The organism is Paenibacillus sp. FSL L8-0436, assembly GCF_038593025.1.
Lineage (GTDB): Bacteria > Bacillota > Bacilli > Paenibacillales > Paenibacillaceae > Paenibacillus_AQ.
In genome coordinates, this window is record NZ_CP151955.1 from 4,492,205 (window position 1) to 5,414,950 (window position 922,746).

Below are 922,746 nucleotides of genomic sequence, written 5' to 3' on the forward strand. Positions count from 1 at the left end.
AGCGGTCCGGAAATCTTAGAGCGGTATTGTGCAATCCTCGCAGGACTGCAGGTGCATCTCTGCTGCAACCCTCCGCTTCCCAAATACCCGCAATGGCATCCGTGAAGATAACACCTCTGGAATTTCTATATTGCAACGGAAACCTATGCTATTGACTCAAATAGATAACGTGATACCAACTAAAGCCGGCAGTAGAATACGACAAGGTAGAATTAACAAAGATTTACTAATTGCCGAAGTGGCCAAGGAGATTGGAATATCCCCCACAGCACACTCTTATATAGAAAGAAATATTCACGCCCCTTCTCTCCCTACCTTAAAAAAGCTATCAGCACTTTTGGATCTCCCTATCTCATACTTGGGTTGCTTTGAAAACTTACCTGAGCGAACTTTGGGTGAACGGATCAGAAAGGCTCGTGTTTATAACGGCATGACAATTAGGGGGCTTGCGGTCTGTTTTTGCGTAGATGCGAAAACTATAACAAACTGGGAAAATGATCGACATAAACCGTCTTGCATTAAGATGAAGGAAATAAATCAATACCTTTCGATATTACAAAGTTAATGGCTTGAAATAACAGTCTGTGGACAAAAAGAAAAAGACCATAGCAATATAGAAAGCGAAACCCCGCGAGAATAACTGCCAGCAACGTTTCGCTTTTTTTGTAGTAAATATTCCCTTATTCTGATAGACTACTCCCAGAACTACTCTGGGGGGATTTTATGAAGAAAAGAATTGCTTTATCAATGATTTTGTCGGTTTTACTGATTTTGCTTCCTGTTATCGCCAATGCGCATCCCGGAAGAACTGATTCAGACGGCGGACATTATTGTAGAACGAATTGTGCCAAGTGGGGACTACAGGACGGAGAATATCATTATCACAATGGTGGAAAGTCCAAGTCAACTCCGGCCGCCACTGCAAAACCTACAGCGAAGCCAAAACCAACAGCAAAACCAACTGTCCAACCGGCGCCAGCGCTTGCATTACCTAAAAAACAAAATGCCGGCACGCTGCAGGTTTATTTTTTTGATGTGGGACAAGGTGACTCTACTCTAATCCGTACTACAAAAAATCAATACATACTTATTGATGGGGGCAACAATAACCAGGGTAAAAATGTAGTGAAGTACCTCAACGCGCTTGGGGTAAAAACACTTGATGCCATGGTCGCTACACATCCCGATGCGGATCATATTGGTGGGCTGGACGACGTGCTAAAGGCTGTGGATGTGAAGTCTGTATATGCGCCTAAGGTTTCACACACTACTGAGACATATAAGGATTTTCTGACAGCAGTTAAAAATGAAGGTCGTACTATCAAAGCAGTGACTAAAGGAGTTTCTATTCCCTTAACTGGTGTTGAGGCGAAGTTCCTGGCACCTATTAATTCTTACGGGGATAATCTTAACGATTGGAGCGCCGTCTTAAAGGTTACTTATAAAAATAAGTCCTTCCTATTCACCGGTGACGCTGAGAAGGCTTCTGAAAATGATATGCTTGCGGATGGTTTGAATTTAAAAGCTGATGTATTAAAAGTCGGCCATCACGGTTCGAATAGTTCAACCAGCAAAGCGTTCCTTGACGCCGTCAAACCACAGTACGCAGTAATTAGTGTAGGTAAAAACAATTACGGCCATCCGGATTCCGGCATTCTGGCCAGATTAAAAAATGCGAATGCTTCTGTGCTGCGGACGGATCAGAAAGGAACCATTACTGCAATTAGTGATGGAAGCAAAATCACCTTTACGACAACCAAGGGGGCATCCAAATGAGAAAGGGCATAGTCGATCGCTTCGAGGGTGAATGTGCTGTTATTGAGTTTGACGGAAAGACTGAAGACATACTAAAGTCTGAGTTGCCAGAAGAGGTTAAAGCTGGGGACACCTTAATTTTTGAAGATGGTGCGGTCACAATCGATAAAGAGGAAACGACTGCACGGAAGAATGAAATAGATAATTTAATGGACGAATTATTTGAAGAATAATATTAATGCCCCGGGAACTCACGCCGGGGCATTTTTTTTATGTAATCACCTGTATTACACCATCTATCTTGATCCAACTATAATCATACTCCATTTGCAACTTGATCTGTCTCAACTGCCGATCTACAGCCAGCACTACTCCTCTGACTTTAATGTCCTGCACCGGATCAAACATCGTTACAGTGATTTGCTCCCCATATCGTTTTGAGTAAGCGAGAACCTGATCAATCAACTCCAACTCCTGGGCATCCAGCACAGGCTTTTTCCGATCTCTCCATTGTTGCTCCCGCTCATCGCTAATGATCCGTAGCTTGTGCTCTGGTGTCATCATACGGCTGCAGTCAAATATACTCTCAAGTTTCTTCATGATGTCTGCCCACCTCCTAATAATACTGCCAATAATCCGTATTGCCCTGCTCATTTCCTCGCCCTGACCGCTGTACGCCTACTTGTGGCGCGTCATGTGATGGGTTGTCCCGCTCCCACCCTTCTATGATCACTGCCCTTTCTGGCGGCATGTCCGGCTGCCACTGGATATAGTTTTCCTTAGCCAAAACCGCAAGTCCTTCTTTGATTGGCACAGGGGTTCTCCCGCTCAACCTTTCCAACTCCGGCAATCCCGGCAACGTCCCAAAGTGACGCTGATAGTGCGTTAAGATCAATAACAGTTTGCGCGGTGTATCATCAAGCATCGTCCACACCTCCAAAATAAGAACATTTGTTTGTATTATATCTTCGTTAAGAAGGATAGGCAATAAATTAATCATTTCTACTATTTTCCAATCAATAATGGGTGTTATTTCCTATTTTTTCATATTTAATAATACTTATGTATCATTTTTATTTTTCTTCCTTTTTCTACAATTTTCCCCTTACTTTTCACTATCCTTTGTGTAAAATTGTCATATCGATTAAGTTTGTACATTTAACTTTATCGAAAAACTTTAGTAGGAGTGATTATTTTGAAAAGAAATGTCAAGAAAATTACATCTTTGTTGTTTGGTTTTACTTTATTATTCAGCTCATTTAGCACCTTTGCCTCTGCTGCTCCTAGTAATTCCAGTATTATATTGGATAATAGTTCACGAATTATTAGTCCTGCAGGAATTTCTAATATATCACCGTATGATTTAGCCCAACTAGCTTTAGCAAATACAGGTAATTTTGGATACCTGAATGATACCGTTCCTTCGTCTACCGTCCATGAAGCAGCACAGATTTTTGTTGGGCCTGGCTCAACAGTGAAGTTGGAATCGGGAGGTTTTTGGTACTACAGTAAAGATGGTTTAAGAAGAGTAAGAACTGGTGCAAAATACTTAATCGCATACCAAGCGAATTTTGAAAAGTTTTCTCAGACAGGGTACAATGGTTTTCATCAAACATCGAATTATCATGTTAATGTATCTAATATGGATTAAAATCACTCCTAAACAAGATATGAATGGAGATTGTTATGATTCGTCCGATTCTCAAAGAAGCTCACTTTTATGAAACGCCTGAAGAAAACAAAGATTTTTGCGTATCAGTTGTTCTAGATGTTGGATCAGAAGAAGTGCATGGTACTGATCAATTCTATGCTACGGTAGCAAATGCTAATGGACTCAGAGATTTTTTTATTGGCGAAATTGTAGTTCCTATTCGTGGTTTACTTCTTATCAAATCTTTTGACATCTCATTAATAAAATCTGAAATCCAAAAAATTTTGGACAAATGTTCTAAAGACACTTGGGAGGAAACGGCTAAATCAATCAACAGATATTTCCCTTGGGAATTTGACGAGATAAAATGGAAGTGAGTAGTGAGCAGATGTAAACAAAGAATAACCCGTCAGGCTTAGCCCGGCGGGTTATTTTATGTATGCTCTAAATTCAAATCGTTCACGCATGAACCAACTGCCGGCTACCCTGATCGACTCCGGTGTGTGTCCCTCCTCGATCCCCCCGTAATCTATCAGGTGACCGATTGGGTCTGGATCTTCCCGGTACCAGACAGATACCTTAGATTGCGCAAGGGCAGCAGTCAGGAAGTCTATATCGTTCTTCAGAACTTTGTATGTTGTGCTCATTTCGCCCTCCAAACATATTACCTTGAATATGTCTTGGTTCTAATCTAATCGGACCTTATCCGAAATCACAAGGAAAAATGTAGCCAGTGGACCACAAAGCAAAGAAAGTAAAAACCAATTTAGTCCACTCCTGTTTTTCCCTTGCGCCAGTCCTGCATTAATTAGAGCCAGCGTCCCCCAACCCACAAAATAACCGTTATCCATCCCACACACAACCTTTCGATTTCAAACTAAATAATTTCAATATATTTCATTTGGAACATTATGTATATGAACTCTATACCCTTGGCAAGGAAAACTTTCCTGAACAGCAAAAGAGCCGTCCAGGTTATCCCTGCGGCGGCTCTGCTTGTTTACTCCAATACCCATCAAAAATCCGATCATACGCCCTTACTACTGGTTCCAAGTCTTCCAACGTAAGGTTACGGCGGACAAGCATAAAGTGCGCCGTGAAATTTGCTACGTAATTGTTCGCCGCACTAACCAAATCTTTAGGATCGTCTGATGCTGCCATTTTTAAAATCGCTTGATAATGGTGTTCTTCCCAATTTTCAATCATTATTGTTCCTCCTTTGGCGGCTCTGCTACATGTTCCAATATATCCCCTACACTTACTCCAAGAAACGTACACAGCTTGTCCAGCGTGTCCAAATCAACACGCTTGGATGTGTCATGATATAGCCCGGACACGGTGTTGATCGCCAACCCCGTTCCACGGACAACATCCCTTACTTTTAGACGATGTCGTCCCATTATTTCACTCAAATTATTTTTGATCATGTACAAGCCTCCTTGCAATCAATATACACTAGTTAATTCAAAGTATCAACATGCTAATATTTTATATTGACTTTTGTATTATGAAGTGGTATATTTATATCAGGAAGTTGATACAAATCACTTCCAGAAAGGAGAGAAGATATGAAAGATTGGGTACAACTCCTGACAGCAGCCATCCAGTGTTACACCGCTTACCTGCTGCTAAAGGACAAAAAGAAAGGAACCAAAAAACGCCGCGTCCCACGCAAACGTAAATAGGTTCCCGGAGGGTAGGGGTCACACCCCCTGCTCTCCACCCAATCATAACAAAATGGCAATTGGAATGCCAACACTATAAATGTGCCGGCGGGCATACGCGGGAGGGATAAGGGATGGAAAAAACGCGATATGTAGTAAGTCCTTATAGTTACATGGGGGACAGCAGCCGCCCACGCACTTACTCAGTGTGGGATACGGTAACCAAAGAATGGTCCGGCGATTATGTTGGCAATAAAGCTGAAGCGCAAGAGGAAGCTGACAAATTAAACTACAAATACTTCGAATGCCCGCAATGTAATTTCATTCAAGTTGAAGAGGCGACAGTAGATTACGTAAAGTGCGACCGTTGTAATCACATCTATTAACACGGGGCTACGGCCCCTCTATAGGAACGGAGAATGAATATGAGATTCACACCTAAAGAAAAGCTTGCAATACAACTGGCGCTGGAGCAAAGAGTTTTTAACTTGGAACGGAATGTAGCTGACTGGGAAGGCGAAGACGTTGCAGAGGACTGCAAAGATTTATTGGTAGAAGCTAAGTCAGCATTGAAGAAGATCAAGGAGGGATAAAATATGTTGAGTGTAATCACTTGGGTTGTCATTGCTGCTGCACTGGTTATCTCAATCGCAGCATTGATTAAATCCCGCCGGCGTTGAAGTACAGGAACAAAAAAACACCCCGCCAGCCAGTGAAGGTTGACGGGGTGTTTTGCCGATGCTATCGGACTGCATGCTCGGTGCTTCCGATTCGTGTAAGAACACATTACCACGGATTGAGACATTCTGTAAACGACAAAAAGCCCATTATCCGAAGCCAGTGGGCTTTACTAATTGCAAAGATTTATATTATGCTGAGCATATCAATAAGGGCGTATTTAGGCGGTGCTGACCGTCTCCAAAGCTGAAGATGACCTGCCGCATAGATTACAGCCGGAGGGCTTTAACCTTGGAGGAGTTATGAGAGAATTACCGATTACGGGAGATTTAAACGAACTTAAGCCCGGAATGTACCGCTGTACACTGAACGTAACCAACCTGCCTGCATATATTACCGCCGTACCCGGTTACATGGATCAGCAATGGACGACGGACCATCACGGAAGGGTATGGCAGCGACAGACAGCCTATGACGATAAGGGTAAACTAGAATGGACCAGGCTGCGGGAATTAGTAAATGGAACCTGGATAGATTACCCTGATATTTTTTAAATGCAAACAAAAAAGCCCTACAGACCATTACGGCCTGCAGGGCTTATCATAATCCCAAACGCTTGTGATTTTACTTTTTATCCGTGTAACCCTTGCCTGCTTCCGGATTGCTCACGATCCCCAGCACTACCAGCACACCCAGCACGGCATTCACCGCCGCAGTAACCTCGTCATACTTCTCCGGGGCAAACTCCACGCCGAAGATTACACCAACGGTCTGCACGCCCAGTAGCACGGCTGCCGTCAAAGATACCCACAATCCATAGTTACGCCATTTGCTTTTCATTATTTATCCCCCTTACTGGTGATTGTCATTGTTTTGGTTTTAGCGTCATAGTCCACCTTAGCCCCTAAAGCCTCTGCTACGGCCCGTGCTGGTGTATAAGTAACACCTTCATCAGCTACGCCGTCTGCCACCTTCTTGCCGTTCACAAGTACACTCACGACTACATCTTTCTTCACTTCGTCCGCCTCCTTGGTTATTAATGCATTATATAACCGGCTCCATGGGAATTTAGGTCCGGGGCAATATGGTTTACGCTTTGGATCAACCTGAAAATGTCCGATCACATGCCGTTCGTCCAGCGCTATAGGCTTGCCGTAGATCCGTTTCACTTCGTCGCTGATATATTTGTGCAGCCAAACCGTAGCCACAAACTGTGCCTCTGTCAGCGCACCGTCTGTGCCCTCGTGTTCTATGCTGACCGTGTAGTTATTCGGATTGGTCTTAGGGTGCTCCTTAATGATGGCTGCCGTTGCCTTTGAGATATTTGCAATGGATAATCCATTTGCCCAGGCTTTGCGCTCAATGGACACGTATTGATGGATCTCTCCGGACTTTGACACCCCAAAATGTGCGCTGCTCTGGACATTGCCGGTGGACGTAAACCAGGCATCCATACTGCTCATTGTGCCGCCGCTGATATGGTCCACAATCGCAATTGGCACATGACCATCTCGGCTGCTGCTGTTGGTTGCCTTGTTGCCCTTTTGAATGATTTTCATTGTCCATTCTCCTCCTTGTTCTTGATGGCCGGGAACACAACAAAGAGATCTTGCCTTTTGGTGTACATGAGAACAGTCAGAATCAGCAGCCCCAAAGTTGTGCCTACTTGCGCTGTCGCCCATGCCTGAGACTTGAGAGCAGCGTATACGGCATCCCCTGCTGTTACCTTGCTGAAGCGAATCCAAAAAGCTACGGCCATTTTAACCGTATAAGCTCCCAGGAAGAAGAATGCCGCAAGCATAAACAGGCTGACCACCCGGGCACGAAATCTCTTCCGGAAGTATAAAAAAAGCGCGGCTATAAGCAGCAGCGCACAAATAAATGAAATCCCATATGCAATTAACAACAAGATATCAATGCCCCCCATGATTAACACCCCGATCATAAATTAAAAATTCAGCAAATCCGTTATTCGCAATTTCATCCTGAATCTCTTTGGATGCGTCCTTGTATCGGCGTATAGAGACCGAAACCCGGCCCGATGCTCGATGTAGCTCTCTCTCTTTGTCGCGGTACCGGGGGAATATTCGTTTGATCCAATTACTCAACACGTTATCCTCCCCTATCCTCATCATTGCCGCTGACTGCAGCATGATCAATTTTCAGCCTCTGCAGCACTTCCAGCGTTGGAGCCATAAAGTCGGCTCGCTCTTTGTCCAGAATCGCCTGCAGCCGGTCCCGGTCCTCTTCGGCGCGGTCCAGCAGCTCGCGTGGCACTAGATTACCTTTTACGATGGACCGAACCAATGTAATCACGATAATCAGTAAAATTAGCGCTACGATATAGGCCAGGCCGTACTTGTCCGCCAGCGGCAGCAGCCTTTCAATGTTTGTTATGTCAGTGCTTCCCATTCCCCCGCTCCCCTCTGTCTCTAATGTAAACAGCCCCCGGATCAACTCCGAGGGCAAAATAAAAACGCCTACTATGCGGCGCTCGTTTTAATCTCTTTAGCTTGATCTTCTGTAATCTTTTTAGCAGCCACAAATACTTGGACCTGCTCAACGGTATAACGGCCAGCTTCAAAATGCCGCTTAATCAGTGCGTACCAATCCATATTAGATAACACCTCCTTCCACGAGGCTCAGGAGTAGGGAGGCTGAATCTTTTTCAGCCTGATCCAATCGTGCCTGAGTCTGAGCAAGTTCTAAGGCCATTCCCGCAGTCTCCGTTTCTGCGAGGGCTATCCGCTCCGTGAGTGGCTTTTGGTAGACTGGTTCCGTAGGTTCCTCCGGGTCAATAGGACCATAGTTAAACTCCAGCTTCTCCGTTTCTGGATTCACGCGAATTCTTCCTCTTGATTCTAAAAACTCGGTAGCATATTGACCATACTCTAATTCTATCAATCCAACTGTTTCCTCTACGCGCTCACTCAGGACCTTATAAGATGCAAAATCTTGCTCGCGGGTTGTCTCAACAACAGCACCTGCTCTTTCACCAGTGTTAAGAATTACATTTCCTGTTGCTTTTTCGTAATAAATTTTAGTTCCAATTTTCATATTTATATCCCCTTATTTTTATTCTGTTGCCCGCCATGTGACTGTAAATCCGGCAGAAAACGGTACCTCACAGGTAAAGCCCCCAGCAAAAACTGAACTTTGACTAAAAGTTGAAGACATCGGCACGGTTTGATTTGCGTTTGTTATACAAGCATACCACTGTCCATATGAGTAGCCTACACGGGTATGATCATTACCATTACTAAAAGCTAACTGTATCGAAGAAGGAGTAAAACCAAGTCCTGTTACAGTATGTGTTGGTTGATTATCTTGTACATATGTTCCGGTGGCTGTACGTGGACCCTCTACCAAAGTACCTGTCAATCCGAACAAATTTACCCCGCTGCGGATATTGGAGGCAATCATCTGGGTAGCGGCATACGTTACCCATGTACTCCCATCGTAGTAACCTAGAGGCGGCTGTAAAAACACCCTGTCGCCAGCCCACACGGTTACATTGCTCGCGGGCATGTGAATGTTCTCGGCGCTTTTGTTTGGCATTGTCCCAGTGGTTCCGGCGATGGTCGTACCCACTAGCACCTTGTTAGCCGGAACGGTAACGCCAGCAATGGTAATGTCAGAGGACCAGTAGCCCGCTGACTTTGTTTGTGCCGTTGGTCCAGGCGTTACAGTACCTCCAGCTCCACGAACTGGCATCGTCCCCTGTAGGCCGAACATATTTACGTCCGACCTCCAGTATGCGGGATTGAAATTTGGTTCATTTGCCTGTATCCATAGGTCCCCCTCAAATGCTACAGGTGGGTCTGTTGGAATTACTGGCCTTAACCACAGTGTTCCTGGAGTTGATGCTACGTTTTTAGCTAGGTGATGATTGGTGCTTGTCCCGTCTCCATTCGCGACTGTCTTGAGTGGCATTGTACCTAGCACATTCCAGTTGATTCCTGAATTGTACCTGCTTCCAGCTACAACTCTATCCGGGGGGGTGTTCCCCGGCGTTATTAATCGCATACTCTTATTCCTCCTCTATAGCTGCGGATACGTAAACGGCATTTGATGCACTGGCGCCAACGACAACCTTTATAGGAATCCCCGGTGCTGCGACAAAGAATGAAATAGGGAAACGATACGTGTCCGCAGGTATATATTGATAAGGCAGCAACATGTCCACGCCTTCCGCACTTTCGATTTGCACTATTACACTGCATGCCTGTTGTACTTTCATGTAGACTTTCACACTGTAGTTAGCTTTCACCGTAGGAGTCCATTCCGCAATGGTCCTTGTGGCATCTCCAGAAGGTCCAACCTGCACGTCAGTGATATTCCAGCGCTTATTTCCTATGTTCCCATATTTCCCGCTAGATGCATCAGCAACGGGAACCATCATCCAAGCATTCCACCATCCAGTTTCTGCGCGAGTTCTGTATCTCTGACCAACCATACCTACTCCAGTAACCTCTTGTACAACATACCCTACTGGGTTTCGATATACCTTCATCAAACCGTAGTCTAATCCTGAGCCATTTATATATATGTTATTCGCACCCAAAAAGTAGGTCCCCGGGATCACAGCATCATCTAAGTTTGTACTAGGTAAATCTCTGGTTACCATAAGATTCGAGTCGTTTCCTTGGTGGTACAACCCATAATTGTTACCGTCAAGGCGGGCATACATCGCATTAGAAGAATCGTCGTATACAATACCGTCATTGTCTCCAAAGTAAATGGCATTTCCTACTGCAAAATTACCGTCCGCATTTCGCACAACGAGTGTATTGGCGTTTGAATCAGCGGTGTATTTAGGCATGTTGGAGCTATTCCAACTTCTTCTCCAACCAGGTTCATACTGTGGGCCGTTATTAACATAAATGAACTCACTGTTTCTCGTAGTAGGATCTATACCACTCGTCGTAGGTGTTGTTATGCGGATTGTAAAAGCGTCACCATTAAGGGAGCCTATAACTTCCACTACCGCCCCAGCAAGGTGTATGTTACCAAAGCCGGAATCTGTAATATGAACATTAGTACCATAAGACCAATCGCCTCGACCTACCCAATACCCTCCCTCAGGAGAATGTGCACCCATATTCGTAAGCATAGTTATAAACTCAGCAGTCGTTACGCCCGTCATTGCTCCGCCAAAAGTAACGTATTTTCCTGTCTTGGCAAAATACGTGGTATCTGAATCGGTTATGACTTTATTCCACGGACCCCATTCCGTTTCCGTTCTGGCTCTGTAGAACTTGAGAGGCGATGTTGTTTGTGTAGCTTCCTGCACAATGTAACCGTTACTTCCCATATAGACGTTAAGGATACCCCACGGTGCTGTTAGTGGCGGAGCGTTAGCTGGTATGTTTCCGTAAATCTGGTAAGTACCCGGATGGATATATTCGTTATAGTCAGTGCCTACAATCCCCTTGGTTTTGAATACGCCCACGCCACCCTCAAGATTCCACGCACTCCAGACCCCCTGATTTATTTTTATGCGCGAATATACTGCCCCGCCAGTCATACGCACTATTTGAAAAATCCAATTGGTGGAGCCATCGTGAACGTCTCCCTCACTGACGATATTCTCCAAAAGTCCGTAACCGCTCGGCTCCGGGCTACCCGTTGCGTCGGGTGATATTATCCAAATTCCAGCGACAAAAGCCGTATTTAGGTTTGTCGCGCCTCCCTTGCCGCCTAATGAACTATAGGTTCTTTCTCTGGGAACTTTTCCAGATGCATCAAGATCCGCCACACCACCAGCAGCGCCCTTTTCTCCTTTAGAGATTGAAGCAGCCTTTGCCGCATCCCTTGCAGCATTAGCTTTAGCTGTAGCATCGGCTGCTGCCGCAGTAATAGCAGCGTCTTTAGCTGCATCAGCCTTTGCCTGAGCGCCTGCCGTGGTCTCCTTGGCATTCCAGGTGTTACGCTCGGTCGTTATGATGTGGCGGGTGGCATCATCTGCGTGAGCTTTAGCTGCCTCTAATGTTGTAGCCGGTGCAGTCCTCCAGGATGATTTACCCGTGATTGCCTTGATCATATTAGCCAGCCAACTCAGCAAAGTGGTCAGTGTGCCAGTTTCGCCGATTGGTGCGGTGCTGTCATTTATCGTCCGGTTGCCGATGACTGTGTCCGTTGCTGATCCTGCGCCACCAGCTCCCACTGTAATCCCGGCAAGCTTCGCCTTTTCAGCTGTGGTATAATCTTCGGTCGTAAGTTGCTTTCCGGATATCTTATCCACTTTACTGGAAAGCTGCGTAGTCATGGTGGCTGCAAAATTCGGATCGTTATTTAACGCATCTCCAATTTCCTTCAGCGTATCCAGCGCATCCGGTGCAGCACCGACTAAATCCTGAATACGTTGATTCGTCTCCTCCTTACTGTAAGTGGTACTCTTATCTGCCTTTGTGAGCAGTTGGGTATCGGCGTAGGACTTGGCTGCAGCGAGAGAGGTATCCGCCTTTTGCTGTGCTGCTGCCGGTGTTTCCTTATCATTCCAAGCAGCCCTCTCCGCTGCGGTAAGATGCCTCACAACATCACTCGTATGTGTTTCAAGATCTTCAGACAGCTCCGCCATCTGAGTATGAGCACCTTCGACTCCATCCTCAATATGGTTTAGACGTGCCGAAGTGATCCTCGTTCCTTCCTGAACCAATTCATAAAGCGGGCGGCCAGTCTGCAGGTCTGTCTTCTGCTTCCCGGAAGCATCCTTGATTGGTTTTGTCAGGTCTGGGATCTCGTCCTTCCATTGCTGTTTACTATACGTCACCGGCACTCGCCTCCAATCTCAATACAAATTCAAAAGCAATTAAAAACCCCTTATCGTTTTTGGTAACGGTAAGGGGTTGATCTGCCAGTATGTTGCCGTCCACATCCAGTAGAGCTGCTCCTAAAAGCTGCTTCCCCACTGCTTGTGTCTCTGTTATATAAATGTATTTGCGTACTGACAGTCCGGAAACAATTGTGTTGTATATCGGATAGACGACTTGTTGCCCATCAATATTTACGAGTGCTCCTGCAATATGGCCACTTAAATCACTGACCAGTTTATCCAGCAGCAGCGGCTTGATAACCTCTGCCAAAAACCTCACCCTCCCCCAAGCGGCATCTCAAACCCGCAAATCGGAAAGTCTACTCCGTGCGAGTAGCCAATACCATTTATTTTAATGACTTGCGATGGAACTAGTGAACTGAAAACCGCACGTCGAATATGAATCGGCCGGATATATTCAAAGTCCACCTGTAATCCAGCCATATTGACAGGCTGAGAAAGCGAAAATTCAAATTGTATCTCCTGGGCCAAAAAATCCTCAGAAACGCTTAATAGCTTCCCATGCTGGTTGCCTATATCCCGTAATACTGGCAGCCGAAACGCTCGATGCCCCCAGCGCTTTCGCCGGATCGCCTCCCGGCGCTCATCGTCGCTCCCTGATTGGGTCTTCCGGAAGTATACCCAATCCCAGATCCACAACGCCCAGGTCGATCTACGGAGAATAAACTGATTGCCCAGGTCGTCGATCGTCTTCAGTCGATCATCCATTTCCTTCTCAAAAACTGAGAAATGCCGGTCTGCCATATCGATTTCGTACCAATATGGCGGCAGCATTTCTCGATATCTCAGAGGTATCATGACAGAACCACCTCCACGCGCAATACCGATGAAGGTGGAAGGTCAACGTCCTCAGTACCCCCATTAAGCTGCAAACTATCGTAATCCTCAACGCCAGGGATCAGCAGCAGCGCAGCTACATAATTGTAAATGAGTCTCGCACGGCCATTGGCATAATCCAGCACACGTTGTTGAATGGTTGCGGCCAGCGCAGCCAGATCAGCACCACCAGAGAGAAGCATATGTGCTTCCAGTCGAACGGTAAAGACTGGTGCCGGATGCACCCCCAAGTCATGGCCAGCGATCCGCCGTTCTTCCCACATCCACGACTTGACGGTGTCTGCAAATGCTTCGGTGATTGGCTGCCCCTCCAGGTCCGTAAGATAGAGATCAATGGAGTTCTCATGCCGCTCCTTCTCCCGGGCAATGGCTCCACCGACCCCGGCCATTTCCAATGCCCAAGTTTCATAATCTTTCCGACGTCCGCTGCCGATTTCAGTGGCCGCCCGCTCCAGCATTCGTATCCGGAAAGTGTCGTCACTCTCACCGTCTTTTCGAGTAAGCCCAGCAGCCCAGCCATGACCATCCAAATACTCGGAATCCGCCCAGATTGGGAAGCCTTGCAGGAAACCATATGTCCATAGCACCTGCTGTTCCGCAATCTCGATAGCCAGTGGGTGCCACAGGTCATAAAAAAATTCACCTTCATCCGTGGGCGGCGGTGGTAAGCCGCGCTCCTGAGCCAAGGCTATCGCTCGATTAACCCAGCGCCGATATATGTCCTCTGGGGTTTCCTCCAGGATCGCCATGCTTGGGAGCGCCGGCAAGTCTGTTAATTTAATAGTCATACGCCAATAACCTCCTCCAGTTCAGCGTTGCCAGCAACGCCTATTAAAGAAATGCTTAGGTGCATCTCATGACCAGCTCGTTCCATTGACCTCACTTCCGCCCGCTGGATCTCAGCATGAGCCATTAACGCTTCTTCAATATCACGCTTGATCTCTACGTCCTCCCAACCGGACCACTCGGACCTTTCAACACCGACCTCATCCCCATACAATACATAGCGGAAACGCTCGGTGTTCAAAATCTTCAAGGCTGTCTGTACCAGATACTCTTCATAGGTACTGGTCTTTTTAGGATATCCAGCATCATCAAGCACTGCGCGCCGATTACGGTAATCAATCATGTAAGTCCATTTGTTGGCCGAGACGACCGATTCCGTGAGTTCGACCTCGCCAAGGTCCGCAAGGTCCAAATCAGGAAACAAACTATCATCCACCATTGCCGCCCACATCCTTTCCGTGTACGTAATAACGCTGTCCAGTTAATCGGGAGACAATGAGTCGGTCACCCGCTTGCAGGGGGCTGGGGAGAACCAGGACACCTGTAAGCATCGAAGCAGACGGCTGTTTGACCTCAAACACTGCATCGATGCGCCGCTCCTGCAGATACTCTGCAAAGACCAACTTGTCCGCGGGGTAAGGCTCCTGATCACCGTCAACTTGAATCGCCGGGCTCCCCGGCCAGCTCAAAAGCGTTGCCCTCTCGGTGTCCCGGGCATCAATATGACCGATCATCTTCTCCCGCATCAGCTTAAGCGCGTCATTAAGCAATGTTATTCTCTCCTTTCCAGTTCAAGCTTTACGGTATACATACCGTTTTTAAAGCTGGATTCCGCACTCTCCACTATCCATTTCGAGGTGTGGTCCGTCTTGATCAGCACCATCCACCCAGCGCGCAGGCGAGACAACGAGTGATCTTCATGTTTAACGGTGATCTTCTTAATCTGCTTGGCCTGCGACAGAGCCTTCAGGCGTTGTGTGGCAATTGTGGCCGGATCCTCATCCTCTTCCGCCTCAAAGATCTCTTCCATTCGGCCTATGGCCTTCACCGCACCGGCTGCCGTCTTAGTGACGGAGGATGAGAGTTTGTCATCCTTGTACTTTTGCACGGTCACAACCGTGTAAGTCTCCTCAATGCTATAGCCGGCGGTGCTTGCCTCCATTTGCTCCGGGATAAAGACGGGAACAAGAGTGTTCTTCCCCTCTCGAACCACCTGCAGGTAGAAACTTTGATCCGTCCGAAAGACGTCTACATGGTATCGGTAGCCGCTCCGCTCATATGCTTTTTGCAACACGTCCAGAATAATTTCAGAATGAGCCATCGTTCCGTACCGTTCGTCCAGATTAAATCCCAACTTCGGACACCGGAAGTCAACACCAGTTGACTTAATATAACGCTGAAGTTCCGAGCCGGCTTCCCCCTTTAGATAAGGACGAGCGCCTTTATTCTTCGCGAGATACCAACCAATTTCTCGGGCGTCGATTTCCCATTCATCTGTAAATTCATTTTGCTCAAATTTGAGAATCGGACCATGAAAAAACTGATTTTTACCGTGTAGCAATGCAGCTCCCTTTATTTGCTGAGAAAAGCACATCAAAGTCCCTGCGGCTTTCAAGTCAGATGCATTTCGCAAGCGGACAGTCATGCTGCGTGCGATCTCATCCCGCGAAGAAGACCAAGACAACTCTGTGATTGCATCAGTCAGCAAAAATCGACTGTTCTCCTTGCCATATAAAACGGCGATATTGTCCAAGTTATTTCCCTCCCTTTACGCTGGAGGTCTTATCCAAGATCCGTTCCTTTTGAGCCAAATAATCGAAATTGCCTTTAGCATTGTCAGCTGCCGCTTTCTTCTCAGCCTTCTTCTGCTTATCGCTTTTCTTTTTTTTATTCTTCGCAGTCTTCTTCCCAGTGGTGTTTGAGCGGCTCTTAGATGATTTGGTGATGATCACGCCAGGCTTCAGGAGCTGCTTTGTGTTTGAATAAGTTACGATTTTAACTGGGTTGTACTCTACAAGATTGAAGTTGATATGCAAATTAGCCTGGCCATCTTTATAAGTAGCCTCGAAACTCTCAAACCACATGGTCTGGCTGAACAGTGATTCGAAGTTAATAATCACCGGCTTCGCTTTCCATTGCTCCATAAGCTTCCATGCCTGCTCTGGTGACTGATATTTCACCGTCTCTTTTCCAGTTTCCCAAATCTCTTTCCAAGCACGCGGGAAGATAACGGAAAAAGAGACCCGCTTCAGTTTCGAAGTGAGTCTCTTCCCTGTCTTTTCTTGCCCAGTGATTACAACAAACGTTTCAACTTCATTACTAGATGTAATCTGTATCTCTGCTGGTGTAATCGGGAAGGTGAACCGATTCTTATCACGAATCATCGTCAGCATCGATCATCCCCCGCTTTCCAAAGCTTTATAAAGTTCCTCACCAAAGATTTTACGGAATAATGCCCGCCCCTGCGGGCTGTTAAGCATTTTCGCAAAATCAGCAAAGTTCGTTATTCCTTTGGCCAGTTCGCCAAAGTCGATGTTGATATTCTCAATTACGACGTCGCGCATCGATGCAGGGGCTTGTGCAAGCGTCTTGGCCACTGGAATACTGGAAGAGGACCTCATTCCTACTGCACCACCGTTTGCATAAGGACGGGCACCCAGCAGTTCACCTGCTTGTTTCCACAGATCAAGCCCGCGGCCTCGCTTCCCTGCAGACAGTGGAATAATCATTTCTGGACCTGCTTCGCCGACCAGACCGAGATGAGGGTCACTGATTAAGCCCCCAAACGCATATTTCTTCTTTTTCCGCTTCTTTCTGCGGCCGAAGAAACCGGAAATTCCATCAAACAGTTTGGTTGCCAGCTTCTCACCACCGATCGTCCCCAACAGACCGCCGATCGCGCCACCAACAGCCGTGCCGACACCAGGCATCAAGAAAGTGCCTAACAGTGCTCCCGTTGCAGCTCCGCCGGCGATCCCTCCTCCAATTCCACCGGCGACTTTGGCAGCCTGCCGTCCTCGTTTACCTTTGCCAGCAAAGAGGATATCCCAACCGTCCATAGCATAACCAACTGGTCGCACCACTTTACCCAGAAGTTTCGTCCCCTTGGCAAAAGTCTTCATCTTGGCGGCTTGCCTACGCAATTGATGACCAGTTGCCCGGATTTTATACGCATCTGTGAGGCTGCTGGCTTTGCTCATAGCCTTTGTGTAACGCTTCAGGCCTTGCTTTTTCACCATTTGAAGGGATCCATGGATCCCTTCAGCATAGCCGGCTCCGTAACCTATTCTGTCGTTGTTATCATCGATGTAGGCTTTAGCCTGTAACCCTGTAGTCCGGAGCTGTTGCGCTCCGACAATGCCACCATTGGCATAAGCGCGGACACCGAGCATTTGCCCTGCCCGTTCCCACAATTCCACACCACGCTTGCGGCGACCGCCAGAGAGCGGAATGATAGCTTCCGGTCCCGCCTCACCGACTAACCCGATATGAGGCCGAGTAATAATATCTCCGTTCGCATAAGTGGCACCGCCGCTGGACCTTGATGATGAAGGGGCGGCAAAAGATGTTGCTGCTCCCGCTCCAGTTAGAGTAGACAAGATGCCCATCGCGCCGATCGCTGTCGACTTCAGTTCCGGAAACTTACTCTGCATGCCCTGAGATATGCCTGTAATAATCCCACTGCCCCAGCTTTGACTCTGGCTCGTAACCGTTTGAATCGATTGCAGATGCTGCTTTGTCTCGTCTGCTGCCGTCTTCACTGACGCTCCAATTCCGAGCAGGCCAATGCCTGCAGCGCTGGCTCCTTGGACAATACCGTCTGTGCTGGTCTTTGTGCTTACACCCAGCTGCTGAGTCTGTCCAGATGTTTTCTGTGCAGCTGCTCCAACGGCTTGCACATTTTGCTGAGCTTTGCCTGATTCCGTGCTTTTCCACGCGCCAACAAATGTATTCTTAATCTTATCGACAGTACCTTTCACACCGCTCTCGTTAACGGCGCTGGTCAATGCAGTCTTTAATCCATCCTTGGCCACATTCGCGCGGAAGACATTGAATGTCTCCTGCAGCTGCTTTTCACGCTCGGGCGTTAAGTTCCCAAAGGTGACCTTGGATTCAGGCGGAGGTTTAACCTCTGGCTTTTTCTCTTCCTTCTGCTTGGTGATGCCGAGCCATCCACCTATAGACAATGCCGCATCCTTAATGCCGCCAGCAGCCGAAACCACTCCATCAACAACGGACTTTGTAACCCCGCTTGAATCGGCTAGGGAGCCCAATTTATCGCCAACCCATCCGCCCGCTGTTGCTCCAAATGCGGTTCCAAGCGGACCCGCGATAGAGCCAACTATTCCCCCGACTATCCCTCCAGCCGTACCACCTACCATGGAACCGCCAGTCGAGGATATGCCTGCCCTTAAACCGTCTTCCTTTGAAGCTTGGTAGAGATCATATCCAGTAAGACCAACCCCAGCCACAGTTCCTAAAATACCGGCAGCTTTAAGAGCCTTCTTTCCACCTTTAAATAATCCTCTGATTCCTCTTCCGCCCGGTGCATCCGGTATCACATCGGGTATCGGTGAACGTGTCGGAAGCCTATTGGTGTTTCGGTAGGTTACACGGCCTGTGCGCCGTTGCCCCACATCTGGAGTATCGATGTCAGGAATGTCCGGTGTGCTCGTCCTACGACGTGCAGAGAGAGACCCATTCGAGTTACGGCCACGCTGTGTGTTTCGGGCATTTGCTCCACCGCTTCCAGATCGACCGCGTCGCCCCCGTCTCTGACCACCTCTGTTATTTCTCCCACCGCGATTTTGCCCACCAAGCCCTCCAGCCTCGTTGAGATAGACCACACTTGCATTTACAGTCATGGATGATAAGGAGCTCAGCCCGCCAATTCCTCCGTTGCTGCCACTACCTCTACGCCCTCGATTAAGCGTGAAGCGGCGACTTGTAGGGCCGCCTACTTCTTCGGATGGAGCAGAAGTAGGCGGAACACCTGCATTTCCCCAACTTAACCAACTCCGGACTTTACTAGCTCCAGCAACCGTTTTTTCTTTTAACCCTTTTCCGAGTTTTGCTACTTTAAAAGCAGCGATGCTACCTCCAATAAGTAACAACCCATTGTTAATTGTGTTGAAATTGTCATTGTAAAAGCTTGTCATTTTGCTGACCATGCCAACAATTTTTGAACCAAGTTCTTGAATATTATCTTTATTTTCTGTGAGAAGGGTATTAAATTCTTGAAGCACCGGAAGTACAGCCGTTGATAAATTCGCACCCAGTTCCTGCATTTGCTGATCGATCTGCGCACGAGTTTGAATAATATCCTGCATCGGATTAGCGGCCTGTTGAGCTTGAACCATCCTTTCCGTTGTTCCTGCAATCCCAGACGGTGCCGGCTGAAACGGTACTTGGAAGGTTTTGAGAACAGCAAGCCCATTATCCTCTGCAGTAGCCGAGCCAAGCGAAACCAGTGAAGCTTTCAATTGACTCTGTGTTTGACTGGCCAGGTCAGCAACCAGGGCCATCAAAGCGCCCTTTGCACGCTGCTCATCGCCGGAATTGATATCACCAGTGAATGCCGCCGCTTGCTTCGCTGCGTCGTTCTTACCAGCTCCGCGCAGAGTGAAATACTTCTCCATATCGCCCGAATCGAGCGCTTTGACACCAAAGGTCTCCTTAATGAAGTCCGCTGGCTTGTCAAAATTGAAGGCTCCTTCCTTCACACTCTGGGTCAAGAAGTTGGCCATCTGCCCCGAGTTTGCGCCAGTGTTCTTAAAATATCCTGAATACTCCCAGAATGTATCGAAGAGATCCTGCTGCCGATCTCCTACTTCTTTATAGGCATACATCATGCTGTCGGCTACGGAGGCATAAGTTTCGCTGAACGTATCAGCCGACTGTGATAGGGCACGGTTAATTTCCTCCGAGCCAGCATCTGGCCGGATATATTGTATCTTTGACGAAGCGCTCAGAAAGTCGCTGGCTTGCGATTTATCCCGGACCAGTGGAGCCAGATCAGCTAATTGTCTGGCCCCTTCCGTTTGCGAAGGAATAATACCCTGAGCATTTAGATCTTTCACAGTCTGAAGACCTTTATCACGCGCAGTCGTAGGTAATAAGGCCGCGCTGCGGGAAGCTTCGGAGTAGTAATCCATGACATTATCGAATAATGCATCTTTGATCCCGCCGCCAATGAGAATCGCTCCAGCTGTTGCTGCTAAAGTTGTTAATTTTGAGGAAATCCCGTCTATAACCGGACTGACTCCATCTTGCGCTTGTATATGCACCCGAGAATCACTCAATCCGCGAATTTCTGAGTCTGCGCGAGATGCAGAGCGGCGCAATTCATCCGCGCCAGAACGAGCACGCCGGAAGATATCATCAACACTGGATCGTCCTAGTCGACGCGTCTCGTCTGCTGCACCACCAATGCGACTACTTAAATCATCCGCTGCGCTCCGGGATCTCCGAAGATCAGATACCAGGTTTTCTCCCATCTGCCCAGCGGCTCTCCGGAAATCAAGTAAATCATCGGTTGCTCCACGAAGTGCATTCCGCATATTCCGGACAGCACCGGAAATAAGGTCCTTCGCCTCGAACGGGACCGTAACCTTTGTTGTAGCAGCTATAATCTTTCACCTCCATCCCGCCTAGTTCTTGTTGGCCAGGCGCTTGGCTTCTTCTTCGGCGACCATGCCAGCAGCAAGACAGAAAAAATACTGCCGCTGCTTATCCACCTCATAAGGCAAGATCTCAGTCGGCAGCCGCTTCTGGTTTATCCAAAAGGACGCTACCCAGCTTGCTTCTCCGTCTTGCTTGATGAGTTTTTTGCTTCTTTCAGCAGAGCTTCCTTCGTTTCTTGGAAATTGCGTACAGCCTTGCTGAGTTCTGAATAATCGGCAGGATTGTCCAGAATGCGTGGCGGCAGCTCATACTTGCTGATGCAGTTATAGGCCAACAGCAAATCTTTGTTGTTCCAGTCAAATTCGTGCTCGGTAGCCTTAACGATCATAACGTCGATCTCGTTATAGGACTCTTTCGGATCACCGTTGTCTTCAAAAGACAGCTCGTAAGACCGACGCACCTCGATTGTGGTCAGCCGGCGGATAGACCATTCCTCTCCGTCTGCTGGTACTGTGATGGTGTCGTCTTTAAGGCCCTCTTTACCTTTGGCCAAGTATTTCTGCAATTTGTCACTCATTGTTTAAACCTCCGCATATTTTAAATTTTGTTTATAGATGAAGAAAAGGACGGTTGCCCGTCCTTTAAACCATGTAATCCGGGAACTGCTCGATAAAGTCAAAATCATTCGCTGTGCCAGACAGTGTAATATCAATACCGTTATTCTCGTCGATCTTGGCCACCAGAATGTCCATCTCATCGTGGATGTGGATACCGGAGATCATCACGCGTTCTGTATTACCTGTCTGACGATCTTCCAACGATCCGGTAATCCGGTCAAGATACATTGTCTTGCCCGCTTTGAAGTCCTCCAGCAGTCGGTACCGCAGCCTGGATTCCAGCTTGGACATGACCAGCTTCACGGTGATTTCAAACCCGACAATCTGCTTTGTTTTGCTCATCTTCCGCGCCCGAATAATATCCAGAGTCTCCGGCTTCAGGATGACCTCAATTTCCTTGATCGTCTGAATCGGATCTCCGTTATCATCCTGGACGGAGAGGTTACGACCAATTAGTTCGCGTTCCATGGATTACGCCACCTCCCAATCAATATTAAAGATTTCAATCGCATCCAGGGGTTTGGCCGACAGGGAAAAGTAAGCATAATCCATGTCGCTTTTCTTTGTCGGATGCTCTGTAAATGTAAATTCTGAGCCAATCGCCTTTTGTTCAGCACGGATTTTAAGGTATCCCACCACGGCCGCGATAAACAAGCCGCGGCCTTCTGGATCATTATCCAGCTTAGCCTTGTTCTTCTTGCCAGCAGCGTAAATGTCGTTGAGGACCTGATCAATCGTCATAGACACTCGGATTTTTCCGAAGTCCTCTCGTTCGCCGGCTCCCAGCGTGGTCAATGTGTTGACAGCCGACTCAATGATATAGTCGTAACCATCTCGTGTGGCCATAAGTGTTCCTTCGGAGAGACCTTTCAGAACCTCACTATGGCTCCAGTCCACCTTTGCCTGTGTCATCGGCACCTTTACGCCCGTGAAAGATTTATTAGCAGGCGTGCCAGCTGCCAACCCCGCCACCCAAGCCGCCCATTGCAAGGACGTATAGGTTTTGCCGTTGGTGTGCTCACCGGCTAAGGAGCAATTTATGATAAATCGGGCATTTGCTGCACGACTGCGCGCATTGTGAGCCTCAATATCGCTATCCGATGCTTCTGCACCCGCAACAACCAACTGCGCCAGCTTGCGCGCTTTATTCCGGCGATCCAGCAGCCATTGCTTGGCCGCTGCCTGCACAGCAGCGTCAGGGGAAGGCAGATACACAACATCAAACACCAGACCGTCAATACGATTAAAGATGCTGCTCCAGTTTGCTGCCGTAATTGCTGCGGTACCGGTGGTTCCGCCAGCCAGCTTGGTATAGGCTACATCGGCCAGTGTCACAGCCCCAGTATCCTTGAAGCGGACCATATTCGATTTCTGGAGCGCCTCAGCGGCACCGACCTTATCAGCCACAAGGAATGTCTCGGTGTCGTAAATCCCCTTTGTGTCCCGGATGACGATTTCTTTTTTGGACGCATCCACCAAGGCAGCGCGAACCATATATTCAAAATCATTACCCCGTGTTCCTGGGTAACGGGCCTCGATGGTGTAGCTGTCCTCCACGGCGGCAGCGGCCGCCTTTTCACTCCCGTTTGTTACCCGGTACCCGATTACGGTTGCTCCGCTCTCAGCCGCCAGTTCCAGCTCATCCACTTGCAGCCCTGTTTCCTTGATGCGCTCCGACTGATCCGTCATATCCACAGCTTTGTTCGGCAGGCCCCATTCGGCCTGATATGGCACCAGCACGCGTCCGGATACTGATAAGACACGCGACTTCGCGATCGCTTGTAGCTCCACATACGACCCGGCTCTACTCCGTTGTATCGACATTCACTGTTTCCTCCTTTGTTGTCAGACCCAAATAGGCGTCTACTTTTTGAATAACTTCCTGCTGCGACAACAGTGCATCATCCAAGCAATCAAAAAGAGCGCCAGCAATCTCAAAGCGTTCCCGCTTCAAGACCACTGCGCTCTCAATCCATTCCTGTTTGCTCCGCTTATTCAGGTCCTCTGCTGTTACCGGTAGACTGGACGGCTGCGGACGCTGTAATCGCTTGTTGCTACTCATGCCTGGTGCTCCTCTCCTTCGTAATCAGAATAAAAATCATTAATCTTGGCGACCGGGCTACCGTCACGGTTCACTAGCAGCTTCGGAACATGTAGCAGGTATGAATACCTGAAAGTGACTTCTAGCCGGTCATTCAGTGGCCGCGTGCGCGGAGCCTCGATCACCATCATAATGCCGAATCGCTGTGAAGCCACGCAGAACCGCTGCTGACGAAGGTACAGAAAGAAGGGGGATAAGTCAAAGGGGATCGGTTCTCCCGCTTCCTCAGTCCCGCTACGGTCGCTGTCGTAGTGAAAGACCAGACCCACATCCTCAATGATCCGGTCTGCCCTCGGCGTATGTGCCTTATCGGAGACAAGGTCCGTCTCAATGAACACGCTCGGACGATCAAACTGCCCTGCCAACCAGCGAGAGCGATTCCGCAGAATCGGAAGATCCGGGTAGACCTGCTTCACGAGTTCTGCCCAGGCTTGTAATCCCACATCCATCATGACAACATCCTCTCCAGCTCTTTCTCCAGCCGCTTAATGATCAGGGCGTTCATGCCGCCTTCCAGTTCCTCCACGGCAATATCAAAGTAACGCCGGCCTACAAATTCCCTGGGCTTTGCCATAAAGCCCGTTCGAGAGTTTGGATCGTATACAAACTGCCCGTTCGCTCTCCAAAATCCCGGCACAAAGTGAGCTTTGTGAATAGTGTATCCGTCATTGAGATGTCGCGCATAAGGAAGGTTGGATCCCACTTCAATAGAAATAGCATTGCGGTCCACATCCCACTCCCATACATTCGCGTCCTCGCCGCGGGAAAAAGAGTTCCACATCAGGCCAGTATCAATGAGCTCTTGTTTATCAATCTCATCAACAACAAGGTTCAGCAGCGTCTCGCCAACAGCCTCAGCGATGTTTCGAAGGATTTGATTAATCCCCTCATCACTAAGCCGTTTAAACTTCTTTGCCAATCCATCAAAGTCATGCATGTTCACTACCCTTCACCTCGCAAGTCACTAATAACTCACGCCAGTAACGACGCGGGTTAGAGTCAATCACCAGATACTTACGTCCGAACAGTAACACTTCGTCACTGATTCGGACGTCCGCTGTCTTCGGAACCCCTATTGTCTTTTTGACAATGTATATGACGGGTGTAGAATCCGCCTTGGCATCAGTCTGCGTCTTAACGACAAAACATTTCAAATCTGTGACTTTCGCGGATTTACGGTCGCTAAACAAGTTATCCGGATCCTGCTGACGGCCGACCCGATACACCGCCAGCGGGGTGTTCATGCGGTGATTCATAGCAAATAAGCCCGGATGTTGCCATCATCCGGCCCGGACTGCTGTTTTTTGACCCAGAGAAAAAGAATAGAGTCCACATCGGCATTGCCCGTGGTCTTCCCTGCAACAGCCTGTCGGGTATACGTCCAAGCACCGTCACTTTCCGCAGAATATCCACGGGCAACGGAAGCCAGGTATTCCTCACTGTCTTGCAAGGCCAGCGATTCCGCCAGCTTCACCCAGGCCAGCATAAGCTGTTTGTCGACAATCTCCGGGAAAAGAACAGGCAAATACAGCTCAATACGGGTCTGAGCATCGTCAATGTACTGATCAAGCTGTGCGTCAGTGGCTTCCTGCACGGCGCTGACACGGCTGCGGCTTTTAAGGAGTGTCGTTGTCAGCATGAGGCGGTTCACCGCTCTCCAGCGCCTTCAGGGCTGCGATTAGCTCTGGCTTCTTCAAGTCTGAAAAACCTTCAATTCCGGCTTTCTTCGCCTTGTCCTTCAGCTGCACCACCGACAAGTCCTCCAGCGGGATAATCTTCTCCTCATTAACTTCAAAATCCGGATGCTCCCGCAAATGCTTCAGCGCAGTCTCGTTTTCAACCAGGACTGGCTTAGCCGGCTCAAATCGGATACTATGCAGCCGGAGGGAGGCGTTTTTGCCCCTGTAGGTTACGTATGGCATTAAAATTCCACTCCTTCCACGTAGGCCAGGGCTTGCGGCTCCTCAAAGATGGCGTCAAAGTCGGAATGAGTGGCGTAGAATCGTTTGTCTGCATAGATGGCTTCCTTGCCCTCGGTCGTTTTGCGAATCTGCATGTCATAGGTGTTCACCATGGCAAAATTCGGTTGGTACGTGAAGAGCAGAGCTCCTTCTGGCATGCTCCAAACCTCTTCCACATCGTAGGCATTAATTTTCTTAACACCTCCAGTGATTTGCAGCTGGATGGATGCGCTGGTGTCCTGCTCTGCCAGTTTTTGCAACCGTTGGCTAAACGTATTCGGATGCATGAAGTATTTGAATACACCGCCGGCGCGGTAACGAGTGGGGATTGCACGCTCCAGCTCAAACAAAACACCCTTCTTCTCGGCGGCAGAAAGTGTCGCCCAATCCAAAAAGTGACCAGTCATTCTGGCAAGTTTCAGCCAACCGTCATTGATTTTCAAAAAATCATAATCAGGGTCAGTGTTTGGTGTGGCCACATCACCATTAAAGGCGATATCCTGCATGTTCTCTCCGTAGTTGTTCGCCATAGCGCGCATAATGATGTCCTCAGCGTTCTGACCACGTACCCGCTGCGTTTGACGGATAAATTCCTCCGTGATTTCAAACGGCAAAACAACCGGCTCCACCGCATAAGGGATCTGAGGGAAGGTTGGTGCTGTTGTGTTGCTGGCCATTACGTTTTCCTTCTTGCTACGCAGGTTCCGGCCACGCACACCGATCTTGTCGATGGTTCCCTTGGCACTGATCCGGTTCTCATGGCGAATCCCTTTCAAGAACCCATTGGCCTCATACGCCATTTCCGTGAACGCATCCACCTGCTCATAGTTTAAGGCTGTATTGTCCATCGGTGTAACAATCGTAGACTTTTGAATACTGGTTTTGGCAATAGTTCCGTTGGTCTTCATATATTGCATGCCTCCTTGGTTTAATTACAAGAATCCAGCGAAGCTTACTCCGCCAGCATTCTTGCTGATTTCATCTTGCTCGTCTCCCTGCACGGAAGCGCCACGGCTATTCTTCACCAACTGCACGTCTGATGCCAGCGCCTGCATTTGCTCTGTCAACGGGGTAAGGGCCTTGGCAATGGCTTCTGTCAAAGAAGCTTGCTCCGGCGTGGCCGCGTCTTTTTCTCCGCCAGCAGATTGTTCTTCCTCGCCACCCTCGGCCTTCTTAAGCTCCGCAATTTCAGCGGTTAGGCCTTCCACCTGTTTCGCTATCGGCGCAACGGCAGCCGTAACCGCCTTGGCAATATCTTCAGCTTTCAAATTGTCTTCCTCCTCGGACTCTTCCTCTACGGGAGCCGTTTTATTTTTTAGTTCAGTCAGTGCGGCAATGGCATCCTCCACATGTTTAAGGTTACCAGCGGAAATCTTCTTGCCGGCCTTGGCGATTTGCTCTGGCGGCGTCCCGATGGCTTTCACGATGTCCTCCTTGGTCAGCACTTCCTCAGCAATATCAACAAAGTCCTGCAGGGCCTCCCGGATGGTCTCCGGATCAGTTTCCAGTCCACTCTGCCAGCTGTCCCAATTAAAAAGAACCGAGTTGAGAGCATCCTGCGCCGCCCAAAATTCTCGGTTCTTCCGGTTCTTATGATATTTGTCAGCGACCGCGCCTTTTTCAATCAGGCCCAGCGCTTTAGCGATTCTACTCAAGAGCCCCTTGGATACCTCCTCTTCCTCCTCGATCTCTTCCCGCTTACCGACACCCCACATGGAAAAGCCGGTAATCTCGCCCTTTTGAATATCTTCCCATGTGTCGTCGTCCGTCACCTTCACACCAGCAACCCAGGAACCTTTGACAATCACCTGTTCACCAATTTCCATGTCACACGGTGCAATATAAGATTCAACAACATACCCCTTGTCAGCCTCCAGATCATGCTGCTTGTCGATGTTATAGGTGTGCTGCTTCTCCATAAAGAGATGCGCAGCCTTCTCGATTTCCTCAGCATCCATCTCATCTTCATGGGCATCTAACACATCCGGCTGATATACCACACCGATTACAACCCGCTTGGCAACATCGACCTTTGCGATCTGTACCTGTTTCTGGATGGCATTCTTCCCGGCAGCTTTGATGATAGCAAACGGTACACCGTTAGCCCCTTTGTCCACAAGAGAGATGTGCGTGATCTTAGCGTCTTTCAGTTTATAACTCATGTTCTGTTCTCACCCCCTTTCATAAAATATCAATCCATTACAGATTGCATCGTGCAACGACACTGAATAATCTCCTCTGCCCGTCCGGATGGATCACCCGGAAACATCAGCTTGCTCTTACCGACTTCAAAGGGCTTGTCCAGCGGCTGCACCTGGCCATTTGCTTTCCGGTGTGTCTTCCGGGTACGGTCCCCCTTGGAAGACCTCCACTTCTTACCGGCAACCACCTCAGATTCCTTCCAGCCCTCCAGCTTTCCACCATTGGCTGCGGCCGTGCTCAGCGTGCGAGAAACCTTAATAGCCCGCTCCATAGTAAATGGGCCGGCTTCGCCTGAAGCAGCAGCTTCGCTAATTCCCCGTACCAGCAGCGCCCGCTCGGAAGGCGTCTTGCCCTCCTTGATGGCTTTCTGAAAGGCCCGGGTCATGACGTCCTTGCTGGTCCCATTCATGTCTGGAACAAGCTTCTGCAGGTTCTTCGCAAAACGGGATGCTGCCTTGTTCTTGGTGGACCAGGTCTTGTCGGTGTTAAGCACCGTCAGCTCCGATTCACCAGCCAAATGGTACAGCGGAGTGAAAGCGTCATATACCGCCTGCTCGAACTGGACCGTGAATAGTTCTCCACTCTGAACCGATACCAAAACCTTCCCGATCTCTCCAATATCAATCAGCAGTTCCTCACTAAGCTCCAAGATCGCATCATGCAGCGCCTTCCCTTGCAGCTCAAGGATTTCAACTATCCGGCTCTCTCCCTGTTTGTACAGCTCCTCCAGCACTGCCCGCTCCGCATGGGTCAGTTCCAGGCTATCCAGGAACTCGGTATCGTCTGCTTTGGCGATCTGCTCCCAGCATTCCTTACACATGACTGGTTGCCTCCTCATGGCTCTGCCGCAGGAGTCGCTTGGCAATGGCGGATACCTGCTCTTGCAGATTATTCGCATCGGAGTCAGGTTCAGGCACAGTTATAGCCGGCTGGCTGTTCACAAGCTGTGCGATAGGCGTATCCAGGTATTCGGTGCTGTACTTGGACTCATCAATCGTGGTATCCAGCACTTCCTCGGCAATCGGGATCAGATCCCGAACCAGCATAATGCCACGGTCAGCGATAAAGTCCAGTAGCGCCTTGCGGTTCTCTGGATCGATGATGCGCGGCCCCCGCAGAGTCGCACGCACGCGGAATATCCCCATGGCTGGAAACAGACGCTTGTTAAAGATTTCGTCCATAATCCATTTGCGGTAAGGATCAAACACCTGCTCTTCAGCAAATTGCAGCGCCGCCTGCGCCGTTGCTCGGTTGTAATCAGAGCTTTGGCCTACAAGTATCGGTGGCAAACGGAACGAGGAAAGAATGTCTGCTTTCTTGTCCTTACCGTATTCAAGAAATAAGGCATCCTGCTGCAGCAGATCGTTCAGCTTGTCCAGCTTGATAGCCACCTTCTCAACCTTTTCATCCAGCGGTCCGCCGGTCTCTTCCCCAATGGCTTCCAAGTAGAGTATGCCGCCCTGGGACTGCGAACCTTTTACAGTCTTCAGCAGCTCCATGGATTGCTTGGTCAGCCGGCCATTGGTCACGGTCAGCAGCATGGAAAGCATACGACCATTGCTGAAATAGGAGACGTTCAATTCCTCTGCTTCTCGGCTGCCAACCACCCCTGGGGCATTACCGAACCAGCGCGGCTCTCCATACGGGCCGTCATTCCCCAGCCTAAGTGGTATGATCTGATTCCCTTCACCGTCGGTTCCAAACGGTCGGAACCATACCACCGAGTTCCCACGCTTCATGGCATACCTTCGCGCGTAAATGTCCTGAGAGAATTCCTCGACTTTCTTCGATGAGCGGATCAGTCGCTTACGTCTGATCGTTGCCTTATTGGTTTCCCGAGTACAACGGACAAATTTTGGATTAATACGGTATAACGTCGGAAACTCGCTGCCAGTTGGCCAAGCAACTTCAACATCCGCATTTCCAGTACTCTCGATATCTTCAATCAGAGAGCTTACAATCTCGTCTGGCGTATCCTCCAGATTACAGGTTTCAAGAAACTTTTCTGCACGATCCCATTCCTCTTTTGCCGTTTCGTCGTTTTCACCCGGCAGATACTCCAGCGCAATCCCATAGCCGGAAATGTTCCGTTTATATGCCTCAATGCACTGTGGGATGATGTTGCTGTTCTTGACCAGCAGCTTGCAGGAGGCAGGGTCGTTGCCAGGAGGGAAAGGCAGCAGCCCGTGCTGATCGTAGAGGTTTTCAAAACTATCCGGCAGCTGCGCGCTGGAGGGAATATGTCGGTCCTCTGCTTTTGATATTTGAAACCATTGCGCCTCACTAGTCATGATTACACCCACCCAACGCCATGATCATGTCGCTCCTCTCTCTCCTTTTTGCGCTGCTTCACTTCCTGCAGCAGATAATCAGTATGAATGCCATACCGGCGTGCGTCACAGGTATGGTCGTTTTGCTTAATGGGCTTGTCCTCGCCACGCTTGGCGGCTTTTTCATCCCAAACGTAAGAAACCAACTCCTGAAGGGAATTGGTGTTATCAGCACAGATATACAATTCATCGCGCTGGAACCGGTTAGACACGGTTTGAATGCCATCCAGCACCGTATTCACGGCGGCCCGGATGTTATTGATGCCACGTTTCTTCAATTCAATAATAAAAGCCTTTGCTGACGGGTCGATGAAGATTGAATATTCATCGCCGTCAATAAAGGCTTCTAGTTCATCAGCATATTCGCCATTTGTTTTCTCACCCTTATGCCTGATGTTATGATAGTACTCATCCAGCTCATAATAGACGTTCCCGCGGACCCCATATTTTAGGAATGCCGTCGGATTATTGGCTCCATAGTCGATACAAATGAATTTGCGATCAAACTTGGATGGGAACCAGTCTCGGGGCTTCTTATGAACCGCATCATTGAACTTGGAGAAGATAACTCCCTCGGCCATAACCCACAGACCCAAAATGTATCGCTGATAGAATATTCCGCTATACATACGCCGGTACCGCTCACGCACCCGCTCGGAGAGAGATAGGTTGTCCTCCATCGTGAAGTGTAGATGCAAAGCGTGCTTCTTCTGGATCTGGTCCAACCACTCCACCTTGAACCAGTGATACGGCCCAGCAGGGTTGCAATTGAACCAGAGTTTGGCTCCATCTACTGAACAACGAGCTGTCGCTTGATCAACGAAAGACTTCGGCATCAAGGCAACCTCATCGAAAAACATGCCTGCCAGCGTGATCCCGGCAATCAAATCCTGCGAGCTCTCATCTCGGCCACCAAACAAGAAAAACCGGTTGCTAACCAGCCCCCGGGTTACGGTCAGGACATTTTCAGATCGATTGTCGTGAACATGATACCCGCGGCTGGCCAGCATGCGCTTCAGCGGCCCGACTACGTTACGCCGTAGCGCGCCAATGGTCTTACCGGACATACCAAACTGCTCGCCTCGGAAGGTGTCCATCGCCCAGGCAATATAGGAGAAGGACATACAGACTGTCTTGCCAGCACGGACCGAACCATCACAGATGATAGCGTCTTTATCATGATGTGGACTTTCCGGCGTCCACCAGGTCAGCACCTTTAGCTGCTTATTCGAAAAAGGGGACCACTTGAACGCCGGCGGCTTGAGTTTAAGCTTCGTCATCATCGCCCCACACTCCCGCTGCCATGCCTTTCAGCGCATCGATAAAGCCATCATCCTCGAAGTCTTCCTTACCTCCACCACCGCGCAGCATTTGCAGCTCATATTGCATCGTCTCGATGCGGATCTGCTTCTCTTCATCGGTCAGTCGGTTCTTCAATTCAATGGCCCGGATCTTCTTATCCTGGATGCGGGTCAGCGCTTCTTCCAGTTTTACAATGTCGTCTAGCTTGCGGAAGCCTTTCTCCTCAATCTTCGATTCCATCATTTCGTTACGGCTATGCGGGATCTTCTTCGTGATACCGGTCTTCTCGTCGTGGATCTCAGCAACTTCCTTGATGGCTTTCATTTCGTACCATACACTACGCTCTGTTTCAGAGAGGCCATCCATTAGCTCTTTGATACGAAGCATCATACGACGCTCACGCAATGAATACATGGTAATTGATTCGTCAGCCTGAACGAGAGAGTCCGTATTTATCTGGTCTAATAACTGCTGCTCGGTTTCGGTCAGGGTATCCAGCCAGATGGTTTCATGCTCACCGGTAGTGACTGCCTTCTTGTTGCCAGGCGGCCCACCAGCACCGCCGCTGTTTCCTTTGGCGTTCTGATTCCCTGGGGGAGCGCCGCCGCGATTACCAGCAGCGTTTTTGTTCCCTTTGGGAGCGCCACGATGTGGAGCGTTCCCTTTGGAATCAAGTGGAACGTTCCCATTGAGTTCCTCTGCCCAACGGTCAACTGACTTCCATTTTCGAACCTTATTTTCGCCAACAAAAAGAGCAGCGGCGATGTCTTTAAGCTTCATCGTCCCGCTGCTCTCTAACCACATCTGTTTTGCCTTGTCCCGCTCGGGACTGCGTTCTCTGGCCATGCTACATGTCACCACCCCCCAGGTGCAGATCCTCTTATAAAGGATTCCGCTGAAAAATGTCGAACAAGAATATTATTCTAAGGAAAGGAGTTCTCAAAATATGCAATCTGAATATTTCCCACCCGTGTTCGAAAAAGATTCTTTCCATTGTCCATATTGCAATGTAAAATCTGCACAAACATGGAGAAATGCTGTTTACCACCCAGCGCTCGGTACAAAAAACTTTCTTCCAAATTTTCGAATCAGTATTTGTGGGCATTGTACACAAGCTGCTTTTTGGTACAGAGGAATTATGATTACCCCTAAATCCACTATTGCACCCTTACCACACTCTGATATGCCTGAGCCTCTAATTGCAGATTACGAAGAAGCTCGAAGCATTATTAATCAATCACCTAGAGGTGCTGCTGCACTTCTTAGATTAGTCTTACAAAAATTAATGATTGAACTTGGAGAACCAGGAAAAGACATTAACAAAGACATTGGGAATCTGGTGAAAAAGGGGCTGCCCGAAGAAGTTCAGCAAGCCCTAGATATAGTTCGTGTTATTGGTAATGAATCAGTACACCCTGGCGAACTTGACCTTCAGGATGATCAAGAAACCGCTCTGCAATTATTTGAACTAATCAACTTTATTATTGAAGAACGCATCTCGCGTAAAAAGAGAATCACTTCACTCTTTTCTCGGTTGCCTGAAGGGAAGTTAAAAGGAATCGAAGTGCGCGATAAAGACACGTCTGCAACTTCCTAAATTTCATCTTTCTGCAGCTCAATATCTATTTCAATCAGCTTCTTCAGGTCTTCCACCGTCTTAATCTCAATTTGACCAGCCTGAAAGTCCTTGACCCACTTGGCTATGCCGGCTTTAACAATTTTGCGGTACTGAGCCTTGCTTTCCAGGATACCGGCCATGACTTCGAGCTCATGCTGCAATAAAATTTCATCTTGTGTTCCCATTTACGTACCCCTCCGCTATCCGTTATGATGGAATGCGAGACAGCGGATGTCTGGAAATGCCACGCGTGGCGCGCCGCTGTCTCAGCCGGGGGATACCCTGGGTGAATGAGGGGGACGTTAGTGCGTCTCCCTTTTTATTACCGCAAAAAGCCGGTAACGGTAATAAGTTTAGGACGAACATTGAATTTCTTAGCAAGTGCCGTAGCCTTGGTGTTCACCGCATCAATATAAGGCTGTATGTTGCTCAGAGCTTCATCACGGCCGACTTGGTTGGTTTTGTACAACAACTTATACGATTCGGCTCGTCCTTTCAGGGCTGCAATTTCTGGACTCATGCTCACTCTCTCCCTTGTATCGTTGTTATCGAGATGATAACCGATGTGGCCACGACAATCGAGAGAGATTAAGAGATTTCTGTAAAAGCCGTCATATCTATTTCAAGTGGCCCCAGTTCCCGCTTAATATGCTGCGGATTGCCCTTGAAAAATACCAGTACGTTCTGATGGCATTTTCCAAGCTTCCGCCCGGAACTAAATTGCTTACCTACTCGGAGCGCTACACTGCCCACCACATTAATCAAAATGGCCTCGTTGTAATAAACAAGGCCTGCGTCCTGAAAAGCATGTATGGTGTCCGACACAAAGTTACGATAGACGCCGCGCTGATCACGTACATCCCCTACAACAAAGCAGGCAAAGCGATTGTCCTTCAATCGGCCAACTGCTGCGCTAATGATCACCCGGTAAGCCTTCAGGAAGTCGGCATAATCCATATTGGATATGTCAGCAGGGTCATCACTGTAAACCTCCAGATCGGCGTAAGGCGGGCAACTGAAAACGAAGTCAGCTTCTATGTGAGCTGCCAGGTTACCGATCTGCCTTGAATCCCCTTGTATCCATTCCGGGGAACGATCAATAACCCCTTTTTCATAAAGGAGTTGGGCCTGCTTATTGTTTTCTGTAACCTGCTCTTGTCGCAAGTCTACGCCAGTGTAAGAGTAGCCTAGATATTCGGCCACTATGCCACGTACGGAACCGCCCGAGAACGGATCAAGAACCTTTCCGCCCTCCGGACAGAACCAGCGGTACATGATCTCGCATAAAACGGGGTCAAAGATGCTTGTCCCGCCCCCTACAGCTTCCATAGCAGCACGCATGAATTCAGATTGCCCAGACATGTTATATAAGAGAGAGTCGCCGCGCCCTTCTTCGCTTTGTATACCCATCTGTAACCACTGTCGCTTGCGCTCCTGCCAGTAACCTTGACGAGTATCAAGCACACTAAAAGGCGGTACAATAAAGCGATCAATTAACGGGATGCGCTCAGGTTCTGTTAAAGATTCCAAATCCCCAACATCAATATCAAAATCACTTAGTTCGCTTAGATCAAAGCCAGACAGCGCCAGATCGGCCCCGCCCTCCTGCAGCTCACTAAGCAGTTGTGTCAAGGCTTCATCATCCCAGCGGCCAGACACCTTGTTAAGCGCCAGATTAAGCAGCCTCTCCCGCTCCGGGTCCAGGTTGACTACCGATACGGCCAGCGCGGTGCAGTTCTGCTCATTTACCAGCACCTTGTAACGCTGATGGCCGCCCACCATGTTGCCGGTTTGCTCGTTCCAGACAATCGGGTCCACATATCCGAACTCATCCAGGCTGCGGCGAAGCTTCTCGTATTCCGGATCTCCTGGCTGAAGGTCTTCACGGGGGTTATAGACGGCTGCATTAAGCTGCTCGATCGGTATAATTCTGATGTCCATATGGACCCTCCTTTAAGTTGAGTTGGTTTTTCATCTTGGGGCTAACGCAGATTTCGACACAGTCCAACAGAATCGGCCCGCCCTGCTCTTTTCCGCGCCTCACCACACAAACGCACGTTCCTGTATTCATGGCCTGAAAACGGCTCACAGAAGGTCATTTATGGGCATAAAAAAAGCACCCGAAGGTGCCTCGTTATTCTTCGTAGATTACTAAAGCCGAATACGTTGTGATAAACCCAGTAAGAGAATCAGTATCAGAATCAGGACATGTAGAAATGCTGTACTTAATATCAATGAGTTTCTCTCGCTTTAACCCTGAAAAAACAGCATTGATTCCTCTCTCTACTACAGATTCGTCAATTGATGAAAAACACCTAACTTGTATCATAACGCCACCTCCCTCGACATCACATTTCGACGTTCAGGAAGGTTTTCCCTTCTGGCGTTTCATTCTGGAACAGTATCACTCTGGATATTCCATTCTCCTAGCTATTCCTGATATGAATTCAGATACGCTATTTGAAAGAGGTACTGTAGCCGCTTCATAATAATATTTATCAGTAGTTCGACTTTTTTTCCTCTGGCAAACTGTCCTACTACAAAACTGTGCTGTTCCTTCCCATCGGCCCCATATACAACCTGCACACTTCATCGGCTGCTTTGGGGGTTCCTTCAGTGGAGGACGGATGCTATTCTGTTTTTTCCTCATGGTTGTTATCCTTTCTTGAATACAAATAGAGCCATTCGCTTACTTCGCGCTTAGATACTGAGCTGGATTGAAGCGCAGCTTCCAGGTCACGTTTCCACGCTCCGGTGCCAACAGCATCAATTTTCCGCTCCAATTCGGGCTTTGTCTTACTGAGCAGGGTCCAGGCTGTGGTCTTAAGCGCTCTGCAGATATCACCGATATTCTTGCTTTTGCTATCATCCAGCAGATAAGCAAGCAAGCGCTGTTCCTTTTTATTAAGCCTATACGGGCCGGCCAGCGTCTCGGCTACTTCCTCACAGGTCATTTCCAGATCACGAAGTTCTGCTGCTGTCTCCACTGAGATCACCCTTTCTGCATAATAAAAAAGCCGCCCAATAATGAGCGACTCCGGCTGTTTTATGTACGCTTTTACGCGATAAAATGACGATTAAAGAATAATTCAAACGCTTTAAAGAATGGCGTCCGCTCTGCATCCGCAGCAAATGTGCTGCGCTCTTTGCTTAAAATCTTTACGGACTTTGTAACAAAGGAGGATAAGACCATTTTACTGACCACATGAAATGAGAGTCAAAAGGACCAGAACCGATTTCCGGCTATTCCTGGTGTGCGGACTCTCGAATCCTTAAAATCTCTAACTCTTTCATATCCACATGCCTCCCGATGGATTATACTGTAAAAAATGAATGTGAGGAGGCCATACATTGAGAGAAGCTTTAAAAAAAGCATTGATCCGAATAGCGATTATCATTCCCCTTGGATTGATCGGCGGTATGATCCTAGATCATTATTCGAAATAGAAAAAGCGAGAGGAGGTACGCCCCGGTTAATGCTGCATCGCTGCAGCCGTGCGTGTCACTCTCGCCTGATTTCCACACTACCAATATAGCACGGAAAAATCCTCAAGTGGTCTTCAAAATCCCCCGTTTTGTATTCACCTTGTCCCCACATTGTCGTCAGTTTCTCTTCAAAATTTCTTCGAAGAATCCCATCTGGTTCAGGGAGTTGGCGATCATTTTAATTCCTTTTTCAATGTACCGGTCTACGGTGCTCCCAGACACATACGTGAAGAGAATCGTGTTACTTCGGTTATGCCCGTCAATGAATAGAGCTTTGATCACCTTCTTTATTCCTTGGTGCCGGATCAGATTGTATGCCCGGAAGATCATGAATGTATAAACGCGGTACCGCTCATACATCCATTTCTGTTTTTCGGTCAAGATGACGGCGTTTGCTGTCTTGTCTGCATACAGTTCGTCCGCACTCAGCCTGCGAGCAGACTCTCCATCAACAGCAACCTGCGCCATTTCTGCTTGGAACCCGTTAAAGTCCTCTATAAACAGAATCATATCCCTGTATCGCTCGAGGTAGAACTCGGTTTCTGCAATCTCATCCTCTGAAGCTTCTGCGAACAATTCCCCTTGCTTGTATGACATCGCCATCCCCCTACTCCCCTTTATGCTATAATGTCAAGAGGATGGCTTAACTGAAGGACCCCCGCCCCGGCCAAGGATATGGGGGTCTTTACATATTATCGTTTTTCAAAGCCTGCAAGCTTTTTCCGCAGCTCCGCATTTTCCTGCAGCAGCCGCACGTTTTCTTGACGCAAGGCTTCATATGGCTTAAATGCATTACTATCCTCCAGCCCTACAACCCGTAGTGTCCGGACCTCAAAATCTGTCTTCTCAAGATAACCCTTGTTCACTAATTGCTTAACCAGTGAATGCGCTGTGGAGCGAGACTTCAACTTCAGGAGATCCGCAACCTCCATAACAGATGGTGCATAACCTTTTTGATCAATGAAGCCTTTTATAAGTTCAAATGTTTCTGCCTGGCGTTTTGTTAATGGCTTGGTTATCACGGCTCTGTTCCTCCATTCTTACAATGAGCTTACCCCCTGAGCAGTTCCGGGTTGTCATCAAGATTGCCAATCACTTCAATTTTCCCGCATCTTGCGTAATTGGCAGGCCAGCTTTGATGCGTGGCCTCGATCTCAAATGTGCCTTCGATGTAATGCACCTTGCCAACCCAACCCACTGCATGACGGACGATATCCCTTTCGTAAATCTTGCGTGCTTTGCAATCCTTCAGACCAGTGTATTGACCAACCGTCTCAGGTCGTACCTGATAAGCGAATGGCAAGCCGGCCGCATTAGAAATGTAATGCCCTTTCTGTAGCATCCGGATGTTTTCCGGCAGCACCGCCAGCAGCCCGTAATGCCATTTGCCCTCAACATCTTTGCCTCGAAACTCTACCTCTCTGCTCATGCTGGTTATGCCTCCCTCGGAATGGGTCTTCTAAATCTCTCTAATCCTGCCAATCCTCCGAATATCAGTTCTTGGTCAAGTGGAGGAGTATAAGGATTCTCCCCTTCCTGAGAATGGTGCAAATAGGCCGCTACGCTGGATGCCTTGTATCTTTCCATAGCCAGTTTGTAGTCAAGGATCATGTTGGCAATCTCTTCAGGGCTCTCCTTAACCAGCGCATGTCCTGCTCCGGGAATCGTGACATCGGTATATACTTTGTATGTTCTGAACACTACATCTGCCGGAATGTATACCGGGCTTTCGCTTGCAACGTCTCCACTTCCGTTCAGAAGTACTTCTGTAAGTTTTATCACGCCTATCAGCTCCTTTTTAGGGGAGAGGGCGGTTAACCCTCTGCCTCGTTTGCTGGTTTATTTGCGATGAAAAAGTTCCCATAGCCGTCCCGATCTCCCTTGGGAGCTGCTGGGGTCACTGTGAGGGCCATTCCACATTGCCGGCAGTTCACAATCATCTGATCTGCTGGAATATAATCATTCGCTTTGTCCCTGCATTTTGGGTTTTGGCACCAATAGCGCAACTTGTAGTGAGGGACACCTTCCTTATATTTGATGCCTGTCTTGTAATGATCCGGTAATGTGGTCACGGCATCAGTAGCTGCTTTGCCCATAATTTCACCGATTGGCATTTGCAGCGTACGTTCTGAATGAATGAAAGGCGGTTTCTCGGGCTTGTACGGCTCAGGGGTTGCAGTTACCTCTCTTTCACTCAACGGCGGCGAAGAAGCAGGCTTGATTGCCTGTGTGGCGGTAGGTACCTCTTCCGGCTCCCAATGCACTGGATAATGTGCCTCTGCTGTGACCAGAGAAGAGATAAGATCAGTCTCTATACCTCCAACTCTTACTACTTGCGGCCCCTTGTCCCCGAAGAAGCGGAGAAGCCCCATTACAGCATCATTTCGCTGCTTCTCATCTGAATGCTCAATCTCCAATTCCGCGGTCTTATTTCCTTGGCTCATAATCAATTTAAGATTGCTCACGTTTTCGTCCTCCCTATAGGGGCTATGCTGCCCCTAAAATAATGTCATTTGCTCCGGTTCTGGATCTCGCGGTCTCGCGTGACGTTCCCACTCCGCTACCGTCCATGATCCCGAGTATTCCTTTGCACGAAAATACACTCTTTCAATTCCTGCAGGGTTAACGGCCCGCTTCACAAAGCGGACCGGCTCTCCTACAAGATCGTGCGTCCAGTTGCCTGGCGGAGAGAATAGAATCTCCCTGCTCAGGTCAACTTCCTGCTGCCAATCCTCAAGCTTTTCTCCACTCAAGAGATCACATCTCCGACAACACATTTGTCAGGATTTTTCCGCTTGGCCAGCCTACGTTTAGCGGTGGGCGTTGTCAGCCAACGAATATACTCCGGATTCACTCCCATAACCTTTGCACATTCAGCGGCTGTACCCATCGCCAGCATTTCTTCCCCTTTGTAAACCGCAAATTCCTTCATGGCCAGACCTCCCTTATCCTGATGAAGCATTCTTTTGATCCAGCTTCAATGCAATGGCCAGTTGGCACACTCGCCACCGATCACATCCAAGAGCTGCCGCAGCAGCTCCCCGTTTATGCTTCAGTTTTGGATAATGCTCAATCATCCAATTACGCTCGAAATCTGAGATCCGGATATCTGACTGGATGGAAAGCCGGTTGACTTCATGTTTCTCTGAAACTACCGTCTCCGTAACATTCTCACGAAGCTTATACGGGAAACGGCTGCCTTTCTTCTCCAACACTCCAATACTCTTCAGCCGGCTTAAGGTCGAGGCTGTTGACGTATAGCTGGTTCCGGTTGCCTTGGCCGTTGCATTCAGGTCTTCGCTTAGAAGATAGGCACGCACGATTTCCGCCTGATGTTCGGTAATCCGACCCTCCTGCAGGCACTCTTCAATTCGAGCATTCTCTACACTGCTGAGCTCAGTCATTTCATGACCTCCAGTAGTTTGCGGCGTTTAAATTCAAACCCCATCCGCTCAAGCTTTCCGCGAACGCCCAGGGCGCTCTTACCAAGCTCCTGGGCAATCGTTTCAAAGCTGTACCCCTCCTGGGCCATTCGCAGCAACGTCTGTACTTCATCCGCTGTATATTTAATATGGTTTTCAAGTCGAACCGGGCGCATTTTAACACCAAGGTCATGCAACCGGCGTTTCACAGCAGCCTCGGAACGATCAAACAACTTGGCGACTTCCGGATAGGTCATTCCCCTGGTTCGGAGAACTTGCACTAACCGTTGGTCTTCATCTGGTGTCCAGTGCACACCCTGGTATGTCTTCTGAGACCGCATCTTGTCCGCTCTCCGCTTGACCTTGGCCCAAGCCGGCTCAGCTCCAAGAAGATTCGGCTCCATTTTGGCCAAGTTAATCATTTCTTTGTGCTGCTCCGCCCATTTCCAGAAATCCTCGTATCCTATAACCAATACACGAGCGCTACTGGCAAATATCTTCCGTCTTGCCGGGAAACCATACTGTGGAATCCAGTACCTAACAATTTGGTTATAGGATTTATCAAGTGCCAGGGACAACTGATTCACGGTAATGCCGTCAAAACTCATACGCGAATCCTTCAGCCCCATCCGTCCCGCCTTCAGCTTAATCGCTTCTATGCTACGGCCAAGCCGAAGGGATATAGATTTCAAGCTACTTGTTCCCCAGCGGTCTTGAAGGTACTCAAGTTCTTCCTGTGTCCAATTTTTAGCTCGTCCCAATTTTTATTCCTCCTCAGCAACTTCCACTTGGATGTAATGCACAGCAGCCGTATCGTCATATTCCAAGGCATATCTTTTCCGTTCAATAAGCTTTCCCTTCAACCAATCGCTTAGGCGCTTGCTGTTAGCTGCGGCAGCTCCATTCATTTCTCCGTAACCCTTGGACAATTTGATGCCGGTATCCGCCTTACGAATGACCAGGCGCTTGAGTTCAGCATTGTAACCAACCTGAATAAATTGCTTAAGTACGACATCAAGTAGTTTTGCAGCTGCCGGGTTTAAATTAAGACCGGTTGAAGTGATACCAATGGTAGGTGTAATCGGTGAAGCAGTATCCGTGAACCATTCCACACTGTCCAATACAGTCCTGACACCATGTTGTTTGGCCTCTTCTGTATTGATTCTCCTAGTTTTCACTGGACTTGAAGCAGTAGTCGTATTCATAAAGCTCCCCTCGCTTTCTTCTATTCCCAAGAACGATTTAAATTTAAATTTTATCTCTCTGACTTTTTCATGAGCCACCATAAGATGAAGACCATGCTTCCTTGCCATAACTTTTTGACCGTGGTTCATGAGATCGATGAAAATTTGTTTTTCCTCATCCTGCAAGGTGTTGATAAACTCACGGAGCCAAAACAAAGAAAAATCATCTTCAACACCGTGAATATCGTGAAATGTAAATGTCCCCTCCGAAAGCAGCTGGTCCATCGACTTTTGCCGGAAGGTCCGCATCGCTTGAAGGCCAAATCTCGCCTGTACTACGCTGATTTCTAACACCTCAGCAATTTCAGCTTCAGAAAGATGTTGCAATTCACCTTTCAGTATTCGATGCCCTACTCGAAACGCCTTATCGGGTGGACGAATGTTGCCGGATTGTTCTCGAAGATAATCAAACATTCGTCCTCTGATAGACTGATATGCAAATGTAGAAAACAGAACACCCCGATGTGGGTCAAATCGTTCGTAGGACTCCAGGAGTGCGATCGTACCTTCACTAATCAGATCCTCCAGGCAATCCCTATTTGGACTATACTTACGTGCTAATGTGTGAACCCAAGGAAGCCCCGACTGAATATAGGCTTCTTTGTCCTTACTTGGCAGCGCCGCTTCTTGTATCGCCAAAGCCCCCAACAGATAAGCCCCCTTTCAATTCAGCCCCCTAATGATCACTTGCCAAAAACAAATTTTCGGAATCCGGTGATAAGTCGCCGACATTGATCTTCGTTGAACATTGCAATATGGGTATCCTTACGGCTAGTTCCCATAAATTCGCTTAATCGCCGATATGCGGAATACCGCAGCATGTGGCCATCTTTCCACACGGGGTCGAAAACCGCATGGGCCTGCTTGCGCAGGTTCCTTAGCTCCTTAGTGGCCAGAGTTCCAAGCGGTATTTGAGTACCCTTGTGCGTACCCACATATGCCTCGCAGCCGGTGCATTTGTAAACGTGGGCGCCGTAGTCTCTACCGTAAAATTCAAGCGTGGACACACAAATGACATCGGCATTACAGTAACGACACCGGGTAATCGGCGGGATCACGTCAATATTATTGATTGCCCGCCACCTTCTTCCCGACCAGTTCGGCCGCATAGAGGCGAAATGCCGCCTCATCCCCCTTATCAAGTGCCTGATCAATTAACCGTCGCAGCCGCTTCTCAATGGCAGCCTCCAACACGACTTCGGCGTGAATGCTGAGCAGGGTCTCGTAATGCTCCCTAGTTAGATTGTTCAAGCCCGTTCGCATCGCCAACCCCTCCTTTGTAAGAGAAGAAGCAGCTTACGCTGCTCCTCCGCCACCCTTCATTTTTCTCTCAACCCGCTTCTTGTAGGCGCCCCACTTAGCTGATAACACGGATGGGCTAACCTCTTTCTCCTGGGCAATTTCCTTCCAAGTTTTCTTCAGATCCAAGCGCTCTTGCAGCAACTCGGGAAACAGAATCGGCGTCCCGTCAATCTCGATGTCATCATAAACGGGGCGGTTGGTCAGGATGAAGGCTTCCAGCGCTTCCTTACTCACTTCTTCCGGATTTCCATCTCCTTCGGAAACTGGAGTTTCGCCCTGATCTTCCTCACCGGAGTTGTCTCCGGATGGAGCGCCGTCCTCATCAGCTTCGCCGCCGTCTTCGCCACCCTCACCGTTCAGCCATTCCGGCTCCAGACTATCGTTGGAACCGCCCTCCAGATAAACGGTACCAGGCTCTGTCCCTTCTTGCTGCCCATCCGACGAATCTTCTGTGTGCTCAGTATCAGCAGCTCCGTCTGCTTCTGAACCCTCTTCAACTGAGCTGCCTCCGCCCTCCTGTTCAAACAACGTGACCTGGTTGGGATCGCCATCTTCCCGCTTCTCAACATCTACAACAACGCCGGAAGCATCGGTAGTCACACGACGACCGGTCATCTCCCGATAAATATCCCCGTCATCTTCTTCAAAATCAAAAGCAGCCTGCGGATCGCCCATGAAGACATTGATCTTCTCCCCTTGATTGCTGCTGAGGAATAGGAAATTCTCCTGCATAACCTTCAGCGGAAGCAGCAGTTTAATTTCAACCTCCGTATCTCCGACCTTGATCCCCTTTGCTACCGTTGCGCTAAATTTCGCATAATCCTTAATCATACTGATCCCGTCCCCTCTGGGTTTATTGGAGTTGCTTAATTTTGACTTCAATCCGCGGCTTTGAACTGTACCGTTTCTTAACAAATGCGTCCACGACTTGACTGTCGTCCTTCCAGATGATGCCCTTCAGAGCATCCTTCACCCCTTTTAAGTAGTTATCCGCATCTGGCTTGGTTGTTGGCAGGATCTCGCCGCGCTCAGCGGCTGCAGCCTTTTTCTTGCTAAAACTCTTCGGAGTCGAACGGTAAGCTATCACCGCGACTCCCAAAGCACCCTCCAGGAGGGCGGCCGGTGCAAACTCTCGCGCTGCCAACCGAACATAGTCTTTATAGTCCCGGGACTTGGCCGGATCATATGCTCGAGTGAAGCCACCTGCGGTACTAAACTTGGGCCTACCTTGTGCGACTGGCTCTCCGAGAACCGTAAACTCTATCATTCTTTCGATGCCCCCTTCTCCGCTTACGCGGAAGCATTCCATGATCGAGTACAAACACTGTCCCCGCCAGCCGGCCGCCGTCCCAAATAGAAAAGGAATGTCGCTGCTGGAAGAATGGATCAATGGGCTTATGTGTGCTCTTTACCATCCGGTACCACCTCCCGTTTCCGCTTGCCGATCGCAAGCTCAAATTCTGCAATGCCTTCGTCAATCTCTCCGGACTCCAGCTCCGCGAACTCTTCCAGGAGATCCATGCGCTCCGCTACTGCACCCGTGGCGATATAATGCCGGCGCAGCCAGTTATAAACGTGCCAATAATTACGCCTGCTCATTACACACCTTTTTTGATCGTCTTGGGCTTGCCCGTCTTACGACTAACCAAAACCAGTTCTTCAGGTGTGTCACGCTCTATCAGCCAGCTTTTCGGGTCTACCCGATCAAGACCTGCCAACATGATTTTCTGTTTCCTGGTCGGCCGTTTTCCCTGCTTCATTGCCCGTTTCCCCCTTATTCAGCTGCTTCCACTCTTCAGGCCATGTGTACAGGCCGTCAATCATCTGCACGACAGTAAAATCGCCGCCATCCGTGACCCTCACCTCGCGAAACATCCCTGTCTTACCATGGAGCTGCGTATAACGAAAAACCTCTTCCGGACTATTCAGCGTTACTGCCGGAGTATGCCATCCATCCGGCTCTGGGTAACAATAACCGTAAAACCTTTCCTGCTCTCCCATGTTTACCTCCCTACGCCCATTTACGCTTGTTCATGTCCTTCACAGCCCCTGCAGGCGGCTGCGGTTGGTCTGATTGAGCACGCTCGTAATTAGCAAATTTATTAAACTGCTTCAGGAAGACCAGTTCGGCTGTTCCGAGTGGGCCATTCCGCTGCTTGGCAATAATAATCTCGATGATGTTCTTCTTTTCGCTTTCTTTGTCGTAATAATCATCCCGGTATAGAAAGGCAACAATGTCCGCGTCCTGCTCGATGGAACCGGACTCCCGTAAATCACTCAGCATCGGCCGTTTATCCTGGCGCTGCTCTACGCCACGGCTAAGCTGAGACAAAGCTATGACCGGCACGTCCAGTTCCCGGGCAATTTGCTTTAGGGTACGGGAGATCTCAGATACTTCCTGCTGCCGGTTCTCATTCCGTTTGCCCGCTCCTGAGATTAGCTGCAGGTAGTCAATCACGATCAGCCCAAGTCCTTCTTGCTTCTTCAGACGGCGGCATTTATTCCGGATCTCGAAGACTGTCAGTGTTGGCGAATCGTCGATCAGGATATTACTCTCTCCCAGCCGCCCGATCGCGTCAGCACCTTTCGTCCAGTCGTCCTCTTCAAAATCAGCTGTCCGCATATGATTGGCATCCAGGTTTGCCTCGGCGCAGATCATACGCTGCACCAGCTGCGGAGCCGACATCTCAAGACTGAAGATGGCCACCGTCTCTTTTGAGCTCACCGCTACGTTTTGGGCGATATTTAAGGCAAACGCCGTCTTTCCTACGGAAGGCCGCGCTGCGACTATGATCAGGTCACTCCGCTGAAATCCGGAGGTTAATCGGTCCAGGTCAGCAAAGCCCGAAGAAAGACCGGTTACGCCACTATCCGTCTTCGTCATAGCCCGCTGCTCCATATCCTCGTAGACCTCAATGGCCACATCTCGGACACGTTTGAATTCCCGCTTCGGTGCCGCCTGATCCGATAGCTTTGCAGCTGCTACTTGCATCGCTGTAACCACCTGAGCAGCATCGCCGCTCTCTGTGATCATGCGGAGTTGCTCCCTTGCTGAACGAGTGGCTTCCCGCAGCGTAAACTTTTCCTTCAAGGTCCCGATGTAATAGTCAATATTGGCTGCTGTAGGTACGCTATGGGCCATCTTAGACAAGTAGCTCACTCCACCCGCTGCCTCAAGCTGCCCATTGGCCTGTAGGGTGGTAGTCAGAGTGACTAAATCAATCGGTGAGCCATCCTCTCCAAGTTGTTCCAAAGCTTCGAACACATATCGGTGTTGCGGATTGTAGAAGAGCTCCGCCGTTAATTCCATGACTGAATCTATTGCCTCGCCGGTCGCATCGATAAGCACCGCCCCTAAGACAGAAGCTTCCGCCTCCGAGCTGTGCGGCATCTCAGCGTCGAAAGCCGAGTCTTGCATATAATCGCTCCTTCAAGCCCGCCGGCGGCGGGACAGCAGCTGTACGGGCCTGGTCCATCACTGTAAATAGCTCCGCAGTCTGTTGGCGCATCCGTTCCCGTTCCAGCTGTTCCCCAAGTCGGCCGCGGATGTTTGCAATCTTGGGCTCTGCTGTTTCCGTCAGAATGTAGCGGTCAATATTCTCCTGGGCTGCTTCTGCGGGAAAATCCTTGAGGTATTTATAATCTGCCTTCACCTTTTCGACAGACGCATCAAAGAATGGATAATGTTTCTTGATTTCACGGTAAAGCTGAGCAATCTCAACCACTTCCACGCTTTTTCTCCTCCTCGATGAACTGTTCAAGTTCGTCGATTTCTTGTTGTCGTTGGCTTTTCCGACGCTCTCTTGAGGCTCCCAGGGCGACTTTTCCCTGCTGTGAGGAAGCAGGGGGAGTTAGGTACCGCTCAAGAAATGAGGACAATTCATCCCAGCAGCCATAAATCACGGTTTTGCAATACGAGAACGTCCGGATCTTGTCCGAAGGTCTCCTCCGTTTAGCTTTCTTCCGGGCAATTGCCAGATCGATGAAAAAGTATACGAGATCCAGCGGCATGGCCTCGTTCGCAATCTCACGAACATGTTCCCAATCGGTAGGAACGGGACTGAGTAGCCCGTTGCGCTGCATGTAATACTTCTCGATTTGAAGGACACGCTGTTCGACTGTCGGTTTATCAAAGTCTATTTTGCCTGTGGAGACGGCACTCACAGCGGTGGAAAGAACCCCGGACCTTGAACTCAACTCTTTTTGATCATCTTCTTCCAAGCCATCAATCCATCTATCAATCAAAGTCTTTATAATATCTTTATTAGATCGGCAGTTTTCTGCCGCGTGATCGGCAATATTCTGCCTATCACTATCGTCCAGAGTGGCAACATTCTGCCGATCTCCAATATCAGAGTGGAAGTTTTCTGCCGATCTGTTTTGATACTTTTTAGAGTTCTTAACACTGAAAATGAGCCCATATGGTGCTCTTGTCACTCGGATGTAACCATAATCTTCGAGTGTTTTGATCCAAGAACGGATAGTGCGATTGCTGACCTCAAAGGTCTCTTCAAGCTCATTAATCCGGATAGGCTTGTTCCCGAGGACGATGCCCCAGACAGTTCCCTCTCTCTCCTTCTCCGCAGTCGTGGAGCTTATACACCACAGGAAAAGCCATATCGCGCTGCCTATTTGTTTGTAATGTTGTGGCTGCAAAAGCCCTGAGTATGTCGGAAACGGGTAACTGCCTTCGGGCATTCAATCATCCCCCAAAACTTCTATCTATCGTTTAATTTTTATGAACGTCCCATCCATCCCCACAGCCACCATGCCGGCTTGGATACCATCTGTAAGAGTTTCGATAGCCTGGCTCATGGCCGGGCCAATTCCGGCAGAATGACCGACTGCAATCGCTATGCATGAACCGAGCGTAAAGGTCGCAGCATCCAGCATCTGAGCAATGTGCTCTTCTCCCTTTTCAGAAGCCTGTTCCAATTTATTCATGAAGTAATCCAAAAGCTCGTCCGCTTCCTTCTTGGCCTGCTCCTTGGTTAATGCGCTCATATGGCACGCTCCCTCTTTGTTTTTTCCTTCCAACTCTTATCTCCCAGGCATTGTACCCAAGAGACTTCGTAATGACGTCGCCCTCGTACAAATGAGACGAACAATCCAGTGGCCCGTTCGTAGTACATTCCATTGAGTTCTGGAGCCTTTGGTTTCGGTGAATCAATAAGCGCAAATAGATCAAGTTGCTGCATCGCGTTCATCGTTCAGGCCCCCTATCGTCTTGAATGTAAATATAGGGATAGGCTGCTTTGATCACCCGAAAGCCAGGATTGCCTCGAGCGTAATAATCTCGTACCTCTCGCTTGAATGCCTCTTCATCCACTGGACGTAAGGCCCACAACCGCTCACCTATCATGCTTTTCCAAATACGCTCTCCGAGTGGACCGTTCATCGGTCGGCCACCTGAACTGCAGCACCAGTCAGCTCCTGAATTTCGCGTTTGAACAGCTCAGCGTCACTATTGCCGTCAGATAAATGCAGCAGCCATATCTCCTCAACATTCCGGGTATCATTGGCTTTCAGAAATTCCTTTACGTGCTCCAGTGAAAAATGTGAGCGCAGTAGCCGTTTTTTTTGAGCAGGATGTAATTCACCAGCCATTACGCGGCGGTTTACGATATCTATGGAATAATTGCACTCAATCATGATGTGGGTGAGTCCTTGAAACTTGTACCGGCAATAGTAGCTGTCGGTCAGAAAGACCAGCTTATCCCCGTCCTGGTTAGCCAGCAGGAAGCCCAGCGGCTCCGCTGCGTCGTGTTCGACGCCAAATGGCATAATCGTCCATGATCCGACGCTGAAGCTTTTTAGTGCAGCCACAGGCCGCAGACGATGCCCCGAAAGCTTAAGGGCACCCGCTGTGCCTTGACTTGTGTACACCGGAATGCTGGCACGCATGATGTCCGCAGCAGCACGGCTGTGATCGCCATGCTCATGGGTAATGAGACAGCCTGCAATGTCCGACATCTTGAAGTTAAGCGCCCGCTGAATCGACTTATAAGGAAAGCCGGCTTCCAGCAGAAGCGCGGTGTGGCCATCCGAAATTCTGTAGGCATTACCGGCGCTGCTGGAGCCGAGACAGGTAATGTCGATCATTAGAAATCCAACTCTTGTTCCATAGGCGGAACATCGCCGGAAAAGTCATCTTCAGCACCTGGTGTGTTTCCCGCTTCGTCAGCACCCGCGTTTTGTTCATCCGTAGGAGTTGATTCCTTTGGCTGTGGCTCTGCGGCAGGCGTTGAAACAGGCTCGACTGCTGGGGCAGCGGGTGGGGTTGAATTCGGAATATCAATAGGTTCACTATTGGCCTTCTCTGCAATCTCACGATGGACCGCAGCAAAATCCGGATCAGAAACCTCGTTATGCAGCATCTCAACAAACGCACTGCCAAAGTCCTTCGGAATCTTTTTGACCAAGTTATTACGCATCTTGCGGATCAGCATGGATTCACGACTTTGGTATTCGCTCCAAGCTGGGCTGATGTACTGCTGTAGGTCTGGATCATCCAAGGCACCAAGACCAAGATCTTTAGCACGCTTGAGAATTTCAGCTTTCTTCGCCGCAATCGTCTTTTTTTGATCAGGAGTCGCTTTGAATCGATCAGCACAGACTCCAAAAGTCATATTCATCATGCTGTTATTCATGTGGGCAATGAGGTTTTTGACCACATCGTCACGTTCTGAAATGTAGAAGTGCAGCGTCTTATCCGTATGGAGAATGGGGTAAACAATACGAACAACCTCCCCCTTTCCGGTTGGCGCCCACACTGGCGCTTCGTAATTCACACCGCGGAATTTAGGATATTCAAAGTGATCATCTTCCCTCACAAGCCAATAAGGATAGACCTTCTCAACATTGCGGCCGAAATTGGCAAGGATGGCATCATTGCCATCCCCTTCGATCCCCATTTCTATTTGCTTCTTCCAAATATCCTTCTTATCAGGAGTGGTGACTTTTATGTTTCGGAGCTGGAAGTAGACTTCGCGTGGGCTTGCTGAAGCATTGAGCTTCAATGAAGCCACGTTCATTAGAATTTGAGTTACATTATTCTTATCAAGATCAGGGTTATTCCAATCGATGGCTTTGCTATCCAATACCGTGTTAATGGCCGAAATAGCGTTAATAACGCACTGCTTGGAATATTGGTCCATATTGACGCCATTGCTCATAAGTTGGCTCTCAATCATAGGTGCAAATGTGTTTGTTATCTTTGCAAGGCCTGTTTCAAACGGCTTTGTGCTCAATCAAATCGCCTCCTTATTTCTTTTCTATTACTCTGATCACATAACTTTCATAAGTGACGCTACCATTTTGGAGATATATACGACTTCCACTTACACCAGCGACTTTAGCGGTAAGAGTCCTCCCATCAGGAGTTCGATACTCTATCTCATCCCCCATCCATAAGAGCAATCAGATCGCCTCCTGCACAGCTACCGTCTCAATGCGCAGCTTCTTGTCTTTCTCGCTGACTACCAGTCGGATCACTTGGGCATCCGTATTAATGAGTTTGGTAACCGCCTCGGCATTGTCGATGATGACCGGAGCCGAAACTCCGTAATGCTGGCTAAGTGTGTTAATGATGTCCAGACCGACATTGATTCGAGCGGCGTTGTTCAAGCCACCTTCATACGGAACGCCCTTGTAGAGCGTGTCGCAGACCTCTTTCAGCCCGCCGTTGACCTGCTCTTCGAAGAGTCGGAACCTTGCCAATTTGAATTTACTGTTGATCTTGGCATCAAGCAGATTGACCTTGGTGCGGGTGAACTCTTCGCAAAGGAAAAGTTCGTGCTGCAGCCGCTCATATTCGGCGGCCAGGCTACTTTCCTGCTGCTCCAACTCGGTGATACGTTGCTGCCCACGCTTAACACCGTCGAACCTGGCCAGATCACGTTCCATATCCTCCACTTCAATCCGTAGCTTGCCGATTTCTTCCCGAACACCTGCAGCCGCTGATTGACTAGAGTTCCGTAAAGTTACGATTTCCTGCTGAAGCCGGGTTGCTTCGGCAATCTTGCCGGCATACTCCGGATCTGCTGCTGGGTCTTTTACGCCCGCCCGCAGCTCAGCCAGTTCAGTTTCCAATGAGCTGATGTCCGCCTGCAGAGCGGCTAAGGTGTTATTCAGCTCGTCAATGTCTATCTGGAGCCGCTTGGCTTCCTGCTCAAACTTCTCAGCTTCGGCAACAGCAGCTTTCCCCTCTGCATTGATGCGGGCCTTTCGGTCCGCCAGGCGAAGGTTGTAATCAGCCTCCGCCTTTTCATGCGCCGCCTTGATCTGCTCCTCCGGAAGATTTTGGCCGCAAGTCGGGCAGTTCGCATCATGATGATGTTCGAAGACCTCTTCTTTCAGAGCAGCAAAATCTGCTCGAAGCCGGTCGGCTTCCTGACGACGCCCAGCAGCCAAACGTTCATTCTGCTTAATCCGCTGCTGCTTATCTTCGATGTTTCTGCGGTGCTGGTCGAGCTTCGAATGCTTCAAGTTGACAGCACTCCGCTTCTCAGCCACCTTATTCAGCACCGATGATTGCAGCCGAGATTTAATATCGATCTGCTCTGCCTCGACTTCGCGCAGGCGCTTCTCCTTTACAGCAACCTCACCGCCTGAAAGAATTCGGGATACCTCTGCCTCCCGGGACTCGATTCGGCCACGCAAGAGCGCAACATCTTCCTTTAAAAGTTCTTCGTCCAGTTCCGCCACATCCGGCATCTGTCGCTGAACCTCGCTTATGCGAACCGGCAGCTCCTTGATCTCCTTATTAATGGCGGCGCTTCGGGCGGTGATAACCTTTTTATGTGCTTCCATTTCACGGCCAGCTAAGATCGTAGGAAGCTCGGCCAGCTCCTTGTTGCTATGAATGACCTCATCATCCGTAAGATCGCCGGAAACCTCCAGCAGCACCTTGCGTCGATCCTCCTTCTTCAACACTCCATTGAAATATGAAGGGCTGGTTAGCAACCTGAACAAATCTTCCTTGATGATGGTGTCAGCCTCAGTCTGGAACTCCCGCATGCTGAGTGGAACGCCATCAACGTAATAAGTGGTGGTGTGACCCTCAAAGCTCTCAACTGGCGCGCCACGTTTCTTCGTCCACTTCTCGGCGTACACCCTCCGGAATATCCGCCGGGTGCCATCCACCAGGAGCGAGCCTTCAATTTCGTGCTCCAGTTTGTGCTGCTGAACCATACCGACCAAATTCAGCTCTTTAATCTCGAATTTCTGTTCTGTGCGATTCTCGCTGTCCTTACCGAACAGGAGCCATAGGAAACCGTCGAATATCGTGGTCTTGCCTGTGGCGTTATCTCCAAAAATGTCAATATCCCGGCCATTGGCCGGAACATCAAATTCCTTGATTCCTTTGAAATTACGGAGCGTCAAGCGCTCCAGAACGATACGTTTCAAGCGATTCCCTCCTTAGCTGCCGGAGTAACCGGCTGCGGGTATTTGATGCTATCCAGATAAGAGCGGATAGCATACTCCACTTCTGCAAGCTGATCAGGATCGGCATGCAGTTGGAATGTTCCGGATTGTTGCCGGATAGTAAGCACCGACGGAGAGTAATTAGTAGGAGGTTTAATTCCAACCTCGATGCGCTGACCACTGATGTCAGCAGAAAAGGCAGTTGACATTCCAAACACTCCCTCTTGTGTAATGCGCCCCCACCTGCTAAAATGGGGGCGAGAATATATTCTTTTGTCAAGGAACAGGCAGCCCGTGCGAGGGGCTGTCTTTATTTATGCTGTCTTTTCCTCAAGCTGCTCTTCGAGCTTTTCTACCTTGTTTTCGACTTCCCCGACTTCATCTGCAATTTCGTGGAGTTCGTCTGTCAGATCATCTAGATCATCATCGATGAAGTCTGAAATGCTTACCAAGATATCACCTGTCGTATGGCTTGCATCGCCCACTGCATTCTGAAAATCTTTCAGTTTCTGAACTGCGTCGTCAATCCGCTTTTTTAAACTCATTTCGCGTGTTCCTCCTTCCTATGTAGAATCAAGGTGGGCCGGGACTTGAACCCGGCATCGGTTTGCATCTTGGTTTATAGTCGCCATGCTTCGGACGAACTTCACCGGAAAGCTAAGTGGGCATTTTTCTGTACGATCATGCCGCACAAACTCCTATAAGCGCCGGAGGTTTTCACTCCTATTTCGCTTTGCAGTTTAAGGCGCTGCATACTCGTTCTGCCACCACCTTGGATGCGTCAGCCGCATCTTGGAATACCGGAGGGAGGAAGATTACTTCTAAGCTCCGATACTCCAAGACAGGGGCCGAAGCCCTTGCTTGTCCTATTTAATCCCTGCTGCTGATGCCATTTGCTGAATAATCGCCCGGCTGTATAGCTTCCCTTCAAACGGAACTAAATCTTCCTGGCTACCAGTGATCGCGCAGCCTGGCGCATACTTGCGGAAGATGATCTTGTCGTCGTCAACAAAAATCTCCACAGGGTCTTTAATTTCCAGATTCATAGTTCTGCGCAGTTCAATCGGGATAACAATCCGTCCAAGCTCGTCGATTTTGCGTACAATTCCAGTAGATTTCATATATTTAAGCCTCCGGAGAATTTATTTTTTGATAATGTTCTGAAAAAGCCGTTTGAATCTCAGAGGGGAGATTAGTGGTGACCTCGTCCCATGTTTCATAAGTAGCTTGGGCAATATCCCGTTTCCGCTCCAGCTCCAGAACCTCAAAGCGGGTTGATAATAGAGAATAAAGTGATTCGCGGAACAGTCTTTCTGCGGCAGCCTTTTCATCATTCACCTGTTTATAACGTTCAGCCAGGGCCTGGCCGAAGCTTCTAATCTGCTGATCCGTCACGCTGCCCCCTCCTTGCGCTTTTCACGCTTCGAGGTTAAAATGGACATCAAGAGATTCTCTAACCGAGATTTCAAACCAAGTGACTGCCCTGCCAGGCGGTCATTTTTCATTTCCATTTCCGCAAATCGGATCATGTTATTAAGATGATCCTCCGCATTTTCGATCTTTCCCGGCAGCATAATGTTCGGATTCTTCCGAATCATCTGCAGGTTATGAGCTGCATGCTGTCCTGCTTCCCTTGCCTCAGCAACCAACTGCTCTCTATCCAAAGCACTCCCTCATTTCAAGTATTTTTTAGATTTCAATTCGGCACGGTGCTCTTTCCAGGTCGCGAGCCAACTGAATGAATATTCTTTGCAGATGGCTGCGGCCAAGTGAGTGAGCGCCGTGATTGCCTCCACCGTTTCCATGAGCAGCCGCTTTATCTGCTGACGCTCAGTCTCATTGATTTGTGCATTCGTCTTACTGATCGGGGCGATACTCGAAGCGTCCCGCACTTCCTGAATCTCTTCTAGTGACTTGAACAGCACGCTTGCTCTATGTAGGTCTACGTTGTCCAGCCAGGGAGTAAAAGCACCCCCGGTCACTTCCGCCGCCGCAGCCAAGAAAAGTTGTCCATCATCGTAATGCTCAACTGCGGCTTTCATGACCGGCCGTGAAGCTTTGCGGGTCCCTTTTACGATTTTCCCTATCTGCGAGCCATCAACGTGAGCAGCTCGTCCAGCATTTGCTAAAGTGTCTCCTTTGCGCTGCATGACTTCTCTGAGCGCCTCAGGAAATTGTCCAATTGCCAACCCAGTTTCACCTCATTTGTCCAATTTAGTGGGATGCTATCGGACAGAGGCCTGATGTATGATGTACTTAAGCAAATCCCCTTGCCGTATCCCCCACCCGCCGTTGCCGGTACAGCTCGGCGGGTTTCTCTCATGCGGTATCCCGCTCATCTTGCACTTCCTCTTGGCGATTCGGAAGCGGTGACTCCTTAACGATCTGTAACGCTTTGACCATTTTGCTCATGTCCGGCTCATAGGTAGCTGTGTATTCGATACCTTTTGGATTCTCCACACCAGTCCCCCCTTATTTGATTTTGATAAGCACATACCGGGAGTAGCCTTGGCCGTGTTCCCGGTAATCAAGAACCCAACCCTGTTCAATCAGCCGGTTAACTTCATCAGGTTTCCTTGTTTCCTTAACTTCACGAATGTCCTGAATTTCCAGTTAGATCACCTCCTCTGTAGAATGTTCTTTAAAGTAACATTCATCTTTAAAAAAATTTTCCCATGGGAAATTTAATGATTTTGCAATAGCTTTTGCAGCGGATACAGCTGGAGTTTTAATGCCAGCCTCAATATTTGTATAATAACTTCGAGAAATCCCAGCCTCATCCGCAACCTGTTCCTGCGTTTTATCTGCAAGTTCACGTAATTTCTTCAACCAATACCTCAATTATCACACCTCCAATGTTCCTTTAAGTAACTTTATGACTCGATTATATGTTACTAAAAGAAACATGTCAACAGTAAATGTTTCTTATTGGAACATCTCTTTATTGTTTCTCACAGTAACATTATAATATTCTTATCCTTTCTAAAGTTGGTGCCAAAAATATGCTTATTGTCGGAAAGAGAATCAGAGGAGAAAGAGAATCCTTTAAAGCAAAAGATTCAAAGTGGACTCAAGAATATGTTGCTGACCTTATAGGGATAGCCCGATCCACTTATACTGCTTATGAGAATGGTACAAAGCTCCCGCCGATTGATACACTAAATAAAATAGCCGATATTTTCGATTGCGACACTGATTATTTGAGTGGACGATCACTTGTTAGGAAAAAGCCAGAAACAAGCATGTCATTTTACGGTGGCCCTGACAAATATACAGCAGACGAAATCGACGAAATGGAAGCAGCCCTTTTACGTTACCGAGAGATGAAAAAGCGTGCGTCAGAGCAATCAAATAGGAAATTATAAGCAACTCCTCCAGCCGATGGGGAATCAGAAAGAGGTACCAGATTGTTCATACTTATAATTTTTTTGCTTATTGGTATTGCATTCAAGAGAGAGATTAAGACAATAATATCCTTTCTGTTTCTTGGCTTTGTTGTCATGTATTTTTGGGAGGACATTAAGTTAATTGCGGTGATACTATGCATATTTGGGTGTCTATTAACTCTATATATGACTATCGTCTCTATTTTCACCAAAGAAAAAGCTAAAGCATTAAAATATATATTAATTTCGCTTCTCTTCTTTCTTATCGTTTGCATTGGCATAGTAAACGATGATACGAGTGCAATTCAAATAGAAGAGCCCACAATAAGCGTTCAAAAACAATTAAAAATTTAACTCAGCCAGCAATGGCTTTTCTTTTTATATAAAAACAGAACATACGTGCGCAAAATGGAGGTATTTATATGAATTTTTCCAACTACTTCAAAACTCCTCTGGAACAATGGATCGAGGAACAGTACCGGGCAAATGGCGTTCTTATACCACTAGATCTTGATATAGACAGGATCGCTATGATTTTCGGTGTAGATATCGTTTATTACGACAACAGCCCATTTAGTGAGAATGAGGATAAAATCATTTTTATTGACAGGCGCGATGACTACATAGAGCAGCGAAAAATCTTTTTTCACGAACTTTGTCATGTCATCCGGCACTCCGGAGATCAGCGGGTGATGCCCGAACTGTTCCGCGAAGCTCAGGAAAATGATGCGAACCGGTTCGCACTATATGCAATGATCCCGTTCTTTATGATTGAACAGCTGCAACTGCCAGCGAACAGAAGTGAAGTGATTAGCTTACTGGTCAGTGAATTCCAAATCTATCTGGATTTTGCTAAGTTGCGCCTCAAACAAGTTGAAGATCGAATAACCGAGTCAAAATTCTTGTCAACCTTTACATACACCAACGTTACTCCGCCTAGTCTAGAAGCAACCATTCTCGAATCCCCTGTTACAGGCCTCGATTACCTTCAGCAGCCTCGTATTCATTCGTTGTATGGTTCAGACGATCTCTCCCGCCCTGAGGCTCTGGTAATCGAGCAGCGTCAGGGTTTCAACTGGAATGAGCTATTACTTCTCAATGTGGAGCGAAACTATAAACTTCATAATTCGTCCTTCCATCGATCCAGACATGATGCTACTGTCCTGCCGGGTGATCTTTCACTCCCACCAAATCAAAGAGGGTATGTGACGATAAATTTATCCCGTGTTGCCTGGCGTCATGGTCAAACGGTAACCCGATTGATTTTACCAATGGAAGCTGTCGATGACGCTTTAAATTTTTAATGGGAGGAAATATATATGCTTAATTTTACAAATGCATTGCATGAGAAAGATGTTGTTGTTTATGCCCGTGTATCTTCAGATGATCAGCAGGAACGAGAAACCATTGAAAATCAAATAGAATTTGCTCAGAAATATTGTGAGTTACATAAATTGAATATCGTGGGCTGGTACAAAGATGATGGAGTTACCGGCACAATTGGCCTGGATCAGCGTGGGGACGGAAAACAGCTGCTGCAGGATGCTAAGTCAGGACGTTTCAAAACCGTGCTAATCTACAACATGAAGCGTCTTGGTCGAAAGGCACGCGTCACACTTGATGCCATTTACCAGCTCGAAGAGCATGGTGTAAAAATCAAAAGTATGACTGAACCTTTTGATACTGGCGACCCAATGGGACGATTCATAATAACTGTTTTAGCCGGGCAAGCTGAGTTTGACCGTGACACTCTTCTCGACACATTATGGCATGGAGCGAATCGGCATGCTCGATTAGGGAAATGGCTTGGTGGAATTATACCCTTTGGGTACCGAGTCAATGAAGATAGATTTCTTGAAGTTAATGAAGAACCTCTACCTGGCAAACTTGATTTGTCTGAAGCAAGTATTATCAGACTGCTGTACCATCTGGTAGCTAATGAAAAAATGTCGACAGTTAAAGTTGCCGATTATTTTAATTCACTGCGAATCCCGCCTTCATACGTTGTGCATGGTCGGAAGGTACAGAAAGGTAAGCGCAAAGAAAATACAGCTGGTGTATGGAGTCCCGGACGAATCCGAAATATGATTGTTAATCCAACTTACAAAGGCATTCATGAATATGGAAGACGGGCAACTAGAGAAAGAGAACTAATTGTACGTGAGGTGGCTTCAATTGTATCTGTAGAAACTTGGGACCGAGCTCAACAAACTTTAAAAGATAATCAAATTGAAGCTTTCCGAAATCAGACCAGATTCTATTTATTACGCGGGATTATTAAGTGCGGATGCTGCGGATTAACATATTATGGTGGCGCCTTTAATGGACCTAAAAGGAAACAAAAAGCTTATTATATGTGCGGTGGAAAGACCGCATATAAGGGTCCTCTTCAGGGGAAATGTTATTCTAAGAACATTCCTGCAGAATGGATTGAGGACTTAACTTGGCAAGAATGCCTTCGTTTTATTAAGAATCCAGGGGAAGCTTTAAAGGAACTTGAAACAGGAATGGATACAAGAAAAACTTTCAAGGCTAAGTATATCGAGGAAAAATCAATGATCCTAAAAAGAATACAGGAAAAAGAACCTGAAAGACAAAGCATCCTTTCACTTTATCGTCAGAAAATGATCAAAGCAATCGACGTTGAAAAACAGCTACAAGATATTTTACTAGAAACGGAAGCATTAGAACGTCGCGTAAAAGAACTTGATAACTTAATGGACGCGGAGCAGGACCTGGCTTACCAATTTGATTCTGCTGAAGAGCTACTATCCGAATTAAGAGCGAAAATAGAAAATGATATTACTTTTGAAACGAAACGTGAAATAGTGAAAACACTTGTTGAAGAGATTATCGTGGAGACGATTGAGCCATTAGAGGGAGGACGTAAAAAAGCGATTGTGAATGTTCGTTATTCATTTAATAAATCCAGAGGTGTTCTACACACGGGCAAGGATTCATAGAGCAGGCCAGCAAAAATTGGGCGGGAAAGGTAAATGCAGCGCGGGCACGGCTGATCGTCACTACCCTGTCCTCCAAGGGCTGCCTCAGAACCTCTAGTACATTGCGCGAGAATTCCGGCAGCTCATCCAGAAAGAGAATACCTCGATGGGCTAAGCTGACCTCACCCGGCTTGGGAATCCCTCCACCGCCAATAAGCCCTGCCGCAGAGATGGTATGATGGGGCGAACGGAACGGGCGACCCCGCAGCAACCCGCTGTGGGCATCCTTAAGCTTGCCCGCCGCGCTGAAAATTTTGGTCACCTCCAGGGATTCACTGTCATTCAGCGGCGGTAGAATACTAGGAAGACGTTTGATGAGCATCGTTTTCCCCGTTCCCGGTGGCCCCATCAGGATAATATTGTGCATCCCCGCCGCCGCAATGGTTAAAGCCCGCTTCACATGATTTTGCCCTAGAACATCACTGTAATCCTCCAGCATACCGTTGTCTTCAGTTAAGACAGATCGTTCATACATCACTGCCGGTATATATTTCAAATGATCCAGCGTAAGCGCCATGACCGGAGGACGCTCACTGTTCGCAAGACCGCTGCTGACAGAAACCGGAAACGGCAGCGGATTTTGCAGGACAGTTTCCTTTGTCACAGCTACAGCTTCAGCAGCAGCCCATCCTACTGGCATACAAGATTTAGTTTCGACTGAGCCGCCCGATTCATCAACACCCATTGTATTCACACTTACTATTTGCTGCTCTACCCCGCTTCTCTTTGCGATGTCCGCCAGGTTCATTACCGATTCCTGTTCAGGCTGCGGCAGCTGCCGCAAATGCTCTATCGCATACACTGTGATCCCGCTGATTAAAGCGGCCTCTGCAGCGTTGCCCATTGGCACCAAGACAGCACGAAATCCGGCGCGCCGCGCTGCTTCTACCATCGGCAGCACACCTGTTACAGGGCGCAGGCTGCCGTCGAGCGCCAGTTCGCCGATCAGCAGCAGCTTTTCTGCCTCAGGCATAACCAGTTGGCCGCTTGTCGTCAGAATGCCCAGGGCAATAGCCAGATCGAATGCCGAACCTTCCTTACGCAGATCAGCCGGGGCTAAATTGACCGTAACACGCTGCTGAGGGTAACGATAACCGCAATTTTTAACCGCCGCACGCACTCTTTCCACAGCTTCACGAATAGCAGAATCAGGCAATCCAATGATATTCGTCTGTGGTAAACCGTTGGCCAGATCAATTTCAACACCGATCATCACACCCTCAATCCCATACAGGCAGGCGCTGTGCATTTTTCCATACATAAAAAAACACCTCTTCTCCTGAAATACGCCCAACATTGAGCGTTGTCGTTTCAAGAAAAAGGGTGCTTCCTCATTTTCCGAGATTATATTATAACCAGTATACAAATGATCTGCAGCCATGCGCAATAGCTGAACGGGAGATCACCGCTCCAGCTTATTTGCACAAATGTGAAAGGGCATTTAAAAGGGTAATGAATTAACCCTCTTCACTTACCACCACAGCATCCCTAATTTGCTCAAAAGAGAGCGGTTTGTAGCCCCAATGCTCCACACAAATATTAAAATGATTGTTTCCTTCATATTTCTGCCCATGAATATGACCATGCACATTCACGTAAGGCATATGTTTGTTCATATACATCGGTTCATGTGAAAGAAAGAAGAAATCCTTGTAGATCATCGGGTATTCACTAACCTCGTCGAAGCCCGCCTCCAGCCACCATTTGCGGCTTCGTCCGCGGTCATGATTGCCGAGAATCAGAATCTTGTAGCCGTTCAGTGAAGATGCTATCCCCGCCGTCGCTTCCAGGTTCATAAATGAAAAATCCCCAAGGTGAAATACCGTATCCCCTTCGCCCACCACGGAATTCCAGTTCTCGATCATCGTCCGGTTCATCTCCTCCACACCACTGAAGGGACGTGATTCAAAATCAATAATCAGCTTATGCCCAAAATGGTGGTCTGAGGTAAAAAATACTTTAGACATTTGTGCACACCCAACTTTCACGGAAACTCTGTACATTCTGATTTCTCAATTACGCTGAACTTATTTTTATTTACGCCATTCCCGTTTGTTGGAACGCTGGTTGGCATCCAGCTGAATCAATTCGGCGAGTGGCGGAACTTCTTCATGATCAATAAGCCATTTACGCATTTCCCTGATTGCCTCCACCTGTCCATTGCCCTTATCCCGCCAGGTTAGCAGCTCTATCACTTTAATAACCAGTGACAACAGGCTGCTGCTGTCGCTTTGGCTCTTTTCGGCCCGGATCTTTTGGATAAGCGCCTCATTCTCCCAATCAATCAATATCTCTTCGGCAATGGCTGGCCGCATAACGGTGAAGGTTTTGTTGCATTGGCTGCAGCAGACAACGGATAAAGGCTCTCCGCCTAAATCTACAGCGATCTTCTGTTCACATTCTTGGCATGTAAAACTTACTTGTATATCAAATGGTTGATTCCTCATGCGGACAACCCTCCTCATGGCAGCATTAAAAGTTACAATAATGTTTACCCATTTCCCTTAAGAAATGACCCATGACACGGAAGTAATGTCAAGACATAAGCTCTAATATGGACATTAAATCGACAAAAAACCACTTAAAATGCCTCGCGAATATGCCTAAGAGCAGCGATACTCGTATCGTCATTCAGTAAGACTGAAATCACATCAAAGGAGACCTGCCGTTCTTCCTGACCTGTGGCATGCAAATAGACCTCTGCCGTATTGCGCACCTGCCGTATTTTGCGGGTGTTCACAGATTCCTCGGGTGTCCCCTGCTGAGGGTTTCCGCTGCGGCTCCGTACTTCCACGAAGATCAGCCTGCCTTCAAGCTCAGTAATGATGTCAATCTCGCCGCTGCGGCAGCGCCAATTGCATTTTATAATATCGTAACCTTGGGAAGTCAAATACATTACAGCAGCTTGTTCAGCTGCTGTGCCTTTTTGTTTGCGGCTATACCGCCCGCTCACTTGAGCCTCCGCTCTCCTGCAGAACGGTCACTCTGGTAGATATAGCTTAGAATCTCCGCCACCAAATGATACAGCTCAGGAGGAATCTGCTGATCGAGGTCCAACTTCGACAGGACCTCCACCAATGCTGCATCCTCCTGAACAGCAACCCCGTTCTCCTTGGCCCGCTGCAAAATCATATCCGCCACAGCACCTTGCCCTTTGGCCACAACTACCGGGGCTTCGCTTTGGCCTGGAGTATATTTCAGTGCAACAGCCTTCTTAAGGTTCTGTGAAACTTCATTTGGCTCACTCATATCCGGTAATCGACTCCTTTGTAGGAGTCAGGAACATAGTCTGCCAGCTTGGACACAGTCTTCATACCGGATGCCGCAAGCGAGCCGGGCTCCGGCAAGGGCTCTGTGCGCAAGCTTAAAAGCTGGTAGCCTATTGACTCCACTGCGGATTGGACATCCTCCCGCCGATCCTCCAGCAGTTCAAGCACCCAAGGATCATTATTATGCACCTTGAGGCTTACGATCCGGTCGACCACTTGAACATCAACCAGCGTCTGTCCCAGCTGCTTCATGTCCAAATCGAACCAAAGCCGGCAGTTCGCTGCATCCAGCTCACCCTTGCGGCCACGCCGCGACTGAATATGGACAGAAGCCGTTTCCTGTCCATCCTCGCCCCTCAGCGGCAGAAACAGCGTCACCTGTGCGAACGGTGCCGTACGGTCCGTGTTGAGCAGCAGCTGCTGTCCCGTCAGCTGCTGCACAAGCTGGCCTGCGGCTTCCTTCACCGCAGGCGGCGCATCGCTGCTCATCACCTGCAGCAGCACGCCCTTCAGCGTGTCGGCGGCATCTTCACCCGCCGCACCGCCCTGCAGCGCCGCCAGCGGCAGCGCTGCCTCACGCGTTCCCGCAGCCGCTGGCACAGGCCGCGCCTCTGCGGCGGCTGCGAAGCTGCCGCGCACCGCCTGCTGCTCGTGCTCCGCGCCGAGCAGCTTCAGCACCCGCCCCACCCAGGACTCCGTGTCCTGGGTGACAGCGGGCCCCGGCTGCGGCGCTGACGCAGCAGCCGGGTTCTCCCCGCGCGGCGCTGACGCCGCGGGGGCCTGGGTTTGCCCCGCCTGCGTCAGCGGGGCTGCATTGCCCTGCGGCGGCGCAGCCGCAGGCGCTGGCACTGCCGCCGTTGGCGCAGCTAATGGCGCTGGTGCTGGCGTAGACGCTGGCGCCGGTGTTGGTGCCGCCGCTGGCGTTGGTGCTGCCCCTGGCGTTGGTGCTGCCGCCGGCATAGAAGCTGCCGTTGGCGCAGGGCTTCCGCCCGCAACGTTAGCGGGCGGCGAAGCGGCGAGCTGCGGCAGTGTGCCGCGCAGCTCGCTGAGCACGCCCTGCAGCTTCGTTAGCAGCGCCGTGCCGGACTGCTGCGCTGCTGGTGCACCGGCATTGCCTGCGGCAGCTTGCGCACGCTCCGGCTGAGCTGCGGTCCCCGGCTTTGCCGCATTCGCCGCAGGCTCCGCCTCTGATCCGGCAGATCCTGCACCGATTCGTACCGCTACAGGCTCTGCTCCACTCTCTTTCAGACGCGCCGCAGGATTCTGCGCGTCAGTTCCTTCAGCCGGACTCCCTGAAGCCGCATTTGCTGCCTTAGGGAAAACACCCGCGTCGGCAGATTCGTTGTCCGCCGGCACAGCCGCAGCAGTACCTGCCGCGTTCTTGGCTGCGGCATCAGGATTAGTACCTTCGGCTTCGGGTGTGTTCGCGGCCATCGCTGCCGCAGCCTGTTCACCCTTCCCTGCGCCAGCCTGCGCTGCCGTAGACTGCACAGCTGGTTTGGCCCCGTCAGCAGCTTCGTCCGGCATAGCAGAAGCCGCTAGGGCAGCTTTAGCCGCTGCCGGATCGACATCAAGCTCTTCGCCTGCCACAGCAAGACCAGTACCAGTATTGCCGGTAGAAGAAGGGGCAGCAGATCCGGAGGGAGCCGTAAGCTTCTCCGAACCACCTATGGCCTTTCCACCCTCCCCATCACTTTCCTTCTGTGCCCAGAGCGTAAGCTCCGTTTCAAGCTTGGTCAGCAATTCATGCAGCTTCGGACCAAACACAGCCTGCTGCAGCCCCTTCACGCTCTCTGCTGTCACAGGCAGTCCCCGTTTCACCGAGATCACTGCCGCTTCCAGCCACTCCGAAGTAGGCACGCCCTGCGGCTTGGCGTTCATCACCGCATCGAGCTTCGCCGCCGTCTCTTTGGTCAGGGGCAGGCCTCCTGATTGCATGGCCTGAATAATCTCCCGTCCTGCCTTGGAATCTGACAGCCCAAGTGATTCCAGTGCCTCCCCCATGCTCTGAGATGATGCAAGAGCTGATTCGCCAAGGGAGACCGGCTTCAATACGGGCAGCCCGCCCTCACCCGGAGGGGCAACCTGCAGATTTAAGGTTTGTCCAGGCTGCAGCGGAGTTTCCAGCTCCGCACGGACAGGCGTGCCTTGGATCTGTACGACCGCTTCTTTGCCGGATTCCGACACACTGAGGACTACACCACGAACGACCTGGCCTTCCTTCAGTTCCAAAGACTTGGCTTCTCCCGGTTTACTGTCTCCGAGCAATCCTCGAATCAAAGATCCGATATTCATGCCGTTTTCTCCTCCCTTCGTTTAATGTCTTCTTAGTATATCGACATTTGAGTTCTTTTTTTAAAATAACGTCTGCTGCTCCGCCAATATCCGGCTGATGAAGCTCCGCCGGTGCATAGGCGTTGGCCCCAGGGCCACAATTTGCTCGCGGTGAAGCTTGGTCGCGTAGCCTTTATGTATTTTAATCCCATAGTCCGGGTATAATTCCTCCCATAAGCCTTCACAGAGCCGGTCACGGGTCACCTTCGCCACAATGGATGCCGCAGCTATAGATTGACTATTGGCATCTCCTTTAATAATTGAACGCTGAGGAAGCGGCAGATCCACTTTTTCTGCATCAATTAACATGTAATCCGGCGTATGACTCAAGCCCTCTACCGCCTTCTTCATCGCCAGCCGCGAAGCCTGTTTAATGTTAATTTCATCAATCACCGCAGAGTCAACGTGGCCAACACTAACCGCCAGCGCTTGCTCCATAATGAGCTCAAACAAAACATCCCTCTTCTTGGCGCTCAGCTTCTTTGAATCGTCAACACCCTCTATAATAAGGCCTTCTGGCAATATCACCGCTGCGGCGACAACATCCCCGAACAGACAGCCTCTGCCCACCTCATCTACCCCGGCAATCCGGCAGAATGACTGCTCCCAGCCTTCTTTTTCGTATAACAACATATCTATAGTACTCACTGTTTATCCACCGCCAGTTTCACTTATATTCAGTCCTACTGCTGTTTAGCTTATCATATGAAGCCTTCAGGAGGCATCCCTCTTTAAGTTAATAACTAAAATTCTGCATAGGACCCGTTTCTATCATGCTCCAGAAACAAAGACAACAAAAAGAGCCACCCCAAAAAGTGGATGGCTTATAACCCAATCATTATTTTACTGTGCTTAAGGCGTCTCCAGGGTAAAGGTTCCAAGCTTTCCTGCCCGCAGTTCATGGAGTAACGTCCGTGACGCCTTCTCCAGATCCACACGTCCGCCACTGATGAGGCAGCCACGTTTACGCCCTATCGCTTCCAGAACGGCAACGATCTCATCGGGGTTCTCCAGATCCTCAGGAAGCTTATCAATCCCGAAGCGTTCCTTAAACCGGGAACCATAATCCTTGACCAGATATTTGACAGCATAAAAGGCGATATCCTCGACGTTCAGAATCTCCTCTTTAATAGCTCCGGTTACCGCAAGGCGGTAGCCTACATCCTGATCCTCGAACTTTGGCCACAGAATACCCGGGGTATCCAGAAGCTCCAGATTTCCGCCCGTTTTGATCCATTGCTGGCCCTTTGTGACCCCTGGGCGGTCACCGGTTGCAGCGATGCTCTTGCCTGCCATCCGGTTAATGAGCGTCGATTTGCCCACATTGGGAATCCCCACAATTAGTGCGCGCATCGCCCGCGGATTCATCCCCTTGGCAATTTGCCGATCAATTTTCTCCTTCAGCAGCAGCTTAACCTGTTCAGGAATTTCCTTCACACCTGTTCCGGTAGACGCATCTACAGGATGGGCGACATGCCCCTGGGCTTTGAAGTACGACAACCATTTACGGGTCGCTTCTGGATCAGCCAAATCTGCTTTATTCAGAATAATCAATCTCGGCTTGTCCCGTAAAATATCGTCAATCATCGGATTGCGGCTGGAAAGCGGCAGACGGGAATCAAGCAGTTCTATTGCAACATCTATCAGCTTCAGCTTATCCTCAATTTGCCGTCTAGCCTTCGTCATATGACCCGGAAACCATTGAATGGCCATTGCCGTCACCTCCTTTGACTTCTGTCAGCTTAATGGTTAATTACTGAAATGTCTTTGACCGGCCAAAAAATCAGATCTGCACGGCCTACAATATCGCCAAGCGGCACATAACCGATCATCCGGCTGTCTGTACTGTCTGAGCGGTTATCCCCCATTACGAATACATGTCCTTCGGGCACTGTGCCGTCAGTAAAATCTTCGTTAGGGAAATTTTTATTATTGTACAAAGCATTATTATTATGCGCTTCATCAATCGCGCCTTGAATATAAGTTTCGTTCACAGGTTCACCGTTAACTGTAACGACATCCCCTTCGACTTTCACCGTATCTCCAGCCACTCCAATTACGCGCTTGATGAAGTCCCTGCCCTCTGAAGGCACATGAAACACAATCACCTCGCCACGCTGCGGAGAGCGGATGTCATACAAGATTTCATTTACAATTACCCGTTCACCGGTATGGAAATTAGGCTTCATGGAAGGTCCATCCACAATAAACGGCTTAAATAAAAGCCACCGTATAAGAATTACCAGAACCAATGCAATGGCTATCGCTTTAATCCATTCCAATACTTCATTCTTCTGTTTCTTAGGGTTCTGTCCGCCGGACTCCACAATCTCCCCTTGTCCCTGCTGCAAATCCTGCTGCATAATTCACCGTCCTCTCTTCATCCTATATTCACTATACAACACAAAAAAACTCCTGCCAAAAACTCCTCCACGATTACTCCTTCAGGAGGCCTTTTCGGAGAAGCTGATCCTAAGGCAACTATTTTAATGTCCATTATTGGGGTCGAGAAGAACCGGATATAGCAGCAAGAATAAACGAAAGGGGCTTGAACTCAAGCCCCTTTCCTTTGTCACTATTCTAGCGACGGATTTCTTTAATTCTTGCAGCTTTACCGCGCAGTTCACGAAGATAGTAGAGCTTCGCACGACGAACTTTACCACGGCGAGCCACTTCGATTTTCTCGAGTTTAGGCGAGTTGATTGGGAAAGTTCTTTCCACACCAACACCGTAAGAAATTTTACGAACCGTAAAAGTCTCACCAATTCCACCGCCGCGACGTTTGATTACAACGCCTTCGAACAACTGGATCCGTTCACGAGTTCCTTCGATAACTTTTACGTGTACCTTCAAAGTGTCACCCGGGCGAAAACTCGGGATATCTTTGCGGATTTGTTCTTGCGTAATTGCTTGTAGGATATTCATTTAGGACTTCCTCCTTCCGTACAGGTGTTCATGCCTCTTCCGGAGAGACCATCGCTCTCCCTCATTATCCGCAGAGGACCACCGTATTCCACACAACAGAAATAATAATAACATAAAGAGTAGGCTAATACAACTATATTTTTAGAGCGGCAGCATATCCTTCTTTTGGGCTTTGGCTTTGCAATCCTTGCATAGTCCGACTACGCTTCCATTATCCTGGGCATAAAAGATAAGTTTGCCGTTTCTCTTCTTGCATGAGGAACAGAGCTGATCCGTGGAACTCTGCTTAGCTTTCCGGTGTCTGTCCATCGAGATCACATTGCTGGCCGTTGCAGTCTTTGGACTTCCGGCCCTCTTATGCCGTCTGTTAAACAGCCAGTAAACAACCACAACAAATAACAATACGATCAGGATTGCTGCATATCGCATCAGGCTCATCCGCTCCCTTGACTTTTCACAGTCAAAATAGTAATAGACCGCCCTTCGTGGTGCCTGAGAGTCGGTCTATTTTCTGCTGCCAGGCTCCGTTACACTTCTACACTTCCATTGCTCGGATTTCCAACCCGCCGTTTCAGCTTTACTGAACCTATCATCTACAGCTAATTTTAACACAATCGTTTATTGATTTGTAGTCGCGCCCATAGGTACTGGACTTTAGTCCAGCACAGCAACCGGTCTCCAGCCTGTTATTCAATTATTTACCATAATATATAATAACGATTATACATAAGCAATATACAGACTTTTAGGAGGGGCTCCATTTGAAAAAAAATTATAAACCAGCAAAGATTGCAGCACTGGCTGTTTTCTCCATTGTACTATTAGCCGGCTGCAGAGAACTGCCTGGCAAGGAAGCTGCCGATAATCAACTTGAACAGCGTTTATCCGGCAACTCCCAACAGGAAGTTGCTGACAGTAATGGGGAGTTTGAAGAATTCTCTAGTGAACTCGGGCAGGAAATCAGTGAAGCAGCAACAGATTTAGGGCAGGATATCGGAGAAGCCATGGAAAATGTGCATCAAGCTGTTCAGAATACTGCGTCCGTCGTGGCAGAACAGATCACAGCCGACAGTGTCAGCAAAGAACTTGTTGCCACCTCGAAACCAGGGTCCTCCTCTACACTTACCCTCGACAATGCAGTGGGTGAGGTTGAGGTCATCTCCACTACAGGAAATACCGTCAACGTAACCGCTACTATCGTAGCCCATCATGCCTCCAGCAAATATGCTCCAGAGTTGTTTGATAATGCTGAAGTATCTGTAAAAATTAGCGGTGACGAGCTTAAAGTATCCACCTACGCCAAGGACAGTCCCAAAAAGGATTTATGGTCCTGGGCGCACAAAAAATACGGCTATTCAGATTTCAGCATCAACTACCTGATTGAGCTTCCAGCCAGTGTCGACAGATTTGAAATCAATAATGATGTAGGTTCTATTGAGCTGAACCAGTTGCAGGGAACCTTTGACATTTCGAGCGATGTTGGAGCCATCACACTCCGGGATGTTGAAGTCACCGGCAAGTCCAAGGTAGAGACAGATACCGGAAGCATCGAGCTAAGTATCAATGAGATGAAAAACAGCAGCAGTCTCAAAGCTAAAAGTGACATAGGTAAAATATCCGCCTCTTTGGACAGCAGTCTCAAATGCACCGTGGAGGCCTCCAGCGAGCTTGGACATATTTCCGGTACAGGTTCCGGCAAACTTGATTTAAACGGGGGTGGACCGCTATTGTCCCTATCCACGGAAATCGGCTCCATCTCCATACAGCACTAAAATGAAAGATACCGAACCGAATATCTAAATTTACGTATATATGCAAAAAGTGGGCTTCCCAGATTAGGGAGGCCCACTTTTTTGCCTTTAGATCAGCGCGATTGCCAGCAGTGTAAACAAGCTTAAAGTTAAAATTTCACTGCCGTACCCGTAAAAACCGCCGTAATAATTGCCTGGGTAAAATGCCGAGGTTTTCATTTTTCCGTTGCCCTTCGTTTTCAGATAGACATTGTTACGATCCACATCCACGATGATACCTTCATGCTGTTTTCCATCGGTTGTCAAAATCCGTACCCTTTTGTTTTTACATTGCAGACAATTATAATATGCTTCCACCCGTAACTCCTCCTTTACAGTAGTGATTTATTCTATGACTGGAGGGATTAGCCGGTAACGGCTAAGTTACCATTGTGAAATATATGTGAAATAAATAACTTGTGAACAATGTGTGTCTTTTTCGTTGAAAAAGGTTTATAATAAGATTACAAACAGTAAAGCGCTTACGGGCTTGTATATGTACTAATCCGAACTTAAGGAGGCAGGAATCATGAGTACAGCAGGGAGAAATTTCATTAACGAGGGAATACTGCGCATCGCCTTGTTCCTAATCTTTGCATCACTTACTTACACAGTAAGAAACTACGTCTGGGCCATTATCGTGCTCACGGTTGTTGCATTATATGCATTGGTTACTGGGATCATAAAGCTTACCCGCAGTGACAGTGAAGTACTAGAACGACGATAACCAAGTGGAAACGGCTTTGCCGTCCTCAAAAGGACGGTATCCGTTTCAGTAAGAAATAGAAGGATAGTTTATAACGTGAAGCATATAAATTCTTATATTTGGACAAAAAACCGCTTCATACGGAATCTTGATTCCGTATGAAGCGGTTTTTTTAGTGTCGTATCGGAGTAACAGGATTTGAACCTGCGACCTCACCCACCCCAAGGGTGCGCGCTACCAGGCTGCGCTATACCCCGACGGCTACTCCGTAACTTCCGCGCCATTATCACGTTCTGCCAACGATTGCCCATACGGTCGTCACAGCTTTTACCAATCTCGCGTTTATTATAGCGTATGGCCGTGCACCTATGCAATAAAATAACGCGCACCTGTACAAACTTGTTCACATGCGATATAATGCGAACATACATTCGTAATCGAACGGAGGCACTGTAATGTCCGCAACACGCAACTCACCCGCATCTATCACCGCAGAAGTCTGCAACTTCATCCGTCCTTACACGATCCTTCCGATGGTGAAAGCCGCATTCGAACGGGACTCCCAGATATTCCTCTCGATGCACACACTTGACCCGTACGTCGCGTGGCTGACACAGGCCCGGGAAAGATTAACGCAAGAAGAGCTCATGATAAAGGCGCAGGCACGTCAGAGCGGAATTAGCATTATAGAAAAGCAGCACGTAGATGGCACGCTGCGGATTCGTTATCAATGCCAGGCTGGCATCAGTGACTTAGCGATCCCGGATGCCGAGGTTGCAGAGGAAGCTGCGGACCTTATGCGGCGGCTATTGACGTTTTAAAACGAAAACAAGCGCAGATCTCCGAGTTCTCATCAAAACAATGCTTTCTTCTGTGAAAATAGTTTTTTAATATATTCTTAAAATTTTATAGATTTTTAAATTACGTTATGCTATACTCTTGGCACAAGGAAAGGAGGTGCGTTCACATCAAGCATGACATGCTGAACGTATCCCTTACCCGGACCAACGGCTGAACAACTGGCTTTGGTGGCGCGGGATACGGATCAAGGTAACAAAACAGCGCCTCGGGTAGAGAGACCGTCTTCGGACGGTCTTTTTCATGTAAAAAACCATTAAAGCAGCGGTCATTGATCCGTCTGTTCTAATGGTTTTTTGGGTTACTGCTGCTATTACTATAGCACTTCTCCTATTGGACCTGTTGCCAGGGTCTGTTCTCTACTCAAGAAAGAGGGTTACGATTTACGATTCGTATAAAAATCGATAATATCGCTTACTGTGCGGAGCGGCTCCGCTTCCTTGTGGACAGTGTCCACGTCCGGTTTAAACTCTTCACGCGTATTCGTAGTCACTTTCAGTTCATTCCTTTCAATTGTTAAGCTAATTGCATCTAAGTTGCATATCTTATTGCGGCACCTCTAACTATTACCCTAAAAAAAGGATAACTACGCACATTTGCTCTTATTTTTTTTGTGAAGCTTATGTGTCTGTTAAATTATTCACTACATAACAAAAAACGCCTCCTCAACGTAATATACGTTAAAAAGACGTGTGATATGCCTTGTGCCCTTAATTATTTTGTTCAGGCTTGTTCTGCTGCTGGCGTAAACGCTCCAGTGTCTTCTTATCCTTCACCGTTAATTCGGCGGTATCCAGAAGATCCGGTCTCCGCTCCAGGGTTCGTTCCAGAGCCTGCTCACGCCGCCATATTTCGATATTGGCATGGTGACCGCTCAGCAGTATATCCGGCACCTTCCATCCCCGAAACTCAGCCGGACGCGTATAATGCGGATACTCCAGCAGGCCGGTGCTGAACGAATCTGTTATCGCTGAGGTTTCATTTCCGAGGGCCCCGGGCTGCAGCCGCACTACCGAATCGATGACCGTCAGGGCGGGCAGCTCACCACCGGTCAGCACGTAATCCCCAATGGACAGCTCATCTGTTACGAGATGCTCTCTGATCCGTTCATCATAACCTTCATAATGGCCACAGATAAAGATCAGATGCTGCTCCTGGGCCAATTCCTCGGCGATGTGCTGGTTATATTGTTTTCCCTGGGGGCACATAAGGATAATACGCGGTTTCACAGGAGAAACAGACGTACGTTCCGCTATTGCACCAGTACCATGCTGGTGCTCATCTCCGTTTACATCGCCGCTTTCGGGAAAACTCCCCGCGGTGATCTCCTCAGCTTGCTGTCCGTCCTGAGAGATGCCCAGCACATGTTCCACGGCAGCAAAGATTGGGTCAGGCTTCAGCACCATCCCCCCGCCTCCGCCATAGGGCGTGTCATCCACACTGTTATGCTTGTTGCCTGAGAAATCACGGAAATTGACTGCGTTTAGGGAGACGATGCCTTTTTCACGTGCTTTGCCAAGAATGCTTGTGCCAAATACACCCTCACACATTTCCGGGAAGAGCGTCAGCACATCAATTCTCATCATGGCAATAGTCCTTCCATCAGGTGAACGGTGATTTTCCGGGCTGCAATATCCACGTCAAGCACTACATCATTGATGACCGGAATAAGAATATCCTGTCCTTTGGCCGGTTTCACAACCCAGACGTCGTTGGCTCCAGGCTGCAGGATGTCTGTAATCGTGCCCAGTGGCTGGCTTCCATCCTCATCAGTGTATACTTCGCAGCCGACGATGTGGTGGAAGTAATATTCATTTTCCGGAAGCTCGACGAGATCATCACTAGGAACCTTAAGCAGGCTGCCTTTATATTTCTCGACCTGATTGATGTTGGTATAGCCCTTCAGTTTGGCAATGAACATCCCTTTATGCTCTTTGGCGGATTCCACGATCACCTCGAATTTCGGACTTCCATCAGCGGGGATAAGCAGTAGCTTTTTGCCCGGCGCAAAGCGGACATCCGGAAAATCGGTATGCGACAAAATCTTGACCTCCCCGCGAATGCCGTGGGTATTGACCAGCCTGCCTACGGTTAACTCTTCCGTCATATAATCCTCTCCTTCAAATATTATCAGCGTTACTGCTGCAATAGGACTCGTACATAAATGGCACGGCAACGCCTATTTTGGTTCTTTGTACATTAATCTATACTGCTATATTTGAACAAAAAGGAGCCGGGATATACTATCCCTAGCCCCTCATTGAACGCATCCATTAAGATAAAATATCCACGGTAACGCGTTTATCGCTCTTGACTGCTGCAGATGTGACTACTGTGCGAAGCGCTTTGGCGATCCGTCCCTGTTTGCCAATGACCTTCCCCACATCATCAGGATGTACGGAGAGTTCATATACAATCAGGTGATCCTTCTCCACAGTCCGCACGATCACATCTTCTGGATGATCCACTAAAGCCTTAGCAATAACACCAACTAATTCTTCCATAGAGGACCCTCGCAATCAGTCATTATTTCTGTTGCTTCAGCTCATGGAACTTCTTCATCACGCCTGCTTTGGAAAGCAAGTTGCGGACGGTATCAGATGCTTGTGCACCTGTTTGAAGCCATTTAAGAGCTTTTTCCTCATCGATCTTAACTACTGCCGGTTGTTCAATCGGATTATAATAACCGATTTCCTCGATGAAACGACCGTCACGAGGGGACCGGGAATCGGAAACCACTACACGATAGAAAGGCGCTTTATGTGCACCCATTCTTTTCAAACGAATACGTACTGCCACGAAATTCACCTCCTTAAAAGAATATCGAAAGATTGGGAAGAGTTTGCCGGAAACCTTTTTCCGATCCCTCCCAAACCCTCCCTTAGCCAAGGGAGGGCCCCAAGGGCTCTGCCCTCTGGACACCCGGCTAAGTGCAATTGGCGTGGGCATTCAGACTGGCGGGACCTGGGATAGTTCGGGCAGGATCGCTTTTCGTCCCTAGCGGGACCCGCTTAACAACGGGCGGTACCTGGGAACTGGTTTTACAAACTCTTTAGATCAAAAGATTAAGATCAAGAGATTAAGATCAAAAGATTAAGATCAAAAGATCAAACCTTCTCGATCATCTGATGTTGTACAATGTCTGATCTAAGGGTAAAGCTTAAAGCTTAAAAATTAAAGATTAAACCTTAAAGACTATTAACATTAACGGAAAGGGAACTTCATACCCTTGCCGCCGCCAAGGCTCTTAAGCTGCTTCATGGCGTTTTTCTTACCGCCCTTACCACCGCCGCCGCCCATCATACCGGAGAACTGCTTCATCATTTTGCGCATTTCATCGAACTGCTTGATGAGACGGTTAACCTCGGCTACGTTGGTTCCACTGCCTGCGGCGATGCGCTTGCGGCGGTTATGATTGATGATCTCAGGCTGGGCTTTCTCAGCTTTGGTCATCGAATGAACAATTGCTTCGACGCGGCCCATCTGCTTGTCGTCGACCTTCAGGTCCTTCATGCCTTTGGCTTTATTCATGCCAGGCAGCATGTCGAGAATCTGGTCGATCGGGCCAAGCTTCTTGACCTGATCCATCTGCTCCAGGAAATCGTCGAACGTAAATTCCGCATTACGCATCTTACGTTCCATTTCCTTCGCTTTTTCGGTATCAATGTTGGCCTGAGCCTTCTCGATCAAGGAGAGCATGTCGCCCATGCCGAGAATCCGGGAAGCCATCCGTTCCGGGTGGAACGGCTCCAGTGCATCGATCTTCTCGCCCAGTGCGGCGAATTTGATCGGAGTGCCGGTTACGGCTTTGACGGACAATGCTGCACCACCGCGGCTGTCGCCGTCGAGCTTCGTCAGCACTACGCCGGTAAGCTCAAGCTGCTTGTTGAAGCTGTCAGCTACATTTACAGCATCCTGACCTGTCATGGCATCTACTACAAGCAGCACCTCGTCAGGATTCACGACGTTATGGATCTGCTTCAGCTCTTCCATCAGCTCTTCATCAATATGCAGGCGGCCAGCAGTATCGATGATCACATAATCCAGCCCGTTGTCCTTCGCATGCTGGACCGCTTGTCTGGCAATCTCCACCGGGCTCGTCTGATCTCCCAGGGAGAATACTGGAACCTTAATTTGTTCGCCTAGCACCTGCAGCTGCTTGATTGCAGCCGGACGGTAAATATCGCCCGCTACAAGCAAAGGACGGTGATTACCCTTCTGCAGCAGCTTAGCCAGCTTGCCTGAAGTGGTCGTCTTACCGGCCCCTTGCAGACCCGCCATCATTATGACTGTCGGCGGCTTATTGGACTTGGCCAGCTTCGCTTGGCTTCCACCCATCAGGTCGGTTAATTCCTTGTTAACGATATCAATGATGACCATGCCGGGAGTAAAGCTGTCCATCACTTCCTTGCCGATCGACTTCTCCTTCACCTTGGACACGAAGTCCTTGACTACTTTGAAGTTAACATCGGCTTCCAGAAGCGCCAGCCGCACTTCACGCATCGCTTCGTTGACGTCATCTTCAGTTACTTTTCCTTTGCCGCGCAGCTTGCTGAACACATTCTGCAATCTTCCGGTTAAACCTTCAAACGCCATATGCGGCTGTCTCCCTTCATGCTACTCTAACCTCTGCAAACGATCCAGGATATCCGTGAACCGCTGTTTATATTGCTCAGGCAGCATCCCATTGTCCGGCAGTCTGCGCAGTTCTTCTAAATATCGGTTGCGGTCTTCATGTTTGGCAAGAAGCCCAAGCTTCTCTTCATAATTCTCCAGCACTTGCTCCGCACGTTTAATATGTTCATAAACGGCTTGGCGGCTAATTTCAAATTCCGCGGCGATCTCTCCGAGTGAGAAATCATCGTGGAAATAATATTTAAGAAACGTTTGCTGCTTGTCAGTAAGCAGGCGTTCATAGAAAGCAAATAACAAGTTAATCCGGTTAGTTTTCTCGAGCCTATTCTCCTGACTCATTAAGGGCACTCCCTTCGTCAAGGAAAAACACTTTACAGCTTCACAACGTCCCTTATGATACCGAAAACAAAGAAAGATGTCAAGCCTTTTTGCTTGTCATCTTATTCTTTGTGCCCAAACCCTAATTTCTGTCCCGAAATGCTCTGAATTAACGGATGGGAAGCAGGTAAATCAGCACCGCAAAAAAGTGGGTCACACTTCCCGCCAGTACAAACACATGCCAGATGGCGTGGTGGTACGGGAAACCTCTCCATACATAAAAGATGGTCCCCAGCGTGTACAATATTCCACCTGCCATCAGCAGTGTCATGCCCCCTCCGGCCACTACAGCCGATAAAGGATTCCAGGCGATCACAATCAGCCAGCCCATCGCAATGTAGAAGACAGTGGACATGAACAGAAACCTTTTGACGAAGTAGGCCTTGAACAATACTCCGAAAAATGCCACTCCCCAGATAATGCCGAACAGGCTCCATCCAAGCGTGCCACGAATGGCTACCAGCAAAAATGGTGTATAGGTACCGGCAATAAACAGATAAATCGAGGAGTGGTCAAAGAATTCGAACAGATCCTTCGCTTTGCCCTCCCTGAGACTATGAACCAGTGTGGAATTCAGATAAAGAAGCAGCATCGTCGTTCCATAAATGGAAAAGCTGACTACATGCCAAGCCGTCCCCTTCAGACTGGCAAAAACAACAAGCAGAACAAGTGCAGCTACACTCAGTACCGCACCTATACCATGAGTAATTGCATTGGCTACCTCTTCCCTGCGGCTGTAAGTATGCGTGTTTGCCATAATAAAATCCTTCCGTTAGCGGTTTCCTTCTATTATATCGTTTTCCCGGAACTCATTCCAGCCTATAGCCTCATTTGGGTTTTACAGCTTGTAAAGCTCCGTATATTTCGCCTCGAGATAATCAGCCAGATAATCCGGGTTCAGCGGTTCGCCGGTCACCTGTTCGATAATTTGTGAAGGCGTCAGCGCCGAACCGTACCGGTAGATCTTGTCTGTAAGCCATTCCTTAATCGGCAGCAGATTGCCTTCGGCGATCAGAGCGTCAAATTCCGGCAGCTCTTTACGCAGAGTGTTCAAAATTTGCGCAGCATACATATTACCAAGGGAGTATGAGGCAAAATAACCAAAGTCACCGCCGGACCAATGGACATCCTGCAGTACGCCAAGCGCATCGGTCGGCGGTGTAATGCCGAGGTATTCCTGATATTTGGCATTCCATACTTTTGGCAGATCCTTCACTTCCAGACCTTCATTAAAGATCAGCTTCTCGATTTCATAACGGACGATAATGTGCAGGTTATAAGTCAGCTCATCGGCTTCGATGCGGATGAAGGAATTCGCCACACTATTGATCGCACGGTAGAAATCTTCTACTTCCACATTTGTCAGCTGTTCAGGGAAATGCTGCTGCAGATCGCCGTAATAACGCTGCCAGAAGGCCCGGCTGCGGCCGATCATATTCTCCCACAGTCTCGACTGGGATTCATGGATGCCCATAGATGCCCCTTGAGCCAGCGGTGTGCCGACCAGATCCTTGCTGATGTTTTGCTCATACAGAGCATGTCCGCCCTCATGGAGCGAGCTAAAAATAGCACTAGTAACGTTGTCCAGCAGATAGTTGGTAGTGATGCGCACATCCCCCGGATTCAGCCCGGTTGCGAAAGGATGTACACTTTCATCCAGCCGGCCTGCTTCAAAGTCATAGCCCATCTGCCCCAGAACAAAGAGGCCGAATTTCTCCTGTTGCTCTTTGGCATAGATTTCACTCAGGAATTTCGTGTCCGGCTTGTTAGGCGAAGCATTGATGGCTTCCACAAGCGGAACAAGACGGCTGCGCAGACGATCGAAGATTTCATCGACTTTTTCGGTGGTCAGATCTGGTTCGTACATATCCAGCAGCGTATCGTATCGGGTGCCTTTGACACCCCAGTAATCAATGAACTCCTGCTTAAAGGCAACAATCTGACTTAAGAACGGCTCAAAGGAGGTGAAATTATTGCTTTCCTTGGCTTCTTCCCACACGGTTTGTGAATGAGCCGACAGAACAGAATATTCTTCAAATCTCTTGGATGGAATGCTCTTGCTGCGCTCGAACTCCTTGCGGCAATCTTTCACGATTTTGTTCTGGTTGTCGCTTAGCTGGCTGCTGACAGCCGGGCGGCTGAAAAATTCAGTGAACTCTCCCATCTCCGGCGAAGTCTGGAGTCTGAACAGTTCTCCGCTAAGCATACCAATCGTACCCGAACGGATCTCCACCCCTTTACGAGGTGCACCTGTACGCAGATCCCAATGCAAAAGTCCGATTGTTTCAGAATACCCGCTGATTTTTAACAATAGCTCTTCAAATTTCTCCCACTCTTCTTTAACCGTCTGTTCCATATCCGAGCACCTGCTTTCTCTGTTTTAGCATCTCCTCTTGATGATACTTTTTTAAATAAGTATAATCAACTTCAGAGCCTTACATCTCTAATTTGAAATACTTTATCATTAAGCCGATAGGAGTGTGAACAGAACATGAAGATTCAGATTACACCTCTGGCCGAGAGGAAGCTGAAGGAAAGGCTTGGGGATCAGCCGGGGCTTTTTAAACTCTTTTATGATACGGAGGGTTGCGGCTGCGACGGAATCAATGTTCTGCTGATCGTTAATGAAGCACAATCCGGCGATGTTTCCATTGATGCAGACGAGTTGCCTTTTATCATCAGCCGCCAGCAGGAGATCTTTTATGAAGAGCAAATGCGGCTTGATGCCGAGGAGCGGTTCTCTTCGTTCAAGCTGGACAGTCATTCACAGATTTATGGCAAGAATATTCTTGTAAGAGATTTGCGCAATACCGAAGTACCCCAGTCAGGGCTGGAATTGCTTGCGAAGTAACTCCCCGTTAACCCTTAAGCATATATTCCTAAACCTAGGAAGCTATGCTCACAAAACACAGTGTATGCTTCCGAGGCAAGTTTTGTACGAAGTAAACCTAGGAAGCTATGCTCACAAAACTTTTAGGAGGAAGCATGGTCATGACTCAAATTACAAATATCCTGGAGTTCAACAAACAGTTTGTCGAGAAAAAAGAATACGAAGCCTATCTGACCAGCCGCTTCCCTGATAAAAAAATGCTGATCATCACTTGCATGGACACCCGGCTCGTAGAGCTGCTGCCCAAAGCGATGAATTTCAAAAACGGTGATGTCAAAATCATTAAAAATGCCGGTGCGATCATTTCCCAGCCCTTCGGCAGCGTAATGCGGAGCGTAATGGTCGCGTTATACGAGCTGGATGCGGACGAAGTTATTGTGGTCGGCCATTACGAATGCGGCATGGCTTCGCTGAATGCAGACAAGATGATCAACTCGATCAAAGAGCGCGGCGTTTCCGAACAGGTCCTTTCGACCCTGGAGAACTCAGGGATTAAATTAACCAAGTGGCTGCGCGGGTTTGACAATGTGGAGGAAGGGGTAATTCAGACTGTGGAGCTGATCAAGCGCCACCCCTTACTCCCCCCAAACGTGCCTGTGCACGGCATGATCATCGATCCGGCAACCGGAGCGCTTGAGCTTGTCTCGGACGGGTATGTGGAGAACAAGGCAACTCTCTGAAACTGCTGTTTGCGTGGATCCTGGATCCACGCACTTTTTTTTGGCCATAATTTGTATTCCGGCATTTAATCTCTAAATTATTATATTTAAAATTGAAACCACCTAGGGCATACTACGTATTACCGGACAGACACTACAAATCCAAGACAACCTTTAGGAGGGTACTTGTACTCAATGAAACCCATGAAACGCGTAATGATGATTGTAATGGCCTTTACCCTGTTTTTTGCCGTAACCGCTCCTGACTTTGCGGATGCACGACGTGGAGGCGGCTTTAAATCCGGAGCCCGCGGATTCACCACCACTCCAAAGAAATCTACAACCAATAATGTGAAACAAAGCGATAGCACCAAAGGAACAACAGCCGGCACTGCAAAACGCGGATTCTTCAGCGGAGGCAGCTTGATGAAAGGCCTGATGATCGGCGGAATCGCCGGCTTCCTCTTCGGGGGCATGTTCGGCGGAATGGGCGCTTTCGGGAATTTCCTTGGCCTAATGATTAATATGCTTGCCGTCTATCTTGTAGTGGTACTGATCATGTCCTTCTTCCGCCGCAGAAAAGAAAGACGCAGGCTTGAGGAAAGAGATGGCCGTTACTAATGCCAACAACTGTTCTAAGCATGGATGAAATTATTAACGCCCTCTGCCTGCATATGGCTGAACGCAAGGCAGTCCGTGTGGAAGATGTTCAGGTAGAGCTCAGTTGGGAGGAAGATACCGGGTACAGCGCAGAGGTGTGGATTCAAGGCCGAAGCCAATACCTGGTAGAATCCAATATAACTGAAGCGATCCTCCGCTATATGCACAGTGAGTATGGCATCCGGGCTTACCGCGAGGATCTCAGACTGGAGCTGGATGAAGAAATAACGGCAATTGTCAGCACTTGATTCTATTACTACATTGCAACAAATAAAGGGACAGCCTCCGGGCTGTCCCTTTATTCCATTAATGTGAACGGCTAAATGCTGAACGCATGATAAAGTAAGATGATCACTATACATAACGTGGAGAGGGCGGACAACCACGTAAAAAATAAACTCCAGTTATAGCTTTTCATTCGTCTTATACACAATCAGAATGGTGCTCCGTTGATGCTCCGCCCCGTCCCGCGAAGATTTGACTACGGAACCGTAGCACACCTTCACCACTTGTTCTTCCTGCAATCCCATCAGAAATTCATTTGCCTTATTTTCAGCATAGGAATTATCCGCATCTACAAACTCTTTAACTTGAATCATAATATTCTCCTTTAATAGATGTAATTATTTATTAATTCGAATTCTATATAAGAAAACAATGAAGTGCTCATGGCGCATCACTCCTCTGGTAACATTTAATGTAAGAAACCTCTAAATATACAGCAAGGCACTTCGCAGTAAACTGCGAAATGCCTTAATATCAGTCAAGCTTAACATCCAATGGGAGAAGGGTCAAATGTTTTCACTCCATAATTATGAAAAATCCATGGCAGCCCTGTGTAACAATCGTTTGGTTCTCCGCTGAGAAGCTGATATACTGTTGTGAAGGTCTCATTTAAGGAGATCTCTATTTGCACACCCTTTTTTAAGAGCGGTACACCAAATTTTGAAGGAGGCTGGACATGATTACGAATTACAAGATGACAGCAGGGGATGTTTTTCTTAGAGGGGGTGAAATCTACTATGAACCATAGTCTTCTACTGCAAACCTCCCGGACTCAACTGGTAAAGCAGCTGTTATATTTTGATGAAGAGAGAAATGGATTTCTCAATCATTATTACCCTGGCAAACATCCTCAGAGAAAACAGGCGGAGGAACTGATTAACAGCTACTGCACTGTTCTAGAGCAACTCCTCTCAGACTATAGTGAAGAGAAACTATGCTCGAATGTATTGATTGGAAGCCGGCTGGACCTGCGCTATTTGGCGGATGGTTATATAGACACCTATACCATTGTGTTCCCTGCATACACCGACCCGGCCGAAGGGAAGATTTCCTGGCTGTCGCCACTGGGTATGCAGCTGCTGATGGCCCAGCGCAATCATGAGTATGAGCTTGAAGTCCCTTCAGGGAAAATCTCTGTCATGATTGACAACATCAGCTTTGAGAATAGCGGCGAAGTGGATTCAGCAGTCTGAACAAAAAAGGGGCAGCCGCCGGGCTGTCCCTTAATCATTTTCTGCTAATCTTTAAAGTACTGGGTAATTGTCCCCGCACCGTTCTGCACCTTCACCTCCGCATACGCCCCGTTGATTAAAGTGAGCTGCGGCGGTACATGGCCGAAGTCAACATCATAGATTACCGGCAATTGAAGCTCCCCGGATAACTCTTTGTAACAATCCTCCACCGTATAGCTGTCCACCGGACGATTGGCACCGCTTCTCCCGAACATAATACCAGAGCAATGCTCGAACCAGCCAGCCAGTTTCATCTGCACCAAAGACCGGCGCAAATCCACCGTGTTCAATTCACAATTCTCCAAATACCACAGGATTGGTTCGTTGTGAATCATATTCTGCTGAAAATACTGCACATTTCCGAAAGGTGTCCCGATAATATGCCGGATCACATCTATGCATCCGCCAAGCAAACGCCCGGACAGTGATACTTCACCAGCAGTCACCGATTTCCAAACCGTCGGCTCATCCAAATGAAAGATAAAGGGGGAATTGACGTCCACTCCCCCCTCCTGCTGATACTTTGCCGATGATTTCTGCATAATCGAACCCCCACGGGTCGTGGACATTACCTTTTGCCACATGGCTGTAGTGTTATCGGTTTGCTTCCCTCTCAGATCTGCCAGGCTTGGACCGTGCGCTGTTGCCAGACCCGTCTGCAGCGTAATGGCAAGCAGCAGCAAACTGATATCGGAAAAACCCAATATCCATTTCTCCTGCACCAGGCTGAAATCTATATATTCCAGCATTTCAATCAATAATTCCCCGCCCCATGGCGGAATGATAAGATCGATGGCGTCATCCTGCATCATGGAGTTAAATTCCTCGGCACGTGTTTTGCCTGAAGCTGATTTGGCTTTATTCTGTTTAAATACCGTCTCGCCGCAATGCACCCGGTATCCTTTTTCTTTCATCCGCTCACAGGCTTGCTCGAACAGCTTACGGTCTAGTGGACTTACGCCATATGAAGAAGCCGTCACACCGATCGCTGCCCCGTCGTTCAATAAAGGGTATGTAATCATTTTCTACCTCCTGAAAAAATTCCCGTAATCCACCTTTGATTCTACATCGAATAGCAAGTCTTCGGAAGCCCGGATTTATCTTATACAGATACAAACGGCAAAAGACATGACCAGAACATACGGAAGAGCTGCCGATGATCCAGATCATGTCTTCTATTCGTGATAGGCCCGGGATTAGATCAAAGAGATGGCGAGCAGCTCGAACAGCACAAGCGGCAAGATCACATTATTGTTAATCGGCGCGGGATATGGATAGTAGCCCGGACCCGGCGGGAATGGTTTGTAGTAGGGATTATAGTATCCGCGTACAGATTGTGTGGTAGCGGTAACTGACAGGTACAGATTTTTATTGTCCATCCCCGCAATAGTTCCCTCATGCATGAGTCCGTCAATCGTCTGTACTTTTACTTTGTGGTTTAAGTAGGGCTTGCAGGAGTGGTGCAGAGATTCACGGACTCCGTGCAGGTGCTGGACTACAGCAGGATCGGCTTGATAGATAACCATCGCTTGCTGGCTGGAATTATATGTCGACATGTTGGTTGACCTCCGTAACTGGTTTTGCTTCAGTCTATGCTGATGCCTATAGTAAGGTGTCTTCCCCTCCCATACCGTATAGAATGCCGCCCCAGACAAGTCTCCCGGAAAACAAAATAGCCGCACGCGGGGCTAGTTCCCATGTACGGCTTGTTTATCTTTTTTAGGGTTATATCCCTTTAGAAAGCCACTCCGATTCCGCCTTCGCCGGCATAGGTGCCCATAACCGGTCCCATGCTGGAGAATACGACCTCTTTAAAGGGGTGCTTTTCGAGAATGCGTTCTTTAATCTCCAGGGCCAGCTTCTCGCAGTTGCTGTGCACAATGGCAATAACCGCCTTCTCATAATCATGCTGCTTCTCCTCAAGCTTAGCCAGCAGATGGTTGAGTGCCTTGGGCAGCCCGCGGGTTTTCTCCACCACCTCAACTGTACCTTCCTCACTGATTTTGAGCAGCAGCTTGATGTTCAGCACCGAAGCCACCGCGCCCGACAAACGGTTCAGCCGTCCGCCCTTGATTACATTTTCCAACGTATCCAGCGTGAAGAATGCTTCCACTTCCCGGGATTTGAGAAGAATCATTTCTTTCAATTCCGCAAGGCTTGAACAGGTCACCGACCATTTCGCCGCGAAGGCGACAATCAGGGAGAGTCCACCGGAAAATCTCTTCGTATCTATAACTTCAATCGCATTCGGAAATCCTTCTTCTTCATACATTTCCTTGGCGATCATCGCGGCCTGATAGGTGCTGCTAATATTGGAGGACATGCAGACGACCATAATGTCAGTGCCTGCTTCCACTTCTTTGAACTTATCCAGGAAGACTTGCGGACTGGGACTTGCTGTGGTCGGCAGTTCCTTCGATTCACGCATTTTAGCATAAAAAGCCTTCGTGTCCGTATCTTCCGGCATCAGCTCATGTCCGAAATGAACCGGCAGCTGGACTACAGTAATATCATATTGGTCAACGTACTCAAGGGGGATGTCGGAACCGCTATCCGTAATTATCTTGATGGGCATCAGGGTGCTCTCCTTTCAATTCTATATTATTATAGTCACCATCTACACGAATCAACAGTACATTTTATAACTTGTCAAAACATTTGTTTTATGCTTAGGAGTACATTCACTCACTTTCCGGACTATTTTTGCTGTATGAAGACTCCCTGTAACTGAAATAGCAGTCACAAGTGTACTTTCTTACCTTTCGATGTTGTGATATGGTAAACAAATCAGCGTATAGAAATGGAGTGTAACCATGGGCAAGAACAGAGTGTGGAACAAAGGCAAGCATAACGGAGGCGGACTGGCGAAGAATAATGTAACGGACAAAGAATCCGCAGAATCGGCAACCCCAGCCGAGAGCGCTCCTGAGATTCCGAATCCGCGGATTGATACAGTAAAACCGATGAACCGCAGCAATTGGGTTGTTCGTCCGGCTAGGGTAACGCCTAAAGAAAAGAAAGAATAGCAAGCTAAGTCTTAACCTATACGATTACAACAAGCAAATACCCAGTCAGAACACGGAAATTCAGTGTTGGACTGGGTATATTTTATAAACTTTGCATTTGGGAATGAGAGAATGATCTATGCCTCGACCACTGTTTCCCCTTCCCCAGAAGGGGTCTCAAAACCGTTTAAAAACCGTGTGAGCGTGTCCTCTGTGATTGGAAACGCCGCATTGGCATCAAATCGTTCACTGCGGATTAGCAGCCTCTGCCGTAATTCCTCAGGCTCAACCTTCAAATGAATCAGTTCCCATACGCCGCCATGCTGTTCAATCAGCTGCTTGTAATCGTTCCGTCTTTGACGCTGCCAAAAGCTGAAATCGATGACGACATGCTGCTTTGCCTGGATCAGGCGGACCAGCTCCCCGCGCAGCTTCATCTCGGATTGTTCTTTATAATGCTCATAATTCTCTTCAGGGTAATCCACTCCATAACGTCCGTGAGAAGCCCAAATGTCTTCATCTATTGAGAGACGGACGAATCCCTTTTTCTCCAGCTTTTGAGCAAAGGTTGTTTTGCCCGACCCTGCCACACCACACATCATCACAACGACAGGAGCTGCGTTCATCGCCCTGTACTGCACCAGCTGTCCGATCACTGACTTTTCACTCCGCATAAGATGTCATCTCCTTCCCGGTCAACCGAATGTGCAGAACGTTTCTATGTATTTCTCTGTCAGGCAGGCGAATTCCTGTTCGATAAAAAACTAGACTAAGGTCCGTTGTTACGGGAATTAGTATGAAGATATACTATCAAGGGACAAAATTCAAGAAGGAGACTGATTATGAGTGAAAAAAGCATGAGGGCCGGCCTCTCTAGAGGCAAAGCCTTACTGGCTGTAGTTGGAGGAATCCTGGTTCTGGTCCTTGCCCAAGTGATTGCAAGTCTGATCTACTTGCTACCCTTTCCGCACACGGTATCCATTGTTCTATATTACTTGCTGTATATTGCGCTTGCCTATCTGGGAGTTAAGCTGTTAAGTGAACGGATGTTGAAGCTGTCTTTACAGGAATGCCGCATACATAGACCGCGTGCTGCTGCAAGATGGCTGCTGTGTGCCGTTACACTGCCTGTTGCTGTATCGGCAATCCTGTTATGCTTGCCCGGTGAATTTATTCCCGGCAACATGGATGGAGGAGAGACTGCCCTCATTATAGTAACAGCAATTGTCGGTACTGGGCTGAGTGCAGGTATCGTTGAAGAAATGATCTTCAGGGGAATCCTTATGAAATCGCTTGAACTGCAGTGGGGAAAGACGGTAGCAATCTGGGTGCCGTCTGTCATCTTCGGTTTGATCCATGCGATAGGCGCAGGCCTCAATGCCGCTGATTTGCTTCTGCTCTTCGTCGGGGGGACCAGTGTCGGCATTATGTTCTCCTTAATCGTGTACCGAAGCGGCTCCATTTGGAGCAGCGCGATCGTGCATGCTGTATGGAACATGGTTATGATTGGTGATATTTTACATATTGGCACAAAACCTGTTGAGCATGTTATTCTCTCTTACAGATTAACCTCGGATTCCACCTTGCTGACTGGAGGGAATTTCGGCGTTGAGCTTTCTGCCGCTGCCATTGCAGGATATTGGTCAGTAATTGCTGTAATATTATATTTGTCCAAAAAGCGCAGTACTCAACCTTTGAACGTGCCGACAAGCTTAAGATGACAAACGCATCCTAAGATCTCAGAGTGAGCAATTCAATTTGTAGTGGCTTAGTCGTCAAGCCTTATAGAGACAACCAACACTATTCATCACCATTAAAGTATACACCTTGTGCAACGAGTTGACTTGACGTATACTCCCATTAAGGGGGAGATGGATATGAGAAGAATAGGGAAAATCACGATGTTCACAGGAATTGGATTGTTGAGTCTTATTTTGATTGCCGTTCTTGCGATCAGCGCTTTTGTAATCAAGAGACCGGCGACCACAACCTCCGAACTGGCAGAAGTGAAGCCTTACAAGTGGAATAAAGTCAAGCTGGACGGAAATGTCATCTCCAGTGATGGTTCAGAGTATTTTCTGTGGAATAAAAAAGGGGAGAACAATAACTGGATCATCTTCTTTTCCGGAGGCGGGGCCAGTTGGGATGCCAAAAGCGCCGAGCATCCGATCAAGATTATGAATTTCATTAAAGGCGGGGATACAGGCAATTATTTTCCCAACATCCCGTTCTATATGCTCTCCTTGCTGAGAGGCATGATGGACACGGATAACCCTGACAACCCCTTCAACGGCTGGAATGTTGTATATCTGCCTTATTCGACCGGGGACTTCCATATCGGCAAGCACAATGCGGAATATAAGAAGGAAGACGGCACCCCCTTCACTATGCGCTATAACGGCAGCAATAACGTGCAGAGCAGCCTCGACTGGATTTATGCTAATGTGGATAAGCCCGACAAGCTGCTCATCGCAGGCGAAAGTGCCGGCGGGTTCGGCTCCGCCTTCTGGGCGGAGGAGATTGCCAGTCATTATAAGGACTCCGAGATTTATCAATATTCCGACAGTTCCTTCCTGAAATCGGACAAATGGCCGAAGGTTGTGGATCAGGAATGGCACGCTGACTTTACCAAGACATTTGGTTATCCCGCCGAAGCGGATATCATCGGGGCAGCCTTTAAAGCCAACGGACATCTCCTGCCGCCCAATGCCATACTATTACAATCCTACTCGTTATTTGACGAGATCCTAATTCACTTTCAGAACAACATCAACGATTATAAAGGGCCACAGGACCAGAAGAAGATCAACGAATGGTCACAGCAAATGCGTGCATCCGTGCGTTCTTTGGACGCCGCGTTACCGAATTATTATTATTATCTGACTGACTATGGACTGGATGCTGAGAAGGGCACAACCCCGCACACATTTGCAACGCGAGAAACTTTTTTTCAAGCAGAACAGGATGGAGTTACACTGCTGAAATGGCTGGGGGATGCGGTTAACCATCAGAAGCCCTATTCGGTGGGCAGCAAGTTCCTTGAGAAGTAAGAGTAAGCTCGGCACAATTAAGATTTAAAGACATTTAGCACAAGGAAAAATGGCAAGAGGCAGGAGAGAAGATACATGAAGCTGCGTGAAAAGCAGATGCAAATGACGCGGGAGATGATTAAGGATACTGCGCTGAACCTATTCTGTGCGCAAGGCATTGAGCGCACCGATATGGCTCAGATTGCAGAAGAAGCCGGCGTCTCCCGGCGTACTTTGTATCATCATTATAAGGACAAGGAAGAATTAGCCGCCCAGATCTATGTTGAGAATCTGGAGCGGATGTTCGGGCAACTGCTGTTTGACTTTAGTTTCGAGCAGCCCGAAGAATCCCTGGAGATTATTCTGGACAAGTATTTGGCGCTTAGGGAGCATCAGGATTCGTTGATCTATTACGATGCCATTTTTGGCGTCTACTATAGCACTCTGTCCAAGAATCCCGCTGAACTGCCTGATTTCAAGCAAGCGATGCAGGGGTGGTACACGCGCCTAGTGCAATTGGACACCGTACCGGTAGCTCCCGGGGAAAAAACAAGGTGGATGGACATTCTGCTGAAGTCCACCCACCTGTATTTCATGTATTTGCAAAAAGCCGTTATTATTGCCCATCAACGCGGCGGAGAAGTCACAGAAGAAGACAAGGCTAACGATCGCCAGTTCAAAGATTTCATCATGTTGGGCGTGCGGCATTCCCACCATCACAAAACCACTTAAGTGTGCTTCATGAGTACTTAAGGGGCAATGCACTCCACAGAAGTCAGCTTAATTCCCTTCCACCAGATCATCATCAGAGGGCTTATGGCCCTTCCGGCTGGCCGTAGCAGATGGAGAGAAAGGCAGTCTGACGATAATCGTCGTGCCCCCTCCTACTGCACCGTCCACCTCGATACTCCCCTGATGCAGAGAGACAATTTTCTTCACAATCGCCAGTCCGAGGCCGTTGCCGTTATTGTTCCCGTTCCGTGACTTGTCGACTTTATAGAACCTTTGGAATACCGCGCTGAACTCTTCCGGGGAAATACCGATCCCGTTATCGCTAATGATAACGGATATTTCTGTTGCATCTACGTCTATCCCGATACGGATGTTCCCGCCCTGCGGTGTAAACTTGATGCTGTTGCTAAGCAGATTCATCCAGGCTTGCTTAAGCTGATCTTCATCTCCCTTGATCTTGACAGCCACCGGCAGCTCAAGATCAATGACGATGCCTTTGGCCGACCACTGCGGTTCGCAGGTCACAACGACGGTTCGAATCTGCTCGTCAAGATTAAAGGAGCCTGCTTCGAAAGGATGGTGCTCGGAGTCCAGGGAAGCAAGCTTCAGCAGATTATCGCTGAGTCTGGACAGACGTTCACTCTCCGCAATAATGATATCAAGGTATTCGCTGCGTTCTTCCTCCATTACCAGATCATCGCTTCGCAAAGCCTTGGCAAACCCGGAAATAGACGTCAGCGGTGTCTGAATTTCGTGAGAGACATTGGATACAAAGTCCTGCCTCATCTGCTCCAACTGCTTGAGCTCCCCGGCCATCTCCACATAGCTTTGCGTCAGATCCCCTATTTCGTCCACGCGGTTCACTTTTAACTCTACTTCGAAATCACCCTTTGCCAGCCTCTTCGTCGCATTTGTCAGTGCTTTGATTGGCTCCACCAGATACCTGGCGGCAATGAGAATGCATATACTGCCGAGCAGTAGCACGAGTAGAAGCACGAAGAGCATCATCCGGTTAACGATATTTTCGTTCTCGGCGGAATACTGCAGGAAGATCGCATGCCACTCCCCTTTTAGCAGAAACGGCATTCCAATGAATGTATCCTTATCATCAGCGCTGGAACGATAGAACTTTCCATGCAGCACTTGTTTGACAGCTTCGGGGGTGATGATGACAGCCGGATTATTTTTAAGCCCATAGAAGGTATGTTCTCCGGAAGGATTGTACAAGTGGATCGGGTGTGCGGATACCTTAACCATGCTGTTCAGGAACTCATCCGTATCCTTAGGTTTGGCGTCATCATAGCGATGAATGATTTCCTTGCCCACTGCGATCATTTCGTTCTGACCCTCATAGCTTATTTGCTTCTGAAAGACATATAGACCAATGAGAAAAGAGCATATTAGGCTAAAAATAATGATGCCGAGAAACGTGAGAATGACACGCACGTACAAGGTCTTGATCATGGCTCAGGAATCAGCCGGTAGCCCAGGCCGCGGGCCGTTTCGATTTGAAATCGCTCGTCGTTGCCGGTGAATTTCTCCCTCAGCCGGCTGATATGGACATCGACGGTCCGGCCATCCCCTTCATAGTTCAAACCCCAGATCTGCATAATCAGCTGCTCCCTGGTGAAGATTTGTCCGGGGTGGCTGGCCAGCAGAAACAGAAGCTCGAACTCCTTCAAAGGAATAATGACCGGCTCATCTCCACGGGTAACCTGAAAGGTACGGCGATTGAGCTCAACATTGCCCACCTGCACAGTCTGGGAAGAAATGACCAGCGAGCGTTTAAGCAGCGCTTTTACCCGCATCACCAGCTCAATGGGATCAAACGGCTTGGTCAGGTAATCATCCGTTCCCAGCCGGAATCCCTTCACCTTGTGTGCCGACTCTGCTTTGGCTGTTACCATCAGGAGGCCGAGGTTGGCATCCCAGCGCCTGATTTCTCTGCACAGATCCCAACCGTCCAATCCTGGCATCATAATATCGAGAATAACGAGATCCACCCGCGAGTTCTCCACGATGGACAGCGCTTTGACGCCATCGCTGGCCTCTTTGATTTCAAAGCCTTCTTTTCGCAAGTACAAAGACATCAGCTTTCGGATGTTCGCATCATCATCCGCGATAAGTATAGTAGCCACGATCATCCTCCTCTCTTAGGCTTACATTATATATGATTTGTTCCTGGCAAGAAATGGCCTTAGCCGAACTGCCAGCCCAGCAGATTCCAATGGTAGAAGAACAGGCACAGTGCCACAGCCGAAAGTGCGACAAGAGTGTAATGCACGCGCATGAAAGCCGTCCAGTACTTGTTCTTCCAAGCCAGCACATCCGAGACAAGCAAAGCCAGAGTCATTCCAACGAATATCACAGGCATGGCTAAAACGAGATAAAATGAGGTACTGACGCTGCTGAGTCTCTCCAGCGTGTCCAACGACATAAGCACTGCAAATGTTGTGAAAAAGCTTATTAGTCCCCAACCCGCCGTCGCTGCGGAGAGTCGAATCGCCCATTTTTCAGGATTCGTCATCACCTTGAGCTTCCGTCTGGAGAACAGTAGTCCCAGCAGAGCAGTGAGGAAAATCAGGCTCGAGACGCCGAGCAGGACAAACCAGAACTTGTTCTTATCTATGAGCGGTGTGCGTTCCAGCGGCATATCTGGAATAGCTTCCAAGAGCATATGTGTGACTTTCCCGGAGTCGTCGGTGCGAAATCCGATTTGTTCCGTGCCTCCCTCATGCTGGAACAGATTAGTGTCCACAGGGACATATAATTGTTGCTCACTGCCACTTCCCAAGGAAAGTTTATTGTCTGAGACGGTCACATTAATCTGGGAGAAAAAACTGAAAAATTTATCAATGTCGCTAAAATTGCGGCGTGTAAATTGATAGGAGCCCGCATACTTTTCTAGAGATTCCGTAGAAGCGGAAATCACAGGCTGCTGAGTTACAGGAGCAGGATAATATTTGTTAAAAAATGCTCGAACCAGACCTTCTGCGGACTCACTGCCCTGACCGCCATTGTAGGAGACGAAGATGCCAACATTCTTAGCAGGTACAAGATACAATTCCGTGTTGAACATCGGGTCCGCACCGCCATGGGCAATAACACGCAGGCCGTTATACCGTTTCTCGGCGAATCCAAGATCCACTCCCGGCATACGTTTGTCGAATTGAAATGCCGTTGAATGCATTAATTTAGCCGTATCCGCTCTCAGAATCTCCTTGTCCCCATACTTCCCGTTCTGCAGATGGGCGATCATGAAGTGAGCCATGTCTTCTGCCGATACTGTACCTGAGCCGGCGGGACGAAAACCACCTTCGAATGTAGGTGTACCGGGAACAAAACTGCCGTTCTTACTTGTGTAACCCAGAACTTCGTAAGGCTTAAACTGCTCCGGCAAAGGCTCCACTACGGTTGCATATTTCATATCCAGCGGATCGAAAATGTACTTTTTAATGTAATCATCGTAAGGAATGCCGCTTACTTCCTCCACAATCAGGCCCGCAAGTGTGGCGCCATAGTTGGAATAGGAACTGATCTCACCTGGCGGTCTTACCCGTGCAGGCATATGCTTGTCGAGCGTTTCGGAGATCGACCCCGGCAGTTTGGCAGGGTCCGTGGTGATTTGATAGCCGACGCCACCTTCTTCGAACCCGGCTGTATGTGTCATCAAATGACGCATTGTGATAGGCTCAGGATAGGTAGCAGGTATCTTCACTGATTTCAGGTAGGTATTAATATCGGTATCCAGATCAATCTTGCCCTGCTCCATCAATTGCATCACCGCCGTCCAGGTGAACAGCTTAGTGGTTGAAGCGATCCGGAACATGCTGGTTGCGGGATCAACCGGTGCAGCTTTTTCCAGGTTGGAGCTGCCGTACCCCTTCGCCAGGATAATCTTGCCGTCCTTCAGAATGGAGATGACCGCTCCCGGAATCTGCAGCCTGTTCATATCTTCTTCCATGATTCCATCAACGAAGGTAGTCAGACCCGCAGTGTCATCAAGATCCCCTGGCGCTTCAATCTGATGCACCTCTGGCTTGGCTTGAGCCGTTTCGGCCGAGGCGAGTTTCCCGGAAAATATCAGGGTTTCCCCTAACCCGGCACCTAGAACAGCCAAGACGGCCAGACCAGCGATCAGCCTTTTTTTCATCATTGTAAACATCATTTATCCTCCGTATCATCATTTATTGGGATTGGATGATCATCCGCCCTAACACTTATAGAGATTATCAAAGTATTATGAATGGATTGTTAACAAGCTATAAAAAAGCAAACAAGACTGCTTTGCCGCCGCCAAGAGCGACAGAAAGCAGTCTATTTAGGGATCGTCCTGTCTCATTCATTATTCCTATAAAGGTTGAACTAAAGAATAACATAGGGGAAAAGGAATGGAGGAAAAGTTTGGAACTGTAGGAGCGGTAACGCCTGGTCTATGTCGGCAAGGATGTGGAAGAAATTAAGTCACTCTTAGGCAAGCTGCAAGATGGCGGCAACCTTTGATCGTGCCAACAAGCTTAAGATGACAAATGCATCCTAAGCTTGATTCTGTAGTCCCGGCGGGATCGTACAGGGCTTCAGATCTTTACATGCTAAGCCGAGTATTCCTCAGCCTCATCTCTGGACGGGGCTTCGCCCGACATTTGCTTCAGCAGTTTTTTCATCATGACCGAGGCTTTCACTTTGGTGTGCAGGCAGGGTGAAACCTCTATGGAATAATGGCCCTTACGCACTGCTTCCCTCAATTCCTTCATCGTGGAGCAGGCGTATTCCAGCTTATTCACCACGCTGCCATATTGCAGGCATTGATGGCTGTCGCTTCCGGCAATGACCGGTACACCCAGGTTGGCAGCAAAAGGAGTAATTAATGCGCGGTACGCCTCTGCTCCCTGCATGTAAATATCCTTGGCATTGAAATCAAAAGCATCCAGCCGGGCCAGCTGCTCCGGGTCCAGATGATGCAGCGGAGTGGAGCTCCGGAACGGGTGGCCTCCGATTTTCCACAAGTCCCGGGAATCAGCCAGATCCAGCAGCTGACGGAACGGTATGAAATGCCCCTCTTTGGTGTAATCCTCAAGACTGAAACGGACATCCAGAATATGCTCCTTCAGACCGATCAGCAGAATATGGCCGGTCTCGGCAATATCCACTTCCATTCCCGGGAAAATTCTCAAGCCGTCCGCCTCGTAATAATGGCCATTGTAAGGATACATACGGTCCAGCGTCTCATACATCGCGAAGAAATTGGAAGTGTTGAAATGTTCAGTCAGGGCGATGGCATCCAGGCCGTTCGCTATAGCCTCACTGACCATCCCCCGGAAGTAATCCGGGGAGAAGGTTGATTTCTTGGACAGCTTGCCATGGGTGTGCAGATCTATATTCATAAATGGATTTCTCTCCTTTGTGCTTGAGGGTGAGTTTAATAGAGCAAATTTGGATAGGCAGAACCCGCGAGAAACAGCAAACCTATATACACGGCAGAGCCTGCAATAAAAGCCCAGTCGGTTCGTTTCATAGCCAGATATGACAGCTTCATCTTTCGCACCTGCGGATTCTTCACTGCATAAGTATACCCTCTGGTCTCCAGCGCTTCGACGGTTGTCCGGGAACGTTTGGCTGTATTCAGCATCAATGGATAGAAGACCAGCACGATAATCCGCAAATAATAAGCGGCAGTGCGCCAGTACAGGATTCCATGCTTCAGCGGCCTTTGGCCTCTCAATCTGAACGAGAGCAGGATCTGGTGAAACTCTTCCAGCAGTGTGGGCAGAATCCGGTAACCGTAGGACAAGCTGAAGGCAAAAGCATCCGGTACCCCTAGCGAGGACAGTCCATCACTGAGCCGCTCCGGGTCCAGACTGGAGAAGACGGTAATGCTCGCCAGTGAAATGACGGAGAGCTTGAGCGTCAGCGTCAACATGGGCAGCAGCGATTCTGCCCCGCCCCCGAAGAACAGTGACACCAGGAACATCCAGCCGATCTGGCTGATCAACCCCAGGCAGAGAATAAATATGATATAGGGACTCACCCTGGACAGGATCGTCGTGATGACCATGAGCACAAACATACCGAGCAATATCGTCCGGTTGTACACAAACCAGGGCGCAATCGCGAAGAATACATACCAGATCAGCAGCGTGCGCGGGTCCAGCCTGCCGAGGAAAGTACTGCTGCTGTTGTAAGCATTGCCAAGCAGCTCCAGCTTGATCTGCTCGACTGAAATCCGGTTAAGTGCCCGTTTGACTGCTTCCACCATGCGTAACCGCCTCCTTTCTCCATTCCACATTCCTGGTAAATTCTTCGAAGCTGCAGCAGATGCGGGGCAGCCCCAGCATCCGGCTCAGCTCCATGAGCTGGGTTTCAGCCAGCCCGGCGCGGCGCAGCAACGCGCCGTCGGAGAATATTTCATCCTTGCTGCCGTCGGCAATAATCATCCCGTCGTTCATCACGATCACCCGGCTGGCCCATTCCGCTACCAGCGCCATGTCATGGGTGGCAATGACCACAGTCTCCACGTGACTGCGCAGCGTCTCCAGCACCTCTACCATCTCCTGCTTCGTTGAAATATCCAGGTTGGCGGTAGGTTCATCCAGCAGCATCACTGCCGGACGGACAGCCGCGCCAATCGCCAGCGAAACCCGGCGCTGCTGCCCGCCGCTGAGCAGGCGGGCGTCACGCTCGGCCAGCTCATGCAGACGGAAGGCCTCCATCATCGCTTCTACTATTTCATCCGTATCCGCGAGCCGCCTTGCCTTCAAGTAATAGGCGATCTCTCCACGCACGGAGTCGTCGATGAACATATCCTCCGGGTTCTGGAACACGTAGGAGGCAATACCGGAGAGGCGCTCCGGCGGCAAGCCGTTCACCTTCATTCCCTTGACATGAACGGTTCCTCCGGTTGGTGTGGTGATGCCGGCAATCAGCTTCATCAGCGAAGACTTCCCTGCGCCGTTGTTGCCGATCAGTGCAACCGATTCCCCGGAGTGCAGCTCCAGGTTAATTCCTTTCAGCACAGGATGCACCGTTTTGTGGATGGTCCGGTAGGAGAGCAGGACCTTATCCATCTTGACAATGGCCTCCGTCTTCCGCTCAACGGGTACGGGAAGCTGCTCTGCGGCAATGGCGGACCATTCGATGCCGCGGCGGCGCATGAAGCAGCCGCCGCTCTCCCCCGTGTTCAGCGGATATAGCGTTCCGCTCCGGGGTCCGGGCTGCAGCATCCAGGCTGCCCGGGTCACATCGGGCGGATAGATGCCCAGCGCCAGCAGTTCCTCCACCGAAGACAACGCTTCGCGCACCGGCTTATGCCAGCGCAGCCTGCCGCCGTCCATCAGCACAACCGAATGGCAGTATTCCGCAATGAACTCAGCATGATGCTCGATAACGACGATGGTTTTGCCGTGCTGTTCATTCAGGCGGCGCAGAATGTCGTAGATTTGGCGGGCATGCTGCGGATCAAGCTGGGCGACTGGCTCGTCAATGACGAGAATATCCGGGTCCATCGCCAGCGCTCCGGCCAGCGCAAGCAAATGCTTCTGCCCGCCGCTGAGCTGCCAGATAAATTCGCTGCCCATACCGCTGAGTCCGGTCAGCGCAAGTGCCCGTTCTCCCCGCTCCCGGTAATCGGGCAGGCCGTAATTCAGCGGGGTGAAGCATACATCATCCAGCACGGTCGGACGGACCAGCTGATTCTCAAAATCCTGGTAGACATAGCCCATATGTCTGGAGAGCTGGCTTACGCTTTTCCCGGTTGCAGATTCTCCGCGCAGCAAAACCTCACCTTCAAAATCACCAGTGTAATAATGCGGGATCAGGCCGTTGAAGCATTTGCAGAGCGTGGATTTCCCCGAACCGTTGCTGCCCATCACCGCAATAAAGTCACCTTCCTGAAGCTTGAGCGATACCTCCCGCAGCACCGGCTGCTCGGCACCCGGATACGTAAACGTTACTTCCTTCAGTTCAAGTACCGGTTTACGCATCAAATTGGCCTCCCCCCTGCCGCCTGCGGGCAGCGCGGCGCATAAGCACAATAATCACAGCTGCAGCAACAACCGCAGCGGCCAGCATGCTCAGCCAGATCAGACTTCCCTCATGAGATTCGGCCCCAGGCAGCTCGAACTCACCGATGCTCCAGCCGGATTCAGACAGCAGCTCCGCACCAAGCGCCAGTAGTGACAGGATGATTCCGCCAATGACGAGCTTCGGTGACAGCCAGGCACCGCTGGCGTATTTCATGTTCCGTTCGCGGGGTTTCATTCCAAGCAAGGGTTCGATTTTTCCGTATAAACGCGGCACCAGGTATAACGTCGGCAGCAGCGCAAACAGGATGCCGGAGAACAGCACATCATTCAGAAAACCCACACCCTCGATGATTACAATACTTTCGGCCAGTCCTTTAACGGCTTCCAGCTCCTCTACCCCGACCCATACCTTGACGATGTCGATGACCGAGCTGAAGAACTGGTGGATGGCCACCCCGCTGATCGCCGCCACCCCAACCTGCCTGCGGTTCTTGGGATCGGAGACCATGCGGCCTGCCGTATACATCGCCAGTGAGAAGGTAATGAATTTCTCCAGCTCTCCCAGCCCGCCGAATTGGCCGAGCATCAGCTCGCCGAAGATTATTTCTCCGACAGCAGCACCCACGGCGGCATACAGCGGATGAAACAACATACAAAGTGTGAGCGGGATGAAGGCGAAATACTCGACAGACAGCTCAATCGGCCCAAGCTGCAGGCTTGGAATCAGCTCCGTGAACATGTTGGACAAACCGTACAAGGACATGGACAGCACAAAAATCATCATTTTTTGCGATTGGGTCAGCGTATAACGGTTTTTTAACGTACTCATAAACAAATCGGCCCCCTCCAGGAAATTACCTTAAGTATAGAAAGTGCGTGTCAGCACAGCTTTTCCCGATTGTTAATGCAATGTAATGTTTTTTTCAGTTTTTTTAACGGTGTAAAAATATTTACAACACACTGGCGCCGTATAGTGGAAGCAGAATCTTCTAATCAGGAGGCCTTACCGCTATGTACAAAGACTGGAACCGCCGCCCCTTTTCACCGAATCAAAGGATCCTTGCCGATTTCATCCCCAAAAATGAGCAGCGCGTCCTCTACATGACCGAGCAGGAGATCGCCAACGAGCTGGGCTTAAGCATCGCTTCGGTCTCCCGTTTCTGGAAAGCCGCCGGGTTCAAGCATGCCAAGGACTTCAAAAACCGCCTCCGTTTCCGCTTTGAATCCACTCCGTCCGAGAAAATGCGCGATGTGATGCAGCGGACCGTAAGCGGCTCCCTCCCGCAAAAGCTGCTGGAGATCAGCTCGCATCATCTGGAGGAGACCAGCCGGTATTTGAATGACGCGCTGCTGCAGCGTGCGGTAGAAGCCCTGTCTGCGGCCAGGCAAATCTATGTTTACAGTCCCGGACCCTGTGCGGGCCTCGCTGAACTGATGGCTTACCGTATGGCCCGCTTTGGAATTACGATCAAACGGATGGCCCCGAGCGGTCACGAGCTGCTGGAAACGTTGATGCATGCCGGGAAAAAGGATGTTGTGCTGGTGTTCGGATTCGTCCAGCTTTTGCCGGAAACGGAGGTGATTCTCGATTACGCGCGCGAAGCGGGGTATGTGGTCATCCTGATTACCGACAGACTGGTCTTCCCCCGTTCCTATGATGCCGATATCGTGCTGTACGCGGGACGCGGCGAAGTATGGGAGTTTCACTCCATGGTTGGCCCGACCTACATTATCGAGAATCTGATCCTCGGCGTGGGGCTATTGAGCAAGGAGCACAGTCTGCGCAAGCTGGATAAGCTTCAGCTGCTGCGGGCCCGGTACGGCAGTAAGCTTCCCCGGAGCTGAGCCAGTTGAGCCGGAACTGAGGGCCGATACACCAGTTAGGTTAGTCAGACTAGCCTCGTTAGTAACACAAGTCACATTATTCTCGTTAGCAACACAGTCACGCCATCACGCTGGTATCGCCACACTAAAAAGTCTAAATTTGCAAAAAACATAGTCAGAGGTGTGAAGTGCTCCTCTTAGAATGACATTGAAATAGACATTGATATAAACAGTGGAATTAACCTTGGTCTATCTGGTGCCCCTGCTTCGGTTTTTTCAAGATACCGCATATAGATTGTCAAGCGTTTAGAGGGACCCAATAAATCCGCATTAAGAGTTCGGCAGTTGGGGTAGAGGTTCAGTCCAGCCGCTGCCAGCGCGAAAATAATCTTTGGTGCTGCATGGAGTAGGCCAAGCCGTTACACGACAAAAAGAGGAGCGCAGTTCATCCTGCGCTCCTCTTGATTTACATAACGGGTTTATTGCAATTTCATTCTGCCTATTGCCGTGCCGCCAGCAGTTCCTTGACCGCCTCAGGGTTATTAACCGGCTGGCGGCAAGCAAAGTTCCGGCATTCATACGCCGTCGCCTGGCCACCCACCGTCGGCTTGTCCGCCAGATGCGGCAGCAGCTTCCGCAGCATATCCTCTCCGCTGCCTTCCCAGTTGACAATCAGTGCAGCATCCGGCAAGTAAGCCTGCTGCACCTGGGCGAGCATGCCGTGCAGCACCGGGTCCTCCCGCTTGCCGGAGAGCACCCATTCCCTGCCGCCGGAAGCCATCGCCAGATGGGCCTGCAAATACATTGCATAACCCGGCGGGTACTCCGATGCAGCGGAGGACAGCACCGCTGCGGTCCGCTCAGCGATTGCCTTTAGCTCCACATCCTGCGAGATCACTGACAGCTTCCACAGCAGCTTCGCCGCCACGGAATTCCCGGATGGGATTGCTCCGTCATACAATTCCTTGGAGCGGATTGGCAGTTCTTCACCATCATGACCAGTGAAGAAGAACCCGCCGCCTGCCTCGTCAATGAACAGCTCCAGCAGTCCGTCCTTGAGCGTTAATGCACGCTCCAGGTAGAGAGCTTGGCCCGTAGCTTCATACAGCTCGGTCAGCCCCCAGAGCATAAAAGCATAATCATCCACGTAGGCAGAGATTGCCGACTCCCCGTCACGGTAGCGGGCCAGCAGCCTGCCATCTTCACGCCGCAGCTTCTCCCAGATGAAATCCGCCGCCGCAGCCGCGGCTTTGGCATACTCCTGCTTCTGCAGCGCCTTCGCTCCCTTCGCCAGCGCCGTGATCATCAGCCCGTTCCAGGAGGTGAGGACCTTGTCATCCTTGGACGGATGAATACGCTGCTCCCGGTACGCGAACAGCTTCTCGCGCCATTCGTCCGTGCGGGTCCGCAGTCCAAGCGGATTCATCCCCATCCGCTCAGCCATCTGATCCGGCAAGCCCTGCAGCAGATTCGGAATATTGGCACCTTCGAAATTCCCCTCCGGTGTAATCCCGTACACATGGCAATAGGAATGCATATCCTCAAGCCCCAGCGCTTCCTCGATCTGCTCACGGGTGAAGACATAGAACTTCCCTTCCACGCCTTCCGAATCCGCATCCTCCGCTGAGTAGAAGGCCCCTTCAGGCGAGGTCATATCACGCAGCACATACGTGAAGATCTGCTCAGCAATCTCCGCATACAGCGGCTTCTTCGTGATCTGGTAAGCCTCGAGATAGGCAATGGCCAGCAGCGCATTGTCGTAGAGCATTTTCTCGAAATGCGGCACCAGCCATTCCCGGTCTGTAGAATAACGGGAGAACCCGAATCCCACATGGTCGTACATCCCGCCCCGGTACATGGCATCCAGCGTCTTCTCTACCATCCGTAGCGCTTCCGGCTGATCATAGTTCTGACTGTACGCCAGCAAGAAAGACAAATTATGCGGCGAAGGAAACTTCGGCGCATTGCCGAACCCGCCGTATTCCTCATCGAATTGGCGGCGGTACAGTTCATAAGCTTCATGCAGCAGTTCTTCGCCGGGAATTGCTCCTACGCTGCCTTCGCTGATACTTTGCGAGTTCTTCCGGTCCAGCGACTGAAGGTCCGCCAGCAGCTCATCTCCAAGCTTGTCCAGCGCTTCACCGTCCTGCTCCCATTTGCGGTGAATTTGCTCCAGCACATCCATCAGCCCAATACGCCCGAACATCTGCCGCTTCGGAAAATACGTCCCCGCATAAAACGGCTTCTTTTCCGGCGTCAGCAGCACCGTCAGCGGCCAACCCCCGCTCCCGGTCAGCGCCTGACACACCGACATATACAGCGCATCAATATCCGGCCGCTCCTCGCGGTCAACTTTGATGGCGACAAAATTATTGTTAAGAAGCTGGGCGACTTCTTCGTCTTCGAAGGATTCGCGTTCCATTACGTGGCACCAATGACAACAAGATTTCTATAACCAACGTTAGGAATACCCAATAGATAAGAAAATAGGCTTATCTTCTGCTTTTGCTTTCGTAAATGCTTGTTCACACCAAGGCCACCAGTCAACGGGATTATAAGCGTGTTGGAGTAGATAAGGACTTTTTTCATGTATTAATCTATTGGGTATCTTGCTAGTTGTCATAGGGCATCACCTCCTTAAATAAAGATATAGCCTTATTATACCCAAACAAAAAGTGACTATGTAAGCCACATAGCCACTAATTTTTATTTGAACTTAATCTCAATCGTCAAACTATTTTCTACATACTTATAGTCTATATACTCAATTATCGTCTTGTATAGTTGATTTTGCTCTTCCCAAGTCAATAGAGGATTACTCATTAAAGTTTTTCATGAAGCTGACGAACCGGACCGGCAGAGCCTTTCCCTTTTACGACGTACGCCCGGTGAGACGGTTTTTCACTTATATAGAGTCTGTAAAATATATTGTGTAAACTCTCAAACCCATTAAAATGGAAGTAAGAGAAAGGTTGGGGAGAACACATGGGACTTTGGACAAAACAGCAGTTACGGGAATTTATTAAGGAAAACAATTTGGTAAGCGCACAGGATGCGCAAAATGCTCTAAAAGAGCTATTCGCTGAGACGATTCAGGAGATGCTGGAAGCCGAAATGGATACTCACTTAGGCTACGGAAAGCATGAAGTAAAGGCGAAACTCACTCCAAATAGTCGCAATGGAAAGAGCCGAAAAACGGTCGTCAGTGAGTACGGTGAACAGGAAATCGCTATCCCTAGGGACCGTCTGGGTGAGTTTGAGCCACTTGTCGTCAAGAAGCATCAGTCGAACGTAACGGGCATCGAAGAACAAATCATTGCCCTGTATGCCAAAGGCGTCAGTACAAGAGAAATCCAGGATCATCTAGGACAGATGTATGGCATTGAAGTCTCTCCTACGCTCATTTCCAATGTCACGAACAAGATTGTTCCTCTCATTAAAGAATGGCAGAACCGGCCTCTGCAGGGCGTCTATGCGGTCGTCTATCTGGACGCCATCCACTTTAAAGTCAAACAAGACGGGGCCATTATCAACAAGGCCGCCTACATGGTCATTGGCATTGATTTGGACGGAAACAAAGATGTGCTGGGCATGTGGATCGGGGAGAACGAGTCCTCCAAGTTCTGGCTGAGCGTGCTCAATGAGCTGAAAAATCGCGGGGTGGGGGACATTCTCATTATCTGCGTGGACAACCTGTCCGGGTTCTCTCAAGCGATTGCAGCCTGCTACCCCCAAACTGAAATCCAGAAGTGTATTATTCACCAGATCCGCAGTTCCACACGGTACGTGTCGTACAAGGACATTAAGAAGGTGACCGCCGACTTAAAGCCTATATACAAGGCCGCTACTGAGGAAGGCGCCTTGCTTGAACTCGACCGTTTTCAGGAAGTCTGGGGCGCTAAATATCCTCTTATTATCCGTTCCTGGCGGACAAATTGGGACGAACTCGCTACCTTTTTCAAGTACCCGCCTGAGATCCGCAAACTCATCTACACCACCAATATGATCGAGAGTTACCACCGCCAGCTACGCAAAGTAACGAAAGGAAAAAGCATCTTTCCTACGGATGAGGCATTGCTGAAGATGCTCTATTTAGCTACCGTTGACGTCACTCGGAAATGGACGGGACGTGTACAAAACTGGGGGCAAATGCTGCTCCAGTTGTCCGTCTTCTTTCCTGATCGGGTCGGTCAACACTTGCGTTAGATTCGCGACTTCCCCCTCGGGGGAATCTATGCTTAAAAGAGTTTACACAAAATTATTGACAGACCCCTTATATAAGCTAATAAGATCCTTCACAAATATTTCTCTATTTGTAATTTGGATTTTATTATTGCTTAAAAATCCATCCAATGATTGGATTGTTTTTTCGATAATAGAAATCTTCCATTTTTTGCTTAAATCTTTTTTATAACTAATATAAATTTCATTTTTTAATGGTTCATATACTATTGAACACAGAGTATCTTCCCGACTAGTTTTACTTAAAACTTCAAAGCTTCATTTATTCCAAAGCTATAAATATTATTATTAATATATTCATGAGCACAAATATATCTATCTGTATCTATACCATATACTTTATTATAATTTGCTTCCTTAAAATTCCCATTTGGAAAATATATAATTCTGTCATATAATATGCTTTGAGTATTTAGAGAATCATTTTGCTATTTTACCATTGACTTCACCACTTTCTTAAACTTCCATCCATATGATATCACCGCATCTCGATGGTTCAACCTACAACATTTTTCAGAATCAAAAATGCGCCACTTAAGCTTATGCTTAATGACGCATTTTGTTATTCGTTTCTGAGTGAAATGTAAAGATTTTGAGGGAGAACTGTATGCCGTATTTCGGCGTTCGTTTTCTAATTACCCCTATTTTGCAAAAAGTGGTCGTTGCAATACAAATATCCTCTATATGACCGTGGTAAAGAAAATGGTTTCCCTCAATGACTCTCCATTCGGCATTTGCACCCAATCTGTCCATGTGCGCATTTTGGTATTTATCGCCTGTCTGTTTTCCTTGTGCAGTTTCGGAAGCTATAAGTTTTAGTATGGGTATATCCTGGGGAAAATTCATACTCATCACTTCTTCAATGTTTTCGTTGAGCCGTAATAACTGGTCTGCGATTGTGTCATTGTAATAGTGGTTCATAAATTTCGTGTAATCATCAACTTCCGTTTGCATATATCCATTTTCTTTCTTTATCCCAAGTGTGGACGATACTACAATAGAATTGAACGGGCGGGCAAGACCAATGGCTTGTTGTACCTTACCCAAGCTATAAACAAACTTGGGTACATTTATGCTTGTTTCAGCTGACGACGTAGTATCCAGCATAATGATTGCGCTCACTTCTTCCGGGTATTTGGATGCGTAGTATTCGCTGTAAATACCAGAGCCGGAATGCGGCATTAATATATATGGTGCTGAAAATCCAGCCACAGATAATGCTTCGCGTATTTCTTCGGTGTAGTTCTCATTCGTTCGGGGCGTAACTATTTCATCACTGAACCCAACGCCAAAATACTCTATACACACTACCGTATAGCTCTTTGATAATTCACGCATTAACGGGCCAAAGTCTGCGCTTGGTAATGGAACAGTGAAGCCCGACAACAGCACAATGGTTTCCTCTCCGTCCCCCATCGAGTAAACATGCATATTTTTTCCATTTACTTCAACTAATTCGCCATAGGGAGCAAGATTATCAAGCTCATTGGAAAAGAAAACCTGATTAATAAATAAACTGAAAAGATTCAGCAATACGATACTACCAAAAATAATTGCAAGTATAGTCAACATCCTTTTCCCTCGTTTCTTATTTATCTTCACTTTTTCATTTTTCATTTTCGCTTGCCTCCGGCGGTGCAGAAATAATTGTTATATCTCTCGGCTTTCGTTTGTCAGCAGCCTCATAATGGTATTTCACAAATACTTTTTGCAATTCAGATAAGAACTTGTCAAACTCTCGGTCGGTCATCATCATAACAGTATTATTGAAAAATATCTTATTGTTGCCGGGTACAAAAGTATCTTTGGCAAAATACTTTTCAAACTTTGAGTAAATTCCCATTAGAAATCTTAATGCCTGTTGAGGAATATTTTCCGCATTGCTCGGCTTATTCAATTCGTCTATCTTAAGCGCGAGTGTACGCTCAACACTGCCACGAATTTTCTTTTCTTCAATAACTGTCAAAATACTGGCTTCAATAAGAATATTTATATGCCGATAAAGCGTGGTTCGCGGCACATCACTAATTACTTCACATACTTCATTTGCTGTCATGCTATTGCCAGAAGCGAAGGCCTGTACAATTCTCATTCGCGTTGGGTTGAGCATAATATCGTATATGTCTTTGCGCATAATACACCTCCATTGTTTCCATTTGTGATTATAATACCAATATTGGAATTATTCAAGGAAAACATGCTATCTGATGTTGTTATTTCCAAGGTTTCCACTAAACTGCTAAACGGCAAGCAGTGCAACCGTGGTCACGGTTGCACGTTTTTGAGATTTTCTCTTGCGGGAAAATTCAAAAACTGCTTGTTGGGGAGTGCCTTCCCCAAACCCTGCAACTTCGGGCCAAAATGGCCTAAAGTAAGCTGCCACAAACAGAAATACCGCCCATTTGTCCTCTTGGGCGGTATTTTGTGAAGGTTAACCTCATGTTTTCGGTTGTTTTATTGAGCTGTACATTGTATACTATTGGCAAATTGATAACTTTTTTGGTAATCAGTAGTTTAACACAATAATCATTAAAATTACCTAGTGAAATCAATGCTTTTCGTTGGTTGCAGTAACTTGACTGCCACCAATGACAGGTACGTGTGAATCAACAACCTAGCTACCCAATAGTAAGGAAGACGGGTTTGTTGTCACGCATGACGACTTCAAAAGCTTCTTCTAATCAAGAGAACTAGCACGCTGGATTGTAGGCATGTTGGAGCAGATATGGGAACTTTTCCTTGGCTAATTTATTGGGTACTTTTTAAATAGTCATGAGGCATCATCTCGTTTCGTGTTGGAGTTGGGTAAGTATCAGTCTGGGTTAGTTTATCCAAAAAGCGGGGGAGAGCGCAAGAATAGAAAAAAGGTAACTCCATATGATATGGGTTACCACCAAGGAAGATTCATCATAATACAACCACCAATCATCTGTTCTTCCTACAAAATCACCAATTTGTTTTGTATCAACTCTTTTTAATGATGTACTCAACTCAACTTTAAAGGCTTGATCCATGTGATTACTTTTTTGAAAACTAATAAATTGCTTAACATTTTCATTGAAACTTTTGCTAAAAACCAATGATGAACGTTCTCTTTTTTTGTCAATATAAAAACCATTTTCTTCTAACTTACTCGATATATATTTCTTCAACGCATTATTAAATGAAATCAAATTTAATTTCACTCTCTAATTTCATATGGCCAGCGATAATTTATTTGCTGACTTCTCTTCTTTCACCTAGTATCCTACACAATCCAAGTAACAGTTTGAATACGCGCCTCAATTTTAATGCATAGTCTTATGTGATTCCGTATGCTGTAATTGCTTATAAAATAAATATAATTACCATCATCATATATGAATATCGGATATTCTTTTTTAACAATATGTATACAATGCCATATAGAATGGACATGAAGAAAGCATAAACACCTGTTAGACTTCCTTGGAGCAAAATGTGTATGAGTCCCCATGTGAGAGCAAGAAAAATCCCTCCATAAGGCAGACTGCCTCTTTTTATGAGCGTTTCACCGATTTTTTGTCCAAAAGCAATCGTTAGCAGAATCAAGGCAGCTTCAAACAAGTAATAGATATTTTGAAAAATGAATTTAACGATACCATTGTATTCTTGAACTGGCTTAAAACCACCCCATACAATAGTGGTAACTGTAATTGCTATAACAGAAATCACAACCGCAAGTAACCATCCCTTGGAGTCTGGTGCTTCGTTTAACTTCATAATATCAAAGGAGAATTTTTTCTTTGAAAGCCTTATCAAAAATAGTGCCATACCCCCCCACAAAATGCATGTAAGCAATTGGGTATAAATATCAAACCATCAAAACTCCATTATTTCAAACTTCCCGTTTTTTTGATTGCCCCAATTTTTAAAATTATTATGGGCACAAAGTTTGCCGAAACAGTCATGGCAAAGCATACGGCCGTGGCAAAATCCGAGATGGTCTGCCTTCAAAATGAATTTGATGTGCTGATCATGAAGAGTAAGATGGAAACACCTTCTATTGATAAGCTACGAAAAAACCTTGCAAAAGACTGATTTCGTTTTATGTAATGATACTTATATTATGTCGTATTCTTATACTATGTGGAAATATTTGAATGGTAGTAATTGCTTATCTTCAAATAATAAAAACTCCCATTAGGCAGCTTGCTGGCACGCTGCGTGAATGCGATGTTGTCTGAAGTGTATGCCCCCTTCAAGCATACTCTCAAAATTCCTTTATGAGTCTTGTGTTTTTTGTTTTTTATTACTTAAAAAATAGTCCCCAACTTCATACCAGTTGTTAACTCGCACATAACCTGATTCGTTGACATTGTGTGGAGCAGTAAATAATATTCCTTGTCCTTGAAATCTTTGAAAATGCCTTGAACTATCATCTATAAGATACTCAGCATTAATAATGCTTTTATCACCACAAAACACATAATTCATTTGTGGAATGAAAGGAAAGTTATCACTTAACCATTCAAATTTAGCTTGAAATGAAGATGGATGTTCCATTGCTGCTGTTGTGATATAAATCTCGTAATATTTACTCAATTCTCTGATTACTTTCTGACTTCCCTCCATTACTTTCAAGTCCCGAAAAAAACCTGGATCATCCACAAAATCCAATATTTCTTTCGAAAGTTCAGGACGTATCCTCCATAACCTTGTGCCTTGCAAGTCCTTAATAGTTAAAGATTCATTGTAACTGGTGTTGTATAAGTGTAAGTGCTTTGCATGAAAATCTGCAATTACCTCGTCCATATCTACTGCTATTCGCTTCAATGAATTCACCCTCAATTAGAGATTATTAAGTAGTTTTCATGCTAGATCGTGTTTAAACGCCTGCTTGATGCATGTTTTTATTATACTACTAAATGGTAGAATATAACTTATTTTTCGAAGTTTGCACTTCTGCCTGCGACCCTCTTCGATCTGTCAACTATGCGCAGGTAATGACAGGACAGTATGAAAGAAAAACAATATCATAATATGCAGAGGGGTGAGTATAAGCCACCGCTTATAAAATATTTGAAAAATAGTCTGAAAGAAGGCGCTCAACATGTCAAACCAGTTCGTTAGCTTTTCAAAATTCGTCTCAGAGGGCAGCCATTACGAGATTGGCACTAAGCTGGCTCATACAGTCAGAAAGAACCCGGAGCTTATGAGTATCAATATACAAGGTGATTGTATGGATAGTTTTTTATTAAGAAAGAAACAAACCCTTTTAGATGAATTTTGTCCCGGAGTAAACGAGGAAATCCTTGGACTTTCAGACAGCTTAAAAATCCCACTGGGGAAATTGGCTGTATTTGCGGATGATGTAATAGAAGCTGGAGCATGCAGTCAATTCGCAGCTTTGTCAAGTATTACATCTGATGGGCACACTTTAATTGGCAGAAGTTATGAATTTTCGACTGAAGATGAGATGTGTTTGTGTGTAACAAGGGCAGACGGAAAACCTGCACATATGGGTTTTTCACTGCTATTGTTTGGGAGATTTGACGGAATAAATGAGCATGGCTTAACAGTAAGCATGTCATCTTGTGAATTTGGACAACGCCCTTTTGGTGAAGGACTTTGGTTCCCGTTTGTGCTGAGGTCTTTATTGGATAATTGCTCCTCTGTTGAGGATGCCATATATCTTTTGAAGAATATACCTATACGAAGCAATGTAAACCTGCTGATTGCTGATACTTACGGAAATGTCACAATAGCTGAAACTGCCTGTTTCGGCGATGATAGAAAAATATCTTTTAGAAACAGTGAAGATTTCCTTGTCGCAACAAATCATTATGAGAGCAACGAAATGTTGCCTTATGATAATAACCGCAGAAGGCATTCTGTTATTCGATACAACACTATAAAAGATTTTTTTTCAAAAAAGAAAGGATCTATTTCTGTAGAATCAATAAAGACAATCCTAGAGGAAAAAGTGCCAAAGGGCGTATGTTGCCCATTTTATGAAGATTGTTTAGGAACCTTGCATTCAATGGTTTTTGACACGACGGAGATTAGCGTACAGGTGTGTTTTGGGGCAGCATCCCCGCAAAAATGGGAAAAAATCTCTTTTAATAGTCCATATGAAAATTCTAAAATACAAGTCCATATAAATAACGAGTTCCCCCAGAACCCCACAACCTTTTGGGAGCACTTAAACCCTGGAAGTATGGACAAAAGCATTAAGGAGATGGTTATTTATCCATTACTCCCTATGACGGCAATAAGAACTGAATATGAACTATCAAAAAAATGCTACGACATGACATGCAAGGAAGCTTGCGATGATGCCGTAGCATGGATAATACGAGGACCGTGTTTAGATAATGCGAATGAGCGCATGTTGTTACATCAAATAATTACAAACAAACTTTCATTTTAAAAATCATCTACTTGTCTTTTTTTACTTCTTCCATAAACGCCCTAAAGTTTTCAACGATTTCTTTTGATTTGGTATGGTGTAAATAATGTGTTCCTTCGAAGGTCATCACTTTTCCATGTACAGAATCTTTTATTTGCTCTTCATGTAGTGTTGACCATCCTGCAATTGCTGCACTATCCGGTTGTAAAAAGAATATAACTGGAAGATTTTTTGGGAATGTTAAATTTTCAGCCGCTTTAAAATTAGGAACCCTACTTTCTATTTCATTCACAATGGTAGGATTTCTGAAGTTTTTGAAAGAAATAATTCTCATTTGTTCTTTTGTTTCATCATCAACTGGTATTGTAGCATATGGGTCAGCACTTAGTTTCATTATCAATCTGGCTAAACCTGATTTTTTGAGTAGTGAAATTGTTGTAGATGATATTGGAGATTCAACAACCTTATCACCGTATTGCTTTGGAGCACTGCTATCGATCCCGACAAATGCACTCACTTCGTGTTCATATTTGTTCACATAATCTAGTCCGTAAATGCCTGAAATGGAGTGACCCATTAGAATATATCGGTCAATTTTAAGACGCTGTAAAGCTTCATGAATTTCACTTACAATATTTCCTATGCTTCGTTCTTTTTCGGTTCCATCACTTAATCCATAACCAAAAGGCTCAATCACTACGACTTTGTAAAATGGTGATAACTCTTCTACTAGCGGCTTAAAATCCAGTGCTGGTGTTCCTGTTCCCAAACCTGGTAGTAGCACGACTGTTTCTTCACCTTGTCCTTGAATTAAGACATTCATATTTTTCCCATCTACTGTTACAAACTGACCATAGGATTTTATTTTCCCTTCCTCTGATTTACTGCTGATCTTATCAACGACAAAAACAATGGCTAGAAAAACGACGATTGCTATAACTAATACTGCTAATACCTTAAGTAAAATCCTAAGTAATTTTTTCATCTTACTAGCTGGTTTTTTGCCTGTTGTTTTTGTATCCAAGTCCATTTTCTTCACCTCACGTATTTTCACTTGCATCTTCTCCAGTCGTTATTTCTGTGTTGGGCTGCCTTATCGAACCGTTAAGCTAGCATATACGATAGAGATGTACTCCCCATGACGACAATATGAACTGAATATGAACAAGTAGTATTGGCTATAAACAGACAAAAATCGTCCCTACAGAAGTTCTAAAACAGAATTTGAAAAAAATCCGTCTTTGAAATACCTTGACATAACCGTACCCGCATATCACTTTCATGCAACCTGATGCCCTTCTGACCGTATGAACTACAGTAAACTTGGCACATAAGATACTCTAAAGGAGTGAAGCAAATGAAGAAATATGGCTTAAGTCTGCTGCTACTCATTTTGCTGGTTGTACCGGGTTGCGGGATTGCAGAAAAGATAGGAGACAGCGTCAATTTCACCGCCGATACAGCTTCTTATATGCAAACTTTGACGGAGTTCGGACAAGAGATGGGCACCTGGGCCACGGATGCTGCCACAGACCCGCAGGCCAGGGATGAATTAAAGGATAGGCTGGTTGCCCTCAAGGAACAGATCGTCGAATATGCCGGGCTTCAGGTTCCGGAATATGCGGCAGACCTGCATCAATCTATTGTCGGATACAATGAAACACTGCAGCAAGGGCTGGATCAGGCCATAACCAACCTGGAAGAAGGAAAAGCCGCCTTCGAATCGACAGGTATTCCCGAGACTATAAATCAAGTCAACGAGCTATTGAACCAGATCACCCAGCTCATCCCGCAGTAACAGCCTAAATAAGCGCTCAAAGTATGGAAAAACATACCTCGAGCGCTTTTTCTTTTGTCAGCCGCATCTAAGGAAGCACGTGAAAAAGAAGTGGCAGGTTTCTCCACTTCTCTCAAACTTTCATTTATGATGCTATTTCTGCATTTTGTACACTAGTTACTATCTCTTGGCTGATAGGAATTACTGCCTTTTTATCTTCTTTCTCTTCAAAATTCCCATGTTTATCTAGCGTATAACAACTCTTTATCAGGTAACCCTGTTGACAATTGGGACAATGACCAAACTTAAATCCATATTTAACATTAGTATCTGAAGCTCCATCCTCACAAAGCGTCTTTTGTTCAGTGATATACTTTGTTAATCCTTCACCGTTGTTATTTTGTATGTATTGATTGATTTCATTTAATACCGGCTCTATCATTTCATCATTTACGTCCAAAAGTTTATGTTCCTGTAAATACGCTTTGTTACACGAAGAACAATGTGTCTTACCACTTGTCACCAGCAATCCGGCACTTAGGCCACCTATTAATAAACCAACACATTGTATGAGGAATTTGCTGATGTTTACCCACTTATTGGGTTCAATATCTATTGCATTGCTCACATGTCCTCTTGAAAATATGCTTAAACTGCTATTATTAAATTTATAATCATAATAGTTCAATAGAGTTATAGGTTCATCTGATTCTCCAAACACAAAATTACTTATATGCTCCCCCTCAAACTTATAGTTAATTACATTCGATGATGAGACATATGCCATCTGATATTCTCCATACATAAACCCGCTAAATGAAAGTAATATGAAAATAAGCGATATGAAGTAGTTGTTTTTATTCGGCTTTAATCCTTGTCTCACAGTTTTAGAAAAATATCCGAAGGTGGCTATACCTCCGAGAATAATCCCCCCTACCGGAATAATGAATAACACAGAAAAGCTAAAAAAGTTAAAACCTAAGAGACTCAAGATAAGCAATTGCACAATTACTGATACTGCCGCTGTTATTACTCCCCAAACCCATTTCATAAATATTACTTCCTCCTCTTTCTGAATAAGATATATTTTAACATCTGATGCAAAATGACCCAATAATAAAAATTACATCATTTTTCGACAGTTTAACCTTGTATTCCGGTGATATATATGCGTGAATCCTGTCATTTTTAAGCAAATTTAAGCGGTATGCTGGGTGTGCTGTCAAATCATCTTTATAAGAGTCCTGATGTTTTTTAAGTGAGCTGCTGCAGAATGGTGTCGATGCTATAACACTGCGTCGTAGGCAGCAGCTATTTCACCTATGAGCAGGTGGATGATCTGGTGCGCTATTATGGTCTGGCACTGCCGGTGCCTATCTATTTTCAAGGAGAACGCGAACGCCTCAACAACCTCCCCGACAATTTGGCCCAGCACAGCCAGAAGTGATTCAGAGCAGAACCTTAATGCAGAGAGAGTCGGCAGGTTACCCGCATTCTCACTACAAAAGAGCTAACCAAAGGTGACACAACGCAAAATTTGGATTTACGCAAATAGGGTTGTTACCGCGCTATGCGATAACAACCCATTTTCAAACCAAGGAAATCAGTTGATGCAGTTATTTTTTAAACAAACACATACTCACCAGCACCAACTTGAATTGTCTTCCCTTTTAAGCCGGTGGAATCCGTTTCAAAAAGGACCTGTTTGAATTGATTCTCATCCCCTTGCACGAAAGCAAAAGACTTATCTCCAATTTCAAGGGTGAAGTTATTAACTTCTGACTGTGCAATTGGCAGTCCAAATAACGCTCCCCAATGTTCAGCGGCGGCTGCAGGATCTGAGACACGGAATACCGCCCTCACGATTTCCGCATGTCCCGCAGGATGGGATTGAATGACTCCGGATGCCGTTAACCGTTCCAATCGCTCTTCATCCGTCCCGTTCCATTGAATGATAAACGGATAGACCAGTCCTTGAAAGTCTCCATCAATGGTCATCATCCGCCACTCTATTAATCTGCCTTTGTTATCCAGACGTTTACCATCGATTATAGGAGATAACGATAAACCGGCTGCCTTCAAGGAGGCAGCGATTTCTTCAATATCATTCGTCCGGATCACAACTCTGCTTAAGACTTCCTGCTCTGGGAGAAGGTTAACCGCATCCCTCACTACAACATTGTGCTCGGTTGCCTTCGCTAATTCCAGATTCTCAATGCCAAGAAACTCAAGATAGGTTAGCCCAAAGTAACTTAAAGCATTGTAGGTTCCCCAATCCTTATGAGAACCTCCCTTGAAAGCAATCAAACCATGATCGCCGAAGATTTCAACCGGTTTATCCAGGTCATTGACATAGTGTACTAAATGATCCCATTTCAGGGTTGCCATTATTCCTTCACTCCCAGCTCAGTAGTGCGCTTTACGGCTGCCAGAACACTTCTTTGCAGTCCGGCCGCGAAATCACTGTTGTTCAGCTCGTACAAGCCGTGAATGCCAACACCGCCAGGCGAATTATTAATATCAAGCAGTTGTCTTGGATGCAGACCTGTCTGCTGCAGCATCACAACCGCTCCCATAACATTCTCCAGCGCTACTTTCCAAGCTTGCTCCCGTGGCAGTCCGGCGAGGACACCCGCATCCGCAAGAGATTCAATGAAATAATAGATATAGTTAGGTCCAGCTACACCGAACCCAGTGAAGATATCTATATATGACTCCTCCAGATATTGTACTTTGCCGAACCCGAGCAGGAACTTCTCAACTTGATCACGAGTGGCGTAGGCATTTAAAGCTACACCACTATAGCCGTAACCCGTATCGGTCAACGTATTGGGAATGACCCGAATGATCGGGCGTTCAGCTCCAAAATATTGTCCTAACTTCGCAATCGTTACCCCCGCCACAATCGATACGACTGCGGCAGTAGGTGAAGCGAATTGTTGCACAATTTGTCCGAGTGCAGTCAAATCATCCTGTGGACGAACCGCAACTACAATCAACTCCGCTGTAGACAGGCCATGCTCCTGCGAACTATCTGTATTTACGCTGTATTTTGTATTCAACAACTGAAGACGGGCTTCATTAATATCGGATACACTGATTTGTTCTGCAGACAGGGTATCATTGGAAATACTTGCGCGGATGATCGCTTCCGCCATCTGTCCTCCGCCAATAAAATGAATCTTTTGCTTGGTCACGTTCGTTCACTCCTTACTTAATTATTTTTCCATGCTTCAGGCAAAATGAATCCATCATATTTCTCGATTCCAAGGATATATTCTTCAAACTCTTTGGATTCATAGGCAGCCTTCAAGTCCTTGGCCCACTGCGAATTTTCATCCTTTTTGTTAACCGATACGATGATTCTGTGTTGCATTGGCGTGTTTTCAATCTTGAGTGCATCCGTAATCTTTCTGTCGGGTGAATTCGCAATATAATTACCGTTCACAACACCATAATCCACATCTTGAAGGGAAACCAGAATTTGCGCCGGGTCCAAAATTTTAATATCAATATTATACTTATCCGGCTCCATGCTGTTAATGTTGAAGTCCGCTACACCTGCTCCTTCTTTAATTTTAATCCAGCCCAATTCCTCCAGAATACGAAGTGCACGCTCCTGGTTAACCGGATCATTGGGAACCGCCACCGTTGTACCATCTTTAACATCGTCAAGAGTAGTATGATTTACAGAATAAAGACCTTGTGGAGCGCCTGGCACATAAGCAATTCCTGTCATGTCTGCATTAATTTCTTTATTAATGGCTTCCATGTAAGCTGTGCTTTGGAATATGCTCGCGTCAATGGAGCCTTCCTTCATCGCTGGATTAACCTGCATGTTTTGCGAGAAGGTTTTAATATCAACGGTATAGCCTTGTTTCTCCAGGATCGGCAGAATCGATTGACGGAATTGTTCCTCATAGGTTCCGACACCGAATCCAACGGTAAGCTTCTTCTTATCTCCAGAACTTTCTGCTTCCTTATTGCCGCAGGCCGTTAACACCGCCAGAACACCTATCAACATCACTAACATTAACTTTTTCATTACCTTCATCTCCTATTCAAATACTGAGTTTTTTAGTTGTTCTAGCGCCTCATCTGTTACATTTAGCGGGATCGCACAATTTGGCGAGAGAATAAAAGGCTCGTTTTTCATTAACGTCAAAGCTTCCTTCGCCTGCTTTTGAATTTGATCTATATTGTTTACTGCAAACAATCCATGATCAACGCCGCCTACTTTAGTAGCTTTAAGATTCGCTTCTAAACCTGGATTGCCTTCGGCTATAGTATCCCAGCTGATCCCATCAATACGATAATCATTGAATTTCTCCGGCTTTGCATGCGCTCCACAGGTATGAAGGATGTTTTTTCCATAACTTGCGGCTTCCAACACAATAGAATCATAGGGTCTGGACAGCTCATCGAACATCGCTTCATCAAATAATCCCGGATGTGCTGTACCTGTCACCGCATAGAACAAACCATCTGAACCCGCTTGCTGCAGCTCTTGCACATAATCGGCCAAGGTTAATGAAATAGCATGCAACGCATGGTGTGCTGCCGCTCTATGCTCCTTAAACAACGAATCCAAAGTAACAGGCTGCTCAATGCCAAACACTGTTTTTGTTACATATGCAGAACGCCCTACGATAAACAGCAACACCGTTAATGGCGAAAATACGGTTTGGATTAGCGGGGTATCCGGTAACCCTTGACGAATTTTTCTGACCGCCTCTAAATGCTCCAGCAGAGATGCAGTCTGGGTTGCCTTTTTCACTTCGAGATCCCACAGATTATCGGCTGTAGGAATAGCCGTCGTCTTCTGTCTTGGAAACACGGTCTGATAATCCGTAAAGTCATACTGATTACCCCAAGCTTCAGCTAAATAAGTTGCTCTAGGATTAATTTTGACCCAGTCCCAATCATACTTTTTCGTGAAAGAAATCGTTGTTGCTGCTAAATCTTCTGCATTTTGTTCCTTGTCAATAAAATGACGCCATCCGCTGACAATGTGACGATCCGCCCGTTCTCCGGACAATATTGCTTTAAACCGATCTTGCTTACTCCATTCACTCATCTGCCAATCCCTCCATGTCTCTGTAATAACTAATAGCGGCGAATTTTTCTTGCCAGCTTATTACCTAAAGATTGAATGCCTTGCACCAAAATGATGAGAATAAGAACGGTGGCAACCACGACTACGGTGTCAAATCGCTGGTATCCATAGACTATAGCCAAGTTGCCGACTCCGCCGCCGCCTACTGTTCCGGCCATTGCAGTTGCACCTATCAATCCGATCGTTGCTGTTGTCAATGACAGGATTAAGGATCCGACCGCTTCCGGCAACAAAAAGTACCAGATGACTTGAAAGGGAGTAGCCCCCATCGCCTCTGCGGCTTCCAGAATTCCCGGGTTCACTTCAAGCAGCGAGTTCTCTACCAAACGTCCTATATAAGGCGCGATATAGATAATCAGCGGTACGATCGCTGCGCTTGTCCCAATCGAAGTATGCACAATGGCCCGTGTAAACGGAACAATCGCAACCAGCAAAATAATAAAAGGTAGAGAGCGAATGATGTTAATCATCGGATTTATGATGGCGTAAAGGGCTTTGTTCTCCAAAACACCGCCTGGACGAGTAATCACTAGCAATATCCCGATTGGAATCCCGAGCAGGGAACCAAGAAACAAGGAAAACCCTACCATTTGAATCGTTTCTATTATGGCCTGCATAAATTGTTCACTTGTTACTGTGGTCGAAAACATAAGATTCTACCTCCTCTACACCGACTCCGCTTCTTTTCAGGAAAGCTAAGGCATTGTTAATCTCTGATTGCTCTCCATTTAATTGAATGATCACTGTTCCGAGTGTCGTTTCTTGAATCTCTGTCATATTCGCAAATAAAATATTGACCTTTATCTCGGAAGAACGAATCATCTCATACAGAACGGGCTCAGATGCATTTTCACCAACAAAATTAAGTTTATAGAGCAGACTTCCATGTTCTGCTTTTATTGATTTTTGAACGCTGGACGTCATGCTGTTTTGAATAACGGTCTTCACAAAATTTTGCGTGGTCTCATGTTTGGGTTGACCGAATACATCCAGTACGCTTCCTTGCTCGATGATCCGCCCCTCTTCCATCACAGCCACCTTGTTGCAAATCTCTTGAATGACAGACATTTCATGCGTAATGATCATCACCGTAATGTTGTATTCCGCATTGATTTTTTTCAGAAGCTGTAAAATAGATCGTGTTGTCTGTGGATCTAAGGCAGAAGTCGCTTCGTCACACAGCAGGATAGACGGATTCGAGGCAAGCGCTCTGGCAATCCCGACCCGCTGCTTCTGTCCACCTGATAATTCACTCGGGTAGCTTCCAGCCTTGTCACTTAATCCGACAAACTCAAGCAGCTCCTGTACCCGCTTGCGGATTTCATCTTTATTCTTTTTCAGCAGAACGAGAGGAATCGCGACATTATCAAATACTTTTTTAGATTCTAACAGGTTAAAATGTTGAAAAATCATGCCGATATTTTTCTTGGCCGCCCGCAGCTCTTTATCGTTGTATGTTCCCAAATCACGCCCGGCTACAAGAACCTGACCTTTTGTGGGTCTTTCCAAATAATTGACTAAACGGATTAATGTGCTTTTCCCCGCACCACTATAGCCGATTACCCCGAATATATCACCTTTTTCAACCTTTAAATTGATCCCTTGCAGAGCATCAATCGTAATATCTTTGCGAGTGAATGTTTTGTACACATTCTTTAATTCAATCATGTTCATTCCCCTCAATCATATTGTAGATTTAAGATTTTGGATTAAGCCTTTTCTTGCAGCTTCTGAAGTGCTTGCTCTGCCAATGAAGCAAAATATTTAGCGGCAGGCAGTATAGCTGCCTCATCCACATCGAATCGGGGGTGATGCAAAGCATAAGCCGGTCCTGTTCCGATATTTACAAAAGCACCCGGTATCTGCTGTAAATAGTATGAGAAATCTTCTCCCCCCATTTGCGGCGGGATATCATGCACATCATATCCGGCTTCTAAGGCGACTTCTTTGGTGAAGTCAGCCCAGTCCCCATGATTGATAGTTGCTGGCGGGCCTGGATACCAATGTAATTGCGCCTCAGCCCCGGCTCCTGCAGCAATCCCTTCGATAATTCGGGTCATTTGTATAGGAATCTGGCGGCGGATCTCTTCATTGTAAGTACGTACCGTACCTTCTAATTCAACTTTTTCCGGCAACACATTCCACGTGAAACCTCCGTTAATTCTGGTAACACTTAACACAACCGGCTCTAAAGTATTATTTTGGCGGCTTACGACGGTTTGCAGCATTGTAACCATTTGCGCAGCGGTCACAATTGAATCCACACCTTTTTCCGGAGTAGCAGCATGAGCGCCAACGCCTTTTACAGTGATTTCAAACCGGTCAACACCTGCCGTTAAAGCTCCCGATCTCGTTCCAAAAAATCCTGTAGGCAAGTCAGGTGAGTTATGTAAACCGAATATAGCAGCTACATTCTTGAGGCCTCCTGATGCTAAGACACCTTCCGCCCCGTGTCCTGTTTCTTCTGCCGGCTGGAACAAGACTCTAACTCTTCCCGGCAATTCACTTTCACGCTCTTTCAGCAACAAAGCAGCGCCTAAAATGGTAGCGGTGTGAAAGTCATGTCCACATGCATGCATTTTTCCTGGAATCTCCGAGGCAAAAGGTAATTCCGTTTGTTCTTCTATCGGGAGTGCATCAATATCACAGCGAATGGCCACAACAGGCCCGTCACCTTGTCCAATCTCTGCGATAAGTCCAGTCTCTAAAGGGAGGTCTAAAATATGTATATTGGCAGTTGTCAGCCATTCCCGCAGTTTCTCTGTTGTTCTGAACTCTTCATATGCCAGCTCTGGTTCTCGATGCAGATTTCTTCGAACCTCTATCAACTGACTAGCTAAAGCTTGATCAATCTTATGCAGTGGCTTCATAGGTGAAGTAATCCCCTTTCGTTATGGACCGATATGGTCTATCTCGTTTCTTCCATCCCTTTGATTCGCGCAAGCGCAGTAGATAAGCTGCTTAGAATATGATCCCGCATTGCTTTTTCTGCACCATCTTCATTTTTGTCAGCGATCATTTGCAGAATATAATTATGTTCTTCATCCGCTTGTGTGTTCCAATCTCCATGCATGGAGACATAGCGACAGTAGCGAAGCGAATGATCTCTTAATTGATTCAGAACTTTCTCAAAGGTTCTAAGTTCACTGATTTCAGATAAATAATCATGGAACTCAAAGCCATAGGATACAAAATCCTGTTTGTCCCCTAGCTGGAAGGAATGTTTGATTCGCTCCATCATCGTCGTTAAATGTAGAATATCTTTATCTGTAGCATGCTTAGCTGCACTTCTTGCAATATAGCCTTCAAGCATGCTGCGAATCAGAAATACCTCTTCGACCTCTTTGATAGTTACGGAGGCTACCCGCAGCCTTCCATTCGGCTGACGAACGAGAAAATCCTCATTCTCCAATCTCTGAATGGCCTCTCTTAAAGGAGTCCGGCTGACCCCGAGCAACGCCGCCAAATTTTCTTCATTTACCGCTTGATTCGGCTCTAACTCACTATCAATAATTTTTTGTTTTAATGCATAGTAGGTATTATCCTTTGACAACCTTCGTGATCGTATCACCATACCTATATTGCTCCTCATCGATAATTTGTGAGTGGCTTTAAATATATTTGTATAATTGTATACAATTATTAATTTAATAGATTATATAGAAGATTATTTTAAAACACGTCTATGTTTTTCAAGCTTTTTTCATACTATAAACCTATTATTCCCCCTAGTCAAGTGGGTATTATGGGTGAATAAAAAGCTGTCATATATCTTTCATTAACTTTAAATCCACCGATCGTTACTTCATCAAAAAGAGCACAGCCGCAACAAAAAAACCCATGTGACAATCCACATGAGCTGCTTGCTTAGATCCAGTTAAAGTCGAGTCATGCTTAAGGTTAATTGACCAGTCAGGGTGAGGAATGCTTGCCACATTCTTTACAGGTTTGACTTCCACTTCCGCACGGGATTTAACAAGCCATAATACTCCTTCCTATTATATCCACAATATAGATTTCAACAAAAAAACTGTATAGTAAAGTCAATGTCTATCTCATACATTTAGTATATTGTATAAAATAGAAACAACTATGTAGGAGCGATGAAAGTGAAAAGATTTTACATAATAATTGCTTTAGTTTCTTTTGTTGTGTTCTCGTTTTTAATCTTACGAACTTATGAAAAAGAAATTTTCGGGTTCAATCAAATATCTTCTAAAGAATATGATGGGAACAACGTGGAAATCAAGCGAGATAAATATAACTTGCGGAATTTTGAGTGGTCCGGTATCTTTCCTTTATACGGCGGCTTTATCTCTGATCCTCATTTTTTGTATTCGGAGCCCGTTGATGTAAAAGAGTATCTATCTTCATTTTTTCATGATAAGAGTGTTAGATACCAGTTAATCGATGTTAATCCTTTTTTCAATAACAAAACCAGCGAAAATATATTAGCTATGGAAATTGAAGGGTTTCCATATGAATATAGGCTTAGAGTTCCCGAAGATTCATATCTTAGTAATTTACAACATGATGAGCCAATGAGCGTATTTCTTTATAACGAAGATACCTTATATTTTGTTCTGCAGTACGGGTTCTCGGAGGGGGAATTTCTGATCTATGAGGTTGGTTCCCCTTTCGCTGAAGATAAAGAGCTTGATTATCACTTAATTGATATTAAGGAAAGTCGTATCCTAGAATCTTTAGATTTTCCTCTCTCGCCAGATCAAATTGACAAGCTAATAACACATACTTACAGTTCATTCTATCAGCTGTATACACAATATTTGAATCCAGATTATGCAAAGAATCAGGTGGAATCGCAAAAGGACAGCCGCATACACCTACCCGTACATTACGGCGCTAATTTGAATATTAATAGTAATGAAATGAAGGGTATTCGTAATGAAGAGTTTAATTCAAGAGTTCAAAATCGATATGAGTTTATAACATCACGTCAAAATGTCGAAATTGCGAATTCCCCGGATACTGAGAAAATGTTTTAAAATCATTGCATAGCAACTACTATGATTTTTCGTTCCTTGGTGATTCGTTTGAGTCATCAGAGTTCTCTATTCGTAATGAAACAAAGCTTGTCCTCATTGATTATGATTACAGAGACAGATTGTTAAGATATATAGATCAATATAAAAAGCTGCGTAAAAATGAGACCAAAATAACTTCTTATTTTACAGAAGAGGATCCTTTTAGGGTTGAAATCATTACACAATTTAACGATGAAATGACTATCGATAGATCGGTTTTGTCTGCATTGATATTTCCTAATGCCTTTCCTCAGACAAGAAAATCAATGAATTCAACCGAATATGCTTTGCCAAACAACGCATTTGAGCATTTATTTATTTTGGATTTTAACGATGGATATTCATTAAAGCTCTCCTATACTGAAGTACAAAAGCTAGAAGATTATTTAAGGGAAATTAAATAGGGGCTAAGAATCTCCAATCAGTAAAAGAGACCAAAAGACACTAACGCAGGTTAGTGTCTTTGTCTGTTCATAGCTTGCAATATTATCATTACATCGAAATAGGACCCACTATCGGATGAGGAACATATGGCTCTTCCAGCGACGCAATTTCTTCAGCTGTTAACGTAATGGAAAGAGCGGCTACGGCATCTTCAAGGTGAGACATTTTCGTGGCACCGATAATCGGGGCTGTTACCGGTTCTTTCTGCAACACCCAGGCAAGTGCAATTTGAGCGCGGGGAACACCACGTTGCTCTGCGATTGCTGCAACTTTTTCTACAATCAATCGGTCCGTATTTGCAGTCGCATCATATTTAGATTTCTGGACTTGGTCGGTTTCGGAGCGATGTGTGGTTTCCAACCAATCACGCATCAATCGCCCTGATGCAAGTGGGCTATATGGAATCACAGCGATTTTTTCTTCCTTACAAAGCGGCAGCATCTCTCTCTCCTCTTCACGGTATACGAGGTTGAAATGATTCTGCATGGATACAAACTTAGTCCATTCATTCTTCTCAGCTACATGTAATGCCTTTAGAAACTGCCAAGCGTACATGGCAGAAGCACCAATATATCTTGCCTTTCCGGCCTTAACAACATCATGCAAGGCTTCCATCGTTTCTTCAATGGGAGTATTGAAATCCCAGCGGTGAATCTGGTACAGATCCACATAATCTGTTCCCAGTCTCTTAAGACTCTTGTCTATTTCACTCATGATCGCCTTTCGGGAGAGTCCGGCACCGTTTGGACCTTGATGCATTCGGAAATAAACTTTCGTCGCCAGGACAATTTCATCTCGATTAGCATAGTCCTTTAAAGCCCGTCCAACGATTTCCTCGCTTGTTCCGTCTGAATATACATTCGCTGTATCAAAAAAATTGATCCCATTCTCCAAAGCTTGTTTAATAATGGGACGACTCCGCTCTTCATCAAGGACCCATGGATGGACCCATCGTTCTGCTTCACCAAAGCTCATACAACCCAGACATAGCCGGGAGACATCCAAACCAGTATTTCCGAGTTTCACATATTCCATTTGATTGTTCCCCCCATAGATATTATTTCCTTCAAATGTAGTTTACTCCTTGGAGTTAACTCCAAGGCAAGCGATTTTATTACATGCTGCGGATGAATAGATGTCTTCATTGACCATAGCCGCTAAGCGCGGTAATCGTTACGCTTAATAGAGCAAAAACAATATAGAGAGGATGAACCTGATGTTGGAACACCATAGACAGACAATGGAGAATTTCGTGAACAAGCTGAAAGTTGACACTTCTTGTCTGGCGGTCCTCACCTCTGGGTCGGTTGCCCGGGACCGGGCGAAGGAAACTTCCGATGTGGATGTCCATCTGGTGGTAACTGATGAATCCTACGAAGCGCATGCAAGAAACAACTACCTGTCTTATGTGGACCGGGAGGCCAGCACCTATGAAGGCGGGTACGTGGATGTGAAGGTGATTAATCTCCGCTTTCTGGAGCTGGCCGCTGAGCGTGGTAACGAGGCGACACGGTATGCGTTTACCGGTTCACAAGTGCTTTTCTCAAGAATACCTGAACTGGAGCGTCTTGTAGCTCGAATCCCCATTTATCCCGAAGGGAACCGCGAGTGCAATTTGCGGGACTTCAGCGCGCAGATTCACCTGTATGCTTTTTATTTCGCCAAGGAAGCCGCCAAAAATAACGATGCCTATCTAATGGCGCATACGGTAAGCAATCTGGTATTTTACAGCGGGCGGATGATCCTGGCCTATAACCGTATGCTCTTCCCCAGCCACAAGGCCTTGCTCGATACGGTCGAGACCGCGCCGCACAAACCGGAGGATTTCAAACAGCGGGCTACAGAGCTTCTGCTTAATCCGAATGTCAATAAAAGCACACGGTTTGCAGCGATGATGCTCTCTTTCCACAACCCCGGGCTTTCCTCTGACCAGGCACTGGGGATCTATGTAAAGAACAATGAGCGCAACTGGATAGACCAGCCGCCTCCCTTGTCAGACCGTTAATCCGCACACAAAAAACAGTCTGATCCCTGCACCAGCAGTTCTGGCCACCGGATGCAGACTGTTTTCTTATTTACCTATAGCTCCAGGCCTGTTGGGCCACAGCCATCATTCGCGCTTGAAGAGTTACCCGTTCCAAGGAACGCTTCAGTCCAGCTTCACGGGTTCCGTCCATTATTTCAGCGAAAGCTCGAAGCTGGTTCACGTAATAATTCATTGGTTCAAAATCTTGAACTGTGCTGCGGTCATCCGGCAGATCATGGCGTATTTTCATAGGATAGAATCCTTTGAGCGGCCGTAAGAAATCGGGTACCGTCAGCACCGTCTGATCAAAACAAAGGGTATGCGAGGCGCGGTAAGGCAGTTCAAAGGAGATCAGACATTCCGCATCCAGCCCGCTGTCATACTTAAGCGATGCCTGAAAGGTCCAGTCGCAGCCGTCCGGGCCGTCAAATTTCGACTGCCCGGAGATTTGCACATGTTGAAGCCCCACTATGTTCTCCACGAACTGTAGCCAGTAACAGCCCAGGTCGGCAAAGGCACCGCCGCCTTTTGATTTGATGCTGCGGTAATTCCCGGAATGTTGGTCCTTGGCAGGAATGGTTATACGGGTCTTCAGACTGCGCAGCTGGCCATATTGGCCGGAATCAATGATGGATTTGAGCGCCTGCTGCCAAGGATGATGGGCCATCATCAGGCCTTCGACTAGCTTGGGGGCTGCAGGCTGTGCCGAAGCCGTCCTCAATTGTTCCGCCTCTGCGGGAGTCAAGGCAATTGGCTTCTCGACCAGCACATGCTTGCCAGCCGCCAGTGCCTTGAGGGCCCACTCTGCATGCAGGTCGTTGCTGAGAGCTATATATACCGCATCCAGCTCCTTCATTTCCAGCAACGCCTCAAGACTGCCTGCAACTTGGGGGATGTTGTATGCATGAGCCAGTTCCGCGGCCTTCTCCGGGGTGCGGTTGGCAATAGCGGATACGGTAATTTCATCAACATAACGAGCCGGTTCCAGCAGGGCAGGCCTGACGATATTCGAAGCACCGAGAATGCCGAGCTTGTAAGAGTGAGTCCCGCCTTCAGTCCTCATACATGTGTCAGTGCCGAATAGGTATTCAGGTACAGCACATTGCACTTGGAGCAGGCCGGGGACAACCCTTCATCCAGAATCCGCCGCAGCCGGTCATAACGCTCGGAGTTCCAAATATCCGTTAGCGTTTGTTCGTTTACATTGCCGATAGACAACTCGGAAAAGAACTTACAGGCGCTCACATCGCCATTCGGGGCAATATCGACCCGGGTGCTAAGCGCCAGACATTTAGAGGTGCTGCGGGATGCCATCGGCTTGCCGGCCACGAAATCCTCAATCTCATCGAAGTCCAGTCCCGGCTGGTAACGGATGCGGGTATTTTTCCAGGTGTGGGCATTGATCCGTTTCAGGTCTTCTGTCAGCCTGACCACATTGTCAGGTTTGATATGATACTTGAAGGCATGCCAGCTGCTGCGGTGGTCCGGGCTCAGCTCGGCAAGCCATTGAAAGCGCTTGTCATAGAACCGGTCCATTTCCAGACTGGTCTCACTGGATATATACCAGGGGAAGCAGAGCAGCACCAGATCGACACCCTTTTGCTCAAAGAATTCCACCATTTCGTACAGTTTGCCGATCATATTGTCATTGATCACATTATGCACCGATATTCTGCCTCTGAACTTCCCTTGCTCCCGCAAGGCAAGCAGCCGGTCCACAGCCTCGACCACTTTTTGAAAAGAGCCTTTTCCCCGCAGCAGATCATGTTCTTCCTCGAAGCCCTCAATCGGGATCAGCAGTTCCAGATTGTCCGAGATCGCACACAACTCCTCTTCATACTTAGAGAGAAGAAAGGCATTGGTGCAAATCGTCGTATCTCTGGGATGCGCCTTGAGCAGCTCCAGAATTTGCTGTGTATCACGGTGAAACAACGGCTCTCCACCCCACAAATACAGCCTGGACTGAGCTTCATCGGTCTCCTCCAGCAGTTCGCGGATCATGTCCAGCCTCATGTCGAGATTCTGTTCGGCCTTGTCCATATCATGGTGATAGCCGGATTCATTCCACTGATAGCAATGCTTGCAACGAAGATTACAACGGTTGGTCAGCTTGAGCGACATAATTTCCGGCATCACCGTCTTGAAGCCGGGATCAAGCTTCCGCTCTCTATGAGGAACGACTACATTTTTGATGGTGCGTTTCAGCGCTTCAAAGGACTTGGCGTCCAGCGCTACTTTGCTGCTTGGTTGCATTAGTTTCTCCCTTCTGCTGCATACAGACGTTCTGCATAGCTTTTGGCATAATCAGGGTACTGTTCTCTGGAAGTTAGGATGTTCTCCGATAACCTCCGCAGCAGTTCACGGTCAAAGCCAGCCTGCTTCCACTCCTCATAACGGATACCGAAGCCAAGCCCGACCCAGAGATCACTGTTGATTTGCTCGTGGGGACCGAACGGGTCCAACAGCACGAGCGGAGTCCCGGAAGACAATGAATCGACCAAGGCACCACCACCCGGCTTACTGATGACTGCGGAGGCCTGGCGGATAACACCATACATGCCTTCTTGATAATTCTGGCAAGGCGGGAACCGGTTCTCCCCGCTGCCTCTCACCTTAGCAAAGGGAGGGAAGCTGTAGTGTCCGCTGCTGTCACGGAGCCATGTCCTCCACTGCGGATCATTCATATAGTAATGTCTTCCGTGGATTTCTTCGCCGATCTCCTCATTGCTGTAAGCAGCTATATCAAGCAGGTAGCCCGCTGCCTCCAGCTCAGCAAATTTCTCGCGGAATGTTCCGATTCCCCAACCTCCGCCATGCACAACCAATCGGCCATTCCTTGCCGGAACGGGCAGCGGCTCGATACCCGTGTCAATTCTGCACAGCAGCTTCCGATTCACAAGGTCATACATGTTCACTTCATGGTAGCCCTGCGCATACCCGGGGTTCAGTCTGCGGAGGTTCTTCCAGGAAGGAGAGAGGTCTGCATCGATATAGAGCAAATCGGCCAAGACTTCATAAGCCGCCGTTTCCCGGTACATATCCAGTACATGAACCCAGTGTCCGGAGAGTGTAATGAAATGCTGCCTTCCTTCCCCGCGCCAACGTTCAAATAGAGCTTTAACCACAGTGGGGTCAAGGCTGTTGCGGATATCCCCCGGTATTTTTTGCGAAGTCAGCGCCACGGAAAAATTCTCCCGGTAAGCTTTGCGGCTGTTATCTGTCGTCTTCTTCTTATCCTCAAACATTAAGGTTTCGAAGACCTCCACCTCCGCCTTGATTCCCAAAACCTTCAGCGCCCGTTCAATCAGCAGGCCAGGGACATAAAAGCCCAGCCCAAAGCTAGAACATAGTATTGTCACTGTATCCTTCATTTGCTGCTTCCCTTCATTTCCGCAAAATAGTATATCCGCTGCTTTGCAGCGCCTCGTCCAGCTTGACCGACAGCTCCTTCTTATGCGCAGTATCGCGGTAAGCGAGTGCCGCATACAGCTTGCCTTTGGTGCCTGCGGAGTGCTCCTTGCCCGGCGGATGAAGCGTTCCTGAAGTTAAAGGAATCACGCCTTCCCCGTTTTCCGCGCCGAACAGAATATTCGCTTGCTCCAAATGCTGCAGCAGCACTTCATAAGAGGCTTGCCCCATAGAAACAAGCGGGACCTGAATCAGAACCGTATGGATGTCTTCCCGGTTCAGATACCGGTCTACGCCGTGCTTGATCAGACTCATCGATTTCCGTGCGTTAATCTCGACCAGAGGCGCAATTGTGCCGTCGCGCAGCAGCATCGAATCCACACAGACATCGCCATAATAGCCATCCTCGTAGAGATTTCTCCCTATACTGTGCATGATTTCACAATAATTCTCCTGCTCCAGCCTATCCAGCAGCGTTTTGCCGGGAGACTGTGATTCTCCGAAGGCAAACCCGTTGTTCACCAGTTGCTGCACAGACACAATAGAGATTGCACCTGCTTGATCAATGTGAAATTGGCAGGAGAAGTCCATTTCGCGGTCGAGCAGCCGCTCCAGTACAAAACGGATTCGCTTCTCCTTATTCCTGCCGGATTCCAGATACCCGGCAATTCTGCGCAGGGTCCGCCCGGAATCTACCAGCTGGTTTCCTTTGCCGGAAACACCATACTCATCTTTGATCAGGAATGGGCCCTTGTCCAGCAGTTGCAGCCCGGTATTCAGCAATTCCTGGACGCTGTCAACTGCTAACCCTACGTTCGGCAACGACAATCGGTCCCGCATCGCAATCGAGTAGGATTTGGTGTTTACGCTGCGTACCGTCTGCTCATCCGGCAGTTCGGGCTGAAGGCGGTAGCGCCTTAGGGCATTCTGCGTTCCGGGAAGCACGGCAAAAGGGGAAAGCGACGCTCCCCCGGGTATCATCCTGGCTAAGGGGCCTTCCGGGTCCTGTCTGTCCAGCAGCTCAAATATATTCAGACTCTCCTGCGCAGCACCTTCCTCTTGCAATGTCATCGGATACACATTGGTAGTGAATGCGTAGCCGAGGAAATGCAAATAATCGACCTGCGCTTTGTTCATGCCGTAACGGGTCAGCAGAACGTCGCCGCTGCCGCAGAATACAAACAGCATTTCATCCATAGCCTGCACAATGGACATCCCGCTCAGGTCGGGAATGGAGGGCAACGCGGCGAGGTCTTTCTCCCGCCAGTACCGTTCCGACTCAAAGCTGCCGCAATGCACCGTAGTCTTCATTGTCCGGTAAGTCCGGCAACATAACCAGTGAAACGGTCTACCGATTTCAAATGCTCCAGATCAAAGGTATCGAAATCAACTTCGATATTGAACTCATCTTCGATCCTAAGAATAAAATTAATAATCTGTAGTGAATCCAGAGCAGCGTCAATCGTCAAATCGGAGCTGCCGTCAAGCGTTTGCAATAATGCAGGATCCTCCTTGATTTCCGCTATGATTTCAATAACTTTTTGCTGCATGTGTATACTCCTTTCTCTGTGCTTACTTAGATGGAATGAAAAGAATATACCAAATTTAAAACTGTTAATATATGGTTGAATGCGCCAAAATATTCAGTTATACTAGATGGATTCCAGACTACTAATCTTACTTATTCTTCTACTTCTAGCTGAAACGGAGGTCCGTCTATGGAGGTTTTTCCGGTAGTTGCTGGGGAATATCTATTTGACACAAATTCACCGGTTCAAGTGTTGCTGACTGAAGAATCGCTCACATCTGTTCTCCACCAGCATGATTTCATGGAGATCGCATATGTGCTTGAGGGAGAGGGCATTCAGCTTATCGCCGGGGACAAAATACAGATTGCGAAGGGCGATCTGTTTGTCATCCCGCCTGAGGTATCCCATGTGTTCCAGCCCCGGGATCTGAGCGGAACACAGCCGCTGCGGATCCTGAACTGTATGCTGAGTCCGGAGGTGTTCAAGCTTCCTGCCGCTTTGCCGGCGCTCTTCACCGGGCCGTTCGAAGAAGAACAGCAACGCCGGTTACGGTTGCTGGAAGAGCAGAAATCCTGGTTCGGATACCACGGGCAGGGAAGGGAACTGGAGGCCTTGTTCCGCCGCATGGAGGACTTACATAACAACTGCCCGTCGGCAGATCCCTTGAGGCTGTATCCCTTATTATTTGAACTTCTAAGGATTGTCGAGCCTTGTGCGGGAGTTCCCTTCTCAGACCGTTTACAGCAGGCTGATGATCCGCTGCATGATGTAATTCTATATATGGTCAGCAATTTTAAGCAGAGAATTTCATTGAAGGAGATCAGCCGCTATATTTCCATGAGCTCGCGCCAGTTTCAAAGACTGTTCAAGCTGAAGACCGGCAAATCCTATATCCAGGTGTTTCAGGAAATACGTATGAAATACAGCTGTGCACTGCTGATGTTCACAGACTTTGGCATTCAGAAGATTGCGCTTGAGGTCGGGATTGGAGATATGAAATACTTCTACCGTTTGTTCCGCGAATACAGCGGGATGACACCGGGGAATTACCGCAATTGGGGGCACAGTCATTTCTCAACTGGCAAGGAGATGAAAAGTTATGCTGAACATCCTGCCCGTTAAAAGCACTCCCTACCCTACGCTTCGCAGCTGTATCGATGACTGTATCCAATCAGTGGCTGAATGGCAGGGTAAAGACAGCAAGTACATGTACGGCAATGCCTGGCAGTTCTCCTTCAAGCAACAACAGTCTTCAGAACAGTCCATCATCGACCTGGTATCTACTCCGCGAATCAGCAAGGAGTATCTGGCGGCTTATCATGGGATAAATTTCACATATGTCAACCGGGAAGAGCCGGCGATGGACAAGTCTTTTCTGCTTGAAATGCTGGAGAAGCGGCTCGCCGGCGGCATGCCTGTTCTGGTAGGATTCGATTCCTATAGCTGCCCCTGGTGTCTGGCCTACCGTAGGCTGCATACTTCACATGCCTGTCTGGCTGTAGGCGTCGATCGTTCAAGCCGGAAGATTTATTTAACGGATGGCTACTACGGCCGCCCCCTGGAAGCAGTAGATTTGGATGAATGGGAGTCCGCCTGCCATTTCTTCGCAGAGTTCAGCCTGTGCGAGCCATCGCGCCCCCTTGGGCAATGGCACCTTGCCCTTGAGCATACGCTGCTGAATCAAGAGCATGAAGTCCAGCCGCTCCAGGTTACGGAGCATCTAAGCGCCTATGCTGATGCCTACCTCGAGACTGGAATAATCGCAGAGAATCCCGAGGAATATAGTGCCTATTTCTTGCTGGCTGCCAACACCCTTCCGATCACACGGATAAGGTACAGCCTTTTCCTAAGTGCTATTTCCGCTGATCAAGAAGTGCCTGAGCTTATCCGAATTGCCGAGGGCTACCGGATTGCCGGGGAGATGTGGAATATGGTGAATCAATTTATAATAAAGGTGATGTGTTCGGGTAACAAACCGGCACAACGCGGCAAAATCCATAAGAAAATGCTTGAAATCATTCACTCGGAAGAAGAACTGCTGCTTGAGCTGGTGCAATTAGTGAACCAACCCGCATTCAAGAGTTAGATTTCCCATAGACCACTACCAATAGACCGCTCCTTATTAGGAACGGTCTTCTCTTATTACGCTTAGATCAAATAGATTTTATGAATTCGTTAACGGCTTGAGTTTTTTTATCTCTGTTCAAACAACTACTTCTCTATTTGTTCCATGACCAATGCAACGAACGACTGAACATAACTTTCCTGCTCTGCCTTGGGTCTGCTGGCCATCCATATGGAATGCTTGGTCACGGTGTCTCCTGTTTCAACCTTGGCTAACGTCCCCTGATCAAGATAAGGCTGTGCCAACAAGGAAGAGACAAAGGTAATTCCATAACCGGCTATCACGGCCAGAATCGTCTCGTTCACACCATTAAATTGCAGTTCGATCTTGGGTTGCCCTACTTTTCTGTCTTCGCACAGCCGAAGCAGTCTCTCTCTGGCCGCACTGCCTTCCTCTCTCATAATAAACGCCTCAGATACCATGTCTTCAAGGCAGACCTGCTGCTTGGCAAAAGGATGCCCGGAAGAAACCACAAATACGTACTCATCCTTGTACAATTCGCGGTACTCAAAGTTTCCCGTATTATGGGAAGGGAACTCCATATCACTATAAATAGCCACGTCCGCTTCAAAGTTAATTAATTTTTCCATAGTTTCGTAAGAATTGGCGGTCGAAATCTGAATCCCAAGGTCGCGAAACCGTTGTTTAAATAAGGAGGCCCATCTGGGAATGAGCAGGCTTGTGGCAAGGTAATTGCCTGCGATACGGATATTCCCCACCGGAAATTTGTGATAATCTTCAATCATTTGCTCTATTTGTTCACCCATAGCAAACAGTTTCTCAAGTGGCAGGATCAGCCTGTGTCCAAGTGGTGTGAGCGCCATCCTCTTCCCTCTCACTTCTAATAACGTAATGTTATTCTCCCGTTCAAACTTACGAATCTGTGCGGATATCGCAGGTTGGCTGATATGCAATCGCTCCGAGGCTTTGGTTACACTACCTGTTATCGCTACGTAATAAAACAATCTTAATACATGAAAGTTCATCTGGATACCTTCCTAACAATATGAATGGAACACTGAATTTGTGCAAACAGGAATTCACAACTATAAATATACATTATGAATATTAATTATTATATAATATTTATTTATATTCTCTTATTTTATACTTACAACTATAAATAAGGGAGGCTTCGAACATGACAGAAACCGTATTATATTTAACCCGCCATGGGCAGACAGAATGGAATTTGCAGAAAAGAATGCAAGGGCATCAGAATTCAGCTCTTACTACCCTGGGAAAGCAGCAAGCTGAATGGTTGAAGGAGCGTTTAGAGGGAGAGAACTTAGGCGCGATCTATTCAAGTAGCAGTCTAAGAGCATTGCATACCGCACAAATTTTGAGGGGAAATCGAACGCTGCCTATTCAACAGTTGGATGAGCTGATGGAAATCAATATGGGGATATGGGAAGGAATGAAAACCGAGCAAATAGAGCAAAATTATCCCTTGCAATATGCTCGATTTTTCACCAGTCCTGATCTATATGTTCCTGTCAGCTTAGGCGAGACGTATGAACAGCTAGAACAAAGAGTGATTCCCGCTGTTGAGTGCATCCTTAAAGATAACCAGGGACAGAAGCTGCTCATCGTTACACACCGAATGACCTTAAAAGTCATTATGGCTCATTTTCTCAATAAATCACTGTGGGAAATCGGGGAAATGCCGGATATTTTCTCCACTGCATTATGTAAAGTACAAGTAATAGATGGTATACCACACGTCGATTTGCTGGGTGATACTTCACATTATCGTGGAGCACAGAACCAGGAAAGCAGAACGGGTAAAGCTACTTGTTAGCAAATGGGAGACCGGTTCAGGTTGAGTTAGGACAAATTGCTCCTAAGGACTCCTATTTTTTTCAAATTCAATATAATCGATAACATGCAGCTAAGTGAAACAAGGCCCAACCATAGGAATAGGGAATACGACATCCACACGCTTATCATGTAGTAATTATTGTTTAACAGATAAGGCCAGAATATAACCAATACCAGCAACATCGCTCTTAGGATAATAACAAGTATAATCCTTTTGTTCCTTGTCTTTTCAACATTTTTATTTTGCTTGCTTCCTCCAGCTAATTTAATCACCTTAAGACATAAACTATTAGCCGCTAGTAAGGCCAGAAACGAAAAGATCAAATCAAGCAATATATAACTGTCATCGTATGTAAATTTATTCATTGAATTACCATTCATATTCTCATGCAGGTTATGTGCAATCAGCGAAGGTGCAGTTGAATTCAAATTAGTTAATACTAATACGGCCTCAAGTTTCCCTATATCCATAATAAAATGTGAGGAATAATTAGGATTACTTCCACTGTGACTAATCACCCGTTCCTAATTGGGCATTCATCCAATGCTCCAAATCCTTTATATTCGTCACCAAATATCCAGCAGCAATATTCCCATAATATCTGGGGGCATCATATTGGAAGCTTTTGCCGAAAAACACCCGGTATCCTCTGGTAAGCTGATCCGGTTTCTGTTCCTGACCTGTTGAAAAATAACTGTCCGTCATTTTTAGCGGAACCAGTATATTCTGAGTTACATAATTCTGATAGCTTGTACCTGTAACTTTCTCAATAATCATCGCCAGAATATCATAATTTACAGTTGCATACTGATATTCTGCCCCCGGGTATGTATCCAATGAAATATCTGAAATCTTATTTATGGTTTTGTCAAGCAGATTCTCAGTTGTTCCTTCAGGAATTAACCTTATACTCCAAGACGGAATCCCACTTGTATGAGCTAACAGCTGATCAATTGTAATATTCACGTGCTCTCCTTGAAAGGTTGGGACAAAACGGGGAAGATACTCTGAGACAGAATCCGAATAAGCCAACTTCCCCTGATCTTTCAACAGAATAATAGCCAGAGCTGTAAACGCCTTGGTCGTTGATCCCAATTCAAACAACGATTCTTCAGTGACCTTCTTGTCTAGGTCAACATCTGCGTATCCATATACTTTATAATCTGTATTGCCCTGCTTGGATGAGACTATGGCTACTCCTGGAGTCGCTGTTTTGGCCATAAGGGTCTCTACCATATGCTCCTCAGTATCATATTTCCCTACCGTAAACAACGTTCCAAACGCGCCCCTGTCAACTGCGGCAGTAATGATTACGATAAGCAAGATTACACTTGCTAGTGCTAAGCCTTTTCTCCTAAATAAGTTCTTCATTGCCTCTCCTCTTCATGTTCGTATTATTTCATACTCCGTACAGCATCGTTCTTCATTTAGTTAGACGTTCTATTCCTCAACTTCTCTGCAACTATTTGACAGGAATCCTATCTACTAACCGTTTACACAAACTTAAAGACAACCAAAAAAGCTCCCGCCAAAACATCAGCAGAAGCTTCTTTGAACTATTTTTAGACATTTCAGGTCAATTAGTATCTTCGTCACTTTTGTATTCTAAGATATCGCCAGGCTGACATTCTAAAGCCTTACAAATCGCCTCTAAAGTGGAGAAGCGAATTGCTTTTGCCTTTCCATTTTTTAATATAGACAGGTTAGCCATCGTGATTCCAACCCTCTCCGTAAGTTCGGTTACGCTCATTTTCCGCTTAGCCAACATCACATCAATATTGATTATAATCGCCATAGTTTTCACCTCAGACTGTCAAATCATTTTCAGATTTTAGTTCAATTGCCTCTGTTAAAAGCCTTTGGAGAACAGCAGCAAAAACGGCAATCACCATGGAGGCAAAGATAATAATCAATCCGATGACTATGATTCCGGGGGCATCATCCTTCTCCGCTATGAGATAAAAGAGTGGCATGCCTAACACATACACGCTGCTGATTGTAATCGCACAGTATTTTATATTTTTTAATACTCGTACTGATAATTCTGAGAAAGCTTTGTTCTTGTCAATATAGCCCAGAAGTTTAAAAGCTTGATACAGAGCAATGTAAAAAGGAATCGCCGATGCATATAGATCGAGATAAACGAGAAATTGGATGTACGTCATCTCCGGATACAATTCTGCTGCAAAATTTGCGATCTCAGGTACCAGAAATATACACAAAGCCAGAACCGGGATTCCAATCAGAATAACTGCTGCCTTTAAAAAGAGTGTTGTTCCTCGTTTCATAAAAAGCCCCTCACTTATGTTTAAATTTAATATGACTTTAGCATATAATTTATCGTTTTTCAATAAATAATTAGTGATTTTAAATATATTATTATTGTTATAAGCAAAAGCCAAAAAAGCTTCTGCAGCACTATGCTGCAGAAGCTAAGCTTTTATCTTTTCGTCACTTAAGCGCGACGCCCTTTACGTTCACTCAAACCTGCGACAACAGACCAGCTCTGTTGCCGGCTGTTTAAAACACTTTTGTCGTCCACGATTCGCAGTTCCAGGTTTCTGTCACGATATCGCGGTAAAACTCGGGCTCATGGGAGATCAGCAAAATACTGCCCTTGTACGCCTTGAGCGCGCGCTGTAGCTCGTCCTTCGCATCCACGTCAAGGTGGTTGGTTGGTTCGTCCAGTACGAGCAGATTTGTCTCACGGTTGATCAGCTTGCACAAACGGACTTTGGCTTTCTCGCCGCCGCTTAGGACCGCGATTTTGCTCTCGATATGCTTGGTCGTCAGACCGCATTTAGCAAGAGCCGCCCGAATTTCAAACTGCGTATAGGACGGGAACTCGGTCCAAATTTCTTCAATACAGGTGTTGTAGTTCGCATCCTTCATTTCCTGCTCGAAATAGCCGATTTCCAGCAGGTCACCGAGCTTGACCGAACCGGAGATCGCCGGAATCTGGCCGAGAATGCTGCGCAGCAGCGTCGTCTTCCCGATCCCGTTCGCACCGACGAGCGCTATTTTTTGTCCCCGCTCCATGCGCAGGTTCAGCGGTCTGGACAGCGGAGAATCGTAACCAATCACGAGTTCATTCGTTTCGAAAATCAGCTTGCCGGAAGTGCGCGCGTCCTTAAAGTTGAACTGCGGCTTCGGTTTTTCCCTCGCGAGCTCGATAACCTCCATCTTGTCCAGCTTCTTCTGCCGGGACATCGCCATATTCCGCGTAGCCACGCTGGCCTTGTTCCGCGCAACAAAGTCCTTCAGATCTGCGATTTCCTGCTGCTGACGTTTGAACGCAGATTCAAGCTGCGATTTTTTCGCCTCGTACACCTGTTGGAAATAGTCATAATCCCCCACATAACGGGTCAGTGCCTGATTCTCCATATGGTAAATTAGGTTGATGACACTGTTCAGGAACGGAATGTCATGTGAGATCAGAATGAAGGCATTTTCGTATTCCTGCAAATACCGCTTCAGCCACACGATGTGCTGCTCGTCAAGATAGTTCGTAGGCTCGTCAAGCAGCAGAATGTCCGGCTTCTCCAGCAGCAGTTTAGCCAGCAGCACCTTAGTCCGCTGCCCCCCGCTAAGGTCATGGACGTCCTTATCCAAGCCGATGTCCGTAAGTCCAAGTCCACGGGCGGTTTCGTCGATTTTGGCGTCGATCATATAGAAATCCTGGCTCGTCAATGTGTCCTGAATGGTTCCAACATCCTCGAGCAGCTGCTCCAGCTCCTCCGGGGACACCTCACCCATTTTGCCGTACATGTCGTTCATCTCTTGTTCCATATCGAACAGATACTGGAACGCTCCGCGCAAAACATCACGGATCGATTGTCCCTTGGTAAGCACCGCGTGCTGGTCCAGATATCCGGTCCGCACTCGTTTAGCCCATTCAACTTTACCTTCGTCCGGTTGAAGCTTGTCTGTGATGATGTTCATGAAGGTGGATTTACCTTCACCGTTGGCACCGATCAGACCGATATGTTCGCCCTTCAGCAGGCGGAAGGATACATCGGTAAAGATCGCCCGGTCGCCAAATCCGTGACTCAGCTTTTCTACGTTTAATATGCTCATGTATTTAACACCTTTTCCTTTATTCTTTATACTCGTCATATTATAAAGGCTAACGCGCCACAACTCCATACGGTTTTATAAAATTCGCATATTTCTCTTAACCAAAAACAAGCCATCCCCTTCATACGATCTACGGGGATGGCTTGTTCAATTATGCTTCATTACACTCTGGCCGGGCTGTCCCCGGAAGTATCAGAGCGCCGCAATCCGCTGCTGGATGCGCGGAAACAGCCCAAAGGCATTCTCGTAAAATACCTTCTCGTGATGTTGCTCAGGCACAAGCCGGCGGACGAATTCCGCATACAGGTCAATTGGGGCAAGCGGCCAATCGGTACCGAACAACATTTTCTCGTAATGGTCGGAGTACACCAGTGCCCGGCGGAAATGGTCCATGAACAAGGGTTCATTCATAAATCGTTCAAAATGGGGCCGGTCGCCGACGACAAGGCCGGACAAATCGGCATAGACGTTCGGATTCTTAGCCACCACTTCGGCAGCGTCCATCACCCAGGGATCGCCCAGATGGCAGATCATAAAGTTCACGCCCCGCTGCTGGTAGGCTAATTCATCCACGGTAAGAGGATGCGAATACTTAAGCAATCCATTCATCGAATACGTATCGCCGGTATGAATGACCACAGGCAAGGCGTATTTGGCAGCCAGCTCATAGACGGGTGTATAGATTTTGTCATAGACGTAATGATGGTAGTACCCGGCGTAGAGCTTAATTCCCGCTACCTCGGGAGCTTGCAGCCGTGCTTCGATTCGGTCAAGCTCCTCTTGGACATGGCCCCCTGCAAGCATGTTCGGGTTGATGCCAACGCATTCCATTAAGAACGGCGGAACATTGGCTTCCAAATCAAGCCCCATCGGATTGGGTGAAGTAGAGTCAGGAAAGGCACCCTTCGTCTGTTCCGTGACCCCCATACCAATGCCGAGAACGACACCGTTCTTGTCAAATTCCGCCTTGAGGCCAGCGGCTGTGTAATCGACCTTGGACAGATCCGCCGCTGTTTGATGAAAGCTGTCGATGTCAGACAGATGAATGTGTATATCAATGATCGGCATTTAAGCTCTCCTTTTCGTCAGTGGGACTGGCAAAGGCCAGCTTCAGAAGTCCCTGTACATCCTCTGGATTCAGAGGGATCTCCCCCATGATCAAGAAGGTTGGCTGTGTCCAAGCGGTTTCTCCGTTTAGAAGTGGAAGATGATGATCCACATCATGAGTGAACACCTTATTGTTCACATACACTGAAGCCCTCTGGTTGGGATAATGATTCACAACATGCAGCATATCCTTACGTGAAACCGCACCGACCCGCAAGATCCCCTTGGAATCCAGCTGAGCTTCCACTTTCCCAAGAAGGAATTTGTCTTCCCCGGGGAATTCCATCCATCCTTCAGCAAAAACAGGTGAAGGCTTGAAGTAACTCTCCTCAGATAACGAATACTGTGGCAGAACCACTCCACTTCCGTTGGTTACCGAATGCAGCATACAGAGCACCGGAACGCCGGGCAGCATAAGGTAATGCTGGTTGATTATGATCCCCCGGTTTGCCTCCTGCTTTTCGATAGAAGTGGTTAATCGCAGGCCTTTCCAGACATTGCCATGAACATCCTTCCGCTTCACCCACGCTGCGGTTCTCGGCTCCTGCTGCCGGCTGAATCCACCCATTCCGGAAATTCCTACGCCGAGACCACCGTACCAGGGATTCCACCAGGAACGCGGAATGGCTTCCGGGTAGGAGCTGTCCAGCCATTCTTCCCCTTGGTGCTTCAAGGAATGCACCACGCTTCCAAACTGAGGGGCAGCAGCTATCGAGAGTACTCCGTTACTCACCGTATAAATGGGACCCGCCGGACCTTCTTCGATCTCGCAAACAACTGTTGTTTCCGTCTGAGGGAACCAGAGACCCGACCGCTCCTGAATGCGATCCTCTCCGCGATAGACGACCCGGACCTTCTGGCCGGAGTTGCTGTGTCCCGGTGATCCCATTTCCTCAGGAGAGAGTTCAAAGCCCGCAGAGTGTAAATCCTGCTCCCTTTGCAATTCGATACCAGCCGCTCTCTGCTCCGCTCCGCGATCGTTTTGCATATACAGCTCGAGGCTTCCTGCAAGCGGGGTCATCTTTCGTTCGAGTAGTTCAGCCTGAAGCGCACCCGCCGCAAACGGATTTCCGCCGCCGAGTGTGAGTTCCAGATGATCGTCCAGCACCGGGATGACCGAATTCTTCTGCTTTCTGGCGAAGGCGCGGAATTCCGGCCACTTGGGAAAGGTGTTTAGTGCAAACACAGTTGCCTTTGTCCGCACGACCTCTCCTGCGGAAATCTGCCCAAGGTTATGCTCAAGCCCAAGCGTGTATTCCGGGCGAAGCAGCTTCAGCGAAGGGTCCCAGCAAATTCCGCAGGTGACGTTCTCTTCCTTGCAGAACATCCAGTTCTCCGTGACCTGGTCGCTGTCCCAAAGACCCGGATCACCGGCGTACGCATCGCCCATGTCCACGTAATGTCCCTGATACGGCAGGATGAGCCGCTTGCCAAAAAAGCCGAAATTCGTCAGTACATACATATTCTCATCCAGTGCTTTGCTGCTGGTGTTGCAGATCTCATGATGAAACTCAGCGATTCCGTTTGCGAATAGCTTAGCCACTGTTGTTATCTCCATACCCGGGAATTCATCCGACGCGTAGAGCGCTTCGAGAACCTGGCTCTCCCCTTCCGGGTAAATCTTCACGCTGACGGCCTGCTTCTTAGAGAATTCTTCTGCGAACGGCTTGCCTAGCTTCGGAAAGGTCCACCAGAAGTTATGGCTGGAGCCGGGATATTCAATCCACATTCCATTGTCGGACTTGTTCATATGGAGCGAGAAGGCTCCGTTCACGGCGACCCACTGATCACCCTCCTGCCCGCCGAAGCGGCCCTGCGTTCCCTTCATTAGAACGGATAGTTTACTTGTGAAGGAGAACGCCTTTTGCCCAATTGGAACGGCCGTCACTTTAATATCTTGTGAGTAAAGCCCGTAGGACAACAGGGTGAAGGGTACCGGGATAGAGGCTTTGCTCTTAGCCGGAACCGTGAAGCGTACTGCACGTTCACCCCACTGCAGGAACTCCTCCTCCGGCAAGTCAAAAGCGAACTCCGCTTCCGAGGCGAAGTTATTCTCCACGTTCAGATACAGCTCGGCCGGAAGGCCCGGATACAGCTCCCGGGTTGGCAATACAATCTTCATCTTGACCGGAAATTTCGGAGCTACACCAATACGGAACTCAGCCCGCTTGCCACCGATGATCCATTGGCTCGTCACAACCGGATGGGTCTTCTTGTCATTCTGCTCCTCCCGAACCGGACCAAGCTCGAAATCACCCTCTACAATGACCGTTTCTCCCGCAGCGAGCGTATGTGCAGCGGAGAGGTCAAACCGGATGTTCTTGTCGTTCTGGCCCTTGATCTCAATCGCCAGCTCGGAAGCAGAACGATTCTTGATCACATAACGAATCTTGTAAGCGGAACCAAACACAAGATCATGATCGTCGATTTCAGTGGAGATTTTATAGTCAGGTGTAACAAGAGCGGTCAGCCCGCGACCGGACTTCTCGAATTCTGCCCGCAAGGAGAGTTCTCCCTTTTGCCAAGTGTAATCAAAGAAATCAAAACCACGCTCCCGCCGGCCATCCGGCTGAATGGGAAGTTCGCGGGTGCTGTCTGCGTACCAATCCAGCTCCTCGAAATAGGGAGCAAGCGCTTCCGTCTGCAGAACGGTTGGAATGAAGTTCATCAGATGGACGTAATCTTCATTTTTTTCCCAGAAGAATCCGCATTTCTTATACATCGGCACAGCCTTGGTGTTGCCTGCCCAGGTAAACAGATCGAGACGAGGCCACCCTGCTTCGACGGTCTTGCGGACGGCGTTCAAAATCAGATTACGGCCTACCTTGTAACCGTGATAATCAGGTCGCACATTTAATAACGGTACGTACAAAGCCCCTTCATCTTGGCGGTAATGTGCAAAACTGCAGAATCCGACCACCTCTTTGCCATCGACAGCGAGAAATACATGAAGATTGGCTGAAACCTCCATCTCCCTGCGCACACTGTCTTCTGTTCTGTGGTTGGTGCCGCCGCCCCAGCTTTCGTTACTGCGGTTCCACATCTCCGCGACCGCCCCAGCGTAAGAAGGATCGTATTCAATAATGCGGATTTGTTCCGTAGGGATAATTGCTGTCATGAGCTCATCTCCTTATGTTTCAAATATGGATATGTAATCTTCTTTAGCAGAGCAATAATAGCCCTATAAGTTCTCATTATACTATTAATTGGAAGACCATTACGAGGGCTAAAACTCTTATACTTAAAGAGTACATAGCACAGTCTGACCCTATTATAGGAAATAGCGGCAGCCATGGACGACGAAATTATGTCCGGACTGCCGCTGTTTTATTGGAGTATCGTTCTCTCTTAACCTATTCCCATTCCCGGCTCCGGCACTAGCATGAGAATGACAATACCTGCGATGAACAGGACGACAAGGCTGAAGACCCCCATGTTCGTGTGGCCGGTGAGCTGCGCGGTGACTCCGATTAGAAGAGGCCCCAGAATCGATGCGAACTTGTCGAAAATATTATAAAACCCGAAAAACCGGTTAGCGTTCTCCTTCGGCACCATCCGTGCGAAGTAAGCCCGGCTCAACGCCTGAATGCCGCCTTGCGAGGTGGCGACCAGCATCGCAAGCACCCAGAAGTCGAACACCGACTTCATGAAATACGCGTAGATACATACGATGATGTAGACGCAGATACCGACATATAACATGGTTTTGCCCGAGAACCGATCCGCCAGACGCCCGTACAACATCGCAAATGGAGCAGCGACGACTTGCGTGACGAACAATATAATAAGCAAATCAGTCGATTTGATGCCGAGATCAGTTCCATAAGCAGTTGACATCGTAATGATTGTCCCGACGCCGTCGATATAGAAAAAATAAGCGAGCAAGAAAAGGAAAATCGCGCGATGCTGCTTGATTTGCTTTAAGGTCTCGTAGAGACGCTTGAAGCTGTTCGCGATAATTCGCGGCTCGCGGTTCAAGTAATGCTTCTGGTGTACATTGCGGAGCATGGGTAAGGTGAAGATGCCCCACCAGAGGGCCGTAATGAAGAAAGCGATTTGGCTCGCCACCGTGACGGAGATCGGCAGAATTTCTTGCTCAGCAAGAAGAATGATCGCGATGCTGATGATAAAAGGAATCGTGCTGCCTATATACCCGATCGCAAATCCGCGGGCAGACACCTTATTCATCCGTTCGTTGTCGGTGACGTCTACTAGGAAGGCATCGTAAAACACATTGGAGCCCGCCGACCCGATCGCGATGAACATATAGCAGATGAGCAGCAGCTCCCAACTGTCGTTCGGAATAAACGTGAGCAGCGCGGTAGTTACTATGCCGAGCAAGCTGAAGCAGGCGAAAAACGTTTTTTTGAACCCTTGATAATCGGCAATTGTGCCCAGGATCGGGCCTAGCAGAGCAAGGATACACGTCGAAACTGCAACAGCATATCCCAGGTAGGCCGTAGAATCCGCGGCACTAATGCCAGCATCCTGAGCTGCTGCTTTGTAGAAGAGCGGGAAGACAGCCGTCGAGATGATGATGGAGTAGGCGGAATGACCCCAGTCGTACCACATCCAGCTTTTTTCTTCCTTCGAATATGTACTCATAAACTGGACCTCCTGAATGAACTGAATGCTTTTATGTATAGGATCTGTGAGTTGGGACAGGGAGAGGTGACTCATAAAGGAAGTATAAGGCTTGAAATCGCAAAAATAACACGATATTTGTAAAAATTGCTGGATATAGATTTAAAAAAGAGCGACGAAGATGATCAAGAAAAAAAAACAAATTAGGCATTAGTCGTTACAGAGATAGGGACAGATACATATTATGGGGTGTAAGTTATCGCAAAGGAGGAACAATAATGAGTGGTTGTGCAGGATTCGGAGGGTATACTTCTACTACTGTCATCTTGGTGCTTTACATTCTGTTGGTAATTGTTCTCAGAACGTTCTAAAATTATATTAAAAAAACAAGAGCCTACGTAATGGAGGCTCTTTTCCCATTTATGTTATGTGTACAATAAAGTAATGACAAGCAGCTCGTACAGGACAAGAGTTAGAATCATCTCATCACTAATGTAAGAAGGACTTCCGAAAAAAGCACGCTGCCCTCCTTGCTTTGGAACTGCGAAATACAGTAAGCCTCTGTCACAATGCACAATTCTCCCGACGTAAACTTGGCCGTCCAGGGTTTCAATTCTGACAATTTGATTACCATGTTGTTTGCATATATGCTGTAGGTGGCTTCTAATGTTTTTTAAGTTTTGAACAGATTGGCTGTCTGCTTGATACAAAACTTTTTGCTGATATCCTGCAGTTTGAAAACTCATGGTTAACACTCCCTTCCTAATAAACTAATACATCATATGCCTAGTGCAATTACGTGGTTCGTTGCTTTAGAAAAAAGTTCTATGAACCTCCTCCCTTCCTTTTATTTGAAATGAACCCGTTTTATTTGGTATAACTATAAACAAACTGTTAGGGAGGTGAGCTCATATGAACCATAAACTGCTTAAAGCACTAAATAAGCTGTACAAGTACCCTAATTACGATTACGACAGAGAGAGGGAAGTAAGCCTCTACCTGTTGGATACCCTGTCACCTGCCGATCGTGAACTGCTGGAACAGCACCATTGGCAGGCTAATGATATCGGGCACATCACACATGATTCTGTGATTCACAGCCTGACCTCGATGCAGGCGAATGCAAACCTTTCGTGGAAGGTGATTGCCGCCGCTTTTGTCACAGGTGTAGGAGGCAGCTTCCCACGGGGAATCTCCCCTTTGACCAGTTATCACCAAATGCTTCACACCCGCCCGCATCGTTATGAAGAAGCAGAACGTTTCCGCTTTTGTAAAGTGTGCGGGTTCAGCCACAACGATGAAGGCTGGACAAACGCATCCTATATTAGATATGCCATTCACTTAGGGAATGTATATGGAAATAGTCCAATCGGCGCCTATGTGGACATAACCGAGTTTGCGCAAATCATAAAGAATGAGCCTATAATCCCGAGTAGCGAGGATATTGCCGTTTTTAATCGGCTGCTCCGCAGTCTCGCTGAGGCGCCGGAAGATGAGACTCCAGGTAAATATGAGAAACGCCTAACCTCCATGAAGCTGGTTAAAGGAACGGCAGGTGTGCGCCGGGGTATCCTGCAATCACTGGCAACGGTCGGCATCCTGCCCAATCAGGTGTTGGAGCTTCAAGCTGATCGTTGGAGCAATAGGGAAGACATTGTAAACGGAGAACTGCAGTTGAACAATACAAGAGGCCGGTCCGACATGGAAATGCCGTGGGCGGGATGGTACGGAGGCCTTGGGGTGGATTGGGACAAGGCGCAGCAGTTATTTGGCGAATGGATACAGCCCTAATATTAAAGCCCCTGCCATTAATGGCAAGGGCTTATTCCCATTCATCCTATCAGTATTTGCAGCATCATAAATCCTACAAATTAATCTGCAAAAGCATCAACTAGAATATATCTTAGTGAATCTGCAAGAATTGTATTTGTTGTTTGAACGGAGAATGTGTTGCCAGGTTTGATTTGATCCTTATTGTATACATCAAAAGAACCGAAATTCGAATCTTGAACATAAAAACGCAAATAGTTTCCTTTGCCTAATGACGATTCCCCCTCGTTGAGGGCCGTCACATTTACATTAATGATGGGTATTCCGGCTTTGTTGATTGTCGTTTGAATAGTGGAGTTTATAGGCCTAACCTTCGTATCGGATTTCCCGAGATGTCCCTCATCACTTACTACTCCCGAAGGCAAGTAGGCCGGATCGAGATTTAAACTTACAAGTCCTTTATTATGTTCCCAGGTAGTCTCAATATGGAGTGCTTTAGTGACTACGCTCAATGGAATGAACATACTTTCTTTGATTAAAGCTGGTACGGTATCCATCTCGGATTTCACATTATTTATTTCAATCTCTTTTGACCCAACTGTCATTTTTATAGTATAGTTCTTCTCTTCTTCCTTTAGATAGTTCTTTCTTGTGATCATAGCGTTTTTTGTCTTAGCATCATAATTCACGTCAGCAGCCAATAAATCAGATATGCTGCGCAATGGAACCATTAGGCGATTTTTGTTATCAACATATGGTGCGAGGGGAGCGGTGTATGCCACATAGAACTGATTAATTTTCAACAATAATGGTGATTTAACCGGTGCAGATGGAGTGGATGCTGCATTTGCTACAGGGATCGATGAACAAGTTGTTATCAGAAGACAAAGCATCATTATCTTTCGTTTCATGAACACATGTATCAACCTTTCAAGATAAAGTAGTAAAGACACCTTTTATTTTCTTGTGAAAAGTCAGCACAAATCGGCACATTTAAGTGCCGTCTGCAAATTATGATCTATAAGAGTCATGTGTGGGACGAAACAAATCTTCCTCGGAATCTCTGACCATAGAAAAGTGCTCGACATTGTAGTGCCCATGTAACGTTTTATTGTGATGCCTGATGATCTGTTCTGCACTTAAAACATCAGTGTCCGTTGTAGAATGTCCATCCCCAACCAAGGTGACATCCATATTACTGACCGTAGCAGTCCGGACTGCAGTATCGATACAGTGCTGAGTTTTGCAACCCATAATGACCACATGCCCAATCTGCTGATCTTTCAGGTATTGAAGAAGTCCTGTCCCGTGAAAAGAATTGGTTGCCAGCTTATCAAAGACTTTGGCATCCGCAGACTTATTGATTTCATGGTGCACTTGAAAGCCTGCACCTTTTCCCTCCGCTACATCGAGGTCCCTTACAAACACAACTTCGACACCTGCTTCTTGGGCTCGTTCAATCACTTTATTAATATTTCGGATAAGCTGTGCTTTGTTAACTACCGCACTTTCCTGTTCATTTCCATCAATTAACTCTTGCTGCGCATCGATAATTAATAATACCTGATTCAAATTGATTTTCCCCTTTCAGATGGCGGGGAACGTTAACGGATATGATTAGTTGACGTTATCCCCATATTGTTTTTTTCACTGGCATTGTTTTTCATAATATCTACCTCCCGAGAAAAATAGTGTATCCACTTAAGGGTGAACCTTTAAGACTTTATTAGTCAGGTGCCGCAGAAAGTCCTATAGGGTCGGGTGGATTCCTCTGGCAGTGAATTGTAGTCATCCTGATCTGAAGAGTAGGCGTATGGGTTCGCAAGCACACCAAGAAGCCGCTCCAGCACACTAAAGTCCTCTTCTCTCACTGCTGCTTCGAGCGCTTCTTCTACTCGGTGGTTGCGTGGAATTACCGCTGGATTGCTGGCGCGCATTAGCTGCTGCGAAGCGTCTTGCGATTCCTCCTGCCTGCCCAGTCTCGCCTGCCAAAGTTCAACCCACCCGGTAAATTCAGGTGTTCCATGCAAAACCGTTTCTTCCGGCTTATTTAAAGTTAAGGCCCGGAAAGTATGGGTATAGTCGGCACGATACTGTTGCATCATTTCCAGCAAGCCTTCGATAAGGGATTCATCCTGCGGTTCTTCGTTAAAGATTCCAAGCTTCGCCCTCATTCCTGCGAGCCAATGGCTGAGGAATATCTCTTGAAAATCTGCAATCGCATCCTCGGCAAGGCTGATCGCCTCGCCCTTGTCTTCATGCAGCAGCGGCAGCAGCGTTTCCGCAAATCTTGCGAGATTCCACGCAGCAATCCCCGGCTGATTGCCATAGGCATACCGGCCTTGAAGATCTATCGAGCTGAATACTGTCGCAGGATCATAGACATCCATGAAGGCACAAGGACCGTAGTCAATGGTTTCTCCACTTAGCGCCATGTTGTCGGTATTCATCACTCCATGAATAAACCCGACCAGCTGCCACTTAGCAATCAGCTCGGCCTGACGTTTGATCACTTCCCGAAGCAGCACAAGATAACGGTTCGGATCAGAGTCAGCTCCCGGATAATGTCTGTGCAGCGTGTAATCTGCCAGAGCCTGAAGATCCTTGTCAGTGCCCCATGCGGAGACATATTGAAAAGTACCGACACGCAGATGACTGGCAGCTACACGAGTCAATATAGCACCCGGCTGCTCGGTCTCGCGGAATATCGGCTCCCCTGTAGTGACTACCGCCAAGCTGCGGGTGGTAGGAATACCAAGCGCATGCATGGCTTCACTGATAATATATTCGCGAAGCATTGGCCCGAGCGCTGCCCGTCCATCGCCTCCGCGGGAGTATGGCGTTCTACCTGCACCCTTAAGCTGAATATCAAATCTCTCGCCTTCTGGCGTAATCTGTTCACCAAGAAGCACAGCCCTGCCGTCACCTAACCTGTTAAAGTGTCCGAATTGATGCCCTGCATAAGCTTGGGCAAGTGAATCAGCACCTTCAGGAATTTCGTTGCCTGCGAGCACTGCAGCACCATCATCGCTACGCAGTGCCGGACCCTTCAACCCAAGAGATGCTGCCAAGGGTTCATTGAAAATCACCAGCTTCGGCAGTCGTACAGAATCCGGTTTGAGCCTTGTATACAGCGATTCGGGAAGAGAAACATAACTGTTGTCGAAATTCCATCCTGCATCTATTTTCTCCGTCATAATATCTCCTTTATCCGAAATTTATTCTTCAATTTTATGATCACATAACCAATTCATAATGCTTTGCGAGCCGGCGGCAGCTATGCCGTGTTGAACTTGATCGAGCTCAAGTTCTTCTACAGCCTCTTTGACTAATTCAGCTGATCCAAATTCGCCTACATGCGCTTTTAGCAGCAATCCTTTTTCTTTCGCTTTTCTGTATACTTTTTTGAAGGAAGGAACAGCAAATTCATCGCCAAACATATCCAACGATTGGAAATAATTCTGAGCGAAATATTGATCTAACTTTTCATTTATCTCATCAATAGGAGTATAGGATAAGAATGCAATTTCCGGTACAAAAGTAACATCCCGAGCAACACTCTGATGAATCCTTTTTAATGCTTTAACCAAATCCTCAATGGATTGATCATAAACAGCCTCTTCTCCTATTGAAACGCTCATATGAAGCAGCTGTACACCATCCAACTTTGCCTGCATAAATGCGGCTTCGAGACGTTTTTCATACCCTAATCTTCCCTGAAATAATGGTTTTATGTATTGCGCATTCCATTGATTCATTTCGCCCAGATCTTTAAACTTCGGACAATCAGGTATTTTCACCCCGGCCCATTCTTCGATATACTTCTTATTACCGCCTCTTGGAAGATGGTTGTGCAAATCCCCTTTTGGTATTTTTCTCATCTCAGCCAAATCATTACTTTCCAACGCTTTACAAAATCTTTCCTTCATCCAGCACCTCCTGAATACCGCTCCTCCAGTTCCAAATCCCCCTCCATTGCCCCTTTTCCTTATCTCAAGTATTTAAGTTCAATTTATATGTCGCTAAAATTCCTTGGATGTAACCGGTCAGCTCTTGTGCCGCTTGCTTATGGGCCAATACTCCCGGATGGCTTCTTGCACCTATAGTTTCATTCGTCATATTCGGAAGTTGAAATACAGAAACCTTCTTGTCGCCTGTTCTCTTGGCATAACGGTCTACACCACGATGAATCGCCGGCATCATCGGGATGCCCAGCATTCCATAGGCCCAGATGATGTGCGCAGTTTTATTATTAGTTCTGAGCTTCAGAAGAAACTTCTCAACAGCCAACTCGAATGCCGCCAAATCCGCTTCATTATAAGTCCCGTCCTCATTTAGCCGTTGATTATGAATCTTCCCGCTATCTTCATCGTGCCATCCCGGAGAATGAAAAGCACCGTCATCATTGGTTCCGAGATTAACCACCACCACATCCGGCTGCCAAGAATCAAAATCATTTGCTGAAAAAGCTCCTAACGCTGCATTTTTCGCACCGGCAAGCAGCCCGCATACCTGCTCGTAGGTTTCAGGAAGATTGGCATGCGGATTATTATCCCAGCTAGTAAGCACGCCCCATCCGCTTTGCGAAATAACCCGATATTCTGCGTTCAAAGCGTCAGCCGTCATTGCCGTATAATTATGTATTGCGCTGAACCACATCGGGATCCAGTCTTCTTCACTTTTGGCTCCGATGACGCCTTCTCCGGAAGTAATGCTGTCGCCAATAAACTCAAATTTATAGGGCCTAGCTTCAACAGGCACAAATTCCCCATCCGTCTTCACGGCGTGGATTTGCATGTAGCAGCCCGGATCTCCGCTCATAGCCTGCACATCTTTTACAACCCGGACATTCTTCACAGTATCCTCATTCATCCCTCTGAAAACACAGACCCAGTACCTTCCCGCGGTTAACATTTGTCTGCTTACAGGTACAGAGTTGATGAGTATACTAATCCAAGGCTCGTACTGGTCATATCCGGACTCCACTTCAATCCAGAGCTCCGAAGCCTTTACGTTGAATTCAACCGCACTTCCTGTCCAGAACAAGGTTACCGGGTCCAGGCAGCCTGTTGTTCTGCCATGAACCTTCAAATGTTCGATCCCGGAGCATGGATATGTCTGCAATGCTTCATTTTTGTGCATCAAATTCCCTCCAATTTATGGTTTTAACCCACAGGAGATCTGTAAACTTCTCTACATCCATTGATACATCATAACAATAGAGGAGATCAGGTTAGTCAGCCCATGCAGGACCCAACCTGGTATAATCGAGCCGGCAGATAACTTCTCGTCCAACAGTCCGATGCTCCAGCCCACAAAGCCTGCAAGAATCATTACAACTACAGAATGAAATAATCCGGCACTACTGTATAACATAACAGCATGTACGGCGCCAAACAATAGAGCCTGGGCACTGTTCCCAATTGCAAATCCGAACTTCGAGCTTAGCCGTTTGCCAATGAATCCGCGGAACAGAATCTCTTCGGACAAACTCGTCTGCATCCATGAATAGATCAACGCCGGAATCAGACCCTTAAGACCTGTACCGTAAAACTGCGAGCTGGCCAAAGTATCCTTATCCAGCATATAGATTGTAGTAAGCATTCCCAAGCTGGTGAATATAGTCACTGTAAGGATGAAGCACAGGATGAACTGCCTTCTGGAAACCACTTGAGGTTTCTTCCAGCCAATCCACTTTACAAACGAAGATGTCTTTCTGCTTGTAAAGAACCAGTATACATAGGGAATAGAGGTAAACAAGATAAGCTGAAGGACTGCACTGATGAGCAATGACAATGTCAACGGAATAACCTCCTTAAAATAAAGAACAGCCTCACTTTATCATGGACTGCTTCTCTGAGACGGGAGGAGACCGTAACTTGCCCGGTTGATGGAGTAATTGGCATCTGATAGCTACCCGGGCACTGGCAATACCGCCAGCATCATGAACTGCTGATCCTCATATCTAAAACTGACACTTCCTTGAAGCTGCTGAACGGCATACTCAATACTTTCGATTCCGAACCCTTTGCTGCCTAAGTTCCGCTTGCTGGATAAAAAGGAACCGTGTCCGTCCTCCGTGAGCAGAGATGCGGGATTCTTCAGGGAAATCACCAATAATTCGTCATTATAAATCACTTCCAGCTCAATTGAATACGGCCCTGGCTGGGGTAATCTCTGAACTCCTTCAATCGCATTGTCGAGGGAATTGCCAAGGATTATCGCAATATTCCCCTCTTTGCCTGCAAGCGACAAGTCCTGAGGAATGCGAAAATGAGGTTGCATTGCAACCTTATTCAGTTCGGCTATAGCGATCTTCTCGTTATAGATCGCATCAATAGCTATGTTTCCAGAAGAGATAGATTTTTCTCCCGGCCTATGCTTCAAAGCAACCTCCGCAACATAAGCGCTGGCTTCTTGTACAGCTCCTGCTTCCAGCAGAGAATGAATGAGGAGCAGAACATGATTCAGATCATGCCGCAAGCGCTTTGCTTCTTGATTCTCTTTTAGTTTACCTGTGTATTCCGTCACTTGCTGCTCCAGCACATGATTATGGAATTCTACCTGCATCCGTTTCATTAACTTATGGTACATAAACATTACAGCAATGTTAATGACAAGAATACCTAACAGGATGATCACAAATTCAAGCGGGATATTGGAAGGCTTGAACCCATTCCCCCTTATATTCACAATAATAATGAGCAAAGAGCCGGCCGAAACCAGATTCAGCACAGCCCAATCCTGATTCGACAGTAACGTTGTGTTGTCAACTTGGAATAACCGCAACAATAGCAGACATAACATGATGCTTAGCAAAATAACAACGATGAAACTGAAAGACAGCCATAAGAAATTGGCGTTATCCATTCGCTCGGGATCGAGCGGGATATACTGAACCCCGTACCACACCAGCATTTCAATAACAACTGTAAATACTGTATAGAAACTGCTGAAGAACAGCTTTTGCAGCACACTGCCGCGAAAATAAACGGTCGTAATCAAACTATATACTAGGAGGTGAAGGACAACCGAAACAACCGGCGGCAAGCTGACTGCGGTAAGTGATTTAACCATATAAACGAGAATAAGGCAGCCTACGAATGACTTCTTGCTCCTGTTCAGGATTAGAAATTTTTTTAGAAAAATATAGAATGCAAACCCCTGCGGAGCATAAATAAGGATGAGCATAAACACACCGAGCAAAAAGTAGGGACTATTCTCCTGAATGAAGGACATCTATCTAAGAAGCCTCTTTTCTATAAAGGCATGGTACGAGCGTAAAGAATCAGAGCTTCTACTGCGGCTGACAGGAAGTTCCACTCCGTTCTTCAATTGAATAAGCTCTTTACTTAAAGAACGGACATACAGCCAATTCACAAGGTATCCCGTATGTACGCGACAAAAATCATGCGGCCAGAGCCGTCCCTCCAACTCCCCCAATTTGCCGTAATATGAATAAGTAGCGTTTTCAGTACACAGGACCAATTTTTTTCCCCGTTCTACCGTGATATACATAATGTCATCTACTTTTAAATTATAGTCCATATGATGGATTGAGAATGACAGCACATTGCTTCTTTGCATGCATTGCTGGACGGCCTTGACTGTCGCGGCCTGCAGTTCATGTTCATCAATGGGTTTCAGCAAATAACGGAACGGATGAACCTCAAAGCTTCTTCTCATATAACTGGTGTGACTGGTGACATAGATGATTAACACGCCTGCATCTTCTAGCCGGATCTTCTCTGCGACTTCTATGCCGTTATACCCGGGCATCTCCATATCCAGATAAACAATATCGTAAGCAGTAGAGCTCATGGCCGTAAGCAAGGATTCACCTGATTCAAAAATCTCAATGGTGCCAGTTATCCCCTGCAGGTTCATCAGCAGCTTCATTAGCAATTCTTCCAATCTTGAGGCCTCTGTCCTCTGGTCGTCACAAATAGCAATGTGAAGATTCATAATATGTATCCCTCCAAGTGAAACGTATTCTATCATATTATCAAATGGAAAAATATGAAGATCAAGTGTGATAAAAAGCGCAGATAACATTCCTATATAGGAATATCCTGTACAGGAGGAAGGTGGTCCACACGAAAACATCAGGTGGTTTCTTGATCTCTCAGATCAAACAGCTCCAGGGCAGAGTTTTTGAAAAAATGTTAAAAGAAAGCGGTGTGGATGCGTTTAACGGCGCACAAGGAAGGATTTTGTATGTGCTGTGGGAACACGAGAGGCTTACGATTTCCGAGATTGGCCGGCTTACCTCGCTTGCAAATACTTCTTTGACCAGCATGCTTGACAGAATGGAAGAAGGGGGGCTTATTGTACGAATTCCAGACACCCATAACCGCAGGCAAACTTTCATAACGATTACTGAACAGGCCAAAGCATACCGTGAGGCTTACGATCTCGTATCTGAACAAATGAATACTTTGTTCTATCAGGGATTCACAGAATCGGAGGTTACTGCATTCGAGAAAATGCTGAGCAGAATTGTTGATAATTTGAAATAATGAATTGGAGGAACCCGAAATGGAGCAGCAAACTAAAGACGCTATCCTCAAATTAATTGAAAATAGCCGTGATGCCATTGCATGTTCAATTGACAGTGACGGATTTCCAAACGCCAAAAACATGTTCAAGATCAAACATGAAGGCCTAAAGGCCTTCTGGTTCTCGACAAACACGTCTGCAATCCGCACCAGCCAATGGATGCACAACTCCAAATCTTGCATTTATTTTCTCGACGCCGAGGACTTTCACGGATTGATGCTTACAGGGCATATGAAGGTATTTCTTGATGATGAAACGAAGCAGAACTTCTGGAAAGAAGGCGACGAACAATATTATCCGCTTGGGCCAACTGATCCGGATTATTGCATGCTGTGTTTTACGGCAGAGAAAGGGAACTATTATCATGGGCTGCAGAAGCATTTGTTCAGCGTAGAGGAATTGCAGGAATATTATCGTCATGCCTTATAAGCCGTGCCCGGTACGAAAGTTACGAAACCATTCCGTATCGGGCAACTCATGCCTAATTATTAGTTCTTTTTCTATTTAAAGGTTACGTACGACGCATATATGCACGCACGGTGATGGGAGCGAAGATCGCTACGATTACAGCCGCTCCGACGAGGGAGAAGACAAGATCTGTGCCCATCGTCCCCGAGTTGACCAGCTCCCGGACGGCTGTTACCAGATGAGAAATCGGGTTAATATTCACGAACCACTGGAGCCAGTCCGGCATGGTATTGACCGGCACAAAAGCATTGGAAAGAAAGGTGAGCGGGAACAGCACAATCATGGATATCCCCTGCACACTGGAAGCCGTGCGTGCTATTACGCCGAAGAAGGCGAAAATCCAGCTAATCGCCCAGGAACATCCGATCACGAGGAGCGCTGCAATTGCTACATGCCCGATCCCGCCTTCGGGACGAAAGCCCAGAAGATATCCCATGACAAAAGTAAGCACAGTCGCTATGGTGTACCGGACAGTGTCGGCAAGCAAAGCTCCTGCGAGCGGGGCAATCCGCGAGATCGGCAGTGACTTGAACCGGTCAAACACTCCCTTTTCCATATCCTCCCTGAGCTGAACGCCTGTAACGATGGAAGTCGTAATAACGGTCTGTACGAGAATACCGGGGATGATGACCGGCAAATAATTATGCACATCTCCAGAGATCGCACCGCCAAAGATATAAGTGAACATCAGCGTGAAAATGATAGGCTGAAACGTGACATCAAACAACTGCTCGGGTGTACGCTTGATTTTCAGCAACCCCCGATAGGCCATTGTGAGTGAATTGCGCACCGATTGGCTAAAGCTCGAATGATTTTTCAGCTTTCGTTCGGCACCCGGTTTAATGATTGTACTCATACTGTTGTTCCTCCACTTTATTCGATTTGCCGGACGCCTGAACCGCGTCCTCCTGTACACCATGGCCCGTGAGCGTCAGAAATACCTCATCCAGCGTTGGTTTCTGCACACTTAATTCGGCTAGCGGGATACCTGCTTCGCGCAGCGCGATCAACAGATCGGTAACCCGGTCGGCGTTGCCCATAGGTGCAGTGATTTTCGCCACTTCCGCCGAAAGACTGGACGGTACCTGAAGCACCTGTTGCACAAGCCGGCGGGCATTCGTGAGATCTTGCGGATTCTGTACCTTTAAATGCAGCGACGAGCTTCCGACAGAGGATTTCAGTTCATCTACGGTACCCTCGGCAACCACACGGCCATGATCGATAACCGCGATCCGGTCGGCCAGTTGATCAGCCTCTTCAAGGTATTGCGTGGTTAGCAATACGGTTGAACCCGACTTCACCAGCCGCCGGATCGTATCCCACATTTGGTTGCGCGTACGCGGGTCCAAACCGGTCGTGGGTTCATCCAGGAAAATGAGCGGTGGCTGCGCAATCAGACTTGCGGCCAAATCCAGCCTCCGGCGCATACCGCCGGAGAAATTTTTGAGCGGACGTTTCGCCGCTTCGGTGAGTCCGAATTCCTCCAGCAACTCTGCTGCCTTATGACGTGCCTCGGCACGTCCCAGTCCGAGCAAGCGGGAGAATATAACCAAATTCTCTGTCGCACTGAGCGACTCATCGACTGAAGCGTACTGGCCGGTCACCCCGATCAGCTGACGCACAATCTGCGGTTCCTTTACCACATCATGTCCGAAGATCCGCGCCGAACCTGCATCCGGTCTTAGTAAGGTCGCCAGCATTCGGATGGCTGTGGTCTTCCCCGCTCCATTCGGACCCAGCACACCGTAGATCGAACCGGTTCCCACTTTCAGATCCACACCGTCCACCGCCCGGTTGTCTCCAAAGACTTTGACAAGCCCCTGCGCTTCAATGGCCCAATCGCCGTGGTGTGGTGTCGTTTTCGTTGATTGATTCATTTGTAATTCCTCCTAAACAACTGAATATATAAGGATGGTAAGCCCCTTATTTAAACTGAATATAAACCTGCTATGTATTTCCTCGGTGCTGCTTTATTATAATCCCGCACCTGCTAGGATCTTAACGGTCTGTGAGATGATTTAAATCTCGGCCTCGGGATGGATAAACCAAAAAAGCCGATCCTCTCGGACCGGCCCATAATCACTTTTTTTCAAGGAAGTTGCAATCCTAGTCATTTTCATCCGAATCGCTGAACAGCTCACGCAGCACACTCTTTCTATTTTCGAGAAACCGTCTTGTGATCATGTAATGCATCGTATCTTCATAACGAATTTCCCCAACCGGATCTTCATCGAAATTCAGAATCTGGGCATCCGGATAACCGAGAAGAATCGGCGAATGTGTAGCTATGATGAACTGGGCTTCATGTTCCAGATCCTTAATAATACGGAGTAAGGCCAATTGCCGTGCTGGCGAAAGAGCCGCCTCCGGTTCGTCGAGTAAATAGATCGCCTTTTTGCCGAAACGATGATTAAAGAGTGCCAGAAACGCCTCACCATGGGATTGCTCGTGCAACGAACGCCCGCCATAATACTGCAAGCTCTGAGGCATAGTATCCAGATGAGAGGCAAAGTGATAAAAGGTCTCTGCCCTGAGAAAAAAGCCGTTCGTAACTTTGGGCAGCCATGATAAGCGAATATGTTCTCCCAGAGCAGAGTGGGAAGCATCCACCTCGTAGAGGTTGTTCTTGCTGCCTCCTGCTGTATTAAACCCGCATTGATAGGCCATGGCCTCCAGAAGGGTTGATTTGCCCGATCCGTTCTCTCCCACAAAGAAGGCAACGTTTGATTTGAATTCGATGGTGATGAGGTTCTTTAAAGCTGTAATGGAAAACGGATAACGGCTATGGTCCATTTCATGTTTCCTCAGAATTTCAAGACTGCGCAAGAACAAGGTACCCTCTCCCCACCATTTTTCTGCAATTGTTCCATCGTTGTACTTACCATACACCCAAGCCTGTTCTATGATCGTTCGCGTCGGTAATGTAGTTTAAAGAACGGACATGGAGTGCCTCTGCATTAGCCGCTAATTTGTCCAAGGTTTCTGAATCTTTACAATAAATAGTCGTATATATACAGTCAACAATAAGCAGGACAAGTTCACAATCGCTTGCCAAATAATCTTCATAGGTTTTTAGTTGCGAAGCCACAACTGAAGAATAGGCCTTCAGATCAAGATGAATGATATATTGCGCTTCCTCAGTATCAATGAATCCCATCAGCACCTCACCGTCAACTCTATCCTGGCCAGGTGGAAACAAGGAAACTAACTCGTGATCTACGGATTTATATTCTTCGCCAGGTCCAATAAGCCAGTTATATTTCGTGCAATCCAGTGGCCTTAGAATATGGTATAGCCACTTTCCATACTCATTTGGAATTTCAAACGTGATTCCTCTTATCCGCTTTTCCATACAAATTCACCACCTATATCGTCTCTGTGCGCTGCCGGGACGCCAGCCGCCGAAACTGAATGAAGATAAACAGAGCAGTCAGCATCACAACTATTCCTGAACCGAGGAACCATAGCTGCACGCCGTATTCATCCACCACGGGTCCTGCCACCAGAAGTCCAATCGGTGAAGACAGCATCATAATACTGGTCACGAGTGAAATGACGCGTCCCAGCATCTCCGGCTCGAATGAACGCTGAATCATCGCCATGAAGGGGCCATTGAAGAAGGGTGCGGCACTGCCCATGAAGAACGAGAGAACCGCAAAGATCACAAAAGCATCCGGACCAATCAAGCCGCTGATTACACAGGTCAGGCCGATGACCAGCAGACCCAGGCTCATATAGCTAATATCACTCCATTTGGATGAGAACACCGACAGAAGCAATCCTCCCAAAATCATCCCGATGCTGAACACCGCTTCCACCAAGCTGGCACTATAGCCCCCACGGCCAAAATGAGACAACGTCATATAAGGAAATAAAGTCGCCAGCGGCATAAACGCGATACTGAACACTGCTGTAGCCCCTGTAATCAACACAATAGGTTTTGCTTGAATGAGTGCGCTCCAGCCCAGCCGGAATTCATGGATAAAGGAGGGTGAAACTGTTATCTGCGCTTTGGGCTGATGAATCTTCACCAGGAACAGCATTAGATTCGCAATCAGCGCCCCGGCCACATCCAGGAGCAATACCGCCCCAAGCGAAGTCGCCGAATATACTGCTATCCCAAGCGCTGGACCCATTACATTCGAGAAAGAGAAGACCATCTGCTGCCAACCCGCGACTCTTGTCAGCTCCTCTTCCGGTGCAATCAACGGAACGGCCGCCTGGAACGCCGGGGCATGAAAGGCCGAAGCCGCCGAACGCAAGCTCAGAATGATATAGACGAAGCCGAGTCCCGGCTCCCCCAACATGAAATAGAACCCTAAGATCAGACTGAAGAGCGCAATTGCGCTATCCGCAATAATCATCGTTAATTTACGGTTCCAGCGGTCCAGCCAGACCCCTACGAAGGGACCCAGGACAGCTTGCGGCAAGAATGCAGCCAATCCGGCAATCATCAAAACTGCGGCTGAACCTGTCGATTCCGTCAAATGCCAGATCACTGCGAATTGAACCATCGAACTCGTGAGTATAGAGAATATCTGTCCGCTAAAAATAAGCGCGAATGTTTTTTTCCATTGTTTTTGCATAAGGTCATCTCCTTTGATTGAAAACTCAAATAAACTCATTCCATTAGCATAGGCAGACTGAAACAGGCGCATAACAAATAAACTCATTCCCTTGTCTCAAAAAATGGGCGAGTTCACCAGTCTTGCACCTCCAATTACCGTAAACGTATGGAATGGGTCACAAGGAGCACCTCCTGAAAAATTAGGTTTATTATAACATCGCCTATCCTCCATGAGCCAGTTTCAATTGTTCTTTTACGAAGAATTCGATCTATCCTCACCACCCAACACCTCAAGCATCATCAAGACACCCAGCCGGAAACCTTGCGTGTATGACGAAGCAGCATAAATGGATGTAGTTTGACCCAGCAAATCTATTAATTCCTCCAAAGCATCGAATTCTTCCATCGTGAGTTTCTTTTGATAGGCTTCTATTGATGCAGTAATTTTCCGGTTCAAATCACGGTATTCAGGACTTGTTGGGTGTATACATTCGTCAGGTCGGATGTTTCCATAGAACAGACTTTCCAATACACTGCTCATGATTTTCCTCCTATGAATTGCAGATGAAAAAGCCGAGAATAAAAGTTCTCAGCTGTATAGTACTTCATCTGACCATTGCACAATGCATTTTAGCGGTATAATCACTAAGTTATGCTACCAAAAAGAAACAGATGTCGTAATTAACCAAAGACGAGATCCGTTTCCGCGAGAAATAAATTCCACGACATCACCCGCTTGAAGTGTCTTCAGACTCGTCGGAGCATTGATCAACACACCCGTATATTGCTGGGCTGCCAGATCATAGCCGGTGATCTCTACCCACATCCGCTCTGCCCGCGGGTCGCCTTCTACCGGATTTGTCAATCTAAAATGCAGCCTGACCTTCCTTCCCTTGTCCTGCGCCTTTCTCTCTTGTTCCGGGGGAATAAAGAAGGATTCCGAGTATAATCGGCTCGGCTCTTCCACATCTTCTAGGGTCCATTCCATTCAACATTCCTCCTGAAGTACAAATTTCAGGGCTGCCTTTGTGATTATGGTATAATTAACCAAATAAATGCTATTACGGAGGTAATGAATATAAAAAAAAACATTTCAGTTGTATTGATTCTCGCAATTTTACTTATCTCTTTGTCAGCTTGTGCAAAAAATAGTCCCACTAAATATGTAGATGCAAATGGAAAAGAATATACATATAGTCTTGAGTTAAGTGGCACAATGCCAAATGCTGAAAAGTCGAGTAAATGGGTTGTTTACACGAATGATGCTGATTTGACTTTTGATGAGGCAGCAAAAAGTATATTGAGTTCTAATTCAAATGACTGGATTGATATGCATATTGTTTCAATGGAATAATATAGGGCTAAAAAAAGCCCGGTGATGCAGGAATTCCTGAATCACGCGGGCTTTGTATGGGTTGAAGCAGAATATGCCTTGTCTTCTATTACTCTTTCACGATCAGCTTCAGCGGTGCGGGAATCATCGGCTTCACGGTTTGCCCGTCCAGCACATCCTTTGCAGCTTGAACGGCCAACTGGCCGATTAATTCGGGCTGCTGGGCGATGGTTCCGGTCAGTTTGCCCGCCTCGATGGAATCAAGCGCATCTTTGTTGCCGTCGAACCCGATTACGGGGATGTTTTTACCCGAGCTCTGGATCGCTTCAATCGCCCCTAGAGCCATCTCGTCATTGTGTGCGAAGACTGCCTGCACGCCCGGATTTCCTTCGATCAGGTTCTCCATGACCGTCAATCCTTTGGTGCGGTCGAAATCGGCGGTTTGCTTTGCAAGAACCTCAAGCTGGGTATCCGCGATTTCATGGAATCCCTTACCCCGTTCACGGGTGGCTGATGCTCCCGGCGATCCTTCCAGCTCGATGACCTTCGCGCCTTTACCCAGCTTCTGGACGATATATTCAGCCGCCATGGAACCGCCTTTGATGTTGTCCGAAGCGACCAGCGCTTTGACATCTCCTTTATCCGCCGAGCGGTCCAGTGTAATGACGGGGATATCCAGACTGTTCGCCGACTGGACCGCCGTCGAGATTGCCGATGAATCCACAGGGTTGATCAGCAACGCGTCTACCCCTTTTTGTATCAGATCCTCCACATCATTGTTCTGCTTGGCGGAGTCATTCTGCGCGTCGATAACCAGGATCTCCACCCCTTGCTTATTCGCCTCCGCCGTTACGCCGTCTTTGAGGGCCACGAAGAAGGGATTGTTCAGGGTTGAGAGAGATAAGCCGATTTTCAAATTTAGACCGTTGCCTTCATTATTGGGCTTGGCCCATTCCGGTGGCTCCAGGGAGCAGCCGGTCATTAGCAGCAGCAGTATGGACGTCAGGACTAAAGTGATTTTTTTCATAATATGATCCCCCTTTTATGCGGCTTTCTTGCGGTCAATCAGTACGGCTATCGCAATGACAATCCCTTTGACCACCATTTGGTAGAAAGAAGAAACGCCCAGCAGATTCAGCCCGTTATTCAGAATTCCAATAATGAGCGCACCGATTAAGGTACCCACAATACGTCCGCGGCCCCCGGTCAAGCTGGTGCCTCCCAGTACAACGGCCGCGATAGCATCCAGCTCATAGGAAGTTCCCGCCGTTGGCTGGGCCGAATTCAACCGGGAAGTCAGAATGGCCCCGGCCAATGCCGACAGCATACCTACCAGTGAATAAATCATAATTTTGATGCGGTCTACCTTAATCCCGGAAATTATTGAAGCTTTCTCATTGCCGCCGATGGCGTAGGTTTTGCGGCCGAACGGCGTTTTGTGCAGTACGACCCACAACAGAGCGAACACGATAATCATCGTCACAGCGGGAACGGGAATGCCCAAGAAGTACCCGCGGCCAAACAATTGGAACGTCATGCTGTCTCCAAGGCCCGTAATCGGGTTGCCATCCGTATAGACTAGCGTTAATCCCCGGAAGATCGTCATAGTCGCCAAGGTAGCGATGAACGGTGCCATTTTACCCTTGGTAATCATTAAGCCGTTGACCATCCCGATCACTCCACCCAACACACAGCCGCCGATAATCGCCAGTATCGGATTCCAGCCCGCCAACAGCAAGTTGGCCATGAAGGCACTGGAGAGCGCGAGAACGGAACCCACCGATAAGTCAATTCCGCCTGTCAAAATGACAAAGGTCATGCCAAAGGCGATCAGCGCGTTGATCGCGACTTGCCGCAGCAAATTCAGAATATTAAGCGGCTCCAGAAAGCTCGGGTTCAGCATGGACACGATGAGAACAAGAATAAATAACCCCAACAGCGGACCCAACTTCTGTGTAATCTGCCCCACCCGCAAACTCTTCTTTTCTTTGCCATCCGTAATTGTTGTCATCTCTATTGCCCCCCTGTGGCTAATGTCATAATGCTTTCCTGCGTAGCTTCCTGCCGAGAGAGTTCTCCGCCGATCTTCCCTTCATGGACCACTATTATGCGGTCACTCATCCCCAGAATCTCTGGCAGTTCAGAGGAGACCATAAGGATCGCAACGCCGCGTTCAGTTAACTCATTCATGAGCTGATAGATTTCGCGCTTCGCTCCCACATCGACGCCGCGTGTGGGTTCATCCAGAATCAGCACGCTGAGGCCGATACCAATCCATTTGGCGATGACCACTTTCTGCTGATTGCCTCCTGAGAGCTGACGCGCCAGCGTAGATGAGGACTCTGTCTTGATCTGAAGACGCTGAATGAGCAGGTCCGCGAAATCTTTTTCCTTCTTGTCTATGATTACACCCTTGGGGGCGAAGCTGGATAAATTCGTCATTGCCATATTGTCCCGAATGGAAAAATCAAGAATCAGGCCCTCATCCTTCCGGTCCTCCGTAACGAAGCCGATACCCGCTTGCATCGCATCATGGGGATTGCGGATTGCCACTTGCTTTCCCCGAATCTTCACCTCACCGCTGTCCAGAGTATCCAGTCCGAACAACGCTCTCATGATTTCCGTCCGGCCCGATCCCATCAATCCGGAGAATCCAATAATTTCACCGGCCCGCACCGAGAAGTTAACGTCTTTAAATTTTCCCGTTTTGCTAGCATTCTTCACTTCAAGCACCACTTCTCCGGGCTGGAAGACGCGCTGAGGGAAACGGTCCGTTAATTGACGCCCGACCATTTTCCGAACCACATCGTCAAAATCAGTGTCCGGAATGGCTTGGGTATCTATGGTTTTCCCATCCCGCATGACGGTGATCCGGTCGCATATCGTAAAGATCTCCTCCATCCGGTGCGAAATATAGACGATGGAGACACCTTCTTTTTTGAGGGAGGCAATGACTTCGAATAATTTCTGAATTTCCCGCTCGGTCAGTGCAGCGGTGGGTTCGTCCATCACGATAACCTTGGCATGGGTCATGAGCGCCTTGGCAATCTCGATCATCTGTTTCTCCCCGACGGAACATTCTCCAGCCTCCTGGTTCAGTGGAATCGTCACGGAGAGCTTGCGGAACTGCTCGTTTGCTAACGCTTTCATTTCTTTCATATTCAATAGCCCAAGTGAAGAGATTTTTTCCTTCCCGATAAACAGGTTCTCCAGAACCGTCATATCCGGCCATACATTCAGCTCCTGGTGGATAAAGGCGATCCCGCTTCGCTCTGCTTCTCTGGGGTTGGCAAAATAGGTTTCCCGCCCATCAATGTGAATCGTTCCCTGATCCCGCTGATGAAGACCAATCAGAATGTTCATCAGTGTGGATTTGCCGGCGCCATTCTCCCCCATCAGGGCATGAATCTCCCCATCCAGCAGCTCAAAATCTACCCCCGCAAGAACCGGGTTGGTGCCAAAGGACTTATAAATGTCTTTCATTGCAATGCGCATATCCCTCGAACCTCCTCCATATCAAAAATAGACGCCGGCTTGCAGGATGCAGTTCGCGTAAGGCTTCGCTTCACCCGTGCGAACAATCACCTTGGCCTTCTGGGTCAACTGCTTGAATTGCTCATGGGTAAGCGCCTCTATCGGCGTTCCCCTGAATTTATCATTCACATATTGCGAGGTTGCATGATTATTCACGGCCAGTTCCTCGGCCACAATCACCTTTTCGATCACCATATCCTCCGCAATGACATCGACGACCTCTTGAAAGCCGGGGACGCCCAGTTTAAGCGCCAGGTCAATCTTGAGAACGCCCGCCGGAACCGGCAATCCGATATCTGCAATGACAATCATGTCGGTATGGCCCAGGTCGGCCAGTATTTTGGAAATATGACTGTTCAATATTCCATGTTTCTTCATAATTAAAGACTCTCCTCGACTTCAGCTCTCATGGGCATGCCGCCTTGAGCGCCGAATTTTGTTACGGATAAAGACGCTGCACGATTCGCGAACTTCACGCTGTCCGGGATGGAGCTGCCTTCGGCCAGAGCCACGGCAAATGCGGCGTTGAACGTATCTCCCGCTCCAGTTGTATCTATAGCCTCCACTTGATAAGTGGGTACCAGCACCTCGCGCTCTCCATCGTAATACCGCACGCCGCTACTGCCCTCCGTTATGAATAGCTTGCCCGGAAACTTCCGTAAAGCTTCTGCTTTATCCATCCCGCTGAATAAAATGGAGCATTCGTGTTCATTCGGCGTCAGATAAGCAGCCTTTTCGATCACCGCTTCACTAAGCAGACGGGCAGGCGCTGGATTGAGCAGCAAGGGTACATTGATTCTCTGGCAGAGGCTGCTAACATACGATACCGTTTCCTCCGGAATTTCCTGCTGCACCAGGACCATATCGGCGCTTCGGATGGCATCCAGTGCCCGTTCGACCAGAGCAGGTGTGACGTGATCATTGGCGCCTTTGACCACGATAATGCTGTTGTCCCCCTCAGCTAAAACGATGTGGGCTGTTCCGCTCTCTGTATGTGTAACCGGTTCCACATTAGTGGTAATAACGCCATTTCTTTTAAAATTGTCCATGATCGCTTTGCCGTAAAAATCGTCCCCGATACAGCCGATCATCGTTACCTCAGCACCCAGCCGTGCGGCGGCAACCGCTTGGTTCGCACCTTTGCCTCCCGGAACGGTGGTGAAGCGGTCTCCTAGAACCGTTTCACCAACTTGAGGCCGTTTGGAAGCGGTTACCACCAAGTCCATGGAACAGCTTCCAATTACACAAATTTTAGCCATATCTTTCACCCTTTCTTACTGGTTTCCATTCTGCTTCGGGTAGTTTCCCGCTCAATGAAGCTGACCGGCAACTGAATGATCTTATCTTCCACCTGATCCTGCTCAATGAGCTGAATCAATAACCGGGCGGCCTCGCTGCCCATGTCACGTGCAGGCTGGCGGATAGTTGATAAAGATGGCGACATCAGACTGCTGAGCGGAATATCGTCAAAGCCGATAATCTGAACGTCCTCCGGCACGGTTTTGCCCAGCCGATGGGCTTCATGAAGAACCGCTGTGGCCACAATATCATTACTGGCGATCACGCCGTCCGTATCCAAAAACTGCTCAAACAGTTCGGTCGCCCATTGTTCTGCTTCGGTATAGGAAAAGGATGATGTCCGGATCACATTGTAGCTGATCCCCATTTCTTCAAGCGCTTCGGCCGCGCCCTGAAACCGGTCCTGTGCCGGCTTGACATGGGCCGGTCCTTGGATAATGGTAATCCGGCTACTGCCTCTAGCGACAATTTCCTGTGCGGCGAGACGTCCGCCCTTCCGGCCATCCGCGTAAACGGAGGGACTGTCATTGGAAGTACGGTCCAGAAAAACAACCGGAATATTCATTTCCAGATAAGCCCCGCTGTCGGGAAAATTCGTTGAAGATATCACGCCTACGACATTATTCTGTACAAAAGTGCGGATATAATCCAGTTCCTTCTCCTCATTCTCGTCACTATTGCCAAAAATAATCCGGTACCCATTCTCTTGCATGTAATCTTCGATGCCGCGTGCCAACTGTGGAAAAAAAGGGTTGGTAATATCCGGCAGCAGTAAACCGATTAACTTGGATTTGCGTTTGTATAAAGACCGGGCCACTTCATTGGGGGAATAATTGCTTTGCCGGATCGCCGCCTCTACCTTTTTGCGGGTATCGATGTTGACATAACCTGATTCATTGATTACCCGTGAAACTGTGGCCACCGAAACGCCGGCAATTTTGGCGACATCCTTAATTGTAATCATGGACTGCTCTCACTCCCTCATGTGTGTAACCGGTTACATGTTTTACATTTACAGATTAGCATATCCCGATTTGATTTACAAGTACCAAATAAAGGCACTTGCACGAAGCAAGCACCCTCATACTTAGCGCCCCTGTGGAATACGGTCTGGGCGATAGGTCTGGGTTCAAATCCACAACATCACCCAGCCATGTTCGCAACGGCATACCGCAGCAGCTGCTCACGCGTATCTAGCGGAATGTCCTGAGGCTCATCCACCAGAGCATGCGGGTTCACCTCTATCTCTTCTCCAGCTTCTGCCTTTATACGGGCAATCTCTTTAATGGTATCTACAGGACTGGAGTGACTTCCCAGCAATTGAGAGGTTAACCGCTCCGTCAACTCTTGCGGATTCTCCATCTTAAAGCACAGCTTCCCTTCTGTCAGCCGGATCTGCGACTCATACTGATCTCTTTGATCGGTCACGGTCCATCCCGGCCAAGCTGTGCGAATCTGCTGCAACAGAGTCCCCACATCCGGGGCATACCAGATATCTATCGTCCGTGCCAGCAAATCCAGGTGGAAGCCTTGATCCGGTGTCTCTTTCGGCCATTCGTTTAAGTCCAATTCTGTGCTGCCTTCCGGTTTATTAAGCAATTCTACCAGCGAAGGCCCCTGCAATAGATAATCTTCCAGCTCCGATTGTACCGGGTATAGCCGCAGTTCCCCATCAAGATAAACTACGCTTGCCACCGTTCGAACCCAGCCGTCCCTGGGTTCAGGCACCAGCGATAATGGAGTAATGGTCCTACTCACTTCACTGATGAGTTCTTCCACCGGATAACCCACATAAGCTGCCATGTCCAATATCCCGGAAGAAGCCCATTCAATGGTCCATCCCGGCCATAAGGGCTGCATCATCTTCAATAGATGCCGGCGCAGCGGAATCTCATAATGCTCGTCCTCTCCGCCGTACCACAATAAATGCCGGTGATCCAAATCCACACATGCACAGCCTTCCGCCCATGCATTGTCCAGCCAACCCTCTGCTGGTTCCTGCTGTTCAATAAAAGCCTCAGCCGCTTCCGGTCCCCAGAACAAATCACTTGGAAGAGTAATTGCGCACCAATGGCTGTAGTACAAAGAGTAATTACCTTCCCGAATAATCATGAGATTGGCCCGATGTCCCATACTCTACCTCCTAGTGAATGAATGCAGTTTGTCCGATCTCAACTATCTCAGCGCTGTTAATTCTTTGTGTACTTTTTCGCTTGATATATTATTCGGCTTAACTACCTCTTTCCCCTCTGAGGTTAATAGAATGGTCCTGAATTGGACGGGAATTCGCGCGCAAAGTTGCTCGGAAAACGCAGCTATAACAGCAGCAGCAAACCGCCCTCCAGCTTAATGATCCTTGGCATAATTCAAACCTAAGCGGTAAGCTTGGTTCAGCAGCATTTCGAAATGACCGGGATTTGAAGCCATGGTCTCATATAAGAATTCAACCTTGGAATTGGAAACACCGCAATAATCTGCAATTCCTACATTCAGCAGATGAGTAATCGTTTCATCATAGTTACGCTTTTTCATCTGTTCTTTCGAAACGCCAGCCAAACCAATCCACAAGACATGCTGATGATGAAGGTGGTTCGAACCGTACGCAAACCCATTGTTCCATACACGGTCAATATACCCCTTTAGCATAGCCGGCAAATGCCACCACCAAAGTGGAAAAATAAATACCAAAGCATCATGCTCCTTCATCCGTCTTATTTCCATTTCTACTTCAGGGGAAAAGGACTGTTCCGCAACTAACCAATCGGGTTCATCTGCTCCTTTTAAAATAGGGTCAAAACCAATCCCGTGCAAATCCAATATCTCGTAGTCGTGGCCAGCCTCGGCAAGACCTTGTACGAAACGACCAGCCACCTGAAAGGTCAAGGAATCTTTTCTCGGGTGTGAAACAACGATTAATACTTTCATACTTGTATCTTCACTACCTTTCTCTATAGCTGACTTCTAGCCATGATCAATGGCTGATGCTATTATAAACAGTAGGAAAATGATCTGGAAGTACGCACTTTTAAGTTCTATAGGAAGATACAAGTGCCATAGGAACATGGAAGTACCCTAGGTGGATTCCCCAGAAACTGACCTGAGTAACGGATTGAAGTGATTGCTTGTTCTCAGCAAACCTAGCCTTTTTAACGGAGGATTAAGAGATGACTGAACAGATGAAAAATAGCGCTCAAAAGAAGTATCTAGTTGGAGTGGAAGCGGCTTTAGAAGTAATGGGAGGAAAATGGAAGCCTTTAATTATCTACCATTTGATGACAGGACGGAAACGAACGTCTGAGCTTCGTCGGTTAATACCCGGCATTACTCAAAAAATGCTGACCACTCAGCTCAGAGGCCTGGAAAAGGATAAGATCGTTACACGAAAGGTTTATAAGGAGATCCCCCCTAAAGTGGAGTATGAGTTAACGCACTACGGGTGGGGATTAAAACCCGCGCTAGACCATTTATGCTATTGGGGAGAGGATCACCTGGAAAAGATTCATGGAGACAAGTCCAAGGTTTTGGAAGAATTCCAAAGCTGCTGTATTGAGTGAATTCAAGTTACTACTTAGCCCCCAGTTCATGAGAAAAGAGTGACGTGGCCACTGTGGAGAGAGGGGGCCTCCGTTCAATCTTTAAAGGCTCTCCCCCCGTTTCTGTTACGTTTGCCAGCCAACCTAAGTAGTAATGTTCATCCAGCTTATTGAGACATGCTTTATTATGATCCGCTCTATTCAGTAATCTGCGTAAAAAAGACCCTTCCCGGGAAGAGTCTAATTAGAATCGTATGTTCACAGCAAATTATCTTCATACCCCGTAATGTATAACATATTTCTGTGCAGCAATCGCCTTCCTTAATAATGTCATTAAATCCGTTAGTTCCATTGATGCGGCTGATCTTCTATCTTTTGCAACAATGCTATAGAAAGCTTCTAATGATTCAGGCGGAATTAACGTAACTCCCCACCTCGCAAGCGCAAAATCCGGTCTGTTATAGGAGTGGAAGTAGGTTCTAATTAAAGTCAGGTCGCTCCACCAATCATTCAGGATATCATCATCAATTGCCACACAATGATATTTCATAGGTTCATAGCAGACAGCATAATCCTTATCTTTCTCAAAATCATCTATAATACCGAATTCCGCCACGCAAGGCATAGGACTACCTCCTTTTCAAATCTCCTTAATACTCAGACTCCGCCGTGTGCCACATTCGCTCTACGATCAAGCCTATTTCGTGAAGCACAGAATCACTCCGTTTATCTTTCGGATACCCAAAATACAGATCAATCTCAAGATCAATGCCGTTCCAGATCTGCAGCTTATTGTCCTCGGCAAAACGCATTGCAATCGGCTCCGCCAGCAGCGAGCAGCCGGTCTCCCGCCCGACCAAATCCCCGATCAGCGATTCGTCATCGACATACATGATTTTGAGCGGAAGCAGATTCTGCTGCAGGAAATAATCAATGGATTGTTTATAGAAGGGACAACCCTGTGTCGTCCAGATCCATGGCTTCTGAGCAAAATACTCCAACGTTAACTCCCCTTCAGGCATAGCCCAGCTGTTAGGATAGACAACAACCATCCTGAAGGAATACAGTTTGATCGAATGTACAGACGGATGTCCGGCAGTTCCATAGTAAAAACCCGCGCTTATCCGGGAGCTGGTCACATCCTTTAAGAAATCTTCACTTTTGCTGTCCATAAAATGCAGCTCTACTTGCGGCAAACTCTCCGAGATGAACTCAATCAATGGTTTGATTTGAAGAACCTGCCCGTCTGTATTCAATCCAATCCGAATGGGTTCCGTTGAATTTGTCAGCAAATCACTTGCTTTATAGTGAAAATCGTCAATGGATACGAGTATTTCCTGCGCTTCCGGCAGTAGCTGTGAACCTTTTTCCGTAAGGACCATCCCTCTGGAGGTTCGGTAAAAAAGTGCAAAACCCAGCTCATTCTCCAGAGCTTTCAGCTGCGCGCTTGTTGCCGGTTGGCTCGTGTTGAGCTGTGCTGCCGCTTCAGTTAAATTGCCTGTCCGGGCGATCTCGACAAAGGTCTTTAATTGGTACAGTTCCACGGCTCTCCCCCCTTTAATTGCGGTTAAATAAACCATCCGGTTTTCCGATCGACTTCATCCGAACATACAATTGGACGGCGTGATACGGATCAACTATAGTAACTCTAGAATGACTGACAAGGAGTGTGCAATTATGTCTCTATTCATTGCCATGTGCTTTTTTTCATTAACCATGTCGATTTCTCCAGGTCCGGTGAACATGACAATTCTGTCTACAGGAGTCAATTACGGATTCAAGCGCTCTATCCCGTTGGTGTCCGGCGCAACTGTCGGCTTTACGCTCTTGCTAATCGCCGTTGGACTTGGAATATCCAATCTCGTAGCCCAAGCTCCGGTATTCTATCAGTTGCTAAGATACGCGGGCACAGGGTACATGAGTTATATTGGCTACAAAATAATGGTATCCCGTCCAGAGATCGAATTCAAGGAGGAGAGGCTCCCTCATTACCGTCATGGCTTGCTCATGCAGTGGCTTAATCCCAAGGCTTGGATCGCTTGCCTTTCCGGTGTTTCGGCCTTTGGGTTAAATGAATCCTATTCTTCCCTGCTTGTCTTTGTATGTATCTATTTCCTGATTTGCTATCTTTCGCTTTCCGCCTGGGCCCTTCTGGGCTCAAAACTGCAATTTCTCACCAAAGTGAAGAACGGGATCAAAGTGTTTAACCTGGTAATGGGAGGATCATTGATTATAGTAGCAGTTTATCTGATGTTCACGAAATAGCATGGCTTCAACTTTTAACACTTCAGCCCTCATATAGACCGCCTTAGCTTGTTAGGAGAATTATACTGTGATTAGTCAAATCCAGTAATTGACATGAATTTTACATAATAAGGTTGCATTTCTCTTAAATCCTTCTTCCAATCTAGTTGATTTTGAGCGCTTCCATGTAATAGAATGGACTAATTAAAAAGAAAAGGATGCGCATAACCGATGCGGTTGAAGAAACCACGTACACTCAGTAAAAGATCCATATTATTTTTCTCACTGATCATGCTTGCCAAAAGCTATTTTGCTTGGTATTACTTGTTCGAAGACGGGCCAACCTGGACTACATGGTTCAAAGAAATTCCTTTTGTGCTATTGATCTTCTGCTTGATCGAATGGTTCGCTACGAAACGTAAAATAGCCATCTACATGTTTGTGAATTTGCTCATTACCGTTTTGTTCTTCTCTTTGATTGTATATCATAATCATTTTGGTATTATTGCTACCTCTCAGGTCATCGGCCAGGCGAAACAGGTGGGAGCCGTGAAGAAAAGTATTTTTTCGGTCATGCACCCTCAATATATGCTTATTTTTCTGGATATCATTATCATTACTTTTGTTATGTTTAGCCGAAAGAAAGCAGTCGCGTGGAAAAAAGCCATGTCACGCCGAAGTAACCGCAAAGTGGTGGCTGCCTTGTTCTGTGTTTCTTTCGCGATCTGTGTAATGAATATTTTTCCGAACCAGGCCAGTATGAATGAAACCATCCAGGCTGAGCAAATGGGAATTCTCAACTATGAAGCCTACGCCCTGCTTGCGGAGCGTGAAGAAGAGCTTATTGAGCTCTCCAAAATTAATCAATCCGTCATTGATCAAACTAAAGGCATTGAGGCTCAATCCAATCCGCTCTTGTTCGGAGCCGCCAAAGGAAAGAACCTGATTATTATTCAAATGGAGTCTTTTCAGAACTTCCTGATTAACTTGTCGATTGACGGGCAGGAAATCACTCCGAATCTGAACAAGCTTGCCGCCGGGAATTTCTATTTCCCCCGTTTCTACCAGCAGGTTGGACAAGGCAACACTTCCGATGCTGAATTTATCGTGAACACTTCCTTTTATGTGCCACCGAATGGTCCAGCTACTGATATATATGCTCCCAAAGAGCTTCCAAGCTTACCTAAGCTGCTGCAGGCGCAGGGTTATGATACGGCAACCTTCCATACGAATGAAGTTGACTTTTGGAACCGCGGGGAGCTTTATGAGGCATTAGGATTCGACCGCTTTTATGACAAATCTTACTTCGGTGAAGATGACACCGTCTTCTACGGGGCGTCCGATGAAGTTCTTTACAAGAAGACATCGCAAGAGCTGGCCCGAATGGACCAAAGTGCTCAACCTTTCTATTCACATGTAATCTCCATGTCCTCTCATAATCCGTTCTCGATTCCTGAAAGCAAATACAAAATGACATTGCCGGAACGATTCGAAGGAACGCTCGTTGGCGATTATATTCGTGCTCAGAATTACGCGGATTACGCGCTTGGACAGTTTATCGACGAACTAAAGCAGAACGGCGTATGGGATAACAGCTTAATCGCATTATATGGTGATCATCGGGGACTTCCTATTTTCTCACTTAAGGATGAGGATAAAGTCTTACTTGAGGAAATTCTGAACCATGAATATACGGAACGCGATTTGATTAATATTCCGTTAATCATAGCTTCTAAGGGGATTACGACTCCAACCGTAAAGGATCAATTAGGCGGACAGGTTGACATTTTACCTACGGTATCCAATTTATTAGGGGTAACCCTAGATAACCATATTCATTTTGGACAGGATCTGTTAAATGAATCCGCCTATAACCTGCTGCCGCAACGCTATTATTTACCTACCGGATCTTTCGTGAATAACGAAGAGCTTTTCTTATCCGGCAGCGGCTTTGAAGATGGTCAACATTATACTTTATCCGGAGATGGCGCTAAACCGCTTCAATCCACAGAAGATGAGTTCAATCGTGCCCTGGAGCTCCTCCGGCTGTCAGACAGTTATGTGACGCAATTACCTGATAGAGAAGTTGCCGAAGTAGAATAGCAGGCACAGCCCTCACGGCAAGGACAGCCCTACATAGCTCATTCAACCCCACCGTTATTAAACGGTGGTTTTTTTTGTAGGCACTTAACCCAATCAGCTGAATAATATGTCTTGAAAAGACAAATTAACGGATGAATGAGGGAAGCCTAATGGAACATTGGATTAGAGTAGAACCGCAGGTGAATGTATATGTAAATGATATCAACCCGCTAGGCAGGAAAACGATATTGTTCATCCATGGCTGGCCTGCGAACCACAAGATGTTCGAATATCAGTACAATCGTCTGGTGCCCATGGGATATCGCTGTATCGGAATGGATATGCGGGGATTCGGGAATTCGGATAAGCCTCTGAGCGGATACGACTACAATCGGTTAGCGGATGATATCCGGTGTGTTATCGGGGCTTTAGGGCTTCGGGACATTACACTCGCGGGACACTCCACCGGAGGAGCTGTAACTATACGTTACATGGCCCGCCACAACGGGTATGGGGTGTCCAAACTTGCGCTTTTCGCCTCAGCTGCTCCCAGCCTGATTCAGCGGCCCGGTTTTCCTTATGGCACCACAAAAGAAGCTATAGATCAGATCATTCAAGCGACCTATCAGGATCGGCCCAAGATGCTGCGTGACTTCGGAGAACAATTCTTCTATCAAAAAGTATCGCAACCGTTCTCGGACTGGTTCTTCCAATTAGGACTGCAGGCAGCAAGCTGGTCCACTATAGCCGTCTCCAACGCCTGGCTCGCCGAAGTATTATTTCAGGATCTCCCAAAAATACAGGTCCCTACTTTGATTCTTCATGGCATCCATGATCAAGTTTGTTACTACCCTTTGGCTGTGGTGCAGCATCAAGGGATAAAGAATTCTGTGCTTGTGCCATTCGAGAATAGCGGCCACGGATTGTTCTATGACGAACGCGAAAAATTCAACCGGGAGCTGTCCAGGTTTGTCGGGTAGCCTAAATAAGAAAGAAGGGCGGGATGCAGATGGGCAGCAATAAGGGTTATGAGCAATGGGCGATTTTTCTGGCTGCTGTCTGCGGACAGACCTATGCGCAATTTTCGAATACGGATGGTTCGTTCGCCGTGCCGGCGAATTATTCGGTCAATCATGTAATCAAGGCGAAATCCTTGGGCCATGTATGGGAAAACTTCGGGTTTATTATGGAATCTCCACAGGAGATAATTATTGCTTTTCGGGGAACCAGCTCGACAACCAATTGGATCTCGGACATCATCGCCTCACAGAGAAAATTCAAATATATAAAGGAAGATTGCCTTACCCATCGCGGCTTCACAGACATCTATTCTTCGGCCCGTGAAGGAATTCTCTCAGCACTGTCCAAGATCGAACCCGGTAAGACATTATACATTACAGGCCACAGCCTCGGTGCAGCACTTGCGACAATGTGTGCAGTCGATCTGAGTGCCAATACGGATTACCGCTCACCTTATCTATTCACTTATGGGTCCCCTCGTGTAGGCGATCCATCCTTTGCAAAAGTAAGTACAAGGTATGTTCCGAACAGCTACCGCATTGCCAATCCTTTTGACGTCGTGACCTACACTCCACCCTCTATCTACAAGCTGCCTAAGCGGGAAAAAAGGTACTATTACAGTCATGTCCAGACCCTAAATCCGCAGTCTTTCCAGAATGGTGCTGTTGGTCTTAATCATATTATCGGAAGTTATTTCATAGCCCTCTCCAAGCTTCAGCCGGAGTTTACCGAACAATTATGTCAGGCGAATCCCGGTTTTTGCCCGCTCATTGAAGTGAAAGTACCAAACTAATTCAGGCCGCTCCAGGAATTGGCGCCTTATTGTATCCATTCCATCAAGTACAACCGTTGCTTATCCACGTTAAGGATGACGATGCAGTAACTGCCGTCCTCTTTCTTTGTGTAATAATAATAATCACCTGTGTCATACTCCGTCGGGTAGTTCTTATAAAGTTTACCGTATTTAGCAATCTCTTTCCGGGACACCGGTATAATAGATTGTGTGAACCGCGATACTTCTTCTTCCAGGGAATGCCTTGATTCTTCAGTTATTGGCTGCCAGAGTGCCTGGTCTTGAACCTTTGCCAGTTGTTCTTCGTTATAATTCAGAACATAGTATCCTTCTCCATCCCCATGAAAACTCGGTTCACTTTCAAATACAACTACTAGCTCAGCTGGCTTGGGGATCGTTATTCCCCACCTGCCGCTCCACATATCATAGGTTGCGGTATCGTTGTCATACATTTTATAACCCACACCTATACCGATAACGATTAAAAAAATGACGCCACTCCATATGGTTACTGTCTTCCTTCGCATTGTTGCTTCCTCCTGACCACTCTTTAGTATGGGCCGTTCCTTTCTCTCTTCACCCTTCCACTAACCCATAAAATCTCAAATCTCCGTCTTCAGTTTCCGCGATGTATATATCGCTCCGTTCCTTGACGCTGTAGATCTTTGTCCCAATGGATAATTGGTTGGCCGTGCCATTCTTAAATTCCTTGCCATCTCCGGACTGTTCAATAATTTCCGTTACATACTGATCTTTATGAAGTTCTAATTCATCCACCCATGGAATCCCAGTGTTATAAATGATGTCCGAGAACATAAAGATGTTCGCATTGGAATTGTCAGACAGAACGTCTTCCGCAGTTGGATTGGATGTGCTCCATTCCCGGCTGACTGAACTTTTGTTGGAATTACAACCAGCTATAACAAACATGAAAATGATAGTGACCCATAGAATTGCAATCCGTTTGTTCATTTTGTCCTCCCCTGAGCTGCTAAAGTATGCTATATATAAGTTTATTATACATTGAAATGGAAGAATATGACGATTAGCGTTCCCTATTTAAAATCAAGGCAAACCATAATGAGTCAACATATTACGATGCCGATCGAGGTACAGGAGTATTTTAATGCTGTCAATCAATAAACATGAATTCAAGGTGAATAACGGCAAAATCACCGAACTGTTGGTCACGCTTATCTAACAGAGTTATAGTTTAGTTTATGACAGAAAGGGAGCCGCACTAGGTGCGGCTCCCTTTCTGTCATTCTCCAAACGTAAGAACCAATTGAAACTCCCCATCCGCAAGTGCGGCGCCAAGGCTCCCCCCTTGCTTCTCTACCAGTTGTTTCACGATGGATAAGCCGAGGCCCAATTGGCCGCTTGCTCTGGAGTGATCACTGGTATAGGTTCGCTCGAACAGCTTGGGAAGATCCTGTTCGTGGATATGATCGGTGTCATTCGCGAAAATAATCATTACTTTGTGATCCTCTGTAAATAAAGAAATCGCAAGCCGGTTTTTGGCATACCTAAGCACGTTCTGCAGCACATTGGAGAAAATTCGGATCATGGCTTTCTCATCCAGCCAGATCGTCCGCACCGCTTCATCCAAGTTCAGCTGAACTTCAATGTTCTTCTGCACAAGGTCCGTATGGAACGCGAGAATTACTTCGCTCAACAAGCTGTACAGATAGAGGGGCTGCATATCCATAGGATAGTCTCCGGACTCCAGACTGGACAATTCATAGAACGACTCCACGATGTTGTTCATTAACGTCATTTTATGCAAAATAATGTCCAGGTACTCCTGCCGCTCCGCTATTGGGATTGCCGGGTCCTTCAGCAGATTGGCGTAGCCTTGCATTGAAGTAAGAGGTGTCCGCAAATCGTGAGAAATGTTGGCGATTTCCTGCTTGATTGCAAGTTCTCTCGATTGATGGATCACTTGTTCTTTCCTGCGCTGATCGAGCTGCCGGTTAATGGCAACCACCAGCTGCTCCATTTCACGTCCCGGCAAAGGCAGCTTCACGTTCAGGTGCTGCGTGGGAGGATGGTCTACTTCTGCCAGTTGTTTTCGTACTTGCATAATGCTCCGCCGCTGCAGTATATAGGGAATAAGAAACAAAGCAGCCGTTAAGGCAGCCGTTATGACGAGAGCTAGATGCATGTTCCTTATCCCCTCCTGGACCTATAGTCAGAACTCTTCTTTCTTGAACAGATATAGCCCTAGCATATAAAAGACCAGCGTATAGACCGCCCCTACTGCCCACGGTTCCCAGGCTGCATAGCTCATATCTTCATAGGCATTAAGTAAATAATAAGCTGGTCCATGACTATGCAGCCACGCTGCCCATGTAAATCTGCCTTGGAGGTAACCCAGAATATAATGTGGCAGGAAATAGATGAGCAGGTAGGCAATGAGCAGCTGTGCATTTTTCTTCATAACGGCAGCAAGACAGTAGTAGGTTGTGATTCCTGCAATCATGAGGGGCAACATGTTAAGCAGCATCCTCATATATTCCGTGAGTGCATGATCAACATTGCGAACCATCAGGGTAGTTCCCAGAAGCAGGGACACTCCCACCAGTACAAGAGCGAATAAGAAGAACCCGGCCATTGTAATCAGCAGTTTGGCTGTATAGATGGTTTGCCTGCTGTAGCCATAAGCTACCGTATTCTTAAGCACATTCTTATTGTCGCCCATAACGATCAGCGGAAAAATGAAAAGCAATACGAACACAACCGGCATCATGCTTAGGACATTGCGGTAGAAGAATCGTTCATTCCCGTAGGGGAAATTAGGCTCTGACTGCTGAAAGGCATACAAGGTGACAGCCGCGCCAACCATTAGCAGGATATAGAGCAAGCCAGATAAATAATAGCTTCGGGTCCGGACGAAACGATACTGCTCGCTTTTCATCAGATTAAGCATTACGCTCACCTCCCAGCAGACTCAGGTAGTATTCTTCCAGGTCTCCTCCCGTGACATTTATCGAAAATACACCGATACCCTGACTATAGAGTACCCGGTTAATTTGATCGGTCTTGTCCATACCGCCGAACAGCTGAATATGATGATCCGGCAGGATTCGATAAGGGATGTCCGGGAAGTGTTTTTCCAGAATCGTGGCGGCTTTGCCGCTGTCATTTACAACCAGCTCGACGGTTTTTCTGGTTTTGTTCAGCAGTTCCTCTGCCGTCAGCTGCTCAACAATCTGTCCCTGATCCATGAAAACATACCGGGTAGCCACGCTCTGTAATTCAGATAACACATGACTTGAGATTAAGATCGTCACCTTTTTTTCCTCATTCAAGGTCTGAATAAGCTGACGGATCTCCACCTTCCCTTCCAGATCCAAACCGTTAGTCGGTTCATCCAGAAGCAGGAATGTCGGATGAGTCATCAGGGCAAGCGCCAGTCCCAGCCGCTGCTTCATTCCGAGGGAAAACGCCTTAAATTTCTTCTTGCCGGTAGTAAGAAGCTTTACTTCCTTAAGGGCTTGATTGATAGAGTCTTTGCCTGCGATGCCCCGCTGCTGGCGGTAATATTCCAGGTTCTGCCTGGCCGTAAAGTCCGGAAAAAATGCGGGCTCCTCAATGAGCGCACCTATTTTCCGGCGTTCCTGCCTAACCTCGGCAGCTTCACTTTTTCCATACAAAGTGATTTTGCCAGCCGTCGGAAAGACCTGTTCGGTAATACATTTGAATAAGGTAGTTTTACCAGCGCCATTTTTACCAATTACTGCGCAAATATCACCTGCAGCAATGTTCAGGTGGATATTCTGGAGTGCGTGTGATTCCCGGTAGGTTTTACTTAGCCCCTCAATCTCCAGTATACAATGCATCATCGTAATGACTCCCTTGCGATTTGATAATTCAATTGTATCCAGATCACCCTTAATAAGCTTTAAGCAAAACCTTAAGAAACCTTAAAGAAGGTATGGCTACACTATTTTGAACCCGATACCCCAAACCGTGCGGATATATTCCTCTTCGGTAACCGCGGCGATTTTGGCCCGCAGGTTGCTGATATGTACATTAATGGTGTTGTCGTCTCCAAGATACGTCCCTTGCCAAATATTCCGGTAGATCTCACTTTTCGAGAAAATCTTATCAGGCTTGGACAGAAGCAGTGCCAGAATTTCGAATTCGTATTTGGTTAAAGTCAGTAATTCGCTGTTCAAGGTGACTTCACGCCGCTGCTTGTCCATGATCAGTTCACGTACACGGATAATTTCTTCGCCAGGATTCACCGCATGCACGTATTGTAGACGTCGAAGCTGTGCCTCCACTCTAGCCATAACTTCTTCCTGATCAAAGGGCTTGGTAATATAATCATCCGCACCTAAACGAAGCAGCCCCACCTTGTCCTCCAGTGTACTTTTTGCAGAAATGACAATGATCGGAACCGTGGATTGTTCCCGGATTTGCGGAATCAACGTTTCTCCAGGCATTCCCGGCAGCATCAAGTCCATCAGCACCAGCTGGTAGGCTTCAAGCGACAGCCGAAGCGACGCTTCACTTCCCGAAAATGCTGAGACGGCAGTAAGTCCTTCGCCCGTAAGCATGCGGCACAGCAGGCGATTGATATCGGCATCATCTTCTATTACGAGTACTTTGATGTTTGATTCATCCACTTAGGTTACCTCCAGCTACAATTATGGCCAATTCCAGTTCCTTCTCTGGAAACGTAATTTGCATTGGCTCTACTACTCTATTAATCTTAACGTATTGTGACATCATCCGGTAGACCGGACAAGGGGGAATCGTTCATGGAATGGGACAACGTATTCGGAATCAGTTATCAGAAGCAGCCGGGCCTAACGGAAGCAGAGCTGGAGCAATTTATGCAGAGCTGGCACAAACCGCTGACGGAGCCGGAAATCAACGAAATCATCAGCCGGCAGCGCAATCCCTTCCCGGTTGCCCATCCGCTGCATGCGCAGTACGCTCCGTTTGACCCCGGCTTATGGTCCATCCCGCACAAAACGCTGCCTGCAAGTTATCTGGACTTTCTGTGTTATTCCAATGGCGGGGAGTTTGTGAACGGGGAACGCTACTTTCAGTTTTTTAGCGCGGCTGAATTAAGACCCATGCTTCTGGCCTATGAGTTCCCGGAGTATATGCCGGGAGCGGTGCCCTTTGCGATGGACGGAAGCGGCAATCATTACATTTGGGATATGCGCATGGAAAGGAATGCTCAGGAATATCCGATTCTTGTATCCCATTCCGGCAACCTTGGCTACGAGGATTCCATTGTTATTGCGGGATCGTTCCCGGAGTTATGCCACGGAACTACTTCAGTGGACGATGAGCTGCACGGGTAGGAGCTGCTGGAGGAAGAAATAATAAGCCTGAAATCGTCCAGCACTATGCTAAGACGACTTCAGGCTATATTTACAGCTTCTGTCTGCAACTATTCATCGCAAAAAGCACTAACGCGGGTTAGTGCCTTTGTAGGCTCTTATGTACCTTGTAGTCAAGCTTATAGCCATCTCTTAAAGCTTTTATGGAATACTTCAATCTGGTGCTGTTCTGCCCATGCCTTCAGCGCTTTCATCCCCTGGTCTTCTTTTTCGGCAAAGGAGAAACAGGACTTATACGGTACAAAAACATTTCCATTCGGTTTAATTCCGACCACAGGCTTGAAATACCCCTTAATATACACAGCTTTGGTTTTCTCGGCTTCGATGGTCAAATTTTTCAAGATAATTGCACCAGGTTTCAGCTCGATATTCATAATCTGCCTGGCTGTGAAAAGCCGTTGCAGCAAAACCCCTATGATGGTAAGACAGAAGATGCTCCAAACATACGCGAAATAAAGTAAAAAGCTCCCTTCTTCCGATAAATAGATCATTGAAAAGATCGCAATTCCTATCGACACACATAGCGATATAGTCATCATCAGCTCCGCAGGACGTCTGCCTTTGTATACCTCTACCGGGTCCATACCTTCACCTCATTCTTTTAATATCCTTGTTAAACCAATGAATATAACCACAACGGTGACAAGTTAAGGTGTTCGCGGAGCGGTTGGCAAAATCAAGGTTCAAAAAACTTAAGAAAGCTGTATTCAGCTGCGCGTATCCATGCTCGAATTTATCATATTGGCAATGAACACAAGTGACATAAATTCCATTGGCCTGATAATAACCGGGACCTGTTGATTCCTTAATATTCTTGGCAAACAACTTAAAGAACCTTTTCGCCTCATTTGGCATAGCAGTTATCCTCCATTTAAATATAGCTTTATATATACATACGCTTCCGTTATTTGGGAAGTTTCGATTACTTGCTTCATACAAAAAAACAGCCTGCCGGAAAGGCAGACTGCTGTAATTCCTATAACGATTCACGGATCACTCTCTTGTAAAAGAGCACCGACAGGAAGCCGAAGACCGAATACAGTACTGTATAGAACAGCATGACCAGGATCATCGGTGTAAGCATTTCAGTACCGAAGAAGAACCAGCCTGATTTGACAGCAAAGTAGCTATGGCTCAGGCCGATGACCAGCGGAATGCCGAAATTGAACAACTGCTTGAATTGGATGCCGTGCAGAAGGTCGCTCTGGGTAAAACCCAGTTTGCGCAGGATGGTATAACCGTCTTTTTCCTCCTCGCCTTCATCCATCTGCTTGAAGTAAAGGATACAGCCTGAGGTAATGAGGAAGGTCAGGCCCAGAAACCCGACGATGAACATAATCATCCCCATAATACTACGCCAGTCCATTTCGAACTCATGCTGGGAAAAGCTTGGCTCCTGCGGAGCCTGGTTCTCGTAAATTTGATTCGCGGTGTCCAATTTCGACCGGTCGGTGATTTCAATCCCATAATAATTCGCTACTTCTTTCTTTTTTTGCAGTTTGGGGTCGAGCACTTTAACCAGTTCCTGATAAACGGACTCATCCACCACGAATATTCCGGCGCCGGAGGCATAATAGACAGGCAGGATAGGCTTTTTGGATACACCGCTCAGCTGCAGCTTAATCGTCCCGCTTGAAGTCAGGAAGCCAACCTCTCCGGTCTCTTTCAGTGTTATTAATTTTTCCAAAGCATTGCTGTAGCCCATGAGACGGGTCTCACCGGGTTCCAATTCTACACCTTCGATGCTGACGTCACTGACAACAGAGGTGGATAGGATGCGGTCCTCGGAGGCTGTGGACGGTGACACGTCCATAATTTGAGTGGCATCTACATCCACCCCAACCGGATAAATATCAATTTCCTTGTACTTGATCTGCTCCTTATTGAGCGCTTGAATAAACTTCTCCTTCGCCTCGGTCCGGGCAAAGCCAATATCATGCGGGGAATTTACTTTGGCTGTCGCTTCCGCCGAATAATAGGAGATATAGCTTAAAGACAACAACCCGATGGCCAGTGCAGAAACCGTCGTGATGATCGTCAAGAGCAGCGCGTTCGATTTCATCCGGAACATGATCGATGAGAGCGACAATACCTCGTTGATGGACAGGTAACCCTTTTTACTCTTGCGGATCGCGTTGAATACAAAGCTGACCGAACCTTTATAGAAGAGGTAGGTGCCGATAATGACTAAGCCGAGAACCAAGATCATGATGATCATTAATTCGTTCATGGCATTGAACTTTCCGCCGAAAAGCTGGGTCGACAGATAATACCCCCCTGCAACAAATCCAATGCCTAGCAAACCCATGATAATCTCCCACAGCGACATTTTTTTAATCCGCTCCTGAGTCGTGGAAGTGACCCTGAACAGGGAAAGGATGCTCTGCCCTTTAATGAACACGTAGTTCATGATCATAATCAGCAGGTATATTGCGGCAAAAACGATTACGGTCTGCAGCAGCGCCTGCGTGGAGAAACGCAGCTTGGCCAGTTCATCCACTTCAAGGATTTTGAACAAAATCATCAATACTAGCCGTGACATCACAAATCCCGCACCTATTCCGATAATCATGGAACCAAAATACAGAATCAGGTTTTCCGCACTGAGCAGTTTGAAGATTTTACCCTTGGTCAGTCCTATCAACTGGAACAAGCCGATCTCCCGGCTGCGCCGTTTAATGAAAATCGTATTGGCATAGAGCAGGAAAATCGCAACAATGACCACTAGCAGTACAGAAGAGGTGCCGATAGCTGCCCCACCCTTTACCGAACCTTTGATTTCGTCCATGGCCGGATCATATTTAAGGGTCACAAAAGAAAAATACAACGCCACACCGAAGATCAAGGCAAAGACGTAAAGATAATAATTTTTAATATTTTTTTTCAGATTGCGCAGAACGATATAATTCAGGCTCATTGCTGAACACCGCCCAATACGCCCTGAGTCTTGATAATATCGTTGAAGAAGGACTGCCGGGACTCATCACCTTTGTTCAGCTGCGTATAAATTTGCCCGTCACGGATAAACACCACCCGGCTGCAATAGCTGGCCGCCACAGGATCATGCGTAACCATGACGATGGTCGCCTGGCGTTTGCTGTTCATGTCAGAAAGCTTGTTCAGCAGATCGGAAGCCGACTTGGAATCCAGCGCCCCTGTAGGCTCATCTGCAAAAATGATGCTCGGGTCATGCACAAACGCCCTCGCCGCCGATGTCCGCTGCTTCTGCCCGCCGGATATTTCCGAGGGGTACTTATCCTTCAACTCATAGATTCCCAGTTCGCCCGCTACCTGTTCGAACTTCTGATGGGCATCCTTCTTGGAAATACCTGTGATGGACAGCGGCAGCAGCACATTTTCTTTGACCGTCAGCGTATCCAGCAGGTTATATTCCTGAAAAATAAATCCGAGATGATGCTTGCGGAATTCAGCCAGCTGTTTTTCCTTCATGTCCGTAAATTCCTTGCCTTCGATTTCGATCGTTCCCTGGCTTACGCGGTCAATGGAGGACAGCACGTTCAGCAGTGTCGTCTTCCCTGAACCGGACGCCCCCATAATGCCGACAAACTCGCCTTTATTTACTTGAAGGTCAATGCCTTTCAAGACCTCTTGTTTATTGAATTTTTTTCCGTAGGTTTTGTAAATTTTATTAGCCTGCATAATGATCATGTTCCACCCACTCCTTTTCTATAGTTCTATCATAAGCGGGATGTTTTTCTTTTTCCTGCGATTCGCCGAACAAAGTGAAGAGGCATGTGACATTGTTGTCACATGCCCTATAACCCCTGAAAAGGCCCTGCCATTCTCAGAATGTATAGGCTGGACTTGCCGTATCCGCCCAAGCCAGCGTTCCATCCGGCATCCATCCGAGCAGCGTGCCCGCAGCCACAAATTCAAATGTCCGGTCAATACGATTGTATACCCAAATAGCGCCGGTATTGGAGGTGTATGCCGCGAGCTTGCCATCTGGCGACCAACGGATCTTCGAGATAGCATAATAGTCCTGCTGTCCTTCATGTGCAAAAACATCCTTCATCACCTGATCCGTTAGCCGCTCATCCTGGACGATCGAGGACTTGCTGCTCCGGATGTCTAAAGATATCCTGCCGAGCGGATTACTCTCTTCACTGTCTGCCGGGAGAATAAGAACCGAATTGTCCTGCCACGTCAGTGGATAAACAAACAAGAAGCCATCGCTATGTGACATTGAGGCCGCATTTTCCTTCGAAAAGAGCTTATTCCCCTTCTTATCCAGAACCAGCAGATCCGCCCCGGTACCCACATAGTCATCATGAGCAAATAATACGGCAATTTTGCTGCCATCCGGTGAGGAGGACATCCCGTATACCGGCTTGTCAAAGCTATACAACTGCTCGCGGGAGAAATCGGTCAAATCAATTTTGTATAATCTTTTGTTTCCCAGAACCATGTAAGTATATTCAGGGTAGAAGCGGTCGGAATACATTTCATGATATCCATAGTCATTGCCGTACAAACCTTCCTTAGCTGGAACTGAAGGGATATTCATCACCTTGTCTCTTAATGCATCATATAAATGATGTTCCTCTTTCCCGTAAAACAGGAAGGACGGACCGTTCTTACCGCTGTCGTTGATATTTTTGATCCAGCTTGTATCCCAAGCCGGAAGTACCTTGTTCGTACCCGATTGAAAGTTCTTCAGCGTGATACTGCCCTGATTGGCTGAATATTGCACCACGACCTTATTGCGGTACGGCTGATCCTGATTTTTATACGTTCTTCCGTCTGCTGTTTGGGCTTCATCCAGATTAAACAGGCAGGAAAAAGGACTCTCCTCAAGCATGCGAAGACGAATTTGCACAAACCGGGGCGATTCCCATTCCAGTGTATAGCTGAACTCCGTATGTGGATCGCTTGTATTTAGGCTGTTCTTCAGCGCCAGCTCCAGTGAAAGCTTGTCTATGTCGTTATTGGATTTCACTTGCACCAGTCGTTGATTGCTGCTGATACTTTCCAGCTGTTCTATATAGAGAAAAGGTTCTTCTGCACTTTTATTGGTATTCACTACGGAAGCATTAACGTTATCCACCGTCGCTTCCCCGTTCTGGCATCCCGCGAGCAATATGGCGGCAACCGCAAACATGGCAAAATAGCGCATATAAACAACTCCTACCTTCAATTTTTATCCAGTATATTTATATTGACGCTTTTTTTGCTCAGATGTTTCATCACGGACCGCCGTCACATACCTTCAATCTTTACGAACTCATTCTCCTGCGGAAAAATCAATGTAAATACTGTTCCTTGCCCAAGTATAGAATTCACCTGAATATTGATCCCTAGCGGCTCCGCCACTTGCCTAGTCAAATACAGTCCCATCCCGGTAGCGGCCCCTTCCTGACGCCCGCTCGTCGAGGTGAAGCCTTTATCAAATATCCGCGGCAGATCCTTTGGGTCAATTCCCCGTCCGAAATCCTCAACGGTAAGCACAACATGACCGTCTTTTTCCGTGCTCAGGATGAGGATATCGGAAGCTTCACTGTATTTCACGGCATTCGTCAGCAGCTGCCTGAGCATAAAGCCTAGCCACTTGCCATCGGTCAGCACTTCTTCGGCCGTAAGGAATACGTCGAATCCGATGCCTTTGGGAATACACCAGGATTTCAGCGCCCGAATCTCCTTGTTCAGAACCGGCTCCAGTTTGACCTTTTCGATAAACAGGTCATTGCGCATAAAAGGAATCCGTTTCTGGTGAAGCTGCTGGTCGAGCAGATGATGGATCCGCAGCCATTCGTACATTAACTGCTTCTGCAGCGTCTCGTCCGGAAGACGTTCAATCATCAGCTGCATCGCCGTTAGCGGAGTTTTGACCTCATGAATCCACGACAGCAGATCATCCTTCTCCGATTCCAGCAGCTGAAAATTTACCGAGGTTTCCTGCCGGTAACGTTCCGTTTGGGTGATCACGGCTTCCTGCACTACCTTTTCGAACGGGCTCTCGGCTTCCCCCAGAACACCAAGATCATAAGTTTGATCCCAGGCTTCCATGTTTCTGTAGAACCGGGTTTCCTTGGGATATCGGAGAAACACAAATGCGGTACAGACCAGCACATTCAGCAGTATTATGTACAGCATCGGCATTAACGGAATAGATGCATCGAGATAGACTACTAACAGAAGGAGCAGCTGCAGCACGACGAGCAGGAGAAGCCAGCTCCGTTTCTCCTTAAGGTATTTCCAGATCATAACGCCGCCTCTTCAGTTGCCATATACCCTTGTCCCACCCGGGTTTCAATGTAAGTGTCCAACCCCAGCGGTTCCAGCTTTTTGCGCAGCCGGTTCACATTCACGGTCAGCGTATTGTCGCTCACAAAATGCTCATTGTCCCACAGATCCTTGATCAGGTCTTCGCGGTTTACAATCTGATCTTTGCGCCCTACCAGGATCTTCAGGATAAACGTCTCATTCTTAGTAAGCAGAGCAGCGCCAAGACTGTTGGTTACTGTGTTCTTCACATATTCAATCGTCGCTCCGCGCCATGTCTTCAGCTCCGTCCGCTCAGTGCTATAGTTGTACACCCGGCGCAATGTGGCTTGGATTTTGGCGATCAGCACCTCGAAATGAAACGGCTTCTGAATAAAATCATCGGCTCCCAGCTGCATAGACATCACCATATCGCTCGGATGATCGCGTGAGGACAGAAAGATAATCGGCACATTGGAATGTGCACGCAGCAGCCGGCACCAATGGAACCCGTCAAACTGCGGCAGTTGAATATCGATCACGACCAGCTCCGGTTTGACCACCGTGAACTCCTGCAGCACCTTGCCAAAATCCGTAATGCCATAGACCTCATAGGACCACTGGGACAACCGGTCCTTGATCTCATTGAATAACGTAACATCGTCTTCGATTAGCATAATTTTAAACAAATAAAGCCACCCCGCTTTGAATCTTTGGACAGATTCATCTTTTTGTAGTGTCCATCTACATTATCATTAACTATTTCGTTATGCCAGGTCAATATTACTTAATTCCCTTTACAGGAAAAACCCTCTGGCGCACACAACGCAGAGGGTCCATTATGAGTATTATGCCATTTCATCCAATCGTACGAATCTAAGGTGTCTTGTCTTCAATTGCGGCAGCACCTCGTCTAAAGCCTCCAGCATAAAATGAGGTGCCTGTGCGTCTGCCCCCACTGTCTCGCCGCTGTCATGCAGCAACACAACGGAGCCGCCAGTAATTTGGTCAAGCAGCTTTGACTGGAGCCGGGTCTGACAGACCCGGCTGCTCCAGTCACCTGCCGTGATTGACCATAACGCAATCCGGTACTCTTTGTAACGGAAGTAATCAAACATATTCATTAAGCCCCAGGGCGGACGATAGTGGTCGGGTCTGGTGCCAACAATACCTTCTATAATATCTGCGGAACGATCCAGATGTTCACTGCGAATCGTTTTAGGCAGCATTAGCCAGTTGGAAGTATGACAATAATTATGTATGCCAATCTGATGGCCCTCACGGTCAATTCTGCGAACAAGCTCGGGATACCGTTCCGCTTGCGATCCCAGTACGAAAAAGGTTGCCTTAACCTGATGCCGTTTCAATAAATCCAGTAATTTCGGTGTATATTCCGGATGTGGCCCATCATCAAAAGTGAAGGCCACCTCCCCCTTTCCTTTACCTTTGCGGAAGACCCCCCATCCTGTCATCCGCGAGATTAAGCTTGGAATGAACATATAAAAAGCGGCAATACAGAGTATTCCTCCTATTAAATAGTTAAACATGCTTCCCCACCCCCTTTATTGGCAGCTTATCCGGACAGACGCTGTTCGGGTGAGAAACGCTTCTTCAGCGATCCCCGCGAGTGAACCAGAAGCATGGGTACAAGCTGATCAGTGCGCCGGTCAATTCTTTTTCTTCCTTCCGGATGCATAGCTGACAGCAGCAGGCGGAGGTAGACTGTTGTAATTCTCGTAAAAAATCCCGATTTCATCTGCTGCTGCTCAAAGCCCAGACCATGTGTCAAACCGCGATGGAGCAGCGTGATACCCATTAACGCTTTCACCTGCTGGTACTCCGACTGCGATTCAAAGGCTTCATTAATTTGCTTCATTGATTTACGCAGCATCCGGGCCGTTTGCAGTGCAGCCCGATCCGAGCCTTCGGACTTAATAAGCTTTAGAATTTTTTCATTGTCCAGGTGAAGCTCCCCTACCCACTCTCCCTTGTGGATGACTGTTGAATCCTGGCATACAATGGCCTCGCCCCGATGCTTTTTTAGCATCACCGAGCATATGCCAAAACGCGATGTACTCGCTCCCCGAAAATATGTAAGCACCGAAAATGCCTTTTCCCACATCATCCAGAGGTTTTGAACCGTAGTTTTCCGTATTTTGATTCCCAAATGATACACCTTCCTTACTTAGCTGTTCTTTTCCCTAATTACTATAGTAGTGATCAGAATTTTCTTTTTTCTTATGTAATTCTTACGTTATTCTTAAGTTGTTATTGCCCCTAATACTCTACTCCTTTCAATGCAATCCGCTGTGTTATCACACTTCCTTTATTTGACGCTATAGATAGGAATTCCCCTGCAACCGGACCAGCGATCACAGAAATGAGAAGGGAATGCCTTCACTTAATTATTGGTATTCCATTCATTCTTCCAGACTCATAATCATTGAATGTAGACGGATACCTTCCGGCAAATCTTCCTTGGCGACACTTATAAGCGATCTGGCAACTATTTTCCCCGGCAACTCGTTGTCCGATGGATTCTGATCACTCACAGGCACTGCCTTAATTTTTAAAATCGGTTTTTCAGCTGCGGCATGTTCAGCGGGAAGTGTTAGCGATTTTACCTCAAATCCCTTTGTTACCGACTCCATTTCCCCGATGCTCACGCAAATGAAATACTCTGTGGGGGTTTCCTTCACTAGATATCCGCCGGGTGCTGAATTTTCGTACTCTTTATACCGGTCCGTTACTTCCTTTGGTAAATTTTCGGTATTACTCCACTCCCAAGTGAAATCAGGCGAATGCTTGGAGTAGAGATGTTGTGTAAACGGAATACTTGCACTCTGTTTATTACGATCTATTTCTACGGTTTTAGTTTCAGTCTTAGTTTCCGCTACTCTATGATTCCCATTTCCTTCTATGTCTGCGCTGCACCCCAGCTGCAAGCCTAACATCAGCGTGATGATACAAGCTCCATATCTTGTTCTGGACAATGATTATACCCCCTATTGGCAAACTCCCTTTTTCGCTTCTTCCCGGAAATCATACCACAATTAGCTTTTTCTGTAAGGACGTTCAGTAACTCTGCTCCAGCAACATCATTCAAGAAATGTTCTGTTGTTCATATTATAATAGCTACATAGAACCAGAAAAGAAGGTGCAGACAGTGACTCGTGAAGTACGTACGGTAGTCTATGATACGGACTTAAATCTTGAAGCGTATCGGTTTGAAGGAATCATGCAGAAGTTCCCCAACCATTTCCATGACTACTATGTCATTGGATTCATTGAACAGGGCAAGCGATATCTGGTATGCAATCATGAAGAGTATATTCTTAATAGCGGAGATGTGATTATCTTTAATCCGCAGGATCCCCATGCCTGTGAACAGCTGGACGGCAGAACGCTTGACTATCGCTGTATCAATATAGAGCCGGAGATTATGCGCCAGTATGTGCTAGAAATTACGGGGGCGGGCGATCTGCCCAGGTTCACACCAACTGTTCTTTACCAGAGTGAGCTGGCCTTGTCCCTGCATGAGCTGCACCGGATGCTGCTGGAGGAACAGTCCGATTTCCAAAAAGAAGAACTATTCCTGTTTCTGCTGGAGCAGCTCCTGAGAGAATACTCCGACGCAGAACTCCCTAGCCCCACCCGGGAGCTTACCACGGAAATCAAAAACATTTGCCAGTACATTGAGTCACATTATATGGAGAGCATTACGCTGAATCAGTTAACGGCCTTGACCGGCTTAAGCAAATATCACCTGCTGCGTCTATTTACGAAACAAAAAGGAATATCGCCCTATTGCTACCTGGAAACGATTCGGATTAACCATGCCAAACGCCTGTTGGAACAAGGGATGCTGCCCATTGAAGTGGCGCTCCTGACCGGATTTAGTGATCAGAGCCATTTCACCAATTTCTTCAAAAAGCTGATCGGTCTAACGCCTAAGCAATATATGCGCATATTTACGGCCCGGCAGACAGAATCAAAGCCCTCTCCGGAGATTACACCATGATGGAGGAGCGCAAGGCCACTACCGGACATCTGCTCGCGTTGCTTACCATTCTGATCTGGGGTACAACTTTTATCTCTACTAAAATACTGTTAGTTGACTTTACGCCCATTGAAATTCTGTTCTTCCGCTTTATCATCGGTTACGTCGCATTGTGTCTTATTTATTCGCGTCCGCTACGGACGAAATCACTCAAAGAAGAGCTGCTGTTTATCGCGGCTGGACTCTGTGGGGTAACGTTATATTTTCTAGTGGAAAATATCGCCCTTGTCTATACGCTCGCATCCAATGTTGGCGTGATTGTTTCGATTGCGCCCTTCTTCACGGCGCTTGCCGCTCACTTCTTCCTGGAGGAAGAGAAGCTGAATGCGCAGTTTATGACCGGGTTTCTGATTGCGCTGGCCGGGATTGTGTTAATCGGGCTGAACGGAAGTTTCATCCTGCAGCTGAATCCCATTGGAGATCTGCTGGCCTTCCTGGCCCCTGCCTTATGGGCAATCTATTCCGTACTGATGCGGAAAATAAGCGCATTGCAGCATCATACGATCGGGGCTACCCGCAGAGTGTTTTTTTATGGGCTGCTGTTTATGCTGCCTGCGCTTTACTGTTTGATTTCCGTCTTGGCCTGGACAGATTACTCAGCCTTTCCAATGTATCCAACCTTCTTTTCTTGGGTCTGGGAGCCTCGGCACTCTGTTTTGTCACCTGGAACCGGGTGGTCGGAATCCTTGGAGCGGTAAAAACAAGCGTGTACATCTATATTGTGCCTGTAGTTACAGTTGCCGCCTCTGCCCTGTTCCTGCATGAAAATATCACTTGGGTCACTGTGGCGGGAACCTTGCTCACCCTCGCCGGCTCCTATATTTCAGAGCGCAAAGCAAAAACGATCCCCCGGAAGCGGATCGTTGTAAAAAGTGCGGATTGAGTCTGTCCGTATGCTCATTTGAACGTAAATCAGCTGTGGATGGTGCCACCTGCTTGTTTCACCTGTTCGGCGATTTCTGCAATAATATACTATATGCATGCTAAGATCACCTGTATTATTCATGGGAATAGACTTTAGGAGGTCCTCATGAATATTACAGCTTTTATCATCTATTGCGTTGTTATCACCATCACACCCGGGCCCACCAATATTGTGATCTTATCTTCTGTGCAGCATTTCGGGGCAAGAAAGACCATGAAATATGTATACGGAGCCACGATTGCCTTTGGCCTGCTGCTTGCTGCTTCTGCTGTGCTGAACCATGTGCTAGCCGGAGTGGTCCCCAATATTGTGGGTATTATGCAGATCATCGGCAGTATCTATATGCTCTATCTTGCCTATCAAATCTACAAGATGAAAACAGGGGAGGCAACACCGTCCCACAGCACCAATTTTTTGTCAGGCCTATTTATGCAGTTTGTGAATCCAAAGGTTATCGTATTTACTTTAACGGTGATTCCCAGCTATGTGATGCCTTACTATTCCTCCTCTTTAGCCTCATTTCAGTTTGTAGCTATCATTACGGTTATCGGGTTTCTGGCGTTTATGACCTGGGTCATCTGTGGTACAGTCTTCAAAAAATTTCTCCAGCAGCATCAAAAAATAGTCAATGTTCTAATGGCGCTGTTTCTGGTATACTCTGCAATTATGGCGTCGGGAATCATCTAGAGAGTGTTGGGGGTGAGAGTATGGAGCAATTTACGTATAAAAAATCTGCAGATGTCCTTGCTCTGGCGGCAAGTTTCGCCGATTTCACCTATAAAAAACATTGCCACGAGGAGTATGCTGTCGGCGTAACCCTGCGCGGCATTCAGCAATATAATTTGAGCGACAGCTTCCAGTCCTCGCACAGGAATGGCGTCATGCTGTTTAACCGCGAGCAATATCATGACGGCAGGTCGTACGATAAGGAAGGCATTGATTATGTCATGCTCTATATCAAGCCTGAGCTGGTAGCCGAGATCCTGGGGAAGAAAGAGCTGCGTTTCCAGTCCCCTATCGTCTACGACGTCAGCCTGGCACGAAACATCTGCGCCCTCAGCCGGGCCATTCTGGACGGTAACGACGAAACGCTGTGTACGGAGCAGTTGATCCATTTAATCGGCATGTTATCCAAAACTGCGATGGATGCAGAGCAGCGGAAGAATAACCGGCTAGTGAAACAGGCGAAGGAAATGATGTACGGCAGCATCGGCAATGTGCTCAAACTGGATGATCTTTGTACAGAGTTTGGGATGTCCAAATACCAGCTGATCCGCGAGTTTAAGGCCCATACAGGGATCTCGCCTTATCAGTTTTTTCTGAATTGCAAGGTGGAACATGCCAAACGGTCCATTGAGGCCAGCAAAGATATCTATACGGCCGTAGCGGAATACGGATTTGTGGATCTGACACATCTGAACAGGCATTTCAAAAGTATGTTCGGGATTACTGCATATGAGTACATGACACAATTACAATAATACAATTACGGATCATCCAGATGCCTATGGCATCTTTTTTTTGCCGTTTTATGGCTTGGAGCTCCATCATAAATTTACTCTTTACAAAATATTGACTATGGGTTATTTTAACATTAAGTAATTATTAAATATTATTCAACTATCTATAACATTTAAATTATTAAAACTTGAAATTGGAGGACCGTATGGAAATTGCGATGAAGGATATGTTACTGAATAATATCAATTTTGCTTACAATGAGTCCATCGAATTGATAGTGTCCATGGGAATGATCGCTTGTGAGGGAGAACTGACCTCCATGGCAGAGGATTTAAAGATTGAGATGGACCCACTCGTAGCAGCCTACTTTGAGGACGCACGGGTCCGTTTGTCACCTCATTCCTACCGGGAGCTTCAGTTTTTTTTCAACTATAACTTTTTCCACAAGGCACTCGATTTTGCTTTCTACGAATCCATCTGCACTTATCCTGATCCACAGACTGCAGAAGCATGGATTGAACGGCTGGAGCAGAGACCGGCAGAACAAGTGGTAGCCGAAATGGTGTATGGCGTGTATTCCGATAAATTGGAGGATCTGCTGGAAGGCAATGACTGGGAGGAAGTCAAGAAGGATGTTCATTTGATGTCTGAACTTGTGGCAAGAACGAAACCCCAGCCTGAGGTTGCCGGAGCGCAAGGACCGCTGCTTGAATGTCTTGCTTTCCCGGAAGAAACGAAACTGCGGTATATGCAGCTGCTCCGTCAATTCTACAAGGATGTCTTTACCTATTGGAAAGAGCGGTTACAAATGGAATCTGAACAAGCCACTCTACATTACGAAGCGCTTTTCCTGGCCGATCCCGTCCGCTTCATTAGGGATATTAACAAAAATGAGCCTGCGTTGTATGATGTACCGACGACTTTTCATATCAGCTTCTTTTCGCAGGTGGGCAATCATTTCCTTAATTTCTGGACGGAGGCTGGAAGGGTCGGATGGGTGATATTTGGTGTACTCAACGACCGTGTATACGGACCTGCTGCTGACCGGGAGAAGACAGAACTTTTCTTAAAAGCATTCTCGGATAAAAGACGCCTCGACTTCCTGCTGCTGCTAAAAAAACGCCCGCATTACGGGCAGGAAATCGCTGCGGCTCTTGGCATTACACCGGCAGCTGTGAATTACCATTCCAACTTCTTATTCTTTCTGGACCTTCTGGAAATTAAAAGAGAGGATCACCGCTTATATTACCATCTGCGCATAGATAGATTACGGGAATTGCTGGCCTTAACCGCAAAAGTCATGCTGGATGAAGATTAGATTAGCTTAACAGGAGTACAGGAAAATTTGAGAATAAGGGGAGTGTCCCTCGTGAGTGAATCAAGCCATGCAGCAGCAGGCAACAAGGAATCCGCTGCTGTTTCCAGCACAACTTTCCGTTTATTTAAACTTGGCAGGCCTTATTTAGGCTGGTACATTCTATTATGCGCCCTGGCAGCAGTCATCTCTCTTACAACGGTTGGTGTAGCCGAAGCTTTGCGGCGAATTATTAATTCGGCTACAAATCACAATATGCCGGGCCTGACTTCCGCCACCCTATTTGCCGTTGTCATTATGTTCGTCGATGCCGCAGCCAACTTTCTAAAAAGCTATTTGTCAGGTGTACTTGAGGTCAAGTCGACCTCCCGGCTTCAGGTCTCCCTTCTGGGCAGACTGCTGAACGTGCAAATGAAAGAGCTGGATCGTTATCATTCTGCAGATCTGATCAGCCGGATTAATGATTCCGCCTCTGCGGCCCAGCATGGAATCAACCAGAAAACCATTGACCTGTTCAGCAATCTGCTGCAGATTGCTTTCCTTCTCACATATCTGTTATCTCTTCAATTTGCGTTAACCTTGGGAACAATCATCATTTGCTCCCTGGTTCCACTCGTTATGCTTCCCTTCACTTCCCGGCTGCGCTCCATGCATGAGCAAAGACAGAAGATCGAAACCGCGCAGCAAATGTTTATTCAGGATACAGTCCAGGGTGCCGAAGTCGTGCGTGCCTTCTCTCTTGCCCCCAGGCTGCACCAACAATTTGCCGCCCGGGTAAAACAATATTTTACGATTCATATACCGCTCACCCGTTTAGAAGCTGTTGGCTATAATATGCCACTGGTCGTTATCCTTGGGGGACTGCTCTACGTCCTCTCTTTTGGCGGATATCTGGTCATCGGGGGGCGTCTGGATGTGGGAGCCGTGGCGGCCTTTCTGATCTGTTTTGAGCAGATTTCAAATCCGGTCTCGAAGCTGGCCAACCTGTGGACGGAATTGCAGATGTCTTTAGCGCAAGGCAAACGGATGTTTGAAGTGCTGGATTTACCGGAGGAAGAGGCAAATTACGAAGCTGCAGCTTTAAATTCCCGGATTGAGATAACTGAAGAGCCCGATCCGGAAATGATCAGCCGATCCGATATCTCTTTTAACAACGTAAGTTTCCGCTATGATGCCGTTCCAGTATTAAACAATGTGCAGCTTACCATACAACCCGGCAAGGTGACTGCATTAGCAGGCCCCAGCGGCAGCGGAAAAAGCACCCTGCTACATTTGCTGCTCGCAGCCTATGAACCGGACGAAGGGGTTATCCGCTGTGGCCCTCACCCCTTAAGCAGAATCCCGCTCCGGCACTGGCGTGAGCGGATTGCCTACGTGTCCCAGGAGCCTTATCTGTTCTCCGGCACTTTCCATGAGAATATAGCCTGGGGAAAATCCGGTGCCACAACGGAAGAGGTCATCCAAGCAGCCCAAAGAGCCGGCATCCATGAAGTTATTATGAGAACGTCCTTACAATATGAGACTACTATTGGGGAACGGGGGTTAACATTATCGGGCGGTGAACGGCAGCGTCTCTCCATTGCCCGGGCGTTTGTCCGCGAGCCCAAACTTCTGCTGCTCGATGAACCTACTGCCGCACTGGACAGCCACAATGAGGAGCTGATCCAGCAAGCCCTCAGGGAACTCATGCATGACCGGACAACAGTCGTTATTGCCCATAGATTATCCACTATCCGAGACGCCGATCAGATTTATTTCATGGAAGCAGGATCTGTAGCAGAAACAGGCACACATCAGGAGTTAATGGCACTAGAAGGCAAGTACTTCAAAATGGTTGAGACTTCGATGAAGCAGAATCACGATTTGCTTGAGGTCAGGGAGGGTCTGGAATGAATGCAAAAGCGTCCGCAAAACTCAAGCTTGGATATGTACTGCGCAGGTTGATGACCTTCTCAACCCCCTACCGTGTCGGGTTAATGGCGGCTGTATTACTACTCTCGGCAAGGCTGGTCTTGGACATCGGCTTTGCAGCCATCCAGCAGGTGTTTATTGATACCATCAACAGCTCAAATATGCATTCCCTTACCCGCATTACCGTTATTTGCGCCATCGTCTGTTTTATTATTATTATCTGCCTTATGCTGCAGCATTACTTCCGCTTTATTACAGAGAGCCAAATGGCTTGGGCGATTCGCGCCAAGCTGTTCGACAAGACCCACCGGCTTCCGTTCCGTGAAGTCCAGTCCATGCATTCAGGAGATTTGGTCTCGCGCAATAACCGGGATGCAGGTGCGGCCATTGGCATGATTAACGGCATCGTATATGATTTGGGCTATAATCTGCTTTTATGCCTCGTTTCTTTTCTGTACCTGGCGAAAATGGATGTCTGGATCGCGCTGCTGGCGCTCGGTTCGGGACCGGTTGTGTTTCTTTCCGGACGCTTCTTTGACCGCAGACTCCGCAAACTGTTCACGGAGATCCATCAGAAGGAAGCAGAGCTGCGGGGTATTCTGCAGGAAACGCTGCAAGGAATGAAAGTGGTCCGGGCCTTTTCACTGGAGGACAATCTCTTGAACCGGTATGCAGCCGGACGTGAGCAGTTGAACCGGCTGCAGCGCCAAAGAGCACTGCTGAACACGCTGCTCTGGCAGTCCTCTGCCTTTATCAACAATATCGTAATGGTGGCCTGCGCTGCGCTGATCGCAGTCTCTGCCGTAAGAGGCGAAACAACAGCCGGTGAAGTACTCGCCTTCATCATTCTGATGGGACGGGTACAGTGGCCTTTTGTCCACATGTCCCAGACCTGGGGTGGTGTTCAAGAAGCGTTAGGAGCAGCTGACCGCGTATTCGCTGTACTGGATGCAGATGAGGAAGGAGCACCACATTCTTCCCCGGCTTCACCCCCTCCTCCCCCTGCTTCGGAGAAGTCGGCTGCATTATGCCTACAAGAGGTCAGCTATAGTTATTCCGGCCGACTAGAAACGGAACCGCCGCTGTTTGAAGGATTCAACCTGCAAATTCAACATGGAGAAACGGTCGCTGTTGTAGGCCCAAGCGGTTCCGGCAAAACAACGCTTGCCCGCTTATGCTGTGGATTGTATGAACCCGATGCAGGCAACATCTCGGTTTATGGAAGACCGGTTCAGGAGCAGCTGGAAGAAGCCCGGGCACAGGTTACTTATGTACCACAATCCCCTTATTTGTTCTCTGGTACGATTAGAGACAATATAGCCTTCAGCTCTAATTCAGCCAGTGAACAAGAAATTCACGAAGCCGCCCGGCTTGCGGGCGCAGCGGAGTTTATCGCGAAGCTTCCGGGCGGATACGATACGGTCATCGGTGAACACGGCTCGAGTCTTTCCGGCGGACAACGGCAGCGAATCGCTATAGCCCGGGCCTTTCTTCGTGATGCACCGCTGCTTCTGCTGGACGAAGCCACTTCTGCTCTGGATAACGAATCTGAGCGGTTGGTTCAGGAAGCGTTGGATCACTTGATGAACAACAGGACAACACTGGTAATTGCGCACAGGCTTTCAACCGTACGGAACGCATCCAGAATTGTTGTACTGGATCAGGGGGTTATTGCCGAGGAAGGTACACATGATGTTTTGCTCACTCAAAACGGGCTTTATGCACAGTTATATAACCTCCAATTTAAATCAGCAGAGGCAGAAGCCTCCCTATTTGAAGAAACACATGCAGCTATACTGCCTGCTTAGCAATATATTCTAAATCTTAATATTTTCAAAACATCCCGATCGGGGTTGAAAAGCTCCCTTTCTGGATAAAACGGATCAGCTCCGCCTGATAGACTGTACATAATGCCCACGGCTAAATATCCAAGTGGGCATTTGTGTTCATGAACATCAGGCGGGGGCTGATTAACTCAGCATATTTATTGGTGTTTCTCCCAGTGAAGGGATGAGGAATTTATGATCGATAGGGGATGACATCACGATTAGAATCGTGTAGGTCCCGTATTTATCACATTGATTCCCGAACTCTTCAAGCGCTCGCGTAGAATCGCTAATCACTTTCAATAAATAGTTGTGCTCCCCGCTTATCCGGTAACATTCGACGACATCGGGAGCCGCCCGGCAGAAATCAAGGAATGCGTTACAATCTCTAGAATGAAACAATATATAGGCGGCAGCCTGCTTGCCAATCTTTTCAGGGGATATGATGGTGCGATATTCACTGATGATCCCCTTCTCTTCCATGCGTTTAACCCTCTCTGTAACTGCAGGCTGTGATAAGCCGACGTTTTTCCCCAGTTCTGTCATAGAAATTCTCGCTTGGCTCTGCAGGTGGAACAGGATTTGCTTATCTACATGATCCATTATAGTCAGCTCCTTTAAAATTCAGGTCAATTGGATAAAACAAATATAATTTAATCGTTTTACAGCCGAGTTACCTTTGTTACGTTATGTAACCAAGGTAACTTATTTTATATAATAAGCCTACAATAGTAAAGTGTCCAAGACTTTAACTATTCCGAGAGGATGAAGCCCATGTGTACATTATATTCAAGCCCAATTGATCCGCAATGTTTGTCGGGCCACATCGATGAAGTGATGGATCGGACGCTTGCCGACAAGAGGTTGGTCGGTGCCGTCATTAAAGTAGCAATAAACGGGACAATGGTTTACAGCCGCGCTGCCGGTTATGCTGACCGCGGTCTGAACCGGCTTATGAGAGAAGATGCTTTATTCCGGCTCGCCTCGGTCACCAAACCTATTGTTTCCACGGCTGCCTTAATACTGGTTGCACAAGGGCGCCTGCAGTTGGACGACCGTGTTGACCGTTGGCTTCCGGAGTTCCGCCCACGCTTGCAGAACGGCGAACTTGCGCAATTGACGGTCCGCCATCTAATGACGCATACAGCCGGTCTGTCTTACCGGTTCTTCCAGGAAGAGAATAGTTCCTATCAGCGGGCAGGGATTTCGGACGGCATGGATCAGTCCGGAATCACACTGGAAGAGAATATGCGCCGCCTCGCCTCTGTGCCGCTTCTCTACACGCCAGGCACAGAGTGGAGATATTCCATAGCAACGGATGTGCTGGGTGCAGTCATAGCCAAGGTCACAGAAACAACACTTAGCGAAGCCATAGATTCACTGGTAACCAAACCGCTCGGCATGAGTGACACCGGGTTCATTGCAGCTGATCCAGAACGGCTGGCCACCCCCTATGCCAACGACTACCCGGAGCCGCGGCCATTACTTGATCCCGACAAGATTGCCTTTGTGGACGGTACAGCAGGCTTCCTGCTTGCTCCAGGCCGGGCACTTGATGCCGCCGCCTATCCCTCAGGTGGAGCTGGTATGGTTGGCAGTGCCGGGGACTTTTTGCACCTGCTGGAAACATTGCGCCAGGGCGGAGCCCCTTTGCTGCCGGAATCTCTGGTTCACGAAATGACTACCAATCAGATCGGTGACCTGCCTATGCCCTTTTGGCCAGGACGGGGATTCGGTCTTGGCATTACAATGCTGAAAGACCCTGCCGCCGCAAACACTCCTGAATCACCGGGAACATGGCGGATGGGCGGCACTTATGGCCATTCATGGTTCGTCGATCCTAAGCAGCGGCTAAGCGTTGTGGCATTTACCAATACCTTACTGGAAGGCATGTCCGGCCAGTTTACGGTTGACCTTTGTGAAGCGATTTATGCCAGCATCAGATCATAAAGAATGAGTACAGGGGAGCCTTGGCCGGTACGTACCGGTCAAGGCTCTCTGTGAATGAAGGAGTCGAGACTCGGCTGGCCGTAAAATCTAAACATAAAATAAAAAAATGCAAAGAGGTGCTACTCAAATGAGCCAAAAAACAACTTCTTCCGCACAGAATGACTCCGGCACTTCTGAGCGGCTCCCATGGGCTGGCTTGCTCGCCCTCGCGATGACAGGGTTTATCTGTATTCTCACCGAAACGGTTCCAGCCGGCTTGCTGCTGCAAATTGGTGATGGGCTTGGTGTCTCTGAAGCTCTAGCCGGTCAGCTTGTCACTTTATACGCCCTCGGTTCATTGTTGGCCGCCATTCCCTTAACCGCCGCAACACGCGGATGGCGGCGGAGGCCCCTTCTGCTGCTATGCATTATTGGGTTTCTCATATTCAACACCATCACTGCCTTTTCTTCTAATTATATATTGACGCTGGCTGCCCGTTTTTTTGCCGGCATATCTGCCGGTGTCCTGTGGGGAATGATCGCAGGTTATGCCCGCCGCATGGTGCCGGAATCGCTTAAGGGGCGGGCCATGGCGGTGGCGATGGTCGGCACGCCTCTGGCCCTGGCCATCGGTGTCCCTGCCGGAACATTTCTTGGCGCCTTTGTCGGCTGGCGTGCTGTGTTTGGAATCATGTCACTGCTCGCGCTGCTGCTGGTCTTCTGGGTGCTTTGGAAGCTGCCGGACTACCCGGGCACAAGTGCCGATAAGCAGCTGCCGCTTTATAAGGTCTTTGTTATTCCCGGAGTACGGCCGGTCCTGGCCGTTGTTCTAGCTTGGGTACTGGCCCATAACATCCTTTATACCTATATTGCGCCATTTCTTGCGCAGGCCGGACTTACCCGGCGTATTGACCTGGTGCTGCTTATTTTCGGTATTACTTCACTGGCAGGCATTGCGATTACCGGTATTCTGATCGACCGTAAATTGCGTCCATTGGTTCTGATCAGCCTCGCAGCATTTACTTTGGCCGCCGTTGCACTTGGCATTAGCAACCATCCCGTCGTAATCTATCCTGTGGTTGCTGCATGGGGATTAACGTTCGGAGGTGCTGCAACAATGCTGCAGACAGCAATTGCCGAAGCTGCTGGGGAGAGTGCCGATGTAGCCCAGTCCATGCTGGTGACGGCATGGAATCTGGCTATCGGCAGCGGTGGTGTGCTGGGCGGGATTCTAATCGAAACGCTGGGTGTCGCCTCATTCCCCTGGGCATTGTTTATTCTATTGCTGCTTGCACTGTTCACCGCTTGGCGAGCGAAGGAATACGGATTTCCGGTGAAGCGGCTTTGAGGGGAGTGTACATGTGAGAGAACCGGTCACCCGTATTGCCGGTTGAGCCAGAACAAACAAATACACCGTCAGCAATCTGACGGTGTATTTGTTTTCTCCTAATTTTCCTTGAACAAGTTTGCTCCCTTAAGTTGTACCGCTTCTACACCCTTTTCGCAACCGGAATCCAAATTTCGCTTTTGTAAGTCGGGGACGTTACATCTTTGCTCTCATTCCATAAGATTTCCGGCCCTTCGGTCTGCTCATAGTTGGAAGAAGGGAACCACTCGGAATAGATCCGTCCCCAAATATTTTGCAGGGTAGCCGGAAAAGGTCCGATGGACTCGAATACCGCCCAAGACATGGCCGGAACCTCCAGCAGCGTGAAGGTCTCGGGACATCCCAGCGTGGTAGCCACTCCGATATAATGATCCAGTTCCCCCTTTTCTTCCATCCGCCCCTCGGAAAAGTTTGTGGATGCGCTTATCAATCCCAGGGGTGCGACATTCGAAAGCTCTTTGAGCTTGGAGAGGGTTGGCAGATCCAGGCTTTGCCACATTGCGGAAATCTCCGGATTCACCCCCTCAAAAATAATAGGGACTCTCTTCTTGATCCCGACGATATGGAATGCTTCCTTCTCCTCAATCCGGTAATTCATTTCATTTCCTCCTCTGATAATGAGCTGAAAAGTCATTCGAGGAAAGGACTTCAGTGAAGGTCCTGCGGTTCTTGCTTCTGAGGGCAGAACACCGTGAAACTGCTGGAATGCCTTGGTGAAGGCGTCCGGTGAACTGTATCCATAATTCAGCGCAATGTCGATAATTTTGAGCTGGCTGCTCTGCAGATCGAAGGCCGCGAGTGTCAGCCGTCTACGCCGTACATATTCCGAAAGCGGGAGGCCGGCGAGAAAAGAGAACATCCGCTTGAAATGATATTCTGAGCACAATGCGCGTTTTGCCGCTTCCCGGTAATCAATCTCCCCAGTCAGATGTTCTTCGAGATAAGCCAATGCATGATTCATGTTCTCCAGCAGGTTCATCTTCGCTCCTCCTCTCCTCACATCCAGAATAGCAATAATGGAGCACAGTCACCCGACAGTTCGTGCACTGTTAATGACGGGTCCTTAGAGATTTAGATCATTGGTTCTTCCACACCACGCACGTACTGCTCTATGTAAGTAACTGCATCAGCAAAGTCTCCGGCAATATAACCCGGCACGGTATCCAGCCATTTATTTCTATACTCATTTAATGCCGCGTTTCCTGCACCAGTCATGACTAACACTTTCATACATCCGGCACGGTCTGCCGCCACCATATCCGTCCAACGGTCTCCAATCACTGCACATTTGCTTAGATCCAGATTGTTTTCTTGCGCTGCTCTAATCAGCATTCCAGGATTAGGCTTACGGCAATGACAGCCTTCATTATGCTGATGCGGACAAATGTATACACCGTCAAATCCAAACTCCAGCATTTCTATTCTAAAAGCTTCCTCCGTTGCCTCCCCTCTCGAGATTCCGGGTTGATTCGTAAAACCATACAGTTTAAGCCCTATGGATTTCAGCGTGTTTAAAGCTCCGGGTGTAAACGGAAACAATTCGAAAGCCCCCGGATACTGCACTTCGTCACTTCCGCCCAAGGTTCCATCCCGATCAATAAATACAGCCTGCAGTTTAGGTTCTCTCATGTTTGTTCGTTCCCCCTTCATACTATAATCTTTTTTCTAAAACAGCTTCATCATACTTAACATAACCGCAACTTGCGTACGTGGCAATCGCCGGATCATTCGTTCTTCCTGTCAAAATCTTCACAGTGCCCACACCGCGCAAGCGGAGCTGAGCTTCCAGAAAGGCAAGCAGTGCTGCCGCCACGCCTTTCCTCCGGGCTGATTCCTGAACATACATTTCCGTAATTTCACCATGACTTGCTGCGTAGCAGAAGGATTGTGAACTCTGGGCACAGGCAAAGCCGACGACTTCGTCCCATAATTCCGCAACGGCAACTAACTCGTTCCCCGTGTTCAAACTTTCGATAATTTCCGCCTCCGGACGCTTATCCCCGCCATTAAACTCATAATTTAGCCTGGACAAAACATCCGCATCTTTTATTGTAACCAGCCTGACTAATGGAAGCATTTATATTCACACCCTCAGCAAAAATATAATGAAGTTTACATTCCCGCAGCCGCCTTAATTTGCTGCCTTTGGGTTATGATTAACTCCTGTAAACAGTCTGTTCCGAACGCGCCTGCCGCGAAGGCATTCCCCTTAGGATAATATACCATCCGGAAAGAGGTGCCGTCTTGCAGATGCACCCGAAGAAATACGCCGGACTCGTGTTTAGTTTGCTTATAGACTGCATCAAAACCAACATTCTTCAGAGGCAGCAGTTCACGAATAAATTCTTCGGAGGCCTCTTTAGTGAAATCACCAATCTGACTGCTATCCATACCACCGTCCAGACTAACTTTGTCCACTTTCCCTGCAATATCCAGCAGGTCTCCGATAGTGACTGCCTTTGAATTCTCTTCTACTTCATAAATTTTGTTATCCGCTACCACCCGAAAATCGGATCTGTAGCCTTCCAGCGCATAAATCACTGTACCCACAGGAAGGAATGCGGCATCCCCGTTTTTGACGACATGATCGGTACAGGCATTATCACTCACCTTAAAAGACACTTCCCCTACCTTATCTCCCAGTTGATCCGCAGGTACCGGCTTGGTTGCATCATAATTATGAGAATACCTGATATCATTGATCATCAAGAAATCCACCCATTCAATCTCGGCATAGCAGGGTTCTGACGTCTGCTCCGGCACTGTTTCAGGTGCAGCAGTCCCGGCTATTGGCTCCACATTTGCCTTATTCGTCGTCCCGCAACCCGCTGTGAGCAGCAGCAATATAAGGAGCATTGAAATCGGCCCGCCACTTTTTATCCATTTCATCATTTTAATTCACCTCTGTTACTACTGACGGGCTTGCGCACTTCAATGTTACAGCATTTACCAAAACTTTTTCATATCCTGATTTATTATTCATTATGAATAATTATATATATAAAAGTTCTCCATTTGTGCTAAAATACAGATAAATAAAGGAGGGATGCTGATGAATAACCATAAAGTCAAAACTAATGGTCATTTTGTTGAATTAGATTCGCTCAGAGGCATCGCTTCTGTTCTGGTGCTTATTACACACCTGATGATTGTCTTCCCCATGATTTACTCGCCCAGTTCGCCGCAGGATAACCTGACTCTCTTCGTGCTCAAATATTTGCCGTTTACAAGGGCTCTGTTTATCGGCGGTCCGGAAGCGGTCAAACTATTCTTCGTACTGAGCGGATTTGTTCTGGCTTTACCCTTTCTTAAAGGCGGTACAATCCGGTACTTGCCCTACTTGCTCAAGAGATTCCTCAGAATCTGCATCCCTTTCTATGTTACCATATGTTTAGCGGTGCTTCTCAGCATAGTAATCCAAAGGGGCTCCATTCCTGAACTGAGTGAGTGGTATAATTCCATGAGCTGGACTACACCAATCTCAGCCAAATTACTCTTGGGGCATCTTTTCCTGATCGGCAGCTTTAATGTAAATGCATTTAACAATGTAATATGGTCGCTGGTTCATGAAATGCGCATATCCATTCTGTTCCCCTTGATGATGTATGGAGTGATCAGATACTCATGGCAAAAAAACGTCACAGCTTACCTATTGGCCGGTATCATCGGGTTTTATTTAGGCGGATACGGAGATACGGTTGGCTATATGCTGCTGTTTGTGGTCGGCGCATTGCTGGCGAAACACAGAGCTTTTTTCATCAAACATTATAAAAGAACCGGCTCTCTCCCGAAAATCATTCTTTTCACCTTTGCCTATGCGTTGTATTCGCTGCATGCACCAGGGAGCAACCCCTTAATCACAGGCTTGGTTTCCTATATCAACATGCTCGGATGCGGCTCATTAATAATCATTGCCTTATCCAGCGGGAGATTCTCAACAATCCTGAGAAATAAAGTCGTCAGCTATCTGGGGCGGATCTCGTACAGCCTGTATTTATATCATTTCATCATCCTGGTAGCTTCCATTAAATTATTGTACGGAATCATCCCTATTGGCTTCATCCTCTTGCTAACAGCCGCGGTCAGTATTTCCATCGCTGCATTGTCATATCATTTTATAGAAATCCCGTCTATTAAATGGGGTAAAACACTTACACGCAGCAGGGATACCGCCATTCAGCAGCAATACGCACTTCCCCCATCACAATAAGGTTAGCCTATTCTAAAAGGTGCAAAGTGATTGATTCACTATGCCCTTTTTTTGCTTGACAAAAAAAACACCTTGCTTGTTTGGTATCATGGAAGCGCGAACAACCATGCCAATAAGAAAGTGTCTGAACATTGATTAGTTGAATTTATTTAAGGAATCAATTAAGCGTCTTAAGTCGTCCAATAAACGCTGCTTTTCGTCTACGGTCCAGTCCGTCAAGGCTTCTTGTAAGATGCCATTTCGAGTGGAGTTAATTTGAGAATAAATCTCCTTTCCGTGATTTGTTAATTCAGAAACACGAATTCTAGAATCATTCCTTGCCGGATAAGTATGAACCAATCCGGCTATTTCCAATTTATCAATTTGACGGCTAACACTAGAGTAATTTTTGCCCATCATGGCAGCCAAATCGCCGACACTAGTTGACTGAAGACGCCCAATGCCGATGAAAACACGAAAAGCTGCTGCTTCCATGTTAACGCCAGCATGGGCAATCATTTTCTTATGGCGGTCTGACTGATTAAGCATTGTAGTCAATTCAATCAGTGTACTAAAAAGTTTATCTTCCATGTTCCTTATTTTATCATTATAACGGGACGAGGTGTCAATGGTGCATTCCAAGCTATTTCGATATCTTCTAAAGGAAATGTTGTTGTAGCGATGTGGATCTTTCTTTTTGAAGCAAGATCCAAAACACTTTGTGCAGATGACAGCATATTCAATTGTGAAACACTTCTGCCGCCACTGCCGACCAGTTCGATCGTAGATGCACGAAGTAATGAAGAGGGCATGTTGATGTATTCTTGCCCGGACGCAGTTCCTATACTAACAAATCGCGTTGGGCGGCTCACACCAGCTTTTGCTGCAGCAGAGAGAATGGCGAAGGCACTGTCACCCCAGAGATAATCTAGTACAACATCTATACCATCCGCAAAAGCTGGCTCCAGGGCTTTCTCAAAAGCTTGTTTACCGTTGTCAGTATTCATGTCAAATGCAACGAATTCATCTGCTCCTAAGGACTGTAGCTTTGAGTGGTTTCGTCCGGTTGCAATAATTTTTTTTGCGCCTAAATATTTAGCAATTTGAATGGCCAAACTACCGGATTCACTAGTCGCACCGTTAATCAGAACCGTTTGACCAGATTGGAATTGCGCCCGATAGACCAAAGCAGCCCACGAAGACATCGCCGGGTTTGTGATTGCAGCGGCGGTTACTTCATCAATCTCTTTGGGTAAATGTATAATCATATTTTTTTCTACAAGGGTTTGTTCAGCTAAACTTCCATAAGGTGCGGCAGGGAGCGCAAAGTAAACACGAGATCCATCTGCCAATATGCCAACACCATCTGCACCAGCTACAATTGGGAAGTTTGTATCTGATGAATAATGCATGCCTAATGAACGGAACTTACTAAGTTTACTTAAAGCAGCGGCCGAAACGTTAACAATAACTTTATCAGCGGATTCAACGGGGGCAGGAAATTGACCTAATACAGGAGGGATTCCCGCTTGCTTAACAATTGCGGCTTTAATCATTTGCATTCTTCCCTTCAATTCATTTATGTGCGTTTTGCACATAAATACCATAACATAAATGTGTGCAAAACGCACATATTTTTTAAACTGAGTTTATGTATTGTATTTTGCTGCTGATGTTCACTCAAAAACCCGAACAATTTCTCGCACATGAAGCGATAATTGCCCGGGTTTTTCTGTATATCTTCTATTCCTGCCATGATTGGCCGTATGTGGGAGTCTGTACCCTGATATCTATAGTGCGAAAGTTGAATAACTAATAAATCAGTGCCCTTAACTCATTATGAATTCTCTCTGGGATCTCATAGCCCTGTCCACTGTCTTCAGTATCTATCAGCAGACCCGTTATCCCCTCTTGTTCGCTATTCGAAATGTTTAGTACATACTTTTTTTGCGTGCCGTCAAGGTAAGAAATATGCATTAGAAAATATGTAACATAATTCAGTTCACCATTCATTTTCACTGCCTTGTTCAAGGCATTTGCAAAGACTTCAAGTTCATCTTCATCGGTGTAATTTTTTTCAGTAAATGGTCCTGACTTGTCTGCCCCTTCTTTGCATAAATCACCACATTCCAGCCTGATACTCTTGATCCTGGTGTCCTTTATTCGGAGGCTTGTCAAGATCCCGATAAATTCCTGTTTGGTTTCCGCAGCTTTATCATTGTTGGAAAAATTCAATATATATATAATTTCTTCTTTATACGGGACCACCGCATAATAGGTATCATGAGTCCCTGTAAGCCCGGACGCTGCAGAGCCGTTGTCGGCATCCAAAGTAAATAATCTGCTTGTTCCCATGGGAATATCAAGCTCCTCCTCAGAAATCAGCGAGCTGTGATTGGGCATTACCATTTTCTTGAAATCAAAGTTCTCCACAAATTCACTGGCCGATACTTCGCCCCTGACCTCACCTTGCTCATCTTTAATTACATAAACCTTCGGATCGGACGTATCCAATCCCCAGTTTGCCGGCAAGTCCATATGGAGTGTAGACAAATCATAGGACTGTTGAACCGTTGGAACGGCTGCGGAGGTATCCTGCTTTTCTGACGCTGTAGGGGGTGAGCTGGAGCATCCGCCAAGCGTGACTACTGACAAGATCAAAACGATCATTATTTTTTTGGACACAAGCACTACTTATTCAACCTCCCCATTTATGTAAATTAATGTCCCCGAAGATCAAACGAGGCATCATATCCTCCATCATACAAAATGATAAAGTAATAACCGGAGTAATCTGCGATGTCTTTTAATGCATCAAAGGTCAAAGAGCCGTGTTCCAAATGTACCGAATCCACAGAAGCTCCTGTAACAGGCAAGACTTCAGTGATGACCGGGTATTCTCCGCTCCGCTTGGCATTTTTGAAGGTTTCCTTGGTGTAATAGCATGTCAGCTCGTCAACAGATAATGAAGAATCCACTAGAATTGCAGCCAAAAAGTCCAACCCGTTGCCGTTTCCATTCAGTTTGCCAAGTATAGACTCCCTTTCTACAATCGTGGTTTCAGGCGGGAGCTGATGTTTGCTGAATTGTTTCTCGAACTTGGACAAATTCACATTGTTAACCAATGGAATGATCAGGAACAGGGAAACGAATAACACTATAATAACCAAAGGAGTGAGCAGAAGGGTTAATCCTATCTTCTTCAACATAACGGGTCTACTCCTTCACGTCTTGATAGCAGGTTTCATATTGGTCCTTAAGCAGGAGGCTTCGGCAAGCAGATCCTGACTCCTCATAGATCTCGGTATCCACCTTCAGTTCAATATTCCGATATTCTTTATATTCTGGACTTTCATTTGTGATCGAGAGGATATCCGAAGCTTGCCAGTCCATTGAAAATTTGTCTTTGTGCTCGCTGGAATATATGATTTTCTTCACGCCCAGCGCCACCATATGGGATATAATACGCGCGTGCATTATACTCACCTTCGGGTGACTCCATGGGACCACTAAATAGGGTGGCTTTCCCAAGATCCTTAAATTGATAGAAATATCTTCTATAGCCCACTAAACCTAAAATGATTATTAGTAGCAGAATTAATACAATCGTTCTTTTTTTCACACTAAACCTCCTATGTATAAGGATGCAGCCCATCCATATTGTACCATATAGGGTTTATCAGAATTGACTGGATTGTCACAAGTGGAAACGGCTTCGCCGTCCTCAAAAGGACGGTATCCGTTTCAGTGAGAAATAGAAGGATAATTTATAGTGTGAAGCATATAAATTCTATATTATAAAAAAACCTGCAGACGTTGTGCCATCGTGGCACTGTCTGCAGGTTTTTCGAAAAAGTATGATTGCAGTAAAAGAATTTACTTAACTTCTGTTGCTCCAGTTACTTTACCATCCACTGCTGCGGATGCTTTCACATCTTCGCTGGCAAAGTAGAGATTACCATCAATTGTAGAGGTTTCGTGCAGGTTAAAACCTTTTGCTTCTACATATACATCACCTTTGATGGTTCCGCCTTGCACTCTGAAGTTTTCACTTTGTACGGTAACCTTAGGTGCGGTAAGTGTGTAATTTGCAGTAACTTTGTGATCCGCATCCTGTGCATAAAGAGCAAGCTTGCGGTAAATTGCGTTCTCAGCAACACCTTTATCATGGAACTCTCCGGCTACAACAACGTCTTGATCAACAGTCACATCATTCAGAATAGCAACAATCCAGGTTCCTTCTGCACTTACAGCCTTAGTAAATGCAGCCGCTTCATTAACGATGGAAGCTGCCGATGTAGCATCTGTCTGAGCTGCTGCTGGAGAAGCAGTTGCTGCCTCATTTGCCGCTGGAGAAGCAGTTGCTGCTTCATTCGCCGCCTTTTCATTATTCGCACCACAACCCGACAACAATGCAACCGATACCCCTGCTACTAGCAAACTTTTAAATAGTTTCATCTCAAATCCCCCTAAATTCTTTTTATAATTTTATTATATATTAAAATTTTATAATAGTCACGTGAATATTTTCACATTTCTGTGTCTTTTTCATATTTCGACAAGACATGACAGCCTTCCCCGATTTGCCGTAGGAACGCATAAATCCCCGCTTACCTTCAGCCTAAGGTAAACGGGGATTTATGTGTTCAATCCGTTCTTCAATTCAATCATTTCCTCCAGCAACAATCCATATCCCTGACATGGTGATTGTTATTCATATTTCGGTAGTCCCCGTGCGCTCCCTTTCGGAGTGTTGCTCCATGTCCTGCATATGGGATGAGTTCCCGCGTACTCGATGTCACGAAAAACGTTTTCACGGACGTTTTCCCTACTGTGAGCCATCGTGTTTAGTACGCATCGCTAACCTTTTTCAATGGAATCACGCTCCTTCTTCCGCAAGATGAATCCTGCTTGAATAGCTGTTCCTTGTTCATGGTTACCTCTGGATTCCCGCATACCCACGGTCTGCGAAAAGATGTCGTCACTTACACCTTCTCCAGCAGCAGCCGATTCCGGCATGCATCGCTAACGGTAGTACATCGGGGCCTCTCCTTTCCTACATTCATTTCTAAATTTAGGAATGAGTCCATCACCTGTAACCGCTTGCTGCTGTTCTTTGTGGTTACCATTTGGTGATGTCTATATCTTAACGTATTACGCCTAAAAATTAAACCTTCATAATATTATGTATTCTGTCGCAATACCTGGAAAATCCTGATCTCTTGCAATGAACCGCCCAGACCTAAGAATTCCTTTGAATTTTGGACTATTGTGCGTAAATACGCAAAAACCGCCTTGAGATTCCAAGACGGCTGGTGAGCTGGAGCCAAAATATTAATCCCTGATCAGAAATATGTATTCAAACAGCAAAATAAAAAAGGCGGTGAACATCCCTACCGAGTTAATCACCGTAAGTTCTGCCACATAATTTTCGCTTTGAAAATGAGAAAAGAAGGCGACAGTCCAAAGCACCGCAAAAAAAAGCGGGATCATTCCGGAAACAGCTCCAACGGCTGCCCGTCTGCCCCGGTAGATAAACAATGTAATCTGCGAAACGGTGTAAACGATAAAAATAATGATCTCAGACAACTTAACCGAATCCGGAATGTGGAGCTTGAAAAGATGCATTAGAGCATACTGCAGAGCCAAAACAGTAAATAACCAGTTGTTAAACGAAATCCTCTTAAAGATCAGCATTAAATCGACTCCCTTAAACAGAGTAATCGGACTGCTGTCATATGGCACGGATGATCCTGGAGATGCAGGCCGATTCCATAATGATATCGCTTACATTATACTGGAAAATTTTATAAAATTCTGTGGATATCCTATGACATTTGATCTAAGTAAATAGCATCACCCTTTCGCCGGAGTTGCACAATGAATCCCGGCTGAGAGGGTGATGCAAATTTCATTCCTTAACCTGTCGCTCAGAACTCCAGGGTCCGCAGCCATAAAGACAGCTTCTCTTCCCTCTGCTTAAGATCACCTTTTTCTTTATGATATTTGCCCAGCCAGTGTTCTGAAGCCATTCGGCCATCCAGCATGTAGAGCACCCGCTCTGCACCCGCAGCGACCTTGGCATCATGGGTAACCAGAAGAATTGTTGTTCCCGAACGGTTAATCTCCCCCAGGATTTCCATGATCTCACCGGCAGCCTTGGAGTTCAGTGCTCCTGTAGGCTCATCGCCAAACAGAATATCCGGCTGATTGATCAGCGCCCTGCAGATCGCCACTCTCTGTGATTGTCCGCCGGACACCTCTGTTATTCCCCGGTCAGCCAATGCGGAAATGCCTGTCCTTTTCATAAGATCGGCAGCTCTTGCATTGATGGCTCTGCGGCTGGTCTTTTTGGCCCGGTAAGCGGACAGGATGATATTGTCGCGGATATTCAGGTTTTTCAACAGATGCATCTGCTGAAAAATGAAGCCCATACTATGCAGGCGCAGCGCCGCCAGTTCGGTTTCGGAAAGGGCGCTGATCTCCTGCCCCTTAAAAAGGACACTGCCCGCAGTCATTGTATCCATGCCGCTTAATGTATACAACAATGTTGATTTGCCGGAGCCTGAAGGTCCCATCACTGCTGTGAACTCCCCCTGTGGAATCTGCAGGTTGATCTCTTTTAATACAGGCTGCTGCGTTCCTTGCCCGTTTGAATAAGTTTTGCTTAATCCCTTAGTTTCTAATATATGCATCCAGTTGTCGCCCCCTCAATCGGCTATCTTATTCGTGAACCCGGACTTGTGAATAGATCCTGTACTTCCTATAGTAGTAACCGCCACGGCCAGAATGAGGCTAACCGGAAGAATCAGATAGGCCAGCACCGGATCAACCTCAAGCTGAATTCGGGAAGCACCCAGGAATGATCCGAGAACATGCACCAGATTTTGACCGATCGTTCCGGCCGTCAAGATCCCAAGCAGGCAGCCAAGACCGGCGATCAGCAGCGTTCTGGCCAGATATTGCCGGCGGATATCAGCGACCGTGAACCCGATGCTTCGCAAGATTGTAATTTGTGTGGAATCCTTCGCCAGCAGCATTTTTAGAAACAAGGACGTAATCAGTACCGCTATCGAGATGGAAATGGCGATCGCGAGTATAGTGACCATCCGCAGCTGCTTAACTGTATTCCCCAGGGTCTGAGCTAAATAGCTGTCCAGATAAGTGATTTTAGCCGGATAGAATGCCTCGGCCAGCTGTTCTATTTTCCCGGCGACCGGAATTTCAGGCTGTACATCCACCGCTACCACATACCACATTACAGTCTTTGGATCATAGGGCAGCTGCGCTTTGGCCGTCCGCCCTCCATTGGTGATATCCTGATAGATTCCGCTTACAGTCAGCTGCCGTTCTTTCCCTCCAGCCTTGAGAAGAAGACTATCCCCGACCCGTTTATTCAGCTCCTTAGCGTTCAGATCAGACAGGGCGATTGCACTTCCGCCTTCCGGGGCGCCCCCTTCTATGTATGACAAAGGAAAGATGGAGAAATCTCCTGTTTCCACATTGATATTCTCCCAGACGTCATCACTTCCCAGTACCTTAAAGCGGGAGGTAATGAGCGGCGAAAGTTTTTGGATGTCAGGATCCTTCTTAAGTGTTGTGAGCATTTGTTCAAACCTCCGGGCGGTATCGCCTGACTGCTGAAGATCAATCCGGATGGTGCTCTGTCCTACGCCCATATAGGATATAAAGTGCGGGGAGCGCAGCGTATTCAACAAATTCACCGGCATGATGATCATAAACAGACAGATCACCACAACCAGCAGCAACACTCCGAATATACTGAAGCGGCCGTACACATCTTTTAACCCTAGAAAACCATTCACAGGCAGCCATTTACGGTTGCTGAGTGTAAACGATGACGTATGTGTTCTCCCCACCCCGGCAGTACCTGACCGCAAGGCTTCAATAGCTGTGATCCGGTTGAACCTTCTAAGGATCAGCCTGCAAAAGAGCACAACAATCCCGAAGCTCAGACTGACAGCGAGAAAAGGAACAATATACTGAAGCAGCCCCTTCGGAGCCGCGCCCAGGTACAGGCTAATGTTGGCTGTAAACAACCGTGCAGTAAAAAGTGACAATCCATAGCCGCAGCATGAAGCCAAAGCGGCCAGTATGATGTATTTGGCCATATAGATTCTTCTGATATCCTGCCGCGGCAGCCCGATTGCTTTCATGACTCCGATCTCCCTGTAATCCTCCTCCATGGAGGCGATCATCGTAAATCTGAGGCACAGGATAGCAATCACCATAAGCAGGAGGCTCACCAGTATAATGACAAGGGCTATAATTCCGTCGGTTAGAGCATTTAGCGTCTTAAATAAAGGGTAATCAATGGTCGGTCCTTTATCCGGCAGCCCGGCAGATTGATAGCTGTTACGGAACTCAGTAAGCTTGCTGCTATCCTTGAGCTGAAATTCAATCAGATATTCTACTTCGCCAACGTTCCTCCGCAGCGCTGTGTAATCCGCCTCATTTACGACAAAACGTTTGGAGCTGACAATCGCCGGATTCATTTGAACATCCCGGACAAAATCAACGATCACGAACTCTCTGGTAAAGGACCCGGAGGTAACATTGACCTTATCCCCGATATTCAGCTGCTTCTGTCCCTTATAGTAGATAGGAACGGCAATTTCGCCGCGTGAAACCGTGATCACCTGATTATCCAGATTCAGCAGCAGATCGAAATTCTGATTCTGCTTCACAAAACCGATATCCATGACGCTGGCGGCTTCCGACTTTTCCGGATTGCCCAAGTACACATTTGAGCCGTCGACCGTAAGCATCTCCACCATCTGCTGATCCTGTACAAGCGGATTTTCCGAAACAAAACGTTTAAGGGCGGAATCATCTAGGGTCCCGGAATGCATTTGCACAAAATGGGGAGCCTTGGATGCTGCCAGGAGCTGATTCAGCGAGCCGGTCAGTTCCATAATGATGTGCGAGGCAGAAGCAACCAGCAGCGAAGACAGCATAATAAAAACGAACAATCCGCCGGTAATGATTTTATTGCGTAGAACATCTCTTTTTACGATTTGCAGCAGCATCTGGCAGTCTTGCCTCCTTCTCCGATATAGAAACTCATGAATGTTGTTGTTCAAGAGCCCGAATAGATTTGATTCTTGGAACAATCACCGCCACAATTACTATCAGTAAACCGCAGACGATGAACAGGAGTCCGATACCCCGGCCTTCTCCTGTACCCAGCACCTTGCCCACTGAGGAAGCAAGACTTCCCCCGCTGCGCAGCAGCGGATTAAAGACATGATCTGCCAGCACTCCGGCAACAGCATAAGCGGCCACATACCCGAGCTGTGAAAGAATGCCGATGATCCCCCAAGCGCGGCCTTGTGCTTCGGCGGCGATATTTTTTCGGATCAGCACGTCAGCACAGGTGTTAATGAAGGGTAGTGCCGCGAAGAACAACAATCCGGCTGCAGCGATAAAATATAGATTTGTAGTCAGACCGACCAGTGCAAAGAAACCTCCGGCGAATCCCAGACTTACAGCCAGCACCTTGGCATATTGGCCCTTAATGCTGAACATCCCGATGAACAGACTGCCGATCAGCATGCCAACTGCACTAACGGATTCCACTGTGCCCAGGGTTTGCGTATCTGTAAACGGCAGTAAGAGCGGTGTAAACAAGGTCTGGAGAAAACCCATATAGAATGTAACCAGCGATAAAATGACCGTAAGCTGTAGAACACCTTTCACGGAAACGAGCGTATCCCAACCCTCCTTCAGGTCTCTTGCAAAGGACTGCTGTGTTTTCGCTGGAAGCTCAGCCTGCAGGTTCTTTTTCACAGCCAGCACCGCAAGCACGGTCACCACAAAAGTAGAGATATCTATAATCAGCACAGCCTTTATATCCATGTAGCCAAGCAACACCCCGGCAATCAGCGGAGAGAGTAGATATTTGGAGGAGGCTGCAAGCTGCACCAGCCCGCTGGCCTTGGCAAACTGCTCCTCGGTCAATAAATCGGTAATGGTCGCCTTGTAAGCTGGTTCAAGCAAAGATACGAATATGGAGCTGAAGGCCACTCCGAGACAGATTTGCCAAACGGGCGGATCGCCCAGCAGCATGATAAACAGTAGGAAGACAAGTCCAAATGCGGAGCATAGATCACCCGTGATCATCATCAGCCGCCGGTCAAAGCGGTCAGCCAGCACGCCGCCGATTGGACTGAGCAGAATGGAAGGCAGAAAAGCGCAGAACGTTACCAGCGCTACACTGGCTGCAGTCCCTGTCATCTGGTAGACATAAACACCCAGCGCAAAAGCGGTCAGCCCACTGCCCATACTGGATATCCATTCTCCTGTCCATAACACCAGAAACTTGCTGAAGGATTTATTGTTCTGTTGCCCCATCCTTTATCCCCGCCCTCTCATCCTTTCCATCAGCTACGGGCGGCTGCCCGAACATTTGTGTGACATAGGCGAAGCTGCCCTGCTTGGCACCCAAAGAGGTTTCCATAATATGAATAAAAGCCTCGATCTTGCGGAGAATTTCCTCCGGCTGCCACTGGAAGATGCCTTCATCCAGCAGAAACTGCGAAGCCACCAGCAGAAACTCAACCGTTTCCCTGGGAAAAGCGGTATGGAATAACTGCTCCTCGATGCCCTGCTCAATGACTCCTGTCAATACAGGTGTCAGCCGGAGAATGGTTTCCGTCAAGCTCTTTTGATGAAGCTGGGCATTCTCCGCCTGATGGAACTGCTCAATCAGCTGCTCCTTCCCTTCCGAGTCCGGCTTCTGTGCCATAATGATCCTCAGCAGCTTCTCGTGAACAGAAAACCTGTGATCGGAGGCAATCTCTTTTGCAGCTGCAACCCCGGCATCAATGAACCGCATGACCACCGCATCCATGACCTCCTCCTTCGATTTGAAGTAATAATAGAAGGTTCCCTTGGCGATTCCGATCCTCTGCAAAATATCGTTGATTGTAGTTCTGCTATACCCCTGGGTGAAAAAAAGCAGCTCTGCCGTATCTAAAATTTCGTTTCTGCGTTCTTCAGGTTCCTTGGAAATCCGCATTATTGTAATCCCCCATTTCATCGACCGACCGTCGGTCTATAACGATTATAGTGTGCCCCCCCCTCTATTGTCAATCACTGGATTAAGAAAACAATCGCACGCAAAGAAACTCCCGCATACTTAGCTGCAGGAGTTTTTGTGTTCATGTGATATTTACATCCTTTGATTAGACACTCAGCGTTTCCATTGTAATCTCCCATTTTCCGGCATCATATTGGATGTGATGGAGACTGGTATATGTACTAGGGTAAGCTTTGCTTTTATTCGACCACTCAACCCCATTTAAAATATGATAAATAATATTAATAACTCCGCCATGGGTTACAATTAAAATGTTCTCCTCCCCCTTGTTGAGGAGCTGCTCCTCGCATAACTTTTTAAAGGTTGCCTGTATACGGGTGAAAAAATCAATCGGACTCTCCCCGCCCGGGAATTCCTCATCCATCCGCAAAGTCGAGAAATAGAGACCCGGATACTGCTCCTCCACAAGTTCATGAGCCATCCCGGCGATGAGGCCATTGTTCATTTCTCTCCAGTTGCTGCTGGTTTCGAGTGGTAAGCGGAGTTCACTGGCAATCTCGGTTGCGGTTTCAACCGCACGGCTTAAATCACTGCTAACCACCCGCTGAATGTTGTAAAGATTGTTGTGCGCTTTAAGATACTGCCCCAGCTTCTGCGACTGTTCAATTCCTTCTGCAATAAGCCCACGCTGGCTCCATCCACCGCGGAATCCCTCATCATCTTTACCGTGTCTGACCAAATAGATTGACATTGTTCTCCCCCCTCAACCATTCTGTTATATTGTGAGCTGTTCCTGATTTCACTTGAATACTGGATGGGACAGCCATTCCTTCCTCAGCAGCCCCAGTTGAATTGAATCATAAAATTCTCCATTTGTATGTTAATATTATTGGTTGAAAGGCAAACTATCGTGCAAATGCCGGGTTTCACCCATGAACTCTCCCGATATGATAATGAAAGGATAAACCCAATGAATCTATCTTCAATTTCCGCAGCGCTAACAACGCTCGATTTGCGAAGCTGTCTGATCAGCCGGGACAACAGACTTGTACTTGAACACTATAGAACGCCTAATACAGCCACTGAACTGGCCAAAATCAACTCCTGCACCAAAAGTGTGCTCTCCGCACTGATCTCCATCGCCATGGACAAGGGGCTGCTGCCGCAGGCGGATGCGCCGCTGACGTTATTTTATCCGCAGCTTAGCCTTGACCCGGATCATCGTAAAACAGAAATCACCCTGGAGCATCTGCTCACGATGTCTGCCGGTTTCAACTGGACTGAATTTGGCGGGCAGAACTCATTCCCCCGGATGACCCGTTCTCCGGATTGGGTCCGGTTTGTGCTGGAACAGCCGATGTCGGACACACCCGGAGCCCGAATGGTATACAACTCCGGCGTTTCCCAGCTGTTGTCTGCCATCCTGAGGCAAGCGGCTGGTATGTCCACCGCCAAGTTTGCCGAGCATTATTTGTTTGGCCCTTTGGGCATTAAAGATTATGAGTGGGAGGTTGATCCTCAAGGCGTTCATACGGGCGGGTTCGGGCTGAAGCTGCGGCCTTCCGACCTGCTGAAGCTGGGACAGCTCTATTTGCAGGAGGGCGTGTGGGAGAACACAAAGCTCATTTCCCCTGAACGGGTCAACCGCTCTACGGAAACCGCACTTCATGTGGAAGCCCCCTACCGCGGCGGATATGGCTGGCATTGGTGGACTGATGTCTACACCTCGGCTGCTCAGGCGTCATCTGCAGTTTCCCAGGCATACTTCTATGCCCGCGGGTATGGGGGACAGTTTGTTTATATTATGCCGGAGCTTTCGACGGTTGTGGTTCTGACCGAAGATCAGCGGAGGAAAAAGAAACCTCCTGTTGATGTGTTCCGTGAAATCATCGCACCTGCACTGCTTGCCCCGTGATCAAGCTTTAACTTTCAGACTCCGGAATTTGGTTATAAGACAATTCGTTCTGAACGTCCTACCCTTACAAAAACGCACCAAAATAATACTTAAGCGCCTCCTGGGAATAGCCATCTTCACCCCGCCAATTGGCTACCGAGATAAAATCGCCGTTGCCGCCCCGTCCCGGGCGCGGCTCGTTCGATGGCGGCAGGATGCCGGCGTATCCCCAAACCTCCATCATGACATCGCGTTCCTGTTTACTGGAAGGGAAAACATCCTTCCAGCGTTTCTCCAGCTGCCGGGCGGCATCCTTCGCGCCGCAGTCCATAACTGCATCCGTCATTGCGGTGAGGATGTCCAGATCCTCCCGGCTGACATGCAGGTTCTCCTCCAGGGCAAGCATCTCCAGGTCAAGCCAACAATAGAGAAGCCAGTTCAGGCGGACTCCTCCCCATTTGATCCGTTCAAAATTCAGCACATTCCAGTCCTGATTCACATAGGCCTTGTCTGAGATCAGCTGTGCGTTATTGCAGTGACCGCAAGTACTGAACATGGGCGGTTGTGCAAGAAGCTCCCCATAGGTGTGCACAGCCAGCTCCGAGGTTAACGCCCAGCTCGACAACGCGCTCCGCAGATGGACCTTTCGGGTTGACAAGCTGTGCAAGAATGCTGTGGCCGCCCACTCTTTGCTGATGATCTTCTGGTGCAGCTCACATAACCTCTTAATCACCGCATCATGTGTGATGTTCACCGGATCGAACATAAGGCCCTTCTCTTTGGCATATTCAAAATCCGCTCCACTGTAAGGAGACGGACTGCTCTTCCAGCCGCCGGATGTCCAGAAGGTACTTAACAATATTTTTTTGGCTTCTTTATCCATGAAGTCTCCCCCAGTCCTTTAAAGGTTAATAGAGTGCTTCTGCTTCGAACATGTTCAGTTCTGGAAGCATCGCCTTCTGTTGTTTATGTAACTGTATGTATTACCCAAATAAAGACAAAAAGACTCCGGCGTTTGCCAGAGTCTTCCTGAAACTATTATGTCTGCCTGTTTAGTTCTGCCGGACGCTATGATTCACGACCACATCATCCGAATGTCTGCCCCCGGCGAATTCAAGTCCGGCCAGCACGGATTTGCCTGGCAGAAGCTCCTGGGAAACAATATTCCCGGTGTGGTCCAGATAAGATTCCACATCTACGGAGTTGTGATACAGGCAAAGCTCATCACTCCAATTGTCCCCCGATATCCGCAGCGCCGTAGCTTCCAGCGCAGACAACTCCCGGCCCTCCAGCGTAACCGGCATTCTGCTGATCCGGATCTGCGGCTGGGGATGCCCCAGGAATTTAAAATTCCCTGTTCCATATAACAGCGGACAGCCTCCATGTCGGGCAGCTCCAGATTCAGCAAGGTGCCGATAAACTCTACATCTGCCGGCAGCGGTTTCGTATATTCGGGATTTTTGCGTAATTCCTTGTACCCTTTGTGCTTCATAGCTCTCCCCTTCTTAACAAAGCGGCGAATCACGCTTTATTCTTTGACCGAGCCGAGCATGGCTCCCTTGGCAAAATATTTCTGCAGGAACGGATATACGATAACAATAGGCAGCATTGCCAGCAGGATCGCCGCATTTTGTACATTCGGCCCCAAATTTGCGGCAAGCTGTGCATCTAGTGCCGCTTCGGCGGATATATTCGAGGCGCTGATCGCCACCATCTGCCGCAGCAGCGGCTGGATCGGCCAGCGTGTCGTATCGTTCAGATAAATGACTGCCGAGAAAAACTCATTCCAGTACTGAACCATAAAGAACAGTGCAAACGTGGCAATGATCGGCTTCGAGAGCGGTATTACTACCGAGAACAGGATGCGGAATTCTCCCGCCCCGTCGATTCTTGCCGCTTCATCCAGACTTGGCGGCAGGCTCTGGAAGAACGAGCGGATCACCATCACGTTGTAGGCGCTGGATACCGCCGGAAGGATGACAGCCGCATAGCTGTCGATCAGACCGAGATTCTTGACCACCAGATAGTTCGGGATCATGCCGCCATGGAAAATCATCGTGAAGAAGATCAGCAGCAGAATCAGACGCCGCCCCGGTATTCCTTTTTTGGACAACGTATAGGCCAGCATGATCGAGACAACCAGGCTTAGGCAGGTGCCGATCACTGTGATAATGACCGAATTTTTGATTGAGGTCAGAAAGGTATCGGCATTCAGCAGGTATTTATAGGCATCAAGCGTCCAGTGCTTCGGCCAGAGAAAGAAATTGCCGGCCATCGAATCTGCTGGCGGACTGAAGGACACCGCAATGATGTACAGAAAAGGCAAAATGACTGTAAGACTGATCAGAATAATGATCGCTGCAATAATTCCGTCAAACCAGGTTATCCGTGCTTTCATCTTGTCTCCACTCCCGTCTAGAAAATGCCTTCTTCACCCAGCAGCCTGGCCGCGTAATTGGCCCCCACCACCAGAATCAGACTGACAATTGATTTGAACATGCCTACCGTGATCGCATAGCTGTAATTGAACTGCTCCAGTCCGACATGGTAGACAAACAGGTCGAATACATTGGAGACATCCAGGTTAAGCCCGTTGGACATCAGGAATATCTGCATAAAGTTTGAATCCAGCGAGGAGCCGAGCCGCAGCAGCAACAGCACGACAATCGTACTTTTGATCCCCGGCAGCGTAATATTCCAAATGTTCTGAAAACGGTTCGCGCCGTCGACCTTGGCCGCCTCATATAATTCAGGATTAATTCCCGCTAAAGCCGCCAGGAAAATGATAGTTCCCCAGCCTGCATCTTTCCAAATAGACTGGAAGATGACGAGCGGCCTGAACCATTCATTGCTGGTAAGAAACATCGCATCGGTATTGAACCACTGTTCCAGATAGTGATTGATCACTCCGGATGGCCCGAAAAACGAGATGGTAATTCCGTAAATAACCACCCAGGACAAAAAGTGGGGTAGATATACAATGGTTTGCGATACCCGTTTGAACAGCTGCATCCGCAGTTCGTTCAGCATAATAGCGAGCAGTATCGTAAAAGGAAAATAAATCACAATATTTAGCAAGCTGATAACCAGTGTGTTTTTGAGCAGAATATAAAAATTCGGAGTTCCGAAAAATTGTCTGAAATTAGCCAGCCCTACCCAAGGACTGTCCATGATTCCTTTGAATGGACTGTAGTCCTTAAAGGCCAGTACTAGTCCCGACATTGGCACATAATGAAACGTCAGAAAATAAAGTATTCCCGGTGCAGCCAGCACGTAAAAGGGCCACAGCTGCTTAAACCTTGAACCACGCAGCGATCTCTGCATTTTTTGCCCTCCCATCCATTATTCATGAACGGGACCTTGAGGTGCAGTCCCGTTCATGTCTATTTGTATTTTCAACTATTTTTTATCGGCGTTATATTGATCCATCAGGTCCTTGGTGATTTGCGCACCTGTTCCCTTGGTCCAAGCGTCAATTTCCTTCTGCACATCATCCCAGGTGCCTTCACCCAGCACATATTTCGTCATGACAGCATTCATTTTCTTGTAGCTGTCCGGATTTTTGCTTGCGGTTTCGGAATTGTAAGCCAGGAACGGATTTTCGATGCCAAACTTACTGATGGTATCCAGCGATGCCTTCTGTACGGCGAGAATGTCCGCTTCTTTGGACGTAGCATACACATATGGATCTATCCGGTTTTCCAATATAAAACTATTCGGCTTGTCCAGATCCGCCTGCTTCAGCTGCTCTTCCGTCTGGGTAACAATCCCGTCCTTCAAACCGTTAGAATGAACACCGGTTACCCCACCTTTGTAGAAGGCTACGTTTTCTTCAGAAGCAGTAAAATCAAGGAAATCCACAATCTGCTGAATTTTATCTTCCGGAACGGAGCTTGGAATCGCCCATAGTCCGTAATATCCGGTCATTACAGCAACACCTTTATCTCCGGCAGGACCTTCAAGCACGTCTATAATGGCAATTTCCGCGTTCGGGTCCACCTGTTTCAGCTTGGACAGATTGGCTTCCCCGAGATCACTTACGTTACCCGCGAACACACCGGCTACGCCAGCGAGAAATTTACCGCGTGCCTGCTGCTGATTTTTGAGCACCGGAGCATCTTTGTCGATTAGTCCCTGGCTCCAGGACTCCTTCAGCCACTCCAGATAAGTCTTGTATTCAGGAGTCTGGAAATCCCGGACCGGGGTGCCGTTGTCCACCTTCCAGGTGAACGGAATACCAAGTGCGAACTGGATCGGCAAGACTCCGGCAAAAGGTCCCGGGGCGTTGATGCCATCTACACCAAAGATCGAGAACGGAATCGTTTTTCCGCCGCCTGCCGGATCTTTTTCCTTGAACACTTTCATTGCGTTTGTCAGCTCATCTAAAGTTTTCGGAACTTCAAGGTTGTATTTGTCCAGCCAGTCCTTGCGGATCAGCATGCTGGCCTCGCCTCCGCCGTATAGGCCACGGGGACGCGGAACGCCGTATACCTTGCCGTCTACTCTTACATTCTTCCAGACCGCTTCGTCAATCAGATTGATATTCTCGGTCTTTTCCAGATAAGGCGTCAAATCATGGAAGGCCCCCATCTTGACCAGATTGCTGAATTTGTCATCCTTCCCGCCGTCCATTAACAGCAGGTCGTAAGAATCCCCCGCAGATACTGCAACGGACAGTTTATCCGCGTACGCTTCGGAAGGAACAAAGGTGACATCCAGATCGACATTTCCGCGTTTTTCCAGATCCTCAAGCGCTTTATTATTATCCGTGACCGGCGGATTGCCGAACAGAATCGTCATCGCCTTGATCTTCGCCGCCTTGGTGCTGCCCGCAGTCTGTGCTGTTCCTGCCGGCTGCCCCGAAGCCTCTCCCCCGTTATTCTCTGCCACATTGTTATTGCCGCCGCAGCCGGCCAGTGCGGAAGCCATTAATACTGTAGATGCCAGAACAGGTACAAGCTTGTGTTTGAATTTCATTGTCATCCCCCGTTTTGTTTGATGTAATCCAGTGAGTCGCTGCTTACAATTTGGATTATAGAGAATCCGCTTACATGTGAACATGCCGATTTCGAGCCAAAGTGTATCCGTTTTTCAGATTTGCGCAAATCAGGGTATCCTTCACCGCAGCCTCGTACTATAATTTATTTAGACATCCCAGGAGACGGAAGTGAAGACATGTTATCACCCTTTTTTTCATTTTTGACACGAAGCTTCTATATCAAAATGATTCTGGTCATGCTTGCCATCTCCATCATTCCGCTGATTGTATTGTCGTATATTTCTGTAAGCGTCTCCAGCAGGACGGTTGAGGAGCAGGTGAACCGGCTGAATGCCCAGCTCGTAAATCAAGTTGTGGACCGGATTGAGCTGACCATGTCCAGATTCCGGGAGCTCAGCGAACAGTATTCACGGATGCCCTCGATTCAAGGAGCACTGGTCTCGCCTTCCGATCAATATTTTGAAGAGGTTGTCCGTAAAAAAGATCTGATCTCCGTACTCAGCACCGCTTCGGCGATTATCGGCAATGTTGAGGGCCTGCAGGTGTATTCCGCTGTGACCGGAGAGATTCTGTCTTCCACCGAAGCCCCTTCGCCGATGGCAGCATCACCTTACAAACCTCTGATTGAGTATTATCTGGAGTCCGGTAAGCCGGGGCTTTTCTTGGACAAGCATTCATTGCCTGAGCTCGATATATTGAATAGTTCGACTTATTATATCTCCCGTATCCCGTTTTACCAATACGAGAATTTGCAAGGCATTCTGCTGATTTCGATGAAAAATGGCGAATATCTGCGCCAGATCCAGAATATCCAGCTAGGCTCCACAGGCTCTATTGCCCTGGTAACCGATGACGGCAAATCCATCGCTACTACCAGCAAGCTGGGTGGAAATGCAGAGGAAGAACGCATCCACAGCATATTAAGCCATTGGAAGAATCTCCAGCAGCCAGGTCAGTTCCGTATGGACTCTTCGATTATTTCCGTCAAACAGACGTCAACTTATGATAAATGGATTGTCATTTCGGAGATTCCATCCAAGCAGCTCGGGGAGAGTACGGTGATTATCCGCAGAACCGTGATGTATTTCCTGATCCTGCTCGTTGGGCTTGGTGCACTTTCTGTTGTCGGCTTCGGTTATCATCTATACCGTCCCTTGCAAGCCGTACGGCGACAGGTCGACGCCATCAAGAAAGGGCGTTTCGATGCCCGGGTCACGCATTTTGCCAACAATGAAATCGGCGATCTCGGCCGGATGCTGAATACGATGGCTGTCCGCATTCAGGATCTGCTGGCGGATTTGCATGATTCGGAGGATTTGAAGCGCAGACTGGAAATACGGGCGCTGCAATCTCAGATTAACCCCCACTTCATGTATAACACACTGAACACCATCCGGATGTTCGCGATCATGAAGGACTATGACGGGATAAATTCGCTGATGGGCCGTTTGGTCGCACTGCTCCGCTATTCGATGGAGAATTACGAGCAGACCGTTATGCTGCAGCAGGAGCTTGACTATCTTGAGGATTACGTAGGCCTGCTCAATATGCGTTATAAATGCCGGATCTTACTTGCGCTGGAGATTGAAGAACCGCTGCAGCGGCTGCAGATTCCTAAGCTGAGCCTGCAGCCGCTGATCGAAAACTCTGTCTTTCACGGTATTCTTCCCGCTAAGGTAAGCGAAGGCCATATTACTATTAAAGTGTTCTCTATTCCCGAATCATCCGCAATCATGATCGAGATCAGGGATGACGGCATCGGGATGGAGGCTCAAGAGCTGGAGAAGCTGAAGCTTCATCTTCCACGTGAAGAAATCAGCGACAATATCGGGCTGCAGAATGTCTGGATGAGAATGCGGCTGATGTTCGGCCGGGACACCCAGATTATGCTTGCCAGCAAACCCGGGGAAGGCATGGCGATCACTTTCATACTTGAACAGGACTCGGTAAGAGTAAAGGAGGAACAGCATGAATAACTACAAAGTCATCCTTGTTGAAGATGAATACCCGGCCAGAACGGTCTTCCGGCACATGATCGAGCAGCGAAGCGACCTGTTTACCTTTAGCGGGGAGGCAGAAGACGGCCAGGAAGGCCTGGAACTATTTCTGCAAAATAAACCTCAGCTGATAGTTACAGACATCACGATGCCGGGGATGAACGGACTCGATATGCTGCGGGAAATTGAGAGCAGCGGCCTGCCCCGGCCGCAGATTGTTATACTGACCTGCCATCAGGATTTCCATTATGCCCAGCAGGCCATTCATCTGAAGGCGGATTCCTACCTGATCAAGGATGATTGTCTCTCCGATCCGGAGCTGCTGACACGCACTCTGGAGGAGCTGACCCGCAAGGCTGTTTCGCTTGAAGAGACTCGGGAAAAACAAATGCTGCTGGAGCAGAGGGTCCGCTCAAGTGAAATTGAGATCGAGCAGGGTTTGTTTCTGGAGATGCTCCGCAATCCCGCCAACGAATCGAGCTGGCTGCAGAGCCTTGAGCAGGCCGGTATTCCGGTTGGCCGGGGCCGATTTAGAGCCTTTGTGCTGGAGCTGGACAGAAGCTCCCTGCGTTTCTCCATGGACCAGCTTGAAGAACTTAAGCTCTGGCAGTTCGCCGGTGTCAACGTTCTGAAAGAACTGCTGGACAACCAAGGCGTGGGCAAAGTAGTCACGCTGGACCAAGGGCGTTTCTTTGCAATCTATACGGACGAGCGCCGGCTGGAAGCATCCGGGCTGATGGAGCAGATCCTGGAGAGCTTTGCCTCTAATTTGAAGATAGGAGCCATAGCACTGGAATATGTCTTCGAAGCAGGGACGGGCAGTGATGCCGGCACGCTCAAAAAGCTGGCTTCCGCTGCATATCCCTTCTTCTACCAAGCCAATCAGACCTTAACCGGTAAAGAGTGGCAGCAATCTCTGAAATTCCAGCGCATCCCGGAGCCTAACAGCCGCTTTTGGATCAAGGTGCTGAAGACTGCTCTGCTGGAGTCTCACTTGAGCTTATCTGCGCTGGACCAGCAGCGCAGTGCCTTTTACCACCAGGCTGCAGAGCAACACTGGGAACCCGAGCAGATTAAATCCCTATACCTGAGAGTTTTTTTGGAGCTCAGCCAGTTTATTGTCGACGCGGAGGGGGCAGCCGACCTGGAAGCATCCTGCCGGAAGAAGCTGGAGGAATGCCAGACCTTCCATTCTGTTCATGACGCCATCTGCAGTTCCTTCCGCAAGCTGCAGCTGCTGCAGGGTGAGGGCACGAAGCTCGATGCCTCGATGTCGAGAATTATCCGGCGGATGCACGAGGATTTGGCTTATCCCTATAAGCTTGAAGAGCTGGCCGCCTCGATCAATTACAGCGTCCCTTATTTCAGCAGTATGTTCAAGAAAACCGTAGGCGAGAGTTTTATCCAGTATTTGACCCGATTGCGGATAGAAAGGGCCAAGCTGCTGCTCTTGACCTCCGATCAGAAAACCTTTGAAATCGCCGAAGCAATCGGGTTCGAGAACTACCGTTCCTTCAACCGCATCTTCAAAAAAGAGACCGGGTTCTCTCCCTCGGATTTCCGCAGGATCGGTGCGTCTGCCGAAGCCAGCGTCTAGAATCCGCTGGCTCTTAACGTCAAAAAGGGGTGTTTCCAAAGCCATGAAATGGCTGCTGGAACACCCCTAGTTTTTTGCAGGATCGACGTAAGACTTGATGTGGACGCTCCGCGAACGGACCGTTGTTCCAATCGCTGTTGTCCCCAGATTTTTATTGATTCTCCTTAGCGGTGAAAATCCGGGGACAAAGGCGAACGCTAACGCTTTTCCACAATCAGTCCGTCCTCTCCGCTGTTTGAGCAGAAAAAGTTTCTGCAATCCTTTTAAAACAAAAAATATCGCCAAAGCTGTTCGAGAGTATATCCTTCTTATGTGTTAGGAATATCTACTTATGGGACAGCCCCTTCGTATGCAGCCTGACCTACCTGTGGTTCCCGACCGTTTGGCCGACTGGATGGTTGACCTTGTTTCTGCGCACCAGGTTGTAAACCAGATAGATTCCATAGATCAGATACAAGATATTCAAGATGGAAACCAGCAGAACTTCCTGGTCCAGATTCTCATTGCTGATCATCGCAAGCGCATCATAGGCAAAATGAAACACGATCAATGGAATAATGTGATTTGTAGTTTCAATAAGCAGTGCAAATATGAAACCGAGCAGCAGTGCATTAATGACCTGCAAAAGAATATGTATTATATTACTGCCGTTTAATGCATTAGCCATATGTAGGACGCCAAAAAAGACGGAGGAGAACACGATGTAAAACACCGGCCCCTTGAATTTCAGTTTATCCCTGATGATTCCCCGGAAAACGGTTTCTTCCGTAAAGCCCACCAGCATGGTGAAAATTACAATAACCAGAATGTCGACCGCAGAAAGCTCAAAGTTGATGCCGCTCATAATAGGTTGTACAAGTGCGATAATCAGCAGCGGTACATAATAGAGAGCTTCTTTTGCCTTGGACACGCCAGTGCTTCTGAAGCCGAATTGGGCTAATGTGTGCTCTCCTTTTGTCATATACAGCATTACAATAACAGCCATGACCAAAAATGCTACAGCTTGGGCAATATTCAGCCCCGTATCGTCCAGTTCCATGATGGTTCCGGCTGCGGATGCGACTGAGATCAATACTATCAGCAGAACCCCCAGCATGAGTGAAAATAAAATCGGATGCCCTTTTGCAGTGTTTTTTACCATTACTCGTCTCCTCTGTTATACAATCTAGTGTTCATCGCCATGCAAAGGGCAATAATGGATTTATTGTAATCCATTTCTGTGACTTACGCCATATTTATCTACATATTTCCGCTACGATTCCTTTTTTTAAGCTTCAACTGTTCTCCCCAGTAGTCCATCATCCCAGACCTGCACTTCAATATATCTCTCCGGCCCATATGATCCAGGAGAATGAGAGGGTGTCCAGTTTAAACTGTGAAATAGGTATTTGTACAAAAGCACTTTCCTTATACCAGTCACTAAGCCAGTCGCATGGGCCAACTACCATATAATGCGGGGCTTTTCTTACAGGCTTCCCGCCTTTTGAGATGAACAGTTCTCTGGCTAATCCCTCTAACTCACGTCTGCGCACTAAATACCCCTGATCTCGGCGGGAAGCCATCACATCGTTTTGTTTGCGGATTGATTCCAGAACTTGGTCTGCCTGCGCTTCGCTCAAATCGGATAAATTGGCAAATGGACCTCTGGACTTCTCATAATAATGATATAAATAGTCTGCGGAGCTCTCCATACTTACACCTTGCCTTTCTATAATGAATCGGATCAGAAGGAGGCTCCCGGCTTCATTTCATACAGTTCAAAGGTATCCTCATGAATTTCAATAGCCATCACTGTATCTTCTTTCTCAAAAAACTGTACATGTCCCATTCGGCGGTCTTCCAGTTCTGCCCATCCCGCATCATCTAATTTCTGAAAATAACTTTCGGGCGGGTACAGTCCCTGCTCTCCCCCGATATTATCCAACTCGTAGCTGGCGCCTATTTTTATATTGGGGTTGGCGGAGTTTGTCGTTATTTCCCCTTGTTTTGCAGCCTCTGGAATTGGAAAGTCGTCATGGATAGCGGACTCCGCATACCCTGTTTCTACATGCTTTGAGGTAGTGCAACCGTTCGCAAATAGCAGTGAAGACAGTAAAATGACCGCAAAAAAGCTTTTGTTCAAATCTGCCACTCCTTAATGTTCATTCATTCGATAGTTGTATATTTGATCTTCTCTGCCCAGCTTAAACTGCAAAGTATTACCTTCACGTTTGATAAACTTCAATTCGTCTCCGTAGTAAGGCACGTCGTTCGTTTCCGCATATTGCTGCTGTTCCTGATTCAACACCTCTTTGTACAACAACGTCTTTCCGCCTGTCTTGCGGTCAATAAACATTAGAATCCCCTTCTGATTCGGACGGATCAACAGGAAATCATCATCAATTCCTTCGACCAGATAATTATCGTCTTCACCCCCAAGCTTCGCCAGATCCAGGGTCTCCTTCACCTTCCCTGTCCCGTCCTCAATCACCCGGAGGATCTTGCCATCTGTAAGCACCAGATTATTGCCATACATGACAACATTATTCCCGAACCGTTTATAATAGCCGACACTCGCCTGCCGGATCACCACTCCGTTCTTTATCACCAGGGTGTACCATGTATTGTTGATATGAGGTTCACCGTAAATATCCGAGAGTGTCAAGTGGATTAAGCCGCCAGGTGTCTTCTGGAACTTGAATTCGACCATGTCGTACAGCTTGGAGCCGAGCTTAGCAATCAGCTGCGGTTTTCCCGGTCCCTTGGCGGCATACAGCGTACCGGACTCTTTAACAACAGAATACGTGATACCTTCAAATGTTGCGTTGATACTCGCGAAGGTGCCAAGCCCTTTGGCGGTGTAGAGAGCATGAGCCGCATCCCAGCTTACTGTCTGCCCCTCCAGCGCCTGCACCACGAAACGGGCAGGAAGATATAATTGCTCTTTATACCGGAACGGTGCTCCTCCTAATTGAACTATTTTCCCATCAAGCACAGCATTCTTGCTGCCAACCGTGACAACCACTGTTTTTTCCCATCCAACGTATTTGGCCCGTAGATCTGCCTTATCCCAGGCAACCCGCAGACCCGCCTCTTCCAGCAGACTTGCCGGGACAAACGCAGTGCCGCTCTTAACCAGTGCCGGAACAGTACCCTTGCCGCCATTCGCCACGAAATAAATGAACGAAGCATGGGTAGCCGCTGACGTTATTGCCGGGAACAGAAACAGCAAAAGTAATATTGGAGTAAACAGCCATATTTTTCTCATTACCTATCCATATCCTTTCTTTACTTTACTTTATTTTCTAATTCACAGATAATTATAAGACTCTTGGTTTTCCAAAAAGTTGCAGCTGCGGATGAGGAGGCGGGATATTTATGTTGGAGGGATGCGGACGTTTGCTGCTTAACTTCTATTTGGTTTGCTATAAAGTCATCCTTAACATACTGAGCCTCGACCGGACACCGCTGTTTACCGTTCTCTTCGACAACCACTTATTCTGCGGTTTCATCTCTCTAAAAACAATATTACACTTTGAAATGATCCTGCTGCTCTCCAATCATCTCGTACAGGGTTATGATCTGGTATGTATAGCAAGTAAACGAGTTCTTATCCGGTTCCAAACCTTCAAGGAGCCTAGCCACATCCTGCTTTCTAATAGATAACGCCCGCCGTTATTACTATTAAAGGAGGATTATTTGCTATGGGCAACAATCTGTATAGCCGCATAGAGGCGAAATTCCAGGAGCGTAAGCTCAAGCCTTATTATGAAAAAATCAAACGCATCCGCCAGCTTCCAATGGAGAACTGGAGCGACATCCAAATCAGGCGTTACGCCGGGGAAATGAAGCTGAAAGCCCAAAGTGGTGTACCGCTTGAGGATTTAATGATCCAAGGGGCAGCACTTGTAGCTGAAGCTGTGTGGCGATTCATGCAAATCCGTCTCTTTGACGTACAGCTCGCAGCCGGATTAGCCCTGTGTGATGGTTATCTGGTGGAAATGCAGACCGGGGAAGGGAAAACGCTGGCTGCCGTCCTCCCCGCTTACTTACAGGCGCTTCAAGGGAAAGGCGCTCATATTTTTACCTTTAACGATTATCTGGCTCGGCGGGATGCCGAATGGATGGGCCCTGTCTACAGGGGGCTGGGTCTCTCCGTCGGTTATGTTGCAGAGGGGCAGGATGTCGAGGAAAGAAAAGCAGCATATGCTGCCGATATCACTTATTTGTCGGCGAAGCAGGCTTGCTTTGATTACTTAAAGGATTCACTGGTGTATACTCCGGCCCACAAAGTCCAGCGCCCCCTTCACTGCGTACTGGTTGACGAGGCGGATTCCATACTCATTGATGAAGCCCGGATTCCGCTTGTCATCGCGGGAGAAACAGACAAGAAATGTGCAGGTAACCGTGAAATGCCGTTGATCGTGAAGCAGCTCATTCAGGGGCCGGATTATGATACGGACGAGCATGGGCGGAATGTACACCTGACGGAAGCCGGAGCGCTTAAGGCTGAGGTCATGCTGAAATGCGGAAATTTATATGAGTCCCGTAACTCGGATACGCTCGCAGAGCTTCACTGTGCGCTGCATGCAGAAGTTTTATTAAAGAAAGATGTCGATTATATTGTAAGAGACGGTGCCGTGCTGCTTATTGATGAATTCACCGGGCGAATTGCCGAGAACCGGCATTGGCCAGACGGTCTGCAGACAGCAGTGGAAGCCAAAGAAGGGCTGAGCATTCAGTCCGGCGGCAAAATTCTTGGAACCATGACGCTGCAGCATTTTTTAAGCCTCTATGCCCAGCTCTGCGGGATGACAGCAACGGCGTTATCCTCGGCGGATGAGTTTAGAGCCTATTATGCCCTGGATGTGATGGTGATTCCACCGCATCAGCCCTGCAGAAGAATTGATTATCCTCATGTTATATTCACGCACCGTGAAGCCCAGCGTCAGGCTATTCTTAGTGAAATTGCTGCCATTCATAAGACGAAGCAGCCCATCCTAATTGGTACAGCTAGTGTGCAGGCATCCTGTCAAATGGCAGCCGACTTACAGAATGCTGGCATTCCATGCAACCTCCTGAACGCGCAAAATGATCAATGGGAAGCGGAGCTTATCGCCGGAGCAGGCCGGCTGAATGCGGTGACCGTTTCAACCCATATGGCAGGCCGGGGTGTCGATATTATTCTAGGCGGAGGCGATGCGGAAGAATACTGGGCAGTAAAAAAACTAGGCGGGTTGTATGTCATCGGTACAAATCTGCATGAATGTGTACGTGTAGACCAACAATTGCGTGGCCGTGCAGGCCGGCAGGGAGATCCCGGCTCCTCCCGCTATATGATTAGCTTGGAGGATGATTTGCTCGCAAGGTTTGGCTTAAGAGAGGCGCTTCCGAAGGAATATCAGGATATGCAGCAGGATTCTCCGCTTAAAGGTTCCAGAATCTGCAACCTGATCAACCATATTCAGCTAGTCATGGATGGCCAGCATATTGAAATCAGAAAAACCTTAAATAAATATGCCGATTTGATCGAACAGCAGCGGCGTATTCTTTTCACGAAACGGGAGGCCCTGCTTGGTGAGTTATTGAGGCCAACCATCTTAATGACAAGAGTACCTGCAATTTACGAACAATTATGCCGCAGGTTCGGGGAAAAAAGGGTTGAGGAAGCCGAAAGATTCATCACACTGGTTCAAATTGATAACGGCTGGGCTGATTATCTGGCTTACGTTTCTTCTGTGAAGGAAGGCATTCATCTGGAAAGCCTGAGCCACAAAAATCCGCTGCATGAGTATCACCGGCTGATCATAAATGCCTTTGCAACACTGGAAGAGAGGATCGAAACCGCTGTTGTGGAACTTTTTCTGACAACGGACTTTTGCTCACTGAAGATAGATTTCCACTTGGAGGCTTTGAGAGTTCCCTCAGCGACATGGACGTATATGATCAACGACAGCTTTTTTCAGAACAGAATCAATCTTTTATAAAAGGAACAAGCACTTTGATTGCGCCCACTGCGGCTCCGGCCAGCATATCCGTTGTTCCAACATCACCAATAACCGCACATTGTCTCAAATCCAAACCACGTTCCTCGGCTGCTCTAAGAAGCAGCCCTGGTTTGGGTTTCTGTCATTCACAATCACTACCGGAGGAATGAGGACAAATGTAGGAGGCGTCCATCCCGAAGGACACAAACTGGCTGCTAAATTCCGCCTCACTGGCTTGGCTAATGCGAACGGGAACAGTTCAAAATCGCGGGGATGAATAAAATGTCCGGTTCCCCCCATCGTCCCGTCACGGTCTATGAAAACGGCTTGAAGATTATGCATATGCATAAAGCCCTCCTTATTGACTGATGATTAATTTCATTTGTTCAACAACTTCGTCCACACCGTGGCTGCTTGTATCTATTTTAGTAGTCCTCATGTTCCAGTATAAGCATAATCGTTCGATACTGCTAAGAATTTGCTCTTCCGGTCTATGGTCTTGCTCCATTCGCTGCCTTAGTGCAGTCTCCGAAGAGATCAAGGTAATCGTTTGTGTATCAAATTCCAGATCATCTAGCCGTTTCAGAAGACCTTGCAAGATCTCTTCGCGATGAAGTACCCAACTGAAAATGACATGTTCAAATGTAGAGTTCGTCAAGAAGTTTCTTAGCTGATATGTAATGTTATTCTCCACCATGGCTCTGTTTTCATCGTTTACGATCCAGGGATTCATCATCCAGCACCAATCGCCGTCCAGACATATGGAATGATTTAGCACCCCTTTCAGACTTCTGCATACGGCTGATTTCCCGAAACCATTGGGGCCGTTGACAACAATTAACTTTTTCATGACATCCTCCTGCAAAAGATATTTACACATAGTTCCAATGAACTATTCTTTTAATAAATTTCAGTAGGAAATGATCCTTTTGCATGATATAATCTCTTAGTCCATCATCGAGAATTTATCCCCATTAAAAATATGGGTTTGCAGGAGGATCACTATCATCATGAACAATCAGATTAAAATAGTTAAAGTATCTGCAGAGATAGAAAAGGATGAATTTGATTTTAAGGTGAGCCCTTGGCGATTGCTGCTTGAGACCAACCGTTATTACGAGATCAAACCCGAGCTTGGACCTGTAAAGAGAATCTATAAAGAGAAGCTTAATACCGTTACCGATGAAACAAAGTCTTATGCCGATGGTTTTCTCTCCTGCTCCGCTTTTTGCATTGAAGACCGGGTTAACGAGATGCAGTTGGAAATCCTGCACAAACTGCAGTTGAAAATCAATGCCTTCAGAGATGAACTGCAGTTAAATCAAAAAGCAATCGAACAACAAAAATTATTACCAAAAATAGAGGGTTCAACGGAATAAATGAGAAGTGGATTACCTCACAAAGGTAAAGAGCCGAAGGTGCGCAGGTGTCGCATCTTCGGCTTTTTGTCGTATTTTTCTATACCAGCTCTGCGTTTTTCAGGGCATGCTCCCAGCTTGGAAAATAATACAATGCGCTCCGCATCAGCTCCGGATCCTGCTGTTTTACCTGCTTTTTGTTGATTGTTCCGTTGGATTGAAGCTGCTTGATCCGGTTGATTACTTCATCAGATCCCAGTGTAATATCCACATCACCACTCCTTTCCCTTAAGTCTTCTTCCATATTTTTCTCCATCCTGTAAAGTTCTATACAGCGCTCTATTGAAAAAGAGTGCTCCATCAGCCATTCTCCCGGCTGATGAAGCACTCTCACATCATAATTTAATGGCTTACGAGATAGGAAGCATCCAAGATGATAGCCACCCGTCCGTTCCCCAGAATGGTCGCCCCGGATAGATGGTTCAAGGTCCCGAGCATGGTTCCGAGCGTTTTGATGACCACTTCCTGATTGCCCAAGATTTCATCCACCGCAAAGGCAGAAATTTTGTCGACTGATCTGACAATGACAATCGAGATCGTTTTGGAACTGCGCTCAACACGCGGATAATGCAGCTTGTCCCGCAGCCAGGAGAACGGCACAATCCGTCCATGGTTGATAATCGCCTGCTCCCCTTGGATCGTCTGAATCTCTTCCGGGTGAATACGAACAATTTCAGCAATGTTGTACATGGGGAGAATCAATACCCGGCCTGACACCTTGACCAGCAACCCCTTGATGATCGCCAAGGTGAGCGGAAGCCTGATCGTGAATGTCGACCCTTTACCCGTCTCTGTATCAATATCAATGATTCCATTCAATCTTCCGATTTGGCTGCGGACAATATCCATTCCCACCCCACGCCCGGATACATCACTCACCTCGGAAGCTGTCGAGAATCCAGGCTCGAAAATGAGATGAAGCGCTTGAAGCGGCGTCAAATGTGCAGCCTGATCCTCTGAAATGATGCCTTTGCGAAGCGCGGAAGCCTTGATATTCCCGGCATCAATGCCCTGACCGTCGTCTGCCAGGGAAATCACTACATTATTCTCTTCATGGAAGGAGGACAGGGTAATGCGTCCCTTCGCCGGTTTGCCTTTTGACGCACGCACTTCGTGGCTTTCGATTCCGTGGTCTGCACTATTGCGGATTAAGTGGATCAATGGATCGCTCAGTTCCTCGATAATCATCCGGTCCAGCTCAGTCTCGCCGCCCTGTACCACCAGCTCTATATCCTTGCCGAGCTTTTGCGCCAGATCTCTGACCATACGCGGGAACCGGCTGAAGAGCTGGTCTATAGGCAGCATGCGTGTCTTCATCACGCCTTCCTGCAATTCCTTGATGACACTGCCCATATGATCGGATACGCCACTGATGCTCTGCAGCGCTTTAGCAGGGTCATTGCGGATGCCGGTCGTTTTCAGATCCGCTAATGAGGTCTGGTCTATCAGCAATTCACCGACCAGATTCATCAGATGATCGAGCCGTTCCACACTGACCCGGACCGTCGGTTGATTACCTTTGACCCGTTCTTCAGCCGAAGGCCCGGACTGTGGCATATTTGCCGGCACTTCTGTAGTAGCTATCTCTCCGCCAGCAGTTTCTCCCGATTCGAATGAAGTAATCGCCAGAGTTTGCACATCTGAATCCCCCTCCAGCTGTGACTGGATCAGCTGCGGCTCTTTCGATGTTGCAACCACTACAGCGAATCTGCCGTAACGGCTGTCTTCATCTTTATCTACAACTTCACCGGGTGAAAGTGAAGCAGCAATAACCGATCCGCAGACATCTTCGATCCGCTGCAACAGGATGAAATGGCGTGCTGCCTTCATCTGGCAATCCTCTTTCAGCGAAACGCCGATCATCAGTATCTGTTCCCCGGCAGCAGTGGCTTCCTCTACTTTAAGACTTTCAGCGGCACTTAACACAGGCGGGCGGACCGGCTCTTGCTCTGCAGGTTTGTTAATCAGCGCTTTAATCTCCGAAACCACAGAACTGCAGTCATCATAAGCTTCCCCGCTGATATATTGGCTGCGCAGCTTCTTCATGGCATCCAGTGCGCTAAAGAGTGTATCAATCAGAATTGCGGTGATTTCCGGTTTTTTCTCACGTACCCATTCCAGCGCATACTCCACTTCATGGGTCAAATCACTCATTTCCCGGAAGGCCATCGTTGAAGAAGAGCCCTTGATCGTATGTGCGGCCCGGAACAGAACTTGGATCAGCTCGGACGAAGGAGATTGTTCAAGGGTCAACAGGGACTGGTCCATCCGCTCCAACTGGTCGTTCAGCTCTTCTATGAAAATATCTCGGTAGGCAGACAGCTCCATCATTATTTATATTCTCCTTTCTATCCGCCCAATATTTCCTCGAGCTTCAAGATCCCAATAAGCTGGTCTCCCTGTTGTCCAATGCCATGAAAAACACCTTCTCTACTTCGGCTATGCCCTCCAGTAGGCGGATGAATTTCTCCGTAGGTAGTCACTTTGTTCACTTTATCTACGATCAAACCTACGAATTCATCCCGGCAACGGACTACGATAATCCGGGTTTCTCTTGTATAGGGCTCATCCGACATACCAAGCAGATTGCGCAGGCTCATGACACAGACTACTTTGCCCCGGAGGTTCACCACGCCCTTAACTTCATTCCTGGTGAACGGTATATCCGTAATGCTCAGCATCTTAATGATTTCATGAATCTCTTCGATACGGATCGCACAGGTCTCGGCACCCACGGCGAGTTCAATATATTGTTCCTTCTGCAGCGTGGACATGTTGTCACCTTCAGTCTGTAAAATTAGTGGGTTTTGAATGCGGCAGCGGAAATCGCCAATTCTTCAGAGAGCTGAGCCAAAGACTGGCAGGTAGCTGCAGTTTCTTCAGAAGCAGCGGCGGACTCCTCACTCGAAGCCGAGATTGCTTCTACCGAACTCATAACCTCTGCAGCCTGTGCAGACTCTTCTTCGCAAGCCGCAGCAATTTCATTCACTTTAAGCGCGGAGTTATTCACCATCGCGATAATTTGCTCAAAAGCCTGGCTGGTCATCGAAGATTGTTCCACACTTTCGGACACGGCCCGGACACTTTGCTTCGTATTTTCCTGCATCGCTTTAATAATCTTCGTAATTTCCTTGGTCGCCTCGCTGCTTCGTTCCGCCAGCTTGCGGACCTCATCGGCTACAACGGCAAAGCCGCGGCCCTGTTCTCCGGCACGGGCTGCTTCAATGGCTGCGTTCAGCGCAAGCAGGTTCGTTTGCTCGGCGATATCGTCAATGACCTCAATAATATCGCCAATCTTGCTGGAGTCATCCTCCAGCTGAGTCATCTTGTGATTCACAGCCTGCATTCCCTGAAGGGATGTCTCGACCACATATCCGCCTTCACGGGCAGTTCTGACCGTATCATTAGAGAGCTCTGCTGCTTCTTCTGCACTTACAGCCACAGAGTTAATGGCAAGCGACAGTTCTCTGAAGAGTTCAGTGATGTTGGCTGCCGCAGCCGACTGGCTGGTGCTGGTGCTGGAAATTTCCTGTGTGCTTGCTGAAATCTCCTCGGAGGAAGCGGCAACACTTTGCGAATTCATCACGATACCATTGATTAATTCCTTTAAGTTGGTCACCATCCGGTTGAGTGCAGACGCCAATTGACCCACTTCATCCTTGGAGGAAATCTCTGCTTGTTGCGTCAAATCTCCGTCAGCCACCGCGGAAGCGAGACTAAGCATCTGCCGTAGAGGTCTAGAGATCGAGCGTGCAATGAAAGTTCCAATAAGGATGCTGATAATGACCGAAGCGACTACCACGGCTATAGTAACAACCAGTGAGGTCTTATAGGTTTGTTGCGAATGATGGTTGGTTTCATCTGCCAGACTTGCATTTAAATTGATCAGGTCCGTCAATGTCACCCTAACCTTTTCGGATTGCAGGTGCAGGATGGTCTGGTTAAACTCGTTAAATGCCATCAGACCCTCCTTCTCTGCGATGGACATGCCCTGCTCGTAGAGCTTTAGATAGGACGGGTATTCCGTATCGAATGTCCGCAGCAGTTCCTGCTCCTTCGCAGTTGATGCCAACGGACGGAAAGTATCTATCTTCTGGTCGATCTCCTCACGGGCTGCAGCAATGTCGGTCTTGAGCTTGGCTATAGCTTCCGCTCCTTTTTCTGTGCTCATATTCCGCAGATATAAACGCATATTCATATAAGTGATCTGTGCTGCGGATAAATCCCTTACGGAAATCAAATTGTTGTTGTACATTTCATTTGTGTTTTTGTTCATCTCCCGTAACGTCGATATCGAATAGATACCGAATCCTGTCAAAATCACAGCGACTAGCAGAAAAGCTGAGATGATTTTCTTTGCTGTTTTCATGTTACTGAACCACTTCATGAGTACTCCCCCTGGATGCGATCTTTGTGTCCTTCCGGACAGCTTAGATATATTTCGACAAATTTCGTCGATTTCTGAATAGTTTATTTTTGCATTACCAAAAAAAAAATTAAAAATCCATGCGCTTTGCTTCAATTACGAAATATCCGGAATCGTTATTTGCGCAAACATTATTACAATATACATATCCAACCAGTTATGCACTACAATCATCTTTAACTTCAGCGGAAATGAGGGAGGTCGCATGGGAAATAAAGTACCCGCCAAAGAAAAGATTTTTTTCTCCGGGGGATTGCTGGGCCAGAATATTCTATACAGCTTTATGTCGATGTACATTTTGTTCTTTTACACCGATTTATTGGGCATACCTGCTACAACGGCCAGTCTAATTCTGGTGGTAGCCAGCATAGTCGATGCCTGTCTTGATCCGGTGATGGGGATGATTACAGACAAGACCCGCACAAAATGGGGGAAATTCAGGCCCTATCTGCTGTTCGCCCCGTTCCTTATCGCGGCTGCTACGGTCCTGTGTTTCTGGGATTTCGGAGGTTCCCCTACGCTGACGATAGTAATCGCCTCCATTTCCTATCTGTTATGGGGTATGTTGTATACCGTATGTGATACGCCGCTCTGGGCATTATCCTCTGTAATCTCCAAAGACCCCGATGAACGGACGCTGGTAGTTACCTTAGGGAAAATTGGCGGTACCCTCGGAGCCGTAGCCGTTACCATTGGTGGCATCCAGCTGCTGCTCGCTTTCGGCGGCGAAAGAAACACGGATGCTTACCTCTATTCCGCAATCCTCGTAGCCGCTATTGCGGCGGTCTCTATTTTTCTCACTGGATTAACCTCCAAAGAAAGAGTAACCCCTTCGCCCGGTAAGATTTCCTTCAAGACAAATCTGCAGACGATTTACAAAAATAAGCCTTTGCTGGCCCTGCTCGCCTCCCTGCTGATTATCAATTTGATTAACGGCATCAGGCAGAGCATTCAATTGTATTATGTGATTTATGTCTGGGGGGATGCGGTGTATGTCACTCAGGTGGGGATCAGTCTTGTTGTGGGGATGATGCTGGGAATGGTAGCCACTCCGAAATTGCTGAGGTTGTTTTCCAAGAAAAAGGTGTTTATCGCCTCTTGCCTTCTGGGCAGCTTATCCTGTGTGATTCCCTATCTGTTTGGGGACGAGAATAGGATGTTTGCACTTGTCTTCTTCGGGATCAGCTTCTTTTTTTCAGGGATGACCATCATTGTGAGCACCTCCATGCTGCTGGATACGATTGACTATTCCGAATGGAAGCTGGGCTTCCGGGGGGAGGGTATTGTTTTTTCAACGAATACATTCATCACTAAATTCAGCGGAGCTGTCTCCAGAATCATCATCGGTACAAGCCTTGGATTCTTGAACTATGTTGAGAACCAGCCGGTAACCCCGGTTCTCCAGCATGGGCTCAGCTTTGTGATGTTTATCCTGCCGGCGTTTTGTTTTGTCGCTGCCATTATCCCTATCCTGTTCTATAATATTAGCGACAAGCAAAGAGATCGTATATTGTCCGATTTGGAAATTTCCCGAGCCTTATAATCGTCTGAAGCTCGTACATTATGAATAAGGAGTGAATGAATATGGATTCATCTGCACTGCATACTCTTATGGCCCCTCCCGAACTCACGGGATGCCGCAAAATATTATGTGTACAACCCCATCCGGACGACAATGAAGTTGGAATGGGCGGCATTATTGCCAGCTTCGCGGAAAAAGGCTGCGAAATCCACTACCTGACCGTAACGAATGGTGACCTGGGAGCAGAAGATGAGCAGCTGTCGCATGAAGAGATTGCCAAGATCCGACGAGTTGAGCTGGAGGCAGCGGGGAGAATGCTGGGCGCTACGGAGTTTCATCAGCTGCAGCATGGTGATGGCACACTGGATCATGTGCCTTCATTGGCCGGGGAAATTGCCGAAATCATTCGAACCGTACAACCCGACGCCCTCTTCTGCCCCGATCCGTGGCTGGCCTATGAAGCGCATCACGATCATATCGTTGTTGGCAAGGCAACGGCACAGGCTTTTCTCCTGGCAGGACTTGCCCGTTATCCCAAAGGCACCTCAACCAAACCGTGGCAGCCGCAGGCCATCGGGTTCTATTTCTCGTCAGAGCCGAACACGGTCATTGACATCACCGGAACTTTCGAGCAGAAATTTGCTGCAATGGCCCAGCACCGCAGCCAGTTCAGTGATGAATTACTGGCCCTATACCGGCTCTACTTTGCAGAGAAAGGCCGGCAGTTGGCCCGAGATAAAGATTTCGAAATGGGGGAAGGGTTGAAGCTGTTGTCTCCGCTGCACATGCATTGCTTCGTGGATGCCAAACGGATCTGAGGTCAGGAGGATTCAGCACGGTACATGTAAAAAGACACCAACGAAACGTTGGTGTCTTTTTACATTCCGGCTCAGGACGATCACATGCCCCTTCGTCTCCAGCCAAACACTTGCACATGTACAATGGCTTTGGTCACCCAATGCGTCAGTACATACAATACGATAAACAGCAGCACGAACGGCCTGAACAAAATCCATATGATGAACCAGGCTATAATAATCTGCCAACGCTTCATTCTGCGCACCAGCCGGGTAGGCCATAAAAAAATCCGTAGCAGCTTGTGCTGCTGCTGGAGCGCCTCTAGAAATTCGCGCTGAATCTGCTTATCGTCAGGGCTTAGGCGTACCGCATTTTTCATGTATGTTTCTTTAAGCTTGTAATCCCCGCGGTCGCCCGCCGCCCATCCCAAATATAACATCACATATGGCATTTCGGCTCCGTATTGAACCGCTTGACGGTCAAGTTCGGCCGACTCTTTCATATTGCCCAGCAGTGCCTCTGTATAGCTTAATGTAGCCAAATATAGCGGACTCTCCGGTCTTAGTTCCAATGCAAGCCGCAAAAGCCCCCTCGACTCTTTGTATTTCTGCTTCTTGTTTAGAAGATTAGCCTTCAGAAAAAAGTAATGAGCTTCATAAGGATCAATCCGCATCGCTTCCTGCAGATTCTCATTCAGCGCTTTCTCGTTGTCCGTTTCGTAGTAGACACTGACGCGCACATACCAGGCCAACGTCTGCTCCGGTTCCCGGATCAGTGCCTCGTTCGCCCAATACAGCGCCTTTTCATAATTATCCATGAGATTATAAATATGGGCAATCAGTGCAAAAACATCCGGATCCTCCGGCTCTTCCCGCAGCGCCTGCTCTGCTTCTGTCAGAGCTTCCTTGTAACGTTTCCACTCGATGAGCTGATGTACCGCTTGAAGGGTATTTTGCTTAAATTGATTCTCCACTGTCAGCGCCTCCGTCACTCATCCCGCTATTTAATTCCGTGTTTCTTGGCATAGTCCAATACGATCTGGTAGTCCCGGTTGACATCGCTGAAGGTCGCATAATTCTTCGCGGTTGAGAACCATTCCAGTGTCGTGGCCTTCCGGGACTTCGCTGCTTTCTTCAGATCATCATTTGTAATCGGCTGGATCTCTCCGGTCTCAAAGGTGCGCTCCATCGCAGATTCTATGGCATCGCTCACCACCTGCTCCAGATCGGCACCCGAGAAGAACTTTGTATCTGCTGCAATCTTGGGCAGATTCAAGGCGTGAGCAGGTTTTCCGGCCATCTTCAGGCCCAGAATAGTCTCACGTTCGGACTCCTCCGGCGGCGGGACAAACACCAGGTGGTTGAAGCGGCCCGGACGCCGCAGTGCGGAATCGAGATACCAGGGTGTATTGGTGGCGCCGATGACAAACACATTCTCATTCTCGGCTTGCAGACCATCCAGCTCCAGCAGCAGCTGATTCACCAGCATCCGGTCATGATGCTGGCGCATCTGATGGCGGCTGCCGCCCATCGCATCCAATTCGTCGATGAAGATGACGCACGGCTTGTTCTCTCTGGCTTTCTCAAAAATATTATGCAGGTTGTTCTCACTTTGGCCCACATACATCGCCAGGATGGCCTGCAGCTCGATATGCATAAAATTCGCTTCAATCTCACCGGCTACCGCCCGTGCCAGAAAGGTTTTGCCGCAGCCCGGAGGCCCGAACAGCAGCAGGCTGCCGCCCGCTTCTTTGCCGTAAGCTTTGAACAGCTCCGGCTGCTTCAGCGGCAGAATGAAGTTCATCCGGATCTTCTTCTTCACTTCTTCCAGACCGCCTACATCGGCGAAGGTTTCCTTAGGTTTCTCTGACTCGATAAGCGTTTGATCCTCTTTACTGAATTGAATGAGTTTCAGCCGCTTGCGCCTCTGTTCCATAAGCTCATCATGATCATCGGACATTCATCTCTCACCCCTATGGTTAATGAGATAAGTTTACCATATTTTAATAGGATTTGTTGTTACACCAGATGTGTTCTCCAGTGCTCCCAAGCGGTCAAATAGTCCTTCAAGTCATGCGGATGGACTCTGGCGCAGATGCCAATCCGGCAATACAGCTGGAAGACTGCCTCTTCTATCAATCTGGAATGTCCTATTGCCTCCTGCTTGAGCTGGTCAAACGCCTTAAACAAGGTGACCTTATTCAAGTCATCCGGGGAGGAACAGAATGCATAAGTGAAGTCATAGATGAGTGGTCCAACCATCGGCGAAGGGTCTATGACGCCCACCAGGCTGTGATCCTGAAATATAAAATTATGAACACCTGTATCGCCATGCAGAAGATACTTGTCCTCCGCGCCGGAGATTCAGCCGGACAAGGCTTGTACTTTATCATAATCCTCAGCAGGCAATATATCCCCCACATTGGAGCGTGCCTCTTCTAAACTGATTCTATTGAACTCAGCCCATGAATCCCGCGGCATTTCCAGGCGGCCCCATTGTGGCGCAGATGAGGTTTCATAATGGTTCAGAAGACCGGTTACTATGCCTGTCAGCCAATCTATCTTGGCACCTCGTTTATAATGAGTTGTACCCGCTGTATAGGTATACAGAATGTAGTTACCGTGCGGATCGGTATACAGAAGTTTTGGCAGCAGTGAACTCCCGGGATACGTTGCCAGCAGCAGTTCGGCGCAGGAAATGCTCTGCGGCCTGTCCACCTTCAGCACATATTTTTTTTCCTTATTGACGGTCAGAATGTATACGAGACCTTCGGTCGTTCCTTTCATTTCCCCGTTGACTTGACTGTTCTGTTCAATCACTCCCAGGTCCTGAAGTGTATCAACTATCGCCTGGATATCAGGTCGCAACGTCATTCTAATCCGCCTCCAAATCTATACGTATTCTCTATTATAGGGACGGGTGATCCACAAGAGATAGGTATAGTTTGGATCTATTCAGACTTTGCACTTATTGGGCCTCTTCTTGTGATTCCAGAGCGAATCTCAGCAGACGGCTGAGCGCTGCGGGCAGGACCGTAACATGGCCCTCTTGCGGGAATTTGGCCAGGCTGACCTGCAAGCCTTCCGCAGCAAGCGGGGCGAGCAGAACCGGCAGCTTCTCGGCATCCTCGACCATATGATCCAGCTCTTCTGCGCCAATGGTGATCAGCAGTTTACGCTGTAGTTTCAGCCCAGGATAGATGGCGGAGAACCGCTCCTGCTCAACTAGCAGGGAATAACCGCCCCACCAGACCGAAGGGCTACCGGCAGCGAAATGGGTGAACAGTTGCGGCCGTGTGAACAGGGCATGCAGGACGAGCAGACCGCCCAACGAATGTCCGAACAGTGACTGGCGCTGGCTATCCACAGGAAACAGTCCGGAGATCAACGGCATGATCTCGTTCTCCAGCAAATCGAGGAAGCTGTCCGCGCCTCCATGTTCAGGCCATTCACTGCCGTCTGGCCGTTTCGGCAGTGATTCTAATTTTGCAGGCATCGTGAAATCATAGCAACGGCGGGTCATGTCAAAGGGTTCGCTGGAGGGATAGCCGATGGCTACAATCACAACAGGATCATAGCCATGCGGCTTGCGTGTCTGCAAGCGCGCGGACTCTGCCAGCGTATGAAATACGGCATTCCCGTCAAGTGTGTAGATGACCGGGTAGCCCTCCGGCGGCGCTTCCCCGGAAGGATGGGAGACAAGAATCCGGTACTCCAGATTCTGCTCACCTGCGTAGAGGACATGCTCCTCACAACCACGGTGCGGATAACTCCGTTCAAGTTCTTTACTCATTACACTTCCTCCTAATGATAACCATTCTCATTATTGGAGATTATAAAGGATACACGCCCGGGTATCCATGGACTCTATCCTGCTTCGGGCTTGGACAATGTGCTGAAAGCATCAATAACCGCTCTTCCAGCATCCGGTCAATCGCTACGGCCGAGTATTCAAAATGCGTTCAACAAAAAGAGACACTACAATGTGTCCCCTTAAACATTGTGTTAATATTCACATGATCGAGCAGCGGCAAGCCTTTGAAATAATCCTTGCTTTCTAGTTGTATCATGTTATCCTCTCCCTTCTATAAGTAGTCGATTGAAAAGCCAGCGGAAATTCCATTCATATACATGGGACATCATCCAATGATCATACGGTGCCGGTATCCCCTTCTCCAGCCAGCGATCTGCGGATTCTCTACTCTGGGCAGCTTTTTCCGCATAAGCCTGGATATCAGTAAGGTAACTTATCATCTCTGCAATGCTTTCTCTGCCGGTGACCCCGCCATGCCCGGGAATAACCAGATTGACATCAATCTCGCGATCAATCCGTTCCAGAATCTCAATCCAGGCAACCGGAAAGCCGCTCAACATCGCCGGGTGGGAGTGGCTTAAGATAAGATCACCGGCAATCAGCACCTTGGCGTCTTCGATATACACCATCGCATCGCTTTCCGTATGCCCGCCGCCATAGGTGAGCAGAGTAATCGAACGGGCCGAGCCGTGAATGATCAGTTGCCGCGAGAAAGTAACGGATGCTGTCACTCTATGGATCATAGGCGTTGCCGCCAGCAGCGCAGCCTTGTCGGCAATTTCATAACCGAGTGCGTCGCGGAGCCGGGGATCTGCCGCAGCCTTTTTCCCTTGTTCCAGCATTTCGATTTGATTTCGCAGGCCGCTCTGCCAAGTATTCAGATCTGGAGCCCCGCCTTGAATCAGCACCTCCCGGGTAAGCGCTGTGGAGATAATGGTACTGCCGGCAAATACCTGATTACCATAATGATGATCTCCATGATAATGGGTATTGACTATGTATTTCACTGGCTTACCCGTAAGCAGCTCTGCCTCAGAACGCAGGAACTCGGCTGCCTGCGGAAGACTGAAGGTGTCTACAACTACTGTTACATCACCCATATCTATGATCGACGCGTTCCCCAAAGCTCCACTTCCGGGAATAACGATAGCGGCCCAGACACCTTCCGACACCTGCTGCAATGTAAAATAAGGATTCGTATGCTTTACCTCCTCTATATCTACCTTATAATGGTGCGAATCTCTCATGCCTTTCTTCAGTGAGCGATCACAGATTTATCAGACATTATACTATATTATGGGAAGCTTGGAGTAATCATTTATTAGTAAAAAAATCGGCGGAGTGCCTCTTAGCACTCCGCCGATTTTTTTACCAGTGAGTTCTGTCTTGAACTATGCTCTTTGCTTGCGTGTCATTACATCAAAGATTACAGCTGCGGCCAGCACGCCGCCACGGATCATGTACTGATAGGAAATACCAACGCCTAGCAGGTTCATGCCGCTGGAAAGTGAAGCCATAACGACCGCACCGATAATGGAACCGGTAACCTTACCTACCCCGCCGGCAGCGGATACGCCGCCAACATAAGCAGCCGCAATGGCATCCAGTTCAAACAGCGTTCCTGCTGTGGTAGTCGCCGACTGCAGGCGGGAGGTGAACAGTATCCCCGACAATGCAGACAAGAGTCCCATGGAGCAAAATACAATGTACGTAATTTTCTTAACGCTGATCCCGCTTAAATTCGCGGCTTCCGGGTTGCTTCCGACTGCGTAGATATGACGCCCGATTACAGTGGAGGTCGTCAGAATGTGATAGATGACAACGACGATCATCACGATGACTACTGTCCATGAGAAGCCGTTGTAACCTGCGAGAATCCAAGTGATGTAAGCAATGATCGCGGACACGAAGACCAGCTTGACGGTAAACATGCCGTTTGACAATACTTCGAAGTTGTATTTGAGCTTATTGTTCCGTTTGGAGAATTCAAAATAAATGAACAGGACGATAATGAGTGCGCCGATAATCAGCGACAGCAGATTCAAATTGCCAATCTTGGCGATGGCCGGGATAAAACCATTGCCGATCGCGTTGAAATGTTCATCCTTCACGATGATGGTTCCTGTCTTCTCCGTGACCCGGAGCAGCGCACCTCTGAAAATCAGCATCGCTGCCAGAGAAGCCACAAAAGAAGGAATACCCATCTGTGCAACCAGGAAACCGTTAAAGAGCCCTACAATAATCCCCATGATCAAAATAAGCGGAATGGTGAAATAGACCGGAACTCCTGCCTGCGTTAAGAAGATGGCGGCAATTGCCCCCAGGAACCCGGCTGCAAAACCGACGGATAAATCGATATGCCGGATCACAATGACCAGTGTCATTCCGACAGCCAGAACAGCAATGTAGCCAGTGGCATCAATCAAGTTACTTATATTCCGCGAAGACATAAACAGTCCATCCGTCATGATTGAAAAAGTCAGCATAATGACGAATAAAGCAATGTACATCCCATAATCCCGGATATTAACCTTGATCAATGATTTCGCTTCGTTAAATAATTTCACGGGTCTTCCTCCTATTGCGTAGCAAGTTTCATTATTTTTTCTTGATCTGCGTCCTTTGCGGACAGCTCGCCTTTGATTTTGCCCTCGGCCATGACATACACGCGGTCACTCATTCCAAGCACTTCAGGCAACTCTGAGGAAATCATGATGATGCTCATGCCCTCGCTGATCAGCTTGTTCATAATCGTATAAATTTCGAATTTCGCTCCGACGTCAATGCCGCGTGTAGGTTCATCCAGAATGAGCAGGGTCGGTCCAACAAACAGCCATTTGCCAAGGGAAACTTTCTGCTGGTTACCGCCGCTTAAATTACCGACCAGCTGTTCAACAGACGGAGCTTTGATATTCATCGATTTTTTGTATTCGTTCGAAATCTTCACTTCTTCATTGGTGTTGATCATTCCCTGCGAAGAAATGGCCTCAAGATTGGAGACTGAAATATTTTGCTTGATATCCTGAATCAAAAATAAGCCGTCGCCTTTCCGGTCTTCCGTCACATAGGCGATTCCCGCATTGATTGCGTCTTTGGTGTTCTTAAATACTTTTTTGGCGCCGTGCATATATAAGTCGCCATGTATTTTATAGGATTTCGGATTGCCGAAGATGCTTTGTGCCAATTCCGTCCGGCCTGAGCCCATCAGACCGGCGATGCCGACGATCTCGCCCTTTTTCACGTGGATGTTCACATCCTTGACCACATCCCGGCCCAGCTTGGGGTCAAATGCCGTCCAGTTCTTGACCTCCAGCACATCATTTCCGAAATGCTCAGTATTCCGTTTAGGGTAGATATCATCGATATCACGGCCGACCATGTTCTTGATAATTACACTTTCTGATATTTCATTCTTGGCAGCATCAAGCGTGCATATCGTCCGTCCATCGCGAAGCACGGTGACATGATCCGCTATGGCAATAACTTCCTTCAATTTATGGGAGATCATGATGCTGGTAATTCCTTGTTTCTTCAGTTCTCTCAGCAGTTCCAGCAAGTTCTCACTATCATCTTCATTAAGCGCAGCTGTTGGTTCATCGAGAATAAGCAGCTTCACATCCTTGCTGAGCGCCTTGGCAATTTCGACCAGCTGCTGCTTGCCGACACCCAAATCCTTAATCAGCACTTCAGGATTGACGTTAAGATTCACTTTCTTCAGCATTTCCTTCGCTTTGACAATCGTCTGATTCCAATCAACAATTGCGCCTTTCTTCACTTCGTTCCCGGCAAAAATATTCTCATATACGGTCAGATCCGGAAACAGGGCTAACTCCTGATAAATGATTGCGATCCCGGTTCTGACACTGTCGCTAATTCTGCCAAAGCTCTGCACGTTGCCTTCATAGACAATATCTCCTGAATATGTTCCATGCGGATACACCCCGCTAAGCACCTTCATGAGTGTGGACTTGCCGGCACCGTTCTCGCCGACCAGACAGTGAATCTCGCCTTTGCTAACTTTGAAATTGACATTCGAGAGTGCCTTTACGCCGGTGAATTCCTTGGAAATATTGTTCATTTCTAAAATATATGGATTCATAATTAGCTTGTGCTCCTTCACAAAACAAGTCTTAGAATAGAGGAATAGTGATAGATGTATCTATCACTATTCCGTCTAAACTATGTTCAGGTGCGTTTACAGTCCCGTGAACTCGCTTGCTTCGTAATATTTGGAATCAATGAGTGCTGCTTTGACATTGTCCTTGTCAACGACTTGAACATCGGTTTGCTTCGCTTGTACTTCAATCTTGCCGTTATCGTAGGAGCCGGTTGTTTCAGGCGTCTTGCCGTCAAGAATGGAAACCCCCATGTTGATTGCATCTTTAACAAGGTTGCGGACATCCTTGAACACAGTCATGGATTGTTTGCCGTCAATGACGTATTGGATGGAAGCCTTCTCAGCATCCTGGCCGGAAATGATGAAGCTGGTCACTGCGGAATCCGAAGCGAATACGTCAGCAATGGAACGGGCTGTGCCGTCATTTGGAGCAAGGATGGCCACATCGCCCTTTTGATCTGCGCTTGCAGCGGTCAAGTGAGTTTGCGCTTTGTTCTTAGCTTCGTTGGCATCCCAGTTTGTGGTCACCTGGCTGATGATTTTACTGCGTTCCTCACGGGTCAGCTCTGCTTTATCCTTCAGAGCAACAGCTTCACTGGAGTTGGCGATGGTGAATGTGCCGTCAGAAATCTTCGGCTGAAGCACAGACCAAGCGCCTTCGAAGAACAGAAATGCGTTGTTATCCGAAGCTGCACCCGCGTACAAATACAATGGCTGGCCTTTGCCTTTGGCATGATCCACCAGGTATTGGGCTTGTGCTTTACCTACTGCGATGCTGTCAAAAGTTACATAGTAGTTAACGGCATCCGTGTTGTTAATCAGGCGGTCATAGGCGATAACCTTGATGCCTGCTTTTTGAGCGGCCTCAGCGGCTGCAGCGGCGGCATCACCGTCTTGCGGACAAATAATCAGGACTTTAATGTCTTTGGCAATCAAGGCTTCTACGTTTTCTTTTTCTTTAGCAGAAGAACCTTGGCTGAACAGGATCTCCGAGGTATATTTGGTGTCTTTCAGCGCATCCTTAAATCTTTGCTCATCCTGCACCCATCTCGGCTCATCCTTAGTCGGCAGCACGATGCCTACATCCACCTTACCGCCTGCACCGTTACCGCAAGCAGATACCAGCACTGCAAGCATCACCGCTACAAGCAATAATGGTATCGCTCTCAAAGACTTTTTCATTCTAAAAAACCCCTCCCTATATTTGGCTGCTGCTGTTCTTTCATCCTGATGTTATCATTTGAGCTATCCACCCGGAATAGAAAATTCTCCTTTGTTTCTTGAATATCCTCACATCACGTTCCAGCACATATTTTCATCATTAAATACTGCACATGGCTATTTATTATAGGAAAGGTTTGATACAATTCTATTGACTTGTTAATGGCATCACATTAGCTTTCTCACATAATAGATTGACCTGAAAGGAAACGAAGAGATGATTATTCCAATCCCTGAAGTGAATTTTGACGCTTCCCCTTACTATAATTCCGTGCTTAAAAATGTGGTCATTCTGGCTACCGGCGGCACCATTGCCGGAAGTGGAGAAGCCCACAAAACATTGAATTACGAACCCGGCGCCCTGCCGATACAAGACCTGCTGGATAGTGTTCCCCATCTGGAGCGGATCGCAAATTGCGCCGGAGTACAGGTCAGCAACCTTTGCAGTGCCGACATTACCAGCGACCACTGGCTGACGTTGGCTACATTGATCAACACCCTTGCCCTCCGTGAGGATATTCACGGATTCGTCATTACGCACGGAACCGACACTCTTGATGAAACCTCTTATTTCCTGAATCTGGTTATCAAAACCGACAAGCCGGTGATTATTACCGGATCAATGCGGCCTGCAACTGCGATCAGCGCAGATGGCCCACTGAACCTGTTCCAATCGGTAGCGTTGGCAGCGAATCCGGACGCTTCCGGTCAAGGAGTTATGGTTGTTTTTGCAGAGGGGATTTACAGCGGCAGAGATGTGCAGAAGGTGAATACCTTTAAAGCCAACGCCTTTGACGAGCGGGATTTCGGCTGCCTGGGCTACATGCGCGACAGTCAGGCTTTCTTCTACACCAGATCCCTTAAAAGGCATACCACTGCAGCACAGTTCGACGTATCGGCTCTGAGTGGATTGCCTGAAGTGTCTGTCGCTTATTTCCACGTCGATGCCGATCCGGGCATTCTCGATTACCTGGCTACAATCTCCAAAGGAATTGTAATTGCGGGAGCGGGCGGAGGAATATACAGCAAACCATGGATTGATAAAGTCGGGGAACTTAAGAACAACAACATTCCGGTCGTCCGCTGCTCGCGGATCTCCAGTGGAATTACGCTGAAGGACTCTTACATTGACCTTTCCGCCAATTCGATTCCCTGCAATAGCCTGGTGCCGCAGAAAGCGAGAATTCTGCTGTCGCTGGCACTGACGCAAACTGTACAGTACAATGAAATTGCCACAATGTTCAATGAGTACTAAGAGTTAAACAACAAACCGCCCGTGGATTGTCCACGGGCGGTTTGTTGTAGTTACAAAAGACAAACAACGCAAATCACTTATTCTTCTTCATATCCGAGCGCCTTTACGCTCATCTTCTCTATGTATGCCGCGATTTCTTCCCTGGACGGATCGTCCGCACATTCCTTGTCAGGCTTTATTCTTCAATTTCAACGATGATGTTAACAATAGATGCATCGTGGTTTTTAATACGAAGCGGAGCTGTAAAGGCAGAAATTAGCTTTTTGCCAACCAAGGGCGCTGGATTAATGTCTTCATAAATGAGTATTGTCTTCTCTTTATACTTTTCATGATCTAAGAAAGCATGGTGGACAAAATAACCGTTTCTTTTGGCTTCACTCATATTCTCAATGCTCAAGGTATCAATAGCCACCGCTTTGCAGTTTGGCAACTTCGTCCGGATGTATTCAGCGGCTTCAGGAGAGACAGCGGGGAAATTATTGGCGTATTTCCCGAAATCAGTATCCCGGTGTTTCCAATGACTCGTGTTGAAAATCAGAAGATCCGCTTTATTCAGTTCTTCATATTCCTCGAGTTTCTCAACGGTGATAAAGCCGTTCGGGCCAAGCGGACAATCAATTAACAGCGGCTTTCGGTAAATGAAATCTTCAATAGGAATAGCATCTATTCCCTTACCGTTATTCATGTGATGCCACGGGGCATCGACATGGGTACCGGCATGAAGATAAATACTTAACACACTTCCGTTCCAGTCATCCCCTTTGTCCAAGCGCTCTTTAGGCTCTAATTTCACTTCTGGCAGTCCTGGAAAAACAGGCATTCCTTCATAAATTGGATAACCAATTTCGACGTATTTTGACATATTAAGATGCTCCTGTAGTTTAGTTATAGTTTTGTGCCATGCAGCCCCAAGCAGATTCAGCAGTGTCACTACCACAATAATACTTGAACTTAAGCGCTAACGGAAGCATGGGAAAGCAGCCTCACCGCAGAATAGATAGAGATGTTAGGCTAGTTTTTTTGCGGGTTCAGAGCAGACAGCAGAACCTCCACAACCTTACGGCTCTGGAGGTTCTGAAAGAGAATTGGCTATTCAAACAGCGTCACACAGTTTCTGCCCGCTGCTTTGGATTGATACAGCGCATCGTCGCCGAGCTTGTAAATATCCTCTTCACGAAGGTTATCGACGCGAACTGCGGCAACACCTATGGATACCGTTATGATTCCGTGCTCTGGACTCAGCGAATGTTCGATCCGCAGATCGGCGATGCTTCTTCTGATGTTTTCAGCATACTCGCGGGATTGCCACGGAGTGAATCCGGGCACCACGATGCCAAATTCCTCACCGCCCAGCCGGAATGCGAAGCCGTCGGCACGTTCAGCCAATTGCTGCAGCAGACTTCCTACCTGCCGGAGTACGCTGTCTCCTTCATAATGACCATACGTATCATTGAATTTTTTGAAATAATCAATATCCAGCATCAGATAAGTCAGATAATTTTTATCCTTTGCCGCATTCTCCACTTCATCGAGAAATAATTTGTTGAAATACCTCCGGTTATATAGACCTGTCAACTCGTCGGTTATCGATATCTCTTCGATCAGCTGGATATATTTGTTTAGTTCCTCGTTGTTCAGCTCCAGCTCCTTAGTCCGCTCCACAACCAGTTCCTCCAAATGATCCTTATGCCGTCTCAGCTCCTCCTCCGCCTTTTTGCGCTCGGTAATATCCTTTACGGTGCCTTGAACAGCCGGTTTGTTCATATAGGTAATAAGAGTCGCCTTATGAATGACAATAATTTCACGACTTTTGTCCTTATGCATCAATTTGGTCTCATACTCAAATGGCGCCTGCTTGCCCTCAACCCGTCTGGAGTAATAATGCAGTACCTTTTCCCGTTCGGCTGGACTCACGAAGTTCTCAAAATGCTGCTCCAGCATCTCCTCCGTGTGGTAGCCCAGCATTTGTGCCAGCGCTTCATTTGCGTATTTGCATTTTTTGTCCTGCGTAATAAAGATTCCGTCCTGCAGATTGCCCACCAGCTCACGGTATTTCTCTTCGGAGCGCTCCAATTCGGAGTAAAGGCTGGCATTCTCCAGCGAGAAGACCATTTCTCTGGACAGAAGATTGATAATCTTCATCCGTTCCTTCGTAAATAGGCCTGTCACCAGGTTATTCTCCAGGTAAATAATCGCGATGGTCTTGTTCTGGTTGATCAGCGGCATGCAGACGAGCGATTTGGGACGGTGCTTGACGATATAAGGATCATTTACGAACGGGGTCTCGGAATAGGCATCATTGTAAATGACTGTTTCCCTGCTCTCCTCCACCAGCCTTACTATCGAATCCGGCAGATTGTCATACCTCTTCTGATCCTGCACGGCTACCGTGATTTTATCTTCCTCCGGCTGATACTCCCCTTCCACCAGCAGACTGGTCTTGGAGGTCATCAGGATAAAACCCCGCTGGGCCCCGGCATTTTTGATGACAATCTGCATGAGCGCTTCCAGCAGATTATTCAGCTCAATTTCCTTAGAAATGGCCTGAGAGGCCAAGATCATCGAATTCAGATCAATGCTTTCGGTATAATCCGAGACCGTGCGCCCGTGCATAAATTCCTTGGTGTTGATTTTTTTGACGATATCCGGGTAGCGTTCGTTAATAAACCTGATCTTCTCCTTCGCCCCCCAGACGGAATAATAATATTCCGATTGTCTGAGCAGATAGGCCGCGAACTCTTTGAAACCCTTGTTGTAGTAAAAACGGGCCGCCAGCTCATTGGTCAGCGCCTTATATCTCACGAAGCTGCCCTGTTCACTGGTCTCAATCGCCAGGTCGTAGTAATGCCCCGCTTTCTCGTCCTGCCGGGAGATCCGTGCCCATTCGGCCTTCATCAGAAATTCATGCTGGCGGAAGGTATGCGGTGCATGCCTGGCCCACTTGCGGACCCGGCGGAACTCCTTGCGCATTCTGCTCCGGGCTTTCTTTTTATCCAGAAAATTCAGATCCTTGTAACTGTAAGCCAGGTTAAGGAACGTGTAGAGGGCGAACTCCTCCATAAAAGCCGAGCCGGCAAGTGTGCTGATAATCGGGTAGGCTTTATCTATATACTCCATGGCCTCCCGGTAGCTCTCGTAGGTGAACAATAGCTTCATTTTATAAATATAATAGATGGCGATTCCGGAAAAATAATTGGCCTCCGTTAGCTCCCGCAAATAGACTTTTTCACTGAACCCATCCCCGTCAAAAGAATGGTTGTCCGCAAGCTCACCGGCCAGATTCAGAAGATACTGCCGGGCCAGCTGCGCTGTCGCAAGGGACTCCTTATACTTCGTATTCTCGATCATCGCAAGGGTCCGGCTGCTTTCCTGCAGGTTCGCGGCAATATCCATTGACGGATTCCAGAGATTTACGTAGAAGGAGGAGTGAGCCAGATACAATAAATCCCCTGTCCGCAGGCTGGCTTCTATGGATGTGGTGAACCAGTCCTGCAGCGTGTCCCAAGGCTCCGTCCAGGCGTGAGAGAACAGGGTATATAGTACATATGCCGCGCCTTTCCACTGCTGGTCATTGAACTTGTCATTCATTCGTATGCCCAGTCTTCCATAGTCAAAAGCTCCCTTGCTGTCCCCAAATCCGGATAACAGCATGGCATACCCGACAAAAGCAAGTGCCGATTCCGGAGCATTGCCGTAAGTCAGCGTGAGCCCAACCTTCTTCAGTACAACTAAGCCAAAAAGTGAGGTCTCCCCGGAAATAAAGGCTGGTGGAATGAAGTTAATCAGCAGTCTCATGATCAGCTTCATTTCCGGCTCCTTCATCTCAGCCGCCGCAAAAATATCCTCGGCCGGTCTCCCGCGAAGTGCAGTCTTGATCTTCACAAGCTCCTTAAGCACAGAGCCCATGCCAACCTTCTCCGGTATGTTCATTCCCAGTACAGCCAGGCCTTGTCTGCCCGCTTGAATTGATTCCTTCATCAAGCCCAGATACATATAGTGATTAGCCTGCATCTCGTAAATTTGCGCAAGGGCCATTCTGTCTTCCGTATGCTGGATTAGAATTGAACAGGCTCTGTCTGCCGCTTCAGTATGATGGGTGAGGTATCCGCATTCCGCATAGAGCTCATAGATTTCCGCCGTCTGAGGCCGATTTTCGGTCCAGGCATCCTCCGGCAGCAGCTTTTTTGCCGTTTCCAGCAGCACATAAGCCGATTCATAGCCAAACCCGGCTTTTGCTTTGCGGGCTGCCTTCAGATTAAGCAGAATTACCCTGCTGATTTCCTGCTTAGCGCCAATCAGCTCCAGCCCTTTGTTCAGATGTGCGGCGATATCGACGATTTTATCCTCCGCTTCCTCACGCGTCAGCTTATCCAGCATTAGCCGCCCGATCTTCAGATGCAGCGCTTTGCTCTTGTCCTCGTCCAGCATCTGGTAGAACGCCTGCTGAATCCGGTCATGGGAGAATCTGAACGGGATGTCGGCCAATTGCAGCAGATCTTCCCCCGCATCGGCGAGCAGACCTGAGAATAGGCCATAACGGTAGTCGGCAGGGTGAATGAACTCTCCTTCCACCGCCGCAGCGATACAGCCGGCAAGGACTTCCCGCGGCTCTTCCGCAATCAATGTCAGCATGCCATAATCAAACACATTGCCAATGGCAGCACCAAGCATCAAAATTCTGCGCAGATCTTCCGGCAAGGTGATCAGCTTCATCATTAGAAATTCGACGATATTGTCATTGATCGGGAGGTTTACAATTTGCTGAAGCCGCCAGCTCCACTCACCTTGCCGCTCATCAAAATGCAGGTACCCGGTTTTATTAAGATCCTTCAGAATTTCGCTGATAAAAAAAGCGTTGCCCTTGGTACGCTTATAAATAACCTCTGCAAGCTGTCTGACGTTGTCTGTACCCGTATAGAGTGTATCGGCAATCAGACTTTGCACATGACTCAAGGACAAAGCTCCCAGCTTAATTTCATCAACTTCCCTGCTTTTCTCCATTTTCATCTTAGAGGTAAACAGCGGATGACCAGCAGGTATTTCGTCGTGCCTGTAAGAACAGACAACAAAAACTTTCCGTAGCTGGTTATCCAGCACCAACCTCTCCACAAGCTGAAGACTCGAGAAGTCCGCCCATTGCAGGTCATCCAGGAACAGGACCAGCGGTCTCTCGTTCTTTGTTATTCCTTCGATGAACTTGGCAAATGTGAGGAAAAACCGGTTGGTCTCCTCTGCAGGATTAAGCGGCGGGGGCTCCATCTCCGGCTGATCGCCGATGAACAGGCTGAGCTCCGGGATCAAGCCGGCAATCAGGATGCCATTTCCGTCCAGCGCTTTGGTCAGAGCGCCTCCGATATATTGTTTGTAATCCTCATCCGGGCTGTCCAGCAGCTGGCTGATCAACTTTCGGAACGCCTGAATCAATGCACTATAAGGGATATGCCTGTTGTACTGGTCGAACTTGCCTTCGGCGAAAAGGCCCTTCTCCTGGCTAATGTATTGATGCAGCTCGTGAACCAGCGCAGTTTTGCCCACTCCGGCGTCTCCCGTTACGAACATAATCTGCGGGTTGCCCCGGACACAACGCCGGAATGCATCGGAAAGACAGGCTACTTCCGCTTCCCTGCCGTACAGCTTTTGCGGGATGCGGAATAGATTCAGCCGATCCTCGCTGCCGATCACAAACGCCTCGTTTCCTGCGAGACATTTTTTCAGATCCGCTTTAATTCCGTAGGCACTGCGGTATCTATCTTCAGCGGATTTCTCCATGAGTTTCATGATGATAGCGGACAGGACAGGTGAGACCTTGCCGCCGGTTGCTTTATAGGGGGGAACGGCTTCCTTGGCGATAATGGAATAGATCTGCTCCAGCATTTCCTCCGAGTCATGCGGCTTTATGCCGGTCATCATCTCGTAGAGCACAACACCAAACGAATAATAATCACTCCGGTAATCAATATTCCGGCTCATTCTTCCCGTCTGTTCCGGGGAAATATAGTGCAGGCTCCCTTCGAGTACACCGCTGTTCTGAAACTCCGGCCTCTCCTTGGTCAGCTTCACCGCAAGATCGAAATCAATGATCTGCACGAGATTCCGTTCCCTGTTCCAAATGATATTCGAGGGTTTGATGTCCTTATGGATTACATTCTGTTCATGTATCGCTCCCAGAATATCAATAACCTGAATCGCCAGCTGCAAAAGCGTGTGCTGATCCGGTGAATCCTCAGCCATAATCCTCTTAAGCGACCGTCCACCGGCATCCTCCAGCACCATGATGTAGCACCCGTTCTGCTCTACCAGCTTGTAAGGCCGAATAACCCCCGAAGCCGTTTCACACAGCTCTTGAAGCAGCCTGAATTCCTGTTTGAACCGCATCACAGCTTCCGGACCGGCAAACTCCGACTTCAGCACTTTCAGAATGACCGTAATACCTGATGCAGCATCTTTGCACCTGTAGACCGATTTGATAACGTTGTCGGAAATAGTTTCCAGAAGCTGATAGTTTTCAAATGCAATCATGCCCACTCCACCTTTAGCTCTTGTCTCCCGTTACTTCAAAATCGGCATCAAATTTAAACACATAGGCGGCGATCAGCCACATAATCCAACAGTTCAGGCCAAAAAATAGATACCCGTAGTAGCCCAAAATCGGCATTTCGGAAAAAATATGGAACTTATCCAGATAAGGCACAGAATATTTCCAATAATTCGGATTTAAGGGCATTGAATCGTGGAACCACTCACTGCCAAAGTTCCAGAACTCCCAGAAGAATCCGTTGCACAAAGTGGCCAGTGCTATCAGAATAACCTTGGACCAATCTCCGTTCTTGATGGATGTAAATGGGGTCCAGAAGCCGGCAAGCGCCATAGCGGCAGACAGCATCGGGACAAGAGCCACCCAAAGCACCCAGAACAGCAAATAGGGGTAATACCCCATACCAAAGGCCAATATCAGTCCAAGGACATAATAAATAATCAGAAAAGTTCTGGAGACTGTAAATTTCGGCCCGTTTTTGTAGCGCTCCCTAAGCGTCCTGAAAGTCTTGAGCAGCATGTACCATTCAACAATTGCCGGAAGAACGGTAGTATAGGACAAAGAAAACCAGAACACATTACCAAAGTTCGAGAAGACCTCTTTATTGGGATAATACCAGTTTTCGATCACAAAAAAATTAAGATATTCAAAAGCGAACCAGCTGAAGCAGGACACCACAGCCAGCAGCTGCATCAGTTGAGGCTTGCGGGAAATAATCGAAACTCCGTTAGTTCTTTTATAAACCAATCCGTCCAAAATCAAAATAAATGACCACCACAATGGAACAAACGTGTAGGATTCCAACGAAAACGGCAGCTTGAGCCGTGCCCACATCAGAAACCAGCTGAGTGCAAGCACCGGCAGACTCCACCAGAACCAGACGGGAAATCCGGTTGCTGGAGCCTGCGGCTCAGGTATCCGCTGAGTCTTCTTGAACCCAAACCAGCGGGGAAACAACAGCACCAGGGTAATAAGTAAAGCCACAATACAGGCCAGGGAGAAATAAATCAGGCTGAACCCCGGATCGTTCTCCACCTTTTGGGCGGGAAACTCACCATAACCTGCGGGCAGCCCCTTCCACTGAGCCAAACTGCCCAGTAAAGGCAGAAGAAAAATCAACCCAAACGTAATAACCAAAAAAAATGTTTTCCGCCCTGATTTCATTGTCTCTAACCCCTCTTATGCACGGATTTCAAAAGTCGAATTTTGCTGGCACACACTCGCTATCTATTCGATAGTCCTCCAATTTATTCCTGCTAGCATGATCGGTTCTTTCACCTTTTAGTTATACTTTTCAGCTTTTTTCACAAGTGGAAACGGCTTCGCCGTCCTCAAAAGGACGGTATGCGTTTCAGCGAGAAATAGAAGGATAATTTATAGCGTGAAGCATATAAATTCTTATATTTTAAAAAAGGTCCCGCCGGCCAATCTTGGCCAGAGGAACCCTCAGGGAAACATCCGCCTTCGGCGGCATACTCCATGATTTATAGAGCACATTCATATAATAAGAGCAGTGTCCAAAATGATTTACAACGTTGGCCTTACGGGCAATCCAGCGGTTTTCGGCTTATATTTCTTTCATATCAAGCTTGGTGAGCGGGAGTCCCAGAAAAGCAGCATAACGTCCGGCAGCCTGTTCCAACTGTTCTTTGAGGACGCGGTCCAAGGATCTAAAGGGGGATAACATCAGCTCGGCACCTTTTTTCTTGAGGGTGCGTTTCCATATCCCGATGACCTGTCCATCCCATACAATCGTCGGCATAAATACACCGTTGTTGCCGGGAACAATTAGCGGAGCAGTCTCCGGCTCAAGGACCGCACTGCGGTCCTTGTAGCCCAGAATATACTCATCGAAACCCGGAAGCAGATAGACACCGGAAGATTTACCGGTCTCTGTTCCGTCACCAGGTGTATTCGGCATCCAGTACTCACCGGATTCTATAACTTCGCTTATAAGCTCGTTGCTCACCGCGTCCAGTCCTGCTCTGGCATCCGTCACTGTCATACCTGTCCACCAGGCGAAATCATGTACGGTTGCAGGCCCATGGGTCGTAAAATACCGCAGGGCAAGCTCAGCAAGTGATTCATCGAAGGACAGCTCCCTGGACCCGGTCACCCATTCATCCAGCAGGACAAAGGTCTGCTGCTTGCCGTGCAGAGGCCCAAAACAAATTAAAGCGTTATACGCGCAGTGCCACAGGATATGGTAGCCCCGTTGGCTGGCAGTGCTGATCCCCTCTTCCTCCAGCAGCCGAAGCAGATCAGGGCGCGTAACACACCGCCCTCCTTTTAAGGCATGATAGAGGATCCTTCTGCAGCGCTCCAAAGTCTTGTCGTCCAGCTCCAATTGTTCCAGCCTGCGTTTTGTCGCCCGCAGCAGCCGTGGAGCGCATAGCTGAAGCATCCACTTCACATCTTCAGGCGGTACACAATGAATGGTCCCGCGAAGTGACCAGGTCAGAAGAATTTTCCGTTCCGTGATGGCCCGCTCCACATCGGCCAATCCCGCCGATGCTGTGCGCAAGCCGATAGCCCAGACCGCCTGCATATAGTCCTGTGCCTGCAGCGCACCTAGTGCCCTTACGACCTGTTCCGGCTGCTGGAACGCGGGACTGCTGATGTGCTGGTTCAAGAGCCGATGGCCGGCAATCCGCTTGTTAGTCACTTCTATTCTCCTTTGCTAAAACCTTTTGAAACCATTTCTTTCCCCTAGTATATTGAACGGGCCGGTTAATTGTCTATCCGAAATACTACGGCCCAGGCAGGAAATTGGAAGTTGTCCAGCGAAGCTAATACCAAAAAATGACTTAAAAGCGAGGCGGTTAGACTGAAGCAGTTTATGATTGGACAATATGGAGGGTTTGATTACGAGAAATTCCATAAAGACTTTAGAAACGGATTCTATGGAATAGAGGCTTGTTCATTCACCACCGCAGAAGATATACAGTATTTAATCGAAGAATCCCGCAGCAAAGGATTTCAGGTTGGCGTACATTTTCCGTTCCGGGCTGACGCCACCAGGCTACGCGATCCCCTCTTCCTCTCCACAGACGGGCAGGTGCGTGAGGATGCCTACCAGCATGTCCGGGAAGAGCTGGATGTTCTGACAGCCCTTCAGCCGGAATATATTCTTTTTCATTATCCGAAACCTGTAATTCTGGACGAACGTGTGAATTGGACAGGATGGCGGTTTGGAGATTCCCGGGAGTTTATCTATGAATCTGAAATCACGCTGGAAGAGCTGATAATGCGCAGCGAGCAACTCTTTGAATGGCTGAACGCACAGAGCCTTCAGTATCAATTTGTCCCCGTATTGGAATTTGATGCATTAAACAGATATGTTTACGACAACGATTTTTTCGAGCAATTATTGATCCGGTACCCCCGGATTAAGCTCTGCCTGGATACTGCGAGGTTATTTCTGCAGGACAAGCTTGACCCGTATTTTGATGCCAGAGCCATCCTAAGAAAGTTTACCCGCTATGCAGGTCTGATCCACCTCTCCAATGTTCAGGTGAATGACAGCGTGCACAACAGCCACAATCCGGTTCTTCCAGAATTAAGCCCGCAAGACGGCTGGGCACCAATCGAGGATTATTTGCGGATTATCCGTGAGGAGAACAGTGACGTGAAAATCATGTTCGAGCACCGCTCCGACCTTATTTCAGAGGAACAATTGCAACGCTGTTATTTATGGGTTGACGGAATCCTGAACGGAGCACAGCAGCCGGACAGCGGGAACATTTCATTCTGATAGTCAACTCCAGACCCGAAAGAATATTTTTCTATGGACAAGGCCATGATACAATATGGAAATATGCGCTTGGCTTAATTTAACATTAGAGGAGTGAAGCATGTGTCTGTTGATGTGTATTTGAATTTCAATGGGAACTGCCGTGAAGCTGTAGAGTATTATGCTGCGGTGTTTGGTACAGAAGCTCCACAGATCATGACCTTTGGAGATTCGCCGCCAAACCCCGAGTATCCGCTTCCTGAAGAAGCCAAATCCTTGGTCATGCACTCCAGATTGAACATTGACGGCAGCAATGTAATGTTCTCTGATGTGTTTCCGGGCATGCCTTTTACGGTGGGGAACAATATCAGCCTCGCACTCGTATCCCGCGATGAAGAGCAGCTCAAATCCTGGCAGCCTGAAAGATAAATTCGGCATCGAATGGCAGATTAGCCACGAGAATGGCGAAGTCGGCAAGTAAGAATAATGCATGTTGATATCTAAAACAGAGAATATAGAATCCCGCTCGTTATTCGCAGGGTTCTCTATTCTTTTTTTGTGGGCAAGAAATCACATTTCTTGAAATAAAAAAACAAGCGGAGACGGTTGTTACAGCTTCGAGGGAAGTTAAAAATCTTTTTTATTAATGCGTTTACATACTAAACTATGGTTTAATTAAACTACCGCTACGCATTTATTCCACTGTAAAGGAGTCGAACCTATGGAAATTTCCTCTTTTTTGCTGCCCAAAGATCAGGTCGCATTTATTGCTTCCTCCATATCCATGCTGGAAGCTATGGAGCAGCTGGAACAGCATTATTATTCTGCGATACCCATCATTGACGATGAAGGCAAATATGTTGGCACCTTATCAGAGGGCGACTTGCTATGGAAGCTGAAGAACACAGCAGACCTCGGCTTTGAGAATATGCGTGAGGTTACCGTAAGCGAGATCCAGAGACATGTGCATAATGAAAGCGTGGAAATTCACGCCCAGATGGAGGATATGCTTACACTCGCCGCAGACCAGAACTTTGTGCCTGTCGTCGATGGCGCCGGAGTCTTCCTCGGTATTATCCGCCGCAAGGATATCATTGAATATTACACCCGGAATATAACTGATTAATTCGCGAATACCACCAAGGCCTCCCCCGCAGAAAGCGGTGGGAGGCCTTGGTGGTATTTTTGCTTATAATATCTCAAACACATTGGTCAGCCTTGTTAGTTCAAAGATCTTCAACACATTTGAATTCAAGGATTGCAGTCTGATCGTGCCGCCATTCTCCACGCATTTCTTATAAGAGCTGACAATCACCCCAAGCCCGGTGCTGTCGATAAACCGGCAGCCGCCGAAATCAAGCAGAAAACTTGAATACCCCGTGCTGATATAACTGCGGATATCTTCTCTAAACTTGCTTGCTTCTTCTACGGAAAACATCTCCGGCATTTCAATAATAATCTCGCTCATGTCATTTCCCCCTAATTATAAATTTCTCAACGAGGAATTCCAGCTCATTGGCCATGGCGCTGACCTCCTGGGCAGAAGAGACGAAATTGTTGACTGTCGCCGCTTGTTCCTCGGTTGCGCTGGATACACTTTCGCTGTTCATTGCCGCCAATTCCGAGATCGTGCCCATAGAGTCAATGAGCTTGATGATCTGATCCGAGGTGGCAACCTCGTCTTTGGTAATCTCCAGGATTTCCCGCACACTATCGTTAATCATCTCCACCGATTCAATGATATGGATAAATGCATGATCGGTTTCATTAACGATCCTCACTCCGCCCTCCACGGCTTCCGAGGCACCCCGCATCGAGTTCACAGCTTGCGCAATCCGGGAGACCATATCATGTACCAGCGATGAGATTTCGTTTGCCTGCCTGTGCGTTTCATCCGACAGCTTCCGTACCTCTCCGGCCACCACGTTGAAGCCGCGCCCGTGTTCTCCCGCTTTTGCAGCTTCGATGGCGGCATTCAGCGCCAATAAATTGGTCTGCTTGGCGATGGCATTAATGGTTCCGATAATAGTGGAAACCTTGCCGGACAACTTGCTCACAGTCTGCAGCTGCTCTTCTGTCTCCTTGGTGCTGCTGTTGATCGTATCCATCGCCTCAACCGTATTAATGACCTTGATTCTGCCATCCTGTGCTGCCCGGTTGGTGCTGTCCGCATTCAGGGAAGTCGCTGCCGCCTTGCTCTGAGCCAGCTGCACCAGACTGGAAAGCTGCACCAGAACCTGTGAGGCATTCACTACGGAACGGTTGTTATTCTCCGCACCTGCGGCAATTTCCTGAGTGCTGGAGCTGATTTCTTCAATCGACGCACTGATTTCCTCTGAAGAAGCCGCCATTTCTTCCGACATGGAGGTTAGAACCTCCGAGCCCGCCCTTACTTTCTCAATAATGGCTTCCTGCTTGTCAATCATTGCATTAAAGGAATCGCTTAGCGACTGCAGCTCATCCCCTGATGTGATGGCCGTATGTACTGTCAAATCACCATCACCAGCCTGAGCCATGGCTTTCTCCAGCTTCTTGATTGGACTGATGATATTCCGGGTGGTGAAGAAATACCCTGCAAGCAGAGCTACCAGAATGAAGGCAATAACAACGATCAGTGTCGTATTTCGGATCTCTGTTGCAGATGCCATGTATTCGCCGTAATTCGCAGTGGTCGCCACAACCCAGTTTCCTACAGGCTGAAAGGACACATACTTATAAACGCCTTCATAGGTATAAAAGCCATGGGAAGCTTTACCGCTTTTCATAATCTGTACAAGCGCATTTAATTCCTTATTGCTGTTGCCGTCCAGATTTTCTGTGAGAATCTTGCCTTTATCAGGATGATAAACCACAAGGCCTGTACGGTCGATCATATACCCGTATCCGCTCTCGCCAACTTTCACTTCGGCTACAGGCGCGGAAATGCTGTCAAAGACGATTGTCCCGATCAGTACACCCTTAATAACATTATTTTGACGCAGCGGATGGGCAATCGCGACGATATGCTGATTAGTTTCCCTGGAGGTGAGGACATCACTTATCGCCTCTTTCCCTTGAAGCGCCTGCTGAAAATACTCCCGGTCCTGCACATCCAGCTCCGGAGCTTCAGAACTGCTGGAAAGCAGCGCCTTGCCGTTCACATCCGCAACGATCAGCGATTCAAGCAGCTTGGCGTTGTCTTGCTGGATACCGGAAAGATAACTGAAAGACGTCTTTCTTTCTCCCTCCGAGGCTGGACTTGCGGCGAAATCGGCCAGTGTGCTATTTTTGCTGGCGATTTCAAGATAATTGCCTACCGCTTCAAGCTCGCTCTCAACAGACTTGGCGGCTGAACTTGTTGTTGTTCTTAATTCCTCTTCAATTGTCGTTTGCAGTGCATTTGCCGCCAGTTTGTAAGAGATGATACCGGAAACAAACAACGGCACGCTAATAATGAGGAACAATAAAATGCTGATTCTAACCTTTAAACTTAACTTCACCGAATTCTCCCCTTTTCCATTCACAGAAAACAGTCCTCAGAAGAGAACCTGTCAACTAGGACATACATTCTTGCTGATGTACATCGTATTTCGGATCATCTCCACACTATCCGAGAAGCAGCTGATCAAGTACAGCCCTCTTCCTCCGTCATCCAGCAGCTCGTCACTACTGATATCCTGCGGAATAACGAGATCCCGGCCGCCTTCTCCAGAGTCTTCGACCTGAAGCTTAAGCAGCTCATCTCTAAGCAAATACCGGATATAGATCGGCTTCGTGCAATCGCAGAGATTCCCGTGATAATATGCATTCGTAATAGCCTCAACCAGAATCAGACGGATATCAAAAGCATAGGCTTCCAAATCAAGCTCTTCGATAATTCCGTCAATAATTCCCTGTGTGTGCTCCAGTCCGTGAAGCAGCACTTCCTTATGTACAGCGTTCATAATTCACCCCTTGTCTCACTGGATATTCAGGCTCAGCCAGGTGCAGTCGTCCTGCAGACAAACGCCCGCAACCTTATCGTGCAAATATTCGTATTCACGGCCTAACTCTGCTTCTTCAAACAAAAGCTCCATACCGTCGCTATAGAAGCAGAAACGGTCACCCGATCCAAATGCAACAGCCTGCTGCTCAAATTCACTGTCGCTGAACATGCCCAGCGGAGCTCCTTTGACTGTTATTTGCTGGCCGGCCTGCGCTTTCGGCACATAGATGAATTCGTTGATTCCGGCCCCTGCTGCCTTAAGCACACTGGCGCCGAAATCGAGATGAAAGCAGCAGCCGGCAATATAATCCTCTCCCAGATACTGTCCCGCTTTCAGATTCAAATCCTTCAGAACCTGAACCGGCTCTTTTGAAGTGAGCAGACTGTCCAGGAACAGCACACGCAGCGCGGAGATGCTTAATGCGGCCGAAATGCCTTTGCCGGTGACGTCACCGATGATTCCGATGACCTGTTCATCATCAATTTTGTGAAAGATGAAGAAGTCGCCGCTGAGTGTTGTAGCAGGAATGTAGATCTTGTCCAGCACTGCCATATTCTCCAGAGGAAAAGCAACGGCATGACGGTGCTCTTGAAGCTTGACCGCCCGTTCAAGTTCCTTTTTGTTCTCCGTAATATCCCTTAATACCAATTGCAGAGCTACTTCTTCTTCATATACAATCGGCACGCCCGAGATCTCCAGATCAAAAATTTGTTTGTCATGCCGGATAAAACGCTGCTCGATCCGAAACCGGTCCTTCATGGAACCTTTGGTTTTTAGTTTTTTATGCTCCGTGCTGCTAAGCGGCTCCTCGTAAAAAAAATCATCGATGCCCTTACCAATCAGTTCCTTCTTCTTCCTGCCGAACATCTTCTCGGTTTGCTGATTTGCAAACAGAATCGTTCCCCCGCAGTAAACCAGAATGGCTTCAGGACAGAGATCAACCAGATCCCTGTAACGTTCTTCGCTTTCCCGGAGTCTTTGTTCGGAGCGGACCCGCTCGCTGACGTCATGAATAACGGTGTAGACACATGTCTTTCCTAACATTGTCATGATCCCCGTATGAATCTCCACCACTATCATCTGGCCTCCGGCCAACTGATGCCTGTCCATAAACACCTGGTTTCCCAGATATTCTCCGCCGGGCATCGCCTTATCCACGAAGTCCCGATCCCCAGCCTCACCCTCTGCATTCAAATCCGAGATATGAAGTTTTCTGAAATCACGGAGGCGGTAGCCATAGAAATCGCAGGCTGCCCTGTTCGCATCAACGATACTTCCGTCAGCCGGGTCAACCATCAAGGTAATTAAATGGTTATTCTCATAAATACAGCCATAATGCTCCATACACTGCTCAGGGCTGGGTGCACCATGCTGATTCTTGCAATGTTTGTCTGTTGCCATTTCTGATCCTCTATTCCCCTTCAGCCTTGAGTTACCATTATATTCATTCCCTCCCCATAAAACCGTGAATTCCGACACATTAAGACAAATAACCAAAAAAATAAACCCGGTCAGCGCCATGACATGCATGAGCGGCTGACCGGGCTTACCGGCAGTCCTTCCAACCAAACTACGATTCAAATACTTAAGATTACAGCTCCGTTAAAATAATCGTTCCCTGCGGAGTTATCGCCAGGGTGTGCTCGTATTGCGCCGACAAGCCACCGTCAATCGTCCGGGCTGTCCACCCGTCCGCATCTACCTTTGTCCGGTAGCTTCCGGTATTGAGCATCGGCTCAATGGTGAACACCATGCCTTCCTTGAGACGCGGTCCTTTGCCTGCAGGTCCGTAGTGAGGCACCTCCGGGGCTTCATGCATTTCGGAGCCGATGCCGTGCCCGATAAAATCACGGACGACTGAGAACCCGTTCGACTCGGCATACACCTGAATGGCATGGGCGACATCGCCGATCCGGTTGCCTGCAACTGCCTGCTCTATGCCCTTGAACAGTGACTCTTTGGTCGTTTCCAGCAGCTTCGCTGCCTGATCGCTGATGTTGCCTATCCCGTAGGACCACGCAGAGTCGGCCAGCCAGCCATTCAGGTTCACGACCATATCAATCGTTACAATGTCACCGTCTTTAAGCGGCTCATGTTTGGGAAAACCATGGCAGATTACATCGTTCACGGATGCGCAGGTTGCGTAAGGATATCCATGATACCCTTTTTGCTCAGGTGTTGCCCCTTGGGAAAGAATGAACTTCTCAGCAAACTGGTCAATTTCCCAGGTCGTAATTCCGGGTTTCAGCATTCCGGCGATTTGCCGGTGGCATTCAGCAAGAATCTTGCCGGCTGCACGCATTTTTTCGATCTCTTCCATCGATTTCATGATGATCATCACATTCGCCTCTTCTGTACAGAACGCATTACTCACTATAATGGCTCTTGGATATGTTATGGGTACTCTTTATATTATGTAAGAAAACCGCCGAAAATCCAAATTCATTCTTATCTTATGAAATTAACCGCGAATCGAGGTGGAAATTCTTCAACCCTCATTCCCCCACAAAACAAGGGAACCCATCCTCCGTGTTGCATTGGAGAACAGGTTCCTTTGTTAGTCAGTCATGGAAATTAAGCCCCGAGGTGACGGCCTTCACATAGCCGCTGCGGATAACAAAATCTCCGAAATGTTCGCCCGCCGCGCGTTCTTTAGCAAAGCGGTGAAGAATAGGCCCCAGCGTTTCAAGAATTTCATTCTCGTCGATATTTTCCTTGTACAATTTGTTCAGCCTGTCTCCGGTAAAGCCCGCACCCAGATACATATTATATCTGCCCGGAGCTTTGCCGATAAAGGCGATTTCCCCCAGTGCCGGTCTGGCACAGCCATTCGGGCAGCCGGTCATACGGATGACAATCTCTTCGTTGCGGAGGCCCGCTTCATCAATGATCAGCTCCAGCTTATCGAGCAGGAGGGGAAGATAACGTTCCGCTTCGGCCATGGCAAGACCACAGGTTGGCAAAGCTACACAGGACATAGCGCTGCGCCGCAGAGCGGTGTGCTGCGCTCCGTCGGTCAAACCGTATTGCCGGGCAAGTTCGTCCACCTTGCGTTTCTTCGAACTGCTCACATTGCCGATAATCAGATTCTGATTCGGCGTCAGACGGAAATCCCCGGTGTGTATCTTAGCGATCTCCCGCAGTCCGGTCATCAGCGGATACCCTTCCTGGTCCTGAATCCGCCCGCTTTGGATATACAACGTCAAATTCCATTTACCGTTGATGCCCTTCACCCAGCCGTAACGGTCGCCGTTATGGTCGAAATGGAACGCACGGGCAGTCTCCAGCTGCCAGCCCAGCCGATGATGCAGCTCGCCCGTAAACCAATCCAGGCCATGGCGGTCGATGGTATATTTGAAACGGGCATTTTTGCGGACGGAGCGGTTACCATAGTCACGCTGAATCGTGACCGTCTTCTCCGCCACATCAATCATCTGCTCCGGCCGGCAGAAGCCGATCACCCGCCCAAGCTGGGGATAGGTGTTCGTATCGCCGTGCGTCATGCCCATCCCGCCGCCAACCGAAACATTAAATCCTGTCAGCTTGCCTTCCTCCAGTACCGCGATGAAGCCAAGATCCTGGGAGAAGACATCGACGTCATTGGAGGGCGGCACTGCCAGACCGATTTTGAATTTGCGCGGCAGATAGACCGGACCGTAGATCGGTTCCACTTCTACGCCTTCCTTGCTGTCCACAACCTTCTCGCCGTCCAGCCAGATTTCATGGTATGCCGGAGTACGCGGGGATAGATGATCGCTGATCTTCCGGGCCCATTCATACACTTCAGCATGCGTTTCGGACTGATACGGATTCGGGGCGCTCATCACGTTGCGATTGACATCCCCGCAGGCTGCGAGTGTGGTCATCAGCGTATCGTTAATGGTCTTGATCGTCTTTTTCAGGTTCCATTTCAGCACACCGTGCATTTGAAACGCTTGTCGTGTCGTCAAACGGAGTGTGCCGTTGCCGTATTTATGGGCAAGCTCATCCATGACCAGCCACTGTGCCGCAGTAGCGACTCCGCCCGGAGCCACCACACGCAGCATGAACTGATAGGCCGGCTCCAGCTTGGAGCGCTCACGCTCACTGCGCAAATCCCGGTCATCCTGCATGTAGCTGCCATGAAATTTGAGCAGCCGGTTGTCATCCTCTGGCAGTCCTCCGGTTACCGGGTTGCGCAGTGTCTCCACAAGTGCACCCCGCAGGTAGTTGCTCTCGATTTTTATATGTTCAACATCACTAGGCGGGCCGCCAATCGGCTTCACCGCTGATTCATTATTCGCCATAGCTAAACCTCTCCTCCCTTAATACACATCGCGCTGATAACGCTGTTCCTGCTGCATGTGTTCCAGGTAAGCTGCTGCCTCTTCCGGGCTTAAGCCGCTCTCCCGCTGGATCACAGTGACCAGTGCGGAATGAACATCATGAGCCATATGCTTCTCGTCACCGCATACATACACATGTGCACCTTCCTGCAGCCAGGCATACAGCTCACGGCTCTGTTCCAAAATGCGGTGCTGTACATATACTTTCTCTTCTGTATCCCGGGAGAACGCAACATCCAGCTTGTTCAGCACGCCGTCCTTAAGCATTCTCTGCCAATCCGTCTGATAGAGGAAATCGGTCACGAAATGCCGGTCGCCGTAGAACAGCCAAGTTCTGCCGCTTGCGCCCTGCTCTTCCCGCTCTTCCAGGAAGGAACGGAATGGCGCTACCCCCGTACCCGGCCCGATCATAATCACAGGAACCTCGGAACTGGCCGGAAGTTTGAAATTCGGGTTGTTCTGAATATAGATCGGGAGGGTATCGCCCGGCTGTACCCGTTCAGCGCAATGGACCGAGCAGACGCCGTAACGGTCACGGCCATGTGACTCGTACCGCACCGCGCGAACCGTGAAATGAACCTCATCGGGGTTCGCATTATAGCTGCTAGCGATCGAATACAGTCTAGCGGGCAGCTTGCGCAGAATGGTTACAAAGCTGCGTGCAGGCACTTCCCATGGTGCGAAATCCTGGAGCAGATCCAGCAGATCACGTCCCTGGATATATGACTTCAGCTCCTGCTGATGATCCGGAGCAAGCAGCGCATGAAGCCCTGCCGATGCGGTCAATTGTGCCGCCTGTTCCAGTAGCGGCTTCGTCAGGACTGTAATTTCATAATGACGCAGCAACGCTTCACGCAGAGTGCCTTCCTCCCCCTTCTTATTAAGGGGAACAGATTCATCGCTATTCCAGCCCATAGCGGCAATAATATCCGCCACCAGCTGAGGATGATTCTCAGGGTACACTCCCAGCGAGTCGCCCGGCTCGAAGCTCAGATTGGAGCCGGCAAGCGACAGCTCCAGATGGCGGGTCTCGCGGTCAGAGCCGCGTCCGTTCAGATTAAGATTCTCCAGCACTTCAGCAAGGAAAGGATGGTTGCGTGAGTAGGCTGAATCCGGCGACTCCGCATGTTCAGCTGCCTGTACCGCTTCCCCGGCAATTGCCGGGGCATTCTGCGGACCGCCCAGTGAGCTGATGACCTGCTGGAACCATTCCGCTACTGGCTCATCGTAATCGAGATCACAATCAACGCGCGGGCTCAGACGCCGTCCGCCCAGCTCTTCGAGACGCTGATCGAAATCCTTGCCGGTCTGGCAAAAGAACTCATAGGAGGTGTCGCCGAGCGCCAGTACGGAATAACGCAGATGATCCAGTTGGGGCGCTCTCTTGCTATAGATAAATTCATGGAAGGCCCGGGCATTATCCGGCGGTTCGCCTTCGCCGTGCGTGCTGACCAGCAGCAGCAGATTCTCGACCTTCTTCAGACCATTCGGCTTGAAGCCGTTCATTGCCGACACGGTAACCTGGAAGCCCTGCTCCTCCAGCTTGCGGGACAGACTGGACGCCAGACGCTGGCAGTTGCCGGTCTGAGAACCGAACAGTACCGTCACTTCGCGGGAGATTTGCGGCTGTGCCGCCGGGGAGACGGCTGCCGCAATCCCCTCTGCTTGCAGCGGCGTGCCAGTGGAAACCGCTGCCGCATTTCCCTGCAAGGACAACGCGGACAAATATCCGCCGAGCCAGATCTGCTGCGTCTCTGTCAATGTCGGCAGAAGGCGGTTCAGAAGCTCAACCTGGTTCTCGTTAAATGGACTGTTCGTAACTTGTAGTTGCACCAATATCGACCTCTCCTTAACATGAAATCTAGTTCCCTCTTAACCTCATGTGATCAGGCTATCATAATTAGATGAAACGATCAACGAACTCTCTTTATCATAAAATTTGGTTTTATTAGTAATATTGTCTATAAAACGCGTAAAAGCTGCTTAAATCAGAGTAAATGACCCCGATTTAAGCAGCTTCATTACAATTAATGATAACTTGCATTAGATAAAATGATAATTAATATTCAGCTTTTGATTACTCATTCGCGATCTTACGGACATGGGTCTGCATTTGGAGAGGCGTTGTTCCTCCTTTGCGGCGCAGCAGAAGCATGAGCGGAAAACCAAACAGCACGATGATGGCAGCGACGACAAATACATCATTTACTCCCATTGTAAATGAGAGCAGGGTAATCGAATCGGAACTCGCTGCACCGGACTCAACGAGCTCTTTGGAGTGGATCACAGATCTGCTCGACAAGAGTGAAGTGAATACGGCGATGGCCAATGAGCTTAATACATTGCGCACCCAGTTGTTGATCGAAGTTGCATGACCTGACCATTCCACCGGAATCTCCTCCATGGATGCCGTGCTGCTTGGTACATTGGCCAGACCGATCCCCAGATTGCGCACGACCATCGCCCACAAAATAAAGTTGTGCGAAATATCCACATGCAGCCTGCTCAGCATAAACAAACCGGCAAAGATAAAAGTAATTCCTGCGGAAATCAGCTTCACCGGACCGAACTTGGGATACAGCTTACCCACAACCGGGCTTAACAATGCCAGCAGGATGGATGAAGGCAGCAGAATCAGTCCTGTTTTGAGCGTCGTGGCGCCTTGCACAGTCTGCAGGAAAAGCGGTGTTAAGTAAGTGCCGGCATACATCGCCACCGTTACCAGACTATAGATGCACAGCATAGCCGTGAACCGCCGGTTCTGAAATACGCGCAGATTCAGCAGCGGCACTTCCGTCCGCAATTCATGCAGGACAAACAAGAGGAGCAGAACGATTCCGGCAGCGATTAACAATAGAGTTCTCCAGGAACCCCAGCCCCAGCTGCTGCCTTGGCTAAAAGCAGTCAGAAGCGCAAGGCTGCCCGTCACCACCGTAATCAGCCCGGGTACATCGAATGACTTCGGTACATTCATCCGGTAGTAAGGGATCAACAGTTGGGTTAATATAATAGCCACAAGTCCCACCGGGATATTAATCAGGAACAGCCAGTGCCAGCTGGCATACTGCAGCAGCCAGCCGCTGAAGGTCGGCCCGATGGCCGGCGCAACCATTGCGGACAGCGACCACAGGCTGACGGCGAAGGGCCGGCGCTCAATCGGAATGACCTGAAAGATAATCGTCATCGTGCAGGCCATAATCAGTCCGCTGCATGAGCCTTGAAGCATCCGGAAAATGATCAGCATCAGCGGGTTACCCGATACGGCGCATAACAGGGAGAACAGTGTAAAGCCCGATAAAGCAAACAAATAAAGTCTCTTATAACTGAATCTGCCGCCAAGATAACCGGCCAAAGGTGCCGTTACACCTGTTGCCAGCATAAAGCCGGTAACCATCCACTGCATCGTGTGCAAGCCGGTATGGAAATGATTCATTAGTAGGGGAACAGCAATGTTAATCGTTGTGGTGCTTAAGACAGAGACAAAGTTCCCGAAGAATATGGCAATCATAATCGGCCAAAAAGGAACTTTGCCTCGTCGTTCCTGGTTCTCTCCCATGGCAGTTCCTCCTCATCATTATTTATATGTCTACTTTTACATATGTGAGTTAACTTAAATAATGTTATAATCGAATCTACAATATGTCAATGATGACATAGTAGTAATACTCCTAATGAAAACGGATTAATTTGGATTGGAGGAACTCATAGTAATGAATACTCTGTCTTACGGACTCCTTACCCTGCTGACTGCCAACTCGCTGTCCGGATACGAGTTATCGCAAAGCATTAAGCCGCTATGGCGGGCGGGCCATAGTCAGATTTATCCTCTGCTGGTGAGTATGGAGCAGAAGGGATACATTTCCTACGAGCGGATCGAGCAGTCAGATAAGCCGGATAAAAAAATATATACGATCACAGAAGCAGGACTTGAACAATTGCGGGAGTGGATTGAAACGCCGGCTGATCCTCCCGTGTTGCGGGACGAACTGCATTTCAAGCTGTACAGCCTGTGGCTCGCAAGGCCGGAGGAGGCAAAGGCGCTGCTGGTAAGGCGTGCGGAATTCTGCAGGAGTGAGCTGGACCGGTATAACCTCATGATTAAAGCTAATGAAGCCTTGTGTCAGGAGCGCGAAGAAACCCGCGAGCTTAAGGCAACGACTTTCGGGCGGTATTTGCTGCTGCGCAAGCGGGTTATGGATATGGAATCTTCTGTAGCCTTCTGCGAATGGGCCATCGGGGAACTTGAATCGAACGCCGGTCCGCTGGAATAAAGGTTCGATGTATTGCAGCAAATGATAAGTAAATCCCAAAGAAATAGGGTTGTCCATAGTCATAATAATGACTAATAGGACAACCCTATACTTAAAACCGGGGGTAAGAACAGTCACGCCTGTCCGGTGCCGCTGCCTTTCACCCGTCTTCTCTTGGCCGTGCTGCTCTTCACCTGATCGATAATCAGATGGATCACGATCAGGATGCCGCCGGCATTGATTGCCAGATCGGCCAAATTCATGATGCCGCCGCCTTCCCCGAATACAAGAAAATCCGTAACCTGATGAAAAATTACGCGGTCTATTGCATTGCCGATGGCACCGCCCACCAAAAATCCGCTGGCGGCTTCAAGCAAGGGCCCTCGCAGCACTCCTTTCCGCCGGTAATAAAAAATCGCGACTACAAATACTGCCGCAACAATCGAAAAATACTTCCCAAAACCCTGAAAAGAACTGAAGGCCGCACCACTGTTCTCATAATAAGTAAATTGCACGTAAGGGTTCCAGAACGGAATGGTCTCCCCCAGCTGCATGTTTAACCGCACCATCCATTTAGCACCCTGGTCCGCCAGTACCACCAATATTGAAATCAGGTAAAAAAGCATCTCTGTGCCCCTTTCACGTCTGTTAGAATCACTCAATTAACGGTTCATAAAGACAGCTTAACACAGAGCACCACCCGGATTCACCTTTGGGAGTACAGATAAGGAGAAATGTTACATTCGAAAGCGTAATGGTTAAACACTCTTAGATTATAAATCGTTTATTTGAGGGTGGGTGCCAAATGGAATACGTAGCGATATTCATCAAGCTGATCGCGGGTTTTATCGGGTTATGGGCAATGACGAGATTGCTGGGCAAGAAGGAGATCTCCGCTTTGACACCTTTTGACTTTATCTCTGCAGTGATTCTGGGTGATTTGGTCGGGAACACCATATATACACCAGAAAATTCCGTGCTGATGCTGATCTTTACACTGGCTGTTTGGACCGTATTATCCCTAATGTTCGAGAAGGTTACCCAGCGAATCCGCGCGCTCCGTAAACCGCTTGAGGGCGAACCGGAAATACTGATCCGTGACGGAGAGATCGATCTGGTCAAGCTGCGCAAGAACAGCCTTGACTTCGACCAGCTGCGGATGATGCTTCGGGCTAAGGATACTTTCTCTGTCAGTGAGGTCGCTTATGCCATCTATGAGACGAATGGTTCTTTGAGCATTATGAAAAAGCCGCAATTCGAGGCAGCCACCCGCGAGGACCTGGCTGTTGCCATACAGGAAACCACGCTGCCCCAGAGTATTATTGAGGACGGGATCATTCAGCGGCGTACGCTAAGCGAACTTGGCCATGACGAGGCCTGGTTGGACGGCGAGCTGCGTAAACTGGGATATTCAGGCCCGCAGGCTGTAGCTTATGCTGAAATCACTGAAGAAGGCGAGTTTGCCGTGCTCTCCTCGGTTTCCCACTAAAGAGGCCAAAAAGAGGATATGCCCGGTGTTCGGACATATCCCCACTCTATCAGAATCTTACTGAATGGTTTACCAGGCGTAGGCCTCCGGAGCCGGACGTCCCGGTCCCGGGAATATTTCATCCAGCTTCTTCAGCGTGACTTCATCCAGAACGATTTCAGTCACGCGCAGCGAATCCTCGAACTGTTCGATAGTTCTCGGTCCGATGATGGGCGCAGTCACGGCTGGATTCGCCAGCACCCACGCCAAAGCTACCTGGTCCTCATGCTCGCCAAGCTCCTTGCAGAGGGCAGAGAACTGCTCCAGCTGGCTGCGGTGCTGCTCCAGCTTGGCGGAGCGGGCGCTGCGCACGCCGGTCTTGGCCAGCGCGTTGCGGCCGAGGAGACCGCCCGCAAGCGGACTCCACGGGATGACGCCAAGGCCCAGTTCCTGCGATGCCGGCAGCACCTCAAGCTCCGGCGTCCGTTCGAGCAGATTGTACAGATGCTGCTCGGAGACAAGGCCCAGGAAGTGGCGCGCTTTCGCCTGCGCCTGAGCATGTGCAATATGCCAGCCGGCAAAGTTGCTGGAACCGATATAATCCGCCTTGCCCTGGGAGACCAGGATTTCAAAAGCACCCCATAACTCATCCCAGGAAACATTGCGGTCGATATGATGCATTTGATACAGCTCAATATGATCGGTCTGCAGACGTTTCAGCGAGCCCTCGAAATGTCGTCTGATCTTATAAGCGGATAAGCCCGAACCTGAATTGGGACCGTCCTGCTCATCAAGCATGTCATTGTAAACCTTGGTCGCCAGCACCACCTTCTCGCGCCGTCCGCCCCCCTGCTGAAACCAGCGTCCGATAATCTCTTCGGTCCAGCCGCGCCGTTCCTGGCCGCCATAGACATTCGCAGTATCAAAAAAGTTAATGCCCGCATCCAATGCGGCATCCATGATCCTGAAGGCGTCCTTCTCCTCGGTTTCCGGACCAAAATTCATCGTGCCGAGACATAACTGGCTGACCTTTAAACCCGATTTCCCCAAATAACTGTACTTCATCGCAATTCCTCCCTTTCATCCTGTAGGGTTGTCCGCATTCTCTCCCACTATAAGCCTTAGAGTCCACTATAAGGCAAGCCTTTTTCAAGAAAAAAACAGACCGTTTGTGCATGGCCTGTTCTAATAATTCTTTTATAAATAATCATTTCGATAAGTGCTGCTCCAAAATAATTCTCCTATTCCCCATCATGACCGCTGTCCGGAAACAGCACTTCTCCAGTTCCCTGTTCAATCGCTATGATTTCCTGCAGGGTAACCGACAGATCACCAGGGGGATAAGGTTTGGTCAAATACTTCTGGACATTGTTCATCAGACTTTTATCTGTTTTGTCCAGCGCCGAGGAAATAACTATCGGAACGTTCGCTGTCCGTTCATCATCCTTCAGCATGCGGATCAGGTCCCAGCCATCCAGTTCATCACCCAGCATCAGATCCACGACAATCGCCACAAAAGGTGTCTTCAGTGCCTGATCAAACGCCTGCTGCGGATGGTAATGATGTGTCACCCGGAAGCCTTTGCCCTTCAGTTCCTCCGACAGCAGCAGGGAAAGACTGTAATCATCCTCTACAATCATTACGTTCGGCTTCGTTTCCTTCTCCGAATTCCATTTATAAGGCTCATCTTCATGCCGGCTGCCGCTATGATTCAGAACCGGAAGACTGAACCATACAGTGGTGCCTTCACCTTCCACCGAATCAATGCCGATCGCACCCTTCTGCTTCTCAATGATTTCCTTGCAGATGGCCAGGCCTAGACCTGTTCCGCCGATCCGTTTGGATGCGCTGTTGTCTACCCGTCTGAATTTTTGGAACAAATGGCCGATCTGATTCTTAGGAATCCCCAGCCCGTGATCCTGGATCTCCACAATAATCCGCTCGGGTTCATTATGCAGCAGTACTTTGATCTCATTGCTGTTCGGTGAGAACTTAATCGCATTGCTAAGCAGGTTGGTCAGTACCTGGACAATCTTGTCCTTATCCACTTCCACCTCTGCATTCCGCGCTGCATCCTCCAGCAGAATATGGTGGGTGCCACTCAGTTTGTACTGGTCAATGACGCCGAGGACAAGCGAGCTCAGATTGACAGGCTCGGCATTGTACTGCTGGGTGCCTGATTCCATCCGCTGCAGATCCAGAAAATCATTGATCAGATCAGTCAGCCGGTGCGCCTCCCTATGAATGGTCTCCAGATATTTCAGCTGCTTCTCCGGCTTCATTGTTCTGGATAACAGCAGCTCTGTGAAGCCGAGCACACTGGATAACGGTGTCCGCAGCTCATGGCTGACCGTGCTGACCAGTTCGGATTTCATCAGATCCAGCTCATATTCCCGGGTAATGTTCCGGTGCACAAACAACGTCCCGAAGCGGATCTCGCGGCGGAATACCGGAATAGCATATACCTCCACATGTTTCATCGCTTCCGTGCCTATGGAATATTTGATCGTGCTAGAGTCAAAGAATGTTTCGGACATCGCCGTTTGGTAGAACAGCCGCAGATCGTCCTGCTCATTGGCCCTGTGGATGAAATGTTCTGTCCAGTCTTCCTTAAGGACTACTTCCCCTTCAGTCCATTCATCGTACCCGAACAGCTGGCCAAGGGCTTTATTCATCTGCAGCATCGTTCCGTCCATTTGGACAAACTGAATTCCTTCATTGACGTTATTGACAATGTCCCTGTTCAGCATCCGGCCATCTTCGATTTCTTCATACATGAACAGCCGCTCAATGGCCAGCGCCACCCGGTTCATCATGCCTTGAATCTCGTCGGTTTCTTCTTCGCCAAAGGAATGTCCGATCCGGGTACCGCAGAATACAGCCAGCACCTCATCATCAGCATTGACAACCGTTGTGTAGTAATCATAGGAATATATGCCTTCCGGAGAAATGCCCTGCTCCCGTAAGGATGCCGGACGTTTTGTAATATAGGATTTCTCCGTTTGCATGCGGAACAGCATATCATTATTATCACTATCAAGATAACGTTCCACATTCTCCAGAGGTACGCCTTTAACGACGGCAATTTTGTCTTTGACCATCAGGAAAAAGCTCGAGTCGAACGCATATTGCTCATTCATAAACCGGATAAACTTTTCGGCGAACTCCTGCTTGTCCAGAGTATAGGTAATGTCATGGTTGAGCTGATTGCTCCGCTCCAGCAGAATCTTGGTTTGTTCCGTCTTTTTCAGGGTATCCGCCAGCTCCTGCTGCACACTTTTCATGGAAGAAATATTGTTGGCGATGAGAATGTACTGGTAGACATGGCCTTCATCATTCAGATAAGGCATCGCCGTCAAATGCAGCCAGATCACCGAACCGTCCTTGGCCCGAATCTGAATCTCGTCGCTCCATACCCCGCCCGTGGTCAGCTTGCGGAGAATTTGCTGCGCCTGATCACCTGAAATATTATAAAGCTCGAACAGCCTGAAGGTGTAACCGATGATCTCCGGGTTCTTATACCCCGTATACTCGCTCAGATTTTCATTAGCATAGGTGAATACGCCTTTGTTCGAAAGAATGGCGACTGCAGAGGACTGATCCAACGCCTTCATCATGCTCTCGATCTCGCTTAAAGACCGTTCCAGCTTAAACTGCTGATCCTGAAGCTCATTCTGCTGCGCATGCAGTTCTTCGTTCTGCATCGTCAGCTCTTCTTCCTTGTCCTGTATGCTTCTCGCCATATTCAGGAATGCTTCATAGAGCCGGCCGATTTCATCCTGCCTCTGAAGCTTGCTTAGCAATACAGACCGGCCTTCCGCAAGCGAAATAGTTGCCTCTTCCAGCTTCACGATCGGATCAATAAGAACCTTCAGAATCCTCCAGATCATCAGGGTGAACAGAAGCAGCAGGAAGCTGCTTAATACGAATGCTGCAATGGTAAACCTATTAGCTTGCTTAATGGAGTCGGCAGCCATTTCGTTCAATTGTGCATCTGAGCGCGCTTTGTATTGCTTCGTGTATGAAAGAAATTCGTTTACCGCCTGGGTGTTGCCATCCTGTGCCAACGCCCGCAGCGCAACATAATTATCTTGCTCGACCAGAGCGATCGCCTTAGGCAGCGTAACTTTTTGATAATTTTGACTGTATGCCGTCAATTGGTCCTTGAACTGCGATTCTTCCGGGGACAGCTTCAGCAGGGAATACGTATTAAGGACTTCCCCCAGCTTCTGCAGCGCTTCATAAGCGAGCTTCAGCTCATTATCATTTTTCAGCGCCGTGTAGCCTCTGACCCGAAAAAAAACATCATTCAGCGTCGTTGCCAGTTCATCGATCGTCTCCGCCTTGTTCTGCAGCACTTCCCGGTCATGGCTCAACTTGTTCTGCTGAGAAGTTATATAGAAGAACAAGAGCAGGCCAGTCAGTGCGATGAGAACAAATAAGCCTGAAATAATGCGGAAATATTTATCTTTGATGCTCAAATTAACGAATTTTTTTCTTTTCACCAAGAATACCCTCCACGATCTGCAGGAGCTCTGTCGGACTAAACGGCTTAGGCATGAAATAACGCGCGCCCGCCTCCCTGGCTCTGCTCCGGTCTATTTCCTGCGCCTTGGCGGTCAGCATCATTATCGGCGTGGAGTTCTTCATGTCCTCGTCCAATTCAGACAAAACTTCTATGCCGGTCATTTCCGGCATCATATAGTCCAATATCACCAGATCGTAGAGATCATCCGATAGCTTGGCAAGCGCCTCAACCCCATTTTCAGCGGTACGGATCTCCACATCTTCAAGTTCCTCCAGTGTATCTTCAATCAGCATGCGCAGAACATCTTCATCATCTACTACAAGTACTTTTTGCATCTTTCTCTCTCACCTTTCAATGTACCCTAAACCATTATCAGCGTTTCAGCGCTAAATGTTTCAGAACAAAAATCTGTGGGCCAGCCGTTCAATTCTTATGAGCAGCTCCGGCAAGTGAAACGGCTTAATAACATAATCATCTGCGCCCATTTGCAGGGCATGTATGATATCCCGCTGGTCGTTCCGCCCGGTCAGCATGATCACGAGAATATTCACTTCCGGATAACTGCCGCGGATCCGCTCAAGCACCTCCAGCCCATCCAGCTCCGGCATAATGCCATCAAGCAGGATGATAAATTTCTCCTCGGAAGCATACCAATCCGACTGGAGAAACTGCGGGCCGTTAGAATAGCTGCTTACTTTCACTTTGGCAATGCTCTCCGGCTCCCATGCTTGGAACTGATGGGTCACTATTCTGCGGATCAGCGGATCATCGTCGACGATGATGACATTCAGAACCGACTCCAGCTTGCCTGCCGGCAAATGCTCGTCATACAATGTGGTCTGGTTTCTGCCGGCATGTTTGCTGGCATACAGCGCCTGATCCGCTTCGTCAATAAGTTTATCGGCATTGAGATGAGATTCCGTTACCTCTGTGATCCCGGCGGAGAAGGAAACATTAAATCGTTCATTTTTGGCCCAAAACTCTTTCAAGGAAAACTGCTGCTGAATCCGTTCGATGACAAGCATGGCCGATGCGGCATCGGTATTGGGCATGAACAGGGCAAACTCTTCACCGCCATAGCGGCAGAATGTATCCTCCACCCGGATGGATTTCAGCACCAGCTCGGAAAAAGTCTGGAGTACCTCATCTCCGACCAGATGGCCGTAGCTGTCATTCACATGTTTAAAGTAATCCAGATCCATAAGCGCAAGCGAAAACGTCCGCTCGGTCCGCCTGAAATCGGAGATCAGCTGCTTCATCGTTTGATTAAAATATTTGCGGTTAAATGCCCCGGTCAGCTCATCCACGATTATGGATTTTTGCCATTCAAGCTTCAGCTCAAAGCGGTTCTTAATGAGTACCAGGAACAAATCAATATCTACAGGCTTCGGGATATAATCCATCACACCCAGCGAATAGGCATACATCTGCACATCCTTGGAATGTTCACCGCTGACGATAATAATCGGAATACGCTCTTTCTTCGCCTTGCCGATGATTTGTTTCAGGACATCAATCCCGCTCTGATCGGGCAGCAGGATATCCAGCAGGATCATGTCCGGCTTGCTTTCATAAAAAATTTTGAGTCCCCGTTCGGCGGATAATGCAATACTCACAAAATAGGACTGCTTCTCCAGCGATTCCCTTAAAAAGGCTACCAGCTCTACATCATCATCAATGAGCAGAATTTCATATTGCTTCTTGCCGTCAGGCAACATTGCCGCTTGCAACCCCGGGACAGGTATTGCTCCATTCATCAATTGCTTATCAAAAAGCCCCAGCAAAGGATACAAATAATCCCCCCACTCGGCCTCTGTCCAATTTTTATAAGATTCATCCGAGAAATAAAGCAATGTGCTGCCGGCATACTCCTCCACCAGGTGAAGGCCTACCGTTCCGGCCGTGCCCTTCAAATTATGCAAAAAGCGGTAGATTTCCTTTTCCTCGACGTCTGGCTGTTCCGACCACTTTTGCAGGGTTTGCCTGGTACGCTGCTCAACCAGCTCTTTGTATTTTCTCGTTGTCATAGTTACTCCTTCAGACGATCATGTCAATCTATCAGTTGATCATATATTTTTAACACTGTCAACTGTATTCTAATGAAATTAGGGCATAAGATCAAATTTCTGATCAGACTGACAAAAAACCTTTGGTTGATGACTGCAACATCATTTGCAATAATAATTGCAACGGTTCATTCCGTTAATGCGGCGGATGAACAGAGAATAGATAAATAGGAGGCTTTTTCATTGAAGGGGATTATAACAGTACTGGGAAAAGACAAAGTAGGGATTATCGCCAAAGTCTGTACCTACCTTGCAGGCCACAATCTGAACATTCTCGACATTTCGCAGACGATTGTGCAGGACTATTTCAACATGATGATGATTGTGGATATTTCCGCACCAAGCAAGTCCTTTGAAGAGATTGTGGAGGACCTGCAGCAGGTGGGCGAAGAAATCGGCGTTGAAATCAAGCTCCAGCACGAGGACATTTTCAATATTATGCACCGAATCTAGCTAGCAGCGAAAGGAAGAGATAGGGATGATTTCACTTGTGGAAGTGCAGGAAACGAATAAAATGATCCGCGAAATGAATCTGGATGTCCGCACCATTACGATGGGGATCAGCCTGATGGACTGTGCCCATACAGATTTGCGGGTGTTTAACCAGAATGTATACGACAAAATCACCCGGTCCGCCGAAAAGCTGGTGAAGACCGGTGAGGATCTGGAACGGCAATTCGGCGTACCGATTGTCAATAAACGGATCTCCGTCACCCCGATCTCCATTGCAGCCGGTTCCGTGCATACGGATACGTATGTGCCGGTTGCCGAAATTCTGGACAAGGCGGCCAAAGAGGTGGGCGTCAACTTTATCGGCGGCTTCTCGGCGCTTGTGCAGAAAGGCTGCACCAAAGGCGACCGGATTCTGATCGACAGCATCCCTGAAGCGCTGGCTGTGACGGAAAGAGTCTGTTCCTCTGTGAATGTAGGCTCCTCGCGCAGCGGGATCAATATGGATGCCGTGAAGCTGATGGGCGACATCATCCTCCAGACAGCGGAACGCACCAAGGACCGTGATTCCATCGGCTGCGCCAAGCTGGTTGTCTTCTGCAACGCCGTTGAGGACAACCCCTTCATGGCCGGAGCATTTCACGGCGTGGGCGAGCGGGAATGCGTGATTAACGTTGGGGTCAGCGGCCCTGGTGTAATCAAGCGCGCGCTGGAAGAAGTAAAGGGCCAGGACTTTGAAACGCTGTGCGAGACGATCAAACGAACCGCCTTCAAGGTGACCCGTGTAGGACAGCTTGTTGCACAGGAAGCCTCCAAACGGCTGGATGTGCCGTTCGGCATCATTGATCTGTCGCTGGCACCCACCCCTTTGGTCGGTGACTCCATCGCCGAGATTTTCCAGGTCATGGGCCTCGAGGAAGCCGGAGCACCCGGCACCACGGCTGCACTCGCCATCCTGAACGACAACGTCAAAAAAGGCGGCGTCATGGCCTCCTCTTATGTCGGCGGACTTAGCGGCGCGTTTATCCCGGTCAGTGAAGACCATGGCATGATCCAGGCTGTTCAGCGCGGTGCGCTGACGCTGGAGAAGCTTGAAGCGATGACCTGCGTCTGCTCCGTCGGCCTCGACATGATTGCCATTCCGGGCAGCACCAGCAAAGAAACCCTCTCCGGCATTATCGCTGATGAAGCCGCAATCGGCATGGTCAATAACAAGACAACCGCCGTACGCCTCATCCCGGTTATCGGCAAGGAAGTCGGCGAGATGGTCGAATTTGGCGGTCTGCTCGGCTACGCCCCGGTGATGGCCGTGAATCCTTTTAACTGCGCAGGGTTCGTGAACCGGGGCGGACGTATTCCCGCTCCAATCCACAGCTTCAAGAACTAATATGTGCACAAAAGCGCCGCCTCACCTTATTAGGTGGGCGGCGCTCTTTTTGTAAACCAACCGGGTGATAGAACAGCCCGCGCCTTAGAAGACATGACCCAGCTTTTCCGGTCCTACAACCAGATAGAAGCTCTGAATCTGCTCCCCTGCCCGGTCCAGCACCAGACATAGCACGGCTTTAACCTCGCCATCCTGCCTGAATACCAGTTGATCTTCACCGTTAACCGTTTCTACAGACGGCTCCGATTCCCGCAGCCGGTTCAGCACCCGGCGCGAAGTCAGCAGTGCCAGCACTCCCTTGCGGCCAACCATCGGCCTAAGGATCGTATGGACATCCTGGCCGCCGCCATCGGCAACAAGCACGGGATGATCGGACAGCAGTTCCAGCATCGCACTGACATCATAAGCGGTAAAAGCCTCGGTAAAGCGCCGCAGCAGGCCAGATCTCGCCGTTCCCGTCCCGGGCTCGGCCATGGTTGCAGAAGGTTCGGCCTGAAGTGTGCGCTTGGCCCGGCTAAAGATTTGCCGGCAATTGGCTTCCGCTTTGCCCAGCATCTCTGCGATATCCCCATAATCGTACTGAAAGGCCTCGCGCAGTACAAATACCGCCCGTTCAGTGGGCGACAGCCGCTCAAGCAGCACCAGAAACGCATACGACAGCGTATCCTTACGTTCCGCTGCTGCCTCAGGTCCGTCATAAGGTTCGCTTACCGGCTCAGGCAGCCACTCGCCGATGTAAGTCTCTCTACGGCTGCGCGCCGAGTTCAGCATATTCAGGCAGCGGTTGGTAATGCCTTTTGCCACATAGGCCTTCATATTGTGAATGCCGGTCCGGTCACGCCGCTGCAGCTCGGCGAAGCAATCCTGCACCGCATCCTCCGCATCAACCGCTGTTCCGAGCATCCGGTAAGCGATGGAGAAGGCGTAAGCCTTGTAACTGAGAAACAGCTCCTCCATCCCCGGTGCTTGAGATGCAGTTAACCTTGTGCCGGCCTCGTTGCTTTGTGGTTTCAATGGCACTCCTCCTACTCCTGAATTTATCCTCAGCGATTTAGAGGCTAGCTCCCGGATACATTCCTGTAGAAATGGCTAACCGGTTCCAGCAATTGATCGTATTGATCGCCATAATCCAATCAACAAATTCTTCTTCGCTGAAATGCTCCCGGACCTTCTCATATACATCGTGGGGCACGCCGGCTTCACTGATATTTGTGACAGCTTCGGCAAGCTCAAGCAAAGCTCTCTCTTTATCCGTAAAGATCGGCGCCTCGCGCCATACCGTAACCAGCAGCAGTTTATCCTGATAATCCCCCAGCTTCAGCAAATCCTTGGCGTGCATATCCAGGCAGAAGGCGCAGCCGTTCAGCTGGGATACCCGTATTTTGACCAGTTCAGTCAGGAGCTTATCGCTGCCCCGGCCTGCGGTATGCTGCTCCAGCGACATCATTGCCCGGAAAGCGGGCGCGTTCACTGCTCTGTAATTGAATCTCAAACTCATCATAATCTCCTCCTCAATGTGTTTACAATACTGTAGACAACCGGGCGGATTATTTTGTGACAACTATTTCAATATATTTGTTCAAGTTATGCTGCTGCTCGCTTGTCTCTTCTTGCCGTGATCAGCCGCCAGCCGGTAAGCAGTGCCGAGACCAGGCAAATTGCCGAGGAAGTCATAAATACAACATGCATCCCCGAGAGAAAAATATCCGGACGGCCCGGAACCAGATCGGTTACCCGATGCCCTGCCTTGCTGCTCATCACATTAAACAGGATGGAGGTGGCGATGGTGATCCCGACAACCATGCCCACATTGCGGACCAGCGAGTTGACGCTGCCTGCGGAACCGAGCTGTGTCCGCGGCACCTTGGACATGATGAGTGAATTGTTGGGCGATTGGAACAAGCCGCTGCCGACACCGAGCATCGCGATCCACAATCCGACCAATAGCACAGAGCTTCCGTCATGCAGCCGGGCCAGCCCAAACTGGGCGATAACCATCACGATTAGTCCGGCAAAGGTCAGGAGCTCGGAACCGATCTTATCGGACAAGGCTCCGCTGACCGGCGAAACCACCACCATGCAGATCGGAAACAGCATAAGCAGAAATCCGGCATAAAAAGGCGACAGATTCAGCATGTTCTGCGCATAGAACGGGGCAATGATGTTGAAGCAAAAGTTAGCCACGAACACAAGAAATGCACACAAAATGCTGAGTGAGAATAAGGGGTTCTTGAACAGCGAAAGCTGCAGCAGCGGCTCCGTGCGGCGCAATTCTACGGTAATAAAAGCAATAAATGCAGCAACTGCGATGATCAGCGCCGTGAGGATGCGGGCATCCCCATAGCAAAGCTGCTGCCCGAGCAGCAGTCCGGCAAACAGCGTTAGGATAAACACCGCGAACAGCATGCTTCCGGGAATGTCGATTTTCGATTTTACCCGTACCAGATCCTTAGGCAGAACCTTCCATCCAAGCACAACGGCAATCAGGCCAATCGGAAGGTTTACCCAGAAAATATATTCCCAGCCCAGTGTTGAAACAATAATCCCGCCCAGACTCGGTCCGGCGATACTCCCCAGCGATACGAAGGTGCCGATAAGCCCCAGCGCTTTGCCCCGCTCTGTAGCCGGGAAAATATCCGTCACAATCCCCTGGCTGTTCGCCATGGTCATGGAGGCCCCGATCGCCTGAATCACACGCGATATTATAAGGAAAGGCAGACTTGTGCTCAGCCCGCAGAGCAGCGAGCCGACGATAAAGACGATCGTGCCGATTTTGAAAATCCGGATCTTGCCGAGCATATCTCCAAGCTTCCCGAAGAGCAGGATGACTGCGCAAATAGCCATCAGATACCCTGTCGTTACCCATTCGACCTGAGCTACCGGCAGGTTCAGCTGCTTCACCAGCACGGGCAAAGCAATATTGACAATACTTCCGTCGAGCGTTGACATAAAGGTAAAAAGATTTAAGACGATCAGGATAATCCAGCGTTTCTTCTGGATGGCGGCATCATCCTGATAGGTTGCGGCAATGGAACTCATAACTAACACCCTCTTGAATCAGTTTTTAGAGATAGTTGCATGCGCAACTATCTGGCATTCCCCAGTGTACCGTAAACTAGTTGCGCACGCAACGACTTTGTTGTAATATTTTGAGCAGATAAAGGGTTGCAACAGCATTAAACCTAAAGAGGTGTCATTTTTGAAAAAAGAACCGATTGGCAAGTTGATTTCCAACCTTCAGCGTCAAAACCAGAAATATTTAGCCCGGGAGTTGGCTCCTTATGGGATCGGCGGCGGCGGGCAGCACAGCTTTCTTAAGCTGATCCTTGGCCATCCTGGAATTACCCAGGATCAAATGACAAATGAGATGAAGTTCGATAAAGCAACAACCGCCCGGTCCGTCAAACATCTTGAGCATTTGGGTTATATCGAACGGAGAACCGATCCGAAAGACCGCCGCTCTTCGCTCCTGTATCCGACCGCTAAGTCACTTGAGTTCGCACCGGTATTTCAAGCTATAATGGATGAACTTAACCGCAAGCTTTCGGCCAATTTAACGGAGGAGGAAGCAGATCTATTGGTTACTCTGCTCCAAAAGATCAGCATAAATTCCGGAGAGTTGTGATTCGGGGAGGGGGAGGATTGGATGGTCCAGGGCAAAGGACTGGGCTTGTCCGATCAACTGCTAAATGAGGAAGCAGTCGCCACGCTGCCCTGTCCTCAGAACTCATTATCTCGCCCACGCCAGCCTCTATTTCAGACTAATGCCCTCCAGAATGCAGTCCCAAGTCTCATTATCCCCGGCCCGGTTCGGAATGCTCAGTGAACTGATGCCGGGTAGTCCCCATTCGTTATCGATCACAGACTCCAGTCCGTCCACTCCGTTTACGATCAGAATATGGAAGGTTCCCAAAGTTAACGAGCCCAGCGTTTTTTGAAGCTGCTGTGACTCTTCATAAGTACTTCCCCAGCGGATGAACAACGCCTTCCGGCTGACAATCAGCTGATCCAGCAAGCGCTGGCTGCGCATGTCGATTTTATCCTTAAAGCCCGGATACACGGAGCCCCACTCCTGCTCCTCAAGAATAGGAAAATCATGAACGGAAATCACATAATAATAGTAATCTTTTATCAAATACGATCGGACCGGCATCACAACTTCATTCTCCACAAAGACATCGTCCCCTTCGTCCGGCACCTCATCCGGCAGCTCCATGTATTCCGGGAATCGTCGGCTGAGCAGCAGGTTCACATCTGTATGGGATAACGAAACAACCCAGTCAAGAGGCGATGAAAAAGTCCTCAAACCCCTTCTGCGCAAATGCGCCGCCGGTTCGCAAGAACTTCCTAGGCATACAATGCAATCATAAGCCCCCTTGATCTCCTCAAACCTCATCTGTCCTCACCTCTATCCTGTTTTTGTATTATTTAATGCCCTTGAGCCAAAAATGCTTGGATGCTAGATTAGGAATGTTTTGCCCATTCATAAAAAACAAGTTAAAATGTAAACCAATATGAAAAAATAATGAACTTTCAGAAAGGAAGCAAGGCTCATGTCGATTGTAAGTGTAAAAGAACATTTCCGTACCTTTAACAAAGAGCAGGATGTACTGGAGTTCGCCACTTCCAGCGCTACCGTAGAAATGGCGGCGGCGACGATTGGGGTAATTCCTGCCCGTATAGCCAAAACCTTGTCCTTCCGCGGGGTAAATGACGATGCCATTCTAGTCGTTGCTGCAGGAGATGCCAAGGTCGACAACAAGAAATTCAGAGAAGTCTTCGGTTTCAAGGCGAGAATGCTCAGTCCCGATGAAGTTCTGGAGCAGACGGGTCATGAGATCGGAGGGGTTTGTCCATTCGGCCTCGCCCGGGAGCTTAAAGTTTATCTGGATATTTCCATGCAGCGCTTCGATACGCTGTTTCCGGCCTGTGGCAGCACCAATTCTGCGATTGAGCTGACCTGTGATGAATTAGCCCTGTACTCTACAAGTACGGACTGGGTGGACGTATGCAAAGACTGGGATGAGCCGCCACTGCCCGGGGACGGACAAGCTTTATGAAGATAAATCCGGCCAAGGGCCACACATCGCCATCGCAGCCAAAAGAACGGTTTCCGCTGTCACTTCTCTGTCTTACCCTTGGCGCATTTGCGATTGGCATGACCGAGTTTATCATCATGGGGCTTCTGCCCAATGTTGCGCATGACCTCGGGGTAACCATACCGCAAGCCGGACAGCTTATTACCAGCTATGCGCTTGGTGTAGCCATCGGCGCACCTATTCTGACTATCTTTACGCACCGGTTGCCGCAGAAGCAGCTGCTCGTCATTCTGATGTGCATTTTTATATTCGGCAACGCTGTGTCGGTGATTGCGCCTACCTACACGTTGCTGATTATCGCCCGCATTCTTACCGCCTTCGCGCACGGGACCTTCCTGGGGGTAGGCACAATCATTGCCGCCAGATTGGTAAGGCCGGAGAAACGGGCCGGGGCCGTATCAGTCGTGCTTGCGGGCTTGACCGTCGCTAATATTATCGGAGTGCCGTTCGGCACCTTTATCGGCCAGCAGCTCGGCTGGCGGGCCTCCTTCGGGGCTATTACCGTGCTGGGCATCGTCTCATTGTTCGGTATTATCCGGTTTATTCCCGTGATTGTCCAGGAGCAGACTGCCAATCTCCGCGAACAGGTGCGCGGTCTGGTGAATCCGAAGGTGCTGCTGATTCTGCTCACCGGAGCGCTGGGCTGCGGCAGCCTGTTCTCGCTCTTCACTTACATCACGCCAATGCTGGAGAACATTACCGGCTTTGCCGAACATCATGTCACCTGGATTCTCGTGCTGTTCGGAGTTGGCGTCACCATCGGAAATATTGCCGGCGGCAAGCTGGCTGACTGGAAACTCATGCCGTCACTGATGGTTAACTTCGGTGTGCTCGCACTGATTATCTCTATGTTCACGCTGACGCTGCACAATCCGGTGCTTACCATTATTAATATCTTTCTTTGGGGAATCGCGGCGTTCGGCATTATGCCCGGCATCCAGCTGCGGATCATGAACCTGGCCCATAAAGCGCCGCTGCTGGCCACAACCTCAAGCCATTCCGCTCTTAATCTGGGGAATGCGGCAGGTGCTTATCTCGGCGGGGTCACCATCAATTCATTCGGCCTATCCTCCATTCCCTGGCTTGCCGCTCTCCTTGCAGTACTGGCCTTGGCCGGTGCTTGGCTTAGCTACCTGTCAACGAGCGGCCGTGCCGGAGCCGTTGTTTCCGGCGATATACCCGCCGCTCCGTAAGGAGAAGCGGGGGAATATTCTTTTGGGTTAGACGAAATGGTTTGGACAACACAGAAGGCCGGATTTCCCTGATGGGAACTCCGGCCTTCTGTCTGTTCGGGTGCTACGGGCAGCGGAAGCATTTTTCACCAGAATACGAGCAATTACAAGCTGATGAGAGTACTGACAGCGGCTGATCAACCTGGAACGTAGCACTAACGTAGCACTGTACTCATAGCTGCTAATCAACCTGGAACGTAGCACTGTACTCATAGCTGCTAATCAACCTGGAAGTAGCACTGTACTCATAGTTGCCTACTTTCTACAATGTTTTCTATCCTTACGGACTCAGATGCAGCTATTGTGGAAAAACAAGATGATTAATCCACAAGCGGACTCAGGTGCAGCTATTCCATCGATTATAGCCATGATCCGCATCAAGATCAGCATATAACGTCACTGGAGTCCGAAAGTCCAAAAAAACACACGATCTATCTTAAATAAGGACGCTGGGGTCCGAAAGCTTGTTTATACAACACTAGAGCTGCTAAGTCCACTCACTCGAAACCAAATGTCTAATTGCACTCCACCCGTAATCTCCTTACATACGTCATCCTTTACGTTTACGTCACTTTAACTCTCAGTCAACACCAGAACATCGCCTTACTCCATCCTTTACTCCCTATCCACTCCCCCCAACCGTCCTTTCCATGACCCCGACCGCCAAAGCTCGCTATTCCGCCGTATCGCCCATTTGCTCCGCCTCTCTGCTTTTCACGATCACGTTGACTTCTTGGGTGATCTGATCCCCGCCCTGCCTTTTCCATTCCGCCACAAAAGTATCAAAGCTGCTCACCGGCGTATCACCGACGATAATGTTCAGGAAGGTCTCGCTCTCCAGCTTCTGCAGCGCCGGCCATACACTCTGCATATGGGTTGTGCTGCCATAAAAAACGCTGCGCACGCCTTCAATAGCCGTCGTGGACAATACGGCTGCCCCGTATTTGTAAGAATTGGCTGCTTTCCAGCCCTCCAAATTCTTCTTCGGCTGCTCCTCCTCGGCGAGCCACCGCTCATAGATGACCCTGGTATCCGGGTCTAGCAGATTCGGGTCGATCTTGCCGTGCAGCGCCTGCTGAATGTCCGCATAATGCTTCTCAATAGCGCCGGAATAATCAATCAGCAGATCAAACGGGTAATATGCACGCGGCTGAATGCCGGTCTGCGCCGAGAAGTCATCCAGTTTCTTGACTTCCTCCGTGTTGGGGTCCCGTCTTCTCTCCAGCCGGGTGAAGACGTTGAGCAACTTCATAACGGCTTCGGGATGCTCATACCCTTTGCGGACGACCAGATAGCGGTCAGTTACCGGCGCCATATGCGCGGCGAATTTGCCTGCGCTGTCCAGCGGCGCGGCATAGGCCCGCCATTCCGCCTTTGTATCAAGCGCCACTGCCTCTGACAGCGGATAGTAGGGCATCCACCACGGGCCGAAGAACATCCCCGCATTGCCGGAGATAATCGGCTCCTGCGTTTCTTTATACAGCGCAAATTCAGGGTCGATTAGGCCGCGTTTGTACCAGTCGGCCAGCTTGGCTAACGCTTCTTTGGTTTCCGGTGCAACTGACCCGTAAACAATCTCGCCGCTGCCCGTTCTGATCCAGTTGGTAGGAAAAGCGTGAAAGGCGCTGAACACGGAGTCCAGGCCATTCACATGCGGCTTGGTTCCGTACACGATATTTTTGTAGGCGCTAAGCCCCAGCGTATCCCGTTTACCATTGCCATCAGGGTCCCTTTCAACAAACGCCTTCGCAATGGCTTCAATATCCTCAAAGGTCCGCGGAGCCGGAAGCTCCAGCTTGTCGAGCCAATCCTGACGGATCCAGAGCAGAGACAGGGAATCCGCATTGATCGCCACATTCGGCAGCCCGTACAGCTTGCCGCCCCGGGAGGCATCGCCAAGCGCCTCGCCTTTGGTCGAATCATACATATCCTTGATCAGCTCTGAGCCATATTGCTCGTATGTTCCGGTCAGATCCGCAATCATATCGCTGTCGATCAATTTTTTTAATTGATCCCTGTCCACCACCACGGCATCGGGCAAATCATTGCTGTCGATGGCCAGCTGCACTTTTTGATTAAACGGCTCCTCGCCTTTCGCCTCCCAGGAGTGGATAACCCTGATGTTCGTGAGGCTCTCCAGATACCGGGAAATCGGGTTATTGTCATTGCTGTCGCCGGTGTTCAGCCGGGAATCAGGCACTTTGAACCCTACGCGCATTACGACCGGGTCTTCATATCTGCCATAAGCAGCAGTTTCGGCGGCACCGCCGCCCGGTTCGCTTCCTGCGGAATCCGACGGCCCCCTGCTGCCTTGGCATGCCGGCAGACAAAGCAGCAGCAAGGCGGAGATGTAAACAGTAAGCCTCTTCGTCAAGTCCTCATCCCCTCCGCACGGTATTCACTCGGCAGCTTACCGACCCGATCCCGGAACAGCCTGCTGAAATAACGGTCATCCTCAAAGCCTGATTTGCAGGCAATCTCGCAAATGGGTTCATTACTTTCCAGCAGCAGCGATTTGGCCAGATTCAGCCGCATCTCCCGCAGACTCTCCCCAAAGCTCTCCCCGGCAAAGCGGGCGAAGCATTGGCTGAAATAGCCGCGGCTCATATTGACAGCGGCTGCAACATCGCTTTGATTGATTTTGTCCCCGGCATGGCTTCGCATATAACGGACAGCCCGGATGAGGCAGAGCATCACCTCTTTGCTCAGGCCCAGCTCAATCATCCGCCGCTGCGCATGATCGGAGAACTGCCGTAGCCAGTGTTTCCATTGGCACCAGTTCAGGTTATTCCCTGCCGCCGCTTGCAGCTGCGCCGTCTCCTCGGGCTTCAGCAGCAGAGCCCCCCAATTCCCGAGCAGTGCATACCCAAAGTCGGAAACCCGCTGCGGTGAAGGCTTTTGTATCACTACTCCGGCCATAAAAGTCTCCCATCCGCCCCGGTCTATCGTCCATCTGAGATTCAGTGCTCCTTGTAGAACATCTTCCTCATCTCTGAAGATCGTTGCTTCTGATGCCATTACTTTAAGCTCGGCATAGTTCAGTCTGGCCGGTTCCTCGGCTCCGCCGGAATAGAACAACGCATGTTGCGCTGACAGCCCAAGGATCTTCTCCACTTCCTGCAGGCTTTGATCCCGCAGTCCGCTCACCAGCGCCGTCTGCCAGCGGCCCCCAAGCATTTGCTTGAGCTCACGACTGCCATCTTCCTCCGCATACCGCTGGTGCAGCGGCGTGATCCACATGTCCTGAAAAGTGATCAGCGGATAGTTCTTCACCACCGAGAGCTGAAACAGCTCTTCCTCGCTGGCCCGGGGGTCCAGCGGGATGTAGAGCAGCGCCTTGTCCGCAGCGATAATCCTGCCCTCTCCGCGGCTAAGCGACTCCCGGGTGCTGTCCTCCCATTTGATCCGTTCAACCAAACGGCGGATCGTCTCATCCGCATTCTCCACCTCCAGCAGTGTCTTCACAATGTAATCAACCGCACCCAGGCGCAGCGCCTCCTGCACATAATCAAATTCATGATGGCAGGTCAGCACTACACAGCGGATGGCTGGGAACCGCTGCCGCACCTGCCGGATGAGATCGAACCCGGACATCCCCGGCATGGTGAGATCGACAAACAGCAGATCGGTCTCCTGCTCGCGGAGCAGGGCCAGCGCGGCGTTGCCGTCCCCGGCCTCGCCGACAATCACAACTCCAAAGGACGACCAGTCAATCAGCGAGATGAAGCCTTTGCGCACAAGCCGCTCGTCATCGACCACAACAGCCTTAATCATCGAAGTCCTCCTTGCTTTTCTTAGGTATGATAATGGATACACATGTGCCTTCCCCCGGGTTGCTGGCAATTTGCAGCGTCATCTGCTCTCCGTAATACATCCTCAGCATCCGCATGACGTAGGAGAAGCCGATGCCGAGCCCCCGCTTTCTGGCACCGTCATCCGAGAGCAGCTCTTCAATCTTGTCAGAGTCCATTCCCGTTCCGTTATCCTTCACACACAACAGAATTTCATCTACATCATGTGCGGTAATTATAACCTCGACCTTCCCGTTATCGCTGAGCCCGTGATAAATCGAATTTTCGACCAGCGGCTGAAGCAGAAAACGCGGTACCGCAGCGGACAGCACATCTTCCTCCGCTTGCACATTGAACTCAAATTCATAATCGTAACGGATGCGCTGAAGCTCCATATAATTGCGGATAGCTTCGATTTCTTCACCGATCGTAACAATAATGCTCTGTTTGCCGAGATTGTAATGCAGCACCTTCACCAGCAGCGTGACCAGCTTGTCAATTTCCTTCTGCCCGTTCAGCCGGGCGAGCCACTGCACCGTGTTCAGCGTATTGTGCAGGAAATGCGGGTTGATCTGGCTGAGCAGCTTCTCAATCTCGAACTGGCTTTTCTGCTTCTCATTGCGGGCTACGGCCAGCAGCAGATCATTAACCTGATCCTTCATCTGCTGAAAGTTGCTAAGTACAAAGTCGAACTCCTCCACATTCGTGAAGGCAACAGGCGCGGTAACATTTTCGGCCATACGGATAATTTCCACGTTGACTTTGCGCAGAGGGCCATAAATCCGCTTCCAGATCAACCAGGCCAGAACTCCGGCAAAAAGCAGTGTGGAGAGGGCGAGCAGAATCATTTTGTAGAACCAGGAGTAAATTTCGCTGTTAAATACCGATTTCTTCACAACAGCCACCAGCTTCCAGCCCTGCGGACTCTCGTATCGGAACAGATGGTAGCCGTCCAGCTCCTCATGCGGAAGCCCCGAAGATTTCCCTGCCGCTTTGACGATCTTTCCGGGCAGCTTGCCGTCGATGACATGGGTAAAAGTGCCGCTCTGGTTGACCAGCAGATGGTTTACCTTCATTCCATAGGCTTCCTGCTTAAAAATTTTGCGCAGCAGACTGTAGTTCGTCTCCAGATAGATATACAGCTGATGCTGGCCGCTCACCCTGACAATCCGCTGCTCGGAAAAAACCACGTTATCGCCTACAGCATACATCGTGCCATGCGGCCCGTAATAATCAGCTCCGTTATAGCGCATAAAAGAAGGCAGCGTGCTGATATCAAAGTTCCTCCGCGCGCTCATGTTGGTAAACAGCACCGGATCATCGCTGCCAGGCATGATATAGGCAGTTAACCCTATGTAAGGATTGGTGAAGTTGACCAGATTAATCTTCTGGTTGATCGAACTCATAATCTGCGATTTGCGGTAAATCTGCTTCTCCAGCAGAAAAGAAGACATTTCCTCCACAATCTGGCCGTCAAGCGCAAACTGCTTGGAGGCAAAATCAAGATTGTCGATGGCATTCTCCAGGCTGAGCGCCTCCTGGCGCAGGCTTGCGCTGATCCCGCTGCCGATTTTCCCCGAAAGAATCGAAAAAATCGAAGTGTAGGATACAATTCCGACGATCAGGAGCGGCAGCAGCGTACCGATCAGCAAATAAATCACCAAGGTAGTCCGCAAAGATTTGACTGCCGGCGTATGGCTCCCTGGCTTCGTTCTGCTCATTTTCCGTATCCTCTCTTCTTTTTGTAAGCGTTTTATATAATAGAATTAGAATACCAGATTTAACCTGAACTGAAAATAATAAGGCAGAACAGCTCACCGCGCCGCCCTGCCTTATCTTTATGCTCTGTCCCTGCTTACTTTACACTTTTGCGGGCCTCGAATAGCTCCTCCGCTTTTTTGACCGAAAATTCAATAACGTCGGCATAGCCGAGACCGTTGACCTTGTCATGCATTTCCTTGTTCAGCTTGTCAAATTCAGCCTGATTTTTGGCAAAAACCATTTTCCAGGAAATCTGCTGAATGACTGTACCGATCTGTTTATTTTTCTGCTCCAGCGTTTTATCCATGATCAGCGGCTCTTTGCCGGTGAAGCCCTGCGGCGCAACGGCAAGCAGATTATTTTTCTCAAAGTATTCCTTAGCGGTCAGTACGCCCATCTTTGCTCTCCAGTCACTGTCAAGCTTCGATGGATTGCGTTCCAGTGTTGTCTTCCACAGATTGTGGTCATACGGCTCGCTTGTCTCAGGATTCTCCATCGCCGGAACAACAAACGAGAAATTCATCTGATTTGACCCGTAATAATAGTCACCGCCGCCGAATTCTTCAGGTACTTGGGTGTTCTGCTGGTCAGTGTAAGCCTTCCAACCGAAATCGGTGACTACTGGCTGGCCACTGCTGTTAATATCCCAGGTCAAGCCCTTAGGACCATTAGGTACAGCTGTTCCGCTGCCTGCCGAGAGCATCGCGCCTTCCGGCGTATACATCCAATTGAGGAACTCCATAATCCGCGCAGGCTCCTTGGCTTTTGCTCCGATGGAGATAATACCGTTGCCGCCGTACACATTGAAGCCTGTTGAATACATCAGTTCATCCTTGAACGGTACCAGTGCAAAACCTTTACCTTCCGCCGTTCTTTCCGCGGTATTGTAGTTGGCGGCACCCAGCCACGGGAACCAGGAGAACAGCATACGGCCATCCTTGTATTTCGCCACCACATCATCAAATTTCTGGGTCAGGGAGTCAGGATCAAGCAGCCCCATTTGGTTGGCCTCGTAATACAGCTTGAGCGACTTCATGTACCAGCTGTCCTCGGAGAGGAAATCATAATATTTCTCTTCATCGGCTTTAACGTAGACTGCAGTATCGGGGATTTCATCATAGCCCAGCATGTTGGCGAATTGCTTTGCCAGCGTCATTTTGTAGTTGCCGTCCCAGTCGGACCAGAGCGAGAAGGCATAGGTTTTTTTGCCTTGCTCATTCTTCGGCTCAAGCTCCTGCATCTTTTTCAGGACCGGCAGGTAATCCTCAATGGTTTTAATCTCCGGTGCCCCGATTTGCTGGTACAGATCCCAGCGTAAATCCGGTCCCCAAGTCATATCCTTGCCTTCGGAAGGGCCGGAAGGATTGGTAGCAACACTGTTTCCGATGCCATAGACTGCGCTGCCCCCGCCAAAGGCAACTTTAGCCTTCTCCACAGCTTTCGGGAATTGCTTCATGATATCGGTGCCGTATTTATCAAGCAGCCCATCCTGCGTCCAGTCCAGCAGCAGCTTTCCTTTGATCGCATTGGGATAGTGGTTTTTATCATCCCCGAAGACGATGATATCTCCAAGATCGCCGGAAGCCATCATCGCCGAGATTTTGGTGTCCCCGCCGGTCAGGTTGGAGGCGACGATATCCAGCTCGATGTTGAATTTATCCTTGATGACCTTAGCGAACCAGCCTGTCTGCGGCCCCGCATAGTTGGCGGTTGTTGAGAATACCGTCAGCTTCAGCGGTTTGGAATGATCAAGTGCGCCGTCATCCGGTGCTGCGGTTTCTTTTGCCCCGTTCGTAGCCTCAGTGACCGGTTTATCTGTACTCTCCGCTTTGCCCCCATTGCCTGAATTCCCGTTTCCGCCGCCGCAGGCTGCCAGAACGAACACCATGATGGCGCTCAGCAGAAGCAGCGATAACCTTCTGAACTTCATAGCTTGTTACCCCCTAAAAGTTTTGTGAGAATCTGCTCCTCTTGAATCTGCATCGAACAAAACTCGTTTAGTAAGCATACACTCAGCCCTTGACTGCGCCGATCATAATGCCTTTGACAAAAAAACGCTGGAAAAACGGATACACAATCAGAATTGGCAGTACCACAATCATCGTTACTGTCATCCGGACTGAGGTCGGTGTCTGCATGTTCTGGACGCTGGCCGCCATATCCGGTGAATTTCGTATCAGCGCTGCCAGCGAACTGGACTCATTTAAGTAACGCCAGAGCAGAAACTGCAGAGTGTAATATTTCGTATCCGTCATCAGAAATGCGGTATCAATGAAGGAATTCCACTGGCTTACCGCTGAAAATATCGTAATCGTAGCCAAAATCGGCGTCGTCAGCGGCACAATAATACTCCAGAACACCCGCAGATAACCTGCTCCATCCATGCTCGCGGATTCCTCCAGTGAAGGCGGGATCGCCTCCACAAAGGTTTTGACCAGAATAATATTGAAGGGCGTAATGATTGTCGGCAGAATATAAGCCAGATAATTGTTGGTCAGATGCAGGTTGTGCATCGTAATGTACCAGGGAATTAGCCCGGCGCTGAAATACATCGTAACCACGACGCTGCGGTACCAGATTTGCCGGCCCCACATCTCCTTTTTGGTGAACAGATACCCCAGGAAAGCCGAAGCTCCCACGGTCAGCATTGTGCCGACTACTGTACGGTAGACCGACACCAGCGCCGCATGGCTGAGCCCGCTGATCCGCAGCACCTTGAAGTAGTTGTCGAAATGGATCTCACGCGGATAATATTTGATATAGCCTGCTGCACTGAGATCATTGGAGCTGATCGTGTTGATGAACAGATAATAGAACGGATAAATGCAGCTCAGGGTGAACAATCCAAAGAGCAGATAGTTAATTCCCTGGAACAGGGCATCGCCGGGCTTTAGCTTTTTTCGCAAGTGGAGTCACCCCCTTAAATGATAGATTCGTCGCGCACCACTCTCGACAGCGTATTGGCCGCGAACAGCAGAATGACGCTGACGACCGATTTCAGCATGCTGACCGCCGTGGCGAACGGGAAGTTGTTGGCAAAGGCGATATTGTACACATACAGGTCCAGCACTTCGATGGCATCCTTGTTCATTGCATTCTGGAAGGCAAAATACTGTTCCATCCCGTTATTCACAAAGTTCCCGATCGAAAGCAACAGCAGTACAAAGAAGGTAGGGATAAGACCGGGCACGGTAATATGCCAGATTTTGCGGAACCGGCTGGCTCCGTCCACCTCTGCCGCTTCATACAGCTCCTGGTCAATGCCGGCAATCGCCGCCAGATACAAGATCGCCCCCCACCCGAGCGATTTCCACCAGTACCATGCAATCATCGTGACCCAGATATTCGAGCTGGAAGCAAGAAAATTGTATCCCTCATCGACTATGCCCAATTGCACGAGTATGCCGCTCACTACCCCGCTATCCACGGAAAACAGCGAGAACGCCAGCGCATAGACGAGAATCCAGCTGATGAAATTCGGAATCGTGGTCAATGTCTGTACGAACTTGCGGTACCAGCCCGACTTAATCTCGGTGAGCAGTATCGCAAAAATGACCGGAAAAACAGAGGTAATCAGCCCCAGGGAGCTCATCGCCACCGTGTTCTTCAGCACGCGCAGCACTTCGGCGGTCTGCGTCGGATTCGAAACCATAGTCCGGAACCATTTCAGCCCGACATACGGTGTGTCCGACAGCGGAATGCCGGGGATGAAATCATAAAACGCGTAGATCCATCCGCTGATCGGCAAATAGTAGAAAATAAAGGTCACAACAAGAAACGGAAGCGCCATGAGAAACAGCTTGTGTTTGTTCTGCAGCTTCCTGCGGGATGGACGGACCGGCTCCACTCCGCGAAGCAGCTCTTCGGAAGGTACCCCCATATCGGAATCTCCTATATCCAGATTTTGTTTACGCTTTCATCCTACCAGACCTAAGCACAACGCCGGGAGAGAGGACAGATCGCCATTCCGTGAGAGCTGTAGCACAGTTTCGGACCATTTTCGCAGGGGATTGGACCATTTTCACAGGGGGATGCCAACAGAAACAGACCGCCGGGAACCGGTGGCCTGTTTCTAGTTCTATTGTGAAATTATGAATTGCACATGAAGACGGTAACTGGGATGATTATCGCATCAATCAAATGAAGGGGACACATCCTTCATATACAGTTTGAACTTAAGATCTTTCGATTTTGGGTTATTGTCGTAACTGCGGAGAATGTTTGGACTTCCGGCCGCTGTTGTCTGCAGATTTCTTGATTTTATTCCGCTGTTCGCGGTTGAAATCCACAGACAAAGGCGGACGCTAACGCTCCGTAAGTATCCAAACTTCCCCTCCGTCACTTCCACCCTTTTTAAATTTCCAAGTTCAATCTTCATAGGAGGTTATGCCGTTGTTAAAAAATACCGCAAATATCCTCTCAATCAGCCGGATCGTGCTCTTGCCTGCCTTGTTTTTTGCTTACGGCAATGCCCTGCTCTTTACGGTAGTCTACCTGGCTTGCGGGCTTAGTGATTTGTTGGACGGGTATATAGCCCGTAAGACCAAAAGTGAAAGTACCTTGGGCGCGAAGCTGGACTCCATTGCCGACCTCGGCTTTTTTGCTGTAGTTATGGTGTCGATCATTTTCAAGAATGGGGATGAAATCTTAGAATATCTGCCATGGATCGCTGCCACCGTGCTCATTCGCATGGCCAACCTGGCCATTGCGGCGTATAAATATCATTCTTTTGCCATCCTGCATACCTGGGGAAACAAACTCGCCGGTTTTTTGCTGTTTGCAACTCCGCTCATCCTTCACTTGGATCAAGCAGCATGGCTTTTGCCGGTATGTTTCGTCGCCGTTCTGTCGGCAGCGGAAGAGAGCATTATTCACCTTACCTCCACCGAACTTGATTTGAACAGAGCCAGCCTTTTTTACAAAAGATAAATGAATTGCTCGTCTGTTTTGGAATTCATCTAATAAATAGCTTCATCAACTTAACATAAAACGGATTCACTATGTATCCGGTCGGGTTTACTGAGTACCTTTTACCCGTATTTAATCGGTTGACCTTCTCCATCTCTTCTGCGGTTAATTCAAAGTCGAATATTTCGCTGTTTTCTTTTATCCTTTTGGGGTTTGAAGATTTGGGGATTACAATAATCCCCCGCTGCAGATGCCAACGCAAAATAACTTGCGCCGCCGACTTTTTGTGATGACGAGCAATTTCCGCTAACTCCTTGCGGTCCAGCAGTGCTTTGTTACCTTGCCCCAATGGCCCCCAGGCTTCATGCGAAATTCGATGCTGCACAAGATAATCATGCAATTCGTTTTGTGGAAATTCCGGATGGGTCTCGATTTGGTTAATCATCGGTGGAATTCTGGAATGTGCCATAAGATGTTCAAGATGTTGTATCTCAAAATTCGCAACGCCGATAACTTTGATTCTCCCTTCGGAGTATAATTCCTCCATCGCTTTCCATGCCTCAACGTAATGAGGACTTGCAAAATGAATCAGGTACATATCGAGATACTCTACTTTAAGTTTTTTGCAGGTATGTTCAAAGGCCTTTTTCGTTGCGTTATAACCGAGATCCGTCGTCCACGCCCCTTCTTTACGAACACTTATAATTTGTGCATCCTTCAATATTCTTAAGTGATGGGAAACAGCCGGACGGGAAAGATGGGTTCTCTCCTTAATTTCACCCACCCGCATGCCAGGATATTGTTGTCCTTGAATCAGGGTCATGAGAATGGCTTGCCTGGTTTCATCTCCGATTGCAGTTAATACCTTTTGATTATTTTTAAATTCGTTTGTGAGATTAGCTATGATCTCTTGTTTCACATGATTCTCCCCCTTTCTTGATTCAAGTGTTTAATTCTTTCGACGGATAAAGGATAACACACGTCTCTTTTTCGAAGCCACATCGGGAAAGAAAATCGAGACCAATTTATAAATATTTACTAGATGGCGAATAAGAGCCGCTTCCGGATGACTGTAGTATAATTACAAGAAAACATTCAGGGAGGGCAGATCCAGCTCAATGCAAACAATGCGTAAATTAATCATTCTGAGTTTGGCAGTTGCAACCGTAATGATTATGCTGTTGCAATTACGTGCCACTTCTACTTCCGCAGCTGTTCCTACTTATTTTGTAGACTCCAAAGGCAACGATGACAAAGCGGGCACCAAAAAATCTCCCTGGAGAACGCTCCAGCATGCAGCAGCTCCTCAAAACCGGGCAGCACGGTGTATGTAAGAGGGGGCGTCTATAAGCAAAAGCTTAAAATAAGCCGTTCAGGCTCAGCCCGGGAGGGTTCGATCACGTTCGCTAATTTCCCGCAGGAAAGAGCAATCCTTGATGGCAGCGGACTTTCTGTCACAGGACAACAAGGCCTGATTGAGATTGAAAATGCCAGCTATATCACGATAAAGGGGTTTGAAATCCGTAATTTCAGCACAGCAAAAATAGAGCAATTGCCAATAGGTATATTTGTCCACGGTTCTGGCAGCTATATTAAGATACTGAATAACAAAGTACATGATATCAAAAATACCGCAACACCAGCCGGCAGTGACCTGCTTGGCCGGGATGCTCACGGTATCGCTGTGTATGGCACAGATGCTCCCTCCTCCATTCATCATGTAACGATAGAAGGTAATGAGCTTTATAAGCTGGTACTGGGTTCAAGCGAGTCCCTTGTTATCAACGGAAATGTCGATACTTTTGCCGTGACGAACAATCTCATTCATGATAATGACAATATCGGTATCGATCTCATCGGCTTCGAAGGAACGGCGCCGCATCCGTCCTACGATCAAGTGAGAAACGGATTAGTCAGTGGCAATAGAGTATATAACATCACATCCAACTTTAACCCTTCATACGGTACATCACTTCCTAACCATAGCAACGCGGCTGGCGGTATTTACATCGATGGGGGAAAAGACAGCGTTATTGAACGAAATTACAGTTACAACAACGATATTGGCATTGAAATTGCCAGTGAACATGGAGGGAAATCCACAAGCGAGGTTACCGTGCGGAGCAACATAGTCTACAGTAACCGGTATACGGGAATAGCGCTGGGCGGATACGATATGGAACGAGGTTCAACAGTAAATTGCAAGATCATCAACAATACCCTATATCACAATAATTCACTAAATGATGGCAGTGGTGAAATTTTGCTACAGTACGATACCAAAAATAATATGATCACCAATAATATCATCTTTGCGAATTCATCAAATGTCTTCATCTATAATGAACAGAAGAAAAACTCGGGAAATGTAGTGGACTACAATCTTTATTACGCTTCCGGAGACGTATCGACAGCAAGTTGGATTTGGAAAAACCAGGAGTATATCGGTTTCTCCACCTATAAGACCCATACCGGAAATGATAGCCATTCTATTTTTGCCGATCCTGGTTTTGTGGATCAAACCTCCCATGATTTTCACCTTAGAGCTGCTTCCGCCGCAATCGATGCGGGTAAAGCTTACAGTTTCATCACCAAAACCTTGGACATTGACGGTCAAACAAGACAACAGGGAGCATCAGTTAACATAGGGGCCGATGAGTAACGGCTCACGTGCGTCGCAGGATTTCACCCTGTGGTAAATGTAAGCTAAGAGGGATGGAGCAAGCAAAACTAATAAACGGGGTGATTCGTATATGGAATGCTTAGGATGTAGGATTGCAAATGGAGTTGAACCTAATCTGAATATTATTTATGAGAACGAATTTATTACTTGTGTGCTTGATATTGCTCCGTTTAATGAAGGTCACATTCTAATCCTTCCCAAAAAACACTACTTGGATGTTGAAGAAATCGATGAAGCGACTGCTTATAGCATCATGGATACTTCCAAAATACTTTCAACTGTCTTAAAACGCTTATTTAAACCAGATGGCATTAGAATTTGCCAAGATGGCGGGAAATTCAACGATTTGACGCATTACCACATGCACCTCATTCCAAGATACGAAGGCGATGGTTTTACCTGGAGTGAACCGTTACATCCACATGGTGCTGAAACACTGTTACCTCAAACTAAGGAGAAAATCATCAAGGTCTTAAATGAAATCTAGCTATAAATTCAATACCAGAAGTATAAACTATTCAATTAAGGGGACAAATTAGTTCACTAGAGCAACGGCAGTCTAGAACGATATTTCGTTCATGGCTGCCGTTGTTTCTTTTGTTGGGGTCAGTCTAACACTTTATTTTATTAAAACAACAGGAAGCCCCTACTACCGAACTCCGCCTGCAAAAACATTGGCCGCCACTCCCTTCACCCCGGCTTTGAACTTAAACAGTCCTCCAGCCAGCGGCCAGTGCTGCAATTCTTCTTCGCTCATTCCGCTTCTCGCTGTAGTGATGTACAGCTCGTCCAGCGCCTCACCGCCGAAAGTGCAGGAGGTTACATTCTTGGCCGGCACCTCAACCTTGCCGATCTGCTTCCCGGTGTGCGGATTCCAGCGCGAGACACAGCTCCCGCCCCACTGGGCCACCCAGAGCATGCCCTCACGGTCAATCGTCATCCCATCAGGTCCGCCTGCACCTTCCGGCAAAGTAAAAACTGTCCTGCGTCTGCTGACTGTCCCGCTCTGCAGATCATAATCCATAACATCCACACCCCGGGTCGGCGTATCAATGTAATACATCAAGCTGCGGCTGTCATCCCAGGCCAGTCCATTTGAGATGCCGATGTCCGGCAAGACATGGCGCACCTCTCCATGAGGCTCCATGACATACAAATTGCCCGCCCCCGGTGTTGAATCCATACTCATGGTGCCGAACCATAGCCGGCCTGCACTGTCGCATTTGGCATCGTTCAGCCGGTTTCGGGGCAGCTCAGGCTCCACTGCAGCGATAAGCTGCGGCTGCCCGTTCTGCTTGAAGCTGTAGATTCCGTCCTGCAGCGCAAGTATCCAGCCGCCATCTGCGGCCGGCACTGCCGCACTGACCATGCTATCGAAGGAATAGATCTCCTCGCCTTGTCCCATAGGTTCATAAATTCTCAGCTGTCTGCCCTCGATATCAACCCAATGAAGTTTACTTTCCTGTCCGTCCCAGTGGGCGCCTTCCCCAAGCAGTGCTTTCGCGTCCAATACCAATTCAGCTTGTCCAATCATTGAAGCTCCTCCTAATTCATGCCAGTATATTACACTTCTCTTTATTCTACATGCTTCCACTTTCCTAATCTACTCCGGTCGAAGATGACACTCTTATGTCAAGTTACACATGATATTCTTAGATTAACACAATCTATTGATGAGGTGATTTCTATGAAATACGAATGGAAAAAGCAGGACAAGGCCCTGTATCTGCCCGCCGTTGAACCGGCAATTCTTACAGTACCTGCATTTCCTTACTTTATGCTGCAGGGAGAGGGCAATCCGAACAGTGAGGCCTTTGCCGATGCTGTAGGTGTGCTGTACTCTCCTGGCTTACGCGGTAAAGATGCTGCCCAGAAAAGGAGCAGCACCTGAGAGCTACTACGATTATACCGTTTTCCCGCTGGAAGGTAGTTGGGATCTGAACCCTGAGGGCCGCAAGAAAGCTGTCCTAGACAAAGACGACCTGCTCTATACCTTGATGATCCGGCAGCCTGATTTTGTAACAGCCGATCTTGCGTGTGACATCCTGGAGAAGCTTAAGACAACCAAACCGCATCCACTGCTGCATAAAGCCGCCTTCGGAAGCTCCGAAGACGGCCTAAGTGTGCAAATGCTTCATCTGGGCTCTTACGATGAGGAGCCGCAGAGCTTCGCGCGGATGGAACAATATTGTTCCGAACATGACTTGCAGCGGGTTACCCACACCCACAGGGAAATCTATATTTCAGATGCCCGCAGAACAGCGCCGGAGAAGCTGAAGACCGTCCTTCGCTTCCAGGTCTCCCGGCGGCTTACTTCGTAACCTTCACCTGCTGCTTCACGGTGGCACTCTTGTGAATTTCCAGCTTGCCGCGGTATTCCACGATTCCGATTTCACAGTCTGCACCAATGATGACGTTTTCCCCCCGCACCACTTCTGCGCGGGTATTTTGAATGTCCACCTGGTCTCCTTCAATCACCCGTGCAGTGAACAGAATCCCCTTCGACTGAACCTGTTTCAGCAGAACCCCAGCCTTGCTGCGCTTGATGGTAATACTGCCTCCCCCGACTTCTGACGATCGGCTGGGTCCAAACAGCACAAGCTCCAGAATGTCTGCATTCAGCAGCCTGCCTACTCTAAGCGCACCGGTCATTTGCAGCTTCTCCGCTTCGCAATCTCCGGACACCTCCAGATCGCCGCTCAACTTGAACCGTTCAGCGCTTAAGCTGCCACACTTTATCTCCCCCTGTCCGTGCAGGGCTCCTGCCGTAAGCCGCTCTTTGACTTCAATTTCACCGGTGAGCTTCAATTTCTCCGTCCGCAGACTGCCAGAAATCCCGCTGTTCCCGGTCAAAGAAAAGCTCAGGCAATCCACATCTCCGGCAAACTTGCCTTCACCGGTCACCTTCACATCAAGAAAACATCCGCCCATAGACGATGAAGTTCCAAGAATTTTCAGATTATTGCGCTCAGCAGCATTACTCCCCATACTTCTCCACCTTTCCCACACTTGAACCAGGATGCACTTTCAGTTCCGAGCGGTATTCCAACCGCCCGATCCTGCAGCCTATTCCGATTATGACCTTGTCGCCCCGCACAATATCCGCTGTCGTATTTTCCAGTTCAAGATAGTCGCCTTCAATGACCTTGGCAAGCAGCTCTGTTCTAAACCGGGGAATCAACCCGCCCAGCAGTTTGCTCACAAGATGTGAATCCCTCTGCCGGACAATCAGGCTCTCTACACCGATCTCATCCGCCTTGCTTTGCCCCTCAAGAGTGAAATCTATATATCCCGCACTAAGTAAGCCGATTACTGTAAAACTACCCTCACCCTCAAAACGCTCCAGCTCGCAGCTTCCTGTTACACGGATCATCCCGTTCAGGATACAGTTCTCGCCGCGTAGGGGACCGTCTATTGTGACCATTCCGTCTAGCTGCATTCTCGCGGACTCCAGGCTGCCGTTGATTTTGAGCTTTCCATTCACGTCCATTTCTTCTGCTGAAAGATCCCCGTTCATCTGTATAACCCCGTTGCCCTTGAAATTCCGCGCTAGAACCGGCCCGTCGACCCGGCTTACTCCGTCCAAATTAACGTTGTTATAGGTCCCGCCTGCGGCGCCGCTCACTCCGGCCATCTGCAAATCCGGCAGTTGTTTATCAGTAAGCATTAACTATTCCTCCCTTAATTCACTTTGCCCTTCAGCTGTTCCAGCAAATCCGTGAAAGCGAGTCTGCTAACAAGCCTTACGCCCTCATCAAAAACCAGATCGGCTGGAGATGCAGCGAGCAGGAACATGCTGACGCCCATTTTGCGGACAAAAAACAGCTCCCAGCTTTTCCCCCCGAACCTCTGCGTATTCACCGTCAGTGTATAGAACAGCCTGTCGGCTTCATCCAGATTCACCTCGCCTTTGCTAAGCAAGAGGTCAACGGCAAATAGATGTACAATCTGCTCAAAGGCATATTCCTGAACTCCGCCTCCGTCCAACCCGCCGAATCTGTCCAAAGTCAAGTTCGAAACAATGTTACGTTCTAACAATTGCTTCGCCGTCAACGACAGCTTGTAGAGGGTTGAAGTATCACCTAACCTGCCTGCCAGCTCATCCAATGAAAGATCATCCTTCATGTGGATAATATTATGGATCCGACCCAGAATTCTGTCTTTCGGAAAAAAGGTTTCCTGCCCGGTAAACGTAGATTTGCGGATAAACCACTCCTCGGGAATCAGCTGTTTCCGTTTCCAGCGGTACAACTGCCCGTAAGAAATGCCGGTCAGCTCCAGCAGATCCTTCTTGGAGATCAAATCTTCTTCCATCTTGATCACTCCTTGAAACGATCGTAACATAACACTGTTACGTTGTAAATTATGAAACAACAAATTTCCCAGCTCCTTAACAAGTCACATCAGCCAAATCATTGTCACGCAAAAAAGAGCAGACAGCTCCTTGTCAAGGAAATGTCTGCTCCTATTTAAACTAAATCTTCAAGTCCGCTAAGTAGGTTATTCTTCCGTCTTGCCTTCGGAAGCCACGGCTGCTGCCGGTTCGGCAGTATCCGTATCCGTCGGCTCTTCAGCAGCGACAGGAGGCGAAATTCGTACGATCAGTGTATCCTCTGGTGTCAATACTTCCCAGCCTTCATGCTTCGGCAGATCGGAGACCAGCAATTGATCGCCAATATCAAGGCCGCTGATATCTACTTCAAAAGACGCAGTCAGCTTGTCCGGCAAGGTACGGATATCCAGCTCATAGAGCTCCACCTGCTGACTGCCGCCGCTCTTGACGCCGACAGGATCACCGGTGAAGTGGAAAGCAACCTTGGTGTCCAGCTCAGCCTTCATATCAATCTGATGCAGGTCCACATGCAGCAGCTTGCGTGAAAGCGGCTGACGCTGCACTTCCTGGATCACCACATTCTTGGAGCCGGAATCCGGCAGTTCCACCTTAAGAATCGCCCGCGGGTTCTTGCCGAGAATTTCGTTCAATGTCTTCGCATCCGCTGTAAAGGATTGGCTATCTGAACCTGCACCGTAGACGACAACCGGTACAAAGCCTTTGCTCCGCTGTGAAGAGGTCGAGCCGGATCTTTCAGTCAAACGTACTGTGGTATTCATGATATTTCCTCCCATAAGTTTTGTCAGCTTGGGCTGCAATGAATTACTACGAACAAAACTGGCTTCGAAAGCATATGCTTAGTTTTGTCAGCTTGGGCTGCAATGAGTTACTGCGAACAACTGACTTAAGTATTAAAAAACAAGACCAATTAGATGTATAGGTCTAATCAGTCTATTATTAACCATATTTACCTGCTGTGGAAACAGTATAGCACTGCCATTACACCAAGTCAAAACCGGTAAATATTCAATTATAATACATTTTATAAGAAGTTATGCCAAATGACACGCCACATAATGGCCTCCGCCAGCATCGCGGAACACCGGAATCTGCGACTTGCAGACCTCCACGGCAAACGGACAGCGGGTATGGAATTTGCAGCCGGAAGGTGGGTTTGCCGGGCTCGGAATATCGCCTTGCAGCACGATCCGCTCCCGCTTCAGCTTCGGAATCGGAACGGGAACCGCCGAAAGCAGCGCCTTGGTATACGGATGCAGCGGATGGCGGAACAATTCGTCCCTAGCCGCTGTCTCCACCATGGAGCCCAGATACATCACACCGATCCGGGAGCATAAATGCTCCACTACGCTGAGATCGTGGGAAATAAACAAATAGGCCAGTCCCTTACTCTGCTGCAGCTTGCTGAACAAATTGATGATCTGGGCCTGAATGGACACATCCAGTGCCGAGACCGGCTCATCGGCTATGATGAGGTCAGGATTCAGAATCAGCGCCCGCGCAATTCCGATCCGCTGGCGCTGGCCGCCGGAGAACTCATGCGGGAAGCGGTCGATATGATAGGAGGACAAGCCGCAGGCTTCAAGCGCATCCAGCACCTGCCCCCGTACCTCCGCTTTGGAGCATAGTCCGTGATCCAGCAGAGCTTCGCCGATGGCGTCACCAACCCGGACTCTAGGATTAAGTGCGCTGTAGGGGTCCTGAAAAATCAGCTGCATCCGGGGCCGCAGCTGGCGCATCTCGGCGGGTGAAAGGCTGTGAATGTCCACACCCTTAAACTTAACCTCTCCGGCTGTTTTTTCGGTCAGCCGCAGAATGGTCCGGCCTACCGTGCTTTTGCCGCTGCCGGATTCCCCGACAAGCCCGAAGGTCTCGCCCGGCTGAAGCCGGATGCTGATATCATCCACAGCTTTAACATGTCCGACCGTACGGCTCAGCAGACCTTGCGTGACCGGAAAATACTTCTTCAAATGATTAACTTCAAGCAGTGCCTCAGACATGGACTTCCGCCTCCTCATACAGCCAGCAGGATACTTTTTGCCCGCTGCCCGTCTCCTGGAGCTGCGGCTGGCGGCTGCGGCAGACCGGCATGCAGTGCTCACAGCGGTCATGGAAATAACAAGACGGAGTCAGCGTAAGCGGATTAGGCACCTGCCCCGGGATTGAATACAACTCCTCTTGACGTTGGCCCATCACAGGCTTTGACTTCAGCAGACCTCGTGTGTAGGGATGCTTGGGATTCTTAAACAGTTCGACAACCTCGCCCTCCTCGACGATTTTGCCGGAATACATCACAATCACGTAGTCAGCCATCTCTGCCACGACCCCAAGGTCATGGGTGATTAGCAGGATCGACATTTTGGAGCTTTCCTTGAACCCGCGCAGCATATCCAGAATTTGCGCCTGGATCGTAACATCCAGCGCCGTTGTCGGCTCATCGGCTATCAGCAGCTTTGGATTGCAGGAAATAGCGATGGCGATCATGATCCGCTGCAGCATTCCCCCGCTCAGCTCATGCGGGTAACTGTCGGCAATCTGCTCAGGCCGGGAGATCCCCACTTGCTGGATCAGCTCAATCGCCCGCAGCCGGGCTTCTTTTTTCTTCATTTTCAAATGAACGGTCAGCGGCTCCATAATCTGCTCCCCGATCTTCATTACCGGATTGAGCGACGACATCGGTTCCTGAAAGATCATGGCAATCTCGTTGCCGCGGATCGCCCGCAATGTATTTTGATCTAGCTGCAATAAATCTTCTCCCTGAAACTCTATACTTCCTCCGGCAACCCGCCCTCCGGGCTTCTCCACCAGTCCCATAATCGACATGGCGGTTACGCTTTTGCCGCAACCGGATTCCCCGACAATGCAGACCGTTTCCCCTTCGCGTACCTGGAAGCTTACATTATCAACGGCTGTTACATTCCCTTCTTCTGTGAAGAACTTGGTGCTGAGACCGTCTATCGTCATTAAATCCTTCATCGGATGTTGGACACCTACCTCTTCTGTTTAGGATCAAGCACGTCTCTGAGGCCGTCACCGAATATATTAATGGCAATGACCGTGGCGAATATCGACAGACCCGGCGGTATCCACAGCCAAGGGCGATTCTGGAAATCGATCATATTATTCGCAGCATCAATCATGTTCCCCCATGTCGGCGTCGGCGGCATAACCCCCAAGCCGAAAAAGCTGAGTACGGATTCGCTGAGGATCGCTCCGCCGATGTTAAGCGTCGCCATCACGATCAGCAGTGGAACGATGTTCGGAAGCAGATGGTTGAACAGCTTTCGGCGGTCGCTAAGCCCCAGCACTACCGCAGCCTGCATGAATTCGCGTTCCCGCAAGCTGAGCATTTGGCCTCTCACCATCCGTGCCAGACCCGGCCAGTTCACGATACTCAGCATAAGCATAACAATATACATCCGGTAGTCCGTCGGAATCTTCCATTCTGACAGCAGCGCACCAAAGATGAACAGCAGCGGCAGACTGGGAATCGTCATTAGCAGATCCGCAATACGCATGATGATCTGATCAGCAATTCCGCGGTAATAACCGGCTATCGCCCCCAGAAGGGCGCCGAGAAATACGGACAATACCATCGAAGCAAGTCCGACCGTAAGCGAGATGCGTCCCGCCTGCATCACCCGCGTCAGTATATCGCGGCCCAGCGCATCCGTTCCCAGCCAATGCTTGAGATTCGGTGCTTTATTCATCATGGCCATATTGATTTTGTTATCTGTATACGGCGAGAACAAAGGACCGATAAAACAAAGCACAAACATAAATACAACGACTACAAAACCGGATACCGCCAGCTTGTTATGAAGCAGTCTCCGTATGGATTGCTGGAACAGTGAAGATTTCTGGACCTTGGCTGCAGGCCTGTGAAGCTCGTTTAAAGTGCTGTTAGCTGTCACAACGTCATCCCCCCTCTATAACCGGACACGCGGATCGGCAACCCGGTACAAAATATCCGAGAGCAGCGTTCCAATCACGGTCAGAATGGCAAGCAGCATCGTAAAGCCCATCAGCAGAGGATAATCCCTCAGCCCGAAGGACTTCATATACAGTTGACCGATGCCCGGCCAGTTGAAGATCTGCTCGATAATAATCGACCCGCCGAACAGCGCCGGAAGCTCGAAGCCAACGAGCGTAATGGCCGGCAGCAGCGCATTTCTCAGCGCATGGGTGAACAGTACCTTTCGCTCCTTTAAGCCCTTGGCGCGGGCTGTGCGGATATAATCCTGTTTAAGTACATCTATCATATTGCTGCGGAAATACCGGGTTAGTGAGCCCAGCCCAAGCAAGGTCATCACAATAACCGGCAGCGTCATATGACGCACAACATCTTTGAGATACGCCATACCGGCAGCATTGCTGCCTGTAGTCGTCATTCCGCCAGGCGGCAGCCATTTGAAGTCAACCGCCAATATTTTAATCAGGAATAGGCCGATAAAAAAAGACGGAAGCGACATCGCCGCGAATATGGCAATCATCACCAGCGTATCAAACCAGGAGTATTGCTTATAGGCAGAAATCACTCCGATAATAACTGCGATAACCCAGGTCAGAAAGGTCGATACCGCCGCCAGCAAAAAAGAATTCCAGATATAGTCGTTGAACAGCTGAAGCACCGGCTTCTGCTGGGCGAGCGAATATCCGAAATCCCCGTGCAGTGCATTTTTCATCCATATGCCGTAACGTTCAAGCACCGGTTTGTTCAGGCCGTAGATCTCCCGCAGCTCCGCCTTGCGTTCTGCAGTCAGCTTGATATTCCCGGTGATAAAGTCCCCCGGCGTAGTAGCATAAAGACAAAAAATGAGCAGTGATGCCGCAAACAGAATGATGAATATATACAGCAGTCTTTTTGTCAAATAAGTACTCATGATTGGCTCCTTATGGATTCGTCCCCTGCCGTTGCATACCCGGCAGGGGACGAACAGTTAATTATTGCAGAGTCCAGTCCGGCAGGCTGCCGGCAAGCCCGATAAATGGGCTGACCGTAAGATTCTGGATGCGGCCGTTATAGGCGTACACTGTCTTTTTGTAGCTGGTGAAAATGATCGGAAGTTCATCATTTAACAGCTGGTAGAGCTCTTTGTAGACTACTTTACGCTGTTCGATATCAGTAGTGGCCAGTGCTTTATTGTACAGCTCCAGGAATTTCGGATTTTCGTAATCGTTAATTTCACCGTCGAAGAATTGCATGAATCCGTCAGCCGGATCGGTCAGCATAGGTGTGGAGAAGGATACGAGATCATAATCCCCGCCTTCCACCTTCGAAACCAGCGAGTTAAAATCTGCGAAAATTTCCGGTTGGAACTCAATGCCCAGCGCTTCAAAGTTCTCTTTGGCTACAGCAATAAAGATGTCGGTGTTTTTACTCTTGGAGCCCAGATAGTGAATGCTGAGCGGTTTGCCGTCTTTTTCGCGGATACCGTTCGCACCTACAGTCCAACCGGCCTCATCCAGCAGCTGTTTGGCTTTTTCCGGATCATATTTATAAGGATTGATGCCCTCTTCCGTATATGACCAGGAGATCGGCGATGCCGGAATATTGGCAATGGAGCCTGCACCTTGGGCAGCGTCCACGTAAATACTCTGACGATCAAGGCCGTAGACTATCGCCTGTCTCACCAGTTTATCCTTGAGCTGCTCGTGCTTCAGGTTAACCTGCATGTAGCCGTAAGTGCTCGGTGTATAAGGAATGATATTCACATACCCGAGTCCCTTCAGCTTTTCGATATTTTCTTCTGTGGCACTGAAGGAAGCATAGTCGACTTCTCCTGTCTCCAGGAACTGCCAAACGTCGCCCTCAGAGGTTTTGTAAATGAAATGTTCGGTCTTCGGTTTGCCTTTGAAGTAGTTCTCATTAGCCACCAGCCGAACTTCTTGACCGGGGATGAATTTCTCCAGTTTGTAAGGACCGTCGCCAAGCGGTTTCTCATGCAGCTTCTTGATGTACTCCAGCTCGCCGAATTTGTAGTCCTTGCCATAATAGGCTTTCGACAACACATTGGAGCCAAGTACCACAAGTGCCGTAGCATTTGGCTGCTCCAGCGTTACCGAGATCGTCTGCGGGTCAATAACCTTAATGCCTTCGATGCTTTTGGCAGTACCTTCTTTGTAAGCTTTGCCGCCCTTCACATTGAGCGAAGGCAGCGAGGACCCGCCGTCATAAGTCTTGTCATATTGAATCGTCCAGGTAAAAGCCACATCCTCCGCAGTGAGCGGTGAGCCGTCGCTGAATTTCAGGTCTTTGTGCAAATGGAAGGTGTATGTAAGCTGATCCTCCGACACATCCCAGCTTTCGGCAAGCTCCGGAGTAGGAACACCTTTGTCATCTACCGTTACCAATGAAGCATAAAGTAGAGAAGAAACGTTGCCGTCATAACCACTTTCCTGGAAATAAGGTGTAAACGCGCCGCTGGGGTCGGTGAGTCCGACGATTATCGTATCTGTACGGTTCTGGGCAACTGCGGGCAGCTTCGACAAGTCGGTTGCCGTGAAAGGCTCGCTGAGTGCGCCAGCCGGCACGGGTGCCGGTGAAGCTGCCGCTTCGGTTCCGCCAGTATCTGCAGAGGCCGTAGCCGGGGTGTCCACAACTTCAGAGTTGTTCGCACTGCCGTTGTCCGAGCAGGCCGACAGCAGCAGTGAACCTGCTATCAGTAAGGTGGACAATAAAATCGTACTTTTTCTCACAAAATCATCTCTTTTCTCTCCATTTTATAAAGACTTATAATTCCTACCTACTAAGTATGATTAATGGCCGATAGTTCACATTATAGAAAGTAAATTCTGTTCTGTAAAGAGAGAACTTAAAAATAATTCTCCACAAACAGAATTCACTGGCGTTTTTTCCGGTACAAAAAAAGCCAAAGCTTCTCTTCAGCAGAGAATACCTTGGCTTTGTAAAGGATTATAGGGTGTACCGGGTTCAATTCAAATATTTAAAAAGCTGCTCATTCATCCGGTGAATCCCCTCCAGACGAAGGCTGTATGCGGTGACATTCTCCCCTTCGATGTAGGCATGAAGCAGACCGGCACACCGGAGACTGAAAATATGATCATGTACGATCCCTTTGGAAATACCCGCCTGCTTTACGATTTCCGTGAACGTTTTGCGTTCTCCGCCGACCGATTGAAGAATCTTCAGCCGGCTTTTTTCACCCAGACTGCGTAGAGTCCTGTACATGAACGGTGATATTTCCTCATCTGTGACCATAATTCTCGCTGCATAATGACAAATGGTCAAAGTGCCGAAGTTGTAAATAATGTTGACAGGCTGAAAATGAAACTGAGGGATTAGCACCAGCCTGCGCAGTCCGTCTCCCGGCAAGAAATAGAAACCATTCGTTGTCTTGTTGACAAAATCAGAAGTATTGTTTGTCTTGAGTTCCCGGTTCCGTTCCTTCGTATGCTCCTGCAGCTTGGCGAGAATAGCGGGATCACTGGTGCTGAAGTATTGCCGGTTCCATTCGGTTAACAGGTAGCTCATCCGGCTGCGGAACTGCTCCATCTGGACAGGAAACACACTGACATACCCGGCTAGGGTTTCGTATATTTCACCGACCGACAGACTTTCCAGCCAGTTCAGTGCACTCTCCACATTTTGTTTGGCCGGACATAAATAGATCAGCAGGTTCAGCAGCTTCCAGTCATTCCCGAGTTCTGTTTCCTCCAGTGCACTAAGAAGCTCTTGACTAAGCTTGCCTGCCACTTCGGCAGCCCACGGGGTACCCAGATCAATTTTTTTATTGGATTTCTTGCAGATAAACGTATGTATGCTGTTTACTAACTCATAAACCGGCTCAAACTGAACCTCTATCTCGTATTCCATGGGCGTTCCTCCTGATGCAACTTCTATTGGTTACAGCGTTAGTGTCTTAATCTTAGGGCATGAAGCAGCGTAAGTGCAAGTCATTCCGCATCCCCTTCCGGCTGGTGTTAAGTTCTTCCATGAAAACAGGCAGTCATTGTGTACAGTTCTCGCTTTTTCCAAATCAGGGTAGTAAAATAAAGGCATTACATTTAGGCAGGAGTGAAGAATATGGAACTGATTGAACAAGGAGAAGGACGTTTCTATATTGCAGGCGACGGTAAGGACCTTGCCGAGATTACATACAGACTGGAAGAGGCTGCAGGAATACTGGTCATTGACCATACCTACGTCTCTGAGGATCTGCGCGGTCAAGGTGCCGGTGAAAAACTTGTACGGGCAGTTGTAGACAAGGCCCGTGAAGAGGATTTGAAGATTGTCCCCGTGTGCTCTTATGCTGCGCATCAATTCAAAAAACATGAGGAGTACTCGGATGTACTCAGCGGAGACGGACGCCGGTCTTAAGACCATTGCCCGTTTCCTTGATTACTATGAATCTATGGGAGCTAAAGCTTTATCGCTGAGCGCCCACAAACTTAGGAGGAAACGGTTTGACTACAGCTGACACTTTAAAAGATATAGAAGAATTGCAGCAGCGCTGCGAGCAATACGAGGGAATCTCCCTCAAATTGAATTGGGATATGCTGCGGCTGCCTTCAGCGGCCAGCGGAACGGAATGGCTGGTAACCTACGAAGAGGAACTGCTGGTCGGCTTCATCGGACTATATAGTTTCGGCAGCGAAATGGAAATATGCGGCATGGTCCGCCCGGGCTACCGCCGGCGCGGAATCTTCACCTCCCTTTGGATGCGGGCCCAGAGCATTATTAAGCAGAAAAAGGTTACCACACTGCTGCTGAATGCTCCCTCCAATTCGGCTTCAGCCTCGGCATTCCTGCAGACATTGCCGCTGGTCTTCAATCATGCCGAATACCAGATGAGATGGGATGGAATCACTTTGCCGCAAGGCTCTGGAGCAGCCAGTTCTGCTGCCGGTACTGTGGTGCTGCGTCCCGCACGCGAGGACGAGGAATCTATCCTCATTAAACTGGACAGCGGCGGCTTTGACATGTCGGAAGAGGACGCGGCCGAAGAATATGAAATGTATAAACATGAAGGGCTGCAGGAGCATATCATCATTGAAATGAATGGGCAGCCTGCCGGCAAGATGCGGCTGTACACGGAGGATAACGAAACTTGGATTTACGGATTTACGGTCGACCAGAAGCTGCGGGGGTTCGGCATCGGACGCAGTGCACTGCTGCAGACCATCGAGCGGGAGCGGCGCAATTATAACGGTGTGAATCTGGAGGTTTCACTGGACAACCCCAATGCGCTCAAGTTATATGAGAGCTGCGGATTCGTTATTCTTAACAAGCAGGATTACTACCGCTATACAGGTTGAATTCTCTGCCTATCCAGAGCAGCATAAATAGTACAACACACAGCAGCCCCTTGTCGCTTGGCATTCTTCGCCAGCAGCAAGGGGCTCTCTTGATTGCCGGTGAGTCCAGCCCCTTATGTTACCTGCAGGTGCCTATATGACTTCAAAGTGCGTACTATTCATCCCTCTTCCCGCGATCCATACTTGGGGTGTATCCAATACACAGAGAGAGGACAAAGAATATGAATTCAAAAGAACATACACCGCAAAAAACAGCCCTTGTTGTAGGAGCAGGCGGCGTGATTGGACGCAATCTGATCGAACATCTCATCACGCTGCCCGAATGGGACATTATCGGCGTGTCACGCCGGGGTGGGGTGAATACTACGCGCATCCGCTACATTTCCGCCGATTTGCTCAACCCCTTGGACGTCCGCCAAAAGTTAGGCAGCCTTTCAGAAGTGACACATATTTTTTACGCAGCCTATCAGGATAAGCCCACCTGGGCGGAGCTTGTCCCCCCAAACCTCGCCATGCTGGTTAACGTAGTAGATGTTATTGAACCGGTGGCCCATGCTCTGCAGCATATCAGTCTTATGCAGGGCTATAAAGTATATGGCGCTCACCTTGGACCCTTTAAAACGCCTGCCAGGGAAACCGATCCCAATCATATGCCGCCGGAATTCAATATTGACCAGCAGAACTTTCTTGAAGAGCGGCAGCAAGGGAAAAGATGGACCTGGTCGGCACTGCGACCTTCCGTCGTTGGCGGATTCGCACTTGGCAATCCTATGAATCTTGCCCTCGTTATTGCCATATATGCCTCCATGTCGAAGGAGCTTGGGTTGCCTTTGCGTTTTCCCGGTAAACCTGGGGCCTATCATAGCTTGCTCGAAATGACTGACGCAGGGCTGCTGGCGAAAGCGACCATATGGGCGGCAACCGATACGCGCTGTGCTAATCAGGCTTTTAATATTACGAACGGCGACCTGTTCCGCTGGAGTGAGATGTGGCCCAAAATCGCCACGTATTTTAATCTTGAAACGGCTCCGCCTCTTCAGATGTCGCTGTCTGTAGTCATGGAGGACAAGGAGGCACTGTGGAATAACATGGTAGAGAAGTACGGCTTGGAAAAAAACAGCTATCAGAGCGTATCATCCTGGGCATTCGGGGACTTTGTCTTCTCCTGGGATTACGATTTTTTTGCAGACGGTACTAAAGCACGCCGCTTGGGCTTCCATGAGTTCGTAGAAACGGAGAGTATGTTCATGAATATTTTTGACGGGCTCCGAAAAGCTAAGGTTATCCCTTAAGCAATACTCCCTGTATGTGTGATAGCTTTTCTTAAGAGAAACGACCGGTCCCTGTTTCAGAGGCCGGCCGTTTTATCATTCCGTTCACGTTCAGACAATACAATGGCCCGATCACCGTACACCCGTTCAATGTGCGTATCGCCCCATTTGCACAGAAGGTGAAGAATTGCTTTTAGACTCCAGCCATATTCAGTCAGCTCGTACTCTACCCTCGGTGGAACCACATTATAAGAAGTCCGCTTTATGACTCCGTCCTCTTCCAATTCCCGCAGCTGCTGCGTTAGCACCTTCTGTGTAATAGCAGGCATCAGTCCCATCAGTTCCCCATTGCGTTTCTTGCCAAACGTAAGAAAGAATAGAATCACCGGCTTCCACTTGCCTCCGATCACTTCAAGCGTCGCTTCCACTGCGGTATTATAGGTTTTAATTGTTTCCGGCATTGGCTGGAACACCTCCTGCCCTTAACCATATCTTCATGTCCCCTGCTTGGCAAGCCTATCGCGCTCCGGGAAGGAATGGATAGGCCACTTGGTTACGGATTACATTAATCCGTATCTTCCGAAGGATTCCTCACTTTTCTCGTTCCTGCGCTCTCCGTATTTTAATGCAGGATAGGCCATGGCTTCGCCCTCCAGGAATACAGACAACAATCGCACATAATCAAGTGATTCGCCAAGCGGTACACCTGCTCCGTCAAAGATATGCCGGCGGCCGTCAAGCAAAGTATATATTTCAATGGTTTCAGCTGGTTCTCCGTAAGCCTTATGGCAGAACACATTAGCCATGTGCAGAAATCCGGTGATCACATCTTCATTTCCGTTCACCATAAATTTCTGGATATTCATGCAACGTCCATTTATTGTGGAACTCCAGGCCAGTTGAAAAATCATCGCCAGGTCAATCGCCAGCTCTGGTACCGGAACATGCCACTGCTCATAGAGCATCACCGGCACCTCGCGGGTATGATTCCCGGAGACAATGCGCATCAGCTCGTCAGCCACCGCCGTTTTGATATCCCAATAGTGCATTAGCGAAGGAAAAGCTGTTCCTTTGGGCGGCCAGCGCCGCTCCAGCAGAAATTGGATAGGCGTCTCCCTGCGCACCTCTGGCGGCAGACTGTAAAAATCGTTAAGGGTATGCCCTACTGCATACTGGGCTTGCTGCCTCCAGCGCGGAAGCCCTATGGCCGCAGCCCCTCCGGTAGGATCCTCGGCTCCGCTCAGCATGATATGCTCCATGCGGAAATCGTTAAGCCGGCTGTAGCCTGCGTCCGACACTTCCCTTCTTCCCGCCACCTGATATCCTGCCGCGCCGCCCATTCTTAAGAAACCGCCGCGCAGGTTTCGATAAATTGACGACCGAAGTTCCGGCAGGCCTCTTTCTCGGCAGCGTTCGGACCGTATTCAATCTTCAAGCTTTCCTGAACAATCTCTGCGCCGCGTTCCTTGAGTTTCTCCTCAATCTGATTCACGGCTCCGCAATAGATTTCATATCCGGTGTCCCCGCTTCCGAAGGCAGCTGCCTTATAAGCCGTCAGATCCAGATCATCCATCTCCTCATAAAAATCTAAAAATTCATCAGGCAACTCACCGTCACCCCAGGTATAGGCACCAAGCAGCACACCCTCATAAGCTTTTATCTCATCCGCATTGCAGTCGGTGACCGATTTCAGAACGGCCTCTCCGCCTGCCTGGCGTATTCCTTCCACAATCAGCTCAGCAATCTCTTCCGTATTGCCGGTCAAGCTGGCATATGCCACGAGCACCTTAGCCATGAATCTGTTCCTCCCCAAGGTAAACATTAAATTTGAACCAACTTTTACTAACTCCATTCTATTTGATAATGATTATCATTGTCAAATATATAAAAACACGAACACTGACCGGGAGTCCGGTCGATGTTCGTGTTCATCGTCGATTCTATATTATCGAGGCTTGCTATAACTTAATATGCTCCTTCAAGCAAAGTAATGCTATTGCCGTCAGGATCGCGGAAATTCATTTCCTTCCCCCCGTATTCCATTGTAGCCGGCGGTTGGCAATCCAATCCTCTTGCCTTGAGCGTTTCATAGGTCTCATCCAGATTGCTGCAGGAGAACACCAGATTGACTGCTCCTGTCGTCAGCTTATCCCATTTATTCTCATCCCAGATAATGATGCCTGGCTGACTCTTATCAAAGCCAATCTTCGCCCCGTCAGAGTTGCCATAACCTTCAAACGGTACGGGAATCCCCAGCACCTCTGCATAAAATGCCGCCAAGGCTGCAGTATCCTTGCTGTACAAATTGATGCCTTCAAAAGCAGAAATCATAGTATATCCCTCTCATTCTCATCATTTGGTTAGCGGCGCATTGGCCATCTGACAACAGTATACCTGGTGAGCGCCGCCGCTGTATTGCAAAAAAACGACATGTTAATTCCGTGCATAGGCCAGAGCTTCAAGCGGCGTTCTGCCGGCAAATTTCTTGAAATTATTATTCAGATGGGACTGATGGCTGTAGCCGTAGCTATATACAACATCCTGAATATTTCTATCCTGTGAGGGTGTACGGTATATATCCAGCCATACATTCTGAAAGCGCACAAGATCGGCTGCTTTTTTGGGCGAAATTCCGATATATTCACGAAAAAGCCTTTCCAGCTGCCGGCTGCTAAACCCCGAATTCCCTTCCAGTGCAGCGGCGGATATGACGCCTTTGGACTTCACGATGGCATACACAGCATTCAGCATGCCGTTATTGCTGTGCCGGGTCTTCTCCAGCTGACGCAGCAGATAAGCTTCCACCAAGGCAATCCGTTCTGCTACAGTACGGGTCCCCTGCAGCTTGTCTCCCAATTCGCTGCGGAACGAACCGAAATAATGGTCCACCCCGGTATGGATGTTCAGGACCTCCCTGAGATGGTCATCCGCGAACAAGTGCACGGCCCAGAAGTGGAAGCGGATGGCAAAGCGGACTTTTCCCGTATCGTCGTGAGCTTGTCCGGCTTCAAAAGGCGTATCGTTAATCCCGCAAAAAATCCCGCCCGATTCTCCCGTCTGCTCATCCCACTCCCAAATGATGTCCATGCAGCTGTCCGGTATAATAATTTCTCCCCCAAGGGAGGGGGCCGAGGGAGCATTAAGCTGTTTCTCTGGCTCTCCCCAGAAACAGCGGATATAAGGACGCAGCGCCTTGCAGGGCAGAATCTCCCCTGCCCCTTTCGGATTCGCCGTAATCGGATAATACAGCTCCGACAGATTGTACATGAAGCTGCTGCCCCCTTCTGTGCTTGTTCAACTTCCGATAAACATACTTAACCTGATCATACACAATCACTGCCAGAAACGCTACAATCACGGCCGTCAGCACTCCTCCGAGAAGCAGATAGTTTCTTATCATTTGTTGGCCTAACTCGCTGATATATTTGGAAATATTATACACACATCCCCAAATGGGCAAAATGAGAAGTGTCGCAGCTTTGTTACCTTTTTGTTTGTAGGGCCCGGGCTAAATGTTGTACAATAAAGGCTAAATGAATTTTTTGAAGGATGGATTAAATATGTATATAGCAGGCGATTGGAAAGACTACGAAGTTATTGATACCGGAGGCGGAGAAAAGCTGGAACGCTGGGGCGATATTATTCTGCGCCGCCCGGACCCGCAAATCATTTGGCCGCTCGCGAACGAGACGGCGAAGTGGCGGGATGTGCACGGACATTATCACCGCAGCTCGGCAGGCGGCGGACAATGGGAAATGAAGAAAACCATTCCGGACGACTGGAAAATCAGCTACGGCAAGCTGAAATTCCACCTGCGTCCGACAAATTTCAAGCATACTGGCCTGTTCCCTGAGCAAGCGGCCAACTGGCGCTGGATGATGGACAAGATTGCTGAGGCGAACCGTCCGATCTCTGTGCTCAACCTGTTTGCTTACACCGGTGGGGCTACAGTGGCTGCAGCGAGCGCCGGAGCTTCAGTAGTCCATGTGGATGCGGCCAAAGGCATGGTCCAATGGGCGAAGGAAAATGTGGCCCTGTCCGGCCTTGCCGAACGTCCGGTCCGCTATATTACCGATGATGTCTTCAAATTTGTACAGCGCGAACAGCGCCGCGGCAGCAAATACGATGCAATCATTATGGACCCGCCTTCCTATGGCCGAGGACCCGGCGGTGAAATGTGGAAGCTTGAAGCGAGTCTGTACCCGTTCCTGGAGAGCTGCATGCAAATCATGAGCGACAGACCTTTGTTCATGCTCATTAACTCCTATACGACAGGCATTTCTCCAACCGTTCTGCGCAACATGCTCTCGATGACGATGGGCAAACGGTACGGCGGCAAGCTGACCTCCGGCGAAATCGGACTGCCGATTACCTCCTCCGGGATGAACCTGCCTTGCGGAATTTTGGGCCGCTGGGAGGCGTAAGCCATGACTGCACACAATTCCGGTACAGCCGGAGTGGGCGGGGAGGGAAATTCCCGTTTTGAAGTTCTGTACGAGGATAACCACCTTCTCGGCATCGTGAAGCCCGTAAATATCCCCGTACAGGAGGATGCTACTGGCGATGCAGACTTGTTGAGCCTGCTTAAGGAAGATGTGAAGGAACGCTTTAACAAGCCCGGTAATGTGTACATGGGGCTCGTTCACCGACTGGATCGTCCAGTCGGAGGTGCGATGATCTTCGCCAAGACATCCAAAGCCGCTTCACGGCTGTCCGAAAGCGTCCGCACCCACAGCTTCCACAAAGTCTACCTGACCGTGGTGCACGGCCAGCCTCCGGCCTCCCAGGGCCGTCTGATCAATACCTTGCTCAAGGATGCCAAGAGCAATACAGTTACCATTGTCCGCAAAGGAACACCGGGCGGCAAAGAGGCTATTCTGGATTATACGGTGCTGGGAAGCGCGGAAGGTTATACTCTGCTGAAGATAGACCTGCTTACCGGACGTTCGCATCAGATCCGCGTGCAGCTTGCCGGAATCGGCTGTCCCTTGTTCGGGGATCAGAAATACGGTTCGGCTGTGAACAGACCGGGGCAGCAAATTGCCCTCTGGTCCGCGCTGGTCGGCTTTCCGCATCCGGTCACCAAAGAAGAAATCGAGCTTATCTCGCTGCCGCCGCAGACTTTTCCCTGGAATCTGTGGTCCCGGCATTTGCAAAAACAGGCCATCCGTTAACGGATGGCCTGTTTTTTGAGCTTATATAAGTATTAATAAGATCCAAGTTTAGGTTCAGGGTGTAGAGCCTTCCGGCGTTGGAGCAACCGCCATCTTGCCCATCAGATAAAGCAGCAGCTGCTGATTATGTGAAGAAATCGGATCAAGCGCTTCGGCAAAAAAATCACTGCGGATCTGGAGTCCGCGCTCGGTCTCTTTCTGTCCGTTCTCCGTGATGCTCACCCAGACAATCCGCCGGTCCGCTGCATCGCGTTCACGCACAATCAAATTATGCTTCTCCATCCGGTCAAGCAGCATCGTCACCGCCGCCGGGCTGGTCGCGAGATGGGGGGCCAGATCAGAAGGCTTCATTGCGTCATGTTCCTGAAGCAATTCAAGCACGGTGAGTTGGGCATCTGTCAGCGTAGGCGCAAGCTTGCTATCCATATGTAGCTTATAGTCCTTCAATATTTTATGCCAAATCTTACTGAATTCTGAGGAATGCACAGTTACTCCTTCCTTTCCCTGCGGATTTCAATCCGGTATATCTACATTTTCGAGAAAGAAATTCCATTTCCTGCAAAACGAAAAAATAAATAACCAAAACCCTTGTTATCCATTACTTTACCTATACAAAAAGGCGTTGTGGCCAGCCCGTGAGGAGCCGTCAAACGCCTTTTGTATGTTAGCCCTGTTGCAGTGCATACGAATTACTTAATTGCAGGTAAAAGAGTGATGATCTCATCCTTCTTCTCAACCGGAACAAGTTGTTTGCCTGTAGAACGGCGATCACCCAGCGGAGCAGCCTCAGAAGAGAACTGATGATGCATGCCATCACGGGTGAAGGCGACTAACTCCAGCGGATCCTTGCAATGGAATGCCCCCGCAAGCCTGCTGCCGTTCGGTTTGACCCGTTTGCCTTCCTTGAACTCGAAGGTTGGCATCCCTTTGCCGCCGCGGCTCTGCGACGGATAATCCACTAATAGTGTCCGTTTCGCATATCCAAGGTCGGAGACAACCAGTATTTCGCCTTCGTCTTCGCTTACCCAGAAGCAGGAAACCACTTCGTCACCTTCGCGAAGCTGAATACCGCGGACCCCGCTGGCCACACGGCCCATCGGATTAACTTCGTTCTCGCGGAACCGGATGCTCATTCCTTCGCGGGTCACAAGCACGATGTCCTTGTCTCCGCTGCTCAGCGCCACTGTAATGATCTCATCGCCATCTGCTACCTTGCAGGCAGCCACGGCTCCGGAACGGCTCGTAGAGTACTCCTTGAGCTCCGTACGTTTGACCTGACCCTTACGCGTGACGAAGACCAGACTCGCCTGAGGCTCCTCCAGATTGCCCACCGGCAGCACGCTGACAATGCCATCGCCTTTCGCCAGGCTGATGACGTTCACGATTGCCGTGCCGGGCTCTTTCCATTTGAATTCCGGTATCTGGTGAACCGGAAGCAGGAAATATTGCCCCTTGCGGGTAAATACCAGCAGGCTGTCCCTTGTATTGAGATCCAGCAGCTTGACGATATGGTCGCCTTCCTTAACACCGGAGGCTTGGCGTTCACCGCCCGAACGCGTGAACGAAGGCATTCCGGTCCGTTTGATGTAACCATCGGCCGAAAGTGCTACAAGCACATCCTCGGCGTTAACCAGTACTTCAAGGCTGACCTTCAGCTCTTCAACCTCGCCCTGAATAAGCGAGCGGCGGTCTATCCCGTATTTATCACGGATCTCCAGCAGTTCCTTGCGGATGACGGCGATCAATTTTTTGTCGCTGTCCAAGATACCGCGCAATGTGGCAATCCGCGCCTGCATTTCGTCCAATTCCTTCTGGAGCGAATGAATCTCCAGATTGGTCAGACGGTACAGCTGCAAAGTAAGAATGGAATCGGCCTGGCGTTCACTGAAGCCGAACATCCATACCAGATTGTTCTGGGCATCCTGGCGGTTCTTCGATGCCTTGATCGCAGCGATAACCTCGTCCAGAATGTTCAATGCCTTTACAAGCCCTTCCAGAACGTGGGCGCGGTCCTCCGCTCTTTCCAGGTCGAACTGGGTGCGGTGGGTAACCACATCTCGCTGGTGGGCGATGTAGGCTTGCAGGATAGCCTTAAGGCCAAGCTGCTGTGGAGCCTTGTTGACTATCGCCACCATATTGAAGTTATAAGTGACCTGCAGATCGGTTTTCTTCAGCAGATAAGCCAACACGCCCTGGGCGTCGGCTTCCTTCTTCAGCTCCACCACAATACGCAGCCCTTCCCGTCCGCTTTCGTCGCGGACTTCGGCGATGCCTTCGATCTTCTTCTCCAGACGGATGTTCTCCATGGAGGTGACCAATCGTGATTTCACAATCTGGAACGGCACTTCCGTAATAACGATCTGCTGTTTGCCGCCGCGCAGATTCTCAATCTCTGTCTTAGAGCGCAGGTAAATGCGGCCTTTGCCGGTACGGTAGGCGTCCATAATACCTTCGCCGCCCATAATCGTACCGCCTGTCGGGAAATCCGGACCTTTGATAAATGTCATGATGTCCTCGAGCTCGATCTCCGGCTTTTGCATCACCGCGATACAGGCATCAATGACCTCACGCAAATTATGCGGCGGAATCTCCGTGGCGAATCCGGCCGAAATGCCGCTCGTTCCGTTGACCAGCAGGTTCGGATAACGTGAAGGAACCACCACTGGCTCCTTGGCTGTGTTGTCAAAGTTATCTTTGAACAGCACGGTGCGCTTCTCAATGTCGCGCATCATCTCCATGGCAATCGGCGACAGGCGGGCTTCCGTGTACCGCATCGCTGCTGCCGGATCATCATCCATCGAGCCCCAGTTGCCGTGTCCGTCCACAAGCACATGGCCCAACTTCCAAGGCTGTGCCATCCGCACCATTCCGTCATAAATCGACGAATCCCCGTGGGGATGATAATTACCCATGACGTCTCCGACGGTTTTGGCGGATTTACGGTACGGCTTGTCCGGGGTATTCCCGGAGTCGTACATGGCGTATAGAATCCGGCGCTGTACAGGCTTCAGCCCGTCACGCACGTCCGGAATCGCCCGGTCCTGAATGATATATTTGGAATACCGGCCAAAGCGGTCACCGACGACCTCTTCCAGAAAAGCCGGTGAAAATTGTTCTGATAAACTGCTCACTTGGCTCACCTTCTGTTCCTCAAACTGCCCGCCTAAAAATAGTGTGGTGATCCCTTGTCACTGCGGGGAATGTTTGGACTTCCGATCGCTGTTATTCCCGAATTTCTTCAATTTGACCCGCTTTACGGTTGAAATTCGAGAATAAAGGCGAACGTTGACGCATCTGCAGTTCCAAACTTCCCCTTCGTTCCTCAGATCACCAAGCTCTTTTTAACAATCGGGATAATCGTCACTTGCACACTACTCTACAAATTCGGTAAAGTCGACGTTTTCGACAATCCAGCGCTTGCGGGGATCGACCTTGTCGCCCATCAGCGTGGATACGCGGCGCTCCGCCTTTGCGGCGTCCTCAATCTGCACCTGAAGCAGCGTGCGTGATTCCGGATTCATCGTCGTCTCCCACAGCTGGTCGGGATTCATCTCGCCGAGTCCTTTGTACCGCTGCAGCTCGAAGTTTTTGCCGAATTCCTTGAGGTAATTCTGCAGTTCCTCGTCGCTCCAGGAGTAACGTACCGTCTCCAGCTTACCTGATTTGCGTGTCAGCTTATACAGCGGCGGCTGGGCGATAAACACCTTGCCGGCGTCAATCAACGGCTTCATGTATCGGTAGAAAAAGGTCAGCAGCAGCACTTGAATATGCGCACCGTCCGTATCAGCATCGGTCATAATGATAATTTTGGAATAATTGCTGTCTTCTACGGCAAAATCCGGACCGATTCCCGCACCGATTGCGGAAATAATCGCCTTGTACTCATCATTCTTAAGAATATCCAGCAGTTTGGCCTTCTCCGGGTTCATCGGCTTGCCCTTAAGCGGCAGAATAGCCTGAATCTTGGAGTCACGCCCCTGCTTGGCTGATCCTCCGGCGGAATCGCCTTCGACGATAAACAGCTCTGTACGCGTAACGTCCTTGGACTGCGCAGGCGAGAGCTTTCCGCCCAGATTGGAGCTTTCACTGCGTTTCTTGCCGCTGCGGATTTCATCGCGGGCCTTGCGCGCCGCTTCACGGGCTCTGGAGGCCTGGATGGATTTCTTCAGCAGGCTTTGCGCCACCTGCGGATTCTCCTCCAGGAAACGGGCCATGTTCTCGGACACGATAAAGTCGACGGCACTGCGGGCAGAAGCGCTTCCGAGCTGATCCTTCGTCTGGCCGACGAATTCCACCTCGGACATCTTGACGCTGATTACCGCCATCATGCCTTCGCGCAGATCATTGCCCTCTAGGTTCTTATCTTTCTCCTTAAGCAGCTGTGTCCGGCGGGCATAATCATTCAGCACGCGGGTATAGGCTGTCTTGAAGCCGGTCTCGTGTGTTCCCCCGCTGCGCGTGGGAATCGAATTGACGAAGGAGGCCAGCGTCTCGGTATAACCTGCGTTATACTGCAATGCCACTTCTACCTCAATATCATCCTTCTCCGAACTGAAATGAATGACGTCATGCAGCACATCCTTGCCCTCATTGAGAAACTGCACGAACTGGCTTGCTCCGCCTTCATAGAAAAATTCATCCTGGCGGCCGCTGCGCTCGTCACTTAGATTAATCCGCAGCCCGGAGTTCAGGAAGGCGATCTCCTGCACCCGTTCCGCAAGGGTATCATAGTTCAGGGCAATGCCATTCGGGAAGACGCGAATATCCGGCTTGAAGGTAATCTTCGAACCGGTCTTATTCGTATTTCCCAGCACCTCAAGACCGGTAACAGGCTCACCAACATGCTCTTTCCCCTTTGCATCTACCCAATATTCGAAACGCTGGCGGTGGATTTTGCCGTCACGATAAATTTCGACTTCCAGCCACTCGGACAGCGCATTGGTAACTGAAGCCCCTACGCCATGCAAACCGCCCGATTTCTTGTACCCGGAGCCGCCGAATTTACCACCGGCATGCAGGATCGTGAAAACAACCTGTGGTGTAGGCACTCCGGTCTTATGCATCCCGGTCGGGATTCCCCGGCCGTTATCGATGACGGTAACCGAACCGTCCTTGCGCAGTGTAATATCAATCTTCGAGCAAAACTTGGCTAAATGCTCATCTACGGCGTTATCCACTATTTCCCATACGAGATGGTGCAGTCCCGAGGAACTCGTACTGCCGATATACATGCCGGGCCGTTTGCGGACCGCAACCAGACCTTCGAGCACTTGAATGTCGTCAGCATCGTATCCAGTCCGGCCTGTTTCGGCGTTCTTAGAGACTTTTGCAAACATATCGATCTGTTCGAGCATTCATGCTCCTCCTTCTTTTCTCTCTATCTATGAAATGCAAACAAACGTTTTGGTTCACTTTGTACATTCTAATTCAAAATATCCCGTTTCGTAAAGACGGCGAATGAAATGATTACTGCAGAAATCCCCCAAACGGCCAGAACAGCCATGGAAAAGGGCAGTGTCATCCCCTCAATCGGTGCCGGTGTTCCGGCCAAATACCCGGTTAATCCCAGATTAACCATAAATAAATATTTAGCCGTCGTCCAGGCCGAAGCCATATTGGTCAGAATCGTTCCGGCGATCAGTGCGGCCATCATCACCACGATGCTTGCCGCTGTGCTGCGCACCAGCACCGATACCATAAATGCCAGCAGGGCAACGACTACGCTAACGAACCAGATTAACCCGCCCTGCATCAGCAGGTATTTCCACTGCGGAACGGAATGGACAGCCGACATATCCACCGCATCTCCGCTGATTTGGAATCCGGTAAATACAGGAAGATTAAAGCCCTTGTATCCAAAAACAAGCCCCGAAATCAGATAGCTGATTGCAAACACCGACAATACAATCAAGGAGACGAACATCAGCAGCGCCGCAAGCTTGCTGAACAGCACCTTCCAGCGTTTGACCGGCCGGGTCAACAGCATCTTGATCGTACCGGTCGTCCTTTCCCCGGATACAAGATCTGAGGCTACTGCCATAATCAGCAGCGGAATGAACAAGGAGACCGAGTTGTCCAGGAACTCGCGGGTAAAGGTAACCCCGCTGGGCTCATTCGGATTGACGTCATGGTCCAGATAATATTGCAGCTGTTGGACGAATATCCGCCGGTAGGACTTCCATTCCTCGGGAATCCGGTCGCTGCCCAGTGAATTTTGATTATCGGTAATCTGCTGCTGTATCTCCAGTCTCCAGTCCGAATTAAACTTGTCCCGGCTGCGCTCGGCTATACGCATCTGTGCATAGGTAAACATAGGCACAAGTACGACCAGAATTAGCAGTATAACATAAAACCGTTTCTTTTTTATAATCTTCAGGCACTCATTACGGATGAGCGGAAGCAAATTAATCAATAGTTTCACCTTCCGTTAGCTTCAAGAATAGCTGTTCCAGTGTGGGGTTTATTTTATGCACAGCGCTAACTTCCACTTCCGCTGTGACGAGCACGGCAACAATCTCCGGAATCAGGTCTTCATCCATGACCGTGATGAGGGAATTCGCGCCCATTCCGGCAATAACGGAGTCGTCAAGCGTAACCTCATCCAGTTCGAGAAGCTTGATGTCAGGACGTCCGGCCAGTATCGTTCTGGCCCTGTCCAAAGGCTCCAGATCCCATAGCACATAAGGGGAATTGCGCGCCACCAGTTCATTTACCCCGCCAACCGCCAGCACGCGGCCTTTACTGATAATCGCAACCCGGTCGCACAGCAGCTGAATTTCGCTCAGCAAATGGCTCGATACAAATACCGCGAGGCCTTCCGCAGCAAGCTCGCGGATAAATTCGCGCAATTCTTTGATCCCTTTAGGGTCCAGACCGTTTGTCGGCTCATCCAGAATCAGCAGCCGGGGACGGCCCAGCAGCGCCTGGGCAATTCCAAGCCGCTGCCTCATCCCCAGCGAATAGGTGCTCACCTTGTCATGAATGCGCTGGTCCAGCCGGACAATGTCTACTACCTCAGCAATACGCGCCTTGTCCACGCCTGGCTGCATGCGGGCGAAATGCTGCAGATTCTCCCAGCCTGTCAGATAGGTATACACTTCCGGATTCTCTACGATCGAGCCAACATATTGCAGCGCTTTTTCCGGTTCACGGTTAACGTTATAGCCGCAGACGGTTATCTTGCCTTCACTTGGGCGAATCAGGTCCACAAGCATACGGATTGTAGTTGTTTTGCCGGCCCCGTTGGGTCCAAGGAAACCGAAGATTTCCCCTTGCTTCACGTCGAAGGTAACATCATCAAGGATCCATTTCCGGCCGATTTTTTTGCGGACGCCTTCCACTGACAGAATAACTGTCCCGGCTTCTCCGCTTATGTCTTTATCCATGTTCTCACAACTCCTTGCTACGATCATTTCTGACTTGCGGTGCAGCCACTTCCTTAGCGCACAGCCTGTATGATTCGTTCGCTCATCCGCTGATAGCCGTCGCCGTTCGGGTGAAAATGATCGTTTGAAAGATACTTATCCAGATGGCGGTTGAACAAATCAAAGGTTGGGACGAGTGTCATATTGCTGTGTGTGTTAATGATCTCCATTGCCGCGTTATTCCAGGCTGTAACCGCCTGATTGCCGGGCACCAGCAGATCCTCGATATCTCCAAATGGATTATATAATCCGACATAATAAATTTGCGCCTGCGGATTGATCTCGCCGATACTCTCCAGAATCCCGCCAAGCCGTTTCGAAGCCTCTGGCAGCGCAGCCAGCAGCGACTCCGGTGTCACCTCATCTTCAGTTGCCGAAGGAACGCTTGTCCCGGATGAGCCGTTCTTCCCGCTCGCAGTCCCTGTTTCAGAAGGATTTGCTCCAGGCATTGAAGCAATGTCCGCTGAACTCCCTGTCTCTGTTGATGTTGTCCCCTGTTCTGTACTGCCCGTTCCCATTATATCTGAGCCCCTGAACAAATCATTGCCCCCAATTGAGAGCAGCACGACGTTGGCCTGCCGCAAGGCATACCGAACGCCTTCTTCTTTGAGCTTGCTTTGCAGGCCTGCGGTTGTCAGCCCGTTAATGCCCATATTGCCAAGCAGCTCCGCCTTGCCTCCGCCAGCCGACAGACCGTCCAGCGTCCGCTTTACAAAACCGTTTCCGGTGTTGTCACCGGTGCCTTTGGCCAAAGAGTCGCCAAGTGCCAATATTTTCACTTCATCGCTGCTTGCCGCCGTGGGAACCGGTGTTTCCTGCGGCAAAGAGGTTGAAAGAACTTCACCCTTCGGGTATATAATATCGTTCACCGCGTATCCAAACCCAACGATCAAAACTAACGTTGCTGCTATGGAAATCAGGCTCACAGTGCGCCAGGTCCATTTTGAATCGTTCAAAGCCATCCCTCCGTATGCCCATTCTTATCTCCAGTGTTCCACATTTTACAAACTTCTTAACTATGTAGATAAACATAATTCTTCTATACTTAATTTGCAAATATCCACCGCTCAAGCGAAATTTGGCGGTTTTTGTCCTTAATAGTCTATTATATCAATCGAAAGCATTTTTTTCTCAAAAAAAACGTCCCCCGGCAATGCCGGAGAACGGGTTTTGTACTTTTCATTAGGTTTATTTTCCGATGAATTCCTGAACCCAGTAATTGTTGTCGAACCCTACGCCGATGTAGTTAAAGTTCGCACTCAGAATATTGGCACGGTGTCCTTCACTGTTCATCCAGGCCGTCATTACTTCTTGCGGAGTTCTCTGGCCCATGGCAATGTTCTCCCCGGCAGCCCGATAAGTGACGCCAAAAGTGGCCATCATATCAAAAGGCGATCCGTACGTCGGGGATGTGTGCGAAAAGTAGTTGTTCGTACGCATATCGGTTGCTTTAGCTGCGGCCACCTTGTTCAGGCTTTCCAAAGCGCTGACCGGGGACAGCCCTGCTGTCGCACGTTCCTTATTCACAAGCGTAACGATTTGCTGGATATAGGACTCTTGAGTGCTGACTGCTGCTGCTGGTGTTGCCGTTGGTTTTGGTGTCGCAACAGGTGTTGCCGTTGGTGCCGCTGTTGCTACGGGTGTCGCCGTTGGTTTAGCTGTCGCTACAGGCGTTGCTACTGGTGTCGCCGTTGGTGCCGCTGTCGCTACAGGTATCGCTGTTGGTTTAGCTGTTGCAACCGGTGCAGGTGTGTTTGTCGGAACAACAACCGGTTGAGATTTGTAAACTGTCACTGTTGTATTGGAAAAAGGAAATCCCTTAAGGCTATATTGGTTAAAATATTGCATGAATTGTGCGAAATTAGTTGGTGCTCCAGTCGCAGTATTACCCGCCTCTGCCTTTGCCTGTATTGGAAGAGAAATGCTAAGCGCCATCACTGCCGCCACACTTCCACCTATCATTGCTCTTAAAGTTTTGCTCTTCATTCTGCCATCTCCTTGTTCATGATGTATTTGTTATGTTGCTGTCGGCCGAAGTATCGGGCTCCAAATATTACAAAGTTGTAATCTGTTCCTCAGTCATTGTAGCATAAATCTCTCAGCTGTGCGCTTCTAAATTTTTACATTAATAGACTGCCAGATAGCAAGCAGACGGCTTGTACATTTCAACTCCAATACAACAAAAAAGCCGCCATCCTAATCAGGACAGCAGCCTCCTTTTGACTTCGCTGGACATTCTGTACAGGTTAATACGTTACCTTCGTTGCTGGAAGCTTAATGGAAAGACTGCCAGAACTCACCTTCGGTCGAGATCAGACCCATGATTTCTGCATAAGGAATGCGGAATGTCGGGAAACCCGCAGCATATGGGGCAATCTCGTAGGGAGCGAAATACAGATACAGCGCTTCTTCATCAACAAAAAAGGGCTGATCCGCCGTAATTCCCTTGTAGGTGTCCGGAAAAACGTAAGAGTACTGGGGATCGTTCGCAATCTGTTTGCCGACAATAGCGCTGAGCTTCGCCACATATTTGCTGCCCGGCTTGAACAGGTCACGAAGAGCATAAAACTTGCCGTTGCGCAAATTGATATGAACATAGATGCGTGTAGGCATGCCATGGGCAGCGCCAAAAGGGTACTTGTAGCCGCTCAATTCCAGGACAAGCAGATTTTTGCGGAAGAAGGAGACGGCAAAATCCCCGGTATAGCTGTAATCCTGCGTGCCTTCTCCGGTCCCCGCTCCTTCGGCAAGGGAAAGGCTGCGCAGCTTGTCATTTACTTCTCTGGATACCTCGGAGTTTGCGATCCCTTCGATAACCGGATAATACACCAAATAGTCTCTATTCGGTTTGTATTTCTTCTCCAGCACTGAATAAGGCGGCCGGAGCGTTATGACTCCATTTTGCTTCCATACCTGATTGCCCCGTCGGTCGTAATAGGCTGTCCGCTGATCCACGTCAGCCCTGATCAGACTTCCGCTGAAGGAAAGTGTGCCTGAACCGGCAATCACGGGCGGCTGAGCTGCTTTTTTTCCGCTTTTGTCGATGAAATAGGTATCTGTGGCGTCAAACACTGAGGCGAGTCCATTCTGATAATTGTTCACACCCAGCAAGGGGTGGGTGCTGAGGATTCTGCCGGTTACCGCATCAGCGATAACATAACGTGAACCGCGGTAAGGCTGGTCTGGATACACTGGTGTACCCAATGCCACCCGGTCTTCACCCAGCTGTTGAACTTCATAATACAGGGCCGGGACTACGAGCTTGCCCTGCTTATCAATCAGGCCGTAGGCATTGCCATAATTCTCAGCCGTATTGATCACCGCTCTTCCCGCAGAAAATGGCAGGGCGGCTGTATACTGCGGCTCTATCGCGATGCTTCCGTCTATCCGCAGATACCCGTATTTACCGTTCTCGCTAGCCTGGTATGCCAGCAGGCCATCCCCCGGATAACCTACAAATGGATATTTATACGTATGCAGCACGGTGCCTTGCGGGTCAATCAGCGCAAACTCCCTTTCGCCCAGCTTGACCAGTGCCGTTCCGTTCATGAAATCGCCGGCGTCCTCGTAAACTGCAGGCAGTACTTCTTTTCCCTGGGCATCCAGATATCCGTAGCGGGAAGTACCCGTCGTACTTTGTTTGGAGAACATCGCACGCCCTTCATGCAGCGAATTTAAGTAATCATAACGCGCTGCTGTAACCTGCTTGCCTCTTTCGTCAATCAACGTATAGCCTTTGGCATCGGAAACCACAGCACGGCCTTCTGAAAAAGGGGCAATAAAGGAATAGGCCGGTCTCACTTTCTCCCGCCCGGAGCTGTCTATCAGGCCGCTCTTGTTGTTGCGCTGCACAATCGCCAGGCCATTCTCCTGAAATTCCTCGGCATACTCATACCTCGGTTCAATAACCGTCCGTCCTTCATTGTTGATGTACCCCCAACGAGTCCCCTCTTTAAGCTTAAAAGGAGCGGGATGCAGCAAATCCGCCCGCAGCTCGCTGTCATCCAACTCAGGCAGGAAATAAAGCGCCTCTATAGGCTTTTTGGAGTAATCTACCCGATACAAACCCGCTTCTGCAGGAATCGTTACGAACAGATCATCATCCGCACGGATGAAATCCTCTTCCTGCTGAGGAATACATTCATTCCAGCCAATCCCGTCCCATCTCCACACTTCCGTCTGCACCAGGCTGTTATCCGTTCCTTTCGCCAGCTCATTCAGCTTAATCCTCAGCATCCCGTCGCTCTCCTTTACAAGGGCTTTTGCCTATAGGATATGTGGTCAAGGGAGAAAGGGTGTGTGGTTGTAAGCTCTGACGCTTTCCTAATTATTCGACGTCGGCGACATTGTCTCTGGTAATCTTCTTATAGGGGATCCATACATACTGGTTATCGGTAATATCGAAACCAATATTTTGTTTGGTTGGCGCTTCGCCTCTAGAGAGAACAGCCGCAAGTTTGATTGCTGCTTTGCCTTGGATGTTGGCATCATTTAGCACAGTACCCAGCATGGTCCCCTCTTTGAGTGCTTTAACGGCCGGAGCTGTCGCATCTACACCGACTACCGGCATGTATTTCCCGCCGGAAAAATATCCCTCAGCTTTTAGAGCTTTAATTGCACCGAGAGCCATATCGTCGTTGTTGGCAAGCACAGCTTCAATCCGGTCTCCGCAGGTCTTCAGAAAGCCTGCCATTTTCTCCTGGCCCTTCACCCGGTCGAACATTCCGCTGTCTTCCGCCAGTTTCTCGACCTTGATACCTTCATCTTCAATCGCCTGGATGGAATAATTGGTGCGCAGCTCGGCATCCTGGTGTCCCGGCTCGCCCTTCAGCATGACATATTGAAGCACTCCGTCGCCGTTCTTATCGGCTTCAGGATGGGATTTCCAGTATTCCGCGATAATCTGGCCGGACATGGTGCCCGATTCTTCCGCTTTGGCGCCTACATAATACACCTTATCCCATTTCTTCATATCTTCCGGAAACGGTTCACGGTTCAGGAAGACGACCGGAATGTCGGCGGTTTTTGCTTTGTCGATGATGACGCCTGCGGCAGTGCGGTCAACTGGATTAATCAGCATGCCTTTATATCCCTTGGTAATGAAAACGTCAACCTTATCATTTTGCGTAAGCTGGGAGTTTTTGCTGTCTACAATGTCCACAGCTGCGATGCCTTTGGCACCCGCCACAACCGATTTGCGGACACCGGCCATAAACGTATCGCTGAATTTATAAATGGCTACACCAATTTTTGGAGCTGAGCCGGTACCGCCAGGGATTGCCGTCTCAGCGCTGCCGCCGGTATTCGCAGAACTGCCTCCGCAGCCGGACATAGCAGCACCCAGCAACACGGCGGCGAATAAAACGGAAGACATTTTTTTCATCACTAATTGACCTCCCGAGGGTAAATCTTTCTTATGCCGGATCTGTCCCAGGTACATTATTATGCTTGAAATAAGCACAGTTGCGAATATAAAATCCTACTGTATTCAATAAAAATTCTAATGAGTTCCCGATACTACCGGACAAAAGGAAACAGCAGCTTTTGATTCTCGGGCCATAGCATGTTTTCCAGGTCAATCAGCTTGGTGCCAGTATCCACACGCTCCGGAATGTCGATGCCTTCCAGGGCTTGGGCTGCATATTTCACGGCCAGATAACCGTTGCTGAACGGATTCTGGATCACAGTTGCCTGGACGGTTCCGTCCTGAAGCATTTCCATCATCGAGGGAGAGCTGTCGAAGGCCACCATTTTAACCTTATGCTGCTTCAGATTCTGCAGCACTTTGCCCGCGCCCTGCGACGCCGTTTCATTCAATGTGGCGATTCCGCGCAAATCGGGATGGTTCTGCAGCATGTCCCGGGTCAATGATTCCGCATTGTCCGTGTTTGAAGAGGTGTAGGAAATCTGCACAACCTGAACATTCGGATAACGGGCCGCATAGTTCAGGAAACCCTCTTCCCTTTCTTCTGCGTCCCGGGCTCCATAATCAATCGGTCCGCTGGATTCCGGCTGCACGTTCTGAGAGGAGTTGGTGAAATTGATGATTCCAATCTCACCAGATCCGTTCAAGAGCTGTATCAGCCTTTCCGCTGATTTCTGTCCGGCTTCATAGCCATTTGAACCCACGTAGGCTTTGACTCTGGCCGAACCAACCTCGGCATCGACGGAAATAACAGGGATTTTGTAATAGGCGGCCTGATCCACTACCTGGGCCAACCCCATATAACTGCTGGCTGCCAAAATAATCGCCTCTGCCTTTTGATTAATAGAATCCTCAACCATGGTAATCTGCTTATCAATCTGACTCTCGGAATCAGGTGCCTTGAACGTCAGCTTGACATTAAATTCCTTGGCGGCGGCTTCAGCACCGAGCTTAACCGTGTTCCAGTAATCCCCTTTGTTCATCTTGACAATCATATCGATATTATGCGTTTTATTGGTGCTGATATAAGCGGCGGGAGACGTATTGAAGCAGGAAGTGACCGTCAGCCACAGCACCGGACAAAGCAGCAGGATCAGCCACAATCGTTTGCTTCTCATGGAGATGATTCATCCTCCTTCTGCGGCTCCGGCCCCTCTGCGGTTTGGATTGCCGGGAATGTAATAGTGACCGTTGTGCCTTCCTCAAGCTCGCTTTCGAATGCAAGACCGAATTCGCGTCCGTAATAAAGTCTGATCCGCTCATTCACATTCCGCACGCCTACACCAGAGCCGCTGCCGCTTTTGGTCCCGCCGTTCAAGATCATATTGAGCATTTCCCGCGGCATTCCTAGCCCGTTATCACTGATTGTGATGACAATTAAGCCATGCTGAAGCTCTGCACTAATGGAGATCAGACCTTCGTCCGGCAGCATTTCAATCCCGTGATACAGTGCATTTTCTACAATCGGCTGCAGAATCAGCTTGATCGTCTGGTACTGGAGCACCTCATCCTCCGCCTTGATTTCAAAGCGGAATTTATTCTTGAAGCGGAAGCTCTGGATGACAAGATAATGGCGGATATGGGCCAGCTCTTCCTGCACAGTAATAATATTATTCCCCTTACTCAGGCTGATCCGGAAAAACTTTGACAACGATTGGATCATCGTGACCACTTCTTCGTTTTTGCCCCGTTCGGCAAGCCGGATGACAGAGTTCAGCGTGTTGTACAAAAAGTGCGGATTGATCTGCGACTGCAGTACTTCAAGCTCACCTTTGCGCTTGGTCTCCTGCTCATAAATTATCTGGTCCATCAGCTGGCGGATCCGCTGGAGCATCAGGTTAAAGCGCCGCGACAGCTGTTCAACCTCATAAGCGCCGCTGACATTGATCGGAGTATTCAGATCACCCTCACCCACCTGCTTGACGGTCCGCTCCAGCTTGCGGATGGGACTGGCAATGAGCCAGGACAGGAAGACGGAGACAGCAATCACTCCAAGAATAACAGCAGCCAGAAACCAGACCAGAAATTGATTCAGATCCCGTTTCGTAGTCACAATTTCATCGTAATAAGCAACACCGACGATTTTCCAGCCTGTCTCCGCCAGCGTGCGTACGGTGATAAAACGTTTCTCTCCTGTCGATTCATCCAGATAACTGCGGTAAGCATACTCCAGCACCGGTTCCACGTTCTCATACTTTAGACCGGCATAAATCAGCTGCTGCTGGGGGTGATAAACGATGTTGCCCAGCGAGTCCAAAATGTAAGCGTATCCTCTTTTGCCAAGCTTGACCTGCCGGCTCAGCTCATCAATCGTCCGGAAGTTGAAGTCGATCAGCAGGATGCCGGTTTTCAGTTCTCCGTTTTCTCTGTACTGAATCATTTTGCTGATGGAGACAACCCATGTATAGCGCCCCTTGAATAAATTTTGGATATGCGGTGCGGAATAGGAAATTTCCGAGCTTTTTTTGGCGGTGGTGAACCAGCTCTGACTTTCCAGCTGTGTATTCAGGCGCATGTTCTGGCCCGGGGTCCCGACCACATATTTCCCCTGCAGCGTAAACACGGCGACCGACACCAAGTCTTCTCTGCTGTTCATCAGCGTATCCATCCGTTCGTACAGCAGCGGGGAGTCAATAGAGGCACTGGTCGTGACCTGTTCCTCCGCCGTCTCAAAAATATTGCTCATTCCTTTGACATACAGCTCCAGATTATAATTCACCTGCTCTATTATCTGCTGCATATTCAGATTGGCATTCTCCTCGGCTGTCTTCGCAAACTTGTTGTACAGCATGAAGCTGACGATCACCGCAACCAGCACAGTAACCGCCGTGAACGACACCGTAATGATAAGCTGAATACTCCGAAGTTTGGAGGATATCCTTGTTTTGCCGCGTCTGTCTTGCTGCGGGCGCAGCGGGAAAAAATAAGCCTTCGGCCTGTTCATGGCTAGCCTCCCCGGGAGCTGTTCTTATACTCTTTGGGAGATTGTCCATATTTCTTGCGGAAGCAGAAGCTAAAATAATTCGGGTCGGCAAAGCCGATTTTTTCGGCAATTTCAAAAGCCTTCAGTTCTGTTGAGCGCAGCAGCTCCTTGGCAGCCTCCAGACGGATCTGCAGCAGATAGCTGACAAAGGTCATCTTCATCTCTTTCTTAAAAATGCTGCTGAAATATCCCGTACTGATATGCAAATGCTGGCAGACTTTGCCGATCGAGATGTCGGACTCCTCATAATGACCCCGGATGTATTCCTTGGCTTGGTCAATCAGCTGTTTGTAGCTCGACTGCCGCTCCGAAGCGATGGAATTCATCAGCCGGCTGCACACATTGATAATCCACTGCTTAGCTTCACCCATATTGTTGAATTTATGGATCTCCGTCAGTGAAGACAGCCCTGATCCGATGTAATCCGTGGTCTCACTGCCTGACTCCTTGGCCACCCGTAGAATCGAGGTGATGATCTCCAGCAGAAACACCTGATAGTCCTGCGTCGAAACCTGTGCGGTGTCCAGTCCCCCGAACAATTCGTCAACAACCTCTTTCAGTTCCTGTACCGTGCCCAGCTTGATTGTGCGGATCAGCGATTGTTGGGTCAGCTCGTCATAAGCCAGCATTTGATTGGATCTTGACTCCACATCTTCAATCCAGATCACTCTGTTGTTGCCGAGAATAAGGCGGTAATCAAGTGCCTGCAGCGCATCGCCGAATGAATTGAACAGCATGGATGCTGTATGGCATACTGTTCCGGCTCCTGAGGTCACCGTCAGCTTTAGAAACCGCTGTACATTTTGCCGGATTTCCTCCAAAATCGTGAAGGTTTTGCCGGTAATCTCCGCCTCCTCCTTCTCCATGCTGACCGAGAGCAGCACGACATCATCCCGGTGTATAAATACTTTGCCGAAACCATGCTTCAGACAAATTTCCTCAGCGATATTAAGCACCGCGAACAGCTGCAAATTGCGGTCACCGGTGTCACGCAGGGATACGGGCAGGCTCTGGATAACTCCTGCATTCTTCTCCGAACGGATATAATCTATGCTGATTACCGAAGACTGAAAGCTCTCACCAGAGAGGTTAATGCCGTATTCCGCACTTTTCTCGGCGATTTCCGCGGGCCGCAGCTTGCGGGAAACAAGCGAGGAGAGGAATTGTTCACGAAGCACAGGCAGACTTTTCCGGTAATGCTCGCTCAGCACAAACACATTTTCTTTCTCAGCGATTTCCGCCTCTATGGTTTTTCTAACCTTGAGCAGTGTGTCGATCAATTCCTGAGAAGAAAACGGTTTCAGAATATACTCGTCAATTTGCAGTTTAATTGCTTTCTGGGCGTACTCAAATTCATCATAGCCGGTGAGAATTATGATCTTCGTATTGGGATGACGGCTGCGGATCCATTCGGACAGCTGCAGTCCGTTCATGAATGGCATCTGGATGTCGGTCACGACCACATCCGGCAGCAGGCGGTCGATTGATTCCGCAGCCTCACGGCCATTCTCCGCCTGATCTACAACCTCAAAACCATAGCTGCCCCAGTCGATCTGTGCGATAACCCCTTCTCTTACATCCTCTTCGTCTTCGGCAAGAATCAATTTATACATGCTTCATCCCTCTTATAATTTCTGTTTAGGTAATTATAAAACTATTCTAGCTGATTCGATCAACTCTATCTATGTTTAACTTAAGTAAGGGGTAAAAGATAATGAATGGCTATTCCGCCGGTTCAGCAAATTCATTATACAGTGGCAATGGACGGATATACATAAGCAAATTGAGGGAATGATATTCTCCTGGGCAGAACGGTCGGGTGTACCTCTACGACGAATAAAAAAAAACCATCCCGGTTGCCGGGATGGGGATGATTGTACGTATTAGATTTACAGCAATGTTTTGTTGAAGCGGTAGCCGGTAGTCTGCTCGAAACCCATATGACGGTAAAAAGCATGCGCAGGCGCACGTTCCACACGGTTGCCGCTTCTAAGGAACAGCTGGCAGCAACCCTGCCCGCGGGCCCATTCTTCCGCTGCAGCTACCAATCTTTTGCCGAGGCCGTGGCCTCTAAGCTCCTCTGATACAATCAGCGCGTTGATTTCCGTAATACAATCCGCATGTTTGTAATAGGATTCCACCTGCCGAAGTCCAATCATTCCCACAACTTCATTGTCCAGTTCAGCGACCAGTGTGCAATGGAACGGATCATTCTCCATGCCTTCCATTCTCTCTTTCATCACGCTAAGTGTTGTCGGATAGCCGAATTCCCGCAGAAGGGCTGTCACTCTCTCCAGATCATTCATGCCGCATTTGCGAATTTGCAGTACTTGCTCCTGAGTACTACTGTTCATTCTCATATACCTCCACTTTTAGCATAGACGCCGCCTGTTTGGCGGTAGTCCGCGCGATTTCTACATCTTCCGCTGCACTGAGGGCTACTGCCATCCGCCGTCCAGGACGGATTTCAGGTTTGCCGAATACCCTAACCTGCGTACGGGGAAGCGCCAGCGCTTCGCCGATTCCGGATATGGCAAAAGCCTGTCCGGTTTTTTCTGCTTTCAGGGTAGCCGAAGCGCCCGGTGTTACAAGCGCAACCGAGTCCAGCGGAAATCCAAGAATGGCTCTGACATGCAGAGCGAATTCCGATAAATCCTGCGTAATCATTGTAACCATGCCGGTATCATGCGGTCTGGGCGATACTTCACTGAACAATACTCCCTGCTCTGTAAGAAACAGCTCCACTCCAAAAATACCAAGGCCTCCAAGCTGATCAGTTACCGCTTTGGCGATATTCTGAGCTTCTGCCAGCGTACGCTCACTCATCTGATGCGGCTGCCAGGACTCTACATAGTCGCCGTCCTTCTGGATATGGCCGATCGGCGGACAGAATACAGTTCCGCTTGCCGACCGGACCGTAAGCAAGGTAATCTCACTTTCAAACGTAACGAAAGCCTCCACGATGACCCGTGTCCCTTTGGCCCGCGCTCCTTCCAGAGCCGTATTCCAGCAGTCCTCCACATCACCCGGCTTCTTGCAGACGCTCTGTCCTTTGCCGGAAGAGCTCATAATCGGCTTGATCACACAGGGTGTGCCAAGCTCTTCCACTGCCTGGCGCAATTCGTCCAGACTGTCCGCGAAGCGGTATGCCGCGGTCGGCAGGCCAAGCTCTTCAGCCGCTAAACGCCGGATACCCTCCCGGTCCATGGTCAGCCGGGCTGCACGTGCAGTCGGGACTACGAAGAATCCTTCCGCCTCTAGCTCCAGTAGCGCATGAGTGGCAATAGCCTCAATTTCGGGCACAATCAAGTCAGGCTTCTCCGAACGGATGAGCGTCTTAAGCGCGTCCGCATCCAGCATATCAATTACATAGGAGCGATGGGCTACACCCATCGCCGGGGCATCTTGATAACGATCCACAGCTACGGTCTCTACGCCAAGGCGCTGAGCTTCGATAATGACTTCCTTACCCAATTCCCCGCTGCCCAAGAGCAGCAGCTTACGGCTTTGAGCTGAAAAAGGAGCTCCCCACATTGTCGACTCCAACCTCTTTCGGCTAATTTGACTGCTGACTCTCTTTTTCTGTAAATGTCGCAGTATTCATTGTAAATTTTCAGGCTTCTTTATTTTCTTCCATCAACGACCAGATTGCAAGCCTTCTTCGACATTTTCCTACAATCTTCACAGATCACCGTCTACGAGATCGTCGAAACTTCTCTCCAGAACATTTAATTGATGGCCCATTTGGCCCCAACGTTCCGCAGAATCACCCCCTTTCAAGAGACCGGACATCACTTCCTCCCGCTCAGCCAGAGCTGCTCGGAGTGTGTCTGCCGAACGTTTCAACGCCTGCTCCGCTACCCCCGTATAAAAATCCAATAATAAACCTTCCTGCGTTCCGGCGGCTCCGGCAACTGCTTCCTTCAGCCAAGGGTCCGCTGACGCTCTGACTTCATTGCGCCCCGGCCCCTCAAAGAAATGACGCGGCGATTTGAAGCGGCCCCATAATGCTGCCCAATCCAGAGGGGATAACCGGCACTCCAGCTTATCCGGGGAAGGCCAGTGTTCTTCGGCATTGTCCATGAGCTGAAGCTCCTGAGCCGAAATCGACAGTTCCGACGCGGCCGATGAGGCTGCCGTCCGCACGAGTTTTTGACCTGCCGCTTCCAGGCGCAGGGTAGTCGCCCACAATTCCTGTTCCAGCTCGCGCTCAAGGGTGCGTTCCAACTCTCTGCCACAGGCTGTAAAGATATCTTTCAGATTTCCGCTATCCTCGCGCAGCACGGAAGGATGGAAGGATTCCTGGAAGAAACGGCCGAAGGCAAATCCGATCCGCTGCCGCACATGATAGAGCAGTTCTTCACCTTCCCGGCGCAGGTCGCGCAGCGGACGTTCCTCGGCGGAAAGTGCCGTGAGCCGTGCTTCTGCGGTGCGGCGGCGTTCCTGCAGCTCCAGCAGTCCGGCTTCACGCCTTCCTGCCTCCATCTCGGCCAGCTTCTGCCATTCTTCCGCCCGCATGCGCACGGAGGCAATGTTCTCTTGCGCGGCTGCAAGCGACAACCGCGGCAGTTCTCCGCCCGCGAATTCCGCAAGCGCCTCTTCAAAGGTATGGAAACGGGAGCTTTCATAAGCTTCCCGGTTGTGGTCTGTTTTGCCTTGCAGCGCCAGCAGGCTGGACAAGGTATATATCCGCGGCGAGGTAAGGCCGCCGGCACGCAGGTTCTGCGCGACATGCCCCTTCACCTCTTCCAGCTCCGCTTCGTCTTCGGCCAAATCAGAAGCGTTGATGATAAAGAACATTTTATCCAGCGCGAAGCTGTCTTTAATTCTTCCCAATTGGGCCAGCAGGCCACGGTCCGCTTTGGAAAAGGCATGATTATAATAGGTCACAAAACATATCGCATCCGCATTCTTCATGTAACCGAAGGTTACACCGGTATGACGGGCATGCAGGGAATCCGCGCCAGGGGTATCCACCAGCACAATGCCGCTCGCGGTCAAGGGACAGTCATAATACAGGTCAATCCCCTGCACAAAACAGGCCCGGGTCTCCTCGGCGACCAGTCCACGGTATTCCTGCAGATCAACAGTCCGCACCGTTCCCAGCATTCCCTCCGCTTCTGACCATCCTGCAGCTGCCGCCCGCAGGAATCCGGCATGCGGCAGGGCGGAAGGATGCAGGCCGCTGACCTTCAGCCCAGCCACCTCAGCGGTCCAGCTCTGCCGCTGCGGCGGGGCAAGCTGCAGTACGCTGAAGGAATGGAGGATGTCCTCCCAGAAATCCTCCGCCGTCTTCATCGTTACCACCGCGCTGGCATGGCGGAATTCCCCTTCCGGTGACAGGATGCGGTTCACCGCTGCTGTGGCGGGGTGGGGAGACACAGGCAGCACTTCTTCGCCCAGCAGCGCATTGGCGAAGGAGGATTTACCGGCGCTGAACGCTCCGAACAGCGCCATCGTAAAGCGGCCGGCGGCGATGCTCTCCGCCCGTGCCGCAAGGCTGCGCGCCGCCGAAGCCATGGCCGGTTCGCCGCGCAGCAGCTCTGCCGCAGCGCTCAGCGCCGCTGCGGCCTTCGTGAGCCGGCGTCGTCCGCCCGCCGGCGAGACCGGCCCTGCCGCCCAGGCTGCGGCGGCAGGCCTTCCGGCCGCTGTGCCCGGCAGCGGCCGGACCTCACGCGGTGCGGCGCTGCTGGCGCCTGCCCGCGGGGCCACCCTCACCTCCGGCAGAGTGCCGGGGGTGAGGGTCCGGCGCGGCGGCAGCAGCGCCGCGAGCTCTGCCGCGCGGGCATCCGCCGCGCGGTCAAGGGCAGCCAGCGCAGCTAGCGCGCGCGCCTGCCGCTGCAGGGCTTCTTCGCGGCGCGAGACCTCGACGCGCCGCACTTCCAGCAGCAGCGGCAGCTTCGCCAGCAGCTCATCGCCAAGAGACAGGGCAGCCCGGCGGAACTGGGCTTTAATTTCAGCCGCAAGCGTGCGGGTGAAATTAAGCAATGCCTCGCCCGAGGCCCCGGTTCCCGGCTTCACCGCAGCCGCCAGCCACTCCTGGCTCACCGCCGGAAAACTTTGCTTGAGCAGATTCTCGGCCCCCTCCTCCCATACTCCAAGGCCTTCGGCCCATTCCCGGATCAACTGAAGAATATGCCATTCCAGTTGGGCGGTGATTTCCCGCGTTTGCAGTCCGTGCCAGGCTTTTAGCCGTTCTGCTTGCACCTTCTCCCGTTTCGCAGCCGTGAACAGCAGGCCCTGCCGGAAGCCGGGAGCCATGCTTTCAGCATAAGCACCCGCAGCTTCCCTTACATCGGCAGGCATCAGATTACTGTTGCCCAGCAGCGCATCGAGTGCGTTGCGCAGCGTTAGGATTGACTGATCAGGCAGCTCTGCAAGCTCCTTACGCTCTTCGTTACAAGCCTGAAGCGCTCTTTCCACGGAGTACTCATCCGCACCGCCCGATGTTTCCAGCAGCGCCTCGCGCTCCTCCTGCTGCTGCTCGCGGTATTCTGTCACAACCGCATCGGCCACATGATGTACCGAGCGGGACAAGCTGTAGCCAAGCAGCTCCTCCCGATGATCCAGCAGCTGGCGAATCAGCATAAGCAGACCGTCCCATTGATTTAGCGGGTGCTCCATGTCCTTAAGTGAAGTGAACAAAATACCTGCGGATTGAATCCCCCATTCGCGGAAAGCGCTTTCCAATTGCTGCCGGTAGGCTTCAATGGCAATTTCCTGTTCACGGTGCTTGTCAATCTGATTGATAATAAGATACAGCGGTTTGCCCCAATCACTGAGGTTTTTGGCAAAAGCCAGGTTATTCTCCGACTGCACATGATTGTAATCCATCACATAAAACACCACATCGGCCAAGTGCAGTGCGGAGCGCGTCGCGGCTTGATGCCCGTCATCCGTGGAATCAACCCCCGGGGTGTCCATCAGAACACCATGTGCTCCAAGCAAAGGCACATCCTCCCAGACTTCAATCGCAGAATAATCACCGCCCTTGCGGCAATATTCCTGCAATTTCTCCGGTGTGGTCTCCCATGCGGAATTTGTCTCATTCTGTCCTTCCACCTTGGGATAGAGCCGCACACGGGGCGCTCCGCTGCGGATAGACACGACATTGGCACTGGTCGGAACAGGCCCGGAAGGCAGTACATTGCTGCCGCATAACCTGTTAATCATACTCGACTTCCCTGCCGAAAAATGTCCGCAAAAGGCAAGTGTCAGCTCACGGGCACACTCTTTACTCTCCAAATCGGAGAGTACCCGCTGCGTTTCTGTCTCTCCCCACCGTTCCATCAGCGCTCCCAGCAGAGTAAGCGGCGAATCCGTCACATTCTCTGTTTTAATCTTGGTTTGTTCTGCTGCCACTATATCCACCTCCGCTGCATCCTAGAAAAAATCGACTTTGTTTGAAGTCTATGTACATACCCTTCATAAAGCGATATCTAAAATAAATATATCTTAACGTAAAAATAAATGGCATAACTAGAATAATTACATTTTATCACCAGTTTGCCACAAATCAAATAATCACGAATTACAAAATCCCCTATAAACCTTTACAAAATTCAGTTGCCTAAAATTATGCATCCCTGACTTGACAATGCAATATTATGGAATTATTATATCCATATCAGATATATCACTAATGGATATATCGACATCAGATATATCTGTTATTTTAGAAAATGGAGGTGTGCCAATGTCCAGAGCTAATTCACTGCAGACCGAACAGTTGACTGATTCGGCTTACTACATCCTGCTTGCCTTACTCACTCCGAAACACGGCTATGCGATCATGAAATATATTGAAGAACTGACGAACGGGGAAGTCAAAATCGGGCCTGCAACACTTTACACCCTAATCAAGAAAATGCAGAAATCAGGCTATATCCTATTGAATGAGGACGACGATGAACGGCGGAAGACTTATCAGATTACTCAAAGTGGGGAGCTACTTATTACAGCTGAAATCGAACGGAGACTTAGAATGGTTGCACACGGAAACGCCGCAATACAAACTGCGAAGGAGGAATCATCTCATGAAGAAGGATAAACAAACACGTTATGTGATAACGAAAGGTCTGGCATTTGCCGAGGAAGAGGATATGAACAAATTAAGCGCACTGTCAGAAAAAGGCTGGTTTCTGGATCATTTCTCTTTATTTGGTTACGTAATCCGAAGGGGTGCGCCGCATAAGCAGATTTATTGTCTTGACATACGTGAATTGCCGAAGGAGGAGGAAGCAGAGTACCATAATATTTTTGCAGAGAGCGGCTGGACTTATGTATGCTCCGCCGGAGACTTCCATATCTTCTCGGCAGAACCGGGAACTGTTCCCATCCATACTGACCGAACGACTATATATGACAAATATACCAAGGTTGCCCGAATCAGCAAAACATCAGCTTTCATAACACTGTTGCTGACCTTAGGAAGTATTGCTTTAAGGTCCCTGTCTACAAAGGTATGGAACAGTTCACTTCTGGAGTACTCATCTCTCGTAGTCTTAATGTTGTGCGTCATGGCATTCGTACCTTCCACCATGGTCTATATTGCATACTCCTTGCGTTTAAGGAAGTTCTCATCTTAAGCTCATTCCATAAAGATGTTCCCACGTTTTCAAAAACGTATGACAAACAAAGAGCCGGCCCCAAGGCCGGCTCTTTGTTTGTAAATCCTATTATGCTGTTTCCAGTACCGGAAGCAGAATTTCGAATACTTTACCGTGCTGAAGAATGGTCAGACCACGGGATTTGTCTCTCATAACAACCACTTCAGGCTTCTGGGACATCCGCTCCAGGTAATGCTCAGGCACATCGCCGGAATGGCTGATCGTGATGCCTTCTACTTCCTGCTCTTCATTTTCTTCCAACGGACTTTCCACTACACGGTCAAAAATATCGGAAAAAGCTTCAAAATTATTGGTATATACAGAAATGCATTTCATCTCTATCCCATCCTCTTCTTCATCTCTAACTTTTTACTTGCCTTTAAAACATCATTATCTTTCCTGATTACAGCTGTTTTCATACGTTTCTTGCCCTCACGGCATACATCCAAGAGCGGGCATACCTGACAACTTGGATTCTGGGCTTTGCAGTGATAGCGGCCAAAAAAGATCAGTCGATGATGTGTAAGTGTCCATTCCTCACGAGGCACCGCCTTCATCAGCTTCTTCTCCACTTCCAGTACGGAATCCTTCCAGCCCGCAAGTGCGAGCCGCTTGGATACCCGTTCCACATGGGTATCCACAGCAATCGCAGGTACGCCAAAAGCGTTGGACACAACGACATTCGCAGTCTTGCGGCCGACCCCCGGCAATGTTACCAGCAAGTCATGAGCCTGTGGCACTTCTCCGCCATATTGCTCTATAAGAATAGAACAAAGGCTTTGAATATGCTTAGCTTTATTGCGATACAAGCCGATACGCCGGATATCCCTCTCCAATTCCTCCAGCGGCACGGAAATATAGTCAAGAGGGGTTTTGTACTTTTGGAACAGGTCCTCGGTCACTTTGTTCACTGTTGCGTCCGTACATTGGGCTGACAGCAGCACCGCAATGGTTAGCTCAAAAGCGTTGCTGTGATTCAGCTCGCAATGCGCATCAGGAAACATGTCTCGAATCGTATCCAGAATGTGGCGGACCTCTGCAACTTTCACCGGCGTCCCCTCCACGGAGTATTTACACTCAACAAACCAGACGAGCGTATCTTCTCTGATGTAATGAAATATAAACAAGTATAACCGCTTATATTTCAAAAAAAACGTCTTGATCCAGACAATCTACTGGATCAAGACGGTGTTTCTCACGGAAAATCACCATTGTCACTATTGTTTCACGACTTCAACTAAGACATCGTTTTTGAAATACAATATAATATTATCATTTTCTTTGAGAGATTGCACGGATAAAGTCGTGTCACCCTGGTGAATATATACACTCGAAGTGATCGCAAACTGATAATTCGTATCGCTCAGAGAAGAGCGTTTGGTTACGATCTGGTTATTTAGGCTGTCGTAACGCGAAACCGAGCGGGTAAGCTGCTTCAGTACAGTGACGATCACTGATCCGTCAGCATCTTTGCGGACATCTACCCGGTCAGCTGTAGTCAGACTGCCAAGACCTGTCGTAGTGACACCGTCACGGATAATTTTTACGCCACCGCTGACTGCAATCGTCTGGGAGGTGCCTGCATAATCCTTAAGTACGAACGAACCCGCAGCTGCATCTACTGACGACACAACACCAGTATTCTGCTTGATGTACTGAAGTGATACTGGAGTGCTGCCGCTTACGGTAAGATTCACATAATCACCGACCTTCAAGTCGCCAATTTTCAGGGTTTGCCCTGCTTCATTGGTCATCGCTAAAGTCAAAGTATTCAGTTCAAGCGTTCCTCCGGACCATTTCACACCCAGCTTATTCATTGGTGCATTAAGGGTAGTGATTTCAACCTGTACTGATGAGTTCACTTTAAGCACTGAGATGACATCCTGATTGCTCGTAAGCACTGCGGTTACCGAAGAGTTAAGAGGTATTTCTGTGATGGCAGAAGATGTACGTCCGAGAATATCTATTACCTGTGGATAACCCAGGGTAAGAGTTTGCCCTCCTGCGAGCTTCAGAACAATCGTTCTGGTTGTTGTATTAATCTCGGACAGGGTTCCTGTATATTTGGTGCTGGTTTCTACCGAAAGGGCCCGCTGGCCGACAGCTTTTACATCCACTCTGCGCCCTTCGTAGAGATATATCCCCATAGTAGTCAATGATGTGGTAATGCCCTCGTCAAAAGCAAGTTTTGTCTTGTCATCAATCTGTACCAGATGTGCTTTACTTTTGCCGTCCATAACTGTCAGCAGCTTTGTCTTGCTATTAAAAGCAATTACAGTCGCACCGATAAATTCATCCAGCTGGCGGTTCAGCACTTCAATCTTCGTTACCTGATCAGAGCTGTTGAGGGTAATCAGAACATTATCTCCACTGGTCGCATCGGCAAGCAGATCACCGATTACCGGGTTAGCAACGTTAGGTATCACAATTGTCGGCGCCGGCGATGTAGCCAGCAGCTTTACTTCGCGCGCACCGTCAGACTTTTTATAAATAATGCTTGAGCTTGTAAGCTCATAAATCGATCCCTCTACCGTCCGCTCCGTGCCCGAAGTCACTTCCACCGAACGGATGACATTGCTATTTATCGTATATTTCACAGCGGCTCCGGTCTTCAGGTCGGCTGGCAGCAGAACTGCGTTTTGCGAACTGAACAGTGTAACCCCGTCTTCCCACTTGAACGTTTCCGCAGTTCCGGAAGCATTTTTGAACGTGATGCTTTTTGCTGCCTGATCCACACTTTGAATTGTCCCTGTAGTCGTTTTGTTCACAACGCCCGAGGTCACCTGAACCTTTACCAGCTTATTAGTTCCTGTGAAAGTTTCACGCAGCAAGGTAACTTTACTGTTTGCGGTAATTGCACCGGAACTAATCGTGCTTCCATTTACATCTACAAAAGAAGTATCGGCATCATAGCTGTATTGGTCATATCCCGTAGCAGAATCAAGCCAAATCGTACTTGGAGTGATCTTGGCAAAGTTCCCTTCGAAACTTACCACCTGCTGGGCAGGATCTGTCACCTCAACATAAGCTGCATTATAGGTTGCACCAATAACGGTTACTTTGGTATACGGCTGAACATCATTCAGACTGATTCTTGTGTCTGCCGTACTAGTGTAGTATGCAGTTACGGGAGTCAAATTGAAGACAGACGGTGAACCATTGCTGTAAACGGTCATTTTCCCGTCCTTCAAGGCACTGATGCTCCCTTTGACTGTGTTGTCATACCCTATAGTGTTAAATGCTTCTGCGCGGCTGAAGAAAGTTGCCACTTGTGCACGGGTTACCGCTCCTTGTGGATCAAAGCGGTTGCCGTCAAGACCATTGGCCAGTCCCAATTCCACGGCAGTGTTCACGTAACCCCGCTTATTCGCCGAAACCTTGACATCATCAGCAAAGCTAGTCGGCTTGCCTGATACTGCGGCCGCTTCGGAGTTTTTGCCAAGAGCACGGACCAGCAATTCAGCAATCCATTCACGTGAAGCCTTGCGGTCACCCCAGGATGTCTTTAGATTATCCGCCGACATTTCAACCGTCTTGTCCAGAAGGCCCTGCTGGAAAGCCAGCACAACAAACGGCTTAAAATAATTGGACACCTGGAAATTAGCCGGAAGCACCACGTCAGTGCCGGTATTTACTTTGTCCTCAAGCTTCATGAAGCGAAGTGCGATCAGCACAGCTTCCTGCTGGGTAACAGAGTCACCCGCACGGAATAATCCGTTATTTCCGACAACAAGACCTTGCGCTGCCAGCTTATAGATATGTTTTTCTGCCCAGAAGCCTGTTTTTACATCGCTGAACAATCCTGGTGCAGCTGCAGGCGGCGTTGCTGTAGGTGCAGTTGTAGCTGCAGGCGTTGCTGTAGCTTTTGGTGTAGCTGTGGCTGCAGGCGTTGCCGTAGCTTTAGGTGTAGCTGTTGCTGCAGGCGTTGCCGTAGCTTTTGGTGTAGCTGTTGCTGCAGGCGTTGCCGTAGCTTTTGGTGTAGCTGTTGCTGCAGGCGTTGCCGTAGCTTTTGGTGTAGCTGTTGCTGCAGGCGTTGCCGTAGCTTTAGGGGCAGCTGTAGCTGCAGGCGTTGCCGTAGCTTTAGGGGGAGCAGTAGCTGCAGGCGTTGCCGTAGCTTTTGGTGTAGCTGTTGCTACAGGCGCAGCAGTAGCTTTAGGGGCAGCAGTAGCTGCGCTCTCAGCGAATGCAGCCCCCGCACTGCCAAGCACCATAGCGCCGGCCAGAACAGCAGATGCCGCTTTGGTGGAATAAGCTTTAATAGAGTGATTGGATCTTTTATGACCGGACAATAGGTTATTCCCCTCTCTATGCTTCATGTAAATGGTATATTAGTAATTCGGTAAACATTCCCAAAATTCCTGTGCAACGTTTATAATGCGCTGTTCTCCCGGGTAATTGGATGTTCTAAATCCACATGCCCCATTAAACTTTCCACTTGCTCACCGTCTACCAGAAGCTCAACGCTTTTTACTTCTTCGAACTGGAAGAAGAGTTGAGCCAGCGCACTGATGGCCATGGATTCACCGCCTGCACCCAGTTGAGCCTCAGCCGGTTTATGAATGTCCATCACAATCTGTCCAGCTGTAAATTTAAGTGATTTAAGCTCAATACCGCTCCATAACGGGATCATATCCGCCTTATCGCTGTTTTGAAGCGTTTTAAAGGCTTCAGTATATTTCTCCGTATCGTTTGCGAAGCTAATCTTTGCTGCAGCCTTCACAAGTTCCATCTGCTGCGAATCCGTATAGTACGTGGAAATGCTCTGGCTTTGTTTGTCGACTTCAACGGGCTTATCTGTTGCAACAGGAGCATCGGTGCTAACCGGCTCGGCAGTTGCGGGTGTATTGAGCCCGCCTGCATTGCTGTTGTTGCTGTTGCTGTTGCTGTCTCCATTTCCGTTATTTCCTTCGGCTCCGCTAACGACTGCAGGAGAATTTTGTCCCGCTTCATCAGCCGGTGCTGCAGCCGGCTTGTCTCCGCAGCCTGATATCACTAGTAGAAGAAGTGCTGCAACCCCTGCATATGTCAGTTTTTTGTTCATCAACATTTACCCCCTCTAGATGAATACGGGCAGACAGAACTGCAAAGCCTCTTTCGCCTGCAAATCAGGCCGAAAGCTGGCTTTGCAGCTCTCATCTGCCGCTAAGTCTGCTGTTACATTCCCAGATATTCCTTGATACCACTGACCATGGATGCTGCCACATTGTTCTGCAATGTTTCCGAGAACAACAGCGATTCATCGCCTTTATTGCTTAAGTAACCTACTTCAAGTAGTACGGCAGGCATTGTCGTCTCACGAATGACGTGGAAATTGCCATACCTCACACCACGGTCGCTAAGCCCGGTCGCCTTGACAAGATACTTATGCATCACTTTCGCCAGTGCCTTGCTCGCTTCCCGCTGATAATATGTTTCTGTTCCACTTGCAGCCGATGAACCACCGCTGTTCGCATGGACGGAAATAAACAGATCGGCCTTAAGCTTATTGGCCATACCCGCACGGTCTTTTAATTCCAGGAACGTATCATCGCTGCGAGTAAGAACTACATCGATTTTATTCTCCTGTTTCAGCAGTTCTGCTGCTTTAAGAACAACGGCCAAATTAAAATTCTTCTCATATTTACCGGTAACCCCTACAGCTCCGGAATCCTTGGCGCCATGGCCGGCATCCAGCACCACCAGCTTCCGGCCGTTATTGCCGGGCTGTGTCGTCGTATCTTCTGTGCTTTTCGCATTCAGATCAACCACAACCAGCTTGGAGGAATCACCTGATACTTCAAGACTATAGTTCTTGGAAGTGTTCAAATCAATTACAAAGCGAACGGTATAAGGGCTTGTACTGTACAAAGAATAACGTACACCTGATACATCCGGGTAATCCGTTACAGCAAGTTTGCCATTCAGGTTGGGGTCAAGTTCTTGTCCACTTCCGAACACATCCGAGAACGTGGCATTTGGCAGATCGACAACAATCCGGTCCGGCCCTGTCATCTTCGTTATATTCGGCGCGGAGCTGCCATCCATTGCAATGGTCAGACGGTTCTGGCTGAAGCTGATGCCATTCACCATTGTCAGGCCGCTAGTCGACTCTGCCGGAGGAACAACGACGGTTGATCCACCGTCACCAGAACTTCCCTCTGAACCGGTGTTATTACCGCCAGTTTCCGGGGTAATAATGTTTACAGTCTTTTGGGCGTTATCCCAGGTGACAGTAAGGCCAAACTGCTCGCTGACAAACCGGATCGGTACGAGTGTAGTACCTGCGCGCGCTACTGGCGCCGCCGTGAGAATCACGGTTTTGTCATCAACGGAAGCTGCCGTTTGATCCACGATCAGCTTGATCGTCTTGCCCTGCTGTTCAATTGTAACCGTCTTGCTCTTCTGATCCCAATCCACCTTATAGCCAAGGTTTTCGGCGATCATTCTTAGCGGCACCATAACTGAGTTCTTTACATTTTCGACCGGCGCATCCTGTCCTGCTGTCAGCTCCTGGCCATCCAGAAAGATCTTATTCCCGGCAGCAGCATGTCCATGCTCCGGCAATACCAGTACAAAGAGCAGCAGCAACAGCGTAAAAGCAAATTTCTTCATTCTTCACCTCTAAGAATCTAGTATTCCGCCAGAGAACGGCGTTCATGATGATCTCGCCATTGACAACCCTCGACATTGATTAGACGCTGGTATCCGCTAAAAGTTGCGAATAAATCCCATTAAAAAGCTAGTAATTCCGCGCCTATTAACAAGATTCTATATCTATAATCCCAAATATTCCTTAATTCCGGCTACGATTTCCCTAGCCAGCCTGTCTTGAAGCTGGCTATCATACATGCCCGCCTCATTCCCCTGATTGGTAAGATAACCTACCTCCAGCAGCACTGCCGGCATTGTAGTTTCTCTTGTAACATGCAGACTTTTGCTCCTGATCCCGTTGTCCTTGAAGCCTGTTCCCGCGACCAGATGCTTGTGGAGGACCTGGGCGAGCGGCAGACTTTCAGTACGGGAATAGTAGGTCTCACTGCCATTGATCTTTTCCCTGTTGGGATATTTGAGGTCCAGCGAGTTTCCATGCACTGAAATAAACAGGTTCGCTTGATTTGCTTCAGCAATTACGACCCGGTCCTGCAGACCGAGTGTACTGTCATCCGTGCGGGTAAACACCACGTCGACCAGACCTTCCTGCAGAAGCAGTGCCCCGACCTTATTCACAACTGAGAGATTGAAGTTTTTCTCCAGCTTCCCTGTCAGGCTTACGGCTCCAGATTGTTTACCGCCGTGTCCTGCGTCGAGAACGACAACCGGCTTGCCGGTGATTCCCGGTCCTACGGTAGTACTGCCTCCATTAGCCACTACATTTAAATCAATTGTAACCAGCCCGGTGCTGTCGTCAGTACTTACCTGATACGGCTGGCTTCCAATCGTTTGAATAACGAACCTTACGGTAGAGGGATTGGAACTGAACAGCGCATAACGGACTTCCGAAATCAATGGGTAACCGGTAACATCCAGCTTGCCTTGCGGACTGCCGTTAGGGGCTGTGCCAGGCAGACTGCCAACGAAATCCGCCGCGAACGAGGTATTGGGGAAATCAACCACAATCCGGTCAGGGCCGCTCATCTTGGTAACAGTAGGCTTGGCTCCACCCGTGGCGGAAACGATCAAACGATTTTCGCTGAACACCGCCCCCATGATCTGAGGAGACGTAACTGTCGTACCTCCACTGCCGGGGATCGGCGTTGGTGTTGGGCCTGCGGTTCCTGTCACGATCTCTCCCTCTGATCCAGTTTCATTCGGGACAGGGGTTGGACTTGGACTCAAAACAGGCGCCGGTGTTGAACTGGCGGACGGCGCTGGAGTTGCAGAAATGTCCGTACCGCTTGTAGAACCGCCGCTTAAATAGACAGTTTTGTCGCTGTTGTCCCAGCCCACGATAAGCCCAAATTGCTCACTTACAAATCGGATAGGCACTAGTACAGTTCCATTATTCTGCTTGGGTGCCGCATTTAGAGCTAGTGTAGTTCCATCGGCTTCAGCCGTTTTGCTTCCTACGGCCAGCAGCACGCTTCTGCCATCCTGTTGAACGGTTACTTTACGCGACTTCGGCTCCCAGTCGACTTTGAACCCCAGATTCTCCACAACTACCCGAATAGGAATCATAACGCTTCCATCGACATATTCAATTTTGGCGCCTTTGGGCATTGTCAGCTCCTGATTATCCATAATAATCTTGCCTGTCCCGCTTCCGGCGGCGGCAGCTTCATGGCCGGCGAATGATAGCAGTAACAGTGGCAGCAGCAGCAAAAATAACACCCGTTGTCCGGCTCTTCTCATCCTTTCTTTTCCTCTCCTTCTGGTAAATGATAGATACATAGATAAGATTAAGACGACAGAAATCTCCAAAAGTTGCCTTCTGCGGCAATGAATATATCGATTATAGCAAAAAAACTTCTATTTCCGACACCCGGAAATAGAAGTTTTGTGTAAAATTTGTAAAGATTACGTATTCTTCAGGAATAAAACTCCGTTTTCCCTTTGACCCAACGTGCTCTTTACATCGCTTACGAAAACAGCTTTGCCGCGTGGCGCTCCTCGTAAGCGGCGATTTCATCCGCATGCTGAAGTGTCAGCCCGATATCATCGAGCCCCTGCAGCAGGAACTGGCGGCGGTGCTCATCCAGCTCAAAGCTGATCAACAGTCCGTATTCATCGCTGAGCGTGTTGTTCTCAAGGTCAACCGTCAGGTTGTAGCCTTCATGGGCTGCCGTACGGCTGAACAGCTCATCGACCTGCGATTCCGACAGCTTGATCGGAAGAATCCCGTTCTTGAAGCAGTTGTTGTAAAAAATATCTGCATAAGATGGGGCAATTACTACTTTGAAGCCATAGTCCATGATCGCCCACGGCGCATGCTCCCGGGAGGAGCCGCAGCCGAAATTAGCCCGCGAAATCAATACAGATGCGCCTTTATAGCGCGGTTTGTTCATCTCAAAAGCGGCATTGTCATTGCCCGCTTCGTCAAAACGCCATTCGTAAAAAAGAAATTGTCCAAATCCAGTCCGTTCAATCCGTTTCAAAAACTGCTTCGGAATAATAGCATCCGTATCTACATTTACCCGGTCAACCGGGGCAACGATTCCTGTTAATTTCTTAAAAGCTTCCATTGTTGTATCCTCCCGCTCTCTCTACGATTTCTATGAATTGACGGCTTCCGTCTTATAGTTCCAGTCGCGGACGTCGGTGAAACGCCCCTTGATTGCAGCCGCCGCGGCCATTGCCGGAGATACGAGATGCGTGCGTCCTCCGCGTCCCTGGCGTCCTTCAAAGTTGCGGTTTGAGGTTGATGCGCAGCGTTGTCCAGGCTGAAGTACATCCGGGTTCATCGCCAGGCACATGCTGCAGCCCGCTTCGCGCCATTCAAAACCTGCTTCCGTAAACACTACATCGAGACCTTCCTTCTCCGCCTGCAGCTTCACGCGTCCGGAGCCCGGTACAACAATTGCCGTAACCTTGTCGGATACCTTGTGACCTTTGGCTACCTCGGCAGCAGCACGCAAATCCTCAATCCGGCCATTCGTGCAGGAACCGATAAAGACATAATCAATCGGAATTTCTGAAATAGGTGTGCCTGGTGCCAGATCCATATATTCAAGCGCTTTTTCAGCAGCTTTACGTTCATTTTCAGTCGAGAAATCAGCAGGGTTCGGCACACTGGAATTGATGTCTGTGCCCATGCCCGGGCTAGTTCCCCAGGTCACTTGCGGAATCAAAGATTCCACATCGAACTCAACAATCGTGTCATATTCTGCACCTTCATCGCTTACAAGGCCTTTCCAAGTTTCAACAGCAGCATCATACGCGGCACCCTGAGGGACATATTGGCGATCACGCAGGTAGTTGAAGGTAGTTTCATCAGGAGCGATCAGCCCCGCTCTTGCCCCGCCTTCGATCGACATATTGCAGACGGTCATACGTTCCTCCATCGACAGCTCACGGATGGATTCGCCCGTGTATTCAATAACATAGCCTGTTGCAAAATCAGTGCCGTATTTGGCAATGACACCGAGAATCATATCCTTGGCAGTCACTCCAGGATTACGTTTGCCGATGAAGCGGACTTCCATCGTTTTGGCTTTGGATTGCTGCAAGCACTGGGTAGCCAGAACATGCTCAACTTCACTTGTGCCAATACCGAAGGCCAGTGCGCCGAATGCTCCGTGCGTGGAAGTGTGGCTGTCACCGCAGACAATGGTTTTGCCGGGATGTGTCAGGCCGATTTCCGGGCCCATAACATGCACGACACCCTGATCGATATCATTCAGGTCGAACAATCTGACTCCGAAATCGCGGCAATTCTGCGACAGCGTGTCAATCTGCTGTTTGGAAATAGGGTCCGTAATGTTGTAACGGTCTTTCGTAGGAACGTTATGATCCATGGTAGCAAAAGTAAGGCCGGGACGGCGGACTTGGCGTCCGCTGAGACGGAGACCTTCGAAGGCCTGCGGAGAGGTAACTTCATGCACCAGATGCAGATCAATATAAATAATGCTAGGCTTACCTTCCTCTTGATGGATTACGTGATTATCCCAAATTTTCTCAAACATTGTCTTCTTGCTCATGTCTTCACCTCATATAGTAGAATCGTTCAATGGAAGAGAGTGTGGAGTCTCTCTTGAATGATCTAAATATAACATCGCCTCATTTATAATTCCAAGATATGATTTCTATAGAAGTGATAGGCTGCGTCTATAAGCTGTGATGAGGTGAGTTAGTATATCCCTTGTACATAAGGGATTACGTAATTCATGTTTATGCTCGTTTGGGGCTGGTTGGAGGTAGGTATTCTGCATTTCGTCCCCAATTTGTCCCCATGGGGACGAGAGCAAATTATTGAAAGGAGAACGTTAAATGAAACTCGAATCCATGCCACTCCAGCAATTCATAGACAACTTATTTGATCATCCGCACACTGTAGCTTACCAGCGTCCGCAGCTCACAAGACTATTAGCTAATAAGGTAGGCGACTGGTATCCCGTATCCGTACCAGGAGCGGTAATGATTTACCGTTATTCGAGGTTTAACAACATCGATGAAGGATACGCCACTGGACGCCGATCCCACGCATGACAGAAGGTCATTAACTGGACCTATGCCGATGTATATATAACAGCTTATCGCAAGCAGGAATTCGGCTGGTTAGCAGCAGTGCCCGGTAGATCCGGCAAACTGCGACCGGCTGGAGTAATTGAGCTTGGCGTGTCACCGCTCCATAAGCAGGCATTCCGGGGTGTGGACTCACAACTTGTAACTGGTGAGGATAAAGAGTTTATACATCTGGAGCCCCGGCTACGTGCCAAGGTAAGAATGCGTAACTGGACCAAATCCGGAATGCCGCGTAGTCCTGTATTTACAGAGTTTATAGTATAAGCAAATACACACTGACCATATGCCTTTTTTCTTTCCTCCTGTCGCTTATTAGTTTGTTTCATCATAACGTGTTGATGAGACAAACCGAATTAGGAGGAATGCTGGGTGTCAAGGATATCTGTAATTATGCCTGTCTACAATAACGCTATGTTTTTACATGAAGCAGTTACCACAATCTTATTGCAAACGCTAAACGATCTAGAATTGATAATAATCGATGACGGATCGACAGATGGATCAGCGGGAATTATACATGAAATAATGGATACTAGAGTAAAAAAGATATTTCATACTGAGAATATGGGGATTGTCACTTCACTGAATCAAGGACTTGATCTGGCCCAAGGCGAGTACATCGCCCGTATGGACAGCGATGACATTGCAGCACTAAATCGCTTGGAAGTGCAGGCTTATTTTATGGACACTAATCCCGCCATAGATATTTGCGGAACAGGATATACAACGAACTACCTCGGGCCAGTCAAGTTAAATCCTATGCATCACGAAGAAATTAAGGTCTGGCTGTTATTTTACAGCTGCATTCTACATCCTTCTGTTATGATGCGCCGAAGCTCTATAGATCGTCTCGGGATTCGTTATGATTGTAATTACCCTCATGCAGAGGACTACGAATTGTGGAACAGGCTTTCCTCAAGCGCGAAATTCGCGAATCTCCCTCACAATTTAATGTACTATCGGCCTCACGAAGGACAAGTGTCCAATAAACACCGGGTAATACAAGATGACTCTGCACGAAGAATCCGTCAGAGACAACTTTCTCAACTAGGCATTCAATTGTCGGATGAGGAATACGCAATAATGATTAAATTAGCTGAGTATGGGGTTAATTCTGAAGATTTTGCTAACTATCGAACAGCCGCAGGTTTTGCGAATTGGCTGCTTGATCAAAATCGACAATATCATGTATTCGACCAGGATCTATTCGGAATGGCTCTATCCAGATGTATATCAGGAGTTCCATACTAATATGTAGCCAACTTCGTCAAATAGTTTATGCATTCAAAAAAGACGTGAAGACAAAAAAAGAAAATCCCGCCGAAGCCCGGCGGGTTATTTTATGTATGCTCTAAATTCAAATCGTTCACGCATAAACCAACTACCGGCAATCTTAATTGTCTCTGGTGAATACCCCTCAACAATGCCGCCATAATCCATCAAATGACCGATCGGGTCCGGTTCTTCGCGGTACATACGGATACTTTGGACTGACAAGTGCAGCCGCCAGAAAGTCTGTATCGCTCTCTAAGACTTACTATGTGTCGTTCACGCTAGACCAATCTAAATTCAAATTCGTCTCTCATATAGTAAGCATCTGCGATCTTCACACTTTCCCGACTTAATTTACGGACTGGTCCGCCATAACGTTCACTCCCATGAAGACTGATAAATCCTTTAAACTTTTCCGTTGTTACTCATTAAGCGTATATAAGGCCTCCGTAAGTAAACTCATCAAATTTTCTATATCATAAAAGTCTCCAACAAAAAATGCTTTTATCTTATGAACTGGACAGGCAAAAGTTCTTGTCGAAAAATCGTAACATAGAAAAATAACCCAATCGGCGATGGTCTGTTATCCTTAAGTTCTCACACTAAAAGGAAGGACCACTGAATGGGTTGCAATTAATTGATAAGGTTGTTTCACCTTCATTACAATTCATGTTAGTCAAAAACCTATCATCGTATGATCTCTGAGGGCAAAATAAAAACGCCTAAAATCGGCGCTGTGCAGGTTTGCTTCTCACTAAGTTGATTCTTTCAACTTTTCTTTTGGTTCCGGTTCTTCTTTAGGTTGTATCGCGGCCAACATTTCACCGACTGCATGATCAACCTTCTGCAAGATCTCAAGTTGTCGCCTTGGATAGAGACTGCATATCCACACGAAATGGAGCTTCGTCGAATTCTGCATGCCCTGCAGCTATACCATGAGTGTTTATTTGGGTAACGTCATTTCCGCTTCCGATTAACATCGAAACAAAGGAACCAAACTGACCATAAACAGTCTCTGCAACCAATCCACGCGCTGTAAGTGCAGCACGGACTGTATTCCATGCACCGGTTGAAATCCCTATGCCTTTAGAGGTGAATCTAACCTGCTCTAAGGATTTGTTTTTTCTTGTGCTACTATCCCACCTTCAGGTGGATAGTTCTGGCCAGGTCACCCAACCTATATTAAGCAGACTTACTATAGGTTATACTTATAAGCAATCATGTTCATTCAAGGAGCTTACTAATGGAACTAAGACAATTACAGTATGCACTGCAAATCGCGGCGGAACGGAACTTCTCCCGTGCTGCGGATAAACTGCATATCGCCCAGCCCTCGCTCAGCCAGCAGTTGTCCAAGCTGGAGAAAGAGCTTGGGGTCATGCTGTTTCAGCGCAATACAAGCTCGGTAGAGCTTACCCATGCCGGGCACAAGTTTGTGGAACAGGCAGGAGCGATTATCGACGCCGTGGAGCTGCTGCGCCAGGAAATGTCTGATATTTCCCAGCTTCGTACAGGAAGCGTGGTGGTAGGCAGCATGCCGATCACCGGAGCACATCTGCTGCCCCATGTACTCCCTGTGTTCAAGCGGAAATATGCCGATGTGGAAATTACACTGCTTGAGGATTCTTCAATGAATCTCGAGAAACTGACTGCAATCGGCCAGACTGATCTCAGCCTGCTTTCCCTCCCGCTGGAAATCCCCACTCTTGCTTACGAGGTGCTTGGTGAAGAACGGATTGATCTGGCCGTGCCGCCGGAGCATCCTTTGGCTTCCCGAAGCACAAAGGGTACACGCACCTCTCTCGAAGAATTAAAGGATGAGCCGTTCATCGTGCTTAAAGAAGGCCAGGGGTTCCGCAAAATGACGGTGGAGCTATGCCGCGAAGCCGGATTTGAGCCGCGCATTGTGTTTGAAAGCAACAATATGGAGACGGTTCAATCCCTCGTAGCTACCGGAATGGGCGTTACACTCGTGCCACACTTTATCGCCCGTGCCCCGCGCAGCGAATTTGTGCCCGTCTATCTGCCGCTGGCCGAACCTGTGCCAAGCCGCACCCTGGTGATCGCGTACCGCAGGGGCCGCTATTTGTCCAAAGCTGCAGAAGCCTTCATCGGCACTTTCAAAGCAACCGTTGCAGGTCTCACGGATGAGTAGTACAGAACAAAATGATTATTGTGTCGCCTGTAATTAAAAATGCCCTTTCGGCTCCGGCAAAGGAAACGAAAGGGCATTTTTTGTATTCAAGTATGAATAAGATCCTATCTTCAAGTCAGCTCCATACGAGCCACCCGCTATTTGCGCAAATTATACTGGGTTATCAATCGGTTCTGATCGTCCGTCCTACGGGCTGTGCTTTCATCGCCGGTCCCTTTGTTCTGGAATCACCGGATTTTTCCTCTACAAATTCCCGAATGGCCTGATTCTGAAAATTCTCCCAGAGGATAAACATAATATTTGGAACTCCAGCTATTCCCGAAAAATATTAGTTCGTTCTCCCTTTGCAAACCGCACTTTGCCGTGGTATTCTAAATGTCAAATAGTGAAACGTGCAGACGGGACCAGTAAGAAAATGTCTCTATCCGCGAGCAGAGAGTAAATTCCGGCAGGCTGAGAGAATTTACCGCGGTTGTCATTTCTGAATCCTACCCCCGAGCGGCCTGCCCCTGCAGGACGGAAACTCCCGTTATGAGAATGAAGTCGGATGAACCCTCATCAATGAAGGTGGTACCGCGGAAGTAATCAATGCTTTCGTCCTTTGCTAAGTCTTAGGATGGGGGCTTTTTGTCGTTTTCCGGGCTATCTATATTATTTCAAGAAGGAAGTGAAGAACAATGACGACACGAATCGTAGTCAAAATCGGCAGCAGCTCACTTACCGGTCCGGAGGGCGGGTTAAACCGCTCCGCCGTGGCCTTCTTCGCTGCCGAGATTGCCGCACTCCGGCAGGCTGGCTGCGAGGTCCTGCTAGTAACCTCCGGCGCTGTAGCTGCCGGATTCCGCGGCATCGGCTACCCGTCCCGTCCGAAGCTTCTGCATGAGAAGCAGGCAGCGGCGGCGGTTGGACAGGTCCTGCTGATGCAGGCGTACCAGGAAGCCTTCGCGCAGCATGGAATACCAACTGCACAGATCCTGCTGACCCGCACCGATTTCTGCAGCAGGCGGGCGATGAACAACGCCTTAATGACGGTAGAAGAGCTGCTCCGTCAGGGTGCCGTACCGGTATTTAATGAGAACGACACCGTGTCTGTCGACGAGCTGAAATTCGGCGACAACGACACTCTATCCGCTCTGGTTGCCAACCTGCTGAAGGCAACGCGTCTGCTCGTCCTCACGGATATGGACGGATTATACAGTGGAGACCCGCGCAAGCATCCTGATGCCGTTCGTTACCGGCAAGTGGAGGAAATTACGCCGGAGATTTATGCTATCGCCGGCGGTGCAGGTTCAAGTGTAGGGACAGGCGGCATGCGCTCAAAAATTGATGCCGCCAAGATTGCAACCCGCGGCGGAGTGCCGGTATTTATCGGCAGAGCCACCGAACCCGGCGATCTGGAGCTGGCAGCAACAGGCGACGGCAAAGGTACGTATTTTGCCACCACGCTCTCTTCTCTGCCCGTCAAAAAACAGTGGCTCGGCTTCATGTCCACGCCGCTCGGTTCCCTCTATGTGGACGACGGAGCCGTTGAAGCACTGCTTCACGGGGGCCACAGTCTGCTTCCCGTAGGGGTCAAGCGGATCGAAGGAAGCTTCCACTCCGGCGACGTTGTAGAAGTACTCGGTCCAGACGCTATGCTGCTGGGACGGGGCATTGTGAATTATGATGATGCCCAGCTCCGCAGCATTCAGGGGCTTCCCAGCCGTGAGATTGTGCCGAAGCTGGGCGAAGTACACAGGCTTGAGGTCATCCACCGTGATGAATGGATTACTTTACGGTAACGTCCAGGTTGATGATTGACCCTAAGAAATCAACAATATGTTAATTCAGACTTAATAGAAGACGTTTCTGAATGCTTGGCTAATAAAACTTTAGGAGGAACGGATATGAGTGAAGTCGTGAATAAAGCCACCTTGGCCAAAGAAACTACCGGTGTACTGGCAAGCCTGACTACCGGTCAAAAAAATGAAGCGCTGCTTATAATGGCGGAGGCCCTCCGCCGCGAAGCACAAGCCATAATTGCCGCTAACGGCGAAGATCTGGAACGCGGCCGGCTGGCTGGCACTCCAGAGTCGATGCTTGACCGGCTTGCCCTTGATGTCGGACGGATCAACAGCATCGCAGAAGGTCTGCAGCAAATTGCCGTGCTGCCCGATCCTGTCGGCGACACGCTGGAAACCATCAACCGTCCGAACGGTCTCTCCATTGAGAAAATCCGCGTTCCCCTTGGCGTGATCGGGATTATATACGAAGCCCGTCCCAATGTTACCGTGGATGCGGCCGGGCTCTGCCTTAAGACAGGCAATGCCGTAGTTCTGCGGGGCGGCTCTTCCGCCCTGTCCTCGAACCGCAAAATTGTTGAAGTGCTGCATGCCGCCTTAGCCCAAACCGCGGTACCGCCTGGTGCACTGCAGCTGATTGAGGACCCAAACCGTTCCTCCGTCGATGAGATGCTCAAACTTAACGGGCTGCTGGATGTCATTATCCCGCGCGGCGGAAGTTCCTTGATCCAGAATGTTGTGCTCAACGCTACTGTTCCGGTAATTGAAACAGGTGCGGGTATATGCCATACTTATCTCGACGCAAGCGCCCGTCCTGATATGGCAGAGCAAATTAGCCTGAACGCCAAAGCCCAGCGCCCGTCCGTATGCAATTCCATGGAAACGCTGCTCGTTCATCGCGACTATGCCGTACAATATTTACCTTCCCTTGCGGAATCCTTCCGCACAGCTTCTGTAGAATTACGCGGTTGTGCGGAAACGGTTGCCCTTGTACCTTGGGCACTGCCGGTTACTGCAGAGGATTATGCTACAGAATACAATGATTATATTCTTAACGTCCGGATAGTCAGCGGACTGGATGAAGCGCTGCGGCATATTGCCGAGTTCAGCACCAAACATTCCGAGTGTATTGTAACCGAAGATACTGAACATGCAGCCTGTTTCCTGCAGGAAGTGGATGCAGCAGCTGTATACCATAATGCTTCGACCCGTTTCACAGACGGCTTTGAATTTGGATTCGGCGCCGAAATCGGAATTAGCACCCAGAAGCTGCACGCCCGCGGCCCGATGGGCCTGCCCGCGCTCACTTCATGCAAATATAAAATATATGGCTCCGGCCAAATCCGGAGTTAGTACAAAGAACAAGGGGGACTTTTAGCCATGTGTCAGCAACCCGCAATTCCACTAATCAATCATAAAATTGTTTTTTATGGCGCAGGCTCAATGTCAGAAGCAATTGTACGCGGCATGATTGCCCGCAATGTCATCGATTCCAACAATATCGTTATGCTAAACCGAAGCAGCAACGAGCGTTTGGCTGAGCTGCGCAGCCGTTACGGCGTACTTGGCTGCAATGATCCGGAACAAAAAATGGAACATTTGCGGACGGCTCCAGTCATTGTCCTGGCGATGAAGCCCAAGGACGCTGCCGAAGCGCTGCGCGTATTAGGACCTGTGCTCTCACCGGATCAGCTGGTGATCTCCGTAATTGCCGGTTTGACCGTCCGCACGATTCATGGCCTGCTGGGCACCCCTCAGCCTGTTGTGCGTACGATGCCCAACACTTCCAGTTCCATTGGCCTTGGAGCGACGGGAATTGTGTATTCCAAAGAAGTTAATGAAGACGGACGCCGTACGGCGCTCAACATCTTTGAATCCGTTGGCATTACGGCTGTGATTGAGGAAGAACGGATGGAAACCTTAACCGGAATTTCCGGCAGCGGTCCGGCTTATATCTATTACATGATGGAAGCGATGATCGCTGCCGGCATCCGCGGCGGACTTCCACCGCAGCAAAGCACTGAGCTGACCGTGCAGACTGTCCTCGGCGCTGCGCGCATGGTGCAGCAGACGGGTGAGGAACCGGCAGCACTGCGCAAGAAGGTCACTTCGCCAAACGGCTCAACGCAAGCAGCCATTGAGGTGCTCGAAAAGGCCGATTTCTTCGAATCGGTCATAGCCGCAGTTAACCGCTGCGCAGAACGCTCACGCGAGATGGGTGTTGCACTGGAGAAGGAACTGTCCTAAACTCCAGCCTGTGCAACTCAGGATCGCACAGAAGCCCGCAGCCCACTTCCTCACGGAATGGCGCGGGCTTCTTATTATTCAGCTTTTCTAATGTCATCCTCGCTTCGATTGTTGCAAACAACAAAAAAGAACCCTGCTGCTTTATTCCCAGCAACAGGGTTCTTCCGTTTGTGCCGCTATCTTCCACCACTGCGGAACTTCTGTGTATAGTTCTTAACATCCTCTGCGTTTTTCACCCGGTTGCGGGCCCATTCCAGCAAGATGCGGTCAATATAGCGGAAATGAACCTTCCCGGCGAATACCGATTCCTTTAAGGCAAGCAGAATCAGCTCTTCCGGGTACCGGTCCTGATCCACCCAGCCGGAGATTGTTTCACATTCCATCGGAGAGAGTGGACGGCCGAATTCCTTCTCGAAGATACTGAACAGACTGCGGCTCTCCTCAGCGGCCTTGCCGGGTACAGCGACAGCCGTTCTGCCGTATCCCCCGTCCAGAACGGGAAAACCGGTAGTAAAGCGGGCTGCCTCGCGTGAAGGAGCCGTGCCAGCGTTTTTATCCTCTGAAGCCTCTTTCGCAGCTTCAGCCAGATAAGCACCCAGCTTTGTATACATTCCAGAGAAGTTGTAGCGCTCATAATGGATATCTCTCAGCTCATCATTATCTTCGTCGATGCTGATAAACCCTTCCTTCATGAGCTTCTGCAGTTCTCCCGCTATGACAGCGATACTTCGGCCTGTTACAGCCTGCAGTTCCTCCAGAGAAGGAAAGTCGATCCCCTCTACCTGCCGGAACGATAGAAGGTGAATCAGCAGCATCGCCTCACTGCCGCTGAGATTCAGCTTCCGGTAATGCTTCAAGAGTGCATAAGGAATGATGGCCATTCCGTTCTGAAGACCAGCAGCCATTCCTTCGCCCCATGTACTCCATCCTTTGCCGTCCATGCACCAGCCCCCTTTGTGCCCTTACGGGTAGAGACGGTACAGCGTACGAGGGAACGGTATCGTTTCTCGCACATGATCTAGACCACAAATCCAGGCCACTGTGCGTTCGAGTCCAAGACCGAAGCCGGAGTGCGGCACTGAACCGTAGGTGCGCAGATCCATGTACCATTTATAGCTATCCATCGAAAGATTATGTTCTTTGAAACGTTCCTCCAGCAATGCCGGATCGTCGATCCGCTGCGATCCGCCGATAATCTCCCCGTAACCTTCCGGAGCAATCATATCCGCACAAAGTACAACTTCAGGACGCTCAGGATGCGGCTTCATGTAGAAAGCCTTGAACGAAGCCGGATAATGCGTAATAAAGACAGGTTTGTCATTGGCTTCAGCAATTGCAGTTTCATGCGGCGCACCAAAATCGTCGCCCCAGGCAATTTCATGACCATTATCGTTCAGGAACTTAATCGCATCATCATAAGTAATACGCGGGAACGGCGCTTTGATATTCTCCAGCTTGGAGACATCGCGGCCTACCGCTTCCAGCTCAGCACGACAGTTGGTCAGTACGGATTGTACGATAAAGCTGATGAATTCTTCCTGAACTTTCAGACTTTCTTCGTGATCCGTGAAAGCCATCTCCGGCTCGATCATCCAGAACTCGATCAAGTGGCGGCGGGTCTTTGATTTCTCAGCACGGAAGGTAGGACCGAAGGAATACACGCGGCCCAGCGCCATTGCTGCAGCTTCCATGTAAAGCTGGCCACTCTGCGTCAAATAGGCATCCTCATCAAAATATTTCGTGTGGAACAGGTTGGTGGTGCCCTCAGCCGATGTCGGTGTCAGGATCGGCGGATCCACCTTTGTGAACCCGTTCTGATTAAAGAACTGCTGAATAGCACGGATAATCTCTGCACGGATCACCAGTACGGCCCGCTGCTTCGCGGAGCGGAGCCAGAGATGACGATGATCCATCAGGAAATCGATGCCATGCTCCTTCGGTGTGATCGGGTAGTTCTCTGTAAGATGCAGAACCTCGATGCCCATTACGGTCATCTCATATCCCGATTGAGCGCGCGGCTCTTCGCGGATAATGCCGGTCACATACAAGGAACTTTCCTGGGTAAGGCTTTTGGCATCATCCCAGACCTGCTCAGGCACTTCGGATTTTACTACAACACCCTGGATATAGCCTGTACCATCCCGGAGCTGCAGGAATTGAATTTTGCCGCTGGAGCGCTTGTTGTTTACCCAACAGCCGATAACAACACTCTCTCCGACATGTTCATTAACGCGTTTAATTACACTCTTGTTTGCCATGCCTACGATCTCTCCTCTAGTTTAGCCGTTAACCCCTTGCACAATACGATAGGTATCGCGTGCAATAACAAGCTCTTCGTTCGTCGGTACTATAAGCACCTGCACCTTGGAATCAACTGTAGAGATGCGGCGCGGATCACCGGAACGAACCTTATTGGCTTCTGTATCCAGTTCGATTCCGAGGAACGTAAGCTGATTCAGCACTTTTTCGCGCAACAGGGATGCATTCTCACCCACGCCGGCAGTGAACACGATAACATCCACACCGTTCATGGCTGCTGCGTAAGAACCGATGTATTTGCGCAGACGGTATTCATACATTTCAAAAGCAAGCGTAGAGTTAGGCTCGCCTTTTTCTGCACCATCAATAATATCACGCATGTCACTGCTGATGCCAGAAATAGCCAGCAATCCACTATGTTTGTTGAGCATAGAATTCACTTCGCCTACGGACAGCTCTTCCTTGTTCATCACATAAGGAACGATTGCCGGGTCAAGATCACCGCTGCGTGTTCCCATCATCAGACCTTCCAGTGGTGTCATCCCCATGGAAGTATCAATAGATACTCCGCCTTTAACCGCAGTAACACTCGCACCATTACCGATGTGACAAGTAATAATCTTCAGATCCTCGAGCGGACGGTCAAGATATTCCGCTGCAGCTTTGCTGACAAAATCATGCGAGGTACCGTGTGCTCCGTAGCGGCGGACTTTGTATTTGTTGTAGAGCACTCTTGGGATAGCGTACATATAAGCCTTCTCAGGCATCGTTTGGTGGAAGGCTGTATCAAACACAACAACCTGCGGAACGCCGGGCATATTCTTTTCTGTAGCCGTAATCCCCATCACAGCAGCCGGGTTGTGCAGTGGAGCAAGGTCGAACAATTGACGGATCTTCGACTTGGCATCGCCATCAACCAATGAAGATTCCTTGAAGAATTCTCCCCCGTGAACTACACGGTGGCCTACGGCATTAATTTCTTCGATCGAACTGATTACGCCATGCTCGCTGTCTGTCAGGCAAGCCAGAACCTTGCGGATGGCGGTATTGTGTTCCAGAATTTCACTGACTTCAGTGACTTCCGGTTTGCCTGTTGGCTTATGGTTCAGAATGGAAGAATCCATCCCGATGCGTTCTACCAGCCCTTTGGCCAATACAGATTCATCTGTCATATTATACAGCTGATATTTCAAAGAAGAACTTCCTGAGTTAATTACTAATACGTTCATACACGGTCACCATCCTTGTCATACTTGAAGAAGCCTTCGCCCGATTTCATGCCCAGTTGTCCCGCACGCACCATCTTCTTAAGAATAGTCGATGGACGGTATTTCAGTTCCCCATACTCACGGAACATGTTATCCAGTGCGGCAAGAATCGAATCCAGACCGAAACGGTCAGCCATTTCAAGCGGTCCATACTGGAACTGATAACCGATGCGCATTGCGTCGTCAATATCCTCTGGGGAAGCGACACCTTCCTGCAGAACATGCATAGCTTCGTTAATGAACAAGCAAATGAGGCGCGAAGTAACAAATCCTGGGGATTCATAAATCATTACGCCTTTTTTCTCAACGACTTCGTCAACAAAAGCTTTGGTATCTTCAAAGGTACTGTCAGAGGTCTTCAGTCCACGTACAATCTCCACAAGATCCACTTTACCTACCGGATGTATGAAATGCATGCCGATTACGCGTTCCGGGTACATTGTAGAGCTGGCAAGCTCCGTCAAGCTGAGCGTTGACGTGTTGCTGGCAAGAATAATGTGGCTCGGACACACTTGGTCGAGCTGATTAAATACTTTTTGCTTAGCTTCCAGGTCTTCCGTAATTGTTTCGATGACCATATCACACGAGCTGAGCTCGGCGAAATGTGTCACTTTTTGGATGCGGCTAAGAATCAGTTTCTTTTCTGCTTGGGTAATCGCCCATTTCTCCAATTGCTTATCAAGACTTGTCTCGATCATTTCGTAGGAGTATTCCAGTCTTTCCGTGTTTTTCTCTACCAGCATAACATCAAGACCCTTGGCTGCCAGCATTTCAGCAATCCCTTGTCCCATTGTGCCCCCGCCGATGACACCTATTTTTTTAAAATTCATAAAAAAGTCTCCATCCTTTCAGGTATCTATACTTTTGTATTGTACCTTTTCTGTCGTAAAAAATATGTAGCCCGACATATAATAATATCTTAGCATGTCTGAAAAGTAAAAAAAAATAACCGGCATAAAGAATTATGCCGGTAAAAGGACACTGTCACGAAATTGACAACGAAACTGCTCTCCGGAGAGGACTTCTTCCTTCATTAAAATGTCAAGAGAGTAATCAAATACATTTCTTTGCTTCTGGAGCAGGTCCCGGGTACGAACCATGAGCTCATCCAGAATCTTGCTATTTTCCTTCATCAGCTCTTCTGTAGTTACCATTTCCAGGTTGGCGATCCCAAGAGACGTGAGTCCCGACTTCATCATGGTCTCGACAATATTCAGCGCCTGATCGAAATCACCGCGTGAACCTGTGCTGCGGCCCCCATAATACATCTCCTCGGAAGCTGCTCCGCCAAGCGCGATCATAATCTGATTCTCCAGATAATCCTTGGTATACAAATACTGTTCGGTTTGCGGGTTATGACGCACATAACCAAGTGCTTGTCCACGCGGAGTCAAGGTAACTTGGCTGACGCTGCCCGGACGCAGCAGCTCCGCCATAATAGCATGTCCAAGCTCATGGATGGCCACCCGCTGTTTCTCTTCATGATTGGTTTCGCGGTCAGTCTTCTCACCCATCATCACCTTGTCGATCGCCATCGCCAGATGGCGCTGCTCGACTTCAGTCAGATTCTCGCGCAACATATAAATCGCTGCTTCGTTCATGACGCTCTCCAGCTGTGCACCGGAGAAACCGTAGGCTTCCTCGGCGATCTTGTCTAAATTCACCTCAGCATGCAGCGGCTTATTCTTGGCATGCAGATCGAGGATTGATTTGCGGCCCTTCTTGTCAGGCATATCCACCTGGATATGACGGTCAAAGCGGCCGGGACGCAGCAGCGCTGAATCCAGCATCTCCTTGCGGTTTGTTGCCGCAACAAGCAGAATGCGCGGTGTATCATTGTTATAGATCCCGTCCATCTCGGTCAGCAGCTGATTAAGCGTCTGATCGTATTCACGCTGCTGGCCGCCTTCGCGTTTGCCGCCGATAACATCAATTTCATCAATAAAGATAATGGCACTTTGCTTATTCTCTTTCACTGCACGGGTCCGGGCATCCTTGAACAAGTCACGGACACGTCCGGCACCGACACCGACGTACATTTCCACGAATTCACTGCCGGAAGCGGCAACGAACACGGAATTGGTATAATGAGCCGCAGCCTTGGCCATCAGCGTCTTACCGGTTCCCGGAGGGCCTGTAAGCAAGATCCCTTTAAGCGGGCGAATCCCGAACTTGCTGATTTCTTCATGACGGATCAGGAAATCAAGCGCTTCCCGCAACTCCTGCTTCGCGTTATCCTGGCCGCCGATTTCTTCGAAGGTAAGTTTGGAAGGGCCATCCTTCTTACGTTTCTTGTCCCCGCCCGCGTTCACTGTCAACCCGCCGCGCAAATGGGCGATCACCAGGAGTGCACAAACCATACCGGCTGCTATGATTACAGGAATAATGTTAATGCCCACAAAAGCCATAAATATCAGTAGCACCGGAACAAATCCGGCAACAATCTCTTTCCACCACTTAGGCATTGTTCCACACTCCCATCGTTGCCGCTGCACGCGGTAAAATGATGAACTTGCTCTCTTCACCGTTGCTCAGGCTAACATAGACGTTGTTGTCATCAATTTCAGTTGTTGCTGTCACATTCTTGTATTCCTGGAATTGCTCTTTCAATCCATCTAGTTTAGCAGGTATAAGTGTATACTTTTTGCTTTCCATTGCTTCTGCAACTGAGAACATCGCCTTATCCCAATATTCGTCGAGCAGTTTACTGGAGTGCTGATCAACGTCCAGCTTAAGCGCCCGGCCATTAATGGCTGACTTGCCTTCAGTGTTCACGTATTGCACCAGCTCGCGCAATTTCGTGCCAGGTTTCAAATCCAGTTTCAAGGTTACCTCATTGCGGTTAATAGTAATATGTGAATGATTAACACCTTCATAAGCCGATACTATCTTATCAAGCGGCTCATGGACCGCAAATTGACGATAAGCATAAAAGCTGCCAAAGAGCAGTGCAGCAGACAACAGAGATGTTAGCAGTACAGGCACAAGACGCAGTTTCAAGAAACGTCCTCCTCTCAAGTTGACCAAACCTAAATATATGAATTTGCAATAAATAGCGTGTCTAGCGCTCATCCGAGACTGACATGCTCTTAAGCATGTCTAATACAAGTAGAAGTATATCACAGGTGTATATACGATTTCGCACGAAAGTGTGAATATATTTAAAATTTTTGATACTAATTTCTGGGTATTCCCTTCAATCCTTGCTCCTTTATCGGCAAAAAAGACCTGAATGATTAATCCATTCAGGCCCTTTTCTATTCTACTGATGTATTAACTTCTCCTAACGTCGATATTGCTATTTGTATATACTTCGTTATCTACTCCCTATCATCAATAATAGAGAAACCGCGTACACCGTTAACGTTAAATAATCCATGCCCTTCCCCCATCATCAACTAATTATTATCTACTGCTTGTTACATTTTTTACAATTTTCTCGCCTTTCAAGAGTTCAGCCAGTGTGAAATAGCTTGCACCCATGGCGTCCGTTCTGCCCTCCTGGTAAAGCCTCATCATCGTTTTCAAACGTATCTCTCCACCTGTTCAAGGAACATGTACTTTAATCCTCAGAATCAATGTTTCATTCCAATGATCATATAAATTTCACAAAATGTCAGAGTAAAAAAACCGCCTATCGCTCCTACAGTTCCAAAATTCCCCTCCGCTGCTTTTGCCTCTAGGTTGTGCTTTAGTTCAACTTATTAGCAATATTATGCAAAAAAAACGGACAAGCGCTTTCCGCTTTGTCCGCTTTTTATTTGTTACTGCAAGCCTGCCTCTACTTGCTCGGCAAAGTATATCCATCACCGATTGCTGTACCATCCGCAAAACGAAAGAACTTGTAATAATAATGTCCTTCCTGCTTGTAAAAAAGCTGCCAGGCGTATTCTCCATTATATACACCCGGAAGCAGCCGTTTAATATCGATGCCGGGCAGCTGGGAGGCTATGATGGAGCGGATTTGCTTCTCCGAGGTTCCTTTGGCCAGCTCTTCCGCATAAACTCCGTTATCACCGCCGGCCGGCTTGCCGTCCACGGTGAAACGTACCCACACCATCAGATCCGTACCGGCTTTATTTTTTCCCGTCAGCACCCAGTACACCGAATTTTCGTCCCATACCGATTTCTGCGCCTTGGATATCTCAGTAAGTCCCGCCCGGGTCTTGGCAACTTCTTTGGCCGCGTTGCGTTCATTCCATTGGTCCTTCATGATATAGGCATAAAATTGGCTTAGACCGAACAAAATGAGCAGAAACAGAGCGATCCCCAGCAGAAGCCATTTTTTCCTTTTCCTCAAAATGCAGCTTCCTTTCCTTAATATATGAAACGTCATAAAGTCAACTGCGGCGGCAGTCGAATTACCGCTTCAGCAGCCCTTCAAAAGTTTCTTGCGCCTTGCGGCGGATTTCTTCCTCGTCCAGTGTCAGGCACTGACCATGCTTCACAACCTGCTTGCCGTTCACCCAGACATGCTCGACATCCTTGGCGCTGGCCGAATACACGGCGTGGGAGAGCAAGTCGCTATGCGGCAGTAAATGGGGCTGATCGATATCAATTGCAATAAAGTCAGCCTTCATCCCCGCTGCAAGGCGGCCCACCTGGTTCAGGAAGACCGATTCCGCCCCATATTGCGTAGCCATCAGCAGCGCTTCCGGTGCCGGAACTGCGGTAGGATCACCGCTGACTCCCTTATGGATCAATGCTGCAAGCCGCATTTCCTCGAACATATCGAGATTATTGTTGCTTGCCGCCCCGTCCGTACCGAGCGAAACTTTGACTCCGGCTCTCAGCAGCTCAGGCACCCGTGCAACCCCGCTGGCAAGCTTCAGGTTACTTCCCGGGTTATGGGACACACCCACCTTGTGGCGGGCGAGGATTTCGATCTCCTCATCGTTCAGGTGGACACCATGGGCGATTAAGGACGGGCGGGTGAACATCCCCAGCTTCTCCAGGTGCGCTACAGGACGCAGGCCGTAATCAGCGGCATTCTGCTCCACTTCACGCAGCGTTTCCGACATATGCGTATGCATCGGCAGGTCCAGGTCATGTGCCGCCTGCACAAACCGCATGAAAAAGTCCGGAGGACAAGTATACGGGGCATGCGGTGAAATCATGGTTGTAATTCTGCCGTCAGCCTTGCCGTGCCAGTTGCGGGCAAACGCAACAGCTTCCGCAAGCTTCTGATTCTGCACTTCTTCAGGACATAGACCAATAACACCGCGCATCAGCACCGCACGGATGCCGGAGTGCTCGACCACCTCGGCCACCCGGTCCATGTGATCATACATATCCAAAAAGGTGGTTGTGCCGCCTTTCAGCATTTCCAGAACAGATAAGGAAGTGCCCCAGTAGACATCATCTCCGGTAAACTTCTCCTCCATCGGCCACATTTTCTCCTGCAGCCAGGCTTGAAGGACCATATCATCCCCGTAGCCGCGCAGCAGCGACATCGCAGCATGGCCATGGGTATTGACCAGACCCGGCATGAACAGCAGCCGGCTGCCGTCGAGCGTCACTGTGCCTTCTTCAATAACGGGCTTCTCTTCCCCTATGTATGTGATCAAATCATTTTCTATAGTCATATAACCGCTCAGGACCGGCTTCTCGCTTCCGGGAACCAGAAAACGTCCGTTTGCAATTATCATCTTATTGCTGCTCATCTGTAATTCCTTCCTTTCCATCATGTAAATAATACGCCAGACTTTGCAGGTCAGTCGTAAAGTCAGCAGCATGAATCCGGATGGTTGAAGGTGTCTTCAGAATGACCGGTGCAAAATTCAGGATCGCCTCGATGCCCGATTCTACCAGAATATCAGCTACATTCTGTGCTTCGCTGTCCGGTACAGTGATGATCCCGATCCGGATTCCCTGATCACGGATGGTCTGACCCAGCTCTTCCATCGGCTGAACCGTAAGAGAGTTGATCTTTTGTCCAATCTTGGGAGCGTAAGAATCAAATACAGCGGTGATTTTCATAGTATCCTTCAGATAAGCATTGTAATTGGACAAGGCATGACCGAGGTTACCGGCACCTACCAGGGCCACATTGATTTGTTGATCCAGCTTCAGAATGTGACGGATCTTTTCGATGAGATAAGACACGTCATATCCAATGCCTTTTCTGCCGAAATCACCAAAATAGGCCAGATCCTTACGAATCTGCGCCGGATTAAGGTCCAGCTTCTGCCCGAGTTCCTGAGAAGAAACGGTTGAGATTTCACGCTTTTGGAGATCGTTCAGGAAACGCAGGTACACTGGGAGTCTGCGAACGACGGCCTCCGATATTTTATCCGATTTCATGTTTTCTCCTCCTAATTTAGAATTGCACTGACGCGATATCGTATGACAACCACGTGCAGTGCCCGCTCTGCGAACGGGACACAGCCCATGGTACAAAGAGATGGAAAAAATTTATAAACGATGACAGATTAGGAAACGCCGCCCTCTTCAAGCCATTCCGCAATCCGCGGAACCATCTGATCGGTAAGCATGTGCTCCATCTTCGGACCAGGGAGTGAATACAGGAAGTACTTCCCGTAATAAGCTTCGATAACCCTGGTATCATATACAATAACAATTCCCCGGTCCTGCGCTGTGCGAACCAATCGCCCAAAACCCTGTTTGAACCGGATCACTGCTTGTGGAACAGACATTTTCATAAAAGGATTCTTCTTCTGGGCCTGCAGAAGCTCCGCCTTTGCCTCGGCAAGCGGATGATTCGGCGGCTGAAACGGCAGCCTTACAATCGCAAGACAGGTCAGCGCCTCGCCAGGGATGTCGACTCCTTCCCAGAAACTGCTTGTTCCAAGCAATACCGATGCAGAGCTGTCCTGAAAACGCCGGATCAGCTTGCTGCGGCTGCCTCCTTCCACACCCTGGCCCAGAACCGTAATGTCCTGGGAAGCCAAGGCCTCTTTCAGCGGATCATAAACCTGGCGTAGCATTTTGTAGGAGGTGAACAGCACCAGCATCCGCCCCTTGGTCGCCGCCGCCGCTTCAGCCAGCGAATGCACCAGCTTGTCTACAAAACGCGCATCGCCTACGCTGCCCTTAACACTGGGAAAATCGCGCGGGATGACAAGCAGCGCCTGTTCACGGTACTTGAACGGTGAAGGCAGCAGCGCTGTCATGAGACGCCCTTGCTCAGAGGCTTCAGAAAGACCAAGGTTGTCAATCATGAACTGAAAGGACTTGTCGACCGATAACGTGGCAGACGTCAGCACTATGCTCTTCTTCTTGTCGAAGAACAGATCCTTGAGCTGGCTGCTTACATCGACAGGCACGGCGTAGAGCTGAAGCGACTTGCCCCGGTAGTTGCCGCTCCCTTCCATCCAGTACACGATATTATCGTCACTGAGACCCATAAAGAAACGGATTTGTTCCCGGATGGATGCCAAATCCTTGAACAAGCCTCCGATATCGGTCACCAGGCTGTCCGAAGACGACTGACTCTCCGTGTCGCGCATCTCGCTGAGCATTTTGTCACCTCTGCGGATGATGTCGCTCAAGGCTAAGTGCAGCGTATTCTCCAGCGCCGCCAGCTCTTCCCAATCTTTAGGCTTGCTGCCGGGAAGCAGGCGTGTGACCAGCTGGCCGGCTTCACCTGCCGCTGCATCGCTGCGTTCGGGCAATAGGCCGAACAGCTTGTCGCTTAGTGTATCCCAAGTTTCCTTTACGGTAAGCAGGTCAGGATAGATTTTATCGATTACGCTGCTCCACTCCGAAGCCTGCTCACTGCCCGAGGACTGCAGAGTCTGGCGCAGTGCCGGCAGCTGACCGCTGCGGCTGTCTTTATACAGCCTTGTAAGCGTATGAGCTACCGTGAAATACTTCATTTGCATGCCCAGATGCTTGCCGGCCACATCCTCCAAATGATGAGCCTCGTCAATGACAAGATGCTCATAAGCCGGAAGCAGCTGGTGCCCGGCCTTGACGTCTGCGAACAGCTTGGAGTGATTGGTAATGACCACATCGGCAATCCCTGCTTCATATTTGGCCCGGTGGTAGTAGCATTTGCGGAACCACGGACAGGAACGGCCCAGACAGGAATCGGTATCACTGGCTACCGTCTCCCAGAAATCCCCGCCGCGACCGCTCAAATTCAGCTCCTCATCGTCACCCGATTCCGTCTGGGTCAGCCATACGATCATTTGCGCTGCCGTAAGCGCTTCTTCCCGGGGACTTACAAAGTCCTTTTTATTTATTTTATGTTCAAACTTGCGCAGACACAAATAGTGCCCTCTCCCCTTGAATATCGCAGCCTTAAACGGGAAAGGCACAACATTGGTCAGAAGCGGGATATCGCGTTCGCGTAGCTGATCCTGAAGGTTGATGGTATGGGTGCTGACCATAACCTTCTGTCCGGTACGTACGCTCTGATAAATGGCCGGCAGCAGATAACCGAGCGATTTGCCGGTACCCGTGCCCGCCTCGATCAGCAGATGCTTGTCCTCCTGAAGGGCCGTATTCACTTCGCCAATCATGATCTCCTGGGCTTCCCGGCTTTCATATTGCGGAAGCGTATCCTTAAGCCGTTTGGTTACCTCGGCCATATAATCCTCAAAGGATACATTCTCCACAGGATTGCCAACACCTTCTTCTCTTGGAGGCGCCAGCTCAGTCCAGTCGCCTACAGCCAGTGCAAGCTGACGGTAAAAATTCAGCTCTCCTTCCGGCTGGAAGGTCTCCATCTCGCGCTCCCGCAGCAGGCCGTCAAAATACCAGGCCAAATCACTGTCTTCATCGGCAAACAGCTCGTTAAGCCGCTGAATGGTCAGCAGAGGCAAACTATACAGCTCTTCGAGACATTTAAGAAACACAATCGCTGTAGCTTCTGCGTCACTGTCCGCCTGGTGCGGACGGTCATGCGTGATGCCAAAATGGTTACTTACCGCACCCAGCTGATAGGTCGTTAGGGACGGAAAGCATATTTTAAGGAAATCGATCGTATCCAGAATCCGTCCCTGAAACGGCAAATAGCCGCAGCGGTCTAAAGCATTCTGCAAAAAATGGAAATCAAAAGCAACATTATGTCCAACAAGCACTACATCGTCAAGCAGCGGGACGAGCTCCATCATCATCTCATCCAGCTCTGGCGCATCCTTCACATCTTCATCGGTGATGCCGGTCAAGCCCGTAATAAAAGGAGGAATCGGTGTTCCGGGCTTGACGTAAGAACCATACACCCGGGAGATGGACCGGTCTTCTTCTATAATGGCAAGGCCAACCTGGATGATCTCACCCACAGATTGGGTTCCCGTAGTTTCAAAATCAAGCACGGCAAATTTCATTATAAGTTCTATTCCCTTTCACTTGAGACTCTTTATCAGCATAACAGAAGTTACGAAAAAAGGCGATGCACACCGCTTGTTGAAGTGGATGCATCGCTTAAATGAGTGGGCTATGATTACAAAAGCGAAACAAGCTGATTTCCGAATTGCAGCTTTCCTCCCCGCCTGCGGCAAACCTCCAGATTGACATTCGGTTCCGGGAGTGCCGGGTCATGAAGCAGAGAAAGGCTGAACAGCTCCCTTGCCTCATTGAAGCGTTCCTGGGAAGCTCTGATACACCCCAGCGCATTGTAGATCATCGCCTTCAGCTTGTTCTCGCGAATCAGCGCAAGCATATGATCCAGATGCCCCCATGCGGTCTCCCCGTCGCCCTCCTGCAGATAGGCCATGGCCAAATACAGGCGGGCCGCCAGACTGTCGGGGTGCTGCGCAATAACTTCCTTAAATTGATCAATACACTTCCGGTACATCAACAACTTGTAGTAGCCCTGCCCTCTGACAAAAGAATCCATGGCAAGCTCAGGCGCTTCCTGCTGCGGCATCTCTTCGTCCGGCTGTGGCGGAAATTCCGCATGTTCCCGGAAATGACTCAGCTTCTCGGCAAAGGCGAGCCACTCGTCCATAACCTCATCGCTAAGCCGGTGAAGCATGTTGTACTTGCATAAAAGATCATCCCGGCGGGCACCCTCCGAAGTAGGGTAATCCGTGGCGATCTCCTGAAGCATCTTATTCATCTCAGCAAATAATTGTTGAAACACGGGACATCCCCCCTTACTGAAAATGAAATCAGCCTAAGCTTGCCTGCCTTCATTTTTCGCAAGTGGGGGACTCTTCATCCCTGCCATTGATTACATGGCTTAGGTCCGGTGATTAAGCAATCGTAGCATGAATCTCATGATCGGCCAGCTTCACCGGCTTGTTCTCGCCATCGACAAAAACTACAGTTGGTTTATGCCCTGCAAGTTCCTCGGCCGAAAGCATCGCGTAGGAGATGATGATGACAGTATCCCCCGGCTGAACAAGACGGGCCGCTGCTCCGTTCAGACAAATGACGCCGCTGCCGCGTGGTCCCGGAATGACATAGGTTTCCAGCCGGGAGCCGTTATTGTTGTCGACAATCTGTACCTTTTCGTTCTCAAGCAAATCAGCGGCTTCCATCAGGTTCTCGTCGATGGTGATACTGCCCACATAATTCAAATTGGCTTCGGTAACCGTTGCCCGGTGTATTTTGGATTTCATCATATGTCTAAACAAGGGTCGCAACCTCCTTGGGATTAAATACATTATTGTCAATCAGACGGGTTCTGCCAAACTTCACGGCAAGTGCAATAATGATTTCACCGTCAGCATCACTCAGCAATGAAGCACCATCCAGCGTTTCCAGGCCCGGGAAGGTCAATATTTCCGCATAATCAATGACGGCAAGCGGAGAAGCTGAAATGACTGACACCAGCAGTTTCCGGGCATCTTCAACCGTCCGGACCTTACCTTCTTCCATGGCTTGGCGAACTTCACGCAGCGAACGGGACAATACCAGAGCCTGGCTGCGTTCCTCTGCACTTAAATACACATTGCGTGAGCTAAGCGCGAGTCCGTCGCCTTCACGGATGATCGGGCAGGCCACGATTTCAACATTCATATTCAGGTCAGCTACCATCCGGCGCAGAACCGCCACTTGCTGGGCATCCTTGAGTCCGAAAAAGGCGTAATCGGGCTGTACCATATTGAACAGCTTGCTTACAACTGTGGTGACTCCATCAAAATGCCCCGGGCGGGATGCCCCGCACAGCTGCGTGGTCAGCGAAGAGACCGATACCTGGGCGCGGATCGGCTGCGGGTACATCTCTTCCACACCGGGAATAAATACGATGTCGGCTCCTTCACGCTCCGCGAGCTCCAAATCACGCTGCTCGTCACGCGGGTAAGAGGAAAAGTCCTCATTTGGCCCAAATTGCAGCGGATTAACAAAAATGCTCATCACTACCGTACTGCTCATTTCCCCAGCCCGGCGCAGCAGGCTTGCATGTCCCTCATGCAGATATCCCATGGTCGGCACAAAGCCGATAGGAGTATGCCCGCCCTGGCGCATATATTCAAGCGCTTCACGCAGCTGTTCAATCGTTCTAACGACTCTCATCTTATTTCGCTCCTTTTCCGGCAGCGCCGTATAAAGATTCCAATACAGTTTCATCCGCATTAAATACATGATTCTCCGCCGGGAAGGAACGGTTCTTCACTTCCTGTACGTAGCTGCCGATTCCCTCACGGATCAGGCTGCCCACATCAGCGTAGGTCTTAACGAAGCGCTTCTCCCGGTAAGGTGAAGCATATTGCAGCAGATCGTGGAAGACCAATACTTGTCCGTCACAGTACCGGCCTGCGCCGATCCCGATGGTCGGAATGCTGACCGCTTTGGAAATCGCCTCCGCTACTTCTTCCGTGACCAGTTCCAGCACTATGCCGAAAGCCCCGGCCGCTTCAAGTCCCTTGGCTTCATCCATCAGCCGCTGCGCATCCTTAGGATCCTTGCCTTGAATCCGGTATCCACCGATCATGTTTACGGACTGCGGGGTAAGGCCGATGTGGCCGAGCACCGGCACACCAGCAGCAACCACAGCGGATACGGCCTCACAAATTTCCAGCCCGCCTTCCATTTTAACGGCTTGCGCACGGCCTTCCTGCATCAGTCTGCGCACACCGCGCAGCGTCTCGTCAATGCTGCCGTGATACGTCATAAACGGCATATCCGCCACAATGAACGTATTCTGCGCACCGCGCGCCACGGAGCGTGTGTGATAGACCATATCGTCAATCGTTACCGGAAGGGTTGTATCATAACCCAGTACAACATTCCCGAGCGAATCACCGACCAGAATCAGATCGATCCCCGCTTCTTCGGCCAGCAGGGCCGAAGGATAATCATAAGCGGTCAGCATGCTCAGCGGCACACCGTCCCTTTTCATTTTTTTCATTTTGACAATATTCAGTGCATGTTTGTCTGCCATTTGCTCCCATTCCCCTTTTCGTAGTTAAAATACGCGTAAACGCGCAAACAAAAAAACCTTTTAGCATGGTCCGCTAAAAAGGTCCGAAGGGCAAAAAAGAGTCACTCGCGATCGTCCCTTCTGTCTCGGTCCTTACGGCTCAGAGCAGAATCCAACGTAACCGTGGAAATACAGTTATGAAGGTGAATCCGAAAAGCAAATTGCTGTTGTACAGCTTGCTTGATTGAGTACAGCTCGACCCTGCGATACCGTCTCTGAGCATATTATAACAAAATCCGCAGTTAATTACACCAAAAAAATGTGACAAGGCATGGAACCCTTGTCACTGGATCATTTCTATTTCACCTGACAATATGCAGGTAATATTCCCGGCAGTATCCCTCAGCAGCAGCCCGCCGCCGTCATCCAAACCGACCGCAGTGCCTTCGCTGCGTCCCTCGGGTGTATTAAAGTACACCTGGCGCCCCAATGTGACCGACATGGATTCCCAAAGCTCACGAACAGGCTTAAAGCCCCGTTCTATGTAAAGGGTGTACAAAAACTCCAGTTCGGCCAGCACCGCTTCCGTGAGTTGCTGGCGGTCAACGGGAATGCCTCCCCCTTCAATCAGCAGCGAAGTGCCGATTCCTTGCAGATCATCCGGATAGTCGTCCTCCGTCAAGTTCACCGCAATGCCGATTCCGGCGATACAATAATGAAGCCCGCCTTCCCGGAGCGATGATTCCAGCAGGATTCCGCAAATTTTGCGACCGCCTGCCAGCAGATCATTCGGCCATTTGATGCCGGCCTGCACGCCGCTGATCTCGCGAATGGCGCGGCAGACGGCTACGCCAGCCAGCAGCGTCAGCTGCGGCGTCAGTGACAGCGGAAGATTGGGGCGCAGCACCACACTCATCCAAATGCCCTTGCCTCGCGGCGAATGCCACTTTCTGCCCATCCGCCCGCGGCCGCCGGTCTGTTCCTCGGCGATAATAGCCGTTCCTTCCGGAGCGCCGTTTTCGGCGAGCCTCTTGGCTTCCTCCTGGGTAGACACCACCGTTTCCAGTCGCTGTGCACTGCGGTTCCAGCCCGAAACAAAAGTATCTCTGTTCAGCCCGGAAAGCCCCGGCGTTTCATCGCTTTTCATCGTTATCCATCCTTTTTGCTTCCTGAAGCAATGATTGTTTATCGTTGGCAATATCTCCAGCCGCTACAGCCTGCAGCAGGGCATGCAGCAGCTCTCCCAGCCACGGGCCGGGACGTTTCTGCAAAGCTTCGGCCAGCTCATTGCCTGTCACCGCAAGCTCTGCCAACGTCTGCAGCGGCATTGATGCGCTCCAGGACCGCAGGAGACCCGTGGAGAGCGCCGGCGCTCCAGATGGCTGAACGGCGGCATTATCCGTCTTAGGCTCTGATTGATCAACCTGCTCGGCCAAGGGACTGCCTACCCCTGGCATGTCCACATGCAGCTGCACAGCTGCTCCGGGCCCGGATTCTGCCAGGCCAACACGCTGCTGATAGGAGGCGGCCTCCGGCACCGCCTCCAGCAGCGTCAGCCACCCTTCGGCGGCTGACGCGCCCAAGGCCAGCACGGCGGCGATCCAGCGCCGCCGAAGCGCCTCGGTGCCGCCCGGAGATTCCGGCGGCACCTCTGCAAGCGCTGCGGTCCAGGCTTCGCGGACGCGCAGCACCGAGGTGACGGCGCTGCGCGTCGCCCCCGGAAACGTCCATGCCCGCATCAGGTCGTCGGCCTCAGCGGCCGGCGTCTTCAGGGCATGGAGCAGGAGCGCCCACCGCAGGAGGGCGCCGGGCAGTTCCCCGATCCCGGCTAGCAGGGCGGCGGCTGCCGCCATGTCACTGCCGGTCCAGGGGAACGGGGCTTTGCCGCGCGGCAGCAGGCCGCTGCGCGCGAGAAGACCGAGGCCGCGCGCGGGATGCGGCCCCTCTATCATGCGCTCCAGCTCCGCGCGGAGACGCTCCACGGCAATATGCGCCAGCTTGTCACGCTGGCGCAGCAGCCCCCGCCACGTATTCTTAGCGATGGCAAAGTCCAGCACAGACGCGAACCGCACGCAGCGCAGCATGCGCAGCGCGTCCTCGTCAAAGCGTTCCTCCGCCGTGCCCACACAGCGGATCAGGCGATGCTTCAGGTCAGCAGCTCCGCCAAAAGGATCGACCAGCTGCCCATCCAGGCCGCAGCAGATGGCATTGATCGTAAAATCGCGCCGCCGCAGGTCCTCCTGCACATCGCTTACAAAAAAGACGTGCTCCGGGCGGCGGTGATCGGCATAGCCGCTCTCCGTCCGGTACGTCGTTACTTCAAAGCTATATCCATCCTGCAATACAGTAACCGTGCCGTGTGCAAGCCCGGTCGGGACACAACGTGTGAACATGGACATTACTTCTTCCGGCAGTGCCGAAGTCGTAAGATCCATATCATGCACCGGTCTGCCAAGCAGCTCATCACGGATGCAGCCGCCGACAAAATATGCCTCACGGCCGTCTGCAAGCAGGGTGGCAATCACTTTGCCTGCCGCCTCTGCCATGCCGGATGGTGCCATTTTCCATTCCATGAAGCACCCCTTACCCCCGGACTTTATCCAGTCCGAGCACCTTGCGCCCAAGCACACGGTAATAAATATCCTCATATTGATTCGTAATCATGTCTCTGCTGAAATCGTTGCAGGACCGCTCCAGACAAGCTCTTCTGAATTGCTCAATCATGTCCTCATTCGAGAGCAGCTGAACGGCATATTTAGCCATGGCGGCCGTATCGCCAATCGGAGCCAGGAACCCGGTTTTGCCATGCTGGATCAATTCCGGAATGCCGCCGGCCTGCGAGCCGATTGTCGGCACACCGCAAGCCATCGCTTCCAGGGCTACAAGACCAAAGCTTTCCTTCTCGGAAGGCAGCAGCAGGAGGTCGGCCAAGGAAATGACCTGGGCAATATCATCCTGCTTACCGAGGAAGCGAACCTTGTCTTCCAGACCCATCTCATTGATCTTCGCCTGAATCTTCGGCAGATCAGGCCCTTCACCCACCAGCAGCAGCTTGGCAGGCAACTCATGGCTCACCTTCGCAAAGATATCAACCACATCACCGACACGTTTGACTGGACGGAAATTGCTGATATGCATCAGGATTTTCTCATTCGGTGAAGCAAAATCCCCCCGCAGGTCGGACACGTCACGCGGATAATACACACGTTTATCGACAAAGTTATAAGTCAGGTCAATATCGCGGGTAATATCCAGCACACGCCGTGTCTCGTTGATCAGATCCAGCGACACCGCCGTCACCGCATCACTCTCATTGATGGCGAGACGGATCAAATCCTTAAGCGATTCATCCTGGCCAAGTACAGTAATATCGGTACCATGCAGTGTCGTTACCACTTTGATGTCATTGCCTAACATCTGCTTGGCAAGGAAAGCACAGACCGCGTGCGGCACCGCATAATGGACATGTAATAAATCCAGCCCCTGCATCTTGGCGACCTGAGCCATCTTAGTAGCGAGCGCCAGATCGTAGGGGGGATAACGGAAGACATAATAATCGTTAACCTCTACCTCGTGGTAAAATATATTTTTCTGAAACGTACCAAGCCGGAACGGGATACTGTGTGTAATAAAATGGACTTCATGGCCTTTCTCAGCCAACAGCTTGCCCAGTTCAGTCGCCACTACACCCGAGCCGCCAAGAGACGGATAACAAGTGATGCCTATTTTTAGCCGGTCCATAGCTCCGCCCCTTCGATAAACTTATGTTAAGTTAGTACTTTTAGTAATGACATGAGTTAATTATAGTTGTTCATCGGGCTGAAATAAAGCTTTGTGTTTAACGGCCTCCGGTGGTGAACAATTCAACGGCATGCGGCACTTTACTGGCGAAGCCCTCCGCATAAGGAATAAGCCTCCGCTGTCCAAGCAGCATATCCCGCGAACGGACGCGTTCGATATAGCCTTCATTAAGCGGGGTCGAAACTACATCCTCACCCGGTGCTTTCTCGAATTGCGAACGGTAGCAGGATAGCGCCTGCTCTTTAATGCTGTATTGTGCAGTCACATCTACGATAAGATCACACCGACCGAGATCGTTAATGAAGTAAAAATAAAGCAGCGGTGCCGCTACCGCAGGCTTGTCCGGCATATATTTGCGCAGCTTGGCATTAAACACCGCCTCTTCCACCAGCTTGCTGCAAGCAATATGGTCAGGATGGCGGTCTTCCCAATAAGGTGCAAATACGATGTCCGGTGCGAATTTGCGAATTTCCGAGGTCACCGCTGAGAGATGCTCCTCTGTCAAATAGAGTCCCCGGTCAGGGAGCCCCAGATTCGTGCGGAGTGAGGCACCGAGCAGATCAGCGGCCTGCTGAGCTTCCAGCTTGCGCCGTTCCACGGTTCCGTTCGAGGACATTTCCGCTGCGGTCAAATCGCATAGGCCCACTTTCAGGCCGGCAGCAGTATGTTTGGCGATGGTTCCAGCCATGCCGATCTCGGCATCATCGGCATGAGCGCCGAATACTAGGATATCCAGCTTCATTATTCGTCCACACCCGGCTTGTACTTATGTACCAGCTCCCGCCAGCCGAAATCGCCCCGGTCAATCGCCTTGACCAGAATTTCCGCAGTAGCAATATTTGTCGCTACCGGAATGCCATACACGTCACATAAACGCAGAAGGGCAGTAATGTCAGGCTCATGAGGTTGCGCCATCAAAGGATCACGCAGGAAAATAATCAGATCCAGCTCATCCTGCGCCACCAGCGAACCGATCTGCTGGTCTCCGCCCAGCGGACCGGACATGTAGCGGTGGATATGAAGGTTGGTTGCGTCCATAATCCGCTGGCCGGTCGTTCCTGTAGAGTACATCTCAAGTCCAGTAAATACATGCTCATAAGCGGTTACAAAATTCACCATCTCATCTTTTTTCCGGTCATGTGCGATAAATGCAATCTTCAACATGTTTTCTTCTCTCCTGTCTACTCTATAAAGTGCTCAAAACCATAGATCATTCCTGTGTACTCCATCACTTTCTGGATACCCAGCTTGACTCCAGGCATATATCCAGCCCGTTCGTAGGAATCATGGCGTATTTTAAGCGATTGCCCAAAACCGCCGAAGACTACTTCCTCCTGGGCAAACACACCGGGGAGGCGGACGCTATGAATACGGAAACCGTTGTAGTAGCCGCCGCGCGAGCCCTCAATAATTTCTTCTTCTTGAGGATTGCCTTGACGCAGCTCCTCACGCGCTTCAGAAATCATTTCCGCTGTCTTGATTGCCGTGCCCGATGGAGCATCCAGCTTCTGATCTCCATGATACTCGATAATTTCGAGATGTGGAAAATACTTGGCAGCTTGGGCGGCAAACTTCATAAGCAGGATGGCCCCGATGGAGAAGTTAGGTGCGATCAGCCCGCCGATCCCCTGTTCCTGGCATTGCTTGTCCAGTTCCTTAATTTGTTCGGGAGTAAATCCGGTAGTACCAATCACCGGACGTACCCCATATTTAATTGCGAGTGTCGTATTAGCAAAGGCTGATTGAGGAGTCGTAAAATCAACTAACACATCCCCGCTGCTATGTGCAAGGGCGGCCTCAAAGTCCGATGTAACATTAACTCCGCATTCTTCCAGTCCCGCGAGACGACCGGCATCGATACTGCCTGCCGATCGATCTACAGCCGCAGCCAATTCCAGTTCATCATCCTGCAGCACCAGCTTTATAACCTCTTTGCCCATTCTGCCTCCTGCTCCGGAGACAATTACTCTGATCTTGTCGCTCACCCTTATTTCCTCCTCGCTTTCACTGGTTCCATGTTTATTGGATATATTTTTTCAATGATTTCTGCAGGTCCTTCATGAGCTGCCGCAGACCGGAATCATCCGGATGCAGGGAAATGACCTCTTTCATCGCGGCGATGGCCTGCAAGTGCTCGTTCATCCGGCTGTGCGCAATGGCGAGCCATACATATGCATCCCCGTATAGTGGATCCAGCGTAATCGCTTCTTTCAGCAGCGTGATCGGATGATACGGATTATTTGTCCCTGCCGTTTCATCTTCAAGCAGCCTTTTGGCCTCCTGGACAAGCTGTAGCGCCTGCAGATGCTGAAGATGCAGCCGGTATTCAGGCTTGCCGTTATCAAGCTTGAGCGCTGCCAGTGCATGCTCCAGCGCCTTCTCCAGCATCCCGCTGCGGGCATAGGTAATGGAACACCGGTATCTCACCTCGGCATCATCCGGACTGGCCGCTATAGCTGCCTCAAAGAAGTGTATTGCTTCGGCGAAATCGCTGCGCAGAATAGAGCGGTAGGCCGCTTTTACAAAATCGTTATGATTCATATCCTCACCATCCTAACGGCTAAATCCCGTTCGTTTGGTACAGCATATGTTATAGAAGCCTAATCGGTGTTTTTCAGTGTCCATCGCCCGGCATCGCGGGTATTGAACTTATGCATGACTTTATTGTGGGCTTCGGTCAGATCGATGCCCAGCGAATTGGCGAAGCAGATCGTAATGAACAGAATATCGCCCAGCTCCAATTCAATGGAATTTTCCGCTTCGTCGGATTTTTTCGGCTTCTCACCGAACTGATGGTTTACTTCACGGGCCAATTCACCCACTTCCTCGGACATTCGGGCCAGCATAGACAGCGGGCTGAAGTAACCTTCTTTAAATTGTGAGATGTACGCGTCGACTTCACGCTGCAAATCACCAAGACTTTTATCCATAATTTGTTTCTTCGCCCCCCTGAGAGTTCTTGCCTTCTGTTTGCCCCTATGTTATCGTAAAGACGTTTTGAAGACAAATCTTTTTTAAATTTACAGCTTCACCCCATGAAAGCAATGTTAGTACAAACTGCCCATTAAGGGGCTTAGGCGAGGGATTATATGAAATCATCCAAATTGTTCGCGATCGGCAAAACAGTAGCTCCCATTATGCTCGGTGCCGCAATCTATGCATTTGGGCTCCTCTATTTTATAGTGCCCAACCAGCTGATGGAAGGCGGTGTAACCGGGATTACCATCCTGCTGAATTACGCCTTTGACCTTCCCATATTCCTGACTACCTTACTGCTTAACCTTCCGCTGTTCCTGCTCGGCTGGAAAGTGCTCGGCTCAAACCAGATTTTTTATACAGGTATAGGAATCGGTTTGTTGACCTTTTTCCTCTGGGTATTTGAACGGCTGATTGCCGGCGGCTGGCTTGTCCCGTTCAGCACCGAGCATGATTTCATTCTTGCTTCATTATATGCAGGGGTGACGCTTGGCGCTGGACTTGGGATTGTCTTCCGTTACGGCGGAACCACCGGCGGTGTCGATATCGTAGCCAGAATTCTTGCCCGCAAGTTCGGCTGGAGCATGGGACAGATTATTCTGGCTGTCGACATTATCATCATTGGCGCCTCCCTGCTCTACATTCCCCGGGAAAAAATATTGTATACCCTGGTGGCCGTCTTTATTTCTTCGCGGGTCATTGATTTTATTCAGGAAGGTGCGTATGCCGCCAAAGCCTTCACCATTATCAGCGATGATGCCCCGCAAATTGCCGATCTTATCACGGCAGAGATGGACAGAGGCGTAACGCTTATCCCTGCTATCGGCGCTTACTCCAAGCAGGCGAAGCACATGGTGTACTGTGTCGTCTCCCGCCAGGAGATCCGCCGTCTCAGCCAGCTGGTGAAATCCATAGACCCCACGGCGTTTGTGATCATCAGCGATGTGCATGATGTGCAGGGGGAAGGCTTCCGGCAAACCTAAATCCATGAATCAGCGTGATTTATCATTAATAGAGGGTGGACAAAAAAAGGCTTTCCCTGCCATCATCACACGATGGATGATGGGGGAGCCTTTTATTTTACCTACATCTTATAATCAGCAGAAAAGTATCGTCACAGAACTATTAACCATACGGGATCTGCCGCCGCCTGCCTCATGGCCGGATCTATACCGGCTTCCACTCCTCATTCTCGCCGCGGTACTTGCGGTATCCGGTATAGGCCAGTGCTGCCAGAATAAACGCCCCGGCAAGCAGCCCCCACCCTCCATACTCCGGCGGAGACAGCGGCAGAGATAAAGCCGGCTCATCCCTCTCTTTGCCAAACATCACCCGGACTGCGTCCTGTCCGTAAGAAACGATCTCCAGCAGGCGTGTGCGTTCGATCGGCTGTGAGGAGGATGGAATACCCGCAGCGTAAGATAACCAGGAATCAAAGGCATTCACCACCTCCGGCTGGCGGGAGATGACCACTGCAGGGCGGATATTATCATATCTGCTTTGCAGTCTTGTTACTGCCGTTTTCCAATCCTTAAGATTATTGGCAACAGCACTTTGCTCCATATCGTTCAGATCCTCGCGGATCAGCTTGTAGTACTGCAGCCACATCGGTTGCTTTGGATGATTCAGACTGTTGGCAGCGAGCCTGAGCTTGGCAGCGGCAGCTTCCCACTTCTGGGGATTGATTTGCGCAGCCGCCATTGTAGTCTTAAGATCCATAACTACTGTCGTCAGTGCATTTATTCCCTCCACCGAGGTCAGGCCTTCAAAGGATGAGGATACAACAATCTGTGAAATCTCCTCGCTCTCCTGCCTTGCCTTAGCGACATTCCCTTCCAGAACATAGCTGTACAAAGCCTCTGCCGCCTGCTCCAGCCGCTGCGCTCCAGTCCTGCCGGTAAGCGCCGGAGATTCTCCGCTTACGGAACTCCCGGTACTAAGCGAATTCTCAAGGCCGGAACCTGCAGCGGCAGCACTAGAATCGGCCATAACCTTTCCAGTATTCCCTCCGGCAAGCAGCCAGCACAACACTAACCCTGTCAGCACATAATATCCCCTGCGCGGCATGAGACATCCCTCCTACCCTAAATGTATGGCAGGAGGACAAGAGATAGAACAGCCGGTCAGCGCCTGTCGCTGAAGCTCTCCAGCGGCCTGGTTCTTCTGCTGAAAATCCAGGCCGCTGCGGCGCTGAGCAAGGTTAATCCAATAGTGAAGTACTGCACACCAATTACATCATCCTCCAGCACAGAAGGCAGCCACGGATAAATCCCAATCGAATAATCCACCATATCGTTGGCAAGGGTCCAGAGCAGCGCTAATGGCAGCATTCTGCGGAAAGCGAAGAAGCGGGCATAGATCAGCGCTTCAACCGCCATCCCGGTATGCGATGCGACCAGCATCCAGTCCTTCCAGCCCACAGTGTCCCCCTGATATCCCCCGGCAAAAATAATGCTTACCGCCCAGATACCGTACTTCACGGAGGTGAGAACCGCCAGTGCCTCGATCAGTTCACGCAGCAGAGTCCCTTTCAGACTCTTTGGCGGATACAGCAGGAGCAATAAAGCGGCCGTAAAGAACAGGCTCGCAGTCGGACTATCCGGAACAAACGGAAGCAGCCAGGCAGGATAATTGGCTGCTGTATATTCCAGTTGATTGCCGTACCACATGTAACCGTAAATCGTACCGAAGAAATTCACAATAAAGAGCAGCCATATGACTCCCCGGTGTTTAAACAACTTCTCGAACCAATGAACCGGCATATCGACACATTACCTCCTAGATCATGCAGCCTCTGCATTTACACAACCAAAAACCTGACCGCATGCACGATCAGGTTTGCGCTTATCATTATTTTACTGTTCGCTTTTTTGTTTGGCAAGCCAGCCGGCAAGAGTGTCAATATCCTGCTCTGTCAGACCTGCCGCCACCGCCGTTTCATACATCGGAGGCATTTGCCCCTGTCCCTCTTTAATGATCGCGAGAATCGCATCTTTGTCATGGGTATCGCCGACACCACGAAGCGCAGGCACACTACCTCCACCTTTCATATCGACAGCATGACAAGAGACACAGGTAGCTTGCTTATAAAGCGCCATCGCCGGATCACTCTTGTCCACGATGGCTACTTCCTCCGTTTCAACAACACTTGTGGTCGGCAAACCTTTGGCTCTATTCTCTGCCGCCTTTTCCTCGCGCTGCACATCCTCAGGAATTTGATTCGTTAACGCCATTTCATGCTTATATTCCGTCCAGGCTGTATTCGTCAAATAAATGATCGCTGCGAGGGAGAGGAACATTAAAGAGGAAGCGATCGGCCGGCGGTAGAACCGCCGTTCCCGGCCCGTATCCAGAAAGGGGGCCAGCAGGAGCGCTCCAAAGGCTACGCCTGTAACGCCGAGTGTGCCAAGCACAATATAGTCGCCGGAGGCATAAGGCAGCTTCAAATATTGATACAGGAACAGGAAATACCAGTCTGGTATCGGAATTACGGTTGCACTGGCATTCGCAGGGAAGCCTAGCGGCGCCGGCTCTGAAATGGTCAGCACCAGGATGCCCACCAGCACGACAACACCGACCATCCATTCTTTCAATAGAAAGTTGGGAATAAACGCTTCCGATTTGCCCGGATATGCCGTATAGTCCGGCGGTGTAATGAAACCGTTGCCCTTGCGGACACGGGAATCACCGACAAATACGACCTTTTCTTTGGTGTTGTCCTTGTCTTTGTGTGCCATCTGCAGTTCCCCCTTTCTGTCAATTGACTTACAGCGGACCGGAGATACCCTGTCTGCGGATCATAATAAAGTGTCCGACGAGCAGAATAAGCAGGACCGCCGGGAGGAAAAATACATGCAGTGCAAAAAAGCGGGTTAAAGTTTCTGCGCCGACAATAGTGCCGCCCTGCATCAGTTCCTTCAGCACAGGCCCCATAACGGGTACAGAATTAGCAATTTCCAGTGTAACCTTGGTTGCAAAATAAGCTTTGTTGTCCCAAGGCAGCAAATATCCGGTCAGTCCAAGCCCCAGCATCACGAAAAAGATAAGCATACCGACGATCCAGTTCATTTCGCGCGGTGCCTTGTAGGAACCGGTGAAAAATACACGCATTGTATGAAGGAACATCATCACGATGACGAGACTTGCGCCCCAGTGATGCATACCGCGGACGATCTGCCCGAAGGCCACCTTCGTCTGCAAATATTCCACACTGGCATAGGCATTTATAATATCTGGAACATAATACATTGTCAGAAACATGCCCGATAAGATCTGAATGACTGTAATAAAGAATGTAAGTCCGCCAAAGCAATAGACAAATGCCGAAAAGTGATGTGCCGGATTGACATGCTCAGGTACCTCATGATCAGCGACATCTCTCCAAATCGGCGTAATATCCAGACGTTCATCAATCCAGTTGTAGACATTTTTAAACATCAGATTTACGCCTCCTTCTTAGCTTCGGTGTTGGGGACGATATCGCCAAGATAGACCCAGCCTCCATCAATCTTGGTCTTGTACTGGTCAAGCGGCTTCGGGGCGACCTCTAGATTCTTGCCTACTTTGGTATACCTCGCTCCATGACATGGGCAATGGTATTCATCCGGATAGGACTTGTTATTGTTCCATCTGACCGTACATCCCAGATGCTTGCAGATCGGTGAAAGCGCATAAATTTCTCCGCTCTCATTTTTACGGATCCAGGCCGTCAGCGTAGCTGTACTGGCATACCATCCGTCCTGCTGTTTCAGCTCAAACGTAAACTCCTGCGGTTCATCGGTAATTTTAGAGGTTTCCGCAATTTTGATGAATTCACCCTCGCCTTTTTTATGTAATATCGGGTCTACGGCAAAACGGATCATCGGCAGGACTGCCCCGGCCCCCATAAAAGCGGTAGCTCCGCCAAGGGTATAGGTTAGAAACTGTCTGCGTGACATCTCTTTTTGGCTGGGCGGTCCTTGCGGATGCGGCTCCTGCTCTTCTTCATGGCTGCTCATACTGTGTGTAACCCCCTATTCAGAAATTGGAGAAGGCACCTGCAGTGTTATCCAGAGGTTTTTCCTGTAAATAATCCGTTTACAATGATATAAGTCACACGACATATAAGTTCAACCTAATCATAGCGTAGGGTCCAAAACCCGTCAAGAATATTGTCTAAATTGTGACAGGCATTTTGGAGTGCTTTTCTATAAATTGTTGATTTTTTGTCACATTTAACTCATTTCTCACCTTGCCACATCTGCTCAATTTCTCTCCCTATCTGACTCTTAAAGGACATTATCCGGGACGCGTCAAATCCAGTCAGGGAAAGGACTAAATCGCTTTCAACAGTTTCCTGGGACAATACCTCCAAATCGGATGAAGCCACAATGACATATTGGAAGTGACTGGATTTGACTTTTCGGCAAATCTCATTTACGTATTGAAGACTGTCACCTGAGCTGTACTGAATTGCCGGGTAGGTTACAATGCGTCCTTGAAAGGGTTGTTCAATACAGTCCAGCAAATCACGCAGCCGTTCAAGTGCCTCTGCCGCCTCCGGCGGACTCTCCGTACCCGTCAGGCCGGTAAACGGAATCAGGCAGGTATCGAAGTATTTGCAGTTTGCCTCCCAGCTGCTTTTGTCAAAATCACTAAATTTCATTACTGTTCATTCCCCTCACCTGAATTGTTCAAACAGTTTTGACAAACATTTCTCCTTGCTTTCTCGAAGATACCGTTAAATTCCTCTTTTACAGGACAACAAAAAAAGAAATGCGCCAAGCGCATCTCTTATGCCAAACTTTTCAGTTCTTCAGTCAGATACCGGAAAGCCGCTTTATCTCCGGCCGCCAGCGCTGTGTCAATCTCCCGGTACAAGATGTCGGTACGACGCTTTCGCAGCGCTTCATCCCACACCATTTCTGCCGCAAGCCCCAGCATCACTTCATAGGTAGCCTTCATTTTGTCCATTCGATACACCTCCGCTGTTTAGAAGTTTCCATATTCCTTCGCCTTGTTCACATAACTCTCGCTGGTGCGTGACATTCTCAGTAAGTCCTGCTCGGTCAATTCACGGACCACTTTGGCGGGGGTACCCAAGGAAAGGGTGTACGGCGGGATCACTTTGTTTTCGGTTACAAGAGATCCGGCTCCTATTAAAGCATATTCACCAATCTCTGCTCCGTTCAATACAATCGCACCCATTCCGATTAATGTGCCTCTGCCTATCCTGCAACCATGTATGATTGCGGAGTGCCCTACCGATATGTCATCCCCCAATATCAGCGGCAGATTCTCCGCCACATGGCCTACAACCCCATCCTGAATGTTGCAGCCTTTTCCAATAATGACTGGAGCCAGATCGCCCCGAAGCACCGCATTGAACCAAATACTTGAATGCTGTCCTACACTCACATTCCCTACCAGCTTAGCCCCTTCTGCCACGTAAACAGATTCATCGAGCTGCGGTATGTAATTTCCATAAGCAATCCGCATTTTCCTCCCCCTTACTTCGGCAGTCGCTTCGGAGTGGCAGCTTCCGTCCCCCATGGCGTCATTTGGACTACCGGGCCTTCAGGCGTCTCCCCAAGCCGGATCATTCCAAGATGCAGCATCATCCGTAAAATACGCTGTTCCAGGATCGATGCGGCATCATCATAGTAAAACGGTTTGATCAGCCAGCCCAATCCCTCCACCAAGGAAGAAACGCTCACCCACTCTTCCGCACTTACGCTAATCCAGTATACGAGCGATGGAAGATTAGGAACAGCACCTTTATAGAGTTTTAACCAAAAGGTGAATAACTGCATCAGTCTTTCCGATTTTCCTTCCGCAAGCAGCGTCTCACCTGCCGAGGTCAGCTTCAAACGGTAACCTTCTTCCGAAATATAGCGGCGGTGCCTCGCATAATCATACAGAAGCGCCATTCTTGGCGGATAATGCTCGCATGCTCTGCCGTAACCGAATCTCCAGCCCCCCTTGCCCAGCAGCGGCTCAGGAACTTGGATCGCGTTCATTACGCCCTGCTGATAACGTTTATAGAGTGCACCCTCCTGGTTCAGCTCCAGCTCATTGTCCATCACATAACGCAGGAACAGCAGCAGATCGCCCGCCAGCAGGTCACCTTCCCCGCGGTATACCGCGGGTTCACTGCTCCGGACCACATGTTCCTTGATATGCTGTCCCATCCTCTCGCGGAAACGGTTCTTCAGATCCTCCGGCACCTGAAAGAGGTATCTGCTCTGCTGTGAGGCGCCGCTGAAGAGCCATCCGCCGCTTTTGAACCGGCTGACCATCTCACGGTAACCGCCGGTTTTGCCGGCAGGTGCATCAAAGCAGGCCTGCCTCGCGGCAGCCAGCAAATCTTCAAGACTGAATTTGCTGCGTTCGTCGAACAAAAGCATGTTGAGAAACCGCAGTTCCTCCGGGGTGCAATCCCGGATATGAGTCTCCATGAAATCGCGGCTTCCCAGCGTGATCAGTATACTCTGAATCAAGTCATGTTTAGAATTTCGTTTGCAATCGCACTGGTAGCGCCCCGCAATGGCGGTAAGCTGACCAATGTCTGCGTAAGTGAGCATATCCGCCAGATTCATCTTTTATCGCCTCACCGTTTTACTACCATTATGGGAAATACAGCCCTTTTTATTCCTTATTACGCAAAAAAAATAACCCGAGGCTTCGGGTTAACGCTGATTTTGCAAGATATGACGTGTACAGTTGTATAACAGCGGACTCCATTCCAGTTCCTTCTTCTCCAGGATGGTCAGCGACAGATTGCCAAGACGTTCTGTGTACTTGTCCTTATAAAGCGCGGTGTACAGCTGAGCCAGAAAGCCGCCGTGGGAAATAACCAGCACATTGCTCTGCGGATAACGGGCCGATAGATCCTCCAGGAAAGCCAAACCGCGTACCTGCAGCTGTTCATCCGTTTCTTGACCCAGCGACAGCAGGTTCCACTCTTTGCCCCACTTCTCCTCCCGCTGCATGGCAGTCATGCCTTCCACCTGCCCATAGGCACGCTCACGGATCCGGTGATCAGGTTCAAGCAGTGGAATGTCCAACTTGGCAGCTACGATCTTCCCTGTCTCCGCTGCGCGGGAAAGACTGCTGGTAATGCAGTAGTCCCAGCGGTAAGGTTCCTGCAGAAGCCTGTCTCCCAGCATCTCAGCCTGCCTCCGGCCCTCATCGTTAAGCGGAATGTCACTTTGCCCCTGTATCTTTCCTTCCGCATTCCAATCAGTCAGCCCATGGCGTACTAAGCCGATAAGCATTGCCATCACCCTTCCCCTCCTTTATGTTTGCTTAATAATGTATCATGAATGAAAACAAATGTCTTCTTTTCGAAAGATTATTATGCCTTTTCGCTCTTCCTCCACGGAAACAAGACAACAAAAAAAGCCCGCTTTACTTGGTAGTAAAGGGAGCTCTTCATTGTCTGCGGTATCGGTTCAACCGGATGAGCAAAAATATCGATAAGCCTACGCCCAGCATGGACAGCATCATCCAATATTGTGGATGGGTTGGCCCCATGCTTACTACAAGCGGCTCGATAATGCCGCCTTCTGATTCGAGAACAGGATAAGCCGGCGACCATCCTAGTGAAAGGCCGGCCACACCCGTATCCACAATCCCGCTTTGCGCTGTGGTTGTGTTATGGGATGTCTTAAACATAGTGAAATATAGGAAGCTCGATAGAAACACTGCCAGAAAGCAGGCAATCCAAAGGCTTATCCGGCGGCGGAAAACTGTAGAATTACCGGCAGATTTCCCGTCCCCAGGCATCAGCCAGGGACTCTCGAGATAAATCCGCTCCATAACCCTGAGGTTTATAGCTTCCGCACGTTCTTCGCTGACTTCTACCTTCGTCTCAAGCATAAGCTCGCTGCTCTCCTGCCACAATGCCCACTCGGAGCCGCAGTATGGGCAACTTGCAATATGCCTCTCAAGTTCAATCCGCTTGGGGTCGGTGGGGGGAGCGTCCCACAATAGCGGAATGAAATCTTGCGCTTCCCTGCAGTTCATTGGCCTTACACCCTCTCAGCCTGCTCTTCAAGTTCAGGCTCATAGAAATAGGACTCGAGCTGGAGCTTCACACTGCTCCTGGCACGGAACAATAATGATTTCACGGAGCTGACACTCTGATCCAAAATAATGGCGATTTCCTGATAATCCATTTGATCATATTCACGCAGAATGAGTGCAGAACGCTGCTTCTCCGGTAGATTATTGATCGCTTCACGGACCAGCATCATCCGTTCTTTACGCAGTGCCGCCTGCTCCGGCGCTACCTCTGGCGGAGCTACAGGAGTATAGCCGCTTTCTTCAAGAGATACATTGCCTGCACGATTCTTGCGAAGCTCACTCAGCACCGTATTACGGGCGATTGTATACAGCCATGTCGAGAATGAAGCATCCACTTCACGGAAGGAATGCAAGCTGCGGAACGCCTTATAAAAGGTCTCCGAGCAGAGATCTTCAGCAATCAGCTCCATATGGGAATTCTTAAGCATATGATAGACAAAAGCCAATATTTTTCGTTGGTATCTTCGCATCAGTTCCGAGTATAATTCTGTGTTTCCTTGCTTAATAAGCTGGATCAACTGGGAATCCGTCATGGTGAGTTCGGCCCTCCTCGCCCTTGCACGTTTAATCCCGGCCGGTCTGTAACTACTTATACCGGTCGGGGCTTAAAAAGTTGCGCTTTTACGCTAAATTTGTACCCTTTTATGAAATACTTCCTATGTATATTCAAATACCTGGTAAAAAAGGCATGCCACATGTAAATACAGAAATAAATACGCATCTTTACAGGTTTCCTTACATCCCGCACGGCTCTTTTTTGATGATTACGGAAAGGAATCTATAAACATACTTAACCCAGTATAGCATAGATTCTAACAGGATGACATTAATAGACTCGTGGCAACAATACACTCTTTTACATTTCGGATATTAAGTCGAATCCTGCTTCATTCCTAAACCTGCCATCTGGGCACATAAAAAGTCAGTCGAAACGCTCTTTATTATCTATTCCGGTTGGCCGAATCTGCGATTTGGAAAATAAAGTTTAAATAAAGTGTTGACAAGATGTAAACGGATACATATAATAAAAGTACAGTATGGTTTCTCTCCACTCCTATCCAAACACTGCACAATTCCAATTCATTGTGAATTGTAGCCGCTTACTTTGTAAGCGGTCTTTTTTTGTCCATTTTCAGGCTGAGGTGCGCCGTAACCCAAACCAAAAAGGGTTTTGACTTCGAAGTTTACTCAGGTTATTTTCGAGGAGTCAGATGCCTTATATATCTTAACAACTAAAAAAGCCGGGGCATTCGCCCCGGCTTCTACACATATACCGTATAATCATTATGCTGCAGCAGAATCTTAGCCCGTTCCATGTCATTTTCCTGACGGAAAGACAGCCGCATAATGCCGGGAACGTCTTCACGGCTCTCAATAATCTGCACATTGCTAAGGTTGATACCCTGATCCCCCAGCTCTGTAGCGATTCGCCCGATAATACCCGGATGATCGGGAACATCAATATGGAGATCGAACAATGGCGTAATCATTCCTTTGCGGCGCTCCGGCAGCTGGCTGCGGAAGCCGTTAGCTTCGCTGAAAGCCTCCTCAATGCCTTCTCCGTCCGCCGTCTCCAGCAATTGGATAAATGACGATACCTCCTCATTCCAATCCTTCAGCAAGCGCAGCATCACCGTACGGTTGTTAAGCAGAATATCACGCCAGATGATCGGATCACTGGAAGCAATCCGTGTGATGTCGCGGAAGCCGCCTGCAGCCAAAGTGCTGTACAGGGAATCCGTATTATCATAGGCATGAATCTGATTCACAAGCGCGACGGCAATAATATGCGGCAGATGGCTGATCGCACCGACGATTTCATCGTGGCGTTCCGGATCGAGCCGGACGATCTGCGCTTTGGTATGTAATAGCAAGGATTCAAGTGCATGATACGCATCGTCCGGCACTCCGGGCGGAGGCGTCAGCACATAATAAGCATTCTCAAACAGCAGTGAGGAAGCTGCTTCCACACCGGAGCGCTCGGAACCGGCCATGGGATGCCCGCCTATGAAATGCACATCGGGAAAGTCCAGTGAAACCGCGCAGGCGGCAATGCTGGCCTTAGTGCTACCGACATCCGTAATAATGCAGCCGGGTTTCAGCGGAAGCTTGCTTAACTGCTGCAAATAATCCTCCAGCATGCCTACAGGCACGCATAGAAAAATAAAATCGGCGTCCAGCGCCGCTTCTTCAACAGAAAGTGTTGCCTGATCGACAACACCTCTGCTGACATATTTATTTGCGGATTCAGGACGGTGGGCATGGCCTACGACGGTCAGGCCCTCCTTGCCTTTGAAGCAAAGGGCCAGTGAGCCTCCGATCAGACCGACACCGAAAATGGCTATTTTTGTCGTCATGTTCTTTGTACTACCTGCCTTCTAAAGGTATCGTCTTGTCTGTTACAGGTTACACCTGTACCTTCTGATCTTTAAGCACCCGCTCCAAAGCGGCGATAAAAGCCTTGTTCTGCTCTGTCGATCCGACAGTAACACGGATATAAGTCGGGTAAAGCCTGTGGCCCGCTCTTACAATGATGCCTTGACGCAGCAAGGCGTCGAATACTTCGGTTGCAGGCTTGCGTACATCTACCATAATGAAATTACCGTGTGCCGGGAAAAAGTCCAGGCTCAGGCGTTTGAATTCTCCCTGAAGCTGAATGATGCCCGCGCTGTTGAGACGGCGGCATTCCTGCACATAATCCTGATCAGCCAGTGCAGCCAAGGCGCCGGCCTGGGCTAGACGGGAAGTATTGAAAGGTTCCCGAACCTGATTAATCAGTTTGATAATCTGCGGACTTGCAACACCATAGCCGATGCGGAGCGCAGCCAACCCATAAATCTTGGAGAAGGTGCGCAGCACCACCAGATTCGGATACTTAGCGAGCAGCTCAATTCCGTCCGAATAGGAGAGGTCTGTTACGTATTCGGAGTATGCTTCATCGAGCACCACCATTACATTCGCAGGAACCGCGTTCAGGAAAGTGACCAGCGCCTCTTCAGGCACAATCGTACCGGTTGGATTATTGGGATTGCAGATCCAGATCACCTTTGTCCGTTCCGTCACTGCAGCCAGCATCGCGTCAAGATCATGTGTACCATTTGCCAAAGGCACTTCTATCGAAACAGCACCTTCTATATCGGCGTTGCTCTTGTATACGGAGAAGGTCTGATCCGCCATAATTGTCTCGTCACCCGGCAGGAAAAAGGCACGTGTAATCAAGGCGATGATTTCATCGGAGCCGCAGCCGAATATGATATTGTCGTTCTCCACGCCAAGGTGGCTTGCCAGTGCGCTTGTCAAATCAGCGGCCGCGCCATCAGGATACAGAAAAAGATTGTCCAGATCGGCAATAATAGCAGCTTTTGCGCTCGGCGAAGGACCATAGGGGTTCTCATTGGACGCCAGTTTAATGACCTCGCTTAAGCCCAGTTCTTTCTTAACCTCATCAATAGGTTTGCCTGGCTTGTAGACAGGGAGGTTGATAATATTTGGTTTCGGATTCATTTATGTTCCTCGCTCTCCATGGGTAAGATAGCTGCTCTCAGGTCTGTCAGCAGACCGTTATGGTCTTAATTGTGCCACAAATTCACGAATTTGCAACAGCCCTTGGCTGCGGGTATCCGGATTGTCCAGCAGCGGAATCACATCCTCCACCTTGCGGACAATGGCACTGCCTACGACTACACCGTCGCAAATGCGGGCAAACCGTGCTACCTGCTCGCCCGTCGAGATGCCAAATCCAACAGCTACCGGCAAGTCTGTTGCCCGGCGTACGGATTCAATAAAATCATCCACTCCGGTATGAAACGACGATCTTTCGCCCGTCACACCAAGGGAGGAGACACAATAGACAAAACCGCTGGCACCGGAAACAATTTTGGCAATCCGCTCACTGGAGGTAGGAGCGACAAGAGGTATCAGATTCACACCGGCCTCACGGCTGCGCAGGCGCATTTCCCCGGACTCCTCCACAGGCAGATCGGGAATGATCAGGCCGCTGATTTCGTGGGTCTCAAGCTCTGCAAAAAAGGTGTCCAGGCCCATCTGCATAACCGGATTATAATAGGTGAACAAAATGAACGGAAGCTCACTTCCCGCCTGTCGGGCCTTCAGTGCCGTTTCCATACAGGTTCGAAGGTTAATGCTGCCTCGCAGCGCTCTGGCAGATGCCCGCTGGATCACCGGACCATCCGCAAGCGGGTCGGAGTAAGGAACGCCCAGCTCCAGAATATCTGCACCCGCCGCCTCCAGTTCGGCAATGATATCAAGCGTGGTCTCCAGATCGGGATCGCCAACCGTCAGAAAAGGAATCAAGGCCGTCCGTCCGGCCTCTTTAAGCTGCCGGAAGGTCAAATCCATCCGGTTTGTCGTGTCCGTTGTCATTGCTTACCCGCTCCTTCCGTATAGGCCATTATAGATTCCACGTCTTTGTCGCCGCGCCCGGACAAACAGATGACTACAATATCATCCTTGGTGAGCGTGGGTCCGATCTTAGCAACATGCGCCAAGGCGTGGGCCGACTCCAGAGCTGGAATAATGCCTTCAGTCATACACAGCAGCTTCAAAGCCTCAAGCGCTTCCTCATCCGTAATCGGCACGTATTGGGCACGCTCTATGTCTTTGAGGTAGGAATGCTCAGGGCCAACTCCCGGATAATCCAATCCGGCAGAGATGGAATGCGCCTCTGTAACCTGTCCATGTTCATCCTGCAGCAGATAGCTCAGGGAGCCTTGAAATACTCCATGGGTTCCCTTGCTCATTGTCGCAGCATGAAAAGGGGTATCGATTCCCTTGCCTGCAGCCTCTACTCCGATCATGCCGACATTCTCATCCTCCATGAACGGATAGAACATGCCGATCGCATTGCTTCCTCCGCCTACGGCAGCAACCAGCAGATCCGGCAGCCTGCCTTCGGCCTCCAGAATCTGGCGGCGGGTCTCATCGCCGATAATCCGCTGGAAGTTGCGGACCATCATCGGATAAGGATGCGGCCCAACCGCAGAGCCTAAGATATAAAAGGTATCTTCAACATTGCTGACCCAGTAGCGCAGCGCTTCATTCCCTGCATCCTTGAGTGTCCGTGATCCGGAAGTCACAGGTATAACCTCTGCCCCCAGCAGCTTCATACGGAAAACGTTAAGCGCTTGGCGGCGTGTATCCTCCTCCCCCATAAACACCTTGCATTCCATCCCAAGGAGCGCTGCCACCGTAGCCGTAGCTACGCCATGCTGGCCTGCACCTGTCTCGGCAATAACCTTCGTTTTGCCCATCATCTTGGCCAATATTCCCTGACCGATCGCATTGTTGATCTTATGTGCTCCGGTGTGATTCAGGTCTTCACGCTTTAGATAGATCTTAGCCTCACCGATATGCTTGCTGAAACGTTCCGCATAATACAGCGGAGTCTCCCGTCCGGAATACTGCTTCAGCAAATAATCTATTTCTTCCTGAAAAGCCGGTTCCCCCGAATACTTGCGGTAGGCTTCCTCCAGCTCAATCAGTGCATTCATTAAAGTTTCAGGAACGAAGCGGCCTCCAAAAGAACCAAAACGCCCATTGATGTCCGGTACTTGTATCATGATTGCTTCACCCTTTCCACAAAAGCTGTCATTTTAACAATATCCTTAATTCCGCCGCTCTCCACTCCGCTGGAAACATCCACGCCATCCGGGGCGTAGCCCGCCAGCAATTCACTGACATTGCCCGGCTCCAGACCTCCGGCGATAAATAAAGGCAGCCCATACGCCGCTGCCGCCTGCTGGTAGTGAGGAATACGTTCCCAATCAAATGTCCGGCCTGAACCGCCGCCCTGCGGATCATAAGTATCCAGCAGCAATGCATCCACCACACCGGCATAGCTTTCCAGGCTACTATGGCTATCCGAAGCATGTTCCCTGTCACGGCTGACCACAGAAAGAGCCTTCCAGACCTGTACCTGCGGAAACGCCAGCTTAACCTCACGGCAGAATTCCGCACTTTCCTGCCCATGCAGCTGTATCACACCCAGTGGAACTGCCTTCATGATTTCCCGAAGCTCTGCCAGTTCCGGGTTCACAAACACACCTGCGGCTTCCGGAGCCTTGTCTGCCTGCCAGTCCGCAAGCTGCGCGGTAAGCACTGCTGCCTGCTCCGGGGTTATTCTGCGGCGGCTGGGAGCAAAGACAAAACCGACATAATCCAGTGGTAATCGCTTCATAGATTTTAGCACTTCAACGTCCTGAAGTCCACAGATTTTTACCATTGTCTCACTCATGCACAGCACGGCCTTTCCCTGCCTGCACCGGACCCAGCAGCTCATTCACCGCCTGCTCCACGTTCTGCTGACGCATTAAATATTCTCCAACCAACACGCCAAGGGCGCCGGTTGTGCTCAGATAGTCTATATCACGGGGCCCTGCAATCCCACTCTCGCTGATTACCGGTACTCCCTCCGGTACGAGCGTGGCCAGCTCTGCTGTAGTCGCAAGCGAGGTCTCAAAGGTATGCAGGTTGCGGTTGTTGATTCCCAGCAGCACATTCGGATGTGCCGCTTTGCCGGTCTCCAGTAGCATTTCCAGTTCATTGCGGTCATGAATCTCAATAAGTACGTCCATTCCCAGTGAGGAAGCCAACTCTGTGAAGTTAGCAAGCCGGTTCGGGTCCAGAATAGCCGCGATTAGCAGAATGGCATCTGCTCCCAGCAGACGCGCCTCATAAATCTGTTTCTCGTCGATAATAAAATCCTTGCGCAGCAGTGGAAGACTTACCGCCTTTCTAACCTGCTGCAGGTATAAACCGCTGCCCTGAAAATACTCGCTGTCCGTAAGAACGGACAAGCAGTCAGCACCTCCCGCCTCATAACCTTGTGCTATGGAAACCGGGTCAAAATCCGCCCGGATCAGACCTTTGGACGGGGAAGCCTTCTTCACTTCCGCAATCAGCCCCAACTCTCTGTTCCGCCGCTGCGTGAGCGCATCACGGAATCCTTTTGTCGACGGCAGCCCGGAAATTTCAAGTTCAGCCTGAGCCAGCGAAAAAGTCGCGGCCAGCGCCTCTACCTCTTTGATTTTGGTGGCAACAATCCGTTCAAGATACATAATCAAGCTCCTTCGTCATGACTTTCAGCTGCTCCAGCTTGAGCAGTGCCGCGCCTGAATCTACTACTTCTCTTGCTTTCTCTACGCCATCTCTCAATGTATCCGCCAATCCGGCGACATAGATACAAGCACCTGCATTAGCCAATACAATATCACGGTAAGGATTAACTTCTCCGGCCAACACGGCGGTGATAATCGCTGCATTTTCAGCTGCATCTCCGCCAAGCACAGCTTCCAGCGGATGTCTGCTGAGGCCCAGTTCCTCTGGAGTCACTTCATAGGTAAACACAGCCCCGTCTTTCAGCTCGGATACCTGTGTAGGTGCCGAAATGCTGATTTCATCAAGACCATCCAGACTGCTTACAATCATCGCCCGCTTGGAGCCGAGCTCCTTCAGCACATTCGCGACTGTTTCCGTCTTGCTGCGGTCATAAATGCCCATCAGCTGCCGGTCGGCTCCCGCTGGATTGGTCAGCGGGCCAAGCATGTTGAATACGGTCCGGACGCCGAGCTCACGCCGGGGTACAGCGGCATGCTTCATGGATGGATGATAGATTTGTGCGAACAGGAAGCAGATACCGATGCTGTCCAGACACTGCCGGGCCTGCTCCGCATTCAGATGAATGTTGACGCCCAGCGCTTCCAGCACATCAGCGCTGCCCGCTCTGCCGGAAGCAGAACGATTGCCGTGCTTGGCGACCCGGACCGAAGCGGCTGCGGATATGATCGCCGAGGCCGTAGAAATGTTGAATTTATGGATTCCGGAACCGCCGGTTCCGCAGGTATCCAGCAGCCGGGTGCGCTCCGTAAGCACAGGAGTACCGAAACCGCGCATGGCTTCGGCGAAACCGGTAATTTCCTCCACCGTTTCCCCCTTAATCCGCAATGCGGTCAGCAAGGCGCCAATTTGCGCCGGTGATGCCGATCCCTCCATTATTGTTCCCATAAGCTCACGCGCCTGTGTGCGGGTTAGATCCCTGCCCTCGATCAGTCCGGCAATTCCTGATTGCATCAATTGACTTGCTTCCATAGTTCTTTTCCTCCTAAAAGTTTTGTGAGCACATGCATCCTGAACCCGCATCGAACAAAACTGACACCGGAAGCATACGCTAAAAGTTTTATGGAGCATTCTCTGCTCTGCTCATCTTCGTAATAAAACTCGCTTCGTAAGCATTCGCTAAGTTTTATGGAGCATTCTCTGCTCTGCTCATCTCTGCTACCCCTGGTTAAGGGGTATATTCGTACATGTAATCCTGGTTGATTACCTGTTTTTCTTTCACTTCAGCCGGGAACATCGCTTCCGCCATGCGGATCGCCTTCAGCATCCCTTTTGCCTTGTTGAGGGTCTCCTCATATTCCTTCTCTGGAACAGAGTCCCAGACAATGCCCGCCCCGGCCTGCACATAAGCCCGGCCCTTGCGGAAGATAATGGTGCGGATCGTAATGCAGGAATCCATATTTCCGGAAAATCCGAGATAACCGATGGCTCCGGCATACGCGCCTCTTGCTTCGCGTTCCAGCTCCGAGATAATCTCCATAGCACGCAGCTTCGGTGCTCCGGAAACGGTGCCGGCAGGAAGGCAGGACAGGAAGGCGTCGAAGAAATCCTTGTTCTCGTCAAGCGTTCCGGATACGTTCGAAACCATGTGCATGACATGGGAGTATTTTTCAATTTCCATGAAGGAATCGCATTTGACGGTGCCGAACTTGGAGACCCGGCCCAAATCATTGCGCCCCAGATCGACCAGCATCAAATGTTCTGCCCGTTCCTTCTCATCATGCAGCAGTTCCTCAGCCAGCTCCCGGTCCTGTGCTTCATTCTCGCCTCTCGGACGGGTTCCGGCAATCGGGCGGGTCTTGACCCGGTCACCGTCCACCTTCACCAGCGCTTCGGGAGAAGTGCCGACAATGATCTCTTCATCCATCTTCAGATAATACATGTACGGCGAAGGGTTCAATGTGCGCAGCATCCGGTACACATGGAGTGGCGATACTTCCGTTTCTATGTGCAGCCGCTGTGACAGCACCACCTGAAAAATATCCCCGGCCCGGATGTACTCCTTGGCCTGCTCCACATTGCTGATATATTGCTCCTTCGTCAGGTTGGAGTGGATCTGGCCCAGCTCGATATCCTGCGGTATGCTGCGCCGGTTGACATTTTCCTTCGGTCCTTCCTTCTGCAGCTCTTCGGCCATAACCTCCAGCTTGCGGCTAAGCTCTTCATAGCCTGCGCGGATGTCCGAGTCCGTATCTCCGTCCTTGATGTGCAGATTGCCGACAAGCAGGATTTGCTGCTTCACATGATCAAAGACAATGATCCGGTCGCAGAACATAAAGCGGATGTCGTCCATATTCAGATCATCTACGGCATGTGCCGACAGCTTCTCGTAATACTGCAGCAGATCATAGCCGAAGAATCCGATGGCTCCGCCTGTAAAGGGAGGCATTTCTTCCAGCTTCGGGCTGCGGTAAGAGCGGAGCAGCGCTTTAAGCTCCTCGACCGGCTTGCCCAAGAGCCGTTTTTTCTCTCCGCCGACTTCAACGTGAATGATGCCTTTTTTGCCTGAGATCATGAGGAACGGATCACTGCCGATAAAGGAATAACGGGCCCATTGAATACCGCCCTCTACACTTTCCAGCAAAAATGCACGATCCTGTTCGGCAAAACGCTGGAACAGCCGGATCGGCGTCTCCATGTCGGCAAGCAGACGCTTTACGACCGGAATTAAGTTATACTCCCGGGACAACGCCACTACTTCTTCGACTCTTGGGTTCGTCATTTGAAATACCTCCTTGGGATCTGATATTATGTCCGAAATACAGAAAAACCTCTACCGAAGTAGAGGTTTGTATAAGTGTAAGTATGTGAAAAAGCGCTCAGGACCGGCATTATGATCCATATATGCGGATATCTCCTATGTGGGAATAGACGGGTAGCGCTGTGAAACTCTACACCAAATTAATCCCAGAAGGGAATCACAAATAAATGAATTGCCTATACGAACTAAATCCTGCACTCAACTCAGCTATACTCATCTCATCTAAACTAAACTCTGCTTCACTCGGCTAACTCCACTATACATGATGATGGAGGTCATTGACAACCCCGCATCTGCAAATTATTACTTGCTCTGTGATAGATCCGGGCGAAGCTTCTGGGCTTCGTTCAGATACACATGGCGGATATCCCGCTGTGATTTATCGGTGTTGACCTGCACCATGAGGCGGATGCACTGTGGCAGGCTGCCCTTGACCGGGATCTCGACGGAACACATGAGCGGCACCATCTCCCAGCCTTCAATCTCACGGATCGCCCTTGCCGGGAAGGTAGCATCCAGATCAGCAGTCATCGTAATCCATACGCTGCAAATATCCTCTGCAATCACGTCATTGCGTTCGACGATTTCCCGCAACAGAACAACCGTTTCACGCAGGATCTCGTTTTCCTCGTTTTTCGTTACGGTTGTTGCACCGCGTATCCCCCGGTTTACCATGGGCTTTCCTCCTTCTTAAGCTGCGCTATAACCTCACGAACAGATGATTGCTGCACATCATTGACAATACTGACCGAACCTATGGAATCTGGCACGATAAAGGTCATTTTGCCTTCTTTGAATTTCTTATCATGCATCATCGCCGCCATCAGTTCGTCCTCACCATATTGCGCCGGCAGTCTTACCGGCAAGGCGAGCGCCGACAGCATAGATACTGTGTCTTCATAAATGGACTTATCTTTGCCCAGTTTGGCCGCTAAAAGCGCCGATCCGGCCATTCCGATGGCAATCGCTTCCCCGTGCAGGAATACACCGTAACCCCCCACTGCCTCGATCGCATGCCCAATGGTATGCCCGAGGTTCAGTATGGCCCGCTGTCCATGCTCACGCTCATCATTGCCGATTACGGCGGCTTTGATCGCACAGCCCCGCTCGAGCGCATAACCAAGCGCTTCTACGTTCAACTCAAGCAGCTCTGCCGCATGATCACGGCACCAGTAGGCAAAATCCCTGTCCAGAATCAGGCCGTGTTTTACAACCTCGGCCAGCCCTGAAGAAATCTGGCGCGGCGGAAGCGTGCGGAGCGTATCCAGATCATAGAGCACCATAGACGGCTGATAGAAGGCGCCGATCATATTTTTGGCGAGCGGATGATTGACAGCCACCTTCCCGCCGACACTGCTGTCATGGGCAAGGATGGTTGTCGGAATCTGCAGGAAGCCGATACCGCGCATATAAGAAGCGGCCACAAAACCCGCCAGATCACCGACCACACCGCCACCGAGTGCCAGTACCGCCGAGCTGCGGTCCAGACCAGCCTGAATGGCCGTTGTGATAATCTCTTCATATACGGCCAGAGATTTGGAAGCCTCCCCGGCAGGGATAATATGGCTTACGACTGTATATCCCTGAGCCTGCAAGGAGCTTTCCACCGTGGGCAGAAAATGTGGGGCAACTTCACTGTCACTAACAACCAGCAGCGGACTGCGCAGTGGAAATCCGGCTTCCTGGCAGCGTTCACCGATACCCTGAAGCAAACCACTGCCGATATGGATCGGATAAGAACGTTCTCCCAATTCTACAGTAATACTGCGCATAATCAGTAGCTCTCCAGCTGGGACAAGTAATTATTATAGTTGGCTCTGATTTCTTCCAGGGAATCGCCGCCGAATTTATCCAGGAATGCCTTCGCGATCTCCCAAGCCACGACATTCTCCAGCACAACACAAGCTGCCGGAACAGCGCAGGCATCCGAACGCTCCACCTGCGCAGTGAAAGGCTCTTTGGTATCAATATCAACGCTTTGCAGCGGTTTGTAAAGTGTAGGTATCGGCTTCATCACTCCGCGGACAACAACCGGCATTCCGTTCGTCATGCCACCCTCAAAGCCGCCCAGCCGGTTGCTTGCCCGGTAGTAACCTCGTGAGGCTTCATACATAATTTCATCATGGACCTGTGAGCCGCGCAGTTCACCTGCCTCGAAACCAATACCGATTTCAACACCCTTGAAGGCATTGATCGACATTACCGCTCCGGCGATAGCAGCATCCAGCTTACGGTCGTACTGCACATAGCTTCCAAGACCGGTAGGCAATCCTTCAACGACGCATTCCACAATTCCACCGATGGAGTCGCCTTCCTCCTTGATCTTGTCTATGTAAGCTTCCATCTTCTGTTCGGTCTCTTTATCAACAACTCTCACAGAGGAGGCTTCGGTCAGCTCGATCAGTTCATCAACCGGAAGATTGTTGGCCGGCGCTTCAATCTCGCCGATCCGGATCACCTGTCCGGCAATCTTCACTCCGAAAGCGGCCAGCAGCTGCCGGGCCACAGCGCCTACGGCTACTCTTGCTGCCGTTTCACGGGCGCTGGAGCGTTCCAGCACATTCCGCAGGTCGGTAAGATTATATTTCAGTCCGCCGTTCAAATCCGCATGCCCTGGACGCGGCCGGTTCACCCGCCGCTTCTCTTCGTCGCTGCCGGGAATCGGTTCGATATTCATAATGTTCTTCCAGTGTGTCCAGTCTTTGTTCTCTACCACCAGCGCTACAGGAGCTCCTGTCGTAGAACCATGGCGTACACCGCCGACAATCTGTGCGGTATCTTTCTCGATTTGCATCCGGCGGCCACGGCCGTAACCCTTCTGGCGCCGCTGCAATTGAAAATTGAGCTCTTCGAAATTAAGTGTCAAATTGCTGGGCAGTCCCTCAATAATTGCTGTAAGCTGGGGGCCGTGCGTTTCCCCCGCTGTTAAATAGCGTAAACTCATGCTGCGTTCCCCCTTCACACTTTTAAACTGTAAACCGCTAAAATCTTAAATGTCTTTGCTCATTATAGTATAGGGAATCCGCTTTGACAAGAAAGGGATCGCCTCTAATCAGGTGCCCCGCATCCATAAAAGAACAGCGCCGCCATACTCTTCCGAGTAAAAGCGGCGCTGCTGAGCGTCCGGGGTCAAGAGCCTCTGATCAGCCCCCGATCCTCCGGTTTGACGGAGGCAATGTCGTCTTGCTCTCCTCAAGCTGCAGCAGGCTTTGCAGCTGCAGCTCCTCAATGCCTAGAATCTGCCCGCATTCGCGGACGGTAAGAAAGCCGCGTCTGTACGCGGCAATGACCTTGCTTTTGTCCATCTGGATTTACGACCTTTCATAGCGTACGGGTATCTACTATTCAGTATCACTGAAAAGAAGCGAAAGTATACGTTTACCAGATCGGGCGGTGCAGCACTATTTCTTCCGGTAGAAGAACGTTTCCGTCGATTCAAAGCCATACTGCGCAGGTGTAAAGATTTGCTCCGTACTGCCCACGAACAAATATCCGCCCGGGCGCAGACTGTCCGAGAACTTATGATAGAGCTTATTCTTAGCCTCTTCTGTGAAATAGATCATCACATTCCGGCAAATGATCAGGTCAAACCCTTCGTCAAACTTATCAAGCAGCAGGTTCTGCTTGCGGAAATCAATACTTTTTTTGAGTGATTCGCTGACCTTGAACACCGGTCCCTCCGGCGCGAAATAACGGGCGGCTACATCTTTTGGCACGTCCTTTAAGGATCGTTCCAAGTAAAGGCCCTGCTTTGCTTTGGCCAGAGCGCCATCATCGATGTCAGTAGCCAGAATACCAGTCTGGGAAAGAAGATTTTTGTCGGATAAAATCATCGCCAGCGTATATGGCTCTTCCCCGGTGGAGCAGGCGGCACTCCATAACTTCAACCGGCGTCCCGAGCGCTGCAAATCAGGCAGAATGACATCCCGCAGTACTTCCCAGCGGTTCGGATTGCGCCAGAACTCCGAGACATTAATCGTCATCCGGTCCAGAAATTCATAAAATAAAGCCTTGTCCTTCATCATTGCGGCATAAAAATCTTGAAATGAATGATAGCCGTTCTTCATCCGCAGCGTAGTTAAACGCCGTTTCATCTGTGCTTCCTTGTACTGGGCGAGATCGATTCCGGTACTTTGCTTGACGTTATGAATAAACCCGGTGTAATCCGGATCTGCTGCTTCAATCTGTTCACGTTCTGCCATATGACTTCTCCTGCCTCCCGCCTGTTGTTACATCCATGCCTGGATGTCTTTGTTGTAGTGAGCCAGTTCATTCGGAGCAAAGAAATTGGCAATTTCACGTTCAGCGCTTTCCGGTGAATCCGATCCATGAATAAGGTTAAGCGGTGTATGGCTGGCAAAATCGCCGCGGATTGTACCCGGCAACGCTTCGCCTACCTTGGTCTTCCCTATCAGCAGACGGGACAGCGCCACTACATCATCGCCTTCCCACACCATGGCAAACACAGGGCCGGAGGTGATAAAGCCCACAAGTTCAGGAAAGAAATCTTTACCTTCGTGTTCTGCGTAGTGCTTCTTGGCCTGTGCTTCTGTGACGGTAATCAGCTTCGCGGCAATCAGCTTAAATCCTTTGTCCTCCAGGCGGGCGACAATACGCCCGATCAATCCGCGTTGTACTCCGTCCGGCTTGATCATCAGATACGTTTTTTCCATAGAGTCACTCTCCATTTTTATGAATAGGTTAGTACATCGCTGCGAATTCAAGTGGTATATTTTCTGATATTATCAGAAACCCGGTCATCTGTGAACGCTTATATTTCAAAGAGGAGCGAAGTCTAATAGGCTCTGCCTGTTACAAAAAATGCAATATCCCGCAGATTGCGCTTTGTTTTGTTGTTCGGAAGCTCATCCAGCGCCGCCAGTGCTTTGGCTATATAGCGTGAAGCCAGCTCTTCTGCGCGGGCAATACCTTCTCCTGACAGGATCAGATCAATGGCCCGGCCCACACTGCGTTGCCCTTCACGGATAAGCTTCAGCTCCTCCAGCAGCGAATCGCGAAGCCGGTCGTCCTCAAGGCTGTAGATCACGGGAAGTGTAATGTTCCCCTGGCGCATATCGCTGCCCGGAGGTTTGCCGATTTGCTTCTCCGTTCCGGAAAGATCGAGCAGATCATCACGGATCTGAAACGCCATACCGACGTTGTATCCGTAATTATAGAGCAGCCGGGCTGTCTCCGGCTCCGCATCAGCGGCCAGCGCGCCCAGCTGGCAGCTGATCGCGATGAGCAAGGCTGTCTTGCGGCGGATCCGCCGCAAATAGTGGCGCACACTCTGCTCGCTGTTGAAGAAATCACGGATCTGCTCCATTTCTCCGATGGACATTTCCACCATCGCCTTGGAGAGGATTTGGTGGATGCGGGGATTTTTCAGCTCCGAAGTCATAACGAGCGCTTTCGCATAAATATAGTCCCCGGTGTACATGGCGATCTTGTCGCCCCACTTCGCTTTGACAGTAAGCTCTCCACGCCGCAGCTCTGCATCGTCGATCACATCATCGTGAACGAGCGAAGCACTATGTATGAGCTCAAGCGGGATAGCTACACGCTTCAGCTTCTCCAGATCATATTGGCCAAATTTGCCGCCCATCAGCACAAATACTGGACGCAGACGTTTGCCGCCCGCCTTCAGCAGATGCAGGGAAGTCTCTGTCAGCAGACCATCATCGCCTTGAACGCTGCGGTACAGCTCTTTTTCGATCAGATCCATATCCTTATTCAGCAAACCGAATATTTGCATTCGTTTCATTCTTTCACCCGTGTCAGCAGATTGTGGCTCCAAAGCTCCATCTTCACTTCCTGCGGCAGCAGGCCCATTTCATAGGCGTAGCGGAAATAGAGGTTCAGACCTTCCTGCTGCCTTTCCCCAAAGTCATAACATAGATTACGGAAATATCCTTCCCAGTAAGCAGCCGTTCCGCCGATAGCCATGCACGCCTCCCGAATAACTGGCGCGAGTTCGCGGATTCCGCGTCTTTTACTTTCCGCAAAGGCCTCGGCAATCTCGGCAATCGCTTTAGGCTTACTGTTCGCTGCCTCCCGGTTTACCGCCCAGACGGCAAAGGTCATGCTGAGTCCAGTCCACTCATTCCACAGTTCACCCAAATCAGTAACAATGTAACCCTGATTCTGCCACGAGGCTCTGATCGCATTGTCGCCGATTAAGAGACAGGCGTCCGCCTGATCCATCATGTGATCCAGATCAGGCTCTGCACTGATATATTCCGGTTTGCCATGAATGGCTTTCTCCATCAGAATCTTCAGCAGATTCACCGATGTTGCGGAGGTATTAGTTACGGCAATCCTGGCGTTTCCAAGCTGCTGAGCAGGCATCCGAGAGAACAGCATAATCGATTTGACCGGCCCCTCCGCACTGACGGATAGATCCGGAAGCAGCAGCAGACGGTCACTTGCTGCTGCATAGGCAAAGGAAGACAATGCACCTACGTGGATGGTGCCCTCAGCCATGCCCTGATTAAGAATGGCAGGCACTTCACTCACCATCTCTGCAGGATAACTTAACGAAGAGGGGTGAAAATTGTGAAATACCGGCCATGAGTTGGTATAGCTGATTTTACCGATAACGGTATGCTGCGAATTGACCATCCCTCATTCCCCCCATCTGCGAAATAAAGTGTGCTCAATGTTAAAGCTGTCCAGCACCTTGCCCACCATAAAGTTAATCAGATCATCCATGCTGACCGGGCCAAAATAAAAGGCCGGCATTGCCGGGATCAGCTTGACGCCCAGCCGGGACAGCTTCAGCATATTTTCCAGGTGAATGGCATGCAGCGGTGTCTCCCGGGGGACGAGGACCAAGGGGCGCCCTTCCTTCAGCATGACATCGGCAGCCCTTGTCATCAAATTATCGGAGCTGCCATGCGCCACAGCAGACAGTGTACCCATGGAGCAAGGCATAATAATCATCCCTTCCGTGCGGAAGGAGCCGCTGGCGATCGATGCCCCGATGTCCTGTACTTTATGATAAAGCAGAGAACCGGGATAGCCGCTGAACTGTTCGTTCAGAAAGCCTTCCCGGTCGGAGGCGGCAAAGCCAAGCTCCTCTTTAAAAACACGCCAGCCCGCATTGCTCACAACGAGATGGACCGTATACCCCAATGAAAGCAGGGTTTCCGTCAGACGAACGCCGTAAATACCTCCGCTCGCTCCGGTAATTCCTACAACGAAATTTTTAGGCTTCTGCTCTGTCATTTGTAAAACTGCACCACCAGGTCAATCAAAGTAAATGAGAACACCACGATGCTCAGCACCCCGTTCATGGTAAAGAACGCAGTCTGCAAGCGGCTTAAGTCACTTGGAGACACAATGTGATGCTCATAAAAAAGAATGATGTAAGCAATCAGCATCCCTGCTACATACCACCAGCTTAAATCGGTGATAAAGAGGAGCGAAACGAATCCGATGCCCGTAAGAAAGTGAAATACCTTCGCAATGTCCAGCGCCCGCGGAACACCAAAGCGGACTGGAATGGAGTAAAGGCCTTCCTTCGTATCAAATTCAACATCCTGGCAGGAATAGATAATATCAAAACCCGCAGTCCAAAACACAATCGTGAAATAAAAGATCATGGCTGTCCAGTCCACAGTGCCAGTAACGGCAACCCAGCCCCCAAGCGGAGCCAAGGCGATGGTTAGCCCGAGTATCAGATGGCAGGCCCAGGTAAATCGCTTCGTGAAAGAATAAAAAACAAGGAGAAAAACAGCGATCGGCAGCAGTTTCGCCGACAAGGGATTGAGCTTGAAAGCAGCCCAGAATAGTAAAAAGAATGAGATCGCAATAAAGATAATTACTTCTCCAACCTTCAGCAGCCCTGCGGGAATCGCTCTTCCTGCGGTCCGCGGATTCTTGGCGTCGCTGATCCGGTCAATCAGCCGGTTCAGGCCCATGGCCGCGCTGCGGGCGCCAAACATAGCGATAACAACCCAGCCGATCTGGGCCCAGGAAGGGAGTGTGCCGAACATGACAACTGAACCGAGCAATGCGCCCATAAATGCGAAGGGTAATGCAAAAACAGTATGTTCAAACTTGATCATTTGCAGAAAAACGCCGACTTTTTTAAACATTACAGTTCTCCTTGAGCCCAATATGTAATGCTGCGATGCCGCCGGTCAAGGGATAGGATTCAACTTGCTCAAGACCGGTTTCACGGAAAATCACCGCAAGCTGCTCTCTGTCCGGAAATAGGGCCAATGATTCGGGAAGCCATTTATATTGCTCGTATCTTTTGGCAAACAGTTTCCCAAGGAGCGGAAGTACACGCTGAAAATAAAAATAATAAATGCCTTTGAACGGCTGTTTCATCGGCTTGGAAAGCTCGAGGCAGACAACCATTCCTCCCGGCTTCACTACACGCTTCATTTCATTCAACACTTGAACGAGATCAGGCACATTGCGAAGTCCGAAGCCTATCGTCGCATAATCAAAGCTGTTGTCACCGAAAGGTAGGTCCATCGCATTGCCCTGGACCAGTGAGATGCGGTCCTGCAGTTTGCGCTCTTCCACCTTGCGGCGGCCTACCTCCAGCATGCCTGCACTGAAATCAAGCCCGATAACACTTCCGGTCTGGCTGGCATCAGCCAAGGCAATGCTCCAGTCACAGGTACCGCAGCACAAGTCTACAGCGGAATCGCCGCGCTTCATGCCCATCTTGCGCATCGTGAACTTTCGCCACGCTTTATGGCGGCGGAAGCTTAGAATATCATTCATCAGGTCATATTTGCCGGCAATGCTCTCAAATACGGAGTGTACAAATTGTTCCTTCGGTTTGACGCCCTGGTCACCCAAAGCCGATGTTTTCTCTATAGTCATTCTCTACCCCTCCACGGCCGCTTGTCCGGAAATTTTCGTCTGCAGGAGAAAGTGGTCAAGCGCGGAGCTAAGCTCGCTGATCAGGTGCTCGTCCTTAATGTCTTTCATCAGTCCCTGTATGGACTGGAGCGACCCATGCAGCTTGTCGGTCAGCAGGGAATCGCATTTATATTTCAGCTTCAGCTTCTTCCAATCCTTCAGATCGAGATTCTGCTCGTCCAGCAGCTGCCGCTCTTCTTCTGTGGCTAATTCCATCACCTTCCAGTAACAATAGCCTTCCCGGGCACTTGCCGGATTACCAGACCGCCGCAGTTCCAGACATAAGGTCTCGCAGTGGCTGAATTCAGCCAGCAGCTTCTCCCACAGCTGGGTAAGCGACTCCTCAATCATCGGTGTAAAAGAAAGGAACAGCCGCATATTGAGCTGTACCGTGTGCCGCAGGTATTGTTCAGCGGAGAGCAGCATCCCCTTCATTTTGCCGTAAAGATGGGCTTTCATCACGTTAAAGTCGGCAATGGCCGTACTTAAGATGCCCACCATCTCGATCTGTTCACGTTTCGCAAGCAAATGGTAAAACCAGCTGCTGAAGTAATCGCCGGCCAGCACCTTGAGCTGACGGGAACGCATCTGGTCTCCCCCCGGTTCTTCAAGGGATACGTCGATGCTCTCATGCGTATCAAGACCTAGCTGCACAAGTGCTGTTACCAGAGTATACAGCTCACCGTTTTGCGCACCGCCCGGGGTGCCGTGATTCAGAAAAATATATAACAAATGACCACGCCCATCGGAAAACGGCGGTAATTCCGTATGCCGCTGAATCATATCGTAGTCGGTGTAAGGTTTAGCAAGTTGTGGTATGCGGTACGGTTTCATTTCAGCCTCCGAAGCCATTGACGTTATGACATTATCTTTGTTCACAATCTTGTCTATTATATCACATGTTTTTTTGTCACGCACTCTAGGGCGTTCTAGTTTCATTTACCCACATCAGGGATAAATGAACTGCCTTTTCCACAGCTCGCTTTCACGAATACGGAAGCCTTTCTTGAGCGCATCTGGCAGCGGATCATTCCCGGACGCCTCCAGCTTTTGCTGCAGTTGAAGCGACCACTCCATGCGTCTGATATCCCCGGCAAGCAAAAGTCGGCGGGTGTCCAGCCATTTGTCCTCGGCAACGATGCGCAGGAGCAGCTGATCGACATTCTCCGTATCTCGGAAAGCAAAGGAGATCGCCTGAGCCATATTCTGATATAGTTCCTTGGGCTCGTGGTTATTGCCGGTTACCTTCAGATCCAGTGACAAGACGCTCTGATCAAAGTCTACGCTATCAATGGACAGGGTAAAGGGGATTCCGTTCAGTATATCTACAAGATTATCATTATCGAGAATCGTATTTGCACCGCTAAAGGTTTCCACTACTCCCTGCTGCCTCTGCAAGGAAGGTTCGAGTTCCGCCAGCTGCGGCAGAATTACGGCAGAAGCCGTGGTCACGAGCAATACAGTTCCGATTAGCCAGCCCCGGTTCATGACCTGCCCCCTTATCCATAATTTCCGCCTAGCCGTGCGTTTATACGATCCTGCAGACTTGCTTATACTTAGTTATATTTTGAAAAAAAGCAGGCTATGCCTGCTTTTCAGCTTTCGCTCTCCATTTGTCCGTGTTTGCTCCATATTTCCGCCTTGCCGCGGATTTTCATAGCTGAGGTATGATCGGTGAATTGAGCGATCAGCACCTCGCCTTTGTCCAGCTTCTCGGTGTGGTGAAAGCGCGTATCCAGTCCTCTGGTAAGCCCGATTACCTGAACGCCGTTCTCTTTGGCCTTCACCACGATGTACTCGCTGCCTGACGGTGCAGGGCTAACGCCATTATTCTTCTCGGTCATCTTTGATCCTCCTAAAAGTTTTGTGAGCATCTACTTCCTTGAAATTTCTTCGTACAAAACTGGCTTCGGAAGCGTTCGCTTAATTTTGTGTGAGTATACGCTTTCTCTAAGCAATTGCGGATAAAGATTGCAAAAACAAATGCCGCCTTGGAGGGCGGCATAGTTGTAACTCGGAAGACTATAGGATCGATATGTAGAAATCTCTATTTGATTCCGTCTTTAAGCGCCTTACCGGGTTTGAATGCCGGTACTTTGCTTGAAGGAATTTCGATTTCTTCACCAGTTTGCGGGTTGCGGCCTTTACGTGCGGAACGTTCGCGCACTTCAAAGTTTCCGAATCCAACCAGTTGTACTTTATCGCCGCTTTGCAGAGCACCTGTGATCGCTTCGAAAACGGCATCTACCGCTTTAGTAGCATCTTTCTTGGGAAGTTCAGTTGCTTCTGTTACTACGTTGATCAAATCTGATTTATTCATGTCTTCTCACCTCCCTGGGTAAATTTCCGGTATCATACACTGTTTCCGTTTCAACGCAAAATATACGTGATAATCCCGTTTATTGCTAGATACTGGCGCCCTTCTTCCTAGAAGCGCAACAAACTTATAGTAATACAGCCCATCCATAATTTCAAGGCGTTCCTCAAAAAAGGAGCAGAAAGTATCTACTAAACCCTCAATAAGGCCGAAAATGAGAGACTATTAATGGAAGAAATTCCTATTAACCATAAAGTAGAGAAGCATTTCCGTATAAAAAGAGTGCAGAGGGGAATTCATCGGATGTCATATGCCTCCACTTCGGCATAACAAAAAGAGAGCCGGAAATCCCTGCTCTCTTTTTGTTATGAAATATGCCTTACAAAATGATGGCGATCAGGCCTCCAGAACCCTCGTTGATGATCCGTCCAAGTGTTTCCTGCAGCTTGTAGCGGGCATTATCCGGCATCATGGCAATTTTGCCCTGAATACCCTCGCGCACAATCGAATGCAGCGAGCGGCCAAAAATATCCGACTCCCAAATCTTGATCGGGTCATTCTCAAAGTCCTGCATCAGATAGCGCACCAGCTCTTCGCTCTGTTTCTCCGTGCCGATGATCGGTGAGAACTCCGATTCCACATCCACGCGGATCATATGAATCGAAGGTGCTGTCGCCTTCAGGCGAACCCCGAAACGCGAGCCCTGGCGGATCAGCTCCGGCTCATCGAGAGCCATTTCCGCGAGTGAAGGAGCGGCTATCCCGTAGCCGGTTGTTTTGACCATTTCAAGTGCTTCGGAGAAGCGGTCATATTCGCGTTTGGCATGGGAGAAGTCCTGCATCAGCTGCAGCAGATGATCTTTTCCGCGGATTTCAACCCCTACCACTTCCATCAGAACCTGATCATACAGTTCTTCCGGCGCATACAGGTCAATCTCGGCCACACCTTGGCCCATGTTCATTCCGCTAAGCCCTGCTTTGTCGATGAAATCATATTCTGTAAACTGGGAGACCAGCCGGTCAACATCACGCAGGCGGCGGATGTCTTTCACGGTATCGCGGACGGAATTCTCATAGCTGCTGCGCAGCCAGTGATTTTCGCCGAGCACCATCACCCAGCTAGGCAGGTTCACATTGACCTCATGGACCGGGAATTCGTACAGCACTTCGCGCAGCACACCGGTCACATCGTCTTCCGTCATATTCGCGGCACTAAGCGTCATAACGGGAATATCATATTTAAGAGCCAGCTCACTGCGCAGCTGCTGTGCCTCTTCACTGCGCGGCCGGGTGGAGTTGATCACAAGCACAAACGGCTTGCCTACTTCCTTCAGCTCCGCAATGACCCGCTCTTCGGAATCAATATAAGAGTTCCGCGGGATTTCAGCAATCGTGCCGTCTGTAGTCACAACTACACCCAGCGTGGAATGCTCCTGAATCACCTTACGTGTGCCAATTTCCGCCGCTTCCTGGAAAGGAATTGGTTCCTCAAACCAAGGAGTGGAGATCATGCGAGGGCCGTTCTCATCCTCATACCCTTTTGCACCCTCCACAGCATATCCTACACAGTCGACCAGCCGGACATTCACTTCCAGCCCTTCCGCAACCTTGATCTGCACCGCGTTGTTCGGTACAAACTTCGGCTCAGTTGTCATAATGGTTTTGCCCGCTGCACTTTGCGGAAGTTCATCCACTGCCCTTACCCGATCTGCCTCGCTGGTGATGTTCGGCAAGACAATCGTCTCCATGAAGCGTTTGATGAACGTCGATTTCCCCGTGCGAACCGCGCCGACGACGCCAAGATAAATGTCTCCGCCGGTACGCTCGGCAATGTCCTTGAAAATATCCACTTTTTCCAAAAGAGATCCCCTCCTCATATTACTCCGAAGAAAAAATGCCTGAAGAGCATCGACTTCGCGTTCCGCCGGTAATCTGACCCTTGCAGGACATCCACCGGACTTTCGTATGTCCGCCCGAAGCCTAGCTGCTGCTTAAGGGCGGAACACTTTTGCCCCGCGCTAAACTCCGAATGCTCGGACATGCATTTGGACTAGTATCATCATATGTATCCGGAACGGATTTATGACCCGCAGCTGCGCAATTTGTATAGTAATTTGCGAAATGAGGTTCTGCACCCCCGCAGGGCGTCACGACGCCCGGAAGTCTTCTCATCAATCATATGAGGGCGGAGTAGTAAGTAGAACTACCTCTCTCCTTTCATGTGGCCGCTGCCGCAGAAACACCGGAAAACACAAAAAAACAGCCCCAGAATAACTTCTGGAACTGCTGTCGGCTGGAAACGGTCTATGGACTATCCGGAGGCTGAGGAACTGGCTGCCCATTAATCCACAAATACGGCAACGACTTCACCGGCACATAATAAGAAACCTGCTCCAGCTCAATCCGCAGATCCTGATTGGCCGCAGGAGTTGCGCCTTCCTTGTCGATGGCAGACATAATATCAAAGCTGTAGTCGACATACACGTCACCGTTCTTGTCCATGATAAACTCCAGCGGCTGTCCGGAATAGACGCTCTTCAGCGTTATAGACGCCGTTCCCGCCTTTTTGGAATCAATGGTGAAGAAGCCCGGATACCGTTCCTCCCCTGCCGGGAGTGCGCCTCCATGCGATGATTTGTAGCGGTTGACCTGGCGGGTGACATCATTTACCTTCTGCACGGTAACAAGATCCATCAGCTTTACGGTAGGATCACTTTCTTCGTCCAAGATAAGAAAATAGGCACTGCCGCCCTTCTCAAAGGCAGCAGCCGGAATTTCATCCAAATACCCTTTTTGGCGCAGCTTCTCCAAATCAATTACGAATTTCTCATAGCGTGGAGTAGACTCCTCACTATTCAGGATCGGCAGCAGACCTTCCTCCTGCTGATAATCATCCACTGCCGCCTGGACCCGCTTGACACTCTCGCGGAAATTACCCGCAGGCTGGTTCTGTTCTCCGCGGTACATACAGCCCGTGAGAACAAAGAGCAGCAAGCTTATTCCCAGCAGCAAGCCCATTCTGATTCCGGATGTCTTCAGCCCATCTGTGAAAAGCACTCCGTCCGCCCCTTTCTGCTCCAGCATTCTCCGAAAGTTACTTCAAAAGCTTACCATAGCCCGTCCTCTTCTCCACGACGCGCTGCTTCCAGTCTGCGCCGCACTGCGGCTTTGAGCGGGTCCTCAGGAACTTCGACACTCAAATCGTTCCAGACGGCTGCCTGGCACGCCAGACGGACGCCTGAATCCAGCAAGCCGCCAAGCTTCCGCCGCTCGGCATCCCCCGGCGGCCGAAGGGCAGCAGCCTCTTCCTGCGGGACCGTCACCTTGCACATCAGGCAACCGGCTTTGCCGCCGCAGCGGGTAGGCAGGACCACTCCCGCTTTACGCGCTGCTTCCAGCAGGGTTACCCCGTGCTGCACTACTGTTTTTCGTCCTTCTGGCTGGAAGGTGACAGTCCATCCTTTTTGTGGCTTCATGACATAGCTTCCTTCCTTATGCTTCTTGTTAAATCTGTATCGATGTCGACACTCCGAGCAGTTTCTCCAGCTGCAGTCCAAAGGCTTCATCCAGTCCATTTTCCAGAACTAGCTGCTGCAGCAGTGGTAAATGATCAGCAAGATTGACTTTCATAAAATTGGCAATAGCACTGCACCGCTCAACCCTGCACCGCAGCAGGTTAAACACCAGCTCGTGAGCCGCAGGCATGAGACGCATTAAGCCGATACCGTTAAAATCCTGGATGAATGCATGCGGCAGAAGCTGCTGAACATCCACGGCATACCGGCGCGTACCGGAGCCGATCTGAAAACCGCATACCAGTTCTACCCTCGCATCTCCGATACGGTAGCGGCTGCGCAGCGAATAGCAGCCTCCGCTATAATCTTCTTCCGGACCTCCGTCCACCGAATATCCGCTCAGAGCCGAATGAAGTACTTCGGCATCCTCCAGATCGGCGTAGAGGTCGATGTCGCGCGGCGGGGCACTCAACTGCACTCCGTGCAGCAGAAGCCCGCAGCTTCCTCCCAGCAGCCATACAGGCGGCTCCTCCAGCCAGCTCAGGCTTAACACCTCGCATATAGAGGCTAGTGCTGCTTCCAATATGTAGGGAATTCCCGAATCTGCCATCTACTCACGTCCTATTTCTGCAAAAAAAATCCAGCGATTCTTCCAAGAACCTTCTGCCTGAATTTCATGTAAATGCTTACATAATTGAAGCGGCCCCACCCAACAGCCCGATCAGCATAATGACAAAAGCAACTATTGATAATATAGCTCTCAGCAGGCCTTTTGTCTTGCTGCGCGCAAAGGTTATCAGAAATACGGACAATCCCATTACCAGAATCGCTATTAGCGACAACCACATTTTCGTCATCGGATCCATGGACAAACCGCCTCCATCCGGCAATATTTGATTGCGACTATTATATCACGAAGACTACGGCATGAAACCTACTAAGTCTAAGGGTTCAAAAAAAAGAGCAAAAGATCACAGAATCAGGACTGATTCCGGATCATTTGCTCTTTGCTCCGCGAAGAGTAATGCTATTTTTTCAGCATCATTTTCATTAAAGACTCCATGGTGCCCGAATTCGCGCCGCCTTTTTTGACAGCGTTGATGATATCCTGCACCGTAGCCTCGCTGACCGGTACCTTCGCCATTGATGACACCTGCTTAATTAACTGGCGGAGCTGGGCTTCATTCTGCATTGTTCCCGGTTTGACCGTACTGGCCAGCTTTTGGACGGCACCTGGTGTGATGTTTTTGCCCGCTTTTTTATTGATGGCGTTCAATGCATCCTTGGAAAAATCTTTGCTCACTTTTCATCCCTCCTCCGTCAATCCCCATTACAACATATGAGGGTCCCCGTCAAAAGGTGAACGTGATCAGGAATGCCACTGCTCCCAAGTTTCCTGCGAGATCGTTTCCATCTCCGTCTTGCGGTCGCGTCCCATCAGGGCCTCGACGGCGCTGCGCGGCGTTTTGCCTTTGAACAGCACATGATAGATCTGATCAGTGATTGGCATCTGCACGCCCAGCTTAAGCGAAATAGCGTATGCGGCTTCCGTGGTGCGTATCCCTTCAACGACCATGCCCATGGACTCCAGCACTTCAGAGAGCGGTTTCCCTTGGCCAAGCAACGAACCTGCTCGCCAGTTACGGCTATGCTGGCTCGTTGCTGTTACCACAAGGTCACCGAGTCCAGCCAGACCGGCAAAGGTTAGCGGATTAGCGCCCAGCTCAACACCTACACGGGAAATCTCGGCAAGACCGCGGGTGAGTAATGCCGCCTTGGCATTATCGCCAAAACCCAGACCGTCAGACAGACCTGCCCCAAGCGCTATGATATTCTTCAGTGCTCCGGCCAGTTCAACACCTACCTGATCTCGATTGGTGTACACACGGAAATCATTGTTGATAAATAAACTTTGTGCTTCTGTAGCGCGTCTGTCGTCCGGTGAAGCTACCACAACCGTTGTAGGACACAGCCGCACCACCTCTTCGGCGTGGCTAGGTCCGGACAGAACAACCACCTGGCCTTCATCACAGCCCAGCTCCTCGGAAATGACGGTGGACATCCGTTTCATGGATTCCGTCTCAAAGCCCTTTGTAGCATGTACACAGAGCATATCTTCTTTCCAGAAAGGTTTGAGGCTGCGGGCGACCTGGCGCATTCCGGAGGACGGGGCAACAATAACCACCGCCTTGGAACCGGTGACCGCTGTCTCCATATCCGTAGTTGCGATGATATTAGCGGGCAAAGAAATCCCGGGCAAGAAATGCTCATTCGTGTGAGCCTCATTAATCTCGGCAGCCTGTTCGGACCTGCGTGTCCATAGATAAACCTCCGAGTGGTTAGCCGCCAGCACAGTAGCCAGCGCAGTTCCCCAACTGCCCGCGACCAGCACGGTTACTTTATCAGACAACGCGATTCCCCTCCTTGACTTTAGCGCCGATTTTATTCTCTCTTCCCTGGGAGATCTTCACAATATTGCTGCGGTGCCGCCAGAAAGCGAAAACGGCAATGATAAGGCTTCCCCACAATTCAGGCGTTGTAAATTCGGTAAACAGCAGGAATACCGGGGTAAGCGCGACAAAAATCAGGGAGCCCAGCGACACAAAGCGGGTAACAACGATGGCCAGAATGGCAATGATCCCTGCGATCAGCGCAGGCCAAAAACAAAGCGTAGCCATTACGCCAATTGTAGTCGCAATGCCCTTCCCGCCGCGAAAGTGAAAGTAGAGCGGCCAATTATGCCCGATGATGGCTGCGACCCCGCAAGCCACCGCGATCCAGGTTCCCCAGCCGCCAGCCCAGGTTCCGAGCCAAACTGCGGCAATTCCCTTCAGTACGTCCAGAACCAGCACCAGTATTGCCGGTCCTTTCCCCATCACACGCAGCGTATTGGTCGCTCCGGCGTTGCCGCTTCCATATTGACGGATATCAATACCTTTGAGCAGCCGGGCGAGCAATACACTGAAGCTGACAGAGCCAAGCAAATAGCTTACAACGATCACCAGAAGTTCAAACGCCACTACTCTTCTCCCCTAACCTTCGTTTTCGGATTTGCGCCGTGTAAACAGACGGATTGGTGTTCCTTCAAAATTGAACGCCGCGCGGATTTTGTTCTCCAGGTATCGTTCATAGGAGAAGTGCATCAGCGACGGGTCATTGACGAATACCACAATCGTCGGCGGCTTGACAGCAACCTGAGTAACATAATTGATGCGCAGGCGCCGTCCTTTATCCGTTGGCGGAGGATTAATGGCCACAGCATCGGACACCACATCGTTGACCAAATGCGTCGTAATCCGCAGAGCATGCTGCTGGGCGACATGCTGCACCACCGGCAGCAGCTTTTGCAGACGCTGTTTCGTTAATGCGGACAAGAACACTACAGGTGCGTAGCTCATGAACAGGAAGTGATCCCGGATTTTGGTCTCAAAGTTCTGCATCGTCTTGTCATCCTTCTCGACGGCATCCCATTTGTTGACCACAAAAATCGAAGCTTTCCCGGCATCATGAGCATAACCGGCAATGTGCTTATCCTGATCGATAATGCCTTCTTCGCCGTTGATTACCACCAGAACAACATCAGCCCGCTCAATGGCCCGCATTGCGCGCATCACGCTGTATTTTTCCGTGGTTTCATATACTTTACCGCGTTTGCGCATACCCGCAGTATCGATCAGAACATAGCGCTGCCCGTCCCGTTCAAAAGGAGTATCAATGGCATCGCGTGTAGTCCCTGCGACATCGCTGACAATTACGCGTTCTTCACCCAAAATGGCGTTGACCAAAGAAGATTTACCTACATTCGGCCGGCCGATCAGGGCCACACGAATCACATCTTCGTCGTATTCCTCTTCAGTTGGCTCTGGAAGCTTCTCGGTTACCGCATCCAGCAAATCGCCGATTCCGGTACCGTGGCTGCCGGAGATGCCGATAGGATCGCCGATTCCCAGGGTGTAAAATTCATAAATATCATCCGTGCGCTTCATGTTGTCCACTTTATTGATTGCAAGCACGACCGGTTTGCCGGAACGGAAAAGAATTTGTGCCACTTCTTCATCCGAATTGGTCAGTCCGCTTTTCGCCTCGCACATAAAGACGATGACATCCGCTTCCTCAATCGCCAGCTCCGCCTGAACACGGATTGATTTCAGAATCGCGTCTTCACCATCAATTTCAATCCCTCCGGTATCAATTACACTGAAGGATTTGCCGTTCCAATCTGAAACGCCATAAATCCGGTCGCGTGTAATCCCCGGTTTATCTTCTACAATGGCCAGTCTATCGCCAATCAGCCTGTTAAATATCGTCGATTTTCCGACGTTAGGCCTTCCTACGATGGCCACAACGGGTCTTGCCATATTCATTCCTCCTGTCGTCCTTACGTAACTCATCATAGCAAAAAACAATAAAATTGGCTAACCAGCTTGTACCTTGCCCCTTTTGGACTTACATGCCAGTAAAAACACAATCGGCGAACCCTCTTATCGAGGGCTCGCCGATTACTTTACCCGGTATGACAATCTAAAGGATTAGTTGTTACCCTTGAATTTGTCCAGCTTGTCGCCGAAGCGTTCAGCAAGCGTGAAGCTGAGTCCTTCGTTGCTGAGCGATACGTTAGGATTGTTCAGCACTTCTTTAGGAGCTCTGTCTCTGCTATTGCTGCGTTCCGGTCTTGCTGTAGGAGCCGGAGCTTCTTCGGTTTCTTTGATGCTCAGGCTGACGCGTTTCTCGGATGGATTGAAGTCAAGCACTTTCACTTGTACTTCTTGTCCTTCTTTGAGCACTTCATGCGGAGTACCGATGTGCTTGTGGGAGATTTGCGAGATATGCACAAGGCCTTCCACGCCTGGAAGCAGTTCAACAAACGCGCCGAAGTTTACAAGGCGTTTTACTTCGCCTGTAACTATATCGCCAATGTTGATTTTACCGGCTGCAGAATCCCAAGGACCTGGAGCAGCAGCTTTGATGCTGAGGCTGATTTTTCCTTTTTCAGGATCAACCTTAAGCACTTTTACGCGAACCTTGTCGCCTTCGGAAACAACATCGGAAGGTTTTTCGACATGGTTCCAAGCGATTTCGGATACGTGAACCAATCCGTCAACGCCGCCCACATCAACAAATGCGCCGAATTGTGTCAGACGTTGCACAGTACCTTCGATGATTTGTCCTTCGGACAGCTCAGCCATAATCTTCAATTTGTTGGCTTCGAATTCTTCTTCCAGCACTTCTTTGGCGGAAAGAATAACCTTGCTGTTCTCACGGTCCAGTTCTTTCACTTTCACGCGTAGAGTGCGGCCTTTGTAGTCGCTGAAATCTTCTACAAAGTGACGTTCAACCATGGAAGCCGGAATAAATCCGCGCGCGCCGACATCAGCTACGAGGCCGCCTTTGACAACGTCAGCCACAGTAACATCGAACGCTTCCTGGGAAGCAAAATACTTCTCCAGATCTTCCCATGATTTCTCGCTGTCAATTGCACGTTTGGAAAGAACCAGGCTTTCCTTGTTGTCGTTGATGCTGACAACTTTGCATTCCACTTCTTGTCCAACTTCTACTGCTGCTGCAGCGTTGTCCAGTTGTACGGAAGACAATTCGCGAATAGGAATAACGCCGTCGTATTTATATCCAATGCTTACATAAGCTTGGTTATCTTCGATTTTGACGATTGTTCCTTTCACGGTATCGCCTTTTTTCAACGAAATGATTTCCAAACCTTCTTGGCTTGTCACTTCTTCTTCATTACCTACAGCGGATTCCACTGTTTCTGTTGCTTCCACGGCTTCGTTGTTCTCAACATTAGCCGCAGCTTCCTGATTTCTAGTTTCTTCAGACATGTGATTACCCTCCTCGATTCAAAACCCCATTTATTTAAACCCGCGTAGAGCAGAGTTCAAAACAAGCATTACCTAAATATCACTTACATTTTTAAGTTAGTATGTTCCAAAAAATAGCGGTTATGCCGTTATTCCTCAGCATCTGCAAAAAGCGGCGTGATTCAACGTTTATCTTGCACTGGGCCTGCCGGTCTTGGCCATCTCATGAATCCGCCCCATAATTACATCAGTGACTTCTTCAAGAGACTCGCTTCCCTTTCCATCGAACGAACTGAGGTCAATGGGAGCCCCATAAATGACAGTCATCCGGCGAAAGGGCTTGTAAGATCCGACGATAGCGGCCGGAACAACTGCTGCACCGCTGCGAAGCGCAAAACTTGCTGCGCCCTTCTTAGCCACACCAGAATCAGAGTTTCGCGTCCCTTCCGGAAAGATGCCCATAACATGTCCGCCACGAAGCGTATTAAGGGCCGTTTTGATGGATTCTTTGCTTACGCCGCCACGTTTCACCGGAAAAGCGCCCAACTTATTAATGAGCCAGCCTAGCACAGGAACCTTGAACAGCTCTGCTTTGGCCATATACTTTACCTGGCGGTTTAGCTTAATGCCGATCGTCATTGGATCAAGCAGGCTGATGTGATTAGCACAGAGCAGCACCCCGCCCTCCTTCGGCACATTCTCTTTCCCGACAATCTTCAGCGGGAACAGAATAGCATAAATCAAGCGAAGCAACCCACAGCAAATGGCATAAATCATGAATGATTTCTCTCCCCGTCAACATGAGATCTGCAGTGGGAGACAATGGCTTCCACGGCTTGCCTGATATCCATAAAGGTCGTGTCAAGAAGAATGGCATCTTCTGCACGGCGCAGCGGTGAAATCTCCCGTCCTTCATCAAGACGGTCACGGGCTGCAATATCGTGTTCAAGCTGCTGGAGAGTTATTGTTTCCGTTTCCTTCAGCTCTTTGTAACGGCGGAGAGCCCGTTCCTCCACACTTGCCGTCATGAAAATCTTCACTTCGGCATCCGGCAGCACGGTTGTACCGATATCGCGGCCATCCATTACGACCCCCTTGCGAAGCGCCATCTGACGCTGCAAATGACTGAGTCTGGATCTAACACCCTCGATCTTCGAATACTGCGACACTTGGCCGCTAACCTGGAGACTGCGGATATGCGGGGTTACGTCCTCCCCATTGATCAGCACCTTCTGGATGTCCTGCTCCGGAATAAGCTCAATCACCATATCGCGGACCCTTTGATCCACTGATTCATGATCTTCCGGCGGAATGCCTCTGCGGAGCATATCCCAGGTAATGGCCCGGTACATTGCACCCGTATCAACATAAATGTAAGACAACTTCTGGGCTACCAATCGGGCTACAGTGCTCTTGCCTGCCCCGGCAGGTCCGTCGATGGCGACGTTGATTCTGTCGTAAGTATGTGTCCCCTGCCTAACCAACGGGGCATTCCTCCTCAAACACGCTTTCATTAAGAAATACGTCCACCGACGTATCTCTAGGGACTTGATGATCTTATCAAGAAAAAAGCAGGCATTGCCTGCGACTTATAAAATTATACCACAGTTTATACCCCAGTGCAAAATGGCATAGCATAAATTCAGCATAAAAAAGGCTATTTTGATGCCTTTTCCGGGCGTTTAGGCGGCTAACATTAACGGTCGCGGAAATCAAACTGGCGTTCGAAGCAGTAGCGGATTATTTTTTGACGCTCGGAATCCGTGATGGCGGCAAACTTTAACATGACTAGATTGCGCCCGCTTTCCAGCTGCTTTATCCGCACAATCTCTCCTTCAAAGTTCACATGCTCGGTGCTGCCGTTTCGGTAAGGGACCAGCAGCCAACAGAACAGTTTGTCTCCCACCTCCACCTTTACTTTGGGATCACTGAGAAATGAAGCTCCTCCTCCTCCGATATCATCGGTCCGCACCAGAAAACGGCTGCCCAGCGAATCCTTCACCGCCAGTTCAAGCTCGGCATTTACACGGAAGAAGCTGCGGCGCTGTATTTTGAAGATGGCATCCGTTTCCGGTTTGCGCACCCGGACCATCCGGATAATATCCTCTTTAAAACCGAGTACATGCGTGTTGAAATAATTTTTGATTCCGCCTTCGGTAAGAAAATATACAGAGAGCTCGTCCCCTATAAACAGCTTTTTCAGCCGCCCGTTGCTGGCCTGCATTGGAATTTCAATCAGCAAGGCCTCATCTTCCATATCTGCAATTCTGGATCTATATTCTAGTTCTGCTTCAGCCGCATCGCTGGAAGCAATCTGTATGTATAGATATTCGTTAATTTTGGGATACAATCATGTCACCGCCACAGAGTTAGTAATTAATTCTTCATGATTATAGCATGGCCGTTTGCCCTCCGGTTAGAAATATTATTGCACAGCAGAAAGAAAAAAAAGAGGCGGCATCCCCTAAAGGAACCGCCCCTCCCTCCTCTATCTCTTGCAGACAGGCTTCATTTATTTATCCTGAGCCCCCGAAGAGGTGCGAATCTCTTCGACCGCTTCTTCATTTCCATCCGCCGCATTGAGGTAAATCCGATACTGTGAACCGTTGATTTTGCCGCCAAATTCATAGGTCAGCAGTTCGACGGCATCCTCATTCTCGATCCAGGCCATCCGGTTGTACAGCTCTTTGAATTCCGGATTCAGCTTCTCTCTCGCCTTGGCGAGGGACAGTTCAGGTTTTGGAATTTCACGTTTCTCCTGATGCTCACGGACATAATCGCTGGCTTGAAAGCCGACGGTTTCCCCGGTATCCAGCCCGACGCGCAGCGTCATTTTCTCAGGATAGATCAATACACCGTCTTGGCTGCTTACAAAAGTTAAATTCCCCAAATTATCATATCTGTCAGCGCTGACTGCCGTCATGCCGGCATAGCCCTTCTGCTTCAGAAACTCCCCGGCTTTGGCGACAGCCTGCTTCATGGATACCTTGGCTGGTCCGACCTCGCGATTGTCATTGTACGAAATCAGCAGTCCGCCCTCCACCGTGAAGTCCATGCTGATAGGAGCTTTGTGATTCGGAGGTGTCACAGTGGCTGTATAGGAAGCCCATTCGGTTCCCTTGCCATTCTCCCTAACATCCACCTTGGTATTAGCACCAGTATCGGCAAACTTTACAGCCTTGGCTTTGATATCCTCTGCCGTGACAGGTTTACCGCCCAGCTTCTTGACGGAACGCTTATTATAAATACTGGCAACAGAGGGTCCCCAGTCCAGCTCAGGATAGGCCGCCACACGTTTGTCTACCGTCTTGAAGCCATCAATAATTGTATTGTCTTCCGCCTTTTCTTCTGTAGCAAGAGCTGACTCGACATCCATCCAACGCAGCTTATTGCTGATGACCTTGTTCTGTACCTCCTGCAGATCCTTGGAGATTTCACCCGAATTCTTATAGAGCGCCTTTAAATTCCCCATCTCAGCTTCGGTGAGCGGCTTCTTGGTGAAATCGCGGACAGCAGCTTTGTAAGAGAAATTGGAGATCTTGGAGAGGAACTCCTCCGTTTGGCTAAACGGCAGCAGCGTAAGCGGCAGTTGGTTGATCTCATTCTGCGCCTCGCTGGTAAGCCGCCATACATTGACCAGTCCTTTGCGGTGCACACCGTTAGAGGCCGAATTGACGGCAAGTGTATTTCCCAGCTCTCCATGAAGCCGCTCCACATGATAGGAGAGATCGTGAAAAGCCCGTTGATACTGGTTCTCCGCTTTAATCAGAATCGAATTTTTCTCCTGGTTCTCCTGATACCCCCACACCAGTGCGCCAATCAGCAAAAGCGCGGTAAGCGGGAACATTATGGCACTTAATCTTTTGTACATAGGGCTGCAAGACTCCTTTCGGTAGCTTATTGCCGTTAGTTTGACAATAACTGAGAAGTCTTATGCACCCGGCAGGCCAATAATATCAAGAGAATACTTCCATGCAGCATTTCAGCCACATTCCTCGATCTGAAATCCGCTGCTGCTGTTGCACAGACATTGCTTGAAGCCGGTCTGGATGACTCCCTCTTCCTTGTTTCCTCTTAATATGTAGCTCTCGCCGCACTGCTTACAGACTATCCGAACTTTTACGCGCAAAAAAAAGACACCTCGCTCCTCTCTGGAATTCCTTGCTTACGGGAACTACCCTTCAAGTTTAAGTGTGTCCATCTCTATTACAGGTTAACCTCTTCCTCCCGCTTCAGAAAACGAAACGGCGAACGGTTGTTGGCCCGCGCCACCTTGCCCATTCCTCCGTACCACAATACGGCCATCAAAGGTACGATATACCAAATCCAGTAATTGGGCGACGTGCTGAGGATAAAATCGTAGATTCCGTGCCACAGCCAAGGCAGCAGCAGAGAGACCAGCAATATTCCTCTGCCTTTGCCCGGTTTCGAGAACTTGGCCCTGCCCATGTGGTAGCCCATAATGACCCCGAACATTGCATGTCCCGACACCGGGAGCAGCGCCCTCATAATCATTGAACCTATTGAAGCTTGACTGTACCACGCGTACATTACATTTTCTATTGTTGCAAAACCGAGCGAAATCGCCACGGCGTATAGTATTCCATCATATGGCTCGTCAAATTCGGTATGGTTGTAAATCATATGGTACAGCACAAACCACTTCAACCCTTCCTCCACCCCGGAGGAAATCAGAAAAGAATCGACATAAGGCCCACTGTCCAGCCCAAGCGTAAGACCTCTCTGAATGATCATTACCGGAAAAACAATCAGCAGTCCAAGCAAAAACACCTTGACCACCATATGCAGCGGTTCCTGATCGTACTTGTCTTTCAGATAGAAGAAAGTCAGCAGGGCAAGTCCCGGTGCCACTGCCGACGAAATGACCGATAACCAAAGCACCGAATAACCTCCCCTGAAACTAGACCCATTTCTCCTGCATTATCTTCCAATGTTCGAAGGAAGGCAGAAAGCACCCGCTGTCCTGCCGTTCCTCAATTGTTATTCCTGGCGCTTAAAGTGAGTGCACAACAATTGGACCGCATTTTCGGCCATAACCGTCTTTCCGTATTCATCCAGTACAGCCTCGGTAACCGGCGAAGAATCGCCGAACTCTGCCAATACGGCAACAAGTCCAGACAATGCCGGCTCCTCAAATTCCTTCGGATCGAAGTAAAGATACCATTTATTGTTATAAGAATACAGTTTCCCCTGGGAAGTAATATTGCCGATGAGTACATGTGCCGCTTCAACCAGAACCTCAAAATCGCGGAATGCATACACAATGGAGTCGCTTTGTTCAAGAGTAACTTCCATTTCATAGATCTCTTCAGGCAATTCTTCTTCTCCGGGCGCACCGTACTGATGGTGATCATATTTCCCCCGGGTCACAATAACGACCATACCTTGCGCGGGCATTGCGAACACTTCTACGGCAAGCGGACCGGTAGCGTCAAAACCAAGTTCACTATACGCTTGATCCATCATTTCCGTAAAAAGGTCATGCACCTTGGGAACTTCCTGCCACATATCTTCCTTCTGGATGCCCCGCTCGCTCAGGTCGTCAAAAGTGAGGAAAATCCGTATCTTATCTTGACTTAATCGCTCTATTCTCATGACAGGATCCTCCTTTTGCAAGCTCATTTGATATTAATGTATGATGAGTCCCGAGTAATGAGCCAAAAATGGTTACTATGTATGTATGTTATCATTTTGCTGCCATAAATGCACGTAAATAAACATATTTAATCACCCAATTGTGCCGGTTTATTGATAAAAAAAGAATCATTTTGCGGATGGAATCCTCCCCAAAATGATTCTAGCGCTTTGCTTTGCGGTTACAAACCCGGTATCGCTGTATGTGTTTCTTTGAGAATCTGCTCTACTTCATGTTTTACATCAGGGTTGCTGCGGATGAAATCCTTCAGCATATTGAGGTTGGCTTCCTTGGATTTAACCGTGGACTCCCCCTTGTGATCGGCACTGCTCTTCGGCTCATGCGAGCCCTTGTCCTGGGAGCTGCCGCCGGCGGCGGTGTTTCCGAATCCGGTCATGGCCATGCCCAGAATTTTGTCCTTCGCTTTTTCACCGGCTCCTTGCATCGAACCGCTTGATCCGAGCGAGGACATCATGGCGCTGCGTTTTTTGGACATAATCATACTGGCGGCTGCACCCATCACCACTCCGCATAAAAATGACGAAGTATTCATATCTCTAACCTCCTTGTATGGTAAAATCATGCTTAGTGTTCGCGGAAAGATTCCGACTCATACAGCAAAGTTACAAGAAAGCGAGATGAAAAAAGTGGTTAAAGCGACATCAGCACTGCTGCTGACCGCCATTTTGCTGGCATCCTGCAGCAACGGCGACAACAGCGGCAAGACAGTGAACAACAATGCTAAGCCGACAGCGGCGGCAACTGAAACAGCATCGCCATCAGCTACGGCTAAAGCCTCTCAGGGGAATGGTGCTGCGGAGGCAAGCGCCTCGCCTCAGGCGACACCAGCCGGCTCTTCAAACACTGGAGGGACTGCGGGCGGAAGCACAGCCACGGATGGACAGGCCGCGACATCCGGCGATGCAGGTACCGCCCAGCCAAGCGGAGAGACAAATCCAGCAGAAATCCCGCTCCTGTACCATATGAACAAAAATTACGACATTGTTCCGAATGAAGAAGGCACCAACAAGAAAGTCATCCTGCTGACCTTCGATGATGGCCCGAAGGAAGCGGAAATGATCAATCCGCTGATGGATATCTTGGACAAACACAAAGCTAAAGCGATCTTCTTCGTGAACGGCTACCGCGTCAAAGAACATCCCGAGTTGCTTGAGCTTATCCATAGCCGGGGCGGAATTATCGGTAATCACAGCTGGGATCATATCAAGCTGAAGGACGAATCCTATACCGAAGTGAAGAAACAGATCGAGGATGTGCAGAAGATTGTCAAGGAAGTTGTAGGCGAAACCCCGCATTTCTTCCGTCCACCGCATGGAGCAGGCGGCGATGTCGGCAAGAAGGTGGCGGCAGAGAACGGACTGCTCTATATGACCTGGTCCGTAGGATCACTTGACTGGGAAATGAAAGAAAAGGATGCCAATAAAACGGAGAAGCTGATTACGAACGTAACCGACCAGCTTCATTCCGGAAGCAACATCCTGATGCATGAGCTTCCCTGGACCGTGGAAGCATTGGATACGCTGCTTACGAAACTGGAAGCCAAGGGCTACAGCTTCGTAGATCCGCGCAGCATTGAGCTGAAGATGCGCTGAGTATTGCTGCGTCCCTGTTCTATATAGAAGACAATAAACAAGAGGTATCCAGCGCATGTTGCGCAGGATACCTCTTGTTTATCTGCATACATAATCTGATCCAGTGCAGGCCAGCAGCCGCTAATCCGGCTCTCTTAACCTGACTGCTCAAGCTGCTCCCGCCCTTTGCGCAGGGTCAGTACATGCATTTCTGCCGGACTGCCCCAGCGCAGCGGCAGATGAGCGGTGCCGAAGCCGCGGCTGATTAGCATTTGGACGAATGCTCCCGAGCGGTCCTTCCGCTCAAGCCGGTACATTCCGGCATTATATTGTTGATAGAACGGATCTGTATGCCTCTGCCTGATCAATGGCAAAACCACCTGTCCACCATGCGTATGGCCGGCCAGAATAAGATCTGCGGGCAAGCTGGGTTGCTGGGACACCCAAAGCGGATCATGAACTAGAATAATCCGGCAGCACGAAGAGAGTGACTCAGGGACCGGAGCCAGAGGGGCATACGCTTTTTTGCCGCCTTTCTTCGGGAAATCCACACCGGTCAGCAGCAGACATTCATTTCCCCGTTCTAATGTTATATTCTCATCGATCAGCAGGGTTGCCCCGCTGCCGCGGATAATATTGTCCACCAGCGAAATATTTGCCCGGTAATCATGGTTACCATGAACGGCATACACAGGTGCAAGTGAAGCTACAAGCGCCATATTATCAACGAGGCGGTTTATGGGACTCCCCTTCTCCGTCAGGTCACCTCCCAGAAAAACAGCATCTACATTTCCATGTAAGGGATCGAGCAGCTTTTTGGGAAGCCGGCGGCGATGAATATCCGTGATAAACAGAATCCGGTAACCTTCAAATTCCGCTGGAAGTGAACCAAGAGATATTTCCTCGGCAATAATGTTCTTTTTAAATGCCGAAACCACCATAGTTGCAGCTCCTATACCCATCAACAGGAGCAGGGCCGCCATAATAATTACTACCCAGCCGGTTACCATAGAGTCCTCAATTCAGGAGCTCCTTCAAATCCCCACCAAAAGAGCGAAGCCAGCAGCATGACAAACATTACGATCAACGAGTTGACGAAGATTTTACTCAGGCGGATACGTTCCGAAGGGTAGGTCTGCGCACGGGAAGGCGTATCTTCTCCCTCCTGCTCTGCCCTATCATGCTTAACGGAAGATTTAGCTGCGGTGCTGGAATGCCGGGCCTTCCTTGACAGCGTACCGGACACAAGAACAGGCGCTTCCGTCTCTTTGGGGGGAGATACGGCAGCTTGCTTTCTAATTTTACCTTTGACCGGAGCCTGGCCTTCGCCTTTATATTTTTTCTGGCGGGACTTCACCCGGCTTAAGTCGTCACTCATGATACCCTCCTGTAGCGAATCACCAGACCTGAGAACAGGTCGATGAAGAAATGACATAAAATCGGTGCCCAAATCGTTCCGGAATGGATGTATATATAGCCAAGGCCGTAGCTGCTGAGGAATACCCACCCGGTCGGAATCCAGTGCCGCAGATAACGTACATGAATAACTGCGAAAAGAATGCTCGTCCAGTAAGGACCCAGTCCATGCTGAATAGCACCGCGGAACAGGAGTTCCTCGCAAACTGAAACAAGCGCTGCAATAACAACAATATGCCACAAAGGACGGTTGCCGAACAACAACTGGTTAATTCCTCCGTCATCCATGCTTTCTTCTGGTACAATATAAGTCAGAATAAAATCCACAATCAGCATAATTCCTGCCAAACCAAGGCCCCAGTACACAAAATTTACACTGTTAGGAAAATTTAATATGTCAAACGGATTTCTTTTCTGCAATAATATCCATATCAAACCGATAAATAAGGTAAGGCCCTGTGTAATATAGAGATTGATCAGCAGCAGCTTGTCGGTTAACGCTTGAGGATCGGCTTTTTTAATCTTTATGTCACCTAATTTGAATTTTTTCATTGTAACCTGCCTGTTCTATATTGTTTTTACATAAGATAATTTCCATAGAAGAAGGAGCACTAATTATGAACAGTCGTACCTCCCGCACTCAAATGTTATACACTCTAGGTTTTGTATTTTTCCTGATATGCGCTTTCGCCGCTTTCTTTACGGGAGTGAAAGTAGGTGCAGACAAGACAGAAGCTAAATATTCCCACCTGATTGAAGCTGACGGCGCATCGGAGGAATTCTCCGGCTCTTACCAGCAGCAGGATCTTGTTACCTTCTATCATAACGTATTTTTGCCGTATCGTGAATTCAAGCGGAATTGGAACAAAGAGGTAGACAGTTTGTCACGCAACACGGATGCCCGTGAGAACGCGGCCACACTGAAAAATCTCAGTATTCTGGCGGACAAGCAATATGAGAAGGTTAACCAGGATTCCATCTTCAGCAGCTCGCCACTCCTGTATCAATCCCAGCTTAACATACTTAAGAGCCTGACGCTCTTCTCCCAGGCCTCCAACAAGGTGTCTGCTGGATCATCAGGCACAGAAACAGCCAAAGCGCTAAAGAACGATAACTTCACGGCCAGTGCCATGCAATTCGGGCTGCTTGCCCAAAAGGATTTCTATGATTCCATGCTGAAGTGGGGTTCCAAGACCAACAGCAAAATCCCGGCGGTACCCAGTGAACTGAAGACGCTGTCCTTCATCCAATGGAAGAAGATGCCGCTCCTGCTTAAAAATGCTTCAATCGCCGAAATGATGCTGAACCGGGGAATTTACGCCGGTTATGATCCGCAGGATATCACGGCCAAAATAGACGACATGATCTACTCCGGCATGGCCAGCTCCCTGAAGCTGCAGGATGTCCAATCCTCTGTTACACTGCTTATTTCTACCGGAGCTATACAGGAGCAGGACTTCATGAAGTGGCGGGAACAATATTATGGCAAAGAAACGATGCCGCAGCTTCCGTTTTTCTATGAATAAGACTAGTATATTGCATCATAACGAAAAATGAAGCCTACTTCAAGGCAGGCAGGTTGTAATAAGCCTATTGACACTTTTGGTGCCACCATGTTACATTATGAAAAAATTAATCAAGCAAAACCGATGATGGAACAAGGATGCTGGAAGCCTTCAGAGAGCCGGTGGGTGGTGCAAACCGGTGGCATACAGATATCTTTAGCGCTCCTGAGATATTGTATCGAACTATAAGTAGATGCAATCGGATCATCTCCGTTACCAGTGTGGCCTTTGCAGGCCAATGAGGCTGCTTCTTCAACGTTGCAGTGAATTAGGGTGGTACCACGACAACTCTCGTCCCTTACTACGGCAGTAGTATGGGGTTGGGAGTTTTTTTGTTACCCGGAATCCGTCTTTTGGCCTAAAAAGCCCAAATTTGGCAGGAAACCGACCTCCTACACTCTTTTTCTTTTATGCGACAGCGCGTTACTCCGTTATTCCGACATGCTTTTTACCCGTTTTGATGCTTCAGGTACTGTGGATTGCCTTATCAGGGCATCCTTGGCATATTAAGCTTTATCACTTTAAGGGGGACAAGAAACCATGTTTAAAGTATTAGTATCGGATCCAATCAGTGATTTGGGCATTCAGCAATTGATGGACGCAAACGACGTGACTGTAGACAAGAAGACTGGACTTAGTGAAGAAGAGCTTATTGCAATCATCGGCGAATATGACGGCCTGCTCGTACGCAGCCAAACCACTGTTACCGAGAAAATTATTGCCGCAGGCACAAACCTGAAGGTCATTGGCCGCGCCGGCGTCGGTGTCGACAATATTAAACTGGAGGCGGCAACGCAGCATGGCGTTGTGGTCATCAATGCGCCGGACGGAAATACGATTACGACCTGTGAGCATGCTTTTGCCATGATGATGGCACTCGCCCGGCACATTCCCCAAGCCTATGCCAAAACGATTTCCGGCGTATGGGATAGAAAGACATTCCTCGGCGTAGAACTACGCGGCAAAACACTGGGTGTTCTCGGCATGGGACGGATCGGCAGCGAGGTGGCCAAACGGGCCAAAGCCTTCGGCATGAACATTCTCGCTTATGACCCGTTCCTGACTCCGGACCGCGCGGAGAAGCTCGAAGTGAAGCTGGCCTCCGTTGATGACATTGTCCGCGGCGCTGATTTCATGACCGTGCACACACCGTTGACACCTGAAACCCGCCATATGATTTCCCGCCCGCAGTTCGAAGTGATGAAAAAAGGCATGCGCATCATCAACTGTGCCCGCGGCGGCGTAATCGACGAAATGGCATTGGTAGAAGCCATCGACAGCGGCATCGTCGCTGGAGCAGCATTTGACGTATTCGAGCAAGAGCCGCCACAAGCAGATCACCCGTTCCTCTCCCATCCAAAAATCATCGTGACTCCGCATCTGGGTGCTTCGACCGTAGAAGCCCAGGAGAATGTAGCCATCGATGTATCGGAGCAGGTGCTGCATATTCTGCGCAACGAGCCGTTCATTAACGCTGTAAACATTCCTCCAGTTGCGCCAAGCGTAATGAACAAGCTTCAGCCTTACTTCAGACTGGGAGAGAAGCTTGGCAGCTTTGCAACACAGCTAACGGACGGCGCTATTCGTGAAATTCATGTTGAATATGCCGGGGATCTCTCGGATGTGGATACACAGCCGCTGACCCGCTATATTGTAAAAGGCGTGTTCACCCGCCACTTCGGCAGTGATGTCAACATCGTCAACTCCATGCATCTGGCCAAAACGCGTGATGTGAATGTTGTCGTGACCAAGGCTTCCAAGACCAAGGGCTTCACTAATCTTATCACCGTTACGCTGAAGGCCGAACCGGATGAAGAACGCCTGGTAGCCGGAACATTGCTCCAGGGCTACGGCGAACGCATTGTCCAGGTCAATAAATTCCCGGTTGATATCGCTCCGGAAGGCCATCAAATTGTAATCTCCCACAACGACAAGCCGGGGATTATCGGTCTCGTCGGCACTCTGCTTGGACAAAACGATGTCAACATCGCTTCGATGCAGGTGGGACGTAAAATTGTCGGTGGTGCAGCTATCATGCTTCTGACCGTAGATAAAGAGGTGCCGCAGCATGTGCTTGTGAAGCTGGCTGGCTTGCCGGAAATCAACACTGCCGAAGAGGTCGTTCTGCTATAGAAGCCGTTTCGTATCCTCTATAGTTCTGGGTATTAGCAAAAAAAATCGCTCTTTCGAAAATGGAGGCATCCTGCACCCATTTCAAAAGAGCGATTTTTGTTTATTCCGGAACTTTGAATACCGGGACGAGCCGCCCGTCAGCATCAGTGAATCCGTATTGTACCGCAAGGCTGCCTACCTGCTGCGGGATTCCCGTTAGGGTCATTACCTCTGGATCTGCAGCCAGCTGAACCACAGCCCGCCCGATATAGGCTATGGACTCACTGGTTTGCAGCTCAGGCACCTCCTGCCAATGCTCTTCATCTGTATTGAGGCTCTCCAGCACCAGTTCAGTCCGCATCCAGCCGGGCGACAACGGGATCACGGCTATACCGTCTGCCGCAAGTTCTACCGACAATCCATAAGCCATGCGCACCAGCGCATTTTTAGCCAGATCATAATAGAAATTGTCAATGTATTTGTAGTGGTCCCAATACGTTGTATGAATAATAATACCACCGCTCTGCCGGTTGCTGCGCATTAGCGGAATCGCGTAATAGTTAGTCATCAGCTGCGCTCTGACTCCCGCATCGAACATATGGCTCCAATGTTCCAGAGGCAGCTCCCAGAAGGGTTTGCTCTCGATCGACAGCTCATTACCGCCCCATACATTGTTGACCAGGATATCCAGCCTGCCCTGCTCCGACGCTATCCGCCGGATGACTTCTTCCGTTTCGCTATCCCGGGTATGGTCGCAGCGGATCGCTTCACCCTGCCCTCCAACCGCCTTGATTTCATCAAGAACACTGTTTATCGTCCCTTTACGCCTTCCTTCTTGGGAAAGCCCCGTGCTTCTGCCTGTGATATACACATACGCACCTGCCTTTGCCAGCTCCAAAGCTATTCCCCTGCCGGCTCCCCTGCTTCCTCCGGTAACCAGTACGACTTTCCCTTGCAGATTTGTCATACTATCGCTCCTCTCTTCATTATTGATCTTAGTATCATTGGTTCTTCTGCTTGCTATACTCATCATAAACTCTATATATGACATCAACTGACATATATATATGATAAAATGAAAATAGATTGAAATTATATAGATTGAATATGAGAATTACATGTAGGGAAAAGTGGCGGAGGGGAATTTTGGAACTGGAGGAGCGATAGCGTCCGCCTTTAGGTTTGGATTTCTACCGCGATTCGCGGTTAAATTTAAGAAATCCAAACCTAACAGCGGCCGGAAGTCCAAATATTCTCTGGAGTCACGGCCAATCCCAAAATAGAAGAATTATAAGTTCAATCTATATAGGGGGATACCCCCTATGAGGAGGACGTATGAGAGCAGACCGTTTATTATCCATATTGCTTCTGCTACAGAACCGCGGCAAAGTCACCTCCCGTGAGCTGGCCAGCACCCTGGAGGTGTCCGAGCGGACAATATTTCGTGATATGGAGGCGCTTAGTGCCTCCGGAATACCTGTGCTGGCTGAACGAGGCCGGGAAGGAGGCTGGATGCTCACCGAAGGCTACCGCACTTCCTTAACTGGAATGAAGCCCAACGAAATAGGCGCTCTCCTGCTCTCTGCCGATTCGGCAATCTTGAAGGATCTGGGTATTCATGAGGATTTCACGATTGCATCGCGCAAGCTGGAGGCTGCTGCCTCAGGGAATAAATCCCCTTCCGCCAACTATTTTAACCAGCGTATTCATATAGACAGCGAAGGATGGCTTTCATCCGAGGAAAGCTTCCCTTTTCTTTCAACCTTACAGGCAGCTCTTTGGGAAGACCGGAAAGTAAGTATTTCTTATCTGCGAAATGGAGAAATAAAGAACAGAATCATTGGACTGCTGGGCTTGGTGGCGAAACGGGGGGTATGGTATGTTATCGGGCAGCATGAGGAGCAGTTCAGAACCTACCGGGTTTCGAGAATCGTTGCTGCCCAAATATTAGAGGAAGCTTATTCACGACCGGACGATTTTGAGCTAATGAGTTACTGGGAGTTGTCTAAAGTATCGTTCAAATCCGCCCTTCCCAGTTATCAAGCCAAATTCACGCTAAAGTCTTCCTCCCTTCAAGCGTTAAGGCAGGAACGCTTTGTTACATTGCTGTCCATAGATGAATCTCCTGATTCTGCATGGCTGGAGGTCGAAGCTGAGTTCAACGTCATAGAAGCAGCTTGCCGAATCATGTTGTCCTTGGGTCCCCATGTGATCGTCAGGTCACCAGAGGAACTGCGTATAAAAGTATATAAGGCTGCACTGGAAACCGTCCTATTGGGTCGTCGGGTAAGTCGTCTTCCAGCTACTGATTCATTTTAGCGGCTTCATCAAGTTTCTTTAAAAACTCTGCCGGAGTGCATCTTCCATCCATTAAGGATTGATGGGCTTCCATTACTTTATTTTTAAATTCATTACTTCCTTGATCCTGGAGGGGGGTCCCGCTGGAAGTTGAAATGGAGCTAAAGATGTCTACCAGTCCTTTTTGCAGCTTATTTTCTGCCCCAGTCAGGTATTGATCGAATTTTTGAGCGGGTATCCCTGCTCCACTTTGCCAAATAAGCTTCGCCCAATTCTCTGGATCGTAGAAGTATTTCAAAAATTGTACAGCCTCCTCTTTATTCTTAGAATGGGCGGAGATCGAATATCCCCCGCCGAACCAGGCTGCGACATCCGTCAGCTTGCCCCTGTCAGAAGCGGGATACGGTGCAGCTACAACATTATTCCGGAATTCTTCCGAGAAATTCTCATCCGTAGCAAGACTGGATTCCCAGCTCCCCATCAAAAAGAAAGCCGCTTTACCTTGTCCAAACAAGTTGCGGGCTGCGCCGTAATCCGCAGTCAGGAAGCCGTCCGCAAGTGTCCTCTCTTGCTGGAACCGCTGTAATTCTTTAGCCGCTGCAAGAAATTGTTCATTGCCTGTAAAGGTAGCTTTGCCCGCGAGAACCTCGTCCATTTTGCTGAAATCACCCGTATGCCGCTGAGCGATGTACTCGAACCAGATTGGTAGTGACCAGCCTTCAACGGCATTGGTTGTGATAGGATTAATGCCTTTCTCTCTTAGCATCTTGCTTGCCTTAAACCATTCTTGTGTTGTTCCAGGAACCGGGATACCGGTGTCGGCCAATATTTTTTGATTGTAGTACATCACAAAGAAGTCGGTATTTCTTGGTAACCCGTATAAATCTCCATGCTGCTTGAATCCATCGAGGGAGCCGGAGACAAAATGGTAGGAGGTATAATCCGACTCGTTCAGCTTAGCCAACAAACCTGCATCAATTAAGGGTTTGATAAAAGAGGTCTGTCCCCAGGACTGAATAATATCCGGAAGAGCATTCGATGTAGCGTATATTTTAACTTTGGATTTATAAGGCTCATCCTGCAATGCCTCGACTTCTATTTTCACATTTCTATGTTCTTTCATATAAGCGTCTATGATTTGCTGTTCGATTTTCCCCTGTCCGTTCTCGCGGTCAGCAAGGGCTGTGAATAATTTCAACGTGACAATTCCCGGTGTCTCTGTATTATTCTGAACTTTTATCGCAGGTGTCTTGGAATTCATATTCGTAATACTAAATATTGCGCAAGCTGCCAAACCGGTTATGATCAGAATGGATAGTGTGCGGTATTTCTTTTTCATCCTCTTCCCCACCTCTTGAGAAGTTATTATTTCTAAAATTTAGGGGACAGCACATATATTATTACCTTAATTATAGTTATACTGATGATATTCTATGTAAAGTAGGGTGAGATAATATTAAACCTATCGTGACTCGCTATCGAGACATTTCACTGCAGTATAAACTACTGATCTGGGTTATCCCTCTGCTAATCTTTACTGTAGGTTTAACTGGCCTTTATTCCTACTATATTGCCGCCAATGAAATCGTCGATAAAATCCGTCAAGCGCAAAGCCACATGGCTGCCAAAACTACGAACCAGCTTGATTTTATCACCAGCGGTACTATTAGCACAGGTAACTTCCTGTTTCTCAATCCATCCTTACAACATTTGGTGACCACCAGTGATACACTCGAAGTAAGAGAGCAAATCTACAAATCCCTCCTCCCATTGATGGTCTCAAGCGAATCCTTTCAATCCTTGCTTGTGTATCGCTTGTCTACGGGTCAAGAAGATAATGGGCCGTTCGCTATTACACAAACCGGTATTGCCAGTGCTACCTCCTTCGCCGAGTTTCAAGAAACCCGGTTTTTCAAGAACATTATGAAATCTGCCGGTGAACCTATATGGGATATGTTGTCCCCTGAGGATCACCTGCTGCATGGAGACAGACATTATAAACTCGTGATGATCAAGCCCTTTAAGGATTTCAATACCTATAAACGAATCGGTGTACTAATGATTGGGATCGATGCCGATCAACTCAGCAATAATCTTTTCCGCAAAGAAAATAATGCCTATCAGCTGGTTATCAATGACGATGGTGTGATTCTGGCTTCTACGGAGCTGGATAATTTGGGCGAACATATTGGTGATCTGCCCTATTTCCAATCTGCTGAACCAACACTCTCAAAAGATGATGCGCTCAGCTACCTGCTGGATAGAGATGACTTGGTTGTCTCTCAGACCACTTCCCCGCTGACAGGCTGGCACTCTTTGGTGATACAGAATAAAAAGGATTTATTGAAAGAGCTCGATTATATCAAATCTATAACTGTTCTTATTATGGCAGTGTTTACGCTGGTAATGATACTGTGTACTTGGTTAATCGCCAAAATCATTACGAACCCTGTCAAAACATTAATTCTCTCGATGAAGCAGCTGCAGCTTGGAGACTTCAGTCAGCGGGTGAATTTTTCGGGGAACGATGAGATCGGCCAACTGGGTTACTGGTATGATACGATGGTTAAGCGTGTGAAAACCCTAATCGATGATGTATATACTTCCCACTTAAAACAAAAAGAAGCAGAGCTTAAAACGCTGCAATCGCAAATCAATCCTCACTTCCTGTACAACACTTTAAATATGATAAGCTGGACGGCGATGCAGAAGAATGAGCGGGATATTGCAGAAATGGTTCAATCTTTGTCCCAGGTGTTCAGGTTAAGTCTGAATAACGGCCAAGACAATGCCACTCTTCATCAGGAGGTTGAATTCATCGAGAATTATTTATTTTTGCAAAAGAAACGTTTTACTACCAGATTTCATTTTCTCCGTCACCCTGGATGAAGAGATCGGTCATTTCCAAGTCCCCAAATTATTATTGCAGCCCCTTGTTGAAAACGCCATCATTCATGCCATAGAACCTTTAGAGGGAAGCGGAATGATTGCGGTAGCCTGTTATGCTGAGGAATCGTGGATCGTCCTGGAGGTTGTTGATAACGGAAAGGGCATGACTCCAGAACGGGTGAAGCAAATTTCATGTCATCCTAAACCGGTTACTCCTTCCATTGGACACTCAGGCCTCGCCTTAAGTAATATTCGCGAAAGGTTGAATCTGTACTTTGGGCTTACGGAATTTCACATTGAAAGCACCTTAGGTCTAGGTACGCGTATCCAAATCCGAATCCATAGAGGGGGTAACTAAACGATGCTCAGGTTGCTGATTGCCGAAGATGAGTTATCATTCCGACAAGGAATTATTCAGATGATCGATTGGTCCTTTTACGATATTGAGATTGTGGGCGCAGCGGGGGATGGACGAGAAGCTATAACATTAATGAGAGAAAGGAAGCCGGATGTGTTATTAACAGATATTCGCATGCCTTACATAAATGGACTGGAACTGATCCAGACTGCGCAGGAGGAGGGGCTGTCCTTCTATTCCATCCTGCTTACGGGATACAGTGATTTTAATTACGCGAGGGATGCTGTCCGGTATGGGGCAAGCGAGTATTTGTTAAAGCCCTGCTTACCTGAAGATATTCTCCAAGCCATACTTAGTGTGAAGGAAAAGATCGATAAGGAACAAAGGGAAGGCTCCACACTGCAGCAGCTCAATCAGAATTGGACAAAAAATATTCCGCTGCTTAAAAATCAAATTTTAAATCAGTGGCTTGCGAATCCCCCGCTCCTTCTCGAAGACAGGCAGAAAATCATCGAAGAGATGGAAATCTCACTTAAACCTTTTAAGATTCATATTGGATTGCTGCGGATTGACACCCCGGACCACCGGAATGACTCCAAACTATATAAACGGGATATGGCATTGATTCGATACGCAGCCAGTAATATTCTGACCGAGACATTGCTGCCTCTATTCCATGGATTTATAGAACCGATTAGCTACGGAGAGGAATTATTATGGCTGGCCAACATCCCTGATCATGAGACCGATACCTCTTTGAAGAAAAAGATGGAAGAACTCCAAAAGAATATGGAGACCTTCTTGAAAATTTCCATCAGTATAGCCATCTCTTCCGTAAAACCATCTCTGGATGAAGTGCATAGCGCGTACGCGGAAGCCATGGAAGCCATGGCAGGCCGGTTTTACAAAGGAAAAGGCGGGGTATTTCTTTTTTCCGAATCTAATCAGCGCGGTCTGGTTCACACCTCCATCTTGGAGAATGAAGAATTACAGCAACTGGAGAAGGAAATAAAGCTCAACTTGGAAAATCAAAATTATGAACAAGCGTTAGATCATCTGGACCATTGGCTGAATTATATCCGCAACACCTCTCAATATGACAAAACGGAAGTCAATCTGCGGGCCACGATCTTCATTCTAGAGCTGCAAAAATTCTCACAGGAACGTAATCATGCCGCCTTCGAATGGAAGGATGACCTTATTAATTGGGTGGAGAAAGTCCCCTCGATCGAGACATTAGAAGAGCTGGCTACCATTATGCAAAAAATTATTCAAAGCATCGTTGAAATTGACTCCCGGCAGAAGCCTCTTCACCGAACGGTTCAAGCTGCACTTGATTGGATTATTCAGAAGTACAACACCAGTATCTCGCTGGAATCTGTCGCTAAGGAAACTTATGTATCCAATACCTACTTAAGCTCTTTATTCAAGCAAGAACTAGGGATTAACTTTTTGGATTATTTGCATCAATTCCGTGTGGAAAAGGCGAAGGAGCTATTGAAGCAAAACTACAAAATATATACAGTTGCCAAGCAAGTCGGGTATCAGGAGGAGCGGCATTTTAGAACTACTTTCAAAAAATGGACGGGGCTGACCCCAACACAGTACCAAAAAATGATCGGTTACCTTGAACCTACAAGCTGAAGCTCAAAAGGGCATAAAAAACAAAGAAAGGCCAACCGGAACCTTCCGATTGGCCTTATCTTCATTCAACTACAACAGCACTTAGTTATTGCAAATTATACATCTTATAAATCATAACTGAAGCTTCAGCACGGGTTGCAGTCCCAAGCGGATTCACAAGGGTCCCGTTACCAGACACGATTCCATTCTTAACCAGCGTTGCTATGTCTTCAACCGCGAAGGGGGCGATCTGCGTAATATCATCAAATCCTGCTAAGTCCGCTGCTGATCCCTGTTCCAAATGAATCTGTGCAGCACCCAATGCCCGGGTGGCCAACGCCATCATTTCTTGTCTCGTGATGTTTGCTTCCGGTTCGAAGACATTGCCGCCTTTTCCTTGGACAATCCCGAGCTTCTTAGCTATGCCAATAGCCTCTGCATAATAAGCCGTGGATTTAACATCGGCAAAGTTATCACCTGCTACTTCTGTAAGTCCAAGTGCTTTGACTAATAATACGATAAAGTCCGCTCTTTTAATCTTTGCATTAGGGGCAAATGTCGTATCTGATGTGCCCTGTATCACTCCCTTGGACGCCAGAGCCTCGATTGCCTGCTTTGCCCACCCGTGCTTACTGATATCTGTAAAAGATTTATTAACATACGCTACAGCAAATGTGCCGAAGTGTGTCGTGGTGAAACTAACCATTCCGGATTTTTCATCGTAACGACCGCTTGGAACCGATATTAGATTTCCTTGTCCATCGATATACCAGACAGTGATTTGCTCCTTATGGGCCAATTCTGTTGCCGAAGGCGTGTAAGGAATAGACACCTTTACCGGTGCTTTCGGATTATTCCATTCAATGACCTGATTACCGGCCCGTAAGGTCAGCCTGATGACGGGATGTAGCCCAATTTTTGCTTTTACCCCCTCCTCAGTAATACCCGCTACTGCAATCGTTAATCCAATGTTGTCTACACCACTCGCAACGGTTCTGCTTAGCATGTTACTTGGCACGACTATCTTCCCAATGGCCGTATCAATTTCCAGCTTCGAGGTTAAAGTCCCCGTCGTCAGATTCTCAACAGGAAGAAGTATTTCGTATCCCTTCTGTCCTGCTAATTCCTCAACTTCTATAAAAACCGTTGGGACTCCTTTGACTGGTTTCGCAGCTTGTAGCGCTGCTTTCAAATCTGCACTTGCTATCGTTGTTGTTGCGCGGCCTGTGTTAGGATTTACTACAGGCTTCGGAGCTTTGATCATCGCCTTTTGCCCATTATCAACCGGGGTAGTCCCTGGGTTTGTTACGGGATTTGTTACTGGGTTCGTCCCTGGATTCGTACCGGGATTCGGATTTGGATTATTAGTAATATTGAAAGTGAATTCACCGACAGCGCTATGATTCAAGCTGTCTTTAATAGAAACTGCTTTGATCGTCGTAGCAGAAGTAACCGTAAGCTGCCCCTGATATAAGTGGCTTGTCGTCGTCGGAACGGTACCATCGGTAGTATAATAAATAGTTGCTCCTTTGGTTCTACTTGTTAGATTCACATTGACCAGGCTGTTATAACTTCCCGCACCTGGACTTGCTTGCGGTGATGCCGCTGCTGCTGCATAGAAGGAGACATAACTGTCATCCATCCCCGCTTTTACGACAATAGCCCGAAGGACTTTCGCCGGTGACACTGAGACAGGACCCGTATATAATGTGCTGCCCTTTGTTGGAAGTGTACCGTCTGTTGTATAGTAGATTTTCCCGTCAACGATATTCGTATTGAGCTTTACGATTTGCTCGTCATCCCTTTGACTATCTTCATACAAGACATTAGGTGCTGCAGCCATTTCAAAAACTGGCGCCGGAGCGGAATCCGTTGGCTCAAGCTGGAACCGGTCCAAGTTTACTCCGTCGCCATTAATGACAAGCCGAATGGTCTGCGTGCCTGCTGTTAAAGGAAGGATCGAAGCCGCTTCAGAATAGACAACCCAGCCACCCGTACTTGGCAAGCTTGTGGTACCGGTTGTTTGACCCTTCGTCTGCAGCGATACGGAAACTCCGCCTTGTGGAGTTGCATAATTATATTTAACTTTGTAGTTGCTGGACTCCGGTACTGTAACTAGGTAATCCATGTAGGTTCCCGCGGTTGTATAGCCGAGGTTTGTAATTGGATCTCCTACTTGGATCACGTTCTGACCTGCTTTTACGAAACTCTCCGCTTCCACTTTCAAGATGCCGTCCCCGTCCACGGAATGAGGGCTGACTTCTTCGACTATCATATGCTGCATTTCAAAGGTACCCACACTGCCGAGAATTCTAATGATCTGCTCCCCTGCTTCCAAATCCGCCGAAGTACGTATGAGATTCCAAGTATTAGGTCCGGAAGGAATGTTAAATGTGGCGAGCGTTGTATGATCAGATTTCATCTGGAAAGCACTGCCTCCACCACTTGGAACTACAGCATTTAACGTAAATGCATATTTGCCGGCTCTCGGAACATTAATCTTAAAGTCTACCCAGTCCCCAGCTCCTATGTCTGTAAATTTCCATCCCTCCGTAAAATTCACTCCTGAGAACTGATAGTAAACATCCGCGCTGACGGTACCTGGTATAGGTGTAGCCGGTGTCTGTCTTGCAGTCCCTTTCAGCTTCACATGCGCTGAAAGCGGCTTACCATCAGTAGAATCAGAATAGGCGGTAGCCGGTACATTTAGGGTCAGGTTCACATCATTATAATAAGGCGTTCCATCCCATGCGAGTTTTACTTTAACCTTATCCGGGTTGTAAGTAGCGTAGGTAACAGAGGTTACTGTCACACCCTTATCCGTTGCCTCACCAGATAATGAAATGTCATTCACATTGAAGCTATTAAAAGTGCCTCCGCTAAGATTCAACGTTACTTCTTTGCCGTTTACGTCATAATCCAAAACATCCGGAGTAAGACTTAGCACTTTCTCCTCCCCAGGTACCGTCTGAACGTCACGGTTCCAACGGTAAGTGGCTACTGACTTGGGGGCTAGTGTTGCCGCAATTTGTGTTCCGTCACTCACCAGCTTAAACGTTTGTGTGGATGCCGTCTGGTTAATAACGACCGTAACGATCGTTTTCTTGTCCGGACTCATGAAGGATACATTCGTTACACTATCCTTATTACCGTAATTGCTGCCGATTCGAGTGTAGCCTGGTTTCACGAACTTCGTGAAGTGGCCCACGAAGTAATACTCCGGCGTCAGCCAATAATTATCGGTGTTCGACGAATCCTGAATTAACATCGTCGGATCCGGTGTTCCAACCCATTGGTGGGTGTTGATATCGCTATCCAGCATAAGGACCCATGAATTATAGCTTTTTGCCCAATTTCTGAAATATTGTGCAATCCGGTCCGTACCTAATGTTCCCCATACTGCACGTTCCGTTAAGTAAACGTTCTTCTCGGGGTACATATCATGCAGCTGAGACATAAGCCCAAGATCGCCGCCGTAATCATGGAAAGCCGTTCCGTCAATCGCTGCGTAGTTCTCAGAATCAGCCAGCATTGGAGCCGGATAAGACATCGTGTCGCCCGGGTTGTGGTCGAATATCCATAACTTCACATCCAGTCCTGCTGCTGTAAGCTTCTGCTTCAGCAGCTTGGCAAGCTCCGCTTCTTGTTGCCAAGGCATTTTCGTACTGGGATATTCGATTTCAAGAAGCGGCTCGTTCTGTAAGGTCATCGCTTCGATAACAATCCCTTGTTTCTTATACTCTTGAATGAATTTGACATAATAGTCCGCGAGTACAGGCAGATATTCATCCTTGACCTGCCCTTTAACCATGCTGTCAGTGGTCTTCATCCAGCCTGGAGGACTCCATGGTGAAGCAAAAAATTTGAGTTCCGGATTGATCGCCACCATTTTCTGCAATGCCGGAATAATACCAAAGTCGATATCCTTCTGAATGGAGAAATGACTTAAGCTTGTGTCCGTTTCACCCTTTGGCATATCATCATAGGAATAAAACTTCTGTGCTGTAAAGTCAGCCGAACCAATCGTAACGCGCATCATACTCATGCCAATGCCTTCAGTCTTGCTCACTAGCTTCTTCAGTAATTCGTCCTGTTTCGCTGGTGACATCTTGAGCAGATTGTAAACAGTCGATTCTTCCATCGATGTTCCAATCCCCATCATCGACTGATATTCTTTGTTTGGATCAATAGTAATCGTTGTAACTTTAGGGTCAACAGCCGTTCCAACCTCAGTCAAGTCGATATTAGCTTGCTGTTCAAGCTTCTTGTCGCCATCCTGCCAACGAGGATCGTAATACCATCCCATATCGCCGGAATCCCGTTCAGTAGTCACCCAGTTCTCAACTGCGTTCGCCTGTATGACCGGTGCCGGGGTTACAATTCCCCCACTATCAATTTCTGGCGCTGCGGGTGAGAAGCCTTTGGAACCAAACCAGTTTAAGTTTAGACCGCCCGCCTTAAGCACTAACTTAATCTTCTGAACACCTGCTGTAAGGGCAATGTCATGAACTGTAGTCGTCTTCCAGTTCTGCCAGGCTCCTGTGCGGTTTACGGATAACTCACCGAGTTTCACGCCTGACTCATTTAGAATGTTAAATCCGGTATTATCACCTTCACCGGCATGGCGGAAATCTATATCAAACACTCCATCTGTTGGAACGTCGATCAGATATTCCATCCAGTCCCCTGCATCTGCGTAGCTAATATTTTGGCCTCCACCCACATCAGCAGTGCCCTCTAACTGTATCCCTTGTTGTTGTATGAAGCTCTCCGCCTCTACTTTCGCGTAGAGAGCGTTGCCCGGTTTTTGCGGAAGAGCGGGTAAAACAGGTGTTGGTTCGTTTTTAGTCAATCCATACCCATAATCAAACAGAATATATTGCTGTTCTAAATTCGAGGTGCCTGCCTTCAAAGCCGAGTATGCCTCTGTGTAGAAAGGCCAACGAATCGGTAATTTACCCGTGAATTCATAATCACCGAAAAGGACATCGGCTACTCCCTGCCCCTCCGTTCCCGGCAGCCAACCTTCAACCAGCCCTGCAATATCCTCCAATTGATCATTTATGATCAAAGGTCTTCCGGATACGAGGACAACAATCGTCGGAACCCCAGATTTGCGGATATTATTTAACGTGGCAATATCTTTCTTATCCAATTTGAGACTGTTTAGGCCATCACCGTTTGATTCGGCGTACGGCTTTTCACCGATAACAGCAATCGCGACATCATTGCCCGCTGCGCCACGGCCATGTTTGTTGTAGGTTACCTGCTTTGATTCACCGGCTGTGTTCTTAATCCCCTGAAGGATCGTGGTTCCTTCCGTAATTTTTCCGGATAGACCCTGCCAGCTGATGGACCAGCCACCCGACTGTATGCCGATATCATCCGCACTTTTGCCTGCGACAAAAATCTTGTTCATATTCTTAAGCCGGGAAAGGATCGGCTGACCATTTACCTTATCGTTCTTCAGGAGAACGAGGGATTCGCGCACTGCCTTCTGGGCAAGCGCACGGTGTGATTTAGAGCCGAAGGTAGTCTCAAGACTCTGATCCGTCATCGGATGCTCAAATGCACCTGACTCGAACTTAACGCGCAAAATACGCGTTACTGCGTCATCTATACGGCTTTGACTAATGGATCCATCCTCTACAAGTGCCTTCAGGTGAGTGATGGTAACTTTCCAATCGGCTGGCATCATCAGCATGTCAACGCCGGCATTCACAGCTACTTTAATCTGGTTCTTCAATCCACTGACTGCATTTCCATCCCAGTCCTTGTTGATTTGCTGCACGGCATTATAGTCCGTAATAACAAAGCCCGTGAAGCCAAGCTGGCCCTCGCCTGTACCCTTCAGCGCATCGTTGAGAATACGTTTGTTCGCGTGCATCTTCAATCCTTGGATACTGTTATAGGAAGCCATTACCGTCCTTGCCCCAGCTTCTATAGCCTTTTTGTACATAGGCAGATTCAGGTCGAGCACTTCCTGCTCAGTCATCCCGGTGATATCGCCCTGATTCACTCCATTATCCGTTAACCCTTCTCCAAGAAAATGTTTTGCGGAGGCGATCACCCGATCACTATTTTTCAACTCGCCAATGGTTTTTCCCTGCAGTCCCTTTATGTACGCAGAGGCCATTTCAGCTACAAGGGACTGGTTATCACTGAAGCCTTCATACGTCCGGCCCCAATTTATATGTTGCGGATCAGCAATGGTAGGACCAAAGATCCAATTCGTTCCAGATGCTTTAGCCTCCTGTGCGGTTGCGATCCCAATTTGTTCGACAAGTTCTGTATTTCGTGTAGCTCCTAAACCTATATTATGCGGGAATAAGGTCGCACCCATGATATTGTTCTGACCATGTACCGCATCAACCCCATAGAGAAGCGGGATACCCAGTGGTGTTGATAAGGCACCTGCTTGATAGGAATCCACCAGTGCCTCCCACTTCTCACGAGTACTGTCTAATTGCTTCCCGTTCGGGAAAGAACCTCCGCCACTGAGAACCGAACCTAAGTGATACTTCTTGACATCTTCCGGTGTGACGGATGCACGCTCCGCCTGCACCATTTGCCCGATTTTCTCATACAGAGACATCCGTCCCAGCAAGTCTGCCACTCGGGTATCCACAGGCAGTGAGGCTTTATAATAGGGAACCAGGGCTTCCGTAGTTGACGCTGCTGCATAGGAAGTTGCAGGTGCTGCTCCTGCAAGTGTTGACCACAAAAGAAGTATAGCGGTGGCCGAGGAAATTGCGCGTTTCAACATTTCATATTGCCTCCTTCAAAAGTAGTGAGCACTGAAATCGAATACAAATTTCCCTTTCGGACAGAACCTCCTTAGGCAATTGTTATATAGCGATTGAAAGCGTAATCATTTATAATCATAATTTCAGCATCCACAAAAATATAGGAGTCATTTTTTAGATAACCTGCAGCATTTTTTAGATTATTCCAGTCTTAAATTTATGTCAGTTCTTACAATAGACCAAACCTCCTATAATCACCTATAATATTACAATACACAACATATTTATTAGGGGGAATTAGTTATTATGGACTGGATGAACAAGCTTCCGTTAAAACAGAGAATAGTTGCCGGTTGTTATCTGATTGCCGCATTATTCGCAGTTCCTGTTCTGATTACTTTATTGATCATGGGCAAGATCTTGATCGGAATTATTCTTGTTGTGGTGCTGTCAGCGTTGACTTATCCTCTTTCACGATTTATTGAGAGAACGCTTACATCTTCGTTTGACGACATTTCTAATGTGACGCACACGATCGCCAAAGGAGATTTCACAAGCCGTGCGGACGAAAGCGGGGCCATGGGCGACATCAGCCGCTCGTTCAACACGATGATCGAGAAGCTGAAGAAGATTCTGACGGAAGCTTCGGGAATTACCCGCCAGGTAATGGACGCCAGCCGGGGCATTGAGGACAAGAATCAGAATCTCAAGATTGTCATGGCACAGGTTGCCTCTTCTTCCAACGAGCTGGCCCTCGGCGCCAATGAGATATCCGTGGATATTGCAGATATGACGGAATCCATCAAAGACATAGAAACCAAAGTTTCTAACTACACAAGCTCAACTAAAGAAATGAATAAACGTTCTATACATACGCTGGAGCTGGTCGAAAAAGGACGTGTGTCCGTTGACACTCAGGCAGAAGGCATGCGCAAGAATATTCAGGCTACGCAAAAGGTGGCCGATACGATTGATGCCCTTTCACAAAATGCCCGGGGCATTACCATGATTACGAAGACCATCACCGAAATTGCCGAGCAGACCAACCTGCTGTCGCTGAACGCATCCATTGAAGCCGCGCGCGCAGGCGAACATGGCCGGGGGTTCGCCGTGGTAGCCCAGGAAGTCCGCAAGCTTGCCGAGGAATCCACCGCTTCTACTAAGGAAGTATTCGGACTGGTACGCAGTATCGAAGCCGACATCAAGCAGGCAATCGACAATATAGCCATCAACGAAGAGGTTGTGCAGGTTCAGAATGAGATGATCACCGAGACCGCTCATATTTTCGCGCAAATTGTGCAAAGTGTTCAGTACATAACCGAGCAAATCGCCTCCTTCTCTGCTGAAAGTGATCTCATGCTGGAAAGTGCACTCAAAATCTCCAGCGCAATTGAGAATATTTCCGCGATTACCCAGCAGACGGCAGCCGGAACCGAAGAGGTATCCGCAGCCATGAATGAGCAAATCAATGCCCTGCAATCCGTAGCCGAAGAGACAGATAAAATGACGCAAGCCGTATTCCAGCTGCAAAAGACCATTCACATCTTCAAGTTCTAGATTAAGCGTATCCTACTCCGAGACCTCTTTATGGATTATGGCTGATTATCAGCCGTATCCTGAAGAGGTTTTTTTATTGAAATATGGTTAAAAATCACTATATAGTGCGCTAGCAAGCGCTTTTCATTTGATCTTTTGTGACAAATTAATACATGTTTCGACTTTATTATTGCATATACATGAAATTCATGGTTATCTATATGAACAGATATACATGAGGACCCTAGAGGCAAGCTTAGCTGCCCCCTCATGTTCAGCACTTCACTAACGGGAGAGATGTACAGATGGGGAAATTTATTTTAAAGACAGATGTGGAACAGAAAGTAATCGAAATTGAATTGGAAGGCACCTTCTCTGAAGAGGACGGTCTCCGGTCCATCCAAGCTTATCAGCAAACGATCAATCCTATTAACCCAGCCGACTATGAACTGAAAATTGATTGTATAAAGTTGAATGTAACCGCTCCAGATGTGGTTCCTCTGCTGGAAGGCTGCTTCGTGATGTTCAAGAGCGACGGATTTGTGAAGGTCAAGCTGACGCTGGAAAACAATCCGATCCTTAAAATGCAGCTGGCCCGGCTGGGCCGCAAGGCTGGTCTTGAGAATTTAGAGATCCTTTCCGCAGTTGAAGTGTAGCAGCAGTTATGGGAGAACCTGTAATTAAGAAAATGACTGATTTCTCGGAGAGATCTATTGCGGCTGTGAAGTCGCTGGAGCTGCTCTGCAAAAATTCCGATGGGAGCAATCTGAGTTGGCGTTGAGAGTCTGGGACCTGAGAACGGTGATGCTGCTTTCCTCTGCCATGCCGGGGAACAGTTAATCGGTTTTCTGAGCTGATGCCAGTTGGACTGATAAGAGTTAATAAAGTTAACACCCGGACAGCGGTTATCCACGATTTCTGCGTCCTTCCGGCTAAAGCCCGCCAGAACAAATACGGCGCTCAAGAAGAATCTACTCTTCTTGAGCGCCGTTTGCGTGATAGGGTGATCGTGAAACAAGTTTCCAAATCAGAACATGTATAATTCCTGCTTACTGACGCCCCTCATGCTTCTCCCAGCCCATGGTACGCGCTACAGCATCTTTCCAGGCGCCATAGCGGCGTTCCCGTTCCTCCTGCTCCATCTGCGGCGAGAACACCTTCTCGGCCTTGTTGAAGCTCTCCAGCTCTTCTCTTGACCAAATCCCTGAGGTGAGTCCGGCCAGCAGCGCTGCACCCAGAGCCGTCGTCTCCGCATAGGTGGTGCGGGTCACCTCACTGCCTAGAATATCTGATTGAAACTGCATCAGCAGATCATTGCGGACAGCGCCGCCATCCACGCGCAGTCCGGTCAGCGGCATGCCGGCGTCTTTTTCCATCGCCCCAATCACATCCCGGGACTGGAAAGCCAGCGACTCCAGCGTGGCCCGCACCAGGTGACCTGCCGTAGTCCCCCGGGTCAGACCGAACACCGCGCCGCGGGCGTACATATCCCAATAAGGCGCCCCCAGGCCGGTAAAGGCCGGTACAACCACGACACCCTCGCTGTCCTCCACTTCCCTTGCTTTGTCCTCCGAGTCCGAGGGGCCGGTAATCAGCCCCAGTCCTTCCTCCAGCCACTGGACGGCTGCACCGGCCACAAAGACACTGCCTTCGAGCGCATAATACAATTCATCGCCCATACCCCAGGCTACTGTGGTCAGCAGCCCATGAGTGGAGACGACTGCTTCCGTACCAGTATTCATCAGAATAAAGCAGCCTGTGCCGTATGTGTTTTTGGCGCTGCCGGCATCCAGACAGGTATGGCCGAACAATGCGGCCTGCTGATCGCCAAGGACAGAGCGGATAGGAATTTCCGCACCGAACCACTGTGCCTGGGCTACGCCGAATTCCCCACCGGACATCCGCACCTCCGGGAGAATGGCGCGGGGGATGCGCAGAACTTTGATAAGCCGCTCATCCCATTTGCGCTCATGCAGATTAAACAGCATCGTACGTGAAGCATTGGTCACGTCCGTGGCGTGCACAGCGCCTCCGGTGAGCTTCCAGATCAGCCAGCTGTCAATAGTTCCGGCAAGCAGTTCTCCCCGCTCGGCACGTTCCCTTGAGCCCGGCACATGGTCCAGAATCCAGGCCAGCTTTGTTGCCGAGAAATAGGCATCGACGACAAGTCCCGTCTTCTCGGCAATCTCTGCGGTAAGACCTTGCCGCTTAATGTCCTCACACTGCTCCGCCGTGCGCCGGTCCTGCCAGACAATGGCCGGATAAATCGGCACACCTGTAACCCTGTCCCAAATGAGCGCAGTTTCCCGCTGATTGGTGATGCCGATGGCCAAAATCTCCGCAGCCGGGACCCGGCTTCCGCTGATAGCATCTCTGGCTGCAGCAAGCTGGCTTTCCCAGATTTGCTCCGGATCATGCTCAACCCAGCCTGGACGGGGGAAAGATTGTTTAATATCATACTGACCCTGGGAGAGCATGCCCGCTTCCAGATCAAACATAATCGCCCGTGAGCTGGTCGTGCCTTGGTCCAACGATAAAATCATGATAGATGCCTCCTTGATTTGCTGCAAGATGTTCCACGATGAACAAGATTAAAGTGCTAGTTTCAACAAAAAGCACCTCTGCTGTCAGAGGCGCTGTCATGCTGGGTCAAGCGTTTACTGTTTTTCGACAGGAAGCCGCAGCGTAAAGGTTGTCCCCTCGCCAAGCTTGCTGTACGCGGTAATTTGCCCTTGATGCGACTCGACGATATTTTTAACGATCGCCAGTCCCAATCCCGTTCCCCCGGATTCCCCCCGGACACGCGCTTTATCCGCCTTGTAGAAACGTTCGAAAATATAAGGAAGATCCTCCGGCGCAATGCCGACTCCTTCATCCCGGACTTCAATCCCCAGGTAACGGCGGCCCTCCAGAATCACCGTGCTGGTAACAATGGTAATGTGCTTGCCTGCGGGTGTATGGCGGAATGCATTGTCCAGCAGATTTGTCAGAACCTGCTCCAGCTTATCTTCGTCGGCAGCCTTAAGGAGCGGTATATCGCCAGACTTGGTCAGCTCCAGATGTATCTCCCGTTCCTTGGCCCGTACGGAAAACTTGCGGTATATGCGTTCCAGCAGCTCATCCATATCCACCTGCGCCTTGGCCATATCCGTATGTCCTGCCTCCATGCGGGCAAGATCCAGCAAATCCTTAACCAGCCGTCCCATACGCAGCGATTCGTCATGGATAACCTGCACCAGCTCGCTGCTCTCCTCCGGCGAGGAGGCCATACCATCCAGCAGCGCCTCGCTGTAGCCCTGCATCATCGAGAGCGGTGTACGGATTTCATGCGATACGTTGGCCACAAAGTCCGTGCGCATTTTCTCCAGGCGCACCTCTTCAGTCACATCACGCAGAACCGCTACAGCGCCGCGGATATTCCCTTCCGAATAGAGCGGAGCCATATGAACCGACCAGACTCCCTGGCGGACATGCACATTAGAACGCTCGTCGCTTCCCTGTTTCAGCGTGCTGAAGAACAGCGGGCGTAGCGGCGGCGGCACATCGCCTGAAGCAACCGCATCAGGATCAAGCTCAGAATCGCTTTCCTGCTCGTGGTCTAAATCCTTCCAGGCTTGAAGCAGTTTTTGGCCGTGCGGGTTGGTCAATATAATCCGGCCTTCGATGTCAAACGTGATAACAGCATCGCTCATGCTGCGCAGAACACTCGACAGATGGCCCTTCTCATGGTTCAAACTGCGGATATTCTCCTCCAGCTCTTCAGCCATATGGTTGAATGAAGTGGCTAATTGACCAATTTCGTCGCTCGTCACAAGTGTCAGCCTTGTCCCGTATTCACCCTTGCGGATATTGTTGGCCGCTTCAATGACCTGCTGCATCGGCTGGGTAATCTTAGTAAATAAAAACAAGGCAAAAAATGTCGTCAACGAGAACCCGATCATACAGGCATACATGAACAAACGTTTAATCGCCCCGGAATTGGCGAAGTTGCTGTCGATATAAGGCAGCAGAGACAGCCCCACCGTAATGAGCACGACAGCAACCAGACAGATGATCGTGATCCACAGCTTGCCGACAAGACTTCTCCAGAAATTCACTTATTTAGGTACCTCGAGCTTGTAGCCAACGCCCCATACTGTGGTGATCATCGCTGCTGATTCCGGTGAAACTTTATTCAGTTTCTCGCGAAGCCGTTTGACATGGGTATCCACTGTACGTAAATCTCCGAAAAACTCGTAATTCCACACATCCTTAAGCAGCTCTTCGCGCGAGAAAACCTTGTCAGGCGAGATAGCCAAATAATGCAGCAGCTCATATTCCTTCGGGGTCAGGCTTACTTCCTGGCCGCCTGCAGTTACCCGGTGTGCATCATGCTCAATAATAAGATGCGGGAAAACGATATTGTTGCTGGAATTGCTCTCTTTGGATAAAAAGGCCGTTGCCGAAGAACGGCGCATAATGGCCTTGACCCGGTAGATCACTTCTCGCGGGCTGAACGGTTTAACCACATAATCGTCTGCACCCATTTCAAAGCCCTGAACCCGGTTGATTTCCTCGCCCTTGGCGGTCAGCATCAGAACAGGAGTAGATTTAACCCCCCGGAGTCTCGTCAGCACTTCAATCCCATCGATGCCCGGCAGCATGACGTCCAGCAAAATAAGGCCATAATCATTGGCCGTTGCTTTGCGCAGAGCAATTTCACCGTCTTCCGCTTCGTCGATTTCGTAGCCTTCTTTTTCAAGGTACATCTTTAGCAGGCGGCGAATGCGCTCTTCGTCATCCACCACCAGAATTCTATTCAAATGCTCTGCCATTTCACAACAACCCCTTCATCAAATACAGTAGAACGTTATCTTAAAACCAAGTGCTGCGTTAGTAAACAAAGTTGCTCAGTCCGTCCCCGCATAAGAATGAAGCCCGGCGATGACCAGATTAACGCCCACCAAGGTGAACATTACGACCAGAAAGCCGAGTACGGCGAGCCACGCGGATTTGCGCCCTTGCCATCCGCGGGCCAGCCGCAAATGGAGATAGGCGCTGTAGAACAGCCAGGTGACGAGAGCCCACACTTCTTTGGGATCCCAGCCCCAGAATCTGCCCCAGGCCACTTGAGCCCAGATCATGGCAAATATCAGCGCACCCAGTGTAAAGATCGGGAATCCAATGGCTATAGCCCTGTACGTAATTTCGTCGAGGTCATTCTCATCGATTCCGTCCAGTACCGGGTGTATGGCCTTGCCTAGCGGCTTACGGACAATGAGGCGCAGGAGTCCATAGATAAGCGCGCCGGAGATCAGCGACCAGATAACCGTGTTGAATTTCCGTCCCGCATTGACACCATTCATCCATGAAGGCGCTTCGAAGAGAGGCTCCTTCATACCAAGAAACGACTGAAATTGCTCAATTTCGCTATGATACGGCGCCACAATCGGCGGCATTTTATAGCTCACTCTTTCTATTGTACTATCTTCCTGCCCAGGGCTGTCAATCGTAACGTTGGAACGAACGAAAACAGTTTCGTATCCGGCGCCGCGAAAAGCAAAGACGCTCCCGAGAAACCCTATTATAACAATGATCGAAAAGAGAGTAAATTCGACCAGCCGCTGCTGCTTGCGGTCGCTCCGCTCCGCGCTGTCGAAATTCACTGTGCGCAGCAGATACATCAGACCGGCTGCGAAGCCGACTGCGAAGAATGATTCGCCCAAGGCGGCCAGGGTAACATGAATGTTCAGATAGATGGATTTCAATGAAGGTATCAGCGGCTGAACCTCCTGCGGAAATACTGCCGCATAAGCCATAACGATGATGGAGATCGGTACCGCAAAGACGCCGAGAATGATCTTGCGGTAGATGGCGAAGATTACTGTGAAGGCAACCATCACCATCATGGATAAAAAGGTCATGAACTCATACATATTGCTGACCGGAATATGACCCGATCCCATCCAGCGGGTGATGAAATAAGCCATGTGGCAAATGAGGCCCAAAGAGGAAATTATAAACGCAATTCTGCCCCAGCGCGCGGTATGCTCTTCCGGTTTTCTGCCGGACCACCTGCGCCCCATAATAGCGATTGTGAACAACATAAACGCACCGCTGTATAAGAAAAATGCGATGATAAAGACATCACTGCTGAAATCGAGCAAGCTCATGCCATGCCTCCTCCGTTGTCCAATGATTTTTCATCGACTGTCATGTCTATCTTCTTCAGAATAGAAACGATCTCACGGCGGAAGCCGAACCAATTCTTGTTCGTATGGCCACCCAGTACAAGTTCTCCGTTCTCCAGCGTCAGCCAGATGCGTCTATGCTGCCAGTAGAAGCCAAGCACGAGCCCAAGCATTACGATCCCGGCACCTATCCAGACAAAGGGCATTGCACGGTCCACACGCACATTGAGGAAGGAGGTGGACTCTGCAAAATCAACATCGCTCATGCTCTTCACTTCAAGCTCCAGAAACCGGCTGCCGCCTCCCAGCTTATCGTTGATCGTCTGCTGCTGGAACTGATCCTTGTCAATCGCCTTCGGAAAATAGAAATATTGCTGCCCTTCCGCCGGCAGGTCCGGCCCCGTAATCAGAAAAAGGAATGCAGGCGCATTCGGATTAGGCGATTTGGATACCGGCTGCCCCTCCTCGTTCAGACCGAAATCCATATATTTCTCTTTCAGCTCCAGGGTGTAGGGACCGACCTGAAAGATGCGCTGAGAGTTCTTCATCTCCAGCTTGAACTTGCCGAATGCCTCACCCGTAGCTGAATTCACCAGCTCAGGCTGTACTGAGCGCAGTACAGGGGTCAGGTCATAATCAAACTGATACGCTTTCAAACCTTTGTAGCTGAGCGGTGAATTCACACGGATATCATGGGAGGTCACCTCTGCGAGCTGCGGCTCCTTCGAAGGATCGACACAATCGGCGGTGCATTCATAAAGCTTGGCCTTTGTCTCATACAGCTTCGGCAGCACTTTCCTGCCGCGGAATTCCTCAGGCATTTCTGCTTCCGAGTAAAATTCCACTGTAAACTTCTCATTGAGTAAATAATAAGTGGTATCCGGAATCCTAGTCATTTCCCCTTGCGGAAAAGCGAGATGCTGATCCATATTCAGTCCCGGCAGTCCTCTCGCCAGTACGGCTAGCAAAAAAATAATCAGGCCGATATGTATGACATAGGGTCCCCAGCGGCTGAAACGGTGCTTCTCTGCCAGCAGAGCGCCACCCTCTGTCCTTACACGGTAGCCTTTTTTCTTAAGCGGCTCTACAATTCCGGCCACCCAAGTCTCCGGATCTTCCTGTACATCAGTGACCAGAACAGCCTTTTGGCGGGTCAGAAACTGCCGGTGCTTGCGGATCTTCTGGCGGGTCAGCGCCTTGTACAGCGGAAGTACGCGGTCCAGGCTGCAGATCACCAGTGAAGCTCCGATCATTACCAGCAGGGTTACGAACCACCAGGATTCATAGGTGTGCGAAAGGCCGAGTCTATAATAAATATTCCCGGCTGTTCCGTACGTTTCTTTGTAATACGTTGAGGCATCAATGTTCAGAAAAGTGCTCTCCTGCGGGAAAATCGTACCCAGCATGGAGCCCAGCAGCGTCAGCACAATCAGGTAAATCGCTATTTTGACAGAGGAAAAAAAGTTCCACACACGGTCGATCACTCCGGGATTCACACGCTGTGAACGGCGGGCAACTCCATCGTAGCGCATTTCAAGATTCTCTCCCGAGGAACTTCCCTTCTCCTCCAGCGGTTTGCCGCAGGCTTCGCACAGAACGGTACCTACCGGATTCTGATGCCCGCATTCGCATTTGGTATTGCTGATCAGCGGCGTCCGTTTCTTCATTCGTTCACCAGCTTTCCGATCTGGGACTCCAGCGAGTTCAGATCCAGCTGTCCGATATGAATGCTGTCCACTTTGCCCTTCTTATCAATAAAGAAGGTGGTGGGCAATGGGGATACGCCATAGCTGCGGACGGCATCCCGTCCGGTGTCCATGACAACCGGGAAATCAATTTCGACAAGCTTAACAAAATTCTCCACTGTCATCTGATCCTCGCCGACGTTAACCCCCACGACCACTACACCTTGATCTTTCCATTTCTCCCACTGCGCCTGCAGAGCAGGCATTTCCTTCACACAAGGGCCGCACCATGAGCCCCAAAAATTAAGTACAACCGCGTTGCCCTTGTACTCTTCGAGCGTATGGGTCAAACCGTCTAGTCCCAACAGTTCAAAGGACGGCGCCCTTCCGCCCTCCCGGGGTTTTCCGTCTCCTCCGAATACGGAGGAACCGATTGCATAACCTCCAAGCAAAAGTATCAAAAACAGAATTACGATTTGAATCGGCTTTCTCGCTTTGCCCACACGCGAAGCCCCCTTCTGTGACGCAACTCATACTTTAGTTGTTAGGTGTGAACATCCTATGAACATTATACCGAATATTGTCACAGTTTTAGGAGGGGGAAATGTGAACTTTATGTGTCCTTGCGTGTCGTATTTGCTTTTAGCGCTCCAGCCTTGGCCATTTGCTGCAAATGATTGATTTCATCTTTGGTCAGGTGGCGATAAGAGCCGCGTTTGAGATTTTGCAGCAAAATATCCCCGAAGGAAATCCGCTTCAGACGGATTACAGGATGAGAAATTGCTTCAAACATCCGCCGGACCTGACGATTGCGCCCTTCATGAATCGTAATGCTGATTACGGTTTCTTTGTTGACTTCATCCACATCTTTGTATTCGACTTCCGCCGGAGCGGTCATACCGTCCTCCAGCTTAATGCCTGCCTTCAGCTTGTCCAGTGCAGTGCCATGCGGCACACCCTTGACCGTGGCCAAATACGTCTTCGGTACATGGTGCTTCGGATGCGTGAGCAAGTTGGCAAACTCTCCGTCATTCGTCAGCAGCAGTAATCCTTCCGTATCATAGTCCAAGCGGCCTACAGGGTATACGCGCTCGTTAATGCCCTTCAGGTAATCCGTTACCACCTTGCGGCCCTTGGGATCAGATGCGCTTGTAATGACACCTTTGGGCTTGTTAAACATAATGTAAATCTTGTTCTCTCCCCGGATCAAACGCCCGGAAACTTTAATAATATCTTGTTCGGGGTCCACCTTCGTGCCAAGCGTAGTTACGAGTTCCCCGTTGACTTCCACTTTACCGGCCAATATCATTTCTTCACACTTGCGTCTGGACGCAACACCTGCTTGCGCCAATATTTTCTGTAATCTTTCCATTTTCGACTACTCACCTCAGGTTAATGATAACCATCAGAGGCATAAATCACAAGTTCATTCCATGGAAAAAATGCTCCGGGACAAGAATTGCTGTGCGGTTCCACCAGCAAAGGGGAAATGTGGTAACGGGCAGCCAGCTCCAGAATCAATTTCCCTGCTGCAAACAACTGCTCTTTGCGCCCCGGAAGCGGCGGAACACTGTCTTCCGCTCCGAAATCCCCTTCGAGACAGACGTGGATATAATCCGGATCTGTCAGCAGCGGGGCGGCATAAATCCCCCCGTCTGCCCCGACCCAAAAGTCAAAGCCCTTGCCGTTAATGGACGGACAGCGGGAATGATGCAGAATAAAACCTTTATATTCCATCCCATTGTGGCCTCCCTCCGTATTGCTGCAATAGCATATGAAGTGGAGGAGAGCAGGGTGAGAAATTGGTGCTAATTTTCGCGCCGCAGAGAAATCGTCCGTTCATAGCGAACAGTGCATGCGAACATAACATGATTTGCATGTAAGGAATTAGTCATGTAAATCGATTGTTACAAAGGCCTGGCCACCTTAGGCTTAAAAGGACAGCAATTACACTATATCTAGCAATGGAGGAATACGTATGTTGATTAAAAGATCATGGAAAATCCGAACGCTCACGGTTGCATCTGTACTTGGGCTGCTGCTTGGAGTGTCCCTTCCCGTGTCTGCCGCACAGCCGGCGCCGAATCCGCTGCCATACGCGCATGAGATTAAATCACTGACAAGCGGGGATTACAGCGATCTTTCTTTCCTGAAGCCGCTGCTGAAGGACAAGACGGTCGTTAGCCTTGGCGAGAACTTTCACCGGGTAGGCGAATACGCCAGCATGAAGACGAGGCTGGTAAAATATTTGCATGAGGAACTGGGATTTGAGGTCATCGCTTTTGAATCAGGTCTGGCTGAAGCTTCCGTCGTCAACGATGTTGCTGATGAATTAACCGCAGCAGAGATGATGGATAATTCAATATTTGACGTCTGGAAATCCGCAGAAACCCTGGAGCTGTTCAACTACATCAAACAATCGCGCCAGACGGACAGGCCTTTACAGCTGGCCGGGTATGATATGCAGTATACCTCCCCATTGTTTGCAGTGGCTACGCGCAGTTTCATTTCCAAGGTGAATAAGGACTATGGCAAAGCCTTTATGGACTTGGATAATGAAGCCAATAAAACATATTCTGGGCTAACGGAACAATACGCCCTGGAGAACAAAGGCAATCCAGTTTACCAGCAGCAAATAGGAAAAATCATTCAAAAGTATGTTCCTAAATATAAAGAATACATCAGGTACATCCAGGAACACCGGCAACAGTTCGACGCTTTTTATCCCGGTGCGCCCCACACAGCAGATACGATTCTGAAAGGACTGGAAGACCGTGTGCAATATTTCACGCAAGGGCAGGTAGCCAATGTGCGGGAAGTTTACGAGGCCCGGGACAGAATAATGGCTGAGCATGTGGAATGGCTGATGAAGGTCAGATACCCCGGCAAAAAGATTATTTTGTGGGCCCACAACGACCATTTGGCTAAAAACACCTCGGACATGCGCATCTTAGGGCAAGGGAAATGGCAGAATAGCTTTACCAGCATGGGCGAACTGCTGCATCAGAAGTTGAAGGATAAGATGTATGTGGTCGGCTTTTATATGAATAGGGGCAAAGCAACTAATCTTATAACATTGAAGGAATTCTCTATCGGACCGATGCCAAAAGGCACATTGGAAGGAAGAATCCTGCAAAGCGGATACTCCCGTACCTTCGTTGACCTCAGCAAGCATACCAAAGCAGACGCAGACAACAAATGGATGTTTCAACCTCAATATGCTGCTGAGGACGGGCTCACCAGTGCGTTCATTGCTCCGATGGTGATGAAATTCGTTCCGAAGGAACAGTTCGACGGCCTGATTCTCATTGATAAAGTATCCCCGCCAACCCGTACCTATTAAGCGGACAATCCTGCGGGATCCGGTTGCCTGCTACCCAAACACCAGCAGGCATACGGCGATGGCAGCGATAAAACCAATGACGTCTGAGAACAAACCGACTTTAAGGGCATAGCGGCCGTTGCGGACACCCACGGCGCCGAAGTAGACGGTCAGGACATACAGGGTGGTATCTGTGCTGCCCTGGATCGTGGAGGCGATCATGCCGATCAGGGAGTCCGGGCCATGGACACGGATCAGGTCGGTGGTGTAAGCGAGGGAGCCTGTCCCGGTCAGCGGACGCAGCAGGCCAAGCGGCAGCACTTCCGGCGGCACGCCCAAGCCTTTGAGGGCTGGGGCGATGAAGCCCATGAAGAAATCCAGCGCACCGGAGGCGCGGAACACGCTGATGGCGACAAGCATGCCGACAAGATGCGGGATAATGGCTATCGCCGTGCCGAAACCGTCTTTGGCCCCTTCCACAAAGGACTCATAGACTGGAATTTTGCGCGAATAGGCGTATAGCGGGATAAAGGTGATCATAACCGGAATCGCCCAGGCCGAGATGAGGCTAATTAACTGGAACACGGAAGCTCACCCTTTCAGTGAAGAATGCGGAAGCGCTGTGCTGCCTCTGGCTGAATCGCCGGACTTTACCGCCGGCGGTTTCGGCGGCCTGCGCATTAGTGTCAGCCGGCGGAACAGCCTATCGGCGGCGATGGCAGCAATCGTCGCCACTGCGGTCGCCGCCAGGGTCGTACCGACGATACCGGCAGGGTCGGCTGAACCGTAGTTGAGCCGGATTGCTATCAGCGTAGCCGGGATCAGTGTAATACTTGCTGTATTCAGCGCCAGCAGGGTGCACATCGCCGGGGTGGCGGTCTCCTTATCCGGATTCAGCGTTTGCAGCTCCTGCATCGCCTTGATGCCCATAGGGGTTGCGGCATTGCCAAGGCCAAGCAGATTGGCGCTCATATTGGAAAGGATATAGCCGATCGCAGGATGGCCTTTCGGAACATCGGGAAATAGAAAGGAGACTACGGGTCCGAGTACCTTGGCGATTTTCCTGAGCAATCCGGCATCCTCGGCCACCCGCATAATTCCTAGCCAGAAGACCAGCACGCTGATTAGGCCGAAGCTTACCGTAACCCCGCTTTTGGCACCGTCAAACACGGCAGCTGTAAACTCGTCCATCCGCCCGTTCACAGCGGCAAATACGAAGCCGATCAGGATCATTCCGAGCCAGATTCCATTAATCATGTGTATCCCTCCCCCATCCCGGTTCTATCTACTTGTAAGAAACGGCATATGCTCAGCTGTCTCCCCGCTGAAAAAGTGCCCGGAGTGCACTGCCAAGCGCCTGCAGCCAGTTCCCCGCCGGATAAGCAGGGGCTAGGGCCGCGCTGTACTTCTTGGTATAAGCCGACTGTTCCGGGGGGAGCTGCTCCGGCTCATAAACAGGCACCCGGCCGATTTCCTGGCCGCCCAGCTGCAGGACTAGCACGCCTTTTAAGCCAAAATCACTGCTGCGCGCCTGCTTCGGTACAGCTGCTTTCCGTTTCAGCTCAAGCTTGGTAAACAGCCTCGCCTCTTCTCCCTGTCCAAGCGGGTAGGCAAAGGATTTGCTGGTCACGTAGCTGTATCCGCTGATCCCTTCGCCGCGTTCGATTAACGTTTTGAGGGGATAATGATTGAATCCGAAATTCAGCAGGGATGCATGGTCATTCCAGTCATTTCCGTCGTTGATTGTGACTGCAACCAGCTGCTGTCCGTTTCTTGTGGCAGAGCTGACCAGGCAGCGCAGCGCTTTTTTGGTGTAGCCTGTCTTTACGCCGTCTGCTCCTTCATAGAGCCGCAGCATTTTATTTTTGTTGCTCCATTTGTAGTCCCATTTCTCATAAGGATTGTCCGCCGTCTTCTCCTGCGTCTTCACGATTTCCTTGAATACAGGATTGTGGAGCGCATAGGCGGTCAACACCGCCAGATCATTGGCACTGGAATAATGGCCTTCGGCATCCAGACCATGCGGATTGGCAAAATGGCTGTGGGTTAAACCGAGCTCCTCCGCCTTCTGATTCATCAGATAGACAAAACCCTGCTCAGAACCGCCGACATGTTCGGCTATTGCTGTTGCCGCATCATTTCCCGAACGCAGCATCATCCCGTACAGCATATCCTCCAATTTCATTTCTTCCCCTTGCTTCAAAAACAGTGAAGATCCTTCCTTCGCAAAAGCGTTTTTGCCTACTTTGACCTTGGAGGTCAAATCCCCATTTTCTATAGCCACTATGGCGGTCATAATTTTGGTCAGACTGGCGATCAGCATAGGCTCATCTCCCCTGCTGCTGTACAGAAGCCTTCCGGATTCCACGTCAATCAGAGCCGCAGCCCTGGCATGAGTGGAGATGGAGCTGTTTTCGGCCCGGAGTACAGGCAGCGGACTCAAAACAACTAGCAGCAGGCACAATATCAGGATCAAAGACGATTTAAAAGTTAATCTCTTCATGTTCATCCTCCGGCTTCTTTCTTCTCAGTTCTTAAGTCAGGTTAAGGTGCGGATCACGCTATGTTGTACAAGTGTATGCAGCATGGCGGACAGGTATGTCCCTCTCTTAAGTCCTCTATATGTATGAGGATTGGACACCGGCTAGATAACTTTCAAAAAAAAGGGATACCGCCCCGGTTAAGGCGATATCCCTGATTTCTCCGCTAGTGTGTTGATGAGTCGCTGGCTGCAGGATCTGTTTTAACTGCTGGCTTTGCAGCAGGGGCACCCACAACTTCCGCCCCGACAGGAGCACCATTTTGGAACATATTCTGGATTTTGTCGATCAGCGCTGGAGTGGCGTCGATGATTTTCTCGAACAGATGGGTTTGATTATCAAGCGGTACAATATGCACGCCTTCCCTGCCCACTACGAGAAAAGCGATCGGGCGAATGGATACGCCGCCCCCGCTACCGCCTCCGAATGGAAGCATTTTAACGCTGGAGCCGCTGCCGTTCACACCTGGCGCATCATCCTCCACCCGGAAGTCGCTGCCCCCTGCGGCAAAACCAAATGCCACTTTGCTGATCGGCAGAATGACGCTGCCATCCGGTGTCTCCACAGGATCTCCGACGATTGTATTAACATCCACCATGCCTTTGATATTTTCCATCGCGGTCTGCATCAGACCTTGAATCGGATGGTCACTCATATTGTTATCCTCCTTTAACTTCTAGGGAAATATTCTTTCTTCCACAGCGTATATCATTCCCATATCACTACATTTGTATGTAAGTCGTTTCTATCTTCGGGGCAGTTGGAGCTTTCCCTTACTGTTTGTGGCTCAATAGCTGTTTCCACCGGGCCAGTCCCTCCTTCACTTTGGTGATCCGGCGCAGCAGCAGTATTCCCGCGTAAAGGGTGTAGGCCAAAGACAGTTTGCCGGCACACACTGCCTCAGTGGAGTAGCACAGCTCATCGCGGAACACCGGTGCGACAAACAGACGCGGAGCCTGCTGCAGCCGGACGAATTGTGAAACCCAGCCGATAAGGCTCCATTTCATTCCCCACAGTGCCCCCGCTGCTGTTGCTGTATAGGCTGCATCGCCAAGCGAGAAATCCGTCGACCAGTCGAGCTTTGATATTTTGACATGAGCCATCAGCCCTTTCAGCCATGTATTCAGCCCCCGTGTTGCCCGCAGCGCTGCCTTAACATTATCGATCCAGCCTGACACAGCCTCCTTGTCAATTTGCTCCTCTTTATCGGCATCCTTCTTCACGGGTGCGATCCCGCTTTCTTCCAGCTTCACCCTCACTCCCCGCTCTATCCCCTCATATACGAGTGCTGGGAGTTCATAATGAAACTTAACTAACCCAAATAAAGCCTTAATGTCAAATTCCACCCGGTCATCCTTGCCAAGTCTGCACAATCGGAAGTGAAAATGAATGGAAGAAGACAGGACCAGTACAATGACAAACAGCAAAAGAGCCAAAGGTATAACAAGCCATAACGTCACGGATTACCCTCCAAGCATCCTTATAATAGGAACCTTTGGTTTAGTATGGCAAACTTGGCTGGAAAAAATTCGGATGGACGCAAAAAAACCGTTGTTCTCCTGGGAGACAACGGCATTTCAACATAAATTTACAGCTCACAGTTGATCCGTATGAGGATGCTTTACTCCTCAATACCCTGCGGCGGCTCAACATCATCGAATGTCATTTGGCTGTCCAGCTTGCTGAAAAGGAGCTGTGTCTCCTCTTCCAGCCCGTCGGAGTTATCGAAGTTAGACGGCTCCGGCAGCTCCTTGAGGCTGGCCAGTCCAAAGCTGTCAAGGAACGATTTGGTCGTTCCGTAAAGGATTGGACGGCCTACAGCCTCGGCACGCCCGACCTCATGAATGAGATCCTTATTATTCAGCGTATGAATCGCCCGTTCAGACTTTACCCCCCGGATCTCCTCAATCTCCACCCGGGTAATCGGCTGGCGGTAGGCCACAATGGCCAACGTCTCCAGCGCCGCCTGGGATAAAGAAGATCTTGAAGGCGAATAGGCCAGCCGTTCAAAATAAGCCGCATGCTCCGGCAGCGTAGCCAGCCGGTAATTCCCGGCGATCTGCACGACCTGCAGACCGCGGCCCTGGTTGATGTAGTCGTCTTTCAGCTCTTCCAGCGCACTTGTCGCCAGATCCGGACGCTGTTCGGTGATTTCGGCGATTTGACGCGCCGACAACCCTTCGTCGCCAGACAGAAACAGCAGTCCTTCAATAATCGATTTCAGCGTTTTGTAATCCACTGAATTCCTCTCCTCCTCTCCACTCCATCACAATGTCCTCAAACAATTTTTCCTGATAACAGTAAATGGCCTTCATCTTCATCAGCTCCAGGATCGCCAGAAAGGTAGTCACGATCTCATGTCTGGCCATCTCATCATGCAGCAGCGCCGAGAAGCGCAGCCTGCCGCCCACCCCTTTGCGCTGCAGCGCCTCTGAAACATCACGAATCCGGTCCTTAACTGAAATTTCATCGCGGGTAATCCGCTGATAAGAGGATCTTCGAGCCGCCTTGCTCAGCGCCTTGCGGAATGCGGCGATGAGGTCAGACGTATGTAACCCTTTCAGTGTGTTATCAATTTGCGTCGGCACAAAAGGACCCAGATCCTCCGGCTCCTTCGTAAAGATCAGACTGCGTTCGCTCTCCATATCCAGCAGCTGTACAGCAATGTTCTTGAATTTACGGTATTCAATCAGCCGCTGAACCAGTTCTGCACGCGGATCATAGCCATCATCCTCGTAATAGTCGAAATCCTCGATCTCAATGACCGGCGGCTTCGGCAGCAGCAGCTTGCTCTTGATGGACAACAGGGTTGCAGCCATAACGAGAAATTCGCTGGTGATATCCAGTTCAAGCTCCTGCATCGTTTGCAGGTAATCCATGTACTGTTCGGTGATCACGCTGACCGGAATGTCCTGGATGTCGATTTCCGCTTTGTCAATTAGATGCAAGAGCAGATCGAGCGGACCTTCGAACGTCTCCAGCTTGTACAATACAGTCACGCGGTTTCCTCCCGCCAAAAAAAAGTAAAGTGCAGCGCCGCTATAGGGACGCTACACAAGTAGAAAGGGTTTTTATAGTCCATGCTTTCTTCTTATACTTATAAATAAGCACGATTATAGCCAATTCGTCAAGAGGCTGCCTTACTTAAAGAGCTTGTTAAGGTTTGCCATTTCGATTGCCGACGTCGCAGCATCCCAGCCTTTGTTGCCTGCTTTGGTTCCGGAGCGTTCGATGGCCTGCTCAATATTCTCGGTCGTAACAACACCGAAAATAGTAGGAATACCCGTTTTGAGATTAATGGCTGCCACCCCTTTAGCCACTTCGTTGCATACATAATCATAATGTGTAGTGGAGCCGCGGATGACGGTGCCCAGCGCGATGACGGCATCATATTTGCCGCTTTCGGCCATCTTTTGGCAAATCAGCGGAATTTCGAAAACGCCCGGAACCCATGCCACATCCACCTCTTCATCAGCAACACCGTGGCGTTTGAACGCATCCAGTGCGCCGGACAGCAGCTTGCTTGTAATGAACTCATTGAAACGTCCTACGACTACCCCGTATTTCAAACCCTCGGATACTAAATGTCCTTCAAAATAATTCGGCATTGTGCTCATCAACCCTTCATTGGTAAGTTAGTTTTATGGTTAAATTTTGGAATCTTCATTTTGTTCAATATTGTCAAAAGTCAGCAAATGTCCCAGCTTGGCCTGCTTCGTATGAAGATAATTCGTGTTGTCCTTGTTCTCCGGCATTTGAATCGGCACACGCTCCACAACCTCAAGGCCGTAGCCTTCCAGTCCCTTGATCTTGCGCGGGTTGTTGGTCAGCAGTTTGATCTGGCGTACGCCAAGATCCTTAAGAATCTGCGCCCCGATACCGTAGTCTCGCAGGTCTGCCGGGAAGCCGAGCTTCAGGTTGGCATCCACCGTATCCAGACCTTCCTCCTGCAGCTTGTAGGCACGCAGCTTATTAATGAGGCCGATGCCTCTGCCTTCCTGGCGCATGTAGAGCAGTACTCCTCTGCCAGCCGCTTCAATCTGGCGCAGCGCTGCTTCAAATTGCGGCCCGCAGTCGCAGCGGTGCGAGTGGAACACGTCACCGGTCAGACATTCGGAATGCACACGGACCAGCACCGGCTCCTCGCCGGAAATGTCGCCTTTGACCAGCGCGACATGCTCTTTGTCATCCACTTCGTTCGTGTAGGCAATCGTCTGGAAAAGACCGAAATCTGTAGGCAGATTCACTGAAACTTCACGGGTGACTAAATGCTCCTTCTCATTGCGGTAATGGATCAGGTCCTTGATGCTGATCAGCTTCAGATCATGTTTCTTGGCGATCTCGATCAGATCCGGCAGCCGGGCCATCTCTCCGTCTTCTTTGACCACTTCACAGATGACGCTTGCCGGATATGCGCCGCACATGCGGGCTAGGTCAACAGCAGCCTCTGTGTGGCCGGAACGGCGCAGAACGCCGCCTTTCTTGGCAATCAGCGGGAACATATGCCCTGGTCTGCGGAAATCGGACGGTTTGGCGTTGGGGTCCATAATCGCTTTGATGGTCATGGATCTTTCACCTGCGGAGATGCCGGTTGTGGTATCTTTATGGTCGATGGACACGGTAAAAGCAGTGCCATGATTGTCAGTATTCTGGCTGACCATCGGCTGCAGATCCAGCTCCTCCGCACGTTCCGCCGTAATCGGCAGGCAGACCAGCCCCCGGCCTTCCTTAATCATGAAATTGATTACTTCCGGTGTAGCACGTTCGGCAAGAGCAATGAAGTCTCCTTCATTCTCGCGGTCCTCATCATCAACTACGATGATCACCTTACCGCGCATCAAATCATAAATAGCGTCTTCAATCGGGTCCAGGACGCTGTCTTGCTTGGGTTCTTGGCTCATGTTTCTGTCCTCCTATATCACTTTACGTTGCCCTCACAGCTATCCGTAAGCCTAGTCTTATTTATTTATACAAACCCGTTGGCTGCCAGAAAATCACGGCTGATCCGGGAACTGTTCTCATCTTCTTCATGTCCTGCGCCCGCACTGTAATGCAGGAGATGATCCACATACTTGCCAAGCACGTCACACTCAATGTTGATGCTGTCGCCTGAGCGTTTGTGCGTAAGTACAGTTTCTCCAAGCGTGTGCGGAATAATCGACACGGTAAACGCTGCAGCCGTCGTATTTACGACCGTCAGGCTGATGCCGTCTATCGTGATGGAGCCTTTAGGAATAATGTATTTGAACAGCGATTTGCGGTCCGGTGCAATTTCGAACACAACCGCATTCTGGTCACGCTTCACGCTCCGGATTTCGCCGGTGCCGTCGACATGCCCCTGAACGATATGCCCGCCGAAACGCCCTCCGGCGGCCATTGCCCGTTCCAGATTCATTTTGCCGCCGGTCCGCAGCTCCTTCAGGTTGCTGTTGCGGTAGGTCTGGGGCATCACATCGACGGTAAAATAATGGTCGCCTAAAGACGTTGCGGTCAGGCAGACCCCGTTGACGGATACACTGTCGCCAATCTTCAGGTCATCCATAATGAGGGAAGCGCCGATATTCAGCACCATCATCTCGCCTCCGCTGGAGACGCTGCGCAGCACGCCGATCTCCTCAATTAAGCCGGTGAACATAGAACCCCTCCTACAAGTTTGGTCAGGATCACTGCAAGCATATGCTTAAGCTTTGTTAGCATCTGCTGTTACTTAGCGGATTGGAGTGCCGCTGATACACACATTATCCCCGAGCACTTCCACTTCCAATCCCTCAAGCGTGATGGCATCCTTCATCAGCCCGACACCCGGGAATTCGAAGGTTCCGGCCGCTCCGGCCCCGCCGCCGACGATCTTGGGAGCGAAGAACAGCACCACGCGGTCAACCAGTCCGCTCTCCAGCATGGAGCCGTTCAGTGTGCCTCCGCCTTCCAGCAGTATGGAGCCGATCTCCATCTCGCCCAGCTTAGTCATGGCACTTTGCAGATCCACGCGCGGCCCCGCGCCGCAGATGATGACTTGAACCCCTGCCGCCACAAGCGCCTCATGTTTGACCGGATCGGCTGCTTCTGTAGTCACCACAACTGTAGGTGCCTGCCCGTCGGTAACAACGGCGGAGTCCAGCGGGATACGCAGCGAAGAATCGATCACAATCCGGACCGGGTTGAGTCCGGGTACCACCATTCTTGTGGTCAGGGAAGGATTATCGGCAATAACCGTATTGACGCCGACCATAATCCCCTGATGACGGTGCCGCAGGGTATGTACAATCTCCCGTGCCTGCCCGTTAGATATCCACTTGCTGTCCCCGGTCCGGGTAGAGATTTTACCATCAAGTGTACTGGCGCTCTTCAGCGTGACAAAAGGCTGCTTCGTCAGAATGTACTTGATGAACTTCTCGTTCAGCCGCAGAGCACGGCTGCGCAGCAGCCCAACTTCAACTTCGATCCCTTGTTCGCGCAGCATGGCTATGCCCCGGCCTGCTACCTGCGGATTGGGATCTTCACACGCTACCACTACACGAGCTACGCCTTCATCAATCAGCCTTTGGCTGCAGGGCGGCGTCTTGCCGTAATGGCTGCACGGCTCAAGGGTCACATACGCTGTACTTCCCTGCGCCTTGCCGGCCGCCATATTCAGCGCATGCACCTCGGCATGCCCTGTTCCGCGCTGTAAATGAGTGCCGAGGCCAATCACCGCGCCGTCCTTCACTACAACACAGCCCACCACCGGGTTGATCCCTGTCTGTCCTTGTGCTCTTTCCGCCATATCCAGCGCTAGCGCCATATAAAACTGGTCGTTCATTGTATCCATGCCTTGCCTCCAATCCCATTGCCTTGTATTCATGCTTCCAGTCCAAAACAGAAAAACCCGTCTCAATCTCCAGGAGGAGTTCAAGACGGGTTATACGAGAGTTTACCGGCAGTCCAATAAAATGGTGCGTAAATAAACGCCACAAACATGGCATTGTGAAAGTTCGCACATAATATTCGAAAACACTGCAGTACGCCTGCCTATACAAAGCACAGAACGTCAATCTCTCCTTCTTCCATCCAGACTATACTGTCGGTCCCGGAATTGCACCGGGTCCACCGTCCGTATGCAACATACGAAGCGGGTAGCGGACTAAGCGCTGATACTGGCATTTCGGCCATATACAGCAGCATCACCGCCGGTAGGGAATTACACCCTGCCCTGAAGGATTGATATATTCAATTAAATTAAGTTTTGCCTACAACAAAATTATCACTTAGCGGCAGGAAAAGCAAGTGCATTTAATATATTTACTTTATTTATGTAACTTACTTCTAGATTTCACTCTGTTTTTCCGCCCGCAGCAAATCGCGAATTTCTGTCAGCAGGGCAATTTCCGGATCTGGTGCCGGGGTCTCGACCACTTCGACTTTTACGACTTCCTTGCGTTTAAATTTGCCTACCAGCTTAATCACCAAAAAGATGGAGAAAGAAATAATAAAGAAATCTACCACTGCCTGCAGGAACAAGCCGTAGTTCACAGTTGCCTCTCGGAAAGTGAAGCTAAGCTTCTTCAAAGGGTCAATCCCTCCGCTAAGCATCCCCACCAGGGGCATAATAATGTCGGCGACCAGGGAGGTAACGATTTTACCGAAAGCTGCCCCGATGACGACAGCAACGGCGAGATCAAGCACATTTCCTTTCATGGCAAAACTTTTGAATTCCTTCCACATTGCCGATTCCCTCCAAAACTTCGAATTTAAATTATTATAGCATTTCCCCTGCGGATGACAATAAATCTCCGGCCTTGTTCTCACGGAAAGGAGAATTTTCTTAAGAAAATCATTAGATTTAGTGCCGGTAAGTCTTTAGAACTGAGTCTTAAAGTGATTGTTATACCAAATCTGTTATAAGCGAGGGGTCACATGTTATTTAATTCGTACATCTTTATGTTCGGCTTCCTGCCTGTTGTGCAGGCCGGCTACTTTGCACTAAACCGCATCCGCCTGTTTAAGTACGCCAAGTTGTGGCTGGCGCTGTCCTCTCTGGTCTTCTATGGCTGGTGGAATATCCGCTACATCCCTCTGATCCTCTTGTCCATTCTGTTCAACTACACGCTTGGCCGGTATATACACAGCGGAAAATTCCGCCCCCGCACACTGCTAATCTTCGGCTTAAGCGCCAATCTCCTGCTGCTGGGCTACTGCAAATATGCCGATTTTTTCATCACAAACTGGAATGGGCTGACGGGGTGGAAAGTGGCTCCCCTTCACCTGCTGCTGCCGCTCGGGATCAGCTTTTTTACCTTTACCCAAATTGCCTATCTCGTCGACGCCTACCGGCATCAGGCACGTGAATACGGTCTCATCAATTACATACTATTCGTTACCTTCTTCCCCCATCTGATTGCAGGTCCGATCCTTCACCACAAGGAGATGATGCCTCAGTTCGACAGACTGCGGGGCAAGCTCTGGAACTGGAACAATGTCCTGAAGGGTACCCTGCTGTTCAGCATCGGCCTCGGCAAAAAAGTGATCATCGCGGATACCCTGGCCGGCTTTGCCAATAGCGGCTTTGCCTCTGCTGCTCATTTCGTGGACTCCTGGGTGGCTGTGCTGTCCTATACCCTCCAGCTTTACTTTGATTTCAGCGGGTACACGGATATGGCGATCGGCATTGCATTGCTCTTCAATATTGTACTGCCGCAAAATTTCAATGCTCCATATCGCGCCCTGAGTATCCGCGACTTCTGGAGACGCTGGCATATGACGCTCAGCCGCTTCCTTAGGGATTATATCTATATTCCGCTAGGGGGCAACCGCAAGGGCTTCTGGATCTCTATCCGCAATGTGATCATTACCTTTCTGCTTGGCGGCATATGGCATGGGGCAGGCTGGATGTTCGTACTCTGGGGGCTGCTGCACGGAGTCGGACAAGCGGTAGAGAAGCTGTGGGCACGCCGGGGTACGCCATTGCCTAAGGGTATCGCATGGCTACTCACCTTCACCTTTATAAATGTAACCTGGGTATTCTTCCGCGCGGAGAATCTTACGATAGCCCTTAGACTATTAAAAGGAATGAGCGGAATAAACGGTTTGGGAACTTCTGCAGTCAGCAGCTTAAAGTGGGCTATCGTCCTAATTGTTATCCTGCTCGGCGTGATCCTGCTGCGGCACAAGACAGAAATTCAGGTGCGAAGCTGGAAGACGGTTATGGCCATGGCTCTGATCTTCGTCCTTTCCTTGTTCTTCTTCAACCGTATCACTCCGTTCCTGTATTTTAACTTCTAATCCAGGAAACGATCCCGTCACACTCGCTCACACTATTTGCTTAGGAGGTTCGAAGGATGTCAGTACCCCATATTCAAATCGCCAAAACCCCGGCACAGCCATGCGGATTGCATGCCCGATCCAAAAAAATGATGACTTTATTCCTGCTGTTTCTGTTCTCGTTCGCAGCTCTCGCCGCTCTTCTTACCATATTCCTGGATCCGCTGCAGTTCTATCATAAATCCTCATGGTATACCCCGGTTTTCTCACAGGAGGAACGTTACCAGAATCCCGGGCTGGCCAAAAACTATGATTACGACAATATTATTATCGGGACTTCCATGACCGAGAACTTTCTGCCTTCTCAAGTAGACAAAAGCTTAGGCGGAACCACAATGAAGCTGTCGATGGAGGGATCAACTGTCGATGAGCACTATAAAATCGCCAAGCTTGCTCTGGAAACCGGCAAAGTAAAGCAGGTCCTCTGGGGGCTGGATTATTTCTCCCTGAAGCTGGAAACCACAAAGGCGGCAAAAGAATTTCCCGATTATCTGTACGACGGCAAGCTATGGACCGATTACAAGTATTGGTTCAATTCCTCGGTGTATACGCAATTTTTCTGGCCCAGCCTCAAAAGCACGCTCACCGGTGAGCCCGGAAAAAAGCTGGAATATCTGAACAATTGGAACCGTGTAGTTAAGTTCGGCCAACAATATGTAACCAAAGCCTACCTGAATGCCAGTGACAACGAGTTATACTTCGGGCTTAACGAGGAAAACACCGATCAGCTTAAGGAACATTTCAATACCTATATTCTGCCGCTGCTGAAGTAATATCCTGACGTGCAGTTCTACTTCTATTATCCTCCCTACAGCGTGATGCGGCAGGTTGCCTGGTATTCTGATAATCCCATCCGCTTCGGCAATCAACTGGTGATGCGCAAATGGATGTACGAGCAATTCCGGCAGTTCGATAATGTGTCGCTATATGATTTTCAGGCGGAATCGAAGTGGACGTTCAACCTTGATCTGTACAAGGATCTTAGCCATCACAGCGAAGAAGTTAACAGCTGGATTGCAGAGGCCATCGGAGAGAAGAGTCCGGATTATCTTGTAACGGATGAAAACATCGACGAGTTTAACAATAAGCTGCAGTCCCAGGCGGAAAGTGCCGTTACCGACCTCAGCGGGAACCTCTATCAGAGCAGCGTTCAGTTCGGTGGAGTGCAGCTGGGATATACCACCCGGCTGATCCAGGGGGACAAGGAGCTGTGGCTGACTGCCAAAGACCTGGGGCCTGCCCTGGGGGCTAAAGTCGAATGGGATGGAGCCAGCAAAACAGTAACGCTAACGTCCGGCGGGCACCGTATTGCAATGACTGTCGGCAGCAGTAAAGCGCTTGTGGACGGCACTAGCACAGACCTGGAAGCCGCTCCGCTGCTCGTCGGAGGCAAAGTCTTGATCCCGCTCGCCTTTACCGCTGAACAATTGGGCTGGGATGTCACTACCGATAAGAAGGGGAACTGGATCCGCTACAGCCTTACTCCATAACTACAGTGGATTATGTAATTCCAATAAGAAAAAGAGCACACGGCAGATGATCGCCGTGTGCTCTTTGTTCGTGCGCTATGGCAGAAAAAATGAATTTTCAGCTGCCTCTGGTGCTATTCCTGCTTTCTGCGTCTGAATACCCGGCTCAGAATGAACCCTGCAAGAATCAATCCTAAACCTGCCAAATAGATTGGCAATGGACTGTTCTCACCCGTCTGTGGCAGTTGGCCGCCCGAGCCGGTCACTGTCCCCGCCGGAATTTCATCATCCTCAACTTCCACTTCGCCAAGCGGGATGTCATCATCAGTCGTTGTCACTTGTCCCGGAGTCGGTGAAGGTGTAGCTGACGGAGCAGGTGTAACCTGTGCCGTCGCCCCAGGTCCCGCAGGAATCTGTGGTTCTTCGATAATGACAACAGGAGTTGGACTGCCGCCAGGTGCTACTGTCGGTGTTGGTACTGGTGTCGGTACTGGTGTCGGTGGTACTGGTGTTGGACTGCCACCAGGGCCTACTGTCGGTACTGGTGTTGGTTCTGTCGTTGGACCCGTTGTTGGTACTGTTGTCGGCACTGTTGTTGGTACTGTTGTTGGTGTCGACGTTGGTACCGGCACCTCCTCTGTATTGTATACAGTCAGCCCCACGCTCACCGACGAACCGATTGTGACCGGATACTCTTTGGAATCCAGCACATATCCTTTCGGAGCCGCCGTCTCAATCAATACATAGCTGCCCAGCCAAATATTGTTGAATGCCGCTTTGCCTGCAGTGTCGGTAGTCAGGGTATTGATCAGCACTCGTTCTGTTCCGTTCAGCCGGTAAAGCTCAAAAGTTGCACCTTCCAGCGGTTTCTCCTTGTTTACGGCATCCAGCTTGTTGACGATCAATGCCCCTCTGACACCACTTCCTGTGCCCGAACCGCTGGATACTCCCACGATGACCTCTTTGGATGTATCCTTCTCGACCCATACAACATTGTTGCCGTTGAATTTTACGGTATTAAGCAGCTTATCGCCTGTATTCGCTACGATCAGCGACTTGTATTCCAGCACATAAGCTGTCTTGATATCCTTCAAGAAGCTGAGTTCAAAGCTCTGCTTTCCACTGGCATTCTGATTAATGTTAAGTGAATAATCAACATCCTTCACCAGTTCAGGTCCGCCTTTGGTCACTTCTCCGTTCACAGATACTACGGTTGGATACAAATGGAAGGAATCCTGGAGCAGTATTTGATTGGAGCTTGGTTCGTCAATGATTTTTGCATTCTTCACGAACGACTGTGTCCGGTTGATCGCGATGCTCCAATCTACCTTATCGCCGCTTTGCAGTCCATCTTTGTAGATATATTCACCACCGTGCGGGATCTTCAGGGAAGCAGTCAAGTCTTTCGATACCTGCTTAGTTCCATCCAGAAGTTTAGCCGTATTGACTACGGTAGCGTCGATAAGCTGGCCTTCAAGAGTTGTCTTGAATTCGATGATATACGGCTCGCCGATGTTGCCGGCAAATTCTACTTTCAGCTCATTGTTGCTGCTGACAGCGTAAGTATACGCCGATGTACTAAGCTCTGAACCTTTTGTAAAGTCACCTTTTGTGTCGATGTTCATGCTGTAAACCTTAAGCGAACCTGGAACTAATATTTGGCCCGCAGTCAGCACATCGGTTACCGCAGGATCAGCAATCGCCTTGCCGTTGTAGTTCGCACCCACAGTCCAGGTAATTTCTTTAGCAGCTGCATTGTAAACACCCGACTTGAACCCGTTGCTCTTTACCTCGGGACGCGGAATGAACTTTCCAAACGCTACAGTTGACTGGATATTTTCAGCACTGTCCATCCAATCAATCTGTGCTTTATTAATAAAATCATCAGTGCTTCCAGTCAGCCAGTCATTGCTGAACAAGGTGGTGTAATTGATGGTGTGAAACCCGGATATCGGTGAATGAAACTTCACTGTAAATCCGGCGTTCGGCTGTACAGGTGAATCATAGGTCACCGTGTACTTGGAAGGGCTCACTACCAGCCAGTTTTCATCCCTTACAAGCAGCGAACCGGGAACAAATTTCTGACCGCCATCCGGGAAGCTGTCTTTCACAACAACATGGCTCATCGGGTAATTATCACCGTTAAGCGTAATTTTCCAATCTGTCGTTTTATTCTTGTAGTCTACACCCGATAATGTCTTATAGATGACGGCAGGCCGGACAAGCTGTTTGGCATCATAAGTATACGTGCTGTCTGTAACCGAATTGATAACCGTCGTTTCTTTGATCACGCGGTCTTTGGCCTTGATTTTATATTCAATACGGTGCGGTGCGGATACATCGTTTGTGAACTGCAGCTTAAAGCCTTTTTTACCGGTAGCGGTAATAGGAGAAACAGTAAAGTCCACATTCTCAATCAGGGCTGGCCCTTTTGTGGCTACAGCCGCTGAATCCAGGGTTACCGGATAAACCTTAACCGAACCGGCTACAAGCTCATGCGAAGCATCGAATAAATCCGATAAGACAGCATTGGCCTGCGGGATGTTCTTGCCATTGTAGTTATATTCTATTGCCCAGGAAATCACCTGATTTCCCCATTCATATCCGGTTGAGAATTTTTTCAGCGTTCCACCGCGCTCAACAGTTACCGTTGCTGAGGAGCTGACCGGATCGCGCCCATCTCCTGTAAACGTCGCTGTATTGGTGAAAATCCTTTTATTCTCCACAGCTATGGGGGTGGTGTATGCAATGCGGTATGCACGGCTGATTACAGGATCTGTGAAGTGAAGGATAAGTTTGCCGTCCAGGATTTCCGCAGAATATTTGCTGCTGTCGAGCAGCGCACCCGGTGACACTGTGCCGTCAAGCTGGACTGCCAGCTCGTAAACCGCAAGCGTGGCCGTGCTGTCTAAGGACAACCCTGCCGGAATAGGGTCGGTCACCGTAGCGTTTGCTACATGCTCCAGCTTCTTGTTCACATCAACCGTCCACTGAATGCTGGTGGCATTGTAGCCGCTGGAGCTGCCGTGCTTGTCGATGGTCGAGCCGATCTCAGGCTTGAAGTGCACGATAACCTTCTGCGTCCCGCCATTCACAGGGAAGAGAATTTCCTCTACCCCGCTGCCGGGAATTTTCTGTTTGTCAAACTTCGTATTCACCCGGAGTGTTCCCTGCACATTGTCATGACTCTCAATATAGCTGTTAAAGGTCATCACTACCTGATGCGTGGATTTTCTGACCGTGAAGCTGCCAACTTCCCCGTCATCGGAGACCAATGCGCCGCCGATGTCATTAAACAGCTGGAACTGCTCTGGAAGCAGGAACGTAAAGGTGTCACCTGCTGCGTAACCATGTCCGTTTGGAAGCGACCAGGTGTAATCCAGTCTGACTGTGGAATTGACATCATACACACTGTCCGTAACGGTCTGGCCATCAGGTCCATACACAGCCATGGAGACGCTGGTAATAATATCTCTTTCAGTCTCAATCCCAGCTGCCGTAGCCTGCGAGGTGAATCCAATACCATAGGCATACTGCACAAAAAGCATAATGATCATAATGGACAAACTAAATTTCTTCTTCAACATTCCCTGGAAGCCCCCGTTTCTGATTTAATTTTGGGATAATTATCCCTCTTGCAGCATATTCCTTCTCTGTCTATTCATGCTTGATTTCAGGAACAGCTCTAAAAACCGGTCAACAATGATACAAAATAAAATGGCAGCCGTACCCCTCGTCATGACACTCAAAAGCCTCAAGCCAGTTATGTATTCCGGTTTTCCTGCGTCCATCTTATGTGATATTGCAGAAATCTCTTCCTTTTCTGGTCGGCTTGAGCGTTATATACTTATATCACCTAAGTATAGATCTCTAGAATCAGAAAATGTTAAAATTCCGAATATTTATTTTTGTTAAAATAACCCACGGGTCCTAAGGAGAGTATTCTGTGAACTTCGACTCATTTTTCGCACGGCGGCATGAGACTGATTTCAGTATGTTTTCGCCGTCACACTGGGCTGCTCTGGCTGTTGTGGCCTTGGTTTGCCTGGTGCTGTTCTGGTCGCGTTTTGCACTTCGTTCCCGTCCATCACTCCGCCGGTTTGTGAAACTGCTGCTGGTATTCGTCCTACTTTTTTCAGAAGCCGGACTGCATGTATGGTACTTTTCGCAGGGGATCTGGAAGAAGGAGTCCTCGCTGCCGCTGGAGTTATGCGGGATTACATTGCTCTTGTCCGTCATTATGCTGCTTACCCGCAGCCGGAGGCTCTACTTCTTTCTCTACTTTGCCGGCATTGGCGGAGCTTTTATCGCCCTGCTGACGCCTAACCTGGTGTATCCTTATCCCCATTTTCGCTTTCTGCTGTTTTTTACGGCCCATGGCGCGATTATTCTGGCCTCTCTCTATATGACCTGGGTCGAAGGGTATAGGCCAACCTGGCGCTCGCTTTTCTTCACCATGCTCTGCCTGAATTTAGTCGCTGCCTGTGTCTATGCCGCAAATTCATTGCTGGGATCGAACTACATGTTCCTGGCGCATAAACCCGGCACCTTTTCCGTACTGGATTATTTCGGCCCTTATCCTTATTACCTGCTGGTCGAAGAGGGTTTTGCCTTTATTCTTTTTCTGCTGATGTATCTGCTCTTTTTCAGGCTGCCGCTGCGTTCCGCTCTCCGGGACCGGCGTAGAAGCCGGATCCTTTGAAGCGGTGCACCAAGTAGAAACAGATAATTTATAGCGTGAAGCATATAAATTCGCACAAAAGCACCCGGCTGGGATCCCAGCCGGGTGCTTTATGAATAGCAGTAAGGGACGTATGACGCCCCTTAGTTCATTTGAATTAAGCTTCGATAATTTCCACCGAAGTCATTTTGTCGCGGCCCTGGAAAGAGTCAACATAGTCCATGCCTTCTACGACTTTACCGAATACAGTGTGCACTCCGTCGAGGTGAGGCTGCGGTGCATAGCAGATGTAGAACTGGCTTCCGCCAGTGTTCTTGCCGGCATGCGCCATAGCCAGCGTTCCGCGCTCATGCTTGTTCGGGTTGATTTCGCAGTTGATCGTATAACCTGGACCACCGGAGCCTGAACCGTTAGGACAGCCGCCTTGTGCTACGAAACCAGGGATAACGCGGTGGAAGACCAGACCGTTGTAGAAACCGTCTTTTGCCAGCTTCTCAAAGTTGGCTACGGTGTTTGGAGCATCCTGATCGAACAAGTCCAGCAGCACTACGCCGCCGTTTTCAAGTGTAATTTTCGCTTGCTTTGCCATATGTAAATGACCCCTTTCGAAATAACAGATGTAGAACACTTTTCTTAGTTTACTATGAAACCACGCACAAAGCAAAGCAAGCGGGAGTCACTCCCGCTTGCTCCAATTATTCTACACATTAAGCCTTGCGGTGATGAAGACCTACTTCGTAACAGCCTGCTTGGCGATGCGCTCCGGCACAATATCGTTGGCGGTAATGTCCTGATGACTCTCGCGGCGTACCACTACATCGCTCTGTCCGTTCTGTACAAAAACGACGGCCGGACGGCGGATCCGGTTATAATTACTGGCCATGGAATAGTTATACGCACCGGTGCAGGCTACGGCAAGCAGATCACCGCTCTCCACCTTCGGAAGCTCCACATCCCAGATCAGCATATCGCCGCTCTCGCAGCATTTGCCCGCGATCGAAACTGTTTCTTCATTGGATTCCGTGGCACGGTTGGCAAGCAGCGCCTCGTATTTGGATTCATATAGTGCAGGGCGCGGATTGTCGGTCATCCCGCCGTCAACGGCGACATATTTGCGGACTCCCGGAATTTCCTTGTTGGTTCCTACCGTGTACAACGTCGTACCTGCATCCCCAACGATGCTGCGGCCCGGCTCTACCCAGATTTGCGGCAGTTTGCCGCCGATTCCTGCGAAATGCGTCTTCACCGCATCTGTAATTGCCGCTACATATTCGGATACCAACAGCGGTGTATCACCCTCCACATAGCGGATGCCGAAGCCGCCGCCGAGATTGACGACAGGGAAATCAATCGCAAGCTCTTCCTTCACCTTGCGGGTGAAATCAGCGATCCGCTCCACCGCAAGCTGGAACCCTTCAGTTTCAAAAATTTGCGAGCCGATATGTGAATGCACACCCAGCAGCTGCAAATTGGCCTTGTCTGAAGCCTGGCTTACCGCTTCTTGAGCGGAACCATTGCCGATGTCAAAGCCGAACTTCGAATCGGTCTGGCCTGTAGAAGCATACGCATGATGGGCATGAGCTTCTACCCCTGGCGTAACGCGGAGCAGGATGTTCACCTTCACTTCCTTGCGCGAGGCAATGCTCTGCAGCAGGCTGAGTTCAACCAGATTATCCACTACGAAGCAGCCGATACCGGCATCAATCGCCATCTCAATTTCATCAGGTGTTTTGTTGTTGCCGTGGAAGTGGATACGCTCTGCAGGAAAACCCGCTTGCAGCGCCGTGTATAGTTCCCCGTCAGACACCACGTCAAGCGACAATCCTTCTTCATCCACCAACCGGCACATCGCCATCACGGAGAAGGCTTTGCTGGCATAGGCCACCTGAAACTCAAGACCGGAGGCCGTAAACGCATCCATGTACTCGCGGCAGCGGCGCCGGACCAGTTGCTCGTCCATTATATATAGCGGGGTTCCATATTCCGCTTTCAATTCCGTCACATCACATCCGCCGATCTCCAAATGTCCGGCATCATTAATTCGGCTCGTCCCGTGTAAAAACATTACTCAGTCCTCCAATTTCTGTGGAATGTCTTGTTCCACCCTGTCTATTGTATGTTATTAGGCCCCGCAGAGTTCCTGAAAGATAGCTGCTTGAGCAGAAACTCCGCTTTTTACGGGGCTGTTTAGTGTATTCAGTATAGCAGACAGAGGGAACACCATAGAATGGACTAATTTGCAGTTGATTTGTATTTTCCTACGATTGTTTCTCGTTCTCCTGGACAGGCGGCATTCGTGTATTATCCCTTGTTTTGTTGAAGGATGGCCTTGTTTTGGAGCTGAGCACAGGCTGGCGCAGGATGATCTCGCCCATCGCTTTTGCATTAAATGGTATAAACGGCCACAAATAAGATGAATTGTAGGACCGGTGCAGGGTCAGCAGAACGATGATCAGTGTGGTTCCGATCATAAATCCCTGTACCTGGAACGCAGCAACGGCGACCAGCAGCACAAGCCTGACAATCCGGTTGGCCAGTCCAAGCTCATAACTCGGCGTCGCGAACATCCCGATGGAGGCTACCGCCATATACAGCACCACTTCATTCACGAACAGTCCGGTCTGTACGGCGATGTCTCCCACCAGAATAGCGGCAATCAGACCCATGGCGGAGCCAAGGGGTGTCGGTGTATGCACCGCCGCCATTCTCAGCAGGTCAACCCCAAGCTCGACAATCAGGAACTGGGCCAGAAGCGGGATTTCAGCTGTCTTCTGCGGCCCGATAAAGTCCAACATCTTCGGCAAAAGCTCAGGATGAATGACCATCAGCATCCACAATGGCAACAGGAACATAGAAGCAAAGATTCCGATGAACCGGACCCAGCGCAGGTAAGTCCCCATAAACGGAGTCTGGCGGTTCTCCTCGGCATGCTGGCAGAGATCAAAAAACGTGGTCGGCAGGACGATGACGCTTGGTGATGTATCTACAAAGATCACGACCCGGCCTTCCAGCAGATGAGAAGCTACGGTATCCGGGCGCTCTGAATAGCGGACCAGCGGATAAGGATTCCAGCCTCTGCCGACGATCGCCTCCTCCAGTTGCTTATCCGCCAGTGGGATTCCGTCGATATCCACACTTTTAATTTTGTCAGTGACAGCCTTCACCTGGGTTTTGTCGACGATGTCGTCAATATACGCTACGCAGACATCCGTCCGCGTCCGGCGGCCGACCTGGTGCATCTCGTATTTCAGTCCGGGGTCGCGGATTCGTCTGCGTACCAGTGCAACATTGCTCAGCAGTGTCTCCGTGAACCCGTCCCGTGACCCGCGAACCACCCGTTCAATAGAAGGCTCATCAGGATTTCGCGAAGGATACGAGCGTGTATCCATAATAATAACCTGGGTCTCGCCTTCAATGAAGAACACACTCATTCCCGACAAAACCTTATTGATACTTTCGCTCAGCAGCTCACCTTTTTCCACCTGCACGTGGGGGATGTATTCTGTCATGAAGCTGGCCAGCACATCAGTGGAGACATTTTCCGGTGTCAGATAGGTAAGCCGCTTCAGAATCTCGTCAATAATCGTATCCTTGGCAAACCCGCTGATGCATAGCAGCGCTGCATTGCGGCCGGCAAAGGACATCTCCCTGAACACGATATCAAAAGATGAACCCAGCCCCATGACCTCAGCCAGTGTATTTTTGGTATGCTCCAGGTTCGGTGAAACTTTGTCATTACCCTGCCAGTATATAACCGATTCTTCAAGCGAATCAGAGCGTTCGTTGTCCCGTTTTAATTGCAGCGGGTCGATTTTCCCCTGGGGTGGAGCATCCTCCTGCTTAGCTTTTTTCTTGTCTTTTTTGGACTTCTGCGGCTGCTGGGTCTGCGCTTGTGACTGCTTCCCGCTCCCAGCCTCAGCCGTAGTTCCGGCTCCAGCCTGACTCCCCGTTCCTGATTCATCGTCTGACTCAGCATCTTCCTCAGTATCCGGCTCTTCACTAAACAGTCTGGCGAAAAAACCCTTCTTGCCGCTCTCCGGCTCCTCTGCACCCAGCTCATCTGATGCTTCCATATCCTGCGGCTGGCTGCCGGTCTCATCCCCGGGATCAGCTGTGCCGGGGGACACTGCGCTGTCATCCTCCGGTCTTTTCGATTCCGCTTCAGCTGCTGCATTATCGGCTTCGGGTGTGGAGGCTGAACCTGCTGCTGCATTGCCAGTCTCGGCCGTAGGGGCATTGCCGCCAGCCTGCGCCGCCGTCACTTGTCCTCCAGCTCCCTTTGCACTTTCTCCCGCTGCGCTGCTTGCTTCCGTATCTGAACTGCCCTCTGCCAAAGGCGTGGCCACTTGTTGCGGGTTGCTCCCCTCCTGATCCGGTGTTCCCGCTCCATCCGAGGCTTGCAGATCATGATCGCCATACCCGGTTGCTCCGGCGTCCACACCAATGTCCACACTGCTGTTTGTTCCCTTATCGGCACCCGCACCCGGCGCAGTGGAATCACCATTGCTCTGGTTCCCCGTGTCGAGCTCAGTTGAAGCTTCCACGTCCTGATTGCCGGCATCGGTGCCGGATGTAACTTCTGCCTCTGTTTCTTTACTGAATAATGTGCTAAAAAACTCCCTCACACCGCTTCCGGAGTTCTCCGCGTCTTGCGGTTGTGTCTCACCAGTAACCGCGTTGCTGCCGCCAGCCGTCTCGCCATTACCCTTACTGTCTGCCGCACCACCCCCAGCATTCGCATACGTCCCCCCTGCTGCTTCCGTACCGCCAGCTTCCGCGCCGCCAGTTTCCGCACCTCCAGACTCCGCACGGCTATCCTCCTCTACGCTGGCCTTCGTGTCATTTGCTTGCGTGCTGTGAGCTTGTGCGGCTGCCGCTGCACTAACAATCGCTGCACTGATGGTACCTCTTCCGTCTGCGGCGATATTACCGGCTGTGCCTGACTGTGGTGCCTCTTGTTCCCCGGATGCATTTGTACTTCCTCCCGGTGCCCCCTCCTGTTTCGATATACCCGCTCCGTCCGGAGCTTGCAGGCCATGATCTCCAGTGGCGCTTGCTCCGGCTTCCGTAGCGCCTGCCGATACAGAACCTGAAGCGGGTACCGGCTGTTCCTGACTTAACAATGACTCGCCCGCAGCCTTGGCTTCTCCGGGCCGGCCGGCAGTCCCCGTATGAGCTTCCCCAAGATTATTCGGTGACTGGTTTGCATAGCTCTCAGCTCCGTTTGCCGGAGCTGCTCCAGATGTCCCGCCACCAACATTGCCGGCCTGAGGCGCAGCCGGGCCAGCAGGCTGATTTTTTGCTTTTTTATCATTTACCTGATCACCGCTGTGAATATACCTTACCACTCCATAACCCCCTTCTACTATTGATATACAAAGAAGTCGAACAGAGCCCCTGCAACCTTGCCGCATACCATGGCCATCAGCAGCCCAAACAGATAATGCGTCATTTGCAGACGTTTTGCCAAGATCGGCAGCACATTCAAAACCTCTGTCAAAGCAGCGGCCAGCATACCGACAAATATCCCGTCAAACAGCCCAACTCCCAGTTCGACCACAGGACCTGAGCAAATCCGCCAGTTCCAGAAATCACTCATAGTGCCAAGCAGAGAACCCCCGATCATCGCCCCTTCATACCAATGAACTTTGTCGTAGGAGGAAGTCAGCTGGGCCAGCCGGGGCACCATATCAAGCACGATAAACAGAGCGATCACCCCTCCGCCTACCGCAATCCCCCCGGCGATTCCGAGCAGCAAATTCAGTCCAAGTGTAATCGGCGCGGTCATGTTCCATCCTCTTTAGGTCCTGATGGATCGTTTCCGCTGCGATTCATTTTGCTATACTCCTCGTGGACTACATAATGGTCGATATTTTTCTGATAAAGAAACATTTCCACTTCGAGCGGAGTGGGCTCCTCATTCCATTTTTTCTTAAAGAGGTGGTTGAAAAAAATCACCATGCCAAACCCGATGCCCAGCGAATAGGCAATCTGGAACACATAGGGGTGGTCATCCCGCCGTCCGGTCAGCATCTCCACGATACGAACGTGCACTTCCTGCATGCTGACATCGGCATGAAAATTCATAATCGTCAGCGCCGATCCGAAAAAAAGCAGCAGCCACACCAGCACAAACAGCGCAACCGAAGGTTTACGTGCTTCGACCGGCCCTTCAATCTGCACTATCGTCCGCCCCTCGCCAATCGGTTGGATGTCAGCACCCGGTATCAATTCGTGAATATGCGGGATAACCGTCAACAGGTCGATCAGAATGAGGTTTCCGTCACTCTGTGCCGGCTTCAGCAGCAGAATTGAATACAGCGGCTCCCTCCACTCCGGCTCGGTGATTAAATAAGCGATATCCCGCAGCGTGACCCCTTTCCCTTTGGGCACCGTTACCCGATTCTTAAGCTGTATGTAAATGGCGGGAGCCGAATAAGTGTTCATCCGTACACCTCCTATTGTTGTCGTGAAAAGCAGGATGAGACGCAAGAATAACGGTAGTATGGGAGAAAAGGCTTAATTTTACTCCAGGCCAGCAGAATTCAAGTTAAGGCATCGCCTCTTTAGCACACCGAAACACCCTCCATTGATCTGTTCCTGCGGATTAGTATCCAAAAAATGCATAAGTTCCGATTGTTTATCGGTATCGGAAAAGCACCGTATCAACTACCAATTGACTGGCTAGCGTGCTGGACAGGCGCACAAAAAAGCAGACCGGGCGATTTCCCCCTGTCTGCCTTACCCTTTGTTTATTGGTGCTGCGTTCATTCTTCTAAATTCAGTGATGTAAATCGTCGAATTCTCTAAGCTGCCGCAACTGCCATATGAGTTAGTTCTATTGCAGTAAGTACAGCAGATTCTCTCTATTCGCCTTCAAAATAGCGTTCTGTTGCATTTCCTGCAGCAGATTACCGCATTTTGTCGATAAACAGGCATCTTTGCAGTAATCAGCTGTACAAAGTGCAATAGATCGCTGATATAGTGGAAAACTGGACCCATCTGCTGCACATAATACATTGGATTTACCAACTCGGCATATGCGGAGTAAGAGGCTCTAGCTCTTCCTCTAACATACCTTGTGCGGCTCTTAAAGACCGAATTCCCCTTAGACAGCGGATAGGCTGCAAGGAACGTAATGAGCAGCGTAAGCCCAGTACCAATCACCGTACGCTGCACAGAAATCCTGCCGGATTTCAGGCTGGTCTCCATTTAAGTATATGCTTCACAAATAGCCATATAGTTCACTTACGCAACATTTCAGCAGTTTTTGCAGCCAATATGGATGTTTCGCAAACTTGGAAGAACGAAATTCTCCGGATGGGCTGAAACAAGTGGAAACGGCTTCGCCGTCCTCAAAAGGACGGTATCCGTATCAGCGAGAAATAGAAAGATAATTTATAGCGTGCAGCATATCAATTCTTATATTTTGAAAAAAAGGATGTCTCCCACAGCCGTATGGCTGAAGGGAACATCCTCCTCTTCTACTCAAAGCCCGGGGGTTCCCCCTCTCAGGCCTACTTTATACTCAGAAAGCCGCCCCGCTCTAATTGAGTGCTTCCTGACGGCTCTGTTGATTAGAAATAAGGAACAGTGCGGTCCAAATCAGCGCAAAGCCGATAATTTGCGGCAAGGTGACCAGCAGATCGAAGAAAATCCAGTTGATCAGGATTCCCGTCATCGGGAAGCTGAGCTCTGCCAAGGTGGCAACGGAAGCTTTGGTGGTGTTAAGACCTTTGTAATACAGCAGCATACTAAGCAGTCCGGGCAGCAGTGCCTGCAGCAGCAGATTGATCGCAATCGCCGTTGAAGTGCCCAGTCCCCCGTGTACCTGCCAGGGAGCACCTTCCATAGCAGTGACGACGAACAAGAGAGGCAATGCCAGAATGAACCGCAGTGAAGTCACCGTTTCATACTTCATTGAACCCAGCAAATAGCGGCCCATTACTGTAGATCCGCCCCACAAGGCAGCGGCACCGAGTGCCAGCAGACTGCCGACACTGATGAAGCTGTTCACATGTCCGAAGGGTGCGGTCCAGCCAAAGGTCAGCAGATAAGTCCCTGCCAGTGCAATCACTATAAGCGGTCCGAAATTTCGGGGCAGGCGTTCTTTAAGGATGACAGCCGCCAGTCCTATGGCAAAGATCGGCTGCAGCTTCTGCAGCAGAAGCACCGCATTGAGATCTCCGCTGGACAAGGCTTTGGTGAAGAGAATCGTAGCCACGGCGGAGCCGCCCCAAGATACAACCATTAGCGCTCCGGCCTGACGCAGACGAATTCCTTTCAGTTCAGCGCGATGCCGCCAAAGTACCGGAGCGGCAGCCAGAAAGAGCACAACATGCTCCAGCAGAACGATCTGTGAAGAGGTCATTGATTTGAGCAGGATGATGCGGAACAGCGGATCGACGCCCCATAGCGCCGCTCCCAGCACAACCAGCCAGAACCCGCCGCGAAGCGGCGCCTGACGCACCTCCGAAGTTGTAGCAGTTAGATTACTCATAATTCCATTCTCCTTGTCGATACAAACCCTCGATAAGAGACCAAAAACCCCCGCGCTGCCTTATGAGGGGCAACCATCGGGGGTCATTATCAATAAAGACCATCAGGAATAAACCTGTCGTCTTTATCTTATGATCCTCTCCCATCCGGACTTTACCGTCGGCTCTGGAATGTCACCAGATCAGTCCTTTCCGCTGCTGACAGCGAGAAGGAGTCGCGGGCTGAGTTCGCTTTGAACATCACCGCCGGTCAGGAATTTCACCTTACCCCGAGAATCTTGTATTCCGTTATTTTTTTCACAATCTCAGGATACTCCCGTTTATGAATTTCGTCCAGTATTTTATGAAAATATACACATTTTTTCATTCATCACCGCATTTCATGCCATATAAATGATATTTTTTTGTAATTCCTGCTGAATTCATTAAGTTATAATAGAATTATGTGAATTATCCATATTCTTCATCCATTGAAAGAGAGGCCCTTATGAAAAGACCACTTGGAACAAGCTTGCCGTTATCATTTATCGCTGTAGCCGCTATTGCATTTGCCGAAACTATCGCCTATTTCGTTATCTCCTTGTTTGGGGGGATGCAATTTTATGCCCCGCTTTCCGCTGTTGCCGCTTTTGCCCTTGCAGTTTATGCGGTGCTGGCGATCTTTGACTTGTTCAATCTGCGTATCCGGCGGATCGTATTCGCCTCTTTCGCCGGGGTATGTCTACTGGCGGCAGGCGTTTATGAAATCAATCAGGCTTATGTGAACAGCCTCGCTGAAGTGAATGACCGGGAGATTTCTCTGGAGAAATATAAACCTTTCCAGCCGGAATCCAAGATAGCCATACTGGACCAAACCTCCACTTATAAGATCACAGACGAGCTTCCGCGGCTGGACGGTGCAACCGCACTCTACCCGCTATATTCGGCATTTGTTCAAGCCGTCTACCCGAAGGACGACTATAGCGTATATGATTTTGAGAGCAGTACGGTAGCCTGCACTTCGACCTCCACTGCTTATGAGCGTCTGATCGATGGAGATACGGATATTATTTTTGCAGCAGCCCCCTCTCTCTCCCAACAGAAATCAGCCAAAGCAGCAGGCAAAGAGCTAGTTCTTACGCCCATTGGCCGCGAGGCATTTGTCTTCTTCGTTCATAAGCGGAACAAGGTGGACGGACTGACCACACAGCAAATCAAGGATATCTATTCCGGCAAGCTGACAAATTGGAAACAGGTAGGCGGCAAACGGGACTCGATCCGGGCATTCCAGCGGGAAGAAAACAGCGGCAGCCAGACCATGCTTGAGAAAATCATGGAGGGCACACCGCTCATGGCAGCTCCGCAAAAAGATGTTATGGATGTGATGAGCGGCATTATCAGCCAGACCGCCAGCTACCGTAATTATAAAAATGCTCTTGGCTTCAGCTTCCTGTTCTACGCCTCGGAGATGAACAGCAATAACGAGATCAAGCTGCTGGCCGTCGACGGGGTTGAACCCGGCAGGGAGAGTATTCGCAACGGAGCCTATCCTTTTGCCTCCGAATTTTATGCCGTGACCGCAGGAAGCTCCAATCCGCATATCCAGCCTTTTCTGAATTGGATAGTTTCCCCCGAGGGTCAGGAGCTGGTGGAAAAAACCGGCTATACCCCGGTAAAATAAACTTCTGGACTACTCCTCTACCCCAAACGCAGATACACAAAAAAGCAGCAGGTTCACGGATACCCGAGTCCCTGCTGCTTCTCTATGATGCGGTCTTCTTTTTTTGTACAACAAGCAACTTCGCTCAACTACTATTCTGACAACGTCCCGGTAGATGAGTCTTGAGGCGGGCTCTCTTGTGCTGACAGCAGCCGTGTCCGCTTCTTCCGATCCGGATCAGCCACGATGCGGATGTCCTGCTCAAAGATCAGGGTAGCCCGGTTATCCAGTGTATACTGCGGCCAAGATAGGCCCGGCACCGACGGATCGCCACGGTGGGCAAAGGCTGTCCAGGCGTAGAGCATCGCATCCGACAAACTCTCCATAGCAGGAGTAACCTCTACTCCATAATGCGCCATGTGCGATAAATTATTAAATACATAGCAGATTTCCGCACCATGAACAGCCTTCTCGAGCAGCGGATGGCCGGGGATGGTCCAGTCGAACCGGTACATCCATACCGGGGCATAGCAATGCTGCCGCTCAGCGATAGAAATGGAGCTGTCCCAGAAAAAGAGATCTGTCAGAAAATCGGCTTGACCCTCCACGGTCTTGGGATAATGAAGCGCGAGTTCAGCTAAATTCTCTACGCCCATCATCATTTCCAGAGATTGAAGCGACTGGTCAAAGTTCTCTGCAGAACCACTTCCCCGGAAGAACAGGTTGCCCTCATGAAGATTCGTCCCGATCACAAGCGGTATACCGCTTGCTACACCCTCGGCAATAGCCTGCGCCGGATCTGCCGGCAATGTATCCGGCTCAATAACGGGCTGGAACAGCATGCTCATCGCATTGCCGGACAGCTTGTAAACCATCGCCCCCGCTGCCTTCAATATTTGCTCTGCCGGAAGCGTGTCCAGCAGTGTGGTATCGCCGCCTGGACGAATCCCGAGCTCGGCCAGAAAAGCTGCGCCAATCTCTTCACCTTGCTGCGCCTTCAGGGTCTGTGCAGCCCCGCTCTGCATAATAGCTCCGGCAAACAAGCCTTCTGCCGCAGGCATCGCCAGCAGCGCGGCAATACTCATGCTGCCCGCAGACTCGCCGAAGAGGGTAACCCGTTTCGGGTCGCCGCCAAACGCGGCAATATTGCCCTGCACCCATTGTAGTGCGGCAATCTGGTCCAGCAGACCGGCATTGGAGGCCAAGCCGCTGCCAAACGGCGACAAATGCATGAAACCGAACGGTCCCAGCCGATAATTGACGGTAACCACAATGACTTTGCCCTTACTGGCCAAATGGGTACCTTCGAACATCGGCTGGCTGCCGGCTCCGGTTACAAAAGTGCCTCCATGAATCCATACCATGACCGGCAGAGCTTCACCTTCAGCCGCTGGCGACCAGATGTTCAGGTACAGGCAATCTTCGGAATATTCCGGAGTTGTACCTCCGAATCGGGTGCTGCCGGTACTGACAGGCTGATGGCTGACCGGGCCGAATTCCCTGGCCTCTCTAATTGAACTCCATGGCTCCGGCGGCTGTGGCGCGCGAAATCGCAGCTCACCCACAGGCGGGGCGGCAAAAGGAATTCCGCGCCAGATGTTCACACCGTCACTTTGTGTTCCTTGCAGCTTCCCATATAATGTTTCTGCCACGGGTCCTGTCATAAAACAATCATCCTTTCCGTTATTCCTTTTTTTCTTCGATCACTTGATATAATCCGGAGCGGAAACGGAACCACTGGAAGACATGGGTAACGACCACCTTCAGCACGGCATATCCCGGTACAGCCAGGATAATGCCAAATACGCCGAACATTTTACCGGCAAAAATAATAACGAAAATTATAGTAATCGGATGAATCTTCAGCGACTTGCCCATGATCTGCGGCGAAATAAATTTACCTTCAATCAGCTGGACCGCAGTCCAGACGAAGATCATTTTCAGCAGCATGAACGGAGAAGTTACCATCGCAACGATCAAGGCTGGAGTAATGGCAATGGCCGGACCCAAATAGGGAACTACCGCCGTACAGGCTGCAACGATCGCCAGCACCAGGGAATACTCCAGCCCGATAATCAAATACCCGATATAGAGCAGCGCACCGATGCAGCAGCTTACGATAATTTGTCCGCGGATATAGGAAGCCACCTGGCTGTTCATCTCGGACATTACTTCCCGAGTCTGCGGCTGCAAGCCTGTAGGGATGAACCTCATCAGGTAATCAGGCAGCTTTTTGCCGTCACGGAGCAGGTAGAACAGGATAAATGGCGTGGTTACCACAGCCAGAACAATTTCGGTCAATGCCCCAACGAAGCTGCCAACGCCATTCACTGCGTTATTCAGAAAGGAGGTGGCCCATGTTGTCACCTTGCTGGTAATATCAGTGAAGTCCATGCCAATATTCCCCTGAATGCGCTCGAACTGCTCACTGCCGGTCAGATTAACGAATTCCTGCTGAATCTGCTCACTGTATTTAGGGAAATTATCAATCAGTCCAAGCAGCTGGGTGCGGATTATCGGAATGACTGTCAGCAGAATCAGTGTGATAATTCCGGCGATCAACAGATACAGAATCACAATCCCATAGGCACGCTTCACTTTGCTTCTTCTCTCCAGCCGGTCTACCAGCGGATTCAGCAAGTAGTAGGCGATTCCTGAGAGCAGCAGCGGAGCCGCCACTGTGTGCAGCAGGACCGATACCGGCTTGAAGATAAACGGGACCTTGGAGAACACTAGAATCGTAACCCCGATAAGTAAAGTAATCAGTAAAGAAACCACAAATTTGTTATTTAGAAAAAACTTTTTAAACCTCTCAGGCCATACCTGCACCCTTTCCATTACTGCTTTCCCCCTAATACAAAGACTTATCTGTAAGTGTGATAAATTGCACTTGCTATTAGCATAGTCAACGCAGGGGTTGCAAGTCAAATTTTCAGCACTAGCGCCCACTATGAAATTCTGCACCTTTTACGCTGCGTTTTTGAAAGTTCCAGATGTCTCAGCCCAGGCCCTTGATATTGCCAGACTATGACACATGTATTCAGTCGAATTTAATATCTGCAATTTGCCCTGCTTCCACAAACCCTACGGTTTGGTAGACCTTGTTGGAATCCGGGTTTTTGTCGTCCGCGTACAGCACCGGAGTTAAGCCTTCGGCGAGCAATATTTGGCATAGTTCAACCACTACTGCGCTGGCATACCCTTGTTTACGGTGAGTGCGCGGCGTATAGACATCATTAATCCGGACATGTCTCGCTGAGCGGTGTGCGATGGCCGCCATAGATACAGGTACGCCTTCCACAACCCACAAATACAGGTTGCCGGCACGAACCGCTTCATCCGCATAGGAAAGGAAATTCTCCTGCTGCTCAGAAGTGCCGAAGGCATCTTCAACGAATCTGGCTGTAAACTCCGCGACCACCGGAATATGGGCCTCACCAGCCTGCAAGAGCGACCCACTGACATGGCCGGGTTTCCGCACCTCCGGGCAATGGTAGGCTTTTAGCATCATGTAGGTATGATAAAGTTTCCCCTTGGCCGCGCAAAAAGCTTCCGCGAATGCCTTGGCCGTCTCCGGCTCTGCGCTGATTCCGGGGATTCCACTATCCTTCACCCGTTCCGCCAGCTGCCGCAGCAAATCGTCCCGCTGCTGTACTTCAAGCTCCTTCGAAACCCATAACCAGGCATTGTGACCTGTCGATTGGGTAAAGATCAGTTGGTCATCAATGCTTTTGAGCTTGATCGCATCCGCGTACTCCGCAATGCGGTGAATCAGGTTATGTAGAACCTCCTCTTGCTTAAACCCACTGCTATGCAGCACTCTATCATCCAGCTCAAAACTCTCAAACATCTCATAACCCCCTAATTTTTCCTTTCTTTCAATCATAATGCGCCTGCCGGAAAAAATAAACAGCCCGTCTCCGGAATTTCCGGTTCGGACTGTTGGTCAAACTGCCAGGTTTCGCCAATTGGCGTACTTGATTGGGCACTGCGAAAGTAACGGGATTAATGCTGTTAGAGTTAAAAGTGGACACTCCTTAAGAGAACAGGAATAATGAGATTAACGAGGAGGTGTCCACATGAGTGGAACACGAAAAAGCTACAATGATGAATTTAAAAAACAGACGGTAAAGTACATCCAGGAGCAGACCAAGACGGTGGCGGAACTGGCCCAGGAGCTGGATATCCCCGCTAAAACCCTGCATCAATGGCTGGGCAAGTTCCGGCAGTTCCCAGACGAGCCCGTGGCCAGCGCCGAAAGGGTACGAGAACTGGAACGACAGTTGCGGGAAAAAGAACAGCAACTAGCCGATATGGCGGAGGAAATGGCCATCGTAAAAAAAGCAGTGCACATCTTCAGCAATCCAAAGAACTGAGATTTCAGTTCATCGAAGATCATCGCTCCCGGTTTCGTGTGGAGAAGATGTGCAGTGTCCTTGAGGTATCGCGGAGCGGCTATTACAAATGGAGAACGGCAAAACCAAGCCCACAAGCGACCCGAAAGGCGTTGCTTCTTCAGCGAATTACCTATCATTTTGACGATACAGGAGGCTGCTACGGCAGTCCTAAAATCACGATTCTTCTCCAGCGCGAAGGCCACAAGATCAGTGAGCGTACCGTAGGGAAATACATGAGAGAGCTGGGCTTGCGCTCCTGTGTAGCAAAGAAATTCCGCGTAAACACGACCGACTCCAACCACACCTTACCGGTTGCACCTAATCTGCTAAACCAACAATTCTCCACCGAAAAGCCAAATCAAACATGGGTCGCGGATATCACCTACATTCCCTGCCGGGAAGGACGGATGTACCTTGCCAGCGTGCTTGACCTATGCACCCGGGAAATCGTAGGCTGGCGGCTGGACGACCGGATGACCACAGATCTGGTAATGGGCGCTCTAGAAGACGCCTACAAGGCCAAACGCCCAAAGAAAGGTCTCATTCACCATTCGGATCAAGGCTCACAGTATGCCTCAGCCGACTACCGTAAACGTTTGGTTGAATACCGCATGAAGGCCAGCATGAGCCGCAAAGGCAACTGCTACGACAATGCTTGCATTGAATCTTTTCACAGCCTATTGAAAAAAGAGTTTGTGTACTGTACCCGATTCAAAACGAAGAAACAAGCCTATGATGGCATCTACCAGTACATTGAATTTTTTTATAACCGCAAGCGAATCCATGGTGCTCTGGGCTACGTATCGCCGGTTCAGTTTGCAGCTAGATTCAAACGAAAAGCAGTCTAATTTCATTTTTTAGTGTCCACTTTCTTGACGGAGGTCCATAATACCCGTTACTTTCACCAGAATCCCGCTTACCGGGAGGATAGCGGGAATTCCTAACGGTAATTAAGTCGAATTCCCCTGTTACGTAATAGATTGAAATTTTAGCGGGCTGATTTCCCGGCAACAGCTCGATTTCACTAAATAAGCCTAATACAGCGGTAACTATTCCCGTTACTGTGGTACCTGCTGGCCAACCCTCACCCTCTGGGTGCCCTCTCTGCCAGCCAGCCTGAATGTTATATCCGACGGGAGATTCTACTTATCCAGCAGTATGGTGATGCTATGGCCGGTATGAGTAGCAACCCGGATTTCATCCCCGGTCAGCTCCACACCGAGAAGCTGCAACGGGTCACCTGCTGGTTCGGCAGCCATAGCCTTGCCTCCTTCACCGCTGTCTCCCGGCTCGCCATACACGGCCGAGATCAGCCAGTGGGTCCCGGGAGCAAGCTTCGCCTGCAGCGTCGGTATAACTGTCCGCGGCCGCAGTACATTGGTATTGGTATGCGGACGGATCAGCCCTGCTTCGCTGTAACCGGCCAAGCTGAGAATTCCGCTGGCGCCATGGCTGCTGATCGCTGTCATACCTGCTCCTTCAGCAGGAGTTATCTCCTGCAGTCCAGACTCCAGCGCCACGGCAAAACCGCCTTCTGCGGCATCCAGCGTTCTTGCTGTTTGTACCCGGTGAATCCGGATATGCCAGGGAAGACCGGCCACAACCCAGGTCTGCACTTCCACATTGGCCCAAGGCTTCCATCTGGAAAAGAGCAGATTGTCTTCAATCCGCGTCTCTTCATTTTGTCTTCTCACCCGGTACAGATTGTCGCCTGCCTCACTGAGCGCCAGCATGGAATCGAATGCGCCCTGGGAGATTCCCCATTCCGAACGGGGAACGCTGAATCCAAAAGCCGTAGAATAAGCGAACTTCTCATATTTGGCCGAAGTATGGGTATGCTCATTAGTGCCTTTATGCCCGCTGTTGAAGGCGACGATATGATCGCTTTCTGCCCGGCGGCAAATAACAAGATGAGCAGGCTTCTGCACAGCCAGCGCCTCAAGCTCCGGAAGCGGCAGCTCCTCCGCCTGCCAGAAGGGATGCTGATCCGGCAGCGCCAGCGGCAGGAAGAATTTCAACGCCCAATACGGCGACCCCGGCGAGTTATAGTTCTCGGCCATCACCAGGTTGGGATAGGTATACCCGATGTTCAATACGCCGTCCGCGTTCAGAATATCCTGCTGGAACCACCAGCGTAAGTTGCGCAGAACGATCCCTTTAATAACACCATAAGGCACAGCTTCAACTCCTGCATAAGCAAAGGCCCCCCAGAATGCCGATTGGGCGAACCGGTAGGTTAAGCTGCGGCCATACGGAAGCGCGGAGCCGTCCGCAGCAAACCAATGGATGAATTCAGCAGCGAACTTTCCGGCCCTTTCCTTGAACACGCTTGCCCGTTCAGGATCTTCCTCACCCATCAGTTCAGCATACAGCAGCCCGTAGAAATGGATGGCGAACGGAACATAATAATCGCTATGTCCGCCGATACCGTCGCTGTACCAGCCATCGGTCAAGTAGAAATCATCCATCCGCCGCAGATTCTGCTCCAGTTGATCGGCATCATACGGCAGACCAGCCTTGCGGAAGCCCAGATTAACCAGCACATTAAAGAAGAGCCAATTGCAGTCATAACAAGGATGTGAGTTCATCTGGTTCAGCCAATTGAACAAATTCCTCTGCTCCCGTTCGCTCAGCGGCCCCCAGATCCGGTCCGGGATCAACGCCAACCCGTAGCCAAATGCTGCCATCTCCACAAGGCGCTGGTCATAATCACCGACCTCACCCCAGTATTCCTTATGCTCCGGGTCAGTCCCGTTGCGGATGCCGTCCAGCAGTATCTCCCACATGTCATCTTCACCGCCACCGGCCAGAAACGGCACAAATCCCCATAATACCCGGGAAAAGCCCTCCATTTCAGCAATATCGGGCCCGTAATGAACCCCGGTCACCCCCAGCTTCAGGCGGGCGCGCCCCTTACTATAGTAAGGCTTAAGCGGATAGGCCAGCTGACGGAAAACATTTTGCATATCTTCTTTTGTGACCAGCGGATTAGCCCCTATTGATCCCCATTGGCTACTCATCGACACCACTCCTAATTGCTTCTCGAATTTTTATAGAGTCAGGCTCCAACTATAAATGTTCAAAATCGATGTGCTCACTGATGTACCCTTTGCTGTGCTGTTGGTGTTTTCCGATTATCTTCAGCGGTCCCATCGCATCGCCAATACAATTTATAGCAACCTCATCCGCGCTCACGCTCGCTGATTTAACTTCAGCAATCCATCCGCAAGCACTAGTGCAATCTAGCAACCTCATCGGGTCTGACCAACGTTTCTATTAGCACTCCATCTGCGCTCGCTGGTGCTACTTCCAGCAAACCCGCCACGCTCGCTAATGTACCTCAGCAACCCATTTCCACTCACCAACCGCACTCAGCACCAGTAACCTTACTTCCAGCAACATCCCCCTACTCACCAGCACATCTTCTGGCAGCATCATCGGCACTCACCAGTGCATCCTCCAACAGTCTCGTCAGTACTCTCACGAATGCATCTTCAGCAATCTAGTCAGCACTCTCACCAACACATCCTCCAACAATCTCGTTAGCACTCTCACCAACGCTCTTCGCGGAAAGCTGCTCCTTCCACCAGCGTCTGCTGCTCTGCGGACTCCAGTGACGTTACTTTGCAGAAATGGCCTCTTCGCACGAACGAGCGGACTCAGATGACGCTATTCCTAGGAAAATCGAATATTTAGTTGATCTATGAGCAAATAAGTGCGCTGGAGTCCGGCATGCAGGCCAAGCAGGCGAAATCCGGAAAATAAGAGCACTGGAGTCCGCAGCTTCTCTGCGTATCGACTGCCTGCTCTTAAAAGACGTGTTGCCCACAAATTTCCGAGTGATTTGGCATCTAAGGAGCAAGCCAATCTGCTGGAGAGGCATACTGGCTGGAACAAGCAGCAAACTTGCTAGATTAATTCACAGTGTCAGGTACTGGCCAACTATCCGGTGATATTCGAACGGAGGCGGAACAGCAAGCAATATAGTCCATCAGGCTGCCTATGTTAGTACTCCGAAACATGGTTACTTCACTGCCATATCAGCAGCGAATGCAATGTCGCTAGTGACCTGTACCACCGCTTGTCGTACCATCTATTCGCTCTGCAATCTCTTCTCGTCATATTATTTCTATCCGATTTGCTGCTATCTCTTCTAGTCATACTATTTCTATCTCATCTGCTGTCTCTTCCTGCACCCTTATTCTAGTCCTAAGATTCAGCGCTTATTGCTCTATTCCCTGTGAATGCGCTGTTACCCTAATCCCACAGCACAACGGTGGGCGCTACTCCCAATAGAACGGGCCATCCCCCTTCAGCCGTGCCAGTCCTTCGACGTAGAAGAAGTCTCCGTAAATCAAGGGAACATCAATGTTCGTTCCGGCCGGATAATTGCTCGTACCGTGGAGGATCAATCCCTCCTCGGCGTCGTTGTCCCAGGTACCGTAATTGCGGTAGAGCGATTCCAGCATGCGGATCGCAGGCTCCCGGTACACCGGTGCCTCGGTCTCGCCGGCTTTGTCGGCAAGCAGCAGCAAACCGCTTGCCGCACAAGCGCCGGCTGACGAATCGCGGAAGCCGCGCGCTTCTCCGGGTGCGCGGAAATCCCATTGCGGGACATGGTCCTCCGGCAAACGGGCCAGGAAGAAATGGGCCACCTTCTGGGCGGTATGGAGATATTCAGCCTTGCCGGTATGATGATAGGCCAGCGTCAGTCCATAGATCGCCCAGGCTGTGCCGCGGGACCATGCCGACTCGGCGGCGTAACCCTGGCCGCCGATGCCTTCGAGGAATTCGCCGGTATCGGGATCGAAACGGACAATATGATACACGGAGCCGTCCGGGCGGATGAAGTGCTTCACGACCGTGTCCATATGTGCTTCGGCGATATGGCGGTAACGCGGATCTCCGCTGGTCTCTGCCGCCCAGAAAAGCAGCGGCATGTTCATCGCACAGTCAATGATCGCGTATCCGCGGTTATCTTCGCCTTCATACCAGGGATTCCAGGCCCGGATGTAGCTGCCTTTCAGATTAAAGCGGGCCGCGAGGAAATTCGCTGCCTTCAGCGCTCTCACCTTGGAAACCTCGCTGGCCAGCAGCTTGTAGGAAGCCACGCTGGTCAAGGTCCACATAAATCCCAGATCATGGTCAAGTCGGACAAAATCATTCAGGACCTGGTCCAGCTGTTCCTCACAGTCCTCTGCCAGCGCACGCAAAGACTCCTCCTTGCTCTCGTTATACAGAAGCCACAGCTGTCCCGGCCAGAACCCGGCTGTCCACCAGTACGGCTGGGCCAGTTCATATTGGCCGCCTTGACTGGCATGGGGAAACCCCGCGCCGATTCTCCGGCTGTTCTTCCGTGTCTTCTCCAGTGCCTTGCTCCACGCTTCCTCTACCCATCCCAGCTTTGTTTCCGCCGTCATCTCTAGCCACCGCCATTCATTGTTTTGGATGATACAAGTTGAACTCTAGATTTACGTATTACATCCTGCTGCATTTCTTCTATTGAACCGCTCATCGCGGTTGAAAACTTATTTAGTCCAGGAATCTGAATTCAAAATGATACCTTTCATGCTTAGACGGGTTCCGGGTATAAAAATCCAGACCATACCAAGTCTTCCCCTTACCGAAATGGTCGTTATAGCTATGCACGGAAATTTCGGGTTTCAGCGCCGCAATGTCATAGCTGATACGCAGCCCACGCTGGCCCTGCCCATCTGCTCGTCCATCTGCTCCTCTGTCTGCCTGTCCATCTACCTGTCCATCTACCTGCCCATCTGCTCGTCCATCCGCCTGTCTATCTGCCTTCTCATCTGCCTGTCTATCTGCCTGCCCATCTGCTCGTCCATCCGCCTGTCCATGTGCCTGTCTATCTGCCTTCTCATCTGCCTGTCTATCTGCCTGCCCATCTCCCTCTCCCTGCCTCTCCAGCAGCACCGCATCTTCCTCCAGAACAGGCGGAATAAAGGTAATAAACCGTTCAACCAGCGCCGCTGGAGCTTCCGCAAACCGGAACTCATCAGTCATCGCAAGTACAGGAGGATTAACACCTGTCTTCCATTCGAACCGGCGTGTTAAGCCCTCCAAGCTGTCAACACGGTATGCACGGGTCAAATCAAGCTCCAGCACATCACTGCCGTCCCCGGCCTTCACTTCCTGAATTTCAGCATAAGCCTCCGCTCCCGCAACCTGATACTGCCCGTCTATAATTGGCACGCTATGGCCTTGAGAACCGTTGCAATCATAGGAGTACCGTCCTGTTCCGAAGTAACCTGAAGTGTATTCCCCGCTGCCCAGCTCGGAAATATATACCGTTCCTTCTCCCTGCAGGATAAATCCCCCGAGGTCATTGTGATTATGAGGTTCGTCATTGTTGCCGCCCTTGGCAGCAAACCCGAAACTGCCACCCGTTCCCGAATGACGGGACAACAGCCACTGTGCATCGGGAAGATAATAGCTGGCGCTGCCCCAATCTCTTGGTCCTTCCTCCGGCTTGCGCCAGATCAGATTACGCAGCGCAGGAGCCCAACGGCTGCAGTGATCCTCAGTGTAAGAGGCTCTAAGCGACAACGGAGGTACCTCCACTTCAGGATACGCGGAAGCCAGATAATGGCTGAGTCCGAGGAACACATGGCCTGACTCCAGCGAATCGGAGAAGTTCGCCACAAGCTTCCCGCCCAGAAAACATTTCTGCTGGAAGGCCGCGATGCTGCCTACCTTCTCACGCCGGAACCAGTCCAGCTGCCCCCGGCTTTTTTGACGAAGAAGATCAGCATAGTAGACGAAATAACCAAATCCGTAATTCCAGTACCCCAACCCTTCAAGACAAGCGCCGTCTTCACCAAAGCCCTGCAAATAATATTCCATGCTGCCCTGCACTTTGAACAGGATCTCGGTAAGCGTTTCCTTATCTTCCATCAGCAAAAGTGCCGCCGAGCCTATAGAGCCGGAACAAACCGCCGACCAATTATGGGTGGAAGTCTCCCAATGATAGGGTCCGCAGGTTAAGTACGGCACGAACAGCCGCTTATCTACCTCTGCCTTGATCCGGGCCTGCAGCAGGGCAGGCAGCCGTTCGCCAAGAAGACAATTGATTTCGCTGAGTGCAAAGCCTGTCTCTGCCGAGAACAAATCAATCGTCTCTGTGATGCCGGTATCTCCCAGATGAGCGGGGAGGCACCAGGTATATTCGTTGCAGATGCTCCACACAATCTGACACACCGCCGCTAAATGCTTCTCCTGCCCGGGTTCCAGCAGCGCCAGCAGAACAGCCGTATTCAGTATTCGCCTGCGCTCGAAATAGACCCGCTCATATTCCAGCCTTGAACCCGTGCGGGCATAGATGGAGAACAGCTCATACGTAAGCTCAGGAATAGAAACCTCATTCAGCCGTTCGCCTTCCCGGCGGATCTCCGCAAGCTCATCACGGTATAGCGGTGATTCCAGCACATAACTCCAGAATGTCTTCTGATCACCGTCAGGATAATACAACCGGACATCCGACGGTTCCATCGCTGCAATAATGGGATGCAGTTCAACCCTTTGCATATTACGCCGCCTTTCCTGGCACATCTGAATGTTCAGCCCCGGTATTCCACGGGTGTAACTCCGGCATGCACCTTGAATGTCTTAATAAAATAGCTCTGGTTGTCATACCCAAGCTGCTCACAGATCTCACCGACCGTAGAGTTTGTTCCGTCCAGCAGCTCCTTGGCCCGTTCCATCTTCAGCTTGGTTACATATTCGATAAAAGTAGTGCCGGTCTCCTTCTTAAACAGCCTGCTGAAATAGCTGGAATTCAGGTGCAAGTGATCCGCCACCTCATCCAGGCTGATTCTGGAGCCCAGACGCAGAGAGACATACTGGCAGGCTTCCATCACCTCGGCCCGTTTGCTTGCCCCGGCACCCGCTCCTTTGGCGCGGGCGATGGATTTCAGGTGATTATCGAGCCATTCCCGCAGGGCAGGCAGTGAATCAATATCCACAATCTCCTTATGCAGCGTATCCGCCGAATAAGCAGGCCGGACCGACTGCAGGGAATGCAGCTTCAGCTTCAGATCGAGCAGCAGCTTCAGCGTCCAATCCTTGACCACTTCCGGTGCATACTTCTCCTGCCGGATCTGCGCTATCCATTTATCCGTTATTAGGTGCGACAAATCACCGGACCTGCCCAGCAGCACCTCTCTCAGCTCCATACTGGCCTGGTCATAATGGGCGAACAGATTGTTGGTGTGGCCGCTGACCGGAGGCTGCGGGGATTTCCGCTTCGCAATCTCCCCCTGCTCCAGATAGAAACGTTGTTCTTCCCCCGCCAGCAGTTGGCCAAGCTGTTGCTTCAGGCCCTCCGGCGACCCGGTCCCTTCCCCTGTAATGAAGGACATTTGAATCTTCAGCACCCTGAACAAGGTAGACTGGATCATCTTCAGACCGGCGGCGGCTTCAGCATAAATATTGCCCTGAAGACCGGGCTTATAGGAAAATAATAGGAACGAAGACTTCACATTGTAACCGACATACAGCCCGCTCGGCTTCATTCCGTCCAGCACCTCATTCATCACATTGCACACGGCGAAATGCAGGGTCTGATCCGAAGAGAAGCGGTATTTCACATGCCTGTAGTCCTCAAGATAGGCGATCACCGGCAGGCAGCATTCCCCATTCTGGAACAATCCATATTCGGCAGCTTCATCCATCCATTTCTCCGGTGAAAGCAGCGGCTGGTGGATAAAATTCTTGATGCTCCGCTCCTTGCGCAGCTCCCGGGTCTCCCCGAACAAATGCTTGATCCGGGAATTCTCCCAGCCTGTTTTGGTTTCCTCATCCAGCGATTCCTTGAATCTGCGCAGGAGCTGCACCAGATCCTCCGGGTCCAGGGCATCCTTCAGCAAATAATCCTGCACATTCAGCCTCATCGCCTGCTGCGCGTACTGGAATTCGTTATGGCAGGAAAGAATGGCAATCCGCACCTCCGGCTTCAGCTCCTTCATGAGTGAAGACAGCTCCAATCCGTTCATCCGCGGCATCCCGATATCCGTAATCAGAATATCCGGCATCTCCAGCCGGGCATGCTCCCAGGCGTTCCAGCCGTTCTCATGTGTCCCCATCAGACACAGGCCAAGCTCCTCCCAGCGGATACTTTCGGATAAAAGCTCGATTACAGGATAATCATCATCCACCAGCATGACTTTATACATCCCGGATCACCTCCCTGTGCGGAATAAACATCTTGATTGCTGTACCTTCGCCTGCTATGCTGCTGACTTCAATAGCAAATTCCCCGCCAAAAAGAATTCTCATCCGCTCGACCACATTATGCAGTCCCATGCCGGAAAAAGAGCCCTTAAGCTCTGCCTTGCCGGGAAGGCTCTCCGCTTCCAAGCTTATCTTGCGGGTAAGGCTGGATAATTCGCTGCAGTCCATCCCCCGCCCGTTGTCCTCAACCGTGAGCACGATAAACTTCTCTTCCACGACTGCCCGGATGCTGATTGTTCCCGGCTTTTGGCTGAGACCGTGAATAAGCGCGTTCTCGACAAGCGGCTGAAGAAAGAAACGCGGCACTTTAAGGAGAAAAGCTTCCGGATCAATATCCAGCTGAAGCGCGGCCTCTTCCTTCTGGCGCAGATTCATCAAGCTGACATAATGGGAGACCAGGTCGATCTCCTCATGCAGAAAAATCTCATCCTCCTCACGGCTGATCGTCATCCGCAGCAGTATGGACAGCGAACCGATCATTTTGGCGCTGTCCGGGTCTCCCCGCTTCATGACCTTCATCCGGATCGAGTTGAGCACATTAAAGAGAAAATGCGGGTTGATCTGGGCCTGGAGCATTTTGAGCTCCGCTTTTCTTTTGCGCGCCTGGGTATCGGATACTTCGGCTATCATTTCCTTGACCCGGTCCAGCATCTGATCGAACAGCAGGCCCAAACGCCCGATCTCGTCATTGCCCCGGACCCCTGAACGCACCAGCAGATTGCCCCGCTGTACTGCCGTTGTCACTTTGCCGAGGCGCACCAGCGGCTTTGTAAAGGCACGGACCAGTGTAATCAGCAGCAGCAGAAACACAAAAAAAGAAATGAGCTGTATGGTAAATACCCGGTTGAAGATGGAGCTGATATCGACAATGCTCTGTGAATACGGCTGCATCAGCACAAGCCTCCAGCCGTTGAACGGAATCTGCTGCTGGGCGACCAGATACCGCTCTCCTGCTATGGAAACCACAGAGGAATCCTTGAGATGATTCACAGCGGCGGTGTATGGAAACGGCTTGCCGATACTTTCGGGATCGCCACCGGAGACGATCATGCCGGCACTGTCCAGCAGCGTCACCTTCTGGCCGGCGGAAAGATTGCCAAAAATCGAATGGAGCTGATCCTCCATAATCGTGACAATGGCATAGCCGTAAATCTCTGTGCTGTCCAGCCGCAGCGTACGGGCAACGGTCAACTGATACGGATGATCAAATTTGTCATAGGAGAAATCAGTAGACTCGACACCGATCCAATAGGATCCCAGCCCTTTCAGTTCCATCAGCTTCTGGAACCAGGGCTTTTTCTTAAGATCCAGCGGATTGTAATCGCTAACAGAATAGTTCATATAGTAAGCATTGTTGGTCAGCAGAATCGTAACATAGCAGTTCTGGCCTACAACCGTAAGGGTATCAAGCTGCTCCAGCACCCGGTTGCTGTCCATAAAGCGTTCATACTCATTGCCGCTGGCATTGCCCGAGGCCACTAGCTTGAAATAGGCTCTCAGCCCGGGATTGGTCTGCACATAATTGGCAATGGTCACCATTCCCTTCAAGCTGTTCATTACTGAACCGCTCACCAGCTGCAGGGAATCCTCCGCATTTGAAACCGCTTGCCGTTTTACTGCCTCTTGGGTCAAGGAATTATAAATGATTAGTGTCAGAGCGGCTGGAACGAGAATACAAGCCACAGCTGCCAGGATCAGCTTATGGCGGATCGATTTAGGGGCAAGTTCCCTCAGTCTGCCTATCATATCGGATGTCCCCCTGAAACAAGTAGAAACGGTGCGCCTCCCCTTGTATGAAGGAAGGCATCCGTTTCTGCAAGAAGTATAAGGTTAAAACATTATATCAATTATTTTTTGTTGGCAGCAATAATTTTGTCGACCCGCTCCTTGGCGTTTTTCACCGTTGTATCCACATCCTGATCGCCGAGAATCATTTTCTCGTATTCTTCATTGATCGCTTTGTAGACCTCAGCCTGGTAAGTAGCGGGTGGAATAATCGCCGAAGCTTTTGAAGCTACGAGAGTATCTACCAGTGACTTTTTGTCCACCTTCTCCGGATTTTTGGTGCCGGTGAGAATCGTATCAATGATGCCTTCCACCTGATCGCTGGTCACCTTGCTCCAGGCCGGGATGTTTTTACCTTGGACAAGCTGTCCTTCCGTTGTGTACCAGCGCACAAACTTGTAAGCCGCTTCTTTGTTTTTGGATTTGGCTGCCACAGCCACATAGTCTGTAGTAACCGGAGTCAGACCATTTTCATCGCCTGCAGTGTTCTTAGGGAACGGGGCAACCGCCACATTAAAGTTCAAAGGCACCTTTTCCGTACCGCCAATTTCCGTGTTCATCCAGCTGCCGATCAGAATCATGCTGGCGGATTGGTTAAAGAATTGCGTCCGGTAGGCCAGCTTCTGGGAGATCATATCAGAATAGGGCACCGAGGATTTATCCTTTTTCTCCATCCGCAGTCTCAGCTCAAGCGTCGCCTTGAAGTTCGGATCATCCAGGTTGGACGTGCCATCGGCTTTGAGAAACTCAGAGTTCTGCGGTTGATTCTCCAGCTTCAGCTTCAGGAATTCCATCCAGCCGCCGGCTTGAGGGCCATGGAAGTAGGTTCCGTAGCGTTTCTCTGCGCCTTCACCTTTAGTCAGCTTCTTGGCGTAGTCGGCAAATTCATCCCAGGTCCATTCGGCCGGCACCGCAAGACTTGCTTCGTCTAATTGGTCCTTGTTCAGCAGCACATACCATGGATTGAATTTGCCCGGGAGCGCATAGACCTTGCCGTCCAGATGGGTATCCACCTTGTAATCCTCTTCCACCTTATAGTTATCCTTGGCAATGTACTCATCCAGCGGTTCCGCCATGCCAAGCGCGACACGCTGCGCATAACCCGCCGCATCGCTGAACATCAGAATGTCCATTTGGGCGGAGGACGCTGCCTCCAGATCCAGCTTCTTGAAGGCCTCCTGTGTATCTCCCTTCTCGCTGAGCTGTACCAGCTCAATCTTCACTCCCGGAGTTGCCGCTTCATAAGCCTCCAGCGTATGCTTCCAGTTATAGGCTTCCTCAGTACCGTAGGTATAGAGCCGCAGATTGGTAGTCTCGGTGCTGCCGGAGGCCCCGCCGTTTGTGCCTGCAGTCGCTCCACCGTCCGCAGCATTGTTATTGTTATTACCGCCGCAGCCCGACAGCAGGCTTAACATCAGAACCCCCGTAATTGCTCCTGCCCATACTTTTGTTCTCATTTCTATAACCCTCCTCAAAGTTTTCTTCAGCTTTCACTTACATGAAACTAACAACTGAATTATAGAATACGCTTTCATTTGACACATGAAACAATATTTACTTTTATTGAATTATTTTTACTTCTATTTAATATAGGAGAGTTCCCGCTTGCAGCTTATCCTTTAACACCGCCAAGAGCAATTCCTTCGATAACACTTTTTTGGCCAAGGATAAAGATAATAATGAGCGGAAGAATTGCCGACACTGCGGCCGCCATGATCAGGGAATAGAACTCTCCGCTCATGGAAGTGAATTTCTGAATGGCAATCGGAAGGGTCAGCAGCTTGTCGCTTCGGATAAAGATCAGCGGATTCTGATAATCATTCCAGGTCCAGATGAACCGGAGTATAGCATAAGTAGCCACAGCAGGCTTCACCAGCGGAAGTGCAATCGACCAGAAGATTCTCGGGTGGCCTGCACCATCTATTTTAGCTGATTCAATGAACTCCTGATGCAGTCCCATAAAGAACTGCCGCAGCATAAAGGTTCCAAGAACACTGAAACTGCCGAGCAGAATCAGTCCAAAATGGCTGTCAAACAGCCCGATGTTACGGTATAGAATAAACTGCGGTATCAGGATCGCCTGTCCCGGAATCATATACGTCACTAGTACGATCATAAACAAGAAATTGCTGGAGCGGAATTTGATCTTCGAAAAGCCGTAGGCGGCCATTGCCGAGACCAGACAGGACAACGCCGTCGTGATCAGCGCCACTTTGATCGAGTTCCAGTAATATAGAGTGAACGGGTAATCCCCGAACCAGACTTCCTTGTAATTCTCAATGGCATTCCACTTCTTGGGGAGCCACTGGATCGGGTAAGCAAACACTTCCGACTCTACTTTGAACGACGTTACCAGCATCCATATAAAAGGCAGCAGGAACAAAACACTTCCCGCAAACATTACAACTGTAATAATTACTTTGCGCCAGTCCAAGCCTGTGCGTATTTCCATAGTTTCTCTTCCCTCCCTTGCCGCCCTAGTAATTAACCCATTTTTTCTCTGCCAGCCACTGGCCGAAAGTAATCAGCATCACGAAGATAAACAAGACCACAGCGATGGCCGACGCATAACCCACCTTCAGATTTACAAAAGCTGTATCGTATAAATACCAGACCATCATTGTCGTTGAGCCGATGGGGCCGCCCTGCGTCAGAACAGCGATAATATCAAATACTTTAAAAGTGGCAATAATACCGGTTACAAGAAGAAAAAAGGTGGTTGGTGACAGCAGCGGGAAGGTGATCCGTCTGAATTTTGTCCAGGCGCCTGCTCCGTCAATGTCGGCCGCCTCATACAAATCCTTCGGAATGGACTGCAGTCCGGCGATGTAAATAATCATATTGAAGCCGATGGAGATCCAGACAGAGATCATCATGATCGAGATCAACGCGAAATGCGGATCGGCAATCCATTTCGGCGGGTCGGCAATCCCGATGGCCTTAAGCATTTCATTAATAGGTCCATAGGAGGGCTGGAACAGCACCTGCCATACGATGGCTACCGCTACGGTCATGGACACATAAGGAACGAAATAGGCAATTTTGAAATATCCCTTCATATACACATAACGGTCAATCAGAATCGCCAGCACCATCGACACCAGCAAATACACCGGCACCGTCAGCAGAAACAGAAAATTGTTGCGCACCGAACGGATGAACATCTCGTCCTGCAGCAGATTGGTGAAATTCTGCAGGCCTACCCAGCGGATGCCGTCAAAGCCCTGAACAAAGTTCCAATCGGCAAATCCGAGGAATAACGTGGCGATGATCGGAATCAGCACCAGTATCGTCACCCCGATCAGCATCGGGCTTACGAACAGCAGTCCGGAAAGCGTCTCACCCTTTTGCAGCGACCAGGCTCTACGGCTGCGCACAGGCGGTTGTTGCGGTAAAGTTTCCAGGTTTTGTCCCATGTCTAACACCTCAATAGTTTCGTTATTGGTTGTGCGCTGTTTATAAATTTAGTATAAAAAAAATACCGCCAGCGCTTTGACGGTATTTTGATCATATTGAATGTAATTTTTACTTCTTCTTTTTGCCCTTCGCATCTTTCTCGGTTGCTGCAATGAGCCCTCCATCGTAAGTATAGAGCACGTTGTCTTCCAGACGTTCGCCTTCCAGAACCTTGCGCACCAGCGCTTTGGCCGATTTGGGGGTGATCTCCTTATACCATACGCCTTCCGGATAGGAAATCACTACGCAGGCATCCGAGCATCTTCCGTTGCAGCGGGTAACCGTCGTATGAATCTGCCGTTCCGCACCCTGCTTCCCGATCTCATCCTCTATTGCATCAGCCACCTCTTCACCCTTATGCTTTCTGCAGCTGCTCCCATTGCAGATCAGCAGATGGCTTACTGTCCCTTGCAAATTCCAGGTCGTCATGGAAACTCCCACCTCTTTCTGAACAATAATACCTTTACATGAATTCTTCTAAACTCTACCGATTGCCCGGACAATCGTCAATAGGGGGAAAGGCTGCTATAATACAAATGAGAATGATTATCAAACATCAAAGGAGTGATTCTATCCATGCCTCTCCGGCAACCTGGCGATTCCCGCCCTCATTCCCATCATTTCTACTTCCCGGTACGTGTTGAAAATCTAACCGGATTAGCCGCAAGCATTGCTCCCGGATCCTCCGGACACTTGTCTATTATTGTAACCGGAGGCAGCGGAACTATCGATATTCAAGACGAACGCCTTAGCCTATCCGGCGGCAGCATGCTGTGCTGCAGCACACAGCCCGGTGTTTCTCTGAGCCCGCAGCATCAGTTGCAGGGTGTATGGATTGAATACTCTTCATTTCCGCTGCTGAGCAATCAGACAAATCCCCTGAACGACAGGCACCCGTTGGGGAATTGCTCGACCAAGGTTTGCACACTCGCAGCCCGCCTGCTGAGAGTCTGGGAGGGGAGCGAAATTCAGTCCCCTTTCACCGTACAGCAGTTATTCACCGAATTGCTGACTGAGCTTCATGGCGAAATCAGAGAGAACAGCCAGTCCCCGGCGCATTGGCTTGACCGCGTGCTGGAATATATAGAAGCACATTATTCCGAGGATATCACAAGAAGTCAGATGGCCGAACGGGCAGGAGTCAGCCCGGAACACTTCTCGCGGGTCTTCCGCAAAGCTACCGGACAAACCTTCAACGAATATGTAACCCTGCAGCGCATCCGCAGAGCCCAGAAGCGGATGCTGACCGGTGCTCCGAATTTGTCTCAGCTCGCGCTGGAGGTCGGCTATGTTGAGGGGACCTACTTAAGCCGGAAATTCAAGCAGGTCGTAGGCATTTCTCCTGCAGCCTACCACCGTAAGAATAAAAGAATTGTGGCCCTCAATTTCAACCATACCGCAAGCCTGCGGGCTCTGGAGATTACGCCACAGCTCGGAGTGTATTCCGGGTGGATGGAACGTCATGAGACGGTTCCTTCTGCGCTTAAGCTTCAGCTCGAAGGCAGCAGCGCGGCCATGCTCTATAACAGGGTTGCCGCTGTGCGCCCGGATGTCATCATCAGCTATGACCTCCCCGGAGAGAGCAAGCAGCTGCTGCCGGTAGCTCCAGTGATAGAGCTGCCTTACATGCAAATGGACTGGCGCGAGCAGTTTCGGATGATTGCCGGGATTGCAGACCGGCAGCCCCAGGCCGAAGCCTGGTTGAGACATTATGATCAGCTGTGCTACGAAGCTAACCTGCAACTGGACCGGCTGCTTGGCGCACGGGGCACAGCCGTCATTTGGGAGTTCGGCACGAGCAGCGCATACTGCTTCAGCAGCAGCTATGGCCATGGCTGCCAGATTTTATATGGCGATCTCGGCTTTCAGCCGCCCGGCGTCTTGATGGAGCACGGGCTGATGAACCGTGGTTATCTGGAAATACCGGCTGAGCATATAGCCGATTATCCGGCAGATCATATCATCTTCACCAGCAGCGCTTCAACCGCTGCGGGCCAGCGGCGCTTCGAGACCCTGCTGCGCTCCGCCCGCTGGCAGGAGCTTGACGCAGCCCGCAGCGGGCATGTCTATCTCCTCGATCAGCCGGACATGTTCTATGGGTTTGATCCCCTCTCTTCATAGGCTCAGCTAAAAACGCTGATGAGAACAATAAGATCACAAATTTCCATAGGACAAGATCACATTAAGCCATAGTGTTCACCGGTTGAAATCTGTAAAGTGTAAATGAGAATGATAATCGTTCTACATAAGGAGGCCTATAAGTTGATTAACCAGCAACATAACAGCAACACCCGGAAGCGCTGGCTCGTCTACCCGCTGCTCTTGACCCTGACTCTTCTGGTCTCAGCCTGTGGCAGCAACCAGAGCACTGGCTCCGCAACTAATTCAGGAAGTGCTGCCGAAGCTCCGGCACCTTCACAGCAGCCTGCAGAAACAACCGCACCGGCATCCTTCAAAACAGTGACAACTGTAAACGGCGATATTGAAATCCCCGTTCAGCCGAAGCGGATCGTTGCCGAGGAATATCTGGGCAGCCTGATTGCACTGGACACCATTCCCGTCGGCGCTCCTGGCCTGACGCTGCAAAATATGTACTACAAGGAATCCCTTACAGGTGTGGCGGATACCGGAACCTACGGAAAGATGTCGCCCGAGAAAATCCTCGCGCTGGATCCGGACCTGATTATCTCCGGCAATGCCGACAGCTATGAGGCTTTAAGCCAAATCGCGCCAACGGTCATTGTACCTTACGGGGATCTAAAAGATGCTCATCAGGAACTGACCTATTTCGGTGAGCTGCTGGGCAAAGAACAGCAAGCAAATGATTGGCTGGCCGAATACGACAAACGTATCGCCGCTGCTAAGGCTAAGGTAGATGCAGCCATTCCTGCAGATGCAACCTTCAGTATCCTGGAGCATTCAGAAAAAACCACCTGGGTCTACGGGGACAATTTCGGGCGGGGCGGACAGCCGGTCTACCAGGCGCTGGGCCGCAAGCCTCCAACCGAAGTCGCCGCCGAGATCATGGAGAAGCAATGGGCGGAATTATCGACAGAGGTGCTTAACAAGTATGCAGGGGATTATCTCATCGTGACCGATAACAACTACACCGTTCAGGACTTCAAAGATGATCCTATTTGGGGCAACCTCCCTGCAGTCAAAAACGATCATCTCTATGTATGGAAAGAGGAACGTTCGTGGTATTATGACCCTATTGCTGTATTATCCCAGACTGAGGAATTGGCGGACTGGCTGACTAAAGGACAATAAGCACAAGCCGGAGATTAGCCTTGATTGGCTGGTCTGCCGGTTTTTTTATGGCCAGCTTCCGCAGCCCGGAGTATACAGGAGGCCCTTTGATTAACCGCTTCCCGAAATGGAGATAATACCTCTAGTCTACAGTTCCCGAAAGAACAATACTTTTCAAACACTTGCCGCCAAGGAGGACAACCGGATGAAGGTTGTGGGGATCTATTTTTTGCTCGCTTTTTTAACATTTTGGCTGTTGGTAGTTGTCGATCTGCTGTCAGGCACCAGCTTCACGATGTCGATGCATTCCTTTTATGTCACATTTGCAACCACTACCCTGCAGGAAATGTTCATCATGGTTGTATTTGCCGTTCTGCCCATTGTTGCCGCAATTGCCGGCTATATCAAACGGAACAGAGCTCCGCAGAAATAAGAATTTACCGGTACAGTCCGAATCTGCGCCGCAGCCTGTGCACAAGAAACAGCAGAATCGGGATGACAGCACACAGTAAAGGCAGAATATTCTTGAGGAAAACACTGCCTTCTTTCATATGGACAGGGTAATTCTCCGCACTGACAAACGAAGTGAACAATACTACAACCCCTACCGGGATGACCAGCCTGCGCGTATCCTTAACCTTAAATAAATCCGCCGCAATCATGACAGCCGCATAGCAATAAATCGACATTTTGAAAAACACGCCAATAATCAGGGTCAGGATAACAAACGCATCCAGGCGTTGAATAAAGTTGGCCACATTGACAAGCGTAATGGTCGTAAACATCGGAAAGGTTGTGCGGCTGTAAATATCTGTTCCAAGCACCGACATCTCAACAGCATGCGTGAAGCTGAGCAGAAATCCGCTTAAAAGAATGGCGGCGATTCCTGTCTTCCTGACCTTCCGCGTTTTGTTGAGATGGGGAAGTATTGTCGTGAAGCAGACAAGTTCGCCAAAAGGGAAAATCCATATACTCGGGTAAGCGGAGCGCAGTGCTTCCATCCATTCTCCGGCATGAATCGGAAACAGATTCTTGAACTTAGTCAGCCCCGCCGCAATGACAACAAAGTTGCAGAGCAAACCCATAAGGATGGTAATAAAAAAGTAGATCTCTGACGTTCTTGCAAACACCTCGATCCCCTTGTATAGAATATACATTACGGCGATTACCATAATTGAATTAATGATAAACACAGGCGTCCTGTCGTATGAAGCCGAGATGAGGAGGTCTCCTGCTTCCCGCAAATTCCGGGAGCCGTTATATAGCAGTATGGGAAGAAACAGCAGACTCAGCGGCCAGCCGATCCATTTGCCGAGAATTTGTTGTGTGTATCCGCTGATAATCATATTGGGAAATTGAAGATACAAATCGACGTAAATCCAATATAAGAGAATCCCCCCCGGCAGAGCCATCAGGATCGACAGCCAGACGGCATGTCCGCTTTCCAGCCCAATGGGTACCACAATCGCCGTCCCCAGTTCGAACAGTATTATCATGGAAAATAATTGAACCGGTCCGATAACTTCTTTTCTCATAAATCAGCTCACCCGTTCATTCTTTTTCTGGAGCCATGTAAGGCTTCAATCTCATCCCGGTACTACGGATATAAGCTTCAACCTGAATATCCAATTCGCCTTGTGCAAATGCGGTACTCCATTCCTTCCCTAGCTTGTTCCAGGTCGCCGGATCGGTACGCTTCAGTTCATTGCCAAAACCAAAGATATCGGTTTGAGACGCTTGAGCGGTTCTTATAGCCAGCTCTACTTCCTCCCTGGTTTTCTCCTCCATTTCAGCTTCCAGCTTCATAACTTCTTCTTTCCGGCTCAAATCCACATAACTTCCCGTTTCATTTACAATGCCTTCCTCACGAATATGCAGATGAAAGACCGGTATACCGTTCCTGAGTTCAACCTTAGCAGTGGTCTTCGAGTAGAGCACATTGACAGCAATATCCTCATCTTTATTATCAGAGGCGATATCAATATTCGTTTCTCTGACTTTATTAAGCACCCATTGAGTGCCTCTCGCCGCAGGCCCGTCCATCCAATAAATCAGCTTACCATCCTTAAAGACACCCAATCCGCTCATTATTGTTCCCGCCTTCGTTTCGGATTGTTCGAGGCTGGATTTCTTCATCCCATCGGCTGGATCCCCGATAATCCGCAGACCGTTAATCGTCAAATCCCCTTCCCCCGTGATCCCGTTAATGATCTCAAATACATTCATGTTCCGGTTCTCTCCGTATACTCTGGAGGTATTTTGCATCTTTTTGACCACTCCCATGGAGGGCAGACTCTCCAGCGTCGTCAAGATCTTGAGTACAGATTCGGCATCTGAATTTCTGGAAATCAGCACCGGCGAGTTCAGGCGAAGTTCATGTGATCGTTCAAAAATATCGAACAAGCCTTCGATTCCGCTTCGGGCCAGCGATTCACCCACAACAACGAGCTGAGAATGGGCAAAAAACAGCTGACGCGTCGCCCGCTTGGAGGCTTTACGCAATGCCCCGAATACCGTCCGGTCACTTGCAGAAATGACAGTAACCGCAGGCATTCCGTTCCCGGACCCCATACTTGTAGACGAAGCCGACGGGTTAACCACCTGAAAGGTAACCCGGAATTCCCCGTTGTTTGCCGTTAGATCAATTCCGATACCGCTCACAATGGCAAGGTCATTTAATTCTCTGCTGTTCCAGCATCCTGTGAGGATCAGAGATAGGATCAACCAAACCGTCAGCAGAACCGGCATTTTAGTTCTCATTGTTATTTCCCTGCCGGTTCTGACCGCTCTGGCCGGATTCAGCGCTATTGCGGTTGATCAAACGTTTGCGGGTCTTCATGAAATGCAAAGGTGTCCGTAATATGACGTCCTTCTGATCACCCGGCGCAAACGGAGCGATTGGGGAGAGATAGGGAACACCCAGGGAACGCAAGGAGCACATATGGGCAACCAGCATCAGGCTGACAATGGCTATGCCGTAAAGACCTATAAAAGCAGCAATAAACATGATAACAAAGCGGAGTACGCGTATGGACAACGCCATGTTAAAGGAAGGCGTGGCAAAGCTGGAGATCCCCGTTAATGAAACCACAATAACCATGGCAGGAGACACAATCCCGGCCTGCACGGCCGCCTGTCCCAGAACCAGACCCCCAATAATCGAGACGGTTTGACCGATGGGAGAAGGCATCCGAATGCCGGCTTCACGGATGATCTCAAAGGTAACCTCCATCATCAGCGCCTCAACGAACGTGGGAAAAGGCACGCCTTCCCGCTGGGAGGCCAGATTAATCAGCAGGGGTGTGGGGATCATCTCCTGATGAAAATTCAGTGCTGCAACAAAAACCGCTGGACCAAATAAGGAAATCACCAGGCAGAGTAATCTAAGTAAACGGATTAATGTCGATATATCATACCGCTGATAGTAATCCTCAACTGTATGAAAAAACATAAGAAAGGTTGTAGGCGCGATCAGCACAAAAGGAGTCCCGTCTACAAACAAAGCTATTCTGCCTTCCAGCAGATTTCCGGCCACGCTGTCCGGCCGTTCTGTATTGTACATCGTCGGAAAAGGAGAGAACCTGTTCTCTTCAATCATCTGCTCAATATATCCCGATTCCAGAATAGAATCCACGTGGATCGCCTTAAGCTTCTTCCTGAATTCCTGAAGGGTCTCTTCCGGGGCTAGTCCGTGAATATACATCATGGTGACATCGGTTTTAGTTACAGCCCCAAGGGTCATTGTCTCGATCCAAAGGTCAGGGCTCTTGATTCTTCTGCGCACAAGGGCAATGTTCGTGCCAAGAGATTCCGTAAAGCTCTCCTTGGAGCCGCGGATGGCTACCTGGGTTGCGGCTTCCGTGACAGCTCTGCTTTCACCGCCGCTTGTACTTAGGCTGATGGCATCCTTCAGGCCATGGAACAGCAATACCGTGTCTCCCGACATGAGGGCTTCCAGAAGACTGTTCAGGTCCTGAACGAGTTTTTCTTTGCCGATGTTAAGCGCCTTTTCTTGCACAAAGGTGAACAAGTCCAAGATTGTCAGTTCAGCAGACTTCTCTTCGCCTAGAATTCCAAACGAAAAGGCATGGGTAATGAACTCTTCTACTCTTTCCTTGTCGATGATGCCGTTGATATATACTGCTACCATCTGGTTGGCATTATCTGTTGTTTTGTACTCGCGTATAATGAGATCCGGGCTGTTTCCAAGTCTGGATCTAATCACTTTAACGTTGTCCTCTAGGCTTAAGGAGAGCGGGGGGCTTGAAGTGCTTCCTTCATGCGCCCCGGCGGGCTTAGGTTCTGGGTTGCGTTTAGCCATCTTCGGCACCTCCTGCCTTTTACTATTCACTTGCTACTCTCTTTTTATGCAGGTTATGGAATGTGTGAGATGCTGCATAAAGCTTTCCAGCCGCTGATCCTTCATTTCTGAATTTATCCATGCGGAAACAGAAAAAGCTGCCCCGCCGTAGATTCTTCTACTTTGGGACAGCCATATTTATCAATCCTTATGTTATATGCTAGTGTTCATCACTTACGCCAAGTGCCTTGTTCTTTTCCTTGAAGCGGTCATTATGCGAGGAGACATAGGCTGCTTTGGGTGCATCGGGATCCATATACAGCTTGGCACTGTTCAAGGCCAGAACGGCATCGGTAAAGGTGCCGGCAATCAGGCGGACCTTGCTGCTGTAATCTACAAAATCACCTGCGGCAAAGATACCGGGCAGATTCGTCTCCAGCCGCCCGCTGACATTGGCGCACCAGTCGCCCATATCGAGGCCCCATTCCTTCAGTGGCCCGAAATCGCTTTTTAAACCATGGTTCACAATTACCGCGTCCACCGCAAACTGCTCTGTTTCCCCGGATTCTATTTGGCTGACCGTCACCTGGTCGATCGTCTCTCCATTGCTGCTGTGCAGCTGGCTTACTGCAAACGGCACGCGTACTTCTACGGAGGAAGCCTTCATCCGCGCGATATTCTTCTCATGTCCGCCAAACTGCTCCCTGCGGTGCACAATGGTTACGCTGGCCGCGATACCTTCAAGTTCGTTGGCCCAGTCTACCGCGGAGTCGCCACCGCCGGAGATCAGCACCGCTTTGCCGCGGAACGGCTCCAGCTCTTGCACCGTATAATGCAGATTCGTAACCTCGTAGCGGTCCGCTCCTTCAATTTCCAGCTTCGCCATCTGAAGAATACCGTAGCCGATCGCCAGAATGATCGTACGCGTCCAATGCTGTTCGCCTGTATTCGAAGTCAGAATATAGGTTCCGTCCTCCTGCCGCTCCTGAGCAATAATCTGCTGCCCCAGAACAATAGTCGGATCGAAAGTCCGGGCCTGCTCCTCCAGCTGTTTAATCAATTGGCCGCAGAGGATCGGGGTAACTCCACCCACATCCCAGATCATTTTCTCAGGATAGATGAGCATTCTCCCGCCAAGCTCTTCCTTGGCTTCAATCAGCTTTGTCTTCAAATCTCTCATGCCGCTATAAAATGCTGTATACATACCTGCGGGTCCCCCGCCAATGATCGTTACATCGTATAATTCCAGCTGATTGCTCATACATTTCCCTCCGCGTATGTTTTTGGCTTGAGTATTTGTGGTCTCTATCAAGACTTCGTCCGGGCCAGCAAATAGAGAAAATAAGGTGCACCTATCACAGCAACCACGATCCCTGTAGGGATCTCCGAGGGCTGCAATATCCAGCGGCCGATCGTATCGGCGGTGATAACCAGCAGGGAACCTAGCAGCGCGGAAGCCGGAAGCATCAGCTGATGCTTCGGACCCACCAGACGTCTGGCTAAATGCGGACCGACCAGGCCGACAAAACCGATCCCGCCGCTGACAGCGACACTAGAAGCTGCGAGTCCGACTGCGGCTGCGAGCAGCTTGAACTGCTCTCTGGTAACAGCGGCTCCAAGTCCGGTGGCTGTCTGCTCGCCCAGATTAAGCACATTCATTACCCGTGCTTTGTAGATCACATAGGGCAGCAGAATCACAATCCAGGGGAGCAGGGAAAGCACAAATTTCCAGCTGGTCCCCCAGATGCTGCCCGCCAGCCAGGTAGCGACAAATTGATACTTATCAGGATCGAGACGCAGCGTCAGCACAATCATGGCTGCGCTGATTCCGGCTGCAACTGCTACACCGGTCAGAAGCAGGCGGATCGGAGATATCCCCTGATACCGCTTATACGCAAGCACATAAATCAAGGCCGCAGTCAGCCCCGCTCCGACAAAAGCAACGAGCGGCAGCAGGTATACCGGTGCAGCAGTCGTCGACGGATAAAAAGAAACCATCAGCATAACCATCAGGCCGGCTCCGGCGTTGATGCCGAGAATGCCGGGATCCGCCAGGTCATTGCGGAAGACGCCTTGCATGACTGCTCCGGACACGGCAAGTCCCGCTCCGATCAGAACGGAGATCACGATGCGCGGCAGACGGAAGTCGAACAGGATCAGCTCCTGCTTGTCCGTACCTTTGCCGAGCAAAGTGTTCAGCAGTTCCATAGGAGTAAGTCGTATGTATCCTGTATTCACACTGATAATAAACACGAGTACGATTAATGCAAATATCACAGCCAGAACGCTCAGTCCGCGTCTGCGTCTGGTAGATTCATAGGATAAAGCTGTTGTTCTCTGCATGACTACAGCTCCCTTCTTTCTTTGCGGGCCAAATACAGAAAGAAAGGCACACCGATTAGCGCAATGATAGCGCCCAGGGGCACTTCTTGCGGTGGATTGATCATTCTGGCGGTCAGATCGGCAAATACAGTCAGCAGACTGCCCAGAATGGCGGAACAAGGGATTATCCACCTATAATCCACCCCTACAAGATAACGCGTCAGATGGGGAATGATCAGTCCAATAAAGCCCACTGCTCCGACAACTGCTACTGAGGAGCCGGCAAGAATCAGCACGATTAATGCACCGGCCAATTTGACCAGACCCGTCCGTTGCCCGAGGCCTCTGGCGATATCCTCACCCAGGCTGAGCATAGAGATGGAGCGGGATAAAATGAGAGCACCTATAATCGCCCCGCCGATCCAGGGAAACATAATTTTGAGCTGAATCCACTTCGTACCGGCTACGCCTCCTGCATACCAGAAAGCCAGATCTTGTCCAATCTGAAAATATAAAGCTACGCCTTCGCTGAGCGCAGAGAGCAGCGCACTGAAGGCCGCTCCGGCAAGTACCAGGCGGGCAGGTGTAAGGCCACCCTTGGCCATGGACCCGATACCATACACAATTGCCGCCCCGGCCCCGGCTCCCACAAATGCATATAAAATCAGATACATGAACGGTAAATTCGGCAAGAATGCAAAGCAGAGTGCAAGCGCAAACCCCGCTCCAGAGTTTATGCCCATCAGCCCGGAATCCGCGAGCGGGTTGCGGGTCATCCCCTGCATAATCGCTCCTGCCACCGCAAAGCTGGCACCTACCATAGCCCCGCCGAGCACGCGCGGCAGCCGCAGCTCGCGGATAATTTGATGATCCGTAATATCCGGATTGAAGTGAAACACAGCGCTCCACACTACAGAAAAGTTAATGTCTTTGGCTCCGAACGAGACCGAAAGCGCAATGCCTAGTGCTAATGCAATCAGACCGCCGACCAATATCAGCGTTGCTGCCCATGGGCGTGAACGGAACTTCACCGGATCTCTCCCCTGGATTAGCCTTTTGCTGGCCGTTGCCTGTTGATTCATTAAAGTCACCCGTTTTCTATGAAATTGATTCTCATTATCATTGTAATATTGTAAATGAAAATGGCGTTGTTTGGCAATGGACAAATGAAAGCACACCGCTCAAAAACCTCTAATCTCCGTTAAAATGACAAGTTTTCACCCTAAATAATACAAAATCTCCGTTATCTCTCCTTGATAATAGGACGGATAACGGAGATTTCCTGTACCTTGGGACTAGTCATTTTGCAGCGTGCCGCCAAATATTTTGCGGATGTATCCCTGCATTTTGCCGATATGAGGCACAAAAGTGCTTTTGTCATACACATAATTAGCCTGGGTCACAAGCTGTGAATAGATCAGGAATAAAATGGCCGCCAGCTCCCTGTCGATCTGCCTTTCGTGCTCAATCCACACATAAACCTCTTCCAGAACGGTATACAGCCGCATAAATCCGGCCTCATTAATGATTTTTCTGCGCAAAGGTATAATGATATCGGTTGCAAGAGCGTCTATCTGCATAATGATTGCACTCATCTTCCCTTCCATACACCAATCCCTCCTGCTGCAGTTGAATGGAGACAGCTCTTATACAATCCTATGTTTCACAGGCTCTTTGCATGCCTCAGGGAATATCGGTGTCCAGTGTTGCAATATTCTAGTAATATAATATAATCTTCTGGAAATATGAGCAGCTATGTATATGAACCATTGATCAATCCTATAGGGAGTGAATACGATGAACACAAGAACTTATGGACCTACAGGTAAATCCGTATCGGAAATCGGCTTCGGCGGATGGCAGCTGGGCAACAGACAGGATTGGGAAGTCATGGAGGATGACGTGGCGGTGCGCCTGGTGCATGAAGCTTTGGAGAAAGGGATGAACTTTTTTGACACCGCTCCCAATTATGGACTTGGCAAAAGCGAAGAGCTGCTTGGGAAAGCTCTAGCCGGCAAACGCAGGAATGCTGTCATCAATACGAAATTCGGACATCAGGCGGATGGCAGCTCGAATTATGGCGCGGATCAAATCAGGGCCTCGGTTGAAGTCAGCTTGCAGCGGCTGCAAACTGACTATGTCGATTCCGTGCTGATCCATAATCCGCCTTTTGATGTGCTGGATGGGAAACACGGACATTATGAGGAACTGGAGAAGTTAAAAGCCGAGGGTAAAATCCTCACCTACGGCGTTTCTGTAGATTCCATCCCGGAAATGCTGGAAGTTATCGAGCATACGAACATCGGTGTGCTGGAAGTGATGTTTAATATCTTTTATCAGGAGACTGCCGAAGCGTTCAAGCATGCCCAGGATAACAATATCGCCATTATTGTCAAGGTCCCCCTCGACTCCGGCTGGCTGTCCGGCAAGTATAACAGCCAGAGCAGCTTCGAAGGTGTACGCAGCCGCTGGTCGCCGGAAGTGATCCGCAAGCGTGCAGCACTTCTGGAGCAAATCAAATTCATAACCAATGAAGAAACGACGATGACGATGGCTGCTCTGAGATTCATCCTGGCCTATCCTGAAGTCACAACCGTCATCCCCGGTGTACGGAACAGTGCCCAACTGATCGAGAATATATCGGCCAGCACAGCAGCGATGCCCGAAGCTCACGTCAAGAAGCTGCAGGATCTCTGGATAACGGAGATTAGAGACCAGAAGCTGGGCTGGTAATCACAAAGAAGACCTTGAGGGCATCCCCCTCAGGTCTTCTTTATCAATGCAAGTGGCTACAACTTTATAGGACTGGCCCGCGCCCAAATCCTCCGGCACCTGCCAATGAATCCCTGAGGAGTTTACAATTCAGACCGGATCAAACTGCCGGAGGAGCTGTTCCAGCGCCATGGAACGGTGTGACCCTCCAGATGCAGCCCGCCGTACCATTCGTCCAGGCCTTGAACCTCTACCCGGTCTGCTAACCCGTCAAGCATCCGCTCACCAAGTTCAGTGATGGCAACCCGGCGGCCCCAAAATTCCGGAATCTTCCGGAAATCCGTATTTCCCTCTGCTCCCTCTATAGTCAGCAGAGGCTGCCGGTTATACACCAGAGTGTGCAGATAACGGCCAAAATCAAGATCACCCATGCCGAGCCGGTGCAGCTTGTCGGAAACCAGAGGGAACAGCTCCATCGGTGTAAGCGCGCCGTGGCGGACAGCCTGAAGCGTAGTCTCTTCTACGATGCCAAGGCCGTTATGAACCGAAGGAAGCCTTGAGAGATGGGCTTTGAATGCTTCATAGGCAAAGGGCAGCGCAGATGCCGAAAGCTCTCCCCTTCTCTCCTCCAGCAGAGCAGCCATCGTTCCAGGATCGGGAGACGCATAGGCTCGCCAAAGATCGCTGCCCAGTTCCATTTCTTTGCGTCCAATGCCCTGCCAGGTTCCAGACAATGTTCCAAGCTGCGCCGGAGTCAGCTGGCCAAGACCGTGAAACAGCTCAATCCCCGGAAATTCACCAATGCAGAGCAGGCTCAGCTTCGTACTGCCGAGCTTCTGTCCTTTGAACCAGTGCAGCAGATAAGCAAGCATGCTCTGATCGAACAGATCATGCTCAAACCACAGTACTACTTCATCATAACGTTTGAATTCGCGAATCTTCGCCTCCTGTGCCTCACACCCTGCTATATACTCTGTAGAAGGAATGCCTAATGTCTTCTCCAGTACCCCGGCCCGCTGTATCCGTTCACTGGAGCCTGCCGGATTGACGAATATCGGACCCGCGGAATAGATTTCCCGCCAGACCAGCACCTCTCCCTGGACAATTCCCTGCTTCAGCATTTCACCCACACTGTCTCCGTTCACAATATGCAGCATATTTCTGCCTCCTTCATATAGATAGTTGAACATGGAGGCGAGATCGGCAACGGGAAGAGCTCCCTTCAGCTTGCACCGCCCATCATACAGCCGTTTCTTTAGCGCCGAAACCGGAATCCCCAGATAATCCGAGATCTCCTGAAGGGAATAACCATAATAATAAAACAGCTGCATGGGCACCCGCAGCTTCGCAGACAACGCTGCGACGGTTCTCTGCAGCAGCTGTTCCCCTTCTCTGCGCTCGGCAATTTCCGCAACACCCGGCGACTTTTCCGAGATGTGCAGGGCATCATCAAGAGGCAGCAATATATGTCGTTTACGTCTCAGACTCCGCTGGCATTGCCTTACGACAATCGTCTTGAACCATCCCGGAAACGCAGCCGGCTCCTGCAGCTTTCCTAGATTCAAATAAGCTTCAATATACGCTTCCTGCACAACATCTTCAGCAAGATGTACATCTTTCAGCATGTCGTAAGCCACAGCATAAGCCATACCGCGAAAATGCCGCATTAACTGCCCGAACGCCTCCGAATTCTCTTGTTGTGCCTCTTCAACCCATTGCCGCATCACTTTCGATCCTCTTTTCACATGTTCTTAACTATAGGTGCCATCTACGAGAAGAAAGGTTACAACGATCTTGGTGCGGGGGGTAAAACTACTTCATCACTCTCTTAATCTAGTAAAAATGAGCATAGTCATTAAGACAACCACACACTCCGAATTCAGGGCCCCACATAAGATGTTGTGTCAAGACCGAAGGGGGTGATGTGAAATGGTGAAAACTCTTTTAGATTATAATGCTACTGTCGTCACACCAATTACAGGAGGGATTTCTACATTGATTCCAATCTCTCCTGCGGGCGTGCAGATTGCAGGAGTAGCGGTGTTTATTGATCCCGCAAATCCTGCCCATTTCCCGAACAAGGTGGAATTGAAAGCTACCATTGGTATCGATGTTCCCAATCTCGGTGATTTCCCGAATATTCTGATCTCATTTGGCGTGCAGGTGTTGAAATTTTCTATGCGCTGGCAGAATATGAAGAAGACTTTAACGATGATGGGATCATCAGCCTGCATATGGTGGATATCAATGTTCCTGCCGGAACACAAAATTATCAGCTGATTGTTGAAAATCAGGATAATAACTCGACTGCATTTGTTGTCGGTCCTGTTGTTTTTAGCGCGATGGCGATCGGCGGCTAATGGAATCCTCAATTTTCTAAATCATATTATACGCTAACCTATCAGCAATGATTAGTAAGTTTACAGTTCAGGGCAAAAAGCTTCCTCATGTGGGAAGCTTTTTGTGCTGAAGCGATACGCTTGTCAAACTTGCTTAGATTTAACACTTTTGAACTCTACTGCCTTTTCTGTGCCTTCCAGTGTTTGAATAGCCTGTGTGAGCTGATGAAGCGAAGCATCCAGTTTATCCAGCTTCTCCCCTACCGTTTCCAGTACATAACGAATCAGAATAAAGCAGAGTGTGACCGGAAAGCCCACATTAGTAATCAAGCTGACAACATCTGCAATTTCCATGAATCTCCCCTCCCTTCCTAAACCGACGTTTTAATTGAAGGGAAACTTCGGGCTTTGTTTTACAACCGATTCCATTAAATTGGAAAACGTGTATAATATATAGGAACATATGTTCCTTTTTCGGTTGTTATTTCCCTCTTAAAAGTACCCTATATACATAAACGTTAAATAGTAGAAAGGGGAGTGTTGGTGTGCAGCAGAGTGAATATAACCGCTATAAAACCGAAATATACCGTATTGGCTGGAGGCTGCAATATCGGGCAAAGAAGATCAAGCGGCAAGAGAACAGCTACGATGACAAGCTTGCCGTCCCTTCATTCACAGAATCTTCAGATAACAAAATCGCTGCGGAACAGCTAATCAGCATGCTGTCCCCATACGAGCGATCCATTTTGCAAAAAATCTATTTGGAAGGCTTGACGGAAGCTGAAGTCGCTCGCCAGCTCAACATCAGTCAACAGGGGGTGCACAAATGGAAAAGGAAGCTGATTCAGCGCCTATCCCAGATCGCGAATTTTTAAATTTGCTGAACGAGGTCAGAAACAAAGACCCCGAAGCCACGCTTCAACTGATTGAGCTGTACAAGCCGGTCATTCTCCGGCTAAGTCAATTTATACATTTGCCGGCGGAAGATGTGACCTCCGAAATTATTGTAGAGTTTCTGGAATTAATTCATAGCGAAAAGCAAGTTTAATACGCTTGGAATACGTTTACTAGATTATTCAACTGCACCATGCTCCTCACGAGCAGATTGCTGCAAAGGAAAGCCGTATTACGATTCATTTGGATCCATTCAGACCTAAAGTTGCGTTCTCCGTCATGTTACGAGGAACGCAGCTTTATTTTTGTTCTGTATTATCCTAACTCACCTCCCGAAACAATGGATAGTTATTAAAGACTCTAAACATAATAAAGAGGATTCTAATAAGGAGGGAATATAAAAATGTCAGAAAAAAGGTTATCGGTTGCAGCCTTAGGTGGCGTTCATGAAATTGGTAAAAACATGTATTTCCTGCAATACGCCGATGACATTCTTGTTATCGATTGCGGCTCTAAATTCCCGGATGAGAGTCTGCTTGGCATTGACCTTATTATTCCAGATGTAACTTATTTATTGAATAATGTTGACAAGTTAAGAGCACTGATTGTGACTCATGGGCATGAGGACCACATCGGAGGGATTCCCTACCTGCTCAAACAATTAAATATCCCCATCTATGCCTCCCGTCTGACACTGGGGTTAATTGAGAACAAGCTTAAGGAACATCGTCTGCTCCGCCAGACCAGCCTGCATTGCATTGATGCCGAGTCGAGCCTCACCTTTGGTTCCATAACGACAACCTTTTTTAGTACCAACCACAGCATTCCTGATTGTCTCGGGGTCGTCTTTGATACTCCTGAAGGAACGGTTGTCCATACGGGCGACTTCAAGTTCGATATGACGCCTGTCAATAAACAATATCCGGACATACATAAAATGGCCGACATCGGTAAAAACGGTGTTAAAATTCTGCTCTCCGAGAGTACGAATGCCGAACGCCCTGGATTCACGCCGTCTGAGCAGCTTGTAGGCGCCCATATGGAAGAAGCTTTTCAAAAAGCGGACCGCAGAATATTTGTCTCCACCTTCGCCTCCAATGTGCACCGACTGCAGCAAATTGTAGATGCTTCTATCCTTACCGGACGTAAGCTCACCTTACTTGGCCGGAGTATGGTTAATGTGGTCTCCGTATCCCAGGAACTGGGTTATTTGAACATCCCGGACGGGATGCTGGTAGAACCTGCGGAAGCTGCGAAGCTTCCTCCAGAACAGATAGCAGTCCTTTGCACAGGCAGTCAAGGGGAACCCTTGGCAGCATTGTCCCGTTTGGCCAACTCCAGCCATAGGCTGATGGAAATCGGAGCCGGGGATACTGTTCTTCTCGCTGCCAATCCGATCCCGGGCAATGAACGTAATGTATCCAGGATTGTTGATAATCTGTATATGCTCGGCGCAAGGGTCATCTACGGATCAAAGAGTGAGCTTCATGTATCCGGGCATGGCAGCCAGGAGGAATTAAAGCTGATGCTTACCCTAATGAAACCTGAATACTTTATTCCGATTCATGGAGAATACCGCATGCTTCATCATCATAGCCTCTTGGCAGAAGCAGTCGGAGTTAAGGAGGACAACATATTTATCTTGAAAAACGGTGAGGTCGTTGAATCGCTGGAAGGGGTTGTCCGTCAATCGGGACGGGTTTCCGCCGGGCAAATATTTGTGGATGGCCTGGGAGTCGGCGACATCGGCAATGTGGTCTTGCGGGACCGCCGTCAATTGTCTGCGGATGGTGTGTTAATCACTGTCATTACCCTTAGCCAAACGGATGGCCGGATGCTGAGCGCCCCTGACACGATATCCCGTGGCTTCATTTATGTACGGAATTCAGACAATCTGATGGAAGAGATCAATCAGTTTATCGCAGCAACCCTGGAGAAAATGAGCAAAGGGGATCTGGGCCAATGGAATATTATGAAGCAGACGCTCAAAGATGCCTTGAGCAAATATCTGTATGACAAAACAAAACGCCGTCCGATGATTCTTCCGATCATTATTGAAGTGTAATTGTGATTAAACATTCATGTGAAATCTTCAATAGTTTGGTGTGTTTATGGGTATGCTACAGCTGTTCAATTTTAAATGTAAAGGAGCTTGTTTATGACAGGAATTTTAGGTGGCAACCCCAAAGACGAGCCGATGCATTATGGAGAGATCTTTAGCGTGTGGCAAGCCTCGATGGTAGCGAAAGGGGCTCTCTCCTGTTACCGGGCCTATACGTATCATGCCGGTGATAATGATCTAAAAAAAGTAATATCGGCATTAATTGATCAAGCCGAGCTGGAAATCAGCGAGTGCGATTCGCTGCTGGCTGATAACGGTATTGCTTCAGCACCGGTAATGCCTAGTAGGCCCGAAGCCAAGCTTGAGGATATTCCTGTAGGTGCTCGATTCACAGATCCGGAGATTGCTGCCATAATTGCTGCTGATAACGCAGCCGGCTTGGTTGCCTGCAGTCAGGTTATGGGACAATCCATCAGAGAAGATATCGGTGCTTTATTCGCCAAATATCACCTTACCAAAGCAGCCATAGGCCTTAAAATTCTGCATCTGAACAAGAAAAAGGGCTGGTTGATTCCTCCGCCGCTTCAAGTAAAAAGACCAGAACCCGTTAAGGCTTAACCTGGGAATTAAAGTAATATCTCTGTACACATCAGGATGTAAAGAAGGCCCGCGGTTCAATGGCGGGCCTTCTTTTTGGTTGTCCTATAAACAACATTATAAGAATAAGCTAAATACAAAGGAGGAGGTCCTGATTAATGTATTTATAGGTTATATTTTTCTTGGTTTGTCACTTTCGGCTCCTATCGGCCCGATTAATGCCGCGCAGCTGGACAAGGGGATTCGGGGAGGCTTCTGGCACGCCTGGGTTGTCGGTCTAGGGGCGATCAGCGCAGATATCATTTATATGCTGCTGGTTTATTTTGGCGTTATCCATTTGCTTGAGGCTCCTTTTGTGAAAGCCTTCCTATGGTTATTCGGTTTCTTTGTTCTGGTCTATACTGGTGTGGAGAGCATCAAAAATGCAGGCGTAATCTCTGCAGCCGAGATGAGAGGAAGCGAAACTTCCCTTTCAAAGTCCTACCTGTCCGGGTTTCTGATGTCTTTATTTAATCCGCTCTCCATTCTGTTCTGGCTCGGGATTTACGGGTCCATCCTTGCTAAGGCAGCCAATGAATATCCAATGCAACAGTTATTAATATATAGTGGAGCTATCGTAACCGGGATTCTTCTTTGGGATGTATCCATGGCCGCAGCCTCCAGCATCTTTCGCAGAGTGATGACCTCACGGGTCTTAAAGGGGATTTCTGTCTTGTCCGGCCTGTCGCTGGTTGGTTTTGGTGTTTATTTTGGTGTACAGGCTGTTCAGCTGCTGTTCTTCCACTAAAGCCTGCTTTTCCGCAGCCTGATGCCTGTAATGCGAAACTTAGGACTGCTGCCTCGCATGGCTTCGTGTTCATTTGATAGTTTATCTTCATGAACGTTGGTGCCAGCGGAACTGGCTGCTTGTTTCTTCTGAACCCGCTGAACGATCCAATCACTGAGCGCGATCAGCGAGATAATCAGCAGACTGAGGTAGAACCCCGGACGGCTGAGTGCATGAAACAGAGTGCCCGCTACCGCTGCCCCGATCAGCAGCAACCCGATCCAGCGTTTTACCCCGCTTAACTTGCTTGGCTGTAGCAGCCTGCCTGACGACAACAGGATAAAAGCCCAATTATACAGGATCATTAGCCCCGCAGCTGTCGTGATATATTCATACACCTTCCCCGGCAACCACAGCGCCATCACGATGGCACCAACTAAACCGGCAGCAATCAGACACAAGGCAAATAACGGATACTTATCCTTCCATTTCTTTGCAAATAGCCGGGGAGCATCCCCTTCCTGCGCAAGTGTAATCATCATCGAAGTTATCGCATAAAGCGAGGCAGTCATTGTGGAGAAACCGGCAATAATCAACACCCCGTTAAACAGATGAGGCACAAAAGCAAGATGATCACTGCTGAGCGCCAGCACAAAGGGACTTTCCTTCGGATTAAAGGCGCTTAAGGGAACCATCGTTACGGCAAGCCCAATAGACAGGACGTATACTGTAGTCAATGCCAGCAGCATTACCTTACCTGCTTTCGGTGCCTCTTCGGGTTTTTGGAGCCGGTTGGACATAATGCCGAGCACCTCAATGCCGCCATAGGCATAGAAAGCAAAAATAAAGGCCGAACCTAAGCCTATCCCCCCGGCAGGAAACAATGCAGAATAACTTAGCGGGAGTTTAGGGGCATACTTCCCACCCCCTATCCAGCCTGCCAGAAGAGCAGCCGCAATCACCAGGAACATCAAAATCGCCGCTATCTTGATGACAGCCAGCACATTTTCCACCCGGTCAAAACCCTTATTGCCAAAGAAAACAATGCACAGACTCACGACGCCAAACCCGGCTGCAAAAATCCACATCGGTGCGGCCGGAAACCAGAAGCGTGAGAAAATGGACAAGGCCGTCAGCTGGCTTCCCATAATCAGCAGCTCCGAGAACCAGTATACCCAGCCGCTGCCAAACCCGGCCCAGTTTCCGAATGCTTTCTTGGCATAGGATCGAAAAGAGCCCTGCTCCGGGTGTTCTGCCGTCATTTGAGACAAGGCATCAAAGACTACATAGGTTCCAACAGCTGCAAGGATGTAGGCAAGCAGCACCGCTGGCCCGCCGATGGAGATCGCTAGACCCGAGCCCAAAAAATACCCTGTACCAATGGTGCCCGCAACTCCCAGCAAACTCAGCTGCCACCATTTCAGTTTTTTGTCTTCTTTGGTATTACTGGAAGCTTGGTTCATGAATTTTGTCCTCATCACTGTTGGGAATTAGAGAGTTCTCTCCATCTTCTAGATTTCCCTATGTGCTGAATTTCATGAACTCCATTTTTTATTCCGCTCAGCCCTTTGGCGGGAACGGAGATTTTACCATTCTTTATAAAGCTCAGTAGAATCAAGGTAGATGGTCCACACAAAAAGCCGCCTCTCCCGAGGCGGCTCCTGCTTCTTGCTCATACACCCTTGATTTCACCCGTCACATTCACTGCTCATACTTATCCTTGTTTCACTGTGCAATCTGCTCGCGAATGTTCGCGAGGATTTTCTTCTCCAGCCTCGACACCTGGACCTGCGAGATGCCAAGGCGGCTGGCGACTTCGGATTGCGTCTGGTCGCGGTAGTAGCGCAGATAAACGATCAGGCGCTCGCGTTCGGTCAAGGCCCCAATGGCCTCGTTCAGCGCAAGCTTGTCGAACCAGCGCTCCTGCGTTTCGTCGGCGATCTGGTCGATCAGGGTGATCGGGTCGCCGTCGTTCTCGAAGACGGTCTCGTGGATCGAGGTCGGCGGCTTGTTGGCCTCCTGGGCGAAGACGATTTCTTCAGGCGTCACGCCCAGCGCCTCCGCGACCTCGCCGATGGTCGGCAGGCGGTCCAATGTCTTGGACATTTCATCCTTCATCTTGCGTACCTTGTTCGCCATCTCCTTCAGTGAACGGCTGACCTTCAGGGTGCCGTCGTCGCGCAGGAAACGCTGGATCTCGCCAATGATCATCGGCACCGCGTAGGTGGAGAACTTGACCTCGTAGCTGAGGTCGAATTTATCTACGGACTTCAGCAGTCCGATACAGCCAATCTGGAACAAATCATCAGGCTCATACCCGCGGTTCATAAACCGCTGCACCACCGACCAGACGAGGCGGATATTGCAGCTTACAAGCGTGTCGCGGGCCAGATTATCTCCAGCCTGACTGAGCGCGATAAGACGTTTGACCTCCGCATCGTCCAAATAGGTCGGCGGAGCTTTTTTTGACTCTGCATCCATGGCTCCAACCCCTAATTGTATAAAGCTTTTTTCGAGACGATGGTTTTCTTCATTGCGATGGAAGTACCGCGCCCCGGTTCACTTGTAACTTCGAACTCGTCCATGAAATTCTCCATAATCGTAAAACCCATACCCGACCGCTCCAGCTCCGGCTTGGAGGTGTACAACGGCTGCTGCGCCAGCTCCAAATCCTCAATCCCGCGTCCCTGATCCTCTATGGTCAGACGCACGGTTTCGTTCTCAATCGATGCGGAGATGCTGACAATCCCTTCTGGGTCACTGTCATATCCGTGAATAATGCAGTTTGTCACTGCCTCTGAAACGACCGTCTTCAGATCATTCAGCTCTTCCATTGTGGGATCGAGCCGGGAGACAAAAGCTGCCACCACTACACGCGCGAACGATTCGTTCTCCGACAGGGCAGCAAACTGCACACTCATGAAGTTACCAGCTTCACTCTTTGTCATAACGCAACCTCCAAATCCGAGAGTGCAGCGCTCTCGTCGTCATATAGGGACATGATTTTGAACAGGCCCGACATTTCCAGCAGCCGCTTCACAGGTGCGGTAGCATCACAGACTGCCATTTTGCCGCCTTTGCTGCGAATCAGCTTGTACCTCCCGAGAATGACTCCTAAGCCCGAGCTGTCCATAAACTGCAGGTCCTTCAGGCTGAGGATCATATGCTCGACCTGGCCGCGCATAATCGCTTCATCCATTTCCATACGTACATAATCGGCTGCGTGATGGTCCAGCTCTCCAAATAAACGGACAATCAGCACACCCCGGTGATGCTCCATCTCCACATGAGAATTCATGCCTGCCACTCTCCTCTTCGTTGCTTTCAAAACCGCCCTGAAACTAAATGTTTTCCCCTTCAAGGACAAGGTTTTCTACATGGCAATTGAGGATTCCTGCCCCACGACAAAACTAGAAGAAAACCCCTATGAATCTACAGGAGACTCATGTGCAATCTACAAAATACAAGAAATTAATCAATCGTGAACAGCGAACCCGTCGTCCGCTTGAACAGCTTCCACCAGCCCGCCTTCGCCACATCTTCGCCTGCCTTGAGCTCGTATTCCTTAATTACATTCGTCCCTTGATATACAACCAACTTCCCTATGATCTGATCTGCAGCTACAGGAGCTTTGAGGTTTGCTGGCAGTACCAGCTCATGGCGGATGCCTTCCTGGGTGATGCCTTTCTTCAGCAGAACACTGTAGGTTTCCTCTGCGGTCAGCGGCAGCTCTGTTTTCACACCCTTCTCAATCTTTAGGGTACCGATAGCGTCGCCTTTTTTGTGAATGGTGTGCATTTTATATTGGGAAAAGAGATAATCGAACATCCCCGACACTTCGCTGTTGCGCGTTTTGGTGTTCGGTTCGCCCAGCACGACCGCTACAGCACGCAGTCCGTCTCTGGCCGCAGTCGCAGACAGGCAGAACTTGGCTTCGGAGGTATAACCCGTTTTCAATCCGTCGGCTCCTGTATAGAAACGGACCAGCTTGTTCGTATTGACCAGCCAGAACGGCTTGGCCGAATCCTTGCGCAGATAATCCTGGTAGGAGCCGGTATATTTGATGATCCGCTCATGCTTCAGCAGCTCCCGGCTGATTACGGCAATGTCATGCGCCGAAGAATAATGGTTCTGCGCCGGCAGACCGTTGCAGTTGGCGAAATGGGTGTCCTTCAGGCCCAGCGCTTCAGCTTTGCTGTTCATCAGATCCACAAATGCACTCTCCGAGCCGGCGATTTTCTCCGCCATTGCCACTGAAGCGTCATTGCCTGAGGCCATAGCGATGCCTTTGAGCATCTCGTCCACCGTCATTTCTTCACCGGGCTCCAGAAAAATCTGCGAACCGCCCATGGATGCCGCGTATTCACTGGTCCGTACCTTATCGGTCAATTGCAGTTTTCCTTCGTCAAGTGCCTCAACGGTGAGCAGCATAGTCATAATTTTCGTAATGCTTGCCGGAGGCAGCTTATCATGGCTGTTCTTCTCATAGATTACCGTGCCGGTGCCCGCATCCATCAGGATGGCGGAACGTGCACCCGGCGCAAGGTCAACAGCGGCGGCATTACTGCCGGTACCGGTACCTTTGGCTTTCTCCTCCGCATACGCCCCCGAGGACGCTCCCAGAACCGATACAGCAATACACAGCACTAACATAATATAACGCATTCTTCTCACAATGGTTCCCCTCCTGAACATTAACCTTCAATTCATAGGTACTGTGTTCCAGTTTGGTCAGAAAGGGTGAAAATTATTCCATTTATCCGCAAAACTGCTCTATAAAATAAAGGCCACCCACTCCCGGATGGCCTCGCTATCTCGCTCTATGCGGTTAATACAAGTGGCAGGAAACCTGGTGCCCTGATTCCAGCTCGCGCAGCACCGGTTCTTCGGTCCGGCATCTGTCCATTGCATGCGGACAGCGGGGATGGAAGGCACAGCCGCTTGGCGGAGTTTCCGGGTTCGGCACATCGCCGCTCAGGACAATCCGCTGCTTCTTCAGCGCCGGATTCGGCACCGGCACTGCGGACATCAGCGCTTGTGTATACGGATGGAGCGGCTTCGCGAATAACGCCTTTGTAGGCGCAAGCTCAACGATCCGCCCCAGGTACATGACGGCCACACGGTCGCTGATAAATTTCACGACCGACAGGTCATGGGAGATGAACATATAAGTCAGGCCAAACTGCTCCTGCAAATCCTGCATCAGATTCAGCACCTGGGCCTGGATCGATACATCCAATGCAGATACCGGCTCGTCGCAGACGATGAACTTGGGGTTCAGTGCCAGCGCCCGGGCGATTCCGATCCGCTGCCGCTGGCCTCCGGAGAATTCATGCGGAAAACGGTGCGCCTGATAAGGGGAGAGTCCGACAACCTCCATCAAGTGTTCGACCCGGCTCTTCAGTTCATTTCCTGCTGCCTGTTCATGCGTGCGCATGGGCTCCTCCAGGATGCACTGCACGGTCCAACGCGGATCCAGCGAAGCATACGGGTCCTGAAACACCATCTGCATATCGGTGCGGAAGCGGCGCAGCTGCTCGGTACCCAGGCTGCGCACATCCGTGCCGTTGAAGAGGATCTCGCCCTCACTTGGTTCGATCAGGCGCAGGATAGCCCGCCCTGTAGTGGACTTGCCGCAGCCGGACTCTCCCACTACGGCTAGGGTCTCTCCTTGTTCTACCGATAACGTAATGCCGTCAACGGCTTTCACGGCACCTACTTGCTTGGAGAAGAACCCTTTGCGGATCGGATAATGTTTCTTAAGATTGCGGACTTCCAGAATTGTACTCATGATATTTCCTCCTGCTGCAGCAGACATCGGCAAGTGTGTCCCGGCTGAATCTCAAGCAGCTCCGGGCGTTCTTCCCAACAGCGCTGAACCACCATCGGGCAACGGGGAGCGAACCGGCAGCCGGGCGGCAGGTTGGCCGGGTTCGGCACCTGCCCCGGAATCGAGCTCAGACGGTCATTGTCTCCCGCGAGCTGAGGCAGCGATGCCAGCAGCCCTTGGGTATACGGATGCAGCGGATTGTTATAGAGCGTCGCCACATCTGTTTCTTCCACAATCTGTCCTGCATACATAATGACTACTCTGTCGCACATCTCTGCAACCACCCCAAGATCATGGGTAATCATCAGAATGGACATGCCCTCGTTCTTCTGCAAATCGCGCATAAGATCGAGAATCTGGGCCTGGATCGTGACGTCCAGTGCCGTGGTCGGCTCATCTGCAATCAGCAGCTGAGGGTTACAGACCATCGCCATGGCGATCATCACGCGCTGGCGCATGCCGCCGGAGAGCTGGTGGGCATACTGTTCGGCAATTTTCTCCGGACGGGGAATGCCGACCTTTCGCAGCATCTCAACCGCACGCTCATTCGCTTCCTTCTTGCCCAGCTTCAGGTGAAAGCGGGCAGACTCGGAAATCTGCCGCCCGATCTTGAATACCGGATTGAGTGAGGTCATCGGCTCCTGAAAAATCATCGCAATCCGGTTGCCCCGGATATTGCGCACTTCCTTCGCCGGCATTTCCAGCATATTCTTGCCTTCAAAACGGATTTGCCCGGCGGCGATCCGGCTGATCCGCTTGGGCAGGAGCTGCATAATCGACAGCGAGGTTATGCTTTTGCCGCAGCCGGATTCACCGACAATGCCCAGCGTCTCGCCTTTGCGCACTGACAGACTGATGCCGTCCACAGCGCGGACTGTGCCCGCAGCGCTTACGAATTCGGTGCATAATCCCGATACTTCCAGCAGTTCTGTCATCCTTTCCCCTCCGTTACGTTTATCTTTGCGTGTCTTCCTCCACACCCAGGTATTTAAGCGCAGTCAAGGCATAAACCTTGGCGCATTGAATGATCTGCCAGACTGGTGCTTTTTCATTGAAATTATGAATGGTGGACAGCTCGGCCGGGCCGTATTGCAGCACCGGAATGTTATGAGTGCGGAAATGGCGCGCATCACTGGATGCCCATTGAAGCACACCGTAAGCCTCTTCTCCGCTCACTTCGCAAATGCTCTCTACGAGATCGCTGACGACCGGCTCCTCCGGGGAGGTCCAATTCGCATTCCCCTGAAAGCCGAAGCCCTTGACCTCGGACTCGATTCCCGCCTCAAGCAGTAAGGAACGGGCGCGGTCAAGCACATCGCGGTAATCGACGCCGAACGGCACCCGCGAATCTACCTGAATAGTGCAGCGGTCGGCAACCACGTTGACCTTCGTACCGCCCTGAATGGTTCCGATATTCACGGTAACATGGTCGAACACCTGGTAGGCGACCGTACCGTACTCTTCACGCTGCTTCACATAATCCTGGGAGATGCGGATAATTTCTTTGACCTCCTCCGGAATATCCGGCTTGATATCCCATAGGCGCTGCAAGGCATCAATGCCTTTGGCCGCTTTGACGATTGCACTTTCACCAACCACCGGAGACAGACTGCCGTGTCCCGGTGTGCCTTCTACTGTGAATTCAAACCAGCAGCTCCCCTTCTGGCCGATCGTCGGATTCAGCGGTCCGGAGGGCTCCGCGATAACTGCTGCAGTCCCGGTAATTAGTCCGCGCTCCAGCACCCAGGGCACGCCCAGGTGCCCGCCCGTTTCTTCATCCGGCACGATAAGCAGCGAGAGATCGCCTTTGAGCGGCACGCCCAGCTTCGACAGCAGGGCCACGGCATAGATCAGTCCGGCAAGCCCCGCCTTCATATCGGAAGCGCCTCTGCCAAGCATGTATCCGTCGACAATATCCCCGCAGAAGGGATCAAAATCCCAGCGGGACAGATCACCAGCCGGAACCACATCGGTATGTCCGCAGAAAATCAACTTTTTATCGGTAGGATTTTCAGCTGCTGTTGTCAATGTGGAAACGAGATTCAGCATCTTTTCAGTAGCCGGATAAATGCTCGTGCTCACTCCAGCCTGCTTCAGATAATCGATAATAAAAGCGCTGATCTCACGCGAATCACCCGGGGGATTCTCCGATGGATAACGGATCAACTGCGAGCACAGCTCCAGCAGCTGATCCTGCCCTTCATCAATTGCATTCAGCACCTTGCTTATCCAGTCTGTCATTGGTAATGGCCTCCCTATAGCTCCCATGAATTTGTGAAAAAAGAGGGACCGCAGCCTCATGGCCCGTCCGCTCTTTGTAAGTCGAATTTTATTCCTGCACCGACAATGGATAGAATCGGATGACCTCATCCGGGTAGAACGCATAGCCGCTGATCTTGTTGCTCATGCCGACGATGCGGTTGTATTCGTAGAGGTACGCCCATGGTGCTTCTGTTGTGATAATTTCCTGTGCCTGCTGGTACAGCTCACTGCGTTTGGCTTGATCGGTCTCCGTATTGGCTTGTTCCCACAGCTTGTCTACTTCGGCATTCTGATAGTTGTTGTAGTTGGAGGAACCTTTGCCATACATCAGGAAACCAAGATGATAACCGGGATCATTGACAAAAGAAGTCCATTTGGATATATAAGCGGTCAGGTTCTTTGTTTTCTGCTGTTCCAGGAACTGGGCGCGTGCCAGCTTGTTGATGTTCATAGTGACGCCGATTTTGGCAAGCTCAGCCTGAATCAGTACGGCATCATCTTCCCAGTCATCAAAGCCGGAGCCCAGGGTGAAGTCAAATTTAAACCCGTTCTCATAACCGGCTTCCTTCAGCAATTCCTTGGCTTTGTCCAGGTTATGCTCGTAGACGTAACCTGCATCGGTGAAGCCCGGAGTATTGCTGGCCACGGCGCTCTTCATCTGATTCGCCTGGCCGTACATGACACCGCTCAGCAGTTCATCATAAGGGATGGCATAATTGATCGCCTGGCGGACCTTCTCGTTGTCAAAAGGCTTCACTTTACTGTTCATCGCAAAGTAGAGAATCCGGTTGCTCGCGTTGGAGGCTACGGTCAGGTCGGTGTTGCTCTTCAGGGAGGATACATCCTTAGGCGGAATCTCAATCGCCATGTCTACATCACCTTTATCCAGCAGCAGCACCCGGTTGGAGGCTTCCTTGGTGAACTTCAGGGTCACCTTGCCAAGTTTCGCAGCACCCTGCCAGTAGTCCTCGTTAGGTGTGAACACTGCTTCCGTCGCAGGATCCCATTTCTCCAGCTTGAACGGGCCGGAGCCGGCGGCATGGGTCTTGAGGTAATCGGCACCTTGCGCTTCCACCGTCTTCTGATCGACGACGGAGAAGGTGTACATGGCCAGTATTTGCAGGAAATTATGATTGGCATTAGTCAGGGTAATTTCAACTGTAGAATCATCTACGGCGGTTACGGTTTTGATCGCAGCCATCCCATAGAGAAAGCTGCCGGAACTGGACTTGGCAACACGGTCAAAAGAATACACAACCGATGCTGCATCCACAGGATTGCCGCTCTGGAATTTCACTCCGGGCGTCAGTTTGAAGGTATAGACGGTATTATCGCTCGAAGCTTCCCAGCTTTCGGCAAGCATAGGCTGAATATCTTCGGTGTTGGCGATATTTGCGCCATTTTCGGTCTTAATTCCGTAGGTAACCAGCTGATCGTACGCGGCAAGTACCAGTGTATCGGAGGTCAGGTCATTCGCTTCTGCCGGGTCCAGTGTTGTGCCGCCCTCGGAATAAGCTACGGTCAGGAATGGTTTGGCAGCCGCCGTCTCTCCTGTAGTTCCCGGTGTCGCTGGTGAGGCAGCCGGTGTTTGCGGATTGGCGCTGGTTGCGCAACCAGCCAGCATGATTGAAAAAGCGATGAATGTGGACAGCAACTTAACTCTTTTCATCAGTAATTCCTCCCTTTTCTATATCCTGCCTGCTAAAAAAACATATTGCTGCTTGTGATCATGCTCCGTGAAGGGCTGGATCTGCTTCCGAGGGTCTCGCCTGTCTGCAGCAGCCCTTCCGGCAGACTCTAATCTATATTTATCGGGCAATCTGCGGATATGCAGCGGGACTTCCCTGCCTGCGCTCCGCTCTATTTGCCCGACCGCAACCGTGGATCAAGAACATCTCGTAAACCGTCGCCGAGCAGATTAAAGCCCAGAATCGAAGTGGCGATGGACAATCCAGGAAAAGTGACCAACCACCATTGACCGGAAATGATGTATTCCCTGCCCTCTGAGATCATCGCCCCCCACTCGGCAATCGGGGGTTTGACTCCAAGGCCGAGAAAGCTGAGACTGGATGCCGTCAGGATGGCGAAGCCCATTCCGAGGGTAGCCTGTACCATCAGCGGGGCCAGTGCATTGGGCAGAATGTGACGGTATAGGATCACCGAATTTTTTACACCGATTGCCCGGCTGGCTTCAACATACTCCTTCTCGCGGAGGGAGACGGTCTGGCCGAACATCAGCCGCGCGAACTCCGGAATACCGACGATTCCTACAGCGATCATTGCACTGGTTAAGCCTGCCCCGATGGAAGCGGCAATCGCCATGGATAACACCAGTGAAGGGAAGGATAACAGGACATCCATCAAGCGCATAATGACCGTTCCGGTCTTTCCGCCGTAGTAGGCAGCAATTCCGCCCAGCGGTACGCCGATAAGAAAAGAAATCGCCACGGCGATCAGACCGGTCCAGATACTGATCCTTGCTCCGTACAGCACCCGGCTGAGAATATCCCGGCCGAAGTTGTCCGTTCCGAACCAATGGCTTCCTGAAGGGGCCTGCAGTTTATTCGCCATATCTGTAATGTAAGGATCATGCGGAGCAATCCAGGGTGCAATGATGGCAATCACCGTCCAGATCAGAATAAAGATGAGGCCGATGGCAGCCAGACGGTTATGCAGAAGCAGCGTCAGTAATGTTTTGGGTTTCGGTGCAGCGGCGGGTTTGGCAGGGTTGCCCTGTGCTGAATGTGCTGCAGTGCTCAACAGAAATCTCCTCCTCTCCAAAAAGCTGTTTATTCATAGCGGATACGCGGATCAATCAGACCGTATATCAGATCTACTGCCAGATTAATGCCGCAATAGAGAATCGCACTTACTAGGGTAAACGCCTGAATCGGCGCATAATCCGCGGCCAGAATGGAATCTGTGACATACCCGCCGATGCCCGGCCAGGAGAAGATCGTCTCGGTGATGACCGCACCGCCCATCAGATAGCCAAACTGCAGGCCGAGCACGGTAAGTGTAGGAATGAGGGCATTCACAAGTGCATGCTTATAAATTACGGCGGACTCCCGCAGCCCTTTGGCCCTGGCAGTGCGCACGAAGTCCTGATCGACTACCTCCAGCATGCTCGAACGGGTCATGCGGGCCACAATAGCCATGGTGCCTGTGCTCAGGCAGATTGCCGGAAGCAGCAGGTGGGCCAGGCTGCTTTTCAAAGCGGCGGTATCACCCGACAGAAGACTGTCCAGCACGTACAAGCCCGTAATGTGGACCGGCGGATTCAGATCACCGCTGATTCGCCCCATCGGTGCCGGAGCCCAGCCAAGGATCGAATAAAAAATATAAATGAACATCAGACCAAGCCAGAAGATCGGCACGCAGGCACCTATCAGCGAGAATACACGTGAAATATGGTCGAGGATGGATTCCTTGCGGGTCGCAGCAACAATTCCGACGGGAATCGCCACCAGAATCGCAATCAGTATGCTGGTCAAGGTCAGCTCAAGGGTGGCCGGAAACCGTGAGGACAAATCACTGGCTACCGAATGCCCCGTATGATAGGCATAGCCGATGTTTCCTTGAAACAGCTGCCCGAAATAGCTGAAGAACTGAACGTAAAGCGGCTTGTCCAGCCCCATGTCCTGGCGGATCTTGTTCACGATTTCCTCCGGGGCCTGTTCACCTGCCAGCATAATTGCGGGATCACCCGGCAGTACCCTGGATAGAATGAATGTGATGACGATGATACCAAGCAAGGCCGGAATCATCTGCGTAAGTCTTTTTAATGTGTAAGCAAACAATGAATCAACCCCCTTACGGCTTCTGTTGCAATCCAGTCTGTGAGCCCTTCTTTGGCGGAACCTGCGGTTCCATGTCAGGTACTGTGCTGTTTCTTTATTCTCTTTAGTAGTTGAGCTAATTCTACATACAATTTCATGTCCACTCTACGTCCCGTTTAGCTAAAAAAAAGCACAACCGTTTGTCGGTTGTGCACTATTGCCGCCTCTAAATGTCATGTTATCTAACATTAACTTCCGTAAAAATTCCAGCGTGCCCTATTTTTCCTGCAGGTAATAGTAAATCAGGCACAAATGGCAGACAAATTGCTCACGCGGATCATTGAGATCGAACCCTGTAATATCACGGATCCGCTCGAGCCGGTACTTCACTGAGTTGCGGTGTATGTAAAGACTGCTGGCCGTGTCAATCAGACTCCCCCGGTGCTCCAGATAATGATAAAACGTCAACAGCATGTTGCTGTCATGCTCCTGGTCATATCGCAGCAGCTTGCCCAGCTTGCGCTCGAACAGCACCTCGAAGCCCTGCCCGCTTAACCCCTCCAGCAGATGGTAGACCTCCATCTCCTCGTATTGGGTAACTGCACCAGCCCCCTGGCCCAGACGTTTGGAGACCGACAGCGCTTTGCGCGCTTCATTATAGCTGGTGTGGATATTCCACAAGTCCTCCGGGGTACCGATACCGGTCCGGTAGGCGCTAAGACCTTCGCTTTTGTCATGCAGCCAGCTTTCCAGCGTTGCCGCCCATGGTTCCTCCCCGCCTGCAGCTCCCGTAAATTTACGGCCTTCCGGTGTCGGCAAGAACAACACGGCTCGGCTTGAGCGGTATTCCACATGGGGAGCCACTCCGCGCTTGCGCGCTTCCCGGTCCAGCAGCCGGTTCACGGTCTCCTCACTAGGAGCGGTATCACCTTCAATGACGGCGACCTCCCATTTATGTTCAGGATTCATACCAAGCTGACGTGCTCGCCGCTCCACTTCATGCCGTGAAGGCAGCGGAGGCGTCAGCAGCTCGTCGATGAAATTTCCGCGCAGACGAAACTCAGTATCCTCGGCTACCTTTTTCCGCATCAGCTCAAGGGCAAACACCAGCCTGGCCTGCTCGATCCCCACTTCCTCCATATCATCCAGCTTCTCCTTGTCTACCAGAAGCCTGGCCACCGTCCGCTTGTCCACATTAATGTTCCAGTTCAGCGGTGAAGTCTTCTGTGACCAGTCAAAATTGGGGGGTGAGGAAACGATAATACTGCGCTGCGTATCCACCAGTGCGACAGGCGCTTTTAGAAAGTCTGCCACATTATCGCTCACCGCCTGAATTCCGCTGTTCTCCAGCACCATCGTTGTGAGTGTGCGGTAGACCTCTTCTGCCCGGCGCAGCAGCATAGCCTGACGGCCCAGCAGCAGCTCCATCACCGGCTGGGTAATGTTCGTATAAGGGATTTCAGGCGGAATCTCGACGATCGGCAGCCCGCAGGCATTGCTCGCTTCGATCGCCGCTTGAGGAATTTCCTTCAGGAAACGGGCTGGTTTTATCGCCAGCGCAGCTGCCCCCAGCTTGTCCAGTGTGTATACCAGCTCAGTCAGCAGTGAAGGGTCATGACGGATCGAATAGGCTGTAGTGAGCAGCATGACGCCTTCACTGATCCAACCCTTCAGGTCGGGAACCTCCATAATATCTACAAAGCGGACAATCCGGTCCAGTCCCTGTTCACCGCTGACTACAGTGGCTGTGCCAAGAATCGGCAGCTGCAGCAGCTCTCTCAACGTAATTCCTCGTGTGTTCAATAATCCTTCCTCCCTCCGCTGTCTACAGTATTTCAAGTTTTCTCCTGAGATATGCCATAGTCTGGCGTTCCCGATAGTTTATCAGAATTCGCCTGTGAACCACAGGGAAAATATTTCAAATTGCAGATAACAACTGCATCCTACAGTAAAACCTTCTGGAGAAAATCGCTGAAATGGAGACATCACGCAAACTACATTGTAGAGGTGACTTATCCGGACACCAGAGCTGTTAGTTCGTTGAAATCCACAATTTCGGCAATCCGCGGACATCACAGCGGCTATTGTAATTTGTGTGAAATTGCCGGCACTTTGCCGTTTTCCCAAGGAATAACGCGACTGCGGTCGCATGTAGTGTGGAAACCAGATGCACTTTTGCTTCTCATTTCGCCATGCAGCGCGTTTGCGGCGAAATCAGATGTACTTTTACCTCTCATACTGCCATGCAGCGCGTTTGCGGCAATATCAGATGCACTTTTACCTCTCATACTGCCATATAGCGCCTTTGCGGCAATATCAGATGCACTTTTGCTTCTCATTTCGCCATGCAGCGCGTTTGCGGCGAAATCAAATGCACCTTTACCTCTCATACTGCCATATAGCGCCTTTGCGGCAATATCAGATGCACTTTTACCTCTCATACCACTATCTGTTCCACCACTTTACGCGATCAAGACTCCGTTCCTGCGGTTCATCAAGCTTTCAAGTGATCCACAAAAAAACGTCCTCGCCGGACCGGGGTCCGGGAGAACGTTTCACTTAAGTGTGGATAGCTGTCTGCCCAGCAAATCAGCCGTTGACAAAGGTTTAGCGGCGGACAAGCCCGGGCAGAGAGGCAGCAGAAGCCGCTGCGGCACCCAGTGAGAGAATCGGGTCGAGCGCACGGATTCCTAGCTTCTCTTCCAGTTCAGCAGCCAAACCGATCGTTGCAAAGCCGGTACAGGCCAACACAATGGCCTCTGCTCCGCGCTCGACGAGCCTTTCCGCTCCGGCCAGAGCTCCGGCACGTCCCGCAGGCGTGTTCAGATCAAGCGTCGTTGTCACACCGTCGGGGCGATCCATCCCAAGATAGGCGTCTCCGAGGATGCTTCGAATGAAGGGAGGCACCTCGTTCAGGATCGTCAGAACACCGACTCGGCTGCTGAAGGCCAGCGCCATATGGGCTGCACAGGACCCGGCACCGAGTACAGGAATCCGTACCGCAGCCCTCGCTTCAAGCAGCGCCGGATCCGCCGCGCAGCTGATGCCGATCGCCGTACATCCGCTTGCTTCAAGCGCCCGTGCGAGTTCAATGATTTTCGGTACGGATTCCGCTTCCGTCAGGGCATCGTAGACGCCTTGAGGCTGATCCTGAATGCAGCGGCTCGTGACCGGCAGACCATAGCGGCGCTCTATCAGCTCGCCGTGCAGATGGATGGAGCTCTCTTCTTGAAGTGTTATTACACGTATGATTCCCAGCATCCGTATCCCCCCCCTTTCAGGTTGCTTGTAACGACCGCTTAGGTACTTGGCAAGACTAGAGCAATTCCCCGGCGCGCATAATGATTTTGTTATCAATATACACATCCGGCTTCATCACTACGGCATCTATATGTACACCTGCCGCTACAACGCCGCCAAAGGTGTTATTGCTGCCAAAGGCTACATGAATGGTCCCGTAGACCTTCTCATCCTCAAGCACCACCCCGGTAATTCTCGCCTTGTTGTTCGTGCCAATGCCGAATTCACCCAGGAGCCGGCCATCGCCTGCCCCCAGCATCCCCAGCAGATTGTCTCCACCTTCACCTTCAGCTGCTGTAAGCCGGCCCTGCTCCACCGTCAGCACCATTGGACTGGCCAAGGCGCCAATACCGGCTATGGACCCGTCTACTTTAATCCGTCCTGCGGCAGTGCCTTCAAGCGGTGCTATATACGCTTCGCCCGAAGGCAAATTCCCGGATTCCCCAGGATTCAGGTATAGCCCGGTACTCAGCACTCCGTCCCGCCCTTCTATGGAAAAGGAGAGGCTTAGCCCGTCCTTCTCCACACGTACCTCACGGCCTGCGGACAGAAGCAGGGCAACTTGTTCCGTCAACGACTTCACTTGCCCATAGTCTGCCGTAATGGCTCCATGGCTGAACATGTCATCCGTCATACCCGGCATGGTCGCTACCCGGGTTCCCGCTGCAGCAGCCTGCTTGCGGGCCGCTGTATGTGTCATGGAGTGTTTCGTAATACACACCGCCACATCCGCCTTGGCCATCGCCTCCGCAATCGGAGCAGGCGGTTCTTCACCGGACTTGCTCCGTTCCTGCATGATCAGCAGTACCGACTCGGCTCCGAGTCTTTTGCCGGCCTCGTAGACGGATTCGGCAAGCTCCCGCTTGTCATCATCCGCCACTACGGCCAGCAGTTCACCGCTGCTGAGTCCCAGGCAGTCCTTCAGGACATTCATACTGATTATTATCCGGTCTTCACTCATATTCGTTCCTCCTGATTATACCATTTCCGCCATCAGCTTCCCTATGAGGGCATTTGACAGTACGGCTGGCACTCCTGCTGAGGCCGCCCATATTCTATGCTGCTCCACATAACCCATGCAGTCAAGCACAATCACATCCGCCTGGTCTTTCAGCCGGCTCGCTGCGGCGCGGAATTCCGCTTCAGTGCCGGTATATGGAGAGACAGCGGCAAAAGGAAGCGAGGTCCCCGGCCCAGCAAATTTCTTGACCATATTCTCTTCCTGCTCAGGCAACGGGCCAATCAGCCCCAACCGGCGCTTGCCAATCATGGCCTGCACTACCGGTGGTATAATCCGGTCCGGCTCAAGCAAATGGGCACGGTTCGTGTACAGCTCAGGAAACACACCGGTGCAGAGCAGCAGAATCAGTCGGATTCCAGCAGCCTCCATGGCATCAATTTTTCCCTGCAGCACCGTCTTTATCCTTTCGCGGGAGATAATCGCCGCAGTACCATCCGCCATCCGGGTCGTCAGAACGTATTCTCCTTCTTGCGGACTGTAGTATTCGCGGACCTGTGCCGGAGTGAATCCATCCAGTACCCCCGACTGCAGCAATTCCGCACGGCCCTCCAAATATTTCTCTATAATCGGCGCCACATCGGATCTGGGGGACTGTCCAATCGTGATCAATCCAATTTTTTTCAATTTGCTTCCTCCTAGATGTTCATGGAGTTACCCTTCACAGTACAATCGCTATAAACCCGGATTTAGCGGGAGGTTACCGCCGGTTTGCCCAGTGTCTGTAATACACTCATCGTGCCGTACAATTCTGTAATGCGGTCAAATTCCGCTTTGTTATAGAATGAGCATGATCCCCCGGTCACTTCTTTGGCGGTTTCAATTGCAAAACGTACTGCGGAAGCAATATCAACCTCGTGGCTTGCCCCGGTACCGCAGCCGGGCACCATGGACTGTGCAGTTATCGCCAGGCCTACAACCGGAGCATTCGTTGCAACGGCAGGCTGAAGAATCGAGTTAATATGATAGAGGCCGTTCCCGTAAGGTGTAATATCCTGGGTCGTCACCGGAAAAGTAACCGGAAACTGGCCTGTCGTCATTTCCAGAATGCGCAGCAGGTCCTCACTCACCCGCAGGATATAGCCTTCCTTGACCGTTGGCGAAATTGCAATGCCTTTGTGGTTGACCACCCGGTTCCCTTTAGTGGTATCAATGGACAGAACCGCTTCCATTTCCGGCAGCACCTCATGTTCATTCATCTGCAGAATATCGACCGGGGAATCCATGAAATCCACCGGTTCATGCGGCAGCGTTGGAGCATCCGGGCAAATATGGGTCGTTACCAGCACATCCCCTTTGAGCACATCGCCTTGGGTCTGCATATGGGCCAATTTCAGCGCTGAAGCAATAGCAGCGACTGCGCCGTCCGCATCAGAGACAATCCCGATCCGGCTGGGACGGGCGCCGATTCCGCCTAGTCTGCCCACAATTCCAAAGGTCGGCGCCGTGCCGCCCGCCAGCTTTCCGTTGCTGCCCGGGATTGAGATTTTGACGAATTCCGTGCTGCCCTTTTCACCCTCAACCTTATGGACGTCTACCTTAACTGCCGGATAAGCTGCAAACAGCTGCCTGACCTGTTCACCGTTAACATAAGCGCTGTCCAGTGTGTTCAATACCATTATCGTTTGATGAAGTGCCATTATAATTCCTCCTCGGATGTGCTGACTCGCGGATTTGTTAATCTGTAGAAACGCTAACGACATTTCATGAAAAAGCAGCCAACCGCCGCCAGTCTGTACAAAACTATTATTATAAGGTTAGAGTTTATAGTATCTTAAATTCCAAAACGTCCACAATGTGCCGCCCTGCCAAAACTGATGTGCTTTTCTTGTCCTTTGCAGATAAACCTTACGCAGCACGTACAGTCTTCAGTCGTTATTCCAATTCCCGCCTCATAAATAAGGATCAAATGAAGGAAACTTGTATCTTTCAGGCGAATTTCTTAGCTAAGCTACTATAATGAACTGAATCGGAGGAGCCACCATGAAGCTTGAATATTTGCAGCATAAGCTCAGCGAGGAAGCTGAGACCGAAAGATTCTCTGGAGCAGTTTTGGTCAAAAAACAGTGCGAGACCCTGGCCGCTTCTTACGGCAGTGCCAACATTTCAGAGGAGCGGCTAAATCATCCGGACACACGCTTTGGCATCGCCTCCGGCTGCAAGCTGTTTACGGCGATTGCTGTCTGCCAGTTGGTGGAACAGGGTAAGCTTGCTTTCAGCAGCAAGGTGCTGGATGTGTTGAATGGAAAAGAGTTTGCCCGATTCAGCCATGACATGACCGTTCATCACCTGCTGACGCATAACTCGGGTATTGCGGATTACTTTGATGAAGAAATCATGGATGATTACGCGGCGTTGTGGCTGAACCAGCCCATGTACCTGCTGCGCAAGCTCCAGGATTTCGTACCGATGTTCTCGCAGCATCCGATGAAATTCTCACCGGGAGAAAGATTTCACTACAACAATGCCGGATACATCATGCTTGGCCTGCTGGTTGAGAAGATTAGCGGGATGCCCTTTACGGATTACGTGGAGCAGCATATTTTTGCGCCTTGCGGAATGAAGCATTCCGGGTATTTTGCACTGGATGCGCTTCCAGCCAATACCGCTATGGGATATATCGAAGAAGCGGATGGAAACTGGGTCACCAACATCTATTCCATTCCCGTAAAAGGAGGCGCTGACGGCGGCGCTTTCGTCACCGCGCCGGATATGCAGCGGCTATGGCAGGGACTGCTGGATCATACGCTGCTAAATCCGGAGCTGACGGCCCTGCTGCTCACTCCGCATATTCATGATGACAATGAGGAGTACTACGGTTACGGAGTATGGATCACGAAGCGAAACGGCGAGGCACTGAAATACCATCTGATGGGGTACGATCCCGGGGTGTCCTTCCACTCCGCCTTCTATCCTGCAAGCGGAGCAACCGTTGTTGTCCTGTGTAACAAAAGCCGGGGAGCCTACCCTATCCTGAAGGTGGTAGAGGAATGGCTGCTGAAGTAATTCTTCATGGTAAGGTGCAAGTTCGATGATATTTAAAGTCAAACTCCTGGAGGGTTAGATTACTTCAAATTGCAAAAAGCCGTACAGAACATTTGACTGTTCTGTACGGCTTTTCGTTTTCATGATGCTGATCTATCACAGAAATACAAGAACCTTTACATTCCTGCGCTGAATCCTAGTACCGGGTTACGCCATCTTTGGTCACAAGCGCAAACACCAGCGGCTGAGGCGGAACGGGCTGAGGGGAAATGCGGTAAGCTTCCAGCACTTTGGCTTCCGCTTCCTGCACTTTGTTCTCGCTGGCATCGTTCACATGCAATACAGCAAGCGTATCGCCTGCGGCTACGGCATCGCCGACTTTCAGCGACAGCTGGATGCCGACGGCGAGATCAATGACCGATTCCTTGGTCTCGCGGCCTGCGCCAAGCAGCATGGCAGCTACACCAATCTCTTCGGCTTGGATGCTCTCCACATAACCACCGGTTGCTGCTTTCACTTCGATAAATCTCCGTGCTGCCGGCAATGTGTCCGGCGCTTCGACCTGCGACACCTTTCCGCCCTGCGCAGATACGATTTGCTTGAACTTGTCCAGAGCACTGCCATCCTCAATATGAGACATCAGGATGGAGCGGGCTTCAGCTTCGTCCTTCGCCTTGCCGCCAAGCACCAGCATTTGGCTGCCCAGAATAAGGCAGACCTCCTGCAGATCCTTCGGCCCGTGGCCCTTCAAGGTTTCGATGCCTTCCTTGATTTCCAGGGCATTGCCGATGCCGTAGCCAAGCGGCTGGTCCATGTCGCTGATGACCGCAACCGTATTGCGGCCCAGATGGGTCCCGATATCCACCATGGCTTGCGCCAAGGCAATAGAATCGTCAAGTGTCTTCATGAACGCGCCGCTGCCGGTCTTCACATCAAGCACTATGGCATCGGCACCTGCGGCGATTTTTTTGCTCATGACGGAGCTGGCGATCAGCGGAATGGATTCCACTGTCGCTGTCACATCACGTAGTGCGTAGAGCTTCTTGTCTGCAGGTGTAATGTTGCCCGACTGGCCGATTACAGCAGCGCCGATCTCCCCTACCTGGGCGAAAAATTGTTCCCGGCCCATCTCGATAGAGAAGCCGCTGATCGACTCCAGCTTGTCGAGGGTGCCTCCGGTATGTCCCAGCCCGCGGCCGGACATTTTGGCCACCGGAACTCCGGCTGAGGCAACGAGCGGTGCCAGTACCACAGTCGTTTTATCGCCCACGCCGCCGGTGGAATGTTTGTCCACCTTGATGCCGGCAATCGGACTAAGATCAACCTGATCACCGGACATGGCCATTTCCAGCGTCAGATCGCCGGTTTCCCGTGCATTCATCCCGCGGAAATACACCGCCATTGCCCAAGCCGAGATTTGGTAGTCGGGAATTTCACCCTTGCTGTAGCCTTGGATCAGAAAAGCTATTTCTTCACGGCTAAGCTCCCCGCCGTCTCTTTTTTTCTGAATAAGATCAACCGCTCGCATTACACCTGTACCTCACGCACAAAGGCGCGCACAAGGCCGATAAACTTCGGTTTAGTCAGATTGGCAACTTTCACCACCTGCTCATGGGTCAACGGCTCCAGCTCATCCCCGATCGCCATATCGGTGATACAGGTTATGCCAAGCACACGCAGCCTGCTGTGGCTGGCCACGATCACTTCAGGTACAGTAGACATCCCGACAGCATCACCGCCGAGATATGCCAGCATTTTCAGCTCCGCTGGTGTCTCATAAGTTGGACCGCTGATGCCGGCATATACACCTTCCTGTAGCACAAGCGATTCACCGTCTACACCTTTAACATCAGCCGCAAGCTTTTTGGCCAAAGCCATGTACTCAGGGTCATAAGCACGGGACATATCCGGGAAACGCACACCCAGCTCCGGATCATTAGGTCCGATCAGCGGGTTGTCACCAGTCATATTGAGGTGGTCGGTAATCAGCATCAGGTCACCTGCTTTGAATGCCCGGTTCATTCCGCCGCCCGCGTTAGTGATCACCAGCGTACCCACGCCAAGCTTTGCCATCACATAGACCGGAAGCACAACTTTGCGCATTTCGTAGCCTTCATAGAAGTGGAAGCGGCCCTGCATGATAATAACATCTTTGCCTTCCAGCTTCCCGATGACGAACCGGCCAGCATGGCCTTCTACCGTAGAACGCGGAAAATGAGGAATTTCTTCATAAGGCAGATACACTGCATCTTCGATTTGGTCGCCCAAATCGCCAAGCCCTGAGCCCAGAATCAGCCCGATGGATGGTGAATACGCTCCGAATTTGGATTTTACGTATTCCGCTGCTTCTTTCACCTGATTGCCGTAAGAAATATTGGTTTGTGTCATGAATTGAACCTCCCGGGTATGAATTGTTGTGGATGAATAGTATTGGCATAATTCCGATGCCATTGAATTTGTTCTATAAAGCCTACATCTTCGGAATAAAGGCCAGTACCAGCTTCAAAAAGCGCTCACGCACACGTTCAGCCGTCTCCATAACCTCCGCATGGTTCAGCGGCTGGTCAAGAATGCCGGCAGCCATATTGGTGATGCAGGAAATGCCAAGCACCTCGATACCGGCATGGCGGGCCACAATCGTCTCCGAGACGGTGGACATGCCTACCGCATCCGCACCTTGACGGCGCAGCATGACAATTTCAGCCGGAGTTTCATAGCAAGGGCCGAGCAATCCGGCATAAACGCCTTCCTTGAATTCAAAATCCTGCTCTGCCGCAGCTTCCTTCGCCGCTGCAATCAGGCGGGGGCTGTAGGCGGTCGACATATCCGGGAACCGCACGCCCAGAGCATTGTCATTCGGGCCGGTCAGCGGATTGCGCCCGGTCAGGTTCAGATGATCGGTAATCAGCATCAGATCGCCGGGTGTAAAGTCCGTGTTCACGCCACCTGCGGCATTGGTAACGAGCAGGCTGGTTACGCCAAGCTCTTTCATGACACGCACCGGAAAAGCCGTCGTCTCCGGGCCGTAGCCTTCATACATGTGGAACCGGCCCTTCATCATTACAACTCGTCGTCCTTCGATCATCCCGATCAGCAGTTCGCCTTCATGTCCTTCTACTGTAGATACAGGAAAATGGGGGATCTCATTGTAGGGAATTACAACCTCATCCGTAATGAGGTCTGCCAAAACGCCCAGACCTGAACCGAGAATCAGCCCGATTTCCGGGGCGACTGTACATTTATCCTTGATATAAACCGCTGCTTCCTGAATGTGCTTTTGGCTAACTGCTTCCATAGTTTATTGCCTCCTTGAGGGTTGTCCGTAGTATTGATGCTTCATAGAAATTCGTATTACTTGAGTTCCGCCAAAAAGCTTGTCCCATATTGCGGCGCTTTGGCCCCGAAGTTGTCAGCAATTGTCGCTGCCACATCCGAGAACGTCTGGCGGATGCCCAGGTTGCCCGGAGTCTTGAATCTTGGACTATAAATCAAGAGTGGCACATATTCGCGTGTATGATCAGTTCCGCTATGGATCGGATCGTTGCCGTGGTCTGCCGAGATAATGAGCAGATCATCTTCACTGAGTGTAGAGAGCAGTTCCGGAAGCGCCTGATCGAATACCTCAAGAGCATGTCCGTAACCTTCCGGATCACGGCGGTGGCCATACAGGGAATCGAAATCTACCAGATTCGTGAACAGGAAGCCGTCAAACGGCTTGCGCAGCTCTCGGATCGTAATCTCGATGCCATGCTCATTGCTTTTTGTCGGATAAGTGGCTGTTACGCCTTCACCTGTGAAAATATCGTTGATCTTGCCCACAGCGATAACGTCTTTACCGATATCCTCCAGCGCGTTCATTACCGTCGGCTCCGGCGGTTTGACCGCATAGTCATGGCGGTTAGGAGTACGCACAAAGTTCCCCGGTTCACCGACATAGGGGCGGGCGATTACGCGGCCTACCGAGAATTCGGGAGCCATCGTCAGCTCGCGGGCGATTTTGCAGGCGCTGTACAGCTCTTCCAGCGGAATAATATCTTCATGAGCAGCAAGCTGGAATACGCTGTCGGCGGAAGTGTACACAATCCAGGCCCCGGTCTTCATTTGCTCTTCGCCATATTCGACCAGAATCTCCGTACCGGAAGCCGGTTTATTGCCGATCACCTTGCGTCCGGTTGCCGCTTCGAACTTCTCAATCAGCTCTGCCGGGAATCCGTCAAAATAGGTGTTGAACGGAACTTCAATCTTCAGTCCCATCAGCTCCCAATGCCCGGTCATTGTGTCCTTGCCTACCGATACCTCCTGCATTTTGCCGTAATATCCGGCGGGTGCCGCTACAGGCTCCAGCGGCGGCAGCGGTGCAATATTGGCGAGACCAAGCTTTTGCAGATTAGGCAGCTTAAGACCCGGCACCCGCTCCAAAATATGTCCCAGCGTATGGGACCCTTTATCACCGAAACTTTCCGCATCCGGCGCTTCGCCGATACCAACACTATCAAGAACGATAAATCCAATTCGTTTAAATGAGGACATGTCCGTCTTCACTCCTTCGTAGTATGCATATTCTTTAGGTTTCATCAAAACAAGAAGAAACGGCTCTACCTTCTTCCGAAGGGACAGCCCTTCCGAAGCCAGCGGCCCATTGCCCCGCTTTTTAGGTACCCGTTTCTGCCGAAAGTAACTCCCGGGATTCACACGCTCCGGTCTATCCCTTCAGTATATTTCCATCATAACGATCTTACTCACAAAAAGCATCTTTTTACCCTTTCCTCGGGGATTACCCGCGATTCAGGTCTTATACCCATTCCGCAGCAGCAGTTACCTCGCCCGGGGATGGTGGTTTTCGTAGACTTCCTTCATATTTTTGCGGGCAATCCCGCTGTAAATCTGCGTTGTGGAAATATCCGCATGACCAAGCATCTGCTGCACGGAACGCAGATCCGCACCGCCTTCCAGCAAATGAGCAGCGAACGAATGTCTAAGGGTATGCGGAGTGATATCCTGCTCAATCTGAGCTTCACGCGCATGCTTTTTAATGATTTTCCAGAAGCCCTGACGGGTCAGCCGTCCGCCCAGACTGTTCAGAAACAAGGCAGGCTCCTCCTGATTTCCCCGCAGCAGCTTGTCCCGCATACCGGATGTATATACCGCCACGCACTCCGCTGCAATAGCGCCGATTGGCACTACCCGCTCCTTCCCGGAAGCCCCGCTGCAGCGGGCAAACTTCAGGTCCGTATGCACATCCTCGACATTCAGGGTAATCAGCTCTGTAACCCGGATGCCGGTGGCGTACAGCAGCTCTATCATCGCCTTGTCGCGCATCCCCTGGGGGGTAGCATCATCAGGAGCCGCCAGCAGCCGTTCGATTTCTTCAATACTTAAGATCATCGGCGGTTTTTTGCTCGGTTTGACCATTTCCATATCCAGCGTTGGGTCCTGCACGATCAGCCGTTCTTTCAGCAGATAGTGAAAAAACGCACGCAGCGACACCGTATTCCGGTTCACTGTTGCGGTTGCCCGCCCTGCGGTGCGGAGCTCAGCGAGATACTGCATAATATGCGATCTTCTAATCTCCTCCGGTGTAACGGCACCACGGCCTTCGGCAAACTCCAGAAACTGCGACACATCGCGTCCATAGGACTCGAGCGTGCTGGAAGATAAACCTTTCTCTACGGTTAAATATTGCATAAAAGGCTGCAAGTGTGACTTCATTTCATTCACGCTCCTGTCTGCTCAGGCTGCTCTTCGCTCCTATGCAGCATTTAGGCATGGAGTTCAGCATCTGGCTGCACAGCGGCAAGCCAGATGCATGAACTCACCTAAGGTTCATTCGACAGTGTTCCGGCTTCTTCCTGCTTCGGGCCGGGCAATCACTCGCCATACCAGTAATATAGCCGCAGACGTTCCCCTGCATTCAGACTGTCCACACTGACAGGGGCATCCTTAAAGGCCCGGACTGCCGTGCCTTCCGGGATTTCATAATGATCTATCGGACTGACCCATCCGCTTAGCCAGCTCAGGGCGTAATACAAGAAACAGCTCAATGCAACAAGCAGGGTCAAAAAATACAGCCGGCGCACCGTTCCAGGCACAGAAATAATCATTAGGATTCCTCCTAAAAGTTTTGTGAGCTTATACTTCCCAGGGTTGCAGCGTACAAAACTCACTTCGGAAGCATAAACTTATGTTTTGTGAGCTTATACTTCCGGGAATTGATTCGTACAGAACTCGCATCGGAAGCATAACTCGTCCTTCACTTTATGCGCCGGCGGACGGTGATATGTATGTAGGCCTGATGAAATCATTTAAAAAGCCCCCTCCGGCAGTACACCGGGGAGAGCTTGTGCGGTAATTTATCATCTATAAGCCTATTCGGGCGTATTGCCATCCGTTGTATTCTTGTCCTTGCAGCGGTGGCAAATCCCGTGAAAATCAAGTCTATGATCGAGCACCGTGAAATTATAATCGTTCTCCAGCCGCTCTTCCAGCGGTCCGAGCCAATCCTCACGGATTTCATCCATTGTGCCGCATTGCACACAGATTAAATGATGATGATGGTGTTTCGCCGTATCTGTCCGCAGGTCATAACGGGCAACTCCGTCTCCGAAATTAATCTTCTCCACGACATGAAGCTCGCTGAGCAGTTCCAGGGTCCGGTATACAGTGGCGAGACCGATCTCGGGAGCCTTTTCTTTCACAAGCATAAACACATCTTCTGCACTTAAATGATCGTCTTCGTTCTCCAGCAGCACTCTTAAGGTTGCTTCCCGTTGGGGTGTAAGCTTATATCCTTGGGATTGTAGCTGTTGCTTTATCTTGTCTATCCGGGCTTCCATAGTATCCCTCCCCCTTGGAAAATTACCGCACCGGGCATAAAACCACTTCTTCCATTATAGGGGGAGTCGCTTTGAGAAGTCAAACGCTTTTAGAGTGTGTTCAATAGTGGTATTCCGTGATGGCAATACAGCTCCGACAACGGTTCTATGGACTATATATATGTTGAACTTTAGATTTAGCGAGCCGGCATAGAACGCAGCTACAGTGAATGTTTGGACTTCCGGCCGCTGTTGTCTACTGATTTCTTGATTTATATGCTCATAGCGGTAGAAATCCGTAGACAAAGGCGGTCGCTATCGCTCCTACAGTTCCAAAATTCCCCTCCGTTGCTTTTGCCTCTAGGTAGTTCATTAATTCAACTTATATCGTTAACAGCAGTGGTGTGGATCACTTGAATTGTTGCTCCGGTTTCTTCCCGGATAAGTAAAGAAAGCTCACCCTTGGAATAATCCAGCACGCGGAAGCTATTGGGAAGAGTAATCGAAGCCTCCGACACCTTCCGGCCGGAGAGATTATATATATCAATTCGTCCTTTCTCCGGGAGATAGATTAGAATATGATTGCCTATACGTTCAGAGTTCCATCCCATTTCCCGATCCGTAAACGTTTCAGAGATGCCTGCTGTCTTTTTTCCTGTCGATAGATTATACATGCCGGATAGTGAATAAGGCTGTCCAACATTCACGCCCAGCGGATTGCCCACGTTGAAGGAACTGTTAATAACAAGCTCATTGCCGGCAAATGAAGAATCGCTGCGTGTGTTCCAATCAGAAGCTATAGTGTATATTTTCTTACTGGAGATATTAATCACACGAAAAAAATCCTGACTTTGCATTAGACTGGATCCTGTAAATTTGACCACCGCATAAGGCCCGTTCAATTTAATATCCTTAAGCGTGATATCTTCGTACCTGCTGCTTGACATTGCGCCTAAATTCATTTTAAAAACAGGATTGTTCCAAGGGGCTTGATACACAGCGAGAACGTTGTTACTGTACACAGAAAGTCTTTCTTTATTGCTGCCTTCTGGTGCGTACCAGTGGATCAGCTCCCCATTGCTTGTTATTGATTTAGTGATTGGAGCGCTGTTAAAGGCCGTAGTGGAGAGTGTCGTTCCGGCCTTACTCAGGACGATCTTTTGCAGCTTGTTGTCTTTGTCTTTGGCGATCACAATGATTTTCTCAGGAGAGCTGAGTACATCAACATCATAGAGCTTGGAATAACTTTTCGTCCAAGCTTCTTCGCCTGAAGCCAAGTTAAAGACAGATATCGAGTTATCCATCCTGTTAAAAATAACTTTCTCTTGGGCTGAAAGTGTAAACAATTGCAAATCATTATTAAGAAAGCCTTCTAAAGTCCTCTGTTGGACGGGTTCTGCGAAAACATTCGTAGACACCATAAACAAAAAAATCATCAGAATCCCTATTTTTTCACCTGTGGTATCCTCCTTCCTCGGCTGCTCACCCAACACCATTTTAATTCCTATATTTGCAAATATCTACTATTCATAACTTTGTGCAATCAAAGGAACAAAAAAATGCTGCCCCAGTGCAAATTCCACCCGGCAGCATTCTTTAAATCACCCTATAGATACGAGCATGGGTGTCACCCATCTCATCATCACCGGCGTCACCCAAGCCTCAAAACCGGAAATGCCCAGGACAAGTACGGCCATTCCGAGCGACAATACCGTGTACATCGCAAAAGGCCTTGTCACCGGCGTACGCCGCTTCCCCAGCACCCGGCTGCGGATCATCAGCAGCGAGAAGGCAATAGCCGCTGCGCTGCATACGAGCAGAACCGGGATTAGCACAAGATTGTGCGGAGCAACCGAGACGAGGGCAAACAGCATGCCGTGCCAGGAATATTGGCTGACGAGGCAGCCGACGGTAAAACCGATCAGCACGCCTTTGAGAAAATCCAGGATCAGAATACCCGGAAGCCCAATGACCGACAAGCCAAGAATCCAAATGAGTCCCACCCACTTCAGATTGAGCGCGGCGATACTCCAGTAAGAGTCGGGCGCAGCCGGCAGACCCTGCTGATCAACGGTGACGAAGAAATTCCCCATGTAATCTTCCAGCTCCTGCTGCTGATCCAACGTTAACGCACTTACAATCAGAGCCCCGAAAACGACACCAACGAGAAATAATACGGCAACAAAAATATAAAGAGGCGTCTGTTCCTTCATCATCAGCCTTAAACTGCGCATCGGGACGTTCTCCTTTCCGGTCACATATTACACCATATGAGGAGACACCCCGCTCTATGACTTGTCCTTTGGACAGGTCGATGTTATGCACAGCAATTCTACTTTTTGTTCACCATTACTTTCCCGTACGTCCCTCCGCCTCCTGCCGACAGTGCAAGTTCCCCCGTGCGGGCAAGAACAATCTGCGCAGCCAGCTCCGTTCCCGCTACTGCAGCAATCTCCGCCTCGCCGGCGCCATGCAGAATGTTCATCTCCGTGCCAAAAGCCGCCAGCAGCGCATTCATCTTGGCCGGGCCAAGTCCCGGAATAAACTCAAGCGGCACCTGATAATGATACGGCGGACGATGGTCAGGTACGAAGGGCTGCCCGCGGTCGGCGATGGACAGAATCCGGTCAAACACCCCTTGCACCAGCTTGGGGCTGCCGCAATAAGGACAACGTTCCGAAGTAGCATACGCTTCGTCAATGATGCTGCCGCATCCGGCGCAATAGGTGCGGTGATACTTGCCCAGGCGCGGGTTCAGTCCAAAATTAGCGCTGACCCGGCGGCCTGCCTTACGCTCCAGTGCCAGCTTCAGTTCGCTGAAGGACGGCTTAGCCAGCTCGATGACATTGTATTCACGGCCGATTTTGCCGAGGGAGTGGGCGTCTGAGTTGGTCAGGAAGGTATAGCTGTCCAGCTCAGAAATGTATCCTGCCATCTCCGAATCCGCGCTAAGGCCAAGCTCAACAGCAGCGATACGCTCCAGGTCAAACAGCTCAGCCATACGTTCTGCAGCGCAGCCGTAAAGACCTTTATGCGGCGTGAAAATATGCGCCGGAATTAGAATACCCCCGCGTCCGTAAATCTCATCCTGCAGTTCCCTGGATGGGGCATACAGCCGCTGGGAACTGAGATTTACGTTGCGCATATGCTTGCTCATCCAGCTGCTGAAACCCGCCATCGTCTCCAGGTCCGGCATAAAGGCCAACACATGGCATTCCTTCCGGCCAGGCTCGCGGATTTCAATCTCTGACCCCAGCAGGATGGTGGTGCCCCTGTAAGCAATACCTCCACCGTCTGCAACTGTCATCTCTCCGGATTCCAGCGACTGGCGGATATCGCGTTGCACGCCGGGAGAGTGGCTGTCAATAATCCCGATTAGCCCGATCCCCTTGCGCTCTGCGGCCTCCTTGGCGATTCCGGCAAAGGTGAGATTCTTGCTGCCGCTGATTTTGACAGCTTGTCCTTCCGTAGTGCGGCCGATATGAACATGCAGGTCACAGTAGAAGCTGTGCAGCTTGTTTTCCTCTTCTAGTGCCATTGGCCCGTCAGCGTATAGAGATGCCATGCATACACCGCCATCATCGTTTTGGCGTCGGCGATGCGGCCATCCGCAATGTACTGGTAAGCTTCCTCCAGCGTAAGCTCGGAGACCTCCAGGAATTCGTCCTCATCGAGTGCCATATCTCCCGCCTGGGCGTTGTCTGTCACATACAAATGAATAATTTCATCCGCGAATCCGGGCGAGGTATAAAAGGATTTCAGCAGCTTAAGGTCGCCGCTGTGAAAACCCGTCTCCTCCTGAAGCTCCCGGCCGGCAGCGGCTAAGGGATCTTCACCCTTATCCAGCTTGCCTGCGGGGATCTCCACCTCAGTGCGGTGCATCGGCTGGCGGTATTGCTCCACTACAAGCATCTTGCCCTGGTTCAGGGCAAGCACAGCTACAGCTCCGGGATGCTTCACAACCTCGCGGGTTGCGGTATTGCCATCCGGGAGCTTAACCGTATCCACCTGCAGGGTAATAATTTTGCCTTCAAAAATCGGCTGTGTAGACAACGTCTCTTCATCCAGTGCGGGATTGCGGCGAGTTTCATCTTTTTTCATAGTTTAGGTCTCCTTTAGCTCAGTTCTGCATAGGGTGTATTATAGCAAACTTAAGGGGAAAGAAGGAATGTAGACATGAATGACATCCTTATCCGTACAAGCTCGACTGCAGTCACAATGGTAGGTACACCGGAGCAGATTAAAGCAGTAATCGCCGGGTGGACCCTGCAGTACGGACGTGATATGCCACTGTCCTACATCCTACGGCTGCAAGCCGAATCACGGCTGAGTCCACCTAAAGCGGGGTAACCCGCCCGCGGTCCCCCCTTTTCGTCTCTGAATGTATCCGGACCGGAAAGGCGTTATTTCCTCTACAAGGAGGGAAATTGGCTTCAAAACAGAACAATAGTGTCACTGGAGTCCGTTTCCTTGTCAAAAACCGGCGATTATTAGAAATAACGTCCATGGAGTCCGGCAGCTTCTAGTCCTCATCCTCAAGTCACGGAGAGTTCTCCCCATTCGCTTGAAGGAACGTTGCCACTTCAATTAGAACAACAACAAGTGCACACATTTAGAGAGACAGCAGCATTTTCCGTAAGGTTCCATTCGGCGAAGCTGCTCCATTAAACGCTACTAATGGTACTGTCCAGGAAAACCATAAGGAGCTGTTCCCGGGCATCGCCCGGAAACAGCTCCTTCACTGCATATACCCAGCCTCAGCTGCTGCACATGATATTTTAACCTTTTACACTTTCCTTAACGATGGCAACAACCAGCTCAGCCGCTTTGACGATGTCTTCGGCTTTGATCCGTTCCTTGGTGGTATGGATATGCTCGTAACCGATGGCTAGATTTACTGTTGGTACCTTTAGCCCGTTGAACACATTGGCGTCGCTGCCGCCGCCGGACGGAAACAGGCGTGTCTTCAGACCGAGTGAGGTTATGGCACGGTCCGCAAGCACCACAACCGGATCATGCTCATTAAAGCTGAAGGCCGGATAAATAATCTCACTGCGGAATTCACATTCTGCACCATGCTCACGCACTGTGGTCTCCAATGCTTCGCGCATGGAAGCTACTTGCCGGTCTACCTTCTCCTGCACAATACTGCGCGCTTCGGCATCCAGTTGCACATGGTCACAGACCACATTCGTTGGTCCGCCGCCTGCGAACTTGCCGATATTGGCCGTAGTCTCATTGTCGATGCGCCCCAGCTTCATCGCCGAGATGGCTTTGCTTGCCACCTGAATGGCGCTGATGCCATCTTCCGGATTCACGCCGGCATGGGCGGATTTGCCGAAGATCTGCATTGTTACTTTAGCCTGGGAAGGCGCAGCAACCGCAATCGCTCCAACCTCGCCGTTGGAATCCAGCGCAAAGCCCATGTCAGCATCCAGCAGTTTGGGGTCCATGGCCCGGGCGCCAAGCAGCCCGGATTCTTCACCGGCTGTAATGACAAACTGGATCTGCCCGTGAGCAACGCCCTGTTCCTGAATGACACGGATCGCTTCGAACAAAGCAGCTAACCCCGCTTTGTCATCCGCCCCGAGAATTGTGCTGCCGTCGCTCGTAATCCAGCCGTCTTCTCCAAGGGTAGGTTTGATGTTCTGTCCGGGAACTACCGTATCCATATGGCAGGTGAACAGCAGCTTGGGAGCCGCAGCGCCGTTATCGGCAGGCCAGGTAACGAACAGATTGCCCGCTCCATGTCCGGTGCGCTCCTGAGAATCATCCTCGATGGCAGTAAGACCCAAAGCGCTGAATTTTTCCTTTAGCACATCGGCAATTTGCCGTTCGTTTCTTGTTTCACTGTCAATACGGACAAGCTCCATAAATTCCTGAATCAATCGGTCTTGTGATATCATTGGACTTCCCTCTCTTTCACGATTGCGTTACAATAGTGGTACTGCCTTAAATATCTGTACGCTCTTAACTTAAACTAATTCCAAAGGAGTCACTCATGCAACGTCAAAAATGGTTCCGTATCTTCATTTATGTCATGCTGATCGCCATGGTCGGCTCTACCTTGCTGATGGTCATCGAGCCTTTCCTGGCCGGTTAACAGCAGAAAGTAGAACGTTAATAATAGCGTCCGGACTCCCCGGGCGCTATTTGACATCCCGGGTTACCGTAAAATCGGCCTAAGCATGTGGATTCACCGGGTTGATCACCTTATACGGAAAGTGATGCAGGAAATAAGGAATCAGCTCCTCTGATACCTGCTCAGGATCCATAGGCCGGCCGGTGCATTCCTCCAGCGAAGTTACCCCATATTCCGCAATGCCGCAGGGGATAATCCCCTGAAACCCGCGCCCGCCAATCCCCGCAGAGATGTTGAAGGCAAAGCCGTGGCTGGTAATAAAACCTCTGCGTGATTTGCTTCTGTTAAACTTGACGCCAATCGCACAAATCTTCTGGTCGCCAACCCAAACGCCGGTATACCCGGGTTTGCGGTCACCCTCTATTCCGCAGGAAGCCAAATAATCGATAATTACAGCCTCCAGCCGGCGGAGATACCCGTGCAGGTCGACCCTTCCGTCCTCCCCAAGCTTCAGCAGCGGGTAGCCGACAAGCTGGCCCGGCCCGTGATATGTAATGTCCCCTCCGCGGTCGATTTCAAACAGCGCAATCCCTTGCTCCTTGAGCTGTTCACCGCTGAGGAGAAGATGCTCCGGGTGATTCTGAGAACCGATGGTATAGGTGGGCGGATGCTGCAAAAGGATCAGCTGTTCCAGGCCTGTTCCGGCATCAATGGCCTGCACATGTTCCTTTTGCAGCTCCCAGGCCGCACCATATTCCATCAGGGGGTGATATGAAATTTCCAGCTTGCCAGGTTGCGGGTTATTCATAACGTCAGGTCCCCTTCGAATTAGAGTCGCCAGTCACTGAATATTGCAAAATATTAATACAGCTTGGTATCCGGTGTATAACTTTCCAGGTTATCCTTTACGCGCTGCAGGAAGCGGCCGCAAATGACTCCATCCAGAATCCGGTGATCCAGAGACAGACAAATATTGGCCATGGAGCGTACGGCGATCATATCGTTGATGACCACAGGCTTCTTCACGATGGATTCAAAGGTCAATATTGCCGCCTGCGGGTAGTTGATAATCGGGTAGGACAGAATAGAGCCGAAAGAACCGGTGTTATTAACGGTAAAGGTACCTCCCTGCATATCTTCCAGGCGAAGCTTGCCGTCGCGGGTCTTTTGCGCTAATTCGTCGATCTCCCGGGCAAGTCCGGCGATGTTCTTCTGATCAGCCTTCTTGATTACCGGTGTCATAACGGAATCTTCGGTGCCTACAGCAAGTGTAATATTGATGTCGCGTTTGACAATGATTTTATCAACCGCCCAGACGGAGTTCATAATCGGATAATCCTTGATCGCACTGACTACAGCCTTCATCATAAAAGCGAGGTAAGTCAGGTTAATGCCTTCCTTGCGCTTGAACTCATCTTTAAGCTTATTGCGCAGCACGACGAGGTTCGTCACATCCACTTCAATCATTGTCCACGCATGGGGAATCTCCGAGACACTCTGGCGCATTCTTGTGGCGATCGTGTTGCGGATCGGGGTGACGTCGATCAGAAATTCTGAACTGCTGCCCCGGCCGCCTTCCACCTCAATCGTCGGAATACGCGGAGATTCGCTCAGGTGCAGTCCGGAATGGCGAACGGGCTCCCGCGCTTCCTGCACTTCAGTCTGAACAGCCTGCAGCACAGGTTGCTGCGCGGTTTCTTGCGCCTGATGTCCGGCTGCCGAAGCTGCGCCATTGGTGGCATGGACGGCTGCGGCCCCGCCGCTTTCCAGGAACGTCAGCACATCCTTCCGGGTGATACGGCCGCCCATACCGGTTCCCGGCACAGCGGCAAGATTAATACCGTGCTCGGCGGCGAGTGTCTGTACTGCCGGTGAGTAGCGGGAGCGCATGGGAGCGTCAGCTGAACCCCCGGCAGCTGGTACCGGCGGTCTGGCTGCTGCAGGCGCCTGCGGAGCGGAACTCACCTGGCCAGCTCCGGCGGATGGAGCTGCCGGAACAGTTGGAGCTGCGGGAGCAGCCACAGCTACAGCGATACGGGCGATAACTTCGCCAACGTTGACGGTCTGGCCCTCTTCCGCGAGCAGCTCCACCAGTGTTCCTTCCACGGTGGAAGGCAGCTCTGCATTGACTTTATCTGTAATCAAATCGCAGATGGGCTCATATTGATCCACTTGATCGCCCGGCTGCTTCAGCCATTTGCCGATCGTCGCCGATACCAGCGACTCAGCCAGCTGCGGCAGAATCACGTCGATCAGCTTTGTATTGTCAGACATATTGTCACTCCTTAAAATTTTGTAAGCAATACTTCCTGAAATGTCTTCGTTCAAAATTCACTTCGGAAGCATACGCTTAAGTTTTGTAAGCAATACTTCCTGTAGCATCTTCGTACAAAACTCGCTTCGGAAGCATGTACCCGCAGAATCAGAATGGTTAGTATTGCGCCAGCCGGAGCATCTCCGCTTTCACTTTATCTTTGCTCAGCATGAAGAATTTCTCCATCGGCGGGCTGATCGGCATCGCGGGCACATCAGGGCCGCAGAGCCGGAAGATCGGCGCGTCGAGCTCGAACAGACAGTGCTCGGCAATAATGGCCGCCACCTCGCCGCCGATTCCGCCTGTCTTGTTGTCCTCATGGACAATCAGCACCTTGCCGGTCTGACGGGCAGCGGCAATAATGGCTTCACGGTCCAGCGGCTGCAGCGTGCGAAGATCCAGTATGTGTGCGGTTATGCCTTCCTCGCGCTCCAGCTCCTCCGCGGCCTGCATCGCAAAATGCAGCGGCAGGCTGTACCCGATCACCGTAATATCGCTGCCTGCGCGCAGCAGGTTCGCTTCTCCGATCGGCACGGTATAATCGTCTTCCGGCACGTCTTCCTTAATCAGCTTGTAGCATTTCTTGTTCTCGAAGAATAGGACCGGATCCGGGTCACGGACCGCTGCCTTCAGCAGGCCTTTGGCGTCATAAGCTGAATAAGGCGCCACAATCTTCAGTCCCGGTGTGCCGAAGAAAATGGATTCGGGGCACTGGGAATGATACAGCCCGCCAAATATACCGCCGCCGATAGGCGCGCGGATAACAACCGGGCAGTTCCAGTCGTTATTGGAGCGGTAACGGATTTTGGCCGCTTCGCTAATAATCTGATTGGTTGCCGGAAGCATGAAATCCGAATATTGCATTTCGGCAATGGGTTTCATGCCGTACATGGCCGCTCCGATGGCCACTCCGGCAATCGCCGACTCCGCCAGCGGGGTATCCATTACGCGTTCTTCCCCGAACTGCTCCTGCAGCCCTTTGGTAGTGGTGAACACCCCCCCCTTAACGCCAACATCCTCGCCCAGCACGAACACGGATTCATCGCGTTCCATTTCTTCCTTCATCGCCAGCCGGATCGCATCGATATATTCCATCATTGCCATGAATTATGCTCCTCCTTTGAGGTCTGATTCACTGTATACATGCAGCAGCGTATCTTCCGGTTTCGGGAACGGTGCATTGTCAGCATATTCAATAGCCTCTTTCAGTTCAAGATTGTACTGTGCAGCCAGATCGCGTTCCTGTTCGTCACTCCACAGGCCCAGCTCTATCAGATAGTTGCGGAAGGCGGCGACGCCGTCCTTTTTCCAGTTCTCGTCAACCTCTTCTTTGGTCCGGTAAGCCAGATCGTTGTCCGAGGTGGAATGCGGTGACAGGCGGTACATCATCGCTTCGATCAGCGTTGGTCCTTCTCCTCTAAGTGCTCTCTCCCGCGCTTCCTTAACGACACGGTACACTTCAAGCGGATCATTGCCGTCTACCTGGATGCCCGGGAAGCCGTAGCCCAGCGCACGGTCACTGACTTTGCCGGCGAGCTGCTTATGGGCTGGGATGGAGATCGCGTACTGGTTGTTCTGGCAAAAAATAATGACCGGCAGCTTGTTCACACCGGCAAAATTGCACGCTTCATGAAAATCACCCTGGTTGCTGGAGCCCTCTCCGAACGTAACAAAAGAAACAAACTTTTTCTTCTGCATCTTGGCCGCAAGCGCGAAACCTACCGCATGCGGTACTTGTGTAGTCACCGGACTTGAGCCGGTAACGATGCGCAGACGTTTGCTTCCAAAGTGGCCCGGCATCTGCCGTCCACCGCTGTTGGGATCCTCAGCCTTGGCGAACACGGAGAGCATCAGCTCGCGCATGGTCATGCCCACGGTGAGCACAAAGGCATAATCGCGGTAATACGGAAGGAAATAATCATTCTGCCGGTCCAGTGCAAAGGCCGCCGCCACCTGCGCCGCCTCCTGGCCGATGCCGGAAACGTGGAAGTTAATCTTCCCGGCGCGCTGCAGAAGCAGACTGCGCTCATCGTACTTCCGTCCCATCTGCATATATTTGTACATATCGATGACCTGGCCGTCACTGAGTCCAAGCTCCTGATGTCTGTTGACTGTTCCTACAGTACCTTGAGATTCCATATGAGAGGTACCTCCTAAAAGTTTTGTGAGCCTAATCCCACTAAATTGATTTCGTACAAACTTGGATTAGATGCTTAAAATTATAACAACCTGTGCCTGATCTTATAACCTGGTACTAAGACTTGGCTTGAGTTCATTATAATCCCTTTCTGTACAAAAAGAAAAGAGAGGAAAAGCCGGAATAGAGCTATTTCGGCGTATAACGCTTCTCCAGCTCTATCCGGCATTCTCTTAGGGGCTTTTCTCGTATACTAAAAACCGATTGATTTGCCATCTACCGCCAGCATGGCTTCTCCAATAATCTCGGAAAGGGTCGGATGGGCATGGATGGCTTCGCCGATCTCCCAAGGGGTGGCGTCCAGCAGCTGCGCCAGCGCCGCTTCGCCGATCAGATCGGTCACATGCGGTCCGATCATTTGAACACCGAGAATATCTCCGCTGCTGCGGTCGGCAACGACTTTGACAAAACCGTCCTTCATCCCATAGACGATAGCTTTGCCGATAGCCGAGAATGGGAATTTCCCGGTCACGACATCATGGCCGAGATTCTTGGCCTCTTTCTCCGTATATCCGACACTGGCCACTTCCGGCCGTGTGTAGACACAGCGGGGAACCTGATGGATATGATAGGGATAGAGCTTCTCACCTGCCAGATGGTTCACCGCACGAATACCTTCATGGCTGGCGGCATGGGCCAGCTGCAGGCCGCCGATGCAGTCGCCGATACCGTAGATATGCGGCTCATTTGTCTGCATGTTAGCATTAACCTCAATCACTCCTTTATCGAAGTGGATATCGGTATTTTCCAATCCAATATTTTCGATATTGGCTACTCTGCCGACAGATACCAGCAGCTTCTCTGCGGACAAGCTCTGGCTCTGTTCCCCCTTGCGGGCTTCAATGGTTACGCCGTCCTCCGTTACCGCACAAGTCTCAGCATCCACGGTTGTCCCCGTCAGAACTTTGACCCCGCGTTTTTTGAGCAGACGCAGCAGCTCCCGGGCAATTTCCTCGTCTTCCAGCGGCAGCAGCTGGCCTGCGGCCTCGACCACAGTCACCTGTACACCAAAATCAATCAGCATTGAAGCCCACTCCACACCGATTACTCCGCCGCCTACAATAAGGATCGAAGACGGCAGTTCTTCAAGCGTCAGCGCTTCTTCACTGCTCAGAATAACCTTGCCATCCGGTTTAAGTCCCGGCAGCACTCGGGGGCGTGAGCCTGTAGCGACAATAAGATTGGATGAGACCACAGTCTCCATCTCGCCATTCTCCAGTTCCACCGCCACAGCACCGCTGCGCGGGGAGAAAATCGAAGGCCCGATGATCCGGCCTTTCCCTTTGAGGACCTGGATTTTATTCTTGCGCATCAAAAATTGCACACCCTCATGCAGCTGTTCCACCACAGCTTCCTTGCGGCGCTGCACCTTCGGGAATACCAGCTGCACACCTGTTGTTTCGATGCCATAACTTTCGCTCTCATTTATCTCAGCATAGACTTCTGCGCTGCGCAGCAGCGACTTGCTTGGAATACAGCCGCGGTGCAGGCAGGTGCCGCCCAGTTTGTCCATTTCGATGACGACAACCGACTTTCCCAGCTGGGCCGCGCGGATCGCCGCCACATAACCTCCGGTTCCACCGCCCAGTATCGCCACGTCACAGGATATTGTCATGATATGTATCCTCCAGTCATTACTTATAAGTTCTGCATAACCTATTACATTGTACTCTCTTTTATGCCCATTACAAACTTATAATCGTCATGTATTCATGGACTTTTTCCTGGTGAAGCGTTATCATATGGGGGAATCCAAAGGGCTGCGAAGGAGATGGAACCCTCATGAAACTGCTGATTTCACGCTTCATTGCCATCCTTATTCTGGTTATTCCCGGCCTGCTGGCCATGACGGGCTTCCTGATGATGAAAGATGATATTTTCAACTATATCTCCATGCATGGCGACGATGCTGTGACACCGGATTTTGCCTGGCTGCATTTTGGCGGGGGGCTGCTGCTCTTCTTGGCCGGGATGAGCTTTCTCGGAGGCTGGATTCTGACGCGTGACCGTAAAAAGAACTATGTCGGCCCGCGGTTCAGAGAGAAGCAAAAAATCCAGCAGCCGCCTGCTACGAAAAGTAATCCTTAACTTTAAATAACTTAGATCACTTAACCAGGCATTTCCGAAGACAATCGGAGATGCCTTTTTCTTTTTTTGATTCTATGAATTCCTTAGGAAATAAGGTATATTTTCCCTGTAACTTATTTCAATCAGGGAGTGGTATGTCTTGCTGCATCAACAACAGGCCCCGGCACTGGACAGCAATGCGATTATCGTATCCGGCGCAGGCAAAACATTAAATCAGACAAAGATCATCCGCAGCGTTTCTTTCGCTGTGCCTCATAACAGCATTTATGCCATCATCGGCCCGAACGGAGCGGGCAAAACAACCCTGCTGCGTCTCATCATGGGTCTCTTAACTCTGGATGAAGGAACGATTACTTATTCCAGTGATCCGCGGCAAATCTCGGTATTGCTGGAGAATGATTACTTATTCGAGACCAAAACCGGGCGTGAAAATATCCATGATTTCAGCATCTATTTGGACGTAAGTCCGGCGTTGGCTTCTACGATGATCGAACGATACGCTGCTCTTCTGCAGCTTGAAACCGCACTTGATAATAAAGTGGCTACCTATTCCAAAGGCATGAAACGAAAGCTGTCGCTGCTGATTACGCTGCTGAAGGATTCCCCCATTCTGCTGCTGGACGAGCCTACCTCCGGTGTCGATCCCGAATCAAGACTGGTCATGCGCAATGTCCTGCGCGGTTTGAAGGATGAAGGCAAAACACTTATCCTTACCTCTCACGATCTGGCGGAGGTTCAAAAAATCAGCGATTGGATCACCATCCTGATCGGCGGTTCCATTGTTGATACCATCCATAATCAAGAATTTTGCGGTGATTTGGAGCAACGGTTCTTCACTGTACTTAAGGAGGCTAGATAATGAGGCTGCATCCGTTGAACAAATTGAATATCAAGGATGTCCTGAGAACCCCCTCGTATATTGCCATGCTCCTGATCGTGATGATCTTGCCGTTTAACTCCCTGCTGCAAATTCTGAGAACCAGCACCGGCCCGATGGCATTTATCGCGGTCTATATTTACCTTATCCTCAACATCTCGATCTATCTCTTTCTTAATATGCTTGCCCTCAGTCTAATAGTTATTTCCGAAAAAACCTCGGGGCGCTGCGAATATTATCTGGCCAACAAGGTCGATATCCGCCAGCTAACGTCTTTATACAGCCGCTCCGCCTTTGTGCTAAGCCTTGCTCCTATCCTGCTTTTTAATGCCCTCGTGTTCGGATATGCCCTGGCTGCCCGGGAAGCGATTCTGCTTCATCTGTTCCGGAGTGTTGCTTTTGTGATGTTTGCTGCGGCTTATCTCCTGTTTACCTATGCCGCCACCGGAACATTGACGCTGATCTCCATGCTCTCCAAGTCCCCCGAGCGGGTAAGGACTTTCCTTTCGGTCAGTGCCGTTCTGTTTGTGTTTGCCGCCTCACTGCCCGGCACATTTATCCGCAGGCTCGGGATTACACCGGATGGTAACGCCCTCCTCTGGATTACCGGCTGCATGCTGCTTCTCCTGGCTGCACTCTGCACCGCTGTGCGCTCCTCTCTACACGGGAAGCTGAGCAATGAGAGCATTATATTATCCTACAAACAGTAGCTCCATTTTTCGGGAAAGGCAAAAAAAGCAGCAAGCCCACCGCCCCGGTTCCACTGCCTGCCGGGATGGCGTATCTTGCTGCTTCTAGTTAGTCGTTCTGAATCTGGATTGTCCCCTTACATCGCTGCCTCATCCTTGGTACCCCGAACCAGTTCGCTGTACAATCCGCCTTGCTGCAGCAGTTCGTCATGCGTGCCCTGCTGCAGCAAACGTCCGCCCTGCAATACCAGGATACGGTCCGCCGCGCGGATGGTGCCCAGTCTGTGGGCGATCACGAAGCTGGTCCGGCCTTTCATCAGCGCCTGCAGCCCTTCCTGAATCTTGATTTCAGTCACCGTATCAATGCTGCTGGTCGCCTCATCCAGCACCAGCATGGAAGGATTGGCGAGAATCGCTCTTGCGATCGCCAGCAGCTGCTTCTGCCCCTGGCTGATCCCGCTGCCGTCCACGGAGAGCATCCGCTCGTAGCCGCCGCGCATCCGCATGATGAAGGAATGGGCATTCGCCAGCTTCGCCGCCTGCTCCACTTCCTCGTCCGTGGCGTCCAGCCTTCCGTAGCGGATATTGTCGCGGATTGTTCCTTTGAACAAGAAGGAATCCTGCAGCACAAAAGCCATCTGGCTGCGCAGACTTTCCCTGCGGATGGACGAAAGATCCATGCCGTCCAGCGTAATGCTTCCTTTGCTCGGATCGTAGAACCGCGACAAGAGGCCTATCAGTGTTGTCTTGCCGGCCCCTGTAGGCCCGACGAGGGCGATCATCTCGCCCGGCTTCGCTTCAAAGCTGATATTCTGCAATGTATCGGCACCGCCGTCATAAGAGAAACAGACGTCCTTGAACGTCACCGCCCCCTCTACCTGATCCAGCGATACCGCCGCGCCTTCATCCTTGGCTTCAGTCTCTTCGTCCATAACCTCAAACACCCGCTCCGCCCCGGCAATCGCCGACAGCAGTGTGTTCCACTGATTCGCCAGATCATTAAGCGGCCGTGTAAATTGACGTGTATACTCCACAAAGGCGATGATTACACCGACCGTGACCAGGCCGCGGATCGCCAGCAGGCCCCCGACACCGGCAACAATGGCAAAGCTGAGATTGTTCAGGCCATTCATCAGCTTGGGAATGAAGCCGGAAATGGACTGCGCCCAATACCCGGACAGCATAATCCGCGTATTGCGTTCGCGGAAACCGGAAATGACCCGTTCCTCCTGCGAGAACGCCTTGATAATCCGCTGTCCCGACAATGTCTCTTCTATATAGCCGTTGAGCTCGCCCATGCTGCGCTGCCGCTCCTTGAACAGCGGCCCGGTACGCCGCGTAATCCAGCGCATCCCCAGCGTCATCAGCGGCACTACAATGAATGTCAGGAGCGTAAGCAGCGGACTGAGCCATAGCATGACACCTACGGTACCCAGCAGCGTGAGGACACTGGAGAAAATCTGGATCGCTGAGCTGTTCAGTGTGGAGCTGATATTCTCGATGTCATTGGTCAGGCGGCTCATAATTTCGCCCTGCTGCCTGCGGTTAAAGAAGGAAATCGGCAAACGGTGCAGGTGCGCGAACAAATCGGTGCGTATCCGGTAGATTGTCTCCTGGGCAATTTCGATCATCCAAATATTTTGCAGCCAGGAAGTTAATGAATTGAGCACATATACAAGTGCAAGGGTAATGAGGAAGGTCCCCCAGGTTCTGCCCCCCGATCCCTCTAAGTAATGATCGACCGCCCGGCTGATCAGATAAGGTCCAAGCAGCGCCAGACCGGAGCTGAACAGCACCATCAGAAGCACGAGGAACAGCTTGGATTTGCGCTCGGCAAGATAACTCCAGATCCGTTTCAGCGTAGCCGACCAATTTTTCGCTTTCGCTTGGGGCTTGCGGTTCGAGGCCGCCCCGAAGCTTCTACCCTCTCCAAGTCCCAGATCCAGCTTTGGATGCTTGAAAGGTTCAATTAATGCTTTGAACATGATGCACCGCCTCCTTGCCCTGGGATTCATAAATTTTCCGGTAGAGGGAAGAGCCGGTCATAAGCTCTCCATGGGTACCTTTGGCGATTAACCGGCCTTCATCCAGCAGCAGGATCAGGTCTGCCGATACCGTGGAGCTGATCTTCTGGGTAATAAGAAAGGTTGTGCAGGACATATGCTTCAGTTCCTCCAGCAAAAGACCTTCCGTTACTGCATCTAGCGCACTGGTGCTGTCATCCAGAATGAGTATCGCCGGCTTTCGCACAAGCGCCCGGGCGATAGTCAGCCGCTGCTTTTGCCCGCCGGACAGATTGACCCCCCGCTGCCCCAGCATGGTGTCATAGCCATGAGGAAGACCTCTCACCGTTTCGTGGATTTGCGCCGCAGCAGCTGCCCGCTCGATCTCTTCCCGGGTTGCGTGCTCATTCCCCCAGGCAATATTGTCACGTACCGAGCCGGTGAAGAGCAGTACCTCCTGTGGCACATAACCAATCGCTCCCCTCAGCTTGGCAATGTCCAGCTCCGAGCTGTCCACACCGTCAATTGAGATCACCCCATGGTTCTGCTCATATAACCGGGGAATCAGTCCGACCAACGAGGATTTCCCGGAGCCGGTAGCCCCCATAATCGCCACCCGTTCTCCAGATTTCACCTTAAAGGAGATCTCTTCCAGGACTGCGATCTCGCTCACCGGATAACTGAAGCTGACATTCTCAAATTCAACCTCACCCTGTATAGCATCCGGTCCGGTATAGTCACTGTGTCCAAAAACGCCACGCTTATGCTTGTTGGTCTGTACGGCTTGCTCCGCCATTACATCCGGAACTGCATCTGCCGACATCACTTCCGCCACCCGCTGCGAAGAAGCTATTGCACGGGAGAATGTCGCCATGATCGAGGACAAGGCTGACATAGCACCTATCGTGCGCAACGAGTAGTTAATGACCGCCACGGTCTGTCCCAGGGTTGCTTCCCCTGCAGAAATCTCAATCCTTCCAAACCATAAAACCGCCATAATCCCCGCGTTGACGATCAGCATAATCAGCGGAGCAGTTGTTTCCGTCAATCGGAGTGCAGCTACAGTCGACTTCATCAGCTCTCCGCTGAATGAAGCGAACCGGCCAATCTCATGGCCCATACGGACAAACACACGAATTAAACGGATGCCGGTCAGATTCTCCTGAATAACGCCGTTTACCCCATCAAGCCGGACTTGGACGCTGCGAAACAAACCTGATGACCTGCGTATCACCCACGCCAGGAACAGAATCAGCACCGGCAATGTCACCGTCAGCAGCAGCCCCAGCTTCACATGCACAACCAAAGCCATGATCACACTGCCCAAGACAACAAGCGGCACCCGGGTCATAAACCGCAGCCCCATAAATATTGTATCCTGCAGTTGGGTCACATCTCCGGTAAGACGCGTAATCAGCGACGAGGTCGGAAAACGGCTGAACACTTCATAGGTGAAGGACTGCACCTTCTCATACAGCTTGTCCCTGAGATCAAAAGCAAATCCCTGACTGGCATGAGACGCAAAAAAAGAGCTGAGCACACCCGCCGCAAACGCTATAATCGCGCTTACTGCAAGTACACCGCCCCACAGCCAGACTACTGAATTATCCTTCTCCCTGATCCCATTATCGATAATTTTGGAGATCAGCAAAGGCTGCGACAGTTCCACCGAAAGCTCGATAAGCATCATTACCAGGGCGGCGATCGCCGCCACCCGGTATCTTTTGAGATAAGAAAAAATTAAGTTCATCGACGTTACCCCATTTGTTTATTCGTAGAGCGCATCCCGCAGGCGGGTGGACATTGCCGAACCCTGTCCCGTCTTGAGTATCACCCGCCGCAGCGCCTTGTTGCTCCGGTTCATTTCTGCTAATTCATCAAGCATTTCCGTCAATAAACTTTGCGTTTCCGGGGACAGTTCCCCGCTCTCCTGAAGTGCTGCCATTCTCTCTTTATAATGCTCCATTTTCTCCGTCAACTGCCAAACTTCCTTTCTGTCAAGGCTTCTCCTGTGGAAGTCCATAATTGCGTATATTATAACATATCACCAGGGAAGCACACTTTAAAGCGGTTGCTGAAATTTAAAAACACGATGGCAATGATTTCACTGGCAAGTTCAGCCACGAGTATGATACTCTAATAAAGTCGCATTTTTCAGTACACTATTACACAGGTTGAAGAACGAAAGGATAGATGGACGTGGCACAGTTGTTTTTCAAGTATGGAGCAATGAACAGCGGCAAATCCATTGAGATTCTCAAGGTAGCCCATAATTACGAGGAGCAGGGCAAGTCGGTGCTCATCTTCACTCCATCCCTGGACGATCGGGACGAGGTCGGGTATATTTCCTCCCGCATCGGACTGCGCAAGCAGGCCATAGCCATCGACGAGAACACAGATATATACAGTATAGTCAGCAGCAATCTGCCGAAGCCCCACTGCGTGCTGATCGACGAATGCCAGTTTCTGACCAAGGACTGTATCCTCCAGCTTGTGCGTATTGTGGATGAACTGAACATACCGGTAATGGCTTTTGGACTAAAAAATGATTTTCAGAACAACTTATTCGAAGGCAGTAAATATATGCTGATCTACGCGGATAAAATTGAAGAGATGAAGACGATCTGCTGGTTCTGTGAACGGAAAGCCACAATGGCGCTGCGTGTAGAGAACGGCAAACCCGTATACAGCGGCAAGCAAATCCAGATCGGCGGCAATGAAGCTTATTATCCGGTCTGCCGCAAATGCCACAAGAATCCGCCCTTGTAAATATAAAAGCATTCCAGCCTCTTCATAAAGAGCCGGAATGCTTTTTTTGGTTTAGACCGAAGACGATTGGATCTCCTTCAGCGCTCTATGTTCGTCTTTCTTGCTCACAAACAGCTCATGCTGCACTGCCAGGTTCCCTCCATAATTTGCGCGGTTGGTTGCAGCCCGCATGCCTCCATTAATCTTGGAACGGTGGCGGATGCCCGCTGCGGTAAGACGGCTCTTCACCCTGAAATACTGGGCCTGATCAAATGTAGTGAAGAGCAGTGTTCTCTCCCGTGGAACAAAGAAATGCAAGATGCCCGTTAAAAAGCCCATTTGCGTCCTCCTCCTGTTCCCATCCCTCACTGCCATCAACTGTAGCCGCAACTAATTCAAGTAACGCTCGTTCAACACATTCAAATGATGAAGTTCATGTCCGATAATGAGGCAGGCCTGTGCTCTGACCGACATTGCTGTCGAATGGAACATTCCTCTCCGGGTCCAGGCGTCTTCCGGCAGACTGTCCAGCAGAGCCAGGGTAGACTGGCGGACCAGTTTGTACTGGCTGACCAGTTCCTGAAGAGTGAAGCGGTCAAAATCACCTGCGGCCACATAATCTTTTTCCTCGTACCCGGGCAGCGGCGCTTGTTCTCCTCTGGCAAAACAAAGCAAGCGGTAAGACATAATCCGGTCATTGTCGGTCAGGTGGCCAATCATCTGCTTAATGCTCCACTTCTCCGGTGCATAACGGTAGTTCCCCTGCTCTTCGCTTAAGGCTCCCAACAAATCAAAGAGGCTTCTGGATTGCTCCCTAAGAATGGCTGCCAAATCTCCGTCAGCTGGCACTAGAGCGATATATCGCTCCTGAACCTCAAGATACTCATTTTTTTCCGGACGCTGATTCATCAATTAACGCCTCTTTCCCAACATTATTAAGAAAAATTTGGTGAAAAGAACAAAATCTTATTGTTGTATTTTAGTTCATTAGGTATAATATTTGCAAGATTAAAGGTTGAGTTAATCTGACCTTCGGGAGTGTCGGTATGCTGGATTCTGTACTATTTATCGTGTTTTCGGTACTTGAAAGTACCTCATTATTTTATCTGGCATTTAAGATATTCAAGATTGATCTTTATCCGAAAGAGATAGTTTTTGCCGGTTTGATTATGGCTTTCTTCTCATATTGCTTACGCTTTAATTATTCGATGTCAAAAACAGATGTATTCTTACAGTATACTTTGGCGTTTCTCTTCATCTGGCTTCTGTTTCGCATTCATATATTTTATGCTGTTATTATGACAGGTATGACCTATCAAGCGTATATGTTAATCCAGTCGCTACTGTACTTGTTCATGAATCTCACCGGTCTGGTTAAAATGAATTTCCCTTCACTTTCCACAGGCTCCTACCTGTTGCAGTTATTAACTGTTACAGCTTCTCTTATTATTGCTTACTACATTGGCAAAAAAAGAAAAGGGTTTGATTTTGTACCGGACAAGCCAGAAGGAAGAATTGATATTGGCAAACGCGATAAAATATTATTCGCCCTAAGTATACCCTCTGTTCTTTTAGTCATATTAATGCTATACCTTGTTGAATATTTACCGAACTTGTTCTTTCTTATCCCTCTTCTTTACGGGATGCTTTTATTTGGGTATCTGTATTATTCAAGTCAAAAGAATCGTGGTGATGAGTTTTGAATAGCTTGGCTCTTAAGATTTCAACTGCTATTAAAAAGGCGAATCCCGAAGAAACAGGTTCTATCGAGGTCATGCAATACTCCCTGAATATTATACTGAACACACTTCTAATGCTGGTAAGCTCGGCAGTGATTGGATGGTTCATAAATAATCTAGCTGCAACCTTATTATTTTTTGTAAGCTTCTCCTTCTTGCGGGTCTGTTCGGGAGGCTTTCATTTAAGGACGGCAACTGCCTGCAACATAGTAACAACTCTATTATGCGTCCTTATACCCTTTTTTCTCCACTTTTCAGGAAGTACACTGTTGTTAATCAATGCAACCAGTTTAATAATAATGATCTTCTTTGCTCCTAATCCGGACAAAAATGCCCAAATACCTCTCCATTGGTATCCGGGGCTGAAGGCCGCCTCAATAGCAATTGTCTCTTTAAATTTTTTCATTGGATCGTCTGTCTTAGGACTGGCCTTTCTCGTCCAGTCTTTAACAGTAATACCTTGGAGAAGGAGGTACTAACTATGAAAGCACTTGTGGCTAAACGCGCTTCAGCTGCACTTGAAGCATCCGCCCGTTTTTTCGTCTCCGTTATGAAAATTAGTTTACACAGCCCTGAAGCACCAAAAGAATTGCGGAAGTAATTAAACAAGGATGGGGAAAACATGCGTGTCTTACAAAACGACGGCTCCTCCCTGGACATCCAGGAAGAAGAGATATTGTATTTTTCCAGCTACAAAAATGCAATATTCGTCCATACGAAAGAAGGCGAATTTGTTCTCCCCACTACTCTTTCCGATTTATTGGTTGCTTATAAGGGTAAAGGATTTGAGCGTCTTGACCGCAGCAATGTCGTGAGTCTCAGCAATGTGGACAGTTATGATGCGGAGCGGAAGATCGTTCTTTTTAATCAAGGAGAACAATTTGCCACTGTATCTGAGTCCAATGAAGCCCGCCTCAAAAAACATTTGGCAGGACGCAAAAAAGATTCCTCGCAATAAGAGAACAAAGGCAGCATCAAAAAGCAGTGATCCCGGTGCACATTAGCACTGGGATCGTTGCTTTTATTCAACATCCTTCGACCCAATCCTTCATTTTCCCATATCATTCATTTTTTGTAAAGGGGAATTCACGCTGTGAATACCAGGAGACGGATTTCTTTCCAAATGGTACCATTTAGATAGATTACTATAATTTAAGTCATTCTAAATAACCGATGGAGGAATCTAATGGATTATTACTTTCATCCTTCTCCGCGCCCCTCATCCCTTGAAATGTTATCTGACGAACAGTTATTGAACATCTATGAATTGGCGGTGGAGGCGAAGGCTTCGCCTGATTTTATTGAAATTATTAAAAATGTACTGAACGGGAGAAAATTAACGGGCTCAGAGCACCTGGATGCTTGATGCTGCTATAATCTCAGCATATTCTTACATAGTTTCTGCTTTTTGGAATAGACCTTGCCCGATAAACAGCAAAGAAGCTATCCTCACTTTAATGTGCAGGATGGCTTCTTTTATTGGGATGATTAATGATTAGATAAAGGAGAGTACTTCAGGACTACTCGATGAATTCTGTCTTGAAGACGTTGTCGAGCTTTCCGCCCAGTCTTTTTTTGAGCGGCACCTTGATATCCCGGCCCAGTTCTTTGAAGAAGGTTTCGATATCACACTTCACATTCTGTGCCATGGCGATTATGGTTCCGTCCCCCACGATATTCTGGTTCACTTCGAGAGGCACGTCCACTTCGATATCATATTTCTTGGTCAATGTTTTGATGTATCTCGCAAAGATCTCCAGCAGCTCTTCGTTGTTGAAATTTTCGATTGCCGCTTTTCCCTTGCTGGTAAATTTCATGTTAACTCTCATTTGAGATATCCCCTTTTCTGTGTAACCATTTTTGTTGTTGGTTTATGGATCAAGATGAATAGATGGCTGCAAGAAAGGGCAACATTATTCATTTTTGAAAACAATAGAACGGACGCACGCTCATTTAAACGCGCCCTTAACCTGCTGCACCTTAAATTGGGTAAACTCCTTCAGTGCCTGGATAACCTCGTCCTGCTCCTCATCCTTCAGCTCATAGATGCATTCCCGCAGCCACTCGCCGAAGATATAGGCCTGTCGGCCTTTTCGGGGCTGCTTGCGGAGTGAATCCAGATTGCCTTCAAATTTGTCGTTGAGCACATCAGTAAGGTTATATTTCTCAATTTTTTCTATTACCATTCCTGCCCCATATTCCGTTTCATAAACGATGACCTCATCGGAATCAAACGAAACGTACGAAGTTTCTTTCCCTTCCTTGGACCGAAACTCCTTCAGCTTGTTAAATGCCGTCTCATATATATAATCCTGGGACTGATTAAGGACAGGCAGCTTGTAGCCCTGCTTAAGTGTCTTGATGTATTCAATATCCGGCATATAGTCAGCCAGATGATACATGCGGTTCTTAAGGTCCGCTCCAAGCGCTTCAATGATCTTATCCAGGTTATCTTTGAGAGGAATACTTTCCCCGCGTTCAATCTTGCTGAGCTGAGAGTAACTGATGCCGCTCTTCTCTTCCAGTCCTCTTAAGGTCAACCCGCGTGCTTTTCTGAAGTGCCGGATAAAATCCCCCAGCTCATCAGGATAGTTATCGAAATCGTTCATGGGAGTCACCTCTACCTCTATCATAACACAAGATAACACTTTGTGTTTCAATATAACAATTAATCCCTAAAATACTTGCTGCTTATTTAAGCATTATTCTTATTTTGGCGCCCTGCTTTACCGATAAAACATTTATATGGTAAATAATTCTTTGATTTGGAGGAAATACCCATGGCGCCCATCCCCTCAATCTCAAGTAACGTTAACGCCAATACCGCAAACCAAACCATTGCTTCCCCCCGTGGCAAGGAGATCCAAAGCTTATTAAGCCAAAAAAGCAAATTAAATGAAGAAATCAGCGCGGTTAAGGCCGATAAAGATTTGGACACGAAGATGAAGGCCGAACGGGTTCAGTCCCTGAGGACCTCAATCCAGAACATTGATGCCCAGATTGCCGAGCTCAAAGCCCAAGAGATGCAAGAAAAAGCTGAACGCAACCGGCCCGAGCAGCAGGACAGCAAACCAACGTCAACAGACAGCTCTGCAGCAGTGCTGGACGTTGTTTTAAAGCACAGCACGACTTATGACCGCCTGGGCAAGCTGGTGGGCCTGAGCAAGAAGCTGGAAGGCTCTATAGATCCGTTAAAGAGCGAATCCAAGATGGAGCACGACAGACTGGCTAACAACCCTACCAAAGATATCGGCAGATACGAAATGCTGGAGAATGCAGAATATACCGTCCTGCAGACCAAACGGGAACGGATACTGGATATCCGCTCTACCATACATAATGTCGATCAAAAAATTGGCGAGTTGGTTTCCGGGCTCAAAGAGGATAACTCCCGCTTGTCACAAGCAAATAAAGCCGTACCGGAAATTTCCGGACTTGAGGAAGATACGGACAGTGATAAAAAGGATACCAAAGACAGCACTTCGAAAGATAAATCGCTCCCGGGAGACGAAAAAACTGGGGATGATGCTGGAGCTTCCGGGGCGGTAAAATCAATTGACGTACGGGTGTGAAGGCTTAACAAAAACCGCTATTCACTTCGATTGGCTAATCAAATGAATAGCGGTTCAGCTAGACTAAGATTTATTTCATTGAAGATTTCAACTAAAATTCTGATCAAAACATATATTAGTTTCACATTTAATTTTGTACCATTTACCACCATAGCCCTCGTTTTCTTGTACAACCAGTCTATTTCCGCATCGTAGGCAATTTTTTGTTACGCTGCTATCTAACTTATACTCTTTAACGTATTCTTCGGCATGTTCTACCTCTTTGATTTCTTGTCTAAGTGCCTGGTCACTGATGTCGAATTCTTTCATGTCTCCTCTACTAGCATGTATAGACCGGCCAAACGCACCAAACCCTCCAACCAATTCGTGATGATGCGTACTAATCCGTCCTCCACCTCTTTCAAATAACTTGATTATTGGCTCATATATATCATGAAATTTAACAGCAATCGGGTCGCCGGCATCAAGCAGAATGCACCATTGAATATAATTGGAGCAAATCATTTTTAAAACCGTTAAATTTATCGGCTCAAGATTAGGACAAATTTCAAACAGATTATCAAAATCGAGAATCTCCATTTCATTATTAATGATTTTCGCCATGCCTGCAAAAATACTAACGCCTTCAATAGACATAAATTGTAATAAAACACCAACTCTACGATAGTATTCAGCGATAAGTGTAGCGTCTGCAGTATATTCACCTTTGGACCTTACATCTTCATACCTTTTATTAGAGATATCTATATAATACTTAGCATCAATATTGTTAATTCGATTTACGGCTCTTGTATAATGAGACTCCATAATAACTCCCCTATTTTGATCAGTTATTTTCTAAACGTTCGTTCATAATCCTCGAAACGGATCTTTCTAATTTGTTTACGGTCAGTTGTCCTAACAATGATTCCTTCTGATTTACCTGTTGCCTCAATCCCCACTTGCGTATTTTCGAACCTTTTTAAATAAGAATATGTACTCTCAAGAGAAGTTGGAAATTGGGGACCCTTGATGGTTTCCAGAAGTGGTGCGGACTGCAAATCCATGCGCTCTACAAATCTCTTCTTCTCAATCTCATTATAAAATGGCTGATTACCATGATCTCGCCACTCCGCAATTTTCTCCTGCGATAACTCTAGTAGTCTATCTAATTCATCCTTATCCAAGGAGAACACATCAAATACACGATACCCTTGAGTTCTTCTGTCAGAATAGTTCTTGGATGCTTTAGTTTTTCCTCCATAAGATTCCTGATAAATTACGGTTAATGCCCAGTCACCCTGTGAAAAGACATCTGCTGTTACTTTCTCTGCTAACGGTTTAAGGAATTCCGCAATGTTCCCGTAAGGATTACTGATTCTGTCTCCTTTAGCATATAACAATTCTTCTCGGGAACCAATCAGATAATCAACTTCGTTATAATCATTTTTAAATAGAATGATTCTTGAATTTTCACCATCTACTTTTTCGTAAACAAAAACATCGTCTGATTCTGAGAAGCCTTTGGACTCAGTTAATACATCATTCAAGCGGCCACGTTCACCTAATTGATGATAGGTAAAAATGCTTGGGTACTTTGTTAAAGAATTAAATTTCTTTAAATTCAAAATATAACTTCCTCTCTCAATGAAAGTATTTTTCAATTTCACGAACAACTTTAATGCGAAATGATTGAAGTTGGTTGTAAACAGTGTTACTCTATCAACGGTAAACTCATAATCTATGATCTTCAATACATCTATTAATCGTCACTAATTTAGTTATAAAGAAAGGTAATACTATGATAAAAGTTGATAACTTATCCTTCTCATTTCCGCAAAAAGAACTATATAAAAATATTTCATTTACGTTAGAAGAGGCACAACATTGCGCTTTTATAGGAACAAGTGGCAGTGGGAAAAGTACACTGATAGATATACTGATGGATCCAGAAAGATATATTTTTGATGGCCTGTTAGAGATGGACCCAACTTGCACAATTGGGTATGTAAGTCAGTTCTCGCAACTGGACAAATCTAAAGAAACAACAGTTTTTGAATATATAGGAGAAGAATTTATTAAGATCCAAAATGAAATAAAATCTATTTGTACTGAAATGGAAACATCATCGGATATTGATTCGTTACTAGAAAAGTATCAATTAGCTTTAGACGCATTTGATTCAATTGGCGGGGATGATTTTGAAAGCAATATTAATAAGAAACTAAATCTAGCAAACCTCATGAAGCTAAAAGATCTTAGGGTATCCGACCTGAGTGGCGGGGAATTCAAACTTATTCAAGTGATGAAGGAAATGCTTAGTAGTCCAGACTTAATGATTATGGACGAACCAGATGTATTTTTAGATTTTGAAAACCTAAATGCGCTTAAAAATCTTATTAATTCCCACAAAGGAATGCTGCTAGTTGTTACGCACAACCGATATCTATTGAATCATTGTTTCAACAAAATTATACACCTTGAAAACATGGAGATCCAAGAGTTTAATGGGCGATATATTGATTATAACTTCTCCTTACTTCAAACTAAAATTGAGTTACAAGAACTCACGGTCGCTGAGAATGAAGAAATTGAGAGAAACGAGAACATCATCAATAATCTTAGAGTTATCGCAACCTATAATTCAGAAGCATCTAGAGGGAGAGCTTTAAAAGCTAGAGTTAGGTTTCAAGAGAGATTGGAAACGCGTAGAATTAAAGCGCCATTCGTAGATATTAAGCAACCGAATATCAGTTTAGGTATTGATAATGAAATTGAAGACACCGTTGTTGTAAATGTCAATAATTATAGTGTTTCCTTTGATGAATTGCTTTTAGAAAATGTTAACTTTGAGATAAAATCTACGGATAAAGTAGCCCTTATCGGTTCAAACGGAACTGGGAAAACGACTTTACTCCGAGAAATCTTTAAAAATAATCATGATTCAATTGAAATAAACACGGATGTTAAAATGGCTTATTTATCTCAGCTTCAAAGCGAAATACTGAAGGATTCTAATACAATACTGGAAGAATTCATCGATGCCGGGTTTAAAACTTATGATGAGATAAGATCGTATATTTCAAACTATGGCTTTGAAGGAGAAATCGTTAATCAAAAGATAGAATCTTTATCTGGTGGAGAAAAAAATATGCTTCAATTGGCTAAAGTTTCTGCCAGTAAAGCAAACGTATTGCTTCTTGATGAACCGACAAGCCATTTAGACACCTATACACAAATAGCACTGGAGAAAGCCATTGAAGAGTATAAAGGTGCGATTCTCATGATTTCTCATGATTTCTATTCTGTGGTAAATGGTATGGATTATGTTTTAATCATTGCCGATAAGACGATTAGAAAAATGAGTATGCGAAAATTCAGAAAGATGATTTATGCTAGTCATTTTGATCGAGACTATTTAGAAACTGAACAAAAGAAAAAATCAGTTGAAATGAAAATAGAATTGGCTTTAAAAAATACTGATTTTGAACTTGCAAAAGTATTGGTTGATGAGCTGGAAGAGCTGATTAAGTTGCTTTAATCTGTTGCTGATGCAACTAACGGGTCATGCGTGACGATAACCACGGTCACTTGCTTGTCCGTATTTATCTTGCGCAGCAAGGTTACTATCGCCTCCGATCGTAGAGGTAGCACCAGATTCAGATACTTTTGAACTTGAAGGAATAATGAACTCTGCATTATTAGGTCTTGTACAAAACAATGTTAACCCTGCTTTAATAGCAAAGATAAGTGGAGTTAAAATCTCAAGCCTTGAAAAAAAATTCTATACTAATGGCTTCCACATTAATGATGCTGATGAACTAATTAATAATGAATTAAGCAAAAACTCGTATTATCATTATATTTAGATACCTTTAATATGGTTCTTTCAACTATATAAAATTCAGATTTCATATAAGGCACAGCCTACGTTAAGTGAGATTTCCACCAACGTAAATGTGCCTATTTTTATTGATTAACTGGTATTACTGCCTATAATAAGCTTAAAACTTAACGTTATCTGTAACAGTAAGCGATCTGCTGTAGTCCCCCTTCATCAATTGATACTCAAAGAGTTGATCATCATCGACAAAATCAATAAGCTATATGAAGATCAGTATTCGAAAATCACACCTTTTTTTGTCGAGGATAAATCATTCACAATTCACTACAATCAACACAACTAGGTTTTATAGAAAGGATACTCAAAATGAAAAACCATGTTTTTTACTCTTGGCAATCAGATCTCCCCAATAACAACAATCGTAGTTTTATTGAAAGCTGTATTAAGCAGTGCCTGAAGGAACTAAATGTATCTGAATCGTTTGATATAGAATTTGTCATAGATAGGGATACCCAGAATGAGACAGGAACCCCTGATATTGCAAGCACAATTTTTTCGAAAATAGAAAAATCAAAATTATTTATAGCTGATGTCAGCATTATTAATTCCGATTATCACAAAAGAAAAACACCTAACCCTAATGTTCTTATTGAATTAGGATATGCAGCAAAAGTATTAGGTTGGGAGAGAATAATCTGCATTTTCAATTCAGATTTTGGTTCATTTGACGATCTTCCCTTCGATATAAAATTCAGAAGACCACTTTGTTATAGTCTTGATGGTAAAAATAAGGTGCAAGTAAAAAAACAGATAGCAGAAGCAATCCAGAGTAATATTCTTTCTTTAGACTCAAAAGGAGCAATTTCGATAAAAGAGCACTCCTCATATCTTGTTATGGAATCATCGAACTTTTACGATCTGTTAGAAAAGAAGCTGCATAATATTGTTAGTAATGCTAAACTTCAAAAAAAATATAATTATTCGAAGGAATGTTATTCAATTGAAATATGGGATGACCTACTACACAGAATCGAAAATGAAGAACCAAGTGAAGAAACTGACGTAGAATACCACATTTCTATCGAATTTAATGACGATACATACTCATTTAAAGAATACACAAATAAAACATGTTCAGTATTTTTCCAATTAATAGAGAAATTCAAGCAGATTAACTTCACTAATAATAAAGTTTATACTGTATTTGAAATTATTTCTCATGGATATAGTCCTTCAGAAAAGAGGAATTACGGTGGCTTATCAGATGAAATTTTAATAGAGTTGCAGTAACACTTACAAATAAGCATTTTGATATGAGGAAGACGAACCTGCTAAATTCCGCAGGTCACATGCACATGAACACGCATCAGGTGTTATAGAAGCCCTCTACGGCACTCACAAGCTTGCCTTTGATGTGAGTGAAGCTGGACTAGCTAGTGAGCCTGAATTCAATTTGAGCCAACTGGATTGTTTCAGCCATGCCGTAACACTCGTATTAGTGCAGTTGCCACGTTAGAAGATAGACTGACGGAACTTGGCTTATGGTATAGCTTTAAGATTTTTCACAATCCTTATGCGGCTATGCCGATTTCAGAGTAAGTATTTAAGGGGTATAAGCAGTTTGTGAAGAATGATACTACTAGGGAAATGGAGTGGATTGTTTAACATTTGTGAGACAAGAGCATACCGTGTTTCACAAATGTTAAACACAAATTAATCCAATAATAAAACCTTGTAACGCTAAGAGGTACTGTCTTCTAATGTTAAACTGAGTGTTAATGCGAGAGTGCCGCAAGCGGCACGATAGGAGCGGAGCGACAGGGTTTTACGTTTTTGACCTTCAGGGAGTAGAACACATATTTTTGCTATTTTTGAGTCTGTAAAATATATTGTGTAAACTCTCAAACCCATTAAAATGGAAGTAAGAGAAAGGTTGGGGAGAACACATGGGACTTTGGACAAAACAGCAGTTACGGGAATTTATTAAGGAAAACAATTTGGTAAGCGCACAGGATGCGCAAAATGCTCTAAAAGAGCTATTCGCTGAGACGATTCAGGAGATGCTGGAAGCCGAAATGGATACTCACTTAGGCTACGGAAAGCATGAAGTAAAGGCGAAGCTCACTCCAAATAGTCGAATGGAAAGAGCCGCAAAATGGTCGTCAGTGAGTACGGTGAACAGGAAATCGCTATCCCTAGGGACCGTCTGGGTGAGTTTGAGCCACTTGTCGTCAAGAAGCATCAGTCGAACGTAACGGGCATCGAAGAACAAATCATTGCCCTGTACGCCAAAGGCGTCAGCACCAGGGAAATCCAGGATCATCTGGGGCAGATGTATGGCATTGAGGTCTCTCCTACGCTCATTTCCAATGTCACGAACAAAAGATTGTTCCTCTCATTAAAGAATGGCAGAACCGGCCTCTGCAGGGCGTCTATGCGGTCGTCTATCTGGACGCCATCCACTTTAAAGTCAAACAAGACGGGGCCATTATCAACAAGGCCGCCTACATGGTCATTGGCATTGATTTGGACGGAAACAGATGTGCTGGGCATGTGGATCGGGGAGAACGAGTCCTCCAAGTTCTGGCTGAGCGTGCTGAATGAGCTGAAAAATCGCGGGGTGGGGGACATTCTCATTATCTGCGTGGACAACCTGTCCGGGTTCTCTCAAGCGATTGCAGCCTGCTACCCCCAAACTGAAATCCAGAAGTGTATTATTCACCAGATCCGCAGTTCCACACGGTACGTGTCGTACAAGGACATTAAGAAGGTGACCGCCGACTTAAAGCCTATATACAAGGCCGCTACTGAGGAAGGCGCCTTGCTTGAACTCGACCGTTTTGAGGAAGTCTGGGGCGCTAAATATCCTCTTATTATCCGTTCCTGGCGGACAAATTGGGACGAACTCGCTACCTTTTTCAAGTACCCGCCTGAGATCCGCAAACTGATCTACACCACCAATATGATCGAGAGTTACCACCGCCAGCTACGCAAAGTAACGAAAGGAAAAAGCATCTTTCCTACGGATGAGGCATTGCTGAAGATGCTCTATTTAGCTACCGTCGACGTCACTCGGAAATGGACGGGACGTTACAAAACTGGGGGCAAATGCTGCTCCAGTTGTCCGTCTTCTTTCTGATCGGGTCGGTCAACACTTGCGTTAGATTCGCGACTTCCCCCTCGGGGGAATCTATGCTTAAAAGAGTTTACACAAAATTATTGACAGACCCAAAAAATACTAATTTGGCTATCTCTGCTTGGAATAATTACTTTGAGAAATTAGATCCTCTCTTTTTCAATACTTTAGATGTTAGTTTCATAAGAATTCTAATACTTCAATGCAAGCATATAGATCATTTAGGATTGGAACCAAACAATTTCATAAAACTCTCCTTACTTAAAGAATACATTGTAGCTCATGCACTTAACGAAATAAAAGAGATTGAAGATTCTAATGAATATAGCCGTAACATTGATGAGAGTTTTAGACCATATCTTATACATAGCTTAAAAGAGACTCTTTTAAGCATATTAAACTTTCTAGAACCTAACCTTTAATTAAAGAAGACGCAAAGAAAAAGCCCTAGAGAGAACGTGTCTCAGGGCTTCGATATTGTATCTATTTATGTAGATTATCAATCATCTGTTTATACTGTTCTTCATGGGGTCTGTCAATAATTTTGTGTAAACTCTTTTAAGCATAGATTCCCCCGAGGGGGAAGTCGCGAATCTAACGCAAGTGTTGACCGACCCGATCAGGAAAGAAGACGGACAACTGGAGCAGCATTTGCCCCCAGTTTTGTACACGTCCCGTCCATTTCCGAGTGACGTCAACGGTAGCTAAATAGAGCATCTTCAGCAATGCCTCATCCGTAGGAAAGATGCTTTTTCCTTTCGTTACTTTGCGTAGCTGGCGGTGGTAACTCTCGATCATATTGGTGGTGTAGATGAGTTTGCGGATCTCAGGCGGGTACTTGAAAAAGGTAGCGAGTTCGTCCCAATTTGTCCGCCAGGAACGGATAATAAGAGGATATTTAGCGCCCCAGACTTCCTGAAAACGGTCGAGTTCAAGCAAGGCGCCTTCCTCAGTAGCGGCCTTGTATATAGGCTTTAAGTCGGCGGTCACCTTCTTAATGTCCTTGTACGAAACGTACCGGGTAGAGCTACGGATTTGGTGAATAATACACTTCTGGATTTCAGTTTGGGGGTAGCAGGCTGCAATCGCTTGAGAGAACCCGGACAGGTTGTCCACGCAGATAATGAGAATGTCCCCCACCCCGCGATTTTTGAGCTCATTCAGCACGCTCAGCCAGAACTTGGAGGACTCGTTCTCCCCGATCCACATGCCCAGCACATCTTTGTTTCCGTCCAAATCAATGCCAATGACCATGTAGGCGGCCTTGTTGATAATGGCCCCGTCTTGTTTGACTTTAAAGTGGATGGCGTCCAGATAGACGACCGCATAGACGCCCTGCAGAGGCCGGTTCTGCCATTCTTTAATGAGAGGAACAATCTTGTTCGTGACATTGGAAATGAGCGTAGGAGAGACCTCAATGCCATACATCTGCCCCAGATGATCCTGGATTTCCCTGGTGCTGACGCCTTTGGCGTACAGGGCAATGATTTGTTCTTCGATGCCCGTTACGTTCGACTGATGCTTCTTGACGACAAGTGGCTCAAACTCACCCAGACGGTCCCTAGGGATAGCGATTTCCTGTTCACCGTACTCACTGACGACCGTTTTTCGGCTCTTTCCATTGCGACTATTTGGAGTGAGTTTCGCCTTTACTTCATGCTTTCCGTAGCCTAAGTGAGTATCCATTTCGGCTTCCAGCATCTCCTGAATCGTCTCAGCGAATAGCTCTTTTAGAGCATTTTGCGCATCCTGTGCGCTTACCAAATTGTTTTCCTTAATAAATTCCCGTAACTGCTGTTTTGTCCAAAGTCCCATGTGTTCTCCCCAACCTTTCTCTTACTTCCATTTTAATGGGTTTGAGAGTTTACACAATATATTTTACAGACTCTCTTCATGATCTGGAAAACGATGAATTATATCAAGCTTATTCGAATCCTTTGTCATGACAAATCTATGAATTTCTCCACCTATGCCCACACGGTCCTCACATGCATCATCTTCAATCTTCTGCAAGGTGATTAGCTTAATAAATGCTGCATCTAGACCATGTACTTCTGCTTCCCCAAAGAAATCAAAATCCACTTGTGGTTTTTGTGCTGTACAATATTGATATTCTTCAGATGCAAAGTTATTGGTGCTTCGATATACAAAACCCCTAAAGGTTTTTTTCTCATGTGAATAGCCAAATTGATAGATAGTTGTTGTTGCTTCAGAAGGATATTTTGCTTTCAGCTTTTTTAGAGTGTCTGAGGTTAAATCACTGAAATAATCAATATCATAAGAAATAACATTCTTTTGGATTGTAGTGTACCATTCAAGAATTAAATCTAAATTACCTGTTCCACACATTACACTTTGTAAATGTGGGAGCGGGAATATTTTAGATATAAATTTATACGGTGTTCTATCTTCTGCGGATATAGATAATGTATCCATTGCAACAACAACCGTTTCAGCATTAAACATAAAATTAATTGCAGTCATGTTTCCCTCCTACTGTGCTTCTTCTTCATCATTTGAACGGTGAACATAAATCTTCTGTGCTAACAATTCCTTTTTATCCATAGTTTTAAATACATTAGTTTTCTGAGGTAACGGAGTATCCCCCAACAAGTATAAATTATTATTAGTCGGATAATATACATACCATTTCTCAGAAGTATCATTCTCTTGGATATAAAAGTATTCTCCGTTCGATATTTTTAACTTTTTATCAAATTGTGAAAGAACGAATTTCATTCCAGCCATTGCTGCAAGACTATACATAAAGAAAATAATAGCAAATCCAATGATGAGTACAAACAACTCTTTATTATTCCCATATGAGAAATCTTCATTAACCACAGATAGTAGAAATAGGCTGGGGATATAAAGAGTTGAGGATGTTACAAATAAAGCAAACGTTATTAAAAAGCTAATTACATAGACTTTTCTGCTTCCAGTTAATCGCTCGACAATACTTATCTCTGAGAAAGTCAAATGGATTAGTACAAAACTTGAAATGAATAGGACATATGAAAGGACACTGGGTATTACTTGCATTGTTTTTGCTGAAATATTTAAGAATGAATTAGTGTACAGTCCGTAAAAACAATAATATACAAATCCAATAACACCCAGATAAATTAATGAATGCATGACAAATAGTATTAGTTTAACAAGTATTCTTTTTTCCTTAGTTAGAAGCGTTCTTTCGAAATTTGATGAAGTCAAAGTAGTAATAGGCTGTATCTTTCTCAGTACTGGAACTAGTGCTGCTATGAAAGCTACTAATCCGCCCCAACTTAATGTTTTTAAAGATATTCCTGCTAACTGCTCCCACACTTATAATATCACTTCCTTTGAAAATGCTTTTCAAGCTATTAATTCATCCTAATTAGTCATTGCTGATTTCACGATATAATATGTAATCCTTCTCATTTTCTCCATGATCATTCTCATTCAAAGAGAAACGCCATCCTTTAAGCCCCAATTCGTTCATAACATCAAGGATATCTTGATCCTTCTCTAAATCTTCTTCAATATCATTGCCATAAGAAAAGAACCAATGGACTTGAAAATTAAGAATTCTACTGCTAAGACGACCATATGCATATTTCTTCATAGTCCAGCCCTCACATCCTGTCGAGATATATACTATAGTAATATTTTACCACGAATGAAAGTACATCAGCATCTAATATTCTGGATTAGTGATAAGTTAATAATGCTGTAATTAAATAGTGAGAGTTGCTATAGACCTGATAAATTCCGAGTGGTAGAATTCAGGAAAAACGTCATGGGGGACTCTTAAAATGGCATCAAGGATATGTAACAACTGTGTACATGAGAATCCAGAGGAGAGTTTGTTTTGTAATAAATGTGGATCAAAGTTAACAAGTGGTAATAGTAAACCAATAGAATTACATAACGAAGGAAGTACCCCTGTAAGTGTAAAAATTTCTGATGATATCAATGCAAATGAGAAAGATAAATTTCCAGTTAAAGCACTAATAATAATCATAATAATAGTATTAATAGCAGGATTAAGTGGTTTATATAATCATTATATGGATGAAAAAGAAATCAAGGCAACGAAGATAACTCTTAGAAATCAAGAAAAACTATACTCATATATTCGAGAGGCGAACTGGGAAGAAGCGAAGTTATTTATTGAAAATACTGATGCTAATAATGTTACTAATATAGACGACATTGATTATCTTAGTTTATACATAAATGCTAGATACAACTATGGACAGATTAACGATGATGAAAAGCATAATAAAGAAATATTCGATAAAATTGATGGTGTATGGTATGAGTTAATGGATTACGAAGGTGAGTTTAAAGAAGACATAAAAAACTTCAATATTGAATATATTAAAATTCGTTGGAAATATGATGAGTTAGAAGAGAAATTTGGTTCAGGAAGCAATAATACTTCATCCCCAACCTTAGAAGAAGACACAGACATTAATGAAGAGTATTCAAAGGAAACATGGGATAAGACTGCTGGTAGCACCACAGGGTATGATTGGCTAAAAATGTATAATGCTCAGAAAAAAGATATTGTTGAAGGTGTCATTTTAGACTGGAAATCAAATAATTTTGATGTTTCTGTCAGTTCTACCTATTTTATATCTGCGCTTAATGCATTTTATGGCGATGTTTCTACTAATAGCACTAACCTAGCCGAAGCAATGTCTATGATTGGTCTTTCAGGAAATGTCTTGAGCAAAAAATAATACATACACAAATTCATTTGCCTACCTTCGGGTGGGCTTTTTCTATGCCTATAAATGCTGACCTTAAAGTTGACCAGTAGTATGTTTCTTGTCAAGTTTAATCTATTCCCCAGCATCAATTTTCGGCTGATTTACTTACAGTATTCTAATGAATTAGTAGCTGTGTGAATGCTGGAGGGTAGTTGTTAGGGTATGATGAGGGGAATGTTAATTAGTTATTGTAGATTAGGATAAAACAAAAAAGGCACATGTATCAGTTATGGGCAGATGTACATGTACCTTTTGCATAGAATGCTGCTCAGACGCTCTAGGACTGGCTGTAAGAGGCTTGGATTAGTCGATTTGATATTTACTCTATTCACAAGGAAAGAGTTGCAGTAGAATAAGAACTTCGAATAAAATTTGCAATAAAATTCAACGTGATATTGTAACCCATCAGAAATAACTTCAACTCCCTGGCTAATTCCTGCTTCATTTTTTGCTTGTTTCTCAGGATTCTTTGAAAACAGTCCCATTTATGTAGTCTCCTTTAATTTTCATATAGATTTAATTATCGATTATTTGATATGTAGGATTATTTTACCATACCAAATAGTACGAGAGTATGTATTTTTTGGTTCCAGTTAGCATTACTGTACAACCAAATAAAGCAACTAAACCTAGAATAGGTTAGCTGCCTTTTGGATTCGCTAGTTCTTCAATTTCCACTTACCAAGCGGACTATGATTTTGATATTTTTTTGCAATTTCTTCACGGGTTAAATCCATATATGCGGCCTCAGTAACCGTAACTGAGCTATGTCCAAGGAGCCACGATAAAGTATAGAAATCTCCCCCATTTAACAAATAATGTCTTGCAAAATTATTACGAAGCATATGAGGATGAACATCAATTCCTGCCATCTTACTAGCGTCTTTTAATTGCCTTTCAAAGGATTGGATACTTAAAGGAGTGCCTTTTGTAGTTGGGAATAGCAATTCTGTTTCTGTATATCGATCTTTAAATTTTAAATATTGCTTCAATTCCCACTGCATTACATTAGAAAAATAAACGTATCGTTCCTTTTTACCTTTTGTTTTGGTTAAAAGAATCATTTTACCTTTAAAGTCAATTGCATCTACAATCACTTCTAAGCATTCACCAATTCTCATGCCTGTATCTTGTATCAGCATTACAATAATCTTATTTCGGTAACCATGGAACTTAGTATAATCAAATTTGTCTATCAAATTATTGAATTCCTCTTCGTTTATCCCTTTTTTCTGTCTCCTCACAGTTTTTATTTGTGCAATATTCTCAACAGGGTTCTTGATAAGCTCTCCTTCTTGTTTTAACCAATTGAAGAGAACTTTGATGTTGCGTATATAGTTATTTATTGTAATTGACGAAACCTCTTTTTATAATCAGTTCTTTTTTCAGGAAAATTAACCTGCTTCGATGACTCTCGGCTTACCACTGTATATTTTCCTCGTTCTTGAACATAGGCGATATACTGCCTGATGTGTCCTGTTCGTACTTCGCTTACTTTTTCCACATCGTGTTTATCCTTTAAATAAGCAATAAATAATTTCAATGATTGTTCATATGAACCAATCGTTTTTCGTGATAAATTCTTGTTTTGACAATAAGCTAAAAAGTCTTCTAAATAATACTCCAATTCCGATATCTTCATTCCGATCCTCCATCTCTTTTCCTACAAAAACAAAACCCAATAAACCAAAAAGGTTTATCGGGTGAGATGGGAAAAGTTTATAGTTTCAAAACAAGTTTATCGGCTTTTGAATACTGGCTGGATGCTGTTTCCAATCCCCACAAAGCCCTTCACATATCCTGATCCTAACCCTTTCAAGAAACCTTATGTTCAATCCGCAGCTTGTCGGCTACCATGGCAATAAATTCTGAGTTAGTCGGCTTGGATTTGGAGATATTAATGGTATAGCCGAACAGGTGGGAGATGCTGTCGATGTTGCCACGGGTCCAGGCCACTTCAATGGCATGACGGATCGCGCGTTCTACGCGTGAAGGCGTGGTCTTGAATTTCTCGGCGATGGCCGGATATAGTGTCTTGGTGATAGCACCGAGGATTTCGATATTGTTGTACACCATCGTAATGGCTTCACGTAAATATTGGTAACCCTTAATATGGGCCGGAACGCCGATTTCATGAATGATTGAGGTAATGTTGGCATCCAGATTTTTGCCTTTGGAGAGCGGCACAACATTGTTGTTATTTCTGGAGCCGGAATAATTGGACATGCTGGAGGAGGAGCTCATACTGCCTTGGGTACCGACAAGCTGACGCACACGATTGGCCAGAACCTCCATATCAAACGGCTTAAGAATATAATAGGACGCGCCAAGCTGCACAGCTCTTTGAGTGATGTTCTCCTGCCCAAAAGCAGTCAGCATAATGATCTTCGGTTGCGGATTCAAATCCATATCACGCAGGCGTTCCAGGACGCCAAGTCCATCTAAATGCGGCATAATGATATCAAGAATTAGCACATCCGGAACTTTACGTGCCCCGCTAAGCATTTGAAGCACTTCTTCACCATTATAGGCAATGCCCGTCACGGTCATGTCTTCCTGTTCCGTAATGTATTCGGCAAGCAAGTTCGTAAACTCTCTGTTATCATCGGCCAACAACACTTCAATATTCTGCACTGGCTGCTTCCTCCTTATTAATAACTGCTATTCGAAAATAACATTTATCTTGTCTCCCTTAACATTTTCGACATGCAGTTTGAATATCCTTCTGTCGAAAATTATTTTTCTTTATTTTTTTTCGGCGTTGGATTATAATTAAATATTTTGTTTCATTTTTCGATCTTTCTCGCTTAGCTTCGACAAAAAAATCTTAAGGCTAAACCGCCTTAAGATTGTAGGGAGCAATATTGCTCTGCTGAGCCACACCAGAGTCTTTCAGCATCCATTCGATGAAGCAGCCATACCCTGACTTCGGGTCATTAACGAATACATGGGTCACTGCGCCGATTAAACGGCCATTCTGCACAATCGGACTGCCGCTCATGCCTTGAACGATTCCTCCGGTTTTGTCAATCAGACGGGGATCGGTAATGCGCAGCACCAGACCTTTGGTTGCCGGGGTCTGCTGATGGGCAACATGGATGATCTCTACATTGAATCGCTCAACCTGCTGTCCGTCAACCACTGTAAGGATTTGTGCGGGCCCTTCCTTGACTTCACTGCTCATGGCAATCGGTATCGGCTGCTTATACAGGCTGTGCTCCGGATTGCGGGTCATTTTGCCAAAGATCCCGAAGTCCGTATTGCTTTGAACATTGCCAAGTACTTGGCTTTCTTTTAGAAATACAGCACGTTTCTCGCCGGGATCACCGTCCTGGCTCTTGGAGATTGAGGTCACACTGGACTGGACGATGTGACCGCTGCCGACGACAATCGGTGTTCCGGTATTCATGTCCGTAATGACATGGCCCAGAGCGCCATATACGCCCTGCTCAGGAGCATAGAACGTTAAGGTTCCGACACCGGCTGCTGAATCGCGGATGTACAGCCCCAATCTCCACACCTTGTCATTACGGTCATAAGCAGGCTTCAGCTTCGCCGTATGTTCTTTCCCGTCGCGTTTGTACACGATGGTCAACGGCTCATTTGCCATTCCTGCACGCTCCACAAGCTTGGCTACCTTAGACACCTCGTCCAGCTTGTTCCCGTCAATCGAGATCATCAGATCACCCGGTACCAGACCACTGTTCTCTCCTGGTGAAAGCTTGGACTGCTCGGATACTTCAATAAGATGATGGCCCACAACCAGAACACCTGCTGACTTCACTTTGACGCCAATCGTCTGGCCTCCAGGGATGACTTTCAGCTCCCCGTCAATTCCTTGTACCGGCTTGTCAGGCGGAATATCCAGCGGTGATGCATAGGCCTGGAGAGATCCCGTCATTCCTGACATGCTGAGAAAGAAGGCAAATAAAAGGCCGGGCATTAACTTCCTGAGGTTCGGCTTCAATGGCTGTCACGCTCCCTTTTGCTTCTTTCGCTTGACGAAAAAGGTGGTCGCCAATTGCGTACCTATAAGATAACCTTGCCCCCAGGCTTTTATTACTGTCAATCATTGTCCCGCTTACCCTAAAGCTGCTTTGCTGGCCTCGGCCAGACCAAGCATCTCCTGTGCGTGATGCAATGTTTTTTCGGTAATTTCCACACCGCCCAGCATCCGGGCCAGCTCCATCACCCGGCCTTCTGCTGAGAGGGACTCCACTTCGGTCATCGTCCGTCCGTCCTCGACTTTTTTGCGAATTAAATACTGATGATCGGCCATGCAGGCCACCTGCGGTAAATGCGTAATTGAAAACACCTGGCAAGAAGATGACAACCTGAACAGCTTATCCGCTATAGACTGGGCGGCCCGGCCGCTGACACCAGTATCCACTTCATCAAAGATAAGAACCGGAATCGCATCGGTCCGCGCGAATATGCTCTTCATCGCCAGCATAATCCGCGACAGCTCCCCGCCTGAGGCAATCTTGCCCAGCGGTCTCAGCGGTTCTCCCGGGTTCGGAGAGATCATAAATTCGGCGCCGTCGATCCCCTGCCGGGTCAGACGGTAACGCCGCCCCTGATGTTCGATACCCCGGGGGTCCTCCAGAGGTTCCAGCTTGACCTGGAGCGAGGTCCGTTCCATCTGCAGATCCTTCAGTTCACCTTCTACCTGGGTAGACAGATCTGTTGCACACTGGCTGCGCGCAACGCTGAGCTTCCCGGCTGCCTCCATTAGAACGTTCAGCAATCCATCACGCTTCACGGTCAGCTTCTCTATATATTCGTCTTTATTCTCCAGAAGATCGGTCTCCCGCTCAATCTGCTCATAATAAGCCAGGATCTGCTCTACACTTTCCCCGTATTTGCGCCGCAGGCCGATAATCTGATCCAAACGGTTCTCAATTTCCTCCAGCCGGGCCGGATTGAACTCGATTTCCTCACGGTAGTCACGCAGCTGGAACGCAGCATCCTCAAGCTGATAATAAGAAGACTGCAGCTGATCAAGCACTGCCCGGAGACCCTTTTCATCATAACGCACCGCGTCCTCCAGCTTCGAGATCACGTTACCAATTGATTCCAATCCCTGCCTGTCATACAGCAGCTCGTATGCGCCGGATACGGAATCCATCATTTTCTCGCTGTGGGATAGTTTGACCCTTTCTTCAGCAAGTAATTCATCTTCTCCGGGTTTTAATCCTGCAGAAGAAATTTCCTCTAATTGAAAGCGGTACAAATCGAGCATTTGGTAAGCCTTCTGGCTTGATTCCTGAAGCTCCCGCAGTTCTTTCTCTACTTTGGCAAAAGCGGAATATTTCTCTTGATAATCAGCCTTAAGAGGGCCGATCACGGCATCTCCGTATGTATCCAGCAACCCCAGGTGACGATCTGCCTTCAGCAGGTTCTGGTGCTCATGCTGCCCGTGAATATTGACCAGCTGTTCGCCGATCTCACGCAGCATGCTGAGATTCACCATTTGCCCGTTGACCCGCGAAGTGCTTTTGCCAAGGGAGGTGATTTCACGGCGGATAACCAGATGCTCCTCCCGGTCGGCACCGATGCCAAGACGATCTAGGGTTTCCCATACCGGATGGCTGGCGGGTAAGCTGAATAACGCTTCCATTTCTGCCTTCTCACAGCCGTAGCGGATCGAATCCGCTGATCCGCGTCCGCCTGCAATAAGTCCAAGCGCATCTATAATAATCGATTTACCTGCCCCGGTTTCCCCTGTAAGCACATGAAAACCGGGATAAAAATGCACATCTACCGCTTCAACAACGGCAAGATTGCGGATCGACAAGGTTTCTAACACGAATACAACACCTCCGAAAAGATGATCACTAAGTTTTTTAAATTAAGAGATATAACCCATAATTTGCGAAATAACATCTTTGCTGTCCTCCGGCTGACGGCAAATAATCAGAATAGTGTCGTCACCGGAAATGGTGCCCATAATTTGCGGCCAGTCAATATTGTCGATCAGAGCCGCTACTGAATTGGCAGTACCAGGAAGACATTTCATCACCACGAGGTTGGCGGAGAAATCAATATGAACAAAGTTGTCCACCAGCACGCGCTTCAGCTTCTGAATCGGGTTGTAGCGCTGGTCGGTCGGAAGAGAATATTTGTATCTGCCGTCATCCATGGGAACCTTGATCAGCAGCAGTTCCTTGATGTCACGCGATACCGTAGCCTGAGTGACCTGGAAACCGGCGCCACGCAGTGCCTCCACCAGATCATCCTGCGTTTCAATATCCCTCTGTGTAATAATTTCACGTATCTTGATATGCCTATGTCCCTTCATTATTGCCTCCCGTATTTAAAAAATGAACATTAATTCGATTCCCCATCATCTTTGCCAAGTTTGATGAGATGTATGGCCGAAGCCGCTGTGTTAACATACAGAACACCGCTGCATTCGGGATAAATCAACAGATAAGGCAGCAGGGTATCCCGAAGGCCGCTGCCGGTAAACTCCAGCCCTTTGCGCGGGCGGGATAAAATCACCAGGTAAAAATTGTCCTCTTCTTTACTGGCAACGTAGTCAATGAACAGCCTGCTGTACATATTAGACCCGTCCACCTGAAAGGATAGCGGAATCTTCAGTTTGCCACCAATCACCTCATATCCAGCCGCCTCCAGCAAATCTATGGCAGGATGGGGCAGAATGTCTTTATTGAGGGGCAGCCGGTCCTTGATGAACGAACGCGGAGAGCTCTGCAGCCATATAAATATCCGGTAAATCAGGAAGATCGATACCGCCACTCCAATGAGTATCATAACCACTTTATCAGAGCTCGCCAAAGCAATCACCTCGGTGATTTATTCGCTTGAGGATCGCTGAAATCCTGCTTGCCGTACTGAGCCCGTGGTTATTTGTTACTGAACTAGCAAAAGAAACTCATCGTTTCTTCGATGAGTTTCCAGTGGTATTGGCAGTAAATGTCGCCGCCGCTTCCTTAATTACGGCATCAGCAAGCTCTGCAAACGAAGTCCCCGGGTCCGCTGCCGATGCTGTTTCCACAGCTTCCGGCAGCAGCTTCCAATGGGCCAGAAATTCGATATTTCCTTCTCCGCCAGTAATCGGTGAGAATGTCAGACCTTCCAGCCGGTAGCCCAGCTCTGAAGCCATGGTCAGCACATTCACCAGCACCTCTTTATGAACGGCCGGGTCACGCACCACTCCTGATTTGCCTACCTTTTCACGGCCAGCCTCGAACTGCGGCTTGATGAGTGCGGCGATGTCCGCAGGGCGGTTAACCAGCGCTTTGAGCGGCGGGAGAATGATTTTGAGCGAGATAAAAGAGACATCTATGCTTGCAAAATCAGGCACCGGCCCGATCAGATCAGGCGGCGTCATGTAGCGGAAGTTGGTCCGTTCCATCACACTGACCCGCTCATCATTGCGCAGACCCCAATCCAGCTGGTTATAACCGACATCAATCGCATAGACATGGCTTGCACCATTCTGCAGCGCGCAATCGGTGAACCCCCCGGTAGAAGCGCCAATATCCAGCATGATTCTCCCGGTCAGTTCGATACCAAACTGGCGGAGTGCCTTCTCCAGCTTCAGTCCCCCGCGGCTGACATAAGGATGCACAGCCCCCTTAACCTTCAGGGTTGCACCGCGCGATACCTTCATGCCCGCCTTCTCGATCCGTTCTTCATCCGCAAGCACCAGGCCGGCCATAATGGCAGCCTTGGCCTTCTCGCGGCTTTCATAAAAGCCTTGTTCAACTAACAGTACATCTATACGTTCTTTAGGGTGTTCCATGTTCATCTCCCGATCATTGGGCTCCCAAGTTCAGCTTCCTTCATTCAGGAAGTAGAAGTCGTCTTGTAAGTATATTTGCTTAAAGCCTTCATTGCCTTAATGCGTGCGCACAGCGCTTCCACGGTAAGTCCCGTCTCCTGGCGCTGCTCTTTAATCGAGCCGTGTTCAATAAACAGATCCGGCACACCCATTAAGTGAACGCGGGCATCATAAATTTCATGTTCGGCATAAAATTCAAGCACAGCACTGCCCAGAGAACCGGCCTGGCTGGCTTCCTCCAGCACTACCATGCTGGTTGCGGCATGGGCAAGCTCAAGCAGCATAGAATTGTCGAGCGGTTTCAGGAACCGCGCATTCACTACGCCTACCTGGATGCCTTCACGCTTCAGAATCTCCGCCGCTTCCTCAGCTACCTGGACCATTGGTCCGCAGGCAAGCACCGCATAATCGTCACCCGGGCGCAGACGCTCCCAAGAGCCGATAGGCAGGCTGCGCAGCTCGGCGTCCAGTTGAACTCCGGTTCCGTCAATCCGCGGATAACGGTAGGCAATCGGACCGTCATTGTACTCCAGCGCCGTCTTCATCATATGACGCAGCTCATTCTCATCCTTCGGCATCATCATGACCAGATTAGGAATATGGCGCATAAAGGCGATGTCGTACACCCCTTGATGCGTCTCGCCGTCAGCACCGACGAAGCCGGCGCGGTCAATCGCGAACATTACGTTGGCGTTATGCCGGCAGATATCGTGAACGATCTGATCGTACGCCCGCTGCATAAAGGTCGAATACACGGCAAATACCGGCTTCATGCCTTCCATTGCAAGTGCCGCACAAAGTGTCGCCGCATGCTGCTCGGCGATCCCGACATCAATCATCCGATCCGGAAATTCCTTGGCAAACGGGAATAGACCCGAACCCCCAGGCATCGCCGGGGTAACAGCAATGAGGCGCTTGTCCTCATGACCTAGTTCAATCAGTGTCTGCCCGAATACTTCAGTGTACATGGGATTGCCCACAGCCTTTAGGGACTGTCCAGACTCAATCTTGTAAGGAGAAATAGCATGCGATTTATAGTAATCGGTTTCAGCCGGTTTATAACCTTTGCCCTTAGTGGTCAGCACATGCACCAGAACAGGTCCGGACACATTATCCGCCTGATGGAAGGTATCAATCAGCTTCTCCAGATCATGCCCGTCTACCGGTCCAAGATAGGTAAAGCCCAGTTCCTCAAACAGCACTCCGGGAACCATCATATATTTAAGACTGTCCTTGATCTTCTCAACGGTCTTGGCCAGCTTGCCGCCGATCGCCGGAATCTTCTTCAGGGATCTTTCAACTTCATCTTTGGCCCGCAGGTAATGGCGGTCGGAACGGATTTTGCTCAAATAATTGTGCATCGCCCCGACGTTGGGAGCAATGGACATTTCGTTGTCATTCAGGATGACCATCAGCTTGCGTTTCTCATGACCGATATGGTTCAAGGCTTCAAAGGCCATCCCGCCGGTGAGCGCGCCATCGCCGATCACAGCAATTACCTTGTTGTCTTCGTCCTTCAAATCGCGGGCCATAGCCATGCCCATCGCAGCTGACAAAGAGGTGCTGCTGTGCCCGGCTTCCCATACGTCATGCTCGCTTTCAGAACGCTTTACAAAGCCGCATAGCCCGTCACGCTTGCGCAGCGTATCAAACCGGTCCTGGCGGCCGGTCAGTATCTTATGCACATAAGCCTGATGCCCTACGTCATATATCATTTTGTCCCGGGGACTGTCATAGCAATAGTGCAAAGCCAGTGTAAGCTCCACTACCCCCAGGTTGGATCCGAGGTGCCCGCCGGTTACAGTAAGCTTCTCGATCAGAAACCGGCGGATTTCCTCCGCAAGGGTAGCCAGCTCCTCGGTTGACAAGGATTTAAGTTGCTCCGGATCATTTATTTGTGGAAGCAGCACGAGTATTCCCCGCTTTCCTAGATGTTGTAAAATATATAAAACCCATTATAACACAAACGAAACGGCTGTCGTAACACAGCCGCTCCCTAAATTTTTCTAATGATCGCGAGCCATTAAATACCCCGCGATTTCAAGCAGCCGTGTATTGTCGGCAAATCCGCCCTCAAGCACTGCGCTCCGGGCAGCGTCCGTTAGGCGTTTCACCTCTTCGCGCGAGGATTCCAGCCCGATGAAATACGGGTAGGTCACCTTTTGCTGCTTGATGTCGCTGCCTGTTTTTTTGCCGAGTTTGCCTTCGTCGCCGACCAGATCCAGAATATCATCCTGCACCTGAAAAGCCAGACCGATATGGGTGCCGAACTCACGGAGCGCCTCCAGCTGCTTCTTATCGGCTCCGGCGATCCGTCCGCCCGCCAGCAGCGAGAAAACGATAAGATCGCCAGTCTTATGAAGATGAATGTACTGCAGCTGTTCCAGATCAGTCAGCCCCTGCTCACCCTCCATATCGGCAACCTGGCCGCCGACCATGCCGCGCGGACCGGCCATTTCGGCCAGGTCCTCCACGATGGACAGCACCTGGTCCGCAGGAATGCCATGGCGGCGTGAAGCCTGTACCACGCTGTAGAACGCATGCGTCAAAAGCGCATCACCGGCCAAAATTGCCGTCGCTTCACCAAATACTTTGTGATTCGTCAATTGGCCGCGCCGGTAATCATCATTATCCATGGCCGGCAAATCATCGTGAATCAGCGAATACGTATGCACCATCTCAATGGCCGCTGCTACCGGCAGAGCCGCCTCGCGGCTGCCTCCCAGCGCTTCACAGGCAGCGATGACGAGCAGCGGGCGGAGGCGCTTGCCTCCGGCCTGCAGCGAATAGTCCATCGCTTCCTTCAAATGGACAGGGACCGTCCAGGCTGCCGGAAGCGTCCGCTCCATCTCAGCTCCAACCAGTTCGCAGACTTCGGCAATGTAATCCTTCAGCGGCGGCTGCTGGGCCTTACCGGCAGTGCCTGTCTCCAAGTCATGCTCAAAGCGGCTCATCGGCATCCCCTTCCAGGCGGGCACCGAACGGTTTTTTGCGCAGCTCCCCATCCTCCAGGGTAATCATCTCAATTTTGCGTTCCACTTGTTCCAGCTTGCTGCCGCATAGCTGCGAGAGCTTCATGCCCTGCTGAAACAAATCTATAGCTTTCTCCAGGGGAACGTCGCCGTGCTCAAGCTCACGTACGATTTCCTCCAGCCGCTCCATTGCTCCTTCAAAATCCAGTTCCGCTTCCTTCGTCATCGTCTTTGCCATCCTCCTTCATTCCCCATACCTGGCAGCTTAGCTGTCCGTCACTGAGCTTTATGTTCACCACATCGCCAAGCTCGACTTCCTTAAGCGATTTGATTAAATGCTGTTCCTGTTCGTCGTAGACGAGGCTGTAGCCCCGCGACATAACCTTGAGCGGGCTGAGCGCATCCAGATGGCGCAGCTCGGACACATACCGCGAGCGCTTGTCCTGCAGGCGCGCCTGCATGGCCCCCGCCAGCTGGCGGGTCATGCTCTCCGCCTGCTGGCGGGCAGCGCTGACACTGCCCAGCGGATGGAACCGCTGCAGGCTGTGGTGCAGCACCGCCTGGCGCTCACGCGCACGGCGGTTCCGGGTCTCCGCTGCGCGCGTGAGCGCCGTGCGGAGCATATCCAGCCGCTGCGCGTGCTGGGCCAGCTGGCGGCGCGGGCCGACCAGCGCCAGCGAGCGCTGCAGCGAAGCCAGGCGCTCGCCGCCGCGCTGGGAGCGGCGCAGCAGGCCCTGGCGCAGCCGCTGCTCTGCCGTGCGCAGCTGCGCGGCCAGTTCGGCCGCACTCGGCACGGCCAGCTCTGCGGCGGCCGTAGGCGTCGCCGCCCGCAGATCGGCGGCGAAATCGGCGATCGTAAAGTCGGTCTCGTGGCCGACGGCCGAGATGACCGGAATGTTTGACGCCGCGATGGCCCGGGCGACAGCTTCTTCGTTGAAGGCCCATAGCTCCTCCAGTGAGCCGCCGCCCCGGCCGACGATCAGCACGTCAGCCTCGCCCATGTCATTTAAGGTTTCGATGGCCTTCACAATGGAAGGGCCTGCACCTTTGCCCTGGACAAGCACGGGATAGAGCACAACCGCCACCTGCGGAAAACGCCGCTGCAGCGTAATCACAATATCCCTGACCGCCGCGCCTGTAGGAGAAGTCACGACCCCGATACAGCGCGGGAACCGCGGCAGCGGCCGTTTGCGCGCTGCCGCGAACAGCCCCTCCTGCTCCAGCTTGCGCTTGAGCTGCTCGTAAGCCATGTACAGACTGCCGATCCCGTCAGGCTGCATATGCGTAGCATAGAACTGATACTGCCCGTCCCGTTCATACACGGTTACATTGCCTCTGGCAATAACCTTGGTGCCTTCCTTCGGGACAAAGGGCAGGCGCTGGTTATGCGAAGCGAACATTATCGCCTTGATCCGGCTGCTCTCATCCTTCAGCGTGAAATACATATGTCCGCTGCCGTGATGGGTGAAATTCGAGATTTCTCCGCGAATCCACACATCGGACAGCAGGTTGTCGGAATCAAGCTTCATGCGGATGTAACGGTTAAGATCCTTTATGGAGTAGACTTGCCGTTCTGCCGCCATGAGCCCTGACCTATTCCAGGCCGCGGCGGCGTTTGGCCGCTATCAGCGTGTTGCTCATCAGCATGGTGATCGTCATTGGCCCCACTCCACCTGGTACTGGTGTAATGTATCCGGCAACTTCCTTGGCGCTCTCATAATCGACATCACCGGCAAGCTTGCCGTTATCCAGACGGTTCATCCCGACGTCAATCACAACCGCACCGGGCTTGACATAAGATCCGTCAATAAAGTTGGCCCGGCCGATGGCTACCACCAAGATGTCTGCCTGGCGGCTAAGCTCAGCGATGTTCGCGGTGCGCGAATGGCACATTGTTACCGTTGCGTTCTCACGCTGCAGCAGCAGTGAGACCGGTTTGCCGACGATATTGCTGCGCCCGATGACTACAGCATGTTTGCCTGACAATTCTGTGCCGGTACGTTTAATCAGCTCGATGACTCCTGCAGGCGTACAAGGAAGCAGGCTGTCATCGCCGATGACCAGATTGCCGACATTGATAGGATGGAAGCCGTCAACATCTTTCTCCACGGAAATGGCGTCAATGACCGCCTTCTCCTCAATATGCTTCGGAAGCGGCAGCTGAACCAGAATTCCGTCAATATCATCACGGCTGTTCAGCTCTGCCACCAGCTTCAGAAGCTCTTCCTGGGAAGTGGAGGCATCCAGCCTGTGGACTTCCGAATGGAAGCCAAGCTGGGTGCTGGATTTCTCTTTATTGCGGACATACACCTGAGAAGCCGCATCTTCACCGACAAGAACGACAGCAAGACCGGGCTTCACGCCGCGTTCGGCCAGTCCGGTAACTTCCCGGGCAATGTCGATACGAATTTCGTCGGATACCTGTTTACCGCTGATGATTGCTGCTGTCATGTAAGTCTCTCCCCTTTTGTCTGATTAAGATGTAAATAGAATACTTTAAAGGTCTGCTTTGAGCGTATCAATCTCCTGAATCATCTTGCCGAGTACGCCATTGACGAACTTGCCGGAATCGTCCGTACCGAAGTGCTTGGCCAGATCAATCGCCTCATTGACGGCAACCTTAGCCGGCACATCATTGGCAAATACCATTTCGAACGTGGCCAGGCGCAGAATCTGCCGGTCCACCCGCGACAGCCGGCTCATCTGCCAGCCTTTAAGATAATGCTCAAGCATATCGTCGATCGCAACCTTATGCTCCCATACGCCATTCACGTGCATAACGACATACGCCTTCAATTCAATTTCGTCTGTGATGACACGTTCAGTCTCATTCTCTTCCGAAGCTTCCTCAATCAGCATTTCCACGGCTTCCGCACTGTCTACATCATTCATTTCCATCTGGTACAGGCTTTGGACAATAATCTCTCTCGCTAAACGTCTTTTCATATGTTTCCTCCTACAATCTGATCTCGCATTTTATATTACACTGCCATGTTTCCACACCAGTCTGTCGTGTTGCATTTCATACAATTATTTTAAGCTAAATCAAGCAAATTCTATCCCTTAAATAAGCTTTGAAGACCAATACTGCAATTTTAAATGCACAAAATGCAATTAAACAAGCGCAAAACTTCATTTTACGTTAGTTAAATAAGCCTGTGGCCTAATCTCAAGCCATAGCTAATTGAGCTTACTGCTGCGGGCAAACCCCACAACGTTCCAGCCGGTTACCGCCCTGCTCCAGAAAAAAAAACCGCACAGCCCTTCTTCCGGCAAAACAGGCAACTCTAACGAACGGGTTCCAGCTCCGGGAGAAAGACTATAGCGGTTCACTTGAAGGGACGCCAGCGTCCGGACAGCCGCGCTACGAGCTCCTGCCACTGAAACAGGGGACCCTGTGCGGTATCCTTTCTTTTGCCGAACGTATATCCGATGAACACTACCAGTGCAAAGAACAGCATATCCCAAAAACCGCTAATCAAATAAATCAATCCGAGAACGATGCCGAAGGTAACTCCGGCAATTCTACCCCCGTGACTTTCCCATACTTCTCTCCAGAACATAGGGAAACTCACCTCTATTCCACTCGACTTTTGAAGCTTGGAGACTGAGTAAGGTTGGCAATATATACAGAAACGTCAGCAACCGGAATCCCGGTCGTTTCCTGCACGAATTCATGTACCTGGCGCTGCACTTCTGTTGTAAGCAGCGGAAGGGAATGCTCGCCGTCCACCACTGCACGGATCATAATTTCAAGACCGGCTTGTGAAACGCGAATGCGCGATTTCAAATCCCTGATCCCTTTTACTTTACCGGCAGCCTTGAGGCTCAGATTCTCAATGGTCTCTATAGAGATCTGAATATCCCCATACTCCGTTCGCTGATCCACCGAAGGCATCGAGGCGCGGTCCCGGCGCAAAGAAATGTAGAAGAAACGGATGCTGAGCAAAAACAGGATAACAGCCACGGCTATTGCGGTTATATACGCTGCAGGGTCATCCGGAATCTCCAGCGTATCCGGAATAGCGCCGCTTAAGAGGAGGATGGCAATTACTGATAATATTCCGATACTTAAGCTGTACAGAAACAGCAGAAGTCTGTCCAAAATTTTTGCCACGAGTCACATAACCTCCTTAAATTAGAGTAAACCCTCGACGGTGCTGTCGGGGGTTTATGGAAGAACGCAGGCCCTTATTTCACGCGGAGAACCGCATCTGTATCTTCACTCTTGTCTGCAGTGTTGTTGTTTCTGAACTGCACATCATGAATATGCACATTCACTTCCACAACGGTCAGACCTGTCATTGTCTCGATGGAACGTTTCACGTTGCGCTGAATTTCTGCAGCCACTTCAGGGAGACGGTTGCCGTACTCAATAATGACGGACACATCTACAGCCGCCTCACGTTGGCCAACCTCTACCTTAACGCCCTTGGACAGGTTCTTGCGTCCGAGAAGCTCCACGATTCCTCCGGCAAAGCCGCCGCTCATGCCAGCCACACCTTTAACTTCTACGGTCGCCAAACCTGCGATAACCTCGATCACTTCAGGAGCGATCTGGATCTCACCGATCTCCGTACGTTCGAATTCTGTCGGCAATGTACTCATTTTGGACTTCACACCTTTCAATCAAAAAGTTGTTCACAATTTCAAGCGCCAAGCACGTCTCTTATTAAACATACTATATCATTTGCCGAAGTTTATGACAAACAATGAGAAGCCGTCCTAAATTTCATACTCTTCGAGGAATTTGATATCGAAATTGCCGTCCAGAAATACCGGGTGCTCCAGCAGTTTCTGATGGAAAGGAATTGTAGTATGTATGCCTTCCACGGCAAATTCAGCAAGTGCACGCTTCATCTTCGCAATCGCTTCCTGGCGCGTAGGCGCCCAGACAATCAATTTGGCAATCATCGAGTCGTAGAAAGGTGAGATTGTATAACCCGGATAAGCTGCGCTGTCTACACGTACACCCAGTCCGCCCGGAGGCAGATAAAAGCCGATCTTGCCCGGTGAAGGCATGAAGTTACGCTCCGGATCCTCTGCATTAATACGGCATTCAATGGACCAGCCGTTAATCACGATATCTTCCTGTGTAAAGGACAGCGGATTCCCTTCAGCCACAGAAATCATTTCCTTGATCAGGTCAACGCCCGTAACCATCTCCGTTACCGGGTGTTCAACCTGAATCCGTGTATTCATCTCCATGAAATAAAACTGTCCGTCCGGACCCAGCAGAAACTCCAGCGTACCCGCTCCCGAGTAATTGACCGCCAGTGCGGCGCGCACCGCTGCTTGGCCCATAGCTTCGCGGATCTCCGGCGTAAGTACGGAGCATGGAGCTTCCTCCACCAGTTTCTGGCGGCGGCGCTGCACGGAGCAATCCCGTTCGCCTAGATGGACAACATTTCCATGGTTATCGGCAATAATCTGAATCTCCACATGCTTCATGCCGGTCAGGAATTTCTCCAGGTACACGCCTGCATTGCCGAAAGCCTTCTGTGCTTCCTGCTGTGCGGCGGTAATCTGCTTCACGAGTGATTCCTCATCCTCGGCAATGCGGATGCCCTTGCCTCCGCCGCCTGCGGTAGCCTTTACGATAATCGGATAGCCGATATCGCGGCCCAGCATAATAGCCTCGTCCACATCGCCCACCAGCCCGTCAGAGCCGGGAATGATCGGCACGCCAGCCAGCTTCATCGTCTCCTTGGCTACAGCCTTGTCGCCCATACGCGTAATCGCGTCAGGGGACGGTCCGATGAAGGTTATATTGCAGGATCCGCAGATTTCTGCGAAATCGGCATTCTCAGCCAAAAAACCGTAGCCGGGATGAATGGCATCGCATTCAGTAAGCGTGGCTACACTCATAATATTTGTAAAATTCAGATAACTATCCTTCGACAGCATCGGGCCGATGCAGTAAGCTTCGTCAGCCAGCCGGACATGCAGTGAATCCCGGTCAGGCTCCGAATAGACCGCCACGGTGGAAATGCCCAGTTCACGGCAGGCCCTGATAATGCGGACCGCGATTTCGCCGCGGTTGGCAATCAACACTTTTTGAATGTTCATGCGTTTCCTCCCAAAGTTTAACGAAGCTTGCAAGCTCCTCAAGTTCAGCGTGCTTTATTCCGGTTTCACCAGAAACAGCGGCTGGCCGTATTCCACAAGCTGGCCGTTCTCGGCAAGGACGGAGACGATCTCTCCGCGCACTTCAGCCTCCAGCTCATTCATCAGCTTCATCGCTTCAATAATGCAGACCGTTGATTTCTCGCTGACCCGGTCGCCGACATTAACAAAAGATGGGGTTTCCGGTGAAGCGGCACTATAGAAAGTCCCTACCATCGGTGAGACAATTTTATGTAATGCGCCTTCAGCGGGTGAAGATGGCGGCTGCTGTGCAGCAGGGATCTCATAAACGGCCGTAGGTGCAACTTGCTGCGGACTTTGCGGCTGCGGTGCTTGCGTAAAGGGATAGCCATAAGGAGTCGCCTGTATTGCTGTTCCATCAGCTTCAGGGCGATCCGGTTTTCGAATAGCCAGCTTCATTCCTTCGCTTTCAATCTCCAACTCGTGTACGGAGGAGGTCTGGTCCAACAATTTAATCAATTCCTTAATTTCGCTTAACTTGAACATTTAATAGTTCACTCCTTCAGCTTTCTCTCGAAGCCACTCTTCTGATACGGTCAAGATAACTTTATGTATTATATCACAAACGATAGAAATGGAAAGAGCCCGGTGCGCGCCCGGGCTCTTTCGGCATTTTCTTTGGTTTTCGACAGGCTGATTATTGCTCGCTGACATATTGGACTCTGATCTTGTCCTGGGAAACGCTTAGTTCCTTCATCACGAGATCCACGATTCCAACAGCTTGCTTCACATCCAGCTTCTCGCTCAGCACCACCACGGTATAAGCATCTCCGGATTCTTCTTTGACAATGGCTTCACCGTATTTTTTCTGCAGTTGCTCTTCAATTCCGGTGATTTTGGTTTCTTTTTCTTCAAGCTTGTTCAACTGTTCATGGGCAACTGCGTTTTCGGCAGGGGTTTTGTCCATGTCATTGATCAGGGCCAGCAAATCGTTGTAATTCTTCAGATTCTGCTGCTCGCGTTCATAGAGATAGTTGTTGAACAGGCTGCTTGCAGAAACACTCTGGGAGGCTACCTCATCCAGAATTTCATCGTCGCCCTTGGCTGGAGTTTTCTCTGTGGAAGCTGCTGCAGTATCTTTATCGGCTGCTGCGGAGGTATCTGCAGCTGCGGTTTTCGAATCGCTTGATTTGTCGTCCTTTGCGGCCGCTGTCTTATCGGCGTCTTCACCTTTGGCATTCGCCGGCAGGGTGCTGTCATCTTTTACTGCGGTATCATCGTTGTCACCTTTCGCAGTGACAGTGCTGTCATCGGTGCTGTCATCAGCAGTGACGGCTGTGTTGTCGTCCGCTGTACCCGTTGTTCCGGCATCAGCAGTAACTGCATCCTTTGTGTCCACTTCATTGATGACCAAGCCGTTATCCAGTACTGATGAATTCGCGCCAGTTTCCTTGAGGTTATCCACTTGAATACTTCCCGCTGTTTCCTGGGGGACCGAGGCCCCGGAGTCCTCTGTGAATAAATAGTATGCGGAAAGCACAACCATTAAGCTGAGCATGGATACCAACCAAATCGTTTGTCTTTTGCCCTTCATTTTTATTCCTCCTCAAAGTTTATAGCATGTAATCAATCACTGCTCCTGCTTGCGCGGCACTACGGATATGCGGTAGCTCGGCACGTTCAGACCTTTCTCAACAGCCTCTTCAATCAATCCCCGGACGACTTTGTTCTCCGCTCCCTTGGCAACGACGAGAACGCCGCGCACCTGGGGTTTTATCCGCTTGGTTATAATCGGGGTTTCGTCGCCCGATTGGCTGTAGGTGACGATCTCGCCATCCCTTGTGTATTGTGTGGTGTGCCGTTTGCCTCCGTTGGCATCGGTCTCTTCGCTCTGCTGCTGGGAATCGTTCATATCCCGGACCACGACAATTTCTTCAGTTGAATCCACAGTGACCATAATATCGACCGTGCCTACACCAACGATTTTCTCCAGAATTTCTTTCGTGCGGTTCTCCATTGCCAGCTCAATGCCGTCAAATGAATTGGGTGTGCTCAATTCTCCCTGCTGCAGGGTTGCCTGCGAACTCTCGCTTACCGGCGGTTCTCTTCCAGTGTTCTCGCTGTCCAGCTTTTTCACGTTCACGAAGGAGTTGAACAGCATGATTGCCGCACCCAGCAGTCCCAAAATAATCAGCCAGCGGAAGGTATGACTCCTTTTCGGACTGCCGGACCCGCCCCCTGCCCATTGCTCCAGTTTCTTCAGCCAATTGCCCACTTCTTATCCCTCCTCCGGTTACCGGCGTATGCCGTATTGTTATTGGTAGAGCTATATTTATAATTTCTCAGCGCCGTTTTTACCGCCTTGAATATGGATCGCTTCGCGGTCTAAATCCCAGTTCTGCTCCAGCAGCTTGATGATCAATTCCTCATTGGTATTTGCACTGGAGCTGTCTTCAACCGATGCCCCGGCTTCTGTTCCAACCTCAGCCGCCTCTCCCTCTTCCCCGCCCAGGCTAACCTGCACAGGTTCCACCGGCTCGATGATGATCGGCTCTGCTGTACCTGCGCCATTGTCTGATTCCGCACCTGTACCCCCAGCCTCCACTGCTCCGGCTGCTGCCGGCAGGGAGACGGTCACCGAAGAGATTAACGGAACCTCTTCACCGCTGCCCTCCCCGGGAGCCTTGCCCATCCCCAGTGTTACGGTGACTTTCGCCCCGCCTACCCCCGTGCTGCCGGCAATCTGGTCTCTCATCTGCCCAGCCACCTCTTCGGCGGCCAGCTTCAGACTTTGTTCCTTCGCTCCCGCAGCCAGCATCCGCCCGTCCGCCAGGATTTTCTCCAGCGAGTCTGCCCCGTCTCCTGCACCGGACAAAAGACCGCCGTGTTTCTCCTGCTGCACCATCGCCACACTCAGCTCTGCTGCAGCATCTCCTTTCAGAAAAGAGACGATCGGGCTCAGCATAGTAAGCAGGACCAGCAGACTGAGCACCAGCCTGGCATAACGCTCCATCGACTTGCTCGGAAGCAGCATTTCCACGAAGGCGGCCAGCAGCACCACCAGAATGAGCTCCCGCAGCCATCCGCCCAACCAGGTCATTGTCTACCTCCTACAAGTTTTCTTAGGACTGCATCGCAGAACTCGCTTCGACATTACTTACTTCGGAGAAAAAACCGCTTTGAAGCTGTTCCCTATTCACCTCATCATGACGGTGACATTGCCGGCCGTCAGCATGATCGTGACGGCCAGGAAGAACATCAGCGATACGGCGGCCAGCGCCGCGAATACATAAATCATGCTTTTGCCGATCGTCTGCAGGCAGGTTACTATCGGTGTCTCGCCCAGCGGCTGCATGACTGCTGCGGCCACATTGTAGATCAGCGCGAGAACCAGGATTTTGATCGCCGGAAAAGCACAAAGGAAGAGGATGATAATGACGCCCGACAACCCGATGGCATTCTTCACCAGCAGTGAGGCCGAGATCACCGTATCGGTGGCGTCCGCGAACATTTTGCCGATAACCGGCACGAAATTCCCCGTAATATATTTGGCGGCACGGATGGTCACACCGTCCGTAACCGAGCTGGTGATCCCCCTGACAGAAATGACTCCGAGGAACACCGTCAGCAGTACGCCGAGCAAGCCCGCTCCGATGTTGCGCAGCAGATTGGCCAGCTGGGTCAGCTTGTATTTCTCGGACATTGCGCTCACCAGATGCAGCACCGCCGAGAAGAACAGCAGCGGGAACACGACGGTGTGGATGAGCGTGCCCACCGCATGGATCATGAAAACAATCAGCGGATGGGTAACCGACACCGTAACGATGTTGCCCATCGAAGCCAGAAGCGCGAAGAGCAGCGGGATCATCGCCATCATGAAATCGATCATCCGGTCGATGGCATCCTTGGCATAACCGATTGCGATATTGAAGCTGTTGACGGCGATGACCAGCACAACCATGTAACAGAGCATATAAGCGATTTTACTGACTGATTTCCGTTCAAAAGCGGTCTGCAGCGTCTCCAGAATCATGCTGAGCACACTGACCATAACGATCGTCACCAGCAGCTTGCCGTTGTACAGCACCTCGTGCCACATGTAGGAGGTCAGTCCGGTCAGCACGCTTTTGAAGCTGAGTCCCTTCTCCCCCGGCAGCAGCATATCCATCAGCGAAGGAGTCTTCCCGTCCGGAAAAAATCCTCCGTAATCCTTCATCAGCTGGTCCCAGTACGACTCCACCTTGTCTGTCGGCAGACTTTGCATTTGCCCTTTCACCCACTGATCCACTGGAGAGGAAGTTCCTCCCTGGGTGGGTGAAGACGTTGGTGAGGTAGTTGGCGCATTGGTTGGCGCAACGGCTGTAGCCCGGGCGGTATCCGCACACCACAGAAACAGCAGGCAGGGCAGGAGCAGCAGCAGCATTTTTAGTTTTGGCGGACGAAAAATACTGCGTTGACGCATATCCTTTCCTCCCGCCTTTCTCTGGTTTTTTTTACTAAGGGTCACGGATCAGGCGGGCAGGAGCTTCATCACCGTTTCGATTATAATGCTGATGATCGGTACGGCAAGCACCATGATCAGCACCTTGCCGGTCAGCTCGATTTTGGAGGCGATGGATTCCTGTCCGGCATCCCGCACAATCTGCGCTCCGAACTCCGCGATATAGGAAATCCCGATGATTTTAAACACGGTTTTGAGATAGATCATTTCCATCCCGGAGGACTCCGCCACCCGCTCCAGCGTGCCCAGAATCGTGCCGATCTTGCCGATCAGGAACAGGAAGATCAGAATGCCTGCCGCAGTGGTCAGCAGAAAGGCGAACATAGGCTTTTGTTCCTTCAGAACAAGGATCAGAACCGTTGACAGGAGCCCTATTCCTACCACTTGAATGATTTCCATAAGGCCTGCCTATTGAAAAAGAAAAATCGTTTTGATTTCCTGAAGCAGTCCGTCCAGCATGCGGATCACCATAAACAGCACGATGATGAACCCGACTATCGTCACCCAATGGGCAATGTCCTCTTTACCCATCTGTTTGAGCACCGTGTGAATCATGGCAATGATGATGCCGATGCCGGCAATCTGAAAGATCGCGTTGACTTCAATATTCATTCCTGGCACCTCGCTAAAAGATCAAAATGACGATCAATGCTCCAAGCAGCAGACCCAGGCTTTTGCTCATTTTTTCATATTTGCCCTGATCTTCTCTGGCCACTGTCTCCTCCTGCTTCAATTGCTGCAAAGCCAGCGCGATATGCGTGCTTTGATTCGACCTGTCGCTGGTGCCGAGCGTGCAGCTCAGCTGCCGGAGGATCTCCTGCTCCGTTCCCTTCAGGGAGGCGGTTTTGAAGTGGGCATCCATAGCCCGCTGGATGGCTTCCTCGGCGCTGCGGTCATGTGGCGGGCTCATCTCTTCAGCCGCTCTCATAAAAAACGCCCTCAGCGGATCCTTGGACTGCAGCCCAATCCGGCGCAGTGCTTCCGGGAGCGGGGTGAAGCCGTACAGAATCTCGGTCTCCAGCCGCTGCAGCGCTGCGATAAGGCCTCTGATGTGCCGGGGCCTGTCAGCATATTGCGCAGCCCGCTTGAACCCGGCCAGCGTACCTGCCAGCACGATCAGCACGGCTCCGAACAGCTTAAGCATGGCGGTCACCGCCCAGCCGCTCTTCAGGCGAGACCAGCAGCAGCCCGCGTTTCTGCCCGTCCAGGATGCGGAACGACAGCCCGGCGTCCGTCCGGTGCAGGATGACGTAACGCTCGAACATATGATGTTCCAGCAATCCGCCAAGGCCGGGCCGCCGGGCCAGCTCGGCCACTTCCTTGCCGTGGGCCGAGGCCACTACCGAAATGCCGGCGTGCAGCGCTTCGGTGACGGCTTCGGCATCCTCAGGGCGGCCGATTTCATCGGCGATCAGCACATCGGGCGACAGGGAGCGGATCATCATCATCATGCCTTCCGCCTTGGGACAGCCGTCGAGGATGTCCGTACGCGGACCCACGTCAAAGGCCGGGATGCCGCGGCGGCTGCCGGCGATTTCCGAACGTTCATCGACGATGCCGACTTTCAGTCCCGGCCGGTTGCCCTCCCGCCCTCTTGGGCTCCCTGTCGAGATCTGCCTGGCGAGATCGCGCAGCAGGGTAGTCTTGCCATGCTGCGGCGGCGAGAGGATCAGCGTGTGCATGACCCGCTGCCTCCCCCTTTCCAGCAGGTAGGGCAGAATTCCGTCGGCAATGCCGGGCAGCTCACGGGCGATCCGGACATTGAAGCCAGTGATGTCCCGCAAGTGCTCCACGCCGCCGCCGCTTAAGACGGTCCGGCCGGAAAGACCAATGCGATGTCCGCCGGGGATGGTGATAAAGCCCTTGCGCAGTTCTTCTTCCATCGTATAGAGCGAATGATTGCTGATCAGGTCAAGCAGCCGGTGAGTGTCCTCTCGGCTTGGCTTGTACGCTTCTTCGGGTCTTTGGGTCAGACTGCCGTCGCCGGTGAGGAAATGATATTTGCCGGAATAGTTGATCTCCAGCGGACGCCCTTCGCGGACCCGGATTTCCTCCACCTTGTCCAGCAAATGAACAGGAAGTCCTCTCAGCAGCGCCCTTACTTTTTCGGGAAACAATAAAAGCCAGTCGTTAGCCATACAGAGTACCCCCAAGTTGTCCTCTACTTTAATAGCTTTATTCCATATTTATGCTTGTACCTGTGCTTTATGACTATCATCTATCATTTTTTCAGAATCCCGATTAAGAGAAAGGCTACCCCGCAGCCAATCCAGCCCAGCTTGCCCCAGGACAGCTCCTGCGCCATCCCTGTGAGGCCAACCGCTGTCGTTAAGATCAGTATCGTAGGTCCGACCAGAGCCAGCCCGGAATTGACCGCCAGTGCCTTGTCCACCTGATTCAGCCGCAGCATGATCAGCGCAGCCGTTATTTCCACACTGCCTGAGAGCAGCCGAAGCGCCGCCATCCAGCTCACATACTTGTCCAATCTGTTCAACTCCTTTTTTACAATTGGAAATTGAATTGCAACCTGCCAGACTTCACCCGCGGGAAAACTTGCTGTTATCCATGGATATGCTGGACTTGCCTACTTTAGACAATAAGAAATGGGCGGTTTTCAATTGGAAGATGTGAAAGAAATCATAGTGAATCCCTCTATAAAAAAATATCATCAGTATGATAAAATAAATTTTGCAGTGCCTGAAAAAAAGGAGCTGGAAAATATAAGCGCGGCCTGTGGGATAAACTACAAGCGTACTTATCACTTCAAGCTTCTTGTTACATTGTTATAGTTGGATAAAGACATCGGAAAAAGAGGGGATTTATGTCATGCAAGTTCGTAATTTCGTAGTGCCGCTTGTTTCAAACACAGTAGCCAAACAGGTGAGGGATGTGGCCATCATTATTTTCTCGGCCTTTCTGGTGGCGAGCGGACTCCGGCTGTTCCTTATTCCTCATCAGCTGCTAAGTGGCGGGGTAGCAGGGACGGCATCCATCCTTGGTTATTTAACGAATCCGAAGTACATCTCACTGTTCTATTTTGGTATCAATCTTCCAATTCTGATCTGGGGCTTCATTGCCGTAGGGAAGAAATATATCTGCTTAAGCATGCTCTCGGTACTAGCCACTACCTGGTTTCTGACCGTCATCCCCCTGGTAAAACTGACCAAGGACCCGATCCTTGCCAGTATCTTCGGCGGGGTAATAATTGCAGGCGGGGTAGGCTTCTCGCTTCGTGCAGGGGGTTCTTCCGGGGGTTTTGATATACTTGGCTCTATTATTACGCGCAAACACGATATTCCAATGGGGACCGTACTCTTTGTAATGGATGGTCTGGTAATCCTTAGCCTTGGCTTCTTCAAAAGCTGGGATTCTGCCCTTTACGCTATGCTTTGTATTTTCGTCAAGAGCCGTGTAGTCGATATGATCCACAGCCGCCACATCAAGCTGACCTGCTTCATCGTCACGAAGGAACGGGAAAAGATGCTGACCCGCCTCAAGCTCCTGCCTCACGGCGTTACCGTCGTCAATGCGGAAGGCGGCTACAGCCATGAAGGCAATACAATGCTGATGACTGTAACAACCCGATATGAGCTTGCCGAACTGAGAAAAACAATTCTGGAAACCGATCCAAAGTCCTTCGTCAATGTTCTGCAGACCGTAGAGATTGTCGGCCGGTTCCGGCGTCTCGGATAGCAGCAGCGGAAAGCTGCCCATAACAAAAAGTCCTATTCTCCACTTTTATAGCGGGAATAGGACTTTTTGTTATTTAGCGGCGGTCCTGCGGACCCCCGACGAAGGCTTGCTCCTCTGTATCCAGATTGTAGGCGGTATGAAGCGCCTGAATGATCTGCTGAAGATTGCCGGATTCAATCACGCAGGATACCTTGATCTCGGAGGTGCTGACCATCTTAATGCTTACGCCCTCTTGGGAAATGACCTCGAACATTTGCGCGGCCACACCCGGATGGCTGACCATGCCTGCGCCTACGATCGATACTTTGACGAGATTATCCTCTGAAGTGACTTCACGGTATGGCAGTGCGCTGTGCAGCCCCTCGATCACTTCCTTGGCCCGTGCGAGCTCACTAAGCGCCACCGTAAAGGAGAAATCCGCTTTCTCATTCTGCACGCCGCTCTGTACGATAATATCTACGTCAACGCCTTCATCGGCCAGCTTGCCGAACACTTGGGCCAATACGCCGGGAAAATCAGGCACTCCCAGAATACTGATCCGCGCCACGTTCTTGTCATAGGCAATTCCGCTAACTACCACTCCCTGCTCCATGCTCGCTTCCTCCTTCACAACAGTACCTTCATTATGGTTAAAGCTCGATCTGACGACCAGCTTCACTTGATATCGTTTGGCATATTCCACGGCGCGCGGATGTAATACTGCCGCTCCCAGGTTAGCCAGCTCCAGCATCTCATCATAAGAGATTTCCTTAAGCTTGCGCGCTCTCTTCACGATGCGCGGATCTGTGGAGTAGATGCCGTCCACATCCGTGTAAATTTCGCATACATCCGCTTTGATGGCGGCTGCCAGCGCTACGGCTGTCGTATCCGAACCTCCGCGGCCCAGCGTGGTAATTTCGCCGCTCTGGGTCATCCCCTGGAATCCGGCTACAATAACGATCTGCTCGCGCTCCAGCGACTCCAGTACGCGGTGGGGATCAATTTCATTGATCCGTGCCCGGCCGTGAGTCTCATCAGTGACGAAGCCGGCCTGCCAGCCTGTATACGAGACGGCATTGCGGCCGATTCCGTGCAATGCGATGGAAAGAAGCGCAACAGAGATTTGTTCCCCCGTCGTCATCAGCATATCCATTTCACGCGCGGGCGGCTGAGCGTTCAGCTGCTTCGCCTGATCGATTAGATCATCCGTGGTGTCCCCCATGGCGGATACAACCACAACACAGCGGTGCCCTTCATCCTGCTTGTCTGCGATGCGTTTGGCGACACGCTGCATGCGTTCAATATCGCCGACGGAGCTGCCTCCGAATTTCATGACATAAAGTGACAAAGTCCCATTCACTCCCTATTTCGCTCTATGTAGTAGCTTATATTTGGTTTCCCGCTTTAAACCAGTATAATACGAAAACCATATCATGCGTTAATGGTTTCATAAAAAAAGCGCCCAATTTTCGTTTCTTTCCGTGATTTACCAGACTGCCTTACCCGGATAGCCAAAAGCCTCCCCCGCAGAATGCGAGGGAGGCCGGTTGGTATAAATGTAAGTTAAGGCAGGACAAATCTTACGCGCGGGAGATGTATTTACCTTCGCGGGTATCAATCAGAAGCACGTCGTTTTCATTAATGAAAAGAGGAACCTGAACGTTCAATCCGGTTTCTACCTTAGCAAATTTAGTAGCGCCCTGAGCCGTGTTACCCTTGATGCCCGGCTCTGTTTCTACAACCTTCAGCTCAACGCTGGTAGGCAGGTTGATTCCGAGAATTTCGCCCTGGTAGCTGACGATGTTCACAGTCATGTTTTCTTTAAGGAAATTAAGCTCCCATTCCAATTGCTTGGCAGACAATTCGAATTGATCATACGTTTCGTTGTCCATGAATACATGGTCCGCACCGCTGGCATACAGATATTGCACACCACGGTTCTCGATGATCGCCCGGCCAATAGTTTCACCTGCGCGGAATGTACGTTCTACAGTGTTGCCGTTGCGCAAATTCTTCAGTTTGGAGCGGACAAATGCCGCACCTTTACCTGGTTTAACGTGCTGGAAATCAAGTACGGTAAAGATGTCGCCTTCTACCTCTACGGTCAAGCCTGTTTTGAAATCGTTAACTGAAATCACAAAAAATCCCTCCTGGAATCAATAATTTACCTGTTCAAGCGATCCTTACAATACCGTATAATCCTTGGACGAATGTGTGAGCAGCGCAATACCGCTGTCTGTAATCACGATGTCGTCCTCAATACGCACACCGCCGAGGCCTTCCAAATAAATGCCCGGCTCTACAGTTACTACCATGCCCGGCTGCATAATTTCATCAGCAAGCTTGGACAACCGCGGCCATTCATGGACTTCCATGCCAAGGCCATGGCCTGTGCTGTGGCCGAAATATTCCCCATAACCATAACGGGTAATAATGTCACGCGCTAAAGCGTCGCACTCCCGTCCGGTCATACCCGGCTTGATGTTAGCCAGCGTGTGCAGCTGCGCTTCAAGTACAATATCATAGATTTCTTTCAGCTTGGGATCCGGGGTTCCCAGCGCAATGGTGCGGGTTACATCCGAACAGTAGCCGTCCAGCAGCGCACCGAAATCGAAGGTTACGAATTCGTTGTTCTGGATGACCTTGCTGCTTGCCACACCATGAGGCATTGCCGAACGTTCACCGGAAGCCACAATGGTGTCAAACGATGAAGAAGTAGCACCATGGGTACGCATGTAGAATTCCATTTCCAGATCTACATCACGCTCGGTCATGCCGGGCTTGATCACATTCAGAATATGGCTGAATGTTGCATCCGCCAGATCCGCTGCCCGCTGCATGACGGCCAGCTCTTCCTTGTCCTTGAACATGCGCAGGTTCTCAACTGCTTTGGAGACTGGAACCAGTTCCGCCGGCTGCAAAGCCGCAGCATATGCGGTGTAAGCGCTGAAGGTTACATCATCCTGTTCAAAGCCGACACGGATATTGCCGCCCTGCGGCAGCAGTTCGCGTACAGTGTCAATGAATTTCGCACCATGCTGAACCACTTTAAGTCCGTTCACCTGCTCTGCAGCCTGTGTCATGTACCTAAAGTCGGTCAGCAGATAACTGTCATCACCGGTCACCAGTACATAACCGGAAGAGCCGGTAAATCCGCTCAAATAGCGGCGGTTGATGCCGCTGGTTATTAACATCGTATCCAATCCTTGTTCCTGCAAAACCGTACGCAGCTTGGAGACGCGCTCGTTGCCCATTTTCATTCTCCTCTCGAAATAGCCACATTGTATTTTAACATAGGGTCATGCCCTTGAGAAGTTTTTTCGGGCCATTAAGCCAGGCTTGTCTGCTGCTCGCGTTTCCGCTCATCCGTATACTCGATCGCCGCGGTATAGCCGATGAACAAACCCCAGAGTAAAAAGATGCAAAATTCACTGATTACAGAGTTCCAAGGCAACCTGAACGGAGGCTGCATGAGAAATTGCCACGACCCGGCAAGAAAGAGCGCGGACCAGCACAGAACCCCGTAAATCATCCCCGGCCAGGGGCCCTTCAGCTTGCGGAAGATCAGCACATAAAAGAGTGATGCTGCCACCGAGAACACGATAAAAGACAGGTATCCGGCCAAATGCCCGGCTGCTGTCATCAGAAATTCATGTTTAAAGAAAGGCTCGGCCAAAAAACCCGGAAGAACCTTGGTGAAATGAAAGGCATACATCAGCCAGCGGATCCCTCCCCAGATTATTCCGGCAAAAAAGCCCAGTTCAATGGCAAAATAAAAAGGGTTCGTATGTTGCGATTTTTGCTTGCCTGCATTATTCATCTTACTGCCTCACTTTCAATATATAGGTTGCCCTTCGGCCCCTCCGCACTCTAAATGCTAGTATGTACAGGAAAAGGCAATCCAACTAGCAATGTAGGCATAAATTAGTTACAATGTATTATATAAATCATATTAATACATGGGAAGGTGAATTGGTTGTCCCAAGAAACTCCAAGTTACGGCGGCCAAGCCGTTATTGAAGGCGTCATGTTCGGCGGCAAGCATATCAACGTAACAGCCGTAAGAAGGAAGAATCAGGAAATCACATTTTTGGAGGTGCCGAGAAGCGATAAGAGCTGGGTCGTTAAACTGCGCAAGATTCCGCTGCTTCGCGGCATTGTCAGTATTATAGATTCCAGCGCCAAAGGCTCCAAACATCTGAATTACTCTGCGGAATCGTATGCTGAGGATGAAACAGAGCCGGAAGAGCTTGCCAAGCAGCAGAAAGAAAAAGAAAAGAAAAAGGATGAGGGCTGGAGCCTCGGCATGATTTTTGGCGTGGCGGTTATGGGTATTCTCTCCTTTCTCTTCGGTAAGGTAATATTTACGCTGGTGCCGGTATTCGTTGAAGATTTTTTATTCGGCAATGCATTTGATAACTATGTTCTGCACAACCTCGTAGAAGGTGCGATCAAGCTGGTTCTTCTGCTCGTTTATTTATGGGCAATCTCGCAGACCCCGGTGGTCAAGCGGTTGTTCCAGTATCACGGAGCTGAGCATAAGGTCATCAGCGCTTTTGAAGCCGGTGAGGAATTGACTGTTCAGAATGTACAGAAGTACAGCCGCCTGCATTACCGTTGTGGAAGCAGCTTTATGATGCTGACCATTGTGCTGGGTGTGATCATTTACTCCGTTGTCCCTTGGGATAACCTTACCCAGCGCGTACTGCAGCGGATTATTCTCCTTCCTGTCGTCATCGGCGTATCGTTTGAAGTGCTGAAGGGCACCAACGCTGTACGCGACATTCCGGGTCTCAAGTATTTAGGTTATCCTGGGCTGTGGCTGCAGCTGCTCACCACTAAGGAACCAAAGGATGATATGGTGGAAGTCTCCATCGCCTCGTTCAACCGGATGCGGGAGCTTGATGCCGCAATTGAAGCAGGGGAATATTCAGAAGTGAGAGTGTCAGGCGGCATATTGGATCCTGCGAAAGGATGAGTGGCCTATGAGGCATGCTTTGATTTTTTGGATTTCGGTATCGCTTGCGGTACTGGGTCTCGTTACAGGAATGTTGAGCGATGTATTCGGAACGTTGTCGGTATTCATTTTTCCTTTGGTGTTATTCGGTCTACTCTATTATGGCTACAAGATGACACCGGCTGGAAAAACACGGACTCCCGGCAGACCACGTACAAAAGTAAAGCCTTCACAGAAAACCATGTCTAAAGTGGCCGGGGTACGCAAAGCCCAAACCGCACCCGGTAAACGCAAAAGCTATCCGTTCCAGGTTATCGAGGGCAGCAAGGGTAAAAACGACGATCAGCTTCCAAAATATCATTAACAGGTTCTTGCTGCGCAAGCAAAAATTTTAAGCATCAAAAAGGCATCTCCACGTTGCATAACTGACGTGTGGGATGCCTTTTTTAATACCATTGCTGCGGTGGGAAGATGGAGACCCTCGGGGAGCGAGGGTTCCCCCTTGAGACTCACTGGGTGAGCTTGTGAATGGTCGGCCTCCAGTGTTTGAAGAATTCCTCCCCCGCCTTATATCCCGCCGCGTACAGATCATCCCCCTGCACCGGGGAAATATGAAAACTGGTTGTGGAAATCCCCAGTGTCGGAATTTTGACCGTCCGCACAAGTTTCTCTTTTTCGATATAACGTTCATCATGGGCCGACAGCATGGTCCCAACCAGCGCCTGCAGCATACTGAAGGGACCGGTGATCCGGTGAGGCTGGGGCTCCGTTCTCCCGATAAGCTGATAGCCGACTGTAGGGATGTTGTGCCCCGGACTTTTAAAGCCGGCTTGCTTCTCATCGAACAGCCATAACGGAAAATTGCTGAGCAGTCCTCCGTCCACGAAATAAACGAATTGTTCAGTGAATGTCTTCCCCCGGGCAGCCTGCCCGCTCAAACGCAGCATAACCGGGTCGAAAAAATAAGGAATGCTGCAGCTCATGCGGACTGCCTTGGCGACTTCAAACCCGCCTGGGGTTATGCCGTATTCCTCCAATCCGTCCGGCAGGACAACAATTCGTCCGTTCGAGATATCCGAAGTAATAATGGACAGCTTCCCGCGCGGTAAATCGCTGAAGGTGACAATGCCTTTCTCCCGCAAAATGCCGCGGATCCAGGATTCCAGCGCCTCACCCGAGTACAGGCCTTTTTTAATCATCACCCGCAGTGCAGGGCCTACGAAAGCTGTGTTGTACAACGCTCCCCGTTTCAAAAAAGAAGAAAAAGAAGTTCCTTTTATAATCCGGCTCATGGCTTCACCGTTATAACCTGCAGCCAGCATCGAGGCGATAATGGAACCCGAGGAGGTTCCGGCTACTTTACGAAAGGTGCGGCCCGCATGTTCCGTTGCCTCCACTGCTCCCGCGAGCGATATTCCCTTTACCCCACCGCCTTCAAATACAGCATTAATCTCCATACAGAGTTTACCCCCGTTCCATAGATCCTACTGCTTATCTATGAGCACGGGGGTAGTTTCATGACTTCTTATGATTGCAATTGCCGGTAATTCATCAGGATTTGAAATAAAACGTCAATAAGCTGGAGAGTCCGAACGGATCACGCACGACGATATCATTCGCACGGAACATAATGCTTCCGGCAACCTCATCGTACTGCTCGTTATATTTGAGCTGGTTGATGATTTGCTCTCCGCTCTGCCATTCGGCCTTCTGATCACTTGCTCCAACCTTATAAGCTGCCTGGCCAATGTACAGCTTCACTCCGGTACCCTTAACTTCATTTACCCACCAGTCTACCAGCTTGTCATAGCGGGCAGCGGAGAAGGATAAACTCCAGTATATCTGCGGTGCAATATAATCGATCCAGCCGTTTTTGATCCATGTCCGGGTATCCGCATACATGTCATCATAGGCCGATACGCCTGCCGTTGTGTCCGAGCCGGTACTGTCGGCCTTCTTGTTGCGCCACACGCCAAAGGGGCTGACACCGTAAGAAACATCAGACTTCGCGCTATGAATCTCCTGGCCTAGCTGGCGGATAAATTCATTGATGTTGTCCCGCCGCCAATCCCCTTTACTCGAGATAGCCTTGGCGTTATATGTATTGAACGCCGTGTCATCGGCGAAAGAGCCCGAAGGATAAAAGTAGTCATCCAAATGCACACCATCAATGTCGTAGCCTTTGACAACCTCCATCACCGTGTCGATAATATGCTGGCGCGCCTCCGGAATTCCCGGATTGATGTACAGCTTGTTCTCTGCTTTTACAATCCATTCCGGATGGGCCTTGGCCACATGATTGCTGGCAAGGCTTGAAGTGCTGGCATCCGTGGTTGCACGGAACGGGTTGAACCAGGCATGAAACTCCATACCGCGTTCGTGTGTGCTGCTAACCATGTACTCCAGCGGATCATAACCGGGATTCTTCCCTTGCGTTCCGGTTAACACCTTGGACCAGGGAACAAGCACCGAAGGATACAGGCTGTCCCCTGACGGTCTGACCTGGACAAATACGGCGTTATAGCCGGTGGCCTGCAGCTTGTCCAGCATCGTGCTGAACTCTTTCTTCTGTTTGTCGGCATTGTTTGCCGATGAGGTCGACGGCCAATCCAGATTGAATACGGTGGAGATCCACGCCCCTTTCATCGCCTTGCCTGTTTTTGCTCCCGGAATGGACGGAATTTCAGGAACCGTTGGCTTCGGCACCGTTGGCGTTGGAACGGCAGGTATCGGTACCGCAGGCGTTGCCGGTGTAGTTGGAACCGACGGGGGCCCAGGACTGATAATTTCGGTATTCGAGTATAGGGCGATATTATTTGCTGCCTTATTCCAGGCCACCTGTAGCCCGAGCTGTTCGCCTACAAAACGAAGCGGCACCATCACCCGGCCCTGCCGGCTCTGAACCGATGTTTCAAGGCTGATAGAAGCTCCGTCCACGAGGGCCGTTGTGCTGCCGCTGGTCAGCTTCAGCACGGTGCTCCCTTTGCTGATCGTGGCCGTCTTGCTGCTCTGGTTCCAATCCACTGTCGCGCCAAGTCCCCTGCTGACTACAGCGACAGGCACCAGTGTTACGTTGGAAGCGGTAATGTACGGCGGCACATCACTGCTTAGTAGTTCCCCATCCAGCTCAATCGTAATCGGCACCGCTGCCGCTCGGACACCCGGTAACCCTACGGACAGGCATAAGACAAAAACCAGCAATCCTACAATCCATTTACGGTAATTCATAATTCCTCCCAGGTTTACATTCTGAAATGTGTATAAACAAAAAGAAACGGCCCTCTCGTCCTTAAATAAGGGAGACGGCCGTTTGCTTTGGAAACGGGGTCATAGAAAAAAAGAACGTTACCCGTTTTGACGTAAAAAAACTGGAAAAGTTGCGCAAAGCAAGAAAAATCTGCTTCGTTTAAGAATCGCTGACCAGCTCATGGTGAATATCGTATAAGGTCTGGAGACGTGCTTCATCGCGCCGGAAATATTCCACCAGCGTTTCAATCCGCGTGATAGAATCCCAGCTCAAATGATGTTCGATGCCTTCCACATCCTTATAAATATGCTCCTGCTGTACTCCGATCAGGCCAAGAAACTCCTCCAGCAGCTGATGACGGTCAACGAGACGTTTTCCTACTTTTTTACCTTTGCTCGTTAGGACAAGCCCACGATATTTCTCATAGATGAGATAGTCGTCCTTATCCAGTTTTTGGATCATCTTGGTTACAGAGGAGGGGTGTACTTCCAGTCCCTCGGCAATATCCGAAACCCGCGCATATCCTTTCTCATCAATGAGCTTGTATATGCGCTCCAAATAATCCTCCATGCTGGGTGTTGGCATTCAAGTTTACCTCTTTTCTATAATGAGCGTGGCGCGGGGGCCAACCTTGCTTTAACAATGATACATGTTTCTGCCGCTCTTTGGCAAGTCCTCCGGCCCCTTGTTGCCCTGCATAGCGATGTTTACCATGATTTTATTCCGCCCTTAACCGGCACAATAACGATATCCTCATCCCTAAGGAGCGTGAACCCATGACTGTAGTAACGCCGGAACGTCCCGCGGCAAAAAAGCCGACCGGTCTTTTCATTCCAGAGCTGGTTTTTTTCGAGCCGGATTCGCTTAATTATCCCAAAGGGGTACGGATTATGGAATGGGTCAAAGCCCAGAACATCCCCTACCGCATGACGACCTCGCATAACCGCATCACGAACCTGCCCGGCGAAACCGAGGTTGAGCAATACAAAATCGCCAAAAGAACACTGGTGGTCGGCCTGCGCAAAACGTTGACCTTTGACCAGTCCAAGCCGTCCGCGGATTATGCGATTCCGATTGCCACCGGCTGCATGGGACATTGCCATTATTGTTATTTGCAAACCACGCTGGGGGCCAAGCCCTATATCCGTGTCTACGTGAACACCGGGGACGTCATCGAGGCCGCTAAAAAATATATCGAAGAGCGCGCTCCGGAAATCACTACATTTGAAGCCGCCTGTACTTCAGATCCGCTCGGGTTGGAGCACATTACCGGCTCCCTGACGGAGCTGATCAGCTTCATGGCCGCAGAGCCGCTCGGGCGGCTACGTTTTGTAACCAAATACCAGCATGTTGAGCCGCTGCTGCAACTGAAGCATAACGGCCATACACGAATCCGTTTCAGTGTGAATGCCGACTATGTCATCAAGAACTTCGAGCCGGCTACTTCGCGGTTTGAGGAGCGGATTGAGGCTGCGGGAAAAGTAGCCCGGGCCGGTTATCCGCTGGGCTTTATCATCGCACCGATTATCTGGCATGACGGCTGGGAAGAAGGTTATGCGGAACTGCTAGATAAACTGGCCAAAACCCTTCCGCCGGATGTGGGCAAAGGATTGACTTTTGAGATGATTCAGCACCGTTTCACCAAAACAGCCAAAACCGTGATCGAGAAACGTTACCCCAAATCAAAGCTGGAGATGGATATTGAAAAGCGCAAAAAGAAATGGGGCCGCTGGGGCCAGAATAAATATGTGTACCCCGACGAACAGCAAACCGCCCTGCGGGAGTTCATCACAGAGCGGATTTTTGAACATTTCCCGGAAGCGGGAATTGATTATTTTACCTAAAGCTAGAAGATCAGCCAGTCCGGCGTGACTCCCTGCAGCCAGATCGTTATCCGGAACATTTGATCCGTAAACAGCAAAACCCCCATAAAGACCATTAGTGCACCGCCGATCTTCATCAGCACATTGGAATATTGCAGGATTTTTCTCGCCCCGCCCAGGAAGAAGGCCAGTGCGAAAAACGGCAAGGCAAAGCCGATACTGTATGCGGTAATCATCGTAAACCAAGTTCCCGGATCACTGGCGGAAAGCGCAATGATTGCCGTCAGAATCGGCCCGATACAAGGTGACCAGCCTGCGGAAAAGCCGATGCCAAAAATAAAGGAGCCGGCGTAACCCGCCGGTTTCCATTTCAGATCAAGCTTGCGTTCCCGCAGCAGAAACTGTGGCTGAAAAATCCCCAGCAGGAATAGTCCCATCCCAATAATTAGGATAGCCGACAATTGGCGGATCAGATCACGCTGACCGTTGAAAAATTGCCCGAACAGCCCGGCCCCAAAGCCGAGCGTATAAAAAACTACTGAAAACCCCAGGATAAAAGCAAGCGTATGCGACAGGGTGCGGAAACGTACCTCTTTGCTGTTACTGCCGCTCTTCAGCTGCTGAACGGACAACCCGGTAATATAAGATAAATACGAAGGGTAAAGCGGCAGACAGCAAGGCGATATAAACGATGCCACACCAGCGGCAAAAGCAATTCCTGCATTCAGGTTCGACAAAGCGGCAGCTCTCCTTCCGGGTTCAGGGTCACTTTGCTAGTTACATTCTTACGTGGGCAATCCTTTTTTGCCGATCAGTGTCAGGGTCAGCAGGGCAATAAGCAGCAGAACGATTGTTGCCCCAGGCGCCAGATTCCACACCCCCGCAACTACCAGACCTCCCACAACAGCAATCTCGGCAATGATAACCGACAGTACAACCGAAGACTTAAAGCTGCGTGACAGCAGCAGACTGATCGCCACCGGAATCGTCAGCAGCGCAGACACGAGCAGCGAACCGACAATCTTAATGGCCGTACTGATCACAAGCGCCGTAAGCACCGTAATGAGCATGTTGAGCAGCTTCACGGGCAGGCCGCTGACACTCGCCGCATCCTCCTCAAAGCTGAGCAGAAAAAACTCTTTGAAAAACAGCGTCACAACTACAACTACGGCAATCGTCACGATACCCACTACAATCAGATCTGTATTATTGAGCGTATAGATACTCCCGAACAGATAGCTCATCACATCCGCATTATACCCTTTGCCTAAGGTGAAAAAGAGTGAAGCCAGCGCTACCCCACCTGACATAATAATCGCGATGGACAGCTCAGCGTAGCTCTTGTACGCCTTGCGCAGCTTTTCGATGGCAAAGGAGGCCACCACTGCAAAAATCAGACCTGCCCCCAGCGGATAAAACCCGGTCAGGAAGCCAAGCGCCACACCTGCGATGGTTACATGGGCCAATGTGTCTCCGATCATCGACAATCGTCTGAGCACAAGAAAAACGCCTATAAGCGGCGCGGTAATGCCGATCATCAGCCCGCCCGCAAGCGCCCGCTGAAAAAAGTCACTGAATAGAATTTCCAAGATATATTCTCCTCGTCTGAAACAATTTCGAACCCTCCCAAACCCTCCCTTCCAAGGGAGGGCCCCAAGGGCTCTGCCCTCTGGACACCCGCTTAAGTGCAACTGGCGTGGGAGAGGTGTATTGCGGTATCTGGTGACTGCGGAGGAATGAACGCTTTTCCTCCCTTACGGGATACGCTTTACCGGTGCGGGATCTGGGTACGGAATAAAGGCTAAGATCAAAAGCTTAGATCAAAGGCTAAGATCAATGACTAAGGTCAAAGGCTAAGATCAATGACTAAGGTCAAAGGCTAAGATTAAAGACCTGGTCATCCTATGTTGTACAATGGATGACCAACGGGAAAACCGGCTTGTTTCAGCGGAGAAGAGCAATCTACTGCAGATGATACAATAGATTGCTCACTTTTGGCGCTGATATGGAATTCTGTTGCATTATGTGCAGCAGAATGCAGCAATATGGCTGAATAGTAGTGCGTTCACTGAATTCTAGTGTAGGAAATACATCAGAATATAAAAACTAGTAAATATGTAGTTATTCTGCTGCACATAATGCAGCAGATCAAGTTATTAGTCCGTCCATAGATGCCAAATCAGGCGTTTTCTTGCTAAAGTTAGCTTCTGGTTAAGTTGCTGGTTGAGTTGCTGATGCGGCAGACTGATGGTTAACGGTACGCTATCCGGCATATTTGTATTTACTGCAGCTATTTAGCATGTCAGCAACTGGTTTGGAGTAATAAGTGTATTGTGACAGCCCCGGATCAGGTAAGTGTATGCTGCAGGTTCTCTACGGCGCAATCCTGGACGTCATGAGAGTGGCGGCAGTAGAAATTGATTTTGCCGTTTTTCTGTACCGGCTCCTGCCCCAGATAATTTTTGATCATGTCGATGTCATGCGACACCATCAGGAAAGTCATATGATGATGGGCGTGCATATGCATAATGAGGTCGAAGAACCCGGCTTGCGTTTCAGCATCAATACCGACGGTAGGTTCGTCCAAAATGAGCAAATCCGGATGGTTGATCAGCGCACGGGCCAGGAATACACGCTGCTGCTGACCGCCGGACAGCTGGCCAACTCTTTTCTCAGCGATATCCTGAATCCGCATTACCTCAAGGGCGTCCTCACACTGGCGCTGCTGCGCTTTGGACACTCTGCGGATCAGATTCTTATTGTTGTACAAGCCGGACAGCACGACTTCGCGGACCGTTGCCGGGAACAAGGGGTTGAACGCATTCTTTTGCGGAACATAGCCGATGCGCTCCCAATCCTTAAACTTGCGGACAGACTGCCCGAATAATTTAATATCCCCGCTGGTTGCGGGCAGGAGCCCGACGATCATCTTCAGCAAGGTTGTTTTGCCGGCGCCGTTGGAACCGATAATTCCCAGGAAGTCCCGTTCCTTAACGGTGTAATTCAGATTGGAAATCACCTTCTGCTCTCCGTAAGAGAAGGAAAGATCCTGTATCTCGATCATATGCTGATGGCAGTCCAAGGATACCGATTGCATTGTGAAGTACCGCCTTTCACTTATACTTTCCTTACTATTGTAAAGCCAGAATTAGATTTTGCAAATTTTTCTCCATTAATGTGAAATAGTTGTCTCCATTCTTGTCCTGTTCGGTGGTAAGTCCCTCAACCGGATTTAGCACCATCGTCTCCACACCGGCTTCACCAGCCAGGGTTTTGGCCAGCTTGTCGGAAACCAGTTCCTCGAAGAAGATATAACGGATGCCTTCCTCTTTTACCAAAGCCGCCAAATCCAGCAAATCCTGCCCGCGTGGTTCCGCATCCGGGGACAAGCCCATGATAGCATGTTGTTTCAAGCCATAATCACGCGCGAGATAAGCAAACGCCTGGTGGGACACGACGATTTCTTTATTCGGCAGCTTGGCAAGCTCTGTCGTAAACTTGCTGTCCAGCGCCTGCAAGCGCTCTGCAAGCTTATTATAACGTTCCTCATAACCGGATTTATGCTCAGGATCGACGGACTGGAGGCTCTCTTTAATGTTCTCAGCCATCACAAGCGCGGATTTTGGACTTACCCAGGTATGGGGATCCGTATGCAGGCTGTCGGTGCCCGTTTCTTCGGAATGCTCTTCATCCGCATGTTCCTCACCTTCATGCGCATGTTCCTCGCTTCCATGATCATGCCCGTCTTCTTCATCTGTCATAATATAATCGACGCCTTTGCTGACTTCAACAGCCTTGGCTTTACTGTCGCTGTTGAGGCTTTTGAGGAAGTTCGGCACCCAGCCCTCAAGTCCGGCACCATTGTACAGAAACAGCTGGGCTTTGGAAGTATTGATGATATCCTGGCTGCGCGGGGTCCAATCATGAGGCTCCACACCCACCGGAAGCAGATTGATGACATTGGCATCTTCCCCGCCAATTTCTTTGGCAAATTCATATATAGGATAAAAAGTAGTGACTACATTCACTTTACCCTCAACGATACTCCCGCTGCTCTTGGGACCGCAGGCCGCAAGCGTTAGGATTACCAGCAGAGCAAGCACCAGCAGCAGCCCTCTGTGTGGTTTTGTTAAAGACATAATTGCTATCGACTCCTTAAATCGTAAATTTTACTATGAGAATTATAATAGTAATGGTTACGATAAGTCAACTCTCATGTTCTCCCGAACGTTCTGCTGCCAGCGTCAATTAGAGCTTCGAAGCCTTAAGTATCCCTTGTATCCATAACAAAAAGGAACGCCGCAGCCATTGCTGGCGCGCGTGCGTTCCCTTGCAGTCGTGCGGCGGGTCAGTGGGATTTGCCCATTTGGACCCGTTATTTGTTCTGCTACAGTCTGTTTACTTCACAATTGCACCGTTTGGCATGCTGTCCGGTACGGTTGCGATCGTCAGCTTGTCGCCTTTGGAGGCCGCCAGGATCATGCCTTGCGACAGCTCGCCGCGCAGCTTCACCGGCTTCAGGTTGACGATGCAGATTACCTTTTGTCCCACCAGCTCCTCTGGAGTGTAGAACTTGGCAATCCCGGACACCACCTGACGCTGCTCATAACCGAGATCAAGCTGCAGCTTCAACAGCTTGTCTGCCTTCTTCACCGGCTCAGCGGCGATGACCTGGGCCACACGCAGCTCGGCTTTGGCAAAATCGTCGATGCCGATTTCTTCCTTATGCTCTTCCTCCGCCGGCTCAGCTGCTGCGCCGCTTTCAGCGCTTGCAGGTGCAGGCTCCGCTTCTGCTGCCGCCGGTTTGCCGGCACCCATCGCTTCGGCGATGTAGGCAACCTCTACAGCAACATCAAGACGCGGGAAGATCGGATCGCCTTTGGCCAGCTTCGTTCCGGCTGGAATGAGGCCGAAGGTTTTGCCGCTGTCCCAGGCTGTCAGCTCACCCGGCTGAATGCCGAGCTGCTCCCAGATCTTCGCCGGTGCGCTGGTCAGGAACGGCTGTAATAGAATCGAAGCGGTGCTCAGGGCCTCCACAAGATGTCTCATGACGGAAGCCAGTTCGCCGGTTCTGCTCTCATCCTTCGCGAGCACCCAAGGCTGGGTCTCATCAATGTATTTATTCGTACGGCTGATGAATGCCCCGATCGCGGTAAGCGCCACGGAGAACTCCATTTTTTCCATCGCTTCTTCAACTTTGGCATAGGTGCTGCCCGCAGCCGCTTCAAGCTCGCCGTCGAACGCCGTTACCTTGCCTTCGTAAGCCGGAAGTTCGCCGCCAAAATATTTCTCAACCATCGCCCCGGTCCGGTTCAGCAGATTGCCGAGGTCATTGGCCAGATCATAGTTGATCCGGTCTACAAAGCTTTCAGGCGTAAAGGTGCCATCCGAGCCAAATGCCACTTCACGCAGCAGATAGTAACGCAGCGCATCCAATCCATAGCGGTCGATCAGTGTAACCGGATCCACTACATTCCCCTTGGATTTGGACATTTTGCCGTCTTTCATCAATAGCCAGCCATGTGCGAACACTTTCTTCGGAAGCGGCTCGCCCAGCGCCATCAGGATGATCGGCCAGTAGATCGTATGGAAACGCACAATTTCCTTGCCGACAATGTGCACATCCGCAGGCCAGAACTTGTCATACAAGCTGCGGTCCTCGGAGCCATAGCCAAGCGCTGTGATATAGTTCGTCAATGCATCAATCCATACATACACGACATGCTTCTCGTCGCCCTTGACCTTAACGCCCCAATCAAAGGTTGTACGGGAGACCGCAAGGTCCTCCAGCCCGGGCTTGATGAAATTGTTGATCATTTCGTTCTTGCGTGATTCCGGCAGGATAAACTCCGGATTCTCTTCATAATACTTCAGCAGACGGTCAGCATATTTGCTCATGCGGAAGAAATAGCTTGCTTCCTTGACCAATTCGACAGGGTGGCCGCTGTCCGGGCTTTTACCGCCGGTGATGGCACCGTTTGCGTCCCGCTCGATATCCACCAGCTGAGTTTCGGTGTAGAAGGTCTCGTCCGGAATGCTGTACCAGCCTTCATATTCACCTTTGTAGATGTCGCCCTGCTTCAGCAGGCGGTCAAAAATATCCTGTACCACTTTTTTGTGCCGTTCTTCCGTCGTGCGGATGAAGTCATCGTTGGAAATATCCAGCTTGCGCCACAGATCCTTAATGCCGACGACAATATCGTCAACGAACTGCTGAGGGGTCTTGCCGGCTTCAGCGGCCTTTCGTTCGATCTTCTGCCCATGTTCATCCGTACCTGTAAGATAACGGACCTCATAGCCGCGCAGGCGCTTGTAGCGGGCCATGGCATCTCCAGCTACCGTAGAGTAAGCATGCCCGATATGCAGCTTGTCACTCGGATAATAAATCGGTGTAGTCAGGTAAAAAGTTTTCTTATCGCTCATTTCATGTCATCCTTTCGTCTTGGCAAACACCATAAACACAAAAAACTCCCGCCCCTTTATGGGGCGAGAGTATACTCACGCGATACCACCCAAAGTTCCCTGGTTCTTCACAGAACACAGGCTTCGCCAGTTCCTTTGCGGAACTATCCATTAACGCTGGAACACGCTGTTATCTTACTTAAGCCGCGGCAATCCGGCTCCAGCTCGAACACAGTTCCTCCCGGACCATATTCAATCCTGCGTACCATACCGGCTCCCAGCTGTTCCCGGCTCTCTGTAATGGTCGTCCCGATCTACTCATCCGTTCCTCGGAAATTGATGTTATTATCCAAAATATACCCAAAATGCAGGCATCATGTCAAGTCGTGGGAGCCGCTTCGTCCCCGGCAGAGTGTTCTTTGCGCGGCGGTACCGGGTCCAGTCCCCCGGGATGGAAGGGATGGCATTTGCCAATTCGCTTCGCGGCAAGCCACGAACCCTTGAGCGGGCCATGGATTTCGATTGCTTCCAGTGCGTAGGCTGAGCAAGTCGGATAGAAGCGGCAGGTCGCCGGTTTAAGCGGCGAAATAAATTTGCGGTACACGCGGATTGGGGCCTGGATCGTTCTGCGTATAATAGGCATAATCAGTGCCCTTCTTTGCTGTTCGCCGCAAGTGCCGTCTCTTCTTCACGGTTCTGTTCACAATCCTTGCAGTAACCGAACACCTCAAATTTATGCTTGACCACCCGGAACTGATCCGGTGTATCCGTTAAATTCATCGGGCAGAAATGAATCGGGTAAGTCTTCATGCATTGAAGGCAAATCATATGGTGATGGTGATGATCCTGATTGCAGCTGCCTTTGAACTTGACACCATCCTCAAAGACTACCTGCTCCAGCACACCCAATTCCTCCATGACACGCAGGTTGCGGTAAACTGTATCAAAGCTGAGCCCGCTGTACTTGCGGCCCATATGCTCATAAACATCCTTCGCCGACAAATATCCCGTATTCTCGCCGAATAACTTGGCAAGCGTTTTGCGCTGATCGGTGATTCGCAGTCCCTGCCCCGACATGGCTTCCAGTATTTGTTCTGTCGACAGCATTCGCTCATCTCCCATAACATAGGTCATTTGTATTGCACTCTCTTTATAATGCCCCAAAACAAATGCCCCGTCAATGAAACGGGCCACCCAAGACTCGCTTGCTGGAAGACTTCAGGCCTAATCCCCCTATATTTTCCACAAAAAAAGCTGCCCTTCCTTGACGGAAGCGGCAGCCCTTTTTTGTAGATTGGAATGTCCGTTGCCGGACATTCCAGTATTACTTAAGTACTTCCCTGTTTATTTCTTCGGAGGAAGTGGTGTGAACAGGAAGTTGATCGACAAGTTACTGCCGGAAGCCGGAGTAAACTGGATCTCTACTGGACCTTCATAATCACCGGTCCGGTACACAACGCTGTTCAAATCGGAACTTCCCAGACTTTTCTCATTTGGCACCTGCACGACTTGATTGCCGTTAACAAGAACGGTGCCCATATAGTTTCCTCCACGCGGGTTAAAGGTAATCAGCGTATTGGCCGCTACACGCTCCAGCCTGATTTTGTACAGTACACCGAAGTTCCCCAGATTGGTTTCCTGGAGACCTGTCAGGGCATCGAGGCCGAGCAAGTTCGGATCCTTGTTATTGTCGCCGATCACGAGTCTGGCTGGAGTAGTTCCCACCAAATCCGAAACGTTAATGAGACGAGTAGAATCCGGATAGGTACCACGATTATGCACTCCGTCACGCGGCAAGATAGGCGTTACAGGCAGTGATGAAATCGGCTCTTTGTTCGCATCAATCATCATCACGGAATAGGTAACCGCTTGATCACTGAACAGATCGGCCTGCATCGAGACGTTATCGTTTGGCTTCATGGCTATAGTATTCAGTTCTGTAAGAATCGATACGCTTTGTCCTGGCTGGATTACCGTTTGCTTGTATGAGCTGCCGTTCAGCATCGATTCCCAGTATCGTGTTACAGATTTCTGTCCGGTTAGCTCTGCAAATGAGCTAGGACCGCCAAATCCCGAATATTGGGTTGTAACTGTCGCAGGGTACATATTGTCATTTGTGGCAATTACATATACCTTGGTGTTGATCGACAAATTGTTCTTATGGTGAATCAGGAAACGTGTTGCACCTGTAGCCGTTTCACGGTACAGCACACCCTCACTGAACACCGTTTCCGGGCTGTTGCTGCGGATCAGGGTAAACGGCTCGGAAGACGTGGTGTAGTTTAGATTTGGCCAAGTAGGGACCGGAGAGCCGTCAAATTTGAATGCTGTACCGGGTACTGCGAACAGGCGGTTAAAATCCTCTTCATTGTACAGCTGTTCTTCCGTAATAATAACTGTTTTCTCAAACGTATTGACGGCTCCATGGGAATCCGTAGCAGTCAGGCTGATGACCTTTGCACCGGGTGTAAAGAACGCCTGGGCTTTATTGGTCCATGTTACTGTAATCGTGTCGCCGTCTGGATCACTGCTGTTATCCGTATAAGTGATGGGTTCACCCATTTTGTACTGTTCCTTGTCCGTGACGAAATTTGCCACCGGCGCTTCATTCGGCTTCAGAACATTAATGGTCGCAGTGTACGGATCACTCGTGCGTCCATTGGCATCCACAACGGAATAGGTAACGGTATAAATACCGGGTTCATCATAATAGTCCCGCTTGTCTCCACCCCATTGATCACTAACGATAGGTGTTCCATTCGGTGAACTGCTGGAGGTCACAAAGTTGACCATGGTTTGACCGGCATAAATTTCGGTAGGCTGAACCGTGAAGGAAGCCTTAGGCTTTGTAGAAAGCGTAAGAATTACACGTTTCCCAGGCGTATCCAATACATATTTTAATTTTAGTGCCGATGTAATGGAGGTCAAAGGAATCATAAACGTTCCTTTGTACTGGTAGGTTGCACCCTTCATTGTGGACTTCTTGCCATTGACTGTATAGGTTTTGCTGTTCAGCTTAAAGCGCATTACATCGCTGCCTTTAGTAACTACGGTCTCTTTGGCCTTGGAATCATAAGTAACCTGCAGTCCTACACGTTCCACCATCGCCCGGATAGAGACGTAGGATACGCCATTCTTGACTGCCATCGGCTGATTGGCCAAATATAACATACCGTTTACGTACATTTTGTTGCTGTTCAACATCAGCACCAGCTGGTCATCGCCTGTAGCGGAGAGCATTTGCGGATCCATACTGTTCGTCTGCATGTACGTTTGATCGGTAACCGTTGCTGGCGGCAGCGGTGTTTCCGTAGGCTCTGCAGACGGAGTTGGTGATGCTGTACCGTCCAATAATCCGCCTGACGACGGGTCAGTAGATAGGGGTACAGATGAAGCGGACGGTGTTGGTGTTGATGTTGGTGTCGCCTCCGCGGTACTCACGTTGCTCGGTGAAGTGGTGCTGACGGGTGCGGCGAAAACCGGTACCGCTGCGGCAACCTGTGTGATGGCCAATACAGCAGCTAATGATAATTTCTTAAGATTCATGATATGACTCCTTCTACTCCCAGTTGTAGTATATAAGGCCTGCAGTTCTCTCTCTGTAATCCTTATATTCCCCGCAAAACGCATGACGCCCTGAAAGGACGGCAGGCAAAATTTTGCCACATGCTTTTTACAAAACATAGTATTAGACGCAGTAAGCCCTTAAAAGTTTCATTAAATGTAAAGAAAGATCAAAATCCATTTTCAACCTGTAAAAATATGATTTTTTTATTAAAAAACCGAAGTTGCTGAGTTTTGTTATATTCTCCTTTATTTACCTTTCCTACAATGATTGCATTATAGAATCAACGCAGCGGGTGATACCTTTGTCCAAAAAAAGTTCGATTCTGACCCAGCTGATTTCCGGCTTCTCGCTTATCATATCTCCATTGTTGCTGTCACCATTTTTTGGTCCTACCGCTCCTCCTCAGAAGCTGTACAGAGCCGCTCCAATCAGGAGAATAATCGGCCAATATTGCGACTGAGAATACCATTATTTGAAATTGGAAAAACCAACCCAATCACTGCCCCAAATCCCTTTTTGATAATTGACATCCTTAAAGGCGATCAGCGTCCCGAACATCGGAATGTAGTTGTTAATGACCAGAACCACAATCGCCGGAAGCATCATCACATAGAACACCCAATATTTCCTCATGACCCGCCATATCGAAGGCTTTATGGTCCTGCCGGCATTGTTACCTTTGGATAAGCTGACGGAAGGACTACTCGCGCTCATCGTTTCATTCCTCCATTTCCTATCATCCTTTGAAGCCTCGACTCCCCTTACAATTCCTCTTTGTTTCCGCACCCCCCTGCCCTTTAATTAAAACATATGGTTTATTTTAGGAGTATAAGGTGCAGCTTAGATTTCTATGAAAAAAGCAACTACATACAGAAATTACAAACAAAAAAGACGATTAGCCTTGTAGTTCAAGGTTAATCGCCTTTTATAGTATTATTTGCAGTGCCGGTTTCCTCTTACGTTACTTACGTTCAGGCCTTACATTGCCCTGACAGCAACGCAGTTACACTTTCCGGTACTGATCACGGTATTCCTTGGGGGACATGCCTGTCTGCTTCTGAAACACTTTGGTAAAATAACGCCGCTCCTGATAACCTACTCCGGAGCTAATCGCCGTGATGCTCTTGTCGCTGCTCGCCAGCATGAACTTGGCGGCTTCAATCCGCTGCTGGGTCACATATTCCACAAAGGTCATCGCAAAACGGTTCTTGAACAGCAGGCAGAAGTAGCTGCCGCTGATGCCTATCTTGTTCGCGACTTCCTCAATGCCCAAATCATAATGCAGCCGCTCCGAAATATATTGTGCTGCCAGATTCATCAGCTGGTCTGGTGTTTTTTTGACGGAATCATCGGCTGCAGGCACTTCCTGAAACAGCGGAATGCTGTTGTACAGCTTATCCTTGTACTGCCTGCTGCGGATTTGCGTACCGATCTCCCGCACCTTGTTGCCTAGCTCCTCATAATGAATCGGCTTACAGATGTACTCCTTTACACCGAGGCGTATGGCCTCCCGGGCGTAATCAAATTCCTGGTAGCCGCTGAGCAGCAGTACCTCGCTCTCCAGACCCATCTCCCGCAGCTTGCCAATGAACGTCAAGCCGTCCATCACCGGCATGCGGATATCACATAGCACAAGGTCCGGCGCGTTCTCCTCGGCAATCCGTAAGGCTTCCATGCCGCTGCGGGCCATACCGGCAACCTCCATCCCCATTTCCTGCCATGGCAGCACCCTGTTGAGATTGTTCAGAATGGGAGCTTCGTCGTCAACCAATAATACTTTTAGCATAATGATCTTCCCCCTGCCCGTATTTAGGTATGACGCATTGGATGATTGTTCCTTCACCCGGGCTGGCACAGATGAATATCCCGTATCTGTCGCCGTATTCAATCCGGATACGATCGGCCACACTGCGCACTCCAAGACCACGCCGCTCCGGATGAATGCCTTGCTCCGTCCGTCCTTCGTCCGACTGGTTTGCCGTTTCGTTAACCATATACTGGAACATCGAGAGCTGGGCCGGAGTCATCCCGATTCCGTTATCCTCAATCTGCAGGATCAAGTTGCCGCGTTCTTCCCAGCCCTTAACAGTCACCTTGCCCTTGTATCCGATCCCCTCGAACCCATGCTGGATACTGTTCTCCACCAGCGGCTGCAGTGTCAGCTTGAGGATACCGCAGCCCATAAGCCCTTCCGGGATGTCTATTTCATAATCAAATACATCCTCGAAACGGAATTTCTGGATATCGAGATAATTACGCAGGTGGGTAACTTCTTCTTCCAGTGTGATTTCATCCCTGTCCTGAATGCTGATCCGCAGAATACTCGCTAGCCGGTAGACCATCTCGCTAACCTTGCGGCCTTCATTCTGTACAGCAAGCACATTGATCGACTCCAGCGTGTTGAACAGGAAATGCGGCTTGATCTGTGCCTGCAGAACCCGCATCTCAGCCTGATTCTTCCGTCTTTGCTCCAGATGGATCCGATTAAACAAGCCGTTGATTTTATCCATCAAATCGTTAAAACCTTTGGCAAGCAATGTCATCTCGTCATTGCCCTTCTCCTCAACCCTTGTAGTAAGATCGCCATCCTCCACCCGCCGCATAAAGCGGACAATAACAGCAATCCCGCCCGTTATCCGGTTCATAAAGAACAAATTAAAGATGACGGCAGCCAGGAAGCAGAGAAAGATAACCCCGACGAACCAGCGGGCGAACACTGTAACCTCCCGTGACAACGAACCCCACGAGGTGATAGAAACGAGGCTCCAGGGATATTCCTTCAGATGATAGACGGACAGAATACTTTTCTCCCCGTCGAACTGGGTTTTGAAGCTTTGAAAACCTTCCTTGAAGGTTATATTTTTCGCCGTAAACGACTGGAAATCCTGTCCGTCCAGCTTGCGGTCCGGATCCAGCAGAATCATTCCGTCATCGTTCACCAGCATGAAAGAGACCTTTTGGTTACTGTCCCCAATCTTCAAATTCCGGAATATGGATTCGAACTCCCAGTTCTTGATCTGCACGACCAGAATGCCGATGTTCTCAAAGAAGCTAAGCTCCTTCACTAGCCGGATCTGTGTGAACACGGCTTCTGTTCCTGTCAGTTCCGGATATTCATGCGGTGCCAGCCATTTCGGCACACCATTGAGCTTCATGACCTCCTGATAGAGAGCACTTCCTTTGAATTTATCGTAAGGGAGTGTGCGGAAATTTTCCTTGTTGAATACCGATACGATCTCCGAGCTGCCTTTACCGTTAAAATTGTACAGAAAGGCATAGCTGATCGAAGGGTGATTATACAGCAGACTACGGAAGTTGCGCTGGCTGGCATTCAGGTTCAGCTGCTCAGCATCAGTCAGATCCTGTTTTGAAGGATCATCCGCGCTGAGCGCCATATGAAACACCGAGGTAGCAATTCCGTTGTCTGTCACGTTGTTCATATCTTTAAAGACGTTGGAGATGCTGTAGCTGATCGCTTTAAGTGAATACTCGGACTGCTGGCTGTATTTCTTCTCAATAGAATTATAAGTAACGAAGAACATAATCATGCCAAGAATAAACAAGGGGATGATAATCAGGCCCAAAAATGCCGTAAATAATTTATAGCGCAAATTCATCGGCAGTGCTCCTGACTGTGAATAAGGTTATCCTTTTACGCTGCCTGCCGTTACGCCTTCAATAATTTTCTCCTGCAAAATGGCGTAAATAATAATGACCGGCAGCACACTGTAGACAATGCCTGCAGACATTTGCGCATAATTCATCTGATACTGATCGCGGAATTGGACCATTCCCACCGGAAGTGTGCGCAGCTCGTCATTCGAAAGAAAATAGTTAGCCAGCAAAAATTCATTCCAATTTCCCAGGAAATTAACAATGAATACTGTAACCATGGCGGGAACCGTCAGAGGTACAATAATTCTAGCAAAGATACCGGGAGCCTTCAAGCCATCCATAACTGCCGCTTCTTCAATTTCACTGGGCAACGAACGCATAAATGCGGCCAAAATAATAATCGTAAACGGTATTGCATTGGCAATATAAGGGATGATCAATGCCCAATGTGTATTCAGAATGTGCAGTTTGCGCACAATCGTATAAATCGGCAGCATCAGCGCATTGTTAGGAATAAGCATTCCGACCAGTACAAGCGAAAACAGGATACCGTTCCATTTGCCCTGCCGCATCCGTGTGACTGCAAAGGCAAACATCGATGCCAGCAAAATGGAGACGACAGAAGCCAGCACAGAAATGTACAAGCTGTTAAAGAAGTAGGTGCTGATCTTGGCGTTGACCCAGGCCTCCACATAGTTAGAGAAGGCAAATTCCTTCGGAATGCCGAATGGATTCAAGGCGATCGCGTTGTTGTCTTTCTTTACTGAAGAGAACAGGACGAACAGGAAAGGAAAAAGAATAACAAGCAGATACGACAACAGCACAACATGCGGCAGACTCTTTTTCAGGCGTGGCATCAGTATTCAATCCTTTCATTGCGCCGGGCAAACAGCAGATGATACAGCGCCGTAACCACAAGCGTGAATGCAAAGATCAGGACTGCGATGGCATTGCCGTAGCCATACTTAAAGTTGGTGATCGCGTATTTTATCATATAAGTCGCCATGACCTCGGTCGATCCAGCCGGACCGCCTTTCGTCATCACGATGACGATATCCGCAGCCTTCATTGCACCGGCGATGGAGAGCATAATAACTACGGAAATGATCGGCACAATCAGCGGCAGTGTGATGCGTGTGGCACGCTGAAAGCCGGTAGCGCCGTCAATGGCCGCAGCTTCATCCAGTTCACTAGGAATGGATAGAATAGCCGCCAGCACCATAACAATGTAGAATCCGGTCCACTGCCAGGCATTCGTGATCAGAATAGACAGCATGGCAAACCGTTCATCCGACAGCCAGTACACCGGCTCAATACCAACGAGACCAATCAGCTTATTAAAGAGGCCGATATTGGGCTCATAAATAAATCCCCACAGAATGCCGATTACCGCAGTAGACATAATAGAAGGCATAAACACGGCTGTCTTGTAGAGTCCTTTCAGTTTCTTAACGTTGGCAATCAAAAGCGAAAAGAATACGATCAGGGGAACCTGCACGCACACGGAGAACAGGATAAACCAGCCGTTATTCTTCACCGAAACCCAGAAGCGTTCATCTCCAAGCGCTTTTTTGAAGTTAGTGAGGCCGGTGAATTTAACCGTATCCGATACTCCGTTCCAACTGGTGAAGCTGTAGTAAAGTGAGCTGAAGATCGGATATATAAAGAACATGAAGAACAATACCAGGGCAGGAATAACAAACAGGATAAAGACCAATGGATTTCTGAGTGATTTATTCATGACTACCTCCGATTGCTTAGACTATCTGGGAGCGATTAGGGCAGATTTTAAAAATGCACCCTGGAGCAAGCACCAGGGTACATAGAATTTACCGTTCCTTATTCCACTGCTGCGTTAGCTTCTTCTTGAACTTTTTGCAGCGCCTCGCCCATTTTTTCAGGTGTTGTCTGTCCGCCGATCAGCTTCTGAATTTGAATGTTGCTGATCTCGGTGGTGACATCCGCTTGAACCAGAGAGTCAAAGGCAGGGAATGAAGACTGGGAATTATTCAGTACCGCTACGATTTCACTCATCAGATCATCGGTAATATTCTCGTTCAGGATATTCTGATCAATCTTCATGGCCGGCAGCACTCCATCCTCTACCAGACCGCGAAGCTGCATTTCTTCATTGTACATATTCTTGATAAAAGATTTCACTGCAGCCAGCTGACGCTCGTCATCTGCCGCCGAAGCCGAGAATCCGTAACCGTTATTCACATCACGCATCAGTGCCGTTTGGTCGCCTACCCCGCCGTCAACCGCCGGGATATTGAAGAAACCAACCTTGCCGATCAGACCTTCACCCGATTGTCCTGCTTTGAATACAGAGGATTTCCAAGTTCCATCATAGAGCAGAATGGCTTCGCCACTAGTGAACTGGGTGGTATACTCAGCATATTCGAAACCAAGCTCGCCTTTTTTGAAATAGCCTTTATCTACCCATTCCTTGTATTTCGCAAAACCTTTCACTACATTAGCATCGCTCCATTTGGCTTCACCAGTTGCGAATTTAGCCGTTACATCCGGTCCGGCATAACGTGACCAGAGGTGGTTGGCCAGCATCAGCGGCACCCAGCCGGCTTTGGAAGCGCCAGCCAGCGGTACTTTGCCATCAGCCTTAATATCGGCCAGTTGCTTCTCAAGCTCAGCAAAGGTCTTCGGAGCTTCCCAGCCCTTGCTGCCATAGTATTCTTTATTATAGAAGAAACCTTCACCGGAACCGCCGATTGGCAATCCGTAAATCTTGCCTTCATAAGTAAATGGATCAAGATTCGAGAACTTGTCTTTAATGCCCAATTCTTCGAGGATCGGGGTCAGGTCAAGCAATTTTCCTTCTTTGGCGTATATTTTGGAGTCAGGGCTCCCAAAGAGATCGAACACTGCCGGAGGATTGCCGGCGGCCATTTCACCGCGCAGCTTCTCTTTGCGGTTCACATCCGAATCTACACCATCCAGTTTGAATGTCAGGCCCGGCACTTCACTTTGAACCTTGCCTATCACATCCTCCAGAATAGCAAGACGTTTCTGCTTATCAGCACCAACCTGCGTATGACGGATCGTCATTTCGAAAGGCTCAGCGCTGGCAGGCTCATCAGTGGCAGCAGCATTGGTTGCAGCGGCTGAATTGCTTGGTGCTGCAGTTTCTCCATTGTTGCTTGCCTTATTATTGTTGCCTCCACAGCCAGCCAGCAAAGCAGAAGAGACAAAAACCAGGGACAACAGCATAGTCATACTTTTTCTCATTACGGGTGACCCTCCCTATTTATTAATTTCCCTTACAACTCTTATTATAAAAAACAGTGTGTGTAATCGTAAGGTTAAGATTCATCTACTTTAGGGATAAAATACTCTAATGTAAGCGAATACACTCCTAATTAATCACATACCACGTCACTTATAGTTACATATTCTGAAAAATTATTCCATAGAAAATAGACCTCGCGTCATTAAACCTCTACACAAAATCATCTTTCCCGCAAAATAATCCCTTTATCTGCTGAAACATAACATGCGTTCTGGATCATTAAAAAGCAAAAAAGCCGTTTCCGCAGTACATAAGCTACTGCAAGATACGGCTTCGGCTTCCTATAATAAGTATCATCACTTAACAAGTGCTGTCTCGTTGCGTCCTTCTTCAATCAGCCGGTAAGCGCGCTGCACTTCTTCATCGGTCGGTGAGGGTACCCCTTCTAGCTCATAGGGACGGCCAAGTTCTTGCCATTTATAAATACCCATTTGGTGATAAGGCAGGATTTCAAACTTCTCTACCCCATTAAGCGTTCCAATGAATCGGCCGAGATTCAGTAAATCCTCTTCCTTATTATGAATGCCAGGAACGTACACGTGGCGGATCCACATTTTACGGTTATGATCCGACAACCAGCGGGCCAGCTTCAATGTACGATCATTCGATTTACCGGTCAGCTTAATATGCGCTTCATCATCGATATGCTTGAGATCGAGCAGCACAAGATCAGTAACATCCAGCAAATCGCTGATCTTCGAACCATCATTATAGCCATTTGTATCCAGTGTGGTATGCAGATTCCAGCGCTGTTTCACTTCAGTGAACAGTTGTTTGACAAAATGCGCCTGCAGCGTTGGTTCGCCGCCAGATACGGTAAGCCCGCCACCTGAAGACTTATAATAATTCAGGTAAGGTTCGATTTCCGCCAGCACTTCCTCGATGCTCATTTCTCTGCCTTCATTAAGACCCCAGGTATCCGGGTTATGACAATACTGGCATTTCAATAAGCAGCCCTGCATAAATAGAACAAAACGGATACCAGGCCCGTCTACGGTCCCGAACGTTTCTAAGGAATGTATATGTCCATTAGCCATATGATGACTTCCTTTCGAAAAGAACTTAAAATTTTAATTAATTTTTAGCAAGATTTTACCGCCCCCTGAATCAAGGGCGGTATCACCTCACTGCTATTACATCTTATACAAGAACTGTATTACACAGTTAATTTAATTACATTGTACCGTGGAATGTACGGTTGATAACATCCAACTGTTGTTCACGGGTCAGTTTGATGAAGTTAACAGCATAGCCGGATACACGAATGGTCAATTGAGGATAGTTCTCCGGATGATCCATAGCGTCGATCAGTTGTTCACGGTTAAACACATTAACGTTCAAGTGCTGAGCGTTGTTGTGGAAGTATCCGTCCATCATGAATACCAGGTTGGACTTACGGGACTCTTCGTCTTTACCCAGCGCCTTAGGAACGATGGAGAACGTGTTGGAAATACCGTCTTGTGCCTCGGAATACGGCAGTTTGGCAACAGAGTTCAAGGAAGCCAGTGCGCCTTTCTTGTCGCGTCCGTGCATTGGGTTAGCACCTGGAGCGAACGGTTCACCTTTCTTACGTCCGTCAGGAGTAGTACCAGTCTTCTTACCATAAACTACGTTCGAAGTGATAGTCAATACCGATTGAGTCGGCATAGCGTCACGGTAAGTTTTGTGTTTGCGGATCATCGACATGAAGGTTTCAACCAGTTCAACCGCGATGTTGTCAACAGCATCGTCGTTGTTGCCGTAGCAAGGGAATTCTCCTTCGGTTTCGAAGTCGATGGCGATGCCTTGTTCGTTGCGGATCGGTTTAACCTTAGCGAATTTAATTGCGCTCAGGGAGTCAGCAGCAACGGACAGGCCGGCGATACCGCAAGCCATCGTACGCAGAATGTCACGGTCATGCAGCGCCATTTCGATGCGTTCGTAGGAATATTTGTCATGCATGTAGTGAATGATGTTCAGGGTGTTGACATAAGTCTTAGCCAGCCACTCCATCATCGGTTTGAAGCGTTTCATTACTTCGTTGTAATCCAGATATTCGGAAGTGATCGCAGGGAATTCAGGTCCAACTTGTACGCCTGATTTCTCGTCTACACCACCATTGATCGCGTACAGCAAAGCTTTCGCCAGGTTGGCGCGGGCGCCGAAGAACTGCATTTGTTTACCGATGCGCATTGGGGATACGCAGCAAGCAATTGCGTAATCTTCACCCCAATATGGACGCATTACATCGTCATTCTCATATTGGATAGCGCTGGTTTCGATGGAAACCTTGGCACAATATTTTTTAAAGCCTTCAGGCAGTCTTTCGGACCACAGAACCGTCAAGTTAGGCTCTGGAGCAGGTCCCAGGTTGTACAGGGTATGCAAGAAGCGGAAGCTGTTCTTAGTTACGCGTGTTGTTCCGTCTTCAGCCATACCACCGATGGATTCCGTTACCCAAGTAGGGTCGCCGGAGAACAGTTCATTATAGTCAGGCGTACGCAGGAATTTCACAATACGCAGTTTCATTACGAAATGGTCAACGATTTCTTGTGCTTGTTCTTCAGTAAGTGTACCTTCTTCAAAATCGCGCTGTGCATAGATGTCGAGGAAGGAGGATACACGTCCCAGGGACATTGCAGCACCGTTTTGTTCTTTTACTGCTGCCAGATAACCGAAGTATACCCATTGAGTAGCTTCTTTGAAGTTGTTCGCCGGTTTGGAAATATCAAGTCCGTGAGCGGCAGCCATTTCTTTCAGCTCGCCCAGAGCGCGGATTTGTTCCGACAGCTCTTCGCGCAACCGGATTACTTCTTCAGTCATGGAATCAACTTCAAGCTCGGTTTGTTGTTGTTTCTTGTCTTTGATCAGGAAGTCAATACCGTATAGAGCAATACGGCGGTAGTCACCGATAATACGTCCGCGGCCGTAAGCATCAGGAAGACCTGTAATAACGCCGGATTTACGTACTGCTCTCATGTCAGGTGTATATGCATCAAACACGCCTTGGTTATGCGTTTTGCGGATATTCGTAAACATTTCGACAATGTTGTTCGGAAGCTCGAAGCCATAAGCTTTGGTGGCATCGATCATCATCTTAATACCGCCGAACGGTTGAATAGAACGTCTGAAAGGAGCATCAGTCTGTACGCCTACAATTTGTTCCTTGTCCTTGTCGATGTAGCCTGGCTTGTGGGAAGTGATGGTGGAGACAGTATCCAGGGAAACGTCCCATACGCCGCCTCTTTCTCTTTCTTCCTTGCTCAGCTGGGAGATAATCTTCCACAGTTCAGTAGTGTTGCTGGTAGGACCTACGAGGAAATCTTCGTTTCCTTCATAAGGCTTGATGTTCTTGGAAATAAATTCGTTAACGTCGACTTTTCTGGCCCATTTACCTTTTGTAAAACTTCTCCAACTCGACTTCACTTCTTGTACATCTTTTTCAATCACCGACATACTAAATCCCTCCATTTATATTTATTATATTTGTAGAGATCGCGGGCTTGAAGGTTAATCCCGTGTCTCGTGATCCCAAAGATATGGTTGTAATTAAATTCACAATCGCGTCTTCATAACTGGGACCGTTCTTTATATAAACATTTTAGTTTATTTTCTGAAAAAGGACTGTGACAAATATCACCTTTCCGGTGATATTTGTCACTACCATCCCCTTCCATATTAACCTGTAACCTTATTCTTTGCTAAGAAATCACCAATTAGTTGTCGAATCTTCCGTAGAATGCGTTGCGGTATACATCAGCAAGTTCAGTAACCAGCGGCAGTTTAGGGTTGGCAGTAGTACATTGGTCTTCAAATGCACGGTCAGCCAGATAGTCTACGCGGGATTCGAAATCCTTAGGATCAAAGCCGAGTTGTTGGAACGACTCTTCAATGCCCAATTTTTTGTTCATGTCGCGGATTGCATTGATCAGGCTGGTTACACCTTCTTCGGTAGTGCGTGCAGGCAATCCCAGAATACGGGCGATTTCAGCATAACGTTCGTCAGCTACAAAGTGCGAATACTTAGGGAACGAAGCAAACTTCGTTGGTTTCTTGGCATTGTAACGGATAACGTGCGGCATCAGGATGGCATTGGTACGTCCATGAGCCGTGTGGTATTGACCGCCCCATTTGTGCGCCAAGCTGTGGTTGATGCCCAGGAATGCATTGGCAAATGCCATACCAGCCAGCGTCGATGCGTTGTGCATTTTTTCGCGGGCAAGTTTGTCGCCTTCAAGTGCGGATTTCTCCAGGTATTGGAATACCAGCTGGATAGCTTTGATAGCCAGACCATCGGTGTAGTCACTTGCCATAACAGAAACATAAGCTTCAATCGCATGTGTCAATACGTCCATACCTGTATCAGCAACAGCAGTCTTAGGCAAGCTATATACAAACTCAGGGTCGATGATCGCTACATCCGGAGTCAGCTCATAGTCTGCAAGCGGATATTTAGTATTATTTGCAGTAGTTTTGTCAGTAATAACCGCGAACGAGGTTACTTCCGAACCTGTACCCGATGTTGTTGGAATAGCTACAAATTTCGCTTTGTTGCCGAGCTTAGGGAATTTGTATACCCGTTTGCGGATATCCATGAACTTTTGTTTCAAACCGTTAAAGTCAGCATCTGGGTGTTCATAGAACAGCCACATTCCTTTTGCAGCATCCATTGGGGAACCGCCGCCGAGTGCGATGATGCAGTCCGGTTGGAATCTGTTCATCATAGCTGTACCTTTTTCCACGGTAGTTGTCGATGGATCCGGTTCAACTTCCGAGAACACTTCGATCGCCACAGGGGTCTGGCGTTGACGCAGGTAGTGCTCTACTCTTTCTACATAACCCAGTTTAACCATCATAGGGTCAGTGATAATTGCTACGCGGGTAATATCAGGCATTTTGGCCAGGTATTGAGTGGCTCCCTTTTCGAAATAAATCTTATCAGGCACCTTAAACCATTGCATATTCACGGTACGACGGTTCACCCTTTTCACATTGATCAGATTGATGGCAGTTACGTTTTGCGATACCGAGTTGCGTCCATAAGATCCGCAGCCCAGAGTCAACGAAGCAATATTAGTATTGTAAATGTCGCCGATGGCGCCATGTGTTGAAGGTGAGTTAACAAGAATACGTCCAGTTTGCAGACGGTTCGAGAACTTCATGATAACTTCTTCATTGTTGGAATGGATAGCCGAGCTGTGTCCCATGCCGCCGAATTCGACGACTTGAGCTGCGCGTTCAATCCCTTGGTCAGCATTCTTAACCTTGTAGCAAGCCAGAACCGGGCTAAGTTTCTCAGCGGACAGCGGGTACTTGGTGCCTACGCCTTCGAGTTCAGCTACCAAAATCTTCGTTCCGGCAGGAACCTGGATACCGCACATTTCAGCGATCTTCACAGCGGATTGACCTACGATTGCCGGGTTAACCGCACATTTTTCTACATTCATTGCGCCGTTGGTCAGCTTAGCAGCTTCTTCTTTATTCACAAAGTAGCAGCCATTTGCGATCATTTTCTTTTTCACTTGGTCAAAAATTGCTTCTTCAATAATAACAGCCTGCTCGGAAGCGCAAATCATACCATTGTCAAAAGTCTTGGAAAGAATAATGTCAGTAACCGCTTGGTCGATATCCGCACTTTTCTCAATGAAGGCAGGTACGTTACCAGGGCCTACGCCGAGAGCCGGTTTACCGCAGCTGTATGCCGCTTTAACCATTGCAGATCCGCCTGTTGCCAGGATAAGAGCGACGTCCGGATTGTTCATCAATGCGTTTGTTTTGTCCATTGTCGGAAGCTCAATCCATTGGATACAGTTCTCAGGAGCGCCTGCTTTCACAGCTGCATCATGAAGAATTCTTGCTGCTGCGGCACTACACTCTTGCGCTGATGGATGGAAACCGAATATAATAGGATTACGTGTCTTAGCGGCAATCAGCGCTTTAAACATCGTGGTGGATGTTGGGTTGGTTACCGGTGTGATACCCATTACGATTCCGACCGGCTCGGCAATTTTTTGGAAGCTGTCATATTTATTATCTTCAACGACGCCTACTGTTTTGTCGTATTTAATTCCGTGCCAGATATATTCAGTTGAGAAGATGTTCTTCGTAATTTTGTCTTCGTATACTCCGCGTCCTGTTTCTTCTACAGCCAATTTTGCCAGGTACATATGCTTGTCGAGCCCAGCCAATGCCATTGCATGAACGATTGTGTTAACTTGCTCTTGATCCAGCGCCATATAGGCTTCTTGAGCTTTCTTTGCTTTATCCACCAAAATCTGAATATATTCTTCAGCGGTGGTTTGTTTCACTTGGGCGGCGACTTCGTTTTTAACTGCCATCTCCCTCGTCCTCCTGTCAATTTTTAGGTTGTTTTTCTCTACACATTTATCTTATCACATCCTCTTCAATATTAAAAGTGAAATCTTTCACAAAGTATAAAGTTTTTTTTGATTTGTTTTCAAAGCGCTTTCATTCAATCATATTCAGGCATTATTTCCAGTTTATATGGTAAAATTCACTTATATTTGTCCAATCTGCGAACAGCAAAATAAGGACTCTCACCGTATGAACCTGTTACAGGGCTCCACAAAGCATTATTTTTCTATTTTTTGGTAATTACATCTATATTTCTTTGCCTCATTCCTCCGCCTTATCCTTGATTTCCTCTTCCCTCACCTAACCTTTGGAGAACTATTTACAGCAAAAAGACAAGGGAACAATGTCCCCTGCCTCTTCCGCTTTTTACAATTCATTTATATAAATTACCATTTTAAAACTTCCTACTCTACTTTAATAGTATCAAAGAATTTCTCCTGCACAGTTTTGGCAGCAGCATCTAATTGTGCTTTGGAGTCGGTTCCTTTTTTGGAGAACAGCTCCTGAATCACATTAGACAGGGTTGCATAATAATCTTGAGTATTGTATTGTGCTTCCGGTTTGCCGTCCAAGAGGGCCATAATATCCGGGTTATACTGGTACACGATATCGGAATACTTGTCATATACCGCTTTGGTCTTCTTGCCGAACTCGGAATCTGCAGCATAGTAGTCCAGAAGCGGCGGGATGAAGTATTTGCCGTCCGCTTTACGCTGCTGCAGAATAGCGTCGAGCGCATCGAGGCCTTTATCGGAGAAATAATCAAAGGTAATGTAACGGAACGCCATCTCCTGCTCGTCTTTTGTAGCGTTAGGATTGATGACCAGATAGTCTCCGCCAAGTACTCCGGTATGCTTGCCGCCTTTTTCAAAAGCTGGCATCGGATAGGTCAGCACATCTGCAGGCTTCAATCCGCCTTGATTCAGCGCTTGCTCAATAACTCCGTCGGAACCCGCCATTACCATGGCCGTACGTCCTTGTTGGAATGCACCTACAGCATCACCCCAGCCAAGTGCCCAATCCTGAGGAATTGCCTCCGCTTCCCATCTCAGCTTCTTGTAGAAGTCCAGCGCTTTCACACCTGCATCAGAATTGAAGGTTGCAACAACCTTGCCTCCTTCAACTTTTTGAATTTCTCCGCCCGCTTCGAACAGGAAGTTGGTCCAGTTCCAGCCTGCTTCATTGCCTTTACCCATAGGTGCGATACCGGAAATTCCTTTTTTGGCATCTGCTACACCTTTGGCTGTATTCAGCATATCATCCCAGGTCCAATCCATTGCAGGCACCGCTACACCTTTGTCATCCAGCATTTTTTTATTGATCATTGTCGTGGTAACATAACCCTTTTGTGTGACCCCGTAGACTTTACCGTCAATTATGAACTGGTTCTGCAGCACCGGATTGATCTGATCCTTGTATTCATATTTGTTCCAAAGATCAGTAATATCGGCAACCCAGCCTTTTTCAATCAGGAATTTGGCTTCTGTAGCATAAGTGTTGAAGAAGGTCGGCGCTTCATTCGCAGCCATCTTCACGCCGATTTCACTTACGTTGTACTGCCAGTCGTCTTTAACGATCTCCACATTCGGATACTCTGCTTGGAAGCGTTTGATCCGGTCATCTTCCTGTGCCCTCATTTCTGTCAAGTCAGGCGTAGGATAGTGAATTTTGATCGTTACTTTTCTCTGAGTGATATCACCCGCGGGCGCATCCGTTGGAGCAGCAGTTTTATCCGCTGTCTCAGTGGTAGCTGCCGGTGAAGCGTCCCCTCCCTTATTCCCCTGTGCATTTCCGTTGTTGTTATTGTTGCCGCCGCAGGCAGATAACAACGAGCCGGTCACAAGGAGACAGGCTAATACGCTGGAATATTTACGCATTGAAACTCCCCTTTTCAATTCATAATTAGCTAACAAAATCATCATAAAAGAGAAATCGCTTACAAACGAGGTGTATTTATATTCCTTATGTGTGCATGTTTACGATCTCTGCATAAAAGAAGTCATATTCTGATTCAGCCCTTAACCGCTGACAGCGCCACCCCGCGCATAATGAATCTCTGGAAAATCAGAAAGACCAAAATTGGCGGCAGCGAGACTAGAAAAAGAATAGCGAACTTGATATTGGTATTGAGCGCCTTGACGTTGATCACATATTTATAGATCGATGTCGCAAGTGTATATTTGTCCTCACTATGCATGACAAGCGATGGCCAGAACCAGTCATTCCAGGCTGTCGAGAAGATAAAGATCGCCAGTGTGGCGAAGATTGGAATGGACAGTGGTACGGCGATTGAGAAGAAACTTCGCGGTTCCGAGGCACCGTCAATCCGCGCAGCTTCAAAAATCTCAGGATGGAGTCCGTCAAAAAAGTTCTTCAGGAGCAGGAAATAAAACGTATTCGCTCCGGCAGGAAGCCAGAAAGCTGCATACTGGTTCAAGAGTCCGAGTTCCTTTAGATTGACAAAGTTCGGGATCATATAGCTGGTCGCCGGGATAAACAGCGTCATCAGGAAGAAGAAATAGAAAACTCTCTTGAACGGCACATTCATCCGCGAAATACTGAAAGAAGCAAGACCGAGCACGACCAGGGTCATAATCATATTCCCGACAAAAATATAAATCGTGTTCCTGAGGAATTTCAGCAGGTCAATGTAATCCAGCGCATCTTTCAGGTTGGCGAAATGCCATTCCTGGGGGAAAAAATGCGGCGGGAACGAGTTGACCTCCTGATTGGATTTCAGGCCGTTGAACATCGTCATCAGGATGGGATACAGCATGGTAAAGATCATAATCAGAATGAAAAACACCATAATTCCGTAGACGATTTTGTTGCTTGTTTTCTTCAAATCATGTTCGGAAAGAATTCCTCTCTCTGCGCTCTTCATCTTAATTGTCCTCCTTATTCAGCTTGAACTGTAAAATGCCCAAACCGCCGAGGACAACAAACATCAGCATGCCCAGTGCAGTCGCGGTTCCATAATCCAGTCTGGTAAATGCATACTTCACAATTAGCAGAGCATAGGTCAGCGTCGTCTTATTGGGTCCGCCGTCAAGCAATGCCAGCTGTGATTGGTATCCCTGGGAAGTCGCGATGACCTGCAGGATCAGCATCAGGATAATCAGATTACGCAGTGAAGGAAGTGTGATATGGCGGATACGGGCCCAGACACCGGCACCGTCAATTTCCGCAGCTTCATACCAGTCGCGTGGAATACTAAGCACGGCTGCCAGATAAATCAGCATCCCGGAGCCGAACTGCTGCCAAGTTTCCATGAACACCAGTGAGATCATCGACCATCTGCTGTCCGTCAGAAACGGGATCTGGTCTGCACCCATCGTGCCTAGGAAGGCATTGATCGGGCCCACGGGATCATACAGCCATCTCCACAGCCCATAGAGCACTACGGCCGGCATAACATAAGGCAGATAAGCCGCAACGCGTACAAAACCGCCGAATTTTCTCAGTTCCGAGATAGCGATAGCAAAAGCGATCGGTACCCAAAAGCCTATAACCAGACAGAGTCCCATATAGTAGACTGTATTTTTGACGGCAATCAGAACATCGGGGTCCGTGAGGGCTCTCCCATAATTGTCCATGCCGACAAAGGTATTGCCTTTAACAAAATCTACAGTATAGAAGCTGTACAGAAAACCTTTAAAAATAGGCACCCACATAAACATGATAAAGATGATGATTGCTGGCAGAAGGAACATATAGCCCCAAAAGTTTTTTTTCCAGCGATTCTGTTTGTACGGTTTGTTCTCGAGCTTCGCCGGTAGCTCCTCGTGTAACGCAGCGGTCTGGTTCATCTTGCTCCCTCATTCCTTTCGTCTTCAGCACTTTGACAAAGTGCTTCCTACCTTAATTGTAGGAAAGGCGGGGGAGGCTGAACATGTCTATATCTACCGAAGTAGTGAGCGTTGTTACTTCTTCAATTCACTGGGGCTGATTCCATAATATTTTTTGAAAATCTTGCTGAAATGCTCCGGTGATTCGTAGCCGACCCGCTCGGCAATCTCATAACGGCGCAGGTCCGTATGCAGAATCATCTCCCGGCTGTCCTCCATCCGCAGCTTAATAACATATTCCCACAGGTTATGGCCTGTATTTTTTTTGAACAGATAGCTTAAATAATTGGGGCTGACATGATTTTTTTTGGCTACCTCGTGAATGGTCAAGCCCTTCTGGGCGTAATTCTCGTCGATGTATTCCTTGGCCTTCTGCACGATCAGATTGCTGCGTGTATGCAGCTCCTCTGCAGAGGGGTCGGCGGTATAATTGTTCCAATTGAAATCTCCGTAGTAGAACACATAATGATCGTTATGTTCCTTGTTCCACAGAATAGCCTTGGAAGCCTGACGGTTCAGCACCTCCATGAACGACAATCCCTTGAGAATCTGACTGATCCCGATCACCACGTTCAGATGCAGGTATTTATGGATATTAAAATGCAGACTGCGGCCGAGCATATCCAGCCTGCCCACCTGGCCTGCCGCCGATTCCTCGTAACTTTTCTCATCCCACTGGATGATAACGGTAATTTCTTCCCCGGGAGAATAAAAAGCAATGGAGTTCCACTCCTGATCCAGCAGCTCTTTGGCGATGTTAAGCACACCGTAACGCAGCAAGCCGCTATCGCGGGCATTGTACTTCTTGCCCAGTCCTACTCCCGGGAGCTTGAGCTTGATTACCGAGAAATAAGGCCCCTTCAGCTGCAGTTCATCCAGCTTGCGCATCCCTTCCTCATCGCCTAACACAATGCCCGGATCAGCGAGCAGCGCATTTAATAGCTGACTGTATGCCGGAAGCGGCTCCTCAAGCCGGAAGCTTTCGCCGATGCCGCTCATTAAAGTCGCCAGCCCCGGTGATGGCTTATCCATCTTGAGCAGCACATTGCGTACCGAGTCGAGAAACTGCTCACTGTTCAGCGGTTTAATCAAATAATCCTTAGCTCCCAGCCTTACGGCCATTTGAGCATATTGAAAGGTTTCATGGGCGGAAATGACGATGGTCTGCACCCAGGGTTTCGCCAGCTTCGCATGCTGCATCAGTTCAATGCCGCTCATCGCTCCCATCTGGATATCGGTAACAAGCAGATCAATCTCTTCCATGCGGACGCAATCCAGCGCCTCAAAACCGCTGCTCGCGGTATAGATATGGCCGATATCCAGCCCTGAGGAAGCAAGCAGGCTGCTAAGTCCTTTGCAAATGAGCGGTTCATCGTCCACAACCAAAATATTGAACATATGCAGATTCCCCTTTCTATTCCTGATTCTCCGACTTCGGAAGCTTGACGGTCACTACCGTCCCGCCCTCCCGGCGCGGCGCATAACTGATTCCATAATCAGAACCAAAATGCAAATGCACGCGTTGATTAATATTGCGGATGCCATAGCCGCTGGCAGGGTTCGGGCTCTCATCGTTCAGCACCTGCCTAATCGCCTCAAAGTCGACCTGCTTATATCCGTTGTCTTCAATTGTGATATGGATGACGTCATCCTGCGCGCTTGCGCTGATGATAATCTCTCCGTCCTCATCCATGTTTTTGACACCGTGTATGATGGCGTTCTCAATCAATGGCTGCAAAGTGATCTTGGGAATCAGATTGCTTTTGGTGTCCGGATCTATTCTCCAGATGACAGCAAAAACATAATCATAGCGGTGCTGCTGCAGTTTGATATAGGCACTGGCATGCTCCAGTTCTTCTTCCAGCGTAATCAGTTCCCTGCCCCGGCTCAGGCTGATTTTCATCAGCTTGGATAGTTCCTTGATCATTTCCGCCGATTCCACGTTACCTTCCAGCGAGCTTTTCCAGTAGATGCTCTCCAGCGTGTTATATAGCAAATGCGGGTTGATCTGCTGATAAAGCAGCTGCAGCTGGGATTCTTTCTGTTTCAGCTCCATTTGGTATTTATACATAATCAAGCCGTTTAACCTGCGGGCCATATCATAAGTCGAGGAGATCAGGACGCTGACTTCGTCGTTGGTCCCTCTTCTAGGCGTTTCGGGCACACGGTTCCCCGGTTCAAATTTCCGGACGAAAAAGGCCAGCTTCTGCAGCGGTGTCATTAGGGAACGCCAAAAATAGGTGATGATGATAATCCCGAATAGCGCATAGGCGACCGTTATGTATTGAATGACCTGCTTCATTTCATTCTGCTGCTGCAGCAGCGCTTTTACCGGAACCTTATAAACCAGCTTCTGCCCCAGCATATGATTATTGTTCACAACATAAATGAAATCATCTGTAATCACATCCCGCGTCCCTTCGGGATCCCCGCTCTCTGCCCCCTCCGGCAGCTTAATCACTTCACCGGTTGAATTTGTAGTGGACGCCAGCACACGGTTGCTCATATCCGTTAAGTAAATTTCTCCGTCAGGCAGAGAGATGGATTTCAGTGATTCACCGATCTTGGATTCCATCTTGGTCACCACCAGCACGCCTATCGTCCCTGATCCCCTGTAAATGTTATTGACCGCTCTGACGTAGGTAAGTGTCTTCATATTTTCCGCCTGCGGACTGAGTCTTTCCGTAAACATGAGATACCCCCGGCCCTTCTCATGCACCACCTGATCGAACCAATACGGCTCCTCCCCTGTGGAGAAAAAATAAACGCCTGCTTTCTTCACCTGCGGGAAGTTGGGTGCGAAAAAGTAATAGTTATCCGGGTCGTACACATAGAGAGAGTAGAAGATTCCGTCGCCGTGTTCGGCTCCCTGTGAATAGCTCCCCAGGAGCTTTTCAATCGTTTCATAACGTTCGACCCGCTCCAATACCGTATCGTCCCCTTGCATGTTCAGCTGCTGCAGGATCGGGTTCTGGATGACCGTCGTAGTGATTTTGTTTACTGTATCAATGTCCCTGTTAATGATTGCAAAATTCTGTTTATTCAGCTCTACATAAGCATTGGTGACATGCCGCTTCAGAATCTCCTCCGCCTTGTAATTTCCGTAGCTGTTCAGGATCAGTATAGGTGAGACCATAATCAGAAACAGCAGAATCAGCTGCTGCTTAACGTTCAGCCTGACGAACGGCTTCATAAGTGCAGACAACATCTGGATACACCTCCAGTTTCAATAATATATCAAATGAAAAAGCGCTTACATATGTTTATTTTAAAGTTTATTATGGGTATTTGTATGCAATTTCTCCTGTGGGCAGGCAAATGGGTGGACGCTCCGCGAACGGACCGTTGTTCCAATCGCTGTGCTCTCCAGATTTTTTTCATTTCCCTTAGCGGTGAAAATCCGGAGACCAAGGCGACCGCTGCCGCTTTTCCGCGGGTCAGTCCGTTCTCTCCACTGTTTAAGCAGAAATAGTTTCTGCAATCTTTTAAAACGCAAAAAATACAGCACAAAGTCAAATTTCAAGAAAAGGTACATGCGCTGTTTGCCGACATTGAAGCCGCAGAAAAACAAGAAGAAGATTACTGCCATGCCCAAGACCTTGCAGCTCGGAGAGTCCTCCACAATTACGAGCAGGAAACTCGAACAAATGACACAGAAACTTGAAGCCCGGCTAGTATAGAAACCAAAGACAAACCCTTAAAGAAAGCCATTCAGAAGCTTTGCAAGAATTTGCTGCTCAGGCTGCTGAAGCAAGCCGTAATGCCTCACAACGCAGAGCAGCGATTCTCCAATAACGGGAGAATCGCTGCTCTGTTCATTTTTTGTGGTTGTTAGAAAGAAGGAGACTGCACCTGGTCATAGAAAACCGACTTTTGGCCCCCCTTATATTGCCTTATAACTAATATTAGCGCTGTTTGGTATAGCCGTTCAGTTGCAGCCAGGAAGCGCATGCCTCTGTCCAAGTGCGGGTATGAGGTTCTTCATCCGCCAGGCCGAGCCCATGTCTCCCGTGCGCGTATACATGGAGATCGAACGGAATATGATGACGTTCTAATTCGGCGGCGAACAGCAGGCTGTTCGCTACAGGTACTGAACCGTCATCTGAGGTGTGCCAGAGGAAGGTCGGCGGAGTGTCCGCTGTCACTTGCAGCTCACTGCTGAGCAGCTTGACCAGCTCCTCCTCCGCAGTCTCCCCGAGCAGATTGGCTCTGGAGCCTTGATGGGCTGCCGCGGCGTACATGGTGATCACCGGGTAACACAGGATCATAAAGTCCGGGCGGCTGGACTGACGGACCAGCGGTTCGGCCGCCCCGGCATTTTCCCGGTCAAACGAGACTCCAGTGGTCGAAGCGAGATGGCCGCCGGCAGAGAAGCCCAGGATTCCAAGTTTACCGGGATCAATTCCGTATTCGCCAGCACGGAAGCGGATTGTGCGCAGCGCTCTTTGGGCGTCTTGCAGCGCGCTTGGATATTGATATGGCGCCACACGATAGCGCAGTACAAAAGCTGAGATTCCCAGTGTATTCAGCCACTCGGCTATCGGCTCCCCTTCATGGTATGCCCGCATGCCGTAGCCGCCACCCGGGCATATCAATACCGCAGCATTGTGCTTTCCTTCTACTAGATACGGCGTAATCGCCGGACTGTCCTCATCGCTACTTCCCAGAGCTCCCGGAGCTCCCTCCGGCCATAACAACAACGTTTCCATCTGCATCCCTCATACTTTCCTTCTATAATAGAATAATGAGACGGAGGATAATTTATCCTCTTCTATCATTAGTCTATCAAGGCCCTACAGTTCATGCAATCCGGTAACCACCAGATCGGCTTCCTTCAGCACCTCCGGTTTACCGATACCGACAACCAGCATCCCTGCCGCTTTGCCTGCTGCAACGCCAGCCTCTGCATCCTCGAACACCACACACTCGCCGGGCTGCAAACCAAGCTCCTTGCAGGCGGTTTGAAATACTTCCGGGTCCGGCTTGGCAAGGGTTACCTTATTCCCGTCAACAACCGCATCGAACGATCCGGCAATGTTCAGCTTATCCAGAATGAACGCGGCATTTTTGCTGGCTGAACCGAGGGCAATGGCTACACCACGCGCTCTCAGGCTATTCAAGTATTCCTTAACGCCGGGCAGCAGTGCAGATTCATTCAGACCGGAGATGTACTCTACATACAGGCGGTTTTTATTGTCTGCCATGGCAAGCTTCTCCGCTTCACTGAATTCCATGCCGCCGATTTCCAGCAGGATGTCCAGCGATCTCGTCCGGCTTACCCCCTTAAGCCGTTCATTGTGTTCCTCTGTAAACACGAAGCCAAGCTCCTCGGCAAGTGAACGCCAGGCCAAAAAGTGATATTTGGCTGTATCCACAATCACACCGTCGAGATCAAAGATTGCGCCTTTCATATGTTCCAGCATTTATTTTCTTTCCTCTCTAATGAACTTTCCTTGCCCGTTCCTCTCCTGCTCACTGGCAGCTGCGCTATTCAAGAGACGGAGCTGGGCACCCGGCAGACATGACACGCACCCGCCGCCAAATGCGCTGATAGCCAATGGCTCGCGGTTATCCGTAGCCGCAGTGACTGCCACTTCATTTCGGCTGATCCGCAGTCTAAAGAGGCCGCCCCGCAGAATCACAGGCAATTCCACAGATTGCCACGGTCCCGGCAGCGCCGGATTTAGGCGCAGCACTTCACCGTCAAACTGTACCCCTGCAAAGCCGAGTACTGCTGCCATCCAGGCGCCGCCGTTCGCGGCCGGATGGGTTCCCCCGATGTAGAGGTCACCGACATATTGCTTCGACTCCCCGGTGAGATCAACCGTGGCTGTACGCATGAAATACGGATATCCCCAATCAGGCGAGCCGATGTCGGCGGCCACCAATGCGTAGATACAGGCGCTGAGGCTGGAGCCATGTTCGGTGCGCGGTTCATAGAATTCCCAGTTTGCCTGTTTCACTTCCTTAGAGAAGGAAGCTTTGAACAGATTCAGCATCAGCACAACATCAGCCTGTTTCAGAATAGTCGTGGTAGTGGCCAGCCCGCTGCCGCCGCCCCAATATTCATTTTTGTTGATAACCCGGGATTTCAGCTCGGAAAGTGTCACCTCTTCCAATTTGAAATAACGGTCGAACTGCTCAATCACAAGATTCTCCGGATCAGGCTGTGGAACATAAAAATGCTCCAGCATCTCGTTAAATTCCGCCACGAAAGGTCCATCCGCAAACAATGCTGCAAGTCCGGGGTAATGCCCGGGATATTTGTCCTGCAGCAACTTCACAACCCGCAGGGCGATTTCCAGTGTCTCCTTCACCAGCGCATTTGTAAAAGCGTTGTTGTTCACCCGCTCATGATATTCGTCGGGGCCGGTAACATCAAGGATCTCATACCGTTTTTTGACCGGGTTATAGTAGGCATAAGAATAGAAGAAGCGGGCACATTCCCAGATCACTTCTGCCCCACCGTCCACCAGCAGACTGTCATCTCCGGTAAACGTTACGTATTGCCAGATCCCGTGCACCACATCCGCGCTGATATGCACCTGCTTGTCACGGAAGTAAGTCCGCATCGGACGGCCGGTAAATACATCATTTACATTAAATAATGTACAGGCATCGTCTCCGCTGTCCTGGCTTTCCCAGGCATAAAAAGCGCCAAGAAATCCGTATTCCGCTGCCTTGCGGCGCGCTCCATCCAGTGTATGGATGCGGTACATCATCAGATTGCGGGCAATCCGGGGATCGCTGTGCAGAAAAAAAGGCAGCATGAACATTTCCGTGTCCCAGAACACGGCACCTTTATACACTTGCCCGGATAACCCCCGCGCCGGAATCGAAACCTTCTCCGATTCGGCGGGTGCAATAATCAGCAGCTGATAAATGCTGTACCTCAGCGCAAACTGGGCCGCCTCATCACCTTCAATCCGGCAATCGCAGCGTGACCACCGCTCCTCCCAAACCGCGCAGTGAGCCTTGAGCAGCTCTTCGTAGCCTGCCTTTTCGGCGGTCAGGACCTCCTGCTCCGCTGCCGCTGCCGGATCGCCAGCGTTATCAAGTCCGGTATAAACCGCGACATATTTGAACCATTCGTAGGTTTCTCCCGCCTTCGCATCAAAAGAGATCACACGCATGGCACCTTCCCCGGCGGTTTCCTGAACATCAAAGGTGAAGGCAACCCTTTCCGCAACAGCTACCGGCAGTTTCAGCTCACCGGTTATGGCAGTAGAGAGGGCTGTCCCTGCCTTGAACTGTTCTTTTCTCTCCGTGAGATGTGGGCCATTAATATCCCACACCTCTCCGTCGATGCCTGTCTCAATATAGAGACGGCAATCTGCTGTGCTGTGCAGGGTCAGCCTGCCGGCCAGCAAATGCAGCTGATCCATGCTGACAAACCGTTCGGCCGTGAAGGTCAGCTTACCGCCGAGGAACCCATATTCAGTCTCCCGCCGATGGACAGCGTTACGGAAGTCCACCTCCTGACAATGAGACAGCGGATCAGCCTCCAGAACTCCAAGCGGCTGGCCATTGCAGCTCAGCTTGATGAACAGACCGTTTGGAGCGTTCACCGGCTCTCGCCATTGCTCGCCGGATTTGTCGTACAATCCGGCCAGAGTTACAGCTGTTAGCTGCTCCTTGGTGAATTCCTCCAGCGTACCGCGGTAACCCATATAACCGTTGCCGGTCATATATTTGTTTCCGTTCGTCGTCACCCTGCTTTTGTCGAAGCCATGCTCTGCTACTGTCCAGCTCATCCGGCCAACATCCCTTCACCCAGCGGAATCGCTGTGCCGGCAGCATCTACCTTCAGCTGTTGTCCATAGACAACAATCTCCGTACTTCCGCCATCCACAGCTGTAAAGCTCACCGTGTCCTTCGTGACCTCGATGCGCAGCAGCACTCCCTCATACATCACCTGAAAGCTGTAAGAGGTCCAGCGCTGCGGAAGTGAAGGCTGGAAGCTTAGACAATCGCCATCAGAGCGCATACCGCCAAAGCCGTATACAATATTCATCCATGCGGCAGCAATTGAAGTGGTGTGCAGGCCTTCCCGGGTGTTGCGGTTATAATTGTCCAGATCAAGCCGGGTGGCAAATTCAAAGAAGGTATAAGCCTCCTCATGTTTACCGATTTCACTAGCCAGAATGGAATGGATCGATGGAGAGAGTGAAGACTCATGGATACATCTGGGTTCGTAATATTCATAGTTCGCCACTTTGGATTCTCTGGAGAACTGCCCGCTGTACAGGAACATGAACATCAGCACATCAGGCTGCTTGATCATGTCGTAACGATAGAGACGGTCATAGGACCAATTCGCATAAAGCGGAAAATCCGTGACAGGTATGGAATGAATATCAATATGCGGCATATCGAAAAATCCGTCATGCTCCTCATAGATCCCGCTGTTCGGGTCCAGGGGAATCCGCATATGCTGAGCTTTAAGGCTCCAGTCCGCTAATTCTTCGTCACGCACCCCCGTCTTGGCCATCACCCCGACGAACGTATCAGGTACCTGCTCTTTCATTTCAGCGACCGTTGCCAGCGTGTATTCGAACAATTTTTGGGCCATCAGGTTGATATAGCAGTTATTGTTCACCATCAATTGAAACTCATCAGGACCCATGACACCGAAATAGCCGTATTCTCCGCTCCGCTGTCCCCATTGCCCTCGTGTAGCATAAAAGCGGCTGATCTGGATCAGCATTTCTGCACCTTTGCTGTACAGGAAGGCCCGGTCGCCCGTATTCTTCACATAATGCCAGATGCCGTAGGAAACGGCAGTGCCAACATGAAGCTGCAGATTAGAATGCTGCCACAGGTCGCAGCTCTCCGTCCCGTCAATCGTGGCAATCGGATAACAGGCTCCCTCGCAGTCCACATCTTTGGCGCGCAGCATCGCTTCCGGCAGCGTTTTATAGCGGAATTCGAGCAGGCTTTTGGCTGCCTTGGGATTATTGAACATATAGAACGGCAGGCAGTAGGACTCGGTATCCCAGAAGGCAAGGCCACGGTAAGCCTCGCCCGTTAAACCTTTGGCACCGATATTGAAGCCGGGATGGTCACCGTGATACGTCTGGTAGAGCTGGAAGATACAGAAGCGGATGCCCTGCTGGTTCTCGGGATCACCTTCGATGCGGATATCGCTGGTCTGCCAGATGCCGCTCCAGTAGGTCTTTTGTTCGGAGAATACTGCTTGCTCGTCTAGTCTGCCTGTCGCAAGCGCAAGCTCCATTCCTTCTGCCCACAGACTATTTTCGCTCCGTGAGGAGTCACTATCCGTGCAATTGACGGCAAGCTTCGTGTAATGCACGGTTTTCCCCTGGGTCAGCTCCAGTGTGAACTGCTGGCCAATAAATCGATCCCGTTCTATCCGCGCAGTATTCAGCACCTGCGAAGAGTGCAGGACAAAGCTGCTAAACAGCTTATTGCCGGTAGTCAGCGTTTCCGCCATAATTGCAGTGACGCCGTCTTCCACCCCGCTGCGCAGGCTTTTCCACATGCTCTTCCCGCGTGCCTCATGAATCATGTTAAAATCAAGTCCTGCACACACTTCTGCGGTCCCTGAGAAATTCAGCGGCTGAAAGGTAACCTGCTGCAGCCCCAGATGGGACAGGGTCATGCTGACCAGCCGGGTGAAATTTACTTTTAGATTCTTCCCGCACTCCAGATGCCAGATGAATTCACGGCAATACGTCCCGCTCTGAAAATCCAGTCTGCGGCTGAACTCCGAAACTTTGCTTTTTGCAAGATCCAGAACTTCTCCGTCCACAGTAATTCGGGTGTACAGCCAGTCCACTGCATTTACCATGTAGCGCAAGGAACGAATGATACCCTTATAATGATTGCCAATCTCCTGCTGCTCGTTCAGACCATTAAAATAGCTGCCAGGCAGTGAATCACCGCTATAACCTTCATCTGCATAACCACGCACACCCATATACTCATTGCCCAGTGAAAAAATCGATTCCGAGGTACGGTTCCTTTCCGGGTCAAACCCCTCTTCAATGATCGCCCATGGATCGACCTTTAAATATTTATCCGCCACTTTTGCCATGTCTGATTTCTCCTTCTCCCGAGTTGTATCCACACGTCCCCTGTGCTCACAGGAAACGCCGGACGCTCACTTCAAGAGTATCTTTCCGGAGAATTTTGGCCAATGTCTGCCTGTAATGGAGTTATGTGCATTTTTACGGAGTTGAAGGAATCCTGCAGTTTAGGATATGATCAATGAAGTTGAGCAGCCCTGAAAAGCATATTAAATCTCACACGTTTGAAGTGAAAATTATCACAATGTTAAAAATTCGACACTTTTTGGCGAAAATTTTCACCCATAATGAGGGATTTCAAGGTATAATTAATTTAAAATTTACTGAAAAACTGAGGGAATAAAGGGGATGTCGATTATGATCAAGGAACATTATAATGTTATCGAAGCCCACGGGAATACAAACTGTTTCTCCGAACAGAACTTCAACAGACTTCTTGTCACAATGAAAGAACGCATGGTCCCTGAAGGATCTCACTTGTTTTGGGAAGGCGACTACTCGGATAAATTGTTTTATATCAAACGTGGACGTGTTAAACTGACCAAATCTACTGACGAGGGTAAAGAACTTATTCTTTATATGTATCAGGCTGGTGATATGGTAGGTCAAGCAGACCCTTTCTTCAGCACGAAGCACAGCTTCACCGCAGAAGTGATTGAGGAGAGCGAGGTTGGTGTGATTGAGCAGAAGGATCTGGAGATTCTGATCTGCCAGCACTGTGATTTCGCCATCGACTTTATGAAATGGATGGGCATTCACCACCGTCTCACCCAGACGAAATTCCGTGATTTGATGATGTACGGCAAACCTGGCGCACTTTGTTCGACGCTGATCCGCCTTGGCAATACTTACGGCGAGAAGAACGGCGACAACATTCTGATCAACAAAAAAATCACGCATACGGATCTGTCCAACATGATCGGTGCTACCCGTGAGAGTGTCAACCGGATGCTAAGCGACCTTCGCAAGAAAGACGCTGTGGAATACGAAAACGGCATGATCGTAATTAAAGATCTTGGCATGCTGCAGGAAATCTGCCACTGTGAATTATGTCCGAACGAAATTTGCCGTATTTAATTTCCTTGTAATAATACCCTCTATTCTCCTCAATGAAACATATAGGGCCCAAATTTTCTTCACAATAAAGATAGAGTGGTCTGAGACGCCTTGGGGGCGTCTTTTTTTCCGTTTGTATTGCCTTGAGACAAAGCTCCATTTGTGAAGCTGTACTACATGGAGCCTCTTTTCATCTCCCATTCCCCATAATATCCAGCCTCTGGAGATAAGCTGTCTCCGCTTAGCCAACCCGCTGCAAGTACCGCCACCGGTGAAGCCGAATCCAGCGTAATGGCTGCCGGATCCACCCACTCCATCCCCAGTGAATCCTGCTCCGCGAATACGCCGATAGTAACAGCATGTTGAGGGTCCGTGATATCCACAGTGTACAGCGCTGCGATGTGATGCATATGTGTAAAGTCATTCTCCTGATGGCGCACAAAAAAATCAAAGGTGCCCAGACTGTCTCTCACCTTGACGGACAACCCGGTTTCCTCCATAAATTCTCTGACCAAGCCATCAGCCAGCGATTCATTCTCCTCCAGCCTGCCCTCACGCTCACAAATTCCATAAACCCCAAAATGATTGAAGCTCTTCATCGCAGATCCCTCCCTGTAAAATATAACCATATGATTTAATGTAAAGTCCCCGTACAGATACAGTTTAACAAAAAACTGTCCTGCGGGCTATGACCCACAAGACAGTTATAGTTGCTTGCTATTCAAAACTTATCGTTGCCTTAACGTTTGCCTCGGGCAGCGCGCACCGGTGAAATCAGCCAATAGGCCATACCTACAAACACACCACCGCCGATGATATTGCCCAGGGTAACGGGAATCATGTTATGCAGCCAGCCGGCAATGCTGATGGTCTCCGGATGGTTCGGCAGCAGCACGGCTACGCTTAGCAGTGTCATGTTAGCCACACTGTGCTCATATCCGCTGGCGATAAAGGCGAACAGACACCACCAGATCAGCACCAGCTTCGCCGCTTCACTTTTCGCACGCGAGGACATCCACAAGGCCAGACAGACCAGCCAGTTACAGAGGATACCGCGGAAGAACAGCTCCGAGAAGGGCAGAGTCATTTTTTTGGCGGCAGCGGTAAAGATCAGATGCTCAGCAGGAGCTGCCTTGAACAGACCCGTTCCTTGAATCAGCAGCGCCAGGATGACCGCACCGGCAACATTGCCGACAAATACAATAATCCAGTTCTTTACCGTGTCCCAGACACTAGTTCTTCCGGCAAGCGTACTTACGGTAAAAAACATATTGTTCCCGGTAAACAGCTCAGATCCGGCAAATACGACCAGTGTCAGTGCAATCCCGAAGGAGGTGCCCATCACAAGCGGCTGAAAAGGGGATTTGGCCGCCGCTAGCGGTGCGCCGAGTGAGAAAATAAGAATGATTCCGATCCCAACGTAAGCCCCGGCCAATATTGCAGCCAGAAAATACCTCGGCAGACTCTCGTTCATTTTGTCGCGTTTGCCTACTGCTGTTTCTACGATGTTCTCGACACTTTGCGTAAACATCTCTCCACCCCGCCATTCCTCATCTTAATTTAGCTTTGAAAAACTGCCTGTTGCAGGCTGACTTTCACAATATCTCCGTCAAGAGAAACGGGAAAGGTTGCAACTGTACCGTGGTCCGGTGCCTGAACCTCGCCGCTGCGAAGATCAATCTTCCAGTCATACAGCGGATCGTACAAATAATGTCCCGATACGATTCCCTCAGCGAGAGGCCCACCCTTGGGATGAGGGCTGCTGTTCTCTACGGCATAGAAAGCTCCGTCCGAGGTGCGGAATATGGCCAGCTCCAGATTCCCGGCTGTTACAACACGTCCAATTTGCGGCAGGAAACTCTGTACCGGTCCTACGGCGTATTCTTGTTTTGCGCTATCCATTGTTCTCTCTCCTTTTGGGTTATGATTAGATTCTTGCCTTCTCAAACAGCGCGGTGCGGGTGCTGTCGTCATTCAGCATTTTTTTCCAAGGATCAGTTACCTGTGCCAGGGCAAAATCAATCCGTGCAGCCAGCTCCTTGCGGTTGTCCTCATTGTTCAGAATCACGTTCTGAATATTTTCCAGTCCCATGCGTTCGACCCACTCCGAGGTTCTTTCCAGGTAGTTCCCGGTTTCACGGTAGTACTGAATCACGGCGGAGCAGATTTCGATCAGCTCATCATCGGTTTTCACCTTGCAGAAGGCATCGGCTATCCGCGGTTTGATCCCGCCGTTGCCGCCAATGAACACTTCCCAGCCGCCGTCGTTGCCGACGATGCCGATATCCTTCGTGCAGGATTCCGCACAGTTGCGCGGGCAGCCGTTGACTGCTATTTTGAATTTGGCCGGCAAATCAAGGCGTTCATATTTACGTTCAATAAAAGCTCCCATACCCATGGAATCCTGTGTCCCGAAGCGGCAGAACTGCGAACCTACACAAGTTTTTACCGTACGAAGCGATTTCGCATAGCCATAACCGGAAGGCATATCCAGCTCCTCCCATACTTTAGGCACATCCTCTTTTTGGATACCGACCAGATCCAGACGCTGACCACCGGTCACTTTTACAACCTTCACGTTATATTTCAAGGAAACATCAGCAATTCGTCTCAGGTCTTCCGGTGTAGTTACACCGCCGTACATCCGTGGAATAACGGTGAAGGTGCCGTCTTTCTGGATGTTCGCACTCATCCGTTCGTTGACGAACCGCGATTCCTTCTCATCCTCATGGGTATCCGGGTAGATCATGCCGAGATAATAGTTCACAGCCGGACGACATTTGGAGCAGCCTTCTGCTTGTTTCCAGCCCAGCACATTCATAACCTCTTTGGTCGTTTTCAAGCCTTTAGCGGTAATCTCTGCTACAATCTCATCGCGGCTCAAGGTGGTGCATCCGCAAATCCCCTGCTTCGCACTTTCCTGGAAGCTGTCACCGAGAACAAACTGCAGAATCTGCTCGACAACCGGCTTGCAGCCACCGCAGGAGCGGGTAGCTCCGGTGCACGCTTTAATTTCGTCTACCGTGGTAAAACCATTCTCCGTAACGGCATCAACGATCGCCTTCTTGGTCACGCCGTTGCAGCCGCAGACGATCTCCTCATCAGCCATCGTTTCGACTGACAAGCCTTTTTTCGCACTTCCTCCGCCGCAGCAGCCCGTGCCCATTACTTCGCCATAAATTTCGTCGGTCATTTCGGTGCCCTGCTTGACCAGCTTCTGCAGACTGGCGGATTCAGTTACATCGCCGAACAGGACTGCACCGACAATAATATTGTTTCTGAGCAGAATTTTCTTATAGGTTCTCTTCCATTCATCTTTAGCCGAAATGACGGTATGCTCCGCTGTTTCAGTGAAATCACCGGCAGAAAAGACATCCACACCCGAGATCTTCAGCTTGGTGGCTACGACAGAACCTTCATACGGCTGGGTGGAGGCGCCGCACAAATGCTTCGCCAGCACCATCCCCTGCTCGAACAGTGGAGCTACCAGCCCGTAGCAAGTGCCGCGGTGCTCCGTACATTCTCCTACAGAATAGACATTCGCCATCGAGGTCTGGAGATAATCGTTCACGACAATTCCGCGGTTAACTGTGATGCCGCTGTCTTTAGCCAGTTGGACATTCGGTTTGATTCCGACCGCCATCACTACAAAATCTGATTGCAGCTCGGTTCCATCACTGAAACGCAGGCCGTCTACCCGTTCCTCCCCGGTCAGCTCAACCGTCTGTTTTCCCATGGCAAACTTCACGCCCTGTCGTTCAAGCTCAGCTTGAAGCATGGAGGAAGCAGTATGGTCAAGCTGACGCTCCATCAAATCCTCCAGCAGATGCACGACGGTAACATCCATGCCGAGGTTCACAAGTCCTTTGGCTGCTTCAAGACCAAGCAGTCCGCCGCCAATCACCGCCGCTGTGCGGTATTGCTGTGCTGCAGCCAGCATGGCGTCGCAATCCGCAATGTCGCGGAAGCCTACAACTCCATCCTTTGTGCTGCCCGGTACCGGCAGAATGAATGAATTTGAACCTGTTGCAATAATAACTTTATCGTAAGGAACCGACATTCCATTATCTGTAATGATCTGACGGGAGGCTTCATCAATCCGGACAACAGTGGTTCCAGTATGCAGAGTAATATGGTTATCCTCGTACCACTGCCGGTCGTTCAGAATGATATCCTCAATGCTCTTGCTTCCTTCGAGGACATAGGACAGCATTATCCGGTTGTAGTTCGGATGAGGCTCGCTTCCAAAGATCGTAATATCATAAGTGCCGCCAAGCTTAAGGATCTGTTCGATAGTACCTACGCCAGCCATACCATTCCCTATCAAAACTAACTTTTCTCTCTCCACGGTCACTGTTAAGACCCTCCTCAATGCTTCTGGATTTCTTCATATACTTATCTGATAACAAAATTATACGTTTTAAATTTGAAGAGCATTTGTGATTGAAATCACAATAAATGTGAATGTTTTCACATATTTTTATGCCAGCATATGTAAGGTTTTTTGGTGATAGAAAAATAGCCCGCTCCCCTTAATCTTCCTCTTGCATTAAGGACAACTGGCTATGTTATTTATCACCTTACCGGAGAACCAGTGAAATCTCGAGTATATCTTGAGGTCTGAGCTTCATATCAATTCCGCTGTCAAGCAGCGTTTTGTCGTTCACCTTCAGCTTCCAGTCTTCACTGGTGAGCGGAGTATATCCCATAACCGTGAGTACCGTCTTGTTGTCTTCCGCCAACCGAACAATTCCGCTACTTTTCAGCAGACCCCGGACAGACAGATCCTCGCTATAGGATAAAATATGCGAATGTGTCAGATCGGGCTGCTCGCTCCCGCCGTTCACTACAAGAATGATGGGCAGAAGCGGGGCATCTCCGGCTGCCGGCTTCGCAGTAATTACAATCGCCTGTTCACGCGAGACTGGACTATTCCAATCGGTTATGATTTTGCCGCCAAGCTGAATCTGCCAGATCATGTCCGGGGCAAGAAATATTTTATTGACTGCCAATATGCTAAATCCGTCTTCGGCAAAAGTAACAACACCGCTACTCTTCAGCAATTCTATAAGCGTTATTCCCGGCTTGTAGGCTTCGCTGAGCAGTCTCCCCGAGTTCCCTGCCAGCTCATTATCACCGGCCATCAGTGAAAAAGTAGGGCCTGCAGCCCCGGCTGCGGCATTGTTTCCGTTCGCATCTGAACCAAATGACGAGCATCCGCCTACCGTCGCAATGATAATTAATCCTAACCATAAAAGCCACAGAAATTTCGTGGACATTCCCGGCACCGCCCTCTTCCGCCCGATCATAACCTCAATCATTTTCTCAGGTCTTTAGTCATTATGTATACTATCTTTTAAGAATAACGCAAACTAGCTTTGTTCTCAAACGATAAATTCCGGGCGTTAATCAGGCAGCGGAGCGGTCAGAAGAAAAAAAGTCCCCGCAGGGACTTTGAGAACAGCGTGCTCAATTTTACTGATAACGCAGGAACAGGATATTATTCTCCAGATGCACATGCTCGAAGGTCATTCCCTCTAGCTCCTCCAGGCGGGCATAGGTCAGGCGGTAGGTTGTGCAGGCATGCTCTGGCGGAGTGAAGTCGTTCGTAACTCTGCGGAGCTCCCGCAAAATCTCACCGGCTCCGTCATGCTCTTCTTCCAGCGTATGCAGCAGCCCGCGCAGCTCGGCCAATCCTTCTTCGCTCGGATTCTCGGAGTACGCCAGCATCTTAGGAAACTCAGATTCCTCCTCCTTCGCTGTATGCTGCAGCAAATCTTCCCGCAGAAGGTTAAATAACCGGTAAACTTCGGCCAGATGCGGAGAATCCTCGCCATGGACGCGGAATACCTTGGTTACATTCTGACTGATCAGGGGCAGCTCTTCGCGCAAGTAGCGGTGATGCTTGCTCACAATATACTCAACCAGCTCAGCGGAAGATGCCTCATTCCAGGCAGTATCTACATCAAGCACAGGATGCTCTTTCAGCAGCTTATGCAGATCTGCAAGCAGTGTCTCCGGGTCAAGCCCTTTCTCAGCTGCCACTTCGGCCAGCGCCTTTGCGCCTCCGCAGCAGAAATCGATCCGCTGTCCCTTGAAATAATCTGCCGCCTTCGGGAATTGCAGTACAATATCTCTGACCATGTCCGCTCCGGTAAACTGGATAGGCGCTGCCGCAGAACTGTTTTCCGCATTGTCCTGTGTTCCTGTAATTGTATTATTGAATTGATTGGCCGTCATGATGGCCCCTCCCTTACGTAATTGGTTTCTGTTACCCTTCCACCTTAACGCCCAGAGAAGCCCAAGCTAGTGATTGAACGCACTGAATATATAAAATTTTATTGAACGTCAAATGTAATATTTGATAACTTTGAAAATTCCGAAAGCTCTTCGACTTTTTCATTATAAGCACAAAACGCTTTGCTTAGAATTTTTAGATTTTTAACAAACTTATCATAATATCCAATATCATTCATCAATCCCCTCATCCCTTCGGATAGATTTGTCAATCTTATATGTTCTGCCTGCATATCAGGATCGTGTTTTAATCGGTGAATATAATCAGAAATTTTCTCTCTTTCGTTTACAAGTCCCTCGTCTGTTATGGTAAGCCGTTTCTCGATATAGTCATTAATATGTTTCTCATACTTTTCAATATCTTTAATGGTCAGCTTTTCATACATGTCGACTATTTCCTGTGGATATTTTATCACTTCGACTTCATCTAAGAATTTAACTATGGAAATCCACGCTTCCTCTTTTTCCGGCGTATCTATAGGTTCATTTAAGAAAGAACTGTATTGCATGATCAACATCTTCCCAAAGTTCCCTGGAAAAATACGCTCAATCTGCTTTTTCATAAAACCCTCTCTGCTACGCTCATCCAGCTCAAGAGATTTATTCAGCACCGATAGTTGTTGTGTTAATTGCAGAAGTCCAATCTCATCAGAATCGAAACTGCTCAGGCTGGATCGAAGCACATTTTTGCTTTTTTCAAGTCTTTTGATCTCATTGTCAAGTCTTACTAGGTGTTGTTCTAAACAATCTTTCAACCTTTGAGGGTTCGATATCATGGTTTTGATATCCTTTAGAGGTACATCAAATTGTCTCAAAACAGATATTTGCACCAATACATCGGCATCACTTTGCGAATACTCCCGATAATTGTTTTCAGGATTAACATGAGGGCTTAGTAACCCTTCTTCCTCATAATAGTTTATTGCCTTTTTGGTAAGGCCCGTAATATCCATAATCGCACTTATTTTCATCAATAACACCTCCTTGTAATAAAATAAGCTAATACCCAAGGGAACAGTCAATAACTTATTTTCACAGCCATAGTTCAGATTGTCCGTACTTATTACTCTCAGCGATTTCAAGCCCAACTCAAAACAGCGCGCACCGATTGTGCCGGCACGCGCTGTTGTCATAGACATTCCCACTGGTTTATTTTATATTCTTACCATTCTTCTTATTATCAAGCTTCGCTATCGAACCGTAGCCTGCATATACGTCCGTTTGCCCTCAGCGTCCTTCAGATAAGGTCCCAGACCGGCAAAGCGGGAATGGTCTACATAGACTCCTGTCATCCATCGCCCCTCAGTCAGGCCGCCATTCCACTGCAGTACAAGATCGGGAGCTGCGATCCATTCCTGATACACCCTTATGTTCTTTTCTTTATATTCTTTGCTGGGTTTGCCAATCTCGGCCAGCCTTAGATTATTCATATAGGTCGGTACGAAATACGTGGAAATCGTATCGAGATCATCGCCATCCAGAAAGGCTTCTTCGCCCAAGTATGGCTGAAACAGCACCGTATTCTCATATAGCGACCATATTACAGCCTGCAGCACCATGCTCTGCCGGATGCCATTATGGAAGGTGAACCTGCGCTGCTGGCTGGAGCTGAGATTGTCCGGGACTGCCGATGGTTCCAGGCAATGCCGTTCACAGCCGATGCATTTCCAGCCGGTCGGGCTCTGGATCCATTTCTGAAACACGCTCCCGCTATCGTTATCTCCCTTGTATAAGGAGGATATGATTTCGTAGGGCACTCCAATCCACGCATCCCATAACGAGCCGGGAAGATGTCCGTGCAGCATAAACAACGTCTTGTCGTAAATGAGCTGAACTTTAATTGAGGCAGTCTCCAGCTCGGCAACATCGTCTTTTCCATATGTTATTTCCCGGGAAAACAAGGTGGTTTTCATCTTCCTCGCCTCCTAAAAGTTTTGTTAGCGTTACTTCTATCGAGTCCACTACGACAAAACTACTTCGAAAGCATACACTCAGTTTTGTTAGCGTTACTTCTATCGAGTCCACTACGACAAAACTTACTTCGAAAGCATACACTTAGTTTTGTTAGCGTTACTTCTATCGAGTCCACTACGACAAAACTTACTTCGAAAGCATACACTTAGTTTTGTTAGCGTTACTTCTATCGAGTCCACTACGACAAAACTTACTTCGAAAGCACATTCATATATTTGGTCATGCCCGCACACGTCCGGCAACAGTTTTTTCTATTATATTATATCCTGCGGTTGATTGTGCAAGTTTTATTTGAATAAATTTGAATAAATTTGAAAAAGCCCCTTTTCCATGAAGCGGAAAAGAGGCGATCAATAGGACGCTGAAGCGCGGGCTACTCGACCCAGCTCTCTGCCCAGGACTGAATTTGCTGCATAACCGGCTCAAGTGCGCGGCCCTTAGTGGTTAATTCGTACTCGATGCGCACCGGAGTTTCCGGATACACATGCCTTACCAGAATACCCTCACATTCCAAATCCTTCATTCGTTCGGACAGCATCTTATCGCTCATTGATGGAATCAGGCCGGAAATATCCTTAAAACGCTTCGGTCCACTCATCAATGTCTGGATAATCAGCCCATTCCAACGTTTGCCTAAGAAAGAGAAGGCCGTTTCGAATCTTGGGCACATCGTCAGCTGATGTTCTTCCATTGTTCTCACCTCTCACTTATGAAACTTACAATTAGTTAGTATATATAATTTTACCACATTTATAGCGTAATGAACATCGTTTACCAAAAAAAAGTTCACTAGCCTACCTTATTATATCCCTGATGTCAATCCACGGTGCCTTGCGGCGGCTTTCGCTGTGCAATCGCCTCGGTTACCACGTAAGCCAGATCATCGTTGCTATAGAGAGACAATACTCCTAGAACCGTATCATCGGAGATAAAGCCTGCTTCCTCCTCGGGTACAGTCAGCGCCAGTGCCCTGCTGAGCGCGGCATTGCCCTCCTGCTGCGGGTAAGCCTGCAGATACAGCGCATGCGGGTCTAATTTGTTGTTCACACACCATTGGGCAAACACGAGAATCATCATTTCTTCATCCCGTTTGTAGCTTTCGATAATCTGCTCTTCCATTGATTTGCTGTACTCGTCCATAGTGTGCTCCTTTCTGCTCTTCTGTCATTCGGCAAGCTTCGCTGCCAGCACATGGCTGGGCAGAACGGCGGAAGCTGCGATGCCGCATTGCTCCGGGGTATGAATATTGTTCAAAAAATGACTGACCACGCCGCTGAAGCCTCTCCGCTCCAGAATCGTATCCCAGCTTCCGAAGCTTTGGTTGCGTGGCAGGGAACCCTTCTCGAATAACGTAACCTTCTCCATGTCCACCACTTCTACGGATCTGCCGTTTCCGTGCAGCTCCAGCTTCTCAAGGTCAGCTCCGGCATCCCTGACCATACTGTACATTCCGCTCTCCCCGCTGGTCCAGGACAGCATTCCGGAGGATTGAAGCAGCCTGCCTTCCCGATCGGACTTAAGACTGCTGTGAAGCAGCTCATAATCCCCGCCGCAGAGCCAGAGCAGCAGGTCCAGCATATGAATCAGATCATCATGCACAGTTTCACGGCTGCTGCCGGATTGCAGCTTCGTGCGGTGTTTGACCGCCTGACAATGGCTGATACCGCCGGCTTTGGTTAGCCAGGCCTTGGCTGCCATATACATCGGGGCATACCGGCGGTTGAAGCCTACAGCCAGAAGCAGTCCTTTGTCTTCGGCCAGCTCCGCCATCCGCCGGGATTGTTCCAGCTCATAAGACAGCGGCTTATCTACATACACCGATAATCCGTGCTCCAGACACTGGGTCACAATTTCATAATGAGTTGGCGTGGGACTATGCACGAAGACCGCGTCAAGATCCCAGGACAGCAGCTCATTTAGATCGGTGGTGCCTTTGGGCAAGCGGTACATACCGACCGCTCCCTGAACCGTAACCGGAGAATGGCTTAGCACTCCAACTACCTCGGCCTGGTCATGACGGGAGAGCAGCGGCAAATAGACTTTACGGGCAATATCCCCGATGCCGACCATCGCCACTCTTTTACGTGCAGTGTTATTCATCGTAGCATCTCCCTCTTCTGTCATTCTTAGATGTATTATACAGTGACAAGCTCATTCGACAAATGATCTTTGCTTCATTAATTACTTTTTTTTCAGTATGATGAGATGAATGAACGGAAGAAAGGGAATAGTAGAATGAGAAAATGGCTGATGGCTTTGCTGTATGTTGCGGGTGTAATCCTTGCGTTTATCTATAGAAATGAAATCCTGGGCTGGCTGCGGGAGGATCACAATCTCCTCCTGTCGATCGGCGCGGCCACATTGCTGGCCTTTTTTCCTGTCATACCCTATAAGGCTGTCATCGCTTTATACGGATATGCCTACGGAAGTGTAGCCGGCGCAGCCATCTGCTGGTTAGCGACCACTATAGCTGCCGCGGTAGTGTACGGCATCGTAAAATATATATTTCAAGACAGGGCGGGTACATACTTAGCCTCTATACCACTGCTTGAGAAATTCTCGTCTGCCGTACAGCGGCGCCCCTTTGCTTCCATTGTGCTTGCCCGCCTGACTCCGGTAATTCCGCAAATGGCGGTGAACATCTACGCCGGTGTATCCGGACTGCACTTCTGGAGTTATCTCGCCGCTACCGGCCTAGGCAAAATCCCCGGCATATCGCTGTACGCCTTTCTTGGAGGACAGCTGTTCCTTCATCCGAAAAGCGCTGTTATAGCTATTCTGGTCTATGTCGCCGTAATCGCACTGGCCGTATGGTCCCTCCGGCCCCGCCGTTTCTTGGAATAAAGAGTCAACTGAGCACACATGTAGCAGTGAGAGTCCCGGCAGCCAGGAGGATGTTGTTTACAAGCATTCCGCCACACGAATGGCATCCGCTGGCAGAGTGATCTAATTTGCTTTATAATTAAATTGAATTGTGATCTATTTAATTGCATTCTATGAATGGAGGGATATTTATGAGTGATGTTCAGTCTAACCATATAGGCACCAAAACAGAAAAAGCGACTTTTGCGGGAGGCTGTTTCTGGTGCATGGTATCTCCTTTTGAGGAGCTGCCGGGTATTGTCGAGGTCCTCTCCGGTTATACAGGCGGGCATACGGTCAATCCGACCTATGAAGAAGTGTGCTCAGAAACGACCGGGCATGTTGAAGCGGTACAGATTACCTTTAACCCGGATATTTTCCCATACAGCAAGCTGCTGGAGCTGTTCTGGCAACAGATAGACCCTACCGATGCCGGAGGACAATTCTATGACCGCGGAACTTCCTACGGCACGGCGATATTCACCCATTCGGAGGAGCAGCGCCAGCAGGCAGAAGCTTCCAAGGCTGCGCTACAGGCCAGCGGACGTTTCTCGGGGCCAATTGTAACTCCAATCCTGCCGGCCAAACCGTTTTTCCCTGCCGAAGAGTACCACCAGGGTTATCATCATAAGAATCCCGGACACTACAAGCGTTACCGCAAGGGCTCCGGCCGGGATGCTTTTATCGAGAATCACTGGACACATCAGGAGGATAAGAACAGTCTGAAGGAACGTTTGACGCCGCTGCAATACGAAGTGACGCAGAACAACGCTACGGAATCGCCTTTCCGCAACGAATTCTGGGATCATCATGGAGACGGTATATACGTAGATATCGTATCCGGTGAGCCGCTTTTCAGTTCCCATGATAAATTCGATTCCGATTGCGGGTGGCCCAGCTTTACCCGGCCAATCCGCGACTATTCGGTCAAGGAGAAAACCGATCTCAGCCACTTGATGATCCGCACGGAAGTGCGCAGCAAAACTGCCGATTCCCACCTTGGTCATGTGTTCAACGACGGTCCCGGTGAAAATGGCCTGCGGTACTGCATCAATTCGGCTGCCCTGCGTTTTGTGCCGAAAGAAGATCTGGAGAAGGAAGGCTATGGAGAGTACCGTGTGCTCTTCCAGCATGCCTGATTCATAACGAACAGGAATTCTAAACATCTAACCCATACAAAAAAAAGAAACTCTGATTACAGAGTTTCTTTTTTTGTATTTGCTTATGCAGGGTCAAGCTTCGTAATAAGTGGTGCAAAATTAATCACTGAGAATTTATTAGCACTGGTTGGATCACCACTGCCTACAGCAACCTTTTGTGTTGTTGAGAGGCTGCTGGTCCAAGGCGTGTAATTCGCCCCGGCTGTGTCCGTACGCAGCTGGGTTTGGGAGAAGCTGGCCTGGCTGTACGAGCTGGCGCCTTGATCCTCCACACCGTGTATCATTTTCACTTTGTTATACGTCCCCAGCGCCTTCGACGCATTGCCGACATCCTTGTGGTCGGTCCAAGGGAGCGCCGCACCATTCAGATACAAGGTGGCTTGACGCGTGGAATGATCATAAGTGAGCTTAAGGTCAACCGTCTGGCCTTTGGCAAGACTCGATACAACTTGGGAATCATAGTACGTGCTGGTTCCTCCGTAGGAGGCTCCAAGAAACACTTTGAACCCGAGGTAAGAGTAGGAAATCCCCGCTTCAATGGAGGCATCTCCGATGCCCAAGTACCAGTCGACGTAGCCGTTTACCGGATTAATGGTTGTCGGCAGAATAAGCTTTGTTGTTACCCCTGTGTAGCTGGCTGCATTGGTAATTGTTCTAACTGCTCCGTGTCTGTTCATTGTTATCCATCTCCCTATACATATTAGTTAGTAGAAGCTGGCGCGCCATCTTTGCTTCTCATCTATTAGGGAAATTTCAAAAGAGAATTACAACCAAGCTGCGAAAAAACTTATCATCCCATACAGGGTGCTCATTCTTTATCCTTTATTCTCCGGTTCACCGCCATCTTCCTCGGGGGCAGTTCTATTCTCCGGCGCAGGCTCTGTGCTGCTGCGGTTCAGATTCTCCCTGTTCTGCTCCCGGTTGATCTGACCGATTCGCTCCATATGCGTCTTCTCACGCTCCTTGGATTTTCTCCGGTACCAGAGGACAATCGCTGTAACCACTCCGCCTATAAGGAGCACCGGAAGGGCCGCTGCAAGAAAAACAACCAGCCACTGGAACATAATGGACAAAGCGTTCAGGCTGCTCTTGAGTGCATCCGATGCCCGGTCTAACAGCGGACCCTGCTCTTTCTTCTGCGTAACGGCAAAACTTTCGTCCGTCTGATAGAGGCGGAGCTCCACGGTGGAGAAGGAGACATTTTGATCAATATAACGCATTCTGCCTTTAATCTGTTCGATTTCCTCCTGAATCGCTCCAAGCTGGTTAGCGAAAGCGACCAGGTCGGCCGATTTGGTTGCTTTTTTCATAAACTCGATATACTGGTTCTCCATCAGCTGCTTAGCCTTAAGACGTGATTCCAGATCAACATATTCTTCTGAAACGTCCTGCCCGGTGATGCTTTGCTGAATTTTTTCATTCTTGATCTTCTCCAGATTATCCAGAAAAGAGGCGAATCCGGAAGCCGGCACCTTCAGAATAAAGGTCCCGCCCTTCTCGTATTCAGACATATTCTCCGAGAATTCAATAATATAGCCGCCGGCCAAAGTAATCATGTTCCGTACATCACTTTGCGCTGAGGCATAGTCCTTTACCTCCATATTGAGGTTGGCCCGGTAGATCAGCTTCTTGTTCAGTCCGGCTGCAACATCGCTCCCGGTAAATCCGGAAGGTTGTTCAGCACCCTGTTCTGTACCTAGATTCTTGGCTGTCCCCGTCTTGTTCGCATCGGTTTTCTGATCCTGTCCGCCTGCTGTTACTGTAGCAGACTCCGCCGAAGATTCCTTCGATTGAACCGAAGCAGCCGCAGGTACTGAATCTGCCGCCCCTCCCTCAGAGAAGGTGTTCGCACTGAGTTGATCAGCAGCCGAGTTGCTGTCGTCGCCTGAACCACAGCCTGCCAGCACAACTGCTAGAACCAATAAAGATAAAAAGTAATGCAGACCCCATTTTCGCATTCTCATTCCTCCAAAAGTGTAGTGGAATTTCAGCTTCTTCTATATAAAACACTCCGGCGAAAGGCCCTTTGATCTCTGAGTCTCTTCCGCGTTATTTATTTTGACGTTCCAAAAGCTGGAAGGTTGCAGGAGATTGGAGAATTCCGAACCTTTTTTGATGTTTATTCCCAAATTTAACACCGTTTACATCGCAAACAGGATCATTCGAATGCTGAATGATCCTGTTTGCGAAAGGAGGCTTTATTTGCTACAATAATCGTGTCTGAAAAGACAGTGAAACACCAAATACCCTCTATTCACAAGGAATAAGGGTATGGTTCTGTTCGGACAAGCTCCACCTTGCTGAACAGGACAAATCACAACGTTCTAATCATGTTGCCAATCCACTATAAGGGGAGGTGAACCCTCATGGCAAAAGACGTATTGTGCGCAGTGAACTCTTGCACCTATTGGGCTGAAGAGAACAAATGCAACGCTGAGTCCATTTTTGTTGCTTATCACAGCTCCAAAGAGCCTACACAGTCTGAAGAAACAGACTGCAAAACTTTCGAAAGTAAATAAGGTTAAACGTAGAAGGGACCCTCCACGGTTCCTTCTTTTCTGTTTCCCATTCTATCAAGAATGAGAATTATTATCAAGTGTTTATGTTAAAAAAGATCGCTGGACTTCCTCGGGATATTCAGCCCCCTACGGATCACTGGGAAAATGTGCGCCCGGTATAACGGACGTATCAGCGGCTGACCGCTCCGCTCTTCTCTCTGACAATCACGGCAGCCTGCACCATGTTGCGCAGCGCCGCTCCGGTTTCTTCCCAGCCCCGTGTCTTCAGGCCGCAGTCCGGATTAATCCAGAACTGTCCGGCATCAAGCACACGCAGCGCCCGCTCAATAGCCTGTGTCATTTCCTCTACCTTCGGTACACGCGGACTATGAATATCATACACACCAAGACCGATTCCCTTGTCATACTCCTGTTCTTCAAAGCTGACGATCAGCTCCCCATGGCTGCGCGAGGTCTCGATGGAGATTACATCGGCATCCATCGCCGAGATCGGTCCGATCATGTCATTGAACTCACTGTAGCACATATGCGTATGGATCTGCGTGGTCGCCTTCACAGAGTTGGTAGCGATACGGAAAGATCTTACCGCCCAGCTCAAATAATGCTCATGATCTTCAGCCTTTAACGGCAGGCCTTCACGGATCGCCGGTTCATCCACCTGAATCATCTCGATTCCCGCTTCCTCAAGCGCCTGAACCTCATAACGTAAGGTAAGGGCGATCTGGTTAGCCACCTCTTCACGGCTGAGATCATCACGGACAAACGACCAGTTCAGAATGGTCACCGGACCGGTCAGCATCCCTTTTACCGGAAGACTGGTGAGCGACTGGGCGTACAGACTTTCCTTCACGGTCATAGGGCCGGTAAACGCAACATCGGCATAAATGACCGGCGGCTTCACACAACGTGAACCGTAGGATTGGACCCAGCCCCCTTTGGTAAAGAGGTACCCTGCCAGCTTCTCGCCGAAGAATTCAACCATATCCGTCCGCTCAAATTCACCGTGCACGAGCACATCCAGCCCGAGCTCCTCTTGAAAAGTAATCGCATCTGCAATTTGCTGGCGGATAAATCCGTCATAACGCTCCTGGTTCCAGACGCCCTTACGCCATTTGAGCCGGGCCTGGCGCACTTCAGGCGTCTGCGGGAAGCTGCCGATCGTCGTTGTCGGCAGCAGCGGCAGCTGCCACTTCTGCTGCTGCACCTTTACGCGTTCCGCGAAGGGCAAGCTGCGGCTGTCCGGCAGCTTATCCAGGCTGCGCACCTGCTCAGCCACATCCTGGCGCCCGCGTTCCGGCAGGGCGCGGAACACTTTCAGCGCCTCGCGGCTCTCGGCGAGCGCTGCGGCATAGACCTGCCCATCCTCGCCCGCCGCTGCTGCAATCAGGCTCAGCTCCGCCAGCTTCTCGTCGGCGAAGGCCAACGCTTGCCGTACCGCAGGCTTTAACTTGTCCTCGCCTTGAACAGTTACAGGCACATGCAGCAGACTGGAGGATGGCTGGAGGATCAGCCGTTCGTCCGGCACATGGGACTTCAGTGCGCGGACCAGCTCAAGCTTGGCATCCAGATCGGAGCGCCAAATATTGCGCCCGTCGATAATGCCCGCTCCCAGCCATTTGTCCTCTGGCCAGCCCAGACGCCGGATCGAGGCCAGATTGGCCCCGCCGTCATGGACGAAGTCCAATCCGATGCCCTGCACAGGCAACTTCAGCAGCACTTCCAGCGGCTCTGCGGCTTCAAAGTAAGTCTGCAGCAAGACATGAAGTCCGGGCACTGCTGCAGCAATCTCTCTGTAGATCGTTCCCAGCAGTTCAACTTCTTCCGCGGTTAAGCCGGTGACAATTGCCGGTTCATCGATCTGTACCCAAGCCACGCCTTCCTGCTGCAGCTCCTGCAGCAGCTGCACATACACCGGCAGGAAACGGGCAGCAACCTCTGCAATTTGATCAGCAGCGAACCCCTTGGAGAGCTTCAGGAAGGTATAGAGTCCGACTATAACCGGCTTGCCCTCAATACCCGCCTGCTCTTTGGCGAAACGGTAGGCAGCAAGCGGTTTGTTCTCAATCAGGCGGGGAGTCTGCCCGCCGATTTCCGGCACGATATAATGGTAATTCGTATTGAACCATTTGGTCATCTCGCAGGCAGGGGCGGCCGAATTGCCGCGCGCCATGGCGAAGTACAGATCGAGCGGAATGCCACCGCCATCGTAGGCATAACGCGGAGGAACAATGCCAAACATAGCAGCGGTATCCAGCACATGGTCATAAAAGGTGAAATCATTGACAGGAATCAGTGCGATCCCGGCCTGCTGCTGTGTCTTGAGGTGCTGAAGCTGAATCCCGGCCATTTCCGCACGGAAGGTTTCTTCATTGATTTTGCCGCTCCAGTAAGCCTCCAGCGTCTTTTTCCACTCCCGGTTCTTTCCGATTCTCGGATAACCGAGGCTGCTCGTCTTGATGTTGTTTGTCATATACAGTCACTCCCTTGTTTATAATAAATGCCTTAAGCTTTAGTTAATGATCTCAGTCGGTATCAATAATAAAGAGCGTCTTCCCCTAACCAGGCCGCAGGGAAAGACGCCCATGGGCTGCCAATGGGTAACGTCTTAACACCTCCCTATCTTCCGTAGGTACTGCAGTGCTGTTGAGACGGGCAGGTCTCCTGGCTAGCGGCGTCGGCATCCATCAGCAAGTCTTCCCGGCGAAGTAGAGATGGCCAGTGACATGGGCTGCTATGAACTCTTCCGTTACAGTGGCGGGACCGCATCGGCTTGTCACCGAATTTCCCTATTAAGCCTCCGGGCCTTTCTGATGCTCTGGCTGGCGCCTGTCTCCGATATTTGCAAATTGTATTCATCCCGTAATCTGATGTCATCATACTGAATCCGATGCCTTATCCGCAACAGATTTACGGGTATTCCCGTTATACACATTCCCTATAGCTGGCGCCGTGCAGGCTCATTTTGCGGGGATTCTGCCGCACATTCCCTCACAGCCTCTCTTCAAGAAGCAGCTTCAGCAGAACGTTTGGTATACAGCAAAAAGAACCGCTGCACCGTCCTTGGCAAGGAGGTACACCCGGTTCCTTTTCGATAAATGATAGCAGTTAACGGACTGTTTCAGCCTGTCTTTTAGAACCAGACGAGGTAGACTACCCCGGCAAGAACGAGACGGTAAATCGCAAACGGCATGAGCTTGATCCGGTTGATCAGCTTCAGGAAAAACTTCATAGAGAGCAGCGCGAACAGGAAGGCACTAATAAACCCGGCAATAAAAAACGGCAGGGCATCTATCGTAAAATACTGCCAGTTCTTGACCAGTGAAATCAGACTCGCACCCGCCATAATCGGCACTGCCATAATAAAGGTGAAATCGGCAGCCGCACGGTGGCTCATACCCAGCAGCACACCACCTGAGATGGTCGATCCGGAGCGTGAAAAGCCGGGCCAGAGCGACAAGCATTGGATCAAACCTACCGATAGCGCCTGTCTATATGTAATTTGGTCAACACTCTCTGTCTTGATATTTTTGGGGGCGAACCGGTCGGAAAAAATCATGAATATTGCACCAATGACCAGACCGATCAGCACCGTTGATGTTGAAAATAAATGCTCATCGATGTAATCCTCGAACAGAAAACCGAGGATTCCTGCAGGGATAAGTCCTACAATGACCTGCGCCAGCTTCAGCCGGCCTTCCGTCTCCACCGGAGGTTGTCCTTCCGGCACCGCCGTCAGCTCCTTTCGGCTAAACCGCTTGAGACCCAGCAGGTCGATGAACCGGTTGCGGAAAATGATGACTACCGCCAGGATCGAACCCAGCTGGATGACTACTTTGAACGTGTTCGCCGCATATTTTCCGAGAAATTCCTGGGATTTCAGCCACATATCATCCACGATCACCATATGGCCAGTCGAGGATACCGGAGCAAATTCAGTTAATCCTTCTACAATGCCCAGAATGATGGCTTTCATAATAGTCAGCAGCTCCATATTGATCCCCTCCTTTTTGTTGACCTCACCCTATGCGAGGCTTTAAATAGTTCTGCGAAACCTGTGAATTTAATTAATCTGTGGTATCTACCGGTTTTCTAGCGGACTGGCGTTTGCGGAAATAGAGCACACCACCCACAACAACTCCCGCAGCAATCAATACGTAGACGACACTCGAGTAAGCTTCCATGTACACGCCAATATCCTCCCAGGATTCTCCCAGCGCAGCACCCAGCAGAATAAGCAGCACATTCCAGCCGAGCGTCCCGATCGTCGTAAACAGCATGAATAATCCGAATTTCATCCCCGACATTCCGGCAGGAATGGAGATCAGACTCCGCACCAGCGGAATCATCCGGCAGAATAATACCGTCCAGTAGCCGTATTTGTCGAACCAGGCATCCGCTTTGCGGATATCCTTTCCGCTGATCCGGAGCAGTCCGCCCCAGCGGTCCACAATCCGCTCCAGTCTGTTCACGTCCAGCATCCGGCCGATCCAGTACAGCACAAGCGCTCCCAGCAGCGAGCCGGCCGTTGAGGCGATCAGCACGCCGGGGACGGTCATCCCGGAAGTGGTTGTCATGAAACCGCCGAACGGAAGGATTACCTCCGAGGGGATAGGCGGAAAAATATTTTCCAGGGCCAGCATCAGAAAAATGCCCAGATAGCCGAACTGTTCCATAAAATCGGTAATCCATGTTTTCATTTCGTGCTCCTCCGCGTTCAGATGAGATTTTTTTTGAGATTGCGCAAATAACGGCTGCGGATAAGGAAGAAGTATAACCCCTGCGCAGCCAGGTAGCCGATAAGCACCGCGCCCGTTTCGGCAGCGATGGACAGATAGAACAGCCGCTGCAGCGCAATAAAGGCGAACAAGCTGTGCAGGATGGCTAACCCCACTGGAACAAAGAACATCAGGGACAATTGCAGGGTCACAGTCCGGTCCAGTTCCTGGTCGGTCAGGCCCATTTTGGACAAGGTGGAATACTGCAGCCGGTCATGGTCAAGATCCATGTACAACCGGAAGTACAAAAAGCTGCCTGCGGCGATAAAAAAAGCTGTGCCGACCAAAAGCGAAGCGAACAGCATCGTACTGTATAACGTCCGCTGAATTTCGAACAGCGTGCCGCTGACCACAACGGCATAAGGGGATTTGCTCTCGTAGGACACTTTGCCTTTGTCCGCAAGTCCCGAAGCAATGCCAACCGTCTGTTGGAATGGCTCCACATAGAACCCGGTATACAAATCGCTTTGCACGGGATTAATACCGGAGAACAAGCTGTCACTGACGACAACTCCGCTGAAATCACCGCCATCCCTCCCGTCCAGCTCCGGCAGCAGATATTCAGCAATCGGCACATGCTCCGTATACCCGATCTCCTGAATATCTACTCCCTGCTTCAGCTTATAGAGGGCATGAACCCGATCAGAGGTCAGGCTGCGGTCACGCTGGGAACCGATCATGACCAGACCTTCGTTCCCCTGGAGCGGCTGCTCACGGGAGGTGAATCCGGCTTGCTGGAGCGCCTGTTTGTAATCACTGTAAGCCATCAGCGGCAAACGCTCTGTTCGGTCGGGACCGGTCTGAGACTCTACTTCCGCATATTTGATTTGGATCTCCAGCGAGCGATAGGGAAGATTCAACCGCTCCAGTTCCGCTTTTATCCCGCTTAAATCCTCTTCTGCAGCGGACCCGGCCTCATTGCCCTTGGCCACATAACCGACCGCTGCCGGATAGTCCAGCTTCAGCTCTTTGGAGAGTGTATGAATAGAAGCAAATACCCCGACAGAGGTGAAGGATACCGCCGAAACAATCGTCACCATAAAAAACATCCGCCCGTTGTCTTTCCAGCGGTAGGTTAAGCCCGAGAGCGTAATAATGTTTGTCTTATGCCAATAAAACCGCCGGACTTTCCTCATGATCCTAACCACAAATAGACTAAGCTGTGTATAGAACAAGTAAGTACCGGCGACTGTAATGGCCACCACCGGAAACATCACTCTCTCCACCGAAGCTGCGGTCGTGGTAGCGGCCAGAACATAGCCTCCAAGCAGCAGCAGCGCCGAAGCGAACGCCAGTAAGGCCGACACCCGCGGCTCCTTGTCTCCTTTGCGACCGCGCTGAAACAAACCTCTCGCCGACTCGTTCCCGATAAAGGCAAAGGTACTTAACGAGATTATCATGAACAGCAGAGCAAAGCTGCAAATCGTCAGTACCGGTGCATGCCAGGAAAGATAAAATTCCAGCGGGCCAATGCCCAGGAACCCCGCTCCAATCATCAGGAACAACTTGCCCAGCAGCAGACCGAGCAAAGTGCCGGTGAGGATGGCGGAGCTGCCGATCATCATATTCTCCAAAAAGACCATCAGGTTCAGCTGCCGCTTCGTCATGCCGTGCATCAGCAGGATGCCGAATTCCAGCTTGCGGGACTGCAGAAAAGACCCTACGGACACCAGCACGAACAGTGAACAAAATACAAAGATGATTCCCTCAGCCACCATCATGGTGTCAGCCGCCGTATCCAGGATCATATCGCCCGAAATCACCGGATGAAATATAAACAGTGCACAGAGAAAAAAGATCATTACGGAAAATGCGCTGCTGACAAAATAAGCGGCGTATTTACGCTTATTCCGCGTTACATTTCTATAAGCGAACTGCCGAAAGGTCATGGCTTGCTCCTCCCAGCAGCGACAGCATGTCGATGATATTCTGGAAGAAAGCCGGCCTGCTGCTGCCCCGGTACATCTCGCTGTAGAAACGTCCGTCCTTGATAAAGATGACCCGGTGGCAAAAGCTCGCTGCCACTGCGTCATGGGTGACCATCAGCACCGTGGACCCTTCCGCTTCATTGACTTCAGCCAGCAGGCTCATCACTTCGGCCGCTGTTTTGGAGTCCAGGCTGCCCGTAGGCTCATCGGCCAGAATCAGCGCCGGCCGGTGAATCATTGCCCGGGCAATCGCCACCCGCTGCATCTGCCCGCCGGAGATTTCATATGTCCGTTTATGAAGAAGCGGACCGATGGCCAGCCGCTCAGCCACCTCTTGCAGCCTGCGTTCCATTTCCGGAAGCGGAACCCCGGTGAGCGTCAGCGGCAGCACGATATTTTCTTCTACGGTAAGCGTATCAAGCAGATTGAAATGCTGAAAGACGAAACCCAGCTCCTTCCGCCGGAAGAGCGCTTTGTCCTTGCGCCCAAGCGCATTCGGATTTCCGCCGTTAATCATTACCTCGCCTGAGGTAGGCTCGTCGATCGTGGCGATCACGTTGAGCAGTGTTGTTTTCCCACTGCCTGAAGGTCCCATAATACCTACAAACTCACCCTTCTCCACGGCAAAACGAATATGGTTCAGCGCATGAATCGATACCTTGCCCTCATATATTTTGGATAAATTATGGACGTCTAATATGGGCAAGTGCTTCCGCTCCTTCGTTCACCTGATCGTTTTGGATTGACTTCATTATATAAACTGTAAACTACAGCTGCTATTTCTGAAACTTACAGTCACCTTACATTATTGTAAGCAGAATAGAGTTGACAGAATTCCGGCACGCTGCAGCCGATTCCTCTGTATCTATCAAACCACGGGCGTATGATGCTATAATAGTTGAATATTTAATTTCATGAGTCGGTATATAGCCGGGAGAGGAATTGTGATATGCGATGAAGGATACTCTTGCTAATGAACTGATAACCAGCTGGTTGTCATTGACCCATATACAAATGAATGTAGCAAATGAGTTAGAAACCAAACTTCAGGAGAACTACCAATTGTCTCTAAAAGAATTCTATCTGCTGCTGTTTCTCTCCGAAGCCCCGGAGAAGAAGCTGAAGCTGCAGCAATTGGAGTCGATGGTCGGGTTAAGCCAGAGCGCCGTCTCCAGACTGGTCAGCCGTTTTGAAGCCAAAGGCTGCAACGCGCTCCAAAGAAAGACCTGTGATGATGACCGCAGAAGCATTTATACCTCGCTTACTGCCATAGGGCAAGACAAGCTGGACCGGGCCCGGGTGACCGTTAACGAGGTTCTGGCCCAGTCGTTCCCTGACACCAGGGTGCAGGAGCTGCTGGAGCAGTTGCTGCGTCTGAAACAGCAATGATGGCGTAAGCCTGGCTTCCTGAACGACCCGCTGCCTCATCCCAGAGGCGGCGGTTTTTTTAGGTGAAAAGAACCCATTCCGCCCGCGGCGCATACAATGTACAAAAAGGAACTGTGAGGTGATCTCATGCTCTTTTCGCTTATGCAGCTGATCGGCGGTGTCATTCTTTCCCTCGGCTGGCTACCTCAAATCATCCAAATTCTAAAGACAAAATCGGTTGCGGACTTAAACCTGAAGTCCTACTTATTGATGCTGCTGGGAATTGGTTTAATGGAGGCTTATGCTGTCAACTTGGTGTTGACGGGCGTGGGACTTGCTTTTTTCATCACAAACACCATGTCTTTAACAGTAGTATCGGCTGTCGTTATTCTGATCCTGCGGTTTCAGCCCCGGCTCAGAAAATAATCCGCACTGTCGTACCCTTGCCCACCTCAGAGGAAATTTCCACCTCATGCCCCAGCTTGCTGCAGATCTGCTTCACCAAATAGAGGCCCATCCCCGTGGATTCCTGAAAGCTGCGGCCGTTCACACCGGTAAAATAAGCATCGAAGACGCGCGGTAAATCCCCCGGCGGGATGCCGACTCCTTCGTCGCGGACTTCCAGCACCGCCCTGCCCTTCTCCTGAAGATAGCCGCGAAAATGAACTACACGCCCCTCCTCTACCGTATAGCGTAAGGCATTGGTTATTAGCTGTGTCAGCACAAACGTCAGCCATTTCTCGTCAGAGGTGATGGTTATACCGCTGTCCATCGCTATCGCCGGAAACACCCGTTTGCGGATGAACAGCCGTTTTTGTTCTGAGGTCACACCGCGCACGATGTCCGCCAGCTCCAGCTGCTCTACATAGAAATCATGCTCGAACGTATCCAGTCTTGCGGTATAGAGCACCGTATCCAGCCCTTTTTTCAGCCGGTCCAGCTCATCGCCAATGGCCGTGAACGGGGGACCGTCTTTATCCTGAATAATCAAGTGGATCACCGAGAGCGGAGTCTTCATAGCGTGCACCCACTGGTTGATGAAATGAATATGCTCCTCCAGCTTGTGGCGGTAGCTGTGCAAATCATTCTGGTAGAGCCGGAACTGCTGTGCCAGCAGCTTGCGCAGGCTTTCTGCGAGCGGAGAACCTTGTGCGGGCCCTCCCGATTCATCCAGCGATGAAGGCAGGCTCTCCAGCCGTTCATAGAATGACCGGTTGGAGAAATAACGGTACGCCAGATAGGCCAGCAGCAAAAAGGTGCTGAGCAGCCCGGCGTACAGACTGACATTCACACCGCTTCCTCCGTCCAGCCGGTACACCAGGGTAATGATCATAAGCTGGGCAAGGTAGATCACGATTAACGGCGTCTGTTCCCGCAAAAATAGCTTCACGTCACTTCCCCCCAGTTGTCGCTTAACCGGTACCCTTGCCCGCGTACGGTCTGCAGCCCGTCCTGAATACCCATCGCCGCCAGCTTTTTGCGCACACGGGTGACATAGACATTCAGCGTATTATCATCAACAAACGCCTGGTCATCCCAGATTTTCTCCAGCAGCCGGTCGCGGGTGACGATGGTGCCTGTTTTTTTCATCAGCTCGTCGAGAATTTTCGCTTCCGTATGGCTGAGGTCGACTTTGGCATTGCCGCGCGACAGCACCAGACGTTCCACATCCAGCGTCAGTCCTGACACCGCCAGACTGCGCTCGTTCACTCCCACAGCATAGGAGCCGTAAGCGCGGCGCAGATGGCTTTTGATTTTGGCCATGGCTATTTCATAATCAAACGGCTTCGTAATGTAATCATCCGCTCCGTTCTCCAGCGCCATCACCTGATCCATTTTGCCGTCGCGGGCGGAGATGAAGAGAATCGGACAGGTCGAGATTCCGCGGATCTGGCGGCACCAGTAATAACCGTCAAATTTAGGCAGATTAACATCCAGCAGTACGAGATGCGGCACATACTGCTCAAACTCGGTCCGTACCGCTTCAAAATCGTTCACCGCCTGTGTTTCATAGCCGAACCTATGTAAATATTCCTGGAGCAGCGCCACCAGCCCCCGGTCATCCTCAATGATAAATATTTTGAACATATCAGGCCTCCGGTTTACGCCCTAGTGAAGCTAAGGGGTTTGCCCAATAATATATACAGTCACTGCAGGCTAGTCAAATATAGGTTATAATTTTCAGTCAAAGGAGCTGATGAGAGGCATGATAGATTATGGTCAGGATCTTTTCAAAGGATCGGCAGGTTATTACGCGAAGTATCGTCCGCTCTATCCTTCCGGGCTGGTAAGATTCCTTGTGAACCGCTTTGGGCTGGACGGGGAAGGCGAACTGCTGGATTTGGGCTGCGGGACCGGGCAGCTTGCCTTGCGTTTTGCCGATTGGGTCCAGCGCGTGACCGGACTCGACTACGAACAGGAAATGATCAATGAGGCAGCGCGGATCAGCAAGGAAATGAGAGCGCTTAATACGGAATGGGTTGCGGGAAAAGCGGAAGAATATTTGGCTCTGTCCACATTTCCCGTATACCGTCTGGTCACTATAGCCAAGGCTTTTCACTGGATGGACAGGGACCTGGTGCTCGAACTGCTCTACAACCGGGTTGCTCCGGGAGGCGGAGTCGCTATTGTGGATCAATACAAGCCTGATCAAGCGCCCCTGCCTTGGCAGAACGAAGTGGACCGGATCGTGCGCAAATGGTATGGCGAGGAGCGGAAGGCTGGCAATACGACCTATTCTCATCCGCTCAAAAGTCACACGGATATCGTAGCCGGCTCCAGCTTCCGCCTTGAAACTCACCGGCTGCCAATGTATGAATATCAGTGGACTATAGAAGCCATACTGGGGAATCTGTATTCCACTTCCTTTGGCTCGAAGCGGTTTCTCGGCGACCGGGCACCTCTATTCGAGAGCGAGCTGGAAGAGAGGTTATTGCTTCTGGACCCCAAAGGAGTCTTTACTGAAGGAATACATACTAATATTATTCTGGCCGTAAAATAACACAAACAGCCGCCTTCCCGGGTAATCCGGTGAAGACGGCTGTTTCTCCAATCACGCTGTACCCGCGAAGTGGAAAAGCGGCAATTCTAATTCTTGTCTCTGGCGATCCTATCTGCCATCCAGCAGATTGCCAAGGCCCCCAAGGATGCTTCCTTCTTCCTTGCGGCCGGTGTTGCCGGCTGCCGACAGAATGCGGTCCGCCATCCGGCTAAACGGCAGCGACTGTACCCATACCTTGCCCGGCCCGCGCAGGGTAGCAAAGAACAATCCTTCCCCACCAAACAGCGCGGTCTTAACACCTTTGACAAATTCGATATCATAATCCACAGACGAAGTCATGGCCACAAGACAGCCGGTGTCGATCTTGATTGTCTCTCCAGGCTGCAGCGTCCGTTCCAGCACATAACCCCCGGAATGGACGAAGGAGAGGCCGTCGCCCTCCAGCTTTTGCATAATAAATCCCTCACCGCCGAAGAAGCCTGCGCCCAGCTTGCGCTGGAATTCAATGCCCACCGACACGCCTTTGGCAGCACAGAGAAAGGAGTCCTTCTGGCAGATGATTTTGCCGTGGTATTGCTGGAGATCAAGCGGGATGATTTTGCCCGGATACGGGGCGGCAAAGGTGACACTCTTCCGGCCATAGCCCCCGCTGTGCGTGAAGATCGTCATAAACAGGCTTTCTCCGGTCAGCAGGCGTTTGCCTGCACCCATCAGCTTGCCTACCAGACCATTTGTCCGTCCAGAGCCTGATCCGTCGCCAAAGATCGTCTCCATCGTAATCTCCGGGTCCATCATCATGAAGCTTCCCGCTTCTGCGATCACACTCTCCCCCGGATCAAGCTGCACCTCCACACACTGAATTTCCTCGCCCATAATGACATAATCAATTTCGTGAGCACTCATCCTTGTTATCCCCCCCAAAGTTTTTGTAATCCTATGTTTTTGAATGAGATATATACGCGCTCCCTCCAGCAGCGGTTTCAGCATTTTGTTAAATATTGCAGGGTATGGACAGCAGACGGTCGCGCGTCTCCATATAAGCATGGTCCCAGCCCATTTTTGCGTAAAACCTCATGGCATCCTGCCCTTTAAAATAGTGGGCACCTGACACAAACAAGAGGCCAGCCGGGTAAGTTCCCGTTGGCCTCTCATAATGATCCCCGTGACATGGGGCTAACTTTGCCCTATTCATATTACCGTACCATCCTGCGGCTTCACCCGTGCAGGCTGGATCTTCGGCGCCTTGCTCAGCTTCGGTCTGCCCAAGGATGTGGTAAAGGTGATCACATAGCCGGCTACAACCACGGCCATCACCGTATACAAGGTTTCCTTGAGAGGCATATAGAAGAGTGACAACGCCAAAACAATTACATCCATCAGGATGAATACCGTACCCACTTTAATTCCTTTCCATTCACTGATCAGCAGGGACAAAATATCGTCTCCGCCGCTCGCCCCGCCGCCGCGCAGGACCATTCCCGCTCCTAGACCTGTCAGTACACCGGACAACAACGCCGCAAGCGGCAAGTTATCCTGCAAGTCAATGACCCATCCGGAATAGCGTTCCATCAAACCATAGAATACCGTGAAGGCTCCTACGGAGATGAAGGTGTTCACCACGAACGATTTTCCTTTGAATATCATTGCGATTATGAGTACTGGAATGTCTAAGATTAGCGTAGATAGTGAAGGTGAAATTCCTAATACGTATTTGCCGAGCAGTGCCAGGCCTACAAACCCGCCCTCGGTCAAATGATTCTGATAATTGATGTGATAATAAGTAAATGCAAGTAACAATGTTCCGGATAAAATAATAATGAGTCGTAGCGGCAACCTCATGCCACTGTCTTGTTTCTTCATACAGGTCTCCCCTTATCGTAAATGGCGGCTTAGACGTCCCGCCAGCCTCTACGAGGGGTAAAACCAGAAGAGTTCTTCCTTCGCATACAATACTCCCTTCCCACGCAGAGGCGGCTTCGTCAATTAACAACGGTTCGCGCACATTCTACAGGGAAGCTAAGTATAAGACAGATCATAACGTTTCCAAATCGTCCTTTGGGGAATCGTCCTTCGGGGACACATGGTATCCTGATCCTTTCTTTAGTTTGATATGTTCTGTTTAGATTATACCACGCAAAGGAGTCACTCTAAACAGTTTTCCAATAAAAAGCATGAATTAGCCCGGATTTCGCAGCAGACGGTTCACCGTCTCCCGCCGGACGCCGATCAATTGCCCAATTTCTTCCTGTGTCAGCAGGTCTGTCAGCTGTGCTCCATATGAGTACTCATTCAGCCAGCGGGTCAGCAGCTCCATCCGCTCCCCCGGCGATCCGACAGTAAGGTGGTCAATGCGCGTCTGCATAAAACGAACCTTCTCCTGGAGCAGCAGAGCGATTTCCATCACTTTATCCGGCTCCTCACGCAGCTCGCGGTACCATTCCGCAGCCGGAATGACCTCCACCTCGCTTCTCATCATCGCCACCGCCGTTCCATGCGCCTCCTTTGGCGAAATGAGAGAATGATGGGGAACCGTCTCACCGGGATACAACAGATTGAACAGCACCATGTTCCCGTTCTCATGCAGCCTTGTCACCTTAAACAGCCCGCTCTTTACCTTGTACAGATTTTGGCAGCTGTCTCCCTGGCGGAACAAAGCCTCCCCTTTGTGCAGAATCATCTCGCTCGCTCCTTTATCTTCTCGTTAAGTATATTTGTAATTATACAGAAATACGCCTGCAAAATGCAGTTCGTTCAGGCAAAAAAAACTGCGGGACTCAGAATTGAATTCTGAATCCCGCAGTACGGATGTTGTATTGTCTTAATTAGCCTTAACCGGCTTCTTCCAAAGTCCCAGCGTCAGGCCGGAGATAACAGCTCCGATAAGAACCGCCAGAATGAACAGCAGAGCGTTGCTGGACAGAGCGGCTACAAAAATTCCGCCGTGCGGAGCCGGGACGTTGATGTTCCACAACTGCGTAAGTCCGCCAGCTACAGCTGAACCAATAATACAGCTGGTCAGGACACGCAGCGGATCGGCTGCGGCGAAGGGAATAGCTCCTTCGGTAATGAATGACAAGCCGAGCACATAATTCGTTACACCTGACTTGCGTTCCGTTTCTGTGAACTTGTTCTTAAAGAATGTGGTTGCCAGCGCAATGGCCAGCGGAGGAACCATCCCTCCCGCCATAACGGCAGCCATCATTAGTCCGTTAGTGTTGCCGCTGGATGTAAATACTCCAATGGCAAAAGTGTAAGCTGCTTTATTGAAGGGACCGCCCATATCAATCGCCATCATTCCACCGAGAATAATTCCCAAAATGATCATATTGCTGGTGCCCAGACTGTTGAGACCATCGATAAGTCCTTCATTGATCCAGCTGAATACCGGATCAAACAGGTAGAACATAATGCCGCCGGTAATGAGCAGACTGAATACCGGATAGAGCAGTATCGGCTTCAAGCCGTCCAGGGTTTTGGGCAGACCGGCGAAAACCTTGCGCAGCAGGATGACCACATACCCTGCCAGGAAACCTGCGGCAAGTCCGCCAAGGAATCCGGCATTGGAGTTCAAGGCCATATAACCGCCGACCATCCCGGGCATGAGTGCCGGGCGGTCGCCAATGCTGAGTGCGATAAATCCGGCGAGAATCGGAATCAGGAAATGGAAGGCGCCATCTCCCCCGCCGATCGTCTGCAGCAGCTTCACAAGCGGATTATCTACACCTGCCACCTGCTCGAACAGGAAGGAGATCGCCAGCAGAATCCCCCCGCCGACTACGAATGGCAGCATATGTGAAATGCCGTTCATCAGGTCTTTATAGATCTTGCTACCGATGCTGGAGGAGTTCCCTGCTGGGGCATCCCCGCTGCTGCGGCCTTCACTGCGGTATATCGGCGCATCTCCATTCATTGCTTTGGTGATCAGCTCTTCGGGTTTGCGGATACCGTCGCTTACCGGTCTTTGCAGCACCGGCTTGCCGGAGAACCGGGCCATCTCCACATTTTTGTCGGCAGCGATGATAACACCGCTGGCCCGGCGGATTTCGTCCTCGGTCAGCACATTCTGTGCCCCTTCAGAACCGTTTGTCTCCACACGGATGTTGACGCCCATTTCCAGGGCCTTTTTCTTTAATGCATCCTCAGCCATAAAGGTATGGGCGATTCCTGTAGGGCACGCCGTAACCGCAACGACGAAGCTTGAAGAAGCCGGATTGCCTGTAATTACGCGTTCAGGAGCCTGCTTTACGCTTTCGGATTCATTGTCCTTTTCCTTGGCCTTGGCCTCCTGCTCTGCCTGTTTGGCATCGAACAAAGCGGATACTTCATCCGGGGTGGAAGCTTTCATCAACGCCTCGATGAATTCGCTTTCAATGAGCAACCTGGACAATGAAGCCAGTGTACGCAGGTGCATATTTCCAGCACCCTCAGGCGCGGCAATCATAAAGAACAGCTGTGCCGGTTCCTCATCGAGTGAGGCAAAATCAACGCCCGCTGCGCTTTTGGCAAACACAACCGTTGCCTCGTTGACGGCCCGGGTTTTGGCATGTGGCATTGCTATGCCTCCGCCAATGCCAGTGCTGGATTGGGCTTCCCGAAGCAGGATCATTTCCTTGAACTGCACAGGATCATTAATGCGCCCGCTGCCTGCAAGACTGGCAATCAGTTCGTCGATCGCCGCTTCCTTGGTCGTGGCCTTGAGGTTCATAATCATCGTTTCTTTTATCATTAAGTCTGTAATTTTCATTGATTTCAACTCCCCTTTTTTTCTTGAACTACCCGTTTACAGCTGCGAAATTTCGATCAAGGGCTTGAGCTGCTCAATAAGTTCTCTGTCCGCCAGATCATCGGAGAATGCGGTTGCGCTGCCGGAAGCTACTCCTGCACGGAATGCCTGCAGTACATCTCCTGTCATGGACAATGTACCCACAAAACCAGCAATCATAGAGTCCCCCGCACCTACCGAATTCTTCACTTTTCCTGCCGGCGCGTTGGCGCGGAACAGGCTATTCTCTGAAATGAACAGAGCACCCTCTCCAGCCATGGAGACCAGCACATGCTTCGCCCCGAGCTCCAGCAGCTTACGCCCGTAGATGATAAGATCTTCCTTGCTGCTGATTCGAACCCCGAACAACTCTGCCAGCTCATGGTGATTCGGCTTAACAAGCAGCGGTCCCAGAGGCAACGCCTGTTGCAATGCATGTCCGGTCGTATCAATAACAAATTCGGCCCCGTGCTGCTTGCATACGCCTATCAGCCTGTTATAGAAATCCTCACCCAGCGAAGGAGGAATGCTTCCGGACATTATAACGATATCGCCCGCCTTCAAATTAGCAAGCTTCTGAAGCAGCGCCTCAGCTTCGTTATCACGGATCACCGGACCCGCTCCGTTAATCTCTGTCTCCTCTCCGGCTTTGAGCTTGATGTTAATCCGGGTATCATCCGAGACGGATACGAAATCACTGGCAACGCCTTCTTCGTGCAGCCAATCTTCAATATAACGGCCGGTAAAGCCCCCAAGAAAGCCAATTGCCTTGTTCTGGACGTTCAACTGGTTCAGAACACGCGAGACGTTGATCCCTTTACCACCCGGCAGCTTCAAATCACGTTTCATCCTGTTCAGGCTGCCAAGCTTTACCTGGTCAACTTCCACGATATAGTCAATGGAAGGGTTAAGTGTCACTGTATATATCATGATTATCCCTCATTATTGTGGTTTTCTAGTTTTCAAACTAATGTATAGTCCATATCCATCATTTCAAGCTCACGGATAAAGCTCTCCGGCGTTTCCGAATCCAGAATGCAATGATCCATTTCCTGCAGATCCGCCACCTTGCAAAAGGATACCTGCCCAATCTTGCTATGATCGGCCAGCAGGATGACCTGCTTGGCAACGGAGATCATTTTGCGTTTGGTGGCGGCTTCCAGCATATTCGGTGTGGTAATGCCTTCATGCACATCCAGCCCGTTCGTACCGAGAAACGCCTTATCCACCCGAACCATCTCCAGTGACCGCTCCGTCATCGGTCCCACAAAAGCAAGTGTATCCGGACGAAGCATACCGCCCGTGATGGATACCTCGATATTACGGCACTCCTTCAGCTCGTTTAGCGCCATGATAGAGTTAGTAATGACCTTAAGATTAGAGAACGATTTCAGCTCCCTGGCAATCTGCAGGGTTGTTGTTCCTCCGTCAAGTAGGATTGCATCGCCGTCCTGGATCATCTCCACCGCTTTGCGGGCGATCCGCAGCTTCTCCTCCAGGAACCGGTCTTCCTTGTCCTGAAATACCGCTTCAAAGTTGACGCTCTGCAGGGAGACCGCCCCGCCATGCGTCCGTTTCAGCAGCCGTGCTTCCTCCAGCTCTTTAAGATCACGGCGGACTGTCGATTCAGATACGCCAAGCTGCTGGCTAAGCTCCTGTACCGATCCCCTCGTGTGCTTCTCGACAAACTGCACGATGCTACGTTTTCTTTCCTCTTCAAACAGCATGACGGTTCACTCCTTAACGGAACAGCGTTACCTTCCGGTTTCTTTAGGATCTGAATTAACAATAATCCTTATACTCCATATTTTGATCGAATAGATTCCACTGCTCGATTTTGATTGAAATTGACTGTTTGTGATTACTTTTGCTTATTTATGATAATAACAGCGTTTTCATCATCTGTAAAGCTCCTTTTTCTTGATCATATCTGCTCAAAGCCGGCTGTCTGAAATATCCTCCCGAACGCCTATTTCATCTGCCCGGGGTGTTACATATTTTATAATACATATGGGGAAAAGCGGGTGAACAGGAAATGGCCAATAACAAAAACTACTTTGGATATCGCAACCGCATGGGCATCAGCAATCTGAGTAATAATTCCGGCGCCAGCAATCCGTTAGAATCCACGGAGCTAAGCGCTGAAGATTATGAAATTATCGCTGCCGGTCTGACCGCTTTGGGAGAAGTGTTCGCATTTTTGGCCCTCGTCAAAGCGAAGCAAGTGACCAAGGAAACCGGAGGCCAGGTAAATATCGACCCGCTTTTATTCATACAATCCAGAAAAAAAAAAGCGGCCCGACGGAAATCCCGTCCACCGCGTTAAAGCTTAATCCATGGCAATAAGTTCTTTCGTATTAGGCAGACGCAAGCGGTATGGCCTGATGCTTTTCAAATATGGCGTTTATCTTCCCGCGAGGTTCTTCATCCTTAAGTGTGACAATCACAATAATATGCTCGAGGTCAGCATGTTTGGCATAGGCCTCAGCATCCTCCTTGGGGATTCCGATGCTAATCAGGCTGACGGCAAGACCGTCGATATCCAGATCAGCTCCAGCCAGCTTCTTCGCTGCAGGCCCCGCTGCCACCGCCGTATCAGACAACATATCCAGCCCTACCCCCAGGCCTCTCGCTGTTCCGAACAAGCCTGCATTGCCTTCCCCGGCTTCGGGCTTGCCAATCCCTGTATCGTGGCTGATGACCTCCAGCGTGTTTTTCTCCTTCGTCACAACCGATATCTGCTTCGTTTTGACTCCGAGCTCCTGCACCGCCTCTATCGCCAGTATTGCATCGCTCCGGTGCCCGAATATTCCTACAACCAGCATAGTCATATGACATCCCTCCTGTTTAAGCGATATTAACCGCCACCTTTGCGGCTTGAACCGGCCGGCTGGTTGTCCTGGTTCCGGATAAACTTGAATCAAACTCTCGTATATCGGTTATAAAGATAGAATCGGGTTTAAATTTACCGCGGTTTTAATGTACTATTAGTATATTGGTAGATCTACCAATGATCCTGATGCTGATACATACAGGCATTATTTAGAATGAAGGGGAGGCTGCTATGCTACAAAGCAAGTATTTTCGAACATGCCTAGCCATTATCGCCTTTCTGACGATTTTGTATCTGGGCTCCAAAGTTATTTTCCTGTTCACTCCTGTGGTGGCGATCCTGAATCTGCTGCTTGTGCCGATGATGCTGTCCGGATTCATGTATTACCTGCTGCGGCCGCTGGTCTCGTTCCTGGAGCGCCATAAACTGGGTCGCGGATTATCCATCCTGCTGATCTATCTTATCGCTGTGGGACTATTCATCCTGTTCTGGGTGCTGGTCTGGCCGACACTTCGTGAACAGATTCAGAACTTTATTGACAACACCCCTTACCTGGTTCAGGGAATGCAGGATCAGTTCAACAAGCTGCAGAATAATCCTTCATTGTCAAGATTCTTCAAAGGGGATACCGACGTGGCCGCCCGGCTTTCGGGATATTTGAACGATGGGATTACCTGGGTCACCAATTCGATGACCAATCTTATCGGTGTCATTTCAAGCATTGTAGTGGTCATCGCCACTTTGCCGATTATTCTTTATTACATGCTGAAGGACGGACACAAGCTGTCCCCTATTCTGCAGAGCCTAATTCCGAAAAAGTACCGCAAGGAAGGCCAGGAAATGCTGAAGGACATCGACAGCGCACTTAGCGGTTTTATCGTTACCCGGGTTCTGCTCAATGTTGTGCTGGGAATTATGCTCTATATCGGCTTTCTGATTATTGGATTGCCCTATTCGCTCTTGCTCGCCGTAATTTCCATACCGCTTAATTTCATTCCTTATGTCGGTTCTCTATTGGCGGCAATCCCGGTAGTCATTGTGGGATTCATTGATTCGCCATCCATGGCGATTTGGTCTTTGGTCATTATTGTGGTCGCCCAGCAAATTCAAGATAATGTGCTTTCTCCGATTATTTACGGCAAGTCGCTGGATGTTCACCCGCTCACGACGGTACTCCTTGTGCTGATCGGCGGAGATTTCTTCGGCATCATCGGTGTGCTGATTGCTCTTCCCGTGTATATGATTATCAAAATCATATTCCTGCGAATCTATGAGATTATCATCGCGGAACGTATTGAAGAAGTTGAAGTCATCAAGGAAGAACATCTATAGCAGCTGTTGGTTAGGCTAACTTCTCATATAGGCCCCTGAAACAAAACAAAAAACAGCTGCGCCATCCTTAATCGGGAGGGTGCAGCCGTTTTTTGTTTTGTCTTTCTCAGCCCCGCAGGGAGCGGACGACAAAGATGTGTGTACCTTTCATCAGATTCTGCCCGTCCACCAGGGTAACCGAACCTTTGGTATGCGAAGCTATAGTTGTATTAAAAGCAATCAGCTGATCACCTTTCCATACGGTTACTGCTGATTTAAAATACACTGCGTTATCGAACTGCTGGCGCTCTCTCATGACATATCCAACGGAATGAAGAACCGGGGGCAAGGCTCTCTCTTTGGGAGCCAGAGCCTTAATGAACACAATGTCACGAAAAGGTACAGCAATTTCCTGATGGCCGATCACGGCCACCGAAGCGGCTGGATCCCATTTGCGCAGAACGCCCTTCATGATGGTGTAGGGCTCTTCTCCGCAATACATAATGACCGGTCTGCCAACCCAATGCTTCATTGCTCCACCCCCTTCGCTGTGTCCGTGCTACCTATACATTCGGTATGGACCAATCTATTCCTTTAAGACCATGTGACTCCAGATACTGATTGGCTCTGGAGAAGGGGCGGCTGCCCAGAAAGCCGCGATGGGCCGAGAACGGACTCGGATGCGGTGACTGAATCACCATATGCCGGTCCCGGTCGATATAAGCCCCTTTTTGCTGAGCATGGCTTCCCCAGAGGATAAATACCATCGGCTCCGTCCGTTCATTCAGCTTCTCCATGATGGCGTCTGTGAAAGTCTCCCAGCCTAGTCCCTTATGTGAATTGGGCTGGCCTTCGCGCACAGTCAGCACTGCGTTCAGCATGAGGACACCCTCTTCGGCCCAGTGCAGCAGTGAGCCGTGGTTCGGAACCGGCAGCCCGGTATCCGTATGGAGCTCCGCATAAATATTGCGCAGCGAAGGCGGAATACGCACCCCGGGCTTCACTGAGAAACTTAACCCGTGAGCTTGTCCCGCACCATGATATGGGTCCTGTCCCAGAATAACCACCCGGGTCTTGCTGTATGGTGTCAGCTTGAGCGCCGAGAATAACAGCTCTTTAGGCGGATAAACTGTATGTTGTTTATATTCACCCGCAAGCGTGTAGCGCAGTTCCTGAAAATAGGACTTCGTTGTTTCCTCCTGCAATACCTCATCCCAATCGTTGCCGAACATCCCCGTTCTCCTTCCGATCTTTCACGTAATCATTATTCATTACCTGTTATTACCCATAATATAAGGCTGGCTTACGCACTCCAGTGACAGGGCAGATCTAAAGCTGGGTTGCCAGGGCTATTTCCGCCCGTAATCCGCTTTGATCTCGCCCCACTCTTTGGTCTGCCATTTCAGCAGTTTGTTGTCATAAGTATTGCTCTGCAGCCACCGCTCGGCGCGGTCAATCAGTATCCAAATCTCCTCTGTAGAGGCATCTCTAGGCAGAGTCGTGGCCACCTTCTTCTGCTTGACCCATTTCATCGCGTTCACAGAATCACTGTAAACCGTCCTGCTGCTGCCCTCTTTCTTCAGCAGGGCCAGCGCATGAACAATTGCCAGAAATTCACCCAGATTATTCGTACCTTTCTTAATGGGTCCGCAGCTGAATATAATGTCACCGGTCTGAGTGTCCACACCCTTATATTCTACCGGCCCCGGATTGCCCCGTGTACCGACATCAACAGATATGCTGTCATAATCTATCTCTGCCGAGGTTTCTACACTGGCGCTCCGTCCCCGTGAGGCAGCCGGTTTCCCCTTTGAGCTACCGGAAGCGGATGATGTCCCCGTTCCCCAATTCCCCTTCCAGCCAGCCTTGTACGCTGCGTCTGCGGCAGCTCTGGATTCATAGGATTTGTATTTCGCTCCGGTGTAATGATCCGTCTGGGCTTGGCATTCTGCCCATGTACCATACACTCCTGGCTGTTTGCCTTCCCATACTACATAAAATTTCTGCTTAGCCATGGTACAGACCTTCCTTCGCGTAAAAATTCATCAGAAGAATATTGTAATCCAAACTGCGGCCATATTGAAGCCAAATTATATTCAGAGCCTGTTGCCGCTCAAAAATCTGCGGATATTTGACCCGGCACAAGCTCATACTATACGAGAAGTTTAATCGAGCACCACAAGCGTAGTATCTATAATCCCTTGCAGTTTGTCTACATCCCTGGTTGTTTTGACCATTACCCGCAGTCCTACCAGCGCGTTGTGCAGATATGCCGCCAGATCCGCCGCCGGACGGTGTCTGGAGATTTCACCGCTTGCCTGGCCATCCAGCAGCAATTTCTCAATAAGCTGCTCTGTATCCAGGAACGCTTCATTCACTCTGGCTGCTGCCTCGGGATCATGATAGGACAGCTCAACCGCAGTGTTCACAAGCAGGCAGCCCTTCGGGTCCATTTCTGCCATCTGAAGAATCAGTTCAAACAGTTGACGAATTGCCCCTTTTGCTGAGACCGCTTCCTTCACCTGTTCTTCCATCTTGGCTGAGGTATTCTGCACATACCGGTCTATAGCTTTCATATATAAAGTATGCTTGTCGCCAAAAGTATCATACATGCTGCGCTTATGAATTCCCATTCCGGTCACCAGGTCCTGCATGGAGGTTTTCTCATAGCCCTGCTGCCAGAAAACATTCATGGCTTTACCGAGTACATTGTCGACATCGAACTCTTTGCTTCTTGCCATCATCATGCTCCTCTCTGGGTCGATTTTACCATTTATAGAACGATCGGTAAATATAATGAAGGGAATGTGAATTCCATCGCAATATTTCCGCACTAATCATTCTACATAAATTTAGAAAGAACATACCACAAAGTCTCACACACCATAAGGAGGTTCTTTAGATGAGAAAGATTGCAGGCCTGGCCGCAGTATTCGCTTTGACCCTACTCGTAGGATGCGGTAACTCGAACAACAATAATGCGGCAAATCCAAATACGTCCGCAAACGGCAATACCAATGTTACGGAAACCACTGACGCTGTTACCTCAGCATCCGTAGTTAACAATGGAGAGGATTTCAAAAAAGCGATCAGCAAAGACGGCACCTGGATTGCCGCAACCTTGAATGACCTTACGTTCACCGAAGACCTCGTTGTGGACGGCCAGTTCATCAACAAGGAAGAACCAGCGCGCAAAATTGCACTTTATACCCAGGATGCGGAGCATAACATCACTAACTCGTTCATGCTGACTGCTCCCAAAATCACCATTAAGAGTGAAAATGCCCGGATTCAGGGCGGTACTTTTGTCGGGGACGTTTATGTGGAGGCAGACGGCTTCAGCGTTGTGAATGCCACCATCAAGGGCAACGTCTATTTCGCGAATGCTCAATATCAATCCACCTTCGACTCATCAGATCAGGGCATTGTATCCGGCGTCACAGAAGTGAAGAAATAAACCGAAGGGAGCTTGATTGCCGGCAATCACGATATCCGCAGCCTTGCTGAATACTCTCTCTGGCAGACTGCGGAGTTATGTCGTCGGAATGGCCGGTCGTGAACTGAGGGATACCAGTAACTGCAGGTGACACTGCCGGAGCGTTAATGTTTAAGGATAGCGGATTGCGTTTAAGTTAGGGCAGAGCAGGGTTATTATGTAGAATTTCTAAGGAGGATGACAATTCAATGTTCAAACGCATGGATGAAATCATGATCGAGATTCCCGAAGTCGAGAAACCGGATCCCAATGCCGCCGCTGCCGTACAGGAACTATTAGGTGGTAAGTTTGGAGAGATGTCAACACTCAACAACTATCTCTATCAATCCTTTAACTTTCGCTCCAAAGAAAAGCTGAAGCCCTTCTACGATTTGGTTATGAGCATCACCGCAGAGGAGCTGGGCCACGTTGAACTGGTATCTCACGCTGTGAACAAATGTCTCAGAGGTTCGACAGAGTACAAAAAACCGGATTCCACTCCGCTTGATTCCGTTAAAGACGCGCGTCTCTCCTACCACTTCCTGGCCGGAGCACAAGGCGCTATGCCGTTCGACTCCATGGGCAATCCATGGACCGGGGCAAACGTGTTTAACAGCGGCAACCTGGTGGAGGATCTGCTCCACAACTTCTTCCTTGAATGCGGAGCAAGAACACATAAAATGAAAGTCTACGAAATGACCGATCATCCGGCTGCACGCGCTGTTGTCGGCTTCCTGCTTGTCCGTGGAGGCGTGCACGTCGTGGCCTATGCCAAGGCACTGGAAATTGCCACAGGCGTCAATGTCACAAAGCTGGTGCCGGTTCCATCTTTAAGCAATAAATCGTTTAACGAAGCCAGGAAGTATGAGGAGAAAGGTGTGCATACGAAGCTCTATACATGGAGTGACCAGGATTTTAGTGCCATCGATCAAATCTGGAAAGGCACACATCCGGAGGATGGCCTTCCGCTTGAAGTCATTCAAGGCGTTCCTAAAGGTGTTCCTATTCCTGAAGCTCCAGAGTCCAAGGAAGAGTTCGCACCGGGCATCTCCGCGGAGGACTTCAAGGAAATCGCCAAGCGCCTGAAAATGGCCGGCAATATAACGGACTAATTTCCGTCCGATCGCAGGGGGTGTCCCAAAAGCCGTAAAATGGCTGCTTGGGACACCCCTCGTTTTTGAGCAGGTAGCAGGAATATCTGCTTATGGGATAGCCCCTGTGTTTATTACTAATTCCGCATATCCCTTCTCTCACTCAGTCATATCCGCCCACCGCTTCTGGCAGCTCCAGGTATTCCGCTTTTGTCTTGACGAGTTCAAAGATATAGCTTCTTATTTCCTTCAGCTTTTTGGCATCTTCGGTGACCTCGCATTTTTCCTCGGACCATTCCAGTGTTTGCTCTTCTCCATTCAGCCTTATCTGCCAATGCTCTTCATCATAGGGTGTCTGGTTGCAGTTTTGCCTCGCCGGTTCCAGCTTCAGCTCACCCATTACATCAATATCCCGCAGGCGGGTATAGATGTCCGCCATTTCGCTCCCGGTAAACGTCAGACCTGCAGTTGCCTCACCTTCGGTCACCAAATCCTTGGTTACGGTGCCTTCAAAGGTATTAATTTCATTCTTCCCGGTAATTCCGAAACGGACAGAGAAGGCAAAATCCTCCGGCATCACTTCAGGCATAAGGTGGCCAGGTCTCTGCATTGGAGCTGCAGACTGTGTAGTACTTCCGTTTCCTCCATCCGTGCTTTCACACCCTGCAAGCAGCAGAACCAGCAGCAGCGGCAGACAGGCCAGCAGCTTAAACATCTTCATTTCCTCCTTTGGCGGTTTCCCGCGCTTGCTCCATTTCTTCTAAACGATGATAACCCTCCAATATGTTGCAGATAGGCTGCCGAAAACTAGAAAAAGATACCATCCGCGTGGGATCGTATCTTTGAAAATGCTGTACTCAGAGAACATTTGCTCATTTTACGATGGAATATACATTTGTGTCATGCGGCTTGCCGTCCTTAAGTTCAATCTATATAATAGGCACTCCACTCTTACCAGTAGCTCACGATTCATAGCAGAGGGAAGCTGACGATTCCAGCACGCCCGCAATGTAACCGGACACCTCAAGATGATAAGGATGCACCAGATAAGCCTCCATGTCCGCCATTGATGCATACTGAACGATTAGCATAAGATCATACGAGCCGCTTCGGACATCAATCTCTACTTTCAGATCGCGGACATACTCTATTCTCTCGCGCATGCCAAGCAATACCTCTCTTGTCTTGGCTATGCTGCCCGGACTGCTGTCCTTCAGCTTGATTAATAAATTGTTGATAATCACAGCCCGATCTCCCCCTTCTCCTGCTTCTCCAGCTGCAGCATGGCCGTAGCAGCTTCGCGTCCGTTCACCAGCAGCGTTATCCGGTGTTCTCCCGGATAATGGCGGCGGGTCGTCAAATCACCCCAGCGGTGTGTCCGTGTGGCCTTTAAAGTACTGCCGCCGGGCACTGTTTTATCAGACAGGAGAAATAATTTGCGTGATATCTTTCCTCCGGCTTTCACAAAATCAATGCCATATTCAATCCGGATTCGCACAGGGCCGCCTTGAGCAATATCAAGGCTGTACCGCAGTTCGCAGCTTCCCCCAATCTGCACGATGGCCGGATCGACGGAAAGCGAAGCATCGGCAACAAGCGGTGTGTCCTCCGCTTCAGCCGCATATCCAAACAGCATCATAATTTCCGGGACTGCCTTGCGGATCAGCGAACGGCAGGCATGCCGCACAATCCAGTCCGTGTACTCATTCTCACCTTTCCAGCGCTGGGCAATCCCGATGACAACATCAGGATGATCCTTCGCGATATCATTCAAATTGTTGGCCACACTCTTGCGCACATACAGTGACGGGTCAGCCTTCAGCCGTTCCAGCACCGGCAGCACCGGAGCCGGATCACGCTTGAACATCGGCAGTGCCTGCCCCCACGGCAGACGGGGCCGGCTACCCTCACTGGCCAGCCGCCGCACATGCTCGCTGGAATGGCCGGACCAGCGCAGCATCTGCGCCATCATCCGCTGCGGATCACGCAGCAGGAAGGGACGAACGGCAAATTCCGCCGACGATCCTCTTGTGAACCGCTCCAGTGCCGCCACCGACCGTTCCCAGTGTTCCTCCGCCTGCCCGTACACCTCGACAAAGTCGGGGAAGATCAGGTACGGAAACCCTACACATTGAGCATCTATTGCATACAGAATATCCAAGGCGTCCTCATACCCCGGGGGCAAAAAAGACCCAAGCGTCTCTGTAATGCGCCGCATCCGTCCCTTAAGCTCCAGTTCCTCCCAAGGCGCCTTCATCGCCGACTGGACGAAGCCTTCCAGATCGAACAGCCCGTATACGGCTTTAATCTTTCCGCCGAAGCCGCGCAGAAATCCCTCGTTGTACATTGCTTTTAATGGTTCAGCCATACGTTAGTCTCCTCCTGCTGTTTCATTCCGACTCTCTGTCAGGAAAGTGTAGCATAACGAACCAGACAGCCTTATGTCATATTCATTTAAGTGTCAAAAGAACGCCTCTGGATACCTCAGCTCACCTTTAATGTCCCCCAGCTGGCCTTCCTGTAACTCATACACCTGGAATACCTCGTCCGGCACTTCAAATTGCTTTAGCTCCAGCCCAAATGCACGTGCCGGTGTAAAGCCGAATTTGGGATAATAGGAGGGATGGCCGATCAGCAGCACAAGCCCGTATCCCAGCGCCTTGCAGCGGCTGAGCCCCTCCTCGATGAGCCGTCCTCCCACGCCTTTTCCCTGATAATCGGGATGTACGGCTATAGGGGCAAGCACAATAACGTTATGGGCCGCAGTACCATCGGTAACCTTGGCTCCGCTTAACAAAACATGGCCGATGACCGTCTCATTCTCCACAGACACAATGGAAAGCTCAGGAATGAAGTCTGCCGACTCCCTTATTCTTTCAATCAGCCTCGATTCATCCTCGCGGTTTCCAAAGGCCCGGTAATTCAGATCAAATACTCGTTGGTAATCATCCGCTGTTTCTGTTCTTAAGTGCATATCTTCCATCCCCTTTCGATATTGCTTTGCTTGCTTTAATTGATCAGCACTTCTATCTCTTCTATGCTTTTTTTCGACCTGCTGTTCAGCCCACGCTTATCTTTAAGTCCAAGCGACTGCAGTTCATGTCCGGGATCTATGACCAGCGGCTCTGCAATCACAGACTCAAGCAATTGAACCGCTGTGCGGCAAGCGCTGAACAAAAGATCGCGGGGAATGACCCCTTTGTTCGAGCGGATGATTCCCACCAGATTTTCGGCATACATCAGCCGGACGATACTGTCGGCACTGAGCAGGTTGCGGGCAGCGAAGGAAGCTGTATTTTCTACGATAACAGGAGCCTGGAACTGTCTGGAAAGTGCATCCAGTGCGGACACCGCCTCCCAATCACGGATCGACAATTGCTGCAAATAACCGGTTACCATCTCCTGAAACCATTGCAGCTCCATTTCCCTTGGGATTTCATATTGTTTGTACTGCTCCAGCACACCTTCACGGTGCATCTGCACAAAGCTGCCCAAATACCGGGCAAAACATTCTTTTGCTTGCTGTGTCAGGTCATTCATGAGGGTTCCACCTTGTTCTGTAGATTGTATTTAATAAGGATTATAGGGCTCAATATACTTAAGACTGGACTCGCGGATTCCCGACTTCCGGCCTTTACCCTGTGAGAAAAGATGAATTTGTTGACTTGCACGTATACTACAGCTGTCAAAATAACTAGCAGAATCAGCACAGCAAGCGCTCTGTAAGCAAATTTCTTCATAGGCCTCACTAGAAAGCCACCTGCCTTCCTGCATAACCACAGTTTTATTTTCGCAAATATTACAAATTAAATCCTATTTTCAAAAGTCACAGCCTGTCGTAAAATGATTGAAATGACTTTGTGGAACGATTAAAATTCGAGCCGATAAACGGAGGGACGGGACTATGCCGCAAACACTTGTTAAAAATGCCGATTTTTTTGTTGCTGCCTTGTCGCAGACCTTTGTGTCCGCGCTGCAGCTTGACCCCGATGGAATGTACTCCCAGGTAGGCTTCGGGATTGTTGAGAAATTCTCCGAAGAGTATGTACGCTTAAAAAGATTCGACGGCTCCATCTCGCACTATGACAGGGATATTACGAAGTTTCAGCATAACAAGGCCTAACGCACCGCACATAAGCTTTATTTTAATTTCCCCTTTTCAGGGCAATTCCCCTGCTTTACTAATAAAACAATAACTATCCGGATTTAAAGATGACCCCTACGCAAAAAAGCGGACACTTGAATTGACATGGTGTCCACTTTTTTATGTCCTTGCAGCGGGCTATGTTATCCCTGCATTTGCTTCAGCTAATAGAAGGCTCCCCGGCGGCTCATCTCATAAACAGTTGTTCAAAATCGGGCAGGGAATTACACTTTCCAAAAATCCGTACCGGCAAAAACCTGCTCTTTGCCCGGCACCTCTTCCCCCGTGTCCGGTAAAATAGCCCAGCTTACACGCTGTATTCTCAAAGGGTCTTCCTTCGCTAAACCATATTCGCGGTAACGGACGGTCTCTTCATTGGCCGGATCCTCCCAGTTATCCCAACCGCTTGGATGAATATGCCCGCCCATGTGGCAATTCACCATCTCTGTCTTGGCATAGCCGCGCCAGGGACGGCCCAAATACACTTCATCCACATTCGGGTCAGCTGTCAGGTAACAATCCTTGAACAGGTAGCCGTAAGGCTGGCCCGGCGGTGTGGAGCCTGCCGTGATATAGCCAGGACCATCATTGTAGTGCCGCAGGCTGCGGATTTCGCAATGCTCGAAATAAGCCGTCGCACCGCCAAAAATAAAATCTACCGTACCTTCTATGTAACAATAGGTATACAGCTGGCGGTAATGGTTATGCCGCTCTTTGAGGGGAATCCCTCCGAAAGCTCCCCCCTGTTTGTTCGCCGGAGGCAGCGGCCCAGTAAACAGGGTATCCTGGTGCCCCTTTAAAATACAGTTGCGGAAGACCGTTTCGTCGCAATGTGCATATACTGCAAGCGCTTGCCCGATTTCAGTGCCTTGCCCGGCCGTGTTGGATAGGGTCAGGTTTTCCAGCACCAGCCTGCTCCCACCCAGAAACAAGGTCGGAGTGGCAAAGGTGCCCTGTTCCTCTCCAGTCTCATCTTTCTGCCTTGCGTAACGGTTGTTGGTAATCTCTACTTGTCCGATGCCTCTGATCGTCAGGTCCGAACGATAGATCTGCACAGCCTCCTCATAAATACCAGCCAGAATATACAACGTCTCCGCTTTACCTGAAGGCAGCCGTTCAAGCGCATCAACCGCCTTCTGGATCGAATGAAAATCGCAAAAACCCTCTTTGCCCACCAGCATTTCATTTTCCTCCTCTTCCGTCCGCATGCAAATAAATTATAGCGCCCGGAAGCTTATTCTTCCAGTATTAATTTTAACGTGTGCATTTCATAAATCGCTTGACTTGATCCCGTTCAGGAACTACACTGGAATCGTTAACAATTCTATTTCCCGGAGAGATATTATGATTACTATCAAAGATATTGCACGTGTTGCCGGCGTTTCCCATACCACCGTTTCCAGAGCACTAAACGGCAGCCCGCTAATCAAGAAAGTAACCCGGGACAAGATCGAGAAAATCGCCGCGGAAATGAATTATGTGCCGAACTACAGCGCCAAAAGCCTGGTCACCAAACGGTCCTTTACCATCGGGCTGTTCTTCTCCAGTATTGATCAGGGAACATCGTCCAGCTTTCTGGTCGACGTCATTAAAGGGATCAGCCATGTGCTGGATGAGAACTTTAACCTGACTGTAAACGGAATTGACGGCGTTCACAATTACGCCAACATTCAGCCGCAGCGCTTTGACGGTATTCTGGTCATGAGCCAAAGCGACGAGGATAACGCTTTTATCTACCATGTCAAAACAATGGGCATCCCGCTTGTGGTGCTGAACCGCCAATTGGAGGATCCCGGCATTATGAACGTTGTAGCCAATGACCGCGAAGGTGTGAAGGAAGCGATCGATTATGCCGTAACACAAGGGCATCAGCGTTTTGCAATTATTGAAGGCAAACCCGGCTTCAAGTCCTCAACCGAACGTAAACAGGGCTTCATAGATAGCCTGATCGCCCACCAGCTTCAGTTGAATTCAAGTTATTTTGCAGCCGGTGATTACAGCATTGAAAGCGGATATGCCGCAATGACAACGCTGCTTGAGTTGCCTGATCTGCCTACGGCCGTCTTTTGCTCCAATGACGATATGGCTATCGGCGCCATGAATGCCTGCTATGCCCGTAAGGTCAGCATTCCGCAACAGATATCGCTCATCGGCTTCGACGATATTATGTTCGCCCGCTACACGAATCCGGCATTGACTACGGTCCGCAAGCCTATTGCCGATATCAGTGAGCTCGGCACCAAGATGCTGATTCAGCTCCTGCAGCAGCCGGAGACCAAACCCCAGCAGTTGTTCGTCAAGACTTCACTGGTCGTACGGGACACGGTCACAGAAATTTAGGGATGTGGAAGGATCTGCCCGCCCCTGCCCTGCCGGGTCCATTGCGCTCCGGCAGAGCAAATACCGGGTCCCTGGTATTGTTTAAAAAAGAGCCTCTCTTTTTTAAAATAAAATGTTAACGTGTGCATATAACTATTTGAACTCAAAGGAGATCAAAACCAATGTCGACAAACCGATTATCCCGAAGCACTCATCCCCATCTGCCCCAACATCCCGAACGGATGATTCAGTTCGGTGAAGGTAACTTTATGCGCGCCTTCGTAGACTGGCAGCTGCAGCAAATGAACAATCAAGGACTGTTTAACGGAAGTGCAGTGCTGGTTCAGCCGATCGAGCAGGGTCTTGGCGGGCTGATGGCCGCCCAGGATAACCTGTATACCGTTCTGCTAAACGGAATCATGCAGCAGCAGCCTGTGAATTCACGCGAGATCATCTCCAGCGTCAGCCGGGTGATTAATCCCTATACCGATTATGAAGCTTATCTCGCTCTGGCTGAGGACGATGGGCTGGAATTCATCACTTCCAACACCACTGAAGCCGGGATTGCCTATCATCCGGGCGACCGCGCGGACGGTACGCCGCCGAAGAGTTTCCCGGCTAAGCTGACAGCACTTCTGCACCGGCGTTTTCAACTGGGCAAAAAAGGCTTCGTCATCATCCCTTGTGAGCTGATCGACCGCAACGGTGAGAAATTGCGGCAAATTGTGCAGCAGTACGCTGCGGAATGGAACCTGGGTGAAGCCTTCCTGCAATGGCTGGAACAGGAGAATACATTCTGCTGCAGTCTGGTAGACCGGATTGTACCGGGGTACCCCCGCGATAAAGCCGCGGAGCTGGAGGCTGAACTCGGTTATCTCGACAACCTAATGGTGACCGCTGAACCGTTTCTATTCTGGGTCATTGAAGGACCGGCATGGCTTGCAGAGAAGCTGCCGCTGGCGGAAGCCGGGCTGAATGTCGTGGTGACAGATGATATGACGCCTTACCGTGAACGGAAGGTTCATCTGCTGAATGGCCCTCATACGGCGATGGTGCCACTGGGCATGATGGCCGGCCTTGAGACGGTTGAGGATGTGATGAATGACGAAACGTTCTCCCGGTTTATACGGGAACTGATAGAGGAAGAACTGATCCCGATGCTGGATCTGCCGAAAGAGGAGCTTCTGCCTTATGCTGACGCTGTGCAGGAGCGGTTCAAGAACCCTTTTATCCGTCATGAGCTTACATCCATTTCCCTGAACAGTATCTCCAAATTCAAAACCCGGCTGCTCCCTGTGCTGCTAAAGTACCAGCAGGAGCGCGGCAAGCTGCCGGAGCTGATTACCCTCTCCTTTGCCGGCCTGCTGCTCAGCTACCGTGGAGACCTTGTGGCGCGTCAGGACAGTCCGGAGGTGCTGGCCATTTTTGATGAAGCGTGGAGCAATCCTGCCAACTTCGTACAAGCGATATTGAAGGACGAGAGCCTGTGGGGCGAAGATTTGTCGCAGGTGCCGGGCCTGGCCGAGGTGCTTGCGTCCCATCTGCAGAAGCTGGAAAGCTCGGACAGCCGGGCTGCACTGGAGCAGTTTGTAAGCTGAGACTTCCACAGTTGGCAGGTAAATGAACGATAGGCGGACTAACAATCACAGCTTCTTCTAAAGGTTCCAAAGCAAGCTTTAGAGGAAGCTGATCAAGGAAGTTAATGAAATCACCATACTTTTAGGAGGGACAGCATGAAGCGTCTAATGAAAATGAATCCCCGGGATACGGTAGCTGTGGCGCTGCGCCCCATTTCCGCCGGAGAAGAGCTTGTTTTTGAAGGAATGACTCTTAAGGCAATCCAGGACATCCCGCAGGGTCATAAAATGGCGTTGACCAGCTTTGCGGCGGATGACGTTATTACAAAATATGGTTATCCTATCGGCCACGCGATTGCTCCGATTCAAGCGGGCGAATGGATTCACACGCATAACATCAAGACGAATCTGGCGGGTGAAGAGGAATATGAATACGTACCCGATCTTCATCCGGTCACTTACCCTTCCCGGGATTTGACCTTTCAGGGCTACCGCCGGACAAACGGCAAGGTTGGTATCCGCAACGATCTGTTTATTATTCCCACAGTAGGCTGTGTGAACGGTATCGCTGAGCAAATGCTGCAGGAATTCAAGGCTGAACATCCGGATATGGGAACCTTCGACAACTTTACCGTGCTTAAGCATCCTTACGGCTGCTCCCAGCTTGGCGATGACCACCGGATGACCCGCAGCATTCTGCTGGATGCCGTGAATCATCCCAACGCCGGGGGTGTGCTCGTTTTCGGTCTCGGCTGCGAGAACAACATTGTCTCCGAGTTCCGCAGCATGCTGGGTGATTATGACGAGAAGCGGGTCAAATTCCTCGTCGCCCAGGAAGTGGGTAATGAAGTGGAAGCAGGTCTCACGCTGCTGGAGGAGCTGTATGAAGCAGCTAAGGATGATGCCCGTGAGACAGTTCCGCTCAGCGAGCTGAACATCGGGCTGAAATGCGGCGGCTCCGACGGATTCTCGGGCATTACCGCCAACCCGCTGCTGGGCGCTTTTTCCGATTTCATAATCTCCCAGGGCGGAACCTCGGTACTGACCGAAGTGCCTGAAATGTTCGGAGCGGAGAAAATGCTGATGGCCCGTGCGGAAAGCCGTGAGGTCTATGAAGATATCGTATCCCTGATCAATAACTTCAAGCAATACTTCCTCTCTTACGGGGAACCGGTCTATGAGAACCCTTCTCCCGGCAACAAAGCCGGAGGCATCAGCACGTTGGAAGACAAATCGCTGGGCTGTACCCAGAAGGCAGGAACCTCCCCTGTGGTGGATGTGCTGCAATATGGCGTAAAGCTGCGCAAAAAAGGGCTCAGCCTCCTCCAGGCACCGGGCAACGATCTGGTGGCCGCATCTGCACTGGCTGCATCGGACTGCCAGCTGGTATTGTTCACAACAGGCAGAGGAACCCCGTTCGGAAGCTTTGTGCCTACGGTCAAGGTGGCGACCAACAATGAGCTTTTTGCCAAAAAAGGCCATTGGATGGATTTCAACGCCGGTCCGTTGCTGGAGGTCCCGATGGCCGATGTGCTTGAGGAGTTTATCGGCTATATTATCGATGTTGCCAGCGGCCAAAAAACACGGAATGAGCAAAACGAAGTGCGCGAGCTGGCTATTTTCAAAACTGGAGTCACGCTATAATACCCTATTTCCATTCCAAATCCATGCAAAGGGAGCGTCATTATGTTTTTAAACGATGATTTTCTATTAACAACCGATACCGCACGGCTTCTGTTCCATCAACATGCCAAAGCTATGCCCATTATTGATTACCACTGCCATCTCGATCCAAAAGAAATTTATGAAGACCGTGCATTCAGCAACCTGACCGAGGCCTGGCTCTACGGAGATCATTACAAATGGCGGCTGATGCGTGCCAACGGGGTTCCGGAATCGCATATTACCGGAGATGCCTCGGATTATGACAAGTTTCTGGCCTGGGCCCGGACCGTACCGCAAGCCGTAGGCAACCCGCTGTACAGCTGGACTCACCTGGAGCTGCGCCGTTTTTTCGGTATCCATGAGCTGCTCAACGAAACGTCTGCTCCGGCCATCTGGGAAGAAGTCAACCGCAAGCTGGCGGAACCGGCCTTCTCGCGCCGCGGACTGATCCGCAGCTCCAGAGTCAAGACCATCTGCACTACAGATGATCCGGCTGATACGCTGGAGTACCACCGGCTGTTAAAAGAATCGGAGACGGCCTTCAAGGTATTCCCTACCTTCCGTCCCGACAAGGCGCTGAACATTGACGCCGAAGGATTCCCGGCCTGGATCAAGCGGCTGGAAGAAGCATCCGGCTTAAACGTGGTGTCGTATGCTTCGCTGCTGGACGCACTGAGAAACCGCGTGGAATTCTTCCATGAGAACGGCTGCCGCCTGTCCGACCATGCGCTGGATGTGCTGCGCTACCGTGCAGGTGAACCTGCTGATGCCGAAGCCATCTTCGCCAAACGGCTGGAGGGCGGAATCCTCTCACCGGAGGAAATCACACTCTACCGCACGGAGCTGCTGTCGGCTCTAATCGGGTTCTATCACGATAAAGGCTGGACGATGCAGCTGCATCTGCACGCCTTCCGCAACAACAATACACCAATGTTCCGGAAGCTGGGACCGGATACCGGTTATGACGGCCTGAATGACCTGCCGCTGACCGAAGCGTTGTCTAAGCTGCTCGACCGCGCAGAATGCGGGACCGGCCTGCCGAAGACGATTCTTTATTCGCTGAATCCGGGCGATTATCCCGCCCTGCTGGCCTTGATGGGCTGCTATCAAAAGGACACGCCGGGCAAACTCCAGCTTGGCTCCGGCTGGTGGTACAACGACACCCGCAGCGGAATGCGCGAGCAGCTGACACTGCTTGCGGACAACAGCCTGCTGGGCAATTTTGTCGGCATGCTGACAGATTCCCGCAGCTTCCTCTCCTACACCCGCCACGAATATTTCCGCCGTGTGCTGTGCGGGCTGATCGGTGAACTGGCCGAGCGCGGTGAAGCGCCGGATGACGAAGTGCTGCTGGGTCAACTGGTGGAGAATATCGCGTATAACAACGCTGCCGGATTCTTCGGTTTTCCAGCCGGAGAATAAAGAAAGCAGGCGCGATCAGCTCTGCAAGAGCTGGCGCAAAAACATTAATATGTAATGAAGGAGAATACTTCATGCCGACACTATATATCGCCGGTGACTCCACCGCAGCGCAGAAAGGTGCGGACCAGAAGCCGATGACCGGCTGGGGAGAATATCTTCAGGGCTATTTCGGCCCGGAAATCACCGTGGACAACCGCGCAATTAACGGACGGAGCACCAAATCATATCTCGAGCAAGGACGGCTCGCGGATATTGAACAGGATTTCCAGCCCGGTGATTATCTGCTGATCCAGTTTGGCCACAATGACGAGAAGCAGGAGGATCCGGCCCGCTATACCGATCCCGGCAAGGACTACCGCCTCAATCTGATCACGTTTATTGATTCGGCCCGCAGCCGCGGCGGTTTCCCTGTCCTGCTGACCTCTGTCAGCCGCCGCCGCTTCACTCCGCAGGGCGATCCCGATCCGCTGGCGGTGGGAGCTTACCCGCAGGCGATGCGTGAAGTGGCGGAGCTTACCGGCACACCGCTGCTTGATATCTTCGCTTCTTCCCAGCAGCTCTACCGGAAGCTCGGTATCGAGGGGTCCAGGCATTTATTTATGCATCTGCCCAAGAACGGGCATCCCAATTATCCGGAAGGGATTACGGATGATACCCATTTCTCTAATGAAGGGGCCAAACAAGTGGCAGAGCTGGTAGCAGAAGCAATCCGCCATTCTGCAGACTTGTCTACTCTTATTCAACACATGCATCCATTGCAACAGAACAGGATTTAACTAAGAAAAGGGGAGGTACCCTATGTCCGCACCGCTTCATCTTGGCATCCGCGCCCATGATTTTGCCCGGCTTCCTTTGCCGGAGCTGATCGCCAAGCTGGATCAATACCGCTTTAAGCATATTCAGTTTGCGGTACGCAAATCTTTTCCCGAAAGCGTCCCCTCTCTGGCGGCATTAAGCCCGGGAACAGCGGCCTACTTTGGCGAAGCGTTCCGGCAAGCCGGGGTCCGGATCGCCGTTCTCGGCTGCTATGTAAATATCATTGATCCCGATCCCGGCAAAAGAGCGCAGGCGTTAAATGATTTCAGCACCCATCTTCGCCTGGCACGTGATTTCGGAGCCAGCCTGGTAGGTACGGAAACAGGAAGCGTAGGCAAGGGCTATACAACGGATAACTTTACAGAGGAAGCCTTCCAGGAGGTAGTCGTTTCGGTCAAGGCCATGGTGGCGGAAGCGGAACGTTTCGGCGTAACGGTAGGCATTGAGGCAGGCCAGAATCATCCCCTGCACTCTGCGAAGCTGACGAGGCGGCTGCTGGATCTGATTCCCTCCAATAATCTGCAGATCATTCTGGACTGCGCGAACCTGATGTCGCCCGATAATTACCAGCAGCAGGAAGCGGTCATTACCGAAGCACTTGAGCTGCTTGGGGACAGAATCGCAGTGATCCATCTGAAGGATTTCACGGTCCAGGACGGCCAAATCGTCATTGTTCCTGTCGGTCAGGGACAGCTTAGTTTTGCTCCTGTCCTCCGGTACATGAAATATACACGCCCGCACATTCAGGGCCTCCTGGAGAGCACTACCGAACCGTATCTGCGGGAAAGTGTAGATTTCCTGCAGCGGTTATACAGCGAAGTCTAGCGAAACGCTGCATTTCTTTGGATGATACAAACACATTTCAGGACCGCTTTACCGTGTCTAATATGGCGGATGATTCCAGAACATGCACTCTGAAATCATCCAGAGCTGCTGTTGAATGCCCGGGCTCTCTGGAGTTCCGGGCATTTTTATGTAGCGACGTACGGTTCGATTTTAACCAATGCTGCTGTGACTCCCCTTCCCCGCCCCGCTGCGCGTAATCTATAACTCATGAAACTGCCGCTTGTTACTGATGGGGAATCATGGGTACAATTATTAGAAACGCGTTATTATAAAAAGGATAGGTGAAACCAATGCATAATTATGGATTCGCGCGGGTGGCTGCCGCTTCCCCGGAATTGCGGGTGGCTGACTGCGAGTTTAATGCAGCACAAATTATTGAGGTTATCAAGCAGGCGGACGAGGAACAGGTAGAGTATCTGGTGCTGCCCGAGCTTTGCATCACCGGTTATACCTGTGCAGATTTATTCCTGCAGCCCGCGCTGCTGGATGCGGCTCTGAAGAGCCTACATAGCATTGCCGCCGCAAGTGCCGGACTTCACATGGTAGTCATTGCCGGACTGCCCATTGCCATTAAGGGACGGCTGTTCAACTGTGCCGCCGTCATCCAGCAGGGAAACATTTTGGGCATTGTGCCCAAAACCTGTATTCCCGGCTACAGTGAGTTCTATGAACCGCGCTGGTTTGCAGGTGCCGAAGAGCTTGAAATTACAGAGCTGCGTCTCGGGGAAATCACCGTTCCCATCGGCAATGATCTTATCTTCGCATGTGAAGCGAACAGCAATTTATCCTTTGGCGTTGAAATCTGTGAGGACTTGTGGGTTCCCGTTCCACCGAGTAGTCTGTTAGCCCAAGCCGGCGCTGTGCTGCTGTTTAACCCTTCAGCCAGCAACGAGCTGGTAGGCAAAGCAGACTACCGCCGTCAGCTTGTCTCCAGCCAGTCCGCCTCCTGCGTGGCAGGTTATGTCTACGCCGGCTGCAATGCCGGCGAATCCACAACCGATGTCGTATTCGGCGGCCATTCCCTGATCGCCGAGAACGGTCTAACACTTGCGGAATCGGAGCGTTTTACCCATGAGAGCCGGATCATCATCGCCGATATCGACATCCCGAAAATCCAGTATTCCCGCGCGGTCATGGGTACCTTCCGCGCCGGAAAGGGCGGCCGCAATTATCGTGAGGTGCTGTATGCGGAGCCTGCCCTCCTTAACAGTGAACGGAAACTCGTTCGTACCGTCGGCGTTAATCCTTTTGTTCCCGGCAATCCGCTTCAGCGCGACGAACGCTGCCGTGAGATCCTCTCCATCCAGACTTCCGGCCTGATGAAAAGAATCCGCCATATCGGCACCAAGCAGGCCGTTATCGGCATTTCCGGCGGCCTGGACAGCACGCTTGCGCTGCTGGTGGCCGTACGGGCCATGGAGCTGCTAGGCCGCCCGGCAAGCGACGTCCTCGCCGTTACGATGCCGGGCTTCGGCACCACGAACCGGACCTACGACAATGCTGTCGGCCTGATCAAAGCGCTTGGAGCTTCACTTAAGGTTGTCGATATCAAGGCAGCCTGTCTGCAGCATTTCGAGGACATCGGCCATGACAAGGATGTTCATGACTTGACCTATGAAAATGTACAAGCCAGGGAACGGACACAAATCCTGATGGATTTGGCCAACAAAAACGGCGGCATCGTCATCGGCACCGGCGACTTGTCCGAGCTGGCGCTTGGATGGTGTACCTATAACGGGGACCATATGTCCATGTACAGTGTCAACTCAGGCATTCCGAAGACATTGATCCAGTACGTCGTCGCCTGGTACGCGGATCACGAAGCGGACGAGACGGTGAACAAACTGCTCTACAGCGTTATTGAAACGGGGATCAGCCCAGAGCTGCTGCCGCCTTCAAAGACAGGGGAAATTGTCCAATTGACCGAAAATATACTCGGTCCTTATGTTGTGCATGATTTCATCCTCTATTATATGCTCCGCACCGGCGCTTCCCCCGGCAAAATCCTGTACCTCGCCCAACATGCCTTCGGCGATGGCTATACCCGGGAACAGCTGGTCGGGTGGCTGAAAGTATTCATCACCCGCTTCTTCACCCAGCAGTTCAAACGCTCCTGCCTGCCGGACGGCCCGAAGGTCGGGACCGTCAGTCTTTCACCGCGCGGCGACTGGCGGATGCCAAGCGACGCTTCCGCCGCGCTCTGGCTGCGGGAAGTCGAGGAATTGTAGAGATACAGGCTTATGAACAAAAAGGAGCATCCGCTGCGCTGGCGGATGCTCCTTTTGCTCTATTGTCCGGCGAATGCTTCCTTGATCCGGTTGTATTCTTCCATTGTAATAGCCAGCACTGTGCCGTGCTTGAAACCGTACGGGAAGCTGAAGCTCTCGTCTGAGCGGATAAACCGTCCACTGTCGATTTCATCCGCTATAAAAGGAACGTAGCCCTGACCCTCCCCTTCCACACCGAAAAAGTCCAGCATCAGGCACCATTTGCCGTTGCTCAGCTTAAATGCTGTAGGTGCTTCATAAGCACTGTGGCCCAGCTTGGCCATTTCTTCATCAAATGCTTCAATTCGGGTGTACTCTCCGGTAAGAGTTCTGCCTTTCCGATTCCCACAAGGAGAGGCATTTGCTCGCATCCCTGCCAATGTTGGACCAATCCCCTTTGTATTTGGTGTGGAAACAATTGGCCAGACTCAGGTCAGTCGCAAGAATATAAAATTTGCCGTTATGTGTTCTGATGATGGTATGATCTCTGACGCCCTTCTCACCCAAATTGCTCCATAAAACAGGCTGTCCCCCGTTAACCGCTTCCCAATTGAATCCATCGATGCTGAGTGCGAAATAGACCTGTTCTCCGTCAGGAGTCTTTTTCTCCTTAAAATGCACAAACAAATAGGCTTCCATAAAATAGGTTCCTCCTAATCAAAGTTCATAATCTCTTTGGTGCCGAACTTCTCCAGCATTAATAGTACCCCGGCGGGAAATAAACATAAATGATCTATTATGGGACATAACTGAACTATCCTGCACTTTTTACGGCAAGAAATCCGATGAAATTCCACTTATATCATTCTTGACTGGATAAAAGTTTGATGATATATTGATTCACGGTTTATTATTTTAGTATTTAACCATTTACTTCTTAACGATTAGAATCAAAGAAAATTTCACTAGCTTGTTGTCTTGACGGGATAAAAAAATGGTGATATATTGATTCACAGATTAATAATTTAGTATTTAACTATTTATCACTTAATCATTAAACACTAAATTAACTTGTCCGCGTTTTTCCATACAGCTTTCGGAGGTGAAGTTTTGTCCGATCCCAATGATTTTTTTGAAATCTCTACCATGTTCAAAACGTTTCTGAAAGGAATGGCTCAGGGCTGGAATAAACAAGGCTTTGCCCTTAGCCTGACCCAATTCAAGGCTTTGCATTTTCTGTCCAAGGAAGGCCCGATGATGGTATCCCAGCTGGCCGCTGCGCTTAACATGACCCCCGCGGCAATCACAGGTGTTACAGACTCGCTGCTTGCTGAAGGTTACGTCGAGAAGGAACGGGCGGCTGACGATCGACGAGTGGTTCATATTACACTGACGAAGGAAGGAAAAGCTGCAATCGAGGAGGCGCATAAAAAACAGAAGGAGATCATGGGCTCCTACTTCAGCATCTTGCCTGATGAGGATATCGCACATTTAAGAAGAATTTTTGGAGTATTAATTTCGGAATTAGACAAAAAATAAAAAAACGGTGGGGAAAAAATCAATGGAACATTTATCTGATAAGCGCAAGCTTACCATTATGATCGCCATTATGGCAGCTATGCTGTTTGCCGCGATCAATCAGACGATTACCAGCACGGCTATGCCGCGTATTATCGCGATACTGGACGGTATGGATTACTATACCTGGACGATTAATATTTACATGCTGACTTCAACAATCGCCACGGTGCTTGTCGGCAAGCTGTCCGACATGTTCGGCCGCAAGCCTTTTCTGCTGGCAGGGATTCTGATATTTATGGTCGGAGCTTTTCTGACCGGTACTTCGGATGATGTGTATCAGTTCATCTTTTACCGCGGGATTCAAGGCGTGGGCGCCGGTATTATCCAGTCCACCGCATTCACAGCTGTAGGCGACCTGTTCCCTCCGCGTGAACGCGGCAAATGGATGGGCCTAATGACGGCTGTCTTCGGCTTCTCCAGTGTACTCGGACCGACACTCGGCGGTTATCTTGTTGACCATATGGATTGGCACTGGCTCTTCTGGATCTTCCTGCCGCTCGGCTTTGTTGCTTTTGCGCTGATCCTGGCCCTGTTCCCGAAAGCCAAACGCGGAGAGTCTACAAGCATCGACTATCTCGGTTCACTGTTCCTGACTACGACCATTGTTCCGCTGCTGCTGGCCTTCTCTTGGGCAGGTACAGAATATGACTGGGGTTCATCCCAAATTCTTGGCCTGTTAGCCGGATCCGTTATTTCGCTGCTCATCTTTATTTTCACCGAAACCAGAGCGAAGAATCCGATTCTGCCGCTTCATCTATTTAAAAACAGTGTAGTTACGATTTCCAACCTGATCGGGTTCATTATGAACTTCAGCATGATGGGCGCGATGATTTATCTCTCGTTCTTCGTGCAGGGTGTGCTAGGTATCTCCGCTACTTACGCCGGTTATGTCACAATGCCGATGTCGATCGTTATGGTGGTTGCCAGTACCTTTACCGGTCAGATGATCGCCAAAAAAGGAAAATACAAACGTTATGCCTTGATCGGCGTACCGGTTATGATTGCCGGCATGGCGATTATGGTATTCATGAACAATGTGCCAATGGCAGTTCTGAGTATGATCGTATTCGGTCTCGGCCTTGGTCTGGGTATGCCTGTATTCTCGCTGGCTACGCAAAATGCAGTTTCCCATACGGAGCTTGGTGCAGTTACCGCTTCGTCGCAGCTGTTCCGTAACCTTGGCGGCACCATCGGTATCGCAGTGATGGGGACTGTTATGTCGAACAATCTTACGAAACATCTCAAGGAAGCCCTGCAGTCTTCCTCGGCAGCAGACTTCTCTCAGCTAGATCCGGCAGTGACCCAGCAGATGACAGCCTTCGCCAATCCGCAGGCGCTGATGAACAAGCCGCTGCTTGAGCAGACACAAGCCAGCCTGCCAGCCGATGCCCAGCCGATCTTCGTTCAGATGATTGACAGCATCCGTGACGCTCTGGGCCAGACATTGTCCACCGTGTTCCTGACAGGGACTATCGTATTGGTTGTCGCCTTTATTCTGGTCTTCTTCCTGAAGGAGCTGCCGCTCCGCACTTCGAACAAGGCTCCTGCTGAAGGGGAAACGGAAGGCTTGAATCCTTCCAAGCTTACGGTAGAAAAAGCTTAAGTATAATGGATTAAATCATATTCTAATATTCTAAATAAAGGGCAATCCATGGTCACTATGACCCGGGATTGCCCTTTTAGTGTAGTCAGTAAGGAATTTCTCAGAAATAAATGATTTCATAATTATAAGACCGGCTGTCAGCCCGTTATCTTACCGGTATCAGCTGAAACAACTGCCTATCCGGGCCAAGGCGTGGATCATGAGCAGATTCCGGTTCAAGGAACACCCGGCCCGGTCCTTCCCTTAAATCTCTCATTGCCTTAAGCACTTTGCTGTCCCTGGAGCTGATAATCAGCGCCTCTTCTTCCGTCTCTGTTAGCAGCCAGCTTGATTTATCAAGGTTGTCCGGTGCAGCCTCCAGTGTCAAGGCACCGGAAGTTCTGGAGCATAATGTGAACTCCCCGTTCATGAGCTTTACAGTACCGTCATCGCTGTACTCCACGGCCCATTGCTGTTGCTTATCGCTATAAGCAAGCTTGCGGACTTCCACACTCAGCGCTTGGCCTTGTTCTCCAAACTCACCCGCTGCGGCAAGATAAAGTTCTGTGCCCACACTCTTCAGCCGGAACAGCCCGCTGCCGGAACTGTATTCCGCCGTCATTCTTCCCGAACCGAGATCTATAGTCAGCCGGTCTCCCCACGTAAGCCGCATCTCTCTTTCAGACGGGAACTCAAGCGGTAGAAACACATAGGACGAGGCGTAGTAATCCGCAGGGTCCCAGCGGTCACCCACATATAAGTAAGAGGTCTGGCCCTGCGCGGTATCCGTTACAGGAACGATAAATGCAGGCTGAGTGTCGTAAGTCGTAATGTCGCCAAGCGGCATCAGGGGCGACCAGCGGCCGGGCAGCTGCCGGCCCAGGCATACGCGCCCTGGTTGGGCAGCCAGCCGGTACAAGCTGACGAGATCAGAAAGTAGATGCCTCCCCGCTTCATCAGCGCAGGAGCTTCGCGCGCCTGCCCCGGCCACAATGTCTTCACCTGCTCCTCTATACTGAGATAATCCGGTGACAGCCGGTACATGATAAGGTCTGCATTCTCCCTGGCCGCGGCCAGGAAATAGGCCGTACCGTCGTCATCCTGAAACAGGGTGCAGTCCCGGGACATGTTGCCTACCGGATTAAAGCTGCCACGAAAGACATAGTCTCCGTCGATTGTCCCGCAATCGGCAATCGCACACCGCGCGTCGGAATAGTCACGCCCGTTCTCCCAATGCATCCACATGACGTATCTGCCGGTAAGCGCATTGTAAAGCACTTTCGGCCGCTCGATGACAGCCCCCTTTCCGTACCCGCGGTTCTGTGCTTCCCCGGGTTCCAGCTCCAGGGAAGTGCGGTGATAAATCGGCCGTACCGGAGAATCCAGCGTCAGTACATCATTCCTCCATTCCCAGTCCGCCAGGTTCGCGGAGCGGTAGCAGCTCACTTTACGCCGTCCTGTGCGGTTTTCTCCGAACCAGTAATAGAACCCATCCTCGAAGAGCATATGTCCGCCATGTGCATGTACGGGATTTCCGTTAGTGTCCATCAGCGGAACACCGTTTTGAATGACAGCCGTGTTTAGGTTATTTTCCATCATTGGCTTATTTCAGGCCCATATTGGACATTACATCGACTTTGCTGGCATTAGTGTACCAATCGTTCACTTCTTCTGTAATTTGCGTGCCGCCTTTGTCATGCCATTGCTTAACAAAGGTGTCGTAAGCTTCAAGCGGTTCTTTGCTGTAAATGATCTTTGTGAAGGTTTCCTTCTCCATGGTGTTCAGCTGTTCCCACGAAGTTTGCATCGTTTTGGTCGGCGGTCCGTTGAAGGCGTTGGGAAGCAGCACATCTCTGTTCTCATAAGAAATAACATATCCGTCTTTGGCGGTAGGATCATTGGCTGCCGATCTCATCAGAACCCCATTATCCGGCTTCGCACCTTGCGCAAGATCATAGAACGATTTGCCCGGGCCGTCAACGCTTGGCGTATTCTTAGTAAAGGACATCTTGCCTACGCCTTGTGCAGCATCCATGGGCGTGTTGAATTTTTTGGAATCAAAGACAACTTCGCCGTTTACGGTATCATAATCATAACCTTCGGCATATCCGTACTTGAAGTCACCCGTGCCGAATGCCGCATCGTACAGCTTGTCGTAGTACAGAAAGAAGGCTTCCATATTGTTGAAATCCTTATTGAACATGAACACTCCGTCATTCTGTTGACCGGATTGGTAGGTCTTATCTCCGCTTACACCGCTGATAGTGGGATAAGCACTGATTTTGGCACCTTGAACGTTAGTTTCAACATCCTTTACACTGCCATATAGCCAAGGACGGCCAATGATAATACCTGCTTTGCCTTCGGTAAAGTCAGCCAGTGCATCCCATGCGCCCTGTGTAGCCAATTCCTTGTTCAGATACCCTTTCGAATACCAGTCGCGGAGTTTGGCAAGCGCATCCTTGGTTCCTTCGGCAACCGACCCGTAAGTGAGCTTACCGTCCCCGCTATACCATTGGCCCGGAAGATGCTTGCCGGTATAGGCACTGAAGATCATCACGGAGTCACTGACCCAGCCTGTATTGTAGGAATCCTTACCGGAGAAATCAAATCCGTAGGTATCCTGTTTGCCATTGCCGTCGGGATCATCATTCGTAAAGGCAGCAATCACTTTTTCAAACTCATCAATGGTTGTCGGTGCCTTTAAGTTCAGCTTATCCAGCCAGTCCTGACGGATGAGCATCACTTGGCCTTCCGTCAAATTGGGGGCAATCGGCATGCCGTACACCTTGCCGTCCTGTATGACCGGATTGAAGGCCGTCGGGTATTCCTTATAAATTTCTTTCAGCCGCTCAGGCATATATTTGCTGATGTCCTCTGTAATATCTTTGACCAGCCCGGACTGAATCAAGTCATTCTCAAGTGAGGTGTCATAGACAGGCAGAACATCCGGGAGTTTCTCGGAGCCGGTGAGCGCGAGCCGCAGCTTGGTGTTATATTGGGTCGCATCGCCGCCCAGCAGTGTGGTCTCGATCTGGATGCCGAGATGCTCTTTACCCCAGCGGGAAAGGACATTGTCATTCAGGCTTTCGCCGTTGATGTATTTGCCGGCATTTTCATCCTGCTGCTTCGCAATGCTGATCGTAATCGGAGGATCATATTTCCCGTCCTTAAGCGTTGCTTCCGCAGCGGAGCTTGATCCCTTGTTATCCGAGCCGCAGCCGGCGAGCAATCCAGTCATCAGTAAAGCGGCGGAGAGTAAAACACCTGTTTTTTTCATTGAGTAGGCTCCTTTATAGTGGGTTATTCTTTGACCGCACCTAACACGATGCCTTTCACAAAATACTTTTGCAGGAAAGGATAGACCAGAATGATCGGCAAGGTGCTGATAAAAATCTGGGCCGCCTTGATGCTTTGCTCCGACATCGCTGCCGCTTCCGATTGGCTGAGCGCCATACTCTGGGCTGAGCCTTGGACGACGACCGTCTGCAGGAACGAAGCCAGCGGGTAGTTCTCAGTATTCGACATATACAAGATGCCGTCAAACCAGGCATTCCAGTGCCCGACCATGATGAACAATCCCACAGTGGCCAAGCCGGGAAGCGACAGCGGCAGGTAGATTTTGCGGAAAATCACGAAGAATGAAGCTCCGTCGATAAACGCCGCTTCTTCCAGCGCCTTCGGAATGGTCTTGAAGAAATTCATGATCAGAATCAAATTGTACGCGCCAAAGGCACCCGGAAGCACCAAGGACCAGATTGTATCTTTTAATCCAAGCTTCGTGACCAGGATATAGGACGGAATTAATCCCCCGGAGAACAGCATGGTGAAGATGAAGACCCACATCAAGGCATTGCGTCCGCGGAAATCTTTGGATAAGGCATAACCCGCAGTCGTAATAATAAACATGCTGATTAAGGTTCCCAGTACGGTTCTGAACACGGATACCTGCATGGAACCGGTGAAGTTGGAGTTTTTAAAGGTTTTGACATAAGCGTCCGCATTGAAATCCACCGGCCAAAAAGAGACCAGATTGCCATTTATCGCAGCTTTACTGCTAAGAGATTGCGCGAGCAGATGGAGCATAGGCAAGAAGCATGATAATGCAATCAGAATCAGAAATATATAATTGAAGAACGAAAAGATCTTATATCCCTTGGACTTATGATACACTCTCCATGCTCCTTTCTAGAATATCTTGTAGTTGGCAACCTTATAGGCAATCCGGTATGAAACGACGATCAATATAAAACTGATGCCAGATTTGAACAACCCGACGGCAGTACCGAACCCGTATTGTCCATTCAATAAGGAAGAGCGGTACACGTACGTATCGATAATATCTCCTGTACTATAGACAAGCGGATTGTACAGGTTGAAGATTTGGTCAAAACCCGCATCGAGGATATTCCCCAGGCTCAGCGTAGCAATGACGATGATCATCGGCATCATGCTTGGCAAAGTAACATGCCTGATTTGCTGCCAGCGTGAAGCGCCGTCGATCTCAGCAGCCTCGTAATAGGAAGGGTCGATCCCGGTGATGACCGCCAGGTAGACAATCATGCCGAAGCCGAAATTTTTCCACAGGTCACTGATAATAACCGTCGGCCTGAACAAGACCGGGTCCCCCAGGAAGAAGATTGGTTTCGATCCAAACAGATTGGACAGAAAGTGGTTAATGCCGCCGTCCAGTCCCAGAATATCAATCATAATTCCGGCAACGGTTACCCATGATAAGAAATGGGGCAAATACACCAAGGTCTGGATACTTTTCTTGACTCCCACATTTCTGACTTCACTTAAGAGGATTGCCATGAAGATCGGAACGATAATGCCGACAATAATTTTGATTACAGCAATGATGAGCGTGTTGGTAATGGCCTGTGTCGCTTCTTTATACTGGAAGATTCTCGCGAAGTTGTCCCAGCCGATCCACGTTGAGCCGGTAAGTCCCAGCCAGGGCTTGTAATCCTGAAAAGCCATCACCAGTCCGACCATCGGTCCGTACGCAAAGATAAGAACAAATACGAGTGCCGGGATACAAAGCACATACAGCGGCCAGTTTTTCCTGATCTCCTTGTTCCAGGGATTTTTGCTGCTTTTTTTCCTGTCATCTGTCTTTAACGTCCCCACTTGGGTATTTATAACCTGAGCTATTTGTGTTACCCCCTTTTATCATGCCAAGAAGTTTTTCTTTCAGGTTTAATGTTAGCAAAAGCGCTTTCATCCTAAAATGTCTTAATCTAAAGATCATAACCAATCCCTAAACATGTTTGATAAGCGCTTTCATTTTACGGCTGGATTATCTTTTTCTTTTGAATTTAATGAATTATGATAGATTTATACAGAATGATACGAATCCGGCAACCGCCAGTTTTGGGGAACGAGGAAGTGATTATGATTAAAAAAGTGAATATGAAACGGTTCATCTACTTTTTCGTTTTTTTTCTGCTGCTTACGCTGGGACTGTTTTTTATCATGAATACGTTGGGTTCAAGAACGATTCAGGAAAGTCTGATCAACTCCTCCAAAAATCAGCTGGCTTATGCGGAGAGCATTATGGATGGCGTCATCTCCGAGGCAAGCATGTACGGTATCCAGTATACCGCCGACAATGATGTGCGGTTCTATCAGAGCCGGAAACAGGAATTAAGCAATTATGATGCACAGATGAATAAGAATGAAATCTCGGACCGGTTATCGGATCAGCTCTTTTCGAGTCTGGCGGTGGAATCCATCGGGATTTACTGGAAGCCGGATAGCACCTTTATTCAGACCGGCCATGATTCGCTGGCTAAGCTTCCCTTCGAACAGGTCACTGAGCGCGGCTGGCAGACCTATAATAACAGCCTGTATTATTTTTCAGTCTACCCCTACATCCATCAGCCCAAAAACCCGGCAAATATTCAATACATCGTAGGCGTGAAGCTCAAGAAGGAATATCTGGTCAGCCTGCTGGGCAAAGCGGTTAACGGCGACAGCTCCAATGCTTTTTTCCTTGTGAACGACAACCTGGTGATCAGCGGCAAACCTGTAGACAGCCGTATCGAGCAAAAAGCCAAGGAGACGATTACACCGGATACGCAGAGAATCCTGAAATTTGACTATCATACCGGCGAGGACGACTATTATGTATTGTCTAAATATATCGAGCCTATTGACACATATCTTGTGACATATACACGGATGAGTGATTTCTTGAATCCGCTGGACCGGAATCAGCAGGTATTCGTAGGCAGTATCCTGGTCATTCTGATTATTGGGCTGATCGTCATTCTGATGTTCTACCGTAATTTCTACCGGAATGTTCATTTGCTGGGCAAGAAATTTTATCAGGTGGAGCAAGGGAATTACAGCACACGGATCAGCGAGAATCCCGTTAATGAATTTTTTAATCTGTTCAAAAGCTTTAACCTCATGGTGCTCAAAACCCAGAATCTGTTTGCGTCCCTGAAGATTGAAACAGAGCTGCGGAGAGATGCTGAGGTGAAGCAGCTGCAGGCGCAGATCAATCCGCATTTTCTGTATAACAGCCTGTTCTTTATTATGTCGATGGCGAAGACGTCTCCGGAGGCTGTCATGCAGATGAGCAAACATCTGGCTGAATATTACCGCTATCTGACGAAGCTGGATCGCCATGACGCCACTCTGGCCTCTGAGCTGCAGCTTGCGGATCATTTTTTATCCATCATGTCCCTATGCAAAGAGATTCATTATGAAATCAACCTGCCCCCGGAGCTGGGAGAACATCGTATTATGCCGCTCATTATCCAGCCGATCGTAGAGAACGCCATCCAGCATGGTATTGAGGAGCGGCAAGGCGCCCATCGGGTATCCATAGAAATAAAAGCTCTTGATGACGGTGCACTGATCATAATTGCGGATGACGGCAAGGGGCTTACGGCGGAGCAAATCGTTCTGCTGGCAGCAAGGGTCGAAAGCGAATCCCCTCCGCCAGGCTCCAGAGGAATCGGTCTGTGGAATATACATCAGCGTCTTAAAAATGCTTACGGCGAATTAAGCGGCCTGCGTTTCTTCACCAATGACTGGGGCGGCTTGTCCGTGATGGCCTACATTGATTTCTCGCTGGATGAAGGAGGAGAACATGCGATTACTGATTGTGGATGACGGACATTACATTGTTGAATACTTAAAACATCTGCTGGATTGGAAGAAATTCGGCATACACCAGATTGTGACCTCAACCAATTCGGTTGAAGCCAAGCAATTATTGAATCAGAATCAGATTGATATTCTGATTACGGATATCCGCATGCCTGAGGTGTCCGGCATTGATTTGCTGGAGCATATTAATGAGAACATGCTTAAGACCAAAGTGGTTTTTCTCTCGGGCTACTCCCAATTTGATTATGCGCAGAAAGCGATCCGGCTGGGTGCTCTGGATTATTTGCTGAAGCCCGTAGATAAAGAGGATATGGAGAAAGCGATGAAGCAAGTGCTCAAAAGCATTGATGAGCAGCAGCAGAAGCCCCAGATTAAGTGGGAGAAATTTGACGGACTGGGTTATCTGCTGTCCGTTATTGGCGGACCCTCCCCCGCAGGCACTGATTTCAGCGCTTATGACACCGTGCTGCTGAAGGAGACCTTTTGCTTCTTTCAGGTTCCAGAAGCAGGGGGAGCAGATGAAATCACCTTAAGAGACAACAGCCGGGAGCTGGATCAATTGATTTGGACAACAGGCTCGGGGCTGGCAGGATTAATCCTGGAATCCGACGCTCAGAAGCTAGCGCACAGCATCAGCAATATTTCCTTTTCGGAGAAATTTGAATTTACCCGGAAGAATGCCGTCCGGCATATCTTCTGCCAGTTTTATTACCAGGAGGAAGTTCGCGCGGGTGACTGTACCCTGTTGCAGGACTGTACTGCTCATCCTAAGTGGGAGCCGGGAGAATGGGAGCTGACCAGAAAGAACATTCTCAAGACCTTCGCCCAGCTTGGGTCCAGAAAGCAGAAAATCTTATATCTGCTCGACTTTATTCAGCGGGTGTATTTCACTGCCAGCCGGCTGCAGCAGGTTGAGGTCGCAGGTTGGATCTTCAGTCAACTGGCAGAACCGGACACTGCACTTGAGTCCATTCTGCTCTGCATCACACAACTCGAGCGAAGCGCAAAATTGTCTAACAGCCATATTGTCCAAACCATACAATCTCATATTGCCGGTCATATCGGCGATGGTTTGAGCCTGGACGATCTGGGTAAAATTGTTCATCTTCATCCTGTCTATCTGTCCAAAGTGTATAAGCAGGAGACCGGCGAGAATCTATCAAACTTCATTGCAGCCAAACGATTGGAAAAAGCCTCCCAGCTATTGATAGAATCCAATTTGCATGTAATCGATATTTCTCATCTGGTCGGTTACAAGAAGCCGCAGTATTTCATCAAGCTGTTCAAGGACCAGTATGGTATCACACCTTATCAATACCGCAGGCAACAGATTCAATAATAAACAGGGCTGCCCCCATCCTCTAAGTGAGTGAATGGGGACCGCCCTGTATTTATATCACTTAACGGGAAAGCATGACTGCTCTTCCTTACTTCTGCAGCTCCAGATCCTTCTGTTTCAGCAGATCTGTGTATTCCGATTTATACTGCTCCAGCTTAAGCTTCAATTCAGCATTATTGGCATCTGTCTTCAGCAGGCTGCTGGTGACCAGAATGTTATCGACAACAGTATCAATTTTTTCGTCAATTTGCTTGATTTTATTTTTGGTGACCGCCGGCAAAGGGTCCGGTGTTGCGGTCGGCCGCGGTCCCAGGACGGCATTGGTATTTTTATCATTGGCCAATGCGCCCGCTCCGCTATCTTTCTCATCCAGGTTAATATTCTTGCCGGATATCGAAACCTTATAGCCAGCCAGTTCTCCGATGGCGCGCACCGGGGCGTAGCTTTTTCCATCAATGATTATGGCCGGATCTACCAGCTTCTTGCCGTACACGTTGACTGTATATTCCGCTTGGATTTTCTTTCCTACCAGACTAGAGGTAGCCCCAAGCACCTGCGCACTAACCATCAGTATTGCCCCGGCAAGAAATCCGGCAGCAATCTTTTTCATAAGAAATTCACTCCCCGTTAAATAATGTACTACTATCTTAGCATTTTACAGCTCCTGATAGAAATGGTTGGCCGACAATTTTCGCATTCTGCTGCGGCCGCAAAGAAAAAAGGCGTATTTCCACAAGGAAAATACACCTTAAAAGCGGTTGATTCTACGTTTTATGATTTGCTGTACATATTCTGATCCTGCAGCCGGATCAGCACCTTGCCGAAACGTCCGCCCTGCTGAACCGTTACCTTCTTCTCCTGATACGTGCTGTGTATATAATCCGTAACAATATTCCGGGAAACTTCGTGGGCAGGCAGATGATGCATCTTCAACAGTTGCAAGACCTCTTCAATTGCCGCCTCTACGGAAAGTTCGGTGCTTTTCATTTCTCGTGTCACAATGGACTCATAGGCATAGCCTTTCAAGTAAAGCAGATGGTTCAAATACGCCATATCTGAGGAATCCGGGTGCATCTCCCTCCCGGTCAGCAGCGGCATCACCTCATGAATAAGACTATGCTGTCTGCTCCCAGCTGAAGTACTGATATAACAATATTGACGGGCACAGCTCAGCACTCTCTCCACGCTATCCCAGTCAATGATCACCGGACACATGGAGACGAATACCAGATCAAACCCTTTCTCCCAGCCCATTGCAGCTATGTCAAGGTCCTCGAATGCTTCACGCACTAAGGTTATCTTTTCTTTTCCGGGGCTGACACGGGCTGTATTGGCCTCAAATAAATCAGCCAGCGGTACGTTGGGCTCAACAGCGGTAACCTTGGCCCCGCGCTCGGCAAAGGGTACGCTGAAGCCCCCTGAAGCCGCACCGATATCCAGTACGCTGAGTCCGGCAAAATCCACTCCCTGCCCTTCCATCCAGCCGATAATCCGCTCGCTCCTGCGTCTTCCGCCTTCACTGAATACCTCTTCATCAAACACCTTGGCCTTATGATCGAACCCATGCGTGGGATCAATGCCAGCACGCTTCATCTGGTTGGCCGTGGATGAGGGGTCCTCCTTCCACGCCTGCTCCCACAATTGAATATCAAATAAATCTGTTGCCATCTTTGCTCATCCCTTTCTTGAATATCATTTAGCCTGCATTTAATAGACTTAACAGACTTATTATATCTATAATTTAATTGCAAAAATAACGGCGGTTATAAAGCCACCGTTATCTGTGCAGCAAGCTCGGAGATTTTTTTATTCCGCAAATAATCTTCCATCCGCCGTTCAGCTTCCACCATTTCCTGCTGAATCAGACACTCGCTGGGATGATTTAGCGTGCAATCAAACAACGAGGCCGTGCCTTCAATGGCATGAATGATGTCGAGAAATGAAATGTCTTCCTTCTTGCGCTTAAGCCGATAACCGCCATTCGCACCCGATGCCGACTCGATCAGTCCAGCTTTCACAAGTTTGGTCAATATCTTGGACAGATACGTAGGGGAAACCTCCTGCCGCTCTGCCAGCTGCTGTACGCCTACCGGCTTGTCGGACGCAGCCACCACCAAAAAGAGCATCGTATGCAGCGCATAATTTGTTGCCTTTGAATACTTCATCTTCCACCTCAATCAAAGACTTTATTAGTCTATAATAGCTTTTATTCATTCGAATTGCAAGCTGCTGTTTCTGTTATGTAGCAGATTTGCGAAGTATTCCAGATTATTACATGCTGAGAATTTTAGAAAATTATCAATCACAGCATGAAGAGAGCAGATCGAGCAGGCTAGTGGTTTGAAAGTTTATAAGTTTACCCACTATATTGCCCGGCGCTTCCGTTTCGCGTTCGCCATTTCCTGCATTTTCAAAGGTCAGGACGATATATCCTTTTGTGACTATCTCCTGCCATTTAGGAGTCAATTCTTCGATTGCCCCACACAAGCCGTTTAGGGAAATGAGCAATTTCTTTTCCGCTAGTGGCTCTTCGGGTTCGATGTAGAGGACTGGGATATACTTGGCCCAATTCTTTTTTACTGAAGTGCCTTTTATGAGTTGTGTCATTGATGTAATATTCTGATCTGTGTGCTGCCCTCTTTGAGTTGTTGAAAAAATGAGTTAAAGTCCGGGATGCTATTTAAATCATAAGTGAGTACCTTTTTTATTATTAATTCAATTATCGCTTGCTCAATATCATCTCTATATTCTGGCATAGTTTTTGATATTGCATGCCGAATACTAGTAAGAAAAAAGGAAATCACCTCTTCAAGGGCATCTTTATCACCTGCTTGAGCTTTAGCTACTAATTCAAACATGTCATTTTTCATTTGTGTGCTCTCTCTGTTTGTTTGATGACATCAATCAAACGGGAAATATTTTCTGATAACAAATCTAACGTCTTCTTAACTTGAATAAGCAGATATCCTGCAACTACAATTGGAAAACCTACCTGACTAACCGCTGTTATTACAGTTGATAAAATTTGAGTATCACTCAAATAGTCCCTCTCCCTTCAGTCATCAATTTTTTTAATTTCTTAAGTGCTGCATTTTTAGTTTTCCCAATTGCTTGTGGAGTGATATTTAAAAATGTTGCAATTTCATTATCATGATATCCAAGGCCATATCGAAGAGTAATAATAAAACGTTGTTTTGCTGAGAGTTGTGTGAAAGCACGTGCTAAATTATCATTAGTTAGTGAAAATTCAAAGGAGTCAGGATCAATGGTGATTGCGGATTCCTGGAGAACATCTTGATGTTGTATAAGGGTTTCACCTAGGCTTTTTGAATCTTTCTCGTACGATAGAGGTTGATCAAATATGAGTGGAAAACGTGTATTCCGTTTCTGTTGAGTTCTAAATTGATCAATAGCACAAAATTTAATATTGTTTACAATAAATGCAACAAATCGAATTTGAAAGAAGTGTATCTGAAAACGTTTATCTAGTTCCTTCTGGCTCTCTTTAACTCCATTATTAGCTTCCAATAGAAGTTCTAAATTCTCTACTTCACTAAAAAAGTTTTGAATGACTGGGTCGGATTTAGCCACATTATTTGTTTCTATTTGAATAGGAAATAGTTGAGAATGCATATCTGAATACAAAGAGTATCCCTCCTCCATCTCTTTCTGATATATATGTATAAAGTGAAAAAAATTGGTTAAAAACAAACCCTCGAACAAATGTTCTTTAAATTCCCTTTAATAACCTTTTTTATTAAATGAGGGAACACTTGTTCTTATTATACCACTTATAACAGTTAGAAGTTTACAAAATTATGTCATAAATCATTATCTTATTTTGAAGCTTCAAAGTGCGAAGACCTTGTCATCAAGATAATGTTGATTAATATTCCTCGGCAAATCGGTGGCAACAACTGGTCTAGTGCTTCCGTATCCATTTAATTAGAGAACTACGGGAGTTGTTCAGACAACAATCAAGTATTGAAGGGGATACATTCGTTCTTTATCCGGTTCTATTATGTTTTATATCACCGCATTGGAACGGTATCTGCGGCTTGTGCATGGCTCAGGATCTCAAGGGCTACCTACTACTGTTGGAAATCCGTTGAGATTCAGAGTACAGTTCGGGCGGTTGTAAAAGATAAAGCAGCTTTGCACTCAGCATAAATTCCGGTATGGATACCGGAAAACCACCGCACTCCTTCGGGCAGAAGAGTCCATAAACCACAAACGGGTTCAGCGGATTATGAAACGTGAGGGGCTACAGTGTCGTTAAAGAAAAAGGCAATACCATGAGCATGTCCCCCAAAGGAACACCAGCTGATAATGCCCCATCCTAATCGTTTCATTCCACACTATAGTCTGAAACGTTCTATCTTGAAGGCCTCATGTGAACAACGACCGCAAACATTGTGCAGACCGTTCGAGATTATATCATTACTATCATTCAAGCGAAAACTAAATAAGCAGTCGCCGATGGATTTCCGGCGACTGGCTGCTTAAACTTGCAAGGTGTTTTGATCCCTGTCTCACATAGAGGGACACTCCCAATTGATATAAGATCAGTTAGTCCTTTTGATATAACCAAGAAATTTAAGACCACTGGCCCTTTTGGCCACGATGCGTTCGGTCACATCTTCTGGCGTTGTGTACTTTCGTCATCTGGTAGATATCCTTGATTTAAGTTATACCTATGACCCAAGGCGAATTACGTTTATCAGGTTTGCAAGATTGACGTTCAAAATTAAAAGGTAGCTCTATAAAGGTTTACTTTTTAGTCTTTCTATTCACTTTAATAATATCAAGAAAAACAGTTGAAGAGTTTGGGAGAGCCTCTTCAACTCATCTCCTATCTTGAAACATTCAATCAAGGAGTGATTTATAATGACCGCTATCACTGAATATGCAAAGCTTGTAAAGCTCAACTCCAAATCTGCGGGCCGTGGCATTCAAGCAAATATCACACTACCCACTTCTGTAACTTTTAATGGTAATACAGGAAACTATGTAAATTTTTATTTGGGTGGATTCACTCAAGCAGAATGCGGCTTGTCATATCGTAAAGGAAATGCTGGATTCCGTTGGTTTGCAAATGACTGGTCTGGGACGGTTGGTTCCGGTTCATGGGGAGAATTTGCTTTGGGACAAACAGTTAATCTCAAACTCGTGGTAGATGAACCAGATGCCTCTGATCCGAATAAAGAATTGTTTGTCCGTTTTTATGTAAATGGAGCGGAAAAAATGAAATATACCTACACTAAATATAAAAAAGGACAGACTGATTCTAATCTACGCTTGGTTTTGGCTGCAGGAAGCAGTACCTATTACCCACAGCTAAGTCAAATGCCGGCGTGGGATGTATGGCACTCACAGGTGGCAGCCACGGGTCTTAAAATTAAGAATACTTCCAGCAATACATGGACTGCCCTTACTGGAAGTAATAGCACATTGTCCAATCTTCATTGGCCTTTAAAGGAACACACTGACACACCAATTCCTTGTCCGAATCCGCAAAATTATATATTAGACTCATCATATCTTTATTCCTCTACTGTGTATGCCTCGTTGAAACAATAATACTTATTTCTAAATACAGGGACTATACCTTCGCAGTGGGGGAATAGTCCCTGTATTATTTTTTAGCGAATAGTAATAAATAGCATGATGATTGTTATAGTTTACTAGATATAATTAGCGGAAACGATGTTAATTCACAATCTCCGTAGTTCAATTACCCGTCGTCTTCAATGTGATTCAAAAATTGTCATGGTCAAATCTCTCGTCCTACCCACAACAAAGATTATTATAAAGACTAGAGATGCGAATGTCCGGTGAACAGTCACTTCAACGGGTAAAAGCATCACTTACACCCACTAAGTTATGATAAAAAAATTAACATGATTCGCAACATTTACCAATTATTCACGTCTAAGATGTTTGTAAAAACTTTTAAAGGAGGCACTTATATGAAGAAAACAGTATTTGTAAGTAGCTTGATCTTGGCCTTTTCCATGCTTACTTCAACCTGCGTGATGGCCGCTTCAAGTAAACAAGAACTCTCATTAAATATCAATGGCCATAAGGAAGATGGACAGAAACCTATTGTGATCAACAACATCACCTTGGTTCCTATCCGTACAGTTTCCTTACTTCCGGATGTAAAAGTGGATTGGAACAAAAAGACCAAAAGCGTTACAGTTACAGAAAATGGCTCGGGGAATACTCTGAAATTAACCACAGGCAGTAAAATCGCTTATGTTAATGGTAATCAGGTATCGCTTGGAGCTGTACCCACAGTGAAAAACGGTGCTGTTTATGTTCCTTTTAGATTTATTGGAGAGTCCTTAAAAGCTAACGTCTTTTGGGATACAGGAACGAAAACAGTTGTAATTTATAAAACCAATCAATCATTACTAAATGGATTGGCCAGTACCACTCTAGAAAAGTCACGGAATGCTGCTATTCATCTTCCGAGAATTTCCTTACATGAAGATGTCACTCCTACTCAAGAAGGTGGTGCTGGCGGTATGTATTACTTCTCCTATGGAAAAACTAATCAGTTTATCTATGCTTATCGCGGAATGGCGCAATATTTTGAAGTGAAAGATGGTGCTGCTTGGAACTTTTGGGAAGGGCAAGTGACCGAAACAACAAATGAGAAGGGAATAATCCCTTTTGTACTTGAGTTAAATGGTAAAGAGTATGGAAAGCGTCCTTCCTTATCAGGCAAAATCAATTTCTTCATGGATTATTGGAAAGCAGAACAAGTTGTATACGGAACTTTTGACGAAAAAGGGAACGTAATCTTTCAAGATACGAAGACTCGACTAACAGAAGATCCGAACATCATTCAAGCCATTCCAGGAGAACAGAACTGACGTTTATCTGGCTATGCCAAATCAGGCGCAGCCTTCCAGCCTCCCCTTTGCGTGATCCCGCAAAATTTATGCGGCTTGTCCGCGCCCGCCGCCCGCTTCTACGGATTTCAGGCTGATGCAATTATGATAGGATGAGGGCTCAACCTGATTAAAGGAGCACATTTATGAGAAAAATTATGCTTGTTGTTATGGCCTTCTTGATGTTCCCCCTCTCTGCATTTGCCGCCAGTTCGCCAGGCTCCCCCTCCGCGGTTACGCTCAACATGGAGGAAGCGAAGCGGTTTGGCGATGATTTTTTTAAGCAGCAAGAGATAAAGGAGCAGCTGGCTGGAGCTGTTCTAGTCATCGTAAAGGATGGAAAAATTCTGCTGAACCAGGGCTACGGGTATGCCAATATTGCTGCCAAACAGCCGGTTGATGCGGAGAAGACATTGTTTCGCCTGGCTTCCGTATCCAAGCTGTTTACTGCCGCAGGCGTGATGCAGCTAAGCGAATCAGGCAAGGTCGACCTGGACACAGACGTGCAGAGTTATCTGCCGGGTCTGCACATTAACAACACAAGCGGATCTCCGCTTACCCTCAAACATCTAATGACCCATACTACCGGCTTCGACAACGGAGATGTCCTTGAATCCGGGACCCCTTCCACGCTGGAGAAATTCGTGAAGGAGAAGATGCCTACCATCGTCCGCAAACCGGGTGAGGTCTACCGCTATGACAACTTCGGCTTCACCCTGCAAGGTTACATCATTCAACAAGTCTCCCGGATGCCCTTTGAGAATTACATGGCCGAAAAGCTATTCAAGCCACTTGGGATGAGCAACACCAGCTTCATTTTCGATGATAAGGTGATCAAGCGGATGGCCACCCCATATGATAACCAGCTGCAGCCGACCGAGCAGACTCCCAACGACCCGGTTAGCGCTCCTGAAGGCGGCATGACTTCTACCGGGAAGGATATGGCCCAGTTCATGCTTGCGATGCTGAACAGCGGGAAGAAGGGCGAGAACCGGATTCTTCAACCAGAATCCATACAGGCCATGGAGAACAGCAGCGTAGCGATCCATCCTAAGGTTCCAGGAAACGGTTATGCCTTCGAGTCTACCTACTCGCAGGACTACAACGGATATAAAGTTGCTGAGAAGGGCGGCGATTTATCCGGCTTCCATTCTAATCTTTGGCTGCTGCCTGAGCAGAACACGGGAATCTTCCTCGCATTGAACAGCGATAAAGGCAATCTGCGCCAGCCCCTGTTCCATCAGTTCATGAGCCGTTATTTCCCTAAGGCAAGCAAGGCCCCCGCTTCCATTGAGCCTGCAGCTACCCAAGAGCAGCTGCAGCGTTTCGCAGGCTTGTACCGCCATCTGCGAACACCAGCCTTAACTTCGGAGATCACCGCAATAGACGGCGCACTGCTGGTTAAGGATGTGTTCGGAGAGCATAAGCTGCGGCAGACTGAGGAGCTGCTGTTTTATGATGAAGAAGACAAGCCGGCCGGCTTCAAGCTGGATGCCGACGGCAAGGTGCTGTACTTCTATTACAACCAGCCCGACAGCTGGCTTGAAAAGCTGCCTGAGCCCCAGCACTTCAGCGACGTGGGCTCTGATCATCCCTATGCCAAATACATCTATAATCTTGTTCAGCTGGGCGCCATTCCTGAAAGCACTGGACCCTTCCACCCGGATCGCCCAGTTACACGCGGACAATTCATTGCCCAGTTGATACCTCTTGCCGGATTTCAATCTTCGACCCGGCCCAGCGCATTCAAAGACACCAAGGGCAGCCCTTATGAGACTGCCATTCAGACCGCGCTTGATTACGGTGTCGTTCAAGGACTGCCGGGCAGTTATTTCGGCCCCGACCTGCCTCTGACACGTGAACAGGCTGCAACTTTTGTCTGGAGGATTGCCCATATTGGTCTAGGAGCCGCCCCGGTGAAGGCTGCTGTGCAGAAGCCCTTCTCGGACTGGGCCGCCGAGGGTGTCCAGTATGTAGTTGGCCGCGGCCTTTATGGTCCTGACGCAGAATTGTCAGACGGGAAAGTAAATTACAGGGCACAGGATCCAATGCTGAATCAGGAGGCCGCAGCTTTAATCTACCGGCTGCTGCAAAACCTGCTGTAACAACAAGGCAGCCGAACAGGCGATTCGAGACGAATCGCCTGTTTTATCATATACTTTTAAGAAAAGAGTGATAAAGGATTGTGAACCATGTTCAGCTTTCTTCAACGCCCCCGTGTCAGCCGGATGATCATCTACATCTTTATGGGACTTGTAGTGCTCGCCACAACCTATATACAGATTCAATTATTCACCAATCCCTACTCAGGCATCAGCGTGCAACCGGATTCCAGCGGCGGATGGATGATCTCCAGAATCGATAGGGACAGCCCCGGTTCGAGAACAAACCTCAAACCAGGTGATCATATTCTCGCTTTCGATGGGGAGCCGGAACCGGAAGTATTTATCGTTGACAGAAGGCGATTGCTTACTGGAACCCATAGTCTGAAGGTTGAAAGCAAGGAAGGGCAGCCGTATACCCTTCAGCTTAAAGCTGGCAGTAAAGACAAACTGGAGAATGGCTTTGCCTTCGTCATGGAAATCTTTTTGGTGGGTGTAGGCACTTATGCCCTGTGCAGGAATCCTGAATCGATGCTGATCCGCAGATTTCTGCTGATGAATCTGTTGTTTGCATTCGTCATAGTGGCGCTGTTCTCGGATGAGCTTATGCTCTCCGGCTACCTGTTCACTTTCTGTGCAATCTGGATGCCTTATGCGATAATTTCCTTCTATCTGCTGTTTGCCTTCCGTCCTATTTATTCAAAATTCCGTGCCTTACTGCGGGGTTATCAGGTCTACTCGCTGATGTTCTCGGTCTTTGCTGTAGGCTTTATGCTGCAGCGTCATGTATATGACTGGGTAACCAATGTTCTGAATGTAGCCTTGCTTGCCACACTGCTGCTGATGGCTGCCATAACGGTCTGGCACTGGAGCAAATTCGACCGGATTGAGAAGAATCAGCTCTACATTCTGTTTACAGGAATAACCGTAAGTCTGCTTCCTTATGTATGGCTGTATGCCCTGCCCTATCTGTTATGGGACCGGTACTGGATCACGGCAGAATATGCATTGGTCGGTCTGGTGCCGATTTCTGCAACGTTCACTTATCTGCTCGTCCAGCGTCAGGTTCTGGATATGAGATTCTATATTCCCAGATTGGCCGCGCACAGCCTGTACTTCAGCCTGACGCTAGTGCTATTTCTATTGACAACCGTCTGGGGTTCGATAGGATACGCGGTGTTATTGTTCATTCTGCTGGCGCTGCTGACCGGCGGCTATCGTCTGCTGCTGCGGCGGCTGCAGCATGGGGAAAAGCGCAAAAAAGACTGGCTGGAGCAACAGAAGCTGCTTCTCTCGCTACAGCTGGCCGGAAACAAGAATATCCGCGATATCCTCAAGCTGTTTGCTGAGCTTCTGCAGGATATGATTGAAGTAGAAGGTCTTACACTGGTATATTACGATGACAGTTCCCTGCCGCTTGTACATAACACAGGGATTTACGAGGGTAAAGGGACGAAGGGTCCAGCTCCGTTATGGGGCACCCCTGAACCTGAATGGTCCGCCGGCAGCGAATACGCTGCCGTATTCGAGCTGGTGCATGAACTGGAGGAGCAGCGGCTGGGCTACCTGTGCCTTGGACCGAAGCGCAATCAGACCTTGTTCTCTGCCGAAGAACAGCGGATCATCCAGAAATTCCGCAGCGAAGCCGTTCAGATGCTTATGAACGCCCGCCATCTGCTCCGCTTGAGGCGCGAATATGAGGACAATCAAAAGCAGATTGACCATTACGAGCGCCAGGTGCATGATTTCCGCAGCTATAGCCAGGGCTTGCTGGAGGCCAGAGAAGCGGAGAAGGTCCGCATCTCTTATTTCCTGCATGATGACTTGCTGCAGAACCTGATCTTCTTGTCCAAGGATCTGGAGGAGCTGCATGATACCGGGAGATACCAGCAGGAGCGCAATGCGAAATGGCTCAAATGTCTGGCTGATTCTCAGCGCAGCATCCGGGCGCTCAGCGATCATTTATATCCGCATATTCTGGATAAAGGCAATCTGCAGGAAGCACTGCACTGGCTGCTGCAAGACATGAACCGCCTGGAGGAGCTTAACGTGACCCTGCTGTTTGAAGCTCCATTGCCGGACGCCTTCCCTGTCTATATCAAGGCGAATCTCTTCCGGGCAGCCCGCGAGCTGGTCGTCACGTTTTCGAGCATGCGAGGGCTTCCGAACTGAAGGTCCGTGTCTGGATAGACGGTGACAGCATCTATTGCAGTGTGTCCGACAACGGCATAGGCTTCAACGGAAATATTGCCATTACAGCCCCTGCCGACAGCCGCCCCCGCTTCGGACTGCTGTCGATCCGGGAACAGATGGAGCATCTGGGTGGAACGGCTCTGATTGACTCTGTACCGGAACAGGGAACTTCCGTCACTCTCAAAATACCTCTCTATAAGGAGCAGTCTTCTCATGAATGACAATATAACTCTGTATATTCTTGATGATCACCCCCTTGTGCTGGACGGGCTTAAGAGCCGTCTGGACGAGGAGCCCGGCCTTGAAGTTCTGCGCACCTTCACAGATCCGGTAGAATTCCTCGCAGAGACGGCGCTGCTGCGCCCGGATGTAGTGCTGATGGATATCTCGCTGCCACAGATGGACGGCTTCCAGGTAGCCCGGCTGTTGAAGGAGAACTACGGCAATGAGCTGAAGATTATTCTGTTATCCGGCTATACCTACGAAGAGTTCTACTACAAAGCGTACCGAATCGGCGTTCATGCCTACCTCTCCAAACAAAGCTCATACAGCATCATTATCAACGCGATCAAACAAAGTGTGCTGGGCAATATTCTGGTCCCTGAGCATCTTCGGGCTTCCGCTTCTCCAGACGCGCTAACAACAACCGAACGACAAGTGCTGCGCTGGCTGGCGAAGGAGAAATCCAACAAGGAAATTGCCACAGAGCTGGCTTTAAGCCAGCGGACTGTCGAATACCATCTGGCCGCAATCAATCAGAAGCTGGGGGTGAAGACAAGAATCGGGGCTGTGGTGAAGGGGTTTGAGTGTGGCCTATTAACTTTTTGGGATGAGGATTGAGGAAAAAGGAATACAGGCCTTCAGTGGATATCCCGCAAAAAAAAGGTTATCCTTATCCCCCAGTTGGGCTATGGATAACCTTCATGTATATTTACTGCTTTGTCAGCTTGCGGGTTGTTGTTTGTCTCTGGTTCTCGGGTTCTTCCATTGCTTCAAGTTTATTTAATCTTGAATTGCTCAAGCAAGTTTTGCAGTTCCTGAACCATGGAACTTAATGATTTAGCGGAGTGTGAAACCTCTTCCATGGAAGCCTGCTGTTGTTCACTGGCCGCGGCAACATTCTGGGTGGCATCTGATGCTTCTCCTGAAATACGGGCAAGTTCTTCCATAGTAGCGCTAATTTCCTGGGAGCCGGCAGACATTTGCTCAGAGACTGCAGATACCTCCTGAATTTGGTTAACCATTTGTTGAATTTCCACTACAATTCCGTTAAAGGCTTCCCCCGCGTGTTCCACGAGCACAGTGCTGGAATTGACCGCTTTCGTTCCCACTTCAACCGATTGTACCGCGGCTTGGGTCTCCCCTTGTATTTCTTCAATAATCTCCCGGACCTTCCCGGCAGAATCTTTGGTTTGTTCGGATAACTTACGAATTTCCGCAGCAACTACAGCAAATCCCTTACCATGTTCACCAGCGCGTGCTGCTTCAATCCCGGCATTCAGGGACAGCAGATTGGTTTGTGTACTTATTCCGCTAATCACATTGATTATATTGCCTATATCAATGGAACGTTCTCTGAGCTGCTCCATATGCGAAGCCGTGACCGAGACCGAACGATTGGCTTCGTTCATATCACGAACTGCCTGCTGAATGATCTTATTCCCCTCAGCCGCCTGCTGTGAGGTGTTTTGTGAAGCATCATGCAAAATGGATGAAGACTCAGAAATCCGTTGGATGCCGATGGCCAGCTCCTCAAGCGACCTGGCGCTTTCTTGTGTTCCCACAAGCTGCGTCTCGGCACCAGCAGCCACTTCTTGAATGGTATTGGCTATATCCTCAGCCACTATACTTGTCTGGTCTGCACTCGCCGTCAACTCTTCAGCTGTAGAGGCAACATGCAAGGAATGTTCGGTGACTTTACCCATCATTTTATTCAGAAGGTCACTTGTATAATTTAAATTTTCTGCCATCTTGCCAAATTCATCTTTCGTTTTCACCTCAATGGAATAGGTAAAGTCACCTTGAGCCAGGTGCTCGGCCATTGCATTAACACGTAAAGTATGCGCTGTCAAGTTGCGGGCGTAGAGTAGAATAACCACTACAATCAGAGCCATACCAATGATTAGAAAGATCAAAGTTTGCAGCAACAGAGCATTCAACTTTTCTTTAAGTTCTTGATCCGGCAAGGCTACAGCGACGATCCAGTCTGTCTGCTCCAGCTTTGAGAAATGCACATGGATGAGTCCTTCTGAGGAAGTGTAGGTTGCAGCGCCCTTTCCATTTTTCAAAATAGTTTTCGCTAAAGTGGACACGACGGGGTCCTGCTCCTCCTGAAGTTTTACCTTCATGATTTTATCCGTCTCGGGTCCTGCTAAATAAGTACCGTCTTTATCAAGCATAAACGCCCATCCGCTATCACCTACATTTGTCTCTGAGATGATATTTTGCACAGTATCCAAATTGATGTCTCCGGTGGCTACTGCAATGAAACGTTCTTGATCATCATACACAGGAACTGATGCGGTAACCATGGTTGACTTGGTTTTTTCATCATAGAATGGGGCTGTATATTGTATCTCTTTTTGATTGGCTGCAATTTTATACCATGCTTGCGCTGGATAATTGTAGCTGGGATCACTATAGTCATGTGTAACGGTAATTTGATTCTGATCGCGAAAGGCATAGGAAGAAACAAACTTTGTATCATCCTGATATACATTAGGTTCAAAATAAATGCCTACGCCGAAGGTATCTTTGTTGATAACCAGTGAGTTTTTGAGAGCCGCATCATAATCCTCCAGGCTCAGCTTACTGTAATGACCTTGAATAGATTTCGCTAACGTTTCCGGCACTCTACCGTGAGAGGTTATCCGGTTCTGAATGCTTTGATTGGTATTTGCCAGTTGCTCCTTCATGCTGTTCTCCGTCTGTTCAAGCAATAAACCATGGGATTTAAAGATAACAGCAGAAGATACTCCAATAACAATTACAAGTAAAAGCGGCATAATGAGAAGTAGTGTTTTTGCTTTAATGCTTCTAAGTTGCATTTCTAACAGCCTCATTTCCTGAATAAATAAACAATATATCGTATATATCGGCATTATTCGACATTTTTTTCAGTGGTAATTGTTGACATTTTCCGGATATTAGAGGCATAAGATTCACCATTGAGCAACAAATTACTGCCTAGTGTAAGCAAGTCTGAGCTTGTGGCACAACAAACAAGCCCGACCTCCCGGGCTTGTTTGTTGTGTATGATAGCATATGTGTCCTTTTCTCTGCACAGAAAATCGGCTTCATCATTGCTGTAGATAGCAGCCGGTCTATCTGGCCGTCAATATTTCGCACAACGCGCCGTAGAGCGAATGCTCCAGATCCATGGAAGCAAGGGCGGTGAGGGCCGCTGCCGTCGTGTCTGACTTGAATTATTATTTTATTAATTTCGCAGGCCCAGTCATTAGACACGCTTAATTCATTTCATTATATCGTTCGACTGCCTTGCTTAGCAGATAATTGAAATTCTCAGATGTACCATCCGTAGTGTGCAGGAACTGGCCGTTCAGGTCAGAATCGGATACAGGTTCCTTCTTATTGATGCGTTCAATGATTTTTGAAGCGGCCGCTTTTGCCTCAGTGGCTGAATCAACATAGTTCCCGATACTGAAGCTGTTAATCCCTTCTTTTTGAATTCGTCCCTTGTCTTTAGAGAGTGTCATGAGCGCACTAAGATCTGCGGTCATGATATCGTATTTGGCTTTAAACTTCGTCATATCAAGCTGCAGCACATTGTGGGCGGTGATTCCCTGTTCATCCATTTCAATGGCCGTAGCCTCGGCATCTATTATGAACTTCAAGGCATTATACCTGATCTGCTGGTCTGCATCCTTGAGTTTTTGCAGTTCAGCCAGACGCTGCTCGTTACCCAATTTTTGCAAAGCCGTGAAGTATTGGTTGGCGACAGTCTCGTAAGCGAGATTGGCGCTTACCAGCTTGGTATGCAGCTGTTTTCCTTTTGCGAAATCATCATCCACGTAGCCTCTTGTATCATAGTAGGCTTTCATATCGTCCAGGACGGTCAACAAATCATTGATGACCGGTGTCAGTTTGATCACTAGGGGGTCTGCGTTCGCAAAAGCAGGTTGGTTTGCGGTATAGCCGTTCGCTTTATCAACAACTTCCCGCTCAGTTTCGGCAACGCCGAGCATGATGAAGCTGAAGTTCTTCTCGATTACAGGCTGTATATCAACTCCGAACTTCTCAAAATAATGAACCAGAACCTCATTGATTCTACCTGTCATCAAGTTATTCAGCATCACATACGCATTGTATTTCTCGATTTCTTTGCTCTCGCCGGACGTAACACCTGCAGGCGCTTGATCCACCGGGGATGTAATGCCAGAACAAGCGGATAACATTGCACCTAACATGATAATGGCAATAACGAATGATAGCTTTCTCAAAATAGTAATTCCTCCGACTGAGTAATTTAAAGTACTTTTCTTTTGTAAGATGTCTGAATAGGAGAGAGAACAACTGGTCTCTTCTGTTCGATTAAATTCCCTCCTCGCCGCATATCAATGTTAATTGTGAAAAACATCTATTCAATTTTAAAATTATTTGGTGAATAGGTCTTGAGACTTGAGTAGCAAAATCTTTAAAATTTCTTTGTTGACACTGTCCGTGCTCCAGCGGAATGGTGCCATCCGCCTGATCCAGTGTGCGTGCCGTACCTCCCAAGTCCTGCGGCGGAGTGGAGCTTGAAATGAGCAGGCATCGGCCGCTGCTTAAGAACTTTTTGTTCCATGGTCAACTTCTTTTCTGGTTATAGGCGAGAGAGGGCTATTCCTTCACGGCGCCGATCATAACCCCTTGATTAAAGTACTTCTGCACAAACGGATACACACACATAATTGGAACGGTGGCCACGATGATCACGGAATAGCGCATCATATTAGCCAAACGCAGTGCGATTTGGGCAGCTTCGCCTGTTCCCATGCCCGACTGCATCTGATTAGTGATCAGAATGTTGCGGAGAATCAGCTGCAGCGGATGCAGGTTCGGGTTTTTCAAATAAATCAGCGCATTAAAATATGAATTCCAGTAGCCGACAGCAATCCATAATCCCAGCACCGCAATGATAGCTTTGGAGAGCGGCAGAACCACTTGGGCAAAATAACGCAGGTTCCCGCAGCCGTCGATCTGCGCTGCTTCCCACAAATCTCCGGGAATGCTGGTCTGGAAAAAGGTACGTGCAACGATAATGTTATAAACGCCTACTGAAAAAGGCAGTACCATGACCAGGAAGGTATCGTACATATGAAAATCGCGGATCGTCAGGAAGGTCGGAATCAGACCGCCGTTAAAAAACATTGTAAAGATGAAGAAGAGCGACAGGAACTTTCGTCCGGCAAGATCCTTCCGGGACAATGCATAAGCCGCCGAGATATTGACCACAAGCCCAATGGCTGTTCCCACCACCGTGTAGAGGACTGTATTCCGGTACCCGATCCAAATATTTTCATGCCGCAGCAGCTCTTTGTAGCCGTCAAAGGTGAATCCTTTGGGGAACAGCCACACCTGTCCGCCCGCCACTGCAGAAGGATCACTGAACGAAGCGATAATAATAAAATACAGCGGGTACATCAGGATGATCAGAAAGACCACCACAATGGCATACATTACATATTCCATAACCGTGTCCGAGGAACGGTTGTTTTTTATTTTCCCCATGTTCTCCTTCACTACAGGTTCCAAGACTCCCATGTCTAAGTTCCTCCTTTCTACCACAAGCTGTTTTCGCTGAGTTTTTTGGAAATCTGATTGACGATAATGAGCAAGATAAAGTTAATGACCGTGTTGAACAGGTTGACCGCCGAGGAAAAGCTGTATTGGCTGCTGAGCAGACCAATTTTGTAGACATACGTTGAAAGAATTTCGCTTGAAGTGGCATTCAGATCGTTCTGCATGAGATAGACCTTTTCAAAACCAACCCCCAACAGCCCTCCGACGCGCAGAATCAGCAGTGTAACCGCTGTCGGCATCAGCATCGGAATATCAATATAGCGGACTTTATGCCAGCGGCTTGCTCCGTCTACGGTAGCCGCCTCGTACAGACTGGGGTCCACCGCAGACAACGCGGCGATAAAGATAATACTGTCCCAGCCCACATGCTGCCACACATCCGACCAGACATAGACACTGCTGAACAGGCTGGAGGAGCCCATCAGATCAGGGGCTTCTTTGCCAAACAAACTGTACAGATTACCGACAAGCCCGGTGCTTGGGGACAGCAGTATCATCATCAGCCCAACCATAACCACAGTTGAAATAAAATGCGGCATATAGGACACGGTCTGGAAAAAACGTCTAAACCGGTTTGGCCGCATCTGATTGACCATCAGTGCCAGCAGAATCGGGATCGGAAACGTAAGCAGGCTGTACAAGCTGATGATCAATGTATTCTTAATCGTCGATGAAAACTGATAGGAATTAAAAAACTTCTCAAAATATTTGAATCCCGCCCATGGACTGTCACTTATACCCATCGCCGGACTATAATCCTTAAAAGCAATGAGCACCCCATACATCGGTTTGTAGGCGAATAATAATGTAAGCACCACAGCGGGAAGCAGTAACAGGTACAGTCCCCAATCTCGTTTCATTTGTCCGAATGCCCGTGCCGGACTGGCTTGATTGGATTTCATGAAATCCCCCCTAAAATTTTGGGCTCGCTTCTGCCGGTGAATATCCTCCAGCGCTTTTTTGCTGAGCCATGAATATAATGCGCCCCGCGCTAGTGAGCTGCGCAGGGCGGATTCGTGAAGACAAAAAAATTATTTTACGCTCATATAACGTTCGTAAGCTTCAGTACGGATCTTGATCAGCTTCTCAAGTCCCATGTCGTTCAGCTTCTTCACATATGCATCCCAGCCATCATCAATTCCGCCCTTGCTGATAAATTGGGCCCGCATGGTGTTCACATAGGTATCAATATCGGTGGTCAAGGTAGGCAGCTCCTGGAATTCTTCCGCAGTGTACATTACGTTAGGGAAAGGCGTTGTTACGTATTCGCTGCCCAGCTTATCGAGCTGCAGCTTCAAGCCGTCGCCGCTTTCGCTGCTCAGCACGATGTTCTTTTCAAAAGACGGGCTTACATATTTCGGCCCGAAATCACGCAGCGATTGATCCCAGTACCAGGCATCAGCGCTGGTTCCGGCTGGCGGGTCCATGAGCGTATAGGTGCCATCATCGTTCTTCTGGATCACAGTGCCGATAGCTCCCCAGAAATTCTGAATGCTTGCTTCATTGGTATAGAACTGGTCGGCCCAGCGGGCAGCGATTTCCGGTGTTTTGCAGGAAGAGGTGATCAGCAGCTCGTTGCGGGCCAGATTCATCCCGATTGGATTACCGATCGTATAACGTTTGCCATCCGGTCCGGCAATCGGCGGAATGGTTTCATATTGATCTCCCCATTTGCCAAATACGGCATCGGGAGTCCATTGGTATGAGAAACCCACCACCGGAGCATCCGGGTTCTGGAATTTGGCTGATCTCATGGTATCATCTTGCGTAAACAGCTCTTTATCCAGCAAACCTTCGTTATACAGTTTATTTTCCCACTTGAGGCCTTCCTTGTACTCTTCCGAAGTAGGGTAGTATTCTGCTTTACCGTCCTTGACCAGCATGTTGTTGGTATTCAGATCGGTAATCCCGAAAGGACTGATGAGGTCATTGCTCACTTCAATATAAGGTATTTCATCCGCCTTGCCATTTCCGTTCGGATCCTGCTCTTTGAATGCTTTCAATACATTGTATAAATCATCAAGGGTATCCGGCACTTCGAGACCCAGTTTGTCGAGCCAGGTTTTGTTGATTACAGGCTGGCGTGAGCTCTTTGGACGCGAAGGCAGTCTTGTGGCCAGAGAGTAGATTTTCCCGTCGGGGAAAGTGCTGATTTTCTTCATATCCGGCGTTTCTTCCATTGCCGCTTTCAGGTTAGGCATATACTGATCAATATAATCATCCAGCGGACGGAAGTAGCTTAAGTTGTTGACGATGTCGGAATCGGAGAAGGTCTGATCCCCCAGTACCACATCCGGAAGGGTGCCGCTTGCTAACATAATGGACTTTTGCTCGGCCCAGTCGTTGGATGACATCACCTGCCAGTCAATCTTCACATTGGTGTTCTTCTCCAAATCCTTAAGCCACTGGTTCTGGGTAAACGTATCGCCCATGCTGCCCCAGCGGACAGTCAGAATCTTCAGGGTCACCGGCTCGCTTACAATCGGCAGACCCTCTTTATTGAACCCGCCCGTTTCGGTCGCCGCGGTATTGTTCTCCTTGTTATTTCCGCCACAGCCGGCAAGTCCCATGACCATTACGGCTGCCAGAAGACCGGTCATCCATTTCTTTGCCGATGATTTCTTGCTCTGTTCACCCATTTCATAATCCCCCATTTCGATATAGACATCCTCTTTGCAGTTCTAATCATATCTGCTTGCCGCTTTGCATTCCGGACACTTTGGGCCTCTTATTCGGACTTCTGCATCCGCTTACAAAATATTGAAGCTGCAAATTCATCCGCAGCCTCTTTTTAATAACAGATTCCAGACTTTTGTTTGTGTTTTCCGGACTTTGCGCCGAAACGGCAGTTTGTTCTTATGTTTTTTTCAACTAAAGGTTTTATAATGATTTTGTTACTTATAAAAACGCATTCATAGAAATGGCTGCGCAGGAAAGGATACTGGATTTGGGAACTATGGCCAATACAACTTCAGGTAAAGCAGCAACCAAACTGTACCCTGTTCGTCATTATGTGAAAGTTATGCTTCTGATTTCATTCTCTGTGCTTGTTCTGGATTTGGCAATCAGCATCGCTTCTATTTTTATCGTCAAGCAGCAGTCCACAAGGTATTTGCAGGATACCGCTGACCTCTATATCAACCGGATCAATCATGATTTTGCTTACATTAATCACTATATGGGCTGGACTCTGGCCAATGATGAAAGCCTTAACACGATGAATACTTACCGGGTCAACAGCATCGAGTTCTTAAAAGCAAATGAAAACCTGCATAAACGGTTCACCGAGCTGCAGAAAAACTATGGACTGGAGTATAACTTCTTCTACTATTTAAAGAATCAGTCCTACTTTCTGAATTGCGCTCCGATCAGTGTGACCTATACCGACTACCGGGAGCTTAAGAAACAGATCATTTCCTATATAGATGATAAAGAGCTGTACGAGAAGTTTTATTCCAAATGGACGCCTGTCCTCGTAAACGGCAAATATTATGTGATCAACATTGTCCCTTATTATAACCGCTATCTCATCGGTCTCATCTCGGCGGATCATCTGATCCGCCCGTTGCGCCAGATCAATCTGGGGGCCAACGGTTATGCATCCCTGGTGGATGAGAGCGGCATCAGCCTTACCAGCCCGGTCTCCAACAGCGGCAAGGTGCTTCAGAACAATGATGGCATTTTCAATCAGCTGCAGCCCCGTACCACGATCAGCAGTGAGTTCACGAGTACAACGTTTAGCGCCGAGATGGTCATTAAATTCGGAGCCTTTGAGAAAATCATGATCGCCCAGCTGCTCATTATGCTGCTGTTCTTCATAGTTACCTCAACGATCTGTGTCGTTATGCTCTTTTTCAAGCGGAGGGTACTTGGTCCTCTCCAAAGCTTCTCCGAGAATCTGGCACGCATTAATGAAGACGGACAGCCGGCGGATCTGATTAGCAGCAAGCTTATTGAGCTGGAGCAGGCAAATGACCAGTTCAAAGACCTGGTGGAGCAGATCAAAACATTTAAAATTTCCATGTATGAGCAGGAACTGGAGAAACAGCAAATCCAGCTGGACTATATGAAGCAGCAGATTAAACCGCATTTTTTCCTTAACTGCCTGACCAGCATTTACAGCATGGCACAAATTCAAATGTATCAGGAGATCGAGGATATGGCGATGTCGACCTCCAAGTATTTCCGCTATTTGTTCCAGAACGGCGAGAATTTTGTTCCGCTGGAGAATGAACTTGAGCATGTGCGGATGTACCTGGAAATTCAGCGTCAACGTTACCGGGATGCCTTTATCTATCATATCGAGCTGGCTGAACAGGCTGGCGGCGTGATGATTCCTCCGCTCGTGCTGCAAACCTTCATTGAGAACTCCATTAAATATGCGATTTCCAGAGATTCGGAAGTGCAGATTAAGCTTACCGTCAGACGTTGCGTGAACGAGGAAGACACCGAGCTGACCATAATCCAAATTTCTGACACCGGACCGGGCTTTCCGCCGGAGGTTCTGGAGAAACTTCATTCCGGATTGCCGCTGGATCAGACGAAAGGCACACATATCGGCATCATGAACACCCTTAAGCGCCTGGAATACCTTTATGCTAAAAAAGCGGCCGTCAGCTTCTCCAATTTGCCGGAAGGCGGCGCTGTTATCACCTTGACCCTGCCGGATCAGCCGGATCTATCATCAGGAATGGAGAGAAGCTTATGAATATATTACTTGTGGATGATGACTATTACGTAATTGCCGCCTTGCAGAAGAAAATAGATTGGAAGATGCTGAATATCGAAACTGTGTATACGGCCAATAACGTGGCGCAAGCGCGGGAAATTCTGGAGAAGCATTCGGTGCAAATTCTGATATCAGACATCGAAATGCCGCAGGGGAGCGGACTGGAGCTTCTGGCGTGGATTCGTGAGCAGAATTACAGTATTCAAGCCATCCTGCTTACCAATTATGCTGATTTCAATTATGCTCAGAAGGCCATCGAATTGCAGAGCTTTGAGTATTTTCTCAAGCCGATCGAATTTGACAAGCTGATGCTGATCATTCAAAAAGCTGTCGTGCGGGCAGCGGAGCAGCAAAGCAATGAGCAGGCGATTCGGGGCGGTTACTTCTGGCAAAAGAATCAAGCGAAAAATCTTGAGCATTTCTGGCGCAAGCTGGTTAGCAGCAGCACCTCCTTCCCGCTTAAACCGGGGGACATCGCCCATGCAATTGAAGAACAGAACCTGTCCTATCAAATGGATGATCTCCTGCAGCCCATATTGTTCAACGTATTTCCCCACAATGGGAGCATGGGCAAAGAAGAGAAAGGCCTGTTTGATTTTGCGCTGCTGAATGTGCTGTACGAACTGCTGAACCATCCGGGCTTCTCCATAGAAAGCATCCTGGAAGTTAAAGACTATAACTGGACCGCCATATTAAAATGGAACGACCCGCCGGAGGACGCCGGGGTGCTCAGAGCGTTCAGTGCCTCTTTTATCCAAAAAGCCAATCCCTACTTAAAATGCGATGTCTGCTGCAATATCGGCCTGCCTGGCACACTAAATAAGGTCGGGACAATTCTCAAACAACTGCTGAATATGGATGAAGAGCTGACCAAATGCCGCAACCAGACCTTCTCCGTGGAAGAGTACTCCCGGCAAAATAAACCTGTCTACCTTCCGCCGGATCTGGCACATCTGGAGGAACTGCTCAATCAGAACAAGCTTGCCGCTTTTCTTGGAGAATCCATCTCGCATCTGAACCATATGCTGAGCAACAAAGCTATCGACACCTCTGTCCTGGGCTTGTTCCGGCTGGATATTGTGCAGCTTGTGTATTCCTTCTTGAAGCTGAAGGGGATACAGGCGCATAAATTGTATTCCGGCAAAACCAATGATCAGCTGCTGATGCATTCGCTGAGCTCCATTGAGGATATGGAGGAATATCTGAAGTATCTGGTCAACACCGCCATGGAATACCGCGACTTTGCCGCACAGCCCACTTCCATTGCCGAAGAGATCAAGGAGCATATCCATAAGCATTACGGGGATGATCTGACGCGCAATGACTTGGCGGAAATCGTCTATCTCAATCCGGATTATCTGGCCCGGCTGTTCAAGAGAGAGACCGGCGTCTCCCTCGGCAGTTATGTCATTCAAGTCCGGATCGCAGCCGCCAAGCACCTGCTGGAAACGACCAATATGTCCGTCTATACCATTGCCAATAAAACAGGGTACAACAACTACTCCTATTTCTCCAAGCTGTTCAAACAAGAGGTCGGCCTCTCACCCAACGAGTATAAAAAGGAACAGCAGGCGCCGCCAGCACTGCATAATTACAAAGTATAGGCGAAGCGGGGGTGTCTATTGTTTAAGCGGGAATTGTTTCTGGTTTCTTTTAAAAAAACAAAAAAAATCGCCCTTTTAGTAAAATGGAGGTACCACCCAACCACTTCAATAAGGAGCGATTTATTCTGGCGGGACTGCATCACTCACAATTATTTGCTACTGAAGGCAAACATGATCTCCGCCTGGCAGACCAGTTCTCCGTCGACGGTGGCGGTTCCGTTGCCTTTGACAATCTGTCCCTTCACCCGGGTAACTTCGAATTCGAGCCGCAATTGGTCCCCCGGCTTTACTTGACGTTTGAAACGGCAATTGTCGATGCCCGTCAACAGTCCAATTCTATTGCTGTCTTCCTCTGAACTGGACATGGCGATGCCACTGGTCTGTGCCAAGGCCTCAACGATGAGCACCCCCGGCATAACCGGGTACTCGGGAAAATGTCCCGTGAAGAACGGCTCACTAACCGTCACATTTTTAATCGCTACCGCTCGTTTCCCCTCTTCAAGCTCGATGACTCTATCGACCAATAGAAATGGATATCGGTGCGGGATTAGCTCCTTGATTCTATTAATATCAAACATAGAACGACTCCTTCCGGTTCAAATCATTACCATTTTACCACATTATAAAAAAGAGGAAGCAGCGAGTTAAACTCTCACTGCTTCCCATTTTTATAAAAGTTATAGGCTGAAGCTCAGCTCTACCAGATGAAAATATCTTTATCCAGCAATCTCAACACAGCTTCAATGAAGAAATAGTCTCCGTAAATAATCGGAATTTCTTTGATTTCACTGTGATATGCTGCCGTACCACCGCTGACAATCGAATCCTCCTCAGGATTCCAATTGCAGTATTTACGCTCGGTCGCCTGCAGAATCTTGATAGCGGAGCGGATATACAGCGGTTTCTCGTATTCGCTGATATGCCCGGCAATCTCAAGCAGACCGCAAGCCGCACATACCCCGGCAGTAGTGTCGTAACATACCGGTTCCTCCGGAGCACGGAAATCCACGAGCGGGATGTAGCCGGTCTCTGCAACATTTGCGATAAAATAATGGGCTACCTGCTTTGCTGCATCGAGATATTCCGTTTTTCCAGTGTGTTTATAGCTCAGAGCCATCCCGTAGACCGCCCATGCCTGGCCTCTGCTCCACGAAGAACCGCTGTCAAACCCCTGACCTCCGGGATTATCGATAAACTCCCCGTTCTCGGGGTCCAACATGACAATATGATTCGAAGAACCGTCACCACGGATTGTTGTCTTCAGCACAGTGTCCGCATGATGGATGGCAACCGCTTTAAATCTGGGATCATTAACTTCCTTGGAGGCCCAATAGAGCAGCGGGATATTCATCATGCAGTCAATAATAATCCAGCCTGTACAATCATTCCCGGAATGAGAATTCCAGGCACGGATAAATTGTCCCAGCGGGTTGTAACGGCCAGCCAGCAGCGACGCGGCGTGCAATCCGCGGATTTTCGACTTTTCATTCCCGGTGATCCGGTAGTTCGCCACGGCGGAATGAAGCCACATGAAACCTACATCATGATGCAATCCCTCGAAGCCTTCCAGCGCCTCGTCCAGCCGGGCTTCCACGCCTTCCGCAGTGGTCCGGTAAAGCTCTTCTCCGGTGGCATGGTACATTTGCCATAACATTCCCGGCCAGAAGCCGTTGGTCCACCAGTAAATGTCCTGCTTGCCCCTATCTATATATTTGCCGTTCTCGGCTTCGAATGGAATGTCTGTGCCGATTCTTTCACATTCCACAGCCATTTTTTTGCGGATATTTCCCCATATTCCCTCCAGCCATTGCCGGTCATCGGTTGTCAAATGATATTCCATCTTCTGATCCTCTCCCTATTTCTTAGTAGGTATTCTTGCTGCTCTTAAGAGAGCGGACGTTATCCTCCGGACAACTCAAAGCGCAGTGACAGCTTCATGTTCTGCTCCGTGCGGATCACCGCAAAATCAAGGGCATAAAAGGTTATCAGGCATCCACGATGAGCTTTATGCTGCAATTCCTGGATTTCCGGGGCCAGCAGCTTATTGTCAAAGACAATCCTTAACGCAGCTTGATCCGAAGACAGGATGACTGCATCTTCTTCAACCCGCGGCTTCAGCGGGGTAATGAATCTCTCCGTAACAGATTCCGGCGGAGAGGTAAACTGATAGCTGTCCTCCAGCATAAGCACGGGCTGACTTGTTTTGGTCCATGTGAACCGGCGTTTCAGCCGCAGCAAACTGTTATCCTCATAGACCTGGGCCAGGTCAAGCGAGAAGGTTTCCGTCAGCTCCCCGCTCTCCATCTGAACATCGGCTGCCCGGTGCTGCCCGCCCGGCGACTGGGCCATTCCGTTGATAATAGGAACAGAGTGTCCGAAACTTGCATTGCACAGAATATTGTAGCGTTCCGGGCCGAAATATCCGCTGGTATATTGCCCGGACCCCATATCTGCCAACAGTGTCGTCCCCTCGGCAAAAAGGATGAAATTGCCGACATCGTTATGATTATGCGGCTCATCGTTGTGCCCGCCCTTGGCGGCAAATACAAACCGCCGTCCCTGCGATTCATGCCGGGAAATTAGCCACTGCGCTTCCGGCAGGTAGTAGGAAGCCGGCCTCCAGGGCTGTCCCTCCGTTTCCCCATGCTGCCAGATCAGATTGCGTAATGACGAAGCCCAGCGGTAGCAATGATCCTCCATGTAAGCGGCCTCATAACTGCGCGACGGTATGTCAACCTCTTCAAACCGGGCATGCAGATAGTGGGACAAGCCCATAAACACGCCTGCTACTGTCCGGGTATCGGAGAAGCTCACGGTATGGCACCCATCAAGAAATGCTTTTTGCTGAAACATGGAAATTTGCCGGATTTTAGGTTCTGCCAGCAAATCGAGTGCTCCATCAGTCCGGGTCTTCAGCAGATCCGCAAAATAAACATAAAATCCGAATCCGTATTGCCAATAACCATACCCCTCCGTACACGCGCCGTCAGCAGGATAGCCTGACAGAAAGCTGTCCATTGCGGGAAGTACACGGGCCAGCACGACCGCCGTATCCTCAGCATTGTCCAGGATATACAATGCTGCGGCTCCGACAGAACCTGCGCAGACGGCCGCCCAATTATGCTTGGATTCTTCCCAAAAAAAGCTGCGCTCGGTGAATGGAATCAGCACACGGTGAAGCACCTCGGAGATGACCCGTTTACGCACTAATTGCGGCAGATTATCCCCGTGCAGATGCAGTAATTCTGCAAGTGCAAAAGCGGTTTCAGCCGAGAATAGATCTATTGTGGCTGCCGGAACCTCCTTGCCCGCTGCAATTGAAGCTTCGGGAAGCGCGGGATCATTCTCCGCCTCACCGGCGAGATGTGCCGGAACGCACCAGGTATACTCGTCGCAGACTGCCCATAAGGTATCGCACAGCGCATCACGGAGCACTGGGTTATCCGGCTCCAGCCATGCCAGCAGCCCAAAGGTTCTCAGCCGGTTTCTCCTATTGAAGTAGGCCGTCTCATACTCCATCCGGGTGCCTCTTTCGAAATAAATCCGAAATAATGTGTAAGAAAGCTCTGGAATCGTTGTCGCCAGCAGCGCTTCAGCCTCCGCCCGGATCTCTGCCAGCATGGGCTGCAATGCCGGCGAACCGAGCATCTTCTGCCTCAGCGTCTCCGGATAATCAGCCAGATACAGCTTGGACGATTCCGTGCACAGCAGCATTTCTCTTATTTCCTTGATTTCGAGCATTATTAACCCTCCTGATCAGTCCATCCCTTCATATCAACCAACCGAATACTGTTTGCCGTATTGAGTTATTTCTCCTCCTAGTTTACCTTTATAGTAATGCAAGTTCTTTGCGATTAATGTTTGATTTCTTGCGAATATTGCTATATGTGGAGGCCGTTAAACCTATGAAACATTCCCAGTATTATGAGAAAATTGCCGCGCCCTTGTTGGCGGGAATCGGAAATTCACCCTTATCGCCTACAAAAGATTTTCACATTCATGACCATTATGAAATTTTTCTCTTTCTGAACGGAACAGTGAACGGCTTCGTGGACCAGTATTGCTATCCGCTGCAAAGAGGGTCTGTGCTGGTATTCAATAATCAAGAAATCCATAAAATCATTAATTTGTCACCGGGACCCTATGAGCGGGTAACCATCCATTTCAAAGCAGAGCTGGTGTACCCCTTCTGTACCGCGGAGACGAATCTCCTGGCCTGCTTCCAGAACCATCAACCGGGCAAGCAGAACATTTCCCATATGGACGAACCTCAATTGAATGAATATATGCGGCTGGCTTCCCGGCTGATTGATGCGTTAAACCACCCGCAGTATGGCAGCGATGTGCTCTCCCTGACCTATCTTGTGCAGTTGCTGGTATTCATCAATGGTCTCTACAACAAGTCACATTCCCCGGTTCCCAGCATTATTTCCGCCTTGATCGAATCGGCAATCCATTATATCGACAACCATTTGCATACCGGCCTTTCGCTGGAGCAGGTTTCCAGTGAGCTGGCCGTTGATAAATACTATTTAAGCCACCTGTTCAAACAACAAACCGGGGGCACCCTTTACCGCTATGTACTGCTAAAAAAAATAGCTTTGGCCAAGCAGCTGCTGGCTGGAGGAAAATCAGTATCCGAGACCTGCTACCTGACAGGTTTTAATGATTATGCCAATTTCATCCGCACCTTTAAGAATATTGCCGGAGTTTCTCCCGGAAAATATAGCAAAAGCACCTGAGAAACCGGCCCACTAGCCGGTGTCTTTGCAGCAGCGGAGCAAGTCCACTTCACCATACATCTCGCACCTTGCTTGACAAAGTTTCGATCAATACTTAAAACTAATATATCTTGATAAACTAGATAATTGTTAAAGAATCTTCTCGTTTATCCAACATACTTATCTGAAAGGGTGCGGAACAATGTCATTAGTCGTTTTATACGCTACAAAATCAGGAGCCACAGAGCAATGTGCCAAAATCCTATCGGAAGAGCTTTCTCACTGTACGCTTTGCAATATTGATTCCGGGAAACCAAACCTAGAGGAATTTGATAGTGTTATTCTTGGAGCTGGAGTAAGAGACGGAAAGCTGTATAAACCGATCCGCGATTTCATCAAAAAAAATCAAACTGAACTGCTGAAAAAGCGTGTGGGTTACTACATTTGCAACGAAAAGCCAAAAAAAACAGAAGAAATCATCGAGACGAATTTTCCTGAGGAACTAAAAAAAGCAGCGGTCTGCTTTGAATCCTTTGGCGGTTATAAGGCCTATGCTCTGTAACCATTCCCATATAAACCTTTTTATGTTATGTTGGATATATATGGGAGGTGATCAATGCTGCAAGCCTAACTTATGCTTCTGTGAGTACCCTTCAGTTGAATTCTCCATTTCTTTCGGCAGTGCTGGCTTCCGAAGCAAGTTCAATATCCATTTGAGGAGGAACTATGAATGAAATCCGGCAAATTATTTTCGTTCCGCAGCATTAGTCTAGTGGCTCTGGCTTGCGTCCTCATCCTCTCCCTCTCACTCCCTCAGAAGCAGGCAGCAGCGGCAGGCACATCAGTCAAAGGATTTTATGTAAGCGGTTCCAATTTGTACGATGCAACCAATAGCCCTTTCGTAATGAGAGGCATTAACCATGCACATACCTGGTACAAAAACGACCTGGAAACGGCCATTCCGGCCATAGCGGCCACCGGCTCCAATGTCGTTCGCATCGTGCTTTCGAACGGAAGCAAATGGTCCCTCGACAGTGTGGCAGATGTCCAGCATATTCTGGCGCTGTGCGATGAGTACAAGCTGACCGCTATGCTTGAAGTGCATGATGCCACAGGTTCAGACAACGTCTCTGATCTGAACGCTGCCGTAAATTACTGGATTAGCATAAAGGATGCGCTGATCGGCAAGGAAGACCGGGTCATCGTCAACATTGCCAACGAATGGTTTGGTTCCTGGAGTACGGCTACCTGGGCCAGCGGCTATCAATCCGCCATTCCTGCCCTCCGGGCCGCGGGAATCAGAAATACGCTGGTCGTAGATTCCGCCGGTTGGGGACAATATCCAGGTTCGATTTTCAACAGCGGCAATGCAGTGTTTAGCTCCGATCCGCTCAAAAATACGATTTTCTCCATTCATATGTATGAGTATGCCGGTGGCACAGCCACAACAGTCAAAAGCAATATCGACAGTGTTCTGGCCCTCGGTCTGCCGGTTATTATTGGAGAATTTGGGTACAAGCACACCAGCGGCGATGTTGATGAAGCGACGATCATGAGCTATTCGCAGCAAATAGGAGTAGGCTGGCTGGCCTGGTCCTGGTACGGTAATGGCGGCGGTGTCGAATATCTGGATTTGGCCAGCGGTCCGGCAGGCACGCTCTCGGAATGGGGAAATACCGTTGTGAACAGTGTGTACGGCACACAGGCAACCTCTGTTCTGAACAAAATCTATACAACGCCCGGTTATGTACCTGTTCCCGACAATGGAACCACTCCAACTCCAACTCCAGCCCCAACAACGCCGTCACCAACAGCAACCGTCGCACCTACACCCACCCCAACTGCAACCCCCACAGGACTTGCCCTCTACTACCGGGCTGCGGATACGAACATCAATGACAACCAGATCAAACCCCATTTCAATATCAAGAACAATGGGCCATCCGCAGTCAGCTTAAGTGACTTACAAATACGTTATTACTTCACCAAGGATGGGGCACAATCGCTGAATACCGTTATTGATTGGGCGCAAATCGGTGCAGCCAACATCACTACCGCATTCGGCAACTTCAGCGGCACTTCCGCTGATTCCTATGTGGAGCTCACCTTTGGTTCAAACGCAGGCAGTCTTCCTGCCGGGGGACAGACCGGAGATATCCAGCTGCGCCTGCATAAAAGCGACTGGAGTAATTTCAACGAAGCCAATGACTACTCCTTTGACCCAAGCAAAGTGGATTTCAGCACATGGGATCATGTTACCCTGCACAAGAACGGCATCCTCATATCCGGCATTCGGCCTTAAAATGTGACTTTCTATCCCCATTACTGAAGTAATCCTATAGCGGTGGCCCATTTGGCCTTTACCTGTAAGACGGGCGGGGTCCGAAGGATCGCCGCTTTTCTATTGTTAGTTGGACTGCAAACTTATTAAAGACTTATTATTCCTGCCGAATTTCATCAGCGGCTGATTTCAAATAGGCTATTAGATCAGCTACCTTATTCGCGACAGCTAATTCCGCCTGCGAAAGTCCAATTATATTAATCGTGCATGCTTCTGTTAGAGATTCACATGTATTATCGATCACGGTAAGCACATTTTGACGCAACTCGGAGCCTGCCGACTTCACGATTGGCTCTCGAACCAATTGATAGCCGCCCCGAACCGGATTGGCATAATGCCCCCCGCCATTACGCACAAGATCGCGTATTGCCCCTGTATACATACCAGTAGTAAAATTCGCACCGTTGGAAGAATGCCGTTCAACATAACTTCGCATTTCTTCAATGCCATGTATCGCACCATCTTGAAGCAATTGTTTAATATAATATCTGATTTCCTCAGCGTTTGAGCTAAATTGTTCTCCACTCATTCTGATCAGCTCCTACTCTTTATAAATTGCACAATCCTATATTCGCTTTAAGTATACAAGTAAAAAAGTATGCATACAACCAAAAAAACTTCTGAACTTTAGAAGTTGCAATAAAAAGTAAAGATTAAACTTACATTCTATAGTTCTCTATAAAAAATAAACCTTGATTTCTCAAGGTTTTCACACGTAGGTCGGGGATAAAGTGATTATAATTCTTAAAGCTTGTAGCGTTCGTAGTAGTCTTCTGCTTGAATCTCAAGTGTTGCATAATCTGTAATCCCATTTTTCTTAAAGAAGTTGTCATATGCTAATTCGTCTGTAAATCTGTTTTTTGTTTTGAATTTAAAATAGCTGAAAATTTCCTCACATGATCCAGTAAGTTCTTCCCCATACTTGCGGTTCCTATTGTAGCTTTTGAGGCCTTCTATTATCTGTGTAGCCTCATTCCGGTTAAACGGCTTTCCTGTGAGATACATCTGTATCTTGGACACCGCTGTTGTGCCAGCCTGACTTCCATCGTATTTCATAATGAACAGCACCTCTCCTACCTTCGTATATTTTGCTTTCCTTCTAGCATTCAGAAGCTTCTTAATACTAACCCACAAAGAACTAACTGTCAAGATGTTTAGAAGTTCCAATGTTTAAGTCAACAAACATTAATAGAATGATCATCCGAAGTACAAATATCCCAATCTATGGAGCTTTATGTAAATAAATATCCTCATTGCACCGATAAATACATATGTTGGATATTCAAGCAATTACATTAATATTGCCCAGAAGGAGGCTGCCCATGGAACACACCGTGACTTACGGTCAGATCGAGATCATGCCCTATAACTTTGTACGTCTTCATGAACTGAAAATTACCAAAACCGTCAATGAGCATGCCCGCATGATCTGCACCGGAATCATCTCCGAGAACAATCGGGAACTGTACATACGAGCCTCCGATGATAAAACTCAGGTCAAAGCCTTTATTACCGATCAGAACGGCAAGCGCCATCCACTATTTCGGGGTCTCGCCCTGAATGTTGAAGAGAAAGTGGTGAATGGTGTTCATTACCTCAATGTTGAAGCCATCTCCCATACTTATGAACTGGATATTAAGCGCCACAAACGCTCTTTCCAGAATCCCAGACTTACATACACAGGCCTTATTGAGAGCATTATGTCCGCTTATCCGCATGCCGAGACCATGGATGTTGCCAGCGGCAAGCAGCCGATTGGCACCTTTATCATGCAATATGATGAGACCGATTGGAGTTTCCTCAAACGTATGGCTTCTCACTTTTACTCCCCGCTCATTCCTGCAGTCGGCTATGGGGTGCCCAAGTTCTATTTCGGTTTGCCCATGGGCTTGAGCAAGGGAGAGATCCAATCGCCCAACTTCAAAGTGAGCAAGCGGATCGGTGCTTATCAGACTGCTACTGACAATCATATTCCCGGGGTGAGAGATGCGGACTTTATCCAATATGAGTTGGTAACGGATAAACTGCTTGAGCCCGGATATGAGGTCAAGTTTCAAGGACGTCTCCTGCTGGTGGCCGAGGTAGTGTCGGAAATGCAAGAAGGAGTGCTTGTCCATACATGCAAGCTGTCACCGCGCAGTGGACTGCGGCCTATTAAAGACTACAACCGTTCTATCATCGGCGCTTCGATTCAGGGACAAGTGCTCAGCGTTCGTGGAGACAAAATCCGCGCCTCACTTGATATGGATGACCAGCAGGATCCGAATACCGATTACTGGTTCCCCTACTCAACCATCTACGCCTCAGCAGACAACACCGGCTGGTACTGTATGCCGGAAGAAGGCGATCATATCCGCATCTATTTTCCCGGTTACAAAGAGGAAGAAGGGTATGCCATCAGCTCGGTAAAAAGAGAAGTGCCTCCTACCGAGCACGCTTCTGCTGCATCCGTTACTGCTGCTCAATCTTCTGAAGCCAAATCATCTTCGTCCCTGACGGCAGCCGCACCTGCACCAGACCGCATGGCAGATCCGGCGATCAAAACGCTGCGCACCAAATACGGTAAAGAAATTATGCTGGCCCCGGATCAAATCGTCATTTCCGGCAGCGGCATGTCCATCGTTATCAACGATAAGACCGGAATTGATATTGTCAGCAGTAAAAATGTGAATATTAGCGCCACCACCGACCTGGTCATGAAATCGGGCAGCATCTATATGTCTGCATCCAAAATCGAGCTGTCCGGGAAAGGCAACACCATTACACTGGATGACAAAACACTTTTTTCCGGTACGGAAATTAAAATGAACTAACAGGAGCGACAGGCAGTCAATATGGACAAACAAGCAGCTTTGCAGCATTTTAGAGAACAATACTTTAACCCTTTGCTGGATGCACAACTGAACTTGCTGGAAACGGCATATCACCGGGAACAGAGCCAGCTGATCAGCGGTTTCAAGGCGTCTTTCAGATCCTTATGCCTCCACATCCACAGCATGCAGCAGCGGGAGCTGAAAGGTCCCATAGGCTATATTCACTATTCCTTTTTACGTACCCAAGTGCTTGAACAAACCTACCATTATATAACTGAGGCTTACGATACGGCGTGGTACGAGGATGACTCGGACTGCAAGTCCACCTATGACGCCTCTTGGGCGTTTGCTCCAATAAGTACCATGCTGTCAACCTTGGAGCAGGAGCGCAAGCGATATATGGGTGTGCTAAATCCGGCAGACATCGAACGGCTGTTGTTGGAGTCAATGCCTTTATTCCATCAATTTGTAAGTTCAATCCTGCGCTTGGCCATAGGGGAGGCTGTCCTGATGCCCGAATATCAGACGATTCTGAAAGCGGAACGTTTGCTTATTCGCACGGGTGAGTATATGGATATCAGTGAAAATATATATGTCGACGACGAACACCTCCCACAAGGGGATGAAATAAGAGAGCAGTTGATGCAAGCCAGTACAGAGGAACCTTTCATCTACGAGAATCTGAAGCACCTCTCGCTTCATCATCTGGAGCTTATGGACAAGGACCTGCGCTATAACGATTTCAGTCACAGCCATCTGCAGGGAAGCCGGTATCACAGCTGTAACTTGGTGGGGAGCCGCTGGCAGCAAGCGGATGTGGAAGACGGTAGTTTCCGTGGTTGTCTGCTTACAGATGCCGACTTTCGGTACGCCCATATGAAAGGTGTGGACTTCAGTCAGGCCAGCGGAGAAGCCTACCGGAACAAGGGACTGCGGTTGCCCGGTTTAGTGGGAATCCACTTTGAGCATGCCAATCTGGATGCCGCAGATTTCACGGCTGTCCAAGCGTTTGAGCATGCCTATTTCGAAGGAGCTTCCATGCTAGGAACCCGGGTTCCGCGAATGTTCCAACAGCACTGGCAGCTCAGTGATACGCAGCGCCAATCCATTGTATGGATCGAATAAGGAGGACATGGTCATGCGCCACTATTATATTCTGCAGAATGACAACCGGATCTCCCGCGAGCTTACACCTGTGAATATGGCTCTCTTAAAAGCCCCCTTCACGCAAATGCCCCCGGCTCAAGTACTGGAGGTACAGGCTGCAGCAGAGCAGGATTTCACAGACTGGCTGCCTCTGTCAGCCGCAGTGAACCCACTGCTCTCCGATTCCATGAAACGGATCTTGGAACTGTACAATACGCAAGCTCGGTTTAAACAACTGTATGTCATAAATCGGGAAGATCAACAGCAGGTCTTATATTGGACTCCCCATGTACCGGCTTTGGACGGCATTTCAGGAGAGACCGAGTGGTATCCGCACGATCATACCTTGAAGCAGCTCGTGCTGGATGCAGCTAAAGTGAAGGGACATCATTTTTTTCGATTATCAGGGATAAGAGAACCTCATTACATCATTAGCCTGGAGGCAGCGGAGAGCTTGCTCCGCCGGGGGTTAAGCGGTTATCGCCTGCAAATGGCAGAACTCTGCAAGGGGGCCGGGCTATGACCGCGCACTGGGATGAATTATTTTTGAAGCTGCACAATCAGCAAGTCTTGCAAGAGGAGTTGGAGTTGGCAGAGCAGGACCAGGAATGGATGACCTTCTCTGTGGAAGAGGCAATTGAGGGATTATCGAGTGGTTCGCTGACCTTGCCGGATGGACAAGTCATCCATTTTCACACCCTACAAGCTTTTGAGGATCAACTCACCCTATCGATTCCCCGTTCTCTGATTCCGGAAGTTTCGGCGGAACAAAGCAGCAATTCGTTGGGCGGTGTTGTTGTTCAAGACAAGGCTAATGGAATTGTGCTGGGTCTGCGCCCAACCAACCATGAATTGGAACAAGAGCAGCTAGAATCGTATCTGCAACAGATGATAGAGCATACAACCCGCAAGCACTCAAAGATGAAACTGATCAACCACAAATTCCTGCTTATTCAAGGTGCCGCAATCGGCTGCTCTGAATCTCTTTTTCTGCTGACTCCCATTCCCTTTTATCAGATTGCCTTTGTCCGTTCTTGGCGCGGCAAAGCTTATATCGGGAGCTGCCAGTTCAAGCTGGAGGATGCATCGTTATGGGTGCCTTTAACCTATGCTATGCTGCATCATGCGGTTTGGTCGGATAACCTTGATTCTTGACAATATATTATCTATGGAGGGATACATATGCTGCTGCCTATGTTACTGAGTGCCTTGGTGCAAGGTGCGCTAAAGGGTGAACAAAGCTTTGTGGTTCGGGGGGCTGCCCTGAAATGCAGTATGGGGACAGACCCCGGCGTACTCAATACAATGTTCAGTCATGGGGTCTATATTAAAAGCAAACCCCTCCTGAACATCGACGACGCAGTTAGCGGAGTTAATATCAGTAAAATTAATGCCTTTGGGTTCTGCAAATTGAAGGGCGCTCCCTGCGAACCGGAAATTGCCTTGGCTTCGAAATGGACAGGGGGCAAAGAGGATGTACTGATCGACGGGGCTCCTGCCCTGCTGAGTGACTCCAAGTTAGTATGCAGCTGCCCAGGGTTAGACATTTTGGCTATTGGTGCACAGGTCTCCCCTCTCCCTTCTGTCGGCGGCGGTGGAATCATTTCGATTACAGATGACGGACAAGACCTTTAATCTAATCAGCAAGGAGACATGGGATGAACAACGCAGTAAAAGACCGCTTTGCTTCTCATCAGCTGCATGTGGTCTGGCCCTACGGCAATCTGCGCTTACAGCAGATAAAGCTGACCCAAGAGCTTGGAGCACATGCGAAATTGCTGATCACCGGAAGCATGGAAGCTGACCAGACCGACACTCTGATAACCAGAGCGGGCAGTGACGACGAAGTCGAGCTGTGGGTCACGGATGACAATGCCCGCAAGTATCCTTTGTTCATGGGACAATTGTATGCCGTGGATGTTCAGCATTTGAATCGGGAAGTTATGGTCACTCTGGATGTCATTTCCCATAGCTTCAAGTTGGACACACAGCTCAAGAACCGTTCCTTCCAACAAGTGGATCAGAGATACGTAGAGATTGTAGATGCAGTGCTGGCAGATTATAAAGGCTCAGACAAATTAGATGAAGCCTTCGAGAAGAAGAACACAGGTCAGTTCATTATGCAGTATCAGGAGACGGATTGGACGTTCTTGCAGCGCCTGGCTTCACATGTAGGCGCCGTACTGGTTCCTAACGTGACCTCACAACGTGTACAGATCTGGATTGGGATTCCGCAAGCACGGAAATACATACAATTAGAAGGTGTTCCTTTTGCAATGCAGCGTAGTATCCCACCTTATCTGGATCAGGAAGCCAACGGCTGGAATACTGCCAGCATTGGAGATTATACCCGTTACACCTTTGAATGGGATCAGATGCTGCAGTTGGGAGATGAAGTCGAGCGCAATCAGGAGACGTTCATCATCACAAAGCGGGAAGGCCAGATGATTCGCGGTCTCATGACCTGGTCGTATGAATGTGCGATCCCGCAAGGGATCAAGGTTCCAAAAATTTATAACCGTATCCTTATTGGGGCAGCGATTGAAGGCAAAATTCTCGAGGTCAGCCGCAATCAGGTACGCTTGCATTTAGACATGGATAACCGGCAAAATGCTGCGGAAGCCCGCTGGTTCCCCTACTCTGCCGAAGGCAGCCAGGTCTGGTATATGATGCCTGAACGCGGAGCACAGGTGAAATTATATTTCCCAAGTGCCGACGAAGACGATGCAATAGTGATTCAATCAGTGCGCACAAAGCCCTCTGCCTCTACTGCCCTTCTTTCCTCACCGGGACAAAATGGATCTGTGGAGTCTCCAGCCGAACGACACAGCCGCAAAATGGCTGATCCCGGCATCAAATCCTTTGCCAATCCACAGGGAAAAGAAGTGTCTCTGGGCAACTCGGAGCTGCATATGACGGCCCAAGAGGGCGCACTGTACATCTCGATGAACAACCATCTGGGTGTCAACCTGAACAGTACCCAGCGGATCTGGATTCAGGCCAGCAGCCAACTCACTCTGGATGCCGCGAACATTATGATCCAAGGCACCAACAGCCTGCAATTACATACAACGACCACTACACTGGATCTGGCACAGGAAGTGAACAACGTCAGTTCTGAGATTGAGCTCAAGGGCTCCATGCATGAATATTACCCGGAACCTATTTTGTCAGCCTTTGAACAGCAGGTAAGCACTCTGGGAATCGAAGCGGTGACCAAGCAGCACCAGTTATTAATTGCGGATAAAAAAGCTGAAGGATACCTCGACATCTTACAAGACGCAGCAAAGGGACTCTGGGATACCGTGGTGGATTTCGGAGATATGGCATTTTCCGGTAATCAAGATGAGGAAGCCAGAAAGTTATATAGCATGTTAAATGGCGGCACTGAAGTCGCACCGCTTGAAGAACGGAATTCCACCTTCGCCGGGCTTCTAAATACGGTAGATTATACAGAAGATCTCATTACCGGTGAAAAGTCAGTATCTGCCGAATTCGAGAAGGCCAAGGACAGCTTCATAGAGGGGAGTGCAGAATTCTTACGGAATCAGCAAAAAGCGAATGCGTATCATAACCCGCTAACGCTCACTCCAGAAGAAAGTTATGAGATCGGACAGATTCAAGGCGGACAAGACCTTTTTGAGATGGATATTGCCAGCAGCTTCTTCGTCCCCAGTCTGGCAGCAATACGGAATTCGAAAAAGGTCCTTTCCGTCACCCGTAAAATGGGCCTGCCTGATCCCAAATTACCCAGGCCTGGTGCCCATGTCCGCTCTCCCCTGTTCAGAGGGCTCGGAAATATTAAAGATGCGGTAGCCAAGCTCGGCGACGGCAAACTCAAGACCCATGCGCTCCGCCTGCCAAAGAATCTGGATTCTCTCAAAGGCTTCATGCAAAGCGTTGCCCGTAAAATGAATATCAGTGTAAAGCGGCTCTCCCCCGACCCTGCCACCGCCGCAGGCCGTTGGCAATTTCATGATCTGGAGCCCTACTCTTCCCGCTCCAAAGGTCCGGATACGCCGCTCACCCCGGAGAGACAAAGACAGAAAGATGCGTTAGAATCAGGAGAGTACTCAGGCCGGGCTGGGGGGACGGGTAAAGATACAATAGATGTTAACAAAAAATTCCCTACCAGATCCATAGACATGGATACTGAGGGATATATTATTGATAGGGTTGCCGAGTTAAAACAAAGACTTTCAAATGGCGCATTAAATAAAGGTGGGGCAAATTTTGGATATATGGAAGTTAAAGTTGATGTTCCAAATATAAAAACTGAATTTTATGCACATAGTCAAGTGAATGGTCCACCGCCGGCTCATCAACCCAATATGAATTATGATGGTTTTTCATACAAACCGGAAACAATAAGGTATCCTGCAAAAGATGCTCCAAATAAACAAGGTGATATTTTTCCAAGGGAGGGAGATACAGAATATAAAATGATTAATGACTTAGCTAATAAGCTTGGTCCACCTAATCCGGATATAAAGGGAAGAATAAAACTGTTTACCGAAAACGATACTTGTGCGAGTTGTAATGATATTATATATAATTTCACAAAAGATTATCCTGGAATAAAAGTAGAAGTAATTCATAATAACGATGTTAAGATATCTAAAAAATCATAATAGGGGAGAAAAATATGCCTTGGAATTATAATGAATTAATAGAGTCGTTTGTTGAAGAGTATGAAGAGTACAAGTTAGAGAATCAGAGTCCAAATGAAGCAGTTGCTCGAGCTTTTGACGAGCACTACAGTGAGAAAAATTCAGATGATATGGAGAAGGCTGTTTTGAGGGTTATTTCTGCGGAATTAAAAGTGAAACAGCCACGGATCTATAAGAACACAAAGGAAAATTACATTAGAGACCTTGAACTAATAGATTTTCACCAACTAAAGGACTATATTCAAAAAGGCCAATTAAATGAAAAAGAGTATGAAGAACTTTATTTGCGGAGAAACAGAGTATTGCAAGAACTCGAAAAAATGCCAGTAGATCTTTGTCCAAAAGCAAGATGGTTTTATGATGAAATCGTAGATATAGTCGAGCGTTACTTTTCTGAGAAAGAAAATGATAACAATACAATTGATAACATTTTAAATAAATTCGAAAGGGAATTTAGGTACAGAGTGTGTGCAAAGAAGATTGTGTACACCACAATTGCAGAAAACTTAATACGACTTGATGAAACAATACCAAAATACATTATTAATGAACTTGAAGATAGATATTTTGATAATTCCCATTATGAATTAACCGAGGAAGAAGGGCGGGAGTTGTTAAGACGAATAGATAAGGTTTTGGAGGAAGTTAATAATAAATAAGGCTCAGTCTAAAAATTAGTGGTTGAACTTTTCAACTCGTTAAATAGCGTCGATTGTATTCAAATAAAGAGCGTACAATACAACGAACAACGCCACAATGCGAGATAGCCGCCCGTATTGTGGTTTTCTTTTGCCCTAAATAGTCAAGATTAATAGCTCTGTAGAGCTAACCTTACCATGTCAAATTATAAGAAGAATTTGAGCCACAAGCTGGGGCTACCCAGTGCTGAATGAACCCATCATATAACCAATGACACATTTAACTATGTAATACCCGTATCAAATTTTCTTTAATTCGCTTGTACGCAAAGTAATGCTCGAAAAGCATAACCTAACTAACACTAAATCGTTACATAAAACAGGTCGATTATGGTCAAAAGCTACTATGATTGACCTATTTTTCACACCGCTAGTCTTAACACCAGCGTTATAAGATGAATATTGCCAACAACTTCTCTCCCGCTCTGGGAACAGCATAGAATTCGAAAAGCCCCCTTTCCGTCACCCGTAAAATGGGCCTGCCTGAGCTCAAAGGCCTGGTGCCCACGTCCGCTCTCCCCTGTTCAGAGGGCTCGGAAATATTAAAGATGCGATAGCCAAGCTCGGCGACGGCAAACTCAAGACTCATGCCCTCCGCCTGCCAAAGAATTTGGATTCTCTCAAAGGCTTCATGCAAAGCGTTGCCCGAAAAATGAATATCAGTGTAAAGCGGCTCTCTCCCGAGAGACAAAGACAGATTGATACGTTAGAATCAGGAGAGTACCCGCGAGGACATTCGCAAAGTATTAATAATGCTAACGATAATTTCGCAGTTGAAGTATTATCAACTAATGCTGATGATACAAAGAATGTAGTTTTTACAAAGCAGTTCCCTGACTGAAATATTTCCAACCTAAAAAAGAGCATGCTATTTCTACAAGATTAAGAGATTGGAGCAACTCTAAAAGGGCCACGACGAATGCTGTGGAAATTGATATATTTAAAGTTGGTGACGATGTAACAAGTGGTTAACCAACAGGTAAGATTAAGCGTCTCGCCTATCAGGTTTTTAATTCAAATATAAATGGAGGCCTCTAATATGTACAAAGAACTAGATAACCTTTTATCGGCTGATGCATCAGTAGATTCGTGGTACGATGATGGCTGTGTCATTGCAAGCGAGATGCTTTCGGAGTTTACCCCAAGTGATTGGGTTGAATTATCTAATCAAGTGCAAAATAAACCTATAGAGTGGCAGAGAAAATTAGCGTATTGTTTGGATAATGAATGCAATGTAAATGAATTCAACATTTTATTATCATTGCTCAGTACGAATGATGAGGAATTATTCGAAATATGTATTGACACACTAAGAAGTTTTACAAATCAAGAAATTAAGAAAATGATATTAGATAACCCAAATATACTCCAACGTATAAATGACTCATTACACACTGCTAGCCTACCAGCAAAGAAAATGCTCCAAGATTTCCTTTCGAAAATCCATTTGTGATTTTGTGGATTAGATGTTAATTAGGTTCTTAATGAGATAGCCACGTCTCTATCTGGACAGCTTGGATGAACATGAGGTTGAGTATCTAGAAGAGTATGTGGAACTGGTGAAGAACAAATATATAGAATTAACTCATAAAGCCCAATAATATAGAAAGACAATGATCCTTGTCGATGAAGATATACATAGAGAGTTTAGGTATTTCAGTGGTCAGTCTACAGTAAAATAGAAAATTAAAAAGGAAAATAACTATGGCGAATATGGATCGAGGAAACAAGAGAATAACTATAAATGAAATTCGTGAATTTGAAGGTAAATATGTTCTAAAGCTTCCTGAACAGTATATTGATTTTTTGCTTAAAAATAATGGTGGGTATCCTAAAGCATCTACATTTAAGATTTCTGATGAAGCGGGTGAAAGTGTCGTAAATAAATTTTACGGGATCGGTGATATGAAGGGGAATTTGGCTAAGGTATTTGAGATTTTAGATGGTGAGCTGCCTGAAGGTTTTATATCAATTGCTAGTGATCCAGGAGGAAATGAGATTTGTATTGGAATTAGTGAGAAATACTTTGGAAAAATATATTTTTGGATGCATGATATGGAGTCAGATGAAGAAATGGAAAACATGATTTTTTTAAAAACCAGTTTTAATGATTTTTTTGATAACTTATATTAGGGATTGGCTCTAATATACACCCCACCCAATGCCGAGTGATTCGAGCGGCTTAGCCCAAGCAGACCTAACTCAATTAATATCAGTATAAGAATTCTTCCATTTTACTTGTACGCACAATTACGCTAGCAACTTCTCCCCCGGTCTGAGAACTGCACGGAAATCGAAATGGTCCTTTTCCTCTCTCGTAAGCTGAACCTGCCTGATCCCAAAACAAATGGTCCTGACGCCCATGTCCCCTCTTCCCTGCGCAATATCCATTTTAAAATCGGCCTGTTTGATGTAAGGCTGAATTGATTGGAGGTAGTTTTAATGTATACAATTGAGCATTTTGCATAATTCAATTTTTAATTCAAAGTCAAAGTCGAGGGCTATTTCCAAAGCTCCGTTTTTGAGATTTGGGTTAGAAGTGGGCAGACGGGCAGAATTTCGGTGAAGCTGACATTTTTAAGCGGCGTCTCGGACACGTTGCTTCGCGATGGCAAGTGCAGAGGCAAGTAACACAATCGCATTCAAATATTGGTGGGTCGTCACTTTTTGAATACCCCAAACATGGAGCTGGTCAGCGGTTAAATAGGCCTTCATTCGAGAATTGCAGCGCTCCACACTGGTTCGTTTATTGTAAATTTCCTTCCAGCCTCGGCTTTCGCGATGCGGTAGAGCGTAACGTCTGAGATCCTTTTGGCTGTCAACTTTGACCACCATTCCATAATTGGAGGACGAACAAGCGGCCATGCCTAAAGGGCAATTCACATGTCCTGTCGCATGTGGACAACGGAATTTCAAATCTGCCTTCTCCTGTCCCCAATACGTCATAGGAAAGCCCATCGAACAGCAAGGTGTGCCTTTGCGGGTGATCCCCGCTGGCGGTTCCTTTTCATTTCTGGGATTGAGCGGAATAATGGCTTGTGCCTTGACGTTCCGGGCCGCCTCGTAGTTTTTCATTTGGTCATAGCCTGCATCCAGCATGAAAAATTTCGCTTTGGATTTCGCAGCGGCAAGCGTCATGAGTGCAGGCCCTTCGTCTCCGTCGTTCACATGGGCAGGCGTCACCTTTAGCACCATCGGAAGTTCACTCTTGGCATCGACGGCCAGATGCAGCTTATAGCCAAACCACTTAACTTTGTTGCCGAAGGTATCAAACTTTGCACCCCAGTTGGCATTGCCAGTGAGCTCGCTTTTTCGCTTGGGTTCCTTTTTCTCGTAGGCGTCAATGGCTGCGCTGTCGATGGCGACATGAGTGCCGTCGATGATTCCAGCTTCTTGGCACTGAGCGACAAGATCCTCAAACAACTGCTGGGCAAGGTTTTTGCGAGTCAACTCGGCAAAAACCCGGCTTAACGTGGAAATCGAAGGGGCAGGGATATCCAGCCGAAGCCCACATTGGTAACGGAAACGAAGGTCAAACTCCAATCTGCGCGCTAGGCCGGTGAACGTATCGATGTTCTCTAAGGGAGCCGCGAGTAATGCGCGAAGAATGCCTTGACGGCAGTGCCCGTCCGCTCCTCGGGGTGAAGGATTTCTCAATTGCCTCGCACACGGTCTCAGGTCCAGTGCACTGAAAAAGAGGGGCAGTCGTTCTTTCGATTCGATTTTTTGAAGTTCCTCAAAGGAAAATAGACTTTCTTGGAGAATATACATAGTGACTTCACTCCCTTGGGTTTTCTCGTTTGGTCACTTGAAAACTTCTCCAAGTTGGGGTGAAGTCCTTTTTTATGCTCGAAATTCCTTTGTCTAGCAAGGACTTAGATTAATGCAAAATGCTCAATTAATAATCAGGAAAGAAATGTGAATTGGTTCATATTTTCAAGGAAGGGCTGCCAAACTACTACGAGCTTTCTTCACTGAAAAGACATACATGAGCACACGGGCGGACGGTCCATTGTAAACCGGAACAGGAGGAGATTCATTTGGAAATGCAAAGCAATCAAGAAGTTCTAACAGAAGCTAGACTTCAAGTTTTTGAGCAAATCATTGGAGTACAACTTCCTAACCATTATCGAGATTTTTTATTGAGATACAATGGGGGCTATCCTAAACCATACTACTTCACCATGTCTGAGGAGCAAGGTAAGGGTATGGTAAATATTTTCTATGGCATTGGAGGAATGTATGATAATTTAGACAAAAAAATAGATATTTTTGACGATATACTTAATGCAGGATTTTTACCAATTGCAGATGATTCTGGTGGAAATCAAATTTGCATAGGTCTTACTGAGAAGTGTTTCGGAAATATTTATTTTGGGATTCATGACGAAGACGCGGAAGATATGGGCAATATGTATTTTATTTCTCAGAATTTCAAGGTTTTTTTAGAAAATTTATATATACGAGCATTTTGCATTAATCTAAACCCTTGTTACACAAAGCAATTTCAAGCATAAAAAAGGACTTCACCCCAACTTGGAGAAGTTTTCAAGTGACCAAACGAGAAAACCCAAGGGAGTGAAGTCACTATGTATATTCTCCAAGAAAGTCTATTTTCCTTTGAGGAGCTTCAAAAAATTGATTCCAAAGAACGTCTGCCCATCTTTTTCAGCGCACTTGACCTGCGTCCTTATGCGAGAGAATTGAGGAATCCTTCACCCCGAGGAGCGGATGGACACTGTCGGCAAGGCATTCTTCGCGCGTTACTCGCGGCTCCCTTAGAGAACATCGATACGTTCACCGGCCTAGCGCGCAGACTGGAGTTTGACCTTCGTTTCCGTTACCAATGTGGACTTCGGCTGGATCTCCCCGCCCCTTCGATTTCCACGTTAAGCCGAGTCTTTGCCGAGTTGACTCGCAAAAGCCTTGCAAAGCAGTTGTTTGAGGATCTTGTGGCTCAGTGCCAAGAGGCTGGAATCATCGCCGGCACTCATGTCGCGATCGACAGTGCAGCCATTCACGCCTACGAAAAAAAAGAACCCAAACGAAAAAGTGAACTTACCGGCAATGCCAACTGGGGTGCGAAATTTGATAGCTTTGGCAACAAAGTCAAGTGGTTTGGCTATAAGCTGCATCTGGCCGTCGATGCAAAGAGCGAACTTCCCATGGCACTCCAGGTGACCCCTGCCCATGTGAACGACGGAGACGAAGGGCCTGTGCTCATAGCGCTTGCCGCTGCGAAATCCAAGGCGAAATTCTTCATGCTGGATGCGGGCTACGACCAAATGAAAAACTACGAGGCGGCCCGGAACGTCAAGGCCCAAGCCGTTATCCCTCTCAATCCACGGAATGAAAAGGAACCGCCCGCTGGGATCACCCGCAAAGGCACCCCCTGTTGTTCGATGGGTTTTCCCATGACGTATTGGGGTCAAGAGAAAACACATTTGAAATTCCGTTGTCCGCATGCGACAGGTCAAGTAGATTGTCCTTTGGGCATGGCCGCTTGTTCGTCTTCCAATTATGGAATGGTCGTTAAAATCAATAGTCAAATGGATCTCCGGCGCTATGCGCTGCCGCACCGGGAAAGCCGAGGCTGGAAAGAACTTTACAATAAACGAACCAGTGTGGAGCGCTGCAATTCTCGAATGAAGACCTATTTAACCGCTGACCAGCTCCATGTTTGGGGTATTCAAAAAGTGACAACTTACCAATATTTAAATGCAATTGTGTTACTTGCCTCTGCGCTTGCCATCGCGAAGCAACGAGTACAAAACGCCGCTTAAAAATTTCAGCTTCACCGAAATTCTGTCCGTCTGCCTACTTATAACCCAAATATCAAAAACGGAGCTTTGGAAGTGGCCCGACTTTGACTTTGAATTGAAAATTGAATTATGCAAAATGCTCATACAGAAGAGTAGTTGGATATTTTCAAATACTCTTCCATTCTACGTTACATTGAACAGGTCGAATAAGGTCAGATACCACCATGATTGACCTGTTTATTGTTATCTTTATTTGCTCCCCTATTTTCGAATGGGCATTAAGTCGAATCTATAAACTAAAGTGCATTTGTGGAGCTTTGGGTGAGCACATTGGAACAATTGATGGAGTGACCCTTCTTATACGAAAGGTTGGAATACTTGCCATGAATAGCGAAGAACTTCAAAAGATAAAAAACCTATTATACAGTAAACATAGTAGTAGCATTATTGCAGAAATCAAAAAGATGAATAGCACTCTGCATCTCCATATATATGCGGCAAACTACAACTGGAACAGTGGCTTTGAAGTACCAAAGGCTATTTTAGACAATGAAAATTGTGATTTTGGAACGGGTCTGCTAATGTTTTATCATGCAGATGGTTACCGTATGCTTGAATCAACAGATGCGGTGTTTCATTCTAGCTTGGGTGAATGGAAAGAGTTTATCAATAACTTGTATGAAAGAATACTTGATAACAGCTTCCATAATAAAAAGTTTTCTTTTACTCCACCATTAACAAAAGTGCAAATCTTTAAGTTAAGCAAGTTAAATCCTAGTATTCCTGATATCTTTTTGTATAAGTCGCCTGGTGATGACATAGAAATACCAGTCCTCTAGTATCATCCAAGGGGGCTCATATTGCTGGACAATCTTAGGTTAAGGGCAAAAAAATTAATAATGAGGAGTAACAAAAATGCCTGAAATTTCGAGGATACATGACAAGGTATCCATAGTGCAGGTAGAGAACTTTGAACAAATGAATAAAATCGAGGGCGAAAATGCTTTAAATATTTTCTACGGAATTGGTAGTATGAACAATAATCTTGAAAAAAAGATTGAATTTTTTGAGGAAATATTAGAAATCGGCTTTATTCCCATTGTAAGAGATTCTGGTGGTAACCAGATTTGTCTGAATAGAACTCGTATAGATTTCGCATTTCATTTGTACGCACACCAATGCTTTAATTCTATATTCTAAGTAAAACTATCCCGTTACATTAAATAGGTCGATTCCAGCAACAACTCCTCCCCTGCCACCGCGGCAGGCCGTTAGTAATTAATAAAATTGGCTGATTTAGCCCGAAAACCTGCAAGCACTGAGAAATAGAGCTGGTATCCTTAAGGAGTGGCAAAATGGAAGGAAATATTATAAATAAGTTTGAACTACATAAAAAGTGGGTTGAGTCCATGGGTAAAGAAGGCGAACAATTAAAATTAGATGAAGTGGATTTAAGAGGTTTTGATTTATCCGATAAATTGCTTGAACAAGCATATTTAACAGAGTGTATTTTTGATGATCTTATATTGGAAAATATCGATTTTCATGCATCGTTGTTATGCTCATCAACTTTTAAAAAAGCGTATTTAGATAAATGCGATTTTTATAAATCAGATCTTGGGTATACAGATTTCTCTAATTGCGTCATTAAAAACAGCAGATTTAGTAAAGGTGATTGTTGGGAAGCAATATTTAGAAATGCATATGTAGTGAATTGTAATTTGATTAATGTATTTTTCTACTTAACTGATTTTAGTAATGCAAGACTAGAAAATGTAGATATAAGTGTAGCCTCATTTGAAGAAACTTTATTAAACGGAGTGACACTGAAGAATATTAAAGGTATAGAAGAAGCTCATTTTAGAAGCATTAATATTGCTACATTGGAGAAACCTATCTTGTTGAAATCAGAACAAGCAAAGGAATGGGTGCTAGAAATATGCGAAATAAGTGAATAAGTAAGTGCCGCTGTCAATGAACTTGTACGTTAGAAATTATTGATTCGTCTACTGATCTGCCTGATGGAATAAAACAAAACCTTAGAGGAGGCTAACATGGAAAAAGAAGGAGCCGTATCTCTGTGGGTAGGCAATGTTCAATCTTCCGAGGAATTGGATAGGCTGCTTACTGTGTCTTATACGGATGAAGGATACTTTATTCCATCGATTTTTGCTAAACATTTTGGGATTCGTAGATATGATGATGCTGTAAGAGAAGCAGAATATTATGAAGAAGCAAGTAATAATCTGAATCAATTACTTGAAGGATTCTCTTATGATGATGAGATTGTTCTGAGATTCACTGCCTTACTACAAGAAGGTTTGACGGATGATTTTAATGCAGTAGTTTTACTATATAATTTTATGTATACTGAGGAACTTCTTGAAGCAACCCTTCAATCGAATTATTTCAGATTTTTGGGTGCGGTAGAGTATCAATAGTGGGGGCTACCCGGTGACGAATGAATCTATCCTCCATGCGCTCATCATGATGCCGCTCACCCCCGACGTAGATCAATCTGCTTACTCACAAACATTGGCCCGTTGCAGATTAATAATGTCATTAATATGGCAATCATCAAACTTCTCCAACAACAGAGTAAACTCATTATTCCTCAGAAAGTTCATTTCCTCCAAAAAAACAGGAAATACAACTAAAAACTGAATTTCTTTATCGGGCCATTTGGAATACTGTCACCGTAGCAAAACCAAGTTTGATGATCAAATGTAAACTTCCCAAGTTTCCGTAACCAGCCGAAAGGCCAATACAATTCATCTTGAATGTCAGCTTATGGTGTGATAGTTTCTATTAGTGTTTGCCTCAAATACTATTAAATCTATATTTATGTTTTGCATAAAACCTTCCATGTTTACAAAACTAGGTTCTCCAATATTTTCACGTAAATGATTTATTAGCTCACCCGATGCAAAGTCATCATTTTTAACCATATGTACCTCCGGTGGTTGGAACCTAATATTAAAAAATTAAAGCATTTCCTTCCGGCCACTTTCCTTTCCAGCCACATGGAAGATGACCTGCTTCATATACATCAAACATTTTGAAATAAAAACCAGGAGCGACCAGATCGCTGTAGGCATATTCCATCAACACACAAAGAAGATCCCATTCAACACTCTCATATACACTATAATTGATGTTATTAGCAGAAACATAAGATTTGAGTTCGTTAAGTACACCTCTTTGGAGTACAGCTTTCGCTTCTAAAGCAATCGTATTCCATCCTCTATATTCATTTCTCCAACGTTCATGTAAGGTACCCGTTAGATTGTTCCTTATTTCTAGTTTCAGATTGTCCCATCTCCCGTTTATCCCTTTCTGAGCTTTTGTCCAACTATCAACAATTATGATATTACCTTCAAAATAAGGCTCCCTTATCTCTTTACCACAATTCTCGAACCAGCGAACTTTTGCAACTCTTTCATCATAAAAATCTTTAATTGATTTCACAACTTTGCCTCTTTCTCTTTAATTTTACCCAGTCATCGAAAACCTTTTTTCAAGTACCCTACTAACCTCGTATCTGCTACAATCCTTTTCCATATAAATTTCATCTTGTAAAAATAATATGAATATAGAACTGGATGCATCGTTATTCGCCAAATAGAAACCCAATAATTCGTTGTATTGAGTGCTAAAAAACCTACATACTCTATTTTGAGTTTGATTTTTTCCTTACATTCAATTATTCCTTCATAACTTGCAAATAAATTAAAATCATCCAAATCGTAAATTCTATTCACTGAGAATAACGGGTTCATGCCTCTTATATACAAGCCTATGACATCACCACTATCTTTCTCAAGATATTGTATAGTTGTTCATAGTTTTCCCCACTTTACAAAAGCGCCTACAGACTCGATTGTACTGTTCGATTTGAATTCAGGCCATGGGTCGCTCCATAGGCGCAATGCAATATAGTTTAGGTTTAAAATAGAGTCAATCTTAAATAGAGGCCCACTAAAGTGATAAACAATGTAGGAATCGTCAATATAATTCCGGTCTTAAAATACGTGCCCCAGGAGATTTTCACACCTTTGCCCGAGAGCACATGCAGCCACAGCAACGTGGCCAGTGATCCGATCGGTGTAATCTTTGGGCCTAGATCTGAGCCGATGACATTGGCATATATCAAAGCTTCCTTAATGATTCCGGAGGTATGTGTGGCGTCGATAGCCAGTGCGTCAATCATGACCGTAGGCAGGTTATTCATCACCGATGAAATGACCGCGGCTATAAAGCCCATCCCCATTGTGGCAGCGAATACCCCCTGATCTGCAACAACCTGAATCAAATCCGCTAGTATATCCATTAACCCGGCATTCCGCAATCCGTACACAACAACATACATCCCGACAGAAAAGAACACGATCGCCCAAGGTGCGCCCTTAACTACTTCCATCGTTGAAATAGCAGAGCTTCTTCTGGCCATGAGCAGGAAAAAGATCGCAATAATCCCGGCCACCACAGAAACCGGAATGTTCAGGAATTCACTGACGAAGTATCCAACCAGCAGAATCGCAAGCACAAGCCAGGACAGTTTGAACATTTTCGGGTCTTCGATCGCCTCTTGCGGATGTTTAAGCTCTGAGCTGTCGAAGTTACGCGGGATGCTTTTACGGAAGAAGAGGTACAGCACCAGGGTACTTGCTGCCAAAGAAAACAGTGTAGGTATCAGCATATGCCCTGCATAGTCCATGAAGCTGATTCCGAAGAAGTCCGCCGATACGATATTGACCAGATTGCTTACCACCAGCGGCAATGAGGTCGTATCCGCAATAAAGCCGCTGGCGATGATGAAAGGGAAGACCTTTTTCTCATCAAAATTCAGCGCACGGACCATGGCCAGGACAATAGGCGTCAGGATAAGCGCCGCTCCGTCATTGGCAAAAAACGCAGCCACTACCGCACCCAGAAGAGTGACATAGATGAACATCCGGGTTCCATTCCCCCGTGCAGCTCTCGCCATATGCAGGGCAGCCCATTCAAAGATCCCAACCTTATCAAGGATTAAGGAAATCAGAATAATCGCAACAAACGCCAGTGTAGCATTCCACACGATTAAAGTGACATCAAGAACATCGTTAAAGCTGACTACACCTGCCAGCAAAGCGAGAATCGCACCGCCGCAAGCCGACCAGCCGATAGACAGGTTCCTGGGCTGCCAAATAACAAAAACCAATGTAAGCAAAAATATAAAAATTGCAAGTATTACCAAGTCTGACCCTCCCGTTTATGTATGATTTCTATTTAGTCACAGCAGACAGCACCAGACACCTTGTTGAGTCCTGCCAAAATTTCTTTGGAATCCGGCGTATACTCAAGAATAGCCTGAATATGCGGCTTGTCTTTGATATTCAGGGAATAATGAACCCATTGCCCTCTTTTCTGTTCCTTGACCAGCCCTTTGCTTTTCAGTTTGCGCAAGTGCTGACTGATCGCGGGCTGTGAAATATCAAATAGTTCAACGAATTCACAGACACACCACTCCCTGTCTTTCAATAACGAAAGCATAGAGAGACGTGTTTTGTCACCCAGCAGCTTCAGATCATCTACGAGTTCATTTAGAACATCCATGCAGGTTTCTCCTTTCTAATATATAAGTCATTACTTATATTCTAAAACGCTATTTAGAATTAAGCAACCTCAGTCCGGACAGGACATCACAAATACTCCTCCGTAGCGCTTGAGGCTGCACAAACGCTGCGGAGGAGTAAGATCATCTATTTGCAATTTAAGTTTATATACAGGTTATTACGCGACGGCACATGGAAGTTCGAATACAAAGCAACTTCCCTGTTCACACGAATCCTTAAGCCATACTCTCCCGTTCATCAATTCGGCAAGCTGCTTGCAGATTGAGAGCCCTAATCCCGCACCGCCAAATTTGCCCGGAGTTATTTTATCATGAATTTGCGAGAAGGAATGGAACAGACTGTTCATTTGTTCGGCCGGCAGGCCGATCCCGGTATCCCTTACCTCGAAAGTAACGATGACCCCGCCATCTGGGGCAGCTTGATTCCGGATGGACAGGCATACCTCACCTTTTTCCGTGAATTTAAGTGCATTCCCAAGCAGGTTGGTCAAAACCTGACGGATTTTATTGCTGTCTCCCAGCAGTCTGGGATTGGCCTCGCTATCGAAAACGGCCGACAATTTCAGGCCCTTTTTCTCTGCTTCTGCGGAGAATAGTTGCAATACATGGCCCACGACATCACGGACAATAAACGGGCTGTTGTCGAGCGTCATTGTGCCAGCCTCCATTTTGGAATAATCCAGGATCTGATCCATCATAGCGAGCAGATTACTGCCGCTCTTCTCGATAACATCGACGTATATGGTCTGTTCCTCGGAGAGCTCGGTCGACTCCAGCAAGCTTGCCATGCCAATGACTCCGTTCATCGGTGTACGAATTTCGTGGCTGAGCACTGCAAGCAGATTATTCTTGTCCTCCAGTACCTGTGTAGCTATTTCTTCAGCCGCTCTCAGCTGTATAAGCGTTGATTCCATTTCAAGCAGCACGGTGAAAAAGGCTGACAAAGAAAGCAGCAATTCAATATCCCGTTCCTGATACTGATAGAAATCCTGGTCAAAAGAGCAAAGTGAACCGTAAAACTCGCCTTTTTCATTACGGATCGGAACTCCGATAAACGAACAACCGCCTACGAATTGAGTCGCATCCATGTCTTTGGTTAACGGATGGGTAAGATTATTGTTAATAAGCAGCGGGCCCTGGGCATGCTCCGTCACCAGCGCGCAGTAAGACTCCTCATTGTCTACTACCAGTCCCTCTCCCAAGATGAGCTTGTCCCGGTTGTATGCTTTCATCACCTTTGTAGAGAGACTATCCAGATTCGCGATGCAGAAAGTATTTGCGGGGATTAACTTGCTTGCTGTATCCATAACCTTGGCAGCCGAATCATATAACCTTATGGAAATAACCGACAATACATCAATGAATTCTGTCTTTAACATAATGCCGTTCGTCCCTTCTAGTCCTGCTAATTCCAAGACCACACACATTTCACACCGCTATTAACAATATCACATTCTATACAAATGAGATACATTCCCCATATTATTCCCAGTTTCTGTTGTCATTGATTTCCTTCTTACGATTGAAGGCGTCACTGCTCAATGGTACTCCTGTCAAAACCTTTCACTTCACTAAATTCTCTTACGTACTGTTGAAACTCCGCTGAAACATTCAATAATTCCTCAAATATAATATATACCATTTATCCCGCAGAACAAAAGTTTGCAGCAAGGAACAAGGACCTGACAACGTTAGCGGTTGATAGGTGATTTTAGGCATTAGACAACCTAAAATAAGCATATTTAGTTACATAAACCCTGAAGAGACGGTGATTAATCCATGACCCATAACCAAGAATTCAAAGTCTATATCATAACCTCCGGCGATATCCTGCGCTTCTTTGTCATCGAAATTATCCTCGGGACTGTAACCTATTCTATAGCGTTGAAGCTTTTCCACAATGTAATCCTGGCAAGTGCCGGAGGATGGGCCGGCACGGAAGGCATCAAGCGGCTGAACACTTTACGGAAATTCCTGTAACAGCTAACAGCAAGCTCATCAATAGTTTACAATTTCATGTAAAACCTAAAACAGCAGAAAATATCAATATTAACTATTTCCTTTCTTGTAAAGTAAAACAAGAAAGGTAAGGTGACTATTTTGAAAAAAACTACAGCGTATTATAAAACCTTTGAAGGAGACAGTTATCAAATTGGCGTATTGCTTGGTAAATGGGCGTTGTCCAAACCGGAAATGCTCAACGCTATGTTACTCCCTCCAAATGTGTACCCTCAAAAGAAATTACAGGAAATCACAGAACTACTGGATCAATATTGCAGCGGTATTAATGAAGAAATACAAGGATTCGCAGATACCGTTGGTATTGAACGCGGTCAAGCATTGTTTTATGCTATGACCTATTTAGAACGCGGATGCAGCCTGTTTGCGGCAATGCCTGCCAAAACACGGGACGGACATACTATCCTTGCAAGGAATTATGAGTTCTCCGATATGATGGAGGAGCTTTGCTTTAGCTATACTCAAACAGCTGGTAAATACAAGCATCTCGGCTCTATGATTAACCTATTTGGTCGCGGTGATGGGATGAATGAATGTGGCCTTGCCGTTGCCCAAGCCTCCTGCGGAATGCCTGTAGGTAATTTTGAGGGCGGACAGAAAGCGGAAGTAAGCGGACTGCAGTTCTGGGCTGTAATTCGCGGAATTTTGGAAAATTGCCAAAACGTTAAGGAAGCAGTTAATTATTGCATGGAGGTTCCCATCGGGTACAACATGAATTTGATGCTTGCCGATAAAAGTGGTGAAATAGCCTTGTTTGAATGTATTGATGGACACAAAGCGAATAAGTTACTGGATGGCCAAACAGAAGAATCTTTTTTAAGTGCTACCAATCACGCAGTACTTACTGAGCTAAAGTCCTTTGAGAAAGTGATCCTAGAAAATTCCATGATTAGAAACGACCTTATTGTCCACTTTAGCCATACAAGGGAAAAATTCACGAAAACAGATATAAAACAATTGCTATCTTCACCCTATCCAAATGGGTTATGCTGTCACTACTACGGAGACTTTTTCGGCACACTGCGTTCTATGATTTTTGATGTTACAGCAGGACAAGTGGAAATGACCTTTGGTTCCCCACAGCAGAATGATTGGCAGTTGTTTACTTTCGCTTCACAGAAGGATATGGAATTTTCTGTACAGCTTCCTTACGAACAGACACCAAAAAACTTTTATAATATTTTATAATTTGAGAAAGAGAGGCTGCTATGGACTATAGGATGCAACTGGAAAAAGCATTGGTTTTTATTGAAAGCAATCTAAATAACGCTATCTCCGTTACTGATGTTGCTAAAGCAGCCTCCTATTCGTATTATCATTTCCATCGTTTTTTTCAAGCAATGATGGGAGAAACCGTAGGAAGTTATATACGCTCCAGAAGACTGACACAGGCCGCTAAGGAATTGCTGTATACTAATAAAAGAATTTTAGATATTGCGGTTTCTTTGCAGTTTGAATCCCATGAAGCTTTCAGCCGGGCCTTTAAATCCCAGTATCATATGACACCGAATCAATACCGCAAAAACCGTGTAGAGACCATCCTTGGCAGCCGCAGGAAAATCACTAAACCTGAAATACAGCATCGGTGTAATTCCATTACGCTGCGGCCGCAAATTGTCGATGTTGAACCCAAACAGCTCGTTGGCATACGATTTCAAACTAGTGTTGCAAACAATCAAAGCGTTAGCAAGTGGGAATATTTCCAGTCTCGGTTTCATGAAATCCATCATGCGCTTCCTGACTCCTGCCGTTATGGTATCTTTGAGTCTGCACAGGGCTGTACATTTGATTCATTCAGCGAGCAGAGCCAAACAAGCGAATTTATCGGAATAGAAGTAAACGAACCAAGCCTTGCTCCAGATAAAATGTGTTATAAAAAATTCCCCGGAGGAAAATACGCACGATTCACACACACTGGAAAGGTACATTCATTGTTTCAAAGCTATCAGTATATCTGGGGAACTTGGCTGTCTGCAAGCGATGTAGAACTGGCTGCCAGGGATGATTTCGAATGCTATTCTGAACGGTTTCTAGGCGCGGATAATCCCAAATCTCAGATTGATATTTATTTTCCGATTAAATAATTGATCAGTGGCCATCTATCCCGGGGATTCATCATGAATTCTGATGCGATGGCCACGACTAGATCTTTTTCTGGAATACAGCAAATGACATTGCCGCCGTCTCCCATTGCTAAGTATGCCGAAACTCCATCCTCTTGGCGTAACCACCATAGGTAGCCGTACTTATTAGGGTTCATTGCTGTGGATTCGCGGGTCCATGCACCCGAAACAACCTCATGTTCGTCCCAAATGCCACCGTTCAGATATAGGAGACCAAAACGTGCCATATCACGGGGACTTAGTGTAAGTCCCCATCCTCCTGTGGAGTTGCCGTCCGGATCTGCAACCCATCCCTTCACATTTTCCCCGAATAGATCCTCAAAGCCGAACGATTTCATTTCATAATCCGGAATTTCTTTCATCCCGATGGGTTTAAATAAACGTTCGTTGGCAAACTCACGGGCACTTTTCCCTGTGCTGCGAGTGAGGATGGCGGAAAGCAGATGCGCCCCTGCGGTGGAATACTTAAAGGTTCCAATACTACATTGTTGGCCGAGCAGATCCAAAGTGTATTTTACCCAGTCAGGCTGCATGCACATCTTGTCGAGCGGTTCTTGCCAGTCCTCAAATGAATAGGGAGCCGTCATCGTGAGTAGATGGCGTATACTGACTTCTTGTTTCTGCTTATCAGCCGCACCATGAGCATATTCAGGGAAAAAATCGAGCACCTTCTGGTCTACATTGCGGATATATCCTGCATCTATGGCAATGCCAACGAGGGCAGATATGACACTTTTCGTTACAGAGGCTACATGGTGCGTATCCTCCGGGCCATAGCCGTTATAATAGCTTTCATAAACCATGTATCCGTTTCTCACAACAACAATACCGTTTATATTGCTGTACTCTGATTTTATGATTGGATCAAGCGCTGCAAGCTTCTCAGCATCCTTCCTCAAGGTTGCCGGGTCTGAGGCTTGCAGCCATTCTGAAGTGGGCCAGTAGTTTCTTTGCATGATAGACACCTCTCTACAAGACGTATTTAAATTTTCTTTACAGGAAAATATATCTCGGTAACGTGATCCTCAGGACCGGTGCCTTGATAAGGGTCGGTTACATAAACTTCATAGGGTGATTTCACCATTACATAGCCCTCATTCTCTATCCATTCCCTCAGCTTGGCATAGACCGAAGTCAATTCCGAATATGATCCCTTTAAAACAGACTTCGCACACAGGCCTCCAGGCAGATTACGCGTTCCGTTTACCGTTTCTTTTACCGGGATGGCAAACTCGATATCATTGCTGGCCGGATTGTATTCAGCGCTGTGATAAATTGTTATTGGTGTACCCAGCGAGGTAAGTTTTTCAGTCGCAATCTTCTCATATAACCTGCTAAAATACTTTCCGTATCCAAAAGCATAGTCGTCCCTGCTCATCATCTGACGCATATAAAGTATATTCATTGGCCGGGTTTCAACAAGTTGCACTTCGATATCATCCATATAGGACATAATCGGCAGGCCCTTCTCTACATTTAAAATATCGTTGCTTATTTGTTGCAGTGTTTGTTCAAAAGCTTTCAGCTTGTCCTCTATTTCTCTTTTCTTGCGATCCAGAGCAGAACGAAGCTTCTCATCCGATTGATCCTCTTCCCAGTCCAGAAGAGCTTTGATTTCTTCCAGTGAAAAATGATAGGATTTCAAACGGTTGATAAAGAGCATCTTTTTAAGCTGCCTGATAGAATAATACCTATAGCCATTTTCCGGATTAATCTCATCAGGTTTAATTAATCCCATTTCATCATAATATCGGAGCGTTTTTGTAGATACTTCGCATATCTTCGAGAAGTCTCCAATCGACAGCAAGCCGTCACCTCCATTCCTTGTATTTGTATCCACTATGCACCTTCCCCTAAGGGCAAAGTCAACTACAAAATAATAAAGGCGCAGAGACCGGAATTAACGGCTTCTGCACCTCGTCAGTCTGAAATATTGCTTGCACCAGAGGTACATGCCGGGGCTGTCTCCCTGAATCCGCAGGAATTTGCGCATCACATGAAATGCAACCTTTTAGCCACTGGGAACGTTTGGTAGGTAACCCGGAGGTGTTCCTTATGAAAAAAGCAGCCTTGCTCGTTCTGCTGTTCACTCTGTTCCTGCCCGCCCCAAGCACATTAGCCTTATCCTGTGCACAACTGCTTTCCATGGAAGCGGCCTATGATACATATGATGGAGTTGTCATTGGACATGTGGAGGATGTCGTGCAAACCAGCTCCAACAACCAAATCCATATGACGGTAGTACGCAGTTTCAAAACGATCACGGAACCTTCCCTTGTCGTTGACGAAAATATGACTTGGGGTGCCATGAACGGCCCCAGCGAAGAAGGCAGTGATTATCTTTTTTTTCTGAGGCAAAAGGACGGCAAGTGGGAAAATCCGTTATGTTCCCCTTCCGTAAAGATTTCGGACGCCTACGTAGACCTGGAGTTTCTGAAGGATAAAGAAATCAGCATTTCCCCATCACCTAGTCCTACCGTGAGTCCAGCCGCGGAAAGTCCTTCGACTGCAGGTGCCGCCAATGCCGGTGCTGAACCAGCAGCCGGACAAGCTGGAGACAGCCGTCACCTCTGGATTGCTGCGGGGATAGCAGGTGTAGGCCTCATTACCGGCTTATTTCTTCTGCACTATTTCAAGCGGAACAGGTAGCCTTTTGCAGTTCTTCGACTGAAAAATCACTATCCTGTTCAGGTTAATTGAAAATAGCGGTTGGCATTATGGTAGCAAATATCCTGAACGATGCCTCCAAGGAATGCAAGATCCCGCGGGGCCTCCCCGCTGGTCACCCAGCCGCCGATATGGTTGCACAGAATCCGGCGGAAATACTCATGACGTGTATAGGACAGGAAAGACCTCGAGTCTGTCAGCATCCCTACAAAGCAGCTAAGCAGCCCCAGATTGGATAAGGAAGTGATTTGCTTGATCATTCCGTCCTTCTGGTCGTTGTACCACCAGCCGGAGCCGAATTGAATCTTCCCTTTGACTCCTTCACCTTGGAAAGACCCCGCCATCGCAGCCAGCACATCATTCTGCACTGCATTCAAATTGTAGAGAATGGTCCGGGGAAGCTCGCCGGACCGGTCCAGCCCGTCGAGCAGCTTGTATAAGTTGTCCGCGTAGCTGCCGTCACCAATGATGTCGAAGCCCGTGTCCGGACCAAGCTCGCGGAACATGCGTGTGTTCGGATTGCGGATCGCACCGATATGCAGCTGCATCGCCCAGTCGTGGGCGGCATATTTGCGGCCCATGGCTAAGAACAACGCTGTTGCGTACTGATCGCATTCCAGTCTGCTCAAGGTCTCGCCGCTCAGCCGCTTGCTGAAGATCGCCTCCAGTACAGATGGCGGCGCCTCAGCATAAGGAAGGTGTGAGAAGCCATGGTCAGAGATCATACAGCCCTGCTGGTCAAAGTATTCAATTCGCTCCAGCAGCGCGCGTTCCATCAGTTCATAGGAAGTGATGGCATACCCTACGGTCTGCTCCAGGTTTGCTATATAACCCGGAAAGGACTCCGCTTCAATCAGCAGTGCCTTATCCGGCCGGAAGGTCGGCGTCACCCCGGTCTTGAACTCTTTGTCTCCGGCAATCAGCTCATGGTACCGCAGATCATCCACCGGATCATCCGTCGTGCAGATCCATTTCACCCTGGAACGGGTAATCAGCCCCCGGGCCGTGAAACCGTCCTGGGCAATCAAGGTGTTGCAGTGGTCATAGATCTTCCGCCAGTTGTCCTGACTCAGCTGCTCCTCTACGCCAAAGTAAGCTTTCAGCTCCAGCGCCGACCAATGGTACAGCGGGTTGCCGACAGTATAGGGAAGCACCTCGCTCCACTTGGCAAACTTTTCTTCATCAGAGGCATTGCCGGTAATATATCTCTCTTCGATCCCGAATGTTCTCAGTGCACGCCATTTATAGTGGTCTCCACCCAGCCAGACCTCGGCAATATTATTGAAGCGTTTATTGTCGGCAATGGCTTTCGGGTCCAGATGGCAATGATAGTCGATAATAGGCAGAGCTTCCGCATACTCATGATAGAGTATCCGGGCCTCGTCTGACTGCAACAGAAAATCCTCATGAATAAATGGCTTCATCCTTATGCTCCTTTACCCTTATTTCAGGTATTTCTCCAATGTGCTCCGCACAGCTCCCGGTCCGGCCAGCATTTCAAGGAACATACCCTCAATCTTCTCCCCAAGGCCGATGTCATAGAGCCGAACACCAAAGAGCTGCCCGTCTTCAAAAATTGGCCGCACATTTACCGCGGTAGCTCCGAGTGAAACTCCCTGCAAATGTTCTTGCAGCACCTCAAGCAGCGGGTCCGGACTCAATGTGAAAGGTTTGCCTTCATCATCTATTCCAAGCAGATAGCGGCACCAGACGGCAATCGCCAGCGGGATGGCTGTCAGCTGCGCCGGATCAAGATCCTCCCGGCGGATATACGATTTAATGGTTTCTCCAAACCGTATGCCCACCTTCTGTGAGGTGTCGGTCGCGATCCGCTGCGGGGTATCAGGGATAAACGGATTGGCGAAGCGTTCTGTCAATACTTCGTCCAGAAACTGCTTTGGACTGAGAATCCCCGGATCCACTACGACCGGCAATCCCTCTTTGTAGCCGATAATTTCCACGAATTTACGCAGCGTATCATCCTTCATCTCATCGGCGATCAGAGTGTAGCCAAGCAGACAGCCGGATACGGCAAGCGCGGTATGCAGCGGATTGAGGCAGGTTGTTACCTTCATCGTCTCCACGTTGTTGACTGTATCGCGGTCGGTAAAGATAATCCCTGCTTCCTCCAGCGCCGGACGGCCATTCGTGAACTTGTCTTCAATCACCAGATATTCGCTGATCTCCGCGTTTACGAATGGGGCTGTATAGGTATTCTTGGAAGTGACGATGACATCCATATCGCCGATTCCCTGTTCCAGCAGCGCCGCCTGGACCGTTTCGGACGGGCGCGGCGTAATTTTGTCGATCATGGACAGCGGGAAGGCGATTAACCGCTCGTCCTCCAGATAAGTCACAAACCCTTCTTCGACAAGTCCCTTGCCGGCCCACTCTTTGGCAATGGTCACGACACCGTTCTTCAGCTTATCGCCATTGTGGGAGCAGTTGTCCATGCTCACAAAGGTCATCGGGTATTGGCCCTTCAGGTAGCGGCGGTAGGCCAGGGAAGCCACGATGCTCATCGCATGCACCGGCTGCTCCGGCCCGCCTGCGATATCCTTTTCCACGATGCCGAGATACTGTCCGTTCGGGCCTGTCAGTGAGTAACCCTTCTCCGTAATGGTGAAGCTGGCCATCTGCAGGCTGGGATTCTCGAACACCTCAGTCAGACGGCGGTAATCCGCTTCACGGTTCTTGTCGGCTGCGATTCCCTCAACAATGCTGCTGACGATCTTTTTCTGGAAATCACCGCGTGCGTTCATCAGCACGAGCAGTGTCAGATTGTCGTATGGCTTGTAGACCTTATCGATCATCTCAAAATCGAACGTTTCCGCCGCGATGATCCCGGTGTCCGCTTTGCCGCTGTCCAGCAGCTTCTGGTGGGCATTCGCCACGAATCCGCGGAAGATGTTGCCTGCACCGAAATGAACCCATTCCGGCTTCACCTGTGTATTCTTCGCCACCTGATCAAAGTCAAAGCGCGGAAGCTCTACACCCGCAGCCTTCCAGGCTGCTTCATCAGAGATACTGCTTCGGCTTAAGCGCAGCATTTAGTTCGCCCCCTTGACATTGTCAAGACTGTCCCATACACCAAGGAGATACATGATGCCCATGGCTCTGTCATATAGGCCGTAACCCGGACGGCAGTTTTTCTCTTCGCCCCATAGATGCCGCCCGTGGTCCGGACGCATATAACCGGTATACCCGTTCTCGTGATAGGCTTTGACGACTTCAGCCACATCCACACTGCCATCACGCCCGCGGTGCGACACCTCTATAAAGTCACCGTTCTCAAACACCTTCACGTTGCGGATATGGGCAAAATGAATACGGTCATGGAACTCGCGGATCATCGCCGGCAGGTCGTTCTCCGGATTCGTGCCCAGCGATCCTGTGCAGAAGGTGAGACCGTTGTAGGGACTGTCCACCAAATTCAGGAACCTGCAGATCATTTCCCGGTTGCGGATAATGCGCGGCAGGCCAAAGATCGGCCAGGCCGGATCGTCGGGATGGATCGCCATCTTGATGTCCACTTCCTCGCATACCGGAATAATGCGTTCCAGGAAGTATTTGAGGTTCTCGAACAGCTTATCTTCCGTAACATCTGCATAGGCTGCGAACAGCTCATCCAGCTTCGCCAGCCGCTCCGGCTCCCAGCCCGGCATTGTGAATTGTCCGGCGCCTTTCAGAATCCGGTCCACCATCTCACGCGGATTATCGGTAATGGCAGCCTTTTCATAAAAGAGGGCATTGGAGCCGTCCGGCAATTCCTTGTACAGCTCTGTGCGGGTCCAGTCGAATACAGGCATGAAATTATAGCAGATGACTTTTACGCCCACTTTGGACAATTTGCGGATCGTGTCGATATAAATATCGATATATTTATCACGGGACGGCAGGCCGATTTTGATATCATCATGAACGTTGACGCTCTCCACCACAGCAGTGCTGAAGCCTTTGGCAGTGATTTGATCCGCCACTTCCTGGATCCGTTCCATTTCCCACACTTCACCGGCTACTTTATCGTGCAAAGACCAGACGATACCCATAACCCCCGGAATCTGCCGGATATGGTCAAGCGTAATGTTGTCATTGCCTTCACCATACCATCTCCACGTCATGTTCATTGATAGAACCTCCTCTGATTTAACCCCTGGTATCTTGTATACAAGATTTCCTTGATCATAAAATACAGCCATTAAGTTGTCAATATATCTTTCGAAAACATTATCGTTTACTTTAATAAACCTCTACAATGATGTATACTAGGTCTTAAAAACGACAATGGAGCAGGAGTACAATGTCAATTAAAGAAGAAATTATGAATTCGCTAAAGAACGAAATTCTTACCCTGACGCTGAAACCCGGTACCATTCTAAGTGAGACCGCCTTGTCCGAACGGTTTCAGATATCAAGAACACCTTTACGCGATGTGCTGAAGCAGCTCAGCCGGGAGTCCTACATTGATGTTTATCCCAAAAAGGGCAATTTGGTCTCTTATATTGACCTGGAGTCGGTCGAACAGATTATTTACCTGCGAAGTGTTCTGGAAAAAGAGATTATCAAATATCTGTCCACTCATCTTGTACTCAAAGGCGTACATGAACTGAAAGATATTTTGCAGCAGCAGAAAGCCGCCATCCATGAAGAATCGGCCACAGAGCAGTTTCTCCGCCTGGACGATGCATTCCACGCTGCCCTGTTCAGGTTAGCCGGCCGGGAGTTCCTGTGGAATCTGATTCAGCAGTCCAATGTGCATTATGAAAGATACCGCAGACTGCACATGCTGAGAACGGAGAAGCTGGAGGAGATCTGGAATGAGCATCAGCGTATCCTTGAATACATGATGCAAAAGGAAACCGAGTCCATTGAGGCGTTGATTCATCACCATCTGCGGGAGGATATCAATTCGCTATACCTGCAGGAGAACTTCTCGGAGTACATCAGAGCTTAAATGAAAAAGGGCTGTCTCCACAGTAGAAACATCTACTGTGGAGACAGCCCTTTATTGTTCTTACATGGACCAAGCATAGTGAAACCTATGTATCGTGCTCCAGCCTAATCCGTAATTCCAAAATCATGAAGCAGCTGCTGCTTGTCGAGCGCAGGCAGACCCAGCGGTTCGCGAAATTTCTGCAGCTTCACCAGCAGATCCTCTTCTTTGGCATAGACATAAGGGCTCTTCCAGACCGAATCCAGTGTAATCAGCTCACTGGATGAAGGCTTCATGGATTTATAATTCAGAATCCAGTCACGGAGCTGAACCTTGTCGATATCGGTGCGGATATTCTCCCCCAGGATGTCGATGATATCCCCCAGCTGAGCGAGCCCGTTAACAGAATCCAGCTTGCCCAGAATCAGGTTCAAGACCTCCTGCTGCCGCTCATTGCGGGATATATCTGAGGATTCTGCCGTTCCCCGGTTCGACTTGCGGTAACGGACGAAATCCAGCACTTCCTTGCCGCTTAAATGCTGCATCCCTTTAGTCAGATTAATGTTCGTTCCGTCCGCATTATCCACATAGCGCATATTCATCGGCACATCGATATCCAGTCCGCCAAGCTCATCCACTATGCTGCTGAACGCCTCAAAATTAACCAGAATCATATGGTCAATGTCGACCTGCAGAATGCTGCTGTAGAACTCCTTGGTCTTGCTTAGATCCTCACCTTTGTTATGTGAGTAATAATAAGCGTAATAATAATTGGCCTTATGCGTGCCGATATCACTGCTTGTGATCTTCATGTCACGGGGGATGGACAGGATGGACAGCTTTTTGCTCACAGGCTCATAGACCACCGGCATCAGCACATCCGTATTCAGCGTCCCTCCGCTGCCGCTCCGGTTGTCCACACCGGCGAGTAAGAACGTGAGCGGTTTATTCTCATCCACGGCATCCGCAACCTCGGCCGAAGCTCCAGGCATAGGCGATGCAGGACTTGCCGTTTCACTGGGAGTCGTTCCCGATGCCGAAATCCGGTCAAGTGCCCGTTCAGCCTTATAATACAAAGTTCCTGCATAAACAGCTCCAGCGATCAGACACGTACCCAGCACAGCGGTCACGCTAAGCAGCGTTTTGCGGTTACGTGATTTGCTGCGCTGCGCTTTCCTTCTCTTGCTTCGTTCTTGCATTCCCTTCCTCCTGTTTACTCTCATTAGTATAAGGAATTATAGCATAGACCGGTGTTAATGCTCAAAAAATGGCAGAGATCAAGCTGACCGCTTGTGCCTTTAACAAAATACTCTTCACAGGCAAGTTGTTGATTTAATAGCCTTCCGGCAGACAAAAACCGCAGCCAAACCGGCTGCGGTTTCCATCATTTGTAACCTGAACTATTTGCTTATGTGTGAAAATAATTACAGCTTGACCATTTGCCCCGTCTTCTGGGATTCGAATGCAGCCAAAATAACTTTCAGGGATCTCAGACCTTCTTCCCCAGAGATCGCCGGAGGTGTATCCGTTACGATGGATTTCACGAAATCATCAATGACACCACTCGGCACTTGTTTTTCATTGGTCGCCATAGCGCCCACTTTGTAGGTCTCGACCGTACCATTCGTAAGCTCTACGATCACTTCGTCACCCTCTACAGTACCAATCTTCATCACGCCATGCTCGCACCATAACACGGTACTGTTGTCTCCGCCTCTGTATTGTGTCCAGCTGGCAACCAGTGTTCCGATGGCACCGCTCTTCATACGCAGGATGCAGGCTGCGTTATCATCGACTTCCGTGCCTTCTTTGTGCAAAGTGCTGATAAAGCCGGCAACTTCGGAGACTTCGTCGTTCAGCAAATAACGGATAAAGTCTGATTTGTGTACGCCCAGGTCGCCCATCGCGCCCATGATTGCTTCTTCTTTGCGGAAAAACCAGCTGTCTGCACCGTCTACACTCCAGCCCTCCGGACCCGGGTGCCCAAAGGACGTGCGGAATGTAAGCACTCTGCCCAGTTTGCCGGAGTCGAGAATTTCTTTGGCCTTCACATGAGGCGGCATCAGACGCTGATTATGTCCAACCATCAGGTACACTCCGTTTTTACGGGCAGCTTCGATCATCTGCTCACCTTCTTCAGCGGAGCATGCCATGGGTTTTTCCACCAGAACATGTTTGCCTGCATTGGCCGCCGCAATAGCCATTGAAGCATGCAGATAGTTCGGCGTACATACGCTGACCGCATCCACTTCTTCATTAGCCAGTAATTCCTCATAGCTGGCATAACCTTTGCCGCCATAAGTTTCGGCCATCTTCTCAGCGCGCTCCATGATAGGATCTGCAAAAGCAACCAGCTCTACGTGTTCACTCGCTGCATACTCTGGAATATGTCTGCGCTCGGCGATGGCGCCGCAGCCGAATACAGCAACTTTGATTTTTTTCATGTTAAATAGCTCCTTTAAGTAATGGATTATTATTGGTTTAAATAGTTTTGTTTGAGCCAGCTATAGCTGTTCGTTATACTTTCAAGCGGCGGGTTCTGACAGACATCCTGCTCCACGATCAGCCATTGCACCCCCGCTTTCGCTGAGGCCTCAATAACCGCAGGCAGATTAACAGAACCTTGTCCCAATTCAAGCGTTATCATCTGACCCTGCTCGCCTGTACTGAAATCCTTCAGATGGAGAAGCGGCAGACGTCCGGCATATTTGTGGATATACTCGATCGGATGCTGTCCAGCGAATTGAACCCAGCACACATCCATTTCCACTTGAACCGCAGCCGGTGTGGTTTGCATAAACATGCCATCAAATGCGTTATGTTCTCCGGCCTGTCCTATAAATTCAAAATCATGGTTGTGATAACCAAAGATCAATCCCTGCTTACTGACTTCAGTTCCTATTTCCTGCAGCTCGGAGAACAATTTGCTCCACTCCTCACTGCTTTGAGGACGATCCTCGGGCATTAGAAAAGGACAGATCATATACGCTGCACCGATAGTTTTGAGATAATCAATCTCTTTTTGCAGATCCTTACGCATGGCTTCCAGCGAAACATGACTGCTGAATCCTTGGAGACCCAGCTCATCAAGCAGCAACTTCATTTGTTCAGCAGGAATATCTCCATACCCGGCAAATTCAACGCCTTGATAACCAAGCTCCGCCACCTTACGGAGTGTTCCTTCGAAATCCAAAGCGGTTAGATCACGGAGCGTGTACAGCTGCAACCCGATATTGATCTTGTTCATGATAACAAGCACCTCTGTCTACTTAAAATTTTATTGTTCTCTCTGGTATCATTCTAGTGGAATACAGACTAAAATGAACATATACAATATCGACAGAACATGAACTATTTGCTCTGAATTCGTTGGGAGGGTCATATTCGTGGACACGTCTCTGCTCATCTGCGATCACTCATATCACTATAAGTCGTTTAACCACAATCTGAAGGGCGGATTACAGAATTACCTGTTCCGGCTGCAGACCGAAGGCTCCTGTGAAGTGACTTCACACGGCAAAGAGTACACCCTAAGCGGCGGTGATCTGCTGCTGCTCCGGCCAGGCGACGATTACCAGCTAACAGTGAAGGAACCGGACCATAAGGGACGCCTGTCCAGCGGAGACTATTATCTGTTCTGCGAAGGCCCCTGGATTGACGCCTGGTGGAAACGGAGGAACCGTCCGGTAGCTAACCGGATTGGCCTGGATGACAAGCTGATTGGCTTATGGCGCAACCTGCTGCTGGAGAAACGGCGCGGTTCGCTTGAAGAGGATACCGAGCTGAAGGATGTGCTGCTGCGCAGCCTCTGCCTGTATATTGACAGAGCGATTACTGAAAATGTACAGGCGGACCGGAAGGGTACGGCAACCCTGAAGCTCAAGCGGTTTATTGAAGAGCATGCCACGGTCACCTTTAAGCTTGAGGAAGCTGCCGGCTATGCCGGTCTTAGCCTGTCGCGGGCAGTAAGGCTGTTCAAGGAGCATTATGGTAAAACCATGATTCAATATGCGATTGAGATCCGGCTCAAAGCGGCTGTAGAACAGATCAAATACAGTGAATTGACGCTGGAGCATATTGCCGAAACTTGCGGCTTCGCCAGCTACTCTTATTTTCACCGGGTGTTCCGGGCTCACTTCGGCGTCTCTCCGTTAGAATACCGCTTGAAATGAGAGTGAGCCGCTGGTAGGTATTACGGGCAAGGACACTTTACTGCTCTGTTGTTCTGTACGTCGCCCGCCAGACACCAAAAAGGCTCAGTTGTCACTGAGCCTCTGCAAAATGCAGCGGGTACTCCTGATGCGAAAGCTTTATTTCCCCAAGTAAAAACGCCGGTACCTCATTACTCTTTTATACATGGATTTATCCTTAAGCTGATTAAAGATATAGGGATCGGGATTCATGTTCACTTCAATAATCCATGGCGTCAGCGACCGGTCCAAACCGACATCTACACCAATTTGCCGAATCCGGGGGTAGGTTTTCTGCATATGAGCCGCCATGCGGGTGCCCAGTCTATTCAATTCCTCTGTCAGCTGCGCAAGCCTGCGCTCCGAAAGATGGGTCGAGAGCAATTTCTCAATCGCCATGGGTTTGCCGCCGCTGTGGTAATTCGTCACTATTTTCCCCGGATGCCCGAGCCGTCCGATAATCCCGGTAGCTTCCCATACGCCCTTGGGGCTTAACTGTACCATCACCCGGATATCAAAGCGACGCCGGTTATGCTTCAGCAGGTGAATCCCTTTTTGAATCAAATAACTCCTGCCGCCAGTCTTCTTTGCCAGACTTTTGTGAAAGGCCTCAAAGCTGTCGAAATGACGGACGGTTTCTTCATACTGGTAAGTAAAGCCCTGCCGTTCCCCCCCCTCCGCGCGGATGACCCCGTTGCCATAGGTTCCCCGTTCCGGCTTGACATAGATCATTCCATAGCTGTGGATCATCTGCTCCAGATTACGTTTGCTGAACTTCCGGGTGTCCGGAATAAAGGGCCTGATCGAAGCGTTGCGCAGCAGCAATTTGGTCTTGAGCCATTTGCTCTGCGGTAAGTTAGCGTGTTTTGCCTTCACTCATGCACTCTCCTGTCTGAGATGGGATGAATTCCCTCCCTGATTTACATAGTCACTGCATCCTATGCAGAAGAGGCCCCGCTGAATTAAGCATCTATCCCGTAAGGAATAGATTATCTTTACGGTGATCTATGCCCGGTCATGAAGTGAATTCGCGGCATACATTAGTGCAGACGCTCATGTCAATTTGTGCATGGAGATGAACCTATGTCAGCAACCTCAGCAGGCTTAAGTATTAGCGGTCCCGCGATAGATGTCCTTATTCCGGCGATTGAAAAGGACCTGGCGACCCTCCCTCATGTGATCGACAGTCTTCGCCGCTATGTCCGCCATCCCATCAGCAATATCTATATTGTCTCACCGAACAGCAGCAAGATCAGAAATCTGTGCTCACGCAAAAACTGTATCTTTGTCAATGAGACCACCGTTCTGCCGTTTACTAAAAAGGACATCCGTTATTCCTCCTCCCGCTGGAACCGTTCCGGCTGGCTGTATCAGCAGCTGCTTAAAATGAACGGTGATCATATTTGCCGGGAGAGTCATTTTCTGGTCATTGATGCCGATACGGTGCTGATTCGTCCCCACCGGTTCCGTAGCGGGGGAAAGAGTATCTTTTATTGCCGCAACTGGAGCCAGCCGGAATATTTCCGCACCTACCGGAAGCTGCTGGGTACTGCCGCCCCTTCACCCAAATCTTTTGTCACCCATTACATGCTGTTTGAGAAAGCAAAACTGGCCGGACTAAAAAGAAAAATCGAAGCCCGGCACGGGATGTCTTGGCATGCCGCCATTATCCGCAGTATCGACAAGAAGAAACAGTTCGGCTTTTCCGAGTTTGAAACCTATGCCAATTATGTCTACAGCGGAAACAGCGCATCTGTGATATTAAAAAATGCCAACAATAAGTCTCTGAAAACCTCAGCCGCTTCTCTGGGTAAAGCGCAGATTCAGAAGTATGCCCGTACCTACCGTTCGCTTTCCTTCCATCAGCGTAAAGGATATTCCACTCCACCTAAGCATTAAGGAGGCAGACAGCCGTGCATACCATTCTTTTATGCGGCGGTTCCGGACAGCGGCTGTGGCCGCTGTCCGGACGGATCCGTTCCAAAATGTTTCTAGAGCTGCTTCCTGCACCGGGCGGAGGCACAGAGTCCATGCTTGGACGGGTATGCCGCCAGCTCAATCACTGCGGACTGGGTGAATCGGCGTTGTTCGTGACGCATAAGGATCAAATGGCACTGACCCGGCGGTATACCGGAAACGGATACCCGGTAATCGGGGAGCCTTATAAGCGCGGTACTTTCACTGCCGCCGCGCTTGGGGCGCTCTACTTGCACTCCACCGGAAAAGCTAAACCCGAAGATACCCTCTGCGTGGCTCCGGCGGATATGTTTGCGGATGATGCGTTCTTCCGTTTATTTCATCAGTTCACGGATACATTGGCCGCCTCACAGGCAGACCTTGTTCTGCTTGGGACAAGGCCCACCCATCCCTCGGACCAGTACGGCTACATTGTCCCGGGAAAGGGGACGACTTCCGCCTATTCGCCCGTCATTTCTTTTGAAGAAAAGCCGGTCATCTCCAGAGCCCGTGAGCTGTTACGGGAACATGCGTTATGGAACTGTGGAGTTTTTGCTTTTTCACTGCGCTTTATGCTGTCGCATCTGGAACAAATGGGGCTGCCTATTGACCTTGCCGCATTTACAGACGCGTACCCCGGATTCCCGGTCCGCAGCTTTGACAAGGAAGTGGCTGAGCGCAGCAGCAAAGCCGTCGTGCTGCCGCATGAAGGCGAGTGGCGTGATCTGGGAAGCTGGGAAACACTGACTGCCCAGCTGAATCATCATGTAATTGGTGCAGGGGGCATTTGGGGAGAGTCGGGTTATACCCATATTGTCAATGAATTGAACATTCCGCTGCATGTGATCGGCGTCCCCGGCATAGTTGCCGTAGGAAGTCCCGAGGGCATTCTGATTGCCGGCAAAGCAGAAGCAAATGCCATTAAAGAAATCCTCCAAGACGTTTCCGCTGCACCGAGGTATGGGGAAACTGAATGGGGGAGCTTTACCGTGCTGGACGAGGCAACCAGCGGTTCGGGGCATGTGCTTACAATTAAATTGTCCCTGCTGCCGGACCATGCCCTGGCTGAAATGCCCTGTCTTCATTCCAGCAAGAGCTGGATGATAGTGTCCGGTCATGGAGAAGTCGTTCTGAACGGATCGGTTGCTGCGGCCTGCACAGGTGAGATATTTACAATGGTTCGGGGAGATCGGCATGGAATCAGGGCTTTCACCGCCATGAAACTGATTGAGATACGGACTCTCGAAGAAGAGAATGATGATGACGATAGAATCTACGACTCGTAATCAGGGATGAGAGGGTTAGAAAACGCTGTCGCATTTTGAGGAGATCATCCGTTCGGTGAAATCATCCAATGAATTCTTTTCCAGTAGGCCATCGTTGCCTCGGGCAGTTTGATATAGCACATTGAAACTGCCCAGGCGACGGCCATTTTCACATAATATCCGTCATGCTTGTATAACTGGATTACATATCAACTTGACAGAGTCGAATAGTCATTATACAATATTCAACGTTGAGCAATGGAGGTGGAACACGGTTGACACGATTACTTGTACTTGGAATGCTGAATGTTCAGCCTATGTCTGGTTATGATGTGCAGCAGGGGCTGCAGATGACAGATGCGGAACGCTGGGGTGGGGTGCTGATCGGTTCTATTTATCATGCACTGAAAAAAATGGAGCTGGAGGGTTATGTTGCGGTCACAAGCATTGAACAGACCGGGCATCGCCAAAAGGCGATTTACACCATTACTGAATCCGGAAAACAGTATCTGCAGGAGCTGATCAGCGATGCGCTAAAAGCTTCTTCTGTGCTATACCCTTCGAAGATGTATTCCGGTTTATCCTTTTATGAAAAACTGCCGCCGGAGGAATGCCGAAGAGCATTAGAACAGCAGCGCAGCACTCTACAGGATGAATACGACGCTGTGAAGCAAGGTTTTGAAGCCAAAGATGCAGCCATGCAGCATAACATCCCTCCAATGGTCATGTTGATCATGGATAATATGTTCGCCATTATCCGGCAGCAGCAGGATTTTGTTGAAAAGGCGCTGGCGCTTTTGGATCCGCAGGAATAAACACTCTCCCTCATAACTGAGGGAGAAAAAAATGCCCCTATACTCAACGATGAATAAACAATGTGAAGTAAAGGAGAGTGGAAAGGATGAACCTCATTGAAGCCAAAGGTATCCACAAGCAATTCCGTAACCGTGAGGTCGTAAAGGGAATTGACCTGGAAATCAGGGAAGGAGAAATTCTTGCTTTGATTGGAACAAACGGAGCCGGAAAATCAACCACCTTGGCGATGCTGTTGGGGATTTTGCAGCCGGATTCCGGCGAAATCACACGCTGGAGGGATGATTACCGTGCGCATATAGGTGTGCAGCTCCAATCAACTCCATTTTTTGAAGGATACACAGCAGAAGAAAATCTAGCACTATTTGCAGCGCTTTATCATGTGAAGCTAAGCAAGGCTCAGATACGAAACAAGCTGGAGGAATGCAACTTAGCAGATGCAGGAAAAACACCTGCCGCCCGTTTGTCCGGCGGACAGCAGAAGCGGCTTGCTATTGCAGTCACTGCGATACACAATCCCGATCTAATTGTTCTTGATGAACCAGCGGCCGGGCTTGACCCACGGGCACGTCAAGAGATTAGAAGAATGATTGAGCGGCTTGCCGGGAACAACGTGACTGTGCTGTTCTCCTCTCATGATATGGAGGAAGTATCCCGTATCGCTGACCGCTTGATTTTGATGGACAACGGACAAATTGTTGCTGAGGGACAACCGGAAGACTTATTGCAGCAATATCATGCGGAAAAATTGGAAGATCTATATCTTCAGTTGACCGATCATGCTTAGATTAGGAGGAAAATACAATGAAAACTATCTTCAAACTTACGCTTAAATCAGCAACCCGTGATCCATTTTTATTATTTTGGTCGATTGTGTTACCGATAGGCGGAACCATTGGCTTGGGAATGTTTATACAAGTTCCGGATTACCCTGAGCGCATACTAACCGGCATGATGGCTGTCAGCATTTTGTTCTATTCGTTCATGACCACATCCTTCGCGGTCCTGACACAGCGCCGAAGAGGTGTATACAATCTGCTGCGTGTAACCCCTATGTCTCTCTGGAAATATATATGCAGTATTTCAGGGGCATGGACACTGACTTCTCTTGTGTGCGCAATCCTCGTATTGATATCAGGTATTTTTGTTTTTGAGCTGAATATTGCAGTACGTTCGATTGTTGCATTGATACCGGTGATAATTATCGCTACGATTGGCTATGTTTTTCTTAGCTTTTTTGCTGCCAGCCTGAGCCGGACGGAGAGCAATGTAAGTATCCTAACGAATATGATTACCATTCCGCTATTGCTTTGCAGCAGCGCATTTTACTCCTTGGATAATGCCCCGGGCTGGGTGCAGACGCTCAACCGGTTTAACCCTTTTCAATGGTTTGTCAACGGATTACGCAATTCTCTGGCCTTGGAGTGGTCCAGCTACTTTATAAGTATGGGGCTATTGTCACTGGTGGGGATTGCCGCCTTTTTATTGGCATTAAGAACATTCAGATATGCTGATATATAAGTATCCTGCAGACCGAAACAGCGGCAGTCCAGACATGATAAACACGCCCAAAATGCCGCTGTTTTAATGCTTTTCGTTTGCGTCCTTTACCAAGAAACCCAGCAGACCTTTGGCATAGGGCTCTGGTTGACCCAATACTTCTACGGGGGTACGGTCAATTACGGTTGTCATTTTAATAAATGACGCTATCTGCTCATCCATAAAATCAATGTCCAGCTTGTCTAAATATCCGTTGGGTCCTGTTGCACATAAATAGTCTGGCGCTGGAACAAGTGAGATATTCGGTATCCCGGCGTCAAATAACGGTTGCCCCTCGCCAAAATGTATATTGTTTATCGGTTTCAACGTTATACTTCTCACTTTCGTTCTTCCCTTAAGCGAATCCAAATAAATTGTATTCATCACCTCATTTGCTGTATACACAAGTTCAGTTTCAAGATTTCCGGTGCCGCTGTATCGGCTATTCTCCTGATTATCTTTCCATTCCCTGCATCCCAAGTGCTCCAGTGTAAGACCTGCCACCGCCTTCTGATGGCCTCCTACTCCGTCCCAAAGTTCAGGATGATCATGCAGCCAGCGTGTAGTGGCTTGACCCTGTATGCCGAATTGCGGAATTTGAAAGTGGCCTGCAACGAACACAAACACTAAGTCCCTTTGACGCTGTTCCAATGGAAGCTTTGAGAAATACTCTGCCATCGCCAGCAGACCAACCCCTCCGTTTTCCTCACAGGCATTCGGTCCGTCTGTATGGGTATTGATCAGGATATTTTCGCTTCTATTCGTTCCCGGAAGAATGGCATAAAGCGTATCGCTATCAGCATTTCCCTTGATGTCAGCATGCAGTACTAAACGTGCTTTTGCATGCCGGAGGGCTAGCTGCTTCAATTGATCTCCCGTGTTCCCGTCTACCCATAGAGCCGGACAATCTTTAAGTCCAGTTGTGAATGGAAGGTATTGCCCCCTAACGTTTTCTGCGGATATCTTTTTCCAGATACATATCACACCTAACACTCCAGCTTGTTGTGCCTCTACTAAATCCGGACCCTTCATTAACGAACTAACAACAGAATTTCTTAGTCCGAAAGGAAGCTTTGCGCTTTTAGGAAACGAGGTTCTTTTTCTAAGTGCTACCGAAGAGGGAAGTTTGGAAACGGTTACTTCCACAATCGCGATTTTCCCAGCCGCCTGTTTGAAATTTCCGGGTCCTGAACCACAATAGATCAGTTCACCCACAACGCCATCCTCTGTGGTTGTTCCTGAATAGGGGTAGTAGGACGTAACGGGATATTCCTCTATGCCGCCATGTTCCGCCTGCACAGACAGACTCCATTGCTTCGCTTCCCATTTTGTGAACACATGCTTGTCCCGGCTGACTTTCAGTCCCATGTCCGTTAATTCTTGTTCGAAGAAATCAATCAGCTTTCTATGTGCCTTATTTCCAGTAAATCGCGGGCCGACTCTATTCAGCTCTTCTTGCCAATACCATAGCTTTTCTTTGTCAGGAAGGATGTTGCTATTCATAGTACATAGCTCCTTTTTGCTGTAGCTCAACTTAATACATTTCTTCATCACTGCTTCCAGTATAAAGGTTGAAGTATACTGCAAGGTCAAGCTCCTCCAAAAATTAAAGACCCGCAGAGGGAGAGGGCATCCCCTTCTGCGGGTCTAACTTGTATTTCGGCCTGCTTCTATATTAGTACAAATTCTGAATAAGCAATCCCAACAGCACAGCAGATTCTTGATTTAACAGCATATCCTTAGGCCGATATTGTACTGTTCCATTAGTCGTTGCAACATCAGGACCATACAGATGAAGGCCCACTACGAATTGTACCCCTTCAGATGCCCATGGGCTGACATCCTCGCTTAGCTCAGCCTTTACAGGTTCAATAATTATATTTTGCTTCACCAGCCTCCATATCATAGCCGCTGCCTGCTCCCGGGTCACAGGCTCATCCGGGCGGAAGCTTCCATCCGAAAATCCCGATACGACTCCGCTTTCAACTGCAGTCTGAATTACGGCCTCATACGGATGGCCCTTAGTATCACTAAACTGGCTAGGCCTTGTAGAAAGCGGAAAATCTGTAAACTTAAACAACTGGGCAATAAATTTGCCCCTTGTCAGGGGTTCTTCCGGCTTAAATGTATCCTGATCCTGCTGAATCACACCCAATTGAACGAGCGCATAAATATATTTTGCGTAAGGATGGTTCTCTGGAACATCAGAATATTTCGCAGGCTCAGGAAGCTTCTGAGACCAACTACCGGCGTTGTTGTAGAAGAAGTATTCAATGTTCCCGTCTTTATCCGCTTTGAAGCCTGCAGGCACTCCATCCTCATCATAGAACAGCAGCTCCTTCGACTGGCCTAAGACATGCTCTCCCAAAGGATCTGACACCAGCAGAGTTCCATCACCGGCCTTAATATCGTAGGTCCAGCCAGGGTTACGCAAATCCTGATATAAGCCTTCGAATGGATGCAATTGCTCTTGCGTTGGCTTCGGCGTTTTTATCACAGGACTTATCCCTTTATCTGGGAAATAGCGGTTCATAAACTGCTCAAAGAAGGGGGCCCGAAGGTTGCCTTTATCACTGTTAAACACAACGAATATTCCCGTATTCTCTTCAGGCAGCAACCATAAATTGCTATGAAATCCGGGTAAATCGCCACCCTTCTCAACGACAGTGTATCCATTGTAAGACGACGGATAAATAGTCTCCAGGCCATAACCGCTCCCCGGAATATCAGGATGAATAGTCACACTGTTCTTCTCCATCTCCAAGACTGAGTCTTTCGTTAAGATGCGCTTAGAACCCTGTTGTCCATAGTTAACCATCGCCTGAAGGAATTTCGCCATGTCACTGCCTGTTGAGAACATGAGTCCTTCCGGACCGCTGTCAGGGATATTGGGGATCTGTGCTTGAGGCTTCAGTGTAACATCATAGGGGGTAGCAATGGCCTTCTTTACCTCACTATTGAACAGCACATCACTGTTATTCATACCTAAGGGTTCGAACAAGCCTTTTTTCATATATTCTTCAAAGGTTGAGCCACTCGTCTGTTCGATAATGTAGCCCAGCAGAGAAAATCCATAATTGTTATATCTGTAGGCTTCACCAGGTGTACGGGTAACAGTGGGCACTGTTGCTTTTACATAGTCCTCCAAGCTGTAGGCTTTACCAGGCTCAGGGGAGCCCCCTAAATCAAAACCCGAAGTATTGGTCATCAAATGCTTAAGAGTAAGCGGGGACCCTGTTTTATTAGGAATTTGCAAATGAGGCAAATAGCCCTGTATATCCTTATTCAAATCAACCTTGCCTGCCTCAGCCAACTGCATGATCCCCACAGAGGTAAGCAGCTTGGAGACGGAAGCCAGACGAAATACGGTCTTATCTGCATCGAAAGGTTTCTTGGCGGCAACATCAGCGTAACCGTAACCTTGGTTAAGCAATACCTTGCCATCTTTAACCACAACAACTGCAGCTCCTACAAGCTGTTCTTGAATTTCTTTCTGTTTAAAAAACTGATTGGTGAATTCCTTTACATCTGCCTGTTCTAACTTTGCGTCTGAGCGCTGAACAGGTTCAGCTCTCGCCAGTGCTGTTGAAGGCAGTATAAGCAAGGTGGCAAGGGCCAGCCCGAGGATTTTTTTCATCATAAATCTCCTAATCATAGAATTAGTTAGCACTCCATAAGCAAAAGGGTATAAATAGTTTGTCCGTAGGTTTCAACTATGATGTCATCGTGTAACTCCCTCCTTTATCTGCAGCATCGGTATCCTATACCCTTTCTAGTTTACTCAATCAATTCTTAACAATCTTTATTTGATTCTTAACTGTTTCTTAAATATGCTGCTATGTATGGCTGGCTGTTATAATATTTTTCGTATGCACCGTAAATAAATATAAATTCCCGAGGTCATAAAATATAACATAGTTATAGTTATAAATCGCCACAAATTCATGATATATTCGGAGTCTTGGAATAAATTTATCATCCCCAATAAAATACAGATTCCGAATGTAAAATCATATAGTAAGGGTTTCACTATTCCTTTAAAGGCGACCTCCTTGTTGCGTAAAACTTTCATATTCCATATAGACGCAACCAATTCAAGTACAATTATTGCAATAGCAGCCCCCTTATAACCAAACCCGGGGATAGCCACTAAAAAATATTGGATGATTATTGAACATGTGATTCCGGAAAGAATTCCCAAGAAGGGATCTTTCCTATTATCCTGAGCCCATAAAATACTGGTGGAAATCTCACGAAAACCAACGATCAGAGGAATAGGGGCTAAGGCTTTAATCATATGACTTGCGCTTTCCGTATTAAAAATGTAAAAAGACAGTTCATCTGCATACACAAATAAAAACAAACCGGTTACTCCTCCCCATAACCAGCATGTGTATAAGGCAGTATTACAAATGCTAATGAACTTTCTTTTGTCTCCCTTTTGCCACTCAGCAACAATGTGACTCGTTAAGATATGACTCAATGCTCCGGTAAACAGTGTAGGTGCATAAACTACAATGACGGCCATTCCATAAATAACTCCGTATATAGCGGTTGCTTCAGAAGCACTGTAGCCTGCCGCAACGAGACGATTGGGAACAAGAAGGGCATCAACAAATTCTGAAAGCGGAATAAACAGACGGGTAGCGGAGATTGCCAACGAAGTTCTCACAAACCAAGAGAGTGTTATACGTGAATCTCTGCTCCTGTATGAAGATATAGTTTCTTTATTAAGTGAAATGAAAATAGTCAACATACTAAATGAGATAAATGCGCCCATGAAAGTGCCGTATAATCCATATCCAATTGCCCGCTCTACACCGAGTGACAAGAACTGACCAACAAGCAACAGCATAAAAACAAATCTGAACGACTGCTCAACAATCTCCGAGAGTGCGATTATCCCAAATTGCTTCAGCCCTTGCAGGTACCCTCGTACCAACCCCAGCAAAGGTACTGCAAATAAAGATAAGGAAAGACTGCGAATCGCATATTCCAGTCCAGGATTACTCAGAAACCCGGCAACCTCTGATGAATTCCAGAAAACCCCAAGACTAAAAAAGCCACAGGAAAGAATAAGACATAGCGATAATATTTTTAAAAATCCCCAACCCTGTTTAGGTGCTTTTGCTGTTGCAATAGCAAGTGTCGTTGGAAATCCGCTGGTAAGCATCAAGATAAATCCGTAAAAGGAATAGGAAATTTGATACAGTCCTATTCCTTCTGCGCCAATGATTCTTGTAAGGATCACCCGGCCGACGAGTCCGATCAACTTCACTACGAACATGGCGCCGGCTCTGATCACGAATTGTTTGATAAGCCGGGGTATCCTCATTTTTCCCTCCTGCATCACATAAAGGTTCTTATTTCTATGTGTATGACAGTGAGCCCCTGATATGCTGACAAGCCTTAACTTCACTCATTTGCTCAATCTTTGATGTGAAATAACTGATATCTAGTATCTCTGTCCCATCCTAAATCAAAAGGAACCCGATAACGGTCAGCGGTGTGTGAATTAACTAACGGATAGCCATAATCATCAAATCCGACAACGACGGAGAAATGATCCGTATCATCATCATGCAATATATAACCGATGAGATCCCCAGGCTTCAGCATGGAAATCGCACCTTCAGGGTATTTATCAGAGGGGCTGGTAATTTGCAGATAATTACCCTTAGCAATAAGCTTGCCATATCCAGATCTTATAAGGAAGCGACTCAAGGAATCTGTTTGAACCCAGGTTTGGGTTCCACCTGAATTTTTAAAATAACGCCAGTTCCCTGCCACAGCCAAACCCCCGCCCTCCTCAGCATCTCCGATGACCTGGGAAGCAAAATTTGTACAGTCCCCTCCTTTACTTGTGTAATCCAAATATTTGTTATTGTAACGATGCTGATTACCGGCCCCCCAAGCAGCTCCGGCATACTTGTTGGCATAACGGACAGCACGATCGCGGTTATACATTTTGCTGCTGGTATGATCGGATTGTGGCTTAACGGAAGGGGCTAGCCCGTCTAATCCTTCTGAAACTTTATCCGGATTTTCATCCAAAGGATCTAAGTACCATTCCCTGGAAACTTTCCAAAGTCCGTTTCTTTTTTTCAATGTAATGAAATGCCTTGTTCCAACTCCGAAAAATTGCTCTGGCAAAATTTTGTTTGTATAGATATATCCAACTTTGTGGGATTGCACCAGTGAGACTACAGCTTGATCTCCTGCAATACGCTGACGGACAATCCGAATAGTGCTTTGAGAATGTGTCAATTGAATAGCTCTTTTATTTGACCATTTATTTAAATACTTCATTCTGTTTTTTTCATGCTGCAGTGCAAGTTGACTGGCTTTATCATCAAGGTAATAATCCTTTACTTTTTGAAGGTCTTGGCTGATTATTGCTTCAGCTCTGACCCTGTATAAGTCATCCAATGCAGATTTAATTTCATGGTCCACCTTATTTTGTTTAGCAACTGCCGCATTTGCTGAAAATGGCAGAATGGTCATAACCAATATCATCACAACTATTTTGTATATATATTTTATGTGTGTGCTTCGTTTCATAGTTCCCCACCTAATTTAGCGAAAATAACCAATCTTTGTTCATGTTCCTTTTTCTTTCTACTGTAACGGCCAGTACAAGTGATAAGATTCAAACGGTAATCATCGCTTTTGCCGAATATGCGTTAATTTTTTCCCCGAATATTAATATCTCCACAATGATCTTTTTTAGAGAAGTAAATTAATCCCACCCCCTTGTTTTTGTTCCACTATTTAACATAAACAAAACGACATATTTCCTTATGCTCTGAGCAAAATACGGGCATGGAGGTGATATTAATGAAAAGACTGTATATGTTAGTGCTTATGACCTTGGTAATTGTTGTCCTTTCCACGGGCTGTGGTACTAAAAACAACACAACAAATGGATATAAGACTCAATCAAAGGAACAACATATGATTCATAAAGCCGATTCTACTCGCTCGGATAAGGTTGCCAAAGACCTTTCCAAAATTAGAGGAGTAGATAAAGCCACTCATCAAAGACATCGGGCGAACCGTAACTCACCCTTTACGTTAACTTACACCAGCACGAAATGGGGTGTCCCAAAAGCCATGAAATGGCTTGCCCGGGACACCCCATAGGTGCTTCATTATCACTTTAGTTCACCATAACTCATTGTACTAAATTCTATTCCAGAGGGATCATGGATCGAGCCGAGGCTTCATACTCTTGAGGGATGAATGGTTTGGCTGAAGAATAACTCAAGTTGGTATCCCCTATTTTAAAATATAAAAAAGCCACGCTGCTTTCATTTTCCGGAATCCATTTACCGGTTGCTTCATCGGTAAGCTGTACTTCTTTTTCATCGCCGCCCTCGACAGCAGGGCCAATGTCTTCTTCAGATTGAGCAATAGCCATATGCAGGAATTTAAGGATTAACGTATTCTCCTTCACCTCTATACCTTCAAAAGAATCGTCCGGCCCACCGCCGATTGTAGGGATATACACTTTTTTGACTCCAGCCATAATCTATAAGTTTCATAATGTTTTCAATTATAATAAATTTTTGTAAATCACTTTGCATAAAAGTGTAGAAGCACCCTCCGTACGGTTGAATACCGGCTGAGGGTGCTTCTTTTAATAAGACATGCTGCTGGTTACTTCAGGTAGGTACCCGTCACTCCAATTCCGCCGCTGCCGTTTAATACATACACTCTCGCATTTCCTTTACCGGAGCATGTCAGTGTAATCGTGCCGTTGGTTACGTTTTTCGAATCGCCGGTCACCGCATCCACGTAAGTTCCGTTCGGAATTCCGGTAAAAGTGGCATTGCCCGAAATCGTAACCAATGCAAAGCTGTCAATGCCTTTGGCGTTGTCGGTATATCTTCTCTTAAACGCCAGGTTGCCCGTTACATTCTCTGTAGAATACTGACCTTTCTGCAAAGCTGGAACCGCTCTTCTGATTAAATTGAGCTGTCTGATATGTTTGGCCAGAGGATAGTTGAGCGAGTCCGCAAGTGTTCCGGTAGCATTGGTATATCTGCCGAAATCTTGTACCGTAACACTGCCTTCAATATGGTCCCCGTAGTAAGCGCGGCCTGTTGTGCTGAGCGGTGCGTTTGGACCTACATCGATAACGGAACCCTTTTTAAATTCGATTTCAGAGCCATAGAAAATGGCAGGGATTCCCCGGAAAGTGAACATCAGAGCGAGATTCTCAGCCCAAGTGTCCTGTGTACCGGCAAAGCGCTGATTTTCCGGAGCCTGGTCGGGAGCATAGTCATGAGAGTCGATGTAGGTTACATTCCAGGTTGCATCGTTATAGAATTGGTCGCCGCTTTTCATACTGAATGCTTCCTGTGCTGACTTGAAGGCCCAATGCATAGGAAAATCAATTACATCCATACCCGATTTCATCGAATAGTCAGGCGCATGATAGGTATTTCCGATCAGGAAAGCATTGTTCGAGGTAGGCTGTCCTGCTGTAGTCGAGTTATCTGCCCACTCCTGTTCAACCGACGCTTTATTGGAAGCGTAATCATTTGTATTATCACCCGGATACGATTTCGAAGATTTCCAGGTGTAAAATGGTGTCGAAATTGCCGGAATCCCGCTGTTCCATACATCTCGGTAGCGGGTGGCCACTTCTCCAAAGATAAAGAAGTCCGAGCCGCCTCTTGTCTTCCAGGCAGGAATAAAGTATTTATTAAAAATATACCGGCTCACATGCTTCACTGTATCGAGACGGAAAGCATCCACACCCATATCAATATATTGGTTATAGGAGTCAATCAAATACTGGTCTACTACAGGATTTTCCGTGTTGAGGTCGACGCAGTCTCCGGCAATCTGTCCTGTCTGTACGGTATAAGATTCCCAGGAAAGACTTTTCTCCGTATGGTAAATGTTATTATTTGCCCCCTCTGTCTTCATTAAGGCAAGTCTTGCCTGATATTGCTGATCGGGTGTCATGGAATCATAGTTTGCCGGCAGCTTATCCGTTATTTTGAGCATGTTGTTAACGGTGTCCGGCTTGGTCTCATCTTTCTTGAACATGGGGAACAGATTCTCTTCACCGAAATTACCGGTATGATTAACGACGATATCCTGAATAACCTTCAACCCTTTGGCATGGGCCGCATGGATCAGCTCCTGATAGGAAGCGCCTGCCGATTCATACCTTGGGTCAACTTTGGCAAAATTGATCGGGTGATAACCATGATAATCATAACCGCTCGCATTCTCCACAACAGGTGTAATCCAGATGGCACTGAATCCGAGAGCTTTGATGTAATCGAGCTTTTGAATCAGCCCCTTGAAATCGCCTCTCCAAGCCGGGTCCGAATCCGGATTTCCCGCCTTGGCATCATCCCATGAGTGCTCGTTGTTGCTCGGATCGCCATCATAGAACCGCGAAGTGATCACGAAATAAATGCTGTCTTCCCGGAAATCTCCCGACTTACCAATGTTGTAGACAAAGCTTTGCGTGGTTTGATTGCCGGCGCCGTCTATCACAAGAAACTTCAATGTGGTGGTTTTGGAGATAAGTATTGAAGGTCCAGTCAAGCCGGACAGTGCATTGCCTGAAATATAGGCTTTAGAACTTGCGGATGGTTCCGTACCATCATCTGTGTAGTATGCCCTCGTCGTTGCTGCCTTGTTATCTTTTATCGTGAAGGATACAGTGACCTGGGACTCAGAATGCCCAACAGGTAAATTTGCTGTGATTGTCGGGGCTTGAAAATCGGCATTTAAGTCAATCACATAAGCGAAAGAGACTACATTTCCTGCTTGACCCAATGCGTTCACACCAAAGGCCTTGATGGTCAAAGAGGAAGCCACCTGAATTGGCGAGGTATACAAGGCTGATGTTGTCGTAGGTGTTGAGCCGTCTGTTGTATAGTAAATTTTATCGCCGCTATTGGTACTGGAAAGTTTCACTGTCTGGGCAGAATCGTATGTTTTCGGCGCAGGAGAGACTGAAACCACTGGAATTTTGGGGATTTCCGGGTTGGCTTCATACCACACGTTATCCGTGTAATACCAGGACTCCTTCACACTGCGGGACAAATCGCCCGTCTGTTTACCGCTGCCGTCATTAAAAATAAGACTCGCGCCCGCGGCATCAGCAATCGTATAGCTGTACCAGTCGTTCCCATCCGACTTCATCAGAATTCCGGGCCATGCCCCGCTTGTTGGAACGGTTGCCGGACTCAGATTCCAATAATGGATTCGCATCGCTGAATTCCAGCTTGATGGTTTCTTAATATGAACCGTTACCCCGGCTGCGATAGCTGTGGGTGTCGGTGTTACGGTTGCCGTCGGTGTTGGTGTTGGTGTTGGTGTTGGTGTTGGTGTTGGTGTTGGTGTTGGTGTTGGTGTTGCTGTTGCTGTCGGTGTTGCTGTCGGTGTTGCTGTCGGTGTTGCTGTTGCTGTCGGTGTTGCTGTTGCTGTTGCTGTTGGTGTTGCTGTTGCTGTCGGTGTTACGGTAGGCGACGGAGTAGCTCCAGGAGAGACGGTCACATAGTCGATATTAATGTTTCCAGTGTCCGTGGAGTCGTATTTGTAAGCAACCGTATTATTTCCGGCCTGCAAGGAGAGCGTTTCTGTCTGGTCGCCCCATGTATCCCAATTGGCCAAGCTTGGCAAAGTTGTCTGTTTTACTTTTATTCCATTGACATAAATGGAGAGGTTTTTGGCGCTGCCCGTTGCATTCGCATAGCGGAGAGTAGCATTATAGGCTGCCTGACTGGAAGCCTGGACGCTGAAAGTTGCAGCTGTTCCAGAGGCGGTGTATCCATCCACAAACCCGGTCCCGGAATATCCGGTGTGGTTTGTATTAACATTTGCGCCTCCAGACAAGCCTGCGTTCTCTGCTTCGTATTTCCCGGTAACCGGAATTGTGACCATCCAGTTTTTCCCGCCATTGCTATCCCAGTAATCTGTCGGGGCCGTAATATGATAACAATAAATTAGTGTGGCATCCTCCGGCACATTGATATTCGCCGTAAATGTGGTCCCATTCCTGGCCATGGCCGTGTCCACAGTATTCGTCCAGTTATTGGTAGTCCAGTGCAATGTCACAGCTGTCGCTGTAGAGCTTGTATAGGTGACCGTATAATCGGTATCGCTGGCCGAAGCCCCTCCTGATAAGCCGAATAAGCTGAAGCAAAGCGAAAAAATAACCAACCATGAAACTAAACTCCGAGCTGTTTTGCGTGCCAAATAAACAACCTCCTGATCTAATTTTAATGGGATAGCGTGGCGCAAACGTTTGCATTAAAGAGAAAAAAAAGAAAAGCTTTCAATTTAACAACATTGGTTCTTTCATCTCCTCCTCCGTTGGCAATTTGGAAAGATCCATCATGTGTATGCGCTTACAATTAGAGTCTTCAGGAAGTGTCCGCTACGCCGTTACACAGAGTTTCATATCTCCAATGAATTTTCCTGTTATGATTATAGTCTCCATACTTTTCCAGGTCAATGAATCTCTTTGCCTATTAATCTGTCGCTATAGCTACAAACTTCTCCGATCTTTTCGTCCCGATTGTCGATTGTTAAGCTACACTGTCAACAATTGTTGGGTCAGCAGTCCCCCTTTCCACATGCGCAAATAAAAAAACGCAAGACCCCCGCCTTTGTGGGTATCTTGCGTTTTTTTGAGTTATATAGATTGAACTTAAGGTTTTAGAGTACAGGATCAGTCGCAACTACGGTGAATATTTGGACTTCCGGCCGCTGTTGTCTTCAAATTTCTTGATTTTAACCGCTATTAGCGGTAGAAATCCGAAGACTGCTTATGCTTTCGATGATAGCTTTCCTTCGGAAAGCTTTCAGGCGGACACTACCGCTCCTCCAGTTCCAAAATCCCCCTCCATTGCTCCTTTTCCTTATCTCAGTTTTTAAGTTCAATCTATATAGCATTTATTGTCTTAAACAGCAGAAGACCGGAACTGAAACCACTGGAAGTCAAACTGGCTGCCTGGCAGGAACATGAAGGTTACTGTCCGGCTGCCACTTACAGGCTCGAGGATAAATTCCCGCTCTGTGTAGCCGTCTGAACCGGCAAACTCCACAAGCTGCTTGGATTCGCCCCCGGAACCGCTGAACAGCAGATGAAGCGTATTGTTCTCAAGTGCAGAGCGCCCGCAGATTACAATCCGTGTACAAACCTGCTCTCCAAAGTCCATGCCGTCAAACACGAGAGAGACGTTGTTCCCGATGCCTTCGATAGCTGTCTCCGTGACGTTGAAGGTGTCTCCGTAAATCCGGCTGTTCTCAAGAGCGGCGAGCCGTTCGTAGGCTTTGCGCTTGTGGACAAAGCGGAACCCTTTCAGATGTATCTTCCGCCGCAGGACAAAGGAGAGGGAAGTGATGCCCGTCAAACGTTTGGGCAGCTTGTAGGTTTCCTCCTGATATACATTCCATTGTGACGGCTTCTGATAGGTTACGATGGACAGCAGCCCGGCCCCCGGTTCTCCGGGAATGCCTTCCCAAATTTCAATCGGGAACTCTTCGCCGTCCAGGGAGAAAATAGGAAGAATGATTTCATCCGCCCCGTAGTCGCCGAAATCAATCCGTTCGAAACAGATCCGGCTCTCCCCTTCCCGCGCCGTAGCCACACCGCGATCGTTGCCGTTGGTCAGGTTAAGGCTGGCGCCGCTGTGATAGCCGGCGGATATAAATTCATAGGGGTCCAGATAAGCTTGCCCTAGCCCGGTGAGCTTGAATTCCATTTGCGAATAGAGCCGAATCCCCTCAGCACTGTTGGCAGTGCCGCAGCGGATATACACATCCCCATCTCCAAGACCGGTAATGACCGCTTCATGACCATCCGCCTCAATAGTCGCTATATTGGCATCTATCCCTCCGGCATTGGTAATGCGCCACTCTACATCCTGAAAGGTAGCATTCTCCGGATGAAGCTTCACACGAACCGGAAGCGCAGGATGCTCCGCAGTAAGGACATTGCCCTCAGGACAGATCAATTCCAGCTTGCGCACAGGAATTTCCGCAGCCAGACTGCTTTGAATTTCTTCCGGTTCTTCCCTTGCCTCCAAAGGACAGTCCGCATAGAGGTATAACCGGTCTTCCGCAGCAGTTCCATGCTCCGGTGCTGCGGACTGCAGCACAAGCCCGGCGGAAGGCATTTCCGGCGAAGAAGCACGCAGGAGGATCGTGCCCGCCTCCCGGGTGCCGGCAATCACAGCGAGCAACTTGCCGCTGAACATCTTGCGGCTTACACCCTTGTATGAATCGTAGTCGGTGCTATCGCCGTTATCCAGACCAACCAGACGTCCGGGGCCTTCTATACTAAGGCTAACCCGGTTATTGGCGTTTGCCACCGGAAGACCTTCCTTGTCAGCTGCGGTAATCGTAACAAAGATCAGATCCTCACCATCAGCCGTAATTTGCTGCTTATCGGGAGTCAGGACCAGAAAGGCGGCATCACCAAAGGAGGATTGCTGCTCCGTAGCGATCACATTGCCCAGATCATCATAGGCAACAGCACGGAGGACTCCCGGAGCATAAGGCAGCTGCCATTCTCCAAGCAGCTTGTGGCCATTGACATGATCAATGTCATAGGTGCCTTGGGATACATCATTGAAGAACAGCTCGATCCGCGGAGCATTCGAGCAAACCCGGACATCAATGAGCTGCCCCTCCGAAAAGTCCCAGTACGGGAAAATGTGGATCATCGGATGGGTTCTGTAATCCGTCCATTCCGCTTGATAAATGTAATAAGCATCCTTAGGAAATCCCGCCGTGTCCAATTGTCCGAAGTAGGAGTTTTTGGTGAAGTACGGAGTCGGCTCTCCTATATAATCGAAGCCGGTCCACAGAAACTGTCCGAGTGAATAGCTGGCATCGCGGTCGGCCGTGATGCAGGCCTCCGTGCTTTTGGCTCCCCAGCTGGTTGAGCTGTTGCCGAGGGAGGAGCACTGCTGATCATCGTCGGCCAGCACGGGCTGGGCCAGCGGGAAATGATAGATCCCCCGGCTCTGTACGGTTGAACAGGTCTCGCTGCCATAGATGATCCAGTCCGGATGCTCCTGATGCTGGCGGTCATAATATTTCTCCCCGTAGTTGTATCCCGCCACCTTGACAATATCGGCGCATTTCTGCGCATTCTCCCAAGGCATGTAGTTGGAGCCAATCGTTACGAAGGCGTTGCTCCGGGGATCATGGAAGAGCACCTCAGCCTGCAGCTGCCTTGTGAGCTCCTGGCCGCGGGCATCGGCATGGGTGTCGTAGATCTCATTGCCGATACTCCACATGATGAGACTGGGATGGTTACGGTCCCTCCGTACCCAGCTGGCCACATCCTTCTTCCACCACTCCGGGAAGAAACGGGCGTAATCATAGGGAGTTTTGCTGCGCTCCCACATGTCGAAGGCTTCCGAGACGATAAGCATACCCATTTCGTCCGCCAGTTCCATCAATTCAACCGCAGGCATGTTATGCGCGGTGCGGATAGCGTTCACACCCATTTCCTGCAGCAGGACGAACTGCCGCCGCAGCGCAGCCTTGTTGACGGCAGCGCCCAGACAGCCAAGGTCATGGTGCTGGCACACACCGTAAATTTTGACGTGGTTGCCGTTCAGGAAGAAACCTCTCTCACTGTCCAATTCCACCCGGCGGAATCCGAAGCTTTGCCGTTCTTCTTCGGTAACTTCATCCTGATCCAGCAGCTCCGTCTGGAGTGTATACAGACAGGGATTGCCGATATCCCAGAGCACTGGCCGGTCCACGGTCAGACGGCTGTAGGCATGAACGATAAGACCGCCGTCCTGCGCTGGGAGCGCAGATTCCCCTTGTGCGATTGCCGTTCCGCCCGCGTCCAGAATGGTGTGGCGGAGCTTCAGGCCTGATGTTTCCGCTCCTTCTTCCACCTGCAGCTCGCAGTCCACATCGACTGTCCAGGCTTCGCCGCCCGCATGCCGGGCGGCAATATAAATGCCATCGGGTGCTATGTGGGTCTTCGGATAGGTCTTCAGCCACACGGAGCGGTAGATCCCGGCACCTGAGTACCAGCGGGAATTGGGTGATTCGTGAATGATACGCATATTAATCGTATTGTCTCCCTCAATCAGATAAGGGGTAATATCGAATTCAAAGGTCGAGTATCCGTATTTCCATTCACCCGCCTCATGTCCGTTCACGTAAAGCATAGAATTCATATACACTCCCTCAAAACGCAGGGACAGGCGGCTGTGGGCTGGCACTTCGTCCAGGGTGAGGATTTTGCGGTACCAGCCTTCTCCGTTTTCATAGAGCCCTTGAGTGTTGTAGATCAGCCAATCATGAGGCAGCGAAACCGGCATCCAGTCCGCATCAGCGGCTACCTTCACCAGCTCCGAATGAAGCGGCTGTTTACTGAAATGCCAGCCAGCATTCAGTTTTCTTTTGATACTCATATGGATAAGATTCCCCCCGTTTGTGGATTGCAGAGTGCAATTAATTATCCTTTCAATGCTCCCACCATAACACCTTTAACAAAATATTTCTGCAAAAAGGGATACAGGAGCAAAATAGGTGCCGTTGTCACGATGATGGCCGCATATTTTAATGTCTCGGCAACGTCGCGGCTCTGGATCAGGGTTGTGGTCCCAAGCATGCTGGCATTGTCGTTCTCGAGAATAATGTTTCTGACCACAAGCTGTATCGGATAGAGATCCTGATCCCGCAGAAAGATCATTGCATTAAACCAGCTGTTCCAATGGCCCACGCCATAATAGAGAATCAGTACAGCAACAACCGGCATGGACAGCGGAATGAAGATCCGGAACAGGATCGTAAAATGACCGGCTCCGTCCAGAAATGCGGACTCCTCCAGCTCCTTCGGAATGGCCATAAAATAGGTCCGCATAATGATTAAGTTAAAGGTGCTGACAGCCGTAGGCAGAATAAGCGCCCATAAGGAGTCCAACAGCCCGTAAGATTTCACAATCAGATAGAAGGGGACCAGTCCTCCCTGAAAAAACATCGTAAACACGATAAAGAACATGATCGGCTTCTGCAGCATTACCCCTTCCCGGGACAGAAAATAGGCTCCGAGAGAGGTAAGCGTCATATTAATCCCGAGCCCCACTACTAATATGAAAAGAGTGTTTTTGAAACCTGACAGGATCGTAGGATTGCTAAGAACTGCCTTGTAGCCCTCCAGGGAAAACCCTTGCGGCCACAGCAGGATGCCATTGAACGAAATCAGTTGGTTGCCTTCACTTAAGGAAGAGAAGAGGATATAGAGCATAGGATACAGCGTCAGAATAATCAGCAGCACCATAATAATGGTATTGCAAATGTCAAAAATACGTTCACCGAGCGACGTTTTAATCATCGTTGTCCACCCCTTACCAAAGACTGTTGTTACTAGCACGTTTACTGAAAGAGTTGGCGAGCAGCAAAATGGTGAAGTTGATCACGGAGTTGAATAGTCCCACCGCCGCGCTGTAGCTGTAGCTGAATTCCAAAATCCCTTTACGGTAAACATAGGTGGATATGACATCCGCCGTCTCATAGATACTGGCACTGTATAAGAGAATGATCTTCTCGAAACCGACGTTCATGATATTCCCCAGCGCCAGAATCAGCATAATCATAATGGTCGGAAGAATACCCGGCAGCGTAACGTGGCGGATCTGCTGCAGCTTCGTCGCTCCGTCAATCTTGGCAGCCTCATACTGCTGCTGGTCAATTCCGGTGATGGCCGCCAGATAAATGATGGTTCCCCACCCGATCTGCTGCCATATTTCACTGATTATATAAATGGGGCGGAAGGATTCCGGTTGCTGCAGGAAGGAGATCCGGGCGCCGCCAAAAAAGGCAATGACATCATTAATCAGACCATCGGATAAGGTAAAATACCGGATGATTCCGGCTACAACCACCAGTGTAATAAAATGCGGCATGTAAGTGATCGTCTGTGTAATCCGCCGGAAAAGCGGGCTTTTTAATTCATTCAGCAATAATGCCAGAATAATAGGTGCGGGAAACCCGAATAGCAGGTTGAAAAAACTCAGCAAAACCGTATTCTTAATTACGCGAAAAAAGTAAATGCTGGAGAAAAACTCCTCAAAATGCTTGAATCCGACCCAATCGCTGCCCAGAATCCCTTTAGCCGGAACAAATTGCTTGAAGGCAATAATGGTTCCATATAAAGGAACATAGTGAAATAGAACATAGTAAATTACCACCGGAAGAATCATCAGGTAGAGCCATTTATTGCGCAATAAATCTTTGCCCAATCTGGTTTTCAGCATAACTTTCTCTCCTTTGCTGCAGTACTTAAGAAGGGGCCGCCCATTTTATCCTATTTATAGCGGCCCCTGCTGACAGGGTCTACCGTTTCATGTAACGCTCATAAGCTGCCTGCTGAATCTCCAGTGCCCGCTCAATGCCCATATCTTTCAACTGCTGAACATATTTATCGTAATTATCAACGGATTCGGTACCCAGAATAATTTTGAGCTCGATCTCTTTTACAAGCGCGTTAATGTCATTCATAATACTGCTCATTTCATCAGCTTCCTCGGCTGTTGGTGTAATCGGTGGAAGCAGATGGCTTTCATGATTGGTTTTCTTCCAGATATCGATGGATTCTGTGGTTTGCAAATATTTAGCTGGCAGATTATTGTCCTGCTGGATCATCGGGAAATTGGTTCCGTGCGAGTATTTCATCATGACCTGATCACTGCCGAGACCTTCCGGATTTTTAACCACCAGATCGGTATATGCAGGTTTGCCGTTCTCCAGAGTATACGTAGTGCCTTCAACGCCAAACGTATTCAGCAGGCTGCCTTCCTCGGTGTAGGCGTAGTCCAGCCAGCGCATCGCCGCTTCGACATTTTTGGCAGTGGCCGATATTGCGGCTGAGCTGGTGCCCGCATAGGCATTATCCAGTTGTCCGAACTCGGGGAGCTGGCCTTTGGCAGCAGACGGATAAGGAGCCGCCACAAAATTGGCGTTCGGATCGGTTTCCTGTGCAGCAGAGTTGTACTTCTCGATATAGAACTGCCAGCCAATCGTTGCCCCGCTTACTTTGGAGGTCATCTTCTTGTCTACCGTAGCCGAATCAATCGAAGCAAAGTCCTTGTCAATCAGCCCTTCTTTATACCACTGAGCCATCGTTGTCAGATAATCCTTATATCCGGGCTCCAGGTAACCGTACACTACTTTTCCGTCATTGATATAAAAGTTCCCCATCACTCCATAGGCCCCGGCAAAACCGCCGGTCCGTTCGCCCAGAAACATCGTACGGAATGTTACAGGCGCAGCGGCATTTTTCTTTTCTTTAAAAGCAGTCAGCACCGTATGCCATTCATCAATCGTTTCCGGAACAGCCAAGTTCAGCTCATCAAGCCAATCCTTGCGGATAATAGGGCCGCCATATACCCGTCCGGCCTCGGAGCGGATGAACGGGAAGGCATAATAAGTGCCGTCATCCGTTTTGATCATTTTATCGATTTCAGGATGCTCCTGGAGCGTCTTCTTCAAATTGGGTGCATATTGATCAATCAGGTCATTCAGCTTCAGAATGTACCCTTGCTCTACCGCTTTATCCGGACCGCCCGGATACTGCAGCCATGTATTCAGAAAAATATCCGGCAGCTCACCCGAGGCTAGCAGCAGGCTGAATTTCTGGTCAGTCATGGGTGTTCCGCCTAAATGCTTGATTTTAATCCCTGTACGCTTTTCATATTCGTCATCAATAGGCAGTTTTTCCGGAGTACCTCCCAATTGTTCGTTCATAAAGGTGAGCTCCGTGCTGCCAGACATCGGATAAGCGAATTCTGCGGCAGGCGTTTCATTGGAAGGAGGGTTAGAAGCGCTTTCATTATTGCCATTGCTTGAATTGCCGCATCCGGCTGACAGCAGAGCAAGACCCAACAACAGGATAACCGATTGGTGAATTTTTTTCTTTTTGAATGTTTTCATCAACATGACGACCTCCGTTTAATGTGATTTGATGACTTGTTGCCTCTACAATGTAAGCGGATTTATACGGGCAAACAATGTTCAATATGCAAAATCCATTGATCAAAACGCAAAAAGCGGATAGGCATTTTGAGTCCCTATCCTCCTTTTTGGAAATTGAAGATCCAGTTTGTTTATTGCAGATTCTTATATCGGCCAGGCGTGATGCCTTCATATTTTTTGAATACCCGGATAAACGCACTGCTGCTGGAGAAACCGACCCGGGAGGATATTTCTTCAATAGTGACCCCCTCCTGCAGCAGCGTTTTGGCCTCACCGGTGCGGATCTGGCTGATGTAATCATGCAGCCCTTGCCCGGTTTGTTCCTTAAATAACCTGGATACGTACTGGGGAGTAATGCCGAAATGGGCGCCGATCATAGATACGCTGAGATTGATATCCGCATAATTGTCCTTCACATACGCAGATACCTCTTCCCCAATTCCGGTATTGGTCATCAGAGTCAGCTTCTCATTAGCCATACCGCAGGCCATCCGCGTCAGCTCCATCAGCTCTTGCCGGAATTCCCCGCGTGTTGTGCAGACTAATAGACGTTTCATTGGACGCCATTCTTCCCACAGCTTAGACCGCTGGGCCTCTTGAGGAATTGCCTTCATAATCGAGCTGGTCAAATCAATCATCGCATACCTCACAAGCTCAATGGACACCTGGGAACCGAAAAACTGTGCCAGAATGGCATCCACCATAGCTGATGCTTTATCAAACTCCCCGCTTTTAATCAGGTTAATAAATACGACTTCATCATTGATGGAGAGGTAATAATCCGTTTCCTGCGGCTCAATTTCCCCATACCAAATAGACAGATTCTCTTCCAGCACCAGCCGGTATTCCTGAGCCTCCAGCGCCTGAAGATAACCCTGGTGCAGGCTGTTCAGTCCGGTGTGGCGCTCACTTCCGGCCATAACAATCTGCAGACGGTACTTCCGGTCAATAAACTCCAGTGTTTTGGTCAGTGCTTCCTCAATATCCTCTTTCCAGCTGGCTGAACGTTCAGCATTGATATTGATTACAGCTGCCAGCATGCCGTCCATTTCGGTAAAGCTTAGACTATGATGCCCGCCGGTGAAGTCCGTGATGATATTGGAAACGATGAAATTGGAAAGGCTTGGTGAAGGACTGCCTTCTCCCCCGCCCTGGATATAGAACAGCAGCACCGCGAAATCCTCAGAATCCCATTTAAAATGATGCAGTCTTGCCGCTTCCTCCACCGACAATCCATCTTCAGCCTGCCCTTTAAGCAGACGGGATAAATAATAGGTTTGCAGGACACGAAGCTGCCTGAACTGCCGGTTGTTAATGTCATCTCTTTCACGGATGGTGGCCAAAGCGCTCTCCCTGATGAAGGAAAACTCATCCAGCACCCGCTGTGTCCGCTCATCCTTGGCACCCGAGAACATATTCACTAATTCGCGTACAGGATTATAGTTCTTGCGGGCAAAATAAGAAATCACGCCGCCTCCGACCAAAAAGCAGAGCAGCAGCCCGAACAGGTTCAGATTGCGGATTTCCCGCGCTTTTTCCCAAAACACACTTGAAGGAAAGACGCTTATATATTTCCAGTCTGTTGTGTCCGAATCGATAAAAGATACCATGTTTTCAGTTCCGGCGATATTTATGAAAGAGGTTCCTGCTTTTTTGCCGCCTTCTTCGGTGTACGGCACGTTCTGAAAGCCGGCCAGGCTGTTATTCTGGAACAAAATTTGATTATTCTTATCTACAATATACACATCACCCTTATTGACCCAATCCACATTTTTCAGCATACTTTGAATTTTACTGCCGTTCAGCGGAAGGATAAGTGCCCCCTTAAATGCATTTTCCGCTCCGGCGCTTGAGAAAGGCTTCATTAAAACAACCTTGGTTTCCCAACGTTTGAATTGGGTGAAAGGGGTCAATGCCTTGCCCCCGGCAGACTCACCCTTCAACAGTGACAACCACTCTTCATAAGGCATACCGATCATTTGACGGTTCATCTCATAAAAGGTTTGACTGTCTACATAGGTCTCATCCGTCAGCACTTTGTCCAGACGGCTTGAATACAAATAAATTCCGCTCACAAAATCATTTGTCGATTTATATTTGCTTAACTCCTGACGGGTTTTGTAAATCTGAAAGGATTGACTCTTCTCTTCCTTGGTTGTCATGTTCAAGTATTTATTCACATCATTATGAATGGACAACTGCATAGCCATCTTCTCAGCCTGATCAATCTCACTGTCGACCGTATTTTGCATCTGCTTCAGCATCGCATGGCCTGCCCGCTCAATTTCATATTCAACGATTTGTTTAGTTTGCAGATATATAATAGCGCTAACAATAAGCGGAATAAGCATAATCACAGCATAGGAGACAATCCATTTGTAGGCCACACTTTTGCTGAACATCAACTTTTTTTGCTTCATATTCCGCACTCCCTTACGGTGTCTTAGCCTCTGTCCTTGCTAGATTTCAACTATATATATAAATGACCCGGAGGGCAATCTACAAAATGAACCTGATTGATTATTTGTAAACTTCCGCTTTTGCAATAGCCTATTGCAGTGAAAACTCAAAACCTCTTTATCGGCAGGAGGATACAAGGAGTGAACAGGCTGTTCCTCCGTCCTTTTGCTTCAAAAGAGGTTTCGGGCTTTATACGATTTGAAACACCGGCTGGTCTTTAACAAAGTGGACCGGAAGTTGTGGAAACTGCGATGACAGCCGCTCTGCCAGATAACTCATGCCGGACGCTTCACTCTCTGCATGGCCCAGCATAATCAAGGCTTTCTCCCGCCCTTGATGGGCTGCATCTCTTATATACTCTGGAGTCTCCCACTCCGGACCTTCTCCGGCTATGATTAAATCGAGGGACTCTTGTTCAAATAAGGGGATCACAGTGGCACCGCTGCCCCTGTAACCGACCAGTATTCCTACTCTGCGGCATGAAGTTGAGAGGCTGCCTGCTACACGCAAGTAAGGAATTTGAAGCTGCCGTTTCAGATATTCCGCAACCTCCGCAACCTTCATAGCAGGCATAGTCAGAATGGAGGCAGCGGGCTGATGTGACGAAACATATTTCTGCCAATCCAGCGCCCGGAGAAGGCCTTCAATGATCCCATCCGGTGTATAGCGGTGCAGGTAATCATGAAACCGGTAAATTCCCAGTCCCGAGCCTGCGATCAGATCAGCTTTTTGCTTATATACAGGGTCATGCATGAGCCATTCCCGGTGATCCTGATGACTAAAAAAAACGCCTTCGTGCGTGATGATCAAATTGGCGCCCAAAGCAATAGCCTGTTCTATGACATACTGTGAAGCGGAGAAGGCTGTAACGATTCCCTGCACCTTCGTCTCCAGGCATCCTGGCTCCAGCTTGTCTACAGTTCCATCAGGCGTAGCAATTCCTGCCGTTAATTTATCTATAATGCATCCGAAAGTAGGTGTCATTATGCCCTCCTAATATTTTGTGAGCATAAGCCTCATCGAGACTCTGGTCTATTCATTGGGATATACAATAACCTTCAGGCTGCCGCTTTTGTTATGAATGGCCCGTTCGAGCGCTTCGCGGGTTTCTGCCAGCGGGTAACGGTCTGTAATTAACACTCCTGCGTCCACGTCTCCCGAAGCCAAAAATCCGATTCCTTTGGGGTACGTATTGGCATATCGGAAGATGCCGTAAATGTCTATTTCGTTATCCGCAATAAAGGGCACATTAAGCGGTATCTCATCCTGTGCAGGCAGACCTACGATAGCCAGCCTTCCCCCGCGCCGTATGGAATATAGTGCCGACTGCAGCGCCTTCGGATTACCGGCAGTCTCCCAGGCCACATCTACGCCCGCCCCATCCGTTAATTGCTTGATGGTCTCTACCGCGTCCTCTTTCCTGATATTGATCGCATGCGTCGCTCCAAGGCGCAGCGCCGCCTCCAGTCTGACCTCCTCCAGATCGGTCACAATAATCCGGGAGGCGCCATGGGATTTGGCTGCCGCAACCGCCATCAGCCCGACAGGCCCCATCCCCATGATCGCCACCGTCTCACCTGCCTGCAGCCGGCTTCGTTTGGCCGCGTGGATGCCTACCGAGAAAGGTTCATTTAAAGCCGCTTCTTCAAAAGACAAATGATCGGGAATCCTGAACACCATATCCTCGCGGATCGCCAGATACTGTACGAATGCTCCGTCTACAGGAGGTGTCGCAAGGAACTGGACATCGGGGCAAAGATTGTATCTTCCAGCCTTGCAGGCGCTGCAGTGTCCGCAGGTCACTCCCGGTTCAACTGCAACACGGTCTCCGATGACTACTTTGGTTACCTTATCTCCTGCGGCAACAATAACTCCCGCACATTCATGCCCCAGAATAATCGGCTTCTCCACTACAAACCGCCCAATCCGGCCATGCTCATAGTAGTGCAGATCCGAGCCGCATACGCCAACGGCCATAACCTGGACGAGCACTTCATGATCGCCAACCTCCGGTACCGGCACTTCCTTAATTACGATGCTCCCGGGTTTGTCCATGACCGCTCCTTTCATGGTCAAGGGCAGCTTATCTTGTCTTGTGACTTGTGAATGCTTGCTCATGTCCGTTCCCCCCTCAGTAAATGACCCGTTTGCTGTTATCTTCGATGCCGCTCTTCCGGTAAAAGTACGTATTGATCTGGTCGCGCCATTCCTTGGCATGACCGGCCTGCTCCTTCAGGCGTTCCTCCACCTGCAGGTAAAGACCTTCTGCAACCTTGTCCTTTAGACTGGTCCACATCGACAACAGCTCTGCTGCACGCTCCGCACCTTCGAAGTGGGCATCATAAATATGCTGGATCACGGTTTTCCCGGAATGAAGCACATGGGTATATGGAACATGGTGGAAGAACAGCAGCAATTCATCGGGGCATTCCTCCAGAGAATCATAGTGCTCAGCATTGCTGCCTATATATTGGGCACTGTAGCCAGTGCCTGTCTTAACCGTCCGGTCTACACCGATTCCCCGATGGTCGGCATAATGATAGGTGCCCCACTGCGAATATTCATAACCGTCGACATTCGGTCCATAATGATGCTCCGGATTGATCATCCAGCCTACGCCCAGCGGTGCCGTGTAGGATTCATAAATCTCCCACGAATCAAGCAAAATCCGGCTAATGACGCCTGATACTACCGGGTCTGTGCCAAAGGTCAGCGAGATCCATTCACTGGCGATTTGCTCTGCCGTCAGCTCCGGATTCCAGGCCAGACGTCCGTATCCGTACAGATTCGCCTGTGCCAGCAGATGGCCGGTCCAATTCTTGTCATTGCCCACATTGGAAACCGCTGCAATACCACTGTAACGGTTGCCCCATAGTGATCCATCCACGATATGCTTTACAGGGGAAACCTCTCCTTTGGCATAGGTGTTGAATTCCATGATCTCTTTCCATTGGGGGACCAGATAACAGACATGGCGCTGCTGGCCGGTATATTCCTGGGCAATCTGGAATTCAATCACCTGATTGGTCCGCTCCAGCGCCCCGAACAGTGGCGATACAGGCTCTCTGACCTGGAAATCCATCGGGCCGTTCTTGATCTGCAGGATTACGTTATCGTTAAATTTGCCGTCGAGCGGTTTGAAATGGTCATAGGCTGCTCTGGCCCGGTCGGTCTTGCGGTCCCGCCAATCCTGCTTGCAGTTATAGACAAAGCAGCGCCAGATCACGATTCCGCCAAACGGTTCAAGCGCTTCGGCCAGCATGTTGGCCCCGTCGGCATGGTCCCGGCCATAGGTGAACGGACCCGGGCGGTTCTCCGAATCGGCCTTGACCACAAATCCGCCAAAATCGGGGATGGCTGCATAGATTTCTGCTGCTTTACTCTGCCACCACCTGCGTACTTCAGGGTCCAAGGGATCGGCTGTCCCTACTTCTCCTTCATGCATCGGACCGGCAAAATTAACGCTCAGGAACAGCTTGATCCCATACAGCCTGAACACATCGGCGATTCTTGAAACGTCGGGCAGGTACTTCGAAATAAACAGCGTTTCAAGTGCATGGACATTCACATTATTGATAGCAATCGCGTTGATGCCTGCCGAGGACATCAACCGGGCATAATCGCGGATACGCTCCAGGTCGTCCGTGAAACGGTTGTTTTCATACAAAAACGATCTTCCCGAATATCCCCGCTCCACACTGCCGTCAAAATTATCCCAATGGTTGATCATCCGCAGCCCATTTACTGGATTGACTACCTCGTCCAACCCCTCAATGCTCTGCAGGCTGCCGATCAGGCGCAGCAGGTGAAATACACCATAGAGAACACCCGCCGGTGATGAAGCGCCTACTGCAATGCAGTCATTTTCTTCACTGGATCGGATCGCAAAGCCTTCGGGGCCCACCTTTGCAAGGGTATCTTCAGCAAACACACTGGAAATTAATTCATTTCCTCCCTGGAAGGTACCGATGGCAATACACAGCCCATCCGGTTCGGATGACACCTTTATGCCCAGCATTGATTCAATACCTCTTTGCCATTCCTGAAGCGCAGCCTGAACCGTATCGTTCTTTTCGGCAGCCTTCACGGCCCCGCACCATTTCACGTATTGATGATATGCGTTCCCTTGCGGCAGCACCGGATAGCTTAACCAGGCATTGTATCCACTGTCAGCAAGAGTATGTTTATTATCGTTGGATGCTTTCATATGCAGAATTCCTCCTTGTTCTGGCCTGAAGTAATTTGACTTAGTGTACAGCTTCCCGGGTCAGCGACCGGTTCGCAGCAGAATCCTCCGCTTTCTCTATATCATATCTGACGCCGGCAGCCGGGAACATTGTCAAATCAAGCAGTTATTTACCCAAATCAAGCAGAACTCAGATATACTGATATAGACAAAACCGAACTCACACAATGGGGGGGCTTCTTGTGGTTTCAGCATTTCTGCCGCCTGTACTTGGACAAAGTATCAGCGAAACGATTATACCGGATGTAAAAACAACCCTTAATCTGTTCGGTATGCATTTGCGAAAGGTAAGTGGAGAGTGGGATTATCCCGTCCATGCTCACCCTCAATACGAATTTAATTATGTGCTTGAAGGAGAACAGCTGATTATTGTAAATAATCACAGCTATACTCAGCGGGCCGGAGATCTGGTCCTGCTAAGGCCCGGAGATTCACATTCCAGTCGAAGCGGCAATGGCAAGCCCTTCACCTATTTCTGCATTCATTTTGATATCGATGACAAGATTCTGATCTCCCTGCTGAGCCGCCTGAATCATGTTCTCTTTGAATCCGACAGCACCATTGCCCATAAATTAGGTCCGGTTCTCTCTAAACTGGTGGAGATTTCAAAGTCAATTGCCGGAGGTATTACGATGTCCCAGCGAATGCGGCTGCAGTCCGCAGTTTTCGATCTGTTCGCCCAGCTGTGGGAGGCCTTTTCCATTGATGCTCATTTATCTTCGTCCACTACTTATGAGAAGGTAGAGCTTGCCCACCAGATCCGCAGCCGCCTGCAGGGACTTGTCTATCAGCAATTCAAGCTGGAACTGCCTTACGACAGCCATTACGGCATTGATGACATTGCTGCAGAGCTTGGGATCAGCGCCTCACATTGTTACCGTGTATTCCGGCAAGTCTTCGGCATGTCGCCCAGAGTTTTTCTGTCTGAGCAAATGCTTCATGAAGCAAAGGTACTTCTGGATGACCCCAGCTTATCCGTGAGCCAGATTTCGGGTATTCTGGGTTACCGTGATATTGCCCATTTCAGCCGGCAATTCAAACGCTGGTACGGTAAATCACCGCGCGAGTATCGGGGATCAACGGACGAATAAGCGTAGGACAGCCCTAGTTTTTTGAGCAGAACAAGTTTCTGCAATCTTAAAAAAACGCAAAAAAAGAAATCGCCTTTTTGGTAAAATGGAAGTGCCACCAACCATCTCAAAAAGAAGCGATTTCTTTGTATATTCAATATAGGATAAACTCGGGAAATTCAGTCTACCTTCGCACCATAGGAGCGCATAAAAAGAACCGCTTGCTCTCTGTCCATCCGTGCTCCCCGGATATTCAGCGTCTTCAAATCAATCCCCTCAAGAATGGCCCCCCGCAAATCCTGTTTGCCCAGCTTGGTATGCCTCAGATTAGTATAGGACCAATCCCCCTGACTCAGGGTAATCCCATCCATCTGGGCGCCCAAAAAGTCCGAGCCGGTCATTTTACAAGCGTTAAATTTGGTAACGAACAGGTTGGCGCCATTAAACTTGCAATTCTCAAACGCGGATTCATTATGAATAGAGGCATTCAACGCTGCACCCTTAAAATCACATTCATTAAACCGGCAATAGCTTGTATCAATCTCTTCCATAGAAGTATTCATAAAGGTGCAATGTTTGAATATACAGCGCAATAGTTCGCCATAGCGCAAATCGCGTCCATCAAAATGCACCCCGGCAAATTCCTGATCCTCATACTGATACATACGATAATTCCTCCGGATTAATAAAGTTATTCATACTTAATTTTTCTTCTTCCGCGGCGCTGCTTTCTTGCGGGCTTTGCTCTTTGCTGCAAGCTTTTCCTCAGCCAGCTTATGGATTCCTTCTATACGGAGCTGCTCTTGGCGGATCTTTTCTGCCGCCAATTGCTCCCTTTTCAATTGTAAATCTGCAGCAGCTTGTTCCTGAAAAGAAGGATTGGCTGTTTTCAAATAGCGCTCAAAGGCTTCCGGATACAGAAAGCTTTTTTCACCAATGGCTTCCGAAAATAACACGCTTATCCGTCCGTCGATATGGCTGACGACAATTCCATGGCCATACCCGGTATGATAGATTTGTTCATTTACCCAGTTCATTGCGGCAATGCTCCTTTCATCCACTCTGCACATAACTTTTATCCAGCTCTTTTTTTAAATATTGGCCGGTATAGCTCGTTTCAACAGAAGCTACCTGCTCCGGTGTGCCTGTGCATACAATCGTTCCACCTTCCGCTCCACCTTCAGGTCCCAGATCAATAATGTAATCTGCATTTTTGATCAAATCCAGATTATGTTCAATAACGACTACGGTATTGCCCGCATCGGTTAACGAATGCAGCACATCAATCAATTGATGCACATCTAAAAAATGCAGCCCGGTCGTCGGCTCATCCATGACATAAATAGTAGACCCGGTAGCCGGCTTCAGCAGCTCTGCTGCCAGCTTTACCCGCTGCGCTTCCCCTCCGGATAATGTGGTGGACGATTGACCGAGTTTAATATAACCGAGTCCCACGCTGCAGAGCGCTTCGATCTTTTTGCGGATTTTAGGAATATTCTCAAAAAACTGAACTGCTTCCTGAGCCGTCATTTCCAGTACATCCGCAATACTCTTGCCTTTATAGTGAACCTCAAGCGTTTCACGGCTGTATCTTCGCCCTTTGCAAATACTGCAGGGCACATAGACATCCGGGAGAAAGTGCATTTCCACCCTAATCAGTCCTTCGCCTGCACAAGCCTCACAACGGCCCCCTTTTATATTGAAGGAAAACCGTCCCGGGCCATAAGCACGAATCTTTGCTTCATTGGTGAGCGAGAACAGCGTGCGGATATTATCAAACAAACCTGTATAGGTGGCCGGATTGGATCGCGGGGTGCGTCCGATCGGTTGTTGGTCGATATTGATGATCTTGTCCAGATGCTCCATTCCTTCTATGCTCAGGTGGGCTCCGGGAACGGTATGAGCCCTGTTGAGCGATGCTGCCAGCTTTTTGTACAGGATTTCGTTGACCAGACTAGACTTACCTGAGCCTGAAACCCCTGTGACACAAGTGAACGTACCGAGTGGAATCGACACATGAATCCCCTGCAAATTGTTGGCGGCAGCCCCTGTAATGGTTAACTGTTGCCCAGTTCCGGTACGGCGCGTTTCAGGTACGGGGATCTGCTTTTGCCGGGAAAGATACTGGCCCGTAATGGAGCGGGACTCCGCCAGGATGTCTTCAAGTCCCCCCTGCACAACCACTTCACCGCCATTCGTACCGGCATAAGGTCCAATGTCCACGATCCAGTCCGCCTGCCGTATGGTATCCTCATCGTGTTCCACGACGATTAAGGTGTTGCCGAGATCACGCATTTTTTTCAAAGCCAGCAGCAGGCGGTCATTGTCCCGTTGATGCAGCCCAATCGAAGGCTCGTCCAAAATATACAGTACACCCATCAGTCCGGAACCGAGCTGCGTCGCCAGACGAATGCGCTGGCTTTCACCGCCCGATAAAGTTCCGGCAGCTCTGGAAAGCGTTAAATAGTTCAGCCCTACGTTGTTCAGGAACTGATATCTGGAATCAATCTCCTGAAGAATAGAACCGGCAATCTTGGAATGTTCTTTCGACAAGCTCAGATTTCTAATTAATTGCAGCTCCGCGTCAATGGATAACCTGCAGAATTCCGATATATTCAACCCATTAACAGTGACTGCAAGAACAACTTGGGACAGGCGGTCACCGTGACAATCCGGACAGGGCAATACGGACATGTACTTTTCAATTTCTTTTTGCATCGCCTCAGAGGGTGTCTCGCGGTAACGCCGCTCCAGATTGTTCACAATGCCTTCAAAGGATTCTTTCACATATTTTCTTAAGGCCTCACTGGGATGGTACACTTCAAGCTTCTCTCCACGGGTGCCATACAGCAGCGCATCCAGTGCTTCTTCCGTAAGCTCGCCTAGCGGAGTGTCGAAATCAAAGCCATACCTTGTTCCGAGCGCTTTATAGTACATTTTGCAAAAGGAATTACTCTTGACATTGTTCCAGCCGTTGGCCACAATCCCGCCTGAGTTGATTGAGCGGCTCTTGTCTGGAATAACCTTGCCCGGATCGACCTTCAAATGCGAACCCAAACCTGAGCAGGCTGGACAAGCACCCTCATGATTGTTGAACGAGAACATACGCGTGGATAACTCCGGCAGTGAGATCGAGCAGTAAGGGCAGGCATAGGTTTGCGAGAATAAGGTCTCTTCACCACTGGCGGTTTGACGAATAACGACCAGATCGCCTGAGAGCGATAATGCCGTTTCCAGGGAGTCTGACAGCCTTTGAACATCTATGTCCTTCACTATCAGACGATCAATCACTATTGCGATTTGATGTTTTTTATTTTTGTCCAAGCGTATTTCACCGGATAAGTCATGAACCTCCCCATTCACCCGGACCCGGACATATCCATTTTGTCTGGCCTGTTCGAATACATGCTGATGCTCTCCTTTTTGGTCACGGACGACGGGAGCCAGTATTTCGTATTTTGTTCCGCTAGGAAGACTGCTGATCTGTTCCACAATCTGATCCACAAATTGGCGTTCAACCCTTCTCCCGCACGAGGGGCAATGGGGAATTCCGATCTTGGACCACAGCAAACGCAGATAATCATAAATTTCCGTAACTGTCCCCACTGTTGAACGCGGATTGTTTGAAGTCGTCTTTTGCTCGATGGCTACCGCAGGTGAAAGTCCGTCAATAGAATCGACATCCGGCTTGCCCCTAAGCCCCAGAAATTGCCGGGCGTAGGACGAGAGCGATTCCACATAACGCATTTGTCCTTCGGCATACAACGTATCAAAAGCCAGACTCGATTTGCCCGATCCGCTTACCCCGGTAAAAACTACGAATTGGTTGCGCGGGATGTTAAGGCTGACATTCTTCAGATTATTTTCCCTGGCTCCGTGAACACTTATATATTTATGCATAAGGCCTCCTAATTTGAACAAAAAAAACACTCTTAAATAAATTCTATCATATGCATGTCAAGGGTTTTTACCATATAATGTAATTTAATCAGACTTTATTTTTTATCAAAATAGGTTTGAACTATAATTTTCAGGGAAAACGCTTTAATTTGTTCACCTTCCGCCATGCTATACTTTGGGCAAAATCAGTTCCACTGGAGGGTGCTATGAACATTAGCAAAGAGGGTTCTTATTACACGCATGAATATAGAAATCTGTTCAGAGAGATTGGCTATACGGAAGAGGAGATTCAAGCAAGGCTTGAACAGGCGTGGAACGATTTGTTCTACGGGGCTCCCGATGTGCGGATCTATTATCCGGCGGACAACGATAAAGCCTATATGCTGGATACCGGAAATTCCGATGTGCGCTCCGAAGGCATGTCCTACGGGATGATGATGGCTGTGCAAATGGACAAGAAAGATGAATTCGACCGGCTGTGGCTTTTCTCCAAGGTGTTCATGCAGCATAAGGAAGGACGCTACAAGGATTATTTTGCCTGGCACTGCAAGCCGGACGGCAGCCGTTTGTCCCAAGGCCCCGCACCAGACGGTGAAGAATTCTTCGCGATGGCATTGTTCTTCGCTTCCAGCCGCTGGGGTGACGGGCCGGAGCCGTACAACTATTCTGAACAGGCGAAGACGATTCTCCGCGCCTGCGTGCATAAGGGAGAACAAGGTGAGGGAGACCCGATGTGGGACCCGGCGAACAAGCTGATCAAGTTCGTTCCCGAGTCTCCTTTCAGTGATCCTTCCTACCATCTGCCTCATTTCTACGAATTGTTTGCCCGGGAGGCAGACGAGCAAGACCGCACATTCTGGAAGGAGGCTGCGGAAGCAAGCAGAGTCTACCTGCATCAAGCCTGCGATCCTGTAACCGGTCTTTCCCCGGAATACGCAAATTTCGACGGCACACCCGCTGCTCCTCAGCCCCATGGCGATTTCCGGCATTTCTTCAGCGATGCCTACCGCGTAGCGGCCAATATCGCGCTGGACTATGAATGGTTCCGCAGCGATCCCTGGCAGATCGAGCAGTCGAACCGGATTCAGCAATTCTTCCGGGACATTGAACCTGCGGATTACCGCCGATACACCATTGACGGCCATCCGTTCGAGGAACCGGCACTGCATCCCGTCGGACTCCTGGCTACTCTGGCCATGGCCTCGCTCGCTGCCGACGGACCGGATGCGGAGCCGTTCGCAAGGCTCTTCTGGAATACCCCTCTGCGCAGCGGGGTCCGCCGGTACTACGACAACTGCCTGTATTTCTTCAGTCTACTGGCCTTAAGCGGAAATTACCGCATTTATCAGCAAGAATAAAGTAAATAAAGCATTAGACTAGCCCTCACTATAAAAACAGCGGCAGCCGTGGACGAATTAAAGTCCTGGACTGCCGCTGTTTTATTGAGCTAACGTTTCCTGTTAGCGGAACAACAAATACCTTGTGCTACTCGATTTCACAAATTGTTCTGGCAATGTGTTAAGGGTTCCACTTTAACTACGAAATCCATTAAAGTGCCTCAACCTTTGGATGAAATCATGAAGCTCTGCATCTTTCCAGTCCGAAAGCCGTTCATAATACACAGACTCTTTTTCCTTCAGCGCATCTAAAACTTTTTGTTGCCCGTAATCGGTAAGAGATAATACAACTCCCCGTCCATCATTAGCCGACGTTTCTCGTTTTACATATCCCAAAGCTTGAAGTTGTTTGATGAGGCGGCTGACCGAACTTCGATCCATTGCTGTTGATTCAGCTAAAGCGGCGGCATTAGTGGCGCCATAGGAATACAGCCAGCGAACAAGATGGAAGGCAGCAGGCTGTAAGGAGGAATCGAATTTAGCAGCGGCTTTTACATTTAATGCATGTGCAGAACTAATGAGAGCATTAAGCTGTTCGCCCAATTCAATCTCAAGTCTATCCCTAGGTACGTTTATCTCGTTCATTCTTATTCACCTTTCTTTAGGTCTAAATCAAATTCACGAATAGTTGACATATATCAACTAAATCAATATAGTGGATATATGTCAACTAAATTCATGACAGGTTATAGTGATTATCCACTCTTAAAGTGTATCATAGGAAGGAGAAATGACGATGGTTAATAAAGAAAATGTTGTCATTACTGGTGCTACCAGTGGACTTGGGCAGCTTGTCGCGCTCGAATTAGCAAAACGCGGATTTGACCTTATTTTGACTGCCCGGAGTAAAGAACGCGCTGAAATCACGAGAGAACGCATTAAGGAGCAGGCACCTTCAGCGAATATTGATTTCTTTTATGGAGACTTTTCGTCAATTAAGGATGTTTCACGGGTTGGGAGTGAAATAGCTGCCGAATATCCTAAAATCGATGTGCTGTTGAACAATGTGGGGATTCATGCTTTTAAACCTCGCATCACCCCCGAGGGTCTTCCTGAGATGATTACCGTCAATTATTTCGCTCCCTGGATTTTAACACAGATTCTAAAACCTTCCCTGCAAAACTCGAGCCATCCCAGAGTTGTCAATGTTGCCTCTGAAGCTTCACGCCGTCACGGTATATTGAAGCTACCAGAGGATTTAACAGATACAACTCCCTTTACCGCTCGCGGCTCATCCCCCATCTATGGAAAAACCAAATTATTAAATATTATGTTTTCGGCTGAACTTGCGCGGAGGTGGTCAGGAACGGGTATTAGCGTAAATGCACTGAATCCTGGATTTAATGTTACCGGACTCGGACGAGAACTTTGGTTCGCCCCTGTACTCGAACGATTGTTGAAAGTCCTGCGCCTCGGAGATCCGCGAAGAGGAACCGATATTATTACCCGATTAATTGTTGATCCGGAATATCTAAATAAGACGGGTGGATACTTTAATGTCGGAACAGGACAATCCATTGAGCCAGTGTCTCCCGGAGGAGATGATGCCATGCAGCGCAGGTTGTGGGAAAGCACAGAAAAACTAATGAGAGAAAAGGGATTTCTGTAGGCAATTCAACAAAGACAGCCGATCGTAATGACTGGCTGTCTACATGTCGTGTTTGAACTATCGTGTCCCGCTAGTTTACCCCTAATTTTCCATAATCGAGTTTATAAAATCTGTTTTGGCATGGGAATACGTAACTTAATGCTGAATGTGTCCCGGTTTAAGCCATAACACGTCATATCCCATATTACTGAGTATTTCCAGCCCATCATTAAACTCAATTCTGTTTGATCCATTCCACCCATTTTCCAAACCATACAAAACAAACTGCTTAACTATTCCTGGGTAATGTAAATTAAAACCTTCAATATCACCCGAGATTATTTTCTTTAAGTGAACACCAACTAACAGAGGGCTTCCCGAAATCGGGTCATCCCATGTACAAAAGTGGAAGGAACATGTTATGTTCTTCAGTCCCTTTAATGATATAGAAAGAGTGATTTCGCATGCACCTTGGTGGTACTTTTGGTTAATAAAATAAACGTATTTTTTATCTCTAACATTGATTTCCCTTGTGTTTTTCTTCATATTCTCAGCACCTATTTGAGATTTGCAGTCGTTGAACGTCCTCAGTTAGCTTCATAATCGTAGCCGGCAAGAAGAAGGCAGAACGCGGCATGCCTTCGCCGAAGAGCGATTGGAGCTTACTGTGTTTCTATGGTTTGAATAGGCTGGATTAGGTTCCGTTGGAATCTATTATAGTCCTCCGATACCGCAAGATCGAATTTCATACTTGTAAGGTAGATGTAAGGCAAATCGATAGCTCAGGCCACCCTGGCAGGATAAGATTGGAACAAATGAAAATATAACTTTTTTTAAAAGGAGAATCGAGATGAGGCTGTTTGAACTGTTGCTTTTTTTGTCAAACATCGGCTTGTTTGCATTAACAGTCCTATTAAAAAAAGGACGGCGTAGAATTCCAGTATTCGTTGCAAGCGGGATCGCCACACTTCTACTGGTCATTCATTGGACGGTGGAAGGATACAGAGTTCAGCTATTTCCCCCATATTGCATAACGATCATTTTTTTAGCCATTTCAGGTTATAGCTATTTTAAAAAAACCGGCCCAAAAAAAATCCCACGATTTATGTTGGGTTCAGCTTATACCGCTATAGCGATAATGCTGGTTGTAACAGCGGGTCTCATGTATGCTTTTCCTGTATATAAACTACCTGAACCGACAGGCGAATTTAAGGTAGGAACGCAAACTTTTCATTTCGTGGATACAAATAGGGAAGAGATATTCGACGAAGCCAGGGATGGTAAGAGAGAATTGATGGTTCAGGTATGGTATCCGGCTCAAGCTGGCAACGGCAAGTACGCTCCCTTTATTCCCGATCCCCAGATTTTACGTTATATGGCCGCGAACTATGGCCTTCCCGGGTTTACGTTTCAACACCTGAAGTACGTATCCAGTCATGCTTATTCGGGGGCAGAAGTCTCTTCGGCACAGACTTCATACCCGCTGATCCTTGCGAATCCAGGCAACGGCTCTTCCAGGTTCCTCCACACGTCACAAGCCGAACATCTCGCGAGTCACGGATATATCGTGGCAGTGATCGACCACACCTACAATACATTTGCAACCGAGTTTCCGGACGGGCGAATCACGACCAGCACAACCAACGACTTATTCTCGCCCGACCATGATTACCGGACAGGAATAAAAATTCGCGACAAGTTGGGAAAAGTTTTAACCGGTGATGTGGCGTTTGCGCTGGACCAATTCGAGCTCATCCAATCGGGGCAGATTCCAAGTCATCTAAAAGGGAGGATTGATCTCGGTCATGTCGGGGTATTTGGTCATTCCATCGGCGGAGCGACGGCCTATGACGCTTCTTACGATCCGCGAATCGCGGTTGGAATAGACCTTGATGGAGGGCTTTATCGTCTGCGTGACCGAGAGGGTCTGCGAAAGCCGTTTTTGTTCATCACCTCGGAAAGCTATTTCGAAAAATTAAAAATGGTGATGGATAACCGGGTCTACACGGATGCAGAGCTTAAACGTATGGGCTCAACAAGAGAGTGGGAGGATCAAGTAACGGAAGACAAAAAGTTGGAGCTTGAACGGATGCGCGAAGCGGCCGACAAAGGGGGACAAGTCCTCTATATCGACAATACGGAGCATTTGAATTTTACCGACGCACAGTTCGTTTCTCCGATTTTCAAAATGCTGGGTATTACAGGAAAGATTGCGCCCGAAAGAGCGAACTCCGTTATCAATACCTATATGCTGGATTTCTTCGATATGTATCTAAAAAATCAAGGCGGAATCTTAATGAAAGGACCGGATAACCGCTATCCGGAGGTGAAGTTCGTAACCTCGCTATTATAATCACGGAACAGGCTATCGATTTTGATATGCTCCCCTTCAATTAGACAGGTTTAATAAATAAACCGCTATTTGAAGGGGAGTTTTCCTTTGTCTAAGAAGAACGAACACAACTCTCAGATTGGGTGAAGAAGGGGAAGTGAAAGCTCTGAGCAAGGGCGGTCTATCAATTATCTGGAACGAATAGACATTGTTCTTAACTGTCTTGCCCCTCCATCCATTTATAAGATTCTATCTTTTCATCAATCATCTTCAGGTTGTTCTTCAGTTCATTAATTTGAGCAAGAACGTTTTTTTGATGGGTTTCCAACAGCTCCCGTCTTACACTTATTGTAGCCTCTCCTTGACTTCGCAGATCAGAAAAATGCTTCATATCACTGACTTTCATTCCTGTTACCCGCAATCGGAGTAAAAAATGGATCCACGAGATATCAGTCTCTGAATACTGGCGATACCCACTTGTATCTCGATGGATCCCGTAAAGCAATCCGATTTTCTCGTAATAGCGCAATGTGTGAACAGTAAGCCCTGTCATTTCAGAGATTTGTTGAATTGTAAAAAAATTAGGTTCCATAAATATTATTATAGCACATCAAAAAAAAGTTATTGCTTTAGAGTGCACTCTAAAGTGTAACATTTAATTCAAGTTACACAGAGGAGGAATAATATATGTCAAATGAACGTTATACACGTGGTTGGGAAAAACTAATGCAAATAGATGGTGAAGGAGGAAAACGTGTCATTGAGTCAATGAGGGACATTGCTCCCGACCTGGGAAAGTACGTTGTTGAATTTGCATTTGGAGAGATATACTCAAGGGAAGTGCTTGATCTCAAACAGCGGCAGCTAATAACGGTCGCATCGCTTACAACACAAGGCGGATGTGAGCCACAGCTAAACGTGCATATCAACGCAGCTCTCAATGTAGGACTTACACCCAATGAAGTAATTGAAGCGATTATGCATTGCATTCCCTATACTGGTTTTCCAAGAGTTCTTAATGCCGTTTTTGTTGCCAAAGAAATTTTTGAGGAACGGAATTTGAAAATTGTGAACTAAAACCTGATTTTGCATCTTTTCAATGTTGGAATCAGTTCCAATAAAATTAATTCAGACAAGTCATTACATCTTCAATTCTTGCCTTCCTTACGTTTATATCCATACACTCATCTCCAACGATTTTTTTGTCATTGAATTATTAATGCGAAAAGTATGCAAAACTTAGGATCACCAAAAATCCCCTCGACCTGAGGGGATTTTTTCTATTGCAATGCATTACGTCTCTCCTAACATTTCCTACAAACGCTAATGATAGAGGAAGCTGACGGAGAGAACGGCGTCTTATCCCAATCAGCATATTGATGTTCGACGCGAAAGCCGTGACGGGTTAATAAAGAATGCAGCGTATTCTGATCCGTGAACCGACAAGCAATTCGGGAAGTCGTCCGCTTATCCCCCCAATCACGCATCGTGACCCAATGCATGACATGCTGTCTAGCATCGTAACATTGTGTGCCTGATACCTTGACGTTATTCCCATCCTTATCTATGAATGATCCCCATTCTGTCTCCTCTTGATCGGATAAATCCGTTCCCTCCGGATTACGGGTCTCGAATGCAAAGATTCCCTGGGGTTGTAAATGTTTGTGAACGGTCGTGAGCAAATCAATTTGATCTTGATCACTTATGAATGCCTGAAATGCATTACCAGTCAAATAAATCATTGAAAATCGCTTGTCCGATTCGAAGGTACGGGCATCACCTTCCATAAAAGTAACAGTCAACCCTTCCGCCTTCAACCGCGCATATGCGAGCATCGCTGAAGAGATATCTACACCGGTCATCGTTATGCCGGCTTTCGACAGGGGTATCGTTGTTAAGCCTGTACCGCAAGCAAGCTCTAACACTTCCCCAGGACTCGATCTAGCAAGCTCAAGAAAGAACTGATATTTGTCAATTTCACCGTCAAATTCAAGATCGTAATTTACCGGATCTTGATATTCTTCAAGATTGCTATGTTCAATCAACGCCATTCCCCCTTTCATATTGTAAGACCTAGACAAAATAGTCACTGATGAGAAGCAGCAGCTTGGTCAGCCTTCACACAATCAATTGCGACAACGAACGCAATCATGATTGCCTCCTTCTCCTCCACAATATAAACCAAGTATATCAAAGATAGGTTATTCAACTATACTGCCCGCTAGCGTAATTCATTGCATTAAACTGCCCGTTCGGTTAAAAGAGGCAGCCGATCGTCGTGACCAGATGCCTCCATGTCATTATTAGGTTATCGTTCTCCGTTAGAGTTCCATGTAATTCAAATCAAAATCGTTGCCTAGATTCCCTTAAAAACAAAGAATCGTCCTATTCACGGGAATCATTCTTTCAAGTAAAATCCTCCGAAATCATCAATAATTAATTGCTTTGTCTCTAGCTATTTTTGTAAGCTCCATGAATGTATTACTGTATTGTTCTTTTTCAATTGGCTGAACCTTATAACATTCTTATTCTTTAGGTCATTAAATAACTGATAATAATCCAGCTCCAAGGTTTCCCAATCACTATATTTTCCGTTTTCATCCAATTGTCCAGTTAGAGAGCTTACATTCGTTTCGTTAAGTAGGGTTCCATTGGAAGTTTGCCAATCGGGAATTTTATCTTTCCAATCCGCATATATAGAACCTCTCCACTTGTCCCCTAAAGCTGACGCTAATAAGTTCTTATTAACTTGATTAGCTCCCCTGAACATTTCTAGCCCAGGATGATCATTATCAATGAAGAAATTCCCACAATTTGAACACTGATAAACCGTCTTAAAAAGTGTGGATATTAATGATCGAATTCTTATTGCAGCTTCTTCTTTATCTGTAGACGACGGCCCCGATTTCTCAATAGCATCGTCAATCTCGTCTAGGAGATCAAACTGATCTTGGTCAGAAATTAAATATCCCTTATAGGATAAATAATCAGTCGTGTCGTGTATTCTTTGTCCACACTCACATCTAAAATTCATTAGTTCACCTCAGGCTGACTGCGACTTATAATAGTGCTGTTAATTACAACGTATCCTGCCCGTTAGCGGAATTAAACTTTAACCTCTATCCAAGATATGTTAACAATGTTTTTAATGGATTTCCAATTTGCACACCCATTTCACGCTCAACTTTTTCAGCAGTTTCAACCATGGATAATTGAGCGACAGAAATGGTCTTGTTGGGGTCAGAGACAAGCAAACCCTTAATATAGTTTGATACTTCATTCACATATTGCTCCTTCTTTCCTTGCATTATTAGCTCGAAGGTATTCTCAATGACTTGAACATCAATATTAATTGGTTTTGCGTGTGTGGTTGCAAATTCATTAAGCCGTTTCATTGTTCCTTCGACTGTTGCTGGATTAGTAAATAGTAGCATCTGTGGCTCTGTTATATTGCAAACGTGATGGATAAATGGCTCATCAATTTTTATTATTGGGACTGATGTCTTAAGTTGTTCTTCGTTGAGAATAGCAATGTAATTAGTACATGTAATTAGAATTGCATCAATATTCGTATTTGCTATCCATTCAATCTGCTCATTCACTTTGTTTTGGGCTTTTGTTAAATCAAAATTTTCATCTGACGCAATTCTGCTCATTAATCCAGGGTCTACAAAGTGTACTAATTCCAAATCATTTGAAGCAATAGCTTTTTGAATATACTCAATATTTGAATAGTGGGCATGCAAACAACCAATCTTCTTCATATGATAACCACCCTACTTTATTTCCTCTTACACTACCAGTTTATTGTGTTTTTCTCCAGAAACAACTTGCTATACAATCCTGCCCTATAGTTGAATAAGCGGGGGATCTTAGAGCAATTAATTCCAGCTTGCTTTTTCAGCGCTTTTGTTGAAATTAAGTGGAGAATTCATCAATAATTTCTACTACTTCGATTTCCCCATTAATCAGCAGCTCAGGAAGTTCGTTATTTATATTGCCCTTCCAATATTCTCTGGCTTGTACGATTTTTCGGGAGAAAGGAATTCCATCTTCCTTTGGTAAAAGATTACCGTCACCTTCAAAGATATTACCAGTAACCCGAAGTTTAACGATCTGCAGTACTTTTCGATGATAAGAATCGAAAAGTTCTTTCCATTCCAGAGCGTCTTCATAGCTCTTAGCAGCGTATAAGCAAGACAACCGTGAAGGATATTCAGGATATTCTTGCAATCTGACCATTTCAACTATTACTTCTCTAGTAGCTCTGATGGTTTGTTCCGCATATCTAATAACTACATCTGCATTCTCTTTATCCAACTTAAAGCCGTCATTTGTATAATGACGGTGTAATATTTGAATAAAGTCTTCACCTTTGGAATTCATCTGTTCCTTCTCAAAAAAGAAGTGATATAAAGTGTTTTTTTGGTTTTTGTCAAAGCTAATTATCTGCCCAATGTCCATTTTTCTTCTCGTGACAATGTGGTAAACATACAATTTGCTTCTTTCCATGGACTGCCCCCCATTAATCATTGTTAGCATAAGTAAATTCGGAATTTACCAGCGTTATCCTGCCCGTTAGTGCTTCGCGGTACTATCCATAATGTGTTCCCATCGCGTTGAGTGAGTTACCTCATTTTATTTTTTTCGGGAACCCATATACGAAAAGTATCATACCTAGGAACGTAAGGATTGGCACAAAGATATTATCGAAGAAGCCTGTAATATGAGTTTTAGGTAGGGCATCGAACATTTTCGCTTCGTATAACACTACAATTTCTTGGCTGCGAGCTATCAAAGAGCCCACACGTTCAATAGCATAGATTACTCCAGCGGAAATTAGAAAGGCTGCACCTAGTTTTCTGTATAAGTCGTTGCCCATGAAATATTTGTTGCCTCCTCTATTTTTTGTTGATTCCTTGTACCATTATTTCACTTTACCACATTGTTCCAATTACTGAATATTAGAATATCATTACATAACCTAATACTAGTGATTTAACGCTATAGACGCAGATGTTGAAAATCACTCTAGAAGTCGCCAAAGTGTTGATTCACGCAGCGAAACTCCGGGCAAGGGAGCTCGGGATCGCGGAAGTGATCGCCATCTTAGACGATGGCGGGAATTTCGTTGCTTCTCATCGGATGGACCATGCCTGGCTGGCCAGTGTCGACATCGCCCATAATAAGGCATGGACGGCGGTCGCGCTAAAAATGCCCACGGCGAGCCTTGCTCCGTTGGCGGTCCCGAGCGGGGAGCTGTAAAGGATCAATACGACCAACCACGGACGCGTTGTCGTGTTCGGAGGGGGGATTCCGTTGTCGTTCGAAGGGAGAATCGTCGGGGCGGTCGGCGCAAGCGGCAGTAAGGTCGCAAACGACATTGAGGTTGCGGAAGCGGCGGTGCGGGCTTTCGAAACCTATCCGAAGCCGCGGAGCGGGTCTTCCGGGAGCTTGCTGTAAACCTGGCGGCTTTAGCCCTATAACGAAACTAGGTCCCGTCAATATTGGCGAAAAATCGGCTAAACACATGGGGCTGTCCCTCAGGGTACAATACCCCGTGGCACAGCCCCTCTTCTCATGCCATCATTTAAGGCTTCAGGACGAATTTAATGCATTCGTCCGCATGGTTGTAAAAGGTGTTGTACGCGTTATGCGCCTGATCAAGCGGCACTTTATGCGTGATGATCTCTGTCGGATCGAACTCGCCTGCCATAATTTTTTGATACAGCATTGGCATGTAATGAATCACGGGCGCCTGTCCCATGGTCAGCTTCACGTTTCGTTCCCACATGTTTCCGAACATGAACTGGTTGTATTTAGAACCGTATACCCCAGTAATCTGAATCGTGCCGAATTTCCGCACCGCATTCATCGCGATGTTGATCGGGCTGAGCGTTCCGCCAACCAGCTTGGCCTTCTGCTCTTCCTCCTCCAATGGCGTCTTCTTGCCGTCCATTCCGACGCAATCGATGACGACATCCGCACCCCCGCCCGTTATTTCTTTTATATGCAGCCCCATGTCTTGGAAATCTTCAAAGTTGAAGATTTCGACGTTATTCATTTTTTTGGCATGGTTCAGCCGGTACGGGAGATTGTCGATCGCGATGACCCGTTTGGCCCCTTTCATCCAGGCGAATTTTTGCGCCATCAAGCCGACGGGGCCGCAGCCGAGCACCACCACCGTATCTCCCTGCTTCACGCCGCCGTTGTCCACGCTCCAATAGGCCGTCGGCAACACGTCGGACAGGAACAGGAGCTTCTCATCCTCTAATTCACATGACTCCGGAATAACGAACGGCATGAAATTGCCATACGGCACGTAAAGCAATTCGGCTTGTCCGCCCGAATAATTCCCGTAACGTTCGGCAAACCCAAAGTAAGCTCCTGTATCCACTTGGGGATTGGGGTTGGAGTTGTCGCATTGGCTCTCCATTTGATGCTGGCAGTAATGACAGCTGCCGCACGAGATATTGAACGGGAGCACGACCCGGTCCCCTTTTTTGACCTTTGTCACCTCAGGGCCCACTTCTTCGACGATGCCCATCGGTTCATGTCCGACTACGTATCCGGTTTGGGCTTGAATAGCCCCCTGGTATATATGGAGATCGGAACCGCATATGGCCGTCGAGGTGATCTTGACGATAATCCCGTCTTTTTTCTGAATCGTCGGATCCGCGACCTGCGTCACTTGCATGTTCTTCATGCCATTAAAAGTTACAGCTTTCATAATCACCCTCCTGTTATGGCATGCCTTGAATTTGCATGCATGTTTCTATTATGGAATTGGAGAGTGAGGATCATACATTCAATGCACGGTATTTTCGATCGGATAATTCCAGTTCTAACTGTCTTAGACTCTGGAAATTCATCTGGTTCACATCTTTTAGTTTTTAAAATCACTGCCACGGTCGGTATGGAAAAATTGAATCTGAACTGGCTGTAGATGGGAAACGGATCATTATTCAGGAGGAATTAGGGGATGGTATGAGCGTACCCGATCAATAAAAGCTACTAAGATTTTGGAATTTAAAATGAATATTGAAAAATGGAGGAATGAAATTGAGAAGGCTCAATCTGATCTGTTAGCTGAGAAAGCGAAACTATACCGTGCCCGGACAGCTGGAGAAAGGGAGAACATCACCTCTGCCATAGAGAAGCTTAAAGGTGAATTAGAGATTATGAATAATCTCCTTACCCGAGCCGAAACCGATCTTGCCGAGCTTCAAAATAATTAAACCAACTACAGGGACTCTCCATACGGAGGGCTCTTTTTCATGCTAAGAAAGAAGTTCAAGACTTAACTTATAAATTAAAACAGCGCCAGCAAAGGACGAGAAATAAAGCCCTGGACTGTCGCAGTTTCATTCAACTAACGTTTCCCGTTAGCCATACATGCAGCGCAAGCGCCGCACCACAGATTGTCGCTCCCTATCGGGAAGCACTCATGGGAGATTAATCCTACTCTGATTGTTGCACCAGCCTCTTACCTAATTTAGCCGTAGAGAGGATACTTTAGAGTGGAAATCGTAGTTGAACGGGCATGTGGTATGGATATTCATAAGGATAACATTACCGCATGTATTCTTAAGTCTAATGGAAAGGAGAAGTACAGGTGTATTTTGGAAGCCTATTGTAAATTTACTTGAAGCTGAAGACATTGAATTTTTAGTGGTGAATGCCCAGCATATGAAAGCTTTGCCTGGACGTAAAACAGATGTCAAGGACTCCGAATGGATTGCAAAGCTTCTTCGTCATGGGTTACTTAAAGCAAGTTTCATTCCAGATCGAAATCAACAGGAGCTTCGAGAACTTGTCCGTTACCGTCGGAGTATTATCGAAGAACGAGCTAGACAACATAATCGAATTCTAAAAGTGTTAGAAGGAGCCGATAGTAAACTCAGCCCTGTTGTCTCTGATATTATGGGTGTCTCCTCTCGTGATATGCTTCATGCTATTGCTGATGGTGAGGATGATCCTGAAAAACTAGCGAACTTTGCTAGACGCACCATGAAACGAAAAAAGGATGAACTTGAACTTGCTCTACACGGCTATGTAAACCCTCACCAACGCTTGATGATTAAGACTATTTTAACTCACATTGATTTTTTAAGTGAACAAATCAAAAATTATCAAACACCTACCATACGCCAGTTTTTGTTTTTTAGTTGAGTTTCCGCCAAACGTTGGGTGTATACCTATAAACAATGAAACTAAAAGGATTGATACGACTAAAAAAAGGAAAACATAAAACATTATTTTCTCATCCCTTCCTGAAGATTGATAAGCATTCAGATTCACCAAATCATGTCCATCGTTAACGATGAACTTCACATTGAAGCCTCACCGCTCAGCCTCAAGCAATACTGCCCATGCTGCCAATCTAATCAACATGTTATTGTTGTCCAACATTAACGATCTTCCTGACCCATGCTGGCTCACTCGTAGCCGCCCGCACAAGGCAGTCGGCACAGTCTGCGAAGGACAGCGGCCGGAACGGAGCGATGCGTGCTGATGGTCCTGCTGTATAGTTCAGAGTGGCAGCCGCGTCATTCAGGCCCGCCGGTCGTACAATGACCCAATCCAGGTCACTCCGTTGCACCGCATGCTCGGCAATGCCCTTATCCTTGATCGCCTTCGAGAAGATGCGGCGATTCATGCCTATCGCCCACCGATTGCCTGCGGAAAGCTCCTTCCCGTCGCTCAAACCAATGCCGCTCTGCATGACTAGGCGCTTAACTCCAGCATGCTGACAGGCCTTAAGAATATTCGGGATTCCCTCCGACATGACGGTACCCGGTGAGAAGTTTGCCGCAAGGACATTCAGGATTCCCTTCGACATGGCGGTACCCGGCGAGAAATTACTGGTTGGACCAATGCAACTGATTACCACATCTGTACCGGCAATGGCTTTGGCCATACTCGACGCGTCGAATACATCCCTCTGCCGGGTGCTGAGCCGCTCTGCAGGGGGAATGACTTCCGGGCGGCGAGCCACAGCTATAACCTCATGTCCCAATTCAAGTGCCCGCTCCATCACTTTCCTTCCAGTTCCCCCTGTTGCTCCAATAATAGCAATTTTCATTGAAATATTCCCCTCCGACTTAAATGCACATTAGTGTATTAAGAAGCAACTATGTATGTATAATTGTAAACAGAAATAGAAAGTCTACAATTCTTAAAAAGGCAGGTTCCGTGCATTAGTTCACAACTCCTTTATAATTGTGTATTTATTTTCAGGAAAGCTGGTGATTCTCAAGTGCTAAAGATAGATAGAAGGATACGTAAATCCCAAGAAGCAATAAAAGCGGCTGTTATTGAACTGATGATTGAAAAAAAATTTGATCAGATCACGATACAAGATATTTCCGACAGGGCAGATATTAGCCGAAGAACCATCTATCTTCACTACACGGACAAATTTGATCTTCTGGACAAGCTCATCGAAGAACATATTGACGATATAAGGGAACTCTGCGATTCGACAGACGATGACGCCGATTATGCAGATGCGGGATTGTTATGGTTCGAATATTTCGAGAGTCATTTTTTATTCTTCTCCGCATTGCTAGCGAGTAAAGGGAGCAATCAAGGATTAACTGACGGTGAGAATGTTGAGATTCAATTTTTAGGAGCAGCAATCGTAGGGGTAGTGGAATGGTGGTTCAAGAATGGAATGCCTCTCCCTCCATCCTTTATGGCTCAACGGGTGGGGGCATTGCTTGAACGGAATCTTGAAGTTTCTGGACAAACTGAACATTAAATAGCCCCCGCCCAGTAGTGCAGACAGGAGCTGGTAAGACGCTATATACGGACCCGTTACGGCATGCGACAATCAGCAGGAAATATGATACGGTTCACCGCGCTGTCTGTAAAGGCAAGTTTTCATCAAATTCTACTCATCCTTCAACCGTCGTTGATACAAAACAACAGACACAATCGTTAATACAACCGTCCATACCAAAATAATGAGGAGGGGTTTTAATAAATCTCCCGTCGTAAAGCCTGTATTGCTTATCCCTAGCAAATGCACCAGCTGACTGCTTGGCATGTAATCCAGCACTTGAAAGACCGGATAATCCTTCTCTAGTAATGCTCCCCACGGTGCACCCATAAATATGAACGCCACAGGGAGTATAGATAATGAGGCTTCAAGCAGCGTCTTGGAGAATAAACCGCAGATGGTCCCGGCTGCTGTGTACAGAATAATCGAAAGAATGATCACTGCCACAAACGCCCATATATTAGCTGGCTCATAGCCAAATAATAATGTAGAAATAGCGAGAACAACAGCAGACATTACAAAGACTAAAGAGCTTTTACCGATTAGAACATCCATGGTCGTAGCCGGAGTCATCATTAATGACCGTAAAGTGTTACGCTCCTTCTCTTCCGCAATCAAGCAGGCTTGTGCGAAGCAGGTCAGTAATACAAACGAACTATTAAAAAGAAAACCGCTGGCTCCAGGCAAAGACGCGCCTGCGCTCCTGAAAAGCAGAGCGATGATCATAGGAAAAATCAGCATAATGGACAGCGCATAGTTACGTGAAAACTCCTTGTAATCCTTTACAAATATCGCCCGCGCACGTTTCAATGAGATACTCATAGTAGCTCACTTCCTGTCATTTTAATAAAAATATCACCCAGACTGGGCTCTTTCGTTTCTAACCGGTCAATTAGCCCCCGTCTCATCCAATCCGCGATTTGATCACCCGTTCCCTCACCGATCGGGAGCTCGTAAGTTTCCCCATTCATTAATTCAACACAAATTACGTTTTCCCGGTGCTGCCGTTTAAGTTCCTTCGGTGAGCCGATGGCTTGAATTTGTCCCTGATACAGAATCGCTACACGATTGCATATCAATTCTGCTTCAGCCATATCATGCGTAGTCAGAAAAATCGTTGTCCCTTTCTCATTTAAGTAGCGCAAGCCTTTATAAATATGTGCGGTGTTGACCGGGTCCAAAGCCGAAGTAGGCTCATCTAAGAATAACAATTCCGGCTCATGGATAATCGCGCAGGCCAGCATAACACGCTGACGCATTCCCTTCGACAAGAGATTGGCTTTCTTTTTGCGCTCTCCGCTTAAGTTCACAAACTGCAGTACCTTATCGACCGCAGATTTGGGAAGATCATACAACTTACGGTACAGCTCCAGATTTTCCTCAATCGATAATCGCTCATATAGACCACTGTTATCCGTCAAAATGCCAAAGCGCATCTTCTGTGAAGACTGCTGCATCATCTCCGCTGGCTGATTAAATACACTTGCCTGTCCACTAGTCGGATTTAACTGCGCCGTTAAAATCTTGATTAATGTTGTTTTGCCTGAACCACTTGGACCTAAGAAACCAAAAATTTCCCCTTTCGGAATTGAAAAAGACACATCTGCTAACGCATCCTTATTTCCAAATCTCTTACGGATACGTTCTACTTGGATAACATCCATTAACACCACTTCCTTAGAGTTGATGGCTTAAACATATACAGATTCCATGCTTCCAGCCATCAAAACCCGCCGAAATGTAGCTATTATCGCCTGAATGGTACTACCTAATGCTTGATTGGTTCGATATTTCCCCGGAAATTAAATGTTAAGAAGTGCTTTTAATTCATGCAATTTTGAACGGGATAACGGAACCACTGCATCTTGACCTGTATTTAACCGTAAGCTGTAGCTATTCTTCGTCCATGTAATAATCTCTCTTACTTTTTGCAGATTAACGATATAGGATCGATGACACCTAAAAAACCCGAAATTTAACAATCTTTGCTCCAGCTCGGTTAGCGTCAACGCACAGTCATAATTTTCCCCGCCCACATGAACAAGGATCGAACCCTCTACACTTTCTATAAAATCGATTTCAGGCGGATTAAATAAAATTATTTTGTCATTTCGTTTGGTAGAGATCTTCTGCAAGGTTATATTGGCGTCGTCTTGTTTCTGTACTTCCTGCTTATCCTCTTCGGAATCCCGAATATCGAGTGGATGAAATCCGGACTCGTTCAACCGGTAAATGGCATCACAGGAAATAAGGGCATCCTCTAAATTCGAAGTTAAAATTAATACTTGCTTCTCTTTCAAAAGGTCATCTAGAATCCGTTTAAATTGACGGCGATCTTGCTCTTCTAAGTAAAAATAGGGTTCCTCCAGTACAAGTGTAGGCTGATGCGCAAAAAAGACACGCAGCAAGGTCACATACATTCTTCTTGATGAGCTTAGGTCTTTGATTTTTACCTTCCGTTCTTCTTTTAAAGCAAAATATTCCATCAACGAAGCGGCACGCTCCTTCCTCTCCGTTACTCTGATTAGAAAAGTGATTAGCTCTTCCACCGTTAAACGCATATACTCGTTTTGCCCAGCCCGAAATAAATAATATCGGGAATGATCAACTAATTGATCCATTAAAAGCTGCTTTCGCTTCAAGTCGGTTATAATGCCAATCGATTGGTTCGTTGTCATATTTAATTCGATCTTCGGTAGAAATAATTCACCATCATAATACATTGGTTGAAATTGCATGCCGTCCTCCCGGTCTTTGAATTACACCATCCATCAGATTTTCTACTTTTTCAATTTTGTTCCTCTAATTCCTGCTCAATAAACGGTTTATGTAATATTTAATGCAAATATTAGTCGGGAGCATCTTCAAGTCAATTCTGCACATAAAGAAAAGCCCAAGCCTCTTCACCGCTTGAGCTTTATCGATAGTGGTAATATACCATAGAGATTCCATTCATGAATTACATATTGGAATATAAATTTGTATGTATTGCTTGAAAGAACAACTTTGTGCTACTTATGTTACGGTTCACCGCGCTATCTGTAACGGCAAGTTTTAGGGCCATCCTTTTGTGGGATGGCCCTTTATTTATCCTGGCTTTGTTCAACAATCGTATCCGTTAACACAACAAAGAGAACAGCCCGCAGGCGGTTCTCTATCCTGTCTGCCTTAGAAGCAGGTGAACGAGCTAATCCGATTCAAATCAATGCCGAAGTACGCCCAGAAGAAACCAGTCCATCTGAACCCTGCAATGGAATTACGCCCGACGAATACCGGGAAGAACCAGAATTGCTCGCCGTTGTTCAGCCAAATGTATGTGTTGCGGAACAGGCAACGTCTGATTGCCCCGGGGTCGATGGCAAAAGCGGTAGCCGGCATTTGCGGTACGAATTGCGGTGGAGGAGCCGTCGGCGCTTGAACGCCTCCCGGTGCACCTCCCGGAAGCCCCGGTCCGCCCGGCACGCCAGGTCCGCCCGGGGACCCCGGAAATCCTCCGCCGGTTCCCGGTGTTGGAAAAAATCCCATATGTGATCGCTCCTTTCAATGATTAGGCATAATCATCATATGCATTCGCGGAAAGGGCGCTTGGGCGAATGCCCAACAATAAGATTTAACATAGATCGACTATGCACAACACGGATGGCTTCGACACAGATCCAAGCTTTACAAAAAAAAGAGCCGCACCATCATCTTGTGCAACTCTTTATCCGTAATTTAGTCTTCTATTTCAGTATAAATTTGAAAAGTCACGCCGAATTTGTCCGTTACATCGCCAAACCCAGGGCTGAAAGGTTCTTCTTTAAACGGCATATTGACCTGACCTTCTTGCCGCAAGGCTTCATAAATCCGTTTTGATTCTTCTACTTCATTCGTTGTAATGCAGATGGTGACCCGTTTCCCGTTTTCACTAGTCGAACCGCCTGGAGCATCCGATAACATGAGTTCCGTTACTCCGACCTTTAACTTGGCGTGCGCTACAAGATTACTCAGATCGTCAGTGAACGTACCAGGCATGTCCGGCATTTCACCGTAAGTCACCATGGAGAGGATTTCTGCACCGATGGCTTGTTCATAAAATTGATGTGATAGTTGTAAGCAGCACAATCTAGTATTCACAAGCAGACCTCGATTGGCTGATGATGGTTAAGCTTTTTAGAACCACTGGAATCGGGGTAACCCAGTTTATTGGCGGACAGCATACCAGCACTCGAGAACGGCGTGAATATCTTGAACAGTACTAACTTCAAATTGAGAAGGAAATACAGGAGCTCCATCGTATTCAAGATTTACCCAGCTCCCGACTTCTTCTTGAGCGGGAATGGAGCGGACAGGAGAGTCCGGCTGTGCTCGCTTCGACGCGTTTTCTGGTGCTTTGCGGGGACCCCAATATATCAAAAGATGCCTGTCCCCTCTTTTTATTGGGTGACAGGCATCTTTTGATTTTTTTAACCGACCCTTTCATATTCCTGTATAGCCAGAAGCAGTCCTCCGGTTATACCTGTGTCGCCGCCTAATGCAGGTAAGCTTACATACTGATCTATCGGCGGGATTTCCACATAACTGGATATACGTTCAACCAGTTCTTTCTTCACCTTTGGGAGAAGCTGTTCGCTTTGCATGACACCACCGCCTAAAATAATGATGTCAGGACTCAGTACGACGGTATAGGCATAAAGAGCTTGCGCCAAATAATGAGCCAAAAAGCTCCACACTTCATGATTCGGGTCGATCTCGTTCCCTTTTTGCTTCAATCTCGCTTCAATCGTTGGTCCTGCTGCCATCCCTTCCAAACAGTTATGGTGAAATGGACACAACCCTTGAAACCCGTCCATTGGATGCGACTCGACCTTGATATGTCCCATTTCAGGATGGCTGAATCCCTCCAAAATCCTCCCGTCGACGACCGCGCCGCCACCGATTCCCGTACCAACGGTCAAATAAAGAACGCTTTTTAGTCCTGCGCCTGCTCCTTTCGTTGCTTCACTTAGAGCCGCTATATTGACATCGGTTGACCATCCGACCGGAATCTTATACCGGCTTTTCATTGCGCCAACAAAATTATAATGGGCCCATGACCGTTTCGGAGTATTCTTAATATAGCCGTAGGTTTGAGAATTCGGATTCACATCAATGGGACCAAAGGAACCGATCCCAATCGCTTTCAGATGATAGGAATCAAAAAATTCGAATACTTGCTTCATGGTTTCATCCGGTGTTGTAGTAGGAAACGTCACCCTTTTGACAATTTGACCGTCCTCATCTCCCAAGGCGCAAACAAACTTTGTTCCCCCTGCTTCGATCGAACCAAACAATATAATCCGCTCCTTGTATCCCGTACTATTTAAGTATAGCTGCAAGACCTTGCTTGGAATCGATATTTTTCTCCATCGTATCCGCCTGTAATTCCCAATTACCAAATTGTCCATAAGCCGAATAAATCATTGACCCTGTCGGTAGCTCCGGATGCTCGTTTTCACCATTCGTGCCCCAATTGACCCATCCGGAATCATTACGCTGCACGATTTGGTAGCGGGCCACCACATTGCTCGTATACCAGACCATGGCATAGCCAGTCTCTTCATTTAACTCGGCTGTTTTATTAGCGCTCATCGGGAAGATGGTTTGTTCCGGAGCGCTGTTTACATCGACAAATCGATCACACAATACCTTCTCATTTCTCTCACTTTGATGTACTTGTGTGTGGGACTCCGGAATAATGGCAGAGATATGGTGTTTGATTTCTTCCGCACTGAGAATTCCTTCTTGTACACAGAACAGCCTCCAGAAATAATCCCATGAAACTTTATTAATATCTTCTCCGATATTATCTTTGTATTGTTTGATGTTCGGATTATTTTGTTCATCAGCATGCTCGAGCAGCTCATGAACGCCTTTAGACAAAATGTTAGCGTATAAATCGCCTTCTCTGTAATAAGTCCCGCCATAGGAAGCAAAGGATGTAAAGACCCGATCCCCCTTGCCGCTCTCAAATTCATCGCCCACCGTAATTTTGTTTACGACAGGAATGCCGTCTACCGTGGTTGAAAAATCATCTACATCATACTTTCTTCTAAACCACGGGGTATTAAAGAAAAACTCCCATGTGATCGTGAATTTTTTTCCCATCAGATTCTCATCCAGCCCATCAGGCACGGTGCCCTTAAACAGATATCTGCAATACAACGGTCCTTCCTCTTCCACGATACAATCTACCGTAGTATGCTCAGGAGGATTGATCAGCCCATTTTTCGGTGTGAAGAACGGTCCATAGAATCCGCCAATCGCATTGGAGTAATCCTTAATCAGATTTTTCCCCTCCGCTTTGGCTTCAAAATATCGGATCCCCCATTTGCCGTAAGAGGATCCGTCAGCAGTTCCGGAGCAAAGCTCCAAAATGTAGTAACCGGTGTCCAATCTTCTAAACCCGTCGCCTTGGGTGACTTCCAGTTTCTCGATACCTTTAAACGCCTTCTCAACCGCAGCAGGCTGTTCATCCGCATACAGCCAGTAAGAGGTAACCAGCTTATCCATATCCACCAGATATACGATCGAAGCTTCTTGAATATAGTCCCCTTCCACCCTGGAATCAATCAGCTGAAAAGGAATGGCATTGTCTGCATCGTCATATAAAACTAGACTATCCTTATGAACGCGGTCATCCGTAAAATTCAATTTCGTGATGACAGGCTCCTGTTTCCTTTCCAGATGATCCGGGTTATTGAGCATAATCTGAAATTTATATTTGAAGCTTTGCTTATTGTTGTTCACAGATAAACCTCTTTTCTTTTTGTATTCAGTCTCTGGGAGGATTCGTCTTATTGTTTAGTAGCTTTAAAAGAAAAGTTCAGTTTTTTCCCTTTTTGTGCATCAACCAGGATGGCAACCAAAATGATTAAGCCTTTGACAACGAGCTGCCAGAAAGAGCTTACTCCCAGCAGGTTAAGACCGTTACTGATCACACCGATCACCATGGCGCCAAAAATGGTTCCACTAATTCTGCCTCTGCCGCCGGCCATGGAAACTCCGCCTAATACACAGGCAGCAATGGCATCCATTTCATAACCTGCCCCTACAGAAGGCTGGCCGGAATACATTCTCGCGGAGAGGACGATTCCTGCAAAGGCTGCAAGCAAACCGGTAATCGTATATACAGCTATTTCAACCTTTTTAATGGGCACGCCGGAAAGACGTGCAGCTTCTCTATTTCCGCCAATCGCATAAATATAGGTACCAAATTTAGTCTTCATTAATAAGGTAGAAAAGATGAAAACTAAGATAAACATATACAGGACCGGCAGCGGAAGAAATCCAAAGAGCTGTCCTGTTCCAATCGAGGTATAAGCTGCATCTCTAATTCTTACGGATTGACCGTTGCTGTATAGATACGCAATCCCCTGCGCGATGTTCATGGTAGCTAATGTAACAATAAAAGCAGGCAGCTTAAATTGGGTTACTATACACCCGTTAACGAATCCGATAGCCGCACCGATTGCGAGACCTATTATAATGGCCAGATAAACAGGCATTCCCGTGGTAACAATTAAACCTACCGTTAAGGTCCCCGATAAAGCGACGATCGCCCCGACGGAAAGATCAATCCCTGCCAGAATAATAACCAGCGTCATCCCAAGAGCCAAAAAGACGTTAATCGAAATCTGTCTCAAAACAGTAATCAAATTGTCCTGGGTTAAAAATACCGATGAAGTGAATGATAACGCGATAAATAAAAGCAATAGTACAACAATAATCCCAATATTCCCTCTAATTACTGACATCACGGGGTTGTTTAATCTCTCCGCTTTCTGAGTCATGCTACATTACCCTCCTGTTGCATAGCGCATAATATTTTCTTGAGTTAGTTCGGACTGGGCTAATTGTGCGGTTAATTTTCCTTCTCGCATGACACAAACAGAATCACACATATTGATGATTTCAGGAAGCTCAGAGGAGACTAAAATAATAGCCAGTCCCTGTTTAGCAAGCTCGTTAATAATGGAATAAATTTCGGATTTTGCGCCTACGTCAACGCCCCTTGTCGGTTCATCAAGAATCAAGAGCTTCGGATTTGTAGCCAACCATTTAGCCAATACCACTTTTTGTTGATTTCCTCCGGATAAACTGGAAACTTCCGCATCAGACGAAGCCGTCTTTATATTTAAACTCTTGATATAAGCGCTGATTAATGCGCTTCTTTTTTCCTCACTAACAATCAGTTTATTTTTCATAAGGTGTTTCAGCTCAGACAGTGTCATATTAAAACCAACGGAATTCAATAATACGAGGCCTTGATCCTTGCGATCCTCCGGAACCAGTGCAATCCCTTTTTCAATGGCATCACTGCAGCTTTTAATCTTCAGCTCTTCCCCGTTCAGAGAAACAGATCCGTTATCGTAACCATAAGCGCCAAATATAGCAAGCATGAGTTCGCTTCTTCCCGCACCCATCAGGCCTGAGAAGCCAAGGATTTCACCCTTGTGTACGGAAAAGCTAATATCTTCAAAAACATTCTGTTTTGACAGATGGTCGACTTTCAATACAACCTCATCTTGACGAGAATAGGTTCTTGTATAAAAGTTTTTCAGCTCTCTGCCTACCATCATCGCCACGAGCTCATCAGGGTTGCTATTTTTCGTAATCACGGTTCCGACATACGTACCGTCCCTAATGATGGTAATTCGATCCGTTATGGTAAACAATTCTTCAAACTTATGCGAAATGTAAATCATGCTTACGCCATTTTGCCTTAATCTTTCCATCGTTACAAAGAGATGTTTGACTTCTTCATCGGATAATGAGGACGTAGGTTCATCCATTACTAGAATTTTTATATTAAATGAAATCGCCTTAACGATCTCTACCAACTGCTGGTGAGCTACCGATAACTCCCCGACCAAAGTGTTCACATCAAGGTTTAATCCCAATTCCTTAACCATCTCTTGGGCCTCAGCGTTCATTTGCTTTCTATCGATCAATCCCAGCTTCGTAACAGGCTCTCTCCCCAAAAAGATGTTCTCTGCAACGGTCAGATAGGGTACGAGAACGATTTCCTGGTGGATGACACCAATACCGTGGGCTTGTGCATCGTGAACGCCTTTGATATACACCGTATTTCCATTGATCAAAATTTCACCGCGATCGGGTTGATGAATCCCGCCCAAAACTTTGATTAACGTGGATTTGCCTGCACCATTCTCACCGAGCAAGGCGTGAATTTCTCCAGATTTAAGCTCAAAGTTGATTCCGTTTAAAGCCAGTGTTTGTCCAAAGCTTTTAGCAATCGAATGCATTTCCAGGACGTTTTCAACCAATGATGTTCACCTCCGAAAGTAAAAAATGTAGAATGCAGGATAAACCTGCATTCTGTGAGAATGAAACTATACGATTTTAATGGCTTATATCGTTAAATCACTGCCACTCGCCAGCTGTTTCTTCAGCCATTTCTTTGGTTACCACATGTGAAGGCAGCAGCATTTCTTTCTCAATTTCTTTTCCTTCTATTAAATCAAGAGCGGCATTGAAAGATTGTTCGGCGATTTGAATAGGTACCTGAGCCGCTACCGCTTTAAGGGATCCATCCACTATCGCAGCTTTTCCGTCTGGAGAAGCATCGATGGAGTACACGCCAATGTTTTTACCGCTTGCTTCTACAGCTGCAGCCGCACCTAGTGCGGAAGGATCATTGATCGCAAAGATGGCTGCTAAATCAGGATGGGCTTGAATAATGTCCTCAGCGATTGGCAAGGAAGCATCCAATGCGGCTTTGCCGTCTTGCTGTGCAACAATGTTAAATTTCGATTTGTTATCCCCCAGACCCTCCATGAAGCCGGCAACACGCTGAACACAGCTTTCATTGGAAGGGAAATCTAAAATCGCAATTTCTCCGCCGTTCGGAAAGTCATTTACCATTTGCTCGCCCATCAATTTACCCGCCATAAAAGCATCGGTGGCAATTACACTCTCAACTAAATCCCGGTCATCTTCGATTACCGCTGTATCCACGTTAAATACCGGAATATTTTTATCATTAAGCTGTTCTAATCCTTGACGAATTCCTGCAGAATCAACCGGAATGACGAACACCGCATCAAATCCTTGGTTTGCAGCGTCAGACATTTGATTCATTTGTTTGTTCAAGTCATAATCCGGGTCCAGCATGGTGAACTTTACGCCTTTTTCTTTAGCCAGTCTTTCGTATGTTTTTGTCATCGCTGTCTGGAACGTATTATTTTGCGTGTTTGGCAGGAAAGCAAAGCTTAACGTACCTTCACCTTTTGGAGTATTGCCGGCATTTCCAGTATCCGCTTTGTTGTTAGCGCTACCACATGCAGTAAGAGATAAAGCCAAAACCGTCACTGAAAGTGCTTTAAAAAAATTTTTCATCCTTTATAACCCCCTAAGATTTAACTAATTCTTTTAGCTAAGAAAACGTCCGGAAAGCAGATAAATACATGTGTCAATGACGGATAGTCGATATTGAACCGCTTTCACGCCACTGATTACGTAAAATATAGCACACTACTGTTTTTTTAGTCAACGTTTTCATTAAATTTTTATTAATTTCAGGTGTTTGATCATTTTTTACGTAAATTTATTCAAAATAAGGCTCTCTATCTCGGGTGGAGCCGGCTCAAGTGTTATATCCTTCCATGCCTTCAACAAATTTTTAGACTCTACCAAATACGGTTGTACGCCGATATATTTATAATCATCTTGTCCCAGCAAAGCTTTTGCCGTCGCTAATCCGACTGCAATCCCTTGCTGATAAGGCCTTTGAGTTGAGAGTCCCTTCACCATTTCTTCTTTAGCTAAATAAGTTGCAATTTCAATGTCCAAATCAAAGGTGAAAATCGATATATCCTCTCTTTTTAATTCCTTTAGTGCTTTGATCGCTTCAAGCGACGGTCTATCCCACGATATGTATAGCCCTTTAATTTCAGGATTGGCCCTCAGCATTTCTTTGCATATTTCATAAGCGTTTTCAATCTTATGGAAATACTGCTCATTCACAATTTCAATGTTTTTAAAACTCGTTGTAATGACCTCTTTCGCCACAGCATCTCGCAAATGAGTCCCGTAAAACGGAGCGCCGTGACCAATAAAACCGATCTTGACGTCTTCCTCATACTTAAAGTAGTTCCCTAACAGCAAAGCTACATTTTGACCGCTTTCCCGTTCATTAACCGATACACAGGATGCATACTGGTCCTTGTTCATTCCTTGAGGAATATTACTCATAAAGATAAGCTTGACTTGTTCCGATATACTGTGGAATTTCTTTGCCGTCACCTCATCATCGACAGGTATAGCGATGATCGCATCCGGCTGTTGAAGCCTTAAGCCTTCCAGCTGGTTGACTTGTAATATAGGATCAAAGTGCGCATTGGTAATGGAAAGAATTGATATTTTATACTTATCAAGGGTGTTGCGGATTCCATTCTCATACAGCCTTGCCCATGCCGTACCCCCATAGTGAAAGGAAATCGCAACCTTATAATTTCCCGCCTTCAGTTGATCCGCCTCTGCTTGAGAAATTGTCAATTCTTCTGGGGAGATCGTTTTTTCTCCGAATGGACCCTTACCTATAACTTGGGTCGACCGCCGTATAGAGAGCTCCATGGGAATCTGAATTTGTTCAGCAAAATTTGAAAAATTTTCTATTTGTTTAAGCAAAAGCTTGACTTCTTGGATTCCTATCTCCTTTATATCGTGCTTAAGCATGGTTAAAGGAGGGGCCACAATTTCCGACCACTCTTCATCGCCGAATCCAATAACCGACACATCTGCCGGACACTCCAGCCCTAATTTGTTCAACACCTTTAACAGATTTAATGTCATCCGATTGCCGCTTGCAATAAAAGCTGACGGCTTAATGCGGACCCATACGTCTTTAACCTTTTTTTCGATATCCTCATAACTGTTATTGTCTGCGTCTAACACCAATTCGCCTCTAAATGGCAGTTTGTACGAATTCAGAGCGTCCTGGTAACCTTTGATCTTGCTCTCCGATGAGGAAAACCGGCCTCTCTCAATAATTAAAGCGATCTCTTCATGCCCCGATCTCAACAAATGCATGGCCGCTTGATGCATTCCGCCTTCACCATCGGAAAGTACAGAGCCAGCCCCTGTATTTTTAACTGTTCTGTCTAAAAAGACGAAAGGAATACGATGCTGCACTAATTTATCAAACTGCTTGCCGTCCGTACTTACAGGGACAATTATGGCCCCGGCAATCCGCTTATTAAAAACGATATTCGTAATGATATCTTTTTCCTGAGCAACCTTGTCATGATGAAAATGAACAACCGGATTATACCCTTTTTCAATTAAATAATCAGAAATCTCAGAAACCAATTTCGGATACAAAGTACCGCTTAAATCAGGGACGAGAATTGCGATTTCGGAGCTTTTCCCGATTTTCAGCTTGCTGCTTTTATTTTTTAACTTTTTATCATAACCGGTCCTTTTAATGATCTCCTCTACTCTTTCAACAAGCTCCGGACTTACATACCTTGATTTATTTATTACGTGGGAAACCGTAGCAATCGAAACCCCAGCTTCTTTAGCGATCTCGTTAATAGTAGCCATCAAATCACAACTCCTGATATATTTTACGTAAATTTTTAATGATTGTATCACTTTTCTATACTAGGGTCAACGAACTGCAGTTTTGAAAGGGCTTATATCTTTAAACTAAATCCATTAACCCATTGAGTTTACGTAAATGATTTCACCCAGAGAAAGACAAGATCTTCTTTTGAATACTCTTTCTAGCTGCTCCGGGCAACGAATCTATCAAAAAAGGACCCCAACTCCGCTCTGTAGAGCATGTTGAGATCCCTTAGTTTTTTGGTCATTTTACTTATAGCCTCGGTAGTCAAATAAAGGCATTCCGAGTTTGGTCACGTTGGGATCCGCACAACTTTCTATACATTCGATGCAATGTACTTCAACAAGGACCCCATCGTCGTTAACGGTGAGCACGAACCGATCATCAGCATAGAATTGTGGGATGCCGTCCAGAAGTTCTGCAAAAATCGGGGCGTGAAATAAACCCTCGTCCGCTCAATGATCGCGTCCGTTACCTGCAGGCGGCTTGCGAGAATGGATGGTAGGTTCTTAAAGAAAGGCTTACAAATCGATTTATTGGTGCTTGCTTTGGCTTCGAGATGTGGTTTAAATCACACAACAACACTATATGTAGCCTAAGGATTAGTTAATTTATTTAGTGTTAGATATGCAGAAGTGATAATCAAAAATAATCTAAGTGTAAAAGAAATGGTCGATGTAACTGGGATTAACCTTCTCATGCAGCTGAGGTTAGTAAAGGCATCAGATTATCCAGGTATGTAGTTCCTAAAGATTAACGATTATGTAAGTTAAGCGTAGTTCTCTTGCGGGGCGACTTTCTTCGCCCCGCAAGCATGTAATGCCAAAAATTTAGCCGTCACTTATGATAAGGTTCGGCGCAAATTATCTTCAACTATACTGCCCGCTAGCGGCAAAAATCCTGCCAGAGGACTTGTTTCCAGATAAGTGAATTTTAGAGGGTGCCGCAAAGCAGTGTAACAAAAAGGATGGGACAAGAACTTTAAGGATTCGCTCCCATCCTCAGCTTGTCAAGAAACCCAAGGTTCTTATAGGACTTTGGGTTTTAACAAGGTGTAGATGCAGCTGCTCCCCCGCTAACGGGAGTTACAATCAGAGGAGTTACTTCGGATAGAAATAATTATGTTTTCAATAATGAGCCTCTTTCTGGATCACAGGGTGTTGTTGCAGTTTATCTCAAGGGGACGATACGTCTTGATTCTCTCAAGATCTCTCAGCAAGGGGTTACTATATATAACTGATTCAGGAAATATTGTAATTGGAGAGATTCGCTATCTCTCATTTAACCTCAATAATGTTAACACTGGCACACTAACTGCAAGTGCAAGTTTTGATGATTTTATGGGAGCAATTCAGAAGGGCGAACAATTAAATTCGTACAATGCACGCCAGATTTCAAATGATGAAATTTTAAACAATCGTATATATGAACAGCACAATGGTGTTTCTGACGAGAGTAGGTTTCGTTTCTCCACGTTGCAAAAAGCTTATGAGCCAGGCCTTGTGGATAACACCGGTGTGTTAACTTCTTCCTATCGCAGTAAAGCCTGATTTGAAGTCATTCTGTCATGTCCATTATATTTGAACAAAATCACCCTAACGGGTGAATAAGCTTTCTAGCCAGCGGTCATTCGTCCGCTGGCTCCTCTTTTCTAACCAAGGTTCCATTACAAGCTTTATGCGCTCTGGCTTGGTTTCTTGCGTATGCTTGTGAGTTCAAAAGCCTCTTTAGGAATCCCCAGTTCATGAGCCTTCTTCTTTTTAATCACCATGGCTTGTTGTAAGCTAGTGGCTTGAAATTCAACTGTGGTGCCAAGCGGATCCTCAAATGCATAGTAACTTCTTTTATTGGACATTAAAACTTAGCGCCTCCTCATCTTATTCTCGAATGATTCTGCCTGGCAACACCACAAGCATATTATCTCAATGCATGCTCGAATCCGTCGCCTGGCAAATCGCCCTAATATTGTGCGTCTCATCTTAGAGAACTATGCGCGAAGGCCGGCCTCATAAATCAACACGAACTCCAACAACGATAAATAGAATGTATTTTCGTCCACCTTAGCTTCTGTTCTGACATAGTTTACAAATGCGATCCGCCGGTCGCATCAATCATTTGTCCCGTTATCCATCGGCTGTCAGGTGACGCCGTGAAGGCGACAATGTCTGCGATATCCGAAGGCTCACCTACGCGTCCAAGTGCCGACATCTCTACCGCAGACTTACGGCCATTGGGCGTGTGTAGCCACGACGCGTTGACGTCGGTATCGATTATGCCGGGCATGACAGCGTTCACTGTAATACCCCGCGGACCCAGAAGCTGAGCCAGGTGTAGGGTGAATGTATTTAGTGCACCTTTGGTTAGGTTGTAGGTCATGATATGCGGATAGGCAATTCGTGTCACTCCAGATGAGATATTGATAATGCGACCTCCGTCTCGAAGACGTCCGATCGATTTCTGGACGAGGAAGAACGGCGCCTTGACGTTGACCGCGAACAGCCGATCAAAGTCCTCTTCACTCGTCTCTTCAAATGATGGGGATGTGCCGATGCCGGCATTGTTAACCAAGATATCAAAATGGTTGATGCCCGTTCTGCGGATAAGTTCCTCATCCAAGACCTGAAGAAGTCGATCGACTCCCTCCAGAGAATCCAACTCGGCACCGATGGCAAAAGCTGTACCTCCCGCTGCTTCGATCGCAGAAACCGTCTCTGCCGCCGCATCCCTCCGCGTGCGATAATGTACTGCGACTAGCGCACCTTCAGCGGCGAGACGCAGCGCGATCGCTCTCCCTATCCCTCGGCTGGCTCCTGTAACGACTGCGATTCGACCTTCCAAACGCTTAAAATTCATGTAGATCCACTCCTTATAATGGGTTGATACCATGATAAACCCTCCTCATAAGGGGAGAGTCAAGGAATGGACTCCAATCTTTTTTCAGACTCGTTCAACCGGCACGATCGCCTCTGCCAAACGTAGCTGACCATAAATATCTTTATCCGACGTCAGATAAATCTCCCGAACCGGTATCGCCTCGAGTGGCCGGTAGCCCTTGCCAGCAATCCAAGCCCGTAGCGTCTCGCTCGCCTTGCAATTATCCTTATACGGGTCACATTGATGAGTAAAAGAGGCAGCTTCCTTCATGCCGGGCATTTGGTGAATCTTCACCCTACCGCTATAAGGAATCGGTTTTGAGACAGGAATAGCGACCTCGATGTCCGAAGGCTCTTCATCGCAATCGCTCCTCCGATGCCAGACGATTGTCATCTCACGGTCCGGCTCTTCTCCATGTGAGCGGACATACTGCTTCAGTTCGTCGAGCAACAGACACAGTTGGTTTTTTGGCAAAGTCTCGCGGATGTAAGCGACGAGAACCGGATCCACACTTCGAAGCAAGAACTTCCCTTCCTCCGCAACCGCCTCATTCCGTTCAATCCGCACGAGTCGCTCATCGATCACCGTAATTTGCTGCTGAGCCTCTTGTATCTGGCGCTCCAGCTCCTTTCGTTTCTCAAGCAACGTGCGCTCTGCTTTCGTCAGAGAGGCGGTTCCGGTGAGCATCGGTCGCATCTTCTCAAGGGTTAAGCCCTGCTCTTTGAAACCCGCGATACGACGGATCGTTAGCAGTTGCTCCGCAGTATAAAAACGATATCCCGATTCTTCGTCCACATGCGCGGGCTTTAACAAGCCGAGTTCATCATAGTGGCGCAATGTCTTCACCGTCACGCCGCTCAGTTTCGCGAACGCCCCAATTTTGAACATCCTAATCCCCCTTTTGCATGGATATATCATTGAAAAGTTGAGTTCTTGAGGCTCTTCATTCTTCTCTAAATGCTTGTTCTGTCATTGTCCCTCTAAGTTTCATGACTTGCCCTACTCTCCGATAATAAACATACCTTTTTTATAACTTATTCCAGATGAGGGGTCATCGAGTGGTTTGTATATCCGTTTTTCGTCCATATATCTCATCCAATTCATTAAGCTTCAAATTATAAAATAGTTCTTAACTATTTCTGCTTTACCACCGCACTATCCTTCCCGTTCGTAGGATGAGATCAGCCAGTTTTTACTAGTTGACCTCTTTTGTTCATAGGAGATTTCATCGCATATTGATCGTTTTTGTCTTTATACACCAGGCCGCGGCTTATCATAACTCGCTGGAAAACTTTTTTTATTTCCTATAGCCAACTGAACGATAATCTGAAGCACGATGATTACAGCCAATCCATAGAATGCTTGAACGAAGCTGCCCGTTGCATCGTGGAGCCAGCCAATGGCTAGCGGCCCAAGCGCTCCGAGAATGTAGCCGCCAGATTGGGTCATTGCGGACCAGCTACTGGCTTCCTGAGCATTGCTTGTTTCATCAATGGGCAACATCAGTGCAATCGGGAACAGTCCACCCGCTCCAATACCGAGTGGAATCGCCGCGAGCCAGGGGCTAACGGATATGTTCAGCATCAGGACACCCATCAACTCCAATAACGCACACCCGACAAGCCAGAATACACGTCTTTGGTAACGGTGTACAAGCATGGGAATGAACAACGTAGAGGGCAGAGATATCAATGTAAATAAGGTTTGGATGTTGCCGGCCGCCTCTTGACTATACCCCTGGCTTTGAATTGCTGGCGCAAGCCAAGCGGTTAACGAATAGAAGATCGCTGCCATCAGCCCGAAAAATAATGTCAGCACCCAGGCACGCTTGTTGTTCACCGGAAGTGGTGCATTAAGTACACTCGAAATTTTACCGGATTGCCGATCTGTGCGCGCAGACCAGGCTAATCTCAACCAGATCGGCAATGCAATGGCTGCGAGTAATGCCCATACAGCCAACGACCCCCTCCACGATCCACCCAGCGTATGCTGAAGAGGAACTGAAAGTCCCACACTAATGCTGGCCCCCATCACCATCGCTGTAGAGTAGATACCCACCATGGCTGCCACTCGGTCAGGGAAATACTGCTTAATGAAGCTGGACAACAGCGGCCCTGCCAATGCAATCCCTACACCGGACAGAAAAGAAGTGAACATCATCAAAGAAGTTGTATCAACAAACCATCGTAATCCCGTACCTAACCCAATGAGGATTAATGCCAGAACAATTGCGCCCTCATTTCCCCACCTTCTGCTTAATCTTACGGAGAACGGAGCAAATATGCCCATGCATAATACCGGAAGTGTGGTTAACAGACTGGCGGTAATCCCGCTTATACCCAGATCATTCTGTATGGTGCTCATTAGAGGAGAAATGGATGTAATGGGTGGTCGTAAATTCAGTGAAGCCAGGATAAGCGCTAAGACGATATAAAAAAGTTTCATGCTGGATCACCTCATGGTAGTAGTATCGTTGCATTCACACATGATCCTATTTGAATGAAGATCTTTGGGTGGTGCACGATAAGTATAGAATCATTAGAATGATTGAACAATACTATTGTTTCTATTAAAATGATTACTAAAACCAATGATTAGAGGTAATTCATATGGAGATTCGTCAGATGGAAAACTTCATTGCTGTGTGTGAGGAGCTTCATTTTACACGAGCAGCTGAGAAACTTGGCATATCTCAACCTACATTGAGTCAACAAATACGCGCGCTCGAGGATGAACTCGGTGTTCCCTTATTTGACCGGGTCGGCAAAAAAATTGTGATGACCCAGGCAGGAAATCTGTTTCTGGAGCACTCTGTACAGATGATTCGGCATTTACAGAATACCCAGGATGCGTTAGCTGAATTCCGCAATGATCAACGAGGTCGGTTGGTAATTGGTGTTCTCCCTTCCGATCTGGACTATCGGATCACCCCATTGCTCGTGAATTTTCATGCACGATTCCCCAAGGTGCAACTGAAGGTTATCTCTTCGATCTACGTCGTGAATCAAGTGCTGGATAATGAAGTAGACATCGGCATCGCGATCACGTCTGCTCCTGATGATCGGCTTGTACGCATTTCTTTGTGCAGTGAAGAATATGTACTCATCGTTTCCGAGAATCATGATTGGGCTGAACGAAACACGATTGGAATCCAGGAACTGCGTGATATCCAAACTGTGATGTTCCCCGAAGGATTTACAGGCAGAGAATTGGTTGATGACTATTGCCGTAAATATGGATTCCGCTTAAATACGATCATGGAGACCAGTTCGGCAACCTCCATTATTAGCTTGGTTAAAGCCAACGTAGGAGGAACATTGCTGCCTTATCCTCTGATCCAAGCGATGAATGAACCAACACTACGCTGCATCCGAATTACAGACGATCCGCCATACCGTCACTTTGAGATCATTCATCGTTCCGACCGTTTTCTGATTAAGTCGGCCAAGGCATTTATTGAGAAAACTATCGAATATTTCAAGTAAGGGTGAGTCCCGAAAGAGAGGTGTTGAGCTGGAGATAAGAGGAGTGAGTCTGTTCATACATCCAATGGAGGCTATGAAAGAGTTCTACCATCTGGAACGGCGCAACGTACATAACCACCGGGTTAAAAAAATTCATACCTGTTAGTTCATATTCAAACCTCATAACGCTCTCCGTTCAAAAAGGCATATTCTTTTTCATAAACTCGGAGCATACGCCACCCTATCCTGCCCGTTAGTTTTGCCCACACCTTTCTCATTCTTAATAATGTGGTTCCAATTGGAGGGCAGCTCAAAATCCTTAAGATGCTCAAACACGATTACTTCTACCGTTCCCATATTGTCAATCCTGAAGGAAATAAAGTCAGTTCCAACATCAAGATGTGGACCGATATAAGGTGATACTGTTACATTAACGATGATATGGGAATCTTGATATCCAACCAATACGTTCAATGGATCAAGAAATGGAGCAAACGTAGGTTTTTCATTCAGTTTATCCTTGTAATAGATATCTAATTGTTCTTGTATCTCGGGCGTTAACAAGGTAAGTATGACCCTATATGGGTCTGGATTCTTTTTAGCGTAAGCTGTTTGAATTGATGCCAAAAAACAAATTATGATCAGAGCTGGACGGACCATTGTCCTCGGTGATTACCTCCAGGTACACCCGGACCGGAAGGAAGATGTGGTTCGTTTTGTGCGAGGGGGGATGGTTCTCTGAAAGCATAAAAATTCCGGGCTTTTAGAGTCCTGTTTGATTTACGCACTACTCACCGCCACCTTCTCCCTCTGCCTCCTTCCGCCACTCCCGCGGGGTCATGCCCGTTAGCTTGCTGAAGATTTTGCTGAAATAACGGCCGTCCGGGTATCCAACCATCTCGGCGATGGAAGCGATCTTGTACTGTTTGTTAGTAAGCAGGATTTTGGCGTTCTCAATGCGGACCCGTTCCAGATAATCGGACTGATTCTCGTGGAATACCTGTTTGAAGCGACGGGAGACATATTCACGGCTCAGGAAGAACTGGCTTGCGATTTCCTGGAGCGACAGATCGTGCATATAGTTAAGGTCAATGTACTGCTTGATCGAGTGGATGACGTTGTATTCCTGGGTCCGGGAATCTTTCAGAACCTTGGCGATTTCCAGAAAAGCATTCGTCCATTCCCTCTGCCACTCCTCCAACGATAGCCGACCGTCCGGGCCGATCGGAAACAGCCACTGGGAGGAGGTCCGGGCGGATTCCCCTGCGGCCCGATCCGTGTCCTGCAGCAAATGGCTGCGGAGCAGTTCAAATTCATACCGCCAGTACTTCAACTGTTCCCAGGTTACGGCATGCAGTTGTCCAATCGCCTGCACCCAATTGGCGACGGCGCCCATGATCTGGCGCTGCTCCCCTTTGTGAATAGCGGCCAAAATCGAGCTACTATAATCGGCCAGAACGATTCTTTTGTCGGAAGTGGCGGCAGGAGTGTCCTCAAAACTGTGAATCCAGGTATTCGGTCCCAGAAAGGAAACGGAAAGGGCTGTCTGCAGCATCTGCCGAAATCCGGTGTGGATGTCCTGCGGGAATGAGACCCTGCCGCTGCAGGCAAAATGAAAGCGTGCTCGAAGCACACGATACAACGCCTCATTGATGGCTGTCAGCTTCCTGCTGTTGCCCCCAAAATCACCAGTCATCAGCAGAAGGATACCATAATTGGGATCGGCATGCCTGAAGGCATATCCATTCCTGGAAGGACTGATAATCTCGTTGCAGATGTTAAGTATTAAGAAATACAGAAGGTCGATATTCCTTCCGAATTTCTCCAGGACGGTGCGCGGCAGCGGATCGGAGATCAGCATCACGAGCTGGCATTCCCGAACGGCGGACCACTCGAAGGATGCCTGAAGCTCATCAGCGACGATCCAATAGCCATCCGGCTGTGAAACAACGCCTGACAGCATTTTGTCCCAATACATAGGCAGTGTTTTGTTGATCTCGACATCCCTGCGGATATTCTGCCGCCGCGCTTCATCATCTTTCAGCCACGTATCCACCGCATTGCGGAGTGCTTCGAGCAGTTCATTTCGGTTAATCGGCTTAAGCAAGTAGTCAAGTCCGCCGTGCCTCATCGTCTTGCGGATATAGGTGTAGTCGCTATAGCCGCTGATCACAATCCTCTTCGATTCAGGCGCATTGTCCCCGATCCATTGCAAAAGCGTCAGGCCGTCCACATTGGGCATTTTCATATCCGTAAAAATAATCTCCGGCTGCTCACTTCGAATCAGCTCCATAGCCGCTGCCCCGTCGCAAGCTTCAAGCACATCGGTGATCTGAAAATCTCCCCAGTGGACCAGAAGCCGGATTGAATCTCTGACATCGGTCTCATCATCCACGATCAGTACTTTCATAGAGCCTGCAGTCCTTTCGTTGTGGGATTCTGATAACTACATAAAACCCCGAAGGCTGGACCTGTCCTATCGATACCCCGGCCTCGTCGTTAAAGAACAAAGAGAGTCTTGAGATCACATTGATCAGACCGATACTGCCCCCTACCGTACCTCCGGAAGCTTCTCGCTTAATGCGCTGCTTCAACCGCTCCAGGTTATCCGGCGTAATGCCAAGGCCGTTATCCCGGATTGAAATACGCAGCCCATCTTCGCCGCTTTCCAGCTTAATGTCTATTTGGGCATTTTGCATCGTTTCAAAACCATGCTTGAAGCAGTTTTCTACAAGAGGCTGCAGGATCATTTTGGGTACAAGCATTTCCAGATCGGAAGGTTCGACAATATCAATGGTGCAGCGCAGACGCTCCTTGAACCGCTGCTTCTGCAGTTCCAGATAGGCCTCCACGTGAGCAATCTCTTTGGCTAGAGGAACAATGGACTCCTCGGTATTCATATTGTAGTGCATCATTAGCCCCAGCGAGGAGGTCAGCTCGTAAATCTTGGGCACCTTGTTATGCAAGGCCACTGATCCGATGGACTGCAATGTATTAAAGATAAAATGCGGATTGATCTGAGCCTGAAGCGCCTTCAACTGGTTATCCTTGTTGGCAAGTTCCAGCCGGAGTTCCCGCATGATGAGATTGTCGATCGTATCGACCATATTCTTGATCGCGCTGCCAAGGACCCCGACCTCATCGTTGCGTTGCGAATCCACGTCAAACTGCAGTTTTCCCAATTTGATCCGCCGGATCGACTCGGTTAATTTCTTGATCGGGGTAGTTAGCTTAAGCGACACGTACAGCGTTGCCGCAATGGAAATGACCAGAAAGCTCATCAGGACGAACACATTCATGCGAAGCACGCGTGATGCGTTGTTGTATAGATAGCTGTCCGGAATCTGCTTGGCCACAATCCAGATCCGCCCGAACATCTCAAATCTCTCGAATACTACAATCCCTTTGAAGCCGCCATTCTCATGCCAGTAAAAATGGCCGGAGCCATAGCTGTAGCGGGCATGCTGCAGCCAGGCATATGACGGTTTTTGCCCAATCCGGCTTTCCTCGGAGGCATAAATGACGGTACCGGTATCATCCAGTAGATAGATGTTTTCTTCTCCCTTGTCATAGAGCATGTTCATGATATTGCGAAAGCCGTCAAGCTTGAAGTCGATGGATACTATGCCGACCCTCTCTTTAAGCGGCGCCCGGTAGATCGGACGATGAATGGTAAAAACAGTGTTGGACGGGCTGTAGGGGAATTCCTCCATGCCGTAATTATGCGATTGGTGGGGCGGCTCCAGATAGGGATCGTTTTTGTCCAACGGTTGAATGAAGTGGCCGTCAAGACCGGCGCTGCCCGCCGCCCGCTTCAGATAGCCGTTGATCAGCAGCCAGGATTGATGGGTCAGGTCGGAGTAGAGATATACCTGCTGAATATCCTTGGCCGACTGTTCAATGGCATTGAGACCGGAGTAAATATTAATCTCAACCAAAAAATCGCTGTAGCCCCGAATCAGGATGTTATAGAGGCTATTTGGCATTTGGATATTGTTATAGGTGTACAGGGAAATGCTGTTCATCCCGCTGAGCAGATTGCTCAAGCTCGTAGTCCCTTGCCGTACCATGCTTGAATTTTCCCGGATAGCGTCTTCTTTTAACGAGTGCTTGGTATAGAAGTAGGAAATTAGGATAGATGCGGCGATCGGCAGAAGGATGGCGACCATCAGAAACATGCTCAACTTATAGCGGATGCTGCGGCGGAATTTCATGGTGATTCCCCTCGCTCTACGAATTGGTTTACAGTCTAGCACCGCCTTGCAGTAAGGTCAATAGGCAGCCGCCGGTGAAATGGATATATGACCCATATCACGATTTTACACATTTTTGATCAATTACGGCTGTTTTTCACTTGCATGGCAGCAGCTATACTGATAATGTAAAGCGCTTACAAAAAAAACAAAACAGGGAGGTTTTGGTATGAAACGATTTTGGTCCCTATTCTTGACCGGCTCCTTAACCATCGCCGTTGCACTGTCTGGTTGCTCCGGCAATGGCTCCAAGGCAAACGAAGCGACGTCCGGAACAAAGGATGCTGGCAACGCAGGAAAGGATGAGATTACCCTCTACACCATTCAATCCACAAATCCTAAATTTAAGGATTGGCTTAAAGAAGCCCAGGAAAAGAGTGGCGTAAAGATCAACTGGGTCGCCGCGCCGACCGATTCGGACACCCGCCAGCAGAAGGTATCGACGATACTTTCCTCGGGTGACAATACCGTTGACATTCTTGAGATCAATGATGAAATGGCAACCTCTTTTAAAAATGCCGGTTGGCTGGAGCCACTGCAGGATACGGTCCTGGCCGATGATGTCCTGAAACAGCTCCCACAGGGCTATATGAAGGATATGCTGACCTCAAGCAAAGGTGATTTGATCGGCGTCCCCAGCTATACCGGTTATCTTGGCCTATGGGTCGATCAGAAGAAGCTGGATGCCGCAGGCATGACTTCCATTAACAATGAAGAGGACTTTGTGAAATTTATGAAAGCGACGACCAAAGACGGTCAGTATGGATACGGCGGCTCCTGGGAAAAGACGTATGTCTTCAATGAAATCGCGACCTTTGTCAATCTGTTCGGGGGCGATTACTTTGACTGGAGCAATGAAGGCAGCCGCAGGGCGGTCAAGTTCATGTACGACATGGCCAATACCTGGAAGGTAACGCCGGTGGATCAAATTGCAGACAAATATGAACAGATGAACCAGAAGTTCATCGACGGCAAATATGCTTCCGTCTTCATGTGGGGAACCGGTACGGATTACAAGCAGGCGGACCGCTATGGTGAAGATCAGATCCATATGATAAATATGCCGAAATTTGCGAAACGGAGCATCTTCACGGATTCCTGGAGTTATGTCCTGAACTCAGCTTCCAAGAATAAGGACGCTGCCATCAAGTTCCTGAAGTATGCCGCCAGCGAAGACGGTGAATTAAGCGGTTGGAAGAACTTTGACCGCTATCCGGCCAGAGCGGATGTCGCGGCCAAAGAGGCGGTTACCGGAGACATCAAGACTGTTTACAACGAGATCCAATCGACCAACGAAGTGCATGGGCGTCCGATGCTGCCGCAAACGATGGAGTTCATCTCCGAGATGGGAACGCTTTTTCAGAACTACATCCAAGACAAAATTACGCTGGATGATTTCTGCAAAAAAGCACAGGAAGCAGTTGAACGTTACAAATAATCAGGGCCATTTCCCGGCAGCATAAGTGGGTGGATCTGTAGATGCCTGCTTGTGCCGCCCGTATCCTACGGATTTGGCTATCCTGCGAGGAAGGTGCGTTTTATGTATGCCAGCAAAAAATATTGGATGATTGCCTGGATTCTTGTACTACCGGCGCTGCTGATCCGGATCTTCACGACAATATATCCCATTATCGAAACCTTCCATATCAGCTTGTTTGAGGTCAAACTGCTGCAGGACATCCGGAAGTTTGTCAGCTTCGATAACTATCTTCAGATTTTCCACGATTCAAAAATGATTACCTCTATCCGGTTTACGATCATTTTCGTCGTGGGATCGATGATTGGCCATATTGTGCTCGGAATCATCCTGGCGCTAATTCTCAATATGAAATTCAGAGGACAAAAAGTGCTCCGAACCATCGTACTGCTTCCCTGGGCCATGCCGATGGTCGTGATCGCCATGGCGTCCAAATGGGCATTCAACAACGAATATGGTCTGATCAACGACTTTATTCGCCGATTCGCCCCTTCATTCAATCTGGATTGGTTAATCTATACAAATACGGCCCGCAGCGCCGTAATCGCCGTAGACCTATGGAAGGACCTGCCCTTCTTCGCCATTTTGGTGTTGGCCGGTCTGCAATTCATCTCCTCGGACATGTATGAGGCCGCCAAAATTGACGGGGCCGGAAGCATCCGCTCATTTTTCAGCATCACACTTCCGCTTCTTTCCAGAAATATTCTGATGCTCAGCATATTCTTTACAATGTGGCGCATTACTTCCTTTGATGTTGTATACGCGATGACAAGCGGCGGGCCGGGTGAGAGCACCGCACTTATTGCCTACCGGGTAACCACTGAAGCGTTTACGAATCTGAATACCGGCTACGCCGCTTCGATCGCCGTCGTGCTGTTCCTGGTGATGGCTGTACTCAGCGGACTCAGTATGTCGGCAGCCAAACGCGTAGACTATTAAGGAGCGATATCCTATGATTCCCAAAAACTCCAGATCTGTGCCGCTGACCCTGACCATATGGGGATTGGCTGCCATTGTCGCATTTCTTATTCTTTTTCCGCTGTGGTGGATCTTTATTTCTTCCATTACGCCGGCCGGAGAGCTATTCTCCAAACCGATCAAGTACTGGCCGGCCCATCCGACATTGGACAGCTACCGTTATCTGATCAAGAATGTTGGCCTATTACCCAAAATAGGGAATACTGCGATTATTGTGGGGATATCCATCCTGATTGGTATGATGATCTCCGTCATGGCTGCCTTCAGTTTTGCCCGTTTCCGCAGCAAAGGATTATCCATTGCCGTCGGTTTCCTGCTGGCCTCCATGCTCATTCCCGATGTGGTGACCGCGCGGCCGCTGTATGACTTTCTGCGCAGCGTTCATTTATACGATACGTATACTGGCCTGATTATCCTGTATATCAGCGGTATTCTTCCGTTCACCGTCCTGATTCTGCAAAACTATCTGAATGATATTCCGGTCTCAATAGAGGAATCCGCCTCCATTGACGGCTGCGGCTTTTTTCAGTCGATGTTCTATGTCACGATTCCGCTCCTGAGACCGGCGCTTGCAACAGTATGTATCGTCAACTTTATTACCTGCCTGAACAACTTTTTCACACCGCTTTTCTATTCCAATGGCATCTCGGTGCTCTCAACAGCAATTACACAGCTGCCTCTGAGAGACAATATGTACGCGGTGCCCTGGGATCTGGTTAGTGCTATGGGCTGGATCATCATTCTGCCCATCATTATATTCGTCGCCATCTTCCAGAGACAAATCATGGAAGGTATTATGGCCGGCGGCGTCAAAGGCTGATTATCGAAAGGAGAAGAACAGATGAATGTGAACCCATTTCAGGGAGGACTCGCGTCGCTCCCTCTGATCAAGACCGGCAGAAGCCGGGCCATCAACGCAGAGAATCCGCACGGTGAAAAAGGAAAAGGAGGGATGGCCTTCAGCCCTCTCGGCCCCTCCCGCAAAGGCTCGCCCTGTATCCGGGACGTGGCGCCCGGAGCGACGGTGACGCTGGCCGAGATGAGCGGCCCTGGCATTATCGAGCACATCTGGATTACGGTGACTGATCATACCGAGGCGGATACTTTTGTTCTGCGCGATCTGGTGCTGCGCATGTATTGGGACGATGAAACGGAGCCTTCCGTTGAAAGCCCCCTGGGCGATTTCTTCTGCAATGGCTTCGGGAGAGGCTGCACCGTCAATTCCCAGCCGATGGTTGTAAATCCGACAAGAGGATTCAACTGTTATTTTCCGATGCCGTTCCGGAGCAAAGCAAGAATCGACATCGAGAACCAGCATGAAGCGCCAATTCCTGCCTTCTTCTATCAGATCGATTATTGCCTGCATGACGAACTGCCTGAAGATACGGCTTACTTTCACGCGCAATGGAAGCGGCAGCGGATCACGGACAAAGCGGAGGATTATATCCTTCTCGACAACGTCAAAGGCCGAGGCCAATACGTCGGAACCTACATGGCGCTTACCACGCTGGAACGCTACTGGTGGGGAGAGGGCGAAGTCAAGATGTATATAGACGGCGACCGGGAGTATCCGACCATCTGCGGCACCGGCACTGAAGATTATTTCGGCGGTGCCTGGAGCTTTGCGACTCAAAAGGACGGGAAGACGATCGAGAACACGTACTGCACGCCATACATGGGCTACCCCTACTATTCCAGCCATGACGAGGCCGTCCATAATCTGTACCACAATGACGATGCGCCGCCCATGCGGGGATTTTACCGCTGGCATATTCTGGATCCAATCCGATTTCAGGAGGATCTGAAAGTTACGATTCAGCAGATCGGCGTGTACAAGAAGGGGCTTTTCGAACGGCAGGATGACGTGGCATCAGTCGCCTATTGGTATCAAACCGAGCCGCATCAGCCTTTCACACCGCTGATGGGCAAGGAGGAACGCTGGCCGCGCTAATAAGCGTGATGGCAGGAGCAACGGCTTATTTCCTCTTTGGAGGATGGCGTTTATACTGGATGTACAGCCATCTTGATTGACGAAGGGATATGCCATGAAGCTTAAATACATGACCTTGACTGCCCTTTTGCTTGTCCTGGCCGTTATTGGCACGGCGTGCCGGGGGAACAATAACCAAATCGTGAATGACTCCGACCTGGCAAGTGCCACCGCGGAGCCGGCCCCCACTCTAAGGATCTTCAATTTCAAGGTCGAAATGGCCGAACAGTTGGACACACTGGTCAAACGGTATCAGGAGGAGACCGGCGTGAACATTGAAGTTGATACATGCGGCGGCGGCTGCGATTATAGTGCGGGATTGAAGACAAAGTTCAACTCCGATGACAAGCCCGACATTTTTTTTGTGGCAGGCTATACCGACCTCGATTTGTGGCAGGAGTATTTGGAAGATCTGTCCGACCAGCCCTGGGTGGGCGATATACTTGATTTGGCCAAGCCGGCTATTACAAAGGACGGAAAGATTTACGGCATGCCGCTCGCCCTGGAGGGCTGGGGCTTCATTTATAACAAGGACCTGTTCCGCCAAGCCGGCATTAATTACACACCAGCCACGCTGACGCAGCTGCGGGAAGCGGCCGACAAGCTTAGGGCGACCGGCATCCGTCCTTTTGAGAATGGCTATGCGGAGTGGTGGATTCTGGGGAATCATCTGCTCAATACCGCATTCGCCCAGCAGCCAGATCCGGTCGCATTTATTGAACAGATGAAAAATGGCAGCGCCAGTCTGACGGACAATACGATATTTAAAGAGTGGACGAGCCTGGTAGATTTGACCGTCGAGTACGGCCAGCCCAATCCGCTGCAGACGGATTATTACACGCAGGTTGCCGACTTTGCGAACGGACGCGCCGCCATGATGCAGCAGGGAACTTGGACGCAGCTGCAGATCGACAAGCTCCACCCGAACCTCAATATCGGATTCTTGCCGATGCCTATCAACGATGATGCGCAAGCCATGAACAAGCTTCCCGTTGGCGTTGCGAATTATTGGGTGGTGCTGAAAAACTCAAGAATAAAGGAGGAAGCCAAAGCCTTTCTGCGGTGGCTCGTATCTTCCGACACCGGCCAGGCGTTCATCGTGGATGATGCCAAGCTCATTCCGGCGTTCAAAAGCATTCCGGCAACCGAAGCTCAGCTTGGTCCCTTGTCTGGGGATATTCTGTCTTATATTAAGGAAGGCAGGACACTGCCCTGGTTATGGCAGCTGTACCCCGGCTATGAAGCGAACACCTCGCAAATGGCCACGCAGATCCAGTCTTATATCGGCAAGCAGATCGGGAAAGAAAAAATGCTGCAGGAATTCCAGACCATCTGGGACGACATGTCGGCGAAAGGAACAAGCGAATAGCAGGGCTGCAGAAGGGAGATTAACAGCCGTTCATGGCTGCTGATTTGCTTTGTCACTTGGCACCAAATCCCCCCCTTCTACCTATTTCACAAAAATTTATTGTCTATTAATAGACAATATAAGTTTAAAAATAATTTTCGCCCTATTTATAATATGGTTCAGCGCGATAGCTGAAACGGCAAGTTGAGCTGATATGAAAAGGACACCCGCAATCAAGTGTCCTTTTCATAAAACCTGCTATTTTCTTCTTACACTAGAAGCAAAAACTCAATGGTGAAAGCCCAAGCTACTTGTCTGCTTGAGCTTTATCATTTCCTTACTCAGACTTTGGTAAACTATTTATAATCATTTAAGGGCCCTTGATCCATTATAACTTCTACCATATTTGAAGGTCTCATCCTGAGAATCTGTAAAATGAACCGGTTCCATTGGACTGAGCTGAATAAACAACAGGAACAACTGCAAGAATATCATCTTTTAATCTTAATTGAATAACCTCTTTCTTCGTTGATTGGCTGCTTCTCCCAACATCGCCCATATGTTCCACTATCCCGTTACCAAAACTTTTGAGAGGAGGTGTCCCCTCCGCACCAAACATAGCTACATCAATCTGCTTTCCATCCTTTGTGTAGACTAAAGCATATATATCATAATCCGTCCCAGTCTTCCAAGATACAGTAGCCGTGATTTCTGGTGTTTTATCAATAATAACTGGCTTTTGCCCTTTATCGAGATTTATCTTACCCTTTACCTTTTCAAGGCTTATGGATAACTGTGAGTATTGATTGTTTTTGTTATCAAGAACAGATACAGTCGAATCAGGTTCTTTTGATGTATGATTTTGAATAGTCTTAGGTTCGGAGTGCTTGTTTGGCTCATCAGCTTCAACCTCAACACCATAGTTTTTACATAACCCTTCAAGCCCGGAATCAAATCCGCGCCAGATTGATTTTGCCTTTGTCTGACCATTCCTTAGATATAATTCCAAAACTACGATTCCATTTTCTTTCGTGAAACTGGATGGTGATAACTGAATAATCGTATTTTCGTTACATATCTCTGCTGTTAAATTCTTTACATTCGAAAATCCCGTGCTATTATCCTCTGTCAGAGTTATAGCTATTTTTGTTATACCTTCAGGGACTTTACCCATGTCGAAATTAATTTTATGAACTTTTGTATTGCCCACTTTCTCGGATGGTAAAAGAGTAGCTACACCTGTGGACTTGTTGGTTGATTATAAAAAATGACCCCGCTGTCTCCTTGTACCTTGTCAGAATCTGTTAAAAGGAATGCTGTTAATGAAATATCTATTAAAGTAGAAATTTCGTGGCTAATCGTAATATTACCTTTTGTGGCACTTAAGGTTGTATTTGCTCCCATCTGAAGAAATTGATTCACTTAAACCACTCCAATCCATCTTCTTCCGAATATATCCGATACTTGCCCAAAGACCAAGATCAGAATGGTGTTTACAAGCATATAGGAAAGTAAAATCCAGCCGGATGTTGCTGCATCCGTATGAAACTGCCGGCTTAATTCAGGCAATGCGACATTGAGCGTTCCGATATTGATTAGAACCAAAAACGCACCGAGACTGGTTACGGATAAGACATACCAAGGATACATCAGATCGTTCTGGAGACGTTTCCTTTGGGTCATGAGATCAACCTCCTGCAATAACCTTACGATCTATCTTCAGTAAAGGTTGAGATGATTTCTTGTGTGGTCCGAGTACGCCCAATACGCGGGAAAATATGGCCTTTTACGTAATCATGCTCGGCTTGGGAAAATCCGGTCATCGCATCAATCGCAAAAATCTGCTGATAGCCATGCATAAACGCTTCCCGCGCAGTCGTATCCACACCAAGTCCAGTTGCGATGCCACATAAAACAATGGTATCGATTCCCCTGCGGCGCAGCTGCAGATCGAGCTCCGTTCCGTAAAAAGCTCCCCACTGCTTCTTGGTAATGATGTGGTCTGTGGCGGCGACCCGCATTTCTGGGACGATTTCATCCCAACCCTCAGGCAGATTCAGTGCAGGTGCAGGGGTATCCAGCTTCGGTTTAGGAATATCCTTCAGGTCCTTGCTGGATACCCTGACCAGGGCAACCATCGAGCCTTGTTCACGAAAAGCATCGGCCAAGACGGCCGCATTTGATACCACCTGCTCGGCGGAATAAGGGGCGTATTGGTTCCCTAACCACTTTTGCAGATCAATGACAACCAGCGCTGTTTTTTGCGGATCAAATAATTTTTCCATACCGACATTCTCCTCATTATTCTAAATTTGACTTTAAGTCACCAATCTTGAACTTTCGGTCATTTGACTTGATGTTTTATATTTTGTACCATGATTCATAGTAAGTCAAGGAGGGAGAATCTTTTTTATGATTGTGACAAGGGAAGAGGTCGTTCAATCAGCGACGGGGCTTTTTAAAGAACGCGGGTTTCTTTCGACGACGATACAGGATATTGCCGATGATTGCGGTATTGCCAAAGGATCGGTCTATAAATACTTTCCTTCCAAAGAGGATCTCTTTAGCGAGGTATTTAATCAATGTCATAACAACTATTTTGATCAAGTCGATGAGCTGACACGTCTTCCCGGACTATCGCCGGAAGAACAGTTTGTTCAGCAGATCGTTTTGCGATTCCGCTACTTTATGGAGTACAAACATATTCTGGTCGAATTTACTGAGCTCCCTATTCAACAGGATCCCAAGTTCCAGCCACTCAGACACAAGGTTAGGGGGCGGCTCATCCGATGGCATAGAGATTGTTTGCTGCATGTGTATGGCGAGGAAATCCAACCGTTCTTATGGGATTTGGTTGCCATCTATCGGGCGATTCTGAAGGAATATCTATTTTGGATTGTATATGAGGAGAGGTCGTTATCACTCGAGGAAACGGCGAAGTTCATCTTGGAAAAGCTCCATGTGCTCGTTAAGCATATGATGACGTCCGATCTTAAGTCTATGCTGAACCAAGCTTCATTCGAGAGGTATTTAAACTGGGGATTCGAGGACCGGCAGGGTGGGAAGAGGCAGATTCTTTCAGAACTGTTTCGGGAGATGGATAAGGCCATTAACACGATCCCGGCCGGCGCCGTACATCGTTCGGAAATAAGGGAGCTTTACCGTTTTATCCAGACTGAGGTTAGCAAGGAGACAGCGAATCATCCGTTAATACAGGCCTCGCTGCATTATTTGGAGAGGGAGAAGGAACTTAAAAGTCTGGTCGTTCAGTTGAGGAATATTATATTCTCGGGTATTTAGCCTGATGCCTTTCTGGTCAAGCGGATAAAGCGAGCGCAGATCAATTACCTCTGCTTCGATTCCCTCTTTCGCCAGAGCTCTTGCGGCACTAAGCGCATCATCCACTTGCTTGCCATACGTAATAATGGAAACGTCGCTTCCTTCCCGCTTGATGCTGGCTACGCCAAAAGGAATCGCGGCAACCTTGTCGTCCACCTCATATTTCTTGGAATACAGAACCTTGCTCTCGATATACACCACCGGATTGTCATCTTCAATCGCAGTCAGCATCATCCCCCAGGCATCCTGAGCGTTGGAAGGATAGACCACCTTAAGTCCCGGAACATGCGTCACCCAGGCCTCCAGTGATCCGGAGTGCTGTGCCCCCGCACTGATTCCACCGCCTGCCGGCAGCCGCAGTACGAGCGGCACGGAGATTTTGCCGCCGAACATGTATCGCATCTTCGCAGCCTGATTCACCAGTCCATCCATGCCGAAGGTCAGAAAGTCAATGAACATCAGCTCGGCAACCGGTCTCAGCCCTGTTGCTGCTGCCCCTACGGAAGCCCCGACAATAATTCCTTCGGAAATCGGGGTATCCCGTACCCGCTCTTCACCGAATTGCTCCCAAAGCCCCTTCGTTACCCCGAAGGTTCCTCCGTACGGCCCGACATCCTCCCCAAGCAATACCACATTCGGGTCCTCCAGCATTTTGCTGCGCATACCTTCACGGATTCCTTCACCATAGGTCATTTTTCTCATCTGCTGCGCGCCTCCTCAACGATATCGGAATAAATGCCTTGAACCGAAGATTCCAGAGCCGGATAATCGCTGGCAAAAGCGAAATCAAGCGCCTCTTGAATCTCCCCGTCGACCTCATCTTCGAGCTGCTTTAACTCGCCTGCCGTCATTAGCTTGTGCTCTGTAAGGTACTTCTCAAATCTGGGAATCGGGTCCTTTTGCAGCCAGGCCTCTACTTCTTCCTTCGGTCGGTAAGCTCCCGGATCACCTTCGAAGTGTCCATGCTGTCTGTATGTTTTGAATTCCAACAAGGTAGGACCTTCACCATTTCTCGCCCGCTGTACCGCCCCTTGCACATGTTCATACACCGTAACCACATCGTTGCCGTCGGCCGTAAGGGAAGGCATGCAATAGCCCTCGGCACGTTTGGCAATATCCTTGATCGTCTGATGTCTGGCCTGGCTGACCGATATCCCATACAGATTGTTCTCGCATATAAAAAATACTGGCAGCTTCCATAAACTCGCTAAATTCATCGCTTCATGAAATGTGCTCTGATTCGTGGAAGCATCTCCGAAAAAGCACACGCTAACCTGATCGCTTCCTCTATAATGAGCGCTCCAAGCCGCCCCGGTTGCAATCAGATGGCCTGCACCAACAATTCCGTTGGCGCCCAAAATGCCCAACTCCGCATCTGCAATATGCATCGAACCGCCTTTGCCTTTACAGTATCCGGTTTCTTTGCCGAACAGCTCTGCCATCATATATTTCAGATTCCCGCCCTTGGCCACGATATGTCCATGCCCCCGGTGGGTACTCGTAATATAATCGTCATCCCGCAGATTGGCGCATGCCCCGACGGCTATTGCTTCTTCCCCGATGTACAGATGGACAAAGCCCGGTATTTTCCCTTCAGCAAAAAAGGTGGATGCAGTCTTTTCAAACTTCCGGATACTCAACATCTTCCGGTACATCCCGCCAAGCAATTCTTTTGAAATATGCAAGTGAATCCCTCCTCTTGATTTGGCCTTCACCTATATACAGAGCAAATTTCGTGCCAACTTTGCAGGATTCTCTAATTTTATTTTTTCCAGGCCTGTTTCCTGGAATTATAGCTGTCAGATGGGATATCCAGTCGAGTGAACGGCGGCAGCAAAAAAAACCCTTTCCCAAAAAGGGAAAAGAGTGTTTGAGATTTTCCCATTATGGGAAAATTCCCGGAATGGGAATATGGATGAGTTAGCCAAAAGCTCTTATTTTGCGTAAGAATACACAAATAGACAAGAACTTGTATCACTTAGATACAAGTTCTTTTTGTACTAAAGTCCCCCTTTATTGAATTAACCCCGTGTGATCTTATGTGACGTTGGTATGAGAAGTTAATGAGAGAGCCGATAACCGCGTAATAGGGTTATCGGCTCTGTGTCTGTACGGCTAGCTCTTTGACATGCGTTTATCAGCAACCTCTCGGTTATGTCACTTGTTGCTTGTCTTTTTGATCAAGTCCACGCCATCGTATGCCAGACTTTCCACACTTGCAGCCTTCTGCAGTATGTAATGATCAAAAAAGTTCTTCGTATAGTCTGTAACAAGATTTCGCATCTCCATAGCATCCCGTTCGCCTCTGAGTTCCTCATTAACACTGGTAAACACGATGTCGCAGTAATCAAAATGCGCAACACGATCAACAGAGAAATAATAGGTTTCCATGCTATTGTTAGCGCCAATTATCGCATTCATGTTATAGTTAGGTTCACAAAACAGTAGCAAGAAGGGTTTCTTAAGGTCGCTGTCGTGAAGGCCGAACGCACCGCTATCCAAGCCAATCCCGCAGGCGAACCGGCCGTCGTCCCGGCAAACAATCGCCGTCGTAGGCCCTCCATAAGAATGTCCGACTATGCCCATGCCGATGTCAAGCAACAATCTGCCCTTAAAGATGGAATTCAGCTCTCCAGAGTCCAGTTTGTAAAGATAATCGGCTACATACCTTACATCTTCTGCCTGTAATTCACTATACTCTGTTAACTTGGCAAGTATCGGCAGTGTAAGCACGTTATGGCACATCTCAATGGCAGTTTCATCGTCAGGCCGCATCTCCATCTTACCAGCCAACGCCAGCATCTCCGGATCTTCAGAAAACGCCATAATGACATCCGAAAAATCCTTTGATACATTAAACAGGCGCCCATCTTTACGCTTATACATCGTGCTATTCTGATGGCCGATGCTTACCACAACATATCCCATGCTTGCCAAGTCTGTACAGATCACTGTACCCCATTCTGGAGAACCGCCCCCGCCGCAAACATAGAATAACACCGGATAGCGCTTTTCCTTCCCGGAGAGAGCAAGGTCGTCGTAACACCGGGTCTTGATATCTATAGAGAAAATATTCTTCCCTTTAAGATACGCAGTGACAAGTGGCTGCCCATTTAACATCTCGTAGACTTCAGGAAACATGTACGTTGATGTAGTCTTACCTTCGCTACTGTCGGACGGATAGTACACAAACGCTGTCAGTTCTCTTTTTGAGTGATCTGATGCCGTGTACTCAAAATCCATCTGGGTTCGACCGACAGTATAGCCGCCAATTGGTTCTGGAAATGCGTCATAAGATTTCATTTTCTTGTCCCCCCTTAATTAATAAAAGTGGCGAATGTGAAATACATACATTGCGCTATAAGCGCTTTTCAAAACTGTGAAACTATTACATCCTATCTTCAGTGAATCATATCTACTCCTTGGCTTTCTTGAGATCGCTAACAATTTCAGAATATTTATGATCTTCAAGCAGCCCATGACCCATAAAGTCAGCAAAGTACTTGCTAATCTTATGTTGCAGCTTAGAGTCCTTAATATCGAATTCCCTAAAAAACATGACTAAATTAAACTGCATTGACTCAAACATAAAAGAAATCAGGTCGTCGTCAATATCAGGTCGGAGATATCCATCAACCCTCATTCGGCGTAAAATGTCCTTGATTAAGGGGAATGACTCGCCCTTTAGCACATTCAGATATATTTTAAGCAAAATGTTCTCAGGAATGTATAAAAATGTTTCAGTGAGTTTGATTTCCAACTCATTCAGTGGCTCGGTCACAATGCCATTAACGTTACCAAATAAGCCAGTAAGGAAAAACCGGAAAAGGGAATCTTCATTACTGTTATTAAAATACGCAGCTCTTTTCCGGGTCACATTACGTATTAAGAGACAATAAAGGTCGTCTTTGTCTTCAAAATACCGATAAAATGTTCCAGGGTGCATGGACAAACTATCCAAAACCATCTTCATAGTTATTTCCTCGTAAAGATTATCAACAAAAAGATGCATAGCGCTATTCGATATTTCCTCGCGCCTTGCTTCATCTAAACGAAAGAAAGTATTTTTTGGCATAGATTACTCCTTAATGTGAAGTGTGAATTGATTCACACTATATCGATAATTCATTCACATGTCAAGTAGTATTGAAATATTAATATCATTATAACTAGAGTAAAGAGCTGGTTTGTACCCAGCCCCTCCTCATCAAACCGTACGTGAGGTTTTCCCCCATACGGCTTTCCGATGTTCGTCACTCATGGGCATGCAACCTTCACGGCCTTGGCTCCATAAGCTAGTTTCCTCCAACGAGTTGTTGAGTATTTTCTTTACCTCTTGGATAAACTTGAACAAAGCAGGGCCCCTTAAAGCGTCAGGCACTGCTCCGGACAAAATGATAACGCTAACAATAATCTGCAGGTATTGAACTGTTCTTACGGCTTAACCGTCCTCAAAAGGACGGTATCCGTTTCAGCGGGAAATAGAAGGATAATTTATAGCGTGAAGCATATAAATTTTTATATTTTAAAAAAAGTCCCGCAGCTACGCTAATAGCCCGGGACCACCTTTAATTTTGTCTCGCGTTGATCTAAACCAGATTCCAGAACATTGCCGTATTCGCTGCGGTAATCATGGTGAACAGAATGGTGTTCAAGAAGGAGGCCAGCCACACATTGTTGGTCTTCTCAAAAATCTTCCGGGCATATACAGCAGCTATTAGGAGAAGCGGCACCATGGCGAACAGCAGAATACCGTTTAAGGATTGCTCTGGATAAAGTGCAACACCCGTAATGAAATCTTTGCCATATTGAGCTGCCATCCAAAGAATAAGTCCGCCCACATTCAGAATAATGGATAGCAGATATCCCCTTCTTTGCCCTCTTGTATTGGCATTTAGTGCAACAACACTGACAAAGTAGTAAATAAAGAAAAATGGCATATACCGAAGCCCCGTGATCAAATGCTCGATTTCAAAGGTACGTACAGCAAAGGTCCAAAGACGGAAATCTGTGCCAGCTACTGCCTGCACGGCGAACAGCAGCAGATAACCAACGAACACAGCTGCAATGGCAGTGCACAAGCTGGCGATGATGGTAATAGAGTTCAGATGGATCCCATAGCTGCTGAATTTCGTACCCGCCTGCTTTTTCGAGAAATAGTAGAACGCACAGGTTATAAAGGCAATAATGAGACCGGAGACAAGCGCCCAATATCCAATCTGATTTGTTGTAGGTTCGTTAAAGTAAGAACTGGTCGAGAGAATACGACTTGATTTTTCAAAGACGATCCACAAACCCAGCGAAATTACCGCCAGCAACGCACTTCCTATGCCTATGTTTTTCATTTTGGCGCGGACATCCGGGTTCGCCTTCTGGCTGTTGGCCAGAATAAAGCCTGCGGCCGCTGCGGCCAAACAAATGATTAGCAGGATCATGGAAATTACACTCAGAACATTCAGTCCATCCGCTTGCTTATCCATTAACGTAGGGAACAATATGGCCGGAAACAACGTCGAGAACACAATGGCTGCCCAATAGGCGATTCTCTGCATCCCGGTTGAAGGCGCGCTTACCGTGGTTGTGGAAGCCGTGACCGAACGCTTCAGGAATGGAGCTTTCAGCAGCAAGCTGATCAAGGGAACCAGTAGCAGAAAGAAGCCCACCAATGCTATAGCATTGCCCGTTTCTTTCATCCACCAGATTTGATTGCCTGAACCAAGATCAGCGTTTGTCTGGTTGGGTGAGGTCACACCTTTAAAGGCATGGGCATAAAAATCAATAAAGCTGGCGGTTGCAGTTTTGGAAAAATGGTTCCACGGGTGAGTCTGGCTAGGTGTAAATAAGATATGCTCACCGCTCTGCGCTGGACGAACGACCTTATCTTCAAGCTTCAATTCTCCAGATTCTACAGTGTAGAACTTTCCCGTCTCTGCAGCCGGATTGTCCGCGGCAAGTCCAAGGAATCCTTTGCCCGAGATCGTTGCCGCAAAATCCTTTTCCGTAACGGTCCCCTGTACTTTCTTCTCGGTTGCACTCTTTTCATCATCCGACTTATTGAAGAAGAACTCATCATATTTCCCCGCAATCATGCCTACCGTCCGGCTGCCAAAAGCAGCTTGAATCTGATCCTGAGGAGCAACCGCGGAGGCGTAAGAGAAATCGGCACCCGCAGAAATCCCGGCATAAATCATGCGCTGTCCGGTCTGTAGCGAGGTCAGTTCATCCATGTACATAGCTACCAATGAGGAGAATCCGCCCATCGAATGGCCGCTGACCGCGACATAAGCGTTACCCTTATCATCTTTTTTGGTGTAATCCTGTTCAAAAATGTACTTGGACGCGTCAAATTGGGAATAAACCCAGAAGGTGCCGAATAAGTCCTTCACGGGGATGTCACTTTCCCAGCGCGAATCACCGTGATCATACATATCAAGCGCCAGGACAATATAACCCCGTCTGGACATTTCGATCGCCGGAGCATCCTGCATTTCTTTAGTATTCAGATAGCCATGTGTCGTTATGATTACCGGCCTGGGATCCTCTGCACCAGCCCCAGTGGGTGTATAGAGCAGCCCGGAAAGTGTACCATGATCACCCTCGAATTTAATTTCTTTCACGTTCACCGAATAAAATGAAGTGTTAAACATATTGGCGATCAGACTTCCAAGAATGATCAGACTCAAGGCTAAGGCCAGTAAGCCCTGTGGTTTTTTGAATTGCGAAACCATTTTACTCATTATAGATAGCTCCTTTGTCTTGAACTTATGGGGTTATATCATCATAGCTCCTTAAATGTAAGCGTTATCAATACTCGCAATAGGTATAGCAGCGCTAAGAGATCTAACGCTGATACCTTTTGAGCATGTGATCTTTTTATTTCAATTGATCCGAAAGCTCCTTAAAAATAACCCCAAGCGCATAGGCACCCGCATCCGGATATCCAATGCTTCTTTCGCCAACAGTGCCTGCGCGTCCCATACGTGCCACAATAGCTTCTGTCTTTTTGGCTCCTTCAATGGCTGCATCGGCCCCCTTCACAAAAGCGGTTTTGAAATCATCTCCGGCCTGACTGCTCTTCGACCAGGAATCTGCACAAGGCACAAGAGCGTCGATCAAGGTTTTGTCCCCCACCACGGCTCCACGCCCGAATGAACGTTCACCGACTGTTTGTATGCCTTGTACAGCGTCCTGCATCATGTCAGCAAATTCAGAAACACTTATTTCTGTTTTCGCACCAACAGCCTTACCCGCTGAACGGAATGCAGAACCCCAGATCGGTCCGGAAGCCCCTCCGCAATATTCCATAATAACCAGTGAACAAGCATTCATAAAGCTTCCTATGTCCGCTTGGCTATGTGCCAGAATATCTTTCCACTCCCGCTTCAACTGCCGGAATCCTTTGGCAATACTCATCCCGAAATCGCCATCACCCGCATGTGAATCCAGTTCACAGAACGGAACTTCATTTCTAATAATGATTTCGCTCATCTTGTCTAACAGATAGACGAAATTATCGAGTGTAAAGGTATCGCCATTGATCTTGGCATATGCTTCAGGTGTTTCTGTCTCAAAGGATACAGATGATTCTGTGAGATTGTCCCGGGCAATATCAACATACGGAACGCTTTCCGTAGGCCCTGAAACTTTGAAGGCAGGGGTATCGCTTTCCTTGAATAAGAGCATTTTCAGTTCTTCGTCCAATTTCATAAGGGTGATGGAGGCTCCGGCCATATCAATGCTTGTCATATAGTTTCCGACGAAGGTTTTACAAATCTTAATATTTTTCTTCTCTGCTAATTCCCGGGTCACGGCGTTATTTAACAGATACAGCTCCAGCAGCGGAGTTCCCCCAAATCCGTTAACGAGTAGTGCAATCTCGGAAGAAGCTTCGCCCCCGATCTTTAAATCCGCTAAAAGTGCCTCCACCATACGTTTTGCCAGACTATCGGCAGTTGCTATTTTTTCGCGGCGGATTCCCGGCTCCCCATGAATGCCGACGCCATATTCCAGCTCATCCTCAGCAATTTCGAAGGTGGGGGTTCCCTTGGCAGGAACCGTACATGAGGTTAATCCGAAACCGATGCTGCGGACATTTGCAGCCGCTTTCTCCGCAGCGGCTTTCACCTGCGCCAGACTCCAGCCCTCTTCTGCCGCCGCCCCGGCAATTTTATGCACCAGTACAGTTCCGGCTACTCCCCGGCGCCCTACCGTATATAAACTGTCCTGTACCGAAATATCATCTTCTACCCGGACATAATCGACTTCAATCCCGTCTTCTTCAGCCAAAAAAGCTGCGTTCTTGAAATTCATCATATCACCGCTGTAATTCTTTATAATCATCAAGGTACCCTTTTTGCTGGCGGTTGCCTGAATGGCCTGATATACCTGGATCTGGGACGGGGAGGCGAAAATATCTCCGCATACCGCCGCATCCAGCATGCCTTTCCCCACATATCCTGCATGTGCAGGCTCATGTCCGCTGCCGCCGCCACTAATCAGGCTGACCTTATCTTCATTGATTTCTTTTTTCTTAATGATTTTATACTTCCTCACAAATTCAAGCTCCGGATGGGCCATGGCAATGCCATTGCACATTTCAATGACCGTGTTCTCCGGCTGATTGATGATCTTCTTCATGGATTAGGCCTCCCGGGCTGTTTTGTAGTTTTGGCCAATTCTGTCTGCCGCGGCAATCGCAGCTGCAACTTCCTTTACTGTGATAGGGAATGGCATCGCATGAATGGATTCTTCAGGAATGCAGGCTTTTTCAGCGACTTGAAGCAGTTCTTCAGCCGTAATATGATCTACGCCGATATCCGCCAGGCACACAGGCAGCCCTACCTCCAGACAAAAATCCAGAACCTGATGCAATTCCTCCGTCGGGGCGTTCTCCAGCACCAGTTGGGCAAGTGTGCCGAAGGCAACCTTTTCCCCGTGATAGTAGGAATGTGTTCCTTCCAGAATGGTTAAACCATCATGGATCGCGTGTGCGCCGCCCAAGCCTGCGCTTTCAAAACCAAGACCCGACAATAAAATATTAGTCTCCACGATATTCTCCAGCGCCTGTGTAACCACATTACTATCACTGGCTATCTTCGCTTTCGCCCCGTCTTTAAGCAGCATTTCATAACATAGGGTTGCGAGCGCGAGCGCTGCGTTCGTGCCTACAGCAGGGGCACAGTGGCCTTCTCTTGAGCCCATGGGCAGACTGGCGTTCACTCTCGAATAAGACTTGGAGGTCGCTCTTGCTTCAAAATAGGTGGACAAAGCGTCCCCCATCCCTGCCACAAGAAAACGTGTAGGCGCATTGGCTATCACCGTTGTATCTACCAAAACAACACTAGGACTTTGCTTGAAATAGGCATAATCATCAAAAGCACCCTCCGGTGTATACAGTACGGCTGAATGGCTGGTAGGCGCATCGGTAGCGGCAATCGTCGGGCAAATGATCAGAGCTTCCCCCTGGGCCACGCATTTGGCCGCATCAATCGCTTTGCCTCCGCCCAGGCCGATTGTACAGGTACAGCCCTTCTCTGTCGCAATAGCCTGTAATCTGGCGACCTCCTGACGTGAGCACTCTCCCTTAAAACCGCTTTCAACAAAGGTGATGTTAAACTTCTTAGACGTAGCATCGAGCTTATCCTTTACCCGTTTCACATCATCGGGATGGGCAATCAACAAAGCGGAGGAACCAAATGAAGTTACAAAGTAGCCAAGATTTAATAACTCGTCTTCACCTTGAACATATTTAGTTGGACTAATAAATGCTTTTCTCATGAATCTAACGCCTCCTGTTTTTTATAACAAATTTTATTAATTAATTAGAGTATAAAGCAGGATATTGATCTTGATAGTGGAATATCATAACCAATAATTATAATTCTTAATCGTAATTATTTGCACTGTGCAGTAACAATGGTATCCTCTTGCCATAAAGAAGGTCCTTATTATACGATTCTAAATCGAGGGGTGATTTTTTTGATGCAAGAGTCCTTAAATATAAGCAAATTTTTGGATCTCAAAAAATGGAAGCGGCTTCAGGATTCCTTGGCTACCGTTACCAAGCTGGCTATTTTGACGGTTGATTACAAGGGAATCCCTGTGACCAGCCACAGCAGCTGCCAGGCTTTCTGTCAGAATGTGCGGAAGGATCCGGAGTTGCTGCCGTTTTGCCAGAAGTGTGATTCCCGCGGCGGGCTTGAAGCAGTTCGATTAAATGCACCTTACGTTTATCTATGCCACTTTAATATTATAGATATTGCGATTCCGATCACTGTGGATGATAAATACCTGGGTGCTGTGATGGCGGGGCAGGTCAAGCTTTCCGATCCTGAGAACGGTACAGATCTGGAGCAAATTGTATCTTCGCCAAACAAATCATCACATCTGCTCAAAGGGAATCAATTGAAGGTTTACTACGATGATATACCAACGATGACCTATGAAGAAGTCGTGAAAATATCCAACATGCTGTTTCTCCTATGCAACTATATTATCGAAGAGGCACTCAACAAAAATCTGCTGGTCGAAATGTTCGAGAAGGCTGCCGGAAACGATGAAGCCCTAAACCTCTCCACTATTCTGCCCGGCTACACCATTAAAAATATTGAGTCGATCAAAAAAGAAATGACCAATGCCATCGCGGATGCCTACCTTAAAAACACATCCAGTGATATGAGTATTTGTACAAATCCGATCTTTAAACCCGCCTGGGATTATATTTACAATAACAAAAGTGAAAATATAACATTAAGTCATATGGCTGAGCTATGTCACATCAGTCCCAGTTATTTCAGCAGACTTTTTGCGAAGGAAACGGGAGAAAACTTCACCACTTATTTGGCAAGGCTTAAGGTAAAATGGGCGAAGCAGCTGCTCGAAGTGACCGATATGCCCGTTTCTCAAATCAGTGATGAGCTGGGCTTCAATGAACCGGGTTATTTCATTAAAATCTTCAAAAAATTCGAAGAGATCACACCTGCTCTTTATCGTAAAGGTTATCGGGAAAATCAGGGTGTCAGCTAAATGCAAAGGTGGTTTCTCAAATGCCGTGAAACGGATGCTTAAGACCCATCGTTTTTTGAGCAGGATCAACGTGAGCACTTGGGTGGACGCTCCACGAACGGACCGTTGTTCCAATCGCTGTTGTCCCCAGATTTTTTTGATTCTCCTTAGCGGTGAAAATCCGGGGACAAAGGCGAACGCTGCCGCTTTTCCACAATCAGTCCGTCCTCTCCGCTGTTTGAGCGGAACAAGTTTCTGCAATCATACGTGTTTACATTGTATACTCAGCTTTCACCACAGGAACAGAAAAAGCAATAAACAATGATTTCATATCAACTACCTACTGATATTTCAAGAAAATGGGGGTTATTAGTACATGAGTATTGAATTTAAAAAAGTGAGCGACTTTAATCGAGGAATACTCTTTGACTTATTGAAAGATACATATTCATTTGATTGCAGATATGAGCAAAGTTGTAATGCTGATTGGCAAGTTTTTGACAACTTTTTCTTTGACAATTTGCAAATTGCAGATAAATATGGGTTTATCACAACACTAAACGATGAAGCCATCGGATTTGTTTCATGGGACCCGAGAAACATGCCTGAGTATGTAGAAATTGGTCATAACTGCATTGCTTCAAAACACAAAAGCAATGGTTATGGTAAAATACAGCTTCAAGAAGCGGTCAATAGAATCACCCAAAATGATGTAAGAAAAATAATTGTAACCACAAATAATGACCTAATCCCTGCTCAACGAATGTATGAGAGTGTTGGGTTCACAATATATCAAAAAAGGGAAAATCAAAATATTGCAGAGTTTGTTGGTGAACACATAGATTATGTATATTTTTGCTGAAGCAAGCCGCAATGGAGCAAAAACGAAGAGCAGCGATTCCCCCCATTATTGGAGAATCGCTGCTCTGTTTCACTTATTGTGGTTTTTAGAAAAATGAACTTAATAACTACACAAAAGGGCAAAAGTAACGGAGGGGAATTTTGGAACTGGAGGAGCGGTAGTGACCGCCTGAAAGCTTTCCGAAGGAAAGCTAGCATCGAAAGCATAAGCAGTCTCCGGATTTCAACCGCATAGGTTAAATCAAGAAATCTGGGGACAACAGCGGCCGGAAGTCCAAATATTCACCGTAGTTACGTCCTCGCCCAAATGGGGAAATCTTATATTCAATCTATATAATATATTCACGCTATTGACGCGCTCTAATTCCGCAGTACTTACATTCCCACAGCTGAGGATATCGCGGCAAAGACTGCAGCCACCAGCCACAAGATTGGAAACAGCTTAAGGATGACTTTGAGCCACTGCCCAAAATTAATCCGGGCGATTGCCAGACCTGCCAATAATACTCCACCTGTTGGCGAAATCAGATTGGTCAACCCATTGCCAAATTGATAAGCGGTTACGACCGCTTCACGGTTGACACCGACCAGATCGCCCAATGGGGCAAGCACGGGCATTGTTAATGCTGCCTCACCGGAGGAAGAAGGAACCAGGAACGTGATAATATTATGGACGACCAGCATGATGGTAGTGAACAAATAGTTCGGCAGACCTTTAAGCAGGTTTGCCAGTGCATTCAGGATCGTATCGATAATCATGCCGTTCTCAGCAACGACAAGTATTCCCCGGGCCAACCCTATAATGACCGCCGCATAGATGAATTCGCCACAGCCCTTTACGAAGTTCTCAGCGATTTCCTTCTGATTCATCTTGGTGACCACACCCGAGAAAATACCAAGTACGAAGAAAAGGGCACCGATCTCGGTCATATACCAGCCCTGGGTCATAATTCCCCACACAATCAACCCCAAGGTAACGATAAAGCCGCCAATGATGAGTTTATCCCGATGGGTGAAGTTCACCTCTATACCTGAGTTTTCTTTAATAAAGTGCTGGCGGTTTAAAATGTCATTCTGGAATACAGCAGATTTCTCCGGATTTTTCTTCACCCGCTGCGCATACCACATGGTAAAACCGATCGATATCGCAGTGAATACAACCCATTCAATAAATCTCAGCCATAGCTGTGGGTTTCCTTGCACTCCCGCTACGCCTTGGGCAATCAATACCGAAAACGGATTAACGGTGGAGCCGACATAACCGATCTGTGTTCCAAGAAATAGGATGAGGATGGCCGTGATGGAGTCAAAACCGAGTGCAAACATTAAAGGAATGAAAATGGCGTAAAGAGGTATTATTTCTTCACTCATTCCGAACGTGGAACCTCCAAGGCTGAAAATGACCATCGCTATCGGAATCAGTAATATCCCTTTTTGTTTGAGCCGTCCGGCCAAGGCCATCAGCGCCCGGTCAATCGCTCCAGTCTGCAAAATAATCCCGAAGGCTCCGCCCACAATAAGTACGAAGGCAACCACATCAGCGGCATTGATAATACCTTCCATAGGCGCACTGGCGATTTGTGCAAGGCCCTGCCTCAAATCTCCCTCTTCACTGACTTTCGCTACAGAATGATAGGTTCCCGGGATAATAGTTGTCTTGGCAGAACCATCTACGATGACTTCCTGCCGGTCAAATTGACCGCTCGGGACAACCCAAGTCAAACCGGCAATAGCGATTATAATCAAGAAAATCAATGTATAACTATGAGGCAGAGACCATTTTATTTTACGTTTAGAGGTTTCCATTCTATCCCTCATTCCTAGAAGCATCGTAGGTGATTTTTCCGGCAGCGATAGTTAATACGACATGTGCGTCTCTGATATCGGCAGCTGTTGCATCCAGCAGATTGCGGTCAAATACAGCAATATCGGCATATTTCCCCGCTTCTAAAGTTCCCGTGCTCTCTTCCATACCACAGTGTCTGGCCCCGTTAAGGGTCCATGCCTTTAAGACTTCAGACGCTGGCATTCCCTGTTCAATATTCCAGCCTTCAGGTGGCGACCCATCAGGAAACAACCGGAAAGTGGCTGCGTAGATCGAATCAGGAACACTAGTCAGGAACAAAGGTAAATCAGTGCCAATCGTTATGGGGATGTTCGCATCCAGCATGGACCGGTAGTCATAGAACCGGCTTTCATTCGCCTTTCCAGCCACAGCCGCCATATAAGCATCTTCATAGGAGGGATTTAACAGCAGGATCTGGGCATACACCTCGGCGAAAATCCCGTTTTCCCCCATCCGTTTTAAATCATCGGGGTGAGGGTATTCCAAATCACTTATAGAATGTTTAATCGGATGATCCCCCTGGTTTTGCTGGCAGGTTTCGAGCATATCTACCGCTCTCCGAATTGCTGCATCCCCTTCAGCGGTAAGACAGCACTTGATTCCATGCCTGTCTGCTTCAAATACTGCAGCTTCAATTACGTCATAGTCAACCGGCTGCAAAGTAGTTACTCCTGGCAGATCTGCGTAAGGCTCCAGCATATCCCCTGTATGATCAGCCACAACACCGTCTATCATCAGCTTGAATCCCTGAAAGCGGAGAACCTCCCCTTGATAGCGTTCTTTATATTGAATTCCGGCGCGAATATCAATCGGCTGCAGCACAGGCTCCAGCGCAAAATGAAACCGCAGCGGCAGTTCCCCGGCAGCTTCCAGTTCTTCAAGAACCGGCAATAAACCGCTGTGCTGGTCAAAGCCTATATCTTTTATGGAGGTTACACCCCGCTTGGCAAGCATCCGGGTGAAATCCAGAAACTCTTTTTTGACTAATTCCCGATCCTGCATCATTTCATACAGCAAGCTGGCACGCGCCTCAGCACTGCACTGTTCGGGGGTGAACTGATATTTATCCTGGGCAATTTGGTTCATCCAGCAATAATTTTTCGTCCGATTCATGGCAATAACGGCCCTTTGAGGAAAAGCTATATCTAATATACTTTGCTCTGGGAGCTTTCCCCATAACTCCCGGCTCCAACCGTAAGCGTATACATTTTGATCTTCAGGTTGTTGTTCCGCTTCTTCTATAAGCAATTGCAAGGCATCTTCTATAGAGGCTGCATTTGTCAGATCCACGCCACGGTGCAAGGACATATATCCGGTGAAAAACACATGATTATCATGCACACCAGGCATGATCAAAGTATCCCTCAGATGATGAACAATCGTCTTCGGTCCGATCCAGACTTCTGCCTCTGCCGGATCACCGACCGCGGCAATCCGTTCACCTTGCAGGGCGATGAATCCAGGCGAGGCATCCTCCTCTTTTCCTGTAAACACGGCACTAGACATTAGTACTCTTTCTGCAAAACCATGTTCAGCTGCTCCCATGATCTCTCCGCCTTAGTTCAAATTTATAATACGACTTATAACGTTATACTATAGCTACTGCTTCTCCATCATTAGAAGAAACAGTAGCTTTTACGTATTTGAAATTCCAGCTGACTTTCATGAATTACAAAGTAAATTGGTAACGGTCACCAATAATGAACTGCTTCCCTACATGAACCGGCTTACTATTCTGGTCGTAAATAATGGTGTTCATGTAAAACAGAGGCTGGCCGATCGGAACTTCCAGTAATTTCGCCTGAGGTTCGTCCGCCAAGACAATTTGTAATATCGTCTCTCCCGGCTGGTTTGGATCAATATTATATTCGCTGCGCAGCAGCTCATATATCGAACCTTCAAGATTGGCCTCCATTAAGAAAGCGAACCGTTCAAACGGATAATAGTTATTTTCCAGCATCAGCGGTTGTTCGCCGGCATATCTCTGGCGCTGAATATACAGCACAGACTCACCTGGCTGGATTTGCAGCCGCTCTGCGGTATCTGCATCGGCTTTCAGCTTTTTTCTCTCCGTGACTACGCTATGCGATGAAACTCCATTTGCTTTGCAGGCAGCCGTAAAACTGATAATATGCTCAATCTTCCGGCCGATCTTGGGCCTATTCACAAACGTGCCCTTGCCCTGCCGCTTCGTCAAATATCCTTCTCTCACCAATTCTTCTATCGCTTTGCGCACAGTAATCCGGCTCACATTATAGGTCTCGGCCAGCTCAATTTCAGTAGGTATTTTATCCCCTTGATTAAAGCTGCCGTTGGCGATTGCGGATTGAACTGCGTTTTTCAATTGAATGTATAATGGCTCAGCATTTTCTGCATTTAACATGGTTTACCCTCACTTGTTATATAACGTTATATTACTCTTTCCTTAGAGTAACAAACGATTCTCTTTTTCACAAGCAAAGATAAGCGTGTGCCTTAATAATGGGCTCCGAATCCAAATGAACCCTCTACCAGACAGCTTTTGGCAGCTAATCGTGAACCTTCCTTCATTGCGGCTTGAATATCTCCGTCCTTAAGCATGCTTAGTAAAAAGGCCGTAATATAGGAATCCCCCGCTCCCATCGTGTCCACAGCATGGATGAATTCCGGAGATTGATAATAAAAGTCTGCTCCATCATAGGCGATAGACCGGTCTCCGCCGCGTGTTGCAACTAATACCTGGCCCTCTCTCTTGCGTTTGGAACGGATATAACTTTGGGTCGCTTCATCCGTCATATGGCTGCAGGAAAAGAAGGCAAAATCGGCATTACCGATATAACGTTCTACTTGCTCTTCCTCAAAGTCATCGGAAAAATCAAAGGAAAGAGGAATCTTCAGCTCATTCAGCTCAGCAAGCAGATGCCCGGTGTGGCTGTAAAGCCCCGTATGAATAATATCGAACCCGCGGATGTATTCCTTATCGTCTTCACTAAGTTCTATGGGATGAAGTCGGGTAACCCCGCCTTCATTGCTGCCGAGAAAAACTCTTTCCCCGTTCTCCAGCGTTACACGTGCACATCCATTTTCACCACTGTGATGTCTGCAGCGCGTGGTATCTATCTCCAGCTGTTGCAATGTATTTTCTACCAGCCTTGCCTCAGCATCATCACCGAACACGCCGAGGAAGGCCGCATCCGCACCCTCTCCTTTGGCAAAAACACTGAAATTGAGTGCATTGCCACCGGGGTACATCATACGCAGATGAACATACTTGTCGACCACATTATCGCCGATCCCTAATACTCTCATAGTTTACACTCCCGTTCAGTAGGCTACTTTCCCCATATAACGGCGGGTTTCCAGCGGATGATTTCTTATTTCGGCCAGAGCCTCGCGGTAGACGCAGATAATACTGTAGAACAATACCGGATTAAAGAATTCCACGACTTCATCGGCAATAACACCTAAGCCAAGCTCTTTAGCATCAATCACTTCGACTTTTTCAGCATATTGATTCAGGAAGGTGCGTGCGCGTTCATCCAACTCACGGGTGCGGCCTTCATTAATCATTAAGATGAATGGAGTTTCTTTGTCGGTCACTTCGAAGGGACCATGGAAAAATTCGCCGGAGTGGATAGCCGCTGCATGAAGCCACTGCATTTCCATCAGCGAGCAGATCGCAAATCCGTAAGCATGACCATAAGAAGCTCCGCTTGTCAGGATATAATACAACTCCTCGTTGCGGTACTTTTCGGCAAATACACGGGCTCGTGGAGCAACCTGCTTTTTACCCTGGTTAATAATACCGTTAATGGTTTGCAAGCCTTTTTGAAAAGCGTCAATATGCGCATAACCTTCAGTCACATGCAACAATTCTACAGCGAGCTCCAGAATGATAGCCATCGGATTGTTTTTGACGTCACTGTCATCTCCCCATTCATACAGGAAAGAATAATCGGAATAATTCAGCAACGCGGCCTCCTGATTATGGGTTAAGCCAATGGTATGTGCGCCATTTTCTTTGGCAGCCTGTGCAGCAGCCACCGATTCCGGCGTATTTCCGCCATGAGAACAAACAATGACTACCGATTGTTTGCCCAGACGTTTAGGCAAAGCATGAACAAACTCGTTAGCCGTATATAGACCCGCTACCAGTTTTTTCGCTTCGCTTTCAAGAAAATACTTTGAGGGATACATATCAACCAGCGAACCTCCGCAGGCTACAAAATAAACCTCTGAAATCCCCTTGTTTACTTTTCCATGAATAGCTTCAACAACCTGATGTACATTCATTTGATTCTCTCCTTTGTATAACGTTATATAACGTATTACTTACGAGATAAATATAACCGCTTTCAAAAAAGGTGTCAAGCCCCCTTTGGGCCCAATCCCAAAAAAAACTCCTCTCCAGAACTTGTGATTAGGCAAGCCCTGAAAAGGAGTATTATTGTTTGATTCGCCAGATCTTCGGATTAGCGTTGATACGTCTAGGAGAAAGAAACCTTGGCACCTATAAAGTAGCCAATTGAAACAAAAAGGAGTGACCAGGTCAGCGCACATGCAACGGATATACATACATATTTTTTGAAGGGCATGGCACTGATACCGGAAATATAACTGGCAACATGCCTGACCCCCGGAATAAAATAGGCAAAAGCAACCGTCCAAATTCCAAAGCGTATAAACCATCCCTTGACTCTGATAAACCTCTTCGGGGTAAGCCCAATCCACTTGCCGTATTTATTCACTACCGGTTGTCCCAGCCGCAAACCAATGGTGTAGCTGATCATCATTCCTGTTATAGACCCTATGCAGCCGATCAGTACCGAAAGTGTGAAATTCAGAACCATAATGGACGACAAATACCCTACAAACAACATCAACACTTCATCAGGTACGGGAAGTCCAAGAATTCCAAGCGCCAAAAGAGCAAAAATTGCTAAATAGCCGTAATGTGAAATTAACTCCATCATCCAAGGCATCAATATTTCACTTCCTGTTGAAGTTTTTTTTGAAAGAAGGGAAGGGAATCCGGCTGATCATCATTATAGACAGCATCAACATTAATACTACTATGTATTCCGGTTTCATCCGTCCATCCAGCAAAGAGATCATCGAAAGGATCACCCCTGCAGCAGTAATCGGCATTCCTACGAAACCCTTCGAAGAAGCTGATATATTAAATCTGGCCAACCGCAGTGCGCCGCAGATCAGGAAAGCAACTGCAGCCAGGGTCCCCAGCCACTGAACATTTTCCAGCTTGTACAACAAAATCAGAAACGCAGGAGCCAATCCAAAGGATATGATATCTGCCAGTGAGTCCAATTGCTTGCCGAAATCGCTGGTGCAATGCAGCCACCGGGCCAGCAAACCATCGATTACATCACACAAAGCCGCTAACAATATCATGGTTAATGCCAAACTATATCGTTCTTGAATTGTGAAGAGCAAAGAGAATGCTCCAATTCCCAAATTTGCCAGAGTAAACATTGAAGGCAGCCAATTCCATTTCATGCTGTCTTACTCCTTTCGCTACAGTACATGTATTGATGGGATTAGCCTTCAAATCTAACCATAGATTTGACGCCTTCCTCGATATTTTCCACTGCATAACTACAGCCATGCATATCCAGTATCCGCTTTGCAATGGAAAGCCCCAGTCCCGTTCCACCTGTCAGCCGGCTCCGGGAAGGCTCAACCCTGTAGAACCGCTCCCAGATTTGCCCCAGCTGATCTTCGGGTATCGATTCACCTTTATTATGAATAGAGAATACAGTAGACTTCTCATCGCTCTGAACATTCACGGTTATGGTACTTCCATCTTCGGCATGCCTGATTGCATTGGTTAGAAAATTAAGAATAACCTGTTCGATCCAGCCCGCATCCGCGTATACCGGCAATTCATTAGCAGGAATTATCATCACCTGCAGCTGCTTTTCCTGCAGAAAGTGAATCAGCCTGTCCGCTACCTTTTCCGTCAGTTCCGTCAGCATGAAGGAGGTCTTCCGGAGTTTAGTCGTCCCCGACTCCAATCTGAACAAATCCAGCATATCATTCACAAGAAATCCCATTTTTTCAGATTCCTCTATAATGACCTTAATGTAATAATCCTGTTTGGCAGCACTTACTCCGTCTTCTAATCCTTCGGCAAATCCTTTAATAATGCTTAGAGGCGTCTTCAATTCATGAGAGGCATTGGCAAAAAAGTCCTGCTGCATGGTCTCCATTTTTTGTTTGCGCTCCATATCTTCGACCAGCTGCTGATTGGCCTCCCTCAGCTCACTCAAGGCGGAGTCTAAACTTTGTGATAAGGTGAACATGCTATTGGACAAGCTTCCAAGTTCATCCTTCTGCCGGATGGAGGGATGTCCTGTAAAGTCCAGGGAAACCATACGTTTGGCAATTTTGTTCAGCTTGATCAGTGGACGGGCTACCATTTTAGAATAGAAGTAGGACAGTATAAGAATAAATACAAAACCTCCGATTCCGAGATATAAAAAGAACCAGCGCAGCGCATCATTCGAATCCTTAACCTCCTGTAAGGAAGTGACAGTGAATAACAGATCAATATCTCCGTTGCGTTGCTGCACAGGCAGAATCATCACAGAGTTGCGAATCCCCCCCCAAGGAGCTGTCCAATCCGCTTTTTGCATTTGCAGTCCTTTGAACTGTTCCACCCGGGCCTCAGACAACGGAAACCACTCGTCCAAGGCCTCAAACAGGATGCCCTGACGCGGATTCCATATTTTCAGGTTAGGTAAGACGATTTCCGTGACAATACCGGAAAATTGGGTGTCTCCTCCCTCTGATTCATCCCCAATGGCTGCGGCCCCTTGTTTTTTTATACTAGTGGGAAATATGAGCTCCGGTGAGGAGGCATCTCCTTCAATCAGCTGATCTCCTTGAATGGTCAACGGATCATCCAGCTTAATATTCGCTGCACTGAACTCATCTCCATACTGATTGATGAACAGGGATAAAGAAACAGCTATGATCTGGCCGTCTTCATTCATAACCTTCATATGAAACGGGTCTTCCGACTTCATCTTGCCGTCCAGCTTCATAATAACCAGCTGCGTTTTATTGCGCAGCATGAAGCGGGCAAGCTCCTGAGAAGTCCTGGTCGTATCCCACGACTCGCTTGTGTAGCTTGACCCAAAGCTCTTGAGATGCTTCTCCACGCGGTTTTCCTTCTGCTGCTGATAGAAGCTGTCAAAGAAAAACAGCTGGCTCAAAATCACCATCCCGTAAAAGCAGACAAAAAACACAACTGTCATCACGAACAGCTTAAAGGTAATTCCCCATCTTTTCATGCCTCGTCCTCAAATATGTACCCGGTGCCAATCACCGTGCGAATATAGCGTGACTCATACCCCAGCTTACTTCGCAGTTTTTTGATGTGGCTGTCCACTACACGGGAATCGCCTTCGAATTCAATCCCCCATATCCGGGTAAGGATCGTGTCCCTTGAGATCACAATGCCCTTATTTCGGATCAACAGCCATAACAGATCATATTCCTTAGGAGCAAGCTCCACTTCCATGCCAGCAACCTCAAGCCGATGGGCCAGCGTATTAAACATCGCGGAACCAAACTTCACGATGCCGGATTCCGGCAAATGGCCTCCTTCGACCCGTTTCATTAGCGCATTGGCCCGGGCTATCAGTACTTTTGGGCTAAACGGCTTCGTCACATAATCATCCGCACCCAGTTCAAAACCGTGAATTTTATCTTCATCTCCGGATTTGGCCGTCAACAATATGATGGGTATCGCTGCCTTTTTGCGAATTTCCCGGCACACTTCAAAGCCGTCCATCTTGGGGATCATAATATCCAGAATCAGCAGATCCGGTTGCAGCGAATCAAACCAGCTCAATGCATCTTTTCCATTATCCGCTTCTTGTACTTCCCAGTCGTTCTTTATGAAATAATCAGAAACAAGTTCACGAATGCGGCTTTCATCCTCAACGAGAAGAACTTTCTTTTTCAATATAGTCCCCGCCTTCAAACCATTTTTATATTTTCCAGCTTAATCGAGTGATATGTCCTTCATGTGTCCTTAGACAGAACACCCCCCCCACTTGATTCTACAGATACAAGTCGAGATATAAAAGTGTTGATTGTGGACGCTGGTGAAACTGGAAAAGGTGGATTGAAACTAGAGCATACCTTCAAACTGGAAGAGCTCTGGGGAAGCAAGGATTTAGTATTGAAAGTAGGGGCCTTAAAGGCCCGCAGCGGGTTCGTTTACTCGTAACGGACTCAGGAGGCGCTATGGAGAGTAAAACACCTGTTTATTCTCTTTTGCGGACCCAGGCGACCTTATCTGCTCTGCATTCTATCTAAAAACGGTCAGCAGGGAGAAATAACTGCGCTGGAGTCCGGTGTCCTCCTGTAACAGGCTAAAATTCCCAAATAGTTGCAACTCGGTCCGTTCGTGCTCAGAGCCAGGAATACACTTTCCGGACGTACACACACGCCTTCGGAAAAAGAGCGAAGTCATTGAAATACCGAGGCGTAAGCCTCTAGCGAAAAAACTACCTATATAGATTGAACTTAAGGTTTTAGAGTACAAGATCAGTCGCAACTACGGTGAATATTTGGACTTCCGGCCGCTGTTGTCTTCAAATTTCTTGATTTGAACCGCTATTAGCGGTAGAAATCCGAAGACTGCTTATGCTTTCGATGCTAGCTTTCCTTCGGAAAGCTTTCAGGCGGACACTTCCGCTCCCGTCCGGATATTTCGCAAGGACCTGCTACCCCGCTGCCAAAATAACAGCAGTACCAAACACTGCTTCAGCAAGAAAGACCCCGACGCGACCTTCATGCGGAGCAGCCAATGACAAAACAAAAACAGCGACCCTCCGGTAACAAGAGGATCGCTGTTTAGATAAGTTAGGTTTCTAGAATGAAGAAGGGTTGTTTTCTTTTAGCCGAGGCCGATTCCCACGGTCACAATTTCATGTCCGCCAACCGGCAGCTCCAGTGCAACGGCGCTGCCGCAGTCCAGAACTGCCGATTTGTCCTCTAGAATATTGGATTTGTAAAATCCCCTATTCGGTATATCCGTCTCCAGATGCAATTCACACGGCTTGTTCTCCATATTAAACCAGCGGATCAGCAAGTCCCCGCTGTCCTCGTTCATTTTAAACGAGGACAAGGCAGCGGTCTTGCCGCTCCAGCGAAGTGGTGAATAAACGGCAGGAAGGGTTCCCGGCTGAAGCTCCGCCTGGGCGGTGATCCAAGGAATCTGGAACTGATACGCCCCGGCGGCAGCGCCGGAGGACACAACGTCTCCGTCATGCGGAAGGAGCAGCATTTCCGCTGTCTGTTCGCCCTGACACTGGGCTTCCGGCGTAGGGAACCAGCCCCAGTCTCCCATCTCACCGACACAGCGGAGCAGGGTTACGGCTATCGTATTACGGCCGTCGCGCAGAATTTCATATTCATTCAGCCCAAGATTGGCTACTGCAAGTCCTGCGCCTGCTTCCGCCACATCCACGAAAGACTGCTGATGTTGTGTATTGCTGGGATTCAGCCACTCCGGCGCCGGCTCGTTCGGGCGTTCGGCCAGCTCGAACATGGAATCGGCGCGGTGGGTGGACGCGGCCAGACCGGTCGGGAACAGCATCCGCAACCGGTGGTCCTTCGCCGTATTGCTGATGAAGCTTTCGATCTTCAGACCTTTGCCGCCCTGCTCCAGCCTCAGCACCGTGCGCAGCTTAAGCAGCACGGTTGCCGTGGAGCGCTGCGCCTGCCGCTCGGGATAGTAGACCAGCGAACGCTGTTCATCTTCCAGAAGGGAGCCGGCTGAAGCCGGAATTGCCCACTCATGGGTAATTTCTACGGAAGCCCGGTACGGCGTGTCTTCAATCACGCGGATGCCGGCCGCTAAGCCCTGGGTAGTGAGCGGTGTTTCACCTGCCGTCTGTCTGAACATATATTCGTTGCCGATATCGCCGGTATTCTCATAAATGCCAAGATCACGGTACATCTTGCCGCTCGGCTTGTGCGTCAGCGCAAAGGAACCGTCCGCCATGATTTCTACACGCAGGTTTGCGTTTTCCAGCACCTGCTCTCCTTGGAGCAGGGAGACCTTTTCGGTAAGCGGTGAACCCTTGCCCTCTTGAAGGCGTACCCATGCGTAGCTGCGCCAACCCAGCGCCGGAACGTCCGCAGCCTCAAAGGTCAGCTTTACCTTGCGGCACATGTACGGCTGCCGGAACCTGTCGTCCGGGAGATCATAACCAAACGACAGGCCCAGATCCTCGACGGTGCAGGGAACTTCTGTCCCCCGTTCGTTGATCAGCACCCTTCCGTCCAGGTCTATCGCTTTCATCCGGCTGGCCGTTACTTCCAGCGGCAGACCTTCCCGCAAATACAGGCGGGCAACGTCCAGCTCCACGCTCACCGTGCCCGTGCGGCTCCAGCCGCTTGTATTGACCGCTACAAGCGGCAAGGCGTCTTCGCCAAACCCGGAGAACAGGGAAGTGTCAACCGCTTGGGTGATGGTTTGTATGCTGCCCTCCACAATGCCTTCGGCGATGTGGCGGCTTTTGTCAAAGCGGGTCACCATCTCGCGGTGCACTTCATCCACGCTGCAGCCGCAGATCGAATCATGCGGATGGTTCTGCAGCAGTGTCTTCCAGGCGTAAGTAAACAGATGATGCGGATACTCCCCGCCGTGCAGCCTGGCGATGGAAGCTAGCGGCTCCGCCACCTTCTCAAGCAGCGCCTGGCCGCGCTGGTTCATCTGCTTCAGGTACACCCGGGCCGAAGCGGTATTGACCAGCGTCCCCCAGCCATCGGTGCGCTGGCTCCGCAGCTCGCCCTTGACCGTAGAGAGGCCGCGGTCCAGGGCAGCGGCTGCCACAGCCCCGACATAGTCCGCAAAGTTGGAATGGACAAAATCCGTCTGCGGATACAGCCTCTGCGCTGTACGGATCGCCTCCGGCAAATCGGTTTGCAGCGGCTGATGATCGCAGCCGTTCATGAACAGCAGTTGATCCGTAGCCGCGAATCGTTCGGCGTCGGACAGCTTCCGGTCCCAGAATACCTTCGCCTCCGCCGGATCGACCGGAATCTCATTGCCGTTCGAATACCAGTTGGCGAACAGGATGCCCAGCACCTTCGAGCCGTCCGGCCCTTCCCAGAGCAACTCGGAGAAGGAGGATTCATAACCGTCGTCGGAAACGGTGTTATTGAATCCCGTCGGCTTGACCCCGCGCCCGAAGAATGCGTTAGTAATTCCGGCCTGCGCCATAAGCTGAGGAATTTGTCCGGTCAGGCCAAAGGTGTCGGGAAAATAACCAATCCGTGAAACTTCCCCATACACGCGGGCGTCCTTATGGCCAATCTGCAGATTGCGCACATTGGCTTCCGGGCTGGTCAGAAAGGCATCCTGGAGAATATACCAGGGCCCGATAAAAATCCTTCCCTCACGGATATGCCGTTCCAGCCGCTCCCGGTTGCCCGGGCGGACCTGAAGATAATCCTCGATAATGATTGTCTGACCGTCAAAGAAAAAACTTTTGAAGTCCGGGTCCTGCTCCAGTTTGTCCAGCAGGCTGTCCACAAGCTGGACGAGACGGATATGATGCCGCTCATAAGGCAAATACCATTCCCGGTCCCAGTGGGTATGCGAAATGATATGCGCCGTTTGTTGTTTGTTCAAGTGTGCTACACCTCAGCCTTCAAAGGGAATTCCTCCATATACTCAAGCAGCTCATCCACAGTGGTAAAGGCGAGTCCGGTCACGGTGTCGGCGCAGCCGTAATAGATGGCGATCCGTCCCGTAGCCGAATCCGTCAACGCCGCGCAAGGGAAGGTTACATTCGGCACATCGCCCACACATTCATACAAGGTTTCCGGGCCGAGAATATAGTTGCGCGAACGTGCTTTTACCTTCCAAGGTTCGTCCAGATCCAGCAGCGCGCAGCCCATGCGGTAGACAAACCCGTTGCAGGTATTGATCACGCCGTGGTAGATCAGCAGCCAGCCCTTGTCGGTCTCAATCGGAATGGGGCCCGGGCCGATTTTTTTGGACTGCCAGGCGGATGCATCCCCATTAACAGTGCCCATTACATAGCGGTGCTTGCCCCAGAAGGTAAGATCAGGGCTTTCACTGTAGAAAATATCTCCGAAAGGCGTGTGCCCCGTATCGCTCGGACGGCTGAGCATGGCATAATGGCTGCCGATCTTTCGCGGAAACAATACGCCATTGCGGTTATAGGGCAAGAAGGCATTTTCCAGCTGGTGAAAGGTTTGAAAATCAAAGGTATACGCAAGCCCGATGGTTGGCCCGTGATAGCCGTTGCACCAGGAGATGTAATAACGGTCATCAATCTTGCAAACCCGGGGATCGTAACGGTATTCCCGCGTAATTATTTCGGGGTCTCCTTGGAACACGATGGGTTCATGATTGATCTTCCAGTTCACGCCATCTTCGCTGAAGCCGGCGAAAATATCCATGCTGACGGATTTGGAATCGCAGCGGAATACGCCGGCAAACCCGTCCTTAAAGGGAATGACGGCCGAATTAAATACACTGTTGGAACTCGGTATGGCATTGCGCTCAATGATCGGATTGGCGTTATACCGCCATACGGGTGCATTTATGCCTGCCGGCTTATCCTGCCAAGGGATATTTGACAATTTGTCTCCAATAATTGTAGTCATGATCATGTCTCCTTTTCAGTTACAAGATTTCTTCTCTCAACGCCTGCCAGACCAATTGCGAGAACAGGCTGTTTGACCAGGCAAACCACTTGCGGGTAAAGATATGCGGGTCATCTGCCAGGAACCCTTCATGCATGTATCCGGTATCGGCGTCGGTTGCTTCCAGCATATCGATCATCGCCAGCTTCTCTTCCTTGTTGTCCGCCGTTAGTCCCTGCATCGACAGCGCCATATGCCAGATATAGCCCGGCGGTGTATGCGGACTGCCGATGCCTTTGGCAACTTTGCCTTCGAAATAGAAAGGGTTCTCCTTGCTGAGCGCGAAACGTCTCGTATTCTGGTATACCGGGTCGTCGTTCTTCACATAGCCCAGGTAAGGAATGGAGATCAGGCCCGGCGTTCCGGCATCGTCCATCAGGCTGTAGTTGCCGTAGCCGTCCGTTTCGTATGCATAAATCGGTCCAAATTCCGGATGGCGGTAGATGCCGTACAGCTTAATGCCATGGTCGACCTCCTGCTCCAGCTCCTTAAGCTCCGCCAGGAAATCCAGATCGCGGAAGACCCATTCGGCGAAATCCTGCATCTGCCGCAAGGCCACAACCGCGAACATATTGCCCGGAATGTTGTAATGGAAATCACAGGCATCGTCGCTGGAGCGGAAGCCGGACCAGATCATCCCGGTATAATTGACCGGCATGCCCAGTCCGCCGTTGCGGATCGAATCCTCGGGAATCCCGTTATTGCGGGTGAAGCGGTACGCGGATTGCTCGAAGTGATGCTGTTCCCGCTTGAACAGATCGGTAATGACCCGCAGCGCTTTTTTGAAATCCGCCGTGAAGAAGTCGGTCCGTTTCGTTTCTTCCCAATACGCATGGGCCAGCCGGATCACGAAGCACAGCGAGTCGATTTCGAATTTGCGCTCCCAGACCCATGGCGACATCTCCGTCACATCTCCCGCATTCCAATGCCAGTCATTCGCCGTTTCATTAAACGCATTGGCGTAGGGGTCGATCAGAACGTATTGAATATGGCGCTTGATCAGCCCGCCGATGATACGCTGGAGCTCGGGATCATTGCCCGCAAATGGCACATAATGAATGACCTGCTCGACCGAGTCACGCAGCCAGCTTGCCGGAATATCGCCCGTAATGACGAAGGTGGTCCCGTCCTCCAGCAGCTTGGTTGTCGTTTCCAGAGTGTTAGGAAAACAGTTGCGGAACAGCTGCCGCAGCTTCGGCCGGTGTGCCAGCTTCTGATCGGTTTCCGCCAGTACCGCCGCAATCGACGGAGGCAGCGGCAGCTCCGGCATCACAATATGAGGAAGTCTGAATTGTTCCAATATGAATCTCTCCTTCTGCCTAGTCTATGAATGAATGATTTTAATCGTCTTGATTTCGAAAGGAGCAAATTCCAGTTGGAGACTCCCTGCTTGTTCATGAAGTACCTCTGTTTCTTCCTCCAGTGCATTGGACAGGCATACCTTCGCATGCGGCAGCGGCCAGCTGATCTCCACCGTTTCACGGCCACCCGCCGATTCATACAGCCGCAGAATGCTGCCGCTCCCGTCTTCCGACAATTTGACCGTATCCAGCACTACGTGATTCCCGTTGAAGCCGATCAAGGAACCCGAAGCCGGCAGCTTGCCTTCTTCTGGTGTACATGCTGCCGCATGTGCCGGAAGATTCAGCTCGGCAGCCTTGCGCAGGGTGTGGGCTTCGCGCCAATCTCCCGCATGCGGATAGAGTGAATAGGTGAACTCGTGGGTGCCGAGATCCGCCGTGTTGTCCGGCCATTTCGGCGCCCGCAGCAGCGACAGCCGAATCGTGCTGCCCTGTACGTCATACCCGTATTTGCAGTCGTTCAGCAGACTGACGCCGTAGCCATGCTCCGCCACATCCACAAAACGATGCCCGCACACCTCATATTGCGCCTGTTCCCAGCTTGTATTGCGGTGTGTCACCCGTTCCAGCGCACCGAATGGGATTTCATAGGTCGCCTTGCTGGCCATTACATCGATCGGGAAACCTACCTTCAGCAATTTATGGGCTTCGTTCCAGACCACTTTGGTCTTGAAATCAATCCGCGGATCTTGATGGTACAGAACCAGTTCCTGCTCGATTTCGGATTGGCCGATACTCCAGCGGAAGCCCAGCACATCACTGACCTCCCCTGAGGAGATCAGCTTCTTCTCCAGCAGAACGGCCTCTCCGGCCGGCTGCTGTTCATAGCGGCTGTCAATGTCCCAGGCGTCCCATAGAATAGGACGGTCATGGAAGAAGTGAAAGCGGTTGGCCTGCTCTCCCGGTTTGACAATCTCACGCCCGCCTTGTTTATCGTATAGACTGGCGATCTCCCCCCGTTCATTGAACATCAGGCGGTAAAATGCGGTTTCCCAGCTATCTTCAAAGAAAGCCGCGCAGTTCCGGTCCATCTCCGCTGGCGGCTCTACTTCTCTCAACCAGACCGTTTTGTACCCAAACGGGGGAACTTCAGGCACACGGATGCGAAGGATGGTTTTAGCATCAATGACGAGGGTCTCCGATTCCAGCCGGGTTCCATCCTCCTGATAGGCGGACAGGAAGCTGTCTTCCTTGATCCCAGTCTGTATGTCAACAATCATGTCCCTCTGCCAGCCCAGACTGTTCAGCACCACATACGGGGTGCCCTCCCCGCGTGTATCGATACCGGCAATCACCGCTTCCATAGCCAACTCCAGGCTGCCTTCGCCTAGGCTGAAAATGCTGCGGTACTCCTTCTCCGAGGTCTGATAGACCTCAGGAATGGATGAGCCCGGGATAATATCGTGAAACTGGTTCAGTAATATCAGCTTCCAGCCCTTATGCAGCGCACGGCCCACTTCTCCGGACCGGTCCGGCTCAAGGAGGCTGCCTGCAAGGGTCTGCCACAATTCCGCTTCCCGGTACAGAATTTCAGCTTTGCGGTTATTGCGCTTATTCCGGGAGTGTGTCGTGTACGTTCCACGGTGCAGCTCCAGATACAGGTCTCCCTGCCAAGAAGGCAGCTCCGGCCGGGCTTGCTCAATTCCCGCGAAGAATCCGGCCGCGGTGCTGTAAGCTGAAGCTGGCTGACCTACCATCAGCTCGGATCGGTCAATATATTCCAGCATCTCTCTAGTAACCCCGCCGCCTCCATCGCCATGCCCGTACAGCAGCATTTGCTCGCTGTGGGCTGACTTTTCACGGTAAGACTGCCAGTGGTCATGGATATCCTTAGGCAGGGTGTTCTCATTCACACCATGGTTCATATAAGAGAGCATCGAGGTGCCGTCAATACCGACCCAATGGAATAAATCGTAAGGGAATAGGTTCGTATCATTCCAGCCGAGCTTGGTCGTCATGAAATAGCGCACTCTGCCGTGTTTCAATATTTGCGGCAGCGAAGCGCAATAACCGAAGGTGTCCGGCAGCCATTCAATCTCGGAGTGTTGTCCGAACTCCTCCTGGTAGAAACTCTGGCCGTAGAGCATTTGACGCATCAGGGATTCGCCGCTGGGAATGTTCAAATCCGGCTCTACCCACATGCCCCCTACCAGTTCCCAGCGTCCTTCCCGAATCCGCTCCTTCACTTTGCTGTACAGTTCAGGATCATTCTCTTTCAGATAAGCAAAAAGCTGGGGCTGGCTCTGGGCATAGCGGTAATGCGGATACTCCGCCATCAGCGAATGCACTGTCGAGAAGGTCCGGCTGGCCTTGCGGACGGTTTCCCGCTTTGGCCACAGCCAGGCGATATCAATATGCGACTGCCCTACCATATGAATCAAGCCTTCACTGTTGCCGCCGACTTTCCGGACACTTTCGATCAGCGCTTGTTCGATGCCGCCGATCAGGATGCCGTCCTTTACCTCTTCAAGGTGCAACAGGACAAATGAATCCATGGCCCGGTTCAGCGCCTCCATTAAGCGGGCACGCCGGAAATCCTGCTCCGGCAGCAGCAGCGCCGAATCACGGATTACGGTCGCAGTATACATTAAGGACTGCACAGGCCGGTTAACCCTCACCAGCGCGGTGGTGATGGAACGGATCGGCGGCTGTATCACCGCCTGCTTGTTCAGCGGATCGTCGGGCTCCGGAATGGGGTCATACAATTCAATCTCCAGCTTTGGACTTCTTCCGGCCACCTCCGGATTCAATGTTGCGAAGGTATGGTTGCGGTCCAATCCCTGCCAGGACCTTCCGTTAAGACGCAGCAGGCCTTCTCCGCCGGATTGGAAGATGAGTCCGATTCCCTTTGCGGGCCATTCCGGAGGGATTTCCAAGGTGGTGCGGAGAATATAAGTCGTCCCCTGCACACTGGGAAACAATCCAAAGGATTCACTGCCCGGGAACACCTGCAGCGTGTCATAATCTCCCGGCTGCCGATATTCCGTTGAGTACACCTGCCAATCCTCAATGACCTTGTATTCAAGCCATTGCCGCTCGGCCAATTCGCGGATAAACCGATTGATTCGTTCCATGTCTATTCCTCCAACACCGCAAGTTCAATATTGAGCGTATCGTTGACATTTCTGCCAACTCCAATTCTGAATATTCCCGGTTCAACCACTGGTGTGTACGCCGGTCCGATATAGCTCAAGTGCTCGGCGTTGACCGTAAAAGCAACCACTTGCTTTTCACCCGGCTCCAGCCGGATTTTGCGGAAGCCTTTCAATTGCTTGGCCGGTCGGGTTACCTTGCTGACAAGATCGGAAATATACAGCTGAACCACTTCCGCTCCGCTGCACCGGCCGGTATTTTCCACTTCCACCGTCACTTCGGCAGTCCCGTCCGCGTGAATTACAGCGGGCTCTGCCCGCAAATTTGTATAATTGAATTCGGTGTAGCTTAGCCCGAAGCCGAAGGGATATTGCGGCTGCGAATCTGCCTCCAGATAACGTTTGCCGCGGGACCGTTTGCCCAGATAGTGAACGGGAAGCTGCCCTGCATCCTTCGGGACGGATACAGTCAGCCGCCCCGAAGGGTTCACATCGCCGAATAGAATATCCGCGATAGCATGGCCGCCTTCCTGTCCCGGATACCAGGCTTCAAGAATCGCATCCGCCTGCTCATCTATCCACGGCTCGGCGATGGGCCGGCCATTGATATAGACGACCACTATAGGTTTGCCGAGAGATTTCAGCCGCTTCACAAGTTCCCGTTGAACACCGGACAGTTGAAGCGACATCCGGTCAATGCCTTCCCCGCAGTCCATGTCGCTGAGTACATTGTGCGTAACCTTGGAGGCTCCGGTTCTTAAATCAATACTTCCTTCTCCAAAGTCCCGAGCGCTGGACCCGCCCAGTGCGAGGATGATCGTATCTGCCCCGGCCGCCGACTCCACTGCAAAGTCAAAACCTTCGGTGGAATGGTCTTTGATGCGGCAGCCCGGCGCATATCTTACCCGCTCCGGCTCTGCCGAGAACTTATGCCGGATGCCATCCAGAACAGTTGCCACTTTGGATGGAGGCTGCGGCGAGGTGTAATCGCCGAGCTGATTATAGCCGGCATCGGCGTTGGGCCCGATGACAGCGACCGTGCCTCCGCGTCTGGACAGCGGAAGGACACCGTTATTTTTCAGCAGCACAATACCTTCTGCGGCGATTGTACGCGCCAAACCGGCATGCTCTGGACTGCCAATGACCCGCTCCGCCCGATCAGGATCGGCGAACGGCTGTTCAAACAGGCCCAGCCGGAATTTCAGGTCCAGCACACGGGCAGCGGCTTCGTCCAGCAGCGACTCTTCCAGACGGCCGGAAGTGACGGCCTGCAGCAGATGACGGCCAAACATCTCGCCAGACATCTCCATATCAATACCGGCCCGAATGGCCTGCACAGCAGCCTCTTCACCGTCCGCTGCCGTATCATGGCCGGAAGCCAGCATGTCAATGGCACCGCAATCGGTGATGATCATGCCGTCGAACCCCCACTCTCCACGCAGCACGTCCCGCAGCAGCTCAGTATTGCTGGTGCAAGGCACTCCATCAATTTCGTTGTAGGCAGGCATGATTGACACGGCACCGGCTGCGACTGCCTTGCGGAAGGGATACATATCCACTTCCAGAAGCTCTCTCTTCCCCATATGCACGGGACCTGCATTCCTGCCGCCCTCCGAGCTGCCATAGGCAACAAAATGCTTCAGCGTAGCGCCAACACTGGACTCGCTATCCAGTGCATCGCCCTGCAGCCCTTCAACGGAAGCGGCGGCGAACTCGCCGATAAGATAAGGGTCCTCTCCAAAACATTCCTCGGTACGGCCCCAGCGGGGATCACGCACCACATCCAGCACCGGCGAATACGTAACCGCTCCGCCTTGGGCGCGGGTCTCCAGCGCGGTTGCCCGGCACATCTCCCTGTAAATATCCACATTCCAAGTGCTGCCGAGAAGCAGCGGAACGGGAAAGACGGTTGCGCCAATAGCCATATGTCCATGGGAACACTCTTCCCCGATCAGCATAGGAATTCCAAGCCGGGAATGCTCCAGCACATAGCTTTGAATGGCATTTACCGCCTCGGCCCCGGCACGCGGGCTCAGTCCTGTCTCCAGCGTAACGCCGGTCCAGGGGTCGGCCCGCAGGGTTCCGTATAGGGAGCCGATGCCGCCTTCCCGGACTTGACGTTTAAAGCTTTCGTCCAGCTCCACTCTGCCTTCTGTATATTCATAGGTTTGCCAGCCGAAAAGCTGAATCAGCTGGCCCACCTTCTCCTCCAGCGTCATCAGCCCCAGCAGGTGCGCTGTCCGCTCCTTAATCGGCTTCGTACGGTCTTTGTAAATCATTTTGTCCCCACACCCGCTCTCCTGTTCTGTCTTATTCTTTAACTGCACCTACGGTAAGTCCTTGGATGAAATAACGCTGGAAGAATGGATATGCAAAAATGATCGGTCCTGTGGCAAGCACCACCATGGCCATACGTGATGTATCCTGAGGCATCGACCGCAGCGCCTCCAGACTAAGCGAACTGTTTTGCGAGTTTTGCAGGATAAATTGCATGCTGGTCTCAATCCGCATCAGCATCGACTGCAGCGGCACCAGATCGGGATTATCAATATAAAGCAAGGCGTTGAACCAGTCGTTCCAGTACCCGAGCGTGCTGAACAGTGCAATCGTAGCCAGGCCGGGCAGCGACAGCGGCAGAACAAGGGTAAGGAACACCCGGAATTCGCCGGCCCCGTCGATTTTCCCGGACTCAATAATGGCATCCGGCACGCTGGTGCTGTAGAAGGTGCGCAGAATCATAATATAAAAGGCATTGACGGCCAGCGGCAGAATCAAAGCCCAAATGCTGTCCTTCAATCCAAGAAACTGGGTCACGACAATATAGGTCGGCACCAGCCCCCCGTTAAACAGCATCGTGAAGAAGGCGAAGAACGCGAAGAAATTGCGGTATTTAAAGCTTTTACGTGAAATGGCATAGGCGTACAGCGCAATAAACAGCAGGCTGACAATGGTGCCGATCACCGTTACAAAGATAGTCACCCCGTATGAACGGAGTAAAGTGTCACCTGAATCAAAGATATATTGATAGGCCCCAACGCTCCATTTAGAGGGGATTAACTTGTAGCCCTCCCGGGCGAGCGCTCCTTCATCGGTGAACGAGATGATCACCACAAACAGAAACGGAAAAATACAAAGAAAAGCAAAAGCGCCGGCAATGCAATTAAAAATGATGTTCCATCCTTTAGAAAGCTCATGGAAGTTGCGCGCTTTAGCAGGATTTGCAGACATAGGATTCCCTCACTTTCCTTCATTGACCTTTCATTGACCTAGAATAAGGCACTGTCCTTATCGAATCTCCGCACGATGTAATTGGAGGTAATGACCAGAACAAAACCAACCACTGATTGATACAAGCCCGCAGCTGTGCTCATGCCGATCTCACCGGTCGTCTTGAGTCCGCGGTACACATACGTATCGATAACATTGGTCACGCTGTAGAGCGTCCCCGAATCTCTTGGCACTTGATAGAACAGTCCGAAATCCGCATAAAAAATCTTCCCGATCGCAAGCAAGGTCATAATGGTGATAATCGGACTGAGCAGCGGAAGCGTAATGTTGCGGATCTGCTGAAATTTGCTTGCTCCGTCGATCATCGCCGCTTCGTACAGCGACTTGTCAATGCCCATGATCGCGGCCAGATAGACTACGCTGTTATATCCTACTGCCTTCCACAAGTACACGAAGATAAGAATGAAAGGCCAGTATTTCGATTCTGAATACCATGAAATGTGGCTTCCAAATATTTCGTTCAGCAATCCCCGCTCCGAGCTGAGGAAGCTGAAAGCAAAATAGCCCACGACCACCCAGGACAGAAAATACGGCAGGAACATCCCCGTCTGATACAGCTTGGCCAGCTTTTTATTGGCAATCTCAGAGAGCACTACCGCCAGCAGCACCGATAAGATCAGTCCCACCACGATAAAAGCCATGTTATACAACAGTGTATTGCGTGTAATCAGATACGCATCGTTCGTGGTGAATAAGAACTTGAAGTTATCCCAGCCAACCCACTTGCTGTTTACGATGCTGGCCAAAAACCCGTCCCGGCTGAAACGGTATTCTTTAAAGGCAATGACCGTCCCGATCATTGGCAGATAGGAGAAAAATAAAAACCATAACGTACCCGGAAGAACCATGAACAGCAGTACTTTATTTCTCACAACATCTCGGGTTGTATTTCGAATTTTACCCATAATACTTATTCCTCCTATCCCGCAAAGATCAATGTCTTCATAATCAAAAGACCGGGCAAAGTCTAATCACCCGCCCGATCTTGAATAAGTTTCTACTTATTGTTCGCTGCTTTCCAGGCATCAAGCTGTGATTGAGCTTCAGTGATAATTTTATCCAGTCCGGCAGCCTTGAACTTTTCATTGGCTTTGGCCAGATATTCTTCCGGATCTACCGCTCCCGTCATGAGCGGAGCCCAGAATTCCTCTTTAACATTTTGTACCGCCGCGATTTCATTGGTTATTTTCGACGTATCGAAGTTGAACCCGAGCAGCGGCGCGTTAATGCCGGCATCGTTAAATTTCTTGAACTCTTCCCATTTGTTCTCAGGGTCGCCCTCGTTCAAATAGTTGATCATGATGTTGCCGAGTGAAAAAGTAGGCATATCATAGTTCTTCGCATCCGGCAGATTCTTGACCATGTTGTCGCCGACCTTCTCGTAATGCACGCCTTCAATACCGGAATCAATCATATTGCGCAGTACAGGGTCTGTGTTCAACAGATTAAGGAATTCCATCGCTTTCTCAGGATGTTCGGAGTTGGCGGAGATGGCCTGCATGGAGCCCATGACGGACCAGTTGTAGATGTAAGGCTGACCGGCTGGAGTGGAGACTACCGGATAACCGTAGCTTGCGGACCACAGATTGTCGGCCAACGGCTGGGTAGCCGCACGGTCCGTGAACCATTTGCCTGATTTGTACAAGTCATCAACTGATGAGGTGGTTGCTACTTCTGGAGAGATATAGCCTGCCTTATAGAATTTGCGAACCGTTTTAAGGGCTTCTTTAATTTCAGGAGATTCCAGGATATTTACAACCTTGTAGTCCTTGGTGTCCATATATACGGCCATAGGCATTTTCTCGATAATGTAATCGAAAGGCAGAACCGGCATAAAGTCCTTGACCATTGCGTATGGAGTCACTTCCGGTTCATTTTCTTTGATCGTTTTCAGCAGAGGTTCCAGACCTTCCATAGATTTCACGTTGGTGATATCCAGCTTATATTTGTCCAGCAATTCTTTATTGAAGCGGAATACCTCTTGTGCCGGAAGCTCTTTATTCGCCGGAACAGCGTAATTATGGCCGTCGACTTTGGAGCCTTCAAGGAAGGCCGGATCAATCGTATCCTTAATGCCCTTTCCTTGTTTATCCAGCAGTTCATCCAGCTGCATAAACGCACCTTTACGGGCATTCTGCACATAATCAAAAGCCCAGGAACAAGTAAACAGAATATCCATAGGCTCGCCTGAGGCGACCATGACTTGCATTTTTTGCGTGTAGTCCCCGAAATCAATCATTTTCATATCAATGGTTGCATTGATTTTTTCGAGCGTATATTTGTTAACTTCCTCAAGCACTTTGTCTAAATCCTTCTGCGGTGCTCCAATGGTATACCAGGTCAACTCTACGGGTTTCTCAGAACTTCCCGTTTCTGCTGCGGTGTTGTTGCCCGCCTTGTTCTCCCCATTGGTGTCAGTTGTTTTGTTGTTGTTATTGCCTCCGCAAGCGCTTAACGTTAGAGAAAGCGCTAACAACGATGTCAGCAATAAGGAGAAGCTTTTCTTTTTCTTGCTCATCTGCTGTACCTCCCTTTTTATTAGCTTGGGAATCCAGACCTGCCTGTTATCACCGGCAACCTGTTTCCTTAAGCTCTGTCTCCATTTTATTGAATGAAAGCATTTTCAAATAGAAGATAAACTATATAAACTGATGTATAAAATAAAGAAAATAAAGAGCAACTGTTAGAGCAGCCCTTTGAATTCAGTCGGAGAAATGCCTACATACTTTTTAAATTGCTTGTAAAAATAGCCCATCTCCCAATAACCTACATTTTTCGCGATTTCATGAACCTTGCAGTTCGTCGTGCGCAGCTGTTCCTTGGCTTTCTCAATCCGGTAACGGTTCAGATATTCTGCAAAAGATTCACCGACTGCCTTATTAAATAGCTGCCCTAAATACACCGGATGAATATTGAACGTATAACCCAGCTTTTTCAGGGACAGATCCTCTCCATAGGATTTCTCGATGTAGTTCAGCACCTGATTGACCACCGGGCTTTTCACCTCGCGCTCCAGCAGCTCAATGACTTTTTTAGCCGTATTCTTCAAAGCCACAGACAACGCCGGGAGGGAATTCGCCGTTCTGATGGAGGTCAATACATCCGCAATGAGTTCCCGCTCCATCTCGCTTCGGATATCCTTGATCAGCATGCGGAAATACAGAATCCAGTCCAGTGCGATCTCTTGAAGCAGGTCAGGCGTAATCCCTTCCATCCGTTCCTCTGACAGATACGAGTCGATTCTCTCCATTAACGCTGGCGTATCCTTGGAGATGATTAACTTCGTATATTCGTTCCAGTCCTCCGGCAGGCTGTCTTTTAAATCTTTTTTGCGCTCCTTCAATTGTTCATAATAGATTAGCTTGCGCTCCGGATGGATAGCCAGAAATTCCAGCGCCTGTTTCGCTGATTCATAGCTTAGGTGAGCAGTGGTCTCCGTTTCCTCTATCGCTCCAACAGCAGCGCGAATCCGCAGATCAGCAGGACAGGTACCGATCATTCTCTTTAGAAGAGCATCCATTTCCGCAGGCCCGGCGTCTTTGTCCTCAAAATTATGTACGAGTACAAAATCATTATCGGCGTCCCAGAAGGTGAAGAACCAAGCGCTGCTCTCAGCCAGCGCAGCGGTATTCACCTGGAATGATTCCGTTTCCATCTCTGTCTGAATCAAGGCTACTTGAATAAACCGCTTATTGATTGGCAAGCCAAGCAGCTGCAGCCGCTCCGACAGTTCGTTCCGGTCAATCTGATTCCGCATCCAGCGCAGCAGCATATTATCCTTGAGCACGGATGCCGTATACTGTGACCACTCCATATCTACTCTGGAGACATTCAGCTTCTCGACGACAGTTTCCAGCGTACTCTGGAATTCCGCCAGGTTGATCGGCTTAAGCAGATAGTTCTCAATTCCCAGAGACAAGCCCTCTTTGACGTACATGAATTCATCATATCCGCTGAGCACAATCACTTTTATTTCCGGACAGAATTTCGTTACGGCACGAATACACTCCAGTCCTGACATGACAGGCATGGAGATATCGGTAATCAGAATATCAGCAGGCACTTCCCTAAGCATATCCAACGCTTCCTGTCCGTTCTCGGCTTGGCCGACAATCTCCAGCCCGAGCAGCTCCCAGTCCAATATGTCGCGCAAGCCTGTAAGTATGAACGGCTCGTCATCCACAATAAATACCTTATACATGGTTCATTTCCTCCTCGCCGGGATAGGGATAAGTAATGATGACTGTTGTACCCGCTCCCGCTCCTTCTTCACTCATAAGCTCGATACCATAAGGCTTTCCGTACATTAGCTTGAGGCGGTCATGAATGCTCCGCAGACCAAACGACTCGGATTCGGACAGCCCGTCGTCTTGCTCCAGATCCAGCCGAAGCCGGCTCAGTTTCTCCTCCGCGATGCCCCGGCCATTGTCACTAACGACGGCACGGATTACTCCTTCCTGTGGATAGACGCTGATGTTAATCCAGTTATCCTTCTGCCCGGTCCGCATTCCGTGCAAAATATAATTTTCGATGACCGGCTGAAGCGTCATCTTCAGCACCGGCAAATTCTCCAGCTCTTTCTCGCATTCGATGGTATACGTAAAGCGGTCTGTGTAGCGGATCCGGAACAATTCCAGGTACATCTTGCATGCCTCCAGTTCATCCTTGAACGTATATCTGGCTTTGGGCCGGACATAGGATTTGAACAAGACGGACAGGCTGTAGATCATATCGCCCACGTCTTTGGCACCGCTGGAAACGGCACGCATGCGGATGACTTCCAAGGTGTTATAGAGAAAATGCGGATTCACCCGCGCTTCAAGCGTAGCGATTTCGGTACGTTTTTGTTTGATTTCAGCTTTAAACACCTTATCAATATACTGGTTCAATTCGTCCAGCATGTCGTTGAAGCTTTTGGCGATCTGCCCCAGTTCATCTTCCCGGCTATCCGAGATTCGCGCATTGAGATCCCCGTTCTTCACCTTGCGGGTAAAGCGGATAATGCGATGTGTTCTTTTGGCGAAACTGGAGATGAACATAGCCG

The 922,746-nt window shown here is 48.8% G+C and carries 884 protein-coding genes, 1 tRNA gene, 14 pseudogenes, 3 riboswitches and 1 other annotated feature (2 of these 903 only partly in view); of the genes and pseudogenes, 222 read left to right on the plus strand and 677 right to left on the minus strand.

Annotation, left to right across the window (positions count from 1 at the left end; translation table 11 throughout):
* Positions 1-89: pseudogene (locus NSS79_RS20410) on the minus strand (ATP-binding protein); its annotated part reaches 28 nt to the left of the window's first position; the annotation flags it as partial.
* Between the two features lie 634 nt (positions 90-723).
* On the opposite strand from NSS79_RS20410, the gene NSS79_RS20415 reads away from it, so the two are divergent.
* Positions 724-1,776, plus strand: coding sequence for an MBL fold metallo-hydrolase (locus NSS79_RS20415; RefSeq protein ID WP_342435889.1), 1,053 nt, complete (start codon positions 724-726; stop codon positions 1,774-1,776).
* On the plus strand, positions 1,773-1,988 hold the full coding sequence (locus tag NSS79_RS20420) for a DUF3006 domain-containing protein (protein ID WP_342435890.1): 216 nt from the start codon (positions 1,773-1,775) through the stop codon (positions 1,986-1,988). Before NSS79_RS20415 ends, NSS79_RS20420 begins: the two co-directional genes overlap by 4 nt.
* A 37-nt stretch (positions 1,989-2,025) precedes the next feature.
* Here the strand turns inward: NSS79_RS20420 and NSS79_RS20425 are convergent, their stop codons facing one another.
* On the minus strand, positions 2,026-2,355 hold the full coding sequence (locus NSS79_RS20425) for a YolD-like family protein (protein ID WP_342435891.1): 330 nt from the start codon (positions 2,353-2,355) through the stop codon (positions 2,026-2,028).
* A 16-nt stretch (positions 2,356-2,371) separates the two neighbouring features.
* Complete coding sequence (locus NSS79_RS20430) at positions 2,372-2,755, minus strand: hypothetical protein (RefSeq protein WP_342435892.1); 384 nt, start codon at positions 2,753-2,755, stop codon at positions 2,372-2,374.
* A gap of 195 nt (positions 2,756-2,950) precedes the next feature.
* Here NSS79_RS20430 and NSS79_RS20435 point away from each other — a divergent pair, with 195 nt between their 5' ends.
* Positions 2,951-3,406: a hypothetical protein gene (locus NSS79_RS20435; RefSeq protein ID WP_342435893.1), complete on the plus strand. Its 456-nt coding sequence runs from the start codon at positions 2,951-2,953 to the stop codon at positions 3,404-3,406.
* A gap of 35 nt (positions 3,407-3,441) precedes the next feature.
* Positions 3,442-3,783 (plus strand): Imm8 family immunity protein, encoded by a 342-nt coding sequence (locus tag NSS79_RS20440; protein WP_342435894.1) that lies wholly within the window; start codon positions 3,442-3,444, stop codon positions 3,781-3,783.
* Between the two features lie 51 nt (positions 3,784-3,834).
* On the opposite strand, the gene NSS79_RS20445 is transcribed toward NSS79_RS20440, so the two are convergent.
* The 3 genes from NSS79_RS20445 to NSS79_RS20455 form a co-directional block, all read right to left on the minus strand.
* Positions 3,835-4,053 (minus strand): hypothetical protein, encoded by a 219-nt coding sequence (locus NSS79_RS20445; RefSeq protein ID WP_342435895.1) that lies wholly within the window; start codon positions 4,051-4,053, stop codon positions 3,835-3,837.
* A gap of 328 nt (positions 4,054-4,381) precedes the next feature.
* The gene (locus tag NSS79_RS20450; RefSeq protein WP_342435896.1) at positions 4,382-4,612 is read right to left on the minus strand and encodes a hypothetical protein; all 231 of its coding nucleotides are present in this window, start codon (positions 4,610-4,612) and stop codon (positions 4,382-4,384) included.
* Entirely contained in the window at positions 4,612-4,833 is a 222-nt protein-coding gene (locus tag NSS79_RS20455; protein WP_342435897.1) for a helix-turn-helix transcriptional regulator, read from the minus strand. Before NSS79_RS20455 ends, NSS79_RS20450 begins: the two co-directional genes overlap by 1 nt.
* Positions 4,834-5,204: 371 nt before the next feature.
* On the opposite strand from NSS79_RS20455, the gene NSS79_RS20460 reads away from it, so the two are divergent.
* The 3 genes from NSS79_RS20460 (at position 5,205) to NSS79_RS20470 (ending at position 6,302) form a co-directional block, all read left to right on the plus strand.
* Positions 5,205-5,456 (plus strand): hypothetical protein, encoded by a 252-nt coding sequence (locus NSS79_RS20460; protein ID WP_342435898.1) that lies wholly within the window; start codon positions 5,205-5,207, stop codon positions 5,454-5,456.
* 39 nt (positions 5,457-5,495) lie between these two features.
* Positions 5,496-5,663 carry a hypothetical protein gene (locus NSS79_RS20465; RefSeq protein ID WP_342435899.1) on the plus strand — a complete coding sequence of 56 codons (168 nt, stop codon included), beginning with the start codon at positions 5,496-5,498 and terminating at the stop codon, positions 5,661-5,663.
* A 387-nt stretch (positions 5,664-6,050) separates the two neighbouring features.
* On the plus strand, positions 6,051-6,302 hold the full coding sequence (locus NSS79_RS20470; RefSeq protein ID WP_342435900.1) for a hypothetical protein: 252 nt from the start codon (positions 6,051-6,053) through the stop codon (positions 6,300-6,302).
* A gap of 70 nt (positions 6,303-6,372) precedes the next feature.
* Here the strand turns inward: NSS79_RS20470 and NSS79_RS20475 are convergent, their stop codons facing one another.
* From NSS79_RS20475 to NSS79_RS20620, 30 genes are all read right to left on the minus strand, one after another.
* Entirely contained in the window at positions 6,373-6,588 is a 216-nt protein-coding gene (locus NSS79_RS20475) for a phage holin (RefSeq protein ID WP_342435901.1), read from the minus strand.
* Positions 6,588-7,307, minus strand: coding sequence for an N-acetylmuramoyl-L-alanine amidase (locus NSS79_RS20480; RefSeq protein ID WP_342435902.1), 720 nt, complete (start codon positions 7,305-7,307; stop codon positions 6,588-6,590). Before NSS79_RS20480 ends, NSS79_RS20475 begins: the two co-directional genes overlap by 1 nt.
* Positions 7,304-7,657 carry a hypothetical protein gene (locus tag NSS79_RS20485; RefSeq protein WP_342435903.1) on the minus strand — a complete coding sequence of 118 codons (354 nt, stop codon included), beginning with the start codon at positions 7,655-7,657 and terminating at the stop codon, positions 7,304-7,306. Before NSS79_RS20485 ends, NSS79_RS20480 begins: the two co-directional genes overlap by 4 nt.
* A gap of 203 nt (positions 7,658-7,860) precedes the next feature.
* Complete coding sequence (locus tag NSS79_RS20490) at positions 7,861-8,160, minus strand: hypothetical protein (protein WP_342435904.1); 300 nt, start codon at positions 8,158-8,160, stop codon at positions 7,861-7,863.
* A 71-nt stretch (positions 8,161-8,231) separates the two neighbouring features.
* Complete coding sequence (locus tag NSS79_RS20495) at positions 8,232-8,363, minus strand: XkdX family protein (protein WP_342435905.1); 132 nt, start codon at positions 8,361-8,363, stop codon at positions 8,232-8,234.
* A gap of 1 nt (position 8,364) precedes the next feature.
* Positions 8,365-8,805 (minus strand): hypothetical protein, encoded by a 441-nt coding sequence (locus NSS79_RS20500; RefSeq protein ID WP_342435906.1) that lies wholly within the window; start codon positions 8,803-8,805, stop codon positions 8,365-8,367.
* An 18-nt stretch (positions 8,806-8,823) separates the two neighbouring features.
* Positions 8,824-9,483 carry a hypothetical protein gene (locus tag NSS79_RS20505; protein ID WP_342435907.1) on the minus strand — a complete coding sequence of 220 codons (660 nt, stop codon included), beginning with the start codon at positions 9,481-9,483 and terminating at the stop codon, positions 8,824-8,826.
* 295 nt (positions 9,484-9,778) lie between these two features.
* Entirely contained in the window at positions 9,779-12,520 is a 2,742-nt protein-coding gene (locus tag NSS79_RS20510; protein ID WP_342435908.1) for a pyocin knob domain-containing protein, read from the minus strand.
* On the minus strand, positions 12,510-12,833 hold the full coding sequence (locus tag NSS79_RS20515) for a hypothetical protein (RefSeq protein WP_342435909.1): 324 nt from the start codon (positions 12,831-12,833) through the stop codon (positions 12,510-12,512). The genes NSS79_RS20510 and NSS79_RS20515 overlap by 11 nt, the downstream gene beginning before the upstream one ends.
* Before the next feature lie 5 nt (positions 12,834-12,838).
* A complete protein-coding gene (locus tag NSS79_RS20520) occupies positions 12,839-13,381 on the minus strand; it encodes a hypothetical protein (protein ID WP_342435910.1) in 543 nt (180 codons plus the stop codon).
* Entirely contained in the window at positions 13,378-14,208 is an 831-nt protein-coding gene (locus NSS79_RS20525; RefSeq protein ID WP_342435911.1) for a baseplate J/gp47 family protein, read from the minus strand. The genes NSS79_RS20520 and NSS79_RS20525 overlap by 4 nt, the downstream gene beginning before the upstream one ends.
* Positions 14,205-14,645, minus strand: coding sequence for a DUF2634 domain-containing protein (locus tag NSS79_RS20530; RefSeq protein ID WP_342435912.1), 441 nt, complete (start codon positions 14,643-14,645; stop codon positions 14,205-14,207). The genes NSS79_RS20525 and NSS79_RS20530 overlap by 4 nt, the downstream gene beginning before the upstream one ends.
* The gene (locus NSS79_RS20535) at positions 14,635-14,976 is read right to left on the minus strand and encodes a hypothetical protein (protein WP_342435913.1); all 342 of its coding nucleotides are present in this window, start codon (positions 14,974-14,976) and stop codon (positions 14,635-14,637) included. Before NSS79_RS20535 ends, NSS79_RS20530 begins: the two co-directional genes overlap by 11 nt.
* A gap of 2 nt (positions 14,977-14,978) precedes the next feature.
* The gene (locus tag NSS79_RS20540) at positions 14,979-15,959 is read right to left on the minus strand and encodes a hypothetical protein (RefSeq protein ID WP_342435914.1); all 981 of its coding nucleotides are present in this window, start codon (positions 15,957-15,959) and stop codon (positions 14,979-14,981) included.
* 1 nt (position 15,960) lies between these two features.
* The gene (locus NSS79_RS20545; protein WP_342435915.1) at positions 15,961-16,599 is read right to left on the minus strand and encodes a hypothetical protein; all 639 of its coding nucleotides are present in this window, start codon (positions 16,597-16,599) and stop codon (positions 15,961-15,963) included.
* 3 nt (positions 16,600-16,602) lie between these two features.
* The gene (locus NSS79_RS20550) at positions 16,603-20,493 is read right to left on the minus strand and encodes a hypothetical protein (protein ID WP_342435916.1); all 3,891 of its coding nucleotides are present in this window, start codon (positions 20,491-20,493) and stop codon (positions 16,603-16,605) included.
* Positions 20,494-20,996: 503 nt separating this feature from the next.
* Complete coding sequence (locus NSS79_RS20555) at positions 20,997-21,407, minus strand: hypothetical protein (protein WP_342435917.1); 411 nt, start codon at positions 21,405-21,407, stop codon at positions 20,997-20,999.
* A gap of 64 nt (positions 21,408-21,471) precedes the next feature.
* Positions 21,472-21,915 carry a phage tail tube protein gene (locus NSS79_RS20560; RefSeq protein WP_342435918.1) on the minus strand — a complete coding sequence of 148 codons (444 nt, stop codon included), beginning with the start codon at positions 21,913-21,915 and terminating at the stop codon, positions 21,472-21,474.
* 3 nt (positions 21,916-21,918) lie between these two features.
* On the minus strand, positions 21,919-23,271 hold the full coding sequence (locus NSS79_RS20565) for a phage tail sheath subtilisin-like domain-containing protein (RefSeq protein ID WP_342435919.1): 1,353 nt from the start codon (positions 23,269-23,271) through the stop codon (positions 21,919-21,921).
* The gene (locus NSS79_RS20570; protein WP_342435920.1) at positions 23,252-23,509 is read right to left on the minus strand and encodes a hypothetical protein; all 258 of its coding nucleotides are present in this window, start codon (positions 23,507-23,509) and stop codon (positions 23,252-23,254) included. The genes NSS79_RS20565 and NSS79_RS20570 overlap by 20 nt, the downstream gene beginning before the upstream one ends.
* Entirely contained in the window at positions 23,506-24,000 is a 495-nt protein-coding gene (locus tag NSS79_RS20575; RefSeq protein ID WP_342435921.1) for a hypothetical protein, read from the minus strand. Before NSS79_RS20575 ends, NSS79_RS20570 begins: the two co-directional genes overlap by 4 nt.
* On the minus strand, positions 23,997-24,485 hold the full coding sequence (locus NSS79_RS20580; protein WP_342440414.1) for an HK97 gp10 family phage protein: 489 nt from the start codon (positions 24,483-24,485) through the stop codon (positions 23,997-23,999). The genes NSS79_RS20575 and NSS79_RS20580 overlap by 4 nt, the downstream gene beginning before the upstream one ends.
* A 315-nt stretch (positions 24,486-24,800) precedes the next feature.
* Positions 24,801-25,187 carry a hypothetical protein gene (locus NSS79_RS20585; protein WP_342435922.1) on the minus strand — a complete coding sequence of 129 codons (387 nt, stop codon included), beginning with the start codon at positions 25,185-25,187 and terminating at the stop codon, positions 24,801-24,803.
* Positions 25,165-25,470 carry a Rho termination factor N-terminal domain-containing protein gene (locus NSS79_RS20590; protein WP_342435923.1) on the minus strand — a complete coding sequence of 102 codons (306 nt, stop codon included), beginning with the start codon at positions 25,468-25,470 and terminating at the stop codon, positions 25,165-25,167. The genes NSS79_RS20585 and NSS79_RS20590 overlap by 23 nt, the downstream gene beginning before the upstream one ends.
* The gene (locus tag NSS79_RS20595) at positions 25,470-26,417 is read right to left on the minus strand and encodes a major capsid protein (RefSeq protein ID WP_342435924.1); all 948 of its coding nucleotides are present in this window, start codon (positions 26,415-26,417) and stop codon (positions 25,470-25,472) included. Before NSS79_RS20595 ends, NSS79_RS20590 begins: the two co-directional genes overlap by 1 nt.
* Positions 26,418-26,441: 24 nt before the next feature.
* Entirely contained in the window at positions 26,442-27,671 is a 1,230-nt protein-coding gene (locus NSS79_RS20600) for an XkdF-like putative serine protease domain-containing protein (RefSeq protein ID WP_342435925.1), read from the minus strand.
* Between the two features lie 29 nt (positions 27,672-27,700).
* Positions 27,701-28,531 carry a phage minor head protein gene (locus NSS79_RS20605; protein ID WP_342435926.1) on the minus strand — a complete coding sequence of 277 codons (831 nt, stop codon included), beginning with the start codon at positions 28,529-28,531 and terminating at the stop codon, positions 27,701-27,703.
* Positions 28,524-30,002 (minus strand): phage portal protein, encoded by a 1,479-nt coding sequence (locus tag NSS79_RS20610; protein ID WP_342435927.1) that lies wholly within the window; start codon positions 30,000-30,002, stop codon positions 28,524-28,526. The genes NSS79_RS20605 and NSS79_RS20610 overlap by 8 nt, the downstream gene beginning before the upstream one ends.
* A 2-nt stretch (positions 30,003-30,004) precedes the next feature.
* On the minus strand, positions 30,005-31,324 hold the full coding sequence (locus NSS79_RS20615; RefSeq protein ID WP_342435928.1) for a PBSX family phage terminase large subunit: 1,320 nt from the start codon (positions 31,322-31,324) through the stop codon (positions 30,005-30,007).
* Positions 31,308-32,189 (minus strand): phage terminase small subunit-related protein, encoded by an 882-nt coding sequence (locus tag NSS79_RS20620; protein WP_342435929.1) that lies wholly within the window; start codon positions 32,187-32,189, stop codon positions 31,308-31,310. The genes NSS79_RS20615 and NSS79_RS20620 overlap by 17 nt, the downstream gene beginning before the upstream one ends.
* Before the next feature lie 100 nt (positions 32,190-32,289).
* On the opposite strand from NSS79_RS20620, the gene NSS79_RS20625 reads away from it, so the two are divergent.
* Positions 32,290-32,940 (plus strand): DUF4145 domain-containing protein, encoded by a 651-nt coding sequence (locus tag NSS79_RS20625; RefSeq protein ID WP_342435930.1) that lies wholly within the window; start codon positions 32,290-32,292, stop codon positions 32,938-32,940.
* On the opposite strand, the gene NSS79_RS20630 is transcribed toward NSS79_RS20625, so the two are convergent.
* The 36 genes from NSS79_RS20630 to NSS79_RS20805 all read right to left on the minus strand — a co-directional run bounded on the left by NSS79_RS20630 (position 32,937) and on the right by NSS79_RS20805 (position 54,682).
* Positions 32,937-33,146 (minus strand): hypothetical protein, encoded by a 210-nt coding sequence (locus NSS79_RS20630; RefSeq protein ID WP_342435931.1) that lies wholly within the window; start codon positions 33,144-33,146, stop codon positions 32,937-32,939. The genes NSS79_RS20625 and NSS79_RS20630 overlap by 4 nt on opposite strands.
* Before the next feature lie 137 nt (positions 33,147-33,283).
* Positions 33,284-33,481 carry a hypothetical protein gene (locus NSS79_RS20635; RefSeq protein ID WP_342435932.1) on the minus strand — a complete coding sequence of 66 codons (198 nt, stop codon included), beginning with the start codon at positions 33,479-33,481 and terminating at the stop codon, positions 33,284-33,286.
* Between the two features lie 68 nt (positions 33,482-33,549).
* A complete protein-coding gene (locus tag NSS79_RS20640; protein WP_342435933.1) occupies positions 33,550-34,902 on the minus strand; it encodes a chromosome partitioning protein ParB in 1,353 nt (450 codons plus the stop codon).
* A 689-nt stretch (positions 34,903-35,591) separates the two neighbouring features.
* On the minus strand, positions 35,592-35,948 hold the full coding sequence (locus tag NSS79_RS20645; protein WP_342435934.1) for a hypothetical protein: 357 nt from the start codon (positions 35,946-35,948) through the stop codon (positions 35,592-35,594).
* 616 nt (positions 35,949-36,564) lie between these two features.
* Positions 36,565-37,044 (minus strand): hypothetical protein, encoded by a 480-nt coding sequence (locus tag NSS79_RS20650; protein ID WP_342435935.1) that lies wholly within the window; start codon positions 37,042-37,044, stop codon positions 36,565-36,567.
* A 95-nt stretch (positions 37,045-37,139) separates the two neighbouring features.
* Entirely contained in the window at positions 37,140-37,469 is a 330-nt protein-coding gene (locus NSS79_RS20655; protein ID WP_342435936.1) for a hypothetical protein, read from the minus strand.
* 29 nt (positions 37,470-37,498) lie between these two features.
* Positions 37,499-37,876, minus strand: a complete 378-nt coding sequence (locus NSS79_RS20660; RefSeq protein WP_342435937.1) for a YopX family protein — start codon at positions 37,874-37,876, stop codon at positions 37,499-37,501.
* Between the two features lie 5 nt (positions 37,877-37,881).
* Entirely contained in the window at positions 37,882-38,229 is a 348-nt protein-coding gene (locus NSS79_RS20665) for a hypothetical protein (protein ID WP_342435938.1), read from the minus strand.
* Positions 38,230-38,261: 32 nt separating this feature from the next.
* Positions 38,262-38,912, minus strand: coding sequence for a hypothetical protein (locus NSS79_RS20670; protein ID WP_342435939.1), 651 nt, complete (start codon positions 38,910-38,912; stop codon positions 38,262-38,264).
* 33 nt (positions 38,913-38,945) lie between these two features.
* Positions 38,946-39,200, minus strand: a complete 255-nt coding sequence (locus NSS79_RS20675) for a hypothetical protein (RefSeq protein WP_342435940.1) — start codon at positions 39,198-39,200, stop codon at positions 38,946-38,948.
* On the minus strand, positions 39,197-39,379 hold the full coding sequence (locus NSS79_RS20680) for a hypothetical protein (protein ID WP_342435941.1): 183 nt from the start codon (positions 39,377-39,379) through the stop codon (positions 39,197-39,199). Before NSS79_RS20680 ends, NSS79_RS20675 begins: the two co-directional genes overlap by 4 nt.
* 13 nt (positions 39,380-39,392) lie before the next feature.
* Complete coding sequence (locus NSS79_RS20685) at positions 39,393-39,851, minus strand: hypothetical protein (RefSeq protein ID WP_342435942.1); 459 nt, start codon at positions 39,849-39,851, stop codon at positions 39,393-39,395.
* Positions 39,848-40,630, minus strand: a complete 783-nt coding sequence (locus tag NSS79_RS20690) for a hypothetical protein (RefSeq protein WP_342435943.1) — start codon at positions 40,628-40,630, stop codon at positions 39,848-39,850. Before NSS79_RS20690 ends, NSS79_RS20685 begins: the two co-directional genes overlap by 4 nt.
* A gap of 3 nt (positions 40,631-40,633) precedes the next feature.
* Positions 40,634-41,761 carry a sigma-70 family RNA polymerase sigma factor gene (locus tag NSS79_RS20695; protein ID WP_342435944.1) on the minus strand — a complete coding sequence of 376 codons (1,128 nt, stop codon included), beginning with the start codon at positions 41,759-41,761 and terminating at the stop codon, positions 40,634-40,636.
* Between the two features lie 35 nt (positions 41,762-41,796).
* Positions 41,797-42,243 (minus strand): zinc-finger-containing protein, encoded by a 447-nt coding sequence (locus NSS79_RS20700; protein WP_342435945.1) that lies wholly within the window; start codon positions 42,241-42,243, stop codon positions 41,797-41,799.
* Positions 42,179-42,376 (minus strand): IDEAL domain-containing protein, encoded by a 198-nt coding sequence (locus NSS79_RS20705; protein WP_342435946.1) that lies wholly within the window; start codon positions 42,374-42,376, stop codon positions 42,179-42,181. Before NSS79_RS20705 ends, NSS79_RS20700 begins: the two co-directional genes overlap by 65 nt.
* 33 nt (positions 42,377-42,409) lie before the next feature.
* Complete coding sequence (locus tag NSS79_RS20710; RefSeq protein WP_342435947.1) at positions 42,410-43,246, minus strand: hypothetical protein; 837 nt, start codon at positions 43,244-43,246, stop codon at positions 42,410-42,412.
* A 22-nt stretch (positions 43,247-43,268) separates the two neighbouring features.
* Positions 43,269-43,682, minus strand: coding sequence for a RusA family crossover junction endodeoxyribonuclease (locus tag NSS79_RS20715; protein WP_342435948.1), 414 nt, complete (start codon positions 43,680-43,682; stop codon positions 43,269-43,271).
* Between the two features lie 128 nt (positions 43,683-43,810).
* The gene (locus NSS79_RS20720) at positions 43,811-44,014 is read right to left on the minus strand and encodes a hypothetical protein (RefSeq protein WP_342435949.1); all 204 of its coding nucleotides are present in this window, start codon (positions 44,012-44,014) and stop codon (positions 43,811-43,813) included.
* Positions 44,014-44,175: a hypothetical protein gene (locus NSS79_RS20725; protein WP_341094064.1), complete on the minus strand. Its 162-nt coding sequence runs from the start codon at positions 44,173-44,175 to the stop codon at positions 44,014-44,016. Before NSS79_RS20725 ends, NSS79_RS20720 begins: the two co-directional genes overlap by 1 nt.
* Complete coding sequence (locus NSS79_RS20730; protein ID WP_342440498.1) at positions 44,120-44,416, minus strand: hypothetical protein; 297 nt, start codon at positions 44,414-44,416, stop codon at positions 44,120-44,122. Before NSS79_RS20730 ends, NSS79_RS20725 begins: the two co-directional genes overlap by 56 nt.
* 10 nt (positions 44,417-44,426) lie before the next feature.
* Positions 44,427-45,833: a replicative DNA helicase gene (gene dnaB, locus NSS79_RS20735; RefSeq protein WP_342435950.1), complete on the minus strand. Its 1,407-nt coding sequence runs from the start codon at positions 45,831-45,833 to the stop codon at positions 44,427-44,429.
* Positions 45,808-46,146: a hypothetical protein gene (locus NSS79_RS20740; protein WP_342435951.1), complete on the minus strand. Its 339-nt coding sequence runs from the start codon at positions 46,144-46,146 to the stop codon at positions 45,808-45,810. Before NSS79_RS20740 ends, dnaB begins: the two co-directional genes overlap by 26 nt.
* Entirely contained in the window at positions 46,133-47,113 is a 981-nt protein-coding gene (locus NSS79_RS20745; RefSeq protein ID WP_342435952.1) for an HTH domain-containing protein, read from the minus strand. The genes NSS79_RS20740 and NSS79_RS20745 overlap by 14 nt, the downstream gene beginning before the upstream one ends.
* 24 nt (positions 47,114-47,137) lie before the next feature.
* Entirely contained in the window at positions 47,138-47,419 is a 282-nt protein-coding gene (locus tag NSS79_RS20750; RefSeq protein ID WP_342435953.1) for a hypothetical protein, read from the minus strand.
* A gap of 390 nt (positions 47,420-47,809) precedes the next feature.
* Positions 47,810-48,517, minus strand: a complete 708-nt coding sequence (locus tag NSS79_RS20755) for an MBL fold metallo-hydrolase (protein WP_342435954.1) — start codon at positions 48,515-48,517, stop codon at positions 47,810-47,812.
* A complete protein-coding gene (locus tag NSS79_RS20760; protein ID WP_342435955.1) occupies positions 48,517-49,665 on the minus strand; it encodes a hypothetical protein in 1,149 nt (382 codons plus the stop codon). The genes NSS79_RS20755 and NSS79_RS20760 overlap by 1 nt, the downstream gene beginning before the upstream one ends.
* Before the next feature lie 169 nt (positions 49,666-49,834).
* The gene (locus tag NSS79_RS20765; RefSeq protein ID WP_342435956.1) at positions 49,835-51,823 is read right to left on the minus strand and encodes a hypothetical protein; all 1,989 of its coding nucleotides are present in this window, start codon (positions 51,821-51,823) and stop codon (positions 49,835-49,837) included.
* Positions 51,820-52,050 carry a hypothetical protein gene (locus NSS79_RS20770; protein ID WP_341094074.1) on the minus strand — a complete coding sequence of 77 codons (231 nt, stop codon included), beginning with the start codon at positions 52,048-52,050 and terminating at the stop codon, positions 51,820-51,822. Before NSS79_RS20770 ends, NSS79_RS20765 begins: the two co-directional genes overlap by 4 nt.
* Before the next feature lie 105 nt (positions 52,051-52,155).
* Entirely contained in the window at positions 52,156-52,386 is a 231-nt protein-coding gene (locus NSS79_RS20775) for a hypothetical protein (protein ID WP_342435957.1), read from the minus strand.
* A 321-nt stretch (positions 52,387-52,707) separates the two neighbouring features.
* Complete coding sequence (locus NSS79_RS20780) at positions 52,708-52,962, minus strand: AbrB/MazE/SpoVT family DNA-binding domain-containing protein (RefSeq protein WP_342435958.1); 255 nt, start codon at positions 52,960-52,962, stop codon at positions 52,708-52,710.
* 4 nt (positions 52,963-52,966) lie between these two features.
* Complete coding sequence (locus NSS79_RS20785) at positions 52,967-53,236, minus strand: hypothetical protein (RefSeq protein WP_342435959.1); 270 nt, start codon at positions 53,234-53,236, stop codon at positions 52,967-52,969.
* Positions 53,233-53,505, minus strand: a complete 273-nt coding sequence (locus tag NSS79_RS20790; protein ID WP_342435960.1) for a hypothetical protein — start codon at positions 53,503-53,505, stop codon at positions 53,233-53,235. Before NSS79_RS20790 ends, NSS79_RS20785 begins: the two co-directional genes overlap by 4 nt.
* A gap of 9 nt (positions 53,506-53,514) precedes the next feature.
* Positions 53,515-54,030, minus strand: coding sequence for a helix-turn-helix transcriptional regulator (locus tag NSS79_RS20795; protein WP_342435961.1), 516 nt, complete (start codon positions 54,028-54,030; stop codon positions 53,515-53,517).
* A gap of 130 nt (positions 54,031-54,160) precedes the next feature.
* Entirely contained in the window at positions 54,161-54,301 is a 141-nt protein-coding gene (locus NSS79_RS20800; RefSeq protein WP_342435962.1) for a hypothetical protein, read from the minus strand.
* A 153-nt stretch (positions 54,302-54,454) separates the two neighbouring features.
* Positions 54,455-54,682, minus strand: coding sequence for a helix-turn-helix transcriptional regulator (locus NSS79_RS20805; protein WP_342435963.1), 228 nt, complete (start codon positions 54,680-54,682; stop codon positions 54,455-54,457).
* Positions 54,683-54,843: 161 nt separating this feature from the next.
* On the opposite strand from NSS79_RS20805, the gene NSS79_RS20810 reads away from it, so the two are divergent.
* The 3 genes from NSS79_RS20810 (at position 54,844) to NSS79_RS20820 (ending at position 58,190) form a co-directional block, all read left to right on the plus strand.
* Positions 54,844-55,206 carry a helix-turn-helix transcriptional regulator gene (locus NSS79_RS20810; RefSeq protein ID WP_342435964.1) on the plus strand — a complete coding sequence of 121 codons (363 nt, stop codon included), beginning with the start codon at positions 54,844-54,846 and terminating at the stop codon, positions 55,204-55,206.
* Between the two features lie 443 nt (positions 55,207-55,649).
* Positions 55,650-56,531, plus strand: coding sequence for an ImmA/IrrE family metallo-endopeptidase (locus tag NSS79_RS20815; protein ID WP_342435965.1), 882 nt, complete (start codon positions 55,650-55,652; stop codon positions 56,529-56,531).
* Between the two features lie 15 nt (positions 56,532-56,546).
* On the plus strand, positions 56,547-58,190 hold the full coding sequence (locus tag NSS79_RS20820) for a recombinase family protein (protein ID WP_342435966.1): 1,644 nt from the start codon (positions 56,547-56,549) through the stop codon (positions 58,188-58,190).
* Here the strand turns inward: NSS79_RS20820 and NSS79_RS20825 are convergent.
* The 11 genes from NSS79_RS20825 to NSS79_RS20875 all read right to left on the minus strand — a co-directional run bounded on the left by NSS79_RS20825 (position 58,147) and on the right by NSS79_RS20875 (position 67,186).
* Positions 58,147-59,490: an ATP-binding protein gene (locus tag NSS79_RS20825; protein ID WP_342435967.1), complete on the minus strand. Its 1,344-nt coding sequence runs from the start codon at positions 59,488-59,490 to the stop codon at positions 58,147-58,149. The genes NSS79_RS20820 and NSS79_RS20825 overlap by 44 nt on opposite strands.
* 196 nt (positions 59,491-59,686) lie before the next feature.
* A complete protein-coding gene (locus NSS79_RS20830) occupies positions 59,687-60,196 on the minus strand; it encodes a phosphoesterase (RefSeq protein WP_342435968.1) in 510 nt (169 codons plus the stop codon).
* Between the two features lie 66 nt (positions 60,197-60,262).
* Positions 60,263-60,676, minus strand: a complete 414-nt coding sequence (locus NSS79_RS20835; protein ID WP_038593581.1) for a hypothetical protein — start codon at positions 60,674-60,676, stop codon at positions 60,263-60,265.
* Between the two features lie 134 nt (positions 60,677-60,810).
* Entirely contained in the window at positions 60,811-61,182 is a 372-nt protein-coding gene (locus NSS79_RS20840) for a YraN family protein (protein WP_342435969.1), read from the minus strand.
* Positions 61,179-61,478 (minus strand): EscU/YscU/HrcU family type III secretion system export apparatus switch protein, encoded by a 300-nt coding sequence (locus tag NSS79_RS20845; RefSeq protein ID WP_038593587.1) that lies wholly within the window; start codon positions 61,476-61,478, stop codon positions 61,179-61,181. Before NSS79_RS20845 ends, NSS79_RS20840 begins: the two co-directional genes overlap by 4 nt.
* Positions 61,475-63,793: a DNA ligase gene (locus NSS79_RS20850; RefSeq protein WP_342435970.1), complete on the minus strand. Its 2,319-nt coding sequence runs from the start codon at positions 63,791-63,793 to the stop codon at positions 61,475-61,477. Before NSS79_RS20850 ends, NSS79_RS20845 begins: the two co-directional genes overlap by 4 nt.
* A gap of 60 nt (positions 63,794-63,853) precedes the next feature.
* Entirely contained in the window at positions 63,854-64,465 is a 612-nt protein-coding gene (locus tag NSS79_RS20855) for a ribonuclease HII (protein ID WP_342440415.1), read from the minus strand.
* 219 nt (positions 64,466-64,684) lie between these two features.
* Positions 64,685-65,545, minus strand: a complete 861-nt coding sequence (ylqF, locus tag NSS79_RS20860; protein WP_342435971.1) for a ribosome biogenesis GTPase YlqF — start codon at positions 65,543-65,545, stop codon at positions 64,685-64,687.
* 29 nt (positions 65,546-65,574) lie between these two features.
* Positions 65,575-66,195, minus strand: coding sequence for a signal peptidase I (lepB, locus tag NSS79_RS20865; protein WP_342435972.1), 621 nt, complete (start codon positions 66,193-66,195; stop codon positions 65,575-65,577).
* A 217-nt stretch (positions 66,196-66,412) separates the two neighbouring features.
* Complete coding sequence (rplS, locus tag NSS79_RS20870; RefSeq protein ID WP_038593601.1) at positions 66,413-66,757, minus strand: 50S ribosomal protein L19; 345 nt, start codon at positions 66,755-66,757, stop codon at positions 66,413-66,415.
* A 141-nt stretch (positions 66,758-66,898) separates the two neighbouring features.
* On the minus strand, positions 66,899-67,186 hold the full coding sequence (locus NSS79_RS20875) for a hypothetical protein (protein WP_342435973.1): 288 nt from the start codon (positions 67,184-67,186) through the stop codon (positions 66,899-66,901).
* Positions 67,187-67,518: 332 nt separating this feature from the next.
* On the opposite strand from NSS79_RS20875, the gene NSS79_RS20880 reads away from it, so the two are divergent.
* A complete protein-coding gene (locus tag NSS79_RS20880) occupies positions 67,519-68,529 on the plus strand; it encodes a DUF4097 family beta strand repeat-containing protein (protein WP_342435974.1) in 1,011 nt (336 codons plus the stop codon).
* A gap of 87 nt (positions 68,530-68,616) precedes the next feature.
* Here NSS79_RS20880 and NSS79_RS20885 read toward each other — a convergent pair whose 3' ends face one another.
* On the minus strand, positions 68,617-68,865 hold the full coding sequence (locus tag NSS79_RS20885; RefSeq protein WP_342435975.1) for a hypothetical protein: 249 nt from the start codon (positions 68,863-68,865) through the stop codon (positions 68,617-68,619).
* A 211-nt stretch (positions 68,866-69,076) separates the two neighbouring features.
* On the opposite strand from NSS79_RS20885, the gene NSS79_RS20890 reads away from it, so the two are divergent.
* Positions 69,077-69,274, plus strand: coding sequence for a hypothetical protein (locus tag NSS79_RS20890; RefSeq protein WP_038593613.1), 198 nt, complete (start codon positions 69,077-69,079; stop codon positions 69,272-69,274).
* A gap of 162 nt (positions 69,275-69,436) precedes the next feature.
* Here the strand turns inward: NSS79_RS20890 and NSS79_RS20895 are convergent.
* Positions 69,437-69,510 (minus strand) — tRNA-Pro (locus tag NSS79_RS20895).
* 198 nt (positions 69,511-69,708) lie between these two features.
* Between NSS79_RS20895 and NSS79_RS20900 the strand changes: the two genes are divergently transcribed.
* On the plus strand, positions 69,709-70,074 hold the full coding sequence (locus tag NSS79_RS20900) for a hypothetical protein (protein WP_342435976.1): 366 nt from the start codon (positions 69,709-69,711) through the stop codon (positions 70,072-70,074).
* 747 nt (positions 70,075-70,821) lie between these two features.
* Here the strand turns inward: NSS79_RS20900 and trmD are convergent.
* The 8 genes from trmD to NSS79_RS20940 all read right to left on the minus strand — a co-directional run bounded on the left by trmD (position 70,822) and on the right by NSS79_RS20940 (position 77,480).
* Positions 70,822-71,694, minus strand: a complete 873-nt coding sequence (gene trmD / locus NSS79_RS20905) for a tRNA (guanosine(37)-N1)-methyltransferase TrmD (RefSeq protein ID WP_342440416.1) — start codon at positions 71,692-71,694, stop codon at positions 70,822-70,824.
* Complete coding sequence (rimM, locus tag NSS79_RS20910) at positions 71,694-72,218, minus strand: ribosome maturation factor RimM (protein WP_342435978.1); 525 nt, start codon at positions 72,216-72,218, stop codon at positions 71,694-71,696. Before rimM ends, trmD begins: the two co-directional genes overlap by 1 nt.
* A gap of 166 nt (positions 72,219-72,384) precedes the next feature.
* Positions 72,385-72,615: a KH domain-containing protein gene (locus NSS79_RS20915; RefSeq protein WP_038593622.1), complete on the minus strand. Its 231-nt coding sequence runs from the start codon at positions 72,613-72,615 to the stop codon at positions 72,385-72,387.
* 22 nt (positions 72,616-72,637) lie between these two features.
* The gene (gene rpsP, locus NSS79_RS20920) at positions 72,638-72,910 is read right to left on the minus strand and encodes a 30S ribosomal protein S16 (RefSeq protein ID WP_036688604.1); all 273 of its coding nucleotides are present in this window, start codon (positions 72,908-72,910) and stop codon (positions 72,638-72,640) included.
* 405 nt (positions 72,911-73,315) lie between these two features.
* On the minus strand, positions 73,316-74,707 hold the full coding sequence (ffh, locus tag NSS79_RS20925) for a signal recognition particle protein (protein WP_038593625.1): 1,392 nt from the start codon (positions 74,705-74,707) through the stop codon (positions 73,316-73,318).
* Between the two features lie 21 nt (positions 74,708-74,728).
* On the minus strand, positions 74,729-75,085 hold the full coding sequence (locus NSS79_RS20930) for a putative DNA-binding protein (protein ID WP_038593628.1): 357 nt from the start codon (positions 75,083-75,085) through the stop codon (positions 74,729-74,731).
* Between the two features lie 148 nt (positions 75,086-75,233).
* Complete coding sequence (locus NSS79_RS20935) at positions 75,234-75,881, minus strand: hemolysin III family protein (RefSeq protein ID WP_342435979.1); 648 nt, start codon at positions 75,879-75,881, stop codon at positions 75,234-75,236.
* An 81-nt stretch (positions 75,882-75,962) separates the two neighbouring features.
* A complete protein-coding gene (locus NSS79_RS20940; RefSeq protein WP_342435980.1) occupies positions 75,963-77,480 on the minus strand; it encodes a carboxypeptidase M32 in 1,518 nt (505 codons plus the stop codon).
* A 135-nt stretch (positions 77,481-77,615) separates the two neighbouring features.
* Here NSS79_RS20940 and NSS79_RS20945 point away from each other — a divergent pair, with 135 nt between their 5' ends.
* The 4 genes from NSS79_RS20945 (at position 77,616) to NSS79_RS20960 (ending at position 79,581) form a co-directional block, all read left to right on the plus strand.
* Entirely contained in the window at positions 77,616-77,975 is a 360-nt protein-coding gene (locus tag NSS79_RS20945; protein ID WP_342435981.1) for an iron-sulfur cluster biosynthesis family protein, read from the plus strand.
* 140 nt (positions 77,976-78,115) lie between these two features.
* The gene (locus tag NSS79_RS20950) at positions 78,116-78,694 is read left to right on the plus strand and encodes a carbonic anhydrase (protein WP_038593636.1); all 579 of its coding nucleotides are present in this window, start codon (positions 78,116-78,118) and stop codon (positions 78,692-78,694) included.
* 183 nt (positions 78,695-78,877) lie between these two features.
* Entirely contained in the window at positions 78,878-79,294 is a 417-nt protein-coding gene (locus NSS79_RS20955) for a hypothetical protein (protein WP_342440417.1), read from the plus strand.
* The gene (locus tag NSS79_RS20960) at positions 79,294-79,581 is read left to right on the plus strand and encodes a YxcD family protein (RefSeq protein ID WP_038593639.1); all 288 of its coding nucleotides are present in this window, start codon (positions 79,294-79,296) and stop codon (positions 79,579-79,581) included. Before NSS79_RS20955 ends, NSS79_RS20960 begins: the two co-directional genes overlap by 1 nt.
* 156 nt (positions 79,582-79,737) lie before the next feature.
* Here the strand turns inward: NSS79_RS20960 and NSS79_RS20965 are convergent, their stop codons facing one another.
* Complete coding sequence (locus NSS79_RS20965; protein WP_038593642.1) at positions 79,738-79,932, minus strand: sporulation protein Cse60; 195 nt, start codon at positions 79,930-79,932, stop codon at positions 79,738-79,740.
* Positions 79,933-80,355: 423 nt separating this feature from the next.
* Here NSS79_RS20965 and NSS79_RS20970 point away from each other — a divergent pair, with 423 nt between their 5' ends.
* The gene (locus NSS79_RS20970) at positions 80,356-80,811 is read left to right on the plus strand and encodes a GreA/GreB family elongation factor (protein ID WP_342435982.1); all 456 of its coding nucleotides are present in this window, start codon (positions 80,356-80,358) and stop codon (positions 80,809-80,811) included.
* A gap of 44 nt (positions 80,812-80,855) precedes the next feature.
* Here the strand turns inward: NSS79_RS20970 and NSS79_RS20975 are convergent, their stop codons facing one another.
* From NSS79_RS20975 to NSS79_RS20985, 3 genes are all read right to left on the minus strand, one after another.
* Positions 80,856-81,872: a S66 peptidase family protein gene (locus tag NSS79_RS20975; protein ID WP_342435983.1), complete on the minus strand. Its 1,017-nt coding sequence runs from the start codon at positions 81,870-81,872 to the stop codon at positions 80,856-80,858.
* Positions 81,873-82,046: 174 nt separating this feature from the next.
* Positions 82,047-82,406, minus strand: coding sequence for an acetyl-CoA acetyltransferase (locus tag NSS79_RS20980; protein ID WP_342435984.1), 360 nt, complete (start codon positions 82,404-82,406; stop codon positions 82,047-82,049).
* 179 nt (positions 82,407-82,585) lie between these two features.
* Positions 82,586-83,425 carry a DegV family protein gene (locus NSS79_RS20985; RefSeq protein ID WP_342435985.1) on the minus strand — a complete coding sequence of 280 codons (840 nt, stop codon included), beginning with the start codon at positions 83,423-83,425 and terminating at the stop codon, positions 82,586-82,588.
* A gap of 238 nt (positions 83,426-83,663) precedes the next feature.
* Here NSS79_RS20985 and NSS79_RS20990 point away from each other — a divergent pair, with 238 nt between their 5' ends.
* The gene (locus NSS79_RS20990; protein ID WP_342435986.1) at positions 83,664-83,876 is read left to right on the plus strand and encodes a hypothetical protein; all 213 of its coding nucleotides are present in this window, start codon (positions 83,664-83,666) and stop codon (positions 83,874-83,876) included.
* Positions 83,877-83,992: 116 nt separating this feature from the next.
* Here NSS79_RS20990 and NSS79_RS20995 read toward each other — a convergent pair whose 3' ends face one another.
* Positions 83,993-84,529, minus strand: a complete 537-nt coding sequence (locus tag NSS79_RS20995; protein WP_342435987.1) for an ATP-binding protein — start codon at positions 84,527-84,529, stop codon at positions 83,993-83,995.
* 168 nt (positions 84,530-84,697) lie between these two features.
* Between NSS79_RS20995 and NSS79_RS21000 the strand changes: the two genes are divergently transcribed.
* The 3 genes from NSS79_RS21000 to NSS79_RS21010 all read left to right on the plus strand — a co-directional run bounded on the left by NSS79_RS21000 (position 84,698) and on the right by NSS79_RS21010 (position 87,616).
* Positions 84,698-85,576, plus strand: a complete 879-nt coding sequence (locus NSS79_RS21000; RefSeq protein ID WP_342435988.1) for a type II CAAX endopeptidase family protein — start codon at positions 84,698-84,700, stop codon at positions 85,574-85,576.
* Between the two features lie 156 nt (positions 85,577-85,732).
* A complete protein-coding gene (locus NSS79_RS21005; protein WP_342435989.1) occupies positions 85,733-86,905 on the plus strand; it encodes a pectin acetylesterase-family hydrolase in 1,173 nt (390 codons plus the stop codon).
* A gap of 75 nt (positions 86,906-86,980) precedes the next feature.
* On the plus strand, positions 86,981-87,616 hold the full coding sequence (locus NSS79_RS21010; protein ID WP_342435990.1) for a TetR/AcrR family transcriptional regulator: 636 nt from the start codon (positions 86,981-86,983) through the stop codon (positions 87,614-87,616).
* Positions 87,617-87,664: 48 nt separating this feature from the next.
* Here NSS79_RS21010 and NSS79_RS21015 read toward each other — a convergent pair whose 3' ends face one another.
* The 7 genes from NSS79_RS21015 to NSS79_RS21045 form a co-directional block, all read right to left on the minus strand.
* Positions 87,665-88,951, minus strand: coding sequence for a HAMP domain-containing sensor histidine kinase (locus NSS79_RS21015; RefSeq protein WP_342435991.1), 1,287 nt, complete (start codon positions 88,949-88,951; stop codon positions 87,665-87,667).
* Positions 88,952-89,076: 125 nt separating this feature from the next.
* Positions 89,077-89,754 (minus strand): response regulator transcription factor, encoded by a 678-nt coding sequence (locus tag NSS79_RS21020; RefSeq protein WP_342435992.1) that lies wholly within the window; start codon positions 89,752-89,754, stop codon positions 89,077-89,079.
* A gap of 59 nt (positions 89,755-89,813) precedes the next feature.
* On the minus strand, positions 89,814-91,784 hold the full coding sequence (locus tag NSS79_RS21025; protein WP_342435993.1) for a serine hydrolase domain-containing protein: 1,971 nt from the start codon (positions 91,782-91,784) through the stop codon (positions 89,814-89,816).
* 424 nt (positions 91,785-92,208) lie between these two features.
* Positions 92,209-93,000 (minus strand): PHP-associated domain-containing protein, encoded by a 792-nt coding sequence (locus NSS79_RS21030; RefSeq protein ID WP_342435994.1) that lies wholly within the window; start codon positions 92,998-93,000, stop codon positions 92,209-92,211.
* Between the two features lie 35 nt (positions 93,001-93,035).
* Positions 93,036-93,872, minus strand: a complete 837-nt coding sequence (locus NSS79_RS21035) for an energy-coupling factor transporter transmembrane component T (protein WP_342435995.1) — start codon at positions 93,870-93,872, stop codon at positions 93,036-93,038.
* Positions 93,844-95,595 carry an energy-coupling factor transporter ATPase gene (locus NSS79_RS21040; protein WP_342435996.1) on the minus strand — a complete coding sequence of 584 codons (1,752 nt, stop codon included), beginning with the start codon at positions 95,593-95,595 and terminating at the stop codon, positions 93,844-93,846. Before NSS79_RS21040 ends, NSS79_RS21035 begins: the two co-directional genes overlap by 29 nt.
* Positions 95,588-96,466 carry a cell division protein FtsQ gene (locus NSS79_RS21045; RefSeq protein WP_342435997.1) on the minus strand — a complete coding sequence of 293 codons (879 nt, stop codon included), beginning with the start codon at positions 96,464-96,466 and terminating at the stop codon, positions 95,588-95,590. Before NSS79_RS21045 ends, NSS79_RS21040 begins: the two co-directional genes overlap by 8 nt.
* A gap of 182 nt (positions 96,467-96,648) precedes the next feature.
* On the opposite strand from NSS79_RS21045, the gene NSS79_RS21050 reads away from it, so the two are divergent.
* Entirely contained in the window at positions 96,649-97,482 is an 834-nt protein-coding gene (locus tag NSS79_RS21050) for a MurR/RpiR family transcriptional regulator (protein WP_342435998.1), read from the plus strand.
* A 478-nt stretch (positions 97,483-97,960) separates the two neighbouring features.
* Here NSS79_RS21050 and NSS79_RS21055 read toward each other — a convergent pair.
* A pseudogene (locus tag NSS79_RS21055) lies at positions 97,961-99,895 on the minus strand (thioredoxin domain-containing protein); the annotation flags it as partial.
* Between the two features lie 27 nt (positions 99,896-99,922).
* Complete coding sequence (locus tag NSS79_RS21060) at positions 99,923-100,084, minus strand: DUF255 domain-containing protein (RefSeq protein WP_084719487.1); 162 nt, start codon at positions 100,082-100,084, stop codon at positions 99,923-99,925.
* 362 nt (positions 100,085-100,446) lie between these two features.
* Here NSS79_RS21060 and NSS79_RS21065 point away from each other — a divergent pair, with 362 nt between their 5' ends.
* On the plus strand, positions 100,447-101,667 hold the full coding sequence (locus tag NSS79_RS21065; protein WP_342435582.1) for an IS256 family transposase: 1,221 nt from the start codon (positions 100,447-100,449) through the stop codon (positions 101,665-101,667).
* Between the two features lie 582 nt (positions 101,668-102,249).
* Here the strand turns inward: NSS79_RS21065 and NSS79_RS21070 are convergent.
* From NSS79_RS21070 to NSS79_RS21085, 4 genes are all read right to left on the minus strand, one after another.
* Entirely contained in the window at positions 102,250-103,320 is a 1,071-nt protein-coding gene (locus NSS79_RS21070; protein WP_342435999.1) for an alpha/beta hydrolase, read from the minus strand.
* Positions 103,310-103,837, minus strand: a complete 528-nt coding sequence (locus NSS79_RS21075) for a helix-turn-helix domain-containing protein (RefSeq protein WP_342436000.1) — start codon at positions 103,835-103,837, stop codon at positions 103,310-103,312. The genes NSS79_RS21070 and NSS79_RS21075 overlap by 11 nt, the downstream gene beginning before the upstream one ends.
* A 688-nt stretch (positions 103,838-104,525) precedes the next feature.
* Positions 104,526-104,888, minus strand: a complete 363-nt coding sequence (locus NSS79_RS21080; protein ID WP_342436001.1) for a hypothetical protein — start codon at positions 104,886-104,888, stop codon at positions 104,526-104,528.
* Positions 104,889-105,030: 142 nt separating this feature from the next.
* Entirely contained in the window at positions 105,031-105,495 is a 465-nt protein-coding gene (locus tag NSS79_RS21085) for a hypothetical protein (protein WP_342436002.1), read from the minus strand.
* Positions 105,496-105,522: 27 nt separating this feature from the next.
* Between NSS79_RS21085 and NSS79_RS21090 the strand changes: the two genes are divergently transcribed.
* Complete coding sequence (locus NSS79_RS21090) at positions 105,523-105,762, plus strand: hypothetical protein (RefSeq protein ID WP_342436003.1); 240 nt, start codon at positions 105,523-105,525, stop codon at positions 105,760-105,762.
* A 183-nt stretch (positions 105,763-105,945) separates the two neighbouring features.
* Here NSS79_RS21090 and NSS79_RS21095 read toward each other — a convergent pair whose 3' ends face one another.
* Complete coding sequence (locus NSS79_RS21095) at positions 105,946-106,497, minus strand: 5'-3'-deoxyribonucleotidase (RefSeq protein WP_342436004.1); 552 nt, start codon at positions 106,495-106,497, stop codon at positions 105,946-105,948.
* A 277-nt stretch (positions 106,498-106,774) separates the two neighbouring features.
* Between NSS79_RS21095 and NSS79_RS21100 the strand changes: the two genes are divergently transcribed.
* Entirely contained in the window at positions 106,775-108,094 is a 1,320-nt protein-coding gene (locus NSS79_RS21100; RefSeq protein WP_342436005.1) for a C45 family peptidase, read from the plus strand.
* Between the two features lie 7 nt (positions 108,095-108,101).
* Here NSS79_RS21100 and NSS79_RS21105 read toward each other — a convergent pair whose 3' ends face one another.
* Positions 108,102-109,103 (minus strand): alpha/beta hydrolase, encoded by a 1,002-nt coding sequence (locus tag NSS79_RS21105; protein WP_342440418.1) that lies wholly within the window; start codon positions 109,101-109,103, stop codon positions 108,102-108,104.
* Positions 109,104-109,430: 327 nt separating this feature from the next.
* Here NSS79_RS21105 and NSS79_RS21110 point away from each other — a divergent pair, with 327 nt between their 5' ends.
* Positions 109,431-109,871 carry a DUF6376 family protein gene (locus NSS79_RS21110; RefSeq protein WP_342436006.1) on the plus strand — a complete coding sequence of 147 codons (441 nt, stop codon included), beginning with the start codon at positions 109,431-109,433 and terminating at the stop codon, positions 109,869-109,871.
* 124 nt (positions 109,872-109,995) lie between these two features.
* On the opposite strand, the gene NSS79_RS21115 is transcribed toward NSS79_RS21110, so the two are convergent.
* The 9 genes from NSS79_RS21115 to NSS79_RS21155 form a co-directional block, all read right to left on the minus strand.
* Positions 109,996-110,901, minus strand: coding sequence for a hypothetical protein (locus NSS79_RS21115; RefSeq protein ID WP_342436007.1), 906 nt, complete (start codon positions 110,899-110,901; stop codon positions 109,996-109,998).
* Positions 110,902-111,473: 572 nt separating this feature from the next.
* Entirely contained in the window at positions 111,474-112,238 is a 765-nt protein-coding gene (locus NSS79_RS21120) for a VOC family protein (protein WP_342436008.1), read from the minus strand.
* Positions 112,238-113,047, minus strand: a complete 810-nt coding sequence (proC, locus tag NSS79_RS21125) for a pyrroline-5-carboxylate reductase (protein ID WP_342436009.1) — start codon at positions 113,045-113,047, stop codon at positions 112,238-112,240. The genes NSS79_RS21120 and proC (NSS79_RS21125) overlap by 1 nt, the downstream gene beginning before the upstream one ends.
* A gap of 17 nt (positions 113,048-113,064) precedes the next feature.
* On the minus strand, positions 113,065-113,904 hold the full coding sequence (locus tag NSS79_RS21130; RefSeq protein ID WP_331281736.1) for a MetQ/NlpA family ABC transporter substrate-binding protein: 840 nt from the start codon (positions 113,902-113,904) through the stop codon (positions 113,065-113,067).
* Between the two features lie 3 nt (positions 113,905-113,907).
* A complete protein-coding gene (locus NSS79_RS21135; protein WP_342436010.1) occupies positions 113,908-114,927 on the minus strand; it encodes a uroporphyrinogen decarboxylase family protein in 1,020 nt (339 codons plus the stop codon).
* A 29-nt stretch (positions 114,928-114,956) separates the two neighbouring features.
* Positions 114,957-115,616, minus strand: a complete 660-nt coding sequence (locus NSS79_RS21140; protein WP_038593806.1) for a methionine ABC transporter permease — start codon at positions 115,614-115,616, stop codon at positions 114,957-114,959.
* The gene (locus NSS79_RS21145; protein ID WP_341094162.1) at positions 115,591-116,634 is read right to left on the minus strand and encodes a methionine ABC transporter ATP-binding protein; all 1,044 of its coding nucleotides are present in this window, start codon (positions 116,632-116,634) and stop codon (positions 115,591-115,593) included. The genes NSS79_RS21140 and NSS79_RS21145 overlap by 26 nt, the downstream gene beginning before the upstream one ends.
* Positions 116,635-116,675: 41 nt before the next feature.
* On the minus strand, positions 116,676-117,836 hold the full coding sequence (locus NSS79_RS21150) for an amidohydrolase (protein WP_342436011.1): 1,161 nt from the start codon (positions 117,834-117,836) through the stop codon (positions 116,676-116,678).
* A gap of 38 nt (positions 117,837-117,874) precedes the next feature.
* Complete coding sequence (locus NSS79_RS21155; RefSeq protein ID WP_342436012.1) at positions 117,875-118,540, minus strand: GntR family transcriptional regulator; 666 nt, start codon at positions 118,538-118,540, stop codon at positions 117,875-117,877.
* A gap of 535 nt (positions 118,541-119,075) precedes the next feature.
* Between NSS79_RS21155 and NSS79_RS21160 the strand changes: the two genes are divergently transcribed.
* Complete coding sequence (locus tag NSS79_RS21160; protein ID WP_342436013.1) at positions 119,076-119,972, plus strand: hypothetical protein; 897 nt, start codon at positions 119,076-119,078, stop codon at positions 119,970-119,972.
* Positions 119,973-120,091: 119 nt separating this feature from the next.
* Positions 120,092-120,415, plus strand: coding sequence for a hypothetical protein (locus NSS79_RS21165; RefSeq protein WP_342436014.1), 324 nt, complete (start codon positions 120,092-120,094; stop codon positions 120,413-120,415).
* Positions 120,416-120,503: 88 nt separating this feature from the next.
* Here the strand turns inward: NSS79_RS21165 and NSS79_RS21170 are convergent, their stop codons facing one another.
* Positions 120,504-121,490 (minus strand): aldo/keto reductase, encoded by a 987-nt coding sequence (locus NSS79_RS21170; RefSeq protein ID WP_342436015.1) that lies wholly within the window; start codon positions 121,488-121,490, stop codon positions 120,504-120,506.
* Positions 121,491-121,671: 181 nt separating this feature from the next.
* On the opposite strand from NSS79_RS21170, the gene NSS79_RS21175 reads away from it, so the two are divergent.
* A complete protein-coding gene (locus NSS79_RS21175; RefSeq protein ID WP_342436016.1) occupies positions 121,672-122,460 on the plus strand; it encodes a nucleotidyltransferase domain-containing protein in 789 nt (262 codons plus the stop codon).
* Between the two features lie 70 nt (positions 122,461-122,530).
* Here NSS79_RS21175 and NSS79_RS21180 read toward each other — a convergent pair whose 3' ends face one another.
* The 5 genes from NSS79_RS21180 to NSS79_RS21200 are packed head-to-tail and all read right to left on the minus strand — an operon-like array spanning position 122,531 to position 127,439.
* The gene (locus tag NSS79_RS21180) at positions 122,531-123,544 is read right to left on the minus strand and encodes a Gfo/Idh/MocA family oxidoreductase (protein ID WP_342436017.1); all 1,014 of its coding nucleotides are present in this window, start codon (positions 123,542-123,544) and stop codon (positions 122,531-122,533) included.
* Entirely contained in the window at positions 123,541-124,734 is a 1,194-nt protein-coding gene (locus NSS79_RS21185) for a radical SAM protein (protein WP_342436018.1), read from the minus strand. The genes NSS79_RS21180 and NSS79_RS21185 overlap by 4 nt, the downstream gene beginning before the upstream one ends.
* On the minus strand, positions 124,734-125,852 hold the full coding sequence (locus NSS79_RS21190) for a UDP-glucuronosyltransferase (RefSeq protein ID WP_342436019.1): 1,119 nt from the start codon (positions 125,850-125,852) through the stop codon (positions 124,734-124,736). Before NSS79_RS21190 ends, NSS79_RS21185 begins: the two co-directional genes overlap by 1 nt.
* Before the next feature lie 13 nt (positions 125,853-125,865).
* Positions 125,866-127,200, minus strand: a complete 1,335-nt coding sequence (locus NSS79_RS21195; RefSeq protein ID WP_342436020.1) for a hypothetical protein — start codon at positions 127,198-127,200, stop codon at positions 125,866-125,868.
* Positions 127,197-127,439 carry a phosphopantetheine-binding protein gene (locus NSS79_RS21200; protein ID WP_038593838.1) on the minus strand — a complete coding sequence of 81 codons (243 nt, stop codon included), beginning with the start codon at positions 127,437-127,439 and terminating at the stop codon, positions 127,197-127,199. Before NSS79_RS21200 ends, NSS79_RS21195 begins: the two co-directional genes overlap by 4 nt.
* Before the next feature lie 168 nt (positions 127,440-127,607).
* On the opposite strand from NSS79_RS21200, the gene NSS79_RS21205 reads away from it, so the two are divergent.
* Together NSS79_RS21205 and NSS79_RS21210 are read left to right on the plus strand one after the other, a co-directional pair.
* Positions 127,608-128,540 (plus strand): AraC family transcriptional regulator, encoded by a 933-nt coding sequence (locus NSS79_RS21205; protein ID WP_342436021.1) that lies wholly within the window; start codon positions 127,608-127,610, stop codon positions 128,538-128,540.
* Positions 128,518-129,504, plus strand: a complete 987-nt coding sequence (locus NSS79_RS21210; RefSeq protein WP_342436022.1) for a BtrH N-terminal domain-containing protein — start codon at positions 128,518-128,520, stop codon at positions 129,502-129,504. The genes NSS79_RS21205 and NSS79_RS21210 overlap by 23 nt, the downstream gene beginning before the upstream one ends.
* Before the next feature lie 125 nt (positions 129,505-129,629).
* On the opposite strand, the gene NSS79_RS21215 is transcribed toward NSS79_RS21210, so the two are convergent.
* Positions 129,630-130,529, minus strand: coding sequence for a LysR family transcriptional regulator (locus tag NSS79_RS21215; protein ID WP_342436023.1), 900 nt, complete (start codon positions 130,527-130,529; stop codon positions 129,630-129,632).
* A 155-nt stretch (positions 130,530-130,684) separates the two neighbouring features.
* Here NSS79_RS21215 and NSS79_RS21220 point away from each other — a divergent pair, with 155 nt between their 5' ends.
* Positions 130,685-131,344: a histidine phosphatase family protein gene (locus tag NSS79_RS21220; protein ID WP_342436024.1), complete on the plus strand. Its 660-nt coding sequence runs from the start codon at positions 130,685-130,687 to the stop codon at positions 131,342-131,344.
* Positions 131,345-131,875: 531 nt separating this feature from the next.
* On the opposite strand, the gene NSS79_RS21225 is transcribed toward NSS79_RS21220, so the two are convergent.
* The 7 genes from NSS79_RS21225 to NSS79_RS21255 all read right to left on the minus strand — a co-directional run bounded on the left by NSS79_RS21225 (position 131,876) and on the right by NSS79_RS21255 (position 141,154).
* A complete protein-coding gene (locus NSS79_RS21225; RefSeq protein WP_342436025.1) occupies positions 131,876-132,736 on the minus strand; it encodes a serine hydrolase domain-containing protein in 861 nt (286 codons plus the stop codon).
* Between the two features lie 205 nt (positions 132,737-132,941).
* Positions 132,942-133,160 carry a helix-turn-helix transcriptional regulator gene (locus tag NSS79_RS21230; protein ID WP_038593853.1) on the minus strand — a complete coding sequence of 73 codons (219 nt, stop codon included), beginning with the start codon at positions 133,158-133,160 and terminating at the stop codon, positions 132,942-132,944.
* A gap of 10 nt (positions 133,161-133,170) precedes the next feature.
* Positions 133,171-133,653, minus strand: coding sequence for a DUF2975 domain-containing protein (locus tag NSS79_RS21235; protein WP_342436026.1), 483 nt, complete (start codon positions 133,651-133,653; stop codon positions 133,171-133,173).
* A gap of 232 nt (positions 133,654-133,885) precedes the next feature.
* Complete coding sequence (locus tag NSS79_RS21240; RefSeq protein WP_342436027.1) at positions 133,886-135,442, minus strand: ABC-F family ATP-binding cassette domain-containing protein; 1,557 nt, start codon at positions 135,440-135,442, stop codon at positions 133,886-133,888.
* Positions 135,443-135,634: 192 nt separating this feature from the next.
* Complete coding sequence (locus NSS79_RS21245) at positions 135,635-136,510, minus strand: amidohydrolase family protein (RefSeq protein WP_342436028.1); 876 nt, start codon at positions 136,508-136,510, stop codon at positions 135,635-135,637.
* Positions 136,497-139,667 carry a GNAT family N-acetyltransferase gene (locus NSS79_RS21250; RefSeq protein WP_342436029.1) on the minus strand — a complete coding sequence of 1,057 codons (3,171 nt, stop codon included), beginning with the start codon at positions 139,665-139,667 and terminating at the stop codon, positions 136,497-136,499. The genes NSS79_RS21245 and NSS79_RS21250 overlap by 14 nt, the downstream gene beginning before the upstream one ends.
* A gap of 230 nt (positions 139,668-139,897) precedes the next feature.
* Positions 139,898-141,154: an MFS transporter gene (locus NSS79_RS21255; protein WP_342436030.1), complete on the minus strand. Its 1,257-nt coding sequence runs from the start codon at positions 141,152-141,154 to the stop codon at positions 139,898-139,900.
* Between the two features lie 257 nt (positions 141,155-141,411).
* Between NSS79_RS21255 and NSS79_RS21260 the strand changes: the two genes are divergently transcribed.
* Positions 141,412-141,504, plus strand: a complete 93-nt coding sequence (locus NSS79_RS21260; RefSeq protein ID WP_231578298.1) for a YjcZ family sporulation protein — start codon at positions 141,412-141,414, stop codon at positions 141,502-141,504.
* 54 nt (positions 141,505-141,558) lie between these two features.
* Here the strand turns inward: NSS79_RS21260 and NSS79_RS21265 are convergent, their stop codons facing one another.
* Positions 141,559-141,879, minus strand: coding sequence for a hypothetical protein (locus NSS79_RS21265; protein WP_342436031.1), 321 nt, complete (start codon positions 141,877-141,879; stop codon positions 141,559-141,561).
* A 166-nt stretch (positions 141,880-142,045) separates the two neighbouring features.
* Here NSS79_RS21265 and NSS79_RS21270 point away from each other — a divergent pair, with 166 nt between their 5' ends.
* Positions 142,046-142,924 (plus strand): hypothetical protein, encoded by an 879-nt coding sequence (locus NSS79_RS21270; RefSeq protein WP_342436032.1) that lies wholly within the window; start codon positions 142,046-142,048, stop codon positions 142,922-142,924.
* An 80-nt stretch (positions 142,925-143,004) separates the two neighbouring features.
* Here NSS79_RS21270 and NSS79_RS21275 read toward each other — a convergent pair whose 3' ends face one another.
* From NSS79_RS21275 to NSS79_RS21310, 8 genes are all read right to left on the minus strand, one after another.
* Complete coding sequence (locus tag NSS79_RS21275; protein WP_342436033.1) at positions 143,005-143,814, minus strand: copper amine oxidase N-terminal domain-containing protein; 810 nt, start codon at positions 143,812-143,814, stop codon at positions 143,005-143,007.
* Positions 143,815-143,914: 100 nt separating this feature from the next.
* Positions 143,915-144,475: an isochorismatase family protein gene (locus NSS79_RS21280; protein WP_342436034.1), complete on the minus strand. Its 561-nt coding sequence runs from the start codon at positions 144,473-144,475 to the stop codon at positions 143,915-143,917.
* A gap of 158 nt (positions 144,476-144,633) precedes the next feature.
* Positions 144,634-146,100, minus strand: coding sequence for a YdiU family protein (locus NSS79_RS21285; RefSeq protein WP_342436035.1), 1,467 nt, complete (start codon positions 146,098-146,100; stop codon positions 144,634-144,636).
* 21 nt (positions 146,101-146,121) lie between these two features.
* A complete protein-coding gene (locus NSS79_RS21290) occupies positions 146,122-146,832 on the minus strand; it encodes a hypothetical protein (RefSeq protein WP_342436036.1) in 711 nt (236 codons plus the stop codon).
* Positions 146,833-146,896: 64 nt separating this feature from the next.
* Complete coding sequence (locus tag NSS79_RS21295) at positions 146,897-148,045, minus strand: GDSL-type esterase/lipase family protein (RefSeq protein ID WP_342436037.1); 1,149 nt, start codon at positions 148,043-148,045, stop codon at positions 146,897-146,899.
* 51 nt (positions 148,046-148,096) lie between these two features.
* The gene (locus NSS79_RS21300) at positions 148,097-148,705 is read right to left on the minus strand and encodes a CPBP family intramembrane glutamic endopeptidase (RefSeq protein ID WP_342436038.1); all 609 of its coding nucleotides are present in this window, start codon (positions 148,703-148,705) and stop codon (positions 148,097-148,099) included.
* Positions 148,706-148,816: 111 nt separating this feature from the next.
* Positions 148,817-150,142 (minus strand): GHKL domain-containing protein, encoded by a 1,326-nt coding sequence (locus NSS79_RS21305; protein WP_342436039.1) that lies wholly within the window; start codon positions 150,140-150,142, stop codon positions 148,817-148,819.
* The gene (locus NSS79_RS21310; RefSeq protein WP_341379035.1) at positions 150,143-150,868 is read right to left on the minus strand and encodes a LytTR family DNA-binding domain-containing protein; all 726 of its coding nucleotides are present in this window, start codon (positions 150,866-150,868) and stop codon (positions 150,143-150,145) included.
* 197 nt (positions 150,869-151,065) lie between these two features.
* On the opposite strand from NSS79_RS21310, the gene NSS79_RS21315 reads away from it, so the two are divergent.
* Together NSS79_RS21315 and NSS79_RS21320 are read left to right on the plus strand one after the other, a co-directional pair.
* Positions 151,066-151,422 (plus strand): MarR family transcriptional regulator, encoded by a 357-nt coding sequence (locus tag NSS79_RS21315; RefSeq protein ID WP_342436040.1) that lies wholly within the window; start codon positions 151,066-151,068, stop codon positions 151,420-151,422.
* A 19-nt stretch (positions 151,423-151,441) separates the two neighbouring features.
* Positions 151,442-151,891 carry a pyridoxamine 5'-phosphate oxidase family protein gene (locus NSS79_RS21320; protein WP_342436041.1) on the plus strand — a complete coding sequence of 150 codons (450 nt, stop codon included), beginning with the start codon at positions 151,442-151,444 and terminating at the stop codon, positions 151,889-151,891.
* 82 nt (positions 151,892-151,973) lie between these two features.
* On the opposite strand, the gene NSS79_RS21325 is transcribed toward NSS79_RS21320, so the two are convergent.
* From NSS79_RS21325 to NSS79_RS21355, 7 genes are all read right to left on the minus strand, one after another.
* Positions 151,974-152,786 (minus strand): ABC transporter permease, encoded by an 813-nt coding sequence (locus tag NSS79_RS21325; protein WP_038593902.1) that lies wholly within the window; start codon positions 152,784-152,786, stop codon positions 151,974-151,976.
* Complete coding sequence (locus NSS79_RS21330; protein WP_342436042.1) at positions 152,770-153,807, minus strand: ATP-binding cassette domain-containing protein; 1,038 nt, start codon at positions 153,805-153,807, stop codon at positions 152,770-152,772. Before NSS79_RS21330 ends, NSS79_RS21325 begins: the two co-directional genes overlap by 17 nt.
* Before the next feature lie 229 nt (positions 153,808-154,036).
* On the minus strand, positions 154,037-154,762 hold the full coding sequence (locus tag NSS79_RS21335) for an AAA family ATPase (protein WP_342436043.1): 726 nt from the start codon (positions 154,760-154,762) through the stop codon (positions 154,037-154,039).
* Between the two features lie 46 nt (positions 154,763-154,808).
* Positions 154,809-155,282: a DUF2691 family protein gene (locus NSS79_RS21340; RefSeq protein ID WP_342436044.1), complete on the minus strand. Its 474-nt coding sequence runs from the start codon at positions 155,280-155,282 to the stop codon at positions 154,809-154,811.
* 13 nt (positions 155,283-155,295) lie between these two features.
* Positions 155,296-156,516: an MFS transporter gene (locus tag NSS79_RS21345; RefSeq protein ID WP_342436045.1), complete on the minus strand. Its 1,221-nt coding sequence runs from the start codon at positions 156,514-156,516 to the stop codon at positions 155,296-155,298.
* A gap of 234 nt (positions 156,517-156,750) precedes the next feature.
* Entirely contained in the window at positions 156,751-157,038 is a 288-nt protein-coding gene (locus NSS79_RS21350) for a DUF6809 family protein (RefSeq protein ID WP_342436046.1), read from the minus strand.
* Between the two features lie 114 nt (positions 157,039-157,152).
* Positions 157,153-157,485, minus strand: coding sequence for a DUF2314 domain-containing protein (locus NSS79_RS21355; RefSeq protein WP_342436047.1), 333 nt, complete (start codon positions 157,483-157,485; stop codon positions 157,153-157,155).
* Positions 157,486-157,569: 84 nt separating this feature from the next.
* Here NSS79_RS21355 and NSS79_RS21360 point away from each other — a divergent pair, with 84 nt between their 5' ends.
* Positions 157,570-157,851: a hypothetical protein gene (locus NSS79_RS21360; RefSeq protein WP_342436048.1), complete on the plus strand. Its 282-nt coding sequence runs from the start codon at positions 157,570-157,572 to the stop codon at positions 157,849-157,851.
* A gap of 88 nt (positions 157,852-157,939) precedes the next feature.
* Here the strand turns inward: NSS79_RS21360 and rbsB are convergent, their stop codons facing one another.
* The 8 genes from rbsB to NSS79_RS21400 form a co-directional block, all read right to left on the minus strand.
* Complete coding sequence (gene rbsB / locus NSS79_RS21365; protein WP_342436049.1) at positions 157,940-158,857, minus strand: ribose ABC transporter substrate-binding protein RbsB; 918 nt, start codon at positions 158,855-158,857, stop codon at positions 157,940-157,942.
* A 15-nt stretch (positions 158,858-158,872) separates the two neighbouring features.
* Complete coding sequence (gene rbsC / locus NSS79_RS21370) at positions 158,873-159,841, minus strand: ribose ABC transporter permease RbsC (RefSeq protein WP_038593920.1); 969 nt, start codon at positions 159,839-159,841, stop codon at positions 158,873-158,875.
* Between the two features lie 2 nt (positions 159,842-159,843).
* Positions 159,844-161,325: a sugar ABC transporter ATP-binding protein gene (locus NSS79_RS21375; RefSeq protein ID WP_342436050.1), complete on the minus strand. Its 1,482-nt coding sequence runs from the start codon at positions 161,323-161,325 to the stop codon at positions 159,844-159,846.
* 21 nt (positions 161,326-161,346) lie between these two features.
* Complete coding sequence (rbsD, locus tag NSS79_RS21380; RefSeq protein ID WP_342436051.1) at positions 161,347-161,742, minus strand: D-ribose pyranase; 396 nt, start codon at positions 161,740-161,742, stop codon at positions 161,347-161,349.
* A 2-nt stretch (positions 161,743-161,744) separates the two neighbouring features.
* Positions 161,745-162,623 (minus strand): ribokinase, encoded by an 879-nt coding sequence (gene rbsK, locus NSS79_RS21385; RefSeq protein ID WP_342436052.1) that lies wholly within the window; start codon positions 162,621-162,623, stop codon positions 161,745-161,747.
* 5 nt (positions 162,624-162,628) lie between these two features.
* Positions 162,629-163,627 carry a LacI family DNA-binding transcriptional regulator gene (locus NSS79_RS21390; RefSeq protein ID WP_342436053.1) on the minus strand — a complete coding sequence of 333 codons (999 nt, stop codon included), beginning with the start codon at positions 163,625-163,627 and terminating at the stop codon, positions 162,629-162,631.
* A gap of 179 nt (positions 163,628-163,806) precedes the next feature.
* Positions 163,807-164,796, minus strand: a complete 990-nt coding sequence (locus tag NSS79_RS21395; RefSeq protein WP_342436054.1) for a hypothetical protein — start codon at positions 164,794-164,796, stop codon at positions 163,807-163,809.
* Between the two features lie 213 nt (positions 164,797-165,009).
* Positions 165,010-165,588: an NAD(P)H oxidoreductase gene (locus tag NSS79_RS21400; protein WP_342436055.1), complete on the minus strand. Its 579-nt coding sequence runs from the start codon at positions 165,586-165,588 to the stop codon at positions 165,010-165,012.
* Positions 165,589-165,827: 239 nt separating this feature from the next.
* Between NSS79_RS21400 and NSS79_RS21405 the strand changes: the two genes are divergently transcribed.
* Positions 165,828-166,217: a helix-turn-helix domain-containing protein gene (locus tag NSS79_RS21405; protein WP_342436056.1), complete on the plus strand. Its 390-nt coding sequence runs from the start codon at positions 165,828-165,830 to the stop codon at positions 166,215-166,217.
* A 253-nt stretch (positions 166,218-166,470) separates the two neighbouring features.
* Here NSS79_RS21405 and NSS79_RS21410 read toward each other — a convergent pair whose 3' ends face one another.
* Together NSS79_RS21410 and NSS79_RS21415 are read right to left on the minus strand one after the other, a co-directional pair.
* Complete coding sequence (locus tag NSS79_RS21410) at positions 166,471-166,821, minus strand: short-chain dehydrogenase (RefSeq protein WP_342436057.1); 351 nt, start codon at positions 166,819-166,821, stop codon at positions 166,471-166,473.
* A gap of 25 nt (positions 166,822-166,846) precedes the next feature.
* A complete protein-coding gene (locus NSS79_RS21415; RefSeq protein WP_342436058.1) occupies positions 166,847-167,740 on the minus strand; it encodes a LysR family transcriptional regulator in 894 nt (297 codons plus the stop codon).
* A 133-nt stretch (positions 167,741-167,873) separates the two neighbouring features.
* On the opposite strand from NSS79_RS21415, the gene NSS79_RS21420 reads away from it, so the two are divergent.
* The 4 genes from NSS79_RS21420 (at position 167,874) to NSS79_RS21435 (ending at position 172,335) form a co-directional block, all read left to right on the plus strand.
* Positions 167,874-168,461 (plus strand): LysE family translocator, encoded by a 588-nt coding sequence (locus NSS79_RS21420; protein ID WP_342436059.1) that lies wholly within the window; start codon positions 167,874-167,876, stop codon positions 168,459-168,461.
* A 210-nt stretch (positions 168,462-168,671) separates the two neighbouring features.
* The gene (locus NSS79_RS21425; RefSeq protein ID WP_342436060.1) at positions 168,672-170,543 is read left to right on the plus strand and encodes an LTA synthase family protein; all 1,872 of its coding nucleotides are present in this window, start codon (positions 168,672-168,674) and stop codon (positions 170,541-170,543) included.
* Between the two features lie 149 nt (positions 170,544-170,692).
* Entirely contained in the window at positions 170,693-171,502 is an 810-nt protein-coding gene (locus tag NSS79_RS21430) for an alpha/beta hydrolase (protein ID WP_342436061.1), read from the plus strand.
* 29 nt (positions 171,503-171,531) lie between these two features.
* The gene (locus NSS79_RS21435) at positions 171,532-172,335 is read left to right on the plus strand and encodes a lipase family protein (RefSeq protein ID WP_342436062.1); all 804 of its coding nucleotides are present in this window, start codon (positions 171,532-171,534) and stop codon (positions 172,333-172,335) included.
* A gap of 26 nt (positions 172,336-172,361) precedes the next feature.
* Here NSS79_RS21435 and NSS79_RS21440 read toward each other — a convergent pair whose 3' ends face one another.
* The 6 genes from NSS79_RS21440 to NSS79_RS21465 all read right to left on the minus strand — a co-directional run bounded on the left by NSS79_RS21440 (position 172,362) and on the right by NSS79_RS21465 (position 176,969).
* Positions 172,362-172,862, minus strand: a complete 501-nt coding sequence (locus NSS79_RS21440) for a hypothetical protein (protein WP_342436063.1) — start codon at positions 172,860-172,862, stop codon at positions 172,362-172,364.
* A gap of 49 nt (positions 172,863-172,911) precedes the next feature.
* Complete coding sequence (locus NSS79_RS21445; RefSeq protein ID WP_342436064.1) at positions 172,912-173,307, minus strand: hypothetical protein; 396 nt, start codon at positions 173,305-173,307, stop codon at positions 172,912-172,914.
* A 289-nt stretch (positions 173,308-173,596) separates the two neighbouring features.
* Complete coding sequence (locus NSS79_RS21450; RefSeq protein ID WP_342436065.1) at positions 173,597-174,499, minus strand: HAMP domain-containing sensor histidine kinase; 903 nt, start codon at positions 174,497-174,499, stop codon at positions 173,597-173,599.
* A 27-nt stretch (positions 174,500-174,526) separates the two neighbouring features.
* Positions 174,527-175,264, minus strand: coding sequence for a hypothetical protein (locus NSS79_RS21455; protein ID WP_342436066.1), 738 nt, complete (start codon positions 175,262-175,264; stop codon positions 174,527-174,529).
* Positions 175,257-176,180, minus strand: coding sequence for an ABC transporter ATP-binding protein (locus tag NSS79_RS21460; RefSeq protein WP_342436068.1), 924 nt, complete (start codon positions 176,178-176,180; stop codon positions 175,257-175,259). The genes NSS79_RS21455 and NSS79_RS21460 overlap by 8 nt, the downstream gene beginning before the upstream one ends.
* 96 nt (positions 176,181-176,276) lie before the next feature.
* The gene (locus NSS79_RS21465) at positions 176,277-176,969 is read right to left on the minus strand and encodes a response regulator transcription factor (protein WP_342436069.1); all 693 of its coding nucleotides are present in this window, start codon (positions 176,967-176,969) and stop codon (positions 176,277-176,279) included.
* A gap of 135 nt (positions 176,970-177,104) precedes the next feature.
* On the opposite strand from NSS79_RS21465, the gene NSS79_RS21470 reads away from it, so the two are divergent.
* A complete protein-coding gene (locus NSS79_RS21470) occupies positions 177,105-177,659 on the plus strand; it encodes an SMI1/KNR4 family protein (protein WP_342436070.1) in 555 nt (184 codons plus the stop codon).
* Between the two features lie 158 nt (positions 177,660-177,817).
* Here the strand turns inward: NSS79_RS21470 and NSS79_RS21475 are convergent, their stop codons facing one another.
* The 10 genes from NSS79_RS21475 to NSS79_RS21520 form a co-directional block, all read right to left on the minus strand.
* A complete protein-coding gene (locus NSS79_RS21475) occupies positions 177,818-178,282 on the minus strand; it encodes a hypothetical protein (RefSeq protein ID WP_342436071.1) in 465 nt (154 codons plus the stop codon).
* 4 nt (positions 178,283-178,286) lie between these two features.
* Entirely contained in the window at positions 178,287-178,553 is a 267-nt protein-coding gene (locus tag NSS79_RS21480) for a zinc ribbon domain-containing protein (protein ID WP_052092171.1), read from the minus strand.
* 121 nt (positions 178,554-178,674) lie between these two features.
* Complete coding sequence (locus NSS79_RS21485; protein WP_342436072.1) at positions 178,675-180,615, minus strand: ABC transporter permease; 1,941 nt, start codon at positions 180,613-180,615, stop codon at positions 178,675-178,677.
* On the minus strand, positions 180,612-181,367 hold the full coding sequence (locus NSS79_RS21490; protein WP_342436073.1) for an ABC transporter ATP-binding protein: 756 nt from the start codon (positions 181,365-181,367) through the stop codon (positions 180,612-180,614). Before NSS79_RS21490 ends, NSS79_RS21485 begins: the two co-directional genes overlap by 4 nt.
* Positions 181,368-181,503: 136 nt before the next feature.
* Complete coding sequence (locus NSS79_RS21495) at positions 181,504-182,835, minus strand: hypothetical protein (RefSeq protein WP_342436074.1); 1,332 nt, start codon at positions 182,833-182,835, stop codon at positions 181,504-181,506.
* An 83-nt stretch (positions 182,836-182,918) separates the two neighbouring features.
* Positions 182,919-183,923, minus strand: a complete 1,005-nt coding sequence (locus NSS79_RS21500; RefSeq protein WP_342436075.1) for a sensor histidine kinase — start codon at positions 183,921-183,923, stop codon at positions 182,919-182,921.
* Entirely contained in the window at positions 183,920-184,609 is a 690-nt protein-coding gene (locus tag NSS79_RS21505) for a response regulator (protein ID WP_342436076.1), read from the minus strand. Before NSS79_RS21505 ends, NSS79_RS21500 begins: the two co-directional genes overlap by 4 nt.
* A gap of 159 nt (positions 184,610-184,768) precedes the next feature.
* Positions 184,769-185,467 (minus strand): polysaccharide deacetylase family protein, encoded by a 699-nt coding sequence (locus NSS79_RS21510; RefSeq protein ID WP_342436077.1) that lies wholly within the window; start codon positions 185,465-185,467, stop codon positions 184,769-184,771.
* A 26-nt stretch (positions 185,468-185,493) separates the two neighbouring features.
* A complete protein-coding gene (locus tag NSS79_RS21515) occupies positions 185,494-186,045 on the minus strand; it encodes a polysaccharide deacetylase (RefSeq protein ID WP_179091800.1) in 552 nt (183 codons plus the stop codon).
* Between the two features lie 295 nt (positions 186,046-186,340).
* Positions 186,341-186,913, minus strand: a complete 573-nt coding sequence (locus tag NSS79_RS21520) for a hypothetical protein (RefSeq protein ID WP_342436078.1) — start codon at positions 186,911-186,913, stop codon at positions 186,341-186,343.
* 173 nt (positions 186,914-187,086) lie between these two features.
* On the opposite strand from NSS79_RS21520, the gene NSS79_RS21525 reads away from it, so the two are divergent.
* The 7 genes and pseudogenes from NSS79_RS21525 (at position 187,087) to NSS79_RS21555 (ending at position 195,400) form a co-directional block, all read left to right on the plus strand.
* On the plus strand, positions 187,087-187,941 hold the full coding sequence (locus NSS79_RS21525; RefSeq protein WP_342436079.1) for an AraC family transcriptional regulator: 855 nt from the start codon (positions 187,087-187,089) through the stop codon (positions 187,939-187,941).
* Positions 187,941-188,863 (plus strand): annotated as a pseudogene (locus tag NSS79_RS21530) (DMT family transporter). Before NSS79_RS21525 ends, NSS79_RS21530 begins: the two are co-directional and overlap by 1 nt.
* Before the next feature lie 147 nt (positions 188,864-189,010).
* The gene (locus tag NSS79_RS21535) at positions 189,011-189,592 is read left to right on the plus strand and encodes a LysE family transporter (RefSeq protein ID WP_342436080.1); all 582 of its coding nucleotides are present in this window, start codon (positions 189,011-189,013) and stop codon (positions 189,590-189,592) included.
* Positions 189,593-189,612: 20 nt separating this feature from the next.
* Positions 189,613-190,386: an AraC family transcriptional regulator gene (locus NSS79_RS21540; protein WP_342436081.1), complete on the plus strand. Its 774-nt coding sequence runs from the start codon at positions 189,613-189,615 to the stop codon at positions 190,384-190,386.
* A gap of 185 nt (positions 190,387-190,571) precedes the next feature.
* The gene (locus NSS79_RS21545) at positions 190,572-191,684 is read left to right on the plus strand and encodes a hypothetical protein (RefSeq protein WP_342436082.1); all 1,113 of its coding nucleotides are present in this window, start codon (positions 190,572-190,574) and stop codon (positions 191,682-191,684) included.
* A 51-nt stretch (positions 191,685-191,735) separates the two neighbouring features.
* Entirely contained in the window at positions 191,736-193,574 is a 1,839-nt protein-coding gene (locus NSS79_RS21550; RefSeq protein ID WP_342436083.1) for an ABC transporter ATP-binding protein, read from the plus strand.
* On the plus strand, positions 193,571-195,400 hold the full coding sequence (locus NSS79_RS21555) for an ABC transporter ATP-binding protein (RefSeq protein WP_342436084.1): 1,830 nt from the start codon (positions 193,571-193,573) through the stop codon (positions 195,398-195,400). Before NSS79_RS21550 ends, NSS79_RS21555 begins: the two co-directional genes overlap by 4 nt.
* A 162-nt stretch (positions 195,401-195,562) precedes the next feature.
* On the opposite strand, the gene NSS79_RS21560 is transcribed toward NSS79_RS21555, so the two are convergent.
* Positions 195,563-196,021 carry an Lrp/AsnC family transcriptional regulator gene (locus NSS79_RS21560; protein WP_341094246.1) on the minus strand — a complete coding sequence of 153 codons (459 nt, stop codon included), beginning with the start codon at positions 196,019-196,021 and terminating at the stop codon, positions 195,563-195,565.
* Between the two features lie 171 nt (positions 196,022-196,192).
* Between NSS79_RS21560 and NSS79_RS21565 the strand changes: the two genes are divergently transcribed.
* Positions 196,193-197,368 (plus strand): serine hydrolase domain-containing protein, encoded by a 1,176-nt coding sequence (locus NSS79_RS21565; protein ID WP_342436085.1) that lies wholly within the window; start codon positions 196,193-196,195, stop codon positions 197,366-197,368.
* A gap of 127 nt (positions 197,369-197,495) precedes the next feature.
* Positions 197,496-198,695 carry an MFS transporter gene (locus NSS79_RS21570; RefSeq protein WP_342436086.1) on the plus strand — a complete coding sequence of 400 codons (1,200 nt, stop codon included), beginning with the start codon at positions 197,496-197,498 and terminating at the stop codon, positions 198,693-198,695.
* A 142-nt stretch (positions 198,696-198,837) separates the two neighbouring features.
* On the opposite strand, the gene NSS79_RS21575 is transcribed toward NSS79_RS21570, so the two are convergent.
* The 4 genes from NSS79_RS21575 to NSS79_RS21590 form a co-directional block, all read right to left on the minus strand.
* Complete coding sequence (locus NSS79_RS21575; protein ID WP_342436087.1) at positions 198,838-199,713, minus strand: AraC family transcriptional regulator; 876 nt, start codon at positions 199,711-199,713, stop codon at positions 198,838-198,840.
* A 92-nt stretch (positions 199,714-199,805) separates the two neighbouring features.
* Positions 199,806-200,363 carry an HAD-IIIA family hydrolase gene (locus NSS79_RS21580; RefSeq protein WP_342436088.1) on the minus strand — a complete coding sequence of 186 codons (558 nt, stop codon included), beginning with the start codon at positions 200,361-200,363 and terminating at the stop codon, positions 199,806-199,808.
* A gap of 22 nt (positions 200,364-200,385) precedes the next feature.
* The gene (locus NSS79_RS21585; protein WP_342436089.1) at positions 200,386-200,811 is read right to left on the minus strand and encodes a GNAT family N-acetyltransferase; all 426 of its coding nucleotides are present in this window, start codon (positions 200,809-200,811) and stop codon (positions 200,386-200,388) included.
* Positions 200,812-200,846: 35 nt separating this feature from the next.
* Complete coding sequence (locus tag NSS79_RS21590) at positions 200,847-201,626, minus strand: hypothetical protein (protein ID WP_342436090.1); 780 nt, start codon at positions 201,624-201,626, stop codon at positions 200,847-200,849.
* A 160-nt stretch (positions 201,627-201,786) separates the two neighbouring features.
* Between NSS79_RS21590 and NSS79_RS21595 the strand changes: the two genes are divergently transcribed.
* Positions 201,787-202,944 (plus strand): acyltransferase, encoded by a 1,158-nt coding sequence (locus NSS79_RS21595; protein WP_342436091.1) that lies wholly within the window; start codon positions 201,787-201,789, stop codon positions 202,942-202,944.
* A gap of 135 nt (positions 202,945-203,079) precedes the next feature.
* On the opposite strand, the gene NSS79_RS21600 is transcribed toward NSS79_RS21595, so the two are convergent.
* From NSS79_RS21600 to NSS79_RS21655, 12 genes are all read right to left on the minus strand, one after another.
* Positions 203,080-203,514 carry a MarR family winged helix-turn-helix transcriptional regulator gene (locus NSS79_RS21600; RefSeq protein ID WP_342436092.1) on the minus strand — a complete coding sequence of 145 codons (435 nt, stop codon included), beginning with the start codon at positions 203,512-203,514 and terminating at the stop codon, positions 203,080-203,082.
* A 5-nt stretch (positions 203,515-203,519) separates the two neighbouring features.
* Positions 203,520-204,479, minus strand: a complete 960-nt coding sequence (locus NSS79_RS21605; protein ID WP_342436093.1) for a zinc-binding dehydrogenase — start codon at positions 204,477-204,479, stop codon at positions 203,520-203,522.
* Between the two features lie 256 nt (positions 204,480-204,735).
* Positions 204,736-205,437 (minus strand): hypothetical protein, encoded by a 702-nt coding sequence (locus NSS79_RS21610; RefSeq protein ID WP_342436094.1) that lies wholly within the window; start codon positions 205,435-205,437, stop codon positions 204,736-204,738.
* 206 nt (positions 205,438-205,643) lie between these two features.
* Positions 205,644-206,132 carry a hypothetical protein gene (locus NSS79_RS21615; RefSeq protein ID WP_342436095.1) on the minus strand — a complete coding sequence of 163 codons (489 nt, stop codon included), beginning with the start codon at positions 206,130-206,132 and terminating at the stop codon, positions 205,644-205,646.
* A gap of 143 nt (positions 206,133-206,275) precedes the next feature.
* On the minus strand, positions 206,276-206,545 hold the full coding sequence (locus tag NSS79_RS21620; RefSeq protein ID WP_342436096.1) for a hypothetical protein: 270 nt from the start codon (positions 206,543-206,545) through the stop codon (positions 206,276-206,278).
* A gap of 254 nt (positions 206,546-206,799) precedes the next feature.
* The gene (locus NSS79_RS21625) at positions 206,800-207,381 is read right to left on the minus strand and encodes a hypothetical protein (protein ID WP_342436097.1); all 582 of its coding nucleotides are present in this window, start codon (positions 207,379-207,381) and stop codon (positions 206,800-206,802) included.
* Between the two features lie 876 nt (positions 207,382-208,257).
* Positions 208,258-208,620, minus strand: coding sequence for a hypothetical protein (locus NSS79_RS21630; protein WP_342436098.1), 363 nt, complete (start codon positions 208,618-208,620; stop codon positions 208,258-208,260).
* A gap of 233 nt (positions 208,621-208,853) precedes the next feature.
* Positions 208,854-209,618 carry an ABC transporter ATP-binding protein gene (locus NSS79_RS21635; protein WP_342436099.1) on the minus strand — a complete coding sequence of 255 codons (765 nt, stop codon included), beginning with the start codon at positions 209,616-209,618 and terminating at the stop codon, positions 208,854-208,856.
* A gap of 15 nt (positions 209,619-209,633) precedes the next feature.
* Entirely contained in the window at positions 209,634-211,973 is a 2,340-nt protein-coding gene (locus tag NSS79_RS21640) for an FtsX-like permease family protein (protein WP_342436100.1), read from the minus strand.
* 34 nt (positions 211,974-212,007) lie between these two features.
* On the minus strand, positions 212,008-213,297 hold the full coding sequence (locus NSS79_RS21645; RefSeq protein WP_342436101.1) for an MFS transporter: 1,290 nt from the start codon (positions 213,295-213,297) through the stop codon (positions 212,008-212,010).
* Entirely contained in the window at positions 213,278-213,964 is a 687-nt protein-coding gene (locus tag NSS79_RS21650; RefSeq protein WP_342436102.1) for a TetR/AcrR family transcriptional regulator, read from the minus strand. The genes NSS79_RS21645 and NSS79_RS21650 overlap by 20 nt, the downstream gene beginning before the upstream one ends.
* 166 nt (positions 213,965-214,130) lie before the next feature.
* Entirely contained in the window at positions 214,131-214,736 is a 606-nt protein-coding gene (locus tag NSS79_RS21655) for a histidine phosphatase family protein (protein ID WP_342436103.1), read from the minus strand.
* Positions 214,737-214,955: 219 nt separating this feature from the next.
* On the opposite strand from NSS79_RS21655, the gene NSS79_RS21660 reads away from it, so the two are divergent.
* Positions 214,956-215,900, plus strand: a complete 945-nt coding sequence (locus NSS79_RS21660; protein ID WP_342436104.1) for a serine hydrolase — start codon at positions 214,956-214,958, stop codon at positions 215,898-215,900.
* A 64-nt stretch (positions 215,901-215,964) separates the two neighbouring features.
* Here the strand turns inward: NSS79_RS21660 and NSS79_RS21665 are convergent, their stop codons facing one another.
* From NSS79_RS21665 to NSS79_RS21685, 5 genes are all read right to left on the minus strand, one after another.
* Complete coding sequence (locus NSS79_RS21665; RefSeq protein WP_342436105.1) at positions 215,965-216,762, minus strand: hypothetical protein; 798 nt, start codon at positions 216,760-216,762, stop codon at positions 215,965-215,967.
* Positions 216,763-216,931: 169 nt separating this feature from the next.
* Positions 216,932-217,183, minus strand: a complete 252-nt coding sequence (locus NSS79_RS21670) for a hypothetical protein (RefSeq protein WP_342436106.1) — start codon at positions 217,181-217,183, stop codon at positions 216,932-216,934.
* Between the two features lie 224 nt (positions 217,184-217,407).
* Positions 217,408-218,277: a carbohydrate ABC transporter permease gene (locus NSS79_RS21675; RefSeq protein WP_341094273.1), complete on the minus strand. Its 870-nt coding sequence runs from the start codon at positions 218,275-218,277 to the stop codon at positions 217,408-217,410.
* A gap of 17 nt (positions 218,278-218,294) precedes the next feature.
* The gene (locus NSS79_RS21680) at positions 218,295-219,203 is read right to left on the minus strand and encodes an ABC transporter permease subunit (protein ID WP_076112407.1); all 909 of its coding nucleotides are present in this window, start codon (positions 219,201-219,203) and stop codon (positions 218,295-218,297) included.
* Positions 219,204-219,278: 75 nt separating this feature from the next.
* Positions 219,279-220,856, minus strand: a complete 1,578-nt coding sequence (locus NSS79_RS21685; RefSeq protein WP_342436107.1) for an extracellular solute-binding protein — start codon at positions 220,854-220,856, stop codon at positions 219,279-219,281.
* A 198-nt stretch (positions 220,857-221,054) separates the two neighbouring features.
* On the opposite strand from NSS79_RS21685, the gene NSS79_RS21690 reads away from it, so the two are divergent.
* Together NSS79_RS21690 and NSS79_RS21695 are read left to right on the plus strand one after the other, a co-directional pair.
* The gene (locus NSS79_RS21690; protein WP_342436108.1) at positions 221,055-222,854 is read left to right on the plus strand and encodes a histidine kinase; all 1,800 of its coding nucleotides are present in this window, start codon (positions 221,055-221,057) and stop codon (positions 222,852-222,854) included.
* Positions 222,847-224,472 carry a helix-turn-helix domain-containing protein gene (locus tag NSS79_RS21695; protein ID WP_342436109.1) on the plus strand — a complete coding sequence of 542 codons (1,626 nt, stop codon included), beginning with the start codon at positions 222,847-222,849 and terminating at the stop codon, positions 224,470-224,472. Before NSS79_RS21690 ends, NSS79_RS21695 begins: the two co-directional genes overlap by 8 nt.
* A gap of 361 nt (positions 224,473-224,833) precedes the next feature.
* On the opposite strand, the gene NSS79_RS21700 is transcribed toward NSS79_RS21695, so the two are convergent.
* From NSS79_RS21700 to NSS79_RS21715, 4 genes are all read right to left on the minus strand, one after another.
* A complete protein-coding gene (locus NSS79_RS21700; RefSeq protein WP_342436110.1) occupies positions 224,834-225,613 on the minus strand; it encodes a CPBP family intramembrane glutamic endopeptidase in 780 nt (259 codons plus the stop codon).
* Positions 225,614-225,788: 175 nt separating this feature from the next.
* Positions 225,789-226,163: a hypothetical protein gene (locus NSS79_RS21705; protein ID WP_342436111.1), complete on the minus strand. Its 375-nt coding sequence runs from the start codon at positions 226,161-226,163 to the stop codon at positions 225,789-225,791.
* 32 nt (positions 226,164-226,195) lie between these two features.
* Positions 226,196-226,594: a hypothetical protein gene (locus tag NSS79_RS21710; protein ID WP_342436112.1), complete on the minus strand. Its 399-nt coding sequence runs from the start codon at positions 226,592-226,594 to the stop codon at positions 226,196-226,198.
* A gap of 12 nt (positions 226,595-226,606) precedes the next feature.
* Positions 226,607-227,719 (minus strand): copper amine oxidase N-terminal domain-containing protein, encoded by a 1,113-nt coding sequence (locus NSS79_RS21715; protein WP_342436113.1) that lies wholly within the window; start codon positions 227,717-227,719, stop codon positions 226,607-226,609.
* Positions 227,720-227,829: 110 nt separating this feature from the next.
* Between NSS79_RS21715 and NSS79_RS21720 the strand changes: the two genes are divergently transcribed.
* Positions 227,830-228,117 carry a hypothetical protein gene (locus NSS79_RS21720; RefSeq protein WP_342436114.1) on the plus strand — a complete coding sequence of 96 codons (288 nt, stop codon included), beginning with the start codon at positions 227,830-227,832 and terminating at the stop codon, positions 228,115-228,117.
* Positions 228,118-228,155: 38 nt separating this feature from the next.
* The gene (gene secA2, locus NSS79_RS21725) at positions 228,156-230,438 is read left to right on the plus strand and encodes an accessory Sec system translocase SecA2 (RefSeq protein ID WP_342436115.1); all 2,283 of its coding nucleotides are present in this window, start codon (positions 228,156-228,158) and stop codon (positions 230,436-230,438) included.
* On the opposite strand, the gene NSS79_RS21730 is transcribed toward secA2, so the two are convergent.
* Positions 230,425-230,532, minus strand: coding sequence for a hypothetical protein (locus NSS79_RS21730; protein ID WP_342436116.1), 108 nt, complete (start codon positions 230,530-230,532; stop codon positions 230,425-230,427). The genes secA2 and NSS79_RS21730 overlap by 14 nt on opposite strands.
* Before the next feature lie 264 nt (positions 230,533-230,796).
* The gene (locus tag NSS79_RS21735; RefSeq protein WP_076112401.1) at positions 230,797-231,288 is read right to left on the minus strand and encodes an AAA family ATPase; all 492 of its coding nucleotides are present in this window, start codon (positions 231,286-231,288) and stop codon (positions 230,797-230,799) included.
* 160 nt (positions 231,289-231,448) lie between these two features.
* On the opposite strand from NSS79_RS21735, the gene NSS79_RS21740 reads away from it, so the two are divergent.
* The gene (locus tag NSS79_RS21740; protein WP_342436117.1) at positions 231,449-231,817 is read left to right on the plus strand and encodes a hypothetical protein; all 369 of its coding nucleotides are present in this window, start codon (positions 231,449-231,451) and stop codon (positions 231,815-231,817) included.
* A gap of 79 nt (positions 231,818-231,896) precedes the next feature.
* On the opposite strand, the gene NSS79_RS21745 is transcribed toward NSS79_RS21740, so the two are convergent.
* The 4 genes from NSS79_RS21745 to NSS79_RS21760 all read right to left on the minus strand — a co-directional run bounded on the left by NSS79_RS21745 (position 231,897) and on the right by NSS79_RS21760 (position 236,243).
* The gene (locus NSS79_RS21745) at positions 231,897-232,100 is read right to left on the minus strand and encodes a hypothetical protein (RefSeq protein ID WP_038594117.1); all 204 of its coding nucleotides are present in this window, start codon (positions 232,098-232,100) and stop codon (positions 231,897-231,899) included.
* A gap of 98 nt (positions 232,101-232,198) precedes the next feature.
* Positions 232,199-234,187: a chemotaxis protein CheA gene (locus NSS79_RS21750; RefSeq protein ID WP_342436118.1), complete on the minus strand. Its 1,989-nt coding sequence runs from the start codon at positions 234,185-234,187 to the stop codon at positions 232,199-232,201.
* A gap of 17 nt (positions 234,188-234,204) precedes the next feature.
* Complete coding sequence (locus NSS79_RS21755; RefSeq protein WP_341094294.1) at positions 234,205-234,630, minus strand: chemotaxis protein CheW; 426 nt, start codon at positions 234,628-234,630, stop codon at positions 234,205-234,207.
* Positions 234,631-234,653: 23 nt separating this feature from the next.
* Positions 234,654-236,243, minus strand: a complete 1,590-nt coding sequence (locus NSS79_RS21760) for a methyl-accepting chemotaxis protein (RefSeq protein ID WP_342436119.1) — start codon at positions 236,241-236,243, stop codon at positions 234,654-234,656.
* A 244-nt stretch (positions 236,244-236,487) separates the two neighbouring features.
* On the opposite strand from NSS79_RS21760, the gene NSS79_RS21765 reads away from it, so the two are divergent.
* Together NSS79_RS21765 and NSS79_RS21770 are read left to right on the plus strand one after the other, a co-directional pair.
* Positions 236,488-237,825, plus strand: a complete 1,338-nt coding sequence (locus tag NSS79_RS21765) for a glycoside-pentoside-hexuronide (GPH):cation symporter (protein WP_342436120.1) — start codon at positions 236,488-236,490, stop codon at positions 237,823-237,825.
* Positions 237,826-237,866: 41 nt separating this feature from the next.
* A complete protein-coding gene (locus NSS79_RS21770) occupies positions 237,867-238,622 on the plus strand; it encodes a PIG-L deacetylase family protein (RefSeq protein WP_342436121.1) in 756 nt (251 codons plus the stop codon).
* Between the two features lie 80 nt (positions 238,623-238,702).
* Here NSS79_RS21770 and NSS79_RS21775 read toward each other — a convergent pair whose 3' ends face one another.
* From NSS79_RS21775 to NSS79_RS21815, 9 genes are all read right to left on the minus strand, one after another.
* Entirely contained in the window at positions 238,703-239,575 is an 873-nt protein-coding gene (locus NSS79_RS21775; RefSeq protein WP_342436122.1) for a tetratricopeptide repeat protein, read from the minus strand.
* 26 nt (positions 239,576-239,601) lie between these two features.
* Positions 239,602-240,561: an ATP-binding protein gene (locus NSS79_RS21780; RefSeq protein WP_342436123.1), complete on the minus strand. Its 960-nt coding sequence runs from the start codon at positions 240,559-240,561 to the stop codon at positions 239,602-239,604.
* A gap of 59 nt (positions 240,562-240,620) precedes the next feature.
* Complete coding sequence (locus NSS79_RS21785; protein WP_342436124.1) at positions 240,621-240,887, minus strand: hypothetical protein; 267 nt, start codon at positions 240,885-240,887, stop codon at positions 240,621-240,623.
* Between the two features lie 78 nt (positions 240,888-240,965).
* Entirely contained in the window at positions 240,966-241,475 is a 510-nt protein-coding gene (locus NSS79_RS21790) for a hypothetical protein (protein ID WP_342436125.1), read from the minus strand.
* A 94-nt stretch (positions 241,476-241,569) separates the two neighbouring features.
* A complete protein-coding gene (locus NSS79_RS21795) occupies positions 241,570-242,394 on the minus strand; it encodes an alpha/beta hydrolase-fold protein (protein WP_342436126.1) in 825 nt (274 codons plus the stop codon).
* A gap of 278 nt (positions 242,395-242,672) precedes the next feature.
* Positions 242,673-243,662 carry an MBL fold metallo-hydrolase gene (locus NSS79_RS21800; RefSeq protein ID WP_342436127.1) on the minus strand — a complete coding sequence of 330 codons (990 nt, stop codon included), beginning with the start codon at positions 243,660-243,662 and terminating at the stop codon, positions 242,673-242,675.
* Between the two features lie 144 nt (positions 243,663-243,806).
* Entirely contained in the window at positions 243,807-244,982 is a 1,176-nt protein-coding gene (locus NSS79_RS21805) for a sugar ABC transporter permease (RefSeq protein ID WP_342436128.1), read from the minus strand.
* Positions 244,983-244,993: 11 nt separating this feature from the next.
* Positions 244,994-246,514, minus strand: coding sequence for a sugar ABC transporter ATP-binding protein (locus NSS79_RS21810; protein ID WP_342436129.1), 1,521 nt, complete (start codon positions 246,512-246,514; stop codon positions 244,994-244,996).
* A gap of 96 nt (positions 246,515-246,610) precedes the next feature.
* The gene (locus tag NSS79_RS21815) at positions 246,611-247,714 is read right to left on the minus strand and encodes a sugar-binding protein (protein WP_342436130.1); all 1,104 of its coding nucleotides are present in this window, start codon (positions 247,712-247,714) and stop codon (positions 246,611-246,613) included.
* Between the two features lie 256 nt (positions 247,715-247,970).
* On the opposite strand from NSS79_RS21815, the gene NSS79_RS21820 reads away from it, so the two are divergent.
* The gene (locus NSS79_RS21820) at positions 247,971-249,008 is read left to right on the plus strand and encodes an asparaginase (protein WP_342436131.1); all 1,038 of its coding nucleotides are present in this window, start codon (positions 247,971-247,973) and stop codon (positions 249,006-249,008) included.
* 175 nt (positions 249,009-249,183) lie between these two features.
* Here NSS79_RS21820 and NSS79_RS21825 read toward each other — a convergent pair whose 3' ends face one another.
* From NSS79_RS21825 to NSS79_RS21840, 4 genes are all read right to left on the minus strand, one after another.
* Positions 249,184-249,870, minus strand: a complete 687-nt coding sequence (locus NSS79_RS21825; RefSeq protein WP_342436132.1) for a cyclase family protein — start codon at positions 249,868-249,870, stop codon at positions 249,184-249,186.
* Between the two features lie 227 nt (positions 249,871-250,097).
* Complete coding sequence (locus NSS79_RS21830; protein ID WP_342436133.1) at positions 250,098-255,527, minus strand: diguanylate cyclase; 5,430 nt, start codon at positions 255,525-255,527, stop codon at positions 250,098-250,100.
* A gap of 13 nt (positions 255,528-255,540) precedes the next feature.
* Complete coding sequence (locus tag NSS79_RS21835; RefSeq protein ID WP_342436134.1) at positions 255,541-256,707, minus strand: small-conductance mechanosensitive channel; 1,167 nt, start codon at positions 256,705-256,707, stop codon at positions 255,541-255,543.
* A gap of 403 nt (positions 256,708-257,110) precedes the next feature.
* Complete coding sequence (locus NSS79_RS21840) at positions 257,111-258,208, minus strand: winged helix DNA-binding domain-containing protein (RefSeq protein WP_342436135.1); 1,098 nt, start codon at positions 258,206-258,208, stop codon at positions 257,111-257,113.
* 174 nt (positions 258,209-258,382) lie between these two features.
* On the opposite strand from NSS79_RS21840, the gene NSS79_RS21845 reads away from it, so the two are divergent.
* The 3 genes and pseudogenes from NSS79_RS21845 to NSS79_RS21855 all read left to right on the plus strand — a co-directional run bounded on the left by NSS79_RS21845 (position 258,383) and on the right by NSS79_RS21855 (position 260,402).
* On the plus strand, positions 258,383-259,297 hold the full coding sequence (locus NSS79_RS21845; protein ID WP_342436136.1) for a TIM barrel protein: 915 nt from the start codon (positions 258,383-258,385) through the stop codon (positions 259,295-259,297).
* A 102-nt stretch (positions 259,298-259,399) separates the two neighbouring features.
* Positions 259,400-259,757 (plus strand): annotated as a pseudogene (locus tag NSS79_RS21850) (VOC family protein).
* Between the two features lie 240 nt (positions 259,758-259,997).
* Complete coding sequence (locus tag NSS79_RS21855; RefSeq protein WP_038594172.1) at positions 259,998-260,402, plus strand: CBS domain-containing protein; 405 nt, start codon at positions 259,998-260,000, stop codon at positions 260,400-260,402.
* 63 nt (positions 260,403-260,465) lie between these two features.
* Here the strand turns inward: NSS79_RS21855 and NSS79_RS21860 are convergent, their stop codons facing one another.
* From NSS79_RS21860 to NSS79_RS21895, 8 genes are all read right to left on the minus strand, one after another.
* A complete protein-coding gene (locus tag NSS79_RS21860; RefSeq protein ID WP_038594175.1) occupies positions 260,466-260,744 on the minus strand; it encodes an STAS domain-containing protein in 279 nt (92 codons plus the stop codon).
* Position 260,745: 1 nt separating this feature from the next.
* Positions 260,746-262,755, minus strand: coding sequence for a methyl-accepting chemotaxis protein (locus tag NSS79_RS21865; RefSeq protein ID WP_342436137.1), 2,010 nt, complete (start codon positions 262,753-262,755; stop codon positions 260,746-260,748).
* Between the two features lie 51 nt (positions 262,756-262,806).
* Positions 262,807-263,199, minus strand: coding sequence for an ATP-binding protein (locus tag NSS79_RS21870; RefSeq protein WP_342436138.1), 393 nt, complete (start codon positions 263,197-263,199; stop codon positions 262,807-262,809).
* Between the two features lie 15 nt (positions 263,200-263,214).
* On the minus strand, positions 263,215-264,642 hold the full coding sequence (locus NSS79_RS21875) for a PAS domain S-box protein (protein ID WP_342436139.1): 1,428 nt from the start codon (positions 264,640-264,642) through the stop codon (positions 263,215-263,217).
* A 190-nt stretch (positions 264,643-264,832) separates the two neighbouring features.
* Positions 264,833-265,579 carry a type I methionyl aminopeptidase gene (gene map, locus NSS79_RS21880; protein WP_038594183.1) on the minus strand — a complete coding sequence of 249 codons (747 nt, stop codon included), beginning with the start codon at positions 265,577-265,579 and terminating at the stop codon, positions 264,833-264,835.
* A 223-nt stretch (positions 265,580-265,802) separates the two neighbouring features.
* On the minus strand, positions 265,803-267,527 hold the full coding sequence (gene cysI / locus NSS79_RS21885; RefSeq protein WP_342436140.1) for an assimilatory sulfite reductase (NADPH) hemoprotein subunit: 1,725 nt from the start codon (positions 267,525-267,527) through the stop codon (positions 265,803-265,805).
* Between the two features lie 18 nt (positions 267,528-267,545).
* Positions 267,546-269,399 (minus strand): assimilatory sulfite reductase (NADPH) flavoprotein subunit, encoded by a 1,854-nt coding sequence (locus NSS79_RS21890; RefSeq protein WP_342440419.1) that lies wholly within the window; start codon positions 269,397-269,399, stop codon positions 267,546-267,548.
* Between the two features lie 244 nt (positions 269,400-269,643).
* Complete coding sequence (locus NSS79_RS21895; RefSeq protein ID WP_342436141.1) at positions 269,644-271,122, minus strand: MDR family MFS transporter; 1,479 nt, start codon at positions 271,120-271,122, stop codon at positions 269,644-269,646.
* Positions 271,123-271,276: 154 nt separating this feature from the next.
* On the opposite strand from NSS79_RS21895, the gene NSS79_RS21900 reads away from it, so the two are divergent.
* Complete coding sequence (locus tag NSS79_RS21900; RefSeq protein ID WP_342436142.1) at positions 271,277-271,837, plus strand: PadR family transcriptional regulator; 561 nt, start codon at positions 271,277-271,279, stop codon at positions 271,835-271,837.
* 113 nt (positions 271,838-271,950) lie between these two features.
* Here the strand turns inward: NSS79_RS21900 and lspA are convergent, their stop codons facing one another.
* Positions 271,951-272,442 (minus strand): signal peptidase II, encoded by a 492-nt coding sequence (gene lspA, locus NSS79_RS21905; RefSeq protein ID WP_342436143.1) that lies wholly within the window; start codon positions 272,440-272,442, stop codon positions 271,951-271,953.
* Positions 272,443-272,621: 179 nt separating this feature from the next.
* On the opposite strand from lspA, the gene NSS79_RS21910 reads away from it, so the two are divergent.
* Complete coding sequence (locus NSS79_RS21910) at positions 272,622-273,305, plus strand: DUF421 domain-containing protein (protein ID WP_342436144.1); 684 nt, start codon at positions 272,622-272,624, stop codon at positions 273,303-273,305.
* A 69-nt stretch (positions 273,306-273,374) separates the two neighbouring features.
* Here the strand turns inward: NSS79_RS21910 and NSS79_RS21915 are convergent, their stop codons facing one another.
* The 4 genes from NSS79_RS21915 to NSS79_RS21930 form a co-directional block, all read right to left on the minus strand.
* Positions 273,375-274,349 (minus strand): aldo/keto reductase, encoded by a 975-nt coding sequence (locus tag NSS79_RS21915; RefSeq protein WP_038594198.1) that lies wholly within the window; start codon positions 274,347-274,349, stop codon positions 273,375-273,377.
* A gap of 176 nt (positions 274,350-274,525) precedes the next feature.
* Positions 274,526-277,789, minus strand: coding sequence for an ATP-binding protein (locus tag NSS79_RS21920; protein WP_342436145.1), 3,264 nt, complete (start codon positions 277,787-277,789; stop codon positions 274,526-274,528).
* Positions 277,767-278,147 (minus strand): response regulator, encoded by a 381-nt coding sequence (locus tag NSS79_RS21925; protein ID WP_342436146.1) that lies wholly within the window; start codon positions 278,145-278,147, stop codon positions 277,767-277,769. The genes NSS79_RS21920 and NSS79_RS21925 overlap by 23 nt, the downstream gene beginning before the upstream one ends.
* A 60-nt stretch (positions 278,148-278,207) precedes the next feature.
* On the minus strand, positions 278,208-279,839 hold the full coding sequence (locus NSS79_RS21930) for a diguanylate cyclase (protein WP_342436147.1): 1,632 nt from the start codon (positions 279,837-279,839) through the stop codon (positions 278,208-278,210).
* 222 nt (positions 279,840-280,061) lie between these two features.
* Here NSS79_RS21930 and NSS79_RS21935 point away from each other — a divergent pair, with 222 nt between their 5' ends.
* Together NSS79_RS21935 and NSS79_RS21940 are read left to right on the plus strand one after the other, a co-directional pair.
* A complete protein-coding gene (locus tag NSS79_RS21935; protein ID WP_019910116.1) occupies positions 280,062-280,331 on the plus strand; it encodes an ACT domain-containing protein in 270 nt (89 codons plus the stop codon).
* Between the two features lie 28 nt (positions 280,332-280,359).
* Complete coding sequence (locus tag NSS79_RS21940; RefSeq protein ID WP_256718062.1) at positions 280,360-281,715, plus strand: PFL family protein; 1,356 nt, start codon at positions 280,360-280,362, stop codon at positions 281,713-281,715.
* An 84-nt stretch (positions 281,716-281,799) separates the two neighbouring features.
* Here NSS79_RS21940 and NSS79_RS21945 read toward each other — a convergent pair whose 3' ends face one another.
* From NSS79_RS21945 to NSS79_RS21955, 3 genes are all read right to left on the minus strand, one after another.
* Positions 281,800-282,672 (minus strand): sigma-70 family RNA polymerase sigma factor, encoded by an 873-nt coding sequence (locus NSS79_RS21945; protein ID WP_340899772.1) that lies wholly within the window; start codon positions 282,670-282,672, stop codon positions 281,800-281,802.
* A gap of 94 nt (positions 282,673-282,766) precedes the next feature.
* A complete protein-coding gene (locus NSS79_RS21950; protein WP_342440420.1) occupies positions 282,767-283,213 on the minus strand; it encodes a carboxymuconolactone decarboxylase family protein in 447 nt (148 codons plus the stop codon).
* 86 nt (positions 283,214-283,299) lie between these two features.
* The gene (locus NSS79_RS21955; RefSeq protein ID WP_342436148.1) at positions 283,300-284,754 is read right to left on the minus strand and encodes an MFS transporter; all 1,455 of its coding nucleotides are present in this window, start codon (positions 284,752-284,754) and stop codon (positions 283,300-283,302) included.
* A gap of 160 nt (positions 284,755-284,914) precedes the next feature.
* On the opposite strand from NSS79_RS21955, the gene NSS79_RS21960 reads away from it, so the two are divergent.
* The gene (locus NSS79_RS21960) at positions 284,915-285,340 is read left to right on the plus strand and encodes a MarR family transcriptional regulator (protein WP_342436149.1); all 426 of its coding nucleotides are present in this window, start codon (positions 284,915-284,917) and stop codon (positions 285,338-285,340) included.
* A 126-nt stretch (positions 285,341-285,466) separates the two neighbouring features.
* Here the strand turns inward: NSS79_RS21960 and NSS79_RS21965 are convergent, their stop codons facing one another.
* Positions 285,467-286,111 carry a DUF1796 family putative cysteine peptidase gene (locus NSS79_RS21965; protein WP_342436150.1) on the minus strand — a complete coding sequence of 215 codons (645 nt, stop codon included), beginning with the start codon at positions 286,109-286,111 and terminating at the stop codon, positions 285,467-285,469.
* A 157-nt stretch (positions 286,112-286,268) separates the two neighbouring features.
* On the opposite strand from NSS79_RS21965, the gene NSS79_RS21970 reads away from it, so the two are divergent.
* The gene (locus tag NSS79_RS21970; protein ID WP_340897549.1) at positions 286,269-286,775 is read left to right on the plus strand and encodes a YbaK/EbsC family protein; all 507 of its coding nucleotides are present in this window, start codon (positions 286,269-286,271) and stop codon (positions 286,773-286,775) included.
* Complete coding sequence (locus NSS79_RS21975) at positions 286,772-288,007, plus strand: MFS transporter (protein WP_342436151.1); 1,236 nt, start codon at positions 286,772-286,774, stop codon at positions 288,005-288,007. Before NSS79_RS21970 ends, NSS79_RS21975 begins: the two co-directional genes overlap by 4 nt.
* A 712-nt stretch (positions 288,008-288,719) precedes the next feature.
* On the opposite strand, the gene NSS79_RS21980 is transcribed toward NSS79_RS21975, so the two are convergent.
* From NSS79_RS21980 to NSS79_RS22005, 6 genes are all read right to left on the minus strand, one after another.
* Positions 288,720-290,420: an extracellular solute-binding protein gene (locus NSS79_RS21980; protein ID WP_342436152.1), complete on the minus strand. Its 1,701-nt coding sequence runs from the start codon at positions 290,418-290,420 to the stop codon at positions 288,720-288,722.
* Entirely contained in the window at positions 290,417-291,820 is a 1,404-nt protein-coding gene (locus tag NSS79_RS21985; RefSeq protein WP_342436153.1) for a response regulator, read from the minus strand. Before NSS79_RS21985 ends, NSS79_RS21980 begins: the two co-directional genes overlap by 4 nt.
* The gene (locus NSS79_RS21990; protein WP_342436154.1) at positions 291,813-293,558 is read right to left on the minus strand and encodes a histidine kinase; all 1,746 of its coding nucleotides are present in this window, start codon (positions 293,556-293,558) and stop codon (positions 291,813-291,815) included. The genes NSS79_RS21985 and NSS79_RS21990 overlap by 8 nt, the downstream gene beginning before the upstream one ends.
* A 134-nt stretch (positions 293,559-293,692) precedes the next feature.
* Positions 293,693-295,528 carry an extracellular solute-binding protein gene (locus tag NSS79_RS21995; protein WP_342436155.1) on the minus strand — a complete coding sequence of 612 codons (1,836 nt, stop codon included), beginning with the start codon at positions 295,526-295,528 and terminating at the stop codon, positions 293,693-293,695.
* 82 nt (positions 295,529-295,610) lie between these two features.
* On the minus strand, positions 295,611-296,504 hold the full coding sequence (locus tag NSS79_RS22000) for a carbohydrate ABC transporter permease (RefSeq protein WP_038594234.1): 894 nt from the start codon (positions 296,502-296,504) through the stop codon (positions 295,611-295,613).
* Positions 296,505-296,518: 14 nt separating this feature from the next.
* Entirely contained in the window at positions 296,519-297,478 is a 960-nt protein-coding gene (locus NSS79_RS22005) for an ABC transporter permease subunit (RefSeq protein WP_038594237.1), read from the minus strand.
* A 512-nt stretch (positions 297,479-297,990) separates the two neighbouring features.
* Here NSS79_RS22005 and NSS79_RS22010 point away from each other — a divergent pair.
* Positions 297,991-298,527, plus strand: coding sequence for a CDP-alcohol phosphatidyltransferase family protein (locus NSS79_RS22010; protein WP_342436156.1), 537 nt, complete (start codon positions 297,991-297,993; stop codon positions 298,525-298,527).
* A gap of 25 nt (positions 298,528-298,552) precedes the next feature.
* Here NSS79_RS22010 and NSS79_RS22015 read toward each other — a convergent pair whose 3' ends face one another.
* Positions 298,553-299,425, minus strand: coding sequence for an aldo/keto reductase (locus NSS79_RS22015; protein ID WP_342436157.1), 873 nt, complete (start codon positions 299,423-299,425; stop codon positions 298,553-298,555).
* 199 nt (positions 299,426-299,624) lie between these two features.
* Here NSS79_RS22015 and NSS79_RS22020 point away from each other — a divergent pair, with 199 nt between their 5' ends.
* From NSS79_RS22020 to NSS79_RS22030, 3 genes are all read left to right on the plus strand, one after another.
* Positions 299,625-299,840 (plus strand): hypothetical protein, encoded by a 216-nt coding sequence (locus NSS79_RS22020; RefSeq protein WP_342436158.1) that lies wholly within the window; start codon positions 299,625-299,627, stop codon positions 299,838-299,840.
* Positions 299,831-301,168, plus strand: coding sequence for a right-handed parallel beta-helix repeat-containing protein (locus NSS79_RS22025; protein ID WP_342436159.1), 1,338 nt, complete (start codon positions 299,831-299,833; stop codon positions 301,166-301,168). Before NSS79_RS22020 ends, NSS79_RS22025 begins: the two co-directional genes overlap by 10 nt.
* Positions 301,169-301,259: 91 nt before the next feature.
* On the plus strand, positions 301,260-301,676 hold the full coding sequence (locus tag NSS79_RS22030; RefSeq protein ID WP_342436160.1) for an HIT family protein: 417 nt from the start codon (positions 301,260-301,262) through the stop codon (positions 301,674-301,676).
* A 162-nt stretch (positions 301,677-301,838) separates the two neighbouring features.
* On the opposite strand, the gene NSS79_RS22035 is transcribed toward NSS79_RS22030, so the two are convergent.
* Complete coding sequence (locus NSS79_RS22035; protein WP_342436161.1) at positions 301,839-302,723, minus strand: SMP-30/gluconolactonase/LRE family protein; 885 nt, start codon at positions 302,721-302,723, stop codon at positions 301,839-301,841.
* Between the two features lie 153 nt (positions 302,724-302,876).
* Here NSS79_RS22035 and NSS79_RS22040 point away from each other — a divergent pair, with 153 nt between their 5' ends.
* The gene (locus tag NSS79_RS22040; RefSeq protein ID WP_342436162.1) at positions 302,877-303,080 is read left to right on the plus strand and encodes a hypothetical protein; all 204 of its coding nucleotides are present in this window, start codon (positions 302,877-302,879) and stop codon (positions 303,078-303,080) included.
* On the plus strand, positions 303,052-303,510 hold the full coding sequence (locus NSS79_RS22045; RefSeq protein WP_342436163.1) for a GyrI-like domain-containing protein: 459 nt from the start codon (positions 303,052-303,054) through the stop codon (positions 303,508-303,510). Before NSS79_RS22040 ends, NSS79_RS22045 begins: the two co-directional genes overlap by 29 nt.
* On the opposite strand, the gene NSS79_RS22050 is transcribed toward NSS79_RS22045, so the two are convergent.
* The 10 genes from NSS79_RS22050 to NSS79_RS22095 all read right to left on the minus strand — a co-directional run bounded on the left by NSS79_RS22050 (position 303,500) and on the right by NSS79_RS22095 (position 313,377).
* Entirely contained in the window at positions 303,500-304,177 is a 678-nt protein-coding gene (locus tag NSS79_RS22050) for a cytoplasmic protein (RefSeq protein WP_342436164.1), read from the minus strand. The two genes, NSS79_RS22045 and NSS79_RS22050, sit on opposite strands and share 11 nt — an antisense overlap.
* On the minus strand, positions 304,167-304,856 hold the full coding sequence (locus NSS79_RS22055; protein WP_342436165.1) for a hypothetical protein: 690 nt from the start codon (positions 304,854-304,856) through the stop codon (positions 304,167-304,169). The genes NSS79_RS22050 and NSS79_RS22055 overlap by 11 nt, the downstream gene beginning before the upstream one ends.
* A 14-nt stretch (positions 304,857-304,870) precedes the next feature.
* Complete coding sequence (locus NSS79_RS22060) at positions 304,871-305,503, minus strand: YhbD family protein (RefSeq protein WP_342436166.1); 633 nt, start codon at positions 305,501-305,503, stop codon at positions 304,871-304,873.
* 186 nt (positions 305,504-305,689) lie between these two features.
* Positions 305,690-306,301 (minus strand): 50S ribosomal protein L25, encoded by a 612-nt coding sequence (locus tag NSS79_RS22065; protein ID WP_341094375.1) that lies wholly within the window; start codon positions 306,299-306,301, stop codon positions 305,690-305,692.
* Positions 306,302-306,574: 273 nt separating this feature from the next.
* On the minus strand, positions 306,575-307,540 hold the full coding sequence (locus NSS79_RS22070; RefSeq protein WP_342436167.1) for an oligopeptide/dipeptide ABC transporter ATP-binding protein: 966 nt from the start codon (positions 307,538-307,540) through the stop codon (positions 306,575-306,577).
* Positions 307,533-308,516: an ABC transporter ATP-binding protein gene (locus NSS79_RS22075; RefSeq protein ID WP_342436168.1), complete on the minus strand. Its 984-nt coding sequence runs from the start codon at positions 308,514-308,516 to the stop codon at positions 307,533-307,535. Before NSS79_RS22075 ends, NSS79_RS22070 begins: the two co-directional genes overlap by 8 nt.
* Positions 308,517-308,530: 14 nt before the next feature.
* Positions 308,531-309,454, minus strand: coding sequence for an oligopeptide ABC transporter permease (gene opp4C, locus NSS79_RS22080; protein WP_342436169.1), 924 nt, complete (start codon positions 309,452-309,454; stop codon positions 308,531-308,533).
* A gap of 15 nt (positions 309,455-309,469) precedes the next feature.
* The gene (locus NSS79_RS22085) at positions 309,470-310,423 is read right to left on the minus strand and encodes an ABC transporter permease (protein ID WP_038594276.1); all 954 of its coding nucleotides are present in this window, start codon (positions 310,421-310,423) and stop codon (positions 309,470-309,472) included.
* Between the two features lie 61 nt (positions 310,424-310,484).
* A complete protein-coding gene (locus NSS79_RS22090) occupies positions 310,485-312,239 on the minus strand; it encodes an ABC transporter substrate-binding protein (RefSeq protein WP_342436170.1) in 1,755 nt (584 codons plus the stop codon).
* Between the two features lie 235 nt (positions 312,240-312,474).
* Positions 312,475-313,377, minus strand: a complete 903-nt coding sequence (locus NSS79_RS22095; protein ID WP_342436171.1) for a helix-turn-helix transcriptional regulator — start codon at positions 313,375-313,377, stop codon at positions 312,475-312,477.
* A 201-nt stretch (positions 313,378-313,578) separates the two neighbouring features.
* On the opposite strand from NSS79_RS22095, the gene NSS79_RS22100 reads away from it, so the two are divergent.
* From NSS79_RS22100 to NSS79_RS22110, 3 genes are all read left to right on the plus strand, one after another.
* On the plus strand, positions 313,579-313,881 hold the full coding sequence (locus NSS79_RS22100) for a GNAT family N-acetyltransferase (RefSeq protein WP_342436172.1): 303 nt from the start codon (positions 313,579-313,581) through the stop codon (positions 313,879-313,881).
* A gap of 86 nt (positions 313,882-313,967) precedes the next feature.
* On the plus strand, positions 313,968-314,819 hold the full coding sequence (locus NSS79_RS22105) for a GNAT family N-acetyltransferase (RefSeq protein ID WP_342436173.1): 852 nt from the start codon (positions 313,968-313,970) through the stop codon (positions 314,817-314,819).
* Between the two features lie 221 nt (positions 314,820-315,040).
* Positions 315,041-316,111, plus strand: coding sequence for an SDR family oxidoreductase (locus NSS79_RS22110; protein ID WP_342436174.1), 1,071 nt, complete (start codon positions 315,041-315,043; stop codon positions 316,109-316,111).
* A 56-nt stretch (positions 316,112-316,167) separates the two neighbouring features.
* Here NSS79_RS22110 and NSS79_RS22115 read toward each other — a convergent pair whose 3' ends face one another.
* From NSS79_RS22115 to NSS79_RS22135, 5 genes are all read right to left on the minus strand, one after another.
* Positions 316,168-316,551 carry a helix-turn-helix domain-containing protein gene (locus NSS79_RS22115; RefSeq protein ID WP_038594293.1) on the minus strand — a complete coding sequence of 128 codons (384 nt, stop codon included), beginning with the start codon at positions 316,549-316,551 and terminating at the stop codon, positions 316,168-316,170.
* Positions 316,552-316,650: 99 nt separating this feature from the next.
* The gene (locus NSS79_RS22120; RefSeq protein ID WP_342436175.1) at positions 316,651-317,430 is read right to left on the minus strand and encodes a hypothetical protein; all 780 of its coding nucleotides are present in this window, start codon (positions 317,428-317,430) and stop codon (positions 316,651-316,653) included.
* A 2-nt stretch (positions 317,431-317,432) separates the two neighbouring features.
* A complete protein-coding gene (locus tag NSS79_RS22125) occupies positions 317,433-317,885 on the minus strand; it encodes a flavodoxin (RefSeq protein ID WP_038594296.1) in 453 nt (150 codons plus the stop codon).
* Positions 317,886-318,055: 170 nt separating this feature from the next.
* Positions 318,056-318,421 carry a VOC family protein gene (locus NSS79_RS22130; protein WP_342436176.1) on the minus strand — a complete coding sequence of 122 codons (366 nt, stop codon included), beginning with the start codon at positions 318,419-318,421 and terminating at the stop codon, positions 318,056-318,058.
* 102 nt (positions 318,422-318,523) lie between these two features.
* Entirely contained in the window at positions 318,524-319,357 is an 834-nt protein-coding gene (locus NSS79_RS22135) for a helix-turn-helix domain-containing protein (RefSeq protein WP_342436177.1), read from the minus strand.
* 293 nt (positions 319,358-319,650) lie between these two features.
* Between NSS79_RS22135 and NSS79_RS22140 the strand changes: the two genes are divergently transcribed.
* Together NSS79_RS22140 and NSS79_RS22145 are read left to right on the plus strand one after the other, a co-directional pair.
* Positions 319,651-320,514 (plus strand): class I SAM-dependent methyltransferase, encoded by an 864-nt coding sequence (locus NSS79_RS22140; protein ID WP_076109786.1) that lies wholly within the window; start codon positions 319,651-319,653, stop codon positions 320,512-320,514.
* 3 nt (positions 320,515-320,517) lie between these two features.
* A complete protein-coding gene (locus NSS79_RS22145) occupies positions 320,518-321,264 on the plus strand; it encodes an RluA family pseudouridine synthase (RefSeq protein WP_342436178.1) in 747 nt (248 codons plus the stop codon).
* A gap of 54 nt (positions 321,265-321,318) precedes the next feature.
* Here the strand turns inward: NSS79_RS22145 and NSS79_RS22150 are convergent, their stop codons facing one another.
* The 15 genes from NSS79_RS22150 to NSS79_RS22220 form a co-directional block, all read right to left on the minus strand.
* Positions 321,319-321,750: a MarR family transcriptional regulator gene (locus NSS79_RS22150; RefSeq protein WP_342436179.1), complete on the minus strand. Its 432-nt coding sequence runs from the start codon at positions 321,748-321,750 to the stop codon at positions 321,319-321,321.
* Between the two features lie 203 nt (positions 321,751-321,953).
* On the minus strand, positions 321,954-324,395 hold the full coding sequence (gene gyrA / locus NSS79_RS22155) for a DNA gyrase subunit A (RefSeq protein ID WP_342436180.1): 2,442 nt from the start codon (positions 324,393-324,395) through the stop codon (positions 321,954-321,956).
* 240 nt (positions 324,396-324,635) lie between these two features.
* Positions 324,636-326,618 carry a DNA topoisomerase IV subunit B gene (gene parE / locus NSS79_RS22160; RefSeq protein WP_038594314.1) on the minus strand — a complete coding sequence of 661 codons (1,983 nt, stop codon included), beginning with the start codon at positions 326,616-326,618 and terminating at the stop codon, positions 324,636-324,638.
* A 68-nt stretch (positions 326,619-326,686) separates the two neighbouring features.
* Positions 326,687-327,676 carry an ABC transporter permease gene (locus NSS79_RS22165; RefSeq protein ID WP_038594317.1) on the minus strand — a complete coding sequence of 330 codons (990 nt, stop codon included), beginning with the start codon at positions 327,674-327,676 and terminating at the stop codon, positions 326,687-326,689.
* Positions 327,669-328,649, minus strand: a complete 981-nt coding sequence (locus NSS79_RS22170; RefSeq protein ID WP_342436181.1) for an ABC transporter ATP-binding protein — start codon at positions 328,647-328,649, stop codon at positions 327,669-327,671. The genes NSS79_RS22165 and NSS79_RS22170 overlap by 8 nt, the downstream gene beginning before the upstream one ends.
* A gap of 53 nt (positions 328,650-328,702) precedes the next feature.
* On the minus strand, positions 328,703-329,644 hold the full coding sequence (locus tag NSS79_RS22175; RefSeq protein ID WP_342436182.1) for a GDSL-type esterase/lipase family protein: 942 nt from the start codon (positions 329,642-329,644) through the stop codon (positions 328,703-328,705).
* Positions 329,645-329,876: 232 nt separating this feature from the next.
* On the minus strand, positions 329,877-330,674 hold the full coding sequence (locus tag NSS79_RS22180) for a CAP domain-containing protein (protein WP_342436183.1): 798 nt from the start codon (positions 330,672-330,674) through the stop codon (positions 329,877-329,879).
* 288 nt (positions 330,675-330,962) lie between these two features.
* On the minus strand, positions 330,963-332,924 hold the full coding sequence (locus NSS79_RS22185) for a WG repeat-containing protein (protein ID WP_342436184.1): 1,962 nt from the start codon (positions 332,922-332,924) through the stop codon (positions 330,963-330,965).
* A 91-nt stretch (positions 332,925-333,015) separates the two neighbouring features.
* Positions 333,016-334,071 carry a galactose ABC transporter substrate-binding protein gene (locus tag NSS79_RS22190; protein WP_342440421.1) on the minus strand — a complete coding sequence of 352 codons (1,056 nt, stop codon included), beginning with the start codon at positions 334,069-334,071 and terminating at the stop codon, positions 333,016-333,018.
* A 134-nt stretch (positions 334,072-334,205) separates the two neighbouring features.
* Positions 334,206-335,231, minus strand: a complete 1,026-nt coding sequence (locus NSS79_RS22195) for a substrate-binding domain-containing protein (protein WP_342436185.1) — start codon at positions 335,229-335,231, stop codon at positions 334,206-334,208.
* A complete protein-coding gene (locus NSS79_RS22200; protein WP_342436186.1) occupies positions 335,228-337,057 on the minus strand; it encodes a sensor histidine kinase in 1,830 nt (609 codons plus the stop codon). Before NSS79_RS22200 ends, NSS79_RS22195 begins: the two co-directional genes overlap by 4 nt.
* A 2-nt stretch (positions 337,058-337,059) precedes the next feature.
* Positions 337,060-338,709: a response regulator gene (locus NSS79_RS22205; RefSeq protein WP_342436187.1), complete on the minus strand. Its 1,650-nt coding sequence runs from the start codon at positions 338,707-338,709 to the stop codon at positions 337,060-337,062.
* 276 nt (positions 338,710-338,985) lie between these two features.
* On the minus strand, positions 338,986-339,450 hold the full coding sequence (locus NSS79_RS22210) for a GNAT family N-acetyltransferase (RefSeq protein ID WP_342436188.1): 465 nt from the start codon (positions 339,448-339,450) through the stop codon (positions 338,986-338,988).
* Positions 339,440-340,630, minus strand: a complete 1,191-nt coding sequence (purT, locus tag NSS79_RS22215; RefSeq protein WP_038594334.1) for a formate-dependent phosphoribosylglycinamide formyltransferase — start codon at positions 340,628-340,630, stop codon at positions 339,440-339,442. The genes NSS79_RS22210 and purT overlap by 11 nt, the downstream gene beginning before the upstream one ends.
* Before the next feature lie 147 nt (positions 340,631-340,777).
* Complete coding sequence (locus NSS79_RS22220; protein WP_342436189.1) at positions 340,778-344,458, minus strand: dynamin family protein; 3,681 nt, start codon at positions 344,456-344,458, stop codon at positions 340,778-340,780.
* A 334-nt stretch (positions 344,459-344,792) separates the two neighbouring features.
* Between NSS79_RS22220 and NSS79_RS22225 the strand changes: the two genes are divergently transcribed.
* Together NSS79_RS22225 and NSS79_RS22230 are read left to right on the plus strand one after the other, a co-directional pair.
* Positions 344,793-345,146 carry a PadR family transcriptional regulator gene (locus tag NSS79_RS22225; protein ID WP_342436190.1) on the plus strand — a complete coding sequence of 118 codons (354 nt, stop codon included), beginning with the start codon at positions 344,793-344,795 and terminating at the stop codon, positions 345,144-345,146.
* Positions 345,133-345,684 (plus strand): DUF2812 domain-containing protein, encoded by a 552-nt coding sequence (locus NSS79_RS22230; protein WP_342436191.1) that lies wholly within the window; start codon positions 345,133-345,135, stop codon positions 345,682-345,684. The genes NSS79_RS22225 and NSS79_RS22230 overlap by 14 nt, the downstream gene beginning before the upstream one ends.
* Positions 345,685-345,774: 90 nt before the next feature.
* Here NSS79_RS22230 and NSS79_RS22235 read toward each other — a convergent pair whose 3' ends face one another.
* From NSS79_RS22235 to leuC, 8 genes are all read right to left on the minus strand, one after another.
* Positions 345,775-346,041: a hypothetical protein gene (locus NSS79_RS22235; RefSeq protein ID WP_038594340.1), complete on the minus strand. Its 267-nt coding sequence runs from the start codon at positions 346,039-346,041 to the stop codon at positions 345,775-345,777.
* A 2-nt stretch (positions 346,042-346,043) separates the two neighbouring features.
* Positions 346,044-346,754 carry an endonuclease III gene (gene nth / locus NSS79_RS22240; RefSeq protein WP_038600229.1) on the minus strand — a complete coding sequence of 237 codons (711 nt, stop codon included), beginning with the start codon at positions 346,752-346,754 and terminating at the stop codon, positions 346,044-346,046.
* 168 nt (positions 346,755-346,922) lie between these two features.
* Positions 346,923-349,994 (minus strand): S-layer homology domain-containing protein, encoded by a 3,072-nt coding sequence (locus NSS79_RS22245; protein WP_342436192.1) that lies wholly within the window; start codon positions 349,992-349,994, stop codon positions 346,923-346,925.
* Between the two features lie 80 nt (positions 349,995-350,074).
* Positions 350,075-350,746, minus strand: coding sequence for a GerMN domain-containing protein (locus tag NSS79_RS22250; protein ID WP_342436193.1), 672 nt, complete (start codon positions 350,744-350,746; stop codon positions 350,075-350,077).
* Positions 350,747-350,859: 113 nt separating this feature from the next.
* Entirely contained in the window at positions 350,860-352,296 is a 1,437-nt protein-coding gene (locus NSS79_RS22255) for an N-acetylmuramoyl-L-alanine amidase family protein (protein ID WP_342436194.1), read from the minus strand.
* 162 nt (positions 352,297-352,458) lie between these two features.
* The gene (locus NSS79_RS22260; protein WP_342436195.1) at positions 352,459-354,033 is read right to left on the minus strand and encodes an N-acetylmuramoyl-L-alanine amidase; all 1,575 of its coding nucleotides are present in this window, start codon (positions 354,031-354,033) and stop codon (positions 352,459-352,461) included.
* A 227-nt stretch (positions 354,034-354,260) separates the two neighbouring features.
* Positions 354,261-354,863, minus strand: coding sequence for a 3-isopropylmalate dehydratase small subunit (gene leuD / locus NSS79_RS22265; protein ID WP_342436196.1), 603 nt, complete (start codon positions 354,861-354,863; stop codon positions 354,261-354,263).
* Between the two features lie 30 nt (positions 354,864-354,893).
* The gene (gene leuC / locus NSS79_RS22270; protein WP_038594356.1) at positions 354,894-356,318 is read right to left on the minus strand and encodes a 3-isopropylmalate dehydratase large subunit; all 1,425 of its coding nucleotides are present in this window, start codon (positions 356,316-356,318) and stop codon (positions 354,894-354,896) included.
* A gap of 487 nt (positions 356,319-356,805) precedes the next feature.
* On the opposite strand from leuC, the pseudogene NSS79_RS22275 reads away from it, so the two are divergent.
* The 3 genes and pseudogenes from NSS79_RS22275 to NSS79_RS22285 form a co-directional block, all read left to right on the plus strand.
* Positions 356,806-357,126: pseudogene (locus NSS79_RS22275) on the plus strand (ATP-dependent DNA ligase); the annotation flags it as partial.
* A 105-nt stretch (positions 357,127-357,231) separates the two neighbouring features.
* Positions 357,232-358,113, plus strand: a complete 882-nt coding sequence (locus tag NSS79_RS22280) for a glycosyltransferase (protein ID WP_342436197.1) — start codon at positions 357,232-357,234, stop codon at positions 358,111-358,113.
* 1,264 nt (positions 358,114-359,377) lie between these two features.
* On the plus strand, positions 359,378-360,289 hold the full coding sequence (locus tag NSS79_RS22285; protein ID WP_342436198.1) for a LysR family transcriptional regulator: 912 nt from the start codon (positions 359,378-359,380) through the stop codon (positions 360,287-360,289).
* 163 nt (positions 360,290-360,452) lie between these two features.
* Here the strand turns inward: NSS79_RS22285 and NSS79_RS22290 are convergent, their stop codons facing one another.
* On the minus strand, positions 360,453-360,584 hold the full coding sequence (locus NSS79_RS22290) for a hypothetical protein (RefSeq protein WP_342436199.1): 132 nt from the start codon (positions 360,582-360,584) through the stop codon (positions 360,453-360,455).
* Positions 360,585-360,966: 382 nt separating this feature from the next.
* On the opposite strand from NSS79_RS22290, the gene proB reads away from it, so the two are divergent.
* The 3 genes from proB to proC (NSS79_RS22305) all read left to right on the plus strand — a co-directional run bounded on the left by proB (position 360,967) and on the right by proC (NSS79_RS22305) (position 364,317).
* Entirely contained in the window at positions 360,967-362,070 is a 1,104-nt protein-coding gene (gene proB / locus NSS79_RS22295) for a glutamate 5-kinase (protein ID WP_038594380.1), read from the plus strand.
* A gap of 105 nt (positions 362,071-362,175) precedes the next feature.
* Complete coding sequence (locus tag NSS79_RS22300; protein ID WP_342436200.1) at positions 362,176-363,423, plus strand: glutamate-5-semialdehyde dehydrogenase; 1,248 nt, start codon at positions 362,176-362,178, stop codon at positions 363,421-363,423.
* Positions 363,424-363,450: 27 nt separating this feature from the next.
* Complete coding sequence (proC, locus tag NSS79_RS22305) at positions 363,451-364,317, plus strand: pyrroline-5-carboxylate reductase (protein ID WP_342436201.1); 867 nt, start codon at positions 363,451-363,453, stop codon at positions 364,315-364,317.
* Between the two features lie 176 nt (positions 364,318-364,493).
* On the opposite strand, the gene NSS79_RS22310 is transcribed toward proC (NSS79_RS22305), so the two are convergent.
* The 22 genes from NSS79_RS22310 to NSS79_RS22415 all read right to left on the minus strand — a co-directional run bounded on the left by NSS79_RS22310 (position 364,494) and on the right by NSS79_RS22415 (position 386,852).
* Positions 364,494-365,258, minus strand: coding sequence for a DnaD domain-containing protein (locus tag NSS79_RS22310; RefSeq protein WP_038594388.1), 765 nt, complete (start codon positions 365,256-365,258; stop codon positions 364,494-364,496).
* Between the two features lie 21 nt (positions 365,259-365,279).
* Positions 365,280-366,575, minus strand: coding sequence for an asparagine--tRNA ligase (asnS, locus tag NSS79_RS22315; protein ID WP_342436202.1), 1,296 nt, complete (start codon positions 366,573-366,575; stop codon positions 365,280-365,282).
* Positions 366,576-366,596: 21 nt separating this feature from the next.
* Positions 366,597-367,805, minus strand: a complete 1,209-nt coding sequence (locus NSS79_RS22320; RefSeq protein ID WP_038594392.1) for an acetate kinase — start codon at positions 367,803-367,805, stop codon at positions 366,597-366,599.
* Positions 367,802-368,674, minus strand: coding sequence for a 3-hydroxyacyl-CoA dehydrogenase NAD-binding domain-containing protein (locus NSS79_RS22325; protein ID WP_038594395.1), 873 nt, complete (start codon positions 368,672-368,674; stop codon positions 367,802-367,804). The genes NSS79_RS22320 and NSS79_RS22325 overlap by 4 nt, the downstream gene beginning before the upstream one ends.
* A gap of 132 nt (positions 368,675-368,806) precedes the next feature.
* Positions 368,807-370,309 carry an AAA family ATPase gene (locus NSS79_RS22330; protein WP_342436203.1) on the minus strand — a complete coding sequence of 501 codons (1,503 nt, stop codon included), beginning with the start codon at positions 370,307-370,309 and terminating at the stop codon, positions 368,807-368,809.
* Positions 370,302-370,844 carry a hypothetical protein gene (locus NSS79_RS22335; RefSeq protein ID WP_038594401.1) on the minus strand — a complete coding sequence of 181 codons (543 nt, stop codon included), beginning with the start codon at positions 370,842-370,844 and terminating at the stop codon, positions 370,302-370,304. The genes NSS79_RS22330 and NSS79_RS22335 overlap by 8 nt, the downstream gene beginning before the upstream one ends.
* 781 nt (positions 370,845-371,625) lie before the next feature.
* Complete coding sequence (locus NSS79_RS22340; RefSeq protein ID WP_342436204.1) at positions 371,626-372,144, minus strand: DUF5590 domain-containing protein; 519 nt, start codon at positions 372,142-372,144, stop codon at positions 371,626-371,628.
* Between the two features lie 61 nt (positions 372,145-372,205).
* A complete protein-coding gene (locus NSS79_RS22345; protein ID WP_342436205.1) occupies positions 372,206-373,507 on the minus strand; it encodes an amidohydrolase in 1,302 nt (433 codons plus the stop codon).
* The gene (locus tag NSS79_RS22350) at positions 373,494-374,186 is read right to left on the minus strand and encodes a redox-sensing transcriptional repressor Rex (RefSeq protein WP_269322574.1); all 693 of its coding nucleotides are present in this window, start codon (positions 374,184-374,186) and stop codon (positions 373,494-373,496) included. Before NSS79_RS22350 ends, NSS79_RS22345 begins: the two co-directional genes overlap by 14 nt.
* 89 nt (positions 374,187-374,275) lie before the next feature.
* On the minus strand, positions 374,276-377,137 hold the full coding sequence (dinG, locus tag NSS79_RS22355; protein ID WP_342436206.1) for an ATP-dependent DNA helicase DinG: 2,862 nt from the start codon (positions 377,135-377,137) through the stop codon (positions 374,276-374,278).
* 116 nt (positions 377,138-377,253) lie between these two features.
* The gene (locus NSS79_RS22360) at positions 377,254-377,895 is read right to left on the minus strand and encodes a hypothetical protein (RefSeq protein WP_342436207.1); all 642 of its coding nucleotides are present in this window, start codon (positions 377,893-377,895) and stop codon (positions 377,254-377,256) included.
* A 112-nt stretch (positions 377,896-378,007) separates the two neighbouring features.
* On the minus strand, positions 378,008-378,391 hold the full coding sequence (gene panD / locus NSS79_RS22365; protein ID WP_038594422.1) for an aspartate 1-decarboxylase: 384 nt from the start codon (positions 378,389-378,391) through the stop codon (positions 378,008-378,010).
* Entirely contained in the window at positions 378,384-379,274 is an 891-nt protein-coding gene (panC, locus tag NSS79_RS22370; RefSeq protein ID WP_342436208.1) for a pantoate--beta-alanine ligase, read from the minus strand. Before panC ends, panD begins: the two co-directional genes overlap by 8 nt.
* 1 nt (position 379,275) lies before the next feature.
* Positions 379,276-380,142: a 3-methyl-2-oxobutanoate hydroxymethyltransferase gene (gene panB, locus NSS79_RS22375; RefSeq protein WP_342436209.1), complete on the minus strand. Its 867-nt coding sequence runs from the start codon at positions 380,140-380,142 to the stop codon at positions 379,276-379,278.
* Between the two features lie 322 nt (positions 380,143-380,464).
* Positions 380,465-381,268 (minus strand): biotin--[acetyl-CoA-carboxylase] ligase, encoded by an 804-nt coding sequence (locus tag NSS79_RS22380; RefSeq protein ID WP_342436210.1) that lies wholly within the window; start codon positions 381,266-381,268, stop codon positions 380,465-380,467.
* Positions 381,255-382,694, minus strand: a complete 1,440-nt coding sequence (locus tag NSS79_RS22385; protein WP_342436211.1) for a CCA tRNA nucleotidyltransferase — start codon at positions 382,692-382,694, stop codon at positions 381,255-381,257. The genes NSS79_RS22380 and NSS79_RS22385 overlap by 14 nt, the downstream gene beginning before the upstream one ends.
* 10 nt (positions 382,695-382,704) lie before the next feature.
* The gene (gene bshA, locus NSS79_RS22390; protein ID WP_038594434.1) at positions 382,705-383,862 is read right to left on the minus strand and encodes an N-acetyl-alpha-D-glucosaminyl L-malate synthase BshA; all 1,158 of its coding nucleotides are present in this window, start codon (positions 383,860-383,862) and stop codon (positions 382,705-382,707) included.
* 97 nt (positions 383,863-383,959) lie between these two features.
* The gene (bshB1, locus tag NSS79_RS22395) at positions 383,960-384,664 is read right to left on the minus strand and encodes a bacillithiol biosynthesis deacetylase BshB1 (RefSeq protein ID WP_038594437.1); all 705 of its coding nucleotides are present in this window, start codon (positions 384,662-384,664) and stop codon (positions 383,960-383,962) included.
* A complete protein-coding gene (mgsA, locus tag NSS79_RS22400; RefSeq protein WP_038594440.1) occupies positions 384,664-385,086 on the minus strand; it encodes a methylglyoxal synthase in 423 nt (140 codons plus the stop codon). The genes bshB1 and mgsA overlap by 1 nt, the downstream gene beginning before the upstream one ends.
* Positions 385,087-385,103: 17 nt before the next feature.
* On the minus strand, positions 385,104-385,907 hold the full coding sequence (gene dapB / locus NSS79_RS22405) for a 4-hydroxy-tetrahydrodipicolinate reductase (RefSeq protein WP_342436212.1): 804 nt from the start codon (positions 385,905-385,907) through the stop codon (positions 385,104-385,106).
* Positions 385,908-385,941: 34 nt separating this feature from the next.
* A complete protein-coding gene (locus tag NSS79_RS22410; RefSeq protein WP_342436213.1) occupies positions 385,942-386,463 on the minus strand; it encodes a tetratricopeptide repeat protein in 522 nt (173 codons plus the stop codon).
* Between the two features lie 59 nt (positions 386,464-386,522).
* Complete coding sequence (locus NSS79_RS22415) at positions 386,523-386,852, minus strand: nucleotide pyrophosphohydrolase (protein WP_038594447.1); 330 nt, start codon at positions 386,850-386,852, stop codon at positions 386,523-386,525.
* Between the two features lie 159 nt (positions 386,853-387,011).
* On the opposite strand from NSS79_RS22415, the gene NSS79_RS22420 reads away from it, so the two are divergent.
* A complete protein-coding gene (locus NSS79_RS22420; protein ID WP_342436214.1) occupies positions 387,012-387,881 on the plus strand; it encodes a YitT family protein in 870 nt (289 codons plus the stop codon).
* A gap of 184 nt (positions 387,882-388,065) precedes the next feature.
* Here the strand turns inward: NSS79_RS22420 and NSS79_RS22425 are convergent, their stop codons facing one another.
* From NSS79_RS22425 to NSS79_RS22680, 52 genes are all read right to left on the minus strand, one after another.
* Positions 388,066-388,965 (minus strand): sporulation protein YpjB, encoded by a 900-nt coding sequence (locus NSS79_RS22425; RefSeq protein WP_342436215.1) that lies wholly within the window; start codon positions 388,963-388,965, stop codon positions 388,066-388,068.
* Between the two features lie 56 nt (positions 388,966-389,021).
* Entirely contained in the window at positions 389,022-389,660 is a 639-nt protein-coding gene (locus NSS79_RS22430) for a DUF1405 domain-containing protein (protein WP_342436216.1), read from the minus strand.
* Between the two features lie 93 nt (positions 389,661-389,753).
* Positions 389,754-390,635, minus strand: a complete 882-nt coding sequence (locus tag NSS79_RS22435) for a c-type cytochrome (RefSeq protein ID WP_340897443.1) — start codon at positions 390,633-390,635, stop codon at positions 389,754-389,756.
* A gap of 28 nt (positions 390,636-390,663) precedes the next feature.
* Positions 390,664-391,335 carry a cytochrome b6 gene (locus NSS79_RS22440; RefSeq protein ID WP_038594453.1) on the minus strand — a complete coding sequence of 224 codons (672 nt, stop codon included), beginning with the start codon at positions 391,333-391,335 and terminating at the stop codon, positions 390,664-390,666.
* A 5-nt stretch (positions 391,336-391,340) separates the two neighbouring features.
* Positions 391,341-391,895: a ubiquinol-cytochrome c reductase iron-sulfur subunit gene (locus NSS79_RS22445; protein ID WP_038594455.1), complete on the minus strand. Its 555-nt coding sequence runs from the start codon at positions 391,893-391,895 to the stop codon at positions 391,341-391,343.
* Positions 391,896-392,116: 221 nt separating this feature from the next.
* Positions 392,117-392,542: a DUF2487 family protein gene (locus NSS79_RS22450; RefSeq protein ID WP_342436217.1), complete on the minus strand. Its 426-nt coding sequence runs from the start codon at positions 392,540-392,542 to the stop codon at positions 392,117-392,119.
* Between the two features lie 128 nt (positions 392,543-392,670).
* Positions 392,671-392,850 carry an IDEAL domain-containing protein gene (locus NSS79_RS22455; RefSeq protein ID WP_038594463.1) on the minus strand — a complete coding sequence of 60 codons (180 nt, stop codon included), beginning with the start codon at positions 392,848-392,850 and terminating at the stop codon, positions 392,671-392,673.
* 18 nt (positions 392,851-392,868) lie between these two features.
* On the minus strand, positions 392,869-393,375 hold the full coding sequence (locus NSS79_RS22460) for a gamma carbonic anhydrase family protein (RefSeq protein ID WP_342436218.1): 507 nt from the start codon (positions 393,373-393,375) through the stop codon (positions 392,869-392,871).
* A gap of 11 nt (positions 393,376-393,386) precedes the next feature.
* Positions 393,387-394,475 (minus strand): hypothetical protein, encoded by a 1,089-nt coding sequence (locus NSS79_RS22465; protein WP_342436219.1) that lies wholly within the window; start codon positions 394,473-394,475, stop codon positions 393,387-393,389.
* 90 nt (positions 394,476-394,565) lie between these two features.
* The gene (locus tag NSS79_RS22470; protein ID WP_076109888.1) at positions 394,566-395,153 is read right to left on the minus strand and encodes a histidine phosphatase family protein; all 588 of its coding nucleotides are present in this window, start codon (positions 395,151-395,153) and stop codon (positions 394,566-394,568) included.
* A 157-nt stretch (positions 395,154-395,310) separates the two neighbouring features.
* Entirely contained in the window at positions 395,311-395,904 is a 594-nt protein-coding gene (locus NSS79_RS22475) for a zf-HC2 domain-containing protein (RefSeq protein WP_342436220.1), read from the minus strand.
* A gap of 5 nt (positions 395,905-395,909) precedes the next feature.
* The gene (locus NSS79_RS22480) at positions 395,910-396,497 is read right to left on the minus strand and encodes a sigma-70 family RNA polymerase sigma factor (protein ID WP_038594474.1); all 588 of its coding nucleotides are present in this window, start codon (positions 396,495-396,497) and stop codon (positions 395,910-395,912) included.
* A gap of 729 nt (positions 396,498-397,226) precedes the next feature.
* On the minus strand, positions 397,227-398,321 hold the full coding sequence (locus NSS79_RS22485; protein ID WP_342436221.1) for a prephenate dehydrogenase: 1,095 nt from the start codon (positions 398,319-398,321) through the stop codon (positions 397,227-397,229).
* 49 nt (positions 398,322-398,370) lie between these two features.
* Positions 398,371-399,468, minus strand: a complete 1,098-nt coding sequence (gene hisC, locus NSS79_RS22490) for a histidinol-phosphate transaminase (protein ID WP_076109848.1) — start codon at positions 399,466-399,468, stop codon at positions 398,371-398,373.
* A gap of 57 nt (positions 399,469-399,525) precedes the next feature.
* On the minus strand, positions 399,526-400,347 hold the full coding sequence (gene trpA, locus NSS79_RS22495; RefSeq protein WP_342436222.1) for a tryptophan synthase subunit alpha: 822 nt from the start codon (positions 400,345-400,347) through the stop codon (positions 399,526-399,528).
* Complete coding sequence (gene trpB, locus NSS79_RS22500; protein ID WP_342436223.1) at positions 400,344-401,543, minus strand: tryptophan synthase subunit beta; 1,200 nt, start codon at positions 401,541-401,543, stop codon at positions 400,344-400,346. Before trpB ends, trpA begins: the two co-directional genes overlap by 4 nt.
* Positions 401,540-402,217, minus strand: a complete 678-nt coding sequence (locus NSS79_RS22505; protein ID WP_342436224.1) for a phosphoribosylanthranilate isomerase — start codon at positions 402,215-402,217, stop codon at positions 401,540-401,542. Before NSS79_RS22505 ends, trpB begins: the two co-directional genes overlap by 4 nt.
* Positions 402,210-403,040: an indole-3-glycerol phosphate synthase TrpC gene (gene trpC / locus NSS79_RS22510; RefSeq protein ID WP_342436225.1), complete on the minus strand. Its 831-nt coding sequence runs from the start codon at positions 403,038-403,040 to the stop codon at positions 402,210-402,212. The genes NSS79_RS22505 and trpC overlap by 8 nt, the downstream gene beginning before the upstream one ends.
* Positions 403,030-404,070, minus strand: coding sequence for an anthranilate phosphoribosyltransferase (gene trpD / locus NSS79_RS22515; RefSeq protein ID WP_342436226.1), 1,041 nt, complete (start codon positions 404,068-404,070; stop codon positions 403,030-403,032). The genes trpC and trpD overlap by 11 nt, the downstream gene beginning before the upstream one ends.
* Positions 404,071-404,266: 196 nt before the next feature.
* Entirely contained in the window at positions 404,267-405,820 is a 1,554-nt protein-coding gene (trpE, locus tag NSS79_RS22520; RefSeq protein ID WP_342436227.1) for an anthranilate synthase component I, read from the minus strand.
* A 342-nt stretch (positions 405,821-406,162) separates the two neighbouring features.
* On the minus strand, positions 406,163-406,534 hold the full coding sequence (gene aroH / locus NSS79_RS22525) for a chorismate mutase (RefSeq protein ID WP_076109855.1): 372 nt from the start codon (positions 406,532-406,534) through the stop codon (positions 406,163-406,165).
* Positions 406,528-407,631 (minus strand): 3-dehydroquinate synthase, encoded by a 1,104-nt coding sequence (aroB, locus tag NSS79_RS22530; protein WP_342436228.1) that lies wholly within the window; start codon positions 407,629-407,631, stop codon positions 406,528-406,530. The genes aroH and aroB overlap by 7 nt, the downstream gene beginning before the upstream one ends.
* Before the next feature lie 2 nt (positions 407,632-407,633).
* A complete protein-coding gene (gene aroC / locus NSS79_RS22535; RefSeq protein WP_340897435.1) occupies positions 407,634-408,803 on the minus strand; it encodes a chorismate synthase in 1,170 nt (389 codons plus the stop codon).
* Positions 408,804-409,002: 199 nt separating this feature from the next.
* The gene (locus NSS79_RS22540) at positions 409,003-409,164 is read right to left on the minus strand and encodes a hypothetical protein (protein ID WP_179091700.1); all 162 of its coding nucleotides are present in this window, start codon (positions 409,162-409,164) and stop codon (positions 409,003-409,005) included.
* Between the two features lie 96 nt (positions 409,165-409,260).
* The gene (locus NSS79_RS22545; protein ID WP_038594503.1) at positions 409,261-410,061 is read right to left on the minus strand and encodes a protein-glutamate O-methyltransferase CheR; all 801 of its coding nucleotides are present in this window, start codon (positions 410,059-410,061) and stop codon (positions 409,261-409,263) included.
* A gap of 27 nt (positions 410,062-410,088) precedes the next feature.
* Positions 410,089-410,532, minus strand: coding sequence for a nucleoside-diphosphate kinase (ndk, locus tag NSS79_RS22550; protein ID WP_076109858.1), 444 nt, complete (start codon positions 410,530-410,532; stop codon positions 410,089-410,091).
* Positions 410,533-410,654: 122 nt separating this feature from the next.
* Positions 410,655-411,623: a polyprenyl synthetase family protein gene (locus NSS79_RS22555; RefSeq protein ID WP_038594507.1), complete on the minus strand. Its 969-nt coding sequence runs from the start codon at positions 411,621-411,623 to the stop codon at positions 410,655-410,657.
* The gene (locus NSS79_RS22560; RefSeq protein ID WP_342436229.1) at positions 411,620-412,480 is read right to left on the minus strand and encodes a menaquinone biosynthesis protein; all 861 of its coding nucleotides are present in this window, start codon (positions 412,478-412,480) and stop codon (positions 411,620-411,622) included. Before NSS79_RS22560 ends, NSS79_RS22555 begins: the two co-directional genes overlap by 4 nt.
* A 3-nt stretch (positions 412,481-412,483) precedes the next feature.
* Positions 412,484-413,086: a flavin prenyltransferase UbiX gene (locus NSS79_RS22565; RefSeq protein WP_342436230.1), complete on the minus strand. Its 603-nt coding sequence runs from the start codon at positions 413,084-413,086 to the stop codon at positions 412,484-412,486.
* The gene (locus tag NSS79_RS22570; RefSeq protein WP_038594514.1) at positions 413,083-413,958 is read right to left on the minus strand and encodes a UbiA-like polyprenyltransferase; all 876 of its coding nucleotides are present in this window, start codon (positions 413,956-413,958) and stop codon (positions 413,083-413,085) included. Before NSS79_RS22570 ends, NSS79_RS22565 begins: the two co-directional genes overlap by 4 nt.
* Positions 413,951-414,703, minus strand: a complete 753-nt coding sequence (locus tag NSS79_RS22575) for a demethylmenaquinone methyltransferase (RefSeq protein ID WP_038594516.1) — start codon at positions 414,701-414,703, stop codon at positions 413,951-413,953. The genes NSS79_RS22570 and NSS79_RS22575 overlap by 8 nt, the downstream gene beginning before the upstream one ends.
* Before the next feature lie 3 nt (positions 414,704-414,706).
* On the minus strand, positions 414,707-415,576 hold the full coding sequence (locus NSS79_RS22580; RefSeq protein WP_342436231.1) for a heptaprenyl diphosphate synthase component 1: 870 nt from the start codon (positions 415,574-415,576) through the stop codon (positions 414,707-414,709).
* Between the two features lie 114 nt (positions 415,577-415,690).
* Positions 415,691-416,230, minus strand: a complete 540-nt coding sequence (locus tag NSS79_RS22585) for a hypothetical protein (protein WP_342436232.1) — start codon at positions 416,228-416,230, stop codon at positions 415,691-415,693.
* Positions 416,231-416,337: 107 nt separating this feature from the next.
* Positions 416,338-416,586: a trp RNA-binding attenuation protein MtrB gene (mtrB, locus tag NSS79_RS22590; RefSeq protein ID WP_342436233.1), complete on the minus strand. Its 249-nt coding sequence runs from the start codon at positions 416,584-416,586 to the stop codon at positions 416,338-416,340.
* Between the two features lie 203 nt (positions 416,587-416,789).
* Entirely contained in the window at positions 416,790-417,062 is a 273-nt protein-coding gene (locus tag NSS79_RS22595; protein WP_019909963.1) for an HU family DNA-binding protein, read from the minus strand.
* 376 nt (positions 417,063-417,438) lie between these two features.
* Positions 417,439-418,917: a stage IV sporulation protein A gene (gene spoIVA / locus NSS79_RS22600; protein ID WP_038594524.1), complete on the minus strand. Its 1,479-nt coding sequence runs from the start codon at positions 418,915-418,917 to the stop codon at positions 417,439-417,441.
* Between the two features lie 445 nt (positions 418,918-419,362).
* Entirely contained in the window at positions 419,363-420,142 is a 780-nt protein-coding gene (locus NSS79_RS22605; RefSeq protein ID WP_342436234.1) for a hypothetical protein, read from the minus strand.
* A gap of 23 nt (positions 420,143-420,165) precedes the next feature.
* A complete protein-coding gene (locus NSS79_RS22610; protein WP_342436235.1) occupies positions 420,166-420,534 on the minus strand; it encodes a 2Fe-2S iron-sulfur cluster-binding protein in 369 nt (122 codons plus the stop codon).
* Between the two features lie 28 nt (positions 420,535-420,562).
* Positions 420,563-421,183: a hypothetical protein gene (locus tag NSS79_RS22615; RefSeq protein ID WP_342436236.1), complete on the minus strand. Its 621-nt coding sequence runs from the start codon at positions 421,181-421,183 to the stop codon at positions 420,563-420,565.
* 76 nt (positions 421,184-421,259) lie between these two features.
* The gene (locus tag NSS79_RS22620) at positions 421,260-421,439 is read right to left on the minus strand and encodes a DUF2768 family protein (RefSeq protein ID WP_038594528.1); all 180 of its coding nucleotides are present in this window, start codon (positions 421,437-421,439) and stop codon (positions 421,260-421,262) included.
* Between the two features lie 161 nt (positions 421,440-421,600).
* Complete coding sequence (locus NSS79_RS22625; RefSeq protein WP_038594530.1) at positions 421,601-421,876, minus strand: stage VI sporulation protein F; 276 nt, start codon at positions 421,874-421,876, stop codon at positions 421,601-421,603.
* 66 nt (positions 421,877-421,942) lie between these two features.
* Positions 421,943-422,983 carry an NAD(P)H-dependent glycerol-3-phosphate dehydrogenase gene (locus NSS79_RS22630; RefSeq protein ID WP_038594532.1) on the minus strand — a complete coding sequence of 347 codons (1,041 nt, stop codon included), beginning with the start codon at positions 422,981-422,983 and terminating at the stop codon, positions 421,943-421,945.
* Positions 422,976-423,593 carry a glycerol-3-phosphate 1-O-acyltransferase PlsY gene (plsY, locus tag NSS79_RS22635; RefSeq protein WP_342436237.1) on the minus strand — a complete coding sequence of 206 codons (618 nt, stop codon included), beginning with the start codon at positions 423,591-423,593 and terminating at the stop codon, positions 422,976-422,978. Before plsY ends, NSS79_RS22630 begins: the two co-directional genes overlap by 8 nt.
* Before the next feature lie 12 nt (positions 423,594-423,605).
* A complete protein-coding gene (gene der / locus NSS79_RS22640; protein WP_342436238.1) occupies positions 423,606-424,931 on the minus strand; it encodes a ribosome biogenesis GTPase Der in 1,326 nt (441 codons plus the stop codon).
* Positions 424,932-425,102: 171 nt separating this feature from the next.
* Entirely contained in the window at positions 425,103-426,407 is a 1,305-nt protein-coding gene (rpsA, locus tag NSS79_RS22645; protein ID WP_342436239.1) for a 30S ribosomal protein S1, read from the minus strand.
* A gap of 168 nt (positions 426,408-426,575) precedes the next feature.
* On the minus strand, positions 426,576-427,163 hold the full coding sequence (locus NSS79_RS22650; protein ID WP_340897429.1) for a lysophospholipid acyltransferase family protein: 588 nt from the start codon (positions 427,161-427,163) through the stop codon (positions 426,576-426,578).
* A complete protein-coding gene (cmk, locus tag NSS79_RS22655; protein ID WP_342436240.1) occupies positions 427,160-427,870 on the minus strand; it encodes a (d)CMP kinase in 711 nt (236 codons plus the stop codon). Before cmk ends, NSS79_RS22650 begins: the two co-directional genes overlap by 4 nt.
* Positions 427,871-428,082: 212 nt before the next feature.
* Positions 428,083-428,736 (minus strand): flagellar brake domain-containing protein, encoded by a 654-nt coding sequence (locus NSS79_RS22660; RefSeq protein WP_342436241.1) that lies wholly within the window; start codon positions 428,734-428,736, stop codon positions 428,083-428,085.
* Positions 428,737-428,898: 162 nt separating this feature from the next.
* Entirely contained in the window at positions 428,899-430,257 is a 1,359-nt protein-coding gene (gene ypeB / locus NSS79_RS22665; protein WP_342436242.1) for a germination protein YpeB, read from the minus strand.
* 335 nt (positions 430,258-430,592) lie between these two features.
* Complete coding sequence (gene prsW / locus NSS79_RS22670; protein WP_038594548.1) at positions 430,593-431,288, minus strand: glutamic-type intramembrane protease PrsW; 696 nt, start codon at positions 431,286-431,288, stop codon at positions 430,593-430,595.
* A 99-nt stretch (positions 431,289-431,387) separates the two neighbouring features.
* Positions 431,388-432,002, minus strand: a complete 615-nt coding sequence (locus NSS79_RS22675; RefSeq protein WP_342436243.1) for a genetic competence negative regulator — start codon at positions 432,000-432,002, stop codon at positions 431,388-431,390.
* A gap of 221 nt (positions 432,003-432,223) precedes the next feature.
* On the minus strand, positions 432,224-432,595 hold the full coding sequence (locus NSS79_RS22680) for a hypothetical protein (RefSeq protein WP_342436244.1): 372 nt from the start codon (positions 432,593-432,595) through the stop codon (positions 432,224-432,226).
* Positions 432,596-432,689: 94 nt separating this feature from the next.
* Here NSS79_RS22680 and NSS79_RS22685 point away from each other — a divergent pair, with 94 nt between their 5' ends.
* On the plus strand, positions 432,690-433,655 hold the full coding sequence (locus tag NSS79_RS22685; protein ID WP_342440422.1) for a polysaccharide deacetylase family protein: 966 nt from the start codon (positions 432,690-432,692) through the stop codon (positions 433,653-433,655).
* 134 nt (positions 433,656-433,789) lie between these two features.
* Here the strand turns inward: NSS79_RS22685 and NSS79_RS22690 are convergent, their stop codons facing one another.
* Genes NSS79_RS22690 through NSS79_RS22700 form a run of 3 tightly spaced genes read right to left on the minus strand, consistent with a single transcriptional unit; the run spans position 433,790 to position 435,602 of the window.
* Entirely contained in the window at positions 433,790-434,644 is an 855-nt protein-coding gene (locus NSS79_RS22690) for a metallophosphoesterase (RefSeq protein WP_342436245.1), read from the minus strand.
* Positions 434,638-435,012 carry a hypothetical protein gene (locus NSS79_RS22695; RefSeq protein ID WP_342436246.1) on the minus strand — a complete coding sequence of 125 codons (375 nt, stop codon included), beginning with the start codon at positions 435,010-435,012 and terminating at the stop codon, positions 434,638-434,640. Before NSS79_RS22695 ends, NSS79_RS22690 begins: the two co-directional genes overlap by 7 nt.
* Positions 435,009-435,602 carry a type II CAAX endopeptidase family protein gene (locus tag NSS79_RS22700; protein ID WP_342436247.1) on the minus strand — a complete coding sequence of 198 codons (594 nt, stop codon included), beginning with the start codon at positions 435,600-435,602 and terminating at the stop codon, positions 435,009-435,011. The genes NSS79_RS22695 and NSS79_RS22700 overlap by 4 nt, the downstream gene beginning before the upstream one ends.
* Before the next feature lie 65 nt (positions 435,603-435,667).
* On the opposite strand from NSS79_RS22700, the gene NSS79_RS22705 reads away from it, so the two are divergent.
* Positions 435,668-436,576, plus strand: a complete 909-nt coding sequence (locus NSS79_RS22705; protein ID WP_342436248.1) for a hypothetical protein — start codon at positions 435,668-435,670, stop codon at positions 436,574-436,576.
* A gap of 114 nt (positions 436,577-436,690) precedes the next feature.
* Positions 436,691-436,917: a binding site (T-box leader), on the plus strand.
* Between the two features lie 238 nt (positions 436,918-437,155).
* A complete protein-coding gene (gene serA, locus NSS79_RS22710) occupies positions 437,156-438,748 on the plus strand; it encodes a phosphoglycerate dehydrogenase (protein WP_342436249.1) in 1,593 nt (530 codons plus the stop codon).
* A 100-nt stretch (positions 438,749-438,848) separates the two neighbouring features.
* Here the strand turns inward: serA and NSS79_RS22715 are convergent, their stop codons facing one another.
* Positions 438,849-439,694: an SDR family NAD(P)-dependent oxidoreductase gene (locus NSS79_RS22715; RefSeq protein ID WP_342436250.1), complete on the minus strand. Its 846-nt coding sequence runs from the start codon at positions 439,692-439,694 to the stop codon at positions 438,849-438,851.
* Between the two features lie 368 nt (positions 439,695-440,062).
* On the opposite strand from NSS79_RS22715, the gene NSS79_RS22720 reads away from it, so the two are divergent.
* The gene (locus tag NSS79_RS22720) at positions 440,063-441,046 is read left to right on the plus strand and encodes a WYL domain-containing protein (RefSeq protein WP_342436251.1); all 984 of its coding nucleotides are present in this window, start codon (positions 440,063-440,065) and stop codon (positions 441,044-441,046) included.
* On the opposite strand, the gene NSS79_RS22725 is transcribed toward NSS79_RS22720, so the two are convergent.
* Positions 441,030-442,364: an extracellular solute-binding protein gene (locus NSS79_RS22725; protein WP_342436252.1), complete on the minus strand. Its 1,335-nt coding sequence runs from the start codon at positions 442,362-442,364 to the stop codon at positions 441,030-441,032. The two genes, NSS79_RS22720 and NSS79_RS22725, sit on opposite strands and share 17 nt — an antisense overlap.
* Before the next feature lie 128 nt (positions 442,365-442,492).
* Here NSS79_RS22725 and NSS79_RS22730 point away from each other — a divergent pair, with 128 nt between their 5' ends.
* Both NSS79_RS22730 and NSS79_RS22735 read left to right on the plus strand, forming a co-directional pair.
* Positions 442,493-443,914 carry a histidine kinase gene (locus tag NSS79_RS22730; RefSeq protein WP_342436253.1) on the plus strand — a complete coding sequence of 474 codons (1,422 nt, stop codon included), beginning with the start codon at positions 442,493-442,495 and terminating at the stop codon, positions 443,912-443,914.
* Between the two features lie 361 nt (positions 443,915-444,275).
* Positions 444,276-445,916, plus strand: a complete 1,641-nt coding sequence (locus NSS79_RS22735) for a response regulator (protein ID WP_342436255.1) — start codon at positions 444,276-444,278, stop codon at positions 445,914-445,916.
* 85 nt (positions 445,917-446,001) lie between these two features.
* On the opposite strand, the gene NSS79_RS22740 is transcribed toward NSS79_RS22735, so the two are convergent.
* A complete protein-coding gene (locus NSS79_RS22740) occupies positions 446,002-452,661 on the minus strand; it encodes a glycoside hydrolase family 3 N-terminal domain-containing protein (protein ID WP_342436256.1) in 6,660 nt (2,219 codons plus the stop codon).
* Positions 452,662-452,947: 286 nt separating this feature from the next.
* Here NSS79_RS22740 and NSS79_RS22745 point away from each other — a divergent pair, with 286 nt between their 5' ends.
* Together NSS79_RS22745 and NSS79_RS22750 are read left to right on the plus strand one after the other, a co-directional pair.
* Entirely contained in the window at positions 452,948-454,198 is a 1,251-nt protein-coding gene (locus tag NSS79_RS22745) for a methyl-accepting chemotaxis protein (protein WP_076108999.1), read from the plus strand.
* 284 nt (positions 454,199-454,482) lie between these two features.
* Positions 454,483-454,833 carry a hypothetical protein gene (locus NSS79_RS22750; protein ID WP_342436257.1) on the plus strand — a complete coding sequence of 117 codons (351 nt, stop codon included), beginning with the start codon at positions 454,483-454,485 and terminating at the stop codon, positions 454,831-454,833.
* A gap of 393 nt (positions 454,834-455,226) precedes the next feature.
* Here the strand turns inward: NSS79_RS22750 and glpK are convergent, their stop codons facing one another.
* The 8 genes from glpK to NSS79_RS22790 form a co-directional block, all read right to left on the minus strand.
* The gene (glpK, locus tag NSS79_RS22755; RefSeq protein WP_341118924.1) at positions 455,227-456,720 is read right to left on the minus strand and encodes a glycerol kinase GlpK; all 1,494 of its coding nucleotides are present in this window, start codon (positions 456,718-456,720) and stop codon (positions 455,227-455,229) included.
* A gap of 114 nt (positions 456,721-456,834) precedes the next feature.
* The gene (locus NSS79_RS22760; RefSeq protein WP_342436258.1) at positions 456,835-458,274 is read right to left on the minus strand and encodes an ATP-binding protein; all 1,440 of its coding nucleotides are present in this window, start codon (positions 458,272-458,274) and stop codon (positions 456,835-456,837) included.
* A complete protein-coding gene (locus tag NSS79_RS22765) occupies positions 458,275-458,991 on the minus strand; it encodes a response regulator transcription factor (protein ID WP_020427515.1) in 717 nt (238 codons plus the stop codon).
* A gap of 75 nt (positions 458,992-459,066) precedes the next feature.
* Positions 459,067-460,329 carry a cytochrome c biogenesis protein CcsA gene (ccsA, locus tag NSS79_RS22770; protein WP_038594585.1) on the minus strand — a complete coding sequence of 421 codons (1,263 nt, stop codon included), beginning with the start codon at positions 460,327-460,329 and terminating at the stop codon, positions 459,067-459,069.
* Positions 460,326-462,014 (minus strand): cytochrome c biogenesis protein ResB, encoded by a 1,689-nt coding sequence (locus NSS79_RS22775; RefSeq protein ID WP_341118926.1) that lies wholly within the window; start codon positions 462,012-462,014, stop codon positions 460,326-460,328. The genes ccsA and NSS79_RS22775 overlap by 4 nt, the downstream gene beginning before the upstream one ends.
* Complete coding sequence (locus tag NSS79_RS22780) at positions 462,011-462,535, minus strand: redoxin domain-containing protein (RefSeq protein ID WP_341118927.1); 525 nt, start codon at positions 462,533-462,535, stop codon at positions 462,011-462,013. The genes NSS79_RS22775 and NSS79_RS22780 overlap by 4 nt, the downstream gene beginning before the upstream one ends.
* Before the next feature lie 110 nt (positions 462,536-462,645).
* The gene (locus tag NSS79_RS22785) at positions 462,646-463,404 is read right to left on the minus strand and encodes a pseudouridine synthase (protein WP_038594591.1); all 759 of its coding nucleotides are present in this window, start codon (positions 463,402-463,404) and stop codon (positions 462,646-462,648) included.
* Positions 463,405-463,424: 20 nt separating this feature from the next.
* Positions 463,425-463,769: a hypothetical protein gene (locus NSS79_RS22790; RefSeq protein WP_038594593.1), complete on the minus strand. Its 345-nt coding sequence runs from the start codon at positions 463,767-463,769 to the stop codon at positions 463,425-463,427.
* A 241-nt stretch (positions 463,770-464,010) separates the two neighbouring features.
* Between NSS79_RS22790 and NSS79_RS22795 the strand changes: the two genes are divergently transcribed.
* Positions 464,011-465,375 (plus strand): erythromycin esterase family protein, encoded by a 1,365-nt coding sequence (locus NSS79_RS22795; protein ID WP_341118929.1) that lies wholly within the window; start codon positions 464,011-464,013, stop codon positions 465,373-465,375.
* A gap of 30 nt (positions 465,376-465,405) precedes the next feature.
* Here NSS79_RS22795 and NSS79_RS22800 read toward each other — a convergent pair whose 3' ends face one another.
* The 12 genes from NSS79_RS22800 to mscL all read right to left on the minus strand — a co-directional run bounded on the left by NSS79_RS22800 (position 465,406) and on the right by mscL (position 475,595).
* Positions 465,406-465,939 (minus strand): spore maturation protein, encoded by a 534-nt coding sequence (locus tag NSS79_RS22800; RefSeq protein ID WP_038594597.1) that lies wholly within the window; start codon positions 465,937-465,939, stop codon positions 465,406-465,408.
* Between the two features lie 6 nt (positions 465,940-465,945).
* The gene (locus NSS79_RS22805; protein WP_038594599.1) at positions 465,946-466,611 is read right to left on the minus strand and encodes a nucleoside recognition domain-containing protein; all 666 of its coding nucleotides are present in this window, start codon (positions 466,609-466,611) and stop codon (positions 465,946-465,948) included.
* 52 nt (positions 466,612-466,663) lie between these two features.
* Positions 466,664-467,863 carry a D-alanyl-D-alanine carboxypeptidase family protein gene (locus tag NSS79_RS22810; RefSeq protein ID WP_342436259.1) on the minus strand — a complete coding sequence of 400 codons (1,200 nt, stop codon included), beginning with the start codon at positions 467,861-467,863 and terminating at the stop codon, positions 466,664-466,666.
* A gap of 197 nt (positions 467,864-468,060) precedes the next feature.
* On the minus strand, positions 468,061-468,549 hold the full coding sequence (gene ytfJ / locus NSS79_RS22815) for a GerW family sporulation protein (protein WP_342436260.1): 489 nt from the start codon (positions 468,547-468,549) through the stop codon (positions 468,061-468,063).
* 118 nt (positions 468,550-468,667) lie between these two features.
* On the minus strand, positions 468,668-469,354 hold the full coding sequence (locus NSS79_RS22820) for a DUF2953 domain-containing protein (protein ID WP_342436261.1): 687 nt from the start codon (positions 469,352-469,354) through the stop codon (positions 468,668-468,670).
* A gap of 161 nt (positions 469,355-469,515) precedes the next feature.
* On the minus strand, positions 469,516-470,133 hold the full coding sequence (scpB, locus tag NSS79_RS22825) for an SMC-Scp complex subunit ScpB (RefSeq protein WP_342436262.1): 618 nt from the start codon (positions 470,131-470,133) through the stop codon (positions 469,516-469,518).
* Positions 470,102-470,893: a segregation/condensation protein A gene (locus tag NSS79_RS22830; protein ID WP_038594609.1), complete on the minus strand. Its 792-nt coding sequence runs from the start codon at positions 470,891-470,893 to the stop codon at positions 470,102-470,104. The genes scpB and NSS79_RS22830 overlap by 32 nt, the downstream gene beginning before the upstream one ends.
* A 141-nt stretch (positions 470,894-471,034) precedes the next feature.
* A complete protein-coding gene (gene ribE / locus NSS79_RS22835) occupies positions 471,035-471,502 on the minus strand; it encodes a 6,7-dimethyl-8-ribityllumazine synthase (RefSeq protein WP_038600255.1) in 468 nt (155 codons plus the stop codon).
* 39 nt (positions 471,503-471,541) lie between these two features.
* Positions 471,542-472,795 (minus strand): bifunctional 3,4-dihydroxy-2-butanone-4-phosphate synthase/GTP cyclohydrolase II, encoded by a 1,254-nt coding sequence (locus NSS79_RS22840; RefSeq protein WP_052092204.1) that lies wholly within the window; start codon positions 472,793-472,795, stop codon positions 471,542-471,544.
* A gap of 65 nt (positions 472,796-472,860) precedes the next feature.
* Positions 472,861-473,529 carry a riboflavin synthase gene (locus NSS79_RS22845; protein WP_038594610.1) on the minus strand — a complete coding sequence of 223 codons (669 nt, stop codon included), beginning with the start codon at positions 473,527-473,529 and terminating at the stop codon, positions 472,861-472,863.
* A 72-nt stretch (positions 473,530-473,601) separates the two neighbouring features.
* Positions 473,602-474,702, minus strand: a complete 1,101-nt coding sequence (ribD, locus tag NSS79_RS22850) for a bifunctional diaminohydroxyphosphoribosylaminopyrimidine deaminase/5-amino-6-(5-phosphoribosylamino)uracil reductase RibD (RefSeq protein WP_342436263.1) — start codon at positions 474,700-474,702, stop codon at positions 473,602-473,604.
* A gap of 223 nt (positions 474,703-474,925) precedes the next feature.
* Positions 474,926-475,095, minus strand: a riboswitch (FMN riboswitch).
* 101 nt (positions 475,096-475,196) lie between these two features.
* Positions 475,197-475,595: a large conductance mechanosensitive channel protein MscL gene (mscL, locus tag NSS79_RS22855; RefSeq protein WP_340897396.1), complete on the minus strand. Its 399-nt coding sequence runs from the start codon at positions 475,593-475,595 to the stop codon at positions 475,197-475,199.
* Positions 475,596-475,787: 192 nt separating this feature from the next.
* Here mscL and NSS79_RS22860 point away from each other — a divergent pair, with 192 nt between their 5' ends.
* The 3 genes from NSS79_RS22860 to NSS79_RS22870 are packed head-to-tail and all read left to right on the plus strand — an operon-like array spanning position 475,788 to position 478,681.
* On the plus strand, positions 475,788-477,152 hold the full coding sequence (locus tag NSS79_RS22860; protein ID WP_342436264.1) for an MBOAT family protein: 1,365 nt from the start codon (positions 475,788-475,790) through the stop codon (positions 477,150-477,152).
* A gap of 56 nt (positions 477,153-477,208) precedes the next feature.
* Entirely contained in the window at positions 477,209-477,964 is a 756-nt protein-coding gene (locus NSS79_RS22865) for a hypothetical protein (RefSeq protein WP_342436265.1), read from the plus strand.
* A 9-nt stretch (positions 477,965-477,973) separates the two neighbouring features.
* On the plus strand, positions 477,974-478,681 hold the full coding sequence (locus tag NSS79_RS22870; protein WP_342436266.1) for a copper amine oxidase N-terminal domain-containing protein: 708 nt from the start codon (positions 477,974-477,976) through the stop codon (positions 478,679-478,681).
* Between the two features lie 113 nt (positions 478,682-478,794).
* Here NSS79_RS22870 and NSS79_RS22875 read toward each other — a convergent pair whose 3' ends face one another.
* Positions 478,795-482,247, minus strand: a complete 3,453-nt coding sequence (locus tag NSS79_RS22875) for a collagen binding domain-containing protein (protein ID WP_342436267.1) — start codon at positions 482,245-482,247, stop codon at positions 478,795-478,797.
* Between the two features lie 359 nt (positions 482,248-482,606).
* Here NSS79_RS22875 and NSS79_RS22880 point away from each other — a divergent pair, with 359 nt between their 5' ends.
* Complete coding sequence (locus NSS79_RS22880; protein ID WP_342436268.1) at positions 482,607-483,362, plus strand: TIGR02206 family membrane protein; 756 nt, start codon at positions 482,607-482,609, stop codon at positions 483,360-483,362.
* A 136-nt stretch (positions 483,363-483,498) separates the two neighbouring features.
* On the opposite strand, the gene NSS79_RS22885 is transcribed toward NSS79_RS22880, so the two are convergent.
* The 7 genes and pseudogenes from NSS79_RS22885 to NSS79_RS22915 form a co-directional block, all read right to left on the minus strand.
* Positions 483,499-483,930, minus strand: a complete 432-nt coding sequence (locus tag NSS79_RS22885; RefSeq protein ID WP_038594618.1) for a peptidylprolyl isomerase — start codon at positions 483,928-483,930, stop codon at positions 483,499-483,501.
* Positions 483,931-484,071: 141 nt separating this feature from the next.
* Positions 484,072-485,406, minus strand: coding sequence for a diaminopimelate decarboxylase (gene lysA, locus NSS79_RS22890; protein ID WP_342436269.1), 1,335 nt, complete (start codon positions 485,404-485,406; stop codon positions 484,072-484,074).
* Positions 485,407-485,599: 193 nt separating this feature from the next.
* Positions 485,600-487,144, minus strand: a pseudogene (locus NSS79_RS22895) (spore germination protein); the annotation flags it as partial.
* Between the two features lie 1,562 nt (positions 487,145-488,706).
* Positions 488,707-489,129 (minus strand): stage V sporulation protein AB, encoded by a 423-nt coding sequence (locus NSS79_RS22900; protein ID WP_342436270.1) that lies wholly within the window; start codon positions 489,127-489,129, stop codon positions 488,707-488,709.
* Positions 489,126-489,788 carry a stage V sporulation protein AA gene (locus NSS79_RS22905; protein ID WP_342436271.1) on the minus strand — a complete coding sequence of 221 codons (663 nt, stop codon included), beginning with the start codon at positions 489,786-489,788 and terminating at the stop codon, positions 489,126-489,128. Before NSS79_RS22905 ends, NSS79_RS22900 begins: the two co-directional genes overlap by 4 nt.
* A 636-nt stretch (positions 489,789-490,424) precedes the next feature.
* Positions 490,425-490,526, minus strand: a pseudogene (locus NSS79_RS22910) (carbohydrate ABC transporter permease); the annotation flags it as partial.
* A 361-nt stretch (positions 490,527-490,887) separates the two neighbouring features.
* Positions 490,888-491,841: a DMT family transporter gene (locus NSS79_RS22915; protein ID WP_342436272.1), complete on the minus strand. Its 954-nt coding sequence runs from the start codon at positions 491,839-491,841 to the stop codon at positions 490,888-490,890.
* Between the two features lie 129 nt (positions 491,842-491,970).
* A riboswitch (FMN riboswitch) is annotated at positions 491,971-492,120 on the minus strand.
* Positions 492,121-492,326: 206 nt separating this feature from the next.
* Here NSS79_RS22915 and NSS79_RS22920 point away from each other — a divergent pair.
* Positions 492,327-493,499 (plus strand): substrate-binding domain-containing protein, encoded by a 1,173-nt coding sequence (locus tag NSS79_RS22920; protein WP_342436273.1) that lies wholly within the window; start codon positions 492,327-492,329, stop codon positions 493,497-493,499.
* 131 nt (positions 493,500-493,630) lie between these two features.
* Here NSS79_RS22920 and NSS79_RS22925 read toward each other — a convergent pair whose 3' ends face one another.
* The 3 genes from NSS79_RS22925 to NSS79_RS22935 all read right to left on the minus strand — a co-directional run bounded on the left by NSS79_RS22925 (position 493,631) and on the right by NSS79_RS22935 (position 497,328).
* Positions 493,631-495,142, minus strand: coding sequence for a carboxylesterase/lipase family protein (locus NSS79_RS22925; protein WP_342436274.1), 1,512 nt, complete (start codon positions 495,140-495,142; stop codon positions 493,631-493,633).
* Positions 495,143-495,161: 19 nt separating this feature from the next.
* Complete coding sequence (locus NSS79_RS22930; RefSeq protein ID WP_342436275.1) at positions 495,162-496,316, minus strand: AI-2E family transporter; 1,155 nt, start codon at positions 496,314-496,316, stop codon at positions 495,162-495,164.
* Positions 496,317-496,518: 202 nt separating this feature from the next.
* Positions 496,519-497,328, minus strand: a complete 810-nt coding sequence (locus NSS79_RS22935) for a GNAT family N-acetyltransferase (protein WP_342436276.1) — start codon at positions 497,326-497,328, stop codon at positions 496,519-496,521.
* 229 nt (positions 497,329-497,557) lie between these two features.
* Here NSS79_RS22935 and NSS79_RS22940 point away from each other — a divergent pair, with 229 nt between their 5' ends.
* The gene (locus NSS79_RS22940) at positions 497,558-497,854 is read left to right on the plus strand and encodes a transposase (RefSeq protein ID WP_340893796.1); all 297 of its coding nucleotides are present in this window, start codon (positions 497,558-497,560) and stop codon (positions 497,852-497,854) included.
* An 11-nt stretch (positions 497,855-497,865) separates the two neighbouring features.
* Entirely contained in the window at positions 497,866-498,723 is an 858-nt protein-coding gene (locus tag NSS79_RS22945) for an IS3 family transposase (protein WP_342440378.1), read from the plus strand.
* Positions 498,724-499,017: 294 nt separating this feature from the next.
* On the opposite strand, the gene NSS79_RS22950 is transcribed toward NSS79_RS22945, so the two are convergent.
* The 9 genes from NSS79_RS22950 to NSS79_RS22990 all read right to left on the minus strand — a co-directional run bounded on the left by NSS79_RS22950 (position 499,018) and on the right by NSS79_RS22990 (position 512,794).
* Entirely contained in the window at positions 499,018-500,895 is a 1,878-nt protein-coding gene (locus tag NSS79_RS22950) for a DUF2264 domain-containing protein (RefSeq protein ID WP_342436278.1), read from the minus strand.
* Positions 500,896-502,158: 1,263 nt separating this feature from the next.
* On the minus strand, positions 502,159-503,295 hold the full coding sequence (locus NSS79_RS22955; RefSeq protein WP_342436279.1) for a glycoside hydrolase family 88 protein: 1,137 nt from the start codon (positions 503,293-503,295) through the stop codon (positions 502,159-502,161).
* Positions 503,296-503,407: 112 nt separating this feature from the next.
* A complete protein-coding gene (locus NSS79_RS22960; protein ID WP_342436280.1) occupies positions 503,408-505,420 on the minus strand; it encodes a hypothetical protein in 2,013 nt (670 codons plus the stop codon).
* Between the two features lie 32 nt (positions 505,421-505,452).
* Positions 505,453-507,066: a helix-turn-helix domain-containing protein gene (locus NSS79_RS22965; RefSeq protein WP_342436281.1), complete on the minus strand. Its 1,614-nt coding sequence runs from the start codon at positions 507,064-507,066 to the stop codon at positions 505,453-505,455.
* A complete protein-coding gene (locus NSS79_RS22970; protein ID WP_342436283.1) occupies positions 507,059-508,870 on the minus strand; it encodes a sensor histidine kinase in 1,812 nt (603 codons plus the stop codon). Before NSS79_RS22970 ends, NSS79_RS22965 begins: the two co-directional genes overlap by 8 nt.
* Positions 508,871-508,971: 101 nt before the next feature.
* On the minus strand, positions 508,972-510,366 hold the full coding sequence (locus tag NSS79_RS22975) for an extracellular solute-binding protein (protein WP_342436284.1): 1,395 nt from the start codon (positions 510,364-510,366) through the stop codon (positions 508,972-508,974).
* A gap of 155 nt (positions 510,367-510,521) precedes the next feature.
* On the minus strand, positions 510,522-511,361 hold the full coding sequence (locus NSS79_RS22980) for a carbohydrate ABC transporter permease (protein WP_038594650.1): 840 nt from the start codon (positions 511,359-511,361) through the stop codon (positions 510,522-510,524).
* Positions 511,362-511,386: 25 nt separating this feature from the next.
* Entirely contained in the window at positions 511,387-512,325 is a 939-nt protein-coding gene (locus tag NSS79_RS22985) for a sugar ABC transporter permease (RefSeq protein ID WP_038594652.1), read from the minus strand.
* A gap of 109 nt (positions 512,326-512,434) precedes the next feature.
* Complete coding sequence (locus tag NSS79_RS22990) at positions 512,435-512,794, minus strand: (2Fe-2S) ferredoxin domain-containing protein (protein ID WP_342436285.1); 360 nt, start codon at positions 512,792-512,794, stop codon at positions 512,435-512,437.
* Positions 512,795-512,941: 147 nt separating this feature from the next.
* Between NSS79_RS22990 and NSS79_RS22995 the strand changes: the two genes are divergently transcribed.
* The 3 genes from NSS79_RS22995 to NSS79_RS23005 all read left to right on the plus strand — a co-directional run bounded on the left by NSS79_RS22995 (position 512,942) and on the right by NSS79_RS23005 (position 516,047).
* Positions 512,942-514,486, plus strand: a complete 1,545-nt coding sequence (locus NSS79_RS22995; protein ID WP_342436286.1) for an AraC family transcriptional regulator — start codon at positions 512,942-512,944, stop codon at positions 514,484-514,486.
* Between the two features lie 141 nt (positions 514,487-514,627).
* The gene (locus tag NSS79_RS23000; protein WP_342436287.1) at positions 514,628-515,635 is read left to right on the plus strand and encodes an ABC transporter substrate-binding protein; all 1,008 of its coding nucleotides are present in this window, start codon (positions 514,628-514,630) and stop codon (positions 515,633-515,635) included.
* Between the two features lie 184 nt (positions 515,636-515,819).
* On the plus strand, positions 515,820-516,047 hold the full coding sequence (locus tag NSS79_RS23005; RefSeq protein ID WP_342436288.1) for a hypothetical protein: 228 nt from the start codon (positions 515,820-515,822) through the stop codon (positions 516,045-516,047).
* A gap of 4 nt (positions 516,048-516,051) precedes the next feature.
* Here the strand turns inward: NSS79_RS23005 and NSS79_RS23010 are convergent, their stop codons facing one another.
* From NSS79_RS23010 to NSS79_RS23040, 7 genes are all read right to left on the minus strand, one after another.
* The gene (locus NSS79_RS23010) at positions 516,052-517,149 is read right to left on the minus strand and encodes a GerAB/ArcD/ProY family transporter (protein WP_342436289.1); all 1,098 of its coding nucleotides are present in this window, start codon (positions 517,147-517,149) and stop codon (positions 516,052-516,054) included.
* Positions 517,150-517,165: 16 nt separating this feature from the next.
* A complete protein-coding gene (locus NSS79_RS23015) occupies positions 517,166-518,374 on the minus strand; it encodes a Ger(x)C family spore germination protein (RefSeq protein WP_342436290.1) in 1,209 nt (402 codons plus the stop codon).
* Positions 518,364-519,935 (minus strand): spore germination protein, encoded by a 1,572-nt coding sequence (locus NSS79_RS23020; protein ID WP_342436291.1) that lies wholly within the window; start codon positions 519,933-519,935, stop codon positions 518,364-518,366. Before NSS79_RS23020 ends, NSS79_RS23015 begins: the two co-directional genes overlap by 11 nt.
* Positions 519,936-520,134: 199 nt before the next feature.
* On the minus strand, positions 520,135-521,175 hold the full coding sequence (locus tag NSS79_RS23025; RefSeq protein WP_342436292.1) for an NAD(P)/FAD-dependent oxidoreductase: 1,041 nt from the start codon (positions 521,173-521,175) through the stop codon (positions 520,135-520,137).
* 47 nt (positions 521,176-521,222) lie between these two features.
* Positions 521,223-522,257, minus strand: coding sequence for an iron ABC transporter permease (locus NSS79_RS23030; protein ID WP_342436293.1), 1,035 nt, complete (start codon positions 522,255-522,257; stop codon positions 521,223-521,225).
* 2 nt (positions 522,258-522,259) lie between these two features.
* Positions 522,260-523,318 (minus strand): iron ABC transporter permease, encoded by a 1,059-nt coding sequence (locus NSS79_RS23035; RefSeq protein ID WP_342436294.1) that lies wholly within the window; start codon positions 523,316-523,318, stop codon positions 522,260-522,262.
* A 213-nt stretch (positions 523,319-523,531) separates the two neighbouring features.
* Positions 523,532-523,843 carry a hypothetical protein gene (locus NSS79_RS23040; protein ID WP_342436295.1) on the minus strand — a complete coding sequence of 104 codons (312 nt, stop codon included), beginning with the start codon at positions 523,841-523,843 and terminating at the stop codon, positions 523,532-523,534.
* 190 nt (positions 523,844-524,033) lie between these two features.
* Between NSS79_RS23040 and NSS79_RS23045 the strand changes: the two genes are divergently transcribed.
* Positions 524,034-524,969: an aldo/keto reductase gene (locus NSS79_RS23045; protein ID WP_342436296.1), complete on the plus strand. Its 936-nt coding sequence runs from the start codon at positions 524,034-524,036 to the stop codon at positions 524,967-524,969.
* Positions 524,970-525,091: 122 nt separating this feature from the next.
* On the opposite strand, the gene NSS79_RS23050 is transcribed toward NSS79_RS23045, so the two are convergent.
* Positions 525,092-526,672, minus strand: coding sequence for a sigma-70 family RNA polymerase sigma factor (locus NSS79_RS23050; RefSeq protein ID WP_342440423.1), 1,581 nt, complete (start codon positions 526,670-526,672; stop codon positions 525,092-525,094).
* Between the two features lie 205 nt (positions 526,673-526,877).
* On the opposite strand from NSS79_RS23050, the gene NSS79_RS23055 reads away from it, so the two are divergent.
* Entirely contained in the window at positions 526,878-527,228 is a 351-nt protein-coding gene (locus NSS79_RS23055; protein WP_342436297.1) for a hypothetical protein, read from the plus strand.
* 203 nt (positions 527,229-527,431) lie between these two features.
* Here the strand turns inward: NSS79_RS23055 and NSS79_RS23060 are convergent, their stop codons facing one another.
* Positions 527,432-527,641, minus strand: coding sequence for a hypothetical protein (locus NSS79_RS23060; protein WP_038594676.1), 210 nt, complete (start codon positions 527,639-527,641; stop codon positions 527,432-527,434).
* A gap of 191 nt (positions 527,642-527,832) precedes the next feature.
* Here NSS79_RS23060 and NSS79_RS23065 point away from each other — a divergent pair, with 191 nt between their 5' ends.
* From NSS79_RS23065 to NSS79_RS23085, 5 genes are all read left to right on the plus strand, one after another.
* Positions 527,833-528,162 carry a sigma factor-like helix-turn-helix DNA-binding protein gene (locus NSS79_RS23065; RefSeq protein WP_038594678.1) on the plus strand — a complete coding sequence of 110 codons (330 nt, stop codon included), beginning with the start codon at positions 527,833-527,835 and terminating at the stop codon, positions 528,160-528,162.
* Positions 528,114-528,335 (plus strand): hypothetical protein, encoded by a 222-nt coding sequence (locus tag NSS79_RS23070; protein ID WP_076108951.1) that lies wholly within the window; start codon positions 528,114-528,116, stop codon positions 528,333-528,335. Before NSS79_RS23065 ends, NSS79_RS23070 begins: the two co-directional genes overlap by 49 nt.
* 249 nt (positions 528,336-528,584) lie before the next feature.
* A complete protein-coding gene (locus NSS79_RS23075) occupies positions 528,585-530,246 on the plus strand; it encodes a ribonuclease J (RefSeq protein ID WP_342436298.1) in 1,662 nt (553 codons plus the stop codon).
* Positions 530,247-530,339: 93 nt separating this feature from the next.
* Positions 530,340-530,861 carry a DUF3231 family protein gene (locus NSS79_RS23080; RefSeq protein WP_342436299.1) on the plus strand — a complete coding sequence of 174 codons (522 nt, stop codon included), beginning with the start codon at positions 530,340-530,342 and terminating at the stop codon, positions 530,859-530,861.
* A gap of 133 nt (positions 530,862-530,994) precedes the next feature.
* Positions 530,995-531,627, plus strand: a complete 633-nt coding sequence (locus NSS79_RS23085; RefSeq protein WP_342440424.1) for a LysE family translocator — start codon at positions 530,995-530,997, stop codon at positions 531,625-531,627.
* Here the strand turns inward: NSS79_RS23085 and NSS79_RS23090 are convergent.
* The 17 genes from NSS79_RS23090 to NSS79_RS23170 all read right to left on the minus strand — a co-directional run bounded on the left by NSS79_RS23090 (position 531,624) and on the right by NSS79_RS23170 (position 549,435).
* On the minus strand, positions 531,624-533,069 hold the full coding sequence (locus NSS79_RS23090) for an amino acid permease (RefSeq protein WP_342436300.1): 1,446 nt from the start codon (positions 533,067-533,069) through the stop codon (positions 531,624-531,626). The genes NSS79_RS23085 and NSS79_RS23090 overlap by 4 nt on opposite strands.
* A 262-nt stretch (positions 533,070-533,331) precedes the next feature.
* The gene (gene sigF / locus NSS79_RS23095; protein ID WP_038594702.1) at positions 533,332-534,087 is read right to left on the minus strand and encodes an RNA polymerase sporulation sigma factor SigF; all 756 of its coding nucleotides are present in this window, start codon (positions 534,085-534,087) and stop codon (positions 533,332-533,334) included.
* Between the two features lie 11 nt (positions 534,088-534,098).
* Positions 534,099-534,554: an anti-sigma F factor gene (gene spoIIAB / locus NSS79_RS23100; protein WP_038594704.1), complete on the minus strand. Its 456-nt coding sequence runs from the start codon at positions 534,552-534,554 to the stop codon at positions 534,099-534,101.
* Entirely contained in the window at positions 534,551-534,904 is a 354-nt protein-coding gene (spoIIAA, locus tag NSS79_RS23105) for an anti-sigma F factor antagonist (protein ID WP_038594706.1), read from the minus strand. Before spoIIAA ends, spoIIAB begins: the two co-directional genes overlap by 4 nt.
* A 173-nt stretch (positions 534,905-535,077) precedes the next feature.
* Positions 535,078-536,271, minus strand: a complete 1,194-nt coding sequence (locus NSS79_RS23110; RefSeq protein WP_052092635.1) for a D-alanyl-D-alanine carboxypeptidase family protein — start codon at positions 536,269-536,271, stop codon at positions 535,078-535,080.
* Positions 536,272-536,434: 163 nt separating this feature from the next.
* Positions 536,435-537,397 (minus strand): dipeptide ABC transporter ATP-binding protein, encoded by a 963-nt coding sequence (locus NSS79_RS23115; RefSeq protein ID WP_342436301.1) that lies wholly within the window; start codon positions 537,395-537,397, stop codon positions 536,435-536,437.
* Positions 537,394-538,371 (minus strand): ABC transporter ATP-binding protein, encoded by a 978-nt coding sequence (locus NSS79_RS23120; protein WP_342436302.1) that lies wholly within the window; start codon positions 538,369-538,371, stop codon positions 537,394-537,396. Before NSS79_RS23120 ends, NSS79_RS23115 begins: the two co-directional genes overlap by 4 nt.
* Before the next feature lie 19 nt (positions 538,372-538,390).
* Complete coding sequence (locus NSS79_RS23125; RefSeq protein WP_342436303.1) at positions 538,391-539,677, minus strand: ArgE/DapE family deacylase; 1,287 nt, start codon at positions 539,675-539,677, stop codon at positions 538,391-538,393.
* Between the two features lie 88 nt (positions 539,678-539,765).
* Positions 539,766-541,367: an ABC transporter substrate-binding protein gene (locus NSS79_RS23130; RefSeq protein WP_342436304.1), complete on the minus strand. Its 1,602-nt coding sequence runs from the start codon at positions 541,365-541,367 to the stop codon at positions 539,766-539,768.
* A 191-nt stretch (positions 541,368-541,558) separates the two neighbouring features.
* The gene (locus NSS79_RS23135; protein WP_076108936.1) at positions 541,559-542,458 is read right to left on the minus strand and encodes an ABC transporter permease; all 900 of its coding nucleotides are present in this window, start codon (positions 542,456-542,458) and stop codon (positions 541,559-541,561) included.
* Between the two features lie 29 nt (positions 542,459-542,487).
* Positions 542,488-543,498 carry an ABC transporter permease gene (locus NSS79_RS23140; protein WP_340897335.1) on the minus strand — a complete coding sequence of 337 codons (1,011 nt, stop codon included), beginning with the start codon at positions 543,496-543,498 and terminating at the stop codon, positions 542,488-542,490.
* Positions 543,499-543,753: 255 nt separating this feature from the next.
* Positions 543,754-545,280 carry a PucR family transcriptional regulator ligand-binding domain-containing protein gene (locus tag NSS79_RS23145; RefSeq protein WP_342436305.1) on the minus strand — a complete coding sequence of 509 codons (1,527 nt, stop codon included), beginning with the start codon at positions 545,278-545,280 and terminating at the stop codon, positions 543,754-543,756.
* 278 nt (positions 545,281-545,558) lie between these two features.
* A complete protein-coding gene (locus NSS79_RS23150) occupies positions 545,559-545,918 on the minus strand; it encodes a hypothetical protein (RefSeq protein ID WP_342436306.1) in 360 nt (119 codons plus the stop codon).
* A gap of 166 nt (positions 545,919-546,084) precedes the next feature.
* A complete protein-coding gene (locus NSS79_RS23155) occupies positions 546,085-546,738 on the minus strand; it encodes an aspartate/glutamate racemase family protein (protein ID WP_342436307.1) in 654 nt (217 codons plus the stop codon).
* A 55-nt stretch (positions 546,739-546,793) separates the two neighbouring features.
* The gene (locus NSS79_RS23160; RefSeq protein WP_342436308.1) at positions 546,794-547,738 is read right to left on the minus strand and encodes an aminopeptidase; all 945 of its coding nucleotides are present in this window, start codon (positions 547,736-547,738) and stop codon (positions 546,794-546,796) included.
* 15 nt (positions 547,739-547,753) lie between these two features.
* Complete coding sequence (locus NSS79_RS23165) at positions 547,754-548,422, minus strand: AroM family protein (RefSeq protein WP_342436309.1); 669 nt, start codon at positions 548,420-548,422, stop codon at positions 547,754-547,756.
* A gap of 62 nt (positions 548,423-548,484) precedes the next feature.
* Positions 548,485-549,435: a DUF1177 domain-containing protein gene (locus tag NSS79_RS23170; protein WP_342436310.1), complete on the minus strand. Its 951-nt coding sequence runs from the start codon at positions 549,433-549,435 to the stop codon at positions 548,485-548,487.
* A 343-nt stretch (positions 549,436-549,778) separates the two neighbouring features.
* Here NSS79_RS23170 and NSS79_RS23175 point away from each other — a divergent pair, with 343 nt between their 5' ends.
* Positions 549,779-550,801, plus strand: a complete 1,023-nt coding sequence (locus NSS79_RS23175; protein ID WP_342436311.1) for a serine hydrolase — start codon at positions 549,779-549,781, stop codon at positions 550,799-550,801.
* Positions 550,802-550,976: 175 nt separating this feature from the next.
* Here NSS79_RS23175 and NSS79_RS23180 read toward each other — a convergent pair whose 3' ends face one another.
* The 11 genes from NSS79_RS23180 to NSS79_RS23230 all read right to left on the minus strand — a co-directional run bounded on the left by NSS79_RS23180 (position 550,977) and on the right by NSS79_RS23230 (position 561,693).
* Positions 550,977-552,308 (minus strand): pyrimidine-nucleoside phosphorylase, encoded by a 1,332-nt coding sequence (locus NSS79_RS23180; protein WP_342436312.1) that lies wholly within the window; start codon positions 552,306-552,308, stop codon positions 550,977-550,979.
* On the minus strand, positions 552,308-553,168 hold the full coding sequence (locus NSS79_RS23185) for a purine-nucleoside phosphorylase (protein ID WP_342436313.1): 861 nt from the start codon (positions 553,166-553,168) through the stop codon (positions 552,308-552,310). Before NSS79_RS23185 ends, NSS79_RS23180 begins: the two co-directional genes overlap by 1 nt.
* An 82-nt stretch (positions 553,169-553,250) precedes the next feature.
* Positions 553,251-554,075, minus strand: coding sequence for a purine-nucleoside phosphorylase (locus NSS79_RS23190; protein WP_076108927.1), 825 nt, complete (start codon positions 554,073-554,075; stop codon positions 553,251-553,253).
* Between the two features lie 56 nt (positions 554,076-554,131).
* Positions 554,132-555,310, minus strand: coding sequence for a phosphopentomutase (deoB, locus tag NSS79_RS23195; protein WP_342436314.1), 1,179 nt, complete (start codon positions 555,308-555,310; stop codon positions 554,132-554,134).
* Between the two features lie 285 nt (positions 555,311-555,595).
* A complete protein-coding gene (gene xerD / locus NSS79_RS23200) occupies positions 555,596-556,489 on the minus strand; it encodes a site-specific tyrosine recombinase XerD (RefSeq protein ID WP_342436315.1) in 894 nt (297 codons plus the stop codon).
* A 158-nt stretch (positions 556,490-556,647) separates the two neighbouring features.
* Complete coding sequence (locus NSS79_RS23205) at positions 556,648-556,881, minus strand: DUF4227 family protein (RefSeq protein ID WP_342436316.1); 234 nt, start codon at positions 556,879-556,881, stop codon at positions 556,648-556,650.
* A 264-nt stretch (positions 556,882-557,145) separates the two neighbouring features.
* The gene (locus NSS79_RS23210; RefSeq protein ID WP_038594739.1) at positions 557,146-557,613 is read right to left on the minus strand and encodes a Fur family transcriptional regulator; all 468 of its coding nucleotides are present in this window, start codon (positions 557,611-557,613) and stop codon (positions 557,146-557,148) included.
* A 356-nt stretch (positions 557,614-557,969) separates the two neighbouring features.
* Positions 557,970-558,896 (minus strand): hypothetical protein, encoded by a 927-nt coding sequence (locus NSS79_RS23215; protein WP_342436317.1) that lies wholly within the window; start codon positions 558,894-558,896, stop codon positions 557,970-557,972.
* A 297-nt stretch (positions 558,897-559,193) separates the two neighbouring features.
* Positions 559,194-559,826 (minus strand): stage II sporulation protein M, encoded by a 633-nt coding sequence (spoIIM, locus tag NSS79_RS23220; RefSeq protein WP_342436318.1) that lies wholly within the window; start codon positions 559,824-559,826, stop codon positions 559,194-559,196.
* A gap of 98 nt (positions 559,827-559,924) precedes the next feature.
* A complete protein-coding gene (locus tag NSS79_RS23225) occupies positions 559,925-561,157 on the minus strand; it encodes an endonuclease Q family protein (RefSeq protein WP_342436319.1) in 1,233 nt (410 codons plus the stop codon).
* A complete protein-coding gene (locus NSS79_RS23230) occupies positions 561,121-561,693 on the minus strand; it encodes an NUDIX hydrolase (RefSeq protein ID WP_342436320.1) in 573 nt (190 codons plus the stop codon). The genes NSS79_RS23225 and NSS79_RS23230 overlap by 37 nt, the downstream gene beginning before the upstream one ends.
* 75 nt (positions 561,694-561,768) lie before the next feature.
* On the opposite strand from NSS79_RS23230, the gene NSS79_RS23235 reads away from it, so the two are divergent.
* Positions 561,769-561,942, plus strand: coding sequence for a hypothetical protein (locus NSS79_RS23235; RefSeq protein ID WP_342436321.1), 174 nt, complete (start codon positions 561,769-561,771; stop codon positions 561,940-561,942).
* A gap of 428 nt (positions 561,943-562,370) precedes the next feature.
* Here NSS79_RS23235 and NSS79_RS23240 read toward each other — a convergent pair whose 3' ends face one another.
* A complete protein-coding gene (locus tag NSS79_RS23240) occupies positions 562,371-563,498 on the minus strand; it encodes a M20/M25/M40 family metallo-hydrolase (protein ID WP_340897324.1) in 1,128 nt (375 codons plus the stop codon).
* A gap of 95 nt (positions 563,499-563,593) precedes the next feature.
* Between NSS79_RS23240 and prli42 the strand changes: the two genes are divergently transcribed.
* On the plus strand, positions 563,594-563,695 hold the full coding sequence (prli42, locus tag NSS79_RS23245) for a stressosome-associated protein Prli42 (protein ID WP_144024217.1): 102 nt from the start codon (positions 563,594-563,596) through the stop codon (positions 563,693-563,695).
* Between the two features lie 79 nt (positions 563,696-563,774).
* Here prli42 and lipB read toward each other — a convergent pair whose 3' ends face one another.
* From lipB to lpdA, 5 genes are all read right to left on the minus strand, one after another.
* Positions 563,775-564,482 (minus strand): lipoyl(octanoyl) transferase LipB, encoded by a 708-nt coding sequence (gene lipB / locus NSS79_RS23250; RefSeq protein ID WP_342436322.1) that lies wholly within the window; start codon positions 564,480-564,482, stop codon positions 563,775-563,777.
* Between the two features lie 53 nt (positions 564,483-564,535).
* A complete protein-coding gene (locus NSS79_RS23255; protein ID WP_342436323.1) occupies positions 564,536-565,948 on the minus strand; it encodes a dihydrolipoamide acetyltransferase family protein in 1,413 nt (470 codons plus the stop codon).
* Positions 565,949-566,105: 157 nt separating this feature from the next.
* A complete protein-coding gene (locus tag NSS79_RS23260; protein ID WP_076108918.1) occupies positions 566,106-567,092 on the minus strand; it encodes an alpha-ketoacid dehydrogenase subunit beta in 987 nt (328 codons plus the stop codon).
* A gap of 3 nt (positions 567,093-567,095) precedes the next feature.
* On the minus strand, positions 567,096-568,127 hold the full coding sequence (locus NSS79_RS23265) for a thiamine pyrophosphate-dependent dehydrogenase E1 component subunit alpha (RefSeq protein WP_342436324.1): 1,032 nt from the start codon (positions 568,125-568,127) through the stop codon (positions 567,096-567,098).
* Between the two features lie 251 nt (positions 568,128-568,378).
* Entirely contained in the window at positions 568,379-569,800 is a 1,422-nt protein-coding gene (lpdA, locus tag NSS79_RS23270; RefSeq protein ID WP_342436325.1) for a dihydrolipoyl dehydrogenase, read from the minus strand.
* Positions 569,801-569,967: 167 nt separating this feature from the next.
* Here lpdA and NSS79_RS23275 point away from each other — a divergent pair, with 167 nt between their 5' ends.
* From NSS79_RS23275 to NSS79_RS23285, 3 genes are all read left to right on the plus strand, one after another.
* Complete coding sequence (locus NSS79_RS23275) at positions 569,968-570,273, plus strand: DUF2627 domain-containing protein (RefSeq protein ID WP_038594760.1); 306 nt, start codon at positions 569,968-569,970, stop codon at positions 570,271-570,273.
* A 139-nt stretch (positions 570,274-570,412) separates the two neighbouring features.
* The gene (locus tag NSS79_RS23280; protein ID WP_342436326.1) at positions 570,413-571,132 is read left to right on the plus strand and encodes an ABC transporter ATP-binding protein; all 720 of its coding nucleotides are present in this window, start codon (positions 570,413-570,415) and stop codon (positions 571,130-571,132) included.
* The gene (locus NSS79_RS23285; protein WP_342436327.1) at positions 571,132-571,860 is read left to right on the plus strand and encodes a hypothetical protein; all 729 of its coding nucleotides are present in this window, start codon (positions 571,132-571,134) and stop codon (positions 571,858-571,860) included. The genes NSS79_RS23280 and NSS79_RS23285 overlap by 1 nt, the downstream gene beginning before the upstream one ends.
* Before the next feature lie 116 nt (positions 571,861-571,976).
* On the opposite strand, the gene NSS79_RS23290 is transcribed toward NSS79_RS23285, so the two are convergent.
* From NSS79_RS23290 to NSS79_RS23300, 3 genes are read right to left on the minus strand one after another with little or no spacing between them, the layout of a single operon-like run.
* A complete protein-coding gene (locus tag NSS79_RS23290) occupies positions 571,977-573,824 on the minus strand; it encodes an ABC transporter ATP-binding protein (protein WP_342436328.1) in 1,848 nt (615 codons plus the stop codon).
* The gene (locus NSS79_RS23295) at positions 573,805-575,592 is read right to left on the minus strand and encodes an ABC transporter ATP-binding protein (RefSeq protein ID WP_342436329.1); all 1,788 of its coding nucleotides are present in this window, start codon (positions 575,590-575,592) and stop codon (positions 573,805-573,807) included. Before NSS79_RS23295 ends, NSS79_RS23290 begins: the two co-directional genes overlap by 20 nt.
* An 18-nt stretch (positions 575,593-575,610) precedes the next feature.
* Complete coding sequence (locus NSS79_RS23300) at positions 575,611-575,820, minus strand: hypothetical protein (RefSeq protein ID WP_038594769.1); 210 nt, start codon at positions 575,818-575,820, stop codon at positions 575,611-575,613.
* Positions 575,821-576,041: 221 nt separating this feature from the next.
* Here NSS79_RS23300 and NSS79_RS23305 point away from each other — a divergent pair, with 221 nt between their 5' ends.
* Positions 576,042-576,611, plus strand: coding sequence for a thymidine kinase (locus tag NSS79_RS23305; RefSeq protein WP_074085406.1), 570 nt, complete (start codon positions 576,042-576,044; stop codon positions 576,609-576,611).
* 51 nt (positions 576,612-576,662) lie between these two features.
* Here the strand turns inward: NSS79_RS23305 and NSS79_RS23310 are convergent, their stop codons facing one another.
* Both NSS79_RS23310 and NSS79_RS23315 read right to left on the minus strand, forming a co-directional pair.
* The gene (locus NSS79_RS23310; RefSeq protein WP_342436330.1) at positions 576,663-576,929 is read right to left on the minus strand and encodes a hypothetical protein; all 267 of its coding nucleotides are present in this window, start codon (positions 576,927-576,929) and stop codon (positions 576,663-576,665) included.
* Between the two features lie 51 nt (positions 576,930-576,980).
* Positions 576,981-577,499 (minus strand): DinB family protein, encoded by a 519-nt coding sequence (locus tag NSS79_RS23315; RefSeq protein ID WP_342436331.1) that lies wholly within the window; start codon positions 577,497-577,499, stop codon positions 576,981-576,983.
* 137 nt (positions 577,500-577,636) lie between these two features.
* Here NSS79_RS23315 and NSS79_RS23320 point away from each other — a divergent pair, with 137 nt between their 5' ends.
* On the plus strand, positions 577,637-578,293 hold the full coding sequence (locus tag NSS79_RS23320) for a hypothetical protein (protein ID WP_342436332.1): 657 nt from the start codon (positions 577,637-577,639) through the stop codon (positions 578,291-578,293).
* A gap of 214 nt (positions 578,294-578,507) precedes the next feature.
* Here the strand turns inward: NSS79_RS23320 and NSS79_RS23325 are convergent, their stop codons facing one another.
* Positions 578,508-578,735: a hypothetical protein gene (locus tag NSS79_RS23325; RefSeq protein ID WP_342436333.1), complete on the minus strand. Its 228-nt coding sequence runs from the start codon at positions 578,733-578,735 to the stop codon at positions 578,508-578,510.
* A 216-nt stretch (positions 578,736-578,951) separates the two neighbouring features.
* Between NSS79_RS23325 and NSS79_RS23330 the strand changes: the two genes are divergently transcribed.
* Together NSS79_RS23330 and NSS79_RS23335 are read left to right on the plus strand one after the other, a co-directional pair.
* Complete coding sequence (locus NSS79_RS23330) at positions 578,952-579,287, plus strand: LytTR family DNA-binding domain-containing protein (RefSeq protein ID WP_341094748.1); 336 nt, start codon at positions 578,952-578,954, stop codon at positions 579,285-579,287.
* 228 nt (positions 579,288-579,515) lie between these two features.
* A complete protein-coding gene (locus NSS79_RS23335; protein WP_342436334.1) occupies positions 579,516-579,695 on the plus strand; it encodes a sporulation histidine kinase inhibitor Sda in 180 nt (59 codons plus the stop codon).
* A 154-nt stretch (positions 579,696-579,849) separates the two neighbouring features.
* On the opposite strand, the gene NSS79_RS23340 is transcribed toward NSS79_RS23335, so the two are convergent.
* Both NSS79_RS23340 and NSS79_RS23345 read right to left on the minus strand, forming a co-directional pair.
* A complete protein-coding gene (locus NSS79_RS23340; RefSeq protein ID WP_038594912.1) occupies positions 579,850-580,158 on the minus strand; it encodes a hypothetical protein in 309 nt (102 codons plus the stop codon).
* Positions 580,159-580,278: 120 nt separating this feature from the next.
* Complete coding sequence (locus NSS79_RS23345) at positions 580,279-580,938, minus strand: helix-turn-helix transcriptional regulator (RefSeq protein WP_038594913.1); 660 nt, start codon at positions 580,936-580,938, stop codon at positions 580,279-580,281.
* A gap of 171 nt (positions 580,939-581,109) precedes the next feature.
* Between NSS79_RS23345 and NSS79_RS23350 the strand changes: the two genes are divergently transcribed.
* A complete protein-coding gene (locus NSS79_RS23350; RefSeq protein ID WP_342436335.1) occupies positions 581,110-581,901 on the plus strand; it encodes a FlxA-like family protein in 792 nt (263 codons plus the stop codon).
* Between the two features lie 87 nt (positions 581,902-581,988).
* Here NSS79_RS23350 and NSS79_RS23355 read toward each other — a convergent pair whose 3' ends face one another.
* Both NSS79_RS23355 and NSS79_RS23360 read right to left on the minus strand, forming a co-directional pair.
* Positions 581,989-582,708, minus strand: a complete 720-nt coding sequence (locus NSS79_RS23355) for a hypothetical protein (RefSeq protein ID WP_342436336.1) — start codon at positions 582,706-582,708, stop codon at positions 581,989-581,991.
* Positions 582,709-582,731: 23 nt separating this feature from the next.
* The gene (locus NSS79_RS23360; RefSeq protein WP_342436337.1) at positions 582,732-583,508 is read right to left on the minus strand and encodes an RNA ligase family protein; all 777 of its coding nucleotides are present in this window, start codon (positions 583,506-583,508) and stop codon (positions 582,732-582,734) included.
* Between the two features lie 173 nt (positions 583,509-583,681).
* On the opposite strand from NSS79_RS23360, the gene NSS79_RS23365 reads away from it, so the two are divergent.
* From NSS79_RS23365 to NSS79_RS23380, 4 genes and pseudogenes are all read left to right on the plus strand, one after another.
* Positions 583,682-585,421 carry an ATP-binding cassette domain-containing protein gene (locus NSS79_RS23365; protein WP_342436338.1) on the plus strand — a complete coding sequence of 580 codons (1,740 nt, stop codon included), beginning with the start codon at positions 583,682-583,684 and terminating at the stop codon, positions 585,419-585,421.
* A gap of 669 nt (positions 585,422-586,090) precedes the next feature.
* Entirely contained in the window at positions 586,091-587,014 is a 924-nt protein-coding gene (locus NSS79_RS23370) for a hypothetical protein (protein WP_342436339.1), read from the plus strand.
* A gap of 656 nt (positions 587,015-587,670) precedes the next feature.
* A pseudogene (locus NSS79_RS23375) lies at positions 587,671-588,859 on the plus strand (IS256 family transposase); the annotation flags it as partial.
* A 57-nt stretch (positions 588,860-588,916) separates the two neighbouring features.
* Positions 588,917-589,282, plus strand: a complete 366-nt coding sequence (locus tag NSS79_RS23380; protein WP_342440499.1) for a hypothetical protein — start codon at positions 588,917-588,919, stop codon at positions 589,280-589,282.
* Positions 589,283-589,454: 172 nt separating this feature from the next.
* Here the strand turns inward: NSS79_RS23380 and NSS79_RS23385 are convergent, their stop codons facing one another.
* The 4 genes from NSS79_RS23385 to NSS79_RS23400 form a co-directional block, all read right to left on the minus strand.
* Positions 589,455-590,675, minus strand: coding sequence for an IS256 family transposase (locus tag NSS79_RS23385; RefSeq protein ID WP_342435582.1), 1,221 nt, complete (start codon positions 590,673-590,675; stop codon positions 589,455-589,457).
* A 63-nt stretch (positions 590,676-590,738) separates the two neighbouring features.
* Positions 590,739-591,344: a hypothetical protein gene (locus NSS79_RS23390; protein ID WP_342436340.1), complete on the minus strand. Its 606-nt coding sequence runs from the start codon at positions 591,342-591,344 to the stop codon at positions 590,739-590,741.
* 9 nt (positions 591,345-591,353) lie between these two features.
* Positions 591,354-592,184 carry a hypothetical protein gene (locus tag NSS79_RS23395; RefSeq protein WP_342436341.1) on the minus strand — a complete coding sequence of 277 codons (831 nt, stop codon included), beginning with the start codon at positions 592,182-592,184 and terminating at the stop codon, positions 591,354-591,356.
* A 52-nt stretch (positions 592,185-592,236) separates the two neighbouring features.
* A complete protein-coding gene (locus NSS79_RS23400; RefSeq protein WP_342436342.1) occupies positions 592,237-592,464 on the minus strand; it encodes a hypothetical protein in 228 nt (75 codons plus the stop codon).
* A gap of 190 nt (positions 592,465-592,654) precedes the next feature.
* Between NSS79_RS23400 and NSS79_RS23405 the strand changes: the two genes are divergently transcribed.
* The gene (locus NSS79_RS23405; RefSeq protein ID WP_342436343.1) at positions 592,655-593,587 is read left to right on the plus strand and encodes a zinc ribbon domain-containing protein; all 933 of its coding nucleotides are present in this window, start codon (positions 592,655-592,657) and stop codon (positions 593,585-593,587) included.
* A 689-nt stretch (positions 593,588-594,276) separates the two neighbouring features.
* Here NSS79_RS23405 and NSS79_RS23410 read toward each other — a convergent pair.
* From NSS79_RS23410 to NSS79_RS23545, 28 genes are all read right to left on the minus strand, one after another.
* Positions 594,277-594,816 carry a tyrosine-type recombinase/integrase gene (locus tag NSS79_RS23410; RefSeq protein WP_342436344.1) on the minus strand — a complete coding sequence of 180 codons (540 nt, stop codon included), beginning with the start codon at positions 594,814-594,816 and terminating at the stop codon, positions 594,277-594,279.
* Positions 594,817-594,959: 143 nt separating this feature from the next.
* Entirely contained in the window at positions 594,960-595,259 is a 300-nt protein-coding gene (locus NSS79_RS23415) for a site-specific integrase (RefSeq protein ID WP_342436345.1), read from the minus strand.
* A 173-nt stretch (positions 595,260-595,432) separates the two neighbouring features.
* Positions 595,433-596,251 (minus strand): sporulation transcription factor Spo0A, encoded by an 819-nt coding sequence (gene spo0A / locus NSS79_RS23420; RefSeq protein ID WP_076108893.1) that lies wholly within the window; start codon positions 596,249-596,251, stop codon positions 595,433-595,435.
* A 199-nt stretch (positions 596,252-596,450) separates the two neighbouring features.
* Entirely contained in the window at positions 596,451-597,527 is a 1,077-nt protein-coding gene (gene spoIVB / locus NSS79_RS23425) for a SpoIVB peptidase (protein ID WP_342440425.1), read from the minus strand.
* A gap of 171 nt (positions 597,528-597,698) precedes the next feature.
* Positions 597,699-599,426: a DNA repair protein RecN gene (gene recN, locus NSS79_RS23430; RefSeq protein WP_342436346.1), complete on the minus strand. Its 1,728-nt coding sequence runs from the start codon at positions 599,424-599,426 to the stop codon at positions 597,699-597,701.
* 42 nt (positions 599,427-599,468) lie between these two features.
* Positions 599,469-599,918 carry a transcriptional regulator ArgR gene (gene argR, locus NSS79_RS23435; RefSeq protein WP_038594921.1) on the minus strand — a complete coding sequence of 150 codons (450 nt, stop codon included), beginning with the start codon at positions 599,916-599,918 and terminating at the stop codon, positions 599,469-599,471.
* Positions 599,919-599,947: 29 nt separating this feature from the next.
* Positions 599,948-600,418 (minus strand): hypothetical protein, encoded by a 471-nt coding sequence (locus tag NSS79_RS23440; RefSeq protein WP_342436347.1) that lies wholly within the window; start codon positions 600,416-600,418, stop codon positions 599,948-599,950.
* Positions 600,419-600,515: 97 nt separating this feature from the next.
* Positions 600,516-601,388, minus strand: a complete 873-nt coding sequence (locus NSS79_RS23445) for a TlyA family RNA methyltransferase (protein WP_342436348.1) — start codon at positions 601,386-601,388, stop codon at positions 600,516-600,518.
* Between the two features lie 44 nt (positions 601,389-601,432).
* A complete protein-coding gene (gene dxs, locus NSS79_RS23450; RefSeq protein ID WP_342436349.1) occupies positions 601,433-603,337 on the minus strand; it encodes a 1-deoxy-D-xylulose-5-phosphate synthase in 1,905 nt (634 codons plus the stop codon).
* Between the two features lie 96 nt (positions 603,338-603,433).
* Positions 603,434-604,381, minus strand: coding sequence for a polyprenyl synthetase family protein (locus NSS79_RS23455; RefSeq protein ID WP_342436350.1), 948 nt, complete (start codon positions 604,379-604,381; stop codon positions 603,434-603,436).
* On the minus strand, positions 604,368-604,625 hold the full coding sequence (xseB, locus tag NSS79_RS23460) for an exodeoxyribonuclease VII small subunit (protein WP_038594924.1): 258 nt from the start codon (positions 604,623-604,625) through the stop codon (positions 604,368-604,370). The genes NSS79_RS23455 and xseB overlap by 14 nt, the downstream gene beginning before the upstream one ends.
* Positions 604,597-605,982: an exodeoxyribonuclease VII large subunit gene (gene xseA, locus NSS79_RS23465; RefSeq protein ID WP_342436351.1), complete on the minus strand. Its 1,386-nt coding sequence runs from the start codon at positions 605,980-605,982 to the stop codon at positions 604,597-604,599. Before xseA ends, xseB begins: the two co-directional genes overlap by 29 nt.
* 10 nt (positions 605,983-605,992) lie before the next feature.
* Positions 605,993-606,850 (minus strand): bifunctional methylenetetrahydrofolate dehydrogenase/methenyltetrahydrofolate cyclohydrolase FolD, encoded by an 858-nt coding sequence (folD, locus tag NSS79_RS23470; RefSeq protein WP_341094776.1) that lies wholly within the window; start codon positions 606,848-606,850, stop codon positions 605,993-605,995.
* A gap of 45 nt (positions 606,851-606,895) precedes the next feature.
* Positions 606,896-607,345: a transcription antitermination factor NusB gene (nusB, locus tag NSS79_RS23475; protein ID WP_038594927.1), complete on the minus strand. Its 450-nt coding sequence runs from the start codon at positions 607,343-607,345 to the stop codon at positions 606,896-606,898.
* A gap of 383 nt (positions 607,346-607,728) precedes the next feature.
* The gene (locus NSS79_RS23480) at positions 607,729-607,962 is read right to left on the minus strand and encodes a DUF2273 domain-containing protein (RefSeq protein WP_038594928.1); all 234 of its coding nucleotides are present in this window, start codon (positions 607,960-607,962) and stop codon (positions 607,729-607,731) included.
* A gap of 14 nt (positions 607,963-607,976) precedes the next feature.
* Entirely contained in the window at positions 607,977-608,516 is a 540-nt protein-coding gene (gene amaP / locus NSS79_RS23485; protein ID WP_076108886.1) for an alkaline shock response membrane anchor protein AmaP, read from the minus strand.
* Positions 608,517-608,590: 74 nt separating this feature from the next.
* On the minus strand, positions 608,591-609,007 hold the full coding sequence (locus NSS79_RS23490) for an Asp23/Gls24 family envelope stress response protein (RefSeq protein ID WP_038594930.1): 417 nt from the start codon (positions 609,005-609,007) through the stop codon (positions 608,591-608,593).
* A gap of 117 nt (positions 609,008-609,124) precedes the next feature.
* Positions 609,125-610,468, minus strand: coding sequence for an acetyl-CoA carboxylase biotin carboxylase subunit (gene accC / locus NSS79_RS23495; RefSeq protein WP_342436352.1), 1,344 nt, complete (start codon positions 610,466-610,468; stop codon positions 609,125-609,127).
* 54 nt (positions 610,469-610,522) lie between these two features.
* On the minus strand, positions 610,523-611,032 hold the full coding sequence (gene accB, locus NSS79_RS23500; protein ID WP_038594932.1) for an acetyl-CoA carboxylase biotin carboxyl carrier protein: 510 nt from the start codon (positions 611,030-611,032) through the stop codon (positions 610,523-610,525).
* Between the two features lie 151 nt (positions 611,033-611,183).
* Positions 611,184-612,080, minus strand: a complete 897-nt coding sequence (locus NSS79_RS23505; protein ID WP_342436353.1) for a SpoIIIAH-like family protein — start codon at positions 612,078-612,080, stop codon at positions 611,184-611,186.
* Between the two features lie 36 nt (positions 612,081-612,116).
* Positions 612,117-612,761, minus strand: coding sequence for a stage III sporulation protein AG (gene spoIIIAG, locus NSS79_RS23510; RefSeq protein WP_038594934.1), 645 nt, complete (start codon positions 612,759-612,761; stop codon positions 612,117-612,119).
* Between the two features lie 57 nt (positions 612,762-612,818).
* A complete protein-coding gene (gene spoIIIAF, locus NSS79_RS23515; RefSeq protein WP_342436354.1) occupies positions 612,819-613,586 on the minus strand; it encodes a stage III sporulation protein AF in 768 nt (255 codons plus the stop codon).
* 96 nt (positions 613,587-613,682) lie between these two features.
* Positions 613,683-614,948, minus strand: coding sequence for a stage III sporulation protein AE (spoIIIAE, locus tag NSS79_RS23520; RefSeq protein WP_342436355.1), 1,266 nt, complete (start codon positions 614,946-614,948; stop codon positions 613,683-613,685).
* Between the two features lie 48 nt (positions 614,949-614,996).
* Positions 614,997-615,386, minus strand: a complete 390-nt coding sequence (gene spoIIIAD / locus NSS79_RS23525; RefSeq protein WP_038594936.1) for a stage III sporulation protein AD — start codon at positions 615,384-615,386, stop codon at positions 614,997-614,999.
* Positions 615,387-615,395: 9 nt separating this feature from the next.
* Positions 615,396-615,599 carry a stage III sporulation protein AC gene (gene spoIIIAC / locus NSS79_RS23530; RefSeq protein ID WP_020426549.1) on the minus strand — a complete coding sequence of 68 codons (204 nt, stop codon included), beginning with the start codon at positions 615,597-615,599 and terminating at the stop codon, positions 615,396-615,398.
* Positions 615,600-615,612: 13 nt separating this feature from the next.
* A complete protein-coding gene (gene spoIIIAB, locus NSS79_RS23535) occupies positions 615,613-616,131 on the minus strand; it encodes a stage III sporulation protein SpoIIIAB (protein ID WP_038594937.1) in 519 nt (172 codons plus the stop codon).
* Complete coding sequence (gene spoIIIAA, locus NSS79_RS23540) at positions 616,124-617,125, minus strand: stage III sporulation protein AA (protein WP_038594938.1); 1,002 nt, start codon at positions 617,123-617,125, stop codon at positions 616,124-616,126. The genes spoIIIAB and spoIIIAA overlap by 8 nt, the downstream gene beginning before the upstream one ends.
* Positions 617,126-617,208: 83 nt before the next feature.
* Positions 617,209-617,451, minus strand: coding sequence for a YqhV family protein (locus tag NSS79_RS23545; protein WP_038600327.1), 243 nt, complete (start codon positions 617,449-617,451; stop codon positions 617,209-617,211).
* 154 nt (positions 617,452-617,605) lie between these two features.
* Here NSS79_RS23545 and NSS79_RS23550 point away from each other — a divergent pair, with 154 nt between their 5' ends.
* Together NSS79_RS23550 and NSS79_RS23555 are read left to right on the plus strand one after the other, a co-directional pair.
* Positions 617,606-617,776 (plus strand): hypothetical protein, encoded by a 171-nt coding sequence (locus NSS79_RS23550; protein WP_342436356.1) that lies wholly within the window; start codon positions 617,606-617,608, stop codon positions 617,774-617,776.
* A gap of 37 nt (positions 617,777-617,813) precedes the next feature.
* Positions 617,814-618,680 (plus strand): YitT family protein, encoded by an 867-nt coding sequence (locus NSS79_RS23555; RefSeq protein ID WP_052092222.1) that lies wholly within the window; start codon positions 617,814-617,816, stop codon positions 618,678-618,680.
* Positions 618,681-618,753: 73 nt separating this feature from the next.
* Here the strand turns inward: NSS79_RS23555 and NSS79_RS23560 are convergent, their stop codons facing one another.
* From NSS79_RS23560 to NSS79_RS23575, 4 genes are all read right to left on the minus strand, one after another.
* Positions 618,754-620,007, minus strand: coding sequence for an aspartate kinase (locus tag NSS79_RS23560; protein ID WP_342436357.1), 1,254 nt, complete (start codon positions 620,005-620,007; stop codon positions 618,754-618,756).
* A 232-nt stretch (positions 620,008-620,239) separates the two neighbouring features.
* A complete protein-coding gene (efp, locus tag NSS79_RS23565) occupies positions 620,240-620,797 on the minus strand; it encodes an elongation factor P (RefSeq protein ID WP_076108880.1) in 558 nt (185 codons plus the stop codon).
* Positions 620,798-620,842: 45 nt separating this feature from the next.
* A complete protein-coding gene (locus NSS79_RS23570; protein ID WP_342436358.1) occupies positions 620,843-621,913 on the minus strand; it encodes a Xaa-Pro peptidase family protein in 1,071 nt (356 codons plus the stop codon).
* Between the two features lie 74 nt (positions 621,914-621,987).
* Positions 621,988-622,479, minus strand: coding sequence for a YqhR family membrane protein (locus NSS79_RS23575; protein WP_340897292.1), 492 nt, complete (start codon positions 622,477-622,479; stop codon positions 621,988-621,990).
* Between the two features lie 156 nt (positions 622,480-622,635).
* Between NSS79_RS23575 and NSS79_RS23580 the strand changes: the two genes are divergently transcribed.
* The gene (locus tag NSS79_RS23580) at positions 622,636-623,637 is read left to right on the plus strand and encodes a DUF1385 domain-containing protein (RefSeq protein ID WP_038594943.1); all 1,002 of its coding nucleotides are present in this window, start codon (positions 622,636-622,638) and stop codon (positions 623,635-623,637) included.
* A gap of 7 nt (positions 623,638-623,644) precedes the next feature.
* Positions 623,645-623,980, plus strand: coding sequence for a hypothetical protein (locus NSS79_RS23585; protein ID WP_342436359.1), 336 nt, complete (start codon positions 623,645-623,647; stop codon positions 623,978-623,980).
* Positions 623,981-624,125: 145 nt separating this feature from the next.
* Here the strand turns inward: NSS79_RS23585 and NSS79_RS23590 are convergent, their stop codons facing one another.
* The 3 genes from NSS79_RS23590 to mntR all read right to left on the minus strand — a co-directional run bounded on the left by NSS79_RS23590 (position 624,126) and on the right by mntR (position 627,448).
* Complete coding sequence (locus NSS79_RS23590; RefSeq protein WP_342436360.1) at positions 624,126-625,073, minus strand: patatin-like phospholipase family protein; 948 nt, start codon at positions 625,071-625,073, stop codon at positions 624,126-624,128.
* A gap of 94 nt (positions 625,074-625,167) precedes the next feature.
* Positions 625,168-626,844: a family 10 glycosylhydrolase gene (locus tag NSS79_RS23595; RefSeq protein ID WP_342436362.1), complete on the minus strand. Its 1,677-nt coding sequence runs from the start codon at positions 626,842-626,844 to the stop codon at positions 625,168-625,170.
* Positions 626,845-627,022: 178 nt separating this feature from the next.
* On the minus strand, positions 627,023-627,448 hold the full coding sequence (gene mntR / locus NSS79_RS23600; RefSeq protein ID WP_038594947.1) for a transcriptional regulator MntR: 426 nt from the start codon (positions 627,446-627,448) through the stop codon (positions 627,023-627,025).
* Between the two features lie 191 nt (positions 627,449-627,639).
* On the opposite strand from mntR, the gene splB reads away from it, so the two are divergent.
* Positions 627,640-628,707 carry a spore photoproduct lyase gene (gene splB / locus NSS79_RS23605; protein ID WP_342436363.1) on the plus strand — a complete coding sequence of 356 codons (1,068 nt, stop codon included), beginning with the start codon at positions 627,640-627,642 and terminating at the stop codon, positions 628,705-628,707.
* A gap of 2 nt (positions 628,708-628,709) precedes the next feature.
* Here splB and NSS79_RS23610 read toward each other — a convergent pair whose 3' ends face one another.
* From NSS79_RS23610 to NSS79_RS23735, 26 genes are all read right to left on the minus strand, one after another.
* A complete protein-coding gene (locus NSS79_RS23610) occupies positions 628,710-629,423 on the minus strand; it encodes a cytochrome c biogenesis CcdA family protein (RefSeq protein ID WP_342436364.1) in 714 nt (237 codons plus the stop codon).
* A 48-nt stretch (positions 629,424-629,471) separates the two neighbouring features.
* Positions 629,472-630,275 (minus strand): metal ABC transporter permease, encoded by an 804-nt coding sequence (locus NSS79_RS23615; protein WP_038594950.1) that lies wholly within the window; start codon positions 630,273-630,275, stop codon positions 629,472-629,474.
* 758 nt (positions 630,276-631,033) lie between these two features.
* Positions 631,034-631,783, minus strand: a complete 750-nt coding sequence (locus tag NSS79_RS23620) for a metal ABC transporter ATP-binding protein (RefSeq protein ID WP_076108873.1) — start codon at positions 631,781-631,783, stop codon at positions 631,034-631,036.
* 34 nt (positions 631,784-631,817) lie between these two features.
* Positions 631,818-632,825 carry a zinc ABC transporter substrate-binding protein gene (locus tag NSS79_RS23625; protein ID WP_342436365.1) on the minus strand — a complete coding sequence of 336 codons (1,008 nt, stop codon included), beginning with the start codon at positions 632,823-632,825 and terminating at the stop codon, positions 631,818-631,820.
* Positions 632,826-633,084: 259 nt separating this feature from the next.
* Positions 633,085-635,109, minus strand: coding sequence for a methionine--tRNA ligase (gene metG, locus NSS79_RS23630; RefSeq protein WP_342436366.1), 2,025 nt, complete (start codon positions 635,107-635,109; stop codon positions 633,085-633,087).
* A gap of 358 nt (positions 635,110-635,467) precedes the next feature.
* Positions 635,468-635,731: a membrane protein insertion efficiency factor YidD gene (gene yidD, locus NSS79_RS23635; protein WP_341379210.1), complete on the minus strand. Its 264-nt coding sequence runs from the start codon at positions 635,729-635,731 to the stop codon at positions 635,468-635,470.
* 2 nt (positions 635,732-635,733) lie between these two features.
* On the minus strand, positions 635,734-636,195 hold the full coding sequence (locus NSS79_RS23640; protein ID WP_342436367.1) for a Fur family transcriptional regulator: 462 nt from the start codon (positions 636,193-636,195) through the stop codon (positions 635,734-635,736).
* 237 nt (positions 636,196-636,432) lie between these two features.
* Positions 636,433-638,634: a stalk domain-containing protein gene (locus tag NSS79_RS23645; RefSeq protein ID WP_342436368.1), complete on the minus strand. Its 2,202-nt coding sequence runs from the start codon at positions 638,632-638,634 to the stop codon at positions 636,433-636,435.
* Positions 638,635-639,124: 490 nt separating this feature from the next.
* Positions 639,125-639,370 carry a hypothetical protein gene (locus tag NSS79_RS23650; protein ID WP_342436369.1) on the minus strand — a complete coding sequence of 82 codons (246 nt, stop codon included), beginning with the start codon at positions 639,368-639,370 and terminating at the stop codon, positions 639,125-639,127.
* A gap of 289 nt (positions 639,371-639,659) precedes the next feature.
* The gene (locus NSS79_RS23655; protein ID WP_038594960.1) at positions 639,660-640,442 is read right to left on the minus strand and encodes a response regulator; all 783 of its coding nucleotides are present in this window, start codon (positions 640,440-640,442) and stop codon (positions 639,660-639,662) included.
* Complete coding sequence (locus NSS79_RS23660) at positions 640,420-642,273, minus strand: sensor histidine kinase (RefSeq protein WP_342436370.1); 1,854 nt, start codon at positions 642,271-642,273, stop codon at positions 640,420-640,422. The genes NSS79_RS23655 and NSS79_RS23660 overlap by 23 nt, the downstream gene beginning before the upstream one ends.
* A gap of 27 nt (positions 642,274-642,300) precedes the next feature.
* Positions 642,301-643,128, minus strand: coding sequence for a carbohydrate ABC transporter permease (locus NSS79_RS23665; protein ID WP_038594962.1), 828 nt, complete (start codon positions 643,126-643,128; stop codon positions 642,301-642,303).
* Positions 643,128-644,012: a sugar ABC transporter permease gene (locus NSS79_RS23670; RefSeq protein WP_038594963.1), complete on the minus strand. Its 885-nt coding sequence runs from the start codon at positions 644,010-644,012 to the stop codon at positions 643,128-643,130. Before NSS79_RS23670 ends, NSS79_RS23665 begins: the two co-directional genes overlap by 1 nt.
* A gap of 98 nt (positions 644,013-644,110) precedes the next feature.
* On the minus strand, positions 644,111-645,517 hold the full coding sequence (locus tag NSS79_RS23675) for an extracellular solute-binding protein (protein ID WP_342436371.1): 1,407 nt from the start codon (positions 645,515-645,517) through the stop codon (positions 644,111-644,113).
* A gap of 357 nt (positions 645,518-645,874) precedes the next feature.
* Positions 645,875-646,615 carry a pyruvate formate-lyase-activating protein gene (gene pflA, locus NSS79_RS23680; protein WP_341094819.1) on the minus strand — a complete coding sequence of 247 codons (741 nt, stop codon included), beginning with the start codon at positions 646,613-646,615 and terminating at the stop codon, positions 645,875-645,877.
* Between the two features lie 136 nt (positions 646,616-646,751).
* Complete coding sequence (gene pflB / locus NSS79_RS23685; protein ID WP_342436372.1) at positions 646,752-649,013, minus strand: formate C-acetyltransferase; 2,262 nt, start codon at positions 649,011-649,013, stop codon at positions 646,752-646,754.
* Positions 649,014-649,273: 260 nt separating this feature from the next.
* Entirely contained in the window at positions 649,274-651,895 is a 2,622-nt protein-coding gene (gene adhE, locus NSS79_RS23690; RefSeq protein ID WP_342436373.1) for a bifunctional acetaldehyde-CoA/alcohol dehydrogenase, read from the minus strand.
* 441 nt (positions 651,896-652,336) lie between these two features.
* Entirely contained in the window at positions 652,337-653,809 is a 1,473-nt protein-coding gene (locus tag NSS79_RS23695) for an extracellular solute-binding protein (protein ID WP_342436374.1), read from the minus strand.
* 134 nt (positions 653,810-653,943) lie between these two features.
* Complete coding sequence (locus tag NSS79_RS23700; RefSeq protein ID WP_038594969.1) at positions 653,944-654,816, minus strand: carbohydrate ABC transporter permease; 873 nt, start codon at positions 654,814-654,816, stop codon at positions 653,944-653,946.
* Position 654,817: 1 nt separating this feature from the next.
* The gene (locus NSS79_RS23705; protein ID WP_342436375.1) at positions 654,818-655,741 is read right to left on the minus strand and encodes a sugar ABC transporter permease; all 924 of its coding nucleotides are present in this window, start codon (positions 655,739-655,741) and stop codon (positions 654,818-654,820) included.
* A gap of 114 nt (positions 655,742-655,855) precedes the next feature.
* Positions 655,856-657,178: a response regulator gene (locus tag NSS79_RS23710; protein ID WP_342436376.1), complete on the minus strand. Its 1,323-nt coding sequence runs from the start codon at positions 657,176-657,178 to the stop codon at positions 655,856-655,858.
* 16 nt (positions 657,179-657,194) lie between these two features.
* A complete protein-coding gene (locus NSS79_RS23715; protein WP_342436377.1) occupies positions 657,195-658,988 on the minus strand; it encodes a histidine kinase in 1,794 nt (597 codons plus the stop codon).
* Positions 658,989-659,685: 697 nt separating this feature from the next.
* Complete coding sequence (locus NSS79_RS23720; RefSeq protein WP_342436378.1) at positions 659,686-660,489, minus strand: alpha/beta hydrolase; 804 nt, start codon at positions 660,487-660,489, stop codon at positions 659,686-659,688.
* An 84-nt stretch (positions 660,490-660,573) separates the two neighbouring features.
* The gene (pgmB, locus tag NSS79_RS23725; protein ID WP_342436379.1) at positions 660,574-661,203 is read right to left on the minus strand and encodes a beta-phosphoglucomutase; all 630 of its coding nucleotides are present in this window, start codon (positions 661,201-661,203) and stop codon (positions 660,574-660,576) included.
* On the minus strand, positions 661,204-663,534 hold the full coding sequence (locus tag NSS79_RS23730; protein ID WP_342436380.1) for a glycosyl hydrolase family 65 protein: 2,331 nt from the start codon (positions 663,532-663,534) through the stop codon (positions 661,204-661,206).
* Positions 663,531-665,837 (minus strand): glycosyl hydrolase family 65 protein, encoded by a 2,307-nt coding sequence (locus NSS79_RS23735; protein WP_342436381.1) that lies wholly within the window; start codon positions 665,835-665,837, stop codon positions 663,531-663,533. Before NSS79_RS23735 ends, NSS79_RS23730 begins: the two co-directional genes overlap by 4 nt.
* 352 nt (positions 665,838-666,189) lie before the next feature.
* Between NSS79_RS23735 and NSS79_RS23740 the strand changes: the two genes are divergently transcribed.
* The gene (locus NSS79_RS23740) at positions 666,190-666,906 is read left to right on the plus strand and encodes a Crp/Fnr family transcriptional regulator (RefSeq protein ID WP_038600349.1); all 717 of its coding nucleotides are present in this window, start codon (positions 666,190-666,192) and stop codon (positions 666,904-666,906) included.
* A 152-nt stretch (positions 666,907-667,058) separates the two neighbouring features.
* Here the strand turns inward: NSS79_RS23740 and NSS79_RS23745 are convergent, their stop codons facing one another.
* The 11 genes from NSS79_RS23745 to NSS79_RS23795 all read right to left on the minus strand — a co-directional run bounded on the left by NSS79_RS23745 (position 667,059) and on the right by NSS79_RS23795 (position 677,256).
* A complete protein-coding gene (locus NSS79_RS23745; RefSeq protein WP_342436382.1) occupies positions 667,059-667,484 on the minus strand; it encodes an NUDIX domain-containing protein in 426 nt (141 codons plus the stop codon).
* A 140-nt stretch (positions 667,485-667,624) separates the two neighbouring features.
* Positions 667,625-668,416 (minus strand): formate/nitrite transporter family protein, encoded by a 792-nt coding sequence (locus NSS79_RS23750; protein WP_342436383.1) that lies wholly within the window; start codon positions 668,414-668,416, stop codon positions 667,625-667,627.
* Positions 668,417-668,445: 29 nt separating this feature from the next.
* Positions 668,446-668,787, minus strand: coding sequence for a nitrite reductase small subunit NirD (nirD, locus tag NSS79_RS23755; protein ID WP_038594983.1), 342 nt, complete (start codon positions 668,785-668,787; stop codon positions 668,446-668,448).
* A 25-nt stretch (positions 668,788-668,812) separates the two neighbouring features.
* Positions 668,813-671,239, minus strand: a complete 2,427-nt coding sequence (gene nirB, locus NSS79_RS23760) for a nitrite reductase large subunit NirB (protein WP_341118942.1) — start codon at positions 671,237-671,239, stop codon at positions 668,813-668,815.
* A 226-nt stretch (positions 671,240-671,465) separates the two neighbouring features.
* Positions 671,466-672,164, minus strand: coding sequence for a hypothetical protein (locus NSS79_RS23765; protein ID WP_342436384.1), 699 nt, complete (start codon positions 672,162-672,164; stop codon positions 671,466-671,468).
* A 196-nt stretch (positions 672,165-672,360) separates the two neighbouring features.
* Positions 672,361-673,029 (minus strand): iron-sulfur cluster repair di-iron protein, encoded by a 669-nt coding sequence (gene ric, locus NSS79_RS23770; RefSeq protein ID WP_341119146.1) that lies wholly within the window; start codon positions 673,027-673,029, stop codon positions 672,361-672,363.
* A gap of 194 nt (positions 673,030-673,223) precedes the next feature.
* Complete coding sequence (locus NSS79_RS23775; RefSeq protein WP_341118944.1) at positions 673,224-674,315, minus strand: MerR family transcriptional regulator; 1,092 nt, start codon at positions 674,313-674,315, stop codon at positions 673,224-673,226.
* A 57-nt stretch (positions 674,316-674,372) separates the two neighbouring features.
* Positions 674,373-675,095 carry a hypothetical protein gene (locus tag NSS79_RS23780; RefSeq protein WP_341118945.1) on the minus strand — a complete coding sequence of 241 codons (723 nt, stop codon included), beginning with the start codon at positions 675,093-675,095 and terminating at the stop codon, positions 674,373-674,375.
* Positions 675,096-675,529: 434 nt separating this feature from the next.
* Positions 675,530-675,847, minus strand: coding sequence for a helix-turn-helix domain-containing protein (locus NSS79_RS23785; RefSeq protein ID WP_038594991.1), 318 nt, complete (start codon positions 675,845-675,847; stop codon positions 675,530-675,532).
* A 125-nt stretch (positions 675,848-675,972) separates the two neighbouring features.
* Positions 675,973-676,296, minus strand: coding sequence for a hypothetical protein (locus NSS79_RS23790; RefSeq protein ID WP_341118946.1), 324 nt, complete (start codon positions 676,294-676,296; stop codon positions 675,973-675,975).
* Positions 676,297-676,320: 24 nt separating this feature from the next.
* Positions 676,321-677,256, minus strand: coding sequence for a Gfo/Idh/MocA family oxidoreductase (locus NSS79_RS23795; RefSeq protein WP_341118947.1), 936 nt, complete (start codon positions 677,254-677,256; stop codon positions 676,321-676,323).
* Between the two features lie 135 nt (positions 677,257-677,391).
* Between NSS79_RS23795 and NSS79_RS23800 the strand changes: the two genes are divergently transcribed.
* Together NSS79_RS23800 and msrB are read left to right on the plus strand one after the other, a co-directional pair.
* Positions 677,392-678,000 carry a VTT domain-containing protein gene (locus NSS79_RS23800; protein ID WP_341118948.1) on the plus strand — a complete coding sequence of 203 codons (609 nt, stop codon included), beginning with the start codon at positions 677,392-677,394 and terminating at the stop codon, positions 677,998-678,000.
* A 170-nt stretch (positions 678,001-678,170) separates the two neighbouring features.
* Positions 678,171-679,157, plus strand: a complete 987-nt coding sequence (gene msrB, locus NSS79_RS23805; protein WP_341118949.1) for a peptide-methionine (R)-S-oxide reductase MsrB — start codon at positions 678,171-678,173, stop codon at positions 679,155-679,157.
* An 83-nt stretch (positions 679,158-679,240) separates the two neighbouring features.
* On the opposite strand, the gene NSS79_RS23810 is transcribed toward msrB, so the two are convergent.
* Both NSS79_RS23810 and NSS79_RS23815 read right to left on the minus strand, forming a co-directional pair.
* Positions 679,241-679,855, minus strand: coding sequence for a hypothetical protein (locus NSS79_RS23810; protein ID WP_052092225.1), 615 nt, complete (start codon positions 679,853-679,855; stop codon positions 679,241-679,243).
* 138 nt (positions 679,856-679,993) lie between these two features.
* Positions 679,994-681,136 (minus strand): DUF4349 domain-containing protein, encoded by a 1,143-nt coding sequence (locus NSS79_RS23815; RefSeq protein WP_341118950.1) that lies wholly within the window; start codon positions 681,134-681,136, stop codon positions 679,994-679,996.
* A gap of 408 nt (positions 681,137-681,544) precedes the next feature.
* On the opposite strand from NSS79_RS23815, the gene NSS79_RS23820 reads away from it, so the two are divergent.
* The gene (locus tag NSS79_RS23820; RefSeq protein WP_076108838.1) at positions 681,545-681,697 is read left to right on the plus strand and encodes a DUF1540 domain-containing protein; all 153 of its coding nucleotides are present in this window, start codon (positions 681,545-681,547) and stop codon (positions 681,695-681,697) included.
* A 169-nt stretch (positions 681,698-681,866) separates the two neighbouring features.
* On the opposite strand, the gene metE is transcribed toward NSS79_RS23820, so the two are convergent.
* The 5 genes from metE to NSS79_RS23845 form a co-directional block, all read right to left on the minus strand.
* Positions 681,867-684,167 (minus strand): 5-methyltetrahydropteroyltriglutamate--homocysteine S-methyltransferase, encoded by a 2,301-nt coding sequence (gene metE, locus NSS79_RS23825; protein WP_342436385.1) that lies wholly within the window; start codon positions 684,165-684,167, stop codon positions 681,867-681,869.
* Between the two features lie 163 nt (positions 684,168-684,330).
* Positions 684,331-684,542, minus strand: a riboswitch (cobalamin riboswitch).
* A gap of 285 nt (positions 684,543-684,827) precedes the next feature.
* Entirely contained in the window at positions 684,828-685,688 is an 861-nt protein-coding gene (locus NSS79_RS23830; RefSeq protein WP_342436386.1) for an undecaprenyl-diphosphate phosphatase, read from the minus strand.
* Between the two features lie 73 nt (positions 685,689-685,761).
* On the minus strand, positions 685,762-686,394 hold the full coding sequence (locus NSS79_RS23835) for a DedA family protein (protein WP_342436387.1): 633 nt from the start codon (positions 686,392-686,394) through the stop codon (positions 685,762-685,764).
* A gap of 17 nt (positions 686,395-686,411) precedes the next feature.
* Positions 686,412-688,361 carry an FtsX-like permease family protein gene (locus NSS79_RS23840; RefSeq protein WP_342436388.1) on the minus strand — a complete coding sequence of 650 codons (1,950 nt, stop codon included), beginning with the start codon at positions 688,359-688,361 and terminating at the stop codon, positions 686,412-686,414.
* Complete coding sequence (locus NSS79_RS23845; protein ID WP_342436389.1) at positions 688,336-689,106, minus strand: ABC transporter ATP-binding protein; 771 nt, start codon at positions 689,104-689,106, stop codon at positions 688,336-688,338. The genes NSS79_RS23840 and NSS79_RS23845 overlap by 26 nt, the downstream gene beginning before the upstream one ends.
* A gap of 248 nt (positions 689,107-689,354) precedes the next feature.
* Here NSS79_RS23845 and NSS79_RS23850 point away from each other — a divergent pair, with 248 nt between their 5' ends.
* Positions 689,355-689,789 carry a MarR family transcriptional regulator gene (locus tag NSS79_RS23850; protein ID WP_038595010.1) on the plus strand — a complete coding sequence of 145 codons (435 nt, stop codon included), beginning with the start codon at positions 689,355-689,357 and terminating at the stop codon, positions 689,787-689,789.
* Between the two features lie 126 nt (positions 689,790-689,915).
* Positions 689,916-690,194, plus strand: coding sequence for a PQ-loop domain-containing transporter (locus NSS79_RS23855; RefSeq protein ID WP_342436390.1), 279 nt, complete (start codon positions 689,916-689,918; stop codon positions 690,192-690,194).
* Here NSS79_RS23855 and NSS79_RS23860 read toward each other — a convergent pair.
* Positions 690,184-691,158, minus strand: a complete 975-nt coding sequence (locus NSS79_RS23860; RefSeq protein ID WP_342436391.1) for a sensor histidine kinase — start codon at positions 691,156-691,158, stop codon at positions 690,184-690,186. The two genes, NSS79_RS23855 and NSS79_RS23860, sit on opposite strands and share 11 nt — an antisense overlap.
* Entirely contained in the window at positions 691,155-691,856 is a 702-nt protein-coding gene (locus NSS79_RS23865) for a response regulator transcription factor (RefSeq protein ID WP_342436392.1), read from the minus strand. The genes NSS79_RS23860 and NSS79_RS23865 overlap by 4 nt, the downstream gene beginning before the upstream one ends.
* Positions 691,857-691,974: 118 nt before the next feature.
* On the opposite strand from NSS79_RS23865, the gene NSS79_RS23870 reads away from it, so the two are divergent.
* Positions 691,975-692,769, plus strand: coding sequence for a class I SAM-dependent methyltransferase (locus NSS79_RS23870; protein ID WP_342436393.1), 795 nt, complete (start codon positions 691,975-691,977; stop codon positions 692,767-692,769).
* A 108-nt stretch (positions 692,770-692,877) separates the two neighbouring features.
* On the opposite strand, the gene NSS79_RS23875 is transcribed toward NSS79_RS23870, so the two are convergent.
* The 7 genes from NSS79_RS23875 to NSS79_RS23905 all read right to left on the minus strand — a co-directional run bounded on the left by NSS79_RS23875 (position 692,878) and on the right by NSS79_RS23905 (position 699,258).
* Positions 692,878-693,672, minus strand: a complete 795-nt coding sequence (locus NSS79_RS23875; protein WP_342436394.1) for a TIGR00266 family protein — start codon at positions 693,670-693,672, stop codon at positions 692,878-692,880.
* A gap of 88 nt (positions 693,673-693,760) precedes the next feature.
* Positions 693,761-693,961, minus strand: coding sequence for a hypothetical protein (locus NSS79_RS23880; RefSeq protein WP_342436395.1), 201 nt, complete (start codon positions 693,959-693,961; stop codon positions 693,761-693,763).
* On the minus strand, positions 693,958-694,629 hold the full coding sequence (locus NSS79_RS23885; RefSeq protein ID WP_342436396.1) for a YitT family protein: 672 nt from the start codon (positions 694,627-694,629) through the stop codon (positions 693,958-693,960). Before NSS79_RS23885 ends, NSS79_RS23880 begins: the two co-directional genes overlap by 4 nt.
* Positions 694,630-694,945: 316 nt before the next feature.
* Positions 694,946-695,446: a Crp/Fnr family transcriptional regulator gene (locus tag NSS79_RS23890; RefSeq protein WP_038595026.1), complete on the minus strand. Its 501-nt coding sequence runs from the start codon at positions 695,444-695,446 to the stop codon at positions 694,946-694,948.
* A 141-nt stretch (positions 695,447-695,587) separates the two neighbouring features.
* Positions 695,588-697,513 carry a fructose-specific PTS transporter subunit EIIC gene (locus NSS79_RS23895; RefSeq protein WP_342436397.1) on the minus strand — a complete coding sequence of 642 codons (1,926 nt, stop codon included), beginning with the start codon at positions 697,511-697,513 and terminating at the stop codon, positions 695,588-695,590.
* Positions 697,514-697,549: 36 nt separating this feature from the next.
* Positions 697,550-698,461: a 1-phosphofructokinase gene (gene pfkB, locus NSS79_RS23900; RefSeq protein ID WP_342436398.1), complete on the minus strand. Its 912-nt coding sequence runs from the start codon at positions 698,459-698,461 to the stop codon at positions 697,550-697,552.
* Between the two features lie 32 nt (positions 698,462-698,493).
* Entirely contained in the window at positions 698,494-699,258 is a 765-nt protein-coding gene (locus NSS79_RS23905) for a DeoR/GlpR family DNA-binding transcription regulator (RefSeq protein WP_342436399.1), read from the minus strand.
* Positions 699,259-699,566: 308 nt separating this feature from the next.
* Between NSS79_RS23905 and NSS79_RS23910 the strand changes: the two genes are divergently transcribed.
* A complete protein-coding gene (locus NSS79_RS23910; protein ID WP_342436400.1) occupies positions 699,567-699,857 on the plus strand; it encodes a hypothetical protein in 291 nt (96 codons plus the stop codon).
* 31 nt (positions 699,858-699,888) lie between these two features.
* Here NSS79_RS23910 and NSS79_RS23915 read toward each other — a convergent pair whose 3' ends face one another.
* Positions 699,889-700,362 carry a general stress protein gene (locus NSS79_RS23915; protein ID WP_342436401.1) on the minus strand — a complete coding sequence of 158 codons (474 nt, stop codon included), beginning with the start codon at positions 700,360-700,362 and terminating at the stop codon, positions 699,889-699,891.
* A 233-nt stretch (positions 700,363-700,595) separates the two neighbouring features.
* Here NSS79_RS23915 and NSS79_RS23920 point away from each other — a divergent pair, with 233 nt between their 5' ends.
* Positions 700,596-701,696, plus strand: coding sequence for an AI-2E family transporter (locus tag NSS79_RS23920; protein ID WP_342436402.1), 1,101 nt, complete (start codon positions 700,596-700,598; stop codon positions 701,694-701,696).
* Positions 701,697-701,802: 106 nt separating this feature from the next.
* Here NSS79_RS23920 and NSS79_RS23925 read toward each other — a convergent pair whose 3' ends face one another.
* The 4 genes from NSS79_RS23925 to NSS79_RS23940 form a co-directional block, all read right to left on the minus strand.
* On the minus strand, positions 701,803-702,207 hold the full coding sequence (locus NSS79_RS23925) for a hypothetical protein (RefSeq protein WP_038595039.1): 405 nt from the start codon (positions 702,205-702,207) through the stop codon (positions 701,803-701,805).
* Between the two features lie 31 nt (positions 702,208-702,238).
* Positions 702,239-702,907, minus strand: coding sequence for a uracil-DNA glycosylase (locus tag NSS79_RS23930; protein WP_340897235.1), 669 nt, complete (start codon positions 702,905-702,907; stop codon positions 702,239-702,241).
* Positions 702,908-703,024: 117 nt separating this feature from the next.
* Positions 703,025-703,690 carry a ribonuclease H family protein gene (locus tag NSS79_RS23935; protein WP_342436403.1) on the minus strand — a complete coding sequence of 222 codons (666 nt, stop codon included), beginning with the start codon at positions 703,688-703,690 and terminating at the stop codon, positions 703,025-703,027.
* 150 nt (positions 703,691-703,840) lie between these two features.
* The gene (locus tag NSS79_RS23940; protein WP_342440426.1) at positions 703,841-704,416 is read right to left on the minus strand and encodes a TetR/AcrR family transcriptional regulator; all 576 of its coding nucleotides are present in this window, start codon (positions 704,414-704,416) and stop codon (positions 703,841-703,843) included.
* A 161-nt stretch (positions 704,417-704,577) separates the two neighbouring features.
* Between NSS79_RS23940 and NSS79_RS23945 the strand changes: the two genes are divergently transcribed.
* Together NSS79_RS23945 and NSS79_RS23950 are read left to right on the plus strand one after the other, a co-directional pair.
* The gene (locus NSS79_RS23945; RefSeq protein WP_342436404.1) at positions 704,578-705,132 is read left to right on the plus strand and encodes a hypothetical protein; all 555 of its coding nucleotides are present in this window, start codon (positions 704,578-704,580) and stop codon (positions 705,130-705,132) included.
* A 227-nt stretch (positions 705,133-705,359) separates the two neighbouring features.
* Positions 705,360-706,262, plus strand: coding sequence for a manganese catalase family protein (locus NSS79_RS23950; RefSeq protein WP_342436405.1), 903 nt, complete (start codon positions 705,360-705,362; stop codon positions 706,260-706,262).
* Positions 706,263-706,404: 142 nt separating this feature from the next.
* Here the strand turns inward: NSS79_RS23950 and NSS79_RS23955 are convergent, their stop codons facing one another.
* The 5 genes from NSS79_RS23955 to NSS79_RS23975 all read right to left on the minus strand — a co-directional run bounded on the left by NSS79_RS23955 (position 706,405) and on the right by NSS79_RS23975 (position 709,781).
* A complete protein-coding gene (locus NSS79_RS23955) occupies positions 706,405-706,956 on the minus strand; it encodes a hypothetical protein (protein ID WP_342436406.1) in 552 nt (183 codons plus the stop codon).
* A 247-nt stretch (positions 706,957-707,203) separates the two neighbouring features.
* Positions 707,204-707,485 (minus strand): Dabb family protein, encoded by a 282-nt coding sequence (locus NSS79_RS23960; RefSeq protein ID WP_342436407.1) that lies wholly within the window; start codon positions 707,483-707,485, stop codon positions 707,204-707,206.
* Complete coding sequence (locus NSS79_RS23965) at positions 707,482-708,609, minus strand: hypothetical protein (protein ID WP_342436408.1); 1,128 nt, start codon at positions 708,607-708,609, stop codon at positions 707,482-707,484. Before NSS79_RS23965 ends, NSS79_RS23960 begins: the two co-directional genes overlap by 4 nt.
* Positions 708,610-708,702: 93 nt before the next feature.
* Entirely contained in the window at positions 708,703-709,215 is a 513-nt protein-coding gene (locus NSS79_RS23970) for an N-acetyltransferase (protein ID WP_342436409.1), read from the minus strand.
* A 35-nt stretch (positions 709,216-709,250) separates the two neighbouring features.
* Entirely contained in the window at positions 709,251-709,781 is a 531-nt protein-coding gene (locus tag NSS79_RS23975; protein ID WP_342436410.1) for a hypothetical protein, read from the minus strand.
* Positions 709,782-710,145: 364 nt separating this feature from the next.
* Here NSS79_RS23975 and NSS79_RS23980 point away from each other — a divergent pair, with 364 nt between their 5' ends.
* Entirely contained in the window at positions 710,146-710,364 is a 219-nt protein-coding gene (locus tag NSS79_RS23980) for a hypothetical protein (protein ID WP_038595062.1), read from the plus strand.
* Positions 710,365-710,609: 245 nt separating this feature from the next.
* Here the strand turns inward: NSS79_RS23980 and NSS79_RS23985 are convergent, their stop codons facing one another.
* Entirely contained in the window at positions 710,610-711,566 is a 957-nt protein-coding gene (locus NSS79_RS23985) for a pectinesterase family protein (RefSeq protein ID WP_342436411.1), read from the minus strand.
* Positions 711,567-711,729: 163 nt separating this feature from the next.
* Here NSS79_RS23985 and NSS79_RS23990 point away from each other — a divergent pair, with 163 nt between their 5' ends.
* From NSS79_RS23990 to NSS79_RS24020, 7 genes are all read left to right on the plus strand, one after another.
* Positions 711,730-712,725, plus strand: coding sequence for a LacI family DNA-binding transcriptional regulator (locus NSS79_RS23990; protein WP_342436412.1), 996 nt, complete (start codon positions 711,730-711,732; stop codon positions 712,723-712,725).
* A gap of 161 nt (positions 712,726-712,886) precedes the next feature.
* On the plus strand, positions 712,887-714,302 hold the full coding sequence (locus NSS79_RS23995) for a tagaturonate reductase (RefSeq protein ID WP_342436413.1): 1,416 nt from the start codon (positions 712,887-712,889) through the stop codon (positions 714,300-714,302).
* 135 nt (positions 714,303-714,437) lie between these two features.
* On the plus strand, positions 714,438-715,925 hold the full coding sequence (locus NSS79_RS24000; RefSeq protein WP_342436414.1) for an altronate dehydratase family protein: 1,488 nt from the start codon (positions 714,438-714,440) through the stop codon (positions 715,923-715,925).
* Positions 715,926-715,967: 42 nt separating this feature from the next.
* Positions 715,968-717,368 carry a glucuronate isomerase gene (uxaC, locus tag NSS79_RS24005; RefSeq protein WP_340897210.1) on the plus strand — a complete coding sequence of 467 codons (1,401 nt, stop codon included), beginning with the start codon at positions 715,968-715,970 and terminating at the stop codon, positions 717,366-717,368.
* Between the two features lie 71 nt (positions 717,369-717,439).
* Positions 717,440-718,144: a rhamnogalacturonan acetylesterase gene (locus NSS79_RS24010; RefSeq protein ID WP_340897209.1), complete on the plus strand. Its 705-nt coding sequence runs from the start codon at positions 717,440-717,442 to the stop codon at positions 718,142-718,144.
* A 22-nt stretch (positions 718,145-718,166) separates the two neighbouring features.
* Complete coding sequence (locus NSS79_RS24015; RefSeq protein ID WP_340897208.1) at positions 718,167-719,009, plus strand: sugar phosphate isomerase/epimerase; 843 nt, start codon at positions 718,167-718,169, stop codon at positions 719,007-719,009.
* Between the two features lie 311 nt (positions 719,010-719,320).
* Complete coding sequence (locus NSS79_RS24020; RefSeq protein ID WP_342436415.1) at positions 719,321-721,258, plus strand: NAD(+) synthase; 1,938 nt, start codon at positions 719,321-719,323, stop codon at positions 721,256-721,258.
* Between the two features lie 59 nt (positions 721,259-721,317).
* Here the strand turns inward: NSS79_RS24020 and NSS79_RS24025 are convergent, their stop codons facing one another.
* Both NSS79_RS24025 and NSS79_RS24030 read right to left on the minus strand, forming a co-directional pair.
* Positions 721,318-721,581 (minus strand): hypothetical protein, encoded by a 264-nt coding sequence (locus tag NSS79_RS24025; RefSeq protein WP_342436416.1) that lies wholly within the window; start codon positions 721,579-721,581, stop codon positions 721,318-721,320.
* 16 nt (positions 721,582-721,597) lie between these two features.
* Positions 721,598-721,936: a hypothetical protein gene (locus tag NSS79_RS24030; protein ID WP_342436417.1), complete on the minus strand. Its 339-nt coding sequence runs from the start codon at positions 721,934-721,936 to the stop codon at positions 721,598-721,600.
* A 411-nt stretch (positions 721,937-722,347) separates the two neighbouring features.
* Here NSS79_RS24030 and NSS79_RS24035 point away from each other — a divergent pair, with 411 nt between their 5' ends.
* Entirely contained in the window at positions 722,348-722,776 is a 429-nt protein-coding gene (locus NSS79_RS24035; protein ID WP_342436418.1) for a MarR family transcriptional regulator, read from the plus strand.
* A 22-nt stretch (positions 722,777-722,798) separates the two neighbouring features.
* Positions 722,799-724,421, plus strand: a complete 1,623-nt coding sequence (locus NSS79_RS24040; protein WP_342436419.1) for an MDR family MFS transporter — start codon at positions 722,799-722,801, stop codon at positions 724,419-724,421.
* A gap of 825 nt (positions 724,422-725,246) precedes the next feature.
* Here NSS79_RS24040 and NSS79_RS24045 read toward each other — a convergent pair.
* Genes NSS79_RS24045 through NSS79_RS24060 form a run of 4 tightly spaced genes read right to left on the minus strand, consistent with a single transcriptional unit; the run spans position 725,247 to position 729,533 of the window.
* Positions 725,247-725,999 carry a family 43 glycosylhydrolase gene (locus NSS79_RS24045; RefSeq protein ID WP_342436420.1) on the minus strand — a complete coding sequence of 251 codons (753 nt, stop codon included), beginning with the start codon at positions 725,997-725,999 and terminating at the stop codon, positions 725,247-725,249.
* A 4-nt stretch (positions 726,000-726,003) separates the two neighbouring features.
* On the minus strand, positions 726,004-727,680 hold the full coding sequence (locus NSS79_RS24050; protein WP_342436421.1) for a hypothetical protein: 1,677 nt from the start codon (positions 727,678-727,680) through the stop codon (positions 726,004-726,006).
* Positions 727,681-727,703: 23 nt separating this feature from the next.
* Positions 727,704-728,573: a carbohydrate ABC transporter permease gene (locus NSS79_RS24055; RefSeq protein ID WP_038595090.1), complete on the minus strand. Its 870-nt coding sequence runs from the start codon at positions 728,571-728,573 to the stop codon at positions 727,704-727,706.
* Between the two features lie 15 nt (positions 728,574-728,588).
* Entirely contained in the window at positions 728,589-729,533 is a 945-nt protein-coding gene (locus tag NSS79_RS24060; RefSeq protein WP_342436422.1) for an ABC transporter permease subunit, read from the minus strand.
* 264 nt (positions 729,534-729,797) lie between these two features.
* Between NSS79_RS24060 and NSS79_RS24065 the strand changes: the two genes are divergently transcribed.
* Positions 729,798-731,528 carry a histidine kinase gene (locus NSS79_RS24065; RefSeq protein WP_342436423.1) on the plus strand — a complete coding sequence of 577 codons (1,731 nt, stop codon included), beginning with the start codon at positions 729,798-729,800 and terminating at the stop codon, positions 731,526-731,528.
* Positions 731,506-732,864: a response regulator gene (locus tag NSS79_RS24070; protein ID WP_342436424.1), complete on the plus strand. Its 1,359-nt coding sequence runs from the start codon at positions 731,506-731,508 to the stop codon at positions 732,862-732,864. The genes NSS79_RS24065 and NSS79_RS24070 overlap by 23 nt, the downstream gene beginning before the upstream one ends.
* A gap of 88 nt (positions 732,865-732,952) precedes the next feature.
* Here NSS79_RS24070 and NSS79_RS24075 read toward each other — a convergent pair whose 3' ends face one another.
* From NSS79_RS24075 to NSS79_RS24105, 7 genes are all read right to left on the minus strand, one after another.
* The gene (locus NSS79_RS24075; RefSeq protein ID WP_342436425.1) at positions 732,953-733,474 is read right to left on the minus strand and encodes a hypothetical protein; all 522 of its coding nucleotides are present in this window, start codon (positions 733,472-733,474) and stop codon (positions 732,953-732,955) included.
* 161 nt (positions 733,475-733,635) lie between these two features.
* Positions 733,636-734,532 (minus strand): methyltransferase domain-containing protein, encoded by an 897-nt coding sequence (locus NSS79_RS24080; protein WP_342436426.1) that lies wholly within the window; start codon positions 734,530-734,532, stop codon positions 733,636-733,638.
* 95 nt (positions 734,533-734,627) lie between these two features.
* Complete coding sequence (locus NSS79_RS24085) at positions 734,628-735,029, minus strand: RrF2 family transcriptional regulator (protein ID WP_341094934.1); 402 nt, start codon at positions 735,027-735,029, stop codon at positions 734,628-734,630.
* Positions 735,030-735,162: 133 nt separating this feature from the next.
* A complete protein-coding gene (locus NSS79_RS24090; RefSeq protein WP_342436427.1) occupies positions 735,163-735,471 on the minus strand; it encodes a hypothetical protein in 309 nt (102 codons plus the stop codon).
* Positions 735,468-735,734 carry a helix-turn-helix domain-containing protein gene (locus tag NSS79_RS24095; protein WP_342436428.1) on the minus strand — a complete coding sequence of 89 codons (267 nt, stop codon included), beginning with the start codon at positions 735,732-735,734 and terminating at the stop codon, positions 735,468-735,470. The genes NSS79_RS24090 and NSS79_RS24095 overlap by 4 nt, the downstream gene beginning before the upstream one ends.
* On the minus strand, positions 735,731-735,904 hold the full coding sequence (locus tag NSS79_RS24100; protein ID WP_342436429.1) for a YvrJ family protein: 174 nt from the start codon (positions 735,902-735,904) through the stop codon (positions 735,731-735,733). The genes NSS79_RS24095 and NSS79_RS24100 overlap by 4 nt, the downstream gene beginning before the upstream one ends.
* Positions 735,901-736,509 (minus strand): sigma-70 family RNA polymerase sigma factor, encoded by a 609-nt coding sequence (locus NSS79_RS24105; RefSeq protein WP_342436430.1) that lies wholly within the window; start codon positions 736,507-736,509, stop codon positions 735,901-735,903. Before NSS79_RS24105 ends, NSS79_RS24100 begins: the two co-directional genes overlap by 4 nt.
* Positions 736,510-737,008: 499 nt before the next feature.
* Here NSS79_RS24105 and NSS79_RS24110 point away from each other — a divergent pair.
* The 7 genes and pseudogenes from NSS79_RS24110 to NSS79_RS24140 all read left to right on the plus strand — a co-directional run.
* Positions 737,009-737,134, plus strand: a pseudogene (locus NSS79_RS24110) (IS3 family transposase); the annotation flags it as partial.
* Positions 737,135-737,751: 617 nt separating this feature from the next.
* Positions 737,752-738,444 (plus strand): hypothetical protein, encoded by a 693-nt coding sequence (locus NSS79_RS24115; protein ID WP_342436431.1) that lies wholly within the window; start codon positions 737,752-737,754, stop codon positions 738,442-738,444.
* A gap of 389 nt (positions 738,445-738,833) precedes the next feature.
* On the plus strand, positions 738,834-739,745 hold the full coding sequence (locus tag NSS79_RS24120; protein ID WP_342436432.1) for a copper amine oxidase N-terminal domain-containing protein: 912 nt from the start codon (positions 738,834-738,836) through the stop codon (positions 739,743-739,745).
* Positions 739,746-739,909: 164 nt separating this feature from the next.
* Complete coding sequence (locus NSS79_RS24125) at positions 739,910-741,868, plus strand: serine hydrolase (RefSeq protein WP_342436433.1); 1,959 nt, start codon at positions 739,910-739,912, stop codon at positions 741,866-741,868.
* Between the two features lie 87 nt (positions 741,869-741,955).
* A complete protein-coding gene (locus NSS79_RS24130) occupies positions 741,956-744,037 on the plus strand; it encodes a hypothetical protein (RefSeq protein WP_342436434.1) in 2,082 nt (693 codons plus the stop codon).
* Between the two features lie 29 nt (positions 744,038-744,066).
* The gene (locus tag NSS79_RS24135; RefSeq protein WP_342440427.1) at positions 744,067-744,279 is read left to right on the plus strand and encodes an ATP-binding protein; all 213 of its coding nucleotides are present in this window, start codon (positions 744,067-744,069) and stop codon (positions 744,277-744,279) included.
* Positions 744,272-744,898: a response regulator transcription factor gene (locus NSS79_RS24140; RefSeq protein ID WP_342436435.1), complete on the plus strand. Its 627-nt coding sequence runs from the start codon at positions 744,272-744,274 to the stop codon at positions 744,896-744,898. Before NSS79_RS24135 ends, NSS79_RS24140 begins: the two co-directional genes overlap by 8 nt.
* A 158-nt stretch (positions 744,899-745,056) precedes the next feature.
* Here NSS79_RS24140 and NSS79_RS24145 read toward each other — a convergent pair whose 3' ends face one another.
* The 5 genes from NSS79_RS24145 to NSS79_RS24165 form a co-directional block, all read right to left on the minus strand.
* Complete coding sequence (locus tag NSS79_RS24145; RefSeq protein WP_342436436.1) at positions 745,057-747,105, minus strand: methyl-accepting chemotaxis protein; 2,049 nt, start codon at positions 747,103-747,105, stop codon at positions 745,057-745,059.
* Between the two features lie 420 nt (positions 747,106-747,525).
* The gene (locus NSS79_RS24150) at positions 747,526-748,518 is read right to left on the minus strand and encodes a YiiG family protein (RefSeq protein WP_342436437.1); all 993 of its coding nucleotides are present in this window, start codon (positions 748,516-748,518) and stop codon (positions 747,526-747,528) included.
* A 379-nt stretch (positions 748,519-748,897) separates the two neighbouring features.
* Positions 748,898-749,821 (minus strand): carbohydrate ABC transporter permease, encoded by a 924-nt coding sequence (locus NSS79_RS24155; RefSeq protein ID WP_342436438.1) that lies wholly within the window; start codon positions 749,819-749,821, stop codon positions 748,898-748,900.
* Positions 749,822-749,838: 17 nt separating this feature from the next.
* On the minus strand, positions 749,839-750,762 hold the full coding sequence (locus NSS79_RS24160; protein ID WP_342436439.1) for an ABC transporter permease subunit: 924 nt from the start codon (positions 750,760-750,762) through the stop codon (positions 749,839-749,841).
* A 129-nt stretch (positions 750,763-750,891) separates the two neighbouring features.
* Positions 750,892-752,499 (minus strand): extracellular solute-binding protein, encoded by a 1,608-nt coding sequence (locus NSS79_RS24165; RefSeq protein WP_342440428.1) that lies wholly within the window; start codon positions 752,497-752,499, stop codon positions 750,892-750,894.
* A gap of 317 nt (positions 752,500-752,816) precedes the next feature.
* On the opposite strand from NSS79_RS24165, the gene NSS79_RS24170 reads away from it, so the two are divergent.
* Together NSS79_RS24170 and NSS79_RS24175 are read left to right on the plus strand one after the other, a co-directional pair.
* Positions 752,817-754,568, plus strand: coding sequence for a histidine kinase (locus NSS79_RS24170; RefSeq protein ID WP_342436440.1), 1,752 nt, complete (start codon positions 752,817-752,819; stop codon positions 754,566-754,568).
* Positions 754,565-756,193, plus strand: coding sequence for a helix-turn-helix domain-containing protein (locus tag NSS79_RS24175; protein WP_342436441.1), 1,629 nt, complete (start codon positions 754,565-754,567; stop codon positions 756,191-756,193). The genes NSS79_RS24170 and NSS79_RS24175 overlap by 4 nt, the downstream gene beginning before the upstream one ends.
* Before the next feature lie 149 nt (positions 756,194-756,342).
* Here NSS79_RS24175 and fabZ read toward each other — a convergent pair whose 3' ends face one another.
* From fabZ to NSS79_RS24190, 3 genes are all read right to left on the minus strand, one after another.
* Positions 756,343-756,771, minus strand: a complete 429-nt coding sequence (gene fabZ / locus NSS79_RS24180) for a 3-hydroxyacyl-ACP dehydratase FabZ (RefSeq protein WP_342436442.1) — start codon at positions 756,769-756,771, stop codon at positions 756,343-756,345.
* A 119-nt stretch (positions 756,772-756,890) separates the two neighbouring features.
* Positions 756,891-758,033: a glycoside hydrolase family 88 protein gene (locus NSS79_RS24185; protein WP_342436443.1), complete on the minus strand. Its 1,143-nt coding sequence runs from the start codon at positions 758,031-758,033 to the stop codon at positions 756,891-756,893.
* Positions 758,034-758,092: 59 nt separating this feature from the next.
* The gene (locus tag NSS79_RS24190; protein WP_342436444.1) at positions 758,093-759,934 is read right to left on the minus strand and encodes a heparinase II/III family protein; all 1,842 of its coding nucleotides are present in this window, start codon (positions 759,932-759,934) and stop codon (positions 758,093-758,095) included.
* A 164-nt stretch (positions 759,935-760,098) separates the two neighbouring features.
* Between NSS79_RS24190 and NSS79_RS24195 the strand changes: the two genes are divergently transcribed.
* The 3 genes from NSS79_RS24195 (at position 760,099) to NSS79_RS24205 (ending at position 763,216) form a co-directional block, all read left to right on the plus strand.
* Positions 760,099-760,935 (plus strand): AraC family transcriptional regulator, encoded by an 837-nt coding sequence (locus NSS79_RS24195; RefSeq protein ID WP_342436445.1) that lies wholly within the window; start codon positions 760,099-760,101, stop codon positions 760,933-760,935.
* 181 nt (positions 760,936-761,116) lie between these two features.
* Positions 761,117-761,476, plus strand: a complete 360-nt coding sequence (locus tag NSS79_RS24200) for a flavodoxin domain-containing protein (RefSeq protein ID WP_342436446.1) — start codon at positions 761,117-761,119, stop codon at positions 761,474-761,476.
* Positions 761,477-761,644: 168 nt separating this feature from the next.
* The gene (locus NSS79_RS24205) at positions 761,645-763,216 is read left to right on the plus strand and encodes a cellulase family glycosylhydrolase (protein WP_342436447.1); all 1,572 of its coding nucleotides are present in this window, start codon (positions 761,645-761,647) and stop codon (positions 763,214-763,216) included.
* A gap of 136 nt (positions 763,217-763,352) precedes the next feature.
* Here the strand turns inward: NSS79_RS24205 and NSS79_RS24210 are convergent, their stop codons facing one another.
* The gene (locus NSS79_RS24210) at positions 763,353-763,784 is read right to left on the minus strand and encodes a hypothetical protein (RefSeq protein WP_342436448.1); all 432 of its coding nucleotides are present in this window, start codon (positions 763,782-763,784) and stop codon (positions 763,353-763,355) included.
* 215 nt (positions 763,785-763,999) lie between these two features.
* Positions 764,000-764,311 carry a hypothetical protein gene (locus NSS79_RS24215; RefSeq protein ID WP_038595125.1) on the minus strand — a complete coding sequence of 104 codons (312 nt, stop codon included), beginning with the start codon at positions 764,309-764,311 and terminating at the stop codon, positions 764,000-764,002.
* A gap of 266 nt (positions 764,312-764,577) precedes the next feature.
* Here NSS79_RS24215 and NSS79_RS24220 point away from each other — a divergent pair, with 266 nt between their 5' ends.
* The 9 genes from NSS79_RS24220 (at position 764,578) to NSS79_RS24260 (ending at position 774,715) form a co-directional block, all read left to right on the plus strand.
* Positions 764,578-766,068: a hypothetical protein gene (locus NSS79_RS24220; protein ID WP_342436449.1), complete on the plus strand. Its 1,491-nt coding sequence runs from the start codon at positions 764,578-764,580 to the stop codon at positions 766,066-766,068.
* Positions 766,069-766,089: 21 nt separating this feature from the next.
* Positions 766,090-767,193 (plus strand): pentapeptide repeat-containing protein, encoded by a 1,104-nt coding sequence (locus tag NSS79_RS24225; protein ID WP_342436450.1) that lies wholly within the window; start codon positions 766,090-766,092, stop codon positions 767,191-767,193.
* A gap of 13 nt (positions 767,194-767,206) precedes the next feature.
* Positions 767,207-767,737, plus strand: a complete 531-nt coding sequence (locus NSS79_RS24230; RefSeq protein WP_342436451.1) for a hypothetical protein — start codon at positions 767,207-767,209, stop codon at positions 767,735-767,737.
* The gene (locus tag NSS79_RS24235) at positions 767,734-768,369 is read left to right on the plus strand and encodes a hypothetical protein (protein WP_342436452.1); all 636 of its coding nucleotides are present in this window, start codon (positions 767,734-767,736) and stop codon (positions 768,367-768,369) included. Before NSS79_RS24230 ends, NSS79_RS24235 begins: the two co-directional genes overlap by 4 nt.
* Before the next feature lie 27 nt (positions 768,370-768,396).
* The gene (locus tag NSS79_RS24240) at positions 768,397-768,849 is read left to right on the plus strand and encodes a DUF4280 domain-containing protein (RefSeq protein WP_342436453.1); all 453 of its coding nucleotides are present in this window, start codon (positions 768,397-768,399) and stop codon (positions 768,847-768,849) included.
* A 158-nt stretch (positions 768,850-769,007) separates the two neighbouring features.
* Positions 769,008-771,845 (plus strand): deaminase domain-containing protein, encoded by a 2,838-nt coding sequence (locus NSS79_RS24245; RefSeq protein ID WP_342436454.1) that lies wholly within the window; start codon positions 769,008-769,010, stop codon positions 771,843-771,845.
* A gap of 14 nt (positions 771,846-771,859) precedes the next feature.
* Complete coding sequence (locus NSS79_RS24250) at positions 771,860-772,543, plus strand: Imm3 family immunity protein (protein ID WP_342436455.1); 684 nt, start codon at positions 771,860-771,862, stop codon at positions 772,541-772,543.
* 1,078 nt (positions 772,544-773,621) lie between these two features.
* Positions 773,622-774,035 (plus strand): hypothetical protein, encoded by a 414-nt coding sequence (locus tag NSS79_RS24255; RefSeq protein WP_342436456.1) that lies wholly within the window; start codon positions 773,622-773,624, stop codon positions 774,033-774,035.
* A gap of 251 nt (positions 774,036-774,286) precedes the next feature.
* Positions 774,287-774,715: an SMI1/KNR4 family protein gene (locus NSS79_RS24260; protein WP_342436457.1), complete on the plus strand. Its 429-nt coding sequence runs from the start codon at positions 774,287-774,289 to the stop codon at positions 774,713-774,715.
* A gap of 444 nt (positions 774,716-775,159) precedes the next feature.
* Here the strand turns inward: NSS79_RS24260 and NSS79_RS24265 are convergent, their stop codons facing one another.
* Positions 775,160-776,353: a transposase gene (locus NSS79_RS24265; protein WP_342435569.1), complete on the minus strand. Its 1,194-nt coding sequence runs from the start codon at positions 776,351-776,353 to the stop codon at positions 775,160-775,162.
* A 275-nt stretch (positions 776,354-776,628) separates the two neighbouring features.
* Here NSS79_RS24265 and NSS79_RS24270 point away from each other — a divergent pair, with 275 nt between their 5' ends.
* The 6 genes from NSS79_RS24270 to NSS79_RS24295 all read left to right on the plus strand — a co-directional run bounded on the left by NSS79_RS24270 (position 776,629) and on the right by NSS79_RS24295 (position 780,785).
* Positions 776,629-777,099, plus strand: coding sequence for an SMI1/KNR4 family protein (locus tag NSS79_RS24270; protein WP_342440429.1), 471 nt, complete (start codon positions 776,629-776,631; stop codon positions 777,097-777,099).
* Positions 777,100-777,171: 72 nt separating this feature from the next.
* Positions 777,172-778,365 carry a transposase gene (locus NSS79_RS24275; RefSeq protein WP_342436458.1) on the plus strand — a complete coding sequence of 398 codons (1,194 nt, stop codon included), beginning with the start codon at positions 777,172-777,174 and terminating at the stop codon, positions 778,363-778,365.
* Between the two features lie 362 nt (positions 778,366-778,727).
* On the plus strand, positions 778,728-779,183 hold the full coding sequence (locus tag NSS79_RS24280) for a DUF4274 domain-containing protein (RefSeq protein ID WP_342436459.1): 456 nt from the start codon (positions 778,728-778,730) through the stop codon (positions 779,181-779,183).
* 76 nt (positions 779,184-779,259) lie between these two features.
* Positions 779,260-779,544 carry a hypothetical protein gene (locus NSS79_RS24285; RefSeq protein WP_342436460.1) on the plus strand — a complete coding sequence of 95 codons (285 nt, stop codon included), beginning with the start codon at positions 779,260-779,262 and terminating at the stop codon, positions 779,542-779,544.
* Positions 779,545-779,699: 155 nt separating this feature from the next.
* Complete coding sequence (locus NSS79_RS24290) at positions 779,700-780,302, plus strand: pentapeptide repeat-containing protein (RefSeq protein ID WP_342436461.1); 603 nt, start codon at positions 779,700-779,702, stop codon at positions 780,300-780,302.
* A gap of 96 nt (positions 780,303-780,398) precedes the next feature.
* Positions 780,399-780,785 (plus strand): immunity 22 family protein, encoded by a 387-nt coding sequence (locus NSS79_RS24295; RefSeq protein ID WP_342436462.1) that lies wholly within the window; start codon positions 780,399-780,401, stop codon positions 780,783-780,785.
* 342 nt (positions 780,786-781,127) lie between these two features.
* On the opposite strand, the gene NSS79_RS24300 is transcribed toward NSS79_RS24295, so the two are convergent.
* The 6 genes and pseudogenes from NSS79_RS24300 to NSS79_RS24325 form a co-directional block, all read right to left on the minus strand.
* Entirely contained in the window at positions 781,128-781,292 is a 165-nt protein-coding gene (locus tag NSS79_RS24300) for a hypothetical protein (RefSeq protein ID WP_342436463.1), read from the minus strand.
* Positions 781,293-781,320: 28 nt separating this feature from the next.
* Positions 781,321-781,812 (minus strand): hypothetical protein, encoded by a 492-nt coding sequence (locus NSS79_RS24305; RefSeq protein WP_342436464.1) that lies wholly within the window; start codon positions 781,810-781,812, stop codon positions 781,321-781,323.
* A gap of 24 nt (positions 781,813-781,836) precedes the next feature.
* Positions 781,837-782,171: pseudogene (locus NSS79_RS24310) on the minus strand (hypothetical protein); the annotation flags it as partial.
* A 119-nt stretch (positions 782,172-782,290) separates the two neighbouring features.
* A complete protein-coding gene (locus tag NSS79_RS24315) occupies positions 782,291-783,580 on the minus strand; it encodes an arsenic transporter (RefSeq protein ID WP_342436465.1) in 1,290 nt (429 codons plus the stop codon).
* A 32-nt stretch (positions 783,581-783,612) separates the two neighbouring features.
* Positions 783,613-783,939, minus strand: coding sequence for a metalloregulator ArsR/SmtB family transcription factor (locus NSS79_RS24320; protein WP_341094971.1), 327 nt, complete (start codon positions 783,937-783,939; stop codon positions 783,613-783,615).
* A 177-nt stretch (positions 783,940-784,116) separates the two neighbouring features.
* The gene (locus NSS79_RS24325; protein ID WP_342436466.1) at positions 784,117-785,337 is read right to left on the minus strand and encodes an ATP-binding protein; all 1,221 of its coding nucleotides are present in this window, start codon (positions 785,335-785,337) and stop codon (positions 784,117-784,119) included.
* Between the two features lie 400 nt (positions 785,338-785,737).
* Here NSS79_RS24325 and NSS79_RS24330 point away from each other — a divergent pair, with 400 nt between their 5' ends.
* The 3 genes from NSS79_RS24330 to NSS79_RS24340 all read left to right on the plus strand — a co-directional run bounded on the left by NSS79_RS24330 (position 785,738) and on the right by NSS79_RS24340 (position 788,061).
* Positions 785,738-785,938 (plus strand): hypothetical protein, encoded by a 201-nt coding sequence (locus NSS79_RS24330; RefSeq protein ID WP_342436467.1) that lies wholly within the window; start codon positions 785,738-785,740, stop codon positions 785,936-785,938.
* A 120-nt stretch (positions 785,939-786,058) separates the two neighbouring features.
* Positions 786,059-787,165, plus strand: a complete 1,107-nt coding sequence (locus tag NSS79_RS24335; protein WP_342436468.1) for a C45 family peptidase — start codon at positions 786,059-786,061, stop codon at positions 787,163-787,165.
* A 20-nt stretch (positions 787,166-787,185) separates the two neighbouring features.
* A complete protein-coding gene (locus tag NSS79_RS24340) occupies positions 787,186-788,061 on the plus strand; it encodes a GyrI-like domain-containing protein (protein WP_342436469.1) in 876 nt (291 codons plus the stop codon).
* On the opposite strand, the gene NSS79_RS24345 is transcribed toward NSS79_RS24340, so the two are convergent.
* The gene (locus NSS79_RS24345; RefSeq protein WP_342436470.1) at positions 788,043-789,056 is read right to left on the minus strand and encodes a serine hydrolase; all 1,014 of its coding nucleotides are present in this window, start codon (positions 789,054-789,056) and stop codon (positions 788,043-788,045) included. The genes NSS79_RS24340 and NSS79_RS24345 overlap by 19 nt on opposite strands.
* A 26-nt stretch (positions 789,057-789,082) precedes the next feature.
* Positions 789,083-789,907 (minus strand): MerR family transcriptional regulator, encoded by an 825-nt coding sequence (locus tag NSS79_RS24350; RefSeq protein ID WP_342440430.1) that lies wholly within the window; start codon positions 789,905-789,907, stop codon positions 789,083-789,085.
* 248 nt (positions 789,908-790,155) lie between these two features.
* Here NSS79_RS24350 and NSS79_RS24355 point away from each other — a divergent pair, with 248 nt between their 5' ends.
* Positions 790,156-790,749 carry a hypothetical protein gene (locus NSS79_RS24355; RefSeq protein ID WP_342436471.1) on the plus strand — a complete coding sequence of 198 codons (594 nt, stop codon included), beginning with the start codon at positions 790,156-790,158 and terminating at the stop codon, positions 790,747-790,749.
* A gap of 38 nt (positions 790,750-790,787) precedes the next feature.
* On the opposite strand, the gene uxaC (NSS79_RS24360) is transcribed toward NSS79_RS24355, so the two are convergent.
* From uxaC (NSS79_RS24360) to uxuA, 3 genes are read right to left on the minus strand one after another with little or no spacing between them, the layout of a single operon-like run.
* Positions 790,788-792,191: a glucuronate isomerase gene (gene uxaC / locus NSS79_RS24360; RefSeq protein WP_342436472.1), complete on the minus strand. Its 1,404-nt coding sequence runs from the start codon at positions 792,189-792,191 to the stop codon at positions 790,788-790,790.
* A gap of 18 nt (positions 792,192-792,209) precedes the next feature.
* Positions 792,210-793,817: a mannitol dehydrogenase family protein gene (locus NSS79_RS24365; protein WP_342436473.1), complete on the minus strand. Its 1,608-nt coding sequence runs from the start codon at positions 793,815-793,817 to the stop codon at positions 792,210-792,212.
* A complete protein-coding gene (uxuA, locus tag NSS79_RS24370) occupies positions 793,818-794,894 on the minus strand; it encodes a mannonate dehydratase (RefSeq protein WP_342436474.1) in 1,077 nt (358 codons plus the stop codon).
* Between the two features lie 173 nt (positions 794,895-795,067).
* On the opposite strand from uxuA, the gene NSS79_RS24375 reads away from it, so the two are divergent.
* Complete coding sequence (locus tag NSS79_RS24375; RefSeq protein WP_342436475.1) at positions 795,068-795,721, plus strand: GntR family transcriptional regulator; 654 nt, start codon at positions 795,068-795,070, stop codon at positions 795,719-795,721.
* 104 nt (positions 795,722-795,825) lie between these two features.
* On the opposite strand, the gene NSS79_RS24380 is transcribed toward NSS79_RS24375, so the two are convergent.
* The 3 genes from NSS79_RS24380 to NSS79_RS24390 all read right to left on the minus strand — a co-directional run bounded on the left by NSS79_RS24380 (position 795,826) and on the right by NSS79_RS24390 (position 798,947).
* The gene (locus tag NSS79_RS24380; protein WP_342436476.1) at positions 795,826-796,899 is read right to left on the minus strand and encodes an LCP family protein; all 1,074 of its coding nucleotides are present in this window, start codon (positions 796,897-796,899) and stop codon (positions 795,826-795,828) included.
* A 225-nt stretch (positions 796,900-797,124) separates the two neighbouring features.
* Positions 797,125-798,144, minus strand: coding sequence for a Gfo/Idh/MocA family oxidoreductase (locus tag NSS79_RS24385; RefSeq protein WP_340897150.1), 1,020 nt, complete (start codon positions 798,142-798,144; stop codon positions 797,125-797,127).
* 29 nt (positions 798,145-798,173) lie between these two features.
* Positions 798,174-798,947: a sugar phosphate isomerase/epimerase gene (locus NSS79_RS24390; RefSeq protein ID WP_342436477.1), complete on the minus strand. Its 774-nt coding sequence runs from the start codon at positions 798,945-798,947 to the stop codon at positions 798,174-798,176.
* Between the two features lie 139 nt (positions 798,948-799,086).
* On the opposite strand from NSS79_RS24390, the gene NSS79_RS24395 reads away from it, so the two are divergent.
* Positions 799,087-799,872, plus strand: a complete 786-nt coding sequence (locus NSS79_RS24395) for an AraC family transcriptional regulator (RefSeq protein ID WP_038595183.1) — start codon at positions 799,087-799,089, stop codon at positions 799,870-799,872.
* Positions 799,873-800,010: 138 nt separating this feature from the next.
* Here NSS79_RS24395 and NSS79_RS24400 read toward each other — a convergent pair whose 3' ends face one another.
* Positions 800,011-800,766, minus strand: coding sequence for a YheC/YheD family protein (locus tag NSS79_RS24400; protein WP_342436478.1), 756 nt, complete (start codon positions 800,764-800,766; stop codon positions 800,011-800,013).
* Positions 800,767-800,973: 207 nt separating this feature from the next.
* Here NSS79_RS24400 and NSS79_RS24405 point away from each other — a divergent pair, with 207 nt between their 5' ends.
* Positions 800,974-801,789: a DUF6492 family protein gene (locus tag NSS79_RS24405; RefSeq protein ID WP_342436479.1), complete on the plus strand. Its 816-nt coding sequence runs from the start codon at positions 800,974-800,976 to the stop codon at positions 801,787-801,789.
* Between the two features lie 14 nt (positions 801,790-801,803).
* Entirely contained in the window at positions 801,804-803,132 is a 1,329-nt protein-coding gene (locus NSS79_RS24410; RefSeq protein WP_342436480.1) for a sugar phosphate nucleotidyltransferase, read from the plus strand.
* Positions 803,133-803,186: 54 nt separating this feature from the next.
* Here NSS79_RS24410 and NSS79_RS24415 read toward each other — a convergent pair.
* Positions 803,187-803,302: pseudogene (locus tag NSS79_RS24415) on the minus strand (DNA alkylation repair protein); the annotation flags it as partial.
* Positions 803,303-803,386: 84 nt separating this feature from the next.
* On the opposite strand from NSS79_RS24415, the gene NSS79_RS24420 reads away from it, so the two are divergent.
* From NSS79_RS24420 to NSS79_RS24430, 3 genes are all read left to right on the plus strand, one after another.
* Complete coding sequence (locus NSS79_RS24420; protein ID WP_342436481.1) at positions 803,387-803,926, plus strand: PadR family transcriptional regulator; 540 nt, start codon at positions 803,387-803,389, stop codon at positions 803,924-803,926.
* An 86-nt stretch (positions 803,927-804,012) separates the two neighbouring features.
* Positions 804,013-804,711, plus strand: a complete 699-nt coding sequence (locus NSS79_RS24425; protein WP_342436482.1) for an ABC transporter ATP-binding protein — start codon at positions 804,013-804,015, stop codon at positions 804,709-804,711.
* Positions 804,712-804,728: 17 nt separating this feature from the next.
* Positions 804,729-805,445 (plus strand): ABC transporter permease, encoded by a 717-nt coding sequence (locus tag NSS79_RS24430; protein ID WP_342436483.1) that lies wholly within the window; start codon positions 804,729-804,731, stop codon positions 805,443-805,445.
* A 63-nt stretch (positions 805,446-805,508) separates the two neighbouring features.
* Here the strand turns inward: NSS79_RS24430 and NSS79_RS24435 are convergent, their stop codons facing one another.
* From NSS79_RS24435 to NSS79_RS24450, 4 genes are all read right to left on the minus strand, one after another.
* Positions 805,509-807,050, minus strand: coding sequence for a hypothetical protein (locus NSS79_RS24435; protein ID WP_342436484.1), 1,542 nt, complete (start codon positions 807,048-807,050; stop codon positions 805,509-805,511).
* A gap of 88 nt (positions 807,051-807,138) precedes the next feature.
* The gene (locus tag NSS79_RS24440) at positions 807,139-809,103 is read right to left on the minus strand and encodes a serine hydrolase (RefSeq protein WP_342436485.1); all 1,965 of its coding nucleotides are present in this window, start codon (positions 809,101-809,103) and stop codon (positions 807,139-807,141) included.
* 213 nt (positions 809,104-809,316) lie between these two features.
* Positions 809,317-810,798 (minus strand): oligosaccharide flippase family protein, encoded by a 1,482-nt coding sequence (locus tag NSS79_RS24445; protein WP_342436486.1) that lies wholly within the window; start codon positions 810,796-810,798, stop codon positions 809,317-809,319.
* 92 nt (positions 810,799-810,890) lie between these two features.
* Positions 810,891-812,024, minus strand: a complete 1,134-nt coding sequence (locus NSS79_RS24450) for an amidase domain-containing protein (RefSeq protein ID WP_342436487.1) — start codon at positions 812,022-812,024, stop codon at positions 810,891-810,893.
* Between the two features lie 276 nt (positions 812,025-812,300).
* On the opposite strand from NSS79_RS24450, the gene NSS79_RS24455 reads away from it, so the two are divergent.
* Positions 812,301-812,606: a hypothetical protein gene (locus NSS79_RS24455; protein WP_342436488.1), complete on the plus strand. Its 306-nt coding sequence runs from the start codon at positions 812,301-812,303 to the stop codon at positions 812,604-812,606.
* A 46-nt stretch (positions 812,607-812,652) separates the two neighbouring features.
* Here NSS79_RS24455 and NSS79_RS24460 read toward each other — a convergent pair whose 3' ends face one another.
* The 10 genes from NSS79_RS24460 to NSS79_RS24505 form a co-directional block, all read right to left on the minus strand.
* Positions 812,653-812,991 carry a hypothetical protein gene (locus NSS79_RS24460; protein WP_342436489.1) on the minus strand — a complete coding sequence of 113 codons (339 nt, stop codon included), beginning with the start codon at positions 812,989-812,991 and terminating at the stop codon, positions 812,653-812,655.
* A gap of 131 nt (positions 812,992-813,122) precedes the next feature.
* Positions 813,123-816,692, minus strand: a complete 3,570-nt coding sequence (locus NSS79_RS24465; RefSeq protein WP_342436490.1) for an alpha-amylase family glycosyl hydrolase — start codon at positions 816,690-816,692, stop codon at positions 813,123-813,125.
* A 707-nt stretch (positions 816,693-817,399) separates the two neighbouring features.
* Positions 817,400-820,885, minus strand: a complete 3,486-nt coding sequence (locus NSS79_RS24470) for a glycoside hydrolase family 2 TIM barrel-domain containing protein (protein WP_342436491.1) — start codon at positions 820,883-820,885, stop codon at positions 817,400-817,402.
* 44 nt (positions 820,886-820,929) lie between these two features.
* Positions 820,930-821,808, minus strand: coding sequence for a carbohydrate ABC transporter permease (locus NSS79_RS24475; protein ID WP_076113812.1), 879 nt, complete (start codon positions 821,806-821,808; stop codon positions 820,930-820,932).
* 13 nt (positions 821,809-821,821) lie between these two features.
* Positions 821,822-822,730, minus strand: coding sequence for an ABC transporter permease subunit (locus NSS79_RS24480; RefSeq protein WP_342436492.1), 909 nt, complete (start codon positions 822,728-822,730; stop codon positions 821,822-821,824).
* A gap of 79 nt (positions 822,731-822,809) precedes the next feature.
* Positions 822,810-824,405 carry an extracellular solute-binding protein gene (locus NSS79_RS24485; RefSeq protein WP_342436493.1) on the minus strand — a complete coding sequence of 532 codons (1,596 nt, stop codon included), beginning with the start codon at positions 824,403-824,405 and terminating at the stop codon, positions 822,810-822,812.
* A 173-nt stretch (positions 824,406-824,578) separates the two neighbouring features.
* Positions 824,579-826,867, minus strand: a complete 2,289-nt coding sequence (locus NSS79_RS24490; protein WP_342436494.1) for an AraC family transcriptional regulator — start codon at positions 826,865-826,867, stop codon at positions 824,579-824,581.
* A gap of 229 nt (positions 826,868-827,096) precedes the next feature.
* Entirely contained in the window at positions 827,097-827,891 is a 795-nt protein-coding gene (locus NSS79_RS24495; protein ID WP_342436495.1) for a Nif3-like dinuclear metal center hexameric protein, read from the minus strand.
* Between the two features lie 48 nt (positions 827,892-827,939).
* Positions 827,940-829,025, minus strand: coding sequence for an NAD(P)-dependent alcohol dehydrogenase (locus tag NSS79_RS24500; protein WP_342436496.1), 1,086 nt, complete (start codon positions 829,023-829,025; stop codon positions 827,940-827,942).
* Between the two features lie 13 nt (positions 829,026-829,038).
* The gene (locus tag NSS79_RS24505; protein ID WP_342436497.1) at positions 829,039-831,114 is read right to left on the minus strand and encodes an alpha-glucuronidase family glycosyl hydrolase; all 2,076 of its coding nucleotides are present in this window, start codon (positions 831,112-831,114) and stop codon (positions 829,039-829,041) included.
* A gap of 221 nt (positions 831,115-831,335) precedes the next feature.
* Between NSS79_RS24505 and NSS79_RS24510 the strand changes: the two genes are divergently transcribed.
* On the plus strand, positions 831,336-832,244 hold the full coding sequence (locus NSS79_RS24510) for an AraC family transcriptional regulator (protein ID WP_342436498.1): 909 nt from the start codon (positions 831,336-831,338) through the stop codon (positions 832,242-832,244).
* Positions 832,245-832,402: 158 nt separating this feature from the next.
* Here NSS79_RS24510 and NSS79_RS24515 read toward each other — a convergent pair whose 3' ends face one another.
* The 3 genes from NSS79_RS24515 to uvrA are packed head-to-tail and all read right to left on the minus strand — an operon-like array spanning position 832,403 to position 836,123.
* A complete protein-coding gene (locus NSS79_RS24515) occupies positions 832,403-832,888 on the minus strand; it encodes a pentapeptide repeat-containing protein (protein ID WP_342436499.1) in 486 nt (161 codons plus the stop codon).
* Between the two features lie 36 nt (positions 832,889-832,924).
* Positions 832,925-833,260 carry a hypothetical protein gene (locus NSS79_RS24520; RefSeq protein ID WP_342436500.1) on the minus strand — a complete coding sequence of 112 codons (336 nt, stop codon included), beginning with the start codon at positions 833,258-833,260 and terminating at the stop codon, positions 832,925-832,927.
* 16 nt (positions 833,261-833,276) lie between these two features.
* On the minus strand, positions 833,277-836,123 hold the full coding sequence (uvrA, locus tag NSS79_RS24525) for an excinuclease ABC subunit UvrA (protein ID WP_342436501.1): 2,847 nt from the start codon (positions 836,121-836,123) through the stop codon (positions 833,277-833,279).
* Between the two features lie 206 nt (positions 836,124-836,329).
* Here uvrA and NSS79_RS24530 point away from each other — a divergent pair, with 206 nt between their 5' ends.
* The gene (locus NSS79_RS24530; RefSeq protein ID WP_342436502.1) at positions 836,330-837,481 is read left to right on the plus strand and encodes a glycosyl hydrolase family 8; all 1,152 of its coding nucleotides are present in this window, start codon (positions 836,330-836,332) and stop codon (positions 837,479-837,481) included.
* A 174-nt stretch (positions 837,482-837,655) separates the two neighbouring features.
* Here the strand turns inward: NSS79_RS24530 and NSS79_RS24535 are convergent, their stop codons facing one another.
* The gene (locus tag NSS79_RS24535; protein ID WP_342436503.1) at positions 837,656-838,105 is read right to left on the minus strand and encodes a MarR family winged helix-turn-helix transcriptional regulator; all 450 of its coding nucleotides are present in this window, start codon (positions 838,103-838,105) and stop codon (positions 837,656-837,658) included.
* Positions 838,106-838,256: 151 nt separating this feature from the next.
* On the opposite strand from NSS79_RS24535, the gene NSS79_RS24540 reads away from it, so the two are divergent.
* Complete coding sequence (locus NSS79_RS24540) at positions 838,257-839,129, plus strand: SDR family NAD(P)-dependent oxidoreductase (RefSeq protein WP_342436504.1); 873 nt, start codon at positions 838,257-838,259, stop codon at positions 839,127-839,129.
* Between the two features lie 135 nt (positions 839,130-839,264).
* Here NSS79_RS24540 and NSS79_RS24545 read toward each other — a convergent pair whose 3' ends face one another.
* Entirely contained in the window at positions 839,265-839,654 is a 390-nt protein-coding gene (locus NSS79_RS24545; RefSeq protein WP_342436505.1) for a hypothetical protein, read from the minus strand.
* A gap of 304 nt (positions 839,655-839,958) precedes the next feature.
* Here NSS79_RS24545 and NSS79_RS24550 point away from each other — a divergent pair, with 304 nt between their 5' ends.
* Positions 839,959-841,461 carry a dienelactone hydrolase gene (locus tag NSS79_RS24550; protein WP_342436506.1) on the plus strand — a complete coding sequence of 501 codons (1,503 nt, stop codon included), beginning with the start codon at positions 839,959-839,961 and terminating at the stop codon, positions 841,459-841,461.
* A 193-nt stretch (positions 841,462-841,654) separates the two neighbouring features.
* Here NSS79_RS24550 and NSS79_RS24555 read toward each other — a convergent pair whose 3' ends face one another.
* Positions 841,655-842,032 carry a MerR family transcriptional regulator gene (locus NSS79_RS24555; protein ID WP_342436507.1) on the minus strand — a complete coding sequence of 126 codons (378 nt, stop codon included), beginning with the start codon at positions 842,030-842,032 and terminating at the stop codon, positions 841,655-841,657.
* Positions 842,033-842,127: 95 nt separating this feature from the next.
* Here NSS79_RS24555 and NSS79_RS24560 point away from each other — a divergent pair, with 95 nt between their 5' ends.
* A complete protein-coding gene (locus tag NSS79_RS24560; protein WP_038595249.1) occupies positions 842,128-842,517 on the plus strand; it encodes a carboxymuconolactone decarboxylase family protein in 390 nt (129 codons plus the stop codon).
* A gap of 227 nt (positions 842,518-842,744) precedes the next feature.
* On the opposite strand, the gene NSS79_RS24565 is transcribed toward NSS79_RS24560, so the two are convergent.
* The 5 genes from NSS79_RS24565 to NSS79_RS24585 all read right to left on the minus strand — a co-directional run bounded on the left by NSS79_RS24565 (position 842,745) and on the right by NSS79_RS24585 (position 846,322).
* Positions 842,745-843,485, minus strand: coding sequence for a class I SAM-dependent methyltransferase (locus NSS79_RS24565; protein WP_342436508.1), 741 nt, complete (start codon positions 843,483-843,485; stop codon positions 842,745-842,747).
* 410 nt (positions 843,486-843,895) lie between these two features.
* Complete coding sequence (locus NSS79_RS24570; RefSeq protein ID WP_342436509.1) at positions 843,896-844,474, minus strand: hypothetical protein; 579 nt, start codon at positions 844,472-844,474, stop codon at positions 843,896-843,898.
* Between the two features lie 85 nt (positions 844,475-844,559).
* The gene (locus NSS79_RS24575; protein ID WP_342436510.1) at positions 844,560-845,204 is read right to left on the minus strand and encodes an aspartate/glutamate racemase family protein; all 645 of its coding nucleotides are present in this window, start codon (positions 845,202-845,204) and stop codon (positions 844,560-844,562) included.
* A 154-nt stretch (positions 845,205-845,358) separates the two neighbouring features.
* The gene (locus NSS79_RS24580) at positions 845,359-845,952 is read right to left on the minus strand and encodes a DUF2441 domain-containing protein (RefSeq protein WP_342436511.1); all 594 of its coding nucleotides are present in this window, start codon (positions 845,950-845,952) and stop codon (positions 845,359-845,361) included.
* 121 nt (positions 845,953-846,073) lie between these two features.
* Positions 846,074-846,322 (minus strand): hypothetical protein, encoded by a 249-nt coding sequence (locus tag NSS79_RS24585; RefSeq protein WP_342436512.1) that lies wholly within the window; start codon positions 846,320-846,322, stop codon positions 846,074-846,076.
* 134 nt (positions 846,323-846,456) lie between these two features.
* Here NSS79_RS24585 and NSS79_RS24590 point away from each other — a divergent pair.
* Positions 846,457-846,903: pseudogene (locus NSS79_RS24590) on the plus strand (heme-binding protein).
* Positions 846,904-847,030: 127 nt separating this feature from the next.
* Here the strand turns inward: NSS79_RS24590 and NSS79_RS24595 are convergent.
* On the minus strand, positions 847,031-848,170 hold the full coding sequence (locus tag NSS79_RS24595) for a zinc-dependent alcohol dehydrogenase (RefSeq protein ID WP_342436513.1): 1,140 nt from the start codon (positions 848,168-848,170) through the stop codon (positions 847,031-847,033).
* Positions 848,171-848,474: 304 nt separating this feature from the next.
* Between NSS79_RS24595 and NSS79_RS24600 the strand changes: the two genes are divergently transcribed.
* Together NSS79_RS24600 and NSS79_RS24605 are read left to right on the plus strand one after the other, a co-directional pair.
* A complete protein-coding gene (locus NSS79_RS24600; protein WP_342436514.1) occupies positions 848,475-848,678 on the plus strand; it encodes a hypothetical protein in 204 nt (67 codons plus the stop codon).
* A 282-nt stretch (positions 848,679-848,960) separates the two neighbouring features.
* Positions 848,961-849,564, plus strand: a pseudogene (locus NSS79_RS24605) (IS110 family transposase); the annotation flags it as partial.
* Between the two features lie 271 nt (positions 849,565-849,835).
* On the opposite strand, the gene NSS79_RS24610 reads toward NSS79_RS24605, so the two are convergent.
* Positions 849,836-850,525, minus strand: a complete 690-nt coding sequence (locus NSS79_RS24610) for an NAD(P)H-binding protein (protein ID WP_342436515.1) — start codon at positions 850,523-850,525, stop codon at positions 849,836-849,838.
* Positions 850,526-850,699: 174 nt separating this feature from the next.
* Between NSS79_RS24610 and NSS79_RS24615 the strand changes: the two genes are divergently transcribed.
* Positions 850,700-851,203 (plus strand): TetR/AcrR family transcriptional regulator, encoded by a 504-nt coding sequence (locus NSS79_RS24615; RefSeq protein ID WP_342436516.1) that lies wholly within the window; start codon positions 850,700-850,702, stop codon positions 851,201-851,203.
* A 132-nt stretch (positions 851,204-851,335) separates the two neighbouring features.
* Here the strand turns inward: NSS79_RS24615 and NSS79_RS24620 are convergent, their stop codons facing one another.
* From NSS79_RS24620 to NSS79_RS24670, 11 genes are all read right to left on the minus strand, one after another.
* The gene (locus NSS79_RS24620; RefSeq protein ID WP_342436517.1) at positions 851,336-852,046 is read right to left on the minus strand and encodes an ABC transporter permease; all 711 of its coding nucleotides are present in this window, start codon (positions 852,044-852,046) and stop codon (positions 851,336-851,338) included.
* Positions 852,043-852,888, minus strand: coding sequence for an ABC transporter ATP-binding protein (locus NSS79_RS24625; RefSeq protein WP_342436518.1), 846 nt, complete (start codon positions 852,886-852,888; stop codon positions 852,043-852,045). The genes NSS79_RS24620 and NSS79_RS24625 overlap by 4 nt, the downstream gene beginning before the upstream one ends.
* 138 nt (positions 852,889-853,026) lie before the next feature.
* On the minus strand, positions 853,027-853,962 hold the full coding sequence (locus NSS79_RS24630; RefSeq protein WP_342436519.1) for a LytTR family transcriptional regulator DNA-binding domain-containing protein: 936 nt from the start codon (positions 853,960-853,962) through the stop codon (positions 853,027-853,029).
* A 430-nt stretch (positions 853,963-854,392) separates the two neighbouring features.
* Entirely contained in the window at positions 854,393-854,749 is a 357-nt protein-coding gene (locus NSS79_RS24635) for a collagen-like protein (protein ID WP_342436520.1), read from the minus strand.
* 189 nt (positions 854,750-854,938) lie between these two features.
* Positions 854,939-855,340, minus strand: coding sequence for a VOC family protein (locus NSS79_RS24640; protein ID WP_342436521.1), 402 nt, complete (start codon positions 855,338-855,340; stop codon positions 854,939-854,941).
* 329 nt (positions 855,341-855,669) lie between these two features.
* Entirely contained in the window at positions 855,670-856,539 is an 870-nt protein-coding gene (locus tag NSS79_RS24645) for an ROK family protein (RefSeq protein ID WP_342440431.1), read from the minus strand.
* Between the two features lie 22 nt (positions 856,540-856,561).
* Positions 856,562-857,992: a hypothetical protein gene (locus tag NSS79_RS24650; RefSeq protein WP_342436522.1), complete on the minus strand. Its 1,431-nt coding sequence runs from the start codon at positions 857,990-857,992 to the stop codon at positions 856,562-856,564.
* Between the two features lie 47 nt (positions 857,993-858,039).
* The gene (locus tag NSS79_RS24655) at positions 858,040-859,035 is read right to left on the minus strand and encodes an ABC transporter permease (protein WP_342436523.1); all 996 of its coding nucleotides are present in this window, start codon (positions 859,033-859,035) and stop codon (positions 858,040-858,042) included.
* A 6-nt stretch (positions 859,036-859,041) separates the two neighbouring features.
* On the minus strand, positions 859,042-860,532 hold the full coding sequence (locus NSS79_RS24660) for a sugar ABC transporter ATP-binding protein (RefSeq protein ID WP_342436524.1): 1,491 nt from the start codon (positions 860,530-860,532) through the stop codon (positions 859,042-859,044).
* A 97-nt stretch (positions 860,533-860,629) separates the two neighbouring features.
* Complete coding sequence (locus NSS79_RS24665) at positions 860,630-861,604, minus strand: sugar ABC transporter substrate-binding protein (RefSeq protein WP_342436525.1); 975 nt, start codon at positions 861,602-861,604, stop codon at positions 860,630-860,632.
* Between the two features lie 198 nt (positions 861,605-861,802).
* The gene (locus tag NSS79_RS24670; protein ID WP_342436526.1) at positions 861,803-863,809 is read right to left on the minus strand and encodes a LacI family DNA-binding transcriptional regulator; all 2,007 of its coding nucleotides are present in this window, start codon (positions 863,807-863,809) and stop codon (positions 861,803-861,805) included.
* 1,215 nt (positions 863,810-865,024) lie between these two features.
* Between NSS79_RS24670 and NSS79_RS24675 the strand changes: the two genes are divergently transcribed.
* Positions 865,025-865,381, plus strand: coding sequence for a hypothetical protein (locus NSS79_RS24675; protein ID WP_342436527.1), 357 nt, complete (start codon positions 865,025-865,027; stop codon positions 865,379-865,381).
* 125 nt (positions 865,382-865,506) lie between these two features.
* On the opposite strand, the gene NSS79_RS24680 is transcribed toward NSS79_RS24675, so the two are convergent.
* The 4 genes from NSS79_RS24680 to NSS79_RS24695 form a co-directional block, all read right to left on the minus strand.
* The gene (locus tag NSS79_RS24680; RefSeq protein WP_342436528.1) at positions 865,507-865,686 is read right to left on the minus strand and encodes a hypothetical protein; all 180 of its coding nucleotides are present in this window, start codon (positions 865,684-865,686) and stop codon (positions 865,507-865,509) included.
* A gap of 227 nt (positions 865,687-865,913) precedes the next feature.
* Complete coding sequence (locus tag NSS79_RS24685) at positions 865,914-866,684, minus strand: SDR family oxidoreductase (protein ID WP_342440432.1); 771 nt, start codon at positions 866,682-866,684, stop codon at positions 865,914-865,916.
* An 84-nt stretch (positions 866,685-866,768) separates the two neighbouring features.
* Positions 866,769-867,593, minus strand: coding sequence for a MerR family transcriptional regulator (locus NSS79_RS24690; protein WP_342436529.1), 825 nt, complete (start codon positions 867,591-867,593; stop codon positions 866,769-866,771).
* Positions 867,594-867,956: 363 nt separating this feature from the next.
* Positions 867,957-869,150: an MFS transporter gene (locus NSS79_RS24695; RefSeq protein ID WP_342436530.1), complete on the minus strand. Its 1,194-nt coding sequence runs from the start codon at positions 869,148-869,150 to the stop codon at positions 867,957-867,959.
* Positions 869,151-869,329: 179 nt separating this feature from the next.
* On the opposite strand from NSS79_RS24695, the gene NSS79_RS24700 reads away from it, so the two are divergent.
* The gene (locus NSS79_RS24700) at positions 869,330-870,190 is read left to right on the plus strand and encodes a LysR family transcriptional regulator (RefSeq protein WP_342436531.1); all 861 of its coding nucleotides are present in this window, start codon (positions 869,330-869,332) and stop codon (positions 870,188-870,190) included.
* A 195-nt stretch (positions 870,191-870,385) separates the two neighbouring features.
* Here NSS79_RS24700 and NSS79_RS24705 read toward each other — a convergent pair whose 3' ends face one another.
* From NSS79_RS24705 to NSS79_RS24715, 3 genes are all read right to left on the minus strand, one after another.
* The gene (locus NSS79_RS24705; protein WP_342436532.1) at positions 870,386-870,733 is read right to left on the minus strand and encodes a DUF3888 domain-containing protein; all 348 of its coding nucleotides are present in this window, start codon (positions 870,731-870,733) and stop codon (positions 870,386-870,388) included.
* Between the two features lie 223 nt (positions 870,734-870,956).
* Entirely contained in the window at positions 870,957-872,579 is a 1,623-nt protein-coding gene (locus NSS79_RS24710; RefSeq protein WP_342436533.1) for a response regulator, read from the minus strand.
* The gene (locus tag NSS79_RS24715; protein WP_342436534.1) at positions 872,557-874,383 is read right to left on the minus strand and encodes a histidine kinase; all 1,827 of its coding nucleotides are present in this window, start codon (positions 874,381-874,383) and stop codon (positions 872,557-872,559) included. Before NSS79_RS24715 ends, NSS79_RS24710 begins: the two co-directional genes overlap by 23 nt.
* Positions 874,384-874,591: 208 nt before the next feature.
* Between NSS79_RS24715 and NSS79_RS24720 the strand changes: the two genes are divergently transcribed.
* The 5 genes from NSS79_RS24720 to NSS79_RS24740 all read left to right on the plus strand — a co-directional run bounded on the left by NSS79_RS24720 (position 874,592) and on the right by NSS79_RS24740 (position 880,236).
* On the plus strand, positions 874,592-875,860 hold the full coding sequence (locus NSS79_RS24720) for an extracellular solute-binding protein (RefSeq protein ID WP_342436535.1): 1,269 nt from the start codon (positions 874,592-874,594) through the stop codon (positions 875,858-875,860).
* Positions 875,861-875,962: 102 nt separating this feature from the next.
* Entirely contained in the window at positions 875,963-876,838 is an 876-nt protein-coding gene (locus NSS79_RS24725; protein ID WP_342436536.1) for a sugar ABC transporter permease, read from the plus strand.
* Between the two features lie 13 nt (positions 876,839-876,851).
* The gene (locus NSS79_RS24730) at positions 876,852-877,697 is read left to right on the plus strand and encodes a carbohydrate ABC transporter permease (protein WP_342436537.1); all 846 of its coding nucleotides are present in this window, start codon (positions 876,852-876,854) and stop codon (positions 877,695-877,697) included.
* Between the two features lie 21 nt (positions 877,698-877,718).
* A complete protein-coding gene (locus NSS79_RS24735; protein ID WP_342436538.1) occupies positions 877,719-878,828 on the plus strand; it encodes a glycoside hydrolase family 172 protein in 1,110 nt (369 codons plus the stop codon).
* Between the two features lie 94 nt (positions 878,829-878,922).
* A complete protein-coding gene (locus tag NSS79_RS24740; protein WP_342436539.1) occupies positions 878,923-880,236 on the plus strand; it encodes an ABC transporter substrate-binding protein in 1,314 nt (437 codons plus the stop codon).
* A gap of 335 nt (positions 880,237-880,571) precedes the next feature.
* Here the strand turns inward: NSS79_RS24740 and NSS79_RS24745 are convergent.
* The 3 genes and pseudogenes from NSS79_RS24745 to NSS79_RS24755 all read right to left on the minus strand — a co-directional run bounded on the left by NSS79_RS24745 (position 880,572) and on the right by NSS79_RS24755 (position 882,500).
* Positions 880,572-881,637: pseudogene (locus NSS79_RS24745) on the minus strand (TerD family protein).
* Positions 881,638-881,898 (minus strand): MFS transporter, encoded by a 261-nt coding sequence (locus tag NSS79_RS24750; RefSeq protein ID WP_342436540.1) that lies wholly within the window; start codon positions 881,896-881,898, stop codon positions 881,638-881,640.
* Positions 881,899-881,921: 23 nt separating this feature from the next.
* Positions 881,922-882,500, minus strand: a complete 579-nt coding sequence (locus tag NSS79_RS24755; RefSeq protein ID WP_029196621.1) for a hydrolase — start codon at positions 882,498-882,500, stop codon at positions 881,922-881,924.
* Positions 882,501-882,627: 127 nt separating this feature from the next.
* Here NSS79_RS24755 and NSS79_RS24760 point away from each other — a divergent pair, with 127 nt between their 5' ends.
* Positions 882,628-883,515 (plus strand): TetR/AcrR family transcriptional regulator, encoded by an 888-nt coding sequence (locus tag NSS79_RS24760; protein ID WP_342436541.1) that lies wholly within the window; start codon positions 882,628-882,630, stop codon positions 883,513-883,515.
* Here NSS79_RS24760 and NSS79_RS24765 read toward each other — a convergent pair.
* The 7 genes from NSS79_RS24765 to NSS79_RS24795 all read right to left on the minus strand — a co-directional run bounded on the left by NSS79_RS24765 (position 883,423) and on the right by NSS79_RS24795 (position 893,331).
* On the minus strand, positions 883,423-884,256 hold the full coding sequence (locus tag NSS79_RS24765; RefSeq protein WP_342436542.1) for a transketolase C-terminal domain-containing protein: 834 nt from the start codon (positions 884,254-884,256) through the stop codon (positions 883,423-883,425). The genes NSS79_RS24760 and NSS79_RS24765 overlap by 93 nt on opposite strands.
* The gene (locus NSS79_RS24770; RefSeq protein ID WP_342440433.1) at positions 884,253-885,209 is read right to left on the minus strand and encodes a thiamine pyrophosphate-dependent dehydrogenase E1 component subunit alpha; all 957 of its coding nucleotides are present in this window, start codon (positions 885,207-885,209) and stop codon (positions 884,253-884,255) included. Before NSS79_RS24770 ends, NSS79_RS24765 begins: the two co-directional genes overlap by 4 nt.
* A gap of 502 nt (positions 885,210-885,711) precedes the next feature.
* Positions 885,712-886,857, minus strand: coding sequence for a choline esterase (locus tag NSS79_RS24775; protein ID WP_342436543.1), 1,146 nt, complete (start codon positions 886,855-886,857; stop codon positions 885,712-885,714).
* Positions 886,858-886,969: 112 nt separating this feature from the next.
* Complete coding sequence (locus NSS79_RS24780) at positions 886,970-887,629, minus strand: TetR/AcrR family transcriptional regulator (RefSeq protein WP_342436544.1); 660 nt, start codon at positions 887,627-887,629, stop codon at positions 886,970-886,972.
* A 514-nt stretch (positions 887,630-888,143) separates the two neighbouring features.
* A complete protein-coding gene (locus tag NSS79_RS24785; RefSeq protein ID WP_342436545.1) occupies positions 888,144-890,291 on the minus strand; it encodes a hypothetical protein in 2,148 nt (715 codons plus the stop codon).
* A gap of 136 nt (positions 890,292-890,427) precedes the next feature.
* Positions 890,428-892,191: a dihydroxyacetone kinase subunit DhaK gene (gene dhaK, locus NSS79_RS24790; protein ID WP_342436546.1), complete on the minus strand. Its 1,764-nt coding sequence runs from the start codon at positions 892,189-892,191 to the stop codon at positions 890,428-890,430.
* 3 nt (positions 892,192-892,194) lie between these two features.
* Complete coding sequence (locus NSS79_RS24795; protein WP_341118982.1) at positions 892,195-893,331, minus strand: glycerol dehydrogenase; 1,137 nt, start codon at positions 893,329-893,331, stop codon at positions 892,195-892,197.
* A 201-nt stretch (positions 893,332-893,532) separates the two neighbouring features.
* Here NSS79_RS24795 and NSS79_RS24800 point away from each other — a divergent pair, with 201 nt between their 5' ends.
* Both NSS79_RS24800 and NSS79_RS24805 read left to right on the plus strand, forming a co-directional pair.
* Entirely contained in the window at positions 893,533-894,579 is a 1,047-nt protein-coding gene (locus NSS79_RS24800; RefSeq protein ID WP_342436547.1) for a PocR ligand-binding domain-containing protein, read from the plus strand.
* Between the two features lie 355 nt (positions 894,580-894,934).
* On the plus strand, positions 894,935-895,420 hold the full coding sequence (locus NSS79_RS24805) for a GNAT family N-acetyltransferase (RefSeq protein ID WP_342436548.1): 486 nt from the start codon (positions 894,935-894,937) through the stop codon (positions 895,418-895,420).
* Positions 895,421-895,794: 374 nt separating this feature from the next.
* Here the strand turns inward: NSS79_RS24805 and NSS79_RS24810 are convergent, their stop codons facing one another.
* From NSS79_RS24810 to NSS79_RS24900, 19 genes are all read right to left on the minus strand, one after another.
* Positions 895,795-897,225, minus strand: coding sequence for a YfcC family protein (locus NSS79_RS24810; protein ID WP_342436549.1), 1,431 nt, complete (start codon positions 897,223-897,225; stop codon positions 895,795-895,797).
* 1 nt (position 897,226) lies between these two features.
* Positions 897,227-898,810, minus strand: coding sequence for an amidohydrolase family protein (locus tag NSS79_RS24815; protein ID WP_342436550.1), 1,584 nt, complete (start codon positions 898,808-898,810; stop codon positions 897,227-897,229).
* Positions 898,811-898,934: 124 nt separating this feature from the next.
* The gene (locus tag NSS79_RS24820; RefSeq protein ID WP_342436551.1) at positions 898,935-899,648 is read right to left on the minus strand and encodes a GntR family transcriptional regulator; all 714 of its coding nucleotides are present in this window, start codon (positions 899,646-899,648) and stop codon (positions 898,935-898,937) included.
* A 92-nt stretch (positions 899,649-899,740) separates the two neighbouring features.
* Positions 899,741-900,553, minus strand: coding sequence for a PfkB family carbohydrate kinase (locus NSS79_RS24825; protein ID WP_342436552.1), 813 nt, complete (start codon positions 900,551-900,553; stop codon positions 899,741-899,743).
* Between the two features lie 15 nt (positions 900,554-900,568).
* A complete protein-coding gene (locus NSS79_RS24830) occupies positions 900,569-901,537 on the minus strand; it encodes an SIS domain-containing protein (RefSeq protein WP_342436553.1) in 969 nt (322 codons plus the stop codon).
* A gap of 194 nt (positions 901,538-901,731) precedes the next feature.
* Positions 901,732-902,226, minus strand: coding sequence for a DedA family protein (locus NSS79_RS24835; RefSeq protein WP_076114416.1), 495 nt, complete (start codon positions 902,224-902,226; stop codon positions 901,732-901,734).
* Positions 902,227-902,233: 7 nt separating this feature from the next.
* Positions 902,234-902,758: a CDP-diacylglycerol--serine O-phosphatidyltransferase gene (gene pssA / locus NSS79_RS24840; protein WP_342436554.1), complete on the minus strand. Its 525-nt coding sequence runs from the start codon at positions 902,756-902,758 to the stop codon at positions 902,234-902,236.
* A gap of 41 nt (positions 902,759-902,799) precedes the next feature.
* A complete protein-coding gene (locus tag NSS79_RS24845) occupies positions 902,800-904,557 on the minus strand; it encodes an ATP-binding protein (RefSeq protein ID WP_342436555.1) in 1,758 nt (585 codons plus the stop codon).
* Positions 904,554-905,234: a response regulator transcription factor gene (locus NSS79_RS24850; RefSeq protein ID WP_342436556.1), complete on the minus strand. Its 681-nt coding sequence runs from the start codon at positions 905,232-905,234 to the stop codon at positions 904,554-904,556. Before NSS79_RS24850 ends, NSS79_RS24845 begins: the two co-directional genes overlap by 4 nt.
* Before the next feature lie 939 nt (positions 905,235-906,173).
* Entirely contained in the window at positions 906,174-908,918 is a 2,745-nt protein-coding gene (locus tag NSS79_RS24855; protein WP_342436557.1) for an alpha-mannosidase, read from the minus strand.
* Between the two features lie 5 nt (positions 908,919-908,923).
* Complete coding sequence (locus NSS79_RS24860) at positions 908,924-909,922, minus strand: glycoside hydrolase family 130 protein (protein ID WP_342436558.1); 999 nt, start codon at positions 909,920-909,922, stop codon at positions 908,924-908,926.
* Positions 909,923-909,941: 19 nt separating this feature from the next.
* Positions 909,942-911,261, minus strand: coding sequence for a glycoside hydrolase family 125 protein (locus NSS79_RS24865; RefSeq protein WP_342436559.1), 1,320 nt, complete (start codon positions 911,259-911,261; stop codon positions 909,942-909,944).
* Between the two features lie 24 nt (positions 911,262-911,285).
* Positions 911,286-914,396: an alpha-mannosidase gene (locus tag NSS79_RS24870; RefSeq protein WP_342436560.1), complete on the minus strand. Its 3,111-nt coding sequence runs from the start codon at positions 914,394-914,396 to the stop codon at positions 911,286-911,288.
* 2 nt (positions 914,397-914,398) lie between these two features.
* Positions 914,399-916,693 (minus strand): glycoside hydrolase family 3 N-terminal domain-containing protein, encoded by a 2,295-nt coding sequence (locus NSS79_RS24875; RefSeq protein WP_342436561.1) that lies wholly within the window; start codon positions 916,691-916,693, stop codon positions 914,399-914,401.
* Between the two features lie 31 nt (positions 916,694-916,724).
* Positions 916,725-917,642 (minus strand): carbohydrate ABC transporter permease, encoded by a 918-nt coding sequence (locus tag NSS79_RS24880; protein WP_342436562.1) that lies wholly within the window; start codon positions 917,640-917,642, stop codon positions 916,725-916,727.
* Positions 917,643-917,680: 38 nt separating this feature from the next.
* Positions 917,681-918,607 carry an ABC transporter permease subunit gene (locus NSS79_RS24885; RefSeq protein WP_076114341.1) on the minus strand — a complete coding sequence of 309 codons (927 nt, stop codon included), beginning with the start codon at positions 918,605-918,607 and terminating at the stop codon, positions 917,681-917,683.
* A 92-nt stretch (positions 918,608-918,699) separates the two neighbouring features.
* Positions 918,700-920,220: an ABC transporter substrate-binding protein gene (locus tag NSS79_RS24890; RefSeq protein ID WP_342436563.1), complete on the minus strand. Its 1,521-nt coding sequence runs from the start codon at positions 920,218-920,220 to the stop codon at positions 918,700-918,702.
* Positions 920,221-920,385: 165 nt separating this feature from the next.
* Positions 920,386-921,903: a response regulator transcription factor gene (locus NSS79_RS24895; protein WP_342436564.1), complete on the minus strand. Its 1,518-nt coding sequence runs from the start codon at positions 921,901-921,903 to the stop codon at positions 920,386-920,388.
* Positions 921,896-922,746, minus strand: partial view of a sensor histidine kinase gene (locus NSS79_RS24900; protein ID WP_342436565.1) — the end only. The gene runs 979 nt beyond the window's last position; the window shows 851 of its 1,830 coding nt (coding positions 980-1,830); its start codon lies beyond the right edge, outside the window; its stop codon occupies positions 921,896-921,898. Before NSS79_RS24900 ends, NSS79_RS24895 begins: the two co-directional genes overlap by 8 nt.

What these genes read in the sequence shown, in the direction of transcription:
- uxuA (WP_342436474.1), bottom strand. Translation starts at nt 794,894, where the DNA reads ATGAACATGACGTGGAGATGGTATGGTGAAGGCAATGACAACATTACG.
- NSS79_RS23180 (WP_342436312.1), bottom strand. Translation starts at nt 552,308, where the DNA reads ATGCGAGCGGTTGATCTTATTCAGAAAAAAAGAGACGGCGGGGAGCTT.
- NSS79_RS21115 (WP_342436007.1), bottom strand. Translation starts at nt 110,901, where the DNA reads ATGAAATGGGTTTGGGGAGTAATAACAGCGGCAGTATCAGTAATTGTG.
- NSS79_RS21425 (WP_342436060.1), top strand. Translation starts at nt 168,672, where the DNA reads ATGCGGTTGAAGAAACCACGTACACTCAGTAAAAGATCCATATTATTT.
- NSS79_RS22840 (WP_052092204.1), bottom strand. Translation starts at nt 472,795, where the DNA reads ATGAGCCAAGAACCCAAGCAAGACAGCGTCCTGGACCCGATTGAAGAC.
- NSS79_RS22075 (WP_342436168.1), bottom strand. Translation starts at nt 308,516, where the DNA reads ATGAAGGATTTAATGACGATAGACGGTCTCAGCACCAAGTTCTTCACA.
- rpsA (WP_342436239.1), bottom strand. Translation starts at nt 426,407, where the DNA reads ATGTCTGAAGAAACTAGAAATCAGGAAGCTGCGGCTAATGTTGAGAAC.
- NSS79_RS23150 (WP_342436306.1), bottom strand. Translation starts at nt 545,918, where the DNA reads ATGAGAGGTAAAAGTGCATCTGATATTGCCGCAAAGGCGCTATATGGC.
- NSS79_RS21340 (WP_342436044.1), bottom strand. Translation starts at nt 155,282, where the DNA reads ATGGAAAAGCGGATAAGAGGAATCACGTTTGAAATTCCAAATGAGTAT.
- NSS79_RS22990 (WP_342436285.1), bottom strand. Translation starts at nt 512,794, where the DNA reads ATGACGACCTGGAATTTGCAAGGGACAGTAAGCCATCTGCTGATCTGC.
- adhE (WP_342436373.1), bottom strand. Translation starts at nt 651,895, where the DNA reads ATGGCAGTTAAAAACGAAGTCGCCGCCCAAGTGAAACAAACCACCGCT.
- spoIIIAE (WP_342436355.1), bottom strand. Translation starts at nt 614,948, where the DNA reads ATGCGTCAACGCAGTATTTTTCGTCCGCCAAAACTAAAAATGCTGCTG.
- NSS79_RS20700 (WP_342435945.1), bottom strand. Translation starts at nt 42,243, where the DNA reads ATGAGGCGGCATTTCGCCTCTATGCGGCCGAACTGGTCGGGAAGAAGG.
- NSS79_RS21495 (WP_342436074.1), bottom strand. Translation starts at nt 182,835, where the DNA reads ATGCGCTATTTTGCCATGTTTGCGGTTGCCGCCATATTGCTCGCGGGA.
- NSS79_RS23060 (WP_038594676.1), bottom strand. Translation starts at nt 527,641, where the DNA reads ATGGAAATTGCAGATGTTGTCAGCTTGATTACTAATGTGGGCTTTCCG.
- NSS79_RS20890 (WP_038593613.1), top strand. Translation starts at nt 69,077, where the DNA reads ATGAGTACAGCAGGGAGAAATTTCATTAACGAGGGAATACTGCGCATC.
- NSS79_RS21330 (WP_342436042.1), bottom strand. Translation starts at nt 153,807, where the DNA reads ATGAATCAATCAACGAAAACGACACCACACCACGGCGATTGGGCCATT.
- NSS79_RS22300 (WP_342436200.1), top strand. Translation starts at nt 362,176, where the DNA reads ATGAGTGAAGTCGTGAATAAAGCCACCTTGGCCAAAGAAACTACCGGT.
- NSS79_RS23715 (WP_342436377.1), bottom strand. Translation starts at nt 658,988, where the DNA reads ATGTTGTCTGCACTTATGAAGCCGTTCGTCAGGCTGAACGTTAAGCAG.
- NSS79_RS24450 (WP_342436487.1), bottom strand. Translation starts at nt 812,024, where the DNA reads ATGAAACGAAGCACACACATAAAATATATATACAAAATAGTTGTGATG.
- NSS79_RS20900 (WP_342435976.1), top strand. Translation starts at nt 69,709, where the DNA reads ATGTCCGCAACACGCAACTCACCCGCATCTATCACCGCAGAAGTCTGC.
- metG (WP_342436366.1), bottom strand. Translation starts at nt 635,109, where the DNA reads ATGAGCGATAAGAAAACTTTTTACCTGACTACACCGATTTATTATCCG.
- NSS79_RS21700 (WP_342436110.1), bottom strand. Translation starts at nt 225,613, where the DNA reads ATGGTAAAAAACACTGCAAAAGGGCATCCGATTTTATTTTCACTCATG.
- NSS79_RS22380 (WP_342436210.1), bottom strand. Translation starts at nt 381,268, where the DNA reads ATGAAAAGCGATGAAACGCCGGGGCTTTCCGGGCTGAACAGAGATACT.
- NSS79_RS23160 (WP_342436308.1), bottom strand. Translation starts at nt 547,738, where the DNA reads ATGAGTGAAGACCGGATAATAATCAGTATGAATGTCCTGAAGGACTGC.
- NSS79_RS23915 (WP_342436401.1), bottom strand. Translation starts at nt 700,362, where the DNA reads ATGACTATGCTGGTTGTAGGAATATTCGGGCACCGGAGCGATGCAATA.
- NSS79_RS21845 (WP_342436136.1), top strand. Translation starts at nt 258,383, where the DNA reads ATGATTGGACAATATGGAGGGTTTGATTACGAGAAATTCCATAAAGAC.
- ribD (WP_342436263.1), bottom strand. Translation starts at nt 474,702, where the DNA reads ATGGATACAATGAACGACCAGTTTTATATGGCGCTAGCGCTGGATATG.
- NSS79_RS23585 (WP_342436359.1), top strand. Translation starts at nt 623,645, where the DNA reads ATGAGGCATGCTTTGATTTTTTGGATTTCGGTATCGCTTGCGGTACTG.
- NSS79_RS24710 (WP_342436533.1), bottom strand. Translation starts at nt 872,579, where the DNA reads ATGAAAGTACTGATCGTGGATGATGAGACCGATGTCAGAGATTCAATC.
- pflB (WP_342436372.1), bottom strand. Translation starts at nt 649,013, where the DNA reads ATGTCGGTGATTGAAAAAGATGTACAAGAAGTGAAGTCGAGTTGGAGA.
- NSS79_RS21955 (WP_342436148.1), bottom strand. Translation starts at nt 284,754, where the DNA reads ATGAGTTCCATTGCCGCAACCTATCAGGATGATGCCGCCATCCAGAAG.
- NSS79_RS22790 (WP_038594593.1), bottom strand. Translation starts at nt 463,769, where the DNA reads ATGGAATATAAAGGTTTTATTCTGCATCATTCCCGCTGTCCGTCCATT.
- NSS79_RS23625 (WP_342436365.1), bottom strand. Translation starts at nt 632,825, where the DNA reads ATGTCTTTAACAAAACCACACAGAGGGCTGCTGCTGGTGCTTGCTCTG.
- NSS79_RS23885 (WP_342436396.1), bottom strand. Translation starts at nt 694,629, where the DNA reads ATGAAGAAACAAGACAGTGGCATGAGGTTGCCGCTACGACTCATTATT.
- NSS79_RS24050 (WP_342436421.1), bottom strand. Translation starts at nt 727,680, where the DNA reads ATGAAAAAAACAGGTGTTTTACTCTCCGCCGCTTTACTGATGACTGGA.
- NSS79_RS24555 (WP_342436507.1), bottom strand. Translation starts at nt 842,032, where the DNA reads ATGGAACCTAATTTTTTTACAATTCAACAAATCTCTGAAATGACAGGG.
- NSS79_RS23660 (WP_342436370.1), bottom strand. Translation starts at nt 642,273, where the DNA reads ATGAATTTGCGCTATAAATTATTTACGGCATTTTTGGGCCTGATTATC.
- accC (WP_342436352.1), bottom strand. Translation starts at nt 610,468, where the DNA reads ATGAACATTCAAAAAGTGTTGATTGCCAACCGCGGCGAAATCGCGGTC.
- NSS79_RS20820 (WP_342435966.1), top strand. Translation starts at nt 56,547, where the DNA reads ATGCTTAATTTTACAAATGCATTGCATGAGAAAGATGTTGTTGTTTAT.
- NSS79_RS21950 (WP_342440420.1), bottom strand. Translation starts at nt 283,213, where the DNA reads ATGAGTTTGAGATTCAATTACAGAGCAGTGAACGCGCCCGCTTTCCGG.
- NSS79_RS23390 (WP_342436340.1), bottom strand. Translation starts at nt 591,344, where the DNA reads ATGACTGCAATTAATTTTATGTTTAATGCTGAAACGGTTGTTGTTGCA.
- NSS79_RS22675 (WP_342436243.1), bottom strand. Translation starts at nt 432,002, where the DNA reads ATGAGAATAGAGCGATTAAGTCAAGATAAGATACGGATTTTCCTCACT.
- NSS79_RS21450 (WP_342436065.1), bottom strand. Translation starts at nt 174,499, where the DNA reads ATGCATCTAGCTCTCGTCATAACGGCTGCCTTAACGGCTGCTTTGTTT.
- NSS79_RS21235 (WP_342436026.1), bottom strand. Translation starts at nt 133,653, where the DNA reads ATGAAACGAGGAACAACACTCTTTTTAAAGGCAGCAGTTATTCTGATT.
- NSS79_RS22420 (WP_342436214.1), top strand. Translation starts at nt 387,012, where the DNA reads ATGAAATCATCCAAATTGTTCGCGATCGGCAAAACAGTAGCTCCCATT.
- NSS79_RS23865 (WP_342436392.1), bottom strand. Translation starts at nt 691,856, where the DNA reads ATGTTCAAAATATTTATCATTGAGGATGACCGGGGGCTGGTGGCGCTG.
- NSS79_RS22720 (WP_342436251.1), top strand. Translation starts at nt 440,063, where the DNA reads ATGAGAGCAGACCGTTTATTATCCATATTGCTTCTGCTACAGAACCGC.
- pssA (WP_342436554.1), bottom strand. Translation starts at nt 902,758, where the DNA reads ATGAAATGGAATTGGCTGCCTTCAATGTTTACTCTGGCAAATTTGGGA.
- NSS79_RS23005 (WP_342436288.1), top strand. Translation starts at nt 515,820, where the DNA reads ATGAAGGTTGTGGGGATCTATTTTTTGCTCGCTTTTTTAACATTTTGG.
- NSS79_RS24515 (WP_342436499.1), bottom strand. Translation starts at nt 832,888, where the DNA reads ATGTATCAGTATGAGGATCAGGAATTTGCCGGGGTGCATTTTGATGGA.
- NSS79_RS23640 (WP_342436367.1), bottom strand. Translation starts at nt 636,195, where the DNA reads ATGCTGTCGACAGAACAAATACTGGAAGCCATGTCGGGGCAGGGACTG.
- NSS79_RS23110 (WP_052092635.1), bottom strand. Translation starts at nt 536,271, where the DNA reads ATGCGTTATATTATGTTAGTGCTGTGTATTGCTGTATCGGTTCTGGGA.
- NSS79_RS21355 (WP_342436047.1), bottom strand. Translation starts at nt 157,485, where the DNA reads ATGGAATGGACCCTAGAAGATGTGGAAGAGCCGAGCCGATTATACTCG.
- NSS79_RS24295 (WP_342436462.1), top strand. Translation starts at nt 780,399, where the DNA reads ATGGAAAAAGAAGGAGCCGTATCTCTGTGGGTAGGCAATGTTCAATCT.
- NSS79_RS24635 (WP_342436520.1), bottom strand. Translation starts at nt 854,749, where the DNA reads ATGGGATTTTTTCCAACACCGGGAACCGGCGGAGGATTTCCGGGGTCC.
- NSS79_RS24125 (WP_342436433.1), top strand. Translation starts at nt 739,910, where the DNA reads ATGAGAAAAATTATGCTTGTTGTTATGGCCTTCTTGATGTTCCCCCTC.
- NSS79_RS22885 (WP_038594618.1), bottom strand. Translation starts at nt 483,930, where the DNA reads ATGGCAAAGCAAGCGAAAATTACACTTGAAAACGGCGGCGTAGTGCTG.
- NSS79_RS23595 (WP_342436362.1), bottom strand. Translation starts at nt 626,844, where the DNA reads ATGAATTACCGTAAATGGATTGTAGGATTGCTGGTTTTTGTCTTATGC.
- NSS79_RS20595 (WP_342435924.1), bottom strand. Translation starts at nt 26,417, where the DNA reads ATGAAGACCAACGGAACTATTGCCAAAACCAGTATTCAAAAGTCTACG.
- NSS79_RS23710 (WP_342436376.1), bottom strand. Translation starts at nt 657,178, where the DNA reads ATGTTCAATATTTTGGTTGTGGACGATGAACCGCTCATTTGCAAAGGA.
- NSS79_RS20455 (WP_342435897.1), bottom strand. Translation starts at nt 4,833, where the DNA reads ATGATCAAAAATAATTTGAGTGAAATAATGGGACGACATCGTCTAAAA.
- NSS79_RS21435 (WP_342436062.1), top strand. Translation starts at nt 171,532, where the DNA reads ATGGGCAGCAATAAGGGTTATGAGCAATGGGCGATTTTTCTGGCTGCT.
- NSS79_RS21405 (WP_342436056.1), top strand. Translation starts at nt 165,828, where the DNA reads ATGACTGAACAGATGAAAAATAGCGCTCAAAAGAAGTATCTAGTTGGA.
- NSS79_RS23055 (WP_342436297.1), top strand. Translation starts at nt 526,878, where the DNA reads ATGGTGAAAACTCTTTTAGATTATAATGCTACTGTCGTCACACCAATT.
- NSS79_RS22920 (WP_342436273.1), top strand. Translation starts at nt 492,327, where the DNA reads ATGAAAAGACCACTTGGAACAAGCTTGCCGTTATCATTTATCGCTGTA.
- mntR (WP_038594947.1), bottom strand. Translation starts at nt 627,448, where the DNA reads ATGCCAACACCCAGCATGGAGGATTATTTGGAGCGCATATACAAGCTC.
- NSS79_RS24730 (WP_342436537.1), top strand. Translation starts at nt 876,852, where the DNA reads ATGATTCCCAAAAACTCCAGATCTGTGCCGCTGACCCTGACCATATGG.
- NSS79_RS24325 (WP_342436466.1), bottom strand. Translation starts at nt 785,337, where the DNA reads ATGTTAAAGACAGAATTCATTGATGTATTGTCGGTTATTTCCATAAGG.
- NSS79_RS21395 (WP_342436054.1), bottom strand. Translation starts at nt 164,796, where the DNA reads ATGGGACATCGGGCCAATCTCATGATTATTCGGGAAGGTAATTACTCT.
- NSS79_RS23800 (WP_341118948.1), top strand. Translation starts at nt 677,392, where the DNA reads ATGAGAAAATGGCTGATGGCTTTGCTGTATGTTGCGGGTGTAATCCTT.
- NSS79_RS23730 (WP_342436380.1), bottom strand. Translation starts at nt 663,534, where the DNA reads ATGAGCTGGACAGTAGCAGAGCATGGCTTCGACAAAAGCAGGGTGACG.
- NSS79_RS22845 (WP_038594610.1), bottom strand. Translation starts at nt 473,529, where the DNA reads ATGTTCACCGGCTTAATTGAGGAGATCGGCGTGCTGCGCAGCGTCTCC.
- NSS79_RS23130 (WP_342436304.1), bottom strand. Translation starts at nt 541,367, where the DNA reads ATGAAAAGAGTTAAGTTGCTGTCCACATTCATCGCTTTTTCAATCATG.
- NSS79_RS22565 (WP_342436230.1), bottom strand. Translation starts at nt 413,086, where the DNA reads ATGACAGAGCAGAAGCCTAAAAATTTCGTTGTAGGAATTACCGGAGCG.
- NSS79_RS22905 (WP_342436271.1), bottom strand. Translation starts at nt 489,788, where the DNA reads ATGAACACTTATTCGGCTCCCGCCATTTACATACAGCTTAAGAATCGG.
- NSS79_RS23995 (WP_342436413.1), top strand. Translation starts at nt 712,887, where the DNA reads ATGTCGACAAACCGATTATCCCGAAGCACTCATCCCCATCTGCCCCAA.
- NSS79_RS21745 (WP_038594117.1), bottom strand. Translation starts at nt 232,100, where the DNA reads ATGGAAGAAGACTTAAGGGAAAGGAGTGGTGATGTGGATATTACACTG.
- NSS79_RS22180 (WP_342436183.1), bottom strand. Translation starts at nt 330,674, where the DNA reads ATGAAGAGCAAAACTTTAAGAGCAATGATAGGTGGAAGTGTGGCGGCA.
- NSS79_RS22460 (WP_342436218.1), bottom strand. Translation starts at nt 393,375, where the DNA reads ATGCGGATTGCTTATGGAAATTACATACCGCAGCTCGATGAATCTGTT.
- NSS79_RS21795 (WP_342436126.1), bottom strand. Translation starts at nt 242,394, where the DNA reads ATGAGTAAAGAACTTGAACGGAGTTATCCGCACCGTGGTTGTGAGGAG.
- NSS79_RS20490 (WP_342435904.1), bottom strand. Translation starts at nt 8,160, where the DNA reads ATGGGAAGCACTGACATAACAAACATTGAAAGGCTGCTGCCGCTGGCG.
- NSS79_RS22715 (WP_342436250.1), bottom strand. Translation starts at nt 439,694, where the DNA reads ATGACAAATCTGCAAGGGAAAGTCGTACTGGTTACCGGAGGAAGCAGG.
- NSS79_RS23570 (WP_342436358.1), bottom strand. Translation starts at nt 621,913, where the DNA reads ATGGGCAACGAGCGCGTCTCCAAGCTGCGTACGGTTTTGCAGGAACAA.
- NSS79_RS21285 (WP_342436035.1), bottom strand. Translation starts at nt 146,100, where the DNA reads ATGACGGAGAAAATAGATGCAGGATGGAATTTCGACAACAGTTATGTT.
- trpE (WP_342436227.1), bottom strand. Translation starts at nt 405,820, where the DNA reads ATGACGAACCCAAGAGTCGAAGAAGTAGTGGCGTTGTCCCGGGAGTAT.
- NSS79_RS24735 (WP_342436538.1), top strand. Translation starts at nt 877,719, where the DNA reads ATGAATGTGAACCCATTTCAGGGAGGACTCGCGTCGCTCCCTCTGATC.
- NSS79_RS21570 (WP_342436086.1), top strand. Translation starts at nt 197,496, where the DNA reads ATGAGCCAAAAAACAACTTCTTCCGCACAGAATGACTCCGGCACTTCT.
- NSS79_RS21180 (WP_342436017.1), bottom strand. Translation starts at nt 123,544, where the DNA reads ATGAGGACTGAAGGCGGGACTCACTCTTACAAGCTCGGCATTCTCGGT.
- NSS79_RS21470 (WP_342436070.1), top strand. Translation starts at nt 177,105, where the DNA reads ATGGAATGGGACAACGTATTCGGAATCAGTTATCAGAAGCAGCCGGGC.
- NSS79_RS21100 (WP_342436005.1), top strand. Translation starts at nt 106,775, where the DNA reads ATGTCAAACCAGTTCGTTAGCTTTTCAAAATTCGTCTCAGAGGGCAGC.
- NSS79_RS23030 (WP_342436293.1), bottom strand. Translation starts at nt 522,257, where the DNA reads ATGCAGAGAACAACAGCTTTATCCTATGAATCTACCAGACGCAGACGC.
- NSS79_RS23230 (WP_342436320.1), bottom strand. Translation starts at nt 561,693, where the DNA reads ATGAAAAAAGATGAAACTCGCCGCAATCCCGCACTGGATGAAGAGACG.
- NSS79_RS20850 (WP_342435970.1), bottom strand. Translation starts at nt 63,793, where the DNA reads ATGAATATCGGATCTTTGATTCGAGGATTGCTCGGAGACAGTAAACCG.
- NSS79_RS21720 (WP_342436114.1), top strand. Translation starts at nt 227,830, where the DNA reads ATGTTGGAGGGATGCGGACGTTTGCTGCTTAACTTCTATTTGGTTTGC.
- spoIIM (WP_342436318.1), bottom strand. Translation starts at nt 559,826, where the DNA reads ATGCGCAGTTTAAGGCTGATGATGAAGGAACAGACGCCTCTTTATATT.
- NSS79_RS21965 (WP_342436150.1), bottom strand. Translation starts at nt 286,111, where the DNA reads ATGAGGTTTGAGGAGATCAAGGGGGCTTATGATTGCATTGTATGCCTA.
- NSS79_RS24860 (WP_342436558.1), bottom strand. Translation starts at nt 909,922, where the DNA reads ATGACTACAATTATTGGAGACAAATTGTCAAATATCCCTTGGCAGGAT.
- NSS79_RS23080 (WP_342436299.1), top strand. Translation starts at nt 530,340, where the DNA reads ATGACAGGAATTTTAGGTGGCAACCCCAAAGACGAGCCGATGCATTAT.
- ylqF (WP_342435971.1), bottom strand. Translation starts at nt 65,545, where the DNA reads ATGGCCATTCAATGGTTTCCGGGTCATATGACGAAGGCTAGACGGCAA.
- NSS79_RS21815 (WP_342436130.1), bottom strand. Translation starts at nt 247,714, where the DNA reads ATGAAAAAGTCTTTGAGAGCGATACCATTATTGCTTGTAGCGGTGATG.
- NSS79_RS24460 (WP_342436489.1), bottom strand. Translation starts at nt 812,991, where the DNA reads ATGGCTGGAGTCAAAAAAGTGTATATCCCTACAATCGGCGGTGGGCCG.
- spoIIIAB (WP_038594937.1), bottom strand. Translation starts at nt 616,131, where the DNA reads ATGCTTAAGCTGTTCGGAGCCGTGCTGATCGTGCTGGCAGGTACGCTG.
- NSS79_RS21575 (WP_342436087.1), bottom strand. Translation starts at nt 199,713, where the DNA reads ATGAACCTGCTGGAGAACATGAATCATGCATTGGCTTATCTCGAAGAA.
- NSS79_RS23370 (WP_342436339.1), top strand. Translation starts at nt 586,091, where the DNA reads ATGAAAAACCATGTTTTTTACTCTTGGCAATCAGATCTCCCCAATAAC.
- NSS79_RS20520 (WP_342435910.1), bottom strand. Translation starts at nt 13,381, where the DNA reads ATGATACCTCTGAGATATCGAGAAATGCTGCCGCCATATTGGTACGAA.
- NSS79_RS23665 (WP_038594962.1), bottom strand. Translation starts at nt 643,128, where the DNA reads ATGCCACGCCTGAAAAAGAGTCTGCCGCATGTTGTGCTGTTGTCGTAT.
- NSS79_RS21210 (WP_342436022.1), top strand. Translation starts at nt 128,518, where the DNA reads ATGCTGAACATCCTGCCCGTTAAAAGCACTCCCTACCCTACGCTTCGC.
- NSS79_RS22650 (WP_340897429.1), bottom strand. Translation starts at nt 427,163, where the DNA reads ATGATTTATGCCATTTGCTGTGGGTTGCTTCGCTTGATTTATGCTATT.
- NSS79_RS24665 (WP_342436525.1), bottom strand. Translation starts at nt 861,604, where the DNA reads ATGAAAAATTTTTTTAAAGCACTTTCAGTGACGGTTTTGGCTTTATCT.
- spoIIAA (WP_038594706.1), bottom strand. Translation starts at nt 534,904, where the DNA reads ATGAATTCTCATGTGGAGATGGAGCATCACCGGGGTGTGCTGATTGTC.
- NSS79_RS24235 (WP_342436452.1), top strand. Translation starts at nt 767,734, where the DNA reads ATGACCGCGCACTGGGATGAATTATTTTTGAAGCTGCACAATCAGCAA.
- ffh (WP_038593625.1), bottom strand. Translation starts at nt 74,707, where the DNA reads ATGGCGTTTGAAGGTTTAACCGGAAGATTGCAGAATGTGTTCAGCAAG.
- NSS79_RS24185 (WP_342436443.1), bottom strand. Translation starts at nt 758,033, where the DNA reads ATGGAATATCATTTGACAACCGATGACCGGCAATGGCTGGAGGGAATA.
- NSS79_RS22425 (WP_342436215.1), bottom strand. Translation starts at nt 388,965, where the DNA reads ATGCCGCGCAGGGGATATTATGTGCTGACAGGGTTAGTGTTGTGCTGG.
- NSS79_RS23235 (WP_342436321.1), top strand. Translation starts at nt 561,769, where the DNA reads ATGAATGACATCCTTATCCGTACAAGCTCGACTGCAGTCACAATGGTA.
- aroB (WP_342436228.1), bottom strand. Translation starts at nt 407,631, where the DNA reads ATGCGCAGTATTACTGTAGAATTGGGAGAACGTTCTTATCCGATCCAT.
- NSS79_RS24245 (WP_342436454.1), top strand. Translation starts at nt 769,008, where the DNA reads ATGGAAGCTGACCAGACCGACACTCTGATAACCAGAGCGGGCAGTGAC.
- NSS79_RS24810 (WP_342436549.1), bottom strand. Translation starts at nt 897,225, where the DNA reads ATGGAAACCTCTAAACGTAAAATAAAATGGTCTCTGCCTCATAGTTAT.
- NSS79_RS22615 (WP_342436236.1), bottom strand. Translation starts at nt 421,183, where the DNA reads ATGGCAGATTCGGGAATTCCCTACATATTGGAAGCAGCACTAGCCTCT.
- NSS79_RS20715 (WP_342435948.1), bottom strand. Translation starts at nt 43,682, where the DNA reads ATGATAGAGTTTACGGTTCTCGGAGAGCCAGTCGCACAAGGTAGGCCC.
- NSS79_RS22450 (WP_342436217.1), bottom strand. Translation starts at nt 392,542, where the DNA reads ATGAAATTTAGTGATTTTGACAAAAGCAGCTGGGAGGCAAACTGCAAA.
- NSS79_RS22470 (WP_076109888.1), bottom strand. Translation starts at nt 395,153, where the DNA reads ATGCTTATCGGCTTAGTACGCCATGGGCTGACTGATTGGAATGCGGAA.
- NSS79_RS22190 (WP_342440421.1), bottom strand. Translation starts at nt 334,071, where the DNA reads ATGAAAAAAATGTCTTCCGTTTTATTCGCCGCCGTGTTGCTGGGTGCT.
- NSS79_RS23590 (WP_342436360.1), bottom strand. Translation starts at nt 625,073, where the DNA reads ATGGAGATTAATGCTGTATTTGAAGGCGGTGGGGTAAAGGGAATATCG.
- uvrA (WP_342436501.1), bottom strand. Translation starts at nt 836,123, where the DNA reads ATGCATAAATATATAAGTGTTCACGGAGCCAGGGAAAATAATCTGAAG.
- spoIIIAD (WP_038594936.1), bottom strand. Translation starts at nt 615,386, where the DNA reads ATGGAAATCATTCAAGTGGTAGGAATAGGGCTCCTGTCAACGGTTCTG.
- NSS79_RS21675 (WP_341094273.1), bottom strand. Translation starts at nt 218,277, where the DNA reads ATGAAAGCACGGATAACCTGGTTTGACGGAATTATTGCAGCGATCATT.
- NSS79_RS22970 (WP_342436283.1), bottom strand. Translation starts at nt 508,870, where the DNA reads ATGATAGGCAGACTGAGGGAACTTGCCCCTAAATCGATCCGCCATAAG.
- NSS79_RS20970 (WP_342435982.1), top strand. Translation starts at nt 80,356, where the DNA reads ATGAACCATAGTCTTCTACTGCAAACCTCCCGGACTCAACTGGTAAAG.
- lepB (WP_342435972.1), bottom strand. Translation starts at nt 66,195, where the DNA reads ATGCAGCAGGATTTGCAGCAGGGACAAGGGGAGATTGTGGAGTCCGGC.
- ndk (WP_076109858.1), bottom strand. Translation starts at nt 410,532, where the DNA reads ATGGAAAAAACGTATCTGATGATCAAGCCGGACGGAGTACAACGCGGA.
- NSS79_RS23045 (WP_342436296.1), top strand. Translation starts at nt 524,034, where the DNA reads ATGAACACAAGAACTTATGGACCTACAGGTAAATCCGTATCGGAAATC.
- NSS79_RS21565 (WP_342436085.1), top strand. Translation starts at nt 196,193, where the DNA reads ATGTGTACATTATATTCAAGCCCAATTGATCCGCAATGTTTGTCGGGC.
- NSS79_RS20725 (WP_341094064.1), bottom strand. Translation starts at nt 44,175, where the DNA reads ATGAAGCAGGGAAAACGGCCGACCAGGAAACAGAAAATCATGTTGGCA.
- NSS79_RS23275 (WP_038594760.1), top strand. Translation starts at nt 569,968, where the DNA reads ATGAAACTGCTGATTTCACGCTTCATTGCCATCCTTATTCTGGTTATT.
- NSS79_RS24345 (WP_342436470.1), bottom strand. Translation starts at nt 789,056, where the DNA reads ATGCAAAGAAACTACTGGCCCACTTCAGAATGGCTGCAAGCCTCAGAC.
- NSS79_RS21455 (WP_342436066.1), bottom strand. Translation starts at nt 175,264, where the DNA reads ATGCTTAATCTGATGAAAAGCGAGCAGTATCGTTTCGTCCGGACCCGA.
- NSS79_RS23025 (WP_342436292.1), bottom strand. Translation starts at nt 521,175, where the DNA reads ATGAGCAATCAGCTGGAATTATACGATGTAACGATCATTGGCGGGGGA.
- dhaK (WP_342436546.1), bottom strand. Translation starts at nt 892,191, where the DNA reads ATGAAGAAGATCATCAATCAGCCGGAGAACACGGTCATTGAAATGTGC.
- NSS79_RS23695 (WP_342436374.1), bottom strand. Translation starts at nt 653,809, where the DNA reads ATGCGTAAATATTCCAGCGTATTAGCCTGTCTCCTTGTGACCGGCTCG.
- NSS79_RS21375 (WP_342436050.1), bottom strand. Translation starts at nt 161,325, where the DNA reads ATGCGCATTGCAATGAAAGACATTTATAAGTCCTTTGGCACCAACCCG.
- NSS79_RS23315 (WP_342436331.1), bottom strand. Translation starts at nt 577,499, where the DNA reads ATGAATCAGCGTCCGGAAAAAAATGAGTATCTTGAGGTTCAGGAGCGA.
- NSS79_RS22140 (WP_076109786.1), top strand. Translation starts at nt 319,651, where the DNA reads ATGTATATAGCAGGCGATTGGAAAGACTACGAAGTTATTGATACCGGA.
- NSS79_RS23190 (WP_076108927.1), bottom strand. Translation starts at nt 554,075, where the DNA reads ATGGAAGCAGTTAGCCAAAAGCACATTCAGGAAGCAGCGGTTTATATC.
- NSS79_RS20590 (WP_342435923.1), bottom strand. Translation starts at nt 25,470, where the DNA reads ATGCCATACGTAACCTACAGGGGCAAAAACGCCTCCCTCCGGCTGCAT.
- NSS79_RS24520 (WP_342436500.1), bottom strand. Translation starts at nt 833,260, where the DNA reads ATGAACTGGGTAAATGAACAAATCTATCATACCGGGTATGGCCATGGA.
- NSS79_RS21910 (WP_342436144.1), top strand. Translation starts at nt 272,622, where the DNA reads ATGGAATACGTAGCGATATTCATCAAGCTGATCGCGGGTTTTATCGGG.
- NSS79_RS22965 (WP_342436281.1), bottom strand. Translation starts at nt 507,066, where the DNA reads ATGTATAAAGTCATGCTGGTGGATGATGATTATCCTGTAATCGAGCTT.
- NSS79_RS23930 (WP_340897235.1), bottom strand. Translation starts at nt 702,907, where the DNA reads ATGTTCGGCAACGATTGGGATGAGGTATTGCAGGAGGAAACAACGAAG.
- NSS79_RS21275 (WP_342436033.1), bottom strand. Translation starts at nt 143,814, where the DNA reads ATGAAACGAAAGATAATGATGCTTTGTCTTCTGATAACAACTTGTTCA.
- NSS79_RS24835 (WP_076114416.1), bottom strand. Translation starts at nt 902,226, where the DNA reads ATGCCTTGGATGATGGAGTTAATTTCACATTACGGCTATTTAGCAATT.
- NSS79_RS23880 (WP_342436395.1), bottom strand. Translation starts at nt 693,961, where the DNA reads ATGAATAGGGCAAAGTTAGCCCCATGTCACGGGGATCATTATGAGAGG.
- uxaC (WP_342436472.1), bottom strand. Translation starts at nt 792,191, where the DNA reads ATGAAGCCATTTATTCATGAGGATTTTCTGTTGCAGTCAGACGAGGCC.
- NSS79_RS21170 (WP_342436015.1), bottom strand. Translation starts at nt 121,490, where the DNA reads ATGGAATATGTGAAACTCGGAAATACTGGTTTGGATGTCTCCCGGCTA.
- NSS79_RS20935 (WP_342435979.1), bottom strand. Translation starts at nt 75,881, where the DNA reads ATGGCAAACACGCATACTTACAGCCGCAGGGAAGAGGTAGCCAATGCA.
- NSS79_RS21015 (WP_342435991.1), bottom strand. Translation starts at nt 88,951, where the DNA reads ATGATCGCAGTGGGCAAGGAAATCATTCATCGCTATGATGACGCCAAA.
- NSS79_RS23210 (WP_038594739.1), bottom strand. Translation starts at nt 557,613, where the DNA reads ATGGAAGCCCGGATAGACAAGATAAAGCAACAGCTACAATCCCAAGGA.
- NSS79_RS20555 (WP_342435917.1), bottom strand. Translation starts at nt 21,407, where the DNA reads ATGAGTGACAAATTGCAGAAATACTTGGCCAAAGGTAAAGAGGGCCTT.
- NSS79_RS23970 (WP_342436409.1), bottom strand. Translation starts at nt 709,215, where the DNA reads ATGCACTTAAGAACAGAAACAGCGGATGATTACCAACGAGTATTTGAT.
- NSS79_RS22125 (WP_038594296.1), bottom strand. Translation starts at nt 317,885, where the DNA reads ATGGCTAAGGTGCTCGTGGCATATGCCAGCTTGACCGGCAATACGGAA.
- NSS79_RS20495 (WP_342435905.1), bottom strand. Translation starts at nt 8,363, where the DNA reads ATGGATTGGTACGCACTGATTAAGCGGCATTTTGAAGCTGGCCGTTAT.
- NSS79_RS20560 (WP_342435918.1), bottom strand. Translation starts at nt 21,915, where the DNA reads ATGGAACGCGAACTAATTGGTCGTAACCTCTCCGTCCAGGATGATAAC.
- NSS79_RS23415 (WP_342436345.1), bottom strand. Translation starts at nt 595,259, where the DNA reads ATGAAGATATCGGAATTGGAGTATTATTTAGAAGACTTTTTAGCTTAT.
- NSS79_RS21510 (WP_342436077.1), bottom strand. Translation starts at nt 185,467, where the DNA reads ATGTTTAACTATTTAATAGGAGGAATACTCTGTATTGCCGCTTTTTAT.
- NSS79_RS21945 (WP_340899772.1), bottom strand. Translation starts at nt 282,672, where the DNA reads ATGGAGGAGCTGTTTCTCAGTTACAAGGCTTACGCCTTCTCCATCGCT.
- NSS79_RS21835 (WP_342436134.1), bottom strand. Translation starts at nt 256,707, where the DNA reads ATGAAATCAGGGCGGAAAACATTTTTTTTGGTTATTACGTTTGGGTTG.
- NSS79_RS21630 (WP_342436098.1), bottom strand. Translation starts at nt 208,620, where the DNA reads ATGCTGATCTTTAAGAGGATTTCGTTTAACAACTGGTTATTTACTGTT.
- NSS79_RS24280 (WP_342436459.1), top strand. Translation starts at nt 778,728, where the DNA reads ATGAATAGCGAAGAACTTCAAAAGATAAAAAACCTATTATACAGTAAA.
- NSS79_RS23340 (WP_038594912.1), bottom strand. Translation starts at nt 580,158, where the DNA reads ATGAGAGTTAACATGAAATTTACCAGCAAGGGAAAAGCGGCAATCGAA.
- NSS79_RS21900 (WP_342436142.1), top strand. Translation starts at nt 271,277, where the DNA reads ATGAATACTCTGTCTTACGGACTCCTTACCCTGCTGACTGCCAACTCG.
- NSS79_RS24380 (WP_342436476.1), bottom strand. Translation starts at nt 796,899, where the DNA reads ATGCAAGAACGAAGCAAGAGAAGGAAAGCGCAGCGCAGCAAATCACGT.
- NSS79_RS22545 (WP_038594503.1), bottom strand. Translation starts at nt 410,061, where the DNA reads ATGGCAGAACGTGAACAGATTGAAGCAGCAGATCCGGATTACACCGGG.
- NSS79_RS23330 (WP_341094748.1), top strand. Translation starts at nt 578,952, where the DNA reads ATGCGTGTCTTACAAAACGACGGCTCCTCCCTGGACATCCAGGAAGAA.
- NSS79_RS20755 (WP_342435954.1), bottom strand. Translation starts at nt 48,517, where the DNA reads ATGATCGACATTACCTGTCTCGGCTCCAGCAGCGCCGGTAATGCCTAC.
- NSS79_RS24075 (WP_342436425.1), bottom strand. Translation starts at nt 733,474, where the DNA reads ATGAAAAAGATTGCTGCCGGATTTCTTGCCGGGGCAATACTGATGGTT.
- NSS79_RS24625 (WP_342436518.1), bottom strand. Translation starts at nt 852,888, where the DNA reads ATGGATGTTATCCAAGTAGAACGTATCCGTAAGAGATTTGGAAATAAG.
- NSS79_RS23040 (WP_342436295.1), bottom strand. Translation starts at nt 523,843, where the DNA reads ATGGAAGGGAAGATGAGTGCAATCATTATGCAGATAGACGCTCTTGCA.
- NSS79_RS23735 (WP_342436381.1), bottom strand. Translation starts at nt 665,837, where the DNA reads ATGGCAAAAGTGGCGGATAAATATTTAAAGGTCGATCCATGGGCGATC.
- NSS79_RS24760 (WP_342436541.1), top strand. Translation starts at nt 882,628, where the DNA reads ATGATTGTGACAAGGGAAGAGGTCGTTCAATCAGCGACGGGGCTTTTT.
- NSS79_RS21995 (WP_342436155.1), bottom strand. Translation starts at nt 295,528, where the DNA reads ATGAAGTTCAGAAGGTTATCGCTGCTTCTGCTGAGCGCCATCATGGTG.
- NSS79_RS20815 (WP_342435965.1), top strand. Translation starts at nt 55,650, where the DNA reads ATGAATTTTTCCAACTACTTCAAAACTCCTCTGGAACAATGGATCGAG.
- NSS79_RS24545 (WP_342436505.1), bottom strand. Translation starts at nt 839,654, where the DNA reads ATGAAGAAAAACACAAGGGAAATCAATGTTAGAGATAAAAAATACGTT.
- NSS79_RS24670 (WP_342436526.1), bottom strand. Translation starts at nt 863,809, where the DNA reads ATGGCTACTATTAACGAGATCGCTAAAGAAGCTGGGGTTTCGATTGCT.
- NSS79_RS21440 (WP_342436063.1), bottom strand. Translation starts at nt 172,862, where the DNA reads ATGCGAAGGAAGACAGTAACCATATGGAGTGGCGTCATTTTTTTAATC.
- NSS79_RS22505 (WP_342436224.1), bottom strand. Translation starts at nt 402,217, where the DNA reads ATGAGTGAGACAATGGTAAAAATCTGTGGACTTCAGGACGTTGAAGTG.
- NSS79_RS23675 (WP_342436371.1), bottom strand. Translation starts at nt 645,517, where the DNA reads ATGAGAAAAAGTATGACTATGCTGTTGTCCCTGGTTTTTGTCTCTTCT.
- rbsC (WP_038593920.1), bottom strand. Translation starts at nt 159,841, where the DNA reads ATGACAACAATTACGGATGGCAAAGAAAAGAAGAGTTTGCGGGTGGGG.
- NSS79_RS24220 (WP_342436449.1), top strand. Translation starts at nt 764,578, where the DNA reads ATGGAACACACCGTGACTTACGGTCAGATCGAGATCATGCCCTATAAC.
- NSS79_RS24485 (WP_342436493.1), bottom strand. Translation starts at nt 824,405, where the DNA reads ATGAAAACATTCAAAAAGAAAAAAATTCACCAATCGGTTATCCTGTTG.
- NSS79_RS24030 (WP_342436417.1), bottom strand. Translation starts at nt 721,936, where the DNA reads ATGGAAGCCTATTTGTTTGTGCATTTTAAGGAGAAAAAGACTCCTGAC.
- NSS79_RS24270 (WP_342440429.1), top strand. Translation starts at nt 776,629, where the DNA reads ATGCAAAGCAATCAAGAAGTTCTAACAGAAGCTAGACTTCAAGTTTTT.
- NSS79_RS23720 (WP_342436378.1), bottom strand. Translation starts at nt 660,489, where the DNA reads ATGGAAACGTTGTTGTTATGGCCGGAGGGAGCTCCGGGAGCTCTGGGA.
- mtrB (WP_342436233.1), bottom strand. Translation starts at nt 416,586, where the DNA reads ATGACCGAGAAGAATAATGGCGTTAGCCCTGCACCGTCAGGCAGCGAG.
- NSS79_RS20565 (WP_342435919.1), bottom strand. Translation starts at nt 23,271, where the DNA reads ATGTCGATACAACGGAGTAGAGCCGGGTCGTATGTGGAGCTACAAGCG.
- NSS79_RS24805 (WP_342436548.1), top strand. Translation starts at nt 894,935, where the DNA reads ATGAGTATTGAATTTAAAAAAGTGAGCGACTTTAATCGAGGAATACTC.
- NSS79_RS23575 (WP_340897292.1), bottom strand. Translation starts at nt 622,479, where the DNA reads ATGAATAATGCAGGCAAGCAAAAATCGCAACATACGAACCCTTTTTAT.
- NSS79_RS21040 (WP_342435996.1), bottom strand. Translation starts at nt 95,595, where the DNA reads ATGCGTAAACCGGTACTTGAACTGAAGGAAGTAACGTTTACGTATCCG.
- NSS79_RS24815 (WP_342436550.1), bottom strand. Translation starts at nt 898,810, where the DNA reads ATGGGAGCAGCTGAACATGGTTTTGCAGAAAGAGTACTAATGTCTAGT.
- ytfJ (WP_342436260.1), bottom strand. Translation starts at nt 468,549, where the DNA reads ATGAGTGACCATCCGATTCAAGGTCTGATGCAGACCGCGATGGAAAAT.
- NSS79_RS23750 (WP_342436383.1), bottom strand. Translation starts at nt 668,416, where the DNA reads ATGTTTACGCAAAGTGTCGAGAACATCGTAGAAACAGCAGTAGGCAAA.
- NSS79_RS22765 (WP_020427515.1), bottom strand. Translation starts at nt 458,991, where the DNA reads ATGGCAGAGCATTTGAATAGAATTCTGGTGGTGGATGACGAAGAGCGC.
- NSS79_RS21220 (WP_342436024.1), top strand. Translation starts at nt 130,685, where the DNA reads ATGACAGAAACCGTATTATATTTAACCCGCCATGGGCAGACAGAATGG.
- NSS79_RS21350 (WP_342436046.1), bottom strand. Translation starts at nt 157,038, where the DNA reads ATGAGCAGTGTATTGGAAAGTCTGTTCTATGGAAACATCCGACCTGAC.
- NSS79_RS24195 (WP_342436445.1), top strand. Translation starts at nt 760,099, where the DNA reads ATGAAACATTCCCAGTATTATGAGAAAATTGCCGCGCCCTTGTTGGCG.
- NSS79_RS21870 (WP_342436138.1), bottom strand. Translation starts at nt 263,199, where the DNA reads ATGAACGCTGTACATAAGGAAGTGCTGCTTCACGGACTGGAGCACACA.
- NSS79_RS20745 (WP_342435952.1), bottom strand. Translation starts at nt 47,113, where the DNA reads ATGCCCGAAGGCAGTTACCCGTTTCCGACATACTCAGGGCTTTTGCAG.
- NSS79_RS23700 (WP_038594969.1), bottom strand. Translation starts at nt 654,816, where the DNA reads ATGAAGAGCGCAGAGAGAGGAATTCTTTCCGAACATGATTTGAAGAAA.
- NSS79_RS24885 (WP_076114341.1), bottom strand. Translation starts at nt 918,607, where the DNA reads ATGGGTAAAATTCGAAATACAACCCGAGATGTTGTGAGAAATAAAGTA.
- NSS79_RS22735 (WP_342436255.1), top strand. Translation starts at nt 444,276, where the DNA reads ATGCTCAGGTTGCTGATTGCCGAAGATGAGTTATCATTCCGACAAGGA.
- NSS79_RS24895 (WP_342436564.1), bottom strand. Translation starts at nt 921,903, where the DNA reads ATGTATAAGGTATTTATTGTGGATGACGAGCCGTTCATACTTACAGGC.
- leuC (WP_038594356.1), bottom strand. Translation starts at nt 356,318, where the DNA reads ATGAGCAAGAAGACAATGTTTGAGAAAATTTGGGATAATCACGTAATC.
- NSS79_RS24770 (WP_342440433.1), bottom strand. Translation starts at nt 885,209, where the DNA reads ATGTACCGGAAGATGTTGAGTATCCGGAAGTTTGAAAAGACTGCATCC.
- NSS79_RS22115 (WP_038594293.1), bottom strand. Translation starts at nt 316,551, where the DNA reads ATGCCGGAAACAATTAAAACCTATAATACCGCAGTGGAAGCGACGCTT.
- NSS79_RS24385 (WP_340897150.1), bottom strand. Translation starts at nt 798,144, where the DNA reads ATGAAAAAAATCAAAGTTGCTGTATTCGGCTGCGGCGCCATCGCCGAG.
- pflA (WP_341094819.1), bottom strand. Translation starts at nt 646,615, where the DNA reads ATGGCTAATGGACATATACATTCCTTAGAAACGTTCGGGACCGTAGAC.
- NSS79_RS21260 (WP_231578298.1), top strand. Translation starts at nt 141,412, where the DNA reads ATGAGTGGTTGTGCAGGATTCGGAGGGTATACTTCTACTACTGTCATC.
- NSS79_RS21640 (WP_342436100.1), bottom strand. Translation starts at nt 211,973, where the DNA reads ATGCTGCTGCAAATCGTAAAAAGAGATGTTCTACGCAATAAAATCATT.
- NSS79_RS23895 (WP_342436397.1), bottom strand. Translation starts at nt 697,513, where the DNA reads ATGAAAATTACAGACTTAATGATAAAAGAAACGATGATTATGAACCTC.
- NSS79_RS21145 (WP_341094162.1), bottom strand. Translation starts at nt 116,634, where the DNA reads ATGATTGAATTAAAGAATGTGTACAAAACATTCACTCGCAAAGATATT.
- rplS (WP_038593601.1), bottom strand. Translation starts at nt 66,757, where the DNA reads ATGAATATCCTACAAGCAATTACGCAAGAACAAATCCGCAAAGATATC.
- NSS79_RS22860 (WP_342436264.1), top strand. Translation starts at nt 475,788, where the DNA reads ATGTTATTTAATTCGTACATCTTTATGTTCGGCTTCCTGCCTGTTGTG.
- yidD (WP_341379210.1), bottom strand. Translation starts at nt 635,731, where the DNA reads ATGCCTATTATACGCAGAACGATCCAGGCCCCAATCCGCGTGTACCGC.
- NSS79_RS21190 (WP_342436019.1), bottom strand. Translation starts at nt 125,852, where the DNA reads ATGAAGGATACAGTGACAATACTATGTTCTAGCTTTGGGCTGGGCTTT.
- NSS79_RS24340 (WP_342436469.1), top strand. Translation starts at nt 787,186, where the DNA reads ATGGACTATAGGATGCAACTGGAAAAAGCATTGGTTTTTATTGAAAGC.
- NSS79_RS23890 (WP_038595026.1), bottom strand. Translation starts at nt 695,446, where the DNA reads ATGATTCTGCACAAAGGGGAGGCTTTGTTCCGCCAGGGAGACAGCTGC.
- accB (WP_038594932.1), bottom strand. Translation starts at nt 611,032, where the DNA reads ATGTTCAAGTTAAGCGAAATTAAGGAATTGATTAAATTGTTGGACCAG.
- der (WP_342436238.1), bottom strand. Translation starts at nt 424,931, where the DNA reads ATGGCAAGACCCGTTGTGGCCATCGTAGGAAGGCCTAACGTCGGAAAA.
- NSS79_RS22930 (WP_342436275.1), bottom strand. Translation starts at nt 496,316, where the DNA reads ATGGAAAGGGTGCAGGTATGGCCTGAGAGGTTTAAAAAGTTTTTTCTA.
- NSS79_RS24240 (WP_342436453.1), top strand. Translation starts at nt 768,397, where the DNA reads ATGCTGCTGCCTATGTTACTGAGTGCCTTGGTGCAAGGTGCGCTAAAG.
- NSS79_RS24595 (WP_342436513.1), bottom strand. Translation starts at nt 848,170, where the DNA reads ATGAAAGCTGTAACTTTTAATGGCATGAAGAACATGCAAGTGACGCAG.
- NSS79_RS21005 (WP_342435989.1), top strand. Translation starts at nt 85,733, where the DNA reads ATGAGAAGAATAGGGAAAATCACGATGTTCACAGGAATTGGATTGTTG.
- NSS79_RS20465 (WP_342435899.1), top strand. Translation starts at nt 5,496, where the DNA reads ATGAGATTCACACCTAAAGAAAAGCTTGCAATACAACTGGCGCTGGAG.
- NSS79_RS21120 (WP_342436008.1), bottom strand. Translation starts at nt 112,238, where the DNA reads ATGGCAACCCTGAAATGGGATCATTTAGTACACTATGTCAATGACCTG.
- NSS79_RS20585 (WP_342435922.1), bottom strand. Translation starts at nt 25,187, where the DNA reads ATGCTGACAACGACACTCCTTAAAAGCCGCAGCCGTGTCAGCGCCGTG.
- NSS79_RS21930 (WP_342436147.1), bottom strand. Translation starts at nt 279,839, where the DNA reads ATGACAACGAGAAAATACAAAGAGCTGGTTGAGCAGCGTACCAGGCAA.
- NSS79_RS22950 (WP_342436278.1), bottom strand. Translation starts at nt 500,895, where the DNA reads ATGAGTAGCCAATGGGGATCAATAGGGGCTAATCCGCTGGTCACAAAA.
- NSS79_RS21800 (WP_342436127.1), bottom strand. Translation starts at nt 243,662, where the DNA reads ATGAGAGATTCGCACCATTATAAGGTAGATATAGAGGAGGTAAAGCAT.
- ccsA (WP_038594585.1), bottom strand. Translation starts at nt 460,329, where the DNA reads ATGAGCTTGCTCGATTTCAGCAGTGATGTCTTTATCATCGCATTTTTC.
- NSS79_RS21075 (WP_342436000.1), bottom strand. Translation starts at nt 103,837, where the DNA reads ATGCGCAAAGACATATACGATATTATGCTCAACCCAACGCGAATGAGA.
- NSS79_RS21195 (WP_342436020.1), bottom strand. Translation starts at nt 127,200, where the DNA reads ATGAAGACTACGGTGCATTGCGGCAGCTTTGAGTCGGAACGGTACTGG.
- NSS79_RS23035 (WP_342436294.1), bottom strand. Translation starts at nt 523,318, where the DNA reads ATGAATCAACAGGCAACGGCCAGCAAAAGGCTAATCCAGGGGAGAGAT.
- NSS79_RS21975 (WP_342436151.1), top strand. Translation starts at nt 286,772, where the DNA reads ATGAAGATAAATCCGGCCAAGGGCCACACATCGCCATCGCAGCCAAAA.
- NSS79_RS21755 (WP_341094294.1), bottom strand. Translation starts at nt 234,630, where the DNA reads ATGTCCACGCTGCAGAAGGAACAATATATTGAACTCGCCGTGGGTGCC.
- NSS79_RS20960 (WP_038593639.1), top strand. Translation starts at nt 79,294, where the DNA reads ATGCCAACAACTGTTCTAAGCATGGATGAAATTATTAACGCCCTCTGC.
- NSS79_RS21665 (WP_342436105.1), bottom strand. Translation starts at nt 216,762, where the DNA reads ATGGATAAAGAAGCCAAAAAAATATTGTTAAGTACCTTCTGGACATCC.
- NSS79_RS21250 (WP_342436029.1), bottom strand. Translation starts at nt 139,667, where the DNA reads ATGACAGCAATTATCCCTACGGAACAAATCCGCATTATTGAATACGAT.
- NSS79_RS20730 (WP_342440498.1), bottom strand. Translation starts at nt 44,416, where the DNA reads ATGGGAGAGCAGGAAAGGTTTTACGGTTATTGTTACCCAGAGCCGGAT.
- NSS79_RS21860 (WP_038594175.1), bottom strand. Translation starts at nt 260,744, where the DNA reads ATGAGCGAGATTATTATTGAAATGCCGGAGATGTTTTCCGTAGAAGAA.
- NSS79_RS22330 (WP_342436203.1), bottom strand. Translation starts at nt 370,309, where the DNA reads ATGCCTAAGTGGTGGAAAGAGATTGTTGCCGGATTTGTTCCGGTGCTA.
- NSS79_RS23795 (WP_341118947.1), bottom strand. Translation starts at nt 677,256, where the DNA reads ATGAATAACACTGCACGTAAAAGAGTGGCGATGGTCGGCATCGGGGAT.
- NSS79_RS20875 (WP_342435973.1), bottom strand. Translation starts at nt 67,186, where the DNA reads ATGCGATATGCAGCAATCCTGATCGTATTGTTATTTGTTGTGGTTGTT.
- NSS79_RS22145 (WP_342436178.1), top strand. Translation starts at nt 320,518, where the DNA reads ATGACTGCACACAATTCCGGTACAGCCGGAGTGGGCGGGGAGGGAAAT.
- NSS79_RS22975 (WP_342436284.1), bottom strand. Translation starts at nt 510,366, where the DNA reads ATGAGAACAAAAGTATGGGCAGGAGCAATTACGGGGGTTCTGATGTTA.
- sigF (WP_038594702.1), bottom strand. Translation starts at nt 534,087, where the DNA reads ATGGATGCAGAGTCAAAAAAAGCTCCGCCGACCTATTTGGACGATGCG.
- NSS79_RS23075 (WP_342436298.1), top strand. Translation starts at nt 528,585, where the DNA reads ATGTCAGAAAAAAGGTTATCGGTTGCAGCCTTAGGTGGCGTTCATGAA.
- uxaC (WP_340897210.1), top strand. Translation starts at nt 715,968, where the DNA reads ATGTTTTTAAACGATGATTTTCTATTAACAACCGATACCGCACGGCTT.
- NSS79_RS21765 (WP_342436120.1), top strand. Translation starts at nt 236,488, where the DNA reads ATGGGAAATAAAGTACCCGCCAAAGAAAAGATTTTTTTCTCCGGGGGA.
- NSS79_RS21030 (WP_342435994.1), bottom strand. Translation starts at nt 93,000, where the DNA reads ATGAATATAGATCTGCACACCCATGGCAAGCTGTCCAAGAAATCAACC.
- NSS79_RS21200 (WP_038593838.1), bottom strand. Translation starts at nt 127,439, where the DNA reads ATGCAGCAAAAAGTTATTGAAATCATAGCGGAAATCAAGGAGGATCCT.
- asnS (WP_342436202.1), bottom strand. Translation starts at nt 366,575, where the DNA reads ATGGCAAACAAGAGTGTAATTAAACGCGTTAATGAACATGTCGGAGAG.
- NSS79_RS24795 (WP_341118982.1), bottom strand. Translation starts at nt 893,331, where the DNA reads ATGAGAAAAGCATTTATTAGTCCAACTAAATATGTTCAAGGTGAAGAC.
- NSS79_RS20500 (WP_342435906.1), bottom strand. Translation starts at nt 8,805, where the DNA reads ATGAAAATTGGAACTAAAATTTATTACGAAAAAGCAACAGGAAATGTA.
- NSS79_RS20425 (WP_342435891.1), bottom strand. Translation starts at nt 2,355, where the DNA reads ATGAAGAAACTTGAGAGTATATTTGACTGCAGCCGTATGATGACACCA.
- NSS79_RS24580 (WP_342436511.1), bottom strand. Translation starts at nt 845,952, where the DNA reads ATGGAAAGAAGCAAATTGTATGTTTACCACATTGTCACGAGAAGAAAA.
- nusB (WP_038594927.1), bottom strand. Translation starts at nt 607,345, where the DNA reads ATGAAAAGACGTTTAGCGAGAGAGATTATTGTCCAAAGCCTGTACCAG.
- NSS79_RS20955 (WP_342440417.1), top strand. Translation starts at nt 78,878, where the DNA reads ATGAAACGCGTAATGATGATTGTAATGGCCTTTACCCTGTTTTTTGCC.
- NSS79_RS22680 (WP_342436244.1), bottom strand. Translation starts at nt 432,595, where the DNA reads ATGAATACTTCGTCATTTTTATGCGGAGTGGTGATGGGTGCAGCCGCC.
- NSS79_RS24375 (WP_342436475.1), top strand. Translation starts at nt 795,068, where the DNA reads ATGTCAATTAAAGAAGAAATTATGAATTCGCTAAAGAACGAAATTCTT.
- NSS79_RS21485 (WP_342436072.1), bottom strand. Translation starts at nt 180,615, where the DNA reads ATGAGCCTGAATTATATCGTTCTGCGCAATCTGAAAAAAAATATTAAA.
- NSS79_RS23830 (WP_342436386.1), bottom strand. Translation starts at nt 685,688, where the DNA reads ATGGAGCTGCTGACTATTATGAAAGCCATCATTCTGGGCATTGTAGAA.
- NSS79_RS24470 (WP_342436491.1), bottom strand. Translation starts at nt 820,885, where the DNA reads ATGAGTATCAAAAGAAAACTGAATGCTGGCTGGCATTTCAGTAAACAG.
- NSS79_RS20580 (WP_342440414.1), bottom strand. Translation starts at nt 24,485, where the DNA reads ATGCATGACTTTGATGGATTGGCAAAGAAGTTTAAACGGCTTAGTGAT.
- NSS79_RS21270 (WP_342436032.1), top strand. Translation starts at nt 142,046, where the DNA reads ATGAACCATAAACTGCTTAAAGCACTAAATAAGCTGTACAAGTACCCT.
- NSS79_RS23290 (WP_342436328.1), bottom strand. Translation starts at nt 573,824, where the DNA reads ATGTTCAAAGCATTAATTGAACCTTTCAAGCATCCAAAGCTGGATCTG.
- NSS79_RS21065 (WP_342435582.1), top strand. Translation starts at nt 100,447, where the DNA reads ATGGGACTTTGGACAAAACAGCAGTTACGGGAATTTATTAAGGAAAAC.
- NSS79_RS20980 (WP_342435984.1), bottom strand. Translation starts at nt 82,406, where the DNA reads ATGTCGACATATAATTCCAGCCAGCAAGCGATGGTTATCTATCAAGCC.
- NSS79_RS22925 (WP_342436274.1), bottom strand. Translation starts at nt 495,142, where the DNA reads ATGACAGGACCCGTGGCAGAAACATTATATGGGAAGCTGCAAGGAACA.
- aroC (WP_340897435.1), bottom strand. Translation starts at nt 408,803, where the DNA reads ATGAGTTTACGCTATTTAACAGCGGGGGAAACGCACGGCCCCCAGCTT.
- NSS79_RS23855 (WP_342436390.1), top strand. Translation starts at nt 689,916, where the DNA reads ATGCTCTTTTCGCTTATGCAGCTGATCGGCGGTGTCATTCTTTCCCTC.
- NSS79_RS22940 (WP_340893796.1), top strand. Translation starts at nt 497,558, where the DNA reads ATGAGTGGAACACGAAAAAGCTACAATGATGAATTTAAAAAACAGACG.
- NSS79_RS23115 (WP_342436301.1), bottom strand. Translation starts at nt 537,397, where the DNA reads ATGAGTACAATTCTGGAAGTCCGCAATCTTAAGAAACATTATCCGATC.
- trmD (WP_342440416.1), bottom strand. Translation starts at nt 71,694, where the DNA reads ATGAGAATTGATGTGCTGACGCTCTTCCCGGAAATGTGTGAGGGTGTA.
- NSS79_RS23945 (WP_342436404.1), top strand. Translation starts at nt 704,578, where the DNA reads ATGAGAAAGATTGCAGGCCTGGCCGCAGTATTCGCTTTGACCCTACTC.
- NSS79_RS20470 (WP_342435900.1), top strand. Translation starts at nt 6,051, where the DNA reads ATGAGAGAATTACCGATTACGGGAGATTTAAACGAACTTAAGCCCGGA.
- NSS79_RS22435 (WP_340897443.1), bottom strand. Translation starts at nt 390,635, where the DNA reads ATGGCACACAAAGACAAGGACAACACCAAAGAAAAGGTCGTATTTGTC.
- NSS79_RS20975 (WP_342435983.1), bottom strand. Translation starts at nt 81,872, where the DNA reads ATGATTACATACCCTTTATTGAACGACGGGGCAGCGATCGGTGTGACG.
- NSS79_RS24655 (WP_342436523.1), bottom strand. Translation starts at nt 859,035, where the DNA reads ATGACTCAGAAAGCGGAGAGATTAAACAACCCCGTGATGTCAGTAATT.
- NSS79_RS24600 (WP_342436514.1), top strand. Translation starts at nt 848,475, where the DNA reads ATGAATATTGAAAAATGGAGGAATGAAATTGAGAAGGCTCAATCTGAT.
- NSS79_RS23780 (WP_341118945.1), bottom strand. Translation starts at nt 675,095, where the DNA reads ATGAAAACCACCTTGTTTTCCCGGGAAATAACATATGGAAAAGACGAT.
- NSS79_RS22465 (WP_342436219.1), bottom strand. Translation starts at nt 394,475, where the DNA reads ATGAATCTGGCGGATATGCTCACTTACGCAGACATTGGTCAGCTTACC.
- pgmB (WP_342436379.1), bottom strand. Translation starts at nt 661,203, where the DNA reads ATGCTGGAACATATGAAAGGCGCAATCTTTGATCTCGACGGTGTGATT.
- prli42 (WP_144024217.1), top strand. Translation starts at nt 563,594, where the DNA reads ATGCAACGTCAAAAATGGTTCCGTATCTTCATTTATGTCATGCTGATC.
- NSS79_RS22050 (WP_342436164.1), bottom strand. Translation starts at nt 304,177, where the DNA reads ATGGGGAGTAATGCTGCTGAGCGCAATAATCTGAAAATTCTTGGAACT.
- NSS79_RS22805 (WP_038594599.1), bottom strand. Translation starts at nt 466,611, where the DNA reads ATGATTAATGGAATCTGGCTCGGAATGATCCTGATCGGCTTCGTATTT.
- NSS79_RS21230 (WP_038593853.1), bottom strand. Translation starts at nt 133,160, where the DNA reads ATGGCGATTATAATCAATATTGATGTGATGTTGGCTAAGCGGAAAATG.
- NSS79_RS23980 (WP_038595062.1), top strand. Translation starts at nt 710,146, where the DNA reads ATGCCGCAAACACTTGTTAAAAATGCCGATTTTTTTGTTGCTGCCTTG.
- NSS79_RS23345 (WP_038594913.1), bottom strand. Translation starts at nt 580,938, where the DNA reads ATGAACGATTTCGATAACTATCCTGATGAGCTGGGGGATTTTATCCGG.
- NSS79_RS20475 (WP_342435901.1), bottom strand. Translation starts at nt 6,588, where the DNA reads ATGAAAAGCAAATGGCGTAACTATGGATTGTGGGTATCTTTGACGGCA.
- proC (WP_342436201.1), top strand. Translation starts at nt 363,451, where the DNA reads ATGTGTCAGCAACCCGCAATTCCACTAATCAATCATAAAATTGTTTTT.
- NSS79_RS23285 (WP_342436327.1), top strand. Translation starts at nt 571,132, where the DNA reads ATGAGGCTGCATCCGTTGAACAAATTGAATATCAAGGATGTCCTGAGA.
- NSS79_RS22410 (WP_342436213.1), bottom strand. Translation starts at nt 386,463, where the DNA reads ATGAATCATAACGATTTTGTAAAAGCGGCCTACCGCTCTATTCTGCGC.
- NSS79_RS20460 (WP_342435898.1), top strand. Translation starts at nt 5,205, where the DNA reads ATGGAAAAAACGCGATATGTAGTAAGTCCTTATAGTTACATGGGGGAC.
- NSS79_RS21585 (WP_342436089.1), bottom strand. Translation starts at nt 200,811, where the DNA reads ATGCTTCCATTAGTCAGGCTGGTTACAATAAAAGATGCGGATGTTTTG.
- NSS79_RS24015 (WP_340897208.1), top strand. Translation starts at nt 718,167, where the DNA reads ATGTCCGCACCGCTTCATCTTGGCATCCGCGCCCATGATTTTGCCCGG.
- NSS79_RS20570 (WP_342435920.1), bottom strand. Translation starts at nt 23,509, where the DNA reads ATGAGTAGCAACAAGCGATTACAGCGTCCGCAGCCGTCCAGTCTACCG.
- ribE (WP_038600255.1), bottom strand. Translation starts at nt 471,502, where the DNA reads ATGCCGAATTATTTTGAAGGACATTTAGTATCCGAGGGTTTGAAATAC.
- NSS79_RS20750 (WP_342435953.1), bottom strand. Translation starts at nt 47,419, where the DNA reads ATGAGCGCATTAACCAAGGAGCAGGCCAAGAAGGAAGCGGACGAGCTT.
- NSS79_RS21655 (WP_342436103.1), bottom strand. Translation starts at nt 214,736, where the DNA reads ATGTCAATCTATTTGGTCAGACACGGTAAAGATGATGAGGGATTCCGC.
- NSS79_RS23090 (WP_342436300.1), bottom strand. Translation starts at nt 533,069, where the DNA reads ATGAACCAAGCTTCCAGTAATACCAAAGAAGACAAAAAACTGAAATGG.
- NSS79_RS21915 (WP_038594198.1), bottom strand. Translation starts at nt 274,349, where the DNA reads ATGAAGTACAGTTATTTGGGGAAATCGGGTTTAAAGGTCAGCCAGTTA.
- NSS79_RS24875 (WP_342436561.1), bottom strand. Translation starts at nt 916,693, where the DNA reads ATGATTTACAAAGACCGTACGAAGCCGATTAAGGAGCGGACAGCGCAC.
- NSS79_RS22935 (WP_342436276.1), bottom strand. Translation starts at nt 497,328, where the DNA reads ATGTTTGAGAGTTTTGAGCTGGATGATAGAGTGCTGCATAGCAGTGGG.
- ric (WP_341119146.1), bottom strand. Translation starts at nt 673,029, where the DNA reads ATGGTCAGAGATATTGTACTGCAATTCCCGAAGGCGGCAGATTATTTC.
- NSS79_RS22085 (WP_038594276.1), bottom strand. Translation starts at nt 310,423, where the DNA reads ATGAGTACTTATTTGACAAAAAGACTGCTGTATATATTCATCATTCTG.
- NSS79_RS20600 (WP_342435925.1), bottom strand. Translation starts at nt 27,671, where the DNA reads ATGAGTTATAAACTGAAAGACGCTAAGATCACGCACATCTCTCTTGTG.
- NSS79_RS24090 (WP_342436427.1), bottom strand. Translation starts at nt 735,471, where the DNA reads ATGACACAACTCATAAAAGGCACTTCAGTAAAAAAGAATTGGGCCAAG.
- NSS79_RS24475 (WP_076113812.1), bottom strand. Translation starts at nt 821,808, where the DNA reads ATGATTAAAACGTCGCTCGGTGAACGTATTTTTGACATTTGCAATACC.
- NSS79_RS20415 (WP_342435889.1), top strand. Translation starts at nt 724, where the DNA reads ATGAAGAAAAGAATTGCTTTATCAATGATTTTGTCGGTTTTACTGATT.
- NSS79_RS23015 (WP_342436290.1), bottom strand. Translation starts at nt 518,374, where the DNA reads ATGAGAACTAAAATGCCGGTTCTGCTGACGGTTTGGTTGATCCTATCT.
- ypeB (WP_342436242.1), bottom strand. Translation starts at nt 430,257, where the DNA reads ATGTACAAAAGATTAAGTGCCATAATGTTCCCGCTTACCGCGCTTTTG.
- dinG (WP_342436206.1), bottom strand. Translation starts at nt 377,137, where the DNA reads ATGAAATTTGCCGTGCTTGATTTTGAAACTACGGGAACCCAATCTGTG.
- NSS79_RS23920 (WP_342436402.1), top strand. Translation starts at nt 700,596, where the DNA reads ATGCTACAAAGCAAGTATTTTCGAACATGCCTAGCCATTATCGCCTTT.
- NSS79_RS23940 (WP_342440426.1), bottom strand. Translation starts at nt 704,416, where the DNA reads ATGGCAAGAAGCAAAGAGTTCGATGTCGACAATGTACTCGGTAAAGCC.
- NSS79_RS23350 (WP_342436335.1), top strand. Translation starts at nt 581,110, where the DNA reads ATGGCGCCCATCCCCTCAATCTCAAGTAACGTTAACGCCAATACCGCA.
- NSS79_RS23260 (WP_076108918.1), bottom strand. Translation starts at nt 567,092, where the DNA reads ATGGCAATGATGGAATATATCGATGCGATCCGGCTGGCGATGAAGGAA.
- rbsD (WP_342436051.1), bottom strand. Translation starts at nt 161,742, where the DNA reads ATGAAGAAACATGGAATATTGAACAGTCATATTTCCAAAATACTGGCC.
- NSS79_RS21305 (WP_342436039.1), bottom strand. Translation starts at nt 150,142, where the DNA reads ATGTCCTTCATTCAGGAGAATAGTCCCTACTTTTTGCTCGGTGTGTTT.
- NSS79_RS24490 (WP_342436494.1), bottom strand. Translation starts at nt 826,867, where the DNA reads ATGAAGCAAAAAAAGTTGATGTTCAGCAAAAGTGTGGCCTACAAATGG.
- NSS79_RS22595 (WP_019909963.1), bottom strand. Translation starts at nt 417,062, where the DNA reads ATGAATAAATCAGATTTGATCAACGTAGTAACAGAAGCAACTGAACTT.
- NSS79_RS21085 (WP_342436002.1), bottom strand. Translation starts at nt 105,495, where the DNA reads ATGGCACTATTTTTGATAAGGCTTTCAAAGAAAAAATTCTCCTTTGAT.
- NSS79_RS21225 (WP_342436025.1), bottom strand. Translation starts at nt 132,736, where the DNA reads ATGAAGAACTTATTTAGGAGAAAAGGCTTAGCACTAGCAAGTGTAATC.
- NSS79_RS23990 (WP_342436412.1), top strand. Translation starts at nt 711,730, where the DNA reads ATGATTACTATCAAAGATATTGCACGTGTTGCCGGCGTTTCCCATACC.
- NSS79_RS20660 (WP_342435937.1), bottom strand. Translation starts at nt 37,876, where the DNA reads ATGAGCAGAGAGGTAGAGTTTCGAGGCAAAGATGTTGAGGGCAAATGG.
- NSS79_RS24275 (WP_342436458.1), top strand. Translation starts at nt 777,172, where the DNA reads ATGTATATTCTCCAAGAAAGTCTATTTTCCTTTGAGGAGCTTCAAAAA.
- NSS79_RS23355 (WP_342436336.1), bottom strand. Translation starts at nt 582,708, where the DNA reads ATGGAGTCTCATTATACAAGAGCCGTAAATCGAATTAACAATATTGAT.
- NSS79_RS24530 (WP_342436502.1), top strand. Translation starts at nt 836,330, where the DNA reads ATGAACATTAGCAAAGAGGGTTCTTATTACACGCATGAATATAGAAAT.
- rbsK (WP_342436052.1), bottom strand. Translation starts at nt 162,623, where the DNA reads ATGGCTAAAATTTGTGTAATTGGAAGCTGTTCCATGGACTTGGTGGTA.
- NSS79_RS20945 (WP_342435981.1), top strand. Translation starts at nt 77,616, where the DNA reads ATGAAGATTCAGATTACACCTCTGGCCGAGAGGAAGCTGAAGGAAAGG.
- NSS79_RS22955 (WP_342436279.1), bottom strand. Translation starts at nt 503,295, where the DNA reads ATGACGGCGGAAACAAAGCTGGGATGGGTAGAGGAAGCGTGGAGCAAG.
- NSS79_RS23480 (WP_038594928.1), bottom strand. Translation starts at nt 607,962, where the DNA reads ATGTTCTGGAGAGAAGTATGGGAAAGTCACGGGGGTAGAATTGCCGGA.
- NSS79_RS24070 (WP_342436424.1), top strand. Translation starts at nt 731,506, where the DNA reads ATGCGATTACTGATTGTGGATGACGGACATTACATTGTTGAATACTTA.
- NSS79_RS22725 (WP_342436252.1), bottom strand. Translation starts at nt 442,364, where the DNA reads ATGAAAAAGAAATACCGCACACTATCCATTCTGATCATAACCGGTTTG.
- NSS79_RS23620 (WP_076108873.1), bottom strand. Translation starts at nt 631,783, where the DNA reads ATGCAATCGGTATCCTTGGACTGCCATCAGCATATGATCGAGATACAG.
- NSS79_RS22415 (WP_038594447.1), bottom strand. Translation starts at nt 386,852, where the DNA reads ATGGATAAAAGTCTTGGTGATTTGCAGCGTGAAGTCGACGCGTACATC.
- NSS79_RS21605 (WP_342436093.1), bottom strand. Translation starts at nt 204,479, where the DNA reads ATGATTAAAGCCGCAATTGTTAAGCAAGCGGGAATCCCTCCTGTATTA.
- NSS79_RS20685 (WP_342435942.1), bottom strand. Translation starts at nt 39,851, where the DNA reads ATGACTGAGCTCAGCAGTGTAGAGAATGCTCGAATTGAAGAGTGCCTG.
- panB (WP_342436209.1), bottom strand. Translation starts at nt 380,142, where the DNA reads ATGGCAGACAAACATGCACTGAATATTGTCAAAATGAAAAAAATGAAA.
- NSS79_RS24330 (WP_342436467.1), top strand. Translation starts at nt 785,738, where the DNA reads ATGACCCATAACCAAGAATTCAAAGTCTATATCATAACCTCCGGCGAT.
- NSS79_RS24480 (WP_342436492.1), bottom strand. Translation starts at nt 822,730, where the DNA reads ATGCTGAAAACCAGATTGGGCAAAGATTTATTGCGCAATAAATGGCTC.
- NSS79_RS21695 (WP_342436109.1), top strand. Translation starts at nt 222,847, where the DNA reads ATGAATAACTACAAAGTCATCCTTGTTGAAGATGAATACCCGGCCAGA.
- NSS79_RS22170 (WP_342436181.1), bottom strand. Translation starts at nt 328,649, where the DNA reads ATGGATAAAGACATAAGCGGAGAAGCCGGGACAGTTATTCTGTCAGTG.
- NSS79_RS21660 (WP_342436104.1), top strand. Translation starts at nt 214,956, where the DNA reads ATGAATCTATCTTCAATTTCCGCAGCGCTAACAACGCTCGATTTGCGA.
- NSS79_RS23215 (WP_342436317.1), bottom strand. Translation starts at nt 558,896, where the DNA reads ATGGATAACTCGATATCTGTCTTTAACTTGGCTTCAGGCGAAGAAGCT.
- NSS79_RS24155 (WP_342436438.1), bottom strand. Translation starts at nt 749,821, where the DNA reads ATGGGAGTCTTGGAACCTGTAGTGAAGGAGAACATGGGGAAAATAAAA.
- NSS79_RS24010 (WP_340897209.1), top strand. Translation starts at nt 717,440, where the DNA reads ATGCCGACACTATATATCGCCGGTGACTCCACCGCAGCGCAGAAAGGT.
- NSS79_RS22960 (WP_342436280.1), bottom strand. Translation starts at nt 505,420, where the DNA reads ATGCAAAGGGTTGAACTGCATCCCATTATTGCAGCGATGGAACCGTCG.
- NSS79_RS20575 (WP_342435921.1), bottom strand. Translation starts at nt 24,000, where the DNA reads ATGATGGATGTGGGATTACAAGCCTGGGCAGAACTCGTGAAGCAGGTC.
- NSS79_RS23335 (WP_342436334.1), top strand. Translation starts at nt 579,516, where the DNA reads ATGGATTATTACTTTCATCCTTCTCCGCGCCCCTCATCCCTTGAAATG.
- NSS79_RS24165 (WP_342440428.1), bottom strand. Translation starts at nt 752,499, where the DNA reads ATGGGTGAACAGAGCAAGAAATCATCGGCAAAGAAATGGATGACCGGT.
- NSS79_RS21830 (WP_342436133.1), bottom strand. Translation starts at nt 255,527, where the DNA reads ATGATTGCATTTGAAAACTATCAGCTTCTGGAAACTATTTCCGACAAC.
- NSS79_RS24445 (WP_342436486.1), bottom strand. Translation starts at nt 810,798, where the DNA reads ATGAGGATACCCCGGCTTATCAAACAATTCGTGATCAGAGCCGGCGCC.
- hisC (WP_076109848.1), bottom strand. Translation starts at nt 399,468, where the DNA reads ATGAATCCGAAACCAAATATTATCAACCTCCCTGTCTACAAGCCAGGC.
- NSS79_RS23910 (WP_342436400.1), top strand. Translation starts at nt 699,567, where the DNA reads ATGGCCAATAACAAAAACTACTTTGGATATCGCAACCGCATGGGCATC.
- NSS79_RS24455 (WP_342436488.1), top strand. Translation starts at nt 812,301, where the DNA reads ATGAAAAGACTGTATATGTTAGTGCTTATGACCTTGGTAATTGTTGTC.
- NSS79_RS20855 (WP_342440415.1), bottom strand. Translation starts at nt 64,465, where the DNA reads ATGTTGTTATACGAAAAAGAAGGCTGGGAGCAGTCATTCTGCCGGATT.
- NSS79_RS24390 (WP_342436477.1), bottom strand. Translation starts at nt 798,947, where the DNA reads ATGAACAAGATCAATATCGGGTTGCAGCTGTACACGCTCCGTGATCTA.
- NSS79_RS20630 (WP_342435931.1), bottom strand. Translation starts at nt 33,146, where the DNA reads ATGGGAACACAAGATGAAATTTTATTGCAGCATGAGCTCGAAGTCATG.
- NSS79_RS24755 (WP_029196621.1), bottom strand. Translation starts at nt 882,500, where the DNA reads ATGGAAAAATTATTTGATCCGCAAAAAACAGCGCTGGTTGTCATTGAT.
- NSS79_RS24500 (WP_342436496.1), bottom strand. Translation starts at nt 829,025, where the DNA reads ATGAGCAAGCATTCACAAGTCACAAGACAAGATAAGCTGCCCTTGACC.
- NSS79_RS20835 (WP_038593581.1), bottom strand. Translation starts at nt 60,676, where the DNA reads ATGAGGAATCAACCATTTGATATACAAGTAAGTTTTACATGCCAAGAA.
- NSS79_RS21150 (WP_342436011.1), bottom strand. Translation starts at nt 117,836, where the DNA reads ATGAAGCCACTGCATAAGATTGATCAAGCTTTAGCTAGTCAGTTGATA.
- NSS79_RS24610 (WP_342436515.1), bottom strand. Translation starts at nt 850,525, where the DNA reads ATGAAAATTGCTATTATTGGAGCAACAGGGGGAACTGGAAGGAAAGTG.
- NSS79_RS24000 (WP_342436414.1), top strand. Translation starts at nt 714,438, where the DNA reads ATGAAGCGTCTAATGAAAATGAATCCCCGGGATACGGTAGCTGTGGCG.
- NSS79_RS24120 (WP_342436432.1), top strand. Translation starts at nt 738,834, where the DNA reads ATGAAGAAAACAGTATTTGTAAGTAGCTTGATCTTGGCCTTTTCCATG.
- NSS79_RS23905 (WP_342436399.1), bottom strand. Translation starts at nt 699,258, where the DNA reads ATGCTGTTTGAAGAGGAAAGAAAACGTAGCATCGTGCAGTTTGTCGAG.
- NSS79_RS22560 (WP_342436229.1), bottom strand. Translation starts at nt 412,480, where the DNA reads ATGGTCAATTCGCAGCATACCGTTATCGGTAAAATCAGCTATACCAAC.
- NSS79_RS21105 (WP_342440418.1), bottom strand. Translation starts at nt 109,103, where the DNA reads ATGGACTTGGATACAAAAACAACAGGCAAAAAACCAGCTAGTAAGATG.
- pfkB (WP_342436398.1), bottom strand. Translation starts at nt 698,461, where the DNA reads ATGATATATACAGTGACACTTAACCCTTCCATTGACTATATCGTGGAA.
- NSS79_RS22210 (WP_342436188.1), bottom strand. Translation starts at nt 339,450, where the DNA reads ATGAACAGTAGTACTCAGGAGCAAGTACTGCAAATTCGCAAATGCGGC.
- NSS79_RS21780 (WP_342436123.1), bottom strand. Translation starts at nt 240,561, where the DNA reads ATGTCCGATGATCATGATGAGCTTATGGAACAGAGGCGCAAGCGGCTG.
- NSS79_RS23835 (WP_342436387.1), bottom strand. Translation starts at nt 686,394, where the DNA reads ATGAAAACATGGATTACCGATTTTATGGAACAGTTCGGCTATCTGGGC.
- nirD (WP_038594983.1), bottom strand. Translation starts at nt 668,787, where the DNA reads ATGGATAGCGCAAAACAAGAATACGCCGTAGGACCGGTACAGAGTTTC.
- NSS79_RS21130 (WP_331281736.1), bottom strand. Translation starts at nt 113,904, where the DNA reads ATGAAGGTAATGAAAAAGTTAATGTTAGTGATGTTGATAGGTGTTCTG.
- NSS79_RS22065 (WP_341094375.1), bottom strand. Translation starts at nt 306,301, where the DNA reads ATGAATACCACAGTACGTTTGACTGAAAGATCCGGCTCGACCTCTTCA.
- NSS79_RS21615 (WP_342436095.1), bottom strand. Translation starts at nt 206,132, where the DNA reads ATGTTGAAGAAGATAGGATTAACCCTTCTGCTCACTCCTTTGGTTATT.
- NSS79_RS24160 (WP_342436439.1), bottom strand. Translation starts at nt 750,762, where the DNA reads ATGAAATCCAATCAAGCCAGTCCGGCACGGGCATTCGGACAAATGAAA.
- lipB (WP_342436322.1), bottom strand. Translation starts at nt 564,482, where the DNA reads ATGAATAACCCGCAACCTGGCAAGCTGGAAATTTCATATCACCCCCTG.
- bshA (WP_038594434.1), bottom strand. Translation starts at nt 383,862, where the DNA reads ATGGACCGGCTAAAAATAGGCATCACTTGTTATCCGTCTCTTGGCGGC.
- NSS79_RS23175 (WP_342436311.1), top strand. Translation starts at nt 549,779, where the DNA reads ATGAAGCTTGAATATTTGCAGCATAAGCTCAGCGAGGAAGCTGAGACC.
- NSS79_RS24320 (WP_341094971.1), bottom strand. Translation starts at nt 783,939, where the DNA reads ATGGATGTTCTAAATGAACTCGTAGATGATCTGAAGCTGCTGGGTGAC.
- NSS79_RS23455 (WP_342436350.1), bottom strand. Translation starts at nt 604,381, where the DNA reads ATGAGCCGCTTTGAGCATGACTTGGAGACAGGCACTGCCGGTAAGGCC.
- NSS79_RS23120 (WP_342436302.1), bottom strand. Translation starts at nt 538,371, where the DNA reads ATGACAGAACTGCTGGAAGTATCGGGATTATGCACCGAATTCGTAAGC.
- NSS79_RS22235 (WP_038594340.1), bottom strand. Translation starts at nt 346,041, where the DNA reads ATGAAATGCATTTCTGTATATACCAATAATTTTGAAGCTTTTTCCGAT.
- NSS79_RS20810 (WP_342435964.1), top strand. Translation starts at nt 54,844, where the DNA reads ATGCTTATTGTCGGAAAGAGAATCAGAGGAGAAAGAGAATCCTTTAAA.
- NSS79_RS22060 (WP_342436166.1), bottom strand. Translation starts at nt 305,503, where the DNA reads ATGGAAGAAGATTTGATCTCCAAGAAGGATCTGCTGGAGCTGACCGGC.
- NSS79_RS23850 (WP_038595010.1), top strand. Translation starts at nt 689,355, where the DNA reads ATGAAGGATACTCTTGCTAATGAACTGATAACCAGCTGGTTGTCATTG.
- NSS79_RS22620 (WP_038594528.1), bottom strand. Translation starts at nt 421,439, where the DNA reads ATGGATCCGATGACGAAAATGTGGTTGTCGCTAATAGCGATTCTGGTA.
- msrB (WP_341118949.1), top strand. Translation starts at nt 678,171, where the DNA reads ATGAGTGATGTTCAGTCTAACCATATAGGCACCAAAACAGAAAAAGCG.
- NSS79_RS24215 (WP_038595125.1), bottom strand. Translation starts at nt 764,311, where the DNA reads ATGAAATACGATGGAAGTCAGGCTGGCACAACAGCGGTGTCCAAGATA.
- NSS79_RS20605 (WP_342435926.1), bottom strand. Translation starts at nt 28,531, where the DNA reads ATGTGTAAGGAATGCTGGGAGCAGATCGCCAAAGCAGACGATACCGAG.
- folD (WP_341094776.1), bottom strand. Translation starts at nt 606,850, where the DNA reads ATGACAGCAGCAATCATCAGCGGTAAACAGGTATCCGACGAAATTCGT.
- NSS79_RS22055 (WP_342436165.1), bottom strand. Translation starts at nt 304,856, where the DNA reads ATGCTTACTGATAAACAACTGCCGGATTTGCAGATGGCCGGAGTGAGC.
- NSS79_RS21185 (WP_342436018.1), bottom strand. Translation starts at nt 124,734, where the DNA reads ATGCAACCAAGCAGCAAAGTAGCGCTGGACGCCAAGTCCTTTGAAGCG.
- NSS79_RS21475 (WP_342436071.1), bottom strand. Translation starts at nt 178,282, where the DNA reads ATGGACCCGGTAGAGGTATACAAAGGCAGACGTCCTGCGGAGCTGATG.
- NSS79_RS22205 (WP_342436187.1), bottom strand. Translation starts at nt 338,709, where the DNA reads ATGTATAAATTGATTCTTGCCGAAGACGAAGAGGATGTAAGAGAAGGG.
- NSS79_RS23670 (WP_038594963.1), bottom strand. Translation starts at nt 644,012, where the DNA reads ATGAATAAATCACTCAGAAATCCATTGGTCTTTATCCTGTTTGTTATT.
- NSS79_RS22310 (WP_038594388.1), bottom strand. Translation starts at nt 365,258, where the DNA reads ATGGACGGCAAAGGATGGAGTACATGGGGCGAAGGAATGGCTGCTGGT.
- leuD (WP_342436196.1), bottom strand. Translation starts at nt 354,863, where the DNA reads ATGGAAGCTTTTAAGAAATTAACAGGAATCGTTGCCCCGGTTGACCGG.
- spoIIAB (WP_038594704.1), bottom strand. Translation starts at nt 534,554, where the DNA reads ATGACAAAGAGTGAAGCTGGTAACTTCATGAGTGTGCAGTTTGCTGCC.
- NSS79_RS23125 (WP_342436303.1), bottom strand. Translation starts at nt 539,677, where the DNA reads ATGACAGACTGGATAAGCAAGGTGCTGAATGCAATTGATGAAGGGCAG.
- deoB (WP_342436314.1), bottom strand. Translation starts at nt 555,310, where the DNA reads ATGTCCTCATTTAAACGAATTGGATTTATCGTTCTTGATAGTGTTGGT.
- NSS79_RS23645 (WP_342436368.1), bottom strand. Translation starts at nt 638,634, where the DNA reads ATGAATCTTAAGAAATTATCATTAGCTGCTGTATTGGCCATCACACAG.
- NSS79_RS21025 (WP_342435993.1), bottom strand. Translation starts at nt 91,784, where the DNA reads ATGATGTTTACAATGATGAAAAAAAGGCTGATCGCTGGTCTGGCCGTC.
- NSS79_RS23445 (WP_342436348.1), bottom strand. Translation starts at nt 601,388, where the DNA reads ATGGAACACCCTAAAGAACGTATAGATGTACTGTTAGTTGAACAAGGC.
- lpdA (WP_342436325.1), bottom strand. Translation starts at nt 569,800, where the DNA reads ATGACAATATCCTGTGACGTGGCGATACTGGGCGGTGGAACCGGAGGT.
- NSS79_RS21535 (WP_342436080.1), top strand. Translation starts at nt 189,011, where the DNA reads ATGAATATTACAGCTTTTATCATCTATTGCGTTGTTATCACCATCACA.
- NSS79_RS24405 (WP_342436479.1), top strand. Translation starts at nt 800,974, where the DNA reads ATGTCAGCAACCTCAGCAGGCTTAAGTATTAGCGGTCCCGCGATAGAT.
- NSS79_RS21010 (WP_342435990.1), top strand. Translation starts at nt 86,981, where the DNA reads ATGAAGCTGCGTGAAAAGCAGATGCAAATGACGCGGGAGATGATTAAG.
- NSS79_RS21820 (WP_342436131.1), top strand. Translation starts at nt 247,971, where the DNA reads ATGATTATTCCAATCCCTGAAGTGAATTTTGACGCTTCCCCTTACTAT.
- NSS79_RS22225 (WP_342436190.1), top strand. Translation starts at nt 344,793, where the DNA reads ATGTCCAGAGCTAATTCACTGCAGACCGAACAGTTGACTGATTCGGCT.
- NSS79_RS24575 (WP_342436510.1), bottom strand. Translation starts at nt 845,204, where the DNA reads ATGAAGAAGATTGGTTGTTTGCATGCCCACTATTCAAATATTGAGTAT.
- NSS79_RS21925 (WP_342436146.1), bottom strand. Translation starts at nt 278,147, where the DNA reads ATGCAAAAAGTACTTGTAGTAGATGATGAAGATGTTCTGCGCATGCTG.
- NSS79_RS20995 (WP_342435987.1), bottom strand. Translation starts at nt 84,529, where the DNA reads ATGCGGAGTGAAAAGTCAGTGATCGGACAGCTGGTGCAGTACAGGGCG.
- secA2 (WP_342436115.1), top strand. Translation starts at nt 228,156, where the DNA reads ATGGGCAACAATCTGTATAGCCGCATAGAGGCGAAATTCCAGGAGCGT.
- NSS79_RS20420 (WP_342435890.1), top strand. Translation starts at nt 1,773, where the DNA reads ATGAGAAAGGGCATAGTCGATCGCTTCGAGGGTGAATGTGCTGTTATT.
- NSS79_RS21855 (WP_038594172.1), top strand. Translation starts at nt 259,998, where the DNA reads ATGGAAATTTCCTCTTTTTTGCTGCCCAAAGATCAGGTCGCATTTATT.
- NSS79_RS22705 (WP_342436248.1), top strand. Translation starts at nt 435,668, where the DNA reads ATGAACAGTCGTACCTCCCGCACTCAAATGTTATACACTCTAGGTTTT.
- NSS79_RS21715 (WP_342436113.1), bottom strand. Translation starts at nt 227,719, where the DNA reads ATGAGAAAAATATGGCTGTTTACTCCAATATTACTTTTGCTGTTTCTG.
- NSS79_RS21645 (WP_342436101.1), bottom strand. Translation starts at nt 213,297, where the DNA reads ATGGGGCAACAGAACAATAAATCCTTCAGCAAGTTTCTGGTGTTATGG.
- NSS79_RS20720 (WP_342435949.1), bottom strand. Translation starts at nt 44,014, where the DNA reads ATGAGCAGGCGTAATTATTGGCACGTTTATAACTGGCTGCGCCGGCAT.
- NSS79_RS22585 (WP_342436232.1), bottom strand. Translation starts at nt 416,230, where the DNA reads ATGAACCGGGGCTGGCTAATCGGAACTGTATTGCTCGTGACCACGGCT.
- map (WP_038594183.1), bottom strand. Translation starts at nt 265,579, where the DNA reads ATGATCATCATGAAATCGATGGAAGAGATCGAAAAAATGCGTGCAGCC.
- NSS79_RS22135 (WP_342436177.1), bottom strand. Translation starts at nt 319,357, where the DNA reads ATGTACAATCTGTCGGAGCTGTATTATCCGATTACGGCGAATCCGAAA.
- NSS79_RS22290 (WP_342436199.1), bottom strand. Translation starts at nt 360,584, where the DNA reads ATGTTTATCCTCTGGGAGAATTTTCAGAATCAGGCCATTCGGGAATTT.
- NSS79_RS22980 (WP_038594650.1), bottom strand. Translation starts at nt 511,361, where the DNA reads ATGGAAATACGCACAGGCTTGGACTGGCGCAAAGTAATTATTACAGTT.
- metE (WP_342436385.1), bottom strand. Translation starts at nt 684,167, where the DNA reads ATGACAAACAACATCAAGACGAGCAGCCTCGGTTATCCGAGAATCGGA.
- spoIIIAA (WP_038594938.1), bottom strand. Translation starts at nt 617,125, where the DNA reads ATGGCTAACGACTGGCTTTTATTGTTTCCCGAAAAAGTAAGGGCGCTG.
- NSS79_RS24290 (WP_342436461.1), top strand. Translation starts at nt 779,700, where the DNA reads ATGGAAGGAAATATTATAAATAAGTTTGAACTACATAAAAAGTGGGTT.
- NSS79_RS22455 (WP_038594463.1), bottom strand. Translation starts at nt 392,850, where the DNA reads ATGGACAAAATGAAGGCTACCTATGAAGTGATGCTGGGGCTTGCGGCA.
- NSS79_RS20480 (WP_342435902.1), bottom strand. Translation starts at nt 7,307, where the DNA reads ATGAAAATCATTCAAAAGGGCAACAAGGCAACCAACAGCAGCAGCCGA.
- NSS79_RS21540 (WP_342436081.1), top strand. Translation starts at nt 189,613, where the DNA reads ATGGAGCAATTTACGTATAAAAAATCTGCAGATGTCCTTGCTCTGGCG.
- NSS79_RS20940 (WP_342435980.1), bottom strand. Translation starts at nt 77,480, where the DNA reads ATGGAACAGACGGTTAAAGAAGAGTGGGAGAAATTTGAAGAGCTATTG.
- purT (WP_038594334.1), bottom strand. Translation starts at nt 340,630, where the DNA reads ATGTGGGGAGCTCCTTTTTCAGCTCAAAGCCGTAAGCTGCTGCTCTTG.
- NSS79_RS24725 (WP_342436536.1), top strand. Translation starts at nt 875,963, where the DNA reads ATGTATGCCAGCAAAAAATATTGGATGATTGCCTGGATTCTTGTACTA.
- NSS79_RS21175 (WP_342436016.1), top strand. Translation starts at nt 121,672, where the DNA reads ATGTTGGAACACCATAGACAGACAATGGAGAATTTCGTGAACAAGCTG.
- NSS79_RS20710 (WP_342435947.1), bottom strand. Translation starts at nt 43,246, where the DNA reads ATGATTAAGGATTATGCGAAATTTAGCGCAACGGTAGCAAAGGGGATC.
- NSS79_RS21790 (WP_342436125.1), bottom strand. Translation starts at nt 241,475, where the DNA reads ATGACGTTGCGACCTGATATCCAGGCGATAGTTGATACACTTCAGGAC.
- cysI (WP_342436140.1), bottom strand. Translation starts at nt 267,527, where the DNA reads ATGGCGAATAATGAATCAGCGGTGAAGCCGATTGGCGGCCCGCCTAGT.
- NSS79_RS24430 (WP_342436483.1), top strand. Translation starts at nt 804,729, where the DNA reads ATGAAAACTATCTTCAAACTTACGCTTAAATCAGCAACCCGTGATCCA.
- NSS79_RS20625 (WP_342435930.1), top strand. Translation starts at nt 32,290, where the DNA reads ATGCAATCTGAATATTTCCCACCCGTGTTCGAAAAAGATTCTTTCCAT.
- NSS79_RS20650 (WP_342435935.1), bottom strand. Translation starts at nt 37,044, where the DNA reads ATGTCATACAAGCAAGGGGAATTGTTCGCAGAAGCTTCAGAGGATGAG.
- NSS79_RS23265 (WP_342436324.1), bottom strand. Translation starts at nt 568,127, where the DNA reads ATGGAATCTCAAGGTACTGTAGGAACAGTCAACAGACATCAGGAGCTT.
- NSS79_RS24830 (WP_342436553.1), bottom strand. Translation starts at nt 901,537, where the DNA reads ATGAATGTACATCAGGTTGTTGAAGCTATTCATGGAAAAGTAAACAAG.
- NSS79_RS20505 (WP_342435907.1), bottom strand. Translation starts at nt 9,483, where the DNA reads ATGTTCGGCCTACAGGGGACGATGCCAGTTCGTGGAGCTGGAGGTACT.
- xseA (WP_342436351.1), bottom strand. Translation starts at nt 605,982, where the DNA reads ATGGCGGCAGAACGGCAAGTCTACTCCATAAAGGATCTTAACCGTTAC.
- NSS79_RS22480 (WP_038594474.1), bottom strand. Translation starts at nt 396,497, where the DNA reads ATGACGGATTCCCAGTTGATCCAGCTTATTAAGCAAGGAAACACAGAA.
- glpK (WP_341118924.1), bottom strand. Translation starts at nt 456,720, where the DNA reads ATGATTTTATCGTTGGACCAAGGCACGACCAGCTCACGGGCGATTATG.
- NSS79_RS24045 (WP_342436420.1), bottom strand. Translation starts at nt 725,999, where the DNA reads ATGATGGAAAATAACCTAAACACGGCTGTCATTCAAAACGGTGTTCCG.
- NSS79_RS24145 (WP_342436436.1), bottom strand. Translation starts at nt 747,105, where the DNA reads ATGCAACTTAGAAGCATTAAAGCAAAAACACTACTTCTCATTATGCCG.
- NSS79_RS20610 (WP_342435927.1), bottom strand. Translation starts at nt 30,002, where the DNA reads ATGACTAGTGAGGCGCAATGGTTTCAAATATCAAAAGCAGAGGACCGA.
- NSS79_RS24285 (WP_342436460.1), top strand. Translation starts at nt 779,260, where the DNA reads ATGCCTGAAATTTCGAGGATACATGACAAGGTATCCATAGTGCAGGTA.
- NSS79_RS22540 (WP_179091700.1), bottom strand. Translation starts at nt 409,164, where the DNA reads ATGGACAAAAGCAAGGTCATTGCCGCGTACAGACGCGGCTTTCTTACC.
- NSS79_RS23490 (WP_038594930.1), bottom strand. Translation starts at nt 609,007, where the DNA reads ATGAGTACATTGCCGACAGAATTCGAACGTACGGAGATCGGTGAGATC.
- rimM (WP_342435978.1), bottom strand. Translation starts at nt 72,218, where the DNA reads ATGACGGAAGAGTTAACCGTAGGCAGGCTGGTCAATACCCACGGCATT.
- NSS79_RS24300 (WP_342436463.1), bottom strand. Translation starts at nt 781,292, where the DNA reads ATGGTTAAAAATGATGACTTTGCATCGGGTGAGCTAATAAATCATTTA.
- NSS79_RS21705 (WP_342436111.1), bottom strand. Translation starts at nt 226,163, where the DNA reads ATGGAGAGCTCCGCAGACTATTTATATCATTATTATGAGAAGTCCAGA.
- NSS79_RS22030 (WP_342436160.1), top strand. Translation starts at nt 301,260, where the DNA reads ATGGAATGCTTAGGATGTAGGATTGCAAATGGAGTTGAACCTAATCTG.
- NSS79_RS23310 (WP_342436330.1), bottom strand. Translation starts at nt 576,929, where the DNA reads ATGGGCTTTTTAACGGGCATCTTGCATTTCTTTGTTCCACGGGAGAGA.
- NSS79_RS24535 (WP_342436503.1), bottom strand. Translation starts at nt 838,105, where the DNA reads ATGAACGAGATAAACGTACCTAGGGATAGACTTGAGATTGAATTGGGC.
- NSS79_RS21045 (WP_342435997.1), bottom strand. Translation starts at nt 96,466, where the DNA reads ATGAGTACGTTAAAAAACCGTTATACGCTGACCCAATCGCAAAAAATG.
- NSS79_RS24820 (WP_342436551.1), bottom strand. Translation starts at nt 899,648, where the DNA reads ATGTTAAATGCAGAAAATGCTGAGCCATTATACATTCAATTGAAAAAC.
- NSS79_RS21770 (WP_342436121.1), top strand. Translation starts at nt 237,867, where the DNA reads ATGGATTCATCTGCACTGCATACTCTTATGGCCCCTCCCGAACTCACG.
- NSS79_RS23225 (WP_342436319.1), bottom strand. Translation starts at nt 561,157, where the DNA reads ATGGCATCTCTATACGCTGACGGGCCAATGGCACTAGAAGAGGAAAAC.
- NSS79_RS21480 (WP_052092171.1), bottom strand. Translation starts at nt 178,553, where the DNA reads ATGCCAAATGAGGCGAAAAGGTTCTTTAAGTTGTTTGCCAAGAATATT.
- NSS79_RS22195 (WP_342436185.1), bottom strand. Translation starts at nt 335,231, where the DNA reads ATGAGAAGCAAACGATTGTGGCTGATCCTGCTGCTTTGTCCGGTGCTG.
- NSS79_RS23170 (WP_342436310.1), bottom strand. Translation starts at nt 549,435, where the DNA reads ATGGCACTTCATCAAACGATAATGGTATTGAACACACTGGACAGCGCT.
- NSS79_RS24020 (WP_342436415.1), top strand. Translation starts at nt 719,321, where the DNA reads ATGCATAATTATGGATTCGCGCGGGTGGCTGCCGCTTCCCCGGAATTG.
- NSS79_RS20440 (WP_342435894.1), top strand. Translation starts at nt 3,442, where the DNA reads ATGATTCGTCCGATTCTCAAAGAAGCTCACTTTTATGAAACGCCTGAA.
- NSS79_RS21460 (WP_342436068.1), bottom strand. Translation starts at nt 176,180, where the DNA reads ATGATGCATTGTATACTGGAGATTGAGGGGCTAAGTAAAACCTACCGG.
- NSS79_RS23365 (WP_342436338.1), top strand. Translation starts at nt 583,682, where the DNA reads ATGATAAAAGTTGATAACTTATCCTTCTCATTTCCGCAAAAAGAACTA.
- NSS79_RS24210 (WP_342436448.1), bottom strand. Translation starts at nt 763,784, where the DNA reads ATGAGTGGAGAACAATTTAGCTCAAACGCTGAGGAAATCAGATATTAT.
- NSS79_RS24890 (WP_342436563.1), bottom strand. Translation starts at nt 920,220, where the DNA reads ATGAGCAAGAAAAAGAAAAGCTTCTCCTTATTGCTGACATCGTTGTTA.
- NSS79_RS24695 (WP_342436530.1), bottom strand. Translation starts at nt 869,150, where the DNA reads ATGAAACTTTTTTATATCGTCTTAGCGCTTATCCTGGCTTCACTGAAT.
- NSS79_RS21135 (WP_342436010.1), bottom strand. Translation starts at nt 114,927, where the DNA reads ATGAGTGAATGGAGTAAGCAAGATCGGTTTAAAGCAATATTGTCCGGA.
- trpD (WP_342436226.1), bottom strand. Translation starts at nt 404,070, where the DNA reads ATGGAAGCAAGTCAATTGATGCAATCAGGAATTGCCGGACTGATCGAG.
- NSS79_RS23775 (WP_341118944.1), bottom strand. Translation starts at nt 674,315, where the DNA reads ATGACAACAGCGCGTGCCGGCACAATCGGTGCGCGCTGTTTTGAGTTG.
- NSS79_RS22745 (WP_076108999.1), top strand. Translation starts at nt 452,948, where the DNA reads ATGGACTGGATGAACAAGCTTCCGTTAAAACAGAGAATAGTTGCCGGT.
- NSS79_RS23950 (WP_342436405.1), top strand. Translation starts at nt 705,360, where the DNA reads ATGTTCAAACGCATGGATGAAATCATGATCGAGATTCCCGAAGTCGAG.
- aroH (WP_076109855.1), bottom strand. Translation starts at nt 406,534, where the DNA reads ATGGTAAACCGGGGGATACGCGGTGCAACAACCGTAACGAAAAACGAG.
- NSS79_RS23505 (WP_342436353.1), bottom strand. Translation starts at nt 612,080, where the DNA reads ATGAAGGGCAAAAGACAAACGATTTGGTTGGTATCCATGCTCAGCTTA.
- NSS79_RS20915 (WP_038593622.1), bottom strand. Translation starts at nt 72,615, where the DNA reads ATGGAAGAATTAGTTGGTGTTATTGCTAAGGCTTTAGTGGATCATCCA.
- NSS79_RS24780 (WP_342436544.1), bottom strand. Translation starts at nt 887,629, where the DNA reads ATGCCAAAAAATACTTTCTTTCGTTTAGATGAAGCAAGGCGCGAGGAA.
- spoIIIAF (WP_342436354.1), bottom strand. Translation starts at nt 613,586, where the DNA reads ATGACCTGGTTGGGCGGATGGCTGCGGGAGCTCATTCTGGTGGTGCTG.
- NSS79_RS22430 (WP_342436216.1), bottom strand. Translation starts at nt 389,660, where the DNA reads ATGCCGGTTCATTGGTTCGAGAAGTTGTTTAAACACCGGGGAGTCATA.
- NSS79_RS23655 (WP_038594960.1), bottom strand. Translation starts at nt 640,442, where the DNA reads ATGCTAAAAGTATTATTGGTTGACGACGAAGCTCCCATTCTGAACAAT.
- NSS79_RS21410 (WP_342436057.1), bottom strand. Translation starts at nt 166,821, where the DNA reads ATGCCTTGCGTGGCGGAATTCGGTATTATAGATGATTTTGAGAAAGAT.
- NSS79_RS21625 (WP_342436097.1), bottom strand. Translation starts at nt 207,381, where the DNA reads ATGAAACTATTTAAAAGTTTGCTAGTAGCAGGGGTATCGGTTGCATTG.
- NSS79_RS21110 (WP_342436006.1), top strand. Translation starts at nt 109,431, where the DNA reads ATGAAGAAATATGGCTTAAGTCTGCTGCTACTCATTTTGCTGGTTGTA.
- NSS79_RS23955 (WP_342436406.1), bottom strand. Translation starts at nt 706,956, where the DNA reads ATGTTTAAGCTGCTGGCCTGTCTGCCGCTGCTGCTGGTTCTGCTGCTT.
- NSS79_RS23020 (WP_342436291.1), bottom strand. Translation starts at nt 519,935, where the DNA reads ATGGCTAAACGCAACCCAGAACCTAAGCCCGCCGGGGCGCATGAAGGA.
- fabZ (WP_342436442.1), bottom strand. Translation starts at nt 756,771, where the DNA reads ATGTTTGATATTAATAGAATCAAGGAGCTAATCCCGCACCGATATCCA.
- NSS79_RS21970 (WP_340897549.1), top strand. Translation starts at nt 286,269, where the DNA reads ATGTCGATTGTAAGTGTAAAAGAACATTTCCGTACCTTTAACAAAGAG.
- NSS79_RS20930 (WP_038593628.1), bottom strand. Translation starts at nt 75,085, where the DNA reads ATGAGTCAGGAGAATAGGCTCGAGAAAACTAACCGGATTAACTTGTTA.
- NSS79_RS20430 (WP_342435892.1), bottom strand. Translation starts at nt 2,755, where the DNA reads ATGATTAATTTATTGCCTATCCTTCTTAACGAAGATATAATACAAACA.
- NSS79_RS21595 (WP_342436091.1), top strand. Translation starts at nt 201,787, where the DNA reads ATGAATAACCATAAAGTCAAAACTAATGGTCATTTTGTTGAATTAGAT.
- NSS79_RS22230 (WP_342436191.1), top strand. Translation starts at nt 345,133, where the DNA reads ATGAAGAAGGATAAACAAACACGTTATGTGATAACGAAAGGTCTGGCA.
- NSS79_RS22695 (WP_342436246.1), bottom strand. Translation starts at nt 435,012, where the DNA reads ATGAGTGACGACTTAAGCCGGGTGAAGTCCCGCCAGAAAAAATATAAA.
- NSS79_RS24765 (WP_342436542.1), bottom strand. Translation starts at nt 884,256, where the DNA reads ATGAGAAAAATGACCTATGGTGAAGGAATCCGTGAAGGTATGCGCAGC.
- NSS79_RS20830 (WP_342435968.1), bottom strand. Translation starts at nt 60,196, where the DNA reads ATGTCTAAAGTATTTTTTACCTCAGACCACCATTTTGGGCATAAGCTG.
- NSS79_RS20450 (WP_342435896.1), bottom strand. Translation starts at nt 4,612, where the DNA reads ATGATTGAAAATTGGGAAGAACACCATTATCAAGCGATTTTAAAAATG.
- NSS79_RS23050 (WP_342440423.1), bottom strand. Translation starts at nt 526,672, where the DNA reads ATGCGGCAATGGGTTGAAGAGGCACAACAAGAGAATTCGGAGGCGTTC.
- NSS79_RS23765 (WP_342436384.1), bottom strand. Translation starts at nt 672,164, where the DNA reads ATGTCCACGAAATTTCTGTGGCTTTTATGGTTAGGATTAATTATCATT.
- NSS79_RS24230 (WP_342436451.1), top strand. Translation starts at nt 767,207, where the DNA reads ATGCGCCACTATTATATTCTGCAGAATGACAACCGGATCTCCCGCGAG.
- NSS79_RS23925 (WP_038595039.1), bottom strand. Translation starts at nt 702,207, where the DNA reads ATGAAGCATTGGGTTGGCAGACCGGTCATTATGTATTGCGGAGAAGAG.
- dnaB (WP_342435950.1), bottom strand. Translation starts at nt 45,833, where the DNA reads ATGCAAGACTCGGCTTTCGACGCTGAGATGCCGCACAGCTCGGAGGCG.
- NSS79_RS22095 (WP_342436171.1), bottom strand. Translation starts at nt 313,377, where the DNA reads ATGGAATACGAGATAGAGGTTCAGTTTGAGCCGGTTTATGAGTTAGTA.
- NSS79_RS24175 (WP_342436441.1), top strand. Translation starts at nt 754,565, where the DNA reads ATGAATATATTACTTGTGGATGATGACTATTACGTAATTGCCGCCTTG.
- NSS79_RS21265 (WP_342436031.1), bottom strand. Translation starts at nt 141,879, where the DNA reads ATGAGTTTTCAAACTGCAGGATATCAGCAAAAAGTTTTGTATCAAGCA.
- NSS79_RS22255 (WP_342436194.1), bottom strand. Translation starts at nt 352,296, where the DNA reads ATGAAGAAATTTGCTTTTACGCTGTTGCTGCTGCTCTTTGTACTGGTA.
- NSS79_RS23185 (WP_342436313.1), bottom strand. Translation starts at nt 553,168, where the DNA reads ATGACACAAACCAATATTTCTTACGGCAATCAGGTGAAAGAAGCAGCG.
- NSS79_RS21895 (WP_342436141.1), bottom strand. Translation starts at nt 271,122, where the DNA reads ATGGGAGAGAACCAGGAACGACGAGGCAAAGTTCCTTTTTGGCCGATT.
- NSS79_RS21600 (WP_342436092.1), bottom strand. Translation starts at nt 203,514, where the DNA reads ATGGAAGATAAACTTTTTAGTACACTGATTGAATTGACTACAATGCTT.
- NSS79_RS24255 (WP_342436456.1), top strand. Translation starts at nt 773,622, where the DNA reads ATGTACAAAGAACTAGATAACCTTTTATCGGCTGATGCATCAGTAGAT.
- trpA (WP_342436222.1), bottom strand. Translation starts at nt 400,347, where the DNA reads ATGACAACGGACACGACAAACCGGATGGATTTGACCTTCCGGCAGCTT.
- NSS79_RS24740 (WP_342436539.1), top strand. Translation starts at nt 878,923, where the DNA reads ATGAAGCTTAAATACATGACCTTGACTGCCCTTTTGCTTGTCCTGGCC.
- NSS79_RS22325 (WP_038594395.1), bottom strand. Translation starts at nt 368,674, where the DNA reads ATGAATTTTAAAAAAATAGGTGTCATCGGCGGGGGCACAATGGGACAA.
- NSS79_RS20775 (WP_342435957.1), bottom strand. Translation starts at nt 52,386, where the DNA reads ATGAGTTTAAAAAAGCGGATTGACGACGCAGTTCAGAAACTGAAAGAT.
- NSS79_RS21315 (WP_342436040.1), top strand. Translation starts at nt 151,066, where the DNA reads ATGTTAAAAGAAAGCGGTGTGGATGCGTTTAACGGCGCACAAGGAAGG.
- NSS79_RS21360 (WP_342436048.1), top strand. Translation starts at nt 157,570, where the DNA reads ATGAATATAAAAAAAAACATTTCAGTTGTATTGATTCTCGCAATTTTA.
- NSS79_RS23405 (WP_342436343.1), top strand. Translation starts at nt 592,655, where the DNA reads ATGGCATCAAGGATATGTAACAACTGTGTACATGAGAATCCAGAGGAG.
- NSS79_RS22555 (WP_038594507.1), bottom strand. Translation starts at nt 411,623, where the DNA reads ATGAAACGAATGCAAATATTCGGTTTGCTGAATAAGGATATGGATCTG.
- NSS79_RS22130 (WP_342436176.1), bottom strand. Translation starts at nt 318,421, where the DNA reads ATGATTTCTGCTTTTGAAGGCATCAATTTGTACAGCAAGGATACTGCA.
- NSS79_RS20985 (WP_342435985.1), bottom strand. Translation starts at nt 83,425, where the DNA reads ATGCCCATCAAGATAATTACGGATAGCGGTTCCGACATCCCCCTTGAG.
- NSS79_RS23295 (WP_342436329.1), bottom strand. Translation starts at nt 575,592, where the DNA reads ATGAACTTAATTTTTTCTTATCTCAAAAGATACCGGGTGGCGGCGATC.
- NSS79_RS22610 (WP_342436235.1), bottom strand. Translation starts at nt 420,534, where the DNA reads ATGAAGCCACAAAAAGGATGGACTGTCACCTTCCAGCCAGAAGGACGA.
- NSS79_RS20990 (WP_342435986.1), top strand. Translation starts at nt 83,664, where the DNA reads ATGGGCAAGAACAGAGTGTGGAACAAAGGCAAGCATAACGGAGGCGGA.
- NSS79_RS22200 (WP_342436186.1), bottom strand. Translation starts at nt 337,057, where the DNA reads ATGAACAGGCCGAAGGCTTATTTTTTCCCGCTGCGCCCGCAGCAAGAC.
- trpC (WP_342436225.1), bottom strand. Translation starts at nt 403,040, where the DNA reads ATGTATCTTGAACGGATTGTTGCCACCAAAATCAAAGAGGTAGAGGCG.
- NSS79_RS22040 (WP_342436162.1), top strand. Translation starts at nt 302,877, where the DNA reads ATGAAATACGAATGGAAAAAGCAGGACAAGGCCCTGTATCTGCCCGCC.
- NSS79_RS21215 (WP_342436023.1), bottom strand. Translation starts at nt 130,529, where the DNA reads ATGAACTTTCATGTATTAAGATTGTTTTATTACGTAGCGATAACAGGT.
- NSS79_RS21430 (WP_342436061.1), top strand. Translation starts at nt 170,693, where the DNA reads ATGGAACATTGGATTAGAGTAGAACCGCAGGTGAATGTATATGTAAAT.
- rbsB (WP_342436049.1), bottom strand. Translation starts at nt 158,857, where the DNA reads ATGAAAAAAATCACTTTAGTCCTGACGTCCATACTGCTGCTGCTAATG.
- spoIIIAC (WP_020426549.1), bottom strand. Translation starts at nt 615,599, where the DNA reads ATGAATATTGAAGTCAACGCGATCTTTCAGATTGCCGGCATCGGCATC.
- NSS79_RS23745 (WP_342436382.1), bottom strand. Translation starts at nt 667,484, where the DNA reads ATGAAGAGCTTCAATCATTTTGGGGTTTATGGAATTTGTGAGCGTGAG.
- NSS79_RS22785 (WP_038594591.1), bottom strand. Translation starts at nt 463,404, where the DNA reads ATGGAAAGATTACAGAAAATATTGGCGCAAGCAGGTGTTGCGTCCAGA.
- NSS79_RS22250 (WP_342436193.1), bottom strand. Translation starts at nt 350,746, where the DNA reads ATGAACAAAAAACTGACATATGCAGGGGTTGCAGCACTTCTTCTACTA.
- NSS79_RS24750 (WP_342436540.1), bottom strand. Translation starts at nt 881,898, where the DNA reads ATGACCCAAAGGAAACGTCTCCAGAACGATCTGATGTATCCTTGGTAT.
- NSS79_RS21650 (WP_342436102.1), bottom strand. Translation starts at nt 213,964, where the DNA reads ATGCGGATTTCCAAGGAACCTGAAGAACGCAGAAACGAAATTTTAGAT.
- NSS79_RS23380 (WP_342440499.1), top strand. Translation starts at nt 588,917, where the DNA reads ATGCTTAAAAGAGTTTACACAAAATTATTGACAGACCCAAAAAATACT.
- NSS79_RS22605 (WP_342436234.1), bottom strand. Translation starts at nt 420,142, where the DNA reads ATGCTGGAGCAGAAAGGGGCGGACGGAGTGCTTTTCACAGATGGGCTG.
- NSS79_RS22900 (WP_342436270.1), bottom strand. Translation starts at nt 489,129, where the DNA reads ATGACCGCGCCGATTACACTTGGACTGAATTTGCTGCTCGGAATCGCC.
- NSS79_RS24685 (WP_342440432.1), bottom strand. Translation starts at nt 866,684, where the DNA reads ATGAATTTTAAGCGTTTGGAAGGTCGAATCGCAGTCGTTACAGGAGCC.
- NSS79_RS23155 (WP_342436307.1), bottom strand. Translation starts at nt 546,738, where the DNA reads ATGCTGGGAATCATACGTGTAATAACACTTCAAGAAGAGAGCTCCATC.
- NSS79_RS23815 (WP_341118950.1), bottom strand. Translation starts at nt 681,136, where the DNA reads ATGCGAAAATGGGGTCTGCATTACTTTTTATCTTTATTGGTTCTAGCA.
- mgsA (WP_038594440.1), bottom strand. Translation starts at nt 385,086, where the DNA reads ATGTTGAAGATTGCATTTATCGCACATGACCGGAAAAAAGATGAGATG.
- NSS79_RS21690 (WP_342436108.1), top strand. Translation starts at nt 221,055, where the DNA reads ATGTTATCACCCTTTTTTTCATTTTTGACACGAAGCTTCTATATCAAA.
- NSS79_RS23790 (WP_341118946.1), bottom strand. Translation starts at nt 676,296, where the DNA reads ATGGACGAGTACAGCAAATCAATGGAAGAGCAGATTATCGAAAGCTAC.
- NSS79_RS20780 (WP_342435958.1), bottom strand. Translation starts at nt 52,962, where the DNA reads ATGAAATCTACTGGAATTGTACGCAAAATCGACGAGCTTGGACGGATT.
- NSS79_RS24115 (WP_342436431.1), top strand. Translation starts at nt 737,752, where the DNA reads ATGACCGCTATCACTGAATATGCAAAGCTTGTAAAGCTCAACTCCAAA.
- NSS79_RS21400 (WP_342436055.1), bottom strand. Translation starts at nt 165,588, where the DNA reads ATGAAAGTATTAATCGTTGTTTCACACCCGAGAAAAGATTCCTTGACC.
- NSS79_RS24130 (WP_342436434.1), top strand. Translation starts at nt 741,956, where the DNA reads ATGTTCAGCTTTCTTCAACGCCCCCGTGTCAGCCGGATGATCATCTAC.
- NSS79_RS22810 (WP_342436259.1), bottom strand. Translation starts at nt 467,863, where the DNA reads ATGAACATGAAGAGATTAACTTTTAAATCGTCTTTGATCCTGATATTG.
- NSS79_RS21070 (WP_342435999.1), bottom strand. Translation starts at nt 103,320, where the DNA reads ATGAAAAATGAAAAAGTGAAGATAAATAAGAAACGAGGGAAAAGGATG.
- NSS79_RS22995 (WP_342436286.1), top strand. Translation starts at nt 512,942, where the DNA reads ATGCCTCTCCGGCAACCTGGCGATTCCCGCCCTCATTCCCATCATTTC.
- NSS79_RS22120 (WP_342436175.1), bottom strand. Translation starts at nt 317,430, where the DNA reads ATGGGCGGCGCGGCAGGATATCAGGTGGCGGGAAGAAGGGAAGTGTCG.
- NSS79_RS23870 (WP_342436393.1), top strand. Translation starts at nt 691,975, where the DNA reads ATGATAGATTATGGTCAGGATCTTTTCAAAGGATCGGCAGGTTATTAC.
- parE (WP_038594314.1), bottom strand. Translation starts at nt 326,618, where the DNA reads ATGCTCGAACAGATCGATATGTTTGCAAAAGTCTCTAAGAACGCCGAA.
- NSS79_RS20680 (WP_342435941.1), bottom strand. Translation starts at nt 39,379, where the DNA reads ATGAAGGAATTTGCGGTTTACAAAGGGGAAGAAATGCTGGCGATGGGT.
- lspA (WP_342436143.1), bottom strand. Translation starts at nt 272,442, where the DNA reads ATGCTTTTTTACCTGATTTCAATATTGGTGGTACTGGCGGACCAGGGT.
- NSS79_RS21735 (WP_076112401.1), bottom strand. Translation starts at nt 231,288, where the DNA reads ATGAAAAAGTTAATTGTTGTCAACGGCCCCAATGGTTTCGGGAAATCA.
- xerD (WP_342436315.1), bottom strand. Translation starts at nt 556,489, where the DNA reads ATGAAGTCACACTTGCAGCCTTTTATGCAATATTTAACCGTAGAGAAA.
- NSS79_RS22740 (WP_342436256.1), bottom strand. Translation starts at nt 452,661, where the DNA reads ATGTTGAAACGCGCAATTTCCTCGGCCACCGCTATACTTCTTTTGTGG.
- NSS79_RS22020 (WP_342436158.1), top strand. Translation starts at nt 299,625, where the DNA reads ATGCAAACAATGCGTAAATTAATCATTCTGAGTTTGGCAGTTGCAACC.
- lysA (WP_342436269.1), bottom strand. Translation starts at nt 485,406, where the DNA reads ATGTTTTTACACGGGACGAGCCGAATTAATGATGCCGGACATTTGGAG.
- NSS79_RS24040 (WP_342436419.1), top strand. Translation starts at nt 722,799, where the DNA reads ATGGAACATTTATCTGATAAGCGCAAGCTTACCATTATGATCGCCATT.
- NSS79_RS23400 (WP_342436342.1), bottom strand. Translation starts at nt 592,464, where the DNA reads ATGAAGAAATATGCATATGGTCGTCTTAGCAGTAGAATTCTTAATTTT.
- NSS79_RS20950 (WP_038593636.1), top strand. Translation starts at nt 78,116, where the DNA reads ATGACTCAAATTACAAATATCCTGGAGTTCAACAAACAGTTTGTCGAG.
- NSS79_RS23070 (WP_076108951.1), top strand. Translation starts at nt 528,114, where the DNA reads ATGGAAAAGGAAGCTGATTCAGCGCCTATCCCAGATCGCGAATTTTTA.
- NSS79_RS21295 (WP_342436037.1), bottom strand. Translation starts at nt 148,045, where the DNA reads ATGCACAAAAATGAAGCATTGCAGACATATCCATGCTCCGGGATCGAA.
- NSS79_RS20620 (WP_342435929.1), bottom strand. Translation starts at nt 32,189, where the DNA reads ATGGCCAGAGAACGCAGTCCCGAGCGGGACAAGGCAAAACAGATGTGG.
- NSS79_RS23240 (WP_340897324.1), bottom strand. Translation starts at nt 563,498, where the DNA reads ATGATATCACAAGACCGATTGATTCAGGAATTTATGGAGCTTGTCCGT.
- NSS79_RS22345 (WP_342436205.1), bottom strand. Translation starts at nt 373,507, where the DNA reads ATGAGCAGCAATAAGATGATAATTGCAAACGGACGTTTTCTGGTTCCC.
- NSS79_RS22580 (WP_342436231.1), bottom strand. Translation starts at nt 415,576, where the DNA reads ATGAAACCGTACCGCATACCACAACTTGCTAAACCTTACACCGACTAC.
- NSS79_RS24205 (WP_342436447.1), top strand. Translation starts at nt 761,645, where the DNA reads ATGAAATCCGGCAAATTATTTTCGTTCCGCAGCATTAGTCTAGTGGCT.
- NSS79_RS22875 (WP_342436267.1), bottom strand. Translation starts at nt 482,247, where the DNA reads ATGTTGAAGAAGAAATTTAGTTTGTCCATTATGATCATTATGCTTTTT.
- NSS79_RS24540 (WP_342436504.1), top strand. Translation starts at nt 838,257, where the DNA reads ATGGTTAATAAAGAAAATGTTGTCATTACTGGTGCTACCAGTGGACTT.
- NSS79_RS23975 (WP_342436410.1), bottom strand. Translation starts at nt 709,781, where the DNA reads ATGAATGACCTGACACAGCAAGCAAAAGAATGTTTTGCCCGGTATTTG.
- NSS79_RS21560 (WP_341094246.1), bottom strand. Translation starts at nt 196,021, where the DNA reads ATGGATCATGTAGATAAGCAAATCCTGTTCCACCTGCAGAGCCAAGCG.
- NSS79_RS20825 (WP_342435967.1), bottom strand. Translation starts at nt 59,490, where the DNA reads ATGTATGGAAAAATGCACAGCGCCTGCCTGTATGGGATTGAGGGTGTG.
- NSS79_RS21685 (WP_342436107.1), bottom strand. Translation starts at nt 220,856, where the DNA reads ATGAAATTCAAACACAAGCTTGTACCTGTTCTGGCATCTACAGTATTA.
- NSS79_RS22445 (WP_038594455.1), bottom strand. Translation starts at nt 391,895, where the DNA reads ATGAGCAGCCATGAAGAAGAGCAGGAGCCGCATCCGCAAGGACCGCCC.
- NSS79_RS23965 (WP_342436408.1), bottom strand. Translation starts at nt 708,609, where the DNA reads ATGGCTGAACCATTAAAAGCAATGTACAACGAGGGATTTCTGCGCGGC.
- NSS79_RS21050 (WP_342435998.1), top strand. Translation starts at nt 96,649, where the DNA reads ATGTACAAAGACTGGAACCGCCGCCCCTTTTCACCGAATCAAAGGATC.
- NSS79_RS21555 (WP_342436084.1), top strand. Translation starts at nt 193,571, where the DNA reads ATGAATGCAAAAGCGTCCGCAAAACTCAAGCTTGGATATGTACTGCGC.
- NSS79_RS21155 (WP_342436012.1), bottom strand. Translation starts at nt 118,540, where the DNA reads ATGGTGATACGATCACGAAGGTTGTCAAAGGATAATACCTACTATGCA.
- NSS79_RS20530 (WP_342435912.1), bottom strand. Translation starts at nt 14,645, where the DNA reads ATGGTGGATGATAGTTTGTTTCCTGATTTGGACCTTGCGGACCTTGGC.
- NSS79_RS21290 (WP_342436036.1), bottom strand. Translation starts at nt 146,832, where the DNA reads ATGAAGGAAAGATTTTGTAAAGCGTTGGAAAGTAATGATTTGGCTGAG.
- NSS79_RS24260 (WP_342436457.1), top strand. Translation starts at nt 774,287, where the DNA reads ATGGCGAATATGGATCGAGGAAACAAGAGAATAACTATAAATGAAATT.
- NSS79_RS22005 (WP_038594237.1), bottom strand. Translation starts at nt 297,478, where the DNA reads ATGGGGGTACCTTCCGAAGAGCTGCTTCGCGGAGTGGAGCCGGTCCGT.
- NSS79_RS22575 (WP_038594516.1), bottom strand. Translation starts at nt 414,703, where the DNA reads ATGACTATAGAGAAAACATCGGCTTTGGGTGACCAGGGCGTCAAACCG.
- NSS79_RS24720 (WP_342436535.1), top strand. Translation starts at nt 874,592, where the DNA reads ATGAAACGATTTTGGTCCCTATTCTTGACCGGCTCCTTAACCATCGCC.
- NSS79_RS21420 (WP_342436059.1), top strand. Translation starts at nt 167,874, where the DNA reads ATGTCTCTATTCATTGCCATGTGCTTTTTTTCATTAACCATGTCGATT.
- NSS79_RS21750 (WP_342436118.1), bottom strand. Translation starts at nt 234,187, where the DNA reads ATGATGGAGCTGTCTGCCTACCGAGATATTTTCATAGAAGAGCTGAAC.
- NSS79_RS21985 (WP_342436153.1), bottom strand. Translation starts at nt 291,820, where the DNA reads ATGATTAAGGCTGTTGTGGTCGATGACGAGCGGCTTGTGCGCAAAGGC.
- NSS79_RS22285 (WP_342436198.1), top strand. Translation starts at nt 359,378, where the DNA reads ATGGAACTAAGACAATTACAGTATGCACTGCAAATCGCGGCGGAACGG.
- NSS79_RS24365 (WP_342436473.1), bottom strand. Translation starts at nt 793,817, where the DNA reads ATGCTGCGCTTAAGCCGAAGCAGTATCTCTGATGAAGCAGCCTGGAAG.
- NSS79_RS21825 (WP_342436132.1), bottom strand. Translation starts at nt 249,870, where the DNA reads ATGTCAAAATACGTCGAAATTGGTTATCCAATTTATGAAGGAATGCCT.
- NSS79_RS20845 (WP_038593587.1), bottom strand. Translation starts at nt 61,478, where the DNA reads ATGAGTGAGCCAAATGAAGTTTCACAGAACCTTAAGAAGGCTGTTGCA.
- NSS79_RS24440 (WP_342436485.1), bottom strand. Translation starts at nt 809,103, where the DNA reads ATGATGAAAAAAATCCTCGGGCTGGCCCTTGCCACCTTGCTTATACTG.
- NSS79_RS21445 (WP_342436064.1), bottom strand. Translation starts at nt 173,307, where the DNA reads ATGAACAAACGGATTGCAATTCTATGGGTCACTATCATTTTCATGTTT.
- NSS79_RS24845 (WP_342436555.1), bottom strand. Translation starts at nt 904,557, where the DNA reads ATGAAAAGATGGGGAATTACCTTTAAGCTGTTCGTGATGACAGTTGTG.
- NSS79_RS22045 (WP_342436163.1), top strand. Translation starts at nt 303,052, where the DNA reads ATGCTGCCCAGAAAAGGAGCAGCACCTGAGAGCTACTACGATTATACC.
- serA (WP_342436249.1), top strand. Translation starts at nt 437,156, where the DNA reads ATGTTTAAAGTATTAGTATCGGATCCAATCAGTGATTTGGGCATTCAG.
- NSS79_RS22485 (WP_342436221.1), bottom strand. Translation starts at nt 398,321, where the DNA reads ATGACGACAAAAATAGCCATTTTCGGTGTCGGTCTGATCGGAGGCTCA.
- NSS79_RS21680 (WP_076112407.1), bottom strand. Translation starts at nt 219,203, where the DNA reads ATGCAGAGATCGCTGCGTGGTTCAAGGTTTAAGCAGCTGTGGCCCTTT.
- NSS79_RS22385 (WP_342436211.1), bottom strand. Translation starts at nt 382,694, where the DNA reads ATGGAATGGAAAATGGCACCATCCGGCATGGCAGAGGCGGCAGGCAAA.
- NSS79_RS20965 (WP_038593642.1), bottom strand. Translation starts at nt 79,932, where the DNA reads ATGATTCAAGTTAAAGAGTTTGTAGATGCGGATAATTCCTATGCTGAA.
- NSS79_RS22700 (WP_342436247.1), bottom strand. Translation starts at nt 435,602, where the DNA reads ATGAAAAAATTCAAATTAGGTGACATAAAGATTAAAAAAGCCGATCCT.
- NSS79_RS20635 (WP_342435932.1), bottom strand. Translation starts at nt 33,481, where the DNA reads ATGAGTCCAGAAATTGCAGCCCTGAAAGGACGAGCCGAATCGTATAAG.
- NSS79_RS22070 (WP_342436167.1), bottom strand. Translation starts at nt 307,540, where the DNA reads ATGTCTGAGGCACTGCTTGAAGTTAATCATTTGAAGAAGTATTTTCCG.
- NSS79_RS22985 (WP_038594652.1), bottom strand. Translation starts at nt 512,325, where the DNA reads ATGGGACAAAACCTGGAAACTTTACCGCAACAACCGCCTGTGCGCAGC.
- NSS79_RS24190 (WP_342436444.1), bottom strand. Translation starts at nt 759,934, where the DNA reads ATGCTCGAAATCAAGGAAATAAGAGAAATGCTGCTGTGCACGGAATCG.
- NSS79_RS23875 (WP_342436394.1), bottom strand. Translation starts at nt 693,672, where the DNA reads ATGAGTGCTCACGAAATTGATTATGTCATTATGGGCGAGGAAATTCAG.
- NSS79_RS21635 (WP_342436099.1), bottom strand. Translation starts at nt 209,618, where the DNA reads ATGCATATATTAGAAACTAAGGGATTAAGCAAAACTTATTCAAACGGG.
- NSS79_RS20705 (WP_342435946.1), bottom strand. Translation starts at nt 42,376, where the DNA reads ATGCGAACGGGCTTGAACAATCTAACTAGGGAGCATTACGAGACCCTG.
- NSS79_RS24785 (WP_342436545.1), bottom strand. Translation starts at nt 890,291, where the DNA reads ATGAGTAAAATGGTTTCGCAATTCAAAAAACCACAGGGCTTACTGGCC.
- NSS79_RS23810 (WP_052092225.1), bottom strand. Translation starts at nt 679,855, where the DNA reads ATGAACAGACACGGAGCAGTTAGAACAATTACCAATGCAGCCAGCTAC.
- NSS79_RS24200 (WP_342436446.1), top strand. Translation starts at nt 761,117, where the DNA reads ATGTCATTAGTCGTTTTATACGCTACAAAATCAGGAGCCACAGAGCAA.
- NSS79_RS23320 (WP_342436332.1), top strand. Translation starts at nt 577,637, where the DNA reads ATGCTGGATTCTGTACTATTTATCGTGTTTTCGGTACTTGAAAGTACC.
- NSS79_RS22865 (WP_342436265.1), top strand. Translation starts at nt 477,209, where the DNA reads ATGTCAGTACCCCATATTCAAATCGCCAAAACCCCGGCACAGCCATGC.
- NSS79_RS24355 (WP_342436471.1), top strand. Translation starts at nt 790,156, where the DNA reads ATGAAAAAAGCAGCCTTGCTCGTTCTGCTGTTCACTCTGTTCCTGCCC.
- NSS79_RS24085 (WP_341094934.1), bottom strand. Translation starts at nt 735,029, where the DNA reads ATGAAGTATTCAAAGGCAACAAATTATGCGCTGCATACGATGCTCTTT.
- NSS79_RS21590 (WP_342436090.1), bottom strand. Translation starts at nt 201,626, where the DNA reads ATGATGAAATGGATAAAAAGTGGCGGGCCGATTTCAATGCTCCTTATA.
- NSS79_RS21490 (WP_342436073.1), bottom strand. Translation starts at nt 181,367, where the DNA reads ATGATCATTATGCAGGCTAATAAAATTTACAAAACCTACGGAAAAAAA.
- NSS79_RS24715 (WP_342436534.1), bottom strand. Translation starts at nt 874,383, where the DNA reads ATGAAATTCCGCCGCAGCATCCGCTATAAGTTGAGCATGTTTCTGATG.
- NSS79_RS20770 (WP_341094074.1), bottom strand. Translation starts at nt 52,050, where the DNA reads ATGTCAACTGCCTTTTCTGCTGACATCAGTGGTCAGCGCATCGAGGTT.
- NSS79_RS22915 (WP_342436272.1), bottom strand. Translation starts at nt 491,841, where the DNA reads ATGAGTAATCTAACTGCTACAACTTCGGAGGTGCGTCAGGCGCCGCTT.
- NSS79_RS24825 (WP_342436552.1), bottom strand. Translation starts at nt 900,553, where the DNA reads ATGAGAGTATTAGGGATCGGCGATAATGTGGTCGACAAGTATGTTCAT.
- spoIVB (WP_342440425.1), bottom strand. Translation starts at nt 597,527, where the DNA reads ATGTCAGGAATGACGGGATCTCTCCAGGCCTATGCATCACCGCTGGAT.
- NSS79_RS21670 (WP_342436106.1), bottom strand. Translation starts at nt 217,183, where the DNA reads ATGCCGGTTACGCTGGAGGGCCGGGAGTTGTCTGCGCTGGAAGCTACG.
- NSS79_RS21000 (WP_342435988.1), top strand. Translation starts at nt 84,698, where the DNA reads ATGAGTGAAAAAAGCATGAGGGCCGGCCTCTCTAGAGGCAAAGCCTTA.
- NSS79_RS24870 (WP_342436560.1), bottom strand. Translation starts at nt 914,396, where the DNA reads ATGGAACGAATCAATCGGTTTATCCGCGAATTGGCCGAGCGGCAATGG.
- argR (WP_038594921.1), bottom strand. Translation starts at nt 599,918, where the DNA reads ATGAAGGGACATAGGCATATCAAGATACGTGAAATTATTACACAGAGG.
- NSS79_RS21205 (WP_342436021.1), top strand. Translation starts at nt 127,608, where the DNA reads ATGGAGGTTTTTCCGGTAGTTGCTGGGGAATATCTATTTGACACAAAT.
- NSS79_RS21990 (WP_342436154.1), bottom strand. Translation starts at nt 293,558, where the DNA reads ATGAGCAGAACGAAGCCAGGGAGCCATACGCCGGCAGTCAAATCTTTG.
- proB (WP_038594380.1), top strand. Translation starts at nt 360,967, where the DNA reads ATGACGACACGAATCGTAGTCAAAATCGGCAGCAGCTCACTTACCGGT.
- NSS79_RS22185 (WP_342436184.1), bottom strand. Translation starts at nt 332,924, where the DNA reads ATGCTGAGGATTAAGCTGAATGAGCTGGCGAAAGGAACGGATAACAGC.
- NSS79_RS21545 (WP_342436082.1), top strand. Translation starts at nt 190,572, where the DNA reads ATGGAAATTGCGATGAAGGATATGTTACTGAATAATATCAATTTTGCT.
- NSS79_RS24065 (WP_342436423.1), top strand. Translation starts at nt 729,798, where the DNA reads ATGATTAAAAAAGTGAATATGAAACGGTTCATCTACTTTTTCGTTTTT.
- NSS79_RS24080 (WP_342436426.1), bottom strand. Translation starts at nt 734,532, where the DNA reads ATGGCAACAGATTTATTTGATATTCAATTGTGGGAGCAGGCGTGGAAG.
- NSS79_RS23840 (WP_342436388.1), bottom strand. Translation starts at nt 688,361, where the DNA reads ATGACCTTTCGGCAGTTCGCTTATAGAAATGTAACGCGGAATAAGCGT.
- NSS79_RS21810 (WP_342436129.1), bottom strand. Translation starts at nt 246,514, where the DNA reads ATGAATCCATATATTTTAGAAATGAACAATATTTCCAAGGAATTCACC.
- NSS79_RS24585 (WP_342436512.1), bottom strand. Translation starts at nt 846,322, where the DNA reads ATGGGCAACGACTTATACAGAAAACTAGGTGCAGCCTTTCTAATTTCC.
- NSS79_RS23985 (WP_342436411.1), bottom strand. Translation starts at nt 711,566, where the DNA reads ATGCTGGTGGGCAAAGAGGGTTTTTGCGATTTTCATTCGATCCAGAAG.
- NSS79_RS23325 (WP_342436333.1), bottom strand. Translation starts at nt 578,735, where the DNA reads ATGAAAAAATTTAAAGAGACAATTGCTATTGAGGCGGCCTTCAGCCCC.
- NSS79_RS23705 (WP_342436375.1), bottom strand. Translation starts at nt 655,741, where the DNA reads ATGAACCAGACCGCTGCGTTACACGAGGAGCTACCGGCGAAGCTCGAG.
- NSS79_RS21140 (WP_038593806.1), bottom strand. Translation starts at nt 115,616, where the DNA reads ATGTTTTCGACCACAGTAACAAGTGAACAATTTATGCAGGCCATAATA.
- NSS79_RS21580 (WP_342436088.1), bottom strand. Translation starts at nt 200,363, where the DNA reads ATGAGAGAACCTAAACTGCAGGCTGTATTTATTGATCGGGATGGAACC.
- NSS79_RS24630 (WP_342436519.1), bottom strand. Translation starts at nt 853,962, where the DNA reads ATGCAATTTCAACCAATGTATTATGATGGTGAATTATTTCTACCGAAG.
- NSS79_RS24560 (WP_038595249.1), top strand. Translation starts at nt 842,128, where the DNA reads ATGTCAAATGAACGTTATACACGTGGTTGGGAAAAACTAATGCAAATA.
- NSS79_RS20615 (WP_342435928.1), bottom strand. Translation starts at nt 31,324, where the DNA reads ATGATGACGAAGCTTAAACTCAAGCCGCCGGCGTTCAAGTGGTCCCCT.
- NSS79_RS23650 (WP_342436369.1), bottom strand. Translation starts at nt 639,370, where the DNA reads ATGAGCGCGAGTAGTCCTTCCGTCAGCTTATCCAAAGGTAACAATGCC.
- NSS79_RS23785 (WP_038594991.1), bottom strand. Translation starts at nt 675,847, where the DNA reads ATGGAAGAACATCAGCTGACGATGTGCCCAAGATTCGAAACGGCCTTC.
- NSS79_RS21310 (WP_341379035.1), bottom strand. Translation starts at nt 150,868, where the DNA reads ATGAATCTTCACATTGCTATTTGTGACGACCAGAGGACAGAGGCCTCA.
- NSS79_RS24250 (WP_342436455.1), top strand. Translation starts at nt 771,860, where the DNA reads ATGCCTTGGAATTATAATGAATTAATAGAGTCGTTTGTTGAAGAGTAT.
- NSS79_RS21875 (WP_342436139.1), bottom strand. Translation starts at nt 264,642, where the DNA reads ATGGCAACAGACAAACATTGCAAGAATCAGCATGGTGCACCCAGCCCT.
- NSS79_RS21740 (WP_342436117.1), top strand. Translation starts at nt 231,449, where the DNA reads ATGAACAATCAGATTAAAATAGTTAAAGTATCTGCAGAGATAGAAAAG.
- NSS79_RS24095 (WP_342436428.1), bottom strand. Translation starts at nt 735,734, where the DNA reads ATGAAAAATGACATGTTTGAATTAGTAGCTAAAGCTCAAGCAGGTGAT.
- NSS79_RS24775 (WP_342436543.1), bottom strand. Translation starts at nt 886,857, where the DNA reads ATGAAATCTTATGACGCATTTCCAGAACCAATTGGCGGCTATACTGTC.
- panC (WP_342436208.1), bottom strand. Translation starts at nt 379,274, where the DNA reads ATGAGAGTCGTTAGAACGATTGAACAGCTGCGTGAAGCGCTTGAATAT.
- NSS79_RS20525 (WP_342435911.1), bottom strand. Translation starts at nt 14,208, where the DNA reads ATGACTATTAAATTAACAGACTTGCCGGCGCTCCCAAGCATGGCGATC.
- NSS79_RS22750 (WP_342436257.1), top strand. Translation starts at nt 454,483, where the DNA reads ATGGGGAAATTTATTTTAAAGACAGATGTGGAACAGAAAGTAATCGAA.
- NSS79_RS21035 (WP_342435995.1), bottom strand. Translation starts at nt 93,872, where the DNA reads ATGGTGGAAGCAGTCAAACGGGCACTTAACCGGATTTCAGTCGAGCAG.
- NSS79_RS22690 (WP_342436245.1), bottom strand. Translation starts at nt 434,644, where the DNA reads ATGGTAACCGGCTGGGTAGTAATTATTATGGCGGCCCTGCTCCTGTTG.
- NSS79_RS24680 (WP_342436528.1), bottom strand. Translation starts at nt 865,686, where the DNA reads ATGTCCAATAAAAGAAGTTACTATGCATTTGAGGATCCGCTTGGCACC.
- xseB (WP_038594924.1), bottom strand. Translation starts at nt 604,625, where the DNA reads ATGACGAAGGAAGCGGAACTGGATTTTGAAGGAGCAATGGAGCGGCTG.
- NSS79_RS23935 (WP_342436403.1), bottom strand. Translation starts at nt 703,690, where the DNA reads ATGGCTAAGCAGAAATTTTATGTAGTATGGGAAGGCAAACAGCCAGGA.
- NSS79_RS22795 (WP_341118929.1), top strand. Translation starts at nt 464,011, where the DNA reads ATGTTGATTAAAAGATCATGGAAAATCCGAACGCTCACGGTTGCATCT.
- NSS79_RS22035 (WP_342436161.1), bottom strand. Translation starts at nt 302,723, where the DNA reads ATGATTGGACAAGCTGAATTGGTATTGGACGCGAAAGCACTGCTTGGG.
- NSS79_RS24570 (WP_342436509.1), bottom strand. Translation starts at nt 844,474, where the DNA reads ATGAATTTTAGATGTGAGTGTGGACAAAGAATACACGACACGACTGAT.
- mscL (WP_340897396.1), bottom strand. Translation starts at nt 475,595, where the DNA reads ATGTGGAAGGAATTCAAAAGTTTTGCCATGAAAGGAAATGTGCTTGAT.
- NSS79_RS24025 (WP_342436416.1), bottom strand. Translation starts at nt 721,581, where the DNA reads ATGGCCAAGCTGGGCCACAGTGCTTATGAAGCACCTACAGCATTTAAG.
- NSS79_RS22260 (WP_342436195.1), bottom strand. Translation starts at nt 354,033, where the DNA reads ATGAGAAGAGCCGGACAACGGGTGTTATTTTTGCTGCTGCTGCCACTG.
- NSS79_RS21760 (WP_342436119.1), bottom strand. Translation starts at nt 236,243, where the DNA reads ATGAAGTGGTTCAGTAACATGAAAACAGCAAAGAAAATCATCTCAGCT.
- bshB1 (WP_038594437.1), bottom strand. Translation starts at nt 384,664, where the DNA reads ATGAAGCTGGATATCCTAGTATTCGGCGCTCATGCCGATGATGCCGAG.
- NSS79_RS24425 (WP_342436482.1), top strand. Translation starts at nt 804,013, where the DNA reads ATGAACCTCATTGAAGCCAAAGGTATCCACAAGCAATTCCGTAACCGT.
- trpB (WP_342436223.1), bottom strand. Translation starts at nt 401,543, where the DNA reads ATGATACAAGTACCGGACATCAATGGGCGTTTTGGTTCTTTTGGAGGC.
- splB (WP_342436363.1), top strand. Translation starts at nt 627,640, where the DNA reads ATGACTGTAGTAACGCCGGAACGTCCCGCGGCAAAAAAGCCGACCGGT.
- NSS79_RS23385 (WP_342435582.1), bottom strand. Translation starts at nt 590,675, where the DNA reads ATGGGACTTTGGACAAAACAGCAGTTACGGGAATTTATTAAGGAAAAC.
- NSS79_RS21245 (WP_342436028.1), bottom strand. Translation starts at nt 136,510, where the DNA reads ATGCCGATCATTGATATACACATTCATCTGTCTGACATCGACAGCTTT.
- NSS79_RS23205 (WP_342436316.1), bottom strand. Translation starts at nt 556,881, where the DNA reads ATGATTATTTCTGTGCCTGGAACGGTGCGCCGGCTGTATTTTTTGACC.
- NSS79_RS23545 (WP_038600327.1), bottom strand. Translation starts at nt 617,451, where the DNA reads ATGGCGGCGCTTCGGCTGCTCTCAGGCAGTGTGGAAATAACGGCTGCG.
- NSS79_RS20545 (WP_342435915.1), bottom strand. Translation starts at nt 16,599, where the DNA reads ATGCTGACGATGATTCGTGATAAGAATCGGTTCACCTTCCCGATTACA.
- NSS79_RS22440 (WP_038594453.1), bottom strand. Translation starts at nt 391,335, where the DNA reads ATGTTTAAAAATGTCTACAACTGGATTGATGAACGTCTGGATATTACG.
- NSS79_RS21515 (WP_179091800.1), bottom strand. Translation starts at nt 186,045, where the DNA reads ATGATGTGGGAAAAGGCATTTTCGGTGCTTACATATTTTCGGGGAGCG.
- NSS79_RS24265 (WP_342435569.1), bottom strand. Translation starts at nt 776,353, where the DNA reads ATGTATATTCTCCAAGAAAGTCTATTTTCCTTTGAGGAACTTCAAAAA.
- NSS79_RS21390 (WP_342436053.1), bottom strand. Translation starts at nt 163,627, where the DNA reads ATGATTACAATTAAGGATGTCGCCAAAATTGCCGGCGTTTCGGTGGCC.
- NSS79_RS22475 (WP_342436220.1), bottom strand. Translation starts at nt 395,904, where the DNA reads ATGAACTGCAGGGAAGCGCAAGATTTCATTCCGCTATTGTGGGACGCT.
- NSS79_RS24170 (WP_342436440.1), top strand. Translation starts at nt 752,817, where the DNA reads ATGGCCAATACAACTTCAGGTAAAGCAGCAACCAAACTGTACCCTGTT.
- NSS79_RS21240 (WP_342436027.1), bottom strand. Translation starts at nt 135,442, where the DNA reads ATGAGCATATTAAACGTAGAAAAGCTGAGTCACGGATTTGGCGACCGG.
- NSS79_RS21060 (WP_084719487.1), bottom strand. Translation starts at nt 100,084, where the DNA reads ATGACAACTAGCAAGATACCCAATAGATTAATACATGAAAAAAGTCCT.
- NSS79_RS20445 (WP_342435895.1), bottom strand. Translation starts at nt 4,053, where the DNA reads ATGAGCACAACATACAAAGTTCTGAAGAACGATATAGACTTCCTGACT.
- NSS79_RS22775 (WP_341118926.1), bottom strand. Translation starts at nt 462,014, where the DNA reads ATGAAGAAACGGACGCCGCTGATCAGCAATACCAAATGCGAATGCGGG.
- NSS79_RS21320 (WP_342436041.1), top strand. Translation starts at nt 151,442, where the DNA reads ATGGAGCAGCAAACTAAAGACGCTATCCTCAAATTAATTGAAAATAGC.
- NSS79_RS22110 (WP_342436174.1), top strand. Translation starts at nt 315,041, where the DNA reads ATGAATTCAAAAGAACATACACCGCAAAAAACAGCCCTTGTTGTAGGA.
- NSS79_RS23010 (WP_342436289.1), bottom strand. Translation starts at nt 517,149, where the DNA reads ATGAGAAAAGAAGTTATCGGACCGGTTCAATTATTTTCCATGATAATA.
- NSS79_RS21255 (WP_342436030.1), bottom strand. Translation starts at nt 141,154, where the DNA reads ATGAGTACATATTCGAAGGAAGAAAAAAGCTGGATGTGGTACGACTGG.
- NSS79_RS22570 (WP_038594514.1), bottom strand. Translation starts at nt 413,958, where the DNA reads ATGTTTAAAAAAGTCGGCGTTTTTCTGCAAATGATCAAGTTTGAACAT.
- NSS79_RS24495 (WP_342436495.1), bottom strand. Translation starts at nt 827,891, where the DNA reads ATGACACCTACTTTCGGATGCATTATAGATAAATTAACGGCAGGAATT.
- NSS79_RS22320 (WP_038594392.1), bottom strand. Translation starts at nt 367,805, where the DNA reads ATGAACGTATTAGTAATTAACTCAGGAAGTTCTTCTTTGAAATATCAG.
- NSS79_RS23255 (WP_342436323.1), bottom strand. Translation starts at nt 565,948, where the DNA reads ATGTCTGACAATACAAAGCTGATCGACGTGATTCTGCCGCAGCTGGCT.
- NSS79_RS20640 (WP_342435933.1), bottom strand. Translation starts at nt 34,902, where the DNA reads ATGGACATCAGAATTATACCGATCGAGCAGCTTAATGCAGCCGTCTAT.
- NSS79_RS23820 (WP_076108838.1), top strand. Translation starts at nt 681,545, where the DNA reads ATGGCAAAAGACGTATTGTGCGCAGTGAACTCTTGCACCTATTGGGCT.
- NSS79_RS21345 (WP_342436045.1), bottom strand. Translation starts at nt 156,516, where the DNA reads ATGCAAAAACAATGGAAAAAAACATTCGCGCTTATTTTTAGCGGACAG.
- NSS79_RS24505 (WP_342436497.1), bottom strand. Translation starts at nt 831,114, where the DNA reads ATGAAAGCATCCAACGATAATAAACATACTCTTGCTGACAGTGGATAC.
- NSS79_RS24225 (WP_342436450.1), top strand. Translation starts at nt 766,090, where the DNA reads ATGGACAAACAAGCAGCTTTGCAGCATTTTAGAGAACAATACTTTAAC.
- NSS79_RS21325 (WP_038593902.1), bottom strand. Translation starts at nt 152,786, where the DNA reads ATGAGTACAATCATTAAACCGGGTGCCGAACGAAAGCTGAAAAATCAT.
- NSS79_RS21500 (WP_342436075.1), bottom strand. Translation starts at nt 183,923, where the DNA reads ATGATCTGGAAATACCTTAAGGAGAAACGGAGCTGGCTTCTCCTGCTC.
- NSS79_RS23555 (WP_052092222.1), top strand. Translation starts at nt 617,814, where the DNA reads ATGCAAGTTCGTAATTTCGTAGTGCCGCTTGTTTCAAACACAGTAGCC.
- NSS79_RS24620 (WP_342436517.1), bottom strand. Translation starts at nt 852,046, where the DNA reads ATGAGTATCTCATTGAAACGTGCGCGGGCGATATTTGTAAAGGATTAC.
- NSS79_RS24550 (WP_342436506.1), top strand. Translation starts at nt 839,959, where the DNA reads ATGAGGCTGTTTGAACTGTTGCTTTTTTTGTCAAACATCGGCTTGTTT.
- NSS79_RS24700 (WP_342436531.1), top strand. Translation starts at nt 869,330, where the DNA reads ATGGAAAACTTCATTGCTGTGTGTGAGGAGCTTCATTTTACACGAGCA.
- NSS79_RS24140 (WP_342436435.1), top strand. Translation starts at nt 744,272, where the DNA reads ATGAATGACAATATAACTCTGTATATTCTTGATGATCACCCCCTTGTG.
- NSS79_RS24690 (WP_342436529.1), bottom strand. Translation starts at nt 867,593, where the DNA reads ATGTTCAAAATTGGGGCGTTCGCGAAACTGAGCGGCGTGACGGTGAAG.
- NSS79_RS24880 (WP_342436562.1), bottom strand. Translation starts at nt 917,642, where the DNA reads ATGTCTGCAAATCCTGCTAAAGCGCGCAACTTCCATGAGCTTTCTAAA.